Raw genomic sequence first — 922,746 nt, 5'->3', positions numbered from 1 at the left:
TTCCTGAAGGCGCAATCAGAGGAGCTTGACTTGCTCTACGTCCACGAACACGACCGGCCGCCACTTGCAAGTACCCGCTACCTCGATCTACAGCCCGACAGACGGGGTGGCGGACTGGTGGATCAGCCTCGATGAGACGGCTCCGACCAGCGGAAACCCCCGAGCCGAAAACGTCGCGGTGCGGGGCACCCACACGGGTCTCATGATCAACCCCGCCGTGCTGCCAGTCATCCTCGACCGGCTGGCCCAACCCGAGGACAACTGGCGACCCTTCACGCCCGCTGCGCGCCTGGCGCGCTGGTACCCGCGCGCGGCCACGTGGATCCCACATCCGCGGGAGTCGGAATCGGCTGGCCAATGACTGGCCGGGGACCGGCGCCGCGCGCACCGACAGGCGCCGATGTGAAGAAAACTTGTTGTCAGTCTTTGATGGGTCATTACAGCTAGCTGAGCGTTCGGCCATCAGGAGATTGTCGGCTGGGGTCGCGGCTAGTCACGCCGTTCCTTCGTTGAGATCGAAAAGGACAGAATCGAATTTAATTCGGCTCTTCGATTTTGACCGGGCAATCAGCATGACGTCTGGGTTGCGGCCCGCTGTTTGCGGGTGCAGTGAAATCGTATCCGGCGTGCCGAATTGTCTTGATTCCGGAACCCGCACGCGGCGCGTTTGACCTGTTTGACGAGCCGGTTGTAGCCCTCGGTGCGGGCGTTGGTGATACCGGTGGCGATGAAGGCGTTGATCTCGGGCCACCAGGTGTCGACGGTGGCGGCCAGGGTGAGCAGCTCAGGGATCTGCGAGTCGATGCACCAGGCCAGGAAGCGGTGCAGCCGATGCCGGGTCAGGTGCGCATCGCCGCCGGCGTGCACGGTGGGCAGCAGGGTGCGCGGTTCTTCCTTGGCGATCCACGCCGACAGGATCTGGCCGGTGTCGTCTTCGGCCACGATCGCGTTCCACATCGTGGCGAAATTCTTGTCCGACAAGCGTTCCCACGCGGTCAGCAGGCGCCGGCGGTTGGCCCATTCCGGGTCGAGTTTGCCGCCGCGGCACCGGGCGTGTCATTCCATCTGTGTAAGTCCGGGGTGGTCCATCATCGGACCGCCGTTCGGGCGGACAGAAGGAGTGTTTTGTGACGAAGCTCATGGAGTCGGCGGGCAAGGAGATGTCGGCGGCTCGCCGGCTGGCGGAGACGTTTTCGGCCGAGACCCTGGATTCGCTGATCAAGGACGCGGTGAAATCGGGGACCCCGATCGACGGGGCGGACGGTTTGCTGACCGAGTTGACCAAGGCGGTGCTCGAGCGGGCCTTGCAGACCGAAATGACCCACCATTTGGGGTATGAATCCGGTGACCCGGCCGGCCGCGGGTCGGGCAATTCTCGCAATGGGTCTTCACCGAAGACGGTGACCACGGTCAACGGCCCGGTGGATATCGTGGTGCCGCGCGACCGCAACGGCACTTTTGAGCCGGTGATCGTGCCCAAAAGGGCGCGCCGGCTGGGCAACATCAATTCGGTGGTGCTGTCGCTGTATTCGCGCGGCATGACCACCCGCGATATCGAGGCGCATCTGGCCGAGGTGTACGGAGCCAAGGTGTCACGAGAATTGATCTCCAATATCACCGAGGTGGTGGTCGATGAGATCAAGGCCTGGCAATCGCGCCCACTCGATGAGGTCTACCCGATCCTGTATATCGACGGGCTGCGGCTGCGCATCGCCGACAACGGGGTGGTGGGCACCAAGGTGGCCTATCTGGCCATCGGCGTGGACCTCGACGGGCGTAAACACGCCCTGGGCTGCTGGATCCAAGACAGCGAGGGATATGGAACGAGCACAGGTTCGTTTCCCCGGATTGGCGCTGCTGCCTGAGGTTTTCCGGTCTACGGGCGTGTCGCTGATGTTCCAGGTGTAAGCCCGCGAGTTAAGGTACTGCCTTGAAACCCTAGGTGCGAGGAAGGTACGCGGTGGGAGACGGGCGGCTGCGGGTGATCACCGGCGAGGTCGCGGCGGTCGTGGAGACGCGAGATCCGCAGCGGTTTCAGGCCGAATGCGTGGAGGCGTTCGTGGCGTCGTGGACCGCGCGCGGGTTCGCCGAATCGACGATCACCAACGACGTCGGTGTGTTGGAGCGGATGCTGGTGGCGCTGGGGCGCCCGGCGTGGGAGGTGACCGCTGAGGACGTCGACCGGGTGGTGGGCGAGCTCGCCAGTTCGGGTCGGGCGGTGTCGACGCGACGCAATTATCTGCAGGTGTTCAAGGGCTTTCACCGGTTCCTTGAGGTCCGCAAGGCCGCGGAGATCGAGGCGGCGTTCGGGGTCCGGCTGGCCTGTCCATTGGACGAGTTCAACGCCGCCCGCCATGTCAGCGACGACTCGCCGAGCACGGAGGCGCCGCCGACGGCGGAGCGGGTGGGCGCGTTCTTCGAGTTCCTGAAGGGTCGGATTGCGACTGCCCGCAAGTATGCGCCGGCCGCGCGGGATTATGCGCTGTTCCGCACGCTGTATCACGCCGGGCTGCGGTCGGAAGAAGTGGTGATGCTCGACTGCTCGGATGTGCATTTTGGGCGCGGCACGTTCGGCAAGCTGCATGTGCGGTTCGGTAAGGGCGCCAAGGGCTCCGGGCCGCGGCCGCGTTGGGTGCCGATGTTAGACGGGCTGGATCTGGTGTTGCGCTGGTATCTCGACGATGTGCGCGGCCGGTTCCCGGACAGTCCGGTGTTGCTGTGTGATGAGTCCGGCGGCCCAATGGCCGCGGCCACCATCCGCAACCGGTTGCGGCATTTGATGAGAGTGGAAGGCCGGCCTGAAGGTGAGTGGTTCAGCCCGCATGGGATGCGCCGTGCCTGTGCGACCCACAACTATGAGCGAGGCGTGGATCTCGTTGCCATTCAACAGCTTTTAGGACACTGGACGGTCGCGTCGACCATGCGGTATGTGCGCCCGTCGGAGACCTTCATCGAAGACGCCTATCAGCGTGCGATCTCGGCGACGCTGAGCGAACTGACCGGGCAGGAGTGAGTATGCAGATCAGGTGGAAACTTCGGATGGCCGCCGCCCAGCGGGAGGTGTGGACCGGCGCCCAACTGCAACGGCTGCTGGCGGAGAAGGCTGGATTGGAGCTGTCTTCGGCGTCGGTGTCGGCGTTGTTCACCAAACAGCCCAGTCAGATCAAGCTGTCCACCTTGATCGCGTTGTGCACCGCACTGGAATGCTCGCCCAATGACCTGTTTGACATCGATACCACCCCTGTCACACAACAGATTTCACCGAAGCCGGCCAAGGTCGCGGTCAACGACGCGCCAGCGTCGCGGCGGGGCCGGTCGATGCCGCCGATCTAGCATGACCCGCCGGGTCCGGGACTGCCGGTGCTGTGGTCGCGCGGTCGGCAAACCAGAGCGTGACCTTTGTGCTCGTTGCCACTGGGCGCGGTGTCACGCACCGATCAAACACCGCTGCCCGCGCTGCGGTGTGTTGCGGGTTCTGGGGCCGGACACCGGATGCTGCGCGCGCTGTTCGCGCACCTGCCGGATCTGCAATGCGCCAGTGCTGTTCGTCGACCGCGACCTCTGCGGGCAGTGCGCTCGGCGGCAACGCTTGGACGCCAACCGAGCCGAGTGTCCACGCTGCGGAAAACGCCGGATCCTGCGACCCACCACCGGCTGGTGTGGCTCCTGCTCACATCCGGGCCGGCCACCGAATCCGGATGCGGCCTGTGTCGACTGCGGACGGGTCACTCGACTGACCGGGGCGGGACGGTGCCAAAGATGTTGGGCCCGCTCGCCGCATCGAATCCCAGTCCGAGCGGCTAATCTTGCGGCGACACTCGAGAATCCACCCGACTGGCTCGGCGACTTCGCCGCCTATCTCATCGGACGCCACCATCCCGACCGCGCCTGCGCCATGCTGACCCGGCTCGGCACACGATTGGCCGACAACCACCCGGTGCATCCGCAGGCCCTGCTGGAATCCGTGGCCACTGACGTTCCGCTCGCGCGGGCCCTGGAGGACTTCCTCACCGCCCGTCAACTGGCGTTACCGACCGATCGCGAGGAACGCCGCGCCGCCACCCGCCGCCAATCCCGTATCGACGCGGTGCCCCCACCCCTGCGCCAGGCGGTGGCCGGGTTTGCCGAGCACCTGGTCGCCAGCCGCGATCGTGCCCGCCGCACCGGCACCCACCCGCGCGGGCATCCCACGCTCGAGGCCCGGCTTGGGGCCGTGCGTGACTTCGCTCAGTTCTTGTCCATGGCGCGCGGCAAAACTGACTGGGCCACCATTGAGGTCGGCGACATCGAAGCCTTCCTGCACGCTCATCCCAGCCGGCGTGCCTTCTACCTGACCGGGCTGCGCCAGTTCTGCCGCTACGGTCTGCGCCGCCGGCTAATGCTCATCAACCCCACGAAAGGCTTGACTGCGCCGCAGACCATGGCATTCCGCGGCCCGACGCTGCCTGTCGACCGGCAACGCGAACTGTTCCAGCGGTGGAGCACAGACCCCGAGGTGCACCCGCACGAGGCGTTCGTCGGGCTGGCCGCCCTGCTGCACGGCGCCACCACACAAGAACTGCAGCACCTCACCGATGCGGACATCGACAACAACCGCCGCCGGATCCGGCTGGGTCGCCGACCACAACCCACCCCATTGGACCCGTGGACCTGGACCGCACTGCATCGCTGCCTCGACCACCGGAAGGTGCTGGGCGGCAACAATTCCCACCTGTTGGTCACCATGCAGACCAAAGCCACCCGGGCGCCGGCCTCCGACGGCTACATCAAGAACACCCTGCGCGCGGTCGGCATCCAGCCCCGGATCCTGCGCTCGACACGGCTGGTAGACCTCGTCGGCACGGTCGACGCGAAACTCGTCGCCGCTGCCTACGGCATGCACCACGAAGCTGTCGTCGCCTACCTCGCAGACCACGTTGACACCGCCCGTCTGCCGAACTCGTGATACTTCAGGCGCCACCTCGCACACCTTCGCGCGAACCCGTGCGCTTTCGCACGGTTTTGGCAGAAGGTCATCATCGACCTGCGCAACCGCGGAGTACGCGACATCCTCATCGCCTGCTGCGACGGGCTGACCGGCTTGCCTGATGCGATCCGCTCGATCTTCCCCGATACCGTGATCCAAACCTCATCTATTAACAATGGATCGGCCGGGATGGTCTCGGCGTTCACCTGCACCACCACGGGCAGGGCCCACGCAAACGCGTCACCTTCGAGGTCCACATGCAGACCTGTCCGCCCGTGGTGGCTGCGGGGCGTGGACCGGCCAGCGAGAGCAGCGCCACCGCTGTGGGCGGTGAGTGCCGAGATGAGGTTCCGGGCAGGCCTCGCGATCGCAGGGTGAACCTTTCACATTGAAAGGGATCCAAGTGCAATGAATCAGAGTACTCTGCAACGGCCGAACAGCTTCTGGTGTGGGATCGACTGGGGTGGGCGCTTCCATCACCTGTGTGTGCTGGATGGCACCGGCCAGCAGCTGCTCAGTCGCAAGGTCGCTCACACCGTCGATGGTCTGGCCGTCCTGGTCGGGTTGATTGCTTCGTTCACCGGTGCGGTCCGGATCGCGATCGAGCGGGCCGAAGGGCTACTGGTCGAATATCTCCAGCACCACTGCGATGCCGAAATTTATTGCGTGTCACCGAAAATCTCGGCGCGAGCACGCGAACGCTATCGGATGGCGGCCGCCAAGTCCGACGAATTCGATGCCTATGTGTTGGCCGATACGTTGCGTCACCAGTATGCCCAGTGGCGGCCGTTGGCCGTTCCGTCGCCGCTTCTAGCGGAGCTGACCGCAGTGAGCCGCGATCGTCAACGCATCCTGGATATGCAGGTGGACACCGAGAATCGACTGCGGTCAATCTTGGATGCCTATCATCCGTGCCCGTTGCACCTGTTTTCTGCACTGGACCGGGACATCACCCTGTCCTTCATCCGCAGCTATCCCACTCCCGTGCAGGCGGGCCGGATCACCGCTGCGCGGATGGGGGCGTTCACGTCCCGGCACGGCTACAGTGGCCGGCACAAACCCGAGACACTTGTCGCCCGGATGCAGCCGCATCTGCTATCGGCGAGCGACGGCACCGTTGCTGGCAAAGCGTTGGCGGCCAAAGCATTCACCGAACAACTGGCTCTACTCAACACCCATTTGCGAGCCCATGACAAACGACTGGGCGAACTGCTTGAGGCGCACCCGGACACCCCGATCTTCACCAGTTTCCCCGGCATCGGACCGGTCACCGCCGCCGTGTTGATCTCCGAAATGGGTGAGGAGCGCAGTCGTTTTCCTTCGGCGCCGTCATTGTTGGCAGAGACCGGCTTGGCTCCGGTCACCAAGGTGTCCGGGCGCACACGTCAGGTTCGCTTCCGCTACGCCGCCAACCGGCGGATGCGGCACGCCATCGACTGGTGGATGTTCGTCGCCGTCCGTGAAGACCTCTGGTCGGCCGACATCTACCAACACGCCCGCGCCGCCGGCCAACCACACCATCGTGCCCTGCGTGGCCTGGGCGCCCGCTGGTGTCGCATCTTGTGGCGCTGCTGGCACGACCACAACCCCTACGACCCGGCCATCCACCACCGCGCCACCGCCGCCTAACAACCCCACCCCGCCCCCGCGCTGAGCAAAGTCAGCCAGCCGCGGCGATCAATCATGCCCACGACCCGAGGTTGACAGCGGGAGTCTGTGTGGTGCATGTTATTCGCAATGCGATGCGGTTCGTGTCGTATAAGGACCGCCGCAAGGTCGCCTCGTCGATGCGGGCCATCTATTCGGCGCCCACCGTAGATGCCGCTGAGCTCGCGCTCAAAGAGTTTGACCGCGATTTCGGTGCGCAATACCCCGGCGCGATCGACGTGTGGCGGGGCGCCTGGCCAGAGTTCATTGCCTTCCTGGATTACCCGGTGGAACTACGCAAGATCGTGTACACGACAAACGCGATCGTTATCTGGAGTCCTCGAAGTGGTGTCTTCGATGTCCGACACGAGGGGTTGAGGTCCCCAGTTCTGCGTGGTGGACGTGGTTATCTGCGGTCGTCCAGGAGGCAGAGCCTGTGGAGGGACGATGCAAGTTGCCCGGGTCATCTCATTGGTCTCGTCGCGTGAATCGTGGACCGTCCTGGGCGAGGACGACGCCCCGGTCGCTCCGGTGGAGCGGTATCTGGCGTATCTGACCGACATCGAACGCTCACCAAACACGGTCAAGGCCTACGCGCACGATCTGAAGGACTGGTTCGGCTTCCTCGCCGACCGGCGGTTGGACTGGCGCGAGGTCGGCATCGATGACGTGGGTGAGTTCGTCGCGTGGCTGCGGCTGCCGCTGCAGGCCCGCGACGGGCGGGTCGCGGTGCTGCCGTCGGTCGAGCATTACTGCAGGGAATCGACTGTTAACCGCAAGCTTTCGGCGGTCGGCGCTTTCTACACCCACGCCGCCCGCGAGGGTGTTGCGGTCGGTGAGCTTCTCACCTCGTGGCAGGTCGGCGGCGGGCGCGGAGGCTGGCGCCCATTCCTGCACCACATCAGCAAGAGCGAGCTGAAGCCGCGGCGGGTGGTCGCGTTGAAGGCGCCGAAGAAGCTGCCGCGGGTGCTCACCCCGGCCGAGGTGCAGGCCGTGCTGGATGGCTGCGACCGGCTGCGTGACCGGTTGCTGTTCGCCGTGCTCTACGACACCGGCATGCGGATCGGTGAGGCATTCGGGTTGCGCCACAACGACATCGCCGCCGCCGAACGGGAGGTGACGGTGCGCCGCCGCGACAACGCCAACCGCGCCCGCGCCAAGTCGCCCACGTCGCGGACGGTCCCGGTCAGCCCCGAGCTGATCCGGTTGTATGCCGACTACCTGCACGGCGAGTACGGCGACCTGAACAGCGACTACGTGTTCGTCAACCTGTGGGGCCGCCCGCGCGGGCACCCGCTGACCTATGCCGCGGTCTACGACCTGGTGCGCCGACTGCGCCGACGAACCGGGATCGACTTTGACCCGCACTGGCTGCGGCACTCGGCAGCGACCAGGATGCTGCGTGACGGCATCGGAATCGAGTTTGTGGCAACACTTCTCGGTCACGCGTCGGTCGCCACGACGAGCGCTACCTACGGGCATCTGAGTGTCGAGGACGCCCGCCGGGTCATGGAGCAGGCGGGCTGGTTCACCGACCGGCAGGTGCGGGTGTGACCGCCCCGGCCCGACTGCCCGATGCCGATTCGACCGGGCTGCTAGGCAAGTTGATGGCGACTGTCCGCAGCGAATTCCGCGGCGACGTACTGGAATTCGGGCCTGAGAACCCGGTGTTCGGCGGAGCCGCCTGCGGGGTTGGCGGCTGCGGGCGAACCGCGCGCGGCCACGGGTTATGCCAGGGGCATCTGCAGCGGTGGAACGACCAGGGGCGCCCGGACATGCAGCGGTTCGTCGAATCGACCGATCCGCGGTGGCGGCGGCAGCAGCCGAACCAACGTTGCCGGGTGCTGGGCTGTGGTTACGGGTCGGCGCGTGGCGGCATGTGCAGCCTGCACGCGCAGCGATGGCAACGCGCCGGCCGCCCCGACCTGGATGGGTGGCTCGCCGATCCGCAGCCGGTCAAGCAACCACCGCCGGAGGCGACCTGCCGCATCCCGCACTGCCCACTGTGGCCGCAGGCGAGTTCGCCGTTCTGCCAATCCCACACCAACACCTGGAAGATCAACGGCCGCCCCGACATCGACGAGTTCGCCGACCGCTTCGCTGAGATCACGTTGGCCAGCGAGACGATCCGGCTCGAGCGGCTCGCCCCGCAACTGAAGCTGGAGATGCAGTACGTGCTGCAGCGCCACCACGACGAACGCCGGGGCAAGCTCGCACCCGACGTGGTCATGCGGGTGGTGCGGGCGCTCGCCGACACCGACACCGGCTCACTGCTCGCCTGGGACGAGCAGGCCTGGCGGCAGCGAATCGGGATGCCCCGCAACGACAGTCTGGCTCGCGGGTTTCTCGGCTACGCCTACCGGGCGGTCGCCGACCTGGCCGAGGCCGGTGGTTGGGAAGCCGAGTACCCGCGCGATATCTGGCACATGCGCCGCCTCGGCTTCCACGGTGACCGGCGCCTGCGGTTCGACGGCATCGGCCAGCCGTGGCTGCGTGAGCTGGTCAAGCGGTGGGTGCGCTGGCGATTGTCGGCCGGGCTGGGCCTGGAAGCCGGCGGCGCCAGGCCGGTCCTCGTCATCAGCCGGTTTGCCGGGTTCCTCGCCGACATCGGCGTCGAGCGGATCGACCAGATCGACAGGACGGTGCTGGAACGCTACCTGGCCCATTTGCTCGCCGACCCCGCCCTCGCCAGCGCTCAGCGCCGGGGCAGCCATCTCGGGCTGCTCAACCGGTTCTTCACCGCCATCCGCCAACACCGTTGGGATACAACCCTTCCCACCGACGCGATGTTCTACCACGAGGACTACCCGAAACGCGCCGAACGGCTGCCGCGGGCACTGGCCGAGCACGTCATGGCCCAACTCGAGCATCCCGACAACCTCGCCCGGTTCGCCGACCCGGCCTACCGGCTGGTCACCATCATCCTGATGCGTTGCGGGCTGCGGGTCACCGACGCGCTGCGGCTGCGCGCCGACTGCGTCGTCGCCGACGCCGAGGGCGCTCCGTATCTGCGCTACTTCAACCACAAGATGAAACGCGACGCGCTGGTGCCGATCGATGAACAGCTGCGCGAGCTGATCGCCGAACACCGCCAGCGCACCCTCGAGCGCTGGCCGGGCGGCACACCGATCCTGTTCCCGCGGCCGACGAAGAACGTCGACGGCACCCACCCGATCGCCAGCCCCACCTACCGGATGGCGCTGCTGCGCTGGCTGGCCGCCTGCGACATCCGCGACGAGCACGGCGCACCGGTGCACCTGACCCCGCACCAATGGCGCCACACCGCAGGCACCCGGCTGAATTTGCGCGGAATTGCATCGGATGCATCATTCGGCAGCCCGGGAGAACGTTGTGGCAGCGGCGATCTGGGCATTTACCGTATTCTGCAGAGCCCGGCCGAGCTCTCGCTGACACGCCTGGTGAGCTGCGGCTTTCCTCGGCATCCCGCCGTCTGGATGCATTGAGTGCAACGCTGAGGCATCGGCTCAGGCCTGGGGAAGGGTGCGTGGGGATGCCGGAACAAGCGCAACAGAAAGGCCTGCTGGCTGGTTCGGCGCGGCTGGTGCTGGTGCAGGGAACGGCGCTGTTGCACCCAGAGCGGACGGTGTTCGACGCGATGCTCGCGGGGTGGCGGGCGCAGCAACGCAGCCGACTGCTGGCGGACGCGACGGTGTTATGGCGGGAGCGGATCGTGCGCCGGTTCGCCGAGTTCACGAACGGGTTCCCGTGGACCTGGACGGCGAGTGATGTGGAGGACTGGACCAGCAGCCTGGTGTCGCGTAACGGCCACGTGCACACCACGATCCGCTCTTATCAGGGTGCGGTGGCATGCTTCCTGGATTACGTGGTCGACGCCCGCTATGGCTGGAGTGCGGAGTGTGAGGCGCGGTTCGGGACGCATCCGGTGCAGATTTGTCATGAGTGGAACACTGCGGTGCATGTCGCCGACTACGAAGGCAGGCCGGGACGGCGGCCGTTCACCCGCGTGGAGTTGCAGGCGTTATTCGATTATGCCGATGCCCGGGTGGGCGAGGTCCGCGCAACCGGTCGCAAAGGGTGGCTGGCGGCGTTTCGCGACGCAACACTGTTCAAAGTGACCTACGCCTGGGGGCTACGCCGACGGGAGGCGGCGATGCTCGACGTGGCCGACTTCACGACGAATCCCGCGGTGCCGGAGCTAGGTCGATTCGGCACGTTGGCGGTGCGCTACGGCAAGGCGATGCGCGGCTCGCCACCGCGGCGCCGGCAGGTGGCGACGGTGATGCCGTGGGCGGCCGAGGTGGTCGAGGAGTACGTGACCGAGATCCGGCCCTGCTATCCCACCGCTGACCATCCCGCGCTGTTTCTCACTGAACGGGGCGAGCGCATCTCAGTGCGCCAGGTCGACGAGAGGTTCGCCGTCTACCGGACCGGCGCTGGCCTGCCAGAAAATCTCACGCCGCACTGCCTGCGCCACTCCTACATCTCACACCTAATCGAGGACGGTGTTGACCCGACATTCGTACAACGCCAGGCCGGGCATTCCTGGGCATCAACGACGGCCGGCTACACCACGGTTGGGGCCGATCACGCCAACCGGATGCTGCGCGCAGCCGTCGAGCGGGCGTTTGTCGCTGCACCCCAAGGGATCTTGCGATGAACAATGCGCTGCTACCTGCGACCGGAGGACAGTGAGATGACCAGCCAGGCGCAAAAGGCGTTTGGGGAGAACTGCGGAGAGATCGATCGCCTCCTCGAGATCCACGGCGATATCACCCCCGAAGGCCGCGGCCGGAAGTGGAAGGTCGAGGCGCTCCACAAGTCCGCGTTCGTGCTCCTCACGGCCTTCTGGGAAGCATTTTGCGAAGATCTCGCCGCGGAGGCGCTCAACCACCTCGTGAAGCACTCCACAACGGCCAACGGACTACCATCAGAGCTAAAGAAATTGGTTGCCCAAGAACTCAAGGATGACCTGCACGATTTGGCTGTGTGGCGACTAGCCGACGACGGCTGGCGGGCAGTCTTATCGTCCCGACTCACGAAGCTCCAGGCGGAACGGAACAGAAGACTCAACACGCCGAAGACCTCACAGATCAACGATCTGTTCAAGAGCGCTGTCGGCGTTGAGAACGTCGCAAAGGCTTGGTACTGGCCGGGAATGCGCGCCAGCGCCGCCGCAAAGAAGCTCGACGCGTTTGTGACACTCCGAGGTGAAATAGCTCATCGGGGATCAGCAGCCACCAGCGTGACGAAGCAGCAGGTTACCGACTATTACAACCACGTCAAGCGACTCACCACGAGAACCGAGGCGCGAGTTGCTCAGGTGATCACCACCAGCACTGGGGCACCGCCATGGTGAAAGACACAATTCCGCAAGGGAACTCGCGATGAGTCGGGCCGTGGGCTACCGCTGGCATCTGCGGTTGCGGATGGCCGAGCGGGGCATGTTCGCCACCACAGAGTTGGGGCCACTGCTGGCCGAACGAGGGGTTGCGTTGTCGCGCGAGCAGGTCTACCGGTTGGCGGCGGGCACCCCGGAACGGTTGTCGCTGCATACGTTGGCCGCTTTGTGCGACATCCTCGAGTGCACGCCGTCGGATCTGATCGAGCCGGTGGTCGAATCCAAATCCGGCGCCAAACGCGCTGTCGGCGCGAAATCCACCACGACACAGTCGGGTCCGCGTGAGTTGCGAACTAAACGCGCCCGCATCATCTCCGAAATGGAGGACCCGAGTTGAACGCGGGTGCTGCCCGGCTCTGCGGCCGATGCGGGCGGGTGCGGCCAATCTCGAAACGCGCCGGCCCGGACGGCCCAGACATCTGCTCGAGCTGCTGGCGACCACCGACGGCCGTATGCATGGTCTGCGGGGACGAACGCCTGTGCAGCGGGGTCGCGGCCGGTCGACCGACACACTGTCGGTCCGTTTCGGCACCGCCGACATCGAAATCCCCGAGCCTCTAGCGAGGCTGTCAAGTTAACGGTGTAACTGGTTGTTGTACTGTTATTTTCGGCCTTGGGTTAGTCGCCCTGGGAATGCGATCTCGAAGGCGTTGAGCGGTGCTTTCCATCGGTTGACCCAGCGCTTGCGGCCCTTGCCGGTTGGGTCAAGGCTCATGATCGCCAGGTAGACGCACTTGAGCGCGGCCTGCTCGGTCGGGAAGTGGCCGCGGGCGTTGACCGCCCTGCGGATCCTTGAGTTTAGGCTTTCGATGCTGTTGGTCGTGCAGATCACGCTGCGGATTTCCTTGTCGAAGGCCAGGAAGGGAACGAACTCGGCCCAGGCGTTCTCCCACAGCTTGATGATGGCCGGGTAGCGCTGGCCCCAGGTCTCGGTGAACGCGGCGAACGCGTCCAAAGCCGCTGACTCGCTGGCCGCGGTGTAGACCAGCTTGAGGTCTTTGGCGATCGCGGCCCAGTCCCTCTTGGAGGCGTAGCGAAACGAGTTCCTCAGAAGGTGCACGACACAGACTCCCGCTGTCAACCTCGGGTCGTGGGCATGATTGATCGCCGCGGCTGGCTGACTTTGCTCAGCGCGGGGGCGGGGTGGGGTTGTTAGGCGGCGGTGGCGCGGTGGTGGATGGCCGGGTCGTAGGGGTTGTGGTCGTGCCAGCAGCGCCACAAGATGCGACACCAGCGGGCGCCCAGGCCACGCAGGGCACGATGGTGTGGTTGGCCGGCGGCGCGGGCGTGTTGGTAGATGTCGGCCGACCAGAGGTCTTCACGGACGGCGACGAACATCCACCAGTCGATGGCGTGCCGCATCCGCCGGTTGGCGGCGTAGCGGAAGCGAACCTGACGTGTGCGCCCGGACACCTTGGTGACCGGAGCCAAGCCGGTCTCTGCCAACAATGACGGCGCCGAAGGAAAACGACTGCGCTCCTCACCCATTTCGGAGATCAACACGGCGGCGGTGACCGGTCCGATGCCGGGGAAACTGGTGAAGATCGGGGTGTCCGGGTGCGCCTCAAGCAGTTCGCCCAGTCGTTTGTCATGGGCTCGCAAATGGGTGTTGAGTAGAGCCAGTTGTTCGGTGAATGCTTTGGCCGCCAACGCTTTGCCAGCAACGGTGCCGTCGCTCGCCGATAGCAGATGCGGCTGCATCCGGGCGACAAGTGTCTCGGGTTTGTGCCGGCCACTGTAGCCGTGCCGGGACGTGAACGCGCCCATCCGCGCAGCGGTGATCCGGCCCGCCTGCACGGGAGTGGGATAGCTGCGGATGAAGGACAGGGTGATGTCCCGGTCCAGTGCAGAAAACAGGTGCAACGGGCACGGATGATAGGCATCCAAGATTGACCGCAGTCGATTCTCGGTGTCCACCTGCATATCCAGGATGCGTTGACGATCGCGGCTCACTGCGGTCAGCTCCGCTAGAAGCGGCGACGGAACGGCCAACGGCCGCCACTGGGCATACTGGTGACGCAACGTATCGGCCAACACATAGGCATCGAATTCGTCGGACTTGGCGGCCGCCATCCGATAGCGTTCGCGTGCTCGCGCCGAGATTTTCGGTGACACGCAATAAATTTCGGCATCGCAGTGGTGCTGGAGATATTCGACCAGTAGCCCTTCGGCCCGCTCGATCGCGATCCGGACCGCACCGGTGAACGAAGCAATCAACCCGACCAGGACGGCCAGACCATCGACGGTGTGAGCGACCTTGCGACTGAGCAGCTGCTGGCCGGTGCCATCCAGCACACACAGGTGATGGAAGCGCCCACCCCAGTCGATCCCACACCAGAAGCTGTTCGGCCGTTGCAGAGTACTCTGATTCATTGCACTTGGATCCCTTTCAATGTGAAAGGTTCACCCTGCGATCGCGAGGCCTGCCCGGAACCTCATCTCGGCACTCACCGCCCACAGCGGTGGCGCTGCTCTCGCTGGCCGGTCCACGCCCCGCAGCCACCACGGGCGGACAGGTCTGCATGTGGACCTCGAAGGTGACGCGTTTGCGTGGGCCCTGCCCGTGGTGGTGCAGGTGAACGCCGAGACCATCCCGGCCGATCCATTGTTAATAGATGAGGTCTGGGTGATCGCCTGCGGCCACACGGCTTCGATGGCGGTCGGCAAGCCCTTGAGCCCATCGCACACCACGATGCATACGTCCTGGGTGCCCCTATTTTTGATTTCCGAGAGCACGCGCAGCCAATACTTGGAGCCCTCCCCGTCGCCGTGCTCACCGGCCCACAGCCCCAGCACATCGCGGGTGCCGTCGACGGTGACGCCCAGCGCGATGTAGATCGGCCGGTTAGCGACGTTGCCATCACGGATCTTGACGTTGATCGCGTCGATGAACACCACCGGATACACCGGGTCCAGCGGCCGGTTGCACCACTCGCTCATCGCCTCGATCACCCGGTCGGTGATCGTCGAGATGGTCTGCTTGGACACCTGCGCGCCGTACACTTCGGCCAGATGCGCGGCGATCTCGCCGTGAGTTAAGCCCTTGGCGGACAACGAAATCACCAGCCCGTCGATCCCTGAAAGACGGCGCTGACGCTTGCGCACGATCTGCGGCTCGAACGACCCATCCCGGTCCCGAGGTATCGCGACCTCCACCGGCCCGACGTCGGTCAGCAGCTGCTTGGTGCGGGTGCCATTGCGAGAGTTGCCGCCATCGCGGCCGGCCGGATCATGCTTGGCGTAGCCGAGATGATCGTCCATCTCGCCCTCGGCCGCAGACTCGATGATGGTCTTCGTGAGCTGGGCCAGCAGCCCGTCCTCCCCGGTCAACCGCAGCCCCTGTGAGCGGGCCCGATCCACCAACTGACCGACCAGCTGCTGATCCAACTCATCCAGATCCACGACGCCGGTGTCCGGCGCTTCGACACCCTTCTCGTCGGTGATCACATTAGTCACAGTGCTCTCCTTTTGTCTCAGAAGTTACACCGTTTAACTTATACACCCCCTCTAGCCCGAAGTTCCCCCTGGTGTGGAGCGGTTTAGTGGGTTGAGCTGGGGTTTTGTGTTGGTGTGCTGACTACGCGAGTCCGTGGCGGTGTGAGACGCCGAGTAGTTCGAAGGCTCGCCGCTGTAGTGGGGTGGGGTTGGTGATCTTGGTGAATGCCGGCAGGTCGTCGGTGGGCTGGATGTGGTTGGCGCAGATGGTGGCCAGGTCGGCGAGCAGGCTGGTGAAGCTGTGCACCGGGTAGTCGTTTTCGGTGCGTTTGCGCGCTGCCTTGGCCAGCGCTTGATCGGAGCGTTGGGCGGGAGCGACGGGGTCGGCACGTTTGGCGGCGGCGGCGGGTTTGTCGTTGTCCTGGAAAAGGATTGGTGCGAGGGCTTGTTTCATGTGCCAGCTGATGTAGTAGGACAGCATCCGTAGGAGCATGTGCGCGCGCACCCGATCGGCGAGGCGGTGCCGGATGGGTCGCACGTCCAGTTCGGTGTTGAGGGTGCGGAAGAACCGTTCGACGTCGGCGAGGTCCTTGTAGCGCAGCACGACCTCGTCGCGCTGCAGTGTCTGGTCGGGCAGGCTGGTGCGGAGCACGTAGATGCCGTCGAGGGCGGCCTCGGCGGCGATGGCGTCCTGGTTGCGGGAGAAACTGAACGCTTCGTCGGTGATTTGCAGGTCAAAATGCTTGGCCATCTTGAACTTGTTGCGCACCTTGCCCACCCGCAGCGCGATCTTGTCCCGCCCGCGTAGTGGTCGTTTGGCGCGGCGGGTGGCCTCGGCGATGGTCTGTAGTTCGTGTTCGGTGGCCGCCAGCAGCTCGCCGCGTTTGCGGGCACGCTCATCAGCCAGGGCGGGGTTGTGGCAGCACACCAGCCGCTCGCCGGGGTAGTCGGGGTGGGTGATCTCGAACAGGTTCTGCTCGTCGAACAGCGACAGCTGCAGCGCCCCGTCGTCGACCAATGCCTTGATCTGCGGGGCGCGCAGCGCGCTGATCCAATCCAACTGCGCCGGGTGCAGCTCGTCGCGGATGCGCGCGCTGGTGAGCATGCCCCGATCCCCCACCAGGGCGATGGTGGTCAGCCCGAACCGGGTCTTGAGCTTGGTGATCTGGGCGCCCAGGGTTTTCGGGTCGGCGGTGTTGCCGTCGAACACCTCAATGGCGATCGGCACCCCGGCTGGTGAGCACAGCAGCCCGTAGACGATCTGCAACCGGCCTTTGACCCCGTCGCGGGCATGCCCGATTTTCCCTAACGGGCAGGTGTGGCCCTCGAACGCCGCCGAGGACACGTCATAGAGCACCAGGGTTCCGTTGGCCAGATGCCGTGCGGCCAACGAGTTTTCGATGGCATCCTGGCGCTCGACCACCCAGTCCATCGCGTCATACAGGTCATCCTCATCGGCACCCGCCACGCCCAGCACCGCACCCAGGGTGCTGGTGGCGGTCTCGATGCGCAGCCCGCGCGCCATCGCCAGCTTGGAGCCCGGCTCGATCACCGACGCGGCCAGCATGGCGCACACCAAGTCCCGGTTACGCGACGGGGCGGGGTCGATCAGCTCGGCCATGCCCAGCTTGGCGGCGGTGCCCAACACCGCGGCCACATGCCCGTGCGGCAGGCTGCGGGTGATGTCAAACGCCCCGGCCAGATCGCCCGTCCCCGGCAGGCCCTTGAGCGCGCGCTGCAGTTTGTCCACCTTGTGCTCGGGCCAGCGCGACAGGTTGGCCAGCGTGCGGGTTTTCACCTTGCCGTTCTCGCGGTAACTTTCGCGCAACAGCACCGCCGGCGGTGATCCACGGTTGGGCACCCGCGTCACGTACATGATTACTTTCTAGCACAACAGCAGTACGAGAGTAGCGAATTTAGAAAATGACACGCCGAACAAGTCTTGCGAATACATGATTACGCCTTGCCGGCACATGAACACTGAAACACCTGCTCACAAAGCAGAAAGGAAATCAGCCCCCTCTCAGAAGGGGGGAACTTCGGCCTAGCCGGTTTCGTGCGCGCCCACCTCGACACCCCTCGCCGCCACGCCAGTCTCGCCGCGCCGCGCAGCAACTGGCTGTTCCCCGGACACTTTCCCGCACAATCGATCACGCCAGCGCGGCTCGGAGCACGCCTCGGCCGGCTCGGCATTGACGCCCAGACCGGCCACCGCGCAGCGATGCTCCAACTGGCCACCACCGTCCCCGCCGCCGTCCTCGCCGACCTGCTCGGCATCCACACCACCACTGCTGCCGACTGGGCCCACGCCGCCGGCGGGGACTGGTCGCACTACGCCGCCGAGGTTGCCCGGACCCGAATCGGACCAGCGATAGAACCCGCCGGATGAGGGAGCCGGTGCGCAGATGAGCGAGCGAGGCTGCGGGTCAAACTCGCCACCGTAGATGACCTCGTCCGCGTCTGCGAGATCGTCAACTACATCGTCAAGAAAACCGTCTTCAATTTCGGAACCGACCCCAACAGAAAGAAAGCGCCGCGTGCACATCAATGCCTTTGTGCCAACACGAGGTGTCGTCCTCGAGAACGATGCCGTTAATGCCGTCGGTGTCCCGCAGGTCGAGATTCACTTGCCGCCCCTTCAGGACAAGCAGGTTCACCAGTCAACCGCACCGATCCTGCTCTGCGTCTCCACTGAGAACGGCACCGAGCACGATCCTCAGCTCTTTGTCATCGTTCACGATGCTGGCGGTCAAAAGCGCGGCAGGCTCGAGCAGATCTGGATGTGGGACGACGTCCCGGACCGCCCGCTTAAGTGGCGGGTCTTCAACCTCATGTTGCCGTTTCTAATCTACGGCGGCGGAACCTACACATTCGGGGTGTATGCGGGACCAGACGACCAACCGGATCAAGCGCTGGCGTCATTTCTAATCCCGATCATCTTGGACGCGCCAGGTCAGTTGCCACAGGGGCAATGGCCGCCTCAGTAGCTGCGGCGACAGTACCCAACAAACCGGCCGACACCACCAGCGTGGCCACGGCCAGGCACGCCGGATGAGTAAATCCACCAATAGCATTCGACATCATCGAACAACGCCGTTCACCAGTTTCAACCGGGATGTTCCGCAGGAGGTCGTGCGCCGCATCCTCGACCACGACTCACCACAGATGACCGCCCACTACGCCCGAATGCACGACACCACCGTCAGACGGGCTTGGGAAGCCGCCCGCAAGGTCGATATCACCGGCCGCACAGTGGTTTTCGACCCAGATGGGCCACTCTCCGACGCCGTCTGGGCCAAACAGCGCCTGGCCCAAGCAACCCAGGCCCTGCCCAACGGCTACTGTGGGCTGCCGGTACAGCAGAGCTGCCCACACGCCAACGCCTGCCTGACCTGCCCCATGTTCCTCACCACCCCCGAATTCCTGCCCCAGCACCGCGCCCAACGCCAGCAGGTACTGCAGCTGGTCACCGCTGCCGAGGCCCGCGGCCAGCAACGGCTCGCCGAAATGAACCGGCAAGTGCTGGGAAACCTGGACAACATCATCACCGCCCTCAACGAGCCAAAGGACACCAAACATGCGCGCTGACAACAGCATCCACCTCACCACTGCCGCCCGGCAGCGACACGAACACACCCGCGCCAAGGCGATCGCCGCGATGCACGACCTCGACCGAACCGGCGCCGCGCTCACCTTCGAGTCCGTCGCCCGCCACGCCGGCGTCTCCCGCTCCTGGATCTACACCCAAACCGACATCAAAGACGAGATCCGCAGGCTGCGCGACCAGGGCCGACACCAACCGACCACGCCGATACCCTCCTCGCAGCGCGCCAGCGACGACTCGCTACGCCAGCGACTCGAACTCGCCCACCACCGCAACCGCGAACTCGCCGACGAGAACCACAAGCTACGCCGCCAACTCGCCCACGCCCTCGGCCAGCTCCGCGACAACGGTCACACGCGGCCCGCCGAACAAGCGACGGCACATCGCAGTTCGGCAACAATCGGGCCCTGTTGACCTCGACCGCGGTCGGGCCCACCACCACGTCGAAGACAGGCTCCACCACGCAAACACGCAGGTCAACCCTGCTTTCAGCCCGAGGACTCCAGATAACGATCGAGTCCATCAATTTCCAGCTACGCAAAATCACCAAGAACCGCGGACATTTCCCGGACAAGGACTCTGCGATCAAGTTGCTGTACTTGGGGTTGCGCAACATCTCCAGCCACAGAGGAGGCTATTCGGGGACGGGAACCTACAACTGGACTGTGGCGCTTAACACCCTGGCGAAACTGTTCCCTGGACGGATTCCGTTATGTTAGAATATAACTCGTTGTCAAGTCACCTCAGACTTACACAGAAATCGTGACGGGCTCCGATCCGACGGCGGCCCGGACCGCCGATCTGGTGAGTCGCCAATTCGGCCCGCCGGCGCCCAACCGGCTATGGGTGGCCGACCTGACTTACGTATCGACTTGGTCGGGGTTTGCCGACGTCGCGTTTGTCACCGACGCCTATGCCCGACGGATCCTGGGCTGGCGGGTGGCCGCAACGATGGCGACCTCAATGGTGCTCGATTCCATCGAACACGCCATCTGGACTCGGCAACGCGAAGGGATCTTTGATCTCAAAGATGTCGTCCACCATACCGATAGAGAATCCCAATACACCTCGATCCGGTTCACCGAGCGGCTCTCCGAAGCCGGTATCCGACCCTCGGTCGGGGCAGTCGGATCGTCCTACCACAACGCGTTGGCCGAGACAATCATCGGCTTGTACAACACCGAGTTGATCAAACCCCGCAAACCCTGGCGCACCATCGAGGAGGTCAAGTTGGCCACCGCCGAATCGGTGGACTGGTTCAACCATCGCCGCCTCTACAAGTACTGCGGCGATATCCCACCAGTGGACCTGGAGGCCGCCTACTACGCTCAACACCGGAGACCAGCCGCCGGCTGAGCTCACACACCAGAAAGTCTCCGGACTCACCGGGTGTTGACCGTCTCTTTGGATGGCGACCACGGGGTGGCCATTCTTCATTGAGTCTGCCGATGTGACGGTCGGTGTGGCGGCGGGGTTGATCTTGTTCGTGTGCACCGTCAGTGTGACGAGGAACTGATGGGTGCGCGGCACCCCGCTGAAGTCTTGGTCGGCTTGCGGGGTGCCGCGCTGTAGTGCTCGGAGGCACCGATGGTGACGGTAGAGGCTGATGTTGTCCGCGTCGAGTCCCGGTTGGCGGCTGGGGAGATCGCGTGTCCGGCATGCGGGGACGGGGTGCTGGGTGGCTGGGGGTATGCCCGGGCCCGTCAGATCGAGGGACTGCGTGATGTGGTGCGGCCGCGGCGGGCGAGATGCCGAGTGTGCATGGTGAATCGCCCTGGGTTTTGTGCACACCGGTTTACTTTGCGCCGGTCGGCTGACCGGTGTGGTGTGCATGGTAGTCGGCCTCGTATTCGATGGGTGGTTTCAGTCCGAGTCGGTGCATGAGCCGGCTGGTGTTGTACTTATGCGGGTGATCGAGTCAAGTAGGGCGGTCACGAGGCGGTGGTATCGAGGCGGTCGAGGATGCCGTCGAAGATCTTCTGGCGGCCGAGTTGGCCCTTGTTGGCGGCATCGTCGCGCTGGCGTTGCAGCGTGGGCCGGAACTCGAGGGTGGTAACGAAGAAGCTGCAGGATTCGCAGATGGACTCGAAGTGGCAGTCCATCTCGACCGGTCGTGCGCAGTAGCCGTTGCCCAGCATGCGGCGGTGCATCTCGTTACGCAGTTTGCGCATTTCGCGGCCTTCGTCGTCGCCGGCGAGTTGATGGGGTTGGCCGTAGAGTAGTTCCACTTTCTCGGTGACGGCGAAGTACTCCTCGGCGACGGTCTTATCAGCAATTCGTGCGTAAACCATTGTCATGGCTAAGGTTTTGTGTTTGATATACGGGTGATCTTCGGCGTGTCTGCCGTGATCCAGCGGGGTGGGCGCGGATGCTGGCGGCAGGAGGTTGCCGTGTTCATGCCGTGCCTGGTCCGTCACCATCGTGGGGCGGAGTTGGCCGCGATCACCCTGGGGCATCCGCTGCTGGATGACTACCTGGCCTTCGTTGCGGCACGGGCCCGAACGAACACTTGGCTGGCGGTGGCCTCGGATTTGAAGATCTTCTTCGGTGTGGTTGCCAAGGAACCGACCCAGGTGAGCGCCGCAGATGTGTTCGCGTTCTTGGCGTTTCAACGCACTGCCCGTTTGGGTGAGCGGGTGGTGCGGTTGGAGGACGGCGAGCCGGGCCTGGCGGCGCGCACGATCGCCCGCCGGTTGTCCAGTGTGCGTGGCCTGTATGCCTACCTCGCGGCCCGCGGTGACACCGGCGTAAGCCGCAACCCGGTGCCGACCAGCCTGGCCGCCCGCCGCCCCGGTGCTCGGCGCGGGAAGGGCGGGATGGCGTTGATCCGCACCCCGCGTACGCTGCCCCGGGTGCTGGCGCCAAGCGAGGTCGACGCGCTGCGGGCGGCGCTGCGCACCCACCGCGACCGGGCCATGGTCGAGGCGATGCTGCTGGGTGGACTGCGACGCTGCGAGGTGCTGGGCCTGCGCCTCGACGACGTCAACGCCGGCGAGCGGCGGGTGTTCGTGGCCGAAGGCAAGGGCGGTCGGCAGCGGATGGTGCCGGTATCGGCGCGGTTCTTCGCATCGCTGGGGGACTATCTGGATCAGGAGCGGCCGCGGACGTCGACCGATCGGGTGTTCGTGGTGTTGAAGGGGCCCCGGCGTGGCGAGCCGTTGTCGGCCGCCGGTCTGGACGAGATCCTCGACGGTGCGCGCGCTCGCGCCGGGCTGACCCAGGCGACGTGCCATCAGCTGCGGCACACCTGTTTCACCCGGCTGCGGGAGGCGGGGATGGCACTGGAGGCGATCCAAGCCCAGGCCGGCCACGCCTCGATCGACTCCACCCGCATCTACCTGCACCTGGCCAACGACTGGTTGGAACGGGAGTACCTGCGGGCCGCCGAAGCGATCGAGGCGCAGGTCGTCGCCTCCGGTGAGGCGGCCGAGGCATGAACCGCTCACCAGCACATCGCCCCGACATCGAAGAGCTCGTCGAGGCGTATCGGGCCGACCTGGTTGCGGCCGGGATGTTCGCCGGACATCCGGTGACCTCGGTGGCCCGCACGTTCTTCACCCGCGTGGGTGTGGCGGGCTGGTCTGCGTTGCCGCTGGCAACCCAGTGCGCTTTGCCGCTGAAGGATCGACGGGTGGTTGGTTGGCTGATCGTGACGGGACGGCTGCGGCCCAGCCCGGACTATCTCGTGGCGTGCCGGCCCTACCTCGGCGAAGTCGCCGCCCATCATCACCGCGGATTCCACCAACGGTTCGTCGCGACCTCCACCGAGCTCGGGTTTGATCCCATCGTGACCCGCCTGCAGTGGTCGGCGCTGGCCAAGGTGGCCGCGCTGGCCGGGCTGACTCCCGAGCAGCTGACCCAGCCGGTGATCGATGAGCAGCGAAAAGCGTTGAGTGCCGCGATAACTCGTCACCGACCCGGCAGCCACGGCGCCAAAGCACTGAGCGCGGCGCTGTTCGGTGCGCAGACCACCCTGTTCCACCTCGGCGTCCTCGACAGCGCGCCCCGCAAGACCAGCCCAAACCGCTCGGCTGAGCGGGCCGCCCAGTGGGCGGCGGTTCCGCCGCGGCTGGCGGCCACCCTGACCGGTTACATCGCCCAGACGCGGCTGTCGCTGCGGGCCTCGACGATGGTGCGTGTCGAGGGCGTGCTGCGGGAGTTCGCCGGCTGGCTGGCCGCGAACGCCCCCGAGGTGGTCTGTGTTGCTGACCTGCGTCGGGCACACATCGAGGCCTACAAGCTGCACCTGGCCACCCGTCCTTCGGCGCGCGGCGGCCGGTTGTCCAAGATCAGTCTCGCCGAACATCTCGGCACCCTGCGCACCTGCTTCGACCGGCTCACCGAATGGGACGGCGACGATATTCCCGCCCGCGTGCTCGTGTTCGCCGGCGACCTGCCGATCCGCGACGAGCCGCTGCCCCGCTTCCTCGACGACGCCGCGTTCACCAAGCTGCTGCAGGCCGCGCGCGCCGCCGACGACCCGTTTGTCCGGCTGTGCGTGGAGTTCCTGGCCCGCACCGGCCTGCGTAAGGGCGAATTCCTCGATCTCACAGTCGATTCCGTGGTGCAGATCGGGGCCGCGTACTGGTTGCACGTGCCGCTCGGGAAACTGCGCAACGACCGGTACATTCCGTTGCATCCCCAACTCAAGGATCTCCTCGACGAATGGCTCGCCGCCCGACCCGTCAGCCTGCGCAGCTGCTACCTGTTCGTTGAGTACGGCCAACGCATCGGGGAGGGCCGCGTCGATCGGGCCGTCGCTGAAACCGCGAAAGTGGCTGGCATCGGCCGTGTTTCGCCCCATCGTCTCAGACATACCTTGGCAACCCAGGCGATCAACCGCGGTATGTCGCTGGAAGCGCTGGCCGCGCTGTTGGGTCACCGATCTATGCGGATGACGCTCGTTTACGCTCGAATCGCCGATCGCACCGTCGCCGACGAATACTTCACCGTCAGCGAAAAGGTCGAGGCCCTCTACGATCAGCCGCGCGCACTTCCCGCCGACGCCGAAGGCGCCGAAATGCGAAAGCTCCGCGCCGAGATGCACCGTCGGATGCTCGGTAACGGCTACTGCGCCCGACCCGTCGGCCTGGACTGCCACTTCGAATCCATCTGCGAATCCTGCACCTTCTTTCAGACCACCATCGCCTTCCGGCCCACTCTGCAGGCACAACGCGACGACGCTGCCGAGAAAGGACAGCTCGGCCGCCAGAAAGTGTTCGACGGACTGCTCGCCCGACTCGATCAAACCGCCTCCTGACAAGACGCACTTGACAAGATCACCCGCATAATGGCCGAGCAGCGCCATCAGCGCCTGCAGCGACACCCCGCAGTTGATCAGCGCGGTGGCGTTGCCGATGCCGGCCGCGCCCGCGACGCGGCGCAACGCCGAAGTGACGCGGTGATGGCTAATCGGCCGTCTGTGTTCGATCAGAAGGTGATTGGTGCGCAACCCATTGGGTCTATGGTTGGCGATCCAGTCATCAAGGAGTTCTTTGAGCTGTGGGTGCAGCGGGATGTAGCGGTCGTTGTGCAACTTGCCGATCGGGATGCGCAGCCAGTAGGCGGATCCGATCTGCACGACGGCGTCGACGGTGAGGGCCAGCAGCTCGCTGCGGCGTATCCCGGTGCGGGCAAGCAATTCAACGATCAGCCGAGACAGCGGATCGGCCTCGCTGCGGGTAGCGCGCAGCAACTTGGCTGCTGCGGCGTCGTCGAGGAACCGCGGCAGCGGCTTGTCGATGATGGGCAGGTCGCCGGGGAACATCAGTGCCCTGGTCGGCGCGTCCGGGTAGCCCCACTCGGCGATCCGGGTGAGAAAGCAGTGCAGGTTGATCAGCGTGTTCTTGATGCTGACCCGGTTGAGCGGCTTGCCGGTGGATGGCCTGGCGTGCGTGCACAGCCACGCCTTGAATGCCTCGATGTGTTCGCGCCGGAGATCAGCGCAGCCGGTGACGTCGGGGTGGGTGTCGGCCAGCCAGATTCCGAATCGGCGCAGGTCCAGGTCTATGTGTCGGACGGTGCTCGGTCGCAGACTCAGCGCGACTTGTGCGAGGTATCGCTGCGCGGTCTCGACGAACTTTATTGGCGCCGTGTCCCATCCGGTGTCCGAGGATTGGTGTTGCACCGCCGGTGGGCGCAGCGTAGAAATCTGGCCGGCGTGGAAGAGCGTCAGCCGCAAGCGGTGAAAAACCGCGGCCACGTTCTTGCCCGCGGTGGGCTTGCCGCGGCGGGCATACGCGGTGAGCATCGCCACACGGGCGGCGTCGAAATGCTCGTCGGTGATCGCGCGCGGTGACACACCGGTGATGGCAGTAACCTTCGCCAGGATGTTCCACTGCGCCGCGGTGTCCCTGGCCGAAACGCCGATGCGAGAACAGGCTTCGTTGAACCAGTGGTAATCGGCGGGGCAAAACGACCGTGCCGGCAGGCCCGGCCGCAGGTCGGTGCGGCTGAGCAGCTCGGCGTCCACAGTGATGCGGCCAGTGACCATCAGCCAGGACGTGAACGAACGCGCCTTGACCACAACGTCGAGCCGCTGCTCGGCGGTGAGCCCATCCCATCCGCCAGCCCGCCGGATCTTGCCCTCGCAGGTGTATGCCGATCGGGTCGTTGACCGGCCCGTCTTGTGCCCTGAGGCCCGCATCGCGGCCAGATAGTCCTCGACGAGCCAGGAGTCGTCTACCACCACCGACGCGGGCATCAGGGTGCCTGCATCGCTTGCGCATCGATCGCCTCGACCGCTCGCCGGTATTCGTCGGCGAGCCAACCGTTGGCCAAGTGCAAGTAAATGCGGGTCGATTCCAGCGAGCGATGCCCGGCCTGGGCCTGGATCGCCTCCAACGCCATCCCGGCCTCACGCAGCCGGGTAAAACAGGTGTGCCGCAGTTGATGACAGGTCAGGTGCTCAATGCCGGCTCGACGCCGAGCACCAGCGATGATCTCATCGAGCCCGGCCGCGCTGAGCGGCCGACCCCGACGTTGGCCCTTGAGCACCACGAACACGTGATCGGTTGACGCGGTATGCGGCCGCTCCAGCTCCAGGTAACTGGCCAAAGTGGTGAAAAAGCGCGGTGACACCGGCACGATGCGCTGGTGACCGCCCTTGCCGTCGGCGATGAACAACCGCTTCTCACCGGGACGCACGTCACCCAGCCGCAGCCCGAGCACCTCGCACCGACGCAGCCCACCCAGCAGCATCGCCTGTACCATCGCCCGGTCCCGGTGGGTGCGCAGCGCCCTCATCAAGGCGTCGGCCTGATCGGGGTCGATCACCCGCGGCACAGTGCGCGGGGTGCGAATCAACGGCACGCCACGCACCGCCCGACTCGGAGTCCGCGTCGACAATCCCTGCGGCACTGGGTTTCTAGAAACAACGCCACGAACGATCAGATACTCGAACAGCCCGGCGACCGAGGCCAGCCGCCGCTTGATCGTGCGCGCCGACAGTCCAGCCTCACCGTCGTCAATCCGCACCACTTCCGCGCCACGCCTCGGCTGGCGCTGGGCAGCGATGAATGACAACACGTCGGCATCGGTGACCTCCTCTGGCGCCTTGGCGACCTCAGTGAAGAACACCTTCAGATCGAACGCGGCAGCCAGCACCGTGTTCGGGCGCGCCCGGGCTGCGACCATCCCCAAATAGTCGTCGACCAGCTCATGCCCCAGCCGAAGAACGCCACCGCCAACTGGGTGAACCAGGCAAGGCACGAACACGACAACCTCCCGCCCACAGCATCCGCGCCCGCCCCGCGGGACAGCAGCAGACACGCCGAAAATCACCCGCATATCCAAACCAGTGGACCCAGTCGGCGGTGAGGTGCTCGACATCGTGCACCGAGCGCAGCGGCCCGGTTGGGAACGGTGAGTCTTTCCGGATCGCTTCGGTCTTATAGAGACCAATTATTGTCTCCGCCAACGCATTATCGTAGGCGTCTCCGACCGTTCCAATCGACGGCTTCATGCCGGCGAGCATGATCGTCTCCCCGCAGTGCACCGACGTGTACTGCGACCCGGCATCAGAGTGGTGAATCGTCGACCCCGCCAGCGGGTGGCCTTCACGGGCCCGCAGCGCTGCGGCCTGACGGAGCGCCGATTCGACGAACCACGAGTGCTTGGTCGTTGAGCACGCCCAGCCGAGGATCCGCCCGGCGTAGGCATCGACGACGAACGCGGTGTAGACGAACACCCCGGTGACCAGGCGAACGTAGGTGAAATCGGCGACCAGAAGCCGGTTGGGGGCATCGACGGCGAAGGTGCGATCCACCAGGTCCGGTGCCCGCTGCGCGGCGGGATCGGCCACGGTAGTGCGGACCTTCTTGACCCGCCGCACCCCCTGCCAGCCGTTGGCCCGCATGAGACGCTCCACGGTGCATTTGGCCACCGGAATGCCCCGTCGTTGCAGGTGAGCCCACATCTTGGCCGCACCGTAGAGTGACTCGGGCTTGCGGCGACCATCAGCATCGGGGGTGTAGTAGCCGGCCAGGATCTCAGCGACCGTCATGTCCCACAAGACCCGTTTCGATGGTGGGCGAGCCTGCCAGGCGTAGAAGGTTCTCGGGGCGATCTTGCAGCCACGCTCGCTCAGCACGCGGCAGATCGGAGCGACCCCGAACCGAGCACGATGCTCGGCGATGAATACACAAATCAACGGTGTCGCGGGTCGCTCTCCCGCGCGAAGAAACTTGTTGCCGCCTTCAGGATTTCGATAGTCTGCTCAAGCTCACGGTTCTTCTTACGCAGCTCGCGCAACTCCCGGCTCTCCGCCGTCGATACCCCAGCAGCCTGGCCGTCGTCGATCTCGGCCTGGCGCACCCACTTGCGCAGGGTCTCCGCGCTCATCCCCAACCGGGCCGAGATGGCCCGCATCGCCGCCCACTCGGTGTCGTACTCGTCGCGATGCTCCCGGACCAGCCGGACCGCCCTGGCCTTCATGTCCTGGTCGTACCTCGTTGCCATCGTGCCATCCTTCCCTCAAAAGAAGGTGTGCACGAAACCCGGGATGGTCCATGATGTGGTGCGGCCGCGGCGGGCGAGATGCCGAGTGTGCATGGTGACCCACGTGTTGTTGCCGGTGACTGTGTTGTTGCGTAGAGCGTATGCAGCGGAACGGATTTGGGCCGCGTTGATAGCTCGTGCTCAGGGGTTGGGGCATCGCCGGATCGCCGCGGATGTGGGGGTGCCGGCGGCGACGGTGCGGGGTTGGCTGCGCCGGGCGGCGCAGCGGCTGGAGGTGATCCGGTCGTGGTTTATCGGTGTCGCGGTGGCCGCCGGGGTGGACGTGGTGATCCCGGATGGGACGGGTTGTGCGTGGCGGGATGCGTTGGCCGCGGTGGCGACCGCGACCGTGGCGATCCGGTTCCGCTTCGGTGCGGGTGGGTTGCTGGGCGCGGTGACGCCAGATCGGGTAGCGGTCGCGGCCAGTGGTGGTCGGCTGCTGGCACCGCGCTGGTCGCCACCGCGGCGCTGAGGCTGCACAACACGAATCGCCCCTGACGCGTAAGCGGCGTGATCGGTGATCCTCACCAAGGCACCTGCGCGGCAACGGTTTCGGGCAGGGCCTTCGATTGGAGAGGAAAACCGAGAAGATGTCGTTGGAGGAGCACAAGCGCCGCGAGCGAGCCCAAGCAATCGGGTTGTTCCGCTATCAGCTGATCTGTCCGGCCCTAGATGCGGGGTTATCGACCAAGCAGCGCGGCAAGCTGGTGCGCCAGATCGCCGCCGGTACCCATAGCGACCCATTCGGCAATCAGGTGCGGATCTCGCGGGAGACGCTGGACCGTTGGATCCGCCGCTACCGGTCCGGCGGGTTCGAGGCGCTGGTGCCCGCGCCGCGCCGGCTGGCCGCGCGTACCGACGCGCAGGTGCTGGAGCTGGCCGCGTCGCTCAAGCGGGAGAATCCGACCCGCACCGCCACGCAGGTGGCTCGGATCCTGCGCACCGCGACCGGGTGGGCGCCCTCGGAGTCCACCTTGCTACGCCATTTTCACCGGCTGGAGTTGATGGGCCCGGCCACCGGCGAGCTACCCGGGGTGTTCGGCCGGTTCGAGGCCGCCGACCCCAATGAGCTGTGGTGCGGCGATGCTCTGCACGGCCCGCGGGTTGGCGACCGCAAGACCTACCTTTTCGCCTTCATCGACGATCACTCTCGGTTGTTGGCCGGCTACCGGTTTGGCTTCGCCGAAGACACCGTGCGCTTGGCCGCAGCGTTGCGCCCCGCACTGGCTGCCCACGGGGTGCCTGGCTCGGTCTATGTCGATAACGGCTCGGCGTTTTGTGACGCCTGGTTGTTGCGGGCATGTGCGAAACTCGGGGTGCGCCTTGTTCATTCCCAACCAGGTCGGCCTCTCTTAACCGGCTAATGGTTACTGGTTGTTGGCTACGACACGCCGTTTTTCCTGGGGTGCTTGATTTGCGTTGAGACGTTAGGCATATGTGAGTCCCATGGCAGCAGAGCAGACGGTCGAGTCGTTGTGTGCAGTCGAGCGGCAGGGGCGCTGGTCGCTGGTCGGGGCGGGCCGGCTGGCATGGATCTGGTCAACGACTACCTGAGCTATCTGGCCGATCGCGCTTACTCGCCGCGCACGGTGCGCGCCTACGCGTTCGACCTGCTGGCGTTCGCGCGGTGGCTGGCCGCCGAGCGCCTTGGGGTCAACGAGGTCACCACGGAGGTGTTGCTGCGGTTCTTGGCGTTCTGCCGGTCGGCGTTGCCGCCGGTCCGGCCGGGCGGCAACGTGTACTCGATCCGCGATGGCCGCAACGTCGGCTACGCGCCGACGACGATCAACCGGCGGCTCGCCGCGATCTCGGGGTTGTATTCCTATCGGCAGATGCGGGATGGATCGGCGGACAACCCGGTACCGCGCGGGGTCCGGCACGCCGCGCAGCCGGGGAGGCTAGCGGTCTGCTGGCTCACCTGCGAAAGCCAAAGCAGCGCTCGCGGTTACGGGTGCGGGAGCCTCGGCGGTTGCCGCGCGGCCTGGACCGCAAGGAGACGACGGCGCTGGTGGGCAGCCTGCGCACCGACCGGGATCGCGCGATCGCGGGGTTGATGCTGTTCTGCGGGTTGCGCTCGGCCGAGGTGCTGGGTCTTCGGGTCCGCGATATCGACATCGGCGGCTGGGTACGGGTCATCGGCAAGGGCGACAAGGAGCGCCGAGTTCCGTTGGATCCAGACGTGGCCGCGCTGATCCAGACCTACCTGTTCGCCGAGCGGCCCGAATCAGATTGCGACACATTGTTTCTGGTCGCAAAGGGCCCCAACCGGGGCGAGCCGCTGACCCCGGCTGGATTGCGCACGATCTTTCGCTACCACCGGGCGAAGGCCGGGGTGCCTGCCGGGCATCCGCATGCGCTGCGGCACTCGTTTGGCACCGCGCTGGCCGAGGCGGGAGTTGACCTATCGGTACTACAGGCGCTGATGGGCCACGACCACGTCGACTCCTCGGCCGCCTACATTCACCTGTCCCCGACGCATGTGCGTGCCGCCTACGATGCCGCCCGTGATCGCCAGCGCGCCCACTGAGGGGGCTGTTGCCGCGCGGCGGCCAGCGCCGCGCGGCGAGGAGTTGCTGTCGGGGTATGTGGCCGCGTTGGCGGCCCGTGGTGCGGGGAATCGATCGTTACTGGCAACGGCCCGCGTGTTTCTGACCCGCTGGCCCGATCCACAGGCCTGGGCCGAGCTGCCGCTGTCGGTGCGGTTGTCGGCCGGTTGGACGGTTCGGCCGCTGTTGAATTATCTGATGCTGTCCGGATATCTGCGCCCGGGCTACGACTATCTGCTCGAACGTAAGCTGGCTGCCATCCTACGGGAGGCACACACAAGCCCCTTGGCTGGTTATGTGACCCGATTCCTTTCCGCAGCAACCGAACTGGGCTACACACCCCGGGTAGCGGCGGGGCTGGCCAGCCAGGTCGCGGTGCGCATGCTGATCCAGACCGGCCACCCGCTTACCGAGCTTGACGATACCGATATCGCCGAGTTCAGCGCCGCGATCACCGCCCGCGAACAAGCACATCAGCGGCCACTCCAGCACTACCGGACCGCGTTGTATGCCACCCGCGCTGTTCTGTATCACCTGGGTGGGCAGGTCACCCCAACTGCGAAAAACACCGCGCATCTGCGTTGGCCGTGGCGGCGTCACTTCGCCAGTGTTCCAACCGGATTGGCTGATTCGCTGGTCGCCTACCTGGAATGCGCCTCGGGCACTCGCACCCGATCGACCGTGTTGGGCATCGCTAGCCGCCTGGGCCATTTCGCCCAGTTCCTCGCCGACCACGATCCAGCGTTGATCAGCCTGGCCGACCTCGATCGGCAACGTCACATTGAGCCTTACTTAGCCGCCGTGGCCGCCGCGACCAACCCGCGCACCGGCGCGGTGTTGTCGGCCTCCGAACGGCGCTCGCGGGTGCTGACCGTCGGGCGGCTAATCGACGACATCAACGAATGGGGCTGGGCCGAGGCGCCCGGCCGCAAGCTCGTGTTTGCCCGCGATGTGCCCCGACTGCCCAGGGCGCTGCCCCGCTACCTGCCCCCGGACGCCGATCGGCGGCTGTCGCAGGCGCTGCACGCCTCGCCGAACCGGCTGCGCGCCGACGCACTACTGCTGCTGCGCGCCACCGGGATGCGCATCGGCGAACTGCTCGACTTGGAACTGGACTGTGTGCATGAGGTTCCCGGCGCCGGGGCCTGGTTGAAGGTTCCGCTGGGCAAGCTCGACACCGAGCGGATGGTGCCCATCGACGACGAGACCCTCGAGTTGGTCGACCGCATCGTCGCGCACCGCTCGCCCGGCAAGCCACTGCCACACCCACGCACCGGCAAGCCGGTCCAGTTCCTGCTCACTCATCAGGGGCGCCGCATATCGGTGGACGTCCTGCGCAACGAACTTGCCCGCGCCGCCACCGAAGCAGGATTGAAATCCGTTACACCACACCAACTTCGACACACCTACGCCACCGCGCTGATCAACTGCGGGGTGTCGCTGCAGGCGCTGATGGCGCTGCTCGGCCATTATGCGGGTGATCTTGTCAAGTGCGTCTTGTCAGGAGGCGGTTTGATCGAGTCGGGCGAGCAGTCCGTCGAACACTTTCTGGCGGCCGAGCTGTCCTTTTTCGGCAGCGTCGTCGCGTTGTGCCTGCAGAGTGGGCCGGAAGGCGATGGTGGTCTGAAAGAAGGTGCAGGATTCGCAGATGGATTCGAAGTGGCAGTCCAGGCCGACGGGTCGGGCGCAGTAGCCGTTACCGAGCATCCGACGGTGCATCTCGGCGCGGAGCTTTCGCATTTCGGCGCCTTCGGCGTCGGCGGGAAGTGCGCGCGGCTGATCGTAGAGGGCCTCGACCTTTTCGCTGACGGTGAAGTATTCGTCGGCGACGGTGCGATCGGCGATTCGAGCGTAAACGAGCGTCATCCGCATAGATCGGTGACCCAACAGCGCGGCCAGCGCTTCCAGCGACATACCGCGGTTGATCGCCTGGGTTGCCAAGGTATGTCTGAGACGATGGGGCGAAACACGGCCGATGCCAGCCACTTTCGCGGTTTCAGCGACGGCCCGATCGACGCGGCCCTCCCCGATGCGTTGGCCGTACTCAACGAACAGGTAGCGGCTGCGCAGGCTGACGGGTCGGGCGGCGAGCCATTCGTCGAGGAGATCCTTGAGTTGGGGATGCAACGGAATGTACCGGTCGTTGCGCAGTTTCCCGAGCGGCACGTGCAACCAGTACGCGGCCCCGATCTGCACCACGGAATCGACTGTGAGATCGAGGAATTCGCCCTTACGCAGGCCGGTGCGGGCCAGGAACTCCACGCACAGCCGGACAAACGGGTCGTCGGCGGCGCGCGCGGCCTGCAGCAGCTTGGTGAACGCGGCGTCGTCGAGGAAGCGGGGCAGCGGCTCGTCGCGGATCGGCAGGTCGCCGGCGAACACGAGCACGCGGGCGGGAATATCGTCGCCGTCCCATTCGGTGAGCCGGTCGAAGCAGGTGCGCAGGGTGCCGAGATGTTCGGCGAGACTGATCTTGGACAACCGGCCGCCGCGCGCCGAAGGACGGGTGGCCAGGTGCAGCTTGTAGGCCTCGATGTGTGCCCGACGCAGGTCAGCAACACAGACCACCTCGGGGGCGTTCGCGGCCAGCCAGCCGGCGAACTCCCGCAGCACGCCCTCGACACGCACCATCGTCGAGGCCCGCAGCGACAGCCGCGTCTGGGCGATGTAACCGGTCAGGGTGGCCGCCAGCCGCGGCGGAACCGCCGCCCACTGGGCGGCCCGCTCAGCCGAGCGGTTTGGGCTGGTCTTGCGGGGCGCGCTGTCGAGGACGCCGAGGTGGAACAGGGTGGTCTGCGCACCGAACAGCGCCGCGCTCAGTGCTTTGGCGCCGTGGCTGCCGGGTCGGTGACGAGTTATCGCGGCACTCAACGCTTTTCGCTGCTCATCGATCACCGGCTGGGTCAGCTGCTCGGGAGTCAGCCCGGCCAGCGCGGCCACCTTGGCCAGCGCCGACCACTGCAGGCGGGTCACGATGGGATCAAACCCGAGCTCGGTGGAGGTCGCGACGAACCGTTGGTGGAACCCGCGGTGATGATGGGCGGCGACTTCGCCGAGGTAGGGCCGGCACGCCACGAGATAGTCCGGGCTGGGCCGCAGCCGTCCCGTCACGATCAGCCAACCAACCACCCGTCGATCCCTCAGCGGCAAAGCGCACTGGGTTGCCAGCGGCAACGCAGACCAGCCCGCCACACCCACGCGGGTGAAGAACGCGCGGGCCACCGAGGTCACCGGATGTCCGGCGAACATCCCGGCCGCAACCAGGTCGGCCCGATACGCCTCGACGAGCTCTTCGATGTCGGGGCGATGTGCTGGTGAGCGGTTCATGCCTCGGCCGCCTCACCGGACGCGACGACCTGCGCCTCGATCGCTTCGGCGGCCCGCAGGTACTCCCGTTCCAACCAGTCGTTGGCCAGGTGCAGGTAGATGCGGGTGGAGTCGATCGAGGCGTGGCCGGCCTGGGCTTGGATCGCCTCCAGTGCCATCCCCGCCTCCCGCAGCCGGGTGAAACAGGTGTGCCGCAGCTGATGGCACGTCGCCTGGGTCAGCCCGGCGCGAGCGCGCGCACCGTCGAGGATCTCGTCCAGACCGGCGGCCGACAACGGCTCGCCACGCCGGGGCCCCTTCAACACCACGAACACCCGATCGGTCGACGTCCGCGGCCGCTCCTGATCCAGATAGTCCCCCAGCGATGCGAAGAACCGCGCCGATACCGGCACCATCCGCTGCCGACCGCCCTTGCCTTCGGCCACGAACACCCGCCGCTCGCCGGCGTTGACGTCGTCGAGGCGCAGGCCCAGCACCTCGCAGCGTCGCAGTCCACCCAGCAGCATCGCCTCGACCATGGCCCGGTCGCGGTGGGTGCGCAGCGCCGCCCGCAGCGCGTCGACCTCGCTTGGCGCCAGCACCCGGGGCAGCGTGCGCGGGGTGCGGATCAACGCCATCCCGCCCTTCCCGCGCCGAGCACCGGGGCGGCGGGCGGCCAGGCTGGTCGGCACCGGGTTGCGGCTTACGCCGGTGTCACCGCGGGCCGCGAGGTAGGCATACAGGCCACGCACACTGGACAACCGGCGGGCGATCGTGCGCGCCGCCAGGCCCGGCTCGCCGTCCTCCAACCGCACCACCCGCTCACCCAAACGGGCAGTGCGTTGAAACGCCAAGAACGCGAACACATCTGCGGCGCTCACCTGGGTCGGTTCCTTGGCAACCACACCGAAGAAGATCTTCAAATCCGAGGCCACCGCCAGCCAAGTGTTCGTTCGGGCCCGTGCCGCAACGAAGGCCAGGTAGTCATCCAGCAGCGGATGCCCCAGGGTGATCGCGGCCAACTCCGCCCCACGATGGTGACGGACCAGGCACGGCATGAACACGGCAACCTCCTGCCGCCAGCATCCGCGCCCACCCCGCTGGATCACGGCAGACACGCCGAAGATCACCCGTATATCAAACACGTTTCTGCAGAAATGAGCCTGCGCTACGGGCGGCTCTTTGACGAAACCGTCCGCGCTGACTACGAACGCGCACTCATCCAGGCCAAGGCCCAACTCGGGCCCGTGCTGCCCGAGCGCACCCAGCTGCCCATCACCGACATCAGCAACGGCAGCAATGACTGGAAGGACACCCCCACGATCAAGGCGCGACTGGCCGGCGGATATTGCCTGCGCACCCCCGCCCAAGGAGCCTGCGCCTACGCCAACATCTGCGAGCACTGCCCGAACTTCCGCACCGAATCGACCTTCCTATCGATCCTGGCCACCCAACGCGCCGACGCCGCCGCACTGGCCGCCGACGCCGACGCCCGCGGCTGGGGCGCCGAAGCCACTCGCCACCGCCGTTTGGTCGAACGCCTCGACCAGGTCATGAACCAAACGGACACGCCGTGACCGACGAACCCGCCGTTCGCGTTGAACGCGCCTGTCAGGCACTGCTGACTACCGGCGAGCCCATCACCTTCGACGCCGTGGCCGCCCACACCGGCATCGGCCGCGCCACCCTCTACCGGCGACCCGAACTGCGCGCCATCGTCGAACAACATCGCCAACACGGCCGCGAGGCACTCACTCTCACAGGACTACAAGTCCAAATCGACCAGCTCCGCCTCGCCCTAGAAGCCGTCGCTTCCAAGACACGCCGCCACGAAGAGCAACTCCGAAAACTCCACCGCTCCAACCGAGCCAAATAGCCCACCACACCGCGACCACAAACCACGAGCGACCCGGATTGGCCGGATAACCTCAAGGTCGGGGCAAGATCGAACGATTCTTTCGCACCGTACGCGAACAATTCCTGGTGGAGGTGACTGACACCAGCACCGAAGACCTCGCTGCCGCCGGGGTCGATCACGCCACCGCGTTGTTGGAGCTTAACCGGCTGTTCGTCGCCTGGGTGGAAACCGAATATCACCGCCGCACCCATACCGAGACCGGGCAAAGCCCGCTGGATCGGTGGGAGGCCGGCTGGGACCGGCTCGGGCGGACCCCGGCCATGCCGACCGCCGATGATTTGACCGAGGCGTTTTTGTGGTCCGAATACCGCGTGGTGACCAAGACCGCCACCGTGTCGCTGCACGCTAACACCTACCAGGTCGACGCGGCCCTGGTTGGGCGCAAGGTGGAGCTGGTGTTCTCCCCATTCGACCTGGAAACCGTCGAAGTCCGCTACCGCGACAAGAGTTTCGGCAAAGCCCTGCCGCACAGCATCTCTCGCCACACCCACCCCAAGGCCAAACCGGAAACACCCGAGCTCGAGCCGCCGGCAGCGACGGGGATCGACTATTTGGCGCTGACCGCCGCCGCTCACCACGAGCAGCTACGCCGCGACGAACGCATCGGCTATCACGCCCTCTACGGCCAGGACGGCGAGATTGCCGGCCAGCTATCCCTCGACGACCTTGCACCCAGCGGCGACGCCGATCACGATGGTGAGGTGTCGGCGTGAGTATCCAACGGCTGCAATCACATTGGGGATTCACCCGGATGCCGTTCGGACGTGACCTGGCGCCAGCCATGCTGCACCGCCATAGCGGCCACGGTGAGGCGGTCGCCCGCATCACCTGGTGTGTGGACCAGCGTGCGATCGGAGTGATCACCGGCGAGGTCGGCGCGGGCAAGACCGTGGCCGTGCGGGCGGCCACCGCCAACCTGGATCCGTCTCGGCACGTGTTCATCTACCTGGCCAACCCCACCATCGGGGTGCGCGGCATGCTCACCCACATCGTGGCCGCGCTCGGGCACACCCCCGCCTATCACAAATCAGCCCTGGCCCCCCAAGCCGCCGAGGCGCTGGCCACCGAACACGCCGAACGGGGCCGCAATCCCGTGCTGGTCGTCGATGAGGCCCACCTACTCGATAACCACCAGCTCGAAGCGATCCGGCTCTTGACCAACCACGAGATGGACAGTGGATCCCCGTTCGCCGTCGTGCTCATCGGCCAACCCAGCCTGCGCCACCGGCTCCGGCTCGGGGTGCTCGCCGCGTTAGATCAGCGCATCGCAGTCCGCTACACCATCGCCGGGATGAACGGCGCCGACACCGCCGACTACATCCGCCATCACTGCAAAATCGCCGGACGCTCCGACACCCTCTTCTCCGAGGACGCCATCGGGCTGATCCACAACGCCTCCCGCGGTCACCCCCGCGCGGTCAACAACCTGGCCCTGCACGCGCTGACCGCCGCGTTCGCCGCCGATCACGCCATCGTCGACGAAAAGGCCGCTCGCATCGCGATCAGCGAAACCGCCGCGGACTGAACCTGATTCACGTCAACACGACCAGCACCGCATCAACCCGACCAGCACTCCGTCACCACGCCCACCACGGCCCCGCTCACCACACCGAGCGGGGCCGTTCTCATCATCGGATCGTCGTCAACATCGATGACGCCCTCATCGTCATCTTCAGCGACGCGCAACAACCGGGGCGGTTCAAGCGGTTCAACCGCACCCTGGCTACCGAGTGGGCCTACGCCCAGACCTATCTATCCGAGGCCGACCGAGCCAGTACCTACCAGAACTGGCTGCATCACTACAATCACCACCGACCCCACACCGGCATCGGCGGAAAGACACCAATCGAGCGCCTACGCGTTTACAACCTGCCCGTGAAGAACACCTAGGAAGGACCGCTGGCTTTCCACGCAAAGCGTCATCCCGTTTGGAAGGAACACTGATGAAACGACTGGTTTTCGAATCCGAACACGAGCAGCTGCGGGAAACGACCCGACAGTACATCGAGCAGGAGGTCGCGCCGTACGCGCGGAAGTGGGAACGCGAGCGAATCGTGGACCGCTCCGCGTACCTGGCGGCGGGCAAGTACGGGCTGATCGGGTTCAACCTGCCGGAGAAGTACGGAGGCGGCGGGTCCGACGACTTCCGGTTCAACGCGGTGATCGTGGAAGAGCTGGCGAAGTTCGGGTCGGTGACACCTGCACTGAGTTTGCAAAACGACATCGTCGGCCCCTACCTGAAATCGCTGGCCACCGAGGAGCAGCAGGCGCGCTGGCTGCCCGGCTACATCACCGGCGAGATCATCGGCGCGATCGCGATGAGCGAACCCAGTGCCGGCAGTGACCTGGCCGGCATCCGCACCTCGGCGGTGCGCGATGGCGACGACTGGATCCTCAACGGCGCCAAGACGTTCATCTCCGCAGGTATTAACTCCGACATCATCATCGTGGTGGCCCGCACCGACCCCGAAGCCGGGCACAAAGGCTTCTCGTTGCTGGTCGTCGAGCGCGGCATGGAGGGCTTCACCCGCGGGCGCAAGCTAGACAAGATGGGCCAACATGCCCAGGACACCGCCGAGCTGCACTTCGACAACGTGCGGATACCCGGTAACAACCTGCTGGGCGAACAGAACCGCGGCTTCTACCACCTAATGCACAACCTTCCCTTCGAGCGGCTGTCCATCGCGATCGGCGCGGTCGCCGGCGCCCGCGAAACCTGGCGTGAGACATTGCAATATGCCAAGGACCGGAAGGCGTTCGGGCAGCCGATCGGCAGCTTCCAGCACAACAGGTTCGTGCTGGCCGAGCTCGACACCGAGCTCGACATCGCTGAGCAGTACATCGACCGGTGCCTGCGGGCCGTGGTCGATAAGGAGCTCACCGCAGTCCAGGCCGCGAAGGCGAAGTGGTGGTGCACCGAGCTGGCCAAGAAGGTCGTCGACGCATGCGTGCAGTTGCACGGCGGCTACGGGTACATCAACGAATACAAAGTGGCCAAGGACTACGTGGACGCCCGAATTCAGACCATCTTCGGCGGCACCACTGAGATCATGAAAGACATCATCGGGCGCGACCTAGGTCTTTAACGCTGTGGCGCCGGACCGGTGAGATTAAACGGATTTCGACGTTGAGCCCTGGAGGCTGCGGTTGTCGGCGCGGACCTTGGTAACGCCGTCGAATACCAGCGTGGCCACCTGGGTCGCCAATTCTTCCGGGCTTAACATGCCATCAGGTCGATACCACTCGACGGCCCAGTTGAGGGCGCCGGTGAGCAACATCGTGGTCACCGGCGGGTCGGTGTCCGTTCTGATCTCGCCGGAGGCGATGGCGTCTTCCATAAGGCTGCGCCAGTACTGGAGGTAGGCCCGCTGGTGGTTGACCGTCTGGTTGCGTACGCTGTCCGGGATTTGGCCCAGTATCCGCACGAGCGCCGATGTATACATGCTGTTTCGCAGCACGGAAAGCAGGTGAGCGGTCAACGCGGTGGAGAACCGGTCGAGCGCTGTGGCATCAGCGGGCAGGGCGTCGACGCTGAGGCGTGCCAGACCGTCGGTTCGTTTCCAGGCGTCAAGCAGCATTTCGACCACGAGGTGATCGCGCGACTTGAAGTAGTAATACATGCTGCCGGTCTGGATGCCAGAGGCCGCCGCCACATCGGCCAGCCGGGTGCCGGCGTAGCCCATTTCCCGGAAGACCTTGGCGGCGGCATCGAGGATCCGCTGGGCGCCCTCGGCCTTTGTGGCGTCCTCCCGGCTTCTGCGAAGGACCTCTTTCTTCTCGGCGGCGGCGATGGCGTTAAGGCTGTTGTCGATCGATCGTGCCGCTTGCCGATGCACCGCCAGGCCGTCGAGGAACAGCGCACCGAACTGGACTTTGAGGTCGGCGGGCGCCAGTCCGCCATGGCGGGGGTGAAACCAGTCCGGGACCGAGTTCATCGCGCCAAGCAGCAGCATCCGCAGCGCCGAACTGTTGATGTCTGTCCGGAGTTCACCGGAGGCATGTGCGTCATTGACGAGCGAACGCCAGAAGTCGCCGTATTCGCGCTGTTCATGAAGCCGCCGCTTGCGGATCTCTTCGGGAACTTGGCCGATGATTCTGATCGTCGCCGCGGTGTAGTCGCCAATCTGTAGAACCGAGTCCAAATGGGCCGAGATGGCCTCGCGGAGCCGGTCGAGGTCAGACGCATCGTCGGGAAGGGCGGCGACGCGTCGCCTGACGAAGCCGCTGGTGCGCTCCTGACCGACGCGCAGCACTTCTTCGACAAGTTCTTCTCGCGATGGAAAGTAGTAGTACAGGCTGCCGGCCTGCGTGTTGGCGGCGGCGGCAATGTCAGATAGCCGCGTTCCCGCATACCCCTTGGCAGCGAGCGTGTGGGCGGCGGCGTCCAGGATGCGTGCTCGGGTCGCCACGCCCTTCTTGCCCGGCTTGCCGCGTGTGTTAGCCATCAGTGCACCCCACTCTTCGGTCGCCCCGCCGAGGTCTCTCGCATGGCTGCCAATTCTATGCGAGCTCTGGGCAACACCTTGTGTATCGAAATTGTGAGAGTCACTGCAGCGAACGGACGCCAGCTCCGGCGACCTCCTGCCAGGAAGGACCGCCTGGCATCGTACACCATTTCACTCTAACCTGAATTAGGTTAGAATTCTCGACAACCGGTTTCGAAGGGAGTGGTTAAGCCGCATGATCAAGCTGTTGGAGGGCATCCGCGTGCTCGAGTGCGCGATGTTGCCCACCGGCGACCAGACGAGCAGACTTCTCGGCGACCTGGGCGCCGACGTCATCAAGATCGAACGGCCGGGCACCGGTGACTACTTGCGTGAACTCGGTGATCGGATCACCGACCAGAACAGCGTCTTTCACCTTTTCTGCAATCGCAACAAGCGCAGCGTCGAGTTGAACCTGCGCAGCGACGAGGGCCGCGGGATCTTCTTCGAGCTGCTCAAGACCGCCGACATCTTCGTCGACGGGTTCGCCGGCGATGCTTGCGACAAGCTCGGCATCGGCTACACCGCGCAGCGGGCGATCAAACGGGACATCATCTACTGCCAGGCCAATGGTTTCGGGACGCGCGGGAGCTACAGCCAGATCCCGGCGCATGGCTACATGATGGGCGCCCTGGCCGGTCAGTCGCAGCTGCAGGTCGCCAATGACGGTGTCGTAACCGAGGTCGTTGATACCGAGGGCCTGTACTTCCCCGGCTATGTCGATGGGCCGCTGTCGGCCGGGCTCTATGCCGCGCTGACGGCCGCAGCGGCGTTGCGGTACCGGGATCAGACCGGGCAGGGCTGCTACATCGACGCGGCGGGCGCCGACGCGGTGCTCGCCAACCAGGGCCTCGATGCCGTGCTGGCGTGGAACAGCGACCGCATCACCGACAGGCGCAACCCCCCGCCGCCGGTCGGACTAGATCCGCGCCGACGTCCGAAGTACACCTACTACCAGACTAAGGACGACAAGATCGTGCTACTGGCGGCCATCGAGCACAAGTTCTGGGACAACTTCTGCCGGGCCGTCGACCGCCAAGATCTGTTGGACGCACAGAACAAGACGTTCGCGGTGGATTTTGCCGACGGCGGAAAAGCCGACCTGCTCGATGAACTCATCCCGATCTTCCGGTCCCGCACTGAAGCGGAATGGATGGATATCGCCCGAATGTGCGACATCCCGCTGTGCCCGGCGAACTCGAAGCGCGACACGCTGACCGACGTGCATCTTGCGGCCCGCGAGATCGTGCACCATTCCGAACATCCGGTGGCCGGCCCCTATACCAGCACCGGCTGGCCGGCGCCGGTCGGCGGTCAACCCTTCGATATCAGGCGCCCGGCGCCCGCGCTCGGGGAACACACTCGGGAAGTGCTCGCCGAGATCGGCTACAGCACTGAGGATGTTGCAGACTTACACTCTCGCGGGGTGGTGTGAGGTGGCCACTGTGATGCGTATGCCGAGCTGTGCGCCGGTCGCCGGCCTGCCTGAGCGGGTGACGATTTATGAGGTCGGCCCCCGAGATGGCCTGCAGAACGAAAAAGGTGTGATCCCAACGCACATCAAGGTCGAGTTCATCGAGCGGCTTGGGGCCGCCGGGCTGCAGACCATCGAGGCGGCCGGCTTCGTGCATCCAGGCCGGGTACCCCAACTCGCCGATGCCGAAAGCGTCATCGAGGGCCTGAACCTCGACGCCGACCGACACTATCCGGTGCTGGTTCCAACACTCAGTGGGCTGGACCGGGCGTTCAGTTGCGGCGTTCGCGATATCGCGGTGTTCGGCAGTGCCACGGAGACGTTCTCGCAGCGCAACCTCGGCCGAAGCATCGACGAATCATTAGCGATGTTCGCTCCGGTGGTGAAGCAGGCGCGTGAGGCGGGAGCCCGTGTGCGTGGCTACGTGTCGATGTGCTGCGGGGATCCCTGGGAGGGAACAACCCCCATTGCGAAGGTCGTCGACGTTGCGACTCGGATGATGGATCTGGGCTGCGATCAGCTCGCGCTCGGCGACACGATCGGCGTCGGCACGCCCGGCCACATTAAAGCGCTCATCGAGGCGCTAGCGGGGGCGGGAATCGACGTCGGCTCGATCGGCGTGCATTTTCACGATACGTACGGACAGGCGCTGGCTAATGTGCTGGCGGCGTTGCAGTCGGGCGTCGCCACCATCGACAGCTCGGCGGGGGGTCTGGGCGGATGCCCGTTCGCGGAAAGTTCGGCGGGCAACCTGGCCACCGAGGATCTGGTGTGGATGTTGGAGGGACTGGGCATCGAGACCGGTGTGAACCTGGAGAAGCTGGTGTCGACCAGCGTCTGGATGGCCAGACAGCTCGGCAGAACGAGCGTTTCACGCACCTTGCAGGCACTGGCGGGGCCGGAGGCGCTCTACCATGCCGATCCGGATGCCGACCCGGCGACGGCACAGCGATGAGAAGCCTCGACGTCCCGGTCGAGGACCTGCGCGTGGAACTGCGGGCCTGGATCGCCGAAAACGCTCCCACGGGACTGGCGGAGCTGATCGACTGGCGCGTGCGGGCAGACCTGCCGGGTTCGGTCAGCAGCCTGCAGAGCGAAGCGGACCTGGCCCGGGCGCACGCCCATCCGCTGTTCCGGGAGTGGGAGCAACGCTGCGCAGAGGCACGGCTGATCTGTCCGGCGTGGCCGGAGGAATATGGCGGACGCGGCTGGGATGCGCTGCAGATGACTATCCTCGATGAGGAGTTCTACCGAGCCGGTGTGCCACGCGTCGACCGCGTGCAGGGCGAGTCGATGGTCGGTCCGTCGATCATCCTGCACGGCACCGAGGAGCAAAAGGCGTACTACCTGCCGCGGATCATCTCCGGTGAGCACCGCTACTGCCAAGGCTTCTCCGAGCCCGGTTCCGGATCCGATCTCGCGTCGGTCACGACCCGCGGCATCGTGGAGGGCGACCAGCTGTCGATCACCGGGCAGAAGGTCTGGACGTCTCGTTTCGCCACTGCAAACATGATTTTCGTGTTGTGTCGCACCGACCCTACCGCCGCTAAGCATCGCGGGCTCTCCTATGTCATCACCGAGTTCACGCCAGGACATAACGGCATCGAGGTCCGTCCGATCCGGCAGATCACCGGTGCCGAGGAATTCGCCGAGGTCTTCTTCGACAACACCAAGGCCCCACTATCGGGGGTGATCGGAGGACTGGGCAAGGGCTGGCAGGTCGTGCAGTCCACACTGGGATTCGAGCGCGGTGGAGCCGGACGCGCGACCACAATGGTGCTGCAGGCCCGCGAGCGCGAACTCGAACAACTGGTCGCCTTCGCGCGACAGCAAGGGTGCCATCGCGACCCTGTTGTGCGTCGGGAGCTGGTCTGGGCGAAGACCCAGGTCACCATCATGCGCAGCAGCTGGGAGCGAACTGTGGCCGAGGTCGCCGCTGGCGGGCTACCCGGGCCGCAGATGTCGACGTGGAAGCTGGCGTGGAGCGAATACCATTTGCGGCTGGGGGCGCTTGCCCTACAGATCGCGGGTCCAGCCGCGATGGTGCGTCCACCCGGGGCCGACTACCGTCTCGGACCCTGGCAGGACGCATTCTTGGTCGCGCATTCCGGCACGATTTACGCCGGCACTAGTGAGGTCCAGCGCAACATCATAGGCGAGAATGTGCTAGGGCTGCCCCGCGAGCCCCGAGTGCCCGAAGGGCAGCGCTGATGGTTGCCGAAGCGCCGGTGCCAGAACCAGATGCGGGCACCTTCCGATTCCCTGTGGAACGCGGGCACATCCTGATGTTCGCGCGGTCGCTGGGCGATGACGACCCGATCTATTTCGATGAGGTCCACGAACGCACCCGCCGACGTGGCGGGATTGTTGCGCCGCCGACATTTGTGGCCGCCGCGGCGCAGTTCGACCCCGAGTGGCCTTATCGGCCGAGGCCCGGCGTTGCGTGGAACGGCTCGGGCCGCGGGCCCGGCTTCGCCCCGGCCTCGTCGGGGAGCGGCACCAGCTTGCATGCCGAGCAGCACTACGAGTTCCATGTCCCACTGCGTCCCGGTGACGTCTTGACTGTCTCGCGGGAACCCGGCAAGACGTGGGAGAAGAACAGTGCACGCGGGGGCACGCTGAAGTTCTCGGAGGAGATCACCCGCTTTGTCAACCAGCGTGGGGAACTCGCGGTGACGGCCCGGCGGGTGCGGGTGATCACCGAGCGGGCGGTGACACCGTGAAGCTTACCGAATTGACGATCGGAGACCGGCACGAGGCAACGGTGGTGGAGGAACTGTCCCGAACCCAGATCGTGATGTATGCGGGCGCTTCGGGCGATTACAACCCGCTGCACACCGACGAGGTGTACGCCACCACGGTGGCTGGCTACCCCAGCGTCATCGCCCACGGACAGCTCACTATGGGGCTTACGGCGAAGGTCATCACCGGATGGATCGACGATGGGGAACTCAGCAGGTTCGGGGTGCGCTTCAAGCGGCAGGTCTGGCCCGGCGACACACTGACCGCGACTGCCACCGTCAGCGCGATCGAGGACCAAGACGGATCCCGCATGGTGGAACTGGAGGTGTCGACGGTCAATCAGCACGGTGAGCCAGTGATGACCGGCTACGCCCGGCTGCGGGGAGAGGGTGTGGCGCATGAATGAACGATCGGCTCTGGTCGCTGGTGGTAGCGGTGGTATCGGCTCGGCGATCTGCCGGGCGCTGGCCCGGGATGGATTCGATGTCGCGCTGACCTACCGACGCAACGCCGAGGCCGCCGAACGCGCAGCTGAGGCCGTGCGCGATGTCGGCGCCAAGGCGTGGGTGCATCAGCTCGACCTCACCGACGCCGACGCCGCGGCCGCATTGGTTCGCGGTGTGCCGAAGTTGGACACTGTTATCTATGCCGCCGGACCGTCCATCCCGATGGGTTACACCGCCCAGATCACGTCGCAGCAGTTCGCACATCAGCTCTGGGCAGACGCCGCAGCGTGCTTTAACCTGCTGCAACCTGCGATCGAGCGGCTGCGGGCTAGCCGGGGTTCGATCGTTGCCCTCGTGACGACGGCCTTGCTGCGCTATGCCACACGGGATCTGTTGTCGACGGCACCCAAGGCCGCCGTCGAACAATTGGTGCGGGCCATCGCTGCCGAGGAAGCCAAGAATGGTGTGCGCGCCAACTGCGTGGGCGTGGGGGTGATCGCGGCCGGGGTGCTGGAGGACCTGATCGACAGCGGCGACTACCACCAAGAGGCCCTAGAGGCGGCGCGGCGGGCGATTCCGATGCGGCGGTTCGGCTCGCCCGAGGAACTCGCCGACGTGGTGGCCTTTTTGGCCGGGCCCCGGTCAGCCTATGTCACTGGGCAGACCCTGCGCGTCGACGGCGGATACTCAGTCTGACTCAGCAGCTCAGTTCAAGTTCAACGGTTCCTCGAGTCAGTCACCGAATTCCTGGTGGTAACCGGCGCCCACCAATGCCTCCCAGACCCTGCTCCGTTTCGGATCCAGGTGCCGAAAATTTCATGCCGAGCCTTCATCGCTGACCCAGCGCATCAGACGCTGCAGCGGGTAGAAGCCGTCATGAGTAGCCCTGTGTCAAGCCGCCGTTTGTTGGTCTTGGTTGAGGAGGGCCTGGAGGGCTCGGTGTTGGGTGGGGTCGTAGGCGGCGCCGTCTTGCCAGCAGTGCCAGATGATGTAGAGCCAGGCGCGGGCCAGGATGGCTACGGCGTGGGGTGGTCGTGTCCTCGGGGGATGGCGCGGTTGTACAGGTCGGTGGCCCAGGGGTTGGCTCGGCGGCTGTCGCCGGCGAAGTCGGTGGCGGCGTCGCGGAGTTGTTTGTCTGCGGCCCAACGGAATCCGACGTGGGTGACTTTTCCGGATTGGCGGGTGCAGGGTGCGACTCCGGCCAAGCAGGCCAACGATTCGGGTGTGGGGAAACGGGCTCGGCAGTCCCCGATCTCGGCGAGCAGCCACGCGGCGCGGACGGTGCCGGAGCGGGGCAGGGAGGTGAAGATGTGCGCGTCGGCGTGCAGGGCGAGCTGTTGGGCGATTTGCGCGTCGAGCGCCTTGATCTGGGCCGCGACGCTGGTGAGCGCGGCGACCAGGGCGCGGGTGAGGTGTGCGTTGGCGGCGCCGTTGTCACCGGTGGCGCCGTGCGGGGCGCCGGTGAGCCGACCGTAAAGCACGGCCGGGTCGACGCGGCCGCAGTAACCGGCGCCGGCCAGCCAGGCGGCCAGCCGCGTGACCGACAGCCAGTTCGCGCGGTTCTGGCAGTCGAGGCGGGTCAAAAACGCCAGGCTGATCGGCGAGTCGATGTCGGCGAACGGCCCGACCACGCCCGGAAAGACGACGCGCAGGTGCGCGCGCAGTTGATTGGCCAACGCCACCCGGTGTCCGACGCGGTCTTTGCGGGCGCGACAGGTGCGGCGCAGGGTGGCCGTGGCCGCGGTGTCGGGCAGCAGTGGGCGCAGCCGGGACCGGTCGGTGCGCAGCGTGTCGGCGAGCACGAACGCATCGAAGCGGTCGTCCTTGTTGCCGGGCGAGCCGTAACGGCCGCGAAGATTCTTCAGCTGGTTCGGGCTGATCACGACTATCGTGATCCCGGCCTGCAGCAGGGTGTCCACGACCGGGCCGCTCGGGAGTTCGATGGCGACCTCGCAGGCACCGGCCCGGCTCAGCAGCTCGAACAGCTCGCGCAGCTCGCGCAGTCCGGCGGCGTTGTGCTCGATGGTGACGCGGCGAACCTCGCGCCCACGCGCGTCGACGATCGATACCGCGTGATCGTCTCGTGCCCAATCAATTCCACACGTGACAGCGTTCGGCGGCTCGTCGGGCAGGGTGGTTTCGGCAGTACACTTCATGACAGCCTCCTCGCTGCTGTACTCAGTGGGGAGGCACCCTCGTGCGAGGCCCAGACGCGGCTGCCGCATCGCTCACTGTTCGGCGCTCATCGGCGCTCAGCCCGATCGACGGTCGGCGCGTCCGGGGCAACCGCCGGATTCCGCAGAACTCATGATAGACATCACAGCTGTCAAGCGAGCAGGGCGATAACCTCGCGGCGCCTCGGGTGCATCGGCAATCCATCCACGATCACCGACACAGGCATGGTGCACCAGTGAGCGAGTCCCTGGCCCACGCTGGCGAGCCCGAATGCATTGCCCAGTGATACGACCCGCTGGACCCCGGCGCCCGCCAGGCGGTACCGTAACTCCGCCTTGCGCGCAGGGGGGCGTTCCAGGAGCGGTGTAAAAAGTTCGGACATAGTGTTTCGCTCACTGGCGGTGACGATTCTATGCGATGGCGGCGGAATCGGCTCGCGCCACACCAGTTTCGGTGTGAATTCCCGAATTCCGTTGCGGCAGTTGGGCCGGTTGGTGATGCAGCGACCTTCGCAGATCCTGTAGTAGCCGCAGCCCGGCGGGTGTCTCATGGTGAAGCCGCGCCAGCCGGCCGAGGCGCGGTCGAGCACCGCCCACACCGCCGCCGGATACGGATCCCGCCAACGCTTTTCGAACGCATCGATCTTGTTGTGCACGTAGGCGACCGCGTCGCGGCCAGGCTCGATGTTCTCGGGCACATCGAAGATCGCCCAGTAGTCGGCCTTCACTTCCACCTGTGCGTTCTTGGGCACCTTCGCAGCTTAGGCTCAAGTGATCGCTGCAACATCTTAGCGAGAGTGGGGTTGACCCCTGATGGTGGACACCTGACTGGTGGGACTGCTGGTCCCGCGGGAAGGATGTCCGTATGTCGGGCAAGCGTCGCAAGTACACCCCCGAGTTTCGGGAGCAGGCTGCCCGCCTGGTGATTGAGACCGGCCGCCCGGTGGCTCACGTGGCGGCCGAGATTGGTGTGGGTGATCAAGTGCTGGGGCGTTGGGTGCGCCTGCAACGCCAGGCGGCTTCGGCTGTTGCCCAGCCGGCGCGCCCTTTTGGGCACGATCACCGGCTCAAAAGAGCCGTTGCGGTCCCGCGGCACCGTGAATCGCCCTGGGTTTTGTGCACACCGGTTTACTTTGCGCCGGTCGGCTGACCGGTGTGGTGTGCATGGTAGTCGGCCTCGTATTCGATGGGTGGTTTCAGTCCGAGTCGGTGCATGAGCCGGCTGGTGTTGTACTTATGCGGGTGATCGAGTCAAGTAGGGCGGTCACGAGGCGGTGGTATCGAGGCGGTCGAGGATGCCGTCGAAGATCTTCTGGCGGCCGAGTTGGCCCTTGTTGGCGGCATCGTCGCGCTGGCGTTGCAGCGTGGGCCGGAACTCGAGGGTGGTAACGAAGAAGCTGCAGGATTCGCAGATGGACTCGAAGTGGCAGTCCATCTCGACCGGTCGTGCGCAGTAGCCGTTGCCCAGCATGCGGCGGTGCATCTCGTTACGCAGTTTGCGCATTTCGCGGCCTTCGTCGTCGCCGGCGAGTTGATGGGGTTGGCCGTAGAGTAGTTCCACTTTCTCGGTGACGGCGAAGTACTCCTCGGCGACGGTCTTATCAGCAATTCGTGCGTAAACCATTGTCATGGCTAAGGTTTTGTGTTTGATATACGGGTGATCTTCGGCGTGTCTGCCGTGATCCAGCGGGGTGGGCGCGGATGCTGGCGGCAGGAGGTTGCCGTGTTCATGCCGTGCCTGGTCCGTCACCATCGTGGGGCGGAGTTGGCCGCGATCACCCTGGGGCATCCGCTGCTGGATGACTACCTGGCCTTCGTTGCGGCACGGGCCCGAACGAACACTTGGCTGGCGGTGGCCTCGGATTTGAAGATCTTCTTCGGTGTGGTTGCCAAGGAACCGACCCAGGTGAGCGCCGCAGATGTGTTCGCGTTCTTGGCGTTTCAACGCACTGCCCGTTTGGGTGAGCGGGTGGTGCGGTTGGAGGACGGCGAGCCGGGCCTGGCGGCGCGCACGATCGCCCGCCGGTTGTCCAGTGTGCGTGGCCTGTATGCCTACCTCGCGGCCCGCGGTGACACCGGCGTAAGCCGCAACCCGGTGCCGACCAGCCTGGCCGCCCGCCGCCCCGGTGCTCGGCGCGGGAAGGGCGGGATGGCGTTGATCCGCACCCCGCGCACGCTGCCCCGGGTGCTGGCGCCAAGCGAGGTCGACGCGCTGCGGGCGGCGCTGCGCACCCACCGCGACCGGGCCATGGTCGAGGCGATGCTGCTGGGTGGACTGCGACGCTGCGAGGTGCTGGGCCTGCGCCTCGACGACGTCAACGCCGGCGAGCGGCGGGTGTTCGTGGCCGAAGGCAAGGGCGGTCGGCAGCGGATGGTGCCGGTATCGGCGCGGTTCTTCGCATCGCTGGGGGACTATCTGGATCAGGAGCGGCCGCGGACGTCGACCGATCGGGTGTTCGTGGTGTTGAAGGGGCCCCGGCGTGGCGAGCCGTTGTCGGCCGCCGGTCTGGACGAGATCCTCGACGGTGCGCGCGCTCGCGCCGGGCTGACCCAGGCGACGTGCCATCAGCTGCGGCACACCTGTTTCACCCGGCTGCGGGAGGCGGGGATGGCACTGGAGGCGATCCAAGCCCAGGCCGGCCACGCCTCGATCGACTCCACCCGCATCTACCTGCACCTGGCCAACGACTGGTTGGAACGGGAGTACCTGCGGGCCGCCGAAGCGATCGAGGCGCAGGTCGTCGCCTCCGGTGAGGCGGCCGAGGCATGAACCGCTCACCAGCACATCGCCCCGACATCGAAGAGCTCGTCGAGGCGTATCGGGCCGACCTGGTTGCGGCCGGGATGTTCGCCGGACATCCGGTGACCTCGGTGGCCCGCACGTTCTTCACCCGCGTGGGTGTGGCGGGCTGGTCTGCGTTGCCGCTGGCAACCCAGTGCGCTTTGCCGCTGAAGGATCGACGGGTGGTTGGTTGGCTGATCGTGACGGGACGGCTGCGGCCCAGCCCGGACTATCTCGTGGCGTGCCGGCCCTACCTCGGCGAAGTCGCCGCCCATCATCACCGCGGATTCCACCAACGGTTCGTCGCGACCTCCACCGAGCTCGGGTTTGATCCCATCGTGACCCGCCTGCAGTGGTCGGCGCTGGCCAAGGTGGCCGCGCTGGCCGGGCTGACTCCCGAGCAGCTGACCCAGCCGGTGATCGATGAGCAGCGAAAAGCGTTGAGTGCCGCGATAACTCGTCACCGACCCGGCAGCCACGGCGCCAAAGCACTGAGCGCGGCGCTGTTCGGTGCGCAGACCACCCTGTTCCACCTCGGCGTCCTCGACAGCGCGCCCCGCAAGACCAGCCCAAACCGCTCGGCTGAGCGGGCCGCCCAGTGGGCGGCGGTTCCGCCGCGGCTGGCGGCCACCCTGACCGGTTACATCGCCCAGACGCGGCTGTCGCTGCGGGCCTCGACGATGGTGCGTGTCGAGGGCGTGCTGCGGGAGTTCGCCGGCTGGCTGGCCGCGAACGCCCCCGAGGTGGTCTGTGTTGCTGACCTGCGTCGGGCACACATCGAGGCCTACAAGCTGCACCTGGCCACCCGTCCTTCGGCGCGCGGCGGCCGGTTGTCCAAGATCAGTCTCGCCGAACATCTCGGCACCCTGCGCACCTGCTTCGACCGGCTCACCGAATGGGACGGCGACGATATTCCCGCCCGCGTGCTCGTGTTCGCCGGCGACCTGCCGATCCGCGACGAGCCGCTGCCCCGCTTCCTCGACGACGCCGCGTTCACCAAGCTGCTGCAGGCCGCGCGCGCCGCCGACGACCCGTTTGTCCGGCTGTGCGTGGAGTTCCTGGCCCGCACCGGCCTGCGTAAGGGCGAATTCCTCGATCTCACAGTCGATTCCGTGGTGCAGATCGGGGCCGCGTACTGGTTGCACGTGCCGCTCGGGAAACTGCGCAACGACCGGTACATTCCGTTGCATCCCCAACTCAAGGATCTCCTCGACGAATGGCTCGCCGCCCGACCCGTCAGCCTGCGCAGCTGCTACCTGTTCGTTGAGTACGGCCAACGCATCGGGGAGGGCCGCGTCGATCGGGCCGTCGCTGAAACCGCGAAAGTGGCTGGCATCGGCCGTGTTTCGCCCCATCGTCTCAGACATACCTTGGCAACCCAGGCGATCAACCGCGGTATGTCGCTGGAAGCGCTGGCCGCGCTGTTGGGTCACCGATCTATGCGGATGACGCTCGTTTACGCTCGAATCGCCGATCGCACCGTCGCCGACGAATACTTCACCGTCAGCGAAAAGGTCGAGGCCCTCTACGATCAGCCGCGCGCACTTCCCGCCGACGCCGAAGGCGCCGAAATGCGAAAGCTCCGCGCCGAGATGCACCGTCGGATGCTCGGTAACGGCTACTGCGCCCGACCCGTCGGCCTGGACTGCCACTTCGAATCCATCTGCGAATCCTGCACCTTCTTTCAGACCACCATCGCCTTCCGGCCCACTCTGCAGGCACAACGCGACGACGCTGCCGAGAAAGGACAGCTCGGCCGCCAGAAAGTGTTCGACGGACTGCTCGCCCGACTCGATCAAACCGCCTCCTGACAAGACGCACTTGACAAGATCACCCGCATAATGTCCGAGCAGCGCTGCGATCGCATCCAGGCTCATGCCCCGATTCACCGCCTGGGTGGCTAGCGTGTGTCGCAGTTGATGCGCGGTGGCGTTGCCGATGCCGGCCGCGCCCGCGACGCGGCGCAACGCCGAAGTGACGCGGTGATGGCTAATCGGCCGTCTGTGTTCGATCAGAAGGTGATTGGTGCGCAACCCATTGGGTCTATGGTTGGCGATCCAGTCATCAAGGAGTTCTTTGAGCTGTGGGTGCAGCGGGATGTAGCGGTCGTTGTGCAACTTGCCGATCGGGATGCGCAGCCAGTAGGCGGATCCGATCTGCACGACGGCGTCGACGGTGAGGGCCAGCAGCTCGCTGCGGCGTATCCCGGTGCGGGCAAGCAATTCAACGATCAGCCGAGACAGCGGATCGGCCTCGCTGCGGGTAGCGCGCAGCAACTTGGCTGCTGCGGCGTCGTCGAGGAACCGCGGCAGCGGCTTGTCGATGATGGGCAGGTCGCCGGGGAACATCAGTGCCCTGGTCGGCGCGTCCGGGTAGCCCCACTCGGCGATCCGGGTGAGAAAGCAGTGCAGGTTGATCAGCGTGTTCTTGATGCTGACCCGGTTGAGCGGCTTGCCGGTGGATGGCCTGGCGTGCGTGCACAGCCACGCCTTGAATGCCTCGATGTGTTCGCGCCGGAGATCAGCGCAGCCGGTGACGTCGGGGTGGGTGTCGGCCAGCCAGATTCCGAATCGGCGCAGGTCCAGGTCTATGTGTCGGACGGTGCTCGGTCGCAGACTCAGCGCGACTTGTGCGAGGTATCGCTGCGCGGTCTCGACGAACTTTATTGGCGCCGTGTCCCATCCGGTGTCCGAGGATTGGTGTTGCACCGCCGGTGGGCGCAGCGTAGAAATCTGGCCGGCGTGGAAGAGCGTCAGCCGCAAGCGGTGAAAAACCGCGGCCACGTTCTTGCCCGCGGTGGGCTTGCCGCGGCGGGCATACGCGGTGAGCATCGCCACACGGGCGGCGTCGAAATGCTCGTCGGTGATCGCGCGCGGTGACACACCGGTGATGGCAGTAACCTTCGCCAGGATGTTCCACTGCGCCGCGGTGTCCCTGGCCGAAACGCCGATGCGAGAACAGGCTTCGTTGAACCAGTGGTAATCGGCGGGGCAAAACGACCGTGCCGGCAGGCCCGGCCGCAGGTCGGTGCGGCTGAGCAGCTCGGCGTCCACAGTGATGCGGCCAGTGACCATCAGCCAGGACGTGAACGAACGCGCCTTGACCACAACGTCGAGCCGCTGCTCGGCGGTGAGCCCATCCCATCCGCCAGCCCGCCGGATCTTGCCCTCGCAGGTGTATGCCGATCGGGTCGTTGACCGGCCCGTCTTGTGCCCTGAGGCCCGCATCGCGGCCAGATAGTCCTCGACGAGCCAGGAGTCGTCTACCACCACCGACGCGGGCATCAGGGTGCCTGCATCGCTTGCGCATCGATCGCCTCGACCGCTCGCCGGTATTCGTCGGCGAGCCAACCGTTGGCCAAGTGCAAGTAAATGCGGGTCGATTCCAGCGAGCGATGCCCGGCCTGGGCCTGGATCGCCTCCAACGCCATCCCGGCCTCACGCAGCCGGGTAAAACAGGTGTGCCGCAGTTGATGACAGGTCAGGTGCTCAATGCCGGCTCGACGCCGAGCACCAGCGATGATCTCATCGAGCCCGGCCGCGCTGAGCGGCCGACCCCGACGTTGGCCCTTGAGCACCACGAACACGTGATCGGTTGACGCGGTATGCGGCCGCTCCAGCTCCAGGTAACTGGCCAAAGTGGTGAAAAAGCGCGGTGACACCGGCACGATGCGCTGGTGACCGCCCTTGCCGTCGGCGATGAACAACCGCTTCTCACCGGGACGCACGTCACCCAGCCGCAGCCCGAGCACCTCGCACCGACGCAGCCCACCCAGCAGCATCGCCTGTACCATCGCCCGGTCCCGGTGGGTGCGCAGCGCCCTCATCAAGGCGTCGGCCTGATCGGGGTCGATCACCCGCGGCACAGTGCGCGGGGTGCGAATCAACGGCACGCCACGCACCGCCCGACTCGGAGTCCGCGTCGACAATCCCTGCGGCACTGGGTTTCTAGAAACAACGCCACGAACGATCAGATACTCGAACAGCCCGGCGACCGAGGCCAGCCGCCGCTTGATCGTGCGCGCCGACAGTCCAGCCTCACCGTCGTCAATCCGCACCACTTCCGCGCCACGCCTCGGCTGGCGCTGGGCAGCGATGAATGACAACACGTCGGCATCGGTGACCTCCTCTGGCGCCTTGGCGACCTCAGTGAAGAACACCTTCAGATCGAACGCGGCAGCCAGCACCGTGTTCGGGCGCGCCCGGGCTGCGACCATCCCCAAATAGTCGTCGACCAGCTCATGCCCCAGCCGAAGAACGCCACCGCCAACTGGGTGAACCAGGCAAGGCACGAACACGACAACCTCCCGCCCACAGCATCCGCGCCCGCCCCGCGGGACAGCAGCAGACACGCCGAAAATCACCCGCATATCCAAACCAGTGGACCCAGTCGGCGGTGAGGTGCTCGACATCGTGCACCGAGCGCAGCGGCCCGGTTGGGAACGGTGAGTCTTTCCGGATCGCTTCGGTCTTATAGAGACCAATTATTGTCTCCGCCAACGCATTATCGTAGGCGTCTCCGACCGTTCCAATCGACGGCTTCATGCCGGCGAGCATGATCGTCTCCCCGCAGTGCACCGACGTGTACTGCGACCCGGCATCAGAGTGGTGAATCGTCGACCCCGCCAGCGGGTGGCCTTCACGGGCCCGCAGCGCTGCGGCCTGACGGAGCGCCGATTCGACGAACCACGAGTGCTTGGTCGTTGAGCACGCCCAGCCGAGGATCCGCCCGGCGTAGGCATCGACGACGAACGCGGTGTAGACGAACACCCCGGTGACCAGGCGAACGTAGGTGAAATCGGCGACCAGAAGCCGGTTGGGGGCATCGACGGCGAAGGTGCGATCCACCAGGTCCGGTGCCCGCTGCGCGGCGGGATCGGCCACGGTAGTGCGGACCTTCTTGACCCGCCGCACCCCCTGCCAGCCGTTGGCCCGCATGAGACGCTCCACGGTGCATTTGGCCACCGGAATGCCCCGTCGTTGCAGGTGAGCCCACATCTTGGCCGCACCGTAGAGTGACTCGGGCTTGCGGCGACCATCAGCATCGGGGGTGTAGTAGCCGGCCAGGATCTCAGCGACCGTCATGTCCCACAAGACCCGTTTCGATGGTGGGCGAGCCTGCCAGGCGTAGAAGGTTCTCGGGGCGATCTTGCAGCCACGCTCGCTCAGCACGCGGCAGATCGGAGCGACCCCGAACCGAGCACGATGCTCGGCGATGAATTCACAAATCAACGGTGTCGCGGGTCGCTCTCCCGCGCGAAGAAACTTGTTGCCGCCTTCAGGATTTCGATAGTCTGCTCAAGCTCACGGTTCTTCTTACGCAGCTCGCGCAACTCCCGGCTCTCCGCCGTCGATACCCCAGCAGCCTGGCCGTCGTCGATCTCGGCCTGGCGCACCCACTTGCGCAGGGTCTCCGCGCTCATCCCCAACCGGGCCGAGATGGCCCGCATCGCCGCCCACTCGGTGTCGTACTCGTCGCGATGCTCCCGGACCAGCCGGACCGCCCTGGCCTTCATGTCCTGGTCGTACCTCGTTGCCATCGTGCCATCCTTCCCTCAAAAGAAGGTGTGCACGAAACCCGGGATGGTCCACTGTCCGTGCGGGATGTCGAGGCCACCCTTGCCGAAGCGCTCGGCGATCAGGCCGCGATCTCCAAGTCGACGGTCTCGGAAGTCTGCAAGGCGATCCGCGCCGAGTATCAGGCGTGGGCGCGCCGCCGACTCGATGAGATCGTGCTGGATTATCTGTTTTTGGACGCCTCGTTCTTTCGGATGCATCCCGGGTCGCCGGCCGAGCCGGTGTTGGCGGCCTGGGGCATCACCACCGAGGGCAAACCCGTGTTCGTCGGGTTGTCACCGGGGACCGGTGAGTCCACTGATGCGTGGGCCGATTTCCTGACCGATCTGCGCGAACGCGGCCTTGGAACCCGGGCGTGTCATTCCATCTGTGTAAGTCCGGGGTGGTCCATCATCGGACCGCCGTTCGGGCGGACAGAAGGAGTGTTTTGTGACGAAGCTCATGGAGTCGGCGGGCAAGGAGATGTCGGCGGCTCGCCGGCTGGCGGAGACGTTTTCGGCCGAGACCCTGGATTCGCTGATCAAGGACGCGGTGAAATCGGGGACCCCGATCGACGGGGCGGACGGTTTGCTGACCGAGTTGACCAAGGCGGTGCTCGAGCGGGCCTTGCAGACCGAAATGACCCACCATTTGGGGTATGAATCCGGTGACCCGGCCGGCCGCGGGTCGGGCAATTCTCGCAATGGGTCTTCACCGAAGACGGTGACCACGGTCAACGGCCCGGTGGATATCGCGGTGCCGCGCGACCGCAACGGCACTTTTGAGCCGGTGATCGTGCCCAAAAGGGCGCGCCGGCTGGGCAACATCAATTCGGTGGTGCTGTCGCTGTATTCGCGCGGCATGACCACCCGCGATATCGAGGCACATCTGGCCGAGGTGTACGGAGCCAAGGTGTCACGAGAATTGATCTCCAATATCACCGAGGTGGTGGTCGATGAGATCAAGGCCTGGCAATCGCGCCCACTCGATGAGGTCTACCCGATCCTGTATATCGACGGGCTGCGGCTGCGCATCGCCGACAACGGGGTGGTGGGCACCAAGGTGGCCTATCTGGCCATCGGCGTGGACCTCGACGGGCGTAAACACGCCCTGGGCTGCTGGATCCAAGACAGCGAGGGCGCACGGTTTTGGCAGAAGGTCATCATCGACCTGCGCAACCGCGGAGTACGCGACATCCTCATCGCCTGCTGCGACGGGCTGACCGGCTTGCCTGATGCGATCCGCTCGATCTTCCCCGATACCGTGATCCAAACCTCATCTATTAACAATGGATCGGCCGGGATGGTCTCGGCGTTCACCTGCACCACCACGGGCAGGGCCCACGCAAACGCGTCACCTTCGAGGTCCACATGCAGACCTGTCCGCCCGTGGTGGCTGCGGGGCGTGGACCGGCCAGCGAGAGCAGCGCCACCGCTGTGGGCGGTGAGTGCCGAGATGAGGTTCCGGGCAGGCCTCGCGATCGCAGGGTGAACCTTTCACATTGAAAGGGATCCAAGTGCAATGAATCAGAGTACTCTGCAACGGCCGAACAGCTTCTGGTGTGGGATCGACTGGGGCGGGCGCTTCCATCACCTGTGTGTGCTGGATGGCACCGGCCAGCAGCTGCTCAGTCGCAAGGTCGCTCACACCGTCGATGGTCTGGCCGTCCTGGTCGGGTTGATTGCTTCGTTCACCGGTGCGGTCCGGATCGCGATCGAGCGGGCCGAAGGGCTACTGGTCGAATATCTCCAGCACCACTGCGATGCCGAAATTTATTGCGTGTCACCGAAAATCTCGGCGCGAGCACGCGAACGCTATCGGATGGCGGCCGCCAAGTCCGACGAATTCGATGCCTATGTGTTGGCCGATACGTTGCGTCACCAGTATGCCCAGTGGCGGCCGTTGGCCGTTCCGTCGCCGCTTCTAGCGGAGCTGACCGCAGTGAGCCGCGATCGTCAACGCATCCTGGATATGCAGGTGGACACCGAGAATCGACTGCGGTCAATCTTGGATGCCTATCATCCGTGCCCGTTGCACCTGTTTTCTGCACTGGACCGGGACATCACCCTGTCCTTCATCCGCAGCTATCCCACTCCCGTGCAGGCGGGCCGGATCACCGCTGCGCGGATGGGCGCGTTCACGTCCCGGCACGGCTACAGTGGCCGGCACAAACCCGAGACACTTGTCGCCCGGATGCAGCCGCATCTGCTATCGGCGAGCGACGGCACCGTTGCTGGCAAAGCGTTGGCGGCCAAAGCATTCACCGAACAACTGGCTCTACTCAACACCCATTTGCGAGCCCATGACAAACGACTGGGCGAACTGCTCGAGGCGCACCCGGACACCCCGATCTTCACCAGTTTCCCCGGCATCGGACCGGTCACCGCCGCCGTGTTGATCTCCGAAATGGGTGAGGAGCGCAGTCGTTTTCCTTCGGCGCCGTCATTGTTGGCAGAGACCGGCTTGGCTCCGGTCACCAAGGTGTCCGGGCGCACACGTCAGGTTCGCTTCCGCTACGCCGCCAACCGGCGGATGCGGCACGCCATCGACTGGTGGATGTTCGTCGCCGTCCGTGAAGACCTCTGGTCGGCCGACATCTACCAACACGCCCGCGCCGCCGGCCAACCACACCATCGTGCCCTGCGTGGCCTGGGCGCCCGCTGGTGTCGCATCTTGTGGCGCTGCTGGCACGACCACAACCCCTACGACCCGGCCATCCACCACCGCGCCACCGCCGCCTAACAACCCCACCCCGCCCCCGCGCTGAGCAAAGTCAGCCAGCCGCGGCGATCAATCATGCCCACGACCCGAGGTTGACAGCGGGAGTCTGTGTCGTGCACCTTCTGAGGAACTCGTTTCGCTACGCCTCCAAGAGGGACTGGGCCGCGATCGCCAAAGACCTCAAGCTGGTCTACACCGCGGCCAGCGAGTCAGCGGCTTTGGACGCGTTCGCCGCGTTCACCGAGACCTGGGGCCAGCGCTACCCGGCCATCATCAAGCTGTGGGAGAACGCCTGGGCCGAGTTCGTTCCCTTCCTGGCCTTCGACAAGGAAATCCGCAGCGTGATCTGCACGACCAACAGCATCGAAAGCCTAAACTCAAGGATCCGCAGGGCGGTCAACGCCCGCGGCCACTTCCCGACCGAGCAGGCCGCGCTCAAGTGCGTCTACCTGGCGATCATGAGCCTTGACCCAACCGGCAAGGGCCGCAAGCGCTGGGTCAACCGATGGAAAGCACCGCTCAACGCCTTCGAGATCGCATTCCCAGGGCGACTAACCCAAGGCCGAAAATAACAGTACAACAACCAGTTACACCGTTAACTTGACAGCCTCGTTCAGGCCGCCTGCTGATTTGGGCGATGGCTTCGCGGAGTTCTTCGGGTAGCGGATCGGCGGCGGTGAGAATCTGTCGGCCGGCTTTGATCTGGGCGGTGCGGTAGCGGCGGGTCGTGCGGACGAATTTCTTGATGCTCCAGCCGGTTTGGCGCTCAATCCAGTGCGTGACGGCCAGAGCGGCGAACACGATGGTCAGGTGCGCTTCGATGGACTCGCGGATGTGGTAGTAGAGCGGTCGGGCTTGCAGGTCGTGTTTGGACATGCGGAATGCCTTCTCGATGCGCCACAGCTGGTGGTAGGCGTCAATGACGAATTCCGGTGATGCGGTAGTGAGGTCGGTGGTGTAGCCCTTCCAGCCCGCCAGCGCCCGGGTCTTGGCCTCCAGCTCCCGGTTCACCGACTTGGTCGCGCCGGACAGCTGGATGTAGCGGTTGCGTTTGACCGGGGCTTTTCCGTCAACTGCGCGCTGGGCTTTGGCGACCTGCTCATCGATCCCACGCAGCGTGCGCCGCGCTCGGTCGTAACGGTATTGGTAGTGGATCACTCGATCGGGAATGCCGCGGGCCTTCTCGGCGCTGGTAGCCGGCCACGGCTGGGTGAGCACCTGCCCGTCGGGGATGGCTTGGTCGAGATGGGCATCGCGCCAACGGCGCACGACGTCGGGCACAAACGGGATTCTCGTGCCCAGGATGAACGACAACCCCGCCGTCTGCAGCGCGATCTGGTTGGCTTCCGAGACCATCCCGGCATCGGCGACGACGGTAACGTCGCTGAGTTGATGGGCGGCTTTGAAGGCGTTGATCACCGGCAGCATCGTGGCGGTCTCGGCCTTGTTGCCCTCGAACGCGGCCACCGTCAGCGCGAAACCGGCCGCGTCGCTGAGCAGCCCGAGAGTGATCTGCGGTTCCAGGCGACGTTCCTTGGAAAAGCCCGGCTCGCGGAACCCATCACCGGCATCGGTCTCGAAATACAGGGTGGACACGTCGAACAACACCAGCGACGCCGGCCCGAGGCCGGCATGGGCTGCGCATGCGCTGGCCAGTGCTTGGCGCCATGACGGTTTGGCATAGGTCGCCAACCGGCGTTTGACCGTGGCATACGACGCTGGGTGAACGCCGACTTCGTTCAGTACCCTCTCGGCGTCGACCTTACTGGTCGGTTCGATGATCCGCGCCAACACCAGATCGCGAAACACGTTGTCGCCCTTGGTAGCCGACTCCAACCCCAGCACCCGGTAGGCAGCGTACAGCGCATCCCACAGGTGGGTCATCTGCGAGGAGACGATCGGTAACGTACCGGGCTCCAGCCCACCAGAAAGCCCGAGATCCAGCTCGGTTTGTCCGGCCGCCAACCGTGTCGCCGCGGCGGCCTTCAGCGCCGCCAACTCGACCTCGTCGTGCGCCGAGCCGATGTGCTCGATCGAACGTGAACCCCGCCGCCAGGACCACACGATCTGCACCGCCGTTGCCCCAGACGCTGTCTTCACAGTGCGTACGAAGGCCACCAGCGCAGCTTATGACCCCGCTTTAGTGTTCAAATTTTGATGAATCCAGCCCCAAGACAGCAGGTCAGCCCGCGGCAGTCTCACCAGAACCCCAAACGTGAGCCAAGTCAGGTCGCCGACGCCGCAGGCGTCTCCCGTTCCTGGCTCTACGCCCAGAACGACGTCAAAGACGAGATCCAGCGCCTGCGCGCACGCAACCAGCCCCGGCCGACCCCAACGATTCCGGCCCGACAACAGGCAAGCGACCAATCCTTGCGCCAGCGCCTCGACATCGCACTATGCCGCAACCGCGAACTCACCGACGAAAACCAGCGGCTACGCCGCCAACTCGCCGTCGTTCTCGGCCAGAACCGCGAGACCCCACCCCAGCCACATCGCAATCGGATAACGATCGGACCATGCTAAACCGCCAGCACACCCCACCCGCACGACCGTCATCGACACCGTCCACAACACGAAACACCAGCTCAGACGACCGCACCTGCACCGGACTCCAGATAACGGTGGAAAGCATCAACGCGCGCATCCGGCGAGCGGTCAATGCCCGTGGGCACTTTCCCACCGACGCGGCCGCGCTGAAATGCGTCTACATGGCGATCATGAGCATCGATCCCACCGGCCGCGGCCGCAAACGCTGGAGCAACCGCTGGAAGGAGGCCTTAAACGCTTTCGACATCACATTTGACGGCCGCCTGTCCGCTGCACGAAAGTAGAACCGACACAACCATTTACACCGTTATCCGTACAGACCCGTGTTTAGGAACGGTGTCAGCACCGCGTCTTGTGGGGCGTCTTCGGTTCGGGCAGCAGGTGCGGCATCAACCGCCGTACCTGCCGCGCTGCGTCGACGCCACTCCTGTCCTGTCGTGCGGGTCAAACCGTGTTGTCAGCGGCTCATCATCATGCCGCCGTCGACGCCAATTGTCTGACCGTGTATGAACTTCGACATGTCGCTGGTCAGAAAGACGTTCAGGTTCGCGGCGTCGTCGACCTCGCCGAGCTTGCCGCCCAATGGAATTGTAGCGGCCTGCCATGCGTCAATCTGTGCGCGTCGTTCGGCATCCATCTCGTCGTACCATTTCTGTGCTAGTTCGGTCATGACACCTGGACACACGACATTGACTCGTACCCGGTACGGAGCCCAGTCCTTGGCGACTGTTCGGCTGAAAGCTACCACGCCACCCTTCGCCGCACTGTAGTTGGCCATTCCGGGCATCCCGCATACGCCGGCGTAGGAGGCGTAGTTGACTATCGCGCCACCGCCGTTGTCCTTGAAATGCCGGAATGCCGCTCCGTTGGTGAACGCCGTTCCCATGACGTGTACTGCGAACTGCTCGTACAACAGTTCCTCAGTCAGATCCTCGGCGGGTCCCTGATGTTCCAGTCCGGCGCTGTTCACTAGAGCATCGAGGCCGCCCATCAAGCTAATCGCCTGGCCGAATGCCGCGTTTACGACGTTCCGTTTCGTGACGTCGCATTGCACGTGCGTGACGGGGCGTTTACCTAATTCATTAGCAGCATCCACCACCGCGGCGACCCGCTCTGCGGTCGGTTCGGCGCGTGACATCGACACAACTTGAGCCCCTTCGCGCGCCATCGCGAGGACCGTGGCTTTTCCGATGCCGGTGATTCCGCCAGTGACAATGATTCGTTTCCCCTCGAGCAACACGGCAATACCTTCAGCTGTCCTAACTAACTGACGTCGGTGACGGTTTGCTTAGGCCTAGGCATGCATTGGTTGAAGCGAGTCGCTCCGCCAAAAGTCATTGCTCTCGGAGCTGGCGAGCGTGGCCGCCGCAGCCTCAGCAAGGCAGCCCTTCGTCGAACCGCCTAGAGCAAGCGCAATTCGGTGTCCGGGATTGAGGTCGCTCCAAGTCATCGCAGGCTCTTCTGGCGGCGAAGTCCGCGGAGAAAGTTTCGTGCTTGGATGCCCGGGAACCACTCGATGGCCTCCCCGTACTGGATCGAGCCATCGTCCAGCGTCCACTCGCACAATGACCAGAACTGCAGGTAACGCGCCCAGGGCACCCATTTCAGGACGTTCTTGCAACGCCCCTCGGCCTGCACCGTGCGTCCGAGGTCGTCGGTGCCTTCGATGACTAGTCGCCACGGCACGCCGTCCGGGCGACGTTCGACGACCTTGCGGCTGCCGGTGACAACAGCGGCGACCTTGTCGTCCTTCTGCAGCCAGCCGGTGATTGCGGGTTCCGTCGTTCCGACGATGGGGTCGACATCTTGTGGTGCGGTGCCCACGTTGTACATCTGGAAGGCGAAGCCTTTGCCGTCGTTGAACCAGGGGAAGTCGCCTCGGGGATTGTCCTTGTAGAACCGCGGTCCCCAGGAGTGGTCGCGGTTAGATCCGCAATCGACGGCGATCTCCTCGCCGTTGATGCGGATCGTTCCGGTGACGCGGCCGCCTTGTTCGTAGTGGTGCGGACCCCACTCCTCGGAGCCGTCCGGGAATCCCGAGTTAGCGACGCCCATGGTCGCGTCGAACCGCAAATCCAGCTGACAGCCGTCGCGGTCGTAGTGCATCGTGAACGCTTTCTGCGGCTCCAGGCAGCGCAGCGTCAGGCCGTTCGGCGTCGCGAAGTCGAACATTTCGGTGTTCGTCGAGGAGTTCAGCGGGGCGAACTCAAACCAATCGTGGTACAGGCAGTCATACATTTCCTCACCACTCGGATCCCAAAGCCCCACACCCGTCATGGAAAAGTTCATGTTCGGACGGTGGTTTATGTAGACGAATCCGCTCAAATCACGCTCGGCGACGTAGAACGGAAACCAGGCACTCTCGTTCCAGAACGGGCTGTCAGTCATCGTGCTGGTGTGGAAATAGTCGTCCTCGGGACGGACAGTATCGACCATCGGGTTGCTCCTTACCTTTCTTGCAGGGTGGTCGTTGCCGTTGGCCGTAGGCTTCGAACTGCCCAGGGGCGTCGGGTATGGCTTTCATGGGTTTGCCGTCGGTGATGGCCGAAGGAGATTGGCCGCCCGGCGTCCCGCGACGACTCGACCGCTAATTGAGAGATGCGATTCGATCGCTGTGTAAGGACACGTCGGCGTGGTCGTCTGCTGGGTCGATTGTTACGGCGATTACGGAGGTGGTTGTGGGGCAGCAGTTGTGGGCTGGTGTCGACGCCGGTAAATCTGATCACTACTGTGTGGTCATCGACGCCGAAGGGCAGCGGCTGCTGGCGCAGCGGGTCGCTAACGACGAAACTGCGCTGCTGGAGTTGATCAGCACGGTCAGCACTGTGGTTGATGGCGCTGAGATCACCTGGGCGATCGATCTCAACGGTGGTGGCGCTGCGGTATTGATTGTTCTGCTGGTCGGGGCCGGGCAGCGGCTGCTGTATATCCCCGGGCGCACCGTCTATCACGCCTCGGGCGGCTACCGCGGCGATGGCAAGACCGACGCCAAAGACGCCGCGATCATTGCCGATCAGGCCCGGATGCGCCGCGACCTGCAGCCGTTGCGACCCGGCGACGAGATCGCGGTGGAACTGCGCATCCTCACCAGCCGGCGCGCTGATTTGGTGGCCGATCGCACCCGGGCGATCAACCGGCTGCGGGCCCAGCTGCTGGAATACTTCCCCGCCCTGGAACGCGCCTTTGACTACAGCACCAGCAAGGCCGCGTTGATTTTGCTTACCGGCTATCAAACGCCTGACGGGCTGCGCCGCGCCGGTGCTGCTGAGCTGGCCGCCTGGTTGCGAAAACGTAAGGCCCGCAATGCCGATGCTGTCGCGTCCAAAGCCCTTGCGGCCGCTAACGCCCAGCACACCATCGTGCCCGGACAACACCTGGCTGCCACCGTGGTGGCTCGCCTGGCTAAGGAGGTGATGGCCCTCGACATCGAAATCGACGACACCGAGACGATGATCGAGGAGCGATTTCGCCGCCACCGCCACGCTGAAATCATCTTGAGCATGCCCGGCTTCGGTGTCGTGCTCGGCGCCGAGTTCCTCGCCGCCACCGGCGGCGACATATGCGGCTTCGACTCCGTCGACCGCCTCGCCGGCGTGTCCGGACTGGCCCCGGTACCCCGCGACTCCGGGCGCATCAGCGGCAACCTCAAACGCCCCCGCCGCTACCACCGCCGCCTGCTGCGCGCCTGCTACCTGTCCGCCCAAATCGCCATCCGCACCGACGCCGCCTCGCGCACCTACTACGACCGCAAAAGATCCGAAGGCAAAACCCACACCCAAGCCGTCCTCGCTTTGGCGCGCCGCCGCCTCAACGTGGTATGGGCCATGCTCCGCGACGGCACGGCATACCAGCCCGCACCTACCGCCGCGGCGGCTTGACAACTTCATTGAGAATCTCCTTGTTGTGTTGGGATAGCTCGCGCCGAAGCGCTGACTGATTCGGTTAGCTGTGGGAGCGCCTTAGCGCGCCACGGGAATCGCACATCGGGGCGCGCCCGTCAGACGGCGGGGCTCACGGCGGACGCGACACGTCCCCGAGCTTTTTGAACTTGTTGACGTACTGAGCGAGCGTGAACTCCGCGCTCGCGGCACGGCGTTCTGCTGCAACTACTCGTTCGTGCAGCGCGAGCAGCACCTGCGCCGATACCGGCGCGTCGGCTGGAACGTCAGCGAGTGCTTCGTCCGGCGGCGAAATGCCGTGCAGCACGAGTTCGACCATCGCCTCGCTGACCTGGTCTGGTGTGGCCTGCACAGCACCAACCCCCAGCACCGGGTCGAGCAGGGCGAGCCCTAATACCATGCCGAGCACGACGAAGATCGTCGTTGAGCGGTCGACTCGCAGTCCCCTCCGGGCGCCCTCCAACTCCAGCTGCGGGACAAGTTGCGCCAGAACCTCGCCGAGACCCAACGGCCAGGCCGCATTGTCGTAGTCGCCATCCGTGTCACCTTCCGGCAGCAATGCACGGGCCTGGACCAGGGCCATCGCGAGTTCGCGGTGCTCACGCAGCAGGGCGTAGAGCGGATCGATGAAGGCCACGACCAGCTCCCGCAGGGAAACCGGCTCATCGATCTGCGCCTCCCACGTTTTCAAGTACGACGAGATCACCTCGCCGAACGGCACCAGCACCGCCGCGCGAAACAGACCCGCCTTGGATCCGTAACGGCGATAGAGAAGCGGCACGTGCACGCCCGCCAGTCCGGCAATCTCTCGTATCGTAGTCGCGGCATAGCCCTGAAAGGCGAACAACCTACGCGCCGCATCGAAGATGACCTGCTCGACCTCTTGCGGGGAGCGACGGGCACGAACCGATCCCTGAGTGCCGGTACGCTTGCCTTGCAGGGCCTGTTCTGCAGACATTTCACGCTTCCCTCTTTGCTGCCGCATCGGGCCGGTCACATCCGGGTGCCTTGTTACCTCGCACACCAAGGTAACAGTTGTTATCTTGCTGTGTCTAGTGGATATCGGCCGTTATCTTGCGTGAGCATCCAAATAATGGGTATTTAGCCTGAATCCACCGATGAAACTGGCGTGACGATTTGCGACCGGATTGTCAAATGTTGAGCTGAAGCTGCTGGATGAGGACGCGCGTCAGCTGCTGGCCTCGTCTGCCAGCTTGTCCTGTTTCTGGTTGGGCACTTGGAGCGGGGCGGTCGGTTTGGGTGGGCGATGTCAGAGCGCGGTGGGTGTGTCAGGCTGCTAGGGCCGGTGGTGCGCGGTGGGTGGCGTGAAAGGCGTTGAGCCAAGCGTGTTCCCAGGGCCAATGCCGGGGCAGGTGCCAGGTGATATTGCCGCGTCCGGCCCGGGCGGACCGTGCGGCGACGTTGATCAGCTGGGTGCGGATGGTGGCGCTGCGGGCCAGGGTGTGCTCGGGCGAGGCCAGCACGCCCAGGGTCCGGGTAAGCGCGTGGGCGGTGGCGGCCAGTTGCAGCCAGGCAGCGTTGGCGTTAAACCGGCCAGACGGTAGGTGGGCCAACGGCCCGTCAAGCAGGTCGGCGAAGACCTGTTCGACGATGGCATGCCCACGGTGCTGGGATTCGGCCTGCACCAGTTCGAATGGGCTGTCGGTGAAGACCGCGTGATAGCGGTAGGCGGCGAACAGCTCACCCTGGTTTTCGGCGGCGGCGCGCGGGTTACGTTCGCGCACCCGGCGCACAATCAACCGCCCGTGGGTGGCATGCGCTGGGGTAGAGGTGAACGCGGTGTAGGGGATCTCGGCGATTTCGGCGTCGGAAATCCATTGCCCGCTGCTCTCATCGAACACTGCGTTGGGGTAGTTGATGGGAATCCAGGCGGTCTGGTCGATGTCGGCGATGGTGCAGCGGATCTTGGGATCCATGCGCACGGTGACCGAGAAATGCGCCCCGTTGCGGCGGCAGGCCGCCACGAATGCCCCGCTGTAGAAGGCCGAGTCGCCGCGCACCACGATCAGCCCGCTGATCCCCGCCGCACGGGCGGTGGTGATCGCCTCGGCCACCAGCGTGGCTGCGCCGCGGGCAGAGGCGGCGTTGCCGCCGCGCAGCCTCGTCGTGGTGATCACCGGCGCCGCCAGCGGGGTACACACGGTGGCGATCAGCGCGTTAAGCCCGCGCACGGTCAGCGATTTGGACGCGATCTTGGCATGCCCGAACGCCGCGCCCTGCTTGTCGGGCCCATACACCCGCTTCTGGGTCGAATCTAGGTCGATGAACGCCAGCTCTTCGCCACCGGCCAGCAGCGGGGCATGCTTGGCGAGTTCGGCGACTACACGGCGGTGCACCGCGGCCAGCTGGCGCACATTGCCGTGGTTAAACGCACGCAGAAACGACCCCAGCGTGGACGGGGCGCGGATCCCACCGAAGGTGCCCGGGATCGCACCGTGGCGAAGCAGCTCCATCCCGTCAATGTCATCGGCACCGGCGATCATCCCCGCGATCAGCGAACCGACCTTCACACCACCTCGGCGTCGAGCCGAACATGATGGGCGGCAAGCTTTTCCAGCCCAACCAGCTCGGCCAGCCGCATCGCGGGCACCAGCCCGGCATGCGACACGAGATTCGGGTCATCGAAGCTGGCGCGAGTCTTGCCCGCAGCATGCAACAATCGCATTTACGAGGTGCCCTTTCTTCTGGGTCATCAGAGGGTCAGCAACTCCGATAATCCCAGGTCAAAGGGCACTTCTGCTGTTACGACACACTCACGGCAAGAATTCCGTCGGTGGATTAAGGCTTAGAAATCGTCTTCGCACGACGGACGGAATCCCGTACGGGCCGGCACATCCTGAACCGCCCCGGGATGTCCGGAGACTCCACTTCTTGGGAGGGTTGGAGTCGTGTCAGCGAATTCGTCGAGGAGGTACCCGCCGGAGTTGCGGGAGCGGGCAGTGCGGATGGTCGCCGAGATCCGCGATCAGCATGAGACGGAGTGGGCAGCCATGCGCGCGGTGGCCGAGTTGCTCGGTGTCGGGACCACCGAGACCGTGCGCAAATGGGTGCGCCAGGCTGAGATCGATGCCGGGGCGCGTCCGGGAGTATCGACCGAGGAGTCCGCTGAGCTCAAGAGGCTGAAGCGGGAGAACGCAGGACTCAAGCGCGCCAATGCAATTCTGAAGACTGCGTCGGCTTTCTTCGCGGCCGAGCTGGACCGGCCACACCACTAGTCCGAAGTTGCGGCAAGTGAGGTAGACGGAATCTACGGCTGAGCTCAGATTCTGTCGGTTTGCGGATTGATAATGTAGCCAGTGAATATCGTGTGTCGATTCACAATATGCTTGAGTTGATCTATTACCATTGAGTGGTGGCGAAGCCAGCGCGGATGCACGTAGCCCGAACACCGAGCAAGTATGTGGACAAGGCGGGCAACGTTCGCCGCTATGAGTCGGTCCTGGTGCGCCGCACCTATCGAGACGGCAAGAAAGTCCGCCACGAGACGCTGGCGAACCTGTCCAAGCTGCCCGCCGACGTGATCGCCGCGGTTGAGGGCACGCTCAAGGGCCAGGTGCTGGTGCCGGCCGGGTCTGAGTTCACGATCACCCGGTCACTGCCGCATGGGGATGTGGCGGCGGTAGCTGCGATGGCCCGCCAGTTGGGGTTTCCGGCGTTGTTGGGGCCGGCGTGCCGGTCGAGGGATCTGGTGTTCGCGCTGATCATCTCCCGGGTGATCCAACCGGCCTCCAAGCTGTCCACGCTGGCCTCGTGGGCCGATTCCACCGTGGGGGTCGATCTGGATGTGGCCACCGCATCCACCGACGAGATCTACGCTGCGATGGACTGGCTGGCCGACCGGCAAGACACGATCGAAAAGAAGCTGGCTGCCAAACACTTAGGGCCACAGGCTAATCCCTCGCGGATGGCGTTGTTTGATCTGACCAGTGCCCGGATGACCGGACGGTGTTGCGAGCTGGCCTCGCGCGGGTATTCGAGGGACGGTAAAAAAGGCTACCGCAAATCGAATACGGCATCCTCACCGATCCAGCCGGCCGCCCGGTGGCGGTGCGGGTGTTTGCCGGTAACACCGCCGACCCGGTCGCCTTCACCGACATCGTCGAGGTGGTGCGCACCCAATTCGGGCTTGATCGGTTGGTGCTGGTCGGTGATCGCGGCATGATCACCTCCGCGCGTATCGACGCAATCCGTGAACTCAATGACAACCCAGACACCGCAACTGGTTTCGGATGGCTCACCGCGCTGCGCGCCCCCCAGATCGCCGTGCTGGCCGCCGATGACGGGCCGCTGCAGATGAGCTTGTTCGATACCCAGGACCTCGCCGAAATCACCCACCCCGACTATCCCGGCGAACGGCTCATCGCCTGCCGCAACCCCGCCCTGGCCGCCCAACGCGCCCGCAAACGCGCCGCCCTGCTGGCCGCCACCGAGATCGACCTGGGCGCCATCGCCGAACGGGTGGCTGCCGGCCGGCTGACCGGAGCCGGCCGCATCGGGGAAGCCGTCGGCAAAATCATCGATAAATACAAGATGGGCAAGCACTTTGAGCGCACCATCACCGACACCAGCCTCACCTACCACCGCAACCAGGCCGGCATCGACACCGAAACCGCCCTCGATGGCATCTACGTGCTACGCACCAGCGTGCCCGCCACCGACCTCAACGCCCCAGGCGTGGTCGTCGGCTACAAGAACTTGGCCCACGTCGAACGCGACTTCCGCAGCATCAAAACCGACGACCTCGACCTACGACCCATCCGCCACCGGCTCACCGAACGGGTCAAAGCCCACGTGTTGATCTGCATGCTGGCCTGCTATGTGACCTGGCACCTGCGCCAGGCCTGGGCGCCGCTGACCTTCACCGACGAACACCCACCCCTACGCGACAACCCCGTCGCACCGGCCCAACGCTCCCAAGCTGCCCAAACCAAAGCCGCCACCCGCCACGCCCCCGACGGCACCGCGCTGCGCAGCTTCCGCGGCCTGCTCACCCACCTGGCGACCCTGACCCGCAACGACATTCGCTACCACGGCACCAACACCACCGTGCCCACCCTGGCCGAATCCACCCCCGAACAGCGCCGCGCCTTCGAACTCATCAAGACCCCCATCCCCCTCCAAGTGGCGTAGCCAGAACAACCGACCCGACAAATCAACAAAACACCAGCTCAATCAGTAAATCCGACCGACAAACCGCCGCAACTTCGGACTAGTCTGTCGATTCATCGCCGATCATCAGGGCCGCCGCGACGGTCCTGATGGTTTGCGGTGGGGTGTCCAGTCGATTTGTGCCGGGTTGGTTGGGGCGTGTCATTCCATCTGTGTAAGTCCGGGGTGGTCCATCATCGGACCGCCGTTCGGGCGGACAGAAGGAGTGTTTTGTGACGAAGCTCATGGAGTCGGCGGGCAAGGAGATGTCGGCGGCTCGCCGGCTGGCGGAGACGTTTTCGGCCGAGACCCTGGATTCGCTGATCAAGGACGCGGTGAAATCGGGGACCCCGATCGACGGGGCGGACGGTTTGCTGACCGAGTTGACCAAGGCGGTGCTCGAGCGGGCCTTGCAGACCGAAATGACCCACCATTTGGGGTATGAATCCGGTGACCCGGCCGGCCGCGGGTCGGGCAATTCTCGCAATGGGTCTTCACCGAAGACGGTGACCACGGTCAACGGCCCGGTGGATATCGTGGTGCCGCGCGACCGCAACGGCACTTTTGAGCCGGTGATCGTGCCCAAAAGGGCGCGCCGGCTGGGCAACATCAATTCGGTGGTGCTGTCGCTGTATTCGCGCGGCATGACCACCCGCGATATCGAGGCGCATCTGGCCGAGGTGTACGGAGCCAAGGTGTCACGAGAATTGATCTCCAATATCACCGAGGTGGTGGTCGATGAGATCAAGGCCTGGCAATCGCGCCCACTCGATGAGGTCTACCCGATCCTGTATATCGACGGGCTGCGGCTGCGCATCGCCGACAACGGGGTGGTGGGCACCAAGGTGGCCTATCTGGCCATCGGCGTGGACCTCGACGGGCGTAAACACGCCCTGGGCTGCTGGATCCAAGACAGCGAGGGATATGGAACGAGCACAGGTTCGTTTCCCCGGATTGGCGCTGCTGCCTGAGGTTTTCCGGTCTACGGGCGTGTCGCTGATGTTCCAGGTGTAAGCCCGCGAGTTAAGGTACTGCCTTGAAACCCTAGGTGCGAGGAAGGTACGCGGTGGGAGACGGGCGGCTGCGGGTGATCACCGGCGAGGTCGCGGCGGTCGTGGAGACGCGAGATCCGCAGCGGTTTCAGGCCGAATGCGTGGAGGCGTTCGTGGCGTCGTGGACCGCGCGCGGGTTCGCCGAATCGACGATCACCAACGACGTCGGTGTGTTGGAGCGGATGCTGGTGGCGCTGGGGCGCCCGGCGTGGGAGGTGACCGCTGAGGACGTCGACCGGGTGGTGGGCGAGCTCGCCAGTTCGGGTCGGGCGGTGTCGACGCGACGCAATTATCTGCAGGTGTTCAAGGGCTTTCACCGGTTCCTTGAGGTCCGCAAGGCCGCGGAGATCGAGGCGGCGTTCGGGGTCCGGCTGGCCTGTCCATTGGACGAGTTCAACGCCGCCCGCCATGTCAGCGACGACTCGCCGAGCACGGAGGCGCCGCCGACGGCGGAGCGGGTGGGCGCGTTCTTCGAGTTCCTGAAGGGTCGGATTGCGACTGCCCGCAAGTATGCGCCGGCCGCGCGGGATTATGCGCTGTTCCGCACGCTGTATCACGCCGGGCTGCGGTCGGAAGAAGTGGTGATGCTCGACTGCTCGGATGTGCATTTTGGGCGCGGCACGTTCGGCAAGCTGCATGTGCGGTTCGGTAAGGGCGCCAAGGGCTCCGGGCCGCGGCCGCGTTGGGTGCCGATGTTAGACGGGCTGGATCTGGTGTTGCGCTGGTATCTCGACGATGTGCGCGGCCGGTTCCCGGACAGTCCGGTGTTGCTGTGTGATGAGTCCGGCGGCCCAATGGCCGCGGCCACCATCCGCAACCGGTTGCGGCATTTGATGAGAGTGGAAGGCCGGCCTGAAGGTGAGTGGTTCAGCCCGCATGGGATGCGCCGTGCCTGTGCGACCCACAACTATGAGCGAGGCGTGGATCTCGTTGCCATTCAACAGCTTTTAGGACACTGGACGGTCGCGTCGACCATGCGGTATGTGCGCCCGTCGGAGACCTTCATCGAAGACGCCTATCAGCGTGCGATCTCGGCGACGCTGAGCGAACTGACCGGGCAGGAGTGAGTATGCAGATCAGGTGGAAACTTCGGATGGCCGCCGCCCAGCGGGAGGTGTGGACCGGCGCCCAACTGCAACGGCTGCTGGCGGAGAAGGCTGGATTGGAGCTGTCTTCGGCGTCGGTGTCGGCGTTGTTCACCAAACAGCCCAGTCAGATCAAGCTGTCCACCTTGATCGCGTTGTGCACCGCACTGGAATGCTCGCCCAATGACCTGTTTGACATCGATACCACCCCTGTCACACAACAGATTTCACCGAAGCCGGCCAAGGTCGCGGTCAACGACGCGCCAGCGTCGCGGCGGGGCCGGTCGATGCCGCCGATCTAGCATGACCCGCCGGGTCCGGGACTGCCGGTGCTGTGGTCGCGCGGTCGGCAAACCAGAGCGTGACCTTTGTGCTCGTTGCCACTGGGCGCGGTGTCACGCACCGATCAAACACCGCTGCCCGCGCTGCGGTGTGTTGCGGGTTCTGGGGCCGGACACCGGATGCTGCGCGCGCTGTTCGCGCACCTGCCGGATCTGCAATGCGCCAGTGCTGTTCGTCGACCGCGACCTCTGCGGGCAGTGCGCTCGGCGGCAACGCTTGGACGCCAACCGAGCCGAGTGTCCACGCTGCGGAAAACGCCGGATCCTGCGACCCACCACCGGCTGGTGTGGCTCCTGCTCACATCCGGGCCGGCCACCGAATCCGGATGCGGCCTGTGTCGACTGCGGACGGGTCACTCGACTGACCGGGGCGGGACGGTGCCAAAGATGTTGGGCCCGCTCGCCGCATCGAATCCCAGTCCGAGCGGCTAATCCGAAGTTGCGGCGGTTTGTCGGTCGGATTTACTGATTGAGCTGGTGTTTTGTTGATTTGTCGGGTCGGTTGTTCTGGCTACGCCACTTGGAGGGGGATGGGGGTCTTGATGAGTTCGAAGGCGCGGCGCTGTTCGGGGGTGGATTCGGCCAGGGTGGGCACGGTGGTGTTGGTGCCGTGGTAGCGAATGTCGTTGCGGGTCAGGGTCGCCAGGTGGGTGAGCAGGCCGCGGAAGCTGCGCAGCGCGGTGCCGTCGGGGGCGTGGCGGGTGGCGGCTTTGGTTTGGGCAGCTTGGGAGCGTTGGGCCGGTGCGACGGGGTTGTCGCGTAGGGGTGGGTGTTCGTCGGTGAAGGTCAGCGGCGCCCAGGCCTGGCGCAGGTGCCAGGTCACATAGCAGGCCAGCATGCAGATCAACACGTGGGCTTTGACCCGTTCGGTGAGCCGGTGGCGGATGGGTCGTAGGTCGAGGTCGTCGGTTTTGATGCTGCGGAAGTCGCGTTCGACGTGGGCCAAGTTCTTGTAGCCGACGACCACGCCTGGGGCGTTGAGGTCGGTGGCGGGCACGCTGGTGCGTAGCACGTAGATGCCATCGAGGGCGGTTTCGGTGTCGATGCCGGCCTGGTTGCGGTGGTAGGTGAGGCTGGTGTCGGTGATGGTGCGCTCAAAGTGCTTGCCCATCTTGTATTTATCGATGATTTTGCCGACGGCTTCCCCGATGCGGCCGGCTCCGGTCAGCCGGCCGGCAGCCACCCGTTCGGCGATGGCGCCCAGGTCGATCTCGGTGGCGGCCAGCAGGGCGGCGCGTTTGCGGGCGCGTTGGGCGGCCAGGGCGGGGTTGCGGCAGGCGATGAGCCGTTCGCCGGGATAGTCGGGGTGGGTGATTTCGGCGAGGTCCTGGGTATCGAACAAGCTCATCTGCAGCGGCCCGTCATCGGCGGCCAGCACGGCGATCTGGGGGGCGCGCAGCGCGGTGAGCCATCCGAAACCAGTTGCGGTGTCTGGGTTGTCATTGAGTTCACGGATTGCGTCGATACGCGCGGAGGTGATCATGCCGCGATCACCGACCAGCACCAACCGATCAAGCCCGAATTGGGTGCGCACCACCTCGACGATGTCGGTGAAGGCGACCGGGTCGGCGGTGTTACCGGCAAACACCCGCACCGCCACCGGGCGGCCGGCTGGATCGGTGAGGATGCCGTATTCGATTTGCGGTAGCCCTTTTTTACCGTCCCTCGAATACCCGCGCGAGGCCAGCTCGCAACACCGTCCGGTCATCCAGGCACTGGTCAGATCAAACAACGCCATCCGCGAGGGATTAGCCTGTGGCCCTAAGTGTTTGGCAGCCAGCTTCTTTTCGATCGTGTCTTGCCGGTCGGCCAGCCAGTCCATCGCAGCGTAGATCTCGTCGGTGGATGCGGTGGCCACATCCAGATCGACCCCCACGGTGGAATCGGCCCACGAGGCCAGCGTGGACAGCTTGGAGGCCGGTTGGATCACCCGGGAGATGATCAGCGCGAACACCAGATCCCTCGACCGGCACGCCGGCCCCAACAACGCCGGAAACCCCAACTGGCGGGCCATCGCAGCTACCGCCGCCACATCCCCATGCGGCAGTGACCGGGTGATCGTGAACTCAGACCCGGCCGGCACCAGCACCTGGCCCTTGAGCGTGCCCTCAACCGCGGCGATCACGTCGGCGGGCAGCTTGGACAGGTTCGCCAGCGTCTCGTGGCGGACTTTCTTGCCGTCTCGATAGGTGCGGCGCACCAGGACCGACTCATAGCGGCGAACGTTGCCCGCCTTGTCCACATACTTGCTCGGTGTTCGGGCTACGTGCATCCGCGCTGGCTTCGCCACCACTCAATGGTAATAGATCAACTCAAGCATATTGTGAATCGACACACGATATTCACTGGCTACATTATCAATCCGCAAACCGACAGAATCTGAGCTCAGCCGTAGATTCCGTCTGGACCATCCCGGGTTTCGTGCACACCTTCTTTTGAGGGAAGGATGGCACGATGGCAACGAGGTACGACCAGGACATGAAGGCGGTCCGGCTGGTCCGGGAGCATCGCGACGAGTACGACACCGAGTGGGCGGCGATGCGGGCCATCTCGGCCCGGTTGGGGATGAGCGCGGAGACCCTGCGCAAGTGGGTGCGCCAGGCCGAGATCGACGACGGCCAGGCTGCTGGGGTATCGACGGCGGAGAGCCGGGAGTTGCGCGAGCTGCGTAAGAAGAACCGTGAGCTTGAGCAGACTATCGAAATCCTGAAGGCGGCAACGAGTTTCTTCGCGCGGGAGAGCGACCCGCGACACCGTTGATTTGTGAATTCATCGCCGAGCATCGTGCTCGGTTCGGGGTCGCTCCGATCTGCCGCGTGCTGAGCGAGCGTGGCTGCAAGATCGCCCCGAGAACCTTCTACGCCTGGCAGGCTCGCCCACCATCGAAACGGGTCTTGTGGGACATGACGGTCGCTGAGATCCTGGCCGGCTACTACACCCCCGATGCTGATGGTCGCCGCAAGCCCGAGTCACTCTACGGTGCGGCCAAGATGTGGGCTCACCTGCAACGACAGGGCATTCCTCTCTTAACCGGCTAATGGTTACTGGTTGTTGGCTACGACACGCCGTTTTTCCTGGGGTGCTTGATTTGCGTTGAGACGTTAGGCATATGTGAGTCCCATGGCAGCAGAGCAGACGGTCGAGTCGTTGTGTGCAGTCGAGCGGCAGGGGCGCTGGTCGCTGGTCGGGGCGGGCCGGCTGGCATGGATCTGGTCAACGACTACCTGAGCTATCTGGCCGATCGCGCTTACTCGCCGCGCACGGTGCGCGCCTACGCGTTCGACCTGCTGGCGTTCGCGCGGTGGCTGGCCGCCGAGCGCCTTGGGGTCAACGAGGTCACCACGGAGGTGTTGCTGCGGTTCTTGGCGTTCTGCCGGTCGGCGTTGCCGCCGGTCCGGCCGGGCGGCAACGTGTACTCGATCCGCGATGGCCGCAACGTCGGCTACGCGCCGACGACGATCAACCGGCGGCTCGCCGCGATCTCGGGGTTGTATTCCTATCGGCAGATGCGGGATGGATCGGCGGACAACCCGGTACCGCGCGGGGGTCCGGCACGCCGCGCAGCCGGGGAGGCTAGCGGTCTGCTGGCTCACCTGCGAAAGCCAAAGCAGCGCTCGCGGTTACGGGTGCGGGAGCCTCGGCGGTTGCCGCGCGGCCTGGACCGCAAGGAGACGACGGCGCTGGTGGGCAGCCTGCGCACCGACCGGGATCGCGCGATCGCGGGGTTGATGCTGTTCTGCGGGTTGCGCTCGGCCGAGGTGCTGGGTCTTCGGGTCCGCGATATCGACATCGGCGGCTGGGTACGGGTCATCGGCAAGGGCGACAAGGAGCGCCGAGTTCCGTTGGATCCAGACGTGGCCGCGCTGATCCAGACCTACCTGTTCGCCGAGCGGCCCGAATCAGATTGCGACACATTGTTTCTGGTCGCAAAGGGCCCCAACCGGGGCGAGCCGCTGACCCCGGCTGGATTGCGCACGATCTTTCGCTACCACCGGGCGAAGGCCGGGGTGCCTGCCGGGCATCCGCATGCGCTGCGGCACTCGTTTGGCACCGCGCTGGCCGAGGCGGGAGTTGACCTATCGGTACTACAGGCGCTGATGGGCCACGACCACGTCGACTCCTCGGCCGCCTACATTCACCTGTCCCCGACGCATGTGCGTGCCGCCTACGATGCCGCCCGTGATCGCCAGCGCGCCCACTGAGGGGGCTGTTGCCGCGCGGCGGCCAGCGCCGCGCGGCGAGGAGTTGCTGTCGGGGTATGTGGCCGCGTTGGCGGCCCGTGGTGCGGGGAATCGATCGTTACTGGCAACGGCCCGCGTGTTTCTGACCCGCTGGCCCGATCCACAGGCCTGGGCCGAGCTGCCGCTGTCGGTGCGGTTGTCGGCCGGTTGGACGGTTCGGCCGCTGTTGAATTATCTGATGCTGTCCGGATATCTGCGCCCGGGCTACGACTATCTGCTCGAACGTAAGCTGGCTGCCATCCTACGGGAGGCACACACAAGCCCCTTGGCTGGTTATGTGACCCGATTCCTTTCCGCAGCAACCGAACTGGGCTACACACCCCGGGTAGCGGCGGGGCTGGCCAGCCAGGTCGCGGTGCGCATGCTGATCCAGACCGGCCACCCGCTTACCGAGCTTGACGATACCGATATCGCCGAGTTCAGCGCCGCGATCACCGCCCGCGAACAAGCACATCAGCGGCCACTCCAGCACTACCGGACCGCGTTGTATGCCACCCGCGCTGTTCTGTATCACCTGGGTGGGCAGGTCACCCCAACTGCGAAAAACACCGCGCATCTGCGTTGGCCGTGGCGGCGTCACTTCGCCAGTGTTCCAACCGGATTGGCTGATTCGCTGGTCGCCTACCTGGAATGCGCCTCGGGCACTCGCACCCGATCGACCGTGTTGGGCATCGCTAGCCGCCTGGGCCATTTCGCCCAGTTCCTCGCCGACCACGATCCAGCGTTGATCAGCCTGGCCGACCTCGATCGGCAACGTCACATTGAGCCTTACTTAGCCTGAATCCGTGGATGAGTGATTTGGTGTCGTCGCGGGGCTGGTTTCTGCACGATTGGGGCGGTTGGGAATGGGGTGGGCATAATTGAGCCGCTGGCCTGCACCAGCTTTCCTGTGTCTTCGGGGTCGGGCCTGGGATGGCAGTTGGGCACGGGAGGTGGCGTTCACCCTGCTCGTGGGATCGCCGGACTGTGACCGATGATGTTGTTCCACAGGGTTTTCCACCCGATCTGCCATGGCCAGTGCGCGGGCAGGTGCAACATCGGCTTACGGGCGGGCGCGGCGAAGCGGGCTGGGATGTTGACCAGGTCGCGGCGCAGGGTCGCACCGCGCGCGACGACGTGCTCACCGCTGGCGAGGGTGCCGGTGGCGCGTAGCAGGTTGTGCGCGATCACCGTGCAGGCCAGCCAGGCGCAATTGGCTGCAAACAGCCCAGAGGGGATATGAGCCAATGGGCCGTCGATGAGGTCGGCGAAGGTGGTCTCGATGATGGCATGGCGGCGGTGGGTGATGTCGGCCTGGGCGGTGGGCAAATCGGAGTTGGTCACAAATGGGTGATAGCGCCACACCGCAAACAGCGCGTCGGGGTAGCGGGCATCTTTGACACGGCGCACGATCAGCCGGACGGTGAGCGTGCGCCCGCCGCCCAGGCGCAGCGTGTAGGGCGTTTCGGCGACCTGGGCATCAGAGATCAGCGCGCCGGTGTCGGGGTCAGCCACCGCGCCCGGGTAGTGCACCGGGGTGTAGGCGTGCTCGCCGATGCCGGCGATGGCGGTGCTGATGCGCTTGTTTCGGGCCACCGACACGGAGAATTCGATACCTTCGGCAACGCAGGTGGCCATCACCTTCTTGGTGCCGAACGCCGAGTCGCCGCGCAGCATGATGGTGCCCGCGCCGCACCGGCGGGCGGTGGTGATGGCCTGCTTGACTTGGCGGGCCGCCGCACGCCCGGAGCCGGCCCGCCCGCTGCGTAGCCGCGCCTCGGCAATCACCGGCGGCGCCTGCGCGGTCGACAGCGTGGTGATCTGCGGTGAAAGGCCCAATCGCAGCAGCGCGCGGCTGGCGATCTTGGCGTGCCCGAACGAGGCGCCCTGCTTGTGGTGTCCGTAGACCGGGCGCAGCAGCGAGTCGATGTCTAAAAACGCGCGCTGCTCGATGCCGGGCAAAAGCGGGGTGTGCGCCGCGAGTGCCACCAGATGCTCGCGGGCCACCGCGGCGAGCTGGTTGGAATGCCCGAAGCTGAACTCGCGCAGGAAGATCCCCAGCGTCGAGGGCGCATACACCTCATCGAAGACCCGCGGCGTGCCGCCGGCGCGCAGCACATTCACATCGTCGATGCTGTCCGCCCCGCACATCATGCCCGCGATGATCGTGGTCAGCTTGCCGGCCGCATTGACCGCGCCCGAGGCCACCCGGGTGCTGGGCAGATCGATGTGCTCGCCGATCAACCGCGAAAGACCGCTCTGCTCAGCCAATTCCAGCACCGGCACCAAACCCGCCGCCGACACCAAATTCTGCTCGTCGAACACGGCGGACTCGGTGCTAAACGTGTATGCTGATTGCACTGGAAATGCCTTCCCGAGCAGGGACTGTTTCGACTTCGACAATCGTTATTGTCCCAGCTCGGAAGGCGTTTTCACTGTTCACACGCCGATCACCAAAGACCGACCTTCCACGGATTCAGGCTTAGCCGCCGTGGCCGCCGCGACCAACCCGCGCACCGGCGCGGTGTTGTCGGCCTCCGAACGGCGCTCGCGGGTGCTGACCGTCGGGCGGCTAATCGACGACATCAACGAATGGGGCTGGGCCGAGGCGCCCGGCCGCAAGCTCGTGTTTGCCCGCGATGTGCCCCGACTGCCCAGGGCGCTGCCCCGCTACCTGCCCCCGGACGCCGATCGGCGGCTGTCGCAGGCGCTGCACGCCTCGCCGAACCGGCTGCGCGCCGACGCACTACTGCTGCTGCGCGCCACCGGGATGCGCATCGGCGAACTGCTCGACTTGGAACTGGACTGTGTGCATGAGGTTCCCGGCGCCGGGGCCTGGTTGAAGGTTCCGCTGGGCAAGCTCGACACCGAGCGGATGGTGCCCATCGACGACGAGACCCTCGAGTTGGTCGACCGCATCGTCGCGCACCGCTCGCCCGGCAAGCCACTGCCACACCCACGCACCGGCAAGCCGGTCCAGTTCCTGCTCACTCATCAGGGGCGCCGCATATCGGTGGACGTCCTGCGCAACGAACTTGCCCGCGCCGCCACCGAAGCAGGATTGAAATCCGTTACACCACACCAACTTCGACACACCTACGCCACCGCGCTGATCAACTGCGGGGTGTCGCTGCAGGCGCTGATGGCGCTGCTCGGCCATTATGCGGGTGATCTTGTCAAGTGCGTCTTGTCAGGAGGCGGTTTGATCGAGTCGGGCGAGCAGTCCGTCGAACACTTTCTGGCGGCCGAGCTGTCCTTTTTCGGCAGCGTCGTCGCGTTGTGCCTGCAGAGTGGGCCGGAAGGCGATGGTGGTCTGAAAGAAGGTGCAGGATTCGCAGATGGATTCGAAGTGGCAGTCCAGGCCGACGGGTCGGGCGCAGTAGCCGTTACCGAGCATCCGACGGTGCATCTCGGCGCGGAGCTTTCGCATTTCGGCGCCTTCGGCGTCGGCGGGAAGTGCGCGCGGCTGATCGTAGAGGGCCTCGACCTTTTCGCTGACGGTGAAGTATTCGTCGGCGACGGTGCGATCGGCGATTCGAGCGTAAACGAGCGTCATCCGCATAGATCGGTGACCCAACAGCGCGGCCAGCGCTTCCAGCGACATACCGCGGTTGATCGCCTGGGTTGCCAAGGTATGTCTGAGACGATGGGGCGAAACACGGCCGATGCCAGCCACTTTCGCGGTTTCAGCGACGGCCCGATCGACGCGGCCCTCCCCGATGCGTTGGCCGTACTCAACGAACAGGTAGCGGCTGCGCAGGCTGACGGGTCGGGCGGCGAGCCATTCGTCGAGGAGATCCTTGAGTTGGGGATGCAACGGAATGTACCGGTCGTTGCGCAGTTTCCCGAGCGGCACGTGCAACCAGTACGCGGCCCCGATCTGCACCACGGAATCGACTGTGAGATCGAGGAATTCGCCCTTACGCAGGCCGGTGCGGGCCAGGAACTCCACGCACAGCCGGACAAACGGGTCGTCGGCGGCGCGCGCGGCCTGCAGCAGCTTGGTGAACGCGGCGTCGTCGAGGAAGCGGGGCAGCGGCTCGTCGCGGATCGGCAGGTCGCCGGCGAACACGAGCACGCGGGCGGGAATATCGTCGCCGTCCCATTCGGTGAGCCGGTCGAAGCAGGTGCGCAGGGTGCCGAGATGTTCGGCGAGACTGATCTTGGACAACCGGCCGCCGCGCGCCGAAGGACGGGTGGCCAGGTGCAGCTTGTAGGCCTCGATGTGTGCCCGACGCAGGTCAGCAACACAGACCACCTCGGGGGCGTTCGCGGCCAGCCAGCCGGCGAACTCCCGCAGCACGCCCTCGACACGCACCATCGTCGAGGCCCGCAGCGACAGCCGCGTCTGGGCGATGTAACCGGTCAGGGTGGCCGCCAGCCGCGGCGGAACCGCCGCCCACTGGGCGGCCCGCTCAGCCGAGCGGTTTGGGCTGGTCTTGCGGGGCGCGCTGTCGAGGACGCCGAGGTGGAACAGGGTGGTCTGCGCACCGAACAGCGCCGCGCTCAGTGCTTTGGCGCCGTGGCTGCCGGGTCGGTGACGAGTTATCGCGGCACTCAACGCTTTTCGCTGCTCATCGATCACCGGCTGGGTCAGCTGCTCGGGAGTCAGCCCGGCCAGCGCGGCCACCTTGGCCAGCGCCGACCACTGCAGGCGGGTCACGATGGGATCAAACCCGAGCTCGGTGGAGGTCGCGACGAACCGTTGGTGGAACCCGCGGTGATGATGGGCGGCGACTTCGCCGAGGTAGGGCCGGCACGCCACGAGATAGTCCGGGCTGGGCCGCAGCCGTCCCGTCACGATCAGCCAACCAACCACCCGTCGATCCTTCAGCGGCAAAGCGCACTGGGTTGCCAGCGGCAACGCAGACCAGCCCGCCACACCCACGCGGGTGAAGAACGTGCGGGCCACCGAGGTCACCGGATGTCCGGCGAACATCCCGGCCGCAACCAGGTCGGCCCGATACGCCTCGACGAGCTCTTCGATGTCGGGGCGATGTGCTGGTGAGCGGTTCATGCCTCGGCCGCCTCACCGGAGGCGACGACCTGCGCCTCGATCGCTTCGGCGGCCCGCAGGTACTCCCGTTCCAACCAGTCGTTGGCCAGGTGCAGGTAGATGCGGGTGGAGTCGATCGAGGCGTGGCCGGCCTGGGCTTGGATCGCCTCCAGTGCCATCCCCGCCTCCCGCAGCCGGGTGAAACAGGTGTGCCGCAGCTGATGGCACGTCGCCTGGGTCAGCCCGGCGCGAGCGCGCGCACCGTCGAGGATCTCGTCCAGACCGGCGGCCGACAACGGCTCGCCACGCCGGGGCCCCTTCAACACCACGAACACCCGATCGGTCGACGTCCGCGGCCGCTCCTGATCCAGATAGTCCCCCAGCGATGCGAAGAACCGCGCCGATACCGGCACCATCCGCTGCCGACCGCCCTTGCCTTCGGCCACGAACACCCGCCGCTCGCCGGCGTTGACGTCGTCGAGGCGCAGGCCCAGCACCTCGCAGCGTCGCAGTCCACCCAGCAGCATCGCCTCGACCATGGCCCGGTCGCGGTGGGTGCGCAGCGCCGCCCGCAGCGCGTCGACCTCGCTTGGCGCCAGCACCCGGGGCAGCGTGCGCGGGGTGCGGATCAACGCCATCCCGCCCTTCCCGCGCCGAGCACCGGGGCGGCGGGCGGCCAGGCTGGTCGGCACCGGGTTGCGGCTTACGCCGGTGTCACCGCGGGCCGCGAGGTAGGCATACAGGCCACGCACACTGGACAACCGGCGGGCGATCGTGCGCGCCGCCAGGCCCGGCTCGCCGTCCTCCAACCGCACCACCCGCTCACCCAAACGGGCAGTGCGTTGAAACGCCAAGAACGCGAACACATCTGCGGCGCTCACCTGGGTCGGTTCCTTGGCAACCACACCGAAGAAGATCTTCAAATCCGAGGCCACCGCCAGCCAAGTGTTCGTTCGGGCCCGTGCCGCAACGAAGGCCAGGTAGTCATCCAGCAGCGGATGCCCCAGGGTGATCGCGGCCAACTCCGCCCCACGATGGTGACGGACCAGGCACGGCATGAACACGGCAACCTCCTGCCGCCAGCATCCGCGCCCACCCCGCTGGATCACGGCAGACACGCCGAAGATCACCCGTATATCAAACACAAAACCTTAGCCATGACAATGGTTTACGCACGAATTGCTGATAAGACCGTCGCCGAGGAGTACTTCGCCGTCACCGAGAAAGTGGAACTACTCTACGGCCAACCCCATCAACTCGCCGGCGACGACGAAGGCCGCGAAATGCGCAAACTGCGTAACGAGATGCACCGCCGCATGCTGGGCAACGGCTACTGCGCACGACCGGTCGAGATGGACTGCCACTTCGAGTCCATCTGCGAATCCTGCAGCTTCTTCGTTACCACCCTCGAGTTCCGGCCCACGCTGCAACGCCAGCGCGACGATGCCGCCAACAAGGGCCAACTCGGCCGCCAGAAGATCTTCGACGGCATCCTCGACCGCCTCGATACCACCGCCTCGTGACCGCCCTACTTGACTCGATCACCCGCATAAGTACAACACCAGCCGGCTCATGCACCGACTCGGACTGAAACCACCCATCGAATACGAGGCCGACTACCATGCACACCACACCGGTCAGCCGACCGGCGCAAAGTAAACCGGTGTGCACAAAACCCAGGGCGATTCAGGGTCACACGCACCACGCTCGCCGATCCGACGGCGGCCCGGACCGCCGATCTGGTGAGTCGCCAATTCGGCCCGCCGGCGCCCAACCGGCTATGGGTGGCCGACCTGACTTACGTATCGACTTGGTCGGGGTTTGCCGACGTCGCGTTTGTCACCGACGCCTATGCCCGACGGATCCTGGGCTGGCGGGTGGCCGCAACGATGGCGACCTCAATGGTGCTCGATTCCATCGAACACGCCATCTGGACTCGGCAACGCGAAGGGATCTTTGATCTCAAAGATGTTGTCCACCATACCGACAGAGGATCCCAATACACCTCGATCCGGTTCACCGAGCGGCTCTCCGAAGCCGGTACCCGACCCTCGGCCGCGGCAGTCGGATCGTCCTACCACAACGCGTTGGCCGAGACAATCATCGGCTTGTACAACACCGAGTCGATCAAACCCCGCAAACCCTGGCGCACCATCGAGGAGATCGAGTTGGCCACCGCCGAATCGGGTGGACTGGATCAACCATCGCCGCCTCTACAAATACTGCGGCGATATCCCACCAGTAGACCTGGAGGCCGCCGACCACGCTCAACACCGAAGACCAGCCGCCGGCTGAGCTCACACACCAGAAACTCTCCGGACTCACCGGGGCGGTTCACCTCGACGACGAAACCCGCCAACTGCGGAACCAAATCGCGCTCCTACACGGACAGCTCCGCGTCAATCGCATCGCTGCCACCCACGTCACGGACACCGTCCACGACGCAAACGCCCAGCTCACGCAGCTAAACGGCCACCCCCGCCCAAGATAACGTTGGCGCGCTTGTGTTCTCGATTCTCCTGTTCGAGTTCCTTCATGCGCCGCGCTTCGGTTGTCGACACCCCTGGCTGATAGCCGTCATCGATGTCGGCCTGGCGCACCCAGGTCCGCACCAACTCCACCCCGTAGCCAAGCTGATCGGCGACCCGGGCGACAACGCCGTGGTCGCTACCCAACTCCGCCCGTAATGTCCGGACCATCCGTACCGCTCCGGCCTTCTGCTCGGCGCTGTAGCGGCGACTCGTCGGCTTGCTCGGCGGTGACTGTTTCTTCGGCATGACTCCATCCTCGATTCCAAGGTCTGGAGCCTCCAGCATTTCCAGGGCGATTCACCGACCGGCGGCGACCACGGCTGGGGAACCTGGGGGCCGCAGTTTGGCGCGATGTCCGAAGACATCGTCAGCGCTGTACGCTAGAGCCGATACAGCCAATCACTTCACGTTGAGGAAAACAATGAGTCCGTGCCGGTACTTCAGTCACAGCAACTACCACCGCGCGTCACTGGCTGCCTTCCTGCTCGTCTTTGCCGCGGCAATGAGCGCACCCGCGCTGGTGATACCTTTTCAGGCGCATGCCGTTCCGTCACCCGAGGTGGACTATTTGTATAACGTAACGGTGCGGCGGGCCTACAACTTTCCAAATGGCGACGCCATCGGCTATGGCCGCGGGATCTGCGAAAAGGTCAGCGGCGGCCGAAGTTTTGCCCAGCTGATGGGGGATGTGAAAAGCGATGTAACCCCCAACGACGAGTATGCGGCAAACTACCTTGTCTCCTACGCGGTCAGTCAATTCTGTCCTGAGCAAATCTGGCAGCTGCGGAATTCGGCGGCTGGCTACCAAGCGCCCCCGGGAACTGAAAGTCCGGTTAGCGGGCTTCAAGGCGACGCAGCCGGGAAGTGATGGGCAGAGACCGTTGCGCAGACTCGCCCGCTACACCACTTCGGCGGAAACGATGACCCAGCCGGTCCCGCCACCGGCGGCCTCTAGCGATCCTTGGTCGCTAGCGATCCTGGGTCTGTACGGATAACGGTGTAAATGGTTGTGTCGGTTCTACTTTCGTGCAGCGGACAGGCGTCCGTCAAATGTGATGTCGAAAGCGTTTAAGGCCTCCTTCCAGCGGTTGCTCCAGCGTTTGCGGCCGCGGCCGGTGGGATCGATGCTCATGATCGCCATGTAGACGCATTTCAGCGCGGCCGCGTCGGTGGGAAAGTGCCCACGGGCATTGACCGCTCGCCGGATGCGCGCGTTGATGCTTTCCACCGCATTCGTCGTGCACACCACCGATCGGATGCTGGTGTCGAACTGCAGAAATGGCACAAACTCGGCCCACGCGGACTCCCAGAGCTTGACGATCGCCGGATACCGCTGGCCCCAGGTGTCGCTCAACGCGACGAACGCCTCCAGCGCGGCCGACTCGCTGGGCGCGGTGTAGATCGGCTTGAGATCACGGGCCAGCGCCGGCCAATCCCTCTTGGAGGCGTAGCGAAACGAGTTCCTCAGAAGGTGCACGACGCAGACTCCCGCTGTCAACCTCGGGTCGTGGGCATGATTGATCGCCGCGGCGGGCTGACTTTGCTCAGCGCGGGGGCGGGGTGGGGTTGTTAGGCGGCGGTGGCGCGGTGGTGGATGGCCGGGTCGTAGGGGTTGTGGTCGTGCCAGCAGCGCCACAAGATGCGACACCAGCGGGCGCCCAGGCCACGCAGGGCACGATGGTGTGGTTGGCCGGCGGCGCGGGCGTGTTGGTAGATGTCGGCCGACCAGAGGTCTTCACGGACGGCGACGAACATCCACCAGTCGATGGCGTGCCGCATCCGCCGGTTGGCGGCGTAGCGGAAGCGAACCTGACGTGTGCGCCCGGACACCTTGGTGACCGGAGCCAAGCCGGTCTCTGCCAACAATGACGGCGCCGAAGGAAAACGACTGCGCTCCTCACCCATTTCGGAGATCAACACGGCGGCGGTGACCGGTCCGATGCCGGGGAAACTGGTGAAGATCGGGGTGTCCGGGTGCGCCTCAAGCAGTTCGCCCAGTCGTTTGTCATGGGCTCGCAAATGGGTGTTGAGTAGAGCCAGTTGTTCGGTGAATGCTTTGGCCGCCAACGCTTTGCCAGCAACGGTGCCGTCGCTCGCCGATAGCAGATGCGGCTGCATCCGGGCGACAAGTGTCTCGGGTTTGTGCCGGCCACTGTAGCCGTGCCGGGACGTGAACGCGCCCATCCGCGCAGCGGTGATCCGGCCCGCCTGCACGGGAGTGGGATAGCTGCGGATGAAGGACAGGGTGATGTCCCGGTCCAGTGCAGAAAACAGGTGCAACGGGCACGGATGATAGGCATCCAAGATTGACCGCAGTCGATTCTCGGTGTCCACCTGCATATCCAGGATGCGTTGACGATCGCGGCTCACTGCGGTCAGCTCCGCTAGAAGCGGCGACGGAACGGCCAACGGCCGCCACTGGGCATACTGGTGACGCAACGTATCGGCCAACACATAGGCATCGAATTCGTCGGACTTGGCGGCCGCCATCCGATAGCGTTCGCGTGCTCGCGCCGAGATTTTCGGTGACACGCAATAAATTTCGGCATCGCAGTGGTGCTGGAGATATTCGACCAGTAGCCCTTCGGCCCGCTCGATCGCGATCCGGACCGCACCGGTGAACGAAGCAATCAACCCGACCAGGACGGCCAGACCATCGACGGTGTGAGCGACCTTGCGACTGAGCAGCTGCTGGCCGGTGCCATCCAGCACACACAGGTGATGGAAGCGCCCGCCCCAGTCGATCCCACACCAGAAGCTGTTCGGCCGTTGCAGAGTACTCTGATTCATTGCACTTGGATCCCTTTCAATGTGAAAGGTTCACCCTGCGATCGCGAGGCCTGCCCGGAACCTCATCTCGGCACTCACCGCCCACAGCGGTGGCGCTGCTCTCGCTGGCCGGTCCACGCCCCGCAGCCACCACGGGCGGACAGGTCTGCATGTGGACCTCGAAGGTGACGCGTTTGCGTGGGCCCTGCCCGTGGTGGTGCAGGTGAACGCCGAGACCATCCCGGCCGATCCATTGTTAATAGATGACGTCTGGGTGATCGCCTGCGGCCAGACGGTTTCGATCGCGTCCGGCAGGCCCTTGAGCCCATCGCACACCACCATGCAGACATCCTGTGTGCCACGGTTTTTGATCTCCGAGAGCACCCGCACCCAAAACTTCGCCCCCTCCCCGTCGCCGTGCTCACCGGCCCATAATCCGAGGATGTCGCGGGTGCCCTCGACGGTGACGGCCAGCGCCAGATAGATTGGCCGGTCGGCGACATTGCCATCACGAATCTTGACGTTGACCGCATCGATGAAGATCACCGGATACACCGGATCCAAGGGGCGGCTTTGCCACTCGGCCATGCCTTCGAGCACCCGGTCGGTGATCGTGGAGATGGTCTGTTTGGACACAGCCGCCCCATACACCTCGGCCAGGTGCGCGCTGATCTCACCGTGCGTTAAACCCTTGGCGCTCAATGAAATCACCAGATCCTCCACGCCGCTCAGCCGCCGCTGGCGCTTCTTGACGATCTGCGGCTCAAACGAGCCGGCCCGATCCCGCGGCACTTCGATATCCACCGGACCCGCCTCGGTCACCACCGTTTTGGCCCGGCTGCCATTGCGGGAATTGCCGCTGCCGCGCCCGACCGGATCGTGCTTGCCGTAGCCCAGGTGATCGTCGAGCTCGCCCTCCAGCGCCGACTCGACCACGCGCTTGGTCAAATGGGACAGCAGGCCACCTTCACCGGCCAGCTTCAGGCCCTGCGCGCGGGCCCGCTCGGCCAACAGCCGCACCAACTCATCGTTGCTGGCCTCACTCAACAGCGGCTGCGCCGGCGGCGCCGCATCCAGGTCCACAGGACTATCTTGATTACTAACCACATCAGTCACAGGTGCCTCCTACTTCTCAGCAGTTACACCGTTCTTTGTACAAGTCCTCGTCGATGCGGGCCATCTATTCGGCGCCCACCGTAGATGCCGCTGAGCTCGCGCTCAAAGAGTTTGACCGCGATTTCGGTGCGCAATACCCCGGCGCGATCGACGTGTGGCGGGGCGCCTGGCCAGAGTTCATTGCCTTCTTGGATTACCCGGTGGAACTACGCAAGATCGTGTACACGACAAACGCGATCGAGTCCATCAATTTCCAGCTACGCAAAATTACCAAGAACCGGGGAACATTTCCCGGACAAGGACTCTGCGATCAAGTTGCTGTACTTGGGGTTGTGCAACATCTCCAGCCACAGAGGAGGCTATTCGGGGACGGGAACCTACAACTGGACTGTGGCGCTTAACACCCTGGCGAAACTGTTCCCTGGACGGATTCCGTTGTGTTAGAATACAACTCGTTGTCAAGTCACCTCAGACTTGCACAGAAATCGTGACGGGCTCGGTGACCCACGGTCAACGGGCCGGTGGATATCGCATTGGACCATCCCGGGTTTCGTGCACACCTTCTTTTGAGGGAAGGATGGCACGATGGCAACGAGGTACGACCAGGACATGAAGGCCAGGGCGGTCCGGCTGGTCCGGGAGCATCGCGACGAGTACGACACCGAGTGGGCGGCGATGCGGGCCATCTCGGCCCGGTTGGGGATGAGCGCGGAGACCCTGCGCAAGTGGGTGCGCCAGGCCGAGATCGACGACGGCCAGGCTGCTGGGGTATCGACGGCGGAGAGCCGGGAGTTGCGCGAGCTGCGTAAGAAGAACCGTGAGCTTGAGCAGACTATCGAAATCCTGAAGGCGGCAACAAGTTTCTTCGCGCGGGAGAGCGACCCGCGACACCGTTGATTTGTGAATTCATCGCCGAGCATCGTGCTCGGTTCGGGGTCGCTCCGATCTGCCGCGTGCTGAGCGAGCGTGGCTGCAAGATCGCCCCGAGAACCTTCTACGCCTGGCAGGCTCGCCCACCATCGAAACGGGTCTTGTGGGACATGACGGTCGCTGAGATCCTGGCCGGCTACTACACCCCCGATGCTGATGGTCGCCGCAAGCCCGAGTCACTCTACGGTGCGGCCAAGATGTGGGCTCACCTGCAACGACGGGGCATTCCGGTGGCCAAATGCACCGTGGAGCGTCTCATGCGGGCCAACGGCTGGCAGGGGGTGCGGCGGGTCAAGAAGGTCCGCACTACCGTGGCCGATCTCGCCGCGCAGCGGGCACCGGACCTGGTGGATCGCACCTTCGCCGTCGATGCCCCCAACCGGCTTCTGGTCGCCGATTTCACCTACGTTCGCCTGGTCACCGGGGTGTTCGTCTACACCGCGTTCGTCGTCGATGCCTACGCCGGGCGGATCCTCGGCTGGGCGTGCTCAACGACCAAGCACTCGTGGTTCGTCGAATCGGCGCTCCGTCAGGCCGCAGCGCTGCGGGCCCGTGAAGGCCACCCGCTGGCGGGGTCGACGATTCACCACTCTGATGCCGGGTCGCAGTACACGTCGGTGCACTGCGGGGAGACGATCATGCTCGCCGGCATGAAGCCGTCGATTGGAACGGTCGGAGACGCCTACGATAATGCGTTGGCGGAGACAATAATTGGTCTCTATAAGACCGAAGCGATCCGGAAAGACTCACCGTTCCCAACCGGGCCGCTGCGCTCGGTGCACGATGTCGAGCACCTCACCGCCGACTGGGTCCACTGGTTTGGATATGCGGGTGATTTTCGGCGTGTCTGCTGCTGTCCCGCGGGGCGGGCGCGGATGCTGTGGGCGGGAGGTTGTCGTGTTCGTGCCTTGCCTGGTTCACCCAGTTGGCGGTGGCGTTCTTCGGCTGGGGCATGAGCTGGTCGACGACTATTTGGGGATGGTCGCAGCCCGGGCGCGCCCGAACACGGTGCTGGCTGCCGCGTTCGATCTGAAGGTGTTCTTCACTGAGGTCGCCAAGGCGCCAGAGGAGGTCACCGATGCCGACGTGTTGTCATTCATCGCTGCCCAGCGCCAGCCGAGGCGTGGCGCGGAAGTGGTGCGGATTGACGACGGTGAGGCTGGACTGTCGGCGCGCACGATCAAGCGGCGGCTGGCCTCGGTCGCCGGGCTGTTCGAGTATCTGATCGTTCGTGGCGTTGTTTCTAGAAACCCAGTGCCGCAGGGATTGTCGACGCGGACTCCGAGTCGGGCGGTGCGTGGCGTGCCGTTGATTCGCACCCCGCGCACTGTGCCGCGGGTGATCGACCCCGATCAGGCCGACGCCTTGATGAGGGCGCTGCGCACCCACCGGGACCGGGCGATGGTACAGGCGATGCTGCTGGGTGGGCTGCGTCGGTGCGAGGTGCTCGGGCTGCGGCTGGGTGACGTGCGTCCCGGTGAGAAGCGGTTGTTCATCGCCGACGGCAAGGGCGGTCACCAGCGCATCGTGCCGGTGTCACCGCGCTTTTTCACCACTTTGGCCAGTTACCTGGAGCTGGAGCGGCCGCATACCGCGTCAACCGATCACGTGTTCGTGGTGCTCAAGGGCCAACGTCGGGGTCGGCCGCTCAGCGCGGCCGGGCTCGATGAGATCATCGCTGGTGCTCGGCGTCGAGCCGGCATTGAGCACCTGACCTGTCATCAACTGCGGCACACCTGTTTTACCCGGCTGCGTGAGGCCGGGATGGCGTTGGAGGCGATCCAGGCCCAGGCCGGGCATCGCTCGCTGGAATCGACCCGCATTTACTTGCACTTGGCCAACGGTTGGCTCGCCGACGAATACCGGCGAGCGGTCGAGGCGATCGATGCGCAAGCGATGCAGGCACCCTGATGCCCGCGTCGGTGGTGGTAGACGACTCCTGGCTCGTCGAGGACTATCTGGCCGCGATGCGGGCCTCAGGGCACAAGACGGGCCGGTCAACGACCCGATCGGCATACACCTGCGAGGGCAAGATCCGGCGGGCTGGCGGATGGGATGGGCTCACCGCCGAGCAGCGGCTCGACGTTGTGGTCAAGGCGCGTTCGTTCACGTCCTGGCTGATGGTCACTGGCCGCATCACTGTGGACGCCGAGCTGCTCAGCCGCACCGACCTGCGGCCGGGCCTGCCGGCACGGTCGTTTTGCCCCGCCGATTACCACTGGTTCAACGAAGCCTGTTCTCGCATCGGCGTTTCGGCCAGGGACACCGCGGCGCAGTGGAACATCCTGGCGAAGGTTACTGCCATCACCGGTGTGTCACCGCGCGCGATCACCGACGAGCATTTCGACGCCGCCCGTGTGGCGATGCTCACCGCGTATGCCCGCCGCGGCAAGCCCACCGCGGGCAAGAACGTGGCCGCGGTTTTTCACCGCTTGCGGCTGACGCTCTTCCACGCCGGCCAGATTTCTACGCTGCGCCCACCGGCGGTGCAACACCAATCCTCGGACACCGGATGGGACACGGCGCCAATAAAGTTCGTCGAGACCGCGCAGCGATACCTCGCACAAGTCGCGCTGAGTCTGCGACCGAGCACCGTCCGACACATAGACCTGGACCTGCGCCGATTCGGAATCTGGCTGGCCGACACCCACCCCGACGTCACCGGCTGCGCTGATCTCCGGCGCGAACACATCGAGGCATTCAAGGCGTGGCTGTGCACGCACGCCAGGCCATCCACCGGCAAGCCGCTCAACCGGGTCAGCATCAAGAACACGCTGATCAACCTGCACTGCTTTCTCACCCGGATCGCCGAGTGGGGCTACCCGGACGCGCCGACCAGGGCACTGATGTTCCCCGGCGACCTGCCCATCATCGACAAGCCGCTGCCGCGGTTCCTCGACGACGCCGCAGCAGCCAAGTTGCTGCGCGCTACCCGCAGCGAGGCCGATCCGCTGTCTCGGCTGATCGTTGAATTGCTTGCCCGCACCGGGATACGCCGCAGCGAGCTGCTGGCCCTCACCGTCGACGCCGTCGTGCAGATCGGATCCGCCTACTGGCTGCGCATCCCGATCGGCAAGTTGCACAACGACCGCTACATCCCGCTGCACCCACAGCTCAAAGAACTCCTTGATGACTGGATCGCCAACCATAGACCCAATGGGTTGCGCACCAATCACCTTCTGATCGAACACAGACGGCCGATTAGCCATCACCGCGTCACTTCGGCGTTGCGCCGCGTCGCGGGCGCGGCCGGCATCGGCAACGTCACCGCGCATCAACTGCGACACACGCTAGCCACCCAGGCGGTGAATCGGGGCATGAGCCTGGATGCGATCGCAGCGCTGCTCGGACATTATGCGGGTGATCTTGTCAAGTGCGTCTTGTCAGGAGGCGGTTTGATCGAGTCGGGCGAGCAGTCCGTCGAACACTTTCTGGCGGCCGAGCTGTCCTTTCTCGGCAGCGTCGTCGCGTTGTGCCTGCAGAGTGGGCCGGAAGGCGATGGTGGTCTGAAAGAAGGTGCAGGATTCGCAGATGGATTCGAAGTGGCAGTCCAGGCCGACGGGTCGGGCGCAGTAGCCGTTACCGAGCATCCGACGGTGCATCTCGGCGCGGAGCTTTCGCATTTCGGCGCCTTCGGCGTCGGCGGGAAGTGCGCGCGGCTGATCGTAGAGGGCCTCGACCTTTTCGCTGACGGTGAAGTATTCGTCGGCGACGGTGCGATCGGCGATTCGAGCGTAAACGAGCGTCATCCGCATAGATCGGTGACCCAACAGCGCGGCCAGCGCTTCCAGCGACATACCGCGGTTGATCGCCTGGGTTGCCAAGGTATGTCTGAGACGATGGGGCGAAACACGGCCGATGCCAGCCACTTTCGCGGTTTCAGCGACGGCCCGATCGACGCGGCCCTCCCCGATGCGTTGGCCGTACTCAACGAACAGGTAGCGGCTGCGCAGGCTGACGGGTCGGGCGGCGAGCCATTCGTCGAGGAGATCCTTGAGTTGGGGATGCAACGGAATGTACCGGTCGTTGCGCAGTTTCCCGAGCGGCACGTGCAACCAGTACGCGGCCCCGATCTGCACCACGGAATCGACTGTGAGATCGAGGAATTCGCCCTTACGCAGGCCGGTGCGGGCCAGGAACTCCACGCACAGCCGGACAAACGGGTCGTCGGCGGCGCGCGCGGCCTGCAGCAGCTTGGTGAACGCGGCGTCGTCGAGGAAGCGGGGCAGCGGCTCGTCGCGGATCGGCAGGTCGCCGGCGAACACGAGCACGCGGGCGGGAATATCGTCGCCGTCCCATTCGGTGAGCCGGTCGAAGCAGGTGCGCAGGGTGCCGAGATGTTCGGCGAGACTGATCTTGGACAACCGGCCGCCGCGCGCCGAAGGACGGGTGGCCAGGTGCAGCTTGTAGGCCTCGATGTGTGCCCGACGCAGGTCAGCAACACAGACCACCTCGGGGGCGTTCGCGGCCAGCCAGCCGGCGAACTCCCGCAGCACGCCCTCGACACGCACCATCGTCGAGGCCCGCAGCGACAGCCGCGTCTGGGCGATGTAACCGGTCAGGGTGGCCGCCAGCCGCGGCGGAACCGCCGCCCACTGGGCGGCCCGCTCAGCCGAGCGGTTTGGGCTGGTCTTGCGGGGCGCGCTGTCGAGGACGCCGAGGTGGAACAGGGTGGTCTGCGCACCGAACAGCGCCGCGCTCAGTGCTTTGGCGCCGTGGCTGCCGGGTCGGTGACGAGTTATCGCGGCACTCAACGCTTTTCGCTGCTCATCGATCACCGGCTGGGTCAGCTGCTCGGGAGTCAGCCCGGCCAGCGCGGCCACCTTGGCCAGCGCCGACCACTGCAGGCGGGTCACGATGGGATCAAACCCGAGCTCGGTGGAGGTCGCGACGAACCGTTGGTGGAACCCGCGGTGATGATGGGCGGCGACTTCGCCGAGGTAGGGCCGGCACGCCACGAGATAGTCCGGGCTGGGCCGCAGCCGTCCCGTCACGATCAGCCAACCAACCACCCGTCGATCCTTCAGCGGCAAAGCGCACTGGGTTGCCAGCGGCAACGCAGACCAGCCCGCCACACCCACGCGGGTGAAGAACGTGCGGGCCACCGAGGTCACCGGATGTCCGGCGAACATCCCGGCCGCAACCAGGTCGGCCCGATACGCCTCGACGAGCTCTTCGATGTCGGGGCGATGTGCTGGTGAGCGGTTCATGCCTCGGCCGCCTCACCGGAGGCGACGACCTGCGCCTCGATCGCTTCGGCGGCCCGCAGGTACTCCCGTTCCAACCAGTCGTTGGCCAGGTGCAGGTAGATGCGGGTGGAGTCGATCGAGGCGTGGCCGGCCTGGGCTTGGATCGCCTCCAGTGCCATCCCCGCCTCCCGCAGCCGGGTGAAACAGGTGTGCCGCAGCTGATGGCACGTCGCCTGGGTCAGCCCGGCGCGAGCGCGCGCACCGTCGAGGATCTCGTCCAGACCGGCGGCCGACAACGGCTCGCCACGCCGGGGCCCCTTCAACACCACGAACACCCGATCGGTCGACGTCCGCGGCCGCTCCTGATCCAGATAGTCCCCCAGCGATGCGAAGAACCGCGCCGATACCGGCACCATCCGCTGCCGACCGCCCTTGCCTTCGGCCACGAACACCCGCCGCTCGCCGGCGTTGACGTCGTCGAGGCGCAGGCCCAGCACCTCGCAGCGTCGCAGTCCACCCAGCAGCATCGCCTCGACCATGGCCCGGTCGCGGTGGGTGCGCAGCGCCGCCCGCAGCGCGTCGACCTCGCTTGGCGCCAGCACCCGGGGCAGCGTGCGCGGGGTGCGGATCAACGCCATCCCGCCCTTCCCGCGCCGAGCACCGGGGCGGCGGGCGGCCAGGCTGGTCGGCACCGGGTTGCGGCTTACGCCGGTGTCACCGCGGGCCGCGAGGTAGGCATACAGGCCACGCACACTGGACAACCGGCGGGCGATCGTGCGCGCCGCCAGGCCCGGCTCGCCGTCCTCCAACCGCACCACCCGCTCACCCAAACGGGCAGTGCGTTGAAACGCCAAGAACGCGAACACATCTGCGGCGCTCACCTGGGTCGGTTCCTTGGCAACCACACCGAAGAAGATCTTCAAATCCGAGGCCACCGCCAGCCAAGTGTTCGTTCGGGCCCGTGCCGCAACGAAGGCCAGGTAGTCATCCAGCAGCGGATGCCCCAGGGTGATCGCGGCCAACTCCGCCCCACGATGGTGACGGACCAGGCACGGCATGAACACGGCAACCTCCTGCCGCCAGCATCCGCGCCCACCCCGCTGGATCACGGCAGACACGCCGAAGATCACCCGTATATCAAACACAAAACCTTAGCCATGACAATGGTTTACGCACGAATTGCTGATAAGACCGTCGCCGAGGAGTACTTCGCCGTCACCGAGAAAGTGGAACTACTCTACGGCCAACCCCATCAACTCGCCGGCGACGACGAAGGCCGCGAAATGCGCAAACTGCGTAACGAGATGCACCGCCGCATGCTGGGCAACGGCTACTGCGCACGACCGGTCGAGATGGACTGCCACTTCGAGTCCATCTGCGAATCCTGCAGCTTCTTCGTTACCACCCTCGAGTTCCGGCCCACGCTGCAACGCCAGCGCGACGATGCCGCCAACAAGGGCCAACTCGGCCGCCAGAAGATCTTCGACGGCATCCTCGACCGCCTCGATACCACCGCCTCGTGACCGCCCTACTTGACTCGATCACCCGCATAAGTACAACACCAGCCGGCTCATGCACCGACTCGGACTGAAACCACCCATCGAATACGAGGCCGACTACCATGCACACCACACCGGTCAGCCGACCGGCGCAAAGTAAACCGGTGTGCACAAAACCCAGGGCGATTCAACGCGCGCATCCGGCGAGCGGTCAATGCCCGTGGGCACTTTCCCACCGACGCGGCCGCGCTGAAATGCGTCTACATGGCGATCATGAGCATCGATCCCACCGGCCGCGGCCGCAAACGCTGGAGCAACCGCTGGAAGGAGGCCTTAAACGCTTTCGACATCACATTTGACGGACGCCTGTCCGCTGCACGAAAGTAGAACCGACACAACCATTTACACCGTTATCCGTACAGACCCCCCGAGGTCGCTACGCGGTGGCTGAGATGGGATCGGCTTGGTCGGTGTCGGTACTCATGGTGGCCGGCGGCGGCCGCAGTTCATGGGGTGGGTCAAGCAGTGATCGGCGTAGATCTTGCAGCAATCGGGTGCCGCCCGGGGTCATGGTCAGACCGCGCCAACCGGCTGAGGCGCGATCCAGTACGGCCCACACCAGGCTGATGGCACTGGTCTCGCCAGGGAATCGGCCAATGACCTTGGTCCGTCGCTTGGTCTCCCCGAAGGAGCGCTCAATAAGATTCGAATGTCGAACGCGCCCATGGTGTTCGACCGGGAACCGCAGATAGGCCGTCAGCCCTGCTTTGTCGGTGAGCAGGATCCGCATCGCCGCTGGGTAGAGGTCGCAGTATTTGGCGGCGAACGCCTCGATCCGCGTGTCGATGATCTCAACCAGCTGGGGCCCCGGTTCGATGCCCAGGTCGGTGGTGTCGAAAATTGCCCAGTAGCCGTCGCGGACCTCGGCTTGCATCCCGGTGGGAATCTTGGCGAGCACGTTTCGGAGTCGATGAATAAGACATCTCTGGTGCAACGCTTCTGGGTAGATGTGTTCGATGGCCGCGATCAAGCCCTTGGCGCCGTCAGAGACAACCAGCAGCGGGGTTCCAGAGCCCGTCACGATTTCTGTGTAAGTCTGAGGTGACTTGACAACGAGTTGTATTCTAACACAACGGAATCCGTCCAGGGAACAGTTTCGCCAGGGTGTTAAGCGCCACAGTCCAGTTGTAGGTTCCCGTCCCCGAATAGCCTCCTCTGTGGCTGGAGATGTTGCGCAACCCCAAGTACAGCAACTTGATCGCAGAGTCCTTGTCCGGGAAATGTCCGCGGTTCTTGGTGATTTTGCGTAGCTGGAAATTGATGGACTCGATCGCGTTTGTCGTGTACACGATCTTGCGTAGTTCCACCGGGTAATCCAGGAAGGCAATGAACTCTGGCCAGGCGCCCCGCCACACGTCGATCGCGCCGGGGTATTGCGCACCGAAATCGCGGTCAAACTCTTTGAGCGCGAGCTCAGCGGCATCTACGGTGGGCGCCGAATAGATGGCCCGCATCGACGAGGCGACCTTGCGGCGGTCCTTATACGACACGAACCGCATCGCATTGCGAATAACATGCACCACGCAGACTCCCGCTGTCAACCTCGGGTCGTGGGCATGATTGATCGCCGCGGCTGGCTGACTTTGCTCAGCGCGGGGGCGGGGTGGGGTTGTTAGGCGGCGGTGGCGCGGTGGTGGATGGCCGGGTCGTAGGGGTTGTGGTCGTGCCAGCAGCGCCACAAGATGCGACACCAGCGGGCGCCCAGGCCACGCAGGGCACGATGGTGTGGTTGGCCGGCGGCGCGGGCGTGTTGGTAGATGTCGGCCGACCAGAGGTCTTCACGGACGGCGACGAACATCCACCAGTCGATGGCGTGCCGCATCCGCCGGTTGGCGGCGTAGCGGAAGCGAACCTGACGTGTGCGCCCGGACACCTTGGTGACCGGAGCCAAGCCGGTCTCTGCCAACAATGACGGCGCCGAAGGAAAACGACTGCGCTCCTCACCCATTTCGGAGATCAACACGGCGGCGGTGACCGGTCCGATGCCGGGGAAACTGGTGAAGATCGGGGTGTCCGGGTGCGCCTCAAGCAGTTCGCCCAGTCGTTTGTCATGGGCTCGCAAATGGGTGTTGAGTAGAGCCAGTTGTTCGGTGAATGCTTTGGCCGCCAACGCTTTGCCAGCAACGGTGCCGTCGCTCGCCGATAGCAGATGCGGCTGCATCCGGGCGACAAGTGTCTCGGGTTTGTGCCGGCCACTGTAGCCGTGCCGGGACGTGAACGCGCCCATCCGCGCAGCGGTGATCCGGCCCGCCTGCACGGGAGTGGGATAGCTGCGGATGAAGGACAGGGTGATGTCCCGGTCCAGTGCAGAAAACAGGTGCAACGGGCACGGATGATAGGCATCCAAGATTGACCGCAGTCGATTCTCGGTGTCCACCTGCATATCCAGGATGCGTTGACGATCGCGGCTCACTGCGGTCAGCTCCGCTAGGACGGCGCTGATGTAGTGACCCCCGTGGGGCGGGGATTTGGCGGTATCGAGATTTCGACGGCTGTGATGGCTTTCGCTGGCTGATCTGATCGGGGTAGCCGTGTGGCCGGGTGGCCCGGTGGTCCCGGATCAGGCGATGGCCCAACCCCCGGCGTGTGGGTGCAAGCCCAAGGTGGCCAACCGGGCGAGGTTGATCGCTCCTGCTCGGGCCAGGATGTCGGTCAGGATGCGTTTTTGGCCGCGGCACCGCGCCTTGCGACCACCCCAGGGGCGGCGGGTGAAGTGACTGATCTTGCGTTCCACGACCGGCCGATACGTTCGGTAATCGGCCTGCCAGGCCGGATCGCGTTGGCGGGCCTTGGCGTGCTGCAGGGCGGCTTCATGGGCATGGATGGTGATCACCCGCCCGCGACGGGCTTTGGTGCACTCCGCCTGCAGTGGGCAGGACCCACAGAACGCACCGAAGCGAGCGACCTGCTGACGCCGCCCGGTGCTGATCGCCACGGTGTGCTCGGCCGGGCAGGTCACGGTGCCGGCGGCCAGGTCGATACCGAACCGGTCTTTGGAATAGCCGTTGGCGTTGCGCACCGGGGGCACCTTGGCGCGCATGTCATGACCCCGCCCGGTCTGCTCATCCAGGGTGGCCCCATCGGCGTAAGCCGAATCGCCATACACCTCAAAGACGTTCGGCTCCGACTCGTTGTGCACATGCTCGCCGTGATCGGTGATCGTTTCATCGGCATCGGCATCGGCATCGGTGGCGGCATCGGTGCTGCTGTCGGTGTCGGGGGCGGTGGCGGGTGCAGCACTTCTGATGTCGGTGGCGGGGTTGCCCAACAGCTCATCGATGACCTCACGGTCGGCGGCGTTGGCCGCGGTGATGGCCACCCCGGTGATCAGCTCGTCGTCGGGGTCGATACCCAGATGGGACTTGTAGCCATCGAAGGTCCGCGCCCGCGACTTATGCCCATGGCGGGCTTCGGTATCGACGGTGGAGATCATCCGGTCTTTGGCCACTCGCCGGGCAATGCGGAAGATTCCGTCGTCGCCGGCTTCGACGTCTTGGCCGGCCACCAGCGCCAACAACTCGACCGCCTCACTGAGTGCCCCATCGAGCTTGCGGCCGTCGAGGGCCTCCAGTGCGGCGTTGGCGTCGCGCACCAGCGCATCGACCAAGGCTTCACGCGCTTTGGGGTCATCCCAGTCACACGGTGGTTTGCCCAGGCTGGCGTAGTCATCGTCGCGGGTCAGCACGGTGCGCACCGCACCGGCCACTTCCGGATCGGCCCGATCAGCCACGGTCAGCAGTTTGCGGATCGCGGCCCGCAGCTGGATCACCGTGTCCTGGGTGGCCACCGCATCCAACAGCGGCGTCGAATCCAGCACCCGGCGTCGTCCCCGCAACAACCCCGCCGCTCGCGCGGTGGTGTTCACGTCCTCGAACAACCGCCGTGGCCGATCCGATGCGCGTAGCCGGTTGCGCATGCCGACCAGCACCGTGGGATGAAAAGCCTCGGCGTCCACCGTCAACCCGGCGGCCGCTTTCCAGCGCAGATCAAAGGCCAACCGGTCACACGCCTCCCGATCCGACAATCCCTCATAGGCCTGCAGCAGCATCACTGTGGCCATCACCCGCGCCGGCACCGTCGGTCGACCCAGCGCCGAGCGCTTGAACAGATCAGCGAAATAGTCATCGTCAAACAGTGCACCGCCGTGCTCGGCCAACAGCCGGTAAATACTGCCCGCCGGCAGCTGATCACCCACCAGCAGCATCACGTCATCGAACCGGCCCTGCCGATCCTCCCGTCCCAAAGCCACACATCAGATCCTCGTCGACCACCTACGCGAAATCCGCTCAGGCACGCCGAAAGTCAGCGACTAAAACAGCACCGCCCTAGAAGCGGCGACGGAACGGCCAACGGCCGCCACTGGGCATACTGGTGACGCAACGTATCGGCCAACACATAGGCATCGAATTCGTCGGACTTGGCGGCCGCCATCCGATAGCGTTCGCGTGCTCGCGCCGAGATTTTCGGTGACACGCAATAAATTTCGGCATCGCAGTGGTGCTGGAGATATTCGACCAGTAGCCCTTCGGCCCGCTCGATCGCGATCCGGACCGCACCGGTGAACGAAGCAATCAACCCGACCAGGACGGCCAGACCATCGACGGTGTGAGCGACCTTGCGACTGAGCAGCTGCTGGCCGGTGCCATCCAGCACACACAGGTGATGGAAGCGCCCGCCCCAGTCGATCCCACACCAGAAGCTGTTCGGCCGTTGCAGAGTACTCTGATTCATTGCACTTGGATCCCTTTCAATGTGAAAGGTTCACCCTGCGATCGCGAGGCCTGCCCGGAACCTCATCTCGGCACTCACCGCCCACAGCGGTGGCGCTGCTCTCGCTGGCCGGTCCACGCCCCGCAGCCACCACGGGCGGACAGGTCTGCATGTGGACCTCGAAGGTGACGCGTTTGCGTGGGCCCTGCCCGTGGTGGTGCAGGTGAACGCCGAGACCATCCCGGCCGATCCATTGTTAATAGATGAGGTTTGGATCACGGTATCGGGGAAGATCGAGCGGATCGCATCAGGCAAGCCGGTCAGCCCGTCGCAGCAGGCGATGAGGATGTCGCGTACTCCGCGGTTGCGCAGGTCGATGATGACCTTCTGCCAAAACCGTGCGAAAGCGCACGGGTTCGCGCGAAGGTGTGCGAGGTGGCGCCTGAAGTATCACGAGTTCGGCAGACGGGCGGTGTCAACGTGGTCTGCGAGGTAGGCGACGACAGCTTCGTGGTGCATGCCGTAGGCAGCGGCGACGAGTTTCGCGTCGACCGTGCCGACGAGGTCTACCAGCCGTGTCGAGCGCAGGATCCGGGGCTGGATGCCGACCGCGCGCAGGGTGTTCTTGATGTAGCCGTCGGAGGCCGGCGCCCGGGTGGCTTTGGTCTGCATGGTGACCAACAGGTGGGAATTGTTGCCGCCCAGCACCTTCCGGTGGTCGAGGCAGCGATGCAGTGCGGTCCAGGTCCACGGGTCCAATGGGGTGGGTTGTGGTCGGCGACCCAGCCGGATCCGGCGGCGGTTGTTGTCGATGTCCGCATCGGTGAGGTGCTGCAGTTCTTGTGTGGTGGCGCCGTGCAGCAGGGCGGCCAGCCCGACGAACGCCTCGTGCGGGTGCACCTCGGGGTCTGTGCTCCACCGCTGGAACAGTTCGCGTTGCCGGTCGACAGGCAGCGTCGGGCCGCGGAATGCCATGGTCTGCGGCGCAGTCAAGCCTTTCGTGGGGTTGATGAGCATTAGCCGGCGGCGCAGACCGTAGCGGCAGAACTGGCGCAGCCCGGTCAGGTAGAAGGCACGCCGGCTGGGATGAGCGTGCAGGAAGGCTTCGATGTCGCCGACCTCAATGGTGGCCCAGTCAGTTTTGCCGCGCGCCATGGACAAGAACTGAGCGAAGTCACGCACGGCCCCAAGCCGGGCCTCGAGCGTGGGATGCCCGCGCGGGTGGGTGCCGGTGCGGCGGGCACGATCGCGGCTGGCGACCAGGTGCTCGGCAAACCCGGCCACCGCCTGGCGCAGGGGTGGGGGCACCGCGTCGATACGGGATTGGCGGCGGGTGGCGGCGCGGCGTTCCTCGCGATCGGTCGGTAACGCCAGTTGACGGGCGGTGAGGAAGTCCTCCAGGCCCGCGCGAGCGGAACGTCAGTGGCCACGGATTCCAGCAGGGCCTGCGGATGCACCGGGTGGTTGTCGGCCAATCGTGTGCCGAGCCGGGTCAGCATGGCGCAGGCGCGGTCGGGATGGTGGCGTCCGATGAGATAGGCGGCGAAGTCGCCGAGCCAGTCGGGTGGATTCTCGAGTGTCGCCGCAAGATTAGCCGCTCGGACTGGGATTCGATGCGGCGAGCGGGCCCAACATCTTTGGCACCGTCCCGCCCCGGTCAGTCGAGTGACCCGTCCGCAGTCGACACAGGCCGCATCCGGATTCGGTGGCCGGCCCGGATGTGAGCAGGAGCCACACCAGCCGGTGGTGGGTCGCAGGATCCGGCGTTTTCCGCAGCGTGGACACTCGGCTCGGTTGGCGTCCAAGCGTTGCCGCCGAGCGCACTGCCCGCAGAGGTCGCGGTCGACGAACAGCACTGGCGCATTGCAGATCCGGCAGGTGCGCGAACAGCGCGCGCAGCATCCGGTGTCCGGCCCCAGAACCCGCAACACACCGCAGCGCGGGCAGCGGTGTTTGATCGGTGCGTGACACCGCGCCCAGTGGCAACGAGCACAAAGGTCACGCTCTGGTTTGCCGACCGCGCGACCACAGCACCGGCAGTCCCGGACCCGGCGGGTCATGCTAGATCGGCGGCATCGACCGGCCCCGCCGCGACGCTGGCGCGTCGTTGACCGCGACCTTGGCCGGCTTCGGTGAAATCTGTTGTGTGACAGGGGTGGTATCGATGTCAAACAGGTCATTGGGCGAGCATTCCAGTGCGGTGCACAACGCGATCAAGGTGGACAGCTTGATCTGACTGGGCTGTTTGGTGAACAACGCCGACACCGACGCCGAAGACAGCTCCAATCCAGCCTTCTCCGCCAGCAGCCGTTGCAGTTGGGCGCCGGTCCACACCTCCCGCTGGGCGGCGGCCATCCGAAGTTTCCACCTGATCTGCATACTCACTCCTGCCCGGTCAGTTCGCTCAGCGTCGCCGAGATCGCACGCTGATAGGCGTCTTCGATGAAGGTCTCCGACGGGCGCACATACCGCATGGTCGACGCGACCGTCCAGTGTCCTAAAAGCTGTTGAATGGCAACGAGATCCACGCCTCGCTCATAGTTGTGGGTCGCACAGGCACGGCGCATCCCATGCGGGCTGAACCACTCACCTTCAGGCCGGCCTTCCACTCTCATCAAATGCCGCAACCGGTTGCGGATGGTGGCCGCGGCCATTGGGCCGCCGGACTCATCACACAGCAACACCGGACTGTCCGGGAACCGGCCGCGCACATCGTCGAGATACCAGCGCAACACCAGATCCAGCCCGTCTAACATCGGCACCCAACGCGGCCGCGGCCCGGAGCCCTTGGCGCCCTTACCGAACCGCACATGCAGCTTGCCGAACGTGCCGCGCCCAAAATGCACATCCGAGCAGTCGAGCATCACCACTTCTTCCGACCGCAGCCCGGCGTGATACAGCGTGCGGAACAGCGCATAATCCCGCGCGGCCGGCGCATACTTGCGGGCAGTCGCAATCCGACCCTTCAGGAACTCGAAGAACGCGCCCACCCGCTCCGCCGTCGGCGGCGCCTCCGTGCTCGGCGAGTCGTCGCTGACATGGCGGGCGGCGTTGAACTCGTCCAATGGACAGGCCAGCCGGACCCCGAACGCCGCCTCGATCTCCGCGGCCTTGCGGACCTCAAGGAACCGGTGAAAGCCCTTGAACACCTGCAGATAATTGCGTCGCGTCGACACCGCCCGACCCGAACTGGCGAGCTCGCCCACCACCCGGTCGACGTCCTCAGCGGTCACCTCCCACGCCGGGCGCCCCAGCGCCACCAGCATCCGCTCCAACACACCGACGTCGTTGGTGATCGTCGATTCGGCGAACCCGCGCGCGGTCCACGACGCCACGAACGCCTCCACGCATTCGGCCTGAAACCGCTGCGGATCTCGCGTCTCCACGACCGCCGCGACCTCGCCGGTGATCACCCGCAGCCGCCCGTCTCCCACCGCGTACCTTCCTCGCACCTAGGGTTTCAAGGCAGTACCTTAACTCGCGGGCTTACACCTGGAACATCAGCGACACGCCCGTAGACCGGAAAACCTCAGGCAGCAGCGCCAATCCGGGGAAACGAACCTGTGCTCGTTCCATATCAATGAGCCTTCGGGAACGCGGTGAACGCCGACACGTCGGTCTTGGCGTCGGCCATCATGGCCGCCACCTTCGGAAACGCCGCCGCGAGGGTCAGCGACCCGGTCCCACTGGGCGGCGACCTCCTCGGGGTCGGTGTGAGCGAAGATCGTCTTGACCGCCGCAGTCACCGCCGGAGCGTGCTTGGCAGCCACCGCGGTGTGCAGGTTATCCGTTAACCGGCCCTCGTCGGGGCGACACGCTCGGCGCGAGTGAGGTCCCACCAGCGAGGCGTGTGGGTGCTGACACTTGAGGTCGGTGGCTTTCGGCTTGGAGGTGCCGATGGGGCTTCGGGTAGCCGGCGACGGAGATGTCTTCGTCATTGCCGGGGAAGTCGCCGCTGGGCAGCGCGACGACGTCGCGGTGGTGAACCGGTTTCTGGCGCATCTGAAGGGCAGGAACTTCGCTCGGGCGACGCGGCGCGCGTATGCGTTTGACGTGTTGAACTTCTTGCGGTTCCTTGCCGAGCCGGGCGTTGGTCTGGCCGAGGTGCGCCCGACCGACTTGTTCGACTATCTGGACTGGCAGAGCCAGCCTAAGCGCACTGCGAGCTGGACAGTGGTCCGGTTGTGCGAGCGGCGGGGCGCCGCCCCAGCGACGCAGAACCGGCGCATCGCCGCGGTGCGGGCACTTTTCGAGTTCGCGGTGATCACTGGCGTGGTGATGGCCAGTCCGGTGCCGGCACCGCGGCGCACCAGCGGGCTTCGGGCGCGTCGGGGCCTGCTGGGCCATATCCCGGCTCGTCACCCGCGGTCAGGCGGCCGGCTGGTGCGCGAACAGCGGCTATTGAACCGCCCCGGGATGTCCGGAGACTCCACTTCTTGGGAGGGTTGGAGTCGTGTCAGCGAATTCGTCGAGGAGGTACCCGCCGGAGTTGCGGGAGCGGGCAGTGCGGATGGTCGCCGAGATCCGCGATCAGCATGAGACGGAGTGGGCAGCCATGCGCGCGGTGGCCGAGTTGCTCGGTGTCGGGACCACCGAGACCGTGCGCAAATGGGTGCGCCAGGCTGAGATCGATGCCGGGGCGCGTCCGGGAGTATCGACCGAGGAGTCCGCTGAGCTCAAGAGGCTGAAGCGGGAGAACGCAGGACTCAAGCGCGCCACCGTTATCTGGAGTCCGGTGCCGGTGCGGTCGTCTGAGCTGGTGTTTCGTGTTGTGGACGGTGTCGATGACGGTCGTGCGGGTGGGGTGTGCTGGCGGTTTAGCCCGAAGTTCCCCCTGGTGTGGAGCGGTTTAGTGGGTTGAGCTGGGGTTTTGTGTTGGTGTGCTGACTACGCGAGTCCGTGGCGGTGTGAGACGCCGAGTAGTTCGAAGGCTCGCCGCTGTAGTGGGGTGGGGTTGGTGATCTTGGTGAATGCCGGCAGGTCGTCGGTGGGCTGGATGTGGTTGGCGCAGATGGTGGCCAGGTCGGCGAGCAGGCTGGTGAAGCTGTGCACCGGGTAGTCGTTTTCGGTGCGTTTGCGCGCTGCCTTGGCCAGCGCTTGATCGGAGCGTTGGGCGGGAGCGACGGGGTCGGCACGTTTGGCGGCGGCGGCGGGTTTGTCGTTGTCCTGGAAAAGGATTGGTGCGAGGGCTTGTTTCATGTGCCAGCTGATGTAGTAGGACAGCATCCGTAGGAGCATGTGCGCGCGCACCCGATCGGCGAGGCGGTGCCGGATGGGTCGCACGTCCAGTTCGGTGTTGAGGGTGCGGAAGAACCGTTCGACGTCGGCGAGGTCCTTGTAGCGCAGCACGACCTCGTCGCGCTGCAGTGTCTGGTCGGGCAGGCTGGTGCGGAGCACGTAGATGCCGTCGAGGGCGGCCTCGGCGGCGATGGCGTCCTGGTTGCGGGAGAAACTGAACGCTTCGTCGGTGATTTGCAGGTCAAAATGCTTGGCCATCTTGAACTTGTTGCGCACCTTGCCCACCCGCAGCGCGATCTTGTCCCGCCCGCGTAGTGGTCGTTTGGCGCGGCGGGTGGCCTCGGCGATGGTCTGTAGTTCGTGTTCGGTGGCCGCCAGCAGCTCGCCGCGTTTGCGGGCACGCTCATCAGCCAGGGCGGGGTTGTGGCAGCACACCAGCCGCTCGCCGGGGTAGTCGGGGTGGGTGATCTCGAACAGGTTCTGCTCGTCGAACAGCGACAGCTGCAGCGCCCCGTCGTCGACCAATGCCTTGATCTGCGGGGCGCGCAGCGCGCTGATCCAATCCAACTGCGCCGGGTGCAGCTCGTCGCGGATGCGCGCGCTGGTGAGCATGCCCCGATCCCCCACCAGGGCGATGGTGGTCAGCCCGAACCGGGTCTTGAGCTTGGTGATCTGGGCGCCCAGGGTTTTCGGGTCGGCGGTGTTGCCGTCGAACACCTCAATGGCGATCGGCACCCCGGCTGGTGAGCACAGCAGCCCGTAGACGATCTGCAACCGGCCTTTGACCCCGTCGCGGGCATGCCCGATTTTCCCTAACGGGCAGGTGTGGCCCTCGAACGCCGCCGAGGACACGTCATAGAGCACCAGGGTTCCGTTGGCCAGATGCCGTGCGGCCAACGAGTTTTCGATGGCATCCTGGCGCTCGACCACCCAGTCCATCGCGTCATACAGGTCATCCTCATCGGCACCCGCCACGCCCAGCACCGCACCCAGGGTGCTGGTGGCGGTCTCGATGCGCAGCCCGCGCGCCATCGCCAGCTTGGAGCCCGGCTCGATCACCGACGCGGCCAGCATGGCGCACACCAAGTCCCGGTTACGCGACGGGGCGGGGTCGATCAGCTCGGCCATGCCCAGCTTGGCGGCGGTGCCCAACACCGCGGCCACATGCCCGTGCGGCAGGCTGCGGGTGATGTCAAACGCCCCGGCCAGATCGCCCGTCCCCGGCAGGCCCTTGAGCGCGCGCTGCAGTTTGTCCACCTTGTGCTCGGGCCAGCGCGACAGGTTGGCCAGCGTGCGGGTTTTCACCTTGCCGTTCTCGCGGTAACTTTCGCGCAACAGCACCGCCGGCGGTGATCCACGGTTGGGCACCCGCGTCACGTACATGATTACTTTCTAGCACAACAGCAGTACGAGAGTAGCGAATTTAGAAAATGACACGCCGAACAAGTCTTGCGAATACATGATTACGCCTTGCCGGCACATGAACACTGAAACACCTGCTCACAAAGCAGAAAGGAAATCAGCCCCCTCTCAGAAGGGGGGGAACTTCGGTTTAGCCCGAAGTTGCGGCAAGTGAGGTAGACGGAATCTACGGCTGAGCTCAGATTCTGTCGGTTTGCGGATTGATAATGTAGCCAGTGAATATCGTGTGTCGATTCACAATATGCTTGAGTTGATCTATTACCATTGAGTGGTGGCGAAGCCAGCGCGGATGCACGTAGCCCGAACACCGAGCAAGTATGTGGACAAGGCGGGCAACGTTCGCCGCTATGAGTCGGTCCTGGTGCGCCGCACCTATCGAGACGGCAAGAAAGTCCGCCACGAGACGCTGGCGAACCTGTCCAAGCTGCCCGCCGACGTGATCGCCGCGGTTGAGGGCACGCTCAAGGGCCAGGTGCTGGTGCCGGCCGGGTCTGAGTTCACGATCACCCGGTCACTGCCGCATGGGGATGTGGCGGCGGTAGCTGCGATGGCCCGCCAGTTGGGGTTTCCGGCGTTGTTGGGGCCGGCGTGCCGGTCGAGGGATCTGGTGTTCGCGCTGATCATCTCCCGGGTGATCCAACCGGCCTCCAAGCTGTCCACGCTGGCCTCGTGGGCCGATTCCACCGTGGGGGTCGATCTGGATGTGGCCACCGCATCCACCGACGAGATCTACGCTGCGATGGACTGGCTGGCCGACCGGCAAGACACGATCGAAAAGAAGCTGGCTGCCAAACACTTAGGGCCACAGGCTAATCCCTCGCGGATGGCGTTGTTTGATCTGACCAGTGCCTGGATGACCGGACGGTGTTGCGAGCTGGCCTTGCGCGGGTATTCGAGGGACGGTAAAAAAGGGCTACCGCAAATCGAATACGGCATCCTCACCGATCCAGCCGGCCGCCCGGTGGCGGTGCGGGTGTTTGCCGGTAACACCGCCGACCCGGTCGCCTTCACCGACATCGTCGAGGTGGTGCGCACCCAATTCGGGCTTGATCGGTTGGTGCTGGTCGGTGATCGCGGCATGATCACCTCCGCGCGTATCGACGCAATCCGTGAACTCAATGACAACCCAGACACCGCAACTGGTTTCGGATGGCTCACCGCGCTGCGCGCCCCCCCAGATCGCCGTGCTGGCCGCCGATGACGGGCCGCTGCAGATGAGCTTGTTCGATACCCAGGACCTCGCCGAAATCACCCACCCCGACTATCCCGGCGAACGGCTCATCGCCTGCCGCAACCCCGCCCTGGCCGCCCAACGCGCCCGCAAACGCGCCGCCCTGCTGGCCGCCACCGAGATCGACCTGGGCGCCATCGCCGAACGGGTGGCTGCCGGCCGGCTGACCGGAGCCGGCCGCATCGGGGAAGCCGTCGGCAAAATCATCGATAAATACAAGATGGGCAAGCACTTTGAGCGCACCATCACCGACACCAGCCTCACCTACCACCGCAACCAGGCCGGCATCGACACCGAAACCGCCCTCGATGGCATCTACGTGCTACGCACCAGCGTGCCCGCCACCGACCTCGACGCCCCAGGCGTGGTCGTCGGCTACAAGAACTTGGCCCACGTCGAACGCGACTTCCGCAGCATCAAAACCGACGACCTCGACCTACGACCCATCCGCCACCGGCTCACCGAACGGGTCAAAGCCCACGTGTTGATCTGCATGCTGGCCTGCTATGTGACCTGGCACCTGCGCCAGGCCTGGGCGCCGCTGACCTTCACCGACGAACACCCACCCCTACGCGACAACCCCGTCGCACCGGCCCAACGCTCCCAAGCTGCCCAAACCAAAGCCGCCACCCGCCACGCCCCCGACGGCACCGCGCTGCGCAGCTTCCGCGGCCTGCTCACCCACCTGGCGACCCTGACCCGCAACGACATTCGCTACCACGGCACCAACACCACCGTGCCCACCCTGGCCGAATCCACCCCCGAACAGCGCCGCGCCTTCGAACTCATCAAGACCCCCATCCCCCTCCAAGTGGCGTAGCCAGAACAACCGACCCGACAAATCAACAAAACACCAGCTCAATCAGTAAATCCGACCGACAAACCGCCGCAACTTCGGGTTAGCATGGTCCGATCGTTATCCGATTGCGATGTGGCTGGGGTGCGGTGGTGATCAGTTCCAGGGTCTGTTGGCGTTGCGTGCGGTGCTGGGGCAGGAATTCGGGGGTGGTGAGGAACATGGGGCAGGTCAGGCAGGCGTTGGCGTGTGGGCAGGACTGCTGTACCGGCAGCCCACAGTAGCCGTTGGGCAGGGCCTGGGTTGCTTGGGCCAGGCGCTGTTTGGCCCAGACGGCGTCGGAGAGTGGCCCATCTGGGTCGAAAACCACTGTGCGGCCGGTGATATCGACCTTGCGGGCGGCTTCCCAAGCCCGTCTGACGGTGGTGTCGTGCATTCGGGCGTAGTGGGCGGTCATCTGTGGTGAGTCGTGGTCGAGGATGCGGCGCACGACCTCCTGCGGAACATCCCGGTTGAAACTGGTGAACGGCGTTGTTCGATGATGTCGAATGCTATTGGTGGATTTACTCATCCGGCGTGCCTGGCCGTGGCCACGCTGGTGGTGTCGGCCGGTTTGTTGGGTACTGTCGCCGCAGCTACTGAGGCGGCCATTGCCCCTGTGGCAACTGACCTGGCGCGTCCAAGATGATCGGGATTAGAAATGACGCCAGCGCTTGATCCGGTTGGTCGTCTGGTCCCGCATACACCCCGAATGTGTAGGTTCCGCCGCCGTAGATTAGAAACGGCAACATGAGGTTGAAGACCCGCCACTTTAGCGGGCGGTCCGGGACGTCGTCCCACATCCAGATCTGCTCGAGCCTGCCGCGCTTTTGACCGCCAGCATCGTGAACGATGACAAAGAGCTGAGGATCGTGCTCGGTGCCGTTCTCAGTGGAGACGCAGAGCAGGATCGGTGCGGTTGACTGGTGAACCTGCTTGTCCTGAAGGGGCGGCAAGTGAATCTCGACCTGCGGGACACCGACGGCATTAACGGCATCGTTCTCGAGGACGACACCTCGTGTTGGCACAAAGGCATTGATGTGCACGCGGCGCTTTCTTTCTGTTGGGGTCGGTTCCGAAATTGAAGACGGTTTTCTTGACGATGTAGTTGACGATCTCGCAGACGCGGACGAGGTCATCTACGGTGGCGAGTTTGACCCGCAGCCTCGCTCGCTCATCTGCGCACCGGCTCCCTCATCCGGCGGGTTCTATCGCTGGTCCGATTCGGGTCCGGGCAACCTCGGCGGCGTAGTGCGACCAGTCCCCGCCGGCGGCGTGGGCCCAGTCGGCAGCAGTGGTGGTGTGGATGCCGAGCAGGTCGGCGAGGACGGCGGCGGGGACGGTGGTGGCCAGTTGGAGCATCGCTGCGCGGTGGCCGGTCTGGGCGTCAATGCCGAGCCGGCCGAGGCGTGCTCCGAGCCGCGCTGGCGTGATCGATTGTGCGGGAAAGTGTCCGGGGAACAGCCAGTTGCTGCGCGGCGCGGCGAGACTGGCGTGGCGGCGAGGGGTGTCGAGGTGGGCGCGCACGAAACCGGCTAGGCCGAAGTTCCCCCCTTCTGAGAGGGGGCTGATTTCCTTTCTGCTTTGTGAGCAGGTGTTTCAGTGTTCATGTGCCGGCAAGGCGTAATCATGTATTCGCAAGACTTGTTCGGCGTGTCATTTTCTAAATTCGCTACTCTCGTACTGCTGTTGTGCTAGAAAGTAATCATGTACGTGACGCGGGTGCCCAACCGTGGATCACCGCCGGCGGTGCTGTTGCGCGAAAGTTACCGCGAGAACGGCAAGGTGAAAACCCGCACGCTGGCCAACCTGTCGCGCTGGCCCGAGCACAAGGTGGACAAACTGCAGCGCGCGCTCAAGGGCCTGCCGGGGACGGGCGATCTGGCCGGGGCGTTTGACATCACCCGCAGCCTGCCGCACGGGCATGTGGCCGCGGTGTTGGGCACCGCCGCCAAGCTGGGCATGGCCGAGCTGATCGACCCCGCCCCGTCGCGTAACCGGGACTTGGTGTGCGCCATGCTGGCCGCGTCGGTGATCGAGCCGGGCTCCAAGCTGGCGATGGCGCGCGGGCTGCGCATCGAGACCGCCACCAGCACCCTGGGTGCGGTGCTGGGCGTGGCGGGTGCCGATGAGGATGACCTGTATGACGCGATGGACTGGGTGGTCGAGCGCCAGGATGCCATCGAAAACTCGTTGGCCGCACGGCATCTGGCCAACGGAACCCTGGTGCTCTATGACGTGTCCTCGGCGGCGTTCGAGGGCCACACCTGCCCGTTAGGGAAAATCGGGCATGCCCGCGACGGGGTCAAAGGCCGGTTGCAGATCGTCTACGGGCTGCTGTGCTCACCAGCCGGGGTGCCGATCGCCATTGAGGTGTTCGACGGCAACACCGCCGACCCGAAAACCCTGGGCGCCCAGATCACCAAGCTCAAGACCCGGTTCGGGCTGACCACCATCGCCCTGGTGGGGGATCGGGGCATGCTCACCAGCGCGCGCATCCGCGACGAGCTGCACCCGGCGCAGTTGGATTGGATCAGCGCGCTGCGCGCCCCGCAGATCAAGGCATTGGTCGACGACGGGGCGCTGCAGCTGTCGCTGTTCGACGAGCAGAACCTGTTCGAGATCACCCACCCCGACTACCCCGGCGAGCGGCTGGTGTGCTGCCACAACCCCGCCCTGGCTGATGAGCGTGCCCGCAAACGCGGCGAGCTGCTGGCGGCCACCGAACACGAACTACAGACCATCGCCGAGGCCACCCGCCGCGCCAAACGACCACTACGCGGGCGGGACAAGATCGCGCTGCGGGTGGGCAAGGTGCGCAACAAGTTCAAGATGGCCAAGCATTTTGACCTGCAAATCACCGACGAAGCGTTCAGTTTCTCCCGCAACCAGGACGCCATCGCCGCCGAGGCCGCCCTCGACGGCATCTACGTGCTCCGCACCAGCCTGCCCGACCAGACACTGCAGCGCGACGAGGTCGTGCTGCGCTACAAGGACCTCGCCGACGTCGAACGGTTCTTCCGCACCCTCAACACCGAACTGGACGTGCGACCCATCCGGCACCGCCTCGCCGATCGGGTGCGCGCGCACATGCTCCTACGGATGCTGTCCTACTACATCAGCTGGCACATGAAACAAGCCCTCGCACCAATCCTTTTCCAGGACAACGACAAACCCGCCGCCGCCGCCAAACGTGCCGACCCCGTCGCTCCCGCCCAACGCTCCGATCAAGCGCTGGCCAAGGCAGCGCGCAAACGCACCGAAAACGACTACCCGGTGCACAGCTTCACCAGCCTGCTCGCCGACCTGGCCACCATCTGCGCCAACCACATCCAGCCCACCGACGACCTGCCGGCATTCACCAAGATCACCAACCCCACCCCACTACAGCGGCGAGCCTTCGAACTACTCGGCGTCTCACACCGCCACGGACTCGCGTAGTCAGCACACCAACACAAAACCCCAGCTCAACCCACTAAACCGCTCCACACCAGGGGGAACTTCGGGCTAGAGGGGGTGTATAAGTTAAACGGTGTAACTTCTGAGACAAAAGGAGAGCACTGTGACTAATGTGATCACCGACGAGAAGGGTGTCGAAGCGCCGGACACCGGCGTCGTGGATCTGGATGAGTTGGATCAGCAGCTGGTCGGTCAGTTGGTGGATCGGGCCCGCTCACAGGGGCTGCGGTTGACCGGGGAGGACGGGCTGCTGGCCCAGCTCACGAAGACCATCATCGAGTCTGCGGCCGAGGGCGAGATGGACGATCATCTCGGCTACGCCAAGCATGATCCGGCCGGCCGCGATGGCGGCAACTCTCGCAATGGCACCCGCACCAAGCAGCTGCTGACCGACGTCGGGCCGGTGGAGGTCGCGATACCTCGGGACCGGGATGGGTCGTTCGAGCCGCAGATCGTGCGCAAGCGTCAGCGCCGTCTTTCAGGGATCGACGGGCTGGTGATTTCGTTGTCCGCCAAGGGCTTAACTCACGGCGAGATCGCCGCGCATCTGGCCGAAGTGTACGGCGCGCAGGTGTCCAAGCAGACCATCTCGACGATCACCGACCGGGTGATCGAGGCGATGAGCGAGTGGTGCAACCGGCCGCTGGACCCGGTGTATCCGGTGGTGTTCATCGACGCGATCAACGTCAAGATCCGTGATGGCAACGTCGCTAACCGGCCGATCTACATCGCGCTGGGCGTCACCGTCGACGGCACCCGCGATGTGCTGGGGCTGTGGGCCGGTGAGCACGGCGACGGGGAGGGCTCCAAGTATTGGCTGCGCGTGCTCTCGGAAATCAAAAATAGGGGCACCCAGGACGTATGCATCGTGGTGTGCGATGGGCTCAAGGGCTTGCCGACCGCCATCGAAGCCGTGTGGCCTCAGGCGATCACCCAGACCTCATCTATTAACAATGGATCGGCCGGGATGGTCTCGGCGTTCACCTGCACCACCACGGGCAGGGCCCACGCAAACGCGTCACCTTCGAGGTCCACATGCAGACCTGTCCGCCCGTGGTGGCTGCGGGGCGTGGACCGGCCAGCGAGAGCAGCGCCACCGCTGTGGGCGGTGAGTGCCGAGATGAGGTTCCGGGCAGGCCTCGCGATCGCAGGGTGAACCTTTCACATTGAAAGGGATCCAAGTGCAATGAATCAGAGTACTCTGCAACGGCCGAACAGCTTCTGGTGTGGGATCGACTGGGGCGGGCGCTTCCATCACCTGTGTGTGCTGGATGGCACCGGCCAGCAGCTGCTCAGTCGCAAGGTCGCTCACACCGTCGATGGTCTGGCCGTCCTGGTCGGGTTGATTGCTTCGTTCACCGGTGCGGTCCGGATCGCGATCGAGCGGGCCGAAGGGCTACTGGTCGAATATCTCCAGCACCACTGCGATGCCGAAATTTATTGCGTGTCACCGAAAATCTCGGCGCGAGCACGCGAACGCTATCGGATGGCGGCCGCCAAGTCCGACGAATTCGATGCCTATGTGTTGGCCGATACGTTGCGTCACCAGTATGCCCAGTGGCGGCCGTTGGCCGTTCCGTCGCCGCTTCTAGCGGAGCTGACCGCAGTGAGCCGCGATCGTCAACGCATCCTGGATATGCAGGTGGACACCGAGAATCGACTGCGGTCAATCTTGGATGCCTATCATCCGTGCCCGTTGCACCTGTTTTCTGCACTGGACCGGGACATCACCCTGTCCTTCATCCGCAGCTATCCCACTCCCGTGCAGGCGGGCCGGATCACCGCTGCGCGGATGGGCGCGTTCACGTCCCGGCACGGCTACAGTGGCCGGCACAAACCCGAGACACTTGTCGCCCGGATGCAGCCGCATCTGCTATCGGCGAGCGACGGCACCGTTGCTGGCAAAGCGTTGGCGGCCAAAGCATTCACCGAACAACTGGCTCTACTCAACACCCATTTGCGAGCCCATGACAAACGACTGGGCGAACTGCTTGAGGCGCACCCGGACACCCCGATCTTCACCAGTTTCCCCGGCATCGGACCGGTCACCGCCGCCGTGTTGATCTCCGAAATGGGTGAGGAGCGCAGTCGTTTTCCTTCGGCGCCGTCATTGTTGGCAGAGACCGGCTTGGCTCCGGTCACCAAGGTGTCCGGGCGCACAGGTCAGGTTCGCTTCCGCTACGCCGCCAACCGGCGGATGCGGCACGCCATCGACTGGTGGATGTTCGTCGCCGTCCGTGAAGACCTCTGGTCGGCCGACATCTACCAACACGCCCGCGCCGCCGGCCACCCACACCATCGTGCCCTGCGTGGCCTGGGCGCCCGCTGGTGTCGCATCTTGTGGCGCTGCTGGCACGACCACAACCCCTACGACCCGGCCATCCACCACCGCGCCACCGCCGCCTAACAACCCCACCCCGCCCCCGCGCTGAGCAAAGTCAGCCCGCCGCGGCGATCAATCATGCCCACGACCCGAGGTTGACAGCGGGAGTCTGCGTGGTGCATGTTATTCGCAATGCGATGCGGTTCGTGTGGTATAAGGACCGCCGCAAGGTCGCCTCGTCGATGCGGGCCATCTATTCGGCGCCCACCGTAGATGCCGCTGAGCTCGCGCTCAAAGAGTTTGACCGCGATTTCGGTGCGCAATACCCCGGCGCGATCGACGTGTGGCGGGGCGCCTGGCCAGAGTTCATTGCCTTCCTGGATTACCCGGTGGAACTACGCAAGATCGTGTACACGACAAACGCGATCGAGTCCATCAATTTCCAGCTACGCAAAATCACCAAGAACCGCGGACATTTCCCGGACAAGGACTCTGCGATCAAGTTGCTGTACTTGGGGTTGCGCAACATCTCCAGCCACAGAGGAGGCTATTCGGGGACGGGAACCTACAACTGGACTGTGGCGCTTAACACCCTGGCGAAACTGTTCCCTGGACGGATTCCGTTGTGTTAGAATACAACTCGTTGTCAAGTCACCTCAGACTTACACAGAAATCATGACGGGCTCGGTTGGTTGAACTCGGCGTTCAGATCGCCCCTTCGACCTACTACGACCAGGTCAACCGTGAGCCCAGCCGCCGCGAGGTCGGCGATGACAAGCTCAAGGAGCACATCAGGCGGATCCACGCCGCGAACTTCGGGGTGTACGGGGCGCGCAAGGTGTGGCTGGCGCTTAACCGCGAAGGCATTGAGGTGGCCCGCTGCACTGTCGAGCGGCTGATGGGCGAACTCGGGCTCTCGGGCGCGGTGCGCGGCAGGGTCACACGCACCACGCTCGCCGATCCGACGGCGGCCCGGACCGCCGATCTGGTGAGTCGCCAATTCGGCCCGCCGGCGCCCAACCGGCTATGGGTGGCCGACCTGACTTACGTATCGACTTGGTCGGGGTTTGCCGACGTCGCGTTTGTCACCGACGCCTATGCCCGACGGATTCTGGGCTGGCGGGTGGCCGCAACGATGGCGACCTCAATGGTGCTCGATTCCATCGAACACGCCATCTGGACTCGGCAACGCGAAGGGATCTTTGATCTCAAAGATGTTGTCCACCATACCGATAGAGGATCCCAATACACCTCGATCCGGTTCACCGAGCGGCTCTCCGAAGCCGGTATCCGACCCTCGGTCGGGGCAGTCGGATCGTCCTACGACAACGCGTTGGCCGAGACGATCATCGGCTTGTACAAGACCGAGTTGATCAAACCCCGCAAACCCTGGCGCACCATCGAGGAGGTCGAGTTGGCCACCGCCGAATGGGTGGACTGGTTCAGAGCGCCACGAGGCGCTGTGGGATCGAATGGAGGTGAGAATCCTTCGTCTGTCCGCTGTCGCGGCAGCGGGTTGAAGCTGGGGGCAGCCTGATTCGGGGGACGCCGATGAGGGTGGAAAGCAGCCCTGACAACGACGGGACGCGTCGGCACTGCCAGACGACGCGGGTCCGGCAAGCAAGACGGGACGGTGTACGTGAGAAACCAGCGTCTGAACGCTCCTCAAGTCTGTTCCCACCAGCTCGAATCTGGCGGATCTGGGCTGGGCAGCGGCGCACACTCGTATCACGGTGTGGTGCGGGGAACTCCGCGATCGGTTTGTACCGCCGGTCGGGAGGTCACGGTGAAGGCCCGCGGCGTAGCCGTGGCGATGCCGCAGGAGCATAGTTGGGCACCTCGCCCGTCGATCGATCTGACAGTGAACGTGGGAACCCACGCGGTGGTCCCCTTCCCGGAGCGCATCCAGCGTTTCGGCGGGAAGGTCCGTCGCCGGCCGATGCCGTCGTGTGGGGGCGGAGGATCCGTAGTAGTCCGAGTCCGGGAAAGCCGGTCACATGGCGAAGGGGTCCAGCTTGTTCGCGGTTGCCGAGCATTGCGCGAAGGTCGCTGGTGAATACCGGCGCGCCGTGGCCCGACGTCGATGAGGCGTGGCTGCGGGTACGCATGATGCAGCGGAAACTGCATCGTTGGGCGGTGGCCGATCCGGGCCGCCGGTTTGATGATCTGTTCAACCTCGTTTATGACCCAGCGTTCCTCGTCGTGGCGTGGAACAGGGTGCGGGGCAACAAGGGAGCACGCACGGCCGGGATCGATGGAGTGACACCGTCCTCCATCGATGACCGAGCGGTGCAACTCCTTGCAGAACTGCAAGGCGACCTGAAAGAACGCCGGTTCACACCGGTTGCGGTGCGGGAGAAGTTGATCCCCAAGGCGAACGGCAAGATGCGACGCCTGGGAATCCCGACCACCGCCGACAGGATCGTGCAGGCAGCGCTGAAGCTGGTGCTGGAACCCATCTACGAGGCGGATTTCAAGCCGTGCTCGTATGGGTTTCGGCCGAGACGGCGGGCACAGGATGCGATCGCCGAGATCCACCACTACACCTCGGGTAACAAGGGGTACGAGTGGGTCTTTGAAGCAGACATCACGGCCTGCTTCGATGAGATCTCGCATTGTGCACTGATGGATCGGGTGCGGATGCGGGTCGGTGACAAGCGGGTGCTCACGCTGATCAAGGCGTTCCTGAAAGCCGGGATCCTCTCCGAGGATGCGGTACATCGGGATACGCCGACCGGCACTCCCCAGGGCGGGATCCTCTCACCGCTGCTGGCCAATATCGCCCTGTCGGTTCTCGACGAGCACTTCATGCGTCAGTGGGAAGCGCTCGATACGAACTGGAAGCGCACCAAGCATCGGCGCGCCGGAGGCGCCACCTATCGGATCGTCCGCTATGCAGACGATTTCGTGGTGCTGATCAACGGCACACGCGCTCATGCCGAAGCACTATGGGATGAGGTCGAAGCGGTACTCGCACCGATGAGCCTGCGCTTGTCGGTCGAGAAAACCAGGGTCTGCCACATCGACGAGGGCTTCGAGTTCTTGGGCTTCCGCATCCAGCGGCGAACCAAACCGGGCAGCAGCAAGCGGTTCGTCTACACCTGGCCATCGAAGAAATCGCTGGCCTCGATCACCGGCAAGATCCGGAAACTGACGCGCCGCAACAAACATCACACACTCGCCGACCTGCTCCGGCAGGTCAACCCCGTGCTACGGGGCTGGTGCAACTATTTCAAGCACGGAGTGTCTAAACGCACCTTCTGCTACGTCGACCACTTCGCATTCATGCGGGTTGCGTATTGGCTGCGTAAACGACACCTCGGCCTGACCTGGGGAACGCTACGCCGTCGCTTCTGGCCTGACTGGCAGATCAGCGACCGACGTGTCGAGCTGTTCCGGCCACGATCGGTGACGGTCCTCCGCTACCGATACCGGGGCTCGAAGATCCCTGCACCATGGGCGAATTGGCCACCCGACACCGACACCGCACCAGCGGCATGAACAAGTGGAGAGCCGGATGCGTGGAGACATGCACGTCCGGTTCGGAGGGCGGGCCGCAGAAACCCACCGCGTCGAAAGACCGGCAGGGCGCTGCGGTCCGACCCCTACACCATCGCCGCCTCTACAAGTACTGCGGCGATATCCCACCAGTAGACCTGGAGGCCGCCTACTACGCTCAACACCGAAGACCAGCCGCCGGCTGAGCTCACACACCAGAAAGTCTCCGGACTCACCGGGGCGGTTCAGGAGAACGGCTACATCGAATCGTTCAACAACCGGCTGCGAAAGGAGTGTCTCAACCGCAACCACTGGACCAACCTGCTCGAGGCTCGCGTCGTCATCGACGACTTCAAGCATGAACATAATCATCGGCATCGTCACTCGGCGCTGGGCTATCTGACCCCGATCGAGTACGCTACCCGGTGCAGCCACACCCATCACCCCGTGGCCTGCGAGATCAACTGAAATCGGTATCAATCACAACCTGGCTCTAGAACCGGGTAGACCGATTATCGGGGACCTGCCATCAACATAGGATCTCGATGACCGGCCAACTCTGCTCCGTGACGCCCGCGCTCGCGCAAACAGCAGCCCCCAGCCGGCGCTGCTGAGCTCGCGATTGTGGTTAGGACCCAGCCCGCCGCGCGCTGTTAGCTACGTCCCAGGGATGGCAACGTGCCGGAAGGCCTGACCTGGACTGGGGTTGTGGCGACCCGCCGGGTCAGACGGCCGACCCCGGGGTCTTCTCTCCTACCGCCGCGCGCCACGCCAGAAGTCTAGTCAAAACCTGAGCCTAAATCTCAACCGAATGCGGCGCATCCCTCCTGATTTGAGCGTTCGGCCTCTCGTAGGGTCGGTAGCCAATAGCAGCGCGGTTACCAGGAAAAACAACCCTCGACTGTGACGCACTTGACATTCGTGCAGACCCAGGATAGAAACGACGAGTCTCTAACGCAGCGCAGGATTTATACCGAATAAGGACACAGCACTCCGGCATGTGGGTGCGGCGCTGAACATAGCGAGGCCGCGTTCGAGGGGAGACTCAGCGATATGTCAAGACGTGAAAGGACGTCCTAGTGGTCGCAACAGCCCCACCAGTCATGCCGGTCCACCCACTAGTCAAGCCGATCCGCGCACTAGTCACGCCATTCCGAGGGTTCGGCGGCTTCGTCGCGCTGTCGTTGGACGTCCTGGTCGTACTGTTCCGCTCGCGGTTCGCCTGGAGGGAGTTCATCGAGCAGCTTTGGTTTATCGCGAGAGTATCGACGGGGCCCGGCGCCATGGTTGCGTTCGGCTTCAACGTACTTGCGGCTTTCATGTTCAATGTCCTGTTGCTGGAGATCGGTGCCGCCGATCTCAGCGGCGCGGGTGTAGCCCTCGCCGTAGTCTCGCAGACTGCGCCGATAACCACGACTTTGGCCCTCGGCGGCGCCGCCGCGACGGCCATGTGCGCAGACCTTGGTTCGCGCACCATCCGCGAGGAGATCGACGCCATGAAGGTGATGGGTGTCGATCCGGTCCAGAGGCTGGTGGTGCCGAGAGTGGTCGCACTCGCGGTCAGCGGGGTACTGCTGTTCGCCGTGGTGTGCACTGTTTGCTTGGTTACTGGATTTTCTTTCTCCGTGTATTTCCAGGATGTCAACCCCGGTTCCTTTATGGCGAGTCTCACGTTGTTGACCGGGCTTCCCGACTTGATCGTCGCTATCGTCAAGGCCCTGGTTTTCGGTGCAACAGCCGGTCTGATCGCTTGTTACAAGGGTCTCCATGTGGCCGGCGGTTCGCAGGGCGTGGGCACTGCGGTCAACGAGACAGTAGTTCTCACGTACATGGCCCTGTTCGTGCTCAGCACGGTGCTAACCACCGTTGGCGATGCGCTGATACGGGTGATGCGGTGAGCCAGCCAGCGAGTGCACGGTTACCCCGGCTGACTCTAATAATGCGGGCCGGGATGAACGGATGGAATCGTGTCGGGGAACAGGTCGCGTTTTACGCCACGGTTTTGCGCGGTATCGGTTTAGCCGTCACCACGTATAAATACGAAACGATGCGCCAGGTCACCCAGATGGCCGGGGGTCTCGGTGCGGTTGCCCTGGTTGGGGGGTCCATAGGGGTCGTCTTCTTTATCAATGCCAATGGCGGCGCTATAGTCAACATATTTGGTTACGATCAATTGAGTAATCTCGGTGTAGAGTCGCTGGTAGGCTTTTTCTCCGCTTACGCTAGCCCCCGCCTCCTGGTTCCATTTATCTGTGTCGCAGCCATCATCTCGACGGTCGGAGCTGGGGTGACCGCGCAACTTGGCGCGATGCGCATCAACGAAGAGATCGACGGGCTGGAAGCAATGAGCGTCTTTACCATCCCTTATCTGTGCTCCACCCGGGTGGTAGCCGGCATGATCGTCGTAATTCCCTTGTATTGCAGCGGGATGCTAGCAGGGTTCGTTTCCGGTTACGTCCTTAGCGTCGTCGCAATGCATCAGTCGGCTGGCAGCTACACCCACTACTTCCGCGATTACCTGAGACCCATGGACTCGGTTACGATATTCGTACAGGTAATTTTCCAAGTAACTGTGATTATGCTAATCCACGCCTACTACGGCTATAACGCCTCGGGCGGACCCGCCGGCGTCGGTGAGGCGACCGGTCGTGCGGTGCGCCTATCATTGGGAGTGAACCTGATCGTGGGTTTCATGACGGCATTAGCTCTGTTCGGGCGTTCCGGCGGCTTTCACCTGTCGGGATAGCGGCGATGAAATCGAAACGGCAACGGCGCATCGCCGGCCTGCATCCCGGACTGTGGACCCTGATCCTGGTCGGCCTCTTCATCGGTGCCTCCGCGGTCACAATGACCGGGTTCAACGAGAATTTCAGGTCGTACGCGCGTGTGACGGTTACGTCGGACCGCGCAGGTTTAGTGATGGCGCCCTACGCGAAGGTGAAATTTCGCGGCGTTCAGGTCGGCCGAGTGTCGTCGCTATCGGTGCAGCCGAACGGCATCGCGAAACTGCAGTTGGAGCTGTATTCCGACCAGCTCAAATACATCCCCGCAAATATCGAAGCCGAGATCGCCGCACCCACTGTGTTCGGTGCAAAGTACGTCGAGCTGCTCACCCCTGGCCACCCAAGTCCGAAGCATCTGGCGGCCGGGGCGGTGGTGCACTCGCGCAACGTGAGCATCGAAGTGAACACGGTGTTCCAGAACCTGGTCGGAGTGCTGAACCAGATCGACACCGCCAAACTGAACGCGGTGCTCTCGGCGTTGGCCGAGGGCTTTCGCGGCAAGGGTGAAGCTCTCGGTGGAGCTATAACCGACGCCAATCAAGTCCTGATGGCGATCAATCCTCGGAGCGAGACGATCCGGGCTGACGTCCGCGCGCTCAAGGGTTTCGCCGACACCTACAGCGACGCGGCGCCGAACCTGGTGACGACGCTGGACGCCCTGAGCACAACAAGCACCACCATCTCCGGCAATGCAAAGCAACTTGACTCGCTGCTGCTCAACGTTGTTGGGCTATCCAACAGCGGTATCAACCTGATCGGCCCAAACAGGAACAACCTGGTCCATGCCATCAACGTGCTGGAGTCCACAACGCGCCTCCTGATGAAATACAACCCGCAACTGACCTGCACGTTTGTCGGTGGGAAGATCGCCCTCGATGACTTCATTGGTCAGGCCGGCGGTTATAACGGCAAGTCGCTGATCGTGGACGCCAGTCTGTTGTTCGGCGACGATGCCTACCGGTATCCGGACAATTTGCCCATCAACGGGATCAAGGGTGGCCCCGGCGGAACGCCCAGTTGCGGTTCGTTGCCCGACGTTACCGAAAACTGGCCGGTGCGGTACCTGGTCACCAATTCTGGATGGGGCACCGGGGTCGACGTGCGGCCCAACCCAGGCATCGGCTTTCCGGGTTACGCCGACTACCTCCCGGTCACCCGCGGGACACCCGAGGCACCAAGCATTCGCTATCCGGGGGGGCCGGCACCAGGCCCGGTCCCGTACCCGGGTGCTCCCCCCTACGGTGCGCCCCGATATGCCCCAGACGGAACACCGCTCTACCCGGGCCTGCCGCCAGCGCCTCCGCCCGGGAGGCCGCGAGAACCCGGCCCACCGCCGGCAGGGTCTGAGCCGTTCGTACCCGCGCACCCGGGGGCGCAACCCACTCCGTTGCCGACACCCGCACCGCCGCCGCTCCCACTACCGCCGCAAACTGCACCGCCACATTGATTTGTCGAAGCGATACAGAAAGGCAGACATGCGAAGAAGTTGGACCGGCGTGCTCATGCGTGTGGCTGTCTACGTGACCGTGTGCTTGTCGCTGATGACTCTTCTCGTCATGGTTTTTGCGCAGTTGCGCTTTGAGAACGCGAAGAGCTACAACGCGGTGTTCGCGAACGTCTCCGGGCTGAAGGGCGGAAACTTCGTGCGCATCGCCGGTGTTGAGGTCGGCAAGGTCAAAAGCATCTCCATCCAACCCGACTCCACTGTGCGCGTCGTGTTCGCGGTGGACCAGTCGGTGGTGCTGACCGAGGGCACCCGAGCAGTCATCCGCTACGACGACCTCATCGGCGGAAGATATATGGCGCTGGAGGAAAGGGCCGGGGGATCCAGGAGGCTCGATCCCGGGGGAACCATCCCGCTGAGTCGAACTGAACCGGCGCTGAACCTAGACGCGTTGATCGGCGGCTTACGGCCACTGTACCGCGCCCTGAACCCTGAACAGATCAACACGTTGAGCAGTCAACTGATCGCCGCTTTCCAGGGTCAAGGCACCACGATCGGATCGGTTCTCACCCAGACCGCCGCGCTGACTAACACGTTGGCCGACCGGGATCAACTGATAGGTCAGACCATCATCAATTTGAACACCCTGCTCGGTTCGCTCGGGGATCAAAGCGACCAATTCGCCAAGGCTGTTGACTCGCTGTCTGAATTAGTGCAGGCTTTGGAAGCCCGCAAGCGCGATATCAGCAACGGGATCGCCTACACCAATGCGGCTGTCGGGTCTGTCGCCGATTTGCTGGCCCAAGCCCGCCCGCCGCTCAAGAAGGTGGTGCGCGAGGCGGATCGGACCGCAGGAAACGTGGTGGCTGATCGCGACTTTGTCGACAACCTGCTCAACACCTTGCCCGACGCGTATCAAATCCTCGGAAGGCAGGGTCTGTACGGCGACTTCTTTAGCTTCTATCTCTGCGACGTGGTGCTGAAGCTGAACGGCAAAGGTGGGCAACCGGTGTACGTGAAGGTGGTTGGTCAGGACACGGGGAGGTGCAAACCACGGTGAAACCCTTCTCGGATCGCAACCTCGTGGTCGTCGGGGCGATCGGTGTTGTCGTGAGTGTCGCTGTCCTGCTCCTGGCACTGAATGTCAGCAAGCTGCCGTTCGTCAACCGCGGCAAGGAATACTCGGCGTACTTTGCTGAGGCGGGCGGTTTGTCACCGGGTAACCCCGTTCAGGTTTCGGGTTTAAAGGTCGGTACGGTGACCAGCGTCGCACTGGACGGACCGCAGGTGCTGGTCAAGTTCAAGGTCGCCGGTGGTGTCCGGCTCGGCGAGCGTACCGAGGCGGCAATCCATTTGAGGACGTTACTGGGCGCCAAGCTCCTTGAAGTCACGCCACGCGGAGAGCGGCCGCTGACCGGACCGATACCACTGGACCGGACCACACCGGCCTATCAGGTGCCCGACGCGCTGGGAGATCTGACGCGCACCATCAACGGGATAGACACCGACGAGTTGTCGAAGGCGCTGGCCGTGCTGTCGAACGAGTTTTCCAATACCCCACCGGCTCTCAAGGTTGCGGTGCAAGGTGTGGCGCGGCTATCCGAAACACTGGATGAGCGCGATAGACAGCTGCGAAACCTGTTGAGCAACGCCAACAAGGCCACGAAGGTGCTGGCGCAGCGTAGCGACGAGGTAGTCAAGCTCGTCACCAACACCAACGCGCTGCTGACGCAACTGAAAAGCGAACGCAGCGCACTGGACCGGATCGCCATCAATCTCTCCGCGGCGGCTCAGCAGCTGAAGGGTTTCATTGCCGAGAACCGCGAAACGCTAAAGCCCGCACTGGACAAGCTCAACGGGGTATTGACCATCGTCGACAACCGCAAGGAACAGATCCAGAAGGCGATCAAAGGGCTCAACGGCTATGCGCTCGGACTGGGTGAAGCGGTAGCGTCGGGGCCATTCTTCAAAGCGTATATTGTCAATTTGCTCCCGGGTCAGTTCGTTCAGCCATTTATTGACGCGGCGTTCTCCGACCTCGGCCTGGACCCGGCAACGCGGTTGCCGTCGCAGCTCAGCGACCCGCAAGTCGGCCAACCTGCAACGCCGCCACTGCCGATGCCGTATCCCCGGACCGGCCAGGGCGGAGAGCCCAGACGCACCCTGCCCGATGCCATCACCGGGAACCCCGGCGACTACCCGTGCGGTTTGCCGGGCGTTCCGTTGCCCGGTCCCGGTTGCTACCCGTATCGGGAGCCGCCACCTGCGCCGCCACCCGGTGGCCCGCCACCGGGACCGCCCGCGCTGGGCCCAGGACCTGGCGTGCCTGCGCCGTCGGGGCCGGTCAGCCAACCGGCGCCCGGGCAGATCCCACCGAGCCAACCGCCCGTGCTTAACGGGCCGGGACCCGTCGGCCTGCCCGGGGGCCCGTCGCGGCCAACCGAAGGTGGTGGACAGTGAATACCCGTAACGCCAAGATCGGCCTCGCCGTGGGGTTGGTGCTGGCGCTGATCGGCGGCACCATTATGGTGGTGCGGTCCGTAAGCGGTGTCGGCCACACGAAGGTCATCGGATATTTCGACAACAGCAATGAAATCTACGTCGGCGACGACGTAGTCATACTCGGCGTACCGGTCGGCAAGATCGAAAAGATCGAAGCACAACCTGATCGCGTCAAGATTTCCTTCTGGTACGACGACAAATACAAGGTGCCCGCAGATGCTAAAGCGGTGATCCTGTCCCCAAGACTGGTGACGAGTCGCGCTATCCAGTTGACACCCGCCTACCGCGGCGGGCCAGTGCTGAAAGATAACGCGGTGATCCCGCGGGAACGCACCGCGGTTCCGGTGGAGTGGGACGATCTCCGCCAACAGCTTGAGAAGCTGACGCAGACACTGCAGCCGACGCAACCGGGCGGAGTCAGCACACTGGGATCGTTTGTCAACACCGCGGCCGACAACCTGCGCGGCCAGGGTCCAGCCATCCGTGAGACTGTCCTGAAGCTGTCGCAAGCGGTTTCGGCGCTCGGCGACCACAGCGACGACCTGTTCAGCACGTTCAAAAACCTCTCAATTCTTGTGTCGGCGCTGCACGACAGCAGCGGCCTGTTGCGACAGCTGAACCAGAACTTGGCGGCGGTCACGGGGCAGCTGGCCAACGACCCCAACGAGGTCGGAAATGCGGTCAGCGATTTGAACGATGTGGTCGGCGACCTCACAAGTTTCACGGCCGACAATCGTGAGGCGCTAGGCACCGCCTCGGACAAGTTGGCGTCGGTGTCCAACGCAGTGGTTCAGAGTCTGGACGACATCAAGCAAACTCTGCACATCGCTCCCACAGCGTTCCAGAACTTCCTCAACATCTACGAACCCGCGCAAGGGGCACTGTCCGGTGCATTGGCGATCAACAACTTCGCCAACCCAGTCCAGTTTTTGTGCTCGGCGATTCAGGCCGCATCACGCTTGGGTGCTAAGCAGTCGGCGAAACTCTGTGTGCAATATCTGGCGCCCATAATCAAGAACCGTCAATACAACTACCCGCCTATCGGGATAAACCCGTTCGTCGGTGTTGCTGCGCGTCCCAACGAAGTCACCTACAGCGAGGACTGGCTGCGACCGGACTACATCCCGCCGCCAGGGCCGCCGCCAACGGAGGCGTTCCGTACTGTGCCACCGCCGCCCAACGGGCCGCTACCGCCAGCGAACGAGATATACAACTTCTTCGGAAACGGGATGGTCGACCCGAATCACGCGAACCCCCCGTTCGTGCCGGCCAGGCCGGAGAACCCGCTACCCACCGATCCGGCCACCGGCCTGCGTGGAATGATGCTGCCACCTGCAGGTGGTGGACGATGAGTCACTTGATGACCCGACCCAGGCACCTACGCCGCACCGGTGCGGGACTTCTGATGGCGCTGGCCGTGGCCGCACTGTCGGGCTGCGCCGCCGCGCGTGATTTCCGGGGCGCGAACTCGCTTCCGCTGCCGGGAACCAAAGGCGGTGGCCCTGGTTCCTACACCATTCAAGCGCAGATGCCCGACGTGCAGAACCTCAAACAGAACTCTCCAGTCCAAGTCGCTGATGTGACCGTTGGCAATGTGACCAAAATCGAACGTCAAGGCTGGCATGCGCTGGTCACCATGAAGCTCGACGGCAGCGTCCACCTGCCGGGCAACGCGACTGCCACGCTCGGACAGACCAGCCTGCTGGGTTCGTTGCACATCGAACTGGCGCCACCCAAAGACGTGCCCCCGAAGGGCACGCTTCGCGACGGGTCGCTGATCCCTTTGTCTTCCGCGGGCGCATATCCGTCAACCGAACAGACGCTGGGCGCACTTTCACTGCTGCTCAACGGGGGCGGCTTAAGTCAGCTTCAGGACATAACCGAAGCGTTGAGCACAGCCTTCTCCGGTCGCGGCCAAGAACTGAAAAGCCTGATCGGACAACTCGACAAGTACATCGCCTACCTCAACGACCAAAAAGATGACATCATCGCCGCGACCGACAGCCTGAACAACCTGGTCGGTCACTTCGCCGATCAGAAGCCGGTCGTTGATAAGGCGCTGAAAACCATCCCGAACGCGCTGGCTGTGCTCAAGGACGAGCGCCAAAACCTCGCCGAAGCGCTGGCTCAGCTGGGCAAATTGGGCGCGCTTGCCGCCGACTCGGTGAACCAGACCAAGGTGAACCTGGTCAAGGAACTGAACGATCTCGGCCCGGTGCTGCAATCACTGGCCGACGCCGGGCCGGCGTTGACCCGTTCACTGGATTTCTACGGAACCTTCCCGTTCCCCAAGCCAACGCTCGCAAAATGGCTCCGGGGCGATTACGCGAACTTAACCGGTGTTTTCGACTTGACGCTGAGCCGACTTGACGCGGCGTTTTTGACCGGCACTCGGTGGGAGGGAACTTTGACAGAGCTGGAGCTGCAGTGGGGCCGCACCATCGGTCAGCTCCCCAGCCCCTATACCGCGCGCAACCCGCTGGTCATTCCGTACCACTTCAACCAGGGGCCGTGACATGCGTATGACTAGGGCAACCAGAATCCAGTTGGCGGTCTTCGCAGTGATCGTGCTGGGCGGGTTATGGGCCGTATTTGGCTATTACTATCAGCTACCGCGCAGGTTTTTCGGCGTTGGCACGTACACGGTGCGGGTGCAGTTAGCCCGGGCAGACGGTCTTTATGAGGGCGGGGACGTCACCTACCGTGGCGTCGATGTCGGGCGGATATCGGATGTGCGGCTAACCAACACGGGCGCCGAGGCGGTGCTTCAGCTAAATTCGGGCACCCACATCCCGGACGATCTGAGCATCCAGGTCCACAGTTTCTCGGCGGTCGGCGAGCAATACCTTGCGTTGTTGCCGCGCAACGGGAACAGCCCGCCGCTGAAAAACGGCGACGTGATCCCCGCGGACCGCACCACTTTTCCCCCGAATATCAACTCACTGCTGGCGGCGGCCAATCGCGGCCTGAACGCGATCCCGCGCGACAACCTGAAAACCGTGGTCGACGAGTCTTACATCGCTTTCGGCGGCTTGGGCCCGGAACTGTCCCGGCTCGTGAACGGCGCGACCACTCTGGCCAAGGACGCGCGCAAGAACCTGGACCCACTCGTCACCGTGATCGACGAGTCAAAGCCAATCCTGGACAGCCAAACCGAGTCATCGGATTCGATTCGAGCGTGGGCGGCCCACCTGGCGACCGTCACCAAGCAGTTGCAGACCAACGACACTGCCGTCCAGGGCATCCTGCGGAAGGCTCCGCAGGCGGCAGACGAGGTGCGCGCACTGCTGGATCGGTTGCAGCCAACGTTGCCCATCGTGCTGGCCAATCTCGTCAGCGTCGGCGAGGTGGCGGTCACCTACCGGGACAACCTGGAGGCACTCCTGGTGCTGCTGCCGCAGGGTGCGGCCGCCATCCAAGCGATCCAGGTGCCCAACAAGAACACCAAGCAGGACTACAAGGGTGCATTTCTGGACTTCAACCTGAACCTCAACTTGCCGCCACCATGCACCACCGGGTTCTTTCCGATCCAACAACAGCGGGCGGCCAGCTTCGAGGACTACCCGGATCGCCCGAAGGGCAACGTCTACTGTCGCATACCGCAAGACTCGAATCTCACCGCTGTGCGTGGCGCGCGCAACTATCCATGCGAAACCCGGCCCGGCAAGCGTGCCGCGACGGTGAAAATGTGCGAAAGTAGCCAAGACTACATCCCGCTCAACGACGGCTTCAACTGGAAGGGAGACCCCAACGCGACGTTCACGGGGCAAGGCGTTCCCCAGTTCGACCCGGGTGAATCACCACCTGCACAGTCACCCCCCGCGTTAGCATCACCTGGTTCGCCGCCGCCTTCATCGGGTCCCGCGCCGCTACCTATAGCGGCCGCACAGTATGACCCGGCCACCGGCACCTACGTTGGACCAGACGGGCAGCTCTACACGCAATCCAACTTGGCGCACGGCGCTGATAAGGAGAAGACATGGCAACAGATGCTGACGCCCCCGACCGGGAGCTAAGCGAAATAGCCGACAGCGAAACGCCACAGGGCCACCCCGATGAGGGCTCCTTCGCACCGACAGGCGGACACGGCGCCGAGCCGCAGGTAGAAGGCGCTGCTGACGAAGTAAACTCCGGTGACGCCACAGCTGATGACAAGACCGACAGTGGGTCAGGAAATACTGATGATACTGCGGCAGGTCACACTGAAGTGACTGCGGCCATCAAGCAGCCAATGTCACATGTGCGGCTGGCAACGGTGATCGGCATGGTTGTGGTGGCCGCCATGACGGCCCTGGTGGCATGGCTGGGATTTCACGCCTACCAGTTGCATCAGGCCCGAGAGCAGCGGGAGCTATTCGTTAAGGTCGGGCGGCAGGGTGCGCTGAATCTCAGCACCATCGACTGGCAACACGCCGACGCCGATGCTCAGCGCATTCTGGACACAGCGACCGGCCCTTTCTACGACGATTTCTCCAAGCGCAAGCAACCCTTCATCGACGTGGTCAAGAAGGCGCACTCGAAGTCGGTAGGAACGGTCACGGAAGCGGGCCTGGAATCCGACTCAGGCGACGAAGCCCAGGTGCTGGTGGCTGTGTCCGTCAAGACCTCGAATCTGGGCGCGGCCGACCAGGCGCCGCGGGAGTGGCGAATGCGAATCACGGTGCAAAAGACGGGCGATGAGGCGAAGGTCGCCAACGTCGCGTTCGTGCCATGATGGAGCTGCATTCCGGCGGCGCCGCCGATTACAGATCCGCCAGTCCGGGGATGACGACGCTTTGTTACGGACGTCCTCGCCGCACTGAAGGGCGTATCCCTTAACGCCGACTCGCGATCATGAACAGCCGACAACCCGATAAAACAACAGGAGAGGACCAGTGGACCTTTACGGGGTCCTTTTGACATAGATAAGGAACCAGCAACTGTGCGGGTGGAAAACGACAAGGCGAACGACCAGGACCATGCAAAGGTCGCCGCCACCGAAGCAACGGAAAGCGAAGAACCCCGAAAGGCGGGCTACCGCGAAAAGACGCGCGACGCCGCGGACACAACCTCGGATGAGTCGGAAGATGAGAAGCACGCCGAAGCCCTTGAGCCCGCTGAGGCCAAACGCCGGATCAACTGGTCGCGGTCGTTGGCGTATGCGGTGCTGCCCGGCCTCGCTTTGTTGCTGACGGTGGCCGCTGGCTACTTGAAATGGCAGAATTCATCGATGGGCAGTTCAGCGGCTGCCCGCACCGAATCCGTTGCGGCGGCCAAGGAATCCGCCATTGCCCTGCTGTCTTATCGGCCCGACACTGTCGAAAAGGACTTAGGCACAGCCCGCGACCGGTTGACCGGAACCTTTCGGGACTCCTACAACCAGCTGATCCATGACGTCGTGATTCCGGGCGCTAAGCAGAAACACATCTCCACAGTCGCCACCGTGCCCGCGGCTGCCTCGGTGTCAGCTACCTCCAACCATGCAGTGGTCCTGATCTTCGTCAACCAGACCACTGTCGTCGGCACGGACTCGCCTACTGATTCGATTTCGAGCGTCCGGGTGACCCTGGACAAGATCAACCAGCACTGGTTGATCTCCGAGTTCGACCCCGTTTAAAAACGCGGAGCGCATGCCGCGGTCAGCCCTACAGCGTGACGTGCGATGGGGCAATGTCCTGACACATCGTGTAGGGCGGCGCGAAAAGACTAACGCATCCTTGGCCTTTCACGACATACGTCGCACCTTGTACGTAGGTGTAGTAAAGCACCGCCGGTGCTGGACCGCTGTTCCACGCGCACTGCCCGGCCGAATCCCGTCCCTCGATCGACAGACACACCTCTGAAAAGTTGGGGTTGACTTCCCCGCATGATCCAGGTTTCACAGTTGCGGTCACAAAGCTCACACCCGAAATCCGCAGCACCTTTGGAGGTATGAGGTCGAAGGTACACTGCTGTGTTGCGTTCGAAGGCGAGGCATTCGAGACGCTTACGGGATGAACGCCGGTCAACGCGATTCCGAGAGTGGCCGCAGAAACGGCAATGAAACGTACCACCCCAAAATCCTACCTCCACAGCCTATCCGGCACAGCAACAACTGAGATTTTTTGTCGAAGTTGCCGAAGTGGGGTGAGGCCGTCGTAGTGGTCCAGTTGTTGTGCGACTCTGTTGCCCGGTGTTCGGGCAGGAAGAATAAGACCAATGCGTTGGAGGCGCTGGTGATCGCCGGGTTCACCCGACCTCAGCACAGCTCAGCCGGGTTGCTGCCACCCGTCGAATACGAAAAAATCACGGCCATCCAACCGGAGGCCGCATAACGGAAACCTCCACGTTTTCAGGGGAAGCCCACAGCGGATCCTAGTCTCGGCGCGCGGACGTCACCGTCTGACGCATCAGCATGAAACCTTGATCCGGAACGACTGCTTCATCGGCGCAATTGCTGTAGGGCTGTACCCGAGAACGGCACCCGTGATGTCGTACGTGGCACCGTTCATCGCGATCGTTGCGTCGCCTTCTAGACCGAGGTTGTAATCACCGGTAACGCCGCTGAGGTTACGAATCCTGACGAACTTGACGGTCAGCGGCCCGGCATTGGACACCATCACCGTCGCCCCCCCGATCGTCATCGCCAGCTTTGATCGTCGTTAACGAATCTACCGTCGAACACTGCACTGCCTTGGTGGTGTCGGCGGTCGTGTCGTTGATGGTGAGCTGCGCTGTCTCGGGCGGCAGCGTCCCGGGCTTGGGCTTGAAAGCCGCCAGCGATGTGCAGCCGACAACACCTCCGATAGCGAGCGCAATTGCCGGAACGACAACAAATCGGCTATTCATCGGAGTCTTTCGCTCATTGAGATGCACCACAAGCCATACCCGTCTACTGGCCGGTCAGGCCGGCTGGCCGTAAACCGCTACCACGACGCTGCGGTCCAGACTGTTCAGCGACCACACCCCAATTTGGGTGTTTGCGCAGTTGGACATGATCGCGTAGTAGTCGGGGCGGTAGTACCAATTACCCATGATGTCAATGCCATTGATCGCCAACGACGGCTGAATGGCCACAGTCTCGGCGACCGTGCCGTGATAGCCCGCAGCCAAGGCCCGGTCCTGCACCGTCGAGCCGTCCGACCCGATGTCACCGTCGAGAGCCCGGTTGTTGAGCAGGTCTTCGGTATGCCGCTGCGCGGCTAGCTGGAGCTGCGGGCTGATCTTCAGGTCGGTGGTGCATTTAGCCTGGTGCTGGACAGTGTAGACATTGGCGACGACGCCATCGTTGAGCCGCTTGTTGTTCGGTATGACCGTGTCTTCGGGGTCACCACCGTCCGCATGTGCGGAAGGGGTGCCTGCTGCGATGATCCCGGCACCCAGCACGACCAGTGTCGCAAGCGTCGGTGTGCTACGCCGCACAATATTACTGACGCCCATCAGTGTCATCGTTGCTCCTCCACGGAGGTCAGCGGTCACGGGGTTCCGATCAATCAAGGGTTGGGTTCGGTGCCGACGAGCGAGACGAAGGAGACGCATTCGCCGGGTCCGCCCCCGAGGTTGTGGGTGAGACCGATGTTCTTGCCGGCGGCGACTGTTCGAATCTGGCGGTCATCCGGCGCGTCTCCGCGTAGCTGCAGCCAGCACTCGAAGAGCATCCGCAGTCCGCTGGCGCCGACGGGGTGGCCGAACGCTTTGAGCCCGCCATCGGGGTTGACTGGCAAGCTACCGTCGAGGTCGAATGTGCCTGCCAGCACCGTTTTCCAGGCGGTGCCGCGTTCAGCGAAGCCGAGATCTTCCATCAGGACTAGCTCGGTGACGGTGAAGCAGTCGTGTACCTCGGCCATCGCGATCTGGGCAGCCGGGTCGGTGAGTCCGGCCTCGGCGTAGGCGTTGCGCGCCGAGGCGACGACTTCGGGAAACGTCGTGAAGTCGTAGTCGGGGTCGACGTTACCGTCCGCGGCACCGGAGACCAGCGACAGCGCCTTGATGTACAGCGGTTTGTCGGTGTACTTGTGAGCGTCGTTGGCGCGGACCACGATCGCGGCGGCGGCGCCGTCGGAAACCCCCGAGCAGTCGAAAACCCCGAGTTGTCCGGCGACCAGCGGTGAACAGGAGATTGTCTCCGCGGATACCTCCTTGCGGAATTGCGCGCGGGGGTTGCGGGCGCCGTTGTGATGGTTTTTCCAAGCGATGCGGGTGATGACGTCCTTAAGCTCGTCGGGTGTGACCCCGTACTTCTTGGCGTAGGCGGGGCCGAGCAAGCTGAAATTGGCTGGCGCGCTGGTTGTTCCGAGGGTACCGCCGGTGCCGTCGGAGGGTATCGACGGGCGCAGCAGACCAGAAAACCCGGAGTCCTTGAGTTTTTCGACGCCGACAGCCATCGCCATGTCGTAGGCGCCGCTGGCTACGGCGTAGCAGGCGTTGCGCAGCGCTTCTGAGCCGGTAGCACACATGTTCTCCACCCGGGTAACCGGTTTGCCGTGCAACCGCAACGGCCGACTGAGGCTCAGCCCGGACAAGCCGGACATGTATGTTCCCAGCCAAAACGCGTCGATATCGCTCAGCGTCACCCCGGCGCTGGAGGTGGTGTCGGTGACCGCCTCGATCAATAAGTCATCGGCCGAGCGATCCCAATGTTCCCCGAAGGCGGTACAGCCCATCGCGATGATGGCGACCCGGTCGCAGATTCCATGTACGGCCATGTCAGCTCTCCTTGGTCTTTCGGCGGGCCGGGCGGGCCTTCCAGAAGTAGTTGTGCACCCCGCTTTCGGATGTGGTAAGCCGCCGGAAGGTCATTTCGACCTGGTCGCCGATCGCGACGTCGGGACTTGTGTCGGTGAGTTCGCAGCGAAAACGGCCGCCGCCCTCGAAGTCAATGACCGCCGCAATCATGGGCGGGCTAGGCGTGTAGGCGAGCCGGTCGACGGTGAAGGTTGCCACGCGCGCGGGCGTATCGGCCATCGGTTGAGGAGCCATCGGCTCGTCGGACCCGCACTTGAAGCAGATCCGAGCGGGCGGCAAGTTAACGGTGCCGCATCGTTCGCAGCGAGAGCCGACGAAACCGTACTTCCAGTTCTCCGATCGATGACTGGGCGGACCGGCGGGGGCATCGGGCTCGGGTCGGCGCGGTGGTTCGCGCCGCAACATCCCCCGCCAGGTAAGAAAGGTGCCATAGCCGAGTGAGTCGTCGGTAGCGGCGATCTGATCGGCCACCGTGGGCGCCGAAGGCCGATGGGCGGCGAGCGCCTCGGTGGTACGCAGGATCAGCGTCGAGGCGCCGTCGGCCAGCATCGCCAGCGCGATCACTTGACTGGGTTCCGCACGTTCGAGCACGTCGGCGAGCAGGACCCCCGGCTGGGCGGTTCCCGGGTTGCCGATCACGCTGGTCAGATCGGCGGCGAGGGCCTCGCGCGCAACGCCGCTGGCCACCGCGAATTGGCGGTTGGCGCGGGACGACAGGCCACACACGATCAGGTGATCGACTTGGGCGGGGGCCAGGTCGGCCTGTTTAAGGGCGGCGGAAAACGACTCCATCGCCAACGGTACGTAGACATGTTCGCCGAAGCGCTCCTCCCATACCCGCGAGGCCCGCGCGCCCGGGGAGCGCCAGCGGTCAAGAATTTCGTCGGTGACCGAGGCGCTGGTGATCAGCTCGGCCAGCACCGGCGCTTCGGCGGTGCCGGGGCCGAACAGCACCGCAGCCGCGGCATCACCGCCCTGTTTTTCGTCGGCGCTGCCGGGAAGACCGCTGCGGATGTCAGCCACGACGGCCAGCGCTCCGTCGGGGCAATCGGCGGCAGCCAGGAAGGCACCCACGGCCGAGCGTGGTGCGCCGCCGAGGTCGACGGCCAGCGTGTTGCGCGGAAGGCCTAGCGCGGCATGGATGACCGCTGCGTTGGATTTGTCGAGGTAGGCCGGATCAGTGGTGGCAAAGTAGATCCGCGACGGCGTCGACGCGACGGGAAGAGCGCGCAGAACGGGGCGTGCCGCTTCGACGGCCATCGAGGTGGTGTCCTCGTCGTAGGAGGCCACCGACCGGCTGCCGGCGGGCTGCGCGCCGCCCAAAACTGATCCGATTTCGGTGAGCCGTAGGCGGTGGTGGGGCAGGTAAGCCGCGCAGGCCACTACGCCGGTCACAGCGGTTGGCGGGGAGGACGGCATGATACGAAATCTAATCGAATTCTGGTTAGGCTTCAAGGAGGGAAACCAGGGACACCGTGTGAAGGAGATTCTCAATGAAGTTGTCAAGCCGCCGCGGCGGTAGGTGCGGGCTGGTATGCCGTGCCGTCGCGGAGCATGGCCCATACCACGTTGAGGCGGCGGCGCGCCAAAGCGAGGACGGCTTGGGTGTGGGTTTTGCCTTCGGATCTTTTGCGGTCGTAGTAGGTGCGCGAGGCGGCGTCGGTGCGGATGGCGATTTGGGCGGACAGGTAGCAGGCGCGCAGCAGGCGGCGGTGGTAGCGGCGGGGGCGTTTGAGGTTGCCGCTGATGCGCCCGGAGTCGCGGGGTACCGGGGCCAGTCCGGACACGCCGGCGAGGCGGTCGACGGAGTCGAAGCCGCATATGTCGCCGCCGGTGGCGGCGAGGAACTCGGCGCCGAGCACGACACCGAAGCCGGGCATGCTCAAGATGATTTCAGCGTGGCGGTGGCGGCGAAATCGCTCCTCGATCATCGTCTCGGTGTCGTCGATTTCGATGTCGAGGGCCATCACCTCCTTAGCCAGGCGAGCCACCACGGTGGCAGCCAGGTGTTGTCCGGGCACGATGGTGTGCTGGGCGTTAGCGGCCGCAAGGGCTTTGGACGCGACAGCATCGGCATTGCGGGCCTTACGTTTTCGCAACCAGGCGGCCAGCTCAGCAGCACCGGCGCGGCGCAGCCCGTCAGGCGTTTGATAGCCGGTAAGCAAAATCAACGCGGCCTTGCTGGTGCTGTAGTCAAAGGCGCGTTCCAGGGCGGGGAAGTATTCCAGCAGCTGGGCCCGCAGCCGGTTGATCGCCCGGGTGCGATCGGCCACCAAATCAGCGCGCCGGCTGGTGAGGATGCGCAGTTCCACCGCGATCTCGTCGCCGGGTCGCAACGGCTGCAGGTCGCGGCGCATCCGGGCCTGATCGGCAATGATCGCGGCGTCTTTGGCGTCGGTCTTGCCATCGCCGCGGTAGCCGCCCGAGGCGTGATAGACGGTGCGCCCGGGGATATACGAGCCCATCATGATTTCTGTGTAAGTCTGAGGTGACTTGACAACGAGTTATATTCTAACACAACGGAATCCGTCCAGGGAACAGTTTCGCCAGGGTGTTAAGCGCCACAGTCCAGTTGTAGGTTCCCGTCCCCGAATAGCCTCCTCTGTGGCTGGAGATGTTGCGCAACCCCAAGTACAGCAACTTGATCGCAGAGTCCTTGTCCGGGAAATGTCCGCGGTTCTTGGTGATTTTGCGTAGCTGGATGGACTCGATCGCGTTTGTCGTGTACACGATCTTGCGTAGTTCCACCGGGTAATCCAGGAAGGCAATGAACTCTGGCCAGGCGCCCCGCCACACGTCGATCGCGCCGGGGTATTGCGCACCGAAATCGCGGTCAAACTCTTTGAGCGCGAGCTCAGCGGCATCTACGGTGGGCGCCGAATAGTCCGAAGTTCCCCCTGGTGTGGAGCGGTTTAGTGGGTTGAGCTGGGGTTTTGTGTTGGTGTGCTGACTACGCGAGTCCGTGGCGGTGTGAGACGCCGAGTAGTTCGAAGGCTCGCCGCTGTAGTGGGGTGGGGTTGGTGATCTTGGTGAATGCCGGCAGGTCGTCGGTGGGCTGGATGTGGTTGGCGCAGATGGTGGCCAGGTCGGCGAGCAGGCTGGTGAAGCTGTGCACCGGGTAGTCGTTTTCGGTGCGTTTGCGCGCTGCCTTGGCCAGCGCTTGATCGGAGCGTTGGGCGGGAGCGACGGGGTCGGCACGTTTGGCGGCGGCGGCGGGTTTGTCGTTGTCCTGGAAAAGGATTGGTGCGAGGGCTTGTTTCATGTGCCAGCTGATGTAGTAGGACAGCATCCGTAGGAGCATGTGCGCGCGCACCCGATCGGCGAGGCGGTGCCGGATGGGTCGCACGTCCAGTTCGGTGTTGAGGGTGCGGAAGAACCGTTCGACGTCGGCGAGGTCCTTGTAGCGCAGCACGACCTCGTCGCGCTGCAGTGTCTGGTCGGGCAGGCTGGTGCGGAGCACGTAGATGCCGTCGAGGGCGGCCTCGGCGGCGATGGCGTCCTGGTTGCGGGAGAAACTGAACGCTTCGTCGGTGATTTGCAGGTCAAAATGCTTGGCCATCTTGAACTTGTTGCGCACCTTGCCCACCCGCAGCGCGATCTTGTCCCGCCCGCGTAGTGGTCGTTTGGCGCGGCGGGTGGCCTCGGCGATGGTCTGTAGTTCGTGTTCGGTGGCCGCCAGCAGCTCGCCGCGTTTGCGGGCACGCTCATCAGCCAGGGCGGGGTTGTGGCAGCACACCAGCCGCTCGCCGGGGTAGTCGGGGTGGGTGATCTCGAACAGGTTCTGCTCGTCGAACAGCGACAGCTGCAGCGCCCCGTCGTCGACCAATGCCTTGATCTGCGGGGCGCGCAGCGCGCTGATCCAATCCAACTGCGCCGGGTGCAGCTCGTCGCGGATGCGCGCGCTGGTGAGCATGCCCCGATCCCCCACCAGGGCGATGGTGGTCAGCCCGAACCGGGTCTTGAGCTTGGTGATCTGGGCGCCCAGGGTTTTCGGGTCGGCGGTGTTGCCGTCGAACACCTCAATGGCGATCGGCACCCCGGCTGGTGAGCACAGCAGCCCGTAGACGATCTGCAACCGGCCTTTGACCCCGTCGCGGGCATGCCCGATTTTCCCTAACGGGCAGGTGTGGCCCTCGAACGCCGCCGAGGACACGTCATAGAGCACCAGGGTTCCGTTGGCCAGATGCCGTGCGGCCAACGAGTTTTCGATGGCATCCTGGCGCTCGACCACCCAGTCCATCGCGTCATACAGGTCATCCTCATCGGCACCCGCCACGCCCAGCACCGCACCCAGGGTGCTGGTGGCGGTCTCGATGCGCAGCCCGCGCGCCATCGCCAGCTTGGAGCCCGGCTCGATCACCGACGCGGCCAGCATGGCGCACACCAAGTCCCGGTTACGCGACGGGGCGGGGTCGATCAGCTCGGCCATGCCCAGCTTGGCGGCGGTGCCCAACACCGCGGCCACATGCCCGTGCGGCAGGCTGCGGGTGATGTCAAACGCCCCGGCCAGATCGCCCCTCCCCGGCAGGCCCTTGAGCGCGCGCTGCAGTTTGTCCACCTTGTGCTCGGGCCAGCGCGACAGGTTGGCCAGCGTGCGGGTTTTCACCTTGCCGTTCTCGCGGTAACTTTCGCGCAACAGCACCGCCGGCGGTGATCCACGGTTGGGCACCCGCGTCACGTACATGATTACTTTCTAGCACAACAGCAGTACGAGAGTAGCGAATTTAGAAAATGACACGCCGAACAAGTCTTGCGAATACATGATTACGCCTTGCCGGCACATGAACACTGAAACACCTGCTCACAAAGCAGAAAGGAAATCAGCCCCCTCTCAGAAGGGGGGAACTTCGGGATAGATGGCCCGCATCGACGAGGCGACCTTGCGGCGGTCCTTATACGACACGAACCGCATCGCATTGCGAATAACATGCACCACACAGACTCCCGCTGTCAACCTCGGGTCGTGGGCATGATTGATCGCCGCGGCGGGCTGACTTTGCTCAGCGCGGGGGCGGGGTGGGGTTGTTAGGCGGCGGTGGCGCGGTGGTGGATGGCCGGGTCGTAGGGGTTGTGGTCGTGCCAGCAGCGCCACAAGATGCGACACCAGCGGGCGCCCAGGCCACGCAGGGCACGATGGTGTGGGTGGCCGGCGGCGCGGGCGTGTTGGTAGATGTCGGCCGATCAGAGGTCTTCACGGACGGCGACGAACATCCACCAGTCGATGGCGTGCCGCATCCGCCGGTTGGCGGCGTAGCGGAAGCGAACCTGACGTGTGCGCCCGGACACCTTGGTGACCGGAGCCAAGCCGGTCTCTGCCAACAATGACGGCGCCGAAGGAAAACGACTGCGCTCCTCACCCATTTCGGAGATCAACACGGCGGCGGTGACCGGTCCGATGCCGGGGAAACTGGTGAAGATCGGGGTGTCCGGGTGCGCCTCGAGCAGTTCGCCCAGTCGTTTGTCATGGGCTCGCAAATGGGTGTTGAGTAGAGCCAGTTGTTCGGTGAATGCTTTGGCCGCCAACGCTTTGCCAGCAACGGTGCCGTCGCTCGCCGATAGCAGATGCGGCTGCATCCGGGCGACAAGTGTCTCGGGTTTGTGCCGGCCACTGTAGCCGTGCCGGGACGTGAACGCGCCCATCCGCGCAGCGGTGATCCGGCCCGCCTGCACGGGAGTGGGATAGCTGCGGATGAAGGACAGGGTGATGTCCCGGTCCAGTGCAGAAAACAGGTGCAACGGGCACGGATGATAGGCATCCAAGATTGACCGCAGTCGATTCTCGGTGTCCACCTGCATATCCAGGATGCGTTGACGATCGCGGCTCACTGCGGTCAGCTCCGCTAGAAGCGGCGACGGAACGGCCAACGGCCGCCACTGGGCATACTGGTGACGCAACGTATCGGCCAACACATAGGCATCGAATTCGTCGGACTTGGCGGCCGCCATCCGATAGCGTTCGCGTGCTCGCGCCGAGATTTTCGGTGACACGCAATAAATTTCGGCATCGCAGTGGTGCTGGAGATATTCGACCAGTAGCCCTTCGGCCCGCTCGATCGCGATCCGGACCGCACCGGTGAACGAAGCAATCAACCCGACCAGGACGGCCAGACCATCGACGGTGTGAGCGACCTTGCGACTGAGCAGCTGCTGGCCGGTGCCATCCAGCACACACAGGTGATGGAAGCGCCCGCCCCAGTCGATCCCACACCAGAAGCTGTTCGGCCGTTGCAGAGTACTCTGATTCATTGCACTTGGATCCCTTTCAATGTGAAAGGTTCACCCTGCGATCGCGAGGCCTGCCCGGAACCTCATCTCGGCACTCACCGCCCACAGCGGTGGCGCTGCTCTCGCTGGCCGGTCCACGCCCCGCAGCCACCACGGGCGGACAGGTCTGCATGTGGACCTCGAAGGTGACGCGTTTGCGTGGGCCCTGCCCGTGGTGGTGCAGGTGAACGCCGAGACCATCCCGGCCGATCCATTGTTAATAGATGAGGTTTGGATCACGGTATCGGGGAAGATCGAGCGGATCGCATCAGGCAAGCCGGTCAGCCCGTCGCAGCAGGCGATGAGGATGTCGCGTACTCCGCGGTTGCGCAGGTCGATGATGACCTTCTGCCAAAACCGTGCGAAAGCGCACGGGTTCGCGCGAAGGTGTGCGAGGTGGCGCCTGAAGTATCACGAGTTCGGCAGACGGGCGGTGTCAACGTGGTCTGCGAGGTAGGCGACGACAGCTTCGTGGTGCATGCCGTAGGCAGCGGCGACGAGTTTCGCGTCGACCGTGCCGACGAGGTCTACCAGCCGTGTCGAGCGCAGGATCCGGGGCTGGATGCCGACCGCGCGCAGGGTGTTCTTGATGTAGCCGTCGGAGGCCGGCGCCCGGGTGGCTTTGGTCTGCATGGTGACCAACAGGTGGGAATTGTTGCCGCCCAGCACCTTCCGGTGGTCGAGGCAGCGATGCAGTGCGGTCCAGGTCCACGGGTCCAATGGGGTGGGTTGTGGTCGGCGACCCAGCCGGATCCGGCGGCGGTTGTTGTCGATGTCCGCATCGGTGAGGTGCTGCAGTTCTTGTGTGGTGGCGCCGTGCAGCAGGGCGGCCAGCCCGACGAACGCCTCGTGCGGGTGCACCTCGGGGTCTGTGCTCCACCGCTGGAACAGTTCGCGTTGCCGGTCGACAGGCAGCGTCGGGCCGCGGAATGCCATGGTCTGCGGCGCAGTCAAGCCTTTCGTGGGGTTGATGAGCATTAGCCGGCGGCGCAGACCGTAGCGGCAGAACTGGCGCAGCCCGGTCAGGTAGAAGGCACGCCGGCTGGGATGAGCGTGCAGGAAGGCTTCGATGTCGCCGACCTCAATGGTGGCCCAGTCAGTTTTGCCGCGCGCCATGGACAAGAACTGAGCGAAGTCACGCACGGCCCCAAGCCGGGCCTCGAGCGTGGGATGCCCGCGCGGGTGGGTGCCGGTGCGGCGGGCACGATCGCGGCTGGCGACCAGGTGCTCGGCAAACCCGGCCACCGCCTGGCGCAGGGGTGGGGGCACCGCGTCGATACGGGATTGGCGGCGGGTGGCGGCGCGGCGTTCCTCGCGATCGGTCGGTAACGCCAGTTGACGGGCGGTGAGGAAGTCCTCCAGGGCCCGCGCGAGCGGAACGTCAGTGGCCACGGATTCCAGCAGGGCCTGCGGATGCACCGGGTGGTTGTCGGCCAATCGTGTGCCGAGCCGGGTCAGCATGGCGCAGGCGCGGTCGGGATGGTGGCGTCCGATGAGATAGGCGGCGAAGTCGCCGAGCCAGTCGGGTGGATTCTCGAGTGTCGCCGCAAGATTAGCCGCTCGGACTGGGATTCGATGCGGCGAGCGGGCCCAACATCTTTGGCACCGTCCCGCCCCGGTCAGTCGAGTGACCCGTCCGCAGTCGACACAGGCCGCATCCGGATTCGGTGGCCGGCCCGGATGTGAGCAGGAGCCACACCAGCCGGTGGTGGGTCGCAGGATCCGGCGTTTTCCGCAGCGTGGACACTCGGCTCGGTTGGCGTCCAAGCGTTGCCGCCGAGCGCACTGCCCGCAGAGGTCGCGGTCGACGAACAGCACTGGCGCATTGCAGATCCGGCAGGTGCGCGAACAGCGCGCGCAGCATCCGGTGTCCGGCCCCAGAACCCGCAACACACCGCAGCGCGGGCAGCGGTGTTTGATCGGTGCGTGACACCGCGCCCAGTGGCAACGAGCACAAAGGTCACGCTCTGGTTTGCCGACCGCGCGACCACAGCACCGGCAGTCCCGGACCCGGCGGGTCATGCTAGATCGGCGGCATCGACCGGCCCCGCCGCGACGCTGGCGCGTCGTTGACCGCGACCTTGGCCGGCTTCGGTGAAATCTGTTGTGTGACAGGGGTGGTATCGATGTCAAACAGGTCATTGGGCGAGCATTCCAGTGCGGTGCACAACGCGATCAAGGTGGACAGCTTGATCTGACTGGGCTGTTTGGTGAACAACGCCGACACCGACGCCGAAGACAGCTCCAATCCAGCCTTCTCCGCCAGCAGCCGTTGCAGTTGGGCGCCGGTCCACACCTCCCGCTGGGCGGCGGCCATCCGAAGTTTCCACCTGATCTGCATACTCACTCCTGCCCGGTCAGTTCGCTCAGCGTCGCCGAGATCGCACGCTGATAGGCGTCTTCGATGAAGGTCTCCGACGGGCGCACATACCGCATGGTCGACGCGACCGTCCAGTGTCCTAAAAGCTGTTGAATGGCAACGAGATCCACGCCTCGCTCATAGTTGTGGGTCGCACAGGCACGGCGCATCCCATGCGGGCTGAACCACTCACCTTCAGGCCGGCCTTCCACTCTCATCAAATGCCGCAACCGGTTGCGGATGGTGGCCGCGGCCATTGGGCCGCCGGACTCATCACACAGCAACACCGGACTGTCCGGGAACCGGCCGCGCACATCGTCGAGATACCAGCGCAACACCAGATCCAGCCCGTCTAACATCGGCACCCAACGCGGCCGCGGCCCGGAGCCCTTGGCGCCCTTACCGAACCGCACATGCAGCTTGCCGAACGTGCCGCGCCCAAAATGCACATCCGAGCAGTCGAGCATCACCACTTCTTCCGACCGCAGCCCGGCGTGATACAGCGTGCGGAACAGCGCATAATCCCGCGCGGCCGGCGCATACTTGCGGGCAGTCGCAATCCGACCCTTCAGGAACTCGAAGAACGCGCCCACCCGCTCCGCCGTCGGCGGCGCCTCCGTGCTCGGCGAGTCGTCGCTGACATGGCGGGCGGCGTTGAACTCGTCCAATGGACAGGCCAGCCGGACCCCGAACGCCGCCTCGATCTCCGCGGCCTTGCGGACCTCAAGGAACCGGTGAAAGCCCTTGAACACCTGCAGATAATTGCGTCGCGTCGACACCGCCCGACCCGAACTGGCGAGCTCGCCCACCACCCGGTCGACGTCCTCAGCGGTCACCTCCCACGCCGGGCGCCCCAGCGCCACCAGCATCCGCTCCAACACACCGACGTCGTTGGTGATCGTCGATTCGGCGAACCCGCGCGCGGTCCACGACGCCACGAACGCCTCCACGCATTCGGCCTGAAACCGCTGCGGATCTCGCGTCTCCACGACCGCCGCGACCTCGCCGGTGATCACCCGCAGCCGCCCGTCTCCCACCGCGTACCTTCCTCGCACCTAGGGTTTCAAGGCAGTACCTTAACTCGCGGGCTTACACCTGGAACATCAGCGACACGCCCGTAGACCGGAAAACCTCAGGCAGCAGCGCCAATCCGGGGAAACGAACCTGTGCTCGTTCCATATCCCTCCCCGTCGCCGTGCTCACCGGCCCATAATCCGAGGATGTCGCGGGTGCCCTCGACGGTGACGGCCAGCGCCAGATAGATTGGCCGGTCGGCGACATTGCCATCACGAATCTTGACGTTGACCGCATCGATGAAGATCACCGGATACACCGGATCCAAGGGGCGGCTTTGCCACTCGGCCATGCCTTCGAGCACCCGGTCGGTGATCGTGGAGATGGTCTGTTTGGACACAGCCGCCCCATACACCTCGGCCAGGTGCGCGCTGATCTCACCGTGCGTTAAACCCTTGGCGCTCAATGAAATCACCAGATCCTCCACGCCGCTCAGCCGCCGCTGGCGCTTCTTGACGATCTGCGGCTCAAACGAGCCGGCCCGATCCCGCGGCACTTCGATATCCACCGGACCCGCCTCGGTCACCACCGTTTTGGCCCGGCTGCCATTGCGGGAATTGCCGCTGCCGCGCCCGACCGGATCGTGCTTGCCGTAGCCCAGGTGATCGTCGAGCTCGCCCTCCAGCGCCGACTCGACCACGCGCTTGGTCAAATGGGACAGCAGGCCACCTTCACCGGCCAGCTTCAGGCCCTGCGCGCGGGCCCGCTCGGCCAACAGCCGCACCAACTCATCGTTGCTGGCCTCACTCAACAGCGGCTGCGCCGGCGGCGCCGCATCCAGGTCCACAGGACTATCTTGATTACTAACCACATCAGTCACAGGTGCCTCCTACTTCTCAGCAGTTACACCGTTCTTTGTACAGTCCCGGCTTGTCGGTGATACACCTTGCGGAGCTGTCGGTACAGGTGCCCAACGCGCTGGTTAATCGGGTCGGTATCGATCCCGCGGTCGTCGATGACGTGATCTGGGGGTGCGTGATGCAGGCCGGCGATCAGGCTCTCGATATCGCGCGAACGGCGGCGGCTGGCGGCGGGGTGGGCGGAGACTGTGGCCGGTGTCACCGTCGACCGCCAATGCGGGTCCAGTCAGCAGTCGGTGCACTTCGCTGCCGCCGGTGTGGTGTTGCGCGTCGCTGAAGATGACGATGAGGGCGTCATCGATGTTGACGACGATCCGATGATGAGAACGGCCCCGCTCGGTGTGGTGAGCGGGGCCGTGGTGGGCGTGGTGACGGAGTGCTGGTCGGGTTGATGCGGTGCTGGTCGTGTTGACGTGAATCAGGTTCAGTCCGCGGCGGTTTCGCTGATCGCGATGCGAGCGGCCTTTTCGTCGACGATGGCGTGATCGGCGGCGAACGCGGCGGTCAGCGCGTGCAGGGCCAGGTTGTTGACCGCGCGGGGGTGACCGCGGGAGGCGTTGTGGATCAGCCCGATGGCGTCCTCGGAGAAGAGGGTGTCGGAGCGTCCGGCGATTTTGCAGTGATGGCGGATGTAGTCGGCGGTGTCGGCGCCGTTCATCCCGGCGATGGTGTAGCGGACTGCGATGCGCTGATCTAACGCGGCGAGCACCCCGAGCCGGAGCCGGTGGCGCAGGCTGGGTTGGCCGATGAGCACGACGGCGAACGGGGATCCACTGTCCATCTCGTGGTTGGTCAAGAGCCGGATCGCTTCGAGCTGGTGGTTATCGAGTAGGTGGGCCTCATCGACGACCAGCACGGGATTGCGGCCCCGTTCGGCGTGTTCGGTGGCCAGCGCCTCGGCGGCTTGGGGGGCCAGGGCTGATTTGTGATAGGCGGGGGTGTGCCCGAGCGCGGCCACGATGTGGGTGAGCATGCCGCGCACCCCGATGGTGGGGTTGGCCAGGTAGATGAACACGTGCCGAGACGGATCCAGGTTGGCGGTGGCCGCCCGCACGGCCACGGTCTTGCCCGCGCCGACCTCGCCGGTGATCACTCCGATCGCACGCTGGTCCACACACCAGGTGATGCGGGCGACCGCCTCACCGTGGCCGCTATGGCGGTGCAGCATGGCTGGCGCCAGGTCACGTCCGAACGGCATCCGGGTGAATCCCCAATGTGATTGCAGCCGTTGGATACTCACGCCGACACCTCACCATCGTGATCGGCGTCGCCGCTGGGTGCAAGGTCGTCGAGGGATAGCTGGCCGGCAATCTCGCTGTCCTGGCCGTAGAGGGCGTGATAGCCGATGCGTTCGTCGCGGCGTAGCTGCTCGTGGTGAGCGGCGGCGGTCAGCGCCAAATAGTCGATCCCCGTCGCTGCCGGCGGCTCGAGCTCGGGTGTTTCCGGTTTGGCCTTGGGGTGGGTGTGGCGAGAGATGCTGTGCGGCAGGGCTTTGCCGAAACTCTTGTCGCGGTAGCGGACTTCGACGGTTTCCAGGTCGAATGGGGAGAACACCAGCTCCACCTTGCGCCCAACCAGGGCCGCGTCGACCTGGTAGGTGTTAGCGTGCAGCGACACGGTGGCGGTCTTGGTCACCACGCGGTATTCGGACCACAAAAACGCCTCGGTCAAATCATCGGCGGTCGGCATGGCCGGGGTCCGCCCGAGCCGGTCCCAGCCGGCCTCCCACCGATCCAGCGGGCTTTGCCCGGTCTCGGTATGGGTGCGGCGGTGATATTCGGTTTCCACCCAGGCGACGAACAGCCGGTTAAGCTCCAACAACGCGGTGGCGTGATCGACCCCGGCGGCAGCGAGGTCTTCGGTGCTGGTGTCAGTCACCTCCACCAGGAATTGTTCGCGTACGGTGCGAAAGAATCGTTCGATCTTGCCCCGACCTTGAGGCCGACCTGGTTGGGAATGAACAAGGCGCACCCCGAGTTTCGCACATGCCCGCAACAACCAGGCGTCACAAAACGCCGAGCCGTTATCGACATAGACCGAGCCAGGCACCCCGTGGGCAGCCAGTGCGGGGCGCAACGCTGCGGCCAAGCGCACGGTGTCTTCGGCGAAGCCAAACCGGTAGCCGGCCAACAACCGAGAGTGATCGTCGATGAAGGCGAAAAGGTAGGTCTTGCGGTCGCCAACCCGCGGGCCGTGCAGAGCATCGCCGCACCACAGCTCATTGGGGTCGGCGGCCTCGAACCGGCCGAACACCCCGGGTAGCTCGCCGGTGGCCGGGCCCATCAACTCCAGCCGGTGAAAATGGCGTAGCAAGGTGGACTCCGAGGGCGCCCACCCGGTCGCGGTGCGCAGGATCCGAGCCACCTGTGTGGCGGTGCGGGTCGGATTCTCCCGCTTGAGCGACGCGGCCAGCTCCAGCACCTGCGCGTCGGTACGCGCGGCCAGCCGGCGCGGCGCGGGCACCAGCGCCTCGAACCCGCCGGACCGGTAGCGGCGGATCCAACGGTCCAGCGTCTCCCGCGAGATCCGCACCTGATTGCCGAATGGGTCGCTATGGGTACCGGCGGCGATCTGGCGCACCAGCTTGCCGCGCTGCTTGGTCGATAACCCCGCATCTAGGGCCGGACAGATCAGCTGATAGCGGAACAACCCGATTGCTTGGGCTCGCTCGCGGCGCTTGTGCTCCTCCAACGACATCTTCTCGGTTTTCCTCTCCAATCGAAGGCCCTGCCCGAAACCGTTGCCGCGCAGGTGCCTTGGTGAGGATCACCGATCACGCCGCTTACGCGTCAGGGGCGATTCGTGTTGCGCAGCCTCAGCGCCGCGGTGGCGACCAGCGCGGTGCCAGCAGCCGACCACCACTGGCCGCGACCGCTACCCGATCTGGCGTCACCGCGCCCAGCAACCCACCCGCACCGAAGCGGAACCGGATCGCCACGGTCGCGGTCGCCACCGCGGCCAACGCATCCCGCCACGCACAACCCGTCCCATCCGGGATCACCACGTCCACCCCGGCGGCCACCGCGACACCGATAAACCACGACCGGATCACCTCCAGCCGCTGCGCCGCCCGGCGCAGCCAACCCCGCACCGTCGCCGCCGGCACCCCCACATCCGCGGCGATCCGGCGATGCCCCAACCCCTGAGCACGAGCTATCAACGCGGCCCAAATCCGTTCCGCTGCATACGCTCTACGCAACAACACAGTCACCGGCAACAACACGTGGGTCACCATGCACACTCGGCATCTCGCCCGCCGCGGCCGCACCACATCACGCAGTCCCTCGATCTGACGGGCCCGGGCATACCCCCAGCCACCCAGCACCCCGTCCCCGCATGCCGGACACGCGATCTCCCCAGCCGCCAACCGGGACTCGACGCGGACAACATCAGCCTCTACCGTCACCATCGGTGCCTCCGAGCACTACAGCGCGGCACCCCGCAAGCCGACCAAGACTTCAGCGGGGTGCCGCGCACCCATCAGTTCCTCGTCACACTGACGGTGCACACGAACAAGATCAACCCCGCCGCCACACCGACCGTCACATCGGCAGACTCAATGAAGAATGGCCACCCCGTGGTCGCCATCCAAAGAGACGGTCAACATGTGGTGGCCGGCCACTACGACGTGGTCATTGCCGGCGGTATGGAATCCATGTCGCGGATGCCGATCGGCACCACCACCACCGTCGGCGGCGGGGATCCTTCCCGGACGGGTTCACGGTGCGCTACGGTGTGCAGCCCAATCAGGGCATCGGTACAGAGATGATCGCCGAGCGGTGGGGGCTTCGACCGCACCACACTCGACGAGTTTTCACTCCAATCGCACGAAAAGGCCGCCGCCGCGCAGGATTGCGGCGCGTTTGACGATCAGATCGTGCCCATCACCGATGCCGAGGGCACTGTGGTGGCAACCGACGAGGGGATCCGGCGGGGCTCGTCGCTGGAGAAGATGGCCCAGCTCGCGCCGGTATTCACCGACAACGGCGTGATCCACGCGGGCAACTCCTCGCAGATCTCTGATGCTTCGGCGGCGCTGCTGTTGATGTCGGCGCAGAAAGCCAAAGAGCTGCGATGCACGCCGATCGCCAGGGTGCACACGGCGGTGGTGGCTGCAACCGATCCGGTGATCATGCTGACCGCGCCCATTCCAGCCCCACAGAAGGCACTGAAGCGCTCGGGTTTGGCCATCGGTGAGATCGGCGTCTTCGAAGTCAGTGAGGTCTTCGCGCCGGTCACGCTGGCCTGGCTGGCCGATCTCGGTGCTGATGCGAACAACCTCAACCCCCTCGGGGGGCTATTGCGCTCGGTCACCCGTTGGGCGCCTCGGGCGCGCGCATCATGACCACGATGGTCTACCACATGAGGGACAACGGGATTCGTTACGGCCTGCAGACCATGTGCGAAGGCGGCGGCCAAGCCGACGCGACCATTGCGGAGCTGCTGTGACCGGCGCGGTCACCGATTCCGCGCCACGCGCAGAGCACGGCTAACGGCACCACCGAGATTCATGAAAGACATTATCGGCCGCGACCGGGGTCTGTAGCGGCGCCCACTGTCGTTACGGCGGGTTACCGGCGCTCGAGCTTTGGCGGCCGAATGTCGATGGGGTGGGCTGGGTGGTGTCCCTGCGGCGGTGTAAAAGGGTTCGGACGTAGGTTGCGTCGAAGACGAGCAAGTCTGAGGGAAGGAGCCTACGTCCGTGTCGAAGAGGTTATCGCCTGCGCAGCGGTTGCAGGCAGAAATTGATGGGGTGTTCGCCGGTGGAGAGGATCTGGCGGGTGCGATTGAGGAGGTGGCTCGGCTGGGTGCACGGGTGCTGTTGCAGACCGCGATCGAGGCCGAGGTGACCGCGTTTTTGGGCCGCGACCGCTACCAGCGGGCCGTGACCTGCGAGGACGCCCGTGCCGGGATGCGCAACGGCTATTGCCCGACCACGGTGAAGACCACCGCAGGGCCCATCACGTTGGAGCGGCCGAAGGTGCGTGGCACCACCGAGCGGTTCGCCTCCCAGCTGTTCGGCACGGGGGTGAGCAAGACCAATGCGTTGGAGGCGCTGGTGATCGCCGGGTTCGTGCGCGGGTTGTCGGTCCGTGAGGTGGAGGCTACCCTGCTCGAGGCGCTCGGCGAGGCCGCCGCGGTGTCCAAGTCGACGGTGTCGCGGATCTGCGAAGACATCCGCGAGCAGTTCCAGGCCTGAAGTAGGCGCCGTCTTGACGGCATCGAATTGGAGTACCTGTTCCTCGACGGCAGCCATTTCAAGTACCACGCCCACGCCGCGGCGGAGCCGGTGCTGGCCGCCTGGGGCATCGACACCGACGGCAAACCGGTGTTCGTCGGGCTGGATGTGGCTGCCAGCGAGTCCGGCGACGCTTGGGAAGGTTTCCTCACCGGGCTCGGCGAGCGCGGCCTGGCCTGTCCGCTGCTGGTGATCTCCGACGGCGCACCGGGGTTGATCGGCGCGGTCGAGCGCACCATGGGCGCGGCGCTGCGGCAGCGCTGCCTTATTCATCGCGCCGGCAACCTTTTAGCAAAAATACCCAGGCACGCGGCTGCCGAGGTCAAGGCCGACTATTGGGCGATTTTCGATCTGCCCGACAACATCGAACCCGGCCTGGATGCGGTCAAACTCGCCCAGAACAGGATCGACGCGTTCGCCAAGCGCTGGCGCGACTGCTACCCGGGCGCGGTGCGTTGCCTGCTCGATGACCGCGGCTCGCTAACGGTCTATCTGCGATTTCCGCGCGCGCATTGGCCACGGGTGCGGCATTCGAACTTCATCGAGCGCACTGTCGGCGAGACACGGCGCCGGGTCAAGGTGATCGGCCGGCTGCCCGGTGAGCACTCCTGCCTCAAACTGGTGTGGGCGGTGCTTGATCGCGCCTCAGCCGGATGGCGCGGATTCACCATGACCCCGGCCGGGCTGCGGCTGCTGGCCGACCTACGGCGCACACTGCACGACCCACCGACTGAACTCCCACAAAGGAATCCGGAAACCCACACCGAAACAAGCGTGGCGCCAACCCAACCTGTCAGGACGATCGCATAGCATCATGAATGCAGATGAGCGGAGCCTACGTCAGGCCACTTTTACACCGCTCCTGGGACGCCACCGTGGGCTGAGCCGAGCTTTGCAGGCTGCGTGGTTCGGCGGGGATCTTGCTGACCCCGTTGAAAACGAGGGTGGCGACCTGGCGCGCCAGGTCTTCGGGGCTCAACGCGCCGTCGGGCCGATACCACTCGACGGACCAGCTCAAAGCGCCGGTGATAAGCATGATGGTGACCGACGGGTCGATGTCGGCTCTGACTTCACCGGAGGCGATGGCGTCCTCGATGAGGTCGCGCAAGTACTCCAGATAGGCCCGCTGATAGTTGACCGTCTGCTCCCGCACGCTGTCAGGGATTTGACCCAGAATGCGCACAAGCGCCGAGCTGTACATGGTGTTGCGCAGCACCGACAAGAGGTGGGCGGTCAACGCCGTGGAGAACCGGTCCAGCGCTGTGGCCTCGGCGGGCAGGGCGTCGACGCTGAGGTGGGCCAGATCGTTGGTGCCCTTCCAAGCGACCAGCACCATCTCGCTCACCAGGTGCTCACGCGACTTGAAGTAGTAGTATATGCTGCCAGTCTGGATACCCGCAGCATTGGCCACGTCGGCCAGCCGGGTGCCAGCGTAGCCCATTTCCCGGAAAACTTTGGCGGCGGCATCGAGGATTCGCTGGGCGCCCTCAGCTTTGGTGTCGTCCTCGCGGCCTCTGCGGAGGAACTTCTCTTCGGCGACGGCGATGGCGGCGAGGTTGTTGTTGATCGACCAGGTCGCTTGCCGACGCACCGCCAGGCCGTCGAGGAACAGCGAATCGCAGTGTGCTTTGAGCTCGTTAGAGGACATTCCATCAGCGCGGGGCCGAAACCACTCCGGCACCGAGTTGATTGCGCCGAGCAGCAGCATCCGCACGGCCGAACTGTTGAGATCGGCGCGAAATTGGCTCGATGCCTGGGCGTTGTCCACCAGCGAACGCCAAAAGTCACCGTATTCCCGCTGTTCGTGAATTCGGCGTGTGCGGATTTCGTCGGGCACTTGGCCGATGATCCTGATCGTTGCGGCGGTATAGTCACCAATCTCTAGAACCGCGTCCAGGTGCGCCGAGATCGCCTCGCGCAGCCGGTCGAGATCCGATGCATCGTCGGGAAGGGCGGCGACGCGTCGTCTGACAAAGCCGCTGGTGCGTTCCTGACCGACGCGCAGCACTTCCTCGACAAGTTCTTCACGCGACGGAAAGTGGTAGTATAAGCTGCCCGCTTGGGTGTTTGCGGCGGCCGCGACATCAGACAGCCGAGTGCCGGCATACCCCTTATTGCGGAACGTCAGCGCGGCCCCATCCAGAATGCGCGCCCGGGTCTCCACGCCCTTTTTGCGGGGCCGCGCTCGCTTATTACCCATCAGTGAACCTCAGGCTCCCATACGTTGCGAACGCCAGATCTGTGCTGATTCTATGCGAATTTTGATCTAGATTCAGCGCGAGCCAGGGCGGACGAAACCTTGAAACACCCATAGTAAGTTTGTATCTAATCAGAAGTAGCTTAGAATTGCCGGTTCTTGGGTGTAACGCCGGACGGAATGTTAAGACGTGTGAGCAAACTGTTGAGGGGCGCGCGGGTGCAGGAGTGCCCGCTGTTGCCCACCAGCGACCAGACCAACAGCCTACTCGGCGATCTCGGCGCCGAGGTCATCAAGATCGAGCGGCCGCGCACTGGCGAGGCGATACCGGCGTGGAGACGATCAGCGATGAGAGCTGTGCCGACACAGTTGGCTCTCGACGGCTACCGGATATACGGCCACCCATCCAACCCGCCGTCGGGTGGCGTCCGGGAGTGTGGGCTAATCCGACTTCAGCCAATTCGCAACCAAGGGGTGTACACCCCTCGTCCGGTGCGAATGCCAAAGATGACTGTCCGAGACGTAAGGACGTAAGTGAGCCGTAGCCGGCCATGCCGGGAACCAACCAACCGGAATCTGACGTAAATTAGATTAGGCTGCACTCTGCGGCCATCAGATCCCGGGGCTCATGGTGGGTCGTGTCCCTCCCGCGGTGTAAAAGAATCCGGACGTAGGTTCCCTCGAAGACCGGCAAGTCTGATGGAAGGAGCCCACGTCCGTGTTGAAGAGGGTATCGCCTGTGCAGCGGTTGCAGGCAGAAATTGATGGTGTGTTCGCTGGCGGCGAGGACCTGGCGGGTGCGATCGAGGAAGTAGCCCGGCTCGGCGCCCGATTGCTGCTGCAGACCGCGATCGAGGCCGAGGTGAGCGAGTTCCTCGGCCGGGACCGCTACCAGCGAGCCGCGAGCTGCGACGACGCCCGCGCTGGGATGCGCAACGGATATTGCCCGACCACGGTGAAGACCACCGCGGGACCGGTAACGCTGGCCCGGCCGAAGGTGCGCGGCACCACCGAGCGGTTCGCCTCCCAGCTGTTCGGCAAGGGAGTGACCAAGACCAACGCCCTGGAGTCGCTGGTGATCGCCGGGTTCGTGCGCGGCCTGTCGGTCCGCGACGTGGAGGCCACTTTGGTCGAGGCGCTCGGCGAGGCCGCCGCGGTGTCGAAGTCGACGGTGTCGCGGATCTGCGAGGACATCAAGACTCAGTTCGAACAATGGAGCGCCCGCCGCCTCGACGACGTCGAGCTGGATTACCTGTTCCTCGACGGCAGCCACTTCAAATATCACGCAAACGCCGCGGCCGAGCCGGTGCTGGCCGCCTGGGGCATCGACACCGACGGCAAGCCCGTGTTCGTCGGGCTGGACGCGGCATCCTCGGAGTCCGGCGACGCGTGGGAAGGGTTCCTGTCCGGGCTCGGCGAGCGTGGGCTGGCGTGTCCGCTGCTGGTGATCAGCGACGGCGCGCCCGGGTTGATCGGTGCGGTCGAGCGCACGATGGGCACGGCGTTGCGGCAGCGCTGCCTAATTCATCGCGCCCGCAACATCATTGCCAAGGTGGCTAAAAATGCGCAGGCCGACGTCAAAGCCGATTACTGGGCGATCTTCGACCTGCCTGAGGACGTCGAACCCGGCATCGAGGCGGTCAAACTCGCCCAGAACAGGATCGACGTGTTCGCCAAGCGCTGGCGCGACTCTTACCCGGCGGCGGTGCGGGCCCTGCTCGCTGACCGTGAATCGCTGACGGTCTATCTGCGGTTTCCGCGCGAGCATTGGACCCGCGTGCGGCATTCGAACTTCATCGAGCGCACCTTCGGCGAGACCCGCCGCCGGGTCAAGGTCATCGGCAGGCTGCCCGGCGAGTACTCCTGCCTCAAACTGGTGTGGGCGGTGCTCGACCGCGCCTCGGCCGGATGGCGCGGATTCACCATGACCCCGGCCGGCCTGCGGCTGCTGGCCGACCTACGCAGATCGCTGCATGACCCACCAACCGAACTGCCGCAAAGGAATTCGGAAACAAACCCCGAAACCGGCATGGTCCCAAGTGAACCTGCCAGCGCCACCGCATAGGATCATGAACGCAAGCGAGCGGGACCTACGCCAGGCCACTTTTACACCGCTCCTGGGACGCCACCTCATGGTGTTCGGCCCGGCACTGCGCCTCAGCGCGTCCCCGGTAGCCGGAAGTCGCCCTGGTTCAAGCCTGTTAGTTGCCCCACCCGCTGCCTGCTCGAGTGTCGATGTGTGCCGAGCATGTGTAACGTTGTGATACAAGTCGGCATGACTGTTGTTCTCTCGGCCCTGCGCGCGGAATTGGCGCTATATTCACGAATGAACGACTGCGCGGACGATAGAAGATAGGCTATCTTGCTTAGTTTTCGAATTTAGGTTAGGGTGATTCTGCCCCGATCTGTGGGGCTGTCACAGTTGGATGGCGAGCGCTAGTTCGCGTTTCGCATCCGACCAGGTCTCCGAATGGAGTTGATCATGGTTGACGCGGTACGACCGAAGGATGACTACTTCCACGAGCGTCCGCTCGATGACCCGTTCTGGAACGAGAGTGCCTGGTTCCCATTTCACGTACTAGAGCGCGAGGTGAGTGGCTTGCCTGAGGGCATCATCAAGAGGAACGGGTAAGTTCGATGATGAGTCGTCCGGCGTGCGAGCAGCTCGTTCAATTGGTCCGCGGCCACCTGGAAATGGTCGCCGAAGCCATCACTGACGTCCAGGCCAAGGGGATCCTGGTGATGAGTGACTCGATCCTGGCGAACGTGGCCAATCGCTGCAGCCACGAAGTTGCCTGGATGCACGAGGAAATCTCGGCCGTACTCGCCGAGGCAGACAACTACGTGGCCAATCGTCAGCCGGGTGCGCATACGGTGGCGGAAGCCATTGCCAGCGTGCGGAACCTGGACTCGACAAGCTTGCATGTCGGCGACGTGCAGAGGCGCTATGACGCTGCAAGTGAGGTTCTGTCGCGGCTTATCGAGAACTGTCGGGCAGCCGACACCGCTACCCGGAGTCGAGTGGAACAATTGCTCGAACAGCGGCTTAGCCGCGAGTTTGATATCCGTGGTTCCTTCGCCCTGGCTGGACGGTCATGAAAAACCCAGACGAGGTCTGTCGGCGACTCGAACGCTTTCTGGCTCGCCGGACGCTGCAACAGGGCACCGTCAAAGTCGACAACTACCAGGTGATCGCCGGTGGCTACAGTCGGCATATGGCTCGCTTCACTGCTCACTGTGACGGGTTCAGCCTCAACCTGGTCATGCGCGCCGACCCGGTTGACGCAAATCTCACGACCGATAGTGACCGAACCCGGGAATGGGCACTGCTCCACGCGCTTACCGAGCGGACCGACGTGCCCATGCCCCGTGCCTTGTACTTCGACGAAGACGGCTCCGAGCTCGGCACTAAAACGATAATCCTAGAGGAGGTACGGGGGCATTCCCTCCTGGCTGAGATCCGCGGCGAAGCAAAGCCATTGGTTGCAGACCCGGTGGATGCGTTCGCCGAGCTCGCCGCACGCATCCACCAGACGGACCTCGCCCAGCTACCGGAAGAGATCGAGCAGCCCGCGAGCTGGGACGACTACATCGACGGGCGCATCGAAGAATGGCGCCAGTCCGAGGACGAGCAGATCGAACGCAACCCGCTGTTCCGGTACATGGCCGGCTGGCTCGAGGACAACCGTCCCGAGCCTGCCCCCCTGCGCCTCGTGCATGGAGAGCTTCAGCCCAGCAACATCATGGTCGACGCGTGGGGCCAGCTGTTGGCAGTCGACTGGGAGATGGCCCGGATAGGCGATCCGCGTGAAGATTTGGGCTGGTGCACATGGGTCGAATCGATGCAGCCGCCACGCACGATCACCACGGACCCATCCCGACTGCGGCGTCTATATGCGGCCAAGTCCGGCCTCGACGAGTCACTTGTCTCACCGGCTGCGATCGCCTACTTTATGGTGATCGCCGGCCTACAGGGGATGCGAGGTCTTTACAGACAGGTGCGTGAGCTGGCTGAAGGCCGAAACAAGTCCCTATTACCAGCCTACCTTCTCGGTGCTCTTTCGACGGCCCACGAGCAATGGTGGAAAGCGACCCGACAGTAGTGATGGCTAAGGCTTAGCCTGAATCCACCGATGAAACTGGCGTGACGATTTGCGACCGGATTGTCAAATGTTGAGCTGAAGCTGCTGGATGAGGACGCGCGTCAGCTGCTGGCCTCGTCTGCCAGCTTGTCCTGTTTCTGGTTGGGCACTTGGAGCGGGGCGGTCGGTTTGGGTGGGCGATGTCAGAGCGCGGTGGGTGTGTCAGGCTGCTAGGGCCGGTGGTGCGCGGTGGGTGGCGTGAAAGGCGTTGAGCCAAGCGTGTTCCCAGGGCCAATGCCGGGGCAGGTGCCAGGTGATATTGCCGCGTCCGGCCCGGGCGGACCGTGCGGCGACGTTGATCAGCTGGGTGCGGATGGTGGCGCTGCGGGCCAGGGTGTGCTCGGGCGAGGCCAGCACGCCCAGGGTCCGGGTAAGCGCGTGGGCGGTGGCGGCCAGTTGCAGCCAGGCAGCGTTGGCGTTAAACCGGCCAGACGGTAGGTGGGCCAACGGCCCGTCAAGCAGGTCGGCGAAGACCTGTTCGACGATGGCATGCCCACGGTGCTGGGATTCGGCCTGCACCAGTTCGAATGGGCTGTCGGTGAAGACCGCGTGATAGCGGTAGGCGGCGAACAGCTCACCCTGGTTTTCGGCGGCGGCGCGCGGGTTACGTTCGCGCACCCGGCGCACAATCAACCCCGACTTGGCTCAATTTAGTGTTCAGGCCGCCTGCTGATTTGGGCGATGGCTTCGCGGAGTTCTTCGGGTAGCGGATCGGCGGCGGTGAGAATCTGTCGGCCGGCTTTGATCTGGGCGGTGCGGTAGCGGCGGGTCGTGCGGACGAATTTCTTGATGCTCCAGCCGGTTTGGCGCTCAATCCAGTGCGTGACGGCCAGAGCGGCGAACACGATGGTCAGGTGCGCTTCGATGGACTCGCGGATGTGGTGGTAGAGCGGTCGGGCTTGCAGGTCGTGTTTGGACATGCGGAATGCCTTCTCGATGCGCCACAGCTGGTGGTAGGCGTCAATGACGAATTCCGGTGATGCGGTGGTGAGGTCGGTGGTGTAGCCCTTCCAGCCCGCCAGCGCCCGGGTCTTGGCCTCCAGCTCCCGGTTCACCGACTTGGTCGCGCCGGACAGCTGGATGTAGCGGTTGCGTTTGACCGGGGCTTTTCCGTCAACTGCGCGCTGGGCTTTGGCGACCTGCTCATCGATCCCACGCAGCGTGCGCCGCGCTCGGTCGTAACGGTATTGGTAGTGGATCACTCGATCGGGAATGCCGCGGGCCTTCTCGGCGCTGGTAGCCGGCCACGGCTGGGTGAGCACCTGCCCGTCGGGGATGGCTTGGTCGAGATGGGCATCGCGCCAACGGCGCACGACGTCGGGCACAAACGGGATTCTCGTGCCCAGGATGAACGACAACCCCGCCGTCTGCAGCGCGATCTGGTTGGCTTCCGAGACCATCCCGGCATCGGCGACGACGGTAACGTCGCTGAGTTGATGGGCGGCTTTGAAGGCGTTGATCACCGGCAGCATCGTGGCGGTCTCGGCCTTGTTGCCCTCGAACGCGGCCACCGTCAGCGCGAAACCGGCCGCGTCGCTGAGCAGCCCGAGAGTGATCTGCGGTTCCAGGCGACGTTCCTTGGAAAAGCCCGGCTCGCGGAACCCATCACCGGCATCGGTCTCGAAATACAGGGTGGACACGTCGAACAACACCAGCGACGCCGGCCCGAGGCCGGCATGGGCTGCGCATGCGCTGGCCAGTGCTTGGCGCCATGACGGTTTGGCATAGGTCGCCAACCGGCGTTTGACCGTGGCATACGACGCTGGGTGAACGCCGACTTCGTTCAGTACCCTCTCGGCGTCGACCTTACTGGTCGGTTCGATGATCCGCGCCAACACCAGATCGCGAAACACGTTGTCGCCCTTGGTAGCCGACTCCAACCCCAGCACCCGGTAGGCAGCGTACAGCGCATCCCACAGGTGGGTCATCTGCGAGGAGACGATCGGTAACGTACCGGGCTCCAGCCCACCAGAAAGCCCGAGATCCAGCTCGGTTTGTCCGGCCGCCAACCGTGTCGCCGCGGCGGCCTTCAGCGCCGCCAACTCGACCTCGTCGTGCGCCGAGCCGATGTGCTCGATCGAACGTGAACCCCGCCGCCAGGACCACACGATCTGCACCGCCGTTGCCCCAGACGCTGTCTTCACAGTGCGTACGAAGGCCACCAGCGCAGCTTATGACCCCGCTTTAGTGTTCAAATTTTGATGAATCCAGCCCCAAGACAGCAGGTCAGCCCGCGGCAGTCTCACCAGAACCCCAAACGTGAGCCAAGTCAGGAGGCAGCGTTGGCGTTAAACCGGCCAGACGGTAGGTGGGCCAACGGCCCGTCAAGCAGGTCGGCGAAGACCTGTTCGACGATGGCATGCCCACGGTGCTGGGATTCGGCCTGCACCAGTTCGAATGGGCTGTCGGTGAAGACCGCGTGATAGCGGTAGGCGGCGAACAGCTCACCCTGGTTTTCGGCGGCGGCGCGCGGGTTACGTTCGCGCACCCGGCGCACAATCAACCGCCCGTGGGTGGCATGCGCTGGGGTAGAGGTGAACGCGGTGTAGGGGATCTCGGCGATTTCGGCGTCGGAAATCCATTGCCCGCTGCTCTCATCGAACACTGCGTTGGGGTAGTTGATGGGAATCCAGGCGGTCTGGTCGATGTCGGCGATGGTGCAGCGGATCTTGGGATCCATGCGCACGGTGACCGAGAAATGCGCCCCGTTGCGGCGGCAGGCCGCCACGAATGCCCCGCTGTAGAAGGCCGAGTCGCCGCGCACCACGATCAGCCCGCTGATCCCCGCCGCACGGGCGGTGGTGATCGCCTCGGCCACCAGCGTGGCTGCGCCGCGGGCAGAGGCGGCGTTGCCGCCGCGCAGCCTCGTCGTGGTGATCACCGGCGCCGCCAGCGGGGTACACACGGTGGCGATCAGCGCGTTAAGCCCGCGCACGGTCAGCGATTTGGACGCGATCTTGGCATGCCCGAACGCCGCGCCCTGCTTGTCGGGCCCATACACCCCGAGCCCGTCATGATTTCTGTGTAAGTCTGAGGTGACTTGACAACGAGTTATATTTTAACACAACGGAATCCGTCCAGGGAACAGTTTCGCCAGGGTGTTAAGCGCCACAGTCCAGTTGTAGGTTCCCGTCCCCGAATAGCCTCCTCTGTGGCTGGAGATGTTGCGCAACCCCAAGTACAGCAACTTGATCGCAGAGTCCTTGTCCGGGAAATGTCCGCGGTTCTTGGTGATTTTGCGTAGCTGGAAATTGATGGACTCGATCGCGTTTGTCGTGTACACGATCTTGCGTAGTTCCACCGGGTAATCCAGGAAGGCAATGAACTCTGGCCAGGCGCCCCGCCACACGTCGATCGCGCCGGGGTATTGCGCACCGAAATCGCGGTCAAACTCTTTGAGCGCGAGCTCAGCGGCATCTACGGTGGGCGCCGAATAGATGGCCCGCATCGACGAGGCGACCTTGCGGCGGTCCTTATACGACACGAACCGCATCGCATTGCGAATAACATGCACCACGCAGACTCCCGCTGTCAACCTCGGGTCGTGGGCATGATTGATCGCCGCGGCGGGCTGACTTTGCTCAGCGCGGGGGCGGGGTGGGGTTGTTAGGCGGCGGTGGCGCGGTGGTGGATGGCCGGGTCGTAGGGGTTGTGGTCGTGCCAGCAGCGCCACAAGATGCGACACCAGCGGGCGCCCAGGCCACGCAGGGCACGATGGTGTGGGTGGCCGGCGGCGCGGGCGTGTTGGTAGATGTCGGCCGACCAGAGGTCTTCACGGACGGCGACGAACATCCACCAGTCGATGGCGTGCCGCATCCGCCGGTTGGCGGCGTAGCGGAAGCGAACCTGACGTGTGCGCCCGGACACCTTGGTGACCGGAGCCAAGCCGGTCTCTGCCAACAATGACGGCGCCGAAGGAAAACGACTGCGCTCCTCACCCATTTCGGAGATCAACACGGCGGCGGTGACCGGTCCGATGCCGGGGAAACTGGTGAAGATCGGGGTGTCCGGGTGCGCCTCAAGCAGTTCGCCCAGTCGTTTGTCATGGGCTCGCAAATGGGTGTTGAGTAGAGCCAGTTGTTCGGTGAATGCTTTGGCCGCCAACGCTTTGCCAGCAACGGTGCCGTCGCTCGCCGATAGCAGATGCGGCTGCATCCGGGCGACAAGTGTCTCGGGTTTGTGCCGGCCACTGTAGCCGTGCCGGGACGTGAACGCGCCCATCCGCGCAGCGGTGATCCGGCCCGCCTGCACGGGAGTGGGATAGCTGCGGATGAAGGACAGGGTGATGTCCCGGTCCAGTGCAGAAAACAGGTGCAACGGGCACGGATGATAGGCATCCAAGATTGACCGCAGTCGATTCTCGGTGTCCACCTGCATATCCAGGATGCGTTGACGATCGCGGCTCACTGCGGTCAGCTCCGCTAGAAGCGGCGACGGAACGGCCAACGGCCGCCACTGGGCATACTGGTGACGCAACGTATCGGCCAACACATAGGCATCGAATTCGTCGGACTTGGCGGCCGCCATCCGATAGCGTTCGCGTGCTCGCGCCGAGATTTTCGGTGACACGCAATAAATTTCGGCATCGCAGTGGTGCTGGAGATATTCGACCAGTAGCCCTTCGGCCCGCTCGATCGCGATCCGGACCGCACCGGTGAACGAAGCAATCAACCCGACCAGGACGGCCAGACCATCGACGGTGTGAGCGACCTTGCGACTGAGCAGCTGCTGGCCGGTGCCATCCAGCACACACAGGTGATGGAAGCGCCCGCCCCAGTCGATCCCACACCAGAAGCTGTTCGGCCGTTGCAGAGTACTCTGATTCATTGCACTTGGATCCCTTTCAATGTGAAAGGTTCACCCTGCGATCGCGAGGCCTGCCCGGAACCTCATCTCGGCACTCACCGCCCACAGCGGTGGCGCTGCTCTCGCTGGCCGGTCCACGCCCCGCAGCCACCACGGGCGGACAGGTCTGCATGTGGACCTCGAAGGTGACGCGTTTGCGTGGGCCCTGCCCGTGGTGGTGCAGGTGAACGCCGAGACCATCCCGGCCGATCCATTGTTAATAGATGAGGTTTGGATCACGGTATCGGGGAAGATCGAGCGGATCGCATCAGGCAAGCCGGTCAGCCCGTCGCAGCAGGCGATGAGGATGTCGCGTACTCCGCGGTTGCGCAGGTCGATGATGACCTTCTGCCAAAACCGTGCGCCCTCGCTGTCTTGGATCCAGCAGCCCAGGGCGTGTTTACGCCCGTCGAGGTCCACGCCGATGGCCAGATAGGCCACCTTGGTGCCCACCACCCCGTTGTCGGCGATGCGCAGCCGCAGCCCGTCGATATACAGGATCGGGTAGACCTCATCGAGTGGGCGCGATTGCCAGGCCTTGATCTCATCGACCACCACCTCGGTGATATTGGAGATCAATTCTCGTGACACCTTGGCTCCGTACACCTCGGCCAGATGTGCCTCGATATCGCGGGTGGTCATGCCGCGCGAATACAGCGACAGCACCACCGAATTGATGTTGCCCAGCCGGCGCGCCCTTTTGGGCACGATCACCGGCTCAAAAGTGCCGTTGCGGTCGCGCGGCACCGCGATATCCACCGGGCCGTTGACCGTGGTCACCGTCTTCGGTGAAGACCCATTGCGAGAATTGCCCGACCCGCGGCCGGCCGGGTCACCGGATTCATACCCCAAATGGTGGGTCATTTCGGTCTGCAAGGCCCGCTCGAGCACCGCCTTGGTCAACTCGGTCAGCAAACCGTCCGCCCCGTCGATCGGGGTCCCCGATTTCACCGCGTCCTTGATCAGCGAATCCAGGGTCTCGGCCGAAAACGTCTCCGCCAGCCGGCGAGCCGCCGACATCTCCTTGCCCGCCGACTCCATGAGCTTCGTCACAAAACACTCCTTCTGTCCGCCCGAACGGCGGTCCGATGATGGACCACCCCGGACTTACACAGATGGAATGACACGCCCCATACACCCGCTTCTGGGTCGAATCTAGGTCGATGAACGCCAGCTCTTCGCCACCGGCCAGCAGCGGGGCATGCTTGGCGAGTTCGGCGACTACACGGCGGTGCACCGCGGCCAGCTGGCGCACATTGCCGTGGTTAAACGCACGCAGAAACGACCCCAGCGTGGACGGGGCGCGGATCCCACCGAAGGTGCCCGGGATCGCACCGTGGCGAAGCAGCTCCATCCCGTCAATGTCATCGGCACCGGCGATCATCCCCGCGATCAGCGAACCGACCTTCACACCCGCGTTGGCGCCCACCTCGGCGTCGAGCCGAACATGATGGGCGGCAAGCTTTTCCAGCCCAACCAGCTCGGCCAGCCGCATCGCGGGCACCAGCCCGGCATGCGACACGAGATTCGGGTCATCGAAGCTGGCGCGAGTCTTGCCCGCAGCATGCAACAATCGCATTTACGAGGTGCCCTTTCTTCTGGGTCATCAGAGGGTCAGCAACTCCGATAATCCCAGGTCAAAGGGCACTTCTGCTGTTACGACACACTCACGGCAAGAATTCCGTCGGTGGATTAAGGCTTAGTCCGAAGTTCCCCCTGGTGTGGAGCGGTTTAGTGGGTTGAGCTGGGGTTTTGTGTTGGTGTGCTGACTACGCGAGTCCGTGGCGGTGTGAGACGCCGAGTAGTTCGAAGGCTCGCCGCTGTAGTGGGGTGGGGTTGGTGATCTTGGTGAATGCCGGCAGGTCGTCGGTGGGCTGGATGTGGTTGGCGCAGATGGTGGCCAGGTCGGCGAGCAGGCTGGTGAAGCTGTGCACCGGGTAGTCGTTTTCGGTGCGTTTGCGCGCTGCCTTGGCCAGCGCTTGATCGGAGCGTTGGGCGGGAGCGACGGGGTCGGCACGTTTGGCGGCGGCGGCGGGTTTGTCGTTGTCCTGGAAAAGGATTGGTGCGAGGGCTTGTTTCATGTGCCAGCTGATGTAGTAGGACAGCATCCGTAGGAGCATGTGCGCGCGCACCCGATCGGCGAGGCGGTGCCGGATGGGTCGCACGTCCAGTTCGGTGTTGAGGGTGCGGAAGAACCGTTCGACGTCGGCGAGGTCCTTGTAGCGCAGCACGACCTCGTCGCGCTGCAGTGTCTGGTCGGGCAGGCTGGTGCGGAGCACGTAGATGCCGTCGAGGGCGGCCTCGGCGGCGATGGCGTCCTGGTTGCGGGAGAAACTGAACGCTTCGTCGGTGATTTGCAGGTCAAAATGCTTGGCCATCTTGAACTTGTTGCGCACCTTGCCCACCCGCAGCGCGATCTTGTCCCGCCCGCGTAGTGGTCGTTTGGCGCGGCGGGTGGCCTCGGCGATGGTCTGTAGTTCGTGTTCGGTGGCCGCCAGCAGCTCGCCGCGTTTGCGGGCACGCTCATCAGCCAGGGCGGGGTTGTGGCAGCACACCAGCCGCTCGCCGGGGTAGTCGGGGTGGGTGATCTCGAACAGGTTCTGCTCGTCGAACAGCGACAGCTGCAGCGCCCCGTCGTCGACCAATGCCTTGATCTGCGGGGCGCGCAGCGCGCTGATCCAATCCAACTGCGCCGGGTGCAGCTCGTCGCGGATGCGCGCGCTGGTGAGCATGCCCCGATCCCCCACCAGGGCGATGGTGGTCAGCCCGAACCGGGTCTTGAGCTTGGTGATCTGGGCGCCCAGGGTTTTCGGGTCGGCGGTGTTGCCGTCGAACACCTCAATGGCGATCGGCACCCCGGCTGGTGAGCACAGCAGCCCGTAGACGATCTGCAACCGGCCTTTGACCCCGTCGCGGGCATGCCCGATTTTCCCTAACGGGCAGGTGTGGCCCTCGAACGCCGCCGAGGACACGTCATAGAGCACCAGGGTTCCGTTGGCCAGATGCCGTGCGGCCAACGAGTTTTCGATGGCATCCTGGCGCTCGACCACCCAGTCCATCGCGTCATACAGGTCATCCTCATCGGCACCCGCCACGCCCAGCACCGCACCCAGGGTGCTGGTGGCGGTCTCGATGCGCAGCCCGCGCGCCATCGCCAGCTTGGAGCCCGGCTCGATCACCGACGCGGCCAGCATGGCGCACACCAAGTCCCGGTTACGCGACGGGGCGGGGTCGATCAGCTCGGCCATGCCCAGCTTGGCGGCGGTGCCCAACACCGCGGCCACATGCCCGTGCGGCAGGCTGCGGGTGATGTCAAACGCCCCGGCCAGATCGCCCGTCCCCGGCAGGCCCTTGAGCGCGCGCTGCAGTTTGTCCACCTTGTGCTCGGGCCAGCGCGACAGGTTGGCCAGCGTGCGGGTTTTCACCTTGCCGTTCTCGCGGTAACTTTCGCGCAACAGCACCGCCGGCGGTGATCCACGGTTGGGCACCCGCGTCACGTACATGATTACTTTCTAGCACAACAGCAGTACGAGAGTAGCGAATTTAGAAAATGACACGCCGAACAAGTCTTGCGAATACATGATTACGCCTTGCCGGCACATGAACACTGAAACACCTGCTCACAAAGCAGAAAGGAAATCAGCCCCCTCTCAGAAGGGGGGAACTTCGGCTTAGTGGTTCCGCTCGTAAATTCGTTGGGGTTCGTAACCACGCGGTCGGGTCACCCAGGTAGAGGCCACAGGCGGTGTCGAGAGCGTCTTCGGGTGGGCCTGCTGTGTGGCCGGTGGGCAGTACCGAGTCTTGGTAGCCGTTCTTGCTGGCCAGATAGATCGCGAAGCCCCAGCGGGCGGCGGATCCGCCGTAACGCAGCCGCATCAGTGGTATGCGATCACCGTCGCAGAGGCGGGCGGCGACGTAGGCGAAAGCACCGCGGAAACGCACGTCGACATTGTCGAGCTGGGGCCATCGTTGCTGTGCATGGGCGGACAGGCGTTGTTGCAGGGAGGTTTTCGTCGATGCGGGGGTGCGGCCATGGTCAGTGATCGTGCCCGACCGCGTGTCGCTGGGCAACGAACCAGGTGTGATGGGTGAGGCTGAAATGACCAGTGTTATTGATTTGTCATCGTCGCCTCGTGGAGTCACCTGCCATGCCGCCCGCCGACCGGATCACGTTGACCGGGTCGCAGCGCCGCCAACTGCGCCGCCTGGTGCGGACCGGACGCACCGAGCAACGCCTGGTCACGGCGGGCCAAGACCGTCCTCGCCGCGGCCGACAGAACCCCCGACGAGATGATTGCTGTGTCGCTGCGGGTGTGTGAGGACACCGTGGGCAAATGGCGGCGCCGGTGGTTCGCGGCACCGGGGGTGGCCTCGCTGGGCGACGCGAAACGATGCGGGCGCCCGCCGGTGTTCACCGCGGTGCGGGTCGCGCAGATCAAGGCGGCCGCGTGTATCCCACCAGCTGATGCCGGGGTGCCGCTCTCACGCTGGTCGTGTCCGAAACTGGCAGGCCATGCCGTCGCCAACGGGATCTGCGAGTCGATCTCAGCGCCCACGGTCGGCCGATGGCTGCCCGAGGACGCGCTCAAGCCCTGGCAATACCGGTCGTGAATCTTCATCACCGATCCCGACTTCGCCGTCAAAGCGCAGCGAGTACTCGACCTCTACGACCGAAAGTGGGAGGGAAAGCCGCTGGGTTCCAACGATTATGTGATCTCCGCCGACGAGAAGACGTCCATCCAGGCCCGTTGCCGCTGCCATCCCACACTGCCACCCGGTGTGGCGCGGGCGACGCGGGTCAACCACGACTACGATCGCGGCGGCACGCTGGCCTATCTGGCCGCCTACGACGTGCACCGCGGCACAGTCTTCGGCCGCTGCCAAGACACCACCGGCATCGAACTATTCGGCCGCCTTGTCACCCAGGTCATGACCCAGGAGCCCTACGCCTCGGCCGAGCGGGTGTTCTGGATCGTCGACAACGGCTCGTCGCACCGCGGGTCAGCGTCTGGGCGCCGAGGTCGGCGGGGTGTACTGTAGCCAGTGCGCCGCCACGCTTGCCCAGTGGGGACCGGACGGCTTCGACAACGACGGCGTCACGCATAAACAGGACACTACAATATGGTCATTGGTGACGCCAAACACTGGAAGATTCACAGGCCCATGTTCCTGGCGATAATCACCTTCATGACTTCGTTCGAGCCAGCGTAAATGCGTGAGACCCGGGCGTCGACGTACGCCTTCGCGATCGGATATTGGAGCATGTAGCCATATCCGCCGTGCAGCTGCAGACAGCGGTCGACGACCCGGCCCTGCAGTTCGGTGCAGTAGAGCTTGACCACCGCGGCGTCGGCCGGAGTGAGTGCGCCCGCCTCGTGAGCGAGCAGCGCGTTGTCGAGAAGGGCCTGGCCGGCATCGGTCTCGGCGCGGCACGCCGCCAGCTCGAACTTGGTGTTCTGGAACCCGGACACCGCTGTCCCGAAGGCGGTCCGGTTGGACACGTAGTCCAGTGTCGTGCGGATAGCCGCCTCCGCGGCGGCCTGGCTGTTGACGGCGATCGACAGTCTTTCCTGCCCTAGATTGGCGGTAAGCTGACCGAACCCGTCGCCCTCCTCGCCAAGACGGTTTGCGACGGGTACCCGCACGTTGTCGAAGTAAAGGTCGCACAAGTCCTGCGCCTTGAGCCCGATTTTGTCCATGTTGGTACCCCGGGCCAGGCCGGGGGAGTCGCCTTCGATCACCAGCAGACTTAGCCCATCGCGTCCCGCGTCCGGGTCGGTCTTGACTGCGGTGACGATGAGGTCGGCCGCCGACCCGTTGGAGATGAACGTCTTCGTGCTTGTGACGAGGTAGGAGTCGCCGTCGCGCACGGCTCGCGTCGTGAAGGCCTTGACGTCTGAACCCGCTCCCGGCTCAGACATCGCAAGCGCCGCGACGGCCTCGCCGCTCACCAGACGCGGCACCCACCTCGCCCGTTGGTCCTCCGTTGTCAGCCCGAGGAAGTAGGGCATGCAGATATCGGTGTGCACGCACAGCCCACCGAGTGCCAGGCCAGCGAACTGTGCCTCCTCGGTCATGATCGCATTGAACAAGAAGCTCGTCATGCCGCCCCCGCCGTATTCCTCGGGTGCGGTCACGCCCAGCAGCCCGAGCTCCCCGGCGCGCTTCCAGAAGTGTCGCGGCGGTGCGCCGGTGAGCTCCCACTGCGGGTACTCGGGCACAATCTCGCGGTGGTAGAAGCCGCGGACAAGCGAGCGGAACTGTTCCTGTTCGGGGGTGAAGGTCACGAGCCGCCGCAACAATTTCTCCTAGAGCACTCCCGCCTATCCCGCACGACGAACGCTAATCTAGTACACCATATTGTAAAGACAAGGTTGCGTTAGGAGACGAGATGGACTTCAGGGCCACCGAGGACCATGAGGCGTTGCGACGGTCGCTGAGCCGCGTTCTCGATGAGGCACAGCGTCAAGCCACGGTTCGCCGCGAAGCCGTCGCCCGCACGCTCACGGACTGACGTGGCCAGCCACGTCATTTCTCGGCGCGTCGACCTGCCGGCGGCCGGCGTCATGCTCGCCGCCGACCTCTGGGAGCCGGCGACCCACCCGCGCGGCACGGTGGTGCTGAGGGTGTATAAGTTAAACGGTGTAACTCCTGAGACAAAAGGAGAGCACTGTGACTAATGTGATCACCGACGAGAAGGGCGTCGAAGCGCCGGACACCGGCGTCGTGGATCTGGATGAGTTGGATCAGCAGCTGGTCGGTCAGTTGGTGGATCGGGCCCGCTCACAGGGGCTGCGGTTGACCGGGGAGGACGGGCTGCTGGACCAGCGGCCGGTGCTCGTCGGGGCGTCGATGGGCGGCGTCACAAGCCTCGTCGCGCTCGGCGAGCACGGCCCGTTCGCGCGAGGTCTTGTCCTCGTCGACATCGTGGCCAACCTGAGGCCGGAGGGTGTGCAGCGGGTGCGCGACTTCATGCTGGGCGCGCGGGACGGCTTCGGCTCGCTGGAGGAGGTCGCCGCGGCCGTGCGGTCCTACACCCCCCACCGCCGCCGGGCGGTCGATCTCGACGGGCTGCGCAAGAACGTCCGGCGGCGCCAGAACGGGAGATGGTACTGGCACTGGGACCCTGCCTGGGGCGGCCCCGACGGGATGCCCGACATCGACGTCCTACGTCGGCGCATGAAGGCCGCGGCGCGCTCCGTGCACGTGCCCACGCTGGTCGTGCGGGGCCTGCGTTCCGACCTCACCGACGACACCGGCGTGCGCGAACTCGTCGACGCGATCCCTGACGCCCGGCCAATCGGCGTCGCCGACGCCGGCCACATGCTCGCAGGCGACGACAACGACGTCTTCACCGCCACCTTGCAGGCCTTCCTCGACGATCTGCCAGCCGACCCGTCCTAGGAGACATATGCAGCTGAAAGGTACATGCGCGCTGGTCACCGGTGGGGCATCCGGCCTAGGCATGGCCACCGCCCAGACGCTTGCAGCGGCCGGCGCTTCGGTCACGATCCTGGATCTGCCATCCTCGCCGGGCTCCGAGGTCGCGACGCGACTCGGAGCCCGGTTCGCCGACGCCGACGTCACCGAGTCTGACCAGGTCGATGCGGCAATGGATATGGCCGAGCAGGACGGCCCGCTGCGGGTGCTCGTGCACTGCGCTGGCCGGGGTGGACCGCTGCGGCTCGTCGACAAGGAAGGTAATCCGGGCTCGTTGGAGCACTTTGAACGCATCGTACGGATCAACCTCATCGGTACCTTCAACGTGTTGCGGCTCGCCGCGGCTCGTATGGTCGCAGCCGAGCCAGTCGACGGTGAGCGCGGCGTGTGCGTGCTCACCGCATCGGTTGCGGCGTGGGAGGGCCAAATCGGCCAGTTGCCGTACGCCTCCTCGAAGGCCGGCATCGTCGGTATGACGCTGGTCGCCGCGCGTGACCTGGCGGGCAGGCAGGTCCGGATCTGCTCGATCGCACCGGGCCTGTTCGACACCCCGCTGCTGCCCGGGCGCTCACGGGAGGCGTTGGCCCAGAAGGTGCCACACCCGCGCAGGCTCGGGATGCCGCACGAGTACGCGGCCCTGGCCCGACACATTGTCGAGAACCCGATGCTCAACGGCGAGACGGTCCGGCTGGACGGCGCCCTACGGATGGGCCCGGTTTGACCTGGGGCCACGGTCGGACAGGAACTCTTGGCGCGGGCGGGACACGCGGCGGGGGTCTCCGCCGGAAGCCCTGGTGCGAAGCGCGTGCCGTGGCCCACTTGGCCGGTGGTGTTATCCGCGGTGCCGGACGGCACGCGGTCGCCTGGCACGGGTACATCGGCAGCCCTGCAATCTCCGCTGAAGACCTATCGCGGTTGGCGCCTGCCCGCAGGCCCGAATGGCGGATACTGATTTACGACACGGCGCACGGTAGCCTAGTTCAACGCCGAGTGGATATCAGTCGTCCGAGATAGACGCACGGCACCGCCTGACTGGAGTACGCGCGCGGACAGCCGCACAGACCGCTAGGGACAAGCCGTTGAGCCGTACGGACACGGGACCGGGACGGAGGGATGAGCGCTCCATGGCAGCCAGGACGGACCCAAGCACAACGGAGCAGATCGAGGCCGTCAACGGCGCCGGCGGCAAGAAGCGCGGCGCACTGCTCGCGACGCAGATCGAGCAGGAGATTATTGAGCTCGGCTGGCCCACGGGGCGGATGCTCGGGAGCGAGCACGACCTGCTCCCGCGCTACGGGGTCAGCCGTGCCGTTTTCCGGGAGGCCGTCCGGCTCCTCGAACACCACCAGGTCGCTGAAATGCGAAAAGGTCGCCGTGGTGGGTTGTTCGTCACGGCCCCCGACCCGGCAGCCGTTGTCAACGCGGTGTCAATTTACCTTCGCTACCGCGGCGTGACCGACCGGGACCTGTTCGACGTCCGGCAAATTCTCGAGATCACCTCAGCCCGGCTTGCCGCGACGAATGCCTCGGAAGAGGCCGCGGATCAGATCGGCACTCTGACTGACATCCCGGAAGGTGCGAGCGCAGAAGAAATCGCTTCCCGAGCGGCTGACTTCCACCTCGCAGTCGCGGCTCTCAGCGGCAACCCGGTCGTCGAGCTCTTCGTGCAGGTATTAGTCGAACTCACCAAGGCGTTGGTCGATCATTCCCCCGCGAGGCCTGTGGTGGAGGACGTCCATCACGCACACGCCGCGATCGCCGAGGCGATCAGGGCCGCCGACCCCGCACTTGCTCAGCGACGAATGCTCCGACACTGGGAGGCCATGGCATCGGTCGGATTTCCCGTCGACGGCACGTCGGCCCGCGCCGAGAACGGCGAGTCAGCGCCGTCCTAGCCCGTCATCGATCGCCGGTCTCGTCGGATCCTTAAAATAGGATACGATTATCGGCGGCGGTGACCGGTGTAGGTGACTGCAATTTTTGCGAAGCGAGGTTTCGATGATCGGGCTGCTCAGTGGAATCCGTGTTCTCGAATGCGCCGTGTTGCCGAGTGGGGACCAGGCTGGGCGACTGCTGGGCGACCTCGGCGCCGAGGTGACCAAAGTCGAGCAACCCGGTGCCGGTGATTACATCCGCGAGCTCGGCGGCCTGCTGGCGCCGCACAATAGCCCGACTCATTTACTGCTCAACCGTAACAAGCGCAGCCTTACGCTGAATCTGCGCACCGACGAGGGTCGAGAGATCTTCTACCGCCTGCTCGCAGACACCGACGTTGTCATCGACGGGTTCGCCGGCGATGCCTGCGATCGATTGGGTATCGGCTACGAGGACCTGCGAAAGGCGAAGCCGGACATCGTCTATTGCCAAGTGAGCGGCTACGGCCGGCGCGGACCGTACGGCCAGATTCCGGTGCACGGTTATATGATGTCGGCGGTCGCTGGCGTGCCCCATCTCGAAATACAGCCGGACGGCATCGTCCAAGAGGTGCTCACCGCCGGTGACCGCTATTTCCCGGGGTTCGTCGACGGCCCGATGATGGGCGGCACCTACGGCGCCCTGACCGCGATCGCGGCGCTAGTGTACCGTGCGACCACTGGCCAGGGCGCCTACATTGACGCGTCAGGCACTGATGCCACCATCGCCGCCCAGGCGCAGGACGCTGTCGCCATGTGGAACCTCGTCAACACCAAGAACCGCGACAACTTGCCGCCATTCGTTGGCAGCGAAGCGCGGGAGCGGCCGAAGTACGGCTACTACCTCACCAAGGACGATAAGTTCGTCATGCTCGCGGCGATCGAGCACAAGTTCTGGGACAACTTCTGCCGCGTCGTTGACCGCCCCGACCTCGCCGAGGCGAAGTACCTCGACTCGCCAGTCGACTTTCACACCGGCGGCCGCAAGACGCTCGCCGACGAGCTGGTGCCGATCATGCGCTCGAAGACTCAGGCCGAGTGGATGCAGGTCGCGATCGACCACGACATCCCGATCAGCCCGTCTAACTCGGTCCTGCAGACAGTGACCGACCCGCACCTGCGCGCCCGCGAAATCATCTACGAGTCGGTGCATCCGCAGGCGGGCCCGTTTGTAAACGTCGGCTGGCCTGCCCCTGTCGAAGGTCAGCCCTTCGCCATCGAGCGCGAGGCACCGTGGCTCGGCCAGCACACCGACGAGATCCTCGGTGAGCTGGGGATGTCCGCAGGCGAGGTCGCCGCCCTGCGGCAGCGCGGCGTGGTATGACTGCCCGCCACGAGGACCCGCGTGCGGAACCCGGGAGCTGATCCGGTTGCGGCCTTTGGCGACCACGCGTTGCTTGCCAAGCCCGGCAGTCGGCCACAGGACGGCACCAGGCCAGGTTTCAAGCACCCTGCACCTGACCTGATCGATCGAGAGTTCTCTCGTTATTGGATGGATGTAGGCACTGAAATGAGTTGGGACTCGCGCATCGCCCTCAGTTACAGGCAAACCTGAACCGGGCGAATCGGATCGTTCATAGCGAGGTCGAGCCGGCATGATGCGAACCGAATCCGCGGTGATCATCGATGCTGTCCGTTCCCCGATGCGAAAGGGAAAGCCGGGCGGCGCGTTGTCGTCAATGCATGCAGTGGAACTGCTGGCGCAGGTGTTGCGAGGCCTGATGGGCCGCCAGGATCTGGACCCGGCCCTGGTCGATGATGTGCTGATCGCATGCGTTAGCCAAGCGGCCGATCAGGCCGCGACGCCGGGCCGGTGGGCCTGGCTGGCGGCCGAGCTCTCCGAGCACGTGCCGCGGTGACGATCGACCTGCGTTGCGGATCGAGCCAACAGGCGCTCCATTTCGCCGCGCAGGGGTGATCGCGGGTGAGTACGAGGTGGTGGTCGCGGGTGGGCGAGTCGATGAGCCGGGTGCCAATGGGCTCGGCGCGGATGGGGGTGGACCCGTTCGGTCCGGCGCATGACCGCTACGCGCCGGGGCTCGTGTCGCAGGGGATTTCGGCGGAGCTGGTGGCGGCGAAGTGGAAGCTGACCCGCGAACAGCTGGACGAGTATGCGGCCCGGTCGCACGCTCGCGCGGCGGCGGTGGCCGCAGCGGCGAGTTCGCCAACGAGATCGTACCGATCGCCGTGGGGGATGGGGTGGCCTGCGCCGATGAGACGATCCAGCCGAGCACCACCGTTGAGAGGCTGAGCATGCTGCCCCCTTCGTTCGAGCAGGAGGCGATGAGCCGTCGGTTCCCGCAGATTCAGTGGCACATCACCGCGGGGAATTCCTCGCAGCTCGCCGACGGGGCGAGCGCGGCGCGGGTGACCAGTGAGCGGCGGGCGAAGGAGCTGGGGTTTGCGGCCGCGGGCCGGTTCCATGCGTTCTCGCTGGCCTGTGACGACCCGATCACGATGTTGAGTGCGCCGATCGCGGCGACGCGGAAGGTGCTGCAGAGGGCGGGACTACGGGCCTCGGAGATCGATCATTTCGAGGTGAACGAGGCGTTCGCGTCGGTGCCGCTGGCCTGGCAGGCCGAGCTTGACGTCGATCCGGATCTGCTCAACCCGCGCGGCGGCACAATCGCCCTCGGCCATCCCCTGGGCGCCTCGGGAGGGCGGTTGATGACCACCATATTGGGCGCGCTGGAGGCTACCAGCGGCCGCTACGGCCGGCAGACCATGTGCGAGGGTGGCGGGATGGCAACGCGACCATCATCGAGCGGCTCTGACCCTCCACAGGTCAGACTGAGGAATCCACTCGGCTCTGTTGCTCATCACTGCGGTTGCGACCGCCCGGCTGCGTCCCGACAGGCCCCATGTCACGAGCGATACCGGGCTGGACACGGAGTTGCACCTGACAAAGGTTCTGTTCGGTCGGTGATGATGGTTGTGGCCACTGGTTTGTGGCGATGCGGGTGGGTTCGTTGTCGGCTGGTTGACACCAAATCAGTGCACTCTTATCGTTGCAACTCTATTGTTCATTGCCCGGTGGGACCGCGCCGTAGTCGGGAGGGGTTGTGGCTGTGCAGCTCGACGGCAAGGTTGCGATCGTGACGGGCGGCGGCCGTGGCATCGGACGATCTGAGTCGCTGGCGCTGGCGGCGGCCGGCGCCAGAGTGGTGGTGAACGACCTCGGCACTGAGCCGGACGGCACGGGCGCTGATGAAAGGCCTGCCGACGACGTCGTCGCCGCCATCTGTGAGGCGGGCGGCGAGGCTGTCGCGAATTACGGCGACGTCTCGCAGCTGTCAACCGGTGCTGAGCTCGTGGGCCAGGCGCTGGACACCTACGGACGCCTCGACATCTTGGTGAACAACGCGGGGATCCTGCGGCCGAAGCCCTTCCTCGATCTGACCGAGGAGGACTGGGATGTCCTGATTACGACGCACCTGCGCGGCCACTTCAGCGTGGCGCAGGCGGCCGCGAAAATCTTCGTCAAGCAGTCTTATGGGCGGCTTGTCAACACGTCCTCTGAGGCGGGGCTAGGCATGCCGCTGTTCGCGAACTACGGCTCGGCCAAAGAGGGAATCACGGGGCTGACCCGGACCCTTGCCCTCGAGCTGGCACCGTACCACGTGACCGTCAACCAAATCCGGCCGCGCTCGTCCAACACCCGCATGTACCCGATCTCCATCGAGAGCGGTCGACGGATGGGCGCGGCTCTCACCGAAACCCTTCCAGGAGCAACGGACCAGGGCCTATTTACCCGACCCGAGGACTTCCACACCGACCGCGTCGCGTCGCTGGTCGTATTTCTGTGTACCGACGCCGCGGCAGCCATCACTAACGGCGATTTCATCGTTGGCGGGGGCGAGGTAACCGTCCTGTCCCATCCCGAACCGGTGGCCACGATCGACTGGTCCGCTGAGGACGCCCCGGCGAGGCTGCTTGCGGCGCTGGGAGTCTGACCCGGCAGGCGACGCCGGCGGACTCGTGCACCGGAACATCGCCCGGAAAACGGTGCACTGGATGGGTTCCGCTCGCATCGCCCATAAGTGGTTCTTTGTCAATCAGACGGTGAGCAGGTGAAGGTGGGCTGCGCCCGGCCGACGAACTGATCACCCTCAGTGTCGGATCCCTACCCCCAGGTGCTCAACCTGAATGCCCCCGAACACTCTGGCAGAGCTGATCCATAGCGCGACTACCACGAATAGGCCCTTGAGACGGCGCGGTGGGCGACTCCGATGCGGTGGCTCGGTTCGCCCGAGGAACTCGCCGACGTGGTGACCTCTTCGGCCGGGTCCGGACGGCGTACGCCACCAGACAGTCCCTGCGCGTCGACGGCGGATACTTGGTCTGACTGAGCAGTTCAGTTCGCAGGTTCGCAGAGGTTCATTGCTTCGGCCACCACATCCTGGTGGTAACCGACGCCACCTAGCAATGCCTCGGAGGCCTTGGCCCGCTTGAGATACAGGTGCGCGTCGTGTTCCCAGGTGAAGCCGACACCGCCATGGATCTGGATCATGGCGCTGGCCGCCCGCGAAAAAACCTGCGAGCAGTGCGCATAGGCCAGCGACGACGCCAGCGCCGCATCGTTGTCGTCTACGACCGAGGTCATCGCGTAATAGGCGGCGGAGCGCGCCGACTCGACGTCGAGCAGCATGTCAGCGCACCGATGCTTGATAGCCTGAAAACTGCCGATGGGCCGCCCAAATTGGGTGCGGACCTGAGCGTACTCGACCGAGGCGTCCAGGCAGTGCGCCGCTCCGCCGACCTGCTCGGCGGCTAGGTACACCGCCGCACGCTGCAGGGTGCGCTGCAACGTCGCCACGCCGTCATCGTCTGGGCCACCTAGCAGCCGCGCAGGCGTGTCATTGAAGTGCAATTCGGCGAGCTTCCGAGTCTGATCCAGCGTGGGCAGGGCCGTGCGCTGCAAACCCTGCGCGTCGGAGGTGTCCACAATGAACAACGAGACCGCCGCGGAGCCGGCCAACCGTGCCGACACGACAATCAGCTCCGCGGTGTGACCATCGACAACCAGCGTCTTGGTCCCGCGCAGGCGGTAGTCCGCACCGTCAGCGGTAGCCGTGGTGGCCACCTCATACGGTGCCCAGGCGTCGGTCCGCTCGGCGAAGGCGAGCGCGGCCCGGACCTCACCGGAGGCGATGCCGGGAATCAGAGATTCGCGCTGCTCCTCAGTACCGCCGATCAGGATCGCGTTGGCGGCCAGCGCGATCGAGGACAGGAAAGGCGCGCACAGCAGAGCGCGGCCCATTTCCTCCGCGACCAGGCATAGTTCCACCAAGGAGTAGCCGGCGCCGCCATAGCGCTCCGGGATGGCCAACGACTGCAGGCCCAGCTCGCTGCCGAGCTGATTCCACACCGCGGCGTCGAAGCCTTCATCGGTGTCCATCAGCCGCCGCACCTCGGCGATCGGAGATTTCGCCTCGCAAAACTTGCGCACCAGCTGCTGCAGTTGGCGCTGCTCATCGGTGGGCGCGAACGTCACAGCGGTCCTCTCCAGTCCATGCCGGTATCTAATTTCAAACAGACTATAGCAGGATCCGAATCCCTTACAATCGTCTTGACCGTTGACTAATGTTCGAAATTCATGTAGAAAAATAGGTCATCAATTCTCGTTCATCTTTGCTGGATGGGCGGTCATGTGAGAGGTGAGTACCGGTGCCGGAGGACAAGGACAAGGTCGCGGTTGTTCGGAGATTTATCGACGCGCTGCGGTCCGGCGACATCAGCGCGTGCGTCGCGTTGCTCGATGACTCCAGCGTCTTCTCCGAGGCCGCCAGCCTGCCGTTCGGTGGTGACTACGTCGGTGCCGAGGGTTTTCGCCGAATGCTGGAGGCGGTGAACCGCGACTTCCGGGTCACGCTTGACCCGCCCGAGATCGCCGGGACCGGCGACTGGGTCGCAGTCGTGGTACACGGGACGTTCACCTCGCGCGCGACCCGGCGCAGCATGCCGGTCGATTGCGTCGACATCTACCGGGTGCGCGACGGGAAGATCGTGCGCGTCGACGTGCATTATAAAGAGCCGGCCGCATTGGCCGAACTGTGCCGCGAACCAGTCGACCCCGTCTTGGCCCCGGCGGCTGCCCGACAGTCCGACCCCACCACTTCCGACGATCGAGGTGAGCTCACGTGAGCGATCAGCAAACCGGCAAGCGCAATGGCCGCTGCACCGCGCTGGAGGCGCTGGGGCACGACTACGACCACTACGATCCCGATTTCGCGCTCGACCCGCACGCCGACTATGCGGCGCTGCGGGCTAAATGCCCTGTCGCACATACGGATAACTACGGCGGCTTTTACATCTTGACGAAGTTCGACGACGTGTCCACCGTCTTACACGACGCGCAGACATTCTCATCGTGGCCAGCCGACACCCCGCCAACCCCGGGTCATACCCGGGCGCTGATCCCGCTTGAGGTCGACCCGCCCGAACACCGCCGCTATCGCACTATCGTTGATCCGCTATTTCGACCCAACGCCATCGAGCACATCGCGGATTCGGTTCGCACCTACGCCGTCGAACTCGTTGACGCCATGGTCGACAAGCGGGAGTTCGACTTCATGACCGAATTCGCCCAGCCATATCCGAGCGCGGTGTTCCTGCGCCTGGTTGGTCTCGACTTCAGCGTCGAGCAGCGCGACCAGCTGTGCAGCTGGGCGGGCGCGATCCTGCACACCACAACCACCGGCGCCGAGCACGGAGATGTCGACGCGCAGACCGCGGCTCGGCTCGACGCAGGCAAGGCGCTCAACAACTTCTTGCGCGCCTTGCTCGATGAGCGTCTGAGCAATCCGGGCGAGGACATCATCTCCTACCTGACAACGGCCGAGATGCCCGGAGCGCGCAAGCTCGACTACCGCGAAATCCTGAACTTCGCTTACGTTTTGGTTCTCGCCGGTCTAGACACCGTAACCACCGCCATCGGGTTCAGCTTCCTGCACCTGGCGCGCCGGCCCGATCTGCAAGACAAGCTGGCCGCGGATCCATCGCTGATCCCTGCGGCCGTCGAGGAGCTGCTGCGTTACGAACCGATTGTGCATGCCAGCCGCACAGTGACCAAGCCCAATGTGATCAGGGGTGTCGAATTGCAACCCGGTGATCGCGTCGTGGTGCCGCTGGCCTCAGCGCATCGCGATGAAGACGTCTACACCGATCCCGACCAGATCCTGTTCAACCGACAGGCGCCGAAGTCGATGGTCTTCGGTGCCGGAAACCACCGTTGCCTCGGGTCCCATTTGGCGCGGCTCGAGCTGACCATCGCGTTCGAGGAAATCTTGAAGAAGATCCCGCGTTTCTCGTTGCCGGAGAACGCGAAGCTCGCCGCTCACGGTGGCCAAACCCGCAGCCTGGTGTCCCTTCCATTCCGGACCTGGCGTGACTGAGGCAGTCAACATCGCGTCGCTACGCGCCGAGGTCGCCAAGCTTTTCCTGGAACCGTCCACGGTCGCCATCGTCGGGGTTTCCACCAGTACCGGCGAAGCGTACAAGGCCGGCGGCCGGGCCGTGTTAGAGCATCTGCGGGTCTACGGCTACGCCGGCGAGGTCACGGTGATCCACCCGAGCGCCACCTCGGTCGATGGCAGGCCGGCGCTGCGATCGCTACGGGAGATGGCATCGGTGCCCGACGTGGTCGTCATCGCGGTGCCCGCAGCAGCCGTGCTTGGGGTTTTGGAGGAATGCGCGGCCGTCGGCGCCCGCCAGGCGCTGATCCTCACCGGCGGCTTCGCCGACATGGGTGCGGCCGGACACGAACTCGAGCGCACGCTGCTGGACTACGCGAAGCGGAACGGCATCAACGTGGTGGGCCCCAACAGCACCGGACTGGTCAACGTCCGCACCGGCCTGGCGATGAGCATGACGTCGGTGCTCACCGAAGGTCAACCCATCGCGGCAGGAAGGATCGCCGTGATCGCCCAGAGCGGAGCGATCGGCAGCACCATCGTCGAACGCGCCCGCGACGCCGGCGTGGGCGTCTCGCACATCGTCAGCACCGGCAACCAGCGCGATATGGACATCCCGGACTTCATCTCCTACTTCGCCGGAGTGCCCGAGGTCGAGACCGTTGCGCTGTACATGGAGTCGATTCGCGACGGCCGTCGATTCGCGACGGCGGTCCGCCAGCTCGACGGCGCCGGCAAGCGGCTGATCGCCTATCTCGGCGGCCGCACCGCCGCCGGCGAGCAGGCGGCGGCCAGCCACACCGGCAAGATCATCGGACGCGGCGCGCTCGAGCTCGCGTTGTTGCGGGCGCTGCCTGTCATCGTGGTTGACGACCCCGACGACCTGTGGGTGCTGGGCGCCATGACGGCACCTCGGCACGGGTTCCCCCGACGGTGGGGGATGGTCGCCTACTCGGGCGGCATGGCGGTGCTGGCAACCGAGCAGCTGGCCGCCGCGGGGGTGGAGTTCCCACCGCTCTCGGCGCCCACCATCGAACGACTCCAGGCGCAGTTGCCGACCTTCGCCACCATCCCGAATCCACTCGACGTCGGTCCCGGCTCGATGCCTGCCCACTTCGGGGGCTATCTCGCCGCAGTTGCCGAGGATCCGTCCGTCCAGGTGGTGTGCGTGCCGCTGCCGATGGGTGCCAGGGGGTGGAACGCCCAGAGCGTCGCCGACATCCTCGCCGTGCGCCGCGACACCGGCAAGCCCTGCGTCGTGCTCTGGTACGGAGGCCGCGCGGTCGACGCGTACATCAGACAACTGCGGGATGCCGGTGTGCTGGTGGCCCAGAGCCCATCGGACCTTGGCAGGCTGGTTCGAGCGCTGCTCGGTCCGGAACGGGTCTTCGAGACAACGCACGCCGCTAGCGCCTTGGCGGCAACGCACGCCGCGACGATCGGCGGTGCCCGGGCATTGCGGTTGCTGGCCGACCACGGCCTAGATGTCGCGCCGATGACGGTATGCGACAGCGCGGCGGCCCCAGCCGCGGCCGAAACGCTCGGCTATCCGGTGGTCGTGAAATCCGCCGATGAGGACATCTCCCATCGAACCGAGTTCGGGCTCGTCGCGGTCAACTTGTCCGACCGCGCCCAAGTCGACGACGCCGTCGAGCGGATGGCTGCCAAGTGGGGGTCCGCAGCACCGACCTGGCTGGTGCAGAAGATGATCCGCGGCGGGGTCGAGCTGATCCTGACCGTACGCGACGCGGGCGACCTTGGCGTGTTCGGCACCGTGGGGGTCGGCGGCGCGGCCGTGGAGGTGCACCGCGACGTCGAGCACGTCCCGCTGCCCTGCGACGCGGCCACGCTGCACAGGGCGCTAAGTCGACTGCGGCTAGCTGAATTGCTCTTCGGTTTTCGGGGGAGTGAACCTGTCGACCAGAACTGGATCAGGCAGACGCTGAATCGGATGGCAGTTCTGTTGGCTGACGAGAACTTTGCAGAGATCGAGGTGAACCCGGCAATCGTCGGTGGCAGCGGCGGCGCGATCGTCGACGCATTGTGCGTGCCAGCGCTCGCAGCGACCCTTGAGCATTTATCAAATTCTGGGTAGATTTAGAATCATGCGGCTGCATCACCGTCTCGCCGCGCTAGACACATATACAACAGATCTGTCAATACTTGGAGGCCAACGTGACCGGCACCGATCAACCCCCCGTGCTCGACGTCGATCAGCACTACTACGAGCCGCTGGACGCCTTTACCCGCCACTGCCCCAAGGAGTGGGGCGAGCGCACGGTACAGACCGCGGTTATCGACGGCCGCATCCGTCAGATAGTGGGTGGCAAAATCGACCGCACCGTCACCAACCCGACCTTCGACCCCATCGTGAAGCCAGGGGCGATGATGGAATACTTCCGCGGTAACCCGCAGAAGCGATCACTTTTGGACATTCTTTCAGAACGCGAACCGATTCCAAGTCATTACCGCAATCGTGACGACCGACTCGCCAAGATGGACGAGCAGGGCTTGCAGGCAGTGTGGCTTCTGCCATCGCTGGCGATGGGCTACGAAGAGGGGCTGCAGTACGACCCCCCTGCCGCCGCACAGGCGTTCAAGGCCTTCAACCGATGGCTGCTGGATGACTGGGGATACAATTACAAGGACCGGATCTTCAGCTCGCCTTACCTGGCTTTCGGGGATATTCCCACAGCCGTCGCAGAGGTCGAGCACGGCTTGGACAACGGTGCCCGCATCTTCGTGGTACGCCCCCAGGCGACCTACACCGACGGCGGCTGGCGCTCGCCCGGCGATAAAATCTTCGACCCGATCTGGGCGCGTGTTCATGAGGCCGGGGCAGTCGTGGTGGTCCACATCGGTGAGGTCGGCGGAGCCGGCCTGGACAAGTATGTCGAGCACCGCGGCAACATCATCGGCGACATCGTCTCACCGCTCGAGATCGCGGTCGGACACGAGCGCGCGATCGCCAACTATCTGGCCGCGTTGACGTGCGACAAGCTCTTCGAGCGGTTCCCTGACCTGAAGATCGCCTCAGTCGAAAACGGAGCGGAATTCCTTCCACTGTTGCTGTCCGGGCTAAACCGCGCAGGATTCCAACGGCCCGGTTACTTTGCCTCAGATCCCGTTGAGCAGTTCCGCGAACACGTCTGGGTCTCTCCCTTCTGGGAGGACAACCTCGTCGAAGTAGTGAAGCATCTGGGCGTTGACCATGTGCTGTTCGGATCCGATTATCCGCACCCGGAGGGCCTTGCCGAACCGCGGCAATATGAGAAGGTCGCCGCCGAGCTCAATGATCCCGTCGGCGAACGCAAAGTCATGTGGGACAACGCGGCGAAGCTGACGAAGCTGGCCTAGGCCGGTGGAACCCGCAGACAAAGTCATCGTCGTCACCGGCGGAGCCGCTGGCATGGGGGAGGCCATGTGCAGGCGATTCGCCGCACTTGGAGCGGCGGTAGTCGTGGCCGACATCGACGCGCCGCGCACGACGGAGGTCGCCGACGAGATCGGCGGCCTGGGTGTCGTCACCGACGTCGCTGACGAAGCCCAAGTTATCGGTCTGGTCGAAGCCACCATGGCAGAGTTCGGCCGCATCGACGTCTTCGTCTCCAACGCCGGCGTGCTGTGGGGCGAGCCGCACGACGGGGTGACACCATTACACGAGCGGGGAAGCCCGTGGGCCTCAAACCAAGCCTGGCAACGAATGTGGGATGTCAATGTCATGCCGCAGGTCTACGCGGCGCGGGCGGTGCTGCCGCACATGCTCGAACGGGGATCGGGGTATCTGGTCCAGAACGCCTCCGCGGCAGGCCTTTTGACGGCCCTCGGCAACGCCCCCTACGCCACCAGCAAGCACGCCGTGCTGGGGCTGACCGAATGGTTGTCGATTCACTACGGCGGCAACGGGATTCGGGTATCGTGCATCGTCGCCGAGGGGGTTCGTACCGCGATGCTGCGCGGCGCTCAGGGCGAATGGTTCGCGGTCGCTGGCGCGATCGAACCTGAGGAAGCGGCCAACCGCATCGTCGACGGCATGAAGAAGGAGCAGTTTCTGATCCTCACTCATCCGTTGGTGGAGAAGTACTTTCGTGGCAAGGCCGCCGACTATGACGAATGGATCTCCAAAATGCGCAAACTGCATGCCAAGACCCCGGGACTGAAATCATGAGCACCTACGATCGCCGACACATTTATATCGACGGTGGCTGGAAAGCCTCTGCCGACGAGGTCATCGAGGTCGACTCAGCCATCACCGCTGAGATCATCGGCACGATCCCCGATTGCACGGTCGATGACGTCGAGGCGGCCGTGGCCGCCGCGCGCGCGGCCTTCCCGGCGTGGTCCCAGACGTCGGTAGACGTTCGGCTCGACTTTCTGGCGCAACTGTCCAAAAAGCTCGATGAGCGCGCCGACGAACTGACCCGGCTCATTACCACCGAGGTGGGTACCCCGCTGCGGGTATCGACGGCGGTGCAGGTGGGTCAGCCGCGCCGTGTCCTCGACAGCTACCGCGATCTGATGGCGGAGTTTCCGTTGGAGGAGCAGATCGGTGACTCGCTGGTGCTGCGCGAACCCATCGGTGTCGTCGCCGCGATCACGGCATGGAATTTTCCCCTGCAGCAGGTGATCGGCAAAGTCGGCGGCGCGCTGGCGACCGGCTGCACCGTGGTGCTCAAACCCTCCGAGGTGGCACCGCTCAGCGCATTCATCGTCGCCGACATGATCGACGAGATCGGCCTTCCACCGGGGGTATTCAACCTGGTATCCGGTACCGGAGCAGTCGTCGGGGAAGCCTTGGTCGCCCACCCAGACGTCGACATGATCACCTTCACCGGTTCGACAGCGGCCGGGCGCCGGATCGGCGAGGTTGCGGCGCGCACGGTCAAACGGGTGGCCCTCGAGCTGGGAGGCAAGTCGGCCAACGTCATCCTCGATGACGCCGACCTGGCACGGGCGGTCAAGGTCGGGGTGGCCAACTGCTTCACCAACAGCGGCCAGGTGTGCAGCGCCTGGACGCGGATGGTGGTTCCGCGGCGGCGCCTTGCCGAGGTGGAGGACCTCGTGCGCGCCCGCCTAGCCACCTACACCCTGGGTGATCCGCTGGATCCGGCCACCACCATGGGACCCCTCGCGACGGCCGTGCAGCGCCAAAAAGTCTGCGACTATGTCAACCTCGGCATCAGCGAGGGCGCGTCGCTCATTTACGGGGGCACCCAGCCGACCGATGTGCCGCCCGGCTACTTCGTCACACCCACCGCGTTCTCCAACGTCCGCCGAGACATGCGGATCGCCCGCGAGGAGATCTTCGGACCGGTGCTGTCGATCCTGCCCTACGATACCGAGGACGAAGCGGTCGACATCGCCAACGACAGCCAGTACGGACTAGCGGGCGCCGTCTGGTCGGCCGACCGCGACCGTGCACTGCGTGTCGCAAAGCGGTTGCGCACCGGCGCGGTCGACATCAACGGCTCCTTCTTCAACATTCTCGCGCCGTTCGGTGGCTACAAGCAGTCCGGCAACGGCCGGGAGCTCGGCCACCACGGGCTGGCCGAATTTTACGAGCTCAAAGCGGTCCAGCAACCGCCGGTAGGCTCGTGACTGGAAAGGCGTGTACGGGTGGATTTCTCGGACGACACTGACCTGACCCTGATTCGCGAGGGTGTGCGCGCGGTTTGCACAAAGTTCGATGACGAGTACTGGTCCGAGCGCGATCGGCGCCACGAGTTTCCGTGGGATTTCTACCGGGCACTGGCCGAGGGCGGCTGGATCGGCATCGCGATTCCCGAAGCCTACGGCGGCAGCGGCCGCGGCCTGCTGGAGGCCTCGGTCATCCTGCAGGAGGTCGCCGCGTCTGGCGCGGCGATGAATGGATGCAGCGCCATCCACCTGTCGATCTTCGGGATGCATCCGCTCATCCTGCACGGTTCGGAGGACATCAAGCAGCGGTACCTGCCCCGGGTCGCCTCCGGTGAGTTGCACGTGGCGTTCGGTGTGACCGAACCCGACGCGGGTACCGAGACGCTGGCGATCAAGACCCGGGCCGTGCGCGACGGCGACTCGTATATCGTTCGGGGCCAAAAGGTCTGGACCTCAAAAGCCCAGGACGCCGACCGGGTGCTGTTGCTGGCGCGGACCACACCAGTGGAGCAGTGTCAGCGTCGCACCGACGGGTTGACGCTGTTCATGGTTGACTTGCACGACCCCGCCGTCACCATCACCCCGATCGCTAAGGCCGGCCGCAACGCGGTGTCCTCGTGCGAGACGGTCTACAACGACGTGGTGGTACCGGCGGCGGACCGGGTCGGTGAGCAGGATAAGGGCTTCTACTATCTTCTGGACGGGCTCAACGCCGAGCGGGTGCTGATCGCCTCGGAGGCCATCGGGACCGGCCAGGCGGCGCTACGCCGCGCGGTCGGCTACGCCAACCAGCGTGTGGTGTACGGCCGACCCATCGGCCAGAACCAGGGCGTGGCGTTTCCGCTGGCCGAGGCCCATGCCCGGCTCGCGGCCGCCGAGCTGATCACCCGGCGAGCCGGCTGGATGCTCGACCGTGGACTGCCCAGCGGTCCCGAGGCGAACATGGCAAAGTTCCTGGCCGCCGACGCGGCGTTCCAGGCCGCCGATACGGCCATGCAGACGCACGGCGGGTTCGGCTACGCCGAGGAGTACCACATCGCGCGGTACTGGCGTGAAGCGCGGCTGATGAAGATCGCGCCGATCCCCCAGGAGCTGATCCTGGCCTACATCAGCCAGCACGTCCTCGGTCTGCCGAAGAGTTACTAGGAGCATGGCAATGAGCAACGATGCCTACGACTACATCGTCGTCGGCGGCGGATCCTCCGGATCCGTGGTGGCAGCGCGCCTCGCCGAAGCAGGCGCACAGGTGCTGTTGCTGGAGGCCGGGGTCAGCGATCGCCGCATCGACGTCCGCATCCCCGCGGCCGTGGGCATCGCCTACCAGAAGGTCAACTGGAAGTACCCGGCCGAACCAGACCCATCCCGTACCGGCAACCCCGAAGCCTGGATGGCCGGAAAGGTGATGGGCGGCAGCGGTTCGATCAACTCCTGCGTGTTCGTCCGCGGTAACCGGGCCGACTACGACGGCTGGGCCAAGCAAGGTTGCACCGGTTGGGACTACGACTCGGTGCTGCCCGCATTCAGACGGATGGAGACCTGGGAAAATGGTCCCAGCGAGCTGCGGGGTGGTTCGGGTCCGATTTCGGTGAACGTGCAGAGCAACCACGGCCCGGCCAACATGGCGTTTCTGAACGCCTGTCTGCAGGCGGGCTATCCGTTGAACCCCGACTACAACGGTGCCTATCAGGACGGCGTCGGACTGGCCCAGGTAAACCATCGGCGCGGGACTCGCTCGCAGTCCTCGCGGGAGTACCTGCGCCGGGTGGCACCCAAGGGCAAAGTCACGGTGCGCACCCACAGCTACGTGTACCGCATCCTGGTCGAGCACGGTGCGGCAGTCGGGGTGCAATATCGACACAAGGGAACGGTCGTACAGGCCAGGAACCGCGACGAAGTTGTGGTCAGCGCTGGCTCGATCGGGTCGCCGCGGTTGCTGCAGCTATCCGGGATCGGGGCAAAGCGGGCGCTGTCGACTGCCGGGGTGCAGATGGTGCTGCACCTCCCGGGGGTGGGTCAGAACCTGCACGACCACCCCTACCTGATGCAGCGCTGGCGGGCGACAATTCCCACCATCAACAAGTTTCGCATCGGCACTGCGGTTAAAGGGCTAGTCGATTACGTGCGTAACGGCAGCGGCCCGCTGGCCATGACGATGGTGCAGGTGCAGTGCATGGCGCGCACCGATCCTGGCCTGGAGTCGCCCGACCTGCAGCTGCAGTTCGTCCCTTTTGCGATCACCCGGGCGGTCGACGAGAACGGCATGTTCAACGTGCAGCTGGCCAAGGAAGAAGCTTTCCTGGCGTCATCGACCTTCCTGCGGCCCCGCACACGCGGGTCGATCACGCTGCGCAATTCCGCGCCGGACACCCCGCCCCGCATCTCCTACCAGTTCCTGGCCGACCCCGACGACCTACGCGACTGTCTGCGCGGGCTGCGTGAAGTCCAGCGCGTGATGGCCCAACCGGCGATGGCACCGATCACCGACGGACAGCTCGAACCCGAGGCGAGCTGCCGCACCGACGCCGACTGGGAGCAGTACGTCCGCCGCACGGTGACACCGTCCTACCATCCCGTGGGCACCTGCAAGATGGGCATCGACGACTCGGCGGTGGTGGATCCTGAACTGCGGGTGCACGGCATCGCGAACCTGCGCGTCGCCGATGCCAGCATCATGCCCACCATCACCACTGGCAACACCAACGCCCCGTCGATGATGATCGGCGAGCGTGCGGCCGAGCTCATTCTCGGTGCGCGACCCAACCCGAATGGAGTGACCAATGGCTCGCGATGACGGCCAGCCCGGACGCACCCTCGGCGGATGGCTGCGCGAGGAAGCTGCACTCGACCCCGGCCGGCCCTTTGTCCAATGCGACAGCGATTGGGTCACTCTCGGCGAACTCGACGAGCAGTCCGATCGCGTCGCTGCAGGGCTGCAGGCGGCGGGAGTGGACAAGGGCGACCGGGTCGCGATCAATCTGTGCAACAGCCTTGAGTACATCGTGCTCATCTACGCCGTTGCCAAAGCAGGGGCCATCCAGGTGCCGCTCAACACCTACCTGCGTGGGGACTTCCTGCGCCACCAGCTGGTTCAGACCTCCCCCAAGATCTACATCGGCGACAACGCGGCGATGGACTTACTGACACCGATCCTTCCCACCCTGACCGAGCGTCCTCGGCTGGTCCTGGTGGGGGAGCCTGCGCAGGATCTGACATTGCAGCCTGACCTGCGCTACACACAGCTGCAGGACTCTTCCCTGGATGTGGCTGAGCCCGACATCCACCCCACCGATGTGTGCGCGATCATCTACACCTCGGGCACCACCGGGCCGTCGAAGGGCTGCACCATCACCCACGGCTACTACTGCAATCTGATCAATGTCTTCGTCGACGCCGGCTGGTACGAGAAGGGCGACATCGTCTTCGGCGCCAATCCGCTTTTCCATTTCAGCGGTCAAACCTGGCTGGTTGCTGCGGCATTGGCTGTTCGCGGATCGGCGATCGTGGAGCCTGCATTCCACGCGAGCACCTATATGGCACGCATTCGTGAGACCGGTGCCACCGTCGCGCTGGGCATGGGAGCCATGGGGATGGCGATCATGGCCCAGCCACCCCACGAGGACGACCGCAACCACAAGCTGCGCCACATCACCTTCATGCCCTCAACCGCGGAATTCATCGAGCAGTTCGAGAAGCGCTTCGGCATCGCCCCTTTCGCTGAGGTCTTTGGACAGTCGGAATGTTGGCCGGTGCTGCTGGGCGATCCGCGCGACAAGCGCCGGCCCGGAAGCATGGGCAAACCCACCAAAGGCCTGCAGGTCAAGATAGTCGACGACAACGATGTCGAGGTCCCGGTGGGGGAATCCGGTGAGATCGTCGTGCGGCCCGACGAACCGTTCCGCCTGTTCTCCGGGTACTGGAACGACGACGCCGCGACCGTGCAGGCGTTCCGAAATCTTTGGCACCACACCGGTGACCGTGGTCGCGTCGATGAAGACGGATACTTCTGGTTCGTCGACAGAAAGAAAGACTCGTTGCGCCGCCGCGGCGAGAACGTGTCATCCATCGAACTGGAGCAGGCCATCATGGCGCACCCCTCGATCGCCCAGGCAGCCGTGCACTCCGTGCCCTCCGAACTCAGCGAGGACGACATCAAGCTCTGCCTGGTGCTGGTTCCGGGCTGCGAGATCGAACCGGCCGAACTCTTCGAGTTCTTGCGAAAGTCGATGCCCTACTATGCGATCCCTCGTTACGTCGAGGTGATGGATTCCTTGCCGACCAACGTCAACGGCCGGGTGCAGAAGTACAAGCTACGGGAACGCGGTATCACCGACACCACGATCGATTTCGAGAAGCTCGGCCACGTGGTGGCCCGCGGCGATCGGCGAAAGGCCTAACGACCCCGGAGGTCGCCGTTCTTAGCATCCGGTGCTCCATCACAGTCCTGCGGAGGGAACGCTACCGTTGACCAGCACATTGCGGTACCCGCTTTCGGACGAGACGCGGGCGTTCCTCGGCCGCACTTCCTTTGGGCATCTCATCGGGGAAAAGGTGCAGCCCTCGGTGAGCGGAGCGACGATGTCCGTCGAGGATCCCGCCACCGGCGACGAGTTCGCCGAGGTGGCGGCCGGCGGTCCGGAGGATGTTGACCTGGCCGTGACATAGGCGCGACGCGCCTTCGGCGACGGGCGCTGGCGCAAGCTGCCGCCAATCGAGAAGGAACGGTGCCTCCGGCGGTTGGCCCAACTGTTGGCTGACAACGCCCTCCTGGCCGAGCTGGACGTACTCGACAACGGCATGCCGAAGCGCTTCGCGGACTACACGATGGCCATGTCGGAGGAGATTGCGGGCTACTACGCAGGGTGGCCCTCGAAGCTGGATGGAATGGTTCACTCGTCGGGCGAAGATTTCATGGTTTACACCACGCGTGAGCCGATCGGGGTGTGCGCGGCCATCGTCCCGTGGAACGGGCCCGCCGCGGCGGCGGTCTGGAAGATCGTCCCGGCAGTCGCCTGTGGAAACTCCATCGTGCTCAAGCCGGCGGAGCAGACGCCGATGTCGGCGATCGTGCTGGGGGAGCTTTGCCTTGAGGCGGGGATTCCGCCCGGCGTGGTCAACGTTGTGCAGGGCACGGGCGAGACGGTCGGCAAGGCGCTGGTCGATCACCCAGGTGTCGACAAGGTCGCATTTACCGGCTCGACCGAAACCGGTCGGCTCATTGGCGCGGCCGCGGCGTCGACGTTGAAGCGAGTCACCCTCGAGCTGGGGGGTAAGGGTGCCAACGTCGTCTTCGCCGACGCCGACCTCCATGCCGCCGCCATCGGCGCCGCGGCCACCGCGTGGGGAAACTCCGGGCAGGCCTGCCTGGCCGGGACGCGGCTGCTGGTCGAACGGTCGGTCCACGACGAGTTTTTGGGGATGGTCATCGAGTTGACCCGAAAGATGAAGCTCGGAAGCGGGTTCGATCCGGCCGTGACGATGGGGCCACTCGTGTCACGGGTCCAATTCGAACGCGTTTCCGGATACATCGCGCTCGGGCAGCAGGAAGGGGCTTTGCTGGCTTATGCCGGCGATCGCCCCGACGGCCCCGGCTGGTTTGTCAGCCCGACGATCTTTACTGGCGTGCGCAACGACATGCGGATCGCCCAGGAAGAGATCTTTGGCCCCGTTCTGTCGGTGATCCCGTTCGACACAGAGGACGAGGCGTACGCCATCGCCAACGGCACCCAGTTCGGTCTGGCGGGGGCGGTGTGGACGTCCGATGTTGGCCGGGCCCATCGTGCTGGCCGCGCCATCCGGTCTGGTGTGGTGTGGATCAACAGCTATGGGGAGATCCTCACCAACGTGCCCTACGGTGGCATGAAGCAGTCGGGTTATGGTCGCGAGCTCGGGCAGGGGTCCCTTGACATCTTCACCGAATCGAAGAGCGTCTATCTTCGCTTGGCGCCGGCCCAAGTGCCGGGATGAGCGGCGTCCGCTTGGCGTTCGGCTGCTCGCCGCAATGGCGAGCCGGCTGCGCGCTGGCCTTTGGCGCTCGGGTCGTTGGCCGATGTTAGATCATTGACATGATCCTGGACTGGCCGCTGTGCGGGCGTGACGGCGAACTTGCCCAGTTGCGCGAAATCCTGTCTCGAAATCGGGCGGGGGCAGTCATTGCGGGGGAGGCTGGGGTCGGTAAGACTCGCTTGGCTCAGGAGTTTCTCGCGCTGCCAGAGTGCGGCCACCACAGCGTCATTCGGATCGCTGCAAGCCGGGCCGCGAGACAGATCCCTTTGGGAGCGTTCGCCGCTGTCCTCCCAGCAGTGCACCATCGACAGACTCGCGGCTTTGACGAACGCACCGACCTTATGCGCCGGCTGGTGGCCGGGTTGCTCGAGGTTGCGGCGGGCCGCCGTCTCTTACTTTCTGTCGATGATGCCCATCTCCTTGACGATGTTTCGGCCACGCTGGTTCATCAATTCGTGGTCAGCGGCTCAGCATTCGTCTTGGCGACCCTCCGGCCAGATCAAACGGCGCCCGACCCTGTCGTCGCATTGTGGAAAGACGGCCTGCTCGATCGGCTGGATCTGAGTGGTCTGGACGCAGATGCCATCAGCATGGCGGTCTCGTCGGCCCTGCGGGGACCGGTTGACCCAACGGCAATCGCCGATCTCGCGTCGCGTTGCCAAGGCAATGCGCTCTTCCTGCGTGAACTCGTCTTGGGAGCCGTCGAGAGCGCGGCGCTGATAGACGACGGTGGCATTTGGCATTTCGCGAGTGAGTTGCACCCCTCCGGACGCCTGGCAGAACTCGTCGACGCTCGCCTGGGCGAAGTTGCGCCAGCCGAGCGGTCACTGCTTGAACTGCTCGCGTTCGCCGACGTGATCGGCTCCGCTGAACTGGACGAGCTCTCCGATCCGGCGGTCGCTGAGCGCCTGGAACGGAAAGGACTGGTAACGGCTCGCCTTGAAGGGCGCGGGCTTCAACTCCGATTGGCGCACCCGCTGTATGGCGACGTCGTCCGCGCACGGATCCCGACCCTTCGGCGCCGCGCGATCGTGCGTTCGCTCGCCGAAGTCGTCGAGTCCCGCGGGGCTCGACGCCGGGAAGACGTATTGCGTGTGGCCACCTGGCGACTCGACGTTGGTGGAGCCAGTCCAGAGCTCATGATGGAGGCGGCCACGATGGCACGCTGGCGCTATGACTTTCCTCTGGCCGCGCGCCTCGCTCAAGCCGCAATTCGGGCCGGCGCCGGATTCAAAGCCGAACTCTTAGCCGCTCAGGTCGCCAGCCTTCAGGGCCGGGCGGGCGACGCCGAAAAGAGGCTTGCCGCCCTCGCTCGGCACGCGACCTCCGACTCTGAGAGGGCGCCGATCGCCATTGCCCGGCTTGACAACTACCTGTACTACCTCGGCCAAACAGATCAAGCGCTCGCCGTCGCCGAGGACGCGTACCGAACGATAAGGGATCCGATCTGGCGAAATGAGATTACGGCAAAGCGCGCGGGTCTGTTACTCGCCACGGACGGCCCCGAAGCCGCGGCGGCCGCGGCGGTCCCGCTCCTTCATGAAGCGAAGGAAAGGGCGCTCGTCTGGGGATGTGTGATCGCCGGATACAGCCTTGGTCGTCTTGGTCGTATTGAGGAGGCGCTGAAAGCGGCAGGGAAGGGGTTTGAGGCGAATCTCGCGCTCAATCGGCCGCTGGAGTGGTATCCGTGGTACCACTTGTTTCACCGGGCCGAGGCCCTGGCGCACGCTGGCCGGTTCGCAGATGCCCAGGCCTTGTCCATGGAGCAATACCACACGGGAGTCGCGGACAGGTCGCCTGAAGCCCAAGCGTTCTTCGCCTGGCAGATCTGCAAGAGAGTAGGTGAGCAGGGGCACGTAACGACGTCGATTCAGTACGGTTGCGAAGCGGCTCTTCTTTTCCGACAACTCGATCGACCTCAGTTCTTGCACTATTGCCTTGGTTACCTCGCCTTGGCCTACGCCCTTGCAGGCGAGCCCGAGAAGGCACACGACGCGCTGGCCGAACTCGACGCCCTCGGTCTTCCGGCCAACTACTTCATGGGTGTGGATCTGTTGCAGACGCGTGCCTGGGTTGCCTTGGCGAGGGGCGAGGTCCGAGTGGCTCATCGCCTGCTCGAAGAAGCCGCAAAGGTCGGACAAGACATTGGTGACTTCGTCGGCGCAGCCGCTGCGCTCCACGGTTTGGCCCGCCTCGGGGCGGCGGAGGCGGCGGCTCTGCGCCTGTCGGAGCTCAGCGGTCGAATCGAAGGACAACTCGCGGCAACTCGTGCGGCTCACGCGTGCAGCCTCGCCTCTTGCGACGCACCGGGTCTCGAAGAGGCGGCGCGGGCGTTTGAGGCGATGGGGGCCGACCTCCTCGGCGCCGAGGCAGCCGCTGACGCCGCGACCGCCTGGCAACAGGCCGGAGAACCACATCGCGCCGCGCGGGTGGCCGCTTGGAGTCGCCCTCTTGTCACCCGTTGCGAAGGCGCCGTCACACCGGCTTTACAGTCGGGCGATCTTCAATCCCGTCTCACCCCGTCTGAATGGCAAACGGCGCTCCTGGCGGCAGCCGGGCGTTCCAACAAGGAGATCGCGACAGGGCTTTGCCTCTCGGTTCGAACCGTTGAGAGCTACCTCCAAGCGGTGTACGAAAAGCTCGGTATCAGCAGCCGTGGCGCCTTGGCGGGGCTGTTGTCGGCGGCACCGTAGCGGTGTCACCGCGCTACCGTACTTCTCTACGGTTGTGCCCGGAACTCTGTCGCGCTGTACTTCCAGGCATCCGTTCTGTCTGCAAGCGCTCGTCTGTCCAGCGGAACGAGCGCGCCACGAAAGGCTCAACCGTATGACGTACGTCCTCCGTTTCAACGACGAAGCGGCCGATGACCACGGTCGCGTTGGCGGCAAAGGCGCCAACCTGGCGAAGCTCACTCAGGCCGGATTCGACGTGCCACCGGGATTCACCGTCATCACCGACGCTTACGCCGAGTTCATCGCGGCAAACCAGCTCGACGAGGCAATCGCCTCTCGTCTGTCGGCTCTGTCCTGGTCTGATCCTGCCGAGCTGGAGAAGACGCTGGAAGACGTGCGGAACCTAATCCTGGCAGCCCCGCTCCCGGACGGGGTCGCGGTGGCCGTCGAATCGGCGTACGCCGACTTGGGCGGCGATGAGCCCTATGTCGCGGTCAGATCGTCAGGGACGGCCGAAGACCTCGCCGACTCGTCGTTCGCCGGACTCCACGACAGCTTTCTCGACGTCAAGGGTCGCGAGGCGCTGCTGGACGCGATCAAGCGGTGTTGGGCGTCGCTGTGGACGGCACGAGCGACCTCCTACCGGCACGACCACGGCTTCGACCAGTCGACAGTGGCGATCGCCGTCGTGATCCAGACGATGGTGGAGTCCGACGTATCCGGGGTCATGTTCACCGGAAACCCGCTCACCACGGCCACCGACGAAATCGTGATCAACGCCAGCTGGGGCCTGGGCGAGGCGGTCGTCCAGGGAATCGTCACACCCGACGAGTACACGGTGCGCAGCCGCAACGGCCGGGTAATCTCACACTCGATCGGCGAGAAATTAGTGCGGATCGTCCGGGACCCTGCCGCTGCAAGCGGAACGGTCACGGAATCCGTTCCAGAGGCGCTGCAGGATGCTCGCTGCCTCTCGGATGACGAGATCGCCCAGCTCGCCGACCTAGGGCGGCGGATCCAGACCTACTACGACGGATTTCCCCAGGACATCGAGTGGGCGTTGCACGATGGGTGGCTGTACCTGCTGCAGTCGCGTCCGATCACCGGCGTCGAGTTTTCCTGGGATTCCGACGTCGACGACACCATGTATCCCCCCGGAATGGACGACGCCGAAGACACGATCTGGACGCGGGCGTTCTCCGACGCCGTCAACACCGGGGCGGTGACGCCGCTGACGTTCTCGTGCCGGTACATCCACATCAACACTGACGGCTGGGGGCAGGCCGCTCGCATCGCTGGACTCGATAAGTTGGCCAGGACCCGGCTGTTCAAGTACCACAAGGGGACCTTCTACTACAACACTCGCTGGGAACGCCAGATGATCGAGAAGATCGGACTTCCGGCGCTTCGCCCGATGCTGCTCGAATGGACCGCGCCGAACGAGCGTGAGGACATTCTCGCCGCCCCGTTCAGCTACTGGGACTTTCTGCGCTTCTATCTGAAGGTCACGGTGCTCGAGCGGGACAAGAGCCCGTTCACCCTGCCGCAGCGGCTCGAAACCCACTGGAGGACGGAGCGGGCTGCCGACATCGCTGGACTCTCTACCGATGAGCTGCGCAGCCTCTCGGACGACGAGCTCATTCGCTACACCGAGCGGATGCTCTCCTTGGAGCTGGAGTATAACTACGAGTTCGATGTCGGGTTCTACATCTATTTCCGCGACATCATGGGTTTGCTCGGCCTAATCCTTCAACACTGGTACGACGGCGGCGACCCACGGATGGTCTTCGGCCAGCTGGTCGCCGGGAGCCCGGTGCAGACCGACACCCTGAAGGAGAATCTGGCGCTTTGGAAATTCTCCGAGCAGATCCGGGGCTCAGAAGTCTTGATGGAGACGTTCCAGAAGCACGAGGGTGCCGACTTCTTCACCGCTCTCGAAGCGAGCGAGGAGGGCCGCGACTTCCTCGCGGAGTACCATCCGTGGGCCGAAGAATACGGTCATCGCGGCGAGGCGGATCGCGACATGATCTATCCCCGCCGGTGCGAGGACCCGTCGTTGGAATACGCGTCGTTCGCGACATTCCTCAATGCATCCGGACTCGATCCGGAGAAGACTGAAGCGGAGACCAACAGGCGCCGCGAAAAGGTTTACGAAGAAGTCCTCGCCAACATCCGGCGGAAGCCACTCGGAGCCCTCAAGGCCGAGGCGTTCAAGATCCTCTATAACCTGATGCACAAATGGATCGCCGCCCGAGACAACGAGCGCCAGAGTCCGACCGACCGGATCATGATGGGGTTCAAAAGAGGCTTCCTCGAAATCGGGCGGCGAGTGCACGAGCGAGGCCAGCTCGATGAGCCCGACGGATTCCACTATCTGAGCAAGCAGGAGCTCTACAGCGTCTTTAACGGGCACGCCGTCAACCGTGCACTCATCAACACCAAGATCCCAGCCCGCAAACGCAATTGCGAACGGCTTCTCCACGGCGACGTCGAGCTTCCGAAATTCATCCACCACGGGCGGGCCGTGGACCTCGAAACAGGTGCTGCCGCCGATGACGACGGACGCCTTCGGGGGACCGGGAACAGCCCCGGCGTGGTCACCGGGACGGCGAGAGTCGTTCCGAAGCTCGCCGACGTGGTCAAGGTGCAGCCTGGCGACATCCTCATCGCACACGCCACCGACCCCGGCTGGACACCGGTCTTCCTTCTCATCAAGGGCGTGGTCACGGAGACGGGCGGGCTGCTGTCTCATGCCTCCTGCATCGCTCGAGAGTACGGATTTCCTGCCGTACAGATGCCGAAGGCTATGCAGCTCATACCGAATGGCGCCACCATCACCGTCAACGGCAACACCGGTGAGATCAGCATCGTCGACGAAGACGGCAACGCAGCGGGAAGCGACGAGGGTTCCCCTTCGGCGATAGCTGCCCGTGTTCCGCTGGGCAGTTGATACGCGGCCTGGAACGTCGTCAATTCTTTGAAGAGAGGGTAGTCAGTCCATGGGACACACTATCGAGGCGGTTCTCTTCGACTACGGCGGTGTCATGACGGAACTGCCAGGATCCGGCTTGCGCGCCTTGGCCGAGTCCGCGGGCGCCGACCCAGCCCAATTCGCCAGTTTCTTCCGCGAGGCATACCACCAGGATGGTGGTGACGGCCCCCTCCAGAAAGTCGAACGGGGTGAGATGACCTTGCAGGAACTCGATGACTGGGGCCGCGCGGAAGGGATCCGGCGCGGCTGGACTCTCAGCCTGGCCGGCCTGATCGAAGTGGTATCCGGGATGCCGATACGACCCAAGATGGTGGGCTATGTCAGTGAGCTACGACAGCGAGGCTTCCGGACGGCGCTGATCACCAATAATGCCCGGGAGTTCTCCGATATTTGGCGCTCCAAGCTGCAAGCTGACGACCTCTTTGACGTGGTCGTGGTCTCCTGCGACGTGGGTGTCCGGAAGCCGGATCCGGCGATCTACGAGCTGGCCCTGGAACGGCTCGGTTCGGTGCCTCCCGAGCGCGCCGTGTTCCTCGACGATATGGAAGGAAACCTAGCCGGAGCTCGGGACATCGGTATGCACACCGTCCTGGTCGACGACGACACACAGGCGGCGATCGATCGGCTCGAGACAATGCTCTCCCTGGGATGAGCGGGCGTACTGAGACGCTGGGCCCGATGCTCACTGACCGGGTGGCTATCGTCACCGGCGCCGCTCAGGGCATCGGGCGGGCTTTGGCGCTCACCCTGGCGCAGCACGGGGCGAGGTCGTCGTCGCCGATCTCGACGGCGACCGGGTGAACGGGGTCGTCAGAGAGGTCGGCGGCGAGGCTTCAGTCGGCTTCGTCAGGGACCTCACGGAACCCGGGGCGGCCGACGCATTGGTGGACCGAACGATCGACGCCTTCGGTCAGGTCGACATTGTGGTGAACAACGCAGGCTACAACTGGGATGGTCTGCTGCACACCATGAGCGATGAGCAGTTTCAAGCCCAGCTCGACATCCACCTCGTCGTCCCGTTCCGGATTCTGCGAGCCGCCGCGCCTTACCTTCGCGGTCCGGCCGAAACTGAAGCGGAGCAAGGGATCGAGCGGTTTCGCAAAGTCGTCAACGTCACGTCCGTTGCCGCGGCCCTCGGTCAGCGCGGCGCCGGCAACTACGCGGCGGCCAAATCTGGGCTGATCGGGCTCACGCGCACACTGGCCAACGAATGGGGTCCGCTGAAGATCAACGTGAACGCCGTCGCATTCGGTGGAATCTCCACCCGGCTTGCGGCCCCGGCCCAGAGCAGCATCGCGGTCGGAGGCCACCAGGTGCAGGTCGGCCGGCTCCGGTCAGCCGGCCGGCAGCCACCCGTTCGGCGATGGCGCCCAGGTCGATCTCGGTGGCGGCCAGCAGGGCGGCGCGTTTGCGGGCGCGTTGGGCGGCCAGGGCGGGGTTGCGGCAGGCGATGAGCCGTTCGCCGGGATAGTCGGGGTGGGTGATTTCGGCGAGGTCCTGGGTATCGAACAAGCTCATCTGCAGCGGCCCGTCATCGGCGGCCAGCACGGCGATCTGGGGGGCGCGCAGCGCGGTGAGCCATCCGAAACCAGTTGCGGTGTCTGGGTTGTCATTGAGTTCACGGATTGCGTCGATACGCGCGGAGGTGATCATGCCGCGATCACCGACCAGCACCAACCGATCAAGCCCGAATTGGGTGCGCACCACCTCGACGATGTCGGTGAAGGCGACCGGGTCGGCGGTGTTACCGGCAAACACCCGCACCGCCACCGGGCGGCCGGCTGGATCGGTGAGGATGCCGTATTCGATTTGCGGTAGCCCTTTTTTACCGTCCCTCGAATACCCGCGCAAGGCCAGCTCGCAACACCGTCCGGTCATCCAGGCACTGGTCAGATCAAACAACGCCATCCGCGAGGGATTAGCCTGTGGCCCTAAGTGTTTGGCAGCCAGCTTCTTTTCGATCGTGTCTTGCCGGTCGGCCAGCCAGTCCATCGCAGCGTAGATCTCGTCGGTGGATGCGGTGGCCACATCCAGATCGACCCCCACGGTGGAATCGGCCCACGAGGCCAGCGTGGACAGCTTGGAGGCCGGTTGGATCACCCGGGAGATGATCAGCGCGAACACCAGATCCCTCGACCGGCACGCCGGCCCCAACAACGCCGGAAACCCCAACTGGCGGGCCATCGCAGCTACCGCCGCCACATCCCCATGCGGCAGTGACCGGGTGATCGTGAACTCAGACCCGGCCGGCACCAGCACCTGGCCCTTGAGCGTGCCCTCAACCGCGGCGATCACGTCGGCGGGCAGCTTGGACAGGTTCGCCAGCGTCTCGTGGCGGACTTTCTTGCCGTCTCGATAGGTGCGGCGCACCAGGACCGACTCATAGCGGCGAACGTTGCCCGCCTTGTCCACATACTTGCTCGGTGTTCGGGCTACGTGCATCCGCGCTGGCTTCGCCACCACTCAATGGTAATAGATCAACTCAAGCATATTGTGAATCGACACACGATATTCACTGGCTACATTATCAATCCGCAAACCGACAGAATCTGAGCTCAGCCGTAGATTCCGTCTACCTCACTTGCCGCAACTTCGGATTAGGCTAAGCCGCGGCCTGCCTCGGGCGTGCCCAGACCGTCCAGCACCAACGTGAGCATCTGGTCGGCGAGCTGCTCCGGCGTCAGGCTCCCGCTCGGCTCGAACCATTCGATCGACCAGTTCAGCGCGCTGATCAGGATCAACACCGTCGTGCGCGTATGCAGGCCGGCGCGCACGTCGCCGGCCGCGATCGCGTCGGACACCAGGCCGCGCCAGTAGCTCATGTACGAGCGCTCGCGGCGCAGGCTCTGCCGGCGGACGTCCTGCGGTACCCGGGCCAGCACGTGGACGAGCCCTGCCGTGTAGCCGGTCTCGCTCAGCTGGGAGAGCAGATGTGCGGTGATGGCGGCCTCGAGGCGGTCGATCGGGCAGGCGCCGGCGGGGAGCCGGTCGACCGCGCGTCGCACCAGGTTTGCTGTGCGCGTCCACGCATCGCGGAGGAGCTGCTCGGCCAGCTCGTCGCGGGAGGTGAAGTGGTAGTAGAGGCTGCCCCGCTGCAGCCCGACCGCCTCGGCGACGTCGATGAACGCAGTGTCGTTGAAGCCCTTCTCGCGGAAGGCGTCGGCGCCACTGGCCAGGATGCGGGAGCGGGTGGTCGCACCGCGTGTCGGCGATTTCGAGGTCCGCCTCGGTTCGTCGAGGTGGGGCACGTCGACATGGCGATGCGGTCGGTGCGCCGTGGCCAGGCCGTCGAGGAAGACGGTGGTGAACTCGTTAGCGAGCCGCTCGCCCGTGAGAGTCTGGCGGTCGAGCTGGTACCAGTCGGGAATCGAGTTCAACGCGCCGATCATGAGCATTCGCATCGCCCCGGGGTTGAGGTCGGGGCGGGCCGCTCCCGAGGACTGCGCCGCGGCGATCAGGTCGCGCCAGAGGTCGCCATAGCCGCGTGCGGCGCTGAGTTGCTGCTGGTGGATTTTCGGTGGCACCGTGCCAAGAAGTCGCATGGCCGCTGCGGTGTAGTTACCCTGGGCGGCCAACGACTCGACGTGGGCACTCATCACCGCCCGCAAGCGGTCGAGGTCGTTGGCGCCGGGCGGCAGGCCGACGAGGCGTTCGGTGACGGCGCGGCTGATGAGGTCCTGTCCGACGCGCAGCACCTCGGTGACGAGCTCGTCGCGCGAGGCGAAGTGGTAGTAAAGGCTGCCCGCCTGCATCTGCGCGGCGGCCGCAATGTCGCGCAGGCCCGCGCCGGCGTAGCCCCGGGCCAGGAACACCTCTGCGGCGGCGTCGAGGATGCGTTTGCGCGTGCGGTCGGCCTTGCTCACCTGGGCGCCCTCGCTCACCGCGCCACCACCGCCTCTCTAGCCCCGGTCGTCAGCGGCCCGGTCGGCGCCGGATCACCCGAGGATCGCCGTCTACGCTCTGTCCGAAAGAGTCTAGTAGGTGGGTGTGGCGCCGACTCGCATCGCCTTCACAACGCCGGACCGTGTCAGGCTTCGTACCTCGCTGCGCGCCTGCCGGAAGCAGGGTCGACGGAGACGGCGGCGTCGAGGGATCGGGGTCGGCCTCAACCGTGAGGGCGCCGATGCGCGCGTGTTCCATTGTCCTTGACTGAAGAATCGAACGGCGCGTAGATTTCGCCCATGGTCGATAACCCTCATTCCGAACGCACCGTAGAATTCGATCCGCTCGATCTCGAGCTGTCGCGCGACCTCTGGGAGCGTTCGCGCCAGATGCGCGACGAGTGCCCGGTGGCGTGGAGCGAGTCGCACGGCGGCTTCTGGGTAATGAGCCGATACGAGGACGTCTTCGCGGCCGCCAAATCGTGGAGGAACTTCACGACCACGAAGGGCGCCGCGCCGGTGCGGTTCGACAACGAGCTCTTCGACATGGTGCCGCTCGAAACCGATCCGCCCTTCCACCGCGAGGTGCGCGACCTCTTGTCACCGTTCTTCACGGCCGAGGCTATCGCCGCCAAGGAGCCGTTGATCGGCCAGATCGTGCACGACCTGTTGGCCCCGTGCCTGACCGGCCAGCCAGTCGACTTCACGGCCGCGTTCACCGGCATCCTGCCGGCGATCGTCATCTTTCACACCCACTTCGACCAGGATCCCGCCCAAGTGGGTGCTGTCCTGAAGGTGCTGAACCGCCTGTTCTCCGCGCCGCAGGATGCAGGCGAGATTGTCCCGGAGCTTCTCGTCTGGTGCTCGTCCCTGCTCGATGGCGCGCGGGCGAGAGGTGAGCGCGACACCATGATAGGAACGATCGCGCACGCGGGTCCGCTCGGTGAATTCGAGCTCACCGACAAGCTGCGCACGGAGATCGTCTGGCAGCTCACGATGGCCGGGCTCGACACGACCACGGCCGCGCTGGCCAATCTGACGATGCGCCTGGCCGACCCGGCCCTGCGGGAGCGCCTTCGCGGCGCCGACCGCGAGACGCTCGACCGCGCGATCAGCGAGTTCCTCCGTTTCGAGGCGCCGGTACCGACCGGCGGGCGCACGCTGACCCGCGATCTCGAGGTCCAGGGATGCCCGATGAGCGACGGCGACTTCGTCCTGCTCAACTGGGCCTCGGCAAACCGGGACGAGCGCGTCTTCCTGGACCCGGATACGCTCGACATCGACCGGCCGAACGCTGTGCGGCACTTGTCTTTCGGCGCTGGGGTGCACCGCTGCCTGGGCAGGCACCTCGCTATGGCCGAGCTCCGATTCGTCATCCAGGAGCTGTCACAGCTCGCCCGGCTGGACATAGAGACCGATGGGATCGTCTATCGCGCCGGCTTTGTCCGGGCCCCGGAACCTCTGATCGTGACGGCTTCGCGATGACAACGATCAGAAACTGACCGATGGCCACGATGCAGGCTTACCGGTTGATCCGGTGGGGGACGGCGCCTGAGTACCGGGAGGTCCCGGTGCCCGATCCGGGGCCCGGCCAGGTGCTGATCAAGATGGCAGGGGTGGGCTTGTGCGGCTCGGACCTGCACATCCTGCGCAGCTCGCCAGGAGTATGGCCGAAGGAACCGCCGTTCACGCTCGGCCACGAGAACTCCGGCACGATCGCCCGGCTCGGCGCCGGCATCACGCACGTGGCCGAGGGCGACGGCGTGATCGTGTCCGGAGTCGGGTTCTGCGGGACGTGCGACCGCTGCGTCGGGGGCAGGCAGAACGAGTGCCGCAACATGGTCATGGCTGGCTACGGTTCGGGCGACGATGGCGGGCTGGCCGAGTACATGCTGGCCGATGTCCGGCACGTCGTCGGACTCGGCTCCCTCGACCCGGTGACAGCGGCGCCCCTGTCGGACGCTGGCGCGACGTCCTATCACGCAGTGAAGCGCCAGCAGTCCCGCCTGGCCCCCGGTAGCACCGCCGCTGTGATCGGGGTCGGCGGGCTGGGCAGCTACGCCGTGCAGTACCTCAGATTGCTCACCAGTGCCCGGGTGGTGGCACTCGACACCGTGCCACACCGGCTGGCAAACGCGCTTAGGTTGGGCGCGCACGAGACGGTCGTCGCCGACGAAAACTCGGCCGAGGCCCTGCGCGCGGCGGCCGGCGGCGCGGTCGACGTCGTGTTCGACTTCGTCGGCAGCACCGATTCGCTGACGACCGCGGTCTCTTCGATCGGCTGCGGGGGCGGGTGGTGATCGCCGGCATCGGCGGGGGCGAGGTTGGTGTGGGCTGGCTCACCGTCCCGATGAATGCGCACGTAATTAACACCATGGGGTTCACGCCGGTCGACCTGACGGAGGTGATTGACCTCGCCGCATCGGGTGCGGTCGAGGTCTCGGCCACACACTTTGCGTTCGACCGCATCGCCGACGGGATCGCCGCTGTGGCTGACGCATCGGTCGAGGGGCGCGCGGTCGTTGTTCTCTAATGTGCCCTTCCCCAGTATGTGTGGCGTTCGCGTCGGTGATCTTGGGTCATAGATCGACGATCTCAGGTCCAAGGAGGTCGGCGTAGCGGTCACGGGCCGCGGCGACGCGTGGTGGTAGCCACATCGACGGGAACTGCCCTTCATTTGCCTTGTAGTCACGCAGCACCTGCCGTGCCACCGTCACCTTATGGACCTCCGTGGGCCCGTCGGCAAGTCCCATCACCGCGGCCTCCTCAATCATCGGCATCAGCGGCATTTCGTTGGTGATCCCGAGCGCGCCGTGAATATGCATAGCCCGCCAGGCGACATCGTGCAGCACCTGCTCGCACAGCACTTTGCACGCCGCGACCTCGCGCCGGGCACCGGCGGTGCTGTTTTGGTCAATGAGCCACGCGGTGTGCAGCACCAGGAGTCGGAACTGCTGGATCTGGATCCAGGAGTCGGCGATCGCCGCCTGCACGAGCTGCTTTTCGGCCAGCAGCGTTCCCTTCGTGGTGCGGCTCAGCACCCGCTCGCACATCATGTCCATGGCCTGTGTGCATCGGGCGATCGTGCGCATTGCGTGGTGGATTCGCCCGCCACCGAGGCGAGTCTGCGCGATCGCGAAGGCCTGGCCTGGTCCGCCGAGGACACTGTCGCCTGGAAGCCGGACGTCCTCGTACCGGATCCAGCCGTGGATGCCGGAGTTCATCGGCGTGCCGCTGTGCCCGACGTTGCGCAGAATGTTCACGCCCGGCGTGCGCGTCGGGACGAGGAACATCGACATGCCCTGGTAGGCGGGGACGTCTGGGTCCGTGACCGCCATGACGATGAGGAACGCTGAGGTCTTGGCGTTGGAGGAGAAGAACTTCTCGCCGTTGAGCACCCAGCCCTCGCCGTCGCGAACCCCGCGGGTGACAAACTGCGTGGGGTCCGATCCGCCGTGGGGCTCGGTCATCGAGAAGCACGAGAAGATCTCGCCGTCCAGCAGCGGTTGCAGGTAGGTGGCCTTCTGCGCGTCGGTGCCGTAGTGGGCGAGGATCTCGGCATTGCCGGCGTCCGGCGCCATCGTCCCGAAGATGACCGGCGCCCATTCCGAGCGGCCGAGTATCTCGTTGAGTAAGGCCAGCTTGAGCTGGCCGAAGCCCTTGCCGCCGAGTTCGGGACCAAGGTGCGCAGCCCACAGTCCCTCCTCGCGGACCCGCTGCTTGAGCGGGTCGATGACCGACCGCACTCGGGCGGATGGAATTTCGAAACGGCGGCCGGGCAAGACCAGATCGAGCGGCTCGACATCGTCTCGGACGAAGCGGTCGGCCCAGTCGAGCTTGGCCTGAAACTCGGGGTCGGTGGTGAAGTCCCACGTCATGCGACGATGTCCTGGCTCTCGAGCAGTGCCCGCGCCCGGGCGATGAGCCGCGGGGCCAGCGCCTCAAACGCGGGCGCGCTGCCATCCTGCTTGCGCCGGCCGTGCTTGGCCAGCAGCGCCACGGTGGAGGCCTGTTTGTAGCAAGTCAGCGCCCGGAACCAGACGAGTTCCCGGCGCCCGATCGGGTTTCCGCCGGCGTCGACATAAGCGGCGATCAGCTCATCAGCCGAAGGCATGCCCGCAACTGGACCAACGGCGCTGGGATGGGTCGGGTCGCTGATCCACAGCAACCAGGACAGGTCGAGTCGCGGGTCGCTGCGCGACCAGATCTCCCAGTCGATGACGGCCGCGATGTCCGGACCGGAACAGAGCATGTTGCCCAGCCGAAAGTCGCCGTGGCAGATTGCGGCCGGGACCGGCTCGGGCATGCTTGCGACCAGCAGCGGAAGGATCGCGCCGTGCCCTGCCTGGTGCGCGGGCTCCACGGAGGCGAATGCCCGGGCCCACTTGTCCAGTTCGTCGCGCAGGCTCATCGGCGCCTCGCTGTCGAGGCCAAGGGCCGTGGCGTCAAGGCCGTGCAGGACGGCGAGCAAGCGAGCCGCCGCAAGCGAGCGGGACCGCACGATTTCGGCCGAGGGGCGGGTGGGCTCCAGGCCCGGTTCGACCGTCTCACCCTCGACGAAACGCATGACGACCGCCGGCGGCAGCGCGGGCGGGTCGCCAGGGGAGACGAGGACGACGCCGGGCACCGGCACCCGACCGTCGCGCCCCAGGGCCTGAAGCAGCCGGGCCTGGCGCACGACGTCGCGGTTGCGGACCGGTTCGAGGCCGGGCGGAGCGACCTTGACGACGAGGCGCTCGCCGAGGCCGCCCCCCCTGACCCGGGCCAGGCAGGTGATTCCCGAGTTGCCGCCGCCGGCGGCGGCCGGCAGCAGGCGCAGCTCGCCGAGGCGCGCCCCGAGCCCGGCAAGACCGGCGGCCAGGCGGTCGCGCAGTTCGTCCTGGTCGAGTGGCGTGGCGGCGGCTCGACTGGTCGGGGTCATGCCCCCATCCCGCCGTCGACAGCGAATACCTGTCCCGTGACGTAGGCCGAGGCGGCGCCAGCCAGCCAGAGTACGGCGCCGTTGATGTCGTCGGGATCGCCAACGCGGCCGAGGGGGACGCTCCGCGAGATCCGGGCAATCTGATCTTCCGACCAGCTGGCCGTGACATCAGTGTGGAACGGACCGGGCATGATGCAATTGACCCGTACGGTGGGCGCGAAGGACTTGGCGAAGGCGCGGGTGATGGTGTTGAGGCCCGACTTCGCGGCCGCGTACGGCAGGTACGACGGCTCGGCCAGCACCGAACCCACGGTCGAGATGTTGATGATCGAGCCGCTGCCTGCCTCAACCATGCGGGTGCCGATCAGCGTCGAGAGTCGGAACGGCCCCAGGAGGTTCACGCCGAGCACCGAGTTCCACATCTCCTCGGTGATGTCGAGCAGCGATTCGTACAGCGGGGACTTCCCGGCGTTATTCACCAGCACATCGACCCGACCGAAGCGCTCGTAAACAGCGTCGACCAGGCGTTCGATCTCATCCCAGTGCGACACATGGCACGCGTGGGCCATCGTGCGTACCCCGGTCTGTTGCGCGATCTCCCGGGCCGCGATCTCGCAGGAGTCCTGCTTACGACTGACGATCACGATCTCGGCGCCGGCCGCGGCCAGCGCTCCGGCCATCGAGCGGCCGAGACCCCGGCTGCCGCCGGTGACGAGGGAGACTTTCCCGGTCAGGTCGAAGGCAGACGGAACGGCAGCGCTCATGAGAACCCCTGTCGGTGCGGATTAGCCACGAATCTACGCTGCGTTTGATTCGATAGTCAACCCGGTCGGCTACAAGCGGCTTTCGGATGGATTCGAACGTAGCGTAGATCGCATGTGAGCACGATGCGGTATCTGGCGATGGGCGCCACAGGAACGATGGAGGCAGTTCGTTCTAGCGGGCGATGGATCACCGGCGGCCACGGGAACGGGTCCTTAGTCCACGAGTGCGCCCTGGCGAGCCAGCTACTCTGATCTAGTCCGGCAGCCGGGTGACCACGTTCCTGACCTCGTCGAAGACCAACATCGGCACCGTGTGCCGGGAGACATCGCGGATCTCCTCGAAGTGCTCGGCAACGACCTCGGCGCTCACGGGCTGCTTCGCGGGGGCGATCCACCCGTCGGCCACGCCGACGAAGACCCGGCCGTAGCGCCCGCGGCACACGCTGAACGCCTCACCGGTCGTGGTGGACGACTCCGAGGCCAGGTGGGCGACCAGGTGGGCCATCGTCTCCGGGCTGCGCCGAGGGTCCTCCATCGGCAGGTCGAGCGCACGGAGCGGCGCCCACGCCTCGACGTGACCCGGCACCGGGTTGCCCTGGGCGATCGTTGTCGTCGCCCACGGCAGGACCGCGTTGACTGTGACCCCGTGACCTATTCCCTCGCAGGCCAGCGCCTTGGTCAACCCGTAGATCCCCGCCTTGGACGCGGCGTAGTTGGCCGCGCCCTGGTGGGAGAAGAGCCCGCTGCTCGATGCGGTCATCACGACACGGCCGTAGCCCTGCTCCTTCATGATCCGCCAGGCGGGCTGGGTCACCCAGAATGCGCCCGCGAGGTTCACGTCCAGCACGGTGCGGATCTGCTCGACCGTCAGATCCTCGAACCAGCCGTTGCGCAGGATCCCGGCGTTGTTGACGACCACGTCGAGACGCCCCAGCCGGCTTGTCGCCGTGGACACCAGCGCGGCACCGCCCTCGGGGGTGCTTACGTCGTCATACGATGCGACTGCCGTGCCCCCGTCTCGTTCGACGTCGGCCACCGTCTCGTCCGCGTACGACGAGGCGACGTCGTTTACGACGACGCTCGCGCCCCGGCGCGACAACTCCAGGGCGTAGGCACGGCCCAACCCGCGACCGGCACCGGTGATGACCGCGACGCGCCCGTCGAGGGTCCTGGGGCTCTGCGTCATGGGCTCTGCGTCATGGGGTCCTTACCTTTCTTGCAGGGTGGTCGTTGCCGTTGGCCGTAGGCTTCGAACTGCCCAGGGGCGTCGGGTATGGCTTTCATGGGTTTGCCGTCGGTGATGGCCGAAGGAGATTGGCCGCCCGGCGTCCCGCGACGACTCGACCGCTAATTGAGAGATGCGATTCGATCGCTGTGTAAGGACACGTCGGCGTGGTCGTCTGCTGGGTCGATTGTTACGGCGATTACGGAGGTGGTTGTGGGGCAGCAGTTGTGGGCTGGTGTCGACGCCGGTAAATCTGATCACTACTGTGTGGTCATCGACGCCGAAGGGCAGCGGCTGCTGGCGCAGCGGGTCGCTAACGACGAAACTGCGCTGCTGGAGTTGATCAGCACGGTCAGCACTGTGGTTGATGGCGCTGAGATCACCTGGGCGATCGATCTCAACGGTGGTGGCGCTGCGGTGTTGATTGCTCTGCTGGTCGGGGCCGGGCAGCGGCTGCTGTATATCCCCGGGCGCACCGTCTATCACGCCTCGGGCGGCTACCGCGGCGATGGCAAGACCGACGCCAAAGACGCCGCGATCATTGCCGATCAGGCCCGGATGCGCCGCGACCTGCAGCCGTTGCGACCCGGCGACGAGATCGCGGTGGAACTGCGCATCCTCACCAGCCGGCGCGCTGATTTGGTGGCCGATCGCACCCGGGCGATCAACCGGCTGCGGGCCCAGCTGCTGGAATACTTCCCCGCCCTGGAACGCGCCTTTGACTACAGCACCAGCAAGGCCGCGTTGATTTTGCTTACCGGCTATCAAACGCCTGACGGGCTGCGCCGCGCCGGTGCTGCTGAGCTGGCCGCCTGGTTGCGAAAACGTAAGGCCCGCAATGCCGATGCTGTCGCGTCCAAAGCCCTTGCGGCCGCTAACGCCCAGCACACCATCGTGCCCGGACAACACCTGGCTGCCACCGTGGTGGCTCGCCTGGCTAAGGAGGTGATGGCCCTCGACATCGAAATCGACGACACCGAGACGATGATCGAGGAGCGATTTCGCCGCCACCGCCACGCTGAAATCATCTTGAGCATGCCCGGCTTCGGTGTCGTGCTCGGCGCCGAGTTCCTCGCCGCCACCGGCGGCGACATATGCGGCTTCGACTCCGTCGACCGCCTCGCCGGCGTGTCCGGACTGGCCCCGGTACCCCGCGACTCCGGGCGCATCAGCGGCAACCTCAAACGCCCCCGCCGCTACCACCGCCGCCTGCTGCGCGCCTGCTACCTGTCCGCCCAAATCGCCATCCGCACCGACGCCGCCTCGCGCACCTACTACGACCGCAAAAGATCCGAAGGCAAAACCCACACCCAAGCCGTCCTCGCTTTGGCGCGCCGCCGCCTCAACGTGGTATGGGCCATGCTCCGCGACGGCACGGCATACCAGCCCGCACCTACCGCCGCGGCGGCTTGACAACTTCATTGAGAATCTCCTAGTACGAACGGGGGAGGCCCAACGCCTCCATGGCGATCTGGTTGAGCCCGAGCTCGCGGCTCACCGGCACCGACCTGAACAGCCGGGTCAGCAGGTAGGGCTCGAGCAACCCGACGTCCGTGGTGTAACCGCTGCCACCGAAGGTCTGCAACGCTCGGTCGAGAGTGAAGAAACCGGCGTCGCAGCAGGCCATCTTGGCCGCGTTGGCGAGCATCCCACCCCGGCCGCCCTCCGAGTAACCGCGCGCGGCCGAGACCAGCAGCGCCCAGGCCGCCTCGAGCTGCACGTACGCCTCGGCCAGCGGGTGCTGGACTGCCTGGTGAGCACCGATGGGCACGTCGAAGACCTCGCGCTCCTTGGCGTATCCGACGGCCCTGGACAGGCCGTGGCGGCCCAGCCCCAGAGATTGAGCCCCGACGAGGAGTCGTTCGCAGTTCAGCGCGGCGAACATGGCGCGGAAACCCTTGCCCACCTCGCCAACGACTGCGTCCGGACCGAGCTCGAGGTCATCGACGAACAGGGTCCAGTGCCGCTCGTAGATCGTCATGCCCAGGTGGACCGGCTGCGAAACAATGCGCGAGCGCGGCTCCTCGACGAGAAACAGGGTGATGCCGCCGTCCTCGGGTGCGTTGGCGGCCAGCAACATCACGTCGCACTCGTCGAACGCGGTGATGTAAGTCTTCTCCCCGTTGAGCACCCAGCCATCACCCTTGCGACGGGCCGTGGTGCGCATCTTTTGCGCATTGGACCCCGAGCCCGCCTCGGTGAGCCCGAACGAGAACCGCGCAGCGCCGGTAGCAAGGGCGGGCAGCCACCGCTGCTGCTGCTGCTCGGGGCCGCCCGCACGAAGCAAAATCCGCCCGCACATCCCCTGCCCGGTCACCAGGCGGGTAGCCGGGAAACCGGCAGCCGAGGTGCGCTCGGTCGCAAGCACCAGAGGAAAGAGGTCCTCTCCTGCGCCCCCGTACTGCTCGGGCACGCCAAGACCGCACATACCCGCCTTGCGGCAGTCGTCCCAGTAGGCGTCGATGGCGTCGCGGTCGCCAAACGAGCGGTCGGCGTAGACCGAGGCGATGTTGTATGCGACTTCGGCGAACTGCTGCTCCTCGTCGCTCAAGCCGGTCAGGGGCTGCGTGCGTAATGCCATGGTGTCTCCCGTGGTTGACTAGGTGCCGCCTCGCGGAGGCACCCGAAGTTCTAAGAATCCTCGTTTTCTATGTGATTTCTGACGGTAGACCAGGCATGACCGGTGTCTCGTTCCGAGTTGGGCATCCACAGAATTCGACGTCTATACAGCTCTAAGGGCTATATGGGCCATCAAGGCCACAAGGCCCTTGACTTGTTTTAAAGTATACATCCAGAATAAGTTCTGATTTAGATTCGACCCGCGCCACTGTCACCGAGACGCCCGCAGCAGGTCGAGCGATCAGCTCGCAGTTGGCTTCGAACACGGGAAAGCGAAGATGGCACAGGCGATGGACGGAGCCTCGGCGGAGGTTCGCGACGGGGGCAGCGACGCCGCGGGATTCAGCCCACTCGACCCGGCCCTGGCTGCCGAGTTCTGGCCGCGGATGAACGCACTTCGCGAGTCGTGCCCGGTCGGCTGGAGCGATCAGGTGTGGCACGAGCGGGGTGATCGCGGCTTCTGGGTCGTCAACGACTACGCCGACGTCATGGCCGCAGCGACGAACCCCCAAGGCTTCATCAACGCCGAGGGCGCCACCCCGGTCCAGTTCGATCTGGACGTCTTGCGGCAGATCCCCCTAGAAACCGACCCTCCACTGCACCGACGGATTCGCCGGATGCTCAACCCCTTCTTCACGCCAGAAGCGTTGCGCAGCCAGGAGGCCGGCATCGCCGAAAAGGTCGACCGGCTGATGACGCGTTGTGTGGCGCGGGGCACGTGCGACTTTATCGCCGACTTCGTCAATGTGCTCCCGCCGCTGGTGTTCTTCGAGTCGTTCTTGGAGCAGGAGGAGTCGGAGATTGGTTGGGTGCTCGACGTCCTCGAAGTCCTGCATACGCAGCCGGAACGAGCGGTGGAGGAGGTGCCGAAGTTGTTCAAGTTCTGCGCCGACCTACTCCAGGAACGTCGATCGGAGGGGCGCCACGACGACCTTGCTGGGACCATCGCGCACATGGGCCTGACTGGTGAGGACGGTTTGGAGCTGACCGAGAAGCAGCGCATCGAAGTGATCAACCTGATGATCATGGCTGGGATGGCGACGACCATGGGTGCGATGGGGTGCACCGCTTACCAGCTGGCCGCCAACCAGGACCTGCGGGCCAGCCTGCGTGACGTTGACGACCACATGATCGAGCGCGCGGTCGAGGAGTTTCTCCGGTACGAGTCCCCCGTCCCGACGGGTGCCCGCACCCTCGCCGAGGACGTCGAAATGAGCGGCTGTCCGATGAAGGCTGGTGATCGAGTCCTGCTGAACTGGGCCGCGGCCAATCGCGATCCGGCGAAGTTCGCCAACCCCGACGAACTCGACTTTGCGCGTGAGAACATCTCCGGCCATGTCGCTTTCGGTGCCGGCATCCACCGGTGCCTCGGCAACCACCTGGCCCGCCGGGAGATGACGGCCAGCCTCAAGGCGATCGTCGCCTTGGGTCGCTTCGAGGTCGAGCCCGGATTCGTCCCCGACTACCGGCCCTCGTTCGCCCGCGGCCCGGAGAGCCTGCCGGTCAGCATGGCGCGATGACCGCTAGGCCGGACTGCGCCCCTGGCGACGCGGCAAAGCACCGAAGAAATGACGGTGGGACGGTCGGTCCCCAACGGACTCCAAGGATGGTGTGGTGATCGAGCTGTTGCGGAATGTGCGGGTGTTGGAGTGCGCGGTGTTGCCGACTGGGGACCAGGCGGGGCGTTTGCTGGGTGATCTGGGTGCGCAGATTATCAAGATCGAACAGCCCGGGATCGGTGACTACATCCGTGACCTCGGGGACATGATGGCCCCGCGTCACAGCACAACCCACATGTTGATCAACCGGCATAAGCGCAGCATGACGCTGAACCTGCGGAGCGATGCCGGCCGCGAGGTGTTTTACAAGATCCTGCCTACCATCGACATTTTCGTGGACGGTTTCGCCGGTGATGCGTGCGAACGTCTCGGCGTCGGCTATGAGGCCCAACGGAAAGTCAAGCCCGACATTATCTACTGCCAGACCAGCGGTTTCGGCACCCGCGGTCCTTATGGTCAGATCCCGGTGCACGGCTACATGATGGGCGCCACCGCCGGTTCGACACGGCTTCGGGTGCGCGAGGACGGACTGGTCCAGGAGGTCGTGGAGCCCAGTGAGTTGAACTTCCCGGGGTATGTCGACGGCCCGTTGATGGGCGGGTTGTTTGGCGCCTTCACCGCCCTGGCCGCGTTGAATTACCGCAACCAGACCGGTAAGGGTTGCTACATCGACTCGTCGGGTACCGACGCCACCCTGGCTGTGCAGTCGCTGGATGCTTCGTGCCTGTGGAACCGTGCGCGCACGGAGCGCGGGATCAACCTGCCTCCCACGGTGGGCCAGGACCCGACGGAGCGGCCCAAGTATGCGTTCTACGTGACCAAGGACGACAAGTTCGTTTTGCTCGCCGCCATCGAGCACAAGTTCTGGGACAACTTCTGTGATGTGATCGAGCGGCCCGACCTGCGCGAGATGAAGTACCTGGATTCTCCGGTGGACTTCCGCAACCAGGGCGGTGATAAGAACCTCGCGCACATACTGCGACCGATCATGGCCTCTCGCACGTTGGCCGAGTGGATGGACATCGCCACCACCTACGACATCCCGCTGAGCCCCGCCAACAGCATCGAGGACACCTTGGCCGATCCGCACCTGCGGGCGCGGGAGATCATCCACGAATCGGTGCACCCGGTGGCCGGCCCGTTCACTACGGTGGGCTGGCCGGCGCCGGTGGCGGGCCAGCCCTTCGATGTCGAGCGCCACGCCCCGACCCTCGGCGAGCACACCGACGAGATCCTCGCCGAGATCGGCTACTCCGCCGACGAAATCCACGCACTGCGCGAGCAGGGGATCGTATGAAGCTCGACGGCATCCTGCCCGCACCTTCGTGGGCCCAGGTGGGGGCAACCGCGCGGCGGATGGAGGAGTTGGGCTTCGACGGTCTGCTCACCTCAGAAGTGACCCAGGACCCGTTCCTGCCGTTGGCGCTGGCCGCAGCAACTACCGAGCGGTTAGACCTCGGGACCTCCATCGCGGTGGCGTTCCCGCGCAGCCCCATGCACCTTGCCCAAGTCGGACGCGACCTTCAGGCCAACTCCGGCGGCCGCTTCATCCTCGGGCTGGGCTCGCAGGTCAAGGCGCACGTCGAACGCCGATACAGCGCCTCGTTCGATCACCCGGCGGCCCGGATGCGCGAGATGGTGCTCGCGATCCGCGCGATCTGGGACTCCTGGGAGCACAGCACACCGCTGAAGTTCGAGGGCGAGTTCTTCCGCCACACGTTGATGACGCCGTTCTTCGACCCGGGCCCGAGCGGCCACGGACCGGCGCGGATCTTCGTCGCGGCCGTCGGGCCGCTGATGACCGAAGTCGCCGGCGAGGTCGCCGACGGCATGTTCGTGCACGGCTTCAGCACCGAACGCAACCTGCGCGAACTAACCCTGCCCGCATTGGAACGCGGCCTGCGCAAGTCCGGTCGCGACAGGGCTGACGTCGAGCTGTCGTACCCGCTGTTCGTGATCACCGGGGAGGACGAGGCCGAACTCGAGAAGGCCGACGCGGCGGTGCGCGAGCAAATCGCCTTCTACGCCGCTACGCCCTCCTACCGACCCGTCCTTGAACTGCACGGATGGGGCGCCATCCAACCGCAGATGCAGGCCCTGGCCAAGGACGGACGATGGAAGGAAATGGGCGCGCGACTGCCCACCGAACTTGTCGACGCCTTCGCGGTCCGGGGAGCGGTCGACGAGCTGCCTGCGACCATCTCGAAGCGCTACGGAGACATCATCGACCGGGTCTCGCTGTACGCCCCCTACCGACCCGAGCCGGAGCGTTGGGCTGGCCTCGTCGCCGCATTCAAGGAGATGTCCGATGTCAAGCACTGAGCTCGGCGCCGAGCCGGCCAGCGAAAAGATCGATCCCGCGGTGCTGACCGAGTATCCCGCCGACGGGGTCACCGTGCTGCGACTTAACCGCCCGCAGCGCCTCAACGCCATCAACAGCGAGCTCATCGACTCCCTACTCGACGCCGTCGACGCCGTCCGTCGCGACCGGCACTGCCGTGCTGTGGTGCTCACCGGAGCGGGCCGCGGATTCTGCGCCGGAGCCGATCTCGAGGGATACGGCACGCCGCGCGGGTGGGAAGACCCTCGTGAGCTGCGGCTGAACTACGCCGTCCAGGAGCACCTAGCCACCGCGGTGACCTCGTTGACCGATCTGCCCGTACCGGTCATCGCCGCGGTCAATGGTCCCGCGGCCGGCGGTGGGATGGCGCTGGCGGTCGCCGCGGACATCCGCATCATGAGCACCCGCGCGAGTTTCAACGTGGCCTTCGTCAAGGTCGGTCTGTCGGGCTGCGACCTGGGGCTGTCCTGGCTGTTGCCGCGCACCATCGGCACCGGACGCGCCTTTGAACTGATGCTGACCGGCCGGAAGGTCGATGCCGACGAGGCCGTCCAGATCGGGCTGGCCAATCGGGTGGTGGCAGAGGACCGGTTAATCGACGAAGCGCTGGAGACCGCCGCGCTAATGGCGGCGAACAGCCCGTGGGGGGTGCGGATGACCAAGCAGGTCATGTGGTCCCAGCTGGAGGTGGGCAGCCTGCGGGCCGGGATGGAGCTGGAGAACAGAACTCAGGTGCTCAGCACCTACACCGGCGACGTCGCCGAGGCGATGGCGGCGTTCCAGGAGCGGCGGCCGCCGAGATGGACGTGAGGAGTCCGCGATGGTTACCGGCGCCGCAGACCGCGTCCTAGGCGACTGGCTGCGTGAGGAGGCGGCCGCGGATCCCGACCGGCCGTTTGTGCAGTGCGGCGGCGGCTGGGTCACCCTCGCCGAGCTGGACCAGCGTTCCGATGTCGTGGCCGCCGGCCTGCAGGGTCTCGGCGTGGAGGTGGGCGACCGGGTGGCCATCATCCTGCCCAACAGCATCGACTACATCGTTCTCGTCTACGCGATCGCCAAAGCCGGCGCGGTGCAGGTGCCCGTCAACACCTATCTGCGCGGCGAGTTCCTCCTACATCCGCTACTCGAGTCCGGCGCAACCCTCGCGGTATGCGACCTCGAGCCCCTCCACCAGGTCGTCCCCCTCGTCCCGAAGCTTCCCGCGTTGACGAACCTCGTTCTGGTCGATGGCGCGTCGCCGGATCCAACGACGACGCTCCCGCAGCTGCGGTTTGCAAGTTTGGAGGAGAGCGGGCGCACTCTGATACCGCCAGCGCTGACACCCGATGACCTGTGCGCGATTATGTACACCTCGGGCATCAGCTCATTTCAAAGCCTCAAGCGGGTCTCGCCCGAATCCCCAGCTCCCAGGATCATGGAGAAGAGCCTTCAATCCCGACCGGTTCGCGCCGCAGTGACGTTCTAGCGGCTCAAATTCGAACGTGAACTACCCGCCGGCGTTACCCAAGTCCGGTGCATACGAAGGCGGAGGGTAGACGCCCCTGAGTAGCCATGCGAACGCGGCGATGCCGTATTCCAGCTCGTCGCTAGCGTCGTAGTCCGGGTTGGGATCCATCTAATTAACCTTATCTGTGTTGGGGACCCCCGTAAAGAAGGGTCCGTTTGGTCATTTCCAGTGTTTCGGCCTCGTTCTGGCCCGTGTCTGGACGCGGTGGACCGCAGTCGGGGTCGAGGTGGAGCGCCCGCAGCGTAGCGAGGACGAACGACCTCGAGGCCGACAAGGATCCGCCGCATAATGAATCGGCTGGGACGAGGCAAAGAGATTGGGGTTCAAGTCATCTGCTGCCTCCGGTGAGGGGAAATGATGCGGAAGACGCGTCGCGCGTGCCGGCGCCCAGCCTTACCTGGGTCCACGGACGAGAGTCCGGCGACATGATGATCGATGGGTTGCCCGACATGCGGGCTGCCGAAGGGGTGCGGCCGCTCAATCTTTCCGGGAAGTCCACCCAACAGTGAGGTGGCGACAGGACAATGCAGGGAGCTGGCCGCAGGCATCAGCTGAGTTATGGGCAGGGCACGTACGCAACGCATGGTTAGGCGGCCACCTCCTCGGGTTCGGGGACGGGTAGCGCCAGGGCGGCATCAGCGAGCTCGCGCAGGGTGTGATAGCAGCGGCGCAGGATTTTGCGCTCTACCGCCAGCGTCGGGTTCTTGCCGTTGTGGCCGTCGTGCTTGGCCACCAGCCTGTGGTAGTAGGCGCAATCAGGGGAGCCGCGGCGGGCCGCGCACTTGGCCGCCTCGAACGCCGCCCACCGCAGCTGCGGCGAGCCCTGCCGGGACAGGTGCCCCGGTGAGCGTTTGTCGTCGGAGGAGTAGACGGTGACATCGAGGCCAGCGAAGCGCACCAGCTGATCGGAGCTACCGAATCGGCGGGCATCGCCGATCTCGGCCCAGATGATCGCCGCGCACAACCACCCGATGCCATAGTGGCCCTGCAGCGCCTGGCAGCCCGGCTGGCGTTTGGCGAAGTTCACCAATTGTGTTCGCAGCGGCGCGATCTCGATGCTGAGTTCATCAATGCGCCGCAGCGCGGTATCCACATACCGGCGTCCCGTCGCCGACAGCTCAGCATGCGCGAGCGCGGCGCGGCCCGCTGCAGATAACAGCGCCCGAATCGGCGGACAGCCCTGGTGGAACAAGTGCGCGTGGATGCGCTGCTGCCAGGCGCGCCGCTCGTCCATCAGCGTGCAGTACAACCGGCCCAAGCTGCGGATCTCCAGCACATGAGCCGGCGGGATCCACGATTCCGGGAATCGGCCCTGCAACAGCAGCGTGCGCAGCAACTTTGCATCGGCGCGATCGGTCTTGGCGCGCTTCTTGCGCCCCCGCAGCGCCGCGATCTCTGCCGGATCCCCCAGATGCGCACCCACCCCCGCAGCCGCCAGCTCCTCGCTGACATACCGCCACCCGGTGCAGCCCTCCAGTGCGAACTCCGCGTCCCCGGCCGAGCAGTGCTCGGCCAGCCACGCCCGCAACGTCTTCCGCGTCGCCGGACGGATCTGACCCCAGTGCACCAACCCGTCGTCGTCCACGTAATCGAACGTGATCTGCTTCCGGTGCACGTCAAAACCGCCTACCATCGTCATCGGGACCTCCTCAAGCTCCTGAAACTAATTTGCTGACGCCCATATCATCGAGCGTCTGTGCCGAGGGGGTCCCCATCACATGTCATCTTTCGTTCGCAGGTGGCGGCAGGTAGTTGGCCGCGGAGTCGCGCAACTGCCAGAGCTGGGCAGGACAAAAGATGTTCACCGCGTACGAGACCAGGTAATTAGCCGCGCACTCGTCGTTGGGTCGCACGCCGCTTTTCACATCACCCATTACCTGGGTGTAGCTGGCGCCGTTGCTGATCTTGTCGCAGATCCCGTGGGCGTAGTTGATGGCATCGGCGGCATTGGCAAAGCTGTATTGCCGCCGCACCGTGATGTCACCCAAATACTCCACCTCGGGCGCCGGGACGGCATGTGCCCGCGGTGCCAGCGCCAGTACGCCGCCGCTGAACGTCGCGGCAACGATGAGAGCGACCAACCAACTACCGCGCTTCATGGCAGGCGCCCCTGTGAACTCAATAACTCCGTTTAGCACCGGAATCCCTCTAAGGCGAATGTCCCTGTCAGTCATGGCATGTCATCTTTTTCCAGGTCGCTAGCGAATGTTGGCCGCAAGATCGCCGGACATTGCACCTAGCTGTTGCCCCCACGTCGGCCAGTCGTTGCCTCCACCGCGACCCAAGTCGAAGTGGCCGTTGGCGCCGCCGACGTCTCGATAATGGGTGTAAAACGTAGCGTTGGTGCCTTGGGCGATATCGCCGTAGCCGGCCATCGCGGCCTGATCAGTCGGGGCCCCGCTTCCCGGGCTGTAAACCCACAGCCGGACGTTGTTGTCCACCAGCTGCTGGATGTGCTGGTTCGGAGAATGCCACTTCCAGCGACCCAGCTGAGGCAGGCCCCACATGTGGTCGCTGTCGGCGCCGCCTTGCTTGAGCGCTGCGGTGATCGCCCCATCCACTCCGGTCCGCTCGGGGGCAAGGAATCCCGACAGTGAGCCGGCGTAGCGGAATCGGTCGGGATGGAAGGTGGCCAGCGCCGCCGCCGCATACCCGCCCTGCGAGGCACCGACGGCACCGTGGCCGCCAGGGGCCAGAGCCTTGTTGGCGGCCAACCAGTCCGGTAGCTCACGAGACAGAAACGTCTCCCACTGCTTGCTGCCGTCCTCCTCCCAATCGGTGTACATGCTGTATGCGCCGCCGGCCGGTGCCACCACCGAGATCCCCTTACCGCCCAGCGTGTTGAACGCGTTACCCGCGGTCACCCAGTTGCTGACATCCGGTGCCGCGTTGAACGCGTCCAGCAGATACACCGCGTGCGGGCCGCCGGCCAGGAAGGCCACCGGAATATCGCGGCCCATTGCCGCCGATGGCACCATCAGGCTCTCGAAATTCGCTGCCTTCGCCGCGCCGATCAAACCGGCCCTCAAGGTGACGCCCGACAACCCGACCGCCAGCACGGCAAGGCACAGAACCCGAAGCAGTATCGACAGACTTTTCACATCAACCCGACCCCTCTTCGCTCCGCCCAGCCAGCGAGAGCGCGTCAGCATTGGCGGCGCGGCGCTGGGATACCCGCACGCCCGCCTCGGTCCTGCCAGGGTCGGCGATGATCACGGGCAACAATCGCCGCGTGGCTGTCGTCCGTGTTCACTCGCCGTGCGCATAGGCCTGGCCCTCCGCCCCGGAACCCCCGGTCGGCCCTCAGAGGATTCCCTAACCTAATTCTGCGTCTGATTAGAAGCACGCTTGTTCTATCTCCTAATCCCCTCCAATGTCAAGTGCGTCACACGCAACAGCCTACTTTCCGGACACAGACGCCGCGCCAGTCGGCCGCGCCAAGTCACCAACCGCTCAAGCGGGTCGAGCGGATATACAAAAATCTGTTCGGGTTTAGACTCGACAGACGATCGCGCGGCAGGAGTTGGGCTCGAGCGAGCTGAAAGTGGACGGACGTACGACCCCGTGAATGAAGTCATCGCCGAGGTCGCCGAGGGGACCTCGGCGATACAAGGCGCCGCCCTGCCAACGACAGTCCCGAGGTCGTCACCGAATGCGGCGCAGACTGGCGTGTTCGAGCTGTCATGTCTACGTCGACCAAGGACGACGTCGGCCGCCTCAGCGCGCCCCGTCGCCTACTCCAGCAGCCCATACTCATGAGCGACAGCTCAGTGGCGACGACGCTTACGTACCAGGTCTGCGCCCTGCGGTCTGCGGACATCGAATGAATACGCACGACCCTGATATGCGGCTTTACCGGTAAGGGTCTCCGTTTTCATCAGATGAAGCACGACTGGTTTTACCGGGCCCCAAACGCGCGTAGGCCGAGAGCGCCGGCACCGAGTACGGCGAGATTGAATACATCATCGCGGAGTGTTGGTGCCCGCCCGAGGTTCAGCTGGTCAGCCAGCTATACCGGACATCGGCCCTGTCGGCACGAGCCCATTCGGCGCCGGCGACGATGGTGCCCGGCGAATTGGGGTAGCCGCGGGCGGACCGGGCGGCGACGCCGGTGACACGGCGGCTGGAGCAGCCGCGGTGGGGCGGAGCCAAGGGTGGCGGGCTGACTCATGTGGTAGCGCCGCCGTGGGCTACTGCGGCGGCGCCGGCTCCTGCCCGATGCAGATCACTGTGCAATTGGGAGCCCCCGGGGCCGGCGGCTGGGACGGCCACATCGGTTCCTGGGGGGACGCTGCGGATGGGCCGAGGTCGATCAGCGGTATCTGCGCCAGCGGGTCGGTGGACGGCAGGCCGACGTTGAGCGGCAAACCCGGCCCGATACCCGCCGGGTTCTCCAGATGCATATCGCCAAGCGGCGGTGCGGGACCGGTCACCGGCGGCAGATCAGCCGGCACCACGCCGGTGGCGTACGCCGCTGCCCAACCCAGCACATTCTGGGCATACGGCATGGAGTTGTTGTAGCGCAAGATCGCTGCCATGACCTGTGATTGGTCGCGTAAGTTCAGCCCGCCGCTGCACAGGTATCGCGCGGCGGCCAGCGTGGAGTCGTAGAGGTTTGTGGATCGGCCACACCGTCGCCGTCGCCGTCGGACGCGTACCGCGCCCAGGTGCCCGGCAGAAACTGCATCGGACCCATCGCGCGGGCAAGATGATGCGTCCATCGGCGCTGCCTTGGACAATGACCTCGTTGCCGGGCAGCGTGCCATCCAGGGCAGGGCCGTAGATCGGCCGAATCGCGGTGCCGCGGGCGTCCGTTGCACCCCCGTTGGCGTGCATCGACTCGATACGCCCGATACCGGCGAAAAGATTCCAGCTGATCCCGCAGCCCGGGTAAGTCGCCGCCATCATCTGCTCGGCGTTGCGGTACGCGGACAACGCCATGGCCGGGATACCCAGTGCGCCGGGAGAATTCACCACCATTTTTGGCGGAGGAGCCGTAACAGTGGCAGCCGCGATATGCAAGCTGGTCGGCGGACGCTCGACCGCGACCACGGCCGGGCCGGACGGGCCCCTCCCGGCGGCCGTGACAGCCGCCACCGGAGTGATGACGCCACTAGGCAAGGCCGTTGTCGGCGTTGGGAATCGGGGAGCCGCGGTGCCGACGGCACCAGCGAATACCAGGGGGGTGATCGCGGCGACGCCAAACGCTGGGGTCCGCGTCACACGGATAACCCACTGCCGCACTCCCGCAAGCGCCGGGCGGTTCAGCGGCCAAACGACTAACGCGCTGACCAACCTGCAGACCAAAGCGCGCTCCTTAACGTGAGGCATCAAGCGGTGACGCACCACTTGTTGAGCCTCCATTCCACGCACCCCGCAACCAATGCCGGTGTCAGTAGCCGCGCTGGGTGGAGATGGAGGCGGTGTCGGCATCCTCGTCGCGATGCCGGCCAGAGGCGGCGTCGTAGTCCTGCGCTTGTTGCTTGCCGTTGCTCTCCAGCGATTCGAGGATCGCTGCCTGCGCGTTCTTCGGCAGCAGGTGCAGGTTCTCCCGGACCCGGGCCTGTCGACGGGCGACCGCCTTGCGCTCCGGCATGCCGGGCGTGGCCGAGATCTGCGGGGGCACGCCTTCGATCTCCTCGACACCGCCGTCAGGGTCTGTACGGATAACGGTGTAAATGGTTGTGTCGGTTCTACTTTCGTGCAGCGGACAGGCGGCCGTCAAATGTGATGTCGAAAGCGTTTAAGGCCTCCTTCCAGCGGTTGCTCCAGCGTTTGCGGCCGCGGCCGGTGGGATCGATGCTCATGATCGCCATGTAGACGCATTTCAGCGCGGCCGCGTCGGTGGGAAAGTGCCCACGGGCATTGACCGCTCGCCGGATGCGCGCGTTGATGCTTTCCACCGTTATCTGGAGTCCGGTGCAGGTGCGGTCGTCTGAGCTGGTGTTTCGTGTTGTGGACGGTGTCGATGACGGTCGTGCGGGTGGGGTGTGCTGGCGGTTTAGCATGGTCCGATCGTTATCCGATTGCGATGTGGCTGGGGTGGGGTCTCGCGGTTCTGGCCGAGAACGACGGCGAGTTGGCGGCGTAGCCGCTGGTTTTCGTCGGTGAGTTCGCGGTTGCGGCATAGTGCGATGTCGAGGCGCTGGCGCAAGGATTGGTCGCTTGCCTGTTGTCGGGCCGGAATCGTTGGGGTCGGCCGGGGCTGGTTGCGTGCGCGCAGGCGCTGGATCTCGTCTTTGACGTCGTTCTGGGCGTAGAGCCAGGAACGGGAGACGCCTGCGGCGTCGGCGACGGTGCTGAAAGTGATGGGCGTGCCGGTGCGGTCGAGTTCGTGCAGGGTGGCCAGAGCTTTGGCGCGGGTGAGTTCGTGGCGTTGGCGGGCAGCGGTGACGAGGTGAATGCTGTTGTCAGAGCGCATGTTCGGTGTCCTGTGAGGTGTTGAGGCTGTCGATGATGGTGTCGAGGTTGGTCAGGACGGTGCGGTTCATCTCGGCCAGCCGTGTCTGGCCGCGGGCCTCGGCGGTGGTGATCAGTTCCAGGGTCTGTTGGCGTTGCGTGCGGTGCTGGGGCAGGAACTCGGCGGTGGTGAGGAACATGGGGCAGGTCAGGCAGGCGTTGGCGTGCGGGCAGGACTGCTGCAGCGGCAGCCCACAGTAGCCGTTGGGCAGGGCCTGGGTTGCTTGGGCCAGGCGCTGTTTGGCCCAGACGGCGTCGGAGAGTGGCCCATCTGGGTCGAAAACCACTGTGCGGCCGGTGATATCGACCTTGCGGGCGGCTTCCCAAGCCCGTCTGACGGTGGTGTCGTGCATTCGGGCGTAGTGGGCGGTCATCTGTGGTGAGTCGTGGTCGAGGATGCGGCGCACGACCTCCTGCGGAACATCCCGGTTGATCAGCCGGGTGCCGAGAGTGTGACGCCAGCGGTGAGGCGTCAGGTGGACCGGCTGGCCGGTGTCGTCGCGGATGTCGCAGGCGGCCAGCCAGCGCAGCAGCGCGGCCCGGTATGTGGGTGTTCCCAACGGCTGCGTGCCGTCGACGTTCTTGGTGGGGCGCGGGAACAGGATCGGTGTGCCGCCCGGCCAGCGCTCGAGGGTGCGGCGGCGGTGTTCGTTGATCTGGTCGACCAGGTCGGTGTCGATGGGGACCAGGGCGTCGCGGCGCATCTTGTGATTGAAGTAGCGCAGGTAGGGGGCGCCTTCGGGGTCGGTGGTGATGCAGTCGGCGCGCAGCCGCAGCGCGTCGGTGACCCGCAATCCGCTGCGCATGAGCACGATGGTGATCAGCCGGTAGGTGGGGTTGTCGAACCGGCCGAGGTTGGCCGGGTGTTCGATCTGGGTCATGACCTGCTCGGCCAGTGCCCGGGGCAGCAACTCGGCGCGGTGCGGGTAGTCCTCGTTGTAGAAGGTGACCGTGGCGGCGAGGCCCGAGTGCCAGTGGTGCTGGCGGATCGCGGTGAACAGCGCGTTGAGCGCGCCGATGTGGCTGCGGCGGCGTTCGATGCTCAACTCGCTCAGGTCGGCGAGGTAGTGCTCGAGCAGCGGCCGGTCGAGCTGATCGATGCGGTCGACGCCGGTGCGGGACAGGAACGCCGAGAACCGGGTGATCGCCAAGACCGGGCGCCCGCCGCCGGCTTCCAGGCCCAGTCCGCGGGAAAGACGCAGCCGGACAAAGCGTTTGGCCAACTCCCGCAGCCAGGGCTGGGTGATGCTGGTGAACCGCAGACTCCGGTGTCCTTCGAAGCCGAGCCGGTGCATGCGCCAGACGTCACGACCGTATTCGCTGTCCCAGCCGTCGCCCTCGGCGAGGTCGGCGACGACGCGGTGAGCGAACATCAGCAGTCCGCGGGCGTTGGAGTCCAACTGGCCCGACCGCTGCCGCCAGCCGGCTTCGTCGTGGTCGAGCAGCGAGCTGACCTCGGCGGCGACCAGCAGCCGCACCACCCGGCCGACGATGGTCGGGGTGGCCTTGCCGCGGCGCTGGTCGTGGCGGCACTGCAGCGCGTACTGCATCTCCAGCCGCAGCGCCGGCGCCAGCGCCCCCAAACGGATGGTCTCGTTGGCGGGCAGGCCGGTCGGGACGAACCCGTCGGCGAACTCACCAGGGTCCGGGCGGCCGTGGCAGCGCCAGGCGTTGGTGTGAGCATGGCAGAACGGTGAGCTGGCCTGCGGCCAGAGCAGGCAGTGCTCGATGCGGCAAACCGCCCCTGCCGCAGGCTGTTTGACCGCCGGAGCCGCAGCCAGCCAGCGGTCACGATCCGGCCTGCCCGCATGCTCCCAGCGCCAGGCGTGCATGGAACACAACCCACCGCGGGCGGTGCCATAACCACAGCCGTCGACCGCGCACCGCTGGTTCGGCTGCTGACGCCGCCACCGCGGATCGGTCGTCGCCGCGAACACCTCCGGGTCGGGTCGACCGGCATCGACCCACCGCTGGCCATGGCCCCGGCAGAACCCGTGGCCTCGTGCGCTGCGCTGGCAGCCGGGAACCCGGCAGGCTCCCCCGCCGAACACCAGGTCGTCGGCGGGGAATTCCAGGACATCACTGCGGAATTCGGGACGGACAACCGCCATCAACCGGCCCAGCAGGCCCCGCAGAACCGGGCCGTTGATCTCCGGGGCGGTCACCAGCTGACCCGCCGCCCGTCGAACCAGCCCGCCTCCTCGAGCACCGCTCGGGCTGCGGCACTCGGCAGCGACCAGGCTGCTGCGCGACGGTGTCGGCGGCGGCCGGCCGGGTCACCGGATTCATAACCCAAATGGTCGTGGCCGAGCTGCTCGGCCACTCGAACGTCACGGTCACCGCCACAACCTACGGGCATCTCACCGTCGAAGACGTGTATTCGCGCGGCATGACCACCCGCGATATCGAGGCGCATCTGGCCGAGGTGTACGGAGCCAAGGTGTCACGAGAATTGATCTCCAATATCACCGAGGTGGTGGTCGATGAGATCAAGGCCTGGCAATCGCGCCCACTCGATGAGGTCTACCCGATCCTGTATATCGACGGGCTGCGGCTGCGCATCGCCGACAACGGGGTGGTGGGCACCAAGGTGGCCTATCTGGCCATCGGTGTGGACCTCGACGGGCGTAAACACGCCCTGGGCTGCTGGATCCAAGACAGCGAGGGATATGGAACGAGCACAGGTTCGTTTCCCCGGATTGGCGCTGCTGCCTGAGGTTTTCCGGTCTACGGGCGTGTCGCTGATGTTCCAGGTGTAAGCCCGCGAGTTAAGGTACTGCCTTGAAACCCTAGGTGCGAGGAAGGTACGCGGTGGGAGACGGGCGGCTGCGGGTGATCACCGGCGAGGTCGCGGCGGTCGTGGAGACGCGAGATCCGCAGCGGTTTCAGGCCGAATGCGTGGAGGCGTTCGTGGCGTCGTGGACCGCGCGCGGGTTCGCCGAATCGACGATCACCAACGACGTCGGTGTGTTGGAGCGGATGCTGGTGGCGCTGGGGCGCCCGGCGTGGGAGGTGACCGCTGAGGACGTCGACCGGGTGGTGGGCGAGCTCGCCAGTTCGGGTCGGGCGGTGTCGACGCGACGCAATTATCTGCAGGTGTTCAAGGGCTTTCACCGGTTCCTTGAGGTCCGCAAGGCCGCGGAGATCGAGGCGGCGTTCGGGGTCCGGCTGGCCTGTCCATTGGACGAGTTCAACGCCGCCCGCCATGTCAGCGACGACTCGCCGAGCACGGAGGCGCCGCCGACGGCGGAGCGGGTGGGCGCGTTCTTCGAGTTCCTGAAGGGTCGGATTGCGACTGCCCGCAAGTATGCGCCGGCCGCGCGGGATTATGCGCTGTTCCGCACGCTGTATCACGCCGGGCTGCGGTCGGAAGAAGTGGTGATGCTCGACTGCTCGGATGTGCATTTTGGGCGCGGCACGTTCGGCAAGCTGCATGTGCGGTTCGGTAAGGGCGCCAAGGGCTCCGGGCCGCGGCCGCGTTGGGTGCCGATGTTAGACGGGCTGGATCTGGTGTTGCGCTGGTATCTCGACGATGTGCGCGGCCGGTTCCCGGACAGTCCGGTGTTGCTGTGTGATGAGTCCGGCGGCCCAATGGCCGCGGCCACCATCCGCAACCGGTTGCGGCATTTGATGAGAGTGGAAGGCCGGCCTGAAGGTGAGTGGTTCAGCCCGCATGGGATGCGCCGTGCCTGTGCGACCCACAACTATGAGCGAGGCGTGGATCTCGTTGCCATTCAACAGCTTTTAGGACACTGGACGGTCGCGTCGACCATGCGGTATGTGCGCCCGTCGGAGACCTTCATCGAAGACGCCTATCAGCGTGCGATCTCGGCGACGCTGAGCGAACTGACCGGGCAGGAGTGAGTATGCAGATCAGGTGGAAACTTCGGATGGCCGCCGCCCAGCGGGAGGTGTGGACCGGCGCCCAACTGCAACGGCTGCTGGCGGAGAAGGCTGGATTGGAGCTGTCTTCGGCGTCGGTGTCGGCGTTGTTCACCAAACAGCCCAGTCAGATCAAGCTGTCCACCTTGATCGCGTTGTGCACCGCACTGGAATGCTCGCCCAATGACCTGTTTGACATCGATACCACCCCTGTCACACAACAGATTTCACCGAAGCCGGCCAAGGTCGCGGTCAACGACGCGCCAGCGTCGCGGCGGGGCCGGTCGATGCCGCCGATCTAGCATGACCCGCCGGGTCCGGGACTGCCGGTGCTGTGGTCGCGCGGTCGGCAAACCAGAGCGTGACCTTTGTGCTCGTTGCCACTGGGCGCGGTGTCACGCACCGATCAAACACCGCTGCCCGCGCTGCGGTGTGTTGCGGGTTCTGGGGCCGGACACCGGATGCTGCGCGCGCTGTTCGCGCACCTGCCGGATCTGCAATGCGCCAGTGCTGTTCGTCGACCGCGACCTCTGCGGGCAGTGCGCTCGGCGGCAACGCTTGGACGCCAACCGAGCCGAGTGTCCACGCTGCGGAAAACGCCGGATCCTGCGACCCACCACCGGCTGGTGTGGCTCCTGCTCACATCCGGGCCGGCCACCGAATCCGGATGCGGCCTGTGTCGACTGCGGACGGGTCACTCGACTGACCGGGGCGGGACGGTGCCAAAGATGTTGGGCCCGCTCGCCGCATCGAATCCCAGTCCGAGCGGCTAATCTTGCGGCGACACTCGAGAATCCACCCGACTGGCTCGGCGACTTCGCCGCCTATCTCATCGGACGCCACCATCCCGACCGCGCCTGCGCCATGCTGACCCGGCTCGGCACACGATTGGCCGACAACCACCCGGTGCATCCGCAGGCCCTGCTGGAATCCGTGGCCACTGACGTTCCGCTCGCGCGGGCCCTGGAGGACTTCCTCACCGCCCGTCAACTGGCGTTACCGACCGATCGCGAGGAACGCCGCGCCGCCACCCGCCGCCAATCCCGTATCGACGCGGTGCCCCCACCCCTGCGCCAGGCGGTGGCCGGGTTTGCCGAGCACCTGGTCGCCAGCCGCGATCGTGCCCGCCGCACCGGCACCCACCCGCGCGGGCATCCCACGCTCGAGGCCCGGCTTGGGGCCGTGCGTGACTTCGCTCAGTTCTTGTCCATGGCGCGCGGCAAAACTGACTGGGCCACCATTGAGGTCGGCGACATCGAAGCCTTCCTGCACGCTCATCCCAGCCGGCGTGCCTTCTACCTGACCGGGCTGCGCCAGTTCTGCCGCTACGGTCTGCGCCGCCGGCTAATGCTCATCAACCCCACGAAAGGCTTGACTGCGCCGCAGACCATGGCATTCCGCGGCCCGACGCTGCCTGTCGACCGGCAACGCGAACTGTTCCAGCGGTGGAGCACAGACCCCGAGGTGCACCCGCACGAGGCGTTCGTCGGGCTGGCCGCCCTGCTGCACGGCGCCACCACACAAGAACTGCAGCACCTCACCGATGCGGACATCGACAACAACCGCCGCCGGATCCGGCTGGGTCGCCGACCACAACCCACCCCATTGGACCCGTGGACCTGGACCGCACTGCATCGCTGCCTCGACCACCGGAAGGTGCTGGGCGGCAACAATTCCCACCTGTTGTCACCATGCAGACCAAAGCCACCCGGGCGCCGGCCTCCGACGGCTACATCAAGAACACCCTGCGCGCGGTCGGCATCCAGCCCCGGATCCTGCGCTCGACACGGCTGGTAGACCTCGTCGGCACGGTCGACGCGAAACTCGTCGCCGCTGCCTACGGCATGCACCACGAAGCTGTCGTCGCCTACCTCGCAGACCACGTTGACAGCGCCCGTCTGCCGAACTCGTGATACTTCAGGCGCCACCTCGCACACCTTCGCGCGAACCCGTGCGCTTTCGCACGGTTTTGGCAGAAGGTCATCATCGACCTGCGCAACCGCGGAGTACGCGACATCCTCATCGCCTGCTGCGACGGGCTGACCGGCTTGCCTGATGCGATCCGCTCGATCTTCCCCGATACCGTGATCCAAACCTCATCTATTAACAATGGATCGGCCGGGATGGTCTCGGCGTTCACCTGCACCACCACGGGCAGGGCCCACGCAAACGCGTCACCTTCGAGGTCCACATGCAGACCTGTCCGCCCGTGGTGGCTGCGGGGCGTGGACCGGCCAGCGAGAGCAGCGCCACCGCTGTGGGCGGTGAGTGCCGAGATGAGGTTCCGGGCAGGCCTCGCGATCGCAGGGTGAACCTTTCACATTGAAAGGGATCCAAGTGCAATGAATCAGAGTACTCTGCAACGGCCGAACAGCTGTTGACCGTCTCTTTGGATGGCGACCACGGGGTGGCCATTCTTCATTGAGTCTGCCGATGTGACGGTCGGTGTGGCGGCGGGGTTGATCTTGTTCGTGTGCACCGTCAGTGTGACGAGGAACTGATGGGTGCGCGGCACCCCGCTGAAGTCTTGGTCGGCTTGCGGGGTGCCGCGCTGTAGTGCTCGGAGGCACCGATGGTGACGGTAGAGGCTGATGTTGTCCGCGTCGAGTCCCGGTTGGCGGCTGGGGAGATCGCGTGTCCGGCATGCGGGGACGGGGTGCTGGGTGGCTGGGGGTATGCCCGGGCCCGTCAGATCGAGGGACTGCGTGATGTGGTGCGGCCGCGGCGGGCGAGATGCCGAGTGTGCATGGTGACCCACGTGTTGTTGCCGGTGACTGTGTTGTTGCGTAGAGCGTATGCAGCGGAACGGATTTGGGCCGCGTTGATAGCTCGTGCTCAGGGGTTGGGGCATCGCCGGATCGCCGCGGATGTGGGGGTGCCGGCGGCGACGGTGCGGGGTTGGCTGCGCCGGGCGGCGCAGCGGCTGGAGGTGATCCGGTCGTGGTTTATCGGTGTCGCGGTGGCCGCCGGGGTGGACGTGGTGATCCCGGATGGGACGGGTTGTGCGTGGCGGGATGCGTTGGCCGCGGTGGCGACCGCGACCGTGGCGATCCGGTTCCGCTTCGGTGCGGGTGGGTTGCTGGGCGCGGTGACGCCAGATCGGGTAGCGGTCGCGGCCAGTGGTGGTCGGCTGCTGGCACCGCGCTGGTCGCCACCGCGGCGCTGAGGCTGCGCAACACGAATCGCCCCTGACGCGTAAGCGGCGTGATCGGTGATCCTCACCAAGGCACCTGCGCGGCAACGGTTTCGGGCAGGGCCTTCGATTGGAGAGGAAAACCGAGAAGATGTCGTTGGAGGAGCACAAGCGCCGCGAGCGAGCCCAAGCAATCGGGTTGTTCCGCTATCAGCTGATCTGTCCGGCCCTAGATGCGGGGTTATCGACCAAGCAGCGCGGCAAGCTGGTGCGCCAGATCGCCGCCGGTACCCATAGCGACCCATTCGGCAATCAGGTGCGGATCTCGCGGGAGACGCTGGACCGTTGGATCCGCCGCTACCGGTCCGGCGGGTTCGAGGCGCTGGTGCCCGCGCCGCGCCGGCTGGCCGCGCGTACCGACGCGCAGGTGCTGGAGCTGGCCGCGTCGCTCAAGCGGGAGAATCCGACCCGCACCGCCACGCAGGTGGCTCGGATCCTGCGCACCGCGACCGGGTGGGCGCCCTCGGAGTCCACCTTGCTACGCCATTTTCACCGGCTGGAGTTGATGGGCCCGGCCACCGGCGAGCTACCCGGGGTGTTCGGCCGGTTCGAGGCCGCCGACCCCAATGAGCTGTGGTGCGGCGATGCTCTGCACGGCCCGCGGGTTGGCGACCGCAAGACCTACCTTTTCGCCTTCATCGACGATCACTCTCGGTTGTTGGCCGGCTACCGGTTTGGCTTCGCCGAAGACACCGTGCGCTTGGCCGCAGCGTTGCGCCCCGCACTGGCTGCCCACGGGGTGCCTGGCTCGGTCTATGTCGATAACGGCTCGGCGTTTTGTGACGCCTGGTTGTTGCGGGCATGTGCGAAACTCGGGGTGCGCCTTGTTCATTCCCAACCAGGTCGGCCTCTCTTAACCGGCTAATGGTTACTGGTTGTTGGCTACGACACGCCGTTTTTCCTGGGGTGCTTGATTTGCGTTGAGACGTTAGGCATATGTGAGTCCCATGGCAGCAGAGCAGACGGTCGAGTCGTTGTGTGCAGTCGAGCGGCAGGGGCGCTGGTCGCTGGTCGGGGCGGGCCGGCTGGCATGGATCTGGTCAACGACTACCTGAGCTATCTGGCCGATCGCGCTTACTCGCCGCGCACGGTGCGCGCCTACGCGTTCGACCTGCTGGCGTTCGCGCGGTGGCTGGCCGCCGAGCGCCTTGGGGTCAACGAGGTCACCACGGAGGTGTTGCTGCGGTTCTTGGCGTTCTGCCGGTCGGCGTTGCCGCCGGTCCGGCCGGGCGGCAACGTGTACTCGATCCGCGATGGCCGCAACGTCGGCTACGCGCCGACGACGATCAACCGGCGGCTCGCCGCGATCTCGGGGTTGTATTCCTATCGGCAGATGCGGGATGGATCGGCGGACAACCCGGTACCGCGCGGGGTCCGGCACGCCGCGCAGCCGGGGAGGCTAGCGGTCTGCTGGCTCACCTGCGAAAGCCAAAGCAGCGCTCGCGGTTACGGGTGCGGGAGCCTCGGCGGTTGCCGCGCGGCCTGGACCGCAAGGAGACGACGGCGCTGGTGGGCAGCCTGCGCACCGACCGGGATCGCGCGATCGCGGGGTTGATGCTGTTCTGCGGGTTGCGCTCGGCCGAGGTGCTGGGTCTTCGGGTCCGCGATATCGACATCGGCGGCTGGGTACGGGTCATCGGCAAGGGCGACAAGGAGCGCCGAGTTCCGTTGGATCCAGACGTGGCCGCGCTGATCCAGACCTACCTGTTCGCCGAGCGGCCCGAATCAGATTGCGACACATTGTTTCTGGTCGCAAAGGGCCCCAACCGGGGCGAGCCGCTGACCCCGGCTGGATTGCGCACGATCTTTCGCTACCACCGGGCGAAGGCCGGGGTGCCTGCCGGGCATCCGCATGCGCTGCGGCACTCGTTTGGCACCGCGCTGGCCGAGGCGGGAGTTGACCTATCGGTACTACAGGCGCTGATGGGCCACGACCACGTCGACTCCTCGGCCGCCTACATTCACCTGTCCCCGACGCATGTGCGTGCCGCCTACGATGCCGCCCGTGATCGCCAGCGCGCCCACTGAGGGGGCTGTTGCCGCGCGGCGGCCAGCGCCGCGCGGCGAGGAGTTGCTGTCGGGGTATGTGGCCGCGTTGGCGGCCCGTGGTGCGGGGAATCGATCGTTACTGGCAACGGCCCGCGTGTTTCTGACCCGCTGGCCCGATCCACAGGCCTGGGCCGAGCTGCCGCTGTCGGTGCGGTTGTCGGCCGGTTGGACGGTTCGGCCGCTGTTGAATTATCTGATGCTGTCCGGATATCTGCGCCCGGGCTACGACTATCTGCTCGAACGTAAGCTGGCTGCCATCCTACGGGAGGCACACACAAGCCCCTTGGCTGGTTATGTGACCCGATTCCTTTCCGCAGCAACCGAACTGGGCTACACACCCCGGGTAGCGGCGGGGCTGGCCAGCCAGGTCGCGGTGCGCATGCTGATCCAGACCGGCCACCCGCTTACCGAGCTTGACGATACCGATATCGCCGAGTTCAGCGCCGCGATCACCGCCCGCGAACAAGCACATCAGCGGCCACTCCAGCACTACCGGACCGCGTTGTATGCCGCCCGCGCTGTTCTGTATCACCTGGGTGGGCAGGTCACCCCAACTGCGAAAAACACCGCGCATCTGCGTTGGCCGTGGCGGCGTCACTTCGCCAGTGTTCCAACCGGATTGGCTGATTCGCTGGTCGCCTACCTGGAATGCGCCTCGGGCACTCGCACCCGATCGACCGTGTTGGGCATCGCTAGCCGCCTGGGCCATTTCGCCCAGTTCCTCGCCGACCACGATCCAGCGTTGATCAGCCTGGCCGACCTCGATCGGCAACGTCACATTGAGCCTTACTTAGCCGCCGTGGCCGCCGCGACCAACCCGCGCACCGGCGCGGTGTTGTCGGCCTCCGAACGGCGCTCGCGGGTGCTGACCGTCGGGCGGCTAATCGACGACATCAACGAATGGGGCTGGGCCGAGGCGCCCGGCCGCAAGCTCGTGTTTGCCCGCGATGTGCCCCGACTGCCCAGGGCGCTGCCCCGCTACCTGCCCCCGGACGCCGATCGGCGGCTGTCGCAGGCGCTGCACGCCTCGCCGAACCGGCTGCGCGCCGACGCACTACTGCTGCTGCGCGCCACCGGGATGCGCATCGGCGAACTGCTCGACTTGGAACTGGACTGTGTGCATGAGGTTCCCGGCGCCGGGGCCTGGTTGAAGGTTCCGCTGGGCAAGCTCGACACCGAGCGGATGGTGCCCATCGACGACGAGACCCTCGAGTTGGTCGACCGCATCGTCGCGCACCGCTCGCCCGGCAAGCCACTGCCACACCCACGCACCGGCAAGCCGGTCCAGTTCCTGCTCACTCATCAGGGGCGCCGCATATCGGTGGACGTCCTGCGCAACGAACTTGCCCGCGCCGCCACCGAAGCAGGATTGAAATCCGTTACACCACACCAACTTCGACACACCTACGCCACCGCGCTGATCAACTGCGGGGTGTCGCTGCAGGCGCTGATGGCGCTGCTCGGCCATTATGCGGGTGATCTTGTCAAGTGCGTCTTGTCAGGAGGCGGTTTGATCGAGTCGGGCGAGCAGTCCGTCGAACACTTTCTGGCGGCCGAGCTGTCCTTTTTCGGCAGCGTCGTCGCGTTGTGCCTGCAGAGTGGGCCGGAAGGCGATGGTGGTCTGAAAGAAGGTGCAGGATTCGCAGATGGATTCGAAGTGGCAGTCCAGGCCGACGGGTCGGGCGCAGTAGCCGTTACCGAGCATCCGACGGTGCATCTCGGCGCGGAGCTTTCGCATTTCGGCGCCTTCGGCGTCGGCGGGAAGTGCGCGCGGCTGATCGTAGAGGGCCTCGACCTTTTCGCTGACGGTGAAGTATTCGTCGGCGACGGTGCGATCGGCGATTCGAGCGTAAACGAGCGTCATCCGCATAGATCGGTGACCCAACAGCGCGGCCAGCGCTTCCAGCGACATACCGCGGTTGATCGCCTGGGTTGCCAAGGTATGTCTGAGACGATGGGGCGAAACACGGCCGATGCCAGCCACTTTCGCGGTTTCAGCGACGGCCCGATCGACGCGGCCCTCCCCGATGCGTTGGCCGTACTCAACGAACAGGTAGCGGCTGCGCAGGCTGACGGGTCGGGCGGCGAGCCATTCGTCGAGGAGATCCTTGAGTTGGGGATGCAACGGAATGTACCGGTCGTTGCGCAGTTTCCCGAGCGGCACGTGCAACCAGTACGCGGCCCCGATCTGCACCACGGAATCGACTGTGAGATCGAGGAATTCGCCCTTACGCAGGCCGGTGCGGGCCAGGAACTCCACGCACAGCCGGACAAACGGGTCGTCGGCGGCGCGCGCGGCCTGCAGCAGCTTGGTGAACGCGGCGTCGTCGAGGAAGCGGGGCAGCGGCTCGTCGCGGATCGGCAGGTCGCCGGCGAACACGAGCACGCGGGCGGGAATATCGTCGCCGTCCCATTCGGTGAGCCGGTCGAAGCAGGTGCGCAGGGTGCCGAGATGTTCGGCGAGACTGATCTTGGACAACCGGCCGCCGCGCGCCGAAGGACGGGTGGCCAGGTGCAGCTTGTAGGCCTCGATGTGTGCCCGACGCAGGTCAGCAACACAGACCACCTCGGGGGCGTTCGCGGCCAGCCAGCCGGCGAACTCCCGCAGCACGCCCTCGACACGCACCATCGTCGAGGCCCGCAGCGACAGCCGCGTCTGGGCGATGTAACCGGTCAGGGTGGCCGCCAGCCGCGGCGGAACCGCCGCCCACTGGGCGGCCCGCTCAGCCGAGCGGTTTGGGCTGGTCTTGCGGGGCGCGCTGTCGAGGACGCCGAGGTGGAACAGGGTGGTCTGCGCACCGAACAGCGCCGCGCTCAGTGCTTTGGCGCCGTGGCTGCCGGGTCGGTGACGAGTTATCGCGGCACTCAACGCTTTTCGCTGCTCATCGATCACCGGCTGGGTCAGCTGCTCGGGAGTCAGCCCGGCCAGCGCGGCCACCTTGGCCAGCGCCGACCACTGCAGGCGGGTCACGATGGGATCAAACCCGAGCTCGGTGGAGGTCGCGACGAACCGTTGGTGGAACCCGCGGTGATGATGGGCGGCGACTTCGCCGAGGTAGGGCCGGCACGCCACGAGATAGTCCGGGCTGGGCCGCAGCCGTCCCGTCACGATCAGCCAACCAACCACCCGTCGATCCCTCAGCGGCAAAGCGCACTGGGTTGCCAGCGGCAACGCAGACCAGCCCGCCACACCCACGCGGGTGAAGAACGCGCGGGCCACCGAGGTCACCGGATGTCCGGCGAACATCCCGGCCGCAACCAGGTCGGCCCGATACGCCTCGACGAGCTCTTCGATGTCGGGGCGATGTGCTGGTGAGCGGTTCATGCCTCGGCCGCCTCACCGGACGCGACGACCTGCGCCTCGATCGCTTCGGCGGCCCGCAGGTACTCCCGTTCCAACCAGTCGTTGGCCAGGTGCAGGTAGATGCGGGTGGAGTCGATCGAGGCGTGGCCGGCCTGGGCTTGGATCGCCTCCAGTGCCATCCCCGCCTCCCGCAGCCGGGTGAAACAGGTGTGCCGCAGCTGATGGCACGTCGCCTGGGTCAGCCCGGCGCGAGCGCGCGCACCGTCGAGGATCTCGTCCAGACCGGCGGCCGACAACGGCTCGCCACGCCGGGGCCCCTTCAACACCACGAACACCCGATCGGTCGACGTCCGCGGCCGCTCCTGATCCAGATAGTCCCCCAGCGATGCGAAGAACCGCGCCGATACCGGCACCATCCGCTGCCGACCGCCCTTGCCTTCGGCCACGAACACCCGCCGCTCGCCGGCGTTGACGTCGTCGAGGCGCAGGCCCAGCACCTCGCAGCGTCGCAGTCCACCCAGCAGCATCGCCTCGACCATGGCCCGGTCGCGGTGGGTGCGCAGCGCCGCCCGCAGCGCGTCGACCTCGCTTGGCGCCAGCACCCGGGGCAGCGTACGCGGGGTGCGGATCAACGCCATCCCGCCCTTCCCGCGCCGAGCACCGGGGCGGCGGGCGGCCAGGCTGGTCGGCACCGGGTTGCGGCTTACGCCGGTGTCACCGCGGGCCGCGAGGTAGGCATACAGGCCACGCACACTGGACAACCGGCGGGCGATCGTGCGCGCCGCCAGGCCCGGCTCGCCGTCCTCCAACCGCACCACCCGCTCACCCAAACGGGCAGTGCGTTGAAACGCCAAGAACGCGAACACATCTGCGGCGCTCACCTGGGTCGGTTCCTTGGCAACCACACCGAAGAAGATCTTCAAATCCGAGGCCACCGCCAGCCAAGTGTTCGTTCGGGCCCGTGCCGCAACGAAGGCCAGGTAGTCATCCAGCAGCGGATGCCCCAGGGTGATCGCGGCCAACTCCGCCCCACGATGGTGACGGACCAGGCACGGCATGAACACGGCAACCTCCTGCCGCCAGCATCCGCGCCCACCCCGCTGGATCACGGCAGACACGCCGAAGATCACCCGTATATCAAACACGTTTCTGCAGAAATGAGCCTGCGCTACGGGCGGCTCTTTGACGAAACCGTCCGCGCTGACTACGAACGCGCACTCATCCAGGCCAAGGCCCAACTCGGGCCCGTGCTGCCCGAGCGCACCCAGCTGCCCATCACCGACATCAGCAACGGCAGCAATGACTGGAAGGACACCCCCACGATCAAGGCGCGACTGGCCGGCGGATATTGCCTGCGCACCCCCGCCCAAGGAGCCTGCGCCTACGCCAACATCTGCGAGCACTGCCCGAACTTCCGCACCGAATCGACCTTCCTATCGATCCTGGCCACCCAACGCGCCGACGCCGCCGCACTGGCCGCCGACGCCGACGCCCGCGGCTGGGGCGCCGAAGCCACTCGCCACCGCCGTTTGGTCGAACGCCTCGACCAGGTCATGAACCAAACGGACACGCCGTGACCGACGAACCCGCCGTTCGCGTTGAACGCGCCTGTCAGGCACTGCTGACTACCGGCGAGCCCATCACCTTCGACGCCGTGGCCGCCCACACCGGCATCGGCCGCGCCACCCTCTACCGGCGACCCGAACTGCGCGCCATCGTCGAACAACATCGCCAACACGGCCGCGAGGCACTCACTCTCACAGGACTACAAGTCCAAATCGACCAGCTCCGCCCCGCCCTAGAAGCCGTCGCTTCCAAGACACGCCGCCACGAAGAGCAACTCCGAAAACTCCACCGCTCCAACCGAGCCAAATAGCCCACCACACCGCGACCACAAACCACGAGCGACCCGGATTGGCCGGATAACCTCAAGGTCGGGGCAAGATCGAACGATTCTTTCGCACCGTACGCGAACAATTCCTGGTGGAGGTGACTGACACCAGCACCGAAGACCTCGCTGCCGCCGGGGTCGATCACGCCACCGCGTTGTTGGAGCTTAACCGGCTGTTCGTCGCCTGGGTGGAAACCGAATATCACCGCCGCACCCATACCGAGACCGGGCAAAGCCCGCTGGATCGGTGGGAGGCCGGCTGGGACCGGCTCGGGCGGACCCCGGCCATGCCGACCGCCGATGATTTGACCGAGGCGTTTTTGTGGTCCGAATACCGCGTGGTGACCAAGACCGCCACCGTGTCGCTGCACGCTAACACCTACCAGGTCGACGCGGCCCTGGTTGGGCGCAAGGTGGAGCTGGTGTTCTCCCCATTCGACCTGGAAACCGTCGAAGTCCGCTACCGCGACAAGAGTTTCGGCAAAGCCCTGCCGCACAGCATCTCTCGCCACACCCACCCCAAGGCCAAACCGGAAACACCCGAGCTCGAGCCGCCGGCAGCGACGGGGATCGACTATTTGGCGCTGACCGCCGCCGCTCACCACGAGCAGCTACGCCGCGACGAACGCATCGGCTATCACGCCCTCTACGGCCAGGACAGCGAGATTGCCGGCCAGCTATCCCTCGACGACCTTGCACCCAGCGGCGACGCCGATCACGATGGTGAGGTGTCGGCGTGAGTATCCAACGGCTGCAATCACATTGGGGATTCACCCGGATGCCGTTCGGACGTGACCTGGCGCCAGCCATGCTGCACCGCCATAGCGGCCACGGTGAGGCGGTCGCCCGCATCACCTGGTGTGTGGACCAGCGTGCGATCGGAGTGATCACCGGCGAGGTCGGCGCGGGCAAGACCGTGGCCGTGCGGGCGGCCACCGCCAACCTGGATCCGTCTCGGCACGTGTTCATCTACCTGGCCAACCCCACCATCGGGGTGCGCGGCATGCTCACCCACATCGTGGCCGCGCTCGGGCACACCCCCGCCTATCACAAATCAGCCCTGGCCCCCCAAGCCGCCGAGGCGCTGGCCACCGAACACGCCGAACGGGGCCGCAATCCCGTGCTGGTCGTCGATGAGGCCCACCTACTCGATAACCACCAGCTCGAAGCGATCCGGCTCTTGACCAACCACGAGATGGACAGTGGATCCCCGTTCGCCGTCGTGCTCATCGGCCAACCCAGCCTGCGCCACCGGCTCCGGCTCGGGGTGCTCGCCGCGTTAGATCAGCGCATCGCAGTCCGCTACACCATCGCCGGGATGAACGGCGCCGACACCGCCGACTACATCCGCCATCACTGCAAAATCGCCGGACGCTCCGACACCCTCTTCTCCGAGGACGCCATCGGGCTGATCCACAACGCCTCCCGCGGTCACCCCCGCGCGGTCAACAACCTGGCCCTGCACGCGCTGACCGCCGCGTTCGCCGCCGATCACGCCATCGTCGACGAAAAGGCCGCTCGCATCGCGATCAGCGAAACCGCCGCGGACTGAACCTGATTCACGTCAACACGACCAGCACCGCATCAACCCGACCAGCACTCCGTCACCACGCCCACCACGGCCCCGCTCACCACACCGAGCGGGGCCGTTCTCATCATCGGATCGTCGTCAACATCGATGACGCCCTCATCGTCATCTTCAGCGACGCGCAACAACAGCTTCTGGTGTGGGATCGACTGGGGCGGGCGCTTCCATCACCTGTGTGTGCTGGATGGCACCGGCCAGCAGCTGCTCAGTCGCAAGGTCGCTCACACCGTCGATGGTCTGGCCGTCCTGGTCGGGTTGATTGCTTCGTTCACCGGTGCGGTCCGGATCGCGATCGAGCGGGCCGAAGGGCTACTGGTCGAATATCTCCAGCACCACTGCGATGCCGAAATTTATTGCGTGTCACCGAAAATCTCGGCGCGAGCACGCGAACGCTATCGGATGGCGGCCGCCAAGTCCGACGAATTCGATGCCTATGTGTTGGCCGATACGTTGCGTCACCAGTATGCCCAGTGGCGGCCGTTGGCCGTTCCGTCGCCGCTTCTAGCGGAGCTGACCGCAGTGAGCCGCGATCGTCAACGCATCCTGGATATGCAGGTGGACACCGAGAATCGACTGCGGTCAATCTTGGATGCCTATCATCCGTGCCCGTTGCACCTGTTTTCTGCACTGGACCGGGACATCACCCTGTCCTTCATCCGCAGCTATCCCACTCCCGTGCAGGCGGGCCGGATCACCGCTGCGCGGATGGGCGCGTTCACGTCCCGGCACGGCTACAGTGGCCGGCACAAACCCGAGACACTTGTCGCCCGGATGCAGCCGCATCTGCTATCGGCGAGCGACGGCACCGTTGCTGGCAAAGCGTTGGCGGCCAAAGCATTCACCGAACAACTGGCTCTACTCAACACCCATTTGCGAGCCCATGACAAACGACTGGGCGAACTGCTCGAGGCGCACCCGGACACCCCGATCTTCACCAGTTTCCCCGGCATCGGACCGGTCACCGCCGCCGTGTTGATCTCCGAAATGGGTGAGGAGCGCAGTCGTTTTCCTTCGGCGCCGTCATTGTTGGCAGAGACCGGCTTGGCTCCGGTCACCAAGGTGTCCGGGCGCACACGTCAGGTTCGCTTCCGCTACGCCGCCAACCGGCGGATGCGGCACGCCATCGACTGGTGGATGTTCGTCGCCGTCCGTGAAGACCTCTGGTCGGCCGACATCTACCAACACGCCCGCGCCGCCGGCCAACCACACCATCGTGCCCTGCGTGGCCTGGGCGCCCGCTGGTGTCGCATCTTGTGGCGCTGCTGGCACGACCACAACCCCTACGACCCGGCCATCCACCACCGCGCCACCGCCGCCTAACAACCCCACCCCGCCCCCGCGCTGAGCAAAGTCAGCCAGCCGCGGCGATCAATCATGCCCACGACCCGAGGTTGACAGCGGGAGTCTGCGTGGTGCATGTTATTCGCAATGCGATGCGGTTCGTGTCGTATAAGGACCGCCGCAAGGTCGCCTCGTCGATGCGGGCCATCTATTCGGCGCCCACCGTAGATGCCGCTGAGCTCGCGCTCAAAGAGTTTGACCGCGATTTCGGTGCGCAATACCCCGGCGCGATCGACGTGTGGCGGGGCGCCTGGCCAGAGTTCATTGCCTTCCTGGATTACCCGGTGGAACTACGCAAGATCGTGTACACGACAAACGCGATCGAGTCCATCAATTTCCAGCTACGCAAAATCACCAAGAACCGCGGACATTTCCCGGACAAGGACTCTGCGATCAAGTTGCTGTACTTGGGGTTGCGCAACATCTCCAGCCACAGAGGAGGCTATTCGGGGACGGGAACCTACAACTGGACTGTGGCGCTTAACACCCTGGCGAAACTGTTCCCTGGACGGATTCCGTTGTGTTAAAATATAACTCGTTGTCAAGTCACCTCAGACTTACACAGAAATCATGACGGGCTCGACCTTCTGCCAAAACCGTGCGCCCTCGCTGTCTTGGATCCAGCAGCCCAGGGCGTGTTTACGCCCGTCGAGGTCCACGCCGATGGCCAGATAGGCCACCTTGGTGCCCACCACCCCGTTGTCGGCGATGCGCAGCCGCAGCCCGTCGATATACAGGATCGGGTAGACCTCATCGAGTGGGCGCGATTGCCAGGCCTTGATCTCATCGACCACCACCTCGGTGATATTGGAGATCAATTCTCGTGACACCTTGGCTCCGTACACCTCGGCCAGATGTGCCTCGATATCGCGGGTGGTCATGCCGCGCGAATACAGCGACAGCACCACCGAATTGATGTTGCCCAGCCGGCGCGCCCTTTTGGGCACGATCACCGGCTCAAAAGTGCCGTTGCGGTCGCGCGGCACCGCGATATCCACCGGGCCGTTGACCGTGGTCACCGTCTTCGGTGAAGACCCATTGCGAGAATTGCCCGACCCGCGGCCGGCCGGGTCACCGGATTCATACCCCAAATGGTGGGTCATTTCGGTCTGCAAGGCCCGCTCGAGCACCGCCTTGGTCAACTCGGTCAGCAAACCGTCCGCCCCGTCGATCGGGGTCCCCGATTTCACCGCGTCCTTGATCAGCGAATCCAGGGTCTCGGCCGAAAACGTCTCCGCCAGCCGGCGAGCCGCCGACATCTCCTTGCCCGCCGACTCCATGAGCTTCGTCACAAAACACTCCTTCTGTCCGCCCGAACGGCGGTCCGATGATGGACCACCCCGGACTTACACAGATGGAATGACACGCCCCGCCGCGATCATTGCCGATCAGGCCCGGATGCGCCGCGACCTGCAGCCGTTGCGACCCGGCGACGAGATCGCGGTGGAACTGCGCATCCTCACCAGCCGGCGCGCTGATTTGGTGGCCGATCGCACCCGGGCGATCAACCGGCTGCGGGCCCAGCTGCTGGAATACTTCCCCGCCCTGGAACGCGCCTTTGACTACAGCACCAGCAAGGCCGCGTTGATTTTGCTTACCGGCTATCAAACGCCTGACGGGCTGCGCCGCGCCGGTGCTGCTGAGCTGGCCGCCTGGTTGCGAAAACGTAAGGCCCGCAATGCCGATGCTGTCGCGTCCAAAGCCCTTGCGGCCGCTAACGCCCAGCACACCATCGTGCCCGGACAACACCTGGCTGCCACCGTGGTGGCTCGCCTGGCTAAGGAGGTGATGGCCCTCGACATCGAAATCGACGACACCGAGACGATGATCGAGGAGCGATTTCGCCGCCACCGCCACGCTGAAATCATCTTGAGCATGCCCGGCTTCGGTGTCGTGCTCGGCGCCGAGTTCCTCGCCGCCACCGGCGGCGACATATGCGGCTTCGACTCCGTCGACCGCCTCGCCGGCGTGTCCGGACTGGCCCCGGTACCCCGCGACTCCGGGCGCATCAGCGGCAACCTCAAACGCCCCCGCCGCTACCACCGCCGCCTGCTGCGCGCCTGCTACCTGTCCGCCCAAATCGCCATCCGCACCGACGCCGCCTCGCGCACCTACTACGACCGCAAAAGATCCGAAGGCAAAACCCACACCCAAGCCGTCCTCGCTTTGGCGCGCCGCCGCCTCAACGTGGTATGGGCCATGCTCCGCGACGGCACGGCATACCAGCCCGCACCTACCGCCGCGGCGGCTTGACAACTTCATTGAGAATCTCCTACTTCTCAGCAGTTACACCGTTCTTTGTACAGTCCCCCCTGTGCGAACGGGTACCCACTGTAGCGGCGGGTTTCACCCTCGATGGCGCAGCTGTATTGGCTGCGCCCCGGTGAAGTGCTGTGTATACGCTTCGCGCAACCCTCAGAAGGCGGCCTCGGGAAGCCGCATGATCTGGTCGTCGAGCGACTCGATGATGCGGCGCAATCCGGTCAGGTTCGGCAGCATGTTCTTGGTGAAGAACGCTGCGGTAGCGATCTTGCTCTGATAGAACGGCTCGTCTTTGCTCGTCGGCCCGTTACCCAAAGCGGCGTGTGCGATGTCGGCGTGTGCCAGCAGCCGCCAGCCGATAGCAAGTCGCCGACGGCAAGCAGGAATCGCACCGACGCGAGCCCGACTTTGTAGATTTCCGTGGGTTGTTGCGTAGCGGCCATCAGGTATCCGGTCAGGCTGGCCGTCATCGCCCTGACATCATCAAGCGCGGTACGAAGCAGCTCTGCGGGTTCTCTCAACGTCTCATTGCAGGCATCGATGGTGCGGCTGATCTGGGAGGCCACCTGCTCGAGAGCCTCGCCGCGGTCGCGGACGATTTTGCGAAAGAAGAAATCCAGCGCCTGGATGGCAGTGGTGCCCTCGTAAAGCGAGTCGATCTTGGAATCGCGGATGTACTGCTCAATGGGGTAGTCGGACAAATAGCCCGACCCGCCCAGCGTCTGCAGCGATTCGGTCAGGATTTCGTAGGCCCGCTCTGAGCCCGCGCCTTTGACTACTGGCAGCAACAGCTCGGCGATCCTGCGCGCCATGTCGGGGTCGGCACGCGAAACATGTTGTGCGACAGCATCGTCCTGGTGCGCGGCTGCATACATGTAGAGCGCGCGCAGACCCTCGGCGTAGGCCTTCTGGGTCATCAGGCTGCGGCGAACATCCGGATGATGGATGATCGTGATCCGCGGCGCGGTTTTGTCGGCCATCCGGGTCAGATCCGCGCCCTGCACGCGCTGTTTCGCGAAGGCCAGCGCGTTGAGGTATCCGGTTGACAGCGTGCCGGCGGCCTTGACACCGATCGTCATGCGGGCGTGGGTGATCACGGTGAACATCTGCGCGATGCCGTTGTGTATGCCGCCGACTAGGTAGCCAACGGCGGGTAATCCGTTGGTGCCGAAAGTCAACTCGCAGGTCGGTGAGGACTTCAGACCCATCTTGTGTTCCAGCCCGGTGGCGAAGACCCCGTTGCGGGAACGAAGTTCAAGAGTCTGCGGGTCGAACAGGTACTTGGGCACATAGAAAAGGCTCAAACCCTTGGTGCCCGGCCCGGCGCCCTCCGGCCGGGCAAGCACGAGATGGAAGATGTTCTCGGCGGTGTCGCCCACGTCGCCACCGGAGATGAACCGCTTGACACCCTCGATGTGCCACGTCCCATCCGGTTGGGCGATGGCCTTGGTCCGGGCTGCCCCGACATCGGAGCCCGCATCGGCCTCGGTCAGCACCATGGTGGCCGACCAGCCGCGCTCCAGGCCCATTGCGGCCCAGCGCTTCTGGGTTTCGGTGCCCTCCAGGTAGAGTGCGTTGGCCATCGCCGGGCCCAGGCTATAGAAGAACCCCGCAGACGGATTGGCGCACAGCAGCATTTCGTTGATCGCCCACGTCAGCGGGGCCGGGGCGGGAACGCCGCCGATTTGTTCGGCAAGGCCGATCCGCCACCACCCGGCGTCTTTGACGGCCTGCACCGATTTGGCCAATTCGGCGGGCACGTCGATGGTGTGGCGCTTCGGGTCGAAGACCGGTGGGTTGCGGTCGGCGTCGGCGAACGACTCGGCAACCGGGCCCTCGGCGAAACGAGCGACTTCGTCGAGCATCGCGCGGACCGTGTCGACGTCGAGATCGCGATAGCGACCCGCGCCGAGGACCTCGCCGATGTTGAGCACCTCGAAGAGGTTGAACTGCAGATCACGGACGTTGGAGATGTAGTGCCCCACCGGTTTTCCCTTCCCGTGGCGAATCTGAACGCAGTGTGTACGACCCGGGGTAAGGTACGCAACCGTAACCTACGGCGACGGAACCGTAACCTACGGTGACGCAACCGTAGGAGGCGAGGTCCGCGCACTTGTGACAGCGCACATGGCGACATTCGCCAGCGAGTCGCTGTGTATCACAGCAGACTCCCGCTGTCAACCTCGGGTCGTGGGCATGATTGATCGCCGCGGCTGGCTGACTTTGCTCAGCGCGGGGGCGGGGTGGGGTTGTTAGGCGGCGGTGGCGCGGTGGTGGATGGCCGGGTCGTAGGGGTTGTGGTCGTGCCAGCAGCGCCACAAGATGCGACACCAGCGGGCGCCCAGGCCACGCAGGGCACGATGGTGTGGTTGGCCGGCGGCGCGGGCGTGTTGGTAGATGTCGGCCGACCAGAGGTCTTCACGGACGGCGACGAACATCCACCAGTCGATGGCGTGCCGCATCCGCCGGTTGGCGGCGTAGCGGAAGCGAACCTGACGTGTGCGCCCGGACACCTTGGTGACCGGAGCCAAGCCGGTCTCTGCCAACAATGACGGCGCCGAAGGAAAACGACTGCGCTCCTCACCCATTTCGGAGATCAACACGGCGGCGGTGACCGGTCCGATGCCGGGGAAACTGGTGAAGATCGGGGTGTCCGGGTGCGCCTCGAGCAGTTCGCCCAGTCGTTTGTCATGGGCTCGCAAATGGGTGTTGAGTAGAGCCAGTTGTTCGGTGAATGCTTTGGCCGCCAACGCTTTGCCAGCAACGGTGCCGTCGCTCGCCGATAGCAGATGCGGCTGCATCCGGGCGACAAGTGTCTCGGGTTTGTGCCGGCCACTGTAGCCGTGCCGGGACGTGAACGCGCCCATCCGCGCAGCGGTGATCCGGCCCGCCTGCACGGGAGTGGGATAGCTGCGGATGAAGGACAGGGTGATGTCCCGGTCCAGTGCAGAAAACAGGTGCAACGGGCACGGATGATAGGCATCCAAGATTGACCGCAGTCGATTCTCGGTGTCCACCTGCATATCCAGGATGCGTTGACGATCGCGGCTCACTGCGGTCAGCACCGCCCTAGAAGCGGCGACGGAACGGCCAACGGCCGCCACTGGGCATACTGGTGACGCAACGTATCGGCCAACACATAGGCATCGAATTCGTCGGACTTGGCGGCCGCCATCCGATAGCGTTCGCGTGCTCGCGCCGAGATTTTCGGTGACACGCAATAAATTTCGGCATCGCAGTGGTGCTGGAGATATTCGACCAGTAGCCCTTCGGCCCGCTCGATCGCGATCCGGACCGCACCGGTGAACGAAGCAATCAACCCGACCAGGACGGCCAGACCATCGACGGTGTGAGCGACCTTGCGACTGAGCAGCTGCTGGCCGGTGCCATCCAGCACACACAGGTGATGGAAGCGCCCGCCCCAGTCGATCCCACACCAGAAGCTGTTCGGCCGTTGCAGAGTACTCTGATTCATTGCACTTGGATCCCTTTCAATGTGAAAGGTTCACCCTGCGATCGCGAGGCCTGCCCGGAACCTCATCTCGGCACTCACCGCCCACAGCGGTGGCGCTGCTCTCGCTGGCCGGTCCACGCCCCGCAGCCACCACGGGCGGACAGGTCTGCATGTGGACCTCGAAGGTGACGCGTTTGCGTGGGCCCTGCCCGTGGTGGTGCAGGTGAACGCCGAGACCATCCCGGCCGATCCATTGTTAATAGATGAGGTTTGGGGATGCCCGGATAGCCATTTGCCGTGACGTCACCGCGACATGACAGGGCGGATAGCCGTCGGCAACGTCTTGAGTTGAAGGAACCCCCAACGCAATTGCGCGCGTAGCGCGCAGCGTGGGCGAGATCAGCGCCGGGCAGACCGATCCCGACGATTCCCGGCCTATCCTCGCCTGAGCCTGTCAACGGGGTGAGGAAACGTGTCGCTGACGCCCAGGCGGAGGTGCTCGATGTGGTAGACGGCTTCGTCGAGCAGAGCGGCCACGTGGTTGTCGTAGAGCCGGTAGACGATGTTGCGCCCACTGCGGTCACCGGCCACCAGGCCGAGGTTGCGCAGCAGCCGGAGCTGGTGGGAGACGGCGGGCTGTTCCATCCCGACAGCGGCCGACAATTCGGTCACCGAGCACGGCGATTGCCGGAGCCGGGTGAGGATGCGCAGCCGACTCGGCGAAGCCAGCGCCTGGAGCGTTTCGGCGACCTTGCCCGCAGCGGCGGGGTCTGCCAGCAGCGGGGCACTCAGGCTCTTTATTTCACGGCCCACCCCCAAATTCAAGCACAATTATCTGCAGCATGATATGGAGACCTCGACATGTATACACTTCGACCTTATATTGGTGCTGAGCTACCCGGGGAGGCCGTGTGGACCTCGCGCCGGGCCGTGGTGATCGGCGGCGGCCACCAGAGGGGTGGCCGCCGCCGATTCCCGCAGCCCGGGGAACAACTGCGCCAGCTCACCGCGTTGGGCAGGGAGTGACCACCGTAGATCTCACCGCCGAGCAGTTCGACGACACCATCAACAGCAACGACATCGTGCTCGTCGACTTCTGGGCGTCCTGGTGCGGACCATGCCGCGCGTTCGCCCCGACGTTCCAGGCCTCCTCGGAGAAACATCCCGACGTCGTCCACGCCAAGGTCGACACCGAAGCCGAACACCAGCTGGCCGCGGCCGCCCAGATCCGCGCCATCCCGACGCTGATGGCCTTCAAGAAGGGCAAGTTGGTGTTCAACCAGGCCGGGGCTCTGCCGCCGGCCGCCTTGGAAGATCTGGTGCAGCAGGTCAAGGCTTTCGACGTCGACGCCGCCGCGAGTGGAAGCGACCGGGCCTGATCGCGAGAGGTCCTCAGAGGTTACCGTTCAACGGTGAATTTCGTCCTCGTTGAACACCCGCGGCCCGAGGTCGCGCTGATCACCCTCAACCGGCCTGAGCGGATGAACTCCATGGCGTTCGACGTCATGGTGCCGCTCAAAGAGGCGCTGCAAAAGGTCACCTACGACAACTCCGTGCGGGTGGTTGTGCTGACCGGAGCGGGCAAGGGGTTCTCGTCGGGTGCCGACCACAAATCCGCTGGCGAGGTGCCGCACGTCGAGGGGCTGACCCAGCCGACGTATGCGCTGCGCTCCATGGAGCTTCTCGACGACGTCATCCTGGCGCTGCGACGGTTGCACCAACCGGTGATCGCCGCCGTCAACGGCCCGGCCATCGGCGGCGGGCTGTGCCTGGCACTGGCATGTGATATCCGGATCGCGTCCACCGGGGCCTACTTTCGGGCCGCCGGTGTCAACAACGGGCTGACTGGCAGCGAACTGGGACTGAGTTATCTGCTGCCCAGGGCCATCGGGTCGTCGCGCGCGTTCGAAATCATGCTCACCGGTCGCGACGTCGACGCCGAGGAAGCCGAGCGGATCGGGCTGGTGTCGTGCCAGGTGCCCGGGGAGCAGCTGCTGGACACCTGTTATGCGATGGCCGCGCGGATCGCGGCCTTCTCCCGCCCGGGAATCGAGTTGACCAAGCGCACACTGTGGAGTGGGCTGGACGCCGCTAGTCTGGAGGGGCACATGCAGGCCGAGGGCCTGGGACAGCTGTTCGTGCGCCTGCTCACCTCTAACTTCGAAGAGGCGGTTGCCGCGCGCGCTGAAAAGCGGCCACCGGTGTTCACCGACGAGAAGTAAGCGAATAGGAGGGTGACCGTGATCACGGCAACGGGCCTTGAGGTCCGCGCCGGAGCGCGCACGTTGCTCTCCGTTGACGGCTCCGGTCTGCGGGTCCAGCCCGGCGACCGTATCGGGCTGGTCGGCCGCAACGGCGCCGGCAAGACCACTACGCTGCGGATCCTCGCGGGCGAAAGCCAGCCGTATGCCGGCTTGGTGATTCGCAGTGGCGAAATCGGTTATCTGCCACAGGATCCCAAAGAGGGCGACCTCGATGTGTTGGCGCGCGATCGGGTGCTGTCGGCGCGCGGATTGGACACCCTGCTCACCGCGCTGGAAAAGCAGCAGGCGCTAATGGCCGAGGTCGCCGCCGACGACGACCTCGACCGCGCCATCCGTCGCTACGGTGAGCTCGAGGAGCAATTCGCCGCGTTGGGTGGCTACGGCGCCGAAAGCGAAGCGGGCCGGATCTGCGCGAACCTCGGGTTGCCCGAACGGGTGCTGACTCAGCCGCTGCGCACCCTCTCGGGTGGTCAGCGCCGCCGGGTGGAGTTGGCGCGCATCCTGTTCGCCGCCGCAAAAGGTGGGGCCAATGGTGGCGGGTCGTCGACCACACTGCTGCTGGACGAGCCGACCAACCACCTCGACGCCGACTCGCTGGGCTGGCTGCGGGATTTCCTGCGGGCGCACACCGGCGGGCTGGTGGTAGTGAGCCACAATGTCGATCTGCTGGCCGATGTGGTCAACCGGGTGTGGTTTTTGGATGCGGTACGCGGCGAGGTCGACGTCTACAACATGACCTGGCGGAAATACCTCGACGCCCGCGCCGCCGACGAGCAGCGCCGCCGCCGGGAGCGCGCCAACGCCGAACGCAAGGCCGGCGCATTGCGCGCTCAGGCCGCCAAACTGGGCGCGAAGGCCACCAAAGCCGTTGCGGCCCAGAATATGTTGCGACGCGCCCATCGGATGATGGCTGCACTCGACGACGAGCGGGTCGCCGAGAAGGTGGCCCGCATCAAGTTTCCCACCCCTGCGGCGTGCGGGCGCACACCGTTGGTGGCCAAGGGTCTGACCAAGACGTACGGATCGCTTGAAGTGTTCACCGGTGTCGACCTGGCGATCGACCGCGGCTCTCGGGTCGTGGTCCTGGGCCTCAACGGCGCCGGCAAGACCACACTGCTGCGATTGCTGGCCGGCGTGGAGAAGCCGACTGCCGGGACGCTCGAGCCCGGGCACGGTTTGAAACTCGGCTATTTCGCGCAGGAGCACGACACCCTCGATGACGACGCGACGGTATGGCAGAACACCGTCCACGCCGCACCCGCATCCGGTGAGCAGGATCTGCGTGGCCTGCTCGGGGCGTTCATGTTCAGTGGCCCGCAGCTCGACCAACCGGCGGGCACGCTTTCCGGTGGCGAGAAGACCCGGCTTGCTTTGGCCGGATTGGTGGCCTCCACAGCGAATGTGTTGTTGCTCGACGAACCGACCAACAATCTCGATCCCGCCTCTCGGGAGCAGGTGCTGGATGCACTCCGCAGCTATGCGGGCGCGGTCGTGCTGGTGACCCACGACCCGGGGGCAGCCGAGGCGCTCGACCCGCAACGCGTCGTGCTGCTGCCCGACGGCACCGAGGACTATTGGACCGACGGATATCGCGATCTGATCCAGCTGGCCTGACCGGTGAGATGCGCGGCCTCGCCGGTCGCCTCGGCCGCCCGACTCGGCTCGACGGGGGCCGCAAGCGTTTTCGCTCAAAGTGACCCGCGCTCGATGGTGGCTTCCTACGCTGGGTGCATTGGGGTCCTGTAGAAGCGGGGAGGCGCCAATCCAATGAGGAAATCGAAGAAGACACGCGAGCAGTTGCTTGGCGAGTTGCGCCACGCCTACGAGGGCGGGGCCAGCATCCGCAAGCTGGCGGCTTCGACCGGCAGATCGTACGGATCCATTCACAGCATGCTGCGCGAATCGGGTACCACGATGCGCAGCCGCGGCGGACCCAACCACCGGACCCGAGCGCGGTAAACCGTCCTTTTGTTGCGGCGAACGTGCAACCTCGGCGAAATTCCGCGCGGTTTCTCGCAGTGAGTGCACGCTCGGCGTTGCGACGCGGTCAGCCCCGCCGCACCGAGTTCTCCACCAGGTCCAAAACCGCGGCGAGGCGCTGCGGGTCTTCACCGGAAGCCAGCCGGGCCACTAATCCGTCCAGAACGAGGTCCAGGTAGCACTGCAACACGTCGCCAGGGACGTCGTCGCGCAGCCGACCTGCCTGCTTCTGCCGGCGCAGCCGCTCCGTTGTCGCCGCCGCTAGTTCCGCTGAGCGTTCCCGCCATCCGCGACTGAACGTCGGGTCGTTGCGCAGTTTGCGCGCGATCTCCAGACGCGTTGCAAGCCAGTCAAATTGATCTGGGGTAGCCAGCATGTCACGCATCACCTGGATCAGTCCCTCGCGCGACGCGACCGCGGCCATCCGCTCAGCGTCCTCGCGGGCCAACTCGAAAAACAGTGTGTCCTTGTCGCGGAAATGGTGAAAAATCGCTCCCCGCGACAAGCCGACGGCCTGCTCCAGCCGGCGCACCGTGGCTTTGTCGTAACCGTATTCGGCGAAGCAGCGTCGAGCGCCGTCGAGGATTTGACGCCGGCGGGCCGCTAAGTGGTCCGCGCTGACTTTGGGCACGGTATACCTGCGTTAGCGGGAATTCAGCATGTTGCGCAGCACGAACTGCAAGATTCCGCCGTTGCGGTAGTAGTCGGCCTCACCCGGAGTGTCGATGCGCACCAACGCGTCGAACTCGACCGGATCGCTGCCATGCTTAGTGGCCTTGACGTGCACCGTTTTCGGCGTCTTGCCGTCGTTGATCGCCTCGATACCGGTGATGTCGAAGACCTCGGTGCCGTCCAGCCCCAACGAGGAGGCCGACTTGCCGTCCGGGAACTGTAGTGGAATCACCCCCATCCCGATCAGGTTGGAGCGATGAATGCGCTCGAATGACTCGGCAATCACCGCGCGTACCCCAAGCAGCGCGGTGCCCTTGGCCGCCCAGTCCCGCGACGAGCCGGAGCCGTACTCCTTGCCACCAAGCACCACCAGCGGAATACCCTGGGCCGCATAGTTTTGCGCAGCGTCGTAGATGAATGCTTGCGGGCCGCCTTCCTGGGTGAAGTCGCGGGTGTAGCCGCCTGCAACGTCGTCGAGCAGCAGGTTGCGAAGCCGGATATTGGCGAACGTGCCGCGGATCATCACCTCGTGATTTCCGCGACGAGACCCATAAGAGTTGTAGTCTTTGCGCGCAACGCCGTGTTCGTCGAGGTATTGCGCCGCCGGGGTGCCCGGCTTGATGCTGCCCGCCGGCGAAATGTGGTCGGTAGTCACCGAATCGCCCAACAGCGCTAGCACCCGAGCGCCAGTGATGTCGCGCACAGGTTCTGGTTCAGCGGCCATCCCGTCGAAATACGGCGGTTTACGCACATACGTCGAATTCGGGTCCCAGTCGAACGTTTTGCCACTCGGCGTCGGCAAATTGCGCCACCGCTCGTCACCCTTGAACACGTCGGCGTAGTTCTTGACGAACATCTCGGAGTTGATCGCGGAGGCGATCGTATCGGAGACATCCTTTTGCGACGGCCAGATATCGCGCAGATAGACGTCATTGCCGTCGTTGTCTTTGCCCAGCGGCTCGGTCTCGAAGTCGAAGTCCATCGTGCCGGCCAGCGCGTAGGCGATCACCAACGGCGGCGACGCCAGATAGTTCATTTTCACGTCGGGGTTGATACGGCCCTCGAAATTGCGGTTACCCGACAGCACCGCGGCCACCGAAAGGTCGTTGTCGTTGACGGCCTTCGAGATTTCCTCGGGCAGCGGTCCCGAGTTGCCGATGCAGGTCGTGCAGCCGTAGCCCACCAGATAGAAGCCGAGTTTTTCCAGATACGGCCATAGCCCGGCCTTTTCGTAGTAGTCGTGCACCACCTGCGAACCGGGCGCCATCGTCGTCTTCACCCACGGCTTGGAGGCCAGGCCCTTTTCCACAGCGTTGCGGGCCAGCAGCGCCGCGCCGAGCATCACCTCCGGATTGGAGGTATTGGTGCACGACGTGACCGCGGCGATCACCACCGCGCCATGGTCGAGCACGAATTCGCCCAGTTCGTCCGACTTCACCCGCACCGGCTTGCTCACGCGGCCGTTCGCGCCGGCGGCGGCCGATTGCACCGCGTCGGTGTCGTCGTCGGCGAATGTCAGCTGCCCCGGGTCGCTGGCCGGGAACGTCTCCTCGACGACTTCGTCGAGCTTGGAATGCGGTGCCGCCTGGTGCGTGCCAACATAGTTCGGAAGTGTCTTGCGGAAAACAGATTTCGCCTCGGACAACGCGATACGGTCTTGCGGGCGCTTCGGTCCGGCGATCGAGGGAACCACGTCGGACAGGTTGAGCTCCAGATACTCGGAGTACGCCGGCTGGTGGGCGGGATCGTGCCACATGCCCTGTTCCTTGGCGTAGGCCTCGACCAGTGCAAGCTGCTCCTCGTTGCGCCCGGTGAACCGCAGGTAGTCAATGGTCTCCTGGTCGATCGGAAAAATTGCTGCGGTGGAACCGAATTCGGGGCTCATGTTGCCCAGCGTTGCGCGATTAGCCAGTGGGACTTCAGCCACGCCCTCGCCGTAGAACTCGACGAACTTGCCGACCACACCATGTTTGCGCAGCATCTCCGTGACCGTGAGGACGACGTCGGTGGCGGTGACACCCGGCTGAATCTCACCGCTCAGCTTGAACCCGACCACCCGCGGGATCAACATCGACACCGGCTGACCCAGCATCGCGGCTTCGGCCTCGATGCCTCCCACCCCCCAGCCCAAGACGCCGAGCCCGTTGACCATCGTGGTGTGCGAGTCGGTGCCCACACAGGTGTCGGGGTACGCCACCCCGTCACGCTCCGTCACCACCTTGGCCAGGTATTCGATGTTGACCTGGTGCACGATCCCGGTGCCCGGCGGCACCACCTTGAAGTTGCGGAAAGCTCCTTGACCCCAGCGCAAGAACTGGTAGCGCTCGCCGTTGCGCTGATATTCGATCTCGACGTTGCGTTCGAAAGCGTCGGCACGGCCGAACAAGTCGGCGATTACCGAGTGGTCGATCACCAGATCTGCCGGGGCCAGCGGGTTGACCTTCTCGGGATCGCCACCGAGGTCGGCGACCGCCTCACGCATGGTTGCCAGGTCGACGATGCACGGCACCCCGGTGAAGTCCTGCATCACGACCCGCGCTGGTGTGTATTGGATTTCGATGCTGGGCTCGGCTGTGGGATCCCAGTGTGCGATCGCTTCGATGTGGTCGGTGGTGATGTTGCGGCCGTCCTCGTTGCGCAAGAGGTTTTCGGCGAGCACTTTGAGACTGTAGGGAAGCTTCTCGGTTCCCCGCGCCGCGTCGAGGCGGTAGATCTGGTAACTGGTGTCACCGACGTTGAGGGTGCTGCGGGCTCCGAAAGAATTCACCGACTCTGTCGTCACATCTACTCCCGGGATTTAGTTCTGCACCGCCGACGGGCCGTGCCGGCGGTTCCGTGCCCCATTAACAGTACGCTTGTCCTGCAATTCGGCGCGACCGCATGCTGATGCGAAACATCGTCCAGTCTGGCCCTACGGGTCCGGCGCCATCGTTCGGGTGGGTCGCGTACCGTTTTGGACCGTGACCACGCTGCAAGCGCCGCTGTACATCCCGGGGGAAATCTGCAGCACCGTCGGTGCCGATCCGTCTACGCCGCCCGACCAGTGCCTGGCTCTGGTCGAAGTCGCTGTCGCGGCCCAGGGCATCAGCGCGCCGCCCGCCGACGTTCCGGGCTTGCGCCAGGTGATCGACCAAGCACGCGAGGACGGCATCGACCTGAAGATCGTGGTTCTCGACCGCAACCCGCCGATGGACACTCCCCTGCGGGATGTCGCCACCGTGATCGGCAGCAGCCACCCGGATGCCACGGTTTTGGTGCTCAGCCCGTCGCACGTGGGAAGCTACAGCACCCACTTTCCGCGGGCGACGCTGGAAATCGGGGAAGACAATGCCAAGACCGGCAACGCGGTGCAATCTGCGCAGAATTTTCTGCACGAACTGACCACTCCGCAGTTCCCGTGGACGGCGTTCACGATCGTGGTGGTCATCGGCGTGCTCATCGCCGCCGTCGGCACCCGAATCCTGCAGGTGCGCAGCAGAAGATCCGCGACCGCGCCGCCCGGTGAGGAAACGCGCGCGGACGGCGCTGACCTTCACGCCTGACCGGCTTCCATCGCGATAAGTCACCGTTCGGTCACGAGTCGTCAACTTACTGCGCTGTAGTTTGTGACTACAGTTTCCATAGGGTCATCTGTGACTTATGGTGCAAGTGGTGCCGTTGTTGTGAATCGTGCCTGCAGTTACTACTGCGGCCGGCGTCATCCGCCTGCGCTGAGCCATAGGAGACCCGAGTCGAATGAGACGCATCTGCCGCGGCTCGTCTTTCCGGCTGGCGGCCCGGGTTGCCCGGCCTGCCGCGTCTGCGGTGCTCGGCGTGGCCTTGCTGCTGGGCACGCCCGGTTTGGCCGGCGCCGAGCCGAGCGGCAGCAGCGACTCACTGTCTGCCCTGATCGCTGAGGTGGCCAAGGCCAACCAGCACCTGGAGGACCTCCGCGGCGCCATTGAGGCCGAACAGGAAAGCGTCAACAAGGCACTGGTCGACGTGCAGACCGCGCGCGACAACGCTGCGGCCGCACAACATGACGTTGAGGTCAGTCAGCGGGCGGTGAAGGACGCCAACGCGGCCATCGCCGCTGCCCAACGGCGATTCGACGCCTTCGCGGCCGCCACTTACGTCAACGGGCCGTCCAACAGCTACCTGACCGCGGCCGGCCCCGACGACATCATCGCCACCGCAAGCGCTGGCCGGACGCTGGCCGCCAGCTCCCGGCAGGTGATGGCCAACCTGCAGCGGGCCCGCACCGAACAGGTCAACAAGGAGTCGGCGGCGCGGCTGGCCAAGCAGAAGGCCGACCGGGCCACAGCCGAGGCGCAGGCCAGGCAGGATGCAGCGGTATCCGCTCTTACCGCCGCCCACCGCAAGTTCGGTGAACAGCAGGCGGAGGTCAATCGCCTGGCCGCCGAACGCGACGCGGCCCAAGCCAGACTCGAGGCGGCTCGCACCTGGTCGGCACCCGGTGGCGGCACACAGGCCGGCTCGCGGTCGCGTGATCGGTGGGATCCAGGGGGGCCGGCAAGCGCACGGCCGAGCGATTCCAAGCAGTGGGACGGCGAGTGGGATCCCACCCTGCCGATGGTGCCGAGCGCCAATGTCCCCGGCGACCCGATCGCGATCATCAACACCGTCCTGGGTATCTCGGCGACGTCGTCGCAGGTCACGGCCAACATGGGCCGCAGCTTCCTGCAGAAGCTGGGCATCCTCAAACCCAACGACACCGGGATCACCAACGGCCGCATCCCGCGGGTGTACGGCCGGCAGGCATCCGAATACGTGATCCGCCGCGGGCTCTCGCAGCTGGGGGTGCCGTACTCGTGGGGCGGTGGCACCGCCGCGGGGCCGAGCCGGGGCATCGGCTCCGGTGCCGACACCGTGGGCTTCGACTGCTCGGGTCTGATTCTCTATTCGTTCGCCGGGGTGGGCATCAAGCTGCCGCACTACTCCGGTTCGCAGTACAACCTCGGCCGCAAAATCCCGTCCGCCCAGATGCGCCGCGGTGACGTGATCTTCTACGGCCCGGGCGGCAGCCAGCACGTGACGCTCTACCTCGGCGACGGGCAGATGCTCGAGGCCCCCGATGTCGGCTTGAGGGTGCGGGTCGCGCCGGTGCGAACCAGCGGCATGACGCCCTACGTGGTCCGCTACATCGAGTATTGACATGGGAATCTTGATGCGCCACAACGGGTTTCGCCGACTGATGCTGGCTTGGTCGACGCTGGCGGTGATCGGGCTGCTGGTCGGTTTGGCAGGCCCTGCCGTGGCCGATGATGCCCAGTGGGACCCGACGCTGCCCAAGGTGCCCAGCGCGGGCGCGCCCGGCGACCCGGTGGCGATCGCCAACGCTTCGATAGCGGCCACCGCCCAGGCCACCCAGACCACGTTGGACCTGGGCCGCAAGTTTTTGGGCAGCCTCGGCATCGGTGGCGGAGGCGCTGGCGGGGGTGGCGGCAATAACACCAGCCCGAGCAGAATTCCGCGGGTGTACGGTCGTCAGGCCGTCGAGTACGTGATCCGTCGGGCCAGCTCGCAGCTGGGGGTGCCGTATTCCTGGGGAGGTGGCACGCTGCAAGGCCCCAGCCGGGGCGTCGATTCCGGCGCGGACACGGTCGGGTTCGACTGTTCGGGGCTGACCCGATATGCCTTCGCCGGGGTCGGCGTGCTGATTCCGAGGTTTTCCGGTGATCAGTACAACGCCGGCCGGCACGTCCCCCCGTCGCAGGCCAAGCGGGGTGACTTGATTTTTTACGGCCCGGGCGGCAGCCAGCACGTGACCATCTACCTGGGGAACGGTCAGATGCTGGAGGCGTCGAGCATCGCCGGCAAAGTCACCGTCAGCCCGGTGCGCACGGAAGGGATGACGCCGTATGTCACCCGCATCATCGAGTACTAAGACCCGGTCACGTCGACGGAATCCCGGTGGCCTGGAATAGTTGGACGAGGGCATGCCGCTGCCCCGCGACGCCGGTCGCGTCGGCAGTCATGTCTGAAGGAGCTGTGAAGGTCGAGCCGTGAAGGAAAGTCGATGACATCACCAGGTGGGCCGCCCCCGGGCGCCAGCGGTTACCCTGGCCCGAGCGGGCCCCCGACATCCCCGGCGCACGCGGCGCCGCCGGCCGGCGGCAACGGGTTGGCCGCCGAAGTGCACACCCTCGAGCGGGCCATCTTCGAGGTCAAGCGGATCATCGTCGGCCAGGACCAGCTGGTCGAGCGGATGCTGGTTGGGTTGCTCTCCAAGGGTCATGTACTGCTCGAAGGGGTGCCCGGGGTGGCCAAGACCCTGGCGGTCGAGACCTTCGCCCGGGTGGTCGGCGGAACGTTCGCCCGCATCCAGTTCACGCCCGACCTGGTGCCCACCGACATCATCGGTACTCGCATCTATCGGCAGGGCAAGGAGGAGTTCGACACCGAACTGGGTCCCGTGGTGGTCAACTTCCTGCTCGCCGACGAAATCAACCGGGCTCCGGCCAAGGTGCAGTCCGCGCTGCTGGAGGTCATGCAGGAGCGCCACGTGTCCATCGGCGGCAAGACCTTTCCGATGCCCAACCCGTTTTTGGTCATGGCGACCCAGAACCCGATCGAGCACGAAGGTGTCTACCCGCTGCCAGAAGCCCAGCGTGACCGTTTCCTGTTCAAGATCAACGTCGGCTACCCGTCGCCGGAAGAAGAGCGCGAGATCATCTACCGGATGGGTGTCACCCCCCCCCGACACCCAAGCAGGTGCTGCAGACCGGTGACCTGTTGCGGCTGCAGGACATCGCGGCCAACAACTTCGTCCACCACGCGCTGGTCGACTACGTGGTCCGCGTGGTCACCGCCACCCGCCACCCCGAGCAGCTCGGCATGAACGACGTCAAGAGCTGGGTAGCGTTCGGCGCCTCGCCGCGCGCCTCGCTGGGCATCATCGCTGCTGCCCGCTCGCTGGCGCTGGTGCGGGGCCGCGACTACGTGATCCCGCAAGACGTCATCGAAGTCATTCCCGACGTGCTGCGGCACCGCCTGGTGCTCACCTATGATGCGCTCGCCGATGAAATCTCACCGGAGATCGTCATCAACAGGGTCCTGCAGACGGTTGCCTTGCCGCAGGTGAATGCTGTTCCACAGCAAGGACATTCGGTGCCGCCGGTGATGCAGGCTGCGGCGGCGGCTGGCGGTCGGTGACCGAGGCTCGTTCGGCTGCGGTGAATCCCGCGGCTAATCCTCCGCCGTCGATGCTGCGCGGGGAGATCGACGACCCGAAGCTGTCGGCGGCGCTGCGCACCTTGGAGCTGACCGTCAAACGCAAACTCGACGGGATGCTGCACGGCGATCACCTCGGACTGCTCCCCGGGCCGGGTACCGAGCCGGGGGGAGTCGAGGCTCTATCAGCCCGGCGACGACGTCCGCCGCATGGATTGGGCGGTCACCGCGCGCACCACGGTCCCGCACGTGCGTGAGATGATCGCCGACCGGGAACTGGAGACCTGGCTGGTGGTCGACATGTCGGCAAGCCTGGACTTCGGTACCACCGTCTGCGAAAAGCGTGACCTGGCGGTGGCGGCCGCAGCCGCGATCACTTTCCTCAACAGCGGTGGCGGTAATCGGCTGGGTGCGCTGATCTCCAACGGGGAGCGGATGATCCGGGTGCCGGCCCGCTCCGGGCGGATGCATGAGCAGACGCTGTTGCGCACCATCGCGACCACGCCCAAGGCCCCGGTGGGGGTGCGCGGTGATCTGGCCGGCGCCATCGACGCATTGCGGCGGCCGCAACGGCGCCGCGGAATGGCCGTGATCATCAGTGATTTCCTTGGACCGATCAACTGGACGCGTCCGCTGCGCGCTATCGCCGGCCGACATGAGGTGCTCGGTATCGAAGTGCTCGACCCCCGTGATGTCGAGCTGCCCGACGTCGGCGATGTCATCTTGCAAGACGCCGAGTCCGGTGTGATCCGCGAGTTCACCATCGACTCGCAGCTGCGTGACGACTTCGCGAGGGCGGCGTCGGCGCACCGCGCCGAGGTGGCCCAGACGCTGCGCGGGTGCGGTGCGCCGCTGCTGTCGCTGCGCACCGACCGCGACTGGATCGCCGACATCGTCCGGTTCGTCGAATCGCGCCGGCGAGGAGCTTTGGCGGGACTGCAGTGACGGGTCCAGGTCTGCGATGACGCTGCCGCTACTCGGGCCGATGACGCTGTCGGGCTTCGCGCACCCCTGGTTTTTCCTGTTTTTGCTGGTCGTCCTCGGCATTGTCGCGCTCTACATCATCATGCAGGTGGCCCGGCAGCGGCGGATGCTGCGGTTCGCCAACATGGAGTTGCTGGAAAGCGTCGCACCGCGGCGGCCAACGCGGTGGCGGCACCTGCCGGCGACCCTGTTGGTGGCGGCGCTGCTGCTGCTGACGATCGCGATGGCCGGCCCGACCCACGACGTGCGGATTCCCCGCAACCGCGCGGTGGTGATGCTGGTCATCGACGTGTCGCAGTCGATGCGGGCCACCGACGTCGAACCCAACCGCATGGTTGCCGCGCAGGAGGCCGCCAAGACGTTCGCCGACGAGCTGACGCCCGGCATCAACCTGGGGCTGATCTCCTATGCGGGCACCGCGACCGTGCTGGTCTCACCGACCACCAACCGGGCGGCCACCAAGGCCGCGCTGGACAAGTTGCAGTTCGCCGACCGCACCGCCACCGGCGAGGGCATCTTCACCGCGCTGCAGGCGATCGCCACCGTGGGGGCGGTGATCGGCGGCGGCGACACCCCGCCGCCGGCGCGGATCGTGTTGTTCTCCGACGGCAAGGAAACCGTGCCGACCAACCCCGACAACCCTAAGGGCGCGTTCACCGCCGCGCGCACCGCCAAGGACCAGGGGGTGCCGATCTCGACCATATCGTTCGGCACACCGTACGGCTTCGTCGAGATCAACGGCCAGCGCCAGCCGGTGCCGGTTGATGACACCACGATGAAAAAGGTCGCCGAGCTGTCCGGCGGCAACGCCTACAACGCGTCCAACTTGCAGGAACTCAAGCAGGTTTACTCGACGCTGCAGCAGCAGATCGGCTACGAAACGATCAGGGGCGACGCCAGTGTCGGCTGGTTGCGGCTGGGTTCGCTGATCCTCGCGCTGGCCGGGTTGGCGGCGCTGCTGATCAACCGGCGTCTGCCGACCTGATTTTCGCTCGTCGAGTGGCCACTTAACGCACACCTCCGCCGCGAAAGGCGTGTCATACGTGGCCGCTCGGCGATGCGATAGGTTGTCGGGGTGACTGACACAGCCACCGAAACCACCCACCCGGGCAAGCCGCCCTTTGTCCCCCGGTCGGTGCTGGTCACGGGCGGAAACCGGGGGATAGGACTCGCGATCGCGCGCCGGCTGCACGCCGACGGCCACAAGGTGGCCGTCACGCACCGCGGCTCCGGGGCGCCCGAGGGGCTGTTCGGCGTCGAGTGCGACGTCACCGACAACGATGCCGTCGACCGCGCCTTCAAAGCGGTCGAGGAACACCAGGGACCGGTCGAGGTGCTGGTGGCCAACGCCGGTCTCGCCGCGGACGCGTTTCTCATTCGGATGACCGAGGAGAAGTTCGTCAAGGTCATCGACGCTAACCTCACCGGGGCGTTCCGGGTGGCTCAGCGGGCATCGCGCAGCATGCAGCGAAAGCGGTTCGGCCGAATGATCTTCATCGGTTCGGTCTCCGGCACCTGGGGCATCGGCAACCAAGCCAATTACGCCGCCTCCAAGGCCGGTCTGATCGGCATGGCCCGCTCCATTGCCCGGGAGCTGTCGAAGGCCAATGTGACCGCGAACGTGGTGGCCCCCGGCTACATTGACACCGATATGACCCGCGCGCTGGATGAGCGGATTCAAGCGGGGGCCCTGGAGTTCATCCCGGCGAAGCGCATCGGCACGGCCGACGAAGTCGCCGGCGTCGTCAGCTTCCTGGCCTCCGAGGACGCCAGTTACATTTCCGGCGCGGTGATTCCCGTGGACGGCGGGATGGGAATGGGTCACTGAGGACTCGACAAAGGACGGACATGGCAGGACTGCTGGAAGGCAAACGGATCCTGGTCACCGGGATCATCACCGACGCGTCGATCGCGTTCCACATCGCCCGCGTCGCGCAGGAACAGGGCGCACAGCTGGTCTGCACCGGGTTTGACCGGCTGCGGCTGATCGACCGCATCCTCGACCGGCTGCCGCAGAAGCCGCCGCTGCTGGAACTTGACGTGCAAAACAACGAGCACCTCGAAACGCTGGCCGACCGAGTGGTCCAGGTCATCGGGGAGGACAACAGGCTCGACGGCGTGGTGCACTCGATCGGCTTTATGCCACCCAGCGGGATGGGCATCAACCCGTTCTTCGACGCGCCGTTCGAGGACGTCGCCAAGGGTATTCACATTTCGGCGTACTCGTACGCTTCGCTGGCGAAAGCGTTGTTGCCGATCATGAATCGCGGTGGAGCGATCGTCGGCATGGACTTCGACCCGTCCCGGGCGATGCCGGCGTACAACTGGATGACGGTGGCCAAAAGTGCGCTCGAATCAGTGAACCGGTTTGTCGCGCGCGAGGCCGGCCAACACGGTGTGCGGTCCAATCTTGTTGCTGCCGGGCCTATTCGGACACTGGCGATGAGCGCGATCGTCGGTGGCGCACTCGGGGAGGAAGCCAGCAAACACATGGAACTGCTCGAACAGGGATGGGACCAGCGCGCCCCGATCGGTTGGGACATGAAGGACGCCACACCGGTCGCCAAAACGGTGTGCGCGGTCCTGTCGGACTGGCTGCCGGCCACCACGGGGGACATCATCTATGCCGATGGTGGCGCGCATACCCAGTTGCTCTGATGCGGTTTGACGCCGTCCTGCTGCTGTCCTTCGGCGGACCGGAGGGACCCGACCAGGTACGGCCGTTTCTGGAAAACGTCACCCGCGGACGCGACGTGCCGCGGCAGCGTCTCGACGAGGTCGCCGAGCACTATCTGCATTTCGGCGGGATCTCGCCGATCAACGCCATCAACCGGGCGTTGGTGGCCGAACTGCGAGCCGAACTTGCCGACCGTGGTCTGCGGCTGCCGGTGTATTTCGGTAACCGTAATTGGGAACCTTATGTCGAGGATGCGGTTGTTGCGATGCGCGACGACGAGATTCGCTGCGCAGCAGTGTTCACCACGTCGGCGTGGAGCGGGTATTCCAGCTGCACCCAATACGTGGAAGACATCGCTCGGGCCCGGGCAGCAGCGGGGCCGGACGCACCCGAGCTGGTCAAGCTCCGGCCGTATTTCGACCACCCGCTGTTCGTCGAGATGTTCGCCGAGGCAGTCCGTAACGCCGCCGACACGGTGTGCGCCGGTGCACGGCTGGTGTTTACCGCACACTCGATTCCGGTGGCCGCTGATGAGCGCTGCGGACCGCACCTTTACAGCCGTCAAGTCGCTTATGCTGCAAGGCTAGTTGCAGATGCTGTCGACTACTGCGATTACGATCTGGTATGGCAGTCCCGATCGGGTCCACCCCAAATCCCTTGGCTGGAACCCGATGTCGCCGATCATCTCACCACTCTTGCTGACGCGGGCGTGAAAGCTGTCATCATCTGCCCCATCGGATTCGTCGCCGACCATATCGAGGTGGTGTGGGATCTCGACCACGAACTGCGGGGGCAGGCCGAGGCGGCAGGCATGGCGTTCGCGCGGGCCGGCACCCCCAACGCCGATCGGCGATTTGCGCGGCTAGCGGTCGATCTGATCGACGAAATGCGCTATGGCCGTGCACCGCAGCGGGTCAGCGGACCCGACCCGGTGCCCGGCTGCGGGGCCAGCGTCAACGGCGCGCCATGCCGACCGCCGCACTGCGTCGCCGCATGCCCGCCGGCCGTCAACCCCGCCACGCCGACCGCAGGATCGCGCTGACCGCGGCGATTCGCGCCGAACGCACCACCCCGGCCAGCGGGCGCAGCGCGTCGGCGGCGATCTGAGTCTCCGACAAGGATTGCGCCGCGATCGGCAACCGGCTCAGCCCGGCGCTGACCGTGATGATCGCGTCGACATGTGCCGCATTCTCCAGCACTCGCACCGCCCGCGTCGGTGCGTGCTCGGGGATCCGGTGCTGCCGCGAGGCTGCCAGCAACTGCGCGACCAGCGCACGTGGATCGTCGACATCTGTGGTGGGGCTGTCGATTCCGATCGTGGCCAGGGTATCGGCCGCCGAGCGCACGGCCGAGCGCAGCGCGTATTCCGCCTCGCCGAGTTCGTGCGGGTCAATAACGGGCACGGCGGGCAGCGAATACACTGTCCAGCACAGCACTTCGGGTGTATCGGCCCGGTCATCGGAGTCGTCGTAGTGGCACTCGGGAACCAACCCGACGGCCACGGACTGATTGCCGGGATCGCCGACGATCACAGCCTCGCCGGCGGCCAGTGCATCGCGCTCGAACTGCGTGCCGGCCGCCAGCCCGCGCACATCGCCCGGCACCGGTAGGACGACGTTCACCGACGGTTCGTGGACCGCGGGCCGGCCAGCCGCGGTACGCAGTGTTTGCAAGAGCGACACCGCGCCACCATCGTGCACATCCGGCCACGGCAGACCGGTGTGGCCGGCGGCGACAGCATCATACGCGGTTACGGATTGTCTTGGCGCCCAATGTGATAGCGCGTCCAGAACGTCGTCGGGCGCCGCCTTACCGGCAAGCCAAGCGTTAGCCCAAACCGAGAGCGTCGCACTGGGGCACCACATGCTCTCGCAGTCTAGTTGTTCGCCCTGATTGTGGCCGATCGCGCGATATCCTGACCGCATGCCCGCAGCCCTGCTCTGGCTGATCTTCGCGTTGGGCCTCGCCGGTGCGGAGGCGCTGACCGGCGACATGTTCCTGCTGATGCTCGGTGGCGGGGCGCTGGCGGCGGCCGCAACAAGTTGGCTGCTGGACACCCCGGTGTGGGCCGACGGGGCGGTGTTCCTGGTGGTGTCGGTTCTGCTGCTGGCAGTGGTCCGGCCCGCGGTACGGCGGCGCCTGACCCCGGCGAAGGAGATAGCCACCGGGGTGCAGGCGCTGGAGGGCAAAAGCGCGCTGGTCCTCGACCGCGTCGCACGACACGAGGGTCAAGTAAAGCTGGACGGTCAGGTATGGACGGCGCGGCCGTTCAATGAGGCCGACGTCTACGAGCCCGGCGAGTTGGTGACCGTCATGCGCATCGACGGCGCCACCGCGGTGGTGTGGAAGAACGCCTAAACCCTCGAGAGCAATAGGAGAAACCAATGCAAGGTGCGGTTGCTGGTCTGGTGTTGCTTGCTGCTTTAGTGATCTTTGCCGTGATCGTGGTGGCCAAATCGGTGGCGTTGATTCCGCAGGCGGAGGCCGCGGTGATCGAACGCTTGGGCCGGTACAGCCGCACGGTGAGCGGACAGCTGACGCTGCTGGTGCCGTTCATCGATCGCGTCCGCGCTCGGGTCGATCTGCGTGAGCGCGTGGTGTCGTTCCCGCCACAGCCGGTGATTACCGAGGACAACCTCACGCTCAACATCGACACCGTGGTGTATTTCCAGGTGACCAACCCGCAGGCGGCGGTCTACGAGATCAGCAACTACATCGTCGGTGTCGAGCAGCTGACCACCACCACGCTGCGCAACGTGGTGGGCGGCATGACGCTGGAACAGACCCTGACGTCGAGAGAGATCATCAACAGGCAGCTGCGCGGCGTGCTCGACGAAGCCACCGGACGCTGGGGGCTGCGGGTCGCGCGCGTGGAGCTGCGCAGCATCGACCCGCCGCCGTCGATCCAGGCTTCGATGGAAAAGCAGATGAAAGCCGACCGGGAGAAGCGGGCGATGATCTTGACGGCGGAGGGCACCCGTGAGTCGGCGATCAAACAGGCCGAGGGGCAAAAACAGGCGCAGATCCTGGAAGCCGAGGGTGCCAAGCAGGCTGCGATCCTGGCGGCCGAGGCGGACCGGCAGTCCCGCATGCTGCGGGCGCAGGGCGAACGGGCGGCGGCTTATCTGCAGGCCCAAGGCCAAGCCAAGGCCATCGAGAAGACATTCGCCGCAATCAAGGCCGGCAGGCCCACTCCGGAACTGCTGGCCTACCAGTACCTGCAGGTGCTGCCGCAACTCGGCCGGGGCGAAGCGAACAAGGTGTGGGTGATACCCAGCGACTTCGGCTCGGCCCTGCAGGGTTTCACCAAACTGCTCGGGGCGCCCGGGGATGACGGCGTGTACCGGTATCACCCGTCGCCGGTCGAGGACGACTTGCCCAAGCCAGAAGACGACAGCGACGAGATCGCCGACTGGTTCTCGACGCAGACCGATCCGGCGATCATGCAGGCGGTGGCCAAGGCCGAGGCCGATGCGCGCAAGCCGGTGGAGGGCCCGGTCGGCACGACGCCCGAGCTGAGCCAGTAGATGTCGCGACGCGCGGTCACGATTTCCCCGAGACCGTGCGCGGCGCTCCCCGGCCGCCGCGCGCGCCGACGGCGCGGCGACGTGCACGGGTCGATGGTTGCGGTCGGGCACACCGCTGCGACCGAGGGTCAGCCATCGGCCCGATTCGCGGCCAATCGAAACTCGACCATGGGCAGGGGCGTGTTGGTCTGGCTGATCGGTCTTTCCAAGGTGTTCTCGAGCACGCGCCTCAACGCGGCCCAGGCGTGCGGGTGTCGACCGATGTAGACGCCGAGCGTGTTGTCGGCTTCCTGTTGGCTGAGAACCCGCGCCCTGGCGGGTTTCGGGGCGCGACTGCCGACACAGACACGCACGCGCGGATTTGCCTGGATGTTGCGGAACCACTGCGCGTTGCCGCCGAAGCCGGAAGCGACGACGTAGGTGTCGGACGTCGGGTGATCGACGACTTCCAAGACGACGTAGCGGTGAACACCGGACCGGCGGCCGATGTGTTCGAGCATGAGCAGCCGCGAGCCGAACACCGCCCCGGCACGGGCCTTGTAGACCCAAATCGGGGCGCGCATCAGCCAGCGTGAACGAAGCAGTCTCGCGCCGACGGCGGCAAGCCGCGATGATGGCTCTATGGCCCACATGGTTGTGCCTTTCGTGTCCGAGGTGCTGAGCGCCGACGCGTATCGCTGAACGATGTCAGGTGGGTAAGCTGATAATTAGCGACTCTATGTTGTAGCAAGGATTGCCGCGCAGGCCAGGCTGGTGGAGGAGCAGTGGACATCGTCCTCGGTGTGTCGATGGCGCCCACGACGGTCCGCCTGGTGCTGGTCGAAGGGGAAAACGCCGACGGCGCCACCGTCGACGAAGACGGCTTCGAGGTGGCCGCTGCCGAGGACTGGCCCAGCTTCGGTGCGCCTGAGCGGGTGATCGCGGCCATCCTGGGCACCCGGGAGAGCGCGGCGGAGGGTGATTACCGCCTGGCGTCAACCGGGGTCACCTGGACCGACCCCGTCGAGGCCGCGATCCTGCGGGATGCGCTGGCGGCCCACAAGGTCGAGAACGTCATGTTGGTGTCGGCATTCTTGGCCGCGGCGGCTTTGGCCCAATCGGTCGGCAGCGCTGTGGGCTATGCGCATACGGGGCTGCTGTTTCTCGAACCCGAGACCGCGACGCTGGCAATCGTCGACTCTGCCGACGGCTCGATCGTCGATGTGCGCCGCCGAACGGTGCACAGCGCCGATCCTGTGATCGAGTTGACCGATCTGGTAGCTCAGCTTGACGCGTTGGAATCGCCGCCCGATGGGGTCTTTGTGGTCGGTGCCGGCGTTGACATCACGTCGATCAAGCCGTGCCTGGACTCGGCGACGACGCTGCCGGTGACCGTGCCCGAAGAGCCCGATACCGCGCTCGCTCGTGGCGCGGCGTTGGCATCGGCGCATGCGCCGCTGTTCGTGTCCTCGACCGCGGCGGTGGCCTACTCACAAGTCCCCGACTGGACGACCGCCGAGGTGGTCGACCCGTCTGCGGCCGGCGCCGACCCCACTGATGCAGGTGCTGACCCCGCCGAAGACCTGCCCTACACCTACGACCAGGCAGGTTTGCGCGCCGACGAACCCGGCCGCAAGCCGCTCCTGGTGGCCTTGGGCGTGATGACGGTCTTCTTCGTGGGGGTGTCAGCGCTGGTGATCTCGTTGGGGCTCCGGGCTCGCCCAGCCGTGAGTCAGCAGCCCAGGGTCGGCGCCGGCCTCATTTTTCCGGTGAAGGAGGCGCCCGCGGCGGCCCCGAAGGCGCCGAAGCCAGAGTCGCAAGCCCCGCCCATGGCGCCGCCGAACATCGTGCGGCAGCCAGTGCCCGAGGCACCGCAACCGGCCCCCGATGCGGTCGCGCCCGCGGCTCCCGCCCCCGGGCAGCACCCCGGGGCTCCGGCGCCCGAGGCCGCCGTGCCCGCGCCGGTGCCCGCCGTTCCACAGCCCGTCCCGGTGCCGGTGGCGGCGACACCCCCTCCGGCGGCTCCGGCTCCACCGCCCGTGGTGCGAGCACCGGTCCCGGCCGGTCCCCCGCCCGCGGCTCCACCACCTGCACCTGTGCAGGTTGCACCGTTGCCGATCCCGCTGCCCGCGCCGGCGATTCCGATCCTGCCGCCAATCTTCAATCCGCCAGCACACAATCCACCGCTCCAGCCCGGCGGTGGCGACCACGATCGGGGCGGGTGGCCAGGCGGCGGATGGCCGCCCGGCCGCGGGTGGCATCCGGGCGGCGACCGCGGCGGGAGCGGATGGCTTCCCGGCGGCGGCATAGGTGGGAACCACGGCGGTCTCGGCGGGATTGGCGCCGGCGGCCACGGCGGCGGGTTCGGTGGCGGATTCGGCGGATTCGGCGGTCGCCACGGGGGCCGGTGATCCGCGCGACGACACCGCCATGGCTCACGGTGGCGGCGGTCGCGGCGCGGGCCGGCGAATCGGGTGCAGGCGCGCTGAGCGTGATCAGCTCGCTGGCGCCGACCGCTCCGACCAGCAGCCCGGCCACTCCGTCGGCCGGTGTGGTTGCCGACGACGGTAGCCAGCGAACTCGACGCAAATCTGAAGAAACGTATCGCGCCCGTTCTTCAGGTTGGTCTCAGAAAGGCTGCATTAACTAATGGACTATGACCGATCGCCGCGGCACCGGCCGCCAGGAGAGGCGCGCGGTTGCCCGAAAGGACGACCAGTTCAGCGTGGGCGCGCCGCGGGTGCTGGTGGTCGAGGACTCCGAGACCATTCGGGAAATGGTCAGTGAGGCGCTGGCCGATGCCGGTTACCACACCGATACCCGCTCCGACGGCGAGAACCTCGAAGACGTGCTCGACGGCTTCCGGCCAGACCTGGTGGTGCTTGACGTGATGCTGCCGGGCGGCCGAGACGGGTTCAGCCTGATAGACGTCGCGCTCGCCTGGGGCGACGTCGGGATCGTGATGATCACCGCCCGTGACGGCCTGCCCGACCGGTTGCGCGGTCTCGACGGTGGCGCCGACGATTACGTGGTCAAACCTTTCGAGCTGGCCGAACTGGTATCGCGGGTGGGGGCGGTGCTGCGCCGCCGGGGCCGGCTGCCCGCGGCGGTGCAAGCGGGCGACCTGTTGGTGGATATCGACGCCGGAGTGGCCGCGCGCGGCGGCCACCGGCTGGATCTGACCGCCACCGAGCTACGGCTGCTGGCCTTTCTCATCGAGCAGCGCGGCCGGATCGTCAGCGCGGCCCAGATCCTCACCGCGGTGTGGGGCTATGACGCCTACGACGCCAACCTGGTGCAGGTCCATGTCAGCGGGCTGCGCCGCAAGCTCGAGGCGCACGGGCCCCGAATTTTGCACACCGTTCGCGGTATCGGCTACCGCCTGCAACCGCGGCGCTCATGACGTCGGCCGCCACGCCGACCCCGTCGCTGCAGCGTCGGGTGACCGTGATCGTGGTCGGGTTGCTGGCGGTGCTCTTGCTGCTGCTGGGGGCGGTCATCGACGTGAGCGTGGGAGCACAAGCCCGCCGCAACCTGCATGACCAGCTGCTTGCCGCCACGTCGCGTGCGGACGCGCTCGCCGCTGGCGGTACTGCACCGGCCCAACTGGCCGCCGAACTCAACGGCGGCAGCGTGCGGGCGCTGGTGATCACCGCCGACGGCGCCACCTACGGTGATGCGGCGATCAGCCCAGACACCACTGCCGGCCCGCTCGTCCCGCCACCGCCGTGGGCTCCGGCGCCACCGCCCCCGCCACCGCCGGATGCGACCGCTACCGCCCTGGTGCACCCGCTGCCCACCGGTGGCCGGGTGATCCTGGTCGCCGACACCACGCAGACCACACAAATGAGGAGCCAGCTGCGCCGACTGATAATCGGGGCTGGTCTGGCCACGGTCGCGATCGCGGCCCTGTTGTTTGTCGCGGCGAGCCGCGCGGCGTTGCGACCGCTGGAGCGGCTGACCCAGGTGGCGAAAAGCATCACAACCGGTGACCGGGGCAGACGACTGCGACCAGACCGTCCTCATACTGAGTTAGGCTGTGCTGCAAGCGCTTTCGACGATATGCTCGATGCACTGGAAGCCTCCGAACACCGCGCGCGGCGCGCTGCGGAAGCTGCGCAGCGCGCCGAGACCGCGACCCGGCGATTCCTCGTCGACGCCGCGCATGAACTTCGCACCCCGATGGCCGGGATCCAGGCCGCCGCCGAGCAACTCGTCAGCAACGCCGGCCGGCACCGGTCCGACGCGGCTGCGCGCCGCCAGTACCGTCGCGCAAGTCTGTTGCTGTCGGACGCCCGCCGAGCGGCCCGCCTGGTCGCCGACATGCTCGACTTGAGCCGCATCGACGCGGGGTTGCCGCTGGACCTTCAAGGCTGCGACCTGGCCAGGATCGTCGACGCCGAAGCCGACCGTACCGCGATGCTGGCGCCGCAACTGACCGTCACCCGCACCGGGGTCACCACGTTGCCGCTCCGAGTCGACCCGACCCGGGTGGCCCAGATCTTGTCCAACCTGCTCGACAACGCGCGACGGCACACCCCGGGCGGCGGCCAAATCACCATCGACCTGCAGCACCGTGAGCACCACGCCGAGGTCACGGTCACCGACACCGGCCCGGGCATTCCCGACCAGGAGCGCGAGCGCATCTTCGAACGGCTGGTCCGCCTGGACGCCGGACGGGCCCGCGACCACGGCGGCGCCGGCCTGGGCCTGCCGATCGCGCGGGCCCTCGCCCGCGCCCACGGGGGCGAACTGACATGCCTATCTCACGACGGCGGCGCTCAATTCCGGCTCAGCTTGCCCAGCAACGCCGACGAGCCCCTCACCGCCTAACCATCGGCCCCACCGAGTCGTGCGCGCCGGCGGCTCGCCGCCGATGCTGGCGGATCTCGTAGACCAGCACGGCAAAGCCGACGGCACCGGTGCACAGCGACACCAACACCAGCAACGGGCTGACATGACCGGTCAGCGCATCGCCGAGAACCACCACGGCGGCCGTCCCCGGTGCGGTGCCGACCAGGGTGGCCAACGTGTAGGGCCACAACCGCACGGCCGAGGCCCCGGCGGCGTAGTTGAGCACCGAGAACGGCACCGCCGGGATCAGTCGCAGCGAAAGGATCGTCGGCCAGCCGCGGTCCCGCAGCCGTTCGTCGACGGTATCGATGGCCCGGTGGCGTACCAGACGGCTCAGCTGCAGACCGGCCACCCGCACCAGCACCAGCGCGATTACCGCGCTGGCGGTGCTGGCCAGCACCGCGATCAGGATCCCGAGCAACGGCCCGAACAACAGGCCGGCGGCCAGGGTAAATGCCGTCCGGGGAAACGGTAGCGCCGTCACGACGATGTGCGCGCCCAGGAAAGCCAGCGGAAACCAGGGCCCCACCGATGTCGCCCAGTCCCGCAGCTGCACTGCGGTGGGAATCGGAACCAGCAGCACCACCACGACCAGAACCGCGACTGCTGTCGCTGCCACGCCGAGTCGCCGCCGGGGCACTTGACGCGCGGTCGCAACCACCGCGGACGTGACGCCACGCAGGATGTCGCGGGCCTTGCTGGTGGCGGGAACCGTCACGATGTCCCAGGCTACGGGTGTTGGGTAAACGCGTCGTGTCCCGTGCCCGGTGGTCCGCCCGGCTGAGCGCACCTCGGCTCTGGCGCCTCGACGGCAATCAATTAGCCTGGCAATCGAACCTATGCCGCCACATGCTGCGATAACGGGAGCCGCCGGTGTCAGTCGATGTGTCCGTTAAGCCGGTCGATCTGGCGCAGGCGCGTGCCCGGTGGCGCACCGCGGTGGCCGAGGTGCTGGCGAAGAGCGCCCGCCCTCCGGCCGACCAGCTCGGCGAGGAGCCGGAGCGGCTGCTGGACACTCCCACCTATGAAGGGTTCGCGATCCGCGCGCTGTACACCGCGCTTGACGCGCTTCCGGAGCGGCCGCTGCCGGGCGAGTTCCCCTATGTGCGCGGCGCCGACGCCTACCGCGACGTCAATGTCGGCTGGAAAGTCGCCGAAGTGTTCCCCGCCAGTGGCGCCGAGGACAATGCGGCGCTGCTGGCCGCGCTGAGCGACGGGGTGAGCGCGCTGGTGCTGCAGGTGGGCCAGTCCGGTGTGGCACCGGCCCGGCTTGACCGCCTGCTCGCCGGCGTGTACCTGGATCTGGTGCCGGTCATTGTGGACGCCGGCGCCGACTACCCAGCGGCCGCCAATACCATGCTGGCGCTGATCGAGGAGCTGGACGACGACAAGCGGGCCACGTTATCGGTCGACCTCGGCGCCGACCCGCTCACCGCACCACTGAGTCAGCGTCCGGCGCCTTCGATCGACGACGTGGTCGCGATCGCGGCGCGCATAGCTGACGCGCGCGGGGTGCGGGCCGTAACCGTCGACGGACCCGCTTTCCACAACCGGGGCGCCAACTCCGCCTGGGAGCTCGCCGGCAGCGTCGCCGCCGCGGTCAGCTATCTGCGGGCGCTTTGCGGAGCCGGAATCGCGATCGCAAATGCCCAGCGACAGATAAGTTTTCGTCTTGCCGCCGACGATGACCAGTTCATGACAATCGCGAAGATGCGCGCGGCGCGACAACTGTGGGCGCGGGTGGCCGAAGTGCTCGGCGAACCAGACAGCGGGACGGCGGTTCTGCACGCTGAAACATCACTGCCGATGATGACCCAGCGCGATCCCTGGGTGAACATGCTGCGCACCACGCTGGCCGCGTTCGGCGCAGGCGTGGGCGGCGCCGACACCGTGCGGGTATTGCCGTTCGACGCGGTGATCCCAGCGGGTTATCCGGGCATGCCGAAGGACTTCTCGCGCCGTATCGCCCGCAACACCCAGCTGCTGTTGTTGGAGGAATCGCACGTCGGCCGCGTCCTGGACCCCGCTGGCGGCTCCTGGTACGTCGAGGACCTCACCGAACAGCTGGCCCAGCAGGCCTGGCGGCACTTCCAGGACATCGAAGCACGCGGCGGCTTCGTCGAGGCCCGCGACTACCTGAGCGATCAGATCGCCCAGGTGGCCGCGCGGCGCATCGACGACATCGCGCACCGCCGCACCGCCGTGACCGGGGTGAACGAATACCCGAACCTCGCCGAACCGCCTCTGCCGCATACTGATTCGACATCCACGGTGCAACGTTATGCCGCACAGTTCGAAGCATTGCGGGACCGTTCCGACGCTTACCTGGAGTCGACCGGGCGACGACCATCTGTGCTGCTGCTGCCGCTGGGCCCGCTAGCTGAGCACAACGTGCGCGCCACGTTCGTGACCAACCTGCTGGCGTCCGGAGGCATCGAGGCGATCAACCCCGGGCCGGTCGACGCCGCCGGTGTCGCGCAGGCGGTGTCCAACGCGGGGACCACGAAAGCCGTGGTGGTCTGTGGCACCGACAAGCGCTACAACGACGACGCCGCCGACGTGGTCAGGGCGGCGCGCGGCGCCGGGGTAGAGCGGGTTTACCTCGCCGGGCCGAAAACGGCGCTGCACGATGCCGAATATCTGCCTGACGAGTACCTGACCGCCAAAATCAATGCGGTGGAAGCCCTGTCGAATCTGCTCACCCGATTGGGGGCCTAGCGATGACCGCGAGCACCTCGATTATCGGCAGCTTCGCCGATGTCCCGCTGCACGGCGACATCACCGGCGAGCCGGTCACCGAGTCGGCCGTGGAAAAGCACGTCACCGCAGCTGCGTCGGCACATGGGTACACCCCCGAGCAGTTGGAGTGGCACACACCGGAAGGCATTGTCGTCAAACCGGTTTACATCGCCGCTGACCGCGATGCCGCGGTCAGCGAAGGCTATCTGTTGGACAGCTTCCCGGGCGAGCCGCCCTACGTCCGCGGCCCCTATCCGACCATGTACGTCAACCAGCCGTGGACCATCCGTCAATACGCCGGATTCTCCACCGCAGCCGAATCCAACGCTTTCTACCGCCGCAACCTGGCCGCCGGGCAGAAAGGCCTGTCGGTGGCGTTCGACCTGGCCACGCACCGGGGCTATGACTCCGACCATCCCCGGGTCCAGGGGGACGTCGGAATGGCCGGTGTAGCAATCGATTCCATTCTCGACATGCGGCAGTTGTTCGACGGAATCGATTTGGGATCGGTCAGCGTGTCGATGACCATGAACGGCGCGGTGCTGCCGATTCTGGCACTTTATGTGGTGGCCGCCGAGGAGCAGGGCGTGCCGCCGGAGAAGCTCGCCGGCACCATCCAGAACGACATTCTCAAAGAGTTCATGGTCCGCAACACCTACATCTATCCGCCCAAGCCGTCGATGCGGATCATCTCCGACATCTTCGCCTACACCAGTGCCAAGATGCCGAAGTTCAACTCAATCTCGATTTCCGGCTACCACATCCAAGAAGCCGGTGCGACAGCGGATTTGGAGTTGGCCTACACGCTTGCCGACGGGGTGGAGTACATCAAGGCGGGCCTGGACGCCGGCTTGCACATCGACCAGTTCGCGCCGCGGTTGTCGTTCTTCTGGGGTATCGGAATGAACTTCTTCATGGAGGTCGCCAAGCTGCGGGCGGGGCGGCTGCTGTGGAGTGAGCTGGTCGCCCAGTTCAACCCGAAGAATCCCAAATCGCTGTCGCTGCGCACCCATTCGCAGACGTCCGGGTGGTCGCTGACCGCACAGGACCCATTCAACAATGTGACCCGGACCTGTATTGAGGCAATGGCCGCCACCCAGGGTCACACTCAGTCGCTACACACCAACGCGCTGGACGAGGCGCTGGCGCTGCCCACCGATTTTTCGGCGCGGATCGCCCGCAACACCCAACTGGTGTTGCAGCAGGAATCGGGCACCACGCGGCCGATCGACCCTTGGGGCGGGTCGTACTACGTGGAGTGGCTGACACATCAGCTCGCCACCAAGGCTCGCGCACACCTGCGCGAGGTCGCCGAGCACGGTGGCATGGCCCAGGCCATCAGCGACGGTATCCCCAAGCTCCGCATAGAAGAAGCCGCCGCGCGTACCCAGGCCCGCATCGACTCCGGGCGTCAGACAGTCATCGGTGTCAACAAGTATCGGGTCGACGAGGACCACGAGATCGAGGTGCTCAAGGTTGACAACACCCGGGTGCGTGCCGAGCAGCTGGCCAAACTCCAAGAGCTGCGGGCGAATCGGGACCAGGAGGCGGTGGAAAAAGCGCTGACGGAATTGACCCGCGCCGCCGCCGCGCACGGCAAAGCGGGCCCGGACGGGCTCGGCAACAACCTGTTGGCGCTGTCAATCAACGCCGCACGAGCCAAGGCAACAGTAGGGGAGATCTCCGACGCACTCGAAAAGGTCTACGGACGTCATCAGGCCGAAATTCGTACGATCGCCGGGGTCTACCGTGATGAGGCCGGAACGGTGAGCAGCATCTCCAGAGCGACCGAGCTTGTCGCGAAATTCGCCGAGGCCGATGGCCGCCGGCCACGCATTCTTGTGGCGAAGATGGGTCAGGACGGCCACGACCGCGGCCAGAAGGTGATCGCCACGGCATTCGCCGACATCGGATTCGACGTCGACGTCGGAGCGCTGTTCTCCACTCCCGAGGAAGTGGCCCGGCAGGCCGCCGACAACGACGTGCACATCGTCGGGGTCTCGTCACTTGCCGCCGGTCACCTCACCCTGGTGCCCGCGCTGCGCGATGCGCTGCGTGAGGTGGGTCGGCCCGACATCATGATCGTCGTGGGCGGCGTGATCCCCCCCGGCGACTTCGACGCACTGTACGCCGCCGGCGCTACCGCGATCTTCCCGCCCGGCACGGTGATCGCCGACGCCGCGATCGACTTGCTGCACAAGCTCGCCGAGCGGCTGGGTTACCCGCTTACCTAGATGGCTGCCCAGGACATCGACACCGTCGACGAGCTGGCGGCCGCTGTGAGCAGCGGCGACCGCGCCGCACTGCCGCGCGCGATCACGTTGGTGGAATCCACCCGCGTCGATCACCGCGAGCAGGCCCAACAGCTGTTGCTGGCGCTGATGCCCGCGGCGGGAAGCGCTCACCATGTCGGTATCACCGGAGTACCCGGGGTAGGCAAGTCGACGGCGATCGAAGCGCTCGGCATGAAGCTGATCGAGCAAGGCCATCGGGTGGCGGTGCTGGCTGTCGATCCCTCGTCGACCCGCACCGGGGGGTCGATCCTGGGCGACAAGACCCGGATGCCCCGGCTGGCAACGCATCCCGACGCCTATATCCGCCCGTCCCCGACCTCGGGCACGCTGGGCGGGGTGGCCAAAGCCACCCGGGAAACCATCGTGCTGCTCGAGGCCGCGGGCTTCGACGTGATCTTGGTCGAGACCGTCGGCGTCGGCCAATCCGAGGTGGCGGTGGCCAACATGGTCGACACCTTTATCTTCCTGACGCTGGCCCGCACCGGTGATCAGCTGCAAGGCATCAAGAAGGGCGTGCTGGAGTTGGCCGACATCGTGGTGGTCAACAAGGCCGACGGCGAACATGTGGCCGAGGCGCGGGTCGCCGCCCGCGAGCTGTCGTCGGTGATCCGGTTGATCTATCCACGCGATACCCTTTGGCGCCCACCGGTTTTGACCATGAGTGCCCTCGAGGGAACGGGCCTGGAGGAGCTGTGGGACACCGTCGAGCGTCACCGCCGGGTGCTGACGGAGGCCGGTGAGTTCGAGGCGCGCCGCCGCGCGCAGCAGGTCGACTGGACCTGGCAGATGGTTCGCGACACGGTGCTGGAACGGGTGCTGTCCAATCCCGAGGTCCGCAAGATCCGCGCGGACCTCGAGCGGCGGGTGTTAACTGGCGAATTGACCCCGGCTATGGCGGCTCAGCAAATACTTAAGGTTGCATCAGCCTAACGGAAAGGTAACTTAAGGATTGTTTGCCAAGCGGGTGGGTAAATTCACCAATATGGGACAAGAAACCCGTGGCTATCGCGGTGCCGTGCTGCCCCGTGGCGTTCACGGCGCAGCGGATCCGCACTTTGCCTGCGCGGTACGCAGCTTCGCCGGCATTTTTCCGTCACGTCGATTCGGCGGCGGCGCGCTGGCGGTATACGTCGACGGCGAGCCCGTCGTCGACGTGTGGACGGGCTGGGCAGACCGGGCCGGTGAGGTGCCGTGGTCGGCGGATACCGGCGCGATGGTGTTCTCGGCGACTAAGGGTATGGCCTCCACTGTCATCCACCGGCTGGCCGACCGCGGGTTGATCGACTACGACGCGCCCGTTGCTCGGTACTGGCCCGAGTTCGGGGCAAACGGCAAAGAGGGCATCACCGTCCGCCAGGTAATGCGCCACCGTGCCGGCCTCTCGCACCTGCGGGGCGCCACCAAGGAAGACTTGCTCGATCACGTGCGGATGGAACAGCGGATCGCTGCCGCCGCCCCGGGCAGCCTGCTGGGCAAACCCGCGTATCACGCGTTGACATATGGCTGGCTGATGTCGGGGCTGGCCCGGGCCGTCACCGGCAAGGGGATGCGGGAGCTGGTTCGCGAGGAGCTGGCCGAGCCGCTGGACACCGACGGACTGCACCTGGGCCGCCCGCCGCTGGAGTCGCCGACGAGGGTCGCGCAAATCATCATGCCGCAAAGCACCATCCCCAACCCGGTGTTCAACAGCATCGCTCCGCGGATCGCCGCACTGGAGCTGTCCGCCGGGTTCGGCTCGATGTACTTCCCTGGTATGAGAGCCGTTGTGCAGGGCGACATTCCGTTGCTCGACGCGGAGATTCCGTCGGTGAACGGGGTGGCCACGGCGCGAAGCTTGGCGCGGATGTACGGCGCCATCGCCAACGGCGGCCGAATCGACGGCACCCAGTTCCTTTCGCGGGACCTGGTGGCCACTCTAAGTGGACGGAGGAGCCTGCGGCCCGACCGAAACATTTTGGTGCCGTTGGCATTTCACATGGGTTATCATCGCGTGCCGTTCAACGTGATGCCGGGCTTCGGTCATGCAGGGCTGGGTGGCTCACTGGGCTGGGCCGATCCGGCGAGCGGTGTGGCCTTCGCTTTCGTGCATAACAGGCTGTTGTCGCCGTTCGTGGTTGTCGACCATGCCGGGTTTGTCGCAATGGGCGCCATGCTGCGCCGGGGCGCGTCACTGGCTCGGCGACGGGGGCTTCAGCCGGTGCCTGATTTCGGGGCCTCGTTCCCCCGGCCGGGAGCCGCCGCCGGCTGAGGCGCTTCAGGCAGCGTCATCGGAACCCGCGCAAGTGTGCGCGGTGCGGCTCAGTAGTTATTGCAGATCTGGGCGATCTGTTCGATCGTTCCGAGGTACTGCTGGCCCCCGGGGCTGGCCTGCAGCTGCTGGATCATCTGCTGGCGCTGAGCGGGCGGCGAAGCGAGGAATCTGCGCAGCGCCGACTGCGCCACCGGCGACGCGTTGAACTGCGCAGCAGCGGCCGGATCCTGGGCGTTGAGTGCCGAAACCACCTGAGGATAGGTGCAAGTGGTGTTAACGACCGGATCATCTGGCTGCGCGGAAGCCAAGCCGGCTCCGGCGGTCAGTGACAATGCCACGGCACCGACCGCGGTCGCCAGTCTGGGCGACGACAATGTGACCATTTATGAAACACCTTTCACGAATTCATCGCCGGGTATTCGACGGCGATGTTATCAGCCTAGCCGCTGCATCCTTGGCGCACGACTCAACTAGCTGTGCACTGCCTAAGAACATTTCTTCACAAAAAGCCAGCCAATTTTTTGGCTTATCCGGTACACTAATGCGCGCCGGCTTTTTAGGCTGTTAATTCCGGAGTCCATCGGCTGCGCATTGGCGCGGTCATTTTGTGCCGGGTTCTAAGTTCCTCGACACGCGTAAAGGCCGAATGGCCGTCCTAAGCGGCGGCATTTCGGCAGCGGCCCCGGACATAGCGCCGCCAACGTCGCGATTGACTCATCAATCAACAAGTCCGTAAGGTGCGCGTATGTCGCGCGACGCGATGGCGCGGGCCCTGGTACTGGAGGCACCCCGGCGCCTGGTGAGTCGCCATCTCCCGTTGCCCGCGGTGGGCGCCGATGACGCGGTGGTCCGGGTGGTGGCCTGCGGGCTCTGTGGCACCGACCACGAGGAGTACACCGGCGAGTTGTCGGGCGGTTTCGCATTCATCCCGGGTCACGAGACGGTAGGAACTATCGAAGCGATCGGCCCGCGGGCAGCGCAGCGCTGGGGCGTCGCCGTCGGCGATCGGGTCGCCGTCGAAGTCTTCCAGTCGTGCCGAGAATGCGCGAATTGCCTTGCCGGACAATACCGGCGTTGTGAGCGCCACGGGGTTGCCGACATGTATGGGTTCATTTCCGTCGATCGTCCACCCGGTTTGTGGGGCGGCTACGCCGACTACCAGTACCTGTCGCCGGATTCGATGGTGTTGCCGATACCGCCCGACCTCGATCCGGTCGTCGCCACCTTGTTCAATCCGTTGGGGGCTGGAATACGCTGGGGCGCAACGCTCCCCGGAACCAAGCCGGGTGACGTCGTCGCGGTGCTCGGTCCCGGGATTCGCGGGTTGTGCGCCGCGGCCGCGGCTAAACAGGCCGGCGCCGGATTCGTCATGGTGACGGGACTGGGCCCACGCGACTCCGAACGGCTGGCGCTGGCGGCGAAGTTCGGCGCCGACCTGGCGGTCGACGTGGCCGTCGATGATCCAACCGCCGCCTTGACGAAAGCGGCTGGCCGGCTGGCCGACGTCGTCGTCGACGTCACCGCCAGAGCGCCGGCGGCCTTCGCGCAAGCGATCGCGCTCGCCCGTCCGGCCGGCACCGTCGTGATCGCCGGCACCAGAGGCTTTGACAGCGGCGCCCCGGGTTTCTCGCCAGACATCTTGGTGCTCAAGGAATTACGTGTCCTCGGCGCGCTCGGGGTCGATGTCGCCGCATACCGGGCGGCGCTTGAGCTGCTCGCGTCGGGCCGCTACCCGTTCGAGAGCCTGCCTCGTCGCTGTGTCGGTCTCGACGATGCCGAGGAGCTGATCGCAACGATGGCCGGCGAACGTGCCGGCGTCCCACCCGTCCACGGGGTGATCACGCCATGACCGGGCCGCGTGTGCCGCGGCTGCCGGTCGAGGAGGCCAAGGCCGCAGCCGACGAAGCAGGCGTGCCCAACTACATGGCCGAGTTGGCGATCTTCCAGGTGTTGTTGAACCACCCGCTGCTGGCCCGCTCCATCAACGACTTGCTGGCAAGCATGCTGTGGCACGGCTCGCTTGATCCGCGGCTGCGCGAATTGGTGATCATGCGCATCGGCTGGCTCACCGCGGCGGACTACGAGTGGACCCAGCATTGGCGGGTCGCGCAGGGCCTGGGTGTCTCGGCCGACGATTTGCTCGGCGTGCGCGACTGGCGCGCCCACGAGGGGTTCGGGCCCGCCGAGCGCGCGGTGCTCGCGGCCACCGACGACGTCGTGCGCGACGGGGCGGTAAGCGCGGAGAATTGGGCTGCGTGCCAACGCGAACTCGCGGGCGACCCCGCCGTGCTGATCGAGCTCGTCACCGCGATCGCGGCCTGGCGGATGATCGCCACGATCGTCCAGAGCCTCGACGTTCCGTTGGAAGACGGCGTCGCCAGCTGGCCACCGGACGGCCAGGCCCCGTAGCGGCGAGACCTCAGACGATCCGGTAGGTCTGCACCGCGTGGGCGACGATGTTGCCCGCGGTGTCGGTAGCGGTGATCTCGGTGAAGGTCAGCTCCTTTCGCCGCCGCGCGGTGCGTGCATGACACAGCAGGTCGCAGCGCTTGGCGGCGCCGGTGTACTGGATGCTCATCGCGACGGTGGAGGCACGCATCCCCTTGTCGAAGTCGTGATTAGACCAGGCCGCCGCGGCGCCGGCGGTGTCCATCACCGACGCGATCACCCCGCCGTGAAAGTAGGTGCCGTCGTTGGTCAGATCCTCTCGAAACGGCAATCGGATGATGACGTCGTCCGGCTCGTAGCGTTCGAACACGATGCCCAGGCCGGCCAGGAACGGCGTCGTCGGCATGAGGTCGCGCACCGCCTGGCGGCGCTTGTGCTGCTGGTCCTCGGTCAAAGCCATGGCCGCACTGTACCGCACGCGATTGACACATCAATCAATAACTCGTAGCGTCGTGGTTCGTGCGAACCAGGGTCGCCGAGCTGCTCGGCGTGGAGTTCCCTATCTGCGCGTTCAGCCACTGCCGTGACGTGGTGGCCGCGGTGTCCAACGCGGGCGGCTTCGGCATCCTCGGGGCGGTAGCGCACAGCCCGCAGCGGCTGGAGACCGAGCTGAGCTGGATCGAGCAGCAGACCGGCGGCAAGCCTTACGGTGTCGACCTGCTGCTGCCGCCCAAATATGTCGGTGCGGACGCCGGCGGGATCGACCCGCAGCAGGTTTGGGAGCTGGTGCCGCAGGAGCATCGCGCATTCCTCGACGACCTTCTCGACCGCTACGAAATCCAGCGCGGGTCAGAGCCCGTCTCGTTGGGCGCCCAGCTCAACATCTCGCCCAAGGGCTATGAACCGCTGCTCGACGTCGCCTTCGACCACGACATCCGGCTGATCGCCAGCGCGCTGGGCCCGCCGCCACCGGATCTGGTCGGTCGCGCCCATGACAACGACGTGCTGGTGGCCGCCCTGGCCGGCACCAAACAGCACGCAGCGCGGCACGCCGCCGCGGGTGTTGACCTGATCGTCGCGCAGGGCACCGAGGCCGGCGGCCACACCGGCGAGGTGGCGACAATGGTGCTGGTACCCGAGATAGTCGATGCCGTCGACCCGATTCCCGTGCTGGCCGCCGGCGGCATTGCCCGCGGCCGCCAGATCGCCGCCGCGTTGGCGCTGGGCGCCGAGGGTGTGTGGTGCGGGTCGGTGTGGCTGACCACCGAGGAAGCCGAGACACCGCCGGTGGTGAAGGACAAGTTCCTGGCCGCGTCGTCGACGGACACCGTGCGGTCGCGGTCGCTGACCGGCAAGCCCGCCCGCATGCTGCGCACCGCCTGGACCGACGAGTGGGAGCGGCCCGGCAGCCCCGACCCGCTGGGCATGCCGCTGCAAAGCGCGCTGGTCGCCGATCCGCAGCTGCGAATCCAGCAGGCCGCCAACCAGCCCGGCGCCAAAGCACGTGAGCTGGCGACCTACTTCGTCGGCCAGGTGGTCGGTTCGCTGGACAAAGTGCAGCCGGCGCGATCGGTGGTGCTGGACATGGTCTCGGAGTTCATCGACGCCGTGCAGCGCCTCGAGCGGCTGGTCGAGCGGTGAGCGCGCCAACCCGGCGCCGCCGCGCGGTCAGCGACGAGGACAAGTCCGCGCGCCGTGATGAGATCATGGCGGCAGCAAAAGAAGTGTTTGCGCGCAAGGGTTTTCACGCCGCAACCATCGCCGATGTCGCGAAACAGGCCGGGCTCGCCTACGGGTCGGTCTATTGGTACTTCGACTCCAAGGAAGACCTGTTCCACGCGTTGATGGCCGTCGAAGAGCAGGCCCTGCGCAGCCACCTCGCCGCGGCGGTCGACGCGCCGGGCGGTGACGGTGTCGAGGCGTCGTTTCGTGCTGCGGTGCAGGCCACCCTTGAGTTCTTCGAAGCCGACAAAGCCACCGTGAAGCTGTTGTTCCGCGACGCGTACGCCCTGGGCGACCGATTCGAAAAGCACCTCGGCGGCATCTACGAACGGTTCATCGACGACATCGAAACGTTCATCGTCGTTGCGCAACAACGCGGCGAGGTGGTGGCGGCGCCGCCGCGGATGGTGGCCTACACCCTGGCGGCGCTGATCGGCCAACTGGCGCACCGGCGCCTTTCCACCGACGACGGCGTCACGGCCGCCGAGGTCGCCGACTTCGTGGTGTCGCTGATCCTCGACGGGTTGCGACCTCGCAGGGGCTGACATGCGCTTCGTCATCGTCGGGGCAGGGATGGCGGGAATACTGGCCGCGATCAAACTGCGCGAGGCCGGCTTCACCGACGTCACCGTGTACGAGAAGGCGGATCGGCTCGGCGGCACGTGGCGCGAAAACACCTACCCGGGAATCGCCTGCGACGTGCCGTCACACCTGTACACCTACACGTTTGCGCCCAACCCGGACTGGAGCCACACGTTCGCGCCCGGTCCGGAGATCCTCGCCTACTTCGACAGCGTCGCGCACCGCCACGGCGTCGACGAGCTGATCCGCTACGGCTGCGAAGTTCGTCGTCTCGAGTACATGGGAAACCGTTGGCGGGTAGCAACTTCCACCGGCGAAGCCGACGAGGCCGACGTCGTCATCGCCGCCACCGGCGTGCTGCATCACCCGCGCTATCCCGACATCGACGGGCTGCACCGGTTTGCCGGCAGAGTTTTCCACAGCTCCCGCTGGGACCATGGCGTCACGCTGGCAGACAAACGGCTCGGCGTGGTCGGCACCGGCTCCTCGGCGGTGCAGATCGTCGGCGCCGTCACCGGCAGCGTCGCCGAGCTGCGGTTGTTCCAGCGCACCCCGCAATGGATCCTGCCGGTACAAAACCCGCCGATCGACGCGGCGGACCGGGCCCGATACCGTGCTGATCCGGCGATGTTGAGCAAGCTGCGCGAGGAGCTGAACAGCGGGTTCGTGCAAAGCTTCGCCAACGCGGTCGTCGACGCCGACTCGGCGCAGCTGAAGCAGCTGCAGCAGGCGGCCCACGCCAACCTCGAGGACAACGTCGCCGACCCCGTGCTGCGAGACAAGCTGCGGCCCGACTACCGGGCCGGCTGCAAACGGTTGATCATCTCGCCCAACTTCTACGAGGCCATCCAGCGTCCCAACGCCCGCCTGGTCACCGAGCCGATCGCCCGCGTGGAGCCCGACGGAATCCGCACCGCCGACGGTGAGCTGCACCGGCTGGACGTGCTGGTGCTGGCGACGGGGTTTCGGGTGGACCGGTTCCTGCGGCCGATCCAGGTTGTCGGTCGCGACGGGGTTCGCCTCGATGATGTGTGGGCGCACCGTCCGTTCGCCTATCTGTCGGTGTCGGTACCGGGCTTTCCCAACTTGTTCATGCTCAACGGTCCCAACGGGCCGGTCGGCAACTTTTCGCTGATCGACGTGGCCGAGGCGCAGTTCGCCTACCTCATGCAGCTCATCGAGGCACTGGGCGAGGGTCGCTACCGAGCGATTAGCGCCAGCCCCGAGGCCACCGCGCGCTTCGAGGATGCGCGGGCCACAGCGTCGGCGAAGACGGTGTGGGTGACCGGCTGCAAAAGCTGGTATCTCGACGACCGCGGGTTGCCGGCCGTGTGGCCGTGGAGTTTTACGCGGTTTCGCGAGGTCATGGCGCGCCCCGAGCTGGCCGACTACGAGCTCGCCTAGCCGCGTGTTCGGGCTGGGGAGGCGGCGTGGCCGAAAAGATACCGTCAATTCACCGACACGATGGCGGGGATTAAATTGACCCGTCCAAGTTGTTCGTGCATCATCGGAAGGGCAAGCACCTCGTTAGGTGAGGCGGCTACACGGATATAGGCCACTGACCCCGAACGTCGAGAGACGCCCCGGGTCAGGACAGCTCCTCCCGGCTTAAGGGTTGAGCCCAAGTGGCTTCCGGTTATCCCGGACACGCCGTGTGGTGCCGAAGCTCTAGCGAGAGGGGTGCGGTCTCCGACATTCGTCGGGTTCTGTACTCCTGCAGTGCACGTTGATCGTGCGGGAATCCGCACCTGGCGGTGCCGTGAGGAGGTGAGGGACGAATGAGTTCCAGTGAGAGTCCGGACCGATATAGGGGTCCTGTTTCGTCCCGATCCGGTCCCCGGCACGCCGTCTCCAGCTGACTCGGCCCGACGCGCGTTGCCCCGGAGCAGAGACCTGCTCGGAACCGCGGGACGGAACAGCGAGTCCAAATATGACCGCTTGATTTCCGTCTAGGAGGCAACCATGACCGCTGTTCTGTACGACGAGGTGGTGACCACAGCACCCGCTCCCCGGCCGACGGCAGCTCCCAAGCTGACCGTGGCTCCCGCGCCGAAGGAAGCCGCGCCGAAGAAGGCGTCGCGGCGCGTCGACTCCGACCCCTTCGGCGGTGGCGACCCGTTGGTCACCGGGGCTGCCCGCCTGTTGAGCATTCCGCTGCGTCACCTCTACGCGGCACTGTGGCGGGTTGGAGTGCTCGAGGTCGGGGCGTAATCCGATGACCGCCGGGCAATCCTTTCCGCCGAGCCGCTAGTTGCCAGGTCGCCGACTGTCTGTCGGGCGTCCTGGCAACTAGCGTATTGGCGCCATTGTCTTTGAGCAGCTAGGACGCGACGCGCCGGTCACCAGTGGTTGCCTCCTTGATCGGCGCGTCGCGTTCTAGGCAGATACCGCGGCGCTGAGTGCGGTCAACCCGTCCCGGTAGGCGGCCAAGCTGTGGCGCCACGCGACATCGATCGCTCCGCCGCTGTCGACGTCGATCTCGACACCGACGTGCACGTACGGCGACGGCGGCACGTGCGGCACGATGTCGAGGAAATTCACCACCCGATAACAGCTTTCGATCGCGGCGTTGAATGCGGCCGCGAAGTCGCTAAGCCCGACCCGCGGGCCGGCGAAGGTGATGAGCCGCGGCTCGATGGTGTTCGGCGGCATGTTGCGGCGGATGTCGGGCGCTGCCAGCACAGCCAGCGCGGCGCCCAGACTGTGCCCTGTGACCAGAAGATGGTCGGCCCCGGCAGTGGCCGGGGCCAGGTTGGCGGCGACGCTGTCCCGGACCAGCTCGTAGACCTGTTGGAAGCCGGCATGGACCTGCCCGAATCCCGCGATCGGGAGGTAGGGCTGGGGAATCGCGTCGATGTCAGCCAGCCAATCCGCCAAATCCGCGCTGCCACGAAACGACACGAACGCGGTGCGACTGGCCGGATTATGGCCCATCAGACCGAAGATATTGGTGTCCTTGGTCATCGCCGTCACTGCGGGGTGCGGGTCGCTCATCGCGGTCAGCGCAGCGCCGTCGGCGCGGATCAGGGCGGTTTGCCCGAATCCGGTCGGCAGGACCACGGGGCCGCCGCCGAGCACGCCGTAGGCGGCCGCCGCCAACGGCAGGGCTACGTCACGAGCGAACAACGGGTCAAAGGCCACGCGCCGCAGTCTAGAGGGACGCAGCGCCGGTGCGGCGCGGGCATTTGCGGCAACAACCGCAGCTGTGCGCAGTAGCGTTGACGTGCTGGGCACGGCATGAAGGGAGCGGGTCATGGCGACCGATCTGACGCTCTATCTTGACGACGAGCCGGGGGAGCTGGCCCGGGTCGGCGATGTGCTCGGCAAAGCCGGTGTCAACATCGCGGGGCTGTGTGCGCTCAGCAGCGGTGGCGGCCAGTCCGAAGTGCACATCCTGGTTCACGACGCCACACCGGCGTTCGAAGCGCTGCAGGGTGCCGGTATCAAGATCGCCGAAGAGCAGGAAGTCATCGTCCTCGATATCGAAGACCGGCCGGGCGCCCTGGCCGAGGTGGTCCACAAGCTGGGCGACGCAAAGGTCAACTTGGAGACCGCCTACCTGGCCACCCACACCCGCCTGGTGCTGGGCGCGGATAACCTCGCCGACGCGAAGGCCGCCCTGGGCTGATTGGCCGCATGCGTCGGACCCTAGAATTTCCAGCATCGGCGTCGATCCGGCGATCACCGGGGAGCCTTCGGAAGAACAGGCCCCAGCCGGCAGGCGGGCCCCAGTAGAACCGAACGGGTAGGCCCGTCACAGCCGTCAACGAGCGGTCGCGTCCCAGGCGCGGCAAGCGGGGTGGTACCGCGGCGCTCGCGCATCTGCGCGGCGTCGTCCCCGGGCCGGACAATGGCACAGGAGACGACGCAGTGAGCGAGCACAGCTATCCGAAACTGGGCAGCGGGGCGCCCGACTTCCCGGCATTGGAAGCCGAGGTCCTCGACTATTGGGCCCGCGACGACACCTTCCGCGCCAGCATCGCACGCCGCGCCGACGCCGAAGAATACGTCTTCTACGACGGCCCCCCGTTCGCCAACGGGTTGCCGCACTACGGGCACCTGCTCACCGGCTACGTCAAAGACATCGTGCCCCGGTATCGCACCATGCGCGGCTACAAGGTCGAGCGGCGCTTCGGCTGGGACACCCACGGGCTGCCGGCCGAACTCGAAGTCGAGCGCCAGCTCGGCATCACCGACAAGTCGCAGATCGACGCGATGGGCGTCGCGGCGTTCAACGAGGCCTGCCGCGAATCGGTGTTGCGCTACACCGACGAATGGCAGGCCTACGTCACCCGTCAGGCCCGGTGGGTGGATTTCGACAACGACTACAAGACACTCGACCTGCCCTACATGGAGTCGGTGATCTGGGCGTTCAAGCGGCTGTGGGACAAGGGCCTGGTGTACGAGGGCTACCGCGTACTGCCCTATTGCTGGCGTGACGAGACCCCGCTGTCCAACCACGAGCTGCGGATGGACGACGACGTCTACCAGAGCCGCCAGGACCCGGCCATCACGGTTGGATTCCGGGTTCCCGACGGCGAATTGGCGGGTGCGTATCTGCTGGTGTGGACGACGACGCCGTGGACGCTGCCGTCCAACCAGGCGGTGGCCGTCAACCCCGACGTGACCTACGTGCAGGTGCGGGCCGGGGAGCGGCGCTATGTGCTGGCCGAGGCGCGATTGGGCGCCTACGCGCGAGAGCTCGGCGATGAGCCCGAGGTGCTGGGCCGCTACTGCGGCGCAGATCTGCTGGGGCTGCGCTACTTGCCGCCGTTTCCATATTTCATGGACTCGCCCAACGCTTTTCGGGTGCTGGCGGGCGACTTCGTCACCACCGAGGACGGCACCGGCGTCGTGCACCTGGCGCCGGCCTACGGCGAAGACGACATGGCGGTCGCCGACAAGGTGGGCATCGCGGCGGTCACCCCAGTCGACTCCAACGGGCGCTTCGACGCCGCCGTATCCGACTACCGGGGTCAGCACGTCTTCGACGCCAATGCGCACATCATCCGTGACCTGAAAAACGGCACCGGCCCGGCAGCGGCCAACGGTGCGGTGCTGCTGCGCCACGACACCTACGAGCACCCGTACCCGCACTGCTGGCGCTGCCGCAACCCGCTGATCTACCGGGCGGTGTCGTCGTGGTTTGTCAAGGTCACCGAATTCCGGGACCGCATGGTTGAACTCAACCAGCAGATCACCTGGTATCCCGAGCACGTCAAAGACGGCCAGTTCGGTAAATGGCTGCAAGGCGCGCGTGATTGGTCGATCTCGCGAAACCGGTACTGGGGCACTCCGATTCCGGTGTGGGTATCCGACGACCCGGCCTACCCGCGGGTCGACGTCTACGGCAGCCTCGACGAGTTGGAGCGTGACTTCGGCGTGCGCCCGGACAATCTGCACCGGCCCTATATCGACGAGCTGGTCCGGCCTAATCCCGACGACCCGACCGGACGCTCAACGATGCGGCGCATCCCCGAAGTGTTCGACGTGTGGTTCGACTCGGGGTCGATGCCCTATGCGCAGGTGCATTATCCGTTCGAGAACCGCGCCTGGTTCGACACCCACTATCCCGGCGACTTCATCGTCGAATACATCGGGCAGACCCGCGGCTGGTTCTACACACTGCACGTGCTGGCTACCGCGCTGTTCGACCGGCCCGCGTTCAAAACGTGTGTGGCCCATGGGATCGTGCTTGGCTACGACGGCCAGAAAATGAGCAAGTCGTTGCGCAACTATCCCGACGTCAACGAGGTGTTTGACCGCGACGGGTCCGATGCCATGCGATGGTTTTTGATGTCGTCACCGATCCTGCGCGGCGGCAACCTCATCGTGACCGAACCCGGCATCCGCGAGGGTGTGCGTCAGGTAATGCTGCCGTTCTGGAATGTCTACAGCTTCCTGGCTTTGTACGCGCCGAAAGTCGGTTCCTGGCGCACTGATTCGTCGCATGTGCTGGACCGCTACATCCTGGCCAAGCTGGCCGCGCTTCGTGACGACCTGACCGCGGCGATGGATGTCTGCGACATCGCAGGTGCCTGCGAGCAGCTGCGTCAATTCACCGAGGCATTGACGAATTGGTATGTGCGGCGCTCTAGACAGCGGTTCTGGGACGAAGACGCCGATGCCATCGACACGTTGCACACCGTGCTGGAGGTCACCGCCCGGCTGGCCGCTCCGCTGCTTCCGCTGACCACCGAAGTGATCTGGCGCGGTATCACCGGCGAGCGTTCGGTGCATCTGACCGACTGGCCCGCAGCGGACGCGCTGCCCGCCGACCCCGAGCTGGTCGCAGCCATGGACCAGGTCCGCGAGGTGTGCTCGGCGGCCTCGTCGCTGCGCAAGGCCAAGAAGTTGCGGGTACGGCTGCCGTTGTCGAAACTAACTGTGGCAGTGGCAGATCCGCAGCGGTTGGAGCCGTTCAGCGGACTGATCGCCGACGAGCTCAACGTCAAGAAGGTCGAGCTGACCGATGCCGTCGACAGCTATGGCCGTTTCGAGCTCACCGTCAACGCGCGGGTGGCCGGGCCGCGGCTGGGCAAGCAGGTGCAGGCCGCGATCAAGGCTGTCAAGGCCGGCGAGGGCGTCGTCAATCCCGACGGCACGCTCACCGCGGGGCCGGCCGTCCTGCAACCCGGCGAATACAGCTCGAAGCTGGTGGCCGCCGATCCCGAGTTCACCGCCGCGCTGCCCGACGGGGCCGGGCTGGTGGTGCTGGACGGCACGGTGACACCCGAATTGGAAGCCGAGGGCTGGGCGAAGGACCGCATCCGCGAACTGCAGGAGCTGCGGAAGTCGACCGGGCTCGACGTGTCCGATCGGATCAGCGTGGTGATGTCGGTGCCCGCGGAACGCGCCGAGTGGGCTCACATCCATCGCGAGCTGATCGCCCGCGAAATCCTGGCGACCAGTTTCGAATTCGGCGAGCCGCCCGACGGTGTGGAAATTGGTGACGGCGTCCGGGTCGCGATCTCTAAACTCTGACCCGCGAAAGTGCATTCCACGACGCATTTCTCGAGTATTCGCGTCGGTCGTTGCACTTTCGCGGAGGGGGATTATGGCGGCCACACCGTTCGTCGGCACCGAAGCACTCCGCGAGGGAAAGTTAACCGAACGTGAGCTGCGACGGTCCTGCACGCGTATCTACCGCAACGTCTACCAGCGTCAGGACGCCGAGCTGACCGCGAGAGATCGCGCGCTTGCCGCATGGCTGTGGTCGGGCAAGAAGGCGGTCGTTGCCGGCAACTCTGCGGCCGCATTGCACGGTGCGAGGTGGGTCGACCCAAACGAGCCCGCTGAGCTGATCACCGATCGCAAGCGCCCGCCGCCGCTGATCATCACCCGCAACGAAACGCTGCTGTGCGGCGAGACCACGTCGGTCGACGGTGTTCCGGTGACGTCGCCTGCGCGCACCGCGTTCGACATTGGCCGGCGTCCCGGTTTGCGGACGGCGGTCATTCGCATCGATGCTTTGGCGCGAGCCACGGGGGTGAGCGTCAGGGAAGTTCAGCCGCTGATCGACATCCACCGCGGCGCTCGCGGCATAAAGCAGCTGCGACGCCTGCTCCCGCTGGTCGACGCCGGCGCCGAGTCACCGCAGGAGACACGGACCCGGCTGGTACTGATCGCCGGCGGTCTGCCCAGGCCGCAGACCCAGATCGTGGTGGGCAAGTACCGCATCGACATGGGTTGGCACGAGTGGCTCGTCGGCGTCGAATACGATGGCCCTCAACACTGGACCGACCCGTGGATCCGGGCTAACGACATCGAGCGCACGCTCAAACTCGAGCGCTGGGGCTGGCGGCTGGTACGGGTGAGTTCCGAAATGCTGCGCAACCGTCCGCACGTCATCGTCGCGCGGGCCCGAGAGGCGCTTCACGCCGCAGGATGTCCACTGTAGTGCCGCGAAAGTGCCAATGCCGAGTCGTTTCTCGAGTAGGTCTGTCGCCAGGGGCACTTTCGCGGCTAAGGCTTGACCGCACGCCAGCGCACGCGGCGGTCGCGAAAGTCGACGCCGATATCGCGAAAACCAGCCGCTTGTAACCGATTAGGCAGGGCATCAGGCGACACCGGGTTGCACGTGTCGCGGAAATGCAAGAGGAGGAAAGGAATCGACACCGTACTGTCGCTGCCGGCGAATACCCCGCCAGGCCGCAGCAGCCGGAACGCTTCGGCGAACAGGCGGTCCTGCAATGCCGCAGTCGGGATGTGGTGCAGCATGGTGAAACACACCACCGAGCTGAAATTGTCGGCCGGCAAGCCGGTGTCGGTGCCGTCGCCGTGGATGATCCGTGCCCGGTCACCGTAGCTGGCGCGCAGCCGCTCGGCCATCGCCCGGTCGATCTCGACGGCCGTGTAGTGTGCGGCTTTGTCAATCAGTACCCGGATGTTGGCACCGTAGCCGGGTCCGATCTCCAGCACGTCGTCACCGAGATCCACATTGGCCAGAACCCATGGCAGTAGCCGATTCTCGACGGTTTTGAAGTAGCGGTTCGAGCTGCAGCACACCCGGTGACACAAGTTCATCGCCATGGGTTTTGAGGCTAGCGCAATAGCATCAGGGGTTGTGGACTCCCGTTGGGTGCTGCACCTGGACATGGACGCGTTCTTCGCGTCGGTCGAGCAGCTCACCCGTCCCACTTTGCGGGGCAGGCCGGTGCTGGTGGGGGGGGCTCGGCGGCCGCGGCGTGGTGGCCGGCGCCAGCTACGAAGCGCGGGTGTTCGGTGCCCGCTCGGCCATGCCGATGCACCAGGCGCGCCGGTTGGCCGGTATCCATGCGGTGGTGTTGCCGCCGCGCGGCGTGGTGTACGGGGTCGCCAGTCGGCGTGTTTTCGACACGGTGCGGGCCGCGGTGCCCGTCGTCGAACAACTGTCGTATGACGAGGCGTTCGGCGAGCCGCCCGAACTCGCCGGGGCGTCGGCCGTCGAGGTAGAGCGATTCTGCGAGGAGTTGCGGCGACGGGTGCGTGAGGAGACCGGCCTGATCGCTTCGGTCGGTGCCGGGTCGGGCAAGCAGATCGCCAAGATCGCTTCCGACTTGGCCAAACCCGATGGCGTGAAGGTGATCCGGCGCGCAGACGAACGGCCGTTGCTGGCCGGGTTGCCGGTGCGCCGGCTGTGGGGGGATCGGTCCGGTCGCCGAGGAGAAACTGCACCGGCTCGGCATCGAAACGATCGGGCAGTTGGCCGCGCTGTCGGATGCCGAGGTGGCCAACATTTTGGGCGCGACAATCGGGCCCGCGCTGCACCGGCTGGCCCGCGGTGTCGACGACCGCCCGGTGGCCGAACGCGCCGAAGCCAAGCAGATCAGCGCCGAATCCACCTTCGCCGCCGACCTGACCACACTCGACCAGCTGCGCGCGGCGGTCGGCCCCATCGCTGAGCATGCGCATCAACGGTTGTCCCGCGACGGGCGGGGCGCACGCACCGTCACGGTGAAGTTGAAGAAGTCCGACATGAGCACGCTGACTCGCTCGGCGACGTTGCCCTACGGCACCACCGATCTCGCCGCACTGGTCGCGGTGGCCCGGCGACTGCTGCTGGACCCGCGCGAGATCGGGCCGATTCGCCTACTGGGAGTGGGGTTTTCGGGTTTGACCGAGATACGCCAGGAGTCGCTGTTTTCCGACCTCGACCTGTTCGGCGAGATGTCGGCGCCCGATCAGCGCGTCGATACGTCCGCGGAGGTGCCGCACGCCGCGGCCTGGCGGATCGGCGACGACGTGAAGCACCCCGAGCTCGGCCACGGTTGGGTTCAGGGCGCCGGGCACGGCGTGGTCACCGCGCGGTTCGAGACCCGCAGCTCCGGGCCGGGACCGGCGCGCACATTCCCCGTCGACAGCAGCGAGCTCAGCCCCGCCAATCCGGTCGACAGCCTCGACTGGCCCGATTACGTTGCCGCGCTGAGCGCCGACGACGCACCCTCAGCGCAGCCGGTCGATGACATCGCCGACCGGTAGCTTTGCGGCCAGCGCCGCCATCAGCAGCACCCGCACCTGACTCGGCGGCAGCCCGGGCACCATCACCGCGCCGGCGTCGACCAGGTCACGGCCCGGGCCGTAGCCCGGCCGGACCCACCCGCCGGCAACCCGGGTCGACACCGCGATCACGATGCCGTCGCGGCAGTGGCGGCGTACCCCGTCGATCACCGCCGCTGCGGCATTGCCCGATCCCAGTGCCTCCAGCACCGCCCCGCGGGCCCCGGCCGCAACGCAGGCATCCAGCGCCACCGCGTCGCCGCCGGGGTAGACGGCCACGATGTCCACCCGCGGCGCCGCCGCGGCGCGCAGGTCTCCCAGGTAGGGCCGGGCCTTGGGCACGGTCAGGGTTACCTCGCCATGGCCGACGACGCCCAGCGGTTCGCCGGCGAACCCGTCGCGGGTGGCCACCTTGTACAGGCCCAGCGGCTGCAACACCCGGCCCGCGAAACACACCACCACGCCAAGGCCGCGCGCCTCCGGGCACCGCGCCACCGCCAGCGCGTCACGCAGGTTGGCCGGACCATCGGCATCGGGGTCGTCGGCGCCGCGCAGTGCGCCGGTCAACACCACCGGCACCGGGCCGGCATAGGTCAGGTCCAGCCACAGCGCCGTCTCCTCCAGCGTGTCGGTGCCGTGCGTGACGACCAGGCCGTCAGCACCACCGTCGGCCGCCGCCTGGACCGCGTCGCGGATCCGGTCCCAATCGGCCGGCGCCAGCTGCGAGCTGTCGAGTGCCATCAGGTCGACGACGTCGACGTCCAGTCCGGCTGTCAGCTCGGCGCCGCGGCGGGCCGGCCGTCGTACCCCGTCGGGGTCGCTGCTGCTGGCGATCGTTCCACCGGTGGTGACGACGGCGACGCGGCTCATGCTCGGATGCTAGGGGATGATGTAAGCGTGTCTGAGGAACCAACGCGATCGGCTGAGCCGGTGACGGCGGGAAACCCTGAAGCCGCCGCGCCGCCGCGACGGCTGCGCCTGCTGCTGTCGGTGGCCGCGGTCGTGCTGGTGCTCGACATCGTCACCAAGGTGCTCGCCGTCGAGCTACTGACCCCCGGACAGCCGGTGTCGATCATCGGCGACACCGTCACCTGGACGTTGGTGCGCAATTCCGGGGCGGCGTTCTCGATGGCCACCGGATACACCTGGTTGTTGACGGTGATCGCGACCGGCGTCGTGGTCGGCATTTTCTGGATGGGCCGACGCCTGGTGTCGCCGTGGTGGGCCATCGGCCTCGGCATGATCCTGGGCGGGGCGACGGGCAACCTCGTCGACCGGTTCTTCCGCTCCCCGGGACCGCTGCGCGGTCATGTCGTGGATTTTCTGTCCATTGGCTGGTGGCCGGTGTTCAACGTCGCCGACCCGTCGGTGGTGGGCGGGGCGATCCTGCTGGTCGCGCTGTCGGTGTTCGGCTATGACTTCGACACCGTGGGCAGGCGCAGACGCGATGTTTCCCCGGCACCACATGAGGCCGACCAACCCTGATGCGCCACCGTTCGATGCCGGTCCCGGAGGGATTGGCGGGCATGCGTGTCGACGCGGGCCTGGCGCGTCTGCTGGGCCTGTCGCGGACCGCGGCCGCCGCGCTGGCCGAGGACGGCGGCGTCGAATTGGACGGCGTACCGGTCGGCAAATCCGACCGGCTGACCCCGGGCGCCCTGTTACATGTCCGGCTGCCCGAGGCGCCGCCCCCGTTGGAAAACACGCCGGTCGCCGTCGAGGGCATGACGATCCTGTATGCCGACGACGACATCGTCGCGGTCGACAAGCCGCCCGGGGTGGCCGCGCACGCCACCGTGGGCTGGACTGGGCCTACGGTGCTCGGTGGGCTGGCGGCCGCGGGTTTCCGGATCACCACATCGGGCATCCATGAGCGACAGGGCATCGTGCATCGCCTCGACGCCGGCACCTCCGGGGTGATGGTGGTGGCGCTGTCCGACCGGGCCTATACCGTGCTCAAGCGCGCGTTCAAACACCGCACCGTCGACAAGCGCTACCACGCGCTGGTGCAAGGACACCCGGATCCCTCCAGCGGGACCATCGACGCTCCGATCGGCCGGCACCGCAGCCACGACTGGAAGTTCGCCGTCACCAAACACGGCCGGCACAGCCTCACCCATTACGACACCATCGAAGCGTTCGTTGCCGCCAGCCTGCTCGACGTGCACCTGGAAACCGGTCGCACCCACCAAATCCGGGTGCACTTTGCCGCACTGCATCACCCATGTTGCGGCGACCTGACCTACGGCGCCGACCCAACGCTCGCGAAAAAGCTTGGGCTGGAACGTCAATGGCTACACGCGAGGTCGCTGTCATTCGCACACCCGGCCGACGGCCGGCAGGTGGAGATTGTCAGTCCCTATCCGCCGGATCTGCAGCATGCGTTGGACTTGTTACGGGCCGAGGGGTGATCACGGCGGTTTGCGGGCTTCGACGAGCACTCGGGTGGAGTACGTGACGAAGGGCCCGTCGGCTTCGATGCGGTCATGCAAGTCGCGCAGCCGCTCCCGATAGCGGTCGACGCTGAAGTCGGGCACCGCCCAGATCACCTTGCGCAGGAAATAGATGACGGCGCCGACGTCGAAGAACTCCGCGCGCAGCCGCTCCATGCGCAGATCGACGATCTGCAGGCCGGCCGCTCGTGCACCGGTGCTCCAGTCGTCCGGGTAGCGGGTGGTCGCCGGCTGGGGCCCGCGGAAGAACTCGACCAGCTCACGCACGCTTGCCGGACCGATGTGTTGGGCGAAGTACGTGCCGCCCGGCCTGAGCACCCGCGCGATTTCCGTCCACCACACCGCGATGGGGTGGCGGCTGGTCACCAAGTCGAACGCTTCGTCGGCGAACGGCAGCGGCGGCTCATCGCGGGTAGCGACCACCACCACCCCGCGCGGGTGCAAGCGCCGAGTGGCCAGTGCGGCGTTGGGTGGCCACGACTCGGTGGCGGCCATGGTCGGCGGGAATGTGGCGGCACCGGCCAGCACTTCTCCGCCACCGGTCTGCAGGTCGACCGCGGCTGAGGCCCGGGCCAGCCGCTGGCTCATCAGCCGCTGGTAACCCCACGACGGGCGTTGTTCGGTGGCGCGGCCATCGAGCCAGGAGAAGTCCCAGCCGTCGACGGGTGCCGCCGCGGCCTGGGCCACCAGGTCGTCGAAGCTTCGGGGCATGCAGGCATTGTGGCCGACGTCGCTGACCGCCGGGCCCGCTGCGCAGCACCGTAGGGATCAGACGCGGGCCGGTTCGGCGTCCGAGGCGATGTCGCCGGCCAGCGGCGCCACCACGGCAAGGATTTCTGCCACGGTCTCGTCGGGAACGCCCGCCGCGGTGAGCGAATCGCTCAAGTGTGCGGCCACCAGGTTGAAATGGTGCATGGTGATCCCGCGGCCCTTGTGCGCCTGCTTCATCGAGACACCCGTGTAAGGCTGCGGGCCGCCGAGGGCCGCCGCGAGGAATTCGGCTTGCTTGCCTTTCAACCGGTTGATGTTCGTCCCGGCGAAGAAGCCCGCCAGCTGTTCATCGGCGAGTACCCGCGAATAGAAATCGTCGACGACCACTTCGATCGCCTCATGGCCGCCGATCCGATCATAGAGCGGCAGCGCCTTGCGCTTACCGAATCGTGACAGCATTCCCATATCGCCAGGAGACCATGGCGGCATTGCCCGGCTGTTAGTGCGCGATCACCGCGGGATTACTCGACGTAACAACTCGATTGCAGCTCATTCACGGTCGGCCCGCCGGGGTGAGCCCCGATCACACAGCTGACGACACTCCAGGGCGACACGCCGGAACTGTGTCGGTGGGCGGCCATAGACTGGCGTCTGCGATGACTGGCTCCTTCGTGCACCTGCATAACCACACCGAGTACTCGATGCTGGACGGTGCTGCGAAGATCAGCCCGATGCTGGCCGAGGCGCAGCGTCTGGGCATGTCGGCAATCGGTATGACCGATCACGGAAACATGTTCGGCGCCAGCGAGTTCTACAACGCATGCACCGGAGCCGGGATCAAGCCGATCATCGGTGTCGAGGCCTATGTCGCGCCCGGCTCACGGTTCGACTCGCGGCGGGTGTTCTGGGGCGATCCGGCGCAGAAGGGCGACGACGTCTCGGGCAGCGGGTCCTACACCCACCTGACCATGATCGCCGAGAATGCCGCCGGGCTGCGCAACCTGTTCAAGCTGACGTCGCTGGCGTCGTTCGAGGGCCAGTTGGGCAAATGGTCGCGAATGGACGCCGAGCTGATCGCCGAGTACGCCGGCGGCATCATCGCCACCACCGGCTGTCCCTCCGGGGAGGTGCAGACCCGGCTGCGGCTCGGCCAGCACCGCGAAGCGCTGCAGTCGGCCGCCCGGTGGCGCGAGATCTTCGGTCCGGACAATTATTTCCTGGAGCTGATGGACCACGGGTTGGCCATCGAGCGGCGGGTCCGCGACGGGCTGCTCGAGATCGGTCGCAAGCTCGGCATCAAGCCGCTGGCCACCAACGACTGCCACTACGTCACCCGCGACGCCGCGCACAACCACGAGGCGCTGCTGTGCGTGCAGACCGGCAAGACCCTGTCGGACCCCACTCGGTTCAAGTTCGAAGGCGACGGCTACTACCTGAAGTCGGCCGCCGAGATGCGGGCGATCTGGGACGACGCCGTCCCCGGGGCCTGCGACACCACGCTGCTGATCGCCGAGCGGGTGGGCTCCTATGCCGAGGTGTGGACACCGCGCAACCGGATGCCGGTTTTCCCGGTGCCCGAAGGGCACGACCAGGCGTCGTGGCTGCGCCATGAGGTCGAGGCCGGGCTGGCCCGACGGTTCCCGGACGGCATACCGCCGGGGTATGCCGAGCGGGCCGCCTACGAGATCGAAGTCATCTGCGCCAAGGGCTTTCCGTCGTACTTCCTCATCGTGGCCGACCTGGTCAACTACGCCCGCTCGGTGAACATCCGGGTCGGTCCGGGCCGCGGTTCAGCGGCCGGGTCGCTGGTCGCCTACGCGCTGGGCATCACCGACATCGACCCGATCCCGCACGGGCTGCTGTTCGAGCGGTTCCTCAATCCGGAACGCACCTCGATGCCCGACATCGACATCGACTTCGACGATCGTCGCCGCGGCGAGATGGTGCGCTACGCCGCCGACAAGTGGGGCCACGACCGGGTCGCCCAGGTGATCACCTTCGGTACCATCAAAACCAAAGCAGCGCTGAAGGACTCAGCGCGTATCCACTACGGCCAGCCCGGTTTCGCGATCGCCGACCGGATCACCAAGGCGCTGCCGCCGCCGATCATGGCCAAAGACATCCCGCTGTCGGGGATCACCGATCCCAGCCACGAGCGGTACAAGGAAGCCGCCGAGGTGCGCGGGCTGATCGACACCGATCCTGACGTTCGCACCATCTACGAGACCGCCCGCGGGCTGGAAGGTCTGATCCGCAACGCCGGAGTACACGCTTGCGCAGTGATCATGAGCAGCGAACCGCTCACCGACGCGATCCCGCTGTGGAAGCGCCCGCAGGACGGCGCGATCATCACCGGCTGGGATTACCCGGCGTGCGAGGAAATCGGGCTGCTGAAAATGGATTTCCTCGGCCTGCGAAACCTGACCATCATCGGCGACGCGATCGAAAACATCAAGGCCAACAGGGGAATCGACGTCGATCTCGAATCCGTGCCGCTCGACGACCCGACCACGTACGCGCTGCTGGGCCGAGGCGACACGCTCGGTGTCTTCCAACTCGACGGCGGCCCCATGCGGGACCTGCTGCGGCGCATGCAGCCCACCGGCTTCGAAGACGTCGTCGCGGTGATCGCGCTGTACCGGCCCGGGCCGATGGGCATGAACGCCCACAACGACTACGCCGACCGCAAGAACGGCCGCCAGCCCATCACACCGATCCACCCCGAACTCGCCGAACCGTTGCAGGAAATCCTGGCCGAGACGTACGGCTTGATCGTCTACCAGGAGCAGATCATGCGGATCGCGCAGAAGGTGGCGGGTTATTCGCTGGCCCAAGCCGACATTCTGCGAAAAGCCATGGGCAAGAAGAAAGCCGACGTACTGGCCGCGGAATACGAAAGCTTCGCGGCAGGCATGCGTGCCAACGGCTTTTCGGCAGGTGCGATCAAGGCGCTGTGGGACACCATCTTGCCGTTCGCCGACTACGCGTTCAACAAGTCGCACGCCGCCGGGTATGCGATGGTGTCCTATTGGACCGCCTACCTGAAAGCCAACTACCCGGCCGAATATATGGCAGGGCTTTTGACCTCGGTTGGCGACGACAAGGACAAAGCCGCTGTCTACTTGGCTGATTGCCGCAAGCTGGGCATCACGGTGCTGCCGCCCGACGTCAACGAGTCGGGTTTGAACTTCGCGTCGGTAGGCACCGACATCCGCTACGGACTCGGCGCCGTGCGCAATGTCGGTGCGAACGTTGTTGCCTCGCTGCTCAAGACCCGCACCGAGAAGGGTAAGTTCACCGACTTCTCCGACTACCTGAACAAGATCGACATCGCGGCGTGCAACAAGAAGGTCACCGAATCGCTGATCAAAGCGGGCGCCTTCGATTCGCTGGGCCACCCGCGCAAGGGCTTGTTCCTGGTTCACACGGATGCCGTGGACGCGGTGCTGGGCACCAAGAAGGCCGAGGCGATGGGCCAGTTCGACTTGTTCGGCGGCACCGACATGGCCACCGATGCGGTGTTCAACGTCAAAGTGCCCGACGAGGAGTGGGACGACAAGCACAAGCTGGCGTTGGAGCGCGAAATGCTGGGGCTGTACGTGTCCGGGCATCCGCTCAACGGAGTGGCGCATCTGCTGGCCACCCAGGTAGACACCGCCATCCCGGCGATCCTCGACGGCGACATCCCCAATGACGCTCCGGTGCGGGTTGGCGGCATCCTGGCATCGGTGAACCGCCGGGTGAACAAGAACGGAATGCCCTGGGCATCAGCGCAGTTAGAAGACCTTACCGGTGGCATCGAGGTGATGTTCTTCCCGCACACCTACTCCAGTTACGGTGCCGACATCGTCGACGACGCCGTGGTGGTGATCAACGCGCGCGTGAAGATTCAGGACGATCGGATCTGCTTGATCGCCAATGACCTTTTTGTGCCAGACTTTTCGAACGTGCAGCCAGTGCGGCCACTGGAAGTGAGCTTGCCCACCCGCCAATGCACACCCGACAAGGTCAACGCGCTCAAACAGGTCCTGGCCCGCCATCCCGGCACTTCCCAGGTCCATCTGCGGCTGCTCAGCGGAGACCGGGTCACCACTTTGGAGTTGGACCCGTCGCTGCGGGTGACACCGTCCCCGGCGCTGATGGGTGACCTCAAGGCGCTGCTGGGCCCGGGATGTTTGGGCGCCTAACCGGGCCGAACGGATCTGTCAGCCGCCTCTGCTACGGGGACCGGGAGACGGTGGGCGTCCGTGGCGGCACGGGTCGGTTTCGCGCCGGCCCGGCATGTCGCCTACCCCGAAATTCCAACCTGCCCCTCTAACTTCGTGGCGGGATTCTTGTAGACGACACCCTCTTTCATCACGAAGTCCACTTGACCGGTGACCTCGATATCGCTGAACGGGTCGCCCGGCATCGCGACCAGATCGGCGATCTTGCCTTCGGCGATCACCCCGAGGTCGTCGAGCTGAAGTAGTTCCGCCGCTACGCTGGTGGCAGCCTGCAGCGCGCGCAGCGGGGTGATCCCGGTGGACACCATCGTCGGGAACTCGCGCCAGTTGTCTTGGTGCGGGAACATTCCCGCATCGGTGCCGAACGCGATGCGGACATTGCTTGCCGCGACGCGCTCGGCGGCGTCCAGCAACGCACCTCGATACTTGCGGGCTTTGCGCTTCGCGTATTCGGGCATGGCCGCCCACAACGGGTCGTCCTCGCCGCGTCGGGCGCCGGAGACGATCGCGTACTGCGTCGGCACCAGAAACACCCCGGTGTCCTCCATCATTCGCAATGTGTCGGCCGAGGCCAGATTTCCGTGTTCGATGCTGCGCACACCGGCCCGCACCGCGCGCCGGATGCCCTCGTCGCCGTAGCTGTGCGGAGTGACCGGCACCCCGAGATCGGTGGCGGTCGCGACCAGCACGTCCATCTCTTCCTGGCTGTAGGTGGCCTGGCCGGGATCGTCGGACGGCGACGCGAACCCACCGGTGGCGGCGAACTTGATCCAATCCGCGCCGGCGCGGATCTCTTGGCGCACCCGGGTGCGGATCTCGTCGCACCCGTCGGCCGCCGCCAATTCCAGCGCCCGCGAGGGGCCTTGGTATTCGTCGGCGACCATTGCGCTGAAGTCGCCATGTCCGCCGCGCGCCGAGATCATGTGCGGCGCCACCAGCATCCGCGGACCCGCCACGGTGCCGGCCGCGATAGCGTCGCGCAGATCGACAGTCGGATAATCGAGGTCGGCACAGGCTAGGTCGCGCACGGTGGTGAAGCCGTTCATCAGCAAGGTCTGCAGCACCGGCACCGACTTCAACGCTTTCGCGACGCTCGAAGCGGTCGCCGCCATGGGGCCGAGTGGCGGCGCCAACGTCACATGCACGTGGCAATCCATGAATCCGGGCGTCAGCGTGTGCCCCGGCAGGTTGATCACCTGCGCGTCAGCAGGCGGCTCGATGGTGTCGCCGATCCGCCGGATCCGGCCGTCGGCCACCAGCACCTGTCGGCGCACCGGCGCATCGGAAAGTCCATCCCACACGTTGGCACCGGTGATCAGGATCGTTGCCATGTCGGCGAACCTACTCCACCGCCGGGCGGGTCTGTGCTCAGATGAGGTAGGCGCAGAAGGAGGACGAAAATGACGTTGGCAGAGCGCCCCACCACCATGTGCGAGGCGTTTCAGCGCACCGCCGCAATCGATCCGGATGCCATAGCACTGCGAACGCCCGGCGGCCACCAGACGTTGACCTGGCGGGACTATGCGGCCCAGGTACGTCGGGTTGCGGCGGGGCTGGCCGGGCTGGGGGTTCGGCGCGCCGACACGGTGTCGCTGATGATGGCGAACCGGATCGAGTTTTACCCACTGGAAGTCGGTGCCCAGCATGTCGGCGCGACGTCGTTCTCGGTGTACAACACGCTGCCCGCCGAGCAGCTGACCTACTTGTTCGACAACGCCGGCACCAAGCTGGTGATGTGCGAGCGGCAATACGTCGACCGGATTCGCGCCAGCGGCGCCCGGCTCGAGCACATCGTCTGCATCGACGGTTCGCCGCGGGGCACCCTGTCCCTGGACGACCTGTACGCCGCCGCGCCGGCTGACTTCGACTTCGAATCCACCTGGCGCGCAGTGCAACCCGACGACATCATCACCCTTATTTACACCTCGGGCACGACGGGCAACCCCAAGGGCGTGGAGATGACGCACGCCAACCTGATGTTCGAAGCGTTCGCGCTGCAAGATGTTCTCGGTGTGCGCTTCGGTGACCGGATCACCTCATTCCTCCCGTCGGCGCATATCGCCGACCGCATGATGGCGTTGTACAACCAGGAGGTGTTCGGCTCCCAGGTCACGGTGGTGTCCGATGCCAAGGCAATCGCCGCGGCCCTGCCCGACGCTCGGCCCACCATTTGGGGCGCGGTGCCGCGAGTGTGGGAAAAGCTCAAAGCCGCAGTAGAATTCGCTGTCACGCATGAGCAGGATGAGGCAAAGCGGCAGGTCTTGCAGTGGGGTATGTCGGTGGCGGCCAGGCGGGCGGCCGCGCTGCTTGCCGGTGAGTCGATATCGGACGAGCTCGCCGCCGACTGGGCCAAAGCCGACGAGCTGGTGCTCTCGAAGCTTCGGGCACGGCTCGGCTTGGGCGAACTGCGCTGGGCGGTCTCTGGTGCAGCGCCCATCCCGAAGGAGACCCTGGGCTTCTTCGCCGGCATCGGCATCCCGATCTGCGAGGTGTGGGGAATGTCGGAGCTGAGCTGCGTGGCCAGCGTCAGCCATCCGCGTGAGGCACGGCTCGGGACGGTTGGCAAGCTGTTGCCGGGGTTGGAGGGCAAGGTCGCCGAGGACGGCGAATTTCTGGTCCGCGGGCCGCTGGTGATGAAGGGCTACCGCAAAGAGCCGGCCAAGACCGCCGAGGTCATCGACGCCGATGGCTGGCTACACACCGGCGACATTCTCGAAATCGACCCTGACGGCTATCTGCGGGTGGTTGACCGAAAGAAGGAGCTGATCATCAACGCCGCCGGCAAGAACATGTCGCCGGCCAATATCGAGAACGCGATCCTGGCCGCGTGCCCGATGATCGGGGCGATGGTCACCGTCGGCGACGGGCGGCCCTACAACACCGCGCTGTTGGTCTTCGACGCCGACTCGGTGGGGCCGCTGGCGGCCCAGCACGGATTGTCCGACGCGTCGCCGGCGGCCCTGGCAGCCAACCCCGACGTGATCGCCCGGATTGCCGCGGGGGTGGCCGAGGGAAACGCCAAACTGTCGCGGGTCGAGCAAATTAAGCGGTTCCGGGTGTTGCCCATCCTGTGGGAGCCGGGCGGTGACGAGATGACCCTGACGATGAAGCTCAAGCGCCGGCCCATCGCCGAAAAATACGCGGCCGAGATCGACGAGCTCTACGCGCCGCAGCCCGGGCCGGACGTCCACGAACCCGCCGTCGCACCCAGCGCACAACTCGCGTGAATTTGGGGGCTAGCCGCGCGGCTGGTGCAGCGCCTTGAGCAGCAGACCCGCGCTCACCGAGACCCCGGCGGCGGCGAGGACCGACGGCGCCACACTGGCGGTGAACACCCCGACTAGGGCGGTGCTGTTTTAGTCGCTGACTTTCGGCGTGCCTGAGCGGATTTCGCGTAGGTGGTCGACGAGGATCTGATGTGTGGCTTTGGGACGGGAGGATCGGCAGGGCCGGTTCGATGACGTGATGCTGCTGGTGGGTGATCAGCTGCCGGCGGGCAGTATTTACCGGCTGTTGGCCGAGCACGGCGGTGCACTGTTTGACGATGACTATTTCGCTGATCTGTTCAAGCGCTCGGCGCTGGGTCGACCGACGGTGCCGGCGCGGGTGATGGCCACAGTGATGCTGCTGCAGGCCTATGAGGGATTGTCGGATCGGGAGGCGTGTGACCGGTTGGCCTTTGATCTGCGCTGGAAAGCGGCCGCCGGGTTGACGGTGGACGCCGAGGCTTTTCATCCCACGGTGCTGGTCGGCATGCGCAACCGGCTACGCGCATCGGATCGGCCACGGCGGTTGTTCGAGGACGTGAACACCACCGCGCGAGCGGCGGGGTTGTTGCGGGGACGACGCCGGGTGCTGGATTCGACGCCGCTGTTGGATGCGGTGGCCACCCAGGACACGGTGATCCAGCTGCGGGCCGCGATCCGCAAACTGCTGACCGTGGCTGATCGGGCCGATCCGGAAGTGGCCGGTGCGGTGCGCACCGTGCTGACCCGCGACGATGACTACGCCAGCCTGGGCAAACCACCGTGTGACTGGGATGACCCCAAAGCGCGTGAAGCCTTGGTCGATGCGCTGGTGCGCGACGCCAACGCCGCACTGGAGGCCCTCGATGGCCGCAAGCTCGATGGGGCACTCAGTGAGGCGGTCGAGTTGTTGGCGCTGGTGGCCGGCCAAGACGTCGAAGCCGGCGACGACGGAATCTTCCGCATTGCCCGGCGAGTGGCCAAAGACCGGATGATCTCCACCGTCGATACCGAAGCCCGCCATGGGCATAAGTCGCGGGCGCGGACCTTCGATGGCTACAAGTCCCATCTGGGTATCGACCCCGACGACGAGCTGATCACCGGGGTGGCCATCACCGCGGCCAACGCCGCCGACCGTGAGGTCATCGATGAGCTGTTGGGCAACCCCGCCACCGACATCAGAAGTGCTGCACCCGCCACCGCCCCCGACACCGACAGCAGCACCGATGCCGCCACCGATGCCGATGCCGATGCCGATGCCGATGAAACGATCACCGATCACGGCGAGCATGTGCACAACGAGTCGGAGCCGAACGTCTTTGAGGTGTATGGCGATTCGGCTTACGCCGATGGGGCCACCCTGGATGAGCAGACCGGGCGGGGTCATGACATGCGCGCCAAGGTGCCCCCGGTGCGCAACGCCAACGGCTATTCCAAAGACCGGTTCGGTATCGACCTGGCCGCCGGCACCGTGACCTGCCCGGCCGAGCACACCGTGGCGATCAGCACCGGCCGACGTCAGCAGGTCGCTCGCTTCGGTGCGTTCTGTGGGTCCTGCCCACTGCAGGCGGAGTGCACCAAAGCCCGTCGCGGGCGGGTGATCACCATCCATGCCCATGAAGCCGCCCTGCAGCACGCCAAGGCCCGCCAACGCGATCCGGCCTGGCAGGCCGATTACCGAACGTATCGGCCGGTCGTGGAACGCAAGATCAGTCACTTCACCCGCCGCCCCTGGGGTGGTCGCAAGGCGCGGTGCCGCGGCCAAAAACGCATCCTGACCGACATCCTGGCCCGAGCAGGAGCGATCAACCTCGCCCGGTTGGCCACCTTGGGCTTGCACCCACACGCCGGGGGTTGGGCCATCGCCTGATCCGGGACCACCGGGCCACCCGGCCACACGGCTACCCCGATCAGATCAGCCAGCGAAAGCCATCACAGCCGTCGAAATCTCGATACCGCCAAATCCCCGCCCCACGGGGGTCACTACATCAGCGCCGTCCTAGCAACAACGTGGCAAAGCCTGCGATGAGGGCCACCACCTTGTATCGGGGCCATGGCACCCCGGCAACCAGCACCTCCCGGGGACCAACCAAGGACCGTAACTGCTGCGGGGTCGTCACGAATTAAAGGTAACGCTTAACTTGATTTTTCGGCCACCCGAAAAGCTGAGAACACGCCAGAACATGGGACGGGCCGGGTGCAAGTCGTCGCGGGCGACCGGCCCTTAAGGTGTCGGTATGCCGCTTTCAGGTGAATACGCACCGAGCCCGCTCGACTGGTCCCGCGAGCAAGCCGAAAAGTACATGGCCTCCGGTGGAACCGAAGGCACCGAGCTGCAGGGAAAGCCCGTCGTGTTGCTGACCACGGTGGGAGCCAAGACCGGCAAACTTCGCAAAACCCCGCTGATGCGGGTCGAACACGAGGGCCAATACGCGATCGTCGCCTCGTTGGGCGGCGCGCCGAGGCACCCCGTGTGGTACCACAACGTCAAGAAGAACCCGCGGGTGGAGCTGCAGGACGGCCCGGTTGCCCGGGACTACGAGGCGCGTGAGGTATTCGGCGACGAAAAGGCACTCTGGTGGCAACGTGCCGTGCAGGTCTGGCCGGACTACGCCAAGTATCAGGCCAGGACCGACCGCCAGATTCCGGTGTTCGTGCTGACCCCCGTCGGCTGAACTGCCTAGTGAATGGCACCATTAACCCGGTGTCCGCCGAACCCAGCCAAGAGCCCGGTGTCCCGCCGCTGTCCGCGGCGGACATCGACGCTGCGGCCAAGCGGATCGCTTCCGTCGTCACACCCACACCGTTGCAGCTGTGTGATCGGTTGTCGGATGCCACCGATGCCACGGTGTACCTCAAACGCGAAGACCTGCAGTCGGTGCGCTCCTACAAACTGCGTGGCGCCTACAACCTGCTGGTACAGCTTTCCGAGGAGGAAATCGCGGCAGGTGTGGTGTGTTCGTCGGCCGGCAACCACGCCCAGGGTTTTGCCTACGCCTGTCGCGCGCTGGGGATTCGTGGCCGGGTATACGTGCCGGCGAAGACGCCTAAGCAGAAGAAGGACCGGATCCGCTATCACGGCGGAGACTTCGTCGAGCTGATCGTCGGCGGGTCGACCTACGACATGGCGGCCGAGGCTGCCCTCGCCGACGTGGCGCACACGGGTGCCACGCTGGTGCCGCCGTACGACGATGTGCGCACCATAGCCGGTCAGGGCACCATCGCCGTTGAACTGCTCGACCAGCTCGACGTCGAGCCCGACCTGGTGGTGGTCCCGGTCGGCGGCGGCGGGTGCGTGGCCGGTATCGCTACCTATCTGGCGGAGCGGACAGCCAACACCTCGGTGCTGGGTGTTGAACCGGCGGGCGCTGCCGCGATGATGGCCGCGCTGGCGGCGGGGGAGCCGGTGACATTAGACCATGTAGACCAGTTCGTCGACGGCGCGGCGGTGAACCGGGCCGGAACGCTTACCTATGCGGCGCTGGCGGCCGCCGGTGACATGGTGTCGATCACCGCGGTCGACGAGGGCGCGGTGTGCACCGCGCTGCTCGATCTCTACCAGCACGAGGGCATCATCGCCGAGCCGGCGGGCGCGTTGTCCGTCGCGGGCCTGCTGGAAGCCGACATTGAACCTGGCTCGACGGTTGTGTGTTTGATCTCGGGGGGCAACAACGACGTGTCCCGCTACGGGGAGATCCTCGAGCGCTCGCTGGTCCACCTCGGCCTCAAGCACTACTTCCTGGTCGACTTTCCGCAGGAACCCGGCGCGCTGCGCCGTTTCCTCGACCAAGTGCTGGGACCCAACGACGACATCACGCTGTTCGAGTACGTCAAGCGCAACAACCGGGAAACCGGCGAGGCGCTGGTCGGCATCGAACTGGGATCAGCCGCCGACCTCGACGGGCTGCTCGCGCGGATGCGGGCCACCGACTTGCACATCGAAGTGCTCGAGCCGGGCTCACCGGCGTACCGCTATTTGCTGTGACGGCGTTTCCTGTGCCGTAACCGGTAGGCGGCGCGGTTGAATCCTCCCGCCCAGGACAACGTTCCGGCGTCGGCGGATCGGTTTGGACAGCGACACCGACGTTGGCGTCCGCATCCGCCGGGTGCTCGCGAAACGCTGCCTGTCGATCTGAGGAGCGCCCGGCACGAGGACCGCACGTCGGCCGCCGGGCCTTTCCTGGTTGGATTTCGATCATGACGTACGGCCCGGGGGCACAGGATTTTGGCCTGGTCAGCGTCGGCGTCCTGGTTTCGCTGATCCTGCTGGCCGCAGCGGCGGTTTGGGTGGCTCGCAGTCGGGATCTGGTCCCCGTGCTGTGGGCTCGCCTACGAAACATCGCCGCAGTCACGCGGGCCGAAGCCTGGGCCCGGGAGACATGGCACGACCGGGGATGGTCGGTGCCGCGCCGGTGGCCGCGGTTCGAGGTGGCCGGGGTGGCATTGCTTATCGGGTTGGCCGTCGTCGTGGCGCTGGGGGCCGGCTTTACCGAGGTGCTCGACGACGTGCTCGAGGGTGACGGGATCGCCGGTATCGACCAACCAGCCGCTCGATGGCTGGCAACGCATCGCGACCTGTGGATGACTACGGCATTGCGAGCGATCACCGGTGCGGGCGGGGGCGCCGCGTCGGGTGCCGTGGCCGCCAGTGCCTGCGCGGTCGCCAGCTGGCGGGCTCGATCCTGGGCACCAGTGGTGTTCGGCCTCGCTGGTGCCGGCGGGATCACGCTGGTGCTGTTCACCGCCAAAGCCCTGGTGGTCCGGGACCGTCCGCCCTTGCCGTTCGCGGCGATCGCCGCGGACGGATATTCGTTTCCCTCCGGCCACGCCGCCGGCGCCGCTGCGGGCGCGTCTCTGTCTGTGTGGATGCTGACGCGATGGCTGATTACCTGCTGGGCGGGCAGGGTGGCGGCGTGGACCGTCGCGATCGGTGTTGCCGCCGTGATGGGGTTCTCCCGTGTCTATCTCGGGGTGCACTACATCAGCGATGTGGTGGCCGGCTGGCTGCTGGGTGCGGCGTGGGCAGGTGCGGTCATGGTGATCGGTTCGTGGTGGGACAACACGCGACGTGCCCGCACGCGCCAGCCGGTTTCCGGTGACCGGACGGCTTGACGGCGATCAGCCGCGGGCACGCAGAACCGCGAACGAATGCCCGGGCAGCACACAGTGCTCGACGCTCGCCGAGGGCTGGCCTGAAGCCAGCACCACCTCGCCGCCGGCCGGCACACTCACCGCGTCGGCGCCGAGATTGCAGGCGACGGTGAACCGGCCGCGGCGCATGGTGATCCAGCGTTGACCCTCGTCATAGTCGACGTCCAGATGCTCCAGCCACGGGTCGGCGAAATCAGATTCTCTGCGCCGCAACGCGATCAAATCCTGATAGAGCCTCAGCAGGCGAGCATGCTCACCGGCGGCGGCCTCGTCCCAGTCAAGCTTCGAGCGCTGGAATGTTCTCGGGTCCTGCGGGTCTGGGATCTCGTCGGCCTCCCAGCCGTGCTGGGCGAACTCCTTCCTGCGCCCCTCCGCGGTGGCCTGAGCGAGCTCGGGTTCTGGATGCGAGCTGAAAAACTGGAACGGTCGTGACGAGCCCCATTCCTCGCCCATGAAAAGCATTGCTGTATAAGGTGATCCGAGCACCAGAGCAGCTTTGACGGCAAGCTGGCCGAAGCTGAGATTCTGCGACGGACGGTCGCCGAGTGCCCGATTGCCCACCTGGTCGTGGGTGCAGGTGTAGGCCAGCAGCCGGGTGGCCGGAATCCTCGACGTGTCCAGCGGCCGGCCGTGGCGGCGGCCCCGAAACGACGAGTACGTGGCAGCGTGGAAGAAGCCGTGCCGCAATGTGTGCGCCAGTGTGGCCAGCGAGCCGAAATCCGCGTAGTAGCCCTGCCGTTCACCGGAGACCGCCGCGTGGATGGCGTGATGGATATCGTCGTCCCACTGCGCGGTCAGGCCGTAGCCGCCCTGCTCGCGCGGGGTAATCAACCGCGGGTCGTTGAGGTCGCTTTCGGCGATCAGCGACAGCGGGCGGCCCAATTGCTGCGACAACCGATCGGTTTCGGCGGCGAGCTCTTCGACGATGTGTATGGCGGTGGTGTCCACCAGCGCGTGCACCGCGTCCAGTCGCAGGCCGTCGGCGTGAAAGTCGGCCATCCAGCGCAGCGCGCAGTCGATGATATAGCGGCGCACCTCATCGGAGCCAGCGCCGGCGATGTTGATGCCCTCGCCCCACGGATTGCTCGCCGACGACAGGTATGGCCCGAACCGTGGCAGGTAGTTGCCCGACGGGCCGAGATGGTTGAACACGACATCGATCAGGACACCCAGGCCGCGGGCATGGCAGGCGTCGACGAACCGGACGAGCCCGTCCGGGCCGCCGTAGGGTTCGTGCACCGAATACCACAGCACACCGTCGTATCCCCAGCCATGTGTGCCGGAGAACGAGTTGACCGGCATCAATTCGACAAAGTCGACGCCCAGATCCGCGAGATAATCCAGCTTTTCGATCGCCGCATCGAAAGTTCCTGTCGGCGTGAACGTTCCGATGTGCAACTCGTAGATCACCGCGCCCTCCACGGAGCGCCCGGTCCATTCGTTATCGGTCCATGCCGCAGCAGCGGGCTCCCACAGCTGGGACCGTGCGTGCACGCCCTCAGGCTGGCGCGGAGAGCGCGGGTCGGGCAACACCGCGGGATCGTTGTCGAGCAGAAAACCGTAGCGGGAGTTCGACATCGCGTCGACGGTGGCGCGCCACCAGCCACCGTCGACGCGTGTCATCGGGTAGACCACGCCGTCGACGTCGAGACGCACTCGTTCGGGTTTGGGTGCCCAGACCGCGAATTCACGCATCGGCACGCTCCAGCAACGCCACCGGAAAGTCGGTGAACAGCACAGCAGTCGGCGTCGCGCCGGTGAACACCGCGCCGCTGAGGGTGTCGCGCCACCGGCCGTCGGGCAGTGGCACCATCGTGTCGCCCCAGCCGGTTTCGTCGAGCCGGAACGTCCAGCGGGAGACGGCGACCACGACGTCGTCACCGCGGCCGAACGCCACGACATGATCGGCTGCCGCCCCGGTGGCGAGTAGCGGACGGTAATCGCCGCGCAGGAACGTGTCCGGGCGAGCTCGTCGCAGTCGCAGCGCTGCTGCGACAACACGAATCTTTGGGTGCTGCAACGACTTCAACGCTTGGCGGCGGATTGTGTAGTCGACTGGACGCCGGTTGTCGGGATCGACCAGGCGGTCGTCCCACAATTCGGTGCCCTGATAGACATCGGGGACACCGGGCACGGTCAACGCGAGCAACTTCTGGCCCAGCGCGTCGTTTTCCGCGTGCGGGTTGAGCTGGCCGACAAGCTGGGTCAGCTCACGGGCGACGGGCCCGTCGAGCACGATGTCGAGCCAGGAGTGTACTGCGCCCTCGAATTCGGTGTTCGGTTCGTGCCACGAGGTGTGCAATGCGGCTTCCCGGATCGCTTTTTCGGTGTAGCCGTGCAACCTGTCGCGCAGCTCGCCGGTGACCTTGCCGCTGACCGGCCACACACCGAAGATGTTCTGCCACAGAAACAATCCGGTAGCGATGTCGGGTGAGGGCGCGAGTTGCTCCCAGCGGGTGACGAACTCTCGCCACAGTGACGGCACTTGCGAGAGCACGCCGATGCGGGCGCGGACGTCCTCGCTGCGCTTGGTGTCGTGGGTGGTCAGTGTCGTCATGGTGTACGGCCACAGCCGGGCACGCATCGCGGCCCGGTAGTGGAATTCGGCGGCGCTGACACCGAACCGCCGGGGCTCACCGCCCACTTCGTTCAGCGACACCAGCCGGGCGTCCCGGTAGAACAGGCAGTCCTCGACCGCCTTGGCGGTGACCGCGCCGCACAACTGCTGCAGCCGTGTCGCGGGTTCACCCCCGCTGGCCAGCGCGGCGGCGACGATCTGCAGCGGCGGAACCAATTCCGGGGTGGCCGCCGCGGTTTGGGCCAGTGCTCTGGGCAGCGTCGCGGCCAGGCCGGGATAGTCGCAGCGGTAGACGTCGATGTAGCCGAGCAGCGCCGCCACCGCGTGCGGCAGCTGCGGATGGTCGGCACCGACCGCGGCGACGATACTGCGCCGCAGCCTGCCCAACTCGCTGCCCAGGGTGTCGGCGGCCACGGTGGCCTTGAGGCTCCGTACCAGCGCCGGCATGCCGGCATCGTCGACACCGGCGGATTCGAACAGCGCCGTGAGCTCTGCGGCCCCCGCCGGGTCGAGGAAAACGCCTCCGACCTCTCGCAGCACGTCGTAGCCGGTGGTGCCGGCCACCGGCAGCGTCGGCTCCAACGCCTCGTCGACGCCCAAGATCTTTTCGATCACGATCCAGGCGTCGGGCCCCACCAGGTCACGCAGCCACGCCAAATAGCCGGTGGGGGTGGCAAGCCCGTCGGGGTGATCGACGCGGACCCCGTCGACCAGTCCGTCGGAAAACCAGCGGGCGACCTCGGCATGCCAGGCATCGAACACCACGCGGTCCTCCTGCCGCAGCCCGGCCAGCGACGTGATCGAAAAGAAACGCCGATAACCGCAGACCCCGTTGCGCCACCCCACCAGCCGATAATGCTGACGGTCATGGATTTCCGCAGGACTGCCGCCACCGCTGCCGGGAGCGATCGGCAACACCAGATCGCCGAGTCGCAGCCGGTCGCCATCCACCGCGAGCTCGGTAAGGTCGTCGTCGGAACCTAACAGCGGCAAGAGGATTCGGCCATCACCTACGTCCCAGTCGATGTCGAAAAACCGCGCATAGCGCGACGACCGGCCATGGGTGAGCACGTCCCACCACCACGGGTTTTGCTCGGGTTTGTCGATGCCGACGTGGTTAGGCACGATGTCTACCACCAGTCCCATCCCGCGTTCTCGCGCTGCGGCTGAAAGCCGCGCCAAACCCTCGGCGCCGCCGAGTTCGGCGGACACCGTCGTCGGGTCGGTGACGTCGTAGCCGTGCGGCGAGCCGCGGACCGCGGTCATGACCGGGGACAGGTAGAGGTGGGAAACTCCGAGCTCGTCGAGATAGTCGAGCAGGGCTTCGGCGTCGGCGAAGGTGAACCCGAATCCGCTCTGGGCGCCGCGCAGCTGTAACCGGTAGGTCGACAGTACCGGAAACGCCATATGTCAGGCGGTCTTACGCAGGATAAGCACCGAACGGCCCGCGACGGCGACCTTGTCGCCCGCGTTGATGACCAGGTCCGCAGCGCCAGTGGGATCGGTGGTGTCCAGCTCTGCAGTCCACTCGTTGGCGTAATCGCCGTCGGGAATCACGAACTCAACCTGGTCGTCGTGAGCGTTGAAACACAACAGGAACGAGTCGTCGACGATGCGCTCGCCGCGCGCGTCGGGTTCGCGAATGGCGTTGCCGTTGAGGAATACCGCCACGCACTTGTCGAAACCCCTGTCCCAGTCCTCCTGGGTCATCTCGCGTCCGCTTGCTGTCAGCCACGCGATGTCGCGCAGCTCGTCGTCGCGGCGCATGGGCCGGCCCTCGAAGAAGCGGCGGCGACGAAACACCGGATGGTTTTTGCGAAATTGTGTCACTTTGCGGGTGAAGGCAAGCAAATCGGCATTCTTCTCCGCCAGCGACCAGTCCATCCAGGACAGCTCGGAGTCTTGACAGTAGACGTTGTTGTTGCCGTGCTGGGTGCGCCCGAACTCGTCGCCATGGGCGATCATCGGGGTGCCTTGACTGACCATCAGGGTGGCCAGGATGTTGCGCATTTGACGGCCGCGCAGCGCCAAAATTTCGGGGTCGTCGGTGGGACCCTCGACGCCGCAGTTCCATGACCGGTTGTGGCTTTCTCCGTCGAGGTTGTCCTCGCCGTTGGCTTCGTTGTGCTTCTCGTTGTACGAGACCAGGTCGGCCAGCGTGAACCCGTCGTGGCAGGTGACGAAATTGATACTGGCACTTGGCCGCCGGCCGGTCGCCTCGTAGAGGTCCGACGACCCGGTCAGTCGGGAAGCGAATTCGCCAAGGGTCGCCGGCTCACCGCGCCAGTAGTCACGCACAGTATCGCGGTATTTCCCGTTCCATTCGGTCCATAAACCCGGGAAGTTGCCTACCTGGTAGCCACCTTCGCCGACATCCCACGGTTCGGCGATCAACTTGACCTGACTGACCACCGGGTCTTGCTGCACCAGGTCGAAAAACGCGCTCAGTCGGTCGACGTCGTAGAATTCGCGGGCCAGTGTGGAGGCCAGGTCGAACCGGAACCCGTCGACGTGCATCTCGGTCACCCAGTAGCGCAGCGAGTCCATGATCAGCTGCAAAGTGTGCGGGTGCCGGGCGTTGAGGCTGTTGCCGGTGCCGGTGAAATCCTTGTAGAAGCGTGGGTCGTCGTCGTCGAGCCGGTAGTACGCAGCGTTGTCGATACCGCGGAAGTTGATGGTCGGGCCGAGGTGGTTGCCCTCGGCGGTGTGGTTGTAGACGACGTCGAGGATGACCTCGATGCCTTCTTCGTGGAAGGTCCTGACCATGGCTTTGAATTCGCCCACCGCGCCGCCGGGCTCACGAGACGACGCGTATTCGTGGTGCGGGGCGAAGAAGCCGAAAGTGTTGTACCCCCAGTAGTTTCGTAGGCCCATCTCCAGCAGCCGACTGTCGTGCATGAACTGGTGCACCGGCATCAATTCGATCGCCGTGACGTTCAGGGACTTGAGATGGTCGATGATCGCCGGGTGGGCCAGGCCGGCGTAGGTGCCGCGCAGCTCCTCGGGGATCGCCGGGTGGGTCTGCGTCATGCCCTTGACGTGTGCTTCGTAGATCACCGTTTCGTGGTAGGGGGTGCGCGGCGCCCGGTCGAATGCCCAGTCGAAGAACGGATTGATCACCACGCTGGTCATGGTGTGCCCCAGTGAGTCGACCATGGGCGGAGTGCCGGTCTCTCCGGGTTCGGCGCCTTCGGAGTTGACGAATTGCATGTCGTAGGAGAACAGCGCCTGGCAGAAGTCGAACTCGCCGTGAAAGGCCTTGCCGTAGGGGTCCAGCAGCAGCTTGCTCGGATCGCACCGATGGCCGGCCGCCGGCTCGAACGGGCCGTGCACCCGAAACCCGTAGCGCTGGCCGGGTCCGACGCCCGGCAGATAGGCGTGCCAGACGTAGCCGTCGACCTCGTCGAGGTTGATGCGGGTTTCGGTGTTGTCGTCGATCAAGCACAGCTCGACTTTGTGGGCGATCTCGGAGAACAGCGCGAAGTTGGTGCCCGCACCGTCGTAGGTGGCGCCGAGCGGATAGCTGTTGCCCGGCCACACGGTGGGCAGCGTTGGTGCGGTGTCAGTCATGTCCGTGTTCGGTTGTCTCGGCGGCATCACTCGACTGTATCCGCGTCGCGTGGCAGACGCTCAGGCCTCACCACCAGCCGGTGGCGGCCGCGATCTGCCGTCCGAGTTCACCGGCGAGGGTGCGCATGTAGGTGGCCGACAGGTGATGAGCGTCATGGTAGATCAACACGTTTCCCTCGACGGCCCGACAGATGTCGGCGCGGCAGATCGCATCACTGAGGTCAAGCGGTTTGAGCCCCGGGAACTGCTCGACGAAGTCCAGGGTGGGGTTGTGATCGGCCAGCACGTCGGAGCGTTTGACCCCGCACGAGGATGCGCTGCCGCCCTTGGCCAGGCAGTCCGCGGGTTCGAACGGCCGGCCGTCCTTGACCAGCCACGGCGTGTCCCGCATGGCCAGCACGGGAATGTTGTTGTCCGCGAACGTCTGCCAGATCCCGATATAGGTCGCCGGCATCACGTCACCAGGTTTGATGTTCCACGGTCGAGTGGACGTGGTGAACACGTAGTCCGGACGGTCGGCGATGAGCTTGGCCATCGTCTTTTGCACCCACTCGTGGCACTGCGGGTAGGCGGCGTTGTTGCCCATGATCAGCGGGACTTCCTCGGTGGACAGCGGACAGCCCATCTTGAGGTAGGTCACGACCTTGAAGTGATGCCTGCGGCCGAGCAGATCCAGCGCGGTGATCCAGTGCTCGGCGTGCGACCCGCCGGCCAGCGCGATGGTCCGTGTGGCGTTGGCGTCGCCGTAGGTGCAGTTGATCAGCGCCGGGTTGGCCCAGTCGCTGATGCAGCCGTCTTTGGTCGACAGCGGCAAATCGTTTTTGGCTTCCAGCACCGTGGGCCGCATCCGCAGCTTGGGCACCCGCACATGCTTGACCAGAGCACGCGCCCCCGGGTAGTCGCGTGCGCTGAGCCCGCTGAGCTCCTTGCCGTCGGCGCGCTGCACGGTGACGTGCTCACGCCACGTGAATGAGGTCGCGGTCAGGGTTACGCCCAGCAGCGCCACCACCGATCCCAGCGCCATCGTCGGCCGGCGCAGCCGCGACCGCCAGGGCACCGCGGGCGCCTGCGTCACGGCGTGGACCGGGGCGCGGTAGCGCAGCGGATCCTCGACGTAGCGCATCGTGAAATAGGCGAGCACGCCGGAGATGACCAGCACGGCCGTGCCCTCGACGACGTTGGCGCGCCGATGCCCGGTATAGGCCAGCCAGAAGATCAGCAGCGGCCAGTGCCACAGGTACAGCGAATAGGCCATGGCGCCGAGCGTCATCAACGGGCCCGCAGCCAGCAGCCGGTTGGGCAGCGGCATGCGACCGCCGATGTCCGGGTCGGCGTGGCGGTTGGCGCCGGCGAGGATCATCAGCACCGTCGCGCCCACCGGTACCAACGCCCACGGCCCCGGGAATTCCCTGACGCCGTCGATGAGCGCACCGCAGGACAGGATCGCTGCCAGCGCGACCGTGGCGAGCAGCGTGCGCAGCCACATCGGCCAGCGGATGTAGGGCACCAGCGCGCCGACGAGCGCTCCCAGCAGCAGCTCCCATGCCCGCGCGAAACTGTCGTAGTAGGCCATCGCCTGGTTGGTCTGGTGGGCGAGGATCGCATACCCGAACGACGCCGCGGTCAGCGCGCCGAGCAGCACGACGAACAGCGTCCGCAGCCGCGGGCCGAGAGATCGGCGCAGCGCGTACGCACAACCGAACACCAGCGCCAAAAACGCGAGGTAGAACTGGCCCTGCACCGACATCGACCAGATGTGCTGCAGCGGGCTGACGGCCTCCCCGGCCCGCAGGTAGTCGCCTGCTGTGCGGGCCAGCTCCCAGTTCTGGAAGTAGCCAAGGCTGGCCAGGCTCTGGTCGGCGAAGGTTTCCCACCGGGTCTGCGGCTGGATCAGGATGGTCAGCACCGCGGACCCGGCAAGCACGACGACCAGTGCGGGCAGCAGCCGTCGCACCAGCCGGATTGCCTCCGGCACGGGTGACAGCGACGCCACCGGGTTGAGCGCGGTCCGCAACACCTTGCCGCCGAAGAAGAATCCCGACAGCGCCAAGAACACGTCGACCCCGCCGGACACCCGGCCGAACCAGACGTGGAACATCGCGACCAGCGCGATCGCGATGCCGCGCAGGCCGTCCAGGTCGTGGCGGTAGAACCCTGACTGGCGAGCACCGCTCGCGGCAGCGGCAGGCCGGCGAGCGGCAACCGGGCGGATCGCGGGGAGGGTCAGCATGATCGCCAGACAATCTACCTAACCGGTTCCCCGGCCGAGCGGACGCAAAAGCACCCCCATCCTGGCCCACATGGCCGCTTTTGCGTCTGCTCGGCGCAAGTCAGGAGTCGATGATCCGGGTCAGGTAGGGCGTCATGTTGGTGGTGCGTGCCGCCGACACCGTCACCGCCGGATCAGTGGCCTCGATCATCTGTCCGTTGCCGAGGTAGATCGCGACGCTTTGGCTGCCGCCGGGGCCATAGCAGATCAGGTCGCCCGGTCGGGCCTGCGCCGGCGGGATTTTGCGGCCGACGTTGCACTGCTCGCCCGAGGTCCGCGGCATCTTGATGCCGGCGCCGGCGAAGGCGTACTGAACCAGGCCCGAGGCGTCGAATCCGACGGTGTTGGCGTGTAGGCCGGTGCCGCGGGTCGGCCCCGCGACGTTGCCCCCGCCGTACAGGTACGGCACGCCGCGCTGGGACAACGCGCGCTGGATCACGTAGTTGATGGCCTGCTGGTGGCTGGCTGACACGACGTTCGTATCAGCGCTCGCCATGCCGGGCGTGCCGGCCAACCCCGCCGCCAACGCGGCCGCACCGATGGCGGCGGCGTAGCTGCGCCTCATTCGAATCCACCCCTCTCGGTCACAACGCTCCGTGCACGACCGCCACGGCAGTCACACGAGTCACTACAGACACTTTGACAACAGATGGTCGTGGTGGCCACTGCCGGGGCGGCCGTGCGAAGGATTTTTGTCGTACTGTGACCGAACGGTGACCGCTGGTGGCCGAATCCTCTGCGGTCCGTTGTGATTTCGGTCTCACGTCGGCGACGCGGCGTCAATGACCGTACTGTTCGCTGAATGCGGTCATCACCGACCCGGCCACCGAGCTGAGGGCGACGATGGCCACCGCCAGCAGCGGCCAGAAGAACAGGTACCAGCCCTTCACCAGGGACACGAACGGGCCGATGACCGCCGCGGCGCACGCCGCACCCAAACCGCCCCATACCACCGGGTAGATCCAGTAGTTGATGCCCAACGGTGCGGGGGCGCAACTGTCCGCCGCGCAGACGTCGGCCACAAAGCCGAAAAGCCGCGACGGCAACGTCGTCGTGGTGGCCGCGACAATGACCAGCGTCAGCGTGGCAACGGTGCAGATCACGTCCCAGCGAGCCAGCCGCAGCCGACGTTTCGGCGGGCGGCTGTTGCCCGGGTAGGGGTGACGAGGCTCATCCGGCAAGGCCATGCCGGTCAATGCTCCCCGATGGTGGCCGGTTCCGCGAACCGGCGGCCGCATACCGGCTGGATTACGCTCGGTCATCGTGCCCGCGTTGACGCCAGCGCAGATCAGCGCGATCGACGCCGCCCACCTGTGGCACCCGTACAGCACGATCGGCGCCGAGGCGGTGCCGCCGGTGGTGGCCGTCGGCGCGCGCGGCGCGTGGCTGACCCTGATCCGCGACGGCGAGCCGATCGACGCGCTGGACGCGATGAGCTCATGGTGGACCGCGATCCACGGTCATGGCCACCCGGTCCTTGACGCCGCGCTGACCACGCAACTGGACACGATGAACCATGTCATGTTCGGCGGCCTCACCCATGAGCCCGCGGCGCGGCTGGCCCAGCTACTGGTGGACATCACCCCGGCCGGGCTGGAAACGGTGTTTTTCTGCGACTCCGGGTCGGTGTCGGTCGAAGTCGCGGTGAAGATGGCGTTGCAGTACTGGCGCAGTCAAGGCCGGACCGGCAAGACGCGGCTGATGACCTGGCGCGGCGGCTACCACGGCGACACGTTCACCTCGATGAGCATCTGCGATCCCGACGGCGGCATGCACTCGCTGTGGACCGACGTGCTCGCCGAGCAGGTGTTCGCCCCGCAGGTGCCGCGCGACTACGACCCGGGCTACAGCGCGGCGTTCGAGGCTCAGCTGGCCGAGCACGCCGGCGAGCTGGCGGCCGTGGTCGTCGAACCGGTGGTGCAGGGCGCGGGCGGGATGCGCTTCCACGACCCCCGCTACCTGGTGGACCTGCGCGACATCTGCGGCCGGCACGGGGTGTTGCTGATCTTCGACGAGATCGCCACCGGTTTCGGGCGCACCGGCGAGCTGTTCGCCGCCGACCACGTCGAGGTCAGCCCGGACATCATGTGTGTCGGCAAGGCGCTCACCGGTGGCTACCTGAGCCTGGCCGCAACGCTGTGCACCGCTGACGTCGCACACGGCATCAGCGCCGCGGGTCCGCTGCTGCACGGGCCCACCTTCATGGCCAACCCGCTGGCCTGCGCGGTGTCGGTGGCCAGTATCGAGTTGCTGCTGCGGCACGACTGGCGCGCGGCGGTGGGCGAGATCAGCGCCGGGCTCACCGCCGGGCTGCAGCCGGCCCGGGCGCTGCCGGCCGTGACCGATGTGCGGGTATGCGGCGCCATCGGCGTCATCGAATGCGACCGGCCCGTCGATTTGGCCGTCGCCACCCCGGCCGCGCTGGACCACGGCGTGTGGCTGCGACCGTTCCGCAACCTCATCTACGCGATGCCGCCGTTCATCTGCGGGGCCGACGAGATCGCGCAGATCACCTCGGCGATGGTCGAGGTGGCTCGCCTCGTAGGCTGAACGCCGACATGACGCGCGCGCCGATCGAGACCTCACCGCTGGCCTGGTTACGGGCGGTAGAACAGCAGCGCCGGCGGGCCGGGTTGCGGCGCTCGCTGCGGCCGCGCCCGGCGGTGGCCGCCGAGCTGGACCTGGCGTCCAACGACTACCTCGGTCTTTGCCGGCATCCCGAGGTCATCGACGCCGGTGTGCAGGCGCTGCGTACGTGGGGCGCGGGCTCCACCGGTTCACGGCTGGTCACCGGCGACACCGAGCTGCACCACGAACTCGAGTGCGCACTAGCCGAATTCGTCGGTGCACCAACAGGTTTGGTGTTTTCCTCTGGTTACACCGCCAACCTGGGGGCGGTGGTCGGCTTGTCGGGTCCCGGGTCGCTGCTGGTGTCCGACGCGCAGTCGCACGCCTCGCTGGTCGACGCCTGCCGTCTGTCTCGGGCCCGGGTGGTGGTGACACCGCACCGCGACGTCGACGCGGTGGACGCGACGCTGGCATCGCGGCAGGAGGACCGCGCCGTCGTCGTCACCGATTCGGTGTTTTCCGCCGACGGCGCCCTGGCGCCGGTGCAGCAGCTGCACGAGGTGTGCCGACGGCACCGCGCGCTGCTCATCGTCGACGAGGCGCACGGCCTCGGGGTGCGCGGTGCGGGCGGACGCGGGCTGGTGCATGAGCTCGGGCTCGCCGGGGCGCCCGATGTGGTCATCACGGCTACGTTGTCCAAGGCGCTCGGCAGCCAGGGCGGCGCGGTGCTCGGGTCGGCCGAGGTCCGGGATCACCTGATCGACGCGGCGCGGGCGTTCATCTTCGACACCGGTCTGGCACCGGCCGCGGCGGGCGCGGCCCTGGCCGCGCTGCGGGTGCTGGCGGCCGAGCCGTGGCGGCCCGACGCGGTGCTCCGGCATGCGCGCAGCCTTGCCCGGATCTGCGGCGTAAGCCAGGTACCGGAGTCGGCGGTGGTGCCGGTGATCCTCGGGGATCCGGAGGTGGCGGTGGCGGCGGCGGCCGCCTGCCTGGATGCCGGCGTGCGGGTGGGCTGTTTTCGCCCCCCGACGGTGCCCGCCGGGACGTCGCGGCTGCGATTGACCGCGCGGGCGTCGATGGACGACGACGATCTCGAGCTGGCGCGAACGGTGTTGACCGATGTGCTGGCCGCAGCACGACCTTGACAATCCTGCTCGTCACCGGCACCGACACCGGGGTGGGCAAGACGATCGCCACCGCGGCGCTGGCCTGTCACGCGCGCCAAGCCGGCATCGATGTGGCGGTATGCAAACCGGTGCAGACCGGCACGGACGCCGGCGACGACGACCTTGCCGTGGTGGCCCGGTTATCCGGGGTCACGCGGCTGGCCGGTCTGGCGCGCTATCCACAGCCACTGGCGCCGGCGGCGGCCGCCGACCACGCCGGCATGAGCCTGCCCACCCGCGACGACCTGCTGGGCCTGGTCCGCGGCGCCGACAGCCCGACACGGTTGACCCTGGTCGAAGGCGCGGGCGGGCTGCTGGTGGAACTGGCTCGCAACGGTGTCACGTTGCGCGACCTCGCCGCCGACCTCGACGCGGCAGTGCTGCTGGTGACCCGTTGCGAGCTAGGCACCCTCAACCATACCGCGCTGACATTGGAAGCCCTTGCAGCCCAAGGCGTTTCGTGTGCCGGACTGGTGATCGGCAGCTGGCCTGCCCGGCCGGCGACCGTGCATGTCTCCAACCGGTGCGTGCTGGCGAAGCTGGCACCGGTGCGCGCCGCGCTGCCGGCCTCGGCCGGGACGATGGACGCTGCGGAGTTCGCCGCCATGAGCGCGCGGGTTTTCGACAGGGACTGGGTGAGCGCGCTGGTCGGCTGATGGTTCACTCGATCGAGCTGGTGTTCAACGCCGACACCGAGGCGGCGATTCGCCGCATCTGGAACGACCTCGCCGCTGCCGGCATCCCCAGCCAGGCACCGGCCAGCCGCCCGCACGCGACGCTGGTGGTTGCCGAACGCATCGAGCCCGAGGTGGACGCGCTGCTGGCCGCCGTCGCCCGGCGGTTGCCGCCGGAGTGTGTCATCGGCGCGCCGCTGCTGTTCGGCCGCGGCAAGGCGGTGCTGGCGCGGCTGGTCGTTCCGACAACCGAGTTGCTGAGCGTGCATGCCGAGGTGTATCGGCTGTCCCTGCCGCACCTGGCGCCCGCGCCGATGCCCAACTGCCTGCCGGGCCATTGGACCGCGCACATCACGCTGGCCAGACGGGTCGGCGGGGCCCAGCTGGGGCGCGCGCTGCGCATCGCCGCACGACCGTCGGAGATCGCCGGCGGCATCGCGGGGCTGCGCCGCTGGGACGGCACCAAGAAGGCCGAGTACATGATCGCCTGACCCCGGTGGCCTATCCGCCGAACAACAGGTACAGGCCGGTGAAGGTATAGGACGGCGCTGATGTAGTGACCCCCGTGGGGCGGGGATTTGGCGGTATCGAGATTTCGACGGCTGTGATGGCTTTCGCTGGCTGATCTGATCGGGGTAGCCGTGCGGCCGGGTGGCCCGGTGGTCCCGGATCAGGCGATGGCCCAACCCCCGGCGTGTGGGTGCAAGCCCAAGGTGGCCAACCGGGCGAGGTTGATCGCTCCTGCTCGGGCCAGGATGTCGGTCAGGATGCGTTTTTGGCCGCGGCACCGCGCCTTGCGACCACCCCAGGGGCGGCGGGTGAAGTGACTGATCTTGCGTTCCACGACCGGCCGATACGTTCGGTAATCGGCCTGCCAGGCCGGATCGCGTTGGCGGGCCTTGGCGTGCTGCAGGGCGGCTTCATGGGCATGGATGGTGATCACCCGCCCGCGACGGGCTTTGGTGCACTCCGCCTGCAGTGGGCAGGACCCACAGAACGCACCGAAGCGAGCGACCTGCTGACGCCGGCCGGTGCTGATCGCCACGGTGTGCTCGGCCGGGCAGGTCACGGTGCCGGCGGCCAGGTCGATACCGAACCGGTCTTTGGAATAGCCGTTGGCGTTGCGCACCGGGGGCACCTTGGCGCGCATGTCATGACCCCGCCCGGTCTGCTCATCCAGGGTGGCCCCATCGGCGTAAGCCGAATCGCCATACACCTCAAAGACGTTCGGCTCCGACTCGTTGTGCACATGCTCGCCGTGATCGGTGATCGTTTCATCGGCATCGGCATCGGCATCGGCATCGGTGGCGGCATCGGTGCTGCTGTCGGTGTCGGGGGCGGTGGCGGGTGCAGCACTTCTGATGTCGGTGGCGGGGTTGCCCAACAGCTCATCGATGACCTCACGGTCGGCGGCGTTGGCCGCGGTGATGGCCACCCCGGTGATCAGCTCGTCGTCGGGGTCGATACCCAGATGGGACTTGTAGCCATCGAAGGTCCGCGCCCGCGACTTATGCCCATGGCGGGCTTCGGTATCGACGGTGGAGATCATCCGGTCTTTGGCCACTCGCCGGGCAATGCGGAAGATTCCGTCGTCGCCGGCTTCGACGTCTTGGCCGGCCACCAGCGCCAACAACTCGACCGCCTCACTGAGTGCCCCATCGAGCTTGCGGCCATCGAGGGCCTCCAGTGCGGCGTTGGCGTCGCGCACCAGCGCATCGACCAAGGCTTCACGCGCTTTGGGGTCATCCCAGTCACACGGTGGTTTGCCCAGGCTGGCGTAGTCATCGTCGCGGGTCAGCACGGTGCGCACCGCACCGGCCACTTCCGGATCGGCCCGATCAGCCACGGTCAGCAGTTTGCGGATCGCGGCCCGCAGCTGGATCACCGTGTCCTGGGTGGCCACCGCATCCAACAGCGGCGTCGAATCCAGCACCCGGCGTCGTCCCCGCAACAACCCCGCCGCTCGCGCGGTGGTGTTCACGTCCTCGAACAACCGCCGTGGCCGATCCGATGCGCGTAGCCGGTTGCGCATGCCGACCAGCACCGTGGGATGAAAAGCCTCGGCGTCCACCGTCAACCCGGCGGCCGCTTTCCAGCGCAGATCAAAGGCCAACCGGTCACACGCCTCCCGATCCGACAATCCCTCATAGGCCTGCAGCAGCATCACTGTGGCCATCACCCGCGCCGGCACCGTCGGTCGACCCAGCGCCGAGCGCTTGAACAGATCAGCGAAATAGTCATCGTCAAACAGTGCACCGCCGTGCTCGGCCAACAGCCGGTAAATACTGCCCGCCGGCAGCTGATCACCCACCAGCAGCATCACGTCATCGAACCGGCCCTGCCGATCCTCCCGTCCCAAAGCCACACATCAGATCCTCGTCGACCACCTACGCGAAATCCGCTCAGGCACGCCGAAAGTCAGCGACTAAAACAGCACCCCCATAGCCCACCATGACCAGCATCATGGTGAGCTGGCCGGTGAGCTGATGGCCCTTCGGCAGCAGCTGCAAAGCCCGGTCGTGGGCGGCGACGACGGCCACGATGTGCCCGGTGACGACGCAGGCCACCTTGATCCCGGCCAGCACCGACGGGTGCATGGACAGCACGTAGGCGACGTGCAGGTGCGCCAGACCGAGCAGGTTCCAGCCCCGGGCGAACGGGTCGGCGAGCGCGACGAGGGTCTGTTGTCCGCGCTCGACCAGATACGACAGGTAGTGGGCGAAGATGTAGCCCACCACGATCGGGATCAGCGAGTGCGCCATCTGGCCGGGCAGGGCCTTGCGCTGCGCACTGTCGACGCCGCCGGTGGCCCGTGCCGCAAGCGAAAACGTCAGCGCCACAACGGCAATAAAGACCAGCAACCCGATACTGCGCAGCACCGACGACGACACCACCGTGGGCACGGCGTGGGCAGTGCGCGACACCCGGTCGGCGAAGGTGCGCCACGTCGGTGAAGCCGAGTAGCTGTCGAATGCGGTCGAGCCCAGCAACACCGCCAGCATCGCCACCACGCCGGGCCGAACCGGCAGCGACGGCAGGTGATCGAGCGGGTTGCCGATGACGATCTGCCCGGTGAGCGCGTTACGGCGAAACGGCGAGAGCCGGGAGACCGCCATGCTGTACACCCCGAACGGGTCGACTCGGGCCAGCCAGCGCTGCCCGCACGCCAACGCCCCGACCAGCAGGACCACCGCATAGACCAGCAGCCACACCTCGACCGCGGCCGGTGACGCCGAGTTGGGACTGGCCAACTCCATCCACACGAATGCGAACAGGGCTACCGCGGCCGGGCGGTATCCCCAGCTTTCGGGATAGCTCAGTCGTGGACGACGCAGGCGCGGCGGGGCGAGGCGCAAAAGCAGCAGGTAGACCGTGCGCACGGGTGAGAGCACCCGCCATACCGGTCCGAAAAGCAGTGAAAGCGCGACCAATCCGACCCACAGCAGCACGTAGAACGACCCGAGTAGGGCATTGTTCGGCGTCGGCGGGCCCCACAACCCGGCCAGCACCGCCCACACCGCGAAAACCAGTGCGGCCCCGGTGGCGGTAACGCGGCTGACGCGGGCATCCACGATAGCGGTGACCGCTGCCGGCAGCGGGCGGCCGGGTGCGACCGGATCGAACCGCGGCCGGCGCCATGCGAAGGCCACCAGGGCGAACGTGAACGTCAGCGCCCAAGCCGCACCGACCACCGCGTAGGCGTAGGGCACCGGCAGATCACTCGAACCGCCCAGACCGTGCGCCAAAAGGTCAGCGGCGCGGGCTGCCGTCACGGGCGCACTTGGATGGTGGCGATGGTGCGGTCCAGGTGGTGGAGTTCGACCTCGACGTTGCCCGGCACGTCGACCGTGAATTCGAACTTCTGGTTCGGCGCGGCCGCGATCTGGAACGTGTGGTCGGGCACGGAATGCACGTGCAGTTCATCGGCGGCGTCGCTGGTGACGTCGACGGTGATCGGCGCGCCGACCTTGGCCTGCAGCGTGGCGTTGGCCGGCGTGACCTGCCCCTTGCTGATCGTGACAGTGATAACTACCGGGTTGGGTGGCCCACCGTTGTTCGATGAACCACCACAGGCGACCAGGCCCCCGGTCAGCGTCGCGGCTGCTGCGATGACCAGGGCCCCGCGAATGGGTTTCGTCATGCTCACGTTGCCTGTGGAGGCGAAGGATCCGCCGCCGTGTGCTGCGGCCGCCTGGGCGCGGTGTCGCGAGCGTTGATCCGGCCAGCGCCCCACGCCAGCCCGGCAATGACCATCAGCGTGAAGATCAGCACAATCACGCCGCCGGTGGTGAACAACCAGGCCGGCACGTTCGGGTCGCGTTCGCGCTGCAGGATGGTGACCTCGAGCACGAACGGACGAGTGCTGGAGGCCAGCGCCGGAATTTCGGGCGCGGGAATGGCGTCGTCGGCGGGCGCCCAAATCGGCACCGCCGTCATGGTCCTGCCGTCCTGGACGCGCAGCAGCGTCTTCCAGGTACCCCAGACCGGAACCGGCTGAGTGGACTGGTAGTGACCGGGTCCGACTTGCCTGAGCCAGTCGATCATCAAACCCCGGTGGTCACTCATGCGGCCCTGCCAGGACAGGATCGTCAGCCAGTCCGGGTGGCTGCTGACCAGCTCGGGGGGATTGACGCGCACATCGGCCGACACCATGTGTTTCCCGGGCGGACTCGGCAGGTCGGTCAATGTGATGGTGGCGGTGTCTTGGTTGGGCACCCGGATGTGCAGACCGTTGGCCACTCCGGCTCCGACGACGAGCACGGTCAGCGCCACGATCGTGATGCTTGGCACCCGCCCCGGCAGGCGCTGGCCGGTCAGCACCATCCCCAGCATCGCCCCGCACATCCCGGTCAGCACCGCAGCGGGCACGGCCATCGCCAGGGCTTCGCCCCACATGCTGACCGGCCACGGATAGTGGTACACCGCACCGATCCACAGCGACTCCAACCACAGTCCGATGGTGCCCACAGCTAAACCGGCGACGGCGCCGAACAGCAGCGGACGCCGGAAAATCGGTGCGAGGGCTAACAATTCGACCACCACGGCCGGGCCGAGATACAGCGGGAACCAGTTGATCGGGGCTCCCAGGATGGGCCCGACCAGTACGGCGACCGCACCGCGAAGCGCGATCGCGAGAAGGGCCGCGATGATTGCCGCCCCCGGTCCCATGGTGATGCGGGCTGCGACGGCCGCGACGGCGGCTGCCGCAGCGATCAGCATCGGCTGAAACACCAGCCGGAACTGGGGGACACCGAAGTCGAACTCGATTTGCCAGACCGACATCCCGATGAACAACCCGCCGAAGGACAGGTAACGAAGGAATTGGATGAACGGACGCTCGCGTTGGACGTAGGAGCCCTCGGCTGGCGTTTCCGGCATCGCCCGCCCGCCTTCGTATTCCAACATCAACGCCGCGTAAAGCGAGAATCCGGCGCCACCGATCATCATCAAATGCGTTGGGCCCCAAAGGGTGACGTCTTGGCCAAAGATGCGATGCCAGATGTCGTCGAGCGGGAAACCGGTCAGTGCGTACAGCCCGCAGCCGGCCATCAGCACGCCGCCGACCGGTGCGTACCAGCTATCGGTGATGCGCACCGCCGCAGGGCCGGGCCGGTCGAATGGGACGACCACCGCGGTCATTCCGGCGAGGAAGATGCCGAACAGTCCGATCACGATGAAGTAGTGCGCAGGGTTGGCCAACGGTCCCGGATCGCGGCCATTGCCGATGTGCCAGCTGACGTCCCAGATGAAGCCGAACAGGGCACAGATGATCGACGTGGTGAACACCAGAACCGGCAGGGCTACCCAGGCGGGGCGGTTGAACTTGTCGCCCAGCCACTCCGCGATCCGGTTCAACCAGCTGATCCGATGAGTGCGGTGCGCATAACCGGTCCACAGCATCACAGCCACGATCACGGCGGCGGCGATCGTCAGTCCGACCACCTGGTTGAGCCCGGCACCGCGGGCGGGCGCTTCCGCAAGAATTGCTGATCCCACCGTCATCGCCTCCCAACCACACCGGGCCAGCCAATCGCCAACCCGCGGCAACTTACTCGACGGTAGGTTACCGATCCGGCGCGGCCTCAAACGCCAATTCGTCTAATAATGCGATGTCATTTCGGCTTGTCGGCGACTTCGGGCCGCTCGTTTCGGTCTGCCTTGCGCCGGTCGCGTAGCGCGACGTACAGCACCACGCCGACGACGATCACCGCAGGCAAAAACGCCGGCCCGGCCAGCAGGATCCAATGATGTGCAAAATCTTCGACGTGCGCCTGGCTCATAGTGTCCATTGGTTGACTGTTACCGCTGAACGTACCCCGTCCGGCGGCCGTCGACGCGTTTGTGCGGCGCACCGCCCATACCCTAACGTGAACACCGTTTACGCCGGGCCGCGCGGGCCTGGCGCGCTCTTGTGTCCGCACGGATAACTGATGTAAGGGAGTACCCGGTGACGCAGGCGGTGACTCGGCCCAGTACCGACATATTGCACCTGGCTCGCCAGCAGGTGTTACACCGCGGTGAGGGACTCAGCGGAGACCAGGTGCTGCAGGTGTTGCAGCTGCCCGATGACCGGCTCGAGGAACTGCTGGCGCTGGCTCATGAGGTGCGGATGGCCTGGTGCGGCCCCGAAGTCGAGGTCGAGGGGATCATCAGCCTGAAAACCGGTGGTTGCCCGGAGGACTGCCATTTTTGTTCGCAGTCAGGCCTTTTCGCCTCACCGGTGCGCAGTGCCTGGCTCGACATTCCGAGCCTGGTGGAAGCGGCCAAGCAGACGGCAAAGACCGGTGCCACCGAGTTCTGCATCGTGGCCGCGGTGCGCGGACCCGACGAGCGGTTGATGGCCCAGGTGGCCGCGGGTATCGAGGCGATCCGCAACGAGGTCGACATCCACATCGCCTGCTCGCTGGGGATGCTCAGCGCCGAGCAGGTGAAGCAACTGGCGGCGATGGGCGTGCACCGCTACAACCACAACCTGGAAACGGCCCGCTCGTTCTTCCCCAACGTCGTCACCACCCACACCTGGGAAGAGCGCTGGAACACGTTGTCGATGGTGCGCGAGGCCGGCATGGAGGTCTGCTGTGGCGGCATCCTCGGCATGGGTGAGACGCTGCGGCAGCGCGCGGAATTCGCCGCGGAGCTTGCCGAACTCGATCCGGACGAGGTGCCGCTGAACTTCCTCAACCCGCGCCCGGGCACACCCTTCGCCGATTTGGAGGTCATGCCGGCCAGCGAAGCGCTCAAGGCGGTGGCCGCCTTCCGGTTGGCGCTGCCGCGCACCATGCTCCGATTCGCGGGCGGCCGGGAGATCACGTTGGGCGACCTCGGCGCCAAACGTGGCATGCTCGGCGGCATCAACGCCGTGATCGTCGGCAACTACCTGACCACATTGGGGCGGCCGGCCGCCGCCGACCTGGAACTGCTCGACGATCTGCAGATGCCGATCAAAGCGCTCAACGCAAGCCTGTAGATACTGGGAGGCGATGGTTCGCGATCTGCCCGCTCCGCTCGGCGCGGGGATCTACGACGTCTATACCGGCCACCCGGTGGGCACCTCGGTACCGCCGACCGCGGCCCGGTTGGGGCTGGAGCCGCCTCGGTTCTGCGCGGAATGCGGCCGCCGGATGGTTGTCCAAGTGCGGCCCGACGGGTGGTGGGCCAAGTGTTCCCGGCATGGTCGGGTGGACTCCACCGACCTCGAAACCCGGCGATGAGCGAGTCCTGTCCGGGCGACGCCCCGCGCACATCGCGTCGGCGGGCGGTCGCGGTCGTGGTGGCGGGCCTCGTCGCGGCGGGTGTCGTGGTCGCCGCGCTGTGGGCGTGGATCGCCCCGCCCATCCACGGGGTCGTGGCGCTCACCCACGAGGGTGAACGCGTCCACGATTACCTCGGCAACGAAGCCGACCACTTCTTCGTCGCCGCGTTTTTGCTGCTGGGGCTGTTGACGGTGGTGGCCGTGGTGGGTTCGGTGCTGGCGTGGGAATGGCGGGCCCACCGCGGGCCGGCGATGGTGATCGCGCTGTCGGTCGGCATGGTGGGCGCCGCGGCGGCCGCCGCCCCGCTGGGCGCGCTGCTGGTGCGGCTGCGCTACGGCGCCGTGGATATCGCCGCAGCGCCGGTGACGCCCGAGCACCGGGTGCACTACGTCACCGAGGCGCCGCCGGTGTTCTTCGGGTCCGGCCCGCTGCAGATCGGTTGCACGCTGCTTTTGCCGGCGGCCACGACGGCCCTGGTATACGCCCTGCTGGTCGCGGCGGCCACGCGTGACGACCTGGGCGGCTATCCGGCGGTGGAGTCGCCGCAGACCCCGACCGCGATCACCGTGCCGCCGGGCGGCGGGTCGGGGTAGTTACAGCGGGCGGCGGTGCACCGGCCTGCCGGTCAGGACCTTCGCCGCGATGACACCCAGTCTGGCCATGCCGATGTAGGTCGCGGGATTGAACAGCGTCGGCCACGTGGTGCGGAGCCGACGCTCGTTGAGCGGTCGACGCGCGAAGCGGGCCTGCAGCCAGCGCAGGGTCATGGGTGCCGAGAGCGGATGCAACAGCAGGTGCTCGTTGAAGGCGTCCCGGTGATACGTGACGTCGGCACCACCGCCCGAGTAGGCGTCGGCAAGCGCATCGATGTCCTCGACCGCGATGAGGTAGTCGTGTACCGCCTGCACGATGAGGATCGGCGGTGCCGGGACCGCGGTGCCCAGTTTGATGTTGTCGAAAACATCTTGCACTTCGGGCATCTCGAGGATCTCCTCGAGCGGCCGGTCGAGGTACCGATTCACGTTCTTGCCGGCCATCCGGATGACGGCCCCGACCGTCGTCATGTCCTCCAGCTGGCGAAGCAAAGCCCGCCCCGCTTCATTGGTGTGCGTCTTGATCACCCGGTCCAGGTCGGGATAGACGTGCGCCAGCGCAGCGATCACCAATGCCGGCAACCCAGCCAGTGGGCCGCCGTTGAGCCGCCGGAATGTGTGGGCCAGGTCGCCGACGGGCGAGCCCAGCACCGCACCGACGATGTCCAGCTCAGGCGCGTAGTCGGCGCACACTTCGGCCGCCCACGCGGTGGCCAGCCCCCCGCCGGAGTAGCCCCACAGCGCCACCGGTGCCGACGGCGACAGCACGGTGCGCTCCGAGCCGAGCGCGGCGCGGACCCCGTCGAGAATGCAATAACCAGGTTGGTAAGGCGCGCCCCACATGCCGTGACGGCCTTCGTGATCGGGCACCGACACCGCCCAGCCCTCGGCCAGGGCCGCCGTGATCAGCAAAAACTCCAGTGGCGCCAACGCTCCGATCGCCTTCGCGTAACGCCGCAGCGCGTAGGACGGAAAGCAGCGGGACGCCACCGCGTCGATCGCGCACTGGTACGACAGCAGCGGGCACGGCTGCCCGGGCGCGACCTCGGCGGGAACGATCACCGTGGTCACCGCCGCCTCCGGCTTGCCGTTCATGTCGGTGGTCCGGTACAGCAGCTGGGTGGCGGTGGCCCGCTGCGGTACCAGCCCGAGAAAGGCCAGCTCGACGTCGCGGGAGCGCAGCACGGTGCCCGGCAGCGCGTGCTCGAACCCGGGCGGCGGCTGGTAGAACGGGTCGTCCGGGGGCAACACCGGGCGCTCCTTGCGCCGCAGCTCCTGGTGCAAAGGCCGGGCGATCCATTCGGCCCCGGTCGGGCTGGCGAGCGTGGCACGGTCCATCGGGGCATTGTTACTTAAGAAGGCGTTAAGAATCCAGCTGCCCCGCCGGCTTCCGATGTGGGACGTGTCACTGGCTTAGCCGGGCGGCCGCAGCGCGGCGAATTCGTCGGTGACCCGCAACCGCGAGTCGGTGAAGCGGTACAGCGCGGCCGGGCGGCCCCCGCTGCGGCCCGACTGGGCGATGGTGCCGGTCTGGGTGATGACGCCGCGGCGGGCCAGCACTCGCTGCAGATTGGTCGCATCAACCTGGTAGCCCAGCGTCGCACTATAGATGTCACGCAGCGTGGATAACGCGAATTCCTTTGGCGCCAAGGCAAATCCAATATTCGTGTACGACATCTTGGCAACCAGCCGGGTCCGGGCGTGGGCCACCATCGGACCGTGGTCGAACGCCATCGGCGGTAGCGCGGTCACCGGATGCCAGCGGGTGTCCGGCGGCAGCTCCGGGGTAGCGGGCGAGGGCACCAGACCCAAAAACGTCGACGCGATCACGCGATCACCCGGCACCCGGTTGGGATCGGAGAACACGGCCAGCTGCTCCAAATGGGCGAGCTCCCGCAGATCCACCTTCTCGGCCAGTTGACGCCGCACCGAGGTGGTCAGATCCTCGTCGTTTCGCAGCCGCCCGCCGGGCAAAGCCCATGCGCCCAGTTGCGGCTCTCGCGCCCGCTGCCACAGCAGCACGTTGAGCTGGGGCTTCTCGCCTGCGTTGCACGATCCCGGACCGCGAACCTGGAACACGACGGCGAGCACTTCGTGCGCAGTGCTACCATGGGCCATGTTTTCGATTCTAAGTCGAAAACCTCTTCTTTGGGCGAAAGGAACGGCCATGACGGTCCTGAATCGCACGGAAACCCTGGTAGACGAGCTGGCCGCGGAGATCGTCGACTCCCCGGGCGGCTACACCGGTGTGGACGGCAGCGAACAATGGGCCGCGGCGATTCGCCGGCTCGCGCAACTGCGCAATGCCACCATCTTGGCGCACAACTATCAGCTGCCGGCCATCCAGGACGTCGCCGACCATGTCGGCGACTCGTTGGCGCTGTCGCGGGTGGCGGCCGGCGCGCCCGAGGACACCATCGTGTTTTGCGGCGTGCATTTCATGGCCGAGACCGCCAAAATCCTGAGCCCGCACAAGACCGTGCTCATCCCCGACCAGCGGGCCGGCTGTTCGCTGGCCGACTCCATCAGCGTCGACGAGCTGCGCGCCTGGAAGGACGAGCATCCGGGCGCGGTCGTGGTGTCCTACGTCAACACCACCGCCGCGGTCAAGGCGCTTACCGATATCTGCTGCACGTCGTCCAACGCCGTCGACGTGGTCAACTCCATCGATCCCGACCGCGACGTCCTGTTTTGTCCCGACCAATTTTTGGGCGCGCATGTCCGGCGGGTGACCGGCCGCAAGAACCTGCACGTGTGGGCCGGCGAATGCCACGTGCATGCCGGCATCAATGGCGACGAGCTCGCCGACCGGGCTCGCCGCCACCCCGACGCCGAATTATTCGTGCACCCCGAATGTGGTTGCGCCACTTCAGCTTTGTATCTCGCCGGAGAGGGCGCCGTCCCGGAAGACCGGGTGAAGATTCTGTCCACCGGCGGCATGCTGGACGCCGCCCGCGTCACCCGCGCCCGACAGGTGCTGGTGGCCACCGAGGTGGGCATGCTGTATCAGCTGCGGCGCGCGGCGCCCGAGGTCGACTTCCAGGCCGTCAACGACCGGGCATCGTGCAAGTACATGAAGATGATCACCCCCGCCGCGCTGCTGCGCTGCCTGCTCGACGGCGTCGACGAGGTCGACGTGGATCCCGAGACGTCGGCGCTGGCGCGGCGCAGCGTGCAACGGATGATCGAGATCGGGCAGCCGGGCGGCGGCGAATGACCCCGGTCTGGCAGCAGCGGGCCGACGTCGTCGTCATCGGTACCGGGGTCGCCGGGTTAGCGGCTGCGCTGGCCGCTGACCGGGCGGGGCGGCGCGTCATGGTGCTCAGCAAGGCCGCCCGGACAAGCGGGGTGACCGCCACCCACTACGCCCAGGGCGGTATCGCGGTGGTGCTGCCCGACAGCGACGACTCGGTGGAGGCGCACGTCGCCGACACGCTGGCCGCAGGCGGAGGCTTGTGTGACCCCGACGCGGTGCGCTCGATCGTCGCTGACGGGTATCGCGCAGTCGCTGAATTAGTAAGCGACGGAGCGCGATTCGATGAAGACTTCCCCGGCCGGTGGGCGGTGACCCGAGAAGGCGGGCACTCGCGCCGCCGGGTCGTGCATGCCGGAGGTGACGCCACCGGGGCCGAGGTGCAACGCGTGCTCGACAATGTCGCTGGCGCTCTGGATATCCGCAGCGACCACACCGCCGTGCGGGTCTTGCACGACGATGCCGCGGTGACGGGGGTGTTGGTGCTCAATCCGGACGGACTCGGGGTCGTGCACGCGCCGTCGGTGGTCTTGGCCACCGGCGGGCTCGGGCATCTCTACCGGGTGACCACCAATCCCGACGGCTCAACCGGCGACGGTGTCGCGCTGGCGCTGTGGGCCGGTGTCGCGGTGAGCGATCTCGAGTTCATCCAGTTTCATCCGACCATGCTATTCGGCGGCCACGCCGGGGGGCCGGAGACCACTGGTCACCGAGGCCATCCGTGGCGAGGGGAGCGACATTGGTTGATGCCCAAGGTGTTTCGGTGATGGCTGGCGTACATCCGATGGGTGATCTGGCGCCGCGAGACGTGGTCGCCGCCGCCATCGACGCCCGGCTGAAAGCAACCGGTGACCCATGTGTGTACCTGGACGCCCGTGGGATCGCCGACTTCGAGTCGCGGTTCCCGACCGTTACCGCGGCCTGCCGGGCGGTCGGTGTCGACCCCGTGCACCAGCCCATCCCGGTCGTGCCGGGCGCCCACTACAGCTGCGGCGGAGTCGTCACCGATGTCTGCGGGCGCACCGAGTTGCCGGGCCTGTTCGCCGCCGGCGAGGTCGCTCGCACCGGAATGCACGGTGCCAACAGACTGGCGTCCAACAGCCTGCTGGAGGGCCTGGTCGTCGGCGGACGGGCGGGACGGGCGGCAGCCGCCCACGCAGCTGCAGCCGGGCCGTCATACGCGAAACTGGTTGAGCCAACCGGCTATTCGGCCGTAGAGCGCCGCGAACTGCAACGGGCGATGACGCGGGACGCATCGGTGGTCCGCGATGCCGTCGGGCTGCAGCGGTTGCTCGACACGTTGTCCGCAGCGACGGGCCGGCCCGTCGAAAACCGGGCCGACGCCGAAGACGCGGCATTGACCCTGACCGCTCGCGCGGTCGCCGCGGCGGCGCTGGCCCGCGACGAGAGCCGGGGTTGCCACACCCGGGCCGACTACCCGCACACCGCACCCGAGCAGGCGCAAAGCAGTGTGGTTCGGCTGGCCCACGACGGGATCGGCGTGCACGTCGAGGCTTTGGCGGCGGTGTGCTGATGACCGCGGCGGCACTGTCGGGCTTCGACCTGGCCGAAGCGCGCGCCGTGATACGACGCGCCCTGGACGAGGATTTGCGCTACGGGCCGGATGTGACCACGGCGGCAACCGTGCCGGCCCAAGCGGTGACGACCGCGTCGCTGGTGACCAGAGAACCCGGCGTGATCGCCGGTGTGGACGTGGCGCTGTTGGTGCTCGACGACGTGCTCGACGGCGAATACCGGGTACTCGACCGCGTCGACGACGGCGCCCGGCTGGAGGCGGGCGCGCCACTGCTGGCGCTCGAGGCGCCGACCCGCGGGTTGTTGACTGCCGAGCGCACCATGCTGAACCTGCTTTGCCACCTCTCCGGGATCGCCACCGCGACGGCCGCCTGGGTCGACGCCGTTCGCGGCACCAAAGCGCGAATCCGCGATACCCGCAAGACGCTGCCCGGCCTGCGGTCGCTGCAGAAGTACGCGGTGCGCGTCGGTGGAGGGGTGAACCACCGAGCGGGCCTGGGCGATGCCGTGCTGATCAAGGACAACCACGTCGCAGCGGCGGGCTCGGTGGTGGCGGCGCTGCGCGCGGTGCGCGCAGCCGCACCCGATCTGCCGTGCGAAGTGGAGGTGGATTCGCTGGAGCAACTCGACGAGGTGCTGCCAGAAACGCCGGAGTTGGTGCTGCTGGACAATTTTGCGCTGTGGCAGACCCAGATCGCGGTGCAGCGTCGCGACGCCCGCGCTCCGGATACCAAACTCGAGTCCTCCGGGGGTCTGTCGCTGGACAACGCCGCGCAATACGCCGCCACCGGGGTCGACTACCTGGCGGTGGGCGCGCTCACCCACTCGGCGCGGGTGCTCGACATCGGCCTGGACATGTGACGCCGGCTTGGGCCAGTGACGCGAGATCTCGGAAATCGGTCGGGAATCAGTGGTTTTCGTGTCCTACCCGATAACTGTTGTGAAGTAACAGGCGGGCTGCCGGTTTAGCGGCTTCAAGCGCAGCCGTATCGCCAGCGGTCCGGGCCAGTATCAAAGCGCCCTCAATCAACGAAATTACCGCTATAGCAACGCTTTCCGCGTCTTTGATGGGCCAACCTTCGGTGACCAGCCGTTCTTCGATCGCCGCGCACCAGCCCCTGAACGCACGCGCCGAGGCCTCGCGCACCATGGGACTCGCGTTCACTGACTCGGTGGCGATCGGTTCGATTGGGCAGCCGTCCCGTTGGTCGCCGGCGAGACCGTCGATAAGCAGGTCGATCCAGCGATCGACGATGTCGGCCACCGAGCGGTCGCTGGCCAGAAATCGGCGCAGCAGTTGTTCGATACCGGTCCCTGCGGTCTCGACGACCGCGGCGGCCAACTGCTGCTTGCCTCGTGGGAAGTGGTGATACAGCGAGCCGGGCTTGACGCCGGCTTCGTCGAGGATCTGGCTGAGCCCGGTCGCCGCATAGCCCTGGCGGCGGAACAGGGTGGCGGCGGTGTCGATCAGGGCGGCCCGGCTGCGATCGGGTCTCGGCATAGCCTTGACAATACTTGAATTATCACTCAAGAATGCTGGGATGCGGCAGTTGACGTTCGAAGAGATCGGCCGGTACGTGTGGCGGGAGGTGGACTCACCCGAGATCACGGGCCCCGAACAGGCGCTGGTGCGGCCAGTGGCCGTAGCCTGCTGCGATCTCGACGTGGCGGTCGTGCAGGGGCGGGTGCCGATGCCGCCCGGACACGCGGTCGGTCACGAAGGACTCGCCGAGGTCGTCGCGATCGGTCACGGTGTGCGCACCGTCGACGTGGGCGAGCGGGTGGTGGTGCCGTTTCAGATCAGCTGCGGCAGCTGCGGGCCGTGCCGGCGCGGCGTGACGGGTTCGTGCGCTTCGCTGCCACTGATGGCGATGTATGGAATGGCTCCCATCGCTGGTCTGGACGGCGGCGGGTTCATGTCCGATCTGCTTCTCGTGCCCTATGCCGACGCCATGCTGATACCGGCTCCCAAAACCGTGGACCCGCTGGCCATCGCGTCCCTGTCGGACAACATTCCCGACGGTTGGCGTGCGGTCGGCCCTTTTGCTGCTGAGCTGGCCCGCCTCGATGCGGTGGAGCGACGCGTTCTCGTGGTGGGCCGGGGGTCGATCGGATTGTATGCGGCGGCATTCGCTTCCGTGCTGGGCGCGCACGTCGACTATGTGGATACCGACCCAACGCGGCTTGCCGTTGCGGAAAAACTCGGCGCCACATCGCACGATCGGCTGATGCCGGATAAGTCCTGGAATCCGTATCCGGTTACCGTGCACACCTCAGCCGAGCCGACGCTGCTGGCGGCTGCCCTGCGGGCGACTTGGCCGGACGGTGCCTGCACCGACACCGGAGCCTACTTCCAGCGCACAGTGGACTTGCCGTTGCTGTCGATGTACACCCGGGGTGTGCGGTTCATAACCGGCCGCGTCAACGCGCGAGCCGTTATTCCTGAGGTTCTCGAGCTGATCGACGAAGGATACGATTTGTCCCCGGTCGTTGAACGCGTCGTTGCCTGGGAGGAGGCGCCGTCGGTATGGCCGACGATGACCGGTAAGACCGTGTTTACCAGGCTGTAGACGGCTCAGGCGATATCGGCGACGAACACGGCGATCCGGCGCCCTTGCATCCGGGCGGGCCACGGCAGCTCTGGGCCGGCGGTACCGGCGGGCAGAATCCGTGGGTTGGTGAGGTGGACCGATCGCCGAAGGAATTGCACATCGGCTTCGCCGGCGGCCAGCACGTTTTTCACCCAGTCGGTTTTGCCGTGCCCGAGCACGATCGCCAACAGGTTGCCCTTGCGGTACGCGGTCACGATCGTCTCGTAGGGCTTGCCGGACTTGCGGCCGCGGTGCTTGATGAGTGCCGCGCCGGGCAGATAACGCGCAAACGGCTTAAGAGCCGGGTTCATGTACTTGACCTGCAGTCGCTCCAGCCACGGCGGGAAGATCATCGGCACGCCGGGAGCGCTGTTGGGACGATCCTGTACGGACATGCGGTCACTGTACCGGTCCGATATCCATTTGTGCTGCCTGGGACAATGGTCGGCGTGAACGTGATGGCCCGCATCGACCTGCGTGGCGCCCGGCTGTCGGCTGCCCGGCTGCGGGCAGCGTTGCCGCGCGGTGGCGCCGACGTCGATGCGGTGCTGGCGACGGTGCGCCCGATCGTCGAGGCGGTGGCGGAGCGGGGGGCGCAGGCGGCGCTGGACTTCGGCGCGTCGTTCGACGGGGTGCGGCCGGCGGCGGTGCGGGTGCCGGTTGCCGAGCTCGACACCGCAGTGGCAGGGCTGGACCCCGACGTACGGGACGCGCTGCAGGTGGCGATCGACCGGACCCGCACGGTCCATGCCCAGCAGCGCCGCGCCGACGTCACGACCACTCTCGGCCCCGGTGCCACGGTCACCCAGCGGTGGGTTCCCGTGGAGCGGGTGGGCCTGTATGTGCCCGGCGGCAACGCCGTATATCCCTCGAGCGTGGTGATGAACGTGGTGCCGGCGCAGGTCGCCGGCGTCGACTCGCTGGTTGTGGCCAGCCCACCGCAGGCCACGCACAACGGTCTGCCCGACCCGACGATCCTGGCCGCCGCCCGGCTGCTCGGTGTCGACGAAGTCTGGTCGGTCGGCGGGGCGCAGGCAGTGGCATTGCTGGCCTACGGCGGCACCGACACCGATGGCACCGACCTGATGCCGGTCGACATGATCACCGGGCCGGGCAACGCCTACGTCACCGCCGCCAAGCGGCTTTGCCGCTCCCGCGTGGGCATCGATGCGGAAGCCGGGCCGACCGAAATCGCCATCCTCGCCGACCACACCGCCGATCCCGCGCACGTGGCCGCCGATCTGATCAGCCAGGCCGAGCATGATGTGATGGCCGCCAGCGTGCTGGTCACCCCCAGCCTCGAACTGGCCGACGCCACCGAGGCGGAGCTGGCCGGCCAGCTGCCGACCACGGCGCACCGGGACAGGGTGGCTGCCGCACTCTCGGGTAGGCAGTCGGCGATCATCCTGGTCGACGACCTCGACGCCGGCATCAACGTGGTGAACACGTACGCAGCCGAGCATCTGGAGATACAGACCGTCGACGCCGCCGCGGTGGCGGCCCGGATCCGTTCGGCGGGAGCGATTTTCGTCGGCCCTTACTCGCCGGTGAGCCTGGGCGACTACTGCGCCGGCTCCAACCACGTGTTGCCGACCGCCGGCTGCGCCCGGCATGCCAGCGGGCTCTCGGTGCAGACCTTCCTGCGGGGCATCAATGTCGTCGACTACACCGAAGCGGCGCTCAAAGATGTGTCGGGGCACGTGATCACGCTGGCCCAGGCCGAAGACCTGCCCGCGCACGGGGAGGCGATAAGACGAAGGTTCGAGCGATGAGCGACCGCCCCAGGCTCGACCAGCTGCCGTTGCGCGACGACCTGCGCTGTAAAACTCCTTACGGTGCACCGCAATTGGCCGTACCAGTGCGGCTGAACACCAACGAGAACCCGCACCCGCCCACCCAGGCGCTCATCGACGACGTCGCGCGGTCGGTGCATGAAGCCGCCGCTGGGTTACACCGCTATCCCGACCGTGACGCGGTAGCCCTGCGTCGCGACCTGGCCGCGTATCTGTCCGCGCAGACCGGTGTCCCGCTCGGTGTCGAAAATGTTTGGGCTGCAAACGGTTCCAACGAGATTCTGCAGCAGCTGTTGCAGGCGTTCGGCGGGCCTGGCCGGACTGCGATCGGTTTCGTTCCGTCGTATTCCATGCACCCGATCATCTCCGACGGTACTCACACCGAGTGGCTGCAGGCGGCTCGCGCCGACGATTTCAGCCTCGACGTCGACGCCGCCGTCGCCGCGGTCGCCGAGCGCCAGCCCGACGTGGTGATGGTTGCCAGTCCCAATAACCCGTCCGGGCAGAGTATTTCGTTGACAGACCTGCGGCGGTTGCTGCATGCGGCGCCTGGGATGGTGATCGTCGACGAGGCCTACGGCGAGTTCTCGTCGCGACCCAGCGCGGTCCAGCTGGTGGCCGAGTATCCGGCCAAGCTCGTCGTCACCCGCACCATGAGCAAGGCTTTCGCGTTCGCCGGCGGCCGGCTGGGCTATCTGGTCGCCACCCCCGCGGTGATCGAGGCGATGTTGTTGGTGCGGTTGCCTTATCACCTGTCGTCGCTGACGCAGGCCGCGGCCCGGGCGGCGCTGCGCCACGCCGACGACACGCTGGCCAGCGTGGCCGCGCTGATCGCCGAACGCAAACGGGTAGCAGCGGAGTTGGCCCGCATGGGTTTTCGGGTGATCCCTAGCGACGCCAACTTCGTGTTGTTCGGGCAGTTCGCCGACGCCCCCGCCGCCTGGCAACGCTACCTTGACGCTGGTGTGCTGATTCGCGACGTCGGCATCCCGGGATTTTTGCGCGCCACCACGGGACTCGCCGAGGAGAACGACGAGTTTTTGAAGGCCAGCGCACACATCGCGACCACTGAACTGGCCCAGCCGCTGGTGGAGATCGCAAGCGCGGCAAAGCCGGGCGCAGCGGGTCACCACCAAGATGACTAGGAGCGTCATGACTACCAATCGCCGCGCGCGTGTCGAACGCAGTACCAAGGAATGTGACATCGTCGTGGAAGTCGACCTCGACGGCACCGGGCAGGTCGACGTCGACACCGGGATCCCGTTCTACGACCACATGCTCACTGCGCTGGGCAGTCACGCCAGCCTCGATTTGACGGTGCGCGCCAAGGGTGACGTCGAGATCGAAGCGCACCACACCATCGAAGACACCGCGATCGTGCTCGGCCAGGCGCTCGGGCAGGCGCTCGGCGACAAGACAGGCATCCGCCGGTTCGGCGACGCCTTCGTCCCGATGGACGAGGCGCTGGCCCACGCCGCCGTCGACGTGTCCGGCCGGCCCTACTGTGTACACACCGGCGAGCCGGATCACTTGCGGCACTTCACGATCGCCGGCAACACGGTGCCGTATCACACCGTGGTCAATCGGCACGTCTTCGAGACGCTGGCGGCCAACGCCCGCATCGCGCTGCATGTGCGCATCCTCTACGGGCGCGACCCGCATCACATCACCGAGGCGCAGTACAAGGCCGTCGCACGCGCATTGCGCCAGGCCGTCGAACCTGATCCCCGGGTGTCCGGGGCGCCGTCGACCAAAGGCAGCCTGTGACCCGAAAGTCGGTGGTGGTCCTCGACTACGGCTCGGGCAACCTGCGTTCCGCGCAGCGGGCGCTCGAACGCGTCGGGGCTTCGGTGACGGTGAGCGCCGACCCCGACGCCGCCTCGCGGGCCGACGGTCTGGTCGTGCCCGGTGTGGGCGCGTTCGCGGCCTGTATGGAAGGGCTTCGGAAAGTCAACGGCGACAAGCTGATCGCTGAACGAGTCGCTGCCGAGCGGCCGGTATTGGGCATCTGTGTGGGCATGCAGATTTTGTTTGCGCGGGGGATCGAGTTCGGCGTCGAATCACTCGGTTGCGGGCAGTGGCCAGGAGCGGTCACCCGACTCGATGCCCCGGTGATTCCGCACATGGGCTGGAACGTGGTGACGGCCGCACCGGGCGGCGCGCTGTTCAAAGGCCTGGACGCGGACACCCGCTTTTATTTCGTGCACTCATATGCGGCGCAGCGCTGGGAGGGCGCGGCCGACGCGCTGCTGACGTGGGCCAGCTACCACGTGCCGTTTCTGGCCGCGGTCGAGGACGGTCCGCTGGCCGCCACCCAGTTCCACCCGGAAAAGAGCGGCGACGCCGGCGCGGTCCTGCTGAGCAATTGGGTCGAGGGGCTATGACGATGACGCCCTCCGCGAAAGTGCATTCCACGACCCAAACAGCGAGAAAAGGTGTGGCTAGTTGCACTTTGGTGCTAGGAGAGGGCTACCGATGCCGTTAGTTGTGCTACCGGCCGTCGACGTGGTCGACGGGCGCGCGGTGCGCTTGGTGCAAGGTCGCGCCGGCAGCGAAACCGAGTACGGCTCGGCGCTCGACGCGGCGCTGGCCTGGCAGCGTGACGGCGCCGAGTGGATTCATCTGGTCGATATCGATGCCGCGTTCGGCCGTGGGTCCAACCGCGAACTGCTGGCCGAAGTCGTGGGCAAACTCGACGTTCGAGTTGAGCTCTCGGGCGGCATCCGCGACGACGAGTCGCTGGCCGCGGCGCTGGCCACCGGGTGCGCCCGGGTCAACCTGGGCACCGCCGCATTGGAAAACCCGCGATGGTGCGCTCAGGTGATCGCCGAGCATGGCGAACGGGTGGCCGTCGGCCTGGATGTCCGAATTGTCGACGGTCAGCATCGGCTGCGCGGGCGCGGCTGGGAAACCGACGGCGGCGACCTCTGGGACGTGCTGGAACGCCTTGTTGTCCAGGGCTGTTCACGTTTTGTGGTCACCGACGTCAGCAAGGACGGCACGCTCACCGGCCCCAATCTGGATTTGCTTCGCGCGGTCGCGGAACGTACCGACGCCCCGGTGATCGCATCCGGCGGGGTGTCCAGCCTGGACGACCTGCGCGCCATCGCCACCCTGGCCGGCAGCGGGGTCGAGGGCGTCATCGTTGGAAAAGCACTCTACGCTGGGCGATTCAGCTTGCCCCAGGCGCTGGCGGCGGTGCGGGAATGACGATGGATCTAGACGCACTGGTGGCCGAAGCGTCGGCGATTCTGGACGAGGTCAGCGAGCAGTTTGTCGCCGGACATCGCGCCCACTCGGCGGTCAGCAAAAGGGGCAACGACTTCGCCACCAAAGTCGACCTGGAAATCGAACGCCGGGTCGTCGACGCGCTGGTCCAGGCGACCGGAATCGACGTCCACGGCGAGGAATTCGGCGGCGCGGGCGTCGACTCATCCTGGGTGTGGGTGCTCGACCCGGTCGACGGGACGTTCAACTATGCCGCCGGCTCGCCGATGTCGGCGATGTTGTTGGGGCTCTTGCACAACGGCGATCCGGTGGCCGGTCTGACCTGGTTGCCGTTCACCGGGCAGCGCTACACCGCGGTGGTCGGTGGTCCCTTGGTCAAGAATGGCGTGCCGCAGCCGCCGCTGGAGCACACCGACCTCGCTCATTCGATCGTCGGTGTCGGCACGTTCAACGCCGACTCGCGGGGACGCTTCCCGGGGCGGTTTCGGCTGGCGGTGCTGGAAAATCTCAGCCGGGTGTCGTCGCGGCTGCGGATGCACGGCGCCACTGGCATCGACCTCGCCTACGTCGCCGACGGAATTCTCGGTGGGGCGATCAGTTTCGGCGACCATGTCTGGGACCATGCGGCCGGGGTGGCCCTGGTGCGGGCAGCCGGCGGCATCGTCACCAACCTCGCCGGCGACCCGTGGACACCGGAAGCCCGGTCGGCGCTGGCCGCCGCACCCGGTGTGCACGCCGAGATGCTCGCAATTTTGCGGCGCACCGGCGGTCCGGAGGACTACTGACATGTATTGCGGTGACGGCCTTGCGGTGCGGGTGATCCCGTGCCTGGATGTCGACGACGGCCGGGTGGTCAAGGGCGTCAACTTCGAAAACCTGCGCGACGCAGGCGACCCGGTTGAACTCGCCGCGGTCTACGACGCCGAGGGTGCCGACGAGCTGACCTTTCTTGACGTCACCGCGTCGTCGTCGGGGCGGGCCACCATGCTCGAGGTGGTACGGCGCACCGCCGAGCAGGTATTCATCCCGCTCACCGTCGGCGGCGGCGTGCGGTCGGTGGCCGATGTCGACGCGCTGCTGCGCGCCGGCGCCGACAAGGTGTCGGTCAACACCGCCGCGATCGCGCGCCCGGAGTTGCTGGGCGAGATGGCGCGTGCGTTCGGTTCGCAGTGCATCGTGTTGTCGGTGGACGCGCGCACGGTGCCGCCCGGCTCGCCGCCGACGCCGTCTGGCTGGGAGGTCACCACGCACGGTGGTCGGCGGGGCACCGGCATCGATGCCGTCGAATGGGCAGCCCGCGGCGCCGAGCTCGGGGTGGGCGAGATACTGCTGAATTCGATGGACGCCGACGGTACCCAAGCCGGCTTCGACCTGCCGATGCTGCGCGCGGTGCGGGCCGCGGTCACCGTGCCGGTGATCGCCAGCGGCGGCGCTGGGGCGGTGGAGCACTTCGCGCCCGCGGTGTTCGCGGGCGCCGATGCGGTGTTGGCCGCCAGCGTGTTTCACTTCCGGCAGCTGTCGATCGGTCAGGTGAAGGCGGCCATGGCTGCGGAGGGAATCACGGTGCGATGACGCTCGATCCCGGTATCGCCGCGCGGCTCAAGCGCAACGCCGATGGACTGTTTACCGCCGTCGTGCAGGAGCGCAGCAGCGGCGATGTGCTGATGGTGGCGTGGATGGACGACGACGCCCTGGCCCGCACCCTGGAAACCCGTGAGGCGACCTACTTTTCGCGGTCACGCCGCCAGCAGTGGGTCAAGGGCGCAACCTCTGGGCATACCCAACACGTGCATTCGGTGCGGCTGGATTGCGACGGTGACGCAGTGCTGGTGGTGGTCGACCAAGTCGGTGGTGCCTGTCACACCGGCGACCACAGCTGTTTCGACGCCGACGTGCTGCTGGGTCCTGTTGAGTGACTACGGCGGCAGCCCCGAAATGGTGCGGCTGTTGCGTGTCGCCTGTCCCAGCGTGGGGCGTGCAGGCGCCGTGGTGTCGGCTGCGGCGGAGCCTCGTGAACAGGTGTCCGGCTGGGCGTTGCCGCGAGGTTGACACCGAAGCCGCCCGCCTAGAGCTCCACTCGCCGTATTCGAGCTGCGCGGTGTATGCGGGGTCGAGCTCTGCACGCATTCTTGGGCGTACGCCATGCGCTGCCATGGACCACTCGAGACTACTTCGCCCGCCCCCTTAGCCCGAAGTTCCCCCTGGTGTGGAGCGGTTTAGTGGGTTGAGCTGGGGTTTTGTGTTGGTGTGCTGACTACGCGAGTCCGTGGCGGTGTGAGACGCCGAGTAGTTCGAAGGCTCGCCGCTGTAGTGGGGTGGGGTTGGTGATCTTGGTGAATGCCGGCAGGTCGTCGGTGGGCTGGATGTGGTTGGCGCAGATGGTGGCCAGGTCGGCGAGCAGGCTGGTGAAGCTGTGCACCGGGTAGTCGTTTTCGGTGCGTTTGCGCGCTGCCTTGGCCAGCGCTTGATCGGAGCGTTGGGCGGGAGCGACGGGGTCGGCACGTTTGGCGGCGGCGGCGGCGGGTTTGTCGTTGTCCTGGAAAAGGATTGGTGCGAGGGCTTGTTTCATGTGCCAGCTGATGTAGTAGGACAGCATCCGTAGGAGCATGTGCGCGCGCACCCGATCGGCGAGGCGGTGCCGGATGGGTCGCACGTCCAGTTCGGTGTTGAGGGTGCGGAAGAACCGTTCGACGTCGGCGAGGTCCTTGTAGCGCAGCACGACCTCGTCGCGCTGCAGTGTCTGGTCGGGCAGGCTGGTGCGAAGCACGTAGATGCCGTCGAGGGCGGCCTCGGCGGCGATGGCGTCCTGGTTGCGGGAGAAACTGAACGCTTCGTCGGTGATTTGCAGGTCAAAATGCTTGGCCATCTTGAACTTGTTGCGCACCTTGCCCACCCGCAGCGCGATCTTGTCCCGCCCGCGTAGTGGTCGTTTGGCGCGGCGGGTGGCCTCGGCGATGGTCTGTAGTTCGTGTTCGGTGGCCGCCAGCAGCTCGCCGCGTTTGCGGGCACGCTCATCAGCCAGGGCGGGGTTGTGGCAGCACACCAGCCGCTCGCCGGGGTAGTCGGGGTGGGTGATCTCGAACAGGTTCTGCTCGTCGAACAGCGACAGCTGCAGCGCCCCGTCGTCGACCAATGCCTTGATCTGCGGGGCGCGCAGCGCGCTGATCCAATCCAACTGCGCCGGGTGCAGCTCGTCGCGGATGCGCGCGCTGGTGAGCATGCCCCGATCCCCCACCAGGGCGATGGTGGTCAGCCCGAACCGGGTCTTGAGCTTGGTGATCTGGGCGCCCAGGGTTTTCGGGTCGGCGGTGTTGCCGTCGAACACCTCAATGGCGATCGGCACCCCGGCTGGTGAGCACAGCAGCCCGTAGACGATCTGCAACCGGCCTTTGACCCCGTCGCGGGCATGCCCGATTTTCCCTAACGGGCAGGTGTGGCCCTCGAACGCCGCCGAGGACACGTCATAGAGCACCAGGGTTCCGTTGGCCAGATGCCGTGCGGCCAACGAGTTTTCGATGGCATCCTGGCGCTCGACCACCCAGTCCATCGCGTCATACAGGTCATCCTCATCGGCACCCGCCACGCCCAGCACCGCACCCAGGGTGCTGGTGGCGGTCTCGATGCGCAGCCCGCGCGCCATCGCCAGCTTGGAGCCCGGCTCGATCACCGACGCGGCCAGCATGGCGCACACCAAGTCCCGGTTACGCGACGGGGCGGGGTCGATCAGCTCGGCCATGCCCAGCTTGGCGGCGGTGCCCAACACCGCGGCCACATGCCCGTGCGGCAGGCTGCGGGTGATGTCAAACGCCCCGGCCAGATCGCCCGTCCCCGGCAGGCCCTTGAGCGCGCGCTGCAGTTTGTCCACCTTGTGCTCGGGCCAGCGCGACAGGTTGGCCAGCGTGCGGGTTTTCACCTTGCCGTTCTCGCGGTAACTTTCGCGCAACAGCACCGCCGGCGGTGATCCACGGTTGGGCACCCGCGTCACGTACATGATTACTTTCTAGCACAACAGCAGTACGAGAGTAGCGAATTTAGAAAATGACACGCCGAACAAGTCTTGCGAATACATGATTACGCCTTGCCGGCACATGAACACTGAAACACCTGCTCACAAAGCAGAAAGGAAATCAGCCCCCTCTCAGAAGGGGGGAACTTCGGCTTAGCGGAAGGCACAAGCAAAACGGAGACCGTGCCCTGCGTCGAGCGTTATATCGCCGGGAGATCTACCGCGCCGTCCGCTAACCCAGCAGAAAAACCACCCAGCTCTCTGCCCGAATACAAAGGCGTCTGCAATCAAGTCGGATCGCTGACTAAGCCGGCGATTATCGATTAAGCTCACACCTCAGATAGCAGGCGAGAGACCAACCAGATGGAAATACTTGTCACGGGTGGCGCAGGCTTCCAGGGAAGTCATCTTTGCGAGTCGCTACTGGCCGACGGGCATTGGGTCACTGTCCTGAATACGCTATCAAAGAGTGCCACCCGAAACACGAATGACTTTCGTTCGCACGAGCGAGCGGCCTTTATCTGGGGTTCGGTGACCGATAGAGAAACGGTCCATCGCGCGGTGCGCGAGCACCACGTCGTTTTTCATCTGGCCGCCAATATCAACGTCGACCAGTCTCTCGGTGATCCAGAGAGCTTTCTCGAAACCAACGTCATCGGTACCTACCGTGTGCTCGAGGCGGTACGGCGCTACAAGAACCGCCTGATCTACGTGTCAAGCTGCGAAGTATATGGCGACGGACACAATCTGCGAGAGGGCGAGCTTCTTGACGAGAGCGCAGAGCTGAAACCGAACAGCCCTTACGGTGCTTCCAAGGCAGCGGCCGATCGGTTGTGCTACTCCTACTACCGGTCCTACGGCCTTGACGTCACGATCGTTCGGCCATTCAACGTATTCGGGGTGCGCCAGAAGACTGGGCGGTTCGGCGCGCTGATTCCACGACTTGTCCGTCAGGCCATCAACGGCGAAAACCTCACGATCTTCGGCGACGGCTCGGCAACCCGCGACTATCTGTACGTGAGCGATATCGTCCGTGCATATAACCTCGTGTTGCAAAGCCCGGCACTTCGTGGACAGACGATCAATTTCGCGAGCGGCAAAAACACCCGGGTCAAGGACATCGTCGAGTACATCGCCAGAAAGTTCGACGCCAAAATCACACATCGTGAAGCACGCCCCGGCGAAGTCGCTCGTTTCCCGGCCAACATCGACCTCGCTAGGAGCATCGGATTCAGGCCCGAAGTTGGTATCTGGGAGGGCATCGACCGCTATATCCAATGGGCGAAGGATCAGCCGCAATATGCCTACGAGCAAGACGGGTTTAACGGCGTGCTGTCTGCCCGGTGAGCCACGCGATTACGGGTCTCAGAAATGGTGTCTTAGCGCAGCTCATCGCAGTTAGGTGGTGAAACGGTTGCATTCTCCATGCGGTTGGGTGCTGCGGCATCGTCACGGAGCAAGGAACTGGGATGAATAGTTCTGCTGAGATGTCGATGCGTCGCGGCGATTTCGATGGCGAGTTTTTGACATCGCTGCGCGCCGAGATCGACGCGTGGAGTGCGCATGAGGCGCTGGCGGAGTTAGTTGCGATGTTCGGCGGAGTTTTCCCGCGGCACGACAATCTGGCCGCCCGGTTGGCCTTCCTGGATGAGTTCAGCGGGGTATGGGACTACCGGGGCCGAACCAGGGCACGTCCGGCCGGGAAGGGGGTGCAGAGCCAAGACGCTGACGGCGGGGCACGGTGGATGATCCCCCGTCTCGACCTGCCGGATGGCCAACTGGAGACGATCGCGACGCTGGCGCAACAGCTGGGCCTGACAGATGAAACAACGCCGACCGAAACAGCGTTCGACTACCTCCTGGTGATCGGCACCGGACGTTACTCGAACATGCTTCGGGCACGGTGGGCGCGGGAACTGGCTGCGCAGATTCGCGTCGGCCAGATCGTGCTGGCCGCCGCTTCTCGGCACCTATTGCCGTCGGAAGAGGACGCGATCGCGTCCTGCGCGCCGGGCGCGCGCACCGAATTCGATCTGCTGGCGGCCGCAGCGGCCGACGCGTTCGGGGTGGATACCCGCGAAGCCGTACGACATGGGCGGCAGCGGGTTGACGAGCCGCATCGGGGCCACATGGTCTGGTGCTTCGACGAAGAAAGCAATGACCTCGGGCTGCCGATCGCACTGCTCGAGGCACCGTCGCCGGACCCCAAAAACCGCCGCGCCACCTCCGCGGATACCTTCACCTTTACCGCGCGGACCCTGGATATGCAGCAATCGAGTTGTCTATTGGTGACCGGTCAGCCGTTCGTCCCCTATCAGAACTTTGACGCGTTGCGAACTCTGACCCTGCCGTTCGGAATTGTTATCGAAACGGTGGGCTTCGGCATCCACCGCTACGAAGGACTGCACGACATGGATGTGCAGCATCCCGCCAAACTGTTACAGGAGGTCCGTTCAACGATCCGGGCCGGCCGCAGTCTGCTGGAACGGGTCGAGGCTTACGAACGAACAGCCCAGCGCGCGGCGCTGAGGTCGCCCGAGATTACTCGTCGGCAGTGATGGTGCATGGTGTGACGGGCGGATAGCTGCCCGATACCGCGCGCAACCGCCCCGGCGGTGGCCAGGGTCGCAGCCCCATGTTGCCCAAATAGCGCAGCGGATTGACGTGCGCGCCCCGAACCCGCGTCTCGAAGTGCAGGTGACCATCTGTTGATTGGCGTTCGGCACCGAGGCTGCCAATCCGGGTTCCCGCAGTTATTCGATCACCGACCGCGATATGTCTGGCGTCGCCAGGCCGAAACACGTAACGGATTTCGGCATCGCCGTTCGAGATGTTCACCGAGTACAGGAAGTTAACTTCGCTTGCGCAGCAAACAGTTCCAGATATGACGGCGTAGATTGGGCTGCCGATGTCAGCAACGAAGTCGATACCGGGATGAAAACCGTCCGCGCTGGGTCCGTACCCCCGGCCAATCGCGCGTGGCTCCGCCTCAATCGGCAGCCGTGCCGACGGCTCGGTCCGGTCGAAGTCGCCGCGCACCCGCCGCTGGTAGTCGGCTTTGAGCAGGTCAACTTCGTCAAGTGCATAGCCGAACAACAGAGACCGATCATAGGCCACACCGAAGTTGTGCCGAAAATCCGGATCGAGCCGCATGTAGTGCTCGACTCGTGAGATCCGTTCGCGCAGCGTCGACCAGCCATTGTGTGTCAAGCGGATTCCGTTCAGCTGCCCTATCCGACCGTGATCGGTGATGTTGGCCGGCCAGTGTGAATTGTGCATTAACTTCTCGCCCGGGTACAGACCCGGGTACCAACGCCAAAACGGCCCCCGCAGCGCCTCGGCGGTGCCCATCACCGGCACCATGTCCGGGTACTCTGGATCATCCCAGCGGGAAACCATCGGGCACATCAGCGCCGCTACGTCGTTGGGTGTGCGCGCAAGCACCTCACGGATGTTGATGTCCATCTGGAAAGTCCAGTCGGCGTCGACCATCACGATCCAGTCTGGGCGACAGAAATCGGCCATCCGGTAGAGCAGCTCAAGTCCGGTGGACTCGGGGATCAGCCACGGTGTCGACGGTAGATCTGCCCGGGCGCGAACAACATTGGTGACGGCGGGGTGGTTCGCCAGAATCGCAGCGGTGTCGTCGGTGCTGCGGTCGTCGATCGCGTAGATGTCGTCGCTGAACGTCGCCAGCGAGTCCAAGGTGTCGGCCAAGGTTTCCCCGGCATTGTGGGCGCGTGTTATCGCCAGAATCCGCATCCTGGTGTCCACTAGGTCGCGTGTATCACGCGAGAACCGAAATGTAGTAGGTGGGCTTGTCGGGAGGTGCGACGCCATTGCCGGGCATTGCGGGCAGGTCGTAATTGGCCAATAGCTGCGCTGCCGTGATCCCCTTCGATCGCCACCCGTGGTTGTCGAGGTAGTCAGAAACATCGCTGCGGGGCCCGGAATAGTTCAGCGACCAGATATCGAGGTCGAATCCGTGGTCGCGCCAGGTGCGAGTTGCGCTGCGGATGATCTCTTCCACCCGGCCGGAATCCAAGTCCGACGACCCCACGAACGTCTCCATCGCCATCCGGCTTCCCGGCGCGCTGAGGTCGGTGACGTTGTCCAGTAGCCGATCCTGGGCTTCCGGGGGCAGATAGCCAAACAGCCCTTCGGCGATCCAGGCGGTCGGTAGCGCCGGCTCGAATCCGCTGTGCAGCAGCGCGGCTGGCCAGTCGTGACGCAGATCGGCCGGCACCATCCGCAGATGTGCCGTCGGCTCGGCACCCAGCTGTGCCAACGTTTCGGCCTTAAACTGCAGCACGTACGGTTGATCGATCTCATACACGGTCATGCCCGGCGGCCACGGCAATCGGTAGCCGCGCGCGTCGAGCCCGGATGCAAGGATCACCGCCTGCCGAATCCCGGCGGCTGTTGCGTCCGCAAAAAACTGATCAAAATAACGAGTGCGGGCCACCAACTCGGTGGTCATTCGCTGTAAACCCCAGGCCGCTTCCGGATTATCGACATCGGACGCGTGAAGCTCTCCGGTGGCCCATCTGATAAGGAATTCAATACCCACCGCGCGGACCAACGGCTCGGCGAACCGGTCCTCGATCAACGGCTCGGCCGAATTGGTAGCCCTCGCGCGCCCCGCCGCCACCAGGGTGGCGGTCGCGCCGACATGGCTGGCCAGATCCCAGGTGTCGCCGTCTCTGCGCATCACGATCCTCCCTCTAAACGCATTCGGTGCGCGCAACGATCGACATCCCGCCCGCCACCGTGGTCACGGGACGACCTGTCAGTTAGTCCGACGTGGCGCAGTTGTGCAACCTGGCCGCCGACATACCCAACTCGGGGCGGGCTTTCGCCGTTCTTGCATTCCGCAGCCAATTCGTTCGCCCGGCGCAATTTGCGCACAAGCGAGGCGCCGTCCCCGTCCACAGCCACGGACAGTTCCTTCGTCGTGAGATGTCAAGCACAATTATCGTCAAAGAAGCACGTACAAAGGGCATATTGAACGAAACTACTCAGCCTGATCAGCCGACGGCGATAGGGATGCGGCGCTGCCTGTCGTTGACGCGCCGCTGATATTCGACCGGAGCGATTGTCAGGGGCGCCGCACCGGTGCAGTGCGGGTAAGCGGATGAGTTGTGCTGGACCGTGGTGTCGACGACGAACCGTCGGCTGGCCGTGCGAACAGTCGGGCGCCGGTGATGACGGGCACTGCGTGCTGACAACCCGGCCAGTCACGGTTGCGCACAGGGGCTGCGCGCGATCGCAACGCGGCTCCTGCCGGGTGATTTCGGCCCTGGACGTGCCCGTGCTTCCCTGGTCGCGCAACCAGTTAGGTGTCCCCGATCTGGGTCAATCCGTAAATTAACTTCGGTTAGGATTTGACACGCTCGCGGCCCGCGGTCCTCGACGAAGCGCAGTGCGGTGCGAATGTATTGCGGCACCCGATGAGCGACCGCACAACTGTCTCGGCGGCCGTCGCGGAGCGCAGTGTGTCATGGCGCCGCGTCGATACGATTGCCACGCAGTCCACCGCGCGACCGATCACCGCGGCTGGCCGGTCAGGGCGCCGCGAATGAAAATGGTGTCGTCGTCGTCCGGAGCGGGCACATCGAGGCCGCTGCGCTTGAACAGTTCTGCTAGCGGCACGCCTTCGAGCTGCCAGCCCTTGGCGCCGAGGTAGTCGAGTACGTGGTTGCGTTGGCCGGTGTAGACCAACGCAGCCAAGTCGACATCCACACCATGGTCGCGGAATGGGTTGGATATCGTCCGCGCTCGCTCGGCGTCGAAATCCACTATGCCGGTGACGAATTCGGTGGCTACCATGCTCCCGGGCGCGCTGAGTGCGGTGATGTTGTCGAACAGCCGGTCCTGGTCCTCCGGCTTGAGATAAATCAGTAACCCCTCGGCCAGCCACGCCGTCGGTGCTGCAGAGTCGAGTCCGGCGGCTTGCAATGCCGTCAGCCAATCGGCGCGCAAGTCGATAGGCACCGTGCGCCGAGTGGCGGAGGGTTCGGCGCCCAGGTCGGCCAAGGTCGTCGTCTTGAACTCCAGCACGCGGGGTTGGTCGATCTCGTACACCACTGTTCCGGTCGGCCACGGCAGACGGTAGGCCCGGGCATCCAACCCGGACGCGAGGATCGCCACTTGCCGGATTCCGTCGTTGGTGGCATGGAGGACGTAGTCGTCAAAGTACTTCGTGCGGACCGCGTTGCCGTCGACCATCGCCCGTGCCACTCTCGGTGAGACCTTCGCGATCGCTGACATGTCGAGTTCGCCGTCCATCAACTTGGTAAAGAAATCCACGCCCACGGCACGGACCAGAGGTTCGGCGAACGGATCGTTGATCAAACCGCGCGGATCCTTGGAGGCCACCGCGCGCCCGGCCGCGACAATGGTCGCGGTCAGCCCGACACCGGACGCCAGATCCCAGTTGTCGTCATCGGTGCGGGCCATAGCCCACCTTAGCCGTAACGATGGCCCGGTGACCGTGCCGGTGCTCCGACCTATGACCGGCTAATCGGCTCGCCGCGTTCTGCGTGGCACTGGCGGCAGAGAACGCCGACTTCGCCAAGCTGCCTACGCTGCTGAATTGATCTGTGGCGTCCTATTGACGTCGGAACAGGCGCCCGTGCTGGCTGCAGAACCAGGCGATGTTGCCGTCCGGTCCGCGAACGAAGTTGGATCGACTGCCAGTGGGCTTGTTGTCGGGTCCAAGGTCGAGCCCATAGTCCGGCCGGTAGAAGGCGAGACCCAGTTTGACGCTATTTCGACCATCCGGTGTGGCGTCGCCAGCAGTCATGGTTCCCGCGAGCTGGCCGTCCCAGGCCCGCAAGTCGATGACCGTTTGTTCGAGCCTGCCATTTTGCGAGATTTGGTCGGCGACATAGCGGCCCTCATAGGGCGCAAGGTCGGCGGCGGCAAGGTGTAGCGGTGTCGCGGGCAGGTTGGTGATCCCGGCGAATCTGTGCAATGCCCAGTCGCAGGCGAAAAGGTCGTTGATCAGATGAAATCCGCCATCAGAGTTGGTGAGCACGGTCATGGCGAAGTTGCGATCGGGCACCATGAAGAAACCGGAGCGCTGCCCCTTCCAGGTACCGCCGTGCTCAACGATGGTCACATTCTCCGCGGAGGGCCGCAGCATCCAGGTCACGCCCATCCCGGTCAGCTCGACCCAAAGTGTGCCGCCCGGGCCCGGGTTCGAGCGCATTGCCTCCAGCGATTGTCGGCTCAGAACCTGCTCGCCGTTACGTGCCCTGCCGTCGCCGAGGTGGAACCGTGCGTAGCGCAGCTGGTCCCGCGCTGTGGACATCAAGCCACCGGTGGGGTTGCAGCTGCGCGGGAATGCCCAAAAGCCGGTATTAACAATGGGTCTGCCGTTCACCACGCTGTGCGATGCCGCCACATTCAAACCGATTATTTGGTCGGTAAAGTAGCGGGTGTGAGCCAGCTGCAGCGGGTCAAGCAGCATCCTCTGCACCGCAGACTCATAGGTTGTTCGGGTGACAAGCTCGATGATGCGGCCCGCCACCACAAGACCCGAATTGTTATACGTGAAGGTGGTCCCCGGCGGAGTCAGCTGCGGTAAACGTGTCATCGAGTTGACGTAGCGCGTCACCGCGTCATCGCCGGGCCCGAAGTCCTGCCCATTGCGACCAGCCCAGCCTCCGGTGTGGTTAAGCAGTTGGCGCACGGTCACCGTGGCGCTGACTGACTCGTCGGCCACGGCGAAGTCGGGGATGTAGCGGCGCACAGGTGAATCCAGGTCGACCTTGCCCTGCTCTACCAGCCGCATCATCACGGTGCCGGTGAAAGTCTTCGTAGTGGAGCCGATCCGGAAGACGGTGTCGCCGTCGACGGGCAACGGATGGTCGACATTGGTGACCCCGTAGCCCTTGACGTACTCTTGGCCACCGGCCCAGACAGCAACTGCGACACCCGGAATCGCATAGGCCTTCATGCCCGCGTCGATCTTGGCATCGAGTTCGTCGAACGCTAAGCCGAGGCCTGTGCAGTTAGCGGTTTCAACCACTGCAGCGACGATTTCGTACGACAGTCGATCCGGGGCACCTACGTTTTCGGTTATAGCTGCCCGACCATGGCGAATTGCCCCCTATCACGTCAGGCCATACCATCTGCGAATCTGGTGGCGCTGGCCGTCGTAGCCGGCGTGGTTTCACATAAGTTCCTCCGCGATACCGAGTCCGCACTGTGCGCAGACCCGTGCCGAGGGATCGAGATCATCGGCGAACATAACGACGACCCGGCCCGTGGCGGCTGATCTGAATGGCTTCGCGGCTGGTATGCGGTTCGCCAGCTAGCGCGGAAAGCTCGTCTTCGGCGTCAAGCGGTACCGTCCACATGCGCATCAATATAGCGGGAGCTCCCTAAACATCGCGAAGCTTCGGAGTGGGTGCGCTTGAGCCGGCTGTTGGTGTGACGCGCCGGGGCCGCAAGGGCCTGCTGCAGTGGATTTGGTTGCACCGCTTGGGCGTCACGACAGATTCGGCAAGCCCGACGCTGGTGATCCTGATGACGGTCATCGGCGTACGACTAGGTCGCGGCCACCGCGGCTCGGGCCAAGTCGGCGCGCTGAACCCTGGGCTCGATGCGGGCTGTGCCGGCCTCTTCCACGTCGATCACCGTCCGATTGCTCAGCGCTGCCGGCACTCGGAACGAAAGTGCCCTTCGCCGGTGACGATCGCCGGCAGTGCATCGGCATCTGTTAATCCGTTGGCGCGTATGGCTTCAATTTGCGGGCCGTAACGGCGCAACACCAGTCAAATGTTGAAACGCGGTGCAACCCAACGCGTATTGATCGGTTTGTAGTTTAAGGTCGGCGCCACTTCAGTTGTTCGGGCGCGGCGCAGCCGGTTGTCCCGACCACCATGGTGATGGCAGTCAGGTCGCCGATGTCGCCGAGTTGGCAAGCGATGAGGAAGTCGGCCAGTAGGATGTGCGGCCGCCGCGGGCCGGGTCACCCAGCAGGGCATTCGCGGGCTTAACGTCACGATGCAGCAAGCCCGCGAATGAGCGTAATCGAGGGCGTCGGCGACCGCGAAGATGGTCCCGACGACCTCCGCGTGCGGCATCCCGGATGGATGTCGCCTGCGCATCCCTGCGCGCGAGTCGGGAATGTTGCACCAGAAACGTCTCGCCCATCCCGTCGGAGCCCCGCGGTCGCAGGCCGGTGAAGGTCTCGCCGTTCGACCGGGGCATCACCGCTATGCCGAGGATCGCACCCGCCGCGTCGACGCCGAACGCGTGCTGAACAACGCACGCATCGCCGAACGCGACCAACCGACAACGCCTAACTCAGTCGACGTCGGAAACCGCCTACCCCAGACTGCCCGGTGTGCCGGCCGGAACCTGCATCCCCAGCCAGTTGCACGGAATCCACGTCCGCCATGCGATGAACGCACACTGCTGCTCTGGTGTCAGCGGGCTCGGCCCGGCGCACGGGACATCAGGCCCGCCGCATGGCGCCGGTGGCGCAGGATCAGCGTGGGCCGTCCGAGCAGCTCCGATCAGGCCACCGAAAGCGACGCCGATGAAGACAGAAATCGCCGCGATTGCCCTCCTCATGGCAATTCCTTCCTGTGTGCAACGGCCCAGCAGTGACTACGACCACCGGATGCTCCCGGCCCACAGAGAGTGCGGCGGGTTGCACAGCCGCAGCAGTGGCTTAGCCTGAATCCGTGGAAGGTCGGTCTTTGGTGATCGGCGTGTGAACAGTGAAAACGCCTTCCGAGCTGGGACAATAACGATTGTCGAAGTCGAAACAGTCCCTGCTCGGGAAGGCATTTCCAGTGCAATCAGCATACACGTTTAGCACCGAGTCCGCCGTGTTCGACGAGCAGAATTTGGTGTCGGCGGCGGGTTTGGTGCCGGTGCTGGAATTGGCTGAGCAGAGCGGTCTTTCGCGGTTGATCGGCGAGCACATCGATCTGCCCAGCACCCGGGTGGCCTCGGGCGCGGTCAATGCGGCCGGCAAGCTGACCACGATCATCGCGGGCATGATGTGCGGGGCGGACAGCATCGACGATGTGAATGTGCTGCGCGCCGGCGGCACGCCGCGGGTCTTCGATGAGGTGTATGCGCCCTCGACGCTGGGGATCTTCCTGCGCGAGTTCAGCTTCGGGCATTCCAACCAGCTCGCCGCGGTGGCCCGCGAGCATCTGGTGGCACTCGCGGCGCACACCCCGCTTTTGCCCGGCATCGAGCAGCGCGCGTTTTTAGACATCGACTCGCTGCTGCGCCCGGTCTACGGACACCACAAGCAGGGCGCCTCGTTCGGGCACGCCAAGATCGCCAGCCGCGCGCTGCTGCGATTGGGCCTTTCACCGCAGATCACCACGCTGTCGACCGCGCAGGCGCCGCCGGTGATTGCCGAGGCGCGGCTACGCAGCGGGCGGGCCGGCTCCGGGCGTGCGGCGGCCCGCCAAGTCAAGCAGGCCATCACCACCGCCCGCCGGTGCGGCGCGGGCACCATCATGCTGCGCGGCGACTCGGCGTTCGGCACCAAGAAGGTGATGGCCACCTGCGTTGCCGAAGGTATCGAATTCTCCGTGTCGGTGGCCCGAAACAAGCGCATCAGCACCGCCATCGCCGGCATCGGCGAGCACGCCTACACCCCGGTGCACTACCCGGGCGCGGTGGCTGACCCCGACACCGGCGCGCTGATCTCTGATGCCCAGGTCGCCGAAACGCCCTACACGCTGCGCCTGGGCGGCGGGCGCACGCTCACCGTCCGGCTGATCGTGCGCCGTGTCAAAGATGCCCGCTACCCCGACGCGCTGTTTGCGGTGTGGCGCTATCACCCATTTGTGACCAACTCCGATTTGCCCACCGCCCAGGCCGACATCACCCACCGCCGCCATGCCATCATCGAGACCACCTTCGCCGACCTCATCGACGGCCCATTGGCTCATATCCCCTCTGGGCTGTTTGCAGCCAATTGCGCCTGGCTGGCCTGCACGGTGATCGCGCACAACCTGCTACGCGCCACCGGCACCCTCGCCAGCGGTGAGCACGTCGTCGCGCGCGGTGCGACCCTGCGCCGCGACCTGGTCAACATCCCAGCCCGCTTCGCCGCGCCCGCCCGTAAGCCGATGTTGCACCTGCCCGCGCACTGGCCATGGCAGATCGGGTGGAAAACCCTGTGGAACAACATCATCGGTCACAGTCCGGCGATCCCACGAGCAGGGTGAACGCCACCTCCCGTGCCCAACTGCCATCCCAGGCCCGACCCCGAAGACACAGGAAAGCTGGTGCAGGCCAGCGGCTCAATTATGCCCACCCCATTCCCAACCGCCCCAATCGTGCAGAAACCAGCCCCGCGACGACACCAAATCACTCATCCACGGATTCAGGCTTAGCCATTGGTTCCCTCTCGATGCAGCAGATGCTAGAAGCGGTCACCGGCAGCTTGTGTGTTTTTGCATATCCCGTAGCAAAGCCGGATTGTGCGGGCCGGCAGCACGAAGGGATGGGCCCGGATGGTGGGGCCAAGGTGGTTGGTGTGGCCGCGGTTAACCCGACTGCCCCGCCCGCGCCCGCAGCGTGGCCAACGCCTTGTCCGCGTGGGAGCTGAAATTGAACTCGCTGCCGATCACGTCGAGCACCTTGCGGTCGGTGCCGATGACGAAAGTGGTGCGTTTGACCGGCATCAACTTCCCCAGCAGTCCGCGTTTGACTCCGAACTGCGCAGCCACCGTTCCGTCGGCGTCGGACAGCAGCGGGTAGTCGAACCCGTGATCGCCGGCGAACTTGGCTTGCTTGTTCACCGGGTCGGTGCTGATGCCCACCCGCTGGGCGCCCACCGCGGCGAACTCGCTGCCCACATCGCGGAAGTGGCAGGCCTCCCGCGTGCAGCCGGCCGTTCCGGCGGCGGGGTAGAAGAACAGCACGACGGGCCCGTCGGCGAGCAACTCGCTGAGCTTGCGGGGCGTTCCCGTCTGATCGGGCAGTTCGAAGTCGGGCGCGGTGTCACCGGTTTTCATGGCGGTCACGCTACGCCGCCGGCATCGCAAACGTCTGGGAAGATAACTGCATGCAGGCCGAACTCGCCGCCGCCACCACGTCGCGGGAGACGTTCCGGGCGCTGGCGGCCGAGCATCGGGTCGTGCCGGTCACGCGCAAGGTCTTGGCCGACGCGGAGACCCCGCTGTCGGCCTACCGCAAGCTGGCCGCCAACCGGCCGGGCACGTTCCTGTTGGAGTCGGCGGAGAACGGCCGGTCGTGGTCGCGGTGGTCGTTCGTCGGCGCCGGGGCGCCGTCGGCGTTGACGGTGCGCGACGGCCAAGCGGTGTGGCTGGGTGCGGTGCCGCAGGACGCGCCGACCGGCGGCGACCCGCTGCAGGCGCTGCGCGCCACCCTGGAGTTGCTGGCTACCGCCCCGCTGCCGGGGCTTCCGCCGCTGTCGGGCGGCATGGTCGGGTTCTTCGCATACGACCTGGTGCGGCGGCTCGAGCGGCTGCCCGAGCTGGCGGTCGACGACCTGCATCTGCCCGACATGCTGTTACTGCTGGCTACCGATCTCGCCGCGGTCGACCACCACGAGGGCACGATCACGCTGATCGCGAACGCGGTGAACTGGAACGGCACCGACGAGCGCGTCGACGAGGCCTACGACGACGCGATCGTGCGGCTGGACGTGATGACCGCCGCACTGGGCCAGCCGCTGCCGTCGACCGTGGCCACCTTCAGCCGGCCCGAGCCCAAACACCGTGCCCAGCGCACCGTCGAGGAATACGGCGCGATCGTCGACTATCTCGTGCGCCAGATCGAGGCCGGCGAAGCCTTCCAGGTGGTGCCCTCGCAGCGCTTCGAAATGGACACCGACGTCGAACCCATCGACGTGTACCGGATCTTGCGGGCTTCTAACCCCAGCCCGTACATGTATCTGCTTCATGTGCCGAATGACGTTGGCGGAACAGATTTTTCGATCGTCGGCTCTAGCCCGGAAGCACTGGTGACCGTGCACGACCGGTGGGCGACGACGCATCCGATCGCCGGAACGCGGTGGAGGGGACACACCGACGAAGAGGACATCCTGCTGGAAAAGGAGCTGCTCGAAGACGACAAAGAGCGCGCCGAACACCTGATGCTGGTTGATCTGGGCCGCAACGACCTCGGCCGGGTCTGCGTGCCGGGAACGGTGCGCGTCGAGGATTACAGCCACATCGAGCGCTACAGCCATGTCATGCACCTGGTTTCGACCGTGACCGGGATGCTGGCCGACGGCCGCACCGCGCTGGACGCCGTGACGGCCTGCTTTCCCGCCGGCACGTTGTCCGGCGCCCCGAAAGTGCGGGCGATGGAGCTGATCGAAGAGGTAGAAAAGACCCGCCGCGGCCTCTACGGCGGTGTCATCGGCTATCTCGACTTTGCCGGCAACGCCGATTTCGCCATCGCCATCCGCACCGCGCTGATGCGCAACGGCACCGCGTACGTGCAAGCGGGCGGCGGGGTGGTGGCCGACTCCAACGGGCCCTACGAGCACACCGAAGCGACGAACAAGGCCCGCGCGGTGCTGGGCGCCATCGCCGCCGCCGAGACGCTTACCGCGCCCGACACCGGCGGCAATGGCGAAGCCTAAGCGGCGGCGCAGACCGATCGTTGCGACCGCCCAGCTGTTGCTGGCGGTCGCCGCCTGCGGACTGTGGGCGGCGGCGCGGCTGCCGTGGGTCGTCGTGCGCTCGTTCGACGGGCTCGGGCCACCCAAGACCGTTACCGTTTCCGGCGCGACGTGGTCGGCGGCGCTGGTCCCGCTGGCGGTGCTGCTGCTGACCATCGTGCTGGCCGCACTGGCGGTGCGGGGATGGCCGTTGCGGCTGCTGGCCGTGCTGGCGGCGGCCGCGAGCCTGGCCAGCGGCTACCTGGCCATCGGCTTGTGGGCGTTGCCCGACGTGGCGGTGCGTGGCGCCGAACTGGCCCATGTCCCGGTAGTCACGCTGGTGGGCAGCGAGCGTCGCTACTGGGGGGCGGTGATCACCCTGGCCGCCGCGGTATGCGCGTTGGCCGGCGCGGTGTTGCTGATGCGCTCGGCGGCGGGGGCGGCGACGACCAAATACGCGAACCGGGCCGCACGCCGGTCCACGGCGCGCAGCGATGACGATGCGATGTCGGAGCGCGTGATGTGGGATGCGCTCGACGAAGGCCGCGATCCGACGGATCGGCCCGGCGAACCGGCAGCGCAGCCGGATCCGGATCCGCGACACGAAGCTGACACCGAGGGTCGGTGACGGGCCGCACGCTCTCGGTCGCTACCCTTCGATGGACGCCGTCAACAAACTCGCGGGGCCCGGCGAAAGGAACCGACAGCATGAGTTCGGCAACCGTGCTCGACTCCATCCTGGAGGGAGTCCACGCCGATGTTGCCGCCCGTGAAGCCGTGGTCAGCCTGTCCGAGGTCAAAGCGGCCGCCGCCGCAGCACCGCCGCCGCTTGACGTCATGGCGGCGTTGCGTGCGCCGGGGATCGCGGTCATCGCCGAGGTCAAGCGCGCCAGCCCGTCGGCGGGTCAGCTCGCGCCCATCCCCGATCCGGCGAAGCTGGCCCGCGCATACGAGGACGGCGGCGCGCGCATCATCAGCGTGGTCACCGAGGAGCGGCGCTTTTACGGCACGCTGGCCGATCTCGATGCGGTGCGCGCCGCGGTGTCGGTGCCGGTGCTGCGCAAAGACTTTGTGGTTTGTCCCTACCAGATTCACGAGGCCCGGGCACACGGCGCCGACATGCTGCTGCTGATCGTTGCGGCGCTCGAGCAGCCCGCGTTGGTGTCGATGCTGGACCGCACCGAGTCGTTGGGCATGACCGCTCTGGTGGAGGTGCACACCGAAGAAGAAGCCGACCGGGCTTTGAAGGCCGGCGCGCGGGTGATCGGGGTCAATGCCCGCGATCTCACGACGCTGGAAGTCGACCGCGATTGCTTTGCCCGGATCGCGCCCGGTCTACCCTCCGACGTGATCAGGATCGCCGAGTCGGGGGTCCGCGGTACCGCCGATCTGCTGGCGTACGCGGGTGCCGGTGCGGACGCGGTGCTGGTGGGCGAAGGCCTGGTCACCAGCGCTGATCCCCGGGCCGCGGTCGCCGATCTGGTCACCGCAGGCACCCACCCGTCCTGCCCGAAGCCGGCCCGCTAGCCGCCCGTGGGCCCACTGGCCGGAAGCATGAACTCGATGAACTCGTTGCGCGTTGAGCCTTGGTGATGGCAGATCTTTCCGGCCCGGAGCTTCCTCGCTCCAGTGCGGCCGTCGCCGAACCGACCCGCCACGACCCCGACAGCCGTGGCCATTTCGGTGTGTACGGTGGCCGATTCGTCGCCGAGGCGCTGATGGCGGTCATCGAGGAAGTCACGGCCGCCTACGACAAGTCCCGCACCGACCAGGAATTCCTCGACGCCCTCGACAAATTGCAGGCGAATTACGCGGGCCGGCCGTCGCCGCTGTACGAGGCTCGCCGGCTCAGCGCGCATGCGCACGGGGCCCGCATCTTCCTCAAGCGAGAAGACTTGAACCACACCGGTTCTCACAAGATCAACAATGTGCTCGGCCAGGCCTTGCTGGCGCAGCGGATGGGCAAGACGAGGGTGATCGCCGAGACCGGCGCCGGACAGCACGGGGTGGCCACTGCCACCGCATGCGCGTTGCTCGGGCTGGACTGTGTCATCTACATGGGTGCGGTCGATACCGCGCGCCAAGCCCTCAACGTGGCGCGGATGCGGCTGCTGGGCGCCGAGGTCGTGTCGGTCGAATCCGGTTCGAAGACCCTCAAGGACGCCATCAACGAAGCCTTCCGGGATTGGGTGACCAACGCCGAGAACACCTACTACTGTTTCGGTACCGCCGCCGGTCCGCATCCCTTCCCGACCATGGTGCGCGACTTTCAGCGGATCATCGGGCTCGAGACGCGGGTGCAGATCCAGGACCAGGCGGGTCGACTGCCCGACGCCGTCACCGCGTGCGTGGGTGGGGGATCGAACGCCATTGGGATCTTCCATGCATTTCTCGACGATCCAGCAGTTCGGCTGGTGGGATTCGAGGCCGCAGGCGACGGCGTCGAAACCGGTCGGCACGCCGCGACCTTCACCGGCGGGTCACCCGGTGCGTTCCACGGCTCGTATTCGTATCTGCTGCAAGACGACGACGGCCAGACCATCGAATCGCACTCGATCTCGGCGGGCCTGGACTATCCCGGGGTAGGGCCGGAACATGCGTGGCTGCGGGAAACCGGACGCGCCGAGTACCGGGCCGTCACCGATGCCGAGGCGATGGACGCGTTCGGGCTGCTGAGCCGCAGCGAAGGCATCATCCCGGCGATCGAATCCGCACATGCGGTGGCCGGCGCGCTGCAACTGGGCGCCGAGATGGGCAGCGGCGCAGTGATTGTGGTGAACTTGTCCGGCCGCGGTGACAAGGACGTCGAGACCGCCGCACAGTGGTTCGGCCTGCTCGATACGCGAGGCGACAGCCACTCATGACGGTGAAGCAAAGCGAAACAAGCCGATTGGCACCGCTTTTCACGACGTGCCGAGACAGCGATCGGGCGGCTCTGATCGGATACCTGCCGACGGGGTATCCCGACGTGCAGACCTCGATCGCGGCGATGATCGCGCTGGTCGAATGTGGCTGTGACCTCATCGAAGTGGGTGTGCCCTACTCGGATCCGGGCATGGACGGCCCAACCATCGCCGCAGCGTCCGAAGCGGCACTTCGCGGCGGGGTGCGGGTCCGCGACACGCTGACCGCCGTCGAGGCGATCAGTGCCGCCGGTGGTCGTGCGGTGGTGATGACGTACTGGAACCCGGTGCTGCGCTACGGGGTTGACGCGTTTGCCCGCGACTTGGCCGCGGCCGGAGGGTATGGACTCATCACGCCCGACCTGATTCCCGACGAGGCGGAACTGTGGTTGGCCGCGTCCGACGAGCACGGTCTGGATCGCATCTTCCTGGTCGCCCCGTCGTCGACACCCCAGCGCCTGGCCGCGACCGTCGAGGCGTCGCGGGGCTTCGTCTACGCGGCGTCGACGATGGGCGTGACCGGAGCACGCGATGTGGTGTCGCGAACCGCGCCCGAATTGGTCCGCCGGATACGGGCGGTGTCTGACATCCCGGTCGGTGTCGGCTTGGGAGTGCGGTCACGACAGCAGGCCGCCGAGATAGCCAGCTACGCTGACGCCGTCATCGTCGGTTCAGCGCTGGTGTCGGCTTTAGCCGAGGGCACGCCGACGTTGTGCGCACTGGCCGGAGAGCTGGCTACCGGTGTGCGGCAAAGGAATTCCTCACCATGACGACGATCCTCGCCTACTTCCCGAGCCCGCCACGCGGGGTGTGGCACCTGGGCCCGATTCCCATCCGCGCCTATGCGCTGTTCATCATCGCCGGCATCGTCGTTGCGCTGCTGATCGGGGATCGACGCTGGGCGGCGCGCGGCGGCGAGCGTGGCGTCATTTACGACATCGCGCTGTGGGCAGTGCCTTTCGGGCTGGTCGGCGGCCGGCTCTACCACCTGATCACCGACTGGCGCACGTATTTCGGCGGCGGCGGTGCAGGGCCCGGGGCGGCACTGCGGATCTGGGACGGCGGATTGGGGATCTGGGGCGCGGTGGCGCTGGGCGGTGTGGGCGCGTGGATTGCGTGCCGCCGCCGCGGCATCCCGCTGCCGGCCTTCGCCGACGCGGTGGCTCCGGGGATCGTGCTGGCGCAGGCGATCGGCCGGCTCGGGAACTATTTCAACCAGGAACTCTACGGCCGCGAGACCACGCTGCCGTGGGGCATGGAGGTGTTCTACCGGCGTGATCCGTCGGGATTCGTCGACGTGCATTCCCTCGACGGCGTGTCGACCGGCCAGTTGGCGATGGTGGTGCAGCCGACATTCCTCTACGAACTCCTTTGGAATGTCTTGGTATTCGTCGCGCTGATCTACATCGACCGGCGGCTCAACATCGGCCACGGTCGCCTGTTCGCGCTCTATGTCGCCGGCTATTGCGTGGGCCGCTTCTGCATCGAGCTGCTCCGCGACGACCCGGCGACCCACATCGCCGGGATCAGGATCAACTCGTTCACATCGACGTTCGTCTTCATCGGCGCGGTGGTCTACGTGATGTTGGCGCCGAGGGGACGCGAGGATCCAGCCAGTCTCGGCGCCGATCGCACGGCCGTGGAGGAGGAACCGGCGCCAGAGCCGGCGACCGAACTTGCCGCTGTCGCGTCGGGCGCGGCGGGGCCGACCGGTCACGACGCCGACGGGCTCGCCGAGTCGGCCGAGACAACGGGGGACGCCGAAGCGACAGGGCACGCTGACGCACATGAGGCCCCCGGCGACGACGCGGCCGAACCCGTCGACGACCCCGGCGACGACCGGGCCGACGAACCCGAACCCACAGATGCTGAGCCGCGGGAGCCCGAAACGGAGTCCTGAGCGGACGGGCCCGCGACCACGGGCCGATCTGGCATGCTGAAGGGATGACGGACTCGCCGCAGCAAGGTCCCCCCGGTGGCGATTGGCACCCGGCGAGTTCCCCGCCGCCCTACCGGCCACCCGGCGGTTATGTCGATCCGAGTGCGCCCTACGGTAGGCATCCGGTGACCGGGGAGCCGTTGTCGGATAAATCCAAGGTCGTCGCCGGGCTTTTGCAGCTGATCGGGTTGCTGGGGTTCCTTGGGTTCGGGCGTATCTACCTCGGCTACACGGGGCTGGGCGTCGCACAGCTGTTGATCGGGTTGTTCGTGGCGATTCTGACCCTCGGTTTCGGCGCCGTCGTTCCGGTGATCTGGGGCATCGTGGACGCGGTTTTGATCCTCACCGACAAAGTGCGCGACCCGCAGGGCCGCCCACTGCGCGATGGCACCTAGCCGATTACCCGAGAACGCCCGATCGAGCGGTCGGCGTCGTCGATACGGCCGGCTCGGCTGCGGCGTGCTGGTGACCGCTGCCGTGACCTATCTAGTCCTGGTCGACCCGCACAATCCGCATTCGCTGTTTCCGCTGTGCCCCTTCAAGGCGCTTACCGGCTGGAATTGCCCGATGTGCGGCGGGCTTCGGATGCTGCATGACGTGCTGCACGCGGACCTGACGGCGGCCATCGCCGACAACGTTTTCCTGCTTGTCGGGCTGCCGATGCTGGCGGCGTGGATCCTGCCTCGCCGCCGACAGCATCCGGTGCTGCCGATACCCGCGGTGCTGACCGTCGCCGCCGCGGCGATCGCCTGGACGGTGTTGCGCAACCTGCCCGGTTTCCCGTTGGTTCCGACAGTTACCGGCGGGTAAACCAATGGGATTGAATTCGGTTCGCACACAACAACAATCGGCTAATCCCAGGGAGCTGGCACCGCTGACGTGTGAGCCATCTCCCGCGCCCGGGGGAGCGTCAACGCGAGCTTTGGCCGACAAGCGCGACTATGCTGAGTCGTCGTGAACAGACGCGGCAAGATCGTCTGCACCCTGGGCCCGGCGTCCAACACCGACGAGATGGTTCCAGCGTTGGTCGAGGCCGGAATGGACGTCGCGCGAATGAACTTCAGCCACGGCGACTACAACGATCACAAAGCCGCATACGAACGGGTGCGCGCCGCTTCCGATGCCACCGGCCGTGCGGTCGGTGTGCTGGCCGACCTGCAGGGCCCGAAGATCAGGCTGGGCCGCTTCGCCGGCGGGGCGACGTATTGGGCGACCGGTGAGACGGTGCGGATCACTGTCGACGACTGCCAGGGCACCCATGACCGGGTCTCGACGACCTACAAGCAACTGGCCAACGACGCGGTAGCCGGCGACAAGGTGTTGGTCGACGACGGCAGAATCGGTCTGCAGGTCGAAAACGTCGAAGGCGACGACGTGGTGTGCACCGTCACCGAAGGCGGCCCGGTCAGCAACAACAAGGGGATGTCGCTGCCGGGAATGAACGTGTCGGCTCCGGCCTTGTCGGACAAGGACATTGAAGACCTTCGGTTCGCGTTGGACCTCGGTGTCGACATGGTGGCGTTGTCGTTCGTGCGTTCACCGTCGGACGTCGAGCTGGTCCACGACGTGATGGATCGGTTCGGTCGGCGGGTGCCGGTGATCGCCAAGCTGGAGAAGCCCGAGGCGATCGACAACCTCGAAGCGATCGTGCTGGCGTTCGATGCGATCATGGTGGCCCGCGGCGATCTGGGCGTCGAGTTGCCGTTGGAAGAGGTGCCGCTGGTGCAAAAGCGCGCCATTCAGATGGCCCGCGAAAACGCCAAGCCGGTCATCGTCGCGACACAAATGCTGGATTCGATGATCGAGAACCCACGACCCACCCGGGCCGAGGCCTCCGACGTCGCTAACGCCGTCCTCGACGGCGCCGACGCGCTGATGCTGTCCGGCGAGACCGCGGTCGGCAAGTATCCGCTGGCGGCGGTCAAGACGATGTCGCGGATCATCTGCGCGGTCGAGGAGAACTCGGTCGCCGCCCCGCCGCTGACGCACATCCCGCGCACCAAGCGTGGCGTGATCTCCTACGCTGCCCGCGACATCGGCGAGCGGCTCGACGCCAAGGCCTTGGTTGCGTTCACCCAATCCGGCGACACCGTACGCCGTCTGGCCCGGCTGCATACCCCGCTGCCGCTGCTGGCCTTCACCGACCTACCCGAGGTGCGCAGCCAGCTGGCCATGACGTGGGGCACCGAGACCTTCATCGTTCCGCACATGCAGTCCACCGACGGCATGATCCGCCAGGTCGACAAGTCGCTGTTGGAACTGGGTCGCTACAAACGGGGTGACCTCGTCGTCATCGTCGCGGGCGCACCGCCGGGCACCGTGGGCTCGACCAACCTGATCCACGTGCACCGGATCGGCGAGGACGATGTCTAGCCGATGTCGGACTTCGACGAACTGCTTGCGGTGCTGGATCTGAACCACGTCGGCGACGACATCTTCATCGGAGCCCATCCGAGCAAACACCCGTTGCGCACGTTCGGTGGCCAGTTGATGGCGCAGTCATTGGTGGCAGCCAGCCGCACGCGTACCCGCGACCTGCCGCCCAACGCGCTCTCGGTGCACTTCATCAACGGCGGCGACCCCAGCAAGGACATCGAGTTCCGCGTGATCCGGCTGCGTGATGAACGACGATTCGCCAACCGTCGCGTCGACGCGATGCAGGACGGCACCCTGTTGTCGTCGGCGATGATCTCGTATCTGTCCGGCGGTCGCGGCCTTGAGCACGGCATCGAACCCCCGCACGTCCCGGAACCGCAGAGCTTGCCGAAAATCGGTGAGCTGCTTCGCGGTTACGAAAAGACCGTTCCGCAGTTCGTCAATGCACTGCAACCCATCGAATGGCGTTACACCAACGACCCGTCGTGGGTGATGCGTGACAAAGGCGAACGGCTCGCGCACAACCGGGTATGGGTCAAGGCCGACGGCGTGCTGCCCGATGACCCGGTGTTGCACACCGCGGCGCTGGTGTATTCGTCGGACACCACGGTGCTGGACTCCATCATCACCACCCATGGACTGTCGTGGGGTTACGACCGAATCTTCGCCGCGACCGTCAACCATTCGGTGTGGTTTCACCGGCCGGTCAGCTTCAACGACTGGCTGTTGTATTCGACGTCGTCGCCGGTGGCCACCGACTCCCGCGGGCTGGGGACCGGGCACTTCTTCGACCGCACCGGGCAGCTCGTCGCGACCGTCGTGCAGGAAGGCGTCGTGAAGTATTTCCCCGGAAGCTGATTCCGGCGCCGGCCGACCCGCCGCGCCGGCAGCCATCCGGGCGTAGCGTTCCCGGTGAGCGGGCAGGCAGAATATAGGGGCTGGACCGACGATGCGCCACCGTTTGAGCGGCGAACAACGCAACCGGAGGTGGGGGTGAACACTTCGTCGGTCGACGTCACGCCCAAGCTGCGCCCCAGCGAGCGCGTGGTCGTGCACGTCGACTCCCCGGCCGCCCGGTGGATCGGCGCATTGGCCCTGCTCAGCGCGGCATGCTGGCTGGTCGCCCTGATAGCCCATGACCACCGTCACCCCGACTGGCAGGCCACTGGCCGGCTGGCGTGGTCGCTGACCGTGCTGGCCGCCGTGGCGCTGATCGCTCGCGGCATCTTTCTCGGCCGGCCGGTCACCGCTTTGCACGCCAGCATCGCCGTCCTCGTGCTGTTCGCCGGGCTGGGCGCACACGTGCTGTCCTTCGACCTGCTGGGCGACGTGCTGATCGCGGGTTCGGGTCTGGCGCTGATGTGGCCGACATCGGCCCGGCCGCGGGCAGCCGACCTGCCGCGGGTGTGGGCGCTGATCAACGCCACCAGCGGTGACCCGCTGGCGCCGTTTGCCATGCAGACGGGCAAGTGTTACCACTTCAGCGCGGACGGCAACGCGGCCCTGGCGTATCGCACCCGGATCGGGTACGCGGTGGTCAGCGGCGACCCGATCGGCGATGAGGTGCAGTTCCCGCAGTTGGTGGCCGACTTCGCCGCGCAGTGTCATACCCGCGGTTGGCGGCTGGTCGTGCTGGCGTGCAGCGAGCGACGGCTGCACCTGTGGACCGACCCGACGGTAATAGGACAATCGTTGCGGGCCATACCGATTGGCCGAGACGTCGTCATCGACGTGGCCACCTTCGAGATGGTGGGGCGCAAGTTCCGCAACCTGCGGCAGGCCGTCCAGCGCACCCACAACTTCGGTGTCACCACCGAAATTGCCGCCGAACAGGAACTCGACGACGAACTGTTGGCCGAGCTGACCGAGGTGTTGCGCGCATCCCCCAGCGGGGCCCACACCGAACGCGGTTTCTGCATGTCCCTCGACGGCGCATTGGAAGGCCGCTACCCGGGGGTGCAGCTGATCATCGCGCGTGACGCGTCGGGCAAAGTGCAGGGGTTTCACCGTTACGCGACCGCCGGCCGCGGCAGCGACATCAGCCTCGACGTGCCGTGGCGTCGCCGGGGAGCGCCCAACGGGCTCGACGAACGGTTGTCCGTCGATATGGTGATGGCCGCCAAACATATGGGCGCCCAACGGTTGTCGCTGGCATTTGCGGCGTTCCCGGAAATCTTCGACGAAAAGCAGCGCACCCGGATGCAGAGCCTGTTCTACCGGCTGATCCATCTACTGGATCCACTGATCGCGTTGGAGTCGTTGTACCGATATCTGCGCAAATTCCACTCGCTGGACGGCCGGCGCTACGTGCTGGTGCAGTTGCGGCAGTTGTTCCCGCTGCTATATGTGTTGTTGTCGCTGGAGTTCATGCCCCGCCGGCGCCGGCTGTAGCGTTTCGACCCAATGAGCGTCACGGGGTGAGGGTGACGCTGAGCCTGTTTTCGACGCTCTTGCGAAACCGATCCACGCAGTGCTGTCGCAGTACCGGATTCGACCCGGCCCGCTGCAAGCAATCGATGTAGTCGCCGCCGCCGATGTCGTGCCATAGCGCCGCCCAGATCGCGACGAAGACCAGCCCGACGCCAATGGCTATGGCGCCCAGCACGATCCCGGCGACCGCGACGCCGCCGTTGTTGGCTTCACCGCGACGAACTCGCGCGTAAGCAGCGATTCCCAGCACGATGGCCGCACCGCCGAGGATGACGCCACCGAACACCGACCACACCCCCAGCAGCGCGATGACGGCGAGTACCAACGACGCGGTGCCCAAGCCGTTGCGCGGGCCGCGCGGCGGTACCGGAAACGGTGGGTACGGCTGTTGTTGCGGGGGATAGGGGTAGGGATAGGGCCGGTAGGGTGGCGGGGTGTCGGAGGGTTGGTCCGGGGAAACTGTCATGGCTAGCGCTCCAGATCGGGCGGCGTCGACGACCGGCAGCCAGCCTACCTGTCGCAACCGAGGCGCAGTTGCGGACACCGGATGTCGTTGGGCAGCTGGTGAGTAGCCACTACCACGGTCCGCGCCGCGCCCATCAGCCCGCCGTCGGGCTCGAGCACGTCGCGCAAGAGGATTTCGGCGTCGGCGGCGTCGAGGTGCTCGGTCGGCTCGTCGAGCAGCAGGATGCGAGCGGGCGAGATCATCGCACGGGCCAACAGCAACCGCCTGCGCTGACCCGCCGACAACGCTTGCGCGCCTCCGCTCAGCATTGTCGCCAGGCCATCGGGCAGATCGGCCAGCCAGCGACCCAGGCCGACGCGCTGCAAAGCCGCTGTGAGCTCGTCGTCGCCGCAGTCACCGCGCGCCACCAGCAAGTTGTCCCGGACGGTGGTGGTGAAGATGTGGGCGTCTTCGGCGAAAAAGCATACCGCCCTTCGCAATTCGGGTTCACGCAGCAGCTGGATCGGCGTCCCGTTCAGCTCGACGCGGCCCTGCAGCGGCGGCAGCAGGCCGGCGAGCGTCATCAACAGCGTGGTCTTGCCGCAGCCGCTGGGACCGGTGACCGCCAGCCTGGCGCCGGCCGGCAAATCCACGCTCACCCGCGCCGAGCCGGTCGCGTCGGGGTGAGCCGTACGGATACCGACGGCGCACAGCCGAGCTGACGCTTCCGGCGGGGACGTCGCGGTGCGGGCAACCGGGCTCGCCGCATCGGACCCGATCACGTCGCGCAGGCGGCGCGCGGCGATCCGCGAGCGGGTCAGCTGGATTGCGGCGTCGGGCAGCGCACCCGTCGCCTCGAACGCCGACAACGGGAGCAACATCAGAATCGCCAGCGTGGTCGGCGCGACCGAGGACGCCATTGAGATACCGGCCACCACGGCTCCCAGCACGCTGGCCCCGACCGCGGCGGTGGGCATCGCCTCGGCGACGGCGGCCGGTTTCGCCGCCGCGTCCAGCACATCGGCCCACCGGCGTTGTCGCCGGGTAGCTTCCGCGATGACGCCAGCCAGCCTGCCACCGACCCGGAGCTCGGGCGCGTGCTCGAGAGCGATCATGGCTGCCGCGTCGCGCTCGGAAAGATATTGGCGTGCAACGGTTTGCTGTGTCGTGGTTGCTCTGGCGGCCAGGTAGGGTGCCACAACGCCGGCGGCGAGCAGGCACACCGCGAGCACGACTGCCGCCGGAGCCGAGATGGCGGCGACGACCGTCGTTGCCGCCACCGCCAGGACCGTGGCAACCGCGATTGGTAACAGCGCGCGCACCAGCACATTTGCCAACTCGTCGACATCGGCGCCGACCCTGCTCACCAGCTGGCCGCTGTGCAGCCGCGCCACGGCATCGACCGGTCCGCGGGCCAGGCGTTGATAGATTCGGGCCCGGGCGCTGCCCGCGGACCGCAGGGCGGTGTCGTGGGTGGCCAGCCGCTCGCAGTAGTGCAGCACGCCGCGAGAAATCGCCAGCGCCCGCACCATGACGACGGCCACCGACAGGTCCAGCACCGGCGGCATCTGCCAGGCGCGCGTGATCAGCCACGCCGAGACCCCGGCCAGCGCCAGCGCACTGCTCAACGCCAGCACACCGAGCGTCACGGCGAGCAGAAGACGAGACAGCCGAGGCCGCAGCAACCCGGCCGCGGTCAGCAGCGTTTCAGACATACGCATGGGGCTCGGCGCTCACCGCCACCACCTGGTCAGCGATCTCGATGACCTGCTCGCGATGGGCGACCACCACCACGGTGGCCCCTGCCCGCGCACGCTCGACGACGGCACCCAGAACCCGAGCCTCGGTGTCGGCGTCGAGGTGTGCGGTCGGCTCGTCCAAAAGCAGCACGGGTGCCGGGGATCCGAGCGCACGCGCCAAAGCCAAGCGTTGACGCTGTCCGAGCGACAACCCCGCCCCATCGCGACCCAGGGCGGTCTGCAACCCGTCGGGCAACTCCGCCACCACATTGTCGAATTGCACTGCACGACAGGCTGTGTCAGGATCAGTCAGCTCGCCGAAGAGGTTCAGGTTGTCCGCGACAGTGCCGGGGAGCAGTACCGGGCGCTGCGGCAGCCAGGACAGCTGCTGCCACCAGCTGGCCGGGTCGAGGTCGGCGATATCGATGCCCGCTACGGTCACCCTGCCGGTGCTCGGTGCGACGAGTCCGGCGATGACCTGCAGTGCGGTGCTCTTGCCCGCCCCGTTTCGACCGGTCAACACCGTGACCCGGGCCGGTTCGATCACGGCGGTGAGATTCCGTGGTGCGGCGCCGTCGCGGCCGTGGACGCTGAGGTTTTCGACTCGAATCGTGGCACCCCGGGCGCCGTCGATTCGCCGCGCGGGCCGGGCGCTCGGCGGCTTGTCGATGAGCGCGAAGGCTTTATCGGCTGCCGTCCTGCCGTCCTGGGCGGCATGGAATTCCACGCCGACGCGCCGCAGCGGCCAGTACACGTCGGGGGCGAGCAGCAAGGCCGTCAAACCGGCGGCCAGACTCATCTGCCCGAACACCAGACGCAGACCGATTCCGACAGCGATCAACGCGACGCCCAGCGTGGCCAGCAGTTCGAGCACCAATGCCGACAAGAAGGCGATCCGCAGCGTCGCCATGGACGAACGTCGGTGTGCGGCAGTCAATTCGGCGATGCGCCGTTCCGGACCGGCGGCACGCCCCAATGCCCGCAGCGTGGGAATGCCGGCGATCAGGTCCAACAACTTGGCCTGCAGTGCGGTCATGGCGGCCAGTGCTGCCGCGGATCGCTGAGCAGTCGTCACGCCGATCAGAACCATGAACACCGGTATGAGCGGCAACGTGATCAACGCAATCGCCGCTGATCGCGGGTCGTCGACCGCCAGCACCACGACGGTGGCCGGGGTCAGGATGGCGGCAAGCAGCAACGCGGGCAGATATCTGGTGAAGTATGGCCGTAATCCATCCAGACCGCGGGTTACCACCGCAGCGGCGGCCTCGCGCTGCGCCGCCAGTTGTCTCGGCGCCTGTGCCGTCACCGAAGTCAAGACTTGCGCGCATAGGTCGGCGATCACCGAGCTGGCACCGCGCTGCGCCAACCGGGCCTGCAGCCAGTGCGCCAGTGTGCGAAGCGTCCACAGTATCAACAGGATTGACAATCCCGATACCCACTGCCGCACATGGCGGGAGGACGGATCGGTGATGACCCCGGCCACGATGTGCGCCAACACGATCGCTGAGACAATCGCGCAGCCCGAGATCACCACGCCACAGCCCACGGTGGCGACCAGGAAACGGCGCAGCGCGCTCGAAGCCCGCCACAGCCGCGGGTCCAGGGGTGCACGTCGGCCGGTGCTCAGGACGCTCGCCTCGTCATGACAGCTCCCCCGGGTCCGCGAAAGCAGTACTACGACGCAGTGTAGTACTTGGTGCCGGTGGGCTGCAGCCTACGAGTCGGCGGCCGACGGCGTTGGCCCGGTCCGCCCGGATAAGGCCTTGTCGACGGCTTTGGATGCGCTGCGGATGCCGAACGATGACGCGATCTCGAACACGCCGATGACCACCAGCCAGATGCCGACGATCAGTGTCAGTATCGCGAGGGACTCGAAGGGCGAGGCGATCATCACGATGCCGGCAAGCAGGCTGACCACGCCCAGGAAGATCGACCAGCCCCGCCCGGGCAGGGTGGGGTCGCTGATCGCCGAGATCGACGTTGCCACTCCGCGGAATATGAAACCCACGCCAACCCAGATCGCCAGCAACAAGATTGCGATCAGCGGGTCGCTGCCGAAGTGCCGGAAAGCCAGCACCGCCAGCACCAGCGACGCGGCACCACTGATGAACAGCAGTACCCGGCCTCCGGCCGACACGTGCAGGCTGAAGGCGAAGATGACCTGCGTGATACCGGTGACCAATAGATGGGCGCCGAAGATGATCGCGGCCACGAGGATCGTTATCCCCGGCCAGGCCAATACCAGGATGCCAAGGACCAACGCCAGAATCCCGGATACCAGCGTCGACTTCCACAGATGCGGCAATAGGCTTGGGACAGAAGTGTGTTCCATCAGCGCAGTGTCCCACATCGCGCGAGACCGGTGCGGTGTTTGTGGCAGTCCTCAGACGCCGGCGATTTGCGGTGCGCCGCTGCGCAGGCGAGTAGCCCGGGTTCCGGGCTTGCGGCCGACGAGATACCAGGTGTGCATGACGCCTTTGCCTTTGACGTCGACGTCGCCGCGTTCCTCGAACACGAAGTCGTTTTTCAGCCGCTCATAAACGTCTTGCGGGACCTGGATCCGCCCCTCGGTGTCGGTGGACTCCATCCGCGATGCGACGTTGACGGCGTCGCCCCACACGTCGTAGAAGAAGCGGCGCGATCCCACCACACCGGCGACAACCGGCCCGGTGGCCAGTCCGATGCGCAGCGGTATCGCATGGCCATCCGGGTCTTTGAGTTCGGCTGCCGCATCGGCCATATCCAGGGCAAGCTCGGCCAGCGCATGAAGGTGATCATGACGGGGCCACGGCACACCGCTGACCACCATGTACGAGTCGCCGCTGACCTTGATTTTCTCCAGTCCATGCTTGTCGACCAGCGTGTCGAACTCGGTGTATAGCCGGTCCAGGAACTCGATCAGCCGGGCCGGGTCGATGCCGCTGGCCCGTTGCGTGAACCCGGCGATGTCGGCGAACAGCACCGAGGCCTCGTCGTATTTGTCGGCGATGATGTTGTGCACCGGGTCCTTGAGCCGGGCCGCGATGCTGGGCGGCATGATGTTGGCCAGCAGCGCTTCGGATCGGTCGTATTCGATTTCCATGACCGCCTCGGCGCGGGCGATTTCGCGCAGCGCGTACCACATCGTCACGACCACCATCAGGCAGGCGGAGACGGCCGCGAGGACGAAGCCTGCCGACTGCGCCCAGTCCGGCTGCAACCCGGTGTTGCGTGGGACCAGGAACTCCAACGCGATCACCAGGGCGGCGGCGATCGCCGCCAGCGTCGCGGCCAATGCGATGTGCTCGATGCCGAGCTGCAACACCACCAGACAGGCTGTGACGAGAAAGAAAAATTGCAGGCCCGACCCGGTGCCGACGTTCCAGCAGATGACGAAGATCGCAACGTAAGCGGTGAAGATAAAGATAAGTGGCGCGACAAGTTCGGTGAAGCGGTGCAGTAACGGGACTGCGGCGAACACTGCGGCCGCGACCAGGTTGACCAACTGCGTTCGCCATACTTGGTGCCCGACCGCAAGGCCGACAACGGCGTAGCTCGCACACACCAGTACCGCCATAGCGGCGTTGATGTTGAGGACGCGGCGCCGCCGAGAGGCGCTGTCGGCGTAGTGCTGGCTGCGTGCGCGTGGCTGTGCCCGCACTGTTGCGACACAGCACGATGTTCGCGGCGAATCCGCCGTGCGTGACTGTGGGGCACTTTTCGTCGTTGCCGCCACGCGGAAAGCCTACCGGTGAGCTGGTCATTCCCGAAGCGTGTTGTCAAGAGTTGCCCGGCGGCTCGCCGGTGAGCCATTCGGACATGCGGTGCCCTGACAATGACCCGTTGGGCATGATGTGCTGGACCCGATAGCCGTCGCGCGCCGCCAGATCAGCGATCATGCGGCGGTGGCAGCGCCACCACACCGGTTCGCCGCACATGATGGCGACGTTGCAGGTCTCGGCGTCGCGCAGCAGCCGCTGGTAGGCGGTGTGAAAACCCGGGGTGCGGGTGTGGGCGGCGTAGTTCGCGAACTGCTCGTTTTCCCACCAGCGGTCGCTCGGCAACGGGTGGGCCGGCGGTCTGCGCCTGCCGCCCAGCTCGGGCTCGTGGCGGTAGCCGATGCCCGCGTCGCGCAGCCACTTCGGCATGGCCTGCTTGGACACATCGGGGTTGCGGCGCGACCCGGGAAAGCTTCGCACGTCGACCAGCAACTCGATGCCGTGTTGGCGGAGCGCGGCGGTGAGCTGCTCGGCGGTTTTCGCGCCGTGGCCGATGGTGAACAGCATGCAGTGCCCTCGGTGGGATTCGAACCCACACTGTCTGGGTTTTGAGTCCAGTTCCTCTGCCAGTTGGGATACGAGGGCTCACCTGTACTCGGCCTCCCACCATAGAGGATGTGCGCACTCGTGCGGCGTCACAACCCCGAGGTCGCTGGTGGGCGCCGTCCGCGACACAATGACGTCATGACCGGCTCTACGACGGACGTCGATGCTGCCAGCCCGCGACGGGTTCTCATCGCCGAGGATGAGGCGCTCATCCGGATGGATTTGGCCGAAATGCTGCGCGAGGAGGGCTACGACATTGTCGGTGAAGCCGGCGACGGCCAGGAAGCCGTCGAACTGGCGGAGCGGCTCAAACCCGATCTGGTGATCATGGACGTGAAGATGCCGCGACGCGACGGCATCGACGCCGCATCGGAGATCGCCAGCAAGCGGATCGCCCCGATCGTCGTGCTGACCGCGTTCAGCCAGCGCGACCTGGTCGAGCGGGCCCGCGACGCCGGAGCGATGGCCTACTTGGTCAAACCGTTTACCGTCAGCGACCTCATTCCGGCCATCGAGCTGGCCGTCAGTCGGTTCAGTGAGATCACCGCATTGGAACGCGAAGTGGCAACGCTTGCCGACCGGCTGGAAACCCGCAAGCTCATCGAACGGGCCAAAGGCCTGCTGCAGACCAAACAGGGTATGAGCGAGCCCGAGGCGTTCAAGTGGATCCAGCGCGCGGCGATGGATCGGCGCACCACCATGAAACGTGTCGCCGAAGTGGTGCTCGAAACCCTCGACCCGCGCACTTAGCGGGCCACTATCACCGAGGAGCCGTGGCCGAACAGGCCCTGGTTGGCGGTAATCCCGACGGTGGCGCCCTCGACCTGGCGACCGGTGGCCTGGCCGCGCAGCTGCCAGGCGAGCTCGCATACCTGCGCGATCGCTTGCGCCGGAATCGCTTCACCGAAGCAGGCCAGCCCACCCGACGGGTTGACCGGAATCCTGCCGCCGATCGCCGTTGCGCCACTGCGCAGCAGCGCCTCGGCTTCGCCCTTGGGACACAACCCGAGGTGTTCGTACCAGTCCAGCTCCAGCGCGGTCGACAAATCGTAGACCTCGGCCAGGCTCAGGTCCTCGGGCCCGATGCCCGCTTCGGCGTAGGCGGCGTCCAGGATCTGATCCTTGAACACCCGCTGCGGCGCAGGCACCACCGCGGTGGAATCCGTTGCGATATCGGGCAATTCGGGCAGATGCTGAGGATAGTGCGGGGTGACCGTGCTGACCGCGCGCACCGCCGGCACACCGCGCAGCGAACCGAGGTGTTCGCGGGCAAACTTCGCGCTGGCCACCACCAGCGCGGCCGCGCCGTCGGAGGTGGCGCAGATGTCGAGCAGCCGCAGCGGGTCGGCCACCACCGGGCTGGCCAGCACGTCGCCGAGGGAAACCTCCTTGCGGTAGCGGGCGTTCGGGTTGTGCCGTCCGTGGCGCGCGTTTTTGACCTTCACCTGCGCGAAATCCTCCGCGGTGGCGCCGTAGAGGTCCATGCGCCGGCGAGCCAGCAGTGCGAAGTACACCGGGTTGGTTGCCCCGATCAAGTGGAATCGCTGCCAGTCCGGGTCGTTCTTGCGTTCACCGCCGACCGGCGCGAAAAACCCCTTGGGTGTGGTGTCTGCGCCGATGACCAATGCCACGTCGCAGAAACCGGCCAAAATCTGGGCGCGCGCGCTCTGCAGCGCCTGCGACCCGCTGGCGCAGGCCGCATAGCTTGAGCTGACCGGGACGCCGTTCCAGCCCAGCTTCTGAGCGAACGTCGCACCGGCGACAAACCCCGGATAACCGTTGCGGATGGTGTCGGCACCGGCCACCAACTGAATCTGACGCCATTCCAGCCCCGCTTCGCCCAGTGCGGCACGCGCGGCCGCAACGCCGTACTCGGTGAAGTCGTTGCCCCACTTGCCCCACGGATGCATGCCGGCGCCAAGGATGTACACCGGGTCGGGTGCCGTCACGCGATCCTCCAGCCGTAGACGATTCGCTGTACGCCTTCCGCGTCGGTGAACAGCGGCAAGGTGGTCAGTTCCATCTCCATGCCGATCCGCAGATCGGCAGCCAGCGTCCCGTCGGCAACCTTGCCCAGCACGATCAAACCCTCGTCGGCCAACTCGACCGCAGCCACCGCGAACGGCTCAAACGGGTCCGTGGCCGGATACGGCGGCGGCGGTGCGTAGCGGTTTTCGGTATAGCTCCACAGCGTCCCGCGCCGCGACAACGGGACCGCGTCCAGTTGGTCCCCGTCGCAGGCGGGATTGGGGCAGGTGTTGGGGCGCGGCGGGAAGACGTAGGTGCCGCACCGCGGACACCGGCTGCCGATCAGATGCGGCACACCGGCCTCGTCGGTGGCGAACCATCCCTCGATCGCCGGCTCTAGGCGGGTTGGTGCTGGCACGCGGCCAGCGTACCGACAACGGGGGCAAAACTGAAACGTGTTGCAGTTTGGCGCCGGTGTCGGACCTGATGCATAGAGTTAGGGCCGTGAGCCCTGCCAAAGCCGCGGCCACCGCGCCGGTGCAAGCCTCGACCGCAACCGACGACAAACCGACACTGCTGCTGTTGGACGGTAATTCGCTGGCGTTCCGCGCGTTCTACGCGCTGCCGGCGGAAAATTTCAAGACCGCCGGCGGGCTGACCACCAACGCGGTCTACGGGTTTACCGCCATGCTGATCAACCTGCTACGCGACGAACAACCGACGCACGTGGCCGCGGCGTTCGACGTGTCGCGGGAGACGTTTCGCGCCGACCGTTACCCCGAATACAAGGCCAATCGGACGTCGGCCCCCGACGAGTTTCACGGCCAGATCGACATCACCAAGGAAGTCCTTGCCGCGCTGGGCATCACCGTGCTCGCCGAACCGGGTTTCGAAGCCGACGACATCATCGCCACGCTGGCCACCCAAGCCGAAAAAGAGGGCTACCGGGTGCTGGTGGTCACCGGCGACCGCGACGCGCTGCAGCTGGTCAGCGACGACGTCACCGTCCTCTACCCCCGCAAGGGCGTCAGCGACCTCACCCGCTTCACCCCGGAGGCCGTCGTCGAAAAATACGGGCTGACGCCCAAGCAGTACCCCGACTTCGCAGCACTGCGCGGCGACCCCAGCGACAACCTGCCCGGCATCCCGGGGGTGGGGGAAAAGACCGCCGCCAAGTGGATCGCCGAGTACGGCTCGCTGGAAGGATTGGTCGACAACGTCGACACGGTCAAAGGCAAGGTGGGCGACGCGCTGCGGACCCATCTGGCCAGCGTGGTGCGCAACCGTGAACTGACCGAGCTCATCCGCGACGTCCCGCTCGCGCAAACCCCCGACACACTGCGGCTGCAGCCCTGGGACCGCGACCATATCCACCGGCTCTTCGACCAGCTGGAGTTCCGGGTGCTGCGCGACCGGCTCTTCGAAACGCTGGCAGCCGTCGAGCCCGAGGTCGATGAGGGGTTCGACGTGCGCGGCAAAGCGCTCGAGCCCGGCACCGTTGGACAGTGGCTGGTCGAGCATGCCAGTGACGGGCGCCGGTCCGGGCTGGCGGTCGTGGGCACCCACCTGCCGTACGGCGGCGACGCCACCGCGCTGGCCATCGCCGCTGCCGACGGCGAGGGCGGTTACATCGACACCGCCACGGTGACGCCCGACGACGACGCCGCGCTGGCGGCCTGGCTTGCCGACCCGGACAAGCCCAAGGCGCTGCACGAAGCCAAGCAGGCCATCCACGACCTGGCCGGGCGCGGCTGGACGCTCGAAGGTGTCACCTCCGATACCGCGCTGGCCGCCTACCTGGTGCGGCCCGGGCAACGCAGCTTCGCCCTCGACGACCTGTCGCTGCGCTACCTGCGCCGCGAATTGCGCGCTGAAACCCCTGAGCAACAACAACTTTCGCTCCTCGACGACAGTGACGGCGCCGACGACCAGGCGGTGCAGACCACGATTCTGCGGGCCCGCGCGGTGGCCGACCTCGCCGATGCGCTGGACGTCGAGCTGGCCCGCATCGACTCCCAGTCGTTGCTGGCCGAGATGGAGTTGCCGGTACAACGGGTGCTGGCGGGCATGGAGGCCGCCGGTATCGCCGTCGACTTGGCGCTGCTGAGCGAGCTGCAACGCCAGTTCGGCGAGCAGGTCCGCGACGCGGCGGAGGCCGCCTATGCGGTGATCGGCAAGCAAATCAACCTGGGCTCACCCAAACAACTGCAGGTCGTGCTGTTCGACGAGCTGGGCATGCCCAAGACCAAACGCACGAAAACCGGCTACACCACCGACGCCGACGCGCTGCAGTCGCTGTTCGACAAGACTGCGCACCCGTTCCTGGAGCATCTGCTCGCCCACCGTGATGCCACCCGGCTGAAAGTCACCGTCGACGGGTTGCTGAATGCGGTGAGTGCAGATGGCCGGATTCATACCACGTTCAACCAGACCATCGCGGCCACCGGGCGGTTGTCGTCGACCGAGCCCAACCTGCAAAACATCCCGATCCGCACCGAGGCCGGCCGCCAGATCCGTGACGCGTTCGTCGTCGGCGCGGGCTATGCCGAGTTGATGACCGCCGACTACAGCCAGATCGAGATGCGGATCATGGCGCATCTCTCGGGTGACGAGGGTCTCATCGAGGCGTTCAACACCGGCGAGGACCTGCACTCCTTCGTCGCGTCGCGGGCCTTCGGCGTGCCGATCGACGAGGTGACACCCGAGTTGCGCCGTCGGGTCAAGGCGATGTCCTACGGCTTGGCCTACGGGCTGAGCGCCTACGGGCTGTCGCAGCAGCTGAAAATCTCCACCGAGGAAGCCAAGGAGCAGATGGACGCCTACTTCGCCCGCTTCGGGGGAGTGCGTGACTACCTGCACGCCGTGGTCGAGCAGGCCCGCAAGGATGGCTACACCTCCACGGTGTTGGGCCGTCGGCGCTATCTCCCCGAGCTGGACAGCGGCAACCGGCAGGTGCGCGAGGCCGCGGAGCGGGCAGCGCTCAACGCGCCGATCCAGGGCAGCGCGGCCGACATCATCAAGGTCGCGATGATCGAGGTGGACAAGGCCCTCAAAGCGGCCGGGTTCAAGTCGCGCATGCTGCTGCAGGTCCACGACGAACTTTTGTTCGAACTGGCTTCCGGCGAGCGCGAGCACGTCGAAGCGCTGGTGCGCGACAAAATGGGCAGCGCCTATCCGCTCGACGTGCCGCTGGAGGTGTCGGTGGGCTACGGCCGCTCATGGGATGCGGCCGCGCACTAAGCGCCGAGCGTGCAGCTATGGCGAGATTTCGGCGTTTTTTTCGCTGTGAGTACACGCTCGACGCGGACGGGCCGAGTTTGGCCAGCATGTGCACCGTCGAGTAGCCTCGACGGGTAACTCACACCTGTCCCTACGACCAAACCTGTCCGGAGCAACCCAACAATATGCCGAGTCCCGCCGTTTCCTCGCCCCAAGTAGCCGTCAACGACATCGGCTCGAGCGAGGACTTTCTCGCCGCCATCGACAAGACCATCAAATACTTCAACGATGGCGACATCGTGGAAGGGACCATCGTCAAGGTTGACCGGGACGAGGTCCTGCTCGACATCGGCTACAAGACCGAAGGTGTCATCCCGTCCCGCGAGCTGTCCATCAAGCACGACGTCGACCCGCACGAAGTGGTCAAGGTCGGCGACAAGGTCGAGGCCCTGGTTCTCACCAAGGAGGACAAAGAAGGCCGGCTGATCCTGTCGAAGAAACGCGCCCAGTACGAGCGGGCCTGGGGCACGATCGAAGCGCTCAAGGAGAAGGATGAGGCGGTCAAGGGCACCGTCATCGAGGTCGTCAAGGGTGGGCTGATCCTCGACATCGGGCTGCGTGGATTCCTGCCGGCGTCGCTGGTCGAGATGCGCCGGGTGCGTGACCTGCAGCCCTACATCGGCAAGGAACTCGAGGCCAAGATCATCGAGCTGGACAAGAACCGCAACAATGTGGTGCTCTCCCGCCGCGCCTGGCTCGAGCAGACGCAGTCGGAGGTGCGCAGCGAATTCCTCAACCAGCTGCAAAAGGGCGCGATCCGCAAGGGTGTGGTGTCGTCGATCGTCAACTTCGGCGCGTTCGTCGACCTTGGCGGGGTGGACGGCCTGGTGCACGTCTCCGAGTTGAGCTGGAAGCACATCGACCATCCCTCCGAGGTGGTGCAGGTCGGCGACGAGGTCACCGTCGAGGTGCTCGACGTCGACATGGACCGCGAGCGGGTTTCCTTGTCGCTCAAGGCGACTCAGGAAGACCCGTGGCGACACTTCGCCCGTACCCACGCCATCGGCCAGATCGTGCCGGGCAAGGTCACCAAGCTGGTGCCGTTCGGCGCGTTCGTCCGCGTGGAGGAGGGCATCGAAGGCCTGGTGCACATCTCCGAGCTTTCCGAGCGGCACATCGAGGTCGCCGATCAGGTGGTCGGCGTCGGTGATGAGGTGATGGTCAAGGTCATCGACATCGACCTGGAACGCCGCCGCATCTCGCTGTCGCTGAAACAGGCCAACGAGGACTACACCGAAGAGTTCGATCCGGCCAAGTACGGCATGGCCGATTCCTACGACGAGCACGGCAACTACATCTTCCCCGAGGGCTTCGACCCCGAAAGCAACGAATGGCTCGAGGGATACGAAAAACAGCGCGCCGAATGGGAAGCCCGCTACGCCGAGGCCGAGCGCCGGCACAAGATGCATACCGCGCAGATGGAGAAGTTCGCCGCCGCCGAGGCCGCTGCCGCGGCCGCGGCCGGCGCCGAACAGCAGCAGGCCAACGGAGGCACGCCTTCGTCTGAGGAGCCGACTGGCGGGTCGCTGGCCAGCGACGCCCAACTGGCCGCCCTTCGGGAGAAACTCGCCGGCAGTGCCTAACTGGCGATGCTTCGGATCGGGCTGACCGGTGGCATCGGCGCCGGGAAGTCGGCAGTAACCGCCACGTTTCAGCAGTGTGGCGGGATCGTCGTCGACGCCGACGTGATCGCCCGCGAGGTGGTCGAACCGGGAACTGAGGGACTGTCGGCGCTCGTCAATGCGTTTGGTGACGACATTCTGCTGCCCGACCGGTCGCTGAATCGACAGGCGTTGGCTGCCAAGGCGTTTCAAGACGACGACGCACGCAAGACCCTCAACGGGATCGTTCATCCGCTAGTGGCCAGGCGTCGCGAGGAGATCATCGCCGGTGTCCCCGACGACGCGGTCGTCGTGGAAGACATTCCGCTGCTGGTCGAATCCGGGATGGCACCGCTTTTCCCGCTGGTTGTCGTGGTGCACGCCGACGCCGAGTTGCGAGTGCGCCGGCTGGTCGACCAACGCGGCATGGCCGAAGACGACGTTCGCGCCCGCATCGCGGCGCAGGCCAGCGACGAGCAGCGGCGCGCCGTCGCCGACATCTGGCTGGACAACTCCGGCAGCATGGCGGTGCTGGCGCAGCTAGCCAGCGACGTGTGGAACCACCGGATAGCCCCGTTCGCACGCAATCTCACCGCCCGGCACGCCGTGCGCCAACCCGTGCGGCTGACACCGGCGGATCCGACGTGGCCGGAACAGGCGCGGCGCATCGTCGCCCGGTTGGTGGCCGCGTGCGGCGGCAAGGCCATGCGGGTCGACCACATCGGGTCGACCGCGGTGCCGGGCCTGGACGCCAAGGACGTCATCGATATTCAAATCACCGTCGAGTCGCTGGCTGTGGCCGACGAGCTGGCTGATGCGTTGCTGTCCGCCGGCTATCCCCGCATCGACGATATACGCAGTGACATCGCCAAACCCGATGCTCGAAGCACTGTCCCGCATCACGACCACCGCAACGATGCTGCTTTGTGGCACAAGCGGGTTCACGGCTCCGCCGACCCGGGTCGACCCACCTGCGTTCATCTGCGAGTCGACGGCTGGCCCAACCAGCAGTTCGCGCTGCTCTTCGTCGACTGGCTGACCGCTAACCCCGATGCGCTCACCGAGTATCTGACCGTCAAGCAGAAAGCCGCGGCATCACTGCCCGCCGACGGCAGCATCGCCGAGTACAACGAGGCCAAGGAGCCCTGGCTTCGCGACGCCTACCGTCGAGCCTGGAACTGGGCCGAGTCCGTCGGCTGGCGGCCGTAGCCGCTTACGTGGCTGGTAGCGGAGCTCCGCAGGGCAGCACCCCATTCATCGGGTCGGTGCTGCCCGGCACCGGCCGGATGAATTGGTCCACCTGCGCGGCGACGTTGTCGTCGACGTCGATCTCGCAGTGCACGCTGGCGGAATACGGCCAATGGACGGTCACTTGCATGCCAGCTTTGTGCGGGTCGGAAAGCACCGCGTTGGCCTGGAATGCATTGCCGGGCACAGAGCTAAGGGTAGCGGTATTCGTCTGGGTATCGTTGATCATGAAGGTGGCCTGGCTGCCGGGGGCTACGCCGTCGATCCTCGCAATGTAGGTGACGTTGTGCAGTTCGGCCGTCGCGGCGGCGGGAATCAACTGGCCGCAGCCGATGAGCATCGTCACGGCTGTGGTGACGAAACCGATTCGCGTGCTGGCGTTCATGACTGCTGACCTTACCGGCCGTGCTGAGGGTGGGCCATGCGATTCGGCCAGCGCCGCAGCGGCTGGCGACGCGGACAGCTCCAGTCGGCCACGCCGGCCACTCAGCGCAGCCCCGACGGTGCGGACGCCGACGTCTCGCAGTTGCCGGCCCGGCGGGGCGTCGGCCCATGCGCGGCGGAACCCTTTCACGTCAGGAAGTTGCCGAATGGATCTTCTCCAGGCGACGCATTGGCCCGGTCAGGGAGCGGGACCGACGGTTCATGCTGACCCATGGATCAGGTTGACGGGCAAGCCGTTTCGGAATATCGCGGATGGTGAACCGGTCCGGGCTCATACCGCGGCCGCCGAGTTCGTCCCATTCCAGTGGGGTAGCCACCGGCGCGCCGCGGCGGGCCCGCACCGAATACGGCGCGACCGCGGTCTGCGCGTAGGCATTTCGCATCACGTCGACATACACCCGGCCGCGCCGCTTGTCTTTGCGGGCTTCCACCGTGCGGTGCGCGGGATCGTCGGCCACCACCACGTCGGCGACGTCGCGGGCGAATCGGCGAACCGTGTCGAAGTCGGCGTCACCGCGCAGCGGCACCACAACGTGCAGGCCGCGTGATCCAGTGGTCTGCACGTAGCCTGCCAGGCCGACGTCGTCCAACACACCGGCGAGGGCCCGCGCGGTTTCTCGGACCACCGGGAAATCGTCGCCGGACGGGTCGAGGTCGAAGACGAGTCGGTCAGGTGTGTGCAGCCGGCCCAGCCGGGACAGCCAGGCGTGCACGGTGATGCTGTTCTGGTTGGCCAGCCAGACCAGCGCCTCAGGACGCTGGGCCAGCGGGTGCACGACGGTACCGCCTTCCTTGGCGACTTCGGCCGAGCCCATCCAGTCGGGCATCGTGTCGGCGAAATCCTGCTGGATGAAGCCCTGTTGGTCGATGCCGCGGGGGAACCGCTGCAGGGTCAGCGGCCGGTCCTTGAGGTGCGGCAACATCGCCTCGGCCACCGCGGCGTAGTAGTCGACGAGGTCGGCTTTGGTGATCCCGTCTGCTGGGAAGAGCACCCGGTCCGGGTGCGTGATCTCGACTGCGACGCGGGGCATCAGCGCGTCTCCCGAACGACCTCGGCGGGGTTCTTGTCGGTGCGCAGCCCGGTATAGCGGGGGTGGCGCAGCTTGCCGTCGCGGGTCCACTCGGTGAACCCAATCTGGGCGACCAATTCCGGCCGCACCCATCGTGTTCCGGGCTCCCGGACCAGCCCGCGGGTAAACGGGCAGTGGTCTTGCTCGATGCCGGACAACTGTTGGTGCAGGCGGCGCAACGTGGCGTCGTCGAACCCGGTGCCGACCTTGCCGGCGTAGACCAGGTCGCGTCCGTCGTAGTAGCCCACCAGCAGCGCGCCCAACCCGATTCGGCTTCCCTTTGGGGCCGTGTAGCCGCCGATGACGAACTCCTGGTCGCGAACGCATTTGAACTTCAGCCAGTTCGTCGATCGACGGCCCTCGTAGGGGGCGTCGGCCAGCTTGGCGATCACACCTTCGTCACCGCGGCCGCAGGCAGCGCGGTACGCGGCCTCGCCGTGCTCGACACGGTGCGGGGTGTAGCGCAGCGGATCATGAAACTGAAATGCTCTACGCAGCAGGCGTTTACGCCACAGCAGTGGCAATTCGGTGGTGCGCCGGCCGTCGAGGTGAAGCAGGTCGAATATGTAGTAGAACACCGGAATACCAGTTGCCCGAGCTTGTTTGGGATTGGTGATACCCAGTCGGCCCTGCAGGCGGGCGAAGCTGGTGCGCCGCCCGTCGAACGCCACGACTTCGCCGTCGACGACAAACCGGGAGATCGGCTGGGCAGCAAGCGCATCGACGAGTTCCGGGTAGGTTCCGTTGAGCGGCTGCCGGTTACGCGAACATAGTCGCACTTGGTCACCGTTGCGAAATGCCAGACAGCGCTCCCCGTCGAATTTGCGCTCATAGATCCAGCGCGGATCAGAGAACCGTCGCTCGGTCAGGGTGGCCAGCATCGGGGCTCGCCAGTCGGGCACCGGCTCGTCGCGCAGCGCCGCACGGAGCCGGGTCGGCAGCTCGATCACGACAACTCGTCCAGGGTGCGCCCGGACAGCACCGACTCGGGTCGGCTGCGCACCGGGTTACGCCGGGCGTCGGCGTGCTCGTCTTTGCGCTTGACCAACAGCCAGGCCCCGTCTTTGCCCTGGCGTATCCGGGTGAGGGCATAGCCGCCCTGCAACTTCTCGCCGTGCAGGGTAAACGACAGGTGACCGCGCTCGATGCCCTCGGCCATGTCGCGGTCGCCGTCATTGGTGTAGGTGCCGCGGTCCCAGACGATGACGCCCCCGGCCCCGTACTCGCCCCCGGGAATAACGCCTTCGAACGTCTCATACTCCAGCGGGTGATCCTCGGTGCGGCGGGCCATTCGCTTGTCTTTCGGATCGGTCGACGGCCCCTTGGGTATCGCCCACGAGGCGAGTACGCCGTCGATTTCCAGCCGGAAGTCATAATGGTCGGCCCGCGCCGCATGATGCTGGACGACGAAGTGCGGTTCGCGGCGACGCTTCCCCGCCCGTTGAGAACGCTGCCGGCCCCGGGGTTCGGGGCTGTGGCCCGACCGCCGCTTACGGCGGTATTCGTTCAACGCCATGCCTAACAGTTACCCCTCCCGGTCGGGTACTACGCACCGCGCCAGGTGAGTTGCATACCTCTGCTGGCCAGCCAGCGTTGCAGGTCATATCGGTGCCGGGCCAGCCCGTCGACGGCGGCGACGGCGCGCCCCACCGCCTGCTCGGCGGTCTTCGGGGTCAGCAGCCCGTAGCGCACGGCGTCCAGCAGTTCGCCGACGTCGGCCAGGTCGACTCCACGGCCGGTGCGGACTTCCAGGTCGAGGTAGTGGTCTTCGGAGCGCCACACCGCCGGGCCGGGTGTGTACTCGCCGACGTCGAGGTAGTAGTCATGGTCGCGTTCGTGTCCCGGGTTGAAGTGAAAAACGTTGGCGCGTAACCCGAGCGATGGCAGCAGCCAGGATTCGAGATAGTGGAACTGGGCCCGGCCGGGGGTAGGCCGCGCCAGATACAGCCCCCACGGCCGCAGCATGTATCGGTCGACCGCCCGCACGATGCCCTTCGGATCGGTGTTGGTGTGGGCGACGAGGTCAAAGGTCTCGTGTTTGGGGTGGTGGATGACCTCACCCTATCCCGTCAGCGGTGCAGCCGGATTTTCCACCGGACAACACCGGCGTAGACCACCGGCAACCCGGCCAGCATGGTTACGTCGAACAGCCAGGCTTGCAAGGTGTGCAGCCAGAACCTGTCCTTGGGGATCAGCGAGCCCGGGACCAGATGCCGCAGGTCGATCGTCGACGCCGCCGCGGCGTATCCCCACCGTGAGGGCATCGCCCACGATAATTGATCGAGCACCAGCCGTCCCGTCACCGGGACCAGCCCGCCGGACAGCACCAGCTGTGCCATGATCGACACCACGAGCAGCGGCATGATCTGCTCACCGGAGCGCACCAGCGCCGACAGCACCAAGCCCAGCATCGCCGAGGCCACACAGGTTGCGGCGACCGTCACAAACAGTTCGACCGTGGGATTGCCGAGCACAACATGGCCACGGGTGGGCGCGCCCTTGCCGGCGATCACGATCGCGGTGGCGATCACCGACTGCACGACGGCGAACACGCTAAAAACCCCCGTCTTGGCCAGCAGGTATGCCGTCGTCGACAAACCGACTGCCTGTTCGCGCTGGAAGATCGCGCGCTCACCGATCAGGTCGCGAATCGTCAACGCCGTACCCATGAAGACCGCGGCGATGTTGAGCAGAACCAGGATTTGCGCGGCCTCGTCGGGTGCTTCGCTGCGCGGGTCGGCGACGTGGAATCCGTTCGAGCCGGGCACGGTCAGCGACAGCGCACCCAGGATGAACGGCAACAACGCCAAGAAGACGAAGTAGGCGCGGTCGGCGACCACCAGCCGAACCTGGCGGCGCGCGACCGTGCGGAACTGACGCCACACGCTGGTGTGCACCGGCTCGCCCAGCTCGGCCGGCTTGCCGGGCGCTGCGGGCGGTGGTGGCCGGTGCTGGGCCAGGAACCGCCGGTTCGCTTCGTCGGGGTCGGCGCCCACCTTGGCGAAGATCTTGGCCCAGTTGGTGGTTCCCATCGCCGGGCCGATCTGGTCCGGGGGGCCGCAAAACGCTGTCTTGCCGCCCGGCGCCACGAGCAGCACCTGGTCGCAGACGTCGAGGTAGCTCAACATGTGGGTAACCACGATCACCACCCGACCGGCGTCGGCCAGCTGGCGCAGCATCGTCATGACCTGGTGGTCGAGTGCCGGGTCCAGCCCCGAGGTCGGCTCGTCGAGAATCAGCAGTGACGGCCCGGTCAGCAACTCCAGCGCCACCGAGGCGCGTTTGCGCTGACCGCCGGACAGCTTGTCCACCCGGGTGTCGGCGTGCTTGATCATGTCTAGTTCCTCGAGCACCTGCGCGACGACCCGGCCGCGGTCGGCTTTGCTGGTGTCGGGCGGCAACCGCAGCTCGGCGGCGTAGCCGAGGGCCTGGCCCACCGTCAGCTGGCGGTGCACCACGTCGTCTTGGGGCACCATCCCGATCCGGCTGCGCAGCGACGCATATTCGGCGTGGATGTCGTGGCCCTCGAAGGTAACCGAGCCGGAGCTGGGACGGGCATAACCGGCGATCAGCCGGGCAAGCGTGGTCTTGCCCGCACCGGACCCGCCGATGATCGCCGTCAGCGTGCCAGGCCGCGCCATCAGCGAGATGTCGTCGAGCAACTGTTTGCCGCCGTCGACGCTGAAGCTGACCCTGCGAACCTCCAGGCCGCCGGTCTGCGTCGCCGCCTGGGTGCGAGGCACCAAGGCGCCGTCGGTGAAGACCAGGTCGACGTTGCCGATCGTGACCACGTCACCCTCGGAGAGGATGGCCGACCCGATCCGGGTCCCGTTGACGAACGTCCCGTTGATGCTGCGGTCCCGGATCTCGATGCCCAACGGTGTGGGAACCAGCGTGGCGTGGTGACGCGAGGCCAACACGTCGGGGATGACGATGTCGTTGTCGTCGGCGCGGCCGATGGTGGTCGTGGTCGCCCCCGGGGTCGGCGCCGACCGATGCGACAGGATGCCGAGGAGGCGGGTCGCGAGGTTTGACACGTGGGCCGATCCGGCGTCGACCACGGTTCGTTCGGCGGCGGGCAGCGAAGCGGGCTGCCGGGGCGGGTGCGGCGCCGGTCGGCGCTCCGGACGCGTGTGCCACGACATGGTCGGCGGCTCGAGGCCCGGCTCGAACCCGGTGCGGGGCCTGCGCCCGCCCAGTTCGAAGGTCAGCCGCGGACCCTCGGGATTTCCCACGTTGATGCTTTGCCCATCATGGATGTCGACGACGGGAATCCGGTAGCCGTTGAGGTAGGTTCCGTTGACCGAGCCGTTGTCTATCGCCACCCAGCGGCCGTCATCGAAACGCAGGATCAGATGCACCCGGGAAATACGGGGGTCCGCGATGCGCAAATCCGCGCGCACGTCACGTCCCACGACCACGTCATGGCCTGCCGCGAAGGTGCGTTGCGACCCGTCGTGGCGAATTGTCAATACGGGCGGGGCTGCTCGACTCACCACACCAGTATCGGCTGCGAGACCATCCGGCTGCATCGCAACGAACCTGTGCGTTCGCTATGTTTCTCGGCGGCGAATTCCCAATAATTCATAGCTATTTCATAAGTGGCATCCGGCGACGCGGGTCGCATCCGTGGGCATGATGCGAGGGGCGACGCATGCGCCCGATGCGTTTCGCTGGGACCGACCGGCCCGCAACAACACCGACATGTACTGCCGAGGAGGGGGCAGCAACGGCAGATGGACGAGATGCTCGGCGCCACCAGCCGATGGGAAATCACACGGCGAGTCCGAATGAGCCGGGCACGCGCTGGGCAGGCACTGCGGACAGGGTTTCAGTCGGTTCCATCTCTGGCCGCTGCCTACCTGTTTCACCGCATTCCGCTGCCCCGGCCCGCTTCCGGCGGAGAGTCGGACTGCCCGGCGAAGAGCACCGGCCAGCGCCGCGCCGTCAGCAGCGGGAGGGCGTTCGCCGGATACACGATCTTGCGACCGCTGGGCGCCGGCGGGATGGCCGAGGTGTATCTGGCCAAGCACCCCAGGCTGCCGCGCCGCGACGTGCTCAAAGTCCTCGCCGAGACGATGACGGCCGACGATGAATTCCGTGAGCGATTCAACCGGGAAGCCGATCTGGCTGCGACGCTTTGGCATCCGCACATTGTCGGAGTGCATGATCGCGGCGAGTGCGACGGACAGTTGTGGATTTCGATGGACTACGTCGAGGGCACCGATGCGGCCCGGCTGGTCAAAGAGCGTTACCCGAACGGAATGCCGGCCGAGGACGTGTGCGCGATTGTCAGCGCGGTGGCAGATGCGCTCGACTACGCTCACGATCGGGGGCTGCTGCACCGGGATGTGAAACCCGCCAACATCCTGCTCACCCATCCCAACCGTGAGGACCGCCGAATCCTCTTGGCGGACTTCGGTGTAGCTCGTCATCTCGGTGACATCAGCGGCATCACAGCCACCAATGTCGCTGTGGGAACCGTTGCCTATGCAGCGCCCGAACAGTTGATCGGTTCAAACCTCGACGGTAGGGCCGACCAATATGCTCTGGCCGCCACGGCATTTCACTTGCTGACCGGTGTCCCACCGTATCGGGACTCCAACCCGATCGCGGTGATCGGTCAACATCTGCACGCCGACCCGCCTAAGCTCAGCGACTATCGTCCGGACTTGGCCCACCTCGATGACGTTTTCGTCAAGGCTTTGGCCAAAAAGCCTGAGGTGAGGTTCGACCGGTGCCGGGCGTTTGCGGCCGCCCTCACCGACCGGGCCGCGAGCACCTCGAAGAACGGCCGGCGCACCGGAAACAGCGGGCGACGCGGCGGCCGAGTCCGTGCCGCGGCGCGACGATTCCGGTCAGCTGCCGTGCTGGTGTCTGCTGCGGCGGTCGCGGCCGCCGTCACCTGGTCGGGCCCGCGACACGGGGAGCCTGGCAGGCCCGGGCCGCAGGCCGCGCCGGACTCGTCAGCCGCCGCGAGTGCACAGCTGCCCCCGGCGCCGAGGCTCGACGGCACCTATCGATTGGACTACGACCGCAAAAAGCTGGCCTCCAACGGTGTTCCGTTACGGCACAACGGCGTCCAGACCAGCTGGTGGGCATTTCGGTCGTCGTGCACCGCTGCAGGATGTGTGGCCACCGGGACCCGGCTCGACGACCGTACCCATCAGCAGGCCACCAGCGGGGCCGGCGGGCAACCGGGCGTGCTGCGTTTTGTCGGCGGGTACTGGCAGGCCATGCCCAGGCAACGGCGGGTGCGGTGCCGGCCACCCGGCACCACGGCCGTATCGACTCAGACCGAGGCGGTTGTGTTGTCGTTGGTGCCGCAACCCGACGGCACGCTGCGGGGCATGCAGACCGAAACCGTGCACAGCAACGAATGCGGTGCGCAAGGTGCGGTGCTGCGCATTCCGGTGGTCGCGGCCCGGGTCGGGGATGTGCCGCCGACGGTGACCGTGGCCGACCCGGCGACGGCGGCTGACCGCCCGACCGCAGCGGCCACCGCGCCGGGGCCACCGGTGCTGGGCGGGGTCTGCAACGACGTCGACAAGCTTGGCTATGACTCCACCACCAACGAGCAGGTGGTGTGCGAGGGCAACACCTGGGGCAAGGCGCCGATCACGGCCGGGGTTCACACGACCGGATCTTCCTGTGACCGACCCAACATCCCGGTTTTCGCCATGTCGACCTCCGACGACGGCTACCTCATCGAATGCGATCCGGCCACCCGGGTGTGGAGCCGCCCCCGGGGATAAGGCGGGTTGTCGTGGGCCCGGCCTACTCTGGATTTCATGGCTTTCGCTACCGAGCATCCGGTGGTCGCACACTCCGAATACCGCCCGGCCAAAGAGGCCGTGGAGGGATTGGTGCGCACCGGCGGCCGCTTCGAGGTGGTCAGCCCACACGCCCCGGCGGGCGACCAGCCGGCCGCCATCGACGAACTGGAGCGGCGGATCAGGGCGGGGGAGAAGGATGTCGTGCTGCTGGGTGCCACCGGCACCGGCAAGTCGGCCACCACCGCCTGGCTCATCGAACGCCTCCAGCGGCCCACGCTGGTGATGGAGCCGAACAAGACACTGGCCGCGCAGATGGCCAACGAACTGCGAGAGATGTTGCCGCACAATGCGGTTGAGTACTTCGTGTCGTACTACGACTACTACCAGCCAGAGGCCTACATCGCGCAGACCGACACCTACATCGAAAAGGACAGCTCGATCAACGACGACGTGGAACGGCTGCGGCACTCGGCGACCTCGGCGCTGCTGTCTCGCCGCGACGTCGTGGTGGTCGCCTCGGTGTCGTGCATCTACGGCCTGGGCACGCCCCAGTCGTATCTGGACCGCTCGGTCGAGTTGAGGGTGGGCACCGAGGTGCCGCGCGACGCGCTGCTGCGGCTGTTGGTCGACGTGCAGTACACCCGCAACGACCTGTCGTTCACCCGCGGCTCGTTCCGGGTGCGCGGTGACACCGTCGAGATCATCCCGAGCTATGAGGAGTTGGCCGTCCGCATCGAATACTTCGGCGACGAGATCGAAGCGCTGTACTACCTGCACCCGCTGACCGGTGAGGTGATCCGGCGGGTCGACTCGCTGCGGATCTTCCCGGCCACCCACTACGTCGCCGGCCCCGAGCGGATGGCGCATGCGATCTCCACCATCGAGGAAGAACTGGCCGAGCGGCTGGCCGAGCTGGAAAGCCGGGGCAAGCTGCTGGAGGCCCAGCGGCTGCGGATGCGCACCAACTACGACATCGAGATGATGCGCCAGGTCGGGTTCTGCTCGGGTATCGAGAACTATTCGCGGCACATCGACGGCCGCGGCCCGGGCACCCCGCCGGCCACGCTGCTGGACTACTTCCCGGAAGACTTTCTGCTGGTCATCGACGAGTCGCACGTCACCGTGCCGCAGATCGGCGGCATGTACGAAGGCGATATCTCGCGCAAGCGCAACCTGGTCGAATATGGCTTCCGGTTGCCGTCGGCCTGCGACAACCGGCCACTGACCTGGGAGGAGTTCGCGTCGCGGATCGGGCAGACGGTGTACCTGTCGGCAACGCCGGGCCCGTATGAGCTCGGCCAGACCGGCGGCGAGTTCGTCGAGCAGGTGATCCGGCCGACCGGGCTGGTGGACCCCAAGGTCGTGGTCAAGTCGACCAAGGGCCAGATCGACGACCTGATCGGTGAGATCCGCAAGCGGGCCGCGGCCGACGAGCGGGTGCTGGTGACGACGTTGACCAAGAAGATGGCCGAGGACCTCACCGACTACCTGCTGGAGATGGGTATTCGGGTGCGCTATCTGCATTCGGAGGTCGATACGCTGCGCCGGGTCGAGCTGCTGCGCCAGCTGCGGCTCGGTGAGTTCGACGTGCTGGTGGGGATCAACCTGTTGCGGGAGGGCCTGGACCTGCCCGAGGTGTCGCTGGTGTCGATCCTCGACGCCGACAAGGAAGGGTTTCTGCGCTCCACGCGCAGCCTGATTCAAACCATCGGGCGTGCGGCCCGCCACGTCTCCGGCGAAGTGCACCTGTACGCCGACACCATCACGGACTCGATGCGTGAGGCGATCGATGAAACCGAGCGGCGCCGGGCCAAACAGATCGCCTACAACTCCGAGCACGGGATCGACCCGAAGCCGCTGCGCAAGAAGATCGCCGACATCCTCGACCGGGTTTACACCGAAGCCGAGGACACCGAGACCGTCGAGCTCGGTTCTGGGCGTGCCGTGTCCCGCGGCCGACGGGCCCAGGGCGAACCGGGACGCACGGTCAGCGCCGGCATTGTCGAAGGCCGCGACACCGCCAACATGCCGCGCGCCGAATTGGCTGATCTCATCAAGGATCTCACTGAGCAGATGATGGCCGCGGCGCGAGACCTGCAGTTCGAGCTGGCCGCGCGGTTCCGCGACGAGATCGCGGACCTGAAGAAGGAACTGCGCGCCATGGATGCTGCCGGCGTCAAGTGAGCTCGCCCACCGCCGTCGTCGGCACCGGCAGTTGGCGGGCGCTGCTGGGCCGCCGGTATCTGGGGATCTCAACGCTGCTGGCAGGCGGTGTGGCGTTGTACGCCATCAACGAGTTCCTGACGATCAGCCTGCTGCCCAGCACCGTCGCCGACATCGGCGGCGAGCGGCTCTACGCCTGGGTGACGACGCTGTATCTGGTCGGATCGGTGGTCGCGGCTACCACGGTGAATGCGGTGCTGCTGCGGGTGGGCGCACGCTGGGCCTACCTGGTGGGGCTGGCCGTGTTCAGCCTCGGCAGCCTGGTGTGTGCGGCCGCGCCGAGAATGGAGGTGCTGCTGGCGGGCCGCACTCTTCAGGGCGCGGCCGGTGGCCTGCTGGCCGGTCTGGGCTATGCAATCATCAATTCAGCGTTGCCGCAAGCACTTTGGACGAGAGCCTCAGCGCTGGTGTCGGTGATGTGGGGGGTCGCCACGGTGGTAGGACCCGCGATGGGTGGTTTCTTCGCCCAATTCGGGTGGTGGCGCTGGGCGTTCGGCGCGGTCGCCATGCTGACCGCGGCGATCGCCGTCTCGGTGCCGGCGGTGCTGGCAGCGGGCCGCGTCGACCATAGCGCGGTTCGCGCGACCAGAATTCCCGTATGGGCGTTGCTGCTGTTGGGCACTGCCGCGCTGGCGGTCAGCGTCGCCGAGCTTCCCCACGATCTCGGCGCGACCGCAGCGCTGCTGGCCGCCGGCGCGCTGCTGGTGGTGGTGTTCGTCGTCGTCGATCGGCGGCTGCCCTCAGCGGCGTTGCCGCCCAGCGCGTTTGGGCCGGGCCCGCTGAAATGGATTTACCTGACCCAAGCGTTGCTGTTGGCCACCGCGATGGTCGACACCTATGTGCCGCTGTTCGGCCAACGGCTGGCGCACTTGAGCCCGGTGGTGGCGGGCTTCCTAGGTGCGGCGCTGGCCGTCGGCTGGACGGTGAGCGAACTGCTCAGCGCGTCACTGAGCAACCCGCGCCTCATCGCGCGCGTGGTCACCGCAGCACCCGCGGTGATGGCGGTCGGGTTGGCATCGGGTGCGCTCACCCAATCCGACGACGCGCCGGTCGGGGTGGTCGCGGTGTGGGCCGTGGGCCTGCTGGTTGCCGGGACGGGGATCGGCGTCGCCTGGCCGCATTTGTCGGCGTGGGCGATGGGCTGCGTGGACGACCCAGCCGAAAGCGGCGCCGCGGCCGCCGGCATCAACATCGTGCAACTGATCTCCGCAGCAGTGGGCGCCGGGCTGGCCGGTGTGCTGGTCAACGAGGCCCACGGGGGCGCCGTCACGGAGGCCCGTTGGCTGTTCACCGTTTTCACGGTGCTGGCCGCGGCTGGCGTCGCGGCTTCCCGCTGCGCCACCCGCGGGCAGCTCTGCGCTTAGTTACGTTGCGGCGCAATATGATCAGCGTGTCGACTTGAGCACCTGGGTCCGGTGCAGCTGCCAGCGCTCGACGATGCGGAAGCCGAGCCTGCGGGGAAACTGATAGGCCGGCGCCCGCCCGAATACCGGCCCGGGAGGCAGCGATCGTCCGCTCTGATGGGCGGGCAGTGTCGTGTCGTGGTTGGTGATGGTCCACACCGTGGTGCACTTGCTGAGCTTGTCCATCACCAGCCACACCGCGACGTGGCCGTCCCACAGTGTGCCGTGGTCAGGTCCATAGGCACCCCGTCCCACGTCCACCAGCGGCCGGAAAGCGGCCGGCCGGGTGGCCAGTAGTGCGCGGATCGGCCCGGGTGCCCAAACCACCGTGTTGTCGACCAGAAGGCAGTCGCCGGGGGATGCATGCGCGCTGACGACGTCGGCGACCTGACTGTAGTCCCAGCCCTCTTTGGCGAATGGGCTGCGTTGCGACAAGAGGTAATTCGGGAACGCGGCGAGGGCGAACCCGATCAACATGGCCGCGACGGCCCGCGGATTCGTCGTGATCGTGACGATGCACACCGCCAGTACGACGGCCATCGCTGGCGCGGTGAAGAACAGGTAGCGCGCGTAATACATCGGCTCGCTGAGTGCTGAATAGACCAGGCTGACGGCGGTGGGGATCGCCATCCACGCCGCACATATCAACAGCAGCTCGCGCGTCTTGCCAGCGGGCCGGCGCCCCTTGGTGATCCGCAATGCGGCCGCGGTGGCGATCACAACGGCCGCCAGTAGCGCGAACGGGACACTGTTGTCGAAGTACTGGTGCTGTGTGACGTCGATGACGTTGTGCCAGTTGAGCGGAAAGATCCAGGCCACCTGATACCGCTGCCCGTGTGCGAACAGCATGAACGGGGTCAGCGCAGCGACCGCGACGCCGGAAGTGATTGCCCACCACATGACGGCGGCTTTCCGGCGGGTGATCACCGGCAGCACCGCCGCGTAAGCGGGCACCAGCAGCACCTCGTAGACGTGCAGCAGCACCGATAGCACCAGCCCCAGGGCGTAGAAGAGCCACAACCATGCCCGGTTGCGCCGCGCCGAGGCGATTAGCAGCACGGTCAGCCACACCGCGGCGGCCGCGGAAAACGCATAGGAGCGTGCTTCGACACCGGCCCAGGTTGCCCGCGGCAGGATGGCGAACACCACCCCCGCGCACACCGCGGTGGTGCGCGGACAAAACTGCTTGGTGAAGACCACAACACCCGCCGCGGCGGCGCCGATGGCCAGACAGCTCGGCGCGCGCGACCAGAACTCGGTCGGGGGAAACAACGTGAACCACCCGTGCATCACCAGGTAATACAGGCCGTGCACGGCGTCGATGTGGCCCAGCAGCCGCCACAGTTGCGCGAGGGAACGGCTCGCGGCGGCCGAGATCGTCGCCCCCTCGTCGAACCACAGCGACGGGCGACTGGCGCCCGCGCCGCTGACGATGACCGCCAGCAGCGCAACCGACAACGGGTCGCGCAGCCTGCCGGGACGGGGGCGACGCACCGGCGCTGCGGCGACCGCCGCCGCGGCGGGCTGCTCGACGATCGACACGGACATGGTGATTGTCACTTTAGGGATGGTGTGGTGAGCCTGATTACCTCCGTCGGCGCGGCTTAAATCACCCCGCACCCCAGATATCGAGCCCGCCGCCGGGAACTCCGCCGCTAGTGAACTTGTAATAGGTTGTGGCACAACGACTTTTGACAAACCCGCACTGCTCGATCGGAGTGGGGCGCAGCGCAACGGGGCCGACCACCTCGTTTGGGGTGGCCGCCCGGGCCCGCAGCGTGTCGCAAATCGGACCCCCCGCATGCGGCAAAGGGTTACTGTCTTGGGTTGGCGTAGCAACCGACATCTGGGAGGGTAAATGAGCGCCTATCAGACCGTGGTGGTAGGAACCGACGGCTCGGACTCCTCGCTGCGCGCGGTGGACCGGGCAGGCCACATCGCGGGCGCGGACGCGAAGCTGATCGTCGCGTCGGCGTACTTGCCCCAACCAGAGGATGCCCGGGCCGCCGACGTCTTGAAGGACGAGAGCTACAAGGTCTCCGGAACCGCGCCCATCTACGCGATCTTGCGCGAGGCGCGGGACCGGGCCAAGGCAGCCGGTGCGAAGAACATCGAAGAACGGGCGATCGTCGGTGCACCCGTCGACGCGCTGGTCGGACTTGCCGAGGAGGTGGGCGCCGACCTGCTGGTCGTCGGCAACGTCGGATTGAACACGATCGCCGGCCGACTGCTGGGCTCGGTGCCGGCCAACGTCTCGCGCCGAGCCAAGACCGACGTATTGATCGTTCACACCACCCCGTAGTCGCCACGCCGCCGGGACCGTAAAGCCACGATCGAAGCCGTCCCCGCAATCGAGAACGCCAGCGCCAGCACCCATTCGCCCAGCCGCTGGTACATGGTGGTGTATGAGCCCAGCGGAACGTCGACCACCAGTACGCCACGATCGGTTGACCCGCACCAGCTCAGTGTCCGGCCGCGCGCGTCGAACGCCGCACTGTCCCCCGATAACCCGGCATGTACCGCCGGGCGGCCCACTTCGGCGGCGCGGACCGCGACCGCGCTCGCCAGCTGCGGTTGCGCCCAGGTTCCCTGAAATGTCGACGTCGAGCTTTGGTATGCCAGCAATTGCGCGCCCCGTTGCACGTCCCGGCGGGGCAGATCCGGAAACACCGCTTCGAAACTGATCAATGGCCCGATCGTCAGCGAGCCGGCGCGCAGCACCTCCGGCCCGCGCCCCCGGCCGCGGTCCTGGCCGGCGGCCCTGGTGTGCCGGGTGAGCCAGCCGAGCAGGGGGCGCAACGGCACGTATTCACCGAACGGCACCAGCCGGGTCTTGCGGTAGATGCCCCGCGGCCCGTTCGGCCCGACCAGCACCGACGACTTGTAGATTCCGCCGGCCGGGGCGGGCGCGTCAACGTTGACGAGCAGGTCCGCACCCACCTTTCGGGCCAGCTCCGTCAGCTGCCGCACATCGTCGGGGTGGCTGGCGGGATCGACGGCGACGCTGCTCTCGCCCCACACGACCAGGTCTATCCCTTGCCCGGCCAACGTGGCGGTCAGCGCTTTGCCGGCCTCCTCACGCGCCACGGCGTCGTCGATGACCCCGGGCTGCACCAGCGCAACCCGCGCCGCCGTGCCCGCCGCCGGCGTTGTCCCCCACAGGAACCACGCCGGCCCCAGCCCCGCGGACGCCACGGCGATCACCACGCAGCTGAGCCGACCGGGCAGGCGCCGGCACACAAGTGCGCCGACGATCGCGGTGTTGGCTGCGACGAGCAGGAAACTGGTCAACCACACCCCGCCGAGTGCGGCGGAGGTCAGTGTGGCAGGCTGGTTCCACTGCGAGGCGCCCAGCGCAGCCCACGGACCACCGAGGCTGGGCCATGACCGCACCGCCTCCGCCGCCACCCACGCGCTGGGCAGCACGACGACCGCGGCCAGCATCCGACGCGCCGTCACCCGTCGGCCCGAGAACAGCCAATGTGCCGCCCCACCCCACGGCACCCACAGTGCCCCCAGCACGGCCGCCATCACCGCGAGAAAAGGCCCGGCGCTGGGCAGCAGCCAGTACTGCGTGGTCAGCACGTAGCCGGCCAGGCCGAGCCACGCCCGTATTCCGGCGTCGAGCGTCGTCGGCGCTGCGCGCACCACCAGCAGCAGCGGGACCAGCCCGACCCAGGCCAGCCACCACTGCGCCGGCGCCGGAAACGCCAACGCGGGCAGCGCCCCGAGCACCAGCGCCGCCGCAGATCCGGGCAGGCGCCCCCATTGGCGCGCGCTTCTCGTGGTCCTACCAGCCGCGCTCGCGCCACTCGGCCAGATGCGGACGCTCCGCACCGAGTGTGGTGTCGTCGCCGTGACCGGGGTAGACGACGGTGTCGTCGGCGAAGCGGTCGAATACCCGGGTGATCACGTCGTCAAGCAGCTGCGCGAAATCACCGGGCTTCCAAGTCTTTCCGACGCCGCCGGGGAACAGGCAGTCGCCGGTGAACAACTGCGTGACGTTGCCGGTCGCGGGCCCGTCGAGGGCCAGCGCGATGGACCCGGGCGTATGGCCCCGCAAGTGGAGAACATCGAAGTTCAGTTTGCCGATCTGTACCGTGTCGCCGTGGGCCAGCAGACGATCCGGCTTGACCGGCAGGGGGCCGGCGTCGATTTCGTGTGCCGCGGTCGGCGCGCCGGTGGCCTCGGCGAGTGCGTGCAGCGCTTGCCAGTGATCCCAGTGCTGGTGGCTGGTGACGATCAGCGACACCTTGGGGGCATAGCGCCGCACCAAGTCGACTAGGACGTCGGCGTCGTTGGCCGCGTCGATCAGCAGCGTCTCGCCGGACTCGGAACATGTCACCAGGTAGGCGTTGTTGTCCATCGGGCCCACTGATGCCTTGACGATCGTCGCGCCCGGCAAGGTGCGCCGCGCCGCGGTGCCCGGATCAACGTGGCCGGTGTAGTTGTCGTTGACTACAGGCATAGCCGACAGGTTACTGCTGTCGGTGCTGGCACCTAGCATGGGAGCGATGGCCGAGCGGTTGATTGTCAAGGGTGCGCGCGAGCACAACCTGAAAAGCGTTGACCTCGATTTGCCGCGCGACGCGTTGATCGTCTTCACCGGGCTGTCCGGCTCAGGAAAGTCGTCGCTGGCGTTCGACACGATCTTCGCCGAAGGGCAGCGGCGCTATGTGGAATCGCTGTCGGCGTACGCCCGCCAGTTCCTGGGTCAGATGGACAAGCCCGACGTCGACTTCATCGAGGGGCTGTCCCCGGCGGTGTCCATCGACCAGAAATCGACCAACCGCAACCCACGTTCGACGGTCGGGACCATCACCGAGGTCTACGACTATCTGCGGCTGCTGTATGCCCGCGCCGGCACCCCGCACTGCCCGGTGTGCGGCGAGCGGATCGCGCGGCAGACACCGCAGCAAATCGTCGACCAGGTGCTGGCCATGCCCGAAGGCACCCGCTTCCAGGTGCTGGCACCGGTGGTGCGCACCCGCAAGGGCGAGTTCGTCGACCTGTTCGAGAAGCTCAACACGCAGGGCTACAGCCGGGTGCGAGTCGACGGTGTGGTACATCCGCTGACCGATCCGCCGAAGCTGAAGAAGCAGGAGAAACACGACATCGAGGTCGTGGTGGACCGGCTGACCGTCAAGCCCAGCGCCAAGCAGCGGCTCACCGAATCGGTGGAGACCGCGTTGAGTTTGGCCGACGGCATCGTGGTGCTGGAGTTCGTCGACCACGCGCACGACGCCCACAACCGCGAACAGCGGTTCTCCGAGAAGCTCGCCTGCCCCAATGGGCATGCATTGGCCGTCGATGACCTTGAGCCGCGGTCGTTTTCGTTCAACTCACCCTACGGCGCCTGCCCCGAATGCACCGGGCTGGGCATCCGCAAGGAGGTCGACCCCGACCTGGTGGTGCCCGACCCGGAACTCACGTTGGCCCAGGGCGCGGTGGCACCCTGGTCTGTGGGGCATGCCGCCGACTACTTCACCCGGATGATGGCCGGGCTCGGCGAGGCGATGGGCTTCGACGTGGACACCCCGTGGCGCAAGCTTCCGGCGAAGGCGCGCAAGGCGATCCTCGAAGGCTGCGACGAACAGGTGCACGTTCGCTATCGCAACCGCTACGGCCGCACCCGGTCGTATTACACCGACTTCGAAGGCGTGATGGCGTTCCTGCAACGCAAAATGCAGCAGACCGAGTCGGACATGATGAAGGAACGCTACGAGGGTTTCATGCGCGACGTGCCGTGCCCGGTATGCCGGGGTACGCGGCTCAAGCCGGAGATCCTGGCGGTGACGCTCGCCGCAGGGGACCGGGGCAAGAAGTCCATCGCCGAAGTGTGCGATCTGTCGATCTCGGACTGCGCAGACTTTCTGCGGCACCTCACCCTCGATCCCCGTCAACAAGCCATCGCCGGACAGGTGCTCAAGGAAATCCTGTCGCGGCTGGGTTTCTTGCTCGACGTCGGGTTGGACTACCTGTCGCTGTCTCGGCCTGCCGCAACGCTGGCCGGCGGTGAAGCACAACGCATCCGGCTGGCGACGCAGATCGGTTCTGGCTTGGTGGGGGTGCTCTACGTTCTCGACGAGCCGTCAATCGGCCTGCACCAGCGCGACAACCGCCGTCTCATCGAAACGCTCACCCGCTTAAGGGATTTAGGTAACACGCTGATCGTCGTCGAACACGACTTGGACACGATCGCACATGCCGACTGGATCGTCGACATCGGCCCGGGGGCCGGGGAGCACGGCGGCCAGATCGTGCACAGCGGACCCTACGACGAACTGCTGCACAATAAGAACTCGATCACCGGCGCCTACCTGTCCGGTGCGGAAAGTATTGAGGTACCGGCAATTCGGCGGCCCGTCGACAAGCGGCGCCGGCTCACCGTCGTGGGCGCCCGGGAGCACAATCTGCGCGATATCGACGTATCCTTCCCGCTCGGGGTGTTTACCTCGGTGACCGGCGTCTCCGGCTCCGGAAAGTCCACACTGGTCAACGACATCCTGGCCGCGGTGCTGGCCAACAAACTCAACGGCGCCCGCCAAGTTCCGGGCCGCCACACCCGGGTCACCGGGCTCGATCACGTCGACAAACTGGTGCAAGTCGACCAGTCGCCGATCGGACGCACACCACGCTCCAACCCGGCCACCTACACCGGCGTATTCGACAAGATCCGGACCCTGTTCGCCGCCACCACCGAGGCGAAGGTCCGCGGCTATCGGCCGGGCCGGTTCTCGTTCAACGTCAAAGGCGGCCGCTGCGAAGCATGTTCGGGTGACGGCACCATCAAAATCGAAATGAACTTTCTGCCGGATGTGTATGTGCCCTGCGAGGTGTGCCATGGTGCGCGCTACAACCGGGAAACCCTCGAGGTGCACTACAAGGGCAAGACCATCGCCGAGGTGCTCGACATGTCGATCGAGGAAGCCGAGGATTTTTTCGCGCCGATCACCGGCATCCACCGGTATCTGCGCACGCTGGTGGACGTTGGCCTCGGTTATGTGCGACTCGGGCAGCCGGCGCCGACCCTGTCCGGCGGTGAGGCGCAACGGGTAAAGCTGGCCTCCGAACTGCAGAAGCGCTCCACCGGTCGCACCGTTTACATCCTCGACGAGCCCACCACCGGGCTGCATTTCGATGACATCCGCAAACTGCTCCGCGTCCTCAACGGCCTTGTGGACAAAGGCAATACGGTGATCGTCATCGAGCACAACCTGGATGTGATCAAGACGTCGGACTGGATCATCGACATGGGGCCGGAGGGTGGTGCCGAGGGCGGAACGATCGTGGCGCAAGGCACACCCGAGGACGTCGCGGCGGTACCGCAGAGTTACACCGGCAAGTTCCTGGCCGAGATACTGGGGGTGCCGGTCAACGCGGCGCCGCGGCCCAACCGGCGCCGCTTGGTCGGCGCGTAGCGCGTCTTATCGCGCCGAGTGTGCAGGTTGTGCTCGACAAATCGGCGAAATCGCGCTTACAAGCTGCACACTCGGCACAGCAGCCTCAGCTCGGCGCTGCCGTGGACAATCGCGATTCGCACGCTGTCGAACCAGAACATGAGTTCGTCGGCTCGCCCAGCGAATCGAATGTCGGTACGCCCGAGGCGTGGTATCCGGTATCGGGGTCAGCCATTTCGGATGCCGGCGTCATCTGGAGGACCGGTAGGGGATAGGTTCGGCCGGTCAGGCATCTGGACCTGCCGCGCCGCTACCCGCGGAAACCTCGGCTGTCGACGAACCAGACCCGGCTGCGGGTCAGCCGCTGGTGACATAGCGTGCTCTCATGATTGATTTCGCCCTGCGATCGTGCGGGCTGCGCGGGCATGCGACGTTTGCCCCCGATGAGCCGCGGCTACGCGACCGGCTAAAGGCCGACACTCCGGCGGGTGAGGCATGGCGGTGTTTGCGCTGCGAAACGTTTGTGGTCGGCCCTCCGCGGCGGAGCGGTCCGGCCGACACCGCTCCGGAGATCCCGCGCGGGAGATTGCTGAGAGACCGGACGTTGATGCGAGCGCTGGCGGTCGAACGCGCGATTCGCGGCGCCGTGTTTGTGGTGCTGGCGCTCGGTGTAGTTGAGATTCGTGGGCGGCGGACACGGCTGCAGCAAGCGTTCGACCAGGACCTTCCGTTGATTCGACCGTTGGCCAACCAGATCGGATGGGATCCGGACAACTCGAAAATCGTTCGCCATATCGCCCACCTCTTCACGCTGTCGTCGTCGACGTTCCTGTGGATCGCGATCGGGTTCGCCGTGTACGCCGCGATCGAGTTTGTCGAAGCTGTCGGGCTGTGGCTGGTGGCGCGATGGGGCGAGTATTTCGCGGTGGTCGCCACCAGTGTGTTCCTGCCTCTGGAGATCTACGAGCTCACTGAAAAGGTGACGGCTCTTCGGGTTACCGCATTTCTGATCAATGTCGTCGCGGTGGTGTGGCTGCTGTGGAGCAAACGGCTTTTCGGGCTCAACGGCGGCGGCGAAGCCTACCGCGAAGAGCATCGAACAGAAAGCCTGCTGACCGTCGAGCGGGCGGGTCTGCTCGAAACCGCCGGGCAGACCGGCGATTAGTCGCAAGACCGGCCGACGTCATCGACGCTACTTCTGGGCGCCGTGTCCCAACGCCCCCCGGGCAGGTGCGGCTGGCGGTGGGACAGCGGGAGACGACAAGCTGGGCAAGGGGATTCGCGCCACACTAGGAGTACCCACCTGGCCGGCCAGCCATGGCAATGCGGTCGTGAAAGCCCGGCCCGCGAACGGCCAGTCGTGTTTGCCGGGTTGGGCGATCACGGCACAGTCGATGCCGTGGGCGCGACCCAGCGTGCACAGCGATTCGGCGGCCACGGCCTGCTCATTGGGGTGAGCGGCTGTGGCGTGGCCAACCCCGTCGGCGGTGCCGACCGCCGTGAGACTGCGGTGCGACCTCACCGCGCCGTCCGAGTTGACCGCGAACCAGCCGGAAACTCCGGTGTAGGAACCGTGCCGTTTGATCACGGTGGTCGGGTCGAAGGCGGCCCACGCGTCGGCATTTCCGCCGAACAACCGGGCGATGGTCTGTGCCCTGGTTCCCGAACTGGGGCCGAGGTCACCGGCGATGTCGACAAACGTGCTGAACAGCTCCGGATGCATCACGGTCAGATCCACCGCACACGTTCCGCCCATCGACCAGCCGACGACTCCCCAGTTGGACCGATCCGGGCTAACGCCGAAGGTCGACACCATGAAGGGTGGCACGTCTTTGGTGAGATGGTCGGCGGCGTTGCCGCGGCTGCCGTTTACGCATTCGGTGTCGTTGTTGAACGCGCCCCCGGAGTCCACGAACACGAACACCGGCGCGTTGCCGCCATGAGCCGCAGCGAACTCGTCGATGGTCGTCACCGCATTTCCGGCGCGCAGCCAATCGGCCGGTGTGTTGAACTCACCGCCGATCATCATCACGGTGGGTAGCCGCGGCGGCGGCGTGCTGGCAAACCATGCCGGCGGCAGGTACACCAGCTCGCCGCGATGCTTGAAATGAGACGCATCGGCGGGGATGATCACCGGGACCACGCTGCCGCGGGGCGGAAGCGCCGGCTTGCCGGCCATCGCCGCGATGGTCGTCTTGTCGGTCTGGTCCGGCAGCGGACCGGCGGTGACCTGGTTCCACGCCGCCTGCACCGTCGGGAAATATCCCACCCACTCGTTGAGCGCCAGCGCGGCGCTCAGCAAGCACAGCGGCACTGCCCCGATCGACGCCGCGCGTCGCCACCAGTGTGCGCTGCGCCAGCCCAGCAGCAACGCCGCTGCGGCGGCACCGGTCAGCGCAACCCACAGCCACAGGGTGAGCGGCGCCGGATCGTCAGCAAGACCGTCGGTGTCGATAAACCATCGCACCCCCACCGCGACCGCGAGTCCCACAACCACCGCGACCGGAAGCCTCAGCATCCACCAGCGGCGCGACCGCCGCCCGACCGCCAACACCAGCACGACCGCGGTCAGCGCCTGGATCGTGACCGGCAGCCACCCGTGCATCAGCGAGGTGTGCTGACCGACCAGCAGCGGCGCGGCAATCGTCGTCGACGAAACTGGCACATCGTTCATTGCCGTTCATTCTGGCGCATGTGCACAACGGTTCATCGCGGCTTGGCCAAGGGGAACGGGAGGGTCTCGCGGATGCTGCGCCCGGTGATGAGCATGACGAGGCGGTCGACCCCCATGCCCAGACCGCCGGTGGGCGGCATCGCGTATTCCATCGCCTGCAGGAAATCCTCGTCAAGCTCCATGGCCTCGGGATCGCCGCCCGCGGCTCGCAACGATTGCTCCTGCAGGCGGCGGCGCTGCTCGACCGGGTCGGTGAGCTCGGTGTAGGCGGTGCCGAGCTCGACGCCCCAGGCCACCAGATCCCAGCGTTCGGCCACACCGCGCTTGCTGCGGTGCGGCCGGGTCAGCGGCGAAACCGAGATCGGGAAGTCGATGTAGAAGGTGGGCTCCTCGGTTCGGGCCTCGACCAGATGCTCGTAGAGCTCCAGCACCAGCGCCCCAGCGTCCCAGCGCCGCAGATACGGGATGTTGGCGGCGTCGGCCAGCTTGCGCAGTGTCGCCAAGTCGGTGTCGGCGTCGATGTATTCACCGAGCGTCTCGGACACCGCTTCATGCACGGTCTTCACCGGCCACGTGCCGGAGATATCGACCGGCTTATGGCTGTTGCCGTCGCCCGCCGGACGCAGCACAATCGGTTCACCGTGCGCCGCCTCGGCGGCGTTTTGGATCAGCTCCCGGGTGCCGTCAACCCAGGTCCGATAGTCCGCGTGCGCCTGGTATGCCTCCAGCAGCGTGAATTCAGGGTTGTGGCTGAAGTCGACGCCTTCGTTGCGAAACGCCCGGCCCAGCTCAAACACGCGCTCAACACCGCCGACACACAGCCGCTTCAAGTAGAGCTCGGGTGCGATCCGCAGGTACAGGTCCATGTCGTAGCTGTTGATGTGGGTGATGAACGGACGCGCGCTGGCGCCGCCGTGGATCTGCTGCAGCACCGGCGTCTCGACTTCGACAAACCCCTTGGCGAACAACGTCTCCCGCAGCGAACGCAGCACCCTGCTGCGCACGGTGATCAACTCACGCGATTCGACGTTGACTGCCAGGTCCAGGTAGCGGGTACGCACCCGGGCCTCGGCGTCGGTGAGTCCCTTCCACTTGTTGGGCAGCGGACGCAGGCACTTGCCGATCAGCCGCCATCGGCGGACCAGCAGCGAGCGCGTGCCGGTCTTGCTGTACCCCATGTGGCCGGCGACTTCGACCAAATCGCCGAGATCAACCACTCTGGTGAAGTCCGCGGCACGGCCCGTATCCAGCAGCGAATTATCAAGCAGCAGCTGCATTTCAGCTGACCAGTCGCGCAGTTGCGCAAACAGCACGCCACCGAAGTCGCGGATACGCAGCACGCGGCCCGACACCGAAACCCCGGCCTGGTCATCGGCTGCCAACGCCTGGGCGACGGTATGACTGGGCGGGCAGCCCACCGGATAGGCGTCAATGCCCTTGCCCTGCAACGTCTTCAGCTTATCCAGCCGCACCCGCATCTGCTCGGGCAGCCGGGCCCGCGGCTCTTCGGCCCCGGAGACCTGAATCCGCCGCAGGGCGGACAGATCCGGGGCGCTGCCGTCCTGGTGCAACAGTCCACTCGCCGCTAATGCCCGGGGCACCGAAGGATGGTGGCCGGTGTGCTGCCTGTTCCGCCGGGTGAAAGGCAACACGAGAAACCCCTCGGCGATGACCGATGCCACGCCGACACGCGGGATCATCCGTGCGTCCTCGTAGCAGGCGTACCGAGGCACCCATTCCGGTTGGTATTTCTCGTTCGAGCGGTACAGCGTCTCCAACTGCCACCAGCGCGACAGGAACACCAGCAGTCCGCGCCACAACCGTGCGATGGGTCCGGCACCCAACTGGGCACCCTGCGCGAATGCGGAGCGGAACATCGCGAAGTTCAGTGAAATACGGCTAATGCCAAGACGTTCAGCGTGTAGGGCCAGTTCGCTGACCATGAGTTCGATGGTGCCGTTAGGGGATTGCGGTGATCGGCGCATGAGATCGAGGGACACCCCGGTGTGCCCCCAGGGCACCAGCGACAGCATCGCCACCACGTCGTGGTCGGGCCGCAACGCCTCGACCAGCAAGCAATCGGAGTCGGCGGGGTCGCCGAGCCGGCCCAAGGCCATCGAGAAGCCACGCTCGGTTTCGGTGTCCCGCCACGCGTCCGCGCGTTCGATGACGTGCACCATCTCGTCAGGGGAGATCTCCAGGTGCCGACGGATGCGCACGGTCAGCCCGGCGCGTCGGGCCCGCGTGACGGCCTGGCGCACGCTGCGCATCTGCGGGCCGGACAGTTTGAAGTCCGCGGTGTGCAGAATGGCTTCATCGCCGAGTTCCAAGGCGTTCAAGCCGGCGCGCCGAAAGGCTTGGGCACCTTGTGAACTCGCGCCCATGACACCCGGCGCCCAGCCGTAGGACTGGCACAACTGCAACCATGCGTCAATGGCCTGCGGCCACGCGTTGGGATCGCCGATGGGATCGCCGCTGGCGAGGCAGACGCCGACCTCCACCCGGTAGGTGATGGCGGCGCGCCCGTTGGGGGCGAACACCACAGACTTGTCGCGGCGGGTCGCAAAGTAGCCCAGGGAGTCGTTGTGTCCGTACAACTCGAGCAGCCCGCGGATCGCGGATTCGTCTTCGCCGGTGAGTGCGTTTTCGGCGCGCTGGGATTGAAACAGCACGATCGCCGCGGCGATCAGCGCCAGCGCGCCGAACAACCCGAACAGCGCGTTGAGGATGACGTCCGGCCTGCCGTGAAACAGGTCCGGGTCGGCCAGGGCGAACCCGATGACCCGGTTGACGACGTATGGCAACCGGTCCTGGCGAGCCAGCGAGCCGGGAAACAACTCGACCAGCCCCCAGGACAGCAGGATCGCGATCGCCCACCCGGCGAGCAGAACCCCGGCCGCCTTGTACAGCGCGCCGCGGCGCACCTTGGCCCAGAACTCCCGGTAGGCCAAGACCAGCAGGATGATCGCGGCCACGTGCAGGGCAAGCCCGAGATTCTCGCCGAAGGTTTCCAGCCGGGTGTTGTCGCCCGCCGCCAGGTCCGCGACGTTCAGTCCGGCGGCAATGAGCAGGTTGCCCAGCAGCGCCCACCAGGCGATGCGCTTGCGCGCCGTTAACGCGCCGGCCAGCAATGCCAGCACAAACGACCACGCGAAGCTGGTGTCGGGAAAGTTGAAAACGTAGTCGTTGATGAACTCTCGCGGGACCTTGATGACCCACCGGATCAGCGGTGACACGCTTGCCACCAGCGACAGGGTGGCGATGACACCGACGGTCCAGCCGGCTGCCGCCGGAACCCAGTGGTACCGGGAGGCCGGCCGGCTCGTGGTTACGGTCACAGACCGCGAGGATATTCGCTAAACCTGGGACAGGCGTGCGACGTGGTCGCGGCGTGGCCAGGCATCGGTCCCGCTAAACACATCATGACTGCTAAACTGGCCGATGCGACCGTCCCGGCGAAGACCGGGGACAGCAAGTGGAGTCCCACTCCCACCGCTGGCCACGGGAACTCCCCGGAAGGCTCAGTGGTCCGGTCACAGGCAACCTGCCTGTTCTGCGCAGCGCGCAGGCGGCTCTCGCCGCGACCGGTCGGCATCAGGGCCCTGCTGCAGCAGGGCCTTTTTGCTGATGGCGGGTACCACGTGCTGCACCCGGCCGAGTCGGCGCCGGCCACTATTGAGGCAATACGACACAGGGAGGCCACATCAGCACTGAGACCCGCGTCAACGAGCGCATCCGCGTACCTGAAGTCCGATTGATCGGTCCAGGAGGAGAGCAGGTAGGCATCGTGCGCATCGAAGATGCACTCCGCGTCGCCGCGGACGCCGATCTCGACCTCGTCGAAGTCGCCCCCAACGCCAGACCGCCGGTCTGCAAGATCATGGACTACGGCAAGTACAAATACGAGGCGGCACAAAAGGCGCGCGAGTCTCGCAGAAACCAACAGCAGACCGTCGTCAAGGAACAAAAGCTGCGACCAAAGATCGACGATCACGACTATGAAACCAAGAAAGGCCATGTCATCCGTTTCCTGGAGGCGGGATCGAAGGTCAAAGTCACAATCATGTTCCGCGGACGCGAGCAGTCCCGGCCCGAACTGGGCTATCGACTGTTACAGCGCCTGGGTGCGGACGTCGCCGACTACGGCTTCGTCGAGACGGCCGCCAAACAGGACGGACGCAATATGACCATGGTGCTGGCGCCGCACCGCGGTGCAAAGACCCGGGCCAGGGCGGCGCGACAAGCGGTCGCACCTATGCCCGAGCCCCCACATAACGGCGATACCGAACGGTGATCGACCTGACAAGAGAGCAGAACTGAGAACCATGCCCAAAGCAAAGACCCACAGCGGGGCTTCGAAGCGGTTCCGGCGCACCGGAACCGGCAAACTCGTGCGCCAGCACGCCAACCGGCGGCATCTGTTCGAGCACAAGCCCACCACCCGGACGCGACGGCTGGAAGGTCGCACCGCGGTGTCGACGGTCGACACCAAGCGGGTCAAGTCGATGCTGAACGGCTGACCAGGTCACTACGTCCGAACGACGAAGATAGGAATAGCCATGGCACGCGTGAAGCGGGCAGTCAACGCCCACAAGAAGCGGCGCACCGTCTTGAAGGCTTCGCGAGGCTATCGCGGCCAGCGGTCTCGGCTTTACCGTAAAGCCAAAGAGCAGCAACTGCATTCGCTGAACTATGCGTTCCGCGACCGACGGGCCCGTAAGGGCGAGTTCCGCAAGCTGTGGATCTCGCGGATCAACGCCGCAGCGCGTGCTAACGACATCACCTACAACCGGCTCATCCAGGGCCTTAAAGCGGCCGGCGTCGAAGTGGACCGCAAGAACCTCGCCGACATCGCGGTGACTGATCCCGCGGCGTTCACCGCCTTGGTCGATGTCGCACGGGCGGCGCTGCCGGACAACGTCAACGCGCCTTCGGGAGAAGCAGCCTGACCCGGCCCGGCGACGATGCAGAGCGCGGAGCGCGATGAGGAGGAGCCGGGCAATCGGACCCGGCTCGGCGACGATGCAGAGCGCGGAGCGCGATGAGGAGGAGCCGGGCAATCGGACCCGGCTCGCGTCCGGTGCTCACCGAACGCTCGGGCCGGGTGGTCGCCGCGGTCAAACTTCACCGGCATGTCCGGCGACGCCAGGCGCGGCGCTTTCTCGCCGAAGGCCCCAACCTCGTCGAGGCCGCGTTCCGGCGGGGTTTGGTGCGAGAAGTTTTTGTGACCGAATCCGCGGCATGCCGACATGCCGAGTTGTTGCACACCCAGGGCGTACCCGTCCATCTGGTCAATGAGCGTGCTGCTAAAGCACTTTCGGAGACAGTGACTCCTGCAGGCCTGGTTGCGGTGTGCGAGCTGCCCGCCACCCGCTTGGAGGACGTGCTGGCCAGCAACCCTGTGCTGATCGCTGCCGCCGTCGAAATCGGTGAGCCCGGCAACGCAGGCTCGCTGATCCGCATCGCTGACGCGCTGGGCGCCGCGGCGGTTGTCCTGTCGGGGCACAGCGTCGACCCGTACAACAGCAAGTGTTTACGCGCCTCCGCGGGCAGCATCTTCGCGATCCCGGTCGTGGTCGCACCGGATGCTCGCGCGGCCGTCGCGGCAATGCGCAACGGGGGCCTGCAGGTGTTGGCGACCACACTGGACGCGCCGATGAGCCTCGAGGATGCCGAACCGCTGCTGAACCGGCCGACGGTGTGGCTGTTCGGAGCCGAATCGCGTGGCCTGCCGGCCGAGCTCGCCGAGTTGGCTGACCACCGGGTCCGCATCCCAATGTCCGGCGGCGTACAGAGCCTCAACGTGGCTGCGGCAGCAGCGATTTGCCTGTACCAGAGTTCACGCGCGCTGCGCTGACCGGCGTCAGCGCAGCGCACCTCATGCCGCGGTGCCGCGACCCCAGGCCGGGCGCAGGCCAGCCAGCGAAAACGTGGTGTGCACAAGCGAGCCCGCCCGCTCGATGATCGTCTTGCGCGGCGGGAAGTAATGCATCGGCAAGCCGCGGCGGTCGCGCGGCGGCGCCATGAACCGGGGTGCTTCCACCAGCGGCGCATCGGGCGGAATCCGGCCTTGCGCCCGGCGGTAGGCGGCCAGCGCCCGCGGATGCAACCGGATCTCGTCGGGCACGGCCATGAACGCCAGTTCCACGAACTTGCCGAACAGCCGCAATAACACCTCGTCTCCCGGTGTCCAGCGCATCCCGGCCTTCTCACGCACCGGCGGATCGAACAGCCCGGCGGCGATCCAACGTTGGCCGGCCATCCACGGTTTGAACAGCTGATCCCACAGCGGGGTGGGCATCAGCACGAATTTCGGCTTGGGGATTCGCATCTGGAAGATGTCGAGGGTGGCCTGGTTGATCTCCAAGCGCTCGCGACACACCCGGTCCCAGTACTCCTGGAATTCCTCCCAGGACCGGGGCACCGGCCGCATGCTCATCCCATACATCCGGTACCACTGCACGTGCTCGTCGAAAAGCTGGCGCTTTTCGGCCTCGGTCAGGCCGCCGCAAAAGTATTCGGCGACCTTGATCACCAGCATGAAAAACGTGGCATGCGCCCAATAGAAGGTCTCGGGGTTTAGCGCGTGGTAACGACGGCCGTTGGCGTCGACGCCTTTGATGGTGCGGTGGTAGTTCTTGATCTGTTGGGCGGTTTGGGCCGCACGGTCACCGTCGTAGACGACGCCCATGATCGGGTACACCGAGCGGGCCACCCGCTGCAGCGGTTCTCGCAGCAGGATCGAATGCTCCTCAACACCGGCGCCGAGCTCGGGGTACATGTTCTGGATCGCCCCGATCCACACGCCCATCATCCCGGTGCGCAGGTCACCGAAGTACTTCCACGTCAGCGAGTCAGGCCCCAACGGGGCGGCGTTGGCGGGCGCAGCCTGGCCTCCCGGATCACCCTCGAAGTATCGGGGCAGGGGCTTGGCCGACGTCGTTGGTGTGGCGGTCATGGCGGCCTCCTGATCCTGGTACGACCCACGATAATGTTGACAACGCATGTTGTCTACGATTTCCCGGGCGTGCCGCATGGCGGTCTCAGCCGGCGTCGACGGCATCAGCCCAGGCGGCCTGATCAGGCCGTTTGCCAGCCGCGGTGGCGCAGATCATGGCGGACCTCGTTGCCCCTCGCCGCAGCGTTTCCCTATGCTCGGCAAAGTGGAACTCGGGCCCGATCCGGCGTCCGGCAAGCCCGAGCAAGCGGCGACCGTGTCGGCTGCGCGCGACTCGCGACGGCTTTCGCCGGTGCAGTGGCTGCGCAGCGGGAACGAAAATCCGAAAGTAGTGGAATTGCTCCGCCGTGCCCGACGCGCCCTGCCGGGCGATCCCGAGTTCGGCGACCCCTTGTCCACCGCCGGTGACGGCGGTCCCCGTGCGGCCGCACGTGCAGCGGGTCGAGTACTCGGTGGTGCCGCATCCCGGGAGGTCGGCCTGGGCGCGCTTCAGCTGTGGCAGGCGTTGACCGAGGCGGTTTCTCGCCGGCCTGCCAATCCCGAGGTGACGCTGGTGTTCACCGACCTGGTGGGATTCTCGGAGTGGTCGCTGAACGCCGGCGATGATGCCGCCCTGAAGCTGTTGCGGCGGGCGGCGCGCGCCGTCGAGCCGCCACTGCTGGATGCCGGTGGACGCATTGTCAAACGTATGGGCGACGGCATCATGGCGGTGTTCGACAACCCGGTTGCCGCCTTGCGTGGCGCCTGCGCGGCAGAAAAAGCCCTCAAATCCGTTCACGTCGACGGCTATACACCACGGATGCGACTCGGCATCCACACCGGCCATCCGCGGCGCGTGGCCGCGGACTGGCTCGGTGTCGATGTCAACATCGCCGCGCGGGTCATGGAACGCGCGACCAAGGGCGGCATCATGGTGTCCGGTCCCGCGCTGGACAAGATTCCGCAATCCGAACTGGATCGGCTCGGCGTCGTCGCCAAACGCGCCCATCGACCGCTGTTCGGCGGCAAGCCCAGCGGTGTTCCCACCGACATGGTCATCTACCGCATTGAAACTTCGAGGGAACTGACAGGTGCCGGTGCAGACGACGACACCACTCGGCAGGCATAGTGGATGCCGATGATTCTTGGGATCTTGTCGCGGATGGCACGGGTTCGGATCACGCTCAGTTACGCGGCCGCCCTGGTCGCGGTCAGTACCGCGCTGGTGGTCCTCGGTCCCCGAGTGCAGCACCAAGTGATCCTGCACGTCAGCACCAACCTGCATAACTTGGCCCGCGGGAAAATCGGAACCCTGTTCGGCAGCGCGTTCGTCATCGACGCCGCCCCGATGTACATCTGGCTACCGGGCTTGGTGTGTCTGCTTGCGCTGGCGGAATTGCATTGGCGCAGTGGCCGGCTCACGGTCGCGTTTCTGCTCGGCCACGTCGGCGCGACCCTGGTGGTGGCGGCCGGGTTGGTCGCCGCGATCGAATTCGGCTGGCTGCCGCTGTCGATCAGCCGGGCCAGCGACGTCGGGGTCAGCTACGGCGCCGTCGCGGTCCTCGGCGCGTTGACCACCGCGATCCCGCGGCGCTGGCGGCCGGCCTGGATGGGCTGGTGGCTGGCGGTCGCGCTGGCGAGCGCTGCGCTGGGCGCCGAATTCACCGATGCCGGGCACACCGTCGCGCTGCTCATCGGGCTGGCGCTGGCCACTCGCTTCGGCCGGCCCGCCCACTGGACCCGGGTGCGGTATGCGCTGCTGGCGGTGGGCGCTGCATTCGGCTTCCTGTTGCTGGCGCACACCGCGGTGACCGTGCTGACCGGCTTGGCCCTCGGCACGCTGAGCGCCCTGGTCGCCCACACGATCGCGCGCCGGCGCGTGACGCGCAAGTCCCTGAAGACGTCTGCGCTAATCGCCGGGGAGCCCGTCACACAAAGTTGAGCGAGGTTCTCCGCAGCTCACCGGCCGAAACGGGCCGGAGGGCGGCCGCACCGATCACCTATGATCGGCACTTGCGTCCCGCACGCAGGAGCGCCGCTCGTCACGCCGCCGGCGCGGGGACGCAACCAGCCAGCTAAGGAGCCTCGCCGCGTGGGTGATCAACCCGTCGATCCGTCGATCGTCTCGCCGGAGGCGCTGACCAAAGCCGTCAACGCCGCCCGGCAAGCCTTCGCGCTTGCCGGTGATCTCGACGCGCTGGCGCGCGCCAAGACCGAGCACCTCGGCGATCGCTCACCCCTGGCACTGGCTCGCCAAGCGCTGGCCTCGCTGCCCAAAGCCGAGCGCGCCGACGCCGGTCGGCGCGTCAACGCCGCCCGCGCCGACGCCCAACACAGCTACGACGAGCGGCTGGCCACGCTGCGCGCCGAGCGCGACGCGGCGGCTCTGGTGGCCGAGCGCATCGACGTGACCCTGCCGTCGACCCGGCAACCACCCGGCGCGCGCCACCCGATCACCCTCCTGGGCGAACACATCGCCGACACCTTCATCGCGATGGGCTGGGAACTGGTCGAGGGACCGGAGGTCGAGACCGAGCAGTTCAATTTCGACGCGTTGAACTTTCCACCCGACCACCCTGCCCGCAGCGAACAGGACACCTTCTATATCGCGCCGGAAGGCTCCCGCCAGCTGCTGCGTACCCATACTTCGCCGGTGCAGGTCCGCACCCTGCTCGTGCGCGACCTGCCGGTCTACGTCGTCTCGATCGGCCGCACGTTTCGCACCGATGAGCTCGACGCCACCCACACACCGGTGTTCCACCAGATCGAGGGCCTCGCGGTGGACCGGGGGCTATCGATGGCGCATCTGCGCGGAACCCTGGATGCATTCGCCCGGGCCGAGTTCGGGCCCGAGGCGCGCACCCGTTTGCGTCCGCACTTCTTCCCGTTCACCGAACCGTCGGGGGAGGTCGACGTGTGGTTCGCCGACAAAAAGGGCGGCGCCGGCTGGGTGGAGTGGGGCGGCTGCGGGATGGTCAATCCGAACGTCTTGCGCGCCGCCGGCATCGACCCCGAGGTCTACACCGGGTTCGCCTTCGGCATGGGGCTCGAACGCACGCTGCAGGTCCGCAACGGCATCCCCGACATGCGCGACATGGTCGAGGGCGACGTGCGGTTCTCGTTGCCGTTCGGGGCGGGGGCCTGATGCGGGTTCCCTATAGCTGGCTCCGCGAAGTCGTCGCGGCCGGGGCGCCCGGATGGGACGTGCCGGCCGACGAGCTCGAGCAGACGCTGCTGCGCATCGGCCACGAGGTCGAGGAGGTGATCAGGCTCGGTCCGGTCACCGGCCCGTTGCGCGTCGGGCGGGTAGTCGCGATCGAGGAGCTCACCGGCTTCAAGAAGCCGATTCGTGCCTGTCTTGTCGATGTCGGGGAATCGCAGCCGCACGAAATCATTTGTGGTGCAACTAATTTCATTGTTGACGATCTTGTCGTGGTGGCGTTGCCCGGCACCTCGTTGCCCGGTGGACTCACCATCACCGCCCGTAAGGCCTATGGGCGAAACTCTGACGGCATGATCTGCTCGGCCGCCGAATTAGGTTTGGGCGCAGACCATTCCGGCATCCTGGTACTGCCGGCGGGCACCGCCGAACCCGGGACCGACGGTGCCGAGGTGCTGGGTTTCGACGACGTGGTGTTCCACCTGGCCATCACCCCCGATCGCGGCTACTGCATGTCGGTGCGAGGTCTGGCCCGTGAGATCGCCTGCGCCTACGACCTCGACTTCGTCGACCCCGCCGACGTGGCGCCGCTACCGGTGGAGGGCCCGGCGTGGCCGCTGACCGTCCAGCCCGAGACCGGGGTGCGCCGCTTCGCGCTGCGACCGGTCGTCGGGATGGACCCGGCCGCGGTGTCGCCGTGGTGGATGCAGCGCCGGCTGCTGCTATCGGGCATCCGGGCGATCTCGCCGGCGGTCGATGTCACCAACTACGTCATGCTGGAATTGGGCCACCCGATGCATGCGCACGACCGCGACCGCGTTACCGGTGGCTTCGCGGTGCGGTTTGCGCGGCCCGGCGAAACGGTGACCACCCTCGACGACGTCGAACGCCGGCTCGAGCCCGCCGACGTGCTCATCGTCGACGACGTCGCCGCGGCGGCGATTGGCGGGGTGATGGGCTCGCGCAGCACCGAGACACACCAGGGCTCCACCGGAGTGCTGCTGGAGGCCGCGGTGTGGGATCCGGCCGCGGTGTCGCGCACCCAGCGGCGGCTGCATCTGCCCAGCGAGGCCGCCCGCCGCTACGAGCGCGCCGTCGACCCGGCGATCTCGGTGGCCGCCCTGGACCGCTGCGCCGCGCTGCTGGCCGAGATCGCCGGTGGCACGGTCTCGCCGACGCTGACTGACTGGCGGGGTGATCCGCCGCGCGACGACTGGTCGCTTCCGCCGATCCGCATGGGCGCCGAACTGCCCGACCGCATCGCCGGTGTCGCATTTCCGCCGGGCACGACCGTGCGCCGGCTCACCCAGATCGGCGCCGCGGTGACCGTCGACGGCGACATGCTCACCGTGACGCCGCCGAGCTGGCGGCCCGATCTGGTGCAGCCCGCAGATTTGGTCGAGGAAGTGCTGCGGCTGGAAGGCTTCGACGTGATCCCCTCGGTGCTGCCGGCGGCGCCGGCTGGGCGCGGTCTTACCGGCGAGCAGAAGCGGCGCCGCGCGATCGGCAAGTCGCTAGCGCTGTCGGGCTATGTCGAAGTCCTGCCGACGCCGTTTTTGCCGGCGGGGGTGTTCGACCGGTGGGGCCTGTCGGCCGACGACCCCAGGCGTATCACCACGCAGGTGCTCAACCCGCTGGAGGCCGCCCGCCCGCACCTGGCTACCACGCTGCTGCCCGGGCTATTAGAGGCGTTGGCGCGCAACGTCTCCCGCGGCATGGTCGACGTCGCGCTGTTCGCGATCGCGCAGGTGGTGCAGCCTACCGAACAGACCCGCGCCGTCGGGCTTATCCCGGTGGATCGCCGTCCCACCGATGAGGAGATCGCGATGCTGGACGCCTCGCTGCCCCGCCAGCCCCAGCACGTCGCGGTGGTGCTGGCCGGCATGCGGGAACCGCGCGGCCCGTGGGGACCCGGCCGACGGGTCGAAGCCGCCGACGCGTTCGAAGCGGTTCGGGTCATCGCCCGCGCCTGCAGCGTCGATGTCTGCCTGCGGGCCGCACAGCATCTCCCGTGGCATCCCGGCCGGTGCGCCGAGGTGCTGGTCGGCGAGATCGTCGTCGGGCACGCCGGGCAACTGCATCCCGCGGTGATCGAGCGCTGCGAGCTGCCGGCGGGCACCTGCGCGGCCGAGCTGAACCTGGACGCCATCCCGCTGGTCGAGGCGCTGCCGGCGCCACGGGTGTCGCCGTTCCCCGCGGTGTTCCAGGACGTCAGCTTGGTGGTCGACGCCGACGTGGCCGCGCAGGCGGTGGAAGACGCGGTGCGCGAGGGCGCGGGCGAGTTGCTGGAGGATATCCGGTTGTTCGACGTCTACACGGGTCCGCAGATCGGCGACGACCGCAAGTCGCTGACGTTTGCGCTTCGGTTCCGGGCACCGGATCGTACGTTGACCGAAGATGACGCCAGCGCTGCGCGCGACGCGGCGGTGCGCTGCGCCGCCGAGCGGGTGGGTGCCGTGCTGCGGGCCTGACTTCCCGGCGCGGTTTTCCGCCTTGCAGACGGGTACGCCCCGCATTTTGCGGCGGATACCGTGCTTCCGTGTCCGCTCGGGCAGGAATGAATTTGCATCGTGGTGCATAAGAATGCAGAATGACGGCCATGACCGTGCGTGTGGCGGTAGCCGGTGCCAGCGGCTATGCCGGGGGCGAAATCCTGCGGCTGCTGCTCGGTCACCCCGCTTACGCCGACGGCCGGCTAACGATCGGTGCGCTGACCGCGGCCGGTAATGCCGGTAGCACGCTGGGCGAACAGCACCCCCACCTGCTCCCGCTGGCCCAGCGGGTCCTCGAACCCACCGAGGTCGATCTGCTGCGTGGCCATGACGTCGTCTTTTTGGCGCTCCCGCACGGGCATTCGGCGGCGCTGGCCCAACAGCTCGACCCGGCGACGCTGATTATCGACTGCGGCGCGGATTTCCGCCTCACCGAGCCGGCGGCCTGGCAACGGTTCTACGGCTCGCCGCACGCCGGCAGCTGGCCGTACGGCTTGCCCGAACTGCCCGGCGCGCGCGAGCGGCTGCGCGGCGCCCGCCGCATCGCGGTGCCGGGCTGCTACCCGACGGCGGCCCTGTTGGCGCTGCTGCCCGCCGTCGCCGCGGACCTCGTCGAACCCGCCGTGACGGTGGTCGCGGTCAGCGGCGCGTCCGGCGCCGGCCGCGCCGCCAAGACCGACCTGCTCGGCGCGGAGGTCATCGGATCGGCACGGGCCTACAACATCGCCGGCGCCCACCGGCATACCCCGGAGATCGTGCAGGAGCTGCGGAAGGTCACCGACCGCGACGTCACCGTGTCGTTCACACCGGTGCTCATCCCCACCGTGCGGGGCATCCTGGCCACCTGCACCGCCCGCACTCGCTCGCCGCTGTCCCAGCTGCGCGCGGTATACGAAAAGTGTTACGGCAGTGAGCTGTTCGTTTACCTGCTGCCGGAGGGGCGGTTGCCGCGTACGGGTGCCGTGATCGGCAGCAACGCCGCCCACATCGCCGTCGCGGTCGACGAGAAGGCCGCCACCTTCGTCGCGGTCGCCGCCATCGACAATCTCGTGAAAGGCGCCAGCGGCGCGGCTGTTCAGGCAATGAACCTGGCGCTGGGGTGGCCGGAAGCCGAGGGCCTGCCGGTGGTGGGGGTGGCGCCGTGACCGACCTGGCCGATGCCGTGCGGCTGGTGCGTAACCAGGGGGTGACCGCTCCGGAAGGCTTTCGCGCCGCCGGCATCGCCGCCGGTATCAAGTCCTCCGGCGCGCTGGATCTGGCGCTGGTTTTCAACGAGGGCCCCGACCACGCCGCGGCGGGCGTTTTCACCCGCAACCGGGTCAAGGCCGCACCGGTGCTCTGGACCCAGCAGGTGCTGACCACCGGCCGGCTGCGCGCGGTGATCCTGAACTCCGGCGGCGCCAACGCCTGCACCGGGCCGGCCGGCTTCCACGACGCCCACGCCACCGCCGAGGCCGTTGCCGCCGCGTTATCGGACTGGGGGACTGAGACCGGTGCTATCGAGGTCGCCGTCTGCTCCACGGGGCTGATCGGCGACCGCCTGCCGATGGACAAGGTACTGGCCGGAGTGCGGCAGGTGGTGCACGAGATGGCGGGCGGGCTCACCGGCGGCGAGCATGCGGCCCGGGCCATCATGACCACCGACACGGTGCCCAAACAGGTGGCGCTGCACCATCCCGGAAACTGGACCGTGGGTGGGATGGCCAAGGGCGCCGGGATGCTGGCGCCGTCGCTGGCCACCATGCTGTGCGTGCTGACCACCGACGCGGTAGCGGAGGCGTCAGCGCTCGACCGCGCGCTGCGCCGCGCCGCCACGCTCACCTTCGACCGCCTCGACGTCGACGGCAGCTGCTCCACCAACGACACGGTGTTGTTGCTCGCCTCCGGCGCCAGCGAAATCGTGCCCAGCCAAGCAGATCTCGACGATGCTGTGCAGCGGGTGTGCGACGACCTGTGCGCGCAGCTGCAGGCCGACGCCGAGGGTGTCACCAAACGCATCACGGTCGCAGTGACCGGCGCGGCCAGCGACGACGACGCCGTCACCGCGGCGCGGGCGATCGCCCGCGACAGCCTGGTCAAGACCGCCATGTTCGGCTCTGACCCGAACTGGGGCCGGGTGGTCGCCGCCGTCGGCATGGCGCCGGTGACCCTCGACCCGGATCGGATTGCAGTGTCGTTCAACGGCTTTCCCGTGTGCCGCAACGGGATGGGAGCGCCGGGAGCACGGGATGTGGACTTGTCGGCGGCGGACATCGCCATCGGCGTCGATCTCGGGATAGGCAACGGTCAGGCCGCAATCCGCACCACCGACTTGTCGCACGGCTATGTCGAAGAGAACTCGGCGTACAGCTCATGACGACCAGTGCATTGCCCACCCAGGTCAAAGCCCAGGTGCTCGCCGAAGCGCTGCCCTGGCTCAAACAACTGCACGGCAAGATCGTCGTCGTCAAATACGGCGGCAACGCGATGACCGACGACACGCTCAAGCACGCGTTCGCCGCCGATATGGCGTTTTTGCGCAACTGCGGTATTCATCCCGTCGTCGTGCACGGCGGGGGACCGCAGATCACAGCGATGCTGCAGCGACTGGGCATCGCCGGTGACTTCAAGGGCGGATTCCGGGTCACCACACCGGAAGTGCTCGATGTCGCGAGGATGGTGCTGTTCGGTCAAGTGGGTCGGGAACTGGTCAACCTGATCAACGCACACGGACCCTACGCCGTCGGTATCACCGGTGAGGACGCCCAGCTGTTCACCGCGGTGCGCCGCAGCGTGACCGTCGACGGTGTGGTCACCGACATCGGACTGGTCGGCGACGTCGCGCAGGTCAACTCCGCCGCAGTGCTCGATCTGATTGCGGCGCGCCGTATTCCGGTGGTGTCCACCCTCGCGCCGGACACCGATGGAGTGGTGTACAACATCAACGCCGACACCGCGGCGGCGGCGCTGGCCGAAGCGCTGGGCGCCGAGAAGCTGTTGATGCTCACCGACGTCGAAGGGGTCTACACTCGCTGGCCGGACCGGGATTCGCTGGTCAGCGAAATCGACACCGCGACACTTAGTCGGCTGCTGCCGACCCTGCAGACCGGGATGATCCCCAAAGTCGAGGCGTGTCTGCGCGCCGTTGCCGGCGGCGTGCCCAGCGCACATGTCATTGACGGACGCGTCGCCCATTGCGTGTTGGTCGAGCTTTTCACCGACGCAGGCACCGGCACCAAGGTGGTGAGCGCATGAGCGGCCCCACGAGCAACACCGCGGCCATGCAGCAGCGCTGGTCGGCGGTCATGATGAACAGTTACCCCACCCCGCCGGTGGCCCTGGCCAGCGGTGACGGCGTGCTGGTCACCGACGTCGACGGCAAGTCCTACCTGGACCTGCTGGCCGGTATCGCGGTCAACGTGCTCGGCCATCGTCACCCCGCCGTGGTCGAAGCGGTCTACCAGCAGATGTCGACGCTGGGCCACACCTCCAACCTGTATGCCACCGAACCCGCTATCGCCCTGGCCGAGGCGCTGGTCGGCTTGCTGGGCGCTGACGCGCGGGTATTTTTCTGCAACTCCGGCACCGAGGCCGTCGAGCTGGCCTTCAAGCTGTCGCGACTCACCGGCCGCACCAAAGTTGTTGCGGCACAAGATGCTTTCCACGGCCGGACGATGGGCTCGCTGGCGCTGACCGGCCAGCCGGCCAAGCAGGCGCCGTTTGAGCCGCTGCCCGGTGAGGTCACCCATGTGCCGTACGGCGACGTCGACGCGCTGGCCGCGGCGGTGTCCGACGACACCGCCGCGGTGTTCCTGGAACCGATCATGGGCGAGCGCGGAGTCGTCGTTCCACCCGACGGCTATCTCGTTGCGGCACGTGACATTACCAGCCGCCACGGTGCGCTGCTGGTGCTCGATGAGGTGCAGACCGGGATGGGCCGCACCGGCACATTCTTCGCCCACCAGCACGACGGCATCACCCCGGATGTGGTGACGCTGGCCAAGGGCCTGGGCGGTGGGCTGCCGATCGGTGCGTGCCTGGCGGTCGGGGCGGCCGGGCAACTGCTCACGCCCGGGCTGCACGGCAGCACCTTCGGCGGCAACCCGGTGTGTGCCGCAGCGGCCCTGGCGGTGCTGCGGGTGCTGGCTGCCGACGATCTGGTGCGCCGCGCCGGGATGCTGGGAAAGGCGTTGCGGCACGGCATCGAATCGCTTGGTCATCCGCTGGTCGACCACGTTCGGGGCCGCGGTTTGTTGTGTGGTGTCGTGCTGACCGCGGCGAAAGCCAAGGAGGCCGAGACGGCTGCCCGCAGCGCCGGTTTCCTGGTCAATGCCGCCGCACCGGACGTCATCCGGTTGGCGCCGCCGCTGATCATCAGCGAGCACCAGATCGACGCATTCGTCACCGCATTGCCGGCGATCCTCGACACTGCCGGGGGCGCTGCATGACCCGACACTTTTTGCGCGACGACGACCTGTCACCGGCCGAGCAAGCCGAAATCCTCGAGCTGGCAGCCGAACTGAAGAAAGATCCGCTCAGCTATCGTCCTCTCGAAGGCCCGCGCGGCGTCGCGGTCATCTTCGACAAGAACTCGACCCGCACCCGGTTCTCGTTCGAGATGGGCATCGCACAGCTGGGCGGGCACGCGGTGGTCGTCGACGCCCGCAGCACCCAGCTGGGCCGCGACGAGACTCTGGGTGACACGGCAAAAGTGTTGTCCCGCTATGTCGATGCGATCGTGTGGCGCACCTTCGGTCAGGATCGGCTCACCGCGATGGCCGCGGCCGCCACCGTGCCGGTCGTCAACGCGCTGTCCGACCAATTCCATCCCTGCCAGGTGCTGGCCGACCTGCAGACGATCGCCGAACGCAAAGGATCGCTGCCGGGTCTGCGGCTGTCCTACTTCGGCGACGGCGCCAACAACATGGCGCACTCGCTACTGCTGGGCGGTGCCACCGCCGGCCTCCACGTCACGATCGCTGCTCCGGGCCTGTTCGCTCCCGACCAGGCGGTGCGGGTCGCCGCCGAAAGGCGCGCAGCGGCCACCGGCGCGTCGGTCACCGTGACCACCGACCCGCGGGCCGCGGCCGAAGGCGCCGACGTCCTGGTGACCGACACCTGGACGTCGATGGGGCAGGAGGACGACGGCCGAGACCGGCTGCAGCCGTTCTGGCCGTTTCAGATCAACGCCGAACTGCTGGCGTTGGCCGAACCGGACGCGATTGTGCTGCATTGTCTTCCGGCACATCGGGGCCACGAGATCACCGACGACGTGATCGACGGTGCGCGCAGCGCCGTGTGGGACGAGGCCGAAAACCGGTTGCATGCGCAAAAAGCGCTGCTGGTCTGGTTACTGGAGCGGTGCCGATGACTCGGTCGAAAACCTCGTCGGAGATCACCCGTGCCGGCCGGCAGGCCCGTATCGTGGCGATCCTGTCCTCGGCATCGGTGCGCAGCCAAGGCGAACTGGCCGAACGGCTGGCCGCCGAGGGGATCGAGGTCACTCAGGCCACGCTGTCGCGGGATCTCGAGGAACTCGGCGCGGTGAAGCTGCGCGGCGCCGACGGCGGCGTCGGCGTGTACGTCGTGCCGGAAGACGGCAGCCCGGTGCGCGCAGTCTCGGGCGGCACCGGACGGCTGTCGCGGCTGCTCGGCGAGCTGCTGGTGTCCACCGACGCCACCGGAAACCTCGCCGTGCTGCGCACACCGCCCGGCGCCGCCGACTATCTGGCCAGCGCCATCGACCGCGCGGCGCTGCCGTACGTCGTCGGAACCATCGCCGGCGACGACACCATCTTCGTGGCGGCCCGCGAACCGATGACCGGCGCCGAGCTGGCCGCCACACTGCAAAGCCTCAAGTGAGATAAGGAGATTGGCTCATGTCCGAGCGCGTCATCCTGGCGTATTCCGGCGGCCTGGACACCTCGGTGGCGATCAGCTGGATCGGCAAGGAGACCGGCCGGGAAGTCGTCGCGGTCGCGATCGACCTGGGGCAGGGCGGCGAGGACATGGAGGTGGTGCGTCAGCGTGCCCTGGACTGCGGCGCGGTGGAGGCGGTCGTCGTCGATGCCCGCGACGAGTTCGCCGAGAGTTATTGCCTGCCGACGATCATGTCTAACGGGCTCTACATGGACCGCTACCCGCTGGTGTCGGCGATCAGCCGGCCGCTCATCGTCAAACACCTGGTGGCGGCCGCCCGCCGGCACGGTGGCAGTATCGTCGCACACGGCTGCACGGGCAAGGGCAACGACCAGGTGCGCTTCGAGGTTGGGTTCGCCTCGCTCGCACCGGATCTGGAGGTGCTCGCACCGGTCCGCGATTACGCGTGGACGCGTGAGAAGGCCATCGCATTCGCCGAAGAAAACGCCATCCCGATCAATGTCAGCAAGCGGTCGCCGTTTTCGATTGACCAGAACGTGTGGGGCCGTGCGGTGGAAACCGGTTTCCTGGAGCACCTGTGGAATGCGCCGACCAAAGACGTGTACGCCTACACCGAAGATCCCACCGTCAACTGGAACACTCCCGACGAGGTGATCGTCGGGTTTGAGCGGGGCGTGCCGGTCTCGATCGACGGCAGACCGGTCACCGTCCTGCAAGCCATCGAAGAGCTGAACCGCCGCGGCGGCGCCCAGGGCGTCGGGCGGCTCGACGTCGTCGAGGACCGGCTGGTCGGCATCAAGAGCCGCGAAATATACGAGGCGCCCGGCGCGATGGTGCTCATCACCGCCCATACCGAACTCGAACACGTGACGCTGGAGCGTGAGCTCGGCCGGTTCAAACGGCTGACCGATCAGCGCTGGGCCGAGCTGGTTTACGACGGCCTGTGGTACTCGCCGCTGAAGGCCGCCTTGGAGGCTTTTGTCGCCAAAACCCAGGAGCATGTGACCGGCGAGATTCGAATGGTGTTGCACGGCGGGCACATCGCGGTCAACGGTCGGCGCAGCCCCGAATCGCTGTATGACTTCAACCTGGCCACTTACGACGAGGGCGACAGCTTCGATCAGTCCAAGGCGAAGGGCTTCGTGTACGTGCACGGGATGTCGTCGAAACTGGCCGCCCGCAGGGACTTGCGCGCAGAAATGCCATGAGCACCAACGAGGGATCGCTGTGGGGCGGGCGTTTCACCGACCGGCCCTCGGATGCATTGGCCAGGCTCAGCCGCTCCACTCACTTCGACTGGGCACTGGCACCGTACGACATCGCGGCGTCGAAAGCCCATGCCCGGGTGTTGTTCCGGGCCGGGCTGCTCAGCGAAGAGCAGCGCGACCGGCTACTGGCGGCACTGGAGGGCCTCGGCCGGGATGTGGCCGACGGCAGCTTCCGGCCGCTGGACACCGACGAGGATGTCCACGCCGCCCTGGAGCGTGGTCTGATCGAGCGAATAGGCCCCGACCTGGGTGGCCGGCTGCGGGCCGGCCGGTCGCGAAATGACCAGGTGGCCACGCTGTTTCGGATGTGGCTGCGCGACGCGGTGCGGCGAGTCGCTGCCGGCGTGCTTGACGTGATCGCCGCGCTCACCGATCAGGCCGCTGCCCACCCGACCGCCGTCATGCCGGGCAAAACACACCTGCAATCCGCGCAGCCGATCCTGTTGGCCCACCATCTGCTTGCGCACGCCCATCCATTGTTGCGCGACGTGGACCGGATCATCGACTTCGACGAACGCACCGCGATTTCACCGTATGGATCGGGCGCACTGGCGGGCTCGTCTCTGGGGCTCGATCCTGATGTAGTCGCAGAAGAGCTCGGGTTCTCGGCAGCCGCCGACAATTCGATCGACGCGACCGCGGCCAGGGATTTCGCCGCGGAGGCGGCGTTCGTGTTCGCGATGGTCGCGGTCGACCTGTCCCGGCTCGCCGAGGACATCATTATCTGGAGCTCAACGGAGTTCGGCTATGTCACGCTGCACGATGCGTGGTCTACGGGCAGTTCGATCATGCCGCAGAAGAAAAACCCGGACATCGCCGAGCTCGCCCGCGGCAAGTCCGGCCGGCTGATCGGCAACCTGGCGGGACTGCTGGCCACGCTGAAAGGGCTGCCGCTGGCCTACAACAGGGATCTACAAGAGGACAAAGAGCCGTTGTTCGACTCGGTGGCGCAACTGGAACTGCTGCTGCCCGCGATGGCCGGCCTGATCGGCAGCATGACCTTCGATGTGGAGCGGATGGCGGCGCTGGCGCCCGCGGGCTACACACTGGCCACCGATATGGCGGAATGGCTTGTGCGACAAGGCGTACCATTTCGAGTGGCGCATGAGGCGGCCGGCGCAGCGGTTCGCGAAGCTGAGCGGCGCGGTGTCGGCCTTGACGAACTGAGCGACGAGGATCTGGCCGCGATCAACCCTGCGCTGACCCCTGGTGTCCGTCAGGTGCTGACGATCGACGGTTCGGTCGCCTCGCGCGACGCGCGCGGGGGCACCGCGCCGATCCGGGTCGCAGGGCAGCTGGACGGCGTGCGCGAGGTCGCCGCTTCGCTGCGCCGGCGGTTGCGTTGCTGATCATCCCTCGCTGAGCATGCGGCGGTGGACCGCCGAGCAAACCCGGTTCGCAGACGGCGGCCAGGTGGGCCAGCGCGCCGGTCCCGGCGGTTTATCCGCGATGGCCAAAGCCGCGGCCCGGACCGGCAAATGTGCCATGATGACCACGCTGTCAGGCCCGCCCGCAGCGGGAATACTGGTGATACGGGAGGCAGCAGGTGGATCTGAATCTTTCAGCGGTCATGCGGCCGGTCGAGCGTCTGGTGGCGACGGCGCAGAACGGCCTGGAGGTCTTGCGCCTAGGCGGCCTGGAAACCGGCTCGGCGCCGTCACCGTTCCAGGTCGTCGAGAGCGTATCCATGTACAAGCTGCGGCGCTATTTCCCGCCGGACACCCGTCCCGGCCAGCCGCCGGCCGGCCCCCCGGTGCTGCTGGTGCATCCGATGATGATGTCGGCCAACATGTGGGACGTCACCCGCCAGGAGGGCGCGGTCGGCATCCTGCATGCCGCCGGGCTGGATCCGTGGGTCATAGACTTCGGCGAACCCGACAAGGTCGAGGGCGGCATGCGCCGCAACCTGGCCGACCACATCGTCGCGCTCAGTCAAGCTGTCGACACGACCGCCGACGTCACCGGTCAGGACGTACACCTGGCGGGCTACTCCCAAGGCGGCATGTTCTGCTATCAGGCGGCCGCATACCGTCATTCGAAAAGCATCGCCAGCATTGTGACGTTCGGATCGCCGGTGGACACCCTGGCCGCTCTGCCGATGGGTGTTCCGCCCAATCTGGCCGCGGCGGCCGCCAATTTCATGGCGGACCATGTCTTCAATCGCTTGGCCATCCCGAGCTGGCTGGCGCGCACTGGTTTTCAGCTGCTCGACCCGCTCAAAACGGCCAAGGCCCGCATCGACTTCTTGCGGCAACTGCATGACCGTGAAGCGTTGCTGCCGCGAGAACCGCAGCGCAGGTTCCTGGAATCCGAAGGCTGGATCGCGTGGTCGGGGCCAGCGGTTTCTGAGCTGCTCAAGCAGTTCATCGCGCACAACCGGATGATGACCGGTGGTTTCGCGATCAACGGGCAACTGGTCACTCTCACCGACATCACCTGTCCGGTGCTGGCCTTCGTCGGCGAAGTGGATGACATCGGACAGCCCCCGGCCGTACGAGGCATCCGGCGCGCGGCACCCAACGCCGACGTATACGAATACACCTTGCGCGCAGGGCATTTCGGCCTCGTCGTCGGGTCAAAAGCGGCACAGCAAACCTGGCCGACTGTCGCGGCCTGGGTGCGCTGGATTTCCGGATCCGGCGACAAGCCGGCTGACGTCATGCCGATGGTCGAGCGGCCGGTGGTGCCTTCGCAATCTGGCGTCGCGCTGAGGTCGCGGGTTGCACACGGTGTCGGGGAGGCTTCGGAGATGGCGCTGACGCTGGCCCGTGGTGCGGCCGACGCCGTGGTCGCGGCCAACAAGTCGGTGCGCACCCTGGCGGTGGAAACCGTGCGCACACTGCCGAGACTGGCGCGGCTGGGCCAGATCAACGATCACACCCGGATCTCTCTCGGCAGGATCATCGACGAACAAGCCCACGACTCGCCACATGGCGAATTCCTGCTATTCGACGGGCGAGTCCACACTTACGAGGCGGTCAACCGGCGCATCAACAATGTGGTGCGCGGCCTGATCGAAGTCGGCGTGCGGCAGGGCGATCACGTCGGTGTGCTGATGGAGACCCGGCCGAGTGCACTGGTCGCCATCGCTGCACTGTCGCGGCTGGGTGCGGTCGCGGTGCTGATGCAGCCCGACAGTGACCTGGTTGCGGAAGCACGGATCGGTGGTGTCAGCGAGATCATTGCCGACCCGACCAATCTCGACACCGCGCGTCAGTTGCCGGGCCACGTGTTGGTCCTGGGGGGCGGCGAATCGCGCGACCTGCATCTTCCCGAGGACGCCGACGTTATCGACATGGAAAAGATCGACCCCGACGCGGTCGAGCTTCCCGCCTGGTATCGCCAGAACCCGGGCCTGGCGCGGGATCTGGCGTTCATCGGGTTCACCACCACCGCCGGCGGCGAGTTGGTGGCCAAGCAGATTACCAACTACCGCTGGGCATTGTCGGCGTTCGGGACGGCCTCGACCGCTGCCCTCGGGCAGGGGGACACCGTGTACTGCCTGACCCCACTGCACCATGAATCCGGTCTGCTGGTCAGCCTGGGCGGTGCGGTGGTCGGCGGCGCCCGTATCGCGCTGTCGCGCGGGCTGCGCCCGGACCGGTTCGTCGCCGAGGTCCGGCAGTACGGGGTCACCGTGGTGTCCTACACCTGGGCCATGTTGCGCGAGGTCGTCGATGACCGGGCGTTTGCCTTGCACGGCAACCACCCGGTGCGGCTCTTCATCGGCTCGGGGATGCCAACGGGCTTGTGGCAGCGCGTCGTCGACGCCTTCGCCCCTGCCCATGTCGTCGAGTTCTTCGCCACCACCGATGGGCAAGCCGTGCTGGCCAACGTGTCCGGTGCCAAGATCGGCAGCAAAGGCCGCCCGCTCCCGGGGGCCGGGCAGGTCGAGCTGGGGGCCTACGACGCCGAGCACGACCTGATCCTGGAAAACGACCGCGGGTTCGTGCAGGTCGCCGACACCAACGAAGTGGGTGTGTTGCTGGCCCAGCCGCGCGGGCCGATCGACCCGAGCGCCTCAGTCAAACGTGGTGTGTTCGCGCCGGCCGATACCTGGATATCGACCGAGTACCTGTTCCGCCGCGACGCCGACGGGGACTACTGGTTGGTGGGACGGCGCGGCTCGGTGGTCCGCACCGCGCGCGGAATCGTTTACTGCGAGCCGATCACCGACGCGCTGGGCTTCATCAACGGTGTCGACCTTGCGGTGACCTACGGGGTGCCGGTGCGCGGCCAACAAGTGGCGGTGTCGGCGGTGACGCTGCGGCCCGGGGCCAGCATCACCGCTGCCGATCTGACCGAGGCCATCGCGAAGATGCCGCCGATCGGGGTGGGGCCCGACATCGTGCACGTGGTGCCCCAGATGACGCTGAGCGCCACCTACCGGCCCACCGTCAGCGCGTTGCGGGCCGCCGGGATTCCCAAGCCGGGACGCCATGCGTGGTATTTCGATCCGGCGGGCAATCAATTCCGCCGGTTGACCGCGTCGGTGCGCAACGAGCTCTGCGGCACACACCGACCCAGGGGCCCCGCATGATCGATGAAACGCTGCTGAGCATTCTGGTCTGCCCCGCCGACCGCGGCCCACTGCTGCTGGTCGACAAACCCGTCGGCCCGCTGCTGTACAACCCGCGCCTGCGGCGCGCCTACCGTATCGAGGACGGCATCCCGGTGCTGCTGGTCGACGAGGCCGAATCGGTGAGCGACGACGAGCACGTCCGGCTCATGGCGCGGGCCAGGCCGGCAGCTCCCCGGTGAGGTAGCGCTGCAGGTTCGGCGCGATGGTGCGCGCGATCTGTTCGGGCGGCAGCGATTTGAACGGCTCCAATTCCAGGATGCAGCGCGCCATCACCACCCCGACCAGTTGCGATGCGACGAACTGGATGCGGATGATGCCGCTGCCCGGCGGATCGTCGATGCGGCTTCCGATCTCGACCGCGATCACGTCCTCGATGAAAGACCGGATCAGATTCACCTCCGAGCCGGCCAGCAGCGATCGCACCGTGGCGATGACACCCGCACCCAGCTCGGAGTCCCACAGCGGCAACAATGTCGACGGCAGCCGGTAGCCGAGGTCTTCAACCGGCACCTCGCGAAGCGGTCCGATGATGTCCATCGGGTCGATCGGAATGCGGACAGCGGCGGCGAACAGCCGTTCCTTGGTCCCGAAGTAGTGGTGCACCAAGGCAGAATCCACGCCCGCCGCCGCGGCCACCGCCCGAATCGATGTCTTATGAATCCCATTGCGCGCGAATAGGTCTCGTGCGCTCTTCAGGATTCGTTCCCGGGTGTCTGAGCTTCCGGCCGGCCGCCCTGGCCGTCGGCGTTCGACGCCGGCCAACGGTCTATGGGGTGCGCCGGCGCAGCGTCGCCGCGGCCAGGCACAACGCCGTGATCGCAAAGCCCAGCACCACGACCATGTCGCGGACCGCGGTGCTCGTCAGCTCGGCATGCGCACCCACCTGCTGAAGTGCCTCCAACGCGTAGCTCGCGGGCAGGACGTTGCTGATCCATTGCAGCCAGGTAGCCATCAGGCCGCGCGGCACGATAATGCCGGCCAGCAGCAGCTGCGGCACCATCACCAGCGGGATGAACTGCACAGCTTGAAATTCGGTGCGGGCGAACGCGCTACACAATAAGCCCAGCCCGACACCGAGCACAGCGTTGATGATCGCGATCACAAACACCCACACTGGACTGCCGGCGGTGTCGAAGCCGAGGAACCAAAACGACACGACGCAGGCCAAAACTGCTTGGGTAGCGGCCGCTATCGAAAATGCCGTCCCGTAGGCGATCAGCAGATCGAGCCGGCGCAGCGGAGTAGTCAGGATCCGCTCCAGGGTTCCCGAGGCCCGTTCGCGCTGCATGGTTATCGACGTGATCACGAACATCAAGAAAAGCGGGAAAAGGCCCAGCAGGATCAGACAGGCGTTGTGGAACGGCGACGGGCTGCCCGGCCGGTGCGGAGCATTTTCGAACATGAAGTACATCAAGGTGATGACCAGGACCGGCACCAGCAGGATCATCGCCACGCTGCGGTGATCGGCCGCCAGTTGACGCAGAATCCGCGCCGTGGTGGCGGCGTAGCCTCCCAGGCCTATCCGGCTCGGGGGCCGGCTGCTCGCGCGGTGCTGCGGTTGATGATGGACAGAAACGCTTCCTCCAGTGCCGTGCATCCGGTTTCCTCTCGTAGTCGGTTCGGTGTGGTGTGGGCGACCAAATGACCCTCACGCATCAGCAACAGGTCACCGCAGTGGTCGGCTTCGTCCATCACGTGACTGGAAACCAGCAAAGTGGTGCCGCCGTGGGCCAAATCATGGAACTGGCCCCACAAATCCGCGCGCAGCACCGGGTCGAGACCCACCGTCGGTTCGTCCAGCACGAGCAACTCGGGCCGGCAGACCAGCGCGCAGGCCAGCGATACCCTGGTGCGCTGGCCTCCGGAAAGGTTTCCACAGTAGGCGGCGCGGTGGTCGGACAGCCCCACCAGCTCGATAGCCGCGTCGGCCGCGTGGCTGTCGAACCCGTACAGCGACGCGAAGTAGCGGACGTTGTCGATGATTCGCAGGTCGTTGTAAATGGTCGGGTCCTGCGGCATGTATCCGACGCGTCGGCGCAGCACGGCCGACCCGGCCGGCCGGCCCAGGACTGTGACCCGACCTGCGGTGACGATCTGGGTGCCGACGATGCAGCGCATCAGGGTGGTCTTGCCGCAGCCGGAAGGACCGAGCAGGCCGGTGATGGTGCCGCGCGCAATCTGTACCGAAAAGTCGTGCAGCGCTGGCCTTTTGCCGCGGATCACGCGCAGGTGCTTGATATCGACGGCGATGCGATCACCGCTCGGCAGTAATTCATCACTTGATGAACTCATCATTCGATGAATATCAACCCCACGTGCGTCCTTGTCAAGTGCCGCGGGCAAAATCTGTCCGGTGAGCGCTGAGGAACTGGCGGTCGACCCGGTCAGCGCCGCGCGCCGGCTACTTGGCGCCACGCTTTACGGACGGGGTGTCAGCGCCACAATTGTCGAGGTGGAGGCCTATGGTGGGGTGCCGGAGGGCCCCTGGCCGGACGCGGCGGCACACTCCTACCGGGGACGCAACGGTCGCAATGCCGTGATGTTTGGCCCGCCCGGACACCTCTATACCTACCGGAGCCACGGGATCCATGTCTGTGCCAACGTCGCGTGCGGCCCCGACGGGACAGCCGCAGCCGTTCTGCTCAGGTCCGCGGTGATCGAGTGCGGAATCGAGCTGGCGAGGTCCCGGCGCGGCGAGCTCGCCCGAACCGCCGCGCTGGCGCGCGGGCCCGGAAACCTTTGTTCGGCTCTGGGAATCACCATGGCAGACAACGGACTTGATCTCTTCGATCCCGACAGCCCGATCACGGTAAAACTGAACGACACCCTCGACGCCGTGTGCGGTCCCCGAGTCGGCATCAGCGTGGCCGCCGACCGGCCGTGGCGGCTGTGGTTGCCGGGCCGGCCCGAGGTCTCGGCCTACCGCCGCAGCCCCCGGGCCCCCGCGCCCGGGACCAGCGATTAACGCCCCGGGGCGCAATGCTGGAAGATCGATAACTGTGGGCGCACCCATCCTGGACGAGCTGAGCTGGCGCGGGCTGATCGCACAGTCCACCGACCTTGAGGCGCTGGCCGCCGAAGCAGCGCGGGGACCGCTTACGGTGTATGCGGGCTTCGACCCCACCGCGCCGAGCCTGCATGCGGGGCACCTGGTGCCGCTGCTGGCCCTGCGCCGTTTCCAGCGGGCCGGCCATCGTCCTATCGTGTTGGCCGGTGGCGCCACCGGGCTCATCGGCGACCCGCGCGACACCGGCGAACGCGCCCTCAACGCCGCCGACACCGTCCTGGAATGGACCGAGCGGATCCGCGGACAACTGGAACGGTTCGTCGACTTCGACGACTCGCCGACGGGCGCGATCGTCGAGAACAACCTCGAGTGGACGCGCGACATGTCGGCCATCGAGTTCCTGCGCGACGTGGGCAAGCATTTTTCGGTGAACGTGATGCTCGACCGCGACGTCATCCGGCGCCGCCTGAACGGGGAAGGCATCTCCTACACCGAGTTCAGTTACCTGCTGCTGCAGGCCAACGACTACGTCGAGTTGTACCGCCGTCACCACTGTGTGCTGCAGATCGGCGGTTCCGATCAGTGGGGCAACATCATCGCCGGAGTGCGCCTGGCGCGCCAGAAGCTGGGTGTGACAGTGCACGCGCTGACGGTGCCGCTGGTCACGGCGGCCGACGGCGCCAAGTTCGGCAAATCCACCGGCGGCGGCAATCTGTGGCTGGACCCTGAGATGACCACTCCGTACGCGTGGTACCAGTACTTCATCAATACCGCCGACGCCGACGTCATCCGGTACCTGCGCTGGTTCACGTTTCTGTCGGCTGACGAGCTCGCCGACCTCGAGGAGGCGACGGCCTCGCGCCCCCAGGACCGTGTCGCGCAACGCACCCTGGCCCGAGAACTCACCACGCTGGTGCACGGCGAGGCGGTCACCAAGGCCGTCGAGCGTGCCAGCCGCGCCCTCTTCGGCCACGGGGAATTGGCGCGGCTGGACGAAGCAACGCTGACGGCGGCGCTGCGGGAAACCCCGGTTGCGGAGTTGAAGCCGGGCGCACCCGACGGGATCGTCGACCTCTTGGTGGCCAGCGGTCTGTCACCGAGCAAGGGGGCCGCACGGCGCACGATCGCCGAGGGCGGCGTGTCCGTCAACAACACCAAGGTCGACAGCGACGACTGGACGCCGCGGCCAGCGGATTTTCTGCATGGTCGGTGGCTGGTGTTGCGGCGGGGCAAGCGGAATATCGCCGGCATCGAACGCGTCGGGAGAACTGTTCGGCCTGGCGGGACTGGCTCCGGCGGAAGGGGGGAACAATCGTCGCAGTGCCGGCGTTGACACCCGTGTCGCGGTCGAAAGCGGCCGGCCACAAGGCCATTTGACTGCGGCCTGTCCCTCACGTAACTTGGTAGAGCCGTCGCGAAGCGGCCAGTCCGCGAACCGCGAGGCTCCCAGAGGGACTGCCCTCACCGTCCGTACTACGAACGCGTGGCCCATCCGCCGCGGGTTCGAGGCACGGCCGGAACGGTGTTGTTTGAGAACTCAATAGTGTGTTGGTGGTTTTGTTTGTTGTTTTTGCCGTGCCCTGATTTTCCCCGTGTTGGGGTGTGGTGTGTTTTTTGTCGGGGTTTTCTCTGAGTGGTTTTGTTTGGAGAGTTTGATCCTGGCTCAGGACGAACGCTGGCGGCGTGCTTAACACATGCAAGTCGAACGGAAAGGCCCGCTTCGGTGGGTGCTCGAGTGGCGAACGGGTGAGTAACACGTGGGTGACCTGCCCTGCACTTCGGGATAAGCCTGGGAAACTGGGTCTAATACCGGATAGGACCGCGCCATGCATGTGGTGTGGTGGAAAGCGTGTGGTAGTGGTGTGGGATGGGCCCGCGGCCTATCAGCTTGTTGGTGGGGTGATGGCCTACCAAGGCGACGACGGGTAGCCGGCCTGAGAGGGTGTCCGGCCACACTGGGACTGAGATACGGCCCAGACTCCTACGGGAGGCAGCAGTGGGGAATATTGCACAATGGGCGCAAGCCTGATGCAGCGACGCCGCGTGGGGGATGACGGCCTTCGGGTTGTAAACCTCTTTCACCATCGACGAAGCCGCAGCTTTTGTTGTGGTGACGGTAGGTGGAGAAGAAGCACCGGCCAACTACGTGCCAGCAGCCGCGGTAATACGTAGGGTGCAAGCGTTGTCCGGAATTACTGGGCGTAAAGAGCTCGTAGGCGGCTTGTCGCGTTGTTCGTGGAATGCCACAGCTTAACTGTGGGCGTGCGGGCGATACGGGCAGGCTGGAGTGCTGCAGGGGAGACTGGAATTCCTGGTGTAGCGGTGGAATGCGCAGATATCAGGAGGAACACCGGTGGCGAAGGCGGGTCTCTGGGCAGTAACTGACGCTGAGGAGCGAAAGCGTGGGGAGCGAACAGGATTAGATACCCTGGTAGTCCACGCCGTAAACGGTGGGTACTAGGTGTGGGTTCTTTCCTGAAGGATCCGTGCCGTAGCTAACGCATTAAGTACCCCGCCTGGGGAGTACGGCCGCAAGGCTAAAACTCAAAGGAATTGACGGGGGCCCGCACAAGCGGCGGAGCATGTGGATTAATTCGATGCAACGCGAAGAACCTTACCTGGGTTTGACATGCACAGGACGCGTCTAGAGATAGGCGTTCCCTTGTGGCCTGTGTGCAGGTGGTGCATGGCTGTCGTCAGCTCGTGTCGTGAGATGTTGGGTTAAGTCCCGCAACGAGCGCAACCCTTGTCCCATGTTGCCAGCACGTGATGGTGGGGACTCATGGGAGACTGCCGGGGTCAACTCGGAGGAAGGTGGGGATGACGTCAAGTCATCATGCCCCTTATGTCCAGGGCTTCACACATGCTACAATGGCCGGTACAAAGGGCTGCGATGCCGTGAGGTTAAGCGAATCCTTGTAAAGCCGGTCTCAGTTCGGATCGGGGTCTGCAACTCGACCCCGTGAAGTCGGAGTCGCTAGTAATCGCAGATCAGCAATGCTGCGGTGAATACGTTCCCGGGCCTTGTACACACCGCCCGTCACGTCATGAAAGTCGGTAACACCCGAAGCCCATGGCCCAACCCGTTTGGGAGGGAGTGGTCGAAGGTGGGATCGGCGATTGGGACGAAGTCGTAACAAGGTAGCCGTACCGGAAGGTGCGGCTGGATCACCTCCTTTCTAGGGAGCACCGTGGATTGCACCCCGTGTTGGTGGGGTGTGGAGGGTTCGGCGCTGTGGTGGCGTCGGGCCGGGTGTTTGGCGGCAGACAGTGATCACCGGCACACTGTTGGGTTTTGAGACAACACCGGGGCCGTTTGGGGTTGGTGGTGTTGTTGCCTCGCGTGGTGGCGGGGTGTGGTGTTTGAGTGTTGGATAGTGGTTGCGAGCATCTGGCAAAGACTGTGGTAGCGGTTTTTGTCGTGTGTTTTCTGGTGTTTGTAAGTGTGTAAGGGCGCATGGTGGATGCCTTGGCATTGGGCGCCGATGAAGGACGTGGGAGGCTGCGATAAGCCTCGGGGAGCTGTCAACCGAGCGTGGATCCGAGGGTGTCCGAATGGGGTAACCCGGCACGAGTGATGTCGTGTCACCCGCATCTGAATGGATAGGGTGCGGGGGGAACGCGGGGAAGTGAAACATCTCAGTACCCGTAGGAGAAGAAAACAACAGGTGATTCCGTTAGTAGTGGCGAGCGAACGCGGAGGAGGCTAAACCGCGCGCATGAAAGACCGGGTAGGGGTTGTGTGTGCGGGGTTGTGGGAGCGCCGCGGCTGGGGCTACCCCCCTGGCGGGCAGTGAGCAAGTGTGGGGTTAGCGGAAGTGGCCTGGGATGGTCTGCCGTAGACGGTGAGAGCCCGGTACGTGAAAATCCTGCGCCTGCCTGTGGCGTGTCCCGAGTAGCAGCGGGCCCGTGGAATCTGCTGTGAATCGGCCGGGACCACCCGGTAAGCCTAAATACGTCCCAATGACCGATAGCGGATCAGTACCGTGAGGGAATGGTGAAAAGTACCCCGGGAGGGGAGTGAAAGAGTACCTGAAACCGTGTGCCTACAATCCGTCAAAGCCCCCGGGTGGGGTGATGGCGTGCCTTTTGAAGAATGAGCCTGCGAGTCACTGGCATGTCGCGAGGTTAACCCGGGTGGGGTAGCCGCAGCGAAAGCGAGTCTGAATAGGGCGTATCCCCGTTGGTGGGGTGTAGTGGCATGTTGTGGACCCGAAGCGGGGTGATCTACCCATGGCCAGGGTGAAGCGCGGGTAAGACCGCGTGGAGGCCCGAACCCACTTAGGTTGAAGACTGAGGGGATGAGCTGTGGGTAGGGGTGAAAGGCCAATCAAACTCCGTGATAGCTGGTTCTCCCCGAAATGCATTTAGGTGCAGCGTTGCATGGTTCACACCGGAGGTAGAGCTACTGGATGGCCGATGGGCCCGACTAGGTTACTGACGTCAGCCAAACTCCGAATGCCGGTGTGGTAAGTGTGGCAGTGAGACGGCGGGGGATAAGCTTCGCGCGTCGAAAGGGAAACAGCCCAGATCGCCGGCTAAGGCCCCTAAGGGTGTGCTAAGTGGGAAAGGATGTGTGATCGCGAAGACAACCAGGAGGTTGGCTTAGAAGCAGCCATCCTTGAAAGAGTGCGTAATAGCTCACTGGTCAAGTGATTGTGCGCCGATAATGTAGCGGGGCTCAAGCACACCGCCGAAGCCGCGGCAACACGACAGTGTTGGGTAGGGGAGCGTCCCTTCATCGGGGAAGTCGTGGAGTGATCCACGGTGGAGGTGGGGGGAGTGCGAATGCAGGCATGAGTAGCGTTAAGGCAAGTGAGAACCTTGCCCGCCGGAAGACCAAGGGTTCCTGGGCCAGGCCAGTCCGCCCAGGGTGAGTCGGGACCTAAGGCGAGGCCGACAGGCGTAGTCGATGGATAACGGGTTGATATTCCCGTACCCGTGGGTGCGCGCCCATACCGAATCGGATCTGCTAACCACCCAAACGGTGGCTAACCGGCGCCCTTCGGGGTGTTGGGGGTCGCCCGCTGCGTGGGGCCCGGTCCGCTAGTAGGTAAGCGACGGGGTGACGCAGAAAGGTAGCCGTACCAGTCAGTGGTAATACTGGGGCAAGCCCGTAGGGAGACATCTAGGCAAATCCGGATGTCATTGATCCTCAGAGGTGATGCATAGCCGGTTGAGGCGAATTCGGTGATCCTCTGCTGCCGAGAAAAGCCTCTAGCGAGCGCACGCACGGCCCGTACCCCAAACCGACACAGGTGGTCAGGTAGAGAATACCGAGGCGTACGAGATAACTATGGTTAAGGAACTCGGCAAAATGCCCCCGTAACTTCGGGAGAAGGGGGACCCCCACACCGTCAAGGCCCGCGCGGCCGGCAGCGGCAGGGGGTGGCACAAACCAGGGAGAAGCGACTGTTTACTAAAAACACAGGTCCGTGCGAAGTCGCAAGACGAGGTATACGGACTGACGCCTGCCCGGTGCTGGAAGGTTAAGAGGACCCGTCAACCCCTCCGGGGGTGAAGCGGAGAATTTAAGCCCCAGTAAACGGCGGTGGTAACTATAACCATCCTAAGGTAGCGAAATTCCTTGTCGGGTAAGTTCCGACCTGCACGAATGGCGTAACGACTTCTCCACTGTCTCAACCATAGACTCGGCGAAATTGCACTACGAGTAAAGATGCTCGTTACGCGCGGCAGGACGAAAAGACCCCGGGACCTTCACTACAACTTGGTATTGGAGTCCGATGCGGCTTGTGTAGGATAGGTGGGAGACTGTGAAGCGCAAACGCCAGTTTGCGTGGAGTCGTCGTTGAAATACCACTCTGGCCGTATTGGGCTTCTAACCTCGAACCCTGAACCGGGTTCAGGGACAGTGCCTGGCGGGTAGTTTAACTGGGGCGGTTGCCTCCCAAACGGTAACGGAGGCGCCCAAAGGTTCCCTCAACCTGGACGGCAATCAGGTGGCGAGTGCAAGTGCACAAGGGAGCTTGACTGCAAGACCCACACGTCAAGCAGGGACGAAAGTCGGGACTAGTGATCCGGCACCCCCGAGTGGAAGGGGTGTCGCTCAACGGATAAAAGGTACCCCGGGGATAACAGGCTGATCTTCCCCAAGAGTCCATATCGACGGGATGGTTTGGCACCTCGATGTCGGCTCGTCGCATCCTGGGGCTGGAGCAGGTCCCAAGGGTTGGGCTGTTCGCCCATTAAAGCGGCACGCGAGCTGGGTTTAGAACGTCGTGAGACAGTTCGGTCTCTATCCGCCGCGCGCGTCAGAAGCCTGAGGAAACCTGTCCCCAGTACGAGAGGACCGGGACGGACGAACCTCTGGTCCACCAGTTGTCCCACCAGGGGCACCGCTGGATAGCCACGTTCGGAAAGGATAACCGCTGAAAGCATCTAAGCGGGAAACCCCTTCCAAGACCAGGCTTCTCACCCTTTCAGAGGGATAAGGCCCCCGCAGAACACGGGATCAATAGACCAGACCTACACACCTAGCAATAGGCGCAGGGAACTGGCACTAACCGGCCGAAAACTTACCCACACCACGCAACCACACCACACCACACCACACCCCCACCCCACACAACACAAACAAAATAAAGTTACGGCGGTCCATAGCGGCAGGGAAACGCCCGGACCCATCCCGAACCCGGAAGCTAAGCCTGCCAGCGCCGATGATACTACCCACCCCGGGTGGAAAAGTAGGACACCGCCGAACACCCAAAAGCACCCCCACACCAAAAGGGGGTGCTTACCATTTGCCCTGTTCAATCGAATTGCACTGACCGCGGCAATTTTTCAATTGCCGCCGCTTAAATTGTCGTCGTCTCGACCGTTTCCGTATCCTTGATAGGGCCCCGCGATACGACCGGGCGGGCAGTGATTGGGGTGGATGCGCAAAATGGTCGACGAGCGGCGCGGCAGCGGTGCGCGACGACCGCGGCCAGCATCCGCAGGCCCGGTCACATCAAGGCGCGCGCCGCGTCCCGAACGTGACGTTCCCCGCTCCGGGCCTGGGCGTGCACGTCGGGAACAACCCAAGCACACGTCGGGCGGCAACGGTTCGGGTAGCGGGCCACCAATTCCACCCGATGTGGAAGCCAACCAGCTGGCACCCGAAATCCGGCGCGAGCTAAGCACTTTGGACCGCGCTACCGCAGACACGGTGGCTCGCCACCTGGTCGCGGCGGGTGTGCTGATCGATGACGACCCCGAAGCCGCGCTGAGCCATGCACGTGCGGCCCGGGCCCGATCCGGCCGGATCGCCGCCATTCGTGAAGCCGTCGGGATTGCGGCCTACCACTGCGGTGACTGGGCGCAAGCGCTCGCCGAGTTGCGCGCCGCCCGCAGGATGGGCAGCAAATCCGCGCTACTTCCGCTGATCGCCGACTGCGAACGCGGTCTCGGCCGTCCAGAGCGGGCGATCGAGCTGGCCCGGGGGCCCGAGGCTGCCCAGCTCAGCGGCGACGATGCGGACGAATTACGCATCGTCGCCGCCGGGGCCCGTGCGGATCTCGGTCAGCTGGAGCAGGCCTTGACCGTATTGTCCACGCCGCCGCTGGATCCCCGTGGGGTGTTCCCGGTGAATGAGTCCGCCTTGTTTTAGAGTCCTGTGGCCCCGTGGATGGGGCTGGAAGGGATGATGAAACACATGGGTGGTCGGAAGCGGCATTCCGCGGAGGACATCGTGCGCAAGCTGCGCCGCGCGGACGAGCTGGCCGCGGCGGGCAAGACCGGTGAGGAGATCGCCGCCGAGCTGGAGGTGTCGGCGGCGACGCTGTACAACTGGCGCCGCACCTATGGCGGGATGGATATCGATGCCGCCAGGCAGCTCAAGGAGTTGCGGGAGCAGAACGCGCGGTTGAAGCGGCTTTTGGCCGAGGCGGAGTTGGAGAAGGATGCGTTGCGGGAGGTTGCGAAGGGAAAATTCTGAGCCCGGCCGCCAAGCGTCGCGCCGTGGACATGCTCAAAGAGGTGTTGAGCATGTCGGAGCGGTTGGCGTGCAAGGCGGTTGGGCTGGCTCGTTCTACCTACCGGCGCACTCCGGTCGCGGCGACCCCGGCCGACCCGGATGCCGATCTGCGGGTCTGGCTGCGCGCGTATGCCACCAAACATCCCTGCCATGGGTTTCGGCGCGCCTGGGCGGCGTTGCGCCACGATGAGGGCCGTGAGGTCAACAAAAGAAGGTCCACCGGCTGTGGCGTGAGGAAGGACTGCAGCGGCGGGCGTATTCGCCGCGTAAGCGCGCGGGTGTCGTCGGCGCCGCAGGTCGTCGCGGACGCACCCAAGGTGGTGTGGGCGATCGATTTTCAGTTCGACTCCACCATCGACGGCAAGGCTGTCAAGATCGCGTCGATGGTCGACGAGCACACTCGCGAATCGCTGCTGAACATCGTGGAGCGCTCGATTACCGGCGAGCGTCTCGTCGATGAACTCGAGCGGGTGTTCGCCTCCGCCGGTGGACCGCCGCTGGTGCTGCGCATGGACAACGGCCCGGAGATGATTTCGCAAGCGTTGCAACAGTTTTGTGACGGCACAGTCGGATTGTCCTACATTCCACCCGGAGCGCCGTGGGACAACGCCTACATCGAATCGTTCAACAGCAGGCTCAGGAAGGAGTGCCTCAACCGCAACCACTGGACCAACCTGCTGGAGGCCCGAGTAGTCATCGGTGACTTCAAGCACGAACATAATCACCGGCATCGTCACTCCGCGCTGGGCTACCTCACCCCGGCCGAGTACGCTGCCCGATGCAGCCACACCCACACCCCTGTGGCCTGCGAAATCAACTGAATCCAGAACAACAAAACCCGACTCTAGAACCGGGTGGACTCAGTATCGGGGACTCGCCACCCGCCGCACCGGATCGACCGCCGCGCGGCTGTTCTACGCCTACGCCGAGACCCTGCTGGCGCTAGACCGCAGCGACGAAGCGCTGCAATGGTTTTTACGTTCGGCGGCTGCCGATGTCGACGGCGTCACCGACGCCGAAGAGCGGGTTAGCGAGTTAGCCTGACGTGACAACGCTTGCACAGCAGTACGATTGCCTGCTGATCGATCTGGACGGCACCGTCTTTCATGGCCGTCGGCCCACTGACGGCGCGGTCGAGTCGCTGGACAAGGTGCGTTGCCGCAAGCTGTTCATTACCAACAACGCCTCCCGCGGGGCAGACGAAGTAGCCGCCCACTTGCGCGATCTGGGCTTCACGGCAACCGGAGCGGATGTGGTCACCAGCGGCCAGACCGCCGCCCATCTGCTAGCAGGCCAGCTTCGGCCGGGTTCGCCCGTGCTGGTCGTGGGCACGGAGTCGCTGGCCAACGAGATCGCCGCAGTCGGATTACGCCCGGTGCGCCGGTGGGACGACGAGCCGGTCGCCGTCGTCCAGGGCCACTCGCCGACTACCGGCTGGCCTGATCTCGCCGAGGCAGCGCTGGCCATCAGGGCGGGTGCGCTGTGGGTCGCGGCCAATGTCGACCGCACCTTGCCTTCCGAACGAGGGCTGTTGCCGGGCAATGGCGCCATGGTCGCGGCGTTGCGGGCGGCCACCGACGCCCAACCCCAGGTGGCTGGAAAGCCAGCACCCGGGCTGATGAAAGAGGCGGTGGCGCGCGGCGATTTTCACGCCCCCTTGGTGGTCGGTGACCGTCTGGACACCGATATCGCCGGTGCCAACGCGGCCGGACTGCCCAGCCTGATGGTGCTCACCGGGGTCAATTCGGCGCGCGACGCGGTTTATGCCGTGCCGGGACAACGGCCCACCTACATCGCGCACGACCTGCGCTCATTGCACCACGACGCCGGCGAGCTCGAGGTGGTGCCGCAGTCGGTCTGGCGCGTAGACGCCAGCGACGGGACGCTGACGGTCAGCGCTACCGGCGACGACAACGCCGGGGATGGCCTGTCGGTGGTTCGTTCCGTAGCCAGGGCCGTGTGGGATGCGGATCTCGACGGGCGTCAGATCAGGATCGAGGCCGCCGACGCGCAGGCCCGTGACGCACTGAGGCGATGGTCACTGCTCAGCGGACAGATCGACTAGCGTAAAGGGCGCAATGACCATCGACCCTGAACAGATCCGCGCGGAGATCACTGCGCTGCTCGCCGGGCTACCAGACCTTGCCGACGACGAGCTCGCCGAGGCCGACCTCGACGAGATCGCCCGCCGTCTGTCCGAAGCGCACGACGTACTGGTACGCGCGCTGGAGTCGGCGGAGAAGGGCTGACCACCGGCATGCCTCGGCGTGCCCGCATTGACGCCGAACTCGTTCGGCGCGGATTAGCGCGATCCCGTCACGAGGCAGCGGAATTGATCGGGGCAGGCAGGGTCAGCATCGACGGAATCCCGGCGATCAAGCCGAGCACCAACGTCCCCGTCACCGCCACGGTGAGCGTGACGCGCCCTGACGACCGCAGGTGGGTGTCCCGGGGTGCGCATAAACTCCTTGGCGCACTTGATGCTTTCGGTATCGCCGTCGAGGGACGACGCTGCCTGGACGCGGGCGCATCAACCGGTGGGTTCACCGAAGTCTTGCTGGATCGGGGTGCGCGGGAAGTAGTCGCCGCCGACGTCGGCTATGGGCAGCTGGCGTGGTCGCTGCGGACCGACCCACGGGTGGTCGTGGTCGAGCGCACCAACGTTCGCGAACTGTCGCCCGAGGCGATCGGCGGCGTGGTCGACGTGGTGGTCGCAGACCTGTCGTTCATCTCGCTGACCACGGTGTTGCCCGCCTTGACTGGCTGCGCGTCGCCGGACGCCGATATCGTTCCCATGGTGAAACCGCAGTTCGAGGTGGGGAAGGGTCAAGTAGGAGCCGGCGGGGTGGTGCAGGATCCGAAGCTGCGCTGCGAATCGCTACTCGCCGTCGCTCGGCGCGCCGAGGAGTTGGGCTGGCACACGGTCGGTGTGGTCGCCAGCCCGCTTCCCGGACCGTCGGGCAACGTCGAATACTTCCTGTGGCTGCGCGCCCGCACCGATTTCCCGCTATCCGGTGACCAGTTGGTGTCGGCCGCGCAAAATGCCGTTGCCGAGGGCCCGCAATGACCCGCGACCGCACGATCCTGCTCGTGATCCACCCCGGACGCGACGAGGTGACCGAGACCGCGCGCAGAGTCGAAAAAAGTTTGGCCGACAATGGAATTGGGTTGCGCGCACTGTCAGCTGAGGCAATCGACCGGGGACCGGTGCACTTGTCGCCCGACGACATGCGGGCCCTGGGTGTCGACATCGAAGTGGTCGATGCGGACTCGCGCGCCGCTCAAGGATGCGAACTGGTGCTGGTACTCGGGGGCGACGGCACGTTTCTGCGCGCGGCCGAGTTGGCCCGCACCGCGAACATCCCGGTGCTCGGAGTCAACCTGGGCCGAATCGGTTTCTTGGCCGAGGCCGAGGCCGAGGCTATCGATGCCGTCCTGGAACGGGTGGTCGCCCGAAATTACCGGATCGAGGACCGGCTGACCCTCGACATCGTGGTGCGCGCTGAGGGCCGGGTCGTCGACCGAGGGTGGGCAATGAACGAAGCGAGCCTGGAAAAAGGGTCACGGCTGGGTGTGCTCGGGGTAGTTCTGGAAGTCGACGGTCGACCGGTGTCGACATTCGGCTGCGACGGGGTGTTGGTGTCAACGCCGACGGGCTCGACCGCGTACGCGTTCTCCGCGGGGGGTCCGGTGTTGTGGCCCGACCTGGAGGCGCTGCTCGTGGTACCCAACAACGCTCACGCCCTTTTCGCCCGGCCGATGGTCACCAGCCCCGACGCCACCATCGCAATTGAGGTGGAGTCGGATGGCCACAACGCCCTGGTGTTTTGCGACGGGCGCCGCGAAATGCAGGTACCGGCCGGCGGGCGGCTCGAGGTGACACGCTGCGATACCCCGGTGAAGTGGGCGCGGCTGGACTCTGCGCCGTTCACCGACCGTCTGGTGCGCAAGTTCCGGCTCCCGGTCAGCGGATGGCGCGGGCGGTAACGGTGCCGGCCGATGTTGAGTGAAATACGCATCGAGTCGCTGGGCGCCATCAGCGTGGCGACCGCGGAATTCGACCGGGGCCTGACCGTGTTGACCGGTGAGACCGGCACCGGCAAGACCATGGTGGTCACCGGCTTGCACCTACTCGGCGGGGCCCGCGCCGACGCCGCCCGGGTGCGCTCGGGCGCTGAGCGTGCTCTCGTCGAAGGTCGCTTCACCACAGTCGATCTCGACGAACGAATCGCCGCACAGATCGACGACATCCTGGACGCCTCGGGAGCCGAGCGGGACGAGGACGGGAGTGTGATCGCGTTACGCTCGGTTAGCCGCGACGGGCCGTCACGCGCCTACTTGGGCGGCCGCAGCGTGCCCGCCAAGTCGCTGAGCAGCTTCACCACCGGGCTGCTGACGTTGCACGGCCAAAACGACCAACTGCGCTTGATGCGGCCCGACGAGCAGCGCAACGCGCTGGACCGTTTCGCTGAGGCCGGCTCGAGTCTGGAGCGCTACCGCAAACTCCGCGAGGCTTGGCAGACTGCCCGCCGCGACCTGGTCGACCGCACCAACCATGCCCGGGAATTGGCCCAGGAGGCGGATCGATTGAAATTCGCCCTCAACGAGATCGCCACCGTCGACCCCGAGCCGGGTGAGGACGAGGCGCTGCTCGCCGACATTCGGCGGCTCTCCGAACTGGACGCGCTGCGCGAAGCCGCGGCCAGTGCGCGCACAGCGTTATCCGGGACACTGCCCGACAGCGACGGGGCTGGCGAGTTTGCGGCGGAGCCACGCTCTGCCGCAGACTTGCTGGCCGGGGCGAAATCGGCGTTGGAGGCGACTGATGACGCCGCGCTGCTCGCGTTGGCCGGCCAACTCGACGAAGCCTTGGCGGTGGTTGCCGATGCCGCTCGCGAGCTCGGCGATTACTTGGCCGAGCTGCCCGCCGACGCCAGCGCACTGGACACCAAACTCGCCCGCCAGGCCCAACTGCGCACGCTCACCCGCAAGTACGCCGCCGACATCGACGGCGTGTTGCGCTGGGCGAGTGAATCCCGCGACCGGCTGGCGCAAATCGATGTCTCGGAACAGGCGTTGGCCACGCTGCAGCGCCGCGTCGACGATCTCACAGCCGAATTGGCCGAAGCCGCAACAGATCTCAGCAAGATTCGCCGGCATGCGGCCAACCGACTCGCCACAGCGGTCAGCGCGGAGCTGACCGGGCTGGCGATGGCCGACGCCGAACTTACCGTCACGGTGACGACCACGACGGCCAACGACGACGATCCCGCCGCGCTAAGACTGCCGTCGGGCCAGCTGGTGCACGCCGGGGCGGACGGAATCGACCAGGTCGAATTCGGCTTCGCCGCCCACCGCGGGACTACGGTGCTGCCGCTGTCCAAAAGCGCTTCGGGTGGGGAATTGTCGCGGGTGATGCTGGCCTTGGAGGTGGTGCTGGCCGCGTCGAGCGGACGGTCAGCGGGCACCACGATGGTCTTCGACGAGGTCGACGCCGGCGTCGGTGGGCGTGCCGCGGTGCAGATCGGGCGGCGGCTGGCCAGGCTCGCCCGCACCCATCAGGTCATCGTGGTCACGCACTTGCCGCAGGTGGCAGCCTATGCCGATGTGCATTTGGTGGTCGACACCATCGGCCGGGACGGCGCCAGCGGCGTGCGCCGCGTGGACGGCGAGGACCGCGTCGCGGAGCTGGCCCGGATGCTGGCCGGGCTCGGCGATTCGGACAGCGCCCGTGCGCACGCCCGCGAGCTGCTCGAGGCGGCGCAAGCCGAGCGCATCGCCGCGCCATAGTTCCTGTGGTTGGTGTGACAAGTTATAACTAATGAGGCTATTGTTACGGCGCGCCTCCCCGCGACCGGGGAATTCCGCCGACAGAATCGGCCCATGAAGATGTCTGCCCTGCTGTCTCGTAATGCCGACCGGCCCGGCGTCGTCGGCACCGCCCGGGTCGACCGTGATATCGACCGGCTACTGCGCCGTGTGGGTCCTGGTGACATCGTTGTTCTTGACGTGCTCGATCTGGACCGAGTGACCGCCGATGCGCTCGTGGAAGCCGAAATTGCCGGTGTCGTCAACGCGTCCCCGTCGGTGTCCGGGCGTTATCCCAACCTTGGCCCGGAGGTGCTGGTGGCCAACGGGGTCACCCTGATCGACGAGACGGGTCCGGAGGTCTTCAAGAAAGTCAAGGATGGCGCCAAGGTCCGGCTCTACAACGGCGGCGTGTACTCCGGTGACCGCCGGCTCATTCGCGGCACCGAACGTACCGACCACGACATCGCCGACCTGATGCATGAAGCGAAAAGCGGGCTCGTCGCCCACCTGGAGGCTTTCGCGGGCAACACGATTGAGTTCATCCGCAGCGAAAGCCCGTTGTTGATCGATGGCATCGGGATTCCCGACATCGACGTCGACCTGCGCCGCCGCCACGTGGTGGTGGTGTCCGACGAGCCGGGCGCCGCCGATGATGTGAAGGCGCTCAAGCCGTTCATCAAGGAATATCAGCCGGTGCTGATCGGTGTCGGTGCCGGGGCAGACGTGTTGCGCAAGGCGGGATATCGTCCCCAGATCATTGTCGGCGACCCCGAGCAGATGAGCGCCGAAGTCCTCAAATGCGGCGCCCAGGTCGTGCTGCCCGCCGATGCCGACGGGCATGCGCCGGGTCTGGAACGCATTCAAGATCTCGGCGTGGGGGCGATGACGTTCCCGGCCGCCGGCTCGGCCACCGACCTGGCGCTGCTACTGGCCGACCACCACGGCGCGGCTCTCTTGGTGACCGCCGGACACACCGCCAACATCGAGACGTTCTTCGACCGAACCCGCGTGGCCAGCAACCCGTCGACGTTTCTTACCAGGCTGCGAGTGGGCGAGAAGCTGGTCGACGCGAAGGCGGTCGCCACGCTGTATCGCAGCCACATGTCCGGTGGCGCCGTGGCGCTTCTAGTGCTGACCATGCTGATCGCCGTCATCGCCGTGCTGTGGGTATCGCGCGCCGATGCCGCGGTGATGCATTGGGTCGTCGAGTACTGGAACCGCTTGTCCGTTTGGGTGCAAGGCCGGCTCACCTAAACGGCGCTAAAGTGATATCTCTACGCCACCATGCGATTTCGCTGGCTGCGGTGTTTGTAGCGCTGGCGCTCGGGGTCGTGTTGGGGTCCGGGCTGCTGTCTGACACGGTGTTGTCCGGTTTGCGGGCGGAGAAGCGAGATTTGCACGCCCAGATCGATACGCTTAACGACCAGAAGAATGCACTTAATGAGAAACTCAGCGCAGCAAATGATTTCGCAGCCCAGATGGCCGGACGGGTGGTGCACGACGCGCTGGCGGGCAAGTCGGTGGTTGTGTTTCGCACACCCGACGCCAGAGACGACGACGTGGAAGCGGTGTCGAAGCTGATGGGTCAGGCCGGAGGCGTGGTCACCGGAACTGTGCGACTTACACAGGAATTCGTCGACGCCAACTCCGCGGAAAAGCTGCGTTCTGTCGTTAACTCGTCGATTGTGCCCGCCGGCGCACAGCTGAGCACCAAGTTCGTCGATCAAGGTTCACAGGCCGGTGATTTGCTCGGTATCGCGTTACTGATCAACCGTGATCCCGCGGTCCCCGCCGTGGACGACGCCCAGCGAGACGTGGTGCTGGCGGCTTTGCGCGACACCGGCTTCATCGCCTACCCCTCCGACACGCATATCGGTGCGGCGAACGCGGCCGTGGTCATCACCGGCGGCGCACTCGGCGAGGACGCCGGAAACCAGGGCGTGAGCGCGGCGCGATTCGCTGCCGCGCTGGCGCCACACGGTTCGGGTGCCGTGTTGGCCGGTCGGGACGGATCGGCCAGCGGAACGGCCGCCGTTGCCGTGACCCGCGCCGATCCCGGCATGTCGTCAGCGATTACCACCGTCGACGACATTGACGCCGAGCCGGGCCGGATCACAGTGGTCCTGGGGTTGCACGAGCTGATCAACGGCGGTCACACCGGCCAGTACGGAATCGGCCATGGTGCCACGTCGCTGACCGTCGCACAGTAGCGGCGCTCCCCGGGCGTGTTAGCGACGGTGCGACGCCGTCGGTGTTAGGGTGGATGTCCGTGGGTCGGCAGGCCCAGTGCGTGACAGCACACACAGCGTAGTCCTGCCCGTCTTCACGGAGGTGGCTATCGTGCGCAAGCACCCGCAGACCGCCACCAAGCACCTCTTCGTCAGCGGCGGCGTGGTTTCCTCCCTCGGCAAGGGGCTGACCGCCAGTAGTCTGGGTCAATTGCTCACTGCCCGCGGATTGCATGTGACCATGCAAAAACTCGATCCCTACCTCAACGTCGACCCGGGCACCATGAACCCGTTCCAGCACGGGGAGGTTTTCGTCACTGAGGACGGTGCCGAAACAGACCTCGACGTCGGTCACTACGAACGATTCCTCGACCGCGACCTGTCCGGATCAGCGAATGTCACTACGGGACAGGTGTATTCGACAGTCATAGCGAAAGAACGTCGCGGCGAGTACCTCGGCGACACGGTCCAAGTGATCCCGCATATCACCGATGAAATCAAACGGCGCATCCTGGCCATGGCTCAGCCCGACGCCGACGGCAATCGCCCGGACGTAGTGATCACCGAAATCGGCGGAACTGTCGGCGATATCGAATCGCAGCCTTTTCTGGAAGCGGCCCGGCAGGTCCGCCACGACCTAGGCCGGGAGAACGTTTTCTTTCTGCATGTGTCGCTAGTGCCCTATCTGGCGCCCTCGGGCGAGCTGAAGACCAAACCTACCCAACACTCGGTGGCCGCCCTGCGCAGCATCGGTATCACTCCGGACGCGCTGATCCTGCGCTGCGACCGCGATGTTCCCGAACCCCTGAAAAACAAGATCGCATTGATGTGTGACGTCGACATCGACGGCGTGATCTCCACCCCGGATGCTCCATCGATCTACGACATTCCGAAGGTTTTACACCGCGAAGAGCTCGACGCGTTCGTGGTGCGCCGACTCAACCTGCCGTTCCGGGACGTCGACTGGACCGAATGGGACGACTTGCTTCGCAGGGTTCACGAGCCGCAAGAAACCGTGCGAATCGCATTGGTAGGTAAGTACGTTGACCTTTCCGACGCCTACCTGTCGGTGACCGAAGCGTTGCGCGCCGGCGGATTCAAGCACCGTGCAAAGGTAGAAATGCGCTGGGTGGCGTCCGACGACTGCGAAGAGCCCGGCGGCGCAGCGGCGGCGTTGAACGACGTGCATGGGGTGCTGATCCCCGGGGGATTCGGCATCCGCGGCATCGAAGGCAAGATCGGCGCGATCCGGTACGCGCGGACCAGAGGTTTACCGGTGCTGGGGCTTTGCCTCGGGTTGCAGTGTATCGTGATCGAAGCCGCCCGCTCGGTCGGTCTCACCGAAGCCAATTCAGCCGAATTCGACCCCGCCACCCCCTACCCGGTTATTTCGACCATGGCCGACCAGACAGATATCGTCGCAGGCGAGGCGGATCTGGGCGGCACCATGCGGCTAGGCGCCTATCCGGCTGTGCTGGAACCTGATTCGATTGTCGCGCGAGCGTACCAGACTACACAGGTCTCTGAACGGCACCGGCACCGCTACGAGGTCAATAACGCTTACCGCGAGAAAATCGCCGAGAGCGGGCTGCGATTCTGTGGTACCTCGCCCGACGGCCATCTGGTGGAGTTTGTCGAATACCCGCCGGAGGTCCATCCGTTCGTCGTCGGCACTCAAGCGCACCCGGAGTTGAAAAGCCGTCCAACGCGGCCGCATCCGCTGTTCGTCGCGTTCGTCGGTGCGGCAATCGAGTACAAGGCCGCCGAACGGCTGCCGGTGGAGATCCCCGAGCAGCGGCCCAACGGCAACGAACCTCGAACCGGCGTCGGGCAGCCGCTACCCGAACCCCAGCCCGTCGCCCGTGGCTGACCACGTCTTCGAGACGATATCGTCCGAAATTCTGCATACCGGGAAAATTTTTGCGCTCCGCAAAGATCAGGTGCTGATGCCGGGCGGCAAGGTGGTGAACCGCGAGGTGGTCGAGCACTACGGCGCTGTCGGCGTCGTCGCGCTGGACGATGACGACAACATCCCGATGGTTTATCAGTACCGGCATCCGTTCGGGCGCCGGCTGTGGGAGCTGCCGGCCGGGCTGCTCGACATCCACGGTGAGCCACCACATCTCACAGCCGCTCGGGAGCTGCGGGAAGAGGCCGGGCTTGAGGCGAACACGTGGCAGGTGCTGGTCGACCTGGACTCCACGCCGGGTTTCAGCGACGAGTCTGTGCGGGTCTATCTGGCCACCGGTCTGACCGACGTCGGTCGACCGGAAGGCCATGACGAAGAAGCCGACATGACGCTGCACTGGTATCCACTGACCGAAGCGGTACGACGGGTGTTCAGCGGGGAAATCGTCAATGCCCTTGCCGTGTCCGGGATTTTGGCCGCAGCCGCAGTGCGCAGCGGCATCGCGCAGCCTCGGCCGGTGGACGCGCCATGGGTCGATCGACCGACAGCGTTCGCCGCGCGCCGTAGCGGGCAATGACCACGTTGGCGCCGCCGGTGATGACGCAGGTGCAGGGCTACCTCGACCATCTGACGATCGAGCGGGGTGTGGCCGCCAATACGCTGAGTTCGTATCGCCGCGACCTTCGTCGTTACTGCGAGCACCTGGCAATGCGCGGGATTGATGACCTGGCCAAGGTCAGTGAGGACGATGTGAGCGAATTTTTGGTGGCATTGCGGCGTGGTGATCCCGAGGCCGGGGCGGCGCCGCTCTCGGCGGTGTCAGCGGCGCGGGCCTTGATCGCGGTGCGTGGCCTGCACCGGTTCGCCGCCGCCGAAGGGCTGACCGACGTGGACGTGGCGCGCGAGGTCAAACCGCCGACCCCGGGGCGTCGGCTGCCCAAGAGTTTGACCATCGACGAGGTGTTCGCACTGCTGGCGGCGGCGGGCGGCGACAGCCCGTCGGACGGCCCGTTGACACTGCGTAACCGGGCGCTGCTGGAGTTCTTGTACTCCACCGGCTCCCGGATCTCCGAAGCTGTCGGGCTTGATGTCGACGACGTCGATATGCATGCCAGGTCGGTGCTGCTGCGCGGCAAGGGCGGCAAGCAGCGGCTGGTGCCGGTCGGGCGTCCCGCGGTGGAGGCGCTGGAGGCCTACCTGGTGCGCGGACGCCCCGAACTGGCCCGGCGGGGCCGCGGGATACCCAGCATGTTCCTCAACGCACGCGGTGGGCGGTTGTCGCGGCAAAGCGCGTGGCAAGTATTGCAGGACGCGGCCGAACGCGCCGGCATCACCGCACATGTATCGCCGCACACGCTGCGACATTCCTTTGCGACTCACCTGCTCGACGGGGGTGCCGACGTTCGCGTGGTGCAGGAGTTGCTGGGGCACGCCTCGGTCACGACAACCCAGATCTACACGCTGGTGACTGTGCATGCTCTGCGCGAAGTGTGGGCCGGTGCGCACCCACGGGCACGCTAGCGCTGCGTGGCGCGGTGGTCAGCCCAGGTATTCCGACTCCAGCACGAGATCGGATATCAGCGTCTGGTACTCCACGTGTGCCTTGTGCTCGACGGTGTCCCACAGCTTGCCCTGCTGCGCTCGCATGTAGGCGCGATATTTGGGCGCGCCGGGGACCCTGACGTTGTCGGCGACGACAATCGAACCTCGGTGCAACCAGCCCCGGTCGAGGATGCTCCGCAGGTCGGGCAGGTAGGCGTTCTTGTCGTGGTCGAGGAACAGGAAGTCCAGGGCGCCGGCGGTGAAGCCGTGTTCGGTGGCCAGCGCGTCAAGTGTCCGCCCCCCGTCGCCGATGGTGCCGACCACACAGGTCACCCGGTCACCGACACCGGCATGCGCCCAGATCTGCCGGGCGTTGACGGCGTTGGCTTCGGCGAGTTCGACCGAGTACACCTTGGCGGCGGGCGCAGCACGGGCAATCCGTAGCGCACCGTATCCGCAGTAGGTGCCGAGCTCGAGGGCGAGCCTGGGGTCGGCACGCCGGACCGCCGCGTCCAGCAGTGCCCCCTTCTCCGGGCCTACGTTGATCAGCATCGACTTCTCGTAGGCGAACCGGTCGAGGGTGGCCAGCACGTCGTCGACATCACCCGCGCGGGCGTTTGTCAGCACATATTCGACGGCTGCGGCCTCGCGTCCGTCGCCGATCTGGCCCGTGGTGAGGATGTTGCGGTTACCGGTCGCCATCCGCCACACCGACCACCGCAAGAACGGGACACGCTGCTTGAGGGTCATGGCCGACACGATAGCTGCGTGGCTCGAGTATCGGCTGCGTACCTTGGCTACCGGTTTCCCGGCGCAGGCGCGTTAAGCCGTTAGACTTTCCTGCGATGTTCGCCGCTAGCCTGTCCGTCACCAGCCCGGTACCGCTCGTTGTCTCTGAGCGGTCGATGACAAGCCGCGGCAGGGCATGACCCGCGGCGACCACGACGGCGCCGGGGTAGCCGGGATCGAGGATTGGCGCCCATGACCGACGACGCCGACAACGGTGGCGCAGGAATAGGCCTCACCGGACGGCCGCCCCGGGTGATTCCCGACCCCAAACCCCGTACTTCGCACGGTCCGGCAAAGGTCGTCGCAATGTGTAACCAGAAGGGCGGTGTCGGCAAGACCACATCCGTCATCAACCTGGGCGCCGCGCTGGCCGACTACGGGCGCCGCGTGCTGCTGGTGGACATGGACCCGCAGGGCGCACTCTCGGCTGGACTCGGTGTGCCGCACTACGAGTTGGCGAGCACCATCCACAACTTGCTGGTCGAGCCGCGGGTGTCGATCGACGACGTGCTGATCCATACCCGCGTCAAGCACATGGACCTGGTGCCGAGCAACATCGATCTGTCGGCCGCCGAGATTCAGCTGGTCAATGAGGTGGGTCGCGAGCAGACCCTGGCGCGGGCGCTGCATCCAGTGCTCGACCGCTACGACTATGTGCTGATCGATTGCCAGCCGTCCCTGGGGCTGCTCACCGTCAACGGCCTGGCATGCTCCGACGGCGTGGTAATCCCCACCGAATGCGAATATTTCGCGCTGCGCGGGCTGGCCCTGCTCACGGATACCGTCGATAAGGTGCGCGATCGGCTCAACCCGAAGCTGGAAATCACCGGGATCCTGATCACCCGCTATGACCCGCGCACGGTCAACGCCCGTGAAGTCATGGCCCGCGTCGTGGAACGGTTCGGCGACCTCGTGTTTGACACCGTCATCACTCGGACAGTGCGCTTCCCGGAGACCAGTGTCGCCGGCGAACCCATTACCTCCTGGGCGCCCAAGTCGAGCGGCGCCGAGGCTTATCGCTCGCTGGCCCGCGAGGTCATCGACCGCTTCGGCGCGTGAACGATCGCCTGGAGTTCGACGTCTCCCCCCAGAACGGCTTTCAGGTCCGGCTCACGAACTTCGAGGGGCCGTTCGACCTGTTGCTGCAACTGATCTTCGCGCACCGGCTCGACGTGACCGAAGTGGCGCTGCATCAGGTCACCGACGAATTCATCGCCTACACCCGTGCGATCGGACCCGACCTCGAGCTGGAAGAGACCACCGCGTTCCTGGTGGTCGCCGCGACGCTGCTCGACCTCAAGGCTGCGCGGCTGCTGCCCGCCGGACAGGTCGAAGACCAGGAGGACTTGGCGCTGCTGGAGGTCCGTGACCTGCTGTTCGCCCGGCTCCTGCAATACCGCGCGTTCAAGCACGTCGCCCAGATGTTCGCCGAGCTGGAGGCGGCCGCGTTGCGCAGCTATCCGCGTGCGGTGTCGCTGGAGGACCGGTTCGCAAACTTGCTGCCCGAGGTTCTGCTCGGTGTCGACGCCGAGAGGTTTGCCCAGATCGCTGCGGTCGCGTTAGCGCCGCGGGCGGCGCCGGTGGTGGCCACCGAGCATCTGCACCACCCGACGGTCTCGGTGCCCCAGCAGGCCGAGCAGCTGCTGGACCTGCTGGAAGCGCGGGGTGTCGGCGTCTGGGCGTCGTTTTCCGAGCTGGTCGCCGACTGCGGGGCGCCGATCGAGATCGTTGGCCGATTCCTGGCGCTGCTCGAACTGTACCGGGCCGGAGCGGTAGCATTCGACCAGGCAGAACCGCTTGGTGTGCTCCAGGTTTCATGGACCGGAGAACGGCCGACCAGCCAAGACTTGGTGAAAGCACAGCCGCCGGACACGCAAGACCAACCATGACCCGCGCCGTCGGCACGACAGAGCAATGCGATGAGGAGGAACGGCACCGGTGAACGGGGAAATGCCCGAGCCCGACTTGGGTCTCGACGTCCCTGGCCTGGAGCCGTCGCCGCAACTCGACGACGACGAGCTGGGCCGGGTGCTCGAGGCGCTGCTGTTGGTGGTGGACACCCCGGTGACGGTGGAGACGCTCGCCGCGGTCACCGAGCAACCGGTGTACCGGGTCGCCGCCAAGCTGCGGCTGATGGCCGACGAACTGGCCGAACGCGATAGCGGTATCGATCTGCGCGAGGCGGGCGGGGGATGGCGCATGTATACCCGCGCCCGGTTCGCGCCCTATGTCGAGCGGCTGCTGCTCGACGGTTCACGGACCAAGCTGACCCGAGCCGCTTTGGAGACCCTGGCGGTGGTGGCCTATCGACAGCCGGTGACCCGGGCGCGGGTCAGCGCCGTCCGCGGCGTCAACGTCGACGCCGTCATGCGCACGCTGCTGGCGCGCGGGCTGATCACCGAGGCGGGCACCGATCCCGACACCGGCGCGACGACCTTCGCCACCACCGAACTGTTCTTGGAGCGACTGGGACTGTCATCGCTGGGCGAGCTCCCTGACATCGCGCCGCTGCTGCCCGACGTCGACACCATTGACGACATCAGCGAATCTCTCGACGCCGAGCCACGTTTCGTCAAACTCGGTGGCGGCCCGGCTTCTGAGCAGCCCACATCGTTCGACACGGACGAGGAGTGATGGCTGAGGGCGTCCGGCTGCAAAAACTGTTGTCGCAGGCGGGGATTGCGTCGCGGCGCGCGGCTGAGAAGATGATCACCGACGGGCGCGTCGAGGTTGATGGGCAGCTGGTCAAGGAATTGGGCACCCGGGTCGACCCGGACGCATCGGTGGTCCGCGTCGACGGCGCTCGGGTGATTGTCGACGAGTCGCTGGTGTATCTGGCGTTGAACAAGCCGCGCGGTATGCACTCGACGATGTCGGATGATCGCGGGCGTCCGTGCATCGGAGACTTGATCGCGCATCGGGTGCGCGGCAAGAAGAACCTCTTTCACGTCGGTCGGCTCGACGCCGACAGTGAGGGGTTGATCCTGTTGACCAACGACGGTGAGCTGGCACATCGGTTGATGCACCCCTCCTATGCCGTGCCCAAGACGTATCTGGCAACAGTGGCCGGGACGGTGCCGCGCGCGCTGGGCAAGAAACTACGCGCCGGCGTCGAGCTGGACGACGGTAGCGTTGCGGTGGACGATTTCGCTGTGGTGGACGCGGTTCCGGGCAAAACCCTGGTGCGGGTCAGCTTGCACGAAGGGCGCAAACGCATTGTGCGCCGGTTGCTGGCAGCTGCGGGGTTTCCGGTGCAGGCGCTGGTGCGCACCGATATCGGCCCGGTATCGCTGGGCAACCAGCGGCCGGGCAGTATCCGGGCGTTGGGCCGCAACGAAGTTGGGAAACTGTACAAAGCGGTGGGCCTGTGAGCCCGGTCGTGGTCACCGTCGATGGTCCGGCTGGAACCGGAAAGTCTTCTGTCTCAAGGGGACTAGCGCGGGCATTGGGCGCCCGATATCTGGACACCGGTGCGATGTACAGGATTGTGACTCTGGCAGTGCTGCGCGCTGGCATCGACCCCTCTGACGAAGCGGCTGTGGGCGACCTGGCGGCGAGCGTGCAGCTGTCCGTGGGGTATGACCCTGATGTCGATCGCTGTTATCTTGGCGCAGAAGATGTTTCGGTTGAAATCCGCGGTGATGAAGTCACCAGGGCGGTATCCGCGGTGTCGTCTGTTCCGGCTGTGCGTTCCCGGCTGGTAGGTCTACAACGCGAGCTGGCTGCTGGGCCGTCGAGCATCGTGGTAGAGGGCCGCGACGTCGGGACGGTGGTATTGCCTGATGCGGACGTGAAGATCTTTCTGACCGCGTCGGCGGAGACCAGGGCGCAGCGGCGCAATGACCAGAACATTGCCGCAGGTTTGTCCGACGACTACGACAGTGTGCTCGCCGATGTGCGCCGCCGTGACCACCTCGATTCAACCCGCGCGGTGTCGCCGCTGCGGGCGGCCGCCGACGCCGTCGTCGTCGACACCAGCGAGATGACCGAGACCGAGGTGATCGCTCATCTGCTGGAGTTGGTCAAGCAGCGCAGCGAGGCGGTGCGATGAGCCAGGACGGTACCTGGAGCGACGAAAGCGACTGGGAGCTCGAGGAAGTCGCTGCCGAGGCGCCGCCCGTGGTGGCGGTGGTGGGCCGGCCGAACGTGGGCAAGTCCACGTTGGTCAACCGGATCCTGGGTCGCCGCGAAGCGGTCGTGCAAGACGTGCCCGGCGTGACCCGAGACCGGGTTTCCTACGACGCGCTGTGGACCGGCCGGCGGTTCGTCGTGCAAGACACCGGCGGGTGGGAGCCGGACGCGAAGGGGCTGCAGCAGTTGGTGGCCGAGCAGGCGGCGGTGGCGATGCGCACCGCCGACGCGGTGATCCTGGTGGTGGACGCGGTGGTGGGCGCGACAGCGGGGGATGAGGCGGCCGCTCGTATCCTGCGCCGCTCGGGGAAGCCAGTCTTTTTGGCGGCCAACAAAGTTGACAGCGATAAGGGAGAGGCCGACGCGGCGGCGCTGTGGTCGTTGGGGCTGGGCCAGCCTTACGCGATCAGCGCGATGCACGGGCGAGGTGTTGCCGAGCTTCTGGACGAGGTGGTGGCCGCATTGCCTGAGGTAGCCGAGACGGCGTCGGCAGGCGGCGGGCCGCGGCGGGTGGCGCTGGTGGGCAAACCCAACGTCGGCAAGAGCTCGCTGCTGAATCGGCTGGCCGGCGATCAGCTGGCGGTGGTGCATGAGGTCGGCGGCACCACCGTCGATCCGGTGGATTCGCTGATCGAGCTGGACGGCAAGGTGTGGCGGTTCGTCGACACGGCCGGTCTGCGCCGCAAAGTCGGCCAGGCCAGGGGGCACGAGTACTACGCGTCGGTGCGCACGCATGGGGCAATCGATGCCGCAGAGGTGGTGATCGTGCTGATCGACGCCTCCGTGCCATTGACCGAGCAGGACCAGCGGATCGTGTCGATGGTTATCGAGGCCGGCCGGGCATTGGTGCTGGCCTTCAATAAGTGGGACCTGGTCGACGAGGATCGGCGCGAGCTGTTGGAACGCGAGATCGACCGGGAACTGGTGCAACTGCGCTGGGCGCAGCGGGTCAATATTTCCGCCAAGACCGGTCGGGCAGTGCAGAAGCTGGTACCGGCGCTGGAAAAGGCGCTGGCGTCGTGGGACACCCGGGTTCCCACTGGCCGATTGAACGCGTGGCTGAAGGACGTGATCGCCGCGACACCGCCGCCGGTGCGAGGCGGCAGGCAGCCGCGCATCCTGTTCGCCACACAGGCCTCCGCCCGCCCGCCCACATTCGTGTTGTTCACCACCGGGTTCCTGGAGGCTGGGTACCGGCGGTTCCTGGAACGACGGCTGCGTGAGGCGTTCGGCTTCGAGGGCAGCCCGATCCGGATCAACGTACGCGTGCGGGAGAAGCTGGGTGCACGCCCACGCTGACTGCCTGGTGCCTGCTACGGGCGCCGGCCATGGCCCAGCGCGCTCCGCGCGACGATTGTCGTAGTTGGCCCGAATTAACTGCCACTGACCCTCTAGTCCACTCAGCGGGTGTCGGGGTCGTTGTCGAAGAACCGTTCGGGGTGGTGGTAGTTGTTGGTTTGGGGTTGGCCGTGGTCGAGGTGGGGTGGGGGGATCCAGTGGGTTTGGCCGTTGGTGTTTTTGATGGTGCGCCAGCCCTGCTCGGCGAGGGTGTGGTCGGGTTGGCAGGCCAGAGTCAATTTGTCGATGTTGGTGTGCCCGCCGCGGGCCCAGTTGTCGGTGTGGTGGACTTCGCACCAGTAGCCGGGCATATCGCAGCCGGGTGCTGTGCAGCCGCGGTCTTTGGCATACAACACCACCCGCTGATCGGGTGAGGCGATGCGTTTGGTGCGCCCGAGATAGAGGGGGCGGTTGTCGTGGTCGTCGAAGACGGCCAGATAGTGGTGGGCGTGGCTGGCCATGCGGATCAGGTCGCGCATCGGCAATAGCGTTCCGCCGCCGGTGAGGGCATGCCCGGCGGCGGCGGTCAACTCCTTGAGTGTGGTGGACACGATCACGGTGACGGGCAATCCGTTGTGTGTTCCAAGGTTGGGGTCGCCGAGCTGGCCGCGTACCAGCGCGTTGAGGGCGTCGTGTTGGCGTTGGGCGTGGGTGCGCAGGTCCTTGCCCGCTGCTTCGTGGTTGGGTGTGCCGTTGGTGCAGGGGGTTTGGTCGTCGGGGTTGCACATGCCCGGGGCGGCGAAGCGGGCCAGCCAGGCATCGAGGTGGGCGCGTAGTTCGGGGGAGGCGACGAGTTTGCCGATGCTCATTCCGTCGCGGCGTTGCCCGCACCAGGTGAAGCCGCGCTGGCGGGCCCGATCAGTGTCGGAGAATTTGCCGTCGGGATTGATCAGCACCGCATAGCGCTGGGCCAGCTTGTCGAGCTGGTCGGGGCGCAGCTGGGTGGCGTGCTCGGCCAGGAATCGTTCGGCCTCCACCACCACGGGTAGCGGGGTGATGTCGGGCAGCTCGTGCACAAAGGTCTGGATGACCCGCAGGTGCTGCTCGTCGAGTAGCCCCGATCGCCACGCCGCGGCGGTGGCCGGCAGCTGCGGGGGCAGCGTTTGTCCGGTGAGTGTGCGGCCAGGGGCGAGTTGTTCGGCGTTGCGGATGCGCCGGCGCGCCTCGGCGCAGCTGATGCGCAGCCAGTCGGCGATCACCTTGTGGGGCGCCCCACCGATGGCCGCGAACTCCTCTGTGGCCAGGCTTGCGATCAGGTCGTGGCTGGCCACCGCCTGCTGGCGCCTCGAGTCCTCCAGGTGCTCTAACGCCCGCAGCCGCACCGCCGGCTCATAGCGGTGGAAGTCCAACTCGCGAACCCGCGCCACCGCCACATCCAAGGCGTCCAACGCCGCAGTCACCTCCGGCGGAGCACCCACGCAAGTCGAACCCATGTTCGAGATCCTATCGGCGATGACCGACATTGATCACCGTGCAAGCTGTCCGCTGTGGATGAACCCCGAACTGTGGACAAACCCGAACCTGGTCGCCCGGTTGGGGATTGCGGCGATAGCCGCGTTCTCGGGTAGGCTTTCGACCTGCCGCCGATACAGCGACGGCGACACCGGGCTGTGGCGCAGTTTGGTAGCGCACTTGACTGGGGGTCAAGTGGTCGCAGGTTCAAATCCTGTCAGCCCGACCGAAGTTTTCGCAGGTAAGAGGCGGTCTCGCGGAATTGCGAGGCTGCAATTTTTGTACCCGTAGGGGGTATAGATGGCAACGCGGAGGCAACGCGCCTCAAATCCCGAGGGCGCTGCTGAGTCCGTCGACAGCGGCCCGCGCCGCATCGTCGCTGGTGTGCCCGTAGACGTCGCCGGTGACCGCGATCGAGCTGTGCCCCAGCAGGTCGGCCACCGCCTTGATGTGCACCCCGGCCTCAAGCCAGGCGACGGCCGCGGAGTGCCGCAGCGTATGCACGCCGACACCGTCGACCTTGGCCGCTTTGGCGGCGACCTCGACGACGCGCAGCAGATTTCGCGGGTCGACCGGCCCGCCCAGCTCGGTCGTGAACACCAGGCCGCTGTCGCGCCACTGATTGCCCGCGCGGAGGCGTTCGGCGGCCTGCGTCGCCTTGTGCTTGCGGAGCACTTCCACGACGGCCGGCGCAAGCGGCACCGTGCGCCGTGATCGGGCCGTCTTGGGCTCGCTCACTACGAGCTGGCCGCCAACGCGCCCGATCGTCGCTGCCACCTTGAGCAGCCCGGCGTCGAGGTCAACCCGGTCCCACGTCAGCGCCAGCACCTCGCCGCGCCGCAGCCCGGTCGCCGCGATCAACACCACCGCCGTGTGATAGCGCGACTCGGCCGCGTGCTTGAGCACGGCGGCGGCGGCATCGGGGTCGGGGTGCCTCGCCTCGGTGCGTGCGACGCCGGGCCGCTTCACCGCGGCGGCCGGATTCTTGGCGAGGAGACCGTCGCGCACTGCGCCGTCGAGCCCGGCCCGCAGAACTGTGTAGGTCTGGCGAATCGTTGAGTCGGACAGCGCACGCCGCACTTCCTCGCCCTCAGTGCGCGGAGGCTTTGTCTTGGCACGCAACGCCAACACCAGCGTCTCGACGTCGCTGGGCTTGAGCTTGTCGAGTCGGATCGCACCGAACGGCTCAGGCTCAAGGTGCCGCCGTGACAGATTCGAGTACAGCTCGCGTGTCGCCTGTTTGCGGTCGCTGGCCGCCAACGTCGTTGCGCGCCAGTGCGCCAGCCACGCCCCGACGGGCATCTTGGCGTCGCGGGCCGGCGCGCCCGACTCGATGCGTTCGCGCACCTTGCGCAGTTTGTTGCGGACCTCGGCGCGCGTGGGTGCATAAACGCGCACGCGCTTGGTCTCGCCGTTGTCGTCGTGGTAGGGGAGTGCGCCCACGTATCCCGCCGGGCGGCCGTTCCGCATCCGCTTGTAAATCGAGCCCTCGCCGTTTGCGTTGCGCGCCATCGCCCGCCCTTTCGTTGTGATCTGTGTCACCTGGGATAAGTGGTCATCGCGTATCCGCACCGTACACGAGATGGCACCCGGCATGACTCAAGGCGCTGACGACACGTGTCGCCATAGCTTCAAGCAAGTTCGCGAAAACCGGCGAATCACAACGCGAGACAAGGGACAGAAGCACATGGACAAGGACAACAGCGACCACCAGCCGCTCCTCCTGTCGGTAACCGATGCGAGGCGGCGGCTCGGCGGCATTGGCGTCACGAAGATTTACGACCTGTTCAAACGCGGCGAGCTCGTCAAGGTCAACATCGGCCGCCGCGGGTTTGTGACCACGAAATCAATTGAGGCATATGTCGATCGGATCACCGAAGCCGCGACGCAGCCATAAGTTCCCCCGACGGCTGTGCCGTGACCGCGAAGGACCAACGAAAGCAACGAAGAGAGTACCGATGAACGACTCGGAAACCCCGCACGTCATCACATTCGACGACGTCGAGGCATCCCTCCAACTACGAGACTTCGAATACCGCAAGCTAACTCGTGCAAAGCGGCTCATCGCGCAGTGCCCCGCCTGCCTAGACGGCGGTGGCAGCGACGCCCTAACACTCACCGTGCTGAGCCGCTCGGGATACGTCGCCCTCCACTGCGATAACGGCTGCGTACCCCTGGAGGTCGTCGACGCGCTGAAACTCGACGGGCTGCTGCGCGCCCCGCGCTCGCGGGACGACCTGGCAGCGCAGCACGGTCGCCAAGTGCGGATCGCCTATCTATTCGCAGAGCAGTCCTCGGGCAAGGCAATTCACGCTCACGGCCTCGGCTGGTTCTATTGGAGCGGCCGGCGGTGGGTTGAGGATGGCGGCGACAAGCGCGTGCGCGAGTACGTGCTGCGCACCCTGCGCGCCGCGCTAAACGATTCGCTCGGCGACCCCGAGCTGCGCAAGGCCGTCGCCGGGTGTGAGACCGCGAACGGCATTGACGGCGTGCTGCGCATAGCTGCCGCCCTGCCCGAGTTCCGCGTCGAGGTCGAGGAGCTCGACTCAGACCCGCACCTGCTGAACTGCGCCAACGGGACGCTAGACCTGCGGGAGTTGGCGCTGCGCAGCCACAATCCCGACGACCTGCTCACCCAGATCACCGAGGCGTCATATGACGACACCGCCGCGGGGGCGACGTGGGAAGCGTTTTTAGAGGAGGTGCTGCCCAACGACGACGTCCGCGAGTACCCGCGTCGCGTCGTCGGCATGGCGCTGCTCGGCCGGGTCGAGCAGCACATTCTGCCGATCCTCACCGGAGTCGGCGCCAACGGGAAATCGACCCTCATCGCCGCGGTGCTCTACGCGCTCGGCAGCTACGCGATGACCGCTGACCCGCACCTGTTCACTGCCGGGCAGACCAGCAGTATCGGGCAGGTCGACCTGCGAGGCAGGCGCATCGCCGTCGTGAGCGAAACCGACAAGGGCGCCAAGCTCGCCGAGGAGACCGTTAAGCGGCTCACCGGCGGTGATCGGATCAAGGCCCGCAAGCTGTATCAGTATTGGGTCGACTTCGACCCGAGCCACACGGTGTTTATGGTGACCAACCATCCGCCGCAGGTGACAGGCGACGATGAGGCCCTCTGGCGGCGGCTCCGCGTGATCCGCTTCGACGTGGTCGTGGCCGCCCGAGCGTCGCGACGGCGACCTGGCCGACAAGCTCAAGCTCGACGCCGAGGCGATCCTCGCGTGGGCGGTGCAAGGGCTCGCCGACTATCAGATCGAGGGCCTGGATGAGCCCGACGAGGTGATGGTTGCCACCGCGGATTACCGGCGCAAGTCGGATCATTTGGGGCGCTTCATTTCTGAGTGCTGCACGACGGCTAGCCCTGTGTCGAAGGTCAAGGCGCGGGCGCTGTTCGAGGCGTGGCTGGCGTGGGCCGCCGCGGAGGGCTGCGAGGCGATGGGCCGCAACAGCTTTAACGAGGCGGTCGCCAAGCGCGACGGCGTCAGGCTGACGAAAAGCAACGGCGAGCGTTGGTTTCAGGGCATCGCGCTGGCAATCGAAACCGATGACTAAGCCGCAGGTCAGGGCGATTTAGTGTCGTTAGTGTCTTTTCAAACAAAACCCTTCACGCGCGCGTATGAGGGGTTTAGTTCAGAAAGGCACTAATGGCACTGTCGACCGAAACACAGCAGCTCAAAGCAACTTTCGAGGAGACAGGACAGTGTCGGATTACACCAGCTATGCGCTCAGCGTGCCCTGCCCAGCCTGCGCAGCACCGCGGGGGCGCACGTGCACAACGAAAACGAAGCCCTACCACAACGTCCGAGCGAGCGCCGGAATCAAGCGGGCCGTGCGCGCCACCTACGAGGAGCACGAGCGTGCGATGCAGGCGCTCGGGTCGGTGCGCGCCGACATTGCTGCCGGGCGCGAACCGAAGTATCGCGAAATCAGTTCGGTGCTGGCATGCGCCTGCGAGGAGTGCCTGCGCGGCAATGTCGAGCTGGCGATGGAGCTGCTGCCGTGGCTGTGAACTCAGGCGGTGGCACACCGCAGCAAAACGCCGGCGAAGCGGCAAAACCGCTGGCAGAGACCGAAATTAGCGCCGGCTCGGCAAACGCTTTCGATGCGCTTGTCGGGATCGTCAGCCGTATCGACAAGGGTCCGGTCGAGCACCTGCAAGAGCGCCGCGACCGCGACCGGACCGCCTGGATCGGCTCGCCCACCTTCAAACGCCCGCCGTCGCACGCGGAAAGAACCTTCATTTCGCCGCTGTGCGACGAACGCGGCTCAGATGGGCATTGGACGCTCGTCGACCTCAGCGGCGGCGTGTGGTGCCGGTCGTGGCCGAGCGTTGCGTACCAGACACGGCGTGACTCGTTCAATCCGCGGGGGCAGCGGTGAACCTCGACAACGACGAAATCCGCGCGGCCTGTTGGGTGTTCAACACCTTCATGCGTGAGCGCCGGATCGCCGGACGTCCTTACCCACGGGAGGTGTCGAAGTTGTTCGACCGGCTCACGCGCGAGTATCAAACCCCGTCGCAATCGCGACACGCCGGTCGGATCGAGCGAGAAGAATTGCGAGCTGTGAGCGCGCGCATCGGCACCCGCCTGGCGGCCGAAATCCTTGGCTGGTCGACGCGCACCGTTCAACGCCACGCGGAGGACCTCGGCGGCGAAATCGTCGGCAACGGCTGGTCATTCCGCGAGGTGGAAGTGCTCGCATACGCGCGCCGTACGAACCTAGCGGCGGCACAAGAGGATTGGACAGCATGACAGCATGAGCGAACTAGACCCCCAGGCCGAGCAGCAGCTGGCCGATATGTCGGCCGAGGAGTTCGACCTCCTCATCGCACGCGTACGCCCACCCGACGAGCCCGCCGACCCGCGCGAGCGCGCCGCCAAGGCTTTGCGCAACCTGCGCGGCGTCGACCGCAAAACCGGCACCACAAAAGAGCAAGCGGCGGCTGCCCTGCGGCAGTACAGCGCCGGGTCACGTGATAGCTGAGGGAGACAACGAAACTCATGGCATGGAATAGCCGCGACGGCGCCCCCTACAGCCTGCGCACCATCCTGAAACAACTCGACGACCGTGGTATCGAGCTGCCCGACACCGTCACCGATAAGGTCGCCCGGCTTGCGCGCATTGAGGCCGAGCGCCCGGCCGAGCCCGAGCATACCGCCCTACGCGATGCGATCCTCGCCGGGGCCGACCGCGCCGAGCTGGACGGGCTGCTCCTCGACGAGCTGGGCTCGCAACGGCTGCGCAGCTCCTACGCGCAGGCGATCCTGACAGCCGCCAGCAGCGCCCTCTCGGCACTCCGCAAGGCGCGCGACGAAATCCACCCGCGGCTCGCGGAACTGGCCGACGACGCCATCACCAAGCTGCGCCGGATCGAGGCGCTTGGCAGTGTGTCGCTCGACCAGCTCGTGCGCACCGGCCGCCACGAGGAGGCCCGCCTACGCCGACCGCGAGCTAATCGGCGCCGAGCTGCACACCCTCTACGAAATCAGGGATCTGTATCTCGTGCCCGGCGGCGTCGACGCCCTCAACGTCGGACACTTCAACTGCGGCCAGTGGCGCGATCCGACCACGGTCTCAAACCACTTGCACGGCCAGACTGTCAGCGAGAACTACATCCTCGGGCTGCGCGCCGGTGGTGTGCTCTGGTACCCCACCCTCGACGAAGCCGTCGAGGCGGCTGGGCCGCTCTATGAGGCTTGGGAGCGCGAAGCCCGCAAAGCCGCTGAACGTCAACGCAGCGTCGGCGGCACCACGGCGTTCGGGTAACGCGATGGCACAGCGTCTTTCGTACTCGTGCACAGAGTGCAATCGGCCCGTCGGTGTGATGTCGTCGGCGCCGTTCACCTGTCCGCGCACAGGTCGGTTCGCGCAGCCGCACACGTCGATCCGTCGCCGCACGCCGGCGACAACGATCGGGACGCGCGAGCTGCGAGAGCGCAAACTGCTCGCGCAGCTTGAGCTTGAGCGCGACCGCGCCCGGCGCAGAGGCGCCGCACCGCACCGCAGCCGTGGGCAACGCGCTGGCCGCTAAAGACATGACGAATGGCGACGGCGTCGGCCTGCGTCCCCTCCTTTCGCGCGAATAGGCAAAGGGCCGCCGTAGTTTTGCGGTACCTGCGCCGAGCCCCGTCGCACACAGCGGCCCCGCTGCGTCCTCAGCCAGCGCAGCGCGGGCCGCTGCCCAAACCACCCCCGGCCGACACTCGCTGCGCCACTGCAACGCTAGCGACGGCGCGACAGGCTGCCCTCGACCTGGGGAGGGGCCTCCGACCTGCGGGTTTTCGCCTCTCGCGGCATAGGCGCTTGCGTTTATCCGAGATCTGAACCGGATCGCCCTATTGAGGAGTCAACATGTCGCAGAAGCCACGCCCGTCGGCGCCCGACGGCCTGCGGGAGTCGGGCCGTCGGCTGTGGGACACGACAGTCGGCGAGTACGAGCTGGCCGTGCACGAGGAGGGCCTGCTGTTGCAAGCCTGCCGCACAGTCGACGCGCTCGACGCTCTGCAGGCTGCGCTCGATGCCGACGGCCCGCTGATCAATAGCCCGCAAGGCCGCAAGGCAAATCCGGCACTACCCGAGCTGCGCCAGCAGCGCATCGCCTACGCCCGGCTGATCGCGGCGCTCGGCCTGCCCACCGGCGTTGACGACGACAACCAGCCCAAGGCACAACGGCGGTCGACTCGGGGCGTCTACGGCATCGCCGGCGTCGTGTCGTGAGGCGCCGGACCGGCCTGACTGTGCCGCCGCCCGAACTGATGACACCGCCACCGACGCCCTATCCGATGCCGCTGGGCAATCCGGCGGCGGGCCTACTGCTATGGCGGCTCTTCAATTTTAAAGGGGCAGTTGTGATTTCGCTCTCATAGGGCGTGTCGTTGCATGGGGAGGCCCTCGGCCTTCTGAAGTCTGAAGTTTGCGGATTTCAGGCGGAAGAAGGGACCGAGGGCCGTGTCTGACGGTACGACATTGTTGTTTGGGTTGCCAGGAGTACGGGTTGAGCGTGTCGAGCGGGACGTCGACGGGACCCGTGTGGTTCATGTGGTCACCGCCGACGAAGCGGCGGCGGCGTGCCCGGGGTGTGGGGTGGTGTCCAGGTCGGTGAAGGAGCTGGTGAGCACCTCGCCGCGCGATATTCCCTATGGTGAGGACCCGATCACGGTGCGCTGGCACAAGACCCGCTGGCGCTGCCGGGAGGACTACTGCGAGAAGTCCTCGTTCACAGAGGCCATCGCGCAGGTGCCGGCGCGGGCCCGGGCCACCACACGGTTGCGTACCGCGATCGGTGCGGCGATCGGCGATGCCGGGCGGGCGGTGGCCGAGGTCGCGGCCGCCCACGGGGTATCCTGGCCGACCGCGCACCGCGCGTTCGTCGCGCACGCCGAGGAACGGCTATGCGAACCCGCGCCGGTGGCAGTGCTCGGTATCGACGAGACCCGCCGCGGCAAACCCCGCTGGGAGCAGTGCGCCACGACAGGGCGGTGGGTGCGGGTTGACCCGTGGGACACCGGATTCGTCGATTTAGCCGGAGATCAGGGCTTGTTGGGGCAGCGCGAGGGCCGCACCGGTGCTGCGGTGATCGACTGGCTGGCCGAGCACAGCCAGGAGTTCCGCGAGGCCGTTCAGTTCGTGGCGATCGACCCGGCCGCGGTCTAGGCCACGGCGATCCGCACACCGGGGTTGTTGCCCAATGCCACGGTGGTGGTCGATCACTTCCACCTGGTGAAACTCGGCAACGATGCGTTGACCAAGGTGCGCCGCCGGGTGACCTGGGATCTGCGGGATCGCCGCGGCGGCAAACTCGACCCGGAATGGGCCCACCGCCGGCGCCTGCTGACCGCGTGGGAACGCTTGTCGGACAAGAATTTCGCCACGATGTGGAACGCGATCGTGGCCGAAGACGACACCGGCCAGATCCTGTCGGCGTGGATCGCCAAGGAAGAACTGCGCACCCTGCTGTCCACCGTGCACGCCGGCGGCGATGCGCACCTGACCCGGTATCGGCTGCACCGCTTCCTGGCGTGGTGCATCGACTCGCAGATCCCTGAGCTGCTCACCCTGGCCGCCACCGTCGACACCTGGTGGCCCGAGATCAACGCCTTCATCGCCACCGGTATCACCCGACTTGGGCCAAATTAGTGCGCACCGTCGGTGCGGATCTTGGCGAGTGCTTCGGCGAGGTCGTCGGGTAGGGCGTCGGCGGCGGTGAGGATTTGTCGTCCGGCGCGAATCTGCACGGTGCGGTAGCGGCGTGCGGTGCGGACGAATTTCTTGATGCTCCAGCCGGTTTGGCGTTCGATCCAGTGCGATACAGCCATGGCGGCGAACACGACGCTGAGGTGCGCCTCGATCGAGTCGCGAGTGCGGTGGTAGATCGGGCGAGCTTGAAGGTCATGCTTGGACATTCGGAAGGCCTTCTCGATGCGCCACAGCTGGTGGTAGGCGTCGATGACGAACTGCGCGGGTTGTTCGACCAAGTTGGTGGTGTAGCCCTTCCAGCCGGCCAGCGCACGGGTCTTGGCCTCCAAGGCGCGGTTGACCGATTTGGTCGCACCGCTGAGTTGGATGTAGCGGTTGCGCTTGACCGGGGCATGCCCATCCACGGCGCGCTGGGCCTTGGCGATCTGCTCGTCGATGCCGCGCAGGGTGCGCCGGGCCCGGTCATGTCGGTACTGGTAGTAGATGACCCGATCCGGGATACCGCGGGCTTTCTCCGCTGAGGTGGCCGGCCACGGCTGGGTTAACACCAACCCGTCCGGGATGACCTCGTCCGGGTGCTTAGCGCGCCATTCGGCGATCACGTTGGGCAGCAATGAGATCCGGGTTCCCAGAATGAACGACAACCCCGCGGCCTGCAGGGCGACCTGGTTGGCTTCAGAGATCATCCCGGCATCAGCGACCACGGTGACCTCGCTCAAGCGGTGGGCGGTCTTGAACGCGTTGATCACCGGCAACATGGTCGCGGTCTCGGCCTTGTTGCCCTCGAAGGCAGCCACTGTCAGCGGGAACCCAGTCGCATCGGTCAACAAACCCAGGGTGATCTGTGGATCGAGTCGACGTTCCTTGGAAAACCCGGGCTCGCGAAACCCATCAACGGCATCGGTTTCAAAGTGCAGGGTGCTCACGTCGTAAAGCACCAGGCTGGCCGGACCCAACGCAGCGTGCGCTGCACATGCAGCCGAAAGTGCCTGCCGGAATTCGGGTTTGGCGAAGATCGGCAGCCGCCGCTTCACCGTCCGATAGGCCGGCGAATCCACCCCGGTCTCCGAAAGCACCCGCAGCGCATCGACCTTGCTGGTCGGTTCGATGATTCGGGCGCCCACCAGGTCCCGAAACACCTCATCTCCATCGGTGGCGGCATCAAAGCCCAGCACCCGATAGGCATGACACAACGCCTCCCACAGGTGCTCAGAACAGGAGGCCACGATCTCCAGCGGCCGGCCACCGCCGGCAGCGGCCTGCTCGAGTCCCAGGTCCAGGCTCTGCTGACCGGCAGCCACGCGCTGAGCCGCAGCCGCCTTGAGCGCCTCCAGCTGGGCCTCACTGTGCGCCGAGCCGAGGTGCTCAATCTGGCGCGATCCCCGCCGCGAAGACCACACGATCTGCACCGCGGTTGCTCCCGAGGCCGTCTTCACCGTGCGCACATACGCCACCAGCGCACACTAAAGAACTTCAATTAGTGCAGACCTTCCGACCCGCCGCGACCGAAAACCCCAGCTCAGCGACTCGCAACCACCCCGATCCTCCAAAAGTGGCCCAAGTCAGGTATCACCAACGCCCGCACCGAGGGCTACAACCGGCTCGTCAAACAGGTCAAACGCGCCGCGTGCGGGTTCCGGAATCAAGACAATTCGGCACGCCGGATACGATTTCACTGCACCCGCAAACAGCGGGCCGCAACCCAGACGTCATGCTGATTGCCCGGTCAAAATCGAAGAGCCGCTATGGCGGGCTGCGTATGACCAGTGGCGGGCCGACCGTACCGCCTGGGTTGCCGGCGGTGGCGAGTGGCCCGGCGGCGAGAAGCAGCGCGAGCTACAGGAGGCGTTCGCGATGCCCGACGAGCCGTGGGACGAGCCAATTCCGTGGCATCCACAGTATTGACCTGGCAAGCAAACGTTAAGGCACCATTGGCAATAGGTCGCGAAATGGCGCAACAAGTTGGTGAATCTCTTCGGGGAACTCTTGCGCCCAAATGGCCAGAAACGCCGTCGCCACAATCTGGCCAGCCGTAAAGTCAAGATCTTCGCCTATTTGCTCCCACATCACATGTATATCGTGATTCGTCAGCATTCTCGACTTGATGACCTCCTTCACGCGCTCTTGCTGGCAAGCAGGTAGCTGCATTGAAACCGTAAGACGTGCAGCGACCGCATCGAGACGGCTGACCACACGATCAAAAATGTATTGTTCTGGATCGCCACTCCCAGGAAGCAGGAAAATCCGCTTCTCAGCGTCCGCGTGAGCGGATTTATCGCCATCCAGTACACAAATAGACGGAAATGTCGAGGTGGGATCCAAATTATGTTGTTCATTAACGCTGATCGCCGGACCAGCGCCGCCCATTCCATGAATCTTGACAGCGGACAATTCGACTTTGGGCAAGTACCTCAGCGCGGTGGTCATCAATAGCACGGCATAGGTGTCCTCCACAAAGACTGCCAATCGTGCATCGATCTGCCCAGTAATGGTGCGAAGGGCCGCGATGTCCAATTTTCCTTGGAGAACCTCTCCATTGTATGCGGCCCATATTGCTCGTGACGGAAGTGGAGCGAGAGCATCATTCGAGTGTGTCGTGAAGATGACTTGATATGACTTCCTGTCTGCGACTTCGATCAGATACTCGACCATACGCTGCGTCGCGACGGGGTGAAGCCCGTTCTCGATCTCCTCGATAAGGATTAGACAGTTTTCTGAAGCATTTTCAATGCCCGTAACGATTCGAATGACGCTCGCCTCACCGGCGCCGAAGTGAAACTCGGAGTATTCGGCGCCATCATGCGTCTGACCGGCGTATAGGCTGATTTTTTCGGAACGATCAATAAATAGCTGGTGAAATCCTTCGACAGGCTTTCCTAGTATTCGAGCTACGTTCTCCGCGACTATTTCGGTTAACGCGGACTCTTTGTAAGCTGAGAACTTTCCCCCGACCGCTTTAACTAATTCGCGCCGCTCGGTGGCTGGAACCGTCCGCTCGACGCCGAATATTAGCACTTCTCGTTCGACAGCGGTGCGATTCCATTTAGCTTTGAGATAGCTGGCTGTGCGCGGGACTGGTAGCCTTGGATTGATATCCCTATCTATCAACTGATACTCGACAGTCCAGTCCTTCATGCTGCTGTCGTACTTTCCGCTTTTCGCGAAAAATCGCCTCGGAGGGACCTCGCGATAAATTAGACCTGCGGCGCCAAGAATTGTAGTCTTGCCTCCACCATTCGGGCCCACTAATGCAGTAACTGGGAAATCGAATGTCACTTCGCGGTCTGTAAAGCCGCGGACGCGCTTGAGGACTAGTCGACTCAAGTATTTCTTGTAGCTTCCTTTGGCCACCTTATTCTCAAGCGCGTTGATTGTACTATCGCGGATCTCACTCTTGAACTCGCTCACTTCTTCACCACCCAAAACACGATGCCAGAGCGCGATTGCCGGGCCAACGATACTGTGTGCCGGCCGCGGCGTGTGGTTGCGGTCAGCGCAACTTCGGTCGCTTACGATCCTGCGTGTGCTTGTGCCCGGAGAAGTGATTTCCTACCTGGACATGTGCCGTGAGGAAGGCGTCAACCTACAAGCGTGGCATGAACTTCGGCACCAGCGGCCGGCTCAGCATCATCTTGATGAGCCGCCGGCCTGGCGCACCTCGCGACGATCGAATCGAAGAGGACGGTCGTGTCCTTATCTACGAAGGCCACGACAGGCCACAAACCCGGGGCGGTCCGGACCCGAAGACGCTCGACCAGCCTGAGCGCGGGCCAGGAGGCACGCTAACCCAGAACGGATTATTCCTGCAGGCTGCGTCACAACACCGCGAGCTGGGGATGCCGCCGGAGCGCGTTCGCGTGTACGAAAAAATGCGCACCGGCATCTGGACATTCAACGGCACGTTCAGGCTTGTAGATGGCTGGCGGGAAGAGTCCAACGAGCGATTGGTGTTCAAATTTCGGCTCGAGGTCGATCCAGATGCGACGCCGCTTGTCGACTCGCGCGAGCCGCGTCTAGAGCAGAACCGACTCATTCCAACGGACGTGAAGCTGGCCGTGTGGAAGCGGGACGAAGGCAAGTGTGTCGAGTGCGGAAGCACCGACAACTTGCACTTCGACCACATCATCCCGTACTCGCGCGGCGGCTCCTCGCTCGTAGCCCAGAACATCCAGTTGATGTGTGCGCGGCACAATTTGGCGAAGCACGACAAGATCCAGTGACGCGACCGCGTGGATGGCAACGCGGATGGCAACGCGGCTCATTTTGGGGGTTTTCGCCCGCCTTCGCCCACACCGCCAAACTCCCTCCACCTGCACAAATAGGTAGTGAGCGAAGGCCGGCGAAGGCCCTGCCGGTACCTGGGGGTCAAGTGGTCGCAGGTTCAAATCCTGTCAGCCCGACGCAGGTCAGGTGCGACTGCAACGTGCCGCCGGCTACCTGCGCCAGCGGACGCCAACCCGCGGGTCCGGCGCCAGCGCCGGTGCGGCCCAAGCCGCGGCAGCGGCGGAGAGCACATGCCAGACGCCGTGGAACTGCCACAGGCTGTCCGGCCGGCATAGCGGCGACCTGGAACGCCCGGCGACATAGGCGGCCAGCCCTAGCGTGAAGACCCCGGCCGGTCCTGTCCACGCCGACCACCGTGGCCGGCTTCGGGTCAGGCCCACGGCGTACACCGCTCCTGCGGCGGCGATCGACCAGTCATGGGCGACCTTCGCCCACGACGGTTGGGGCCCGTGGTAGGCGAAGCTGCCCGCCCCGACCACCACAAGCGCAGCTCCGGCGGCCCCGGCCAGCGGCGCCCTGACCCGCGCGGCCCAGCACAGCACGGTCATCCCGGCGACGGCGTAGGCCAGGCTCGTGACAGCCAGGACGGGCTGAGCCAGCGCACCGGTGACGATTCGCTCGCAATCCGACTGACCGAGACCCGTGGACGCGGCCAAGACCAGCATGGCGATCCACCGTAACGCGCTGTGGACGACAGGTGGGCGTATGCCGCCCCGCGAAAGCTTCAGCCCTGCAGTTTTAACTATTGCGTGTCGCGGCTGTGCGCTCAGCAACCGCGACGGGTCGTTTCGGCTTCACCTGAAAACGGTGTCATGACGGCGCTTCTGTGCTTTACCCTCCTTCAGTGCCCGGGAAGAACACCGTCATTGCGGCAACGGCGATACTTCTCTCAGGTTGCGTGCGGTCGAGCGAGCTAGCTGCCACGGTGACGTCGACGGTGCAGCCGGTGATCACCAAAACCGTAACGGTGACCTACACACCACCGGCGACACCGATCCCAAAAACGGTCATGGAAACCGACGGCACATATCGAGTGGGTACCGATATCGTGCTGGGCACCTACCGCTCGGCCGGGCGGAGCAGTGAAGGAGAGTCCGATTGCTATTGGGCCAGGCTGAACAGCCTCAATCCGACCGACATCATCGACAACAACATCAGCACCGGCCCTCAGGTAGTGGCGCTCCAGCCGGGTGACGCGGCGTTTCTGACGCACAGCTGTCAGCCGTGGCAGAAGACAGACTAGACGCTGAAAACGCCTGGCTTACAGGGCAGAACGGGACCACAGGGCCGGATGACACGCCGCACCCGGCAATCAGGCGGTTTCACTGTGGTTACCGCTGTGCCAACCGAGACACTCACCGCCCGGTCAGCCCTGGCTGACGGTAACATCGATCCCCGACTTGTTGATCGTCGGCGTGCCCGAATGATAAATCGTCACAGTGTAGATGCCGCCGGCGTCGATCGTGTCGGCACTGTCGATCGTTACATGGGTGTAGTTGCCTGAAACTTGTAGCCTAAGACAGTGACCGGTGACCGTGAATGTGTTGTTGTTGCCGGACAGATTCAGCGTGCCGTCGTTGCATGAGACGGTTTGCGATCTTCCGTTACCGCCGAGGCTGAGCACCCCACCGCGCCCGACCGTCAGCTCGCTCGGAAAGGGCTGCGGCGCAACAGACGAGGCGCTGGGCCCACCGGTTAACGGAAGCATCGTTGAGGACGAGGGGGGAGAAGAATAGTGGCTCACGTGCGTGAAAATCCGACTCACACCATTTCCCACCGCGATCATGACCACCCAGAAGGCCACCAATATCCAAACCAAGCGCCACCGGGGCAGCGGGCCGCTGCGTCGCCATCGCGGGAAACCTGCGCTGCTGTCTGGCGTTGGTGACGCCGGAGTGGGCGCTACGGGTGGCGTCCGGGGCGTCTCGTCGCTTCTGGACACCGAGATCTGTTGACTACCGAGTTCGGCGGCGCGCGTCTGCTCGGCCAGCTGCCGTTCCAGCTCGGCGATGCGCTTCTCGGGGTCCTCCTGGTCGTCCATCAGCAAATGGTCCCACCAACAAGGTGCCGCCGCAGGAGTTTGCTCGACCGCGCAGGCGACCCGCTCCCCGAAGGACACGGCGGACGCCACGGCAGAGCACATTTTCGGGACTGCCATCAGGCATCGATCACTCGACGCCGCCGACCGATCAGCTATTCGGCGTCGCGATGTCCTCAACAGGTAGTACGGTTGCGATTTCGTCGTTGATGTCGTCATTGAGTGCGCTGTGCCGGCGACCCCACAGCAGATAGAAGATCAGCGCGACCACCAACCACACGCTGAACCCGATCCAGGTGTACCAGTGCAGGCCCGACAAGATATAAACGCACGACGCCACTGACAAGATCGGCGTGATCGGGTACCCGGGCACCCTGAAACCGCGGGGCAAGTCCGGCGCGCGGACGCGCAGGATGATCACTCCCACCGACACCACGATGAACGCGGTCAAGGTGCCAATGGACACTATTTCTGCCAGGTTCTCCAGTGGCACCAGGCCAGCCAACATTGCCAAAACGGCCGCGACGATCAAGGTGTTGCTGACCGGTGTCATCATGCGCGGATTGACCTTTGCGAACGTCGTCGGCAGCAGCCCGTCACGTCCCACCGCGTAAAGGATGCGTGTCTGGCCGTAAATCGTCACAAGAGTGACGGAGAAGATCGAGATCACCGCGCCGACAGCCAAAATTGTGCTGCCGAAGACATTTCCGCTGATGTGCTCCAAGATTGCCGCGAGGTCCGCCTCTTGACCCTTGAAGGCCTGCCACGGTTGCCCGCCGATCGCGGCCACCGCGACAAGCACATAGAAACCCGTCACGATCAACATGGCCGCGATGATCGCCCGCGGCATGGTGTGCTGCGGATCTTTGACTTCGTCACCGGCAGTGGAGACGGCGTCAAGACCGATGTAGGTAAAGAAGATCGTGCCGGCAGCCAAGCTGATGCCTGAGACACCAAACGGTGCGAAGTCGGCGAAGCGTTCCGTTTTGAAAGCGCTGAACGCGATCGCAGCGAACATCAGCAGCACGCCGAGCTTGATCAACACCATGACGGCGTTGGCTTTGGCGGATTCGCTGACGCCGCGGATCAGCAGCGCCGCACACATCGCGACCAAGACGATGGCCGGCAAGTTGACCACCCCAGGATCGGAATCCCACGGCGCCGCGGAAATCGCCTGCGGCAGCCGAAATCCAAAGATGTTGCTGAACAATTTGTTCAAGTACTGGCTCCATCCGACGGCCACGGCGGCAGTTGAGACGCCATACTCCAGCAGCAGGCATGCCGCGACTCCCACCGCGGCGAACTCGCCGAGGATCGCATAGGAGTACGAGTAGGCCGATCCCGACACTGGAACCGCCGATGCCAGCTCGGCGTAGCAGATCGCGGTGAGGCCCGCCGCGATTCCAGCGAGGACGAACGAAAGGACCACTGCCGGACCGGCTTGCGGTACTGACACCGAGAGAATAACGAAGATGCCGGTGCCGACCGTCGACCCGACGCCGAACATCGTCAGCTGGAAGGTCCCCAGACTTCGTCGCAGGTGATCCGAGGCGCCGGGGGCGACCGGTGCGCCGCTCACCGGCCGGCGTCGCAGCATCTGCTGGGCCAAACTGAGCGCCGGCGTCGGCATGGCGCCTCCTCCCCGGAATGGTCTTGAGTATGACCGCGTGCCACCCGTCACGTCGCGAATTCGGGCTGAATGTGGTCGGCAGACCGGGTCGGAGAACGCGCATACTGTGAACCGTGACGACGCGCGGCCCACACCCCGAGGGTCCGGTGCGGATGGAAGTGCACATGCTGTACCGCTACCCGGTGAAGTCGATGCTCGGCGAAAGCCTTGCCAGCGTGTTCGTCGACGAATGTGGCGCGGACGGGGACCGCCGGCTAGCGCTGGTCGACGCCGTGACTGGGCGGATCGCCAGCGCCAAGCAGCCCCGGTTGTGGCGTCAGCTCTTGCAGTTCTCCGCCAGCTGGGACACCGGGGGTGTACGCATTACGCCGCCCGGCGCAGCCAGTGTGGCCGCCGACGACCCCGGCGTCGATGACCTGCTTTCCGGGTTGTTGGGGCGCGCGGTCCGACTGATCAGCGGCCGCCCCCGAAGCGCTACCTTGGAGCGGCCCGACCCGGAGAAGGTGCTCGATCTAGGTGTGGACGCCGAGGTCGAGGCCCGCATCGTCGAGATTGCCGGGGCAACACCGGGCGATTCGTTTACCGACCTCGCCCCGTTGCACGCGATCACGACCGCCACCATCGAGCGCGTCGGAGTTGCTGCGCTACGTTACCGGCCGAATCTGGTGATCGCCACACCACCGGGCTATCCGCCCTACGCCGAAAACCAATGGGTGGGCAGAGAGCTTGCCGTGAGGGAGACCCGGTTACGTGTTCTCAAACCCACATCACGTTGTGCAGTGCCCACTTTGGAACATGGTCCGTTACCGTCAGCCCCCCAGGCGCTGCGCACGTTGATAGCCGAAAACCGCTTGGCAGCACCTGCATCGGCGACGTTGCCCTGCGCCGGGGTGTACCTTTCGGTGCTGACGGAAGGCGTCATTCACATCGGCGACCAGGTGACTCTCAACTAGCTGCCCGCGGCATCGTCCTGTACTGGTGCCGGATCAGGCTCTGGCACAGGAAATTCCGAGCTGATTGCGCCATCAGATGTTGAATCAGCGACAGGAGCTTCAGGTTCCACGACATCGACCAGAATGGCTGCTTGTTCGGGTGCGGGGGCGTCTTCTGCCGGCTCGGCTGCCACCGGCAGAAACATGTGATGGGTGAATTGCGGCTGATACGCGCCCCCACCGCCGATTTTCACGCCACCGCCTTCACCGCTGGACACCGCAGTCCCATCCGGCAGTGTGACCGCGGTGTGGCTGCCATTCCACCCAATCACCAAAGCGCCGGGAGCAGTTCCATACTTAAAGCCGCGAGCTAGCAGCGCGGATTCCTCGTTTCCGGTGTTGAACCTACTTCCGAAAACCGGTCTATCGGTGGCCATATTCGCTACCCACGAAGCCAGTCCAGAACAGTCGGTACCGGCAGGTGAGTCTCCGCCCGCGACATACGGAGTACCCGACACCTGCTGAATAAATGACATCAGCGTAGCTAAAACAAACATGCGCCGGGACATTAACAACACCATCGCCAGACCACCAAAATTTGTGGCGGGACTCACGATTCACTTCTCTTAGTGGCATCGGTTACAAATACCACAAGAAGTCGATAATTGGGTGTGCAGGCAAAAAAGCCTTATACGCCTTAAATTTTCGTTGACACCGGCTATTTCTGCGATGGTTGTTGGATTGTTCTGCAACGTACGAAATATCGTGCTTGCCAAGGTATTCGATGCACTATTCGACTCTTGTCGATTTGTTTGATGACGCGAGCGGTCACGCCGGCTACTGCCCGGGCCACAGCTGGCGCGGACCGTCCGGTGCGCCCAATTCGGCCGGCCCGCCGCCTGATTCCACGTCGCGGGGCGCATCCGATGCCGTCAGCTCGTCACGCGGCTGCGGCGCTCACGGTCACCCTGCGGGTGCGATTGAGCGAAAAGGTAATCTCCTCGACCTCCTCGAACACCTGGCGCGCCGCCCGCAGTGGTTGCGTCGTGGTGTCGACGACACGGGCCTGCTCGACGGCGTTGTCCAGGGCACTGCGTGCCGCGCGTGCCCGGTCGAGGTGGGCCGAGGCCTGCGCGACCGTGGGCGCGGAGTCGGCACGCTGCACGGCCTGCTCGGCGAGACGGCGATCGATCGAACCGGACAACACCGCGAGCCCACTTAGCTCGGCCACCGCAATTCCAACCACGACCGCCACCGCAGCGCGTGCGACCAAGCCCGGCCAGCCGCGGGTCGGGCCGCTCGCAGTGGCGCGTGTCACCGCGCCGACCAGCAGGCCGAAGACCAGCGTCAACGGCAGGATGGCCGGCATCGGCCAGCGCGCCGATGCCCCGACGGCAACCGCGGCGGCCAGCCAAGCCGAACCGGCGCCGAACAGCACGACCAATCCGGCGATCGCCTGGGTGGAGCGCTGATGGCGCTCAGCGAGCTCCGCCCAGTGGCCACCGCCCAGCCAGGCCAGCGCCGGTCCCAATCGCGCTCGGGGAGAGCGGGTTTCAGAATCTTTGTGGGCGCGCATGGAACTGACAAACACCGCCAGGTTCTCGCAGCTGACAGGCACCTGCCGAGGCGAATCGAGGATTGGGGTGGTGGTTGCGAACCCGACCGGAATCGAACCCTGGTGCCGATGTGCCATCGCGGCGGTGCGATGTCCGAATCTTCTTACCGTCCGAGGTCGGTTCGCAGCCGGCGGTCGACACGGTTGAGGGCCAACATGCCCTGGCGTAGGCGGGTCAGCGACCCACAACGCCGACGACATGAGACGGTATGAATTTATGCAGCCCCACAACTACGTGACCTACGAAGAATTCGGTCGCAGGTTCTTCGAGGTCGCTGTTACCGAGGCCCGCGTCGCCGCGGCGTTCAGCCAGATCGCCGGTGAAGAGTTCCAGACCGGCCCGATCCGGCAGGGACCGGGCGGGCTTGCCCGGGTCAGCGCGAACGTCAAGATCCAGCAACCACAAGTGACCCGGAAGCTCGGCCAGCTGATCACCTTCGATATCCGGATTCCGCTGGCCATCGAGATGATCGTCGATTTGCGATTAGACAAGCAGCGGTTCATGGTCGACGGCGAAATCGCCTTGCGCGCCTCGGCGCACGCGGCCGAGCCGCTGCTGCTGGTTATCGACGTGGGCAAGCCGAGGCCGTCGGACATCATGGTTCACGTCGCCGCTACCTCGATCCGCGGTGAGCTGTTGCGGATCGTGGCGGGCGTCGATGGTGAGATTCGCCGCTACATCGCCTGGCACGTCGCCAACGAAATCGACTCGCCGCAATCACAAGCCGCTCAAGTTATCGACGTGGCAGAGCAACTGGCTGCCGCCTGGGACCGCGACTGAACCGCGGCGGCGAGGGGGTTTATCGGGCGGTTCGGGCCGGGTATGCCGACCCGCGTGTATCCGGTAGTGGTGGTTAGCGCACGGGCCACGACGTGGCTCGAGTAGAGGTTTCGACAACATCCGGGCTAGAACCGGCGGCCGCCTGGAAGCTGGCGTCAGATCTAAGCCGGTTCGGGGAGTGGATGACAATTTTCGGCGGCTGGCGCAGCGCTGTTCCGTCAACCATCGAGGAGGGCACCCGCGTGTCGGCGTGCATCAAGGTGAAGGGTTTTCGCAACGTCGTTCACTGGACGGTCACTCGTTACGACGAACCCGAAGTAATTGAACTAAAAGGCCGGGGCCGCGGCGGAATTCGGCTCGCGGTGAGGATGACACTCGCCGACAACCATCCTGGCACCGTGTTTCGTCTGACCGCCGAGATCACGGGCGGTGTGCTCAACGGGCCGCTCGGGGGGCTGGTCGCCCGGGTCGTCAAGTCTGATGTGCACAAGTCGATAGCCAACCTGGCAGCCTTACGCTGAGCGGCTGGCCGCATCGCCCCTTGACGCACATCCGCGCCGTCGCCTAGTTCCGGGGGGTATCACCCGACCGGGGCGTGGGCTGCCGGCGTTCGATGTCGCGTACCCGCCTGCGCTCCGCGGCAAGCCAGGCCAGCCCGGCTGCACTGGCAAGCAGCCCGACGACCACGGCCGCGATGCCGACGCCGACCTGCCCCATCGCCAATGCGGCCACGCAAATCGCCATCGCCACCACACCGGCTCCGACCAAGACAAGCCCGGGCAGCTTCGCCGTGTCTTTTATCGCCTCGCCGGCGTGCGGCCGCGTGGTCCGGTGGTAATCGACCGGGTCCTGTGAGGTTTCTCCCATCAGCTTCTCCCCACTGTCACTGCAATTTTGCCGCCCTAAGCGGTGTTGGGCTGCTACCCAAATTCGGGCCCGGGGAAACGGCTGGCCGCGCGGGTCAGCGCGGGGAAGCCGGGGCTGGATGTGTTGTTCGCGACGGTTGGCCCACGGCCGCACGCAACGCAACCAACCGGTAGCGCCTGGTCAGCGGACGAACGCAAAGCCGCCGGATCTGATCATGCCGATGCTGACGACAAGGCCCCAGGCAGGACCAAGAAGCCACAACACGTTCAGCAGGACGACGAATACCACGTCGCGCTTCGCGTGGCCGGCGAATTGCCGGTTGTAAAGGTAGGCCCAGAAGTAGATCACTGTTCCGTAGAGCTTCTGCCAGAACAGCGCCACGCCGAGAGTGCCCAGCCATCGCGCCGGCAACACGTCATAGGTCATGCCGTAAAGGAATAGCGCCGATGGGATCAGTGTCGAAAACCCGTTGCCGGTGTCGCCCCAGAATCCGAAGGCTTTCTCGCTGGCGTATGCGTCGTCGAAGAGTGCGTAGGTCGCCCATCCGTCGGCCCATCTGCGCGGACGCGGCACTTCCGACCATCGGATCGGCGCGGTGACGAACTCGATGAGACGGTCGAACTCGCGGCCCCGATAAGTCAGCACGTACTCGGCATAGCGTTCCTTGATCAGGTTGATCTGCAGGAACAGCGAGATTTCCAAGAACGTGACCAACACATTGATCCAGAGAAACAGCGCCAGCAGAAGTTGTCCGGTGGTCAGGCCGTAGCGCGAAGTGTGCAGAACCACCGGAACCGCCGTTCCGGCAGCCACACCCGCCACGACCACCATCCACACCCGCAGGAAGCCATGTCCGCCGGTGCTGCGGGCCGCCCGGTTACGGCCTTTGGTCGGATACGAGCACATCGGGATCCCCCATCCGGCATTCGACAACGGTGGGTAAGAGATCCTAATTTTTTGAGATGAGCAGGACCAGCGGGTTGCGAGCTGTTGACTGGTCGGTGCTCGTTGCGAGTGCTACCGCGAAAAGCCGCCGCGGTTGTCCCAACGTGGCTCGGGGCGGACGCGTTGTTACATGCCCGCGCAACGTGTTATAGCGTCTGATGGCGGCCGAAGAACTTGTGATCCTCGCTGTATCCGCCGTAGCCGCTGCCGATTTCGCGGTAGTCAGCGACGAACTCGATGCCCTTGATCCACTTCACCAGCTTGAACCCGTGCTGCAATTCGTTGCGTAGCCGCAGTGGCTTGCCGTGCATGTAGGGCAGCGGCTGGTCGTTCATGTTGTAGGCCAGCATGGTCATGTGATGCGTCATCTGCGCGATGGGATGCGCGTTGTAGTAGATCCCGCCGGTTGCGCCGAGACCCATGGAGTAGAACACCACCCATTTGGCCTCGGGCAGCGGTTTGACGATGTCCATGATCGTCTTCATATGCACGCCACCCCATTTGGCCACACCCGACCATGCCTGGATGCAGAAGTGCTGGCTGATCTGCTCGTGGTAGGGCAGCGCCTTGAGATCGTCGAGCGAGAACTCCATCGGCTGCTCGACGAGGCCGTACACCCGCAGCCGCCAATCGCGGAAGTCGTTCTTCTCCAGCTCCTTGTATTCGACGGTCTCGGGCAGGCGACCGTTGCGCCAGTGATGCGGGGAGATGTCGTCTTCGGTGAAGGCGCCCGGCTTGGGGTCCAACTTCTCCAGCATCCGCTGGAACGGTCCGACGAGCGCATAGCCCACCCGTTGCACCACCCGCGGATGGCGAATGGTGAAGGGAGTGGCCCACACCCACGCCACTGCAGTCACGACCATGGCCGCGGCGAAAAAACAGAAGCCGATCCAGCTGTCGTCGTCGCGGGCGGCGAACATGTGGTTGAGGTTGCGCAGCGCGTCGGTGGTGAACACCAGCGTTACGTGCACAAGGATGAAGAACAAGAAATACACCAGCACCAGGAAGTGCAGTGAGCGCGCATGCTGGATGCTCAACCGCTTGCTGAGCCAATGCACACGCTGCGAAAGTGCCGGTGACATGCCCAGCCCGGTGAACAGCGCGGCCGGCGCGGCGATGAACACCGTGGTGAAGTACGCCAGCACTTGCAACCCGTTGTAGGCCACCCACCCGTTGTCGGTTGGCCAGTGCAAAGACAGGTACTGGATTGCCACTGAGGCGGCGTTGGGGACGACGTCCCAGCTGGTCGGCACGATGTGCCGCCACTGTCCGGTGGCAAACAGCAGCACGTAGAAGACCGCGCCGTTAAGCAGCCACAACACGTCAACGCCCAAATGCCACCACCGCGCCAGGCCGATCGAGTGGCGGAATCCGGGGAGCCCGAAATGCCTTGGCAGCGCGACGGTGTCGGCGTTAGCAGTCCAGTACTCGTCGTCCGGAACGGGTGGGCCCACCCGTAGCCACTCGTCCTTGCCGGGCGTGGCGTTGCGGCTGAAATACAGCCTCGGATGGTCGCAGAGGATCTGGATCCCGGTTCTGATGATGAACATCATCATGAAAAGATTGAAGAAATGGGTCCAGCCAATCCACGCCGGGATGCCGGGCTTGACGCCGTGCGTAGTTGTGCCGGGATAACGCGCAATGAAGTTCTGCACCGCCGGCATGTGGTACAGGCCTTTGCCGATCGCGACCGCTGCGACCAGCAGCGCGAAGCCAATCGGGATCAGCCATAGCAAGTTGAACCACTTGTCTGGGCCCACCCGTAGCTTTGGTGCGGTGGCCCGCCTGGTCAGGTCGAACCCACCGCCGTAGGTCTCCACATCGATGGTGTCCTCGGCGGTGTGTACTTCGCTGCGATAGTCCGGGTCAAACGTTAGCGGGGTGCCGACCGCCAATGCGGTGGCAGTGCCGTTGTGCGCCGGTACACCACCGCCAGCCGAGCCCTTGTGCGCTGGGGCGTCGTTAACGTCTGTCGTCACCCGCGCGAAGATACACTATTACCGCTGTGTGACGTGATTAACATAATGGAAACAACGCCTGGGAGTTAGCTGGGAACGTCGGCCGGGCGCAGTCGTCGCAGCACCCGGGTCTCGATGGCATTGATCGTCAGCACCCGCCGACAGATCCGCCAACCGGCATCGGTGCGCCGATAGTCGTCGTCGTAGCGCAGATGCCACACCACGTCGATGAGCTCCCCACCGCGCTGGTCCCAGTGGTGCGCGACGCACGTGATGCGTCCGCGCGCAGCGTCGGGGTCCGGCCCGGGGTCGTAGACCTCCCCGACAATCGCATGCTCGGTGCGCACTGTCGTAGCGACTGCGGTGATCGCCGCGCCGATAGCGGCCGGTCCGGCGTGACGGAGGACGGGCTCGAGCTTCGCCGGCGGGTCCGGCACCGTCATTTCGGCATCCTGCGTGAAAAGCTCTGCCACCGTGTCGAACTGACGATCATCAATGCCGCTGGCGTAGCGGTGGACCAAATCCGATAGTGCCATCCGGTCGGCTGGACACACGGTCATGGCGACAGCCCCAGCCGTTGCGCGCACGCAGACAGGACGTCTTTGGCCTGCTCGATGTCGTTGATCGCGGGCATGCCCAACACAATGCGGTCGGCGCCCTGATCGGCGAGGCGGCCAGCGCGGTCGGCGTCGATCTTGGTAACCAGATGGCCCAGCGACACCTCCAATGCGCCCGGGTCGCGTCCGACTGCCACCGCTTCCTCGCGCATCAGCGTCAGCAGCGACGCCAACCGGGTGCCGCTGACACCCAGGGGCTGCAACCCGTCACCCAAGCGTCCGGCCCGCTGCGCCGCCGCCCGGCTGTGTCCACCGATGTGCACCGGAAGACGCGCGCCGGCAACGGGTTTGGGATAGCACATCACGTCGTCGAAGTCGAAAAACTCGCCGTGGTGGCTGACGCCACGCGGGTGGTCAGCCCACAGTGCGCGCAGCACCGTCAACTGCTCGTCGGCCCGCCGGCCCCGGGTGGCGAAGGCAGTCCCGCACGCCTCCACCTCTTCGCGCAGCCATCCCACGCCGACGCACAATCGAAGCCGACCACCTGAGAGCACATCGACCGTAGCCGCTCGTTTGGCCAGCACGACGGGATGGTGGTTGGGCAACACCAGCACCCCGGTAGCCAATCCCAGCCGCTCGGTGTGGCCGGCCAAAAACGCAAGCAGCTCAAGGGGATCCGGCACCGGGCAATCGGCGGCCAAATCCACCCGACCAGAACTGTCGTACGGGTAGACGCTGTCATAGCGGGCCGCTAACACGCTGTGTTCGGCGACAACGATCGATTCAAAACCACAGGCCTCGAGGTGCTGGGCGAAGCCCACCATCCACGCCGGGTCCGCGGTGACCCCGGCGGCGACCGGGGCGACCACGGCGACTTTCATGGCACTCGAAGCTAACAGGTGGTGGCGGTAGCTGCCCGCATTGTCTCGGCCAACGCGGCGGCCCGACCGTCGGTGAACACCTCCTCGAGCAGCAACGGCCTGCCGTCCGGCCCGGCCAGCGGAACCCGCCAGTTGGGATATTCATCGGTGGTGCCCGGCTGGTTCTGGGTGCGCCGGTCGCCGACCGCATCGGTCAGCGCCAGCCCGAGCAGCCGCGACGGGGTGCGCCCCAGATACCGGTGCAGAGCAACGACCGTCTCCGCGACAGCGGCGTCGTCACCCAGCAGTCCGACGCGGCGCAACTCGGCGGTCCAGGCGGCCAGTTCCTTGCGATTGGCTTCCAGTTCCTCCTGTACCGGCCGGGTTAACAAACCCAGGGATTCCCGTAGCCGCACATGCTCTCCGGACAGATAGCCGGCGGTTGGGGGCAGGTCGTGGGTCGTGACCGACGACAGGCAGTACTCGCGCCAGCGCTCGGCCGGCAACGGCCCGCGGTCGCCGTCACGGTCCAGCTCGAACCACAGGATCGAGGTGCCAAACACCCCACGGCCCCGCAGATAGTCGCGGACCCACCGCTCGACGGTGCCCAGATCCTCACCCACCACCAGCGCGCCAGCGCGGTGCGCCTCCAGGGCGACAATGCCGACCATCGCCTCGTGGTCGTAACGCACGTAGGTGCCCGCGGTGGGCGGAGCGCCTCGCGGAATCCACCACAGCCGAAACAGCCCGATGATGTGGTCGATCCGGATACCGCCGGCATGCCGCAGCACGGACCGGATCATGGCCCGCAGCGGCTTGTACTCGTGCTCTACCAGGCGGTCCGGCCGCCACGGTGGTTGCGACCAATCCTGCCCGAGCTGGTTGAACTCGTCCGGCGGTGCGCCCGCCGTCACTCCGAGCGCCAACACGTCCTGCAGAGCCCAGGCGTCGGCGCCGTTGGGGTGTACGCCGACCGCAAGGTCGTGCATGATGCCCAGCGCCATCCCGGCCCGCAGCGCCCGCGATTGGGCGGCGGCCAGTTGGTCGTCGAGCTGCCATTGCAGCCACCGGTGAAAATCCACCGCACGGGGATGTTTCGCGACGAAATCGGCGACGCCCGGCCCGGCGGGATGCTGCAGCTCTGGTGGCCACCGATGCCAGTCGGCCCCATAACGCTCGGCCAGCGCACACCAGGTGGCGAAGTCGTCGAGCGCGGCACCTTCTCGGGCGCGAAACGCCGCATAGGCCAACTCGCGGCCCGCCGAGCGCGGCACCCGGTATACCGCTTTGAGCGCCCGGCGTTTAGCCGCCCAGGCACTGTCCCGGTCGATCAGCTCGGATCGATCGGCCCGCCGCTGGGCCTCATGCCGCAGCCGCCAGACCCGGCCGCGCTTGCGCAGGTAGGCAAATTCCGGGATCGCCTCGACGCGAAGGTAAAGCGGGTTGACGAAGCGCCGTGACGCCGGCAGGTACGGCGAGGGCTCCATCGGCGTGGTCGGCGTGGCCGCGTGCAGCGGGTTGACCAGCAGGTAGCCCGCGCCGTGCCGTACGGCCGACCACACGGCCAGGTCGGTGAGATCGCTGAGGTCGCCGACGCCCCAGGAATGTTGAGACCGCACACTATACAGCTGGATGGCCAGACCCCAGGCCCGCTGGTGCCCGAGCCGCTCGGGGATCCCCAGCCGGTCCGGCGTCACGATCACTGCCGTGTTGGCGTCATGTTCGCCGGAACGCAGGTGCAGCCGGTGATAGCCGAGCGGCAGGTCGGACGGCAGCACGAAGCTGGCCTCGCCGATCAAGCGGCCGTCGAGATCGAAGGGTGCGGCGAAGTTGTCGACCTGGCGGAGGTCGCGGCGCGCGGTGCCGTCCTCCAGCTGCAGCCATACCTCGGCCGGATCACCGTGGCTGACGTGTACCCAAAAGCTGGTCTGCGAACCGGCGCGCGCAACGATCGCGGGGGGCAGCGCCCGCGCCCAATACGCACGCTGGTGGGCGTCCAGCGCAGCCCGGCGCTCCTGCTCGGTCGCGGCGGCCACACCGAAGGCGCCGAGTACCGCCACCAACGTGGTCTCCGGAATGGTGATGTGGCGGCCCGCCCAATCCTCGTATTCGGTGGCGATGCCGAACTTTTCGGCGAGTTCGACCAGCGACGGGGCGGGCTCGGGCATGAACCAATCTTGCTTGGCGACCGCGCCCACCGGTCACGCGGGCGCTCGAGAGAGCACGGCCGGTCCACCAAGTTTGTTTGCTTGTCGGACACCTGGCGGCCACGTAGGCGTCACCGAACCACCCGGCTGGCTCGATACTGTCCGACCACATTGCTCGCTGTGCCGACTTTGCTGTCGGCCGCTACCATGCCAGTGACGAGGGATTTACGCGGTGGGGGATATGACGATCGACAACGCGGTCGAGCGCACCATCGCTGGCGCCGCCGGCGACCTCGTCGCGGCAATCCGCGGCAGACACGTCGTCGCGTGGCGAGGTCGGTGGGGGTGCCTTACGGTTATCGATGTACATGAGGCCGCGGCCGGTGCCGAGGCATTTCGTCGAACGGGGATCGTGACTCAAAGTGCCACCTGAACAACGCGGGCAGCACAGGTCGGGGTATGGCCTGGGACTGTCGACCCGAACCCAGGTCACCGGTTATCAATTCTTGGCGCGCCGCACCGCGATGGCGTTGACGCGGTGGCGCGTCCGCATGGAGGTCGAACCCGGCCGCCGTCAAGTATTGGCGGTGGTGGCGTCGGTGTCGGCGGCAGGCGTGATCTGCCTCGGCGCGCTGCTTTGGTCGTTCATCAGCCCGTCGGGTCAGATGGGGGAGTCGCCGATCATCGCGGACCGGGACTCGGGGGCGCTGTATGTCCGGGTCGGCGACACCTTGTATCCAGCGTTGAACCTGGCGTCGGCGCGGCTGATCGCGGGGCGCGCGGAGAACCCACACAAGGTGCGGTCAAGCCAGATCGCCGAGCAACCGCACGGACCGATGGTGGGCATCCCGGGTGCGCCGTCGGACATCTCACCGACCAGTCCGGCGTCGTCGTCGTGGCTGGTGTGTGACGCGGTGACCGCGGCACAGGGTGTGGGGGCGCCGGCGTCGGTGACCGTGACGGTGATCGACGGCACCCCGGATCTGTCCGGCCGCCGGCACGTGCTCAGCGGCTCGGACGCCGTGGTACTGCGTTACGGCAACGACACCTGGGTGATCCGCCAGGGGCGCCGGTCGCGCATCGACGCGGCCAACCGTGCGGTGTTGCTGCCGTTGGGATTGACGCCCGAGCAGGTCAAACAGGCCAGCCCGATGAGCCGGGCGCTCTACGACGCGCTGCCGGTCGGCCCGGAGCTGGCGGTGCCCAAGGTGCCGGACGCCGGCAAGCCGGCAGGCTTCCCCGGCGCCCCGGCGCCGGTAGGTGCTGTGCTTGTCACGCCGCAAATTAGTGGGCCCCAACAGTATTCGGTGGTGTTGCCCGACGGCGTGCAGACCATTTCACCGATCGTGGCCCAGATTCTGCAGAACGCGGGCACCCCGGCGGGCAGCATGCCGGTGGTGGTGGCGCCTGCGACACTGGCGAAAATGCCGGTGGTCCACGGTCTGGACCTGTCGGCGTACCCGGACAGCCCGCTGAACGTGGTGAACATGAAAGAAAACCCGGCCACCTGCTGGTGGTGGGAAAAGACCGCCGGAGAGGAGCGGGCACGCGTCCAAGTGGTCTCGGGCCCGACGGTGCCGATCGCCACCGGCGACACCCACAAGGTGGTGTCGCTGGTCAAGGCCGACAACACCGGCCGAGAAGCCGACCGCGTCTATTACGGGCCGAACTACGCCAATTTCGTCGTCGTCACGGGCAACGATCCCGCGGCGTCGACAGCGGAATCGCTGTGGCTGCTGTCGAAATCCGGGGTGCGCTTCGGCGTGGACAACTCGCGTGAGGCCCGCACCGCGCTGGGGTTGACCTCGACGCCGAGCCCGGCGCCATGGGTGGCACTGCGCCTGCTCGCGCCCGGTCCGATGTTGTCGCGGGCGGACGCGCTGGTGCGCCACGACACTCTTCCGACCGACACCAACCCTGCTGAATTGGCGGTACCGAAGTGAAACAAGGATTCGCACGCCCAACGCCGGAGCGGGCACCGGTCGTCAAGCCGGAGAACATCGTCTTACCCACGCCGCTGAGTGTTCCGCCGCCGGAAGGCAAACCGTGGTGGCTGGTGGTGGTCGGCGTGCTGGTGGTCGGCCTGCTGGTCGGCATGGTGGGCATGACGGTGGCCAGCGGGTCGCGGCTGTTCCTGGGGGCCGGCGCGATTTTTCCGATCTTCATGATCGGCGGTGTCGCAATGATGATGTTCGGCGGCCGCTTCGGGGGCACCCAGCAGATGAGCCGGCCCAAGCTCGACGCGATGCGTGCGCAGTTCATGCTGATGCTCGACATGCTGCGCGAGACCGCCCAGGAGTCGGCCGACAGCATGGACGCCAACTACCGCTGGTTCCACCCGGCGCCGACGACCCTGGCGGCCGCAGTCGGGTCGGCGCGAATGTGGGAGCGCCAGCCCGACGGCAAAGACCTCAACTTCGGGGTGGTGCGGGTCGGAGTCGGTATGACGCGTCCCGAAGTGACCTGGGGAGAGCCCCAGAACATGCCGACCGACATCGAGCTGGAGCCGGTCACCGGTAAGGCGCTGCAGGAGTTCGGCCGGTATCAAAGCGTCGTCTACAACCTGCCCAAGATGGTGTCGCTGCTCGTCGAGCCCTGGTACTCGCTGGTCGGTGAGCGCGAGCAAGTGCTGGGACTGACCCGCGCGATGATCTGCCAGCTGGCGTTTTCGCACGGCCCGGACCACGTCCAGATGATCATCGTCACTTCCGATCCCGACCGGTGGGACTGGGTGAAATGGATTCCCCACTTCGGCGATCCCCGCCGTCGCGACGCGGCCGGCAACGCGCGGATGGTGTACACCTCGGTGCGGGAATTCGCCGGCGAGCAAGCCGAATTATTCGCTGGCCGTGGCTCTTTCACGCCACGTCATGCCAGCTCGTCCGCGGAGACGCCCACCCCGCATCACGTGATCATCGCCGATATCGAAGACCCGCAATGGGAATACGTGATCAGCTCCGAGGGCGTCGACGGCGTGACGTTCTTCGACTTGACCGGCTCATCGTTGTGGACGGGTGTGCCGCAGCGGGTGCTGCGGTTCACCGACAGCGCCGGCGTGATCGAGACGCTGCCCCGTGACCGCGACACCTGGATGGTAATCGACGACAACGCATGGTTTTTCGCGTTAGCCGACCAGATGAGCGAAGCCGACGCCGAACAGTTCGCCCACCAGATGGCGCACTGGCGGCTCGCGGAAGCCTACGAGGAGATCGGTCAGCGGGTAGTCCAGCTGGGTGCACGAGACATCTTGTCCTACTACGGGATTGAAGATGCCGGCGAGATCGACTTCAACACGCTGTGGAGCGGGCGCCGCGACTTGCTCAGCCGTTCACGGCTGCGGATTCCATTCGGCAACCGCGCCGACAACGGCGAACTGCTGTTCTTGGACATGAAGTCGCTTGACGAAGGCGGCGACGGCCCGCACGGCGTGATGTCGGGGACCACCGGCTCGGGTAAGTCGTCACTGGTGCGTACGGTGATCGAGTCGCTGATGCTGGCGCATCCACCCGAGGAGCTGCAGTTCGTCCTGGCCGACCTCAAGGGTGGGTCGGCGGTCAAGCCGTTCGAGGGTGTCCCGCACGTCTCCCGGATCATCACTGACCTCGAGGACGACCAAGCGCTGATGGAGCGCTTCCTGGAGGCCATGTGGGGTGAGATCGCCCGGCGCAAGGAGATTTGCTTTTCCGCCGGTGTCGACGGCGCCAAGGAATACAACGAGCTGCGGGCCAGGATGAAGGCCCGCGGCGAGGACATGCCACCGCTGCCGATGCTGGTGGTCGTCATCGACGAGTTCTACGAATGGTTCCGCATCATGCCGACCGCGGTCGACGTGCTCGACTCGATCGGCCGGCAGGGCCGCGCCTACTGGGTGCACCTGATGATGGCGTCGCAGACCATCGAGAGCCGGGCCGAAAAGCTCATGGAGAACATGGGTTACCGGCTGGTGCTGAAAGCCCAGACCGCGGGGGCGGCGCAGGCGGCCGGTGTGCCGAACGCGGTGAACCTGCCGTCGCAGGCCGGTCTCGGTTATTTCCGCAAGAGCGGCGACGAGATCATCCGGTTCCAGGCCGAATACCTCTGGCGTGACTACCGCCGCGGCTCCGCATACGACGGCGAGGAGCAAGCGCCGCTGACACACAGTGTCGATTACATTCGGCCGCAACTGTTTACCACGGCATTCGCGCCGCTGGAGGTCAGTGTCAGCGGACCCGACGGGCAGACCGCCCTTCCCCAGGTCGTCGACGGCGAAGCGGTCAACGGCCACCGCGGCGGTGACGGCGTTGACGAAGAAGAAGAGGCGCTGCGCACACCCAAAGTCGGTACGGTCATTATCGACCAGCTGCGCCAAATCGACTTCGAACCCTACCGGTTATGGCATCCGCCACTGGATGTGCCGGTACCGATCGACGAGCTGGTTAACCGCTTCCTGGGCCGCCCGTGGCAACAGGACTACGGCAGTGCCAAGAATTTGGTGTTCCCGATCGGGATCATCGACCGGCCGTACAAGCATGACCAGCCGCCGTGGACCGTCGACACGTCGGGTGCCGGTGCGAATGTGCTGATCCTGGGCGCCGGAGGTGCGGGTAAGACGACCGCGCTGCAGACGCTGATTTGCGCGGCCGCGTTGACCCACACGCCCGAGCAGGTTCAGTTCTACTGCCTGGCCTACAGCGGCACCGCGCTGACCACGGTGGCCGGTTTGCCGCATGTCGGCGGGGTTTCCGGCCCCACGGACCCCTACGGTGTTCGCCGCACCGTGGCCGAGGTGCTGGGATTGGTGCGGGACCGCAAACGCAGCTTCCTCGAATACGACGTGCCGTCGATGGAGGTGTTCCGGCGGCGCAAGTTCGGCGGCGAACCCGGCGGCGTGCCCGACGACGGCTTCGGGGATGTGTACCTCGTGATCGACAACTACCGGGCGCTGGCCGAAGAGAACGAGGTCCTGATCGAACAGGTGAACCAGATCATCAACCAGGGTCCGTCGTTCGGGGTGCACGTGGTGGCCACCGCTGACCGCGAATCGGAGTTGCGACCTCCGGTGCGCAGCGGGTTCGGCTCGCGCGTCGAGCTGCGCCTGGCCGCGGTGGAGGACGCCAAGCTGGTACGCTCCCGGTTCGCCAAAGACGTTCCGCCCAAACCGGGTCGCGGCATGGTGGCGGTCAACTACGTGCGCCTCGACAGCGACCCGCAGGCGGGCCTGCATACGCTGGTGGCACGCCCGGCGCTGGGAAGCACGCCCGAGGCGGTGTTCGAGTCCGACAGCGTGGCGGCCGCGGTCCGGCAGGTGGCCGTCGGCGAAGCCCGGCCGGTGCGCAGGCTGCCGGCCCGGTTCGGGCTTGACCAGTTGCGGCAAGTGGCCGCGGCCGATCGGCGCCAGGGGGTCGGCGCAGGCGGAATCGCTTGGGCCATATCCGAATTGGATTTGCAGCCGGTGTATTTAAACTTCGCCGACAACGCGCACCTGATGGTGACGGGCCGGCGCGAGTGCGGGCGGACCACGACGCTGGCAACCATCATGTCCGAAATCGGCCGGATCTATGCGCCGGGAGCCAGCACCGCGCCGCCCACGTCGCGCCCGTCGGCGCAGGTGTGGCTGGTGGATCCGCGCCGTCAGTTGCTGACCGTGCTGGGCTCGGACTACGTGGAGAAGTTCGCCTACAACCTCGACGGCGTGGCCGCGATGATGGACGATCTGGCCGCGGCGCTGGCCCGCCGGGAGCCGCCGCCGGGCCTGTCGGCCGAGGAACTGCTGTCACGGTCGTGGTGGAGTGGGCCGGAGATCTTCTTGATCATCGACGACATCCAGCAGTTGCCGCCCGGCTTCGACTCGCCGCTGCATAAGGCCGCACCGTGGGTGACCCGAGCGGCCGACGTCGGGTTGCACGTGTTCGTCACCCGCACGTTCGGTGGCTGGTCTTCGGCCGGCAGCGACCCGATCCTGCGGGCGCTGCATCAGGCCAACGCGCCGCTTCTGGTGATGGACGCCGATCCCGACGAAGGCTTCATCCGCGGCAAGATGAAGGGCGGCCCGCTGCCCCGTGGCCGGGGGCTGCTCATGGCCGAAGACACCGGCGTGTTCGTCCAGGTGGCCGCCACCGACCTGCGCCGGTAAGCCTCCTGGGGCCGACCGCGTGCGCCGATGAAATTCGTGGTGGCCGGCTATGGCAGCCGGGGCGATATCGAGCCCTGCGCCGCCGTCGGTCGCGAGCTGATGCGGCGCGGCCACGAGGTTCGGATGGCGGTGCCGTCCAACATGTTCGGGTTCGTCGAGTCGGCCGGTCTGGTGCCGGTCGCCTATGGGCCCGACCCACCGGCGTTGCTCCATGACACGGATTCGGCCACCAAGCCTGCGAACCCGATCGCCATGCTGCCCGACGTCATCGAGCACGTGACACAGCTCTGGGTGGAAATGGGTGCGACGCTGATGTCGCTGGCCGACGGGGCGGACCTGCTGTTGGCGGGCACCAACGAGCAGGCGCTCGCCGCCAACATCGTCGACTATTACGGCATTCCGCTGGCCGCGCTGCACTGCTTCCCGATGCGGGAGTTCGTTCCGGTGTTGCCTCCGCCGCTGGGGTGGCTGGATTCCCGCGTGACGGAGGAAGCGGCAAAAGCCCAACGTCGTGCACTGGGATTGCCAGATGCAACCGGGACTTTGGCCCGAGAGCGTGGATCGCTGGAGATCCAGGCCTACGACGAGTTCTGCTTTTCCGGGCTGACAGCCGAATGGGCGGACGTGTCGGATCGGCGGCCATTCGTGGGCGCGTTGACGCTGGAGTTGGCCACGGCCGCCGACGACGAGGTGTTGTCGTGGATCGCCACGGGGTCACCGCCGGTCTACTTCGGCTTCGGCAGCATGCGCGTCCCTTCGCCTGCAGAAACAGTCGGCATGATAGGCGAGGCTTGCATGCAGTTGGGCGAGCGGGCGTTGATTTGTTCGGGCGCAAATGATTTCAGCAGCGTCCCGCATTTCGACCACGTCAAGGTCGTGCGCGCGGTGAATCATTCGGCCATCTTTCCTGTCTGCCGCGCGGTCGTGCACCACGGGGGTGTCGGCACCACCATCGCGGGCCTGCGGGCCGGAGTTCCCACATTAATTCTCTGGATTGGGCTGGATTACCCAATCTGGATCTGGGCTGCAGCCATTGACCGACTGAAAGTAGGTGTTGCGCGACCGTTTTCGGACACAACTGTGGATTCACTGGTCGCCAATCTGTCCTGCGTCCTTGCTCCGGAATACCTGACGCGAGCCCGTGAGGTTGCCGCATTGATGACCAAGCCCGCCGAAAGTGCCGCCCGCGCTGCTGATCTCCTCGAGAACGTTGCCCGCTTAAACCAGTTGGGCTGATCGGGGCTGAGTCGATGAAATTTGTGCTGGCAAGCTACGGAACTCGCGGCGATGTCGAGCCCTGCGCCGCTGTGGGTAGAGAACTGCTGCGCCGAGGTCACGAGGTGCTGATGGCGGTGCCGCATAACATGCTTGGCTTCGTCGAGTCGGTGGGGCTTGCTGCCGTTGCCTTCGGCCCAGATGCGAAGCTGAGTGACGAGGATCTCATCCGCTTCTCGAATATCCCGAACCCGATCAGCATGCTGTGCACATTTGTCGAGTATGCGACCCAGCTGTGGCTCGAGATGAGCACGACGTTGGTGAGCCTGGCCCAGGGTGCCGACCTGTTATTGACCGGGATGGGCGACAAGCAAGGGCTCGCAGCCAACGTCGCAGAGTATTACCGCATCCCGCTGGCCACCTTGCACTGCTACCCCATCGCGGAGTTCCCGTCAATGCCGGCCACGCTGTCGTGGCTGGATCGGCACATCACCAAGGAGGTCGAAGACGCCCAACGCCGCGCACTGGGCTTGCCACCGGCCCCCGGGCCGGCGCCGCCGGGGATCGACCGTGGGCCGCTGCAGATCCAGGCCTACGACGAGATCTGTTTTCCGGAGCGTGCGGCCCAATCGGCGCAAGACGGTGAACGGCGACCGTTCGTGGGCGCACTGACGCTCGAGTTGCCGACCGACGCCGACAAGGAGGTGTTGTCCTGGATTGCGGCGGGAACACCGCCGATCTACTTCGGCTTCGGCAGTACCCGGGTTGAGGCTTTCGGCGACAAGGTCGCCATGATCAGCTCGGCGTGCTCGGAATTAGGCGAGCGCGCGCTGATCCACCGCGGCGTCCATGGCCGCGAAGGCATCCAGCACTCCGACCACGTCAAAGTGGTGGGCACCTTGAACTTTGCGGCGATCTTTCCAGCTTGCCGCGCAGTCGTCCATCATGGCGGTGCCGGCACCACGGCCGCGGGCTTGCGCGCCGGGATCCCGACATTGATCCTCTGGGTCGGCCACGATCAGCCGATCTGGGCAGACACGATTGAGCGGTTGAACGTCGGCCGCGCCCAGCCGATTTCAACTACCACCAGGGAATCATTGGTCAGAGAGCTGCGCTCGATCCTTGCCCCACGAACTGTCAGGCGAGCTCGCAACATCGCCACCTTCATGACTAATCCCGCCGAAAGCGTGGCACGCTCAGCCGATCTCCTGGAAGGCGCCGCTCGCCGGGAGCGGATCAGATGATCGGGTCCGACTGATGCGATTTGTGGTGGCGAGTTTTGGAAGTCGCGGCGACGTGGAGCCCTGCGCCGCCATCGGTCGAGAACTGGTACGGCGAGGTCACCAGGTACGCATCGCGGTCTCGCCAAACATGCTTGGCTTCGTCGAGTCGGTCGGGCTTGCTGCAGTCGCCTACGGGCCCGACTCGCAGGCGCTGCTGCAGGACGAGTCGTTCGTCCGCAGTGTTACGAACCCGATCAGCGCACTGCCCGATGTCGTGGAGCGCGTCACCCAAGCCTGGATGGACAAAAGCACGGTGCTAATGTCCCTGGCGCAGGGGGCCGACCTGTTATTGGCGGGCATGAACGAGCAGCCGGTCGCAGCCAACGTCGCCGAGTACTGCGGTATTCCGGTTGCTGCATTGCATTTTTTCCCGCCGGTTTTACCGGTCGGAGCGCTGCATTCGCGCATCGTAAAGGAAGCCGAAGACGCCCACCGCCGCGCACTCGGGTTGGCCGAGGTCAGCGGATCGTCAAGGTCGCTGGAGATCCAGGCTTATGACGAATTGTGCTTGCCGGGCCTGGCTGCAGGATGGGCGGAAGATGCTAACTGGCGGCCGTTTGTCGGGGCGTTGACGCTGGAGTTGGCCACGGCCGCCGACGACGAGGTCTTGTCGTGGATCACCGCGGGCAGACCGCCGATTTACTTCGGTTTCGGCAGCACGCCGATCACATCGCCCACGGAGACCGTCGCCATGATCAGCGCGGCTTGCACGCAGTTAGGTGAGCGCGCATTGATCTGTTCCGGTGCAAACGACTTCAGCACGATACCGTTGTCCGACTGCGTCAAAGTTGTGGACGCGGTAAATCACGCGGTAGTCTTTCCAGCCTGTCGCGCGGTCGTCCACCATGGTGGCGCTGGGACTACGGCTGCGGCTCTACGAGCCGGAATTCCCGCGTTGATCCTGTGGTTTTGGCTTGATCAGCCGATCTGGGCAGCCGCAGTCGAGCGACTAAAAGTCGGTTGCAGCCGCCAGTTTTCGACTGTAACTCTGGAGTCGCTGGTTGAGGATTTAAGCTCGGTGTTGGCTCCGCAATACATCACTCGAGCGGGTCAGGTTGCGGATCAGATGACAAAGTCGGCCCAGAGCGTGGCGAGCGCCGCCGATCTGTTGGAAGACGCTGCACGCCGCGGACGCTTCGGCTGAGCCTACGCAAAGTGCGACTAGTACCGTAGCGGCAACGTCTTGAGAGCAAACGTCTTTGCGGGAAAGCGAATTTCAGGAGTATATCCAGGAGCCAGTTCGAATTCGGGAATTCTGTTTAGCCATTCGCTGACGACAACAATCAGTTGAAGCCGGGCTAGGTGGGAACCCAGGCAGCGGTGTGGCCCGCCGCCGAATCCCCAGTGCCGGTGCACCTTGCCGTCCATGACCAGGTCGTCGGTTGACGTCGCGTCGCTGCCATCGCGGTTGATGGCCGCCATGCACAACTTCACCTGCGAGCCCGCGGGCAGCATCATGCCCCCGACGGAAACTGTCCGGGTGGTTACCCTGGGCGCCACCGGCGCTGACGGCTCAAGCCGGACGATCTCTTCGATAAAAACCCTGATCTGTTTAGGATTGTCGCGCAGAGTGGTTCGCAGCTGCGGCCGGCGCGCCAATTCCAGCAGCGCAAAGCCGATGGCGGCTGTCACGGTGTCCAACCCGGCCAAGATCAGCAGGTGACTCATGCCCAGCAGTTCGAGATCACTGAACTGGCCGTCGCCGGTCATGACTTGCGACAACATGTCAGTGCCCGGGTGCTGCCGGCGTTGTTTGATCGCGTCGGCGAGGTACTCGAATAGCTCGCGCGCTGAGCCGAGGACGGCTTGTGTGGCGAAGGGCTTGTCTGCGATGACAGCGTCTTTCCAGGCGATCAAGCGGTCACGGTCCTGCAACGGCAGGCCGTAGAGGTCGAGGAACACCTGAAATGGGTACAGGCTGGCCAGATCTGCCATCGCCTCGCATTCGCCGCGGTCGGCCAACGGCTCGATCATCTCCACCGCGTGTTTGCGCAGAACCGGCATCGAGTTACTCAGCCCGTGCGGGCTGAAATATGGTTGCAGGATCTTTCGGTAGCGGGTGTGCTCGGGCGGATCGAAGGCCAGCGGTACTACTGGAAACGGGGTTCCCGGGGGTTGCAGCGCCAGCCTCGACGAGAAGACGTTCGGATTGCGCAGCGCGGCCAAGACGTCCTCCCGCCGCGTCAAGTAATAGGACCCGTTCATGAAAACCACCGGCCCCGCGTCGCGCAGCACCTTCCAGCCCGCACCACGGTCGACGGCCATCGGCAGCTTGGAATATTCCAGCCGCGGCAGATGGAAGCCGCCGGGCTTCCCTTCATCCACAGTGCTCATCCCGATCGTGTCGCCGTTTGCTAAATTGACGCTCGCCTCGACATCGTATGCGCAGCAGAGCCGGCGGTCTGTCACGTGCCGCGCAGGGCGGGTCTTTTAGACTGCTCGACAGTTCTTGGCGGCTGAGCTGGCGGCCGACAAACGCGGTCGGAAAGGGCACGCTACATGAAGGTTCGTCTCGAGCAGTCAAGATGTGTGGGCCACGCCCAATGCTACGCAGTCGATCCCGAGCTTTTTCCGATCGATGAATCTGGCTACTCGATCCTCGAAGAGCACGAGGTCAGGGCCGAGGACGAGCAGTTGGTTCGCGACGGTGTGGCGGCTTGCCCGGAAATGGCGCTGATCCTCGAAGAGGATTAACGGCATATTACAAACAATCTTTTAACCCAACTGCGGATGAACAGCAGTTGGCCGGGAATGAATTGTTGGCGTCGCTGACGGCGTGTCCCGGGATGGCTCATCTAGTCTCACGACCGAGCGAGCCGTTGCCCCAAGGCCGTTCGCGGAAGGTTATCGAGACGAGAGAGCGCATTTCGTGCTGACCACACAACCTGAGAACCCGTTGCCCGCCATCGTCGGTTGCTGAGCGCCAGACACGGTCGGCTAAGGAAAGGTGTCGATGGATTTCGGGGCGTTACCGCCGGAGATCAACTCGGCCCGAATGTATTCGGGTCCGGGGCCGGAGTCGTTGCTGGAGGCCGCGGTGGCCTGGGATGGTCTTGCCGCCGAGTTGCGGTCGGCGGCCCAGTCCTACGGGTCGACCGTTTCGGAACTGACGAATGGCCCGTGGCTGGGGCCATCCTCGGCGACGATGGCCGCCGCGGCTGCGCCTTACATCACCTGGATGGGCAGTACCGCCGGACAGGCCGAGGAGACCGCCAGCCACATCAAGGCGGCGGCGGCGGCTTACGAGGCGGCGTTTGCGGCCACCGTTCCGCCACCGGTGATCGCCGCTAACCGTGCCCAGCTGCAGGCGCTGGTGGCGACCAACTTCTTCGGTCAAAACAGCCCGGCCATCGCGGCTACCGAAGCCCAATACGGCGAGATGTGGGCCCAGGACGCCGCGGCCATGTACGGCTATGCCGGTGCCTCGTCAGCCGCCTCGACGGTCACACCGTTCACCCCACCGCCACTGGCTACCAACGCGGCCGGCCTGGCCAACCAAGCGGCCGCGGTTACCAAGGCCGGCGGCACACCGGCTGGGGCCGCAGCGCAGGCGACGGCGACGACCGCGACCCAGCAGTTGACGTCAGCAGCTACCGTCCCCCAAGCGCTCCAGCAACTCTCATCGGCATCTGCGGCGTCAACGACGGATACCTCGCTGCTGGGCGGGTTGGACTTGGGCCAGGGAGCGTGGGGGCTCGGGCTCACCACCAGCAATCTCAACGCCATCATCAAGCAGACTTTGCAAGCGTATTTCGGTGTGGGGGTAATTGGATTTTTCGTCCAGATGGCCCAGCAGCTGACATTTGGAACCGGAACGACGGCCGGTGCGGGCGGGGCCTGGTACCCGACGCCGCAATTCGCCGGCCTCGCCGGCTTGGGTGGCTGGGGCGGGCCGGCGTCGGTGGCCGCCAGCGCCGGCCAAGCGGGCACGATCGGGCGGTTATCGGTGCCGCCGGCTTGGGCGGCCGCGACCCCGCAGGCGCTGGAGGCGACCGCCCCGGGCCTGCTGAGTGCGCATGCTGGCGGGCATGTTCATCCCGGTGCAAGTGGGCTGCTGCGGGGGATACCGTTGGCCGGGACAGGCATCGGTCGGCGCGCGGCGGGCGGTTTTGTCCATCGCTATGGGTTTCGTTACGCGGTAATGCCGCGCCCACCCTCCGCGGGGTAACGATAAACCTGCGCCACAAACGTTTTCGGTGTTAGCGCAGTGCTGGCTAGCCGGTTCTGCCACTGCGGGGGCGCGCGTCATCGCGATCGACGGTGACGGGTTTATTCGCACGACGATTTTTAACCCTGCAGCGTCGTCCAAACCGCAGCCTGCCGCAAGCACGCGGAATATTGAGCACCGAGCGCGAGGCATCGTTTACACAGGTCGCGAGTATGTCGCGATTATCGGGCGGCTCCGGCAGACGTGAGCGAGACAAGGGGCTGCCGCGCCGGCAAAACCGTTCGCTGACCGCGATATGGCACGGCGGTGACTGCTGCATTCGGGCACAGCCAGCTAATGTCCAGACACGCGCCATCATCGAGAAGGAAGCGGTTTCGTTGGTGACCATACGGCCGAAAACGTCGCAGCCCCGGCAATGGCAGGGCGTCGGCTCGCCGGCGAGCTTTTGCGACGCACCGATAACCGCGGCGTGTGGTCCCTCGGGCGAGTGTTGTCGTCGCTGACAGCGGCGAAGAACGTCGACGCGTATTGAGCGGCTCACGGCCATCCGCACGGTGGCGGTCGCCACGCGAATTTCGAGGCCACGAAGGGGTTGTTGCTTGCTGGATTTCGGGTTGTTGCCGCCGGAGATCAACTCGGGCCGAATGTATTCGGGTCCGGGGCCGGGCTCGATGCTGGAGGCCGCGGTGGCCTGGGACAGGCTTGCCGTCGAGTTGCGGTCAGCGGCGGCGTCTTACTCTGCAGCCATTGCAGGGCTGACGAGCGTATCGTGGCTCGGCGAGGCGTCGGCGTCGATGGCCGCCGCCGCTGCACCCTATGTGACGTGGCTGGACACAACCGCCGGTCAGGCTGAGGAATCGGCGGCGCACGCGAAGGCCGCTGTGGCCGCCTACGAGGCCGCATTAGCGGCTACCGTCCCCCCGCCGGTAATCGCCGCTAACCGTGCCCAGCTGCAGGCGCTGGCGGCGACAAATTTCTTCGGTCAAAACAGTCCCGCGATTGCGGCTACCGAAGCTCAGTACGGCGAGATGTGGGCCCAGGACGCCGCGGCCATGTACGGATATGCCGGCGCGTCGTCGGCGGCGTCGGCGGTGACACCGTTTTCCCCGCCGCCGACAACAACCCATCCGGCCGGTTCAGCCGCTCAGGCCACGGCAGTTATCAAAGCCGCCGGCACACTGGCTTCGACCGCGACCGCTCAGTCGCCGTCCGCGCTTTCCGTGCCCCAAGTGCTGCAGCACCTGTCGTCGGCGGCGTCCGCATCGACAACCACCTCGTCGCTGCTGGGCGGTCTGAACCCGGGTCAGGGCGCCTGGGGTCTCGGCCTGACGACCAGCAACCTGACGACGATACTCAAACAGTCGTTCGGTATCACGCCGTACTTCTACACCGGCCTCGGCAGTTTCGGCATGGGAATAGCGCAACAGCTGACATCCGGACCCGGCGGGACAACGGCCGGGGTCGGCGGTGCCTGGTATCCCACACCGCAATTCGCCGGGCTCGGCGGCTTGGGCAATTGGGGCGGGCCCGGGTCGGTGTCTGCCAGCGCGGGGCGTGCAGGCACGGTCGGGCGGTTGACGGTGCCGCCGAGTTGGGCGACGGCGACACCCCAGCCCGAAAGTTTCCTCGCATCAGGCTGGTCCAATACGCACATCCACCCCGGCGTACCTGCGAGCGGTGTGCTGCGTGGAATCCCCCTGACCGCGGCAGGGCTGGGCCAGCGTGCCGCCGGCGGTTTTGTCCACCGCTACGGGTTCCGTCACTCGGTGATGCCGCGGCCACCAGCGGCTGGCTGAGGGCGTCCGGCGTAGGCCCGGTCCGTTGAGCCTTTATCCGCGACGAGATTTTTATCCGACCCGGGGAGGTTGGAGTGCGCACAGCGCGGCAGCCGTCACGCCCGGACTGCCACCACATACGGGTGTTCTTCCAGGTGGCGCTGTCACCAGAGCCCAACCCAACTGCGGATGAACAGTTGATACCCGCGGATGAATACTAATCAATCGGTAATGAACACTTGGCGCTGCTCGCGCGTCGCGGTGCCGTGGCCATTTACTCTCTGTATCGAAACCGCCTTGGTGACTGGTGGTTAACGCTTATTCAGGAGGAAACCCGATGTCGTTCGTGACCACGCAGCCCGAAGCGTTGACGGCGGCGGCCGGCACCCTGTCCGGTATCGGCTCGACGGTCTCGGCCCAGAACGCGGCTGCCGCGGCTCCCACGACGGGGGTTGTGCCCGCGGCCGCCGACGAGGTGTCGGCCCTGACCGCCGCGCAGTTCGTCGCCCACGGGCAGCTGTACCAGGCGGTCAGCGCTCAGGCTGCGGCGATTCACGAGATGTTCGTCAACACACTCGCGACCAGCGCCGCGTCGTATGCGGCCACTGAGGCCGCCAACGCGATCGCGGCCGGTTAAGGAGAGAACTGGTGCTGGACTTCGGGGCATTACCGCCGGAGATCAACTCCGCACGCATGTACGCCGGGCCTGGTTCGGCGTCGCTTCAGGCGGCCGCGTCAGCCTGGAACAGCCTTGCCGCCGAGCTGAATTCGGCTGCGACCGGTTACGAGACGGTGGTGACGCAGCTCGCCAGCGAGGAGTGGCTGGGCCCGGCATCGACGGCGATGGCTAATGCGGCCGCGCCCTATGTGGCGTGGATGACCACGACGGCGGCGCAGGCCGAGCAGGCGGCCAACCAGGTTCGGTCGGCCGCGGCGGCGTACGAGCAGGCTTTCGCCGCGACGGTGCCCCCGCCGCTGATCGCAGCCAACCGTGCGCAGACCGCGCAGCTGGTGGCGACGAACGTCCTCGGGCAAAACACACCGGCGATCGCGCAGCTCGAGGCCGAGTATGGCCAAATGTGGGCGCAGGACGCCGCCGCAATGTACACCTATGCCGGGCAGTCGGCGGCCGCCACCAAAGTGACGCCGTTCGCGTCGCCTGCGCAGACCACCGATCCGGCTGCGTCGACAATGCAGGCGGCCGCGGTCTCCAACGCTGTCGGCTCCGCGGCATCCACCACGAGTTCGCAGAACGTCCTGCAACAATTACTGTCGGCGACGCCGACCTCGCTGCAGAATCTTGCGACGCCCGCGGCGTCGACGTCGCCCTCGGACCTGATTTCTAATTTCTGGTCCTCGTCCGACCCGCTTTTCAACAACCCGATTTACCAGTTCTTCTTCGGGTCAACCGCCCCAACTTCGCTTTCCGCGTTGGTGAACGCGTATTCGCCGTATGCGGGGTTCTTCTACAACACCGAGGGTTTGCCGTACTTCAGCGTCGGTATGGGCAACTCCGGGGTGCAGATGGCCAAGACCCTGGGTTTGATCGGTGGGAGTGCGCCCGCAGCCGCTGGCGGCGCCGCGAAGGCTGGCGGCGGCCTGGGTGCCCTCGGCGGCATGCTGGGTGGCGGCGCAAGCGGAGGCGTCGCAGGGGGAGCGCCCGTGTCGGCCGGTTTGGGCAACGCAGGCGCTGTCGGGGGGCTGACGGTGCCGCCCTCCTGGGTCGGTGGGGCCCCGTTGGCCAAGCCGGCGTCACCACTGCCCATCAGCAGCGTCAGCGCCGCCCCGGAGACCGGTGGTGCCGGAAACCTGCTGGGTGGGATGCCGCTGGCCGGGGTGGGTCACGGCGCGGCGGGTGCCGGTCCACGGTACGGTTTCAAGCCGACTGTCATGGCGCGTCCACCGTTCGCCGGATAACCGGAATATCCGCGAACGCGCCCGACGCCTTCCGGTAGACAAGCCAGCGCAACTCGATCGGAGAGTCGTCGCGGTCGACGTCGAACACATCGAGGCCACTGGCCCAATTGGCGTACCAACCCGTGGGGGGCCAAGCGCCCTCGGGCAGGTGGGTTTTCTCATATTCGCAGACAGGGTCGTCGGCAACCAGTTCTAAAGGCAGCCGGGCCGCCGCACTCGCCATCTCCTCGCGGGTAAAGATCATGGTATTGCACTGCTGGCCAAGCTCACGCGCAGCGTCGTCCGGGATGTAGCTCCCGCGGGGCAGAAACGCGTTGAACACCAACCGACCTGCGGGTGCCAGGCAATGGGCGGCGAGTTCAAACAGGGACCGCAGCTGTTGTGTCGTCCGGAAGTCGGGCACCACCTCGGAGACCACAACCAGCTGGTAGTCGGTGCGAAGACCATCCATCGTGGCAAAGACGTCGCGCTCGATCACGCGCACATCCAGTGCGTCCCGTTCGGCTTCCGACCGAATGATGTGTGCGAACTTGGGGGACAGCTCGATAGCGTCGACCGGATGGCCGCGTCGTGCCAGGGCCAAGGCGTTGCGTCCGGTTCCCGCGCCCACATCAAGCACCGGATAGGTTGTGGGATCGGCTGTTTCGCCGGCCAGCACCCAAACACGCGCGTCCGGCTTGGTGCCGAACAGAGGCGGCTCGCGAATCGCTAACCACTGATCGTAAGCGCTACCGAGGGTGGACCATTCGGCTTTGACACGGTAGTTCAACGTTGTGCCGACCGGAGCGTGGAATGAGATGACGATGTTCGAACGCGACGAAGCCGCGTAGGCCTCGGCCAACTGGTCTGCCAGCACGCCCCTCAGCTGAGCAAACTGCTCCGCCGAAAACCGTACTCCAAGGCCGGTGAAGATGTTGTCGCACATCGTGACGTACTCGTCGAGCATGCTGGGAACCGCCGGCAGCGTGATCTGGCCCATGGCCACCGCGCGGCGGCGCAACCGCCGAGCCATCGCTTCTCGCAGCGGCGACGAATCCGTTGATCCGCGTGCCGGATTTTCCATCAAACCCTTCTACCCGACCAGCCTCGCCGCAGACCACCGGTCGCGGGCCAAGGCGACATCGTGAAGCCGCGAATTTGTCGCCCGCTGATTTTTAGTTGATTCGACAGCGCAGGCAATCCCGGATACGAGGGCTCTTCACGAAACGTTCTCGGAAAGACCTGCCGGAACGCCGCGATGCCGTCAACTTGTTACCGGATTGTTGCTTAAGGTGAACACTTGTTGCTGCCGGGTGAACACTTTCGAACACCCGCCGTCCAAGGCGACACAGCACCTCCGCGGCCTTTACGCTCATGCACGGAGCGATTGCTCTTTAGCTATCGAGGGGAAGGAAGCTACATGTCGTTCGTGACTACACAGCCCGAAGCGTTGACGGCAGCCGCCGCCAACCTGCAGGGCATCGGTTCGGCAATGAGCGCCCAGAACGCGGCTGCGGCCGCTCCGACAACGGGGGTGGTTCCGGCGGCCGCAGACGAAGTGTCGGCGCTGACGGCTGCGCAGTTCGTCGCGCACGCCCAGATGTACCAGGCGGTCAGCGCGCAGGCCGCGGCGATTCACGAGATGTTCGTCAACACCTTGACGACCAGCGCGGGGTCGTACGCGGCCACCGAGGCCGCCAACGCGATCGCGGCCCAGTAGCGGGTCTGGCGGGGGCTTATCTCGATGTTGGATTTCGGGCTGTTGCCGCCGGAGATCAACTCCGGGCGGATGTACGCCGGTCCGGGATCGGGGCCGATGCTGGCCGCCGCGGCGGCTTGGGACGCACTGGCCTCGGAGCTGTATGCGACGGCGTCGTCGTACGGCTCTACGATCGCGACACTGACCAGCGGTTGGACCGGGCCGTCATCGGCATCGATGGCGGCCGCGGCCGCGCCGTACGTGTCGTGGATTAGCGCCACCGCGGCCCAGGCCGAGCAGACCGCCACCCAGGCCAAGGCGGCCGTGGCCGCCTACGAAGCGGCGTTCGCGATGACCGTGCCCCCGCCGGTCATCGCGGCCAACCGCGCGCTGCTGATGATGCTGATCGCGACCAACTTCTTCGGCCAGAACACGCCGGCGATCATGGCCACCGAAGCCCACTACATGGAGATGTGGGCGCAGGATGCCGCGGCCATGTACGGCTATGCCGGTGCGTCACAGGCCGCCTCGACACTCACGCCGTTCGTCCCGCCGACGCCGACCACCACTGAAGGCGCAGCTGCCTTGCAGGCCGGAGCGGTTGCGCAGGCCGCCGGCACCGGGGCGGGCACCAGTGCGCAAACCGTGTCGCCGCTGGCATCGACGACGTCAATGCCACTGAGCGCCACGACATCCGCGCCGCTGGCCGCGTCGTCGTCCTCGTCGGGCACGCCGCCACTGTCGACGTTGACGGGTCTGACGACGTCGTCCACGGCGTTGACCTCCGGCGCCGGGTTGGCCTCCTCCGGGGCGGGCTCGTCGGCGTCGCTGGGCGCGTCGGGCGCATCGATGCTCGGCTCGGCCGGCTCGCTGATGCGGTCGGTGACTCCCGCGGTGAGCATGTTCGGCAACTTCCAGGCCGTGGGCTCCGCGCTGGGCAGCGGCTCCGGCGCGCTGGCCTCACCCGGCCTCGGCGGCGCCGCGGTCACGGCGGGCCTGGGCCGGGCCACATCGGTCGGCGTGCTGTCGGTGCCGCAGAGCTGGGCGTCGGCCGCTCCGGCGTTCAATCCGGTCGCCTCATCGTTGCCGGCCAGCACCGCCAGCGCCGCCGCCCCGGCCGTCGGCTCCACCAACCCGGGAAGCATGCTCGGTGCCCCGCTGGCACCGCTGGCCGGCCGCAGCGGGCCTACTCCGGTGGCGTCTACGCCACGATTCGATGTCCGTCCCACCGTGGTGCAACGCCCGGTCTACGCCGGTTAGGAAAGGGGGCCAGCCGTGTATTTCCGGGCCGGCGGTTACGCCATCACGTAGCCCGTCCGGCCACCACATCCATCACAGCCAGCTGATTTCGAGCTAAGGAGATATCAGATGCCAACTCGGTTTATGACCGATCCGGACCAGATGCGGGCGATGGCGGGCCGTTTCGACGTGCACGCTCAGACCGTGGAGGACGAGGCCCGCAAGATGTGGGCGTCGTCGGTCAACATTGCCGGTGCCGGCTGGAGCGGGTCTGCGCAGGCCACCTCCTACGACACCATGAGCCAGATGAATCAGGCGTTTCGCAACATCGTCAACATGCTGCATGGGGTGCGGGACGGGCTGATCCGCGACGCCAACAACTACGAGGCCCAAGAGCAGGCGTCCCAGCAGATCCTGAGCAGCTAGCCACCAGAGCCGTTAGGAGGACTTAGACCATGACGATTAACTATCAGTTCGGCGACGTCGACGCGCACGGTGCCACGATTCGGGCGCAGGCGGCGGCGTTGGAGGCCGAGCATCAGGCGATCATCCGTGACGTGCTGGCCGCCGGTGACTTTTGGGGTGGCGCCGGGTCGACGGCGTGCCAGCAGTTCATCACCGAGCTGGGCCGCAACTTCCAGGTGATCTACGAGCAGGCCAACGCCCACGGCCAAAAGGTGCAAACCGCCAGCAGCAACATGGCCAGCACCGACAGCGCCGTCGGCTCCAGCTGGGCCTAACCACTCACCGCAGGCGCGGCAGCACACCTATGATTCGGTGTGCTGCCGCGTCCTGCAGTGTCCGAGTACGCCAACAGGAGCAGCCATGGATCAGCAGAGCACCCGCACCGACATCACCGTCAATGTCGAGGGCTTGTGGTTGCTGCAGGCGTTGCTTGACATCCGCCACGTCGCACCCGAACTGCGGTCCCGGCCCTTCGTCTCCACCGAGTCCATGGACTGGCTCAACGAGCATCCGGGCATGGAGGTGATGCGCGAACAGGGCATCGTCGTCGATGACAACGTCAACGAGCAGGTGGCCGAGCGGATGCGGGTGCTGGCCGCGCCTGATCTGGAGGTCATCGCGCTGCTCTCGCGGGGCAAGCTGCGCTACGGCGTCATCGAACCGGAGGAAGGACAGGAGCAGCCGGTCGGCTCGCGCGACATCCCGGACAACGAGTTCCGCGTGGTGCTGGCACGCCGCGGAACGCATTGGGTGTCGGCGGTGCGGGTGGCCGACGAAATCACCATCGACGACGTCGCGATCACCGACACCCCGTCGATCGCGGCGCTGGTGTTCGACGGGCTGGAGTCCATTCACCACGCCGAACCGGCACAGATCAACGCGGTCAACGTGCCGCTGGACGAAATGCTGGAAGCCACCAAGGCCTGGCAGAGCGCCGGGTTCAACGTCTTCTCCGGCGGGGATCTGCGGCGGTTGGGCATCAGCGCGGCCACCGTGGCCGCACTCGGGCAGGCGCTGGCGGATCCTCAGGCCGAGGCGGCGGTGTACGCGCGACAGTACCGCGACGACGCGAAAGGCCCCAGCGCGTCGGTGTTGTCGCTCAAAGACGGGTCGGGTGGTCGTATCGCGCTCTACCAACAGGCCCGCACCGCCGGTTCGGGCGAAACGTGGCTGGCGATCTGCCCGGCCACTCCGCAGCTGGTGCAGGTAGGGGTGAAGACCGTTTTAGAGACCCTTCCCTTCGGCGAGTGGAAAACGCATCGAAGAGTTTAACAACACACGTCGAATATGCGACATGCCAACAACTTTCACTTGCGTATTCGGTCGGGATGCAGACTCAGCAAAATACCCTAGAATTGGCTCGATGACCGGAATCGGCACGACTAATTAGAAATTGCGAGGCGAAGCAGATGGATTCACTATTTATTGACCGGGCTGCGAAGCGATGACTGCGATAGTTGAAGCGCCGCAGCCTGGCGCCGAAGCAATCGCCTCGCCTCAGGCGGCGGTGGTGGCCATCATGGCCGCCGACGTTCAGATCGGCGTGGTGCTGGACGCCCACGCCCCGATATCGGTGATGGTCGACCCGCTGCTGAAAGTGGTCAACACCCGGTTGCGCGAGCTCGGGGTAGCACCGCTGGAAGCCAAGGGGCGCGGCCGCTGGATGCTGTGCCTGGTCGACGGCACACCGCTGCGGCCAAACCTGTCGCTGACCGAACAAGAGGTCTACGACGGCGACCGGCTGTGGCTTAAATTCCTCGAAGACACCGAACACCGATCCGAGGTGATCGAGCACATCTCGACGGCGGTGGCGGCCAACCTGTCCAAGCGTTTCGCCCCGATCGACCCGGTTGTTGCGGTGCAGGTCGGCGCCACGATGGTGGCGGTCGGTGTGCTGCTGGGCAGCGCCCTGCTGGGGTGGTGGCGCTGGCGGCACGAATCGTGGCTGCCGGCGCCGTTCGCGGCGGTGATCGCGGTGCTGGTGCTGACGGTGGCGGCGATGATTCTGGCCCGGTCAAAAACCGTCCCCGATCGCCGGGTCGGCGACATCCTGCTGCTGAGCGGCCTGGTGCCGCTGGCCGTGGCAATAGCCACCACCGCCCCGGGACCGGTTGGCGCGCCGCACGCGGTGCTGGGCTTCGGGGTGTTCGGTGTCGCCGCCATGCTGGTCATGCGGTTCACCGGCCGCCGGCTGGGCATCTATACGGCGCTGGTGACGCTGTGCGCCGCGGCGACAGCCGCGGGGCTCGCCCGGATGGTGCTGCTGACCAGCGCGGTGACGCTGCTGACCTGCGTGCTGCTGGCCTGCGTGCTCATGTACCACGGTGCCCCGGCGCTGTCGCGCTGGCTGTCGGGCATCCGGCTGCCGGTGTTTCCGTCGGCCACCAGCCGGTGGGTGTTCGAGGCGCGGCCCGACCTGCCGACCACTGTGGTGGTTTCCGGTGGCGGGCAACCCACCTTGGAAGGCCCCGCCTCGGTGCGCGATGTGCTGTTGCGCGCCGAGCGGGCCCGATCGTTTTTGACCGGCCTGCTGGTCGGGCTCGGCGTGCTCACAGTGGTGTGCCTTGCCGGCCTGTGCGATCCGCACGCGGGGCGGCGCTGGCTGCCGCTGCTGCTGGCCGCGTTCACCTTCGGGTTCTTGATCCTGCGCGGCCGCTCGTATGTAGACCGTTGGCAGGCAATAACTTTGGCAGCGACGGCGGTACTGATCATCGCTGCCGTCGCGGTGCGGTATGTGCTGGTGTCGGGTTCACCCGCCGTGCTTTCGGCCGGCGTGGCGGTACTGGTGTTGCTTCCCGCGGCCGGATTGACCGCGGCGGCGGTGGTGCCCAACACCATCTACAGCCCGTTGTTCCGCAAGTTTGTGGAGTGGATCGAATACCTGTGCCTGATGCCGATTTTCCCGCTGGCGCTGTGGCTGATGAACGTCTATGAAGCGATCCGCTACCGGTAAGGGTCGGCGGTGGTGTGGCCGGGCGCTCGGGGCAACCGCAACCACGCTGCTGGTGGCCACGGGTGGCCTGGTCGGATCACCGTCGGCGGCAGCGATCGCTCCCCCTGTAGTCGATCCGGGAGCGCTACCGCCTGACGGTCCGCCGGGACCTGCACAACCGATGAGGCAGAGCTCGTACTGCACCGAGGTAGGGGTGTTGCCGGGCAGCGACTTTCGGGTGCAACCGAAATATATGGACATGCTGAACCTGCCCGAGGCGTGGCAGTTTGGCCGCGGCGGCGGCGTCAAGGTGGCCGTCATCGACACCGGCGTGACCCCTCACCCGCGGCTGCCACACCTGACTGCCGGTGGCGACTACGTGATGGCCGGGGGCGACGGGTTATCCGACTGCGACGCCCACGGCACGATGGTGGCGTCGATGATCGCCGCGGCGCCGGCAACCGGCGCGGCGGCAGCCGAGCCGCCGGCGCGCAGGCCGCTGCCCGTTCCCACCAACGAGCCGCCGCCGCCACCTCCGCCGCCGCAGACCATCACCATGTCGGTACCGCCGCCGCCACCGCAGACCATCACCATGGTGCCGGCCCCGCCTCCGGAGGAGGCTCCCGCTCAGCAGCCGGCGTTCCCGTGGCTGCCGCCGCCGCCGAAGGCACCGGGCGCGGTCAATCGTGGGCATGGAAGCGTCACGGCGCCAAGCTATTCCGGTGGCCGACGGGTGGTCGGCGCAGACCGCATGCGACCCCGCGAGCCAGCTCCGCCGCAACCGCCCGCAGCCCCGGATGCGTTCAACGGGATAGCCCCGGATGTCGAGGTAATTTCGATTCGCCAGACGAGCCAGGCGTTTACCGCCAAGGAGCCATTCGGGGGAGACGAGGACCCGCAGACACGACAAAAATCCGACGGCATTCGCACCATGGCCCGCGCGATCGTGCACGCCGCCAACATGGGAGCCTCGGTGATCAATATCTCCGACGTGACATGCATGAGCGTGCGTAATGTGCTCGACCAAGCCGATCTCGGTGCGGCAGTCCGTTACGCGGCGGTCGACAAAGACGCCGTCATCGTCACCGCCGCCGGCGACACCAGCAAGAAAGACTGCAAGCAGAATCCGGTCTTTGATCCGTTGCAGCCCAACGATCCTCGTGACTGGAATGGTGTGAACACGGTCGTGACGCCATCGTGGTTCAGTGACTACGTGTTGACGGTGGGCGCGGTGGATTCCTCCGGGGCGCCGATGGCCAACATGAGCGTGGCCGGACCGTGGGTGTCGATCGCGGCGCCGGGCACCGACATCGTCGGCCTTTCACCCCGCGACAACGGCTTGGTCAATGCTGTTGAGGGACCGGAGAATTCGCTGCTGGTACCGTCGGGCACCAGCTTTTCGACGGCGATCGTGTCCGGGGTGGCGGCATTGGTGCGCGCCAAATACCCGCAGCTGTCGGCGCACCAGGTCATCAACCGGTTGATCCGGACCGCCAGGGCCCCGGCTCGGGGCGTGGACAACCAGGTCGGCTATGGGGTCGTCGACCCGGTGGCGGCGCTGACCTGGGACGTGCCCGACGGTCCGGTGAAGCCGCCGGAACGGTTGTCTGCGCCGCTGAATCCGCCCCCGCCGCCGCCGCCCCGCAACATGGCGCCGGTGTGGGTGGCTGCCGGTGGGCTGGCCGCCGCCCTGCTGGTGGCTGGCGCGGTGGTCGGCGGCGCGGTGTTGATGCGGCGACAAGGGAGGCAGCCATGAGAGCACAGCGCAGGTTCGGACTCGACCTGTCATGGCCGCGGCTCACCGTGGTGTTCCTGATCGACGTCGCGGTGCTGGCGCTGGTGAGCAATCTGCCGGACGCGTGGCAGGCGAATCACATCGCCTGGTGGACTGGTGTCGGGGTGGCAGCGCTGGTGACGGTCGTCGCGGTCGTCACTTACCGGCGCACCCCACTCGCCTCCGCACTCGTTGCCCGGGTGCTGGACCGGTTTGTCGACCCGGAAATGACCCTGACCGAGGGATGCACGCCCGCCCTCGACCATCAGCGTCGTTTCGGCCGCGAGGTGGTCGGTATCCGCGAATATCAGGGCCAACTGGTGGCGGTGGTCGCGGTGGAAGGGCATGAGGAGGCGCCGTCGGGAAGGCACCGCAACCGCGACGCGACACCGGCGTGGTTGCCGGTGGAGGCGGTGGCGGCGCGGATGCGCCAGTTCGATGTGCGTCTTGACGCAATCGACATCGTGTCGGTCGGAACGCGCCGCGCTTCCGGCAGCGACGACATCTCCGGCGTGGACTTAGACGACACCGGGCCGGTGGAGGCCCGTCATCCGCTCGACGAGCATCACACCTGGCTGGTGTTGCGCATGGATCCGCAGCGCAACGTTGCCGCGGTGGCGGCACGTGATTCGGTGGCTGCCACCTTGGCGGTCGCCACCGAGCGGCTGGCCAATGACCTCAACCGCCGGCGCTGGACGGCGCGACCCTTGACTGCCAGCGAGATCGACGACATGGACGCCACGGTGCTCGCCGGTCTGCAGCCGGCCCACGTCCGTCCGCGGCGGCGCCGCCTCAAATACAAGCAACCCGAAGGGTACAAGGAATTCGTCACGAGTTTTTGGGTCTCGCCACGCGACATCACTTCGGAGACACTGGAGCGGCTGTGGCTGCCTGACACCGAGGCCACCGCGGTGACGGTTCGGCTGAGGCCACGCCACGGCGGGGTTGAGGTGTCGGCGTGGGTGCGCTATCACAGCAGTCGGCGGCTTCGCCGAAGCGTGTGGAGTGGACTCAACCGGCTCACCGGTCGCCAACTGGACGCGGTGTGCGCCAGCATGCCGGTTCCGGCACGACGTCCACGGCTGGTGGTGCCCGCTCGTGAGTTGCGTGACGGTGACGAGCTCGCCGTCCTGGTCGGCCAGGCACCGGCGCCGTCACCCGGCCAGGCGGTGGCGACCCGATGAGCAGTCCGCAAGCTGCCGCCACCGATGCCCGCAACGCGATGGTGGCCGGCCTCTTGGCGTCCGGCATTTCCGTCAGCGGACTGCAGCCCAGCCACAATCCGCAGGTGGCGTTGAAGATGTTCACCACCGCCACCACGATCGATCCGGGCATGTGTGATGCCTGGCTGGCGCGGGTGCTAGCCGGCGATCAAAGCATCGAGGTGCTGGCCAACGCGTGGGCGGCGGTCAACACATTCGGCTGGGAGATCCGCCGCCTGGGGCTCACCGACTTGGAGTTTCGTCCGCAGGTCTCCGACGGCCTGTTCCTACGGCTGGCAATCACCAGTGTGGACTCGCTGGCCGCCGCGTACGCAGCGGCTCTCACCGGCGCACAACGCTACGAGGAGGCCGCGCGGCTGCTCGACGAAACCCAGCCGCGCCAGCCCCTCGACGCCGAACTGGTGCGATATGTGCGCGGCTTGCTGCATTTCCGCACCCAGCGCTGGCCCGACGTGCTGACTCAGTTCCCGCCGGCGACCCCGTGGCGTCAACCCGAGCTCAAAGCCGCAGGCGCCGCAATGGCGACCACCGCGCTGGCCTCACTTGGGGTGTTCGAGGAGGCCTGCCGGCGCGCCGAAGAGGCGATCGAGGCCGACCGAGTGCCCGGTGCGGCCAACGTCGCGATGTACACCAAGGGCATGTGTCTGCGGCATCTGGGTCGCGAAGAAGAAGCCGTCGAGCTGCTGCGGCGGGTGTACTCGCGTGACGCCAAGTTCGTCCCCGCCCGAGAAGCGTTGGACAACCCCAACTATCGACTGGTCCTCACCGACCCGGAAACCATCGAAGCCCGTACCGATCCATGGGATCCCGACAGCGCGCCCACGCGCGAACAAACCGAGGCGGCGCGTCACGCCGAAATGGCCAAGAAGTATCTGGCCGAAGGCGATGCGGAGCTCAACGCAATGCTCGGCATGGAGAAGGCCAAGCGCGAAATCAAGCTCATCAAATCCACGACGAAAGTGAACTTGGCGCGCGCCAAGATGGGCCTGCCGGTGCCGGTGACGTCACGTCACACCCTGTTGTTGGGCCCGCCTGGTACCGGAAAAACCTCCGTGGCAAGGGCTTTCACCAAGCAGCTGTGTGGTCTCGGGGTGCTGCGCAAACCGATGGTGGTGGAAACCAGCCGGTCCAAGCTGCTGGGCCGGTACATGGCAGACGCGGAGAAGAACACCGAAGAGATGCTCGAAGAAGCGCTTGGCGGGGCGGTTTTCTTCGACGAGATGCACACGCTGCACGAGCGCGGCTACCACCAGGGCGACCCGTACGGTAACGCGATCATCAACACGGTGCTGCTGTACATGGAGAATCACCGTGACGAGCTGGTGGTGTTCGGCGCCGGTTACGCCAAGGCAATGGAGCGGATGCTCGAAGTCAATCCTGGTCTGCGGCGCCGGTTTTCGACGGTGATCGAGTTCTACAGCTACACCCCGGACGAGTTGATCGCGCTGACCAAATTGATGGGCCGGGAAAACGAAGACGTGCTCACCGACGAAGCGGTGGAGGTGCTGCGCCCGTCCTACACCAAGTTCTACCTCGAGGAGAACATCTCCGAAGACGGCGACCTGATCCGCGGTATCGACGTGCTGGGTAACGCCGGGTTCGTGCGCAACGTGGTGGAGAAGGCGCGTGACCACCGCAGCTTCCGGCTCGACGACGAGGACCTCGACGCGGTGCTCGCCGGTGACGTCGCGGAGTTCAGCGAGGATCAGCTGCGCAGGTTCAAGGAGTTGACCCGCGAAGACCTCGCAGAAGGGCTCAGTGCTGCGGTTGCCGAAAAGAAAGCCAACTGAGCAGCCGCTCACCAGCGGTCGCGCTGCGCTGCCGTAATCAGCGCGGCGGGTGCCTGCGAGGGTTGCCCCTTGCGCAGCGTGCTCAGCAGTTCACGGTAGGGGCCGACGAGGTAGGCGGTATCGCCGGCCTTGAGCTGGGCGTCGCGGCGTGGGTGCAGCTCCACGGGCGCGTTCGGCCGGGCAACTGCGATGACGCGAGTCTGGGTGGACATCTCGGACATGCGCAGGCCGTCGAGTTCGCTGCCCGCATCGACATGCATGGCGCCGATCATGAAGCAGAGTTGCCCGACCGAAAACGTTCCGAGCACCTGCAAGCCCATTGCGGCGCCGATAAACCAGGGTGCCGCCAGTTCGACGGTGGACCGGACGTTTTCGAAATCAAAGCGTTGCGCGACCGCCAAGCCCAATGCGCGGTCGTAGACGCGCAGCACGATCGGAACGTCGAGCCACCGATTGCGTTCGGGGCCTTCCCGGAAGCCGAGCATTTCGCGAAGCACGATTCCGATTTCGATGTTGACCATGTCGTCACCGGTCAGGACAGCTACCGCACGGGCGCGTTCAACATGCGCAGATTCCAGTGTCTCGCGCAGGGTAGCGTCGCCGAAGACCACCGGCGCGTCGAGCTCAGCCGCTGCCGCCAAGAAGCGATTGCTCTCGTCATGCTCGATCACCGCGACGTCATGTCCGGCTGCGGTGAGATCACGTACGACGCGGATCCCCAGCGCGCTGAGGCCGACGACGATGATGTGGTTACGCAGATAACGCGCGCGTCGGCGTCCGGCGGTATGGACGAAGCGGCGCGACAGCAGCAGGTCGGCGATGAACGCGATCAGAACAGCCGTGGTGGCCATGCCGACGAACATCAGCACGACGCTGAACACCCGTAGCCAGGTGGGCTGTTGGACAAAGCTGACGTCGCCGTAGCCCACCGTCGTGATCGTCTCGGCGCTGAAGTACAACGCGTCAAGCCAGGTCATACCCGGCGGGCGCTGATAGCTGAACCGCAACAGGACAGTCGAGCCGATCAGCAGAACCAGCCCGGCCGCTGATAACGGGAAGAACGCCGGGTTGACGTCGTCACGGATTGTGCGCACGGCGTCACGCACCCGCCGCAACCAGGGTCGGCGTGCGCGTATTCTGCTCGGTTGCGGGAAGGTGATGGAACGGGCAGCCATCTCGTCGGCGGTCCCGATCATCGCTGCCCAGTCGCCGCCGCATACCGACACATCCCGGCCGGGACACACCATCACCTCGTCGCGGTTGGGGGAGTTCTCGCCGCCGATGACCGCCACCGGTGCCAGGTCGCCGTAGAGCTCGCGCAGGGTCGCATCATGCGGCGTCTCGGCGCCCCACACCACGAATTTGACGCCGGCCGCCTCGAACGGATGCACGGCATGTGCCAGACATGCTTCGACGATCGCGGGGGCGACCAGGTCGGCCACGTTCAAAATCGCACCCGGTCCGTTGTCGGCGGCCATAGCTGAGCGCAGGATGTCGTTGGCCAGCCGCGCCACAACGCGCACACGTGGGTTTGCTTTCCTTGCCAGCAAGGCGATTTCGAGATTTGTTGCATCATCGTCACCTGCGCAGACAACCGCAGCAGCGTCGGCGATTGCCGCCGAGGCGAGCTCCCTGTCGCACAGCTTGACAACGCTCGCGCCGGCGCTTTTCAGTTCATTGATGATTGTCGTCGCCAGCGCATCCTCACCGCTGACAAGGATGTGGCCGTACATGCCGTTCGCGGCTCCCATTGCTGAGGTGGAGGCAGGCCCGAATCTTCGCGGGCAGCGATATCAGGGACGTCTTGCTGTCATCCCACGCCTGCCTGGACTACTTTGACGACGACCAACACACCGGCAAGGACGAGGTAGACGCGCAGCGTCAAGAGCCCCGCCCGACGCACCGGAGACATGACCGGGCGAGGTAGGGCTGCCAAAGCAGGCATGCGCCAGGTTGCACGGACTCTGTCCCGGAATGCTTTTCGATCGGCACCGGTCAACTCCGGAAAGTTGTCGAGCTCCTCTAACTGTTCCGGATCCAGTGCGCCCAACGGGACGGTATCGTCCGCAGCACGACGGTCGGTGTACCAGCCGATTGCGAAAACAATTGCCGCGCCGAGGAAGCCGATCACAACTCCGGCAACCAGGCCGCCCTCGAGCGTTTCCGTCGACAGGTTGGGAAACAGCGTCACCGCCGTTAGCATTAGCGACAGCACGACCAGCGACCAGACGATTGCCCAGGCTAAGGCGTTCTGCCGGAAAGTGTTTGCCCATGGCCCCAGCACGGGACGGTCGTTGCACAGCAATACTAAAAACACTGTCGCCGAAGGCAGCAAGATACCGGCGAGAACCTGCACACCCTGGGTGATCAGGCCAAGGACATGATCCGGGCTAAAGGCAACCGCAGCCGACACCGCAAGCAGCGCAGCGTAAGTGCTGTAAAACAGTGGGGCCTCAGTGACCTTCCAGTGCAGCGAATGGGGCTTACCGACGGCATCGCCGAGCGCGTAGGTGGTAGACAGCCCGATCACGTTGGCGCCGACAAGCGAACAGTCCAGCAACACGATCGCAAACAACACGCCTACGGTATGGCCGACGTGGTGGGACAACTGGGAGGCCACCGCTCCCGCGTCGACGAAGTTGCCGGCGTCGTTGGTGCCACGTAAACCGAACGCGGTAGCCGCCATGAGCGCGATACCCCCGCCGATGACACCAACGATCCCTATGGCCAGATCTGCTCTGCCGTAAGGAATCCAGCGTGGCGTGATGCGCTTGTCCACCACGTTCGACTGCTGAAAGAACAGCTGCCACGGCGCCACGGTCGTCCCTACGATCGAGATGATTACCATCAACACGATCGAGTCAGGTTCGCCCGGCAACGACGGAATCAGCCCGCGCGCACTTTCGCCCACGCTGGGATGCACCAGCAACACCACCGGGACAAGCGCCACGTTGGCGGCGATCAGCACGAACATCAACCGTTCCCAGCGGCGGAAGGAGCCACCGGCGACCACCGCGAAGAGCAACACCGCTGCGGTCGGGATCGCAACCGTCTTAGGGCAGCCCAGAAATCCCAGCGCCAGTGAAACACCGATGAATTCGGTGACAATGGTCAACGCGTTGAGGATCAACAAGTCGCCCAGACTGAACGCGCCCCAGAACTTGCCGAACCGTTCGAAAATGAGTCTGGCGTGGCCAACGCCGGTGACCGCGCCCAACCGCAGCACCATCTCCTGGTTGACGTAGAGCACCGGGATCATCAAGACCAAGACCCACAGCAGACTCATCCCGTAGTTCTGACCCACCTCCGAGTAGGTCGCTACACCGCCGGCGTCGTTGTCGCCGATCATGACGATCAGTCCTGGTCCGGTGATCACCATCAGTGTCCGCAACCGCTGCCAGCGGGTCCGGCCCGGCGCCGTGGCGTCCTTGGCGATCCGGCCGAACGCGCCGATGATGTCACCGACGTGGGCGGCGTCCATTGCTGTCGGCCTGGATGCGCCGGCAATCGCCGGGTGCGTCACATCCGGTGCAGTTTGGACTGTGGCGCCATCGGTGGGCGGTGTGCCGACACGTCCGTGTACCTCGGTGGAGATGGAAGTCATCGGCTCCTCGCTATCTAGTGGGAAAACAGAGGACGTTGTGGGAAAGACATTATGGCTCAAGGTATTTCGGCGAACACGACAGCCAAGTCGCGGTGCGGGCGGTGTCCAGGACGTGCAGACGCCCCCGGCCATCCCACACCGTGGCAGGGCGGCGATGGCCGACCTGCGTCAGAGAAGTCCGGGCTCAGGCGACAGCAGAGATGCCGCGGCAGGATCCGGGCGAAGCAGACGCCGAATACCGATACGGACTATCGCTCGAATTCATCTGCGCCCTCACCTCCTTACGGCCGGGACACGCGCGGGTGTCACCCGATCGCAGCACGGCAGGGGATCGCGCACTCGGCGAAAATCTACCGGGCGGCACCCCTCTCGACAGGGCTTTGGCACTGCACGGCGTATCCGGTGTCGTCCGGAAGCCACTTGGGCTCAACCCTTAAGCCGGGAGGAGCTGTCCTGACCCTGGGCGTCTTTCGACGTTCGGGGTCAGTGGCCTTTGTCCGTGCAGACGCCTCACCTAGCGAGGTGCTTGCTCGTTCATGTTGACCTTCCCGCCCGGTGCCCGTCAAGCATTCGGCCAAAATTGCGGTGCGCGCCGTCGCGCGCCCGCACCGCCGTGGTTGGCAGAAGGTGACGCCACCTGGGTCGCTACAGCGGGGCCGGCTCTGGATGCGCGCCCCGCTGTCTGACAACCAAGGGCAGGACCAGTCGTGCTCACACCTGCCGATTCCGGCCGCCTCTCGAGCTCAGCACGCCGGTGCGAAAAGATTGCAGAAGATCACCGCGTCCGGGTTGACTGATGCGGCTTTAAGTGCCACGATGGCCGATGCAAGCACCTCGCTAGGTGAGGCGTCTGCACGGACAAAGGCCACTGACCCCGAACGTCGAAAGACGCCCAGGGTCAGGACAGCTCCTCCCGGCTTAAGGGTTGAGCCCAAGTGGCTTCCGGGACGACACCGGATACGCCGTGCAGTGCCAAAGCTCTGACGAGAGGGGTGCCGCGCCCGGCCACTTCGCCGGGTCGGCCTCACCCCAATGTGCGACGTGACGGCACCCCCGTGTGCCCTGGCCGTGAGGAGGTGAGAGCGAAATGAGTCCTAGTGATAGTCCGTATCCGAGTTCGGTGACCGTTTCGTTCGGATCCGACCCCGGCATTCTTTTCACCGCCTGAATCGGCTTGCGCCGCTTCATTTAACACGCACCGCTTCGTTGGTGAGCGTGCGTGACATTGACGTGCTCTGACACGACCGCACCGCTTTGGGTTCCGTCATGCCTGCGTAAGGAGAATTTCCATGTCTTTTGTGACCACACAGCCGGAGATGCTGGCCGCTGCAGCAGGCGATCTGCAGGGGATTGGCGCGGCGATGGCTGCCCAGAATGCGGCTGTCGCGGCACCCACCACCGGTGTGATTCCCGCCGCAGCGGACGAGGTATCAGCGCTGACTGCAACACAATTCGCCGCGCATGCACAGATGTATCAGGCAGTCAGCGCTCAGGCCGCAGCTGTACATGAATTTTTCGTGCGCGTTCTGGGCGCCAGCGCCAGTTCATATGCGGCTACTGAGGCCGCCAATACCATCGCGACTGGGTGAGGGGGTGCGTTGTGACGGCCTTGGCAATGGATTTCGGCCTCCTTCCGCCCGAAATTAATTCGGCAAGAATGTATTCCGGCCCCGGATCAGGACCCATGCTGACGGCCGCCGCGGCTTGGAACTCTCTGGCAGCTGAATTGCGTTCTACTGCAGCTTCTTACGGTGACGTAATCTCAGCGTTGACCAGCGGGGGGTGGCAGGGCCCTGCTTCGGCATCGATGGCTGCAGCGGCAGCCCCCCTATGTCGCGTGGATGGGTACCACTGCCGGGCAGGCCGAGCAGACTGCGGCACAGGCCACCGCGGCGGCAAGCGCCTACGAGGCAGCGTTCGCCGCGACGGTGCCTCCGCCGGTGATCGCGGCCAACCGCGCGCAGCTGGCCGCGCTGGTGGCCACCAACTTTCTGGGGCAGAACACCCCGGCCATTGCGGCCACCGAAGCGCACTACGCCGAGATGTGGGCCCAGGACGCGGCCGCGATGTATGGCTATGCCGGCGCATCGGCGGCGGCCACCCAACTAACCCCGTTTAACGTGCCGGCGCAGAACACCAATCCCGGCGCATTGGTAGCGCAGTCGGCCGCGGTGAGCCAGGCCAGCGGTAGCGCAGCGGGGACGAGCACGCAGTCGACGTTGTCGCAGCTGACTTCTGCGGTCCCGGCGGCCTTGCAGAACCTGGCATCGCCCGGCGCGTCGACGTCGTCGTCGTCCTCGGGGCTCGGTGGCATCCTGGGCCTGCTGACCGGACAGGGATCGGGGAACTCCGCGCTGGACAACCTCTGGAACCAGTGGGGGCCCAACGCCAATATCTGGAACACCATTTTCTCGTCGGGGTTCTACATGCCCAGCAACACGTTGGGTGCCTTCACAAGTTTGATGAGCGCCGGCGGAGGTTCGGCAGCCGCTGCCGAAGATGCGTTGGGCAACGCGGCGTCCGATGCACTCGGCGGAGCGGCAGCGGCTGCTCCGCTGGGCTCGCTCGGCGGCGTTGGCGGCCTTGGGAGTTTGGGCAGCGGCGTGTCGGCCGCGTTAGGGCAGGGTGCCTCAATCGGACCGTTGTCGGTACCGCCGAGCTGGACTGCGGCGGCCCCGCCGGTGAACGGTCTCGGCGCGGCATTGGGCAACACCCCGCTCGCGACACCGCCGGCCGTCGCGGCAGGGATGCCAGGCATGCCGCTAGCCAACGCCGCCGGTAACGGTACCGCTTCCGCTGCACCGAAATACGGCTTCCGCCCCACGGTGGTGACACGTTCGCCCGCCGCGGGATAACGGCAACACAGTCAAAACAAATCGCGAGACAGGAGATATCGGATGCCTACTCGGTTTATGACCGATCCGGACCAGATGCGGGCGATGGCGGGCCGTTTCGACGTGCACGCTCAGACCGTGGAGGACGAGGCCCGCAAGATGTGGGCGTCGTCGGTCAACATTGCCGGTGCCGGCTGGAGCGGGTCTGCGCAGGCCACCTCCTACGACACCATGAGCCAGATGAATCAGGCGTTTCGCAACATCGTCAACATGCTGCACGGGGTGCGGGACGGGCTGATCCGCGACGCCAACAACTACGAGGCCCAGGAACAGGCGTCCCAGCAGATCCTGAGCAGCTAACGGCTACAGCGCTTCTCACGTTAGGAGGGAGATCATGACGATCAATCACCCGCTCACCGACGTGGGCTCCCACCGTGCCGATCAATCCGGGGCGCGGCGCGTGACCAATCCGCCCAACATGGAGCGGCAGGTGCACAAAGCCTGCGGAGACATCAACGCCGCACTAAACGAAGCACTGGAGGCGTTGGGCCGGCTTTCGCACAGCCCGGTCGACGCGTTCGGTGTGGCACGTGTCCAAACGGCGTTATATCGAGCACGGGAAGCCAATTACCTTCTCGGGCAAATGGTCGGAACGCCGATCGAGCGGCGTTTGCCATGGGCGTACTACCGTGCACGCCTACAAGACAAGGCGCTGCGGCATTTCTCGCTACACGCAAACAGCGGTCGGCAAGCAACCGAAGGACACCGATCCCGATCCAATCGCCCAAAGCGGCGTATCGCGTAGCTAATTCACTGCCATACAACATTTCTCGTGTGAAGGAGTGCGAAAAATGACGATTAACTATCAGTTCGGTGACGTCGATGCGCACGGTGCCACGATACGGGCGCAGGCGGCGGCGTTGGAGGCCGAGCATCAGGCGATCATCCGTGACGTGCTGGCCGCCGGTGACTTTTGGGGTGGCGCCGGGTCGACGGCGTGCCAGCAGTTCATCACCGAGCTGGGCCGCAACTTCCAGGTGATCTACGAGCAGGCCAACGCCCACGGCCAAAAGGTGCAAACCGCCAGCAGCAACATGGCCAGCACCGACGCCGCCGTCGGCTCCAGCTGGGCCTAGGCGAAGTAGCCGTGAACTGCCGCTGCTGCACTGCGATCTGAGAAGGGATAGCCATGAGCAAACCAGCCGCCGAGCCCGTTGACGTCCAGACCGCAGCGTCATTGGTTCATCTGTCTCAGTTGCTACGCGCCCCCGTGGTGATGCCGTCCGGTGAGTCGGTGGGCAGGGTTGACGACATCGTCGTCCGATTGCGCGGTACGGATACCTACCCCCTGATCACCGGAATCGTGGCCGCGGTCGGCGGTCGGCGGGTATTCGTTCAAAGCGCATCAATTCGGCGGCTGCATCCCGAGCGGGTAGTCCTGGCACAGAACGAGGTTGACTTGCGCCGGTTCGAGCGCCGTCAAGGTGAGGTGCTGTTGCGCTCGGATGTACTCGGGTATCGCCTGATCGACGTCGCCGCAGGCGAATTGGTCCGCGCGTACGACGTCGAACTCGAACACAGCCCAGATGGGTGGGTGTTGAAGCGACTGGACACCCGGCGACCGCCGCGTCTGTTCGGACTGCTGAAAACACCCGGCGGACAGGCTTCCCGCGACTGGAAGGCGTTCGAACCGTTGATCGGGCACGACCAGTCGGTGGCCATGCGTCGCGTTTCCGGACGGGTAGCGGCGCTCAAACCCGCACAAATTGCCGACCTGCTCGAAGTGGCCGACGCCGCCGAAGGCGGAGAAATCCTGGACCGAGTGCGCAGCAACCCGGAACTGCAGGCCGACGTCTTCGAAGAACTCGAGCCAGACAAGGCCAGTCGGTTGCTCGATGACATGCCCGACGGCGACGTCGCCGCATTGCTCAGCCGGATGCGCGCCGACGACGCGGCCGACGCGGTTATGGACCTGCGCCAGTGCCGCCGCCGCCGGGTTCTCGACTTGATGCCCGCGCCGCAGCGCACCAAGGTGATCACCCTTTTGGGGTTCAACCCCAACAGCGCAGGTGGATTGATGAACGTCGACGTCGTCTCGTGCGGAACATGGGCGACCGCGGGCGAGGCGTTGGCCGTCATCGGTTGCGCCCAGGCCCTCCAGCCGGAAGCGCTTTTGCAGGTGCATGTCCTCGATGAACACGGTCGGCTGGCCGGCGTGGTATCGGTCGTTAAGTTGTTGCAGGCAGAGCCCGCAGAAGCAGTTGCGACACTGATGGATTCGGATCCCATCCGGGTAACCGCGGATGCCGACCTGGCCGACGTCGCGGTGCTGATGGCGGACTACGACCTGCACACCATTCCCGTCATCGACGACGACGATCGGGTCTTGGGGGTTGTCACCGTCGATGACGTGCTCAAGGCGTCCATCCCCGACGACTGGCGACGGCGAGAACCGGGCCCACGCCGGATGCGCGAACCAAGCTGCGCGACAGACGATGCCGGCGCTACTGAGGCGGGCGGTGATTGGCTATGACCATCCTGGACCGCGACATCGTCGACGCGACGCTGGAGGCACCGACGCCGACCGCGGTGCTGGACAGCGCCCACGTCGGGGACATCGAAGGTGCACTGGGCCGAATCAGCATTAGCGATTCCGACCGTCCGCGCACCTTCAAAGTCCGACTGGCAACCATGTTGGCGATCATCGGTCCTGGCCTGATCGTCATGGTCGGCGACAACGACGCCGGAGGTATTGCGACATACGTGCAAGCGGGACAAAACTACGGCTACAGCATGCTTTGGGTCCTTCTCCTGTTGATCCCGGTGCTGATCGTCAACCAGGAGATGGTGGTTCGTCTGGGCGCCGTGACCGGGGTTGGGCATGCGCGGTTGATCAACGAACGGTTTGGCCGCGGCTGGGGCTGGTTTTCCGTCGGTGACCTGTTTCTGTTGAACTTCCTCACTCTCGTCACCGAATTTATCGGCATCAGCTTGGCCGCCGACTACATGGGAATTCCCAGGTATGTAGTCGTCCCTTTCGCCGCGATGGCGCTGATCGCCATCATGGTCACCGGCAGCTTTCGCCGCTGGGAACGCGCGATGCTCGTGTTCATCGTGATCACTCTGCTGCAGATTCCCATGGTGTTAATGTCGCATCCGGACTGGGGCCGTGCGGCGAAGTCATTTGTCATTCCCGGGATTAGCGGCGGAGTTACCTCGGACGCCGTGCTGTTGATCATTGCCATTGTTGGCACCACGGTTGCGCCGTGGCAGCTGTTCTTCCAGCAGTCCAACGTCGTCGACAAGCGGATCACTCCACGGTTTATCGGCTATGAGCGGGCGGATACCACGCTGGGCGCCTTCGTCGTGGTGATCGGGGCAGTTGCGTTGATGATGACCGGCGACTGGGCCGCGCGTTCAACTGGTAGCCGCGGCCATTTCGTTGACGCCGGTGTGCTCGCGCACTTACTCGGCCAGCACAATCCAGTGCTGGGATCGTTCTTTGCGATCGTGCTGCTCGACGGCTCGATCATCGGCGCGGCGGCGGTGACGTTGGCCACCAGCTACGCGTTCGGGGACGTGTTCGGCCTCAAGCATTCGCTGCACCGGGGCTTCACCGAGGCTAAACCCTTCTACCTGTCTTACACCGTCATGGTGGTGATCGCGGCCGTGATCGTGCTCACTCCGGGTGCGCCGCTGGGGTTGATCACGACCGGCGTGCAAGCGCTGGCAGGGTTGCTCCTACCCAGCGCAACCGTGTTTTTGCTGCTGCTCTGCAACGATCGGGAAGTGCTGGGCCCGTGGGTAAACCAGCGCTGGCTCAACGTCGTTGCCGGGGTGATCGTTGGCGTGCTGTTACTGTTGTCCGGAGTATTGATGACGACCACGGTGTTTCCCGATCTGGACATCATGTCCATCGCAGACGACCTCGCGGTCGGTCTCGTCATCTGCGTCGCAGTCACTTTCGGTGTGCTGAAGTGGAATGGCCGTATGTCGCCGAAACGGCTGGTTTCCGAGGATCTTTCTCGGGCATTAGCTACAGCTGACCGAGCAACGTGGCGGATGCCGCCACTTGCCTTGCTGGAGCCGGTTCAATGGTCTGTCGGAACTCGCCTGGGCATGCTCGCGCTCCGAGGCTATCTCATTATTGGGGCGATCCTGCTGGCAGTCAAAGGTGTCCAGCTCGGCAGCGGCTGACCTCAAGCGCAACGCACCCGACGAGTCCGCGCTTGTATCGGTAAGCGAGAGCAGGCGAAACATTTTGCAGCCCTGAGTAAATGTCGTGTTACAACGACCTCACCACCACACGCCAGAATGCTCACCCCGCACGCTTACCGCTCACAAAAGTGGTCAACCTCTCAGCTAATACCCAGCCAAGCACCAGCGTGAAGGCAGCCATAACGGTGTAGCGTCTCCACCAATAGGAGACGGCAATGACTATTAGCTTTTCGTCAGTACGTTGCCGGCTGCTGGTCCCGGCACAGGAGCTGGATACCTGCCGCCCGGATCAATGGCGCTCGACGGTCGCGTCAAGGCTTCGGCACGCAACGTGCGCGCCCCGGCGACTTGCCGTTCACGGATGCCGCCACCGCCGGCGCCAGATGCAGTGGCGGACTAGAGGATCGTAGGGTATTCGCCTCGCCGATAATTATCTGAAGCCAATTGCCAGGATTGGCCCATTACGGCCAATGCTGGTGATTTCTTCTGTGTAACAGCATGATTAGACCAGCGTCACCGCAGGCTGGCCACTGCACGTGAGCTTGTCGTCCGATCTGCGCGTTATAAGCGGAAACGTTTAGCCAGAGCCAACTTTCGCGGCCTATGCCGCAGCCAAGTGATGACTGGTTTACCGGCCGTTACCTGCATGGAACGTGAAGCCAACAATTTTCGCGCAGCATGATCGCAGATAAATGGGAGAGAGGTGACGCGTGCCGCACGCGATGCGAGAAACATCGGAACATCCGTTTCAGCAAGACAATTCAAATCCAATAGATACGGATGCGAGATTTGTGGGCCGGTGCGGTCTGTGGCTGCGATCCGGTTGGTTGACACCAACAGAATTCAATGAACTGCAGTAGATGCCGTGGCAGCCGCCAGGAGACTAACTAGAGGTTGAGAACATGGATTTCGGGGCACTACCGCCGGAGATCAACTCTGGCCGGATGTATGCCGGCCCAGGATCAGGGCCAATGCTGGCGGCCGCTGCGGCCTGGGATGGGCTCGCTGCTGACCTGGCCGCCACGGCGTCTTCCTATCAGTCTGCCGTTTCGGGCCTGACGAGTGCGTGGTCGGGCCCCTCGGCAATATCGATGGCCTCGGCGGCGGCGCCCTATGTGGCATGGCTGACCAGCGCCGCAGAGCAAGCTGAACAAACCGCTGCTCAAGCCAGAGCCGCAGCCAGCGCCTACGAAACGGCGTTCGCCATGACCGTGCCACCACCGGTGATCGCAGCCAACCGCAGCCTGCTGATGACGCTGATTGCCACCAATATCCTGGGTCAGAACACACCGGCGATTGCTGCAACAGAAGCTCACTATGCCGAAATGTGGGCCCAGGACGCCGCGGCGATGTATGGCTACGCAGGCTCGTCGGCGGCAGCGACACAATTGGCGCCTTTCACCGAGCCGCCACAGACCACCAATCCGGCTGGCGCGGCTGGACAAGCAGCCGCTGTCACCCAAGCCACAAGCAGCTCCGCAAGCTCTAAGGCAACGCAGTTGTCCCAGCTGATCACCTCGATGCCCACGGCGCTACAAACCTTGGCAACGGGCATCACCGAGTCGCCGACGACCGGGTCGACGAATTTGTTGTCAGGGCTTTCATTACCGACGCTGTTCAACCTGCAATTACCGCCCGGACTCTCGACCGATCTGGCCAACTGGAACACAATCTGGTCAACCCTGACCGGCCCGTTTTCACCACAGAGCTGGAGCACGATACCGGGCGGCCCGTTCCTGTCATTCGGGCAGGCATATGCCTGGGGCCAGAACGGGCAGGGTGCGGCCGCTTGGCTCGCCGGACCCAAACCACCCACGGGGGCATTGGCACCGCTGGGCGATTCGCTGAAATCTGTTGTGAGCCCGACCGGATTGGGGACTGGGCCGGTGTCGGGGGCCATGGGGCGCGCAGCGGTAGTCGGATCTTTGTCAGTGCCCCAGGGTTGGACGACAGCCGCGCCGGCGATCAGAACGCTGGCCGCCACGCTACCCACCAACGTTGCCGCCGCACCAGTGGCCTCGCTGTCCGGTGAGGAAGGCGTGTTCAGCCAGATGGCCCTGTCGAGCTTGGCGGGACGTGGCATCGCGGCTGCCGCGACCCGACCCGTCGGCGGCCTCACGGCCAGCTCGCTGGGCAGCGTCACCGCAGAGGCCGAGCCTGCCACAGCCACGATCATCGTGATACCGGCGGTGGAGGAATGACGGTCGCGGCCGCGCACTGGCTGCCAAGCACCGGCCGATTCGCCATGCAGACGAATCAAGGGGAATAGCAATGTTTTACGCAGCGCTTCCACCGGAAATCAACTCCGGCAGGATCTACAGCGGCCCGGGATCGGGGTCGATGCGCGCCGCGGCGGCGGCCTGGGATGGGCTGGCTGCTGAACTCCAGTCCGCAGCGGCCTCTTATTCGTCAGTGATCTCGGGTCTGACCAGCGGGGCGTGGCTTGGCCCGTCGGCTATGTCGATGGCCGCGGCGGTCGCACCGTATGTGGCGTGGATGTCGGCCACCGCCGCACAGGCCGCCGAAGCGGCGACCCAGGCCACCGCTGCGGCGAGCGCCTATGAGACGGCGTTGGCCGCGCACGTGCCACCCGCCGAAATCGCAGCGAACCGCAGCCGACTCGCGTCGCTGGTGGCGACGAACATCTTCGGACAGAACACCCCCGCGATCGCGGCGACCGAAGCTCAATACGGCGAGATGTGGGTCCAGGACGCGCTGGCGATGGAAGGCTACGCTGCCTCGTCGGCGACCGCTGCCAAGGTGACACCGTTCAGCGCGGCACCGCAGATCGTTAACGCGGGCGGCCTGGCCGGGCAGGCGGCCGCGGTGACTCAAGCGGCCGGCACCGCCGCCGGTAGCGCGCAGTCGGTGCTGACAACGGGTAACCCGCTGCTGCAATGGCTGGCAAACCTTTCCACCGACTACACGACGACCATCACCGATGCGCTGAACGGCCTTTTTGGACCGAGCGGCGCGTCAACGATCACGGCCATGTACAACGCGATAAAGGTTCCGATTGGCCTGACAACACAATTCAACGACATCGGGCTGCTGATCAATTTTCCCGTCTCGCAGTTCCTCAAGTTCGCCCCGTCCCAGGCACTCGGCGACATCCCGCGGGAGGGATTGGGTGCTGGACTTGGGTTGGGTTGGCCGCACTGGGGCCGCGGCACGCTATACGGCGCGGTATCGGGAAGCATGGGAAATGCCGGGACGCTGGCCGGAAAGTTGTCCGTACCGCCCAGCTGGGCCGTGGCCACTCCGGCCATCAGGACGGTGGCCGCCGCGTTGTCTGCGACCGCGCCAGATGCTGTGCCGGCAGCCGCGCTCGGCGAGGGCAGCCTGCTCAGCTCGATGTCGGCGGCGGGCATGGTCGGCAGCGCTTTCGGTGCGGGAGCTCCCACTGCGCTGACCCGCGCTGGCAACCGTAGCCGCCTGACCCCGTTGAAAAACCTCAAAGACAGCCATTCACCGGAGCAGCTGCAGCGGCTGGTCGCTCAACTGTCACAGAAACCGGAAAGCGTGCAACATCACACCGTCGATCCGGAAGGCCTCGACGGCCTACTGGAGCAGTTGGCGAAGAAACCCGGCGTTCACGCGGTACACCTCACCAAAGGTGGCAAATCGAAGGTCCTTCCGCCAAATGTGCAGTCGTTCTAGCCCGCAGCGTCATTCGATGTTCGGGCAATTTGGCGGGCGGATGGTCGTGGTGAATGCGGCTGCCACGTCAGCGACCGCGGGATGCAGCCACGATAACCGGCGGGCATCGTCGCGAACGACATTGCGGCCCTGTTTATCTAATCAATCACCCGCATCTCGGCTTGATGACGCAGTGACCAACCGGTGGGAGGATACTGCTGAAACCTCAACAGCATTGATCTGCAATGCCTTTGCGATCGCCTGGTGGGCTGCTGAACGTTTGCACCACGATCCAAGAAGTTAAGAAATCGCTTCGACATAGCAGAAAGGTCAATCATGAGGCTGCGGCTCGCACTACTGGGCGTCTCGGCGATGATCGGCATCGCTGCACCGGCCTATGCCGACCCGGGGGATGTCGCCACTGACGCAGCGTTCCTGACAGCTTTGCAACAATCGGGGATCACCTACCCGAGCGCGGATCAAGCGATCGGCGCCGCGCAAGCGGTGTGCACGTGCTTGAATCACGGGGAATCCGGCCTGGAGCTAGTCCACGACGTTAAAACCCATAACCCCGCGTTCACCATGGACGCTGCAGCGCAGTTCGCCGCAATTTCAGCGAAGTACTATTGCCCGCAACAGCTTTCGAAGAGTTAGTGTATCGACCCTATGTAGCTGCCGGATACATATGCAATCCCGTGCATCAGTATGGCCGACGATCGGGGCAAGCGGAATTCGCGTCAGCGCCCGCTACATCGATCACCGGGCGATACGTTGTTGTGCGCGTCGCACGGTCTCTAACTGGTCGACGTTGGACTGACCGAAGCGCACGAATCCAAACCGGTGACTCGCTGATACTCTGCTGTGTATCTCCTGTGATCCTTGTCACACGGGTCGGCTAGCGTTACGCTTCGGCGCGGATTGACGCGAGATTGAGAGAGTCGCAGCACGTGCCATGAGCAAGTGGGGTTGATACCTCCCGGCGCCGTTGACCTGCGAGCCAAGAGGCACGCCCAGCGATGCTCTGCAGAGCGGGCTCACGGCCGTGTGCATACACCTTTGCTGCATGGGGAGAGCGCCGACGATCGTGGGAAATCCAGCCCGCCAGACCCATCGGTATGGAGTTGAGGGCTTGCCAATCACACGCCGGTATCGCTGCAGAGGGCGGCGGGCTAGTCGCCGGCTGCAGTGCTGGTTCACGACCGACTTGTTTTGGTGTACCGGGCTGTGGATGCAGCCGCGACTGACAAACCCCGGGGAGGGATGCTCTCGATGATTGACTTTGGGGCGTTACCGCCGGAAATCAACTCTGGTCGAATGTATGCCGGTCCCGGCTCGGGACCGATGCTGGCTGCCGCGGCGGCTTGGGATGGGTTGGCTGCTCAATTGAATTCCACTGCGGTGTCGTATTCGTCGGCGATCGCAAATGTAGCCGCGCAGTGGCAGGGACCGTCCTCGACGATGATGACTCAGGCGGCCGCGGCGTACGCGGCCTGGATGAGTGCCACTGGGGTCCAGGCCGAACAAACCGCTGCACAAGCCAAAGCAGCGGCCGCCGCCTATCAATCGGCGTTTGCGGCGACCGTGCCGCCACCGGTGATTGCGGCAAACCGCGCACAATTGACGGCACTGGTCGCCACGAACGTCTTCGGGCAAAACACCCCCGCGATCATGGCCACCGAAGCGCAGTACGCGGAGATGTGGGCGCAAGACGCCGCGGCCATGTACGGCTACGCGGCCGCGTCGGCAGCCGCTACCCGATTGACGCCGTTCACCCCGCCGCCGCAGACCACCAATGCTGGCAGCGGTGCGGGTCAAGCCGCCGCGGTCGCCCAAGCCGCCGGCACCTCGGCTGGCACGGCGGAATCGACGTTACGTCATGCGATCTCGACGCTGCCGCAGGCACTGCAAGGCTTGGCTGCGCCGACGTCAGCGGCGCCCGCGGCGGCGGCCGATCCGCCCAACCCGGTGTCGTCGTTGCTGACGTTTATCACCGGCCCGACGTCACCGATCTCGTATTTCCCGATTGGTGGCGTGCCTTATCTATTGGCGTTCCAGAACTATCTTTTGCCCACCGCTGCACAGAACTACACCAGCATTGCTGCCAGGGTGTTCGGGGCGCAGTCGGGCGCCACCGGTGGACTGCTCGAGGGCGGGCTCGATTCGGGCACGCGTCTGCTGGGTTCATCAGGAGGGGTGGTAGCCGCGGGCATGGGCCGCGCGGGTTTCGCCGGGGGATTGTCGGTGCCCGGGGGCTGGGCGGTGGCAGCCCCGGCGATCAGGCCGGTGGCCGCAGCGTTGCCTGAATCCGGCCAGGGTGGCATCTCGGCGGCCATCGCGGCCGACAGTCAGGGAAGCCTGTTCAGCAACATGGCCCTGTCAAGCTTGGCCGGACGGGCCATGGTCGGCACCGGCGGCGCCACAACACGACCGCTTAGTTTAGGCGGTGGTGCGGCTTCCTCGGGGTCGGCAACCAGCGCCACCATCATCGTGATACCCGACGATGACTAAACCTGTTGCAGCGCAGATGAAACGGGGCTGACGAAGCAAGGAGCAAACATGGCTTTCGGGTTTCAGACAACGAGAGCTCTAGCCGGCGCGATTTATGAAGCGATTTAAGGGGTGCGACAATGGATTTCGGCTTGCTGCCGCCGGAAGTGAACTCCGGTCGAATGTACGCCGGCGCTGGAGCTGGATCGATCATGGCTGCTGCCACGGCCTGGGACGGATTAGCCGCCCAGCTGCGTTCGGCCGCTGAGGCCTACTCGTCGGTGATCGCCGGTTTGACCGCCAGCTGGCGGGGTCCGTCGGCTACCCGTATGGCGGCGGCCGCAGCACCGTATGCCGCCTGGGTGAGCGTTACCGCCACACGGGCGGAGCAGGCGGCCGCCCAGGCCCGGGCCGCAGCGGCAGCCTACGAGACCGCTTTTGCCGCTGTGGTGCCTCCGCCGCTGATCGCAGCCAACCGCAGCCGGCTTGCGTCGCTGGTGGCGACCAATGTTCTCGGGCAGAACACCGCGGCCATCGCGGCCACTGAAACGCAGTATGCGGAGATGTGGGCGCAAGACGCCGCGGCCATGTACGGCTATGCGGCCGCGTCGGCAGCCGCTACCCGATTGACGCCGTTCACGCCCCCACCACCCGCCACTACTGCGGACAGCGGGGCGGGTCAAGCCGCCGCGGTCGCCAGCGCCACCGCTACATCGGCCGGTGACACGCAGTCGACGTTGCCGCATCTGATGTCACAGGTGCCGTCGGCGCTACAGAGCGCCGCGGCGCCGGCCGCGGCTGACCCGCCGGACCCATTGTCGTCTTTTCTCAGTTTCCTCACCGGGTCAACGGATCCGGCGACCCAATTTTCGACGCTGAGTGCCTACGTCGAGGCTGTACCCAAACTGATGCTGCCCGCCAACGACGTTCTGATCACTCTGATCTTCGGTTTCGTGTCCGGCGTGCGGGGATTGCAAACCATGCTGCCGGCTGGCGGCGCCGCGGCTGCCAGCGAGGCTTTAGCGGCCGGGCTTGGGTCGAGCACATCGCCGGTGGCCGTGGCCGGTGCGGCGGCGTCAGCAGTTTCGGCAGGGGTGGGCCACGCGGGCTTGGTCGGGACGCTGTCGGTGCCCCCGACCTGGGCGGTAGCCACCCCGACGGTCAGGCTGGCGGCCAGCGCGTTGTCCGGCACCAGCGCGGCCGCCGCCCCCGCAGCCACGGCGGACGGCGTGGGAAGTTTGTTCAGCCAGCTGGCCCTGGCCGGTTTGGCGGGTGGCGCCCTGGGCGGCACCACACCCCGCCTCCTCGGTGGAACCCTGGCCCGGGGCGGCGACCCGAGTCCGGACAAAGACAGCAGCAACAGCACCCCAGAGAAACTCAAGCGTGTCCTGGCCGAGCTGTCACAAAAGCCAGACTCCGTGCAACACTGGCACACCGACCAGGCGCATCTGCAGAGCCTGCTGGACCAACTATCCAAGTCGCCCGGTGTCCACGCGGTGCATGTATCTGGCACCGGCAAACCGATCGTGCCGCCGACCGCACAGTCGGGATAGCAGCGTCAAGCCCGGGCCGCATCGGCGCTGGTTAACGGCTTCGCTTGTTGTTTACCGATGCGTGGTTAACTACGCACCGGCCTCGTCGAGTTTGCGCCACACTGATACCCATAATCAGCCGCCGGGGAAGGAGAGCCGCCTCGTGCACACGCTGAGCCTCGCCGATTTCGCGTTGCGCCTGGCCGTCGGGCTGGGCTGCGGTGCGCTGATCGGGCTGGAGCGGCAGTGGCGGGCACGCATGGCGGGTCTGCGCACCAACGCGCTGGTGGCAACCGGGGCGACGTTGTTCGTGCTCTATGCGGTGGCCACCGACGACACCAGCCCGACCAGGGTGGCGTCGTATGTGGTGTCCGGGGTCGGGTTTCTCGGCGGAGGGGTCATCCTGCGTGAGGGATTCAACGTCCGCGGCCTGAATACCGCTGCGACACTGTGGTGTTCGGCGGCCGTGGGGGTGCTGGCGGCATCCGGGCATCTGCTGTTCGCCGTGATCGCCACCGGCACCGTGGTCGTCATCCACCTGCTGGGACGTCCGCTTGGCCGGCTGATCGACCACGACAATGCCGTCGAAGAAAGCGAAGACCAGCAGCCCTACCAGATTCAGCTCATCTGCCGCCCCAAAAGCGAGAAATACGCGCGGGCCCAGATCGTGCAGCACACCAGCGCCAACGACCTGATACTGCGGGGGATTCACACCGGGCGAGCCGCCGACGACACGGTCGCGCTGACCGCTTATCTGCTCATGGATGGTCACGCGCCAGCACGCCTTGAGCGCCTGGTCGCCGAACTGTCCCTGCAACCCGGCATCCAGGCCGTGCACTGGTATGCCGGAGAGCCGAGCGACTCCATGCCGCCCATGCCGGACATCGGCAGTGGGCCGCCGCGGACCGTGGACGAGCCGTAATCTGTCTGGCGTGGATACGATCGCGGATCTCCTGGCTGTGCTGCCGGCACAAATGCGCGATCCGGTGCTCTTCGCGGTACCGTTTTTCCTGGTGCTGCTGATCGTGGAGTGGTCCGCGGCGCGCAAGCTCGAACACCTCGAAAAGGCGCAGCGCCCGCCCTCCGGGGCGTACCTTGCCCCGGATTCCTGGGCCAGCATCTCGATGGGCCTGGTGTCGCTGGTCACCACCGCGGGCTGGAAGTTTTTGGCGCTGCTCGGCTACGCCGCCATCTACACCTATCTGGCGCCCTGGCATCTCCCGGCGACCCGCTGGTACACGTGGATGATCGCGATCCTTGGCGTCGATCTCCTCTATTACACCTATCACCGGATGGCTCACCGGGTTCGGCTGATCTGGGCCACGCATCAGTCGCATCACTCCAGCCAGTACTTCAACTTCGCCACCGCACTGCGCCAAAAGTGGAATAACAGCGGCGAGATCCTGATGTGGATTCCGTTGCCGCTGTTGGGAATTCCGCCTTGGATGGTGTTCGCCAGCTTCTCGGTGAACCTGATCTATCAGTTCTGGGTGCACACCGAACGGATCGGGAAGCTGCCGCGGCCGATCGAATTCGTCGTCAACACCCCGTCACACCACCGCGTGCATCATGGCATGGACCCCCAATATCTGGACAAGAACTACGGGGGCATCTTTATCATCTGGGACCGGCTGTTCGGCACGTTCCAACCTGAGCTGTTCCGGCCGCACTATGGGCTGACCAAGCAAGTCGACACCTTCAATATCTGGAAGCTGCAGACCTACGAGTACGTCGCGATCGTCCGCGATGTGCGTTCGGCGACCCGGCTGCGGGATCGACTGGGCTACGTGTTCGGACCACCCGGCTGGCAACCCGCGTCGTAAGCAGAAGCTGAGCGCCGCCGAATTGCGGGCTCGCGCCTCGTTGCCGCCCGCAAGCCGGTAACGTCTTGAAGCGCTGCGCCGATGGTCTGCACAGCCACTACCTTCGGCCGGGGTTGTGCCGGCCGCCGACGGATCGGAGTCGATGTGCGCCGGGCTGCACTCTCTGCGTTCGCGGTGACGCTCACCGCCGCGGCACTGTCGGCATGGCCGGCGCCACAGGTAGCCCGCGCCGATCCGCCGCTGGTGTTTCCCGGCATGGAAATCCACCAGGACACCCGCCTGTGCACACTGGGCTATGTCGATCCGGCGCTGCGCGTCGCCTTCACCGCCGGGCACTGCCACGGCCATGGCCCGGTCACCGACAAGGACGGCAACGTCATCGGCAATCAAGCGACGTTCCGGAACAACACACCCAACGGGTCGACGGTCGCGGCCGACCAGCAGATCGCCGACTATGAGGCGATTGTGCTGGCCGACGACGTGACCGCGAACAACATCTTGCCCGGCGGGCGGGTGCTGGGCTCAGATCCTGCTCTGGTGGTGCGCCCCGGGCAGGCCGTCTGCCACTTCGGCGTCGTCACCGGTGAAAGCTGCGGCACAGTCGAGCGAGTCAACAACGGCTGGTTCACCATGTCCGAAGGCATCGTCAGTGAAAACGGCGACTCCGGCGGGCCGGTGTACATCACGCCCACTTCCGGCTCGGCAATTATCGTCGGGGTATTCAACAGTCGGTGGGGGCAGTTCCCGGCGGCGGTGTCCTGGGTCGCCGCTTCCCAGCAAGTCCGCGAGGACGTCGGCGTGGCCACGATGGGCAGCAAACGGCCGGGCGTCGCGCCGAAGACCTGAAATCAAGAGCACCGTTCTCGTTTCGTGTCACACTAGGCCATGTGGGCACGCGGCACGTCTCGCGGCAGCGTATCGAGGCGCAAATCGTCGAGCTGGGTCGCCGCCACCTGGTCGAGCACGGGGCGGCCGGGCTCTCGCTGCGCGCGATCGCCCGCGAGCTGGGCATGGTGTCCTCGGCGGTGTACCGATATGTGGCCAGCCGCGACGAGTTGCTGACGTTGCTGCTCATCGACGCCTACAACGACCTGGCCGATGCGGTCGAGGCGGCCCGTGACGCGATGGCTGAGGTGTGGAGTGACGACGTCCTCGCGATCGCGCATGCGGTACGTCGATGGGCTCTGACGCACCCGGCCAGGTGGGCGCTGCTGTACGGCAGCCCGGTGCCTGGCTATCAGGCACCGGGGGAGCGGACGGTTGGACCGAGCACCCGGGTGCTGGGCGCGTTGTTCGACGCTGTTGCCGCCGGGATCGCAACCGGCGATATCATGTTGACCGATCACGCTGCGCCGCAGCCGATGTCGTCGGACTTTCAACGGATTCGCGATCACTTCGGGTTTCCGGGCGACGATCGCGTCATCGCCGAGTGTTTGCTGTTGTGGGCCGCCATCGTGGGTGCGATCAACCTCGAGGTGTTCGGGCGCTACGGTGCCGGCACCCTCACCGACCCCGAAGCGATCTTCGATACCCAGGTCCGCGTGCTGGTCGGCGTATTGACCTGGCATGAGGCCGTTGCGGGCGCGAATTAGAACTTGTTCATCGGCATTGGGAATGCCGCGGGCGGCCGCCTGCGGCAACGAATGTCTGCGGGGCGCCGGACTGGGCTATCCTGCCAGTCGATGAGCCTGCACGCCGGATCGCCAGTACAGATCGCCTGGGTTACCGCCGACTTGGATGCCACGGAAAAGGCCCTTACCGGCATGTTAGGTGTCCGCAAATGGGTTCGGCTGCCCGAGGTGCATTTCGCGTCGGACAGCTGCCGCTACCGCGGGCAGCCCGCCGACTTCGTCGCCAACATCTCGCTGAGCTATCTCGGTGACATGCAGGTGGAACTGCTCGAGCCAGTCCGCGGGCCGAACATCTATAGTGACTTTTTGCGGGACAGCGGACCGGGCCTGCACCACGTCTGCGTCGAGGCGAAAACCCCCGCCCAGTTCGACGCGATGGTCGACGCGGCCACCGCGCACGGGGCGGCCGTCGCACAAGAGGGGTTAATGCCCGGCGGGATGCGGTTCGCCTACGTATCGGCGCCGCACGCGGGCGTGCCGTTCGTGGAGATCGCGCATGTTTCCGAGGAGATCCGGGCGTTTTTCGACTACGTGAAACAGGAGCAGCGGCGCCAATGAGCACCCAAATCCCGGCAGCGGTCAACGCGAACGAGGTGACCTCGTGGTCGGATGACGTCGACGTGGTGGTGATCGGTTTCGGCATCGCCGGTGGCTGCGCGGCGGTGAGCGCGGCGGCCGCCGGCGCCCGGGTGCTGGTGTTGGAGCGGGCCGCGGCAGCCGGCGGGACCACCGCCATGGCCGGCGGACACTTCTACCTCGGCGGCGGGACCGCGGTGCAACAGGCGACCGGGCATCCGGATTCGCCGGACGAGATGTACAAATATCTTGTCGCGGTGTCGCGCGACCCTGATTACGAGAAGATTCGCGCCTATTGCGACGGCTCGGTCGAGCACTTCAACTGGTTGGAAGGTCTGGGTTTTCAGTTCGAACGCAGCTTCTATCCGGAAAAGGCGGTGATCCAGCCCAACACCGAAGGGTTGATGTACACCGGCAACGAAAAGGTGTGGCCGTTCTTCGAAAGAGCGGTACCGGCGCCGCGCGGCCACAAGGTGCCGGTGCCCGGTGACACCGAGGGTGCCAAGCTGGTGATCGACCTGCTGCTCAAACGCGCCGAGAGCCTCGGTGTAGAGATTCGCTACGAGACCGGCGCGACGCAATTGGTCGTGGACGGCTCGGGCGCGGTGACCGGCGTGGTGTGGAAGCATTTCACCGAAACCGGTGCGGTTAAGGCGAAGTCGGTGATCATCGCCGCGGGTGGCTTTGTGATGAACAAGGCGATGGTGGCGGCCTACACGCCGAAGCTGGCCGAAAAGCCGTTCGTGCTGGGTAATACCTACGACGACGGCCTGGGTATCCGACTAGGGATGTCGGTCGGTGGCGCCACCGAGCACATGGAGCAGGTCTTCATCACGGCGCCGGCGTACCCGCCGGCGATCCTGCTGACCGGCATCATCGTCAACAAGTTCGGCAAGCGGTTCGTCGCCGAAGACTCCTACCATTCGCGCACTTCGGGTTTCGTGATGGACCAGCCCGACAGCGTGGCGTTCCTGATCGTCGACGAGGCGCACCTGCAGCGTCCGCACGTACCGCTGGTGCCGTTGATCGACGGCTGGGAGACCGTGGCCGAGATGGAAGCCGCGTTGGGCATCCCGGAGGGCAATCTGGTTGCGACGCTGGAGCGCTACAACGAGTTCGCGGCTCGCGGTGAAGATCCGGACTTTCACAAGCAGCCGGAATTCCTTGCCCCGCAAGACAAAGGGCCGTGGGGGGCGTTCGACCTGTCGCTGGGCAAGGCGATGTATGCCGGGTTCACCCTCGGCGGGCTGTCGACGTCGGTCGATGGTCAGGTGCTGCGCGATGACGACACCGTCATCCCCGGTTTATACGCGGTCGGAGCGTGCGCATCCAATATCGCCCAGGACGGCAAGGGATACGCCAGCGGCACCCAGCTTGGTGAGGGGTCGTTCTTCGGCCGCCGCGCGGGCGCCCATGCTGCGGCGGCCGCGCGCGAGCAGACGTAAAATCGCGCTGCGACAGGCGGTTTAGGGCGATTTTGCGTCTGCTCGCGCTGATGCGGCGACCCGGCGCCGCGGCTAGACCGGCGCCGGCTCCTCCTCGACCCGGCTCAGGCGCCAGCGGCCTTCGCCGAGCAGCTGCAGGCGATGATCGTGATACGGCTCGACAGTGCTGCGGTGACTGACGCTGACCACAATGGTGTCCGGCAACTCGTTGCGCAGCAGCTGATAAAGCGCCAACTCCAGTCCCTCATCGATCGCCGACGTGGCCTCGTCGAGGAACACCGCCTTGGGCTTGGTTAACAGCACCCGGGCGAAGGCCACACGCTGTTGTTCGCCGGGGGAGAGCACCTTCGCCCAGTCCTGCTCTTCGTCGAGGCGGTCGACCAGGTGCGGCAGGACCACTTTCACCAACACGTCGCGCAGCGCGCTGTCGGGAATGTCACCCGGCGAGGCGGGATAGGACACCACCGCACGCAGATCGCCCAGCGGCACATACGGCAACTGTGAGAGGAACATCGTCTCGTCAGCGGCATCAGGCCGCCGCAACGTCCCCGAGGCGTAAGGCCACAACTCGGCAAGACTGCGCAGCAGCGTCGTCTTACCGCTTCCGGACGGCCCGGTGATCACCAACGCCTCACCGGCCGACAGGTGCACGTCGAGGCAATCGATGAGCTGGTCTCCCTCCGGCGTGCGCACCTCGACGCCCTCGATGTCGACGCCGTCGTCGGTGCTGGGTGTGGTAAGGATCTCGGGCAGCTCACGGGCTTGTTGGTCGGCCTCGACCAGGCCGTTGAGCCGGATGATCGCGGCTCGGTAGCTGGCGAACGAGTCGTAGGCGTTGCGGAAGAAGGACAGGCCGTCGTGGATGCTGCTGAATGCCGTCGCGGTCTGTGTGACGTCACCAAACTTGATCTGTCCGGAGAACAGCCTCGGCGCTTGTAGCACCCAAGGCAGCGGCACAATCGCCTGGCTCACCGACAGATTCCATCCGGAAAAGCCGATGGTGCGGTTGATGAATCGCAGGTAGTTGTCGATGATGGGCCGGAACCGCTGGCCGAGCTGCACCCGCTCGGCGCGCTCACCGCGGTAGAACCCGACCGCCTCGGCGGCGTCTCGCACGCGCACCAGCGCGTAGCGGAACGCGGCGTTGGTGAGCTCGTTGCGGAAGCTGAGCCAGATCAGTGGGCGCCCGATCCGGAATGCGATGACGGTCACCGCGAACACATAGAAGATGAGCACCCAGAACATGGCTTTGGGTATGTGCACGCCGAACACGGTCAGCGGGCCGGATAAGTTCCACAAAATGGCGGTGAAGGAAAACACCGACAGCACCGAGTCAACCGCCCCGAACAGCAGGGTGTTGGTGCTGCCGTTCGATGGCACGTTGGGGGTAGCCCCGACCCCGGCGGTGAACACGTCGATGTCTTGCTGGATGCGCTGGTCGGGGTTGTCGATGGTGGCGTCGATGAAGCGGCCCCGGTAGTAAGACCGCCCGCCTAGCCAGTCGCCGGTCAGCCGGTCGGTGAGCCAGACTCGCCAAGCCACGATAAAGCGCTGGGTCAGGTAGATATCGAGCATGATCCGCAGCACGTGCAGCACCGCCATCACGCTGAACACTAGGATGGACATCCAAAAGCCATGCACCCCAGAGCGTTTCACCGCCTGATTACCGGTTGCCATGCCTTGTACAGCGGTCTGGACCGATGAGTTCAGGTCGTTGGCCTGGTAGCTGAACAGCACGTTGAGGCGCACGGCAAGCACGACCGACAGCAGCAGCACGCCCAGCATCAGCCAGACCCGAATGCTGTGCCGGCCGGTGAAATAGTCACCGGTGATGCGCCAGAACTGGTGACCCCACGGGGTGACAAACCGCAGGACCACCAGCACGACGATCACACACACCGCGCTGACCGCCCACGCCTCCGCCACCCAGGACATCGAGTCCACCAGGGCATGACCCCAATCAATGGAGGGCTTGAACAGTTCCACGATCCGACCTCTGCTCGACGAAACTTTCCCGCGAAGTTACCGGAGCTACGGTTAGGCTCGCCGGGTGAGTAGCGACGCGCCGACTACCGTGCATGCCGGCCGGCTCATTGCCCGCCGGTTGCGGGCCAGCGGGATCGACACGATGTTCACCCTGTCCGGTGGGCACTTGTTTTCCATCTACGACGGCTGTCACAGCGAGGGAATTCGGCTCATCGACACCCGTCACGAACAAACCGCCGCGTTCGCCGCCGAGGGCTGGTCGAAAGTGACCCGGGTACCGGGAGTGGCAGCGTTGACCGCCGGTCCCGGCGTCACCAACGGGATGAGTGCGATGGCGGCCGCGCAGCAAAACCAGTCGCCGCTGTTGGTGCTGGGCGGGCGAGCGCCGGCGGCGCGGTGGGGCATGGGGTCATTGCAGGAGATCGACCATGTGCCGTTCGTGGCGCCACTGGCCAAGTTTGCCGCCACCGCGAAGTCCGCCGACGACTGCGGACGACTCGTCGACGACGCGCTGCGCGCAACGCTGGCCGCCCCCTCAGGTGTGGCATTCGTCGATTTCCCGATGGACCACGTGTTTTCGCCGTGCGACGACGACGGCGGCCCCGGCGCGCTGACCGACCTTCCGGCGCCGTCGCCGCCGGACGGTGACGCACTGGACCGCGCCGCCCGCCTGCTGGCTCAAGCGCAGCGCCCGGTGATCATGGCAGGCACCAACGTGTGGTGGGGCCACGCCGAGGCCGCGCTGCTGCGTCTGGCTGAGGAGCGGCGCATACCGGTGCTGATGAACGGGATGGCGCGCGGCGCGGTGCCCGCCGACCACCCGCTGGCGTTCTCGCGAGTGCGTTCAAAAGCGTTGGGAGAAGCCGACGTTGCGGTGGTCGTCGGGGTGCCGATGGATTTTCGGCTGGGTTTCGGCGCGGTGTTCGGGCCGCAGACCCAGCTCATTGTGGCTGACCGCGTCCAACCGGACCGCGAGCATTCGCGTCCGATCGCAGCCGGGCTCTACGGCGACCTGGCGGCCACCATGACGGCACTTGCCGAAGCGAGCGGGCATGAGCACGAGGACTGGATTGGTCTGCTGCGGACGGCGGAATCCGCTGCGCGTGACCTTGAACGCGCCGAGCTGGCCGACGACCGGGTGCCCTTGCACCCGATGCGGGTGTATGCCGAGCTGGCGTCGCTATTGGACCGTGACGCGATCGTCGTGATCGACGCCGGCGACTTCGGCTCCTACGGCGGCCGGATGATCGACAGCTATGTCCCGGGTGCCTGGCTCGACAGCGGCCCGTTCGGCTGCCTTGGCTCAGGCCCGGGCTACGCGCTGGCCGCCAAGCTGGCCCGGCCGGAGCGTCAGGTGGTGCTGTTGCAAGGCGACGGTGCGTTCGGGTTTTCCGGCATGGAGTGGGACACCCTGGTTCGTCACGGTGTGCCGGTCGTCTCGGTGGTCGGCAACAACGGGATCTGGGCGTTGGAAAAACACCCCATGGAGGCCCTGTACGGCTATTCGGTGGTGGCTAAACTTCGGCCGGGCACTCGCTATGACGAGATGGCCCGCGTGCTGGGCGGCCACGGAGAGTTGGTGTCGACGCCCGACGAGCTGCGCCCGGCTCTGGAACGTGCGTTCGGCTGCGGGCTGCCCGCCGTGGTCAACGTCCTCACCGATCCCACGGTCGCCTACCCCCGTCGATCGAATTTGGCCTGACCGCTGGTTTTTGGCCGCGAGCGGGCGCAATTGCCCGCCAGCGACCGGCGTGTCGCGTGCAGACGCGCCCGCTCACCCTGGCGACGTCGCGCGTACCGTTGTTCTGTGCCCAAGACCACCGCCGCTCAGCCGGGCCGCCTGAGCAGCCGATTCTGGCGGCTGCTGGGCGCCAGCACGGAAAAGAACCAATCCCGATCCCTGGCCCAGGTCCGCGCGTCGGCCGAATACGACGAGAAAGCCGCCGGTCTCAACGACGAGCAACTGCGTAAGGCTGCTCAGCTGCTCAGGCTCGACGATCTCGCCGAGTCCGCCGACATCCCGCAGTTCCTGGCGATCGCCCGGGAAGCCGCCGAGCGGTCCACCGGCCTGCGCCCGTTCGACGTGCAGCTGTTCGGCGCGCTGCGGATGCTGGCCGGCGATGTGATCGAAATGGCCACCGGCGAGGGCAAAACCCTGGCCGGGGCGATCGCCGCGGCGGGGTATGCGCTGGCCGGCCGGCATGTGCACGTCGTCACCATCAACGACTACCTGGCTCGCCGCGACGCCGAATGGATGGGCCCTTTGATCAGGGCGCTGGGCTTGACTGTCGGCTGGATCACGGCTGAATCGAGCGCCGACGAACGCCGCGCAGCCTACACGTGCGACGTCACGTATGCCTCGGTCAACGAGATCGGCTTCGACGTGCTGCGCGACCAGCTGGTCACCGACGTCGCCGACCTGGTATCGCCGGACCCCGACGTCGCGCTGATCGACGAGGCCGACTCGGTGCTCGTCGATGAGGCGCTGGTGCCGCTGGTTTTGGCCGGAACCACGCACCGGGAGACCCCGCGGCTGGAAATCATCCGGCTGGTCGGCGAACTGCAGCCCGGCGAGGACTACGACACCGACGTCGACAACCGCAACGTCCACCTCACCGAGACCGGTGCCCGCAAGATCGAAAAGGCGCTGGGCGGCATCGACCTGTACTCCGAGGAGCATGTCGGCACCACGCTCACCGAGGTCAACGTCGCTCTGCACGCCCATGTGCTGCTGCAGCGCGACGTGCACTACATCGTCCGCGACGACGCCGTGCACCTGATCAACGCCTCGCGGGGCCGCATCGCGCAGCTGCAGCGCTGGCCGGACGGACTGCAGGCCGCCGTCGAGGCCAAAGAGGGTATCGAAACCACCGAAACCGGTGAGGTGCTCGACACGATCACGGTGCAGGCACTGATCAACCGCTACCCGACCGTGTGCGGGATGACCGGCACCGCGCTGGCCGCCGGTGAGCAGCTGCGCCAGTTCTACCAGCTTGGTGTATCACCGATTCCGCCGAACAAGCCCAACATCCGCGAGGACGAGGCCGACCGGGTCTACATCACCGCCGCCGCCAAGAACGACGCAATCGTCGAGCACATCATCGAGGTGCACGAGACCGGCCAGCCGGTGCTGGTCGGCACCCGCGACGTGGCCGAGTCCGAGGACCTGCACGAACGGCTGCTGCGCCGTGGGGTTCCCGCGGTGGTTCTCAATGCCAAAAACGACGCCGAGGAGGCACGGGTGATCGCCGAGGCCGGCAAATTCGGCGCGGTCACGGTGTCCACCCAGATGGCCGGGCGCGGCACCGACATCCGACTCGGCGGGTCCGACGAAGCCGACCACGACCGGGTCGCGGAATTAGGCGGGCTGCACGTGGTGGGCACCGGCCGGCACCACACCGAGCGGCTGGACAACCAGCTGCGGGGGCGGGCCGGCCGCCAGGGCGATCCGGGCTCGTCGGTGTTCTTCGCCAGCTGGGAGGACGACGTCGTCACCGCCAACCTGGAGCAGCGCAAACTGCCGACGGCCACCGACGAGAACGGCCGGATCACCAGCCCCAAGGCGGCCGGCCTGCTCGACCATGCCCAGCGTGTCGCCGAGGGCAAGCTTCTCGACATCCACGCCAACACGTGGCGCTACAACCAGTTGATCGCCCAGCAGCGGGCGATCATCGTCGAGCGGCGCAACGCGCTGCTCAGCACTGACACCGCCCGCAAGGAACTGGCCGAACTGTCACCCAAGCGCTACGCCGAGCTGGCCGAGGAGCTGTCCGAAGACCGCCTGGAAAAGATCTGCCGGCTGATCATGCTCTATCACCTCGACCGCGGCTGGGCCGATCACCTGGCCTATCTCGCCGATATTCGGGAGAGCATCCACTTGCGTGCCCTGGGCCGGCAGAATCCACTCGACGAGTTCCACCGGATGGCGGTCGACGCATTCGCGTCGTTAGCCGCCGACGCGATCGAGGCGGCCCAGCAGACGTTCGAAACCTCCCCGGCCATCGAGGACGAGCCGGGCGTGGATCTGTCCAAGCTGGCCCGCCCGACGTCGACGTGGACCTACATGGTCCGCGACAACCCGCTGGCCGACGACACGCTGTCCGCGCTGAGCCTGCCCGGGGTCTTCCGGTAGCCCGGGTTGCCTTAAGGTCACGCCACATGAAGCCGGGGCCCGCACGCGACCGCGTGCTGACGGTGCCCAACGTGCTGAGCGTAATCCGGCTGGCGCTGATCCCTGCGTTCTTCTATGTCCTGCTGGTGGCGCACGCCGACGGCTGGGCGGTGGCGATCCTGATTTTCAGTGGTGGCTCCGACTGGGCCGACGGCAAGATCGCGCGGTTACTGAATCAGGCGTCAAGGTTGGGCGAGTTGCTCGATCCCGCGGTGGACCGGCTTTACATGGTGACGGTGCCGATCGCGTTCGGCCTGCGCGGGATCGTGTCGTGGTGGGTTATCGGCACCCTGCTGGCACGCGATGCGCTGCTGGCCACGACCCTGCCGCTGTTGCGCAGCCGCGGGCTGACGGCGCTGCCGGTGACCTACATCGGCAAGGCCGCGACGTTCGGCCTGATGTCAGGTTTTCCGCTGATTTTGCTGGGACAGTCGCATGCGTTGTGGAGCCGGGTGGTACTGGCGTGCGGGTGGGCGTTTTTGATCTGGGGTTTGTATGTGTATCTGTGGGCATTCGTTATGTATCTGGTACAGGTTGTGCTTGTGATGCGCCGAATGCCCAGGGTCCGGGCGCCGTCAGCGGATAGCACAGACGATGGGTGACCCCTCGCTGGGCGGCTACGACCCCGAGGCGGGCCGCAGCGCACACGAGGCCGGGCGACCGCAGCTCATCCCCGTGCCGTCGCTACTGCGTGCGCTGCTCTCCGAGCACCTCGATCCCGGCTACGCTGCGGCGGCCGCCGAACGTGCCCGCGCCACCACGCCACCGACCCGCCGGGCCCGCGTCTTGGGACGGGTCTGGCAAGCGGCGGCGGCGTTGCTGGTGGCCGCGGTGTTCGCCGCCGCCGTCGCGCAAGCCCGCTCGGTTGCCCCCGGCGTCAGCGCGGCCCAGCAGGTGCTGGCCGCCAGTGTGCGTGCGGCGGAAGCATCCACCAACCAGCTCACCGCGCGCCGCGACGCGCTCGCCGCGCACGTCGACGATGTGCAGCGGCGCGCATTGGTCGCCGACGGGCAAGGGCGGCGGCTACTCGGTAACCTCGACAAGCTGGAGTCGGCATCGGCCGGCACGCCGGTCATCGGTCCGGGTCTGACCGTGACGGTGACCGACCCGGGTGTTGGCCCGAATCTGTCCGACGTCTCCAAGCAGCGGGTGGCCGGCGGCCGGCAAATCATCCTCGACCGCGACCTGCAGCTAGTGGTCAACTCGTTATGGGCCAGCGGCGCGGAGGCCGTCGCGGTCGGCGGTGTGCGGATCGGACCCAATGTCACGGTCCGACAGGCGGGCGGCGCGATCCTCGTCGACAATAATCCGATCACCAAGCCGTACACGATCCTGGCAGTGGGCCCGCCGCATGCCATGCGCGAGCTCTTCGACCGCAGCCCGGGTCTGCATCGGCTCCGGCTGCTGGAGGTCTCTTACGGTGTCGGTGTGGCCGTCAGCGTCGGCGACGGTCTGGCGCTGCCTGCCGGTGCCACGCGGGATGTTAAGTTCGCCAAGCAGTTTGGGCCCTGAACACCGACGGGAATTCCGATGACATCAAAACCAGCAAACGCGACGGCACAGGCCGGGCAGACATGATCGGCCTCGCGGCGCTCGTGGTGGGCATTGTGCTGGGCCTGGTCTTCCACCCCAGCGTGCCCGAGGTCATCCAGCCCTACCTGCCCATCGCCGTGGTCGCCGCGCTCGACGCGGTGTTCGGTGGATTGCGAGCCTATTTGGAGCGGATTTTCGATCCGAAGGTCTTCGTGGTGTCGTTTGTGTTCAACGTGCTCGTTGCCGCGCTCATCGTCTACGTCGGCGACCAACTTGGCGTCGGAACGCAATTGTCGACCGCGATCATCGTGGTGCTGGGCATCCGGATCTTCGGTAACACCGCCGCGTTGCGGCGCCGGCTGTTCGGGGCTTGACAGCGATGACTGACCAACCGGCAGCACGTGGCGGCGGCAACGCCGAGCAACACCACGACTCCCAGGCTGAGGCAGCCGCGCTGCACGGACGCCACGAATTGCCGCCGGACTACCCACGGCCCAAGCTCGGGTGGCTGCGGCGATCCGACCTTGGCGGCGTATTGCGCCGGGGCCGTTCACAGTTGGTATTCGGCGGGTTGGCGATCCTGCTGTGCTTTGTGTTGGGCGTGGCGATCGTCACCCAGGTTCGCCAGAACGAGTCCGGTGATTCGCTGGAAACCGCCCGCCCTGCCGATCTGCTGGTGCTGCTGGACTCGCTGCGCCGGCGTGAGGCCACGCTGAACACCGAAGTCACCGACTTGCAGCAGACATTGAGCTCGTTACAGGCATCGGGCAGTAGCAACCAGGCCGCCATCGACAACGCCCGGGCCAGGCTCGCGGCACTGTCCATTCTGGCGGGTACCGTCGGTGCCACCGGCCCCGGCGTGAGCGTCAGAATCGACGACCCGGGTCCGGGTGTCGCGCCGGAGGCGATGCTCGATGTGATCAACGAGCTGCGAGCCGCCGGCGCCGAGGCCATCGAGATCAACGACGCGCACCAGGCGCTGCGTGTCGGTGTCGACACCTGGATACTCGGCGCTCCCGGCGCGCTGGCCATCGACGGGAAAACCCTGTCTCCGCCGTATTCGGTTCTGGCCGTTGGTGATCCACCAACGCTGGCGGCAGCGATGAATATCCCCGGTGGTGCGGTAGACAGCATCAAACGCGTGGGCGGCCGAATGTCGGTGCAACAGTCGGATCGCATCGACGTCACCGCCTTGCGACAACCAAAACCACGCCAATACGCTCAGGCAGTCAAATAAGTTACGCCGACTAGAACAGGACCACCGTGACCGAAATCCCGCCCGATCTGCACTACACCGCTGAGCACGAATGGGTACGTCGCACCGGGGAAACTACCGTGCGGGTGGGGATTACCGACTTCGCGCAGTCATCGCTCGGCGACGTCGTCTTCGTGCAGTTGCCCGAGGTCGGCACCGACGTAACCGCGGGCGAATCCTTCGGTGAGGTGGAATCCACCAAGTCGGTTTCGGACCTCTATGCACCCGTCTCAGCGAAAGTGATTGCCGTCAACAAAGATCTGGAATCCAGCCCGCAACTGGTGAACTCCGACCCGTACGGTGCGGGTTGGTTGCTCGACCTTGAGGTCGACGGGAGCGAGACCCTCGAACAGGGATTCGCCGCGCTGCTCGACGCCGACGCCTACCGCGGGACGCTGACCGAATGACGATTGTTAAGGTCCCCTTCGCTCACCGTGGCGACCGCACGCATGGGGCAGTCCCCGGGCTGCAGCCGGACATCGGGTCCGGTGATCCTGCAGTGGTTGGCACATCGGGCACCGGTGCGCGGTACGGTCGAGACAACGAGGGAAAAGCGGCCGAAGACCGGACCCGCGGGCCGGTCAGACAACGCTACAGCGGCCAGTGAGGAGCAGCCGGTGACGGAGAAGGAAAACGACCAGAACTCTGATGAAGTCACCGTGGAGACGACATCGGTCTTCCGCTCGGACTTCCTCAACGAACTGGAGGCACCCGCCGAGGCCGGCGCCGACGCCGCGGTTTCCGGGGTCGAGGGGCTGCCCGCTGGCTCGGCGCTGCTGGTCGTCAAGCGGGGCCCGAACGCAGGATCCCGGTTCCTGCTGGATCAACCGACCACGTCGGCGGGCCGGCATCCCGACAGCGACATCTTCCTCGACGATGTCACCGTAAGTCGCCGCCACGCCGAATTCCGGCTGGAAGGTGACGAGTTCCATGTCGTCGACGTCGGCAGCCTCAACGGCACGTATGTCAATCGCGAGCCGGTCGACTCGGCCGTGCTGGCAAACGGCGACGAAGTCCAGATCGGGAAGTTTCGCTTGGTGTTTTTGACCGGTCCCAAGCCCAGCCAGGATGGGGGATCCGCTAGCCCGTGACCGCGCCTGACACGCCCGCGCTGACCGGGATGTCGATCGGAGCGGTGCTGGAGCTGCTGCGGCCGGAGTTCCCGGATATCACGATCTCCAAGATTCGGTTTCTGGAGGCCGAGGGGTTAGTCACGCCGCAGCGCGCCGCGTCGGGATATCGGCGGTTCACCGCCTACGATTGCGCCCGGCTGCGCTTCATCCTCACCGCCCAGCGGGACCATTACCTGCCCCTGAAGGTGATCAAGGCGCAGCTGGATGCCCTGCCCGATGGTGAGCTGCCGCCTTCCGGATCGCCCTACGGTGTACCGCGATTGGTGTCAATCACAGGCACCGCGGCGACGGAAGACACCGCGTCGGTGGCCCCGACTCAAATCCGGCTCAGCCGGGAAGACCTGCTGGAACGCTCAGGGGTCGACGGCGAATTGCTGGCCGCGCTGATCAAGGCGGGCGTGATCACCACCGCGCCGGGCGGTTTTTTCGACGAGCACGCGGTCGTCATTTTGCAGTGCGCGCGGGCGCTGGCCGACTACGGCGTCGAGCCGCGGCACTTGCGGGCATTCCGCTCGGCGGCTGACCGGCAGTCCGACCTCATCGCTCAGATCGCCGGGCCAGTGGTCAAGGCCGGCAAGGCCGGTGCACGCGACCGCGCCGACGACTTGGCACGTGAGGTGGCGACGCTGGCGATCACCTTGCACACCGCGCTGATCAAGTCGGCCGTACGCGACGTTCTTCGCCGCTGAGGATTAGACTTCGTTCGAGAGCTTGGTGTTCGGCGGGCTGAGTCTCGTAGTCCCATGACGCCACGCCAGGTCGAGTCGGACATGACGGCACGTGCGGAGGGCAGACACACATGGGTGAAGTTCGCGTGGTCGGCATTCGCGTCGAGCAGCCGCAGAACCAGCCGGTGCTGTTGCTGCGCGAAGCAAACGGTGACCGGTATCTGCCGATCTGGATCGGCCAGTCAGAGGCCGCGGCCATCGCCCTGGAGCAGCAGGGTGTCGAGCCGCCCCGTCCGCTGACACATGACTTGATCCGCGATGTGATTGCCGCCCTTGGCCATACCCTCAAAGAGGTGAGGATCGTCGACTTGCAGGAGGGAACCTTCTACGCTGACCTGATCTTCGACCGCAACATCAGAGTGTCGGCGCGGCCGTCGGACTCGGTGGCCATCGCGCTGCGGGTCGGCGTGCCGATTTACGTCGAGGAGGCCGTGCTCGCCGAGGCGGGTTTGCTGATTCCGGACGAGAGCGACGAGGAACCCACCAGCGCGGTGCGTGAGGACGAAGTGGAGAAGTTCAAGGAATTCCTCGACAGTGTGTCCCCCGACGACTTCAAGGCCACCTAGTCCGGTGACGATGCGGCCCGCGAAGCGGGCTGAGGAGGAGCCGGACCATCCAACCCCGTCCGGTGACGATGCGGCCCGCGAAGCGGGCTGAGGAGGAGCCGGACCATCCAACCCCGTCCGGTGACGATGCGGCCCGCGAAGCGGCACGGCGGACGGCGCGTTGAGCGCCGTCCGCTATGTTACGGATGCGTCTCATGTGTGACTTGGACCTCGACACGCCCCCCGGATAGCATCACGCGACCCCGATCCCGGCCATACTTTGATGGCGGCTTGATCGTGACGAGGAGCACGACGGCTTGTCCAAAAGCGTATGCTCTCAAGCACTCGGGCCTGAGCAAGCGCGGCTGCAGGGCAGTCAGTGACATCGGCGAGAGGAAGCATCGTGGGCGACCAACCACGTCAAGATCAGCTAGACCTTGAGTCCGGGTCCGTCGCGGGTGAGGGTGATGCCCCCAAGCCGGATCCCGCCGTTTCCGCCCCGAGCGAACCCGTGCAAGCCGGCTTGTTCCCGGACGATTCGGTGCCCGACGAGCTCGTCGGCTACCGCGGCCCCAGCGCCTGCCAGATCGCCGGCATCACCTACCGCCAACTGGACTACTGGGCGCGCACCTCGCTGGTGGTGCCGTCGATCCGCAGCGCGGCCGGCTCCGGCAGCCAGCGGCTGTATTCGTTCAAAGACATCCTGGTCCTCAAGATCGTCAAGCGGCTGCTCGATACCGGTATCTCGCTGCACAACATCCGGGTTGCGGTCGACCATCTGCGCCAACGCGGTGTGCAGGACCTGGCCAACATCACGCTGTTCTCCGATGGCACGACGGTCTACGAGTGCACCTCCGCCGAGGAGGTGGTCGACCTGTTGCAGGGCGGGCAGGGCGTGTTCGGCATCGCGGTCTCGGGTGCGATGCGGGAGCTGACCGGCGTGATCGCCGACTTCCCCGGCGAACGCGCCGACGGTGGCGAGTCGATCGCCGCACCGGAGGACGAGCTGGCCTCGCGGCGCAAGCACCGCGACCGCAAGATCGGCTGACGGCTTTCGCGCGCTGGCGCAATTGTGCGTGTCACGCGGCGTGTCGGCGGCATCGACACCCGCTCGCCATCAGGCAGAGCCGCTCGGTACAATCAGCCGCGCATCGACTCGGCGCGGGAGAGTTCCGTGACCGCCAGCCACGGACGCCGAAGGAGCAACACCTCTCCGCCAACCTCTCAGGCACCCGGACCGCGTTAAGACACGATGCCTCTGGAAAGCGGTGACACCGGTCACCCGCCGATGGGGAAAGGCGGTCAGCGCTGAATCTCTCAGGCGCCCGCGAACGGGTGAAGACAGAGGGGGAGGGCCAAGGATGGTCCCTCTGCCGATGCCAGGAGTTTCGCCCGTGTCCCAGTTGTCATCGTTCGCCGATCGTCACATCGGCCCAGACAGTGCCGCGATCGCGGCCATGCTCGCCGTCATCGGCGTCGACTCGCTCGACGAGCTGGCCGCCCGGGCGGTGCCCGCAGGCATCCTCGACCCGCCAACCGCCGACGGCTCGGCCCCCGGGCTGGACAAGCTGCCGCCCGCGGTCAGCGAAGACGAGGCGCTGGCTGAGCTGCGGGCACTGGCCGCCGCCAACACGGTCGCAGTGTCAATGATCGGGCAGGGCTACTACGACACGTTCACCCCGGCGGTGCTGCGCCGCAACATCCTGGAAAACCCGGCCTGGTACACCGCCTACACGCCGTATCAGCCCGAGATCAGCCAGGGTCGGCTGGAAGCGCTGCTGAATTTCCAGACCATGGTCGCTGATCTCACTGGCCTCGAGGTCGCGAACGCATCGCTGCTCGACGAAGGCACCGCCGCCGCCGAGGCAATGACCCTGATGTACCGCGTGGCACGTGGTAAAGGGGCTGGCCGGCTGGTGGTTGATGTCGACCTGTTCACCCAGACCGCCGCCATCCTCGCCGCCCGCGCCCAGCCGCTGGGCATCGAGATCGTCACCACCGACCTGCGTGACGGCCTGCCCCCCGGCGAGTTGTTCGGCGTCATCACCCAACTGCCGGGGGCCAGCGGACGCATCACCGACTGGAGCACGGTGGTGGCGCAGGCCCACGAACGCGGCGCGCTGGCCGCCGTCGGCGCCGATCTGCTGGCGTTGACGCTGATCACTCCGCCCGGGGAGTTCGGCGCCGACGTCGCATTCGGCACCACCCAAAGATTCGGTGTGCCAATGGGATTCGGTGGCCCCCACGCGGGCTACTTGTCGGTGCACGCCAAGCACGCCCGCCAGATGCCAGGCCGGCTGGTCGGGGTATCCGTCGACAGCGACGGCGCGCCGGCGTATCGCTTGGCGCTGCAAACTCGCGAGCAACACATCCGTCGTGACAAGGCCACCAGCAACATCTGCACCGCGCAGGTGCTGCTGGCGGTGATCGCCGCGATGTACGCGAGCTATCACGGCGCCGACGGGCTGACCGCGATCGCCCGCCGCGTGCACCGTTATGCCGAACAGATCGCGGCCGCGCTGGGCGACGCGTTGGTGCACGACACGTTCTTCGACACCGTGCTGGCGCGGGTGCCGGGCCGGGTCGATGAGGTGATCGGCGCGGCAAAGGCCAACGGCATCAACCTGTGGCGGTTCGATGACGACCACGTCTCGGTGTCGTGCGACGAGGCCACTACCGATGCCCATGTGGCCGCCGTGCTGCAGGCCTTTGGGGTATCCCCGGCTGAGCCACGCTTCATCGATATCGAGACGCGCACGTCGGCGTTTCTGACACATCCGGCGTTCACCAGTTACCGCACCGAGACATCGATGATGCGCTACCTGCGCACACTGGCCGACCGCGATGTGGCGTTGGACCGCAGCATGATTCCGCTGGGCTCGTGCACGATGAAGCTCAATGCCGCCGCCGAGATGGAGCCGATCACCTGGCCGGAGTTCGCGCGGCTGCATCCCTTCGCGCCCCCCGCCGACGCCGCCGGGCTTCGCGCGCTAATCCACCAGCTGGAAACCTGGCTGGTCCACATGACCGGCTACGACGCGGTGTCGCTGCAACCCAACGCGGGTTCGCAGGGCGAGTACGCGGGGCTGCTGGCCATCCGCGACTACCACACCAGCCGTGGCGAACCCCACCGCGACGTGTGCCTGATCCCGTCCAGCGCGCACGGCACCAACGCCGCGTCGGCGGCGCTGGCCGGGATGCGGGTGGTTGTCGTGGCCTGCCGCGACAACGGCGACGTCGACCTTGACGATCTGCGCGCCAAAATCACCGAGCACGCGGATCGGCTGGCGGCGCTGATGATCACCTACCCGTCCACGCATGGCGTGTACGAGCACGACATCGCCGAGATCTGCGCGGCCGTGCACGGGGCCGGCGGCCAGGTGTACGTGGACGGCGCCAACCTCAACGCGCTGGTGGGACTGGCGCGGCCCGGTAAATTCGGCGGCGACATCAGCCACCTGAACCTGCACAAGACGTTTTGCATCCCGCACGGCGGCGGGGGGCCCGGCGTGGGGCCGATAGTGGCGCGCTCACATCTGGCCCCGTTCCTGCCCGGGCACCCGTATGCCCCGGAGCTGCCCGGCGGGCGCCCGGTAGCGTCGGCACCCTACGGGTCGGCCTCGATCCTGCCGATCACCTGGGCCTACATCCGGATGATGGGCGCCGATGGCCTGCGCCGGGCATCGCTGACCGCGATCGCGTCGGCCAACTACATCGCCCGCCGCCTCGACGAGTACTACCCGGTGCTCTACACCGGCGAGAACGGCATGGTCGCCCACGAGTGCATCCTCGATCTGCGCCCGATTACCAAGTCAACCGGCGTAACCGTCGACGATGTCGCAAAGCGCTTGGCCGACTATGGTTTTCACGCACCGACAATGAGCTTCCCGGTGGCCGGCACGCTGATGGTCGAGCCCACCGAAAGCGAAGACCTGGCCGAAATCGACGCGTTCTGCCAGGCGATGATCGCGATTCGCGCCGAAATCGACAAGGTGGCCGCGGGCCAGTGGCCGATCGACGACAATCCGCTGCGCGGCGCCCCACACACCGCCGAGTGCCTGCTGGTCTCCGACTGGACTCACCCGTATACCCGCGAGCAGGCCGCCTATCCGCTCGGTAGGACGTTCCGCCCCAAGGTGTGGCCGCCGGTGCGCCGCATCGACGGCGCCTACGGCGACCGCAACCTGGTGTGTTCCTGCCCGCCGGTGCAGGAATTTGCGCAGTAGCGATCGGCGGATCAGCCATAGCGCTCGGTGATCGCCTCGGCGATGCGATCCGGCGCGTCTTCCTGGATGAAGTGCTTGGCGTTGGGCAACTCGACGACAACGTGATCGGGGAAGGCCGCGCGCATCCGCGGCAGCGACTGGCCTGGCGGAAACGCAGGATCCTTCATCCCCCACACCAGCAGAGCAGGTTTGGAACCCAGCCGTGCGGGCACCTCGGTGGAGAGCCGCTCCAGGAGCGGACGTGCGGCCAGGATTTCTTTGGGCAACCGGGCCACACCCACCCGGTCCTGCCGGGTCGGCTGCACCCCGCGGTAGTGCGCCATCACCGCCGGGTTCAGCCGCCGCGAGGTTCCGGCCGGAATCAGCCGCTCGACAAAGAAATTCCGGTGCAAGATCGCGTGCTGCATGGGCGCGCTCGACATCACCTTGCTGAATACTTTCGGTCGCAGCCCGTCCGCCGGCCAGAACCAGGTGTTGCCCAAGATGACGCCGCGCACCCGGTCGGCGCGGGCGACGTCGACCGCCAGGCTGATCGGGCCGCCCCAGTCTTGACCCATGGTCAGGTAACCATCGAGACCGAGGTGGTCGACCAGGTCGCCAACCACGCCGGCATGCTCCTCGACGGTATATCCGAAACCGGATGGACGCTCCGACAGCCCGAAACCCAGGTAGTCCGGGGCGATGCAACGGAACTTGTCGCGCAGCGCGATGATGATGTCGCGGTACAGGAAGCTCCACGTCGGGTTGCCGTGGCAGAACACGATCGGCACACCATTGCCGCCTGTTGAGCTCTCGTCGATGTAGTGCACCCGGCCCCGGGTCGAGTCGAACCAATGCGACGTGAACGGGTACAGCGACGGATCAGGGGTGAAACCGACAGCCATTGTGCTCCTTTGGTGCCGATTGAGATGGTAAGCCGAATCGTGCTTGCGCAGTGTGGTGTTCTGCTATACGGATTTCCTTCCCGCTCTTATGATTTCCGGGCCATGATCCTGGCAGCAGGCCAGTGGTTCTGGCTGACGTTGTCGCGGGCGCTGCGCCCTCACCTCGGATCTCGGGGCGTTCACGCGCGCGGCCTTGTCGGTGCGCAACGGCTCAGCTCAAGAAGGTCGTGATCGCGGTGGCCAGGTCAGGGGACGCCGAGGTCGGCAGGTTCTGATAGCCACCGCCGCTGAGGCGGGCGACAGCCTCCCAGGTCGGCCGGTCCGGATCGGCGCCGAAGTCGATGATGTTCACCGCGATGGGCTTGGCCGGGTCGACGCTTCGGCGGATAAACTCCTGCAGCCCGGGCCCGTCAAGAGTCTGGTCGGTGTGCGGCCCCGCGGTGATCACCAGCACCGAATTCGCCTGTCCAGCATGGAAATTGGCCAGGGCATCGTTGTAGACCAGTCGCAGTGTGGTAAACGACACCGCACCGCCGGGTGTGGAATACTGCTTGTCCAGCGCGGCGGTCAGCGCCGCCGAGCGGGGCTGACCGTTCACCGGGTCGTCCAGCGGCCCGGTGGACACCTCGGTCCGACCTTCTTTGCCGTCGAACGTCCACAGCCCGACCGCCGAGGTCGGCGGCAACGCCCGGATCCGGTTGTTCAGTGCGGCGACGACGTTGGCCAACCGTGTTTTGCCGCCCTCCTCGGTGGTCATCGACTGCTCGAGCATGATGGTGGCAACCGGTCCACCCGCCGGCGTGGTCAGTGCGTTGGCCAGGGTGGCGCGCAGGGCGTCGTCGCCGACCTTCAGGGTCGATGACAGCGGCGCGAAGCTGGTGACATCGCTTTTCGGCGGTCGCACGCCCGGTACGCGGAAGCCAGCCTTGGCCAGCTCGGCCAGCTGGTCGGGCTTGTGCATGAACCGGGCGAACGCGCTGGCGGCGGTGACTTGCTCCTGCGACAGCCACGACCCGCTGAGCAACACGGTCGGATAGTCCGCGACCGCGGCCGGGCCCGGCGGCAGCCAGGAACTCAACGTGCCGGCCGCGTCGCCGGACTGTCCGCGCTGGAACAGCTGCTGCTCGGTGGTGACCACCGCGTGCACCGGCGCGCCTGCCGGGTCGCCGGGCTGGAGCAGCGCGTTCATGGCCGCGGTCAGCGAATTGTCGGCCAGCTTCGGCTGGGCGTCGACCAGCGTTCGCACCGCGCCGCTTCCCGCGGTGGCCGCGGCTCCGGGCGGCGCGGATGCGGCCGCCACCGCTTCCGCCGCCAAATACGCCGCGTCGCTGTTGCCGCTGAGCGGCAGCGCCAGCCGTAGCGATCCCCACCCGGGCAGCTGCAAACCGGTCAGGGCGTCCGGTTTGGTCTGAAGGCCCGGCAGCGACTTCCAGCTCTGGCCGGTGAGGGCGCGCTGCAACTCGGGCCGCACCGCGATCAGCACCGGCGACGTGACCAGCGAGCGGCTATCGCTGATCGTTTGCTGCCCGACCGCCGCCGCCAGCCGCGCCGCCGACACCGAGCTGCCCGGTATCCACAGCGCAGGCCGGCTGCCGAGCTCCGCCGGCCAGTTGCCGATGAACCCGTTGACGACGGCATCGGAGCTGGCGGACTTGACGCCGACCTGCATGCAGTGGTCACCGACCGGGGTGGCTGACTCGTTGTAGCGGTCCGCGAACTGCTGCACACGGTCAGCGATCGACGCGTCCGCGATGACGGCAACGGTCTCCTTGGCCCCGAGGCAGCGCGTGGCAGCGGTCTGGGAGCGGTGAGACAACGCATCGCCGAAAAACCGCCACAGGATCACCGCCGTCACCACGACCACGACCGCCACCAGGGCCGCGACCACGCCGATGCTGACGCCACGGCGTCCGCCCTCGCTGCGGTGTCCGCCGCGCCACTGGCTGCGGTGACCGCCGCCGGTGGACGGGGGTGTGGCCACCGCCGACCGGCCGGCCCGGGACGAATCCGGGTAGTCCCCGCCGGCCTCGTCGGCGTAGCTGCCGCCGGGTTCGCCGTGCTCGATCACGTCGTCGAACACGTCGTCGGTGAAATCCTCTAGGTAGTCGTCGCGCGCGGCGTCCGCATACCGCGCGAAGGGCCGCTGCGGCGGGTAGCCGACAGTATCGGGGCCACTGACAAAGTGGCGGCCCGTGTCGTCATCCGAGCCCGAGAAGTCGTCCGTCAGCTCGTCGGACGGTTCGGCGGCGGAATCCTCGGGCTCGGGCATGCTGTGCCTACCCATGCCGGTGCCTGCACCCTCTCCGTGGACCTATCATCGCGCTGGTGCCGATTCGGCGCCGAGTCTACTCATCGGTAGCTACTGCATTTGCAGCCGAAATCACCCGCCGGCCGCGTCGCCGAACCGGGCTTTGAACTCGCGACGGCGGCGGTGCAGGATCGGCTCGGTGTAACCGTTGGGTTGCGCGGTGCCGGACAAGATCAGGTCCTGGGCCGCCAGGAAGGCGATGCTGTCGTCGAAGTTCGGTGCCATCGGCCGGTAGGCCGGGTCCCCGGCGTTTTGCCGGTCGACCATCGGGGCCATGCGCTCCAGACCGGCCCGCACATCCTCGGCGGTAATCACGCCGTGGCGCAGCCAATTCGCCAGCAACTGGCTGGAGATCCGCAGGGTCGCGCGGTCCTCCATCAGGTCGATGTTGTGGATGTCAGGGACCTTCGACGAGCCGATGCCCTGGTCGATCCAACGGACCACGTAACCCAGAATCGACTGGCAGTTGTTGTCCACCTCTTCGCGGATTTCCTCAGGCGCCCAAGCTAATTCCTTGGCCCGCGGGATGGTCAGCAGCGCCTCGATCGTGGCCCGCCGCTTGCCGGCCAGCTCCTTTTGCACGGCCGCCACGTCGACCTGGTGGTAATGCAACGCATGCAGGGTCGCGGCGGTGGGTGAGGGTACCCATGCGGTGCTGGCCCCGGCGCGGGGCTGGGCGATCTTCTGCTCGACCATGTCGGCCATCAGCTCGGTCATCGTCCACATGCCCTTGCCGATCTGGGCCCGGCCGGCGAAACCGGTGGCCAGGCCGACATCGACGTTGTTGTCCTCGTAGGCCAGGATCCACGGCTGGGTCTTCATGGCACCTTTGCGCACCATCGGACCGGCCTCCATCGAGGTGTGGATCTCGTCGCCGGTGCGGTCCAGGAAACCAGTGTTGATGAACACGATCCGGTCGGCGGCGGCCTTGATGCAGGCCTTGAGGTTGACGGTGGTGCGCCGCTCCTCGTCCATGACCCCGACCTTCAGGGTCTTCTGCGGCAGCCCGAGCACGTCTTCGACCCGGCTGAACAGCTCGGTGGTGAAGGCAACCTCGTCCGGCCCGTGCATCTTCGGCTTGACGATGTAAATCGAGCCGGTGCGGCTGTTGACGAGCGGCCCGTTGACGTCGGAGGACTTCAGCCCGTGAATGGCGCACAGACCGGTGAACAGCGCGTCCTGGATGCCCTCGAACACCTCGTTGCCGTCGGCGTCGACGATGGCGTCGTTGGTCATCAGGTGACCGACGTTGCGGACGAACAGCAACGCGCGCCCGGGCAGCACCAGCTCACCGCCGTCCGGGGTGGTGTAGCGGCGGTCCTGGTTGAGCACCCGGGTGAAGGTCCGGCCGTCCTTGTTGACCTCGGCTGACAGGTCGCCTTTGTTCAGGCCGAGCCAGTTGCGGTATGCGCGGGTTTTGTCCTCGGCGTCGACGGCGGCGACCGCGTCTTCGAAATCGATGATCGTAGTGACCGCCGATTCCAGGATCACGTCTTTGATGCCGGCCCGGTCGGTCTTGCCGACGGGCGACTCCGGGTCGATCACAATGTCGATGTGCAACCCGTGGTTGACCAGTAGCACCGAGTCCGGCGCCGCGGCATCACCGGTGTAGCCGGCGAACTGGGCCGGGTCGGCCAGCGTGGTGTGCAGCCCGTCGGCCAGCGTGGCGACGAGCTGGCCGCCATCGACGGCCAGGCGGGTCAGTTCTGACCAGGATCCGTTGCCCAGCGGCACTGCGCCATCGAGGAACCTGCGTGCATAGGCGATCACCTTGTCACCACGAATTCTGTTGTAGCCAGGCCCTTTTTCGGCGCCGTCGGTTTCAGGGATGACATCAGTGCCGTAGAGCGCGTCATACAGCGAGCCCCAGCGGGCGTTGGCGGCATTAAGCGCGAACCGGGCATTGGTGACCGGCACCACCAGCTGCGGCCCCGCCGTGGTGGCGATTTCGGGGTCGACGTTGGCGGTGGTGATGGTGAAGTCGTCGGGTTCGGGCAGCAGATAACCGATTTCGGTGAGGAACTGCCGGTACGCATCCGGGTCGTGCGGATCGATGACGCGGTGCCGGTGCCACTTGTCGATTTGGGCCTGCAGTTCGTCGCGGCGGTCGAGCAGCTCCTGGTTCTGCCGGGAAAGATCGGTGACCACCTTGTCGACGCCCGCCCAAAAACTGTCCGGATCGATGTCGGTGCCCGGCAGCGCCTCGGTGTTGACGAAGTCGAACAGCACCTTCGCGACTCGCAGATTCCCTACCGGCACACGCTCGATCATCAAGTTCCTCCTCACTGGCAACTAGCTCAGCCTACCGGCAGGCAGCGTCACTGCCCCGGTTGGCGACCCGCAACAGCAGGTCACAATGGGCTAACAGCGCGCCGCGCAGTGGTGCCGCGCGTTGCGCGATCGCCCGCTGGCAACGCACATACTCGGCGCGGCCGGCGCCGTGTTCGATGGCGATCGGCGGGTATCCGTAGCCGGTGAGATCATACGGGCTGGCTCGCATGTCGACTTCGCGGGCGGCGGCGGCCAGCTCCAGGCAGTCAAGCAGCAACCCGGAGTCGACTAGCGGGCCCAACTTGTAGCACCACTTGTAGAGATCCATCGTGCTGTGCAGGCACCCCGGTTGCTCGCTGGCTGGCTGCGTGCCGCGACTGAGCTGCGCGGCGTTACGCGGCCGCGCTGCTTCGGTGAAGAAGCGGAACGCATCAAAATGTGTGCAGCGCAACGGCATTGACTCAACGACCGCGTCGATGGCCGCGCTGGACAGGCGCAGCGGCACACGGTCGTGGCGCACCGTGTTGCTGCGATACACCATGGCCCATTCGTGCAGCCCGAAGCAGTTCAGCTGAGCCGGCCGCTGCGCGGTCGCAGCCAGCAGCTGGGCAACGAATCTGACAAGGTCCATCCGGCTGCGCAGATAGGCGTGGCTGACGGTGACGCCGTCGCCGACCACGGTGTAGCCGCGGCGGCCCCGGTAGCGGCGCAGCGCCTCCGGGCCGGTGAGCTGCACGCCAAAGCCGGGATGCCAGCACCGCAGCCGGCCGGGCCGCAGGGTGTAGTAGCTGAACAAAAAATCCCACACCGGATGCGACTCGCCGGCCCGGCGGCGCTTGACGTGCGGGGCCAAGAATTCGTCGAGCCGGCGACGGTAAGCGTCGGCCCGTGCGGTCCATTCCGCCGCGGTGAGGGTCGTGGCCGGTTCCTCAGACACGGTGCGTTCCGTCACGAACCGTGCCGAGCAGGTCGTCAACCAGGTCTTCCAGCGCAACCATCGCGACGACGTCCCGGCCGTCGGACGTCGCCAGCGCCAGATGGCTTTTGCTGCGCCGCAAGCGTGACAGCGCCTCCGGCAGCGGCATTGACGCCGGCACCTGCGGCAGCGGGCGCACCACGGCCAGGTCGATCACCGCCTGTGGGTCTTGCAGGTCCGGCGGGCCCAGCGACAGCACGTCCTTGATGTGCAGATACCCGATGAACCTGCCACCAAGATCCACCACCGGGAACCGGGAGTAGCCAGTGTCGGCCACCGCCTCTTCGACCGCGCCGACCGTCGGTCCCGTGCCCGCCCGGGCTACCCGCACCGCGCGAACATGATGGACCGGAACGGCGACGTCGGCAACGACGCGATTGCGGATCTGCAGCGCCCGGGTGAGCCGGGTATGTTCGTCACGGTCCAGTAACCCCTCCGACACCGATTCGGCGATCATCTCGCTGAGCTCAACCGTGGACACGGTGACGTCGAGTTCATCTCTCGGCTGCACCCGCAGCAGTCGCAGTATCGCGTTGGCGCTCCAGTTGTAGAACGCAATCAACGGGCGCACCGTCCGCACATAGAGCAGGTACGGCGGAATCAGCAACATCGCCGCCTTCTCCGGGCCGGCGATCGCGATGTTCTTGGGCACCATCTCGCCGAGCAATACGTGCAGCGTCACCACCGCGGCCAGCGCGACCACAAACGACACGGTGTGCAGCAGCGCACCCGATGCATGCAGCAGCGTCAACGGTGTGCGCAACAGATCGGCGACCGCGGGTTCGCCGATGCGGCCCAGCAGAATTGAAGACACCGTGATGCCGAATTGGGCGCCGGCGAACATCAGCGGCAATCGCTCTCCAGCGCGAATCACCGTGGCCGCACGTGCTTTTCCCTGCTCGGCGAGGGCCTCTAGCCGGTCGCGTCGCACCGAGATCAGCGAGAATTCGGCACCGACGAAAAACGCGTTGGCGCTGACCAGCAGCATGGTCAGCAGCACGTCGAGCAGGTCGCGCATCAGCGCCCTCGTTGGCCGTGACCATCGCCGCGACGGCCCAGTTCGGTCAGTTCGAGCAGGTCGATGCGTCGGCCGTCCATCCGGACCACCTTTGCCTGCCAGCGAACCGAGTTGTCCGATGGGCCATCGGGTTCGAACGCGGTCAGTTCGACCGTTTCACCGGCCACGGGTATGTGGCCGAGCTCGTGGAGCACCAACCCGCCGATCGTCTCGTATTCGCCCTCGGGTGCGCGATAACCGGTGGCCGTGGCTACCTCGTCGATGCGCAGCAGGCCCGACACCCGCCACCCGTTGCCGGCCGCGACCACATCCGGGGTGGCGTCGTCGTGCTCGTCGCGCACATCGCCGACGATCTCCTCGATCAGATCCTCCACGGTGACCATCCCGGCGGTGCCGCCGTACTCATCGACGACCAGCGCGGTCTGCAGGCCGCTCGCCCGGATCTGGGCCATCACCGCGTCGCCGTCCAGGGTCGAGGGCACCACCGCGACCGGCTGCGCGACCGCGGTCAGCTTGGTGTGTGCACGAGCCGCGGGCGCGACCTGGAACACCTGTTTGACGTGCACGATGCCGACGGTCTCGTCGAGGTCGCCGTCGACGATCGGGAACCGCGAGAACCCGGTCTCGGTGGCGGCGGCCACCAGGTCGGCGACGGTGTCGTCGGTCTGCAACGCCACGATCTTCGACCGCGGCGTCATCAGCTCTTCCGCGGTCAGCGTGCCGAACTGCAGCGAGCGGCTGACCAACGCCGCGGTGCCGGGGTCCAGCGACCCGCTGCGCGCCGAGGTGCGCACCAGCGAAACCAACTCCCGCGGCGAGCGGGCCGACCGTAGCCGCTGGGCCGGTTGAATGCCCAGTTTGCGCAGGACCCAGTTCGCGGTGTTGTTCGTCAGCCGGATGACGGGTTTGAACGCCAGCGAAAACAGCAGCTGCGGGCCTGCGACTGCGCGCGCGGTGGGCAGCGGGCGCGCGATCGCGAGGTACTTGGGCACCAGCTCGCCGAACACCATTGACAGCGAGGTGACGAACACCAGCGCAACGAAGGCGGTGAGGGCGTCGGCGAGGCGGTCCGGCATGCCGATCGCATCCAGCTCCGGGTGCGGCAACTCGGCCACCAGCGGCTCGGTGAGGTAGCCGGTGATCAGCGTGGTGATCGAGATACCCAATTGAGCACCGGACAGTTGAAAGGACAGCGTCCGGTGTGCGCGCTGCACAAAGTGGTCACGCCGGGCCCCGCGGCGCGCGTTGGCGTCGACGGTGCTGCGCTCCAGGGTGGTCAGCGAGAACTCGGCCGCCACGAACATTGCGGTACCGGCGGTGAGCGCCGCGATCGCCAGCAGGCTCAGCAGGGTAACGGCGGCGCTCATCGACGGGCCCGCCGCACACCCCGAGCAGACGCAGGTCTGCTCGCGGTAAGGACGCGCAGCCGCGCGGCCCGACGGCCGGGGTCTCGACGGGTGCCTGCGGCACGTCGTCCCTTTCCCTCGATGCGGCACGGGTGAAGTTACACATGGTAGCGAAAACCACTGCCGATACCGCTCACCAGCCGAATGGCAGCGGATGGCCCTCGGCGAAGCCCGCCGGCGACTGCACCCCGATCACCGCCCGCTCGTGCAGTTCGATCAGGTTCGACGCCCCAACGTAGGTGCAGGTGCTGCGCACCCCGGAGGTGATGTGGTCGATGAGGTCCTCCACCCCGCCCCGGTCGGGATCCAGCCCCATCCGCGACGTCGAAATGCCTTCCTCGAACAACGCTTTGCGGGCACGGTCGAACGCGCTCTCGCCGGCGGTGCGGGCCACCACCGCTCGCTTGGACGCCATGCCGTAACTCTCCTTGTAGGGTCGATCGTCACGGTCGCGCATCAGATCGCCCGGCGATTCGTAGGTGCCGGCGAACCACGAGCCGATCATCACGTTCGACGCCCCGGCCGCCAGCGCAAGCGCCACATCCCTCGGGTGGCGAACCCCGCCATCAGCCCACACATGGCGACCAAGTTTCCTTGCTTCACAAGCACATTCGATGACAGCAGAAAACTGCGGACGGCCGACACCGGTCATCATCCGGGTGGTGCACATCGCGCCGGGGCCGACGCCGACCTTGACGATGTCCGCGCCGGCGCTGATCAGGTCCCGAGTGCCGTCAGCAGACACCACGTTGCCCGCCACTAGCGGCACCCCCAGCTGCAGCGACGACACCACCTTGATGGCGTCCAGCGCCTTGACCTGATGTCCGTGCGCGGTGTCGATGACGAGAATGTCGACACCGGCGTCAACCAGGGCCTGCGCCTTGGCGCCCGCGTCACCGGTGATGCCGATCGCTGCGCCGATGCGCAGCCGGCCGGCCGCATCGGTGGCCGGGGTGTAGATACCGGCGCGCAGCGCCCCGGTTCGGGTCAGCACCCCGGCCAACGTGCCGTCCTGGGACGTCAGCACCGCGACGTCGATCGGTGCGTGCTCGAGCAAATCGAACACCTTGCGCGGATCGGTGCCCACCGGGGCGGTGACAAAGTCGGTGGTGGCAACGTCACGGACCCGGGCGAAGCGGTCCACGCCGACGCACGACGCCTCGGTCACCAACCCGATCGGCCGGCCCTCGAAGACCACGACCGCGGCGCCGTGGGCGCGTTTGTGGATCAGCGCGGTGGCATCGGAAACCGAATCGTCGGGAGCCAGCATCACCGGAGTGTCCACGACGAGATCCCGGCTTTTGACGAACTGCACCGTCTGCTCCACGGCATTGATCGGAAGATCTTGCGGCAGAATGACAATGCCACCCCGGCGCGCCACCGTTTCGGCCATCCGGCGGCCCGCCACCGCGGTCATGTTGGCGACCACCACCGGGATCGTGGTGCCCGAACCGTCGCAGGTGGACAGATCGACGTCGAACCGCGACGCCACGTCGGAGCGGTTGGGCACGATGAAGACGTCGTCGTAGGTCAAGTCGTAGCCGGGTCGGTGCCCGTCTAGGAACCTCATCGATATCGATTGTCCCCCATAGGTGTTAGGCGGGTACCTCGCTGCGGTCACCGCTCCACAGCGTGTGGAACTTCCCCGGGGCGTCGATGCGGGCATAGGTATGCGCGCCGAAGAAGTCGCGTTGAGCCTGGGTGAGTGCCGCCGGCAGCCGCTCGGTGCGCAGCGCGTCGTAGTACGACAGTGCCGAGGAAAACCCGGGGATCGGGATACCCAGTTGGGTGGCGGTGCACACCACGCGGCGCCAACTGTCGATCGCCGATTCGACGGCGCCCCGGAAATACGGCGCGACGAGCAGGCTGGCCAGGTTGGGGTCGGCGTCGAAGGCCTCCTTGATCCGGTTGAGGAACTTCGCCCGGATGATGCAGCCGCCGCGCCAGATGGTGGCCAGGTCGCCCAGATTGATGTCCCAGCCGTATTCGGCGCTACCGGCCTGGATCTGATTGAAGCCTTGCGAGTACGCGACGATCTTGGAGGCATACAGAGCCCGGCGGACATTCTCGGTGAAAGTGTCAGGGTCACTTGGTCTTTCGCCTAATCTGCCCGAGGCCAGCCCGGTCGTGGCTTTGCGCTGGGCCACCGAGCCCGACAGCGCGCGGGCGAACACCGCTTCAGCGATCCCGGTCACCGGCACCCCCAGGTCCAGGGCCGACTTGACGGTCCAGCGGCCGGTGCCCTTCTGTTCGGCCTCGTCGACGATGACGTCGACGAGCGGTCGGCCGGTTTTGGTGTCCATCTGGCGCAGCACGTCGGCGGTGATCTCGACGAGGTAGCTGTCGAGGTCGCCGGTGTTCCACTCGCTGAAAACATCGGCGATCTGCGGTGCGGTCATCCCCAATCCGTCGCGCAGCAGCTGGTAGGCCTCGCCGATGAGTTGCATGTCGGAGTACTCGATACCGTTATGCACCATCTTGACGAAATGCCCTGCGCCGTCAGGGCCGATGTGGGTGCAGCACGGCACCCCGTCGACGTGGGCGGAGATCTCCTCCAGCAGCGGACCCAGCGAGTGGTAGGACTCCGCCGGCCCGCCGGGCATGATGGACGGGCCGTTGAGCGCACCTTCCTCACCGCCGGAGATGCCGGCGCCCACGAAGTGCAGCCCGCGCTCGGCCATCGCCTTCTCGCGGCGGATGGTGTCGGTGTAGAGCGCGTTGCCGCCGTCGACGATAACGTCGCCGGGCTCCATCGCGTCGGCGAGTTCATTGATGACCGCGTCGGTGGCCGCACCGGCCTTGACCATGATCAGCACTCGCCGCGGCTTTTCCAGCGCGGCAAGGAATTCCGGGATCGTTTCGCTGCGCACGAAGTTGCCCTCAGCGCCGTGTTCGTGCAGCAAGGCATCGGTCCTGGCGACGGTGCGGTTGTGCAATGCCACGGTGTAGCCATGCCGGGCGAAGTTGCGGGCGAGGTTGGACCCCATCACCGCCAGGCCGGTTACTCCGATCTGTGCGGTGCCGGCAACAGCGGTGGATCGCGACGAGCTCATCGGTTTCGCCTCTCAGATTCGCGGCTTTCGTCAAGCTTCCACCGAACACTGTGGCACAGCACGATTCGGCTCTCCGGACGTATTCTTTTCCCAACCTCGAGCTTGCCTAGGAGAAAAACAAGCGCTGCAGCTCGATCAGCCACGGTATGGCAAGCGCGACTGTCGGCACCACCAGCACCGCGGCCGCGGCCGCGTAGACGGCTGCGGCCAGCACGCGACTGTTACCCCGCCCGGACAGCCTGCGCACCCGCACCACCGTGCTGGGACCGCCCGCGGCCAGCGCCGCCGACGGGGTCTGGCCGGACGCGCAGGCCACCAGCGCACGGGCCAGGGGAGTGCGTCCCGCGGTGCGCACCGCCGCGTCGTCGGCGAGCAGCTCGACCAGCAGCTGCACGGCATCGAGTGCCCCTGCGCTGCGCACGAGCCGGGGAAACGCGGCGTGGACCGCGGTGAATCCCTCAAGAACCAGGTCGTGGCGGGCCCGCAGATGTGCGCGTTCGTGGCTGAGGATGGCCGCGACTTCGGCGTCGGTGAGGGCGGCCAGCGTGCCTTCGCTGAGCACCACACGGCTGCGTACGCCGGGCAGACAGTACGCGAGCGGTTGGGCCACCCCAAGGATGCGCAGGTCGCGGGCCCTCGTGCCGACCTGGGCGGACACCCCGTGACCAGCGACGCCGAGCAGGTCGACCAGCATGCGGTGGTGGGCACGCCGGCGACGGGTGTCGATCGCCACCCGCAGCACCGCCACTGCCAGGCGCGCACCGACCAGTATGGTGAGCGCGAACACGCCGACGTACAGCATCCACAACGGCCAGCCGAGCCGCCCGATACCCCCGACGACGCTGGCCGTCGGCCGCCCGTCGGCGCCGGGCATTAACAACCGGCTGGCGATCGCGATACCGGCACTGAACGCCGACAGCACCGCGGCAAGCGCGATCGCTTGCCATAACACGACCGTGGCCCGCGGAGCCCGCAACGGCCAGTCGGCACGCGCCAACAGGGCCGGTACCGGGCCGACCAGCAGCGCCGCGAGAATGGTGAAGGCCAGCGCGGACACGCTGCCAGTGTCCCTCAGTCCTCCGGCCCCGCGCTAGCAGGCGGGGCTTTGCGGTGGCCGGCTTCCAGGTCGTCGAGCGCCCGCCGCAGCGCGTCGGCTTCGTCGGCGCCGACCCGCTCCACGAAATGCACCAACGCCGCCTGCCGGCTGCCCGAGTCGGCCACCTGGTCCAGCGCGTCGACCATGAGCCCGGCCACCAGCTCGTCGCGGCTGTGCACGGGCGCGTACCGATGTGCCCGGTCGTCGCGGATTTGGGAGACCAGGTTCTTCTTGGCCAACCGTTGCAACACCGTCATCACGGTGGTGTAGGCCAAATCGCGATGCGCCGACAACGCTTCGTGGACCTGGCGGACCGTTTGGGGCTCGGGCGCGGACCACAGGTGATCCATCACAGCACGTTCCAGGTCCCCCAGACGCGTGAGCTTGGCCATGGTTCGTTCATCTCCTCAGCGACTGCGAACAGCCTACCCCCGCTTACTACTGACGGTCGTACGGAAGCCGCAACGGTGCCCAGGGCCGGATGACGGCCGTCGGTGTGATTGCCGTCATAGCGTGCCCCCGGCATTATTAGTATGGTTAGCCTAACCTATATTGTGATGGAGGTTGTGGTGTCGGTGCTACGCGAAGACCCGTTAATCGCGGCAATGGCCATCGAGCGGCCGCTGCCCCTGCACGAATCGAGCCGGCGCCTCCGCGAGCTGTATCCCGCCTGCCCGAGGGTCTACGGTGTCGCGGTGCTGGCCGACGTCTGCCGGCGCCGGTGGTGGCCGCTGGCGTCGGCGCTGACCACCGACCGGCTGCGGGTGATGTTCGACAACGCCGCCGCCGACATGGGCCGAAGCGCTGCGGCCCGGCAACTGGCCGACACCCTTGTCCACACGGTGATCGGACGCGTGGTGGCCCTGGTCGTGCTGGAAGGACGGGCGTGGGACCCCGGCTTGGAGAACCTCTGGGTCCACGTCGACGCCGAGGGCGCCATCGACTGGGTCGCGGTCGTCGACCCCACGCTGCGCGGGCTGGCTCACGACGCAGAATTGTGCAAGGTGGTGCGCCTGCCCAGCGAATCGGCCCTGGCCGTCTGGGTAGCACACCGCTGTCATCGCACGCTGGCGCCGTTATTCGCCAAACTGCACGAGGTCAGCACGGCGGCCATCCCGGTGGCGACCATGTGGCAGCTGGTCGGGTCGGCGGTGGTCGCGGCTGCCACTCAGGTGCCGCAGCTGGCGGGCACGTGCGAGCTCACCGGCATGCGGCGGGGTCAGGCAGTGCTCGAGGCGCTGGTCGACTTCGGCCTGCCGGTGCGGGGCCCGTCGGTTCGACGCCGGCGCGGGCAGTCTTCGTCAGGCCTTGCAAAATTAGGACAGCCTTGCCTATGCTGAGGCGTGGATCGAGCGAGGGAATGACCGTGGCAGAGTCCTGAGGGCTGCAGTGACCCCCGGTCAACTCGATCGGCGAGCCCCGCGACACCGGCGCGGGGCTCGCCCGCGTTTACCGACCTCCGGCCGTCGGCATCGGCAGCTCCATGGTGTAGACACGAGGGCGTGCACCCGCTGCCCGACCCGGCGCTGCCGCCGGATTTCACCGCCCCGTTCGACAACGAGATCGGGCTGACATTCACCGAATTGAGTCCCGACGGCGCGCGGGCCCAGCTGGAGATTCAGCCGAAACTGTTGCAGCCCATGGGGATCGTGCACGGCGGCGTCTACTGCTCGATGATCGAGAGCATGGCCAGCGTGTCGGCATGGACCTGGCTTAATGCGCACGGCGGCGGCTCGGTGGTGGGTGTGAACAACAACACCGATTTCCTGCGCGCCATCCGCGCGGGAACCGTGTACGGCATCGCCACCCCGGTGCACCGCGGCCGACTTCAGCAGCTGTGGCTGGTCACCATTACCGACGCCGACGAGCGGACAGTTGCCCGTGGCCAGGTCCGCTTGCAGAACCTCCACGCTGAACCGGGCAGCTAGCTGGCCACCCTGGTCTCACCACGGTGCGCCTCAGCTGCCAGCACCGCCAGCTGCTCGAGGCGGGTGCGGGCGAATGCCTGTTGCTCGGTGATGGTGAGCTGGCCACGGCGGGTGCTCAGGAACGTCACCGTCCACGACAGCAACGTGGTGAGCTTCGACTTGAAGCCGATCAGGTAGGCCAGGTGCAGCACCAGCCAGATCAACCAGGCGATGAACCCGCCGAACTCCAGCGGACCGATTTTCGCCACCGCGGAAAACCGTGCCACGGCCGCCATCGAACCCTTGTCGAAGTACTGGAAGGGCTCACGGGCCGCCGGATCGGCCCCGGCGAGTTCGGCTTTGATGGTGTTAGCCGCATACTTGCCGCCCTGGATCGCTCCCTGGGCCACGCCCGGCACGCCCTCGACGGCAGCCATGTCGCCGACGACGAACACGTTCGGGTGACCCGGGATGGTCAGGTCAGGCAACACCTTCACCCGGCCGGAACGATCAAGCTCGACACCGGACTGCTCAGCAAGATCGCGGCCCAGCGGACTTGCCGAGACCCCGGCCGACCAGACTTTGCAGGCGGATTCGATCCGACGGATTGTGCCGTCGGAGTCCTTGACCGTGATGCCGTTGCGGTCGACGTCGGTGACCATGGCGCCGAGCTGGATTTCAACGCCCATCTTTTCCAACCGCGCGGCGGCCTTCTTGCCCAGCTTCTCGCCCATCGGGGGCAGGACGGCCGGAGCGGCGTCGAGCAAGATCACCCGGGCGGTGGTGGGGTCGATGTGGCGGAACGCGCCTTTCAACGTGTACTCGGCCAATTCGGCGATTTGCCCGGCCATTTCCACACCGGTCGGGCCGGCGCCGATAACGGTGAACGTCAGCAGCTTTTTTCGTCGTTCCGGATCACTGGAGCGTTCGGCCTGCTCGAATGCACTCAGGATCCGGCCGCGCAGTTCCAGGGCATCGTCGATGGATTTCATGCCGGGCGCAAATTCGGCGAAGTGGTCGTTGCCGAAGTAGGACTGCCCCGCCCCGGCCGCGACGATCAGGCTGTCATAGTGCGTGGTGTAGGTGTGGCCGAGCAATTCGGAGACGACGTATTTGCCCGTCAGGTCGATGCGGGTGACGTCGCCGAGCAACACCTGCACGTTGCGCTGCCGGCGCAGCACCACCCGCGTCGGCGGGGCGATCTCACCCTCGGAGATGATGCCGGTCGCAACCTGATACAGCAGCGGCTGAAACAGATGGTGGGTGGTGCGGGCGATCAGCTTGATGTCGACGTCGGCCCTCTTGAGCTTCTTGGCCGCGTTGAGTCCGCCGAATCCCGATCCGATGATGACGACCTGGTGGCGACGACCGGGCGCAGCACTGGCTTCGGTTTGGGCACTCATTGGTTGGGGTTGCTCCTGACGGCGACTGCGGTTCGTTTACACCGTAGTCGGCGCGGGGGGTGGCCGGCCGCATCGAAGCCTGTGTGATCAGCCACATCACGCCGGATGCCGCCGTTTGTGTTACACGGCCACCAGCGGCCGCAGCGCCTCACCGACGGCGGTGACGACGCCCGGGCGGTAGAACGGAACGTTGATGATCACGCCGTCGAGTCCCGCATCGAGCGCCTTCGTTTTGACCTGCTCGGCGATTTGTGCCGGACCACCCGCCACCATGCGCTGACTCATCCGGTCGGGAACGGCGTCGGGTGTGGCGTTCTCGTCAACCAGCACGGTCAGCAGCATGCTGGTCTCCAGCGACGAACGGTCTCGGCCGACTTCGTCGCACCGCGTGGCCAGAGCGTCGAGCTTGCCTGTCAGCTCGTCGAATCCGCCGATGATGTTGAGATGATCGGCGTAGCGGGCGGCGATCGAGAACGTCTTCTTCTCGCCGCTGCCGCCGATCAAAATCGGGATGCGGTCGCGGTAACGCGGCTCGGCCATCGCCTGTTCGGTCGTATACCACTTGCCGGAAAATGTCGGCCGATCGCCTTTGATCATCGGGTCGACGATCTGCAGCGCTTCCTCGAGCCGGTTGAACCGGTCGGTGAAAGTGCCGAACTCGAATCCCAATTGGCGATGTTCAAGCTCGAACCAGCCGGTACCGATGCCCAGGATCGCCCGGCCAGCGCTCACCACATCGAGCGTGGTGATGATTTTGGCGAGTAGCGCAGGGTTGCGGTACGTGTTGCCAGTTACCAAGGCCCCCAATTGAATTTGCTTGGTCGCGGTCGCCAATGCACCCAGCGTGGTATACGCCTCGAGCATCGGCTGGTCAGGCGGACCCAGCACCGGCAGTTGGTAGAAATGGTCCATGACGAAGACGGCGTCGAATCCGGCTGATTCGGCTTCTCGGGCTTGCGCGATGACAGTCGGGAAGAGTTCGGTTACGCCGGTGCCGTAGGAGAAGTTGGGGATCTGTAGTCCGAGTCGAATAGCCACGCTGGTAACCGTAGCGGGCCATACTTACCCCCGCGAATACTGGCCTGTTAGTCGAAATGCGCCATGGCACCGTGGCTGACATGCAGCGTCTGGCCGGTGATATGGCGCGCTGCAGAAGTCGTGAGAAACACTGCCAGCCGGGCGATTTCAGCCGCGACCGGAGGTGGTGTGCGGGTTAATCCCTCGTAACCGGGCTGCGCACCGCGCCCCGAGGCAACCGCGTTGACGGTGATTCCGCGGGTGCCGAACACATTGGCCTGACCGGCGACCCAGTTCGACAATGCCGCTTTGACCGCGGCGTCGGCGCTTCCCGGCTGCGGGTTTTCCGCGACCACCCCGATGATCGAGCCGCCGGAGCGCAGATGATCGCCCACGGTTTGCACGGTCAGCACCGCAGACAGCACGGTCACGTCGAAGGCATGACGCCATGCATGGGCCAGATCGGACAGCGAGTAGGCGCGCGGGTCGCCGGCATCCCAGCGCGGGGCGGGCACGTTGACGATGGTGTCCAGGTGATGCGGGAAGAGCGCGCGAACCTCGGCCAGGCTTGCGGCGTCGGTGTTGTCGCACACGATGGCATCCGCGTCCAGTTCCTTAGCGGCGACTTCGAGATCGTCGCGGCGTGCGCCTGCCAGCGTCACCTTGTGGCCGCCGTCGCGAAACCCTTCCGCAACCGTGCGCCCCAGCTCGGTGTCGCCGCCGGTGACCAGCACCTCCACTGCCATGACCTCCTCGTGTTCCACGCTGAACACCACCCCAGCACCTGGCGGTGTGCGGCCAGTGATGGCGTCTGGAGCTGATGTTACTGGACAGTAGCTAGGGACGGAACTCCGGCTCGCCCGACGCGCGCACCATTTCCGTAACTATTTGGCCGCCACGCTTGCGGCCGCGCTTCCTCGAGCCGCTCCACCTGCCGTTAGGGTGCACCCATGCGGCGGATTTTGGTGCGAGCGGCTTTGGTGTCCCTGCTGCTGGTCGCGGGTCTGACCGGATGCCGCTCGACGGCACCGCCGACCTCGCCCACCCCACCGTCGTCGCCGTCGGCGGCGAAGCCGCTTCTTGTGTTCGCCGCGGCATCGCTGCGACCGGTCTTCGACACCATCGCCGAGCAGTTCAAGACCGAAAATCCGGGTGCCGCAGTCGATATCGATTACGCGGGTTCCTCGGAACTGGCGACTCAGTTGACCCAGGGCGGGACCGCCGACGTCTTCGCCTCCGCCGACACCGTGCAAATGGACAAGGTCGCCAAGGCCGGACTGCTGGCCGGCAAGCCGGTCGATTTTGCCTCCAACACGCTGGTCGTCGTCACCGGCCCGGGCAATCCCAAGCAGGTGCGCGCCTTTGCCGACCTCACCAAGCCGGGGCTGGCCGTAACCGTATGCCAGCAGCCGGTGCCCTGCGGCGCCGCCACCCAGCGCATCGAGAACAACACCGGGGTGCACCTCAACCCGGTCAGCGAGGAACCCAGCGTCACCGATGTGCTCAACAAGGTGACCAGCGGCCAGGCCGACGCCGGGCTGGTTTACCTCACCGACGCGATCAACGCCGGCACGAAGGTGGTAACCGTGAACTTCCCGGAAGCAGCTGCGGCGCGAAACATCTACCCCATCGCGGTGCTGCAGCATTCGCCGCATCCCCAGCTGGCGCGGAAGTTCATCGACACGGTGACCGGTGAGACAGGTCAAAAGGCCCTGCACCAAGCGGGCTTTGCCAAACCCTGACGGTGGGTCTTGACCGGGGTGCCGCTCTGCCGCGTTGGGTGTACCTGCCCGCCGCCGCGGGGATGGCGTTCGTGGTGGTGCCGCTGGTGGCGGTCGCCGTCAAAGTGGACTGGCCACACTTCTGGTCACTGATTACCAGCCCCTCGTCCAAGACGGCACTGCTGTTGAGCATCAAGACCGCGGCCGCCAGCACCGCCCTGTGCATGCTGTTCGGGGTGCCGATGGCTCTTGTGCTGGCCCGCAGTACTGCACCGCTGGTGCGGCTGTTGCGGCCGCTGGTGTTGTTGCCGTTGGTGCTGCCACCCGTGGTCGGAGGTATCGCGTTGCTGTACGCGTTCGGCCGGCTCGGGTTGGTCGGGCGCTACCTGGAGGCCGCCGGTATCCATATCGCGTTCACCACCACCGCCGTGGTGTTGGCGCAAACCTTTGTCTCGTTGCCTTTCCTGGTGATCGCCCTCGAAGGTGCGGCGCGCACCGCGGGCAGCGACTATGAGCTCGTCGCGGCGACGCTGGGGGCCCGGCCCGGCACGGTGTGGTGGCGGGTGACGCTGCCGCTGCTGGTGCCAGGCCTGGTGTCCGGGGCGGTGCTCGCCTTCGCCCGTTCGCTGGGCGAGTTCGGCGCGACGTTGACCTTCGCCGGTTCCCGGCAAGGGGTCACCCGGACGCTGCCGCTGGAGATCTACCTGCAGCGGGTCACCGACGCCGACGCGGCGGTGGCGTTGTCGACCCTGCTGGTCGCGGTGGCCGCGCTGGTGGTGCTGGGGGTCGGCACCCGGCGGCTGGCCGGAGCCGGCGCCGCAACATGAGCGGCTTGCAGCTGCGCGCGGTGGTGGCCGACCGGGACCTGGATGTGGAGTTCTCGGTCGCGCCGGGCGAAGTGCTGGCCGTGCTGGGTCCTAACGGCGCCGGCAAGTCGACTGCGCTGCACGTCATCGCCGGACTGGTGCGGCCGGACGTGGGACTCGTGCGGCTGGGCACGCGAGTGCTCACCGACACCGCGACCGGAGTCGACGTGGCAACACATCAGCGTCGGGTCGGGCTGTTGCTGCAGGATCCATTGCTGTTTCCACACATGAGCGTGGCAGCGAACGTGGCGTTCGGGCTGCGCACCCAGCGCCGGGTATGGCACGGCCTGCGTCGCGGATACAAGGCGTCTGCGCGGTGCTGGCTGCGCGAAGTCGACGCCGAAGAGCTGGCCGGCCGCAGGCCGCGGCAGCTCTCCGGCGGCCAGGCGCAGCGCGTCGCGATCGCACGCGCGCTGGCGGCAGAACCGGATGCGTTGTTGCTCGATGAACCGCTCGCCGGCCTCGACGTCGGCGCGGCTGGCGCGGTCCGCGCGGTACTGCGCAAGGTTGTCAGCCGCGACGCGCGAGCCACCGTGCTGGTAACCCACGACCTGCTGGACGTGTTCACGCTGGCCGACCGGGTGCTAGTGCTCGAGTCCGGCAGGGTGGCCGAGGCCGGCCCGGTGGCTGACGTGTTAACCGCGCCCCGCAGCCGTTTCGGGGCCCGCATCGCGGGAGTCAACTTGGTCAACGGCACGATCGGGCCCGATGGAGCACTGCATGCGCGATCCGGTGCACTCTGGTATGGCGCGGCGGCCGAAAATCTGACCCGTGGGCAAGAGGCGGTGGCGGTGTTTGCGCCCGCGACAGTGGCGGTGTATCGGGAAGCACCGCATGGCAGCCCCCGCAATGCGGTGGAAGTGACTGTGGCAGAACTAGATTCGCGCGGCACATCGCTGCGGGTGCGGGGCGGGGAGCAGCCCGACGGCGCCCCGGGGTTGGCGGCCGATATCACCGTCGACGCCGCCGCGGAGCTGGGGCTGACTCCGGGTCAGCGGGTGTGGTTTGCGGTCAAGGCGCAGGAGGTGACGCTGTATCCGACGCGCCCGGCATCGAAACGCCAGACGTGATTCGCGGGTCGGTGCCGCGCCTCACCCCGTCGCCACCCAACACGAAATCACGCCTCTCAGCAGGACGCACTTGCGTCACGGCTGTAACACGGTAGGTTCTTCGCCATGAAGCAGGGGGATCCGAACCAGACACGCCACCGGGGCGTCGCCGCGGTGCTTGCGATCGCGGCGCTGACCGGTGCCGGCGCCATCACGGTTGCGTTGCCCGCGACCACGGCAAACGCCGATCCGCCGCCCGCTCCGCCGAGCACCAACGCCCCGGCACCCCCGGCGGCCGGCGCCAACACCGCACCGGACAGCGCACCGGGCCCGGCTGGTCCTAATGCCGCGCCCCCGGCAGCCGATCCGGTCGCGGCTCCGCCGGCAACCGATCCCAACGCCGCACCGGCGGCAGACCCCAACGCGCCCGAGGCCGGCCGGGTCAACAACGCCGCCGGTGGCTTCAGCTACGTCATTCCGGCCGGCTGGGTGGAATCGGACGCCACCCACCTCGACTACGGGTCGGCGCTACTCAGCAAGGAGACAGGACAACCGCCCTCACCGGGTCAGCCGCCGCCGGTCGCCAACGACACCCGCATCGTGCTCGGCCGACTGGATCAAAAGCTTTACGCCAGCGCCGAACCCGACAACGCGAAGGCCGCGATCCGGCTGGGCTCGGACATGGGGGAGTTCTTCATGCCGTACCCCGGGACCCGGATCAACCAGGAAAGCACCCCGCTCAGCGGCAACGGTGTATCTGGCAGCGCGTCCTACTACGAGGTGAAGTTCTCGGATACCAGCAAGCCGAACGGCCAAATCTGGACGGGGGTGGTCGGTCCGTCCGCAACCAGCACCCGGCAAGGCGCGCAGCAAAACGCGCAGAATCAGCGGTGGTTCGTGGTGTGGCTCGGCACCGCGAACAATCCCGTAGACAAGACGGCCGCCAAGGCCCTGGCCGAGTCGATTCGCCCGTGGACGCCTCCGCCGGCTCCCGCAGCTCCGCCACCTGCGCCGCCAGCGGCGCCGGCGGCCCCACCGCCCAATGCGCCCGCACAGCCCAATCAGGCACCGGCGGGCGCCCCGGCCGGCGCGCCCGCCCCCGGAGCCTCGGTTTCGACCTAGCGTGGCGCACCGGCGGCGATCGCGACGCGGCCGCGTCGAGTCGGGATCGGTGTCGACGATCACCAGGCCACGATTCTTTCGGCGCATGCCCGAGGCGTGTTCGTTGACGCGACTCGGGCAGGGCCGGGGCGACGGCCAGGTTCGGTCGTTCGTCGAGGGCCAGCACATACCGCCGTTCTCAGGTCTATCTCGGGGTCGCCGAACGAGATCAAGGGCTGCTGAGAAAGTGTTGGTCTCCGGCGCGAAGTCCGAGACCGGTGGCGCGCCGGTGATCTGGGGATCTCAATCAGCCGGCGAGGATGGCCGTGCTCGACGCCAGTGACCTCGCCGTCACCCGAATGCGATTACGCCCCGGATGTTCCTCCCGGCGCGCAGATCTCGCATCGCCTCGTTGATGTCATCGAGCTTGTACTTCTGGGTGATCAGCTCGTCGAGTTTCAGTGTGCCTGCCTCATACATCGACAGCAGCCTGGGCATGGCCTCGCGGGGATTCATCTCCCCGTAGAGCACGCCCTTCAGCGTCTTACACGACGACACCATGTCGGGCAGGATCAGCGGCACCATCATGTCGCTGATCTTCGCCATGCCGGTCAGCACGCACGTGCCGCCCTTGCGCAGCAACATCATCGCGGTCAGGATCAGGTCGGGCGGTACGACGCCGGGGGCCAGGATCACCCGGTCCGCCATCACCCCCCAGGTGATCTCCTTGACGAGTTCCAGCGCAGCACCCGCGTCGGCGACGGTGTGGGTGGCGCCGAAGCCCGGCGCGGTCTGCCGCTTGAACTCGTTCGGATCGACCGCGACGATGTGCTTGGCGCCCGCGATCCTGGCCCCCTGCACGGCGTTCATCCCGATGCCGCCGACACCCACCACCACCACGGTGTCGCCCGGCTGGGTGCCCGCGGCCACCGACCCCGAACCGAATCCCGTTGTCACCCCGCATGACACGAGCGATGCCGCCTCCAGCGGTATCCAGTCGTTCACCTTGACCAACGACCTCTCGGAGGCCACGACGTATTCGGAGAACGTGCCCACCTGCATCATCGCCATGAGGTCCTCGTCGCCGAGGTGGCGGCGCCTGGTCCCGTCGGTGGTCATCGCCTTGTCGTAGATGTTCGCGCCGACGTCGCAGAGATAGGTGTATCCGGTGGCGCACCAGCGGCACGTCCCGCAGGCGGGAAAGAACGAGATGGCCACATGGTCACCGGGCGCGAGGGAGCGCACCTGCGGGCCGACTTCTTCGACGATGCCGGAACCCTCGTGCCCGCCGAGCATGGGAAACCACTCGGGCACCGGAATGCCGGATGCCCGCATCGCCTCCTCCATCTCCGGGCTCGGCACGCTGTCGCCCGTGTAGAAGTGCTCGTCGGAGTGGCAGATGCCGGCGTAGGCCATCTTCACCAGCACCTCACCGGCGTGTGGCGGATCCAGCTCGATCTCGGTGACCTCCCAGTCCACGCCGACGCCACGCAACACGGCTGCCTTGGATTTCATCGGGTCCTTACCTTTCTTGCAGGGTGGTCGTTGCCGTTGGCCGTAGGCTTCGAATTGCCCAGGGGCGTCGGGTATGGCTTTCATGGGTTTGCCGTCGGTGATGGCCGAAGGAGATTGGCCGCCCGACGTCCCGCGACGACTCGACCGCTAATTGAGAGATGCGATTCGATCGCTGTGTAAGGACACGTCGGCGTGGTCGTCTGCTGGGTCGATTGTTACGGCGATTACGGAGGTGGTTGTGGGGCAGCAGTTGTGGGCTGGTGTCGACGCCGGTAAATCTGATCACTACTGTGTGGTCATCGACGCCGAAGGGCAGCGGCTGCTGGCGCAGCGGGTCGCTAACGACGAAACTGCGCTGCTGGAGTTGATCAGCACGGTCAGCACTGTGGTTGATGGCGCTGAGATCACCTGGGCGATCGATCTCAACGGTGGTGGCGCTGCGGTGTTGATTGCTCTGCTGGTCGGGGCCGGGCAGCGGCTGCTGTATATCCCCGGGCGCACCGTCTATCACGCCTCGGGCGGCTACCGCGGCGATGGCAAGACCGACGCCAAAGACGCCGCGATCATTGCCGATCAGGCCCGGATGCGCCGCGACCTGCAGCCGTTGCGACCCGGCGACGAGATCGCGGTGGAACTGCGCATCCTCACCAGCCGGCGCGCTGATTTGGTGGCCGATCGCACCCGGGCGATCAACCGGCTGCGGGCCCAGCTGCTGGAATACTTCCCCGCCCTGGAACGCGCCTTTGACTACAGCACCAGCAAGGCCGCGTTGATTTTGCTTACCGGCTATCAAACGCCTGACGGGCTGCGCCGCGCCGGTGCTGCTGAGCTGGCCGCCTGGTTGCGAAAACGTAAGGCCCGCAATGCCGATGCTGTCGCGTCCAAAGCCCTTGCGGCCGCTAACGCCCAGCACACCATCGTGCCCGGACAACACCTGGCTGCCACCGTGGTGGCTCGCCTGGCTAAGGAGGTGATGGCCCTCGACATCGAAATCGACGACACCGAGACGATGATCGAGGAGCGATTTCGCCGCCACCGCCACGCTGAAATCATCTTGAGCATGCCCGGCTTCGGTGTCGTGCTCGGCGCCGAGTTCCTCGCCGCCACCGGCGGCGACATATGCGGCTTCGACTCCGTCGACCGCCTCGCCGGCGTGTCCGGACTGGCCCCGGTACCCCGCGACTCCGGGCGCATCAGCGGCAACCTCAAACGCCCCCGCCGCTACCACCGCCGCCTGCTGCGCGCCTGCTACCTGTCCGCCCAAATCGCCATCCGCACCGACGCCGCCTCGCGCACCAACTACGACCGCAAAAGATCCGAAGGCAAAACCCACACCCAAGCCGTCCTCGCTTTGGCGCGCCGCCGCCTCAACGTGGTATGGGCCATGCTCCGCGACGGCACGGCATACCAGCCCGCACCTACCGCCGCGGCGGCTTGACAACTTCATTGAGAATCTCCTTCTCGGGCACACGGTTCGGGCGAACTCGCGTGGCGCTCACCTGGTCGGTCACCACTGGCGGAGTTCCTTGACCGCATCGGTGGGCCGCGGCGCGAGCGTGAGGTAGGGAATGAAACTGCTGCTGCCGCAGGTGAGTATCGAGTGCACGACGCCGACGAGATGATCAGCGTCGACCAGCCCGCCCTGCATGTAACCGTGGTCCATCCAGTACCTGATCGCGTTGTCCAGCGTCTCCGGATCCCAACTCTTGTTGAACTCGGTCTGCGAGTCGCCCGGACCCCCGAAACTGTCGCCCACCGCGAGCCTGGTGAACGCGATGTTCGGATGCTCGATGCGCCAGGCCTCGGTGAGCTTGTCCAGCGCCGCCTTGCTGACCGCGTAAGCACCGAGCAGCGGCCACGGCGTGGTGTACGACGCGCTCAGCGAGGACAGGTACACCGCGGAGCCTCCCGTAGCCGCCAGGTGCGGTGCGGCCGCCGCGGTGACCAGCGACGCGCCGGTGACGTTGGTCGCAAACAGCTGGGCCCACTGCTCACTGGTGACGTCGGCGAGCGGCGCGAGCACCCCCATCCCGGTGGTGTAGACCAAAGCGTCCAGGCCGCCGAACTCATCGACCACTCGACCGATCGCGCGTCGGCAGGTGATCGCGTCGGTGACGTCGCAGGTGACGGCCACCGCGCCGTTCTGCGCTTCCTCGGCCGCCTTGACCAGGCGGTCCTGGCGTCGCGCAAGAAATGCCACCCGGGCACCGCGCCTGGCCAGCCCGATGCCGATGCAACGCCCGAGTCCGGCCGACGCTCCGACGACGGCGATTCGCGTGGCGGGCTCGTCAGACATGGCTCTCCCTTGCTCGACGTGAGATTAGCAGACTGTGAGAGTACTCATATGCAGCATTTGTAAATGACAATTCTGCATGGGATCGCCCCGGCTTACCGAAGCGCTTTTCGCGGCGCGGCGGCGAAACTGAGCAACAATCGGTCGAGAACCTGGGCCGCGCGCTGCCGGGCGCGAGCCGGGTCGGAAGCGTGCGCGACGAGCAGCGCGCCCTCCTCGAGCGCGGCGACGACCATATGGGTCAGTTCACCCACCGGCTGGTCGTCGATGACGCCCTCCGCGATGGCTTCCCGGACCATCTGGTTGATCAGCTCGATGCTGTTGCCCTCCTCGATTTCGCGCAGCGTCTGCCAGCCCAACACCACCGGTCCGTCGAGCAGCATGACGCGCTGCACCTCGGGTTCGAGCGCCGACTCAAGGAAGCCGTGCAGGCCCGCCGACAGTCGCGCCCAGGCATCGGCGCCCGGCGGGGGAGAGGCCAAGGAGCGCAACGTCAAGTCGCGCTCGACTTCCTCGAACACCGCTCGGAACAGCTCGGACTTGTCCTTGAAGTGGTGATAGAAGGCGCCGCGGGTGCCGACGCCGGAGGCTGTCACCAGCTCGCCGATGCTGGTGTTGAAATAGCCCTTCGCGACGAACAGCGAGCGCCCGGCGTCGACCAAATTCCGCCGGGTCCGTTCGCCACGGGCCCGCCGCTCAATGTCGCTGCCGCCACGCTTGGCCATGTCCGCATCGTAACAACATGCATCCTGTATGTTGCGGTCATGGCTGACGACAAGCTCCGCGCATACGGCTCGGTGGCACCGATGAAAGTGGGTCTGCTCAACGACTATTCGACGCAGGCGCGCACCGACGACGATACGCGCGACACCCTGCGGCTGGTCTTCGACGAAGCGGTGGCCGCCGGGCTGGTCGACCGACCGATAGAGGTGGTGGAGCGCCACGTGATCGGCCTGCCGAACGGCACCTACCAGGCGGTCGAGAACGCCTACGACGAGCTGGTCGCCGAGGGCTGTCTGGTGATCTACGGCCCGTACGTTTCCGACAACGCGGTGCCGCTGGCGGCGCATGCCGACCGGGTCGGCAAAGTGCCCAACATCATCCTGTCGGGCTCCGAGGGCGCGCTGGGCGAGTGGACGTTCGCACTCAACAACGGCTCGATGGCCGAGGAGCCGGTGATGTTGGCTGCGGTGATGATCGGGGACGGTCGGTCTCGGATTGCCATCGCCCACGAGGCCTCGCTGATCGGCAAGGAGTACCTGGCGTTCGCCGAAAAGGCCTATGCCGCAGCCGGATTACGAGTTGTCATCACCGTGGCCATTCCGCAGGTGGAAGCCGACAAGGCCGCGGCGGTCGCCGAACTGCGCGCCGCCGAACCCGACGCGCTGGTGCACGTCGGGTTCGGTCACGGGCTATGGGGCTTCACCGACGCGCTGCTGGCCGCTTGCTGGGATCCACCGCGATACACCACAACCGCCTTCGAGATGGCGCACATCAACGCCGAATGGATGCGCCAGTTGCGCGGCTGGATCGGTCTGGACAGCTACGACGAGCGGAACCGGGTCGGTCAGGCTTTCCTGGACCGATTCGAGGCCCGCTACGGGCGAAGACCCGCGCACTCGATGCCGGGGCTCACCCATGACGTGGCGACAGTAATCGCGCGAGGGCTGGCGGCGGCCCGCCCGCTGACCGGAGAAGGCGTCAAGCACGGCATCGAACAGGTCAAGCTGGTGCCGTCGGCCAGCGGGGCACCCGGAACGTGTCTGCGCTTCGGCCGCTACATCCGACAGGGCTGGATGGGCTCGGACTACCTGGTGGCCCGTCGCGTGCTGCCGGATGGCTCCGGGCACGTATTTCACGCGGCGCCAAGCCATCACATCTCAGCGGCGGTCGGCGTCGGCTAGCTGGATCGCCCCGAACACCGGGGCGGTGACGATGCCCGGCGGCGCCGCCAGCACCGCGGGTATTGCCCGCACAGCGCTCATCGCGATCATCAGATGACCGGGCTGGGCGTGCTTGCCCGTCGGCGGTTGGCCGTCCCAGCCGACGTCGAGTTGCAACTCGAAACTCGGCATGCCTTTGATCACCGCGCGAATTAACGGCGTCTTCTCGCCGGGCGCCGGCGGTTTGAGTCCCCACTGCGGAAGATCGCGGGTCAGCACCCACTCCTCGTGGATTGCGAGCAGGGGCCGGTCCGACCAGTGGCCCACCCAGGAGAACCGCTGCCCCACAACGGTTCCCGCCTCGATCGTGCCGGCGAGCACTTCGAGGTCGTAGGGCAGGGTGGTGGCGTCCACCGACACGTCCACGCCGGACAGCGTGATACCCAGGACGTCCGCGGTGGCGTTGAGCGCCTGCCGGTACGCCATGTCGAGTTTTTTGAAGATCGGCGAGTCGACGCTCACCTGCTCGGGCGGCCGGCCCATGCCCATGAGGTCCACCAGCATCGGCCTGCTGTCGACCGCCGACACGTCGGTGGCCTCGTACAGGTCGATCCGGTCGATCGTCTTGCTCAGCCCGGTCAGCGTCGCGACGAGCCGCTCGAGCATGAACCCGGGGTTCTCCCCGGCGGCGTGGAAGCGCGACCCGCCGGTCCGGCACGCCTCGATGAACGCGGTGTGGGTGTCGGTGCCGTATGTCGGCAGGTGGTTGTATGACGTCGTGGTGATGACGTTGATGCCCGCCGCGAGCAGTCGGCAGATGTCCTCGGCATTGGTTTCGACGGCATCGGCCTTGCTGGCGGCGTGCACGACGACGTCCGGGCGCAGCGCGAGGATCTCGTCTTTGTCCGTGGTGGCCCGCACGCCGGTGGTCGGCGGCAGGCCGCACAGCGCCCCGGCATCCTGGCCCGCCTTAGCCGGGTCGTACACCAGTACGCCGACCAGTTGAAAATTCGGGTTCTCAATCAGTTCCTGCAGCGCGGCGCGCCCCACAGCGCCCGTCGCCCACTGCGCGACGCGAATGGCCAATCGAATGCTCCTGCGGCGGTTCCGCGGTTGCCCTTTCCGGGATCCGCTTCAACCTACATCATGTAGGTTAGCGATCGCCGAGAATTTTCGAGCGACCAGTGGAGGCGTCTCATGCCAAAAAGCACCGGATCCACGGCCGTGGGCGACGTTGACCAGCGCATCCGCGAAGCCCAGGAGAAGTTCAACGAGGGCATGGGCGCGCGGGGCGACGCGTCGCCGTATCCGCTGCTGCGCGAGCTGCGTGCGCAGGCGGCGGTGCATCCCGGGTGGCCGGAAATGGGCGTGCCCGAGGTTGCCGGCGACGGCCGAAAGACCTACACGGCCTACTCGTTCGACGCCGTCAAGGCGGTGTTCACCGACAACGTCACCTTCAGCACCCGCTGCTACGAGGACGTGGTGCGGCCGCTGCAGGGCCCGACGATTTTGGAGATGCAGGAGCCGGAGCACGCGGTGTACCGGCGGCTGCACGAGTTTGCCTTCGCCCGCTCGTCGATGAAGCGCTGGGACGCCGAGCTGGTCGGGCCGTTGGTCGCGCGCACGATCGCGCGGATCCGCGAGGCCAAGCGCGCCGACCTCGTTGACGCGGTGTTCATGCCGATCCCCGTGCGGGTGATCGCGGCGCTGCTCGGCCTGCCGGAATCCGAGATTGGCGAGTTCCACCGGCTGGCAATCGATCTGCTGGGCTTCCGGGGCGACATGGAACGGGCGATGCAGGCCTCGGCCGAGTTGAAGGAGTACTTCGTCGGCGTGCTTGCGGACCGGCGCAAGGCGCCAAAGGACGATATGGTGACGATCCTGTCGCAGGCGGAGATCGACGGAGTCCGGATGTCCGACGAGCAGATCTACGGTTTCATGCGCAACCTGCTGCCCGCAGGCGCTGAGACCACCTCGCGCTCGACGGCGAGCCTGGCGATGGCACTGCTCACGCATCTGGATCAGCTCGACGCGGTACGGGAGGACCGCAGTCTGCTGCCGCAGGCGATCGAGGAGGGCATCAGGTGGGAGACCCCGCTGCTGAACTTCATGCGCGAGGTCACCTGCGACACCGAGTTGGCCGGCGTCGCGCTGCCCAAAGGGGCCACGATGATGGTCAATCTTGGCAGTGCCAATCACGACGAGACCCGATGGGACGATCCCGAACGGTTCGACATCTTCCGGGAGCGCAAGCCGCACATTGGATTCGGCCACGGCGCCCATGTGTGCCTGGGCATGCACTTGGCCCGGTTGGAGAGCACGAAGATCTTCAACGCGCTCTTCGATGAACTGCCGGGCCTGCGGCTCGATCCCGATGCGCCGCCGCCGCACATCTCCGGCACACTGTTCCGCTCGCCGCCCCGGCTCGACGTGGTCTGGGACTGAGCATGACCCGGGTGATCCAGTGGGCGACCGGCGTCACGGGCATGATGTCGCTTCGTCACGTGCTGAGCAGACCAGACCTGGAGCTCGTCGGCGTGCGCGTCTACGACCGCGCGAAGGCGGGCATCGACGCGGGAACCCTCTGCGGCACAGGAGAAGTGGGTATCTGCGCGACGGCTGACCGCGACGAGATCATCGGCACAGAAGCAGACATCGTACTGTACATGGGCAAAGTCGAGACCGACATCGCGGGCTGCTTCGCCGACGTGTGTGATCTGCTCGCGTCGGGCAAGAACGTCATCGCCACCGGCAGTCGGTTCATCCACCCACGCTCGCTGCATGCGTCATTGGCCGACGGAATCGACAACGCCTGCCGCGCAGGCGGATCGTCCTTTCTGGGGCTGGGCCTGTACCCCGGCTTCTTTGGCGAGTCGCTGACGCCGATCCTGTCGCGGCTGACCGGCCGGCTGGGCCGGGTCAGCGTCCGCGAAGTGCTCAACTACTCGAGCTACGCCAGCCACGACTTGATCTTCAATGCCATGGGTTTCGGTCACACACCCGACGACACCACGCCGCTGCTGGCGAACCCCGAGTATGCGGCGAGCGCCTGGATCGGCAGCGCGACCGTGCTCGCGCAGTCACTGGGTCTGACGATCCGGTCCGTGCGGGGCTTCCGTCACGTCGTGACGACGCCCCGCGCGCTAACGGTCGCCGCCGGCGAGATACCCGCGGGCACCGTCGGCGCGATGCGGTTCGGCGTGGAGGTCGACTGCGGCGACACCACGCTGTCGGTGGAACATCTCACGCGTATGGCCGACGATCTCGCGCCGGACTGGCCGAAAAAGATCGGATACGAGGCCACCTTCGACGGTGAGCCGAGCATGCAACTTCACCTCGTGATCGGTTCGCACGGCGCAGATCACGCCGAACAAGGTTGTCTGGCAACGGCGATGCACGCTATCAACGCGATCCCGGCGGTGATCGGCGCGGCACCGGGCCTCTACGACCTGTCGACGATCGCGCCGTTTGTCGCGCACTGGACCACTTGCGGGGCGCCGCACTCCTAGCATTAGACGCGCCGCGCATTGGGTGCCGACGGCGCCGGTGGCCCACTGGATCACGCGCAATGGGCGGGTGCTTGTCGCCAAAGCTCGACTCCCTCACGAACTTGGTGGGAGTTTCAATGTATCGGGGGGATAACCTAAGCTCTCGTAATCTGAAAAATTGAGTTCTCAGTATGCAGGGCCCGGGTCGCGAGAGGATGGCCGCATGGACGATGTGCTGGGGTATGAAGGCAGATCCGTCGTTGTGACGGGCGCGGCGTCCGGCATGGGCCAGGCGGTGGCGCAGATTCTGGTCGACCTCGGGGCCACGGTTACGGCGCTCGACATCAACCCGACGACCGTGCCGGTCGCCCGTGCGCTGCAAATCGATCTGCGAGACCGCGCGAAGATCGAGGCGGTCGCTGCCGCGATCGACGGTCCGGTCCACGGACTCTTTAGCTGTGCGGGACTGCCGGGGCCGCCGTTCAGCGAGTTGGACACCATTGTGGTGAACTTCGTGGGCGCCCGTCATCTCGCCGAACAGCTGGTGCCCAAGATGCCAGCGGGTTCGGCGATTAGCGTCATCTCGTCGGCGGCGGCGTTGGGCTGGCAGAACCACATCAAGCCGATCACCGAACTCCTGGAGACTTCGGGATTCGACGCAGCCGTCGCCTGGCTGCAGGCCAACGAGCAGACCTGGTCGTGGAGCGGCTACGCCTATTCGAAGTACGTGATCGATGCCTGGGTTGGCTGGTGGTATCCCGAGCTGGCCCAGAAAGGGATCCGGATCAACTGCATCAACCCGGGCCCGACCGAGACTGCGATGATGCCCGCGTTCCAGGATTTCGCCGGCAAGGAGGTGGTCGACCAATCGGTGGGCCCGATCGGGCGGTACTCGACACCGGAGGAGCAGGCCTGGCCCCTGGTGTGCCTGGGCAGCCCGCGGCTGAGCTACGTCGGGGGCGAGGTGCTGTGGACCGATGGCGGCTGGAACGGCGCGATGACCATGGGCCGTCATCGGGCAGACTGGGCCGACACCGCGGCGGCGCAGGTTCCCGAAGACGGCTAATGCTTCGACGGGCTCTTCATGATTCGAGGCGCCAGGTGGACGATGTCGCTGACCACGGTCGGGTTCGCGCGCGAGGAGGCGATTAGCGACAGCATCGCGTTTGCGACGTCGTCGACAGCGGACATCCTGGCCGGGATCTGGCCCTCCTGCACCCAGGCGCGGTACAGCTCGGCCAGCAGATCGCGGTCGGCGCCGCGCAGAATCTCGGTGCCCTCGGTGGGACCCACACTGACACGGATGACGGCCAGCTCGGGATGCTCGGCCCGCCACGATCGCAAGATCTCGTTCAGGGCTGCCTTGCTCGCGTGATAGGCCGCCACGCCGGCGCGCGGCCGTCCGACGTCGTGGCTGGACGCGACGAGAACGACCGCGTTGTCGGCCAGGTGAGGCAGTGCGACGCGTAGGACATGGGATGCGCCGATGGCATTGACCGCGTATGCGTGCAGCCACGTCGTCACGTCGGTGTCCTCGACCCGGGCGAACGGCACGGCGGCGCTGGTGAACACCACCGCGTCGAGTTGCCCCAAACGGGCAACGACTTCGGCGATCACCCGCTCGATCGCAGCCGGGTCGGACACGTCAAGTTCGTGCGCAGACCCGTCGATCTGATCGGCGAGTTCGGCCAAAAGCTCGGTCCGCCGTGCCGCAAGCGCAACGGCGGCGCCCCGATCGTGGGCGGCTCGGGCCAGCGCGTGCCCGATGCCGGAGGAGGCCCCGATGACGAGCATTCGGGTTCCCTTGAGGTTGGTATGCCGATCAGTCATGCTCTGCTTTCCCTGGCGTAACTTCTCACCGGCGAAGTGGCTGCCGGATGGGCCGCAATGATCAAACCGATCCTGCGTCGACACTGGCCGCATTCCGATGCCGGCCCGCGGGTCTCGGCCACCTGTTTGCTGGTTCGCGCGGCGGCGGGCACGTCGCGCAGGACGGGCGTGTCGTCCACGTCATGCTGCTGCCACACAACACGGGCGGATACGCGCCGATGCCTGCGGCAAATGAGCCAGCTGTCGGCATCATCGACCCGCCGCGAGGGCCCCATCCGCCCGGCTTCCGGGAGGCTGAATTCGGCGGCGGTCACGATGCGGCGAAACTCGGCGTTGCTCATGGCCGGCCTCCTTCGCCCGTTGTTCGCGAACTTGAGAATTAATGTTCTCACATGCCGCGACCGTCCCCACGACGTCCGGGTTTTGCCAACGGAGGAAACAACCCCTGAGCGCGAATATCTAAATATCTAAAAAGAGTGCCGACAGAATCGGTAACACATATTCTCGTGACGTGACATATGGAGCTTTTCGACCAGACGCGACATGACGAAGCCCGTTGACCACAGCGCGGATTCGGACGTCGCCGAATCGGCCAAGGCCAGCTCCTGGCCTTGGCCCGCACGAGTGGGGTGGGGGCTGTTCAGCATCGCCTATCTGATCTTCGGCATGGTCGCGGTGATGTGCCTGCGCGACGACCGTGGAGAATTGGTGCTGATCAACCGCATCGACCACCGACTGCCCGCGGGGGCGGGTCGGCCGAGGGTGACGATGACCCGCCAGCTACCGACCTCAGGGGTGGTGGGTGTGGCGACGTTCGCCGTGCCGCTGACCGTGCTTGCCGGGCTGCGCGAGGCCGGGTTATTCCGGGCCTCCTTCGTCGAGAAGCCGTACCCGGAAATGAAACTGTATGACCCTTACGGCCATCGCGAGGACGCCGGTAAGCCAGGACTTTTCTACCGGTGACGCGGTATCGGGTAGTCCATGTCGGCACCGGGCTGACCGGGCGTCAGGCGCTGCGAGCACTCATCGACGATCCCGCGCTGGAACTGGTCGGGGTGAAGGTGTCGACACCGGAGAAGGTCGGCGCGGACGCGGGCCGGCTGTGCGGGACGACGGATGTCGGCGTCGTGGCGACCGACGACTTGTCCGCCGTCCTGAAGCTGGCTCCGGACTGCGTCGCGTACTGCGCGACGGCGGTCCGGCGCGAGGAGGAGGCCATCGCCGACATCGTCGCCTACCTCGAGGCGGGCATCAGCGTGGTGACCTGCGCGACGATCCCGCTGGTCTATCCCGCGGCCGCCCCAGCAAAATGGCGCACAGCGTTGGAAATTGCAGCCGCCAAAGGAAATTCGACGTTCTACGCTACCGGCGGCGAGCCGGGTTTCATCAGCCTGAACATCCCCACTGCACTACTCGCGGGGGCCGGGCAGGTCGACGCCTACCGGATGGACGAGTACGCGCTGGATCTGGACAGGTCCTATCCGCTCTGGGACGTGCTGCACGAGTCGATGGGTTTCGGAAAGCCCGACGGCCATGTGCCGGCGCGCATCGCGTCGGGCAAGGTGACTACGGATTGGGAAACCGTTGTGCGGTACCTCGCCGACATTCTCGGTTTCGAACTTGACCGCGTAGAACTGGATTGGGAGACGCTGCTTGCGCCGACCGATCTGCACACCGCGGTCGGGGTCATCCCGGCGGGCACGATCTGCGCCCACCGGTGGCATCTCGCAGGCCTGGTCGGCACCCGGGCGGCGGTCGCGGTCCAGTACTTCGCGACGGTGAGCACCGCGCCGTGGCCGGAGCGCTGGCCCAAGCCGGTCCGCGACGGCGAAGGCGGAATGGTGTTCCGAGTCGTAGGCAACCCCAGCATGACCCTCGCGCTGAACTTCGAGCAGCCGACGGCCCAGGAGGTGAACTCCGGTGTCACCGGTACGGCTATGGCGGTAGTCAATGCGCTTCCCGCCGTAGTCGAAGCCCCGGCCGGGGTCATCGGCGAGCCGTTGTCCGGGTCGGCGATTGTCAGCAGGCAGTCTCGGATCGCTCGTTGAGAACAACTGCTCTTAATATCAGAAATTAATGTTATCATCTGCTTGCGGCGGCCTCCGGTGGCCGCCGCGGGATCGAGGAGCAGCTGTTGCTTGCAGAAATCACCCGCATGAACTTCGCGTGGGGCGCAATGGGCGTCATCGTCTGGTTCTGGTACTGGCTGCTGTCGAGAATTGGCACGCTCTGATGGACGAGCAGGATCGACGCCGGCGCCGCGCACTCATCGTGTTCCAAGTCTTCGTTTACGGCTGGCTGGTCACGATGTTCTTGATCCAGCTGCAGATGCTGATGACCAGAAAGTGGTAGACACAATGGCATCGCCGGCAGCATCGCTCTCTTTCGACCAGCATCAAGACGAAAGTCGCCGGGCGCAACGACAAGCCGACAGATGGCTGATCGCGGGCACCATCCTGATGGGGACGCTGGTGCTGGGCCTGGTGGGACTGCCGGTCTTCTGCCGCGGTGCATATCTGTTACGGCGGGCCCAGCTGGCAGGGCTTTCGGTGCGGCCGATGATGGTCACGCTGATCGGCTATGTGATCATCCTGGATGCGGCGATCAACAGCATCGGCTGGGGCCTCGACGTTTTCGCCAACCATTCGTTGATCACCCGGACCGTCTTCACGGCGTGGGGCAACCTGATGGACGGCGGCTACTTCTGGCACTACAACGAATTGTGGATCGGCGGCGCGGGCGCACCCGGTGAGAAGGCATGGATCATCGTCTGCATCGTCGTGGTGTTTCCGATGCGAATCGCCGCCGCGATCGGTCTTTTGCAGATGAAGCGGTGGGGTCATCAGTGGACGATCGTCACCTGCTGGTTCGGGTTAATCGCTTGGATGGGTTACATCCTGAACATGACCATGTACGCCGATGTGCGCTACGCCGGCGTCGCGCTTCCGGTGATTGGCTGGTGGCTCTACAACATCTTCTACATCACGCCGTTCCTGGCAATCCCTTACCTGCACACGGTAAATCGCGAGATCTTCTCCGACTGACCGGAAGGAAGCCGGCCGATGAGCAAACGTGCGTCGAAGGATGGTGCTGCCCACGCGGAGCAACTGCCCCTTGGAACCGCCGCCGGGTTCGCCCGAATGCACAAGTGGCTCAAGCGCGGACTATTCGTCTGCCTGTTCGGGCTTGTGGTCGAGGGCGCGTTGACGGTGCCCGCGCTGGCGATCTGGTATGGCTGGCCGAACCTGTCGCTGACCGAGATTTGCAGCGAACTCATGAAGGTTCGCTATGCCGACGACACCCTGCAGTGCACGCAGCCGTATCCGTTGTCGGGGCCACCGTTCGGCGGAGCACCCGAGGCGGCCGGCCAGCGGACCGCCCGGGACAAGTGGGGCATTCAGCCGGTGCCCGAATATCCCCGAATCGGATTTCGTGACCTCGTCAGGATTCACCACGAGCACGAGGCCGCATCGCCGCAGCGCTGACATCAGGTGCCAGGCACGCCCACCGATAGGGAACGTTTGCCGGCAGCGGGCCGGCCATCTTGACGACAATGACGTCGGCTTATTCGGCGCCGTCGATGACCGGCGGCGGCTCGATCGTCTTCATCTGGTCGACGTCGTCGAAGATCCCCCGGCGAGACCGATCTTCACGGGCTAGCCGAGGTCGAGCGCATCCCGCGGCGCGGTGATCGGCAGATCCAAAGACGTCGCGATGCCGGGAGCCGCGGCGACGACGTAGGGGATGGCGTTGACCGCGCGCATCGCCGTCGCTTCCATCGCGTTGTGGTTGGCCGACTCGGGAGTGTCTTCGGTGCCGAGCCGCAGGTCGCAGCGGATACGCGGTCGGCCGTCGATGATGAGGCGGTAGGTGCCGTTCGGTGCCGAGGCCCACTCCGGCGCGAGGTCGGAGGCCATCCGGTTGATGTGCTCGATCGTAATCACCGGATGCCCGTTGACGATTCCGGTGGTCTCGGCCCGGACGGCGCCGCAGGTTTCGGCCGGAATAGTTCCGCACGCCACTTGCAAGCGTGCGCGGCGTGGGCACGCGTTCGTAGGTCTCGGTGATGGTCTCGAGCTCGACGCCGAGGGCCTTGGCCACTGGCCGACGAGCAGCCGCGGCGCCACTGCGGCGGTGCGTCATCGGCGAATGCCACTTGTCGGGCGCAATAGTTCACCTGCACCGACAGCCCGGTCACCGATGAGGTCTCTTGCACCAGAATCGGACTTGGCGACAAGGTGCGGTGGGTGATCGCTGTGCCGTACCTGCGTCGTCGAGCTTTGCTGACGTCGGTGCCTGTGTCACGCCACCATGAGGCCCAACTGTTCGATCGCGTTGCCGCCCATGATCTTTGCCTTGGCGGTCTCCGGGATCCCCTCGAGACGGTCGACGAAACTCAACGGATCACCGATGCCCTCGGGGTGTGGAAAGTCGGAGCCGAACATCACGTGGTCCTCGCCCATGATGTCGATGATCCCTTTGAGGTCGTCCTCCAGGAATGGGTGAATGTAGATGTTGCGCTTGAACACCTCGACCGGGTGCTCGTCGAACTCCTTTGGCATGATCTTGTATGCGGTGTTCAGCTGCTCCAGCAGGTTGCGCACCCAGCCGCTGCCGTTCTCCACGCAGAAGATCTTCAGGTCGGGGAAGCGCGACAGCGCACCGTGGCAGATCATCGCCGCGAGCGTGTCCTCGATGGCGCGGTGGCCCATGACGATCTCGCGCAGGGCGCTCGGCTTGAAGGACAGATACTCGTCACCGCCTTCCCATTCCATGAGGTGCTTCTGGTAGCCGCTGTCCGAGGCGTGCATGGTGACCGGAATTCCTGCGTTGACGACCTCCTCCCAGAACGGATCGAACTCGGGCAGGCCCATCGACCGCGAACCCCCGAAACGGCTGGGCACGGGAGCCGGACGGACCAGGAACGTCTTCATGCCCCGTTCGAGGCACCACCTGAACTCCTGGATGGCCTCCTCCACGATCGGCAAGCAAATGACCGGAGTGGCGAAGATGCGATCCTGGTAGTTGAACGTCCAGTGCTCGTACATCCATTCGTTGAGCGCGTGGATGATCGCGTGGGTCAGGATTACGTCGTCGGTGGTGCGCTCCTCGATGAGGCTGGCCAGGGTGGGATACATGACGCACTGGTCGAGGCCTAGCTCGTCCATCAGCTCGATGCGCGGCGCGGGAGCCTGGTAGGCGGGGATGACATCCATTGGCTCCCCGATGAATTCGCGGAAGGTGAGGCCTTCGGGGTTGTTGCCGAGAAAGTAGTCCTCCGCGCTGCCCGGTCGGGCCACCCGGTCGAACGTCGGGTTGGGGATCATATGGCTGATGCGGTTCTTGACGACCAGCTTCGGCCTGCCGTTGACCTGTACATAACCCACCTTGCCCCGGTGCTCTTTCGGCAGGTACTTGGTGAGAGCGTCCGTCGTCTCGTACATGTGGTTGTCGATATCGAACACCGGGTACGGCAGGGACCGGGTGGACATGGGCCGACCTCCTCGGAACAGCGAATACGTCTGTTTACGATTGTGAGAATGACGTTATCACTTTTGTCGGCGACGATCCATAGGGGTTGCCGGGCGGCGGCCGCCACGTCACGACGTGAGCGACGCCCACGCCTCGACGACGGCGTCGGTCGTCGTCACGGTCGTTAGCAGAGCCAGCGTGTTGTCGATCACCGCCTCGGCATACTCGCGGGGGAACCCGCTAACCGCGTCGCGGGGCAGCACGAACTGGTACCCGCGGTTCACCGCATCCATCGCGAAGTTCGTGATCGCCACGTTGACCGAGACGCCGACGCCGACAATCGTCTTGATCCCCAGGTTGCGCAGCACCGAGTCCAGCTCGGTGCCCGTCATCGGGCCCGCCCCGTGCAGCCGGGTCAGGACCAAATCGGTAGGCTCGGGACCGAATTCCGGCAGCACCGAGGCGCCCGGTGAGCCCGGGGTGAGGTCGGCCGAAAAGGACTTGGCCGACGCGAAAAGACGAGCGTTCGTGTTGGAGCCGCGACCGTCGGGGCGCCGCTGGATCAGGCAGTGCACCACCGCGGCCTGCGCCGCCCGGGCCGAGGTGAGCAGCTTGGCGATGTTCGGGATCGCCTCTCGGCGCGCCTCTTCGGCGAGCATCGGCAGACCCGCCTGGGGCCCTATCACACCGCCCTGACACTCCTGCGTCACGAGCGCGGTCGTTGCTGGGTCGAGCAGGTCGACGAGTCTGGGTTGGGCCATGAGAACAGACGTTATCGTGTGCCGCAGCGTAAATTCCACAAAGAGCCCGATAAAGGCCACCGAGAGGCTTCGATCTTCGGGCGCGCCGCGTTGACGACACCGCCAGACCCTGGCCGCCGAGCCCAGACCCACCGCCATCACATGTCGAGCATCCGCGTCGGCACGGCGGCCGCCGGCAGCCTCACCCGATGAACTCCCCGGCGAAGGCTTTTGCATGGTCGACGACCTCGGCCCGGGTGGCGCCGGACGGGCTGACGGTCAGCCAGGTCACCCCCATGGCCTCCAGCCTCGCGATGGTCGCGTGCCGTTCATCCGTCGACCTGCTGTCGTCAAGCAGATTGCCCGCGGAGAAGCAGATGTCCAGCGGGTCGGTGCGGCCGATCTCGGCCGCGTAGGTACGCGCCCAGGCGATCGCGGACTCCAACTGCTCGAGCGTGGAGATCTCCGCGGTGCGTGACGCGGCGGCGTAGCCGAACGTGTTGAACGGCGCCCAGCCCTGTGCGCGCGACACGGCGCGTCGCACTGCTCGCTTACTGTTGCCGCCCACCCAGATCGGCGGCCGTGATTTGGGCACCGGACGCAGCCGCACACCCCGCGCGGAGAACGACGTGCCCTCGTAGGAAACGTCGTCCCCAGTGAGCACCCGGTCCATCACGTCCAGCGCCTCGTCCAGCAGCGCACTGCGGTTGTCGAAATCTACTCCGAGGGCACGGAATTCGGGTTTGAGATAGCCGGCAGCGGTACCGAGGATGAGTCGGCCTCCGGACAACACGTCGAGGCTCTGCACCAGCTTGGCGCCCAGAAACGGGTTGCGATAGGCGGCAATGTAGACGTTGGTCAGCAGCTTGACGTCGGTGGTGGCGGCGGCCGCGAAGGACAGTGCGACGAACGGGTCCAGGGCGTGGTGCCCCCCGTGGTCGAGCCACCTGGTGTCCGGTGCGGGGTGGTCGGTGACGTGCACCGCGGCGAACCCGCTGGCCTCGGCGGCACGGGCGATCTCCCAGATGGCCGGGGCGGAGACGAACTCCTCCTCGGCCTCCACCCGGTGGGTGGGCAGTTCAAGAGAGTACGAAATGGTCACGGTCGTCCTTCCGGGTGTTGACGTGTGTGGTGACGAGGGCCGCCAGGCGTTCGGCGTGGTAGTCCGGGCTGCCCAAGATCAGCTCACTGGCCTTGGCCCGCCGGACGTACAGATGAGCATCGTGTTCCCAGGTGAAGCCGATCCCGCCGTGGATTCGCATGTTGTCCAGCGCGACCTGCAGCAGAGCTTCCGAGCATGCCAGCTTCGCCACCGACGCGGTCACCGGCAACTCCGGGCCATCGGAGACCTGCGCGGCTCTGACGGCTGCCGACCGGGCGCCCTCAACCAGCACGAGCATGTCGGCGCAGCGGTGTTTGACCGCCTGAAAGCTACCGATAGCACGGCCGAACTGGATGCGTTGCTTCGCATAGCTGACCGCCATGTCCAGGCACCGCTGAGCCGCGCCGACCTGTTCCGCCGCCAGCGCGACAAGCGCGAGGTCACAGGCGCGAACCAGTCCGTGAAGCGCCGCACCCTGCGGCCCGATGCGCCTGCCCGGCACGTTGTCGAAGTGCAGCCGCGCCACCTTGCGGGTGCGGTCGAGTGTGGTCAGCGCTTCGCGGGTGAGCCCGGCCGCGTCGCCCTCGACCGCGTAAAGTGACGGACCGGATTCCGAGTTCGCCGCCACCAGAACGATATTCGCGGTGTGTCCGTCCAACGCCAGCGCGGCCTCGCCGCTGATCCGGTGCCCGGCGTGCGCAGTCAAGGTCACCGCCCGCGGATCCCAGGCGCCGAGCCGACCGTTGAGGACGAGTGTGGCGGTGATCGACCCGTCGACGATCCCGGGCAGATAATCGCCCATGGCGTCCGTGTCCCCGCTGCAAAGCAGCGCTTGCGCCGCCAGGCCGATGGTGGAGAAGAACGGCGCGCACAACAACGCCGCGCCCATCTCCTCGAACACGATCGCCAGCTCGGCCATGCCCGCCCCGGCGCCGCCGTAGCGTTCGGGCACCGCGATGCCGTGCAGGCCCAGCTCGCGGGCCATCTGGCGCCACGTCACGTCGTCGAACCCGTGTTCGGTGGCCATGAGTTCGCGCACCCGGCTGCTCGGCGAGGTGACCGCGAGGAACTCACGCACGGCCCGGCGCAGCTCGTCGCCCTCCGTCGTCGCCACCCGCCACCTCCTAGCGCGGCCTGACCCGGGATAGGCATTCCCGACCACAGATAGTATCTTTTCTGATTTAGGAGAATAAGTATTCTCGCATGAAGGGGCCGGCGCTGTGACAACCAAGCTCGACTACGGGATCTTCGACTGCGATACGCACTGCTATGAGACGCGTGACGCGTTTACCCGATACCTGCCCAAGGAATTTCACGATCGAGCCATCACCCCGGTGCGTGCCGCAGATGGCAAGGAGGTGATTCTCGCCGGGCACCGGATCGCCACATTCAACAGCGAGGCGGGACTCGGTTTCGACCTCGCCTACCGCCCGGGTTCGCTGAAGGAGATGCTCAAGCAGATGGGCTCGGGCAACCCCGACGAGACCTACGAGCCGCAGCCGATGCAGCCCGAGTGGCTCGAGCGGGAGCCGCGCCTGCGCGTGATGGAGCAACAAAACGTCGAACGTGCTGTCATCTTCCCGGCGGGAATGGCGCTGGCAGCCGAGCACTATGTCGATGACACCGAGGCGCTGTATGCCAACCTGCACTCGTTCAACCGCTGGTTCAACGAGACGTGGGGCTTCAACTACCAGGACCGGATCTACGCTACCGCGCTGCTGTCGTTGCGCGACCTGGACTCCGCGGTCCGGGAAACCGACGCGATCCTCGACCAGGGCGCGCGCCTGGTGCTGCTGCCGACGGGCCCGGCCTACGGCCGGTCGCCGGGCGACCCGTACTTCGATCCGGTCTACGCGCGGCTCGAAGAGGCCGGTTGCATCCTGGTGTTCCATATCCAGCCGTTCTGGTACTTCGATGCGATCTCGCCGGCTTGGGGACACAACCCCGACCCGGCCGCCTGGCACATGTCGGCGTGGCAGTGGATGAACATCTATGGCCAGCGGCCCATCGAGGACACGTTGTCGGCGCTTATCTTCGACAACCTCTTCGGCCGGTTCCCCGGACTGCGGGTGCTCGTCGCCGAGCATGGCGCGGAATGGGTGCCGCAGTTCGTCGTGCACATGGATAAGAGTCGCGGCATGGGTCGCAACGGGCCATGGATCGGCGGCAAGCTGACCGAGCGCCCATCGGAGATCTTCCGCAGGCACGTCGGCGTGGTCCCCTACCCGGAGGACGACATTCCGGAGATCGTGCGGCGGCTGGGCTACGACGAATGTCTGTTGATGGGCTCGGACTACCCGCATGCCGAGGGACTGGCCGAACCCGCCGACTTCGTCAAGCTGCTTGACCCGCTGGACGGGGCGGCCAAGAAGCGGATCATGCGCGATAACGCCGACTCACTGTTGCGCGGCCGGAGCTAGTCGCGGCATGACCAGCGCGGACACCGCCGATCTCGACCTGCTGCGCGTCTCGGCGCGCAAGTTCTTGGCCGAACGCGGCGCGAAGCAGTCCGTCGAGGACCTCGCGGCGCTGGACTGGACCGGGCTGCTCGTCGACGAGGCGCTGGGCGGGGCTGGCTGGCGGCCGGTCGAGACCTGCGTGGTGGCCGAGGAACTGGGGCGTGCCCAGGACCGATCGGCGTGGTTGGGCACCACGCTGGCGGCCGCGGCGGTGGCGTCCGCGCCCGAGGATGTCAGACAGCGATGGCTGTCGGACCTGCTGAGCGGTGCCGTCACCGCGGGAGTGGTCGGCGCCAGTATCGCCCGCGTCGTTGGCGGCGACCAGGTGAGTGTGATAGTCACTTTGAGCGGCAATGGAATTCATCTCATCGATGGTGCTGCGGTGGCGGTTGAGATCGAGGCCGATCTGCTGGACGTCACTCGTCCCGTGTGGCGTGTGGACATTGGCGACGCGCCACGCGTGGCGATCGGCTCTCCGCAGCGGGCCGCCCAGTTGGCCGCGGTGGCCCGGTTGCTCGTCGCCGCCGACTCTCTTGGCGCGGTCTCCATGGCGCTTGAACGGTTGACGGCCTACCTCAAGAAGCGGGTGGCCTTTGGCGTGCCGATCGCGAGTTTCCAGGCGATCCAGCACCGGCTGGTGGACCTGTTCGTCTTCGAGGTCAAGGCGCGCGCAGTCGTGATGAAGGCCGCGCGAGCGGCCGCCGCCGACGACGATCGGGTGATCGAGCTGTCGACCGTCGCGCACGCATTCGTCACCGCCAAAGCGACTGCGGCTGTGGACGAGTGCATGCAACTGTCCGGCGGCATCGGTTTCACCTGGGAGTATCCGTTGCACCACGAACTGCGCAGGGTTTTCAGCAACGCGCAGCTGATGGGCAGCCCGCGGTCGAGTCGCGCGCTGCTGGCCGAGGTGTCGGGCTGGTGACCGGGCTCGGGAGCCGGCCCAACGCCGAGCAACTGGCGGAGTTCCGGGACCGCGTGCGGGCCCACATCGCCGAACACGCTCCGCCCTTCCGGGCCCGCGAAGGCCACCGGGCGCCGGAAAACGCCGAACAGGAAACCCAGCTGCGGGCCTGGTTCGCCGGGCTGTTCGAGGCCGGATTCGTGGGTGCGGACTGGCCGATCGAATATGGCGGCCGCGCCGATCACCACCCGCTGCACGACCGCATCGTCAGCGAGGAGATCCTGCGGGCCCGCGCGCCCCGGCCGGTCGACCAGGTCAACCTCGCCGCGCATGTGCTGCTGCACTTCGGTTCGGAGGACCAGAAGCGCGCGCTGCTGCCGCCGATCCGGCGCAGCGAGCACGTCTGGTGCCAGTTGCTCAGCGAGCCCGACGCCGGAAGCGACATCGCCGCGGTGCGCAGCCGCGGCGTGCAACGTGACGACGGCAGCTGGGTCATCGACGGACAGAAGACGTGGATCACCGACGCCCACTGGGCCGACATGGGGCTGGCGTTGATCCGCACCGATCCGACTTCTTCGCGTCACCATGGCCTGTCGGTGTTCGCGGTGCCGTTGTCGGCGCCCGGTGTCGAGGTCCGGCCGATCCGCACCATCGGCGACGCGATCGAAATCAACGAGGTGTTCCTGTCCGGCGTGGTGGTCGACGCGGACGGTCTCATCGGCGAAGCCGGCCAGGGCTGGTCGATCATCATGGCGGGCTTGGACTTCGAGCGCTTCGGTATCGGCGGCAACGTCATCCTGCTCGAGCTGTTGATCGCCGACCTGGTGACGGTGGCGCGCAACGCGCTCGTTGACGGCATCCCGGCGCTGAGCCATGCCGACATCCGCCAGGAGGTGGCCGACCTGGCCGTGGAGGCGGAGGTGGCCAAGGCGTTCATTGACGACCATGTGGAGCGGCTCATCATCGGCGCGGAACAACCGGGCGACGGTTCAATCGCGAAGTTGAGTTTCGCCGAGACCTACCACCGGCTTTCAGCGTACGGTGCCGAACTGGCGGCCGCCGTCGACGTGGGCGCCGACGCGGAGGCGCAACACGCCAAGGAGCGCTTGCGAGAATGCTGGCTGTGGTCGCGCGCGTACACGGTCTCGGGGGGAAGCTCGGAGATGATGCGTAACATCCTCGCAAAACGCCGCCTGATGTTGCCGAGCGGCTGATGGGCGAAACCTTCTGGGATCTGGTCGACGCTGCCGCCGAGAATCACCCCGACCGCTGCGTGCTCGCCGATGACTTCGGGCGCAGTCTGACCAATGCACAACTGCGTAACGCGGCCGAGCGCACCGCGGCCGCTTTGGCGCAGCACGGCATCGGCTCCGGCACGGTGGTGTCGTGGCAGCTGCCCACCACACTGGAGACGATGGTCGTGTCGGTGGCGCTGACCCGGCTCGGCGCCACCCAGAACCCGATCCTGCCGATCTGGCGGGAAAGCGAAGTTGGTTTCGTGACAGCGCAACTCGGCACCGAGGTCATTCTCGTTCCGGGGCTGTGGCGCGGGTTCGACCATGTCGCGCTGGCGCACCGACTGGCCGAAAACCGGCCGATGACGGTCTTGGTGATCGATCATGAGACCCCGGTCGTCGATGCCCTGCGGGTCCCCGTCGGTGACCCGGCGTCGCTTCCAGCACCGCCTTCCGATGCGACGCTGCCGAGGTGGATCTACTACTCGTCGGGCACCACCGCCGCGCCGAAGGGGGGTACGGCACTGCGATCGCTCGGTGATCGCCGGATCAGCCGGGGTGGTGCGGATGATCGGCGCCACGAGCGACGACGTCAACCCGATCGCGTTCCCGATCTCGCACATCGGTGGGGCGGCGATGCTGGCGGCGAGCCTGCTGACCGGCATGCGGATGGTGTTGTTCGACGAGTTCGATCCGGTGCGTACGCCCAGGGCGATCGCCGCGCACAGGCCGACGCTGCTGGGGTCGGCGACGCCGTTCTTTGTCGCCTTCATGACCGCCCAGCGCGAGCAGGGTGGCGAACCGCTGTTTCCGGGAGCTGCGCGGTTGCGTGGCGGGAGGCGCGCCGATCACCCCGGAGCTTGGCCGCCAGGTGCGCGAAACGCTGTCGGTCGCCGGGGTCGCGAACTCGTGGGGGCTGACCGAGTTTCCGGTCGCCACCTCGCCCCCGCCGGACGGGCCGCCGGAGGTGCTCGACCACACCGTGGGTCGTCCGGTGCCGGGCGTGTCCGTCCGCGTGGTCGACGAGAACGAACGGGAAGTCGCCGTCGGCGAGGAGGGCGAACTACGGCTCAAGGGGCCGCAGTGCTTCCTTGGCTACGTCGATGAGGCCCTGAACGCCGACGCGTTCGACGCCGACGGCTGGTTCCGCAGCGGTGATCGTGGGCGCGTCGACGCCGACGGCAACGTCGTCGTTACCGGCCGCATCAAGGACGCGATCATCCGCAACGCGGAGACCATCTCGGCGCTGGAAATCGAAGGTGTGCTCGCCACGCGCCCGGCCGTCGCCGACGTCGCGGTGATCGGAGTGCCGGACCCCCGCACCGGCGAACGGGTTTGCGCTGTGGTGGTCGCGCAGCCGGGCGCCGAGGTGAACCTGCCGATGCTTGCCGAGCACTGCCAATCGAAAGGGTTGAGCAGGCACAAGTCGCCGGAGCGACTTGAGATCGTCGAAGCGCTGCCGCGCAACCTCACCGGCAAGGTGCTGAAGAACGACTTACGTGCGCGGTTCAGTGCTTGATGTGAGTTGCTGTATCTCGGCGAGAAGAGGCTTTGCCATCGCGCGGATCTCACCCATTGTCATGGGTCTTACCGGATGAATGCCCAAAACCAATTGAATGTGCCCGTGTGCGTCGAGAACTGGTGCCGAGATCGTCGCGACTGGCCGAGGCGCGCGCTTGCCGTCTTCCACGACCAAAGCGGCCGAGGTGAATTCGAGCCTCAACTGGTCGATGATCGAGCGCATGCTGACCGGTAGCGCGTGCTCGGACAGCGAATCAATGGCGTGCGCCGCCTGCGCCAGCGCCGGTGTCATCCAGTCGATGTCGTAGCCGCGTTCCCGTGTCTGGGCGAGCACATCGGATAGCCGACATGTCAGTGCCGCATCGCCCGCCGCCGCCCGTTCGATCCAGGCGCGCTGTGCTTCGGCGGTGTCCCATGCCGCGAAAGCAACGCCGAATGGCGCCATATAGGGGATGCGCTCGTTTGGCGACGCGGAGATGGCGCGACCCTTCGGCTGCTCAAACGCCGTGATGACGAGGTCGTCGCCGGCACGCTCGATGACCGACGTCGGGACGTCGACGGTGACTGCCAGGCGCCGTGCGGCCTCGCGCGCCAGGTGGGCGATCGGACGGGCCTCGTCGAGCCGGGCGGCGATGAGCGAGACCGCCGGGCCCAGGGTGAACGTCTTGGCGACGGGATCTCGGCTGATCCACCCGCGGTCGGTGAGGGTCTTGAGGATCGCGTGCGCGGTGGCTTGCGACAAGTCGAGTTCGCGGACGACGTCGGAGAACCGCAGCTGCCGGTTGCCGGGCAGGCTGAGCAACTCGACGACGTCGAGGACCCGTTCGGTCGGTGCCGATCCAGTTCCGCGCAACCTTGACTCCTCGTGGGACGCCTTCTACCGTCAATTCAGAATTTCGAGAACTATATCTCGAATAATCGAGAAGTGGGGCGGCGTGCGCGCAGTGGTGTTACGGGGCGGCCGGCTAGAGGTCCGCGAGACCGCCGATCCGGTGCCCGGGCACGGTGAGCTGTTGTTGAAGACACTCAGCACGGCGATATGTGCCTCCGACGTCCATTTCATGGACCATCCCGAGCTTGCGATCGATGATCCGACCGGGCGTTCGCTGTACGACCCCGACCGCGACATCGTGATGGGCCACGAGTTCGTGGGTGAGGTCGTCGGCCACGGTCCGGGTTGCAGCGGCGCTTTCCCCGTCGGTGCACGCGTTACATCGATGCCCATCCGGATGGTCGACGGCGGGGCAGGAGGACTGCGGATCATCGGTCAGCATCCCGAGGCGCAGGGCAGCTTCGGTGAGCTGCTGGTGGTGCCGGAGGCGACGGCGAAAGTCGTGGAGGGCCCGGTGTCGAGCGACGCGGTCGCGGTCGTTGACGCGTTCGCCGTCGGTGAGTTCTACGTGCGCTCATCGAATCTGCAGCCCGGGGAGATCCCGATCGTGATCGGTGCGGGCGCCATCGGCCTGTCGGCGGTGGCGGCGCTGTCCGCGCGCGGCATCGAACCGATTCTCGTGTCCGACTACAACGCAGAGCGACGCGAGCTCGCCGCAACGAGTTTCGGCGCCCACGTGACGATCGACCCGGCGCAGCGGTCGGTCTTCGACGTCGTCCGTGTCGTGCGAGCCGAACACCATCTGGCTGGCTCGCCGGTCGTGTTCGAATGCGTCGGCGCGCCCGGCCTCATCGACAGCATCGTCAGGCAAGCCGAGTTCTACAGCCGGATCTATTGTGCGGGCGGTTGGTACACCGGCGACACGCTCAACATCACCGAGGCCACCCGCAACGGGCTGACGTTGCAGTTCGGTGGCGGGCCCATGCCCCAGGACTGGTACGGCGTGCTCGACGCGGTGGTCGAGGGCAGACTGGACCCGCTGCCGAGCATCGGAAAGATCATCGGCCTCGACGAGGTGCCAGACGCTCTGGAGCAGGCCCGCAAATCCGAGGGCCCGCCTCGCATCGTCGTACACCCGAACGGAGACGTCGCATGACCAGTGACCGCGACGAGATCATCGACCTGACGATCCGTTACGCCACCGCGATCGACACACGCCAATACCAATTGCTATCAACGGTTTTCACCGTCGACGCAGCGTTGGACTACGGGGAGGTCGGGAGATGGACCGGCGCGGCCGAGATCACCGAGTTCATGGATCTGGCTCATGCCGGTGCCGCGCACACCATGCACCGCATGAGCAACCAGACGGTCACGCTGAACGGTGACACCGCGACGGTGCGCACGTATGTCGATGCGCTGATCCTCGGCGCTGACGGCTCAGGAGTAAATGCCATCGGCTTCTACGACGACGACGCGGTGCGCACCGCCGACGGCTGGCGGATCAGCAGGCGGACCTTCACGCCGGTCCGCCTCGGCATGGTGGCGGCCTTGTCATGACACCCTTCGCTGAGAAGTACGGCCCGTGGGCGCTGGTCGTGGGCGCCTCGGACGGCGTGGGGGCGTTGTTCGCTGAGCGTATCGCGCGTGAAGGGGTGAATGTCGTTCTCGTTGCGCGCCGTCAACACCTGCTCGAGGAGGTGGCCGCGGGCATCGGCGAATGCACCGGCGCCGCCACCAAGACGCTCGCCATCGACCTGACCGACCCCGATGCCTCGGCGCGGATCATCGACGCCACCGCCGATCTCGAGATCGGCATGCTGGTGTACTGCGCAGGTGCCGACCCGAATTACCAACCGTTCCTGGCCAATCCGGTGTCATCCGCCGAGGCGCTGCTGCAGCGCAACTGTCTCGTGCTGATGCGGTTATGTCACCATTACGCTCAACGGATGGTCGAGCGAGGCCGCGGCGGGATCGTGAACTTCAGCTCGGGTGCCGCGCTCGCGGGCGGACCGAATATGGTTGCCTACGGCGGTACGAAAGCCTTCGACCTGGTTTTCACCGAAGGGCTGTGGACCGAGTTGCACGACAAGGGTATTGACGTGCTGTGCCTAATTCTCGGTAAGACCGATACCCCGGCATTGCGTGAGCTCGAACACCGCCGTGGTCAGATCGCGTCGCTTGATGAGGTTCCGCCGAACGCGGTCGCACCACAGGTCGTCATCGACGAAGCGTTCGACAATCTCACCAACGGCCCCACCCTGCTGGTGGGTGACATGATGCGCATGGCCGGCGAGGTATTCAAAACGATGTCACGTAACGACGCGGTCAAACTCGTCATGCAGGCCAGCGAAGCGGTGATGGGACCCCACTGATGCCGATGTTCACGCTGCGCTTCGACATGCGGGCCCCGGCCATCGGAGCGCCGGCCTCCGATCTGTACGCGGCCGCGATTGACATGGCCGCATGGGCGGAGACCCGCGGATGTGTGGCGGCCGTACTGTGTGAGCACCACTGCGCCGACGACGGTTACCTGCCGTCACCACTGCTGCTGGGGTCGGCGATCGCCGCACGCACTAAACGGCTCATGCTGAACCTGGTGATCATCCTGCCGTTCTATGACGTGGCCCGCCTGGCCGAAGACATGGTAGTACTCGACCACATCAGCGCCGGCCGGGCCAGCTATGTCTTCGGAATCGGCTACCGCCACGAGGAATTCGACCACTTCGGCCTCTCGCTGTCGGACCGCGGCCGACTGGCCGACGAGAAGCTCGGGCAGTTGCGCCGGCTACTGGCCGGCGAGGTCGTCGAGCACGCGGGACGGCGCATGCGGGTGACTCCGCAGCCACGCACACCGGGCGGGCCGACGATCATGTGGGCTGGCGCCAGCCTTGCCGCGGCGCGGCGCGCCGGCCGCAACGGTCTGGGTCTGCTCGCTAACGGCGGCGTGCCCGGCATGCGCGAGGCCTACGAGGAGGCCTGTCGGCAGCACGGTCACGAGCCGGGCTTCGTGCTAATCCCCGAACGCGACACCGCCACAAACTGTTTCGTGGCCGACGATGTCGACGCAGCCTGGGACGAGATCGGTGGGTATTTGCTGCACGATGCGATGTCGTACTCCGAATGGAACCCCGACAACACGACTTCGGCCAACATCACCACCGCGAAGACCGTCGACGAGTTGCGCAGGCAGGCCACGACGCACGTGATCCTGTCGGTGGCCGAGGCAGCCGAGCGAGTCGCCGACGGTGAGGTCATGAATCTCTCACCACTGTGCGGCGGGATGCCACCGGAGGTAGCGTGGCCTTACCTCGAACGCTTCGTCAAACTCGGCTGACGCCGATCGCAGCCCTTTGTACGCAGACCCCGAGAAACGGTTCGACCTATCGTGCGCTCGGCGGTTCAGATGCCGATGAGTTGCTTGAGGTTGCCGCCCATCACCTTCGCGGTGGTCTCTGTCGGCAGCGACCGTAGTTCCTTGACGAACTCGGCGGGTTCCGCGAGCCCCTCGGGATGGGGGTAGTCCGAGCCGAACATCACCCGGTCGGCGCCGAGTACGTCGATCAGGTGCGACATGTCCTCTTCGTGGAACGGGTTGACCCACACGTGCCTGCGGAAGACGTCGCACGGATGCTCGGTGAACTCCTTGGGCTTCTTGCGGTACACCCGGTCGAACGCGTCGAGAAGCCGTGTCGCCCAGGACCCGCCGTTCTCGACCACACCGATGCGCAGCCCCGGGAACCGCTCGAACACCCCGTGCGCGATGAACGCGGCGAGTGTGTCGAAGATGTGCCGGCTCTCTTCGTAGATGAAGCCACGCAGCTTGGTCAGCTGGAAGCCCTGGAACTCGCTGGGGGTTTCCCAGTCGTCGACGTAGCGGTCGTAGCCGGAGTCGGAATTGTGCATCTGCACCGAGATTCCCGACGACTCGACCAGCCGCCAGAAGTCGTCGAACTCGGGCAGGGCAGGAGACCGCGACGTGCCGTCCTCGCGGGGCACCGGGGCGGGGCGGAGCAGCACCGTCTTCGCCCCGTTGTCCAGGCACCATTCCAGCTCCTGGACCCCCTTGGCGGGGTCGTTGAGCGAGACCGCCGGCACGGGGAAGATCCGATTCTGGTAGTTGAACGTCCAATCCTCGAGCAGCCAGCGGTTAAACGCATGGGTCACCGCGTGGGTCAGCTCGGTGTCCGACTTCGTGCGTTCCTCGAGCATGCCCGCCGTCGTCGGGAACATCAGCGCGCCGTCGACGCCCTGACGGTCCATCAGCGCCAGGCGCAGATCGGGCCGGCGGAACTCGTCGGGGCAGCGGATCGGCGCGGCGAGCTCGCGCAGCGTCTTTCCCTCCGGATTGATGCCGCGGTAATAGTCGGCCCACGCGCCCGGCGTGGGAATCACCTCGTACGTCGGATTCGGGATGCACTCGGTGACGACGCCCAGGATCTGCAGCTTCGTGCGGCCGTTCACGTCGACGAATTGGAGCGCCCCGGAGTATTTCTCCGGCAGGTAGCGGGTGTAGGCGTCGACGGTCTCGTACATGTGGTTGTCGGCATCCCACACCTCGAAGCCTCGCGAGTCGTCCACCAGCACCTCCACCGCGCGAGAATTAATATTCTCAAGATAGCAAACCGGGGTATCCGTCGGCTAGCGGACCCGACTGGCTCATTAAGCGGCCGCTGTCGACATCGGGGGTTCGCCATCAGACATCGACTTGCGTACGGTCGGCAGGGCAAACCGCTGGCTGACAGATGGTCTCACCGATTCCGGCCCGACGGCGATCGTGGTCGGGTGGCGACCATCGCGGCGAGTTCGCGTTTGACGACCTTTCCGGTGTCGTTGCAGGGCAGCTGCTCGACGAACACCACACGCACCGGCACCCGGTAGGGCGTCAAGCGCTCTCGGCACCACCCGATCAGGTCGTCCTCGGTCAGTTCGTCGCGCTCACGAACGACGAATGCCCACGGCACCTCACCGAGCCGTTCGTCGGGGACGCCCACCACGGCGGCCTCGCGCACACCGTTGGCGGCGAGCAGGACTTCCTCGACCATGCCGGGAAACACCTTGAGCCCGCCGCGGTTGATCATGTCCGACACCCGGCCATCGAGCCACAGGAACCCGTCGTCGTCGAACCAGCCCAGATCACCGGTATGAAACCACCCGTCATCGGTGAGCCGATCCAGGAACGCGGGGTCGATCCTGCGGGCGGCCGTCGTCGGCGTGCGCACCAGCACCTCGTCGTTAACGACCGTGACGTCGATACCGGGCAGCGCCCGACCGACCGACCCGAGCTTGGTTTCGCCCCACTCGCGGGCATCGGCCGCCGACCACCCGACGACCTCGCCGCCGAGCTCGGTCTGGCCGTACGAGTTGAGCACGAGCACGCCGAACTTGTCCCGGAACCGGCGGGCCTGCACCGGGGACAGGGGAGCGGTGATCGAGCGCACGATCTTCAACGGCGACAGGTCAGCGATCGATTCGTCGTGCAAGACCATGGTCAGCGCCGCGGGCGGCAACACCGTCGACCGCAACCGGTGCCGCTTGACCAGTGCCGCGAAGTCCGCGGGCGAGAACCGCTCCATCAGCACCACGCCGGATCCCGCACGGTAGGCGAACAGCACCTGATAGATGCCGGCCCACAACGACAGCGACAGCGGTACCAGGTTCGGCATCGGTGCTCGATCACGCTTCGGCGCAACAGGTTTCGCTCCGCGCAGTTTGGCCAGCAGGCGGTCGATCAGGTCGAGCACCGTGGTGTGCCGCAGCGGCACCGGCTTCGGGGGCCCGGTGGTCCCAGAGGTGAACTGCAGCAGCGCGACATCCGCGTCGTAGCGCCTGGTGTCGGTGGCCTGCCCGGTCCCTGGGGCCAGCGTCCAGGACAAGTTCGTCCCCGAGAGCACCGGCAAGTTGTATCCGCTGAAGCGGTGGGCCAGTTCCGGCGTGGTGATCACCGCGGCCGGCCGCAGCGTCGCCAGTTGCGTCTCCAACTCGGGATCGGCGGCCCTCGGGTTGAGCGGCGTGTAAACCCCCCGCGCGCGCCAGGTGCCGAACAGTGCGGCGATCGTGACGGCGTCGTTGGGCAGCATCGCCGCGACCACCGAGCCCGTCACCACGCCCGCCTCGGCAAGCAGCTTTCCCGCTTCGTTCGCCCCGGCAGTCAGCTCGGCGCGCGACACATCTTGACGCAACGTGTGCACGGCCACATCGGGCACCGACTCAAGCAGCACGGCCAGGCTCACGAGTCCGCCTCCAGCGGTTGCCATTTCGGCGTTCGCTTGTCGGCGAACGCTAGCGGGCCCTCGTTCTGGTCGGGATGACCCCACATCGACGTCAGGTGTTTAGCGCCCTCGCGGCACGCGTCGGTTAGGCCATGCTCGAGCGCACCCCACAGCGCCCGCTTGGTAGCGCGCATCGCCGCGGGGGAATTGCGGGCGATCTTCTCGGCGAGCTCCTGGGCGACCTCGCGCAATTTGTCCGGCGGATCGACGATCTGGCTGATCATGCCGAGCTCGTAGGCACGCCGCGCGCTGAGCCGCTCGTGGCTGCCGACGAGCGCCATCCGCAACACCGCCTCGGCGGGCATCTTGCGCATCAGCGCGATGGTCTCCAAGGCGCTGACTTGGCCGATTGACACATGGGGGTCGACGAAGGTGGCGTCCGCGGCGGCGATGACGATGTCGGCGTCGGCGACCCAGTGCAGCCCCCCGCCCGCGCACACCCCGTTCACGGCGGTGATCACCGGCTTGCCCACGTTGCAGTGCCAGCCAGTCAGCTTCAGGTTCAACGTGCGCATCGTCTCCTGGAACTGTCGCACCCCGTCGCCGTCGAGGTCGTCGACGTCGGCGCCGACCTGAAACGCTCTGCCGTTGCCGGTGTGTACGATGACGCGCACCTCGGGATCGGCGTCCAACTGCCCCCATGCGCGCGGGAACTCCTCGCGCATCACGGCGTCGTATGCGTTGAGCCGGTCCGGGCGGTTGTTGATGATCCACCCGACGGGGCCGCGTCGCTCGACAATGAGACGTTGATACGTCATCGGACCTCCACAGGGGCGAGGGGCTGCCAGCGTGCCGGGCGCTTCTCACGCCAGGCGCGGACGCCTTCGGCATGGTCGGGGTGGTCGCGCAGCCGCCAGATCTCCTCGCTGGCCGCGGATCTGGCTTGTGTCAGGCCGGTTTCCAGCGCATGCCACAGCGCCTTCTTGGTGGCCCGCATCGCGGTCGGCGAGTTCGTCGCGATCGCCGCGGCCAGCCGCCCGGCCGCCGCCCGCAACTGGTCGACCGGGACGACTTCCGAGACGATTCCCAACTCATACGCGCGCCGCGCCGAGATCCGTTCGCCGTTACCTGACAACGCCATCCGGGTAATCGGCTCCATCGGTGACTTGCGCAGCAAGGTGATCGCCTCATAGGCGACGGCTTGCCCGACCGACACGTGTGGGTCGACGAACGACGCCTGCTCTGCGGCGATCACGATGTCGGCGTCGGCAACCAGGTGCAGGCCCCCGCCGGCGCACACCCCGTTGACCGCCGCTACCACCGGCTTCCACACCCCGCAATGCCACGACGAGATCTTCAGCGCGGCATCCCTGGTGCGGCGGGAGTGCTTGCGCATGGCCGCCTTGTCGCGGGCCACCTGCACCACGTCCATGCCGGTGCAGAATGCCTTGCCGGCGGCGGTGTTGACGATCACGCGCACCTGCGGATCGGCATCCAGCTCCGCCCAGGCGAGCTCGAGTTCGTCGAGCATCCGCGCGTCGAAGGCGTTCCCGGCGTCGGGCCGGTTCAGTATCAGCCAACCCACGCCGTCGGACTTCTCCACGATGAGACGCTCGTAGGTGCTCACGAGCGGGGAATCTCCTTCCAGGGCTTGTTTTTCCAGGGATCGGGCTCCCTGTCGAGCCCGAGCACCCGTTCGCCGAGGATGTTCTTGTTGACGTCAGTCGTGCCGCCCTCCGTTGAGTTCGCCAGGCTGCGCAGCATCCCGTGCACCTCGCGTGGCAGCGCATCGGGATCGGCGCCTGCCGGCCATGCGACCGCCGCGGTGCCCAGCAGGTCGACCATCAGGTTCTGGATCTGCTGGTTGAGCGTCGCCTGATGCACCTTGCCGATCGAGGATGCGGCTCCGGGCGACTGGCCTGCCGAAAGCGCCGCCCGCACACGCTCGTTCGTCCAGCCCCGGATCCTCTCCTGCGCCCACAGCCGCATGATCTTGTTCCGCACCACGGGGTCGTCCCAGCGGCGGGTCTGCTGAGCCAGCTCGATCAGGCGTTCGGCGCTGGACCCGCCCAGGCGCCCCATGCCACCCGATCCCGTGCCGGAGACCATTTGCCGCTCGCTGGACAGCGTCGACGCGCTGACTCGCCAGCCGTCGTTGACCTCGCCCACGCGATGGGCGTCCGGTACCCGCGCCCCGTCCAGGAACACCTCATTGAACTCGGCCTCACCGGTGATCTGGCGCAGCGGGCGAACCTCGACACCGGGTTGATGCATGTCGAGCAGGAAGTAGGTGATGCCGCGGTGCTTGGGGGCGTCCGGATCGGTGCGGGCCAACAGGATCGCGAAGTCCGCCTCGTCCGCCCACGTCGTCCACACCTTCTGGCCGGTGATCACCCAGTCGTCGCCGTCGCGGACGGCGCGGGTGGCCAGCGATGCAAGGTCAGATCCGGCGCCCGGCTCACTGAACAGCTGGCACCATTTCTCCTCGTTGCGCACGATCGGCGGCAGGAAGCGGCGGCGCTGTTCCTCGGTTCCGTGACTGAACAGCGCGGCGGCGGCGTTGTTGAGGCCCAACGGGTTCAGCCTGGTCAGCCGCAGCGGGCTGAGCACCGCCTCGATGGCCGAAGCGACCTCGTTGCCGATGCCGAGACCGCCGTGCTCGGGCAGCCAGGTCGGCACCACCAGACCGGACCGGGCGAAGGTTGGGTACCAGCGGCGGTACTGCTCGGGGCTGCGCACGGCGCGCAGCGCGGCCGGGCCGTCGGCGGCCGCAGATCGCCAGGCGGCGGGAACCTCGGCTTCGACCCAGCGTCGCACCACGTCGACCGCTTCGTCGGCGGGGGTGTCGGCGGTAATCGGCAGCATGCTCGTCGGCCCAATCACCGGCCCTGAAAACGCGCGTCGCGCTTGTCTTTGAAGGCCGCCAGGCCTTCGCGGAAATCCTCGCTGCGGCTGGATAGTTCGAGCGCCATGGCTTCGTTGTGCAGGTGACGATCGATATCGAGCCCGTTGCCGGCGTGCAACAGCCACTTGGTCAGCCCGAGCGCCACCGTCGGGCCCGTGGCGAGCCGGTCGACCAGCTGCTCGGCGGCGGCGTCCAGCTGCTTGGGTGGGTGGGCAGCGTGAATGAGACCCCACCCGGCGGCCGTGCCGCCGGTGATCTCGTCGCCCAGCAGCAGCAAGTGCCGGGCGCGGACCATCCCCACCAGCCGCGGCAACAGCCAGGCGGCGCCGCTGTCGGGGGTGAAACCGCGGGCCATGAACGGCTCCCAGAACCGGGCGTCGTCGGCCGCCACGCAGAAGTCCGCGGCCAACGCGATGTGGAAGCCCAGGCCCGCCGCCCAGCCGCGCACCACCGCGACGATGGGCACCTGGGTCTGGAGCATCAGCGGGATGAGTCGATTCGCCTTGTTGGGCAGCCGGCGTTGAATGCTGCCCACGCGGGGTTTGCGTTCCGGCCTGGCGTTGTTGGCGATCAGGTCCGCGCCCGCACAGAAGTCGGGACCGTTGGCGTCGATCCGGATCACCCGCACGGACTCGTCGGTGCCCGCGTTGGCGAGGTGGCCGATCATCGCGTCGAGCATCACATCGTTGACGGCGTTGCGCCGGTCCGCGCGGTCGAACGTCAAATGCAGGACGGCCCCGCGTTGTTCGGCGCGAAGCCCGGCGACACTCGAATAACCCATGGCGGCCTCAGCGTTCGGCGAACCGGGCCGCCACGGCGGTCAGCAGATCCGGCAGGTTCGTCGCCCCGCCGGGCGGGTCGGGCAGGCGCACCGGTCCGTGCGCGCGACTGGGCAGCAGGATGGTTGCGTGGCCGGGCGCGGTGACCTGGCCCCGGTGGTTGGTCGCTGCGAGGTCGACGTCGACGGCCGGGCGGTTGCCGTCGGCGAGGTACTTGCGCGTCACCGTGCCGGTGATGGTGTGCAGATCGCCCACATAGTTGAACAGCCGGAACTCGCACGCCAGCTTCCACAGCCACGCGTCGTCGCCCATCCAGTCGGTGCACAGGTGGATCAGCCAAGTTTCGCGCATGCGGCCGTAGTCAAACGTTGTCGGATTACCCGCATTCCGTGCGGCGGTCGGATCCCAATGCACCCGCTGCTGCACATCGGGCACGCCGTGTTCGTTGGGGGTGTAAAAGCGGGGGATGCGTTGGCGGTTGCACCAGGCCAGCCGCAGCGGTCGCACGCCGTACATGCCGGTGCCCATGCCGACGTGCCAGCAGATCATGTCGGTGACGGTCAGTGGGCCCTTGGTCAGCGAGCCCATGTCGTCGCCCTCGTCGACGTCTTCCCACCATCGCGGCTCGGCACCTCTCGGGGCCTCACGCGCATACCGCTGGTCGATCTCGGCGATCTCGTCAGCGGTCCAGGTCTTGAGCTCGACCGCCTCGTACTTCTTGCGGCTGCGCGCCGCGCCGCGTTCGGTCCGAATCATGTTGCGGTACTGGCCACCGAGCATGGTGCCGTCCTCGTCGCGGAACACCTGAGCCGACCACTCGTGCACGGCGCGGCCCGCGAAGTCGCTGCGCTTGTCGAGGGCTGCCACCAGTGCGTTGCGCCGGAACACCCGCCGATTGGCCCGCAGCGGCGCCCACCACTCGCGCGCGGAGGACGCGTAGAAGGCGTGCACGCCGCGCAACGGGTCGCCCTTGGTCAGCGCGCGGTCTTCGGGACTGAGCTCGGTGACCTCGTCCTCGCCGATCAGGGTGTCACCGCCAACCAGGGCGGGCGGGGCGATCGGCTCACCCCAGACCGACTTGGCGGCATACTCCGGATCCGCCCACAGGGGGTTGCCGTCACCGTAGGCTTCGGCGACGTGGCGGAAGGTGTCCTCGTTGGGGCGGCGGTAGTGCGGCGGCTGGGTATGCGGGACGGCGATACCGATGGTGGCGCGCAGCCGGGCCAGCCCCTCGTCGGTGATCAGACCCGTCGTCGACGAATCGTTCGAGACGTCGGACATCGAGCGCCTCCTGGTCGTGGTCCGCGCAGTCGTGGAAATTAAGATACCCGAAAAACGAAAATGCTTTTAACGCAGGGGGCATTGCAATGGTCGATGAGCAGCCTGGGATCAACGTCTCCACTGATGCGGACGGGGTCTGCCGGATTGTCATCGACCGGCCTGACGTCGGAAACTCTTTGTCCCCGTTCGCTCGTGATGCACTTACCGCCGCGTTCGAGCGCGCCGACAAAGATCCCGTGGTGCGCGCGGTGCTGCTGACCGCGACGGGCGACCGGCACTTTTGCGCGGGGGCAGCTCTGGTGCCGAAATCCTCGGCGCCGCCCGACAAACGCCCGGGCGACATCGCGCGGATGTTGCAGAAGGGTTGGCAACGGCTGACCTGCGCGATTTTGGATTGCGGCAAGCCCGTCGTCGCAGCGGTCAACGGCACCGCGGCGGGGGCCGGCGCCAGCCTGGTGCTCGCCTGCGATCTGGTCGTGATGTCGTCGGAGGCACAACTGGTCGCGGCGTTCGTGCACCGCGGTGTCGTGCCGGACTCCGGTGCGGTGCGCCTGCTGACCAGAATCGTGGGGCTGCGCAAGGCCACCGAGTTGCTCATGCTCGGTGAGCCGGTCGACGCGGCGACGTGTGAGCGGCTGGGCCTCGTCAACCGCGTGGTGCCCTCCGCGGACACCATCGGCGTGGCCGAGGAGTTGGTGCGTCGGCTTGCGGCCGGGCCGACGGTCATGCTCGGACTGACCAAGCGCATGCTGGCGGTTTCGTCGGAATCCGCCCGCGACGCGGCCTTCGAGCAGGAGGCGTGGGCCGCGGAGCTGGTGTCGCACACCGCCGACCTGCAGGAGGGCCTGCGGTCGTTCGCCGAGCGCCGCGACCCGCGGTTCACCGGCCGCTGACGGTCAGCCCGCGGCCGGTCCGCCGCGGATCGTGAACGATGCGGGGTCGTCGATCTCGTCGATGGAATCGGCCACCGTCTCTGCGGTCAGTGCGGCGTCCTCGATGCCCTTGGTGACGCCGATGAACACCCGCGACACCTTGCCTCCGCCCACCGAGTAGATGTGGGCGGTGCGATCGCAGTTGCGATGCGACAGATAGACGACAACCGGGGTCACCAGCGCCGGGTCCATCGCCTTGCCCGCTTCGCCCATGATCTTCTCGGTCATCCGCGTCCGCGCGATCGGCGCGATGGCGTTGATGGCGATACCATTTCGGGCTCCCTCGATGGCGAGCACATGCATCATGCCGACCAGGCCCATCTTGGCGGCACCGTAGTTGGCCTGGCCGAAGTTGCCGAACAGGCCGGTACCCGAGGTGGTTTGGACGATCCTGCCATAGTTCTGCTCACGCATCACCGGCCAGACCGCGCGGGTCACGTTGAAGGCACCGGCCAGGTGCACCGAGAGCACCGCGTCGACCTGTTCGGCGGTCATATTCTTAAACGCCGCGTCGCGCAGGATACCCGCGTTGTTGACCAGGATGTCGACCCGGCCGAAGGTGTCCATCGCCGCGGCCACAATCGCCGCCCCGCCCGCCTCGGTAGCGACCGAGTCACCGTTGGCGATCGCCGTGCCGCCGGCCGCGGTGATCTCGTCGACCACCGCCTGCGCCGCCGACATCGACGCGCCGCTGCCGTCCACCGCGGAGCCGAGGTCGTTGACCACGACGCGGGCGCCCCGGCGGGCGAGCTCGAGGGCGTGACAGCGACCGAGTCCGCCACCGGCGCCGGTGACGATGGCGACCTGGTCATCGAAAGACAGCCGAGTGCCGCGCGGAGGGTTTTCACTTGATCGCATGGTGAGAGGGTACATTTACCCTAAACGAGAACTAACATTTGCATCGGAGGCGGGCCCATGACCGGTGCGACGGCGCTGCTCGGGAACGCCCACCGGCGCGCCGCGGCGCTGCGGGATCGGTACCGCACGGCGGGGTTGTGGTCGGCGGAGCCCCTCGACGTGGTCCGTGCCGCGGCCGCCCGGTGGCCGTCGCGGATCGCCGTGCGGGACAGGGCCCGTGCGCTCACCTACGCCGAGCTCGACGAACGTGTCGACCGGGCGTGCGCGGCGATGGCTGCGGCCGGGATGACCGCGGCGGCGTCGACTGCGGTGGTGGCCGGCAACGACGTGGAATCGCTGGTCGCCATCCACGCCGCGGTACGCATGGACGCGGTGGTGCTGCTGGTGTCCCGCGGCTCCGGACCGACGCAGGTTGGCGACATCATCACGCGCACGGGAGCGGCGTTCGGGGTGGCGCCGAACTGGCCGGCGGCCGCGGACGCGCAACTCGCGGGGCGGCTGACGTGGATCGATTTGGATTGCGGGAGCTCCTGTGTCGCAACGCATCCGACCCGCGCTGCCGACGAGCCGTGCTTCGTGCTCTACACCTCCGGCACTACGTCGGCGCCCAAGGGCGTGATCCACTCGCTGAGCACGCTGGCGAAGGCGTCCCTGAACTACATCGGGGCGGCGGGCCTCGGCGCTGACGACCGGATCTTTCTCATCAGTCCGCTCGCTTCGGTGACGGGCGTGCTGCAGGCCGTCTTTGTCGCGCCGATGCTGGGGGTGCCGGTGATCCTCGAGGACCGCTGGGATCCCGTGGCCACCTGCGAGTTGCTCGTCTCGTCGGGCGCCACCTGGTACGGCGGGCCCGACCGGGTGCTGGGCCGGTTGCTCGATGAGGCGGTCGCGCACGACTGGCGGATCCCGCTTTTGGCGGTGTGCCTGGGCGGGGCGATGCTCGACCGAAGAATCGTGGAACGGGTCGAGGACGACTTTGGCGTCATCGTCCTGCGCGCATACGGATCGTCAGAGGTGCCGGCGAGCACCTCGGGCCTGCGCGGCGAGCCACGCGAGGTCCGCCACGCCGACGACGGCGCGGCGCTGCCCGACGTCGAGGTGCGTGTCGGCTCGGTCGGCGATCCCACCGAGTGCTGTATCCGCGGCCCGCACGCCTTTCTGGGCTACACCGACACCGGTGATGAGGCCAACGCATTCGACGGCGAGTGGTTCCGCACCGGCGATGCGGCCGAACTGGCCGGCCGGCGGGTCCGCGTCGTCGGCCGATTGAAGGACATCATTATCCGCAACGGCCTGAAGATCCCGGCGGTCGAGGTCGAGGAGGCGGTGGCCAGACTCCCCGTGGTGCGTGACTGCGCGGCCTATCCCGTCATCGACGACGTCACCGGTGAACGACTCGCGTTGGCCGTCGTCTGCGAGCCGGACGTCAAGCCGTCGCTCGCCGACGTCACGGCGGCACTGCTTTCGGCCGGGCTGCCCAAGTACAAGCTGCCCGAGGAACTGGTGTTCTGGGACGAGCCCCTGCCGGTGAACGCCAACGGCAAGGTCGAGCGCAAGACGCTCGCCGCGCGCGGGGTGGGACGGCCGCGGGCGCTCGCCGACCGGCTGCTGCGCTGACGGCGCTCAGCGGGACATGCGAAACACCGGCACGACGAAGCCGTCGTCGTCCTCGCGGAAGTCGAGGGTGAGCTCCGCGCCCGCATGCAAGTCATCGGCCGGACAATCTTGCAGGACGGTCATCAGCCGCGGCCCCTCGGCGAGGTCCACCATCGCCACGGTGTAGGGCGTGCGCGCGTCGAACGGTGCCGAGTTCTGGTGGATCACGGTCCAGGTGTACAGCCGGGCCCGCCCGCACGCCGGGGTCAGTTCGACCTGCTCGCTCCAGCAGTGCGGGCAAAACGGACGGACGTACAACGACTTTCGTTGGCACGAGCGACAAGCGTTGAGCAGCAGCGTACGCTCTTGCACTGCGGCCCACCAGGACTCGCTGTCGGTGTCGACGGTGGGCCGGTGCGGACCAGCGGGCACCTGCATCACAGCCTTCCCAGGATCATCGTGGCGCTGTGCGTGAAAAAGCCGCCCATTGCGTGCACACAGGCCAGCCGGGCGCCCTCGACCTGGCGGGGGCCGCACTCGCCGCGCAGCTGCCGCACCGCCTCCACCATCAAAAACATTCCCCGCATGCCGGGGTGGCACGACGCCAGTCCGCCGCCGTCGGTGTTGGTCGGCAGTGACCCGCTCGGGCGCAGCGCGCCCGAACCGATGAACAATCCGCCCTCGCCCTTGGCGCAGAACCCCAGGTCCTCGACCGTGAGCAGCACGGTAAAGGTGAACGAGTCGTAGAGCTGGCACACGTCGATGTCGGTGGGGCTGACGCCGGCCTGGGCGAACGCCCGCGGACCCGACACCGCCGCGGGCGAGGTGGTGAAGTCGGCCCACTCACTCATGCTGACGTGCGACGCCGCTTCCGCCGCGCCGAGTATCCAAATCGGTTCGCTGGCACAGTCTTTGGCTACCTGCTCACTGGCCAGTACGACGGCGCCGCCGCCATCGGTGCGCAAACACACGTGCTTGGCCGTGAACGGGTCGGCCAGCATCGGTGCGGCGGCCACATCCGCCGCGGTGATGCGTTCACGTTCGAACGCGTTCTCATTCATCGCCGCCCACTCGTGTGCCGCGACGGCCACCTCAGCGAGCTGGTCCACGGTGGTCCCGAACTCGATCATGTGCCGCCTGGCCGCCATCGCATACTTGGCGATCAGGGTCGCGCCGTACGGCGCCTCGTACTGCATCGCACCGCCGGTGCCCACCGCCGCCGCTGAGGGCCGCACCCGGCGCTTGACGTCGGAGCGTGCGGTCGAGCCGTACGTCAGCAGCGCTACCTCGATGTCGCCCGCGGCGATCGCATTCGCGGCGTGGCGGGCCATCGCCTCCCAGGACGATCCACCCACGTTGGTGGCGTCCACCCACACCGGCCGAAGGCCGAGGTACTCGCTGACTTCCACCGGCGGCAGCAGGGTTCCGTGCCCGCCGAAACCGTCGATGTCGTGCTTGGTCAGTCCGGCGTCGGCGATGGCCCGGCGCGCGGACTGCGCCATCAACGCCATCGCGGTCTTGTCCGGCACCCGTCCGCAGTCGGCCAGCGCCGCGCCGACGATCGCTACCCGCCTATCTGGCATACGTAATGGTTACCACAATCCGGTAATGGCATTAACGACATGGTGGAATGAATGTTCTCAGTCGGCTACCGTGGGCGTGTGCAGACGGCCCTCCGAGATGCGCTGCGCGGCGATCGTCTGGTGCTGTGCCTGGCCTTGATGAACGCCCGCACACCCGATGTGCCCGCCATCGCGGCCGCCTGCGGATACGATGCCGTCTACGTCGATCTCGAGCACACCTCGACTTCGCTGGAGACAGCGGCGATGCTGTGCGTCAGCGCGGTTGGGGCGGGTATCTCGGCACTGGTGCGAGTGCCGCCGCGCAGCCCCAGTCTGATCGCACGTGTCCTCGACGGTGGTGCAGTGGGTGTGATTGTGCCCCACGTCAATTCGCAAGATGAAGCGGCCGCGGTGGTCGAGGCGGCGCGATTCCCGCCCGCGGGCCGCCGGTCGATCTCCGGCCCGAATGCGGTGAGCGGTTATGCGCCGCAATCCGGACCGGAGCTCGCCCAGTGCCTCGAACATCAGACGGTGGTAGCGGTGATGGTCGAGACACCCCAGGCGGTCGCCGCGAGCGACGAGATCGCGGCGGTGCCCGGCGTCGACATGGTGCTGATCGGCCCGAGTGATCTGACCGCTGAGATGGGCATCCACGGCCAATATGAGAATGAGCATTTCCACCATGCCGTAGAATCGGTCGCAGCGGCGTGTCGTGCACACGGCGTGGCGCTCGGGGTGGCCGGGATCCGATCCCTTGACCTGCTGGAACGCTTTGTGGGCTTGGGTCTGCGATTCGTCTCGGCGGGTACGGACGTCGGGATGATGACGGAGGCGGCCACGGCTCGGGCGCGCGCACTCCGCGAGCTCGAGGGCCGCCGCACTAGCACAGCCGAATAGCGCCGAAGGCGAAAGCCTCGCCACCACAACAGGAGGACGGATGCCCACCGCGATCTACACCCAACAGGTCACCGACCCGATGGCCTGGACCGGCGCCGATTTCACCGGTAAGGAGGACTTCGCCTTCGATCTGTCGTCGCGCAATGTGGCGGCGCTCGAATCGATTCTGGCGAAGACCGCGCACAAGGACCGCGATGACATCACGCCGCAGGACGCACGCCATCCCGACCTTGACGACGATCTGGCCCGGCTCTATCGCGAGGTGATGTTCGGCAAGGGTCTGGCCTGTGTGCGGGGGTTCCCCGTGGAGCAACACTCGATCGACGAGCTCGAACGCATCTACTGGGCGTTTTGCACGCACCTGGGGTATTTGGTGTCGAACAACTCGTTTGGGCATCGCATGGTGCGGGTGCAGGAGGAGGTGCTGCCCAACGGCGAGCAGCCGGCCCGGGGCACCAAGTCCCGCGCGGAGCTTGCCATGCACAACGACGCCGCCGACATTTTGTCGCTGCTGTGCGTGCATCCGGCCGCCGAGGGCGGGGAGAGCCAGTTCGCCAGCGGTCCGGCCGCCCACAATCGGATCCTGGCGGAGCGTCCAGACCTGCTGCCCGTGCTTTACCAGGGCTTTCCGCATCACCGCCGCAGTGAGCAGCCCGACGATCAGCCCGACGTTACGCCCTACGATGTGCCGGTGTTCTCCCAGATCGACGGGCGGATCTGTATCAACTTCACCTACAGCAGCATCCTGCCCGCCATGCGTACGCTGGGCCGGGAGTTCACCGCCGAGCAGCAGGAGGCGATCGAGCTGCTGCGCACCATCCTCGTCGAGCAGCAGGTCGAATTCCGGCTCGAATCGGGCGAGGCCGCGGTGGCCAACAATTTCGCGATGTGCCATTCGCGGTCCGATTTCGTCAGCAGCACCGATCCGAAGAAGGCGCGCTGCTTCCTGCGTGCGTGGATGGAGGTGCCGCGCCAGGACCGTCGCCTGCCGATCGGGCGCGAGTACTTTCACATGGAGAACAAGGACCTGCGGCTCGGCTATGACCCCGTGCCGGGGCGCGACGGGACGATCGCGCGCAACGACTACAAGAATGTCGACGCCGAGTTGGCCGCGATGTTCAAGGCGGCGCAGGTGAAGCCCAAGCCGAAGAAATGACGGGCAGGGTACGCCCGCGACTGGTCTACGAGAGGTGGACCGATCCCGTCGCAGAGGAGATCCTCGGGTCGGCGGGCATCGACGTGGTCAAGCTTGACCTCGACGGTGCGAACGAACAATCCTGGGCCGCTTTGTCATCGGCGCATGGATACCAGGTGGCCACCCGGACCGATGTCGCCGCCGTCACCGGCGGCGAACAGTGGTTGGCCGGGCCCGAGCTGTTGCGGCGTTGCGAGCAGCTGCTGGCGGTGTGCTCGGCGGGCGCCGGCTATGACGTCATCGACGTCGAGGCGTGCACCCGCGCCGGTGTCGCGGTCTGCAACAACTCCGGCCCCGGCGCCGAGGCGGTGGCCGAACACGCGCTGGGGTTCATGCTCGATCTGGCTAAGAACATCACCGCCGCTGACCGGGCGCTGCGGGCCGGCCCGCTCGACGACCGCACAGCGCTGCGCGGCAGCCAGCTGCACGGCAAGACCCTCGGCGTGGTGGGGCTCGGGGCGATCGGCTCTCGCCTGGTCGAACTCTGCGCGCCGTTCGCCATGGATGTGCTGGCATACGACCCCTATGTCGATGCGAAGGTCGCGCAGAGCCGCGGGGTGATCCTGGTCGGCCTCGATGAGCTCGTGGAGCGTGCCGACTTCGTCCAGCTGACATGCCCGTTGACCGCGGAGACCCGCGGGCTGTTCGGCCGGCGGCAGTTTGCCGCGATGAAACCCACGGCGTTTTTCATCACGACCGCGCGCGGTCTCGTACACGACGAGGCCGCCCTCTACGACGCCCTGGCCGGCGGGAGCATCGCCGGCGCCGGGCTCGATGTCTTCCACGAAGAACCGCCGCGGGCGGACAACCCGTTGTTGGCGCTCGACAACGTCATCGCTACCCCGCACACCGCGGGCATCACGGTCGAGGCGGCGCACGACATCGCAGTCGCCACCGCGACCCAGTGGCGGACGATCTTCGACGGGGGCGTACCGCCGCGCTTGCTCAACCCCGACGTGTGGCCGCGCTACTGCGAACGTTTCAGTGACATCCTAGGTTTTTCGCCCAGCGCCGCAACGGTTTTAAAGATGAAAGGGCACACCCGGTGACCGACTACGACACCATCGAGTTCGAGGTGCGGGGCCACAGCGCCTGCGTGACCCTGAATCGGCCCGAGGTCCTCAACGCGATCAACGACGAGATGATCGCTGAGCTCGCCCAGGTGTACACCGAGATCGAACACTCGCCGAGCATCTGGACGATGATCATTACGGGCGCGGGCCGGGCGCTGTGCGTCGGCGCGGACGTCAACAAGGCCGCGGATCACGACATGGAGAACGCGGCGGGCATCGACAATCAGGGTGAGCCGATTCTCAGCACGATGCGACAGTGGGACGCTCCGCAGGAGGCGACGCCGCCGTGGCTGCAGATGACCAAGCCGATCATCTGCGCGGTGAACGGCATCGCGTGCGGCGCGGGAATGGACCTGGTCACCACCGCAGACATCACGATCGCCTCGGAGCGCGCGTCGCTGATGGACCCGCATGTCAGCATCGGCGTCACCTCCGGACGCGAGGGCGTGCGGCTCGCACGCATCCTGCCGCTGCCCGTGGCCATGCGGCTGATCCTCATGGGGCGCCACGAGCAACTCGACGCGCAGCGCTGCTACGACCTGGGCATCTTCACCGAAGTGGTCGCCCATGACGCGCTGATGGACCGGGCGTGGGAGATCGCCGACGTGGTGAATTCGAATGCGCCACTGGCCGTCCGGGGTTCGCGGATGGCCGTGCGCAAGGGTCTGACGCTGCCAATCTACGAGGCCGAGCTGCTCGCCGAGAACTACCGGATGAAGGTGGCCCTCACCAAAGACGCCATCGAAGGTCCGCGCGCGTTCCTCGAGAAGCGCGAGCCGAAGTGGAAAGCCCAGTAGCGGCCCTTCGGCGAGCGCCTCAGGAGGTAACGCTCAGACCAGTCCGAAGAACCTCTTGGCGTTGGTAGACAGCACCTTTCGTTTCGTCTCCTCGTCGAGACCTGCTGTCGCCTTGTTGGCCACCTCGAGGCTTCTCGGCCAGTTGGTGTCGTTGTGCGGATAGTCGGTCTCGAACATCAGCTGGTCCGCACCGACCAGATCGAGGATCCGGAAGGCCACCGGGTCGCCGAACGTGGAGAAGTACACACGACCGGGCACCTGGCTGCTGGGCGGATCGGTCAGCAGGGGATGCACGCCGCCCCACCCCCGGCGGTCCTGCCAGACCTCGTCGACCCGCTGCAGGTAGTACGGAATCCAGCCCGCCTGCGCCTCGGCGAAAGCCAGCTTGAGATTCGGGAACTGGATGAGCTTGGCGGAGAAGAGCCAGTCGACCAGCGCGATGGTGCAGTTGACCGCCATCAGCGCGCTGGTGACGACATGTGGGGAGTCAGGGGAGGACTTCGTCAGCGACGAGCTCGACCCGATGTGCAGCATGATGCCGACCTCGTTGCACTCGCAGGCGGCGAAGAACGGGTCCCAGTATCCGCTGTGGATCGAAGGCAGGTCGAGGCGCGACGGCAGCTCCGAGAAGCACACGGCGCGCATGCCTTTCGCCGCCACTCGTTCGACTTCCTGCGCGGCGAGTTCGACGTCCCACAGCGGGATGATCCCCAGCGGGATGAGCCTGCCGTCCGAGCCGGCTGCCCACTCGTCGATTTGGAAGTCGTTGTAGGCCTGTACGCACAGCAGCGCAAGTTCCTTGTCCTTGCCGTACAGGAACCGCTGGCCGCAGAAGCGCACGAGGGTGTTCGGGAAGCATGCCGACGCCTCGATGCCCGCGATGTCCATGTCGGCGAGCCGGTCGGCGGCCCGGTAGCAGCCGGGCCGCATCTCGTCGTAGGTGATCGGGTCGGTGGTGAGCTCGTCGATCTCGTAACCGGCAGCCGCGCTGATCAGCGGGATCGGAATGATGGCGTCCTCGTAGTGCCAGATGTCGGCGTCGCGACCGTTCTCGTCCTCGATGAACGCCACGTCGGTGGTCACGGTCGGGTCCATCCGTCCACGATGCCGCACGATCCGCGGCCCGGCATCCCGGTAGCGCGCGGGCAGCCGGCTGGTCCACAGATCGGCCGGCTCCACCAGGTGGTCGTCCGGCGAGACGATCAAGATATCTGCGCTCACTGCTGCACTCCTTCGAGAACGGGACCCTGGGACACCGACTCCCGCAATTGAGAATGATCGTTTCCACGATAGCGCAGGACGTCCTGTCGTCGCACCGTCCCGCCCACGTGCTTCGACGTGATCAACATGCATGGGTAGCTAAACAGCGGGGATAAGCCAAAGTACGCGGGCCCGGCACCCGCGGGCCCAGAAAGCTACCGGGGCAGCCCCAGCCCGCGCTGGGCGATGATGGAGCGCTGCACCTCGCTGGTGCCCGCGTAGATGGTGGTACCCAACGAGAACCGCATCAGGTGTTCGAAGCGCCCGTCCTGCGGCGCCGTCGGCTCGAAGTAGCTGCGCATCGCGTCGGGTCCCACCAGTTCGACCATGTCCTGGCTGGCGCGCACCAGCGCTTCGGTGCTGAATACCTTCGACATCGGCCCTTCCGCCACCGGGACCTGCCCCTGTTCGGTCATCCAGACGCACCGGCGCTGCAACAGCCTCGACACCTCGTCTTCCATTGCGACTCTGGCGATCCGCCGGCGCACGTCGGTCTTGCTGAGCTGTGGTGCCCCATCCTCGGCGAGGGTGTTGGCGGCCCACTGCTCGACGTGATGCAGCAACCGGGAGATGTGCGGGGCCCCAGCCCGACGCGTGTTCGTCCTGCAGCGACATGCCGAGCACCTGCCAGCCGCCGTCGACCTCGCCGATACGCCACTCGTCGCCGATGCGGACATCGCTGTAGAACGTGATGTTGGTGCGTTCGCCCGAAAGCGTCCACACCGCTTGCGCTTCGACCCCTGGGGAGTCAAGGGGGACCAGGAACATGGTCAGGCCCTTGTGCTTGGGCTTGTCCGGATCCGTGCGCGCCAACAGGAACACGTAATCGGCGATGTGGCCGTTAGTGGTGAACATCTTGGAACCGTTGATAACCCACTGGTCGCCGTCGCGTACGGCGCGCGTCGTCGCCGCCGCCACATCCGAGCCGCATTCGGGTTCGGTGAAGCCCAACGCGATGGTGATGTCACCCTTCATCGCGCCACCAAGGATACGGTCCTTCATCTCCGGTGTGCCGACCGCGCGAATGATCGACGCCACCATGCGCGTGGTCTCCGACAGATACATCGGCGCGTCCGCCCGCATGAGCTCCTCTTGGAGCACCTGCTCGGCCCACCGGTCGCGGTTCTGCCCCCCCATACTCGGCGGGCCAGCTCGGGGCGAAGTAACCCTGGTTCACCAGCCCCTTGGCGAAGCCGTCGTCATGGGCGACGCCGCTGCGGTAGATCTGCTCCTCGAACTCGGGTGTCATCACGTTGGCGAGGTGATCACGAACCGCGTCGCGGAAAGCCACGGTGTCGGCGTCGAGCCGAAAATGCATGGATTCGAACCAATCTGTCGCTGATACGCATTCAGGCAGCAATTGCGATAATGATACTCTCGATTACTGAGAGTAATTATATCCGCCTACAATGAGGCCTGTTTGTAATCGTGGACCTGAGCCTATCGGGCGAACAACGTCAGCTCGTGGACTCGTTCGCGGCGATGTACGCGCGCGAGTCGTCGACCCAACGAGTACGGGCCGCCGAGCCCACAGGGTTCGACCCGCGACTGTGGCGGGCGCTGCTAGAGACCGGCGCCGTGGACATGGCCGTCACCGAAGCCGCGGGCGGATGGGGCGCGACTGAACTCGAATTAGCCCTGGTCGCGGAGCAATACGGCCGCGCGATCGCATCCGCGCCGGTGATTGAGGCGCAGGTCGCCGCGCGACTGCTCGGACGGTGCGGGGACGCTCGCGCCGAGCTGTTGCAGGCGGCGCTGACCGGTGAGCGGCTGGTGGCGTTCGCTCCTCGGCCCGCGCGGAACGGCATCTTCAGCCTGGCGCCGGCGGGAGCGGTGGCCGACGTCGTCGTGGGCCTGGACGGCACGCGCCTCGTCGCGGCATTGGTCGGCGGCGACCGGCGGCCGGTGCGAAACCTGGGCTCGCTCCCGTTGGCCGACGTGCCGGTAGGCTGCGACGCCGAGGTGTTGGCCGAGGGCGACGAAGCGCAGCGGCGGTTCGATGACGCGTTGGATCTCTGGCTCGCGCTGACCGCCACCGCGCTCGCCGGTGCCGCAAAGCGGGCCGTTGAGCTGGCCGTCGACTACGCCAAGCAGCGACATGCGTTCGGCGTCGCGATCGGATCCTTCCAAGCGGTGTCGCACCCGCTGGCCGACAGCGCCACCGCCGCCGACGGCGCGCGGCTGCTGGCGCTGGAAGCGGCGTGCGCGTTCGTCGACGAGCCGCACCGGGTCAAGGAACTGGCGGCGATGGCGTTCGCGTTCGCTTCGGAGACCGCGCGCGATGCGACGCAGCGCAGCCTGCACGTGCATGGCGGCTACGGGTTCGGGATGGAGGGCGACATCCAGCTGTACTACCGCCGGGTCCGCGGCTGGGCCATGGTGTACGGCGAGCCCGCCGTCGCGCTCGACCGCGTCGCCGACGCCCGCTACGGCACCGTGGCCGGCTGACCCCCGTCCCGCGGCTCCATCACCGCGAACGTGAGGGTGGCCCGGGCAGCCAACCGGTCTGCGGTCAGGTCGACGACGTCGACGGCGACGACGATCAGCCGTTTGCCCGCACGCACCACGGTGGCGGTCGCGCGCGCCGGCCCCTCGACGATCGGCGCGAGAAAGTGGATCGACATGTCCGCGGTACCCGCGGTCGCGCCCGCTGCGACGTGCTTGATCGCCAGCCTCCCGCCTGCGACGTCGACAAGGGTCGCGACGAGGCCACCCTGCAGCGCGCCCCGGATGTTGACCAGATCCGCCCGGTTGTGCAGGTCCAGCACCACGGTGTCGTCGGTGTCGAGCACGTCGTAGAACGGAAGGTGGCCGAACAGGTGACCCGGGATGGTTACCCGCATGGGTTGCGGGGTTTGCTGCGCGGTTGGTGTCACGCGTCGGCTCGCACCTGGTCTTTGACCGCCGCAACGACCGGGGGTGCGGCGCGCCAGTTGGGTACGCCCTGTTCCTCGCCCGCGGTCGCGCGCTTGTCGTCACGTACCCCGACCCAGTGGGCGTGGTTCAGCTGGTGCAGCGAGAAGCAGGCCTGCAGGGCGTTATAGAAGCCCATGTTGTCGACGGACTGGTTCACCGACTCCTTGATCAACAGTGCCGCCATGGTCGGCACGGTAGCGATACGGCGTGCGAACTCCACTGTGCGCTCGGCGAGTTCCTCGCGCTTGAAGATCTTGCTCACCATGCCGAGCCGGTAGGCCTCCTCGATACCGATCGCGTCGCCGGTGAGCATCAGCTCCTTGGTGCGACGCGGACCGAACTCCCACGGATGCCCGAAGTACTCCATGCCGCACATGCCCAGCCGAGTTCCGACCACGTCGGCGAAGCGCACCTCTTCGCTGCCGACGATCAGGTCGCAGGCCCAGATCAGCATCAGCCCCGCCGAGAACACGTCGCCGTGCACCTGGGCGATCGTGATCTTACGGAGGTTGCGCCAGCGCAGGTTGTTCTGGAAGAAGTAGTGCCACTCCTGCAGCATGATCTTCTCCGCGCCCTCCCGGGTGCCGCCGTTGATCGCCGCTGTCGGATGCTGCCCGGGGCCCGGGGAGAACTCTTCACGGGCCTGCTTGGAGCCAATGTCGTGGCCTGAGGAGAACATCGGGCCCTCGCCGGCCAAAATGACGACCCGGACGGTGTCGTCGGCCTCGGCGCGGGCGAACGCCTCGTCGAGTTCGACCAACATGCCGCGGTTTTGCGCGTTGCGCTGCTCGGGACGGTTCAGCGAGATCCGCACGATCTGGCCGTCGTCGAACACCTCCCACTTCAGGAACCTGTAATCGCTCACGTTTCTGATGGTCCTTTCGCTGCGGCAATAGCATTATCTAAAGACGAGAAGATATGTTCTCATAGGCCTACCGGTGACCGGACGGAAAGGGTGCACATGACTGAACGCAACCCGCGGGTGATCCTCTGGGGACCCGGGCAGGTGGGTGTCGGCGCTCTGCGCGCGCTGATCGCGCACCCGGGACTGGACCTGGCGGGCGTCGTCGTGCACGCTGAGGCCAAGGAGGGCAAGGACGCCGGTGCCCTGTGTGGGATGGCCGCGACGGGGATCATCGCGAGCCGCGACATCGACGCTGCGCTGGCCATCGATGCCGACGTAGTGGCCTACTTCGCCTCGGGCGACTACCGCTACCGCGACGCGGCCCACGACATCGCACGCTGCCTGCGTGCTGGCAAGAACGTGGTGTGTACCTCGCTGGTGCCGATGTGCTATCCACCTGCCGCGGACAAGGAGACGAGAGAGCTCATTGCGGCCGCGTGCGAAGCGGGCGGTACCAGCTTCTTCAACAGTGGGGTCGATCCGGGCTGGGCGAACGACGTGATCGCGTTGACCATGACCGGGTTCAGCAGCCGTGTCGACACCATCACGATGCTGGAGATCCTCGACTACGGCCCGATCAACCAACCCGAGATCATGTTCGACTTCATGGGATTCGGTCATCCGCCCGGCCATCCGGCACCGTTGTTCGACACCGAGCGACTGGCTGCGCTGTGGGCGCCGATCGTCCACCTCGTTGCCGATGGCGTCGGGCTGCCGCTGGACCGGGTAGACACGACGATCGACACGTGGCTGGCGTCCCGGCGATACGCGGTGGCCTCCGGCTGGATCGAGCCCGGCACGGTGGGTGCGATGCGCTTCAAGTTGGCGGGCATCGTCGACGACGAGGAGCGGGTGGTCCTCGAGCACATCACCCGGATGGGCGCGCGGGCGGCGCCGGACTGGCCGCGGCATCCGTCGCCGCACGGCGGGTACCGGGTGATCGTCGACGGGCTGCCGACCTACACGGTCGATATCGAGATGCACGGCCGGGGCAGCAGCATGCGCGGCCTGACCTATGCGACTGTCATGCGTGAACTCAACGCGATCCCCGCGGTGCTCGCGGCGCCGCCCGGCGTGCTGTCCACCCTGGATCTCCCGCTGGTCACCGGGCCCGTTCGAGGCGGGACCTGGCGCGGGGTGCTACCCGGAACGGCGCCGGTATGAGCGGTGCCTGCGGGCCCCGTACCTCGGACGACCTGTGGACGGTGATGAGCACCGCCACCGCGGTGCGCCGATACCGCGACGACCCGGTCGACGATGCGACGCTGGACAGATGTCTGCGTGCGGCGAGCTGGGCACCGTCGGGTGCCAACCAGCAGCCGTGGCGCTTCGTGGTGCTGCGGTCCGACGAGGTGCGAGCGGTCGTCACCGCCGCCGCCCGCCAAGCGTGGGAAAGGCTCACGGAGTTTTACGGCGTGTCCCCGCCCGAACCAGACGCCCACGACCCCAGGTCGCGGGTCCTGCGGGCGATGGCCGAGCACATGCACCGCGGCGGCGCAGCACCGGTCCTCGTGCTGTTCTGCGTGCAGCCGCAGGCTGGGGCGTCCGATCTGCAGCAGGGGGGATCGGTGTTCCCCGCGGTGCAGAACCTGCTGCTGGCCGCCCGTGCTCAGGGCCTCGGCGCTGCGATCACGTTGTGGCACAGCCTTTGTGAGGACCGGCTGCGGGAACTGGTCGGCATTCCCGACGAGTGGCTGATCGCGGCGCTGGTCACGATGGGCTGGCCGCGGGGACGGCACAAGTCGGTGCGGCGAAAGCCGCTGGGGGAGGTCGCGGTTGTCGACAGGTGGGACCGGCCTTGGTCGTATCGGCCATGAACCCGGCGAAACCGGCTGTGGTGCTGCACCCTTCGGGCACAGTCGTGACGTTCGCCGAGCTTGACGAGCGCGCCAACCGGCTCGCACACTACCTGCGTGCCGAAGGCCTGACGGTTGGCGACACCGTCGCGATCCTGATGGAGAACAACGAGCACATCCACGCGGCGATGTGGGCGGCGCGCCGAATCGGCCTGTACTACACGGTGATCAACACGCATCTGTCGGTGTCGGAGGTCGCCTACATCGTGGCGGACAGCGGCGCTAAGGCGGTGATCTCGTCACAAGCGATGCGCGCCACATGCGAGCACCTCGCCGGTGCGATTCCGCGCGGACTGCCCGCTACGGCACTGATGGCCGGCGGCGTAGTGGCGGGCTGGCGGCGCTATCCGGACTGTGTGGCCAGGCAACCGTCGCGCCCGGTTGCCGAGGAGTGCGCGGGACAACTTCTGCAGTACTCGGCGGGCAGCACGGGCCGGCCGAAGGGCATCCGCCGGCCGCTGGCTCCCACTGTCCCCGCTGCCGCGATGACGACACCGGTGTTCGACGCGCTCGGGGTTTCCGCCGGCTCGGTGTACCTGAGCCCCGCGCCGACCTACCACACCGCGCCGGCCATGTGGACGATGGCCGCGCAGTCCGTTGGCGCCACGGTCGTCATGATGGAGCGGTTCGACGCCGAGGAGGCGCTGGCGTGCATACAGCGCTACGGCGTCACCCATGCCCAGTTCGTGCCGACGATGTTCGTCAGGATGTTGCGGCTGCCCGAGGCGACGCGACGGCGCTACGACCTGTCCAGCCTGCAGCGTGTCGTCCATTCCGCGGCACCGTGCCCACCCCAGATCAAGCGCCAGATGATCGACTGGTGGGGGCCGATCGTCGATGAATACTACGGGTCGAGCGAGGGCGCGGGCATCTCGTTCATCCGGGCCGAGGACTGGCTGGAGCATCCGGGTTCGGTGGGCCGACCGATGCTGGGCGTGCCGCACATCCTCGACGAGCACGGGGTGGAGTTGCCGCCCGGTCAGGTCGGGGAGATCTACTACGAGGGCGGGTATCCGTTCGAGTACCTCAACGACCGGCAGAAGACCGCCGCGACGCGCACGGCTGAAGGCTGGGTCACTGTCGGCGACGTCGGCTACGTCGACGAGGACGGTTACCTTTACCTTGTCGACCGGCGCGACCACATGATCATCTCCGGCGGGGTCAACATCTATCCGCAGGAGGTGGAGAACGAGCTGGTGTCGCACCCTCTCGTCGTCGACGCGGCCGTGTTCGGCGTTCCTGACGACGTGATGGGGCAGTCGGTCATGGCCGCGGTGCAATTGTCCGATCCGTCTGTGGCCGGCGACGGCCTGGCCGCGGAATTGATCGAGTGGCTGCGCCAACGGATGGCACACTTCAAATGCCCCCGGTCGATCGTGTTCGAGGCGGCGCTGCCGAGGACCGACGCCGGAAAGCTGTACAAGGGGTTGCTGGTGACGAAATACGCGGTGCCGTCCCAGACGTGAGGCATGCCCAAGTCACCTTAGATGGCGGCTGCGCCAGCGCTGGAACCGACGACCTCGGCCGCGGCGCCGCACTTCGGCAGCGAAGCGTCGCTGCGGCTGCGGCGGCGCGCCCACCGGCGGTCGCAGCCGGCCTGGTGTGCAACGCGTCCATCGGCTTGCCGTTGCTCTTCACCATGCATTGCGGGACGTACGGCAGCTGCAGTTACACCGACCGCACCCACGTCAGCACCGGAACGGTTAGGCTGACGCGATACATCGACCGGCGATGCCTGCACCGGGCCGGCATTCCGCGGGCGTGGCTACCAGAACTCGAAGGAGCGGGTCGTGGTCCTGCACATCATCTGGATGATCATCCTCGGTCTCATTGTCGGCTTCATCGCGCGACTTATCGTGCCCGGCAGACAGCCCATGGGCTGGATCGCAACAGCGCTGCTCGGCATAGCGGGTAGCTACGTCGGCGGCACGCTGGGCAGCATGGTGTTCGCGCCGCACCACTTCGATATTCACCCACCGATCAAACATTCGTTTCTCGGCGCGCTGATCGGCGCGGTGATCTTGCTGGTGATCTACAAGCTCGTCACGTCACGCACACGAACTTTGTAGCCTCGCCGGAAACTCTGCCGCCCTGCCCCGTTGGCCAATCGGCGCACCGCGGCATCATGGAGTAATGGCATCAGCGCCGACCACCACGACGATGCGCGCGTGGCGGGTCCGCCATCCCGGGCCGATGGAAACGGGTCCGCTGGAGTGCGTTACCACCGAGGTGCCGCAGCCGGGGCCGGCCGAACTGCTGGTGGCCGTGCATGCGTGCGGGGTATGCCGCACCGACTTGCACGTCGCTGAGGGTGATCTTCCCGTGCACCGCAAACATGTGACACCGGGGCACGAGGTGGTGGGGGAGGTTGTCGAGGTCGGGTCCGACGCCAAAGACACGTTCGCGGTGGGGGACCGGGTCGGGATTGCATGGCTGCGGCACACCTGCGGGGTATGCAAATACTGTCGCCGGGGCAACGAAAACTTGTGCCCGGAGTCGCGCTACACCGGTTGGGACGCCGACGGCGGTTACGCCGAGTTCGCCACTGTCCCAGCGGCTTACGCTCACGCACTGCCCAGCGGCTACAGCGACACCGAACTTGCCCCGCTGTTGTGCGCCGGCATCATCGGCTATCGCGCATTGCTACGTGCCGAACTGCCACCCGGTGGCCGCCTGGGGCTCTACGGCTTCGGCGGCAGCGCCCACATCACCGCTCAGGTCGCGCTGGCACAAGGCGCCGAAGTCCATGTGATGACACGCGGCGCACGCGCCCGGGAACTTGCGTTGGAACTGGGCGCCGCTTCGGCACAAGGCGCCGCCGACCCCCCGCCGGTGCCGCTGGATGCGGCCATCCTGTTCGCCCCGGTCGGCGATCTGGTGCTGCCGGCCCTGCAGGCATTGGATCGTGGTGGCACATTGGCGATCGCCGGGATCCACCTCAGCGATATCCCCACGCTCAACTACCAGCGCCATCTGTTCCAGGAACGCCAGATCCGTTCGGTTACCTCCAACACCCGCAGTGACGCGCGCGCATTTCTGGAGTTCGCCGGACGTCATCACATCGCGGTAACTACGCCGGAATATCCGCTCGCACAAGCTGATCGAGCATTGTCGGATCTCAGCGCCGGCCGCATTGCCGGAGCCGCGGTGCTGCTGGTGTAGACCCGCCTCAGGTGGACAGCTGCCAGACGAGGGCGGCGGCTAAGGCACCCAATCCATTGCACGACCAGTGCAGGGCGATCGGTGCGATCAAGCTGCCGCTGCGCCGGCGCAGCCAGCTGAACACGAACCCCGCTGCCGCGGTCGCGACGACCGCCACGGTCACCCCGGCAAACATGCCGCCCAACCCGCCGCCGAACAGGCGACTGAACCCGACATTGCTGCTCGTCAGCCCCAGCGACGTCGCGATGTGCCACAACCCGAACAGCAACGAGCCCCCCACGGCGACACCGCGAAACCCCCAGGCCCGGTTCAGTGCCCCGTGCAGCACACCGCGGAAAGCCAGCTCCTCGGGTATGACGGTTTGCAGCGGAATGATGATCATCGACGCGGTCAACGCGCCGGAAATCGTCGCGTAGTGGTTGTTCATAAACATCGGCCGAGTCGCCGGCAGCAATACACCCACCGCGATCACCGACACCACGACACTGACCGCCGCCAGCGCATAACCCATCCCGGATTTCCAGTGCTCGCGGCCCAGCCCCAGCTCGGACCAACCCAAGCCGTTGGCCCGCAACAGGATCACCAGCCCCGCGGCCGCGGCCGGGACGGTAGCCACACTCGCCCAGCTTGTGGTGAAATGCGCAATCAGGTTGGTCAGGGCCAAAACAACCACGACGACTGCGACGTCGAGATAGGCCCGAAACCGGTGCAGCGCCGAGAGCTGCACGGCGAGCGGGTGGTGGGTGTCGGCGGCAACGGTCGCGTCGAGCACTGCGCAAGTTTACCCGCGCCGTACCTCCCGACTGTTTGGTGAGATTGTCACCACGGTCGTGGTTGGCGGCCGAAGCACAGCCCTCACCGCAGTCTCGCGTCATCCCCCCATGTCCACCCAGCGATCTGCGGGTCATCTTCGCCGTGCTCGCGGGTATAGCGGCGCGACGCCAACCTGGCGTCGGCCATGCGCTGACGCAGGACCGCTGCGCGGGAGCCCAGCCCGTCGACACGGTCGATGACGTCCATCACCAAATGGAACCGGTCCAAGTCGTTGAGCATCACCATGTCGAACGGTGTCGTCGTCGTGCCGCGCTCATTGTAGCCGCGTACGTGCAGGTGAGCGTGATTGGTGCGCCGGTAGGTGAGCCGGTGGATCAGCCACGGGTAGCCGTGGTAGCCGAAGATGACCGGTTTGTCGCGGGTGAACAACGCGTCAAACTCGTTGTCCGGCAAACCATGTGGATGCTCGTTTTCCGGCTGCAGCCGCATGATGTCGACGACGTTGACCACCCGCACCGCCAGGTCGGGCAGCTCACGGCGCAGGATGTCGGCGGCGGCCAGCGTCTCCAGCGTCGGGATGTCGCCCGCGCAGGCCAGCACCACGTCCGGTTCGCCCGCCGCGGTGCTGGCCCACTGCCAAATCCCCAGCCCCCGAGTGCAATGGGCGATGGCCGATTCCATGTCCAGGTACGCCAGCGCAGGTTGCTTGCCGGCCACGATCACGTTGACATAGTCGCGGCTGCGCAGGCAGTGGTCGGCCACCGACAGCAGCGTGTTGGCGTCCGGTGGCAGGTAAACCCGCACCACCTCGGGTCGCTTGTTGGCGACCAGGTCGATGAAGCCGGGATCTTGGTGGGACGCGCCGTTGTGGTCCTGTCGCCACACGTGCGAGGTCAAAAGGTAGTTCAGCGAGGCGATCGGGGCCCGCCACACCAGCTCGCGGCTGACCGACAGCCATTTGGCGTGCTGGTTGACCATCGAGTCGACGATGTGCACGAACGCCTCGTAGCAGTTGAACAACCCGTGCCGGCCGGTCAACAGATAGCCTTCCAGCCAGCCTTGGCAAAGATGCTCAGACAACACCTCCATGACGCGCCCGCGCCCCGCGAGATGATCATCGACGGGCAGGATCTCCGAGAGCCACACCTTGTCGGTGGTTTCGTAGACGGCCGACAACCGGTTGGAGGCCGTCTCGTCGGGCCCCATCAACCGGAACCGGTCAGGGTTGCGGGCGATCACGTCGCGCAGGAACGTGCCCAGCACCTTGGTGGCCTCGTGGGTCTCGGTGGCCGGCCGCGTGACGTCCACCGCGTAGTCGCGAAAGTCGGGCAGGTCCAGGTCGCGCAACAGCAGCCCGCCGTTGGCGTGCGGGTTGGCACTCATCCGCCGATTTCCGCTGGGCGCCATGGCCCGCAGCTCGGCACGGAGCGCGCCGTTGGCGTCGAACAACTCGTGTGGCCGGTAGCTGCGGAGCCATTCCTCAAGCTGCGCGCGATGCTCGGGATTGTCACGGGTCTGGGCGAGTGGAACCTGATGCGAACGCCAGGTGCCCTCGACCTGCTCCCCGTCGACCGCCTTGGGACCAGTCCACCCCTTGGGGGTGCGCAACACGATCATCGGCCACACCGGCCGCGAGGCGCCGCCACCGGTGCGCGCCGCATGCTGAATATCCGCGATGGCGTCGAAGGCCTCATCGAAGGCCGCCGCCAGCTGTTGGTGCACGTTGGTCGGCTCGTCACCGGTGACGGTGATCGGCCGGTAGCCGTAGCCGCGCAGTAGCGACTCCAGCTCGGTGTGCGGCATGCGCGCCAGCACAGTCGGATTGGCGATCTTGTAGCCGTTGAGATGCAGAATCGGCAACACCGCGCCGTCGCAGGCGGGGTTGAGGAATTTGTTCGAGTGCCAGCTGGCGGCCAGCGGCCCCGTTTCGGCCTCGCCGTCGCCGACCACGCAGGCCACCACCAAGTCAGGGTTGTCGAACGCCGCACCGTAGGCGTGTACCAGCGCGTAACCCAATTCGCCGCCCTCGTGAATCGAGCCGGGCGTCTGCGCTGCCACATGGCTGGGAATGCCGCCCGGAAAAGAGAACTGCCGGAACAGCTTTCGCAACCCTTCGGCGTTCTGCTCGATGCCCGGATATACCTCGCTGTAGGTGCCTTCCAGGTAGGCGTTGGCCACCAGACCGGGCCCGCCGTGGCCGGGACCGGTGATGTAGATGACGTTGACGTCGCGGTCGCGGATGATCCGGTTCAGGTGCGCGTAGATCAGGTTCAGTCCGGGGGTGGTGCCCCAGTGCCCCAGCAGACGGGGCTTGATGTGCTCCGGTGCCAGCGGTTCGGCCAGCAGCGGGTTGTCCAGCAGGTAGATCTGCCCGACGGACAAGTAGTTGGCGGCGCGCCAATAGGCGTCGACCCGGGCAACTTCGTCGTCGGCAAGGACTGCACGCGTCGACGTGTCGAAGCTCATTCGCCCGATTGTCCCGATAGTCGGCGGATGCCGCACGCCGGGCCGGCCAGTCGCCGACCGGCTGCGGCCCGGCCTTAGGCTGGCGGGCGTGCCCGTCGATCCACGAACACCGGTGCTGGTCGGCTACGGCCAAGTCAACCACCGCGAAGAATGCACCGACGTCGAACCTGTCGACTTGATGGCCGCCGCCGCGCGGCAGGCCGCCGAGCCGCGCGTCCTCGAAGCCGTCGACGCCATCCGCGTGGTGAACCTGCTGTCGGCGCGATACCGCGACCCCGGGCTGTTGCTGGGTCAGCGGATCGGCGCCGACGATGCCGCCACCCGCTACAGCGGTGTGGGCGGCAACGTGCCGCAGTCGCTGGTCAACCAGGCCTGCCTCGACATCCAGGACGGGCGCGCCGACGTGGTACTGATCACGGGCGGTGAAACCTGGCGCACCCGGATGCAACTGAAAGCCGCTGGCCGCAAACTTGTCTGGACCCAGCAAGACGAATCAGTTCCGATTCCCCAAGGCGCTGACGACCATGTGCCGATGGCCGGGCAGGCCGAAGAGCGCATCAAGCTGGACCGGCCGGCGTATGTGTACCCCCTATTCGAGCAAGCGCTGCGGATCAGCAACGGCGAACCGATGCCGGACCACCGCAGACGCATCGGGGAGCTGTGGGCGCGGTTCAATGCCGTCGCAGTGAACAATCCACATGCCTGGATTCGCAAACCCATTGCTGCCGAGGATATTTGGCGTTCCAGCCCGGAAAACCGGATGATCAGCTGGCCCTACACCAAACTGATGAACTCCAACAATATGGTCGACCAGGCGGCTGCACTCGTCTTGGCATCAGCGGAGGCGGCGACCCGGCTGAAAATCCCGGTCGAGCGCTGGGTTTACCCGTATGCAGGCACCGACGCCCACGACACCTACGCGATCTCCGAGCGGGCCGAGCTGCACCGCTCACCGGCGATCCGGCTCGCCGGCACGCGTGCGCTCGAACTGGCCGGGATCGGCGTCGACGACATCGACTATGTCGACCTCTACTCCTGCTTCCCGTCCGCGGTGCAGATCGCGGCGGCCGAACTGGGGCTGCCGGTGGACGACCCGACGCGGCCACTGACCGTGACCGGCGGCCTGACGTTCGCCGGCGGCCCGTGGAGCAACTACGTCACCCACTCTGTGGCCACCATGGCCGAATTGTTGATCGCCAACCCGGGACGCCGTGGGCTGATCACCGCCAACGGCGGCTATTTGACCAAACACAGTTTTGGCGTCTACGGAACCGAGCCGCCGACTACCGAATTCCGTTGGCAGGACATGCAACCTGTGGTCGATCAGGAACCCACCCGGCGGGCGGTGGTCGAGTGGGAAGGCGTGGGCACCGTCGAGTCGTGGACCACGCCGTTTAGCCGCGAGGGCCAGCCCGAAAAGGTCTTCCTGGCGGTGCGCACACCTGACGAGTCACGCACCTTGGCCGTGATCGCGGATCCGGCCAGTGCGGCTGCGACGGTGCGGGAGGACATCGCCGGGGCCAAGGTGGCGGTTAACGCAGACGGCACCGCGACATTGCGGTAGCCGCATCGTCTTGCCTCCGCCAAGCCGTGCTCGCGATGTTTGACATGTGTGTCAAACTGCAGCGCGAAGCCGCGCGGCGTGCCTATTGTCGAGATAGACACCGGGGGAGGTGACGCGCATGCGGATCCTGGTCACCGGGATCACCGGTGTTGTCGGCCGGTTGCTGGCGCGGCGGCTGGTGGCCGCGGGACATGCCGTTACCGGCATAGCGGACTACCCGCACGACAGTTTGGATCCCGACGTGGCCTTCGTGCAGGCGCCGCTCGACGACCCGGTGCTGCAGGAGCTGGCCGACGACGCCGACGCCCTCATCCATCTGGCCCCGGTCGAGACCGGCGCGCCTGGCGGCGCCGGCATCCAGGGCGTCGTGCACGTGAGCGACGCCGCCGCGCGAGCGGGTGCCCGCCTGTTGTTCGTATCCCCGGCCTGCGGCGACCCTGAGCTGTACCGTCAGGCGGAAGCACTGGTGTCCAGCGCATGGACGCCCAGCCTGATCGTCCGGATCGCGCCGCCCGTGGGCCGCCAGCTGGACTGGATGGTGTGCCGCACGGTGGCCACGCTGCTGCGTGCCAAGCCGTCGTCGCGGCCGCTGCGCTTGTTGCACGTCGATGATTTGATCCGTTTCCTCGTCCTCGCGGTGGCCACCAATCGCGGCGGCTCGGTTGACCTCGCGACGTTGGACACCACCCACGTGCTCACGGCACGGCGGCTGTTGCCGTTGGCCCCCCGCTTTTCTCGGCTGCACTGCTGGACAGACTTGGCTCCAGAGTTGGATACCTCTGCGCTGCAAGAGGATTGGATCTTCGAATTCGGCTGGCGCGCCACCGAGGCGGTCGCCGATACCGCGCGCGGGCTCACCGGGCGCAAACTGGAGCCCAGCGGTGCCGTGGACCTACCCGGACATCGGCCGTTGCCGCTGGAACCCGTGCCGCGATTGCAGCCGTCCGACGGCACCGCGTTGCAATGCGCCGCACCCGACGGGCTCGAGGGCGAGTTCGATGACCGGATTGATCCGCGGTTCCCCGTCTTCAGCGCCACCGGGCTGAGCCAGCCGTTGCCGGGTCCGCTGACACCGATAACGCTCGATGTCCAGCTGGCCGGACTTCGCGCAGCCAGCCGGGTCCTGGGCGAGGCAATGATGTTGGGCAGTGTCGCCGACGGTGAGTGGGCGAGCCGGGCCGTTGCGGTGTTCGGGCATCGACCTTATGTCGGGGTGTCGGTCAGTGTGCTGGCCGCCGCTCAGCTGCCCGGTTGGGACGAACACGCCGTCGCCGAGCGGGCGCTCGGCGACGATCCGTCGTCGCTGAGCCTGTTTCCGCTGGGGCGTCCGCCGTTGGCGGCAGGGGTGTTGGGTTCGGCCGCCAAAGCGATTGTCGGTGCTCGCGCGGTGGCCATGTTGCGGCACTTGAAGAGCGACACTCGCAGCTACCACGCGGCCGCCCCGGTCGAGCACCTCGATGCCGAGCGTTTGGCCGCAATGTCAGACGCCCAGCTGGAGATACGAGCCGACTTGCTGCGCAACCGAATTCAGCAGGGCTGGGGTCTGACCGCGCTGTGGGTGATCGACGCCGGGATTGCGGCGGCGACCCTGGAGCATGCCCGCGCCCATGTCGCGGTATCCGGGGTTGACGCGCTGCTGGACAGCCACCAGGTGGCAACCGAGATCGCCGCGTTAGCAGCGCTGTTGCGAAGGCGTGATCAGCGCCTGCGCACCCTGGCCGGCGACGGCGACCTCGACGGCATTCGCGCGTTGTCTACCTATGTGGCGCGGGCTTTCGAGGATGCCCTGGCCCGGATCGGGCACCGCGGACCCGGGGAGGTCGAATTAGCCAACCGCGTGTTCGGCGACGACCCGGCTGCCTTGCTCGTCGCCGCCGCAGATGCTGCGGCAAAACCACCCGCCGAGCCGGCGTCACCGGAGGGGGGCAGGCTGGCTGAACGTGCGGCGGCCAACGCCCGCGCCTCCCGCGAACTGGCATACGACACCACCATGCGGTTCACCCACGAACTGCGGATGGTGTTGCGAGAGCTCGGGTCTCGGCGCGTTTCGGCGGAACTCATCGACGCGGTCGACGACGTGTACTACCTGACGTGCGACGAGGTGCTCACCATGCCGGCCGACGCCCGGTTGCGGATCAAACGCCGACGCGCCGAGCGGGAACGCCTCCAGGGGCTACGCCTACCCCCGATCATCGATGGGGCCTGGACTCCGGTGAACCCCGAGACATCCGGCTGAGCGGCAGGTCAAACAAGTTCGCCCAGCGGCACCTTCGGATCGGTCAGCTTCGCTGTCTCCACCGGAGCCCGGGACCGGACCAGAGCTTTGACATCGTCGAGCACATCCCAGATGTTGACGTTCATCCCGGCCAGCACCCGCCCGCCGTCGTCGAGCCAGAAGGCGACGAACTCGCGGGCGGCCACATCGCCGCGAAACACCACCCGCGCATAGTCGGGCGCGTGGCCGACATACTCCATGCCCAGGTCGTACTGATCGGTGAAGAAGTAGGGCAGCTCGGCGTATTCACTCGTCTCGCCCAGCATGCCGGCCGCGGCCACCGCCGGCTGTTTGAGCGCATTCGCCCAGTGCTCGGTGCGGATCCGGGTACCCAACAGCGGATGCTCGGCGGCGGCGATGTCGCCGACGGCGTAGATGTCGGGATCGCTGGTGCGCAACGACGCGTCCACCAGCACCCCGCCGTCACCCGTCGCCAATCCGGCCCGCTCGGCCAGCTCAACGTTGGGTTGCGCACCAACGGCCACCAACACGGCGTCGGCGCGGATCGTCGACCCGTCGCGGAGAAGCAGCCCGGTGGCCGCACCGTCCGTGGTGGAAATCTCGTCCACCTGCGCCTGCAACCGAAGATCCACGCCGTGGTCGCGATGCAACGCGGCGAATACTTCGCCGACTTCTTCACCGAGCGCGGCCATCAGCGGTTGTTTGGCGGTCTCGACCACGGTGACGTTCACGCCACGCTGACGAGCGCTGGCGGCCACCTCCAGACCGATCCAGCCGGCTCCAACAATAGCCAACGAAGTCCCCTCGGACAGAACAGAATCCAGCGCCGAGCCATCGTCGAATGTCCGCAGATGGTACACGCCGCCAGCATCGGATCCCGTTATCGGCAGGCGCCGCGAACGTGACCCGGTGGCCAGCAGCAGCTTGTCGTATCGGACCGTGGTGTCATCCGACAGCCCGACGGTGTGGCCGGCCGGATCCACCGACGACACAGGCACACCGAGTCGTAGGTCGACGTCGTGGTCGCGGTACCAGTCGGAATCATGCACGGTGAAGTCGGCCAGCGACTTCTTCCCGGCCAGAAACTCCTTCGACAGCGGCGGGCGCTCGTACGGAAGATGCCGTTCTTCACACAACAGAACAATTCGACCATCAAAACCCTTGTCGCGCAAAGCTTCTGCTGCTTTCGCGCCAGCTAGCCCACCACCGACGATGACAAAAGTGCTCGACTCGACCATGGCGTACAGCCTACTCGGTACAGCTCAGCTCAACAGTCCCCGCAAGAACAGTGCGTTGCGCACCGCGTAGCCGTGCGGATCGTTGTTGAAATACATCCACACGTCTTTGCCCTCGGCGTCCCAATCGCTGATCAGCTTCGCCCACCGCCGCAGCTCCTTGGGCGGGTAGGAGCCGGCATACATCGATTCCGGATCGGGGCCGTGCATACGGACATACACCAAATCGGTGGTGGCCCGTGGGATGCACGCCAGCCCGGCACCGCTCATCACCACGTACGCGGCGTTCCGGTTTTCCAGCAACGCGTAGACGCCGGGATCGTTCCACGAGGGATGCCGCAGCTCGACGGCGACCCGAATCCAAGCCGGCATCTTCGCCAGGAAAAAATCCAGCCGCTCGTCGTCACGGCGCTGCTCGGGATGCAGTTGCACCAGCAGGACACCGTGCCGGTCACCGAGAGCCCGCCAGCAGCCCTCGAACCGCTCGATCCAGGGCCCGGGTGCGCTCAGTCGACGGTAATGCGTCAGCCCACGATGGGCCTTGACCGACATCGTGAACCCGTCCGGCAGCTGGTCACGCCAGCTGGCGAAGGTCGAATCTTTGGGCCAGCGGTAGAAACTCGCGTTGAGCTCGACGGTGTCGAACATCTCGGCGTAGGCCGCAAGCCGGCGCGCCGGCGGCAGGCCTGGCGGGTAAAGCACGCCGGCCCAGTGGTCGTACGACCATCCCGACGTGCCGATCCGCACCGTCACCGCCGGGTCAACCGCTCACCTGCCGGTGCAGGTCGTCGTGCAGCGACACGCGCACCAAGGCGGCGGCCAGCCGGGCATTCTCACCGGGTGCCAATGACCCCAATTCCTTCGGATCGCCAGGCAATCCGAGCTTCTGGGCGCTGCCGGTGGCGCACTTGTCGAAATACGGCCGCGCCCAGGTCCACACGTCTTGGGCTTCGCGCAGGAAAATCTCGGCGCCGGTCGGCCCGATGCCGTTGAACTTGGTCAGCAGCCGGGCAGCCGCCCGCACATCATGGTCACCGCGGCGGGCGAGTTCACGCAGGTCCCCGGAATACTCGTCGCGGACTCGTTCGGCAATGTGGGTAAGACGGGTGGCCGAGCTTTCGTCGTAGCGCACATAATGGGCGCGGCCGAACACGGTGATCATCGTCTGCCGGTCCGCCGCCAGGACGGTTTTCGGGGTGCGCAGGCCCTCCTTGAACAGTTCCCGCCCGGCGCGCATCGCGATCGCCGCGTCGATCGGCTTGCTGGCCAGCATGGCCAGCACCAGCAGTTGAAACAGCGGCTTGGGCTTGTCGGCGAGCCGAACCCCCGCCTCCGCCGCATACGTGGTGCCGGCGATCTTCAGCAGCCGCCGCACCAACTGTTTATCCGCGTCCATAACGCACCGCGTACCCGCAGCACCACGTCACAAACCGCGCGTCATCGCGATCAATCCAGGTCGATCCGGATGGTCAGCAGGTTGGTGCCGACCGCGCGCACGGCGGCGCTGTTGAGCCGCGGCAGGCTGCGCAGCCGCTGCCTGGGGTCGTCGTCGGGAAGCAGATGGGCGGTGCCGCTGCGCCACCGCCCATGGATGCGCACCCGTACCGCCGGGTTGGCCTTGATGTTGCGGACGTAATCGGAATGCTCGCCGTGTTCGGAGACCATCCAGAACTGGTCGCCGATCAGCCGACCACCGACCGCGGTGCGTCGCGGCTGGCCCGACTTGCGCCCCATTGTCTCTAGCATGGTCACCGGCAAACGCCGACCTACCGGGTTGACGACGCGACGCTGAACTCCGTGGACCAACCGCCGCTTGAGCGTGGGGAAAGCCGCCATGGTTGGTGAGCGTAGTTCAGGTGCCGGGACCGCGGCATGCGCCGGTTCCAACGCTGGTGCGACGATCTCGGCACGTCGGCCATCGGCGTGACGTGTCCTGCCGACCGGTCGCCATCGACACCAGCGCGCTCACCATTGTCACACACGGGTCCGGGGCCGCCATCAAGCCGCCGAAGTTCAGCCTTGTGCGCCCAACCCTGATCGGCGCCGGTTTGTTGCCCATACTGGTGGGATAAGCAAGGAGGCACACGTGAAACCACGTCGGCGAACAGATATCGACGTGAGCTACGACGAACACGCGCTGGCCACGACGGGCCCCGAACGCGAAGCCGCCGGCCTCAAGGCGGTGCTGGTGTCGATGCAACGCGGCCTGGCCTCGATGGGCCCGCTGCGCACCGCGGTGTCCCTGCTGCGGCTGAACCAGCGCAACGGGTTCGACTGCCCGGGCTGCGCCTGGCCCGAAGAACCCGGTGGGCGCAAGATTGCGGAGTTCTGCGAGAACGGCGCCAAGGCCGTCGCCGAAGAGGCCACCAAGCGCGTCGTCACGCCCGAGTTCTTCGCCCGGCACTCGATCGCTGACCTGGCGTCGCGGCCGGAGTATTGGCTGTCGCAGCAGGGCCGGCTGACGCATCCGATGGTGTTGCGCCCGGGCGACGATCATTACCGTCCGATCAGCTGGGCGGCGGCCTACCGGTTGATCGCCGACGATCTGCGCGGCCTCGATGATCCCAACCAGGCGGTGTTCTACACCTCGGGACGCACCAGCAACGAGGCCGCATTCCTCTACCAGCTGATGGTGCGCAGCTTTGGCACCAACAACCTGCCGGACTGCTCGAACATGTGCCACGAGTCCTCCGGCGCGGCGCTCAGCGAAACAATCGGGATCGGCAAGGGCTCGGTAAGCGTCGAGGACATCGTCCACGCCGACCTGATCATCATCGCCGGCCAAAACCCCGGCACCAACCATCCGCGGATGCTGTCGGTGCTCCAGAAGGCCAAGGCCAACGGTGCCCGCATCGTCGCGGTCAACCCGTTGCCTGAAGCGGGCCTGATCCGGTTCAAGGATCCCCAAAAGCTACATGGGCTGCTGGGACACGGTGTGCCGATCGCCGACGAATTCGTGCAAATCCGCCTCGGCGGCGATATGGCGCTGTTCGCCGGCCTGGGCAGACTGCTGCTGGAGGCCGACGACCACGCGCCCGGCGCCGTCGTCGACCGGGACTTCATCGCGGCGTACTGTGCGAATTTCGAAGCGTACGAAGCGAATACCCGGGCGATCGACCTCGACACCGTGGTGGAGGCCACCGGCGTCGACCGGCAGCAGCTGCACAGGGTCGCTGCGATGCTGGCCGCGTCGCAACGCACGGTGGTGTGCTGGGCGATGGGGCTGACCCAGCACCGTCACGCCGTGGCCACGATCGCCGAGATCAGCAACGTGCTCCTGATGCGGGGCATGATCGGCAAGCCCGGAGCGGGATTGTGCCCCGTCCGTGGACATTCCAACGTCCAGGGTGACCGGACCATGGGCATCTGGGAGCAGATGCCCGAGTCGTTCCTGGCCGCCTTGGACCGGCGCTTCGGGATCGTCTGCCCGCGTGAGCACGGCCTGGACACCGTTAACGCGATCCGCGCCATGCGCGACGGTAAGGCCAGGGTGTTCATGGGCATGGGCGGCAATTTTGCGCTGGCCACACCGGACACGGCGGCCACCGAGTCCGCTCTGCGGAATTGCTCGTTGACCGTGCAGGTGTCGACGAAGCTTAACCGCAGCCATGTCGTCCACGGCGCGACGGCGCTGATTCTGCCGTCTTTGGGCCGCACCGACCGCGATATCCAAAACGGCGTCAAACAGCTGGTTTCCGTTGAAGATTCGATGTCGATGGTGCATCTGTCGCGGGGCAGCCTGCACCCGCCCAGCGACCAGGTGCGCAGCGAAGTCGCCATCGTCTGCCAGCTGGCCCGCACGCTGCTCGGGCCGCAGCACCCGGTGCCGTGGGAGATGTTCAACGCCGATTACGACACCATCCGAGACGCGATCGCCGACGTGGTGCCGGGCTGCGAGGACTACAACACCAGGGTGCGTCAGCCCGACGGTTTCCAGCTGCCTCACCCGCCGCGCGACGCACGCGAGTTCCCCACCAGCACAGGAAAAGCCAACTTCGTCGTGAACCCGTTGCAGTGGGTGCCGGTGCCGCCCGGCCGGCTGGTGCTGCAGACGCTGCGCAGCCACGATCAGTACAACACCACGATCTACGGCCTGGATGACCGCTATCGTGGCGTCAAGGGTGGTCGCCGGGTGATATTAGTCAACCCGGCCGATTTGACGGCCTTCGGTCTGCGCGAGGGTGACCGTGTCGACCTGGTTTCCGAGTTCACCGGCGCCTACGGGCAGGTACAGGAGCGCCGAGCGAAGGATTTCCTGGTGGTGGGTTATCCGACACCGGTAGGCAACGCTGCCGCGTACTACCCCGAGACCAATTCGCTGGTTGCACTGGATCATGTTGCCGCCAAGTCGAATACGCCGGTATCCAAGGCGATCGTCATCCGGTTGGAGCCTGCGCAATGGGCAGGGTGACAGCCCGGCGGCGCGCCCAGCACGTCTCCAGCGGCGGTGTGACGGCCCGGTCTGAGACCCTGGTCGTGGAGGAGCCGCTGGAGATCCGGTTGAACGGCCGCGCCATCGCGGTCACGATGCGCACGCCCGGGTCGGACATCGAACTGGCGCAAGGTTTTTTGCTGACCGAAGGAATCATCGCACACCGTGACGACGTGGTCGGGGCGCGATATTGCCGCGGCAGCGGACCGGATGGCACAAACACCTACAACGTGCTCGACGTGTCGCTTTCACCCGGCATTGCGATACCCGATGCCCGTAACTTCTACACCACCTCCTCGTGCGGCGTGTGCGGCAAGGCCTCGCTGGAGGCGCTCCAGCTGACCAGCCGCTACTGTCCGGGCGATGACCCCTCGACCATCAGTGCAAAGACCTTGTCGGCGCTGCCTATTCGGCTCCGCGGGGAGCAGGCGGTATTCGCCAGCACCGGCGGACTGCACGCGGCCGCTTTGTTCACCGTGGACGGCGCCCTGCTGACGGTGCGCGAGGACGTCGGCCGGCACAACGCCGTGGACAAGGTGATCGGCTGGGCGGTGGAGCACAACCGGATACCACTGACCGCGACGGCGTTGCTGGTCAGTGGCCGAGCATCATTCGAACTGTGCCAGAAGGCGGTGATGGCCGGTATTCCCGTGCTGGCAGCGGTATCCGCACCCTCCTCGTTGGCGGTCGACCTCGCCAGCCAGTCGGGTCTGACCCTGGTGGCGTTTCTGCGCGGCGACTCGATGAACGTGTATACCCGCGCCGATCGGATCCAGCCGAATCCTGCTACGGCATAACCACATTCACGCCGACGGCCGACCTGCCGCGCGCTGACGCGCGCGGAATGGGTCAATAGTTCCTGAGGCGCTGAACTGTGCCGCCATTTCCGGGTGGCGGCGAAGTCCAGGCATGGGCGACCACTAACGAAAACGAACGTCATGTAACTACCTTGACAGGACTCACCCGTTGAGGTTGACCAAAGGATCTCATCGCCCGGTTCGGGCAAGGGTTGTGCGATGAATGTGCTCTCCTACGTCACCGGCGACACAGAAACCACCGACTGCCCAACCTGCTCGGCCCGCCCGCTGGCTCCCCTGGTTCAAGCCTTAAACGACCAGCTGGCCGGGCCCGATGGCTACCTGTCACCAGCGAACAGCAGGCTGGCTCTCGAATTGGCCTGGCAGACCGTGGGAACCGCCGATGTTCCCGACAGCGTGATCCACGCCTGGCTGGCAGAATTGCTCAGCGATCCGACGTGGGGGTGGTTCGATACGCGAAAATCACTGCGGTGAAAGCGATCCTCGACATCGCCGGGTTGCATCGCGCGGTGGCGTCTGGCCCAAGCCGGCTCTTGCCGAATGAGAGGCCGCCGACCGCGGCGCCCGCGCGCTTGCCGCAGGCGCTACCAGGGCGAGCCGCATCGTCGAGTTCACCCGTCAGGCAATCCGCGCATGGCGTGATTTGGCCGGGCTGCACGCAGCTAGCCACATCCGGCCGGCCGCCGCCGACGATGCAGCAGAACTCGTCGGGGTGTCGGTGTAGCGGCCGACTGGGCTCGCGCTGGCACAACGGGTTCTGGCTCAGTCGTCGATATGTGTCGGAGGGTCGGAAAAGGCGGGATCGGAAGGGTGCACATCAGGACCCATCCATGCGCAGTGCCTGTCGGGTACCAGGTAGGAACTAAGACCGCTGGGAACCAAGCGGGCAACTACCACACAACGTTGCCAGGCGCCGTCGGGCTGGACGGGTCCATCGCACTTGCCGAGAACGGGTCCGCCGTACTGGCAGCCGGCGCTCGCCGGTGGCGCCGAGGTGATCAGTGCTGCGCCCGTCAGCAGGGCAGCCGCTCCGGCAATGATGCGGCCCTTCATGGTTGTCTCCCGTCTTTGCCGCTGGGCGCTGCGGCAAACGCGCGGCGACACATACCGTCGACGGCTCGGTCAGCAACCAACGACGCTACCCGACCACAGCTGTCACGCTGTGGATAACGGCACTAGGCGGCGCAATTGCGTGACATGCCTGGGTGACAGCTCCTCTAGGCACGTGACACCCAGCAGCCGCATCGTGCGGGTCAATTGGCCCGAGAGGATTTCGATCGCGCGTCGAACACCGGCCTCGCCGCCGGCCATCAACCCGTACAGGTAGGCGCGTCCGATCAGCGCGCAGCGTGCGCCAAGGGCGATCGCGGCAACGATGTCGGCGCCCGACATGATGCCGGTGTCTAACAGGATCACAGTGTCGCCGCCCAACTCGCGCGCCACCGAGGGCAGCAGATGGAACGGCACCGAGGCCCGATCAAGTTGGCGCCCGCCGTGATTGGACAACACGATGCCGTCGGCACCGACCTTCACCACGGCACGGGCGTCGTCGAGGGTCTGGACTCCCTTGACGACGAGCTTGCCCGGCCACTGGGTCTTGACCCACGCCACATCGTCGAATGTGACACTGGGGTCGAACATGGTGTCGAGGTATTCGGCGACCGTGCCCGGCCAGCGGTCCAGCGATGCGAACGCCAGTGGCTCGGTGGTCAAGAGGTCGAACCACCAGCGCGGACGAAAACAAGCATCGAGCACGGTGCGCATCGTCAACGACGGAGGGATCGTCATCCCGTTGCGGGTATCGCGCAGCCGCGCACCGGCGACGGGCACGTCGACGGTGACCAGCAGCGTGTCGAATCCCGCTTCGGCGGCCCGCCGCACCAAGGCCATCGACCGATCACGGTCTCGCCACATATAGAGCTGAAACCATTTGCGGCCGTGCGGAATCCATGTCGCCACGTCCTCGATGGCGGCAGAGCCCAGCGTCGACAGTGAAAACGGGATTCCCGCGGCGGCCGCTGCCCGCGCGCCCGCCATTTCACCTGCGGTGTGCATCAACCGGGTGAAGCCGGTCGGCGCGATCGCGAACGGCAACGCCACCGGCTGCCCGAGCACGTCCCAGCCGGTACGGACGGTGCTGACGTCGCGCAGGATCGCCGGGTGAAACTCGACGTCACGGAAGGCTTGCCGCGCACGAGCTAACGAGATTTCGTCCTCGGCAGCGCCATCGGCGTAGTCGAACGCCGCCTGCGGCGTGCGGCGCTTGGCGATACGTCGCAGGTCGTCGATGGTCAGGGCAGCATCGAGCCGACGCTGAGTGCGGTCGAACCGAGGCCTGCGGATCCGGATGAGCGGCGTAAGGTCGCGCACTTTGGGCAGGCGTCTGTGCAACCGTGGTGACATGAGATCCGCACCTGATCCCTTCGATCTGCAGCGTTTCGTGGATGCGCAGGCCGGCGTCTACCACACCGTAGTCGAGGAGCTGCGCGCCGGGCGCAAACGCAGCCACTGGATCTGGTTCATCTTTCCGCAGCTGGCCGGGCTGGGCAGCAGCCCGATGGCCGCACGATATGCGATCTCTTCGCTGGAGGAGGCCCGGGCCTATCTTGCCCACGACATCCTCGGGCCGCGTCTGCACGAGTGCGCCGGGCTGGTCAACGCCATCCAGGGCCGATCGATCCGCGAGATTTTCGGCTCTCCCGACGACCTCAAGGTGCGCTCGTCGATGACGCTGTTCGGCCGTGCTACCGAGGACAACCAGGATTTCGTCGCGCTGCTCGACAAGTACTATGGCGGCGAGGAAGACCCGCTGACGCTCGAACGGCTCAGGTAGGCCGCAGGATGCGCCAGCCGTGTGGTTCCACGACGACCGTGTCGACGATTTCCGTGGGCGGCGCTCCTGATCCGGCGATCACCTGTGCGCGGGGGACGCTCGTGTGCAGCGGCGCGTCGTCGACGTTGAGCGCCACGATCAGTGCCTCGTCGCCGCAGTAGGTCCGGTACACGTACTGCCGGTTGTCCAGCCGCAGCGTCGCTGTCGACGCGGCATGCAGCCACGGGTAACGGCGCCGCAGCCCGATGAGGTGCTGGTGCAGCGTCCACAATTGCGCCCCGCGCTCGTCCACGGGCAGCGGGGGAGAACCGAACTCCGGGCGCACCGCGTCGTCGCCGCCGAGCCGCTCCTCTTTGACGCCCTGATAACCGAACTCGTCACCGGCATAGACGCTGGGAACGCCGCCGACCGTCATCAGGATCACCACGGCAAGCGCTACGTGGCCCGGATGGTCGAGCCTGCTGGCGATGCGGGTGACGTCGTGATTGCCGATAAACGTCAGCGGCGCAAAGCTACTTAGAAACGTGTTGTGCCGCTGCAACGCCCAGTCCAGCTCGTAGAAATTGCGGTCGTTGAGGCTGCTCCAGATCGCCTTCCACAACTCGTATTGGGTGACCGAATCGAACGTGGCTCCTGCGACCACCGCGGCGTAGTCGCCGTGAATAAGCTCGCCCACGAACCACGCGTCGGGATGCGACTCACGCACTCGCGGCAGCACGTTAGCCCAAAATCGCTGCGGCACAGCATAGGCCGCGTCCAAGCGCCACCCGTCAGCGCCGCGCTGAAGCCAATGCCGCATGACGTCGACGGTGTAGTCGGCGACCTCGGGGTTGTCGTGGTTCAACGTGATCAGGTCGCCGTGGCCTTCGAAAGTGCAGTCGCGCAGCCACGTCTGGCTGCCACGGGCAAAGTCCACGCCGACGTGGTTGAACACTCCGTCAAGCAGCACGCGCAGGCCGCGCCGGTGTGCTTCAGCAACCACGTGGTCGAAATCAGCGTCGTCGCCGAGCCGAGGGTCGATGTGGTAGTGGTCGGTGGTGTCGTAGCCGTGGGTGCGCGAAGCGAAGATCGGCCCCAATGCAATACCCGACGCGCCCAAGGTGATCGCGTGGTCGAACCACGCGGTGATGCGCCGCAACCGGTGTTCTCCTGGATCCGGTGGCCTTTGCTGGGCGGGAAAGGCGCCGACGAAGCCGAGCGGATAGACCTGCCACCAGATCACCTGCTCGACCCACGCCGGCGCGCTCACCGGACTATCTTGTCAGCCTTTGTCAGCTGGCGGCGGCCAACGACTGTGCGGTGGTGATCGCCTGCGCCACGCCGGCAACTATCGCGGCGACCTTCAACGCCTCGTAGATTGTTTCCCGGCCCACACCTTCGTCGCGCAGTGCGCGTTCGTGCGCGTTGACGCAATCGGGGCAGCCGTTGATCGACGAAACCGCGAATGACCAAAGCTCGAAATTGGCCTTGCCGACACCGGGATTGGCGATAATGTTCATCCGCAGGCCGGGCCGCAGGTCGTCGTACCGGCCACCCAGAAAGCCGCGGCCGCGGTAGAACACGTTGTTCATACCCATGATCGCCGCGGCGCCCAGCGCCGCCTGATAGGCCTCGGCGGACAGGTAGCCTGCCGCTTCTGCGCCAATCTCGGTGAGCACCTGGGTGTTTCGGGTCGCTGCCGCACTGGCTAACAGGGTGCCCCACAGCTGCTCTTCGTTGAGCACGCTGGTGCGGGTGATCGAACCCAGGTTGAGCCTGAGGTCCTTGGCGTATTCGGGCACCGCGGACTTGAGGTTCTCGATACTCATCAGGCTGACTTCTTCAGCTCTGCAGCAGCGTCGATGGTCGGATCGCCCTTGCGCCAGTTGCACGCGCACAGCTCGTCGGACTGCAGCGCGTCGAGCACGCGCAGCACTTCGTCGACGTTGCGGCCCACCGAACCCGCGGTCACCGAGACGAACTGGATTTCGTTATCCGGGTCGACGATGAAGGTCACCCGGTCGGCCACACCCTCGTCGTTGAGCGCTCCCGTGGCCGTGACCAGCTCGCGCTTGATGTCGGAAAGCATCGGGAACGGCAGTGTCTTGAGGTCCTCATGCTGGACCCGCCAGTGGAAGTGCACGAATTCGCTGTCGACCGAGACTCCCAACACCTTGGCGTCGCGATCCTCGAACTCGTCGTTGAGCTTGCCGAACGTCGCGATCTCGGTTGGACACACGAAGGTAAAGTCCTTGGGCCAGAAGAAGATCACCCGCCACTTGCCGGGGTAGTCGTCGCTGGAGATGGTGGTGAAGTAGTCGCCGGGCTGCTTGGCGTCGACCTTCGACAGATCGCCGCCGATTAGCGCGGTGAGCCGGTAGGCGGGGAACTGGTCGCCAATGGTCAACAGGGCCATGTCACTCCTTCGATCACGATCAGGTACAAGCAGAACTTCTGTCTCACCACCATGCTGCCGTAACTCTACTTTGAATTAAAGGTGATATATGCCACTATACTTATCGCTATGACCGATAAGAGTTATCAGCCGACCCTCGCTGGACTCCGGGCGTTCGCGGCGGTGGCTGAAAAACAGCATTTCGGCAGCGCCGCAAGTGTTCTGGGGGTGAGTCAGTCGACGCTGTCGCAGGCGCTGGCGGGTCTGGAAAGCGGGCTTGGCGTCCGGTTGATCGAGCGGTCCACCAGGCGCGTGTTCGTGACGCCCGAGGGCAGACAGCTGCTGCCGCACGCCCGGGCGGTGATCGAGGCCGTCGACGCGTTCACCGCGGCTGTGGCCGGGGCGTCCGATCCGCTGCAAGGCAGCCTGCGGCTGGGGCTGATCCCCACGGTGGCGCCCTACGTACTGCCGACCGTGCTGGCCGGGCTTGCCGTTCGGCTGCCGACGCTGACGTTGCGGGTGGTCGAAGACCAGACGGAGCGACTGCTGGCGGCGCTGCGCGAGGGTGCCCTCGACGCGGCGCTGATCGCATTGCCGGCGGAAACGGGCGGCCTGACCGCGATCCCCATCTACGACGAGGACTTCGTGCTCGCGCTCCCCCCCGGCCATCCGTTGTCCGGCAAGCGGCGGGTGCCGCCGACGGCACTGGCACACCTGCCGCTGCTGTTGCTCGACGAGGGCCACTGCCTGCGCGATCAGGCGCTGGACGTGTGCCGCAAGGCGGGTATCCGGGCCGAGGTGGCCAATACCAGGGCCGCGTCGCTGGCAACGGCAGTGCAATGCGTGGCGGGCGGGCTCGGTGTGACGTTGATCCCCCAGAGCGCAGTGCCCGTCGAGGCGGCGCGTAGCCGCCTTGGCCTCGCGCAGTTCGCGTCGCCGCGGCCCGGCCGGCGGATTGGCCTGGTGTTTCGGTCCTCAAGCGGCCGCGAAGTGCCCTACCGGCGGCTGGCCGCCATGATCGGTGAGCTGGTCAGCAGCGACCAACACGTGCGCCTGGTCGGCTAGCCGGCACCCGCGCGTCGACGCCCGGCAGGAACGTGTTCTAGTTTGCATCATGCTGGACTTCACTCCGGAGAACATCAGCGCCGAGGACGTCGATCGCTTGCGAGCCGTCTACGAGCCGCTGGCCCGCTCGGTCCGCGAACTGGTCGATGCCACCGTGCGGACCCGGGCCGACGCCGACGCCGTCGCCACCGCCAAGGCGCAGATCGACTCAGCCGCCGCGCGGCTACGCGAAAAACAACTCGACGGCACGTTCGGTGTCCGCTATCTGGCCAGCGGCGAGCGGATGGCCTGGGGCAACGCCGTCATCGGAATCTGCAATCCGCTCGCCCCGCCGCTGGTGGTCAACCGCGACCCGTCCGGCAAGGTGTGGTGTGAATTCCACCTGGGTGCGGCCTACGAGGGGCCCGCCGGGCCACGTCCACGGGGGAGTTGCCGCCCTGGTTCTCGACCACCTGCTCGGTGAAGCCGCCAGTGACGGCGTGAATCCCCGTTTCACCGGAACCATCAGCCTTCGGTATGTGCGGGCAACCCGGCTGGGCCGCCTGCGCGCCGAGGCGTGGACTTCCCGCGTCGCGGGGTCCAAGACGTTCGCGGCGGGTCACCTCGCCGACGACGAGGGGGGTGACGGTCCAAGCCGAGGGGGTGTTCATTTTGCCCAGGTGGCTACGCGAACAGCCGGGCGAGCAGGCAGATCGGTAGGTTCCGGCCATGGAGAAGGTCATCGCCGTGCTGAGGGCGGCTGACCGCGACGACGACTGGTGCGCGCGCCAGCGAGGTCCTGTCGCCGACGCCATCGTCGGGCTCGGTGTTGCGGGGCTGACCGTCAACGTGCGTGACAGCGCGGTGCGTGATTCGCTGATGACGCTGACGACCCTCGATCCGCCGGTCGCCGCCGTGGTCAGCATATGGACCCAACAGTGCTACGCAGATCAGATCACGGCCGCGCTGACCCTGTTGCGGGCGGAGTGCGACCAGCTCGGCGCATACTTGGTCACCGAATCGGTCCCGTTACCTGCACCACTCGAAATCGGCAGGCGCACAACCGGTTTAGCTAACATTGCGTTGTTGCGCCGACCCCCCCGACATGGACGAGCAGACGTGGCTGGCCCGCTGGCAGCGCGATCACACCCCGGTCGCGCTGGAAACCCAGGCCACCTTCGGCTACACCCAGAACTGGGTGGTGCGTGTGCTTACCCCGGACGCGCCGGCCATCGCCGGAATCGTCGAAGAATTGTTCCCGGCCGAAGCGATCAGCGACCTTAAGGCATTCTTCGGCGCCGCCGATGACGACGATCTGCAGCACCGGCTAAGCCGGATGCTTTCCAGTACAACGGCTTTCGGCGCCAACACGAACATCGATACCGTCCCCACCAGCCGCTACGTGCTCAAAACACCGTTCCGGTAAGGAGTTCGGCCGTGATACTGCACATCGACGACCAGGACAGGGTACGCACCCTTACCCTGAACCGGCCCGAGGCGCTCAACGCCTTCAACGAGGCCCTCTACGACGCCACCGCCGAGGCCCTGCTGGCCGCGGCCGAGGATCCGGGGGTCGCGGTGGTGCTGCTGACCGGCGCTGGGCGAGCCTTCAGCGCCGGCACCGACCTTGGTGAGATGCAGGCCCGGGTGACCGATCCGGATTTCACCCCCCGGCAAATACGGCTTCACCGGGCTCATCGACGCGCTCACCGCGTTTCCCAAGCCGCTGATCTGCGCCGTCAACGGTGTGGGGGTGGGGATCGGCACGACCATCCTCGGCTACGCCGACCTGGCGTTCATGTCCTCGACCGCGCGACTGAAGTGTCCCTTCACCAGCCTGGGGGTCGCGCCCGAAGCGGCGTCGTCCTATTTGCTGCCGCAGCTGGTGGGTCGGCAAAACGCCGCCTGGCTGCTGATGTCCTCGGAATGGGTCGACGCCGAGGAAGCGCTGCGCATGGGCCTGGTCTGGAAAGTCTGCGATCCCGCAGACCTGCTGGCCCAAGCCCGCCAGCACGCCGAAATCCTGGCCTCCCGCCCGATCGCAAGCCTGATGGCAGTCAAGCACACCATCGTCGAACCGATCCGCCCGGAAATCGCGGCCGCCAGCGCACGGGAGAACGCTCACTTCGCCAAGCTGCTGGGTGGACAGGCGAACGCCGACGCGCTGGCGAAATTCACTGGCAGGCGCGGCACCTGAAGGTGGGTCGCTAGCGTGCGGCGCTGGCGTCGAGTTGTCGCGCCGCGGCGATGATCGCGCGCACCGTGTGGCGGCAGCGCCCACAGTCGGCGCCCGCACCGCATGCCGCAGCCACCTCTTTGGATGTCGACGCGCCACGCGCCACCGCCTCGGATACGGCGTGGCTGGTCGCTCCCACACACAGGCATACGTACATCAGCACACCTCGCTGCCGACCGTTCGCCGGGTCGGCGCCGCCGGACTGCCCATGTCCATATTAGAGGAGTCTAACCTAAGTCAGTTAGTGCAGTCTAACCTAAGTCGGCGGGGTACACGAATCCGCGCGCCGGGCAGCTCCGCGAGTTGACGCACACCCGCGGCATCGCGCGACTAGATTGAACGCGGCACGGCATGGTGGTGTGACAGCCCAGCACCACCCGACGGGTGCCGTACGCCGATACGCGACAGCCTTCAAAGGAGCGATGATGCAAGGTGATCCCGATGTGTTGCGCCTTCTCAACGAACAGTTGACGAGTGAGCTCACCGCGATCAATCAGTACTTTTTGCACTCGAAAATGCAAGAAAACTGGGGTTTCACCAAGGTGGCGGAACGGACCCGGGCGGAGTCGTTCGACGAAATGCGCCACGCCGAAATGGTCACCGACCGCATCTTGCTGCTCGACGGTTTGCCCAACTATCAGCGTCTGGGCTCCCTGCGTGTCGGCCAGACGCTGCGCGAACAGTTCGAAAGCGACCTGGCCCTGGAATATGACGTGATCAACCGGCTCAAGCCGGCGATCATCCTGTGCCGGGAAAAGCAGGACACCACCACTGCGAACATCTTCGAAAAGATCGTGGCCGATGAGGAAGCCCACATCGAATACCTGGAAACGCAGCTGGAACTGATGGACAAGCTGGGCGAGCAACTGTATGCCGCCCAGTGCGTCGCCCGGCCGCCTACGACGTGACCGCCCCGGTCGCGGCGGAATTGGGCGCGGCCGGCACGCAGATCAGCACGCAGCGGCGCAATTTCATCTTCCTGGCCATCCTGCTGGGAATGCTGCTCGCCGCGCTGGACCAGACCATCGTCGCGACGGCGCTGCCCACCATCGTCGCCGACCTGGGCGGTGCCGGCCATCAATCGTGGGTCGTCACCAGCTATCTGCTGGCCTCAACGATTGTCACCGCGCTGGTCGGCAAGTTCGGGGACCTTTTCGGGCGCAAGGCGGTGTTCCAGGCGGCGGTGGTGTTTTTCGTCGTCGGCTCGGTGCTGTGCGGGTTGTCGCGGTCGATGATCACGCTGGTGCTCGCCAGGGCGCTGCAGGGTATCGGCGGTGGCGGGCTGACCGTCACCGCCACCGCGCTGATCGGCGAGGTCATCCCACTGCGCGAGCGCGGCCGCTATCAGGGCGCCCTGGGCGCGGTGTTCGGTGTGACCACGGTGATCGGCCCGCTGCTGGGCGGCTACTTCACCGACCATTTGACCTGGCGGTGGGCATTCTGGATCAACGTGCCAGTGTCGGCGGTGGTGTTCTTCGTCGCCGCCGCGGCCATCCCGGCCCTGGCCGACCGCACCCGGTCGACAATCGACTACGCCGGGATTGTCCTCGTCGGGTTGGGGGCTGCCGGGCTGACCCTGGCCACGAGCTGGGGCGGCACCACCTACCCGTGGGGATCGGCGACGATTATCGGGTTGTTCGCCGGCTCGGTGTTGGCGCTTGCCGTTTTCGTGTGGGTGGAAAGCCGGGTGGCCGAACCGATTTTGCCGACTCGGCTGTTCGGAAGTCCGGTATTCACGGTGTGCTGCGTGCTGTCGTTCGTGGTCGGGTTCGCGATGTTGGGCGCGCTGACGTTTCTTCCGACCTACATGCAGTTCGTCGACGGAGTCTCGGCGACCACGTCGGGTCTGCGCACCCTGCCGATGGTGGCGGGCATGCTGACCACCTCGATGGGAAGCGGTGTGCTGGTCGGCCGCACGGGCCGCTACAAGATCTTTCCGGTCGCCGGCACGGTGGTGATGGCGGTCGCGTTCACGCTGATGTCGCGGATGAGCTCGTCGACACCGGCATGGCGGCAATCGCTTTACCTCATCATCCTGGGTGCCGGCATCGGCCTGTGCATGCAGGTGCTGATCCTCATCGTGCAGAACACGTCGCGTTTCGAAGACCTCGGTGTTGCCACGTCGGGGGTGACGTTCTTCCGCACGATCGGCAGCTCGTTCGGTGCCGCGATATTCGGTTCGCTGTTCACCAACTTCCTGCACAGCCGCATCGGCCCCGCACTGGCGGCAAGCCGCGCGCCGGCGGTCGCGGCGAGTTCACCGGAGGCTTTGCGCCATCTGCCCCATGACATGGCCGGCCCGATCGTCGCGGCCTATGCCGCGTCGCTCACCCAGGTGTTCCTCTGGGCGGTGCCCGTCGCCGTGGCCGGGTTTGTCTTGGCGCTTCTTCTCAAAGAGGTTCCGTTGCGCGATATCGGCAACCGTGCCGCCGACATCGGCGATGGGTTCGCCATGCCGACCACACAGACGCCGGATGAAATGCTCGAGACAGCGATCGGCCGGCTGCTGCGCCGTGGTGCGCCCGGCATGCGGCTGCGTAGCATCGCCATGCGACCCGATTGCCGGCTCGACGTTGCCGAGTTGTGGGCCCTGCTGCAAATCAACCGGTACACGCGGGTTTTCGGCACAGCCCGGTTGACTGACATCGGCGACCAGCTCGGCGTTCCCTACGAGGTCTTCGAACCCGTCTTCGACCGCCTGGTTCGCACCGGCTACGCCGGGCGTGACATCGACCGGTTGTGGCTTACTGCGCGTGGCGCCCGGGAAGTCGACTTCGTCACCACGCTGATCCGGGACTGGATCGTCGACAAGCTGACGCGGACCGCGAGCTTCGACGAACGCCCGGACCGGGCTCAGATCGAAGCCGCGCTTGACCGCATCGCGCGCCGGATTGTCACACAACGGGTTTGGCCCGACGACCGGCGGGAGCCGGCCGGGGTCGCGACCGAGAAACTTCCCCCCGTCGACACCGGGCGTACCATCTCGCCATGAGCCGAATCGGAACATTCGCTGACGACGACCTGGCCGGCTGGATCGACAAATCCCCGCACCTCGGCGGTGCGATCGCCGGATTCAGCGACGCGGTTTACCACCACAGTCGGCTGCCGCTGCGCACGCGTGAACTCGCGCGAATCGTGATCGCCCACAACAACGAATGCGCGGTATGCATCAACACTCGGGACGCCGACGGGCCCGCGGCCGGCGTCGACGAAGAGCTGTACGAGCATGCCTTGCAGTGGCGCACCTGGCCGGGTTACACCGTGCAGGAGCGGCTGGCCGCCGAGTTCGCGCACCGATTCGCCACCGAACACACGGTGCTGCGCGACGACGAGGACTTCTGGGCCCGCTGCCGCGAGCAATTCTCCGAGGAGCTGCTCGCCGACCTGGCGTTGTCGTGTGCGCTGTGGCTGGGCATGGGACGGGTGCTGCGGACCCTGGATATCGCGCAGAGCTGCAAACTCACCTTGCCCAGCCGGGCCTGATCCGCCACGCGTGACCGCGCCACCGCTTGCCGCCGCGGCGATCGCCCAACTCGAAGCCGAAGGGGTCGACGCCGTCATCGGCACCGTGGTCAACGCCGCCGGGCTCACGCACGCCAAGACGGTGCCGATCCGGCGGACCAACACCTTCGCTGACCCGGGAGTGGGGGCCAGCCCGGTGTGGCATGTGTTCGCCATCGATCAAACCGGCATCGCCTTCACTGATTCGATCGGCGTGGTCGGCGACCAACGCATCCGCATCGACCTGTCGGCGTTGCGCATCATCGGCGACGGGTTGGCCTGGGCGCCCGGCGGATTTTTCGAGCAGGACGGCACGCCCGTGCCCGCGTGCAGCCGCGGCACGCTGCGCCGGGTCGAGGCCGCGCTGGCCGAAGCAGATATCACGGCCGTGGTCGGTCACGAAATCGAGTTCGTCCTGGTCAACCCGGACGGCAGCCGACTGCCGTCGACGCTGTGGGCGCAGTACGGACTGGCAGGCGTGCTCGAGCACGAAGCGTTCGTCCGCGATGTCGTCGCGATGGCCACCGCATCCGGTGTGGGAATCGAGCAGTTTCACCCCGAATACGGCACCAATCAGTTCGAGATCTCGCTGACGCCGCAAACCCCGGTCGCCGCCGCCGACCAGCTGGTGCTGACCCGGGTCATCCTCGGCCGGGTTGCCCGTCGTCATGGGCTGCGGGTGAGCCTGTCGCCGGCCGCGTTCACCGACGGCGTCGGATCCGGTGCCCACCAGCACTTCTCATTGGCGACGTCCGATGGGCCGCTGTTCTCGGACGGTGCCGGCGTGCGCGGGATGACGCCCGCCGGCGAAAGCGCAGTGGCCGGGCTGCTGCGGGGATTGCCAGAGGCCCAAGGGATACTGTGCGGGTCGATCGTGTCGGGATTGCGGACACGGCCCGGCAATTGGGCCGGAGCGTACGCCTGCTGGGGCACCGAGAACAGAGAAGCTGCAGTGCGATTCGTCACTGCCGGTCCAGGCAATCCGTACGGCGGAAACGTCGAGGTGAAGGTGATCGACGCCTCGGCCAATCCGTATTTCGCCTCCGCCGCGATTCTTGGTCTGGCACTGGACGGAATCCGGCAACAAGCCCGGCTGCCGACCGAAACAACGGTGGACCCGGCAACACGATCCGACCAGGAGCGCGACCGCGCAGGAATCGTGCGACTGACCGACAGCCAGGCAGAAGCTATTGCCGCGCTTGATAACTCGCAACGGCTACGCGCCATTCTCGGCGACCCGGCGGTCGATATCCTGGTGGCGGTGCGCCGGTTCGAGCACGAGCACTACGGCGACCTCAGCCCGCAACAACTTACCGAGAAGTTCCGCATGGCCTGGAGCGTATGAGCGTGCCGACGGCTACGGCCCTGGCGCAGCACATCGCCGGCCTGCCGCTGATCGATCAGCATGTGCACGGCTGCTGGCTCACGGCGGGGGACCGGCGGCGCTTCGAAAACGCGCTCAATGAGGCCAACACCGATCCGATTACCTACTCTGGGTTCGACTCTCAACTGGGTTTCGCGGTGCGCGCGCACTGCGCACCAGTTCTGGGGTTGCCCCGACACGTCGACGCCCACACGTATTGGGAACGCCGAAGCGAATTCGCCGAGGCCGAGTTGGCCCGCTTGTTTCTGCGCGGTGCCAATGTCAGCGACTGGCTGGTCGACACCGGATTCGCCGAGGGCGTCGCCGATGTCAACGAGTTCTCGGCGGCCTGCGGTGGACGCGTCCACGAGGTGGTTCGCCTCGAGCAGGTGGCCGAGCAAGCCGCGCAGGCACCCGGAGATTATGCCTCGGCATTCGAGGAGATACTGCATCGACGAGCTGCCAGGGCGGTGGGCACCAAATCGATTCTGGCTTACCGCGGCGGGTTCGACGGAGACCTGACCGAACCGCCGGCCGCGCAGGTCGTCGAGGCTGCCGGCCGGTGGCGCGACAGCGGCGGGGTCCGGCTACGCGACCGGGTGCTGCTGCGTTTCGGGCTGCATCAGGCTCTACGGCTGGGCAAGCCACTGCAATTGCATGTCGGATTCGGTGACCGGGACTGCGATTTGCACAAGAGCAACCCGTTGTATCTGCTGGACTTTCTGCGCAAGTCGGGGGATACCCCAATCGTGCTACTGCACTGCTATCCCTACGAACGGGAAGCCGGCTATTTGGCGCAGGCATTCAACAACGTCTATGTCGACGGCGGATTGAGCATCAACTATCTGGGCGCGCGGGCGCCTGCCTTCATCGCCAGGCTGCTGGAGATGGCACCGTTTAGCCGGGTTATGTATTCGTCGGACGGGTTCGGCCCGGCCGAGTTGCATTTTCTCGGTGCGGCCTTGTGGCGCAAGGGGATTCATCGCGCACTACAGCCGTTCGTCGACTCCGGCGACTGGAGCGTGGCAGACGCCATCCGCGTGGTCGATCTGATCGCCCGCGACAATGCGGCGCGCATCTACCGCGTTTGAGGCGCGGTGACTCGGGATCTACCGGTGGCCATGGCGGCGAAGGGCGGCGCCTTGGACTGTCCGGCTTTCAGATCAACCCGGTCGCGTCGAACACCCATGACGTGTCGGCTTGCGACAGGCTTTCCATCCAGGACGGTGGCGCGTGGTTGGCGATCGCGCCGAAGTCCCAGTAGTCCTTCCACAGCGTGACCTTGCCGCCGGCCACGCGGTGCACCGAAACAAACGGCAGCACCGCGGTTTCGCCGGTGTGCCATCGCCAGGTTTCCGAATGTTCGTACATCACGTCGGAACCGTTGGACAGCAGCAGACCGTCGTGGTTGTCGTACCCGGCCAGCGGCTCGAGACCCACCTTGAGCCGCTTGACAATGTCTTCGGGCCCGCGCGCCGCCAACGTCGGACCGACCGGCATGTCGACGTAGATACAGTCCGCCGACACAAACGTCTTGACGTCCTCCCAGTCCCGGCGCGCCAGCGCCCGCCACAGCCCGAGCACCGGGGCGACAGCCGGCTCATCGGTCACGGACGTCAATACAAACGTGGTTGCTCGATACCTGTCAACCGAACCCGTGACCTGTTATGCCCACGGCGAACCCAGGCATATCGCGAACCGCGGCAACGCTGAGGTGGTTATGCCCGACGAGCGGCCGGATGCCGACGCCCTCGACGCCTACTCCTCGGTAGTCACGAAGGTCGCGCAGGTCGTGTTGCCCAGCGTTGCGTGCCTCTCGGTGCGCTCACGCCGAGGTGAAGGCAGCGCGAGCGCCAGCGTGATCACCGCTGACGGCTACCTGTTGACCAGCGCCCATGTCGTGGGCACTGCCCGCGTCGCCAAGGCAACCTTCGCCGACGGCGCCACGGTGACCGCCGACGTCGCCGGTCGCGACGTGCTGTCCGACCTGGCTGTGCTCAAAGCCCGGGGGACTGTTCCGGCGCCGGTGGTTATGGGGCGTGCCGAGGACCTTCAGGTCGGGCAGCTGGTGGTAGCGGTGGGCAACCCGCTCGGCCTGGCCGGCAGCGTGACCGCTGGCATCGTCTCCGGGCTGGGACGATCCCTGCCCACCCGCGCGGGTCGCGTGGTCGACGAGGTGATCCAGACCGACGCCGCACTCAACCCCGGCAACAGTGGTGGCGTGCTCGCTGACGGGCGTGGGCGCATGGTCGGGGTGAACACCGCGGTCGCCGGAGTCGGCCTGGGTTTGGCGGTGCCGATCAACGACTCGGCGCACAAGATCATCGCGGCACTGATGCACACCGGTCGGGTGCGCCGTGCCTGGCTGGGTATCGCCGGCTCACACATCCCGGTGCCACCTGCCGTGGCGGCCAAGCTGGGAACGACGCATGGCCTGCAGCTGGCCAGCGTGATTCCCGGCAGTCCGGCCGCCGAGGCCGGTTTGCGGCGCGGCGACATCGTTGTCAGCGTCGACGGCCACAATGTGGTGACCGCCACGGCCCTTCAGCGGCTGATGGTCGAAGACGCCATCGAGCGTCGCATCGAGATGACGGTGTGGCGCAACGGCGCGCTGGTCGACGTTGTCGTGGTGCCCCGGGAGCTCGTCGAACACTGATCATTCAGCGGCGGCCAGCGACCTGGCCGGCCCCAGCGCCACCGGCAGCGTCGACCAGCCCCGCAGCACTCGCGTGTCGCGCCGGCTGCCGGCGCCCGCCGACCGCACGTCGGGAAAGCGGTCGAAGAACGTCTTGAGCCCCACCTCGCCCTCGGCACGGGCCAGCGCCGCGCCGAGGCAGAAGTGGCGACCTCCGGAAAACGCCAGATGCCGGTTGGCGTTGGGGCGTTCCACGTCGAAGCGGTGCGGATCGGTGAACACGGCGGGATCGCGATTTGCCGCCGCCAGGTAGAGCACCACCATCTCACCGCGGCTGATTTGCGTACCGGCTAGTGCGGTATCGGTGCGGGCCACCCGTGCGGTGAGCTGGACGGGCGAATCCAGCCGCAGGATCTCTTCGACCGCGTTCGGCCACAACTGCGGGCACTCACGCAATCTGGCCAGCTGTTGCGGCGCATCCAGCAACATTCGAATCCCGTTGCCCAGCAAGTTAACCGTGGTCTCGAAACCAGCAGCCAGCACCAGACCCGCGATGGCTTGCAGCTCCGTCTCCGTCAAATGTGTTTCCCGGTCTCCGCTTTCGGCGGTCCGGATCAGTTGACTCATCACGTCCTCGCCGGGCGCACGCCGCAATTGGCGGAGATGATCGGCCAGCCAGCGGTTGAATCCGGCGATCCCGCGCTGCACCTGCCGGTATTGCCGCCATGTCAGCCCGAAATCCAGGCTGGGCGCGGCAAGTTCACCAAACGCCAGGACGTGCCCGCGGTCGCTGTCGGGCACCCCGAGGATGTCGCTGATGATGGCGATCGGAAGCTGTGAGCAATACCGCTCGACGATGTCGACAACTCCTTGCTCGTCGGCCAGCTCGTCGAGCAAAGCGGCAGCTGTCTGCTCAACTGAATCCCGCAACGCCGCGACCGCTCGGGGTGTGAACACCGACGACACCGTCTTGCGGTAGCGGGTGTGCTCCGGCGGCTCCACGGACAGCAATGACGGCGGCCTCAGCGGATGCAGCAGGTCGTCGCGGAAGCAGCGCTCCAGTCCGCGTAGCGGTGCCGGCAAATTCGACCCCAGCGAGAGCACCCGGAAGTCTTCCGAGCGCAGCACCTCTTGCGCGACCGCGTGGTCCACGGTGACGTAACCGATGCGTCCTGGCACCAATGGGCCACGCGGCCGAAGTTCTTCGTAGAACGGCACCGGGTCGGCCTTGACGGTCGGGTCGGCGATCAGCCGGGCCTGCGGATCGCCGCGTCGCGCGCCCAGCCACGCGACGCCGCGCACGAACCCATGCAGGGCCAGCCAGTGCACCCTCTGCCTCAACGTGTCTCCGTTGCTCGCTGCTTGCGGTGATGCGCGGCCCAGCCTAGCGGTTTTCGTGCTGGTTCAGCAGTCGGCGTTGATGGCCACCCGGTGTGACCGGGGCGGCCTTGCGGCGCACGATCTGCGCCTGCGGGCAATGCCGACATGACAAGAGCGCGGCGCCGCATCGGGCGCCTTCCTTCGGGTGGACGCTGGGGGTCTACTGCACGTCGCGGATGAGCGCCGGCAGTGCCTTGGTGATGCGGCCCCTAACCAACTCGGGGCTAAGAGCTTTGAGCCGGTCGATCCACCGAATGGTTTTCGGCACGTACCAATGCAAGCGGGTCGGGTGATGATAGGCCCGCCATGCCGCCTCGGCCACGCTGCTGGCCGGCATCAACCGGAACATGCCTTTTTTGGGGGCGGCCGCGCGAATCTCGTCCCGGGATCGCACCTGCACGCTGGCCTCGGAGTGGGATGGTGTCGAGGTAAGGATCGCCGTATCGATGAGACCGGGCAGCACGTCGGCGACCCGCACTCCATGCCGCCGCCATTCCACGCTCAGCGCTTCGGTCAGCCCCTTCACCGCGTGCTTGGTGGCCGAGTAAACCGCCAACTGTGGCATGCCGTAGGTGGCCGAGGACGACGACGTCGAAAACATCAGGCTGCCAGTCGATTTCTTGAGGTGAGGCAATGCCGCGTAAGCGCCGGTCAGCACCGCCTTGAAGTTCACCTCGACGACACGCATGGCGGCGTCGTAGGGCACGTCCTCGAACCAGCCCGATTCACCGATGCCGGCATTGTTCCACATCATGTCCAGGCCGCCACCGGGATTGCCTGCGCAGAAATCCGCCACCGCGGCGTCCAAAGCCGCCTTGTCGGTGACGTCGACGGCACGAGTCCAGAGCCGCTCGTCACCGAGCTGCTGGCTCAGCGAGGTGAGGCCCTGCGGGTTACGGTCGACCGCACCGACCCGCCAGCCCTTGGCGTGGAACAGTTTTGCGCCTTCGCGGCCCATGCCGCTGCCGGCGCCGGTAATGAAGACCGATTTCACGCCTCGACGACGTCCTTGATGCGGTTCAGGGTTTGGGTCATGTCCCGGATGTTGCGGCGTTGACGCAGCCAACCGCCAAACACCCAGTAGTACAGGCTGGTCAGCGGTGACGAAGCGAGCCGGAATGACTCAGTGACGTCGGTGCCGCCATCGCAGGGTGTTAACCGGTAGTGCCAGTGGTTCACCGGCCGATCGCCGACGAGGACATCGAAGCCGAACTCGCGGCCCGGTTCACACGCGGTCACCCGGCACGTCGTCCAATACACGGGCCCGATCTCGTTGCGCCGGACATGTCCGCGGAAGCGTGCGCCGACCGCGGGTCCGGTGGCGCCGTCGAGCCACTCCGCCTCGAATGTCTCCGGTGAGAACCGCCCCGTGTTGCGCACGTCGGCGATGAGGTTCCAAATTTTGTCCGCAGGTGCTGCCATACGAACGGTCACCGAGCCTTGCATGAGCTGATCCAAGCATGTTCCCTTGTGCTCAGCGGCCGAAAACGGCGATATTCACCAGTGCGGCACGAACATCGAAACAACGTGGTGGGTCGCCGCAAGCACTTGGTGCACCGGTGACGGCCATACGGCGGGCGGTACGCCGCCGCTGTTGGCGCATTTCGGCCATGCACCGGGTCCCTGGCTGGCCAGGATGCGATTGGCGACGCGGATCTGCTCCTGACGGCTGGCATCCGCCGGCGAGCCGACCCCGCCATTGGCGTCCCAGGTCGCCTGGCTGATCTGCAGACCACCGTAATGACCGTTGCCGGTGTCAGCCGCCCAGTTACCGCCGGACTCGCATTGCGCGACGGCATCCCAATTAACAGTGTCGGCGTTTGCGACACCGGTGGATAGTGCCATTGCCGCGGCGATAAATACTGCGGTGCCCGTGGCTTTGGCCAATGGTGTGCAGACAACGTTCATACCGAACGTTTCGACACTTGTAGCCGAAACGTTACCAAGATAAAAATTGCTACCCGAATCGCCGCCACGGCGGCGGATGGGGCAAACGTCGGCAGGTCAGCCTTGTTCCGGCAGGTCGTGACGCACCACGCGCACTTTGCCGCCGGCAAGGCAAGCAGCATAACCGTGCAGTTTGCCGTATAACTCCCACGCCGTGCGGTGCGGATCAGGAGTCACGTCGATCTGGTGGCCGTCGGAAAACTCCAGGTGCAAGTCGCCGGTGTCGTACCAGACGACGCCGGTGCAGGTGGCCCCCGAGAAGTCGAACAGCGGGCGCTCCTGGTCCGTGGTGTCGCGCGGATCGATGGTGACAACGTCGGCGGGTGCGCTGCCGGTGGCCGGCAGCGTCAGGCGCAGCGGCACCGAGATGACGAGTTCGTTGTAATCCTCGAAGCTGAGCACGAGACCGTCGCGAAACATGATCCGCTGCAGCGCACAGCCCTCGATCCAATGCTCAACCATTTTTTGTCCCGCCATACATTCACTCTGAACGTTATAAGGCATCCGCACAAGAGCGGAATGCCGAACGACCGGCAATCGCGTACCCGGTGGCGCAGAAGTGCCGGAGCGAATGGTTGTTAATGCGCATTTTTTCGATATGTCCGGCACGCCCACACGGCAGGAGGTGCGACCCTGCCAATTGCCCGCCGACCTGCGCAGAAGCGTGCGGCGCAGGTTTGCCGGGGGCGTCGACGCTGCGGCTGTACAGACAGGGGCAACCCTTGTATAGCGGGTCGATACGCGCTAGCGTTTCGACGTCTTCAATCGCGATCAAAACGGAGTGATCATCATCGATACGCAGGCCAACGAGACCACCGCCAGTAAGGGCCGGTTCAACGCCGATGCTGCGTTGGACGACGGTGAGGCGCCAGTCATCGTCAGCTTGGTCGAAGCGGCGATGCAGATGTTTACCGCCGCGATCGATGCGCTACCGGACACCAGCGATCCGGAATTCTCCGATCGCGCCAGGGTGATCCTGTCCGGGCTGCGAAAGCTTCAGGCCGCCTTGACCAAGGCGGCGTCGCGAGAACGGGCCACCCCGTCGGTAATTGTGGCGCTGAGCGGGGTTCGCACGCGCTACGACGATCTCATGGAACTGGCGGCGTCAGCGCCGGGCGCCACCTTGGGTCAGCAGCTTTACGTCACGCGCCGGCGCGCCAAGCTGTCCGCGCAGGAAACCGCCAACGGAGCAGGCTTGCGGGCGGATCTGCTCGACGCCCTTGAGGCCGATGAGACTCCGACCGAGGAGGAGGCGGCCCGCATCAAGGAGCTGATCGCCGCACTCGGCGGCTAGCTCAGGGCCGCGGGCCTGGCTCGACAGCGACTAGCCTGGTTGCCAGTGACCTCTCACAGGATGCCGGATCGCTGCGATGACCCTGGTGCGACGCGTCAACCGTCCGATCGGCGACGGCGGGCCGGTTGACTGGTTGAGTTCACCGGGGGCTCGCGCCCTGGTTGCGGCGGCGCTGGTGATGTCGCTGGTGTTCGGTGGATTGTTTGTGTCGATCGACCGACTCCATTCCTCACCGTCGAACTCCCTCAACCACCCCGCCCATCCGGCCAGCGACTCTCAGAGCAAAACCGAAGTCGTCGAGCCGGCTAAACAAATCGTCGGGCTCGCGCGGCTGCCGAGGCCGGTCGCAGGCTACATCCTGATGTCGTGTAAGAACCACGACGACCCGCCGTATCAGGGCGCGATCTACATGACGTTCGCGGTGCCCGCCGGAGTGCGGGCCGATACATACTTTCGTAGCGTCGCTGCGACCCTGGCCGCGCATGGCTGGCATGAGGGCCTCGAACCCACCGCGCGGGTGTACGGCAAAACCCTATACAAAGACGGCGTCACGGCGATTATTTACCGCGATAGCGATTACCCGAATCTGGGAATTGCGCGCCTTTACGGACAATGTCGAAATATGAGTAATCACCGCAATGATATGACCGCCTGGACCGATATCAGCGACCAATTCGGTCAGGTTCGGTAGGCCGGGCCACAGACGGACGCAAACGGGCCTCGCCCCGATTCGGCAGCTCACCGCCGAATCGGGGCGTCGGCGTCAGCTGACGTGCTATCTCGTCATTTTGCTGCCCGTGACCGCGCCCGCTCGTCGGCGTGCTCCAATTCCGTGGAGGTGAGGACGAGCGCGTCCGGACCGGGAAAGACAGTTGCCTCCTGGCTGGTGCCCTGCCACCGCACCACGTACGGCGGCGACCCATCCGCTGACCGCACCTCGGTGATCAACCCGCGCTGGTCTGGCTGTGCAACTGTCGTACCCTTGATGACCAACCAGTCGCCAACATGGGCCTTCATCGCATACTCCCTTTCCGTTGCTGTAATTCGATTGTGCGCGCGCCGGTCGGCTACGGGAAGGGGAGGCAGGCAAGGAAATTGGGCGGTTCCGCCACGGGCTGTGCTCAGCCGAAGGCGGCCTCGGCGGCAGTGGCGTCAAGGCCGGTCCCGAACCTGCGGCAGTCAGCTAGCTGCAGGCCCGGCGCCCAACGAGCGCTGCAGGTCGGGCTTCATGGCGTTCAACTGCGCGCCCCAGTACTCCCAGCTGTGGGTACCGTTGTCGGGGAAGTTGAAGACAGCGTTGTGGCCGCCGGCAGCGTTGTAGGCGTCTTGGAATTTCAGGTTGCTGGTCCGCACGAAGCCCTCGAGAAACTCGGCGGGCAGGTTGGCGCCGCCCAGCTCCGACGGGGTGCCGTTGCCGCAGTAGACCCAGATTCGGGTGTTGTTGCCGACGAGTTCCGGGATGTGCAGTGACGGGTCGTTGCGCTGCCACGCCGGGTCTTCCTTCGGGCCCCACATATCGGCGGCCTTGTAGCCGCCGGCGTCGCCCATCGCCAAGTTGATCAGCGACGGCCCCATCCCCTGCGAAGGATCCATCAGCGCCGACAGCGAGCCTGCGTAGATGAACTGTTGCGGGTGGTAGATGGCCAGGATCAATGCCGCCGAGCCTGCCATCGAGATGCCGACCGCGGCGCTGCCCGTGGGCTTGACGCTCTTTTGGGAGGCCAGGTATCCCGGCAACTCACTGGTCAGGAAGGTTTCCCACTTGTAGGTGGTGCAACCGGCCTTGCCGCAGGCCGGGTTGTACCAGTCGCTGTAGAAGCTCGACTGGCCACCCACGGGCATGACCAGCGACAGGCCGGACTGGTAGTACCACTCGAACGCGGGCGTGTTGATGTCCCAGCCGTTGTAGTCGTCTTGGGCCCGCAGGCCGTCGAGTGCGTACACCGCGGGCGAGTTGGGTCCGCCGCTTTGGAACTGGACCTTGATGCTGCGCCCCATTGCGGCCGAGGGGACCTGCAGGTATTCGACCGGAAGCCCTGGTCGGGAGAATGCCCGTGCGGTGGCTGAGCCGCCGAATAGGCCGACCAGACCCGGCACAACCACGGCCGCGACGGCGGCGGCGACGAACCGCCGAATCCAGCCGCGCACCTTCACGCTCACGTCAGTCATACCCGTGCCCCTTGTCGTGCGCCCTCGTGACCCTCGGCAAAACTTACCTTGCGGGTAGCCGTTGTGTCGATCAGGACGCGAAAACATCTCGATTCTGTATCGGCAACACATTGGCAAGCACCACAACCGCAAAGCACATCTAATAAATGTCGGGTCCTTTCAAAACCGATACCCTGACCTCCGCGCCGCGGCGACTCGGTTTCCGATACCCGATCCGTTACAGTTTTGTCGCCCGCGTAGGCTCACCCGGGTAGGCCGACGAAGACCACATTGTCCCGGTCCGTTCCGATCGTCGCGCACCACCGTCTCTCACGTCGGGAATTAAGGCGCGCGACGGCGGCGGTCCGGGCACGATTGGGGTGCGAATTTGGACACGGTACTTGGGCTGTCGATGACGTCGACCATCGTCGGGTGGGTCCTGGTCGACGGCCACGATGCAGACGGCACCATCCTTGAGCACGGCGATTTCGCGGTGCACACAGGCGGCGGGATGCGGGCTACCGATACCGCAGAACAGGTGGCAGCCGCGGTGTTTCGGGCACAGGAACTGGCGGCCACGCTGGAGAGGCGGCTGCACGTTATTGGCGTCACGTGGAACGACGACGCGGCGGCCGAGGCCGCGCTGCTGTTGGAGTCACTGACCAGCGCCGGATTTGACAATGTCGTGCCAGTGAGGTCGTTGCAAGCCGCGGAAACCTTGGCGCGAGGACTGGTACCCGTCATTGGTTATGACAAGACCGCTGTCTGTGTCATGGACGACGATTCCACCACCGTCGTGATGGTCGACGTCTCAGGCGGGAGCACCCGCACAGCCGTCAAACAGCTGCGAGGCGGCGCCGATCGGCTAACTCGTTGGCTCACTGCCATGTTCGATGGCAGCAGGTGGCGGCCACGTGGGGTCGTCGTCGTCGCTTCGGATTCCGAGCTGGACTTGATCTCTTCGCAACTCGAAAAGGCTTTGCCTGTACCGGTTTTCACCCAAAATGCCGCGCACTTGGCTCGTGCTCGGGGTGCTGCACTGGCATCGGCTCAGAGCACCGAGTTCACCGCCGCACAAGTGACCGCGGCCCCGCCCGACGATCCGTGGCAGCGGCCGCGTTCTCGACCACCGTCGTACGCCGGGGCGTTGAGCGCGCTGGTTGTCGGTGCGGTTACCTTCGTGGGGTCGCTATCCCTGGCCGTCGGTTTGCAGGTGATACCCAACAAGGAACCACGACCGGCCGCCCGGGTGGCCCATAGTTCGGCGAGGCCGCCGGTCGCGCAGGCACCGACTCCACCACCCGCCCGCGCGGTGACGCCCGTTGTCGAGGCACCGCCGACTGCGGCGGCGCAGCAATCGCCCGAGCCGGCGGTCCCACCGCCCAGCGCCGAGCCGCAAAGCCGTCCCGAACCGGTACCGGCCAGCCCTCCGGCAGATGTGCCCCAACCACCCGTCCCGCCGGTCGCGCCGCCGCCCGAACAACCCGCTCCACCCCCGAATCCCCACCCGCTCTTGACGCGAGTGCTCGAGCGCATACACGGCCACCGCGACCCGGCGCCGGAAGAAGCCGCCCCGGCCCAGGCCCCACCGCCGCCGGCGAACGCGACGACACCACCGCCGTAGGGTGCCGGCGGCCGGTCAGCCGATCAGCGAGAGCGCGTGCGTGCGGCGCAGCTTGCCCGAGGGCGTCTTGGGGAGGGTGCCGGGAGCGACCACGACCACCTTCCGCGGCCGAACATCAACCTCGGCGACCACCTCGTGGGCGACCTCGTGTTCCATCCGTCGCACCTCGGCCGAATCCTGGTAGGCGTTGGACTCGATCACCACCGCGAAGGTCTCCCGCCGGTGTCCCGCATGCAGGCGCACCGCCGCCGCGCAGCCGGGCCGAACCCCATCCACGCGACCCGCCGCCCGCTCGATGTCGCTGGGGTAGATATTGCGGCCGGCCATGATGATGACGTCCTTGACCCGCCCGCACACCACGATGTGCCCGTTCTCGGTGAGATAACCCAAGTCGCCGGTGTCATACCAGCCGTGCTCATCCTGCGCCGAAACGAATCCGCCCCGCGTGACGTAGCCGGACGTGACCGACTCGCCACGCACCTGAATCACACCGATACCGCGACCGGGCAACACATTGGCGTCCTCGTCGACGATGCGGACCTCCATACCCTGCAGTGCAGGACCCAGGCAGGCCAGCCGACGGGTCTTGCCTTTCCTGGCCGGAACGGCGTGGCGAAGCACCGCGAGCAGGTCGGCGTCGACCTCGTCGACGACCAGCCCGCTCCCGCACTCTGAAAACGAGACCGCGACCGTCGTTTCCGCCATGCCGTAGGCCGGCACGATCGCCTCGGGCCTGAGCCCGAACGAGGCACCGGCCTCGCAGAGATCTTCGACGTCGGCGGGTTCGACTTGCTCGGCACCCGACAATGCCCACCGCAGGCTCGACAGATCGAACTCACCCGGCTTCGCCTGTTTGCGCAGCCGCTTGGCGAACAGCGAGTAGGCGAAATTCGGGGCGGCGGTCATCGTGCCTTGGTACTTGTCGATCAGCCTGGCCCACAGCAACGTGTCGCGAAGAAAATCGGTGGGAGTGATCTTGACCAGCTCGGCACCGAAATACATTGGTACCGTGAGGAATCCGGTCAGACCCATGTCGTGGAAAAGTGGTAACCAGCTGACAATGACGTCGGTGGCAAGCTCGTAATCGGCGCCGGCGAACATCGCCTCGGCGTTGGATACCACGTTGCGGTGGGTGATCCGGACCGCTTTGGGTGAGCCGGTGCAACCCGACGTCAGCTGCAGCAGCGCCGCATCGTCCTCGCCGGTATCCACGGGGTCGATCGGGTCGGCGGCGAGCAGTTGATCGACGGTTAGGACCTGCATCCCGAGGTCGGCGAGCAGTGGAGCGGCCGCCATGAAGGGGTCGGAAATGATGACGGCCCGCGCCTCAACAACTTTGATTACCGACGCGGTCTCAATCGCCCACAACCGCAGATCGGTGCGCGGCGTGGGTTGGTGCAGCATGGTCAGGCTAGCGCCCCGCATCCAAAGGCCTTGCGCGGTCGGCGCGATCTCGACGGGCGCACCGGCAAGCACCGCGACAGCATCGCCGTGACCCACGCCGGCGCCCGCCAGGCCGCCGGCCACGCGGCGGGCACGCTGATGCACCTGGCCCCAGCTATGCCGCACGGGGGCGCAGGGTTCACCGGTCGTCATCCCGTTACGGCTGCTAAGAGCGTTGCCGTACATGGTGTCGCTAAATCTGCTCACGACCGCCCCCGGTGCAGGTGACCCGACCGCGCGGTGGTGTCAGGCCCGGCGCAATAACGAAGGATTGAGTCACTTGCGACGATGATCCGCGAGATAGATCTGCCGACCACAGAGGTGCCATCAGCGAGGCCCCATCAACAACGTCGTGCTATCGCAGATGGCAACTCACCGACGAGCCCCCGACGAACCTGCGATCGACCCATGGTAGCCGCCAAAGCCCACGCCGCATCTGCGACGCACCGGGATGCCGAGGCCTTGTTATCAGACTGGCCTGCTGCCGGGCAAGCAACGTTTCAGCGCTGGGCAGCCTGCGCCGCGGAATCAATAGTTAAGTGGCTCAAGTGCTTTCCGGTGCTCCCGCGCGCTGCAGTTCACGCGGCCCCAAATCCAGGCGAAACGGCGGATACTCGTCGCGCAACAACCCGCTGTATGCCCGCACGCGGAGGGCCCAGCGGTTGATACCGAGTACGAAGTCGTACAGGCCCGTCGGATACCGCCCGGTAAACAGCAGCGCTATCACCGCGAACAGCAACAGGATCGAGGCCAGAGAGGGTAGCAGATAACCCATCCATTCGTTCGGCTCTACCCTGACGAACCGCCAGCCGGGAGTGAAAAAAGCCAGCAGGATTACATACTGCGGCAAGGCCAACAGCCACCATTTGATCAACACCAATCCTCGGCTCAATCGCTCCGGGTAGTCGATCTCCACGTCAGCGGGGTAGTCCGGCTTCGTCCGCAGGCTAAACGGAGGGTATTTGTCGGTGCCCAACACCGTGAGGGCGTAGAACGCGACACGCCACCGCCATCGCAATACACCGACGCTGAAGTCGAACAGCGCTCGCGGGTACCTTCCGGTTATCAGGATTGCGAAGAATGCGATCACGGCGACGACCACGGCGGCGATATGCAGCAAGATCAGCACAATGTAATGGGGAATGGCGAGAATCCATTTGACCAGCCACTGCCAGCGTGACAGCGCGGGGTCGAGGTCACCTCGCACGCGGACGGGATAATCGGCGGTTTCAGGCGGCATGATTGGCGGCTCCTTGGAATACGCTTCTGCCCGAATCGATGAGTCCCCTGATTCTGGCGTCTTCGCCTCGCGGAATCCAGCGTTTTGCTCCCACTAGAGTGGTCGCGACGCCATTTATGTCAACGCTGTCTTCGTGGCGTCCGCGGCGATGGCCAGCGCGGCGAGGTGATCGTCGAGCGAGGGCAAGCCCGCGTTCATGGTGTTGATCGAGACATGGGTGGCGCCCGCGGCGACCCAGCGGCGCACGTCGTCGACGAGTTCTTCGGGTTTTCCCCGCCAGGAGACTCGGCCCTCCATCGCGATGGCTGCGGGGTCCCGGCCCGCCTCGATCGCGGCTTGGCGCAGCACCCGCAATGCCTCGTCGAGCTGCGGCCCGGGCCCGACCATGGGAAACCAACCGTCAGCGAGCCGGCCCGCGCGGCGGTAGGCGCGCGGCGAGGATGCCCCGAACCACACCGGGATTGGCCGCTGAAGCGGCAACGGCGCTAAGCCCGCCCCGGTGACACGGTGCCATCTGCCCCGGTAGGTTACGGTCTCTTCGGTCCACAGCCGGCGCATCAGATCCACCTGTTCCTCGCAGCGCCGGCCCCGGGTTGAGAATTCTTCGCCAAGCGCCTCATACTCCACGGCATTCCAGCCCAATCCCACCCCGAGGCGCAGCCGCCCGCCGCTGAGCAGGTCGACCTCGGCAGCCTGCTTGGCCACCAAAACCGTCTGCCGCTGCGGCAGGATCACGATGCCGGTGACCAACTCCAGCGAGGTGGTGACCGCGGCGAGGTAGCCGAACGTCACCAGCGGCTCGTGGAACGTGCTGTGCAGGTCGTAGGGCCCGTTCCAGCCGACGTGGATTTTCGGATCCGCACCGACGACATGGTCATATGCGAGCAGGTGGCTGAACCCCAGGTTTTCGACATGTTCGGCGTACGCGCGGATCGCACCGGGATCAGGGCCGATCTCGGTTTGGGGAAAGACCACTCCGATTCGCACGGTGCCTCCTATTCCTTCATCCGCTGCGCGGTGAATGACACGCTCACCTCGTCGGCGACCTTGACCGCGCCCATCAGCATCGAGTACGGCTTGATGCCGAAGTCGGATTGGCGGACCGTGGCCTGGCCGGCCATTCGCCAAACGTCGCCGAGATCGTCTGTGCGCAAATCGATTCGGCAAGCTTGCGTCTTTCCGTGAAGCTCCAGTGTGCCGCTGAGCCGGTATCCGCCGTTGGTCTTGTCGATGGTGTGGGCGGCAAAACGGATTTCGCGAAATCGCCCCGCGTCCAGCAACCGCAGCGCGTTGGACCGCACCAACGTCTTCTCCGGCCCGGACAAGCCCTTGACGCCGCCGTCTCCCCGAAGCACCTCAAAGGAGTCCACGTCGACGACCAGCTCGGCGCTGACGGGTTCGTCACCGGCCCACTGGACAGTCGCCGTCCACCGCTTCATCGCGATGGTGAGACGGTGACCCATTTTCGCGGCCCTGCCGGTGACGCCGGTGCGCACCAAGAGCTCGCCATCGGATGCATTCAGAGTCCAGCGCGCGTCGCCCACGGACCGACTGTATTGGACTCTCACATGGTGAGCACGATGCGGTAGCGCGGCCGTCCCTGCTCCACGGCGGCGTACGCGTCACCAGCTTCTGAAAGAGGGCGTTCCTCAATCCAGGCCCGCACCCCCGACAACACAGCGAAACTCATGGCTTCTTCGACATCACGCGCCGTGCCGGAGGGGTGGCCAGTGATGCTGACGCCGGGATTGATCAGCTGCACCGGGCTGATCGGCAGAGGTTCGGTCGTGACGCCGATGGCGACGAGTTCACCGCGGGGGAGCAGCCCACCCACCGTTGCGGCCATCGCCGCTGAATTTCCAGCGGTGGCAAGCACAACGGCTACACCGCCGAGGGCCCGCAGCGCCTCGGCCACATCGTTTTTCGTGGAGTCGATGTAGTGGTGGGCGCCGAGCCGGCGCGCGTCGTCAGCTTTGCCGGCGCCGCGGGCGATCGCGACCGTCTCGAAGCCCATCGCCCGGCTGAACTGCACCCCGAGGTGTCCCAGACCGCCGACGCCGAGCACGGCGACACGGTCGCCCGCCACCGCCTTCGTGTGGCGCAACGCGTTGTAGGTGGTAACACCGGCGCAGCCCATCGGGGCGGCTTCGGCGAAGGACAGCTCCGGCGGGATGCGGGACAGCGCACTGGCCGGCACGGTCACCGATTCCGCGTAGCCACCCGGATATTGCCAGCTGGGCACCTTCAGGTTTTCGCAATGGATGAAAATGCCTTTGCGGCATGGGATGCAATGGCCGCAGTTACCCCCGAACCACCCCACTGCAACCCGGTCGCCGACCACGAAGTCATCCACGCCCGCACCGACTTCGGCGATCGTGCCCGCGATCTCGTGCCCGGGGGTGAGCGGCCAGGTGATGTCCGGGAAGCCGTCATGTACGAAAGCCCGGTCGGTGCCGCAGATCCCGCATGCTGCTACGTCGAGTCGCACCTCGCTGGGACCGGGTGAAATCGTGTCGGCATCAACCAGCTTCAAAGGCCCACCGGGAGAACGTATCTGGACAGCTCGATGAGTGGGCATCTGCTCGCACCTAGTGCGTCACCGGGCATTTCGCCCCGGAGCCACCGGTGTAGTCGACCTGCCAGTGCTTGATGCCGTTCAGCCATCCCGACCGCAGCCGCTCCGGCCGGGAAATCGGCTTCAGATCCGGCATGTGGTCGGCGATCGCATTGAACATCAGGTCTATGGTCATGCGCGCCAAATTAGCGCCGATGCAGTAGTGTGCACCGGTGCCACCAAAACCTAGGTGCGGGTTAGGGTCTCGCAGAATGTTGAAGGTGAACGGGTCGTCGAATACGTCCTCGTCAAAGTTGGCCGAGCGGTAGAACATGACCACGCGCTGGCCCTTTTTGATGTGCACGCCAGAAAGCTCGTAGTCTTCTAGCGCGGTGCGCTGAAACGACGTGACCGGGGTCGCCCACCGCACGATCTCGTCGGCCGCGGTAGTGGGACGCTTCTTCTTGAATAGCTCCCACTGATCCGGGAACTCGGTGAACGCCATCATGCCCTGGGTGATCGAGTTGCGGGTGGTCTCGTTGCCGGCAACGGCCAGCAGGATGACGAAAAACCCGAACTCGTCCTCGGAGAGCTTGTGACCGTCGACGTCGGCCTGGATCAATGTGGTGACAAGGTCGTCGCCGGGGTTTTTGGCCTTCTCCGCCGCCATCTGCATCCCGTACATGATCAGTTCGGCCGAGGCCGTGATGGCGTCGTTGTCGGCGAATTCGGGATCCATGTCGCCGACCATTTGATTCGACCAGTGGAACAGCTTCTTGCGGTCCTCCTGCGGCACACCCATCAGCCCGGCGATGGCTTGCAGCGGCAACTCGCAGGAGACCTGCTCGACGAAATCGCCGGAGCCCTGCGCTGCCGCCGCCTTGACGATGCGCTGGGCACGCCCGTTCAGATCCTCGCGCAGGCGCTCCACAGCCCGGGGTGTAAAGGCCCGCGAGATGATCTTGCGCAACCGGGTGTGCTGGGGCGCGTCCATGTTGAGCAGAACGAACTTGCCGCGCTCGACCTGTTCACCGACCGTGCCGTCCTTGTACCGCGGCAACGCGGTTTTTTTCAGGCTGGAGAAGACGTCGCTGCGCAGCGAGATCTCCTTCACGTCCTTGTGCTTGGTGACCACCCAGAAGCCGCCGTCGTCGAACCCGCCTTTGCCCAGGGGCTGCTCGTTCCACCAGATCGGCGCCACGCGACGCATCTCGGCCAGCTCTTCGACCGGTAGCCGCTTGGCGTAGATGTCGGGGTCGGTGAAGTCAAACCCGGGAGGCAGATTCGGAGCCGGCATCGATGCACTCCTCCAGACGCGAGTTGGGTGCGACGCGTTCTAGGTCAGTAAAGCATCGCTGCCGATGAGATGACAGGGGTTCTTGCCGGATTGCGATGCCAGGATTGAAACGTGTTCTCGGCGTCGCCGGGTGGCCCGCCGCGACAAAACAATCCTGCGCGGACCCGGCGCTGGTTATGCTCTGGTGCACGCCACCGGCCCGGCCTCCGGAGCCGGTGACACCGACGTCAAGGTGGAGCATGAATCGCGAACTTGTCATCGCCGCGGCCGCCGGAGCTGATCCGCATTACGACGGAGACGTACCCGGAATGAATTACGACGCGTCGCTGGGCGCTCCGTGCGACAACTATGAGCGGTTCATCTTCGGCCGGGGCCCCGACGGCCAGGCCGAGGCCTGCCATTTCATCACCCACCAATTCCCGGCTGCGCAGTCAGGCTATTGGGTGCTGTCCTACCCGCTCTACGGCGTGCACCAGCCGGGTGAACCCTGTGCCGGCTACGCCGATCCACGGGGCTCGGCGGCACAGACCCCCGACGGGCTTCCGCTGACGTGCACCCAGGCCCAGGGCTGGGTGGTCGGATCGCTGACCGGCGGTGGCTTCCCCATCGTCGGCGGAGGGTTCCCCTCGGACACCAGCATCAGGGACTGACTGCGCGCTCAGGTCCGACCGCCCCCGGCCTACAGTGGACCCAAGCGGACCGGCGACGAGGAGGAGTCTCTCGATGCAGTTCAACGCTAGCGACGTGCTCGGCGCAGTGCAGGACATCGCGGCCAACGCCGTCGAAAAGGCCTCGGACATGGTGCAATTCGCTGGCGACATCGTCAGAGGCGACGTCGCGGGCGGCACCGAGGGCATCATCAACAGCTCTTTGGGCATCGCCGCCTACGCCATCGACAAAGCGAAAGAGGTCTTCACCGGTCAATACGCCACCGACCGTGAATAGCTAGCCCGCGGCCCCCTCAAGCAGGGGCTTAAGTTCGCTCAGTACGTCGTCGAGCGGGGTGTCGTCGCGATGGGCCCGGCACAGAATGACGGCCCCCTCGATGGCCGCCACCATCAAGCTGGCAACTCGTGCGGCGCGGGCCGGGCTGAATCCGCGATTGACGAGCAGGCCGGCAAGCTTGTCCTGCCACCGCCCGAAGACTTCACGTGCCACCGCGGCGGCCTCGGGCGGATCCTGATGGGCGTCGACGGCGACGGCGACGACGGGGCAGCCGGCCAAGTAGTCCGTGTCGCGCAACGTCTTTTTCCAGAAGCGAACAAAGCCGCCGAGCGCTTGGACCGGGTCGCCGGACTCGACGGTGCGGTCGATGCGGGACGTGATGTAGTCGGCGGCATGCCGGACCGCGGCCAGGATCAATTCGTCTCGCCCGCCAGGGAAGTGGTGGTAGACGGAGCCACGCGGGGCGCCGCTGCGCGCGAGCACCGCGTCGACGGTGACCGCTGACGCGCCGCGCTCGCGGAGCAATTCCACGGCGGCGAGGACCATGCGTTGTCGGGTCTGACCTGGCTTGCGACCCATCGGTTCCTTCCCCAGCCGTTGCTCTTTCCTCAATACTATGCCATAGTCCATAGAAATGGGGCGTCTTGCGCAGGTGGAGGTCGCGATGGGTGCCGACAACCAGATGACCGGCGACCAGTGGCACCCGTCGGCGTGCATTTTGTGTGAATGCAATTGCGGCATCGAGATTCAGCTTGACGGCCGCCGCTTCGCGCGTATCCGAGGTGACAAGCGACACCCGTCCTCGGCCGGCTACACCTGCGAGAAACCGCTGCGGCTGGACCATTACCAGAACGGCCGGCACCGGCTGACTACTCCGCTGCGCCGGCGCGCGGACGGCGAGTACGAGGAAATCGACTGGGCCACAGCGATCGACGAGATCGCCGCTCGCCTCACCCACGTGCGCGCGACGTACGGCGGCGACAAGATCTTCTTCTACGGCGGCGGCGGTCAGGGCAATCATCTCGGTGCCGTCTACAACCGGGCGCTGCAAGCGGCGTTGGGTGTGCGGTACTTCTCGAATGCGTTGGCGCAAGAGAAAACCGGCGAGATGTGGGTGGACGGCAAGCTCTACGGCGGCCACACCAAAGGCGACTTCGAACACGCCGAAGTCGTGGTGTTCGTCGGCAAAAACCCGTGGCAGTCGCACAGCTTCCCGCGGGCCCGCCCCACACTGCGCGAGATCGCCAAAGACCCGGCACGGACCATGATCGTGCTCGACCCGCGGCGCAGTGAAACCGCCGCGATGGCCGACATCCACCTGCAGGTGCGGCCGGGCACCGACGCGTGGTGCCTGGCCACGATGCTCGCGGTCATCGTCCAGGAAGACCTCGTCGACCATGCCTTCCTCGCGGAGCACACAATCGGAACCGAGCCGGCGCGCGCGGCGCTGGCCGAAGTGCCGATCGAGACCTACGCACAGCGTTGCGGTGTTCCGGCCGAGCTGATCCGGACTGCAGCGCGGCGGATCGCCACCGCCGGCAGCGCCGCGGTGTACGAAGACCTGGGTGTGCAACAGGGCCCGAACAGCACGCTGGTGTCCTACTTGGACAAGCTGCTCTGGATCTTGACCGGTAACTTCGGCAAGCCCGGCGCGATGTTCCTGCACTCCACGTTTGCAGCCCTCGCCGGTGCCTCCGCGGGCGGCAGCGGTGGCGGTGATGCCAGACGGGTGCGGCGCACTCCGGTCACCGGGGCGCGGATCATCTCCGGGCTGGTGCCATGCAACTCGATCGCAGAGGAGATCCTCACCGATCACCCAGATCGCTTGCGCGCCATGTGGATTGACAGCGCCAACCCGGCGCACTCGCTGGCCGACTCGGGGCGCTTCCGCCGCGCGATGAGCGCCCTGGAGATGACGGTGGTTGTCGACGTGGCGTTCACCGAAACCGCCCGGCAGGCCGACTACGTGTTGCCGGCCGCCAGCCAGTTCGAGAAATGGGAGATGACGTTTTTCAACACCGAGTTCCCGCGCAACACGGTGCAACTGCGCCCGCCGGTGCTCGATCCGTTGCCGGGCACGCTGGCCGAGCCCGAAATCTACGCACGGCTACTGCGGGCGCTCGGAGCCGTCGATTCAGGGGTAATCGCCGATCTCACCGCGGCGGCGAAAACCGGCCGCGGTGAATTCACCACCGCGTTTTTCGCCGCGGTAGGGCAAGTCCCGGCCCTGTTGGGTGTCGCGCCGTATCTGCTGTACGAAACCCTCGGCGCCACAATGCCGGAACGTCAGCGCGGTACCGCCGCCGTGTGGGGTTTGGCCCAGTTGTGCGCGATGGCCTATCCGGACGCTATCCGTCGCGCTGGCCACCCCGACGGCAATGCCCTTTCGACGCCATCATCGCTACGCCGTGGGGTGTCGCGTTCACCGCCGACGGCTGGGAGGACGTGTGGACATACGTCAAGCGCCCCGACCGGCGGTTCACCGTCGACATTCCGGAATTGACCGAACAGCTGCGCGGGTTGCGCACCGCCGAACCGTTCACCGACGGCGAGTATCCGCTGGTGCTGTCGGCCGGCGAGCGCCGCGCGTTCACGGCGAACACCATTTACCGCGACCCCACCTGGCGCCGCCGCGATCCCGCGGGAGCACTACGCGTCAGCCCCTACGACGCCCAACGTCTGGGACTCCACGACGGCGGGCTGGCCCGCGTCACCACGGCCGCCGGCACCGCACAGGCCGTCGTCGAGATCAGCGACATGATGCAGCCCGGCCACGTATCGCTGCCCAACGGGTTGGGCGTCGACCACCCTGACCATGGACGCGTGGGCGTGGCGCCCAATGAGCTGACGTCAGTCGAGCTGCGCGACGCCTTCGCCGGAACACCGTGGCACAAACACGTGCCGGCCCGCGTGGAAGCCGTTTAGACGGTCGCGGCCTCGTTAAGCTGATTGAGCCTGTTCGTCGCCTCGAGGTACTCCTGTACCCAGCGTTCGATGACGGCCGCCGTCTTTTCGACCTTGGTCAGCTGCCCCACCACCTGCCCGATCGGGTTGAACGCGACGTCGACCGTTTGGTCCGGGTACTTCTGGGTGGCAGCGACGGCCATGCCGGAAACCATGTACTGCAGGGGCATGCCGAGCGGCTTCGGGTTGCCGGGCTGCTCCCAGGCGTCGGTCCAATCGTTGCGCAGCATCCGCGCGGGCTTGCCGGTAAACGAGCGGCTACGCACGGTGTCTTTGCTGGTCGCCTTGGCATAGGTGGCCTGCTGCACCGGGGTGTTCGCGGCTTCTTCCACCATCAACCACTGCGAGCCGGTCCACGCGCCCTGCGCGCCCACGGCCAGGGCCGCCGCGATCTGGTAGCCGCTGGCGATACCCCCGGCCGCCAGCACCGGCCGGGGGGCGACCTCGGTGACGACCTGCGGCCACAGCACGATCGAACCGATCTCACCGCAGTGCCCACCGCCTTCCCCGCCCTGGGCGATGATGATGTCGACGTCGGCGTCGGCGTGCTTGCGGGCCTGCGACGGCGAGCCGCACAGCGCGGCCACCTTGCGGCCGGCATCGTGGATGTGCTTGATCATGTCCGCCGGGGGAGTGCCGAGCGCGTTAGCGATCAGCGCCACCTTGGGGTGATTCAGAGCCACCTGTACCTGCGGGGTGGCCGTCGCCTCGGTCCAGCCGAGCAGCTGCATGGCATTGTCATCGAGGTCGTCTACCGGGACCCCGTGGTCGGCGAGGATCTTGCGAGCGAAATCCAGATGCTCCTTGGGCACCATCGCCTGCAGCGTCTTTTTGAGCTCGTCGGCGGACATGTGCGCGTCCATGCCCTCGTATTTGTTCGGGATGACGATGTCCACACCGTAGGGGTGCTCACCGATGTGCTCGTCGATCCAGTTCAGCTCGATCTCGAGCTGTTCCGGGGTGAACCCGACCGCCCCGAGCACACCGAAACCGCCGGCTTTGCCAACCGCGACGACGACGTCGCGACAGTGGGTGAACGCGAAGATCGGAAACTCGATGCCGAACTCGTCGCAGATTGGAGTGTGCATGCCTTTCCTTACCGGGGCGCTGGGCGAATTGAAACGTGTTCTAGTTTAGTACCCGGTCCGGTCACGTGGCCAGCGGGCAGGGCGAACGCGAGTCACGGCGCCAGGTGTTGATACGACGTGACGACGCCGCGTACCACGCCGACGCAGAGGTCGGCGCAGGCGGCGGCCAGCTCGGTGGTGGTTTCCTGCGGGTCCTTCAGCCAGGCCTCGATGATCTGGTTGACGCCGCCGACCATGAACAGCGCGCCGCGGCGCAACTCTGCGGGATTGGGGGTGTCAGCGCCCAGGACGTCGGGGGCGTAATGGATGACCAACTCGGTGAGTATGTCGAGCACATGCGTCCGGTGTTCGGTCAGCCCCGGAACGCCGGTGAGGTCGCTCGTGGTGATGCGATGGATATGGGGATCGGCGGCGATGATGTCGAGAAACGCGCTGAGCGCCGAGCGCAGTTTGTCCGTGAGGGTGCCGGGGGTGCCTGTCCCGGCGGCGACCAGCGCGCCGAGCAATTCGTCGCGAACGTCGTCGGCGACCGCGAACAGCAGCGCATCCCGGTTGGGGAAATGCTCGTAGAAATAGCGCGGAATCAGTCCCGCCGCCTTGCACACACCGCGAACGGTCACCTCGGTGATTCCGCTTTCGCCCCAGATGCGCCGCCCGGCGGCTAGCAGCCTGCGGCGCCGTTCGGCCCGGCGGTCTGCCGCGCTGACGCCGCCGTAGTCGCGCACCACCTCTGCGCGTCTCATTGACAGCACCATACCCGCAGCCTACATTCGGACTACGGCTGTTATCCAATTGTGCGGTGAGGAGATCCGGCGATGAGCCTGGCGATTCCTGCTCGTCATCCCGACCAACCCCGTGCGGTCCCGGCCGGCATCCGGTTGGCGGCCATGGTGTTGGGTGTGGACAAGCCCACGCCGCAGCAGTGGCGCAGGCTCGGTGAGCGGCTGACCGTCGGCGACGAGCCGATGGACCGCCTGGTCGAGTGGATGTCTTCTGCGGGAATGCCGCACACACGTCCGCTGTTCGACCGGGCACTTGCCGAGGGCATCGCCAGCGTGCCCGAGGCACCGGAGCCGTTACGCGCGTTCTTCGCCGGCGTTGAGGCCACCCCGGACTGGGTCGACCGCGACAAGTTGCGACGTGGACAGCGGGCGCTGCGCAGGGGTGGGGCCGACGGCATGTACATCGCCCGCGACGTGGCACTTCTGGGCGGGTATCAGTTCTCGGGTTTCAACAAAACCCTGGTGCGGACCGGTGCGTTGGAGAAGGGATCCAACCAGCGGTTCGCCGAGACCATGCAGTGGGCGATGGACGTCATCGCTGAAGACGGGTTGGCGCCCGGTGCGGTCGGCTACCGGTCCACGATCCGGGTTCGGCTGATCCACGCGCTGGTGCGTCGGCACGTCGCCGCAATGCCGGACTGGCGCGCCGACGACTGGGGGGTGCCGATCAATCAGACCGACATGGCCGCCACACTGGTCGGCGCGCTGATCGCACCGCCGGCAGGGGCGATCGGAATGGGAATCCTGCCCAGCCGGGCCGAACTCGACGCCATCGCGCACCTGACCCGCTACGTCGGTTGGCTGATCGGCGTGCACGACGAATGGTTGCCACGCAACTTCCGCGACGGCATCCGGGTGCTTTACCACACAGCCGCCGCACTGTCGAACCCGGACGAGTCGACCAAACAGCTGGCGGTCCCGATGGCAGACGACCCTCTGCGCTGGCACTACCGCAGGATGCCGGGGCTACGCCGCCGCATCGCACGCGCCCAGCACCTGTCGGTGACGAGCGGCTTTCTGGGCCCGCGCGCCATGCGCACACTGGGTCTGCCGGCCTACATACCGCCGTGGTATCCCGTGCTCCGGATCCCGGTCAACACCGCGCGCAGCATCGCCGCGCTTGCCCGGCCCGGGGGACTGGACCGCGCTGCGGCCCGCGGCTATCGCGAGCAGAAGGCGCTGTTGCGCACCATGATTGGCGGCAGCGCGGCCAGGATCGGTGACTCAGCCGCGCACGTGACCGCCGCTGCGTGACCCGGGGCCCCGTCCTCGAGCGTCTACGCTGCCTAGCTATGCCCATCCGCGTCGCTCACCTCGGCACCGGCAATGTCGGTCGCTTGGCACTGACCCAACTGCTCACCGACCCGCGGTTCGACCTCACCGGGGTTTGGGTGTCCGCGCAAAGCAAAGTCGGCAAAGACGCGGCTGAGCTTGCCGGACTCGACACCCCGACCCGGGTCATCGCCACCAACGACCTGGAGGCGCTGCTGGCGACCCGGCCCGACTGCGCGGTCTATTGCGCGATGGGGGACAACCGAACCGCCGAGGCGATCGAGGATTGCCGGCGCATCCTGGCCGCCGGCGTCAACGTCGTCGGCTCGGCACCCGGGGTGCTGCAATATCCCTGGCAGCTGATGCCCGACAAGTACATCAAACGCGTGGAAGCTGCTGCGCAGCAGGGTAATTCGAGCCTCTTTATCACCGGAGTCGATCCCGGGTTCGCCAACGACCTGATTCCGTTCGCGCTGGCCGGGACCTGCCAGCGCATCGAGCAGGTGCGCTGCATGGAGATCGCCGACTACGCCACCTACGCCGGGGCCACCGTCATGTTCGAGGTCATGGGTTTCGGTAAACCGTTCGAGGACATCCCGATCCTGCTGCAGCCCGGCGTGCTGAGTATCGCCTGGGGCACATCCATCCGGCAGCTGGCGGCCGGATTGGGCGTCGAACTCGACGACATCACCGAAACCTATGAACGCGAACCGGCCCCGGACGCGTTCGACATCGCGGCGGGACACGTGCCGAAGGGCAGTGTGGCCGCGATGCGCTTCCAGATTTGCGGCGTCGTCAACGGCCACCCGGCGATCGTCATCGAGCATGTCACCCGGTTGCGCGAAGACCTGCGTCCCGACTGGCCGCAGCCCGCACAGCCCGGCGGCTCGTACCGGATCCAAATTACCGGCGAGCCGTCCTACACCGTCGACATCTGCCCGACCAGCCGCAAGGGCGACCACAACCACGCGGCGATCGTGGCCGCGGCCGGCCGGATCGTGAACGCCATCCCCGCGGTCGTCGCCGCACCGCCGGGCATCAGGACCACCCTGGACCTGCCGCTGATCACCGGCCAGGCTGGAACAGGTTCTAGTGGGCTGAGGTAGCCTGACCGCTCATGGGACGCGTGGACGGAAAAGTTGCACTGGTCAGCGGCGGCGCTCGGGGCATGGGTGCGTCACATGCCCGGCTGCTGGTGAGCGAGGGTGCGAACGTGGTGGTCGGTGACATCCTCGACGACGAGGGCAAGGCGCTGGCCGAGGAGCTGGGGGAGGCCGCACGTTACGTGCACCTCGACGTTACCCAGCCCGACCAGTGGGACGCGGCGGTTGCCGCCGCGGTGCACGATTTCGGCAAACTCGACGTCCTGGTCAATAACGCCGGAATCGTAGCGCTGGGACAGCTCAAGAAGTTCGATCTCGCCAAGTGGCAAAAAGTCATCGACGTCAACCTCACCGGCACCTTTCTCGGGATGCGGGCGGCCGTCGACCCGATGATCGCCGCGGGCGGCGGCTCGATCATCAACGTGTCATCCATCGAAGGCCTGCGCGGCGCTCCAATGGTGCACCCGTATGTCGCCTCCAAGTGGGCGGTTCGCGGCCTGTCCAAATCGGCCGCGCTGGAACTGGCCGCACACAAGATCCGGGTCAACTCCATTCATCCGGGGTTCATCCGCACCCCGATGACCAAGCACATTCCCGACGACCTGGTCACCATCCCGCTGGGGCGTCCCGCCGAGTCGGCCGAGGTGTCGACGTTTGTACTCTTCCTGGCCAGCGACGAGTCAGCCTACGCCACCGGCGCCGAGTTCGTCGTGGACGGCGGTCTGGTCGCCGACGTTCCGCACAAGACGTAATCCGTCGGGCTCACCGGCATTTTCCGATGATGGTTTCGGCGAACCGCTCGATCGCCGGCCGAAACCGCTCGGCAGACCCTGCCGACGAACCACCGGAAACCAGGTCGTCCCATCCGGCCCACGGCGAACACATCACCGCCGTGACACCGAGATCGGCGGCCCGCTTGTACAGATCCGGAGACGCCGTCTCGCGCAACGCGAGCATGATCTCGAACGGCTCGTCGTGTCGTCCGTAGCTGCGACGGAAAGCCTTTAGCCGTTCCACGTAGTAAACGGCTTCATCCCAGGCGTAAGCCGTGCCGACCCAGCCGTCGCACAACCGGGCGGCGCGGTGCAGGGCGGCATCGGATTCGCCGCCGCAAAGAATCGGCACCGGCTGGGCCGGATGAGGTTCCAGCATCAACTCCGGCACCTGGTAGTAGCGGCCACTCCACGACACCCAGCCGCCCCGCCACAATGCGCGCAGCGCCGGAATCATCTCGTCCAACCGCTTCCCCCGGTTGGCGAAGTCTTGGCCCATCAGGTCGAATTCTTCACGCATCCAACCCGCGCCGACGGCCAGCGACACCCGGCCCCCGGCGATCACCGACGCGGTGGCCACCTGTTTGGCCACCTCCAGCAGCGGGCGGGCGGGCGCGACGTAGACGGCGTTGGAGAACCGCAGCCGGGTCGTCACTGCCGCCATCGCGCCGATGAGAACCCATGTGTCCGGCCACGGCGTCTCCGGCGACCACATCGGGCGACCGGTCGGCGACGGGTAGGGCGAGGACAGCTGCTGCGGATAGATCATGTGGTCGGCGCACACGACCCCGTCATAGCCGGCTTCGTCGAACATTCGCGCCACGGCAATTGCCTCCGTGGCGCTGAGAAACGCAACGCCGGACCAGAACTGCATCTTCTCCTCCGCCTTCCGGCGCCAGCCGTCCCGAAGCGCGACATTACTGCCGCCGCCGTCACGATCTCAGCGATCGCATCCGAAGATCCCAATGTTCACGGATTACCGTGTCGCCGTGATGTATTGGGAGCGCATGATGCTGTCAAGACGCATGTCGACCTGCGCCGGCGTGCGGCCGTAGGCGGCCTGCAGCTGCGGGTTCGTGCGAATCGGGTCAACGACCCAGCCGTGGTCGGCCAGCCACTGCGCCGTGTCGGTCTTGTCGTCGTCGTATGTCAACGCCGAAAAGTCGACCTCCCCGGACATGTTGACCCCGGGGTGAGTCGCTTCCAAAGCGGAGAGCTGAGCTCGGTCCAGACGCGAGCCAAGGGCGCCGACCGCGACCCGGCTGCCCGCGGCCGACAACCGGTGGATGCGGGCAAAGAGCGCGTCCTGTGCTGCGCCGGTCAAGTACGGCAGCACACCCTCCACCGACCACGCTGTAGGTTGTTGTGTTTCGAATCCTGCTTTGCGCAACGGGATTGACCAGTCGTGACGCAGGTCCGCCGCAACGCTGATCCGCCGCGCGCTCGGCTGCGCACCCTGTTCGGACAACACGCGCGCTTTGAACTCAAGGACTTTCGGCTGGTCGATTTCGAAAACCGTTGTGCCCTCGGGCCATGCCAGCCGATAGGCTCGCGAATCAAGTCCGGCCGCAACGATCACCGTCTGCCGTATGCCATCGTCAGCTGCGGACACGAAAAAGTCGTCGAAAAACCTGGTCTGTACGCCATAGAGCCGCGGGAATGCCGTCGCATCCTCCGAGGTCGCCGGGTCGGCCAGCAGCCCAGTCAAATAAGGGTCCGCTGACGCTGCGATGAAATGTCGCGCATAGTCGTCCCGTACCAGCGGCTCTGCGCTCAGGGCGTGGACGGCGCGCCATCCGGCCACCAGCAACGCGGTATAGCCCACACTGCCCAGGATGTCCCACTCGTCGTCGTCGGAGCGACTTGGCTTCTTCTCCGGGGGTGCGGTCATTGCTGCACCGTCCGAAACAGATAGGACGCCGCCGTGATCACGCGGTCGTTGGCCCCCTCGTCATGCATGACCGCCCGGGCCGCCACCACCTCACCGGGACCGTCCATCGCTTCAGCTTCAACCCGAAACGGACCCACCTTGCCGCGCGCCACGAACATCACATGAGACGAAACGCCCTGGAGTCGATCGGTGTCGGCGATCCCGGCCGCCGACTCCAGTGCCGCGGTCTCCAGCACGACGAACTGCGGCCCCAGATGCAGCGCCGCGTCGGGTGACGCGACGTCCGCGCCGAGCTCGGGCAGCGCCCAGTGGCCGTCCGGGCGCCGGTGTGCGCCGAACACCCGCCAAAGCGGCGGCAGATCCGGCGAATCGACCACCTCGATGGGCTCGACGGCCATCCGCTGAAGTCCCTCGGGCGGCGTGCCGATACTGATGCCCTGGCCTTCGGTGAGCGCCAGCACCCGGCTGCGCTGGTCGGCATCGACGATCCGTGAGCGGCTAAACCCCATCCGGCGACCGCGTTTGAGCACCTCCGACACGACCTCGATGCGACGGACGTCCGGGCCGGGGTCAAGGACTTGGCAGGAGTGGATGACCGGATTGGGCACGGCTTCCAAATCGGACATGCCGCCGCCTTCCGGTGAGGCGATCCCGAGCACCGCGAGCAGCAGTCCGCCCGCGGAGTTGCGCATGTCGCGGCGCAGCGTGACGGTGTCGTCGACCGGTCCGAGGTCCATCGACGCGTAGCGGCGGCCGATGTAGCGGTAACTTAACAGCCCACCCCATCGGCGACGCAGTTCGGCGGCGTAGGCCTCGGGGTCACCGGCGAGTTCCCGAATGTCGCGCAACATTTCGCCCATCCCTTCTGTCAGGGGCAACGTACCGACACCGTCGCACCGAAGGTAGCCGGGCTGCCCGCCCGGTCCTCAGAGCTCCAGCAATACTGTCACCGGGCCGTCATTGACCAACTCGACCTGCATATGCGCACCGAAAACCCCGGTTTGCACATGAGCTCCCAGGCGCTGTAGCGCACCGGCGAATGCGTTGACCAGCGGCTCGGCCACGGGCCGCGGCGCCGCGGCGTTCCACGATGGTCGTCGACCCTTCGCGGTATCGGCGTATAGCGTGAACTGACTGACCACCAGGATCGGGGCATTGACGTCGGCCGCGGATTGCTCGTCGTCGAGAATCCGTAAACGCCAAAGCTTTTCGGCAAGCCGCTGCGTCGCGTCGATATCGTCACTGTGGGTGACGCCCACGAATGCCAATAGCCCTTGCTTGTCGGGCCGGATCGCCCCGACCACCTGCCCGTCGACTAGCACACGCGCCGATGAGACCCGTTGCACGAGAACCCGCATGACCGCGATGCTGCCATCGTGCCCGTCGGCTTGGCCAACCGCTGGGTAGTCTCGCCGTAGTGCTTGCGCCCGAGGGAGGTAAGACAGGTGTCGGTCCTGGTCGCATTCTCGGTCACGCCCCTGGGGGTCGGTGAGGGCGTGGGGGAGATCGTCGCCGAAGCGGTGCGGGTGGTACGAGACTCAGGATTAACCAACAAGACTGATGCGATGTTCACGCAGATCGAGGGCGAGACGTGGGCTGAGGTGATGGCCGTGGTGCAGCGGGCGGTAGAAGCCGTGGCTGCTCGCGCGCCACGGGTCAGTGCGGTGATCAAGGCAGATGTGCGGCCAGGTGCCACCGACATGATGACTCGCAAGGTTGAGTCTGTGGAACGTCACCTATCGGCGCGCCCATACGGCTAAGGCGTAGCAGCGGGTCGGATCACGCCTGCGCGGCGGCCCGGAACGCCCGCTCGGCATGGTCGCCCCGGACCGCGAATACGACCCGGCCAAGCGTCCGCGGCTTGTGCTGTCGTACCGCATCGACCATTAACCGGGCCGCGTCCTCGATCGGGAAATTGCCGACGCCGGTGCCGAATGCCACCAGTGCGAGGGAGCGGCAGCCAAGCTCGTCGGCCTTTGCCAGCGTTGAGCGGGTGGCACGCGTGATGATCTCTGCCGACGTCGGGCCGCCGAGCTCCATGGTGGCGGCATGGATGACATAGCGGGCCGGCATGTCGCCGGCTGTGGTCTCGACAGCATCGCCCAGGCCGATCGGCGCCTTCTGGTTGGACTCGCGCTGCACTTCCGGACCGCCGGCACGCGCAATGGCTGCGGCGACCCCGCCGCCGTGTTTGAGTTGCGTGTTGGCGGCGTTGGTGATCGCATCGACCTCGAGCTCGGTTATATCGGCCTGCAGAACCTCTAACTCGATCATCACCACATCTTCTCGCACGGCCGCACAGCACAGCGGCGCCCTGGTGAACAGGCCATCCGCTGCATCAACCGGCGATCCACGCATCGGGCATAGAGCCGACCGCACATAGTCGCGGTGCCGGACTCCCGGTGGGCCGAGTCGGTTGTCACGGCTACCTGCGGTGGCGCGGCTGAAGCCGCGGCACCACTACCGCCCGACGGCCGCTTCGTCGCGCACCAGGGCGCAGAGCTGCCAACGACCGGGCACACCCTTCAGTTCATGTTCACCCCGGTCGACGAACCTGCGCCGGGAGCCGGTGACGATGTCGCGCACCGTCGATGACACCAGCACCTCGCTCGGTCCCGCCTGTGCCGCGACCCGGGCACAGATATGCACGGCCAAACCGGCGACATCGGCGCCGCGCACCTCCACCTCGCCGGCGTGGATACCCACGCGGACCTCGATCCCGAGCACCCGCACGGCGTCGACGATCGCGTCCGCGCACGCGATGGCAGAACTCGGGCTGGTAAAGGTGGCGACGAAACCGTCCCCGGCAGTGTTGACTTCGCGACCGCCGAACCGGTCGAGCTGACCGCGGACGACGGTGTCGTGGTTGTCGAGCAGGTCTCGCCACCGGCCGTCGCCGAGCGCCGCAGCGTGCTCAGTGGATCCGGCGATGTCGGTGAACACGATCGTGGCGAGTACCCGCTCGGCGTCGAAGCCGCCCCGCACCCCGGTGATGAATTCCTCGATCTCCTCTAGCATCGGCGCGGTGTCGCCCACCCAGTACAGCGAATCCGCGCCGGGGAGTTCCACATACCGTGAGCCGGGTATGTGCTCGGCAAGGTAGTGACCATGGCCGACCGGGATGAAATCCACGTCGGCGCGGTGCAGGATCAGGGTTGGCGCCGAAATGCGTACGAGTGCGTCTCGAACGTCGGCTTCGGTAACCACCTTGGTGGCGGCGCGAGCCATGCTCGGCGACGCGGCGCGGTTGCCGGCCATATCCCACCACGCGCGAAAGGCTTCATCTCCTGCGACGCTCGGCGCGACGATCCCCAGCACGTCGAAGCCCTGCTCGACCGCGTCCGGTTCTATGCCGACCGTCCCGAACTGCGCGGCGTTGTCGGGATCGGCACCGACCGGATAGTCAGGCGCCCAGAGCACCCGTGCGGCGCCGTTGACGATCACTAGGCTGCGCACCCGCTCCGGATAATCGGCGGCCAGGACGAGGCCGATCATCGCGTTGAAACTCGGTGCCAATATGGCCGCCTGCGTGCATCCGACCGCATCCATGACCGCGATCGCGTCCTCAGCCCAAAACTTCGGGCCCAGCATGTCCAGCGAGGGAACACCTGACGACAAGCCCATTCCGCGCAGATCGAGTCGGATGACCCGGTTGAACGCGGCCAGCCGCCGATGAAAGCGGTGCATCGACGGCTCGGCGTCAATAGTGTCGATCGGGATCGACGGCCCTGGCAACACCAGCAGATCGTTCGGGCCGTCACCGAACACCTGGTAGGCGATGTCGATATCGCCGCTCTGGGTGTAGCGCGTGCGGGGAGCCTGCGTCACTGCCACAGGCTAATCAACATTGCGACTGCGTAATGTCATACCGGTGAGCGCACGTGCAGGCATCGTGGTCACCGGCACCGAGGTCTTGACTGGGCGGGTCCAGGACCGCAACGGCCCCTGGATCGCCGATCGTCTCCTGGAGTTGGGTGTCGAACTGGCACACATCACAATTTGCGGTGATCGCCGTGACGATATCGAAGCCCAGCTGCGCTTCATGGCCGAACAGGGCGTGGACCTGATCATTACCAGCGGCGGGCTGGGGCCGACGGCCGACGACATGACGGTTGAGACGGTGGCCCGATTTTGCGGCCGCGAGCTGGTGCTCGACGCCGAGCTGGAAGCGAAGATCGCCGCGATCCTCAAATCGCTCAGCTCAACCTTCACCGACCTCGACTTCGGCGCGGTGCGCGCCGCCAACCGCAAGCAGGCCATGGTTCCGGCGGGAGCAGTCGTGATCGACCCGGTCGGGACCGCGCCCGGCGTCGTCGTACCCGGGACGCCGACCATCATGGTGTTGCCGGGACCGCCGCGCGAACTGCAGCCGATGTGGCGAACTGCGGTGCAGCTGCCCGCTGTGCAAGAGGCAATCGCCGGGCGCACCGCGTACCGCCAAGACACTGTGCGGATGTTCGGGCTGCCCGAGTCGGGGCTGGCCGCGACGCTGCGCGAAGCGGAAAACCGCGTCCCCAACTTTGACTCGCTGGAGATCACCACCTGCCTGCGACGCGGCGAGATTGAAATGGTCACCCGCTACGAACCCGATGCCGCGCCCACATACAAGCAACTGACCGAGCTGCTGCGGGAACGGCACGGGCAGCACATCTACTCCGAGGACGGCTCGCAGGTGGACGATCAGGTGGCCCGGCTGCTGGCCGGCCGCCGGATAGCGACCGCGGAGTCCTGTACCGCCGGGCTGGTCGCCGCCCGGCTAACGGAGCGCCCGGGGTCGTCGGCCTATGTCGCCGGCGGGGTCGTCGCCTACGCCAACGAAGCGAAAACTGAACTGCTGGGCGTGAATCCGAGCCTGATCGCACAGCACGGAGCGGTGTCCGAACCTGTCGCCGAGGCAATGGCCGAGGGTGCGCTGCACCGGTTCGGCGCCGACACCGCGATCGCCATCACCGGGATCGCCGGCCCCGGCGGTGGCACCCAAGACAAGCCCGTGGGAACCGTGTGCTTCTGTGTGATGCTGGCAGGCGGGCACAACACGCTCACCCGGACCCTCAAGTTGCCCGGCAACCGAGCCGATATCCGCGAGCGCTCGACCACGGTGGCACTGCACCTGCTGCGGCGTGTGCTGGCTGACGCTACTTGAAAACCTCTGTGGCAACGATATTTTGCGTATCACCAAAGCGAATTCCTGTGGCGTCCCTGCCGACCAGTGACAGCAACGCGACCGCAACAAGTACCGGCACGATCGTCGCCGCCAAAGCGAATGGGTAGCCATGCGAACTGGCCAGATGCTCCTGGATGGGCAGATTGAACGCCGCCAGCAGGTTCCCGAGCTGGTAGGTCACACCTGGGTAGAGGCCACGGATCGCGTCCGGTGACATCTCGGTTAGATGCGCCGGAATGACACCCCACGCGCCTTGCACGACGACTTGCATTGGAAACGACCCGAGGCACAACAACGCCGCGGTACGTAAGTAAGCGAAAAGCGGCACGATCGGCAGCCCTAGCAACGCACACCACACGATGGTGCGGCGGCGGCTCAGCCGCTGGGAGAGCGTACCGAAAACCATCCCGCCCAGGATGCCGCCGACGCTGTAGATCACTACGATCCACTTGGTCGTTGCGCTGCCCAGCCCGGCGCTGCTGTTGGCCGTGGCCGCCAGAAATGTCGGATAGACGTCCTGGGTGCCGTGGCTCATCCAGTTGAAGGCGCTCATCAACACCACCAAATAGATAAACAGCCGGACGACCTTGGTGTCGCGCAGAACATCGCGGACTGTGGTGTGCGTCAGTCGCATTCGATCCTGCGCGGTTACCCACACCTCGGATTCAGTCACGCGATAGCGGATGACCAGGCTAATCAAGGCGGGTACGATGCTCAGACCGGTCCCAGACCTCCATCATGGTGCGCAGTATTTCTTCGCCGCGGCCGAGTCCGGCGAGATGGCTTTCTCCGGGCAGGTGATACAACTCTGCGTCGGGTAGCCGGGAAACCACGTGCTCCCCGTGAGCGAAGGGAACGATGTGGTCGTGGTCGCCGTGCCACCAGCGGACGGGGATCTTGACCTGCTCGAGCCGGAATCCCCACTCGCGGGCGAAAACGACGATGTCGGCGAACGGGGCGGCGAGCTGCTTTCGACTGCCGTTGAGCAGGTCGTCGAGGAACATCGCGGCGAACTCGGGCCGTAGCAGCAGATGCCGGTCCGCCTCCGGCGACATCCGCGCGTACAACCTCAGCGCCAGCGGGGCCACCGGGCGCGCCAGCCAGACCAGGGCGACAGCGGCATATCGGATCGGAAGCCCGACCGCCTCGAGCAGCGGTGCCAGAAGCGACCCAAGGGTCATGGCACCGCCACGGATAGCGTCCGCGCCGGTCACGGGAGCCACCCCACCGAGCACGCCCGCGGCCACCACCCGCTCCGGCATCGCCGCCCCGCACGCGAGCGTGTAGGGCCCGCCGCCCGACAAGCCGACGACAGCCATTTTGTCGATGCCAAGGGTGTTCGCCACCGTGCGCAGGTCGTCGGCGAATGCCACCACGTTGGGGTACTGGTGGGGTGTGGACGAGCCAATCCCCGGCCGGTCGACGCCGATCAGCCGGATACCCTTTTGCTCGGCATAGACGCGGGCTTCCACCGGAATCTGCCGGCGCGCGCCGGGAGTTCCGTGGAGCCAGAAGATGGCGCGTCCCTGCGGATCACCAAACTCGGCGAAACCCAATTGGCGATCCTCACCAACCGCGACGTTGCCCTCGAGCTTGGGACGCGCTATTGCCATCACCATGTCAAGAGTTTTGCACTATGGACGATGGTTGATGAGCTTTTCGAGTCCTTCTCGGTATGCGAACAAACTGTGCCGCGAGATCGGATCGATTGGTCCGCCGCTGTCAACGTCGACCTGCGTGCCGACCTGCACGTAGATCAGCGGCGGCAGGCACGGGACAAGGTCGAGAAAGTTGACCACGCGAAAGCAGCTCTTGATGAGGTTGTCGAAAGCCTTGGCGAAGTCGCACAAACCTGGTCGCGGCCCCGCGAACGTGATCAGTCCGGGTTGAATGTTTGGCGGCATATTCACAAAAACGTCGGGCGCCGCCAGCACCGCCATCGCCGCGCCAAGGCTATGTCCGGTTATCAGGATTTGATCGCAACCGGCGCACGTCGCAGCCAGGTTGGCCGCAATACTGCCGCGGACGAGCTGATAGACGGTTTGAAAGCCGGAGTGCACGTGCCCGAATCCACTAAGGAACGCGTATCTTTCGGGGATGATGTCGAGATCCGTTAGCACGTCGTCGAAATCGTCGGTGCCGCGGAAAGCGACGAACGCGGTTCGGGTGGTGGCGTTGCGGCCCATCAATCCAAATATATTGGTGTTGACCGCTATCGCTGTCACGGTGGGATGCCGCTGCGCCGTGGTGGCCGCCAGCGCACGGTCGACCTGGATGAGAGCGGTCTGCACAAAGCCCGGCGGCAATATCACGGTGCCGCCCTCCTCGACCGCGTATGCCGCGAAGGACAGGGGCAAGGGCACGTCGAGGGCGAACTGCGGATCGAACCCGGTCGGCGTGTCCTGCAGCGCGCCAAGTACGTCGGCCTTCGCGATCGCCGGCGACGTCCACGGCGCAAAAAACGCCAAACCGCCGATAACCGCTATATTTGCCAGGAACTCGCGACGTGCCATTTCGGCAAACTTGTTGCCGTTCATCTACGTTCCTTCCCGTAGGCGAACGGGCACACAGTAAGGTATCGGCGGTCGCAGCTGGGGAATCGTTTCTGGTATGTGACTATTTTGGAATCTCATCGAGTTGTGAAATGCCGCTGCAGAATTCGCTGCCGAACTCAGCGGGTAATTCCAGTGTGCCCCAGCGAATAGCGGCCGGGCTGCGGCCAGACGGTTAAGCCGTGTGGCTCATTGCCGACTTTAATTGTGCGCGTCAGCGTTCCGTCGGTCGTCGAGACCACATAGACGACGTTGTTGTAACGCCCGGAAATCCAGAGCTGGGCGCCGTCGGCGGTGAGGTTGCCCATGTCGGGACTGCCACCGCCGGGCAGGCGCCACAGCGTGATCGGCGCTCCGGTGTAGGCGTCGAGAACCGAGATCGATCCGTCTGACCGGTTAGTTACGAAAAGCCGTGTGGCGTCGCGGGAAAAGAAAAGCCCGTGGGCGCACGCGCCGGTGGCGATGAAACGCTTGACCTGGTTGGCAGCGCCGTCGAGTACCCACACCCCGCCGGCGTCGCAGTCGGCGATGTAGTAGACCGAACCGTCGGGGGCGAGCCGGATGTCCTGCGGGCCCATGTGGGTGTGGCGCGTCGGCATGTCAACGGTGCGCAGCACCCGGTGGGTGCCGACATCGACCACCGCCACCCGCCCGGCGAATTCGCAGCTGAAAACCGCGGTGTGACCGTCGAGCGAGAAGTCGGCGTGGTTGATGCCCGCACATTCGGGGATAGGCGTCTTGTCAAGCAGCCGCCAGGTGGCGGGGTCATACCAGATCACCGAGCGCAGTCGCTCGGCGACCGACATCGCGAACCGGCCGTCGGGCGTGAAGTACAGGTTGTAAGGGTCCAGGATCGGGATGTTGGCGCCCGGCCGCCCAGTGCGCGGGTCAAGCGCGAGCATCTGGTTGCCGACGTCGTCGGTGGCGTACAGGCTACGCATATCATGGGCGGGCACGACATGCTGAATCTCGCGGCCCACCGGGTACTTGGCCACGACCTCGTAGGTCGCGGGGTCGATCTCCCACACGTCGCCGGAGCGGTTGTGCGGCACATACACCAGCGGACGGTCGGCACGCACACCGGCGGCGAAAATGCCCCGGCCGGGGCCGGCGTAGACGTTGCGGCGCTCGGACGGGGACGGTCCCGCGCGCGGCGGTGCCGGTTTGCTCGATCCCACGATCGTGGTCGGCAGCGGCGGTGACGTGACCGGTGTACCGACCCGACCCACCCGAGGCAAACATCCCGCGGCCAGCGCGGCCGAGGCGGCCAGCACAGTTAAAACTGCCAGCACCGGCGCACGGCGTGGACTCACCGGGTACCTGCCTTCGGTAGCTGCTGATGTGGCATCCTGTCTTGGGTCCTTCGGGTCGCCAACAGCGCGATTTGGCTTTGCTCGGTGACTTCTGCTTATCACCCCGTTACTGTTTCGACTGGTAGATCCTCATTTGCACGCTCGAAAATTCGACAGGGGTGACCGATGCGAATCATCGATGCCGACGGACACGTCGCCGAAAACCCCACGCTCGCCGTCGAAGCCATCAAACGCTGGCCGCAATATGTCCACCCCAGTGGCGACGGCACGCCGAGGTTGGTCATCGAAGGTCGTAGATATCCCGAAGACCGTGGCCCGGGCGCCGGTTGCCCGCCCGAGCACGGGATCAGCAGCGCGGCCGACATCCACTGTCGGTCGACCGAAGGTGTCCTCACCGACGCCGATCGCGACCATATCGACACGATGGTGTTGTATCCGAGCCTGGGTCTATGCGCGCCCAGCCTGGAGAATCCCGAGTTCGCCGCCGGGTTCGCACGGCTGTACAACCAGTGGATCGCGGACTATTGCGCACCGTCGAAGGGCCGCTTGCGCGGCGTCGCCGTCACCCCGATCGAACACGGGCAAGCGGCGATCGACGTCATGCGGGAGGCCAAGGAGCTTGGGTTGGTGGCGGCTCTGGTGCCGCCCGCGCTAAAAACCCGCAACCTTGATCACCCCGACCTCGACCCGTTCTACGCCGCCGCCGAGGAGCTGGAGATGCCGCTGGGTATTCACGGCGCACCGGGCATCCACCTGCCGAAGATCGGGGTCGACCGCTTCACCAATTACATCCAAGTGCACTGCATCAGCTTCCCGTTCGACCAGATGACGGCGATGACCGCCCTGGTGTCCGGCGGGGTGTTCGATCGTCATCCCCGGCTGCGGGTGGCGTTCCTGGAAGCCGGTGTCGGCTGGGTGCCGTTCTTCATCGACCGCTTACACGAGCATTACCAGAAGCGGGGAGACTGGATCGAGCACGGATGGCGCCGCGATCCGCAGGAGTACCTGCAAGCCGGCAACATCTGGGTGACATGTGAACCCGAAGAACCGATCCTGCCCGGGGTCATCGACGTGCTGGGCGCGGACTTCATCATGTTCGCCAGCGATTACCCACACTGGGACGGCGAATGGCCGGAGAGCACCAAACATCTCCGCACGCGTAGCGACATCAGCGAGGAAGCCCGGGCGAAGATCGGCGGGCTCAACGCGCAACGCTTTTACGGGCTCAACTGATTTCAGCGTGCCTGCCATCGCGGCGGCCGCTTCTCGGCGAAGGCGCGTGGGCCTTCCTTGGCGTCCTCGGTGGCGAAAATGCGGTCGCTGTGCCGGGTCTCGTTGTCGTATGCGGATTGCATGTCGAGCGCCAGCCCTTCGACGGCTGACTGCTTAGTCGCGAAGACGGCGAGCGGCGCGTTGGCCGCGATGCGCTCGGCGTAATCGTAGACGGTGTCCATCAATATGTCGGCCGGCACCACCTTGTTGACCAGTCCCATGGCGAGTGCCCGTTCAGCGTCCACCATGTCGGCGGTCAGGAGCAGCTCCATCGCGAGCGCGTAGGGAATCTGGCGCGGCAGCCGCACCGTGCTGCCGCCGCCGGCGAACAGCCCCCTCTTCGGCTCCATCACCGCAAACCTGGCCTCCGGTACGGCGATACGAATATCGGTGCAGGTCAACATCTCGAATCCTCCGGCGACACACGTGCCGTTAATTGCGGCGACGATCGGCTTGTACACCGGAAACCTGTGCAAGACAGCGTGAATCGCGTCGGTTGCGTCCCAGCCGTCGGGTTGCGGCAGCTCCCCGGTCAATTCCGGGATGAACTTCTTCAGATCGGCTCCGGTGCAGAAATCCCGGCCGACACCGGTGATGACGGCCACCCATGCGTCGGGGTCGTCACGAAAAGTCGCCCACGCGTGGGCGAGGTCCCGGAAGTGCTCCATGTCGAGCGCGTTACGCGTCTCGGGCCGGTTGATGGTGATGGTGACGATGCGGCCGTCGCGCACGTAGTCGATACTCACCGCGTCCCTCGGCTGTACAGTCGCGATCCGTTGCCAAGACAGTCAAACATCGGTGTCAACTTATCGTGTCGTTTTATGGGAAACACCGCTGATCCGCCATACCCGCCTGAGATCGACCATCTCAGGACGCCGGATATACCGCCGGTCACATCGTCTGGGTCGACGGTGGCGGAAGCACCGCCGGATGAGCAGCAACAAGATCGTCGAGGTTGCCATCGGCCGGCGCCGACCGTCTTGGCGACGCCGTCGCCGTGCAATCAGACTGGTGCGGGCAACCCACAAACGACGACTGCGGGAGGTAATTCAAATGTCTGGGAGCCGCCCACCACTGCCGCCGTTCAATTTGGACACGGCAATCCAGAAAACCCAGGCCGCAGAGGACGCCTGGAACACCCGCAATCCCGAGCTTGTCGCATCCTCTTACACCGCTGACTCACGCTGGCGCAATCGCGGCGAGCACATCGTCGGTCGCGATCAGATCGTGGAATTCTTGACCCGCAAGTGGCAGCGCGAACTGGATTACGCACTGCGCAAGAGCCTCTGGGCATTTCGAGACAATCGAATTGCGGTGAGGTTCCAGTACGAGTGGCACGACACCGAAGGCCAGTGGTACCGCAGTTACGGCAACGAGTTATGGGAGTTCGCTCCGTCAGGATTGATGTCGCGACGCGAGGCCAGCATCAACGACGTGGCGATAGACGAATCGGAGCGCCGCTACTTTGGGCCCCGGCCGAAATCCGAGCACGGCGACGATATTCCGTTGTGGTAGACCGATCCGGTTGTTCACCGGCCCTGCTGTCATCGGATGAGGAACATGCGGGATCGTTAACAGGGCGCTCATCTTGCGGCAGCGCGGAATCGGCCCCGGTGGGCCTTGCTGAGACGCCCCGCCTGAAGGTTTCCGGGGGCCCAAGCCCGCCAGGCGTGCGGTCTCGGCCGACACAGTGGCCCGGCCATCCAGGGCGACGCGTGCCGCGTCAACACGAACCATTAACACGTAGCGCGCCGGGGTGGTCCCGGATTCGGGGTGGAACAGCCGCGTCAGCGGCGGTGAACTCAAAGCAGTCTGGGCCGCAAGGTATTTCACGCTGGGTACGCGCCGGGGTTGGCTGCGACCGCACCGGTGCCCCGGCGCAGCGCGGAATCCCGCCGGCCTGGTTCTCCGCGAGCACCGATAATCGTGATTGCGGTTGTCCTTGATCCGACAGCACCGGGCGACACCCTGGTCAGCGCAGGCGACCACCCAGTGCTTACCGCATGGCGCCGCAGCTGCGAGTAGCTCAACAGCCGAGACGCACGCTGGCGTCGTCATCCCCGCAGACGGGCGCATCGCCGTCTGCCTGTCGTGTGCAGCGGATCGGCGTCGGTCGTTGGGCTGAGCGAGGACCGGTGCTGTGGATGCAACTGATTCGATGTAATGTGCATCGCACCGGTTATTCGGTGCTGTCAACCGTCGCAGCGGCGGAAGAAGCGACGAACCGGCTGGCTGAGCTACACCACACAGAATTGAGGAGCCATGGGTGAATTCGATCCGATCAACGGCGAAGCGCACGTAATCGTCGACGTCGCCGAAGCGGCGATGCACATGTACCGGGCCGCGATCGATTCTTTGCCCTTCCCTGAGGACAAGAAATTCCAGAAGCGCGCGGACGTGGTGCTTTCCGGCCTTCGCAAGCTGCGTGCGGCGTTAACCGACGCGGCAAGTCACAGCAGGTCGACATCAACGGTGATCGTGGCGCTCAGCGAAGTCCGGCGACGCTACGACGATTTGATGGCCCGTGCCGCGGCAGCACCTGGGTCGAGTTTGGGTCAACAGCTTTACGCCGCCCGCGTCCGGGCCAAATTGTCGGCGCAAGAGGTGGCAAACGGCGTGGGGCTGCGACCGGACCTTCCGGACGACCTCGAGGCCGGCGCAACACCCACCGACTATGAGGCAGAGAAAGTCAAAGAGCTCATCGCGACGCTGCGCGCGATAACCGGCCCGGACGATGTCGAGCAGCCACAGCCTGCGGAGACGCAGTTCAACGGGTGGGACGACTCACTGGCCACCAACGGCGCCGGCCAAGAGGCCGAAGCGGCAGCCACCTAAGCTCGGCGTCGCACATCGGCGCTCCTGCCGGCAAGATGTCGGGTGGCTGAACGTCCGACTGGCTGAACCGCTCCCGCGGTCGTCAGGGTTTTGGCGGTTGATCAGAGGTGTGCTGGTTGGCAATGCCGTTGAGGATGTCCAGCTGGATTTTGGCGTCTGCGGGCGACTTGCCGGGATCGACGACTGCCGCATCGTTCTTCTGCCAGGGCTGGCAGCCGTCGGTCTTGAACGCCTTGTCGGTCGGCTCGATCTGCACGACCTGGGGCTTTTTGGTCATCGCGTTGTCGATGATGTCGCTGCCGTTGGTTCGTTTCCAATAGCAGGTGCGACCCTGAACCGGTCCCGCCGAGGTGTAGGTGCCTGGCAGGATGTCGGTTCCCACCGTAAAGGTTCCGTCGTGGTCGATCACCGTCTTGGGTCCGGGTGGTGCCTGCGTGGGCGACCCGGCTGCCGTCGGCGCCGGCGGTCCCGGTCGCGAAGAATGCCCAGGCTGCGCGTGGGGTGTCGGCGGTGGGGAAGGCGACGGCGTGGGAGGGGCGGCCCCGGCAAAACCGGTGAATCCGGCGCAGCCCATCAGGACAGCACCGGCCACGACGATCGCTGCTTTCTTCAGCCCCATGCAACAGCAGCCTACGCGGTGGGCACGTCCGGTGCTATGCGGATTTGGTCAGCAGCGGCAGGAGCAGGCGACGGCGCGTGACGATGGCGTCGGCGAAGTATCCAAGGGCCTCATACACCGAGCCCACGACTGGGAAAGCAGCATCGTCGTCGGTGATCCACAGTGCTTGCCGTACTGCATGGCTGGGCACCAGCGCCCATTCCACTTGTGCGGCACAGCAGTCGTGGTCGATGCGGTGCAATAACGACACAGCGTGCGCCCCCACGCAATCGACGCCACTCAGATCCAGGATGAACGAACTGTCCGCAAGGATGAAACGGCGGCAGGAATTGCTGACGCAATCGACATTTGCAGCGTCGATGACACCACTGATCGTCACCACGGTGGCCAGATGACGCTGCTGAGCCCTGAGCCGGGCCCCGCCGCAGTCGATTACGGGGTCGCGGCGACGAGGCGTGAGGTCAGCCACCGTCTGGATTGAACCGGTCATGCCATGCCTCACTTGTCCAATGTTGCTGAACCGCTCGGTTGAGTGACGCCTCAAGCCGACAATTCGAACGTTAGGCAGCGATTCTAAGGTGACCGGCAGCGGTGCTTAATACTTTGCTAAGAATGCATTTTCGGCATCAGTCGAGATCTCGCAGCGGTCGCTAGGAAAGTCGCCGGACCCGACCGGCGTAGCTAAGCGCGTGCTGGTACGTCTCAAGGTTGTCGCGCGAGATTCGCGCATGCACCAGCCGCTCGAAAAGGAAACGCAGCACCGGGTTATACGCGTGGTAGTCCTCATGGAACGTCAGCACCGTGGTGCCGTCGGGTTGTTCCTCGAGCTCGTGGTAACCCTCCGCGCGCGACCACAGCGGCTTCCCGATCGCCACATAGCGGGAGAGCTTGTTGAGCTTCGCCTCGGTCACAGTCTCGAACGATCGGCCCTTGCCGCTCGACAACAAGTACTTCGGCACAGCGAACACGCATGTACGGACCAAGCCCTGACCGGCTTCGTCGCCCTCGTGCAAAATCTCCATGCTGCCGGTGGGCCACTTGAGGACCCGTGGTCGTGGAGAGTCCGGCGGCGCCGGAGGGTGCAGCACGCGCCACACTTTGTCCGGCGGCGCATCGACGTGGAATCGCACGGTGTATGACCGCATCAGTGTTCTCCCCAGGTGTTCCAGAAGGTGACGGTCTGCGGGGGCGGCCGTGATGCGGGCCGAAAGTCGGTGCCGATCGTATACGCGACCGGGAACAGCGCGGCCTGTGTGACCGTGGCGGGTATCTCAAGCAACTCGGCCACCTGTTGCTCCTTGGCCAAATGCATTGTCGTCCAGACGGATCCCAAGCCGCGGGAGCGAAGCGCCAGCAAGAAGCTCCACGCGGCGGGGATGATCGACGCCCACGCTGACGCGGCGACCAACCGGTCGGATTCGTCAAAGCGACGCTGCAAACACGGGATGACGTGGACGGGCACCTGAGCCAGTGTCTCGGTAAGGGCCAGCGCGCTGCGGTAGACGCGGCGGGTCTGCGGGTCGGCTTCGGTGGCCGCGGCATGAGCAAGGTACTCGCCGCCCACGCTTCGGTATATCTCGGCGATGGCGGCGCGTTTGTCGGCGTCGGTGATCACCAACCACCGCCAGTCCTGGGCGTTGCTCGCCGTCGGTGCTTGCATGGCCAGGCGCACACAATCCAAGATCACCTCGCGTCGGACGGGTCTCGTCACATCGAGGCGTTGGCGCACTGCCCGCGTCGTGGTCAGCAATTCATCGACCGAAGCGATGTCCACCTGTCGCTCACACGTCGATCGCGCAGGACTGGTCTATGCCGAGCACCGTCAAGGTGCGGCCCAGACCCAGGAACACCGCAACGCACAACGTCAGGTCGAGAATCTCTGCATCGGTGAACAGCTCGCGCATCCGCTGCATGAACGCGCCCGCGATCGAGGCATGGTCGGTAGCGAAACGCTCGGCGTACTCGATGACAAGGCGTTGCCGCATCGTGTAGCCCGGGTAGACGGCATAGTCGGCAACGTTCTCGTAGAGCTCCGCAGCGACGCCGGCTTCGAGCACCGACGGTGCCCGAAAGCCCGAGCAGGCAATACAGTCGTTGAGCTGTGCGATGCGCATCCTGGCCAGTTCGCGTTCCTCGACCGGCAGGATGCTCTGCTGGTAGGCGCCCTTGATCATCCGCTCGACCATGCCGCCCAGCTCTGGTCGCAACGTCCAGACCATCGCGGCCTCACCGCCGGGGCCGTCGGGAATGTCGATTCGGGCCATGGGCGACTTCCTGCAGGTGAACCAGGTGCCGTCTGAGCAAATCAGATTCTCGCCCCGGCTGTCCAGATCTGTGCGTGCTGCCGAACTGTCGTGGACACGACAGATCCGGCGGAATAACGTGCGTGAAGCGCGGGATGCCAATCGGGCGCGCCTGGGTTGGGAGGTCTCGGCATGCTGATCATGCACGAGGTGCACAAGGTGCGTGGGAGGGCCGAAGCCGACTTCGAGGCCGCCTTCCGCGAAGGCTGGATGCCGCTGCTCGCCGCCGGCGATGACGCACGGCTGCTGTGGTATGCGAACCACGCGCACGGCAGTGGCCCGTCCTACACCGTCGTCACCATCACCGCCGTGCGCGACGGAGCAGCCTGGGAGCGGCTGGCGCTTCGGATCCAGAAAGGCGATCTGCGCCGGTGGATGCGCGGACTGGACCAACTGCGCTACGACGTCGACGCCAAGCTGCTGGTGCCAGTGCCGTGGTCGCCGCTTCAAGACCTGCCCCTCGAGCAGGTTCCCGCCGACGTCGGCGAACACGCGCTGACGCTTTACATGGAAGACACCATGTGGCCCTACCAGGACAAATTCACCGAATACATCGACCGCTGCGGCGAGGTGTACGCGAAGAGCCTCGATCGGCCGGCGGCGATGCTCACCATCGAGGCTGCCTTCCAGCCGGCGCTGGGCAGTCACGTGCGCCGCGAGGTGGTTCTGATGCAGCGCATCAACCAGCCCGAGGCGTTGCTGGCCCTGCTTCGCACCGAGATCCCGCCGGAGCAGCGCGCACCGGGAACCTGGATGCACGACGCGCTAAACCTGCGTGATCAGTGGACCAGCAGACTGCTGCGGACCTCGTCGTGGTCACCCCTGTACTGAGCGGATGAACATCGGCACCATCCTCGACGCCCCCGCGGCCGGTGACCCGGCTCGCGCCGCACTGATCATCGGCGAACGCGCCGTCAGCTACGGCGAGCTGGCGACAAGCGTGCAGCACTGTGCGGCTGGGCTGGCCGCTGAGGGGCTGGCCGGCCGACGTGTTGCGGTTGTGGACGTGGGCAGCCTGCTGTCGATCGCATCGATGCTGGCTGCCGCACGCATCGGCGCGGCAGCCGCGCTGATGAACCCTGCTCTGACACGGTCGGAGCTGCGGGCGCTGCTACGGCATGCCGGGTGTGCAGATGTGGGTGTGGCGGGGGAGGCGTACACCGTTCGGCTGTGTCACGCGGGCGCTACCAGGGCGCTGACCGCCGCCGACCTGCTGACCGAGTGCGTGGTTGCCGCACCACCCGCCCAAGATGTCGACAATCGTGAAGCTTTGGTTTTGTTCACCAGTGGGACCACCGGGCTGCCGAAGGCCGTCGGCATCAGCCACGCACAGCTCCGAAACCGAATCACCGGATTCAGCAGAGCTTTTCGGGCCGATGCGATACCCGCGATCAGCATCATGTGCGTGCCGTTCTTCCATGTCGGTGGCGCCCTTGGCGTGCTGGGCAGCCTGTACTCGGGCAACACCACAGTGGTCCAGGACCGCTTCGACGCCGGAGAATGGCTGCGCCTCGTGCAAGCGCATCAGGTGAGCAGCGCATTTGTCGTGCCGACCATGCTGCAGCGGATCCTCGACCATCCCGACTTCGCCCGCACCGACCTCAGCTGCCTTGTCGCGATCGCTTACGGCGCGGCCGCTGCGCCCGTCACGCTGGTGCGAAGAGCCATGGCGGCCCTGCCGAATGTGGCTTTTGCCAACGTCTTTGGCCAAACGGAGACCCTGGGCGCCTACACGACGCTGTCACCTGACGATCACCGTGACCCCAACCGGGTGGGATCGGTGGGCCGCCCGCTGCCCGGCGTCGACGTGCGGGTGGTCGACCCGGCCACGGGCATCGACGTCGAAACCGGAACGGTCGGCGAGTTGTGGGTGAACACCAGCCAGAACGTGACCGACGGCTGGCTGCGCACCGGTGACCTCGCCCGCCGGGACGCCGACGGCTACATCTATCCCGCCGGCCGGTTGACCGACACGATTAACCGCGGGGGAGAGAAGTTCGGGCCGATCGAGGTCGAGGACGCGATACGCACCCATCCCGCGGTCAGCGACGTGGCCGTGGCCGGGATCGCCGACGACGAGATGGGCCAGCGGGTCGGGGCGGCCGTAGTGGCGAGCTCGCCGCTGACGCTCGACGACCTGCGCTCGCACTGCCGTGAGCTGATCGCTCATTTCAAGCTTCCGGAACGCCTGGTGGTCGTTGACCACATTCCGTACACCGAGACCGGCAAGGTCAACCGCCGCCAGCTGGCCGCATTGATCGCAGGCCGAGCCTGAACCGCGAGGAGTCGCCATGCTGTTCCTCCACGAAACCCACCGGGTCGTCGGCGCACGCGAGGAGCAATTCGAGACGCTCTACCGGGAAAGCTGGATGCCCGCACTGGCCAAGGACGACAATGCTCGGCTGCTTTGGTACACCAACCACGCCCACGGCACCGGGGCGTCCTACAACGTCGTCACCATTACCGCCGTCACCGACGGCGCGGCCTGGGAGACCTTGGCCCGCCGCGCCCAGACCGGTGACCTGGCGCCCTTAATGCGTGAGCTGGACAGCCTTCGCCATGAGGTGACTGGCAAGATCTTGCTGCCGGTCGAATGGTCGCCGCTTCAAGAAGTCGAGCTGGCGACCGTCCCAACTGACGGGGCGACACACTCATTGAGCTTGTTCATGGAGGACACCGGCTGGCCGTACGCCCCGTTGGATGACTACATCCGGGCCTGGGACGAGATCTACTACCGCCCGCTGTCCCAGGCACCGCCGGGCATGCGGTTGCTCGACATCCAAGCCTGCTTCCAGGTTGCACACGGCAGCTACAGGCGACGCGAGGCCATGCTGTGGCAGAAAATCGACCCGTCGAACAACTACGCGGCGCTCGTGCACCTGCTGACCACCGACCTGCCGCCCGAGCGGCGCGGGCCGGGCAGCTATATGTTTGAGGCCTTGAAGTATCGCGATCAGTGGGAGAGTCGGCTGCTGCGGACTTCTGCGTGGTCGCCGCTGTACTAACGCGAGCATCATCATCGTCGAGAAGTTCCCGATCGGGCGAGCCGCGACCATGCGCGAGCTCGGGGACGACCCGCATCCGCTGCTGGCACGGCTGCGGGCACACGAGCCGGTGACGCGGCTGGCCGCGCTCAACGGATGGCTGATCACGCGCTACGACCTCGCGGTGCGCGTTTTGCGCGATCCCACCACGTTCACCGTCGACGACCCGCGGTTCTCCACATCGCGGGTGGTCGGATCGAGCATGCTCTCGCGGGACGGCGCGGCCCACGCGCGCCACCGCGAGGCTTTCGCGTCATGGTTCTACCCGGCGCGTGTCCGGGGGGCGGTTCGCCCGCTTCATCGAGACCCAAACCGACGGGTTGATCTCGACGATTCGGCCGGCCGGTGCGGCGGAGCTGCGCCGGCAGTTCGCCGGTCCGCTCGCGGTCGCGGTCGTCACCGAAGTGCTCGGCCTGCACGGTGTCGACACCGACGCCGTGTTGGCCTGGTATGCGGCGATCGTGGCGGCGGTCTCGGAGGCGACCGGCGGCGGGCCGGTGAGCGCGTCCGGGAGACGAGCGTTCGGCCGACTGCGCTCCGCCGTGCTGCGGGTGTTGGACGACCCGCAGTCACTGCTGGCGCGCGCCGCGCGGGGGCCCCGACGGCCTGAGCCCCGACGAGGTGGCATCCAACGCCGCGGTCTTGATGTTCGGGGGTGTCGACACCACGGAGGGCATGATCCTCAACACCGTCCGGCACCTGCTTGGCGATCGCGAGGCGCTCACGGCGGTCCGCGACCGGCGCGATCTGTTGCCGAATGCCATCGAGGAGTCCCTCCGCCTCGAGCCCGCTGTCGCGTCGGTCGACCGATACGCGACCCGCGATGTCGAGCTCGCCGACGCGCACATTCAGCGCGGGGACCTGGTGGTGGTGTCGCTTGCCGGAGCCAACCGCGATCCCGCAGTCTTCGCCGACCCGGACCGGTTCGACGTGTACCGGGCTAACGCCCGGCTCAACGTGGCGTTCGCTCACGGGTCGCACTACTGCCTCGGCGCTCGGCTCGCCAGGACCGAAACAGCGATTGCGATCGCTCGACTTCTGGATCGCCTTCCCGGCCTGCACCTCGACCCGCGCCACCCAATTGCGCCGCGCGGTCTGGTATTTCGCAAACCGCCGGTTCTGCAAGTGTGTTGGACCGCTGCTCACTAGCGGCAGATCACCTCGATGGTCGCCTCGGCCAACGCTAGGACACCTTGCGCGTTGTCCCGGTCCGTGCGCGCAGCGCCCACGGGAGCTGACGTCAGCCGCCTTCACGACGCTTGTAGCGCAAGTTGTGGCCCTCGATCCGAAGCTGGCTGGCAAACCGCCGCCGAGCGCCATAGCCATACTGCCGCACAGGCCAGCACCGCCAGGAAGATCAGGACATAGGTGCCGGGGATGATCGCATTCCAGACACCGCCGGGCCGCAGCGAGAGCACGCTTGCCTCGCGGATGTCGCCGCCGGGCGCCGTGCTGAACCAGCCGGCAAGCAGCGCGCACAGCAGCCAGAGCGTCAGCGTCGAATATCTGCTGCGCAGCAGGTAGGCCTGATGTCCCAGGTGAACCATCAGCGGTGCGAACCAGACCCAGTGATGGCTCCAGCTAAACGGTGAAGCGGCGGCCGAAGCCATCCCCACCAGGGCGATTCCCAGGACGGTATGGCCACGTCGGTAGGCAATTGCTGCGATCGCGACAGCGGCCGCCGCCAGCGCTACCGACACACCGGTGCCCACCGGGGCGGGGAAGTCGAGACGATGCAGCAGGCCCTCCGCGCTCGTGTTGGCAAACGGATCACGTGAGATCCGGCCAACGTCATGAAAGCCCCGGCGCAACCAGTAATATTCGGAATCCCTTGGCAGAAAAGCGAATCCGATGACAACGGTGATGAGAAACGTTGCGCTGGCCACCAGTGCGGCACGCATGCGCCCGACAACCGCCAAGTAGATGATGAACAACGCCGGCGTTAGCTTGATTCCGGCCGCCAGGCCGATGCCAACCCCGGCCCACTTGCGCTGTGCGGGAGTCAGCAGATCGGCGACGACGATCGCAAGGATGGCAATGTTGATCTGTCCGAGCTGCAGCGACAGCCGAAACGGTTCCAACCAGGCGACCAGACCTACCAGAAGCGCGGTGAGGCTCCACAATCCATTCGGCTGGCTAACTTTGAGCGACGCCAGCATCCGCCAAACCACATAGACGACCAGCGCACACATAACCAACAACCACAACGCCTGGGCGGAAACCTCGGCCATGAGCGCCAGCGGCAAGAAGCTCAGTGCAGCGAACGGTGGGTAGATGAAAAGCAGCTCTTTGGGATTGCCGGTCAGGCCAATCGAATACAGGTCCAGCCCACCCCGGACCCGCATTGCACCGAAGCGGTACACCTGCAGGTCGACCTGCACGGCCAGCCGGGGCCAGTGCACATAGACAAGCGCATAAAGCAGCAGCGCCGCGGCCAAAACCACAGGGCCGCCCCAGCGAACCCAAGCCGACACGCTTCGACCCGGTTCGACGGACGCGCGCAGCTCCCTTGCCGGTGCAGAAAAGCCCACGAGTCATTCAGGGTAACGGTTGCATCACGGCCCGCTCCGCGGTGCCGGCGTACGGGGGCAAACGAGGCAGCAGCATGTGCCCAAGCGCAGGTCAACTCAATTTGGCCCGCACACCAAGCACCGGCTGCCTGCCGCGACCATCGTTGAAGCCGGGACCCCAGGGCCACCGACCACGCCTGTCAGCCCAGACCAGCTGCAATGCCCTCAGCTCGCTACCGAATATCGCTGCGGCGCAGTTCATGTGCGCATCGGGCTGCTCCACTTCGACTACCTCGAGCAGCGGCCCGGGGTGCATCTCGATCTGCACACCGGGCGCGGGTGGCCCTTCACGCACCGACCGCTCGCCAACGAGGTTTAACAACCGGACCGCTCGCTGCGGCGACACGCCGGTGACCAACAGCTCGGGCACGTCATGGCGGGTCAGACCGACGGTGTACGCATAGGGCGCGCGAGCATCCTCGACGTACTGCACCGCCCAGCCGTGCCTGAGCATCGTTTTGCGCACCTCCGCCAGATAGTCCCGCATGGTGCTACCCGGGTGGTCGCACATCCAGCACATCGGCAACACTCCTTTCGTCGTGCTTGCCGCAACCATGCACCCGCGGTCCGACAAGTCGGCCTCGCACCGTGGATCGGCTAGCGTTGACGCTGCGTGGACTAGTCGATGGATCCGCACCGCGACGACCGCGGGCCGATCGCGCTTCGTCAGGCGCAGGATCGCCGTGCTGGCGGTATTGACCGCGACCGGCGTGGCTGTGCCGCGCTGCGCCGACGCGCCAGCGCCTTTCGCGGCGTCGTCACCGGCTCCTGCATCGTCTGTCGGCGCGCCGAGAGCACCGGCCGGGCCGACGGTCAGCCCCGTTACCGCCGCCGAGTTGGGTGCCAGCTGGCGGCCCGGGTGTCCCGCTGAACCGGGGCAGTTGCGGCGGGTCGAGGTCAACCACATCGGCATGGACCTCCAGACGCACCGCGGCCAACTCATCGTGAACGAAGACCTGGTGGCCGAGGTGATCGCGGTTTTCGAGCGGCTGTACCAGCTGCATTACCCGATCGCGAAGATCCGCAGCGTCGACCACTATCCGGCAGCGGCCGACGAATTATCGATGGAGGACAACAACACGTCGGCCTACAACTGCCGGGCTATCCCGGGCAGCGGCCGATGGTCGCAGCACGCCTACGGGCGAGCAGTGGACCTCAACCCGCTTTTCAACCCCTCCATCCACGCCGAAGGTGCTGTCGAGCCGACGAACGCGGCCGCCTACCTGGACCGCAGCCGCGCCGATCCCGGACTCCTGCACGACGGGGATCCGGCCGTGCGGGCCTTCACCGACCGGGGTTGGCGATGGGGCGGCCACTGGACGTCGCCCATCGACTACCAGCACTTCGAGCGGCCCTGATCGCCGCCCCGCAGGCCAGGGGAGCCTGCGGGGAAGACGATCATCGCGGCGTCAGCGACGCAGATCGAACCGGTCGAGGTTCATCACCTTGACCCACGCAGCGACAAAGTCCTGGACGAACTTCTCCCGGGCGTCGTCGGCGGCATAGACCTCGGCCAGGCCGCGCAGCACCGAGTTCGATCCGAACACGAGGTCGACGGCGGTGGCCGTCCACTTGAGCCGGCCGGTGGCGCGGTCACGAACCTCGTAGACGTTTTCCGTCGACTCGGACACCTTCCACTCGTTGTCCATGTCGCAGAGGTTGACGAAGAAGTCGTTGGTCAACGTCTCGGGCCGGTCGGTGAATACCCCATGCTTGGTCTGGCCGTAGTTGGCGCCCAAGGCCCGCATGCCGCCGATCAGGACCGTCATTTCCGGAGCGGTCAGGTTCAGCATGTATGCGCGGTCCACCAACAGGTGCTCCGGCGAGGCTTTCTCGCCAGCCCGCAGGTAGTTGCGGAACCCGTCGGCCTTGGGTTCGAGCACGGAGAAGGACTCCACGTCGGTCATCTCCTGGGTGGCGTCGGTGCGCCCCGGCGCGAACGGGACGACGATGTCGACCCCGGCCTTCTTCGCCGCCTGCTCGACCGCTGCGCAGCCACCCAGCACGATCACGTCAGCCAGCGAGACCTTCTTGTTGCCGGACTGCGAGTTGTTGAAGTCCTGCTGGACCTTCTCCAGTACTGGCAACACCTTGGCCAGTTCGGGCGGGTTGTTGACCTCCCAATCCTTTTGCGGCGCAAGGCGGATCCGTGCCCCGTTGGCCCCACCGCGCTTGTCGGTGCCGCGGAAGCTGGCCGCCGACGCCCACGCGGTGGTGACGAGCTGGGATATCGACAACCCCGATTGCAGGAGCTTGGCCTTGAGCGCGGCGATGTCGGTCTCATCGATCAGCTCGTGGTCGACCTCGGGTACCGGGTCTTGCCACAGCTGCGGTTCTGGAACCCAGGAGCCCAGGTAACGCGAGATGGGTCCCATGTCGCGGTGCAACAACTTGTACCACGCCTTGGCGAACTCCTCCTCGAGTTCTTCGGGGTGATCGAGCCAGCGGCGGGTGATCTTGCCGTAGATCGGGTCCATCCGCAGCGCGAGGTCCGTCACCAGCATTGTCGGGAGGCGCTTCACCGAGGGGTCGAACGGATCGGGCACCACCGGCTCGGCGTCCTTTGCCACGTATTGCCAGGCGCCGGCCGGGCTCTTGGTCAGCTCCCACTCGTACTTGTACAGCGTCTCCAGGTAGCCGTTGTCCCATTTGGTGGGTGTGGGAGTCCAGACCACTTCGATGCCGCTGGTGATCGCGTCCTTGCCGACACCGGTCCCGTAGGCGCTCTTCCAGCCCAGCCCCTGCTGCTCGATCGGCGCGGCCTCGGGCTCCGGGCCGACAAGGTCAGCCGGACCCGCACCGTGGGTCTTGCCCACTGTGTGGCCGCCGACGATCAGTGCAGCGGTCTCGACGTCGTTCATCGCCATCCGACGGAAGGTCTCCCGGATGTCGATCGCCGCCGCGAGCGGATCGGGCTTGCCGTTGGGTCCCTCGGGGTTCACGTAGATCAGGCCCATCTGAACGTTGGCAAGCGGCTCCGCCAGGTGGCGCTCGCCGCTGTAACGCTCGTCGCCGAGCCAGGTGTCTTCAGGACCCCAGAAGATCTCCTCGGGTTCGTAGATGTCCTCGCGCCCGAACGCGAAGCCGAACGTCTTGAATCCCATGGATTCGTAGGCGACGTTGCCGGCGAAGATGATCAGGTCGGCCCACGAGATCTTCTTGCCGTACTTCTTCTTCACCGGCCAGAGCAAGCGGCGCGCCTTGTCGAGGCTGGCGTTGTCGGGCCAGCTGTTGAGGGGAGCGAAGCGCTGTGCGCCTTCGCCACCGCCGCCGCGGCCGTCGTGGATGCGGTAGGTGCCGGCGGCATGCCAGCTCATCCGGATGAACAGCGGCCCGTAGTGGCCGTAGTCGGCGGGCCACCAATCCTGCGAGGTCGTCATCACCTCGATGAGGTCGCGTTTGAGCGCCTCGACGTCGAGTTTTTTGAACTCCTCCGCATAGTTGAAACCCTCACCCATGGGGCTGGCCTGAGGTGCGTGCTTCTTAAGAACCGACAGGTCTGGCTGGTTCGGCCACCAGTCTCGGTTCGTCATCGGCCGATGAGCCGTCGGGGTAGGAGCCTCGATCACCGGGTTTTCGCTTTCGGACACTTGGTCCTTCCTTTCAGGGGTAGGTGACTAGGGATCAGGGCGTCGAACAGTCGGGGCACAGGCCCCAGTAGATGACCTCGGCCTCGTCGAGCTCAAAGCCGTTGTCCTCAGACGGGGTCAGGCACGGTGCCTCGCCGACGGCGCAGTCGACGTCTGCGATGGCCCCACAGGACCGGCAGACGAGATGGTGGTGGTTGTCGGCGATGCGCGATTCGTAGCGCGCAACGAGGCCGGACGGCTGGATTCGCCGCACCAGGCCCGCCCGTGTCAGCGCATGCAACACGTCGTACACGGCCTGGCGCGATACCGTCGGCAAGCCGGAACGTACGGCTTCGAAAATTGTTTCGGTGTCCGAATGTGGATGCGCCTCGACCGCCTCGAGCACGGCGACTCGGGGGCGCGTCACGCGCAGATCGGCCATACGCAGCTTCTCTGCGTAGTCCGGCCTCGAGGACACATAGAAAATATGACTCCTTTTCTGGAATCAGTCAATAGTTCGCCGCTCGTCGCCGAGGTGTGCGCGGTGAGCGAGTTTGCCCTGCTCTGGTCGTCGGGTGATGTGTGCTATTGTAACGAAACTTAAACTGACTCAAGCGAATTCAACTATATTTAAGGCTAGATATTCGGGCCGGCGTGGCGGCCGGCTGCGCGTCGAGGCGCGGCTGGCTCACGCAGCCACACCGCTCCCTTGCACGGCATCGCGGTGGTAGCGCTGTTAGTCTGCAAAGGCTGTCGGCGCCACGTCGCGCGGCTAGCGACGGCCCGGCCAGCCGAACAGGTAGGCGAACGAAACGGCAGAGTCCACACGGAATGAGCATCGTGCGCAGCGGAGAGATCAAGGCCCTGACGGGACTCCGCATCGTCGCCGCAGTGTGGGTGGTGCTGTTTCACTTCCGGCCGATGTTGGGTGACGCATCACCCGGATTCCGCGACGCGCTTGCGCCGGTGCTGAACTGCGGCGCGCAGGGCGTTGACCTGTTTTTCATCCTCAGTGGGTTCGTCCTGACCTGGAACTACCTCGAGCGCATGGGCCGGGTCTGGTCGGTGCGTGCGACTGCGCATTTCTTGTGGCTGCGGCTGGCCAGAGTGTGGCCGGTCTATCTGGTCACATTGCATTTGGCCGCGCTGTGGGTGATCTTCACGTTGCATGTCGGTCATGTGCCCTCACCGGACGCAAGCCAGCTCACCGCGATCAGCTACGTGCGCCAGGTGCTGCTGGTGCAGCTGTGGTTTCAGCCATTCTTCGACGGCTCCAGCTGGGACGGGCCGGCCTGGTCGATCAGCGCGGAATGGCTGGCCTACCTGCTGTTCTGTGTGCTGGTGCTGATGGTGTTTCGGATGAAACATGCGACGCGGGCGCGAAGCCTGGTGTGGCTGGCCGTCGCCGCGTCGCTGCCCCCGGTGGTGCTGTTGCTGGCCAGCGGCCACTTCTACACGCCCTGGAGCTGGCTGCCGCGCATCGTCACGCAGTTCACCGCCGGCGCGCTGGCCTGCGCCGCCGTGCGCAGACTGCAGCTAACCGATCATGCGCGCCGCATCGCCGGATACCTTTCACTGTTGCTGATGGTGGGCATGGTGGGCGTCCTCTACTGGCTGGACGCGCACCCGATCACCGGGGTCGTGGAGAACGACAGCGGCGGGGTGGTCGACGTGCTCTTCGTTCCGCTGGTGATCACCCTGGCGGTCGGCATCGGCAGCCTGCCAAGGGTGTTATCGACGCGACTGATGGTCTACGGCGGGCAAATCTCGTTTTGCCTCTACATGGTGCATGAGCTGGTGCACACGGCCTGGGGCTGGGTCGTGCAGCAGTTCGAGCTATCGCTGCAGAGCGGCCCCTGGAAATGGAATGTCGTCGGTCTGCTCGTGATCGCGGTGGCCGCATCGGTGCTGCTGTATCACGTCGTCGAAGAGCCCGCCCGCCGGTGGATGCGCCGAATGGTCGACGTGGCGGATACCCGCCCCACGCGGCAGATCGACCAGTTGTGGGATCCGGTAAACACCGAGCTCGAACCGATCGACGGCGGCGTCCTGGCGGCGCACGAGGCGGCGGTTCCTGCGCGAGCCGTCTGACGGCTGCTTAGGCAGGCCAATTATGCTGTGCCGGGCAATGTCTCAGCTAGAGTCCTAGCACGTTTCGCTGTGCCGGGCAGGTTATGCTCGCCGCGCATCGCATCGGCAGTGGAGGTAACGGTGAGTCGGGTGGCCACGTTCGTCATCTTTCTCACCGCATTGGTTATGGCGGCTGTCGAACATTCAGCGCCGGTGTGGCACTACCGGACGGTCGGCCGCAGTTCACCGCCGAATCACATCGCGGTGATTGGTGACTCGTACACGGCCGGCACCGACGAGGGTGGTCTCGGGATGAAATCGTGGACCGCGCTGGCCTGGCAGACGCTGTCACACCAGGGTGTGCAAGTTGTGGCCGACGTGGCAGCCGAGGGCCGCGCCGGCTACGCCGTTGCGGGGGACCACGGCAGCGTCTTCGGGGACCTGACGGCGAGGGCGGTCAAGCCCGACGACGTGTTGGTGGTGTTCTTTGGTTCTCGTAATGACCAAGGCGTCGATCCGGGTCTGCTGGCCGAAATGGCCCGCAACGCTTTCGATCTGGCACGCCGCATCACGCCGACCGGAAGGCTCCTGGTGATCGGGCCGCCGTGGCCAACCGCGGATGTACCCGAATCCGTGCTGGAGGTTCGTGACATCCTCAACGCCGCCGCCCACGGCGCTGGAGCAGCGTTTGTCGACCCGATCGCCGACCGTTGGTTCGTTGACCGACCGGATCTGATCGGACCCGACGGTGTGCATCCCAACGACGCCGGGCACGCATACCTGGCCGACAAGATTGCGCCGATCATCGGCGCCCAATTGCCCAGACGGCGCTGAACCGCGTCGCTGAAGGCGCCGGGGATGCGGGCTGCCGCGATTGGCGCGGCTTCACCGGCGCAGACCTCGACCACGGGCGCGCCGAACATGGCTTCTAATTGTCGCGACCAGGCTGGCGTTTGCGCATGTCGTCAGCATCCAGTCGCGGATACGGCCAGCGAAAAGGCTTGCACCACAGGGCCACAGGGCCCTTGTCGCAGCTCCCCCAAGCACCGGGACCGAGCATGCGGATCGCGCATGTAGATCGTTGCTAGCGCGTCACGCTGCTGCTGCTGAACGCATGCACCATCACCGGCCCCGCGCCGAGCCGACACGAGTACGTTTTGCATTCGCCAATCACGGGTACAACAGGGCGGGTTGACCGTTGAAAGAACTACACAAGAACTACCCTGGAAGCTTCCAAACGAGAGTGGGGTCCGATGAAAACCCAACCGCGAATCGCGATCGCGCTCGTAGGCGGCGCGACCGTACTTTCATTGGCGGTCGGATGCGGCGGCGGCGGCAAAGCTGGACAGACAACTACCACCACGACTACCACTACGACCACGACCACCAGCGTCACCCCGGCGCCATCTTCGGCGCCGGCACCCGGGGCCCCACCGGCGGTGGAGGACCGGCCGGCGGCGGTGGCGCAATACCGGGTGGTCCCACCGGTGGCGGCGGCCCGGGTGGTGGCGGCGGTCAGATCCCGGGTGGTCCCACCGGTGGCGGCGGCCCGGGTGGTGGCGGCGGTCAGATCCCCGGCGTCGGTGGCGGCGGGGAGGCCCTGGTGGCGGCGGCGGATGCATCAACGGGGTCGGTTGCGCTGGCTGGCCGTGATAGCGCGGTGAGGTAGACGTCCTCCTGTCGAGGGAAAGAACGGCTGCGGTCAGCCCCCGCGACGAGCGACGAGCTGGCGCATATCGGCGAGGCCTTGCTGTTGAGCGTCGTCAAGGAAGGCCGGCAGCGGAGCTCGCACCTCGGCGAGTACCTTGTGGTCGAGGAGTTCCTGCAGTCCGACCTCCTTGCGGTTGCGGCCGGCCTGGTTGTCGACCTCCTGTACCCCCAAACGTGTTGAGTAGTCGTAGAATTCACGCTCAATCGGCCGCGACGTGTCGACGTCCATACCACCTGGCTTCCAGTACGAGTAGGAGGCGAGCTTCGCGTCACGGGTCCGCACCGCCAGGATGTGGCTCGGCGAGGAGGTGGGGATATTGGTCGGCAGCTCGGACGGTCCGAAAACCGCACGGGTGTTTGGCGACTTCAATAACGTCGTCATTTCTTCCACCGACATGTCGTCAGTGACGTGCGCAATCCACGGGCGACCCTGTGCCGCAGGGTTTTTCGCAATGGCTACGAGGTCAGCGCGGTCAGCCAAATAGGCATAGCGGGGCTCGGCGCGCCACCCGTTCCCGCCATAGCCAATGCTCAACAGCAGCGGCGCCAAGTCGACGCTAGAGGTCAGCTGGATCCGGGTGTCGCCGGGTTTGGGCGTCAGATGTCCGCGCGGGTCGCGAATATAGAGCGGTACCCGGATCGCCTCCTCGTAAGCGGCCGCCCCCTTACCGCGCAGGCCGTGCGAGCCGGCGTATTCACCGTGATCGGACGTGAACACGACGACGGTGTTGCGGTCGATCTCGGGATGTGCGGCCAGTTTGTCGATCACCCGCCCGATCTGCGCGTCCACTTGTTGTTGCAGCCACAGATACATGTCCAGGCAGCGGGCCCACTGGCGCGCAACATCTGGCCCGGAGTATGAGAGCCTGCCCGTCAACAGTGGGGACATGAAGTTCATGTAGTCGATCTGCAGTTGCGGCTTACCGCGCCGGCGCAGATCCTCAGGTGTCTCGAAGTTGACCGGCGCTGCGTCAAACCAGCGCGGAACATCCTCGGGCAAGGGGTTTTTCGGCCACCAACAAATATCATGCGGATTGACCAGCGAGACGGTGGTGCACCAAGGCCTTTGCCGGCGTTGTCATCGAACCATTCGCAGAACTGGTCGACGATGCCGGGGTCTTTCCGCAACCCTTGGTTGGGCGAGCCGTTGGGCGACGGAAAGGTGCCACCGGAAAAACCGTGTGCCTCAAGACCTTCAGGTGTTGTGTCACCCTGGTGCCCGAGATGCCACTTGCCCCACCACCACGTGTGATACCCGTGCTGGCGCAGCATCGTGCCCCACGTCGGAAACCTGGGAGCCAGAGTCGACTCGCTAGGCCCTTCTCCGGTGAACAAGCATCCGGTTTGGTGAGAGTACAAACCTGTGGTCATCACACCGCGCGACGGCGTGCACATGTTGGATGCGGTGTAATGGGCCTCCAATGAAACGCTGCTCCTTTGTAGTCGACCGATGTTGGGCAGCAGGGTAGAGAGCTGATGAGGTTCTGGGAACCACCGGGGCCCGCGCATTTGATCGACAACGATCACCAGGATGTTGGGTTTGTTGCCGCCGGTAACCGCGGAATCGCTCGGACCTGGCTTGCGCAAGAAGCCGCAGCCACCGAGCCCGACCGCGGCAGCACCCGCCGTCATCCCAGCACGGACCAATAATGCCCGGCGATTAATCACACCCCAACTCCAAGGAAGACGCGGTTACCCGCGGGACATCCCGGCACGCCGATCACTGTGTGGCACGAACTGCCCGCTAGCCTTCCTTGCGGATCAACCGCCACAGCGCCTTGCGGTCGGGCGCCAGCAGCTCTTGGATGCGTGGGTGGTTTACGTCGGCGACGATGATCTCGCCGACCTCCTGGTGCACATCGCGGAAGATGCCGTGCGACTTCATCTTTTCGGTCTGGTAGAGGTTGTCCTCGGTCGGCGTGACATAGTGGACCGCGTCGGCCTTGAACCGATGCACCAACCACAGGTGGATCAGCGTCATCAGGCGCTTCTGCCGCAGTCTCTCTTCGAACGTGTTCTGGTCACGCACCGTGAGGATGGTGCTTTCGCGGCGATCTTGGAACGGCGCGAAGATCACGTTGGCCAGTTCCTCGTCGCCCTCACCGAAGATGCCGAGCTCGAGCAGCTCAGAACCGGCGCGGTGCGGTCGCAGTTGGACACGGAGCTTTTCGCCAAGCTGGTAGTGCTCGCTCCACATCGCCAGCCAGTCCTCGAGCAGCTTCTTGGGCACCTCGGTCTGCACCAGATGCTGGTGCTGGGTCGAACCCTTGCCCATGGCCTTGGTGGTGGCCGTGCGGCCCGAGGACGCCAGCAGCGCGGCATCACTGCGCGGCCCGCCAACCAGCGTTTGCGGCGTTCGGTAGGGCGACTCGACCAAACGCAGCTGGCGCTGCAGCCGAGCCAGCGCCAGCATGCCGTCCTGCTTGAGGGCGGTGGCGAACTCCTCGGCGGCGACGCCGTCGATCTGGTGCCCCCCATAGGTGATGAAGTTGAAGACGAAGCCCATCTTGCCGAGCTCCTCGGGGAAGCGGCGCATCTCCTCGTCGCTCATCCCGGTGGTATCCCAGTTGAACGACGGGGAAAGGTTGTAGGCCAGCATCTTGTCGGGGTACTTGGCATGAATCGCCTCGGCGAACTGCCGAGCATCGGCCAGATCGGCTGTCTTGGTCTCCATCCATAGCAGGTCGGCGAACGGCGCCGCGGCCAGCGACTTGGCGATGGCATAGGGGATGCCGCCGCGGACCTGGTAGTAGCCCTCCGGGGTCTTCGCCAGCTCACAGTCCCACGGGGCGACGACGCCCAGCTCCTTGGCCTTCTCCCGGGCAGCGTAAAGCGGTGCGTCCTTGGCGAACTCACGCCATTCCGCGGAGCTCATATCCCGCGGGTCGCCCTCACTCTCGGCGAATTCGAGCAGATCCGCGACCGCGTCCCCATAGGTCTCCAGCCCGGCGTCCGCCTCCCACGCATCGACGAATCGCGCCTCGACCTTGTCGAAGAGAGCGTCGATGGATTGCTGTCCGTTCTGCTGCCAGGCCGCCGCCGCCTCGGCGACCAGATCCAGGATGCCCTGACGCTCCAGCCAGGCGTCCGCCGCGGCGTACTCGCCGTCGGGCAGCGCATAAAGGAAGTGGCCGTTCAGTTCCTTGACGCCCAGGTCGTAGAAGCGCCGCATCAACGCCAGCCAACAGGCTTTGTAGGAGGGAATTTTCAGGTTGGTCGCGCCGAGCAGAAACGGCTGGTCGCGTTCATCGGCGCGGCTGTCGATCAGGTTGCCCGCCTCGGCGTCAGTGCGCGCGACGATGATGCCGGGGACGCCCATCACGTCGAGCTGGAAGCGCGCCGCGTTGAGGCGTTTGATCTGCTCGTCGGATGGCACCAGAACCTTGCCGCCCTGGTGGCCGCACTTCTTCGTGCCGGGGCGTTGATCCTCGATGTGGTATCCGGGCACGCCCGCCTCGACGAAGCGGCGGATCAGATTGCGCACGTGCGGGTCGCCGCCGTGTCCGGTGTCGGCATCGGCGATGATGAACGGTCGGAAATCGACCGGAGGTGTTGCCGCCCGCTGCTCGTCGGTCATGCGCAGGCGCAGGAACTGCTGATTACGGTCGGCGGTGAGCAGCGCGCGGACCAGCCCGGCCGCTTCGTCGGGCACCTGGCTCAACGGGTAGCTGGCGAGGTCGGGACCCGGGTCCTCACTGCTGGAGCCCTTCGCCGACGTCGCCCAACCGCCGAGATAGATGGCTTCGATGCCCATCCGTTTGATGGTCACCGCCTGCCCCGGCGAGTACGGCCCGAATGTCGTGATGCTCTTGCCCTGGGCGAACAATTCGCGAAGGCGGGCGTAGAACGCCACCGCCGCTTCTCGTGCCACTGGGTAGTCGGTGGGGATCGTGCCCCGCTGCTCGACAACTTGGCGAGCCGAGTAGAGGCGAACGATTCCGTCGAAGCGGGGACTGTCGAAGTAGCGCTGCACGGCAGCGACTTCCTGCTCGAACGGTGTGCGGGCCTCGGCGTCCGCTTCGATGGTGGTGGCCATGGGTATACGCTCCTGTCCAGCGCCGTTTCCCCGACGATGCGAGTCTATCCTGCACCGCGTCGGTCGACGGCTTCGGTAGTTTCGCATCGTGGCAGAGCTCATGAACCGCCAGATACTGCTGCGTCGCCGCCCTACCGGGCTGCTCCAGCCCGGCGACACCGAGCTGGTCACCTCGCCCGCGCCGCAGCCCGCCGAGGGCGAAGCGTTGCTGCGCAACACCTACATCGGCATCGACGCCGCCGTCCGCACCTGGCTCAACGACCAACCCGGCTACCTGCCGCCCGTGCAATTGGGTGAGGTGATCCGGGCGGCCGGGATCGGTGAAGTGGTGGCGTCGCGGTGCGACGCCTACGCGGTCGGGGACGTGGTCACCACCCTGTCGGGATTCCAGGAGTACGTGATCATCCGCGACGACGTCTTCAGCACGCCCATTCCCGATGCGAACGACCAGGTGGCGGTGATGTCGGTGTACGGCCCGACCGGGGCCACCGCGTATTTCGGAATGACCGGCATCGGCAAACCCAAGCCCGGTGACACGGTGGTGGTCTCGGCCGCCGCGGGCGCGACCGGGTCGGTGGCCGGGCAGATCGCCAAGATCGCCGGCGCGCGTGTGGTCGGCATCGCCGGCGGGCCGGAGAAGTGCCGAATCGTGGTGGAAGAGTTTGGTTTTGACGCGTGTATCGATTACAAACAAGACAATTTGGCTGCCGCGCTCAAACAGCATTGCCCCCGTGGCGTCGACGTCTACTTCGACAATGTCGGCGGCCCTATCCTCGACGCGGTGCTGGGCCGCTTGGCGCACAAGGCACGGGTGGTGCTGTGTGGAGTCATCTCCAGCTACCTGACCGGCGAGCACCCGGGGCCGGCCAACTACGTAAATCTGTTGTCCAAAACCGCGCTCATGCAGGGGTTCAATGCGCTGGAGATGTGGGACCGATTCGACGAGGCGTTCGCCGACCTGCGCCGCTGGGAGCAGGACGGCAAACTCGTGCATCGTGAGACCATCTTCGAGGGCATCGAGTCATGCGTCGACGCGCTCAACGGCCTGTTCACCGGCGCGAACATCGGCAAAATGCTGGTCAAAGTCGGTGAGCCCACGCCGGTCTAAGCCGTGGCTATCCGTCGATCGCCCCGCAAATCCCGCGCTCGAGGCTTGCCCTCGTCGCGGACGGCAACACGATCAGGCCATCGAGCTCTTTGCGGGCAAGCTCGTATGCATGCTGACGTTCGTGGGCGGTGGCGGAGGGGTCTGACGCCACCCGCATCAGCGTGCGAGCGCGCGCGATCCGCTGCTGTCCTTCCTGGGAGAAGTCGTTGCGGCGCCGCCGGACAGCCTCCGCCTCCGCGGCGTTGAATGCGGTCACGTACTCTTCGACGGCGGCGAAATACTGGGCGGCAGCCTCGCGGTCATCGAGAAGATCCTCGGCTTTGGTCGGACGCAAGAAATCCGCCCTCAGCTTGGCCTTGTGGAAGGCGATCGTAAGCGGGTCACGCATGTCGGTGATCAACGGATAGTCCAGCAGCTTCGCGACGTCGAGCTCGTACTCCAGCCAGCGCGCATCGGTTCGACGGTGCTCTTCGACGACGCGTTTGATCGACCCCCACTGGGCGGCTGGGCTGCCGTTGGCGCGTCCGATGGACACCGCATCCGGGCGGTCGACCCGATCAAGCCCCCCGGGGCCCATCCGTCGCCGCTGGGCGGCCAGCAACGCTTTGACCCCGGCGACGATCATGCCGGCCAGCGGCAACAGCACGAGGAGAAACTCCGCCAGCCGGAACAGCACGCCCATATGGCGAGGATGCCACCGCCGGTCAAATCCAGACATAAAGCCGCGGACCGGCCGGGCCGCGACGCGGTGCCTCCCGCGGAAAGGAAATTGGAGCGTCAAATCCGGCGAGCTTTACCCTGATCGCCGCTGAATCGGCGGAAACGGCCTCGATCGTGCCGATGTCGTACCTGTGCTCACTGTCCCATTTGATCGTGACGCGCTGCCCGAGATGGTGCGCTGACAGGTCCTCGGGCGCGACTTCGGTCGGTTGGGGTGCCACCACGGCCGGTGCGGCACCCATGTCGCGCAGCGACGCCTGACCGGAATCCGCCGACCAGGCTCGGTCATCGCCGAAGTACTCCGAGTCGTCGCTGCTGCGCTCAACGCGATGCAGCACCGATCTCTTCTTCTCCGAGGCGGGGGCATCGTCCACCCAGAGCTTCCACCCCGGAGGTGGCGGCGGCCATGACGGATCCGGGGACCAGTCAGGGGGCGGCACCCAACCCTCGGGTGGCTTGGGCCAGTTCGGCGGAGGGTTGTAGCGCATCAGCAGTCACCGCCCCACGTCGTTAATCCGGAACTAACCCACGATATCTCCGCTCGGCTCCGGCGCCTCTTCGCTGCCCTCGGACCGGCGCAAAGGTTTAAAGTTCGGGCAACTCGATTTCAAAAAGGGGACCTCGATGGCCAAGCTCCGGTTCGGATATTTCATGGCACCGTTTCATCGTGCGGGCACCAATCCGACGCTGGCACTGCAACGCGATCTGGACTTCGTCGAGCACATCGACGCGCTGGGTTTCGATGAAGTGTGGTTCGGTGAGCATCACTCCGCGGGCAGCGAGATCATCAGTTCACCGGAGATCTTCATCGCCGCCGCTGCGCAACGAACCAAGCGGATCCGCTTGGGCACCGGGGTAATCTCGCTGGCCTACCACAACCCGCTGTGGGTTGCCGATCGGCTGGTGCTGCTCGACCACCTCACCTATGGGCGAGTGCTTGGCGGAGTGGGACCGGGCTCGCTACCCACCGATTCCGCGATGATCGGACTGAACCCCACCGACACGCGCGAGCTTCTCGAAACCAACCTCGACATCTTGGTCCGCCTGCTGGACGGCGAGACTGTGACCGCCAAAACCGCCACCCATGAGCTGTTCGACGCCCGGTTGCAGCTCGCCCCGTATTCCGAGGGCGGGATCCCTCTGGCGGTGGCAGCGGTCGCCTCGCCGACGGGCGCCAGGCTGGCCGGCAAACACGGGATCGGGCTGCTGTCTATCGGGGCGACGCTGACCACCGAAGGCTTCGACGCACTCGCTTACCACTGGGGCATCGTCGAGGAGCGCGCAGCGGCCTTCGGCAAGCGAGTCGACCGCAACGACTGGCGGCTGGTGGGGCCGTTCCACGTTGCTGAGACCGACGAGCAGGCCCGCGCCGATGTGAAATTCGGGATCGAGCCGTGGTTCCACTATTTCCAAAAGGTGGCTGCGTTCCCACAAATGACCATGCCGGGGGACCGGCTCGACGAAATGATCGACATCATCAACAATGCGGGAGCCGGTGTGATCGGAACTCCAGAGCGGGCGCGCGCACAGGTGCAGCGGCTGTGGGAGCAGTCCGGTGGATTCGGCTGCATGCTGCAAATGGCCCACGAATGGGCGAATCCGGCGGCGACGAAGCGCTCCGCAGAGCTGTTTGCCGCCGAGGTGATGCCGTACTTCCAGGGCCAGGCACAGCCGACGCTCGACGCCGCGGCACGGGCCAGTGCAGTGCGAGAAGACCTCGCGCAGACCCAGCTGCAGGCGATCGATTACATGGCCAAGAAATACCAAGATGAAGTTGGTCCCAGATGAACAACTTTCAACGCCGCAACGTGATCCTCAGAACGTCCTAGCAGTGACCGGATCGACGCTTAGAGTGATCACCTATGGCGACTCCGTCCAACCTGTGGGGCGACGAATGGAGGAAGCTGTCGCATCGCGCTCAGGTGGGGGATCGGGCGCTCAGCCGCAGACGGGCGCGTCGCATGAGTCGGCGATTCGCCGGCGTCGGGGTCGGCATCCCCGCGGTGCGCCTTCAGGAAATAGCGGCGGGCGCGCCCATCGCGTTTGAGGAATTGATGGATGTCCGGTTTGCGCTCACCGCCACCGAGATCAAGCGCGCGGAGCGGCTGGCGAAGTTCAAGCACCGCAGACGGGTCGGAGTTCGGTTTCTCGTCGTCGCAGTCCTGATTCTCGCTGCGCTGAACCTGCTGCTGTGCATGGCGTATGTCTTCATTAGCCTAGTTCTGCACGAGGCGCCGTTCTAAAGCCGCAGCGCCACTTCTTACCAAACACGCACCCAGTCGATGAGCATGTCGGCCGGGTAGCTGCCCTGCCTGGCGTCGCCCCCGCCGGAGCCGCCAACCGCAAGGTTCAACACCGGGAACATCGTGTAGCCGGGTTCGTTAAAGGGCCATTCGCGGATGGGCAGCTCGAGATGTTCGATGCCGACCGCCGGAACAGTGAAGTATGGCTCCGCGCCGTCGACATAATCTTCCCAGAAATAGAAGCCGTTCTGATCCCAACGGCATCGCCACGTATGCCACCCGCCGTCCACCCCGACCGGATGGGTCTCGAACGCGGTGCCCTCCGGGTTTGCGTGCACGGTGGTGCCCGCCGGCCACTCTCCGTTGCCGTACCACTCAAGTAGGTCGATTTCACTGCTGCGGCCGGGATCGTCATTGGACAACCACCATGCGGGCCAGCACCCGGCGGTCTGGCAGTTGAGCTTGATCCGGGCCTCCCAGGTGGTGCCGATCGGTCCCCGCCAGTTGCCGCTGACCAGGCCGCCGTAGTAGGTGTCGCCCTCTTTTGTGGCCCGAAGAACCAGGTTGGAATTGCCGTCGATGAAGACGTTTCGGCGGTCGTTGCGGTATTGGTAGAAGAACTCGGGCCTGTCCCACCCCACCGGGTTCTTGATCGGCGTCCGGTGTGTCGCAACCGTCCAGTTCGCCGGGTTGGGCGCCGAACCGGCCGGGCCGTCGAACTCGTCATGGAAAAGCAGGCCCCCAGTGGTGGCACCCGGGGGGACCGCTGGCGCGGGCAACGGCGGCGAATCCGGTGGCGACGGATAGCCAGCAGCCTTGCCCATGGGGGCGGCGGCTGCCACCGCGCCGATCCCCAACATCAGCATCATGCTGCGACGCTTCATCTCAGCCACAGGTGCACGATATAAGGCGAGACCGCCGAAGCAACGGAAAGTTATGCAAAACAGCCGAATCGTTCTGATAACCGGAGCAACCTCCGGGCTTGGCCAGGCGGTTGCCGGTGCGCTTGCTGAGCGGGGGATGCATGTGCTGCTGCACGGTCGTGATCACGAGCGTGCCGCGGATGTGGCCGATCGGATACGTGCGTCGGGCGGTAGGGTGCAAACCTACCTAGCGGATCTCAGCTCGCTGCGGGAAACCTGCGATCTCGCCGAGCGGGTGAGCGCCGAACATTCAGTACTTCATCTCTTGATCAACAATGCAGGAATAGGCCCGGGCCGACCCCCGTACCGCAAACGGATCCTCAGCGCAGATGGCCACGAGCAGCGCTTCGCGGTCAATTACCTCGCCCCGGTATTGCTGGCCCGAAAACTTGTTCCCGCGCTCAAGACCAGTGCACCAGCGCGGATCGTCAACGTCGCATCCGCTGGGCAGGCACCAATAGACTTCGCGGACCTGCGGATGGACCACCACTACACCGGGATACGCGCCTACTATCGCAGCAAGTTCGCGTTGGTCGCGTTCACTTTCGACTTTGCAGAACAGCTCGCCGACACCGCCGTCACGGTCAACTGCTTGCATCCGGCGTCGTTGATGAATACGCGCATGGTCCGCCAGGCGTGGATTCCGCCGCTGTCATCCCTATCGACCGGCGTCAAAGCCGTGATGCACCTCGCCGTTGGGCCGACCGGTGCAGCTGTGACCGGGCGTTACTTCAAGGGCTGTCGCGACGCCAAGGCCCACCCCGCGGCTTACGATCCTGCCGTCCAATCGACATTGCGTGCGGTGACCGACGCGATCCTCCAACCGTTTCTCTCGAGCAAGAGCCCGCAATGACCATTGTGCTACCCCGGGTGGTGCAGCTGGTCGGCAAACCACTGGGGCGGAGCCGCATTTCGCGGTAACGTCGTGCGACGGCGAGCCGTTAGCTCAGCGAGCCTCCCAGCTGCGCGCTGGGGCGCAGCGCTGGGGCCCAGCTCATCGCCCAATGGCCGGCGCGCTCGACGAGCGCGTGGACGGTAGCGATACCAACAAACCCTCCACCAATACCTGACGTCGGTGGATGGCGTGCTGCGACTCAGCTTCACACCGGGTGTTTGTCAATGGACGCCGCCCACGAGCCGATATCGGGCTGGGATCATCGCAGGTGTGATGCGCAATGGTTGGACGCGGCGATTGTGGGCCGAGGTGGCAGGCATTTACTCGGCGATCCTGCAACACCCGTTCCTGGTCGGCCTCACCGACGGCCGACTCGACGCCAACGCGTTCGCCCACTACCTGATCCAGGACGCTTACTACTTGCACGATTTCGCCCGAGCACTAAGCGTCGTCGGCAGCAAGGCGCCCAGTCCTGCCGACGTGGGCATGTTCGCGCGGCACGCCGTCGGCATCATCGACGTCGAGCTCGATCTGCACGCGTCACTGCTGTCCGAACTGGGTGTCGCCAACTCCGACGCCGTACCCGTCGCGCCGACGACCCGCGCCTACACGAGCTACCTATTGGCCACCGCCCACGGCGGCACATTCGTCGACGGATTCGCCGCGGTACTGCCGTGCTACTGGATTTACGCCGAGGTGGGCACCGAGCTGGTTAAACGCGGCTCCCCGGATTCGCGCTACCAGCGCTGGATCGACAGCTATGCCGGCGAGGAGTATCAAACCGTCGTCGCCGAGGTGCTGGCACTTGCCGACGATGTTGGCCGGACCCTGGGTCCCACCGAAGAGGCCCGCGCCCGCGCCCATTTCGCCACAACCGCTCGCTACGAGTGGATGTTCTGGGACGCCGCCTGGCGGCGCGAGGCGTGGCCCGTCTGACACCGGCCCGCTCGATCAGCCGAGACTCGAGCATTAGCGCGCAGCAGGGGATCCGAACCAGGTGGTTAGCGCCTCAGGTAATCCGCTACCGGTGCCGTCTCCCACCCAGGCCACGTATCCATCCGGCCGAATCAACACGGCAGCGGGAGCAGCGACCGTCCCAAGCACCGGAAGCTCCCATGCACCATCGTATTTCGCGTCGATCAGCTGAACCCTGGTTGCCCAGGGAGCGATGTCCAGGCCACCGGGCTCATCGAAATTGAGTACCACCGCGCGGGCACTGTGCAGCAGGGTGAATACCCGTAGCGGTCCGTCGGCGGTGACCAGGTCCAGATCTGGCATGCGTCGTCCGAGCAGCGGGTGCCCGTCGCCGAGGTCGTAATGGATATCCAGACCGGACATCATCGCTGCGAATCGCGTGCGAGGCTCGTCCATGCTCAAAAGTTCGGACATGACCTCCCGCAGTGCTTCGGTGCGCTCGTTTCGGCGGTGAAGCAGCGCCATCTGCGCCATCGCGTTGCGCAGGACTCGTGCCGCGACGGGGTACCGTTCGGCATGGTAGGTGTCCAGAAGTTTGTGGGGCGAAGTCTGGTTGACCACCTGCGCCAACTTCCACCCCAGATTCACCGCGTCCTGCACACCGGTGTTGAGGCCCTGTCCGCCCACCGGGTGATGCACGTGTGCCGCGTCGCCGGCCACCAAGACTCGCCCGTCGCGATACGTCGCGGCCTGTCGTGCCGCATCGGTGAATCTGGAAATCCAAGTGGGACTGTGGATTCCGTAATCCGTTCCGTATACGGCTATCAGCGCCTTGCTCAGGTCGCGCAGAGTGGGTTCACCGGTGGGTCCAAGACGCGTCTCGGTTACCATGACTCGCACCGCCTTCCCGGCCTCCTTTGCAAGTGCATGGACGCCGAGAGCGTCGTGGCGAATACACCATTCCGGCTCTTGGTCTCGCTGGAAGGCCATTTCGACTTCGGCAAGCAGATAGCTCGCTGTCGGCTCCCAGCCAGCGAACTCGATGCCGGCGGCCTGACGGACCACGCTGTGTCCGCCATCGCAGCCCACCACATATTGCGCTCGCAGGAACTGGCCGTTGGCCAGTTGGACGTCAACGCCGCCGCAGTGTTGAGCGATGCCAGTCACCTGCAGCCCGCGATAGATCGGCACCGAGAGCTGGTCAACCCAGTCGGCCAGTATGCGCTCGATGTGCTTCTGCCACAACGCAAGCCCATAGGGGTGGCGGGTAGGAAAGTCGCTGATGTCCAACGGAATCTGTGAGAAACCCGCCACCTGCGCCACCCGCCCATACGCCAGAAACCGCTCTGCGATTCCGCGCTGATCGAAAACCTCGATGGTGCGCGCATGCAGACCGCCTGCACGCGTCCCAATCAGATCCTGGCTGGCGCGGCGCTCGGCAATAGCGACGTCAACGCCCGCCAGCGCCAACTCGCCGGCCAACATCAGCCCGGTGGGCCCTGCTCCCACGACCACCACCGCATGGTCAGCCATCACGCCGACCGTCCTGCGCGACGCGTCCGCCGCCGGGCAAGCAATGCATATCGTCAAACCCCCTTCGACGAGTTCTCGCTTCGGCCAGCGATTTTCCGCCATGGCCCCGGCCTTGCCGCAAGCCCCCTATTGCGCTATATGTTGAAAGTGGCGGGAGTGACGGCACGTGCCCAGATTCTCATCACCGCCGCGGAGTTGGCGCACCTCATCGAGACCGACTCCGCGCCGACCATTCTCGACGTGCGCTGGCGGCTGGACGAACCCGACGGACATGCGGCGTACCTGCATGGTCATCTGCCGGGTGCGGTGTATGTGTCGCTGGAAGACGAGCTCAGCGATCGCACGGTCACCGGACGGGGACGTCATCCGCTGCCGTCGGGTCGTCGGATCGAACAGGCCGCCCGTCGGTGGGGCGTCCACCGGGATGCACCGGTTGTCGTGTATGACGATTGGAACCGGATCGGGTCCTCGCGTGCATGGTGGGTACTGAGGGCGGCCGGGCTGATGAATGTACGGATCCTCGACGGTGGCCTTGCTGCGTGGCGGTCGGCCCGAGGTCGGATGGAGCCTGGTCAGGTTGCGGTGCGGCACGGGAATGTGACTGTGCCGCACCGTGATTTGTATGCCGGCGGGCTGCCTGTGTTGACCGCTGAGCAAGCAGGTGCCGCCGGCGTGACGCTATTTGATGCGCGCGCACCCGAACGGTTCCGCGGCGACGTCGAGCCGGTCGACCCGGTTGCCGGTCATATTCCGAACGCCAAGAATCTTCCCAGCACGGCTGTCCTGGCCGATGACGAAACGTTTATCGCCGATAGTGAGCTGGCCCAAGTGTTTTCCGAATACGACATTGAACATGCGGGCCGTCTGGGTGTGTACTGCGGCTCCGGTGTCAGTGCGACGGTGATCGTCGCGGCACTCGCCACGCTCGGCTATCCGGCAGCACTGTTCCCGGGCTCGTGGTCGGAGTGGATTTCCGACCCGGCGCGCGCCATCGCCCGCAGCTCCGCATAGTCCGATTAGCTGGTCGGCACGATCAGGCAAGGGCCGCGATGGCCGCGTCGGCCGCCCGTTCGCTTGCGAGCCTGGCTCCCCTGGCGAGGCGGACCAGGCGGGGCCCGGCACCGGGATGCCTGAGCAGATAGCGGACAGCAGCGGAGAAGCTCACCCGCCCGTCCGCGGTGGCAAGGCCGAGAATCTCCGAATCCACGCTGCCGTCGCCGGCCCGATCGCTGACCGCGCGCACCACCGACCACGGCACGCCGCGCTGCTCGCACACCGTCGCGATAGCGGCAGTCTCCATGTCAAGTGACACCACACCTTGGTCCCGCAGGTCGGCATGCACGACCGGATCGAGGAGCAGGCTGTCGGTAGTCCACAACGTTCCATGGGCATTGCCGGGACGAAGCGGCTTGGGGCGGTGCCGGGAGCCGTCGGCGCCATTGACCACCAATTCCGGCAACAGCACTGTCCCGACCGGTGTTTGGTTCTCGATACCGCCGGTGATGCCGACGACGATCACCCATTCGACGTTGACCTGGTCCAGCAGTTGGACCGTCGCGGCATGGGCCCGCGCCGTGCCAATTCCGGTGACGATCGCGATCGCGGCATGGTCGCCGACCCGGCCGGTGTAACCCGGGTTGCCCTGTTGCAGCCGGAGTCGCCGCCGCAGGGGACGTAGTTCCATGGGCATGGCACACACAAAAGCGATCACAGCAAATAACTGCCGGTGCCGTCGGCTATCACGACAGCCATCGTATGTCGAGAGCCCTGGATGTGGGACCTCTTCAGCCCCAAGCAATTCCATACGGTGCACCAGCCCGGCAGCCCAGCGACGGTATCGCACGCACAGGAGGCCGTCAACCACAGCGCAATCCCCGAGTAGTGTGTGCGGGGCAAACCGCAAGATGGCGGAGAGTTGGACGCTGCGCGTTGGCCATCAACGTACGGAGAAAGGTCATCACCGGATGAAAATCACCGTGATCGGAGCTACCGGACAGATTGGCCGCCAGGTAGTCGCGCAGTTGAACGACGCCGGACACCAAACCGTCGCCGCCTCACGTCGTTCGGGCGTCGACGTGCTCACCGGTGACGGACTCGCGGAAGCACTGTCCGGTACTGACGTGCTCGTTGATGTCATTAATTCGCCGTCGTTCGACGATGATCCGGTGATGGAGTTCTTCAGCACGGCGACAAGGAATCTGGTGAATGCGGCCAAGCCCAAGCCCAACCCGTCAACGGTGTTGTCAACATCGGCGGTCCTGAGAAACTCCGGTTCGCGGACCTGGCGAGGTTGGTGCTGGCCCGCAACGGCGACACTACTCCCGTCGTTGTCGACCCATCAGCCACCTACTTCGGCACACCGGTAGGGGATAGCAGCCTGGTCACCGGTGACACCGCCGTATTGGCCAGCACCCGCTTTGCCGACTGGTCGGCATCCCAGTGAGGGCCACCCGGGTCAGGAAACACTGTCCCACTGCTCGTCGGCTACGTCGGGGATGCAGTGGTAGGCGATCACCGCGGTCCCCGGTGCCGCCGCGCCGCCGAACACGTTGAGGCAGGGACCGAGCGCGCTGGTGAGCTGGCCGTTGGTCTGCAGAGTCCAACTCTGGTTGTTGGCATTGGTCTGACACGACGAGAGCATCACCGGGGTGTTATCTGCTGCGCTGTTGATGCTCAGGCAAGTCCCGGGGAACGCTACGCTTTCGACCTGTCCGGACGGGTTGAAAACCCAGAGCTGAGAATTCGAGCCGTCGCAGGCGTTGACCATCGCCGCAGTGTTCTTCCCATTCGGGGCGTCGAGACACCAGTTGCCCAGTCGGCTCCTGAGCTGAACCTGGTCGGCGGCACCGGCCACCCCGACGGATAGCAGCGCGGCTCCGAGTACCGCACCAGCTGCGGCAAGCAGACTGCGCGCATCGCCCGTCAACCGCGATTCATACATGTCAGCCTCACCCTCTCGTACTGGCTCCTGTGACGATCACAGCGGCGCAGGCTACACCGGGAGCGCGACCGCCACAGACGTTTTGCCGCATCGCCTACCGCCGGTAGCCGGTCCGGCCGATCAGCGCCTTCGTCGGGTCCGGCGCGGTGCGCTCGCGTGCGAGGTCGTCGGCGCGCTTCAGAAGCGTGGGTAGGCGATGCGGGCCGTGCATGCGGCGGACGAGCTGAGCCGCCTGGTGCGGGTTCATCCCGGCTGCGGTGACGAATAGCGGCCTGCCGCTGCCACCTCGTCGCACCGGGATCGCGTTTCCTCGCGCGAATGCGGCCTTCGCTACGCCGACGACCGCCTTCCGGGCGCCGAGCGCCTCATACAGGCGCGCGCCAAGACCGGGTTCACCGTCCCGAAGCCACACGTGGCCGTCGACGATCACCGTCTCGACGAGATGACGCTGCTCGACCAGCGCGACCGCGTCAAGGAGGAAGGGCAACTCACGTTTGTAGAACACGCCGGGCTGGTAGGCCTCGGCCGTCACTGCGGTGCGAACGACGCTTTCGAGCATCGAAGTTGGGTCGGACCAGGCGACGAAGCCCACGGCAGCCGTGACTACCGCGAGCTCCGCATACTGAACGTCCACGGCGATGAGCATCCGGCACTAACGGTGGTGCAATTGCTCGCCGTCTGCAATCGGCCCCGCCGCTCTGGGCGCGTGACCGTCACCCGCAGCGTCCGGCGCGGCCCCGGTGCTGGCTTCGACGAATCAGAACCGCCACCGGGTTGCGCCCCCTGGTTCGACGGTGCCCACCGCGGTCGCGGTGTGTGGGGTCAGACGGTACACAAACCACGGCGGCGGTCCAGCCGACGGCGCGCTGAATTCGGCGGTGATCGCTCGGCCGGTGTCGTCGACGCGCGCGGGCCAGCCTTCGGCGGCCCACCGCGCCGCCATCGCCGAAACAACCGCCGGGTCGGTGATCAGGTGCGCCGTGCCTTCCACGGCGAGGTCGAATTCCTGGGTGGCAAGGCTCAACGTGCATCGTGCATCGGCCGCGAGGTTTCGCGCTTTGCGTGTCGTCGTACCGGTCTCGAACCAGAATGCGCCGTCCACCCAAAGAGCCCCGATGCCCGTCACGTGCGGACTGCCATCGGGGTTAATTGTCGCCAGCCAGCAAGTGTGCCGGTCAGGTCCGCCGGAACCCGGCGCTTGGCTGACGCCCTGGTCCAATCGGTTCCGAACATCAATCCAGTTCATGACCGGCAAACTGTAGAGGTCAGCGAGGTTCGTAGCTTCCATGACTGCTTTGACGTCTGGCAGGTTGCAAACTCATCGCAGCGCCAGCCGGCGGTCGTGCGGGTTGGCCGAGAATCGGCGCCGAAGCGACGGTGACGACGCGATGTTCGGCGTCCACGGTCACGCGTTGTCCTTGGGTCCGTAGGCCCGGGCGATATCGGGGGAATCCGGCCATCCGGAGTAAGTTGGCCGCGAGGGCCAACCTGTCGGCGAGTCCTGCCATTCTTCCTGTCGGCCCCAGGGCAGGATGTCGATCAGCCCGAATATGTGGCTGAGTTGTTCGGTGCCGCGCCCATTTGTGTGCCACGTGCGGTACACGGTGTCGCCGTCGCGCAAGAACACGTTGACCGCGAAGCCCCCGTTCGGCGGTGCGTCCACGTCGGCGCCGAACGAGCTCCCCGACGACGAGTACCACTCCATGCAATTGCCGACCTTCCGCTTGTAGGCGAGTGCTTCGTCGATCGGTCCATTGGTGACGATGACGAAGCGGGCGTCGTAGTTGTCGAGGAATTCCAATCGGGTGAACTGTGAGGTGAAGCCTGTGCAGCCACCGCACTGCCACTCCGCGCCATCCGACCACATGTGGTGGTAGGTGATCAGTTGCGAGCGCCCGTGGAACACCTCAACCAAGCGGATGGGCCCGTCGGCGCCGATCAGGAGGTAGTCGGGCAAGTGGACCATCGGCAAGCGCCGTCGCTGGGCGGCGATCGCATCCAGTTCGCGGGTGGCGGCCTTCTCCCGCTTGCGCAGCTCATCGAGCGCGGCCCGCCAGGTCTGGTAATCGACGATTGGCGGCAGGGCTTTCGACATTGCATCCTCACCTTTGCAAATCGATGTGTCCGGTTTTAACAGGTATGACCGGTCGCGGGCCCGGCATTCATCGCTCGCCGCCGCGGCCCGGGCCGTGTCGGCCCCGGTCTTCGCTGGGATCGAACGCGGCGGCAATCACGTCGGCCAGACGTTGCAGCGCCGAGGCAATGGCCCATAGCGCATGGTCCCGCGACGCCGATTCCGGTGAGTGCAGCTGCTCGGACGCCGACGTGCTCGACGCGTCGGCGACGGCCGGTCGGGCCTCCTGCCGCGGCAGGCGGGGCGCATCGATCGGTGGGCGGCCCGCTGGCCGAGGCCCAGGGGAGTCGACCGCCACGGTGAGCCGCGGTTTCCTGCTTGCATCCCACTGCACCCAGTAGTCCCGCACGCCGGCGCGGCAAACCAGCGCCTGGTGGTCGCCACGGTGACCATGCTCAAGCATGCATCCATGCACCCACGCCACGTGGTGGTCTGCACCAATGGCAACCAGCGACCGCCAAAGTTCCTCGTCGAGCATGACGATGGCAAAGCATTGATCCGCGCTCACCCTGGTGCCCAGATGCCGCCGCTGGTCACAACACACAGTCGGTGTCGATGGTTCACCGATTCCCTCTCGGTTGGTCAGGAGGTGGGGGATCAGCCCGGGCTCGGATGCAGTATCCGCCTCCGACGGGTATATGTCGCGGGTTCTCCGAAGCCCGCGGCGGCGTGGACAGAAAGATTCAGACGGCCGCGCGGACGACGCCCACGCAAGAACGCCATCCGACCCCGACAGCCGCTGCGAAGGCCATTGGCCGCGGCGCGGATCGACTTTCACGTGGCAAACCAAGGCGCCGACAACCGATTCCCGGCAGTCCGGCTGACAGTAACCTTTGTCGCTATGCCGGTGGCCCGACGAGCGCTGTCTGCGATGTTGGTGTCGCTGCTGCTGGGAATCGCCGACCCGGCTGCTGCCGGTGCGGCGCACGCCGAGCCGGCTATCACAGGAAATGGCACGACGCTGGTGGGCTGGGATACCTATCGCCGACTGGACCTGTTGCCATATCTGAGCGCCGCCGCACAAACTCTGCAGGTGTCGAGCTTCGATCGAAGCGGCGGTGATTTCGACGTCTCCACCGGCAATCGAAACGGCACCGGCGGATGTTTGACCTCCGGGGGTGCCGGCTGTGTTATCGCCGAAGATCGTGGTGCGGGAGAGGTTGATTCGGTCTGGTTCACCCGCGACGGCGGAAACGTCCGCGCAATTGGAGCGATCCGGATCGAGCTGGATGGTCAGACAGTGGTAGATGCACCATTGCAGTCGGTGGTTGACGGCATGCTCGGTCCGCCATTCGTATGGCCTCTTGTGGCCAATGCTGTGCAGTCGCCGGGCGGTGTTTTCATCAAGGTTCCCATGCCGTACCGAAAGTCGATGCGGATCAGCGTCGCATCGAATTTGGAGTACTACCACGTCGACTATCGACACTTTCCGACTGACAGCGGGGTGAATACGTTCTCTGCCGCCGACCCGGCGCTCGACGTGCTCGCTACGTTGCGCGCCGCAGGCAGCGTCGATCCCAAACCGGCAGCGTCCAAAGCAGCGCATCACCATCAAGTTGTCGAGCTTCCCGCCGCTGCTGGCCTGACGATTTCCGAATCTGAGGGCTCAGGCAGCATTTCAGCGATCCACCTGCGACTACCAGATTTGGCGGATCACGTGCTGGCCGGGTTGCGGCTCCATATAGATTTCGACGGCCGAACCATGGTCGACTCGCCCCTTGACGAGTTCTTCGGTGCCGGACTGGGGCCCAGCAGCGTGCGATCGCTGATGTTCGCAGCAGCCCCTCAACCCGACGGGTCGTTGTCCTTATCCGAGTGGTGGCCAATGCCTTTCGCGCACACCGCCAACATCATACTCGTCAACGCGACCGATAATCCCGTAGCAGGGGTCGACAGTGATGTTGTGACGACACCCGACCCGCAGTGGGCATCCGCACTGGCCACCGGCAGCGCCGGTTATTTCACTGCCCGGTCACATGCCGGAGCAACGGCGTTTGGCCGGGACTGGTTATTTGCCGATGAACTGGGCCACGGCAAGTTCGTCGGCGTCAGCCACACCATCAGGGGTTCTCGTATCAAAACGTCGTTCAGCGATGGCGCCCCTTACTTTCTCGAAGGGGCCGAGCGAGTCTACGTCGACGGTGCTGCGTCACCCCAGTGGTATGGCACCGGCACCGAGGACTTCTATGAAGGTGGTTGGTACTTCAAAAACGGCACCCGCTATAGCGCCCCGTTGACCGGCCAACCCGATCAGCGCACAGCCGCGGGCGGATGTCAAGACTATTGTGTCGCCGCCTACCGCCTCATGCTCGCCGACGCCATCGGTTACCACTCTGCGATCCGATTCGGCATCGAGCACGGCAAACGCAACATGGTCGAACCCCTCTACGGCTCAACAGCATTCCTTTACACCCAACCCAACGACACCCTCACACCCAGCGACGAAGTCATCCCCGCTGATCCTGGCAATCGGCTCCTGCACCACTACATCGATGCCGGCGCGACCGATGAACCACTGATCATCGAGTACGAGGGCAACGACGACATCCGCCCCGTCGCCGGGCTGGTCCACGCCAGCCGCGCGGCGATCACATTCGATGTCGAGATCCGCCCCGACAACCATGGCATCCTGTTGCGCCGCATGTCGGATCAGACAATCGGCTATCAATCAGCAGACGTCGCCATCGACGGCGCTCCGGTCGGGAATTGGCTAGAGCCACGCAGCAACTCGATTCACCGTTGGCTTGATGACACCTACCAGATACCTGAGACTCGCACCGCGGGCAAAGACCGCATCACGGTTACGCTCACGCCGACTCCCGACGCGCCACCGTGGACCGCCAGCCGCTACCAGACAGACATCCTGACGGGCCCGGATTGAGATCGATCAAAACCGTTGAGCCGGCCGGCTCGATGAGCCTTGCTTTACGTCGCGATGCGGCGGTGTTGATACGGATGTCTGCGCCGGGTTGTAGCCATACCAGATCGGCAGGCCCGGATCGATGGCGTCAAGCGCGCGCTCCAGTTCATCACCATCCGTGACTGCTTGGCCCTCCGCTATGAGGGGTGAAGCACCGCTACCACACCGGGCGCCGATGCCGCGCTATCGCGGCAGACGGATCGTCCGCCCCAGCGGAGCGCTGGAGCCACTCGGGTCAGCTCGAGCGGCGCTCGCGAAACCGACTGAGCAAGCATTAAATGCAGGAAGCTGCAACCTAATTCATGCTTCGGCGCGACCCGGGCTCACGCCAGTGCAGACCAGCCCCAGAGGCATCCGATACGGTATACCCCATGCCCCGCGTGGACTACGTCATCCAGTATGTCGAGTCGCTCACGCGGTCGGAGGCGTTCTACCGTGATGTGATCGGCCTCAAGGTGCGGTTCGAAGGCGACGGCTACATCGAGTTCGAGATGGAGAACACCAAGTTCTCGCTTTTCGAGCGCTCGAAGCTGCCGGAGCTCATCGGCCGAGAAGGCGGCAAGGCTCCGTGCGGCGAGATAGTATTTCTGGTCGAAGACGTTGATAGGGAAGCGGATCGGTTGAAAGGCCTCGGTGTCGAGATCCTCAGTGGACCGGTGGATCGACCGTGGCGTGAAAGAACGGTCCATATTGCCGACCCGGACGGTAACATCATCGAATTCGCGCAAAAGTTGCGATGATTATCGGTCTGTCCTGCTGGCGAGTCCCCGATACTGAGTCCACCCGGTTCTAGAGTCGGGTTTTGTTGTTCTGGATTCAGTTGATTTCGCAGGCCACAGGGGTGTGGGTGTGGCTGCATCGGGCAGCGTACTCGGCCGGGGTGAGGTAGCCCAGCGCGGAGTGACGATGCCGGTGATTATGTTCGTGCTTGAAGTCACCGATGACTACTCGGGCCTCCAGCAGGTTGGTCCAGTGGTTGCGGTTGAGGCACTCCTTCCTGAGCCTGCTGTTGAACGATTCGATGTAGGCGTTGTCCCACGGCGCTCCGGGTGGAATGTAGGACAATCCGACTGTGCCGTCACAAAACTGTTGCAACGCTTGCGAAATCATCTCCGGGCCGTTGTCCATGCGCAGCACCAGCGGCGGTCCACCGGCGGAGGCGAACACCCGCTCGAGTTCATCGACGAGACGCTCGCCGGTAATCGAGCGCTCCACGATGTTCAGCAGCGATTCGCGAGTGTGCTCGTCGACCATCGACGCGATCTTGACAGCCTTGCCGTCGATGGTGGAGTCGAACTGAAAATCGATCGCCCACACCACCTTGGGTGCGTCCGCGACGACCTGCGGCGCCGACGACACCCCGCGCGCTTACGCGGCGAATACGCCCGCCGCTGCAGTCCTTCCTCACGCCACAGCCGGTGGACCTTCTTTTGTTGACCTCACGGCCCTCATCGTGGCGCAACGCCGCCCAGGCGCGCCGAAACCCATGGCAGGGATGTTTGGTGGCATACGCGCGCAGCCAGACCCGCAGATCGGCATCCGGGTCGGCCGGGGTCGCCGCGACCGGAGTGCGCCGGTAGGTAGAACGAGCCAGCCCAACCGCCTTGCACGCCAACCGCTCCGACATGCTCAACACCTCTTTGAGCATGTCCACGGCGCGACGCTTGGCGGCCGGGCTCAGAATTTTCCCTTCGCAACCTCCCGCAACGCATCCTTCTCCAACTCCGCCTCGGCCAAAAGCCGCTTCAACCGCGCGTTCTGCTCCCGCAACTCCTTGAGCTGCCTGGCGGCATCGATATCCATCCCGCCATAGGTGCGGCGCCAGTTGTACAGCGTCGCCGCCGACACCTCCAGCTCGGCGGCGATCTCCTCACCGGTCTTGCCCGCCGCGGCCAGCTCGTCCGCGCGGCGCAGCTTGCGCACGATGTCCTCCGCGGAATGCCGCTTCCGACCACCCATGTGTTTCATCATCCCTTCCAGCCCCATCCACGGGGCCACAGGACTCTAAAACAAGGCGGACTCATTCACCGGGAACACCCCACTGCCGTATCTCGGCGAGCGGCCGCCACAACTGTATCTACGGTCGATCCAGCGGGTCGACGGCGGTCATCGGGAACCCGGGCTAACCGGCGATTCCAGCCAGTTCGTGTGCCACCGCATCGAATGCGCGTAGCGTGTCCAACATGTGCGGCTCATGAGAGTGCGGCTGGGTGGACAACTTGGCGGCGACCATTTCTGCGGCGCGATTGACGTAGATCATCTGACCGCACATGCCAAGGCACAACACGACGTTGCTGCCGGGGTAAGGGGACCACATTTGGTTGCGGTACATGCCGCCGGGCATTGGGTTGTCGTCCGGGCTGGCGGCGAACGCCTCCCGCGAGTCGGGTCCGCCGTCGACGGTGTCGGCGATCCACGCCGCCGGCACCACTTGCCGGCCGGTCAACGAGGCACCATCGCGCAGGAACAGCGACCCGAACCGGATCATGTCGGTCAGACAGGCGTTGATGCCACCGTCGAAGAATCCGGTCCCGACCGCGTCGACGCCGATGGTGGCGTCGCACTGAGCGCCGATGCGGCTCCACAGCAATTCCGACATCAGGTCGGGCATCCGCTGGCTGCCGGCGACCTCGCAGATCCAGCCGAGTACATCGGTTTCACACGAGCGATATTCGAACGGGCCGCCATGGGCCGACTTCTGCCGCAACGTCCGCAGGAAGTCATACAGCGTGGCGGCGACGTCCGGTCTGCTCTTGGGCGCCCACCCGATCGCCTGGTCGAGGAGGTGTATTTCCGCGGTCGGGTCGTCGTAGTTCTCGGAAAACGCGATTCCCGACCTCATGTCCAGCAGGTGGCGCACCGTCGCCCCGGCGTAGCCGCAGTTGGCCAGGGCCGGGACGAATGCCGTGACTGGCGAGTGAAGGTCTATTGCACCGGCCCCGTGTAGCGCGCCGACGACGACCGCCACCAGCGACTTGCTCACCGAGAACAGGAGGTGCCGGGTGTGCGCCTGCAGGCCGTCGCGGTACTCCTCGGCCATCAGCGACCCGCGGTGGCATACCGCCCACCCGTCGGTGGCGGTGGCGGTCATCACCGTGCCCACGGTGGTGGCCGCGCCGTCCGTACTGGTCAACGGAATCTCGGCCAGGGCAGAAGTGGCGGCGGGCAACGCCGCGGTTGGCCCGGTCCCACGCGAGATGACCGCGGTCGGTACGAATTCTTCGACGTGCTGGAAGGACCAGCGCGCGTAGGGCGCCGACAGCCAGTTGTCCAGTGAGATGCCGGCCGGGACGCCGCTGCTCACGCGCGTGCGACGAGGCGCGAGACGATCGGCGTGGCCGGCGCCAGGGGTGTTGAGGCGAACTTCGCCTTGATGCCCTTGATCCAGCGCCGGCAACGCTCGGTAAGCTGGTAGTCCTCAGTCTGCAGGTGCCCTCGGGTGACAAGCACTCCAAGTTGTGCGCCCTCGCAGCGTAAGTCGCCCGGCGCGGCGACACGCATGTAGAAGGCTTCGGACCCGTCGAGCAGCGTGGCCCAGTCGTTGGCGGGGCGCGCGAAGGAGACGCGCCCGTCGTCATCGATGCGCCAGATACCGGTGCGTGGTGTCGCGGTGAAGAGCTCGACGTCTCGGGAGGTCTCGCTGATGATCAGCTGACCCCAGACCTCGTCTTCGCCGTAGCCGCGTTCCCAGCGCGCATTGATTTCGTCGATGTCGAGCTCGTAGTCCACATCCATGTACTCGAGCAGATGAAAGAGGAACAACGGCATGTCGGCGTAGGCCTCGGTGGTCAGGTTCGTCATCGGGCTGGCGCCGGACAGGCGCGGGTTCACCTCGCCGAGGTAGAGCTCGTCAGAGTCCAGGTCATGCAACAGGTCCACCTCGAAGTAGCCGCGGTAACCCTCGCGGCTCAGGATGTCGCCCAGTTGTGCGACCATTTCTCGCGCCGCGTGGGCCTGTGCCGGCGGTAGCACCTCGCGCCAGATGTCGTTGCCGCACCAGCCGCCCTTGCGCGGAGTCAGCTCCGGATACCCGACCAGACTCGTCATCGCGGGGCCGACCACGGTGCCGTGGCGGGTCACGGTGCCCTCGATGCACACCTCGACATTGCGAATGCGCTTCATGACTTTGACTTCCTGGCCGGCCAGGGCACCGGCGTGCTCGTCCCAGTCGCGCTGCCCGCGCACAAAGAACACCGCGCTACCGGCGTCGCCGTAGGCGGCCACGACGACGAGGTCATCACCCAGTCCAGCCTGTTGCGCGAGCGCCCGCAGCTCGTCATAGGAGCCGACCCGGCCAATCACGTGGGGCACGCTGCGCACGCCCGCCTCGTCGGCCAGACGCGTCATGACGAGCTTGGAGGCCAAGCGATGGCGCAATTCCACCGGAGGGTGCATGACTTCCAATCCCGCTTCGCGCGCGAGGGCCTGCGTCTCCTCGTCCATCATCACGAAGCAGGCCTTGCCACCCGGGCCCCGGCCCGCGATGAACTCGAGAGTCTCCGGGTCACGCAGCAGGTGGTTGCACACATCACCCATGGACCCGAAATCAATGCGGTCGCGCCGCCGGGGAACGAACACGCGTGAATGTGTGCCCTCGAACGAGTCGAAGTAGGTCAGGTAAAAGAAGTTGCGTACCCAGCGATCGATGCCGAGCAAGTTGAACGGGGTGGGGGAGATGAAGTACAGCGGCACGGTGTTGGTGTGAAAGAACGCGCGGACCTCCGAAAGTCCGTTCAGCCGGCGTCGCGGCGCGGGCTCAGGCACGTCGACGTGAGCCATCACGCTGGCCGGGCCGACGTCGACGGGTGGGCGCGGTGCAGGCACCGCGGCGGGGGTAGGGGCGCCGGGGTCGGCGGGACGGCACTCACATGACAAAACTCCATGCGATGAGTGTGCACCCTGCTACGCGCGATCGGGCGCGCGGCCACATGCCGGGGGACAGAATTTTTCACGCGAATCTCACCGATAACCCACTCGCGAGAGCGGCGTTTCATCCCACGGCAGGATAATGAAACCCATTGGGCGAGCATATAAACGCGGCTAACGCAGCGGTTAACGGGAGACAGTGGGAGTTCGAGGCCGGCGCGACCCCTCAGAGTGCTCGCAAGCCGCGCAGTGTCCTTTTGATCAGTTCGCGTCGTTCGTCGAGTGTCATCGAATCACCGACAGGGGCGCGCACCCGCAAATAACCCTGGGTCACCAGGTCGTCGACCAGGAACCGCGTCGCACCGAGCGGCAGGGACAGGCGAGCGGCGATCTCTGCGACCGAGGGGCTATCCACGCAACACGTCAGGACCTCGCCGCGGACATCATTTCTGCGCCAGTGCGGCGGCTTGGCGGTGGTGTTGAGCGATTCGACCGGAGCCTCGAGGGCCAGGTTGACATTGGCATCACCACGGCGTGCCATCAGCGTGTATGGCCGGACCAGGCTTGGCATGTCCACGGCTTCCGGTTCTGTGAACCGGTAGCGGATCGGTTCGCCCTTGCCCGCGCGGACAGGGGGCGACCTACGCGGCGCGTGGTGGTTCTGCAGGAACCGCAAGGCCTGGTCGGCGTGCACCGAGGCGCGCACCTCGCTGGCGATGACCTTCAGGATGGTGCGGTCGGTGTCGATGACGAATGTGGTCCGTCTGACCGGCAGCAGCCGGGCCAGCAGGCCGCGGCGCCGCGCGTGCCGGCCCCGTCGCACCGCCTCACGCGCCGCGACGGATCTCCGCAGTTTGGCAAGCCGGCCCCGGCGCACCCCGAACAGCTCGGACACCACGCCGTCCGCGTCGGAGAGCAGCGGATAATCGAATGAGCGCTGTTGGGCGAAGTGGGCCTGCCTATCGACGGTGTCGGTGCTGATGCCTACGCGCTGGGCCCCCACCGCAGCGAATTCGTTGCTCAGATTCCGAAAGCGACAGCCCTGGGCCGTACAGATCGGTGAGGACGCTATTGGGAAGAAGAACAACACAACCGGCCCTGCGGAAAGGAGCGCCGACAAGCTGCGAGGACGACCGGTGTGATCGTAAAGAGTGAAGTCGGGCGCCCTCTCCCCGGCGATCATGGGCAAAGAGTAGCGCCGGGAAGCTCTGCACGGCGCGCGACTCGGATAATTGGTCGTTGGCCGGCAAGCTGGGACCCGTGACCAGCTCGGCCACGCCCCGGATCCCGGCGGCGAAGTCCGGTCGAGTCGTGATACCAGCCGCCTGCGCCCTCGGGGTGGTGCACGAGACCGCTCGTTTGCTGGCGGCTAAACGACTCCGCGCCGATGCGGCCCGGGCAATCGAAGGGCTCAAATCTCGTGACGGTTTCGGTTGAGCAAAGGTACTGCAGCCTGTCCGCGGCGAAACGGCCGATATCGCCTGGTTGGCTTTAGTGTCGGCTGCTATGGCCGGACTGGGCAATTACACGACCTGCTGGCGCACAGCGGTTCGCGCAGCTGTGTCGGCATTGATAGTTGCCATCTTCGGACTCGCCATCACCCCGGTAGCTCATGCGGCTGCCGCCACGGCGGCGCTGAGGGTGGAACATACGTGGCAGACCGGTTTCATCGCCCGTTTCACAATCACGAACTTGAGCACGGTGCCGCTCACCGACTGGAGGCTTGATTTCGACTTGCCGATGGGAGAATCCATCTCGCACACATGGAATAGCACCGTTGCGCGATCTGGCACGCACTATGTTCTCACCCCCGCGAATTGGAATCGCATCGTTGCACCCGGTGGTTCAGCCACAGGCGGATTCAGAGGCGTGCTGAGCGGTACCTACTCGCCACCGTCGAATTGTCTGCTCAACCGGCAATATCCGTGCACCTAAGGGGTGTCGACCTGGGGTATTCCCGGTGCATGAGTCCGCCGTGTTTGAGAGTCCTGTCGCCTCGTGGATGGGCTGGAAGGGACGATGAAACACATGGCTGGTCGGAAGCGGCATTCCACGGCGGACATCGTGCGCAAGCTGCGCCGTGCGGATGCGCTGGGCGCGGCAGGCAAGACCGGTGAGGAGATCACCGGCGAGCTGAAAGTCTCGCCGCCGACACTGTATAACTGGCGCCGCACCTATGGCGGGATGGATACCGACGCCACCAGGGAGCTCAAGGAGTTGCGGGAGCAGAACGCGAAGTTCAAGCGGCTGCCGGCCGAGGCGAAGTTGGAAAGGATGCGTTGCGGGAGGTTACGAAGGCAAAGCTCTAAAGCCCGGCCGCCACGCATCGCGCGGTGGACATGCTCAAAGAGGTGTTGAGCATGTCGGAGCGGTTGGCGTGCAAGGCGGTTGAGCTGGCTCGTTCTACCTAACGGCGCACTCCGGTCGCGCAGACCCCGGCCGACCCGGATGCCGATCTGCGGGCTCGGCTGCGTGCCTATGCCACCAAACACCGGGGTCGCTCGAGGCGCCGACCTGCTTGAGCAGCAGTTGCTGGGCTTACCGGAGAAAATCGTGGGCGCTTAGTTAGGAGATGACGGCGAACATGCTGGTCGATGGACGTCAATGGTGAGTCTTCAGGGCGATCCGTTCACCAACGGAAAGGGTCAGGTGCGCACCGGTTGTCTTCCGGAGAACGTGCCGCTGAGGTAGACCACACCTTCAAGCGGATCAGCATCAGCGATGCAGACGCGCTCGATCCCGTTGCGGAAAAACAGCTCGTCGACAGCCACGCCGTCGACACGCCAGCCCAGCGCCTCCAGGTACTCCATGACGTTGCTGCGTTCACCAGTGAACGTCAGCGACTCCATATCCAGGCCGAAACCGCGCGCACGCCAGTTGTCACCCATGGCACGGGACCGAGTCGTGTTGGCCGCGGTCGAAGCGGGCACGTACTCGGTGGCGATGGTGCTGCCCACGGCGCTCAGCAGGGAGATGGTGTCGCATAACCGGTCTTGGTTCTGTGCGGGCAAATACATCAGCAGGCCCTCGGCTGACCACGCGGTCGGGGCAGTTGGGTCGAAGCCCTGTTCGCAAAGCGCAGAAGGCCAGTCGTTGCGCAGGTCGATGCCGACGGTGCGTCGTTCGGCGGTTGGCGCGGCGCCGATTTCGTCGAGCACCGCGTCCTTGAACTCGAGTATCCGAGGCTGGTCGATCTCGTAGACGACCATGGCAGGCGGCCACGCAAGGCGATAAGCTCGAGTGTCTAGGCCCGAAGCCAAGATCACCGCCTGGCGCAGTCCGTTACGCGCGGAGTCGAGAAAGTACTCGTCAAAGTACTTGGTGCGCAGAGCCGTTGCATCGACCATCAGTTGCATGAACGCCCCAGACGAAGCGTCGACCATGCTCAGATCCAATTCTCCCTTGGCCAGTTTAGTGAAAAATTCCATCCCCACTGCCTGCACAAGCGGTTCGGCAAACGGGTCGTCGATCAGCGCGCGGGTATCCCTGCTGGCCAATGCGCGCCCCGCGGCCACCATCGTGGCGGTCGCGCCCACACCAGAAGCCAAGTCCCACTTGTCGTCCTGAGCACCTGTCATAGGTCGTACGGAGCGCGACATCCGTTCACGGGTCCGGCGCCCCACCCTCCTTTCATCATGAGCTGGAATGCTTTATCGTCACTGCCGGGCACGGCAGCTAGCGCTGGTTCATTATCGGCACGGCGACTTCGTTTCGGCGCAGCACCGGGATGGTCCACGGCGGGTCGTAAAACCAAGCCACCGGTGCGCCAGCTGGCTGATAGTCGGTATTCTCGAGCGTTTTGAGGAGCTGGTCTGTTTGTGAAGCGACCGCATCAGCTGACCGGCTACCGTTGAAACGCCGCACTGCGTACGTTTCGGCGGGCACCATGGTTAGCGTGACCGCTGGATCTCTCGGTGCCGGAAGCGTTTCCATTGAGTGCTCGGCAGGCATAAAGAACCGGATCATCCATCGACCATCGGCGGCCTTGGTCTGGGCTACCGGCGCAGTCATGGCAATTTTCTGACCGTCGCGCGGCACGCCGGGTTGCTGAGCTACCGGTGCTGTCATCGCGATTTTCGCCTTGCGCTGATTGTCGCCGAAAATGTAACCCGCCAGCCGACGGAACCCCGCAGAGCGCGCAACAATCTCATCGTCGGCAACGACGGTCGTCTCGGCGGCGATGCGCGGGCCGTAGCGACGGATCTCTACCCCGTCGAAAGCCAACTCGACCTCATAATGCGGCTCTTCGGTCGCGTGGCGCACCCCGATCACCGACGCTGCTTCCTCGACAAGACGAGCCGTCGCCGTTGCAATTTTGGCCAGCATGTCCGACCATCCCTTCACTGTCGCTTGAAATCCATCGCTGTTGCCGTTAGGTCGCGCTCTTGTCGCCGGCGCACCGGCTTGAGACCAACGAGCCGGATGATTACCGGCTCGAGCGAATCGGGTCATCGTGATCGATCCCGTTCGTGGACAACGCATTACGATGGGGATCCTTTTGCCGGGCAAGCGCAGAGGGCCACCATGCGACGGGCCCGATTTGCAGCGCCAACGCCGGGACCAGCAGTGAGCGCACCACCAGGGTGTCCAGTAAAACACCGAAGGCGACGATGAACGCCAGCTGCGCCAAAAACAGCAGCGGGATCACCGTCAACGCGCCGAAGGTGGCGGCCAGCACAATCCCCGCGGAGGTGATGACCCCGCCGGTCACCGCCAGCCCGCGCTGAATTCCCATCGTCGGACCATGGTAGGTGGTTTCTTCACGCACGCGGGTCATCAGGAAAATGTTGTAGTCGACGCCGAGAGCCACCAAGAAGACGAACCCGAACAGCGGCACGGCCGGGTCGGAGCCCGGGAAGTGAAACACATGATTGAACATCAGCGCCGCTACCCCCAGGGTCGCCGCAAACGAGAGCACCACGGTGGCGATCAGCAGCAGCGGGGCGAGCAGAGCCCGCAGCAGCACAGCCAGCACGACGAACACCACGAACAAAACGATCGGAATGATCACGGCGCGATCGCGCGCCGCCGTGGTTTGGGTGTCGAGCTGGGTCGCGGTGGGACCACCGACCAGCGCACCGGCCCAAGGAATAGCGTGCACGGCGTTGCGGATTCGACCCACGGTGGCCAGTGCGGCTGGTGAATCCGCCGGATCGGCCAGCGTGGCCTGAATCTGCACTCGGCCGTCGACGACCCTCGGCGACCCGTTGGCGATGTTGGCGATGGCCACCGTGTTCACGCCGGGCACGGCGGCGGTTGCCGCGGCAACCTGCTCGGCGTGGGCGGCGTCGGCGACGACAATGGTGGGGGAGCCGGACCCTGCCGGGAAATGGTCACCTAGCACGCGTTGCCCGGCGACGGAGCCGACCTGGGTCAAAAACACCGCACTTTGCGCGGTGCCACTGGATTTCAGTTGCGGCACGAAAGCCGCGCACCCGGTCAGCGACAGCCCAGTGATCAGCCACACGGCGGTGCGGTGCGCGGTCACCACCGAGGCCACCCGCCGCCACCCTCCGGTTTGCTGGGCGGGCGCCGGTTTGGGTGCCAGTGGCCAAAATACCGGTCGGCCCGCCAAAGCCAATACGGCGGGCAAGAAGGTCAGCGATGCGATCAGTGCGGCAGCAATGCCGATCGCAGCGACCGGACCGAGGCTGCGGTTGGAGTTCAGATCCGAAAGCAACAAGCACAGGACTCCCAGGATCACCGTCGTTGCCGACGCGGCGATCGGGGCCAGCACCGCGCGCCAGGCTCGGCGCATCGCCGTGAATCGGTCATCGGTGTTGGCCAGTTCTTCACGGAACCGGGCGATCAGGAGCAAGGCGTAATCCGTCGCGGCGCCGAAGACCAGGATGAACATGATGCCTTGGCTTTGCCCGTTGAGCGTGACGGTGTGGGTTTTGGCCAACGCATAAACGATCGAGCTGGCCAGTGATAACCCGAGCACGGCCGAGATCACCACGATCAGGGGAAGCATCGGACTGCGGTAAACAACCAGCAAGATGACGGTCACCAGCAGCGCCGTCACCAGCAGCAGGGTTGTGTCGATGCCGCCGAAGGCCTTGCTCAGATCGGCGATCTGCCCGGCCGGACCAGTGACCAGTACCCGCAGTCCGGCCGGGGTGTTGTTGGAAAAGACGTCGCGGATTGCCTTGACAGCCGGTGTCGGATCAGCGCTGGCGCTGACCGGTGCAACCAGTTCGGCTGCCTCGCCGTCCGCGGAGATCACCGGCGGCGACACGGGTCCTACGATCCCGGCTGAAGTTGGTACGGAGCGCGCTGCGGCTTCCAGGAAGGCGGTATCGGTTGCGGTCAAGCGTCGGTCGGCGCGGTCGGCGACGATCACCGCCGGCAGCGAGCGGACACCGTCAAAGGCTTTCGCCAGTTCGCCCGCTCTGGTCGATTCCGCACTTGCCGGCAAGAAGGCCGCAGCATCGTTGGTGGCGACCTTGGCGAGCTTGCCGGCATAGGGGCCGCCCAACCCACCAATTGCCAACCATGCCAGAAGTATCACCGCGGGAAGGAGCGAGCGACGACGTCGAAACCCGGCGTGCGCAGAAGATTTCGGATTGCCCAGCGCGCGCTGCCCGTGGTTCTGCGTCGGAAACCTCCTGTTAGGCGCGGCTTGTAGCCGTACGCTCGATCTGCATCTGAGTATTGTTCAGTGCGCTGAACAATACAATACCCATGGAGGCGCTTAAGTGACTAACGACGTGGAAGGGTGGCCGATTGGACGCCTGCTTTCCACCGCGGCCCGCCTGCTCGAACATTCTTGGGAAGAACGGCTTCGCGAGCACAATCTCACGCATGCCGGATTAATTGCCTTGTACTGCCTACAGAACGGGCCGATGTCCCAGCGGAGCCTCGCCGCCGCGTGCCGGGTCACGGATCAGACCATCAGTCGCACCATCGAGCGGCTCGAACGCAGCGGCTTCATCACCCGTCGTGTTGACCCCGACGATGAGCGGCGTCAACAAGTCACCATCACCCGAGAAGGCCGGGTGGTGCTCACTCGGATCGTGGCGACCAGGCAAGCCGACGCGCTAGTCGAGGCCGCCGTCTCCGAACCGGAAACGTTGCGGAGGCAATTGATCGAGCTGATCCGTGCGATGGGCAGCCCGACATAGCCGTCCGATCAAGCCGGCTCTACGCAGCCAAGCGTGGTAACCGGCTTGGTAGTGGCGTCGGGGTTTGATGGTGTCAGGTGATTGCGCAGTGCAGGCAAGTTGGCGTAGCCGGTAGTTATCGACGTTGCAGAATCCGTGACCGACTCGGTTGATCTTGTTGATCAGATGATTGACGGCTTCAGGCGCCGTTGCGAACTATGAAATCGTCTGCAGCACAGGGGGATAGGTGTACTCATTTTATACTGGAACATACCGCGTTCTACTTAACATAATGTCGCTTATCGGTAGTAAAAGGTAGCGAGTCGCACTAGATGAAAGCTCCGTGTCTGCAGCTATTAACCGGCAATGCGTCACGGTGACGAATTAGCCTGTGGCGGGCCCGAAAAAAGTGGGGCCCGTGCTTTCCGGAGCCAGCGAAGATCCGAAAAGCCAACACAACCTACTTGTCCGTTGCAAAGGTGAGTAATCGCTTGCATTAGCCGACTGTCGCACCGACCCATGCTGAGCGTGTACTGAGCCAATTTCGTTGGCAGACAACCGTGCGATTCAGACTGCAGTAGGCAACTGTAGTAGACATGGGCTCGCTATGCCGCATTTACCACGTAACGGCCGCGCAAACCCGGCATAGTAGTTGGGATCGGTACCCACGTCCGGGCTTTTGGGCTGCACCGACAGGACCACCGGGGTGGCGTCCCGCGAAAGGACCTACAATGGACCGAATCTTGCGGTTCGCAACCACCCTGATGGTGGCGGGCAGTCTAATCATGGCTAGTTTCAGCGTAGGATCCGGAACCGCTCACGCCACCGGCCCAAGCTATCAAGGCGGGAATTGCCCCGGCGGGATGACCTGCACCCATTGGTGTCCCGGCGACCCACCGATACCGGGAAGCCAAGTGATCAGGTGGGACTGGAATATTTGCCACGACTGGTACTGGACCTCGGAGGGTGTCATCGACATCGACGCCAACACCATCTATCCCTGGCACGGCAGTCCGCATGAGGCTCCCCCGCCGCCTCCGTATACGCCCCCGCCGCCGCAGCCGCTTCCGCCGGATTGCCCACCATGGTCTCCGATCTTAGCGCCCTCGCGCTGCGGCGGTCTGTGAGTAGGACGTGGACGTCGAAAAGCCTTCTATAGTGCGTGGAGTTGCTTGAGCCGAGCGATGAGGGCCTCGATGTCGGGTTCAGGTCGCGGGCTCGGCCGTATGCCAGGCGGATCGACCGGCGGTTCGCCGAGCAGCAGGCGAGCCACGTTTGCGGCGCCGTATCGGAGCGCATCCATGTCGTAGCCGCCCTCCAGGGCGAAAACGATCTTGCCCGCACAACAGCGTCGCGCCATACCGATGACCTGTTCGGCAAGGCGGGAATAGCCGTCCAATGTCAGCCCCATCGCCGCCAGTGGATCCGCCCAGTACGCATCGAATCCCACTGACACCAGGATCAACTGGGGGTCGAAGCGCTCGGCGGCGGGCCAGACGATCTGGTCGAAAACCATTGCGTAGTTCGAGTCGCCGCTTCCGGCAGGCAACGGGATGTTGATCGTGTAGCCCTGGCCCCGGCCAGTGCCGGTGTCGCTGGCAGCACCTGTGCCGGGATAGAACGGGTACTGGTGCGTCGAGATGTACAGCACCGAGGGATCGTCGTAGAACATCGCTTCGGTGCCGTTGCCGTGGTGCACGTCGTAGTCGACAATCAAGATGCGGTCAATCCCGTAGCGCCTCTGCGCATAGCGTGTGGCGATGGCGACGTTGCCCAGCAGGCAGAAGCCCATGGCGTGGTCCGGCATCGCATGATGCCCGGGCGGGCGGGTCGCAGCCAGCCCATTGTCGGCGGCTCCGCTGAGCACCGCGTCGGTCGCGGCAACCACGCCGCCCGCCGACAACCGCGCGATCGTAAGGGCGTCCGGGCCTGCGTAGGTGTCAGGGTCCAGATGAATTGTGCGGGTCGTATCGCTAATCCGCCGCAGCATGTCGAGATAGTCGGCCGTATGCACGGCAAGAACCGCGTCAGTGTCTAAAGCTTGGACCTCGAGTGGGCGCATCCGCGCGTCCAGACCGCTCTCATGCAACCCGTGCCAGACCGCCCGGATTCGGTCCGCGTTTTCGGGATGACCCGGCAAATCGTGTTCGGTGTACCGGGAATGAGTCGCGTAAACCGTTGTCATTCCTCAACTCCTGCCGGCACCCTAGTGGATACGACAGGCCTGCGGGTGCGCGACTCCCCTTTCGCACTACCGATTATGTTGCCTGGTCCCGGCTTAGGCCGGATTAGCCGAGAAGACACCGTCGGTAGTTTCACCAACCCTCGTCTTGAACGGGCGACTGATCTGATCTAGCGTGCCTCGCAGCCACTCGGCATGGTCGTGCGCGACACGCTCGAGCCGTAGTCTGCGCATCCGCATCGGCACCATCTGCAACCCGACACAGCCGTTGTCGACTGAGGCGAAGTACATCAGTCGCAGGTTCGGCCGGAACTGCTCGTATCCGGTGATCCCTTCGTAGTCGTCGAGCGCGTCGCCGCACCCGTACAAGATCAGCTTGTCGCGGTAGAGCTCGATCGGTCGCGGATGGTGCGACGAATGCCCGTGCACGATGTCGACACCGGCGTCGATCAACCGGTGTGCAAACCAGACCTGAGCCGCGCTGACCTCATAACCCCAGTTGGAGCCCCAATGTACGGAGACGATCGTGACGTCGCCCGGCCGCTTCTGCGCAAGCACCCGCGCGGCAACCGCCATGGCGCTGCGGTCGGAGAGGTCGGCCACAAACGCGACCCCCGGCCGGTTATGGCTGGCCGCCCACGAGCGGGGAATCCCGCTGGACTCCATGCCACACGCAGCAACAACGACTCGCTTTGCCCGCCCGCAGGCCACCACGACCGCACGTTCGGCCTCGCCGACGGTCAATCCGGCACCAGCAGCTCGGATCCCGGCATCGTTCAACGCGCGCAACGTGTCGGCCAGCCCGCGGTAACCAAAATCGAGGATGTGATTATTGGCGATCGCGCAGGCATCGGGCCGCGACGCGCTCAGGCATGCGATGTTGTTGGGGTGCATCCGGTAGTGCACAGCCTTGCCCGACGCGAACTCGCCGTCGTCGGTAATGCTGGTTTCCAGATTGATCAACCGGACGTCGGGGGCGAATTCGTCCAGCACTGCCAGTGCGTCTCCCCACGGCCATGTCACGTCGGCGGGCATGGGAACCGGTCCATTAGCGTGCTCGGCGAGCGTCACGTAGGTTCGGGCATCGGTCACCGCGGGCTCTCGCAGTTCAGGGCTGCCCGGGTGCGGAAGTATCTGGTCGATGCCACGGCCAGTCATCACATCGCCGCACAGGAAGACGACCAGGCCGGCGTCGCGACCCGCCGTCCCGGCGCGCTGCCCGCCCTCCGGCGTCGACACGGCTGCAGCGGACACCTGTGGAGCGGGCTTAACGCCTCGACGCCGTGCGCCCGCTACCGGGGTCATCCGGTCTGCGGGGATACAGGAATCGAAGCCGCAGCGTCTCAAGCAGTCGATACGCTTCGTCGATGCGCGCGCGAAGCTGCACCAGCTCTTCGGACGGGCGACCGCCTGGCGTTCGCCGTACGCGATGCCCAAGACCGCGGTCGAGCATGGACCTCGCCAGCGCCTCCAGCCGTGAAATCTCGGCGCGCAGAATGCCCTCGAAGATCCGCGCCTGGGCTACCTCGGCGGCGTTGCGCGACTGCGCCGCGCCGGGGTTGGCCGCCCGTGGCCTAGCATCCGTGGATTGCGTCATAGCCAAACTCCGACCCGCCGACGTCCTCCTGTTTGGGCGCCCAGTACCGGGGCACCGCCCATCATCTTGGTCGCCGAGCTGACGGTGATCAAACCGTTGACCTGCAGATGTGACGTTCGATACAGTCCAGCCGCACTCGGCCGAGGCGGCGAGCAGTGACCACGCTGCCGCGCGTTCGGCTAGGCCGTTATGGCTCGTCCTTCCCGAGCCGCGAAACGAGGGCGCACCCAACGCTAAAATAGTGTCCGGCCAACGTTTTTCGGGTACCAGCGCTACCCGGTCGTCGGCCGACGCCTCACAAGCATCGCGTTAACCGGGTCGGTGCGGGAAGCGGTCCCGCAGCCGCTCAAGCAGACGATGGACGTCCTGGATGCGGGCCGTGAGCTCGCTATAGGCTTCCGGTAGGTCATCGTCGACGCTGTGCGTGCTGCACCGCGACGCCAAAACCGTCGCCAGCTGCTGCAATTGGGCGACCTCCACTTCGAGGATGGACTCGAAGAGCCGCGCCTGGGCCGCGTCCGCGGGGTTTGCCTGACGGGTCACGCCGTCGCCCTTTGCGAACACGCGACGCTCGGCGGAGGATCGCATCAACGCCGGATGCTCCCGCATTCGGATGGTCACGTGGTTATGCGCAGATTGGTCGGTTGCCGGTCGGGATGGCGCCAAAGTTGCCGACTTCAGAGGTTGCGTCATGGGAGACCTCCCGACTTGCCGAGCTGCTTTGCAAGTATCCAAGAAGTATCCACGCTTTGAATCAGATGGAACCGTCAACAGAAATTGTTAATCTGATAGCCATCTGCGTTAGGCATCGTTCACCAACATGACGCTTTGGGACACGGTCAGCTGATCCGGCGGCCGTCGATGCCGAAAAAATGCACGTGACCGTCCTGCGGGTACAGGCGCAGTCGGCTCCCCCGCTGGGGTGGGTTGCGCCCGTCGGCGCGAGCGGTCACCGGCTGCCCCGCGCTGCGGTCGGGTCCGATGATGCGGCCATACAGATAGACATCAGCACCGAGCTCCTCGACGACGTCGACTTCCATCTCCACGCCGACGCTGCCCACCTCCAAGTGCTCCGGGCGGATACCGACAACAACCTGGCCACCAGCGGCACCGACCTGCCGCGGAACTGGAATCCGCCAGTCGCCCAACGATACTGAGTGCTCGACGATCGGCAGGGTAAAAAGGTTCATCGCCGGGGAGCCGATGAATTCCGCGACGAACACGTTGGCCGGATTGCGGTAGAGCTCTCGCGGCGCCGCGCACTGCTGCAACACGCCGTCGCGCATCACCGCGACGCGGTCGCCCATGGTCATCGCCTCCACCTGGTCATGGGTGACGTAGATAGTGGTGGTGCCCAGCCGCCGTTGCAGTCCCGCGATCTGACTGCGGGTCTGTACCCGCAACTTGGCGTCGAGATTGGATAGCGGCTCGTCCATCAGGAATACCTGGGGACGGCGTACGATCGCACGCCCCATCGCGACCCGCTGCCGCTGACCACCGGAAAGATCTTTCGGCTTGCGGTCCAGATAGGGCTCCAAGTCCAGCAATCGCGCCGCATCGAGCACGCGGTCGCGGATTTCGGTCTTCGGCGTTCGGGCGACCTTCAACGCGAAGCCCATGTTTTGCGCCACGGTCATGTGCGGGTACAGCGCATAGTTCTGGAAGACCATGGCCACATCGCGGTCTTTGGGTTCGACGTCGGTCACGTCGCGGGCCCCGATCCGGATGCGCCCCGAGTCCAGGGCTTCCAACCCGGCGACCATTCGCAGCGACGTCGTTTTGCCGCATCCGGACGGTCCGACCAGCACGACGAACTCGCCGTCGCCGACGTCGAGGTCCAGTCGATCCACCGCGGGCCGGCTAGCCGCGGGATAGCGCCGTGTCGCCTGTTCGAAGCTCACCGAAGCCACTGCAGATGCTCGCTTTCAAAACGTGTCTGGCTCACCCGCCGAGCCCGCTCACAGCGATACCGCGGATGAACGAGCGCTGCGCGACGGCGTAGACGACCACCAGGGGCAACAGAATGAGCATCGATGCGGCCATCAGCACCGGCCATCGAGCAACGTACTCCCCCTGCATGCGCACCAGACCGAGGGTAAGCGTGGCAATACTGTTGCGCTGGATCATCACCAGCGGCCACAGGAAGTCGTTCCACACATTGACCCAGGTGAGCACCGCGAGCACCATGAGCGCGGGCCTGGTGTGCGGCAACAGGATTCGCCAGTAGATCTGCCACGGTGTGCATCCATCGAGAATCGCGGCTTCCTCGAGTTCCACCGGCAGGGTACGAAAGAACTGTCGCATCAGATAGGTGCCGAATGCGCTGCCGAAAAACCCGGGGATGATCATCGCCCATGGCGTATCGGTCCACCCGAAGATCCGCATCAGAATGAACTGCGGAATGACCGTCACGGTCAGCGGCACCATCAAGGTACCCAGGTACAAAACGAACAGCGCATCGCGACCCCGGAATCTCAACCGCGCAAACGCGTAGCCGGCCAGCGAACAGAAGAACACCTGGCCGGCCGTGACACATCCGGCATACAGCACCGTGTTGAAGAACATGCGCCAAAGTGGCATCAGGGTGAACACCTCGGTGTAGTTGGACCACCGCGGGTGTGACGGCAACAGCGTCGGCATGCTGACTTCGCCTTCGCTCTTGAGCGATCCGGACAATGCCCACAGGATCGGGAACAGCGCACACCACGCGATAGCGATCAGAGCGACGTAGAGCGCAACGCCGCGCAGCACACCGTGCTTGATCACCTGCTCAGCCGAGACCACGATCCACCTCCCAGGAGCGCCTCCGCGCGAACCGCAGCTGCATCACCGTCAGAACCAGCAAGATGGCGAACATCACCCATGCCAACGCGGAAGCGTAACCGAACTCCAAGAACCCAAAAGCGTGCTGGAACAGCATGATGCCCAACACGTAGGTTCCGGTTTCCGGCCCGCCGTTGCGGCCGGTGAGCACGTAGACAAGGTCAAATGCCTGAAATGCGTGGATAATCGAAATCACGACGACAAATGACACCGCGCCGCGGATCAGCGGCACCGTGATGGAGACGAACTGTCGTAACTCGCCGGCCCCATCGATTCTGGCCGCCTCGTAGACGCTGTCTGGTACCCCTTGCATCGCTGCCAGCAACACGACCGTCGCAAACGGAACGCTCTTCCACACACTGACCAAGCACAGCGAGACCATTGCCCACTTCGGGTCGACCAGCCACGGGATGGGGCCGATGCCGATCCAGCCGAGCATGATGTTGAGCAATCCGTTGTCGGTGTTGAAAACGAACTGCCACACCACGGCGATCACCACCGATGACACCGCCAGTGGTAGGAATGCCGCAGTCCGGAAAAGCCCGATTCCCTTGATCTTTCGGTTGAGCACCGCGGCGACGACGAGACTGATTAACACTGTGGGCACCACACTGCCCAGGGTGAACACCACGCTGTTGGTCAGCGCTATGAGGAATAACGGGTCGGCGGTGAACAAGTTACGGAAGTTGGACAGGCCGACGAATTTCGGTGGGGTGAACACATCCCACTTCTGAAAGCTCATGTAGAGCGAAAAAACCAGTGGGAACAGCATGAACACGGCGACCGCGAGCAGATTCGGGGCAACGAACAGGCGCCCGGCGCGGGCACGTCGGCGGACCGCGGCGCGGCGGCCTGTCCGGGTGGCCGGCACCAGGACGGTGGGTTCGTCGGTCGCTGTCATGGTTTGCGTAGCACGTCCTCGACAGCACCGGTCAGCCCGGCCAGCGAGGTCGCCGGACGAGCCCCGCGCAGTACCGGCCCGAAATTGCGGTCGATGAGAGCGTTGACCTTTTCCCACGCCGGACTGATGGGCAAACCCTGCGAATGGGCGGGCCCGCCGGTGAGCACGCCGATGTTGTGTAATCTGCTGTGTGCCTTCACAAATCCGGGCGAGCCGATCGCAGATCGCAGCACCGGTACAAATAAGCGGGATTCGCCGATCAAGGCCTGTCCAATCGGGCCGGCGGCGAATTTCACGAATTCCCATGCCTGTTCCGCACGGGGACTGCTGGCCGCGATAGCCAGTCCGGTGGTGCCGATGTTCGATTGGGCGCCTTGACCTTTAGGACCAGTCGGCAACACTGTGACATCGAAGTCAAGACCTTCGGCCCGGTCGAAGGTCTGGTATCGCCAGTGCCCGCCCAGCGCCATCGCGGCCTTGCCCACGGAGAACAGATCCATCGTTGACATCGACTGCTGCTCGGTCACCGTTGGTGCCACCCTGTGCTTGGTGGCGAGGTCGGCGTAGAACTGGATGCCTTCGATGAACGCGTCGTTGTCGAAGTTGACGCGGGTGGGGTTCCTGCGCGGGGTACACCACGGCGCGCCGTTGTTCATCGCGAATAGCCCAGCCGAGTATGGCGGGGCCCACGTGTCGACGAATCCCCACTGGGTGGCCCGTCCCGATCTGTCCCGTTTGGTGAGGGCCCTTGCGGTCTCTAAAAATTGAGCGAAGCTCCACGGCTGATCCCAGTTTCGCGGGGGTGGCGGCACGCCGGCCTCGGTGAACAGTCGCCTGTTATAGAACAAGTAATTCCCGGACCATTGCTCAGGCAGAGCATACTGTCCGCCGTTGAACGTGAAGGTGTCATACAACGACGGGATGCTGTCCGCCTTGAGCTGCGCGGCGAACGCTTTGTCTTGTGACAGCATGGTATTGAGGTCTAGCAACACGCCGCGGTCGGCCAGCTCGGCGTAAGTCATTTCCCAGGCCATCAGCACGTCCGGGCACTTGCCCCCGGCGCAAAACGTCGCGATCTGCTGCATCGCTCCGGGCCCGGAAAGCAGCGTGCGAACCCTGATGTCGGGATGCCGACGCGCAAACGCGTCGACGATCCGCATCCTGGCATCGGCCTCCTCCGGGTTGGCGGCGAAGAAGAACGTCAGTGCCCCGTCGTCGACGCTGCATGCCTGCGGCCACGGCAGCACTGCGGCGGTGCCGAGTAGCGCGCCGCCACGAAGTAGCGCCCGCCGCCCGAACGTGTTAGCGCCCATCGCGCTCCAAGGTTCGCACGGTGTCGTTGCTACCCCGACCGACTGTGCTATTCCTGAGTGCGGCAGCGGGAACTGTCAGCACGGCAGTGCGGAGCCGGTCGGGGTCGCCGACGATGTCGATGCTGTGGATGCGCTGATCGTCTCCAATTCCGATGCGCAGCACTGCCTGCAGTTGCCCGCGCGGTGCGATCGCAATGCCGGGAACCCCATCGATGAGCAGCACCACACCAGCTTTGGCGCGGTGGGCGAATTGTCGAGTCTCCTCGGCAACTTGCTGAGCACCGTGTATTTCGCCGGGAACGTCGTGGGGAACCAGGATGCGGTCGACTCGGCGCACGACGTCCGGGGCCAAGAGCTGCAGCAGCGCGGTGATGTCACCGCCGCGCGACGCCGCCAGGAATGCTTCCACGATCTGCAGGTGCTTACGGCTGCGCGGGGATTCGGCGACCGGATCGGCGCGAAGTCGCTGACGGGCCCGGCTTGCCAGCTTTTTAGCCGCTGCCGGGGACCGGTCCAACAGGTCGCCGATCGTCTCGAATGGCAGACCGAACACGTCGTGCAGCACAAAGGCGACGCGCTGTGTCGGTGACAGCCGGTCCAGGACCACGACGAGTGCACGACTGACCGCATCGGTCAGCAGCACATCGTCGTCGGCAGGTGCTGTGGCAGCGGTCGAGGTCCGCTCCCAGTCGCTGGGCTCGCCCAGGGGGTGCTCGGCTCGCCGGTTGCGGGCCCGCAATTGGTCGAGAGCCTCACGGGCGGTGATCGTGGTGAACCAGCCGGTCAGGTTCTCGACGGCGCCGGGGTCGGCGCGGCTGGCTTTCAGCCACGCCGATTGCACCACGTCGTCGGCGTCGGCAGCCGAGCCGAGCAGGTGGAACGCAACTGCACGCAGGTGTGGTCGATCAGCGTCGAACCGGTACGCAAGATCGTCAATCGCGCTCATGGGTCACCTTTTCTACGTGGCCGCCGTCATGGAGGTGAGCACGTCCACCAAACGCGCCGTTGTAGAGGAGACCACCATGAGCCTATACATCGTCGGCACGCTGCTCACCGCGGTCGTCACCGCAGCGATCGCCGTGGCGGACTACATCCCAGCTCAGTTCGTGCTGGCCAACTCGGCCCGGGTCGGGGTGCCGCGGTCGTGGCTGCCGATGCTGGGGACACTCAAGCTCGCCGGAGCGCTCGGACTCGTCGCCGGCCTGTTGGGTCTGCGCATCCTCGGTGTCGCAGCTGCGGCGGGGCTGGTGCTGTTCTTCATCGGCGCCGTTGTTACCCACGTTCGAGCACGGGTGCTGTCCAACATCGCGTTCCCGGGCGGCTATCTGCTGCTGTCGGCTGCGGCACTGGTGTTAGCGATCGCACACTGACCCGGGTCGGCGATAGCGCACCCTGATCGATCGTCAATCGCGTCAGGCCACTGTGACACCGGCGTTGCGCATCTCTGCGATGGCCGCGGCTGTCGACTCCGGCGTCACCCCCGCGGTCAGATCCATCAGCACGCGGGCCGACAACCCGGCGCGGGCGGCGTCTTCGGCGGTTGAGCGCACGCAGTGATCGGTAGCCAGGCCGACCACGTCGACTTGGTCGACGCCGTGTTGCCGCAGCCAGTCGAGCAGCCGCGTGCCGGACTCGTCGGTGCCTTCGAAGCCGCTGTACCCCGCCGAGTAGGCGCCTTTGCGGAACACCGCCTCGATGTGGCTGGCATCGAGGTCGGGATGGAAGTCGGCGCCGGGACTGCCGGCCACGCAGTGCGGTGGCCACGAGGAAACGTAGTCGGGGTGGTCGGAAAAGTGGTCGCCGGGATCAATGTGATAGTCCTGCGTCGCAACCACATGGTGGTAGCCCGGCGCGGCGGTCAGATAGTCGTTGATGGCGCGGGCGACGGCCGCGCCGCCAGCCACCGGGAGTGCGCCGCCTTCACAGAAGTCGTTTTGTACGTCGACGATGATCAACGCCCGCATAATTCCACCGTATCCCCGGTGGACGAACACGACTTGCGCTCAGGCGGCGGTGCGGCAGCCGCGCCCCGGGCGGGTGTCCACCGACCAGAAGTGTGCACAGCTCGGGCACTGCAAGTGCAGCACCGCGGCCTCGTTACCGATCAGGTATTGCCAGTGGGTGTGGCAGTTGCGACCGCTTCTGCACTCGGCGCATGACGCGCCGTGGTCGCAGTTCGGGCAGGCCAGCCAGGCGCGCCGGCCGGTGTCGGCGTGCGGGTCAATCGGCAGCACGGTCCACCGCCCGGTGCGGCAACACCCCAGCCTTGACGAGCTCGTCGTAGTGCCGCCGCTGCTCGGCGTCGAGACCGGAGTAGAGCAGGGCGTAGGCCCGTTCCTCTTCGGCTAATGCGTGGACGGGATCCCAGTCATCGCCGATCGCCTCGAGCACCGCAGCGCGCCGCCTGACCTCGTCCAAGGTCAGGTCGTAGGCGAATTCCGCCCCAGGTGAGTCGGTTGGCATGCACCTCTCCAACGGGCTTGCTACAACCTTGGTGAGGCTTCACGAACGTAGCTGGCTTAGGCAATGACGCCGGTCACATCCTGCGTTTGAGCTGCGTCACACCCTCAAGTGCCGTCACCCGCGGCAAGCGCGCACCGGGGCGATCAGTAGCATCGGGGCGGTTTGACGTTCTACGAGGTGCGTTGCATCACGTAGGTTGTCAAATTATAGTCCAGACACGTGTCCAGACAGCTCGCCGACGTCGTCGATATTTCGGGGGCGACCCAGCGAGCACTGCCATAACAGAACGGGTGAGCATGCGGATCGCTTTGCTGTCCTACCGCAGCAAAACACACTGTGGCGGACAGGGCGTCTATATCCGTTACCTGAGCAGCGGCCTCGTCGAACTCGGCCACCACGTCGAGGTGTTCTCCGGCCAGCCCTATCCCGACGTGCTCGATCCGCGGGTAGTGCTTCGCAAAGTACCGAGCTTGGACATGTACCGGGAACCCGATCCCTTCCGGATTCCGCGCCCCGGCGAAATCCGCGACCGAATCGATCTTCTCGAGTTGGCCACCGTGTGGACGGCCGGATTCCCCGAGCCGCGCACGTTCAGCCTGCGCGCCGCCCGACTGCTCGCCGACCGGCGGCACGACTTCGACGTCGTCCATGACAACCAGAGCTTGGGGTTTGGGCTGCTTGACATTGCGGCGATGGGTTTTCCGGTGGTGGCCACCGTGCATCATCCGATCACCCGCGACCGGGTGCTGGAGTTAGCGGCTGCGCGGTGGTGGCGGAAGCCGTTGGTACACCGTTGGTACGGCTTTTTGAAGATGCAGCAGCGGGTGGCGCGCAGCATCCCCGACCTGGTCACTGTCTCGTCGTCGTCGGCCGCTGACATCACCGTGGACTTCGGGGTGCGCCCCGACCAGCTGTGCGTCGTGCCGCTGGGCGTGGACACCGACCTATTCGCCCCGGCTGACCAGCCGCGCGTCCCGGGCCGCATCATCGCCGTCGCGAGCGCCGACACCCCGCTCAAGGGCGTGGGCCATCTGCTGCACGCGGTGGCCAGACTGCGGGCCGACCACGACCTCGAGGTCCAGCTCGTCGCCAAGCTGGAGCCCAACGGACCCACCGAAAAACTCATCGCCGAGCTCGGCATCTCCGATATCGTGCACACCTCCAGCGGGCTCTCCGACGCCGAGCTGGCTCGCCTGTTGGCATCTGCCGAAATTGCTTGTATTCCTTCGCTTTACGAAGGATTCTCGCTTCCCGCAGTGGAGGCGATGGCCAGCGGCACCCCGATCGTGGCCAGCCGGGCCGGGGCGTTGCCGGAGGTGCTCGGGTCCGATGGCACTTGCGCCCGGCTGGTTCGACCGGGCGACACAGGAGACCTGATACGGGTGCTCGGTGCTCTGCTGGCCTCGCCCGGCGAGCGGCACCGGCTCGGCACGGCCGGTCGTAAGCGCGCATTGGAGGTCTACAGCTGGGAATCGGTGGCCGCGCAGACGGTAACCGTCTATGAACGTGCGATCGCCCGAAAAGCTCAGCGCCGCAGTGTCGCCGACGTGGTGGGCGAGCCGTGTTGACGGTGGATTTCGACCGGCTGGGCATCGGTCCGGGATGCGCGGTCATCGACGTCGGTTGCGGCGCCGGTCGGCATAGTTTTGAGGCGTATCGGCGCGGGGCCAGCGTGATCGCGTTCGACCAGGATGCGGCCGAACTCGACAACGTCAGCAAGGTATTGCGCGCCATGGCCGAAACCGGCGAGGCACCGCCGTTCGCCGCGGCCGAGACCGTCGTCGGTGACGCGTTGGCACTGCCCTATTCGGACGGCACTTTCGACTGCGTCATCGCATCGGAAATTCTCGAACATGTCCCGGCGGACGAGGTGGTCATCAAGGAATTGACACGCGTGCTCAAGGTCGGCGGCACGATGGCGGTCACTGTGCCGCGGTGGTTGCCCGAAAGGGTGTGTTGGCTGCTGTCCGACGAGTACCACTCCAACGAGGGCGGCCACGTACGGATCTATCGAGCCAGCAAGCTACGCGCCAAAATCGTCGGCGCCGGAATGCAATTCGTGCACGCACACTACGCCCACGGGTTGCACACACCGTTTTGGTGGTTGAAATGCCTGGTCGGACTGTCTCGGCCGGATCACCCGGCGGTGGCTGCCTATCACAGGATGCTGGTGTGGGACATCACCCGGCAACCCCGGATCACCCGGCTGGCCGAATCGCTGCTCAACCCACTGCTGGGCAAGAGCGTCGCGCTGTACTTCAAAAAACCGGTGCACCCCGTTGAACTGGCATGACGTGCCGGGCGTGCCAGGCGTCCTAACCCCACAACAGTGTCGGCAGACCGCGGAATCGATTGCTGCGGTGCAGGAGCCATCGGGCGCCATCCCGTGGTCGCAGGGCGGACACACCGATCCATGGGACCACGTCGAATGCGCGATGGCGCTCACCGCCGCAGGTCTCATCGAGCCGGCGCGTCGAGCGTATGAGTGGTCCCGTCACCACCAGCGCGCCGACGGGTCATGGCCGATCCAGCTGCGGGCCGGTGTCATCGAGGATGCCAACAGCGACAGCAACTTCTGCGCCTACATCGCCGTGGGTGTCTGGCATCATGTGTTGATCACCGGCGATCATGGCTTCGCGGCTGCGATGTGGCCGACAGTGCGCGCAGCGATCGACTTTGTGCTGGAGCTGCAGCTTGCAGGCGGCGAAATCTGCTGGGCCCGTGGCGAATCAGGACCGGTAAAAGAGGCGTTGTTGACCGGTTCCGCCAGCGTGTTCCATAGCATCCGCTGTGCGCTGGCCTTGGCGAACCACCTTGAGCAACCGCAGCCCGAATGGGAGGTCGCACTGGGCCGGCTCGGCCATGCCGTCGTCGCGCACCCCTCGGCGTTCACCGAAAAGCCGCGTCATTCAATGGACTGGTACTACCCGATTCTCGGCGGCGCGCTGCGCGGCCCGGCCGCCGAAGCCCGGCTAGCCGAACGGTGGGCCGATTTCGTTGTCGACGGCCTGGGTGTCCGTTGTGTCGACGATCGGCCGTGGGTCACCGGTGCGGAAACGTGTGAGTTGGCGCTGGCTTTGGACGCTATCGGCGACCGCCGACAGGCGCTGCAGCAGTTCGCCGCCATGCAGCACCTGCGCGAAACCGACGGCTCCTACTGGACGGGCCTGGTGTTCAGTGACGGGAAGCGCTGGCCGGTCGAGCGAACGACGTGGACCGGTGCGGCGGTGATACTGGCGGCCGACGCGTTGTCGTTGACCACCCCCGGAAGCGGGATCTTCCGCGGCACCGACCTGCCTCGCGGTCTCGAGGGCGACTACGACTGCGAGTGCCTCAGCAGCTCGACGGATCGCTGAGCGCCGCGCCGGATGGGCCAGTAGTGCGTTCGAGCACCCGCAGCGATCCGGCGACCGAGACCTCGCGGAACATCCCGCTCTGCCGGGCGCGGCAATAGATCTGGTACGGAGCCTGCCCGCCGTCGCGCGGATCGGGAAAGACGTCGTGGATGATCAGTGCGCCGCCAACGCTCACCCACGGCGCCCAGTTGTCGAAGTCCTGGTGCGCGGCAGCTTCGCTGTGGCCGCCGTCGATGAACAACAGCTGAAGTGGGGTGCGCCAGCCGCGGGCCACCACCGCCGACTTGCCCACCACCGCGACCACGTTGTCGTCTAAACCAGCCTCGTCGAGCGTGCGGCGAAACGTGGGCAAGGTATCGAAGCGCCCGCTGACCTCATCGACCAGAGCAGGGTCGTGATAGTCCCAGCCCGGCTGATGCTCCTCAGAGCCGTGATGGTGGTCGATCGTGTAGAGCACGCTGTGGCGGGCAACCGCCGCCGCCCCCAGCAGCAGCGTGGACTTGCCGCAGTAAGTGCCGATCTCCAGGCCGATCCCAAGATCGAGGTAGCACAGCGCGGCGTCGTGCAGGGCGCGGCCCTCGTCGGCCGGCATGAAGCCGGGAACCCGGTCGGCGAGCTCGAACAATCGGCGGGTCTGCTCGGCGGGCTTCGAGCCAGAGGTGGTCACTAGTCGAACCTAACCATTGCAATCCTCCGGGAAGGGCGCGTGTTGCCGCCCATCTTACGTTGTAGTAGTGTCCAGACACGTGTCCGACCCGGTGGCTCGGGAGTCGACTAGGCGCCGGCTGACCGCCAAGCAAGCCGACACTGTCGAGCGGCTGGGCCGGGCGGCAATCGAGGTGCTCAGCCGAGAAGGCTTCTCCGGCTTGACCATTCGTCGCGTGGCCGCCGAGGCCGGGGTGGGCTCGGCCACCGCGTACACCTACTTTTCGTCCAAGGAGCATCTCGTTGCCGAGGTTTTCTGGCGGCGGCTGGCGTCGACCTCGCCGCCCCGCAGCGATTCCCCGGATCCAGTTGTGCGCGTTGTCGCTGTGCTGCGGCATATCGCGCTGCTTGTCGCCGACGAACCCGAGCTGGCCGGCGCGGTGACCAACGCCTTGCTGGGCAACGATCCCGAAGTCAAGCAGCTGCGGCTGCGCATCGGTCGGGAGATCCACCAGCGGCTGGTCACCGCGCTGGATCCCGACTGTGATCCCGACGTGGTGGAAACACTGGAGCTGATGTACGCGGGCGCGCTGGTGCGCGCCGGGATGGGATACGCCTCCTACACGCAGATCGCCGATCGGCTGGAGAAGTCGGCCCGACTGCTTTTGGAATAACCGGGCAGCCCTGTGGCGACGTGTCGGCTGGCATGATTCACGGATGGACGTTGACCATCCTGAACGCGACCAACAGTGGGATTTCGCCGCGCGCAAGGAGACCGAAACTGAACGGCTGGATCGCAATTGGGCCAGCCTGTTGCAAGAGCTGCGCGTTGTGCAAACCGGTGTGCAGTTACTGACCGGCTTCCTGTTGACGTTGCCGTTCCAGGAGCCGTTTAGAGCGTTGAGCCTGACGATGCGTTCGGTGTACCTCGCGACAGTCGTCTGCTCGGTCGCCTCAACGGTGCTGCTGGTCGCCCCGGTCGCGATGCACCGATTGCTGTTTCGCCGGCATAGGCTGAAATCGCTGGTGTCGACCGCACACCGCTTCGCTTACACCGGGTTGTTGCTCTTAGGCTTCGCGCTCACCGGCGTAACCATGGTGATCTTCGACGCCGTCGCCGGTGGTGCTGCTGCGGTCATCGTCTGCATTTGCGCGCTGGTCGCCCTAGCGGGTTTGTGGGTGGTGTTTCCGCTGTGGATGCGCTCGGGAAGTGATGAGCTGCCAGTCCACTGAAACGGCCAGCCGAAACCAAGCCCACCGGTTTGCGTGCGGGTCAACGCGGGAACACAGCGGCCATGCTGATCCGCAGAATTGCCCGGCCGCTGCTGTCAGCGGTGTTCATCGGCCAAGGTGTAGAGACGTTGCGAAACCCGAGCGCGGCCGTCGACGCCGCGCGCCCCGCCGCGGCGGGTCTGCGTAAACTGCCCGAGCCGATCGGTACCAAGGTGCCCTCCGACGACGAGACGTTCGCACGCATCAACGCGGCCGTCCAGGTCGGCGGCGGCGTTCTGCTCGCGACCGGCAAGCTCCCCCGCATCGCGTCCGCTCTGCTGGCAGGCACGGTAATCCCGGGGAGCCTTGGCGCGCATATGTTTTGGACTGAGCCAGATCCGCAGCGCAAAGCCGAGAAGCGGCGGAACTTCCTGACCGACCTGAGCCTGCTGGGCGGATTGCTCATCGCGTCGGCCGACACGGCCGGAAAACCCTCCTTGGGATGGCGCGGTCGGCGGGCGGCAGGCCGCATTTCCGAGGCGGTGACCGCGGCGCTGCCGATCAGCGGGTCCAACGGAACCTTGCTGGACACTGAGGGTTTAGGCGAGAAAATCGGACACGGTCTGCAGGTTGGGGCCGAACGAGGCCGGGAACTGGCCAGCGCGGCGGCAGAGAAGAGCGCCCCCCTGGTGGAGGCCGCCCGCAAGCGTGGCGCCGAACTTGTCCAAACCGCCCGGGAGCGCGGCACCGAGTTCGCCGAAACCGCCCGGGAGCGCGGCACCGAGTTCGCCGAAACCGCCCGGGAGCGCGGCGAGGAATTGGCGGACACGGCCAGTAAGCGGGTCAGGGCTCGCCGGAAGCGCTAACCGCAACGCCACGACACGCGAGCCATTGCACATTGGGCGGTGGTCGTCACTGCGCGTGATCGGGCGCTTTCCGACGGGCGCGCGCCGGGACATGGCGGCCATGCCACGCACATAACGCCCACGACGCGACGATCACGGCGAACACCGCTGCCTGCACGGCATTCGCCCAACTCACCGGATAGAGCACCCCGGTGATGTAGTGGTCGATGAACCCGGTCGGCGGCAGCGGCGCCATTCCGGCGTGCTGGCGCGCCCAGCGTTCCAGCCCGGTCAAAGGACAACCCACATGGCCCACTACGCTGGCCGCACCCCAAAGTACCGCGGCGATGTGCAGCCAGAGCGTGCGCCGCCAGCGCAGTGCGATGAAGCCCCCGAGAACGACGTAGCAGATGAAGGCGAAGTGCGTGATCGCCGTCACCACCACCGCGATCTGGTACATCGTTTTGTTGCCTCCCACCCGCGGGATACCACCGCATGCTAGCCGCATGGCGTCCCGGTGTCGCCGGTGCGCGAAGGCGCGGCAGCGGCCAGAAAAGTCTCGATGATCGCGTCGACGCTTTGGTCGACATCGACGGCGACCCCGCGCTCGTCTGGGCCGAGGGGCTCTAACGTGTCGAACTGCGACTTCAGCAGCGCGGCCGGCATGAAATGGCCTGCCCTGCCGGCCTGCCGATGACCGATAAGCTCCGGGGAGCCGCTCAGGTGCAGAAATTCGATGTCGGGGCAATGTGACCGCAACTGGTCGCGGTACTTGCGCGTCAGCGCCGAACAGCTCATCACGGCGCCGTCGCGGTGAGCGGCAAGCCACATCCCGGCTGCCTCCAGCCACGGGAACCGGTCTTTGTCGTTCAACGGTTCGCCCGCGGCCATTTTGGTGATGTTCGCGCGCGGGTGCAATGCATCGGCATCCGCGAACGGGACCCCTAGCCGCCGGGCCAGCGCGGCGCCCACTGTGGACTTGCCTGAGCCGGACACACCCATGACCACAATGGGCCCCGGCTTCCGGCCGCGTCGGTCTGGACGCTTCGATTGGCTCAGGTCTGCGTTGGCTGCCATAGGGTGCGGTTCCATTCCAGCCAACCAGCGCCGTGACGGCCATCGGCTGTGGTTACCGTGACCCAGGCGCGGACAAACCGGCTTACTCGCCCATCGGCGGCCACCAACAACAACGGAGCGTGTCCGCGCACAGCTGCGGTTGCAGCGATATCACCGGGCTCGATGGTCACGGTTGCGGCTACGGGTAAGCCGTTGGAATTAAACGATTCTCGGCTCGTCACCGTGTGAAGCTCGACGACGTCGCCTTCTTTTTGCTGGATGTAGCCGACGCAGAGCTTCGGCGCGCCGGGGATCCGGATGTCCACGCCATGCAGATGCGTGCCGTCGTCAAGATGCAGCGCGCTCCACAGCCAGTCCATGGCCCACCAGTCGCGCACGCCCCACGAGTGGTCACGCTGACCGGGCACCGCATCGAGAAGGTATTCGGTGCCGTCGACGGTCACGCTTCCCGACACCGTGCACGGAATCTCGTAACGTGTGGTCAACCGATAATGGTAGGGCGTGCCGTCAGTCGTCCATGTCAGGTTGGCCACCATCTCCGCAGGGCGACCGGGTTCGCCACGCAGCAGGGCGGCCGGGTCGGTATAGGACTGGCCTCGTGCCTGCAGCGCGACCCGATACGTTCGCAACGGGTCGATGGCAGCGTGGCTGAGATCGGCGGCGCCGGTTCGCACCCGCCACGGGTCGGCCGGAAACGGGATGTCGAAGTCGACCACGGCGACAGTCGGGCTGTCGGGACCGCAGAACAATGCGTGCAGCCAAGCGGTACGCTGGTTGGGTATCAAGCCAATGCGCACCCAGCCGCCGAATCCCTGTGCGGCATCGACGAAATCGCCATACCAGCTTTCGCTCCACAATGGTTCGTCAGTGGCGGTGTGCACGAATTCGTCTATGTGAGCTGGGATTAGCGGTGTAGGCGTCGGCGCCGACAACGTGACCAGCGCGTCGGTGTCAAGCACGTGCTGGCAATGCCGTTGCAGCATGGTCATGAACAGCGCGTCACCGCGCTCGGTGCGTTCGACCAACATCGCTGAGACGATCGCCATCATCACGCCGAAAAAGCTCTGACCACGCACGCCCTCGTACACGTCGGCCAACGTGAGCGGCGCATCGGGCCCGAGTGCGCCGTGGTAGGCGCGCAGCAGATCGTCATACTGCGCCCGCCGATCCGCCACCGGCAGTGCGCAACCAACGAAATACGCGAGGTCGGTCAATGCCGGACCCCAGGTGACGGTCTGCCAATCCACCACCGTCAACGGCCGATCGGCCCCGGCAGTGCCGAACAACAAGTTGTCCAGCCGGTAGTCGCCGTGCAGCAGCCCGTCAATGCGGCGCTCACCCGAGTTGCCGGCGAGGTAGGAATCGAACCCATTGACCAGCCGCTCGGCCACGTCACGGTGCTCCGGTGAAATCCGGTCGCCGTAACGGTCGAGGAAGCCGGTGTAAAGCTGGGTCATCAACGCCTGGTTGATGGGGGCATCACGGTTGAGCCACGCCGCGTCGGCCAAGCCGATATCACCGAGGAGCTGACCCTGCAGGCGGCCCAACTCGGTGACCGCGACGATGGCTTGTGACGGTGTGGCGCCCCGGATTTCGTCGCCGACGACAGCGGGGCTGACGTCGCCGAGCAATAGATCGAACGTGCCGGTCGACGCATCGAACGCGGCGTGATAGCACGGCGCGAGCGGCCCGTGCAGTCGCGGCGCGATTTCGCGGTAGAAGCGCACTTCGCGCTCGTAGAGTCCCAGTGTCAGGCCGGTCTGGCGGCTCACCGGATCGGTGGCGGCGACCTTCAAGACCAGCGATTGCGGCCCAACCGGGCTGTCGCCGCTGTAGGTCAGTTCGATGCGGTAGCACGCGCTCATCTGACCGGTGCCGATCCGCTCGACGCCGAACCCGGCGACCGGTGCCCCGAGCATGCCGGTCAGCCAATCGGCGGTGAGGTCGCTTGGTTGTTCGACGACGCTCGCCGGCTCGCCTGTTGGGGTCGCGGGATTTTCATTGTGCAAGGGAAAACCCTTCCCACGCCAGGCGGCGCTCGGGGTGTGGATCGAATTCGAGATGCGACGTGCGGTCGAAGACCATTACCGCACGATCGGCATCGGTGTAGGCGGGCCAGCCGTCACCGGGTATCCCGGTGCGGCTGAACGCCAGCCAACGGCCTTGTACCTCTTTGGTGACCCGCCGCGCGGCCCGGCGATCGACACCGGCGGTCAGCAACGCGCCGAACCTGCTGCGGTAAACACCAAAGACCGCGAGCAGCTCGGTGGCGTGGGTGGCTCCCAGACCAGCCCAGTGCAGTGGGCGGGGCGCAAAGTCGTATCTGTACAGGTAGGCCGGTGCGTACTTGCCGTGGGCCTCGGCGATCTGCCAGGCGGCCGAGCCGAAGGCGAAGTCGCCGCCGAGGCGCACGCAGGCAGATCGATCGGGATAGCCCGGATAGGCGGCGGTAATGCGTTCCCGGGCAGCCGGATCCGTATCGGCCAGCAGCGCCTCGACCATCGGCTCCGTGGTCGGCAGCAGTGGGAGAAAGCGAGTGAACAAGCGGCCCTCGTCTGCGTTGGTGCCCACGATGAGCGGCACACGGTGTGCTTCGCCGCGGCGCATCGCCTCCACCGGGTCCAGCGGCAGATAATCATCGCCGAAAGCAGGACCAATCGGGAACGCACCAAGCCGCTGTTCCATACCCTGGTCGATCAGGCGCTTTTGTGCCGCCACCAGTTCGGCGGGCGATGCCTGCATCAACGCGTGGGCGGCATCTTGCCGGCGCACACCCAGTTGGGTAGCGAATCGGGTCGCGAACTCGGTTGCCACCTCACGAGAACGCACCATCCCGCTTGCTGGGCTTTCTGAAATAGCCTGGTGGAAAAGACCTTTGGCGGCGGGCACGGCGAGCAGCGTGGCGACAGCGTGCGCGCCGGCGCTTTCTCCGAAAATGGTGACGTTACCCGGGTCGCCGCCGAACGCCGCGATGTTGTCGCGGATCCATTGCAGCGCCATCACCAAGTCGCGCAGGAATAGATTGGCATCGATGGTGATTTCCGGCGTCGACAGTGACGACAGGTCCAGGCAGCCCAGCGCGCCGAGCCGGTAGTTCACCGACACGTAGACGCATCCGCGGCGGGCCAGCCCCGCTCCGTCATACAGCGGGGTGGCCGAGCTGCCCAGGATGTAGCCGCCGCCGTGGATGAAGACCAGGACCGGCAACGCCTTCTCACCAACAGATTCCGGGGTCACGACGTTCAGCGTCAGACAATCCTCACTCATCGGCTGGTATTTGCCCACACCAATGATCGTGTAACGTCGTTGCTGCGGTGCGCAGTTGGTGAATCCGTGGCAATGCCGCACACCCGGCCACGGCTCGGGTGGCTGCGGGGCCCGAAACCGCAGCGGCCCGACCGGTGGCCGGGCATACGGGATGGAGCGCCACCGGTTCACACCGTCGCGGGTGAAGCCTTCCACGGTGCCGGTGGCTATGGTGACGCGGACGGTGTGTTCGTGCATGACCCTGACCGTAGCGAACCGCATATGGCGCCGTGTGGCTGCCGTTGCAATCAGCTCGGTGCGGCTAGCCTGACGGGATGCGCATCGTTGCGGTGTTCGTTGCGTCGTTGCTGGTCGCCGGGTGTTCACTGGTGGGCAATCGAGCTGCCCAAACCACGACCTCGGCATCGCCGAGCACGTCCGCCAAGGGCGCGGCCGCCGCCCCGCCGACGACCAAGCCGCCGGTTCGGCCCACCGCCCCGCAACCGGGTACACCGATCTCCGACGTGATCGCCTGGATCGAGGCTGCTCGTCCTGCCGACGCCGGCCGCTATCACAGTGCGACCCGCGACGGCGCTGCCACCGACCTCGGCCAGGACGTCGCATTCACCGCACCAGACCGCAACGTGCGCTGCACGACCGACTCCAAGCACACCGGCGCCGCGTTGTCTTGCCTGGTCCGGCTGACCAATCCCCCGCCGCGACCGGCCGCCGTCTACGGCGAATGGCTTAGCGGCTGGGTCGATTTCGACGGCACCAGTGTGCAAGTGGGCTCGGCCCACGGTGACCCCGGACCGTTCATCAACGGTGACGGCCCCGAACTTCCGTCCGGAAAGTCGCTGGCGTTTGGCGATTTCCGTTGTCGCACTGATCAAATTGGTGTGTTCTGCGTCAACTACGCGCACCGCTCAGCGGTGCGGTTCGCTGCTGCCGGTATCGAGCCGTTCGGCTGCTTGCAGCCGGTACCGCCACCGGAGGGTGTCGGCGAAAAGTTCAGCTGCTAGCGGACGTTTACTCGGAGTTCGTTGCAGCGGAGTCGATTTCGGCGGTGTGGTCAGCGATCTCCAGCAGCCGTATCTCACCGGTAGCACCGTCGACGTCGACGAAAGCTCCCGGAGGCAGCCGCCTTGTGGCGCCGGCGGCGTCGACCACGCAAGGGAACCCGAACTCGCGGGCCACCACGGCAGCATGTGACATCGGCCCACCGAGTTCAGTCACCACGGCGGCCGCATACGAGAACGCGGTGGTGTAGCCGACGTCGGTGACCTCGGCGACGAGAATCTCACCTGGCTGCAGCTCGCCGATGGTCTCCGGTCGCACGATGCGAACGCGGCCGCGGACGCGTCCGCCACACACCCCGAGACCGTGCAGGCTTTGCCCCGGCGTGAGAACCGTCGCCAGGGCGGTGCCGGGCTGCCAGCTGCCACTGAACACCGGCGGCGGAACAATGTCCATCAGTCGCTGTTGCTCGGCGCGGCGCCGCGCCGCCAGCCCGGAAGCATCGGCGGGAAGGGCGTCGAGTTCATCGACCAGCAGGTAGAACACGTCATCGACGGTCTTCAACACACCGGCATCGACCAGCCGGCGTCCGTACTCGCGCAGCAGGCCACGCAATACCCAAATGGCGCGGACCAGTCGGTCACGGCGGGCTTCGCGTTCGCGCAGTTGACGGGCCGCGAGCGCCGCGACCGGACGGCCCCACACCGGAATCCTCGGTTGCCGAGAACGCGGCATGTCCGGTGCGTTCACCGACTTGACCACCATGCCCAGCAGCAGCTCGGGGTTGTCGGCGTAACTGGTCGAGCGCATCTCGGCTTCCGCCGGGCCGCGGTGGCCGACCAGCGCCAGCTCTTTTTGGACTGCGGCGTGAAACTCTGGCGCGTGCTTCGAGAGCGCATCGAGGCGGGCACCGGGTTGCGCCAGGATGCGCCGCACCTCCGGGTCGCGGCGCGCCGCGGCGGCCAGCCGGTGAATCGCGGCCAGCGGTCGCGCGCTGACCAGCTCCGGTCCCGCCGCCGGCATGGCACCGGGCCCACACACACCTCGCAGGATGGAATTGAACGCCGCGCAGAGCATGAACGACCCGGATGCCAGCACCCAGCCGTCCACGGCATGATCGCGGGCCAGCAAAATCAGGCTGAGCAATCGGCTCTCGTCGAGCCGGCTAACATCGGGGCCCACGAGCCGTTCCAGGCGCTCGATGTCGGCGAGGTAGTCGGCGGTGTCGTGTGCCGATCCGGCGCTGAGGCCCACCAGGTTGACGCCGAACACCCCGATATTGCGAAGTGTGCGCCCTTGTCTTGCAAGCAAACTGGCCTGGGGCAGCGGATGCTGGTCGCCGAAGATCGGTAGGTCCGCCACGCTGGGGCCGAAGTACCCGCTGTTGGCCACGATCGTCGCCGGTTTGACGAATGGCACCGTCTCGGCCATGAAATGAGCGGACGTGATGCCCCCGTAGAGTCGGTGAGCGAACACTGCGACGGTGCGCATCGCGATTTCGCGTTGGATCAGTCCCCCGGGGCGCAGCCGCCCGGCGATGCCCGCACCGCTCGCCCGCAGCCCGCGCACGGTCACCGAAAACGACGACGGCGAAAACGGTCCGGGCAGCGCTTCGGACAAGTTGGTCGCGATGAACGTCGGAAATCGCGGATCGATCGGGGTGTCGAACTCTCCCTTTTTCCCCTCGGGCCCGGCCGGCACGGGTACCGTTCCGTCGGCGGCCGGGGCATCCGCGGCGGGGATGTCTTGGATGCGGGAGATCCGCCACGGCAGCGACATCACCCGCTGTCCGACGGCAACACGGCCACGCAGCCCGAGCGCGAGGTCCTCGACGCATTCACCAGCGTTCCAGGCGGGCGTGAACGCCCACTGGTCACGCAGTCGCGAAGTGTCCATCAGCGGCGCGTTTTGGACGAGGCTCAGTATGTCGAAAAATGCTGTCGCGCAACCACGCAGCAGCTTCGATGCAGGATCGAGGTGGGTCGGGAGGACACGTCGTCCGAGTGCCGCTACGACCTCGCCAAATGTCGGCTCGCCCGGGGCGGCCAGGTTGAGCGGGCCGCTTTCAATGCCGCCGTCGACAGCCGCGCGCGCGAGCACGCGAAGGGCGTCGTCGGGGTGCACCACTTGCAATCGTTGGCCCGCCGATCCGTCGATGTCGGGAAACACCGGGCACGCCAGCAGCCGCTGCACCCAGTTGTCGACGTCACGGCCGATGATGAGCGCAGAGCGGACGGCCACCCATTCTGCGCCGGATGCGGCCAGCATCTCTTCGGCTCGAGCTTGGTGACGACCCACGGCGCTAACGGGGTTCAGCTGGTCGTGCTCGCCCGCCGGCGCTACCCCGGCTCGCTGCGTCCCGTACACGTGCGCCGACGATACGAAAACAATGCGCCGAGCGCCGGACTTGGCCATGGCGGCAAGCACATTGGCGGTCCCGCCGATGTTGACTTCCCGGCTGCGCGGGTCGTCGGCGCGTCGGCTGGCCGCCCACGCGCAATGTGCGACGACCTCGGCGCCCGCGATGGCACGCCCGACGACGGCTGCGTCGCGGATGTCCCCGTGCACGAACTGTGCTGCGCTGGGCCAGCTTTCGGGCCGATGCCGTGCGAGTCCGACGACGTCGTGGCCGCTGCTGAGCATTCGCGCGACGAGTCCGCGGCCGAGTACGCCGCTGGCCCCGGTGACCGCGACCCTCACTGGCTGGCCTTGGACCGCATCGAGTTAGTCGTCGTCATTCATCAACGCGGCATTGACCAAGTCGTCGAGGTCCATTTCCGCGATGTCTTTGGCGGTGGTTTCTTCCGGTGTATCCGGTGTCGCTGCGCCGTTGGTTTCGTTGGCCAACGCCAGCAGCAGATCCAACACCCCGGCCTGTCGCAGACGTTTGACCGGGATTGAGGCCACGACACGTTGGATCTCGGCTTCACCGGGTGGGGCCGGTTGGGTCTTCGGCTGTGTGCCGCCCAGGAGTTCTTGGCGGAAATACCCGGCCAGCGCCGCGGAGTTCGGGTAGTCGAAGATCAGGGTCGGGGAAAGCGCCAGCCCGGTGGCGGCTTTGAGCCGGTTGCGCATTTCGACCGCGGTCAGCGAGTCGAAGCCGAGCTCCTGGAAGGCACGGTTGGGGTCGATTGCCTCGGGGCTGGTGTTGCCCAGCACGGTGGCAATGTGAGAGCGCACCAAATCCAGCAGGATGGCATGCTGCTCGTCCTCGGGCAGACCCTCCAAGCGTTGCAGCAGGGCAGATTTCGACTTGGCCGCGGCCAGCGACTCGTCGACCTGGCGGCGCGCCGGCGCGTTGACCAGGTCGACGAACATCGGGGGCAACGTGCCACCGTCGAACTTGGCCTTCAACGCGGCCAGATCGATGCGGGCCGGCAACACGAAGGGCTGGTCGACGGCCATTGCGGTGTCGAACAGGTGCAGCGCCTCGTCGGAGGACAGCGCCACCACGCCGTCGCGCGCGAACCGGGCGAAATCGACGTCGTCGAGGTGGCCGGTCATCGCGCTGGCCTGCTCCCACAGCCCCCAGCCCAGCGACATCGCGGGCAAACCGTTGGCCCGCCGATGCGCGGCCAACGCATCCAAAAACGCGTTGGCCGCCGCATAGTTGGCCTGACCCGACGAACCCACCAACCCGGCCATCGACGAAAACATCACAAACGCCGACACACCCAAATCCCGGGTCAACTCATGCAAATTCCACGCCGCATCCACCTTGGCCCGCAACACCGCATCAACACGCTGCGGAGTCAACGACGTCACCACCGCATCATCGAGCACCCCGGCCGCATGAATCACCGCACTCAACGGCCACTGCACCGGAATATCGGAAATCACCTTCGCCAACGCCTGCCGATCCGCCGCATCACAAGCCACCACCCGCACCTGCGCCCCGGATTCACCCAACTCACCCACCAACTCGCCGGCCCCCGGCGCCTCCACACCACGGCGGCTCACCAACACCACATGCCGCACCCCATGGCGGGCAACCACATGCCGGGCCAGCGCCGAACCCGCCATCCCCGTGCCACCGGTGATCAACACCGTGCCCGCCGCCCACACATCCGGCATGGTCAACACCACCTTGCCGACATGACGGGCCTGACTCAAATACCGCAACGCCGCCGGCGCCCGCCGAATATCAAACCCCGTCACCGGCAGCGGGCGCAGGACCCGAGCAGCGAACATCGTGGTCAGGTCGGTGAGAATGCGCTGGATCCCGTCGGCGCCGGCCTCGAACAGGTCGAAGGCGCGGTAGCGCACGCCCGGATGCTGTTGGGCCACCGCGTTGGGGTCGCGGATGTCGGTCTTGCCCATCTCCAAAAAGATTCCGCCCGGGGCGACCAGCCGCAGCGAGGCGTCGACGAAGTCACCGGCCAGCGAGTCCAGCACCACGTCCATGCCGCGCCCCCCGGTCACCGCCCGGAATTTGTCCTCGAACTCCAGCGTTCGCGAATCCCCGATGTGGCTCTCGTCAAACCCCATCGCGCGCAAGGTATCCCACTTGCCGCGGCTGGCAGTGGCAAACACCTCCAGCCCCCAATGCCGGGCCAACTGCACCGCAGCCATGCCCACCCCACCGGTGGCGGCATGGATCAGCACCCGCTGCCCCGGCTTGACGTCAGCCAACTGCGACAGCGCGTAATACGCGGTGGCGAAGACGACGGAAACTGTGGCGGCGTCGGTGTGCGACCACCCGTCGGGGATGCTCATCAACAGCCGCTCGTCAGTGATCGCCGTCGTGCCGGTGCCCTCCGGAAAAAGCCCCATCACCCGGTCACCGACCGCGAATCGACTTTCGTGTGAACCAGTTTCGACGACGGTGCCAGCGGCTTCGATACCCATGACCGCGTCGTCGTCGGGATAGAGACCAAGAGTGATCATGACGTCACGGAAGTTCGCGGCGATGGCTAGTGTGGCCACCCGGACCTGGCCCGGCCGCAGCGGCGCGTCGGCGTCGGGCACCGGCTCCAACGTGAGGTTGTCGAAGGTGCCCGCGCTGGTAAGGCCAAGCCGCCAGGGCCGATCCGCTGGCGGTACCAACAAGCCGGCCACCGCGCGGCACCCGTGCACCCGCGGGATCTGCACCACACCGCCGCGCAGGCACACCTGCGGCTCCCCCGCCGCCAGGATCGCCGCCACCGCGGCGTCGTCGACCGCGCAATCGACGTCGGCCAGCACCAGCCGGCCCGGATGCTCGGTTTGCGCCGACCGCACCAACCCCCACACCGCGGCCCCCGCCAAATCCGTGACATCCTCACCGGGCAACGCAATAGCGCCGCGGGTGACCACCACCAGCACACCGCCATGCTCACCGGTTAGCCAGGACTGCAATACTGTCAACGCCGCATGCGTGGCCGCATAGACCCCGGGCAACGTGTCGGCGGACGCTGATTCGACCACGTATGCCGCAACGGCAGACTCGGCCGGCTCGCACGCCTCGTCGCTGTCCGATCGGCCCCACCAGTGCACCGACACGGGTTGCGGCGAAATCGACGGATGCGCTGCCCAATCCAACTCGAACAGCCGGTCCGGGCCCGACCGCGACACCGCCGCTCGCAGCTGTTCGCCGGTCACCGGGCGGGCCACCATCGTGCCCACCGACAACACCGGCAAACCCAGGCCGTCGGCGAGGTCGATCGATACCGCCGACGGCCCCACCGGAGCAATCCGCGCTCGGACCGCCGACGCGCCGGCGGCATGCAAACGCACCCGCTGCCAGGAAAACGGCACCAACACCCCGGAGTCGACGCCCGCACCGTCGCCGGCCACCAACAGGGCGTGCAACGCGGCATCCAATATCGCGGGATGCACTCCGAAACCGGCGGGCGACACTTCCGCGTCGGTCGGCAATGCCACTTCGGCGAATACTTCATCGCCGCGGCGCCACACAGCGGTCAATCCCCGAAAGGCCGGGCCGTAGCCGTACCCCCGTGCTGCCAAGCGCTGATAGCAACCGGTCACGTCCACCGGGGCAGCACCGGCCGGTGGCCATGCCGACAATTCAGTGCCCGGGTCAGCCGCACCGGCGGCTATCCGGCCTTCGGCGTGCAGCATCCAGCCGGAACCAGTGTCCGCGCGCGAAAACACCGACACCTCACGCGAACCCGACTCGTCGGCGCCGGACACGATTACTTGCACGGCCACCGAGCCCGATCCCGGCAGCACCAACGGCGCAGCCAGCGTCAGCTCCTCGACCACGCTGCACCCGACTTGATCACCCGCGCGGATGGCCAACTCCACAAAACCTGCGCCGGGGAATACCACTACGCCCTCCACCGCATGATCGGCCAGCCAGCCCTGCGACGCAGTCGAGAGTCGCCCCGTCAACACCACTCCGCCCGAGGTGGGCAGTTCCACGACCGCGCCCAACAGTGCGTGGTCGCTGGCCGCCAGCCCCAATCCGGCAGCGTCAGCGGCCCCGCCATCGCTGGACAGCCAAAAACGTCGCCGCTCAAAGGCATACGTCGGCAACTCCACGAAGCGCCCGCCGGGTAGCATGGCACGCCAGTCCACAGCCATGCCTGACACGAATGCCTGAGCCACCGCGGCGGTCAGGCTCGCCGGTTCGGGCCGGTCCTTGCGCAGCATGGGCACCGATACCGGTTCGGCGTCGGGCAGCGATTCCTCGATGGACGTGGTCAAGCCGCCGCCCGGGCCGACCTCGAGGAAGCGGTTGGCCCCGGCCGAATGCGCGAAGCGAATGCTGTCGGCGAAACGCACCGGCTCCCTTATGTGGCGGGCCCAGTACGGTGCCGACCCGAAATCGTCGCCAGCCACCTGTCCGCTCAGGTTGGAGATGATCGGGACGGTGGGCTGCGCAGCGGCGAGTCCTGCTGCGACAGTTCGGAACTCGTCGATCATGGGCTCCATCAACGGCGAGTGGAAGGCATGCGACACCGCGAGCCGGTGGACGCGGCGACCCTGCTCGCGCAGCTGGTCTGCGACCGCGGTGACAGCGTCCTCGGCACCCGAGATCACCACCGATCGTGGAGCGTTGACTGCGGCGATGCTGACGTCGGGGCCCAGCAGTGACAGCACTTCGTCCTCGGTGGCCTGCACTGCGACCATCGCCCCGCCCGCCGGCAGGGCTTGCATGAACCGGCCGCGGGCGACCACCAACACCGCAGCGTTCTCCAACGACAGCACTCCGGCGACGTGCGCGGCGGTCAGCTCTCCCACCGAGTGGCCCATCACATAATCGGGCTTGATACCCCAGGATTCGAGCAGGCGGAACAGCGCAACCTCCACCGCGAACAGCGCTGGCTGTGCGAATTCGGTTGTGTTAAGCAGATTTTCGTCATGACCCCACATCACTTCACGCAGCGGGCGCAGCAGATGGCGGTCCAGCTCGGCCACGACGCTGTTGAATGCTTCGGCGAACACCGGGTATGCGGCGTGCAGTCCCTTGCCCATGCCGAGCCATTGCGAGCCTTGACCGGGGAACACGAAGACGGTCTTGCCCCCAGGACGCACATTGCCGTGGATAACCGCGGCGCCGGGATTGTCCTGCGCCAGCTCCCCCAACCCGGACAGCAGCTGCTCGCGATCGGGCCCGAGGACCACCGCCCGGTGCTCGAATACCGACCGGCCGGCCAGCGACCAGCCCACATCGACCGCGTCCAGCTCTGAATGCGCGGTCAGATGCTCGGCCATCCGGGCGGCCTGCTTGGACAGCCCCGACGCGGTCTTGGCCGACACCACCCACGGCACCACGGGCGGTTTCGCCGGCGGCTCGGACGGTGCCGGCGCCGGAGCCTCCGTCGGCGGGGCGGCCTCGATGATCACGTGCGCATTGGTGCCGCTGATCCCAAACGATGACACCCCGGCACGGCGCACCTTGCCCTCGGCCGGCCACGGCCGCGGCTCGGTCAGCAACGCCACCCGTCCCGCCGACCAATCCACATGTGGACTGGGCACATCCACATGCAATGTCGCGGGCAGCATCTGATGGCGCATTGCCATCACCATCTTGATCACACCGGCGACACCGGCCGCGGCCTGGGTGTGGCCCATATTCGACTTGATCGATCCCAGCCATAGCGGCTCGCTGCGATGCTGCCCGTACGTCGCCAACAACGCTTGCGCCTCAATGGGATCGCCCAATGTTGTTCCGGTGCCGTGACCTTCAACCGCATCCACGTCCGCGGGGCTGAGTCCGGCGTTGGCCAGCGCGGCGCGCACCACCCGCTGCTGGGAGGGCCCATTCGGGGCGGTCAGCCCGTTAGAGGCGCCGTCCTGGTTGACTGCTGACCCACGCACTACCGCCAACACCGGGTGGCCGAGTCGCTGCGCGTCCGAAAGCCGTTCCACCACAAGCATTCCCCCGCCTTCGGAGAATCCGGTGCCGTCGGCGGCCCTGGCGAAAGCCTTGCAGCGGCCGTCGGGCGCCAGCCCGCGCCAGCGGCTGAATTCGACGAAGATGTCGGGTGTGGCGTTGATGGTGACGCCGCCGGCTAGCGCCAGATCGCACTCGCCCGAGCGCAGCGACTGCACCGCCATGTGCAGCGTCACCAGCGACGACGAACACGCGGTGTCCACCGACATGGCCGGGCCTTCCAGCCCCAGGACATAGGCCACCCGGCCCGAGGCCACACTGGAAAGTTGCCCGGTCAGCCGGAAGCCTTCGACCGGCTCCGCGGCGAACATCCCGTAACCCTGGGTCATCACACCGGCGAACACACCGGTGGCGCTGCCCCGCAACGAGGTGGGGTCAATCCCGGCCCGCTCCAAAGCCTCCCACGACAATTCGAGGAACATGCGTTGCTGCGGGTCCATGGCCAGCGCCTCGGACGGTGCCACCCCGAAGAAAGCCGGATCGAAATCGGCGACACCGTCGACGAATCCGCCCGTGCGTGTGTAACAGCTGCCCGGTACGTCCGGGTCGGGATTGAACAGGCCGGCCAGGTCCCAGCCGCGATCGGTGGGGAACTCGGTGAGCACGTCACGGCCCTCGGCGACCATGTCCCACAAGGCTTCCGGCGAATCCACGCCGCCGGGGAATCGGCACGCCATCCCGATGATGGCAATCGGCTCGTCGCCGGAAACACGTGCCGCTGGGACAGGTTTGACTTCCTGGGTGACGCCCGCAAGTTCGGTCCGAATGTAGCTGGCCAGCCTGGTCGGTGTCGGGTAGTCGAAGATCAGGGTCGGGGAAAGCGCCAGCCCGGTGGCGGCTTTGAGCCGGTTGCGCATTTCGACCGCGGTCAGCGAGTCGAAGCCGAGCTCCTGGAAGGCACGGTTGGGGTCGATTGCCTCGGGGGTGGTGTTGCCCAGCACGGTGGCAATGTGAGAGCGCACCAAATCCAGCAGGATGGCATGCTGCTCGTCCTCGGGCAGACCGTGAAGCCGTTGTGCTAGAGCCGACTTGGACTTGGCCGCGGCCAGCGACTCGTCGACCTGGCGGCGCGCCGGCGCATTGACCAGCTCGGTGAACATCGCGGGCACCGCAGCGCCACTGGCCCGCAGTTCGGTGAGGTCGATCCGGGCCGCGGCCAGGTACGGCTGGTCGACGGCCATTGCGGTGTCGAACAGGTGCAGCGCCTCGTCGGAGGACAGCGCCACCACGCCGTCGCGCGCGAACCGGGCGAAATCGACGTCGTCGAGGTGGCCGGTCATCGCGCTGGCCTGCTCCCACAGCCCCCAGCCCAGCGACATCGCGGGCAAACCGTTGGACCGCCGATGCGCGGCCAACGCATCCAAAAACGCGTTGGCCGCCGCATAGTTGGCCTGACCCGACGAACCCACCAACCCGGCCATCGACGAAAACATCACAAACGCCGACACACCCAAATCCCGGGTCAACTCATGCAAATTCCACGCCGCATCCACCTTGGCCCGCAACACCGCATCAACACGCTGCGGAGTCAACGACGTCACCACCGCATCATCGAGCACCCCGGCCGCATGAATCACCGCACTCAACGGCCACTGCACCGGAATATCGGAAATCACCTTCGCCAACGCCTGCCGATCCGCCGCATCACAAGCCACCACCCGCACCTGCGCCCCGGATTCACCCAACTCACCCACCAACTCGCCGGCCCCCGGCGCCTCCACACCACGGCGGCTCACCAACACCACATGCCGCACCCCATGGCGGGCAACCACATGCCGGGCCAGCGCCGAACCCGCCATCCCCGTGCCACCGGTGATCAACACCGTGCCCGCCGCCCACACATCCGGCATGGTCAACACCACCTTGCCGACATGACGGGCCTGACTCAAATACCGCAACGCCGCCGGCGCCCGCCGAATATCAAACCCCGTCACCGGCAGCGGGCGTAATACGCCGTCGTCGAACAGCTTTGCGAGCTCGAGCAGGTATTGGTGCATGCGTGTCCGGCCCGGTTCGAACAGGTCGAAGGCGCGGTAGCGCACGCCCGGATGCTGTTGGGCCACCGCGTTGGGGTCGCGGATGTCGGTCTTGCCCATCTCCAAAAAGATTCCGCCCGGGGCGACCAGCCGCAGCGAGGCGTCGACGAAGTCACCGGCCAGCGAGTCCAGCACCACGTCCATGCCGCGCCCCCCGGTCACCGCCCGGAATTTGTCCTCGAACTCCAGCGTCCGCGAATCCCCGATGTGGCTCTCGTCAAACCCCATCGCGCGCAAGGTATCCCACTTGCCGCGGCTAGCAGTGGCAAACACCTCCAGCCCCCAATGCCGGGCCAACTGCACCGCAGCCATGCCCACCCCACCGGTGGCGGCATGGATCAGCACCCGCTGCCCCGGCTTGACGTCAGCCAAGTAGCGGAATGCGTAATAGGCGGTGGTGAAAACCGCTGATATGCCAGCAGCTTCGGCATAAGACCAGTCGGCCGGTATCGGCAGCAACAGCCGGACATCCCCGGCGACCACGGTGCCGCTGCCGTCGGGGAAGAACCCCATCACCCGATCCCCAACCGCGAATTCGGTGACCCCGGGCCCGACTTCGACGACCACACCCGCGCCTTCGCCGCCCAGCAGCGCATCATGGGTGAACATGCCCAGGGTGATCATGACGTCGCGGAAGTTGGTGCCGATAGCGCGGATGGCGACCCGGACCTGGCCGGGCTGCAGCGGCGCGTCGGCGTCGGGCACCGGCTCCAGCGTGAGGTTGTCGAAGGTGCCCGCGCTGGTAAGGCCAAGCCGCCAGGGCCGATCCGCTGGCGGTACCAACAGGCCGTCGACAGCACGGCTGGCACGTACTCGAGCGGTGTAGACCTGTCCGCGGCGCAGGCCCACCTGCGGCTCCCCCGCCGCCAGGATCGCCGCCACCGCGGCGCCGTCGACCGCGCAATCGACGTCGGCCAGCACCAGCCGGCCCGGATGCTCGGTTTGCGCCGACCGCACCAACCCCCACACCGCGGCCCCGGCCAAATCCGTGACATCCTCACCGGGCAACGCAATTGCGCCGTGGGTGACCACCACCAAGACCCCGGAGTCGCGCCCGGTCAACCACGCCTGCACCGCGGCCAGCGCCTGGTGCGTGCGGTCGTAGACGCCGGCCGGCGCCTCGGCCGGCGGCGACTCGAACACCTCATGTGGCGGGGTGGCATCGGTGTGTCCCATGGGGACGGGCGACCACACCAGTTCAAAAAGCCGGTCCGGTCCGGATCCAGACGCTGCGACGGCCAACTGCTCACCGGTGACCGGGCGGGCCACCATCGTGCCCACCGACAACACCGGCAATCCCAGCCCGTCGGCGAGCTCGATGGTCACCGCCGACGGGCCATTGGGCGCGATCCGGGCTCGCACCGCCGCGGCCCCGGCCGCATGCAATGTCACGCCTTGCCACGAAAACGGCAGGGCCACGTCGGCGCTGTCATCGACCATGACCAGCGCGTGCAGCGCCGCGTCCAACAGCACCGGATGCACGCCGAACCCACCGGCACCGCCAGCCGTTTCGGGCAACGTCACTTCGGCGAACACCTCGTCGCCGCGGCGCCACAGCGCGGTCAGCCCGCGAAACGCCGGACCGTACTGGTATCCGCGTGCCGCCAACCGCTCATAGCCGTCGGTGATCGCCACCGCAGTCGCTCCCGGCGGTGGCCATGCCGACAAATCCGCCGTCGGCTCAACCGATCCCGATCTCACTGTGCCCTCGGCGTGGCATATCCAGCCGGCGCCGCCATCGGAGCGGGAATACAGCGAGACCCTGCGCTCACCCGATTCGGCGGCGCCGGACACTACCACTTGCACAGTCACCGAGCCCGAGGCCGGCACGATCAGCGGCCGCCGCAACGTCAACTCGTCGACCACCGAACAGCCGACCTCGTCTCCGGCCCGGATCGCCAATTCCACAAACCCGGTGCCCGGAAACAGCACGACGTCGGATACCGCGTGATCAAGCAGCCAGGACTGCGACGACGGCGAGAGCCGACCGGTCAATACCACCCCGCCGGAGTCCGGCAGCTCCACCACCGCGCCCAGCAGCGCGTGCTGCCCGGCACCTAGTCCCAGGCCGGCGGCGTCGGCGCCGGTACCGTCACCGGCCAGCCAAAACCGCCGCCGCTCAAAGGCATACGTCGGCAGCTCGACAAAACCGGCCCCCGGCAACAGAGCACGCCAGTCGACGCCGACACCCGACACAAAGGCCTGGGCGGCCGAGGTGGAAAAGCGCAGCAAACCCCCGTCGTCGCGGCCGAGGGTGGGGACCACGATCGGCTCGGCGTTGCCTTCGACGCATTCACTGACGGTGCCTTCGATCCCGGCGATCAACGCGGGATGCGGGCTGGTTTCGATGAAGGTGCGATAACCGTGCTCACAGGCGCTGCGGATCGCCCGGTCGAACTCGACCGTCTGGCGAATGTTGCGATACCAGTAGTCGGCGTCCAGTCCCGCGGTATCCAGCAGACCACCGGTGACCGTGGAAAAGAACGCGGTGCGCGCTGGACGGGGTTCGATGCCGGACAACGCTTCGGCGAGCTGCTCGCGGATCGCTTCGACGTCGGCCGAATGCGAGGCGTAATCCACGTCGATGCGGCGTGCTCGCAGCTCCTGGTCGGTGCAGCGCTGCACCAGCTCCTCAAGCGCCGCGACTTCGCCGGATACCACAACCGCCGACCGTCCGTTGATGGCAGCGATCCCGATCCGATTCCCGAAGGGCGCTAACAGGTCTCGGGCTTGCTCAGCGCTGCATGCCAGCGACACCATGCCGCCGCGGCCGGTCAGTTCCCGAAGCAGCTTGCTGCGCAACGTGACCACGAGCGCGGCGTCGCGCAACGACAGCGCCCCCGCGACATGGGCGGCCGCGATTTCGCCCTGGGAATGGCCGATGACGGCATCGGGACGGACACCGATTGAGCGCCACAGCTCGGCAAGCGACACCATCACCGCGAACAGCGCGGGCTGCACCACATCGACCCGGTCCAGGCCGGGTGCACTCGGGGCGCCGTGCAGCACGTCGGTCAGCGACCAGTCCACGAACTCCGCGAACGCATCCGCACACTCGTTGATCTTCGCGGCGAAAACCGGTGCAACATCCAGTAATTCGACGCCCATGCCGCGCCACTGCGAGCCTTGGCCGGGGAAGACGAACACCGTCTTGCCGACGGGCCGTGCGCTGCCGCGCACCACCGCGGCACCCGGGCTGTCGTCGGCCAGCTCCCCCAGGCCGCGCAGCAGACGCTCACGATCGGCGCCGAGCACCACCGCCCGGTGCTCGAACACCGACCGGCCGGCCAGCGCCCACCCGACGTCGGCGACATCAACCTGTGGGTGCGCGGCCAGATGCTGCCTCAATCGGGCCGCCTGCTTGGGCAACCCCGAGGCGGTCTTCGCCGATACCACCCACGGCACCACCGCCGGCTGCGACCGCTCCTGCGGCTGCGGCGCGGGCGGCGCGGCTTCGATGATCACGTGCGCGTTGGTGCCGGAAATCCCGAACGACGACACCCCGGCCCGGCGCGCTCGACACTCAGCGTTCGCAGCGGGCCAGGGCCGTGGCTCGGTCAGCAACGCCACCTGCCCCGCCGACCAATCCACATGTGGACTGGGCTGATCGACATGCAACGTCGCGGGCAAGAGGTCGTGGCGCATCGCCTCGACCATCTTGATCACGCCCGCCACCCCGGCGGCGGCCTGAGTGTGACCCATGTTCGACTTGATCGAGCCCAACCACACCGGCTGCGAGCGGTTCTGCCCATACGTGGCCAAAAGTGCTTGCGCCTCAATCGGATCACCCAGCGTGGTGCCGGTGCCGTGGCCCTCTACCACATCGATATCCGCCGGGCTGAGGCCCGCGTTGTCCAGCGCGGCGCGCACCACCCGCTGCTGGGACGGCCCATTGGGTGCGGTCAACCCGTTGGAGGCTCCGTCCTGGTTCACCGCCGAGCCGCGCACCAGCGCCAACACCGGATGACCCAACCGGCGCGCATCCGACAGCCGCTCCACCACCAGCATCCCGCCGCCCTCGGACCAGCCGACGCCGTCGGCCGCGGCGGCGTAGGGCTTGCAGCGGCCGTCGGGCGCCAGCCCGCGGTGCCGGCTGAACTCGACGAAGACCGTCGGGGTGGCGTTGACCGTCGCACCGCCGGCCAGGGCCAGGTCGCATTCGCCGGAGCGCAGCGACTGCACCGCCATGTGTAGCGCCACCAGCGACGACGAGCATGCGGTGTCCACCGAGACCGCGGGGCCTTCCAGGCCCAGCACGTAGGCCACCCGGCCGGTCGCCACGCTCGAGGTCATACCGGTGAGCCGATAGCCCTCGATCTCCTCGGCGAGCATCCCGTAGCCCTGCACGATGATGCCGGCGAACACTCCGGTGGCGCTGCCCCGCAACGAGGTCGGGTCGATTCCGGCCCGCTCCAATGCTTCCCACGACAGCTCGAGAAGCATCCGATGCTGAGGATCGGTGGCCAGCGCCTCGGTGGGTGACACCCCGAAAAACCCCGCGTCGAAACCGGCGACGTCGTCGACGAATCCGCCGTAGCGGGTATAAGACTTGTGCGGCGCATCGGGATCGGGGTCGAACAGCCCGTCCAGGTCCCAGCCGCGATCGGTGGGGAACTCCGACATCACGTCGCGGCCCTGGGCCACCATCTCCCACAGGCCCTCGGGGCTGTCCACTCCCCCGGGGAAGCGGCAGGCCATGCCGACGATCGCGATCGGTTCGCTGGAGCGTTCCAGCAGCGCGCGGTTCGTGCTCTTGAGGCGCTCAACCTGCACCAGCGCTTTGCGCAGCGCCTCGGTCGCATGCCGGAGCTGATCAGCCATGTCGCTATTCCTCGCTTGGTTGTCCGGTGAAAGCGGGCTTAGCGCGCGCCAAGAGTTCTGGTTCGCGACCGCTCACCATCAGTGGTGAGCAAGGCCAACCTCGGCACGATTGTCCAACACTTCCGATATCCCCCGGCGTTATATCCGTCCCGCTGTTGCCACGTCGCGTTGTCCGCCCGATTCGGCGGCCAGACCCGCGGCCAACCGCTCAGCCCAGCCGTCATGGCGCGACTGTACCTGCCATCCGGTGGCGGCGGTCACCGTGGTCAACCTCTCCGGCGACCGGCGGTAACAGGGACTTAGCGCCAGCCGTCGACCGCGTGCACGGCGCGCAGCAGCGTGTCGCACAGTCGGCGCAATTCCGCTCTTTCAGCACCTTCGTCCAGCGCCGTGGCCACGTCCTCAGCCGCACACCGCACCTGATAGACACGATCGGCGAGCTCAACGGCCTCACGGGCCGACAGCACCACCGCGTCAGCCGGCAGTGGCCTGGCGCCGCCGGTCAATGCCCGCTGTTCGTAAGCCCGTTGCCGACAGGATTGCCGGCAGTACAGCCGCCGCCGGCCCGTGCCGTTCTCCGCGATGTCGCGACCACACCAGCGGCACGGCCGGGGTCGTATGCGACGGGCCACGCCCGAACTGTAACGCGGAGCACGCCGTGATCCCGGTATCATGGGAGGCCGCGTCGCGCACGGTGACGGCGTGGGTCCCGGGAACGCGCGACTCCGCAATAGCGTTGTCAACCCGTAGAGTTTTAGCTCAGAGGAGTTCGGAGGAGTAAGCCCATGGCTGACCGCGTGCTGAGGGGTAGTCGCCTCGGAGCCGTGAGCTACGAGACTGACCGCAACCATGACCTGGCGCCGCGTCAGATTGCTCGGTACCGGACCGAAAACGGCGAGGAGTTCGAAGTTCCGTTCGCCGACGATGCCGAGATCCCCGGCACCTGGCTATGTCGCAACGGCATGGAAGGTGTCCTGATCGAGGGTGATCAGCCCGAGCCGAAGAAGGTCAAGCCGCCACGTACCCACTGGGACATGCTGCTCGAGCGCCGCACCATCGAGGAGCTCGACGAGCTGCTCAAGGAGCGTCTGGAAATCATCAGGCAGCGCCGTCGCGGTAGCTGAGGGCGCCCCGGCGTGATCGGCTGTCAAGCCGCCCGCTGATCCCCCACTGAGCGACCTTGACGATCGCTTCGCGGATGTTGGAGCCGCTCATCTTGGACACCCCGAGTTCACGCTCGGTGAACGTGATGGGCACCTCGACAACGGTGAAGCCGTTGCTGATGGTGCGCCAGGTAAGGTCGATCTGAAAGCAGTAGCCTTTCGAATCCACCGCGGACAGATCGATGGTCTCCAACACCTCGCGCCGGTAGGCGCGGTAGCCGGCGGTGATGTCGTGCACGTCGATGCCCAGCATTAGCCGCGAATAGGTGTTGGCCACCTTGGACAGCGCCACCCGCCGCCACGGCCAGTTGCGTACGGTCCCGCCTTCCACGTAGCGCGAACCGATCGCCAGGTCGGCTCCGGCGTCGACCGCGTCGAGCAATCGGTGCAACTGCTCGGGCGCGTGGCTGCCGTCGGCGTCCATCTCGACCAGAACGGAGTACTGGCGCGCCAGTCCCCAGCCGAAGCCGGCCAGATAGGCCGCCCCGAGCCCGTTCTTGGCGGTGCGGTGCATCACGTGCAGCCGATCGGGATCCGCGGCTGCCAATTCGTCGGCGAGCTGGCCGGTGCCGTCCGGGCTGTCGTCGTCGACGACCAGCACCTGCACCTCCGCGCGAGCCTGGTGCAGCCGCCGCAGGATCAGCGGCAGGTTTTCCCGCTCGTTGAAGGTCGGGATGATCACCAAGGTGCGCTGGCTGGGACGCTCGCCCGTACCACGGGATGTCGACTGGCCGGTGGTCATGTCGCTCCTTTGTCTGGCCCGGACCGGGCTGCGTGTCGGCCGCCTTCGGCGGGGGCTTGGTCGCCACCTGCATCGGACGAAATCTCGTCGCCCTCGTCGAGCGGGACGCCGCCGGATGCGTCCTCGGGCGCAGTTGAGTCGTCCATCGGCCGGCCGCTGCGCTTGGGACGCGGGAACCACCCATTGTGCCTTATGGCGGCGAGCAGTGCCGCCGCGCCGGCTATGACCAGCATCCATTGGACGAGCGGCTCCCAGCGGGCGGCCGGCGTCAGGGTGGTTTTGAGACGTACCTGGGTGTCCAGGTAGGCGGGCACGAAGAACTCGGTGCGCTCCACCTCGCGGCCGTCTGGGGCGATGACCGCGCTGATCCCGGTGTTGCTGGCGACGACGACATAGCGGTCGAGCTCCACGGCGCGGATCTTGGAGAAGGCCAGCTGCTGTTCGCTCATCCGCTGGTTGAAGTTGGCGTTGTTGGCGGGCGTGGTCAGCAGTTGCGCGCCGTTGCGCACCGATTCCCGCAGCGCCCGGTCGAATATCACCTCCCAGCAGGTGGCGACGCCGACCGGGACGCCGGCGACATGCACCACGCCGGTGCTGTCGCCGGGCACGATGTTGCCCGCCCAGTCGGCGAGCGCGGTGAGGTGGCGGAAAAAGCTCCGCCAGGGCAAGTACTCGCCGAATGGCTGCACGATCTGCTTGTCGTGACGATCGGCCGGCCCCGTGCCGGGGTTCCAGACGATCACGGTGTTGCGCGCCGCCGGTTCCTTGCCGCTGGCCCCGGGAAGATCGGTCAGCGCGCCGACCAGGATCGGTGCGTCGATCGCGTCGACAGCGGCGGTGATCTGCTGGCTGGCGTCGGCGTTGCGCAATGGATCGATGTCCGACGCGTCCTCCGGCCACACAACGAACTGGGGTTGCGGCGCGCGGCCGGCATGGACGTCGTCGGCGAGCCGCTGCGTCTCCCGGACGTGGTTGCGCAGCACTTCAAGACGTTGAGCGTTGAAATCGAGCCCCAGTCGGGGAACGTTGCCCTGGACAGCGGCCACAGTGGCGGTGGCGTCGTTCCCGGATCCGGCGCCCGCATGCCGCACCGGCGGCCACACGATGACGCTGGCCAGCAGCACCAGGCTGATACAGATCCCCGGCACCACCACCGCCGGGGGCATGTCGGCGGCAGTATCGGCGGTGCCGGCGGCGGCGGTGCCGGCGCCGCTTCGCCGCCACCACCGCACGGTTTCCATCGCGAAAGCGGTCAGGCTGCACCCGATCAGCACGATCGCCGTCGACAGCAGCGAAACACCGCCTAACCGCACCAACGGCAGAAACGGGCCCGCGGTTTGGCCGGCGGCCACCACCCCCCACGGAAACCCGCCGAACGGCACCGTGCATTTGGCCCACTCCTGTGCCGCCCACACCAGCGCGAACCAGATCGGCCAGCCGGGCAGCGCCCGTACCACCACGGCCAGCAGCCCGAAGATCGCGGGAAACAGCGCGCACACAACCACCAGCGCCGCCAGTGGCATCGGGCCGACGAGCTTGGCGATCCACGGCAGCAACGACACGTAGAACACCAGCCCGAACAGATAGCCGTATCCCAGGCCACCGACGAGTCTGGTGGCAGGATCGATCAGCACCCAGGCCAGCAGCGCGAACGCGACGACAGCGGCCCACCACCAGTTGAAACTGGGGAAGCTGGCACAGAGCAACAGCGCCGCCGCGACCGTCGCGCACAGCCGCGCCAATCGCGGCACCACGGCCTTGCCCAGCCGCGGCAGCAACGCGGTGCGCAGCCACACCAGACCCGCGGTACCGAGCTCGGCCAACCGCTGGCGCAGTGTCGGGCGGGCGTCGGGAGCGTCCGCCAAGTCGGCGGCGTCGTCATCGACCGCAGGGTCGGCACTCGGACCGGCGTCGGGGTGGACGGGAAGGGCGCCGGTGTCCTCGTCATCGACGGCCGGGATGATCTCGGTGGCGTCGGCGAAACGGCCCGCTCGGTGAAACCGCCTGGGCGTGCTAGCCACAGCTGACCGCACCCCGACCAACCGTTTGCCGACCGCGCCACAAGGGGGTCCCCGGCGCCAACACCGCCCGGAGCGACACCGCACTGCCCGGCGTGCAGTGACCGGCGGCCGCGCGCGCCGCGGCCCACGGGTCCTCGCCCGCCACCGTGGCGTCGGAACCGAACGCGGGGGGCACGCCTTGCGATGCTAACAGCGCGAATTGATTGGGCCGGGTGAGACGGAGGTGGCTGCCGATGAATGCCAGCGCGCCGAGCACGCCGTCGAACTTCCACGGCGGCTGCAGTTAGATAAGCGTCATGACCACCATCGAGATTGACACCCCGGCCGGCCCGATCGATGCGCTGCTGAGTGTCCCCGACGGGCAGGGTCCTTGGCCAGGCGTAGTGGTGATCCACGATGCGATCGGCTACGGGCCCGACAAGCAGCGAATCTCCGATCACGTCGCCGCGGCGGGATATGTGGCGATCACACCGAACCTGTTCGCGCGCGGCGGCAGGGCTCGCTGCGTCATGCGGGTATTTCGTGATCTGTTCAGCAAGCAGGGCGCCGCGGTCGACGACATCCTGGCCGCCCGCGACTACCTGCAGTCGCTGCCGCAATGCTCGGGACGGATAGGAATCGCCGGTTTCTGCATGGGCGGGCAGTTCGCGTTGGTAATGGCGCCCAGGGGATTCGGTGCCTCCGCGCCGTTCTACGGCACACCGTTGCCCCGTCACCTCAGCGAAACTCTGGACGGCGCATGCCCGATCGTGGCAAGCTTCGGCAGCCGCGACCCGCTGGGTATCGGCGCGCCGAATCGTCTGCACCGGGTTTTGGAGCACAAGGGCATTCCCAACGACGTCAAGGTTTACCCCGGCGCCGGCCACAGCTTCGCCAACAAGCTGCCTGCCCAGCCACTGTTGCGCATCACCGGATTCGGCTACAACGAAGCCGCCAGCGAAGACGCCTGGGCCCGCGTGTTCGCGTTCTTCGGCCGATATCTGCGAAGTTAACCGGCCGGGCGAAGCTCGAGCCCGATGTTGGTTCGCATGCCGCCGCGTAATTTGGACAAGAAGTTGAATACTCGGCCAACGATGCCGTACCGCTTGCCGATCGCGTCGTAGACCGCGGCGTTGTGCGACTTGTCCAGGATGGTCGCCGTCGCTTCGATGGCCTCACTTTTCGGGTGGCCACGCAGATCGCATGCCGCGAGGGTGACCCGTGGGCTGTTACGGATGCGCTTGATTTTCCAGGACTTTTCCTGCGTGATGACCAGCAGCCGGTCACCGTCTGGGGCCGCCCAGATCGGTGTTGGTTTCGGCCGGCCGTCCTTGGTGAATGTGGTCAGCAGGATGTAGCGGGACTTCGCAACGTCGGCAAAAGTGGGGTGCATCTCTCTACCCTTCCAAATGCCCTTCCAAATCACCCTCGGTTTCCAGCAGCACCTGCCGCAATCCCTCGACGGTGGCCGGTTGCGGCTCGGCCCACATTCCGCGGCTGACCGCCTCCAGCAGCCGTTCGGCCATCCCGTGCAGTGCCCACGGATTTGACTCCGCCATGAATTTGCGGTTTTCGGCGTCGAGCACGTAGCGCTCGGTGAGCTGCTCATACATCCAGTCGGCCAGGACACCCGCGGTGGCGTCGTAGCCGAAGAGGTAGTCCACCGTCGCGGCCATCTCGAAGGCGCCCTTGTAGCCGTGCCGGCGCATCGCGGTCATCCACCGCGGGTTGACGACGCGGGCGCGAAAGACGCGAGTGGTTTCCTCCGACAAAGTGCGGGTGCGGATCGTGTCCGGACGGGTGTTGTCGCCAATGTAGGCCGCCGGCGCCCGCCCGGTCAGCGCCCGCACGGTGGCCACCATGCCGCCGTGGTACTGGAAGTAGTCGTCGGAGTCGGCGATGTCGTGCTCGCGGGTGTCGGTGTTCTTGGCAGCGACCGCGATGCGCCGGTATTGGCGGGTCATGTCGTCGGTCGCGGGGCGGCCGTCCAGGTCGCGCCCGTAGGCGTATCCGCCCCACGCCGTGTACACCTGGGCCAGGTCGGCGTCGTCGCGCCAGTTGCGGCTGTCGATCAGCTGCAACAGCCCCGCCCCGTAGGTGCCCGGCTTCGAACCGAAAACCCTTGTGGTGGATCTGCGTTTATCGCCATGCTGGGCAAAGTCAGCCAGTGCGTGGGCGCGGACGTAGTTGTGCTCGACGGGTTCGTCGAGGTCGGCCACCAGCCGTACCGCATCGTCGAGCATGGTCACCACGTGCGGGAACGCGTCCCGGAAGAAACCGGAAATGCGCACGATCACGTCGATGCGAGGGCGGCCGAGTTCCGCCAACGGAATTGGCTCTAGATTCACGACTCGCCGCGACGCGTCGTCCCACACTGGCCGGACCCCAAGCAGCGCAAGAACTTCCGCGATATCGTCGCCAGCAGTGCGCATCGCTGAAGTGCCCCACACTGAAATGCCGACCGAACGAGGCCAGCACCCGTAATCGTCGCGATAACGCGCCAGCAGCGAATCAGCCAACGCTACACCGGTTTCCCACGCTAGCCGGGACGGCACCGCTTTGGGATCGACGGAGTAGAAGTTGCGCCCGGTGGGTAGCACGTTCACCAGGCCGCGCAGCGGCGAGCCGGAGGGTCCTGCGGCGATGAAGCGGCCGTCTAAAGCCTTCAGCACCTGGTCTATCTCGTTAGCCGTGCCGGAAAGCCGGGGCACCACTTCGGTGGCGGCGAAACGCAGCACCGCCGCCGCATCGGGGTTGCCGGTAAGCCGCTCGGCGGCGTCGGGATCCCAGCCGGCGGCCTGCAACGCTGTTAGCAATTCGCGGGCTCGGGTCTCGGCCGCGTCGACGCAGGTGCGCTCATCGGTGCCGTCCTCGGCCAGTCCCAGCGCTTGGCGCAGACCGGGCACCGTTGTCTGGCCGCCGAAGAGTTGACGAGATCGCAGGATCGCCAATACCAGGTTCAGTTCAGCTTCTCCGGTCGGCCGTTCACCCAGGATGTGCAGGCCGTCGCGAATCTGCACATCCTTGATCTCACACAGCCACCCGTCGACGTGCAGCAGCATCTCGTCGAACGAGTCGTCTTCCGGGCGTTCGGTCAGGCCGAGATCGTGGTCCATCTTGGCGGCCCGGATCAGGGTCCAGATCTGCTGGCGGATCGCGGGCAGCTTGCCGGGGTCCAGCGCGGCGACGGCAGCGTGCTCGTCGAGCAGTTGCTCCAACCGGGCGATATCACCGTAGGTTTCGGCACGAGCCATCGGCGGGATGAGGTGGTCGACGAGCACGGCGTGCGCGCGTCGTTTGGCCTGGGTGCCTTCGCCCGGGTCGTTGACTAAAAACGGGTACACCACCGGCAGATCGCCCAGCGCGGCGTCGGCGGAGCAGGCCGCCGACAGGCCCAGCGTCTTTCCTGGCAGCCACTCCAGATTGCCGTGCTTGCCCAGATGCACCAGGGCGTGAGCGCCGAAGCCGGTGTCCAGCCAGCGGTAGGTGGCCAGATAGTGATGGCTGGGCGGCAGGTCGGGGTCATGATAGATCGCCACGGGATTGTCGCCGAAACCCCGCGGCGGCTGGATCATGAGCACGACGTTGCCGGCTTGTAGTGCGGCAATGACGATCTCACCGTCCGGGTCCCTGGTCCGGTCGACGAACAGGTCACCGGGCGGCGGGCCCCAATGCTTTTGGACCGCGTCAGTGAAATCGGCAGGCAACGTGGCAAACCACGCGCGATAGTCCTTGGCGGACATCCGGATTGGATTACCAGCAAGCTGGCCCTCGGTAAGCCAGTCGCGATCCTGGCCGCCGCATTCGATCAGCGCATGCACAAGCGCGTCACCATCTTGTGCGTCGACGCCGGGGATCTCGCCGATCCGGTAGCCATGCTCACGCATCGCGCGCAGCAGCTTGACGGCGCTGGCCGGGGTGTCCAGTCCGACCGCGTTGCCGATCCGCGCGTGTTTGGTCGGGTAGGCGGAGAACACGACGGCCACTCGCTTGTCGGCGTTGGCGACCCGGCGCAGCTGGGCGTGCCGCACCGCCAAGCCCGCAACCCGCGCGCAGCGTTCGGCATCGGGGACATAGGAAATCAGCCCTTCGTCGTCGATCTCCTTGAACGAGAACGGAACCGTGATGATGCGCCCATCGAACTCCGGCACCGCGACCTGGCTGGCGACGTCGAGCGGGCTGAGGCCGTCGTCGTTGTCCTGCCACTGTTTTCGCGAGCTAGTCAGGCACAGCCCCTGCAGGATCGGAATGTCCAGGGCGGCAAGGTGTTCGACGTTCCAGGAATCGTCACCGCCAGCGGCGGATTTAGCGGGGGTCACTCCCCCGGCGGCCAGCACGGTCACCACCATTGCGTCGGCTTGGGCCAATGTCTCCAGCATGTCGGGTTCTGCGGAGCGCAGCGAGGCACAGTAGACCGGCAGCGGACGGCCACCGGCGGCTTCGAGTGCGTGGCACAGCGCGTCGATGTAGGCGGTGTTGCCGGCGAGGTGCTGGGCGCGGTAGTACAGCACGGCGATAGTCGGGCCGTCGACGTCGGCGGCCGTGCGCTCCAGCACACCCCACATCGGTGTGCTCACCGGCGGGCCAAAGCCGAAACCGGTCATCAGCAGCGTGTCGGACAGGAACGCGTGCAGTTGCCGGAGGTTGGGCACCCCGCCGTGGGCCAAATAGATGTGGGTCTGCACCGCGATACCGGCCGGCACCGTGGAGCGCTCGGTCAGGTCGGCGTCCGGCGACTGTTCTCCGCTGACCAGGATCGTGGGCACCCCGCTGGCAAGCACGGTGTCGATGCCGTCCTGCCAGGCCCGGTAGCCGCCGAGGATGCGGACCACCGCGACATCGACGCCCCGCAACAGCCCCGGCAGCTCGCCGTCAAGCAGGCGTGCCGGGCTGGCCCATCGGAAGTTCGCGCCGCAGGCGCGCGCAGTGATCAGATCGGTGTCGGACGTCGACAACAACAGCACGGTCGGATCGGGCACCCGTCATTCGTACCGCAACGGCGATCACTCGGCGTTCTCGAGGTCGGCGGGGCGGGCTGCGCGCGGACGGCCGTGCCGCTTAGGTCCCCGATCGGGAGCCGCTGAGAAGTCGGGCAAGCTGTTCGCGGCTTTGGATGTCGAGTTTGGCGAATATGCGATACAGGTGTCCATCCACCGTGCGCACCGACACCGAAAGCCGGTCCGCGATCTGGCGGTTGGATAACCCCGCCGCGACCATCACTGCGACTTCACGTTCCCGGTCGGTGATGGGCAGCGGCTGCACCGCGGCCTTGACCGCCGGGGTTCGGACCTCGCCCCGGGTGGCCAGCCAGTGAGCCCGCGTCGACGACTCCAATTCCTTGCCGCGGCGTCCGCTGCGCGCATGTTCGCGCGCAGCCTGAGCGGCCGCGTCAGCGGCAAGCGCCAGCGCCTGGCGAAACTGCTCATCGCGGGCCAGTATCGGCCACGTCGACCCGCTTGCGGCTTGCACCGGATGCCGAACCTCCCGGGCCCCATCTTTTGGCAGACACTACGCTGACTCAGCCGGCGGTTAGCGGTGGTTGTCGATTTTTCGCTGGCAAACGGATAGGACGAGGTTGGCCCGGAATCATCCCGGCGTGGCAGCGTCGGGCTCGCGGGTCACGCAAAGCACAGCTATTACACTGCGGGCTAATCGGCCACCGCAACGACGTCGACCTCGGCGAATGAGCTGACCCAGCGATGCGGCGGCCGCGGCGCATTGGGCTCGCCCGGCCGGGTCACGCCGAGCACATTCCAACCGGCGGCAACCGCGGTGTCGAGTTCGTCGGGGTGGTCGGACAACAGCAGGATCTGCTCCGCGGGCAGCCCGATAGCGTCGGCGATCGTGTGGTAGGAGGCCACGTCGCGTTTGCTGCCGGCGTTGGCCAGGTCGAACCAGCCGGCGATCAGGGAGGCGAGCGTGCCGTCGCGCGTGTAGGTGAACCAATCCTGTTGATTGCGTGTCGAACCCGACGAATAGACGTAAAGCGCGATGCCCGCGTCATGCCAGGATTTCAAGGCCGGGGCTACGTCGTCGAAAAACTCTGCGTGCAGTGCGCCGCTACGGAAGCCTGCTGCGCAGATCAGGCCCTGGGCGGTCTTCAACGGTTCGACCTTGGTGTCCGAATCTAGCCAGCGGCACAAGATTTCGGCGACTTCGCCGAGGTCGGCGTCGGGCCGCCCGGATAGCTCCCGGGTGGCCGCGATCACCGGATCGGCTGGGCCGTCGCCGTTGTCGGCCAGCCATTGCGCAAGGTGGGCTTTGGTGTAGCGGTAGAGGTTTTCTCGCACCGATCGGGTCGGGCTGGTGGTGCCTTCGATGTCGAGGACGATCGCAGCGATCATGCGGCGACGAGCTCGTCTAGTGTCGGGAAGCGTTCGCCGATGGGGTCGCCGGTAAAGTCGCCGATCCAGCCGTCCTGCTGCTCGAAGAACCGGATCGCCACGAAATCGGGACGTTCACCCATGTCGAACCAGTGCCGAGTGCCGGCCGGCACCGACAACAGGTCACCGGCCGTGCACACCACCGCAACCACGTCGTGATCCAGGTGCAGATAGAAGCAGCCGCGGCCGGCCGCGAAGAAGCGCACCTCGTCCTCGGCGTGACGGTGCTCGGACCGAAACTTCTCGCGAGCCGCGCTGGCGAGGGCCGGCCATCTCGGATCGGCATCGTCGGGGTGCAACCGGGCCACGTCGATGACCTGGTAGCGGCCATCGGCGTTCAGCTCGGCGATGCGGTCGTCGTAGCCGGCCAGGATGCCCTCGGTCGGCGCGGAGGCACCAAGCCCCGGCAGGGTGGGCCAACGGTCGAAAACAATGTCGTGTTTGGCGAGTTCGGCACCGATCTGGGTGGGGTTGTCGGTGCGCAGGCGCACGTCAGCGGCGTCACTGTCGGCCATCACTTGCAGCAGCGTCACGATGGTTCCTCCGAGGGTGTTCCGATGTCACGGCGACCGGTGAGCGTCACCAGCTCGCACATGGCCTCCAGGCATTCCACGCGGTCGCGGGCCTGCGCCAGGTCGGCGCCCCATGCGGTGACGCCGTGCCCGGCGACAAACAGCACCGGCGGGGCGTCCGGGTGCTCGCTCAGATGACGCTGGATTTCGGCGCCGATGCGGGCCACGTCAGCGTGATTGGCGAACACCGGGATGTCGATCCTATCGGCCGCACTCAGCCCCTTGATCAGCTCATAGCCGCTGAACCGCAAGGTCTTCGGTGCACCGATCGACTGGGTGGTGGCGTGCGGCGGATGAACATGCACCACCGCCTGGGCGTCGGTGGCCCGGTAGATCGCAGTGTGGATCGCGGTCTCCGCCGAGGGTCGCCGTGACCCGGAAAGCTGCTGGGAATCAGCAATATTCACCGACACCAGATCCTCTGCAGTGAGCTCTCCTTTGGACAGCCCGCTGCCGGTGATCAGCGCGGCCTGGCCGGCACGGACCGAGATGTTGCCTGCGGTGCCCGGCATCCAGCCGCGCAAATACAAGTCCCGGGCGATGCGGGGAATCTGGCTTGCAGCAACGTGTTTGGCTTCACCGATTACACCGTTCTCGGTGACCACTGCGGTGATCAGTTCCGGTGGGGTGACGTCGAATGCGGGGTTGAACACCGCGGTGTCGGCCGGTGCAGTGGCGACGTCGCCGAGGTGGGTGATCTCGCCTGCGCTGCGCTGTTCGACGACGATGTCGCGCCCGGTCGCGGTGCCCGGATCGCGGGTCGATTCGGGTGCAACGACAACGAACGGGATCCCGTGGTGGCGGGCCGCCAGTGCCAGGCCGTAAGTTCCGATCTTGTTGGCGACCGACCCGTCGGCGCTGATGCGGTCGGCGCCGACAAGCACGCAGTCCACCTGCCCGGTGGCCATCGCCCACGCCGCGGCCGAGTCGACGGCCAGCCGGTGCGGGATTCCGGCCTGGGCAAGCTCCCAAGTCGCCAGCCGGGCGCCCTGCAGCAGCGGGCGAGTCTCGTCGACCAGCACCTCGTCGATCGCGTGGCGGGTATGCAGCACCTGCAGTGCGCCCAGCGCCGTCCCGAAAGCGGCCGTCGCCAACGGCCCGGTGTCGCAATGGGTGAGGATGCGCAATCGCCGATCCGGGCATAACCGCTGCACCAGGTCCGCCGCGTGGGTCGCGGCGGCGCGGTTGACGCGCTCCCCCTCCGCCAGCATCTCTCGGGCTTCGTCCAGCACCGCCCGTGCGCCCTGCGGCAACCTGGCCAGCGCGCGCTGCACCCCCCAAGCCAGGTTGACCGCGGTGGGCCGGGCCGCTGCGATCCGGGCGGCCTCCAGTTCCACCTTCTGGGCGTCGCCGACGTGCGCAAACGCCGCCAGCGCCACGCCGAACGCCCCGGACACCCCGATCGCGGGAGCCCCACGAATGGCCAGCGTCTTGATCGCGTCGATGAGCTCGTCCACCGTGGTGATCCGCAACCAGCGCACCTGGTGCGGCAGCGCACGCTGGTCGATGGCAACCAGCGCGCCGTCGGCCCACTTCACCGAGCGCTCAGCCATCGCTGCAACCTTCGCCACTGCGCCTCACTCGTCCCTCCACGTCGTATTCAACCCCGGTAACGGCCACATGCCAGGTTTTGCGTCCCGCGGATCGTGAGGAAGACAGCCATCGGCCGTACGGTAGGCGGGTGAGCAGAGCACGCGACCGGGACCGCTGTCCGGGTGCGCTCGAGGTACACCAGGCGGCCGACGGCGCCCTGGCGCGGGTGCGCCTGCCCGGTGGGATGATCACCGCTGCGCAGTTGGCCGTGCTGGCCAGTGTGTCGAGTCGCCACGGGTCGGGCGTACTGGAGCTGACCGCGCGTGGCAACGTTCAGATCCGGGGCATCACCGACACAAAGGCGCTGGCCGGGGCGCTCGCGGGGGCCGACCTGCTGCCGTCGACGACGCACGAGCGGGTCCGCAACATCGTCGCCTCGCCGCTGTCCGGGCGGGTGGGGGTTGGCCGACGTGCGCGGGTGGGTGGCCGAGCTGGACGCGGCGTTATGCGCCGAACCGGCGCTTGCTCGATTGCCGGGACGGTTTTGGTTCAGTGTTGACGACGGCCGCGGCGACGTGTCCGGGTTGGCCGCCGACATCGGCGTGCATGTTGTGGACGACGGCGTCGCACTGCTGCTGGCCGGGCGCGACACCGGCATTCGCCCGGTGGTCGATGACGTTGTAGCCGCCCTGGTGAAACTGGCGGCGAAATTTGTGGAGATTCGCGGAAATGCATGGCGGGTGAGCGAATTGGCTGACCCTTCGATCCTGCTGCCTGGTGTGCAGCTCGCGGCGGCATCGTGTCCCACGGTCCTTCGGCCGCCGGTGGGCTGGCTGCCCCAGGACGACGGGCGCATCGCGTTGGGCGCGGCAGTACCGCTGGGCGTATTGACCGCCCGGGTCGCTGAATGCCTGGCGGCCCTCGGGGCACCGGTGGTGGTCACACCGTGGCGCTCGGTGCTGGTGTGCGACCTCGATGAGCCCACGGCCGACGCCGCGCTGCGGGTGCTGGCGCCGCAGGGGCTGGCGTTCGACGCGAACTCCCCGTGGCTGTCGGTCAGCGCCTGCACCGGCCGCCCCGGCTGCGCGCGGTCGGCCGCCGATGTGCGCGCCGACGCCGCACGGTCACTGGCCGCGGATAGCGGTGTGCACCGCCACTTCGTCGGCTGCGAGCGGGCCTGCGGCAGCCCTCCGGTCGGTCAGGTGCTGGTGGCCACCGGGGAGGGATACCGACTGCTGCGCGGCGAAGCCGGGCGCGGCGGGTCGTTACCACCAGAAGTCTTAAGGTGAGCGGGTGCTCGACTACGTTCGCGATGCGGCCGAGATCTACCGGCAGTCGTTCGCGACCATCCGGGCCGAAGCGGATTTAGCCCGATTTCCCCCCGACGTCGAGCAAGTCGTCGTCCGGCTGATCCACACCTGCGGCCAGGTCGACCTCGCCGAGGAGGTGGCCTACAGCGACGACGTCGTCGCCCGCGCAGGCGCCGCGCTCTGCGACGGCGCGCCGGTGCTGTGCGATTCGTCCATGGTGGCCGCCGGGATCACCTCGGACCGCCTGCCCGGCAACGAGATCGTGTCGCTGGTCGCCGATCCCCGGGCCGCCGAGCTGGCCGTCCGCCGGCACACCACCCGCTCGGCGGCCGGGATGGAGCTGTGGGCCGACCGTCTGGCGGGCGCGGTGCTGGCGATCGGGAACGCGCCCACCGCCCTGTTTCGGCTGTTGGAACTGGTCGACGAGGGGGTCTCGGCGCCGGTGGCGGTGCTGGGCGGCCCGGTGGGCTTCGTCGGCTCTGCGCAGTCCAAGCAGGAGCTTATCGAGCGCCCACGCGGGATGTCGTATTTGATCGTGCGAGGCCGCCGCGGCGGCAGCGCGATCGCCGCCGCTGCTGTCAACGCGATCGCGGCAAGCATCAAATGAGCAGGCGGGGAACACTTTTCGGCGTCGGACTCGGACCCGGCGACCCCGAGTTGGTGACGGTCAAGGCCGCCCGGGTGATCGGCGAGGCCGACGTAGTGGCCTATCACAGCGCCCGCCACGGCCGCAGCATCGCCCGCGGCATCGCCGAACGGTATCTGCGGCCGGGCCAGATCGAGGAGCACCTGGTCTATCCCGTGACCACGGAGACCACAGATCATCCCGGCGGTTACGCCGGTGCGCTGGAGGATTTCTACGCCGAGGCCACCTCCCGGATCGCGGCACATCTGGACGCCGGACGCGACGTCGCGCTGTTAGCCGAGGGCGATCCGCTGTTCTACAGCTCCTACATGCATCTGCACACCCGGCTCACGCGGCGGTTCAACGCGGTCATCGTGCCCGGTGTGACGTCGGTCAGCGCGGCGTCGGCCGCTATCGCGACACCGTTGGTAGCCGGCGACGAGGTGCTGTCGGTGCTGCCGGGCACCTTGGGTGTCGCCGAGCTGTCGCGTCGGCTCGTCGACGCCGACGCCGCGGTGGTCATGAAGCTGGGCCGCTCATATCCCGCTGTGCGCGAAGCGCTTTCACTAGCCGGCCGACTGGATGATGCTTTCTACGTGGAGCGCGCCAGCACCGCCGGGCAGCGGGTGCTGCCAGCCGCCGACGTCGACCAGGACAGCGTGCCGTACTTCTCGCTGGCACTGCTGCCGGGCGGTCGGCGCCGCGAATCGCGGGCCGGCCGCGTGGCGGTGGTCGGACTTGGCCCGGGGCAGGCCGACTGGATGACACCGGAAAGCCGCCGCGAGCTTGCTGCTGCCACCGATTTGGTCGGCTATGGCCGCTACCTGGAGCGCGTCCCGGTTCGCGAGGGTCAACGTCGTCATCCCAGCGACAACACCGACGAGGAAGCGCGCGCCCGGCTGGCCTGCGCGCTGGCCGAGCAGGGCCGCGCGGTGGCGGTGGTGTCGTCCGGTGATCCCGGGGTGTTCGCGATGGCCACCGCGGTGCTCGAGGAGGCCAAGCAATGGCCGGGTGTGCAGGTCAGGGTGATTCCGGCAATGACCGCCGCGCAGGCGGTCGCGAGCCGGGTCGGCGCGCCGCTGGGTCACGACTACGCGGTGATCTCGCTGTCCGACCGGCTCAAATCATGGGACGTCATCGCGGCCCGGCTGTCTGCCGCGGCCGCCGCCGACATGGTGTTGGCGATCTACAACCCGGCGTCGAAGACGCGCACCTGGCAGGTTGCCGCGATGCGGGATCTGCTGTTGAGCCACCGGGATCCCGGTACCCCTGTGGTGATCGGTCGTGACGTGTCGGGCCCGGACGAGCGTGTGGTGGTGGTGCGGCTGGCCGACTTGGACCCGGCCGAGGTCGACATGCGCTGCCTGTTGATTGTCGGCTCGTCGCAGACGCAGTGGTGCGACGACCGTGTGTTCACCCCGCGAAGGTACCCGCGCTGAAGCGCGCAACCCAGGCCGGATCGCGGCCGAGGCGGGCGAGAAGCCGCGACTGGATGTCGGTGTCGTCGTCGACGGCGACCGGCGCCGCGAACATCCCTGATGCACGAAGGGCATCAGGCTCTGCCGGCAGCTGCCCGAAAAACAGTGCACACCAGTTGGGATCGAGTCGGTCATCTGCCCCGACGGCGCGGGCCAGATCCCAGGTGTGCACCAACACATCCCGGGTGAGCCGTGGCACGAGGGTCTCTCGTCGCCCACGCGTTCCACGGTGACTAGACCCATCTGCTCGGCAGATTCGAGATCTCGGCGTTGCACCAGGTCGCAGAGCACGTCCACGCGCAGTGGTTCGCAGAGCGACAGGGTGTCGACGACCCGTGCCACCCCGGGCGTCATCCGACGCAGCTGCCGACCCAGCATGTCGCTGAGGCTCGGCGACACCGCGACGTCGTCGTCCCACATCCACACCCCGGCGACCTGCCGCATTCGGCCGGCCGCGATCTGGTCGGCGACCAGCTGCCGCAAAAACAGTGCGTTGCCGCCCGTCAGCTTCCAAAACCGCCCGGCGCTGAGGGCGTCCACCGATCCACCGACGCTGGTTTCGATCACGCAGCGGGTGGCTGCGGCGGACAGCGGTTCCAGGTCCAGCCGCGTCAGCAGCTCATCCTTCCACAACGCCGTTACGGCATCGGGCTCGTCTGCGCCGGTTCGCACGGTCACCACCAGCCGCGCGCCACGGGTCGACGCCAATTGGTGCACGACATGCGCCGACAACCCGTCGAGAAGATGCGCGTCGTCGACACCGATCAGCACCTGGCCTCGATGCTGTTGCGCGACAAAGGTATTGATCAGCCACCGCACGTTGGGCAACGGCTCGGCCATCGCGTCGGTAAGCAAAGCGGCGAATGCGCCCAACGGCAGCGGTCGCGCGGACTCGGTGCCTACGATCCAGTTGGTGCGGTCGCCTGCCGCCGCCGCGCGAGCCAATACCTCTCGAGCGAGCCGCGTTTTGCCCACACCCGCAGCACCGGCGATGACCACGCCGGAGTACTTGCCAAACCCGCTCAGTGCACGGCGAATAAGTTTGAGTTCACCCTCACGCCCAGTCAGCGGATCGCCGCTGATCACGCGCCGACTATATCCGCACATCCGCCACTGACGCGGTAATTCAGCAGCTAATCACGAAACGCCTATCCGACGAGGTCGCCGTCGCATGGGTACAACCTCTCGTCGAGCGTCAGCCGCCGCTGCGCAACGACGCCGCAGCCCCGCGGATCCCTGTTTCAGCGGGTTTTTGCATCTGATCGCCCAACCGCCTCGGCAACCCATTCGGCGGCTTCGTCGACGGTGCCGACGGTCGTCACGCCGGCCGGCAGTCGCGGACGGTCGACCATGACCACCGGGATGTGCAGCGCTGCGGCGGCGTCGAGCTTGGCCCGTGTCATCTCACCACCGCTGTTCTTGGTGACCAGCGCGTCGATGCGGTGCTCGCGCAGCAGCGCGTATTCACCGTCGTAGTGATAGGGCCCGCGGGACAGTAGCAATTGGTGACGTCGCGGCAGGCAACGGGCGTCGGGTGCGGTGACAGCGCGGATCAAGAACCACGCATCGCTGTCGGCGAATGCTGCGACGCCAGATCGTCCCGTGGTCAGAAATACCCGCGAATAGCGTTGCTCTGCAACAGTTTTAGCCGCCTCGGAGTCCGACTTAACGGCGATGGCATCGTCGGCCTCCCACGCTGGGCGGACAACGACGAGATGTGGCAGCCCCAGTTGCCCGCATGCGGAAGCGGCATGCGCCGTGATGGTGGCCGCGAACGGGTGCGTGGCGTCGACGACAGCGTCGATGCGCTCGTCGCGCAACCAGCGGCACAGCCCCTCGACGCCGCCAAACCCGCCGATCCGCACCGGCCCAACGGGCAATGCGGGGTCGGGCACCCGCCCCGCCAGCGAGCTGATGATGTCGATGTGCGGATGCAGCCGCGCGGCCAGTGCCCGCGCTTCGGCGGTGCCGCCCAGCAGCAACACCCGCATCAGTGCGTCCTTCGCTCAGCCGAATACAGGTAGCTGTCGGCGAATTCCGTTGCGGCCAGTACCTCACCGACGATGATGATCGCCGTCTTGGTGACACCCGCGTCGTGCATCTTTTCGGCGATGTCGGTCAACGTCCCGCGCAGCATCACCTGCTGCGGCCAGCTGGCGAAAGCCACTACGGCCGTGGGTGTTTCGGGACGGTAACCGCCGGACAGCAATTCAGGAATGATCGCATCGATCTGCGCGGCGGCCAAGTGTAGCACCAATGTGCCGCCGCGCCGGGCCAGGCTGGGGAGGTCTTCACCGGGCGGCATCGGTGTCGATACGGTGGACACCCTGCTCAGCGTCACCGTCTGCCCGACTCCCGGAACGGTCAGCTCGCGGCGCAAAGCGGCGGCCGCTGCAGCGAAAGCCGGTACGCCGGGCACGATTTCGTAGTCGATGCCCAGCGCGTCGAGTCGTCGGCACTGTTCGGCCACGGCGCTGTAGAGCGACGGGTCACCGGAATGGAGCCGCGCCACGTCGTGGCCGGCGGCGTCCGCGTCGGCGATCGCGGTAATGATCTGCTCCAGTGTCAGCGGGCCGGTATCGATGACCCGGGTGCCCGGCGGGCACAGCGCCAGCAGGTCGGCGGGCATGATGGAGCCGGCGTAAAGGCACACCGGACAGCGTTCGAGCAGCCGCTGCCCGCGCACGGTGATCAAGTCGGCGGCACCGGGCCCGGCGCCGATGAAATACACCGTCACGGCTTGGTCACCTCCCATTGGGTGACCGGCAGTTGCGGACGCCACGTAGTGAAACCGCCCAGCGGCTCAGCGTGATAGTGCTGGAAGCGCTGCAGCCTGCCACCTAGCCGCGAATAGGCTTGTGCCAGAACCTCTTCCGATTCGACGGTGACGGCGTTGGCAACCAAGCGCCCGCCGGTCGGCAGGTGCGCCAGGCAGGCATCGAGCAGGCCCGGCTGGGTCACCCCGCCGCCGATGAAGATCGCCGACGGGGCCGGCGCACCGTCGAAAGCGTCAGGAGCCGCACCGCGCACGTCAATGTGGACACCGAACGCGACGGCGTTGCGCGCAATGTTGCCGCGGCGCGCGTCGTCTCGTTCGAACGCCACCGCGGAGCAGCCATGCCAACTTTGGCACCACTCGACAGCGATGCTGCCCGAACCCGCGCCTACATCCCACAACCGCTCCCCCGGTCGCGGCGCCAGCGCGGCCAGCGTCACCGCGCGCATGCTCTGTTTGGTGATCTGCCCGTCATGGGCGAACGCGGCGTCGGGCACCGGTGATACCCGCTCGTCGGGCAGGTAATGCACGGCGATCACGTTGAGCTCGTCGATGTCGAGTGGCGCGCGGGCGGCCCACTGGCGGGCGGTGCCGTCACGACGGCGTTCCCCGGGCCCGCCGAGCTGCTCGAGAACGACGAGCTCAGAGTCGCCGCGGCCGTTTTCGGTGAGCAGTCGTGCCAGTTTCAGCGGAGTGGTGGCGTCGCGGGACAGCACGATCGCCCGCCCACCGCGACGCATCGCGGTGTGCGGCTCGGCGGTGACCAAACTGATCACCTCGGTGTCGGCAACGGTCCAGCCCACCCGCGCGCAGGCCAGCGTCACGGCCGACACGTGCGGCAACACGTGCACCCGCTCGGCGCCGAACAGCCGGATCAGGGTTCCGCCGATCCCGTGCAGCAGCGGGTCGCCGCTGGCCAGTACGTGCACGTCGTGGGCGGCGTCGTCGAGCAGGCCCTGCAGCGCGGGCAGCATTGGCGACGGCCATTGCCGGCGTGTCGCGGCCACGCTGCCGTCGAGCAGATCGAGCTGCCGCTGTGACCCGTAAATGACGGTAGCCCTGCGTAATTCGCGCTGCGATGCCTCCGGCAGGCCGGCCATGCCGTCCGCGCCGATCCCCACGACCACCACGTGGCTCATCGCGGCATCCGTCGCCAGAGGAACTGTGGCAGCAGTCGCAGAACGACAAACGCCGGCCGCAGCGCCCACGGAATCCACACGGTACGCCGGCCCTTGGCCAGCGCCCGGGCGGTCGCGGCGGCCACCTGCGCCGGAGTGCTGGACAGCGGCGCGGGCGTCATACCCTGAGTCATGCGCCCGACCACGAACCCTGGCCGAACGACCAGCAGCCGCACCCCGGTGCCGTGCAGCGCGTCGGCCAGTCCGTTGGCGAACCCGTCCAGGCCTGCCTTCGCCGAGCCGTAGACGTAGTTGGCCCGGCGCACCCGCACCCCGGCCACCGAGGAGAACACCACCAGCGAACCGCGCCCGGCAGCCCGCATGGCCACCGCCAGATGGGTGAGCAAGCTGACCTGGGCGACGTAGTCGGTGTGCACGATGGCGACCGCGTGCGTGGCATCGGTTTCGGCGCGGGCCTGGTCGCCGAGGATGCCGAAAGCCAGCACCGCGGTGTCGATGGGACCGTGCTCGGCGATAATCGCTTCCACCACCGGTCCGTGGGATTCCAGGTCGTCGGCGTCGAACTCGCGGGTGTGCACGATCGCTGCGCCCGCTGCGCGCAGCATCTTGGCCTGCTCCCCGAGCCGGTCGGCCCGCCGCGCGGCCAGCACCACCGTCGCGCCGGGCGCCAGGCGCCGCGCCAGTTCGATGCCGATTTCGCTGCGGCCACCGAAGATGACCAGCAGCCTGCCACCCGTGTCATCCACGGCTGCGATTATTGCCTGCGCTAACGTGGGCCGCGATGGCGAAGACCACGGCTCGGCTCAGCAACGACGCGCTGGCGTTTCTCACCGAGCGGCATCTGGCGATGCTGACCACACTGCGCGCCGATGGATCGCCGCATGTGGTGGCGGTGGGGTTCACCTTCGACCCCAAGACGCATGTTGCCCGGGTCATCACCACCGGCGGTTCGCAGAAGGCGCTCAACGCCGAGCGCGGCGGGATTGCTGTACTCAGCCAGGTCGACGGCGCCCGCTGGCTGTCATTGGAGGGCCGCGCCAAGGTCAACAACGACATCGACGCGGTGCGCGACGCCGAGTTGCGCTATGCGCAGCGCTATCGCACGCCGCGGCCCAACCCGCGACGGGTGGTGATCGAGGTGCAGGTAGAGCGAGTGCTGGGGTCTGCCGACCTGCTGGAGCGCACCAGCGATTAGCGGGCTGGCCTACCCCGCAGGCGGGCCAAATCGTCCATTTCATCCACTGCTTTTTGGCCGAAGTCTCGCGGCGCCGTATCGGGCGAAACCTGGGATCCGGCATGGCCCGGGGCGTGGGCTCGGGCAAGACTGCGCCCGCGCACGCGCCGGGAGGTGCCCCGACGCCGACACCACCGAAGGCCGTTGTTCCCGGCGGCCTCAGCCTGCGGCCCCCACCAGTCGGCAAACGGGATCCCGCCGATACCTAACGATCGTTAGGCCGGCCTGGCGCCCGGCGCTCGGATCACCAGCGGCACCGCAGGGAAATAGCGCGCCATTTCCGGTCGCGACTGGGCCAGCGCAGCAGTGCCGTAGCCGCGATGCCGGTAATCGGGGTGGATCCAGATCCGGACGTGGACTTCGCCGCGGGCGAGCTCCCCGAAGACCATGCCAACCTTTTGCGTTCCGTCGACGGCGACGAACCATGCGGCCTCTTCGGCCTCGATTCGCGCCAGCGCCGAACGGATTTCGTCGTCGAGACCGCCTGCGGGCCCACCGGATCCGTCGCCTGAGGCACCGGTGTCCGCGGTCCGGGCGGCGAAGATGTCGCGGTCGGCGTCGCCGGCGAATGGGCGCAGCTCCAGGCTGTCGCCCGAGCTGGCGGGCCGCTCGTTAAGCGTGAAGCTCAGCTGGCTGTTGAGATCGTCAAGTTCGGCAGCGATTTTGCGGCGGGCGTCCTTGGTGAGCTGGTCAAACGACATCGACATCACCGCCTCACCGCCCAGCCGCGAGGTGCCCAGCAACGCGACGATCGCGTCGACTGCAGCGGGCCGATCGTCGGCTGCCACAATCACGTCGAGCACTTCGTGGCGGCGTTCCAGGGCGTTGAGCAGAGCATCGGCGATGTCGCGGCGGGCCGCGGCGCGGTCTTGGTCGGTCATCGCATTAGCGTAGTCGGCCCACGCCGGTGCGCATCGAGCTTCGTGCCGGGCGCATCAGGCCGGGACCACGATCAGCTCATGTGGCCGGTTGTTGACACACATCGCACCATCCTGGGTGACCACGACGATGTCTTCGATGCGCGCTCCCCATCGGCCCGGAAAATAGATGCCGGGCTCGATGGAAAACGCCATGCCCGCGGCCAGCGGCAGCTTGTTGCCGGCGACGATGTAGGGCTCTTCATGCACCGCTAACCCGATGCCGTGGCCGGTCCGATGTACGAAATATTCGGCGAGCCCGGCGTCGGCCAAGACGTCGCGGGCCGCGGCGTCGACCTGTTCCGCGGTCACGCCTGGTCGCACCGCACCGACGGCGGCGCGCTGTGCCCGCTGCAGTGTCGAATACTGTTGGGCCACTTGAGCTTCCGGCTCACCGATGCTGTAGGTCCGGGTCGAGTCGGAGTGGTATCCGGGCTCGCAGGCGCCGCCGATGTCGACGACGACGACGTCACCGACTTGCAGTGTGCGATCGGAGCATTCGTGGTGTGGGTCGGCGCTATTGGGCCCGGAACCGACGATGACGAACGCCACCTCCGAATGTCCTTCGGCGACAATCGCGTCGGCAATATCGGCGGCGACGTCGGCCTCGGTTCGGCCGGGCGCCAGCAGTTGCGGCACGCGGGCGTGCACCCGGTCGATAGCCGCACCGGCCTGGCGTAGCGTGTCGATCTCGGCGGTGTCCTTGATCATCCGCAGCCCGCCCAGCACTCCTGTGGCCAGCACCGGCGTCACACCCAGAGCTGCCGCCAGCGGCAATAAGTGCAGCGCGGGCATGGATTCGGCGACCGCGCAGGTTGCGGGAGCACCGCCGAGCGCCGCCACCACCAGCTGGTAGGGGTCGTCGCCGTCCACCCAATCCCACACCGGCAGAACCAATTCCGAAACAGCCGATTCCCTGAGCGAGGCCAACTCGAGTCGCGGCACCACCATGCTCGGTTCACCGAACGCAGGCACCACCAGCGCGGTCAGCCGTTCGAAGGTCTGTGCGCGCGAACCGACCAGATACCGCAGGTCGTCGCCGGGGGTGATCACCAGACCGTCCAGCCCGGCCGCGGCGGTGGTGGCCGCCGCCTCGGAGAGCCGGTGGGCATAGACGTCTGCGTCGAATCGCCGCGGACCCATGGCCTCAGGCTAACGTGGCCAGCATGTCAGCACCCCTCTTGCTGCTCGACGGGGCCAGCATGTGGTTTCGGGCCTTCTACGGGGTGCCGTCGTCGATTACCTCCCCGGACGGGCGGCCGGTGAACGCGGTGCGCGGCTTCCTCGACTCCATGGCCGTGCTGATCACTCACCAGCGGCCCGCCCGGTTGGCGGTGTGCCTGGATCTGGACTGGCGCCCGCAGTTCCGGGTCAACCGCCTCCCGTCGTACAAGGCGCACCGCGTCGAGCAGGAAAACCCTGATGCGCAACCCGATATCGAAGCGGTGCCCGACGAGTTGACCCCGCAAGTGCAGATGATCGAGGAGATCCTCGACGCGTTCGGCATCTGCACCGCGGGTGCGCCGGGCTATGAGGCCGACGATGTGATCGGCACGCTGGCCGCGCGGGAACGCCGGGACCCGGTCCTGGTAGTCAGCGGCGACCGGGACCTGCTGCAAGTAGTGGCCGACGATCCAGTGCCGGTGCGGGTGCTCTACCTGGGACGCGGGCTGACCAAGGCGACCCCGCTGGGTCCTCGTGAGGTGGCTGAGCGATACGGGCTGCCCGCCGATCGGGCCGGCTCCGCTTACGCCGAGCTGGCGCTGCTGCGTGGCGACCCCTCAGATGGGCTTCCCGGTGTGCCGGGCATCGGTGAGAAGACCGCCGCGAGGTTGCTCGCCGAGCACGGCTCGCTGGCCGCGATCCTGGCCGCCGCCGAGGATCCGAAATCGGCTATGCCCAATGCACTTCGGGCAAAGTTGCGCCAGGCCGCCGACTACATCGAGGCGGCCGGACCGGTGGTGCGGGTGGCCACCGACGCACCGGTCAAGCTGTCGGCGTCGACCGATGCCGTGCCGCTGGTGGCTGCCCATCCCCGACGCGCCGCGAAGTTGGCGACTCGACTCGGCGTCGGTTCGCCGGTCGTCCGGCTGCAAAAGGCGCTGGACTCGCTGCCAGGGTGACGGCTCGGCCCCGGTTACTTGGGTCGACCGACCTCGTAGGTGCCTTTGTTGTCCTGGAAGGTCACCGTCACCTGGCGCTTGGTGCCGTCGATGCTGACCTCGCAGTCGAAGGTTGCACCTTTTTTGACCGTGGGGTTTTGGCCGTTGTTGCATTTGACGTCCTTGACGTTTTTCGCGCCGTACCCGTTGGTCTCGTCACTGAGAATCTGTTGCACGCCGGCCTGCGCCTTGTTGATGTCCAGCTTGGTGGTGACGAAGAATCCGGGCGCCCAAAAACCCAGCACCAGCACGACCGCGACCACGATCGCGGCGAACACCCCGGCCACGGTGCCGATCACCGCCGTCGAGCGCTTCGAGCCCTCGCCCGCAGGACCATACTGGCCCGGAAACTGGGGCTGACCGTATTGGCCCGGATACTGACCCGGCTGTCCGTACGGGGTGGGCTGGCCGTACTGACCGGGCTGCCCATACTGGGTGGGCTGGCCGTACTGACCGGGCTGCCCATACTGGGTCGGCTGTCCGTACTGCGTCGGCTGCCCGTACTGATCGGGCGGCACATAGCCCGGCATCGTCTGCTGATACGGCGGATAGAACTGCCCTGCCGGCTGCTGGTATGGCGGGTATTCCGAGGACGTGTACGCCGGCGCCTGCCAGGTCGACTGATCTCCAGCGGGCTGCTGCCACGGCGACGACGCCTGCGCCGTTGGCTGGTCACCACCGGTGGCCTGGTGTTCCTCACCCTGGGCTGGCGGCTGCCACGGCTGGTTGGGGTCGGATCCCTGCGGTCCGCTCATGGTGTGTTCGGTCCTCTCAACTCGGGTCCTGCTTCACCGGATGTAACCGTAGCTCGGCGCCAGCCTACCCGGCGTCAACTGCGACGACGCCGCGCCGGACGTCGTCGATCGCCCGCCTGGCGGTGGCCTGCAGCTCAGGTTCGCGGGCGGCGTTGCGCACCTGGTCTAACAGGTCCAGCACCTGCCGGCACCAGCGCACGAAATCCCCCGCCGACACACCCGTACCTGACTCGTCGGCCGCCAACAGCGCAGCGGTGAGGTCGCCGGTGCTGGCCCAGCGATAGATGGCGGTGACGAAGCCCTCGTCAGGTTCGCGGCTCAGGCTGATGCGATGCCGCTGCTCGTCGGCGCGCAGGTCTGTCGACAACTGACGGGTGCGAGCCAGCGCGCGCCGCAACGGCGCGGTCGGCGCGTCCGCGTGCTGCGGCGGGCCGGCGCCCTCGTTGCCTCGTGACTCGTAGAGCACCGCCGACAGCACCGCCGCTAACTCCGCGGGCCGCAGACCCGTCCACGCGCCGGTGCGCAGACATTCGGCGACCAAAAGGTCGCTCTCGCTGTAGATTCGGGCCAGCAGCCGGCCGTCGTCGGTGACCTGTGGATCGCCGTTGAGCATGCGGATGAAGCCGCGCTCGGTGAGCAGCCCGACAATCCGGTCGAAGGTGCGGGCCAGTGAGTTGGTGGCCGCGGCCACTTTTTGTTGCAGCGCGGCGTTGTCGCGTTCGATGCGCAGGTAGCGCTCGGCGACCCGCAGCTGGGCTTCCCGGCCGGGCGCATGGTGGGCAGGGTGGCGGCGCAGCTGCTCGCGCAGGGACATCAGCTCCGGGTCGCCAGACGCACCGTCGTCGCTGTCCCGGCGGGGGCTGCGCTTGCCGCGCGCGGGCTGAGCGGCCAGACCCGCGGCGGCCGAGCGCAGCGCCGACGCCAAATCGCGGCGCACCCGGGGCTGACGGTGTTCGACCCGCTTGGGCAATGTCATCGACCCGACGGGCGCGGATGCGCCCGGGTAGTTGGCCGACGAAATACGGCCCGCCCAGCGGTGTTCGGTGAGCACCAGCGGCCGCGGATCGGAGCTGTCGCGGTCGGATTCCAGGACGACGGCCAAACCGCCGCGGCGGCCGTGCGTGATCGTGATGATGTCGCCGCGGCGCAGCGAGGCCAGCGCCTCGTTGGCCGCCTGCCGGCGCTGTGCGCGCGACGCCCGCGCCTGCGCCCGCTCCCGCTGCGAGATCCGTTCCCGCAGCCGGGCATAGTCGAGGATCGGGGCATCGTGGCCGCCCAGTTCGGCCGCGAGCTCGTCGAGCAGCCGGCGGCCCCGGTCGATGCCGCGGACGAGGCCAACCACCGAGCGGTCGGCCTGGTACTGGGCGAACGACTGCTCCAGCAACCGATGCGCCTGCTTGGGACCCATCCGGTTCACCAGGTTGATCGTCATGTTGTACGACGGTGCAAACGAGCTGCGCAGCGGGAACGTGCGGGTGGAGGCCAGCCCGGCGACCTCGGCGGGCTCCACATCCGGGTGCCAGATCACCACCGCGTGGCCCTCGACGTCGATGCCGCGCCGGCCCGCCCGGCCCGTCAACTGCGTGTACTCTCCGGGTGTCAGCGGCAGGTGCTGCTCGCCGTTGAACTTCACCAGCCGTTCCAGCACCACGGTGCGGGCCGGCATATTGATCCCCAGGGCCAGGGTCTCGGTCGCGAACACCGCCTTGACCAATCCGGCGGTGAACAGTTCTTCGACGGTGTGCCGGAACGCCGGCAACATCCCGGCGTGGTGGGCGGCCAGGCCGCGCATCAGCCCTTCCCGCCACTCGTAGTAACCGAGCACGGCGAGGTCTTCGTCGGCCAGATCGCCGCAGCGGTGATCGATGACCTCGGCGATCCGGGCCCGGTCCTTCTCGGTGGTAAGACGCAGCGGAGACCGCAGACATTGTGCGACCGCGGCGTCACACCCGGCTCGGGAGAACACGAATGTGATCGCCGGCAACAACCCTTCCCGGTCCAAAATCGCGACGACTTCCGGGCGACTGGGCGGCCGGTAGAAGCCTCGTCGGCCACCCGCTCGTTCGATGCCTCCCCGTCCTGCCTGCCGCCGGGGCCGCCAGTCGGCGAGCCGGGTTGCCTCACGGCGATGGGCGATGTGGCGCACCAGACTCGGCGACACTCGGAGCTGGTCGGCGTCGCCGTCATAGTCGAACAGGTCGAACAGGCGCTTGCCGACCAGCATGTGCTGCCACAGCGGCACCGGCCGATGCTCGTCGACCACCACGGTGGTGTCGCCGCGCACGGTTTGGATCCAGCCGCCGAACTCCTCGGCGTTGCTTACCGTCGCCGACAGGCTCACCAGCCGCACCTCGTCGGGCAGATTCAGGATCACCTCTTCCCACACCGGGCCGCGCATCCGGTCGGCGAGGAAATGCACCTCGTCCATCACGACATACGAAAGCCCTTGCAGCACAGGAGAGTCCGCGTAGAGCATGTTGCGCAGCACCTCGGTAGTCATCACCACCACCGGCGCGTTGGCGTTGACCGACAGGTCCCCGGTCAGCAACCCGATGCGATCTCGGCCGTAGCGTGCGGTCAGATCGGTGTGCTTTTGGTTGCTCAGGGCTTTCAGCGGCGTGGTGTAAAAGCATTTGCCGCCGGTGGCCAGCGCTAAATGCACGGCGAACTCGCCGACCACCGTCTTGCCTGCCCCGGTCGGCGCGCACACCAGCACGCCGTGGCCATGCTCGAGCGCTGTACAGGCCCGCTGCTGAAAGTCATCCAGCGCAAACGGCAGCTCGGCGGCGAATCGGTCCAGCTGTGTGGGGGCGTTCACGGCGTCGCCGAGTGGCGCGAGCGGGCAAAGATGTCCGCGACAGCCGGCGTGTCGGCGTACGCACACGCCCGCTCGCCGGTTCGGGGGTCAGGTGATGTCGTCATGAGGTGTGGAAATGCGCGACGGTTCCGGTATCGGCGACGGCGGTTCAACGGGTGCTGCTTGGTCGTCCGGAATCATGGCTTCGCGCTTGGCTTTTCGCTTGTCATGTAGCCGGGCGATCTGAATTGCCAGCTCCAGCAGCAGGGTCAGGGCCAGCCCGAGCGCGATCATCGAAAACGGATCCGACCCCGGCGTGAACACCGCCGCGAACACGAACATCGCGAAGATCAGGCCGCGCCGCCACGACTTCAGCCGGGCATAACTGAGTACGCCGGCCAGGTTCAGCATGACGATCAGCAACGGGAATTCGAAGCTGACGCCGAAAACCAGCAGCAGGTTGATCAAAAACCCGAAATAGCGGTCGCCGGACAACGCGGTCACCTGCACGTCGCTGCCGACGGTCAGCAGGAACCGCAACGCCTTGGACAACACCAGATAGGCCAGTACCGCCCCGGCCACGAACAGGACCGCCGCCGGAATCACGAACGCGATCGCAAAGCGGCGCTCCTTTTTGTACAACCCCGGGGTGATAAACGCCCACAACTGGTACAGCCACATCGGGCAGGCCAGCACCAGCCCCGCGGTCAGCCCCACCTTGAGCCGCAGCATGAACTGGTCGAACGGCGCGGTGGCCAGCAACCGGCATTGTCCGTCGGCGCTGATTTGGGCCCGCGCCGAGGCGGGCAGCGCACAGTACGGCCCCCGCAACCACTCGCCCAGGCTTTCCAGCCCGAAAAACGAGTGCGAATACCAGATAAACCCGACCGCAGTCGTGCATGCGATGGTGGCCAGCGAGATCAGCAGCCGGGTGCGCAACTCGGTGAGATGCTCCACCAGCGACATCGTCGCGTCGGGGTTGGTGCGGCTGCGACGCAGCCGCGGATCAAGGCGCCGCAAAATTCGGGTAGTGCGCACGACGGTGAGTCAGTGCCGCTCAGGGCACCGCAACGACGATGCCGGGCTAAGCCGACTGCCCGCCGGCGGTCGGCGGGTCGACCCGCTCAGACTGCACCGGAGTGGTCGGCGCGGCGGGAGTGGCAGGCTTATCCGGCTTGCTCTCGCTTTGCAGTTCACGGACTTCTGACTTGAAGATACGCAACGATTTGCCCAGCGAACGTGCCGCGTCGGGGAGCCTCTTGGCGCCGAACAGCAGGACCACCACGACGGCAAGGATCGCCCAGTGCCACGGACTTAGACTGCCCAATTTGGTTACCTCCAGACGTCCACCCGATGCTACCGCAGCTGGCGGGCCTGCTATCCGGACCGCGCCGCGGCCAGGTACGCGTCCAGCGCCGCCGCGGCGGCGTCGCGCACCCGCTGGGCCAGGGAGTCGGGCGCCACTATTCGTACCGCTGACCCGAAGCCCAGCACCAGGCGGCTCATCCAATCCTCGGAGGCATACGTCATCGCCGCCTCGAAGTGGCCGTCGGGCAGCTCGCGCAGCAGGCGCATCGGGTAGTACTCGAACATCCACGACGCCGACGGCGCCACCCGCAGCGTGGCCGACGGAAGCGCCGGGTCGGCGTCGAACAGTGAGGTGTCCGGCGGTGATTGGACCGCGGGTTCGGGGGGCGCGGACGGCTCGTCGAGCACTCGGGCCTCGACGATGCGGTCGAACCGGAACAGCCGCACCCCTTGAGCCTCCCGGGACCAGGCCTCCAGGTAGCTGTGGTCGCCGATCAACAGCACCCGGATCGGGTCGACGATCCGGCTGGACAGCGTGTCGCGGGAGGCGGAGTAGTAGTCGATGGCCAGCGCGCAGTTGCGGCGTACCGCGGTGCGAACCGCGGCCGCGGCCTCGCTTTCGGCCGGCGCCGGCTCCTCGACCGCCGCTGCATGGGTGCCGTGCGCGGCGGTGCCGGCGGCCGATTCGATTTTCGCGATCGCACTGCGCGCGGCCTCCGGATCCACCAGGCCGGGGACGTCGGCCAGTGCGCGCAGCGCCACCAGGAGGCCGGTGGCCTCCGGGGAAGTCAGTTGCAGCGGCCGGTCGATGCCTGCCGAGAACGTCACTTCGATTGTGTCGCCGCAGAATTCGAAGTCAATCAGGTCACCGGGTCCGTAACCCGGTAGCCCGCACAACCACAATTGATTGATGTCTTCTTCCAGTTGTTTGACGGTGACGCCGAGGTCGGCTGCCGCCTTGGCGCGGGTGACCCGCGGATTGGCCTGGAAATAGGGGACCATGTTCAGCAACCGCACCAGGCGGGTAGATACGGCTGTCATCGGCGCCGCTCCTCCTCATCGCGTCGCTCTGCATCGTCGCCGGCGCGCGTCATCGGCGCCGCTCCTCCTCATCGCGTCGCTCTGCATCGTCGCCGGCGCGCGTCATCGGCGCCGCTCCTCCTCATCGCGTCGCTCTGCATCGTCGCCGGCGCGCGTCATCGGCGCCGCTCCTCCTCATCGCGTCGCTCTGCATCGTCGCCGGCGCGCGTCATCGGCGCCGCTCCTCCTCATCGCGTCGCTCTGCATCGTCGCCGGCGCGCGTCATCGGCGCCGCTCCTCCTCATCGCGTCGCTCTGCATCGTCGCCGGCGCGCGTCACCGGCGCCGCTCCTCGCCGAACGGCCTGGGCCTGCAGGCGGGCCAGTACGTCGTCTCGCAGCGACGCCGGCGCGAGGACGACCGCGTCAGCACCGTAGCCGGTGATCTCACGCGCGAGTCGGTCGCTGGATCCGATGTCGAGTTTGATCACCTCGCCGTCACGGCCCCCCAATCGCCGTGGCCCCAGGGATTTGCCGGCACGCCGCAACGCCATGGCGCGCCCGTCGGCCACCCACACTTGCGCCTGCGCACCGGTCATTGGTTCGGCCACGGTCTCGGCAACGATCTTGCGCAGGTCGACACCCTCAGGCCGAACGACGACGCCGACCGGACCGATCGGCTTCACCTCGGCACCTATCCGGGACAGCCGGAACACGCGGGTGGCGTCGCGGTCGCGGTCATGCCCGACCAGATACCAGCGGCCCTTCTGCGTCACCACCCCCCACGGTTCGACGGTGCGGGGGGTGTAGGGCTCGCTGCGCGACGGCCGGTGCGGAAACTGCACGGCCTGCCCGGCCTCGATGGCCGCCAACAGCACCCCCAGCACGTTCTCCGAACCGCGCAGGCCCGGCAGCCCGGTGGTCGAGGCAATCACGACCGGGGCGTCGGGGTCGACGTCCACTCCGGCCGCACGCAGTTTGAGCAACGCACCCTGGGTTGCGGTGATCAGTTCCGGCGACTCCCACAACCGGGTTGCCACCGCCACCGCGGCGGCCTCCTCAGGGGTCAACTCGACGGTAGGTAGCGCGTAGGCCTCGCGGTTAATGCGATAACCCTCGGTGGGGTCCAGCGCCGACACCCTGCCGGTCTCCAACGGGATGCCGAGATCACGCAATTCGCTTTTGTCGCGCTCGAACATCCGGGAGAACGCCTCGTCGCTGGGACTGTCGGAGTAGCCGGCGACCGTGGACTTGATCTTTTCGGCGGTGATGTAGCCGCGGGTGGACAGCAATGCGATGACGAGGTTCGTCAACCGTTCGACTTTGGAAGTCGCCACCCGTATCAGGGTAAGCGTTAGCTCGCTTGCCCGACGGCTCCCGACCCCGCTTCGCGGGCTGCTTTGTCGTGGCTTACATGCTGGCGATCAGCCGCTTGACCCGCTCGTCGACCGAGCGGAATGGGTCCTTGCACAACACGGTGCGCTGGGCCTGGTCGTTGAGCTTGAGATGCACCCAGTCCACGGTAAAGTCGCGCCCGGCCGCCTGCGCGGCGCTGATGAACTCACCGCGCAACCGGGCACGCGTGGTCTGCGGCGGCGTGTCGACGGCGTCTTCGATTTCCTCGTCGGTGGTGACGCGGGCGGCCAGACCGTTGCGTTGCAGCAGGTCGAATACGCCGCGGCCACGCTTGATGTCGTGATAGGCGAGGTCCAGCTGGGCGATCTTGGGGTCGGACAGCTCGATGTCGTAGCGGTCCTGATAACGCTGGAACAGCTTGCGTTTGATTACCCAGTCGATTTCGGTGTCCACCTTGGCGAAGTCCTGGCTTTCAACGGCGTCGAGCTGACGCCCCCACAGGTCGACGACCTGCTCGATCTGGGCGTTGGGCTCCCGGGTCTGCAAATGCTCGACGGCGCGCGTGTAGTACTCGCGCTGGATGTCCAGCGCACTGGCCTGCCGCCCGCCGGCCAGCCGCACCGGGCGCCGACCGGTGATGTCGTGGCTGACCTCGCGGATCGCGCGGATGGGGTTGTCGAGCGAGAAGTCGCGGAACGCCACCCCGGCTTCGATCATCTCCAACACCAGCGCCGCGGTGCCGACCTTGAGCATGGTGGTGGTTTCACACATATTGGAGTCGCCGACGATGACATGCAGCCGTCGGTACTTCTCGGCGTCGGCGTGCGGCTCGTCACGGGTATTGATGATCGGACGGCTGCGAGTGGTCGCACTGGACACGCCTTCCCAGATGTGCTCGGCGCGCTGGGACAGGCAAAACGTCGCGGCCTTAGGGGTTTGCAGCACCTTGCCGGCCCCACAGATGAGCTGGCGGGTGACCAGGAACGGCAACAGCACGTCGGAGATCCGGGAGAACTCGCCGGCCCGCACGATCAGGTAGTTCTCGTGGCATCCGTAGGAGTTGCCGGCCGAATCGGTGTTGTTTTTGAACAGGTAGATGTCGCCGCCGATGCCCTCGTCGGCGAGCCGCTGCTCGGCGTCGATGAGCAGGTCTTCCAGCACCCGTTCGCCGGCGCGGTCATGGGTGACCAGCTGCACCAGGCTGTCGCATTCGGCGGTGGCGTACTCGGGATGGCTGCCGACGTCGAGGTAGAGTCGGGCGCCATTGCGCAAAAACACGTTGGAGCTGCGGCCCCACGACACCACCCTGCGAAATAGGTACCGGGCCACCTCGTCCGGGGATAGACGCCGGTGGCCGTGAAACGTGCAGGTGACACCGAATTCGGTCTCGATGCCCATGATTCGCCGCTGCACGATTCGAGCGTACTGGTTAAATGGGCAACTCGTGGGCAGGCCCGCTGTGGATGATGTCCGCGGTCGGCCGCGCTGGCGTGCCAGGGTGAGGCATGCGAGCAGCACAGGCAGGGGTCGCGCAGCTACGCGCGCACGCCGACGACTTCCGCAGATTGGCCGAGAAGCTGGACGCAATGCGGCTCAGCGATGCGGCCTCGGACACCGAGCTGATGCGTCGGCTCATTGGAGACTGCCGGTCGTGGTCGCAGACGCTGCGCAGCGCATCGTCGTACCGCGAATGCGTGATCTGGTGGTATCGACGCCGCCGCATCACGCACGATGGCATGACACCTCCGGACGCGCGCCCGCCGTTCGACCGACTCACCGAGGTCAAGGCACGCCTTACCGGCAACCGGTAATCACTCGGGTAGAGTTGATACGACCCGATCAAGCGAGCTTGCTCATCTGAGAGGTCCTCATTAGTCCAGTGGACAGACCCAGGGTCGCGGAGTACTCGCGGCCTGACCACGTTATCGCACATATCAGCGACACCCACTTGATGGCCGGCGACGGCGAACTGTACGGGGACGTCGACGCAGACGCGCGATTGGCTGAGTTGCTGCTGCGGCTTGAAGCCTCCCAAACTCGGCCGGACGCACTGATCTTCACCGGTGACCTCGCCGACACGGGTCAACCCGGTGCCTACCTCAAATTGCGCGAACTCGTCGAGCCATTAGCCGATCGTCTTGGCGCCCAGATCATTTGGGTGATGGGCAACCATGACAACCGGGCATCGCTGCGCGAACATCTGCTGCGCGAGACCCCAACCATGACGCCGATGGACCGGGTGCACGACGTCGCGGGCTTGCGTGTGATCGTGTTGGACACATCGGTTCCCGGCCATCACCACGGGCAGGTCGCGCCGGATCAGCTACGATGGCTGGCCGATCAACTGGCCGAACCTGCTCCCTTCGGCACCATGCTGGCGATGCACCACCCCCCGATTCCCTGCGTGCAGGATCTGGCCGTCATGGTGGAGCTGCGCGATCAAGCCGCACTGGCCGACGTGCTTCGCGGCAGCGATGTGCGCAGCATTCTTGCCGGGCACCTGCACTATTCCACCACAGCAACTTTCGCCGGCATCCCGGTGTCGGTGGCCTCGGCCAGCTGTTACACCCAAGATCTGCTGACGCCCGGAACCCGTGGCCGTGACGGTGCGCAGGCGTTCAACCTCGTGCACTGTTACCCAGATACGGTGGTGCACACTGTCATTCCGCTGGTCGCCGGAGCAACAGTGGGACGGTTCGTTTCTCCGGACGCCGTCCGCCGTCAGCTGGCCGACGCCCAGGTAAGCATCCTGCCGGCCACCCGGATACCACGCATCGCCCCGCAATTGGCGCGTCGCGAGTGATTCCCAGCGGGCGGGGTCCAGCGCGCCCGCCCGCTGGGAGGTCTTACTCGTCGGCGGCCGCTCGTTCCCACGGCGCCGGCACCGGGAAGTAGCGTTCGAGGAACTCGCCAACGACCTGTGCCCGCTCTTCGGCGCTGACCTCTGGGAAGCTGCCGTCGTTGAGACAGAAGAAGTCAAACTTGCGCTTCTTCAACAGTTTCGGCAGTTTCGCCAGCCCCGACCGCAACGTGGTGTCGACGTAGAGGACCTTGGCCGCCTCGTTTTGAACCGCGCGCCCGGTCATCAACGCGTAGTAGTGGTACAGCGAATTGGTTACCGAGATGTCGGTGCTGGAACGGAAGCGGCTTGCCTGAGTGCGGGCGAAGTCGGCCGCAAACTCGCGCTCGAGTTCAAACAGCACGCTCTTGCGCAACGGGACAGCCGTGTGCTCCAAGTGCCGGGTGATGATCTTGCCGAACCTGTCCCACAGCAGTTGGCGGTTGACCCGTGCCGCGTTCTCGTAACCGCTGCGCTCCGGGTGGTTGCCACCGAGCCCGATTCGCGTAGGCGCTTCGATGAATTTAGTGACGCCACCCGGGGAGAAGAACATCGCCGGCGAAACCGCTCGGCCGAAGAACATGTCGTCGTTGGAGTACAGGAAATGTTCGGCCAGGCCGGGGATGTGGTGCAGTTGAGTCTCCACCGCGTGACTGTTGTACACCGGCAGCACAGAAGGGTCGGTGAAGTGTTCGTCGGCGCGCACAATGGTGATCTTTGGATGCGGCGCGAGCCACTCGGGCACCGGCGAGTCGGTCGCGATGAAAATCCGGCGCACCCACGGCGCGAAGGCATGCACCGCGCGCAGCGCATACTTCAGTTCGTCAACCTGGCGGATCCGCGCGTCGGCGTCATCGCCTTCACCGACAACATAATTCGTCATCGCCGCCGCGCGGCGCGCCCGGAACTCCGGGTCGTTGCCGTCCACCCAGGAGAAAACCATGTCGATGTCGAACGTGATGTCGCCCGCATGCGGGGTGAACATCCCGGCGATCGTCGGCCAGGTGCGGCCGTGCAATTCGACGGTGGTGTACACAACCTCGCTGAGCGCCAACGTCTTGCGGGTCAGCGAATTTTCGATCGGGCAGATGGCGTGCTGCCCGTCGAACACCCAGAACTGTAACTCCACCCCGGCGGAAGCGCCGTAACGCATGCCGGAGCGCGGACATTCGCGCCGACGAAACACGCGCAGCAGCCGCGGGTCCGAGTCCACTGAGAGCAAGCCGTCGCCGAGATACACCGAGCGGCGCCCGGTTCCGTCGAGGATCTTCGCGCGCAGCGGCGCGTCCAGGCAGGCCGCCATCAACGCGTCAGCGACCCGGGCGCGAAGGGCAATGTCAACGACGAGTGCCGGCCGCCCGTCGGCACCGCGGATGAGCAGGAACGGAATACCCGCCCGCTCAAGCTCGCCGCGGATGAACAGCAAGTCCTGGCGCATCGCCTCATACGGAGTCAGGCGCAACCCATCGGCTGAACCGGCGACGCGAACGTCGATCATGCTGGTCATGGGAACACCTGCCTTCCGTACTCGATGTCGGTCATTTCGTGCACACAGAGGGGCACCGCAAACGCGGTCGAGCGGCGACATCGCCCTCACACGTTGAGCTTTGGCACTGGCCGACGTATCCCCGCAGCGCCGGGAAAGCCACTTGGGACCACCCCTTAAGCCGGGGAGATCTGTCCTGATCTTGGGCGTCTCTCGACGTCGTCAGATCAGTGGCCTATGTTCGTCCAGAAGCCTCGCCTAACGAGGTGCTTCCGCAAGGTAGCACCGATTTGAACTCTCGGCAACAAGGGCTCCGGGCCAAAGCCGTTGATGTCGTTCGCGTCCCGCGGCCGACGAGCTCGCCGCTTGGCTACCGGGAGGTTCAAGCCGGGGTGCGCTGCGCCGCCAGCCGCAGCCGCACCGCCATCAAGATCACACCGAGCGCGTTTGCGCCGGGGATGTTGCAGTGCTCGTCGCACCTGCACGATCCCCAGACCTGGTCATGCCAGGTGTTGCCTTCCACCAGCAGAACGCCCTGGGTCTCCAGCAGCCGGCGCGCCAGGTCGGGATTGTTGCCGAACTTCGCCGTGACCACCTCTTCCATCGCCGCGAACTTGCCGCCGGCTTCCCAGCCCTCGACCAAGGGCGCGGCACGGCCGATCTGCTTGGCGCGGGCCGGATCGTCGGTATTGCGGATCGCGGCCACCGCAGCCGGGTCTCGTGTCTTCGCGGCCGCGAAGGCGTGCTCGCTGGTCGGGTACAGCCAACCACGATGCGGCGTCGGTGCGGGCGCGAAGTTCGACAAGAACAGATACTCTCCCGCGAAGGTGTCGATCACCGGGATATGCAGCTCGCTCATCAGGCGACCTCCGCAGCTTGCCATCCTGTCCTGTCGGCCAAGCCACGCGGTGGCCGGCTTACTTCGACGACCTGCCGCCGGCCGAGCCCTCGGCTTCGGGTAGCAGCGCCTCCAGCGCGGTGCCGGTGATTCGCCGAAAGGCCCGCCGCGGCCGGTTCTGGTCAAGGATCGCCACCTCGAGGGTGGACACGCCGAGGGCCGGCTGATCACCGGCGCCATTGCCACTGCCCGCCCGCAGTGCCTCGACAGCGATGCGCACCGCGGTGCTCAAGTCGGCGTTTTCGGTGTAGGACTCCTTCAGCGCGTTGACGATCGGCTCGGTGGTGCCGCCCATGACCACGTAGTGCGGCTCGTCGTTGATCGACCCGTCGTAGGTGATGCGGTACATCTCCGGGGGCTTGGTCTCGCCGTAGTGCGCCACCTCGGCTACGCACAGCTCGACCTCGTAGGGCTTGGCCTGCTCGGTGAAGATGGTGCCCAGGGTCTGCGCGTAGACGTTGGCCAGCTGTCGGCCGGTGACGTCGCGCCGGTCGTAGGCATAGCCGCGGGTATCGGCGAACTGGATGCCGCCCCGGCGCAAGTTGTCAAACTCGTTGAACTTGCCGGCAGCCGCAAAACCCACCCGGTCATAGAGCTCGCTGATCTTCTGCAGCGATCGTGACGGGTTCTCGGCGACGAATAGCACCCCCCCGGCGTAGGCCAGCGCCACCACGCTTCGGCCGCGCGCGATGCCCTTGCGGGCGAGCTCGCTGCGCTCGCGCATCGCCTGCTCGGGTGAAATGAAATACGGGAAGCTCACTTCTCGCTCCGTGGCGCCTCTGCGTCGGGCCCGAAAGTGTCAGCACGCGAACGACTTTCGATGACCTCTCGGGCCAGCTCGGCAATGCGCTGCTCGGGCACCTCGATGGCACCCTCGGCGCCGATTGTGACCGCAGTCGGGTAGATACCGCGAACCAGATCCGGTCCCCCAGTAGCCGAATCGTCATCGGCGGCGTCATAGAGCGCTTCCACCGCCACCCGAAGCGCGGAATCGGGGTCGGTCACCTGGGAGTAGAGTTTCTTGATCGACGACTTGGCGAAGATCGCCCCCGAGCCCACCGCTTGGTAGCCCTCCTCCTCAAAGTTCCAGCCACCGGCGGCGTCGAACGACACGATACGGCCAGCTTTCTGCGGATCCGGGTCATCGATGTCGAGGCCGGCCAGCAACGGCAGCGCCACCAGCCCCTGCATGGCGGCACCGAGGTTGTTGCGCACCATGATCGCCAGCCGGTTGACCTTGCCAGCGAACGTCAGCGGCACACCCTCAAGCTTTTCGTAGTGTTCGAGTTCAACGGCGTAAAGGCGGGCGAACTCGACCGCGATCGCGGCGGTGCCGGCGATACCGGTCGCGGTGTAGTCGTCGGTGATATACACCTTCTTGATGTCGCGCCCGGCGATCATGTTGCCTTGCGTCGACCGTCGGTCACCGGCCATCACGACGCCGCCTGGGTATTTGAGGGCGACGATCGTGGTGCCGTGGCGCAGCTGGCCACCGGCGGCCCCGCCAGACTCGGCGGCGCCGCCGGCGCACACCGGCAACAACTCAGGCGCCTGCCGACGCAGGAAGTCGGCAAACGAGGACAGATCTACGGGACTGGATGGGACTCCGGGAAGTGCTGAGTTAGTGGCCAGGCGATCGCGGAACGGCCAGGTCACTGTCCGCCCTTTTGGACGTACGCGCGCACGAAGTCCTCGGCGTTCTCCTCGAGAACGTCGTCGATCTCGTCGAGCAGATCGTCGGTTTCCTCGGTCAGCTTTTCGCGACGCTCCTGGCCCGCGGCGTTGCTGCCGGTGAAGTCGTCGTCATCGCCGCCGCCACCGCCACGCTTGGTCTGCTCTTGAGCCATCGCTGCCTCCTGCTTCGTCAATCGGCGGCGCGTCACGCGTCCGCCGGTCTCTCTACCCTACCGGTCCACACCGACCTTTCCCCGGGCTTAAGTTCGATTGTCCGGCTTCTCCCCAGGCCTTGCAGGCCTGCATCGTCGCCGGACGGCAAGCTCACGTCGTCAGTTGTTCCACTAGTTCGACGGCACTGTCGACCGAATCCAGCAACGCCCCGACATGGGCTTTGCTGCCGCGTAGCGGCTCTAACGTCGGAATCCGCACCAGAGAGTCGCCACCCAAGTCGAATATCACCGAGTCCCAGCTGGCGGCGGCGATGTCGGCGCCGAACCGCCGGAGGCATTCACCACGGAAGTAGGCCCGGGTGTCGGTCGGCGGGTTGTCCACCGCGCTGAGCACCTGCTGCTCGGTGACCAGACGCCGCATCGACCCGCGGGCGACCAGCCGGTTGTACAGGCCCTTGTCCAGCCGGACGTCGGAGTATTGCAGGTCGACCAGATGCAGTCGTGGTGCCGACCAGCTCAGCTTCTCCCGCTGGCGGAACCCATCGAGGATTCGCAATTTGGCCGGCCAGTCCAGCAGCTCGGCGCACTCCATCGGATCGCGCTCGAGCAGGTCAAGCACGTGGGCCCAGGTTTCCACGATGTCGTTGGCGCGCGGGTCCGGGTCACGGGAGTCGACGAGCTTGGCCACCCGGTCCAGGTAAATCCGTTGCAACGCAAGCCCCGTCAGTTCCCGGCCGTCGGCCAGCGCGACCGTGGCACGCAACGAGGGGTCGCGGCTGATGGTGTGCACGGCGTGCACCGGCCGCGCCAGCGCCAGATCGCTTAAGTCGATGCCCTCCTCGATCAGGTCGAGCACCAGCGCCGTAGCACCCAGTTTGAGATAGGTCGACGTCTCCGCGAGATTGGCGTCGCCAATGATGACGTGCAGCCGACGGTACCGGTCGGCGTCGGCGTGCGGCTCGTCGCGGGTGTTGATGATGCCGCGCTTGAGCGTGGTCTCCAGGCCGACCTCGACCTCGATGTAGTCGGCCCGCTGGGACAGCTGAAATCCGGGTTCGTCGCCGGCGGGGCCGATGCCCACCCGGCCCTGGCCGGTGACCACCTGGCGGGACACCAGAAACGGGGTCAGGCCGACGATGATGGCCGAGAACGGGGTCTGGCGGCTCATCAGGTAGTTTTCGTGCGACCCGTAGGAGGCACCCTTGCCGTCGACGTTGTTTTTGTACAGCTGCAGCTTCACCGCCCCGGGCACGCTGGCGACATGGCGCGCGGCCGCTTCCATTACCCGCTCGCCGGCCTTGTCCCAGATCACCGCGTCGAGCGGGTCGGTGCATTCAGGCGCCGAGTATTCCGGGTGGGCGTGATCGACGTAGAGTCGCGCGCCGTTGGTCAGGATCATGTTGGCCGCGCCGACCTCGTCGGCGTCGACCACCGGCGGCGGACCGGCCGAGCGGCTCAGGTCGAATCCGCGGGCGTCGCGCAGCGGGGATTCCACCTCGTAGTCCCAGCGGGTGCGTTTAGCGCGCTGAAGGCCCGCCGCGGCGGCGTAGGCCAGCACCGCCTGGGTGGAGGTCAGGATCGGGTTCGCGGTCGGGTCCGACGGCGAGGAAATGCCGTACTCGACCTCGGTCCCGATAATCCGTTGCATGCCACAAGCCTAGGTGAGCCGCCGCCGTGTGCCGGCGCAAGCGTGCGCGGTGACGTTTGCCTGGTTGCGGAGTCCGCCTCGGGGCGGCGACAACCGCCGATGCGGCCTGATCCGGCGCGCAAGCCGCACAATCGTCCTTGTCGAGGTGCAGAATTGCCCGGTCAGTGGTTAACTTCGCCCTGTGTCCGCCCCCGAACCGAACGTGGCAGCCCAGCATCGACAGACCGGCGTGTCCGGGAAGCGTTACGGCGAAGTGCTCCTGGTGACCCCCGGCGAAGCGGGTCCGCAGGCCAGCGTCTACAGCACTTACCCGCTTAACGACTGTCCCGCCGACTTATGGTCGGCGCTGGACCCGCAGGCCATCGCGACCGAAAACGGCGCCGCCACAGTCCTGCTCAACGGGCCGCGCTACTGGCTGATGAACGCCATCGAAAAGACGCAGCAGGTTCCGCGGCTGATCAAGACCTTCGGCGGAATCGAGATGCAGCTGCAAGCCACCGTGTTGCTGACAGCGGTGAACCCGGCGCCCTACACCGCAAACCAAGTCAACCGCCACACCGTTTTCACCTTTGACGCCGGCGAAGAGGTCTACGAGCTGCACGACCCCGCTTTCCGATGCTGGGTGATGCAGACCTGGAGCCAGATGGTTGATTCCAACCTGTCGCGAGCTGACCTGCCCAAGCTCGGCGAGCGGCTCAACTTGCCCGACGGATGGACCTACCAGTCGAGGGTGCTGGACAGCCCGTTGCGCATCGACACCACCACCCATGCCGCGCAGGTTCTGCAAGACGACCTGAAGAACAGCTATTCGCTGGTAAGCGGCTGAGCCCGCGACTACAGGTACTGGCCCAGGTTGGATTCGGTGTCGATGGCTCGCGACGCGCTCGAGCTCTTGCCGGTGACCAGGGTGCGGATGTAGACGATCCGCTCGCCCTTCTTGCCCGAGATCCGCGCCCAGTCATCGGGGTTGGTGGTGTTGGGCAGGTCCTCGTTCTCGGCGAACTCGTCGGCGATGGAGTCGAGCAGATGCTGGATCCGCAGCCCGGGCTGGCCGGTCTCCAGCACCGATTTGATCGCGTTCTTCTTCGCCCGGTCGACGACGTTCTGGATCATCGCCCCGGAGTTGAAGTCCTTGAAGTACATGACTTCTTTGTCGCCGTTGGCGTAGGTGACCTCCAGGAACCGGTTTTCGTCGATCTCGGCGTACATCCGGTCGACGACCTTCTCGATCATCCCCTTGATGCACGCTGCGCGATCGCCGCCGAACTCGGCGAGGTCGTCGGCGTGCACCGGCAGATCCTCGGTGAGGTACTTGGAAAAGATGTCCTGCGCCGCCTCGGCATCCGGACGCTCGATCTTGATCTTCACGTCGAGGCGCCCCGGCCGCAGGATCGCCGGGTCGATCATGTCCTCGCGGTTGGAGGCACCGATCACGATGACGTTCTCCAGCCCCTCCACGCCGTCGATCTCGCTCAGCAGCTGGGGCACCACGGTCGTCTCCACGTCCGAGGAGACCCCGGTGCCGCGGGTGCGGAAGATCGAGTCCATCTCGTCGAAGAACACGATGACCGGGGTGCCCTCCGAGGCCTTCTCGCGGGCGCGCTGGAAGATCAGCCGGATGTGACGCTCGGTCTCGCCGACGAACTTGTTGAGCAGCTCCGGGCCCTTGATGTTGAGGAAGTACGACTTCGCCTCCTTGGCGTCGTCGCCGCGGACCTCGGCCATCTTCTTGGCCAGCGAGTTGGCCACCGCCTTGGCGATCAGCGTCTTGCCGCAGCCGGGCGGGCCGTAGAGCAACACGCCCTTGGGCGGGCGCAGCGCGTATTCCTTGTAGAGCTCCTTGTGCAGGAACGGCAGCTCGACCGCGTCGCGGATCTGCTCGATCTGCCGGCTCAGCCCGCCGATGTCGTCGTAGCTGACATCGGGCACCTCTTCGAGCACCAGGTCTTCGACCTCCGCCTTGGGGATGCGCTCGAATGCATACCCCGCCTTGGTGTCGACCAGCAAGGAGTCACCGGGACGCAGCTTGCGGGGGCGGGTGTCGTCGTTGAGCGCTTCGGGGACACCGTCGGGCAGGTTCTCGGCCACCAGCGGCTCGGCCAGCCAGACGATGCGTTCCTCGTCGGCGTGGCCGACGACCAGCGCCCGGTGCCCGTCGGCGAGAATTTCACGCAATGTGGAAATTTCGCCGACCGATTCGAAATTGCCGGCCTCGACGACGGTCAGGGCCTCATTTAGCCGAACGGTTTGCCCCTTCTTAAGTGACTTGACGTCAATATTCGGTGAGCACGTCAGGCGCATTTTGCGGCCGGAGGTGAACACGTCGACGGTGTTGTCGTCGTGTGTGGACAGCAGCACACCGTAACCGCTGGGCGGCTGCCCGAGCCGGTCGACTTCCTCGCGGAGAGCCAACAGCTGCTGGCGTGCCTCCTTCAGGGTTTCCATCAATTTGGAGTTACGGGCGGCGAGGGAGTCGATCCGCGCCTCCAGCTGGTGCACATCGCGGGCACCACGGACTGACCCCTGCTGTCCGACGGCGTTTTCGAGTTGCTCCCGGAGCAGGGCGGCCTCGCGTCGCAGCTCTTCTAACTCTGCGGCGTCGTCGCTGGACATCGGGGGTCCGAACGTTTCACGCTCTGAGTCACCCATGTTGAGCTCCTTTCGCGCGCCGGATGTTGGCGCGGCGGATACTTCAACGCTACCGGCGATTCGGCATTCGTGCGGGGATCAAAATTCAACACATAAGTACCATTGGTAACCTTCGCACTGAATCGGGCCGATCGAAAGGACATCCGAGACCGTGAAATCCCTAGCCACAGGCTTGCTCACCGTCGCTGCAGTCGGCGCGGCCGCAGCCGGTGTGACGTCACTTGCATCCGAGGCCGTGTCCCCTCCGCACGTGCAGCCGGTGGTCTTCGGTGCGCCGCTGCCGCTGGATCCGGCGGCGGACGTACCAACTCCCGACCAGCTGATCAACGTTCTCAACGGACTGCAGAATCCCAACATTCCGTTTGCCAGCAAGAGCTATCTGGTTGAAGGCGGTGTCGGCGGGGTCGAGGGCCGCATCGCCGACCGGCAGCTGCAAAAAGCCGCGCGAAACGGCTCGCTCCCGCTGACGTTCAATGTGGCGAACATCACGCCGGCCGGTCCCGGTGCGGCGTCGGCGGACATCACGGCCTCGGGTCCGAATCTTGCGCCCACCACGCAGAACATCACGTTCGTCAACCAGGGCGGCTGGAAGCTGTCCCGCGGTTCAGCGATGTCGCTGCTGCAGGCCGTGCAGGCGGCCGGCTGACCGCTCCTGGATGGGATGCCCAGGCAGCTGGCCACCGTGTTGAGCGCCGCCACCGTTGTGGCGGCGCTCGGGCTATCCGGGTGCGCACACGGCGAACGCGGTTCTGCCCCGTCGTCACCGGCCGCGCGGTCGTCGCAGCCCGCGGCCCCTCCAGCGACGCCTGCCCAGGTCGCGCCGCTGCCCCCGCCGGAGGCCCTCACCGACGTGCTCTACCGGCTGGCCGACCCGGCGGTGCCCGGCGATCAGAAGCTCAGCCTGGTCGAAAGCGCGACCCCGGACAACGCCGCCGCCCTGGACCGATTCCCCACCGCGTTGATCGACGGCGGCTATGCGCCCGTGACCTTCAACGCAACCGACATCTCCTGGTCGGACAAGCATCCCGCCGACGTGGTGGCCACCGTCAACGTCACCTCACCGAAGCGGGACACTGCCGGGTTTTCGTTCCCGATGGAGTTCAAGCCATACCAGGGCGGATGGCAGTTGTCCCAGCAGACAGCGGCAATGCTGCTGGGCTTGGGCAATTCGCCGCCCGCCACACCACCCGCGCCGACCCCGTGATCGCGGCCATGTGGATCGGCTGGCTCGAATTCGACGTGCTGCTCGGCGACGTGCGCTCGCTCAAACAAAAGCGGTCGGTGATCCGCCCGCTCGTGGCCGAACTGCAGCGCAAGTTCAGCGTGTCCGCCGCCGAGACCGGTTCACACAATCTTTACCGGCGGGCCGGCATCGGGGTGGCCATGGTGTCCGCCGACCGCGGCCACACCGTCGATGTGCTCGACGCCGCTGAACGCCTGGTGGCGGCGCACCCGGAGTTCGAGTTGCTGTCGGTGCGCCGCGGCCTGCATCGCAGCGACGACGACTGAGGGGTCGGCGAGCCCTACACCGTGCGCTTGCGGCGCAACACCGCTGGCGCGATCGTGCCGGGGGCAAGTCGGCGCGCCGACACCAGAAACGCGGTGTGGCCGCGCATGGTGTGCTCCGGGCGCACCGCCAGCCCGACCACATTCCAGCCCCGCTGCAGCGTCTCCCAGGCGCGGGGCTCGGTCCAGCACCGCTGCTGCCGCAGCGCCTCCACCGTCCTGGACAGCTGGGTGACGGTGGCCAGATAAACCATCAGCACACCGCCGGCGACCACGACCCGCGAGACGGCATCGAGCACCTCCCACGGTGCCAGCATGTCGAGCACGGCCCGATCGATGGAGCCGGCTGCCAACGCACAGTCGGCGACGTCGCCGACGACAAGCTGCCAGTTGTCCGGTCGACACCCGAAGAACGCCTCCACGTTGCGGCGGGCGTGCTCGGCGTGGTCGGCGCGCAATTCGTAGGAGGTCAGCTGTCCACGCGGCCCGACCGCCCGCAGCAGCGAACAGGTCAACGCGCCCGAGCCGGCACCGGCTTCCAGTACCCGGGCCCCGGGGAAGACATCGCCCTCATGCACGATCTGCGCGGCGTCTTTGGGGTAAACCACTTGAGCGCCGCGCGGCATCGACATCACATAGTCGACGAGCAGCGGGCGCAGCGCGAGAAATTCGTCGCCGCTGCTGGATTTCACCACGCTGCCCTCCGGCAGGCCGATCACCGCGTCGTGCGCGATGGCGCCGCGATGGGTGTGGAACTCGGCGCCGGCGCTGAGCAGCATCGTGTAGTGCCTGCCCTTGGTGTCGGTGAGCTGGACACGATCTCCCACATCAAATGGGCCGGTGGTGGACACAGTTGTCTAGCCTGCCAGCAGACGCGCCGAAAACGGTGCGCGGGTTTGTCGGACCTCGCTTCTAGGCTGCTGCTATGTGCGGCCAGGCTGCGGTACGCGACGAGCCGGGCACCCGAACCCGTCCGGCGCTGTCGCCGTCGCGGGCAGCGGATTTCAAGCAGTGCCCGCTGCTGTATCGGTTCCGGGCGATCGACCGGTTGCCTGAGCCGCCGTCGGTAGCTCAGCTGCGCGGATCGGTGGTTCACGCCGCGCTGGAACAGCTGTACGGTTTGCCCCCGGCGCAGCGGGACCGGGACGCCGCCGTGGCGCTGGTGGCACCGGTGTGGGAGCAACTGGTCGCCGGGGAACCCGCTTTGGCCGCCGCGCTGAGTCCGGCCGAGCAAGCCGAGATGCTCGACGAGGCCCGCGCGTTGTTGTCCGGCTACTACCGGTTAGAGGACCCGACCCGGTTCGACCCGCAAAGCTGCGAACAGCGCGTCGAAGTTGAGCTGGCCGATGGCACGCTGCTGCGCGGCTTTATCGACCGCATCGATGTCGCTCCCACCGGCGAGCTGCGGGTGGTCGACTACAAGACCGGCAAGGCGCCGCCGGCGGCGCGCGCGCTTGCCGAGTTCAAGGCCTTGTTTCAGATGAAGTTCTATGCGGTGGCGCTGCTGCGCTCGCGGGGTGTGCTGCCGACCCGGCTGCGGCTCATCTACTTGGCCGACGGTGAGCTGCTCGACTACTCCCCCGAGCGCGAGGAGCTGCTGCGCTTCGAGAAGACGTTGATTGCGATCTGGCGGGCCATCCAATCCGCCGGTGCGACTGGCGATTTCCGGTCCAGGCCGTCGCGGCTATGTGAGTGGTGCCCGCACCAGCAGCACTGCCCGGAGTTCGGCGGGACGCCGCCGCCCTACCCGGGCTGGCCCGCCGACCGGGCGACCGAGTCGGCGGGCCTGGCGAGTACGCCTGAAGACGCGACTGAATTGTTCTGCTAGAGAACGCCTGTCATCGCTGCGACCGCAAACCCGCCAAGGATTGCAACCGCATCTTCGACCAGCGCGACCGGCAGGTCGTGCCCGCCGGCGGCGCCGACCAGTCGAGTCCGTGCCGCGTAACCGCCCAGGGTGCCGAGTACCGCACCCGTAATGCCTGCGCCGAGTCCACCCCAGGTATAGCCCCAGGCGGTGCCGATAACGGCGCCCGCGAAGGCCCCCAATAGGATTCGTGCGATGAACGAGGCGGCAGCGGTGCGACTCGGCGTCATCGGCAGCTTGTCGGCGACGAGTTCGCCGACCGCAAACACGGTGAAGATGGTGACCGTCACCGGGTGGGCGACCCACGATGCCCACGTCCCGGCCAGGTTGATCCAGTCGAGCAGGGCCGCCCACGCAACAACGGCCGGAGCGGTCACGGCGCGTAACCCGGCGACCACACCGATCAACAACGCGAGCAGCAGCACAAGAAAGTGCGTCACGGCGGTCCTCCTGCCAAGGAGCCGGACAATTGGCTCAGCCGGACGCTAACACACCCACCGCGCTGAAACCTCGGCGCGCTCAGAATCGGCAGAAACGGATGTCGGAAGCCAGGATCGCCTTGGCCCCGATCGCGGCAAGCTCGTCCATGATCGCGTTGACGTCGCTGCGGGGCACCAAAGCACGCACCGCCACCCAGTCGGGGTCTGCCAGCGGCGCAATGGTCGGTGACTCCAATCCCGGGGTGATCGAGGTGGCCTGGTCGAGCGCCGCACGCGGGCAGTCATAGTCCAGCATCAAATACTTCTGGCCGAACACAACGCCCTGGATGCGGGCCACCATCTGATCGCGGGCGGCAACTTTGGCGGGGTCGTGCCGGTCGTGATCGGTTCGCTCGATGAGCACCGCCTCCGAATCACACAGCGGTTCACCAAAGGCCACTAAGTCATGCAGGCCCAACGTGCGACCAGAGCCCACTACGTCGGCGATGGCATCGGCCACGCCCAGTTGCACCGAAATCTCTACGGCCCCATCTAGCCGGATGACTGTTGCCTCAATCCCTTTGGCGGCCAAGTCTTTTTGTACCAGGTTCGGGTAGGCTGTGGCGATTCGGATGCCAGCCAGGTCGGCGGTGGTCCACTCGCGTCCAGCGGGTGCGGCGTAGCGGAAGCTGGAAGACCCGAAACCAAGCGCCAAACGTTCGCGCACCGGCGCATCGGACTCGCGTACCAGGTCACGTCCGGTGATCCCGAAATCCAAGTCGCCGGATCCGACGTAGACAGCAATGTCTTTGGGCCGCAGAAAAAAGAACTCGACGTTGTTGACCGGATCGAGGACGGTCAGGTCCTTCGAGTCGGTGCGACGGCGGTAGCCGGCTTCTGACAAGATCTCGATGGCCGGCTCACTGAGTGCACCCTTGTTGGGAACCGCGACGCGCAGCATCACAGCTTCCGATACACGTCGTCGAGCGTGAGGCCACGCGAAATCATGAGCACCTGCGTCCAATACAACAACTGACTGATCTCCTCGGCCAGGGCGTCGTCAGGCTCGTGTTCGGCGGCCAGCCACACCTCACCAGCTTCCTCGAGAATCTTCTTGCCGAGCTCATGAACCCCGCCGTCCAACGCGGCCACGGTGGCGCTGCCAGCGGGTCGGGTGCGGGCACGCTCGCCCAGTTCGGCGAACAAGTCCTCGAAGGTCTTCACGGCCAGCGATTGTTTCACGTCCCGGCCAGCTAAGTCACGGCGGTTTTCATGCTCGACGCCGGTGCGGGTTGCAGGTTCACTCGTGCAGCAGTTCGGCGTGCATGTCTTCTAGAGATACGCCCTTGGTCTCCCGGACATATCGCCACACGAATACGAATGACAGCGTTGCACACAGCGCATAGAAGCCGTAGGCGAATCCGAGGGCGTGACGCAGCCCCGGGAAGGTGAACGCAACCGCGAAGTTGGTCAGCCATTGGCAGGCGCTGGCCAATCCCACTGCCGCGGCACGGATGCGGTTGGGAAATATCTCGCCGAGGAGCACCCATAGCCCGGGCCCCCACGAGACAGCGAACGCGACGACGAAGACGTTGGCGGCGACCAGGGCGACCACCCCGGAGGCTCCGCTGAGGTGCGGCTTGCCACCGATGATCGGAACGTGGGCGAAGACAAGCGATAGCACCGCCAACATCAACGCCATGCCGGCCGATCCCGTCAACAGCAGCGGCTTGCGGCCGACCTTATCGATGAGCGCCATCGCGATCAACGTGATCACGACGTTGACAAAGGCGGTGGCGACAGCGATGCCGAACGACGCGTTCTCCCCGAAACCCACTGCCTGCCACAGCACGCTGCCGTAGTAGAAGATCACGGTGATCCCGACGAGCTGCTGAAAGGCCGCCACCCCCAGACCGACCCACACGATGCCGTACAAACCGCCCGACGGCTTGCGCAGGTCACGCCACGACGGCCGGTGCTCGCGTTGCAGCGTTGCTTGGATGCGTTCTACCGTGGCTTCGACTTGGCGATCCTCGAGCACCTCGGAAAGCACCCGATGAGCTTCCGAGACACGTTGTGCGGCAACGAGATAGCGCGGAGACTCCGGGATCGTGAAGGCCAACGCTCCGTAGAGGAGCGCTGGGACGGTCTCGGCGAGGAACGTCCAGCGCCACGCGGCCAGCCCCAGCCATAGTTCTTCGCGCGAACCGCCCGCAAGGTGAAACGGCAGCCAGGCGACGGCCAGGGCCAGAAAGATTCCGCAGACGATGGCCAGCTGCTGCAGTGAACCGAGCCGACCGCGGATACCCGGTGGCGAGATCTCGGCAATGTAGGCCGGGGACACCACCGACGCGACGCCGATACCGAACCCGCCCACGCTGTGGCATGCGACGAACATCCAGACGTCGCCGGCCAGCCCGGTGCCCAGGCCGCAGATCAGGAACAGCGCGGCGGCCAGCTTCATCATCGATCGCCGGCCCATCCGGTCCGCGATGCGTCCTGCGGTAATCGCGCCCGCGGCGGCACCCACCAGACCCGCGCCGGCGGCCAAACCCAACAACGTATTGCCGACCCTGAATTGGTCTTGCAGCGCGGCCACCGCCCCGTTGGTGACCGAGACGTCGTAGCCGAATATCAGCCCGCCGAGCGCGGCCACCGAGGCGAACCGGACGGCGGTCCGGACCCGCGCCGAGTCAGCCATAGGCGTCAGACGTTGAAGTACTTGGCCTCAGGGTGATGCAGGACGAAGGCATCGGTGGACTGCTCGGGATGCAGTTGCATTTCCTCCGACAACGTCACTCCGATCCGCTCGGGCTGCAGCAGCGCCATGGTCTTGACCCGGTCCTCCAGGTCGGGGCAGGCACCGTAGCCGAAGGAGAACCGGGCACCACGATAGCCGAGCTTGAAGTAATCCTCTTTCGCCTCCGGGTCTTCGGCTGCCATGGCCCGGTCGCCGGAGAAACGCAGCTCCTCGCGGATACGCCGGTGCCAGTACTCGGCCAGCGCTTCGGTTAGCTGCACGCCGATGCCATGCACCTCTAGGTAGTCGCGGTAAGAGTTGGACGCAAACAACTGGTTGGCGAACTCGGCGATCGGATCGCCCATCGTCACCAATTGGAAGGGCAGCACGTCAACCTGGCCGCGTTCGGCGGCCAGCGCCCGTGACCTGACGAAATCGGCGATACACAGGAAGCGGCCGCGTTGCTGGCGCGGGAAGGTGAACCGGAACCGCTCGGGCGCATCGGCTGTCGGCTCGGCGAGCACGATGACGTCGTCGCGCTCGGAGACCGCCGGGAAATACCCGTACACCACCGCGGCGTGGGCGAGAATTCCGTCAGTGGACAGCCGGTCCAGCCAGTAACGCAGCCGCGGGCGCCCTTCGGTCTCCACCAATTCCTCATACGACGGGCCTGTGCCACCGCGGGCACCGCGCAGGCCCCACTGGCCGAGGAACAGCGCACGCTCGTCGAGCAGCGCACTGTAGTCGGCTACCGCCAAACCTTTGACGATGCGAGAGCCCCAGAACGGTGGCGCCGGAACCTCGACGTCGGCCGCAACGTCGGAGCGCTCCGGTATGACGATCGGCTCCTCGGCTGCTTTGCGTTGCGCCGCAATTCGTTTGGAGCGCTCATGCCGCGCCCTGCGTTCAGCTTCCTTTTCGCGGGCGGCGATCGCCTCGGGGCTGTCAGTGTCGGGCGCCTCGCCACGCTTGGCGCTCATGATGGTGTCCATCAACTTCAGGCCCTCGAAAGCGTCTCGCGCGTAATGCACTTCGCCCTCGTAGACTTCGGCGAGGTCGTTTTCGACATAGCTGCGGGTCAACGCCGCGCCGCCGAGCAGTACCGGGAACTTCCCGGCGACCCCGCGGCTGTTCATCTCCTGGAGGTTTTCCTTCATCACCACGGTCGACTTGACCAGCAGCCCCGACATGCCGACCACGTCGGCGCTTTTGTCTTCGGCGACTTCCAGGATGTTGGCGATCGGTTGCTTGATGCCGAGGTTGACCACCTCGTAGCCGTTGTTGCTCAAGATAATGTCGACGAGGTTTTTGCCGATGTCGTGCACATCACCCTTCACGGTGGCCAGCACGATCCGGCCCTTGCCGGAGTCGTTCTCGGATTTCTCCATATGCGGCTCCAAGTAGGCCACGGCGGCCTTCATCACCTCGGCGGACTGCAGCACGAACGGCAGCTGCATCTGCCCGGAACCGAACAGCTCCCCAACAGTTTTCATGCCGGCAAGCAGGTTGTCGTTGATGATCTCCAGCGGCGGCTTGAGGGTCATCGCCTCGTCCAGGTCGGCCTCCAGGCCGTTGCGTTCGCCGTCGACGATGCGCTGGGCCAGCCGATCCAGCACCGGCAGCTTGGCCAGCTCCGCGGCGCGGGATTCTTTCGACGACGCGCTCGACACTCCCTCGAAGAGCCGCATCAGCTCTTGCAGCGGGTCGTAGCCCTCGCGGCGGCGATCGTAGATCAGATCCAGCGCGACAGTGCGCTGGTCTTCTGCAATCCGATTGATGGGCAGGATTTTCGACGCATGCACGATCGCCGAGTCCAGCCCGGCCTCCTGGCATTCGTGCAGGAACACCGAGTTGAGCACTTGGCGCGCAGCGGGATTCAGACCGAAGGAGATGTTGGACAACCCGAGCGTGGTTTGCACCTTCGGGTGGCGTTTCTTCAGCTCGCGGATGGCCTCGATGGTCTCGATACCGTCGCGGCGCGACTCCTCCTGCCCGGTAGCGATGGTGAACGTTAGGCAGTCGATGAGGATTGACGACTCGTCGACACCCCAGTTGCGGGTGATGTCGTCGATGAGCCGCTCGGCGATTGCGACTTTCTTGTCGGCGGTGCGGGCCTGGCCTTCTTCGTCGATGGTGAGCGCCACTACTGCGGCGCCGTGTTCGGCGACGAGCTCCATGGTCTTGGCAAACCGTGACTCGGGGCCGTCGCCGTCTTCGTAGTTGACCGAGTTGATCGCGCACCGGCCGCCGAGGTGCTCTAAACCCGCTCGCAATACTGCTGTTTCGGTGGAGTCGAGCATGATCGGCAGCGTCGATGCGGTGGCCAGCCGACTGGCCAGCGCCGCCATGTCGGCGACCCCGTCGCGGCCCACGTAGTCGACGCACAGATCCAGCAGATGCGCGCCGTCGCGGGTCTGCTCTTTGGCGATGTCGAGGCATTTCTGGTAGTCCTCGGCGATCATCGCCTCGCGGAAAGCCTTGGAGCCGTTCGCGTTGGTGCGCTCCCCAATCACCAGCACCGAGGCTTCCTGTTTGAAGGGGACCGCGGTATACAGCGACGACACCGACGGTTCATAGGTGATGTGCCGCTCGCCTGGTGTGACGGTGCGCACGGCCTCGGCGACCCGGCGGATGTGTTCAGGGGTGGTGCCGCAGCAGCCACCGACCAGAGATAGCCCGAACTCGGCGATGAAACCGGCCAGCGCCTCCGCCAATTCGTCTGGCTGCAGGGGGTATTCGGCGCCGTTGGGACCCAGCACTGGCAGGCCGGCATTGGGCATCACCGACACCGGAATGCGGGCATGCCGGGACAGGTGACGCAGGTGTTCGCCCATTTCGGCGGGCCCGGTGGCACAGTTCAATCCGATCATGTCGACGCCGAGCGGTTCGACGGCGGTCAGCGCCGCGCCGATCTCACTGCCCAGCAGCATCGTTCCGGTCGTCTCCACTGTCACATGGGTGAACACCGGGATGCGGCGTCCGAATTGGGCCATGGCCCGCCGCGATCCCAGCACCGCGGCCTTGAGCTGCAGCAGGTCCTGGCAGGTTTCGACGAGGATCGCGTCGGCGCCGGCCTCAAGCATGCCCAGCGCGGCCTCGGTGTAGGCGTCGCGGATTTGCGCGTACTCGGTGTGTCCGAGGGTGGGCAGCTTTGTGCCCGGTCCCATCGATCCCAGCACGTAGCGCTTGCGGTCGGGTGTGGCGAGCTCGTCGGCGACCCGACGCGCGATCGCGGTGCCTTTTCGCGCGAGCTCGCGGATCTGGTCGGCGATGGCGTAGTCGCCCAGGTTGGACAGGTTGCAGCCGAAGGTGTTGGTCTCCACGGCGTCGGCGCCCGCCTCGAAGTAGGCGCGGTGAATCCGTTCGATCACGTCGGGGCGAGTCTGGTTGAGAATCTCGTTGCAGCCCTCCAGCCCGCGAAAGTCGTCGAGCGTCAGCTCCGCGGCCTGCAGCTGGGTGCCCATGGCACCATCGCCCACCATGACCCGCTTAGACAAGGCGTCTAGCAGGTCGGTGTCGTAGGTGCGATCGTTCACAGGAGTCACCCCGACAAGCATAGCTGTTCTATCCAAATGGGTCCGTTCGTCGCGGCGCGGGCAACCGGTGCAACGCCGTACGCTGATCCTGTGACCCCGCCGGATGCCCGCGCCGCGCTGCCCGAACTGCACAACACCGTCGTGGTGGCGGCTTTCGAGGGCTGGAACGACGCCGGCGACGCCGCCAGCGACGCGGTCGAGCACCTGGAGGCCATCTGGGAGGCTGAGCCCATCGTCGAGATCGACGACGAGGCCTACTACGACTATCAGGTCAACCGTCCGGTGATCCGCCAGGTCGACGGCGTCACCCGCGAACTGGTGTGGCCGGCGATGCGGATCTCGCACTGCCGCCCACCGGGTAGCGAGCGCGACATCGTGCTGATGCATGGGGTGGAGCCGAACATGCGATGGCGCACCTTTTGCGCCGAGTTACTCGCGATCGTCGACAAGCTCAACGTCGAGACCGTCGTGATCCTCGGGGCGCTGCTTGCGGACACGCCGCACAGCCGACCGGTTCCGGTGTCCGGGGCGGCCTACTCGCCGGAGTCGGCGCGCCGCTTCGGTTTACAGGAAACCCGTTACGAAGGTCCGACCGGTATTGCCGGAGTGTTCCAGGACGCGTGCGTGGCGGCCGGGATTCCAGCGGTGACGTTCTGGGCAGCGGTACCACACTACGTGTCTCAGCCACCGAACCCCAAAGCCACCGTGGCACTGCTGCGCCGGGTCGAGGACGTGCTCGACATCGAGGTTCCCCTGGGGGATCTGCCCGCGCAGGCCGAGGAGTGGGAGGCCGCGGTCAGCGAGATGACCGCCGAGGACGAGGAGATCGCCGAGTACGTCGCTTCGTTGGAGCAGCGCGGCGACGCCGAGGTCGACATGCACGAGGCGCTGGGCAAGATCGACGGCGACGCGCTGGCCGCCGAGTTCGAACGCTATCTACGCCGCCGCCGCCCCGGCTTCGGGAGATAGCCGTGGGGGCGATGCGTGCCGCAAGCCCCGATGCGGAGTCTGGCAACAGCGGCTGGTCTGCCCCCTCCTAGCAGCCGACCAACCACCCACACCACCAGGACTCCGAAACGCCTGGCACACCGTCAAGACTCACATAACGCAGTACATCCACACCGCCAGACTGCCGGTCAGTTTTTCCGGTTCATCCACGCCAAGTAATCGGCCTTGGTGAAGCTTTCACCCAACGCCCGGCGGCGCTCGGATTCCTCGAAGACTTCTTGCAGAGCGTCTTGGTCGTACCCCGTTTCTCGCGCCACATAGCGGTACAGCTCGTTGTCCATGGCGTAAACCCCAGGAACGGGTTCTTGCAAGTGCTTACGGTAGACGGCCTCCTGGAAGGCCTTCGGGTCTTCGCCGGCTTCGCGGCGCCGGTTGACCTCGGCCACCAACTTCTGTCGCGCTTCCTCTGCACTCGGCGCAGTCACCGACCAGTCCGAACCTGGGTACCATGCACGCCACCCATCGGTGGTGTGCTCGAATTGGGGCTTCATCCTGAAGGCGAACCGTTGCTGTGCAATTGGATCGTCAGCTGGCGTTGTCATCGGTTGCTCCCGTAACCGTTGGTGGTCGAGTACGCCGGAATCGTCATAGGTGTCCACCTGACTCGTCCTCGTCGGTGTAATACATGTCAGTGGTACCGTCCGGATAGAGAATTTCGCAATGAAAAGCCCAGGGCCCACCCCGCGGACCAGGTACGCACCAGACAATCCGGCCTTGAAGAATGTCGTGAAATCCCAGAGGAATTCCGTCTGTTACGCCTGACCCTCGTACCTTGGCCGTCGGCGACTGGGCGAAGGTCAGGGTGCCCCAGGCGGCGGTGGCTTCCTTCAGCTCTGCGCTGACGCGCTGCTCGTTGCCGACCAGCATCCCGACGCGGTGGCGAATGAAATTGGAGTGCGCGACGGCTTCCGCCAGACGTTTCTCCTGCTGCGCGCGGCTGGTGGCCCGACCGGTGTCGGTGACGCTGTAGGCTTCGCTGACCCGAAAGCCGGCGCGCTGGGCGTCGGCGACCGCCTCCAGGGCTTCCTGCTTGCCGGCTTGCAGCACGTCCTGCCCACGCCGGGCGATCTCGGCCGCATCGGGCACGCTCCACAAAAACTTGCGCGCAATGACCACATCGGTTTCCGCCTGAGTGATCGCCGCGTCCCCGGCCGCACCCTCCCACTCGACGCCGCCCGGGGCACGCACTTTTTTGCGCCAATTGCGCCAAGGCTTTCTCTGCTTCAGCACCGACGTGTTCGCACCAGTCGGCGAACTGCCCCAGGTGACCAAATTGCGCGGAACGCAGCTGCGAGAGCGTCGGCCAGCCCGTGGGCAGCGGCGACACACCGGCCATCAGCTCACCAACCCCCCGCAACCGCGCCGCGCTGTGGTCCTCGGTGCCGGTGTAGGCGATGCCCGCCATACTGTAGTCGGCCCCACGCGCGCCCACCCGCCGCGCTATCGCGGCCAGGTCTTTGCTCGCCGCGGCGGCGGCGAGGTTCACGCTTCCCACGGTGGACTGCCAGGGCGAAGCCGCCACAAACGACGGCGCTGCGGCCGCGGACAGCTCACCGCAGATCGTCTCGCATTCAGCTCCCAACTGGCGCAACCCAATCGCGAGCACCTTCAGGCGGCGACCGGGGGCCTCGGGCATACGGGAATCGTAGTGGGAACGACCTATTCCACTCGGCCAAACCACCGATACGAGACCACCGCCGAAGCAGGCAGCCAACAACGAGTTCGCTCAAGTCGGCGCACCCCGCCAGCTTTTCCGCTAAGGACGCACACCAGCCAGCCTCCGTTCCACGCTATTGCCGCGCTGCAAACGGCGTAGCCGAACCGCACGAACTGCAGTTCACCGAGTTGATCACGCAGCGCCCACCCAAATGCTCCAAACCCGCTTGCAGCACGGCAGTTTCGGTGGAGTCCAGCATGATCGGCAAGGTCGACGCGGTGGCGAGCCAACTGGCCAGCGCCGTCATGTCTGCGACGCCGTCGCGGCCCACAGAGTCCACGCACAGATCCAGCAAGTGCGCGCCGTCGCGGGTCTGTTCCTTGGCGATGTCCAGGCATCTCTGGTAATCCGCGGGGCCCGACCGGTATTGCCGGAGTGTTCCAGGACGCGTGCGTGGCGGCCGGGATTCCAGCGGTGATGTTCTGGGCAGCGGTACCACACTACGTGTCTCAGCCACCGAACCCCAAAGCCACCGTGGCACTGCTGCGCCGGGTCGAGGACGTGCTCGACATCGAGGTTCCGCTGGCCGACCTGCCCGCCCAGGCCGAGGAGTGGGAGGCCGCGGTCAGCGAGATGACCGCCGAGGACGAGGAGATCGCCGAGTACGTCGCTTCGTTGGAGCAGCGCGGCGACGCCGAGGTCGACATGCACGAGGCGCTGGGCAAGATCGACGGGGACGCGCTGGCCGCCGAGTTCGAACGCTATCTACGCCGCCGCCGCCCCGGTTTCGGGCGCTAGCCCGGCGACGGCGCGGGCCGCAACGGCCCCCAGGGCGGAGTCTGGCAACAGCGGCTTACCGCCGCTCCAGTCCCTGCGTGTGAGCACTGGTCGAACGACCAAGCGCAGCGACTTCGGCGTCCATGCGCGGCAGCAGATCGGGCACCAACCGCCGGACCGGGGCCTCGCCCAGCGGGGTGGACAGCACCGGCCGCAGCCAGCGGACCAGCCCAACCCAGCCCGGACTGTTGATGCGGCGTTTGCGCCCCTCGATGCCCTTGACCAAGGCCTGCGCACACTTCTGCACCGATGTGGTGCGGTTGAGCGGATAAGGCAGTTTGGCGAGCATCTCGGTGAATGTGGACAGGTCGGCCTTGCTGTCTTGCACCATCGGCGTGTCGATCCACGACATGTGCGCCGACCCGACGTCGACGCCCAGATGGGCAACCTCCAGGCGCAGCGCGTTGGCGAAGTGTTCGACCGCGGCTTTGGAGGCGCCGTACGGCGCCATACCCGGGGCTGCGGCGTAGGCGGCCAGCGACGACACGATCAGCACATAGCCGCCCCGCTCGATCAGCGAGGGAAGAGCGGCCCGCACGGTGTGGTACACCCCGAGCACGTTGACGTCGACGAGTCGGCGGAATGCTTCGGGATCGACCTGCAGAACCGACCCGTAGCTGGCTATCCCGGCGTTTGCCATGACCGTGTCGATACCGCCGAACCGGTCTATGGCGTGGTCGGCGGCGGCTTGCATGGCGGCGCGGTCGCGGACATCGGCGACCACGGTGAGCACCCGCTCGTCGGCTAGTTCGGCGCCCAGCGTATTGAGCTGTGCCTCGTCCAAATCGCTCAAGACCAGCCTGGCGCCCTTGGCGTGCAATCGACGGGCCACTTCGGCACCGATGCCACCTGCAGCGCCGGTGATGAGTACAACTTGGCGGCTGGCTGCGCTCATCGCAGCTCCACTCCCAGCAGTGCGTCGATTGCGGCTGCCACCGCGTCGGGCGCCTGCGCGTCGTGGCCGCCGTAATCCAGCGCATCGGTCGCCCAACCATCAAGGGCGGCAAGCGCTTTAGGGGTATCGAGATCGTCGGCCAAGTACTGCCGCACCCGGCCGATGGTGTCGGCGGCGTCCGGACCGGCGGGCAGTGCGGTCGCGGTGCGCCAGCGGTGCAGCCGTGCGATCGCCTCGTCGAGGACCTGTGCGTCCCAGTACCGGTCGGCGCGGTAATGTCCGGCCAACAAGGCCAGCCGGATAGCTGGCGGCTCGACGCCTTGCGCGCGCAGCGTCGACACCAAGACCAGGTTGCCGCGGCTCTTGGACATTTTGTGGCCCTGCCAGCCGATCATCCCGGCATGCACATAGTGGCGAGCGAATCGACGCTCCCCGCTTACACATTCGGCATGCGCGGCAGTGAACTCGTGATGCGGAAAGATGAGATCGTTGCCGCCGCCCTGGATATCGAGGCCGGCACCGATGCGGCTGAGCGCGATCGCCGCGCATTCGACGTGCCAACCGGGCCGGCCGGGCCCAAACGGCGATGGCCAGCTCGGTTCACCCGGACGCGCGGACCGCCACATCAGGGCGTCGAGCGCGTCGCTCTTGCCTTGACGGGTCGGGTCGCCGCCACGCTCGGCGAACAACCGCAGCATGGTGTCGCGGTCATAACCGGACTGGTAGCCGAATTGCAGTGTGGCGTCGGCCCGGTAGTAGACGTCAGGGTAGCCGTTGTCGACGGTGTACGCCGCACCCGACGCCAGCATTTTCTCAACGAGCTCAACGACTTCCGCGATCGCCTCGGTCGCCGAGACGTATTGCTGCGGGGGCAGCACCCGCAGCGCGGTCATGTCGGCGCGAAACAGGTCTACCTCGCGTGCGGCCAGCTCTTGCCAATCGACACCGTCACGGTCGGCGCGTTCGAATAGCGGGTCGTCGACGTCGGTGACGTTCTGCACGTAGTGCACCTCGTGACCGAGATCCAGCCACAACCGGTGCACCAGGTCGAATGCCACGTAGGTCGCGGCGTGACCCAGATGCGTGGCGTCGTAGGGGGTGATTCCGCAGACGTACATGGTCGCGGTCCGGCCTGCCGTCACCGGGCGCACCTGGCGATCAGCCGTGTCGTACAGTCGCAGCTCCGGCCCGCGTCCCGGCAGCACCGGAAGCGGCGGAGCGGGCCACGATTGCATAGCGTCGACTCTAAGGTCTCTCAGCCTGCCAACCGGATCGCACCCAGCAGCACGTCAGCCAGCTCGGGTCGGCACATCAGCAGGTCGGGCAGATACGGGTCGGGTCGGTTATAGACCAGCTCGGAGCCATCCAGTCGGGAGGCGTGCAGGCCCGCGGCCAACAGCACCCCCGCGGGCGCGGCCGAGTCCCATTCCCATTGCCCGCCGGCATGAATGTAGGCGTCCGCGTCGCCGCGCACCACCGACATCGCCTTCGCGCCGGCCGAGCCGATCCGGACCAGTTGGATGTCTAAGCGTTCTCGCAGCCGGTACAGCACCGCAGGCGGCCGGCTCGAGCTGGCGGTGACGCGAATGGGTCCGCCGTGTGGCGATCCGTTCGCGGTGACGGTGTCGCTGCGGTACAGCTCGCCGGCGGCGGGCAGCGCGACCGCTGCGTCGGTGATGGCACCGTTCGGCCCGCCGTCCCGCCGCCACAACGCCACATGGACAGCCCAGTCGTCGCATCCCGGCGTGGAGAACTCCCGAGTGCCGTCCAGCGGGTCAATGATCCAGACCCGGTCGGCGCCCAGCCGGGACAGGTCGTCATAGGCTTCCTCGCTGAGCACCGCGTCAGCCGGCCGCGCAGCGTGCAGCCGCCGCAAAAGCAGCGAATTGGCCTGGGCATCGCCGATGTCGCCGAGCAGCCAGGGATAGTCGAAGCCCACCTCGTCGCGCACCGCCAGCAACAGCTTGCCGGCATCTTCGGCCAATTGCGCGGCCAGCGCCGCGTCGGTCGGGTCGTGGCAGGCCGGGTTCACCCGACCAGTATTGCCGACGGGCGCGCGGCACCGGTCGCACGCGGTCTGACGTCAGAGAAAGTCAGCGGTTTCCCGCAATCCACTCGGCGGTGAAGCGCTGCAGTTCGGTGATGCCGGTGCCGAGTTGACTGCTGATCAAGCCTTCGATCCGGCCTCCGATCAATGGGACTGTGACCGCGACGGTCCCGCGCACCTGCAGCCGCGACCCGTGCTGGGCCGGCGCCAGCAGCGCCTCACCGCGTCCAGATAGCGGGACCCCGCGCATCGCGACGACAATCTCCCCGCGCACCTGTCCCCGGTCGATCGGAGTCCACGTTTCGCAGTGCGTGGTCTCAAGATCACCGCGGCCGATCTTGGCCACGACTTTCGGCAGATGGTCACGCAGCACGCTGGCCTTGACCACTATGCTCACCGCACCGCGGCTGTCGACATCCAACGCGTCTAACCTGGCGGTGTCGTTGCCGGCGGCCGCCAGCCTGGCTTGCCAGTAATCGTTGTCGCCGAACGCCGAAAGTATTTGCTCGACACCGGCCGGAGAGTCGGCCGAATAGGCGAACGCGCGCGGCATAGCAAGGCACGGTACCGTTTTCGACGAAGACCACGCGTCAAAACGCCGGCCACGGAATGGGACGATGCCGATCCGGAGTAGGCATCACCGGGTTGTCCAGCAACGCGCGGGCGCGCCGGCGTAGCGCCGCGATTTCGCGGGCGGTGATGTGCCCGGTCAGGGTGTCGGCGAGCGGGCCGCGCAGCGCTTCGCTCAGCCCGGCGACCGCGTCCAGGGTCTCGTCGTCGACGGGTTTGCCGGCCCAGCCCCACAGCACCGTGCGCAACTTGTTCTCGGTGTGCAGGCAGACACCGTGGTCAACGCCGTAGACGTGTCCGTCGAGTCCGCGCAGGATGTGGCCGCCTTTGCGGTCGGCGTTGTTGACCAGCACATCGAACACCGCCATCCGCCGCAGCCGGATGTCGTCGGCGTGCATCAGCACCACTTCGTCGCCGGCGTAATCGTAGGCGCGCAGCACGGGCAAATAGCCCGGTGGCGGCTTGCTTGCGGGAAACAGGTCCACCAAGTCCGGGCCCGGATCGGGATCGCAGTCCGGCGTATCGCCGGGTTGGTGCACCCACAGCTGAAGCATGCCGCGACCGGCCGGACCGTCGCGAATGATGGTGTAGGGCACGATGTTCCACCCAAGTTGGGTGGACACCAGATATGCGCCGAGTTCCCGGCCGGCCAGCGTCCCGTCGGGAAAGTCCCACAGCGGCTGCTCACCGGCGATCGGCTTGTAGACGCAGTGCACACTGCGCTGGCCGCACGTCGCCTCGCACAGGAAGGTCGCGTTGCTGGCCGAGCGAATGCGTCCCAGGACCGTCAGCTCGCCGCGCCGCAGAACCTCGCGATCATCAGGCCTCGGCGTCATCGTCAGACCCGAGCAGCGCGCTGCGCCGATAGCCGTTGGTGCGCGCGCAGATGTGCCCCTCCGGGTCCAGCGGTTCGTCGCACAGCGGGCAGGGCGGACGGCCCGCCGCGATCACGCGATGCGACCGGGTCGCGAACTGCCGGGCCGACTCCGGGGTCAAAAACACCCGCACCGCGTCGGGTCCCTCCTCGGTGTCGTCAAGCACCACCGACGCATCGAACTCGGTGTCGGTGACGGCCAACAATTCGACCACTACGGTCTGCGCCTCGGAATCCCAGCCGAGCCCCATCGTTCCGACCCGAAACTCGGCGTCGATCGGGGTGATCAGCGGGTTGAGGTCGTCAACCTCGGTCGGTTCCGGCGGCACGGGTGTGCCGAACCTGCGGTGCACCTCATACAACAGCGCGCCAATGCGGTCAGCGAGCACCGCGACCTGCTGCTTCTCCAGCACCACCGACACCACCCGGTTGTCATGGACGGCTTGCAGATAAAAGGTGCGGTTTCCGGGCTGGCCGACGGTCCCGGCGACGAAGCGGTCGGGGGTACGAAACACGTGAATTGCTCGGGCCATGGCATCTCCAAAATACCGGCAATTGTCGTTCCCGTGTAATGCCCAGCAATTGCCGGGCATATTCGTCCGGGTCTATTCAAGCCGGACGTGAGTCAGCCCGTGGAGCCGCCCACCACCGCGTCACCGGGCGCCACGTCACCGCCCGGCGCGGCATCCGGAGACGGCGCGCCGGTCAGCGCGGCGGTCAGCCGTGCGCCGGTGTGGTTGACATGCAACACAAATGGGCGCAGCTGGGTATAGCGAATCACGCTGATCGACGCCGGGTCGGCGGTGATGCGCTGGAAGCTGTCCAGATGATTGCCCAGCGCATCGGCAAGGACAGCCTTGATGACATCACCGTGGGTACAGGCCAGCCACAGGGCGTCACCGCGGTGCTGGTCGGCCAGGCGCCGGTCGTGCTCGCGAACCGCGGCCACCGCGCGCACCTGCACCTGCGCCAACCCTTCGCCGTCGGGGAACACCGCTGCGCTGGGATGCGCCTGAACCACCGCCCACAACGGTTCTTTGGCCAATTCGGAGATTTTGCGGCCGGTCCACTGGCCGTAGTCGACCTCGGAGAGCCGCTCGTCGACCACCGGCTGCAGACCCAGCACCCCGGCGAGCGGTTCGAGTGTGCGCCGGCAGCGCAGCATTGGCGAGGACACCAGCGCCCGGATGGGCAGCTCGGCGAGCCGGGTGATCAGGTCGGCGGCTTGTTCGCGGCCGGTGTCGTCGAGGTCGACGCCCTCGGAGCGGCCGGCCAGCACCTGCGCGGTATTCGACGTCGATCTGCCGTGCCGCAACAAGATGACCGTCATGTCGCGGCCACCGTCCCGGCGGCGAGCAAACCGAGCACGCTGATGCCGGCGACCACCCGGTATGCGACGAACCAATACATGCTGTGCCGCACCAGAAACCGCAGAAACCACGCCACCGCGCTGAAGCCGATGACGAACGCGATCACCGTAGCAACAAGCAGCTGGGGCGCGGTGGCACTCATCCCCTCGCGCACCGGGTGGAAGGCGTCGGGCAGCGAAAACAACCCCGAGGCGAACACCGCCGGGATCGCCAGCAGGAAACCGAATCGGGCGGCCAGTTCGCGGTCGAGCCCGACGAACAGCCCGGCGCTGATCGTGGCCCCGGAGCGAGACACCCCGGGGATCAGCGCCAGCGTCTGGGCAAAGCCCACCGCGACAGCGTCCCAAACCGTGAGCTGCTCGACGCCTCGGGTCTGCGGTCCCAGATATTCCGCGGCCGCGATCACCGCCGAAAACACCAGCAGCGCCGTCGCCACGACCCAGAGATTGCGTGCTCCGGAGCGGATTTCATCGGTGAAGAGCAGCCCGAGCACACAAATCGGCACGGTGCCGACGATGACATACCAGCCCAGCCGGTAGTCGGTGCCGCGCTGATCAAGGTGGTGCCCACGGCCGGCCCGGGCGCCCGGGCCGGGTCGTGCCGTCACCGGCGAGCGCACCAGCCCGTTGAACCAGGCCACGCCGATGCGCCCGATATCTCGGGCGAAGTACACCAGCACGGCGACCTCGGTGCCTAGCTGGGTGACCGCGGTGAACGAAGCACCCGCATCGGCACCGAACATGATCCGCGACGCGATCGCAAGATGCCCCGATGACGACACGGGCAGGAACTCAGTCAACCCCTGGATCACCGACAAAACGACGACCTGCCACCAAGACATCGCCGGGGCCGCAGTCACGACGACGACCGTACCGGGTGCGCGGCGGCACCGGTTGACGGGCGTGGCTGACGGTACTAGCGGCAGACCGGTGCGGCCTGAGCGACCGAATCACGAACGGCCGCGGCGAGACTACGTTCGTCGGTGAGGTCGATGCCGACCAGGCTGCGGGTTGCGGTCGCGACGACGTCGTCAGGCTGGGGCACCGGCCCGCTCAACCGGGGCCGGTAGACCTCGACGACAAGCGAGCGACGGTCGGTGTGGAACGCGAAGCTTCGCCCCTCCACTTGCCCATACCCGCTTGCGAAGATCCCGGTCGACATGTCCTCGATGACAAATTCGGGACGGGCATATTGGCGGTCTTCGGCGACGGTCATGGCCGCGGCTTCCCCTCAGTGCTGCGCGCTGCATCATCGCGGACCCGGGTCATGCGCTGACCATACCTCCCGCCAACCCCCGCGAGACGCCTGGCGCACCCGGGCCGCAGCCGACAATGTTGCCGAGCAGCCCCCTAGAATCAGACCCCGATCCCAGCTCCCATCGCATGCTTCCAGAGTTACTTGGTGACGCGAATCTGTAAACCCCCGGATCGTCGTCGCGTCGCTGGCCTGCTGTTTTGCGTGACACTCGCCGCGGCATGTTCGTCGACCCCCCTCGACGCAGCGCCGCCGACGATCTCGCCGGCGAAACCCGCTGATTCTCCTCCGCCGGCCGCCCGGCCGGCCGGCGTGGTATGGCCGCTGGGCGGGCACCCGCAAGCGGCGATGTTCGATGCGGGCACCTCGCGGCTGGCGGTGTTAAGTCCCGGCCCGGGGCCGACGGCGCCGGCAGCCATCACCTTGTTCGCTGCCGGCCAACCGCCGCGGGCCGTCACACTGCCCGGTCCGGCGACCGCATTCACCGGCGACGACCGCGGCACGGCCTACGTGTCGGCGCGTGGGGGCTATTTCGTGGTCGACCTGGCGGCGGGCCACGCCACGCGGATCGACATCGCGGGCGCGCACGGCAGCGAATTCACCGCCATCGCCCGTCGCGCCGACGGCAAGCTGGTGGTGGGCAGCGCCGACGGCGCTGTTTACCTGCTGGACCGACCCACGGGCGCCACCGCGGCTGTTGCCAAACCAAGCAAGACCTTCGCACGCGTGGATTCCATTGTGACACAGGGAAATACCGCCGTCATCTTGGACCGCGGCCAGACCTCGGTGACAGCGGTCGGCCGCGACGGGAACGCCGAACAGGCGCTGCGCGCCGGCCTGGGCGCAACCACCATGACCGCCGACCCGGTCGGCCGGGTGCTGGTCGCCGACACGCGCGGCGGCCAGCTGCTGGTGTTCGGCGTGGACCCGCTGATCTTGCGCCAGGCCTACCCGGTGCGCCAGGCACCGTACGGTGTGGCCGGCTCGCGGGAACTGGCTTGGGTATCGCAGACCGCAACGAATATGGTCATTGGTTACGATCTGGGCACCGGAATACCCGTCGAAAAGGTACGTTACCCAACCGTGCGGCAACCCAACTGGCTGGCTTTTGACGATGCGTCGGGCACGCTGTATGTGGTGTCGGGGTCAGGTGACGGAGTCCAGATGATCGAGCACGCGGCGGGTGGGCGTTGACCGCGGCGCGCCGCGGCCGATTGCCCGCTGAGTGGGACACCGAGATGTCCGACGAATACGAGTGGGTGCCGTTGCGGCTGCCACCCGAGGTGACCAGGGTCAGCGCGTCAACCCGGCTATCCATCGAGGCAGAGTACCGCGGTTGGGAGCTGACCCGGGTCCGGCTCTACACCGACGGCAGCCGGCGGGTGTTGTTGCGCCGCAAAAAAGTCCCCTCTCGACCGGCGGCCCGACCAGCCCGAACTGTGACCGGTCCGGGCACAGACCGTCAGCGGCTTTACCGCGCGGTGCGCGGGCTGCTATTTCTGCTGCCCGCCGAGACCGCCCACCGGCTGGTGTTTCTGCTGCTTCGCGCCGTGACCGCCGTCCCGCCCCTGCGCCGACACCTGCGCCGGCTGTTGGCGCCAAGCGATCCGGTGCTGGCCAGCACGGTTTTCGGGGTGAGCTTCCCCCGGACCGCTCGGGCTGGCCGCCGGCTTCGACAAGAACGGCCTTGGGCTGCACGTGTGGGGCGCGCTGGGCTTTGGCTACGCCGAGGTCGGCACCGTCACCGCCGAGCCTCAGCCGGGTAATCCGGGTCCCCGCCTGTTCCGGCTGCCCGATGACCGGGCACTGCTGAACCGGATGGGGTTCAACAACGCCGGTGCCGGTCAGCTGGCGATCCGGCTCGCCCGCCACCGGGCCGACGTGCCGATCGGCGTCAACATCGGTAAGACCAGGGCCACCCCGGCGGCGCGTGCCGCCGAGGACTATCGGACCAGTGCACGCCTGGTGGGCCCGCTGGCGTCGTATCTGGTGGTCAATGTCAGCTCACCCAACACCCCGGGCCTCACCGACTTGCAGGCGGTGGAGTCATTGCGACCCGTCCTGTCGGCGGTCCGCTCCGAGACGTCCAAGCCGGTGCTGGTGAAGATCGGGCCGGACCTGTCCGATTCCGACGTCGACCGGATAGCGGATCTGGCCGCGGAGCTGGGCCTGGCCGGCATTGTGGCGACCAATACCACGCTCTGCCGCGACGGTCTGGCCACCGCGGGTGCGGACGCGCTGGGCAGCGGCGGCGTATCGGGGCCACCGCTGGCGCCCCGCGCCACCGAGATCCTGCGGCGGCTCTATGCACGCGTCGGCGACCGGTTGGCGCTCATCAGCGTGGGCGGCATCGAAACCGTTGACGACGCATGGGAGCGCATCACCGCAGGCGCCTCACTGCTGCAGGGCTACACCGGCTTCGTCTACGGCGGCGGCTTGTGGGCCAAGCGGATTCATGACGGCATTGCCCGCCGCCTGCGCGACGGCGGGTTCGCCACGCTGAGCGAGGCGGTCGGGTCGGCGACGCGCAAGCGTTAGGGCCGGACGGCTACCGCTGCTCGTAGGTGCCGTAGATGACCGCTCGCGCGATCGCGCGCTGGAACAACTGGAATCCGAGAAACGCGGGGCTGGCGTCTTCGGTGAGGTCAAGTTTGTCGACGTCGACGGCATGCACCGCGACGTAGTACCGGTGCGGACCGTGGCCGGGCGGCGGGGCCGCGCCGACGTAACGGCGCATGCCGGCGTCGTTGACCAACGTCAACGCGCCGCCGGGCAATTCGCGCCCGTCGCCGATGCCCTCCGGCAACTCGGTGACGTTGGCCGGCAGGTTGGCCACCGCCCAATGCCAAAACCCGGACAGCGTGGGCGCGTCGGGGTCATAGACGGTGACTGCGAAGCTGCGCGTCTGCTCGGGAAACCCGGACCAGCTCAAATGGGGGCTGGCGTCTTCGCCACCAGCGCCCAGAATGCCGCTGATCTGGGCGCTGGCCAGCGGCTGACCGTCGGTGATCGACTTCGACGTCAACGTGAATGACGGCAGCTTGGGCAGCCGGGCATACGGGTCGGGCAGTGTGGCCATGATCAGTCCTCTCGTCTCCTCAGCAGTGTGTCAGAAAATTCGCCAGCACTTGGGTGCCGAACCTCAGCGCGTCCACGGGTACCCGCTCATCGACGCCATGGAACAGCGCGGAGAAGTCCAGGTCCGGGGGCAGCCGCAGCGGAACGAAGCCAAAGCAGCGAATACCCAAGCGCGCGAACGCTTTTGCGTCCGTCCCGCCGGATAGCATATAGGGCACTGTTCGGGCGTCGGGATCGACCGCCAGCAGCGCCGCGTTCATCGCGTCGACCAGGTCGCCGTCGAAGCTGGTTTCATACGAGGGCAGATCCCGGATCCATTCGCGAACCACGTCCGGCCCGATGAGTTGGTCGACTTCGGCCTCGAACGCCGCCTTCCGACCGGGAAGCACACGGCAGTCCACCATGGCCTGTGCCGTGGCGGGCACCACGTTGGCCTTGTAACCCGCCTTGAGCATCGTCGGATTCGCGGTGTCGCGCAGCGTGGCCTTCACGATGCGGGCGATGGGACCAAGCTTGTCAATCGCCCCTTCCAGGTCGGGGGACTCCGTGTCGAAGCTATGCCCGGTTTCTTCCCCGACAGCGGCCAGGAACTGCACCACGGTGTCGCTGAGCACTAACGGGAACCGGTGGCGGCCCAGCCGCGCGACCGCCTCGGCCAGCGCGGTCACCGCGTTGTGGTCATGCACCATCGAGCCGTGCCCCGCCCGGCCCCGGGCGGTCAGCCGCATCCACTGCAGTCCCTTCTCGGCGGTCTCGATCAGGTAAAGGCGGCGTTCGCCGCCGTTTCGGCGCGGCACTGTCAGCGAAAAACCGCCGACTTCGCCGATCGCCTCGGTCACCCGAGCGAACAGGTCCGGGCGGTTGTCGACCAGCCAATGCGCCCCGAGCTTGCCGCCGTTTTCCTCATCGGCGACGAACGCGAACACCAGGTCCCGAGGCGGCACGATGCCGGCCCGCCGGAATTGGCGGGCCACCACGATCATCATGCCGATCATGTCCTTCATGTCGACCGCGCCGCGGCCCCAGACGTAGCCGTCCTCGACCGCGCCGGAGAACGGGTGCACGCTCCACTCGGCCGCCTCGGCCGGCACCACGTCGAGATGACCGTGGATCAGCAGCGCTCCGCGTGTGCGGTCCGCACCCGCTAGCCGGGCGAACACGTTGCCGCGGCCGGGCGCGCCGGATTCGACGTAGTCGACCCGGTAGCCGACTTCGTCCAGCTGTTCAGCGACCCACCGGGCACACTCGGCCTCGCCCTTGGTGGTCTCGGGTTCGCCGGTGTTGGTGGTGTCGAACCGGATCAGCGTGCTGACGACGTCCACCACATCATCGACTGGAACACCGGCTGGAACCGTCACAGTCACCTTTCCTACCATTGGCGGGTGCGCCCCGACCGTATTGCGCGGCCCGTCGGCCGCACCCGCACAGCCCACGTCCTGGCCGCGCTAGTTTGGGTCGGGAAAGACCAATCCGATAGCCTTAGCTGCCACACTTGTTGGTCTGGTCCGAGTGGCGGAATGGCAGACGCGCTAGCTTGAGGTGCTAGTGCCCTATTACTGGGCGTGGGGGTTCAAGTCCCCCCTCGGACACACTGGTCGGTAGTTGTCGGCCCGTGGCCGCTGGCCAGCGGGCGGATGGTGCCGAAATCAACTCCGCCACTTGCTCTTTTCGCACGAATCCGCGGAGCCTGCGCCGTTAAGATCATGCGATGACGTCCTCGGCACTGCACCGGCCGCGGCACAAGTCGGTGGTAATCACCGGCGCGTCAAGCGGACTCGGCAGGGCAGCTGCCATGCACCTCAACGATCTGGGCTACCGGGTGTTTGCCGGCGTGAGATCGGAGTCGATCGCCGAGCAGCTGGCCAACCTGCCTCCGTCGACAGGTGAACTGATTCCGGTGGTGCTAGACGTCACCGATGTGGCCTCGATCGCACGGGCTGGCGACTACGTGGAATTGCGGTGCGCCGACACCGCGTTGTGGGCGCTGGTGAACAACGCCGGCATCTGTATCGGCGCGCCGCTGGAATGTGTGCCAATTAACTTAATGCGCATCCAACTCGAGACAAATCTTGTTGGGGCCCTTGCGGTTACACAACGATTCCTGCCCTTGTTGCGGGCGTCGAAGGGCCGGATCGTCAACGTCAGTTCTGGTATCGGCGCCGTCACACCGCCGTTTTTGGGTGCCTATGCTGCCTGCGAGTTCGGTAAAGAAGGGCTCAGCGATGCGCTGCGGCGTGAATTGCGGCCATTCGGGGTGCGCGTGTCGGTCATCGAGCCCGGTGTGGTCGAGACACCGATGTGGCGCAAGCTGCATGCCTCGGCCGAGCAGGCCATCGCCACGGCACCCGCCGAAATCGCCGCGATTTATCGGACCCGCTTTACCGCCTTTTTAAACGCCTGCGAAGCTCGCGCACACGCTACCAAGACCACCCCCATGCACTACGCCAATGCGGTTGCTGCCGCCGTGGTCGCCAAACGGCCGAAAATCCGCTACCGGGTGGGCCCGGATTCGTGGGCGAGTGCGCTGGCCCGCCGCGTCGCGCCGGATCGACTCACCGATGCGCTGATCGCGCTTGCCCTCAAGCTTTCGACGTAAGGCCCGTACCGGCGCATGCGACGGGCCGGTTTGAGCTGCTGGCGCGGAGGCAAGCCGCAGTGCTGGAACCCATGTCTCGATGTCGCCGCCGTCGTAGGCTGGGTGTCACCAGCAGTCGAGAGTACGGCCGATGAACCGATCGAGTGGCTTTCTTGGGCGAACATCGCGGCGCACCTTCCGCGACCGTCGCGAAGCCGGCCGTGTGCTGGCTGAAGAACTCTCCTCGTACCGGGGCCGGGATGGACTGCTGGTGTACGGGCTGGCACGGGGCGGCCTGCCCGTCGGCTGGGAAGTCGCCGCCGCGCTGCACGCCGACTTGGACGTGTTTTTGGTCCGCAAGCTCGGTGTGCCGCAATGGAGCGAACTGGCGATGGGGGCGTTGGCGAGCGGCGGCGGCGTGGTGATGAACGACAACGTGGTGTCGAGCCTGCGCATCAGCGAGGAGCAAGTGCGCGCGGTCATCGAACGCGAATCCGCCGAACTCAAGCGGCGCGAGCAGGCCTACCGTGGCGGCCGACCGGTTGCTGATCCACGTGGTAAGACCGTGATCCTCGTCGACGACGGCATTGCCACCGGTGCCAGCATGCTCGCCGCGGTGCGCGCCGTGCGGGCGGCCGGCCCGGAATCGGTGGTGGTCGCAGTCCCGGTGGGCCCGCCGTCAGCTTGCCAGCAACTCGGCGAAGAAGCCGACGACGTGGTGTGCGCGATGATGCCGCCCGCTTTCGAGGCCGTGGGGCAGGTCTACGAGGACTTCCATCAGGTCACTGACGACGAGGTTCGTGAGCTGCTCGCGACCCCACCGTGGCCGGGGGCCGAAACCTAACGGGTGTCGTCGTCCTTGCCGCCCTGGCCGCTGCCGGGGGCGGGATGCTCGCCAGACTCGGCAATGTCCTCCGCTGCGACGTCCTCGGGGTAGTCGGCGTACAACGCTTGCTGGCTGCCGAGGTCGGCAGCACCGGCCTCGTATTCGCTCGGGCCAGTCGCGGATTCCGACTCGGCGGTCACCGAGACCGGCTCACCGGCAGAGGCACCGACCTGACGTCGCCGGCGTTCCTGCAGCGCGTCGACGATCAGCAGCACCACGCCAAGCACACTGGCCGCGATGCACACCCACGCCACCAACGCGTTGCTGGTGACGACCGCGAATACCAGTGCGGCAAGGCCTATCACCGCAAGCACCAGCGCAATAATCAGCATCGGTCATCCTCCAGCCGGCGGGACTTTGGCTGCTTAGCCTGGCAAACAGCCACCGCGCACATGCGAGCCAGGCCAGCTACGCTAGTTAGTACCCCGGTTGAACTGATTGAATCCACCGGCTTCGTTGGTTGCGCTGGAATCAACCGGCGCGGCCGAGCCACGTTGGCCGAGTTCTTCGAGTTGGGATTCCAGGTAGGTCTTCAGCCGGGTGCGGTATTCGCGTTCAAAGGTCCGCAGCTGTTCCAGGCGGCCCTCCAGCACGCTGCGCTGCTGGTTGATGGTTCCCATGATTTCGGAATGCTTGCGCTCGGCGTCGGCCTGCAGCGCGTCGGCCTTCTCCTGGGCCTGGCGCAGCTGGGCCTCGGAACGGGTTTGCGCATCGGCCAGCATCGCGTCCGCGCGCTGCCGGGCCTCGGCAATCGTTGCGTCGGCTTCCCGCCGGGCCTCCGCGATGATGTGGTCGGCGTTGACGCGGGCATCCGCCAGCAGCTTCTCGGCCTCCACCTTGGCTGTGCTGGTCAGCCGGTCGGCGGTGTCCTGAGCCAAACTCAGCACCCTGGCGGCCTTGATGGCCTGGTCCTGGCCGATGTCGTCGGGAGCCGCGGGCGCAGGTTGGGGTTCGGGCTCCGGGCGATACAGCGGCATGGCCTCGGTCGGTTGCGCACCGCTACCGGCGCGGGCAGTTGCCAACTCCTGCTCGAGTTCGCTGACCCGTTGGCGCAGATCGGAGTTCTCCTCGATGAGCCGGGTCAGTTCAGCTTCCACTAGGTCGAGGAAGGCGTCGACCTCGTCTTCGTTGTAGCCGCGCTTGCCGATCGGCGGCTTACTGAACGCCACATTATGGACGTCGGCTGGTGTGAGCGGCATTCTTTGCCCCCTCGACTCTGTGCGGTTAAACCGGTCTGGAAAGTGTAGGACGGCATGGTAGCCGTACCGCAACTGCCGCCCATCCTGTCACACCAGACCCGGCGGTTGCAGATTAGACCGATAATTAAGAACGAATTTCAAATTTTAAGGTTTATCAAATCGCGTCCTTAAAGGATCGAGAAAACCGCGCCGCGAACACATTTCGGTGCGCTCCGGTGAACAGCCGCGGCTTACGCCGCAGCGCCAAACGCCAGCTGCATGCCGATGAACGCCACCAGCAACAGCACCATGATCGACAGGTCGAAGCGAACAGTGCCGATCGTGAGCTGCGGGATCAGCCGTCGCAGCAGTTTTACCGGCGGGTCGGTGATCGACATGATGAGCTCGAGGATCACCACCGTGGCGCCGCGCGGATGCCAATCACGACTGAACGAGCGGACGAACTCGACAACGACCCGCGCGATCAACAGCAGCCAGAAAACGAACAGCGCGAAACCGAGGATTTCGAAGAACAGCGCCAACGACAGCCCGACCTTACTTACTTCAGAATGTGACATCGACAACAACGCCGCCCGCGACCAGGGTGACGAGCGTCAGCCTACCGACTTGGTCGGCGCGGACACATCCGACCGGCTCGCAGCGGGCCTGTTACTGGTAGGCGTAGAACCCGGTCTCGGCGATTCGCCGGCGCTCCTCCGGCGTCACCTCGACGTCGGCGGGCGAGAGCAGAAACACCTTGGTGGCGACCTTGTCGAACGATCCGCGCAACCCGAATGCCAAACCGGCGGCGAAGTCGACCAGCCGTTTGGCTTCGGCGTTGTCCAGCGAAACCAGGTCGATGATTACCGGGGTGCCGTCGCGGAAGCGCTCGCCGATAGTGCGGGCCTCGGTATAGTCCTTGGGCCGCAGCGTGGTGATCTTCGAAAGGGGGCTGCCCTCGTCGAACATCATCGCCATCCGGCGCGGGTCCATCGCCAGGGCGCCGCGGGTCGCGCCCCGCAGCAGCCCGAATCGCGGTCGCGCCAGCTCGGTACGGTCGTAGTCGCGGGCCCGGAACCGGTGGTCGTCGGCGTAGCCGCCACGGTAACCGCCCGGCGGGTAGTCGTCGGGCTCAGCGTGGGGGTCGTCGTAGTCACGGCCGTCGTAACGGCGATATCCGTCCTCGAACCGGTGCCGCGGGTAGCCGCGGCCCGGGGCGCGGTCGTCGTCGTAGTACTCGTCCTCGTAGTCCTCCATCGGCGCCATACCGAAGTAGGCCTTGACCTTGTGCAGTGTGCTCATCGCGGGACCCCTTCTGGATGCGGTGTCTGTGATGAAGGTGTGACGACAGTGACTACTCACGGTGACCGTAGCGGTCGCGGGCCCAATAACGCTGTACCGACACGCACACAGGTCGAACCGTGTCTTATCGCTGCTTCCAGGTCGTTCGACATCCCCGCGGACAGCCCAACCGCGCTCGGGTGTGATCGGCGCACCCGCTGGTGCTCCGACCGCAGACGTTCGAAGGCCGCGTCCGGATCCCAATCCAGCGGCGGGATCGCCATCAACCCGATCAGCTCGAGGTTTTCCGCTGCGGCCACCCGGGCGCAGACCTCGTCCACCGCCCCGGACGTCGAGATATCCACGCCACCGCGTGACACGTCGCCGTCGAGACTGATCTGGACGTAGACCCGCAGCGGGTCCCGGCGACGACCTTCGGCGCGGGCCGTGCCCACCGCGCGGTCGAGTGCGGCCGCCACCCGCGCGCTACTGACCGAGTGGACGGTGTGTGCCCAGCGGGCCAGCGACCGCGCCTTGTTGCGCTGGACCTGGCCGACCATGTGCCAGCGCACCGGCGGTGACCCCGCACCCAATATGCGGGCGACTTCCCGAACCTTCGCCGACGCTTCCTGGTCGCGGGATTCGCCAATCGACGTACAACCAAGCCGCGACAAAATCACCACATCGGTTGCTGGAAAGAATTTGGTTATTGGCAAAAGTTCTATTTCGTCGACTTTGCGCCCGGCCGCCTCGGCGGCCGCCGCCAATCGGGATTGCACCGTTGCTAGCGCGCGGGCCAATTGCGATTCGCGGTCTTCTCGGCCCTCCGCGCCCCGCCCGACGTCGGCCATGGCGATCATTCCATCCACACCAGTGAGGCCATCCGCCCCGTCGGCGCGCCCCGGCGGTGACTGAACAAGCTCGGGTCATCCACTGTGCAGCGCGGATCGATGTCGATGGCGGTGACCCCCAAATCACTTAGTTGACAAGCGATTCCGGCCCGAAGATCGAGTCCGGGAGTGCCCGCCGGCGTTGTGGTACGACTGCCCGGGAGCGCCGCCTCGACCTCGTCGGCCATCGCCGCGGGCACTTCGTAGTTGCTCCCGCTGACCGCGGGGCCGAGCAGCACAGAGACGTCGTCGGCGTGAGCGCCGAGGGTCAGCATCACCTCCAGCGCCCGCGCCACCACTCCGCGCTGGGCGCCGACACGGCCGGCATGGACCGCGGCGACCACGCCGGCCCGCGCGTCGGCCATCAGCACCGGCACGCAATCGGCGGTCACCACGGCCAGCGCCAGCCGCGGCGTGGCGGTGACCAATGCGTCGGTGCCGTCGACCGCGCCGTCACGCGGCTCGTCGACCACCTCGACGCGATCACCGTGCACCTGATTCATCCACACCACCCGGTTCGCGCCGAGCCCGACCGCCGCGGCCAACCGGGCCCGGTTGGCCGCGACTGCCGCGGGGTCGTCTCCGACGTGATCGCCGAGGTTGAACGTGTCGAAGGGCGGCGCCGACACGCCGCCCGCCCGGGTGGTGATCACTCGCCGGATGCGATAGCCCACCTACCCAGTATTAGCGCCGCATGAACGGCGGCACGTCGACGTCTTCGTCGTCGTCCTCGCCGCCGATGTTGATCGTGGTGCCGTTGGTGGGCAGCGGCACGCTGACGGCGTCGGCGGGCTCGAACAGCGTCGAGGTGACCTTGCCTGCCTTGCCCGCCGCGATGTTCTGGCCCTGGCCAGAGCTGCTGATCGGCTTGCGCCCGGGTGAGTTGGCGGCGAAGCCGGCCGCGATCACGGTGACTCGCACCTCGTCGCCCAGCGAGTCGTCGATGACCGTGCCGAAGATGATGTTGGCATCCTGGTGCGCGGCGTCCTGCACCAGCGAGGCTGCTTCGTTGATTTCGAACAGGCCAAGGTCGCTGCCGCCGGCGATCGACATCAGCACACCTTGCGCGCCTTCCATGGACGCTTCCAGCAGCGGCGAGTTGATCGCGATCTCGGCGGCTTTCAGCGCGCGGCCCTCGCCGCGCGCCGAGCCGATGCCCATCAGCGCCGTGCCCGCACCCGACATGATGCCCTTGACATCGGCGAAGTCGACGTTGATCAGGCCCGGCGTGGTGATCAGGTCGGTGATGCCCTGTACGCCGTTGAGCAGCACCTCGTCGGCGCTGCGGAAGGCGTCCATCAGCGACACCGCGGCATCGCCCATCTGCAGCAGGCGGTCGTTGGGGATCACGATCAGCGTGTCGCAGCTTTCCCGCAGCGCGGCGATGCCGGCTTCGGCCTGCTGACTGCGCCGCTTGCCCTCGAACGAGAACGGCCGGGTGACGACCCCGACCGTCAACGCGCCGAGCTTGCGGGCGATGCTGGCCACGACGGGCGCCCCACCGGTTCCGGTACCGCCGCCCTCACCGGCGGTGACAAACACCATGTCGGCCCCCCGCAGCAGTTCTTCGATCTCGTCCTTGGCGTCCTCGGCGGCCTTGCGGCCCACCTCCGGGTCGGCGCCCGCGCCGAGGCCGCGGGTGGAGTCGCGACCGACGTCGAGCTTGACGTCGGCATCGCTCATCAATAACGCCTGCGCGTCGGTGTTGATCGCGATGAACTCCACGCCCTTGAGGCCCTGCTCGATCATCCGGTTGACGGCGTTGACGCCGCCGCCGCCGATACCCACGACTTTGATGACGGCCAGGTAGTTATGCGGGGGGGTCATCATTGAAGTCTTCCTCCCTGGTGGGCTTGGCCTGGTGGTGAAACGCTTGGCGACCCTCGGCGAGTCGTAAAACTCTCAACCTCAACCTAAGGCTTAGAGTTATGTCAAGTAGTTCCACGCACACAGAACGGTATGGCGGCGGCGCGTGCTAGCGATGCAGGCGCGCCGAGTTGTTGCGGTGAATTTCGGCCATTTTCGTCACGTGCGGTGATCGAGCCCGGCGCTGAGATTGCGCGTAGGGCTGTGATTGCCCGAAATTCACGACCGTGAATGCAATTGCGGCGCCGCGGCTCCTCCGCGCTATTTGACCGTCGGCAAATCCGGGCTGGACACGTCGTAGGTGCGGCCGGGCTGCGTTAGCAGGGCGGCCAGTTTCTCGGCCTTCTCCGCCGTGCGATCGGTGGTCCCCCACATCACCGTCCGCCCGTCGGCCAGGGTGAGCGTGATGGAGGCAACCGAGGGAGCCGCGACCCGCGCTACCTGGCCGGCGATCTCGGGACGCAGCGCGCTCAGCACCGCCAGGGCGGCCTGGGTGGCCGGATCACCCGGGCCGGGATTGTCGACATCGATGTAGGGCAGTGACGTCGGCGGCGCGGCGGTCGCGAAGTCGACTCCGTCGTGGTCGAAGAGGTGCGGGCCGTCAGGAAAGTCTTTGACCACCAAAGGAATTCGCTCGACGATTGTGATCCGCAGCGCTGACGGGTACTGGCGCTGTACCCGCGCGCTGGCGACCCGCCGGATGGTGGCCACCCGGTCAGCGACCTGACCGGTGTCGATCTGCAGCAGCGGCGTCCCGGGACGCACCCTCGCCGCGTCGAGCACTTCCTCGCGAGTGACCGCGCCGGTTCCGGTGACGACAATGCTGCGCGCCGACATCACCGGGGTGAAGTAGAGGATGAGCCCGAGCGCAACGGCCGCACCCGCCAACAACACCGTCGCCAACAGCGTCTTCAATCCGCGGACAGCGCCCCGGGGAAGCGGTCGGGCCTCGCTGACAGCGCGTCCGAGGGCCCTGCGCTTGGCCTCCCGGCGTGCCTCTTCGATGGCCCTGGCCCGCGCTTCGGCGGCGCGCCGCTCGGCACGCTCCCGGCGTGCCCGCCGCCGCGGGCCCTCGAAACGGACTGCCGCTGTATCGTTTTCGTCGCCGGACGCGGCGATCGGCTCGGTCACCGCCTCGGCCGCCGGCCCGCCCGTCGGCTCGCTCACCATCGCTCCCCCGCCCGACCGGGCACGGTTCGATTGGCCCGCACCCGCAGCGCCGTGACGATTTCCGGCGCCAGCATGGTCACGTCGCCGGCACCCATCGTGACGACCACGTCACCGGGCCGGGCCGCCGCGGCCACCGCCTCGGTGACAGCGGAGAAATCGGGCATGTAGTGCACCGGCACGCTGATGTGCTCGGCCACACTCGCGCCGCTCACGCCTGCCAACGGTTGCTCCCGCGCCCCGTAGACGTCGAGCACGAACACCTCGTCGGCAGCATCAAGAGCACGACCGAACTCGGCGGCGAAAGTCTTTGTCCGCGAATATAAGTGGGGCTGAAAGACCACCACTGCACGCCCACCGCCACTTTGCTCGAGCAGGGTGCGGACCGCGGTCAGTGTCGCGCTGATCTCCGTCGGATGGTGGGCGTAGTCGTCGAATACCCGCACCGACGCCGCGCTGCCGACCAACTCGAATCGGCGGCGCACGCCTTCGAAACCGGCCAGCCCGTCGAGCACCGCCTCGGCCGGGGCGCCGATTTCGATCGCCGCCAAGAATGCGCCCAACGCGTTGAGCGCCATATGCCGGCCCGGCACCGCCAACCGCATCGCCCACGGGTTGGGATCGCCGGCCAGCTGGATGGCCGCGACCCCGCCGGTACCCTGCTGCTCCCACGACAGCAGCGTGCCGGCCAACTCGCCGGCCGGTGTGCTGCCGTAGCGCAGCACCCGAATACCGAGAGCGGCGCTGCGTTCCGCCAACGCGGCCGCCCCCGGATCGTCGGTGCAGACCACCAGCGCCCCGCCGGGGGCAAGGCGTTCGACGAAGGAATCAAACACCGCGGCGTAGGCGTCGGCACTGCCGAAGAAGTCCAGATGGTCGGACTCGACGTTGGTAACCACCGCGACGTGGGGGCTGTATTCCAGCAGCGAGCCGTCACTTTCGTCAGCCTCGGCGACGAAATAATCGCCGCTGCCGTGATGGGCGTTGGTCCCGGCCTCGCCCAGCTCACCTCCCACCGCAAAGGACGGATCAAACCCACAGTGCTGCAGCGCGACGACGAGCATGGATGTCGTCGTCGTCTTGCCGTGGGTGCCGGTGACCATCAGGGTGGTGCGCCCGGCCATCAACTTGGCCAACACCGTCGGGCGCAGCACCACGGGGATGCCGCGGCGGCGGGCCTCGACGAGTTCGGGGTTGGTCTTGGGAATCGCGGCGCGGGTGGTGATGACCGCTGTCGGCCCGCCGGGCAGCAGATCCAGCGCAGACGTGTCGTGGCCGATCCGGATCACCGCGCCCCGGGCCCGCAGCGCACGCACGCCGCGCGACTCCTTGGCGTCAGAGCCCGATACCATCCCGCCGCGGTCGAGCAAGATACGGGCAATACCCGACATGCCCGCTCCCCCAATGCCGACCATGTGCACCCGCCGTAGCTCGGGCGGCAGCGAGGTGTCGCTCATCGTCGCCCCGTGCCCGCAGTCCGGCGCGCACGCGACCGGCGCGCATCGTGCGCCACATCGACGGCGGCCCGAGCCACCCGCTGCGCCGCATCGCGGTGACCGGCCCGCGCCGCGGCCGCCGTCATCGCCGCCAGCCGCGCCGCGTCGTTAAGCAGCCCGGCCACCTGTTCGGCCACAAAGCGTGGCGTCAAATCGGCGTCAGCCACCAGCATCCCGCCGCCGGCGTTGACCACCGGCAGCGCGTTGAGCCGCTGTTCGCCGTTGCCGATGGGCAGCGGGACGTAGACGGCGGGCAGACCCACGGCCGAAACTTCGGCGACCGTCATCGCCCCGGACCGGCAAATTGCTAAATCGGCTGCAGCATAAGCCAATTCCATGCGGTCCAGGTAAGGCACCGCCACGTAGGGCGGGTCACCCGGCCCGGGGGTACGCAGGTCGAGGGTGTTCTTGGGCCCGTAGGCATGCAGCACGGCCACACCGGCGGCGGCCAGGTCGGCGGCAGCCGCCGCGACCGCCTGGTTGATCGACACCGCGCCTTGCGACCCACCGAACACCAGCAGCACCCGGGCGTCCCCGGCGAAACCGAAGTGGGCCCGCGCTTCCGACCGCAACGCCGCGCGGTCCAGCCCGGTGATCGCCGACCGGACCGGCACGCCGACCACCTCAGTGGCCCGCAGCCCGCAATCCGGCACGGCCGCCAGCACCCGCTGCGCGAGCGGGGCCCCGACCCGATTGGCCAGCCCTGCGCTGGCGTTGGCCTCGTGGATCACCACCGGCACGCGACGCCGACCAGCCAGCGCACCGCGGGCGGCCAGATACGCCGGGAGCGCGACGTATCCACCGAACCCGATCACGACGTCGGCGTCGACCTCGTCGAGCACCGCCCGAGCTTGCCGGACGGCCTGAAATACCCGTGTCGGCAGCCCCGCCAGATCGGCGGTGAGCTTGCGCGGCAACGGGGCCGGGGTGACAAGTTCAAGCCGGTAGCCCCGCTCGGGCACCAGCCTGGTCTCCAGCCCGCGCGGGGTGCCCAGTGCGGTGATCCGCACCCGCGGATCGAGCGCGGTCAGCGCATCCGCGACGGCCATGGCGGGCTCGACGTGCCCGGCCGTTCCGCCACCGGCGAGGACGACCGACAACGGGGCATGCTCGGCTGGCCGAGTGACCGAGTCGTTCAATAACGCTGACCTTCCAGTGCACGAGTCCGCCCGCTGCGTGGCTGACGCTGCCCGGCGTGGCGCTGACGCCCTCCATGATGCCCCGATCGGCCGGCAGGCCGATGCGCCGTGTGAGGTTTTGCCGATCGCGCAGCCCGCGGTGCCGCGGGCGTGCGGTCGGGTTTGTGCTGCCGCGTGGGCGGGTGCGCTCGAGAGCGCAGCCGGTCACGCAGCGCCTCCACCCGGGTCGGTGTATACGGCTCGGGCAACGGCAGCCGCAGCAGCCGGTTCATCCGGTCGTCGCGGCCGGCGCGCAGTGCCGCGACCGCCTCCGGTTCGTGGCGAGCCGCGTTCGCCATCACCCCGATCATGAGAAGTGTTGTTGCCGTTGATGTTCCACCGGCCGAGATGAGGGGCAACTGCAGGCCGGTGATCGGCAGCAGGCCGATGACGTAGCCGACGTTGATGAAGACCTGCCCGATCACCCACATCGTGGTAGTGGCGGTCAGTAGCCGCAGGAACGGGTCGGTGGACCGGCGGGCGATGCGCATGCCGGTGTAGGCGAACAGGCCGAAGAGCGCCAGCAGCGCGAACGCGCCGACGAAGCCCAGTTCTTCGCCGATGATCGCGAAAATGAAGTCGTTGTGGGCGTTGGGCAAATAGTTCCATTTCGCGGTGCCCTGGCCGAGACCGTGACCGAAGATCCCGCCGTTGGCCAGCGCGAACTTTGCCTGACGGGCCTGGTAGCCGGTGTCCTGCGGGTCCTGTCCGGGGTTGAGCCACGAGCGCACCCGGTCGGAGCGGTAACCCTCGGAGACCGCCAGGATCGCCCCGGAGACGATGACCGCGAACAGCGAACTCACGAACACTCGCAGCGGCAGGCCCGCATACCACAGCAGGGCAAGCAGAATGATGCCCAACGACACGGTCTGGCCGAGGTCGGGCTGGGCCACGATCAGCGCCAACGCGATGACGGCGGCCGGCACCAGCGGGATGAGCATCTCGCGCAACGACGCTCGCTCCATGCGCCGGGCGGCCAGCAGGTGCGCACCCCAGATGGCGAAGGCGATCTTGGTCAGCTCCGAGGGCTGCATCGAAAAACCCGCTACCACGAACCAGCCGCGAGAGCCGTTGGCGTAGTGGCCAATTCCGGGAATCAGCACCAGCACCAGCAACACGATGGTCAACGCGAAGCCGAAGAACGCCACACGGCGCATCAACCGCACCCGCACCCGCAGCGCGAGGTAGCACGCCACCAGCCCGATCAGCGTCCACAACACTTGCCGGCCGAAAATGACCCACGCCGAGCCGTCGTCGTCATAGGAACGCACCCCGGACGCCGACAACACCATGATCAATCCCAACGTGGTCAACAGCGCGGCAATGGAGACGATCAGGTGAAACGACGTCATGGGCCGGCTCAGCCAGGCGCCGAACCGGCTGCGTGGCCCGCCAACCGCACTCGCCACCACGGCTCGCGGCCGGCTGCCTGACGGGGTCTGCGCCGCCTCGGCAGGCGCCGACTCGTTCGCCTGCTGCGACTTGTTGCCCCGGTGCCGCAACCGGGCCAGCACGCTGCTCACCACCGCCTACCGCGTTGCGGCGCGCACGGCGGCGGCGAATGCCTCACCGCGGTCGGCGTAGTCGGTGAACTGGTCGAACGACGCACCCGCCGGCGCCAGCAGCACCGTGTCGCCGGGTTTGGCCATGTCCCGCGCCGCCGCCACGGCGGCCGTCATCACCCGGGCACCGAGGCTTGCGCCGGACGCGCCAATGTCGGTTGTCACACAGACAACAGAAGTCTCAACAGTCGCTTGCACATCAGCATCCTCGCCTGTCACAACCTGTACGACGGGGACATCGGGCGCGTGTCGTGATAACGCCTCGGCAAACTCGGTGCGGTCACGGCCGATCAAGACCGCTCCGACCAGCCGGTTTGCGATCCTGGCGACGGTCGTGTCGACCGAGGCCCCCTTGAGCAGACCGCCGGCGACCCACACCACCCGCGGGTAGGCCAAGACCGACGCCTCGGCCGCGTGCGGGTTGGTGGCCTTCGAATCGTCGACGTAGCGGATGCCGTCGACGACGGCGACGAGCTCGGCGCGGTGGCGTCCGGCGCGAAATGACTCGAGCGCGTCGGCGATCGCCGGCCCCGGCACTCCGACGCAGCGGGCGAGCGCCGCGGCGCCCAGCGCGTCCAGCACCCCCACCGGCCCGGGCACCGGTATCGAGGTGACCGGCGCCAGCGCCAGGTCGTCGGCGAACGCCCGGTCGACGAGCCGCCCACGGCGGACCCCGAGTTCGCCGGCTGCCGGCTCGCCCAGCCGGAAGCCGGCCCGCACCGGCGCGCTCGCGGTGTCGAGCAGCGCCGCCGCACGCTCGTCGTCGAGCCCGACGACCGCCACCCGGCCGTTCAGTACACGCGCCTTGGCGGCGATGTAGGCGTCCATACTGCCGTGCCAGTCGAGGTGGTCTTCGGCGATGTTGAGCACGACACCGGCGTCGGGTCGCAGCGACGGCGCCCAGTGCAGCTGGAAACTGGACAGTTCCACGGCCAGCAGGTCGGCAGGCTCGGCCAGCGCGTCCAGCAGTGGGTTACCAATGTTGCCGCATAACCGGGCGTTGAGGCCGGCGGCGGTGAGCATGGCGTGCAGCATCGAAGTGGTGGTGGTCTTGCCGTTGGTGCCGGTCACGACCAGCCACCGGCGCGCCGGCCCGTAGCGGCCGGAGGCGTCCAGCCGCCAAGCCAGCTCCACGTCGCCCCAGATCGGCACGCCGGCCGCAGTGGCGGCGACGAGCACGGGCGCCGTCGGCCTGAACCCGGGGCTGGTGATGACGAGCGCATAGTCGCCGATGTGTTGCGCGGCCGCGGACGGGCTCGTGGTGGCTATCCCGGCGTCGGCATGGCGCTGCAGCGCGGCCGCGTCGTCGTCGCAGAGGGTTGGCCTGACATCCAGCGGGGCCAGCGCCGCAAGCACCGAACGGCCCGTCACTCCGGCACCGGCGACCAGCACGGCCGCATCCGGTGCGAGCGCGTCCAGGCCAGCCTCGTGCCCCATGTCAGTCGCCGATCGCGGCCAGCCACTCGCTGTAGAACAGGGCCACACCCAAACCGCAGCTGATTGCGGTAAGCAACCAAAACCGGATGATCACCGTGGTCTCGGCCCAGCCGACGAGCTCGAAGTGATGGTGGAACGGCGCCATCCGGAACACCCGGCGACCGGTGGTGCGGAAGGCCAGGATCTGCAGCACGACCGAGGTGATCTCGGCCACGAACAGCGAGCCGAGCACGACGGCGAGGATCTCGGTGCGGCTCGTCACCGAGATGCCCGCGAGAATTCCGCCCAGTGCCAGCGATCCGGTGTCGCCCATGAAGATCTTGGCCGGTGCGGCGTTCCACCACAGAAATCCGATGCAGGCACCCGCCGTGGCCGCCGCGACCAGGGCCAGGTCCAGCGGGTCGCGCACGTTGTAACAGCCCAGCCCGGGCGCGTTGGCGCAGGCATTGCGGTACTGCCAGAAGGTGATCAGCACGTAGGCTGCGGTGACCATCGCCATGCAGCCGCCGGCTAGCCCGTCGAGGCCGTCGGTGAAGTTGACCGCGTTCGACCACGCGCTGACCATGACCACACAGAACAGCACGAATAACACGGGAACCAGTGTGACAGTGGCGATTTCGCGCACGTATGACAGATCGGTGCTGCCTGGCGTCAGGCCGTCGCCGTTGCGAAACTGCAGCACCAGTATCCCGAACAGCACCGCCGCGGTGATCTGCCCGACCGTTTTGGCCGTCTTGTTCAGGCCCAGGTTGCGGGCGCGCCGAATCTTGATCAGGTCATCGACGAAGCCGACGGCACCCAGCGCGGTGGCCAGCAGCAACACCAACAGGCCAGACGCCGACGGACCCGTGCTGTCGAAAGCCAACCCCGCCAGGTGGCTGCCCAGATAGCCCGTCCAGATGCCGGTCAGGATCGCCACCCCGCCCATCGACGGCGTGCCGCGTTTTGTCCGATGGGTGGGGGGCCCGTCCTCGCGGATCTCGTGACCGAATCCCTGCCTGGTGAACAGCCTGATCAGCGCCGGAGTCAACAGGATGGACACCGTCAGCGAGATGCCGACGGCGATGAGAATCTCGATCATCGGCCAGCGCCTCGGCCGTCGCCGGATACGTCCGCGATCAGCGCGTCCGCCAGCGCGCCCAGTCCGGCGGCATTGGACGCCTTGATCAGCACCACGTCCCCCGGCCGCAGTTCGGCCCGTAGCAATGCCAGGGCGGCTTCGGCGTCGGCGACCATGGTGGCCTCCGCCCGCCGCGGGCCCTCGGTGACCGCGCCGTGGTGCATGGCGCTCATAGACCTCCCGGTTCCGACCACAACGAGACGAGACACATCTAAGCGCACCGCCAACCGGCCGACGCGGTCATGCTCGGTTATCGCGTCGGCACCGAGTTCGGCCATCTCTCCCAGCACCGCCCAACTGCGTCGCCGACGGCTGTGAGCGATCGAGGCCAGCGCCTGCAGCCCGGCCTGCATCGAGTCCGGGTTGGCGTTGTAGGCGTCGTCGATCACCGTGACCCCGTCGGCACGGGTGGTCACGTGCATCCGGTGCCCCGACACCGGACCGGCACCGGCCAGGCTTGCGACCACCTGTTCGATGCGGGCACCGCACTCGAAAGCGACCGCGGCGGCGCAGAGCGCATTGCCGACCTGGTGTTCGCCGTGCACACCGAGTTGGACCTCGGCGGCCGCGCCCCGTTCGTGCCGGTCGGTGTGCAAGGTGAAGCGAGGCCGGGCCAGCTCGTCGAGGGTGACCGGCCCGGCCCAGACGTCGCTGGGACCGGCATCGGTGCGCGGGTGTCGGCTGACCCGCACTATGCGGGCGGCGGTTTTGTCGGCCATCGCCGCCACTTCTGGATCGTCGGCATTGAGGATCACCACTCCGGTGTCCGGAATAGCTTGCGGCAGTTCGGCTTTGGTTGCAGCGATCGCTTCTCGAGAGCCGAACTCGCCCAGGTGCGCGGTGCCGACGTTGAGCACCACTCCGATCTTGGGCGGCGCGATGGCCGCCAGCGCGGCAATGTTGCCGGGATGGCGGGCCGACAGTTCCAGAACGAGGTAGTCGGTGCTGGGGGTGGCGCGCAGCACCGTCCACGGGTGGCCCAGCTCGTTGTTGAACGATCCTGGCGGCGCCACCACTTCGCCGAGGGGTGCCAGCACAGCGGCCAGCAGATCCTTGGTCGACGTCTTGCCCGATGATCCGGTGACCCCAATGACGGTGAGCCCCTTGCTAATCAGCTCTGCAGCCACTGCGGCGGCCAGTTTGGCCAGCGCGGACAGCACCGCCGCACCGGAGCCGTCGTGGTCGTGCTGGAAAACCGCCGCCAGCGCGTCGTGAGTGGGGTCGCGCCGGGGCGTTACCACTACGGCGGGCACTCCCACCGGCCGGGCGGCCAGCACCGCGGCCGCGCCCGCGGCCACCGCGGCGGCCGCGTAGTCGTGGCCGTCGGTGCGCGCCCCGGGCAGCGCCAAAAACAGGCCGCCGGGCGTGACTTTCCGGGAGTCGAATTCGACGGTTCCGGTGACACACAGCCGTGCGGCGTCCTGCGGCGAGATGTCGGCGAGTTCGCCGCCGACGATGTCGGCGATCTGCGCGAGCGTCAGGGCTATCAACGGCGCGCCTCCAGCGCGGCGGCGAGCTCGACCCGGTCGTCAAACGGACGGATGTGTCCGCCGACGTTTTGCCCGGTCTCGTGGCCTTTCCCGGTGACTAGCACGACATCACCAGGGCGGGCCCAGCCGACCGCGTGCCTGATCGCCTCGCGCCGATCGCCAATTTCCACCACGTGTGCGGCGGTGGCCGCCTTGGCCGCCCCGGCCAAGATGTCGCGGCGAATCGAGGCGGGATTTTCGCTGCGCGGATTGTCGTCGGTGACCACGACCAGATCGGCCAGCTCGGCGGCGATCCTGCCCATCGGTGCCCGTTTGCCGGGATCGCGGTCGCCGCCGGCGCCAAACACCACCGCCAGCCGCCTGCCCGGACGCCGCAGCGTGGTCAGCACCGCCTCGAGCGCTCCCGGCTTGTGGGCATAGTCGACCAGCGCCAAGAAATCCTGGCCTCGGTCAATGCGTTCGAGGCGCCCGGGGACCCGAGCGGCCCGCAGGCCAACTGCCGCCTGTTCCGGCGAAACACCGACTGTATCCAAAATAGCCACTGCTACAAGACAATTCGCGACGTTATAGCCACCTGGCAACGGGATGCCGAGCCGGTGGTGCACACCCGCGGGGTCGACTGCGGTGAATTCTTGCCCCCCGGCGCTGGTTGCCGTGACGTCCTCAGCGCGCCAGTCCGCACCTTGGGTTGTCGTGCTGACTGTGATCGCGTCGCCGGCCCGGGCCGCCATCGCCCGGCCGGCGTCGTCGTCAACGCAGACCACCACGGTGCCCGCGCGCAGCGGTGAGGCGGGGTCGAACAACCGGGCCTTGGCCTCGAAGTAGTCGGCCATGCTGGGGTGAAAGTCGAGGTGGTCGCGAGACAGGTTGGTGAAGCCCGCGACCGCGAACCGGATGCCGTCGACGCGGCCCAGCGCCAGCGCGTGACTGGACACCTCCATCACGACGGTGTCCACACCGCGTTCGGCCATCGCCGCGAGCTGGGCTTGCAGGTCGGGCGCCTCGGGGGTGGTCAATCCGCCGGGGATGTCGTCGCCGTCGATGCGGATGCCGATCGTGCCGACCAGTCCGGCCGTCCGGTCGCCGGTGCGCAGACCGGCTTCGATCAGGTAGGTCGTGGTCGTCTTACCGGACGTTCCGGTGACGCCGACTACCGAAAGCCGTTGGGAGGGATGACCGTAGACACTGCCTGCCAGTTCGCCGAGCACCTGACGCGGCCTGGGGTGGATGAGGACGGGCACGGCCACGCCCTCGCCCATCTCGTTAACCCCGGTAGCGTCGGTGAGCACCGCGACGGCCCCGCGTTCGATCGCCTCGCGGACATATCGCGCGCCGTGGGTCGTCGCGCCGGACAGCGCCGCGAACAGGTCGCCGGAATGTGCGTCTTGGGCACGCAGTGTGACGCCGGTGATCCGCAGCTCGGGGACGACGCTGTCCTCGGCCGGAACCGCGCCGACCTGTGCGGCCAACGTCGGCAGCGGCACGCCGGAGCCGACGCGGGGCCGCAGCACGGTGGGCACCGGCATCACCTCCCTCCACCGCCATCAGACACCAGGATTTCAGCCATGACACAGTATCGAGGGCGACGGAAGTAGAGTGCTCGCGCACCTGTGAACACGCGTCGCAAAATGCGTTCAGTGATCGGTTGGTCGCGACCATCCCCGAGTGGCGAGCGCTCCGGTACGCGCGGGTCGAAGACGACAACTGCACGTGAAGGGTGATCGCGTCGCTGCTCGGTTAAACTCCGCGTCATGAAGCCGCTGCGGGTACCGGACGCATTGCAGAGCATGGCGAGCCGCGTTGGCGCGATGGTCGATGAGGTGACCGCCGGAGAAGCCCCGGCGGTGGGTTCGTCGGCGCGGCCCAGCGCGGCGGCGGTTAGTACCGGGCACGCTGGCGTGGCGGCGGTTGGGTCGGCTTCTGCGACGCGTATGCAGGCGACCTCCAGCAAGCTTGTGGCGGCATGGGGCGACTATCAAGAAAACGAGCGCCAAGCGGCCCGCGATCTAGGCGAGTTACGCGGGTAGCCAAATGGCTGACGCTGGTCCACTGCCTTCGCTATCGAACTTGATGTCTTGGGGCACAGCGCACTTGACAGACGATGCGGAATACTGGGAGCGCTTCGCCGACCGCCTGGAATTCGGGTTTGCCGAGGTGCACAACCTGATCCGGAGCAGCGCTTGGCAGGGACACGCTTTTGACGCGGCTGAAAGCCGGGCTGCTTCCGATAAGGAAAAGCTGCTTCCGATAAGGAAAAGGCGAGCAGAGTGGGCGAGCGGTTGCGTGAGGCAGCGAAAGTCAGCCGCCAGGGGGCTTCAGATCTATCGGCCGCACAAAGCCGGTTGCGTTCTGCAGTGGAGGACGCCTGGGACGCAGGATTCAATGTCTACGACGACTACATGGTCAAATACGCGGGGTCTGTCAAGACTGTCGAGGAACAGGCCGTTCGGCAGGCGCAGGCCGAGGGGTTCGCTGGGGACATCCGCCAGCGCGCGGCGCAGTTGCTCGGACTCGATCAGCGGGTCGGGTCCGAAATCACCACCGCCCTGGGCAATCTCATCGGATTTCGTTTTGGCTATCACTACACCGCTTGCAACGTCAGCGGCGGCCCAGGGTCGGGCGACAAGGGCACGTTCTCGCGCTGCAGCAACCAGGCTGCGATGTTGTGGAACAGCGGCGCGGCCGATGATCCCGGCGACCCGTCCGCGGCGCGGTGCGGGTTGTCCATCATGATGCCCACGACATAGCGGGGGTTGTCGGTGGTCGCCATCCCGGCGAAGGTGATCCAGTAGACGTCGTCGAAGTAGCAGCCGCACGCAGGGTTGATCTGCTGTGCGGTACCGGTTTTGCCGGAGATCTGGTAACCGTCAACCGCGGCCGCCGGCCCGGTGCCCTGCTGATAGCCCATCGGGTCACGTTGCACCACCGCCCGCAGCATGTTGCGCACGGTCCGCGCGGTCTGCGGCGAAACCACCCGAACGCCCTGCGGGCGTGGCTCTTCGGTGCGCGTGCCGTCCGGTGCGATGGTCGCCTTGATGATGCGTGGTGGAATCCGCAGCCCGTCGTTGGCGATGGTCTGGTACATGCCGGTCATTTGCAGTAGCGTCATCGAAAGACCTTGCCCGATCGGCAGGTTAGAGAACGTGCTGCCCGACCATTGGTCGATCGGAGGCACCAGGCCAGCACTTTCCCCGGGCAGGCCCACACCGGTGCGCTGGCCCAGCCCGAATTTCTTGAGCATGTCGTAATAGCGTTCTGGGCCCACGCGCTGTGCCAGCATCAGCGTGCCTACGTTGGACGACTTGCCGAAGACACCGGTTGTGGTGTAACGCATCACGCCGTGGTTCCAGGCATCGTGAACGGTGACACCGCCCATGTGGATTGAGCCCGGGACCGACAACACCTCGTCGGGGTTGGTCAGTCCATATTCGATCACCGACGAGGCCGTGACGACCTTGTTCACCGAACCCGGCTCATACGGTGACGACACCGCAAGGTTGCCCAGCTGCTTGTCACCCTGGCGACCGATGTCTTGCGACGGGTCGAAAGTGTTGTCGTTGGCCATGGCCAGCACCTCGCCGGTCTTGGCGTCCAGCACCACCGCCGACACGTTGCGCGCCCCGGACAGATTCTTGGCCTGCTGCACCTGCTGCTGGACATAGAACTGAATGTCGTCGTCGATAGTCAGCTGCACGGTCGATCCGTTGACCGCCTTGTGCCGGTTGCGATAGCTGCCCGGGATCACCACGCCGTCGGAGCCGCGGTCGTAAGTGACCGACCCGTCAGTTCCGGCCAGCACGGCGTCCAGCGAGTCCTCCAGCCCCAACAGACCATGGCCGTCCCAGTCGATGCCCCCGACGATGTTGGCTGCCAGCGATCCGCCAGGATACTGGCGCAGATCCTGGCGTTCCGCCCCTACTTCGGGGAACTTGGCGGTGATCGCGGTGGCGAGCGCGGGATCGACGGCGCGGGCCAGGTAGACGAATGTCTCATTGCTGGTCAGCTTTTTGAGCACGGTTGCCTCGTCCGGCTTGTTGTTGAGCCGGAGCGCGACTTCCTTGGCAATATCGCGTAACCGCTGCTGCGGATCGGGTGCGCTTGGGTTCTTCTGTTTGGCTTCGGCGAGCTGCTTGTGGATGCGGCGCGGTTGGAATGTCAGCGCACGGGCTTCGATGGTGAACGCGAGCTGGTCATTGTTGCGGTCGACGATGCTTCCCCGCACGGCTTTTTCGACGTCGGTGACCTTGAGTTGTCCCGCGGCCTCGGCGCGCAGTCCGGCGGCACGTGGCACCTGCAAATAGAACAGCTGCGCGGCCGCCACGATCAACGCGACGAAGATCACCACGTTGCCGGCCCGGTACCGAAACACGAACGACGCGCCGCGCACACCGAGGTCCACGGCCTGGCGGGTGCGCCGTGTTCGTGCGGAATGCCCCTGTGGGCCAACGTTTGCCGCCACACCGGCACCGGCCTTCTCCGGTTTGGGGGAGTTTCCGATCCTTTTGGATTCCTTGGCGTTCTTGTTCTTTCGCACTTTTCTGGTCTCGCGTTCACCGCGCCCAGACGGCGCGGAGTGCGGTCGAGACCGCTCGCTGCGCCTCACCTCGGCGTGCCCGGGGCCGTGACCGTTACCGGGCCGAACTGCTCGCCAAGGGTTGGCGGAGCTGATGGGGCGACCACGGTCGGCGCCTGCGCGGTAGCGGGTGGCGGCCCGGCAGCCAGGGGCATCTCGAGCGCTGGTGCGGGCGTGATCGGCGCTGGATCTGGCGCCGGCAACGGGCCCGGCCCGGCCACCTGGGGAGCAGGCACACCCGGCATTACGCCGGTGGGCAAGTGCTGAGTGCCTAACGTCGTTGCGCCATCAGGAGCACGCAGCAGCACTTCGGGTGCCGGCGGAACCGGGATGGTCGGCGTGTCGGCGCCCGGCGACAACCGAACCGGTGTCTCCACCGGGTTCGCCGGGGGGGTCGGCGGCGCCGGTTTTTCATCTGGCAGTTTGGTGTTTAGCGGTGGCGGCGGAACGCCCTGGGCGGGTTTGGGTGTGCCGACGACCACCCAGTTACCAGACGGATCCTGCACCAGGTGGGCGGTATCCCTGCTCGGGATCATGCCTAAGTTGCGGGCCGCCTCCGCCAACGCGGGCGCGGACTGCGCCTGAAGCACATCGCGTTCGAGCGCCTCCTTCTGCTGTTGCAGCAGCTGGGTTTTCTGACGTACCTTGCCCAATTCGTAGGAACGCTCGGCGGAGTCGGTGGAGAGCCACAGCGTCACACCAAGCCCCACCCCGAGCGAACCGATGACCAGTACGACGAATGGCACCTTGCTCGCCAGCGTGCGGGGACGAAGATCGACCGCTGCCAGCCTGGAAAGCACACGTTCACGCAGTGACGGGCGGACAACTTTGGGCGCCTTAGCCTTTCGGGCTTTAGCACGGGCCTTGGCCTGGCGTACACTTTTTGGCCGCGCGGACCGCTCAGCGGGTCGCGATATTGGCGTGGTTTGTGGCCCGGCCTGCGGCGCACGGAGTTCCCGAGTGGGTGCCGAGGCCTTGCCGGCACGTCGGGCACGACGTGACGCGGCGTGGTCGGCCGGTCCGGCTTTCTGCTGCGCCCGCATCAATCATGTCTCCTTGCCTGCTGCGGCGGCTGCACTCGCTGCAGTGCCCGTAACCGGACCCCGGCGCTACGGGGATTGCGTTGGGTTTCAGCACGGTCGGCACGTTCGGCACCGCGAGTCAGCGACTTGAATTCCGGGGCGTGGCCCGGCAGTTCGACCGGCAGACCAGCCGGAGTACGGGACGCGACGGCATTTCTGAATACATCCTTGACAATGCGATCTTCCAGCGACTGGTAGGCGAGCACCACGACGCGACCGTCGACGGTCAGTGCGTCCAACGCGACCGGCAGCGCTCTGCACAGTGACTCGAGCTCGTCGTTGACAGCGATGCGCAGCGCCTGAAAGGTCCGCTTGGCCGGGTGCCCGCCGGTGCGTCGAGCCGGCGCCGGAATGGCTTGGTAGAGCAGGTCAACCAGTTCGCCGGTCCTGGTGAGCGGTGTGACGGCCCTGCGGCGGACGATATGCGCAGCGATGCGGCGCGCGAACCTCTCCTCGCCGTAGCGGTGCAGCACGTCGGCCAGCTCGGCCTCGTCGTAGTTGTTGACGATGTCGGCAGCCGTCAGCGGTGAATCCGGGTCCATCCGCATGTCCAGCGGAGCGTCGTGCGCGTAGGAGAACCCTCGCTCGAGACGGTCGAGCTGCATCGATGACACGCCCAGATCGAAAAGAACCCCGTCTACTGAACCTGTTGCACCACAGCCTGTTTCAGTCAGAGCGGTAGCGATGCGGTCGTACCGGGTGCGTAGCAAAGTCACCCGGTCGGCGAATCGGGTCAGCCGGGTCCGGGTGATGTCCAAGGCAAGAGGGTCACGATCGAGCCCGATTAGCCGCAGCCCGGGAAGGTTGGCGAGGAACCGCTCGGCGTGCCCGCCGGCGCCGACTGTGGCGTCGACCAAAATCGCGCCCGACCCGTCCGGGTGGTGGCGGGTCAGCGCCGGGGTCAGCAGCGCCACGCACCGCTCAAGCAGGACGGGTACATGACCGAATCCTGCTGGACCGTCGGCCATGACAACACCTCCACCTGGATGAGCTCGGCGGGCCGCCCCTGCACCGTGGTCCCTGTCCGAGAGCACGAACCTGGCGTTGGGGAAGTACGTCAGGGTCGGTTCGGGCAGAGGCCGCGATGCACGGACATGCGCCTTAGATGATGTCGCCGAGTGCTTCATCGCTGGCCGCGGAGAAGTTCTCTTCGTGGGTCTGCTGGTAGTTCCGCCAGGCCTGCGCGTCCCAGATCTCGAGGTAGTCGACCGCCCCGATCACCACGCAATCCTTGGAGAGGTTGGCGTAGCGGCGATGGTCGGCCGACAGCGTGATGCGGCCCTGGGCATCGGGATGCTGTTCATCGGTGGCCGCTGCGAGATTGCGGAGAAACGCCCTTGCCTCGGGATTGCTTCGCGAGGCCTTGCTGGCCCGCCGGGCCAACTGCTCGAACTCGGCGCGAGGGTAGACGGCCAAGCTGTGGTCTTGGCTCTTGGTGACCATCAGCCCTCCTGCCAGCGCGTCGCGGAACTTCGCAGGCAGCGTCAGCCGCCCCTTGTCGTCGAGCTTGGGCGTGTAGGTGCCCAGGAACATCAGGCCACCTCCCGCCACGGTACGAAGCCCCGGAGCTTCGTCTCACCCCACGACTCCAGCCACCATACCCCACAATCCCCCACTTCGCGCCATTTACGGCGCCAGATTTGAAATTTTCCGGCGTCGATCGGGTAACAGGGGCGGGTCGAACAGCGGCTCAATGTCCCCGTGTCGACAGGAAATATCGACTTCAGAAGCCTATGTAGCGGCGCTGAGAGCCAGGTGGGGCATTGTGGGGCACGTGTGGGCTACCCGCCCCGCGTTCACGTCGGCCCGGGGCACAAAAATGGGGTAGCCGGAGCTACCCCGCGAACATCCCGCGTGTTTGGCGCTAGTCGTCGAAGCGGCGGCGGAAACGATCCTCCATGCGGCTGGTGAAAGATCCGCCGGCACCTTTGGCACGACGCGACGTGCCGGGCGAGCCGGAGCGGTCTCGCCCGCCGGGGAACCGTGGCCCGGTGATCGCATACACCACGCCACCGAACATCACGACGAAGCCGAAAACGGACAGGACCGGGAAGCTGCCAATCATCGTCGCCTTGAAGGCAACCCCCGAAACCAGCATCCCCAAGCCTATGACGAATAACGCCGCGCCCTGCAACCGTCGGCGCGCAGTCGGCGCGCGCAGCCCACCACCGCGAACACTTGAGGCAAACTTCGGGTCTTCGGCATAGAGAGCGCTCTCGATCTGCTCGAGCATCCGCTGCTCATGATCGGAGAGTGGCATTCGTCCCTCCTTGCCGACAGCCGTCACGCGTAACGTGGATGCCCACCTTATCGGGGCAACTAACTCAGATGATACGAGGTGAAACTGCGCCATACCACTGGTTCGGTTGTCGATTGTAGTCTGGCCACAATGCGGGCCTGACAGGCTCGAAGCCGGCGCTGGCCACCGGCTTTAGCCCGACTGCGACGTCGATCCGCATGAGGCAGGGGCCGATAATGAGAATCCAAGCAGCGCACCGAATCAGCGCCCGAAGAGGAGACCGCGAATTGGGGACGTTCCTCATCGACCTGTCGGTGCAAGATATGTGGCGCCGTCTCGGTGACGCCCTGGCGGTATATGTCGACGCGATGCGCTACCCGCGCGGCACCGAGAATCAGCGCGCCGCGACATGGCTTGAGCACACTCGCCGACCCGGTTGGCAGGCGGTGGCCGCGGTGCAGGCCGAGCATCGCGGCCAGCCACCGTCGGCGGCGGAGCTCAGCAACGCACCGTTGCTCGGAATTGCCTACGGCTACTGCGGCGCGCCCGATCAGTGGTGGCAGCAGCAAGTCGTTCTTGGCTTGCAGCGCGGCGGATTTCCCCGCCCCGAGATCACCAGGCTGATGGCGAGCTATTTCGAATTGACCGAACTGCACATTCATCCGCGCGCGCAGGGCCGCGGCCTGGGCGAGGCGCTGGCCCGCCGACTACTCGCCGGGCGCGGCGAAGCCAACGTGCTGCTGTCGACACCGGAAGCCAACGGCGAGACCAACCGGGCGTGGCGGCTGTACCGCCGGCTGGGCTTCACCGACATCATCCGCGGATACCACTTTGCCGGCGATCCCCGACCATTTGCGATTCTCGGGCGTGCACTGCCTCTCTAACCAGCGCCACGGTGGCCCACCTCGACGATCCGGTACCACCCGGGCCGACACTCCGGGGTCTGGCACGATGACCTGGTGCGTGCCCGCAGCAACTGGCTTCGTCCCGGACGGTCCAGCAGCCCTCGACGCCAGCGGCTGCTGGCGCTGGCGCTGCTGGCGCTGATCACGCCGGCCGTCGCCGGATGTGTGCGGATCAAGGCCACACTCACCATCTCGCCGGATGACTTGGTCTCGGGGCAGATCATCGCGGCGACCAAGGCACGCAACGACAAAGACACCGGACCGCAGCTCGACCCGAACGTGCCGTTCAGCCAGAAAGTCGCGATCACCAAGTACGACAAAGACGGCTATGTGGGCTCCGAGGCGGTGTTTTCCGAACTGACATTCGCCGAGCTACCGCAGCTGGCGAACATGCACCCCGACGCCGCCGGTGTCAATCTGTCGCTGCGACGATCCGGCAACCTGGTGATCCTCGAAGGACGGGCAGACCTGACGTCACTAACCGATCCCGAAGCCGACGTCGAGCTGAGCGTATCCTTCCCCGGCGCCGTGACCTCCACTAACGGCGAGCGCATCGACCCCGAAGTGGTGGCATGGAAGCTCAAGCCCGGCGTGGTCAGCACCATGAACGCCCAGGCGCGCTACACCGATCCGAGTACCCGATCATTCACCAATGCTGCTGTATGGCTTGGCATTTCGTCGTTTGTGGTGGCTGGCGTCGTGGCGCTGCTGGCGTGGCGGGCCCGCGACCGTTCACCGCGGTTCACCGCGTCGGACGACTACCCTCCGCAGTAAGCGGTCACGGCTTGGCGGGCGACCAGTAGTCAAGCATCTGCGCGAAGGTTTCGAACGCGGGTGCCGAGACCCCGTAGGTGGCTTCGAGATGGATGCTCAGCGGGTAGCCGAGATCGGCGACACCGTCGATCACGCGCTTGTACAGGTCGACCATCAGCCGACGCTTCTGCGGCGGTTCGCTGCCGGCCAGCCGTTTGACGAACGCCTGCTCCTGCGCGACGGCGGCGTTGCCCGGATCCTGGATCAGCCAGTTGATGAACCCAACCCGGTTTTCCACCTTCGGAACAAAGCCGAACGACAGCAATATCTCCGGCCGGTGGTCGGTGTTCTTGGCGAATTCGGTCAGAAAACCCACGATCGCGTCGGAATACAGCAGCTGGGTCTGGGCGAAGGTGGCGCCCCGGTCGCACTTGAACGAAAACCGCCCCTGTTCACCCGCCCGGGTCGGGATCAGGATCACGCCGCGGTTCGGCACCAATTCGCGATAAATCGACAGGGCATCGGTCGGCGCCACGCCGGAGCCCTCGCCGTCATTCATGGTGCGCGGTACACCCACGAAGACGATGCCGTCCATCCCCGAGGCGACCAGATCGGTGAGCCGCCGACGCAGGGTGGGCTCGTCCATAAAAGCGGTGACTTGGCTACACAATCCGCGCACGCCCGGCAACTCCGGTTTGATCAGCGACCAGAAATCCAGCACGTCAAGCTTCGGTTTCATTTCGACCGGCCGGTCATCCTCCTCGGCGATCAATCCGGGAATCATCACGTGCCCGATGTGGCCGTCGACACCGCTTTCGGCGGAAAACTGCGCGACCTTGCGCGCGTCTTCGACCGCCTGCTGCGTGCCGCGCTCGAGGTTCGGCGGTACAAGTTCGAGCGCAACGGTGTTGAAGGTGCCGGCCACTCCGACAGCATAGGTGCGAGATAGTGAGCCTGTCGAAGCAACTCCTGTGCTGCCCGGGGCCGGCCGTACGCTCTACCGTGAACATCCATGGCAGAAGGGGGCGCCACGCTGAGCGTCGACGCAGCGGCAACCGTTGAGGTGGCTGATCGGATCACCGAGCAGTTGCGCCGGTATCTGCGCGCGCGCCGCGGCGAGGCCGCCCACATCGGAGCCGACTACGACGCCCTGATCGCCCGCTTAGCGGAGTTCGTGCTCAGCGGAGGCAAACGGCTGCGCCCGCTGTTCGCCTACTGGGGCTGGCGTGCGGTGGCCACCGGGGAAGCCGAGCCGCAACTGCTGCTGTTGTTCGCGGCGCTGGAACTGCTGCATGCCAGCGCGCTGGTGCACGACGACGTGATCGACGCCTCGGCAACGCGCCGCGGCCGACCGACCGCCCACATGACTTTCGCACACGTGCACCGGGCCCGGCACTGGCGGGGCTCGCCGGACCAATTCGGCACGTCGGCCGCCATCCTCCTCGGGGACCTGGCACTGGCCTGGGCCGACGACATCGTCGCCGACGCTGATCTACCGCCCGACGCGCATCGTCGGGTCCGGCGCGTGTGGGCCGATATCCGCACCGAACTACTGGGCGGGCAGTACCTCGATATCGTCGCCGAGGCCAGCGCCGCCGAATCGATCGTGTCGGCGATGACGGTCAATACCTACAAGACCGCCTCTTACACCGTGGTGCGCCCGTTGCAGTTAGGGGCGGCAGCGGCCGCGGATCGACCCGATGTGCATGCGATTTTCCAGCAAGTCGGCACCCACCTCGGGCTGGCGTTTCAGCTGCGCGATGACGTGCTCGGGGTGTTCGGCGACCCGGCCGTCACCGGGAAGCCCTCCGGCGACGACCTGCGGTCAGGCAAGCAAACCGTGTTGGTAGCCGAGGCGATGGCGATGGCGGACCGATCGGATCCGGTGGCCGCCAAATTGTTGCGCTCTTCGATGGGCGTCGACCTCACCGACGCGCAGGTGCGCGAATTGTGCGACGTCATCGACCGGCTCGGCGCGCTGGCTGCGGTCGAACAGCGAATCGACACGCTGACCCGCCGGGCGTTGGACACCTTGGCCGCCGCACCGATCCACACCGCGGCTAAAGCAGGGCTGTCCGAGCTGGCCAAGCTGGCTGCCACCAGATCCGCGTGAGCACTATGTCACCCCCGACGCCGACGCCGACAAGCCGAGCGAGTTCTCCTGCGGGCAAACATCTTTCGCGGTTGCGCGAGTTGGCCTCCGCGTCGGAGGCCCGGCCGGCACTGCTGGGTTTCGCGGGCGCGGCGCTGATCACGGCGGGCGGGCTCGGAGCCGGCAGCACGAAGCCGCATGACCCGCTGCTGGAGTCGATGCACCTGTCGTGGCTGCGATTCGGGCATGGGCTGGTGCTCTCGTCGATTGTGTTGTGGCTCGGCGTCGGCTTGATGCTGACCGCTTGGCTGCTACTGGGCAGGCGGGTGATCGCTGGAGCGGCAACCGAATACACTCTGGTGGCCACGACCGCGTTTTGGCTTGCGCCGCTGTTGTTGTCGGTGCCAGTGTTCAGCCGCGACACCTACTCCTATCTCGCCCAGGGCGCGCTCCTGCGTGACGGCCTGGACCCCTACGTGGTTGCTCCCGTCGACAACCCAAATCCATTGCTGGACAACGTCAGTCCAATTTGGACGATTACCACCGCGCCATACGGTCCGGCGTTCATCCTCGTCGCGAAGTTCATCACGATACTGGTCGGCAATCACGTCATCGCTGGAACCATGCTGCTGCGATTGTGCATGCTGCCCGGACTGGCATTGCTGATCTGGGCCACACCGCGCATCGCGCGTCATCTCGGCGCGGATGCGGCTGCGGCGCTGTGGATCTGCGTGCTCAACCCGCTGGTGATCATCCATCTGATGGGTGGCGTACACAACGAGATGCTGATGGTGGGCCTGATGACCGCTGGCATCGCGCTGACATTCGAGCGTCGCCCCGCCGCCGGCGTGACCCTGGTCGTGGTCGCGGTCGCGGTCAAGGCGACCGCCGGGATAGCGCTGCCGTATTTGGTATGGGTGTGGGCGCGCCACTTGCGCGAGCGGCGGGGCTGTGGGCCGCTGCGGGCTTTCCTTGCGGCGACTGCCATGTCGGTACTGATCTTCGTTGCGGTATTTGCGGTGTTGTCGGCAGTGGCCGGAGTGAGCCTGGGATGGTTGAGTGCGCTTGCCGGTTCGGTGAAGATCATCAACTGGCTGACCGTGCCCACTGCGGTCGCCAACCTGGTCCACGCGCTCGGCGGATGGTTTTTCCCAGTGAACTTCTATGCCGTGCTGCACGTCACCCGCATTGCCGGGATCGTGATCATCGCTGTGCTACTGCCGCTGCTTTGGTGGCGATTCCGCCACGACGACCGCGAGACGCTGATCGGTATCGCGTGGGCCATGCTGGTGGTGGTGCTGTTCGTGCCGGCCGCGTTGCCGTGGTACTACTCCTGGCCGCTGGCCGTGGTGGCTCCGCTGGCCCAGTCACGAACGGCGATCGCCGCGGTCGCGGCGTTCTCGACGTGGATCATGGTGATCTTCAGGCCAGACGGCGCGCACGGGATGTATTCGTGGCTCCATGTGTCGCTGGCAACGGCATGCGCGGTGGTAGCCTGGCATGCGCTGTACCGGACGCCGCAACATCGCCAGAAAGTCGAAAACCCTAGTAGGCCATAGCTTGCGCACGGCGCACCACTTCGCGCGCCTGGTGGGCGTGCAGCGCGTCGACTGGGCGGGCATTGGGCACCGCCTCGCGCGTGCCGTCGTGGGTGATGGTCAGCGACGGATCCGGGGTGAACAGCCAGCGCATGATTTCGGTGTCGCGAAAGCCGCCGTCGTGCAACACCATCAGCAACCCCGGCAGGCTTTTGACCACCTCGCCGGATTCGGTGAAAAAGATCCGCGGCACCACCACATCACCATGGCGGCGCACCGCGATCAGGTGGCCTTCACGCAGCTGCTGGTGAACCTTGCTGAGAGGCACGCCGAGCAACTCGGCGACCCGGGGCAGATCGTAGGTGGGTTCGTCGGGATCGAGAACGTCGTCGCCGGCCGGAATACTGCTCACCGCGTCAAGTCTAGAGCTGGTAGCGGCGCGCTGCGTGCACGTTTCCACACCGGGACCTCGCCGGCACCTACGATGGCCACGTGGCCGCGGCGATCTCGGGGAATGCGCTGGACAACGCGCTGCTCGACGGCCGCTACCGCGTGCAGGCCAAGATCGCCAGCGGCGGCACCTCCACGGTGTACCGGGGCCTCGACGAACGTCTGGACCGCCCGGTCGCGCTGAAGGTGATGGACGCTCGCTACGCCGGTGACCAGCAGTTCCTGACCCGATTCCGGCTGGAGGCCCGCGCTGTCGCGCGACTAAAGCACCCCGGCCTGGTCGCGGTCTACGACCAGGGCCTCGACGGCCGCCACCCCTTCCTTGTGATGGAGCTCATCGAGGGCGGCACACTGCGCGAGCTGCTGGTCGAACGCGGACCGATGCCGCCGCACGCGGTGGTTGCGGTGCTGCGGCCGGTGCTGGGTGGGCTGGCTGCTGCGCATCGGGCCGGCCTGGTGCATCGTGACGTCAAGCCGGAAAACGTGCTGATCTCCGACGACGGCGAGGTGAGGATCGCCGATTTTGGGTTGGTGCGCGCTGTGGCGGCCGCCAAAATCACCTCGGCCAGTGTCATTTTGGGTACCGCCGCCTACCTGTCCCCCGAGCAGGTTCGCGACGGCGACGCGGCGCCGAGCAGCGACATCTACGCGGTCGGAATCCTGGTTTACGAGATGCTGACCGGCCGGACACCGTTTTCCGGCGATTCGCCGCTTGCAGTTGCCTACCAGCGTTTGGATACCGATGTGCCGCCACCCAGCACCGCCATCGACGGCGTTCCCCCGCAATTCGACGAGCTGGTAAGGCGCGCAACGGCCCGCGACCCTGCTGACCGCTATGCCGATGCCCTGCAGCTAGGCGCGGAGCTCGATGCGATCGCCGCAGAATTGGCGCTGCCGAAATTCCGGGTGCCGGCACCACGCAATTCCGCTCAACACCGGTCAGCAGCCTTGTACCACAGCCAAATTCAACAAGACCAGGCCGCAGACCACACGGGGCAGACCACTCGCAAGCTGACTCGTGAATTGCCAACCGAGGAGGATCCCGTTGATTACCAAGCGGTCTCAGGCCAATTCGCCGGCATCGAGCTTAGTGAATTCGCATTGGCGCGGCAGCACGCCCAGCGGATGGTGCTGGTCTGGCTGGCCATCGTGCTGGCTGTCACCGGGCTGGTAGCCGCGGCAGCGTGGACTATCGGAAATAATTTGAGCGGCCTGCTGTAGCTGATGCCCGGCCTTGCTCGAGTTGCTAGTCGCGCAGCATCTCGGCGACGAGGAAGGCCAATTCCAACGATTGCTGAGTATTCAGCCGCGGGTCGCAGGCCGTCTCGTAGCGGCCCGCCAGGTCGGAGTCGGAGATGTCCTGGGCACCGCCAAGGCACTCGGTGACGTCTTCGCCGGTGATCTCGACGTGGATGCCACCCGGGTGGGTGCCCAACGCCCGGTGCACCTCGAAGAAGCCCTGAACTTCGTCGACGATGCGGTCGAAATGGCGGGTTTTGTAGCCGGTCGACGACTCGTGGGTGTTGCCGTGCATCGGGTCGCACTGCCAAATCACCTGATGGCCTGTGGCTTGGACCTTTTCGATGATCGGCGGTAGCAGATCACGGACCTTGTTGTTGCCCAGTCGGCTCACCAACGTCAGCCGGCCCGGCTTGTTGTGCGGGTCGAGCCGCTCGACGTATTCGACGGCCAGCTCCGGCGTCATCGTGGGGCCGATCTTGACGCCGATCGGGTTGGCGATCACTTCGGCGAATGCGATGTGCGCCCCGTCGAGCTGGCGGGTCCGTTCCCCGACCCAAAGGTAGTGCGCCGAAAGGTCGTAGAGCTTCGGCTCGCCGTCGGGCTCCTCGGACAGCCGCAGCATGGCGCGTTCGTAGTCAAGCACCAGCGCCTCATGGCTGGCGTAGATTTCCGCGGTCTGCAGGTTGCGGTCGGCCACACCGCAGGCGCTCATGAACGCTAACCCGCGGTCGATCTCGGATGCCAGCGCTTCGTACCGTGCGCCGGCCGGCGAGGTGCGCACGAATTCGCGGTTCCAGTCGAGCACCCGGTTCAGCGACGCCAGCCCCGACGAGGTCAACGCCCGCACCAGGTTCATCGCCGCACTGGCGTTGGCGTAGGCCCGCACCAGCCGCGACGGATCGTGCTCGCGGGCCGTGGCATCCGGGGCGAATCCGTTGATCATGTCGCCGCGGTAAGACCGCAGGCCCAGCGCGTCGACGTCAGCGGAGCGAGGCTTGGCGTATTGGCCCGCGATCCTGGCCACCTTGACCACCGGCACGCTGGCGCCGTAGGTCAGCACGACTGCCATCTGCAGCAGGGTGCGGATGTTGCCGCGGATGTGAGGCTCGGTGTTGTCGGTGAACGTCTCCGCACAGTCGCCGCCCTGCAGGAAAAAGGCTTCGCCGCGTGCGACTTTGCCGAGCAGCTCCTGCAGCCGCACTATCTCGGACGGCACCGTCACCGGCGGCACGCTTTCCAGGACCGTGCGCATCGCCTTGGCTTGGTCGGCCGGCCAGGTGGGCTGCTGAGCGGCCGGTTTCGCCAGTGCGGCGTCCAGCCGCGCCCGCAAGTCCGCCGGCAGCGGCGGCAGCGCCGGCAGCTGGTCGATCGGGATGTCGACGGTCCAGTTCATCCGTACATGGTAACTGGGCGCGGTGACCGCTCGACCCGCTGAAGCACTCCGACACCGGCCCCGTCAGTGCGCTGCGGCTCCCGCACCGGGGTTGCCCGCCGCAGCGATCAGCCGGAACCGCCGAAGCTGGTCGCGGGCATCGACCAGCGCGTCGTGGGTGTGGGAGGGGCGGCGCGGCATCCGGGGAGACCCGCGGTCCTCCCAGAACTGGCGCAGCTCCCGGGTGAACCGTGGCATCGCCGCCGGCAGCTCCGTCATCGGACCCCACAGCTGGCACAACGCCACGTGGTCGTACGCGCCGACCCAGGCCCACAGCTCGATCGGCTCGCCGTCGTGGATGCGGAAGAATTTCTCGAGGTCGAGGCGGATCTGTGAACGCGACCGCCACAGGTGGGAAGCGGGCGGCGGAAGCTTGGGAAGCACATGCTTGCGCACCCAGCTACCGGCCCGCGCAGCGTCGAACTCGGTGGACACGGCGTAGTATTCGCGGCCATCCTCGGCCGCCACCCCGATCGAGATCAGGTCGATGGTGCGGCCGTCCTCGATAAATTCCGTGTCGTAGAAATACCGCACGGCCGGAGCCTAACTGCCGCCACTGTGGGCTGTGACAGCATGCTGGGTGCCTTCGGGCGGTGGCGGCGCGGCGTGGACTTCGCGGTCGAGTTCCGCGTCGACCATCCGCTCGTCGGGAAGCCGCGGCGTGCCCGCGACCATGTTCTGCAGCCACAGCTTGGCCCCGACAACGGGGCGGCGCAGATTGCGCTCACGCTCCAGCGCCCGCCGCATCTTGTCAAGCTGGGTGTTATACCTCCAACGGGCCCACGGAGCATGCGGACGCGACAACCGGATCGCCCCGACGACCAGCAGCGCGACGAAGAACATGCCGATCAGGCCCGTCCACACCTTGCCCTTGAGCAACACCACCACGGCCAGCGGCGGCGTGAGCACCAGGCCCGCGATTACCGCGGCGTGCATCAGCGGCGAGTGGGTGTCCTGCCAGGCGGCCAGAAAAAACATCAGCGGATGCAAACCGAGCACCAGCAGCCCGCCCACCGCTACCGCGGCGAACACCGCGTCGACTGAGGTGCGACCGTCTTCTTCCCAGTACACGTCGGACAGATGCAGGATCAATGCGTACTCATCGAGGACCAGGGCCGCGCCGATACCGAAAACCGTTGCGGCTAACGTAATTTCGAGTTGATCCCCGGTAATGGACAACGCCACCAGCGTCACCCCGGAGATCATCACAAGGACGACCCCGACAACGACATGGTGGATGTGAACGGACCCGATGTAGAGGTTCCGCGGTTGCCACCATTTCGCGGGCAACCCGGCATCGGCGCGATGACGGATGTAGCGCACGAAGCTGCGCGTCACAGCGAACGTCAGGATGAACGCGACAAGGCAGCACAGCAACGGCAGCCGGCCGCGGTCGATGATGTCGTGTTGCAACCATTCGAGCACCTAAAAAAAGTACGCCCACCGCACGCTCAGCGCCGCTAACCATGCCGCTGGAGATGCAACCACCACCGATAGGGTGTTCTCCGACATGAGCGAACAGCGGTCGCCCGAGATGGGCGCGGGGCGCAGACGGGTAGCCGTCGGGTGGATCGCCGTGTGGTGTGTGCTTCCACTGCTGGTAGCCGCGGCGATGGGCTACGCGGGTTGGCGGCTGCTGGGGCACATCCCCTACCGCATCGACATCGACGTCTATCAAATGGGCGCCCGAGCATGGCTGGACAACCGTCCGCTGTACAAAGACGTTTTGTTCCACACCCCCATCGGGCTGAACCTGCCGTTTACCTATCCGCCGCTGGCAGCGATCGTGTTCTGCCCGTTTGCCTGGTTGCGGATGCCGGCTGCCAGCGTGGCGATCACCTGCACGACCTTGGCGCTGCTGGTCGTCTCGATCGCGATTGTCTTGACCCACCTCGACGTGTGGGCCTCTTCGCGCCTGCTGCCCGGACCAGCCTGGTGGCGGCGGTGGTGGCTGGCGCTGGCCGTGGCGGCGGCCGCGGCGATCTGGCTGGAGCCGATCAAGTCGAACTTCGCCTACGGGCAGATCAACGTCGTGCTGATGACGCTGGTGATCGCCGACTGCCTGGCGCGGCGCACCTATTGGCCACGCGGAGTGCTGCTGGGACTGGGCATCGCGCTGAAACTCACCCCCGCGGTGTTCCTGCTCTACTTTTTGCTACGCCGCGATGGACGCGCCGCGCTGACGGCCCTGGGCTCTTTTGCGGCGGCGACCCTGGCCGGCTTCGTGCTGGCCTGGCCCGACTCCTGGGAGTACTGGACCAACACGGTGCGCAATACCGACCGGATCGGTGCGGCCACGCTGAACACCAACCAGAACATCGCTGGCGCACTCGCGCGGTCCGGCTTGGGTGAACGGGAACGCTTTGTGCTGTGGGTGCTCGGGTGCCTTGTTGTGCTCGCCCTGACGGCATGGGCGACACGGCGGGTGCTGCGCGCCGGTGAGCCGGCCCTGGCGGTGGTCTGTGTCGCACTTTTCGGCCTGGTGGTTTCCCCGGTGTCGTGGTCACACCACTGGGTGTGGATGCTGCCGGCGATCCTGGTAACCGTGGTGCTGGCCTGGCGCCGGCGCAGTGCGGCACTCGCCGCGGTCAGTTGTGCCGGGGGGGTTCTTTCGGTCTGGACACCGATCGACCTGATGCCCAAGCACCACGAGACCGCGGCGGCGTGGTGGCGTCAACTACTCGGCGCGTCCTACGTGTGGTGGGCGCTGGCGGCGATCGTCACCGCCGGGCTCGCTGTCACCGTCCGCGCGGCCACCCTCGAGCCGTCGAGCGCACGGAGACTCGCACCGGTGTCGGTGCAGGCCGGTTAGCCGGCCGCTGTCTCGGGAATCCGGGCCGCGGCTTGGCCACCCGAGGCGGGGTCGACGCCGTTCTGGCCGGTTTTGACTGTGGCGGCGTAGATGTCGACGTACTCCTGCCCGGACAGGCGCATCAGCTCATACATCACTTCGTCGGTGACCGCGCGTTCGATAAACAGGTTGCCGGCCAGCCCCTCGAAACGCGAGAAATCCATCGGCTTGCCGAACCGAACGATCACCTTGCCGAACCGCCACATCTTTGCGCCCGGCGGGTTGACCTCGTCGGTGCCGATCATCGCCACCGGTATGACCGGCACGCCGGTGTGCAACGCCAGCCGGGCCAGCCCGGTCTTGCCTTTGTAGAGGCGGCCGTCAGGCGAGCGGGTGCCCTCCGGGTACATGCCAAGTAATTTGCCTGCTTTGAGCAGCCGCTCCGCGGTGTCCAACGCCGCCTGTGCGGCATCGCCACTGGAGCGGTCGATCGGCACCTGCCCGGTGGTGCTGTAGAACCAGCGGATAAACCAGCCTTTAAGCCCGGTGCCGGTGAAGTATTCCCGCTTAGCCAAAAAGGTGATGCGCCGTCGTACGACCAGCGGGAGATAAAAGCTATCCGCCACCGCCAGGTGGTTGCTGGCCAGTATTGCCGGTCCGGTACGTGGAACGTTTTCCAGCCCTTCGACTTTCGGTCGACCAAGGAGTGCAAGCAAAGGGCCCATGAAGATGTACTTGAATAACCAGTACCACATGAACCCTCCCTCTTACCCACACCCGACGGTGTTCAGCGCCAACTGTACCGACCCAGTGTGGATGCGACCACATGTCGCTTCACGGCGGTCCGGACCCGCAGCCGACCATTGCAGCCGAGCCGTCGGCGAGGCCGCGCGCGTACGATCCGAAACGCGTCCCGTCGTCACGGTCGGGATTCCGGCCGGCGGGCAACCGACCAGAAGGGAGAACCCGTGCCTTTCTGCACGACCCGCGATGGCATCGAGATCTACTACAAGGACTGGGGCAGCGGACGCCCGGTGGTATTCAGTCATGGCTGGCCACTGAACGCCGATGCGTGGGACGATCAAATGAAATGCGTGGCCGACAACGGCTTTCGGGGCATAGCCCATGACCGCCGCGGGCATGGTCGGTCAGCCCAGCCGTGGCATGGCTACGACTTCGACACGTTCGCCGATGATCTCAACGACCTCATCGTCGCGCTGGACCTGCGGGACGTGACCTTGGTGGCGCACAGCATGGGTGGCGGCGAACTGGCCCGCTACATCGGGCGCCACGGCACCGAGCGGGTCCGATCGGCGGTGCTGTTGTCTGCGATCCCGCCGCTGATGGGCCGCACCGATGCCAATCCCGAGGGCGTGCCCGGCGAGGTGTTCGACCGGATCAAGTCCGGCATCCTCACGGAACGTTCCCAGTTCTGGAGGGAGGTGTCCGAGGGCTTCTTCGGCGCCAACCGCCCGGGCAACAAGGTGACCGCCGGTAATCGTGACGCGTTCTGGTTCATGGCCATGCAGGAAAGCATTCAAGCTGGCGTCAAATGCGTTGACGCGTTCGCCGACACCGACTTCACCGAGGATCTCAAGAAGTTCGATGTCCCGACGCTGATCGTGCACGGCGACGACGACCAGGTGGTCCCGATCGATGCGACCGCTCGTAAGTCCGCCCGGATCATCACCAATGCGACCCTGAAAGTCTATGAAGGTGGCTCACACGGCATCGCGCTCGTCCCGGGCGACAAGGAACGATTCAACGCAGACCTGCTGGCCTTCTTGCAACGCTGACGTCCGGGCCGGACCGGCCGGAGCAGCCGCGCTCATTCCTCGACGGTGACGGGGATGCGCTGATACCTGCTGGTCGTCGCGGCGTCGCCCCCGGTATCGGCCATACCGCTGCCGGGCGGGCCGTCCGGCGGTGCCGACCCGTCTAAGTCAGCGACCATCGCGCGGATCACCGTCAACAGCGCGGTGCTGTGCTCGGCGATGACGGTCAGCAGCGGGTGTTGTTCGCCGGTGATCAGGGCAGCCAGCGCGCAGACCGGACACCACACCTGTTGACACCGACCGGTGCCGACTCCGTCGCCCGACGCGCGCGCCGCAGCCGCGCGCACGGCGGGGTCGATCCCGTCCAGGATGGCCTGCGCGAGCTTGCGCAACTCGGGGCCGATCTCAGGGTGAACACCGGTCACAAGCGCCGCTCCTTCTCATCGCCTAGCCAAAGCATCGTCGCCAACGATCACACTGGCCACAGGTCCGGATCGGGCCGGAAACGCACCGTCAGCTCGCAGCCCCGAAGGTGGGCGTCTAGCACCGTGCATCGCCGCAGCACCGACGCCAACCGGACTCGGCGCCGCATTCCGCCGACGCCGATGATCAGGTCGTCATCAACCCGGCCCAAGGTGAGCGCGCCAGAATCGAGTGGGGGCAACCTTAACCGCAATCGGTACACCGAGTTCAGTCCCGATCCCGATTCGAGCTCCACGAGGGGACGCAGCGGCCCGGGCGGCGGGGACCCGTCACGACGGCGGACACTTTCGAGCAGCTCGCCCAGCGCCTTCGGGCCGATGGGTTCACCCGGCAGGTGCGGCGCCAGCACCAGCGCCACATCACCGACGGCGGCGTCGAGTTCGTCGAGGACTGCGTGCTGTTCGCTGATGCGTTCGGCGTACCAGTCGAAAGCGGGATGCTCGGGCAGATTGCGGTACTCGTAGCAATCGTCTTGCACCAAAATCTGGTTCACGATCAACTCGCGGACGCGCACACCCATCAGCGACAGCGAGCCAAGGGTGCGGACCGATTCGGCCGCCACCACACGTTCCGCGGTCAGCACCAGATGCGCACCGACGACGTCACCATTGGTCAGCAGCGTGCTGAGGCGCTCAACGCTGGCGCTGATGCGCTCCAGCAGTTCCGCCAGTGCGGCCAGGCGGGCGTCGCCCGCGGTGATCGCAAGCCTGCGATGACGCGGCCAGGCGCGCTCCACGTACAGCCCGAACGCGGCGGGCAAGGTCAGCATGCGCAACGCGTCCGCCGTGGAGGCACAGTCGACCACGATGTGATCCCACCGCCCGGCAGCCGCCAGTTCGCCCACCTCGTGAAGGCCCAGGACTTCCTGGACGCCGGGCAACGCGGAGAGCTCTTCGGGCGCGATGGTGCCCAGTTCTGACTCTGGAAACCAGCGAGCCAGCGCGTCAACCACGTCGCGCCAACGGGCCTCCAGCAGCGCCAGCGTGTCCAGTGCCAACGCGTCAAGGAAGCCGCCGCCAACGTCGGCGTCATCGGCGAGCACCCGGACGGGGGTGCGCTGACTCGTCGGCGGGACGGCAACGCCCAGCACGTCTCCGAGCGAGTGCGCTTGGTCGGTAGACACCACCAGTACCCGTTGTCCGGCACGGGTGTCCCGCACCGCGGTGGCGGCCGCCAGGGTTGACTTTCCTACCCCACCCTTGCCGACAAAGAGACTGATTCGGGCCAGGGCGGGCGCTGCAGACTCACTCAGCCTCGACTCGTTTCTTCAGGTCCTTCAATGCGGTATCGGTCAGCCGGCGCTCAGCCTTGCGCTTGAGCAAGCCGATCATCGGGACAGCCAAGTCGACCGTAAGCTCGTAGGTGACATCGGTGCCAGATCCGTTGGGCACCAGGCGGTATGCGCCGTCGAGCGATTTGAGCAGCGAGCTCGACACCAGCGACCAGCGGACCGAGGCCCGGTCTTTGGGCCAGTCGTAGGAGAACACCAGGGTGTCTTTGAGGACGGCCGCGTCCATCACAAAGCGCGCCACCCTCGGATAGCCCTCGGCGTCGGTTTCGAGTATTTCGGCCTCTTTGTACTCCGAAACCCACTCGGGATAGGAGCCGATGTCGGCGATGACATCCATCACGGTGCCTGGATCCGCGTCGATGTAGATGGTCTGCGTCGTCTTCTCCGCCACCTGATCGCGTCCTTCTCCCGTAAGCAGGCGGGGCCTCACCTACAGCCTCCCGGCGGGAGACCTTCTGCCCCTTCGGCAGAAACGGTACTCCCGCGACCACGGCCGGGCTAAGCCACCGGAGAAACCCCGATGGGCCGAGACCGCTCTACTGCGGCCTTTACTTCAAAGGCCATCTTCTTGCCGGCGACCCGCCGGCGGTGGGTCATACGGGCCAGATTCATCCGCGCCAATTGCCAGGCGGAGACACCCGAGGGCTCAGCGTGCAGGAAATAGTGCAACAGCACCCCGTCCAGCGACGGCTCCAGCCAAATCTCCATCGTGCCGGTGAGCGCACCGGTCACTGCCCATCTGATTCCTTTGTCGCCACGATCCTCAACGACCTCCAGACGCAAATCAGGCCACCATCGCCGCCAGCTGGCCGGATCGGCGATCGTACGCCCGACCCGCGCGGCGTCGGCCGCTACGAACGTCTCGTCGGCGACCTGGATGCTGTGCACCGTTCCAGCTTCACACAGCGACGCCGACACCCACCAGTCCCCGGCCCGCCTCGTCGCAGGCGGATATGCAATGTGGCGACCCGCCGCGCCCGGCTCCGCCGCGCTTGCGATCGCCCCGGCTCTGATGGTGGCGACCCGCCGCGCCCGGCTCCGCCGCGCTTGCGATCGCCCCGGCTCTGATGGTGGCGACCCGCCGCGCCCGGCTCCGCCGCGCTTGCGATCGCCCCGGCTCTGATGGTGGCGACCCGCCGCGCCCGGCTCCGCCGCGCTTGCGATCGCCACTAGGCTGGGCGGCATCGAACCGGTGATCCCGGATACGTCATGCGAGGTCAAAGCGAGGTCAAAAGAGTGCGTGAGTTTAGTGTTCCCGCCCCGTTTACCGTCGGCGAACACGACAGCATCGTGGCGTCAATCTTTGAACACGAGCGTGACGACCCCGATTACGTGATCTTCCAGCGGCTCATCGGCGGTGCCTGGACAGATGTTACCTGTTCCGCTGTCGCGACTCAAATCCGTTCTGCTGCATGTGGTTTGATAGCATTAGGCGTGCAGCCCGGCGACCGGGTCGCCATCTTTTCGGCCACCCGCTACGAGTGGGCGGTCCTCGATTTCGCGATCTTGTCGATCGGAGCGGTTACGGTTCCGATCTACGAGACGTCGTCGGCCGAGCAGGTCCGCTGGGTGCTGCAGGACTCCGCGGCAGTGCTCGCCTTCGCAGAAACCGACGCACACGCAGCGATGGTCACCGAGCTCACCGGACAGTTGCCCGCATTGCGGCGGGTGTTGCACATCGACGGCTCCGGCCGCAAGGCGCTTGACCAACTCGCGGAGGAAGGCACGTCGGTCGACCCCGGCGAAGTCTCGAGTCGGGTCGAGGCGTTGCGCAGCGCCGACCCGGCGACGCTGATCTATACCTCAGGAACGACCGGCCGGCCCAAGGGTTGTCAACTCACCCATGCCAACCTGGTGTATGAGATTCGCGGTGCCAAAGAGGTGCTGCCCACGCTGTTGACCAAGGGCGAGCGGCTGCTCGTCTTCTTGCCGCTGGCTCACGTACTCGCCCGCGCCATCACCATGGCCGCGTTCGTCAATAAGGTCACGGTCGGTTTTACCAGCGACATCAAAAATCTCGTGCCGATGTTCGGGGTGTTCAAACCGACCATCGTGGTGTCTGTGCCGCGGGTCTTCGAGAAGGTGTACAACACCGCTGCACAAAACGCCGCCAACGAAGGCAAGGGACGGATCTTCGACGTCGCCGCTCAGACTGCCGTCGACTGGAGTAAGGCGCAGGACCGCGGCGGAGCGGGTCTGCTGCTGCGCGCCAAGCACGCCGTCTTCGATCGGCTGGTCTATCGCAAGCTGCGTGCCGCGCTGGGCGGCGAGTGCCGCGCATCCATCTCGGGCGGCGCCCCGCTGGGCGCCCGGCTGGGCCACTTCTACCGTGGCGTCGGCCTCACGGTCTACGAAGGCTATGGACTGACCGAAACCAGTGCGGCCATCACCGTTAACCGGGTGGGCGACTTGAAGATCGGTACCGTCGGAAAACTGTTGCCCGGCAACAGCATGCGCATCGCCGACGACAATGAGCTGCTGGTTCGCGGCGGCGTCGTGTTCAGCGGCTACTGGCACAACGAGCAAGCCACCGCAGAGGCGTTCACCGACGGCTGGTTCAAAACCGGCGACCTCGGCGCCGTCGACGAAGACGGCTTTTTGACCATCACCGGCCGCAAGAAGGAGATCATCGTCACCGCGGGCGGTAAGAACGTCGCGCCCGCGATACTGGAGGACCAGCTGCGCGCTCATCCGTTGATCAGCCAGGCGATGGTCGTCGGCGACGCCCGCCCGTTCGTCGGCGCGCTGATCACCATCGACCCCGAGGCGTTCGAGGGCTGGAAACAGCGCAACAGCAAGGCCGCCGACATGTCGGTGGGTGACCTGGCCACCGATCCCGACTTGGTCGCCGAGGTGGACGCGGCAGTCAAACACGCCAATTTGGCCGTCTCGCATGCCGAGTCGATCCGCAAGTTCCGGATTCTGCCGGTCGACTTCACCGAGGACACCGGTGAGCTGACCCCGACGATGAAGGTCAAGCGCAAGGTGGTGACGGAGAAGTTTGCCTCCGACATCGAGGCCATCTACGCCACCTGAACCGCGAGAAGACGCCAAGGCACCCAAAACGAGCGGTCTCCAGAGGCTTTTGCGTCTGCTCGGCATCACTTAGCCGCCAACAGCGCGGCCATGCGGGCGGCTAGCGTGTCCCACCGCCAGTTCGCCGTCGCCCAGTCCCGCCCAGCAGCGCCCATCATGGCGGCCCGACCGGGATCGGCCAGTAGCCCACCCACGGCATCGGCAACCTGATCCACCGAGCGGCCGTCAACAATAAGCCCAGTTATGTTGTGCTGCACGGTTTCTGGCGCCCCGCCCGAGCAGCCGGCAACCACCGGCACCCCGGTCGCGGACGCTTCCAGGAACACGATGCCCAGCCCCTCGACGTCCAGCCCGGCGCCGCGGGTCCGGCATGGCATAGCGAAGACGTCTGCCATCGCATGATGCGCAGGGAGCTCGGCTCCCGATACTGCGCCGGTGAAGATTACGTGGTCGGCCACCCGGTTGCGCTGGGCCAGCCGTCGCAGCGCGGGCAGGTAGGGACCGCCGCCGACGATAACCAGCGCCGCGCCCGCGACCTGCCGGCGGATCGACGGCAGTGCGCGGATCAGCACGTCCTGACCCTTGCGGGGGACCAGCCGCGACAGGCATACCACCGTGGGTCGATGGCGCAGGCCGTAGCGGGCCCGCAGGCTGGCGCGGCTGGCCGGGTCGGGCCGGAACCGGTCGGTGTCCACCCCGGGCGGGAGGTATTCCAGCGCGGCGGCGGGCCCGAATGCCGAGGCGATCCGGGCGCGCGTGTAGCGGCTGACAAAGGTGATGACGTCGGTGCTGTCGCCGATGCGACGCAGCACTGACCGGGCCACCGGTAGCATTGACCAGCCCACCTCGTGCCCGTGCGTGCTGGCCAGCACCCGCGTCGCTCCGGCCTGCCGGGCCCGATCCGCCAGCAGCGCCAGCGGCGCCGCCGCGCCGAACCAGACGGTGTCGATGTCGTGCTCGGCGATCAGCCGGCGCATGCGGGTGTCGACGGCCGGACCGGGCAGCATCAGCGTGCCCGGATGACGCACCACCCGATATCCGGTCACCCGGTCGTCGAAGGCGTCGGCGCCCTTCCATTGCGGCGCATACACCGTCATCGCATGCGACCCGGCGGCGGTGATCCTGCGCACGAGTTCTTCCAGATAGGACTGAATGCCGCCGCGCCGCGGCGGAAAGTCGTTGGTCACCAGCAGGACCCGGGCCACCGGGAAAGGCTAGCCGGTGAGCCAGCGCTGCCAGCGCGAAAGCACGTCAGCGGAGTCACCGCGCAGCACCGCGCGCATCGCGGCGACGGCGTCGGCATGTCCTGCGCCGCAGGCAGCGACGTAGAGGCGACGCAGTGTCGCCGTCCCGTAGGCGTCGGCCACGAAGCGGGTGAACCACCACGCCTTGTCATAGGCCAGCGAGCGCTGTGGCCCGGGCACGTCGAGGTCGGCATCCGATGGCAGCGTCGTGGCCAGTGCCGCAGCCCCCACCACCGACGTGGGTGGCCGCGCGACGAAGTCGGCCGCACCCTCGGTGAGCCAGCGCGGCGCGTCAAGCGCGGTGTCGGCGCGCGTCGCGTAGTGGAAAAGCTCGTGGCACAATACGATTCGCAATGCCTCGTCGCTCATCGCGGCGGCGCCCGGCGCGAACACGATTCGCTGGCCGACGGCGAGCCGGTGATCGGGGTCGACGTGGTCGGCGACGGTGACCGCTGCGATATCAGCCCATTGCGATGCCGTTCCGCCGCCAGCTGCGGCGACAAACTGTTGCTCCGAACCGGTTGCCACAACGGTGATGTCACGCGTCCACTGCGCTCCCCAAAACGCCTGCACCGCTTCGACGGCCGCGCCGATAAAGGCCTCGACCCGACGCAGCAGCCGGTCGGTGTTCGAACCGCCAAGGCTGACCAGTCGCACCGTGCGGTCGCCGGCGACGACAAGCGTCTTAGCGGTGTCCGCGACCGCGGGGGGCGCAGGTTGGTTCCGCGGAGCGGCCAACACCGCGGCGGCCAAGGTCAGTTCGACGACAACTGCGCCGGCCAGTAGTGCCGGGAGCCAGCGGCGGCGCCACGACCGGGCCAGGACGCTCAGGATTCTCAGTAGCGGCGCGCGTTGTAGATGGGGCCGGAGGAGGTCATCGGGACCACCCGCACCGGCTGACCATAGGTCGAGGAATGAACCATCAGGCCGTCGCCGATGTAGATGCCGGCATGGGATGCGTCAGAGTAGAAGGTCAGCACGTCACCGGGCTGCAGGTCGGACAGCGCGACCGGTTGCCCGCCGTGCGCCAGCGCCTGACTGGAGTGCGGCAGCGGGATACCGGCCTGCTGGAACGCCCACATCACCAAGCCGGAGCAGTCGAAACCGCCGGGCGCGGCGCCACCCCACGCGTAGGGCTGTCCAACCTGGGTGAGGGCCGCCTGCACCGCGATCGCCGCTGCGCCCCCGGCGGCACCACCCGGCGGTAAGGCGTCGGGCGCGCCGGCGCCGGCCACCCCGTCGGCCGGCGAACCACCCGGAGCCAAGGCCTGCGGTGCGGCAGCGGCGGCCAACGCCGTCGGCGGCGGGGCCGGCCCCGGATCGGCCAGGGCCGCGCGCTGCCCCGGGGTCAGCGACTGGTACTGCGACTTGACGACGGCGATCTGCAGCTGCAGCCGGCTCTGCTTGGCTTGCAGACTGGCCCGCACCGCGGCGGCCTGCTCCGCGGCGGTCTTGGCGGCGGCCGCCGATTCGGCCGACGCCTGCTCGGCCTTAGCGGCGGCCTCTCCGGCCGCCCGATAGCTCGCCATCTGGGTCGCCAACTCGGTCGATATCACCCGCTGCACGGCCAGCTTGCTGATCAGCTGCTGCGGCGACTCGGCTGTCAGGATGGCCGCCATGCCGTCGGTGCGACCACCCATATACATCGCGGCAGCAAACTTATTGACAGACGCCTGAAAGGTTGCCAGTCGAGCCTTCGCGGCTTCCAGGTCGGCCTGGGCGTCGGCGTGCTTTTTCTCGGCGGCGCGCTGCGCAGCCAGCTTTTCATTCAGGTCGAGCTGGGCACTGTGCATGGCCTCGGTCGTCTGCTCGGCCTGACGGGACAGTTCATTCAGCTTTGCCAGCGCGTCATCTGCAGGGTCAGCGAGCACATTAGCCGAGAGAGCAGCGGAGAGGGCGACGAGGCCGGCTATCACGCCGACGGCGGAACGCTTGATACCGCATCTACCCCAGCGTCTACCGTCGAGCCCCGACCCCAAGATTTCGCATCCTTTAACCCGTCGACGAGAACGTCGAGTCTGCTTTAGGTCTCAGACAGGTTACGAAATGGTATAGGCATCAGCCAACAATGGAATATTAAGAAATCAGCAAGATTTCGGGCGGTCGTCGCGGCGTTCCTCGAAGTTGCGCCGAACCGGCACCAACCGCAGCCTGGGTGCCAGACCGGCGTCGGCGAGCACCTCCAACGCGGCGCGCTCGTCGGCGAGCAGCGTTTCCGGCACGCCCAGCAACACGCTGACGACGCAGTCGCGGCATCCGCGGCCGCGCACCGCGCACGCGTCGCAGTCGATGACCACCGGTCCGGTTTGTTCCGGTGGCGCGCTGGTGATGTGGCTGATTCTGCTGGTTTGCGCCATGAACGTGGGTCCTCTCGATTCTGTGCGCCGGGGCTGTCTGAACGCTAAACGCGGGCACCGACATTTCGCGGTGATGCACCGACCGAGGTGAGGGCGGCGACGGCGCGGGAACCGGTAACCGTCGGTGGCGGTGCTTAACGTTCACAGCCGTGGGTGCGACGCAGCTGAGCTTCGCCGAGCTGGATCCGGCCGCCGAGGTGCCGTTGCGCGAGACCACGTTCGTCGTGGTCGACCTGGAGACCACGGGGGGACGCGCGAAGGGCGCCGCGGGGGCAGCGCCGGACGCCATCACCGAGATCGGGGCGGTCAAGGTCCGCGGCGGCGCGGTGCTGGGCGAGTTCGCCACGCTGGTCGACCCGCAGCGTGACATCCCGCCACAGATCGTGCGGCTCACCGGTATCACCACGGCGATGGTGTGCGACGCGCCCACGATCGGCGCGGTGCTGCCGATGTTTTTCGACTTTGCCCGCGACGCGGTGCTGGTGGCCCACAATGCCCGGTTCGACGTCGCGTTCCTGCGCGCCGCCGCCGAGCGCCTGCACATCCCCTGGCCCCGACCGCCGGTGCTGTGCACGGTGCGGCTGGCGCGCCGGGTGCTCACCCGCGAGGAAGCGCCCAGCGTGCAGCTTGCCGCGCTGGCCCGGCTGTTCGCCGTCGCCAACCAGCCCACGCACCGCGCCCTCGCCGACGCCCGGGCCACCGTCGAGGTGCTGCACGCGCTGATCGAGCGGGTCGGCAACCAGGGTGTGCACACCTATGCCGAACTGCGCGCGTATCTGCCCGGCGTCACCCCGGCTCAGCGTGCCAAACGCACTCTCGCCGAGCATTTGCCGCACCGGCCCGGGGTATACCTGTTTCGCGCGCCTTCCGGTGAGGTGCTCTACGTTGGCACGGCAATCGACTTGCGCCGCAGGGTGGTTCAGTACTTCAACGGCGCTGACCGGCGCGCCCGGACCCGTGAGCTGGTCGCGCTGGCCAACAGCGTCGACCATGTCGAGTGCGCGCACGCGCTGGAAGCCGGCGTGCGTGAGCTGCGGTTGCTGGCCGCGCATGCCCCGCCGTACAACCGCCGCTCACGGTTCCCGCACCGCTGGTGGTGGGTCGTGCTCACCGACGAGGCGTTCCCGCGGCTGTCGGTGCTGCGAGCCCCCCGGCACGACCGCGCGGTGGGCCCGTTTCGGTCCCGCGCCGACGCCGTCGACACCGCTGCCCTGCTGGCACGGTTCACCGGGATACGCACCTGCACCCGCCGACTTGCACGCTCCGCGCGGCACGGACCGGCCTGCCCGCGGCGCGAGGTGTCGCCGTGCCCGGCCGGCCGCGACATCACCGTCGAGCAGTACGCCCCGGCGGCCCGCCGCGCCGCCGACCTGATCGACGGCTCGGACAACAGCGCGCTGGCCGCAGCGGTCGAACAGATCGCCGCGCTGGCCGAGCGGCGCCGCTACGAAAGCGCCGCCAGGCTGCGCGACCGCACCGCCACCGCGATCGAGGCGTTGTGGCGCGGCCAGCGCCTGCGGGCGCTGGCCGCGCTGCCGGAGCTGGTGGCCGCCGCGCCCGACGGGCGCGGCGGCTGGCAGCTCGCGGTGATCCGCTATGGCCGACTCGCCGCGGCGGGCTGCGCTGCCCGCGGTGTGCCACCGATGCCGGTCATCGACGCCATCCGGACCGGCGCCCAGGCGATCGTGCCGGCGGCTGCACCGCTGGGCGGCGCGCTGGTCGAGGAGACCGCGCTCATCGCGCGCTGGCTGGCGACACCGGGCGTGCGCGTCGTGTCCTGCCACGGCGCCGACGACGCGGCGGGCTGGGCCTCGCCGCTGCGATCGGCCGGACCGTGGGCGGCGTGGGCGGCGGCCGCCCGCTCAGCGCGGGCGGCCGCCGAGCAGGCCGTAACCTGTTGGGAATCAAACGGTTTGACTGAACCGCACCCACCGCGCGAGCAGCTGTTCGGCCGCCCCGCTGTCGATCGCGGCGGTGGCGCGGGCCAGGCCGTCCTCCCACGCCGGCAGCCATTCGGCGCGGCTGGATAGCCCGGCGTGGGCGACGATCGCGCCGGCGGCGTTGAGCACCACGGCGTCGCGCACCGGGCCCTTGGCCCCGGCCAGCACCGCGCGCGCCTCGGCCGCATTCGCCGCCGCGTCGCCGCCCAGCAAGTCCCGCAATTCGGCGCGGGCGAACCCGAAGCCCGCCGGGTCGAACGTCAACGTGTCCACACTGCCGGCCTGCACCCGCCAGATCGTGCTGGTCGTCGTGGTGGTCAACTCGTCAAGCCCGTCGTCGCCGTGGACCACCAACACGCTGCAGCGGCGTGCGGCGAACACCGTCGCCATCACCTCGGCCAGGTCGGCGAACGCACAACCGATCAGCCCCGCCCGCGGCTGACCCGGATTCGTCAGCGGCCCAAGCAAATTGAACACTGTGGGCACCGCGACCTCCCGTCTGACCGCCGAGGCGTGCCGGTACGACGGGTGAAACGTCGGCGCGAAGCAGAACCCGATGCCGACGTCGGCGACACTGCGCGCCACCTCGTCGGGACCCAGATCGATGCGCACCCCGAGCGCCTCCAGTGTGTCGGCGCCGCCGGCCAGCGACGACGCCGCCCGGTTGCCGTGTTTGACCACCGGCACCCCGGCGGCCGCCACCACGATCGCCGCCATCGTCGACAGGTTGACGGTGCTGACCCCGTCACCGCCGGTGCCGACCACGTCGACGGCGTTGACGCCGACGCTGGCCGGCAGCCGGCGCGCGTGGCGCAGCATGACGTCGGCCAGCTCGCCCACCTCGGCGGGCGTCGGCACCTTCATCGTCATCGCCACCCCGAAAGCCGCGATCTGCGCGGGGGTCGCAGCGCCGGTCATGATCTGGTCCATCGCCCAGGCGGCCTGGCCTCGGGCGAGCTCACGTCCTGCGGTCAACCGTCCCAGCACCTGCGGCCATGACGAACCGCCCGCCTCATCCGACGGCAACGGTCGATCTGTCACGGCCACGCGCTGATCGTCCCACGAATGGCGGGTGTCGCCGAAGGGCCGGCGCGACCCGGCTCGTCAAATGCCGCCCCCGGGTGGAGATCGTCAACTACAAAGCGTCATACTTGCGGATGTGACCAGCGCTGTGGGGACCTCGGGTACTGCGATCACCTCGCGTGTGCATTCGCTGAACCGGCCCAACATGGTCAGCGTCGGCACCATAGTCTGGCTGTCCAGCGAGCTGATGTTCTTTGCCGGGCTGTTCGCGATGTATTTCACCGCACGAGCCCAGGCCGGCGGCAACTGGCCGCCTCACCCCACCCACCTGAATCTTTATCAGGCGGTGCCGGTCACGCTGGTGCTGATCGCGTCGTCGTTCACCTGCCAGATGGGCGTGTTCGCCGCCGAGCGCGGCGACGTGTTCGGCCTGCGCCGCTGGTATGTGGTCACGTTCCTGATGGGTCTGTTCTTCGTGCTCGGCCAGGGCTACGAGTACTACCACCTGAGCAGTCACGGCACCACCATTCCCGGCAGCGCCTACGGCAGCGTGTTCTACCTGGCCACCGGCTTCCACGGATTGCACGTGATCGGCGGGTTGATCGCCTTCATCTTCCTGCTCGCCCGCACCGCGATGAGCAAGTTCACGCCGGCGCAGGCCACCGCCGGGATCGTCGTCTCCTACTACTGGCATTTCGTCGACATCGTGTGGATCGCGCTGTTCACCACGATCTACTTCATCCGATGAGCAGGCGCCCGACGGACAGGAGTGCTCGGTTGAAAACGAACCGCTCACGGCGACGTCTTCGCCGCCGCTTGTCAGGCGGGCTGCTGCTGGCGGCCGCGCTGACGCTGGCCGGCGGGCTGGCCGCGGTTTTGACACCCAAACCTCAGGTGGCTGTCGCCGACGAGTCCTCGTCGGCGCTGTTGCGCACCGGCAAGCAGCTGTTCGACACGTCCTGTGTGACCTGCCACGGTGCCAACCTGCAGGGTGTGCCCGGTCGCGGACCCAGCTTGATCGGCGTCGGTGAGGCAGCCGTGTACTTCCAGGTCTCCACCGGCCGGATGCCCGCGGTGCGCGGTGAAGCCCAGGCGCCTCGCAAAGACCCGATCTTCGACGAAGCGCAGATCGAAGCGCTGGGCGCCTACGTGCAAGCCAATGGCGGCGGCCCCACCCTGGTACGCGAGCCAGACGGCAGCCTCGCCCAAGAATCATTGCGCGGCAAGGATTTAGGCCGCGGTGGTGACCTGTTCCGGCTGAACTGCGCGTCGTGCCACAACTTCACCGGCAAGGGCGGGGCGCTGTCGTCGGGTAAATACGCGCCCGACCTGGGGCCGGCCAACGAGCAGCAGATCCTTGCCGCGATGCTGTCCGGGCCGCAGAACATGCCGAAGTTCTCCGACCGTCAGCTGTCGCCCGACGCCAAGAAAGACATCATTGCTTACGTCAAGACCGTCACCGAAGAACGCCAGCCCGGCGGCTACGGTCTCGGCGGCTTCGGTCCTGCCCCCGAGGGTATGGCGATGTGGATCATCGGGATGGTCGCCGTCATCGGCGTAGCACTGTGGATTGGGGCGCGATCATGACCGACATCGGAGACCAGGCCCGCACCGACACAAGCCGACGCCAAGAGCCCGACGAGGCGGCGCTGGCGGCGATGTCGCGCGAAGAACTCGTCGCGCTGGGCGGCCGGTTGGACGGCGTGGAAACGGTTTACAAGCAACCACGCTGGCCGGTTCAGGGCACCAGAGCTGAAAAGCGCGCGGAACGCCAAGTGGCACTGTGGCTTCTGGCCGGAGGTTTCTTCGGCATGGCGCTGCTGCTGGTGTTTTTGTTTTGGCCCTGGGAGTACAAGCCAACCGAAGCCAGCGGCAGCTTCCTCTACTCGCTGACCACACCGCTTTACGGTCTGACGTTCGGGCTTTCCCTCATGTCGATCGCCGTCGGTGCGGTGCTGTTCCAGAAGAAATTCATCCCCGAAGAGATTTCCATTCAGGAGCGCCACGACAACCGCTCCCCCGAAATCCACCGCAAGACCGTGGCGGCCAACCTGACCGACGCGTTCGAAAGCTCAACACTGCGGCGCCGCAAGATGATTGGGCTCTCGCTGGGCGTCGGGCTTGGCACGTTCGGCGTGGGCACGCTAGCGGCCTTTCTCGGTGGCCTCGTCAAAAACCCGTGGAAACCGGTGGTGCAGACCGCCCAGGGCAAAAAGGCGGTGCTGTGGACGTCGGGCTGGACTCCCCGATACCCGGGCGAAACGATCTACCTGGCCCGCGCAACCGGTCGCCACGCCGGACCGCCGTTTGTCAAGATGCGTCCGGAAGACATCGACGCCGGCGGCATGGAAACGGTGTTTCCGTGGCGGGAATCCGACGGCGATGGCACAACCCCGGAATCACACGAAAAGCTCTTGGCCATCACGATGGGCGTCCGCAATCCGGTGATGCTCATCCGCATCCGGCCGAATGACATGCCTAAGGTCGTCAAGCGCAAGGGTCAGGAGAGCTTCAACTTCGGCGAGTTCTTCGCGTTCACCAAAGTGTGCTCGCATTTGGGTTGCCCCTCTTCGCTTTACGAGCAGCAGTCCTATCGCATCCTGTGCCCGTGCCACCAGTCGCAGTTCAACGCGCTGGAATATGCCAAACCCATCTTCGGCCCGGCTGCGCGCGCATTGGCGCAGCTGCCCATCACCATCGACAGCAACGGGTATTTCGTCGCCAACGGCGACTTCATCGAACCCGTCGGACCGGCCTTCTGGGAGCGCACAACATGAGCCCGAAACTTGATATCGGCCGCATCCTTGCCCGCCAAGCCGACGACATCGACACGCGTTATCACCCGTCGGCGGCGCTGCGCCGCCAGCTCAACAAGGTGTTCCCGACACACTGGTCGTTCCTGCTCGGCGAGATCGCGCTGTATTCCTTCATCGTGCTGCTGATCACCGGTGTGTACCTGACGCTGTTCTTCGACCCGTCAATGACGGAGGTCACCTACAACGGCGTCTATCAACCGTTGCGCGGGGTGGCGATGTCGCGGGCCTACGAATCGGCGCTCAACATCTCCTTCGAAGTGCGCGGCGGCCTGTTCGTCCGCCAGATCCACCATTGGGCGGCGCTGATGTTCGCCGCGGCGATCATGGTGCACCTGGCCCGCATCTTCTTCACCGGCGCGTTTCGCCGGCCCCGCGAGACCAACTGGATCATCGGCTCGCTGCTGTTGATCCTGGCCATGTTCGAGGGTTACTTCGGCTACTCACTGCCCGACGACCTGCTCTCCGGCATCGGGCTGCGCGCCGCCCTGTCGTCAATCACCTTGGGGATGCCGGTGATCGGCACCTGGTTGCACTGGGCGCTGATGGGCGGCGACTTCCCCGGCACCATCCTCATCCCCCGGCTCTACGCGCTGCACATTCTGCTGATACCGGGCATCATCCTCGCGCTGATCGCGCTGCACCTGGCGCTGGTGTGGTTTCAGAAGCACACCCAGTTCCCGGGACCCGGCCGCACCGAAGACAATGTCGTCGGCGTGCGGGTGATGCCGGTGTTCGCCGTCAAGTCGGGCGCATTTTTCGCGCTGGTGACCGCGGTCCTCGGCTTGATGGGAGGTCTGCTGCAGATCAACCCGATCTGGAACCTGGGTCCCTACAAGCCATCTCAGGTGTCGGCGGGTTCACAGCCCGACTTCTACATGATGTGGACCGAGGGCCTGGCCCGTATCTGGCCACCGTGGGAGTTCTACTTCTGGCACCACACCATCCCGGCCCCGGTGTGGGTGGCACTGATCATGGGTCTGATTTTCGTGCTGCTGATCATCTACCCGTTTCTGGAGAAGCGGTTCAGCGGCGACTACGCCCACCACAACCTGCTGCAGCGGCCCCGCGATGTCCCGGTGCGCACCTCGGTGGGCGCGATGGCGATAGCGTTTTACATGGTGCTCACGCTGAGCGCGATGAACGACATCATCGCGTGGAAGTTCCACATCTCATTGAACGCGACGACATGGATCGGCCGGATCGGCATGGTCGTGCTGCCACCAATCGTCTACTTCGTCACCTATCGGTGGTGCCTCGGGCTGCAGCGCAGTGACCGGGCGGTGCTCGAACACGGCATCGAAACCGGCATCATCAAGCGGTTGCCGCACGGCGCCTACATCGAGTTGCACCAGCCGCTGGGTCCGGTTGACGAGCACGGCCACCCGATCCCGCTGGACTACCAGGGCGCGCCCGTGCCCAACAAGATGAACAAACTCGGGTCGGCGGGGTCGCCGGGGTCAGGCAGCTTCTTGTTCGCCGACCCGCCCTCGGAGGACGCGGCGCTGCGCGAGGCCGCCCACGCCGCCGAGCAGCGAGCGCTCACCGCGCTGCGGGAGCGCCAAAACAGCGGCAACGGTTCCCGCAACGGCGAACGCGACACTCAGCACTAGGACGGCGCTGATGTAGTGACCCCCGTGGGGCGGGGATTTGGCGGTATCGAGATTTCGACGGCTGTGATGGCTTTCGCTGGCTGATCTGATCGGGGTAGCCGTGTGGCCGGGTGGCCCGGTGGTCCCGGATCAGGCGATGGCCCAACCCCCGGCGTGTGGGTGCAAGCCCAAGGTGGCCAACCGGGCGAGGTTGATCGCTCCTGCTCGGGCCAGGATGTCGGTCAGGATGCGTTTTTGGCCGCGGCACCGCGCCTTGCGACCACCCCAGGGGCGGCGGGTGAAGTGACTGATCTTGCGTTCCACGACCGGCCGATACGTTCGGTAATCGGCCTGCCAGGCCGGATCGCGTTGGCGGGCCTTGGCGTGCTGCAGGGCGGCTTCATGGGCATGGATGGTGATCACCCGCCCGCGACGGGCTTTGGTGCACTCCGCCTGCAGTGGGCAGGACCCACAGAACGCACCGAAGCGAGCGACCTGCTGACGCCGCCCGGTGCTGATCGCCACGGTGTGCTCGGCCGGGCAGGTCACGGTGCCGGCGGCCAGGTCGATACCGAACCGGTCTTTGGAATAGCCGTTGGCGTTGCGCACCGGGGGCACCTTGGCGCGCATGTCATGACCCCGCCCGGTCTGCTCATCCAGGGTGGCCCCATCGGCGTAAGCCGAATCGCCATACACCTCAAAGACGTTCGGCTCCGACTCGTTGTGCACATGCTCGCCGTGATCGGTGATCGTTTCATCGGCATCGGCATCGGCATCGGTGGCGGCATCGGTGCTGCTGTCGGTGTCGGGGGCGGTGGCGGGTGCAGCACTTCTGATGTCGGTGGCGGGGTTGCCCAACAGCTCATCGATGACCTCACGGTCGGCGGCGTTGGCCGCGGTGATGGCCACCCCGGTGATCAGCTCGTCGTCGGGGTCGATACCCAGATGGGACTTGTAGCCATCGAAGGTCCGCGCCCGCGACTTATGCCCATGGCGGGCTTCGGTATCGACGGTGGAGATCATCCGGTCTTTGGCCACTCGCCGGGCAATGCGGAAGATTCCGTCGTCGCCGGCTTCGACGTCTTGGCCGGCCACCAGCGCCAACAACTCGACCGCCTCACTGAGTGCCCCATCGAGCTTGCGGCCGTCGAGGGCCTCCAGTGCGGCGTTGGCGTCGCGCACCAGCGCATCGACCAAGGCTTCACGCGCTTTGGGGTCATCCCAGTCACACGGTGGTTTGCCCAGGCTGGCGTAGTCATCGTCGCGGGTCAGCACGGTGCGCACCGCACCGGCCACTTCCGGATCGGCCCGATCAGCCACGGTCAGCAGTTTGCGGATCGCGGCCCGCAGCTGGATCACCGTGTCCTGGGTGGCCACCGCATCCAACAGCGGCGTCGAATCCAGCACCCGGCGTCGTCCCCGCAACAACCCCGCCGCTCGCGCGGTGGTGTTCACGTCCTCGAACAACCGCCGTGGCCGATCCGATGCGCGTAGCCGGTTGCGCATGCCGACCAGCACCGTGGGATGAAAAGCCTCGGCGTCCACCGTCAACCCGGCGGCCGCTTTCCAGCGCAGATCAAAGGCCAACCGGTCACACGCCTCCCGATCCGACAATCCCTCATAGGCCTGCAGCAGCATCACTGTGGCCATCACCCGCGCCGGCACCGTCGGTCGACCCAGCGCCGAGCGCTTGAACAGATCAGCGAAATAGTCATCGTCAAACAGTGCACCGCCGTGCTCGGCCAACAGCCGGTAAATACTGCCCGCCGGCAGCTGATCACCCACCAGCAGCATCACGTCATCGAACCGGCCCTGCCGATCCTCCCGTCCCAAAGCCACACATCAGATCCTCGTCGACCACCTACGCGAAATCCGCTCAGGCACGCCGAAAGTCAGCGACTAAAACAGCACCGCCCTAGCCCGATGCGGGCGCTGCGACAGCGTGGGCGCGCCGGTGCCGGATCGACGCGGTCAGCGCAATGTTCGATGCCGCGGGCGGTAGTGGTGACGTCACACCCTGGTGAGCAGGCGACGCAGCCGCCGCACACGATGCCAGGAGATTAGCGGCATGGTCGCCGTGACGATTCCCGCGATGCCATAGGCCGTCCAGGACGGGCCGTAGCGGCCGATGGCCATCAGGTACGTCGCCGCCGCGACCGCGATCAGGGCCACGCCCATCGTGGCTGCCAGAGCGAGCGTGCCGCGCAACCAAATCCGGTCCGCCTCCGCACCCGAGATGCCGGCAGCGGCCAGCGCGGTAAGTCGCTCAGTGCGCGCCTCGTCGGCGATGGTTCGCGGCGCGACGTAGCCCGGCCTGGCCGGGCGCCGGACCGCCTCGCGAACCCGCGGGCCCCTGGCCGGCTGGGCGCGGCCGGTGCGACGGGCCCGCAGCAACACCGGGATCGCCGCCACGATCACCAGCGCGGAGACGATGATGACGGCGTAGAGCACCCCCGGTGTGTGCGGGCTGCCCGTCCTCTGGAAACCCCGGCCCAGGTCGACCAGCGCGACCACCGCGGCCACGCTCACGCCTACCACCGCCAACCACACCGCAGCGCACGCGCCGAGCAGAATGCGGTCGACGGTGACCGGTGAGACGGTGCCCCAGCGCTGCCCGCCCCTGGGATTGTCCACGCCCATCAGCAACTGGTCTGCGGCGCGTCGCTGTTGTTGGCCGACAGCACGGTTCCGTCGCTGGTGGTGATCGAGCAGTTGAGCTTGCTGAGCCGAAGCAGGCTAGACGCCTCCACCGAGCCCACCTCCGACTGCGAGATCGGCGTGAGGGTCAGCGTCCACGGGATGTACACATTGCGCTGAGTGCGCCGCTGCCCGGACGCGTCGACGTAGGTCACGGTGATGATGTCGAAGGGCGCCTTGGTGCCGGTCACGGAATAGGTGACCTGGCGCGGGCCGGCCGGTGTCGTGGTCGCGGCCGGTGGCGGGGCGGCGGTGGGCGTGGCCGGCGGCGCCGAAGTCGCCGGCGGCGGCGGCGCCTCGGCGGCCGGCGGCGGTGGCGGGGGCGGGGGCGGCGCGGTGGTCGTCACCGTCACCGTTTCCCTGGGCGGCGGGGGCGGCAGTGCGGGCGGCGGGGTGGTGACGATGATCTCGTCCTGCATCGGCGGGGTCGACGTCGGCGCCGTGCTCGGAGTGGCCAGCTTGGTGGTGCCAGTGCGGGCGAACAACAGCGACACCGAGACCACCAGGGCGATCGCGGCCACGATCGCGGCGACACCGACTATCCACGGCCAGCGGGGAGGGCGGCCCTGGTCTTCCGCGGCCGACTCGTCATAGCTGTCGTAGTCGTAGAGCCCGAGGTCGGCCGGCACATAGGGGCCGCTGGAGAAGTGCTCAGACTCGGGCGCCGAGTACGCTTGCGAATAGAATTCGGTCGCGCTGGTCGGCTCGGAGTCGTCCTCCGGTCCCCCGTCCTCGGCGCCGCGCCCGCTGTCGGCGTCGAGTTCCTCGCTGGGCGCGCGGCCGGGGTCCAGTTCGTCAGATTCCGGTCCAGGGGGATTCGGCCCACTCATGCTTGCCTGTCCTGTTCGACTACATCACCAACGCGCGCGGCACTGCAGCTGCGCGCGCTCAAACATTTTCCATTGTGCTTCGGCAGCAACCCTACCCAACCCGGCTGGGCGGGACGGCTATGGCGAACCGGCCGCAGTTGCGCTGCTGCCCTGATTGTGACCTTTCGGCCACGCCAATCAGTGTTTCTCGGGGCCGAGATAGTACTCGAATACCAGTCCTGCCGCGGAGCTGAGCACGAACGCCACCCCGGCAACGATCAACCACGGCAACCACAGGGCGATGCCGACCGCGGCCACCGAGCCCGACAACGCGACCAGCACCGGCCACCAGCTGTGCGGGCTGAAGAAGCCCAACTCGCCTGCCCCGTCGCTGATCTCAGCTCCTTCGTAGTCCTCGGGACGGGTGTCGAGCCGACGAGCGACGAACCGAAAGAAAGTGGCGACGATCAACGCCATGCCGCCGGTGAGCGCCAGCGCGGTGGTGCCGGCCCACTCGACACCACCGGTGGCGAACAGCTGGGTCAGCACGCCGTAGAGCACCGCGGTCGCGATGAAAAACGCGGCGACAAACTCAAACAGCCTGGCTTCGATGTGCATCGCTTGTGTCCTACTTACTCGCTTGTGGTGCCAGCTCACCGCGACGGGTCTCGAACGGGTGCGTGGTGACCGCGGTGGGCGGCTGGTTGATCGCTAGCAGCGCCTCGGCGTTCGTCTTCCCTTCGCGGCGCTTTTCCAGGTAGAACTTGAAGTCGTTGGGGTGTACCACCCGCACCTCAAAGTTCATCATCGAGTGGTAGGTACCGCACATCTCGGCGCAGCGGCCGACAAACGCGCCGGTTTTCGTGATCTCGGCGACCTGGAACCTGTTCACCGAATTGTTGGCCGCAGGATTGGGCATCACGTCACGCTTGAACAAGAATTCCGGCACCCAAAACGCATGTACCACATCGGCGGAAGCCAATTGGAACTCGATGCGCTTGCCGGCCGGCAACACCAGCACCGGGATCTCGGTGCTGGTGCCCAACGTCTCGACCTTGTCGAAGTTGAGGTAGGTGCGGTCTTCGGTGTTGAGCCCACGGATCGGGCCGACGAGCTCCTCGCCGTGCTTGTCTTTTCCTTCCGGCTTGGACGCCATCGCCCGCTTGCGGGCCGGGTCGGCGCCGTCGTACACATACGTGCCGTCTTTGAAACGCACCTTCTGGTAGCCGAACTTCCAGTTCCACTGGAACGACGTGACGTCGACGACGACCTCCGGATCGGATGCAAGATGAATCATCTTCTCCTGCACCACCACCGTGAAATAGAACAGCACCGAGATGATCAGGAACGGGATGACGGTCAGCACCAGCTCAAGGGGCAGGTTGTAGCCGAACTGGCGGGGCAGTTCGGTGTCGGTCTTCTTTTTTCGGTGAAAGGCGGAGCTCCAAAAGATCAGGCCCCACACGATCACACCGACAACCAGCGAAGCGATCACTGCGCCGATCCAGAGTTGCCGGTTGACATCAGCTTCCGGAGTGATGCCCCGCGGCCAGCCCAGGGCCAGCGCTTCTGACCAGCTGCATCCGCTGAGGGTCACGGCCAGCACGCTCAGCGTGCCGGTCAGCACCAGCGGGCGACGCCCGCGGGCCAGCGCCGAGCGAAAGCCGGCAATGCCCGGCACACGACGGGGCCCGCAAGGTGTCACGGTCGTGCCTCCTGTGTCACAAGCTGGGCCAGCACGGCTCGGCTGACCCGCCGCAGCAGTCGAATACTACGCAGCGTAGACCACGCGTCGAAACCGAGCCGAGCTACCCGGGCCGTGCAATCGGCGGCGTCGGCCAGGTACGACGGCGACGGTTGTCGCGGTGGGGCATACTGGGGCGCCGTGTGTGGACTGCTGGCATTCGTGGGTCCCGCGGCCCGCGACGCCGCCGACGCCGTGGCCGACGCGTCGCACCTGATGCGCCATCGCGGCCCCGACGAGCCCGGCACCTGGGCCGACGGCAACGTTGTGTTCGGGTTCAACCGGCTGTCCATCATCGACATCGCACATTCGCATCAGCCGCTGCGGTGGGGCCCGCCGGGGATGCCGGACCGGTATGTGCTGGTGTTCAACGGCGAGATCTACAACTACCTCGAGCTGCGCGCGGAACTGGCCGCCAACCACGGCGCCGTGTTTGCCACCGACGGCGACGGCGAGGCCATCATCGCCGCCTACCACTACTGGGGCGTCGACGCGCTAGCCCGGTTGCGGGGCATGTTCGCATTTGCCCTGTGGGACACAGCTGCCGGCGAATTGTTTTGCGCCCGTGATCCTTTCGGCATCAAACCGCTGTTCATCGCAGCCGGAAGCGGCGGTGTCGCGGTGGCCAGCGAGAAGAAGTGCCTGCTGGAGCTTGCGTCGCTGATCGGGTTCGACACCGGCATCGACCGGCGGGCCGTGCAGCACTACACGGTGCTGCAGTATGTGCCCGAGCCCGAGACGCTGACCCGCGGAATCCGCCGCCTGGAATCCGGCTGTTATGCCCGCATCCGTCCCGGCGACCCCGAACCGGACATCGTCCGCTACTTCGTGCCCCGGTTTGCCGCCGAACCCATTACCCGCGACACCGAGCAGGCCCGTTACGACGAGATCACCGCGGTCCTGGAGGACTCGGTCGCCAAGCACATGCGCGCCGATGTCACCGTCGGCGCGTTCCTGTCGGGTGGCATCGATTCCACGGCGATCGCCGCACTGGCCATCCGCCACAATCCGCGGCTGATCACCTTTACCACCGGGTTCGAGCGCGAGGGCTTCTCCGAGATCGACGTCGCGGTGGCATCCGCCGAAGCGATCGGCGCGCGGCACATCGCCAAGGTGGTCAGTCCCGGCGAGTTCGTTGCCGCATTACCCGAGATCGTCTGGTACCTCGACGAACCGGTCGCCGACCCCGCGCTGGTACCGCTGTTCTTCGTCGCCCGTGAGGCCCGCAAACACGTCAAAGTGGTGCTCTCCGGCGAAGGCGCCGACGAGCTATTCGGCGGTTATACGATTTACCGGGAACCGTTGTCGCTCAAGCCTTTCGAATACCTGCCCGCACGGCTGCGGCGTTCGATGGGCAAGATGTCCAAACCGCTGCCGGACGGTATGCGGGGCAAGAGCCTGCTGCACCGCGGATCGCTGACGCTCGAGCAGCGCTACTACGGCAATGCCCGCAGCTTCTCCGACGCGCAGCTGCAAGCCGTGCTGCCCGGTTTCCGCCCGGAGTGGACGCACACCGACGTGACGGCGCCGGTGTACGCGCAGTCCGTGGGCTGGGATCCGGTGGCGCGCATGCAGCACATCGATTTGTTCACCTGGCTGCGGGGCGACATCTTGGTCAAGGCCGACAAGATGACCATGGCCAACTCCCTGGAGCTGCGGGTGCCGTTTTTGGACCCTGAGGTATTCGCGGTGGCTTCTCGCTTGCCGGTGGAGGCCAAGATCACCCGCACCACCACCAAATACGCGTTGCGGCGCGCGCTGCGGCCGATCGTGCCGGCCCATGTGCTCAACCGGCCGAAGCTGGGTTTCCCGGTGCCGATCCGACACTGGCTGCGCGCCGGGGAGCTGCTGGAGTGGGCGTACGACCTGGTGGACTCGTCGCAGGCCGGCCGGCTCATCGACATCGCTGCCGTGCGCCGCATGCTCGACGAACACCGCTGCGGCACAAGCGATCACAGTCGCCGGCTGTGGACGGTGCTGATCTTCATGCTGTGGCATGCGATCTTCGTCGAGCACACACTGGTGCCGCAGATCCAAGAACCGCACTACCCGGTGCAGCTTTAACCGCGAGCAGACGCAGAATCGCACTACACGGGCCTTCCACGTGCGATTCTGCGTCTGCTCGCGCCACCTAAGTCAGCGCGGCGGCGATCTCCCTGGCCGCTGCATCGCCGTAGGCATCGGCCAACCGCGCCACGGCGACCTCGCGGTCCCACTCCCACTCCTGCGTGCCGGTGGACTCCAGCACCAGCACGGCGACCAGCGAGCCCAACTGGGCCGAACGCTCCAGGCCCAGGCCGGCGCTTCGGCCGGTGAGGAAACCGGCCCGGAACGCATCACCCACCCCGGTGGGGTCGACCTGGCTGGTTTCCGGTACCACGTCGACATGTATCACGGTGCCGTCCGGGTCGACCAGGTCCACCCCCTTGGCGCCGAGTGTGGTGACCCGCAATCCCACCTGCGCCATCACGTCGGCTTCCGACCAGCCGGTCTTGGACAACAACAGGTCCCACTCGTAGTCGTTGGTGAACAGGTAGGTGGCGCCGTTGATCAGCCTGCGGATCTCCTCGCCGGTCAGCCGGGCCAACTGCTGGGACGGGTCGGCGGCAAACGCCAGCCCGAGCTTGCGGCACTCTTCGGTGTGCAAGAACATCGCCTCGGGATCGTTGGCGCCGATGATCACCAGCTCCGGGGTTCCGATCGCGGACACCACGTCGGCGAGCGAGATCTCGCGTGCCTGCGACATGGCCCCCGGGTAGAACGACGCGATCTGGGCCATCTCACGGTCGGTGGTGCAGACAAACCGCGCGGTGTGTGCCGTCGGCGAGATCAGCACGTGGTCGCAGTTGACGCCGTGCGCCTGCAGCCAGTCGCGGTAATCGGCGAAGTCGGCGCCGGCCGCACCGATCAGCACAACGTCGCCGCCGAGCACACCGATGGCATAGGCCATGTTTCCGCCCACCCCGCCCCGGTGGATCACCAGGTCGTCGACCAGGAAGCTCAGCGACACTTTCTGGAGATGCTCGGCCAGCAGCTGCTCGGAAAACCGGCCCGGAAACCGCATCAAATGGTCGGTTGCAATCGAACCGGTCACCGCGATCGTCACGAAAACCCCACCCTTCGTTCGTAAGCTCGTCTAGCTAAGCTTACTTAGGCTAGCCGCCGCCCGTGGGTCCCGGCCGGCGACCGGGCGTGCGCTAGCCTGCCAACGGGGGTCACCGGAACCCGAAAGCTGCGGGCGGCGCTCGCCGCCCTCGTCACGACGGTAGGAGAACTATCGATGGCCGGTCCGAACCATGGCGTCGGTGCCGGCGGACCGCCCCACACAGATCCCCACCCGAGCCAGCCGATCCCCCCGCAGCCGGCCTACGCCGGACCGTCGGCCGCCTACCCGGGCGGGTTGCCGCCGCCGGTGCCGTACCCGAAGCGGGGCCGCCGGCGACTGATCGTCGGCGCGGCGGTGGCGTCGATACTTATCGCCGCGATGACGGCCGCGATCGTCTACGGGGCACGTGAGCAACGCTCCGCCACCAGCGGCACGTTGTCCGACGCGACCGCCAAGACCGCGATCCAGGGGTATCTGGACGCGCTGGAAAACCGTGACATCGAGACCATCGCCCGCAACACCCTGTGCGGCATCTACGACGCGGTGCGCGACCGCCGCTCTGACCAGGCTCTGGCCAAGCTCAGCAGTGATGCGTTCCGCAAGCAGTTCTCGTCGGCTCAGGTCATATCGATCGACAAGATCGTGTACTGGTCGAATTACCAGGCCCAGGTGCTGTTTACCATGCGCGTGCGGCCCGCAACCGGCGGACCCCCGCGCGAGCAGGTGCAAGGCTTGGCACAGTTGTTGTTCCAGCACGGCCAGGTGCTGGTGTGCTCGTACGTGCTGCGGACCGCGGGCACCTATTAGGCGCCGACGGCTTTAGTTGAACGAGTCGCCGCAGGCGCACGAGCCGGTGGCGTTGGGGTTGTCGATCGTGAAGCCCTGCTTCTCGATGGTGTCGACGAAGTCGATCGAGGCGCCTTCCAGGTACGGAGCGCTCATCCGGTCCACGGTCAACGTGACCCCACCGAATTCCGCGGTCAGGTCGCCGTCGAGCGTGCGGTCGTCGAAGAACAGGTTGTAGCGCAGGCCTGCACAGCCTCCCGGCTGGACCGCGATGCGCAGCGCCAGGTCGTCGCGTCCTTCCTGGTCCAGCAGTGACTTCGCCTTGGCGGCGGCGGCCTCGGTCAAGATCACGCCGTGGGTCTTGGCGCTCGACTCGCCCTGAACAGTCATTGCTTCTCCCTGTATGCCTAATCGCTCGAGGGGCCGCTCGGGCCCGATGCCCGCGGGAACCCACTTAATCAAAGGTACCTTGTTGTGGCGCTATTCCCGAGTCGCGCCGCGGCCTCGCTCGCCAGGCCCATGAGCTGATTGGCCGCATCCGCCAACGCTAGCCGCACCGAACCCGCGTAATCGGCCATGGCCAGGGCGGCCAAAATGCCCGCTGAGCGCAGTGCATAACCGTCCAGTCGGACCTGGCCGGCCAGCACCAGCACCGGCACCTTTTGGGCGCGCGCGGCAGCGGCCAGCGCACCGATTACCTTGCCGTGCAGCGACTGCTCGTCGAACCGGCCCTCCCCGGTGATAACCAGGTCGGCGGCGGCGATGTCATCGGCTAAATGGGTGTGCCGGGCGATGATGGCCGCACCGGATTCCCGCCGTCCGCCCAGCGCGAGCAGGGCGGCGCCGATGCCGCCCGCCGCACCTGAACCGGATTCGGCGCTGACCGGCCGGCCGGCGGCCGCGTCGAGTCGGCTCGCCCACTCGGCGAGGCGCTCTTCGAGTGCCGCCACGGTTGCCGGGTCGGCTCCCTTTTGCGCCGCAAACACCCGTGCCGCACCCCATGGACCCAACAACGGGTAGTCGACGTCGGTCGCGGCGATCAACTCGACATCCGCCAGTAGCCGCCTCCCCTCCGCCAGCCCGCCGAGTTCCTCCACGAGCCCGCGCCCGCCGTCGGTGCTGGCGCTGCCGCCGAGCCCGACCACGATCCGCGTCGCGCCGGCATCCCGAGCCGCCACGATGAGCTGGCCGACTCCCCTGCTGTGGGCCGACCACGCGGTCTGCGGGGTAGGCGGTCCGCCGAGCAGCCCCAACCCGCAGGCCTGCGCGCTTTCGAGGTAGGCGGTCGCCGTTGCCGCGTCGAACACCCAGGCGGCGTCGACGTGGGCGTCCAGCGGACCACGCACCCGCACCCGGCGCAGCTCCCCCACCCGCTCGGCCAGCACCTCGGCGAAGCCCGGGCCGCCGTCGGACTGCGGCGCGATAGTGACGTGATCACCGGGACGGATCCGGCTCCACCCGGTGGCGATGGCCGCGGCGGCCTCCACGGCGGTCAGGGTGTCGCCGTAGCAGTCGGGGGCGATCAGCAGCCGCAAGGGCGGCACGTCGGTTCCGGTGGGCGCGCCGCCCTGCAAGTCGGCCCCGGAGCGACTCATTCAGCAAGCGTATGGCCGCGCGCGCGGCGGCGCATGACCGCCGGTGCGGCTCAACAGTACAGGCACCCGCGAAGTAACCTGACCACTGTGAAGCTGGGCGGTAAGAAAGCCAACGGCGGCGCACCGGGCGACGCCGAGTCGGTGGTGGCCAGCGATCTCGCGGCCCCGGCGCCCGGCCGTTCCCGGACCACTGCACCCAAGGGACGGCCCACGCCCAAACGCGACACCGCGCGTCGCCGCGGCCCGGTCGTGCCCGCCCCGATGACCGCCGCGGAAGCCCGCGCCCGCCGCAAAGCCTTGGCCGGCCCGAAGCTCAGCCGGGAGGAACGCCGGGCGGACAAGGCAGCGCGACGGGCTCAGATGACGGAGCGGCGGGAACGGATGATGGCCGGTGAAGAAGCGTACTTGCTGCCCCGCGACCGGGGTCCAGTGCGCCGATTCGTCCGCGACGTGGTGGACGCCCGCCGCAACGCGCTGGGCTTGTTCATGCCGGCCACCCTGGGCCTGCTGTTCATCATGCTCGCGGTCCCGCAGCTGCAGATCTACATGTCGCCGGCGATGATGGTCCTGATCGTGATCATGGCGATCGACGGGATCCTGTTAGGCCGCAAGGTTGCCAAGCGCGTCGACGAGAAGTTCCCGGACAATACCGAAAGCCGCTGGAAGCTCGGCTGGTACGCATTCGGCCGGGCCTCGCAGCTGCGCCGGATGCGAGCACCCCGGCCTCAGGTCACCCGCGGCAGCCGTGTTGTCTAGCCGTCGTTGGAAAGCCCACTGATCTACCGTGCGGACCCTTGTGCTCGGCGGAATCAGGTCCGGCAAGTCCCGGTGGGCGGAGGCCGCCATCGCCGAGTCCGTGCCGCCTGACCAACCGGTGCGCTACTTGGCCACCGGCGGGGCCGGGGACGGCGACGAGGACTGGTCGCGCCGGGTAGCCGAGCACCGCAGCCGTCGACCCGCCCACTGGTCGACTGTCGAAACCGATGACATCGCCACGTGTTTGCGGCAGTCGCCGGACATTCCGACGCTGGTCGACGATATCGGCGGCTGGCTGACCGCCACACTGGATCGCGAGCGCGCCTGGAACACCGGATCCGTGGTGGTCGACGTCGAAGAAGTTGTCGCCGCGGTGCGTGCGTTCCGCGCGCCACTGGTGCTGGTCAGCTCGGAGGTCGGATTGAGCCTGGTGCCCACCACCGCATCCGGCCGTCGCTTCGTCGACGAGCTGGGGGCCCTCAACCAGCGCCTGGCCGCGCTCTGCGACCGGGTGGTGTTGCTGGTGGCCGGCCAGCCGCTGCCGATCAAGGTGGCGACCCGATGACTTTCCCGACGGTGCCGCCCCCGGATGCCGAGGCCGCCGCGGCCGCGCGAGTCCGGCAGGACACCCTGACCAAACCGCCCGGCTCCCTGGGGCGCCTGGAAGACCTGTCGGTGTGGATAGCGTCATGCCAAAGTCGTTGCCCGCCAAGCCAATTTGAGCGTGTCCGGGTGGTAGTGTTTGCCGGTGACCATGGCGTCGCGGAATACGGTGTGTCGGCATACCCGCCCCGGGTGACCGCGCAGATGGTCGCCAACATCGATGCCGGCGGCGCGGCGATCAATGCGGTGGCGCAGATCGCCGGCGCGACCGTGCGAGTCGCCGACCTGGCCGTCGACGCTGACCCGCTGTCGGAACGGATCGGCGCCCACAAGGTGCGCCGTGGCAGCGGCAACATCGCGGTGCGGGACGCGCTTTCCGACGAGGAGACCGCCGCGGCAATACAGGCGGGACGTCAAATCGCCGACGAAGAGGTCGACGCCGGAGCCGATCTGCTCATCGCCGGCGATATGGGTATTGGGAATACCACCCCGGCAACGGTTTTGGTGGCTGCCCTGACCGGCGCCGAACCGGTTGCCGTAGTCGGCTACGGGACGGGAATCGACGACGCCGGTTGGGCGCGCAAAACAGCCGCGGTGCGCGATGCCCTGTTTCGGGCTGGGCCGGTCCTCTCCGACCCGGTGGGGTTGCTGCGGTGTTGCGGTGGGGCGGATCTTGCGGCGATCGCCGGGTTTTGCGCGCAGGCCGCGGTGCGCCGCACGCCGCTATTGCTCGACGGGCTGACGGTGACAGCTGCCGCGTTGGTCGCCGAGCGCCTGGCACCGGGTGCGCGGTTGTGGTGGCAGGCTGCTCACCGCTCCGCCGAACCGGCTCACGCGCTGGCGCTGGCGCAGCTGGGCCTGGACCCGATCCTGGATCTGCGGATGCGGCTCGGCGAGGGCACCGGCGCGGCGGTGGCGGTGCCGGTGCTGCGCGCCGCCGTGGCCGCGCTGTCGTCGATGGCGACGTTCTCTTCAGCCGGTGTCGCGACCCGCACCGATGCTGTCCACGAGGTCTCGTGATTCGGTCGCTGGCAACAGCTTTCGCGTTCGAAACGGTGCTGCCCGGGATGGGTAGCCGCCCGCTGGGCCGCGGCGCCATGACCGCGCTGCCGGTGGTCGGCGCTGTGCTGGGTGTGCTGGCCGCTGCGGTGACCTGGGTTGGCTCGCTGGCGTTCGGTTCCGCCGGCCCGCTGCCCGGGTTTCTCGCGGTGGCCTGCCTGGTGGCGGCGACGCGAGGTCTGCACATCGACGGCGTCGCCGACACCGCCGACGGTCTGGGCTGCTACGGGCCCGCGCCGCGGGCGCTCGAGGTGATGCGTGACGGTTGCACCGGGCCGCTGGGCGTGGTCGCCGTCGTGTTGGTCATTGCGCTGGACGGCCTTGCCTTTTCGGCGTTGAGCCCGGCCGCGATCGTGGTGGCGGTTTGCGCCGGCCGGGTTGCCGCCGTGCTGGCCTGTCGCCGATCGGTGCCCGCGGCCCAAGGCAGCACCCTGGGGGCCTCGGTCGCGGGGACCCAGCCCGCCGTGGCCGTGACGGCGTGGATCGTGGTGCTAATGGTGGCGTCGCTGTGGGCGGGTTCGTCGCGCTGGCAGGGACCGGTCGCGGTGTTGGCCGCTCTGCTTGGTGGTGCCGGGCTGGTGGCGCACTGTGTGCGCCGTTTCGGCGGCATCACCGGCGATGTGCTGGGGGCCGCGATTGAAGCGACCACCACGGTGACCGCGGTGCTGCTGGCCGCGGTTTAGGGGTGGTTAGCCAAGGCGCGCCATCCAGCCGTGGGTATCGGCGAAAGTGCCGCGCTGGATTCCGGTCAGCGTGTCGCGCAACGCCATGGTGACTTCGCCGGGTTCGCCGTCGGCGACGGTGAATTCAATGTCGCCGTATTTCACGTGCGATATCGGGGTGATGACGGCCGCGGTGCCGCAGGCGAACACCTCGGTGATCTCGCCGGCAGCGGTTTTCTTCTGCCACTCGTCGATGTCGATTTTGCGTTCCTCGACCCCGATGCCCGCATCGGTAGCCAACTGCAGCAACGAATCTCGTGTTATGCCGGGAAGCAATGAGCCGGACAGCTCGGGGGTGACCAGCCGCGCCGACGCGCCGCTGCCGAACACGAAGAAGATGTTCATTCCGCCCATCTCTTCGATGTAGCGGCGTTCGACGGCGTCGAGCCACACCACTTGCTCGCAACCGTGTTCGGCGGCTTGGGCCTGAGCCACCAACGAGGCCGCGTAGTTGCCACCGAACTTGGCCGCACCGGTGCCGCCCGGGGCGGCCCGCACATACTCGGTGGACACCCACACGGTAACCGGCCTGATACCGTGCTTGAAGTAGGCGCCCGCGGGGGAGGCGATCACCAGGTAGCGGTACTGCTTTGCCGGGCGAACCCCTAGTCCGGGCTCGGTGGCGAAGATGAACGGCCGCAGATACAGCGACTCCTCGCCGCCGGCGGAGGGCACCCAGTCATGGTCGACGGCGATCAGCTGGCGCAGGGATTCGATGAACAGCTCGTCGGGCAATTCCGGGATCGCGAGCCGCCGCGCCGAGGCACGCATCCGGGCGGCGTTGGCCTGGGCGCGAAACGACACGATGGACCCGTCGGCCCAGCGATAGGCCTTCAGCCCTTCGAAGATTCCTTGTGCGTAATGCAGGACGATCGCCGACGGATCGAGTTCAACCGGGCCGTACGGAATGACCTGCGCATCATGCCAACCCTGGCCATCGGTGTAGTCGATCGACACCATGTGGTCGGTGTGGTATTTGCCGAAACCCGGATCGGCCAGAATCGATTCGCGTACCTCGCCGGGCGTCGGGTTCGCAGTGGGCAAAACCGTGAACTCGAGGAGGCCGCTGGTCATTCTGCGATTGTATATATGCGCGTCTACCGGGTTTTCGGTTCAACGAACGGTGGGCGCACCACCTCGCATTCGAGGGCGCGGCCCCGCACGTCGACGGTAACGTGCTGCCCGTCCTCGACCCCGGCGTCGGTGTCGATCAGCGCCAATGCGATGCCGGTTTTCAATGTCGGAGAAAATGTCCCCGACGTGGTGACCCCGATTTTGGTGTCCCCGTCGAACACCGCTAAGCCGGGCCGCAGCACTCCACGGTCGACCGCGCGCAGCCCGCGCAGCAGCCGCCGCGGGCCCGCAGCCTTCTCGGCCACCAGGGCGTCGCGCCCGAAAAATGTCTCCTTCGTCCAGCCGATTGCCCAGCCGCACCGGGCCTGCACCGGCGAGATCTCGGCCGAGAGTTCATGACCGTGCAGCGGGTAGCCCATCTCGGTGCGCAGTGTGTCGCGAGCGCCCAGCCCGGCCGGCTGCCCGCCCGCGGCGGTGACGGCGGTGAGCAGCGCATCGAACAGCACGTTGGCCGATTCCCAGGGGGGCATCAACTCGTAGCCGTGTTCACCGGTGTAGCCGCTGCGGCAGACCCGCACCGGCACGCCGGAAAATGACGCGTCGGCGTATGCCATGTAGTCCATGCGGGTCGGCAACCCCAGTTCTTCGAGCACCTCGGGCGAGCGGGGGCCCTGGACCGCCAGCACCGCATACGAGCGATGCTCGTTGGTGATCGTCACCCCGGCGGGCGCGGCCGCCTGCAGGGCGGCGACCACCGCGTCGGTGTTGGCGGCATTGGGCACCAGAAAGATTTCGTCGTCGCCGATGTAGTAAGCGATCAGGTCGTCGATGACGCCGCCGGACTCGTTGCAGCACAACGTGTATTGGGCTTTGCCCGGTCCGATGCGGGTCAGGTCGTTGGTGAGCGCGGCGTTGACGAACCGCACGGCGCCCGCGCCGCGTACCGACACCTTACCCAGATGGCTGACGTCGAACAGGCCAACGGCATTGCGGGTGGCGTTGTGTTCGCTGACCGTACCGGCATACGACAGCGGCATCAGCCAGCCGCTGAACTCGGCGAAATTTGCGCCGAGTTCGCGGTGGCGGTCTTCCAGCGGTCCATGCTGCAGCTCGTTGCTCACGAGACTCGACCCTAACGGGCGGTGGTTAGGGTGAAACCCGTGAGCACACATACCGGTTACCAGTCCCCCTCCGTCGCTGTCGCCTCCTCGCTGCCGCGCCGCGGCGTCGGCAAGTCCGTGCTGATCGTTCCGGTGGTCTCGGCTGGTGATGAGGACCGACCACGCGCGACGGTCGCCACAACCGAACCGTTCCTGGACGCCGACGCGGTCACGGAGATCGAGACAAGTCTGCATGCGTTGGGCGCCAAGGGCGGCTCCGAGCAGGTGCACCGGCTGATAGCGCCGTCATTGCCGGTGGGCAGTGTGCTGACGGTCGGGCTGGGCAAACCCCGTGAGGAGTGGCCGGCCGACGTCGTTCGCCGCGCCGCGGGGGCGGCCGCACGAGCACTGAACGGAGCAGAAGCGGTGATCACGACGCTTTCGCAACTGGATGCTGCCGCCGCGGTCGAGGGGCTGATCTTGGGAAGCTACCGGTTCACCGAGTTCCGCACCGCCAAGACGGCACCCAAAGAGCCCGGGCTGGGCAAGATCACGGTGTTATCCACCGACAAGGACGCGAAGAGGAAAGCCAGCCATGCCGCGGCTGTGGCAACCGCCGTCGCGACCGCGCGGGACTTGGTCAACACCCCGCCCAGCCACCTGTATCCCGCCGAATTCGCTGACCGCGCAAAGGCTTTGGGTGAATCAGCTGGGCTGGATGTCGAGGTGCTCGATGAGAAAGCGCTGCAGAAGGCCGGTTACGGCGGGGTGATCGGAGTCGGCAAGGGTTCGTCGCGGCCGCCGCGGCTGGTCCGGCTGATCCACCGCGGGTCGCGGCTGGCGAAAAACCCCAAGCAGGCCAAAAAGGTTGCGTTGGTCGGGAAGGGCATCACCTTTGACACGGGTGGAATCTCGATCAAACCGGCCGCCAACATGCACTACATGACCTCTGACATGGGCGGCGCGGCGGCGGTCATCGCCACCGTGGCGCTGGCCGCGCACCTGGAGTTGCCGATCGACGTGATCGCCACGGTGCCGATGGCCGAGAACATGCCGTCAGGAACCGCCCAGCGCCCCGGTGATGTCTTGACGCACTACGGCGGTACCACCAGTGAGGTGCTCAACACCGACGCGGAAGGCCGGCTGATTTTGGCCGACGCCATCGTGCGTGCGTGCGAGGACAAACCTGACTACCTGATCGAGACGTCGACGTTGACCGGTGCGCAGGCGGTGGCGCTGGGCGCCCGCACGCCCGGAGTGATGGGCAGCGACGAGTTCCGCGACCGGGTGGCCGCGATCTCACAGCAAGTGGGCGAGAACGGCTGGCCGATGCCGCTGCCCGAGGAACTCAAGGACGATTTGAAGTCGACAGTGGCCGACTTGGCGAACGTCACCGGGCAACGCTTCGCCGGAATGCTGGTGGCCGGGACTTACCTGCGGGAATTCGTCGCCGAAGGAGTGGCCTGGGCGCACATCGACGTCGCCACACCCGCATACAACACCGGCAGCCCGTGGGGCTACACCCCGAAGGGCGGCACCGGTGTCCCGACCCGCACGATGATCGCCGTCCTCGAGGACATCGCAGAGAACGGCTAGGGACAAGCGGCGTAGAAGCGCTGCCCTATCCGGAGGCGGGCGGCGGCGGTACCACCACAACTGTCGCACCGGGCATCGCTGCCAGGGTCGCCGCGACCTTTTCGGCGATCTCTGCCGTGGAGATGCCCGCGGTGTTCGACGTGGGGATCGCCGCTATCCGCGCCGCCGGGTTCGCCGCTTCCTTGGCCGCGGGCTTCGCGGCGGCTGGCGTGGCGACAGCTGTGCTGACCGCCGGCGTACCCCGGGCGGCAAGACCGCCCATGCCGCTGCCCGCCAAACTCGCCAATGCCATTCCGGTGTAGGGGTTTTCGGCATCTTCCGCTACGACAACGGGCGCTGCGCCGGCGCCGTTGGTCGACAACGCCCTGGCCAGTTGGCGAATCTCCACGGGAGTGGCCCAGCTCTGCGGTACCGATAGCGCGCCGATCGAAGCGGACCGGCCCGCGCCGGCAAAGACCGGAGCTCGCGTCCTGCCGGTTGCATCCGGCTGGGCGGCCAGCCTCGCTTGCCCGCCCAGCCGAAGCCCGCCGCCCTCCTCTTTCTGCGGCGGCGGGTTTTTGGCGTCGGCGATGGCGTCCCGGTTGACCTGTCTGGCTAGGTTGGCTGCGCTGACGCTCATGTTGACAGCCCCTACGGCGACGTTGGCCCCCACGAGGACGTCAATCCCCCCAAGTTCGCCAAATTCCAGGAAGGTCAGTGATCTGGCACCCCCCAGGGCGGCCGGTGCAGCGGCTTGGGCGACCGCCGCGGCCTGGCGGACCACGCCGGCCGAATTGACCGTTCCCGGCGGGGTGGTGAACGGGGTGAACTTCGATGCTGCCGCCGAGGAACTGGCATAGCTTTCCATGGCTGCAACATCCTGGGCCCACATTTCGCTGTACTGCGCTTCGGTGGCCGCGATCGCCGGGGTGTTCTGGCCCAAAATGTTTGTCGCGATGAGCGAGGCGAGCTGGGCGCGATTCTGCGCGACGACCGCTGGGGGCACCGTCATCGCGAACGCCGCCTCGTAGGCGCTGGCCGCGGCCCCGGCCTGGGCCGCGACCTGCTCAGCCTGGGCGGCGGTGGTGGTCAGCCATCCCGCGTAGCGGGCCGCCGCTGCCGCCATCGACGCCGACGCCGGGCCCTGCCACGGTTGGCTGATGAGTGCCGAAATCGCTGAGGAATAGAAGGCCGCTGTCGACTGCAACTGGGTGGCCAACTTTTCCCAGGCCGCCGCCGCCGTCATCAGCGGTGTGGAGCCAGGACCGGAATAGATTCGGGTCGAGTTGATTTCAGGTGGCAACAGCGGGAAATCGAACAGCCCAAAATCCATCGCTAGGCACCTCCCAGAGCAGCAGCGGTTGCATTGGCCGCTTCGGTGTCGGCGTAGGAATGTGCGTTGCTCGTCAGCACGGCCACGAACTGGTCGTGAATTGCTGCGGCCTGCGCACTGACGGCCTGATAGCTCTGGGCGTGGGCGGTGAAGTGGGCCGCC

General features: G+C 66.1%; 773 protein-coding genes, 3 tRNA genes, 3 rRNA genes, 108 pseudogenes and 6 riboswitches (2 of these 893 cut by a window edge). Of the genes and pseudogenes, 480 read left to right on the top strand and 407 right to left on the bottom strand.

Annotated elements, in window-relative coordinates; translation table 11 throughout:
• Both MHEC_RS25080 and MHEC_RS14225 read left to right on the top strand, forming a co-directional pair.
• Positions 1-135 carry the end of an alpha/beta fold hydrolase gene (locus MHEC_RS25080; protein WP_048893846.1) on the top strand. 144 nt of this gene lie to the left of the window's left edge, so 135 of the gene's 279 nt are visible here — the last part of the coding sequence; its start codon lies off the left edge, out of view; the stop codon is at positions 133-135.
• Positions 65-361, top strand: coding sequence for a hypothetical protein (locus MHEC_RS14225; protein ID WP_142358696.1), 297 nt, complete (start codon positions 65-67; stop codon positions 359-361). The genes MHEC_RS25080 and MHEC_RS14225 overlap by 71 nt, the downstream gene beginning before the upstream one ends.
• Positions 362-567: 206 nt before the next feature.
• Here the strand turns inward: MHEC_RS14225 and MHEC_RS14220 are convergent, their stop codons facing one another.
• Positions 568-981, bottom strand: coding sequence for a transposase (locus tag MHEC_RS14220; RefSeq protein ID WP_236591501.1), 414 nt, complete (start codon positions 979-981; stop codon positions 568-570).
• 179 nt (positions 982-1,160) lie between these two features.
• Here MHEC_RS14220 and MHEC_RS14215 point away from each other — a divergent pair.
• From MHEC_RS14215 to MHEC_RS14160, 12 genes and pseudogenes are all read left to right on the top strand, one after another.
• A pseudogene (locus MHEC_RS14215) lies at positions 1,161-1,817 on the top strand (IS256 family transposase); the annotation flags it as partial.
• A gap of 143 nt (positions 1,818-1,960) precedes the next feature.
• On the top strand, positions 1,961-3,013 hold the full coding sequence (locus tag MHEC_RS14210; protein ID WP_048893879.1) for a tyrosine-type recombinase/integrase: 1,053 nt from the start codon (positions 1,961-1,963) through the stop codon (positions 3,011-3,013).
• A gap of 2 nt (positions 3,014-3,015) precedes the next feature.
• A complete protein-coding gene (locus MHEC_RS14205; protein ID WP_048893880.1) occupies positions 3,016-3,333 on the top strand; it encodes a helix-turn-helix domain-containing protein in 318 nt (105 codons plus the stop codon).
• Between the two features lie 562 nt (positions 3,334-3,895).
• Positions 3,896-4,945 carry a site-specific integrase gene (locus tag MHEC_RS14200; protein ID WP_236591493.1) on the top strand — a complete coding sequence of 350 codons (1,050 nt, stop codon included), beginning with the start codon at positions 3,896-3,898 and terminating at the stop codon, positions 4,943-4,945.
• Between the two features lie 48 nt (positions 4,946-4,993).
• A pseudogene (locus MHEC_RS24425) lies at positions 4,994-5,140 on the top strand (transposase); the annotation flags it as partial.
• Positions 5,141-5,374: 234 nt separating this feature from the next.
• Entirely contained in the window at positions 5,375-6,595 is a 1,221-nt protein-coding gene (locus MHEC_RS14190) for an IS110 family RNA-guided transposase (RefSeq protein ID WP_071700283.1), read from the top strand.
• Positions 6,596-6,678: 83 nt separating this feature from the next.
• A pseudogene (locus tag MHEC_RS25230) lies at positions 6,679-6,939 on the top strand (transposase); the annotation flags it as partial.
• A gap of 121 nt (positions 6,940-7,060) precedes the next feature.
• Entirely contained in the window at positions 7,061-8,167 is a 1,107-nt protein-coding gene (locus MHEC_RS14180; RefSeq protein WP_048893783.1) for a site-specific integrase, read from the top strand.
• Positions 8,164-10,077 (top strand): tyrosine-type recombinase/integrase, encoded by a 1,914-nt coding sequence (locus MHEC_RS14175; protein ID WP_235435008.1) that lies wholly within the window; start codon positions 8,164-8,166, stop codon positions 10,075-10,077. Before MHEC_RS14180 ends, MHEC_RS14175 begins: the two co-directional genes overlap by 4 nt.
• Positions 10,078-10,124: 47 nt before the next feature.
• Positions 10,125-11,252 carry a tyrosine-type recombinase/integrase gene (locus MHEC_RS14170; RefSeq protein ID WP_048893784.1) on the top strand — a complete coding sequence of 376 codons (1,128 nt, stop codon included), beginning with the start codon at positions 10,125-10,127 and terminating at the stop codon, positions 11,250-11,252.
• A gap of 36 nt (positions 11,253-11,288) precedes the next feature.
• The gene (locus MHEC_RS14165) at positions 11,289-11,951 is read left to right on the top strand and encodes an MAE_28990/MAE_18760 family HEPN-like nuclease (protein WP_152967085.1); all 663 of its coding nucleotides are present in this window, start codon (positions 11,289-11,291) and stop codon (positions 11,949-11,951) included.
• A 28-nt stretch (positions 11,952-11,979) separates the two neighbouring features.
• On the top strand, positions 11,980-12,330 hold the full coding sequence (locus MHEC_RS14160) for a helix-turn-helix domain-containing protein (RefSeq protein ID WP_048893786.1): 351 nt from the start codon (positions 11,980-11,982) through the stop codon (positions 12,328-12,330).
• 264 nt (positions 12,331-12,594) lie between these two features.
• On the opposite strand, the pseudogene MHEC_RS14155 reads toward MHEC_RS14160, so the two are convergent.
• The 4 genes and pseudogenes from MHEC_RS14155 to MHEC_RS14140 form a co-directional block, all read right to left on the bottom strand.
• Positions 12,595-13,062, bottom strand: a pseudogene (locus MHEC_RS14155) (transposase); the annotation flags it as partial.
• 83 nt (positions 13,063-13,145) lie between these two features.
• Positions 13,146-14,366 carry an IS110 family RNA-guided transposase gene (locus tag MHEC_RS14150; RefSeq protein ID WP_071700283.1) on the bottom strand — a complete coding sequence of 407 codons (1,221 nt, stop codon included), beginning with the start codon at positions 14,364-14,366 and terminating at the stop codon, positions 13,146-13,148.
• 234 nt (positions 14,367-14,600) lie between these two features.
• Positions 14,601-15,395, bottom strand: a pseudogene (locus tag MHEC_RS14145) (IS256 family transposase); the annotation flags it as partial.
• Positions 15,396-15,570: 175 nt separating this feature from the next.
• Entirely contained in the window at positions 15,571-17,304 is a 1,734-nt protein-coding gene (locus MHEC_RS14140) for an IS1634 family transposase (protein ID WP_071700660.1), read from the bottom strand.
• A gap of 180 nt (positions 17,305-17,484) precedes the next feature.
• Between MHEC_RS14140 and MHEC_RS14135 the strand changes: the two genes are divergently transcribed.
• The 6 genes and pseudogenes from MHEC_RS14135 to MHEC_RS14110 form a co-directional block, all read left to right on the top strand.
• On the top strand, positions 17,485-17,817 hold the full coding sequence (locus MHEC_RS14135; RefSeq protein ID WP_152967096.1) for a hypothetical protein: 333 nt from the start codon (positions 17,485-17,487) through the stop codon (positions 17,815-17,817).
• 148 nt (positions 17,818-17,965) lie between these two features.
• A complete protein-coding gene (locus MHEC_RS14130) occupies positions 17,966-18,415 on the top strand; it encodes a hypothetical protein (RefSeq protein WP_201399564.1) in 450 nt (149 codons plus the stop codon).
• Positions 18,416-18,536: 121 nt separating this feature from the next.
• Positions 18,537-19,016, top strand: a pseudogene (locus MHEC_RS14125) (tyrosine-type recombinase/integrase); the annotation flags it as partial.
• Complete coding sequence (locus tag MHEC_RS14120) at positions 19,006-19,446, top strand: DUF6262 family protein (RefSeq protein ID WP_048893923.1); 441 nt, start codon at positions 19,006-19,008, stop codon at positions 19,444-19,446. The pseudogene MHEC_RS14125 and the gene MHEC_RS14120, both read left to right, overlap by 11 nt.
• Positions 19,447-19,544: 98 nt before the next feature.
• Positions 19,545-19,751, top strand: a pseudogene (locus MHEC_RS25225) (transposase); the annotation flags it as partial.
• Between the two features lie 46 nt (positions 19,752-19,797).
• Positions 19,798-20,388, top strand: a pseudogene (locus MHEC_RS14110) (IS3 family transposase); the annotation flags it as partial.
• A 575-nt stretch (positions 20,389-20,963) separates the two neighbouring features.
• Here MHEC_RS14110 and MHEC_RS14105 read toward each other — a convergent pair.
• Complete coding sequence (locus MHEC_RS14105; protein ID WP_236591476.1) at positions 20,964-21,329, bottom strand: hypothetical protein; 366 nt, start codon at positions 21,327-21,329, stop codon at positions 20,964-20,966.
• 99 nt (positions 21,330-21,428) lie between these two features.
• Between MHEC_RS14105 and MHEC_RS14100 the strand changes: the two genes are divergently transcribed.
• Positions 21,429-22,469, top strand: coding sequence for a tyrosine-type recombinase/integrase (locus tag MHEC_RS14100; protein ID WP_048893843.1), 1,041 nt, complete (start codon positions 21,429-21,431; stop codon positions 22,467-22,469).
• Complete coding sequence (locus tag MHEC_RS14095) at positions 22,466-24,292, top strand: tyrosine-type recombinase/integrase (RefSeq protein ID WP_201399466.1); 1,827 nt, start codon at positions 22,466-22,468, stop codon at positions 24,290-24,292. Before MHEC_RS14100 ends, MHEC_RS14095 begins: the two co-directional genes overlap by 4 nt.
• An 87-nt stretch (positions 24,293-24,379) precedes the next feature.
• On the opposite strand, the pseudogene MHEC_RS24410 reads toward MHEC_RS14095, so the two are convergent.
• From MHEC_RS24410 to MHEC_RS24405, 3 genes and pseudogenes are all read right to left on the bottom strand, one after another.
• A pseudogene (locus tag MHEC_RS24410) lies at positions 24,380-24,799 on the bottom strand (tyrosine-type recombinase/integrase); the annotation flags it as partial.
• A gap of 935 nt (positions 24,800-25,734) precedes the next feature.
• A complete protein-coding gene (locus MHEC_RS14085; RefSeq protein WP_236591477.1) occupies positions 25,735-26,667 on the bottom strand; it encodes a tyrosine-type recombinase/integrase in 933 nt (310 codons plus the stop codon).
• Between the two features lie 22 nt (positions 26,668-26,689).
• Positions 26,690-27,990 (bottom strand): IS3 family transposase gene (locus MHEC_RS24405; protein ID WP_414018099.1). Its coding sequence is split into 2 segments (ribosomal slippage): positions 26,690-27,717 and positions 27,717-27,990, totalling 1,302 coding nucleotides; the frame shifts between segments, so codons are not numbered across the junction.
• Between the two features lie 91 nt (positions 27,991-28,081).
• Between MHEC_RS24405 and MHEC_RS14075 the strand changes: the two genes are divergently transcribed.
• From MHEC_RS14075 to MHEC_RS24395, 4 genes and pseudogenes are all read left to right on the top strand, one after another.
• A complete protein-coding gene (locus MHEC_RS14075; protein WP_330849073.1) occupies positions 28,082-28,501 on the top strand; it encodes a sigma-70 family RNA polymerase sigma factor in 420 nt (139 codons plus the stop codon).
• Positions 28,502-28,619: 118 nt separating this feature from the next.
• Positions 28,620-29,378: pseudogene (locus MHEC_RS14070) on the top strand (DDE-type integrase/transposase/recombinase); the annotation flags it as partial.
• A 180-nt stretch (positions 29,379-29,558) separates the two neighbouring features.
• Positions 29,559-30,083, top strand: coding sequence for a site-specific integrase (locus tag MHEC_RS24400; RefSeq protein ID WP_236591489.1), 525 nt, complete (start codon positions 29,559-29,561; stop codon positions 30,081-30,083).
• Complete coding sequence (locus MHEC_RS24395) at positions 30,038-30,556, top strand: tyrosine-type recombinase/integrase (protein ID WP_236591488.1); 519 nt, start codon at positions 30,038-30,040, stop codon at positions 30,554-30,556. The genes MHEC_RS24400 and MHEC_RS24395 overlap by 46 nt, the downstream gene beginning before the upstream one ends.
• 280 nt (positions 30,557-30,836) lie before the next feature.
• Here the strand turns inward: MHEC_RS24395 and MHEC_RS24390 are convergent, their stop codons facing one another.
• The gene (locus MHEC_RS24390; protein WP_071700545.1) at positions 30,837-31,355 is read right to left on the bottom strand and encodes a hypothetical protein; all 519 of its coding nucleotides are present in this window, start codon (positions 31,353-31,355) and stop codon (positions 30,837-30,839) included.
• An 84-nt stretch (positions 31,356-31,439) separates the two neighbouring features.
• Between MHEC_RS24390 and MHEC_RS25065 the strand changes: the two are divergent.
• Positions 31,440-31,988 (top strand): annotated as a pseudogene (locus MHEC_RS25065) (tyrosine-type recombinase/integrase); the annotation flags it as partial.
• An 87-nt stretch (positions 31,989-32,075) separates the two neighbouring features.
• Here MHEC_RS25065 and MHEC_RS14055 read toward each other — a convergent pair.
• Together MHEC_RS14055 and MHEC_RS14050 are read right to left on the bottom strand one after the other, a co-directional pair.
• Positions 32,076-33,902 carry a tyrosine-type recombinase/integrase gene (locus MHEC_RS14055; RefSeq protein ID WP_201399521.1) on the bottom strand — a complete coding sequence of 609 codons (1,827 nt, stop codon included), beginning with the start codon at positions 33,900-33,902 and terminating at the stop codon, positions 32,076-32,078.
• Positions 33,899-34,939 (bottom strand): tyrosine-type recombinase/integrase, encoded by a 1,041-nt coding sequence (locus MHEC_RS14050; protein ID WP_048893843.1) that lies wholly within the window; start codon positions 34,937-34,939, stop codon positions 33,899-33,901. The genes MHEC_RS14055 and MHEC_RS14050 overlap by 4 nt, the downstream gene beginning before the upstream one ends.
• 99 nt (positions 34,940-35,038) lie before the next feature.
• On the opposite strand from MHEC_RS14050, the gene MHEC_RS14045 reads away from it, so the two are divergent.
• From MHEC_RS14045 to MHEC_RS14020, 6 genes and pseudogenes are all read left to right on the top strand, one after another.
• A complete protein-coding gene (locus MHEC_RS14045; protein ID WP_200902221.1) occupies positions 35,039-35,458 on the top strand; it encodes a hypothetical protein in 420 nt (139 codons plus the stop codon).
• On the top strand, positions 35,455-35,757 hold the full coding sequence (locus MHEC_RS14040) for a DUF6262 family protein (protein WP_201399582.1): 303 nt from the start codon (positions 35,455-35,457) through the stop codon (positions 35,755-35,757). Before MHEC_RS14045 ends, MHEC_RS14040 begins: the two co-directional genes overlap by 4 nt.
• 50 nt (positions 35,758-35,807) lie before the next feature.
• Positions 35,808-36,512: pseudogene (locus tag MHEC_RS14035) on the top strand (Mu transposase C-terminal domain-containing protein); the annotation flags it as partial.
• A gap of 38 nt (positions 36,513-36,550) precedes the next feature.
• Positions 36,551-37,324, top strand: coding sequence for an ExeA family protein (locus MHEC_RS14030; protein WP_235434982.1), 774 nt, complete (start codon positions 36,551-36,553; stop codon positions 37,322-37,324).
• A 158-nt stretch (positions 37,325-37,482) separates the two neighbouring features.
• Positions 37,483-37,689: pseudogene (locus MHEC_RS14025) on the top strand (integrase core domain-containing protein); the annotation flags it as partial.
• A 53-nt stretch (positions 37,690-37,742) separates the two neighbouring features.
• Positions 37,743-38,885, top strand: coding sequence for an acyl-CoA dehydrogenase family protein (locus MHEC_RS14020; RefSeq protein ID WP_048893645.1), 1,143 nt, complete (start codon positions 37,743-37,745; stop codon positions 38,883-38,885).
• 24 nt (positions 38,886-38,909) lie between these two features.
• On the opposite strand, the gene MHEC_RS14015 is transcribed toward MHEC_RS14020, so the two are convergent.
• Positions 38,910-40,244, bottom strand: a complete 1,335-nt coding sequence (locus tag MHEC_RS14015; RefSeq protein ID WP_048893646.1) for a TetR family transcriptional regulator — start codon at positions 40,242-40,244, stop codon at positions 38,910-38,912.
• Positions 40,245-40,479: 235 nt separating this feature from the next.
• Here MHEC_RS14015 and MHEC_RS14010 point away from each other — a divergent pair, with 235 nt between their 5' ends.
• From MHEC_RS14010 to MHEC_RS13985, 6 genes are read left to right on the top strand one after another with little or no spacing between them, the layout of a single operon-like run.
• Positions 40,480-41,718 carry a CaiB/BaiF CoA transferase family protein gene (locus MHEC_RS14010; RefSeq protein ID WP_082170028.1) on the top strand — a complete coding sequence of 413 codons (1,239 nt, stop codon included), beginning with the start codon at positions 40,480-40,482 and terminating at the stop codon, positions 41,716-41,718.
• A 13-nt stretch (positions 41,719-41,731) separates the two neighbouring features.
• Complete coding sequence (locus tag MHEC_RS14005) at positions 41,732-42,712, top strand: hydroxymethylglutaryl-CoA lyase (RefSeq protein ID WP_048893652.1); 981 nt, start codon at positions 41,732-41,734, stop codon at positions 42,710-42,712.
• Entirely contained in the window at positions 42,709-43,968 is a 1,260-nt protein-coding gene (locus MHEC_RS14000) for an acyl-CoA dehydrogenase family protein (protein ID WP_048893647.1), read from the top strand. Before MHEC_RS14005 ends, MHEC_RS14000 begins: the two co-directional genes overlap by 4 nt.
• Positions 43,968-44,480 (top strand): FAS1-like dehydratase domain-containing protein, encoded by a 513-nt coding sequence (locus tag MHEC_RS13995; protein WP_048893648.1) that lies wholly within the window; start codon positions 43,968-43,970, stop codon positions 44,478-44,480. Before MHEC_RS14000 ends, MHEC_RS13995 begins: the two co-directional genes overlap by 1 nt.
• Positions 44,477-44,905, top strand: coding sequence for a MaoC/PaaZ C-terminal domain-containing protein (locus MHEC_RS13990; RefSeq protein WP_048893649.1), 429 nt, complete (start codon positions 44,477-44,479; stop codon positions 44,903-44,905). The genes MHEC_RS13995 and MHEC_RS13990 overlap by 4 nt, the downstream gene beginning before the upstream one ends.
• Positions 44,898-45,641, top strand: a complete 744-nt coding sequence (locus MHEC_RS13985; RefSeq protein WP_048893653.1) for an SDR family NAD(P)-dependent oxidoreductase — start codon at positions 44,898-44,900, stop codon at positions 45,639-45,641. Before MHEC_RS13990 ends, MHEC_RS13985 begins: the two co-directional genes overlap by 8 nt.
• A 195-nt stretch (positions 45,642-45,836) precedes the next feature.
• On the opposite strand, the pseudogene MHEC_RS13980 reads toward MHEC_RS13985, so the two are convergent.
• A pseudogene (locus MHEC_RS13980) lies at positions 45,837-47,101 on the bottom strand (IS110 family RNA-guided transposase).
• A 78-nt stretch (positions 47,102-47,179) separates the two neighbouring features.
• Here MHEC_RS13980 and MHEC_RS13975 point away from each other — a divergent pair.
• A pseudogene (locus MHEC_RS13975) lies at positions 47,180-47,359 on the top strand (hypothetical protein); the annotation flags it as partial.
• Positions 47,360-47,530: 171 nt separating this feature from the next.
• On the opposite strand, the pseudogene MHEC_RS25220 reads toward MHEC_RS13975, so the two are convergent.
• Positions 47,531-47,877 (bottom strand): annotated as a pseudogene (locus MHEC_RS25220) (hypothetical protein); the annotation flags it as partial.
• A gap of 107 nt (positions 47,878-47,984) precedes the next feature.
• Here MHEC_RS25220 and MHEC_RS25215 point away from each other — a divergent pair.
• Positions 47,985-48,104, top strand: a pseudogene (locus MHEC_RS25215) (transposase); the annotation flags it as partial.
• 279 nt (positions 48,105-48,383) lie between these two features.
• On the opposite strand, the gene MHEC_RS13960 reads toward MHEC_RS25215, so the two are convergent.
• A complete protein-coding gene (locus tag MHEC_RS13960) occupies positions 48,384-48,749 on the bottom strand; it encodes a hypothetical protein (RefSeq protein WP_236591476.1) in 366 nt (121 codons plus the stop codon).
• Positions 48,750-48,848: 99 nt separating this feature from the next.
• Between MHEC_RS13960 and MHEC_RS13955 the strand changes: the two genes are divergently transcribed.
• Both MHEC_RS13955 and MHEC_RS13950 read left to right on the top strand, forming a co-directional pair.
• Entirely contained in the window at positions 48,849-49,889 is a 1,041-nt protein-coding gene (locus MHEC_RS13955; protein WP_048893843.1) for a tyrosine-type recombinase/integrase, read from the top strand.
• Positions 49,886-51,712 carry a tyrosine-type recombinase/integrase gene (locus MHEC_RS13950; protein ID WP_201399466.1) on the top strand — a complete coding sequence of 609 codons (1,827 nt, stop codon included), beginning with the start codon at positions 49,886-49,888 and terminating at the stop codon, positions 51,710-51,712. Before MHEC_RS13955 ends, MHEC_RS13950 begins: the two co-directional genes overlap by 4 nt.
• Positions 51,713-51,799: 87 nt before the next feature.
• Here MHEC_RS13950 and MHEC_RS24360 read toward each other — a convergent pair.
• The 3 genes and pseudogenes from MHEC_RS24360 to MHEC_RS13935 form a co-directional block, all read right to left on the bottom strand.
• Positions 51,800-52,249, bottom strand: a pseudogene (locus MHEC_RS24360) (tyrosine-type recombinase/integrase); the annotation flags it as partial.
• A gap of 935 nt (positions 52,250-53,184) precedes the next feature.
• The gene (locus tag MHEC_RS13940; protein ID WP_236591477.1) at positions 53,185-54,117 is read right to left on the bottom strand and encodes a tyrosine-type recombinase/integrase; all 933 of its coding nucleotides are present in this window, start codon (positions 54,115-54,117) and stop codon (positions 53,185-53,187) included.
• Positions 54,118-54,139: 22 nt separating this feature from the next.
• A protein-coding gene (locus tag MHEC_RS13935; protein WP_414018098.1) for an IS3 family transposase occupies positions 54,140-55,440 on the bottom strand; the annotation gives its coding sequence in 2 pieces (ribosomal slippage) (positions 54,140-55,167 and positions 55,167-55,440; 1,302 coding nt in all).
• A 51-nt stretch (positions 55,441-55,491) separates the two neighbouring features.
• Between MHEC_RS13935 and MHEC_RS25055 the strand changes: the two are divergent.
• From MHEC_RS25055 to MHEC_RS13915, 4 genes and pseudogenes are all read left to right on the top strand, one after another.
• Positions 55,492-55,860, top strand: a pseudogene (locus MHEC_RS25055) (transposase); the annotation flags it as partial.
• A 97-nt stretch (positions 55,861-55,957) separates the two neighbouring features.
• Positions 55,958-56,743: pseudogene (locus MHEC_RS13925) on the top strand (IS256 family transposase); the annotation flags it as partial.
• 234 nt (positions 56,744-56,977) lie between these two features.
• The gene (locus MHEC_RS13920) at positions 56,978-58,198 is read left to right on the top strand and encodes an IS110 family RNA-guided transposase (protein WP_071700283.1); all 1,221 of its coding nucleotides are present in this window, start codon (positions 56,978-56,980) and stop codon (positions 58,196-58,198) included.
• Between the two features lie 83 nt (positions 58,199-58,281).
• Positions 58,282-58,749: pseudogene (locus tag MHEC_RS13915) on the top strand (transposase); the annotation flags it as partial.
• Positions 58,750-58,804: 55 nt separating this feature from the next.
• Here the strand turns inward: MHEC_RS13915 and MHEC_RS13910 are convergent.
• Positions 58,805-60,295: pseudogene (locus MHEC_RS13910) on the bottom strand (IS1634 family transposase); the annotation flags it as partial.
• 39 nt (positions 60,296-60,334) lie between these two features.
• On the opposite strand from MHEC_RS13910, the gene MHEC_RS13905 reads away from it, so the two are divergent.
• Both MHEC_RS13905 and MHEC_RS13900 read left to right on the top strand, forming a co-directional pair.
• A complete protein-coding gene (locus tag MHEC_RS13905; RefSeq protein WP_201399580.1) occupies positions 60,335-60,700 on the top strand; it encodes an MreC domain-containing protein in 366 nt (121 codons plus the stop codon).
• A gap of 98 nt (positions 60,701-60,798) precedes the next feature.
• Positions 60,799-61,008 (top strand): annotated as a pseudogene (locus MHEC_RS13900) (transposase); the annotation flags it as partial.
• A gap of 173 nt (positions 61,009-61,181) precedes the next feature.
• On the opposite strand, the gene MHEC_RS13895 reads toward MHEC_RS13900, so the two are convergent.
• Together MHEC_RS13895 and MHEC_RS13890 are read right to left on the bottom strand one after the other, a co-directional pair.
• Positions 61,182-61,964, bottom strand: coding sequence for an SDR family NAD(P)-dependent oxidoreductase (locus MHEC_RS13895; RefSeq protein ID WP_048893871.1), 783 nt, complete (start codon positions 61,962-61,964; stop codon positions 61,182-61,184).
• A gap of 206 nt (positions 61,965-62,170) precedes the next feature.
• The gene (locus MHEC_RS13890; RefSeq protein WP_048893870.1) at positions 62,171-63,160 is read right to left on the bottom strand and encodes a DUF7065 domain-containing protein; all 990 of its coding nucleotides are present in this window, start codon (positions 63,158-63,160) and stop codon (positions 62,171-62,173) included.
• Between the two features lie 242 nt (positions 63,161-63,402).
• Between MHEC_RS13890 and MHEC_RS13885 the strand changes: the two genes are divergently transcribed.
• Complete coding sequence (locus MHEC_RS13885) at positions 63,403-64,602, top strand: IS110 family RNA-guided transposase (protein WP_201399571.1); 1,200 nt, start codon at positions 63,403-63,405, stop codon at positions 64,600-64,602.
• Positions 64,603-64,735: 133 nt separating this feature from the next.
• On the opposite strand, the gene MHEC_RS13880 is transcribed toward MHEC_RS13885, so the two are convergent.
• A complete protein-coding gene (locus tag MHEC_RS13880; protein ID WP_082170059.1) occupies positions 64,736-65,620 on the bottom strand; it encodes a TetR/AcrR family transcriptional regulator in 885 nt (294 codons plus the stop codon).
• A 292-nt stretch (positions 65,621-65,912) separates the two neighbouring features.
• Positions 65,913-67,309, bottom strand: a pseudogene (locus MHEC_RS13875) (IS1380 family transposase).
• A gap of 280 nt (positions 67,310-67,589) precedes the next feature.
• Between MHEC_RS13875 and MHEC_RS13870 the strand changes: the two are divergent.
• The 5 genes and pseudogenes from MHEC_RS13870 to MHEC_RS13850 form a co-directional block, all read left to right on the top strand.
• Positions 67,590-67,861: pseudogene (locus MHEC_RS13870) on the top strand (transposase); the annotation flags it as partial.
• A 153-nt stretch (positions 67,862-68,014) separates the two neighbouring features.
• Positions 68,015-69,774: pseudogene (locus MHEC_RS25050) on the top strand (IS1634 family transposase).
• Between the two features lie 284 nt (positions 69,775-70,058).
• Positions 70,059-70,715 (top strand): annotated as a pseudogene (locus MHEC_RS13860) (IS256 family transposase); the annotation flags it as partial.
• 143 nt (positions 70,716-70,858) lie between these two features.
• Positions 70,859-71,911, top strand: coding sequence for a tyrosine-type recombinase/integrase (locus MHEC_RS13855; protein WP_048893879.1), 1,053 nt, complete (start codon positions 70,859-70,861; stop codon positions 71,909-71,911).
• A 2-nt stretch (positions 71,912-71,913) separates the two neighbouring features.
• Positions 71,914-72,231 carry a helix-turn-helix domain-containing protein gene (locus MHEC_RS13850; RefSeq protein WP_048893880.1) on the top strand — a complete coding sequence of 106 codons (318 nt, stop codon included), beginning with the start codon at positions 71,914-71,916 and terminating at the stop codon, positions 72,229-72,231.
• A 550-nt stretch (positions 72,232-72,781) separates the two neighbouring features.
• Here MHEC_RS13850 and MHEC_RS13845 read toward each other — a convergent pair.
• Complete coding sequence (locus MHEC_RS13845; RefSeq protein ID WP_071700658.1) at positions 72,782-74,542, bottom strand: IS1634 family transposase; 1,761 nt, start codon at positions 74,540-74,542, stop codon at positions 72,782-72,784.
• Positions 74,543-74,724: 182 nt separating this feature from the next.
• Between MHEC_RS13845 and MHEC_RS13840 the strand changes: the two are divergent.
• The 3 genes and pseudogenes from MHEC_RS13840 to MHEC_RS13830 all read left to right on the top strand — a co-directional run.
• Positions 74,725-75,296: pseudogene (locus MHEC_RS13840) on the top strand (transposase); the annotation flags it as partial.
• A 177-nt stretch (positions 75,297-75,473) separates the two neighbouring features.
• Complete coding sequence (locus tag MHEC_RS13835) at positions 75,474-76,472, top strand: tyrosine-type recombinase/integrase (protein ID WP_082170053.1); 999 nt, start codon at positions 75,474-75,476, stop codon at positions 76,470-76,472.
• A complete protein-coding gene (locus tag MHEC_RS13830; RefSeq protein ID WP_201399568.1) occupies positions 76,450-77,292 on the top strand; it encodes a hypothetical protein in 843 nt (280 codons plus the stop codon). Before MHEC_RS13835 ends, MHEC_RS13830 begins: the two co-directional genes overlap by 23 nt.
• Before the next feature lie 158 nt (positions 77,293-77,450).
• Here the strand turns inward: MHEC_RS13830 and MHEC_RS13825 are convergent, their stop codons facing one another.
• Both MHEC_RS13825 and MHEC_RS24345 read right to left on the bottom strand, forming a co-directional pair.
• Entirely contained in the window at positions 77,451-78,851 is a 1,401-nt protein-coding gene (locus MHEC_RS13825) for an IS1380 family transposase (RefSeq protein ID WP_048893886.1), read from the bottom strand.
• A gap of 78 nt (positions 78,852-78,929) precedes the next feature.
• Positions 78,930-79,076 (bottom strand): hypothetical protein, encoded by a 147-nt coding sequence (locus tag MHEC_RS24345; RefSeq protein ID WP_236591498.1) that lies wholly within the window; start codon positions 79,074-79,076, stop codon positions 78,930-78,932.
• Here MHEC_RS24345 and MHEC_RS13820 point away from each other — a divergent pair.
• A pseudogene (locus tag MHEC_RS13820) lies at positions 79,015-79,593 on the top strand (tyrosine-type recombinase/integrase); the annotation flags it as partial. The gene MHEC_RS24345 and the pseudogene MHEC_RS13820 sit on opposite strands and share 62 nt — an antisense overlap.
• Positions 79,594-79,680: 87 nt before the next feature.
• On the opposite strand, the gene MHEC_RS13815 reads toward MHEC_RS13820, so the two are convergent.
• Complete coding sequence (locus MHEC_RS13815) at positions 79,681-81,507, bottom strand: tyrosine-type recombinase/integrase (protein ID WP_048893842.1); 1,827 nt, start codon at positions 81,505-81,507, stop codon at positions 79,681-79,683.
• A complete protein-coding gene (locus MHEC_RS13810; protein ID WP_048893843.1) occupies positions 81,504-82,544 on the bottom strand; it encodes a tyrosine-type recombinase/integrase in 1,041 nt (346 codons plus the stop codon). The genes MHEC_RS13815 and MHEC_RS13810 overlap by 4 nt, the downstream gene beginning before the upstream one ends.
• 99 nt (positions 82,545-82,643) lie before the next feature.
• Between MHEC_RS13810 and MHEC_RS13805 the strand changes: the two genes are divergently transcribed.
• Positions 82,644-83,009: a hypothetical protein gene (locus MHEC_RS13805; RefSeq protein ID WP_236591476.1), complete on the top strand. Its 366-nt coding sequence runs from the start codon at positions 82,644-82,646 to the stop codon at positions 83,007-83,009.
• 159 nt (positions 83,010-83,168) lie between these two features.
• A pseudogene (locus MHEC_RS13800) lies at positions 83,169-83,781 on the top strand (IS3 family transposase); the annotation flags it as partial.
• Positions 83,782-83,969: 188 nt separating this feature from the next.
• Here MHEC_RS13800 and MHEC_RS13795 read toward each other — a convergent pair.
• Positions 83,970-84,263 (bottom strand): annotated as a pseudogene (locus MHEC_RS13795) (transposase); the annotation flags it as partial.
• Between the two features lie 256 nt (positions 84,264-84,519).
• Between MHEC_RS13795 and MHEC_RS13790 the strand changes: the two are divergent.
• Positions 84,520-84,885: a DUF732 domain-containing protein gene (locus MHEC_RS13790; RefSeq protein WP_048893883.1), complete on the top strand. Its 366-nt coding sequence runs from the start codon at positions 84,520-84,522 to the stop codon at positions 84,883-84,885.
• Between the two features lie 150 nt (positions 84,886-85,035).
• Here the strand turns inward: MHEC_RS13790 and MHEC_RS13785 are convergent.
• The 3 genes and pseudogenes from MHEC_RS13785 to MHEC_RS13775 form a co-directional block, all read right to left on the bottom strand.
• Positions 85,036-85,521 (bottom strand): annotated as a pseudogene (locus tag MHEC_RS13785) (IS256 family transposase); the annotation flags it as partial.
• Positions 85,522-85,586: 65 nt separating this feature from the next.
• A complete protein-coding gene (locus MHEC_RS13780; protein WP_071700283.1) occupies positions 85,587-86,807 on the bottom strand; it encodes an IS110 family RNA-guided transposase in 1,221 nt (406 codons plus the stop codon).
• A gap of 234 nt (positions 86,808-87,041) precedes the next feature.
• Positions 87,042-87,836: pseudogene (locus MHEC_RS13775) on the bottom strand (IS256 family transposase); the annotation flags it as partial.
• A gap of 128 nt (positions 87,837-87,964) precedes the next feature.
• Between MHEC_RS13775 and MHEC_RS13770 the strand changes: the two are divergent.
• The 4 genes and pseudogenes from MHEC_RS13770 to MHEC_RS24865 all read left to right on the top strand — a co-directional run.
• Positions 87,965-88,346, top strand: a pseudogene (locus MHEC_RS13770) (transposase); the annotation flags it as partial.
• A gap of 141 nt (positions 88,347-88,487) precedes the next feature.
• A protein-coding gene (locus MHEC_RS24340) for an IS3 family transposase (protein ID WP_414018096.1) occupies positions 88,488-89,788 on the top strand; the annotation gives its coding sequence in 2 pieces (ribosomal slippage) (positions 88,488-88,761 and positions 88,761-89,788; 1,302 coding nt in all).
• A 22-nt stretch (positions 89,789-89,810) separates the two neighbouring features.
• On the top strand, positions 89,811-90,743 hold the full coding sequence (locus MHEC_RS13760; RefSeq protein ID WP_236591477.1) for a tyrosine-type recombinase/integrase: 933 nt from the start codon (positions 89,811-89,813) through the stop codon (positions 90,741-90,743).
• Positions 90,743-92,128: pseudogene (locus MHEC_RS24865) on the top strand (tyrosine-type recombinase/integrase); the annotation flags it as partial. The gene MHEC_RS13760 and the pseudogene MHEC_RS24865, both read left to right, overlap by 1 nt.
• Before the next feature lie 87 nt (positions 92,129-92,215).
• On the opposite strand, the gene MHEC_RS13750 reads toward MHEC_RS24865, so the two are convergent.
• On the bottom strand, positions 92,216-94,042 hold the full coding sequence (locus MHEC_RS13750; RefSeq protein WP_048893842.1) for a tyrosine-type recombinase/integrase: 1,827 nt from the start codon (positions 94,040-94,042) through the stop codon (positions 92,216-92,218).
• Positions 94,039-95,079, bottom strand: coding sequence for a tyrosine-type recombinase/integrase (locus tag MHEC_RS13745; protein WP_048893843.1), 1,041 nt, complete (start codon positions 95,077-95,079; stop codon positions 94,039-94,041). Before MHEC_RS13745 ends, MHEC_RS13750 begins: the two co-directional genes overlap by 4 nt.
• A gap of 99 nt (positions 95,080-95,178) precedes the next feature.
• Here MHEC_RS13745 and MHEC_RS13740 point away from each other — a divergent pair, with 99 nt between their 5' ends.
• Together MHEC_RS13740 and MHEC_RS13735 are read left to right on the top strand one after the other, a co-directional pair.
• Positions 95,179-95,544: a hypothetical protein gene (locus MHEC_RS13740; protein WP_236591476.1), complete on the top strand. Its 366-nt coding sequence runs from the start codon at positions 95,179-95,181 to the stop codon at positions 95,542-95,544.
• A gap of 165 nt (positions 95,545-95,709) precedes the next feature.
• Positions 95,710-95,907 (top strand): annotated as a pseudogene (locus tag MHEC_RS13735) (IS256 family transposase); the annotation flags it as partial.
• A gap of 49 nt (positions 95,908-95,956) precedes the next feature.
• Here the strand turns inward: MHEC_RS13735 and MHEC_RS13730 are convergent.
• The 10 genes and pseudogenes from MHEC_RS13730 to MHEC_RS24310 form a co-directional block, all read right to left on the bottom strand.
• A pseudogene (locus tag MHEC_RS13730) lies at positions 95,957-96,595 on the bottom strand (transposase); the annotation flags it as partial.
• 49 nt (positions 96,596-96,644) lie between these two features.
• A pseudogene (locus MHEC_RS13725) lies at positions 96,645-97,109 on the bottom strand (transposase); the annotation flags it as partial.
• An 83-nt stretch (positions 97,110-97,192) separates the two neighbouring features.
• Entirely contained in the window at positions 97,193-97,993 is an 801-nt protein-coding gene (locus tag MHEC_RS13720; RefSeq protein ID WP_201399517.1) for a transposase, read from the bottom strand.
• Between the two features lie 147 nt (positions 97,994-98,140).
• Positions 98,141-99,829 carry a transposase gene (locus MHEC_RS24720; RefSeq protein ID WP_099869062.1) on the bottom strand — a complete coding sequence of 563 codons (1,689 nt, stop codon included), beginning with the start codon at positions 99,827-99,829 and terminating at the stop codon, positions 98,141-98,143.
• Positions 99,830-99,882: 53 nt separating this feature from the next.
• Positions 99,883-100,311 (bottom strand): IS110 family transposase, encoded by a 429-nt coding sequence (locus tag MHEC_RS13710; RefSeq protein WP_236591497.1) that lies wholly within the window; start codon positions 100,309-100,311, stop codon positions 99,883-99,885.
• A 234-nt stretch (positions 100,312-100,545) separates the two neighbouring features.
• Positions 100,546-100,692, bottom strand: a pseudogene (locus tag MHEC_RS24320) (transposase); the annotation flags it as partial.
• Between the two features lie 48 nt (positions 100,693-100,740).
• Positions 100,741-101,598, bottom strand: a complete 858-nt coding sequence (locus MHEC_RS24315) for a site-specific integrase (RefSeq protein WP_236591472.1) — start codon at positions 101,596-101,598, stop codon at positions 100,741-100,743.
• A gap of 753 nt (positions 101,599-102,351) precedes the next feature.
• Complete coding sequence (locus tag MHEC_RS13695; protein WP_048893880.1) at positions 102,352-102,669, bottom strand: helix-turn-helix domain-containing protein; 318 nt, start codon at positions 102,667-102,669, stop codon at positions 102,352-102,354.
• Positions 102,670-102,671: 2 nt separating this feature from the next.
• Entirely contained in the window at positions 102,672-103,724 is a 1,053-nt protein-coding gene (locus MHEC_RS13690; protein WP_048893879.1) for a tyrosine-type recombinase/integrase, read from the bottom strand.
• A gap of 146 nt (positions 103,725-103,870) precedes the next feature.
• Positions 103,871-104,075: pseudogene (locus MHEC_RS24310) on the bottom strand (transposase); the annotation flags it as partial.
• 88 nt (positions 104,076-104,163) lie between these two features.
• On the opposite strand from MHEC_RS24310, the gene MHEC_RS13685 reads away from it, so the two are divergent.
• Both MHEC_RS13685 and MHEC_RS13680 read left to right on the top strand, forming a co-directional pair.
• A complete protein-coding gene (locus MHEC_RS13685; RefSeq protein WP_053094082.1) occupies positions 104,164-104,829 on the top strand; it encodes a site-specific integrase in 666 nt (221 codons plus the stop codon).
• Positions 104,801-105,016, top strand: a pseudogene (locus tag MHEC_RS13680) (transposase); the annotation flags it as partial. The gene MHEC_RS13685 and the pseudogene MHEC_RS13680, both read left to right, overlap by 29 nt.
• A gap of 161 nt (positions 105,017-105,177) precedes the next feature.
• On the opposite strand, the gene MHEC_RS13675 reads toward MHEC_RS13680, so the two are convergent.
• Positions 105,178-106,911 carry an IS1634 family transposase gene (locus MHEC_RS13675; protein ID WP_071700660.1) on the bottom strand — a complete coding sequence of 578 codons (1,734 nt, stop codon included), beginning with the start codon at positions 106,909-106,911 and terminating at the stop codon, positions 105,178-105,180.
• A gap of 328 nt (positions 106,912-107,239) precedes the next feature.
• Between MHEC_RS13675 and MHEC_RS25045 the strand changes: the two are divergent.
• Positions 107,240-109,001, top strand: a pseudogene (locus MHEC_RS25045) (IS1634 family transposase).
• Positions 109,002-109,098: 97 nt separating this feature from the next.
• Here MHEC_RS25045 and MHEC_RS13665 read toward each other — a convergent pair.
• From MHEC_RS13665 to MHEC_RS13655, 3 genes and pseudogenes are all read right to left on the bottom strand, one after another.
• Positions 109,099-109,491 (bottom strand): annotated as a pseudogene (locus tag MHEC_RS13665) (tyrosine-type recombinase/integrase); the annotation flags it as partial.
• Positions 109,492-109,612: 121 nt separating this feature from the next.
• A complete protein-coding gene (locus MHEC_RS13660) occupies positions 109,613-110,062 on the bottom strand; it encodes a hypothetical protein (protein ID WP_201399564.1) in 450 nt (149 codons plus the stop codon).
• Between the two features lie 148 nt (positions 110,063-110,210).
• The gene (locus tag MHEC_RS13655) at positions 110,211-110,543 is read right to left on the bottom strand and encodes a hypothetical protein (RefSeq protein ID WP_152967096.1); all 333 of its coding nucleotides are present in this window, start codon (positions 110,541-110,543) and stop codon (positions 110,211-110,213) included.
• A 180-nt stretch (positions 110,544-110,723) separates the two neighbouring features.
• Between MHEC_RS13655 and MHEC_RS13650 the strand changes: the two genes are divergently transcribed.
• The 18 genes and pseudogenes from MHEC_RS13650 to MHEC_RS13565 all read left to right on the top strand — a co-directional run bounded on the left by MHEC_RS13650 (position 110,724) and on the right by MHEC_RS13565 (position 131,318).
• A complete protein-coding gene (locus tag MHEC_RS13650) occupies positions 110,724-112,457 on the top strand; it encodes an IS1634 family transposase (protein WP_071700660.1) in 1,734 nt (577 codons plus the stop codon).
• A gap of 175 nt (positions 112,458-112,632) precedes the next feature.
• Positions 112,633-113,427, top strand: a pseudogene (locus MHEC_RS13645) (IS256 family transposase); the annotation flags it as partial.
• Positions 113,428-113,661: 234 nt separating this feature from the next.
• On the top strand, positions 113,662-114,882 hold the full coding sequence (locus MHEC_RS13640) for an IS110 family RNA-guided transposase (protein ID WP_201399562.1): 1,221 nt from the start codon (positions 113,662-113,664) through the stop codon (positions 114,880-114,882).
• 83 nt (positions 114,883-114,965) lie between these two features.
• Positions 114,966-115,430, top strand: a pseudogene (locus MHEC_RS13635) (transposase); the annotation flags it as partial.
• Between the two features lie 77 nt (positions 115,431-115,507).
• Positions 115,508-116,254, top strand: a pseudogene (locus MHEC_RS13630) (IS3 family transposase); the annotation flags it as partial.
• Positions 116,255-116,850: 596 nt separating this feature from the next.
• Positions 116,851-118,299, top strand: a complete 1,449-nt coding sequence (ltrA, locus tag MHEC_RS13625) for a group II intron reverse transcriptase/maturase (RefSeq protein WP_048893872.1) — start codon at positions 116,851-116,853, stop codon at positions 118,297-118,299.
• 246 nt (positions 118,300-118,545) lie between these two features.
• A pseudogene (locus MHEC_RS13620) lies at positions 118,546-118,764 on the top strand (integrase core domain-containing protein); the annotation flags it as partial.
• 635 nt (positions 118,765-119,399) lie between these two features.
• Positions 119,400-120,194 (top strand): MlaE family ABC transporter permease, encoded by a 795-nt coding sequence (locus tag MHEC_RS13615; protein ID WP_048893504.1) that lies wholly within the window; start codon positions 119,400-119,402, stop codon positions 120,192-120,194.
• 41 nt (positions 120,195-120,235) lie between these two features.
• Positions 120,236-121,042 carry an MlaE family ABC transporter permease gene (locus MHEC_RS13610; protein WP_201399558.1) on the top strand — a complete coding sequence of 269 codons (807 nt, stop codon included), beginning with the start codon at positions 120,236-120,238 and terminating at the stop codon, positions 121,040-121,042.
• Positions 121,043-121,047: 5 nt separating this feature from the next.
• On the top strand, positions 121,048-122,526 hold the full coding sequence (locus MHEC_RS13605; protein WP_048893506.1) for an MCE family protein: 1,479 nt from the start codon (positions 121,048-121,050) through the stop codon (positions 122,524-122,526).
• 55 nt (positions 122,527-122,581) lie between these two features.
• Positions 122,582-123,583, top strand: coding sequence for an MCE family protein (locus tag MHEC_RS13600; protein WP_372507368.1), 1,002 nt, complete (start codon positions 122,582-122,584; stop codon positions 123,581-123,583).
• Positions 123,580-124,983, top strand: coding sequence for an MCE family protein (locus MHEC_RS13595; protein WP_048893514.1), 1,404 nt, complete (start codon positions 123,580-123,582; stop codon positions 124,981-124,983). Before MHEC_RS13600 ends, MHEC_RS13595 begins: the two co-directional genes overlap by 4 nt.
• Positions 124,980-126,377: a virulence factor Mce family protein gene (locus MHEC_RS13590; RefSeq protein ID WP_053094060.1), complete on the top strand. Its 1,398-nt coding sequence runs from the start codon at positions 124,980-124,982 to the stop codon at positions 126,375-126,377. The genes MHEC_RS13595 and MHEC_RS13590 overlap by 4 nt, the downstream gene beginning before the upstream one ends.
• Positions 126,378-126,385: 8 nt before the next feature.
• A complete protein-coding gene (locus MHEC_RS13585) occupies positions 126,386-127,540 on the top strand; it encodes an MCE family protein (protein ID WP_082170016.1) in 1,155 nt (384 codons plus the stop codon).
• 1 nt (position 127,541) lies between these two features.
• Positions 127,542-129,041, top strand: coding sequence for an MCE family protein (locus MHEC_RS13580; RefSeq protein WP_048893509.1), 1,500 nt, complete (start codon positions 127,542-127,544; stop codon positions 129,039-129,041).
• Positions 129,005-129,739 (top strand): hypothetical protein, encoded by a 735-nt coding sequence (locus tag MHEC_RS13575; protein ID WP_048893516.1) that lies wholly within the window; start codon positions 129,005-129,007, stop codon positions 129,737-129,739. The genes MHEC_RS13580 and MHEC_RS13575 overlap by 37 nt, the downstream gene beginning before the upstream one ends.
• Before the next feature lie 207 nt (positions 129,740-129,946).
• Positions 129,947-130,621 carry a hypothetical protein gene (locus MHEC_RS13570; RefSeq protein WP_048893510.1) on the top strand — a complete coding sequence of 225 codons (675 nt, stop codon included), beginning with the start codon at positions 129,947-129,949 and terminating at the stop codon, positions 130,619-130,621.
• Between the two features lie 487 nt (positions 130,622-131,108).
• On the top strand, positions 131,109-131,318 hold the full coding sequence (locus MHEC_RS13565) for a hypothetical protein (RefSeq protein ID WP_152967080.1): 210 nt from the start codon (positions 131,109-131,111) through the stop codon (positions 131,316-131,318).
• A 75-nt stretch (positions 131,319-131,393) separates the two neighbouring features.
• Here the strand turns inward: MHEC_RS13565 and MHEC_RS13560 are convergent, their stop codons facing one another.
• The 14 genes and pseudogenes from MHEC_RS13560 to MHEC_RS13495 all read right to left on the bottom strand — a co-directional run.
• On the bottom strand, positions 131,394-131,627 hold the full coding sequence (locus tag MHEC_RS13560; protein ID WP_048893511.1) for a lipoprotein LpqH: 234 nt from the start codon (positions 131,625-131,627) through the stop codon (positions 131,394-131,396).
• A gap of 259 nt (positions 131,628-131,886) precedes the next feature.
• Positions 131,887-132,423 carry a CAP domain-containing protein gene (locus MHEC_RS13550; protein ID WP_082170018.1) on the bottom strand — a complete coding sequence of 179 codons (537 nt, stop codon included), beginning with the start codon at positions 132,421-132,423 and terminating at the stop codon, positions 131,887-131,889.
• 53 nt (positions 132,424-132,476) lie between these two features.
• Positions 132,477-133,688 carry an acetyl-CoA acetyltransferase gene (locus MHEC_RS13545; protein ID WP_048893512.1) on the bottom strand — a complete coding sequence of 404 codons (1,212 nt, stop codon included), beginning with the start codon at positions 133,686-133,688 and terminating at the stop codon, positions 132,477-132,479.
• Position 133,689: 1 nt separating this feature from the next.
• Positions 133,690-135,147, bottom strand: coding sequence for an OB-fold domain-containing protein (locus tag MHEC_RS13540; RefSeq protein WP_048893513.1), 1,458 nt, complete (start codon positions 135,145-135,147; stop codon positions 133,690-133,692).
• 83 nt (positions 135,148-135,230) lie between these two features.
• On the bottom strand, positions 135,231-136,196 hold the full coding sequence (locus MHEC_RS13535) for an IS110 family RNA-guided transposase (protein WP_414018095.1): 966 nt from the start codon (positions 136,194-136,196) through the stop codon (positions 135,231-135,233).
• A gap of 43 nt (positions 136,197-136,239) precedes the next feature.
• Positions 136,240-136,611, bottom strand: a pseudogene (locus MHEC_RS24295) (transposase); the annotation flags it as partial.
• 67 nt (positions 136,612-136,678) lie between these two features.
• Positions 136,679-138,412: an IS1634 family transposase gene (locus tag MHEC_RS24290; protein WP_236591495.1), complete on the bottom strand. Its 1,734-nt coding sequence runs from the start codon at positions 138,410-138,412 to the stop codon at positions 136,679-136,681.
• Between the two features lie 168 nt (positions 138,413-138,580).
• A pseudogene (locus MHEC_RS25210) lies at positions 138,581-138,688 on the bottom strand (transposase); the annotation flags it as partial.
• A 221-nt stretch (positions 138,689-138,909) separates the two neighbouring features.
• Positions 138,910-139,974, bottom strand: a complete 1,065-nt coding sequence (locus tag MHEC_RS13520; protein WP_236591494.1) for an IS110 family RNA-guided transposase — start codon at positions 139,972-139,974, stop codon at positions 138,910-138,912.
• A 234-nt stretch (positions 139,975-140,208) separates the two neighbouring features.
• Positions 140,209-140,355: pseudogene (locus MHEC_RS24285) on the bottom strand (transposase); the annotation flags it as partial.
• Between the two features lie 48 nt (positions 140,356-140,403).
• Positions 140,404-141,453, bottom strand: a complete 1,050-nt coding sequence (locus MHEC_RS13510; protein WP_236591493.1) for a site-specific integrase — start codon at positions 141,451-141,453, stop codon at positions 140,404-140,406.
• A 562-nt stretch (positions 141,454-142,015) separates the two neighbouring features.
• The gene (locus MHEC_RS13505; RefSeq protein WP_048893880.1) at positions 142,016-142,333 is read right to left on the bottom strand and encodes a helix-turn-helix domain-containing protein; all 318 of its coding nucleotides are present in this window, start codon (positions 142,331-142,333) and stop codon (positions 142,016-142,018) included.
• A 2-nt stretch (positions 142,334-142,335) separates the two neighbouring features.
• Entirely contained in the window at positions 142,336-143,388 is a 1,053-nt protein-coding gene (locus MHEC_RS13500) for a tyrosine-type recombinase/integrase (RefSeq protein WP_048893879.1), read from the bottom strand.
• A 131-nt stretch (positions 143,389-143,519) separates the two neighbouring features.
• A pseudogene (locus tag MHEC_RS13495) lies at positions 143,520-144,179 on the bottom strand (IS256 family transposase); the annotation flags it as partial.
• A 68-nt stretch (positions 144,180-144,247) separates the two neighbouring features.
• Here MHEC_RS13495 and MHEC_RS13490 point away from each other — a divergent pair.
• Positions 144,248-144,548 (top strand): annotated as a pseudogene (locus MHEC_RS13490) (thiolase family protein); the annotation flags it as partial.
• A gap of 161 nt (positions 144,549-144,709) precedes the next feature.
• Here MHEC_RS13490 and MHEC_RS13485 read toward each other — a convergent pair.
• From MHEC_RS13485 to MHEC_RS13475, 3 genes are all read right to left on the bottom strand, one after another.
• The gene (locus MHEC_RS13485; RefSeq protein WP_235434982.1) at positions 144,710-145,483 is read right to left on the bottom strand and encodes an ExeA family protein; all 774 of its coding nucleotides are present in this window, start codon (positions 145,481-145,483) and stop codon (positions 144,710-144,712) included.
• Positions 145,484-145,521: 38 nt separating this feature from the next.
• Positions 145,522-146,982 (bottom strand): DDE-type integrase/transposase/recombinase, encoded by a 1,461-nt coding sequence (locus MHEC_RS13480; RefSeq protein WP_099869216.1) that lies wholly within the window; start codon positions 146,980-146,982, stop codon positions 145,522-145,524.
• A gap of 118 nt (positions 146,983-147,100) precedes the next feature.
• Positions 147,101-147,694, bottom strand: a complete 594-nt coding sequence (locus tag MHEC_RS13475) for a hypothetical protein (protein WP_099869214.1) — start codon at positions 147,692-147,694, stop codon at positions 147,101-147,103.
• A gap of 198 nt (positions 147,695-147,892) precedes the next feature.
• On the opposite strand from MHEC_RS13475, the pseudogene MHEC_RS13470 reads away from it, so the two are divergent.
• Both MHEC_RS13470 and MHEC_RS13460 read left to right on the top strand, forming a co-directional pair.
• Positions 147,893-148,734 (top strand): annotated as a pseudogene (locus tag MHEC_RS13470) (thiolase family protein); the annotation flags it as partial.
• A gap of 253 nt (positions 148,735-148,987) precedes the next feature.
• Positions 148,988-150,334, top strand: a pseudogene (locus MHEC_RS13460) (IS256 family transposase).
• A gap of 25 nt (positions 150,335-150,359) precedes the next feature.
• Here MHEC_RS13460 and MHEC_RS13455 read toward each other — a convergent pair.
• Positions 150,360-151,724 carry a TetR family transcriptional regulator gene (locus tag MHEC_RS13455; RefSeq protein ID WP_235435024.1) on the bottom strand — a complete coding sequence of 455 codons (1,365 nt, stop codon included), beginning with the start codon at positions 151,722-151,724 and terminating at the stop codon, positions 150,360-150,362.
• 177 nt (positions 151,725-151,901) lie between these two features.
• Here MHEC_RS13455 and MHEC_RS25035 point away from each other — a divergent pair, with 177 nt between their 5' ends.
• The 4 genes from MHEC_RS25035 (at position 151,902) to MHEC_RS13435 (ending at position 155,824) form a co-directional block, all read left to right on the top strand.
• Positions 151,902-152,255 (top strand): CoA transferase, encoded by a 354-nt coding sequence (locus tag MHEC_RS25035; protein WP_235435025.1) that lies wholly within the window; start codon positions 151,902-151,904, stop codon positions 152,253-152,255.
• A 184-nt stretch (positions 152,256-152,439) separates the two neighbouring features.
• Positions 152,440-153,786: an IS256 family transposase gene (locus MHEC_RS13445; RefSeq protein ID WP_081235376.1), complete on the top strand. Its 1,347-nt coding sequence runs from the start codon at positions 152,440-152,442 to the stop codon at positions 153,784-153,786.
• Positions 153,787-154,358: 572 nt separating this feature from the next.
• Positions 154,359-154,820, top strand: coding sequence for a hypothetical protein (locus MHEC_RS13440; RefSeq protein ID WP_201399543.1), 462 nt, complete (start codon positions 154,359-154,361; stop codon positions 154,818-154,820).
• On the top strand, positions 154,817-155,824 hold the full coding sequence (locus MHEC_RS13435; RefSeq protein ID WP_048893875.1) for a phosphotransferase family protein: 1,008 nt from the start codon (positions 154,817-154,819) through the stop codon (positions 155,822-155,824). The genes MHEC_RS13440 and MHEC_RS13435 overlap by 4 nt, the downstream gene beginning before the upstream one ends.
• A gap of 201 nt (positions 155,825-156,025) precedes the next feature.
• Here MHEC_RS13435 and MHEC_RS13430 read toward each other — a convergent pair.
• From MHEC_RS13430 to MHEC_RS13395, 8 genes and pseudogenes are all read right to left on the bottom strand, one after another.
• Positions 156,026-156,496 (bottom strand): annotated as a pseudogene (locus MHEC_RS13430) (transposase); the annotation flags it as partial.
• A gap of 17 nt (positions 156,497-156,513) precedes the next feature.
• Positions 156,514-158,025 (bottom strand): IS1634 family transposase, encoded by a 1,512-nt coding sequence (locus MHEC_RS13425; protein ID WP_462113465.1) that lies wholly within the window; start codon positions 158,023-158,025, stop codon positions 156,514-156,516.
• 113 nt (positions 158,026-158,138) lie between these two features.
• Positions 158,139-158,369 (bottom strand): annotated as a pseudogene (locus MHEC_RS25205) (IS1380 family transposase); the annotation flags it as partial.
• Positions 158,370-158,921: 552 nt separating this feature from the next.
• Positions 158,922-159,386, bottom strand: a pseudogene (locus MHEC_RS13415) (transposase); the annotation flags it as partial.
• 83 nt (positions 159,387-159,469) lie between these two features.
• The gene (locus MHEC_RS13410; RefSeq protein ID WP_201399541.1) at positions 159,470-160,690 is read right to left on the bottom strand and encodes an IS110 family RNA-guided transposase; all 1,221 of its coding nucleotides are present in this window, start codon (positions 160,688-160,690) and stop codon (positions 159,470-159,472) included.
• Between the two features lie 234 nt (positions 160,691-160,924).
• A pseudogene (locus tag MHEC_RS13405) lies at positions 160,925-161,710 on the bottom strand (IS256 family transposase); the annotation flags it as partial.
• 127 nt (positions 161,711-161,837) lie between these two features.
• Positions 161,838-162,287, bottom strand: a pseudogene (locus MHEC_RS25200) (IS1380 family transposase); the annotation flags it as partial.
• A 190-nt stretch (positions 162,288-162,477) separates the two neighbouring features.
• Complete coding sequence (locus MHEC_RS13395; protein ID WP_071700660.1) at positions 162,478-164,211, bottom strand: IS1634 family transposase; 1,734 nt, start codon at positions 164,209-164,211, stop codon at positions 162,478-162,480.
• 787 nt (positions 164,212-164,998) lie between these two features.
• On the opposite strand from MHEC_RS13395, the gene MHEC_RS13390 reads away from it, so the two are divergent.
• Both MHEC_RS13390 and MHEC_RS13385 read left to right on the top strand, forming a co-directional pair.
• Positions 164,999-165,319, top strand: a complete 321-nt coding sequence (locus tag MHEC_RS13390) for a helix-turn-helix domain-containing protein (protein WP_048893927.1) — start codon at positions 164,999-165,001, stop codon at positions 165,317-165,319.
• 99 nt (positions 165,320-165,418) lie between these two features.
• The gene (locus MHEC_RS13385) at positions 165,419-165,748 is read left to right on the top strand and encodes a hypothetical protein (protein WP_201399534.1); all 330 of its coding nucleotides are present in this window, start codon (positions 165,419-165,421) and stop codon (positions 165,746-165,748) included.
• A 113-nt stretch (positions 165,749-165,861) separates the two neighbouring features.
• Here the strand turns inward: MHEC_RS13385 and MHEC_RS13380 are convergent, their stop codons facing one another.
• Positions 165,862-167,007 (bottom strand): acyl-CoA dehydrogenase family protein, encoded by a 1,146-nt coding sequence (locus MHEC_RS13380; protein ID WP_048893228.1) that lies wholly within the window; start codon positions 167,005-167,007, stop codon positions 165,862-165,864.
• A 92-nt stretch (positions 167,008-167,099) separates the two neighbouring features.
• Between MHEC_RS13380 and MHEC_RS24715 the strand changes: the two genes are divergently transcribed.
• From MHEC_RS24715 to MHEC_RS13350, 7 genes and pseudogenes are all read left to right on the top strand, one after another.
• Positions 167,100-167,222 carry a hypothetical protein gene (locus MHEC_RS24715; protein WP_264016408.1) on the top strand — a complete coding sequence of 41 codons (123 nt, stop codon included), beginning with the start codon at positions 167,100-167,102 and terminating at the stop codon, positions 167,220-167,222.
• Positions 167,223-167,380: 158 nt separating this feature from the next.
• Positions 167,381-168,112, top strand: a complete 732-nt coding sequence (locus MHEC_RS13375) for an alpha/beta fold hydrolase (protein ID WP_160315073.1) — start codon at positions 167,381-167,383, stop codon at positions 168,110-168,112.
• Positions 168,113-168,119: 7 nt separating this feature from the next.
• Positions 168,120-168,869, top strand: a complete 750-nt coding sequence (locus tag MHEC_RS13370; protein ID WP_048893223.1) for an SDR family NAD(P)-dependent oxidoreductase — start codon at positions 168,120-168,122, stop codon at positions 168,867-168,869.
• A 403-nt stretch (positions 168,870-169,272) separates the two neighbouring features.
• Positions 169,273-170,043, top strand: a complete 771-nt coding sequence (locus tag MHEC_RS13365; RefSeq protein WP_048893222.1) for a FadR/GntR family transcriptional regulator — start codon at positions 169,273-169,275, stop codon at positions 170,041-170,043.
• Positions 170,044-170,128: 85 nt separating this feature from the next.
• Positions 170,129-171,385 (top strand): CaiB/BaiF CoA transferase family protein, encoded by a 1,257-nt coding sequence (locus tag MHEC_RS13360; protein WP_235434973.1) that lies wholly within the window; start codon positions 170,129-170,131, stop codon positions 171,383-171,385.
• Positions 171,386-171,656: 271 nt separating this feature from the next.
• Positions 171,657-172,835, top strand: a pseudogene (locus MHEC_RS13355) (thiolase family protein).
• A gap of 288 nt (positions 172,836-173,123) precedes the next feature.
• Positions 173,124-174,014: an SDR family NAD(P)-dependent oxidoreductase gene (locus MHEC_RS13350; RefSeq protein ID WP_053094046.1), complete on the top strand. Its 891-nt coding sequence runs from the start codon at positions 173,124-173,126 to the stop codon at positions 174,012-174,014.
• A gap of 401 nt (positions 174,015-174,415) precedes the next feature.
• On the opposite strand, the gene MHEC_RS13345 is transcribed toward MHEC_RS13350, so the two are convergent.
• Positions 174,416-175,555, bottom strand: coding sequence for an acyl-CoA dehydrogenase family protein (locus MHEC_RS13345; protein ID WP_048893221.1), 1,140 nt, complete (start codon positions 175,553-175,555; stop codon positions 174,416-174,418).
• A gap of 173 nt (positions 175,556-175,728) precedes the next feature.
• Between MHEC_RS13345 and MHEC_RS13340 the strand changes: the two genes are divergently transcribed.
• The 16 genes and pseudogenes from MHEC_RS13340 to MHEC_RS25025 all read left to right on the top strand — a co-directional run.
• The gene (locus tag MHEC_RS13340) at positions 175,729-176,205 is read left to right on the top strand and encodes a nuclear transport factor 2 family protein (protein WP_048893220.1); all 477 of its coding nucleotides are present in this window, start codon (positions 175,729-175,731) and stop codon (positions 176,203-176,205) included.
• Positions 176,202-177,455: a cytochrome P450 gene (locus MHEC_RS13335; protein WP_048893219.1), complete on the top strand. Its 1,254-nt coding sequence runs from the start codon at positions 176,202-176,204 to the stop codon at positions 177,453-177,455. Before MHEC_RS13340 ends, MHEC_RS13335 begins: the two co-directional genes overlap by 4 nt.
• Positions 177,448-179,568, top strand: coding sequence for an acetate--CoA ligase family protein (locus MHEC_RS13330; protein ID WP_082170002.1), 2,121 nt, complete (start codon positions 177,448-177,450; stop codon positions 179,566-179,568). The genes MHEC_RS13335 and MHEC_RS13330 overlap by 8 nt, the downstream gene beginning before the upstream one ends.
• Positions 179,569-179,648: 80 nt before the next feature.
• Entirely contained in the window at positions 179,649-180,830 is a 1,182-nt protein-coding gene (locus tag MHEC_RS13325) for an amidohydrolase family protein (RefSeq protein WP_048893218.1), read from the top strand.
• Between the two features lie 4 nt (positions 180,831-180,834).
• Positions 180,835-181,641 carry an SDR family oxidoreductase gene (locus MHEC_RS13320; protein ID WP_048893217.1) on the top strand — a complete coding sequence of 269 codons (807 nt, stop codon included), beginning with the start codon at positions 180,835-180,837 and terminating at the stop codon, positions 181,639-181,641.
• The gene (locus MHEC_RS13315; RefSeq protein WP_372507327.1) at positions 181,635-183,071 is read left to right on the top strand and encodes an aldehyde dehydrogenase family protein; all 1,437 of its coding nucleotides are present in this window, start codon (positions 181,635-181,637) and stop codon (positions 183,069-183,071) included. The genes MHEC_RS13320 and MHEC_RS13315 overlap by 7 nt, the downstream gene beginning before the upstream one ends.
• An 18-nt stretch (positions 183,072-183,089) precedes the next feature.
• Positions 183,090-184,256, top strand: a complete 1,167-nt coding sequence (locus MHEC_RS13310) for an acyl-CoA dehydrogenase family protein (RefSeq protein WP_048893215.1) — start codon at positions 183,090-183,092, stop codon at positions 184,254-184,256.
• A gap of 10 nt (positions 184,257-184,266) precedes the next feature.
• On the top strand, positions 184,267-185,901 hold the full coding sequence (locus MHEC_RS13305; RefSeq protein WP_048893214.1) for a GMC family oxidoreductase: 1,635 nt from the start codon (positions 184,267-184,269) through the stop codon (positions 185,899-185,901).
• Complete coding sequence (locus MHEC_RS13300) at positions 185,888-187,504, top strand: AMP-binding protein (RefSeq protein ID WP_048893213.1); 1,617 nt, start codon at positions 185,888-185,890, stop codon at positions 187,502-187,504. Before MHEC_RS13305 ends, MHEC_RS13300 begins: the two co-directional genes overlap by 14 nt.
• Before the next feature lie 67 nt (positions 187,505-187,571).
• A complete protein-coding gene (locus MHEC_RS13295; protein WP_200902211.1) occupies positions 187,572-187,772 on the top strand; it encodes a hypothetical protein in 201 nt (66 codons plus the stop codon).
• 12 nt (positions 187,773-187,784) lie between these two features.
• Positions 187,785-189,074: pseudogene (locus MHEC_RS13290) on the top strand (aldehyde dehydrogenase family protein); the annotation flags it as partial.
• A gap of 98 nt (positions 189,075-189,172) precedes the next feature.
• Positions 189,173-191,806, top strand: a complete 2,634-nt coding sequence (locus tag MHEC_RS13285; protein ID WP_048893212.1) for an AAA family ATPase — start codon at positions 189,173-189,175, stop codon at positions 191,804-191,806.
• Between the two features lie 133 nt (positions 191,807-191,939).
• Positions 191,940-194,735, top strand: coding sequence for a PEP/pyruvate-binding domain-containing protein (locus tag MHEC_RS13280; protein WP_048893211.1), 2,796 nt, complete (start codon positions 191,940-191,942; stop codon positions 194,733-194,735).
• Between the two features lie 49 nt (positions 194,736-194,784).
• Positions 194,785-195,429, top strand: coding sequence for an HAD family hydrolase (locus MHEC_RS13275; protein WP_048893210.1), 645 nt, complete (start codon positions 194,785-194,787; stop codon positions 195,427-195,429).
• Positions 195,426-195,578 carry an SDR family NAD(P)-dependent oxidoreductase gene (locus MHEC_RS13270; protein ID WP_152967072.1) on the top strand — a complete coding sequence of 51 codons (153 nt, stop codon included), beginning with the start codon at positions 195,426-195,428 and terminating at the stop codon, positions 195,576-195,578. Before MHEC_RS13275 ends, MHEC_RS13270 begins: the two co-directional genes overlap by 4 nt.
• Positions 195,575-196,009 (top strand): annotated as a pseudogene (locus MHEC_RS25025) (SDR family NAD(P)-dependent oxidoreductase); the annotation flags it as partial. The gene MHEC_RS13270 and the pseudogene MHEC_RS25025, both read left to right, overlap by 4 nt.
• An 88-nt stretch (positions 196,010-196,097) precedes the next feature.
• On the opposite strand, the pseudogene MHEC_RS25195 reads toward MHEC_RS25025, so the two are convergent.
• A pseudogene (locus MHEC_RS25195) lies at positions 196,098-197,219 on the bottom strand (IS1634 family transposase); the annotation flags it as partial.
• 155 nt (positions 197,220-197,374) lie between these two features.
• Positions 197,375-198,658, bottom strand: a complete 1,284-nt coding sequence (locus MHEC_RS13255; RefSeq protein WP_082170037.1) for a TetR family transcriptional regulator — start codon at positions 198,656-198,658, stop codon at positions 197,375-197,377.
• Positions 198,659-198,958: 300 nt separating this feature from the next.
• Between MHEC_RS13255 and MHEC_RS13250 the strand changes: the two genes are divergently transcribed.
• From MHEC_RS13250 to MHEC_RS13240, 3 genes are read left to right on the top strand one after another with little or no spacing between them, the layout of a single operon-like run.
• Entirely contained in the window at positions 198,959-200,143 is a 1,185-nt protein-coding gene (locus tag MHEC_RS13250) for a cytochrome P450 (RefSeq protein WP_048893722.1), read from the top strand.
• Between the two features lie 20 nt (positions 200,144-200,163).
• Positions 200,164-200,958 (top strand): alcohol dehydrogenase catalytic domain-containing protein, encoded by a 795-nt coding sequence (locus tag MHEC_RS13245; protein WP_201399531.1) that lies wholly within the window; start codon positions 200,164-200,166, stop codon positions 200,956-200,958.
• The gene (locus tag MHEC_RS13240) at positions 200,952-201,191 is read left to right on the top strand and encodes a hypothetical protein (RefSeq protein WP_201399524.1); all 240 of its coding nucleotides are present in this window, start codon (positions 200,952-200,954) and stop codon (positions 201,189-201,191) included. Before MHEC_RS13245 ends, MHEC_RS13240 begins: the two co-directional genes overlap by 7 nt.
• Positions 201,192-201,237: 46 nt before the next feature.
• Here MHEC_RS13240 and MHEC_RS13235 read toward each other — a convergent pair whose 3' ends face one another.
• From MHEC_RS13235 to MHEC_RS13220, 4 genes are all read right to left on the bottom strand, one after another.
• Positions 201,238-202,536, bottom strand: coding sequence for an acyl-CoA dehydrogenase family protein (locus tag MHEC_RS13235; RefSeq protein WP_048893724.1), 1,299 nt, complete (start codon positions 202,534-202,536; stop codon positions 201,238-201,240).
• On the bottom strand, positions 202,533-203,579 hold the full coding sequence (locus MHEC_RS13230) for a phosphotransferase family protein (RefSeq protein ID WP_053094069.1): 1,047 nt from the start codon (positions 203,577-203,579) through the stop codon (positions 202,533-202,535). Before MHEC_RS13230 ends, MHEC_RS13235 begins: the two co-directional genes overlap by 4 nt.
• Positions 203,576-204,343, bottom strand: a complete 768-nt coding sequence (locus tag MHEC_RS13225) for an SDR family NAD(P)-dependent oxidoreductase (protein WP_048893725.1) — start codon at positions 204,341-204,343, stop codon at positions 203,576-203,578. Before MHEC_RS13225 ends, MHEC_RS13230 begins: the two co-directional genes overlap by 4 nt.
• A gap of 253 nt (positions 204,344-204,596) precedes the next feature.
• Entirely contained in the window at positions 204,597-205,529 is a 933-nt protein-coding gene (locus MHEC_RS13220) for an SDR family NAD(P)-dependent oxidoreductase (protein ID WP_048893726.1), read from the bottom strand.
• 252 nt (positions 205,530-205,781) lie between these two features.
• On the opposite strand from MHEC_RS13220, the gene MHEC_RS13215 reads away from it, so the two are divergent.
• Positions 205,782-206,981: an IS110 family RNA-guided transposase gene (locus MHEC_RS13215; RefSeq protein WP_142358634.1), complete on the top strand. Its 1,200-nt coding sequence runs from the start codon at positions 205,782-205,784 to the stop codon at positions 206,979-206,981.
• Between the two features lie 19 nt (positions 206,982-207,000).
• On the opposite strand, the gene MHEC_RS13210 is transcribed toward MHEC_RS13215, so the two are convergent.
• Positions 207,001-208,149: an acyl-CoA dehydrogenase family protein gene (locus MHEC_RS13210; RefSeq protein ID WP_048893849.1), complete on the bottom strand. Its 1,149-nt coding sequence runs from the start codon at positions 208,147-208,149 to the stop codon at positions 207,001-207,003.
• Positions 208,150-208,465: 316 nt separating this feature from the next.
• On the opposite strand from MHEC_RS13210, the gene MHEC_RS13205 reads away from it, so the two are divergent.
• From MHEC_RS13205 to MHEC_RS13185, 5 genes are all read left to right on the top strand, one after another.
• Positions 208,466-209,707 (top strand): cytochrome P450, encoded by a 1,242-nt coding sequence (locus MHEC_RS13205; protein ID WP_235435020.1) that lies wholly within the window; start codon positions 208,466-208,468, stop codon positions 209,705-209,707.
• A gap of 94 nt (positions 209,708-209,801) precedes the next feature.
• Complete coding sequence (locus tag MHEC_RS13200) at positions 209,802-211,043, top strand: CaiB/BaiF CoA transferase family protein (protein ID WP_048893899.1); 1,242 nt, start codon at positions 209,802-209,804, stop codon at positions 211,041-211,043.
• Positions 211,040-212,068: a TIGR03617 family F420-dependent LLM class oxidoreductase gene (locus tag MHEC_RS13195; RefSeq protein WP_201399523.1), complete on the top strand. Its 1,029-nt coding sequence runs from the start codon at positions 211,040-211,042 to the stop codon at positions 212,066-212,068. The genes MHEC_RS13200 and MHEC_RS13195 overlap by 4 nt, the downstream gene beginning before the upstream one ends.
• Complete coding sequence (locus MHEC_RS13190) at positions 212,055-212,897, top strand: enoyl-CoA hydratase/isomerase family protein (RefSeq protein WP_048893715.1); 843 nt, start codon at positions 212,055-212,057, stop codon at positions 212,895-212,897. The genes MHEC_RS13195 and MHEC_RS13190 overlap by 14 nt, the downstream gene beginning before the upstream one ends.
• 10 nt (positions 212,898-212,907) lie before the next feature.
• On the top strand, positions 212,908-213,552 hold the full coding sequence (locus MHEC_RS13185; RefSeq protein WP_048893716.1) for an AMP-binding protein: 645 nt from the start codon (positions 212,908-212,910) through the stop codon (positions 213,550-213,552).
• A 21-nt stretch (positions 213,553-213,573) separates the two neighbouring features.
• Here the strand turns inward: MHEC_RS13185 and MHEC_RS24275 are convergent.
• The 9 genes and pseudogenes from MHEC_RS24275 to MHEC_RS13145 form a co-directional block, all read right to left on the bottom strand.
• Positions 213,574-213,702 (bottom strand): annotated as a pseudogene (locus MHEC_RS24275) (hypothetical protein); the annotation flags it as partial.
• Positions 213,703-214,180: 478 nt separating this feature from the next.
• Positions 214,181-215,233, bottom strand: coding sequence for an IS110 family RNA-guided transposase (locus MHEC_RS13180; RefSeq protein WP_048893717.1), 1,053 nt, complete (start codon positions 215,231-215,233; stop codon positions 214,181-214,183).
• Positions 215,234-215,315: 82 nt separating this feature from the next.
• Entirely contained in the window at positions 215,316-215,693 is a 378-nt protein-coding gene (locus MHEC_RS13175; RefSeq protein WP_048893718.1) for a DUF732 domain-containing protein, read from the bottom strand.
• 99 nt (positions 215,694-215,792) lie between these two features.
• Complete coding sequence (locus MHEC_RS13170) at positions 215,793-216,695, bottom strand: alpha/beta hydrolase-fold protein (protein ID WP_048893719.1); 903 nt, start codon at positions 216,693-216,695, stop codon at positions 215,793-215,795.
• A 900-nt stretch (positions 216,696-217,595) separates the two neighbouring features.
• Positions 217,596-218,838, bottom strand: a pseudogene (locus MHEC_RS13165) (lytic murein transglycosylase).
• Positions 218,839-218,986: 148 nt separating this feature from the next.
• Positions 218,987-219,247: pseudogene (locus MHEC_RS13160) on the bottom strand (ABC transporter ATP-binding protein); the annotation flags it as partial.
• 40 nt (positions 219,248-219,287) lie between these two features.
• Positions 219,288-219,497: pseudogene (locus MHEC_RS13155) on the bottom strand (transposase); the annotation flags it as partial.
• Positions 219,498-219,595: 98 nt separating this feature from the next.
• Positions 219,596-220,015 (bottom strand): DUF6262 family protein, encoded by a 420-nt coding sequence (locus tag MHEC_RS13150; RefSeq protein WP_048893853.1) that lies wholly within the window; start codon positions 220,013-220,015, stop codon positions 219,596-219,598.
• On the bottom strand, positions 220,005-222,218 hold the full coding sequence (locus MHEC_RS13145; protein ID WP_048893854.1) for a tyrosine-type recombinase/integrase: 2,214 nt from the start codon (positions 222,216-222,218) through the stop codon (positions 220,005-220,007). The genes MHEC_RS13150 and MHEC_RS13145 overlap by 11 nt, the downstream gene beginning before the upstream one ends.
• A gap of 200 nt (positions 222,219-222,418) precedes the next feature.
• On the opposite strand from MHEC_RS13145, the pseudogene MHEC_RS13140 reads away from it, so the two are divergent.
• The 9 genes and pseudogenes from MHEC_RS13140 to MHEC_RS24255 all read left to right on the top strand — a co-directional run.
• Positions 222,419-222,721: pseudogene (locus MHEC_RS13140) on the top strand (transposase); the annotation flags it as partial.
• Between the two features lie 143 nt (positions 222,722-222,864).
• Complete coding sequence (locus MHEC_RS13135; protein ID WP_048893879.1) at positions 222,865-223,917, top strand: tyrosine-type recombinase/integrase; 1,053 nt, start codon at positions 222,865-222,867, stop codon at positions 223,915-223,917.
• 2 nt (positions 223,918-223,919) lie between these two features.
• A complete protein-coding gene (locus MHEC_RS13130; protein WP_048893880.1) occupies positions 223,920-224,237 on the top strand; it encodes a helix-turn-helix domain-containing protein in 318 nt (105 codons plus the stop codon).
• Between the two features lie 562 nt (positions 224,238-224,799).
• Positions 224,800-225,732, top strand: coding sequence for a site-specific integrase (locus tag MHEC_RS24270; RefSeq protein ID WP_236591490.1), 933 nt, complete (start codon positions 224,800-224,802; stop codon positions 225,730-225,732).
• Between the two features lie 164 nt (positions 225,733-225,896).
• Positions 225,897-226,043: pseudogene (locus tag MHEC_RS24265) on the top strand (transposase); the annotation flags it as partial.
• Positions 226,044-226,507: 464 nt separating this feature from the next.
• Entirely contained in the window at positions 226,508-227,101 is a 594-nt protein-coding gene (locus MHEC_RS13115; RefSeq protein ID WP_099869214.1) for a hypothetical protein, read from the top strand.
• Between the two features lie 118 nt (positions 227,102-227,219).
• Positions 227,220-227,978, top strand: a pseudogene (locus tag MHEC_RS13110) (DDE-type integrase/transposase/recombinase); the annotation flags it as partial.
• Between the two features lie 180 nt (positions 227,979-228,158).
• Entirely contained in the window at positions 228,159-228,683 is a 525-nt protein-coding gene (locus tag MHEC_RS24260; protein ID WP_236591489.1) for a site-specific integrase, read from the top strand.
• A complete protein-coding gene (locus tag MHEC_RS24255; RefSeq protein WP_236591488.1) occupies positions 228,638-229,156 on the top strand; it encodes a tyrosine-type recombinase/integrase in 519 nt (172 codons plus the stop codon). The genes MHEC_RS24260 and MHEC_RS24255 overlap by 46 nt, the downstream gene beginning before the upstream one ends.
• Before the next feature lie 280 nt (positions 229,157-229,436).
• Here MHEC_RS24255 and MHEC_RS24250 read toward each other — a convergent pair whose 3' ends face one another.
• On the bottom strand, positions 229,437-229,955 hold the full coding sequence (locus tag MHEC_RS24250) for a hypothetical protein (RefSeq protein ID WP_071700545.1): 519 nt from the start codon (positions 229,953-229,955) through the stop codon (positions 229,437-229,439).
• A gap of 84 nt (positions 229,956-230,039) precedes the next feature.
• Between MHEC_RS24250 and MHEC_RS25020 the strand changes: the two are divergent.
• Positions 230,040-230,588: pseudogene (locus MHEC_RS25020) on the top strand (tyrosine-type recombinase/integrase); the annotation flags it as partial.
• An 87-nt stretch (positions 230,589-230,675) separates the two neighbouring features.
• Here MHEC_RS25020 and MHEC_RS13095 read toward each other — a convergent pair.
• Positions 230,676-232,502, bottom strand: a complete 1,827-nt coding sequence (locus MHEC_RS13095; RefSeq protein WP_201399521.1) for a tyrosine-type recombinase/integrase — start codon at positions 232,500-232,502, stop codon at positions 230,676-230,678.
• Entirely contained in the window at positions 232,499-233,539 is a 1,041-nt protein-coding gene (locus tag MHEC_RS13090; RefSeq protein WP_048893843.1) for a tyrosine-type recombinase/integrase, read from the bottom strand. Before MHEC_RS13090 ends, MHEC_RS13095 begins: the two co-directional genes overlap by 4 nt.
• A gap of 99 nt (positions 233,540-233,638) precedes the next feature.
• Here MHEC_RS13090 and MHEC_RS13085 point away from each other — a divergent pair, with 99 nt between their 5' ends.
• From MHEC_RS13085 to MHEC_RS13060, 6 genes and pseudogenes are all read left to right on the top strand, one after another.
• The gene (locus MHEC_RS13085; protein WP_200902221.1) at positions 233,639-234,058 is read left to right on the top strand and encodes a hypothetical protein; all 420 of its coding nucleotides are present in this window, start codon (positions 233,639-233,641) and stop codon (positions 234,056-234,058) included.
• Complete coding sequence (locus MHEC_RS13080; protein WP_048893708.1) at positions 234,055-234,357, top strand: DUF6262 family protein; 303 nt, start codon at positions 234,055-234,057, stop codon at positions 234,355-234,357. The genes MHEC_RS13085 and MHEC_RS13080 overlap by 4 nt, the downstream gene beginning before the upstream one ends.
• A 50-nt stretch (positions 234,358-234,407) precedes the next feature.
• Positions 234,408-235,112, top strand: a pseudogene (locus MHEC_RS13075) (Mu transposase C-terminal domain-containing protein); the annotation flags it as partial.
• A 38-nt stretch (positions 235,113-235,150) separates the two neighbouring features.
• The gene (locus tag MHEC_RS13070; protein WP_235434982.1) at positions 235,151-235,924 is read left to right on the top strand and encodes an ExeA family protein; all 774 of its coding nucleotides are present in this window, start codon (positions 235,151-235,153) and stop codon (positions 235,922-235,924) included.
• A 126-nt stretch (positions 235,925-236,050) separates the two neighbouring features.
• The gene (locus tag MHEC_RS13065) at positions 236,051-237,280 is read left to right on the top strand and encodes an IS110 family RNA-guided transposase (RefSeq protein WP_201399520.1); all 1,230 of its coding nucleotides are present in this window, start codon (positions 236,051-236,053) and stop codon (positions 237,278-237,280) included.
• 83 nt (positions 237,281-237,363) lie between these two features.
• A pseudogene (locus tag MHEC_RS13060) lies at positions 237,364-237,828 on the top strand (transposase); the annotation flags it as partial.
• 54 nt (positions 237,829-237,882) lie between these two features.
• Here the strand turns inward: MHEC_RS13060 and MHEC_RS13055 are convergent.
• Positions 237,883-238,560, bottom strand: a pseudogene (locus MHEC_RS13055) (IS256 family transposase); the annotation flags it as partial.
• A gap of 100 nt (positions 238,561-238,660) precedes the next feature.
• On the opposite strand from MHEC_RS13055, the gene MHEC_RS13050 reads away from it, so the two are divergent.
• Entirely contained in the window at positions 238,661-239,554 is an 894-nt protein-coding gene (locus MHEC_RS13050) for an IS110 family RNA-guided transposase (protein ID WP_414018092.1), read from the top strand.
• Positions 239,555-239,716: 162 nt separating this feature from the next.
• Here MHEC_RS13050 and MHEC_RS13045 read toward each other — a convergent pair.
• The 4 genes and pseudogenes from MHEC_RS13045 to MHEC_RS13030 form a co-directional block, all read right to left on the bottom strand.
• A pseudogene (locus tag MHEC_RS13045) lies at positions 239,717-241,548 on the bottom strand (acyl-CoA dehydrogenase).
• Between the two features lie 267 nt (positions 241,549-241,815).
• Complete coding sequence (locus tag MHEC_RS13040; protein ID WP_201399517.1) at positions 241,816-242,616, bottom strand: transposase; 801 nt, start codon at positions 242,614-242,616, stop codon at positions 241,816-241,818.
• A gap of 5 nt (positions 242,617-242,621) precedes the next feature.
• Positions 242,622-243,038: an IS110 family transposase gene (locus MHEC_RS13035; RefSeq protein WP_201399516.1), complete on the bottom strand. Its 417-nt coding sequence runs from the start codon at positions 243,036-243,038 to the stop codon at positions 242,622-242,624.
• Between the two features lie 414 nt (positions 243,039-243,452).
• Positions 243,453-243,836: an ArsR/SmtB family transcription factor gene (locus tag MHEC_RS13030; protein WP_048892696.1), complete on the bottom strand. Its 384-nt coding sequence runs from the start codon at positions 243,834-243,836 to the stop codon at positions 243,453-243,455.
• 42 nt (positions 243,837-243,878) lie between these two features.
• Here MHEC_RS13030 and MHEC_RS13025 point away from each other — a divergent pair, with 42 nt between their 5' ends.
• The 5 genes and pseudogenes from MHEC_RS13025 (at position 243,879) to MHEC_RS13005 (ending at position 247,240) form a co-directional block, all read left to right on the top strand.
• Positions 243,879-244,043 carry a hypothetical protein gene (locus MHEC_RS13025; protein ID WP_201399510.1) on the top strand — a complete coding sequence of 55 codons (165 nt, stop codon included), beginning with the start codon at positions 243,879-243,881 and terminating at the stop codon, positions 244,041-244,043.
• Positions 244,040-244,396 (top strand): thioredoxin, encoded by a 357-nt coding sequence (gene trxA / locus MHEC_RS13020; RefSeq protein WP_048892657.1) that lies wholly within the window; start codon positions 244,040-244,042, stop codon positions 244,394-244,396. Before MHEC_RS13025 ends, trxA begins: the two co-directional genes overlap by 4 nt.
• A gap of 6 nt (positions 244,397-244,402) precedes the next feature.
• A pseudogene (locus MHEC_RS13015) lies at positions 244,403-245,239 on the top strand (enoyl-CoA hydratase); the annotation flags it as partial.
• A gap of 18 nt (positions 245,240-245,257) precedes the next feature.
• Positions 245,258-246,895 (top strand): ABC-F family ATP-binding cassette domain-containing protein, encoded by a 1,638-nt coding sequence (locus MHEC_RS13010; protein ID WP_048892697.1) that lies wholly within the window; start codon positions 245,258-245,260, stop codon positions 246,893-246,895.
• Between the two features lie 153 nt (positions 246,896-247,048).
• A complete protein-coding gene (locus tag MHEC_RS13005) occupies positions 247,049-247,240 on the top strand; it encodes a helix-turn-helix domain-containing protein (protein WP_048892659.1) in 192 nt (63 codons plus the stop codon).
• A gap of 88 nt (positions 247,241-247,328) precedes the next feature.
• On the opposite strand, the gene MHEC_RS13000 is transcribed toward MHEC_RS13005, so the two are convergent.
• Positions 247,329-247,892 (bottom strand): TetR/AcrR family transcriptional regulator, encoded by a 564-nt coding sequence (locus MHEC_RS13000; protein ID WP_048892660.1) that lies wholly within the window; start codon positions 247,890-247,892, stop codon positions 247,329-247,331.
• A gap of 12 nt (positions 247,893-247,904) precedes the next feature.
• Complete coding sequence (gene acnA, locus MHEC_RS12995; protein WP_142358656.1) at positions 247,905-250,715, bottom strand: aconitate hydratase AcnA; 2,811 nt, start codon at positions 250,713-250,715, stop codon at positions 247,905-247,907.
• 178 nt (positions 250,716-250,893) lie between these two features.
• Between acnA and MHEC_RS12990 the strand changes: the two genes are divergently transcribed.
• From MHEC_RS12990 to MHEC_RS12950, 9 genes and pseudogenes are all read left to right on the top strand, one after another.
• Positions 250,894-251,475, top strand: coding sequence for an Rv1476 family membrane protein (locus tag MHEC_RS12990; protein ID WP_099869076.1), 582 nt, complete (start codon positions 250,894-250,896; stop codon positions 251,473-251,475).
• Between the two features lie 193 nt (positions 251,476-251,668).
• Positions 251,669-253,087 (top strand): NlpC/P60 family peptidoglycan endopeptidase RipA, encoded by a 1,419-nt coding sequence (ripA, locus tag MHEC_RS12985; protein ID WP_048892662.1) that lies wholly within the window; start codon positions 251,669-251,671, stop codon positions 253,085-253,087.
• A gap of 13 nt (positions 253,088-253,100) precedes the next feature.
• The gene (gene ripB, locus MHEC_RS12980) at positions 253,101-253,820 is read left to right on the top strand and encodes an NlpC/P60 family peptidoglycan endopeptidase RipB (protein ID WP_048892699.1); all 720 of its coding nucleotides are present in this window, start codon (positions 253,101-253,103) and stop codon (positions 253,818-253,820) included.
• Positions 253,821-253,952: 132 nt separating this feature from the next.
• Positions 253,953-255,088 (top strand): annotated as a pseudogene (gene moxR1 / locus MHEC_RS12975) (chaperone MoxR1).
• 50 nt (positions 255,089-255,138) lie between these two features.
• Positions 255,139-256,051 (top strand): annotated as a pseudogene (locus tag MHEC_RS12970) (DUF58 domain-containing protein).
• 16 nt (positions 256,052-256,067) lie between these two features.
• Positions 256,068-257,075: a VWA domain-containing protein gene (locus MHEC_RS12965; RefSeq protein WP_048892663.1), complete on the top strand. Its 1,008-nt coding sequence runs from the start codon at positions 256,068-256,070 to the stop codon at positions 257,073-257,075.
• 90 nt (positions 257,076-257,165) lie between these two features.
• On the top strand, positions 257,166-257,918 hold the full coding sequence (fabG1, locus tag MHEC_RS12960) for a 3-oxoacyl-ACP reductase FabG1 (protein WP_048892664.1): 753 nt from the start codon (positions 257,166-257,168) through the stop codon (positions 257,916-257,918).
• A 20-nt stretch (positions 257,919-257,938) separates the two neighbouring features.
• On the top strand, positions 257,939-258,748 hold the full coding sequence (gene inhA / locus MHEC_RS12955) for an NADH-dependent enoyl-ACP reductase InhA (RefSeq protein WP_048892665.1): 810 nt from the start codon (positions 257,939-257,941) through the stop codon (positions 258,746-258,748).
• Complete coding sequence (locus MHEC_RS12950) at positions 258,748-259,809, top strand: ferrochelatase (protein ID WP_048892666.1); 1,062 nt, start codon at positions 258,748-258,750, stop codon at positions 259,807-259,809. The genes inhA and MHEC_RS12950 overlap by 1 nt, the downstream gene beginning before the upstream one ends.
• On the opposite strand, the gene MHEC_RS12945 is transcribed toward MHEC_RS12950, so the two are convergent.
• On the bottom strand, positions 259,775-260,632 hold the full coding sequence (locus tag MHEC_RS12945) for a hypothetical protein (protein ID WP_048892701.1): 858 nt from the start codon (positions 260,630-260,632) through the stop codon (positions 259,775-259,777). The genes MHEC_RS12950 and MHEC_RS12945 overlap by 35 nt on opposite strands.
• 58 nt (positions 260,633-260,690) lie before the next feature.
• Here MHEC_RS12945 and MHEC_RS12940 point away from each other — a divergent pair, with 58 nt between their 5' ends.
• Together MHEC_RS12940 and MHEC_RS12935 are read left to right on the top strand one after the other, a co-directional pair.
• The gene (locus MHEC_RS12940) at positions 260,691-261,125 is read left to right on the top strand and encodes an NfeD family protein (protein ID WP_048892667.1); all 435 of its coding nucleotides are present in this window, start codon (positions 260,691-260,693) and stop codon (positions 261,123-261,125) included.
• A gap of 26 nt (positions 261,126-261,151) precedes the next feature.
• Complete coding sequence (locus tag MHEC_RS12935) at positions 261,152-262,294, top strand: SPFH domain-containing protein (protein WP_048892668.1); 1,143 nt, start codon at positions 261,152-261,154, stop codon at positions 262,292-262,294.
• A gap of 128 nt (positions 262,295-262,422) precedes the next feature.
• On the opposite strand, the gene MHEC_RS12930 is transcribed toward MHEC_RS12935, so the two are convergent.
• Positions 262,423-262,926, bottom strand: a complete 504-nt coding sequence (locus MHEC_RS12930; RefSeq protein WP_048892669.1) for a nitroreductase family deazaflavin-dependent oxidoreductase — start codon at positions 262,924-262,926, stop codon at positions 262,423-262,425.
• A gap of 132 nt (positions 262,927-263,058) precedes the next feature.
• On the opposite strand from MHEC_RS12930, the gene MHEC_RS12925 reads away from it, so the two are divergent.
• From MHEC_RS12925 to MHEC_RS12915, 3 genes are all read left to right on the top strand, one after another.
• Positions 263,059-264,684: a DUF7159 family protein gene (locus MHEC_RS12925; RefSeq protein ID WP_372507405.1), complete on the top strand. Its 1,626-nt coding sequence runs from the start codon at positions 263,059-263,061 to the stop codon at positions 264,682-264,684.
• 245 nt (positions 264,685-264,929) lie between these two features.
• Positions 264,930-265,676: a response regulator transcription factor gene (locus tag MHEC_RS12920; RefSeq protein WP_048892671.1), complete on the top strand. Its 747-nt coding sequence runs from the start codon at positions 264,930-264,932 to the stop codon at positions 265,674-265,676.
• Entirely contained in the window at positions 265,673-267,106 is a 1,434-nt protein-coding gene (locus MHEC_RS12915; RefSeq protein ID WP_048892672.1) for a sensor histidine kinase, read from the top strand. Before MHEC_RS12920 ends, MHEC_RS12915 begins: the two co-directional genes overlap by 4 nt.
• Here MHEC_RS12915 and MHEC_RS12910 read toward each other — a convergent pair.
• Positions 267,096-267,845: a TVP38/TMEM64 family protein gene (locus tag MHEC_RS12910; RefSeq protein ID WP_082169971.1), complete on the bottom strand. Its 750-nt coding sequence runs from the start codon at positions 267,843-267,845 to the stop codon at positions 267,096-267,098. The genes MHEC_RS12915 and MHEC_RS12910 overlap by 11 nt on opposite strands.
• A gap of 155 nt (positions 267,846-268,000) precedes the next feature.
• Here MHEC_RS12910 and mutA point away from each other — a divergent pair, with 155 nt between their 5' ends.
• From mutA to lipL, 4 genes are read left to right on the top strand one after another with little or no spacing between them, the layout of a single operon-like run.
• On the top strand, positions 268,001-269,845 hold the full coding sequence (mutA, locus tag MHEC_RS12905; RefSeq protein ID WP_048892673.1) for a methylmalonyl-CoA mutase small subunit: 1,845 nt from the start codon (positions 268,001-268,003) through the stop codon (positions 269,843-269,845).
• A 2-nt stretch (positions 269,846-269,847) separates the two neighbouring features.
• Positions 269,848-272,100 carry a methylmalonyl-CoA mutase gene (gene scpA / locus MHEC_RS12900; protein ID WP_048892674.1) on the top strand — a complete coding sequence of 751 codons (2,253 nt, stop codon included), beginning with the start codon at positions 269,848-269,850 and terminating at the stop codon, positions 272,098-272,100.
• Positions 272,101-273,090, top strand: a complete 990-nt coding sequence (gene meaB, locus MHEC_RS12895; RefSeq protein ID WP_048892675.1) for a methylmalonyl Co-A mutase-associated GTPase MeaB — start codon at positions 272,101-272,103, stop codon at positions 273,088-273,090.
• A gap of 52 nt (positions 273,091-273,142) precedes the next feature.
• Positions 273,143-274,408 (top strand): esterase/beta-lactamase LipL, encoded by a 1,266-nt coding sequence (lipL, locus tag MHEC_RS12890; protein ID WP_048892704.1) that lies wholly within the window; start codon positions 273,143-273,145, stop codon positions 274,406-274,408.
• A 50-nt stretch (positions 274,409-274,458) separates the two neighbouring features.
• Here lipL and MHEC_RS12885 read toward each other — a convergent pair whose 3' ends face one another.
• On the bottom strand, positions 274,459-274,794 hold the full coding sequence (locus MHEC_RS12885; protein WP_048892676.1) for a hemophore-related protein: 336 nt from the start codon (positions 274,792-274,794) through the stop codon (positions 274,459-274,461).
• A 362-nt stretch (positions 274,795-275,156) separates the two neighbouring features.
• On the opposite strand from MHEC_RS12885, the gene MHEC_RS12880 reads away from it, so the two are divergent.
• Together MHEC_RS12880 and MHEC_RS12875 are read left to right on the top strand one after the other, a co-directional pair.
• Complete coding sequence (locus MHEC_RS12880) at positions 275,157-276,260, top strand: zinc-dependent alcohol dehydrogenase (protein ID WP_048892677.1); 1,104 nt, start codon at positions 275,157-275,159, stop codon at positions 276,258-276,260.
• A complete protein-coding gene (locus MHEC_RS12875; protein ID WP_048892678.1) occupies positions 276,257-276,820 on the top strand; it encodes a carboxymuconolactone decarboxylase family protein in 564 nt (187 codons plus the stop codon). Before MHEC_RS12880 ends, MHEC_RS12875 begins: the two co-directional genes overlap by 4 nt.
• 10 nt (positions 276,821-276,830) lie before the next feature.
• On the opposite strand, the gene MHEC_RS12870 is transcribed toward MHEC_RS12875, so the two are convergent.
• Entirely contained in the window at positions 276,831-277,259 is a 429-nt protein-coding gene (locus MHEC_RS12870) for a PaaI family thioesterase (RefSeq protein WP_048892679.1), read from the bottom strand.
• Between the two features lie 59 nt (positions 277,260-277,318).
• Between MHEC_RS12870 and MHEC_RS12865 the strand changes: the two genes are divergently transcribed.
• From MHEC_RS12865 to MHEC_RS12850, 4 genes are all read left to right on the top strand, one after another.
• On the top strand, positions 277,319-278,440 hold the full coding sequence (locus tag MHEC_RS12865; protein ID WP_048892680.1) for an NAD(P)H-dependent flavin oxidoreductase: 1,122 nt from the start codon (positions 277,319-277,321) through the stop codon (positions 278,438-278,440).
• Positions 278,437-279,066, top strand: a complete 630-nt coding sequence (locus MHEC_RS12860; RefSeq protein ID WP_048892681.1) for a TetR/AcrR family transcriptional regulator — start codon at positions 278,437-278,439, stop codon at positions 279,064-279,066. Before MHEC_RS12865 ends, MHEC_RS12860 begins: the two co-directional genes overlap by 4 nt.
• A gap of 1 nt (position 279,067) precedes the next feature.
• The gene (locus tag MHEC_RS12855; protein ID WP_048892682.1) at positions 279,068-280,507 is read left to right on the top strand and encodes a flavin-containing monooxygenase; all 1,440 of its coding nucleotides are present in this window, start codon (positions 279,068-279,070) and stop codon (positions 280,505-280,507) included.
• A gap of 112 nt (positions 280,508-280,619) precedes the next feature.
• Positions 280,620-280,790: riboswitch (M-box (ykoK) riboswitch) on the top strand.
• 275 nt (positions 280,791-281,065) lie between these two features.
• Positions 281,066-281,314 carry an Rv1535 family protein gene (locus MHEC_RS12850; RefSeq protein ID WP_048892683.1) on the top strand — a complete coding sequence of 83 codons (249 nt, stop codon included), beginning with the start codon at positions 281,066-281,068 and terminating at the stop codon, positions 281,312-281,314.
• A gap of 165 nt (positions 281,315-281,479) precedes the next feature.
• On the opposite strand, the gene MHEC_RS12845 is transcribed toward MHEC_RS12850, so the two are convergent.
• Positions 281,480-282,244: a lipase family protein gene (locus MHEC_RS12845; RefSeq protein ID WP_048892684.1), complete on the bottom strand. Its 765-nt coding sequence runs from the start codon at positions 282,242-282,244 to the stop codon at positions 281,480-281,482.
• Positions 282,245-282,356: 112 nt separating this feature from the next.
• Between MHEC_RS12845 and MHEC_RS12840 the strand changes: the two genes are divergently transcribed.
• The 3 genes from MHEC_RS12840 (at position 282,357) to MHEC_RS12830 (ending at position 287,003) form a co-directional block, all read left to right on the top strand.
• On the top strand, positions 282,357-282,731 hold the full coding sequence (locus MHEC_RS12840) for an amino acid-binding protein (protein ID WP_048892685.1): 375 nt from the start codon (positions 282,357-282,359) through the stop codon (positions 282,729-282,731).
• A gap of 242 nt (positions 282,732-282,973) precedes the next feature.
• Positions 282,974-286,087 (top strand): isoleucine--tRNA ligase, encoded by a 3,114-nt coding sequence (gene ileS, locus MHEC_RS12835; RefSeq protein ID WP_048892686.1) that lies wholly within the window; start codon positions 282,974-282,976, stop codon positions 286,085-286,087.
• 73 nt (positions 286,088-286,160) lie between these two features.
• A complete protein-coding gene (locus MHEC_RS12830; protein ID WP_048892687.1) occupies positions 286,161-287,003 on the top strand; it encodes a DUF559 domain-containing protein in 843 nt (280 codons plus the stop codon).
• A gap of 65 nt (positions 287,004-287,068) precedes the next feature.
• Here the strand turns inward: MHEC_RS12830 and MHEC_RS12825 are convergent, their stop codons facing one another.
• The gene (locus tag MHEC_RS12825) at positions 287,069-287,635 is read right to left on the bottom strand and encodes a class I SAM-dependent methyltransferase (RefSeq protein WP_048892688.1); all 567 of its coding nucleotides are present in this window, start codon (positions 287,633-287,635) and stop codon (positions 287,069-287,071) included.
• Between the two features lie 34 nt (positions 287,636-287,669).
• Between MHEC_RS12825 and MHEC_RS12820 the strand changes: the two are divergent.
• Positions 287,670-289,063: pseudogene (locus MHEC_RS12820) on the top strand (DNA polymerase IV).
• Here MHEC_RS12820 and MHEC_RS12815 read toward each other — a convergent pair.
• Positions 289,028-289,951: an asparaginase gene (locus tag MHEC_RS12815; RefSeq protein WP_048892690.1), complete on the bottom strand. Its 924-nt coding sequence runs from the start codon at positions 289,949-289,951 to the stop codon at positions 289,028-289,030. The pseudogene MHEC_RS12820 and the gene MHEC_RS12815 overlap by 36 nt on opposite strands.
• Positions 289,952-289,978: 27 nt before the next feature.
• Between MHEC_RS12815 and lspA the strand changes: the two genes are divergently transcribed.
• Together lspA and MHEC_RS12805 are read left to right on the top strand one after the other, a co-directional pair.
• Positions 289,979-290,566 (top strand): signal peptidase II, encoded by a 588-nt coding sequence (gene lspA / locus MHEC_RS12810; protein ID WP_048892705.1) that lies wholly within the window; start codon positions 289,979-289,981, stop codon positions 290,564-290,566.
• Positions 290,566-291,492, top strand: coding sequence for an RluA family pseudouridine synthase (locus MHEC_RS12805; RefSeq protein WP_099869066.1), 927 nt, complete (start codon positions 290,566-290,568; stop codon positions 291,490-291,492). Before lspA ends, MHEC_RS12805 begins: the two co-directional genes overlap by 1 nt.
• Here MHEC_RS12805 and MHEC_RS12800 read toward each other — a convergent pair whose 3' ends face one another.
• Complete coding sequence (locus tag MHEC_RS12800; RefSeq protein WP_048892691.1) at positions 291,493-292,245, bottom strand: class I SAM-dependent methyltransferase; 753 nt, start codon at positions 292,243-292,245, stop codon at positions 291,493-291,495.
• A 57-nt stretch (positions 292,246-292,302) separates the two neighbouring features.
• Positions 292,303-292,710, bottom strand: coding sequence for a group I truncated hemoglobin (locus MHEC_RS12795; protein WP_048892692.1), 408 nt, complete (start codon positions 292,708-292,710; stop codon positions 292,303-292,305).
• A gap of 191 nt (positions 292,711-292,901) precedes the next feature.
• On the opposite strand from MHEC_RS12795, the gene dnaE reads away from it, so the two are divergent.
• Positions 292,902-296,432, top strand: a complete 3,531-nt coding sequence (gene dnaE / locus MHEC_RS12790; protein WP_048892693.1) for a DNA polymerase III subunit alpha — start codon at positions 292,902-292,904, stop codon at positions 296,430-296,432.
• Positions 296,433-296,533: 101 nt separating this feature from the next.
• Here dnaE and MHEC_RS12785 read toward each other — a convergent pair whose 3' ends face one another.
• Positions 296,534-297,802 carry a metal-dependent hydrolase family protein gene (locus MHEC_RS12785; RefSeq protein ID WP_048892694.1) on the bottom strand — a complete coding sequence of 423 codons (1,269 nt, stop codon included), beginning with the start codon at positions 297,800-297,802 and terminating at the stop codon, positions 296,534-296,536.
• 69 nt (positions 297,803-297,871) lie between these two features.
• Here MHEC_RS12785 and fadD11 point away from each other — a divergent pair, with 69 nt between their 5' ends.
• The 5 genes from fadD11 (at position 297,872) to MHEC_RS12760 (ending at position 304,828) form a co-directional block, all read left to right on the top strand.
• A complete protein-coding gene (gene fadD11, locus MHEC_RS12780) occupies positions 297,872-299,698 on the top strand; it encodes a fatty acid--CoA ligase FadD11 (protein WP_048892695.1) in 1,827 nt (608 codons plus the stop codon).
• 193 nt (positions 299,699-299,891) lie between these two features.
• Entirely contained in the window at positions 299,892-301,586 is a 1,695-nt protein-coding gene (locus MHEC_RS12775; protein ID WP_201399509.1) for a transposase, read from the top strand.
• 367 nt (positions 301,587-301,953) lie between these two features.
• Positions 301,954-302,391 carry a nitroreductase family deazaflavin-dependent oxidoreductase gene (locus MHEC_RS12770; RefSeq protein ID WP_048893542.1) on the top strand — a complete coding sequence of 146 codons (438 nt, stop codon included), beginning with the start codon at positions 301,954-301,956 and terminating at the stop codon, positions 302,389-302,391.
• A gap of 29 nt (positions 302,392-302,420) precedes the next feature.
• Positions 302,421-303,701 carry a threonine ammonia-lyase gene (gene ilvA, locus MHEC_RS12765; protein WP_048893546.1) on the top strand — a complete coding sequence of 427 codons (1,281 nt, stop codon included), beginning with the start codon at positions 302,421-302,423 and terminating at the stop codon, positions 303,699-303,701.
• 212 nt (positions 303,702-303,913) lie between these two features.
• The gene (locus tag MHEC_RS12760; protein WP_082170021.1) at positions 303,914-304,828 is read left to right on the top strand and encodes a phosphatase PAP2 family protein; all 915 of its coding nucleotides are present in this window, start codon (positions 303,914-303,916) and stop codon (positions 304,826-304,828) included.
• A 6-nt stretch (positions 304,829-304,834) separates the two neighbouring features.
• Here MHEC_RS12760 and treZ read toward each other — a convergent pair whose 3' ends face one another.
• The 6 genes from treZ to MHEC_RS12730 form a co-directional block, all read right to left on the bottom strand.
• Entirely contained in the window at positions 304,835-306,562 is a 1,728-nt protein-coding gene (treZ, locus tag MHEC_RS12755) for a malto-oligosyltrehalose trehalohydrolase (protein WP_048893544.1), read from the bottom strand.
• Positions 306,555-308,852 (bottom strand): malto-oligosyltrehalose synthase, encoded by a 2,298-nt coding sequence (gene treY / locus MHEC_RS12750; protein ID WP_048893541.1) that lies wholly within the window; start codon positions 308,850-308,852, stop codon positions 306,555-306,557. The genes treZ and treY overlap by 8 nt, the downstream gene beginning before the upstream one ends.
• Positions 308,853-308,855: 3 nt before the next feature.
• The gene (glgX, locus tag MHEC_RS12745) at positions 308,856-311,015 is read right to left on the bottom strand and encodes a glycogen debranching protein GlgX (protein ID WP_048893540.1); all 2,160 of its coding nucleotides are present in this window, start codon (positions 311,013-311,015) and stop codon (positions 308,856-308,858) included.
• 67 nt (positions 311,016-311,082) lie between these two features.
• Positions 311,083-313,245 carry an acyltransferase family protein gene (locus MHEC_RS12740; protein ID WP_048893539.1) on the bottom strand — a complete coding sequence of 721 codons (2,163 nt, stop codon included), beginning with the start codon at positions 313,243-313,245 and terminating at the stop codon, positions 311,083-311,085.
• Between the two features lie 100 nt (positions 313,246-313,345).
• A complete protein-coding gene (gene ripD / locus MHEC_RS12735) occupies positions 313,346-313,849 on the bottom strand; it encodes an NlpC/P60 family peptidoglycan-binding protein RipD (protein WP_048893538.1) in 504 nt (167 codons plus the stop codon).
• Between the two features lie 214 nt (positions 313,850-314,063).
• Positions 314,064-314,546 (bottom strand): hypothetical protein, encoded by a 483-nt coding sequence (locus tag MHEC_RS12730; RefSeq protein WP_372507352.1) that lies wholly within the window; start codon positions 314,544-314,546, stop codon positions 314,064-314,066.
• 1 nt (position 314,547) lies between these two features.
• Between MHEC_RS12730 and MHEC_RS12725 the strand changes: the two genes are divergently transcribed.
• From MHEC_RS12725 to MHEC_RS12710, 4 genes are read left to right on the top strand one after another with little or no spacing between them, the layout of a single operon-like run.
• A complete protein-coding gene (locus MHEC_RS12725; RefSeq protein WP_048893543.1) occupies positions 314,548-315,834 on the top strand; it encodes an adenosylmethionine--8-amino-7-oxononanoate transaminase in 1,287 nt (428 codons plus the stop codon).
• Positions 315,835-315,842: 8 nt separating this feature from the next.
• Positions 315,843-316,997 carry an 8-amino-7-oxononanoate synthase gene (locus MHEC_RS12720; protein ID WP_048893536.1) on the top strand — a complete coding sequence of 385 codons (1,155 nt, stop codon included), beginning with the start codon at positions 315,843-315,845 and terminating at the stop codon, positions 316,995-316,997.
• Complete coding sequence (gene bioD / locus MHEC_RS12715; protein WP_048893535.1) at positions 316,994-317,674, top strand: dethiobiotin synthase; 681 nt, start codon at positions 316,994-316,996, stop codon at positions 317,672-317,674. Before MHEC_RS12720 ends, bioD begins: the two co-directional genes overlap by 4 nt.
• Positions 317,674-318,183, top strand: a complete 510-nt coding sequence (locus tag MHEC_RS12710) for a 2'-5' RNA ligase family protein (protein WP_048893534.1) — start codon at positions 317,674-317,676, stop codon at positions 318,181-318,183. The genes bioD and MHEC_RS12710 overlap by 1 nt, the downstream gene beginning before the upstream one ends.
• A 179-nt stretch (positions 318,184-318,362) precedes the next feature.
• On the opposite strand, the gene MHEC_RS12705 is transcribed toward MHEC_RS12710, so the two are convergent.
• The 5 genes from MHEC_RS12705 to MHEC_RS12685 form a co-directional block, all read right to left on the bottom strand.
• Positions 318,363-320,057, bottom strand: coding sequence for a transposase (locus MHEC_RS12705; RefSeq protein ID WP_201399509.1), 1,695 nt, complete (start codon positions 320,055-320,057; stop codon positions 318,363-318,365).
• A gap of 37 nt (positions 320,058-320,094) precedes the next feature.
• Complete coding sequence (locus tag MHEC_RS12700) at positions 320,095-321,465, bottom strand: hypothetical protein (RefSeq protein WP_048893391.1); 1,371 nt, start codon at positions 321,463-321,465, stop codon at positions 320,095-320,097.
• Positions 321,462-321,833, bottom strand: a complete 372-nt coding sequence (locus MHEC_RS12695) for a hypothetical protein (RefSeq protein ID WP_048893392.1) — start codon at positions 321,831-321,833, stop codon at positions 321,462-321,464. The genes MHEC_RS12700 and MHEC_RS12695 overlap by 4 nt, the downstream gene beginning before the upstream one ends.
• A gap of 2 nt (positions 321,834-321,835) precedes the next feature.
• On the bottom strand, positions 321,836-323,695 hold the full coding sequence (locus tag MHEC_RS12690) for a hypothetical protein (RefSeq protein WP_048893393.1): 1,860 nt from the start codon (positions 323,693-323,695) through the stop codon (positions 321,836-321,838).
• A gap of 110 nt (positions 323,696-323,805) precedes the next feature.
• Positions 323,806-323,982 (bottom strand): hypothetical protein, encoded by a 177-nt coding sequence (locus MHEC_RS12685; protein ID WP_160315076.1) that lies wholly within the window; start codon positions 323,980-323,982, stop codon positions 323,806-323,808.
• A gap of 158 nt (positions 323,983-324,140) precedes the next feature.
• Here MHEC_RS12685 and bioB point away from each other — a divergent pair, with 158 nt between their 5' ends.
• From bioB to MHEC_RS12670, 3 genes are read left to right on the top strand one after another with little or no spacing between them, the layout of a single operon-like run.
• Complete coding sequence (gene bioB / locus MHEC_RS12680; RefSeq protein ID WP_048893394.1) at positions 324,141-325,160, top strand: biotin synthase BioB; 1,020 nt, start codon at positions 324,141-324,143, stop codon at positions 325,158-325,160.
• Between the two features lie 13 nt (positions 325,161-325,173).
• Entirely contained in the window at positions 325,174-325,404 is a 231-nt protein-coding gene (gene bsaP, locus MHEC_RS12675) for a biotin synthase auxiliary protein BsaP (protein WP_048893395.1), read from the top strand.
• Complete coding sequence (locus MHEC_RS12670) at positions 325,401-326,039, top strand: DUF2567 domain-containing protein (RefSeq protein ID WP_048893396.1); 639 nt, start codon at positions 325,401-325,403, stop codon at positions 326,037-326,039. The genes bsaP and MHEC_RS12670 overlap by 4 nt, the downstream gene beginning before the upstream one ends.
• On the opposite strand, the gene MHEC_RS12665 is transcribed toward MHEC_RS12670, so the two are convergent.
• Positions 326,040-327,377 (bottom strand): lipase family protein, encoded by a 1,338-nt coding sequence (locus MHEC_RS12665; RefSeq protein ID WP_048893397.1) that lies wholly within the window; start codon positions 327,375-327,377, stop codon positions 326,040-326,042.
• 75 nt (positions 327,378-327,452) lie between these two features.
• The gene (locus tag MHEC_RS12660) at positions 327,453-328,157 is read right to left on the bottom strand and encodes an NUDIX hydrolase (RefSeq protein WP_048893398.1); all 705 of its coding nucleotides are present in this window, start codon (positions 328,155-328,157) and stop codon (positions 327,453-327,455) included.
• A 49-nt stretch (positions 328,158-328,206) separates the two neighbouring features.
• On the opposite strand from MHEC_RS12660, the gene nadA reads away from it, so the two are divergent.
• From nadA to nadC, 3 genes and pseudogenes are all read left to right on the top strand, one after another.
• Complete coding sequence (nadA, locus tag MHEC_RS12655) at positions 328,207-329,256, top strand: quinolinate synthase NadA (RefSeq protein WP_048893399.1); 1,050 nt, start codon at positions 328,207-328,209, stop codon at positions 329,254-329,256.
• Positions 329,253-330,826: pseudogene (locus tag MHEC_RS24860) on the top strand (L-aspartate oxidase). Before nadA ends, MHEC_RS24860 begins: the two are co-directional and overlap by 4 nt.
• Positions 330,826-331,689, top strand: coding sequence for a carboxylating nicotinate-nucleotide diphosphorylase (nadC, locus tag MHEC_RS12645; protein ID WP_048893412.1), 864 nt, complete (start codon positions 330,826-330,828; stop codon positions 331,687-331,689). The pseudogene MHEC_RS24860 and the gene nadC overlap by 1 nt, the downstream one beginning before the upstream one ends.
• A 46-nt stretch (positions 331,690-331,735) precedes the next feature.
• On the opposite strand, the gene MHEC_RS12640 is transcribed toward nadC, so the two are convergent.
• Positions 331,736-332,329: a TetR/AcrR family transcriptional regulator gene (locus tag MHEC_RS12640; protein ID WP_048893401.1), complete on the bottom strand. Its 594-nt coding sequence runs from the start codon at positions 332,327-332,329 to the stop codon at positions 331,736-331,738.
• A gap of 40 nt (positions 332,330-332,369) precedes the next feature.
• Here MHEC_RS12640 and MHEC_RS12635 point away from each other — a divergent pair, with 40 nt between their 5' ends.
• Positions 332,370-333,398, top strand: a complete 1,029-nt coding sequence (locus MHEC_RS12635) for an alcohol dehydrogenase catalytic domain-containing protein (protein ID WP_048893402.1) — start codon at positions 332,370-332,372, stop codon at positions 333,396-333,398.
• A 5-nt stretch (positions 333,399-333,403) separates the two neighbouring features.
• Here the strand turns inward: MHEC_RS12635 and MHEC_RS12630 are convergent, their stop codons facing one another.
• Positions 333,404-333,814 (bottom strand): nitroreductase family deazaflavin-dependent oxidoreductase, encoded by a 411-nt coding sequence (locus MHEC_RS12630; RefSeq protein ID WP_048893403.1) that lies wholly within the window; start codon positions 333,812-333,814, stop codon positions 333,404-333,406.
• Between the two features lie 60 nt (positions 333,815-333,874).
• Between MHEC_RS12630 and hisD the strand changes: the two genes are divergently transcribed.
• From hisD to hisI, 8 genes are all read left to right on the top strand, one after another.
• The gene (hisD, locus tag MHEC_RS12625) at positions 333,875-335,191 is read left to right on the top strand and encodes a histidinol dehydrogenase (RefSeq protein WP_099869070.1); all 1,317 of its coding nucleotides are present in this window, start codon (positions 333,875-333,877) and stop codon (positions 335,189-335,191) included.
• Positions 335,188-336,357 carry a histidinol-phosphate transaminase gene (locus MHEC_RS12620; protein WP_048893405.1) on the top strand — a complete coding sequence of 390 codons (1,170 nt, stop codon included), beginning with the start codon at positions 335,188-335,190 and terminating at the stop codon, positions 336,355-336,357. Before hisD ends, MHEC_RS12620 begins: the two co-directional genes overlap by 4 nt.
• 7 nt (positions 336,358-336,364) lie before the next feature.
• Positions 336,365-336,979: an imidazoleglycerol-phosphate dehydratase HisB gene (gene hisB, locus MHEC_RS12615; RefSeq protein ID WP_099869060.1), complete on the top strand. Its 615-nt coding sequence runs from the start codon at positions 336,365-336,367 to the stop codon at positions 336,977-336,979.
• A complete protein-coding gene (gene hisH, locus MHEC_RS12610; RefSeq protein WP_048893407.1) occupies positions 336,976-337,596 on the top strand; it encodes an imidazole glycerol phosphate synthase subunit HisH in 621 nt (206 codons plus the stop codon). The genes hisB and hisH overlap by 4 nt, the downstream gene beginning before the upstream one ends.
• A 91-nt stretch (positions 337,597-337,687) precedes the next feature.
• On the top strand, positions 337,688-338,422 hold the full coding sequence (priA, locus tag MHEC_RS12605; protein WP_048893408.1) for a bifunctional 1-(5-phosphoribosyl)-5-((5-phosphoribosylamino)methylideneamino)imidazole-4-carboxamide isomerase/phosphoribosylanthranilate isomerase PriA: 735 nt from the start codon (positions 337,688-337,690) through the stop codon (positions 338,420-338,422).
• Positions 338,423-338,424: 2 nt separating this feature from the next.
• Entirely contained in the window at positions 338,425-339,225 is an 801-nt protein-coding gene (locus MHEC_RS12600) for an inositol monophosphatase family protein (protein WP_048893409.1), read from the top strand.
• A gap of 1 nt (position 339,226) precedes the next feature.
• Positions 339,227-340,012 (top strand): imidazole glycerol phosphate synthase subunit HisF, encoded by a 786-nt coding sequence (gene hisF / locus MHEC_RS12595; RefSeq protein ID WP_048893410.1) that lies wholly within the window; start codon positions 339,227-339,229, stop codon positions 340,010-340,012.
• Positions 340,009-340,356, top strand: a complete 348-nt coding sequence (gene hisI, locus MHEC_RS12590; protein WP_048893411.1) for a phosphoribosyl-AMP cyclohydrolase — start codon at positions 340,009-340,011, stop codon at positions 340,354-340,356. Before hisF ends, hisI begins: the two co-directional genes overlap by 4 nt.
• Positions 340,357-340,694: 338 nt before the next feature.
• On the opposite strand, the gene MHEC_RS12585 is transcribed toward hisI, so the two are convergent.
• Entirely contained in the window at positions 340,695-342,431 is a 1,737-nt protein-coding gene (locus tag MHEC_RS12585; protein ID WP_099869058.1) for an IS1634 family transposase, read from the bottom strand.
• Positions 342,432-342,809: 378 nt separating this feature from the next.
• On the opposite strand from MHEC_RS12585, the gene MHEC_RS12580 reads away from it, so the two are divergent.
• Positions 342,810-343,793, top strand: coding sequence for an NAD-dependent epimerase/dehydratase family protein (locus MHEC_RS12580; RefSeq protein WP_048893665.1), 984 nt, complete (start codon positions 342,810-342,812; stop codon positions 343,791-343,793).
• A 140-nt stretch (positions 343,794-343,933) separates the two neighbouring features.
• On the top strand, positions 343,934-345,004 hold the full coding sequence (locus tag MHEC_RS12575; RefSeq protein WP_048893666.1) for a hypothetical protein: 1,071 nt from the start codon (positions 343,934-343,936) through the stop codon (positions 345,002-345,004).
• Here MHEC_RS12575 and MHEC_RS12570 read toward each other — a convergent pair.
• The 4 genes from MHEC_RS12570 to MHEC_RS12555 all read right to left on the bottom strand — a co-directional run bounded on the left by MHEC_RS12570 (position 344,988) and on the right by MHEC_RS12555 (position 350,556).
• Positions 344,988-346,208: a peptidoglycan DD-metalloendopeptidase family protein gene (locus MHEC_RS12570; protein ID WP_048893667.1), complete on the bottom strand. Its 1,221-nt coding sequence runs from the start codon at positions 346,206-346,208 to the stop codon at positions 344,988-344,990. The genes MHEC_RS12575 and MHEC_RS12570 overlap by 17 nt on opposite strands.
• Before the next feature lie 25 nt (positions 346,209-346,233).
• Positions 346,234-347,160: a class I SAM-dependent methyltransferase gene (locus MHEC_RS12565; protein ID WP_048893668.1), complete on the bottom strand. Its 927-nt coding sequence runs from the start codon at positions 347,158-347,160 to the stop codon at positions 346,234-346,236.
• 833 nt (positions 347,161-347,993) lie between these two features.
• Positions 347,994-348,905, bottom strand: coding sequence for a class I SAM-dependent methyltransferase (locus MHEC_RS12560; RefSeq protein WP_048893669.1), 912 nt, complete (start codon positions 348,903-348,905; stop codon positions 347,994-347,996).
• A gap of 151 nt (positions 348,906-349,056) precedes the next feature.
• Complete coding sequence (locus MHEC_RS12555) at positions 349,057-350,556, bottom strand: serine hydrolase domain-containing protein (RefSeq protein WP_048893670.1); 1,500 nt, start codon at positions 350,554-350,556, stop codon at positions 349,057-349,059.
• A 1,702-nt stretch (positions 350,557-352,258) separates the two neighbouring features.
• On the opposite strand from MHEC_RS12555, the gene MHEC_RS12550 reads away from it, so the two are divergent.
• Positions 352,259-353,659, top strand: a complete 1,401-nt coding sequence (locus MHEC_RS12550) for an IS1380 family transposase (RefSeq protein ID WP_048893886.1) — start codon at positions 352,259-352,261, stop codon at positions 353,657-353,659.
• A 321-nt stretch (positions 353,660-353,980) separates the two neighbouring features.
• Here the strand turns inward: MHEC_RS12550 and MHEC_RS12545 are convergent, their stop codons facing one another.
• On the bottom strand, positions 353,981-354,451 hold the full coding sequence (locus MHEC_RS12545) for a peroxiredoxin (RefSeq protein WP_048892277.1): 471 nt from the start codon (positions 354,449-354,451) through the stop codon (positions 353,981-353,983).
• A 50-nt stretch (positions 354,452-354,501) separates the two neighbouring features.
• Between MHEC_RS12545 and MHEC_RS12540 the strand changes: the two genes are divergently transcribed.
• From MHEC_RS12540 to MHEC_RS12490, 11 genes and pseudogenes are all read left to right on the top strand, one after another.
• Complete coding sequence (locus MHEC_RS12540; RefSeq protein WP_048892278.1) at positions 354,502-356,049, top strand: anthranilate synthase component I; 1,548 nt, start codon at positions 354,502-354,504, stop codon at positions 356,047-356,049.
• Positions 356,036-356,695 (top strand): TIGR02234 family membrane protein, encoded by a 660-nt coding sequence (locus tag MHEC_RS12535; protein ID WP_172442131.1) that lies wholly within the window; start codon positions 356,036-356,038, stop codon positions 356,693-356,695. Before MHEC_RS12540 ends, MHEC_RS12535 begins: the two co-directional genes overlap by 14 nt.
• Positions 356,696-356,775: 80 nt before the next feature.
• A complete protein-coding gene (gene trpC / locus MHEC_RS12530; RefSeq protein WP_048892279.1) occupies positions 356,776-357,594 on the top strand; it encodes an indole-3-glycerol phosphate synthase TrpC in 819 nt (272 codons plus the stop codon).
• A gap of 65 nt (positions 357,595-357,659) precedes the next feature.
• Positions 357,660-358,931, top strand: a complete 1,272-nt coding sequence (trpB, locus tag MHEC_RS12525) for a tryptophan synthase subunit beta (RefSeq protein ID WP_048892280.1) — start codon at positions 357,660-357,662, stop codon at positions 358,929-358,931.
• Positions 358,928-359,740, top strand: coding sequence for a tryptophan synthase subunit alpha (gene trpA / locus MHEC_RS12520; RefSeq protein ID WP_048892281.1), 813 nt, complete (start codon positions 358,928-358,930; stop codon positions 359,738-359,740). The genes trpB and trpA overlap by 4 nt, the downstream gene beginning before the upstream one ends.
• Positions 359,737-360,870, top strand: coding sequence for a prolipoprotein diacylglyceryl transferase (locus MHEC_RS12515; protein WP_048892282.1), 1,134 nt, complete (start codon positions 359,737-359,739; stop codon positions 360,868-360,870). Before trpA ends, MHEC_RS12515 begins: the two co-directional genes overlap by 4 nt.
• Positions 360,871-360,914: 44 nt before the next feature.
• The gene (locus MHEC_RS12510) at positions 360,915-361,304 is read left to right on the top strand and encodes an NINE protein (RefSeq protein ID WP_048892283.1); all 390 of its coding nucleotides are present in this window, start codon (positions 360,915-360,917) and stop codon (positions 361,302-361,304) included.
• Positions 361,294-361,719, top strand: coding sequence for a DUF2752 domain-containing protein (locus tag MHEC_RS12505; RefSeq protein ID WP_048892284.1), 426 nt, complete (start codon positions 361,294-361,296; stop codon positions 361,717-361,719). The genes MHEC_RS12510 and MHEC_RS12505 overlap by 11 nt, the downstream gene beginning before the upstream one ends.
• 144 nt (positions 361,720-361,863) lie before the next feature.
• Positions 361,864-363,282 carry a pyruvate kinase gene (pyk, locus tag MHEC_RS12500; protein WP_048892285.1) on the top strand — a complete coding sequence of 473 codons (1,419 nt, stop codon included), beginning with the start codon at positions 361,864-361,866 and terminating at the stop codon, positions 363,280-363,282.
• A gap of 3 nt (positions 363,283-363,285) precedes the next feature.
• Positions 363,286-364,189 (top strand): annotated as a pseudogene (locus MHEC_RS12495) (acyl-CoA thioesterase domain-containing protein).
• Between the two features lie 89 nt (positions 364,190-364,278).
• Positions 364,279-365,676, top strand: coding sequence for a bifunctional lysylphosphatidylglycerol flippase/synthetase MprF (locus MHEC_RS12490; protein ID WP_048892287.1), 1,398 nt, complete (start codon positions 364,279-364,281; stop codon positions 365,674-365,676).
• Positions 365,677-365,695: 19 nt separating this feature from the next.
• On the opposite strand, the gene MHEC_RS12485 is transcribed toward MHEC_RS12490, so the two are convergent.
• The 7 genes from MHEC_RS12485 to MHEC_RS12455 form a co-directional block, all read right to left on the bottom strand.
• The gene (locus MHEC_RS12485) at positions 365,696-366,181 is read right to left on the bottom strand and encodes a DUF4190 domain-containing protein (RefSeq protein WP_048892288.1); all 486 of its coding nucleotides are present in this window, start codon (positions 366,179-366,181) and stop codon (positions 365,696-365,698) included.
• A 44-nt stretch (positions 366,182-366,225) separates the two neighbouring features.
• A complete protein-coding gene (cydC, locus tag MHEC_RS12480) occupies positions 366,226-367,881 on the bottom strand; it encodes a thiol reductant ABC exporter subunit CydC (RefSeq protein ID WP_372507401.1) in 1,656 nt (551 codons plus the stop codon).
• Complete coding sequence (gene cydD / locus MHEC_RS12475; protein ID WP_071700398.1) at positions 367,868-369,472, bottom strand: thiol reductant ABC exporter subunit CydD; 1,605 nt, start codon at positions 369,470-369,472, stop codon at positions 367,868-367,870. The genes cydC and cydD overlap by 14 nt, the downstream gene beginning before the upstream one ends.
• A gap of 144 nt (positions 369,473-369,616) precedes the next feature.
• Positions 369,617-370,252, bottom strand: a complete 636-nt coding sequence (locus MHEC_RS12470) for an HdeD family acid-resistance protein (protein WP_048892291.1) — start codon at positions 370,250-370,252, stop codon at positions 369,617-369,619.
• A 33-nt stretch (positions 370,253-370,285) separates the two neighbouring features.
• Positions 370,286-371,617, bottom strand: a complete 1,332-nt coding sequence (locus MHEC_RS12465) for an adenylate/guanylate cyclase domain-containing protein (protein WP_082169947.1) — start codon at positions 371,615-371,617, stop codon at positions 370,286-370,288.
• Between the two features lie 43 nt (positions 371,618-371,660).
• The gene (locus MHEC_RS12460; RefSeq protein WP_048892293.1) at positions 371,661-372,167 is read right to left on the bottom strand and encodes a DUF488 domain-containing protein; all 507 of its coding nucleotides are present in this window, start codon (positions 372,165-372,167) and stop codon (positions 371,661-371,663) included.
• A gap of 4 nt (positions 372,168-372,171) precedes the next feature.
• A tRNA-Leu gene (locus MHEC_RS12455) sits at positions 372,172-372,245 on the bottom strand.
• Between the two features lie 99 nt (positions 372,246-372,344).
• Here MHEC_RS12455 and MHEC_RS12450 point away from each other — a divergent pair.
• On the top strand, positions 372,345-372,956 hold the full coding sequence (locus MHEC_RS12450; RefSeq protein ID WP_048892294.1) for an ANTAR domain-containing response regulator: 612 nt from the start codon (positions 372,345-372,347) through the stop codon (positions 372,954-372,956).
• Here MHEC_RS12450 and MHEC_RS12445 read toward each other — a convergent pair.
• Together MHEC_RS12445 and MHEC_RS12440 are read right to left on the bottom strand one after the other, a co-directional pair.
• Positions 372,953-374,167: a lipid-transfer protein gene (locus MHEC_RS12445; RefSeq protein WP_264016591.1), complete on the bottom strand. Its 1,215-nt coding sequence runs from the start codon at positions 374,165-374,167 to the stop codon at positions 372,953-372,955. The genes MHEC_RS12450 and MHEC_RS12445 overlap by 4 nt on opposite strands.
• The gene (locus MHEC_RS12440; protein ID WP_048892295.1) at positions 374,152-374,592 is read right to left on the bottom strand and encodes a Zn-ribbon domain-containing OB-fold protein; all 441 of its coding nucleotides are present in this window, start codon (positions 374,590-374,592) and stop codon (positions 374,152-374,154) included. Before MHEC_RS12440 ends, MHEC_RS12445 begins: the two co-directional genes overlap by 16 nt.
• Positions 374,593-374,660: 68 nt before the next feature.
• Between MHEC_RS12440 and polA the strand changes: the two genes are divergently transcribed.
• From polA to coaE, 3 genes are all read left to right on the top strand, one after another.
• The gene (gene polA / locus MHEC_RS12435) at positions 374,661-377,414 is read left to right on the top strand and encodes a DNA polymerase I (RefSeq protein ID WP_235434852.1); all 2,754 of its coding nucleotides are present in this window, start codon (positions 374,661-374,663) and stop codon (positions 377,412-377,414) included.
• A 164-nt stretch (positions 377,415-377,578) separates the two neighbouring features.
• On the top strand, positions 377,579-379,036 hold the full coding sequence (gene rpsA, locus MHEC_RS12430; RefSeq protein ID WP_048892296.1) for a 30S ribosomal protein S1: 1,458 nt from the start codon (positions 377,579-377,581) through the stop codon (positions 379,034-379,036).
• Between the two features lie 6 nt (positions 379,037-379,042).
• Positions 379,043-380,263, top strand: coding sequence for a dephospho-CoA kinase (gene coaE, locus MHEC_RS12425; protein WP_048892297.1), 1,221 nt, complete (start codon positions 379,043-379,045; stop codon positions 380,261-380,263).
• Positions 380,264-380,267: 4 nt separating this feature from the next.
• On the opposite strand, the gene MHEC_RS12420 is transcribed toward coaE, so the two are convergent.
• The 6 genes from MHEC_RS12420 to MHEC_RS12395 all read right to left on the bottom strand — a co-directional run bounded on the left by MHEC_RS12420 (position 380,268) and on the right by MHEC_RS12395 (position 386,315).
• The gene (locus MHEC_RS12420; protein WP_235434859.1) at positions 380,268-380,642 is read right to left on the bottom strand and encodes a hypothetical protein; all 375 of its coding nucleotides are present in this window, start codon (positions 380,640-380,642) and stop codon (positions 380,268-380,270) included.
• A gap of 235 nt (positions 380,643-380,877) precedes the next feature.
• On the bottom strand, positions 380,878-381,777 hold the full coding sequence (gene ligD, locus MHEC_RS12415) for a non-homologous end-joining DNA ligase (protein WP_048892298.1): 900 nt from the start codon (positions 381,775-381,777) through the stop codon (positions 380,878-380,880).
• Positions 381,777-382,766, bottom strand: a complete 990-nt coding sequence (ligD, locus tag MHEC_RS12410) for a non-homologous end-joining DNA ligase (RefSeq protein WP_048892299.1) — start codon at positions 382,764-382,766, stop codon at positions 381,777-381,779. The genes ligD (MHEC_RS12415) and ligD (MHEC_RS12410) overlap by 1 nt, the downstream gene beginning before the upstream one ends.
• Positions 382,763-383,332: a DNA polymerase ligase N-terminal domain-containing protein gene (locus MHEC_RS12405; RefSeq protein WP_048892300.1), complete on the bottom strand. Its 570-nt coding sequence runs from the start codon at positions 383,330-383,332 to the stop codon at positions 382,763-382,765. The genes ligD (MHEC_RS12410) and MHEC_RS12405 overlap by 4 nt, the downstream gene beginning before the upstream one ends.
• 29 nt (positions 383,333-383,361) lie before the next feature.
• Positions 383,362-383,802, bottom strand: a complete 441-nt coding sequence (locus MHEC_RS12400; protein WP_048892301.1) for a ribonuclease FAU-1 family protein — start codon at positions 383,800-383,802, stop codon at positions 383,362-383,364.
• A gap of 83 nt (positions 383,803-383,885) precedes the next feature.
• Positions 383,886-386,315: an FHA domain-containing protein gene (locus tag MHEC_RS12395; RefSeq protein ID WP_412176938.1), complete on the bottom strand. Its 2,430-nt coding sequence runs from the start codon at positions 386,313-386,315 to the stop codon at positions 383,886-383,888.
• Between the two features lie 237 nt (positions 386,316-386,552).
• Between MHEC_RS12395 and MHEC_RS12390 the strand changes: the two genes are divergently transcribed.
• Genes MHEC_RS12390 through MHEC_RS12380 form a run of 3 tightly spaced genes read left to right on the top strand, consistent with a single transcriptional unit; the run spans position 386,553 to position 392,179 of the window.
• Positions 386,553-388,571: a serine/threonine-protein kinase gene (locus MHEC_RS12390; protein ID WP_048892302.1), complete on the top strand. Its 2,019-nt coding sequence runs from the start codon at positions 386,553-386,555 to the stop codon at positions 388,569-388,571.
• Between the two features lie 36 nt (positions 388,572-388,607).
• Positions 388,608-390,776, top strand: a complete 2,169-nt coding sequence (gene uvrB / locus MHEC_RS12385) for an excinuclease ABC subunit UvrB (protein ID WP_048892303.1) — start codon at positions 388,608-388,610, stop codon at positions 390,774-390,776.
• On the top strand, positions 390,773-392,179 hold the full coding sequence (locus MHEC_RS12380; RefSeq protein ID WP_048892304.1) for an MFS transporter: 1,407 nt from the start codon (positions 390,773-390,775) through the stop codon (positions 392,177-392,179). Before uvrB ends, MHEC_RS12380 begins: the two co-directional genes overlap by 4 nt.
• A 21-nt stretch (positions 392,180-392,200) precedes the next feature.
• On the opposite strand, the gene MHEC_RS12375 is transcribed toward MHEC_RS12380, so the two are convergent.
• Complete coding sequence (locus MHEC_RS12375) at positions 392,201-393,766, bottom strand: mannosyltransferase (RefSeq protein ID WP_071700300.1); 1,566 nt, start codon at positions 393,764-393,766, stop codon at positions 392,201-392,203.
• Between the two features lie 310 nt (positions 393,767-394,076).
• On the opposite strand from MHEC_RS12375, the gene MHEC_RS12370 reads away from it, so the two are divergent.
• Positions 394,077-394,520 (top strand): universal stress protein, encoded by a 444-nt coding sequence (locus tag MHEC_RS12370; RefSeq protein WP_048892306.1) that lies wholly within the window; start codon positions 394,077-394,079, stop codon positions 394,518-394,520.
• Here the strand turns inward: MHEC_RS12370 and lnt (MHEC_RS12365) are convergent.
• Positions 394,505-395,956 (bottom strand): apolipoprotein N-acyltransferase, encoded by a 1,452-nt coding sequence (lnt, locus tag MHEC_RS12365; RefSeq protein ID WP_048892333.1) that lies wholly within the window; start codon positions 395,954-395,956, stop codon positions 394,505-394,507. The two genes, MHEC_RS12370 and lnt (MHEC_RS12365), sit on opposite strands and share 16 nt — an antisense overlap.
• A 52-nt stretch (positions 395,957-396,008) precedes the next feature.
• Positions 396,009-396,686: an MBL fold metallo-hydrolase gene (locus tag MHEC_RS12360; protein ID WP_048892334.1), complete on the bottom strand. Its 678-nt coding sequence runs from the start codon at positions 396,684-396,686 to the stop codon at positions 396,009-396,011.
• Between the two features lie 46 nt (positions 396,687-396,732).
• Between MHEC_RS12360 and uvrA the strand changes: the two genes are divergently transcribed.
• The gene (gene uvrA, locus MHEC_RS12355) at positions 396,733-399,639 is read left to right on the top strand and encodes an excinuclease ABC subunit UvrA (protein ID WP_048892335.1); all 2,907 of its coding nucleotides are present in this window, start codon (positions 396,733-396,735) and stop codon (positions 399,637-399,639) included.
• Between the two features lie 364 nt (positions 399,640-400,003).
• A complete protein-coding gene (locus tag MHEC_RS12350) occupies positions 400,004-400,783 on the top strand; it encodes a DUF2127 domain-containing protein (protein WP_048892307.1) in 780 nt (259 codons plus the stop codon).
• Positions 400,784-400,810: 27 nt separating this feature from the next.
• Here the strand turns inward: MHEC_RS12350 and MHEC_RS12345 are convergent, their stop codons facing one another.
• Positions 400,811-402,292 (bottom strand): alpha/beta hydrolase, encoded by a 1,482-nt coding sequence (locus MHEC_RS12345; protein ID WP_099869054.1) that lies wholly within the window; start codon positions 402,290-402,292, stop codon positions 400,811-400,813.
• A gap of 32 nt (positions 402,293-402,324) precedes the next feature.
• Entirely contained in the window at positions 402,325-405,630 is a 3,306-nt protein-coding gene (gene lysX / locus MHEC_RS12340) for a bifunctional lysylphosphatidylglycerol synthetase/lysine--tRNA ligase LysX (RefSeq protein WP_048892308.1), read from the bottom strand.
• Between the two features lie 365 nt (positions 405,631-405,995).
• Here lysX and infC point away from each other — a divergent pair, with 365 nt between their 5' ends.
• The 4 genes from infC to MHEC_RS12320 all read left to right on the top strand — a co-directional run bounded on the left by infC (position 405,996) and on the right by MHEC_RS12320 (position 408,149).
• Positions 405,996-406,586 carry a translation initiation factor IF-3 gene (gene infC / locus MHEC_RS12335; protein ID WP_071700290.1) on the top strand — a complete coding sequence of 197 codons (591 nt, stop codon included), beginning with the start codon at positions 405,996-405,998 and terminating at the stop codon, positions 406,584-406,586.
• Positions 406,587-406,617: 31 nt separating this feature from the next.
• On the top strand, positions 406,618-406,812 hold the full coding sequence (gene rpmI / locus MHEC_RS12330) for a 50S ribosomal protein L35 (RefSeq protein WP_048892310.1): 195 nt from the start codon (positions 406,618-406,620) through the stop codon (positions 406,810-406,812).
• A gap of 39 nt (positions 406,813-406,851) precedes the next feature.
• Positions 406,852-407,241: a 50S ribosomal protein L20 gene (gene rplT, locus MHEC_RS12325; RefSeq protein WP_048892311.1), complete on the top strand. Its 390-nt coding sequence runs from the start codon at positions 406,852-406,854 to the stop codon at positions 407,239-407,241.
• A 131-nt stretch (positions 407,242-407,372) separates the two neighbouring features.
• Entirely contained in the window at positions 407,373-408,149 is a 777-nt protein-coding gene (locus MHEC_RS12320; RefSeq protein WP_048892312.1) for a TrmH family RNA methyltransferase, read from the top strand.
• A gap of 21 nt (positions 408,150-408,170) precedes the next feature.
• Here MHEC_RS12320 and MHEC_RS12315 read toward each other — a convergent pair whose 3' ends face one another.
• Complete coding sequence (locus MHEC_RS12315) at positions 408,171-409,250, bottom strand: oxygenase MpaB family protein (RefSeq protein WP_235434857.1); 1,080 nt, start codon at positions 409,248-409,250, stop codon at positions 408,171-408,173.
• A 193-nt stretch (positions 409,251-409,443) separates the two neighbouring features.
• On the opposite strand from MHEC_RS12315, the gene MHEC_RS12310 reads away from it, so the two are divergent.
• The 14 genes from MHEC_RS12310 (at position 409,444) to MHEC_RS12245 (ending at position 426,769) form a co-directional block, all read left to right on the top strand.
• Positions 409,444-410,358: an adenylate/guanylate cyclase domain-containing protein gene (locus MHEC_RS12310; protein ID WP_048892313.1), complete on the top strand. Its 915-nt coding sequence runs from the start codon at positions 409,444-409,446 to the stop codon at positions 410,356-410,358.
• A gap of 9 nt (positions 410,359-410,367) precedes the next feature.
• Positions 410,368-411,171 (top strand): rhomboid-like protein, encoded by an 804-nt coding sequence (locus MHEC_RS12305; protein ID WP_048892338.1) that lies wholly within the window; start codon positions 410,368-410,370, stop codon positions 411,169-411,171.
• A gap of 150 nt (positions 411,172-411,321) precedes the next feature.
• Complete coding sequence (gene pheS, locus MHEC_RS12300; RefSeq protein WP_048892314.1) at positions 411,322-412,374, top strand: phenylalanine--tRNA ligase subunit alpha; 1,053 nt, start codon at positions 411,322-411,324, stop codon at positions 412,372-412,374.
• Entirely contained in the window at positions 412,374-414,860 is a 2,487-nt protein-coding gene (gene pheT, locus MHEC_RS12295) for a phenylalanine--tRNA ligase subunit beta (protein WP_048892315.1), read from the top strand. The genes pheS and pheT overlap by 1 nt, the downstream gene beginning before the upstream one ends.
• Before the next feature lie 119 nt (positions 414,861-414,979).
• Positions 414,980-416,026, top strand: a complete 1,047-nt coding sequence (gene argC, locus MHEC_RS12290; protein ID WP_048892316.1) for an N-acetyl-gamma-glutamyl-phosphate reductase — start codon at positions 414,980-414,982, stop codon at positions 416,024-416,026.
• A complete protein-coding gene (argJ, locus tag MHEC_RS12285) occupies positions 416,023-417,237 on the top strand; it encodes a bifunctional glutamate N-acetyltransferase/amino-acid acetyltransferase ArgJ (RefSeq protein ID WP_048892317.1) in 1,215 nt (404 codons plus the stop codon). The genes argC and argJ overlap by 4 nt, the downstream gene beginning before the upstream one ends.
• Complete coding sequence (gene argB, locus MHEC_RS12280) at positions 417,234-418,115, top strand: acetylglutamate kinase (protein WP_048892318.1); 882 nt, start codon at positions 417,234-417,236, stop codon at positions 418,113-418,115. Before argJ ends, argB begins: the two co-directional genes overlap by 4 nt.
• Positions 418,112-419,308, top strand: a complete 1,197-nt coding sequence (locus tag MHEC_RS12275; RefSeq protein WP_048892319.1) for an acetylornithine transaminase — start codon at positions 418,112-418,114, stop codon at positions 419,306-419,308. The genes argB and MHEC_RS12275 overlap by 4 nt, the downstream gene beginning before the upstream one ends.
• Positions 419,305-420,231 carry an ornithine carbamoyltransferase gene (argF, locus tag MHEC_RS12270; RefSeq protein ID WP_048892320.1) on the top strand — a complete coding sequence of 309 codons (927 nt, stop codon included), beginning with the start codon at positions 419,305-419,307 and terminating at the stop codon, positions 420,229-420,231. Before MHEC_RS12275 ends, argF begins: the two co-directional genes overlap by 4 nt.
• Positions 420,228-420,722, top strand: coding sequence for an arginine repressor (locus MHEC_RS12265; RefSeq protein WP_048892339.1), 495 nt, complete (start codon positions 420,228-420,230; stop codon positions 420,720-420,722). Before argF ends, MHEC_RS12265 begins: the two co-directional genes overlap by 4 nt.
• Before the next feature lie 17 nt (positions 420,723-420,739).
• A complete protein-coding gene (locus tag MHEC_RS12260; protein WP_048892321.1) occupies positions 420,740-421,948 on the top strand; it encodes an argininosuccinate synthase in 1,209 nt (402 codons plus the stop codon).
• Positions 421,945-423,357 (top strand): argininosuccinate lyase, encoded by a 1,413-nt coding sequence (argH, locus tag MHEC_RS12255; protein WP_048892322.1) that lies wholly within the window; start codon positions 421,945-421,947, stop codon positions 423,355-423,357. The genes MHEC_RS12260 and argH overlap by 4 nt, the downstream gene beginning before the upstream one ends.
• Positions 423,358-423,554: 197 nt before the next feature.
• Positions 423,555-426,548, top strand: a complete 2,994-nt coding sequence (locus tag MHEC_RS12250; protein ID WP_048892323.1) for an acyl-CoA synthetase — start codon at positions 423,555-423,557, stop codon at positions 426,546-426,548.
• Positions 426,545-426,769 carry a Trm112 family protein gene (locus MHEC_RS12245; protein WP_048892324.1) on the top strand — a complete coding sequence of 75 codons (225 nt, stop codon included), beginning with the start codon at positions 426,545-426,547 and terminating at the stop codon, positions 426,767-426,769. The genes MHEC_RS12250 and MHEC_RS12245 overlap by 4 nt, the downstream gene beginning before the upstream one ends.
• On the opposite strand, the gene MHEC_RS12240 is transcribed toward MHEC_RS12245, so the two are convergent.
• The 3 genes from MHEC_RS12240 to MHEC_RS12230 are packed head-to-tail and all read right to left on the bottom strand — an operon-like array spanning position 426,735 to position 428,885.
• The gene (locus MHEC_RS12240) at positions 426,735-427,352 is read right to left on the bottom strand and encodes a TetR/AcrR family transcriptional regulator (RefSeq protein ID WP_048892325.1); all 618 of its coding nucleotides are present in this window, start codon (positions 427,350-427,352) and stop codon (positions 426,735-426,737) included. The genes MHEC_RS12245 and MHEC_RS12240 overlap by 35 nt on opposite strands.
• Positions 427,353-427,356: 4 nt before the next feature.
• Positions 427,357-428,106 carry an ABC transporter permease gene (locus MHEC_RS12235; RefSeq protein ID WP_235434866.1) on the bottom strand — a complete coding sequence of 250 codons (750 nt, stop codon included), beginning with the start codon at positions 428,104-428,106 and terminating at the stop codon, positions 427,357-427,359.
• Between the two features lie 2 nt (positions 428,107-428,108).
• Positions 428,109-428,885, bottom strand: a complete 777-nt coding sequence (locus tag MHEC_RS12230; protein WP_048892326.1) for an ABC transporter ATP-binding protein — start codon at positions 428,883-428,885, stop codon at positions 428,109-428,111.
• A 58-nt stretch (positions 428,886-428,943) separates the two neighbouring features.
• Between MHEC_RS12230 and MHEC_RS12225 the strand changes: the two genes are divergently transcribed.
• The 19 genes and pseudogenes from MHEC_RS12225 (at position 428,944) to xerD (ending at position 449,041) form a co-directional block, all read left to right on the top strand.
• Positions 428,944-429,555 (top strand): DNA-3-methyladenine glycosylase, encoded by a 612-nt coding sequence (locus MHEC_RS12225; RefSeq protein ID WP_048892327.1) that lies wholly within the window; start codon positions 428,944-428,946, stop codon positions 429,553-429,555.
• Positions 429,556-429,589: 34 nt separating this feature from the next.
• A pseudogene (gene tyrS, locus MHEC_RS12220) lies at positions 429,590-430,861 on the top strand (tyrosine--tRNA ligase); the annotation flags it as partial.
• Between the two features lie 376 nt (positions 430,862-431,237).
• Positions 431,238-432,776, top strand: a 16S ribosomal RNA gene (locus tag MHEC_RS12215).
• Positions 432,777-433,034: 258 nt separating this feature from the next.
• Positions 433,035-436,141, top strand: a 23S ribosomal RNA gene (locus MHEC_RS12210).
• 62 nt (positions 436,142-436,203) lie between these two features.
• Positions 436,204-436,318 (top strand): 5S ribosomal RNA (gene rrf / locus MHEC_RS12205).
• Together the 16S, 23S and 5S rRNA genes form the textbook arrangement of a ribosomal RNA operon.
• 183 nt (positions 436,319-436,501) lie before the next feature.
• Positions 436,502-437,167, top strand: a pseudogene (locus tag MHEC_RS12200) (tetratricopeptide repeat protein); the annotation flags it as partial.
• Between the two features lie 84 nt (positions 437,168-437,251).
• Positions 437,252-437,533 (top strand): transposase, encoded by a 282-nt coding sequence (locus MHEC_RS24230; RefSeq protein ID WP_048893909.1) that lies wholly within the window; start codon positions 437,252-437,254, stop codon positions 437,531-437,533.
• A 29-nt stretch (positions 437,534-437,562) separates the two neighbouring features.
• Entirely contained in the window at positions 437,563-438,393 is an 831-nt protein-coding gene (locus MHEC_RS12195) for an IS3 family transposase (RefSeq protein ID WP_236591529.1), read from the top strand.
• Positions 438,394-438,457: 64 nt separating this feature from the next.
• Positions 438,458-438,616, top strand: a pseudogene (locus tag MHEC_RS24225) (hypothetical protein); the annotation flags it as partial.
• A 1-nt stretch (position 438,617) separates the two neighbouring features.
• Entirely contained in the window at positions 438,618-439,637 is a 1,020-nt protein-coding gene (locus tag MHEC_RS12190; protein WP_071700549.1) for an HAD-IIA family hydrolase, read from the top strand.
• 13 nt (positions 439,638-439,650) lie between these two features.
• Positions 439,651-439,821 carry a hypothetical protein gene (locus tag MHEC_RS12185; protein WP_099869503.1) on the top strand — a complete coding sequence of 57 codons (171 nt, stop codon included), beginning with the start codon at positions 439,651-439,653 and terminating at the stop codon, positions 439,819-439,821.
• A gap of 8 nt (positions 439,822-439,829) precedes the next feature.
• Entirely contained in the window at positions 439,830-440,639 is an 810-nt protein-coding gene (locus MHEC_RS12180) for a TlyA family RNA methyltransferase (protein ID WP_048893564.1), read from the top strand.
• Positions 440,636-441,559 carry an NAD kinase gene (locus tag MHEC_RS12175; RefSeq protein ID WP_048893565.1) on the top strand — a complete coding sequence of 308 codons (924 nt, stop codon included), beginning with the start codon at positions 440,636-440,638 and terminating at the stop codon, positions 441,557-441,559. The genes MHEC_RS12180 and MHEC_RS12175 overlap by 4 nt, the downstream gene beginning before the upstream one ends.
• Positions 441,560-441,571: 12 nt before the next feature.
• Positions 441,572-443,362: a DNA repair protein RecN gene (gene recN, locus MHEC_RS12170; protein ID WP_048893566.1), complete on the top strand. Its 1,791-nt coding sequence runs from the start codon at positions 441,572-441,574 to the stop codon at positions 443,360-443,362.
• A gap of 93 nt (positions 443,363-443,455) precedes the next feature.
• Complete coding sequence (gene steA, locus MHEC_RS12165; RefSeq protein ID WP_048893567.1) at positions 443,456-444,637, top strand: putative cytokinetic ring protein SteA; 1,182 nt, start codon at positions 443,456-443,458, stop codon at positions 444,635-444,637.
• 11 nt (positions 444,638-444,648) lie between these two features.
• Entirely contained in the window at positions 444,649-445,593 is a 945-nt protein-coding gene (locus MHEC_RS12160; RefSeq protein WP_048893568.1) for a copper transporter, read from the top strand.
• A 130-nt stretch (positions 445,594-445,723) separates the two neighbouring features.
• Positions 445,724-447,481: a CTP synthase gene (locus MHEC_RS12155; RefSeq protein ID WP_048893578.1), complete on the top strand. Its 1,758-nt coding sequence runs from the start codon at positions 445,724-445,726 to the stop codon at positions 447,479-447,481.
• A complete protein-coding gene (locus MHEC_RS12150) occupies positions 447,474-448,097 on the top strand; it encodes an NUDIX domain-containing protein (RefSeq protein WP_048893569.1) in 624 nt (207 codons plus the stop codon). The genes MHEC_RS12155 and MHEC_RS12150 overlap by 8 nt, the downstream gene beginning before the upstream one ends.
• Entirely contained in the window at positions 448,094-449,041 is a 948-nt protein-coding gene (xerD, locus tag MHEC_RS12145; RefSeq protein WP_048893570.1) for a site-specific tyrosine recombinase XerD, read from the top strand. The genes MHEC_RS12150 and xerD overlap by 4 nt, the downstream gene beginning before the upstream one ends.
• A gap of 18 nt (positions 449,042-449,059) precedes the next feature.
• Here xerD and MHEC_RS12140 read toward each other — a convergent pair whose 3' ends face one another.
• A complete protein-coding gene (locus tag MHEC_RS12140) occupies positions 449,060-449,812 on the bottom strand; it encodes an O-methyltransferase (protein WP_048893571.1) in 753 nt (250 codons plus the stop codon).
• A gap of 231 nt (positions 449,813-450,043) precedes the next feature.
• On the opposite strand from MHEC_RS12140, the gene MHEC_RS12135 reads away from it, so the two are divergent.
• From MHEC_RS12135 to der, 6 genes are read left to right on the top strand one after another with little or no spacing between them, the layout of a single operon-like run.
• Positions 450,044-450,910: a ParA family protein gene (locus MHEC_RS12135; RefSeq protein WP_048893572.1), complete on the top strand. Its 867-nt coding sequence runs from the start codon at positions 450,044-450,046 to the stop codon at positions 450,908-450,910.
• Positions 450,907-451,740: a segregation/condensation protein A gene (locus MHEC_RS12130; protein ID WP_048893573.1), complete on the top strand. Its 834-nt coding sequence runs from the start codon at positions 450,907-450,909 to the stop codon at positions 451,738-451,740. Before MHEC_RS12135 ends, MHEC_RS12130 begins: the two co-directional genes overlap by 4 nt.
• A gap of 49 nt (positions 451,741-451,789) precedes the next feature.
• Positions 451,790-452,485, top strand: a complete 696-nt coding sequence (gene scpB / locus MHEC_RS12125) for an SMC-Scp complex subunit ScpB (RefSeq protein ID WP_372507354.1) — start codon at positions 451,790-451,792, stop codon at positions 452,483-452,485.
• Positions 452,485-453,222, top strand: coding sequence for a pseudouridine synthase (locus MHEC_RS12120; RefSeq protein WP_048893575.1), 738 nt, complete (start codon positions 452,485-452,487; stop codon positions 453,220-453,222). Before scpB ends, MHEC_RS12120 begins: the two co-directional genes overlap by 1 nt.
• On the top strand, positions 453,219-453,902 hold the full coding sequence (gene cmk, locus MHEC_RS12115) for a (d)CMP kinase (RefSeq protein ID WP_048893576.1): 684 nt from the start codon (positions 453,219-453,221) through the stop codon (positions 453,900-453,902). The genes MHEC_RS12120 and cmk overlap by 4 nt, the downstream gene beginning before the upstream one ends.
• The gene (der, locus tag MHEC_RS12110) at positions 453,899-455,281 is read left to right on the top strand and encodes a ribosome biogenesis GTPase Der (protein WP_048893577.1); all 1,383 of its coding nucleotides are present in this window, start codon (positions 453,899-453,901) and stop codon (positions 455,279-455,281) included. The genes cmk and der overlap by 4 nt, the downstream gene beginning before the upstream one ends.
• Before the next feature lie 101 nt (positions 455,282-455,382).
• On the opposite strand, the gene MHEC_RS12105 is transcribed toward der, so the two are convergent.
• Positions 455,383-456,753: an HNH endonuclease signature motif containing protein gene (locus MHEC_RS12105; RefSeq protein WP_201399508.1), complete on the bottom strand. Its 1,371-nt coding sequence runs from the start codon at positions 456,751-456,753 to the stop codon at positions 455,383-455,385.
• Positions 456,754-456,924: 171 nt separating this feature from the next.
• On the opposite strand from MHEC_RS12105, the gene MHEC_RS12100 reads away from it, so the two are divergent.
• Positions 456,925-456,998 (top strand) — tRNA-Pro (locus MHEC_RS12100).
• Between the two features lie 98 nt (positions 456,999-457,096).
• Here MHEC_RS12100 and MHEC_RS12095 read toward each other — a convergent pair.
• A complete protein-coding gene (locus MHEC_RS12095; protein WP_048893762.1) occupies positions 457,097-458,284 on the bottom strand; it encodes a tyrosine-type recombinase/integrase in 1,188 nt (395 codons plus the stop codon).
• A 175-nt stretch (positions 458,285-458,459) separates the two neighbouring features.
• Between MHEC_RS12095 and MHEC_RS12090 the strand changes: the two genes are divergently transcribed.
• From MHEC_RS12090 to MHEC_RS24210, 12 genes and pseudogenes are all read left to right on the top strand, one after another.
• A complete protein-coding gene (locus MHEC_RS12090; RefSeq protein ID WP_048893764.1) occupies positions 458,460-458,669 on the top strand; it encodes a helix-turn-helix domain-containing protein in 210 nt (69 codons plus the stop codon).
• Positions 458,670-458,730: 61 nt separating this feature from the next.
• Entirely contained in the window at positions 458,731-460,050 is a 1,320-nt protein-coding gene (locus MHEC_RS12085) for a DNA primase family protein (RefSeq protein WP_048893761.1), read from the top strand.
• Positions 460,010-460,333, top strand: coding sequence for a hypothetical protein (locus tag MHEC_RS24220; protein ID WP_048893760.1), 324 nt, complete (start codon positions 460,010-460,012; stop codon positions 460,331-460,333). Before MHEC_RS12085 ends, MHEC_RS24220 begins: the two co-directional genes overlap by 41 nt.
• A gap of 64 nt (positions 460,334-460,397) precedes the next feature.
• A pseudogene (locus MHEC_RS25190) lies at positions 460,398-460,595 on the top strand (zinc finger domain-containing protein); the annotation flags it as partial.
• Between the two features lie 15 nt (positions 460,596-460,610).
• Positions 460,611-460,790, top strand: a complete 180-nt coding sequence (locus MHEC_RS12080; RefSeq protein ID WP_048893759.1) for a hypothetical protein — start codon at positions 460,611-460,613, stop codon at positions 460,788-460,790.
• Positions 460,781-461,161, top strand: coding sequence for a hypothetical protein (locus MHEC_RS12075; protein ID WP_142358647.1), 381 nt, complete (start codon positions 460,781-460,783; stop codon positions 461,159-461,161). The genes MHEC_RS12080 and MHEC_RS12075 overlap by 10 nt, the downstream gene beginning before the upstream one ends.
• Positions 461,158-461,535, top strand: coding sequence for a hypothetical protein (locus MHEC_RS12070; protein ID WP_048893757.1), 378 nt, complete (start codon positions 461,158-461,160; stop codon positions 461,533-461,535). Before MHEC_RS12075 ends, MHEC_RS12070 begins: the two co-directional genes overlap by 4 nt.
• Positions 461,536-461,539: 4 nt before the next feature.
• On the top strand, positions 461,540-461,767 hold the full coding sequence (locus MHEC_RS12065; RefSeq protein WP_048893756.1) for a hypothetical protein: 228 nt from the start codon (positions 461,540-461,542) through the stop codon (positions 461,765-461,767).
• Between the two features lie 402 nt (positions 461,768-462,169).
• On the top strand, positions 462,170-462,550 hold the full coding sequence (locus MHEC_RS12055) for a hypothetical protein (RefSeq protein ID WP_142358646.1): 381 nt from the start codon (positions 462,170-462,172) through the stop codon (positions 462,548-462,550).
• A 585-nt stretch (positions 462,551-463,135) separates the two neighbouring features.
• Complete coding sequence (locus MHEC_RS12050; protein ID WP_048893752.1) at positions 463,136-463,501, top strand: terminase; 366 nt, start codon at positions 463,136-463,138, stop codon at positions 463,499-463,501.
• 231 nt (positions 463,502-463,732) lie between these two features.
• On the top strand, positions 463,733-464,437 hold the full coding sequence (locus MHEC_RS24215) for a transposase family protein (RefSeq protein WP_236591486.1): 705 nt from the start codon (positions 463,733-463,735) through the stop codon (positions 464,435-464,437).
• 27 nt (positions 464,438-464,464) lie between these two features.
• A complete protein-coding gene (locus MHEC_RS24210) occupies positions 464,465-464,920 on the top strand; it encodes a transposase (protein ID WP_236591485.1) in 456 nt (151 codons plus the stop codon).
• On the opposite strand, the gene MHEC_RS12040 is transcribed toward MHEC_RS24210, so the two are convergent.
• Positions 464,917-466,434, bottom strand: a complete 1,518-nt coding sequence (locus tag MHEC_RS12040) for an IS1634 family transposase (RefSeq protein WP_420830355.1) — start codon at positions 466,432-466,434, stop codon at positions 464,917-464,919. The genes MHEC_RS24210 and MHEC_RS12040 overlap by 4 nt on opposite strands.
• 87 nt (positions 466,435-466,521) lie before the next feature.
• On the opposite strand from MHEC_RS12040, the gene MHEC_RS12035 reads away from it, so the two are divergent.
• Complete coding sequence (locus MHEC_RS12035; protein ID WP_269098375.1) at positions 466,522-466,698, top strand: transposase; 177 nt, start codon at positions 466,522-466,524, stop codon at positions 466,696-466,698.
• A gap of 202 nt (positions 466,699-466,900) precedes the next feature.
• Here MHEC_RS12035 and MHEC_RS12030 read toward each other — a convergent pair whose 3' ends face one another.
• Positions 466,901-468,388 carry an ATP-dependent nuclease gene (locus MHEC_RS12030; protein ID WP_048893072.1) on the bottom strand — a complete coding sequence of 496 codons (1,488 nt, stop codon included), beginning with the start codon at positions 468,386-468,388 and terminating at the stop codon, positions 466,901-466,903.
• Between the two features lie 188 nt (positions 468,389-468,576).
• On the opposite strand from MHEC_RS12030, the gene MHEC_RS12025 reads away from it, so the two are divergent.
• Positions 468,577-469,200: an HNH endonuclease gene (locus tag MHEC_RS12025; RefSeq protein WP_082169993.1), complete on the top strand. Its 624-nt coding sequence runs from the start codon at positions 468,577-468,579 to the stop codon at positions 469,198-469,200.
• A gap of 213 nt (positions 469,201-469,413) precedes the next feature.
• On the opposite strand, the gene MHEC_RS12020 is transcribed toward MHEC_RS12025, so the two are convergent.
• Positions 469,414-469,929: a hypothetical protein gene (locus tag MHEC_RS12020; protein ID WP_048893071.1), complete on the bottom strand. Its 516-nt coding sequence runs from the start codon at positions 469,927-469,929 to the stop codon at positions 469,414-469,416.
• 260 nt (positions 469,930-470,189) lie between these two features.
• Here MHEC_RS12020 and MHEC_RS12015 point away from each other — a divergent pair, with 260 nt between their 5' ends.
• Positions 470,190-470,507 (top strand): hypothetical protein, encoded by a 318-nt coding sequence (locus MHEC_RS12015; RefSeq protein WP_236591484.1) that lies wholly within the window; start codon positions 470,190-470,192, stop codon positions 470,505-470,507.
• Positions 470,508-470,630: 123 nt separating this feature from the next.
• Here the strand turns inward: MHEC_RS12015 and MHEC_RS12010 are convergent, their stop codons facing one another.
• Together MHEC_RS12010 and MHEC_RS12005 are read right to left on the bottom strand one after the other, a co-directional pair.
• On the bottom strand, positions 470,631-471,305 hold the full coding sequence (locus MHEC_RS12010) for a DUF3060 domain-containing protein (protein ID WP_160315068.1): 675 nt from the start codon (positions 471,303-471,305) through the stop codon (positions 470,631-470,633).
• 148 nt (positions 471,306-471,453) lie between these two features.
• On the bottom strand, positions 471,454-472,932 hold the full coding sequence (locus MHEC_RS12005) for an APC family permease (RefSeq protein WP_048893069.1): 1,479 nt from the start codon (positions 472,930-472,932) through the stop codon (positions 471,454-471,456).
• Between the two features lie 152 nt (positions 472,933-473,084).
• On the opposite strand from MHEC_RS12005, the gene MHEC_RS12000 reads away from it, so the two are divergent.
• Entirely contained in the window at positions 473,085-473,885 is an 801-nt protein-coding gene (locus MHEC_RS12000) for an MOSC domain-containing protein (protein WP_048893068.1), read from the top strand.
• Here MHEC_RS12000 and MHEC_RS11995 read toward each other — a convergent pair.
• Positions 473,882-474,421 carry a hypothetical protein gene (locus MHEC_RS11995; RefSeq protein ID WP_053094041.1) on the bottom strand — a complete coding sequence of 180 codons (540 nt, stop codon included), beginning with the start codon at positions 474,419-474,421 and terminating at the stop codon, positions 473,882-473,884. The two genes, MHEC_RS12000 and MHEC_RS11995, sit on opposite strands and share 4 nt — an antisense overlap.
• A 383-nt stretch (positions 474,422-474,804) precedes the next feature.
• Positions 474,805-475,482: a DUF4407 domain-containing protein gene (locus tag MHEC_RS11990; RefSeq protein ID WP_160315067.1), complete on the bottom strand. Its 678-nt coding sequence runs from the start codon at positions 475,480-475,482 to the stop codon at positions 474,805-474,807.
• Positions 475,483-475,696: 214 nt separating this feature from the next.
• On the opposite strand from MHEC_RS11990, the gene MHEC_RS11985 reads away from it, so the two are divergent.
• Together MHEC_RS11985 and MHEC_RS11980 are read left to right on the top strand one after the other, a co-directional pair.
• Entirely contained in the window at positions 475,697-476,260 is a 564-nt protein-coding gene (locus tag MHEC_RS11985) for a hypothetical protein (protein ID WP_048893066.1), read from the top strand.
• 92 nt (positions 476,261-476,352) lie between these two features.
• Entirely contained in the window at positions 476,353-476,781 is a 429-nt protein-coding gene (locus tag MHEC_RS11980; RefSeq protein ID WP_048893065.1) for a type II toxin-antitoxin system Rv0910 family toxin, read from the top strand.
• Positions 476,782-476,824: 43 nt separating this feature from the next.
• Here the strand turns inward: MHEC_RS11980 and MHEC_RS11975 are convergent, their stop codons facing one another.
• From MHEC_RS11975 to malQ, 6 genes are all read right to left on the bottom strand, one after another.
• Entirely contained in the window at positions 476,825-477,127 is a 303-nt protein-coding gene (locus MHEC_RS11975; RefSeq protein ID WP_071700452.1) for a hypothetical protein, read from the bottom strand.
• Between the two features lie 180 nt (positions 477,128-477,307).
• Positions 477,308-478,033, bottom strand: coding sequence for a hypothetical protein (locus MHEC_RS11970; protein ID WP_048893064.1), 726 nt, complete (start codon positions 478,031-478,033; stop codon positions 477,308-477,310).
• Positions 478,034-478,218: 185 nt separating this feature from the next.
• A complete protein-coding gene (locus MHEC_RS11965; protein WP_048893077.1) occupies positions 478,219-479,967 on the bottom strand; it encodes a molybdopterin-dependent oxidoreductase in 1,749 nt (582 codons plus the stop codon).
• A 149-nt stretch (positions 479,968-480,116) separates the two neighbouring features.
• Positions 480,117-480,590, bottom strand: coding sequence for a nuclear transport factor 2 family protein (locus tag MHEC_RS11960; protein ID WP_048893063.1), 474 nt, complete (start codon positions 480,588-480,590; stop codon positions 480,117-480,119).
• Positions 480,587-481,468: an LLM class F420-dependent oxidoreductase gene (locus tag MHEC_RS11955; RefSeq protein ID WP_048893062.1), complete on the bottom strand. Its 882-nt coding sequence runs from the start codon at positions 481,466-481,468 to the stop codon at positions 480,587-480,589. Before MHEC_RS11955 ends, MHEC_RS11960 begins: the two co-directional genes overlap by 4 nt.
• Before the next feature lie 11 nt (positions 481,469-481,479).
• Complete coding sequence (gene malQ, locus MHEC_RS11950) at positions 481,480-483,615, bottom strand: 4-alpha-glucanotransferase (protein ID WP_048893076.1); 2,136 nt, start codon at positions 483,613-483,615, stop codon at positions 481,480-481,482.
• Between the two features lie 220 nt (positions 483,616-483,835).
• Here malQ and MHEC_RS24205 point away from each other — a divergent pair, with 220 nt between their 5' ends.
• Genes MHEC_RS24205 through MHEC_RS11925 form a run of 6 tightly spaced genes read left to right on the top strand, consistent with a single transcriptional unit; the run spans position 483,836 to position 493,348 of the window.
• Entirely contained in the window at positions 483,836-484,027 is a 192-nt protein-coding gene (locus MHEC_RS24205; protein ID WP_048893061.1) for a hypothetical protein, read from the top strand.
• Positions 484,017-485,537 carry a type VII secretion protein EccB gene (gene eccB / locus MHEC_RS11945; RefSeq protein WP_048893060.1) on the top strand — a complete coding sequence of 507 codons (1,521 nt, stop codon included), beginning with the start codon at positions 484,017-484,019 and terminating at the stop codon, positions 485,535-485,537. The genes MHEC_RS24205 and eccB overlap by 11 nt, the downstream gene beginning before the upstream one ends.
• A complete protein-coding gene (gene eccCa, locus MHEC_RS11940; protein ID WP_048893059.1) occupies positions 485,534-489,706 on the top strand; it encodes a type VII secretion protein EccCa in 4,173 nt (1,390 codons plus the stop codon). The genes eccB and eccCa overlap by 4 nt, the downstream gene beginning before the upstream one ends.
• Before the next feature lie 27 nt (positions 489,707-489,733).
• Positions 489,734-490,942 carry a glycosyltransferase gene (locus MHEC_RS11935; protein WP_048893058.1) on the top strand — a complete coding sequence of 403 codons (1,209 nt, stop codon included), beginning with the start codon at positions 489,734-489,736 and terminating at the stop codon, positions 490,940-490,942.
• Between the two features lie 14 nt (positions 490,943-490,956).
• Entirely contained in the window at positions 490,957-492,165 is a 1,209-nt protein-coding gene (locus tag MHEC_RS11930; protein WP_048893057.1) for a glycosyltransferase, read from the top strand.
• 13 nt (positions 492,166-492,178) lie between these two features.
• A complete protein-coding gene (locus MHEC_RS11925; RefSeq protein ID WP_048893056.1) occupies positions 492,179-493,348 on the top strand; it encodes a glycosyltransferase in 1,170 nt (389 codons plus the stop codon).
• A 17-nt stretch (positions 493,349-493,365) separates the two neighbouring features.
• On the opposite strand, the gene MHEC_RS11920 is transcribed toward MHEC_RS11925, so the two are convergent.
• On the bottom strand, positions 493,366-494,538 hold the full coding sequence (locus MHEC_RS11920) for a cytochrome P450 (protein WP_048893075.1): 1,173 nt from the start codon (positions 494,536-494,538) through the stop codon (positions 493,366-493,368).
• A gap of 165 nt (positions 494,539-494,703) precedes the next feature.
• Between MHEC_RS11920 and MHEC_RS11915 the strand changes: the two genes are divergently transcribed.
• The 5 genes from MHEC_RS11915 (at position 494,704) to MHEC_RS11895 (ending at position 500,064) form a co-directional block, all read left to right on the top strand.
• A complete protein-coding gene (locus tag MHEC_RS11915) occupies positions 494,704-494,898 on the top strand; it encodes a ferredoxin (RefSeq protein ID WP_048893055.1) in 195 nt (64 codons plus the stop codon).
• Positions 494,899-495,157: 259 nt separating this feature from the next.
• Positions 495,158-496,372 carry a PPE family protein gene (locus MHEC_RS11910; protein ID WP_048893054.1) on the top strand — a complete coding sequence of 405 codons (1,215 nt, stop codon included), beginning with the start codon at positions 495,158-495,160 and terminating at the stop codon, positions 496,370-496,372.
• A 599-nt stretch (positions 496,373-496,971) separates the two neighbouring features.
• Complete coding sequence (locus MHEC_RS11905) at positions 496,972-498,168, top strand: PPE family protein (protein ID WP_048893053.1); 1,197 nt, start codon at positions 496,972-496,974, stop codon at positions 498,166-498,168.
• Between the two features lie 316 nt (positions 498,169-498,484).
• Positions 498,485-498,784, top strand: a complete 300-nt coding sequence (locus MHEC_RS11900) for a PE family protein (protein ID WP_048893052.1) — start codon at positions 498,485-498,487, stop codon at positions 498,782-498,784.
• Positions 498,785-498,798: 14 nt separating this feature from the next.
• A complete protein-coding gene (locus MHEC_RS11895; protein ID WP_048893074.1) occupies positions 498,799-500,064 on the top strand; it encodes a PPE family protein in 1,266 nt (421 codons plus the stop codon).
• Here the strand turns inward: MHEC_RS11895 and MHEC_RS11890 are convergent.
• Positions 500,036-501,127: a class I SAM-dependent methyltransferase gene (locus MHEC_RS11890; RefSeq protein WP_048893051.1), complete on the bottom strand. Its 1,092-nt coding sequence runs from the start codon at positions 501,125-501,127 to the stop codon at positions 500,036-500,038. The two genes, MHEC_RS11895 and MHEC_RS11890, sit on opposite strands and share 29 nt — an antisense overlap.
• Before the next feature lie 336 nt (positions 501,128-501,463).
• Here MHEC_RS11890 and MHEC_RS11885 point away from each other — a divergent pair, with 336 nt between their 5' ends.
• From MHEC_RS11885 to eccA, 9 genes are all read left to right on the top strand, one after another.
• Positions 501,464-501,763, top strand: a complete 300-nt coding sequence (locus MHEC_RS11885) for a PE family protein (protein ID WP_048893050.1) — start codon at positions 501,464-501,466, stop codon at positions 501,761-501,763.
• A gap of 24 nt (positions 501,764-501,787) precedes the next feature.
• Complete coding sequence (locus tag MHEC_RS11880; RefSeq protein ID WP_082169989.1) at positions 501,788-503,002, top strand: PPE family protein; 1,215 nt, start codon at positions 501,788-501,790, stop codon at positions 503,000-503,002.
• Positions 503,003-503,110: 108 nt separating this feature from the next.
• Entirely contained in the window at positions 503,111-503,407 is a 297-nt protein-coding gene (locus MHEC_RS11875) for a WXG100 family type VII secretion target (RefSeq protein ID WP_003920670.1), read from the top strand.
• A gap of 29 nt (positions 503,408-503,436) precedes the next feature.
• Positions 503,437-503,721: a WXG100 family type VII secretion target gene (locus MHEC_RS11870; RefSeq protein ID WP_003918926.1), complete on the top strand. Its 285-nt coding sequence runs from the start codon at positions 503,437-503,439 to the stop codon at positions 503,719-503,721.
• 85 nt (positions 503,722-503,806) lie between these two features.
• Positions 503,807-504,718, top strand: coding sequence for an ESX secretion-associated protein EspG (locus MHEC_RS11865; protein ID WP_048892521.1), 912 nt, complete (start codon positions 503,807-503,809; stop codon positions 504,716-504,718).
• Between the two features lie 172 nt (positions 504,719-504,890).
• The gene (eccD, locus tag MHEC_RS11860; RefSeq protein WP_048892520.1) at positions 504,891-506,399 is read left to right on the top strand and encodes a type VII secretion integral membrane protein EccD; all 1,509 of its coding nucleotides are present in this window, start codon (positions 504,891-504,893) and stop codon (positions 506,397-506,399) included.
• On the top strand, positions 506,377-508,134 hold the full coding sequence (mycP, locus tag MHEC_RS11855; RefSeq protein WP_048892519.1) for a type VII secretion-associated serine protease mycosin: 1,758 nt from the start codon (positions 506,377-506,379) through the stop codon (positions 508,132-508,134). The genes eccD and mycP overlap by 23 nt, the downstream gene beginning before the upstream one ends.
• On the top strand, positions 508,131-509,336 hold the full coding sequence (gene eccE / locus MHEC_RS11850; RefSeq protein WP_048892518.1) for a type VII secretion protein EccE: 1,206 nt from the start codon (positions 508,131-508,133) through the stop codon (positions 509,334-509,336). The genes mycP and eccE overlap by 4 nt, the downstream gene beginning before the upstream one ends.
• On the top strand, positions 509,333-511,165 hold the full coding sequence (gene eccA, locus MHEC_RS11845) for a type VII secretion AAA-ATPase EccA (RefSeq protein WP_048892517.1): 1,833 nt from the start codon (positions 509,333-509,335) through the stop codon (positions 511,163-511,165). The genes eccE and eccA overlap by 4 nt, the downstream gene beginning before the upstream one ends.
• 8 nt (positions 511,166-511,173) lie before the next feature.
• Here eccA and MHEC_RS11840 read toward each other — a convergent pair whose 3' ends face one another.
• Both MHEC_RS11840 and MHEC_RS11835 read right to left on the bottom strand, forming a co-directional pair.
• Positions 511,174-512,898 carry a potassium channel family protein gene (locus MHEC_RS11840; RefSeq protein WP_048892532.1) on the bottom strand — a complete coding sequence of 575 codons (1,725 nt, stop codon included), beginning with the start codon at positions 512,896-512,898 and terminating at the stop codon, positions 511,174-511,176.
• 77 nt (positions 512,899-512,975) lie between these two features.
• Positions 512,976-514,646 (bottom strand): NRAMP family divalent metal transporter, encoded by a 1,671-nt coding sequence (locus MHEC_RS11835; protein ID WP_235434889.1) that lies wholly within the window; start codon positions 514,644-514,646, stop codon positions 512,976-512,978.
• A 480-nt stretch (positions 514,647-515,126) separates the two neighbouring features.
• Positions 515,127-515,298: riboswitch (M-box (ykoK) riboswitch) on the bottom strand.
• Between the two features lie 297 nt (positions 515,299-515,595).
• Positions 515,596-515,768, top strand: a riboswitch (M-box (ykoK) riboswitch).
• 290 nt (positions 515,769-516,058) lie between these two features.
• Between MHEC_RS11835 and MHEC_RS11830 the strand changes: the two genes are divergently transcribed.
• The 18 genes and pseudogenes from MHEC_RS11830 to MHEC_RS11745 all read left to right on the top strand — a co-directional run bounded on the left by MHEC_RS11830 (position 516,059) and on the right by MHEC_RS11745 (position 534,954).
• Complete coding sequence (locus MHEC_RS11830; protein WP_048892515.1) at positions 516,059-516,358, top strand: PE family protein; 300 nt, start codon at positions 516,059-516,061, stop codon at positions 516,356-516,358.
• Positions 516,359-516,384: 26 nt separating this feature from the next.
• Positions 516,385-517,624: pseudogene (locus MHEC_RS11825) on the top strand (PPE family protein).
• Between the two features lie 42 nt (positions 517,625-517,666).
• Complete coding sequence (locus MHEC_RS11820) at positions 517,667-517,963, top strand: WXG100 family type VII secretion target (protein ID WP_003920670.1); 297 nt, start codon at positions 517,667-517,669, stop codon at positions 517,961-517,963.
• A 34-nt stretch (positions 517,964-517,997) separates the two neighbouring features.
• Entirely contained in the window at positions 517,998-518,408 is a 411-nt protein-coding gene (locus tag MHEC_RS11815; protein WP_048892513.1) for a hypothetical protein, read from the top strand.
• 46 nt (positions 518,409-518,454) lie between these two features.
• Positions 518,455-518,739, top strand: coding sequence for a WXG100 family type VII secretion target (locus tag MHEC_RS11810; protein ID WP_048892512.1), 285 nt, complete (start codon positions 518,455-518,457; stop codon positions 518,737-518,739).
• A gap of 47 nt (positions 518,740-518,786) precedes the next feature.
• On the top strand, positions 518,787-520,136 hold the full coding sequence (locus MHEC_RS11805; RefSeq protein ID WP_372507367.1) for a magnesium transporter MgtE N-terminal domain-containing protein: 1,350 nt from the start codon (positions 518,787-518,789) through the stop codon (positions 520,134-520,136).
• Positions 520,133-521,800, top strand: coding sequence for an NRAMP family divalent metal transporter (locus MHEC_RS11800; RefSeq protein ID WP_048892510.1), 1,668 nt, complete (start codon positions 520,133-520,135; stop codon positions 521,798-521,800). The genes MHEC_RS11805 and MHEC_RS11800 overlap by 4 nt, the downstream gene beginning before the upstream one ends.
• Positions 521,801-522,723: 923 nt before the next feature.
• Positions 522,724-524,022 (top strand): PPE family protein, encoded by a 1,299-nt coding sequence (locus MHEC_RS11795; protein ID WP_048892509.1) that lies wholly within the window; start codon positions 522,724-522,726, stop codon positions 524,020-524,022.
• 70 nt (positions 524,023-524,092) lie between these two features.
• The gene (locus tag MHEC_RS11790; RefSeq protein ID WP_071700288.1) at positions 524,093-525,481 is read left to right on the top strand and encodes a PPE family protein; all 1,389 of its coding nucleotides are present in this window, start codon (positions 524,093-524,095) and stop codon (positions 525,479-525,481) included.
• Positions 525,482-525,793: 312 nt separating this feature from the next.
• Positions 525,794-526,114, top strand: coding sequence for a DUF732 domain-containing protein (locus MHEC_RS11785; RefSeq protein ID WP_071700287.1), 321 nt, complete (start codon positions 525,794-525,796; stop codon positions 526,112-526,114).
• A 618-nt stretch (positions 526,115-526,732) separates the two neighbouring features.
• Positions 526,733-527,968 (top strand): PPE family protein, encoded by a 1,236-nt coding sequence (locus MHEC_RS11780; protein WP_048892531.1) that lies wholly within the window; start codon positions 526,733-526,735, stop codon positions 527,966-527,968.
• A gap of 119 nt (positions 527,969-528,087) precedes the next feature.
• Complete coding sequence (locus MHEC_RS11775; protein ID WP_048892506.1) at positions 528,088-529,500, top strand: PPE family protein; 1,413 nt, start codon at positions 528,088-528,090, stop codon at positions 529,498-529,500.
• Positions 529,501-529,642: 142 nt separating this feature from the next.
• Positions 529,643-530,401, top strand: a complete 759-nt coding sequence (locus MHEC_RS11770; RefSeq protein ID WP_048892505.1) for an MgtC/SapB family protein — start codon at positions 529,643-529,645, stop codon at positions 530,399-530,401.
• Positions 530,402-530,453: 52 nt separating this feature from the next.
• A complete protein-coding gene (locus MHEC_RS11765) occupies positions 530,454-531,302 on the top strand; it encodes a sterol desaturase family protein (protein WP_048892530.1) in 849 nt (282 codons plus the stop codon).
• Positions 531,303-531,446: 144 nt separating this feature from the next.
• A complete protein-coding gene (locus MHEC_RS11760) occupies positions 531,447-532,148 on the top strand; it encodes an Rv1815 family serine proteinase (protein ID WP_048892504.1) in 702 nt (233 codons plus the stop codon).
• Positions 532,149-532,189: 41 nt separating this feature from the next.
• A complete protein-coding gene (locus MHEC_RS11755; protein WP_048892503.1) occupies positions 532,190-532,894 on the top strand; it encodes a TetR/AcrR family transcriptional regulator in 705 nt (234 codons plus the stop codon).
• A gap of 90 nt (positions 532,895-532,984) precedes the next feature.
• Positions 532,985-533,491, top strand: coding sequence for a VOC family protein (locus tag MHEC_RS11750; RefSeq protein WP_048892502.1), 507 nt, complete (start codon positions 532,985-532,987; stop codon positions 533,489-533,491).
• Positions 533,488-534,954, top strand: coding sequence for an FAD-binding protein (locus MHEC_RS11745; RefSeq protein WP_048892501.1), 1,467 nt, complete (start codon positions 533,488-533,490; stop codon positions 534,952-534,954). The genes MHEC_RS11750 and MHEC_RS11745 overlap by 4 nt, the downstream gene beginning before the upstream one ends.
• 72 nt (positions 534,955-535,026) lie before the next feature.
• Here the strand turns inward: MHEC_RS11745 and MHEC_RS11740 are convergent, their stop codons facing one another.
• Positions 535,027-536,889 carry an ABC transporter ATP-binding protein/permease gene (locus MHEC_RS11740; RefSeq protein WP_048892529.1) on the bottom strand — a complete coding sequence of 621 codons (1,863 nt, stop codon included), beginning with the start codon at positions 536,887-536,889 and terminating at the stop codon, positions 535,027-535,029.
• Positions 536,890-537,004: 115 nt separating this feature from the next.
• On the opposite strand from MHEC_RS11740, the gene MHEC_RS11735 reads away from it, so the two are divergent.
• From MHEC_RS11735 to gcvP, 12 genes are all read left to right on the top strand, one after another.
• Complete coding sequence (locus MHEC_RS11735) at positions 537,005-538,642, top strand: acetolactate synthase (protein ID WP_048892500.1); 1,638 nt, start codon at positions 537,005-537,007, stop codon at positions 538,640-538,642.
• 105 nt (positions 538,643-538,747) lie between these two features.
• Positions 538,748-541,072, top strand: a complete 2,325-nt coding sequence (gene secA2 / locus MHEC_RS11730; RefSeq protein WP_048892499.1) for an accessory Sec system translocase SecA2 — start codon at positions 538,748-538,750, stop codon at positions 541,070-541,072.
• 26 nt (positions 541,073-541,098) lie between these two features.
• Positions 541,099-541,713, top strand: a complete 615-nt coding sequence (locus MHEC_RS11725) for a CDP-alcohol phosphatidyltransferase family protein (protein ID WP_048892498.1) — start codon at positions 541,099-541,101, stop codon at positions 541,711-541,713.
• Positions 541,706-542,623: a DUF881 domain-containing protein gene (locus MHEC_RS11720; RefSeq protein WP_048892497.1), complete on the top strand. Its 918-nt coding sequence runs from the start codon at positions 541,706-541,708 to the stop codon at positions 542,621-542,623. Before MHEC_RS11725 ends, MHEC_RS11720 begins: the two co-directional genes overlap by 8 nt.
• Positions 542,624-542,685: 62 nt before the next feature.
• Positions 542,686-543,018: a small basic family protein gene (locus tag MHEC_RS11715; protein WP_003921790.1), complete on the top strand. Its 333-nt coding sequence runs from the start codon at positions 542,686-542,688 to the stop codon at positions 543,016-543,018.
• A gap of 5 nt (positions 543,019-543,023) precedes the next feature.
• Positions 543,024-543,881, top strand: coding sequence for a DUF881 domain-containing protein (locus tag MHEC_RS11710; RefSeq protein ID WP_048892496.1), 858 nt, complete (start codon positions 543,024-543,026; stop codon positions 543,879-543,881).
• A gap of 26 nt (positions 543,882-543,907) precedes the next feature.
• The gene (gene gcvH, locus MHEC_RS11705) at positions 543,908-544,306 is read left to right on the top strand and encodes a glycine cleavage system protein GcvH (RefSeq protein ID WP_048892495.1); all 399 of its coding nucleotides are present in this window, start codon (positions 543,908-543,910) and stop codon (positions 544,304-544,306) included.
• A gap of 210 nt (positions 544,307-544,516) precedes the next feature.
• Positions 544,517-544,990 (top strand): glycogen accumulation regulator GarA, encoded by a 474-nt coding sequence (gene garA / locus MHEC_RS11700; RefSeq protein WP_048892528.1) that lies wholly within the window; start codon positions 544,517-544,519, stop codon positions 544,988-544,990.
• Positions 544,987-545,721 (top strand): transcriptional regulator FtsR, encoded by a 735-nt coding sequence (gene ftsR, locus MHEC_RS11695; RefSeq protein WP_048892494.1) that lies wholly within the window; start codon positions 544,987-544,989, stop codon positions 545,719-545,721. Before garA ends, ftsR begins: the two co-directional genes overlap by 4 nt.
• 110 nt (positions 545,722-545,831) lie before the next feature.
• Positions 545,832-546,326, top strand: a complete 495-nt coding sequence (locus MHEC_RS11690; protein ID WP_003921798.1) for a bifunctional nuclease family protein — start codon at positions 545,832-545,834, stop codon at positions 546,324-546,326.
• A 382-nt stretch (positions 546,327-546,708) separates the two neighbouring features.
• Entirely contained in the window at positions 546,709-547,353 is a 645-nt protein-coding gene (locus MHEC_RS11685; RefSeq protein WP_048892493.1) for a MerR family transcriptional regulator, read from the top strand.
• Positions 547,354-547,457: 104 nt separating this feature from the next.
• Positions 547,458-547,555, top strand: a riboswitch (glycine riboswitch).
• A riboswitch (glycine riboswitch) is annotated at positions 547,556-547,660 on the top strand.
• A gap of 39 nt (positions 547,661-547,699) precedes the next feature.
• Complete coding sequence (gcvP, locus tag MHEC_RS11680; protein ID WP_099868983.1) at positions 547,700-550,531, top strand: aminomethyl-transferring glycine dehydrogenase; 2,832 nt, start codon at positions 547,700-547,702, stop codon at positions 550,529-550,531.
• A gap of 11 nt (positions 550,532-550,542) precedes the next feature.
• On the opposite strand, the gene MHEC_RS11675 is transcribed toward gcvP, so the two are convergent.
• The 10 genes from MHEC_RS11675 to MHEC_RS11630 all read right to left on the bottom strand — a co-directional run bounded on the left by MHEC_RS11675 (position 550,543) and on the right by MHEC_RS11630 (position 563,935).
• The gene (locus MHEC_RS11675) at positions 550,543-551,415 is read right to left on the bottom strand and encodes a haloalkane dehalogenase (RefSeq protein WP_048892491.1); all 873 of its coding nucleotides are present in this window, start codon (positions 551,413-551,415) and stop codon (positions 550,543-550,545) included.
• Positions 551,416-551,626: 211 nt separating this feature from the next.
• Entirely contained in the window at positions 551,627-553,699 is a 2,073-nt protein-coding gene (locus MHEC_RS11670; protein ID WP_048892490.1) for a substrate-binding domain-containing protein, read from the bottom strand.
• Between the two features lie 96 nt (positions 553,700-553,795).
• Positions 553,796-555,994: a malate synthase G gene (locus MHEC_RS11665; RefSeq protein ID WP_048892489.1), complete on the bottom strand. Its 2,199-nt coding sequence runs from the start codon at positions 555,992-555,994 to the stop codon at positions 553,796-553,798.
• 31 nt (positions 555,995-556,025) lie between these two features.
• Positions 556,026-556,931, bottom strand: a complete 906-nt coding sequence (locus MHEC_RS11660) for a hypothetical protein (RefSeq protein ID WP_048892527.1) — start codon at positions 556,929-556,931, stop codon at positions 556,026-556,028.
• Positions 556,924-557,988 carry a hemolysin family protein gene (locus MHEC_RS11655; protein WP_048892488.1) on the bottom strand — a complete coding sequence of 355 codons (1,065 nt, stop codon included), beginning with the start codon at positions 557,986-557,988 and terminating at the stop codon, positions 556,924-556,926. Before MHEC_RS11655 ends, MHEC_RS11660 begins: the two co-directional genes overlap by 8 nt.
• Positions 557,988-559,355 carry a hemolysin family protein gene (locus MHEC_RS11650; protein WP_048892487.1) on the bottom strand — a complete coding sequence of 456 codons (1,368 nt, stop codon included), beginning with the start codon at positions 559,353-559,355 and terminating at the stop codon, positions 557,988-557,990. The genes MHEC_RS11655 and MHEC_RS11650 overlap by 1 nt, the downstream gene beginning before the upstream one ends.
• A 172-nt stretch (positions 559,356-559,527) precedes the next feature.
• Positions 559,528-560,964: a GuaB1 family IMP dehydrogenase-related protein gene (locus MHEC_RS11645; protein WP_048892486.1), complete on the bottom strand. Its 1,437-nt coding sequence runs from the start codon at positions 560,962-560,964 to the stop codon at positions 559,528-559,530.
• Between the two features lie 25 nt (positions 560,965-560,989).
• Complete coding sequence (gndA, locus tag MHEC_RS11640; protein ID WP_048892485.1) at positions 560,990-562,447, bottom strand: NADP-dependent phosphogluconate dehydrogenase; 1,458 nt, start codon at positions 562,445-562,447, stop codon at positions 560,990-560,992.
• 106 nt (positions 562,448-562,553) lie between these two features.
• Positions 562,554-563,504, bottom strand: coding sequence for a M56 family metallopeptidase (locus tag MHEC_RS11635; RefSeq protein WP_048892484.1), 951 nt, complete (start codon positions 563,502-563,504; stop codon positions 562,554-562,556).
• A 14-nt stretch (positions 563,505-563,518) separates the two neighbouring features.
• Positions 563,519-563,935 (bottom strand): BlaI/MecI/CopY family transcriptional regulator, encoded by a 417-nt coding sequence (locus MHEC_RS11630; RefSeq protein ID WP_048892483.1) that lies wholly within the window; start codon positions 563,933-563,935, stop codon positions 563,519-563,521.
• 177 nt (positions 563,936-564,112) lie between these two features.
• On the opposite strand from MHEC_RS11630, the gene MHEC_RS11625 reads away from it, so the two are divergent.
• Together MHEC_RS11625 and MHEC_RS11620 are read left to right on the top strand one after the other, a co-directional pair.
• Positions 564,113-564,883, top strand: a complete 771-nt coding sequence (locus tag MHEC_RS11625; protein WP_048892526.1) for an iron reductase — start codon at positions 564,113-564,115, stop codon at positions 564,881-564,883.
• A gap of 162 nt (positions 564,884-565,045) precedes the next feature.
• On the top strand, positions 565,046-565,471 hold the full coding sequence (locus MHEC_RS11620; RefSeq protein ID WP_372507366.1) for a PaaI family thioesterase: 426 nt from the start codon (positions 565,046-565,048) through the stop codon (positions 565,469-565,471).
• On the opposite strand, the gene MHEC_RS11615 is transcribed toward MHEC_RS11620, so the two are convergent.
• The 3 genes from MHEC_RS11615 to MHEC_RS11605 form a co-directional block, all read right to left on the bottom strand.
• Positions 565,468-566,853, bottom strand: coding sequence for an NAD(P)/FAD-dependent oxidoreductase (locus MHEC_RS11615; protein WP_048892482.1), 1,386 nt, complete (start codon positions 566,851-566,853; stop codon positions 565,468-565,470). The genes MHEC_RS11620 and MHEC_RS11615 overlap by 4 nt on opposite strands.
• 120 nt (positions 566,854-566,973) lie before the next feature.
• Positions 566,974-567,891: an LLM class F420-dependent oxidoreductase gene (locus tag MHEC_RS11610; protein ID WP_048892481.1), complete on the bottom strand. Its 918-nt coding sequence runs from the start codon at positions 567,889-567,891 to the stop codon at positions 566,974-566,976.
• Between the two features lie 47 nt (positions 567,892-567,938).
• Positions 567,939-568,616 (bottom strand): SDR family oxidoreductase, encoded by a 678-nt coding sequence (locus MHEC_RS11605; RefSeq protein WP_048892524.1) that lies wholly within the window; start codon positions 568,614-568,616, stop codon positions 567,939-567,941.
• 204 nt (positions 568,617-568,820) lie between these two features.
• On the opposite strand from MHEC_RS11605, the gene modA reads away from it, so the two are divergent.
• The 4 genes from modA (at position 568,821) to MHEC_RS11585 (ending at position 572,628) form a co-directional block, all read left to right on the top strand.
• Complete coding sequence (gene modA / locus MHEC_RS11600; RefSeq protein ID WP_048892480.1) at positions 568,821-569,612, top strand: molybdate ABC transporter substrate-binding protein; 792 nt, start codon at positions 568,821-568,823, stop codon at positions 569,610-569,612.
• 62 nt (positions 569,613-569,674) lie between these two features.
• The gene (locus MHEC_RS11595) at positions 569,675-570,418 is read left to right on the top strand and encodes an ABC transporter permease (RefSeq protein WP_048892523.1); all 744 of its coding nucleotides are present in this window, start codon (positions 569,675-569,677) and stop codon (positions 570,416-570,418) included.
• Positions 570,415-571,527: a sulfate/molybdate ABC transporter ATP-binding protein gene (locus MHEC_RS11590; RefSeq protein ID WP_048892479.1), complete on the top strand. Its 1,113-nt coding sequence runs from the start codon at positions 570,415-570,417 to the stop codon at positions 571,525-571,527. Before MHEC_RS11595 ends, MHEC_RS11590 begins: the two co-directional genes overlap by 4 nt.
• Before the next feature lie 105 nt (positions 571,528-571,632).
• A complete protein-coding gene (locus tag MHEC_RS11585; protein WP_048892478.1) occupies positions 571,633-572,628 on the top strand; it encodes an alanine and proline-rich secreted protein Apa in 996 nt (331 codons plus the stop codon).
• A gap of 330 nt (positions 572,629-572,958) precedes the next feature.
• Here MHEC_RS11585 and MHEC_RS11580 read toward each other — a convergent pair whose 3' ends face one another.
• Positions 572,959-574,122: an NDMA-dependent alcohol dehydrogenase gene (locus MHEC_RS11580; RefSeq protein ID WP_048892522.1), complete on the bottom strand. Its 1,164-nt coding sequence runs from the start codon at positions 574,120-574,122 to the stop codon at positions 572,959-572,961.
• Positions 574,123-574,360: 238 nt separating this feature from the next.
• Between MHEC_RS11580 and MHEC_RS11575 the strand changes: the two genes are divergently transcribed.
• Positions 574,361-575,560 (top strand): IS110 family RNA-guided transposase, encoded by a 1,200-nt coding sequence (locus tag MHEC_RS11575; protein WP_201399507.1) that lies wholly within the window; start codon positions 574,361-574,363, stop codon positions 575,558-575,560.
• A gap of 69 nt (positions 575,561-575,629) precedes the next feature.
• Here the strand turns inward: MHEC_RS11575 and MHEC_RS11570 are convergent, their stop codons facing one another.
• A complete protein-coding gene (locus tag MHEC_RS11570) occupies positions 575,630-576,418 on the bottom strand; it encodes an SDR family oxidoreductase (RefSeq protein ID WP_048891038.1) in 789 nt (262 codons plus the stop codon).
• Between the two features lie 92 nt (positions 576,419-576,510).
• Positions 576,511-577,140, bottom strand: coding sequence for a TetR/AcrR family transcriptional regulator (locus MHEC_RS11565; RefSeq protein ID WP_048891037.1), 630 nt, complete (start codon positions 577,138-577,140; stop codon positions 576,511-576,513).
• Between the two features lie 39 nt (positions 577,141-577,179).
• Between MHEC_RS11565 and MHEC_RS11560 the strand changes: the two genes are divergently transcribed.
• Complete coding sequence (locus MHEC_RS11560) at positions 577,180-578,319, top strand: ABC transporter substrate-binding protein (protein ID WP_048891036.1); 1,140 nt, start codon at positions 577,180-577,182, stop codon at positions 578,317-578,319.
• On the opposite strand, the gene MHEC_RS11555 is transcribed toward MHEC_RS11560, so the two are convergent.
• A complete protein-coding gene (locus MHEC_RS11555) occupies positions 578,296-579,384 on the bottom strand; it encodes an NAD(P)H-dependent amine dehydrogenase family protein (protein WP_048891035.1) in 1,089 nt (362 codons plus the stop codon). The genes MHEC_RS11560 and MHEC_RS11555 overlap by 24 nt on opposite strands.
• A 111-nt stretch (positions 579,385-579,495) precedes the next feature.
• Here MHEC_RS11555 and MHEC_RS11550 point away from each other — a divergent pair, with 111 nt between their 5' ends.
• From MHEC_RS11550 to MHEC_RS11540, 3 genes are all read left to right on the top strand, one after another.
• Entirely contained in the window at positions 579,496-580,743 is a 1,248-nt protein-coding gene (locus tag MHEC_RS11550; RefSeq protein WP_048891034.1) for a cytochrome P450, read from the top strand.
• Positions 580,744-580,745: 2 nt separating this feature from the next.
• A complete protein-coding gene (locus MHEC_RS11545; RefSeq protein ID WP_048891033.1) occupies positions 580,746-581,807 on the top strand; it encodes an NAD(P)H-dependent amine dehydrogenase family protein in 1,062 nt (353 codons plus the stop codon).
• Positions 581,808-582,009: 202 nt separating this feature from the next.
• Positions 582,010-582,852, top strand: coding sequence for an SDR family oxidoreductase (locus tag MHEC_RS11540; RefSeq protein WP_048891032.1), 843 nt, complete (start codon positions 582,010-582,012; stop codon positions 582,850-582,852).
• On the opposite strand, the gene MHEC_RS11535 is transcribed toward MHEC_RS11540, so the two are convergent.
• Both MHEC_RS11535 and MHEC_RS24200 read right to left on the bottom strand, forming a co-directional pair.
• Positions 582,849-583,616: an SDR family oxidoreductase gene (locus MHEC_RS11535; RefSeq protein ID WP_048891031.1), complete on the bottom strand. Its 768-nt coding sequence runs from the start codon at positions 583,614-583,616 to the stop codon at positions 582,849-582,851. The genes MHEC_RS11540 and MHEC_RS11535 overlap by 4 nt on opposite strands.
• Positions 583,613-583,957, bottom strand: coding sequence for a hypothetical protein (locus MHEC_RS24200; protein ID WP_048891030.1), 345 nt, complete (start codon positions 583,955-583,957; stop codon positions 583,613-583,615). Before MHEC_RS24200 ends, MHEC_RS11535 begins: the two co-directional genes overlap by 4 nt.
• A gap of 202 nt (positions 583,958-584,159) precedes the next feature.
• Here MHEC_RS24200 and MHEC_RS11525 point away from each other — a divergent pair, with 202 nt between their 5' ends.
• The 4 genes from MHEC_RS11525 to MHEC_RS11510 all read left to right on the top strand — a co-directional run bounded on the left by MHEC_RS11525 (position 584,160) and on the right by MHEC_RS11510 (position 587,101).
• The gene (locus MHEC_RS11525; protein ID WP_053093991.1) at positions 584,160-584,579 is read left to right on the top strand and encodes a hypothetical protein; all 420 of its coding nucleotides are present in this window, start codon (positions 584,160-584,162) and stop codon (positions 584,577-584,579) included.
• Positions 584,576-585,664 carry a dihydrodipicolinate reductase gene (locus tag MHEC_RS11520; protein WP_071700346.1) on the top strand — a complete coding sequence of 363 codons (1,089 nt, stop codon included), beginning with the start codon at positions 584,576-584,578 and terminating at the stop codon, positions 585,662-585,664. Before MHEC_RS11525 ends, MHEC_RS11520 begins: the two co-directional genes overlap by 4 nt.
• A gap of 309 nt (positions 585,665-585,973) precedes the next feature.
• Entirely contained in the window at positions 585,974-586,660 is a 687-nt protein-coding gene (locus tag MHEC_RS11515; protein WP_048891028.1) for a hypothetical protein, read from the top strand.
• A gap of 18 nt (positions 586,661-586,678) precedes the next feature.
• A complete protein-coding gene (locus MHEC_RS11510; RefSeq protein ID WP_048891027.1) occupies positions 586,679-587,101 on the top strand; it encodes a hypothetical protein in 423 nt (140 codons plus the stop codon).
• 171 nt (positions 587,102-587,272) lie between these two features.
• On the opposite strand, the gene MHEC_RS11505 is transcribed toward MHEC_RS11510, so the two are convergent.
• The 5 genes from MHEC_RS11505 to MHEC_RS11485 all read right to left on the bottom strand — a co-directional run bounded on the left by MHEC_RS11505 (position 587,273) and on the right by MHEC_RS11485 (position 592,044).
• Positions 587,273-587,638 carry a hypothetical protein gene (locus MHEC_RS11505; RefSeq protein ID WP_235434777.1) on the bottom strand — a complete coding sequence of 122 codons (366 nt, stop codon included), beginning with the start codon at positions 587,636-587,638 and terminating at the stop codon, positions 587,273-587,275.
• 279 nt (positions 587,639-587,917) lie between these two features.
• Positions 587,918-589,108, bottom strand: a complete 1,191-nt coding sequence (locus MHEC_RS11500) for an amidohydrolase family protein (RefSeq protein WP_048891026.1) — start codon at positions 589,106-589,108, stop codon at positions 587,918-587,920.
• Between the two features lie 108 nt (positions 589,109-589,216).
• Entirely contained in the window at positions 589,217-589,849 is a 633-nt protein-coding gene (locus tag MHEC_RS11495) for a cysteine hydrolase family protein (protein WP_048891064.1), read from the bottom strand.
• Between the two features lie 181 nt (positions 589,850-590,030).
• Positions 590,031-590,930 carry an LLM class F420-dependent oxidoreductase gene (locus tag MHEC_RS11490; protein ID WP_048891025.1) on the bottom strand — a complete coding sequence of 300 codons (900 nt, stop codon included), beginning with the start codon at positions 590,928-590,930 and terminating at the stop codon, positions 590,031-590,033.
• On the bottom strand, positions 590,908-592,044 hold the full coding sequence (locus MHEC_RS11485; RefSeq protein ID WP_048891024.1) for an acyl-CoA dehydrogenase family protein: 1,137 nt from the start codon (positions 592,042-592,044) through the stop codon (positions 590,908-590,910). Before MHEC_RS11485 ends, MHEC_RS11490 begins: the two co-directional genes overlap by 23 nt.
• A gap of 106 nt (positions 592,045-592,150) precedes the next feature.
• Between MHEC_RS11485 and MHEC_RS11480 the strand changes: the two genes are divergently transcribed.
• From MHEC_RS11480 to MHEC_RS11465, 4 genes and pseudogenes are all read left to right on the top strand, one after another.
• Entirely contained in the window at positions 592,151-593,350 is a 1,200-nt protein-coding gene (locus tag MHEC_RS11480; protein ID WP_048891023.1) for an amidohydrolase family protein, read from the top strand.
• Between the two features lie 7 nt (positions 593,351-593,357).
• The gene (locus MHEC_RS11475) at positions 593,358-594,314 is read left to right on the top strand and encodes an acyl-CoA dehydrogenase family protein (protein ID WP_048891022.1); all 957 of its coding nucleotides are present in this window, start codon (positions 593,358-593,360) and stop codon (positions 594,312-594,314) included.
• Complete coding sequence (locus tag MHEC_RS11470; RefSeq protein WP_048891021.1) at positions 594,311-595,507, top strand: acyl-CoA dehydrogenase family protein; 1,197 nt, start codon at positions 594,311-594,313, stop codon at positions 595,505-595,507. Before MHEC_RS11475 ends, MHEC_RS11470 begins: the two co-directional genes overlap by 4 nt.
• Positions 595,507-597,047: pseudogene (locus MHEC_RS11465) on the top strand (class I adenylate-forming enzyme family protein). Before MHEC_RS11470 ends, MHEC_RS11465 begins: the two are co-directional and overlap by 1 nt.
• Here the strand turns inward: MHEC_RS11465 and MHEC_RS11460 are convergent.
• Complete coding sequence (locus MHEC_RS11460) at positions 597,024-597,902, bottom strand: helix-turn-helix domain-containing protein (RefSeq protein WP_048891019.1); 879 nt, start codon at positions 597,900-597,902, stop codon at positions 597,024-597,026. The pseudogene MHEC_RS11465 and the gene MHEC_RS11460 overlap by 24 nt on opposite strands.
• A gap of 91 nt (positions 597,903-597,993) precedes the next feature.
• On the opposite strand from MHEC_RS11460, the gene MHEC_RS11455 reads away from it, so the two are divergent.
• The 4 genes from MHEC_RS11455 to MHEC_RS11440 are packed head-to-tail and all read left to right on the top strand — an operon-like array spanning position 597,994 to position 601,218.
• Positions 597,994-599,037: a zinc-binding dehydrogenase gene (locus tag MHEC_RS11455; protein ID WP_048891018.1), complete on the top strand. Its 1,044-nt coding sequence runs from the start codon at positions 597,994-597,996 to the stop codon at positions 599,035-599,037.
• Positions 599,034-599,441, top strand: coding sequence for a nuclear transport factor 2 family protein (locus tag MHEC_RS11450; RefSeq protein WP_048891017.1), 408 nt, complete (start codon positions 599,034-599,036; stop codon positions 599,439-599,441). The genes MHEC_RS11455 and MHEC_RS11450 overlap by 4 nt, the downstream gene beginning before the upstream one ends.
• A complete protein-coding gene (locus MHEC_RS11445) occupies positions 599,438-600,256 on the top strand; it encodes an SDR family NAD(P)-dependent oxidoreductase (protein WP_048891016.1) in 819 nt (272 codons plus the stop codon). The genes MHEC_RS11450 and MHEC_RS11445 overlap by 4 nt, the downstream gene beginning before the upstream one ends.
• Positions 600,257-600,261: 5 nt before the next feature.
• The gene (locus MHEC_RS11440; protein ID WP_048891063.1) at positions 600,262-601,218 is read left to right on the top strand and encodes an LLM class flavin-dependent oxidoreductase; all 957 of its coding nucleotides are present in this window, start codon (positions 600,262-600,264) and stop codon (positions 601,216-601,218) included.
• A gap of 65 nt (positions 601,219-601,283) precedes the next feature.
• Here MHEC_RS11440 and MHEC_RS11435 read toward each other — a convergent pair whose 3' ends face one another.
• The 7 genes from MHEC_RS11435 to MHEC_RS11405 all read right to left on the bottom strand — a co-directional run bounded on the left by MHEC_RS11435 (position 601,284) and on the right by MHEC_RS11405 (position 609,058).
• Positions 601,284-602,468, bottom strand: coding sequence for an amidohydrolase family protein (locus tag MHEC_RS11435; protein WP_082169839.1), 1,185 nt, complete (start codon positions 602,466-602,468; stop codon positions 601,284-601,286).
• A 164-nt stretch (positions 602,469-602,632) separates the two neighbouring features.
• Positions 602,633-604,114: a class I adenylate-forming enzyme family protein gene (locus MHEC_RS11430; protein WP_048891015.1), complete on the bottom strand. Its 1,482-nt coding sequence runs from the start codon at positions 604,112-604,114 to the stop codon at positions 602,633-602,635.
• Positions 604,111-604,911, bottom strand: coding sequence for an enoyl-CoA hydratase/isomerase family protein (locus tag MHEC_RS11425; protein WP_048891014.1), 801 nt, complete (start codon positions 604,909-604,911; stop codon positions 604,111-604,113). The genes MHEC_RS11430 and MHEC_RS11425 overlap by 4 nt, the downstream gene beginning before the upstream one ends.
• The gene (locus MHEC_RS11420; RefSeq protein ID WP_048891013.1) at positions 604,908-605,720 is read right to left on the bottom strand and encodes an enoyl-CoA hydratase/isomerase family protein; all 813 of its coding nucleotides are present in this window, start codon (positions 605,718-605,720) and stop codon (positions 604,908-604,910) included. The genes MHEC_RS11425 and MHEC_RS11420 overlap by 4 nt, the downstream gene beginning before the upstream one ends.
• Positions 605,717-606,958, bottom strand: coding sequence for an acyl-CoA dehydrogenase family protein (locus MHEC_RS11415; protein WP_172442122.1), 1,242 nt, complete (start codon positions 606,956-606,958; stop codon positions 605,717-605,719). The genes MHEC_RS11420 and MHEC_RS11415 overlap by 4 nt, the downstream gene beginning before the upstream one ends.
• Before the next feature lie 14 nt (positions 606,959-606,972).
• Positions 606,973-607,779: an enoyl-CoA hydratase/isomerase family protein gene (locus tag MHEC_RS11410; RefSeq protein WP_048891012.1), complete on the bottom strand. Its 807-nt coding sequence runs from the start codon at positions 607,777-607,779 to the stop codon at positions 606,973-606,975.
• Between the two features lie 7 nt (positions 607,780-607,786).
• Positions 607,787-609,058 (bottom strand): hotdog family protein, encoded by a 1,272-nt coding sequence (locus MHEC_RS11405; RefSeq protein WP_048891011.1) that lies wholly within the window; start codon positions 609,056-609,058, stop codon positions 607,787-607,789.
• Between the two features lie 86 nt (positions 609,059-609,144).
• Between MHEC_RS11405 and MHEC_RS11400 the strand changes: the two genes are divergently transcribed.
• Positions 609,145-609,951 (top strand): enoyl-CoA hydratase/isomerase family protein, encoded by an 807-nt coding sequence (locus MHEC_RS11400; protein ID WP_048891010.1) that lies wholly within the window; start codon positions 609,145-609,147, stop codon positions 609,949-609,951.
• Between the two features lie 3 nt (positions 609,952-609,954).
• Here MHEC_RS11400 and MHEC_RS11395 read toward each other — a convergent pair whose 3' ends face one another.
• On the bottom strand, positions 609,955-610,848 hold the full coding sequence (locus MHEC_RS11395; RefSeq protein WP_048891009.1) for an SDR family NAD(P)-dependent oxidoreductase: 894 nt from the start codon (positions 610,846-610,848) through the stop codon (positions 609,955-609,957).
• Positions 610,849-610,905: 57 nt separating this feature from the next.
• Here MHEC_RS11395 and MHEC_RS11390 point away from each other — a divergent pair, with 57 nt between their 5' ends.
• Entirely contained in the window at positions 610,906-612,465 is a 1,560-nt protein-coding gene (locus tag MHEC_RS11390) for a class I adenylate-forming enzyme family protein (protein ID WP_048891008.1), read from the top strand.
• 6 nt (positions 612,466-612,471) lie between these two features.
• Here MHEC_RS11390 and MHEC_RS11385 read toward each other — a convergent pair whose 3' ends face one another.
• Positions 612,472-612,882, bottom strand: coding sequence for a Zn-ribbon domain-containing OB-fold protein (locus tag MHEC_RS11385; protein WP_048891007.1), 411 nt, complete (start codon positions 612,880-612,882; stop codon positions 612,472-612,474).
• Complete coding sequence (locus MHEC_RS11380; RefSeq protein WP_048891006.1) at positions 612,882-614,027, bottom strand: acetyl-CoA acetyltransferase; 1,146 nt, start codon at positions 614,025-614,027, stop codon at positions 612,882-612,884. Before MHEC_RS11380 ends, MHEC_RS11385 begins: the two co-directional genes overlap by 1 nt.
• A gap of 51 nt (positions 614,028-614,078) precedes the next feature.
• On the opposite strand from MHEC_RS11380, the gene MHEC_RS11375 reads away from it, so the two are divergent.
• The 4 genes from MHEC_RS11375 to MHEC_RS11360 are packed head-to-tail and all read left to right on the top strand — an operon-like array spanning position 614,079 to position 617,968.
• Positions 614,079-614,903 carry an HpcH/HpaI aldolase family protein gene (locus MHEC_RS11375; RefSeq protein WP_048891005.1) on the top strand — a complete coding sequence of 275 codons (825 nt, stop codon included), beginning with the start codon at positions 614,079-614,081 and terminating at the stop codon, positions 614,901-614,903.
• A gap of 40 nt (positions 614,904-614,943) precedes the next feature.
• Entirely contained in the window at positions 614,944-616,059 is a 1,116-nt protein-coding gene (locus MHEC_RS11370) for a TauD/TfdA family dioxygenase (protein WP_048891004.1), read from the top strand.
• Complete coding sequence (locus tag MHEC_RS11365; protein ID WP_048891003.1) at positions 616,056-617,147, top strand: hydroxyacid dehydrogenase; 1,092 nt, start codon at positions 616,056-616,058, stop codon at positions 617,145-617,147. The genes MHEC_RS11370 and MHEC_RS11365 overlap by 4 nt, the downstream gene beginning before the upstream one ends.
• Complete coding sequence (locus MHEC_RS11360) at positions 617,144-617,968, top strand: enoyl-CoA hydratase/isomerase family protein (protein WP_048891002.1); 825 nt, start codon at positions 617,144-617,146, stop codon at positions 617,966-617,968. The genes MHEC_RS11365 and MHEC_RS11360 overlap by 4 nt, the downstream gene beginning before the upstream one ends.
• 33 nt (positions 617,969-618,001) lie before the next feature.
• Here the strand turns inward: MHEC_RS11360 and MHEC_RS11355 are convergent, their stop codons facing one another.
• The 3 genes and pseudogenes from MHEC_RS11355 to MHEC_RS25010 all read right to left on the bottom strand — a co-directional run.
• Complete coding sequence (locus MHEC_RS11355; protein ID WP_048891001.1) at positions 618,002-619,189, bottom strand: amidohydrolase family protein; 1,188 nt, start codon at positions 619,187-619,189, stop codon at positions 618,002-618,004.
• A gap of 194 nt (positions 619,190-619,383) precedes the next feature.
• Entirely contained in the window at positions 619,384-619,791 is a 408-nt protein-coding gene (locus MHEC_RS25015) for an acyl-CoA dehydrogenase family protein (RefSeq protein WP_236591483.1), read from the bottom strand.
• 187 nt (positions 619,792-619,978) lie between these two features.
• A pseudogene (locus MHEC_RS25010) lies at positions 619,979-620,365 on the bottom strand (acyl-CoA dehydrogenase family protein); the annotation flags it as partial.
• A 291-nt stretch (positions 620,366-620,656) separates the two neighbouring features.
• On the opposite strand from MHEC_RS25010, the gene MHEC_RS11345 reads away from it, so the two are divergent.
• Positions 620,657-621,676, top strand: coding sequence for an acyl-CoA dehydrogenase family protein (locus MHEC_RS11345; protein ID WP_099868979.1), 1,020 nt, complete (start codon positions 620,657-620,659; stop codon positions 621,674-621,676).
• Here the strand turns inward: MHEC_RS11345 and MHEC_RS11340 are convergent.
• Entirely contained in the window at positions 621,655-622,071 is a 417-nt protein-coding gene (locus MHEC_RS11340) for a PaaI family thioesterase (protein ID WP_048890998.1), read from the bottom strand. The two genes, MHEC_RS11345 and MHEC_RS11340, sit on opposite strands and share 22 nt — an antisense overlap.
• Before the next feature lie 29 nt (positions 622,072-622,100).
• Positions 622,101-623,009 carry an enoyl-CoA hydratase gene (locus MHEC_RS11335; protein WP_048890997.1) on the bottom strand — a complete coding sequence of 303 codons (909 nt, stop codon included), beginning with the start codon at positions 623,007-623,009 and terminating at the stop codon, positions 622,101-622,103.
• Between the two features lie 117 nt (positions 623,010-623,126).
• On the opposite strand from MHEC_RS11335, the gene MHEC_RS11330 reads away from it, so the two are divergent.
• The 5 genes from MHEC_RS11330 (at position 623,127) to MHEC_RS11310 (ending at position 628,066) form a co-directional block, all read left to right on the top strand.
• The gene (locus MHEC_RS11330; protein WP_048891060.1) at positions 623,127-624,212 is read left to right on the top strand and encodes an NAD(P)H-dependent amine dehydrogenase family protein; all 1,086 of its coding nucleotides are present in this window, start codon (positions 623,127-623,129) and stop codon (positions 624,210-624,212) included.
• A complete protein-coding gene (locus MHEC_RS11325; RefSeq protein WP_235434775.1) occupies positions 624,209-624,865 on the top strand; it encodes a nitroreductase family protein in 657 nt (218 codons plus the stop codon). Before MHEC_RS11330 ends, MHEC_RS11325 begins: the two co-directional genes overlap by 4 nt.
• Positions 624,862-626,370 carry a fatty-acid--CoA ligase FadD4 gene (gene fadD4 / locus MHEC_RS11320; protein ID WP_048890996.1) on the top strand — a complete coding sequence of 503 codons (1,509 nt, stop codon included), beginning with the start codon at positions 624,862-624,864 and terminating at the stop codon, positions 626,368-626,370. The genes MHEC_RS11325 and fadD4 overlap by 4 nt, the downstream gene beginning before the upstream one ends.
• 324 nt (positions 626,371-626,694) lie before the next feature.
• The gene (locus tag MHEC_RS11315) at positions 626,695-626,973 is read left to right on the top strand and encodes a GlsB/YeaQ/YmgE family stress response membrane protein (RefSeq protein WP_048890995.1); all 279 of its coding nucleotides are present in this window, start codon (positions 626,695-626,697) and stop codon (positions 626,971-626,973) included.
• A gap of 64 nt (positions 626,974-627,037) precedes the next feature.
• Positions 627,038-628,066, top strand: coding sequence for a zinc-binding alcohol dehydrogenase family protein (locus MHEC_RS11310; protein ID WP_048890994.1), 1,029 nt, complete (start codon positions 627,038-627,040; stop codon positions 628,064-628,066).
• Between the two features lie 7 nt (positions 628,067-628,073).
• Here MHEC_RS11310 and MHEC_RS11305 read toward each other — a convergent pair whose 3' ends face one another.
• Together MHEC_RS11305 and MHEC_RS11300 are read right to left on the bottom strand one after the other, a co-directional pair.
• Positions 628,074-628,838, bottom strand: a complete 765-nt coding sequence (locus tag MHEC_RS11305) for a CPBP family intramembrane glutamic endopeptidase (protein WP_048890993.1) — start codon at positions 628,836-628,838, stop codon at positions 628,074-628,076.
• Between the two features lie 83 nt (positions 628,839-628,921).
• A complete protein-coding gene (locus MHEC_RS11300) occupies positions 628,922-631,306 on the bottom strand; it encodes a phosphoketolase family protein (protein ID WP_048890992.1) in 2,385 nt (794 codons plus the stop codon).
• An 88-nt stretch (positions 631,307-631,394) separates the two neighbouring features.
• Between MHEC_RS11300 and MHEC_RS11295 the strand changes: the two genes are divergently transcribed.
• Entirely contained in the window at positions 631,395-632,870 is a 1,476-nt protein-coding gene (locus tag MHEC_RS11295; RefSeq protein WP_048891058.1) for an acetyl-CoA acetyltransferase, read from the top strand.
• 118 nt (positions 632,871-632,988) lie between these two features.
• Entirely contained in the window at positions 632,989-635,106 is a 2,118-nt protein-coding gene (locus MHEC_RS11290) for an NAD-dependent epimerase/dehydratase family protein (RefSeq protein ID WP_048890991.1), read from the top strand.
• Between the two features lie 8 nt (positions 635,107-635,114).
• Here the strand turns inward: MHEC_RS11290 and MHEC_RS11285 are convergent, their stop codons facing one another.
• The 4 genes from MHEC_RS11285 to MHEC_RS11270 are packed head-to-tail and all read right to left on the bottom strand — an operon-like array spanning position 635,115 to position 638,177.
• On the bottom strand, positions 635,115-636,344 hold the full coding sequence (locus tag MHEC_RS11285) for an NAD(P)/FAD-dependent oxidoreductase (RefSeq protein WP_048890990.1): 1,230 nt from the start codon (positions 636,342-636,344) through the stop codon (positions 635,115-635,117).
• Positions 636,345-636,368: 24 nt separating this feature from the next.
• Positions 636,369-637,094 (bottom strand): DUF72 domain-containing protein, encoded by a 726-nt coding sequence (locus MHEC_RS11280; RefSeq protein ID WP_048890989.1) that lies wholly within the window; start codon positions 637,092-637,094, stop codon positions 636,369-636,371.
• A 7-nt stretch (positions 637,095-637,101) separates the two neighbouring features.
• Positions 637,102-637,737: an HhH-GDP family DNA glycosylase gene (locus MHEC_RS11275; protein WP_048890988.1), complete on the bottom strand. Its 636-nt coding sequence runs from the start codon at positions 637,735-637,737 to the stop codon at positions 637,102-637,104.
• A gap of 50 nt (positions 637,738-637,787) precedes the next feature.
• Positions 637,788-638,177 (bottom strand): nitroreductase family deazaflavin-dependent oxidoreductase, encoded by a 390-nt coding sequence (locus MHEC_RS11270; RefSeq protein WP_048890987.1) that lies wholly within the window; start codon positions 638,175-638,177, stop codon positions 637,788-637,790.
• A 232-nt stretch (positions 638,178-638,409) separates the two neighbouring features.
• On the opposite strand from MHEC_RS11270, the gene MHEC_RS11265 reads away from it, so the two are divergent.
• The 3 genes from MHEC_RS11265 (at position 638,410) to MHEC_RS11255 (ending at position 642,065) form a co-directional block, all read left to right on the top strand.
• Positions 638,410-640,752, top strand: a complete 2,343-nt coding sequence (locus MHEC_RS11265; protein ID WP_372507375.1) for an FdhF/YdeP family oxidoreductase — start codon at positions 638,410-638,412, stop codon at positions 640,750-640,752.
• On the top strand, positions 640,740-641,570 hold the full coding sequence (gene fdhD / locus MHEC_RS11260; protein ID WP_048890985.1) for a formate dehydrogenase accessory sulfurtransferase FdhD: 831 nt from the start codon (positions 640,740-640,742) through the stop codon (positions 641,568-641,570). The genes MHEC_RS11265 and fdhD overlap by 13 nt, the downstream gene beginning before the upstream one ends.
• A gap of 219 nt (positions 641,571-641,789) precedes the next feature.
• Positions 641,790-642,065, top strand: coding sequence for a hypothetical protein (locus MHEC_RS11255; RefSeq protein ID WP_053093990.1), 276 nt, complete (start codon positions 641,790-641,792; stop codon positions 642,063-642,065).
• 288 nt (positions 642,066-642,353) lie between these two features.
• Here MHEC_RS11255 and MHEC_RS24185 read toward each other — a convergent pair whose 3' ends face one another.
• Both MHEC_RS24185 and MHEC_RS11250 read right to left on the bottom strand, forming a co-directional pair.
• A complete protein-coding gene (locus tag MHEC_RS24185; protein ID WP_071700368.1) occupies positions 642,354-642,644 on the bottom strand; it encodes a CDGP domain-containing protein in 291 nt (96 codons plus the stop codon).
• Positions 642,645-642,746: 102 nt separating this feature from the next.
• The gene (locus MHEC_RS11250; RefSeq protein ID WP_048890984.1) at positions 642,747-643,994 is read right to left on the bottom strand and encodes an alpha-hydroxy acid oxidase; all 1,248 of its coding nucleotides are present in this window, start codon (positions 643,992-643,994) and stop codon (positions 642,747-642,749) included.
• Between MHEC_RS11250 and MHEC_RS11245 the strand changes: the two genes are divergently transcribed.
• Positions 643,993-644,424, top strand: a complete 432-nt coding sequence (locus tag MHEC_RS11245; protein ID WP_048890983.1) for a DUF1810 domain-containing protein — start codon at positions 643,993-643,995, stop codon at positions 644,422-644,424. The genes MHEC_RS11250 and MHEC_RS11245 overlap by 2 nt on opposite strands.
• On the opposite strand, the gene MHEC_RS11240 is transcribed toward MHEC_RS11245, so the two are convergent.
• Genes MHEC_RS11240 through MHEC_RS11230 form a run of 3 tightly spaced genes read right to left on the bottom strand, consistent with a single transcriptional unit; the run spans position 644,417 to position 646,819 of the window.
• Positions 644,417-645,673, bottom strand: coding sequence for an alpha-amylase family protein (locus MHEC_RS11240; RefSeq protein ID WP_048890982.1), 1,257 nt, complete (start codon positions 645,671-645,673; stop codon positions 644,417-644,419). The genes MHEC_RS11245 and MHEC_RS11240 overlap by 8 nt on opposite strands.
• Before the next feature lie 22 nt (positions 645,674-645,695).
• Positions 645,696-646,232, bottom strand: coding sequence for a carboxymuconolactone decarboxylase family protein (locus tag MHEC_RS11235; protein ID WP_048890981.1), 537 nt, complete (start codon positions 646,230-646,232; stop codon positions 645,696-645,698).
• The gene (locus tag MHEC_RS11230) at positions 646,232-646,819 is read right to left on the bottom strand and encodes a peroxiredoxin (protein ID WP_048890980.1); all 588 of its coding nucleotides are present in this window, start codon (positions 646,817-646,819) and stop codon (positions 646,232-646,234) included. Before MHEC_RS11230 ends, MHEC_RS11235 begins: the two co-directional genes overlap by 1 nt.
• Before the next feature lie 108 nt (positions 646,820-646,927).
• Between MHEC_RS11230 and MHEC_RS11225 the strand changes: the two genes are divergently transcribed.
• The 4 genes and pseudogenes from MHEC_RS11225 (at position 646,928) to MHEC_RS11210 (ending at position 650,039) form a co-directional block, all read left to right on the top strand.
• Positions 646,928-647,863, top strand: coding sequence for a hydrogen peroxide-inducible genes activator (locus tag MHEC_RS11225; protein WP_048890979.1), 936 nt, complete (start codon positions 646,928-646,930; stop codon positions 647,861-647,863).
• Positions 647,864-647,912: 49 nt separating this feature from the next.
• A pseudogene (locus tag MHEC_RS11220) lies at positions 647,913-648,562 on the top strand (PaaI family thioesterase).
• A 9-nt stretch (positions 648,563-648,571) separates the two neighbouring features.
• Positions 648,572-649,268: pseudogene (locus MHEC_RS11215) on the top strand (EthD domain-containing protein).
• A gap of 11 nt (positions 649,269-649,279) precedes the next feature.
• A pseudogene (locus MHEC_RS11210) lies at positions 649,280-650,039 on the top strand (enoyl-CoA hydratase/isomerase family protein).
• A gap of 10 nt (positions 650,040-650,049) precedes the next feature.
• Here MHEC_RS11210 and MHEC_RS11205 read toward each other — a convergent pair.
• On the bottom strand, positions 650,050-650,235 hold the full coding sequence (locus tag MHEC_RS11205) for a (2Fe-2S)-binding protein (RefSeq protein WP_048890975.1): 186 nt from the start codon (positions 650,233-650,235) through the stop codon (positions 650,050-650,052).
• A gap of 268 nt (positions 650,236-650,503) precedes the next feature.
• Here MHEC_RS11205 and bfr point away from each other — a divergent pair, with 268 nt between their 5' ends.
• From bfr to MHEC_RS11180, 5 genes are read left to right on the top strand one after another with little or no spacing between them, the layout of a single operon-like run.
• Entirely contained in the window at positions 650,504-650,986 is a 483-nt protein-coding gene (bfr, locus tag MHEC_RS11200; protein WP_048891057.1) for a bacterioferritin, read from the top strand.
• Complete coding sequence (locus MHEC_RS11195) at positions 650,983-653,070, top strand: MDR family MFS transporter (protein ID WP_048891056.1); 2,088 nt, start codon at positions 650,983-650,985, stop codon at positions 653,068-653,070. Before bfr ends, MHEC_RS11195 begins: the two co-directional genes overlap by 4 nt.
• Complete coding sequence (locus MHEC_RS11190) at positions 653,067-653,561, top strand: carboxymuconolactone decarboxylase family protein (RefSeq protein ID WP_048890974.1); 495 nt, start codon at positions 653,067-653,069, stop codon at positions 653,559-653,561. Before MHEC_RS11195 ends, MHEC_RS11190 begins: the two co-directional genes overlap by 4 nt.
• Positions 653,562-653,571: 10 nt before the next feature.
• Positions 653,572-654,924, top strand: a complete 1,353-nt coding sequence (locus MHEC_RS11185; RefSeq protein ID WP_048890973.1) for a type I glutamate--ammonia ligase — start codon at positions 653,572-653,574, stop codon at positions 654,922-654,924.
• Entirely contained in the window at positions 654,921-656,033 is a 1,113-nt protein-coding gene (locus MHEC_RS11180; RefSeq protein ID WP_048890972.1) for an amidohydrolase family protein, read from the top strand. The genes MHEC_RS11185 and MHEC_RS11180 overlap by 4 nt, the downstream gene beginning before the upstream one ends.
• A gap of 67 nt (positions 656,034-656,100) precedes the next feature.
• On the opposite strand, the gene MHEC_RS11175 is transcribed toward MHEC_RS11180, so the two are convergent.
• Positions 656,101-656,553, bottom strand: coding sequence for a nuclear transport factor 2 family protein (locus MHEC_RS11175; RefSeq protein ID WP_048890971.1), 453 nt, complete (start codon positions 656,551-656,553; stop codon positions 656,101-656,103).
• A 109-nt stretch (positions 656,554-656,662) separates the two neighbouring features.
• On the opposite strand from MHEC_RS11175, the gene MHEC_RS11170 reads away from it, so the two are divergent.
• Positions 656,663-657,598 carry a S1C family serine protease gene (locus tag MHEC_RS11170; RefSeq protein WP_048891055.1) on the top strand — a complete coding sequence of 312 codons (936 nt, stop codon included), beginning with the start codon at positions 656,663-656,665 and terminating at the stop codon, positions 657,596-657,598.
• Here the strand turns inward: MHEC_RS11170 and MHEC_RS11165 are convergent, their stop codons facing one another.
• The 5 genes from MHEC_RS11165 to MHEC_RS11145 all read right to left on the bottom strand — a co-directional run bounded on the left by MHEC_RS11165 (position 657,599) and on the right by MHEC_RS11145 (position 661,381).
• The gene (locus MHEC_RS11165) at positions 657,599-658,918 is read right to left on the bottom strand and encodes a cytochrome P450 (RefSeq protein ID WP_048890970.1); all 1,320 of its coding nucleotides are present in this window, start codon (positions 658,916-658,918) and stop codon (positions 657,599-657,601) included.
• Positions 658,919-659,117: 199 nt separating this feature from the next.
• Complete coding sequence (locus MHEC_RS11160; RefSeq protein ID WP_048890969.1) at positions 659,118-659,951, bottom strand: SDR family oxidoreductase; 834 nt, start codon at positions 659,949-659,951, stop codon at positions 659,118-659,120.
• Positions 659,948-660,403 (bottom strand): SRPBCC family protein, encoded by a 456-nt coding sequence (locus tag MHEC_RS11155; protein WP_048890968.1) that lies wholly within the window; start codon positions 660,401-660,403, stop codon positions 659,948-659,950. Before MHEC_RS11155 ends, MHEC_RS11160 begins: the two co-directional genes overlap by 4 nt.
• 51 nt (positions 660,404-660,454) lie before the next feature.
• Positions 660,455-660,865: a transglycosylase family protein gene (locus MHEC_RS11150; RefSeq protein WP_048890967.1), complete on the bottom strand. Its 411-nt coding sequence runs from the start codon at positions 660,863-660,865 to the stop codon at positions 660,455-660,457.
• 96 nt (positions 660,866-660,961) lie between these two features.
• Positions 660,962-661,381, bottom strand: a complete 420-nt coding sequence (locus tag MHEC_RS11145; RefSeq protein WP_048890966.1) for a DUF6188 family protein — start codon at positions 661,379-661,381, stop codon at positions 660,962-660,964.
• A gap of 427 nt (positions 661,382-661,808) precedes the next feature.
• Here MHEC_RS11145 and MHEC_RS11140 point away from each other — a divergent pair, with 427 nt between their 5' ends.
• Both MHEC_RS11140 and MHEC_RS11135 read left to right on the top strand, forming a co-directional pair.
• Positions 661,809-662,198, top strand: coding sequence for a hypothetical protein (locus MHEC_RS11140; RefSeq protein ID WP_050947755.1), 390 nt, complete (start codon positions 661,809-661,811; stop codon positions 662,196-662,198).
• A 178-nt stretch (positions 662,199-662,376) separates the two neighbouring features.
• On the top strand, positions 662,377-662,889 hold the full coding sequence (locus tag MHEC_RS11135; RefSeq protein ID WP_048891054.1) for a hypothetical protein: 513 nt from the start codon (positions 662,377-662,379) through the stop codon (positions 662,887-662,889).
• Positions 662,890-662,981: 92 nt separating this feature from the next.
• Here the strand turns inward: MHEC_RS11135 and MHEC_RS11130 are convergent, their stop codons facing one another.
• Positions 662,982-663,215, bottom strand: a complete 234-nt coding sequence (locus MHEC_RS11130) for a DUF1918 domain-containing protein (RefSeq protein ID WP_048890965.1) — start codon at positions 663,213-663,215, stop codon at positions 662,982-662,984.
• Between the two features lie 162 nt (positions 663,216-663,377).
• Positions 663,378-664,367, bottom strand: coding sequence for a diacylglycerol acyltransferase/mycolyltransferase Ag85B (gene ag85B, locus MHEC_RS11125; RefSeq protein ID WP_048890964.1), 990 nt, complete (start codon positions 664,365-664,367; stop codon positions 663,378-663,380).
• A 367-nt stretch (positions 664,368-664,734) separates the two neighbouring features.
• On the opposite strand from ag85B, the gene MHEC_RS11120 reads away from it, so the two are divergent.
• Positions 664,735-665,970 (top strand): DUF7159 family protein, encoded by a 1,236-nt coding sequence (locus tag MHEC_RS11120; protein WP_048890963.1) that lies wholly within the window; start codon positions 664,735-664,737, stop codon positions 665,968-665,970.
• Between the two features lie 15 nt (positions 665,971-665,985).
• On the opposite strand, the gene MHEC_RS11115 is transcribed toward MHEC_RS11120, so the two are convergent.
• The 6 genes from MHEC_RS11115 to MHEC_RS11090 form a co-directional block, all read right to left on the bottom strand.
• Complete coding sequence (locus MHEC_RS11115; protein WP_048890962.1) at positions 665,986-667,620, bottom strand: fatty acyl-AMP ligase; 1,635 nt, start codon at positions 667,618-667,620, stop codon at positions 665,986-665,988.
• A gap of 337 nt (positions 667,621-667,957) precedes the next feature.
• Positions 667,958-668,653, bottom strand: coding sequence for a DUF4389 domain-containing protein (locus MHEC_RS11110; RefSeq protein WP_048890961.1), 696 nt, complete (start codon positions 668,651-668,653; stop codon positions 667,958-667,960).
• Between the two features lie 114 nt (positions 668,654-668,767).
• On the bottom strand, positions 668,768-669,640 hold the full coding sequence (locus MHEC_RS11105; protein WP_048890960.1) for an LLM class F420-dependent oxidoreductase: 873 nt from the start codon (positions 669,638-669,640) through the stop codon (positions 668,768-668,770).
• Between the two features lie 8 nt (positions 669,641-669,648).
• A complete protein-coding gene (locus MHEC_RS11100) occupies positions 669,649-670,197 on the bottom strand; it encodes a YceI family protein (protein WP_048890959.1) in 549 nt (182 codons plus the stop codon).
• 20 nt (positions 670,198-670,217) lie between these two features.
• Positions 670,218-671,231 carry an alcohol dehydrogenase catalytic domain-containing protein gene (locus tag MHEC_RS11095; protein ID WP_048890958.1) on the bottom strand — a complete coding sequence of 338 codons (1,014 nt, stop codon included), beginning with the start codon at positions 671,229-671,231 and terminating at the stop codon, positions 670,218-670,220.
• A 10-nt stretch (positions 671,232-671,241) separates the two neighbouring features.
• Positions 671,242-672,504 (bottom strand): cytochrome P450, encoded by a 1,263-nt coding sequence (locus tag MHEC_RS11090; RefSeq protein ID WP_048890957.1) that lies wholly within the window; start codon positions 672,502-672,504, stop codon positions 671,242-671,244.
• Positions 672,505-672,743: 239 nt separating this feature from the next.
• Between MHEC_RS11090 and MHEC_RS11085 the strand changes: the two genes are divergently transcribed.
• Both MHEC_RS11085 and MHEC_RS11080 read left to right on the top strand, forming a co-directional pair.
• A complete protein-coding gene (locus MHEC_RS11085) occupies positions 672,744-673,154 on the top strand; it encodes a hypothetical protein (RefSeq protein WP_071700517.1) in 411 nt (136 codons plus the stop codon).
• Positions 673,155-673,227: 73 nt separating this feature from the next.
• Positions 673,228-673,449, top strand: a complete 222-nt coding sequence (locus MHEC_RS11080; protein ID WP_048890955.1) for an Rv1893 family protein — start codon at positions 673,228-673,230, stop codon at positions 673,447-673,449.
• Here the strand turns inward: MHEC_RS11080 and MHEC_RS11075 are convergent, their stop codons facing one another.
• Positions 673,450-674,028: a TetR/AcrR family transcriptional regulator gene (locus tag MHEC_RS11075; protein WP_235434774.1), complete on the bottom strand. Its 579-nt coding sequence runs from the start codon at positions 674,026-674,028 to the stop codon at positions 673,450-673,452.
• A gap of 103 nt (positions 674,029-674,131) precedes the next feature.
• Between MHEC_RS11075 and MHEC_RS11070 the strand changes: the two are divergent.
• Positions 674,132-676,374 (top strand): annotated as a pseudogene (locus tag MHEC_RS11070) (molybdopterin-dependent oxidoreductase).
• On the opposite strand, the gene MHEC_RS11065 reads toward MHEC_RS11070, so the two are convergent.
• On the bottom strand, positions 676,371-677,501 hold the full coding sequence (locus tag MHEC_RS11065; RefSeq protein ID WP_048890953.1) for a nitronate monooxygenase: 1,131 nt from the start codon (positions 677,499-677,501) through the stop codon (positions 676,371-676,373). The pseudogene MHEC_RS11070 and the gene MHEC_RS11065 overlap by 4 nt on opposite strands.
• 92 nt (positions 677,502-677,593) lie before the next feature.
• Entirely contained in the window at positions 677,594-678,244 is a 651-nt protein-coding gene (locus tag MHEC_RS11060) for a TetR/AcrR family transcriptional regulator (protein ID WP_048891053.1), read from the bottom strand.
• Positions 678,245-678,316: 72 nt separating this feature from the next.
• Here MHEC_RS11060 and MHEC_RS11055 point away from each other — a divergent pair, with 72 nt between their 5' ends.
• Genes MHEC_RS11055 through MHEC_RS11045 form a run of 3 tightly spaced genes read left to right on the top strand, consistent with a single transcriptional unit; the run spans position 678,317 to position 681,410 of the window.
• Entirely contained in the window at positions 678,317-679,537 is a 1,221-nt protein-coding gene (locus MHEC_RS11055) for an oxygenase MpaB family protein (RefSeq protein ID WP_048890952.1), read from the top strand.
• 38 nt (positions 679,538-679,575) lie between these two features.
• The gene (locus tag MHEC_RS11050; protein WP_048890951.1) at positions 679,576-680,661 is read left to right on the top strand and encodes an NAD(P)H-dependent amine dehydrogenase family protein; all 1,086 of its coding nucleotides are present in this window, start codon (positions 679,576-679,578) and stop codon (positions 680,659-680,661) included.
• Positions 680,662-680,672: 11 nt separating this feature from the next.
• Positions 680,673-681,410, top strand: a complete 738-nt coding sequence (locus tag MHEC_RS11045; RefSeq protein WP_048890950.1) for a glucose 1-dehydrogenase — start codon at positions 680,673-680,675, stop codon at positions 681,408-681,410.
• Positions 681,411-681,420: 10 nt separating this feature from the next.
• Here MHEC_RS11045 and MHEC_RS11040 read toward each other — a convergent pair whose 3' ends face one another.
• The 4 genes from MHEC_RS11040 to dtd form a co-directional block, all read right to left on the bottom strand.
• Complete coding sequence (locus MHEC_RS11040) at positions 681,421-682,305, bottom strand: TIGR03619 family F420-dependent LLM class oxidoreductase (RefSeq protein WP_048890949.1); 885 nt, start codon at positions 682,303-682,305, stop codon at positions 681,421-681,423.
• Between the two features lie 102 nt (positions 682,306-682,407).
• Positions 682,408-683,322, bottom strand: coding sequence for a class I SAM-dependent methyltransferase (locus tag MHEC_RS11035; RefSeq protein ID WP_048890948.1), 915 nt, complete (start codon positions 683,320-683,322; stop codon positions 682,408-682,410).
• Entirely contained in the window at positions 683,319-684,173 is an 855-nt protein-coding gene (locus MHEC_RS11030) for a hypothetical protein (protein WP_048891052.1), read from the bottom strand. Before MHEC_RS11030 ends, MHEC_RS11035 begins: the two co-directional genes overlap by 4 nt.
• A 75-nt stretch (positions 684,174-684,248) precedes the next feature.
• Positions 684,249-684,680, bottom strand: a complete 432-nt coding sequence (gene dtd / locus MHEC_RS11025; protein ID WP_048890947.1) for a D-aminoacyl-tRNA deacylase — start codon at positions 684,678-684,680, stop codon at positions 684,249-684,251.
• 87 nt (positions 684,681-684,767) lie between these two features.
• Here dtd and MHEC_RS11020 point away from each other — a divergent pair, with 87 nt between their 5' ends.
• On the top strand, positions 684,768-685,082 hold the full coding sequence (locus MHEC_RS11020) for an MTH1187 family thiamine-binding protein (protein ID WP_048890946.1): 315 nt from the start codon (positions 684,768-684,770) through the stop codon (positions 685,080-685,082).
• A 19-nt stretch (positions 685,083-685,101) separates the two neighbouring features.
• Here the strand turns inward: MHEC_RS11020 and MHEC_RS11015 are convergent, their stop codons facing one another.
• Together MHEC_RS11015 and MHEC_RS11010 are read right to left on the bottom strand one after the other, a co-directional pair.
• Positions 685,102-685,596, bottom strand: a complete 495-nt coding sequence (locus MHEC_RS11015) for a macro domain-containing protein (protein ID WP_048891051.1) — start codon at positions 685,594-685,596, stop codon at positions 685,102-685,104.
• A 186-nt stretch (positions 685,597-685,782) separates the two neighbouring features.
• Complete coding sequence (locus tag MHEC_RS11010) at positions 685,783-687,150, bottom strand: adenylate/guanylate cyclase domain-containing protein (RefSeq protein WP_048890945.1); 1,368 nt, start codon at positions 687,148-687,150, stop codon at positions 685,783-685,785.
• 43 nt (positions 687,151-687,193) lie between these two features.
• On the opposite strand from MHEC_RS11010, the gene MHEC_RS11005 reads away from it, so the two are divergent.
• Complete coding sequence (locus tag MHEC_RS11005) at positions 687,194-688,465, top strand: competence/damage-inducible protein A (RefSeq protein ID WP_459542289.1); 1,272 nt, start codon at positions 687,194-687,196, stop codon at positions 688,463-688,465.
• On the opposite strand, the pseudogene MHEC_RS11000 reads toward MHEC_RS11005, so the two are convergent.
• The 4 genes and pseudogenes from MHEC_RS11000 to MHEC_RS10985 form a co-directional block, all read right to left on the bottom strand.
• Positions 688,458-689,222: pseudogene (locus tag MHEC_RS11000) on the bottom strand (MFS transporter); the annotation flags it as partial. The gene MHEC_RS11005 and the pseudogene MHEC_RS11000 overlap by 8 nt on opposite strands.
• Positions 689,179-690,105, bottom strand: a complete 927-nt coding sequence (locus MHEC_RS10995; protein ID WP_048890944.1) for an alpha/beta fold hydrolase — start codon at positions 690,103-690,105, stop codon at positions 689,179-689,181. The pseudogene MHEC_RS11000 and the gene MHEC_RS10995, both read right to left, overlap by 44 nt.
• Before the next feature lie 15 nt (positions 690,106-690,120).
• Positions 690,121-691,023 (bottom strand): lipase family protein, encoded by a 903-nt coding sequence (locus MHEC_RS10990; protein ID WP_082169831.1) that lies wholly within the window; start codon positions 691,021-691,023, stop codon positions 690,121-690,123.
• Positions 691,024-691,157: 134 nt separating this feature from the next.
• Positions 691,158-692,351, bottom strand: coding sequence for a YVTN family beta-propeller repeat protein (locus tag MHEC_RS10985; RefSeq protein WP_200902175.1), 1,194 nt, complete (start codon positions 692,349-692,351; stop codon positions 691,158-691,160).
• Between the two features lie 165 nt (positions 692,352-692,516).
• Between MHEC_RS10985 and MHEC_RS10980 the strand changes: the two genes are divergently transcribed.
• A complete protein-coding gene (locus MHEC_RS10980) occupies positions 692,517-693,584 on the top strand; it encodes an amidohydrolase family protein (RefSeq protein WP_048890943.1) in 1,068 nt (355 codons plus the stop codon).
• Between the two features lie 2 nt (positions 693,585-693,586).
• Here the strand turns inward: MHEC_RS10980 and MHEC_RS10975 are convergent, their stop codons facing one another.
• Complete coding sequence (locus tag MHEC_RS10975) at positions 693,587-694,369, bottom strand: enoyl-CoA hydratase/isomerase family protein (RefSeq protein ID WP_048890942.1); 783 nt, start codon at positions 694,367-694,369, stop codon at positions 693,587-693,589.
• 307 nt (positions 694,370-694,676) lie between these two features.
• Here MHEC_RS10975 and MHEC_RS10970 point away from each other — a divergent pair, with 307 nt between their 5' ends.
• A complete protein-coding gene (locus tag MHEC_RS10970) occupies positions 694,677-695,138 on the top strand; it encodes a nuclear transport factor 2 family protein (RefSeq protein WP_048891046.1) in 462 nt (153 codons plus the stop codon).
• Between the two features lie 747 nt (positions 695,139-695,885).
• Entirely contained in the window at positions 695,886-696,458 is a 573-nt protein-coding gene (locus tag MHEC_RS10965) for a hypothetical protein (protein ID WP_048890941.1), read from the top strand.
• A gap of 82 nt (positions 696,459-696,540) precedes the next feature.
• Here the strand turns inward: MHEC_RS10965 and MHEC_RS24175 are convergent, their stop codons facing one another.
• The 5 genes from MHEC_RS24175 to MHEC_RS10940 all read right to left on the bottom strand — a co-directional run bounded on the left by MHEC_RS24175 (position 696,541) and on the right by MHEC_RS10940 (position 699,341).
• On the bottom strand, positions 696,541-697,077 hold the full coding sequence (locus MHEC_RS24175) for a hypothetical protein (protein ID WP_053093989.1): 537 nt from the start codon (positions 697,075-697,077) through the stop codon (positions 696,541-696,543).
• 34 nt (positions 697,078-697,111) lie between these two features.
• Positions 697,112-697,567 carry an STAS domain-containing protein gene (locus tag MHEC_RS10955; protein ID WP_048890940.1) on the bottom strand — a complete coding sequence of 152 codons (456 nt, stop codon included), beginning with the start codon at positions 697,565-697,567 and terminating at the stop codon, positions 697,112-697,114.
• A 160-nt stretch (positions 697,568-697,727) separates the two neighbouring features.
• The gene (locus tag MHEC_RS10950) at positions 697,728-698,222 is read right to left on the bottom strand and encodes an SRPBCC family protein (protein WP_048890939.1); all 495 of its coding nucleotides are present in this window, start codon (positions 698,220-698,222) and stop codon (positions 697,728-697,730) included.
• On the bottom strand, positions 698,222-698,851 hold the full coding sequence (locus tag MHEC_RS10945) for a nitroreductase family protein (protein ID WP_048890938.1): 630 nt from the start codon (positions 698,849-698,851) through the stop codon (positions 698,222-698,224). The genes MHEC_RS10950 and MHEC_RS10945 overlap by 1 nt, the downstream gene beginning before the upstream one ends.
• A 7-nt stretch (positions 698,852-698,858) precedes the next feature.
• Complete coding sequence (locus tag MHEC_RS10940) at positions 698,859-699,341, bottom strand: carboxymuconolactone decarboxylase family protein (RefSeq protein WP_048890937.1); 483 nt, start codon at positions 699,339-699,341, stop codon at positions 698,859-698,861.
• Positions 699,342-699,512: 171 nt separating this feature from the next.
• Between MHEC_RS10940 and MHEC_RS10935 the strand changes: the two genes are divergently transcribed.
• From MHEC_RS10935 to MHEC_RS10920, 4 genes are all read left to right on the top strand, one after another.
• Positions 699,513-700,211, top strand: coding sequence for a hypothetical protein (locus MHEC_RS10935; protein WP_048890935.1), 699 nt, complete (start codon positions 699,513-699,515; stop codon positions 700,209-700,211).
• A 4-nt stretch (positions 700,212-700,215) separates the two neighbouring features.
• The gene (locus tag MHEC_RS10930; protein ID WP_048890934.1) at positions 700,216-701,655 is read left to right on the top strand and encodes a class I adenylate-forming enzyme family protein; all 1,440 of its coding nucleotides are present in this window, start codon (positions 700,216-700,218) and stop codon (positions 701,653-701,655) included.
• 16 nt (positions 701,656-701,671) lie between these two features.
• On the top strand, positions 701,672-702,385 hold the full coding sequence (locus tag MHEC_RS10925; RefSeq protein WP_048890933.1) for a hypothetical protein: 714 nt from the start codon (positions 701,672-701,674) through the stop codon (positions 702,383-702,385).
• 660 nt (positions 702,386-703,045) lie between these two features.
• Positions 703,046-703,573: a cytochrome P450 gene (locus MHEC_RS10920; protein WP_201399505.1), complete on the top strand. Its 528-nt coding sequence runs from the start codon at positions 703,046-703,048 to the stop codon at positions 703,571-703,573.
• Between the two features lie 101 nt (positions 703,574-703,674).
• On the opposite strand, the gene MHEC_RS10915 is transcribed toward MHEC_RS10920, so the two are convergent.
• Together MHEC_RS10915 and MHEC_RS10910 are read right to left on the bottom strand one after the other, a co-directional pair.
• A complete protein-coding gene (locus tag MHEC_RS10915) occupies positions 703,675-704,868 on the bottom strand; it encodes a glycosyltransferase 87 family protein (protein WP_082169828.1) in 1,194 nt (397 codons plus the stop codon).
• Positions 704,869-705,046: 178 nt separating this feature from the next.
• On the bottom strand, positions 705,047-705,448 hold the full coding sequence (locus MHEC_RS10910; protein WP_327037182.1) for a DUF4262 domain-containing protein: 402 nt from the start codon (positions 705,446-705,448) through the stop codon (positions 705,047-705,049).
• 229 nt (positions 705,449-705,677) lie between these two features.
• Between MHEC_RS10910 and MHEC_RS10905 the strand changes: the two genes are divergently transcribed.
• The gene (locus tag MHEC_RS10905) at positions 705,678-706,352 is read left to right on the top strand and encodes a M15 family metallopeptidase (RefSeq protein WP_048891042.1); all 675 of its coding nucleotides are present in this window, start codon (positions 705,678-705,680) and stop codon (positions 706,350-706,352) included.
• A 51-nt stretch (positions 706,353-706,403) separates the two neighbouring features.
• Here the strand turns inward: MHEC_RS10905 and katG are convergent, their stop codons facing one another.
• A complete protein-coding gene (gene katG / locus MHEC_RS10900; protein WP_235434778.1) occupies positions 706,404-708,527 on the bottom strand; it encodes a catalase/peroxidase HPI in 2,124 nt (707 codons plus the stop codon).
• A 91-nt stretch (positions 708,528-708,618) separates the two neighbouring features.
• Positions 708,619-709,041, bottom strand: coding sequence for a Fur family transcriptional regulator (locus MHEC_RS10895; protein ID WP_071700377.1), 423 nt, complete (start codon positions 709,039-709,041; stop codon positions 708,619-708,621).
• 353 nt (positions 709,042-709,394) lie between these two features.
• On the opposite strand from MHEC_RS10895, the gene MHEC_RS10890 reads away from it, so the two are divergent.
• The 3 genes from MHEC_RS10890 to MHEC_RS10880 all read left to right on the top strand — a co-directional run bounded on the left by MHEC_RS10890 (position 709,395) and on the right by MHEC_RS10880 (position 712,302).
• Positions 709,395-710,654, top strand: a complete 1,260-nt coding sequence (locus MHEC_RS10890; protein WP_048890929.1) for an acyltransferase family protein — start codon at positions 709,395-709,397, stop codon at positions 710,652-710,654.
• A 120-nt stretch (positions 710,655-710,774) separates the two neighbouring features.
• Positions 710,775-711,467 (top strand): Rv0518 family GDSL lipase, encoded by a 693-nt coding sequence (locus tag MHEC_RS10885; protein ID WP_048890928.1) that lies wholly within the window; start codon positions 710,775-710,777, stop codon positions 711,465-711,467.
• Between the two features lie 487 nt (positions 711,468-711,954).
• On the top strand, positions 711,955-712,302 hold the full coding sequence (locus MHEC_RS10880) for a hypothetical protein (RefSeq protein ID WP_414018091.1): 348 nt from the start codon (positions 711,955-711,957) through the stop codon (positions 712,300-712,302).
• Positions 712,303-712,335: 33 nt separating this feature from the next.
• On the opposite strand, the pseudogene MHEC_RS10875 reads toward MHEC_RS10880, so the two are convergent.
• Together MHEC_RS10875 and aceA are read right to left on the bottom strand one after the other, a co-directional pair.
• Positions 712,336-713,975: pseudogene (locus MHEC_RS10875) on the bottom strand (sulfatase-like hydrolase/transferase).
• Positions 713,976-714,087: 112 nt separating this feature from the next.
• A complete protein-coding gene (gene aceA, locus MHEC_RS10870) occupies positions 714,088-716,379 on the bottom strand; it encodes an isocitrate lyase ICL2 (RefSeq protein ID WP_048890926.1) in 2,292 nt (763 codons plus the stop codon).
• Between the two features lie 88 nt (positions 716,380-716,467).
• Here aceA and MHEC_RS10865 point away from each other — a divergent pair, with 88 nt between their 5' ends.
• Positions 716,468-717,487: an NADP-dependent oxidoreductase gene (locus MHEC_RS10865; RefSeq protein WP_048890925.1), complete on the top strand. Its 1,020-nt coding sequence runs from the start codon at positions 716,468-716,470 to the stop codon at positions 717,485-717,487.
• Positions 717,488-717,494: 7 nt separating this feature from the next.
• On the opposite strand, the gene MHEC_RS10860 is transcribed toward MHEC_RS10865, so the two are convergent.
• Positions 717,495-718,169, bottom strand: a complete 675-nt coding sequence (locus MHEC_RS10860) for a hypothetical protein (RefSeq protein ID WP_048890924.1) — start codon at positions 718,167-718,169, stop codon at positions 717,495-717,497.
• A 22-nt stretch (positions 718,170-718,191) separates the two neighbouring features.
• Positions 718,192-718,695 carry a hypothetical protein gene (locus tag MHEC_RS24170; protein ID WP_071700379.1) on the bottom strand — a complete coding sequence of 168 codons (504 nt, stop codon included), beginning with the start codon at positions 718,693-718,695 and terminating at the stop codon, positions 718,192-718,194.
• Positions 718,696-718,831: 136 nt separating this feature from the next.
• On the opposite strand from MHEC_RS24170, the gene MHEC_RS10850 reads away from it, so the two are divergent.
• On the top strand, positions 718,832-719,995 hold the full coding sequence (locus MHEC_RS10850; RefSeq protein ID WP_048890922.1) for an LLM class flavin-dependent oxidoreductase: 1,164 nt from the start codon (positions 718,832-718,834) through the stop codon (positions 719,993-719,995).
• A gap of 74 nt (positions 719,996-720,069) precedes the next feature.
• The gene (locus MHEC_RS10845) at positions 720,070-720,450 is read left to right on the top strand and encodes a hypothetical protein (RefSeq protein ID WP_048890921.1); all 381 of its coding nucleotides are present in this window, start codon (positions 720,070-720,072) and stop codon (positions 720,448-720,450) included.
• Positions 720,451-720,467: 17 nt separating this feature from the next.
• Here the strand turns inward: MHEC_RS10845 and MHEC_RS10840 are convergent, their stop codons facing one another.
• Positions 720,468-721,334 carry a glycoside hydrolase family 16 protein gene (locus MHEC_RS10840; protein ID WP_099868971.1) on the bottom strand — a complete coding sequence of 289 codons (867 nt, stop codon included), beginning with the start codon at positions 721,332-721,334 and terminating at the stop codon, positions 720,468-720,470.
• Between MHEC_RS10840 and MHEC_RS10835 the strand changes: the two genes are divergently transcribed.
• A complete protein-coding gene (locus MHEC_RS10835; RefSeq protein WP_327037181.1) occupies positions 721,273-722,226 on the top strand; it encodes an SDR family NAD(P)-dependent oxidoreductase in 954 nt (317 codons plus the stop codon). The two genes, MHEC_RS10840 and MHEC_RS10835, sit on opposite strands and share 62 nt — an antisense overlap.
• A gap of 315 nt (positions 722,227-722,541) precedes the next feature.
• Positions 722,542-723,204, top strand: coding sequence for a thiaminase II (gene tenA, locus MHEC_RS10830; protein WP_048890919.1), 663 nt, complete (start codon positions 722,542-722,544; stop codon positions 723,202-723,204).
• Positions 723,205-723,237: 33 nt separating this feature from the next.
• On the opposite strand, the gene MHEC_RS10825 is transcribed toward tenA, so the two are convergent.
• Positions 723,238-724,716, bottom strand: coding sequence for an FAD-dependent monooxygenase (locus MHEC_RS10825; protein ID WP_048890918.1), 1,479 nt, complete (start codon positions 724,714-724,716; stop codon positions 723,238-723,240).
• Positions 724,717-724,872: 156 nt separating this feature from the next.
• Here MHEC_RS10825 and MHEC_RS10820 point away from each other — a divergent pair, with 156 nt between their 5' ends.
• Complete coding sequence (locus tag MHEC_RS10820) at positions 724,873-725,727, top strand: sulfurtransferase (protein WP_048891040.1); 855 nt, start codon at positions 724,873-724,875, stop codon at positions 725,725-725,727.
• 22 nt (positions 725,728-725,749) lie between these two features.
• Here MHEC_RS10820 and MHEC_RS10815 read toward each other — a convergent pair whose 3' ends face one another.
• Entirely contained in the window at positions 725,750-726,520 is a 771-nt protein-coding gene (locus MHEC_RS10815) for a phosphorylase family protein (protein ID WP_082169825.1), read from the bottom strand.
• 160 nt (positions 726,521-726,680) lie between these two features.
• Between MHEC_RS10815 and MHEC_RS10810 the strand changes: the two are divergent.
• A pseudogene (locus MHEC_RS10810) lies at positions 726,681-727,159 on the top strand (SDR family oxidoreductase).
• A 12-nt stretch (positions 727,160-727,171) separates the two neighbouring features.
• Here MHEC_RS10810 and MHEC_RS10805 read toward each other — a convergent pair.
• The 5 genes from MHEC_RS10805 to MHEC_RS10785 form a co-directional block, all read right to left on the bottom strand.
• Positions 727,172-727,657, bottom strand: coding sequence for an Rv1419 family lectin (locus MHEC_RS10805; protein WP_048890915.1), 486 nt, complete (start codon positions 727,655-727,657; stop codon positions 727,172-727,174).
• A 94-nt stretch (positions 727,658-727,751) separates the two neighbouring features.
• On the bottom strand, positions 727,752-728,303 hold the full coding sequence (locus MHEC_RS10800) for an endonuclease V (protein WP_048890914.1): 552 nt from the start codon (positions 728,301-728,303) through the stop codon (positions 727,752-727,754).
• 111 nt (positions 728,304-728,414) lie between these two features.
• Positions 728,415-728,903, bottom strand: a complete 489-nt coding sequence (locus MHEC_RS10795; RefSeq protein WP_235434771.1) for a pyridoxamine 5'-phosphate oxidase family protein — start codon at positions 728,901-728,903, stop codon at positions 728,415-728,417.
• A gap of 159 nt (positions 728,904-729,062) precedes the next feature.
• Positions 729,063-729,752 (bottom strand): DUF899 domain-containing protein, encoded by a 690-nt coding sequence (locus MHEC_RS10790; RefSeq protein WP_048890912.1) that lies wholly within the window; start codon positions 729,750-729,752, stop codon positions 729,063-729,065.
• Positions 729,753-729,819: 67 nt separating this feature from the next.
• Positions 729,820-730,299 carry a hypothetical protein gene (locus MHEC_RS10785; RefSeq protein ID WP_142358643.1) on the bottom strand — a complete coding sequence of 160 codons (480 nt, stop codon included), beginning with the start codon at positions 730,297-730,299 and terminating at the stop codon, positions 729,820-729,822.
• A gap of 363 nt (positions 730,300-730,662) precedes the next feature.
• Between MHEC_RS10785 and MHEC_RS10780 the strand changes: the two genes are divergently transcribed.
• Positions 730,663-732,672 (top strand): glycoside hydrolase family 172 protein, encoded by a 2,010-nt coding sequence (locus MHEC_RS10780; protein ID WP_048891039.1) that lies wholly within the window; start codon positions 730,663-730,665, stop codon positions 732,670-732,672.
• Between the two features lie 410 nt (positions 732,673-733,082).
• The gene (locus MHEC_RS10775) at positions 733,083-733,451 is read left to right on the top strand and encodes a VOC family protein (protein ID WP_048890910.1); all 369 of its coding nucleotides are present in this window, start codon (positions 733,083-733,085) and stop codon (positions 733,449-733,451) included.
• Positions 733,452-733,527: 76 nt separating this feature from the next.
• Here MHEC_RS10775 and MHEC_RS10770 read toward each other — a convergent pair.
• The 5 genes and pseudogenes from MHEC_RS10770 to MHEC_RS24155 all read right to left on the bottom strand — a co-directional run.
• A pseudogene (locus MHEC_RS10770) lies at positions 733,528-734,670 on the bottom strand (IS3 family transposase).
• Between the two features lie 163 nt (positions 734,671-734,833).
• The gene (locus MHEC_RS10765; protein ID WP_048893146.1) at positions 734,834-736,015 is read right to left on the bottom strand and encodes a serine hydrolase domain-containing protein; all 1,182 of its coding nucleotides are present in this window, start codon (positions 736,013-736,015) and stop codon (positions 734,834-734,836) included.
• Positions 736,012-737,490 carry a biotin carboxylase gene (locus MHEC_RS10760; protein ID WP_099868969.1) on the bottom strand — a complete coding sequence of 493 codons (1,479 nt, stop codon included), beginning with the start codon at positions 737,488-737,490 and terminating at the stop codon, positions 736,012-736,014. The genes MHEC_RS10765 and MHEC_RS10760 overlap by 4 nt, the downstream gene beginning before the upstream one ends.
• Before the next feature lie 313 nt (positions 737,491-737,803).
• A pseudogene (locus MHEC_RS24160) lies at positions 737,804-738,133 on the bottom strand (DUF742 domain-containing protein); the annotation flags it as partial.
• Between the two features lie 93 nt (positions 738,134-738,226).
• A pseudogene (locus tag MHEC_RS24155) lies at positions 738,227-738,760 on the bottom strand (peroxiredoxin); the annotation flags it as partial.
• 77 nt (positions 738,761-738,837) lie between these two features.
• Between MHEC_RS24155 and MHEC_RS10750 the strand changes: the two are divergent.
• The 3 genes from MHEC_RS10750 (at position 738,838) to MHEC_RS10740 (ending at position 739,935) form a co-directional block, all read left to right on the top strand.
• Positions 738,838-739,014 carry a hypothetical protein gene (locus MHEC_RS10750; protein WP_160315071.1) on the top strand — a complete coding sequence of 59 codons (177 nt, stop codon included), beginning with the start codon at positions 738,838-738,840 and terminating at the stop codon, positions 739,012-739,014.
• Positions 739,015-739,083: 69 nt separating this feature from the next.
• Positions 739,084-739,512, top strand: coding sequence for a cellulose-binding domain-containing protein (locus MHEC_RS10745; RefSeq protein WP_048893148.1), 429 nt, complete (start codon positions 739,084-739,086; stop codon positions 739,510-739,512).
• 93 nt (positions 739,513-739,605) lie between these two features.
• Entirely contained in the window at positions 739,606-739,935 is a 330-nt protein-coding gene (locus MHEC_RS10740) for a transposase (RefSeq protein ID WP_235434968.1), read from the top strand.
• Between the two features lie 287 nt (positions 739,936-740,222).
• Here the strand turns inward: MHEC_RS10740 and MHEC_RS10735 are convergent, their stop codons facing one another.
• From MHEC_RS10735 to MHEC_RS10725, 3 genes are all read right to left on the bottom strand, one after another.
• Positions 740,223-741,155, bottom strand: coding sequence for a class I SAM-dependent methyltransferase (locus MHEC_RS10735; RefSeq protein WP_048893149.1), 933 nt, complete (start codon positions 741,153-741,155; stop codon positions 740,223-740,225).
• Positions 741,156-741,252: 97 nt separating this feature from the next.
• On the bottom strand, positions 741,253-741,903 hold the full coding sequence (locus MHEC_RS10730) for an SOUL family heme-binding protein (RefSeq protein WP_048893174.1): 651 nt from the start codon (positions 741,901-741,903) through the stop codon (positions 741,253-741,255).
• Between the two features lie 100 nt (positions 741,904-742,003).
• Positions 742,004-744,088 (bottom strand): MMPL family transporter, encoded by a 2,085-nt coding sequence (locus MHEC_RS10725; protein WP_235434969.1) that lies wholly within the window; start codon positions 744,086-744,088, stop codon positions 742,004-742,006.
• 187 nt (positions 744,089-744,275) lie between these two features.
• On the opposite strand from MHEC_RS10725, the gene MHEC_RS10720 reads away from it, so the two are divergent.
• Positions 744,276-744,701 (top strand): MarR family winged helix-turn-helix transcriptional regulator, encoded by a 426-nt coding sequence (locus MHEC_RS10720; protein ID WP_048893151.1) that lies wholly within the window; start codon positions 744,276-744,278, stop codon positions 744,699-744,701.
• A 1,132-nt stretch (positions 744,702-745,833) separates the two neighbouring features.
• On the opposite strand, the gene MHEC_RS10715 is transcribed toward MHEC_RS10720, so the two are convergent.
• The 9 genes from MHEC_RS10715 to MHEC_RS10675 all read right to left on the bottom strand — a co-directional run bounded on the left by MHEC_RS10715 (position 745,834) and on the right by MHEC_RS10675 (position 754,442).
• Positions 745,834-746,865 (bottom strand): histone deacetylase family protein, encoded by a 1,032-nt coding sequence (locus MHEC_RS10715; RefSeq protein WP_048893152.1) that lies wholly within the window; start codon positions 746,863-746,865, stop codon positions 745,834-745,836.
• A 93-nt stretch (positions 746,866-746,958) separates the two neighbouring features.
• The gene (locus tag MHEC_RS10710) at positions 746,959-748,101 is read right to left on the bottom strand and encodes a CapA family protein (RefSeq protein WP_071700460.1); all 1,143 of its coding nucleotides are present in this window, start codon (positions 748,099-748,101) and stop codon (positions 746,959-746,961) included.
• 28 nt (positions 748,102-748,129) lie between these two features.
• A complete protein-coding gene (locus MHEC_RS10705; protein WP_048893153.1) occupies positions 748,130-748,459 on the bottom strand; it encodes a hypothetical protein in 330 nt (109 codons plus the stop codon).
• A 309-nt stretch (positions 748,460-748,768) separates the two neighbouring features.
• Positions 748,769-749,080, bottom strand: a complete 312-nt coding sequence (locus tag MHEC_RS10700; RefSeq protein WP_142358642.1) for a hypothetical protein — start codon at positions 749,078-749,080, stop codon at positions 748,769-748,771.
• Between the two features lie 218 nt (positions 749,081-749,298).
• Entirely contained in the window at positions 749,299-750,369 is a 1,071-nt protein-coding gene (locus tag MHEC_RS10695) for an ABC transporter ATP-binding protein (protein ID WP_048893155.1), read from the bottom strand.
• Positions 750,370-750,400: 31 nt separating this feature from the next.
• Positions 750,401-751,243: a carbohydrate ABC transporter permease gene (locus tag MHEC_RS10690; RefSeq protein ID WP_048893156.1), complete on the bottom strand. Its 843-nt coding sequence runs from the start codon at positions 751,241-751,243 to the stop codon at positions 750,401-750,403.
• Positions 751,230-752,183, bottom strand: coding sequence for a carbohydrate ABC transporter permease (locus MHEC_RS10685; RefSeq protein ID WP_235434970.1), 954 nt, complete (start codon positions 752,181-752,183; stop codon positions 751,230-751,232). Before MHEC_RS10685 ends, MHEC_RS10690 begins: the two co-directional genes overlap by 14 nt.
• Positions 752,180-753,496, bottom strand: a complete 1,317-nt coding sequence (locus MHEC_RS10680) for an ABC transporter substrate-binding protein (protein WP_048893157.1) — start codon at positions 753,494-753,496, stop codon at positions 752,180-752,182. Before MHEC_RS10680 ends, MHEC_RS10685 begins: the two co-directional genes overlap by 4 nt.
• Positions 753,486-754,442 carry a sigma-70 family RNA polymerase sigma factor gene (locus tag MHEC_RS10675; RefSeq protein ID WP_048893158.1) on the bottom strand — a complete coding sequence of 319 codons (957 nt, stop codon included), beginning with the start codon at positions 754,440-754,442 and terminating at the stop codon, positions 753,486-753,488. Before MHEC_RS10675 ends, MHEC_RS10680 begins: the two co-directional genes overlap by 11 nt.
• Before the next feature lie 76 nt (positions 754,443-754,518).
• Between MHEC_RS10675 and MHEC_RS10670 the strand changes: the two genes are divergently transcribed.
• Positions 754,519-754,866 (top strand): DoxX family protein, encoded by a 348-nt coding sequence (locus MHEC_RS10670; RefSeq protein WP_048893177.1) that lies wholly within the window; start codon positions 754,519-754,521, stop codon positions 754,864-754,866.
• A 42-nt stretch (positions 754,867-754,908) separates the two neighbouring features.
• On the opposite strand, the gene pncA is transcribed toward MHEC_RS10670, so the two are convergent.
• A complete protein-coding gene (gene pncA, locus MHEC_RS10665; RefSeq protein WP_048893159.1) occupies positions 754,909-755,460 on the bottom strand; it encodes a pyrazinamidase PncA in 552 nt (183 codons plus the stop codon).
• A 256-nt stretch (positions 755,461-755,716) separates the two neighbouring features.
• Positions 755,717-755,959 (bottom strand): DUF6400 family protein, encoded by a 243-nt coding sequence (locus MHEC_RS10660; protein ID WP_048893161.1) that lies wholly within the window; start codon positions 755,957-755,959, stop codon positions 755,717-755,719.
• Between the two features lie 296 nt (positions 755,960-756,255).
• Here MHEC_RS10660 and MHEC_RS10655 point away from each other — a divergent pair, with 296 nt between their 5' ends.
• Genes MHEC_RS10655 through MHEC_RS10645 form a run of 3 tightly spaced genes read left to right on the top strand, consistent with a single transcriptional unit; the run spans position 756,256 to position 759,315 of the window.
• Positions 756,256-757,527 (top strand): glycosyltransferase family 4 protein, encoded by a 1,272-nt coding sequence (locus MHEC_RS10655; RefSeq protein WP_048893178.1) that lies wholly within the window; start codon positions 756,256-756,258, stop codon positions 757,525-757,527.
• Complete coding sequence (locus MHEC_RS10650) at positions 757,521-758,252, top strand: class I SAM-dependent methyltransferase (protein WP_048893162.1); 732 nt, start codon at positions 757,521-757,523, stop codon at positions 758,250-758,252. Before MHEC_RS10655 ends, MHEC_RS10650 begins: the two co-directional genes overlap by 7 nt.
• Positions 758,239-759,315 (top strand): prenyltransferase, encoded by a 1,077-nt coding sequence (locus tag MHEC_RS10645; RefSeq protein WP_048893163.1) that lies wholly within the window; start codon positions 758,239-758,241, stop codon positions 759,313-759,315. The genes MHEC_RS10650 and MHEC_RS10645 overlap by 14 nt, the downstream gene beginning before the upstream one ends.
• On the opposite strand, the gene MHEC_RS10640 is transcribed toward MHEC_RS10645, so the two are convergent.
• The gene (locus MHEC_RS10640) at positions 759,293-759,907 is read right to left on the bottom strand and encodes a class I SAM-dependent methyltransferase (RefSeq protein ID WP_172442119.1); all 615 of its coding nucleotides are present in this window, start codon (positions 759,905-759,907) and stop codon (positions 759,293-759,295) included. The two genes, MHEC_RS10645 and MHEC_RS10640, sit on opposite strands and share 23 nt — an antisense overlap.
• A 154-nt stretch (positions 759,908-760,061) precedes the next feature.
• Here MHEC_RS10640 and MHEC_RS10635 point away from each other — a divergent pair, with 154 nt between their 5' ends.
• The 3 genes from MHEC_RS10635 (at position 760,062) to MHEC_RS10625 (ending at position 762,038) form a co-directional block, all read left to right on the top strand.
• Positions 760,062-760,634, top strand: coding sequence for a TetR/AcrR family transcriptional regulator (locus MHEC_RS10635; RefSeq protein ID WP_048893165.1), 573 nt, complete (start codon positions 760,062-760,064; stop codon positions 760,632-760,634).
• Between the two features lie 43 nt (positions 760,635-760,677).
• Complete coding sequence (locus MHEC_RS10630) at positions 760,678-761,193, top strand: DUF6328 family protein (protein ID WP_048893166.1); 516 nt, start codon at positions 760,678-760,680, stop codon at positions 761,191-761,193.
• Positions 761,194-761,255: 62 nt separating this feature from the next.
• Positions 761,256-762,038, top strand: a complete 783-nt coding sequence (locus MHEC_RS10625) for a DoxX family protein (protein ID WP_048893167.1) — start codon at positions 761,256-761,258, stop codon at positions 762,036-762,038.
• Between the two features lie 46 nt (positions 762,039-762,084).
• Here the strand turns inward: MHEC_RS10625 and MHEC_RS10620 are convergent, their stop codons facing one another.
• The 4 genes from MHEC_RS10620 to MHEC_RS10605 all read right to left on the bottom strand — a co-directional run bounded on the left by MHEC_RS10620 (position 762,085) and on the right by MHEC_RS10605 (position 766,598).
• Positions 762,085-762,477, bottom strand: a complete 393-nt coding sequence (locus tag MHEC_RS10620; RefSeq protein WP_048893179.1) for a DUF2784 domain-containing protein — start codon at positions 762,475-762,477, stop codon at positions 762,085-762,087.
• Positions 762,478-762,515: 38 nt separating this feature from the next.
• A complete protein-coding gene (locus tag MHEC_RS10615; protein WP_048893168.1) occupies positions 762,516-763,019 on the bottom strand; it encodes a gluconokinase in 504 nt (167 codons plus the stop codon).
• Between the two features lie 53 nt (positions 763,020-763,072).
• A complete protein-coding gene (locus MHEC_RS10610; protein WP_082170000.1) occupies positions 763,073-765,013 on the bottom strand; it encodes a DUF7064 domain-containing protein in 1,941 nt (646 codons plus the stop codon).
• A 79-nt stretch (positions 765,014-765,092) separates the two neighbouring features.
• Positions 765,093-766,598 carry a carboxylesterase/lipase family protein gene (locus tag MHEC_RS10605; RefSeq protein ID WP_048893180.1) on the bottom strand — a complete coding sequence of 502 codons (1,506 nt, stop codon included), beginning with the start codon at positions 766,596-766,598 and terminating at the stop codon, positions 765,093-765,095.
• Positions 766,599-766,675: 77 nt separating this feature from the next.
• Between MHEC_RS10605 and MHEC_RS10600 the strand changes: the two genes are divergently transcribed.
• A complete protein-coding gene (locus tag MHEC_RS10600) occupies positions 766,676-767,362 on the top strand; it encodes a hypothetical protein (protein ID WP_048893170.1) in 687 nt (228 codons plus the stop codon).
• A 7-nt stretch (positions 767,363-767,369) separates the two neighbouring features.
• Here the strand turns inward: MHEC_RS10600 and MHEC_RS10595 are convergent, their stop codons facing one another.
• The 4 genes from MHEC_RS10595 to MHEC_RS10585 all read right to left on the bottom strand — a co-directional run bounded on the left by MHEC_RS10595 (position 767,370) and on the right by MHEC_RS10585 (position 783,187).
• Positions 767,370-770,057, bottom strand: a complete 2,688-nt coding sequence (locus MHEC_RS10595; RefSeq protein WP_048893171.1) for an NAD-dependent epimerase/dehydratase family protein — start codon at positions 770,055-770,057, stop codon at positions 767,370-767,372.
• A 24-nt stretch (positions 770,058-770,081) separates the two neighbouring features.
• Positions 770,082-782,555 (bottom strand): type I polyketide synthase, encoded by a 12,474-nt coding sequence (locus MHEC_RS10590; RefSeq protein WP_201399503.1) that lies wholly within the window; start codon positions 782,553-782,555, stop codon positions 770,082-770,084.
• A 138-nt stretch (positions 782,556-782,693) separates the two neighbouring features.
• The gene (locus MHEC_RS24710; protein ID WP_264016585.1) at positions 782,694-782,816 is read right to left on the bottom strand and encodes a hypothetical protein; all 123 of its coding nucleotides are present in this window, start codon (positions 782,814-782,816) and stop codon (positions 782,694-782,696) included.
• A 38-nt stretch (positions 782,817-782,854) separates the two neighbouring features.
• On the bottom strand, positions 782,855-783,187 hold the full coding sequence (locus MHEC_RS10585) for a hypothetical protein (protein WP_172442115.1): 333 nt from the start codon (positions 783,185-783,187) through the stop codon (positions 782,855-782,857).
• 153 nt (positions 783,188-783,340) lie between these two features.
• Here MHEC_RS10585 and MHEC_RS10580 point away from each other — a divergent pair, with 153 nt between their 5' ends.
• On the top strand, positions 783,341-783,679 hold the full coding sequence (locus tag MHEC_RS10580) for an RNA polymerase-binding protein RbpA (protein WP_048893500.1): 339 nt from the start codon (positions 783,341-783,343) through the stop codon (positions 783,677-783,679).
• On the opposite strand, the gene MHEC_RS10575 is transcribed toward MHEC_RS10580, so the two are convergent.
• The 3 genes and pseudogenes from MHEC_RS10575 to MHEC_RS25005 form a co-directional block, all read right to left on the bottom strand.
• Positions 783,654-784,460, bottom strand: coding sequence for a polyprenol monophosphomannose synthase (locus MHEC_RS10575; RefSeq protein ID WP_048893499.1), 807 nt, complete (start codon positions 784,458-784,460; stop codon positions 783,654-783,656). The two genes, MHEC_RS10580 and MHEC_RS10575, sit on opposite strands and share 26 nt — an antisense overlap.
• Positions 784,457-786,424 (bottom strand): apolipoprotein N-acyltransferase, encoded by a 1,968-nt coding sequence (gene lnt / locus MHEC_RS10570; RefSeq protein WP_048893502.1) that lies wholly within the window; start codon positions 786,422-786,424, stop codon positions 784,457-784,459. The genes MHEC_RS10575 and lnt (MHEC_RS10570) overlap by 4 nt, the downstream gene beginning before the upstream one ends.
• 103 nt (positions 786,425-786,527) lie before the next feature.
• Positions 786,528-786,686: pseudogene (locus tag MHEC_RS25005) on the bottom strand (amidohydrolase); the annotation flags it as partial.
• Positions 786,687-786,777: 91 nt separating this feature from the next.
• Between MHEC_RS25005 and MHEC_RS10565 the strand changes: the two are divergent.
• Positions 786,778-787,473, top strand: coding sequence for a dienelactone hydrolase family protein (locus tag MHEC_RS10565; protein WP_048893497.1), 696 nt, complete (start codon positions 786,778-786,780; stop codon positions 787,471-787,473).
• Here MHEC_RS10565 and MHEC_RS10560 read toward each other — a convergent pair.
• The 6 genes and pseudogenes from MHEC_RS10560 to MHEC_RS10535 all read right to left on the bottom strand — a co-directional run bounded on the left by MHEC_RS10560 (position 787,470) and on the right by MHEC_RS10535 (position 794,968).
• On the bottom strand, positions 787,470-787,853 hold the full coding sequence (locus tag MHEC_RS10560; RefSeq protein WP_048893496.1) for a PPOX class F420-dependent oxidoreductase: 384 nt from the start codon (positions 787,851-787,853) through the stop codon (positions 787,470-787,472). The genes MHEC_RS10565 and MHEC_RS10560 overlap by 4 nt on opposite strands.
• Positions 787,854-787,857: 4 nt before the next feature.
• The gene (gene cobN, locus MHEC_RS10555; RefSeq protein WP_048893495.1) at positions 787,858-791,439 is read right to left on the bottom strand and encodes a cobaltochelatase subunit CobN; all 3,582 of its coding nucleotides are present in this window, start codon (positions 791,437-791,439) and stop codon (positions 787,858-787,860) included.
• Between the two features lie 79 nt (positions 791,440-791,518).
• Positions 791,519-791,869: pseudogene (locus MHEC_RS10550) on the bottom strand (helix-turn-helix domain-containing protein); the annotation flags it as partial.
• A gap of 239 nt (positions 791,870-792,108) precedes the next feature.
• Positions 792,109-792,804, bottom strand: a complete 696-nt coding sequence (gene mtnC / locus MHEC_RS10545; RefSeq protein WP_048893493.1) for an acireductone synthase — start codon at positions 792,802-792,804, stop codon at positions 792,109-792,111.
• Positions 792,801-793,376 carry a 1,2-dihydroxy-3-keto-5-methylthiopentene dioxygenase gene (locus tag MHEC_RS10540; RefSeq protein ID WP_048893492.1) on the bottom strand — a complete coding sequence of 192 codons (576 nt, stop codon included), beginning with the start codon at positions 793,374-793,376 and terminating at the stop codon, positions 792,801-792,803. The genes mtnC and MHEC_RS10540 overlap by 4 nt, the downstream gene beginning before the upstream one ends.
• Entirely contained in the window at positions 793,373-794,968 is a 1,596-nt protein-coding gene (locus MHEC_RS10535) for a bifunctional S-methyl-5-thioribose-1-phosphate isomerase/methylthioribulose 1-phosphate dehydratase (RefSeq protein WP_048893491.1), read from the bottom strand. Before MHEC_RS10535 ends, MHEC_RS10540 begins: the two co-directional genes overlap by 4 nt.
• Positions 794,969-795,096: 128 nt before the next feature.
• Here MHEC_RS10535 and cobG point away from each other — a divergent pair.
• The 3 genes and pseudogenes from cobG to MHEC_RS10520 all read left to right on the top strand — a co-directional run bounded on the left by cobG (position 795,097) and on the right by MHEC_RS10520 (position 798,322).
• Positions 795,097-796,237, top strand: a pseudogene (gene cobG / locus MHEC_RS10530) (precorrin-3B synthase).
• A gap of 4 nt (positions 796,238-796,241) precedes the next feature.
• Positions 796,242-796,865: a precorrin-8X methylmutase gene (locus tag MHEC_RS10525; RefSeq protein ID WP_048892138.1), complete on the top strand. Its 624-nt coding sequence runs from the start codon at positions 796,242-796,244 to the stop codon at positions 796,863-796,865.
• Positions 796,862-798,322 (top strand): precorrin-2 C(20)-methyltransferase, encoded by a 1,461-nt coding sequence (locus MHEC_RS10520; RefSeq protein ID WP_048892137.1) that lies wholly within the window; start codon positions 796,862-796,864, stop codon positions 798,320-798,322. Before MHEC_RS10525 ends, MHEC_RS10520 begins: the two co-directional genes overlap by 4 nt.
• Here the strand turns inward: MHEC_RS10520 and MHEC_RS10515 are convergent.
• The 6 genes and pseudogenes from MHEC_RS10515 to MHEC_RS10490 all read right to left on the bottom strand — a co-directional run bounded on the left by MHEC_RS10515 (position 798,297) and on the right by MHEC_RS10490 (position 803,022).
• Complete coding sequence (locus MHEC_RS10515; protein ID WP_200902191.1) at positions 798,297-798,560, bottom strand: DinB family protein; 264 nt, start codon at positions 798,558-798,560, stop codon at positions 798,297-798,299. The genes MHEC_RS10520 and MHEC_RS10515 overlap by 26 nt on opposite strands.
• Before the next feature lie 548 nt (positions 798,561-799,108).
• A pseudogene (locus tag MHEC_RS24845) lies at positions 799,109-799,468 on the bottom strand (AAA family ATPase); the annotation flags it as partial.
• Positions 799,469-799,602: 134 nt separating this feature from the next.
• Positions 799,603-800,355 (bottom strand): cobalt-precorrin-6A reductase, encoded by a 753-nt coding sequence (locus MHEC_RS10505; protein WP_162490233.1) that lies wholly within the window; start codon positions 800,353-800,355, stop codon positions 799,603-799,605.
• Positions 800,352-801,098, bottom strand: a complete 747-nt coding sequence (gene cobM, locus MHEC_RS10500) for a precorrin-4 C(11)-methyltransferase (protein WP_048892134.1) — start codon at positions 801,096-801,098, stop codon at positions 800,352-800,354. The genes MHEC_RS10505 and cobM overlap by 4 nt, the downstream gene beginning before the upstream one ends.
• Positions 801,095-802,276, bottom strand: coding sequence for a bifunctional cobalt-precorrin-7 (C(5))-methyltransferase/cobalt-precorrin-6B (C(15))-methyltransferase (locus tag MHEC_RS10495; protein ID WP_048892133.1), 1,182 nt, complete (start codon positions 802,274-802,276; stop codon positions 801,095-801,097). Before MHEC_RS10495 ends, cobM begins: the two co-directional genes overlap by 4 nt.
• Entirely contained in the window at positions 802,273-803,022 is a 750-nt protein-coding gene (locus tag MHEC_RS10490) for an SDR family NAD(P)-dependent oxidoreductase (protein WP_048892132.1), read from the bottom strand. Before MHEC_RS10490 ends, MHEC_RS10495 begins: the two co-directional genes overlap by 4 nt.
• Before the next feature lie 35 nt (positions 803,023-803,057).
• Here MHEC_RS10490 and MHEC_RS10485 point away from each other — a divergent pair, with 35 nt between their 5' ends.
• The gene (locus tag MHEC_RS10485) at positions 803,058-803,471 is read left to right on the top strand and encodes a F420-dependent biliverdin reductase (RefSeq protein WP_048892131.1); all 414 of its coding nucleotides are present in this window, start codon (positions 803,058-803,060) and stop codon (positions 803,469-803,471) included.
• Between the two features lie 254 nt (positions 803,472-803,725).
• On the opposite strand, the gene MHEC_RS10480 is transcribed toward MHEC_RS10485, so the two are convergent.
• Together MHEC_RS10480 and MHEC_RS10475 are read right to left on the bottom strand one after the other, a co-directional pair.
• Complete coding sequence (locus MHEC_RS10480; protein WP_048892130.1) at positions 803,726-804,391, bottom strand: GNAT family N-acetyltransferase; 666 nt, start codon at positions 804,389-804,391, stop codon at positions 803,726-803,728.
• Positions 804,392-804,445: 54 nt separating this feature from the next.
• Positions 804,446-805,570 (bottom strand): M24 family metallopeptidase, encoded by a 1,125-nt coding sequence (locus MHEC_RS10475; RefSeq protein WP_048892129.1) that lies wholly within the window; start codon positions 805,568-805,570, stop codon positions 804,446-804,448.
• 23 nt (positions 805,571-805,593) lie between these two features.
• Here MHEC_RS10475 and MHEC_RS10470 point away from each other — a divergent pair, with 23 nt between their 5' ends.
• Positions 805,594-806,550: a 5'-3' exonuclease gene (locus tag MHEC_RS10470; protein WP_048892153.1), complete on the top strand. Its 957-nt coding sequence runs from the start codon at positions 805,594-805,596 to the stop codon at positions 806,548-806,550.
• 14 nt (positions 806,551-806,564) lie between these two features.
• Here MHEC_RS10470 and MHEC_RS10465 read toward each other — a convergent pair whose 3' ends face one another.
• The 7 genes from MHEC_RS10465 to pafA all read right to left on the bottom strand — a co-directional run bounded on the left by MHEC_RS10465 (position 806,565) and on the right by pafA (position 815,236).
• Entirely contained in the window at positions 806,565-807,344 is a 780-nt protein-coding gene (locus MHEC_RS10465; protein WP_048892128.1) for a DUF4333 domain-containing protein, read from the bottom strand.
• A gap of 64 nt (positions 807,345-807,408) precedes the next feature.
• Entirely contained in the window at positions 807,409-810,162 is a 2,754-nt protein-coding gene (locus MHEC_RS10460; RefSeq protein ID WP_048892127.1) for a DEAD/DEAH box helicase, read from the bottom strand.
• 87 nt (positions 810,163-810,249) lie between these two features.
• Entirely contained in the window at positions 810,250-811,107 is an 858-nt protein-coding gene (tatC, locus tag MHEC_RS10455; RefSeq protein WP_276000378.1) for a twin-arginine translocase subunit TatC, read from the bottom strand.
• A gap of 118 nt (positions 811,108-811,225) precedes the next feature.
• Positions 811,226-811,468: a Sec-independent protein translocase subunit TatA gene (gene tatA / locus MHEC_RS10450; RefSeq protein ID WP_048892125.1), complete on the bottom strand. Its 243-nt coding sequence runs from the start codon at positions 811,466-811,468 to the stop codon at positions 811,226-811,228.
• A gap of 50 nt (positions 811,469-811,518) precedes the next feature.
• A complete protein-coding gene (locus tag MHEC_RS10445; RefSeq protein ID WP_048892124.1) occupies positions 811,519-812,490 on the bottom strand; it encodes a helix-turn-helix transcriptional regulator in 972 nt (323 codons plus the stop codon).
• 261 nt (positions 812,491-812,751) lie between these two features.
• On the bottom strand, positions 812,752-813,804 hold the full coding sequence (locus MHEC_RS10435) for a helix-turn-helix transcriptional regulator (RefSeq protein WP_235434826.1): 1,053 nt from the start codon (positions 813,802-813,804) through the stop codon (positions 812,752-812,754).
• A 73-nt stretch (positions 813,805-813,877) separates the two neighbouring features.
• Positions 813,878-815,236, bottom strand: coding sequence for a Pup--protein ligase (gene pafA / locus MHEC_RS10430; RefSeq protein WP_099869349.1), 1,359 nt, complete (start codon positions 815,234-815,236; stop codon positions 813,878-813,880).
• 92 nt (positions 815,237-815,328) lie between these two features.
• Between pafA and MHEC_RS10425 the strand changes: the two genes are divergently transcribed.
• Both MHEC_RS10425 and MHEC_RS10420 read left to right on the top strand, forming a co-directional pair.
• Positions 815,329-815,634, top strand: coding sequence for a hypothetical protein (locus MHEC_RS10425; RefSeq protein ID WP_048892122.1), 306 nt, complete (start codon positions 815,329-815,331; stop codon positions 815,632-815,634).
• Between the two features lie 68 nt (positions 815,635-815,702).
• On the top strand, positions 815,703-816,626 hold the full coding sequence (locus MHEC_RS10420; RefSeq protein WP_048892121.1) for a metallophosphoesterase: 924 nt from the start codon (positions 815,703-815,705) through the stop codon (positions 816,624-816,626).
• Positions 816,627-816,669: 43 nt separating this feature from the next.
• Here MHEC_RS10420 and MHEC_RS10415 read toward each other — a convergent pair whose 3' ends face one another.
• The 6 genes from MHEC_RS10415 to dop form a co-directional block, all read right to left on the bottom strand.
• Positions 816,670-818,169, bottom strand: a complete 1,500-nt coding sequence (locus tag MHEC_RS10415; RefSeq protein WP_048892120.1) for a stealth family protein — start codon at positions 818,167-818,169, stop codon at positions 816,670-816,672.
• A gap of 78 nt (positions 818,170-818,247) precedes the next feature.
• A riboswitch (M-box (ykoK) riboswitch) is annotated at positions 818,248-818,421 on the bottom strand.
• 109 nt (positions 818,422-818,530) lie between these two features.
• Positions 818,531-819,007 carry an NADAR family protein gene (locus tag MHEC_RS10410; protein ID WP_048892119.1) on the bottom strand — a complete coding sequence of 159 codons (477 nt, stop codon included), beginning with the start codon at positions 819,005-819,007 and terminating at the stop codon, positions 818,531-818,533.
• 58 nt (positions 819,008-819,065) lie between these two features.
• Positions 819,066-819,806 (bottom strand): proteasome subunit alpha, encoded by a 741-nt coding sequence (prcA, locus tag MHEC_RS10405; protein WP_048892118.1) that lies wholly within the window; start codon positions 819,804-819,806, stop codon positions 819,066-819,068.
• Entirely contained in the window at positions 819,803-820,702 is a 900-nt protein-coding gene (gene prcB, locus MHEC_RS10400) for a proteasome subunit beta (RefSeq protein WP_048892117.1), read from the bottom strand. The genes prcA and prcB overlap by 4 nt, the downstream gene beginning before the upstream one ends.
• A complete protein-coding gene (locus MHEC_RS10395; RefSeq protein WP_003918980.1) occupies positions 820,699-820,893 on the bottom strand; it encodes a ubiquitin-like protein Pup in 195 nt (64 codons plus the stop codon). Before MHEC_RS10395 ends, prcB begins: the two co-directional genes overlap by 4 nt.
• Positions 820,894-821,044: 151 nt before the next feature.
• Positions 821,045-822,541, bottom strand: coding sequence for a pup deamidase/depupylase (gene dop / locus MHEC_RS10390; protein ID WP_048892116.1), 1,497 nt, complete (start codon positions 822,539-822,541; stop codon positions 821,045-821,047).
• Between the two features lie 202 nt (positions 822,542-822,743).
• Here dop and MHEC_RS10385 point away from each other — a divergent pair, with 202 nt between their 5' ends.
• Positions 822,744-823,367, top strand: coding sequence for a hypothetical protein (locus MHEC_RS10385; RefSeq protein WP_048892115.1), 624 nt, complete (start codon positions 822,744-822,746; stop codon positions 823,365-823,367).
• Positions 823,368-823,375: 8 nt separating this feature from the next.
• Here MHEC_RS10385 and arc read toward each other — a convergent pair whose 3' ends face one another.
• On the bottom strand, positions 823,376-825,190 hold the full coding sequence (gene arc, locus MHEC_RS10380) for a proteasome ATPase (protein ID WP_048892114.1): 1,815 nt from the start codon (positions 825,188-825,190) through the stop codon (positions 823,376-823,378).
• Between the two features lie 151 nt (positions 825,191-825,341).
• On the opposite strand from arc, the gene MHEC_RS10375 reads away from it, so the two are divergent.
• From MHEC_RS10375 to MHEC_RS10365, 3 genes are read left to right on the top strand one after another with little or no spacing between them, the layout of a single operon-like run.
• The gene (locus MHEC_RS10375) at positions 825,342-825,836 is read left to right on the top strand and encodes an MTB12 family secreted protein (RefSeq protein WP_082169934.1); all 495 of its coding nucleotides are present in this window, start codon (positions 825,342-825,344) and stop codon (positions 825,834-825,836) included.
• Between the two features lie 15 nt (positions 825,837-825,851).
• Positions 825,852-826,394 carry a lipoprotein LppK gene (lppK, locus tag MHEC_RS10370; protein WP_048892112.1) on the top strand — a complete coding sequence of 181 codons (543 nt, stop codon included), beginning with the start codon at positions 825,852-825,854 and terminating at the stop codon, positions 826,392-826,394.
• Between the two features lie 8 nt (positions 826,395-826,402).
• Positions 826,403-826,699, top strand: coding sequence for a DUF503 domain-containing protein (locus MHEC_RS10365; RefSeq protein ID WP_048892151.1), 297 nt, complete (start codon positions 826,403-826,405; stop codon positions 826,697-826,699).
• 14 nt (positions 826,700-826,713) lie between these two features.
• On the opposite strand, the gene trmI is transcribed toward MHEC_RS10365, so the two are convergent.
• Positions 826,714-827,547: a tRNA (adenine(58)-N(1))-methyltransferase TrmI gene (trmI, locus tag MHEC_RS10360; RefSeq protein WP_048892111.1), complete on the bottom strand. Its 834-nt coding sequence runs from the start codon at positions 827,545-827,547 to the stop codon at positions 826,714-826,716.
• A 74-nt stretch (positions 827,548-827,621) separates the two neighbouring features.
• Between trmI and MHEC_RS10355 the strand changes: the two genes are divergently transcribed.
• Complete coding sequence (locus MHEC_RS10355) at positions 827,622-828,524, top strand: RecB family exonuclease (RefSeq protein ID WP_048892110.1); 903 nt, start codon at positions 827,622-827,624, stop codon at positions 828,522-828,524.
• Here the strand turns inward: MHEC_RS10355 and MHEC_RS10350 are convergent.
• The 5 genes from MHEC_RS10350 to metH all read right to left on the bottom strand — a co-directional run bounded on the left by MHEC_RS10350 (position 828,521) and on the right by metH (position 835,279).
• Entirely contained in the window at positions 828,521-829,003 is a 483-nt protein-coding gene (locus MHEC_RS10350; RefSeq protein WP_048892109.1) for a DUF4126 family protein, read from the bottom strand. The two genes, MHEC_RS10355 and MHEC_RS10350, sit on opposite strands and share 4 nt — an antisense overlap.
• Before the next feature lie 79 nt (positions 829,004-829,082).
• Complete coding sequence (gene hisG, locus MHEC_RS10345; RefSeq protein ID WP_048892108.1) at positions 829,083-829,943, bottom strand: ATP phosphoribosyltransferase; 861 nt, start codon at positions 829,941-829,943, stop codon at positions 829,083-829,085.
• On the bottom strand, positions 829,943-830,224 hold the full coding sequence (locus tag MHEC_RS10340; protein WP_048892107.1) for a phosphoribosyl-ATP diphosphatase: 282 nt from the start codon (positions 830,222-830,224) through the stop codon (positions 829,943-829,945). Before MHEC_RS10340 ends, hisG begins: the two co-directional genes overlap by 1 nt.
• 58 nt (positions 830,225-830,282) lie before the next feature.
• Positions 830,283-831,683 carry a sugar porter family MFS transporter gene (locus tag MHEC_RS10335; RefSeq protein ID WP_048892106.1) on the bottom strand — a complete coding sequence of 467 codons (1,401 nt, stop codon included), beginning with the start codon at positions 831,681-831,683 and terminating at the stop codon, positions 830,283-830,285.
• Between the two features lie 5 nt (positions 831,684-831,688).
• Entirely contained in the window at positions 831,689-835,279 is a 3,591-nt protein-coding gene (gene metH, locus MHEC_RS10330) for a methionine synthase (protein WP_048892105.1), read from the bottom strand.
• A 15-nt stretch (positions 835,280-835,294) separates the two neighbouring features.
• Between metH and MHEC_RS10325 the strand changes: the two genes are divergently transcribed.
• Positions 835,295-836,227, top strand: coding sequence for a PAC2 family protein (locus MHEC_RS10325; protein WP_412176935.1), 933 nt, complete (start codon positions 835,295-835,297; stop codon positions 836,225-836,227).
• 167 nt (positions 836,228-836,394) lie between these two features.
• Here the strand turns inward: MHEC_RS10325 and MHEC_RS10320 are convergent, their stop codons facing one another.
• The 3 genes and pseudogenes from MHEC_RS10320 to MHEC_RS25000 all read right to left on the bottom strand — a co-directional run.
• Positions 836,395-836,691, bottom strand: a complete 297-nt coding sequence (locus tag MHEC_RS10320) for a hypothetical protein (protein ID WP_235434825.1) — start codon at positions 836,689-836,691, stop codon at positions 836,395-836,397.
• 160 nt (positions 836,692-836,851) lie between these two features.
• Positions 836,852-837,538 (bottom strand): hypothetical protein, encoded by a 687-nt coding sequence (locus tag MHEC_RS10315; RefSeq protein ID WP_201399501.1) that lies wholly within the window; start codon positions 837,536-837,538, stop codon positions 836,852-836,854.
• 563 nt (positions 837,539-838,101) lie between these two features.
• Positions 838,102-838,335: pseudogene (locus MHEC_RS25000) on the bottom strand (dihydropteroate synthase); the annotation flags it as partial.
• Positions 838,336-838,337: 2 nt separating this feature from the next.
• On the opposite strand from MHEC_RS25000, the pseudogene MHEC_RS10305 reads away from it, so the two are divergent.
• Positions 838,338-838,721: pseudogene (locus MHEC_RS10305) on the top strand (PAC2 family protein); the annotation flags it as partial.
• A 55-nt stretch (positions 838,722-838,776) separates the two neighbouring features.
• On the opposite strand, the gene MHEC_RS10300 reads toward MHEC_RS10305, so the two are convergent.
• The 9 genes from MHEC_RS10300 to MHEC_RS10260 form a co-directional block, all read right to left on the bottom strand.
• Positions 838,777-839,655, bottom strand: a complete 879-nt coding sequence (locus MHEC_RS10300) for an SDR family oxidoreductase (RefSeq protein WP_048892101.1) — start codon at positions 839,653-839,655, stop codon at positions 838,777-838,779.
• Complete coding sequence (gene mshC / locus MHEC_RS10295; protein WP_048892100.1) at positions 839,652-840,890, bottom strand: cysteine--1-D-myo-inosityl 2-amino-2-deoxy-alpha-D-glucopyranoside ligase; 1,239 nt, start codon at positions 840,888-840,890, stop codon at positions 839,652-839,654. Before mshC ends, MHEC_RS10300 begins: the two co-directional genes overlap by 4 nt.
• Positions 840,891-840,910: 20 nt before the next feature.
• Positions 840,911-841,687, bottom strand: a complete 777-nt coding sequence (locus tag MHEC_RS10290; RefSeq protein WP_048892099.1) for a 3'(2'),5'-bisphosphate nucleotidase CysQ — start codon at positions 841,685-841,687, stop codon at positions 840,911-840,913.
• Positions 841,688-841,748: 61 nt separating this feature from the next.
• A complete protein-coding gene (locus tag MHEC_RS10285) occupies positions 841,749-842,255 on the bottom strand; it encodes a DUF2505 domain-containing protein (RefSeq protein WP_048892098.1) in 507 nt (168 codons plus the stop codon).
• A gap of 37 nt (positions 842,256-842,292) precedes the next feature.
• Entirely contained in the window at positions 842,293-843,108 is an 816-nt protein-coding gene (locus tag MHEC_RS10280) for an SCO1664 family protein (RefSeq protein ID WP_048892097.1), read from the bottom strand.
• Positions 843,092-843,679, bottom strand: a complete 588-nt coding sequence (locus tag MHEC_RS10275; protein ID WP_048892096.1) for a DUF3090 domain-containing protein — start codon at positions 843,677-843,679, stop codon at positions 843,092-843,094. Before MHEC_RS10275 ends, MHEC_RS10280 begins: the two co-directional genes overlap by 17 nt.
• Before the next feature lie 92 nt (positions 843,680-843,771).
• Positions 843,772-844,476 (bottom strand): histidine phosphatase family protein, encoded by a 705-nt coding sequence (locus tag MHEC_RS10270; protein ID WP_048892095.1) that lies wholly within the window; start codon positions 844,474-844,476, stop codon positions 843,772-843,774.
• Positions 844,473-845,357: an undecaprenyl-diphosphate phosphatase gene (locus MHEC_RS10265; protein WP_048892147.1), complete on the bottom strand. Its 885-nt coding sequence runs from the start codon at positions 845,355-845,357 to the stop codon at positions 844,473-844,475. The genes MHEC_RS10270 and MHEC_RS10265 overlap by 4 nt, the downstream gene beginning before the upstream one ends.
• A gap of 74 nt (positions 845,358-845,431) precedes the next feature.
• On the bottom strand, positions 845,432-845,731 hold the full coding sequence (locus MHEC_RS10260; protein WP_048892094.1) for a hypothetical protein: 300 nt from the start codon (positions 845,729-845,731) through the stop codon (positions 845,432-845,434).
• A 195-nt stretch (positions 845,732-845,926) separates the two neighbouring features.
• Here MHEC_RS10260 and MHEC_RS10255 point away from each other — a divergent pair, with 195 nt between their 5' ends.
• The 3 genes and pseudogenes from MHEC_RS10255 (at position 845,927) to MHEC_RS10245 (ending at position 848,308) form a co-directional block, all read left to right on the top strand.
• Positions 845,927-846,964: a hypothetical protein gene (locus MHEC_RS10255; protein WP_048892146.1), complete on the top strand. Its 1,038-nt coding sequence runs from the start codon at positions 845,927-845,929 to the stop codon at positions 846,962-846,964.
• Positions 846,961-847,213, top strand: a pseudogene (locus MHEC_RS10250) (DUF5703 family protein). The gene MHEC_RS10255 and the pseudogene MHEC_RS10250 overlap by 4 nt, the downstream one beginning before the upstream one ends.
• Positions 847,210-848,308, top strand: a pseudogene (locus MHEC_RS10245) (quinone-dependent dihydroorotate dehydrogenase). Before MHEC_RS10250 ends, MHEC_RS10245 begins: the two co-directional pseudogenes overlap by 4 nt.
• A gap of 10 nt (positions 848,309-848,318) precedes the next feature.
• Here MHEC_RS10245 and MHEC_RS10240 read toward each other — a convergent pair.
• Entirely contained in the window at positions 848,319-848,849 is a 531-nt protein-coding gene (locus MHEC_RS10240) for a YbhB/YbcL family Raf kinase inhibitor-like protein (protein WP_048892091.1), read from the bottom strand.
• Positions 848,850-848,868: 19 nt separating this feature from the next.
• Positions 848,869-850,224, bottom strand: a complete 1,356-nt coding sequence (locus MHEC_RS10235) for a M20/M25/M40 family metallo-hydrolase (protein WP_048892090.1) — start codon at positions 850,222-850,224, stop codon at positions 848,869-848,871.
• A 127-nt stretch (positions 850,225-850,351) separates the two neighbouring features.
• Here MHEC_RS10235 and MHEC_RS10230 point away from each other — a divergent pair.
• The 3 genes and pseudogenes from MHEC_RS10230 to MHEC_RS10220 all read left to right on the top strand — a co-directional run.
• Positions 850,352-850,437: transfer RNA gene (locus MHEC_RS10230), tRNA-Leu, on the top strand.
• A gap of 119 nt (positions 850,438-850,556) precedes the next feature.
• Positions 850,557-851,444 (top strand): SDR family NAD(P)-dependent oxidoreductase, encoded by an 888-nt coding sequence (locus tag MHEC_RS10225; RefSeq protein ID WP_048892089.1) that lies wholly within the window; start codon positions 850,557-850,559, stop codon positions 851,442-851,444.
• A gap of 109 nt (positions 851,445-851,553) precedes the next feature.
• A pseudogene (locus MHEC_RS10220) lies at positions 851,554-852,267 on the top strand (phosphoribosyltransferase); the annotation flags it as partial.
• Here MHEC_RS10220 and MHEC_RS10215 read toward each other — a convergent pair.
• The 15 genes from MHEC_RS10215 to MHEC_RS10145 form a co-directional block, all read right to left on the bottom strand.
• Complete coding sequence (locus tag MHEC_RS10215) at positions 852,264-852,641, bottom strand: hypothetical protein (protein WP_048892087.1); 378 nt, start codon at positions 852,639-852,641, stop codon at positions 852,264-852,266. The pseudogene MHEC_RS10220 and the gene MHEC_RS10215 overlap by 4 nt on opposite strands.
• Before the next feature lie 81 nt (positions 852,642-852,722).
• Entirely contained in the window at positions 852,723-853,508 is a 786-nt protein-coding gene (wag31, locus tag MHEC_RS10210; RefSeq protein ID WP_048892086.1) for a DivIVA-like cell division protein Wag31, read from the bottom strand.
• Positions 853,509-853,738: 230 nt separating this feature from the next.
• On the bottom strand, positions 853,739-854,029 hold the full coding sequence (locus tag MHEC_RS10205; RefSeq protein WP_048892145.1) for a YggT family protein: 291 nt from the start codon (positions 854,027-854,029) through the stop codon (positions 853,739-853,741).
• Positions 854,030-854,156: 127 nt separating this feature from the next.
• Positions 854,157-854,789, bottom strand: a complete 633-nt coding sequence (locus MHEC_RS10200; RefSeq protein ID WP_048892085.1) for a cell division protein SepF — start codon at positions 854,787-854,789, stop codon at positions 854,157-854,159.
• Positions 854,790-854,845: 56 nt separating this feature from the next.
• Complete coding sequence (locus MHEC_RS10195; RefSeq protein ID WP_099869345.1) at positions 854,846-855,628, bottom strand: YggS family pyridoxal phosphate-dependent enzyme; 783 nt, start codon at positions 855,626-855,628, stop codon at positions 854,846-854,848.
• On the bottom strand, positions 855,625-856,332 hold the full coding sequence (pgeF, locus tag MHEC_RS10190; RefSeq protein ID WP_099869343.1) for a peptidoglycan editing factor PgeF: 708 nt from the start codon (positions 856,330-856,332) through the stop codon (positions 855,625-855,627). Before pgeF ends, MHEC_RS10195 begins: the two co-directional genes overlap by 4 nt.
• Before the next feature lie 10 nt (positions 856,333-856,342).
• Positions 856,343-857,485, bottom strand: coding sequence for a cell division protein FtsZ (gene ftsZ / locus MHEC_RS10185; RefSeq protein WP_048892142.1), 1,143 nt, complete (start codon positions 857,483-857,485; stop codon positions 856,343-856,345).
• A 300-nt stretch (positions 857,486-857,785) separates the two neighbouring features.
• Entirely contained in the window at positions 857,786-858,694 is a 909-nt protein-coding gene (locus MHEC_RS10180) for a cell division protein FtsQ/DivIB (RefSeq protein ID WP_048892084.1), read from the bottom strand.
• The gene (murC, locus tag MHEC_RS10175) at positions 858,688-860,148 is read right to left on the bottom strand and encodes a UDP-N-acetylmuramate--L-alanine ligase (RefSeq protein WP_048892083.1); all 1,461 of its coding nucleotides are present in this window, start codon (positions 860,146-860,148) and stop codon (positions 858,688-858,690) included. Before murC ends, MHEC_RS10180 begins: the two co-directional genes overlap by 7 nt.
• Complete coding sequence (gene murG / locus MHEC_RS10170) at positions 860,145-861,413, bottom strand: undecaprenyldiphospho-muramoylpentapeptide beta-N-acetylglucosaminyltransferase (protein ID WP_372507399.1); 1,269 nt, start codon at positions 861,411-861,413, stop codon at positions 860,145-860,147. Before murG ends, murC begins: the two co-directional genes overlap by 4 nt.
• The gene (gene ftsW, locus MHEC_RS10165) at positions 861,323-862,777 is read right to left on the bottom strand and encodes a putative lipid II flippase FtsW (protein ID WP_082169938.1); all 1,455 of its coding nucleotides are present in this window, start codon (positions 862,775-862,777) and stop codon (positions 861,323-861,325) included. Before ftsW ends, murG begins: the two co-directional genes overlap by 91 nt.
• A gap of 117 nt (positions 862,778-862,894) precedes the next feature.
• Positions 862,895-864,364 (bottom strand): UDP-N-acetylmuramoyl-L-alanine--D-glutamate ligase, encoded by a 1,470-nt coding sequence (gene murD, locus MHEC_RS10160; RefSeq protein WP_048892081.1) that lies wholly within the window; start codon positions 864,362-864,364, stop codon positions 862,895-862,897.
• A gap of 1 nt (position 864,365) precedes the next feature.
• Complete coding sequence (gene mraY, locus MHEC_RS10155) at positions 864,366-865,445, bottom strand: phospho-N-acetylmuramoyl-pentapeptide-transferase (protein WP_048892080.1); 1,080 nt, start codon at positions 865,443-865,445, stop codon at positions 864,366-864,368.
• Positions 865,442-866,974 (bottom strand): UDP-N-acetylmuramoyl-tripeptide--D-alanyl-D-alanine ligase, encoded by a 1,533-nt coding sequence (locus tag MHEC_RS10150; RefSeq protein ID WP_048892079.1) that lies wholly within the window; start codon positions 866,972-866,974, stop codon positions 865,442-865,444. Before MHEC_RS10150 ends, mraY begins: the two co-directional genes overlap by 4 nt.
• The gene (locus MHEC_RS10145; protein WP_048892078.1) at positions 866,971-868,500 is read right to left on the bottom strand and encodes a UDP-N-acetylmuramoyl-L-alanyl-D-glutamate--2,6-diaminopimelate ligase; all 1,530 of its coding nucleotides are present in this window, start codon (positions 868,498-868,500) and stop codon (positions 866,971-866,973) included. Before MHEC_RS10145 ends, MHEC_RS10150 begins: the two co-directional genes overlap by 4 nt.
• A 225-nt stretch (positions 868,501-868,725) precedes the next feature.
• On the opposite strand from MHEC_RS10145, the gene MHEC_RS10140 reads away from it, so the two are divergent.
• Positions 868,726-869,001, top strand: a complete 276-nt coding sequence (locus MHEC_RS10140) for a hypothetical protein (protein WP_048892077.1) — start codon at positions 868,726-868,728, stop codon at positions 868,999-869,001.
• Positions 869,002-869,555: 554 nt separating this feature from the next.
• Here the strand turns inward: MHEC_RS10140 and MHEC_RS10135 are convergent.
• The 5 genes from MHEC_RS10135 to MHEC_RS10115 all read right to left on the bottom strand — a co-directional run bounded on the left by MHEC_RS10135 (position 869,556) and on the right by MHEC_RS10115 (position 874,889).
• Entirely contained in the window at positions 869,556-871,577 is a 2,022-nt protein-coding gene (locus MHEC_RS10135) for a peptidoglycan D,D-transpeptidase FtsI family protein (protein WP_048892075.1), read from the bottom strand.
• Positions 871,574-872,590, bottom strand: a complete 1,017-nt coding sequence (gene ftsL, locus MHEC_RS10130) for a cell division protein FtsL (RefSeq protein ID WP_235434824.1) — start codon at positions 872,588-872,590, stop codon at positions 871,574-871,576. Before ftsL ends, MHEC_RS10135 begins: the two co-directional genes overlap by 4 nt.
• The gene (gene rsmH / locus MHEC_RS10125) at positions 872,590-873,597 is read right to left on the bottom strand and encodes a 16S rRNA (cytosine(1402)-N(4))-methyltransferase RsmH (RefSeq protein ID WP_048892073.1); all 1,008 of its coding nucleotides are present in this window, start codon (positions 873,595-873,597) and stop codon (positions 872,590-872,592) included. The genes ftsL and rsmH overlap by 1 nt, the downstream gene beginning before the upstream one ends.
• 133 nt (positions 873,598-873,730) lie before the next feature.
• Positions 873,731-874,162, bottom strand: a complete 432-nt coding sequence (gene mraZ / locus MHEC_RS10120) for a division/cell wall cluster transcriptional repressor MraZ (RefSeq protein ID WP_003918724.1) — start codon at positions 874,160-874,162, stop codon at positions 873,731-873,733.
• A 331-nt stretch (positions 874,163-874,493) separates the two neighbouring features.
• The gene (locus MHEC_RS10115; protein ID WP_048892072.1) at positions 874,494-874,889 is read right to left on the bottom strand and encodes a DUF3040 domain-containing protein; all 396 of its coding nucleotides are present in this window, start codon (positions 874,887-874,889) and stop codon (positions 874,494-874,496) included.
• A gap of 266 nt (positions 874,890-875,155) precedes the next feature.
• Here MHEC_RS10115 and MHEC_RS10110 point away from each other — a divergent pair, with 266 nt between their 5' ends.
• Together MHEC_RS10110 and MHEC_RS10105 are read left to right on the top strand one after the other, a co-directional pair.
• On the top strand, positions 875,156-875,752 hold the full coding sequence (locus MHEC_RS10110) for a GNAT family N-acetyltransferase (protein ID WP_099869356.1): 597 nt from the start codon (positions 875,156-875,158) through the stop codon (positions 875,750-875,752).
• A 75-nt stretch (positions 875,753-875,827) separates the two neighbouring features.
• Positions 875,828-876,547, top strand: a complete 720-nt coding sequence (locus MHEC_RS10105; protein WP_048892070.1) for an LppM family (lipo)protein — start codon at positions 875,828-875,830, stop codon at positions 876,545-876,547.
• Between the two features lie 4 nt (positions 876,548-876,551).
• On the opposite strand, the gene MHEC_RS10100 is transcribed toward MHEC_RS10105, so the two are convergent.
• Positions 876,552-877,451, bottom strand: a complete 900-nt coding sequence (locus MHEC_RS10100) for a mycobacterial-type methylenetetrahydrofolate reductase (protein ID WP_048892069.1) — start codon at positions 877,449-877,451, stop codon at positions 876,552-876,554.
• 138 nt (positions 877,452-877,589) lie between these two features.
• Here MHEC_RS10100 and idsA2 point away from each other — a divergent pair, with 138 nt between their 5' ends.
• Both idsA2 and MHEC_RS10090 read left to right on the top strand, forming a co-directional pair.
• Positions 877,590-878,639, top strand: a complete 1,050-nt coding sequence (idsA2, locus tag MHEC_RS10095; RefSeq protein ID WP_082169937.1) for a bifunctional (2E,6E)-farnesyl/geranyl diphosphate synthase — start codon at positions 877,590-877,592, stop codon at positions 878,637-878,639.
• 5 nt (positions 878,640-878,644) lie between these two features.
• Positions 878,645-880,177, top strand: coding sequence for an alpha-(1->6)-mannopyranosyltransferase A (locus MHEC_RS10090; protein WP_048892067.1), 1,533 nt, complete (start codon positions 878,645-878,647; stop codon positions 880,175-880,177).
• Here the strand turns inward: MHEC_RS10090 and MHEC_RS10085 are convergent.
• The gene (locus MHEC_RS10085; protein ID WP_048892066.1) at positions 880,164-880,568 is read right to left on the bottom strand and encodes an Rv2175c family DNA-binding protein; all 405 of its coding nucleotides are present in this window, start codon (positions 880,566-880,568) and stop codon (positions 880,164-880,166) included. The genes MHEC_RS10090 and MHEC_RS10085 overlap by 14 nt on opposite strands.
• An 80-nt stretch (positions 880,569-880,648) precedes the next feature.
• On the opposite strand from MHEC_RS10085, the gene MHEC_RS10080 reads away from it, so the two are divergent.
• On the top strand, positions 880,649-881,827 hold the full coding sequence (locus MHEC_RS10080; protein ID WP_172442178.1) for a protein kinase domain-containing protein: 1,179 nt from the start codon (positions 880,649-880,651) through the stop codon (positions 881,825-881,827).
• 25 nt (positions 881,828-881,852) lie between these two features.
• On the opposite strand, the gene MHEC_RS10075 is transcribed toward MHEC_RS10080, so the two are convergent.
• The 3 genes from MHEC_RS10075 to MHEC_RS10065 form a co-directional block, all read right to left on the bottom strand.
• Positions 881,853-883,241, bottom strand: coding sequence for a class II 3-deoxy-7-phosphoheptulonate synthase (locus MHEC_RS10075; RefSeq protein WP_048892065.1), 1,389 nt, complete (start codon positions 883,239-883,241; stop codon positions 881,853-881,855).
• 63 nt (positions 883,242-883,304) lie between these two features.
• Positions 883,305-883,814 (bottom strand): polyadenylate-specific 3'-exoribonuclease AS, encoded by a 510-nt coding sequence (locus MHEC_RS10070; RefSeq protein WP_048892064.1) that lies wholly within the window; start codon positions 883,812-883,814, stop codon positions 883,305-883,307.
• Between the two features lie 9 nt (positions 883,815-883,823).
• The gene (locus tag MHEC_RS10065; RefSeq protein ID WP_048892063.1) at positions 883,824-884,705 is read right to left on the bottom strand and encodes a hypothetical protein; all 882 of its coding nucleotides are present in this window, start codon (positions 884,703-884,705) and stop codon (positions 883,824-883,826) included.
• Positions 884,706-884,790: 85 nt separating this feature from the next.
• Between MHEC_RS10065 and MHEC_RS10060 the strand changes: the two genes are divergently transcribed.
• On the top strand, positions 884,791-886,092 hold the full coding sequence (locus tag MHEC_RS10060; RefSeq protein WP_048893472.1) for a glycosyltransferase 87 family protein: 1,302 nt from the start codon (positions 884,791-884,793) through the stop codon (positions 886,090-886,092).
• Here MHEC_RS10060 and MHEC_RS10055 read toward each other — a convergent pair.
• On the bottom strand, positions 886,089-886,826 hold the full coding sequence (locus MHEC_RS10055) for a lysophospholipid acyltransferase family protein (protein WP_048893467.1): 738 nt from the start codon (positions 886,824-886,826) through the stop codon (positions 886,089-886,091). The genes MHEC_RS10060 and MHEC_RS10055 overlap by 4 nt on opposite strands.
• 213 nt (positions 886,827-887,039) lie before the next feature.
• On the opposite strand from MHEC_RS10055, the gene MHEC_RS10050 reads away from it, so the two are divergent.
• The gene (locus MHEC_RS10050) at positions 887,040-887,867 is read left to right on the top strand and encodes an alpha/beta fold hydrolase (RefSeq protein WP_048893466.1); all 828 of its coding nucleotides are present in this window, start codon (positions 887,040-887,042) and stop codon (positions 887,865-887,867) included.
• Between the two features lie 32 nt (positions 887,868-887,899).
• Here the strand turns inward: MHEC_RS10050 and MHEC_RS10045 are convergent, their stop codons facing one another.
• The 4 genes from MHEC_RS10045 to MHEC_RS10030 form a co-directional block, all read right to left on the bottom strand.
• Positions 887,900-888,271 (bottom strand): hypothetical protein, encoded by a 372-nt coding sequence (locus MHEC_RS10045; RefSeq protein ID WP_048893465.1) that lies wholly within the window; start codon positions 888,269-888,271, stop codon positions 887,900-887,902.
• 47 nt (positions 888,272-888,318) lie between these two features.
• Complete coding sequence (locus tag MHEC_RS10040; RefSeq protein WP_071700464.1) at positions 888,319-889,581, bottom strand: ArsA family ATPase; 1,263 nt, start codon at positions 889,579-889,581, stop codon at positions 888,319-888,321.
• A complete protein-coding gene (locus MHEC_RS10035) occupies positions 889,574-890,011 on the bottom strand; it encodes an SRPBCC family protein (protein WP_048893463.1) in 438 nt (145 codons plus the stop codon). Before MHEC_RS10035 ends, MHEC_RS10040 begins: the two co-directional genes overlap by 8 nt.
• A gap of 107 nt (positions 890,012-890,118) precedes the next feature.
• Entirely contained in the window at positions 890,119-890,508 is a 390-nt protein-coding gene (locus MHEC_RS10030; RefSeq protein WP_048893471.1) for a polyketide cyclase / dehydrase and lipid transport, read from the bottom strand.
• Positions 890,509-890,856: 348 nt separating this feature from the next.
• Between MHEC_RS10030 and MHEC_RS10020 the strand changes: the two genes are divergently transcribed.
• Positions 890,857-892,656: an AMP-dependent synthetase/ligase gene (locus tag MHEC_RS10020; RefSeq protein ID WP_048893470.1), complete on the top strand. Its 1,800-nt coding sequence runs from the start codon at positions 890,857-890,859 to the stop codon at positions 892,654-892,656.
• A gap of 65 nt (positions 892,657-892,721) precedes the next feature.
• On the opposite strand, the gene pimB is transcribed toward MHEC_RS10020, so the two are convergent.
• The 4 genes from pimB to MHEC_RS10000 form a co-directional block, all read right to left on the bottom strand.
• Complete coding sequence (gene pimB / locus MHEC_RS10015) at positions 892,722-893,861, bottom strand: GDP-mannose-dependent alpha-(1-6)-phosphatidylinositol monomannoside mannosyltransferase (RefSeq protein WP_048893462.1); 1,140 nt, start codon at positions 893,859-893,861, stop codon at positions 892,722-892,724.
• A gap of 9 nt (positions 893,862-893,870) precedes the next feature.
• Complete coding sequence (locus MHEC_RS10010; protein WP_372507397.1) at positions 893,871-894,653, bottom strand: hypothetical protein; 783 nt, start codon at positions 894,651-894,653, stop codon at positions 893,871-893,873.
• Positions 894,654-894,736: 83 nt separating this feature from the next.
• Positions 894,737-895,837: a peptidoglycan hydrolase RipC gene (gene ripC / locus MHEC_RS10005; protein ID WP_216360909.1), complete on the bottom strand. Its 1,101-nt coding sequence runs from the start codon at positions 895,835-895,837 to the stop codon at positions 894,737-894,739.
• A 147-nt stretch (positions 895,838-895,984) separates the two neighbouring features.
• The gene (locus MHEC_RS10000) at positions 895,985-896,257 is read right to left on the bottom strand and encodes a hypothetical protein (RefSeq protein ID WP_048893459.1); all 273 of its coding nucleotides are present in this window, start codon (positions 896,255-896,257) and stop codon (positions 895,985-895,987) included.
• Between the two features lie 149 nt (positions 896,258-896,406).
• Here MHEC_RS10000 and MHEC_RS09995 point away from each other — a divergent pair.
• Positions 896,407-898,224: pseudogene (locus tag MHEC_RS09995) on the top strand (DEDD exonuclease domain-containing protein); the annotation flags it as partial.
• Here MHEC_RS09995 and trpD read toward each other — a convergent pair.
• Complete coding sequence (gene trpD, locus MHEC_RS24145; protein ID WP_082170014.1) at positions 898,162-899,244, bottom strand: anthranilate phosphoribosyltransferase; 1,083 nt, start codon at positions 899,242-899,244, stop codon at positions 898,162-898,164. The pseudogene MHEC_RS09995 and the gene trpD sit on opposite strands and share 63 nt — an antisense overlap.
• A gap of 112 nt (positions 899,245-899,356) precedes the next feature.
• Here trpD and ctaE point away from each other — a divergent pair, with 112 nt between their 5' ends.
• Genes ctaE through qcrB form a run of 4 tightly spaced genes read left to right on the top strand, consistent with a single transcriptional unit; the run spans position 899,357 to position 903,646 of the window.
• Positions 899,357-899,968 carry an aa3-type cytochrome oxidase subunit III gene (ctaE, locus tag MHEC_RS09990; RefSeq protein ID WP_003918753.1) on the top strand — a complete coding sequence of 204 codons (612 nt, stop codon included), beginning with the start codon at positions 899,357-899,359 and terminating at the stop codon, positions 899,966-899,968.
• On the top strand, positions 899,965-900,807 hold the full coding sequence (qcrC, locus tag MHEC_RS09985; RefSeq protein WP_071700639.1) for a cytochrome bc1 complex diheme cytochrome c subunit: 843 nt from the start codon (positions 899,965-899,967) through the stop codon (positions 900,805-900,807). Before ctaE ends, qcrC begins: the two co-directional genes overlap by 4 nt.
• Positions 900,804-901,997: a cytochrome bc1 complex Rieske iron-sulfur subunit gene (qcrA, locus tag MHEC_RS09980; protein ID WP_048893468.1), complete on the top strand. Its 1,194-nt coding sequence runs from the start codon at positions 900,804-900,806 to the stop codon at positions 901,995-901,997. The genes qcrC and qcrA overlap by 4 nt, the downstream gene beginning before the upstream one ends.
• Positions 901,994-903,646 (top strand): cytochrome bc1 complex cytochrome b subunit, encoded by a 1,653-nt coding sequence (qcrB, locus tag MHEC_RS09975; RefSeq protein WP_048893456.1) that lies wholly within the window; start codon positions 901,994-901,996, stop codon positions 903,644-903,646. The genes qcrA and qcrB overlap by 4 nt, the downstream gene beginning before the upstream one ends.
• 129 nt (positions 903,647-903,775) lie before the next feature.
• Here the strand turns inward: qcrB and MHEC_RS24705 are convergent, their stop codons facing one another.
• The 5 genes from MHEC_RS24705 to ctaC all read right to left on the bottom strand — a co-directional run bounded on the left by MHEC_RS24705 (position 903,776) and on the right by ctaC (position 908,836).
• A complete protein-coding gene (locus MHEC_RS24705) occupies positions 903,776-905,464 on the bottom strand; it encodes a transposase (RefSeq protein WP_099869062.1) in 1,689 nt (562 codons plus the stop codon).
• A gap of 171 nt (positions 905,465-905,635) precedes the next feature.
• A complete protein-coding gene (locus tag MHEC_RS09965) occupies positions 905,636-906,265 on the bottom strand; it encodes a DUF2561 family protein (RefSeq protein ID WP_048893918.1) in 630 nt (209 codons plus the stop codon).
• Positions 906,265-907,152: an MmpS family transport accessory protein gene (locus tag MHEC_RS09960; RefSeq protein WP_201399499.1), complete on the bottom strand. Its 888-nt coding sequence runs from the start codon at positions 907,150-907,152 to the stop codon at positions 906,265-906,267. Before MHEC_RS09960 ends, MHEC_RS09965 begins: the two co-directional genes overlap by 1 nt.
• A 177-nt stretch (positions 907,153-907,329) precedes the next feature.
• Entirely contained in the window at positions 907,330-907,749 is a 420-nt protein-coding gene (locus MHEC_RS09955; RefSeq protein WP_048892466.1) for a cytochrome c oxidase subunit 4, read from the bottom strand.
• 10 nt (positions 907,750-907,759) lie between these two features.
• Positions 907,760-908,836: an aa3-type cytochrome oxidase subunit II gene (gene ctaC / locus MHEC_RS09950; RefSeq protein ID WP_372507317.1), complete on the bottom strand. Its 1,077-nt coding sequence runs from the start codon at positions 908,834-908,836 to the stop codon at positions 907,760-907,762.
• A 180-nt stretch (positions 908,837-909,016) separates the two neighbouring features.
• Between ctaC and asnB the strand changes: the two genes are divergently transcribed.
• Positions 909,017-910,939 carry an asparagine synthase (glutamine-hydrolyzing) gene (gene asnB, locus MHEC_RS09945; RefSeq protein WP_048892477.1) on the top strand — a complete coding sequence of 641 codons (1,923 nt, stop codon included), beginning with the start codon at positions 909,017-909,019 and terminating at the stop codon, positions 910,937-910,939.
• A 67-nt stretch (positions 910,940-911,006) separates the two neighbouring features.
• On the opposite strand, the gene MHEC_RS09940 is transcribed toward asnB, so the two are convergent.
• Positions 911,007-911,981, bottom strand: coding sequence for a carbohydrate kinase family protein (locus tag MHEC_RS09940; protein ID WP_048892464.1), 975 nt, complete (start codon positions 911,979-911,981; stop codon positions 911,007-911,009).
• Positions 911,982-912,155: 174 nt separating this feature from the next.
• Here MHEC_RS09940 and MHEC_RS09935 point away from each other — a divergent pair, with 174 nt between their 5' ends.
• On the top strand, positions 912,156-912,788 hold the full coding sequence (locus MHEC_RS09935) for an Rv0361 family membrane protein (protein ID WP_048892463.1): 633 nt from the start codon (positions 912,156-912,158) through the stop codon (positions 912,786-912,788).
• A 12-nt stretch (positions 912,789-912,800) separates the two neighbouring features.
• Here the strand turns inward: MHEC_RS09935 and MHEC_RS09930 are convergent, their stop codons facing one another.
• Positions 912,801-913,157: a HesB/IscA family protein gene (locus MHEC_RS09930; RefSeq protein WP_048892462.1), complete on the bottom strand. Its 357-nt coding sequence runs from the start codon at positions 913,155-913,157 to the stop codon at positions 912,801-912,803.
• A gap of 68 nt (positions 913,158-913,225) precedes the next feature.
• Entirely contained in the window at positions 913,226-914,302 is a 1,077-nt protein-coding gene (locus MHEC_RS09925; protein WP_099869422.1) for a glycerate kinase family protein, read from the bottom strand.
• Positions 914,303-914,449: 147 nt separating this feature from the next.
• Here MHEC_RS09925 and MHEC_RS09920 point away from each other — a divergent pair, with 147 nt between their 5' ends.
• From MHEC_RS09920 to MHEC_RS09905, 4 genes are read left to right on the top strand one after another with little or no spacing between them, the layout of a single operon-like run.
• Entirely contained in the window at positions 914,450-915,118 is a 669-nt protein-coding gene (locus MHEC_RS09920; protein WP_048892476.1) for a DUF3043 domain-containing protein, read from the top strand.
• A gap of 28 nt (positions 915,119-915,146) precedes the next feature.
• Complete coding sequence (locus tag MHEC_RS09915; protein WP_048892460.1) at positions 915,147-915,683, top strand: bifunctional adenosylcobinamide kinase/adenosylcobinamide-phosphate guanylyltransferase; 537 nt, start codon at positions 915,147-915,149, stop codon at positions 915,681-915,683.
• Entirely contained in the window at positions 915,680-916,741 is a 1,062-nt protein-coding gene (cobT, locus tag MHEC_RS09910; RefSeq protein WP_048892459.1) for a nicotinate-nucleotide--dimethylbenzimidazole phosphoribosyltransferase, read from the top strand. Before MHEC_RS09915 ends, cobT begins: the two co-directional genes overlap by 4 nt.
• Positions 916,738-917,463 (top strand): adenosylcobinamide-GDP ribazoletransferase, encoded by a 726-nt coding sequence (locus MHEC_RS09905; protein ID WP_048892458.1) that lies wholly within the window; start codon positions 916,738-916,740, stop codon positions 917,461-917,463. Before cobT ends, MHEC_RS09905 begins: the two co-directional genes overlap by 4 nt.
• Positions 917,464-917,469: 6 nt before the next feature.
• Here MHEC_RS09905 and MHEC_RS09900 read toward each other — a convergent pair whose 3' ends face one another.
• Together MHEC_RS09900 and gcvT are read right to left on the bottom strand one after the other, a co-directional pair.
• On the bottom strand, positions 917,470-918,576 hold the full coding sequence (locus MHEC_RS09900) for a branched-chain amino acid aminotransferase (RefSeq protein WP_048892457.1): 1,107 nt from the start codon (positions 918,574-918,576) through the stop codon (positions 917,470-917,472).
• A 23-nt stretch (positions 918,577-918,599) separates the two neighbouring features.
• Positions 918,600-919,697, bottom strand: coding sequence for a glycine cleavage system aminomethyltransferase GcvT (gcvT, locus tag MHEC_RS09895; RefSeq protein WP_048892456.1), 1,098 nt, complete (start codon positions 919,695-919,697; stop codon positions 918,600-918,602).
• 39 nt (positions 919,698-919,736) lie between these two features.
• Here gcvT and MHEC_RS09890 point away from each other — a divergent pair, with 39 nt between their 5' ends.
• A complete protein-coding gene (locus tag MHEC_RS09890) occupies positions 919,737-921,272 on the top strand; it encodes a leucyl aminopeptidase (RefSeq protein WP_048892475.1) in 1,536 nt (511 codons plus the stop codon).
• Positions 921,273-921,297: 25 nt separating this feature from the next.
• Here the strand turns inward: MHEC_RS09890 and MHEC_RS09885 are convergent, their stop codons facing one another.
• Both MHEC_RS09885 and MHEC_RS09880 read right to left on the bottom strand, forming a co-directional pair.
• Positions 921,298-922,584, bottom strand: coding sequence for a PPE family protein (locus MHEC_RS09885; RefSeq protein WP_048892455.1), 1,287 nt, complete (start codon positions 922,582-922,584; stop codon positions 921,298-921,300).
• A gap of 2 nt (positions 922,585-922,586) precedes the next feature.
• Positions 922,587-922,746 carry the 3' portion of a PE family protein gene (locus tag MHEC_RS09880; protein WP_048892454.1) on the bottom strand. The gene runs 152 nt beyond the window's last position, so 160 of the gene's 312 nt are visible here — the last part of the coding sequence; the start codon falls outside the window, past its right edge; its stop codon occupies positions 922,587-922,589.

This window comes from Mycobacterium heckeshornense (assembly GCF_016592155.1).
GTDB lineage: Bacteria > Actinomycetota > Actinomycetes > Mycobacteriales > Mycobacteriaceae > Mycobacterium > Mycobacterium heckeshornense.
The sequence above is the reverse complement of the archived record's forward strand: the minus strand, read 5'-3'. Positions and strand labels throughout refer to the sequence as shown.

Excerpts from the sequence above, each read along its gene's own strand:
- MHEC_RS14205 (WP_048893880.1), top strand. The coding sequence starts at position 3,016 with ATGCAGATCAGGTGGAAACTTCGGATGGCCGCCGCCCAGCGGGAGGTG.
- MHEC_RS14200 (WP_236591493.1), top strand. The coding sequence starts at position 3,896 with ATGCTGACCCGGCTCGGCACACGATTGGCCGACAACCACCCGGTGCAT.
- MHEC_RS14190 (WP_071700283.1), top strand. The coding sequence starts at position 5,375 with ATGAATCAGAGTACTCTGCAACGGCCGAACAGCTTCTGGTGTGGGATC.
- MHEC_RS14180 (WP_048893783.1), top strand. The coding sequence starts at position 7,061 with ATGCAAGTTGCCCGGGTCATCTCATTGGTCTCGTCGCGTGAATCGTGG.
- MHEC_RS14170 (WP_048893784.1), top strand. The coding sequence starts at position 10,125 with ATGCCGGAACAAGCGCAACAGAAAGGCCTGCTGGCTGGTTCGGCGCGG.
- MHEC_RS14165 (WP_152967085.1), top strand. The coding sequence starts at position 11,289 with ATGACCAGCCAGGCGCAAAAGGCGTTTGGGGAGAACTGCGGAGAGATC.
- MHEC_RS14160 (WP_048893786.1), top strand. The coding sequence starts at position 11,980 with ATGAGTCGGGCCGTGGGCTACCGCTGGCATCTGCGGTTGCGGATGGCC.
- MHEC_RS14150 (WP_071700283.1), bottom strand. The coding sequence starts at position 14,366 with ATGAATCAGAGTACTCTGCAACGGCCGAACAGCTTCTGGTGTGGGATC.
- MHEC_RS14140 (WP_071700660.1), bottom strand. The coding sequence starts at position 17,304 with ATGTACGTGACGCGGGTGCCCAACCGTGGATCACCGCCGGCGGTGCTG.
- MHEC_RS14120 (WP_048893923.1), top strand. The coding sequence starts at position 19,006 with ATGCGCGCTGACAACAGCATCCACCTCACCACTGCCGCCCGGCAGCGA.
- MHEC_RS14105 (WP_236591476.1), bottom strand. The coding sequence starts at position 21,329 with ATGACAATGGTTTACGCACGAATTGCTGATAAGACCGTCGCCGAGGAG.
- MHEC_RS14100 (WP_048893843.1), top strand. The coding sequence starts at position 21,429 with ATGCCGTGCCTGGTCCGTCACCATCGTGGGGCGGAGTTGGCCGCGATC.
- MHEC_RS14095 (WP_201399466.1), top strand. The coding sequence starts at position 22,466 with ATGAACCGCTCACCAGCACATCGCCCCGACATCGAAGAGCTCGTCGAG.
- MHEC_RS14085 (WP_236591477.1), bottom strand. The coding sequence starts at position 26,667 with ATGGTCGCAGCCCGGGCGCGCCCGAACACGGTGCTGGCTGCCGCGTTC.
- MHEC_RS14075 (WP_330849073.1), top strand. The coding sequence starts at position 28,082 with ATGGTGACCCACGTGTTGTTGCCGGTGACTGTGTTGTTGCGTAGAGCG.
- MHEC_RS24400 (WP_236591489.1), top strand. The coding sequence starts at position 29,559 with ATGGATCTGGTCAACGACTACCTGAGCTATCTGGCCGATCGCGCTTAC.
- MHEC_RS14055 (WP_201399521.1), bottom strand. The coding sequence starts at position 33,902 with ATGAACCGCTCACCAGCACATCGCCCCGACATCGAAGAGCTCGTCGAG.
- MHEC_RS14050 (WP_048893843.1), bottom strand. The coding sequence starts at position 34,939 with ATGCCGTGCCTGGTCCGTCACCATCGTGGGGCGGAGTTGGCCGCGATC.
- MHEC_RS14045 (WP_200902221.1), top strand. The coding sequence starts at position 35,039 with ATGAGCCTGCGCTACGGGCGGCTCTTTGACGAAACCGTCCGCGCTGAC.
- MHEC_RS14030 (WP_235434982.1), top strand. The coding sequence starts at position 36,551 with ATGCCGTTCGGACGTGACCTGGCGCCAGCCATGCTGCACCGCCATAGC.
- MHEC_RS14020 (WP_048893645.1), top strand. The coding sequence starts at position 37,743 with ATGAAACGACTGGTTTTCGAATCCGAACACGAGCAGCTGCGGGAAACG.
- MHEC_RS14015 (WP_048893646.1), bottom strand. The coding sequence starts at position 40,244 with ATGGCTAACACACGCGGCAAGCCGGGCAAGAAGGGCGTGGCGACCCGA.
- MHEC_RS14010 (WP_082170028.1), top strand. The coding sequence starts at position 40,480 with ATGATCAAGCTGTTGGAGGGCATCCGCGTGCTCGAGTGCGCGATGTTG.
- MHEC_RS14005 (WP_048893652.1), top strand. The coding sequence starts at position 41,732 with ATGCGTATGCCGAGCTGTGCGCCGGTCGCCGGCCTGCCTGAGCGGGTG.
- MHEC_RS14000 (WP_048893647.1), top strand. The coding sequence starts at position 42,709 with ATGAGAAGCCTCGACGTCCCGGTCGAGGACCTGCGCGTGGAACTGCGG.
- MHEC_RS13995 (WP_048893648.1), top strand. The coding sequence starts at position 43,968 with ATGGTTGCCGAAGCGCCGGTGCCAGAACCAGATGCGGGCACCTTCCGA.
- MHEC_RS13985 (WP_048893653.1), top strand. The coding sequence starts at position 44,898 with ATGAATGAACGATCGGCTCTGGTCGCTGGTGGTAGCGGTGGTATCGGC.
- MHEC_RS13960 (WP_236591476.1), bottom strand. The coding sequence starts at position 48,749 with ATGACAATGGTTTACGCACGAATTGCTGATAAGACCGTCGCCGAGGAG.
- MHEC_RS13955 (WP_048893843.1), top strand. The coding sequence starts at position 48,849 with ATGCCGTGCCTGGTCCGTCACCATCGTGGGGCGGAGTTGGCCGCGATC.
- MHEC_RS13950 (WP_201399466.1), top strand. The coding sequence starts at position 49,886 with ATGAACCGCTCACCAGCACATCGCCCCGACATCGAAGAGCTCGTCGAG.
- MHEC_RS13940 (WP_236591477.1), bottom strand. The coding sequence starts at position 54,117 with ATGGTCGCAGCCCGGGCGCGCCCGAACACGGTGCTGGCTGCCGCGTTC.
- MHEC_RS13920 (WP_071700283.1), top strand. The coding sequence starts at position 56,978 with ATGAATCAGAGTACTCTGCAACGGCCGAACAGCTTCTGGTGTGGGATC.
- MHEC_RS13905 (WP_201399580.1), top strand. The coding sequence starts at position 60,335 with ATGAATCCAGCCCCAAGACAGCAGGTCAGCCCGCGGCAGTCTCACCAG.
- MHEC_RS13890 (WP_048893870.1), bottom strand. The coding sequence starts at position 63,160 with ATGGTCGATACTGTCCGTCCCGAGGACGACTATTTCCACACCAGCACG.
- MHEC_RS13850 (WP_048893880.1), top strand. The coding sequence starts at position 71,914 with ATGCAGATCAGGTGGAAACTTCGGATGGCCGCCGCCCAGCGGGAGGTG.
- MHEC_RS13845 (WP_071700658.1), bottom strand. The coding sequence starts at position 74,542 with ATGCACGTAGCCCGAACACCGAGCAAGTATGTGGACAAGGCGGGCAAC.
- MHEC_RS13835 (WP_082170053.1), top strand. The coding sequence starts at position 75,474 with ATGGATCTGGTCAACGACTACCTGAGCTATCTGGCCGATCGCGCTTAC.
- MHEC_RS24345 (WP_236591498.1), bottom strand. The coding sequence starts at position 79,076 with ATGTCGTCGATTAGCCGCCCGACGGTCAGCACCCGCGAGCGCCGTTCG.
- MHEC_RS13815 (WP_048893842.1), bottom strand. The coding sequence starts at position 81,507 with ATGAACCGCTCACCAGCACATCGCCCCGACATCGAAGAGCTCGTCGAG.
- MHEC_RS13810 (WP_048893843.1), bottom strand. The coding sequence starts at position 82,544 with ATGCCGTGCCTGGTCCGTCACCATCGTGGGGCGGAGTTGGCCGCGATC.
- MHEC_RS13805 (WP_236591476.1), top strand. The coding sequence starts at position 82,644 with ATGACAATGGTTTACGCACGAATTGCTGATAAGACCGTCGCCGAGGAG.
- MHEC_RS13790 (WP_048893883.1), top strand. The coding sequence starts at position 84,520 with ATGAGCGCACCCGCGCTGGTGATACCTTTTCAGGCGCATGCCGTTCCG.
- MHEC_RS13780 (WP_071700283.1), bottom strand. The coding sequence starts at position 86,807 with ATGAATCAGAGTACTCTGCAACGGCCGAACAGCTTCTGGTGTGGGATC.
- MHEC_RS13760 (WP_236591477.1), top strand. The coding sequence starts at position 89,811 with ATGGTCGCAGCCCGGGCGCGCCCGAACACGGTGCTGGCTGCCGCGTTC.
- MHEC_RS13750 (WP_048893842.1), bottom strand. The coding sequence starts at position 94,042 with ATGAACCGCTCACCAGCACATCGCCCCGACATCGAAGAGCTCGTCGAG.
- MHEC_RS13745 (WP_048893843.1), bottom strand. The coding sequence starts at position 95,079 with ATGCCGTGCCTGGTCCGTCACCATCGTGGGGCGGAGTTGGCCGCGATC.
- MHEC_RS13740 (WP_236591476.1), top strand. The coding sequence starts at position 95,179 with ATGACAATGGTTTACGCACGAATTGCTGATAAGACCGTCGCCGAGGAG.
- MHEC_RS13710 (WP_236591497.1), bottom strand. The coding sequence starts at position 100,311 with ATGAATCAGAGTACTCTGCAACGGCCGAACAGCTTCTGGTGTGGGATC.
- MHEC_RS13695 (WP_048893880.1), bottom strand. The coding sequence starts at position 102,669 with ATGCAGATCAGGTGGAAACTTCGGATGGCCGCCGCCCAGCGGGAGGTG.
- MHEC_RS13675 (WP_071700660.1), bottom strand. The coding sequence starts at position 106,911 with ATGTACGTGACGCGGGTGCCCAACCGTGGATCACCGCCGGCGGTGCTG.
- MHEC_RS13650 (WP_071700660.1), top strand. The coding sequence starts at position 110,724 with ATGTACGTGACGCGGGTGCCCAACCGTGGATCACCGCCGGCGGTGCTG.
- MHEC_RS13640 (WP_201399562.1), top strand. The coding sequence starts at position 113,662 with ATGAATCAGAGTACTCTGCAACGGCCGAACAGCTTCTGGTGTGGGATC.
- MHEC_RS13615 (WP_048893504.1), top strand. The coding sequence starts at position 119,400 with ATGCCGGTCCACCCACTAGTCAAGCCGATCCGCGCACTAGTCACGCCA.
- MHEC_RS13610 (WP_201399558.1), top strand. The coding sequence starts at position 120,236 with ATGCGGGCCGGGATGAACGGATGGAATCGTGTCGGGGAACAGGTCGCG.
- MHEC_RS13605 (WP_048893506.1), top strand. The coding sequence starts at position 121,048 with ATGAAATCGAAACGGCAACGGCGCATCGCCGGCCTGCATCCCGGACTG.
- MHEC_RS13600 (WP_372507368.1), top strand. The coding sequence starts at position 122,582 with ATGCGTGTGGCTGTCTACGTGACCGTGTGCTTGTCGCTGATGACTCTT.
- MHEC_RS13585 (WP_082170016.1), top strand. The coding sequence starts at position 126,386 with ATGACCCGACCCAGGCACCTACGCCGCACCGGTGCGGGACTTCTGATG.
- MHEC_RS13580 (WP_048893509.1), top strand. The coding sequence starts at position 127,542 with ATGCGTATGACTAGGGCAACCAGAATCCAGTTGGCGGTCTTCGCAGTG.
- MHEC_RS13575 (WP_048893516.1), top strand. The coding sequence starts at position 129,005 with ATGGCAACAGATGCTGACGCCCCCGACCGGGAGCTAAGCGAAATAGCC.
- MHEC_RS13560 (WP_048893511.1), bottom strand. The coding sequence starts at position 131,627 with ATGACGATCGGGGGGGCGACGGTGATGGTGTCCAATGCCGGGCCGCTG.
- MHEC_RS13550 (WP_082170018.1), bottom strand. The coding sequence starts at position 132,423 with ATGGGCGTCAGTAATATTGTGCGGCGTAGCACACCGACGCTTGCGACA.
- MHEC_RS13545 (WP_048893512.1), bottom strand. The coding sequence starts at position 133,688 with ATGGCCGTACATGGAATCTGCGACCGGGTCGCCATCATCGCGATGGGC.
- MHEC_RS13540 (WP_048893513.1), bottom strand. The coding sequence starts at position 135,147 with ATGCCGTCCTCCCCGCCAACCGCTGTGACCGGCGTAGTGGCCTGCGCG.
- MHEC_RS13535 (WP_414018095.1), bottom strand. The coding sequence starts at position 136,196 with ATGATGGGCTCGTATATCCCCGGGCGCACCGTCTATCACGCCTCGGGC.
- MHEC_RS24290 (WP_236591495.1), bottom strand. The coding sequence starts at position 138,412 with ATGTACGTGACGCGGGTGCCCAACCGTGGATCACCGCCGGCGGTGCTG.
- MHEC_RS13520 (WP_236591494.1), bottom strand. The coding sequence starts at position 139,974 with ATGAATCAGAGTACTCTGCAACGGCCGAACAGCTTCTGGTGTGGGATC.
- MHEC_RS13510 (WP_236591493.1), bottom strand. The coding sequence starts at position 141,453 with ATGCTGACCCGGCTCGGCACACGATTGGCCGACAACCACCCGGTGCAT.
- MHEC_RS13505 (WP_048893880.1), bottom strand. The coding sequence starts at position 142,333 with ATGCAGATCAGGTGGAAACTTCGGATGGCCGCCGCCCAGCGGGAGGTG.
- MHEC_RS13485 (WP_235434982.1), bottom strand. The coding sequence starts at position 145,483 with ATGCCGTTCGGACGTGACCTGGCGCCAGCCATGCTGCACCGCCATAGC.
- MHEC_RS13480 (WP_099869216.1), bottom strand. The coding sequence starts at position 146,982 with ATGTCGTTGGAGGAGCACAAGCGCCGCGAGCGAGCCCAAGCAATCGGG.
- MHEC_RS13475 (WP_099869214.1), bottom strand. The coding sequence starts at position 147,694 with ATGGTGACGGTAGAGGCTGATGTTGTCCGCGTCGAGTCCCGGTTGGCG.
- MHEC_RS13455 (WP_235435024.1), bottom strand. The coding sequence starts at position 151,724 with ATGGGTAATAAGCGAGCGCGGCCCCGCAAAAAGGGCGTGGAGACCCGG.
- MHEC_RS25035 (WP_235435025.1), top strand. The coding sequence starts at position 151,902 with ATGTTAAGACGTGTGAGCAAACTGTTGAGGGGCGCGCGGGTGCAGGAG.
- MHEC_RS13440 (WP_201399543.1), top strand. The coding sequence starts at position 154,359 with ATGATGAGTCGTCCGGCGTGCGAGCAGCTCGTTCAATTGGTCCGCGGC.
- MHEC_RS13435 (WP_048893875.1), top strand. The coding sequence starts at position 154,817 with ATGAAAAACCCAGACGAGGTCTGTCGGCGACTCGAACGCTTTCTGGCT.
- MHEC_RS13410 (WP_201399541.1), bottom strand. The coding sequence starts at position 160,690 with ATGAATCAGAGTACTCTGCAACGGCCGAACAGCTTCTGGTGTGGGATC.
- MHEC_RS13395 (WP_071700660.1), bottom strand. The coding sequence starts at position 164,211 with ATGTACGTGACGCGGGTGCCCAACCGTGGATCACCGCCGGCGGTGCTG.
- MHEC_RS13390 (WP_048893927.1), top strand. The coding sequence starts at position 164,999 with ATGATTGCTGTGTCGCTGCGGGTGTGTGAGGACACCGTGGGCAAATGG.
- MHEC_RS24715 (WP_264016408.1), top strand. The coding sequence starts at position 167,100 with ATGGACTTCAGGGCCACCGAGGACCATGAGGCGTTGCGACGGTCGCTG.
- MHEC_RS13370 (WP_048893223.1), top strand. The coding sequence starts at position 168,120 with ATGCAGCTGAAAGGTACATGCGCGCTGGTCACCGGTGGGGCATCCGGC.
- MHEC_RS13365 (WP_048893222.1), top strand. The coding sequence starts at position 169,273 with ATGGCAGCCAGGACGGACCCAAGCACAACGGAGCAGATCGAGGCCGTC.
- MHEC_RS13305 (WP_048893214.1), top strand. The coding sequence starts at position 184,267 with ATGAGCAACGATGCCTACGACTACATCGTCGTCGGCGGCGGATCCTCC.
- MHEC_RS13300 (WP_048893213.1), top strand. The coding sequence starts at position 185,888 with ATGGCTCGCGATGACGGCCAGCCCGGACGCACCCTCGGCGGATGGCTG.
- MHEC_RS13285 (WP_048893212.1), top strand. The coding sequence starts at position 189,173 with ATGATCCTGGACTGGCCGCTGTGCGGGCGTGACGGCGAACTTGCCCAG.
- MHEC_RS13280 (WP_048893211.1), top strand. The coding sequence starts at position 191,940 with ATGACGTACGTCCTCCGTTTCAACGACGAAGCGGCCGATGACCACGGT.
- MHEC_RS13275 (WP_048893210.1), top strand. The coding sequence starts at position 194,785 with ATGGGACACACTATCGAGGCGGTTCTCTTCGACTACGGCGGTGTCATG.
- MHEC_RS13270 (WP_152967072.1), top strand. The coding sequence starts at position 195,426 with ATGAGCGGGCGTACTGAGACGCTGGGCCCGATGCTCACTGACCGGGTG.
- MHEC_RS13250 (WP_048893722.1), top strand. The coding sequence starts at position 198,959 with ATGGTCGATAACCCTCATTCCGAACGCACCGTAGAATTCGATCCGCTC.
- MHEC_RS13245 (WP_201399531.1), top strand. The coding sequence starts at position 200,164 with ATGGCCACGATGCAGGCTTACCGGTTGATCCGGTGGGGGACGGCGCCT.
- MHEC_RS13235 (WP_048893724.1), bottom strand. The coding sequence starts at position 202,536 with ATGACGTGGGACTTCACCACCGACCCCGAGTTTCAGGCCAAGCTCGAC.
- MHEC_RS13230 (WP_053094069.1), bottom strand. The coding sequence starts at position 203,579 with ATGACCCCGACCAGTCGAGCCGCCGCCACGCCACTCGACCAGGACGAA.
- MHEC_RS13225 (WP_048893725.1), bottom strand. The coding sequence starts at position 204,343 with ATGAGCGCTGCCGTTCCGTCTGCCTTCGACCTGACCGGGAAAGTCTCC.
- MHEC_RS13220 (WP_048893726.1), bottom strand. The coding sequence starts at position 205,529 with ATGACGCAGAGCCCCAGGACCCTCGACGGGCGCGTCGCGGTCATCACC.
- MHEC_RS13210 (WP_048893849.1), bottom strand. The coding sequence starts at position 208,149 with ATGGCATTACGCACGCAGCCCCTGACCGGCTTGAGCGACGAGGAGCAG.
- MHEC_RS13205 (WP_235435020.1), top strand. The coding sequence starts at position 208,466 with ATGGCACAGGCGATGGACGGAGCCTCGGCGGAGGTTCGCGACGGGGGC.
- MHEC_RS13195 (WP_201399523.1), top strand. The coding sequence starts at position 211,040 with ATGAAGCTCGACGGCATCCTGCCCGCACCTTCGTGGGCCCAGGTGGGG.
- MHEC_RS13190 (WP_048893715.1), top strand. The coding sequence starts at position 212,055 with ATGTCAAGCACTGAGCTCGGCGCCGAGCCGGCCAGCGAAAAGATCGAT.
- MHEC_RS13185 (WP_048893716.1), top strand. The coding sequence starts at position 212,908 with ATGGTTACCGGCGCCGCAGACCGCGTCCTAGGCGACTGGCTGCGTGAG.
- MHEC_RS13180 (WP_048893717.1), bottom strand. The coding sequence starts at position 215,233 with ATGACGATGGTAGGCGGTTTTGACGTGCACCGGAAGCAGATCACGTTC.
- MHEC_RS13175 (WP_048893718.1), bottom strand. The coding sequence starts at position 215,693 with ATGAAGCGCGGTAGTTGGTTGGTCGCTCTCATCGTTGCCGCGACGTTC.
- MHEC_RS13150 (WP_048893853.1), bottom strand. The coding sequence starts at position 220,015 with ATGCGCTCTGACAACAGCATTCACCTCGTCACCGCTGCCCGCCAACGC.
- MHEC_RS13130 (WP_048893880.1), top strand. The coding sequence starts at position 223,920 with ATGCAGATCAGGTGGAAACTTCGGATGGCCGCCGCCCAGCGGGAGGTG.
- MHEC_RS24270 (WP_236591490.1), top strand. The coding sequence starts at position 224,800 with ATGCTGACCCGGCTCGGCACACGATTGGCCGACAACCACCCGGTGCAT.
- MHEC_RS13115 (WP_099869214.1), top strand. The coding sequence starts at position 226,508 with ATGGTGACGGTAGAGGCTGATGTTGTCCGCGTCGAGTCCCGGTTGGCG.
- MHEC_RS24260 (WP_236591489.1), top strand. The coding sequence starts at position 228,159 with ATGGATCTGGTCAACGACTACCTGAGCTATCTGGCCGATCGCGCTTAC.
- MHEC_RS13095 (WP_201399521.1), bottom strand. The coding sequence starts at position 232,502 with ATGAACCGCTCACCAGCACATCGCCCCGACATCGAAGAGCTCGTCGAG.
- MHEC_RS13090 (WP_048893843.1), bottom strand. The coding sequence starts at position 233,539 with ATGCCGTGCCTGGTCCGTCACCATCGTGGGGCGGAGTTGGCCGCGATC.
- MHEC_RS13085 (WP_200902221.1), top strand. The coding sequence starts at position 233,639 with ATGAGCCTGCGCTACGGGCGGCTCTTTGACGAAACCGTCCGCGCTGAC.
- MHEC_RS13070 (WP_235434982.1), top strand. The coding sequence starts at position 235,151 with ATGCCGTTCGGACGTGACCTGGCGCCAGCCATGCTGCACCGCCATAGC.
- MHEC_RS13065 (WP_201399520.1), top strand. The coding sequence starts at position 236,051 with ATGACGCCCTCATCGTCATCTTCAGCGACGCGCAACAACAGCTTCTGG.
- MHEC_RS13050 (WP_414018092.1), top strand. The coding sequence starts at position 238,661 with ATGACACGCCCCGCCGCGATCATTGCCGATCAGGCCCGGATGCGCCGC.
- MHEC_RS13035 (WP_201399516.1), bottom strand. The coding sequence starts at position 243,038 with ATGAATCAGAGTACTCTGCAACGGCCGAACAGCTTCTGGTGTGGGATC.
- MHEC_RS13025 (WP_201399510.1), top strand. The coding sequence starts at position 243,879 with ATGTATACACTTCGACCTTATATTGGTGCTGAGCTACCCGGGGAGGCC.
- MHEC_RS13005 (WP_048892659.1), top strand. The coding sequence starts at position 247,049 with ATGAGGAAATCGAAGAAGACACGCGAGCAGTTGCTTGGCGAGTTGCGC.
- ripA (WP_048892662.1), top strand. The coding sequence starts at position 251,669 with ATGAGACGCATCTGCCGCGGCTCGTCTTTCCGGCTGGCGGCCCGGGTT.
- ripB (WP_048892699.1), top strand. The coding sequence starts at position 253,101 with ATGCGCCACAACGGGTTTCGCCGACTGATGCTGGCTTGGTCGACGCTG.
- MHEC_RS12965 (WP_048892663.1), top strand. The coding sequence starts at position 256,068 with ATGACGCTGCCGCTACTCGGGCCGATGACGCTGTCGGGCTTCGCGCAC.
- inhA (WP_048892665.1), top strand. The coding sequence starts at position 257,939 with ATGGCAGGACTGCTGGAAGGCAAACGGATCCTGGTCACCGGGATCATC.
- MHEC_RS12950 (WP_048892666.1), top strand. The coding sequence starts at position 258,748 with ATGCGGTTTGACGCCGTCCTGCTGCTGTCCTTCGGCGGACCGGAGGGA.
- MHEC_RS12945 (WP_048892701.1), bottom strand. The coding sequence starts at position 260,632 with ATGTGGTGCCCCAGTGCGACGCTCTCGGTTTGGGCTAACGCTTGGCTT.
- MHEC_RS12940 (WP_048892667.1), top strand. The coding sequence starts at position 260,691 with ATGCCCGCAGCCCTGCTCTGGCTGATCTTCGCGTTGGGCCTCGCCGGT.
- MHEC_RS12935 (WP_048892668.1), top strand. The coding sequence starts at position 261,152 with ATGCAAGGTGCGGTTGCTGGTCTGGTGTTGCTTGCTGCTTTAGTGATC.
- MHEC_RS12930 (WP_048892669.1), bottom strand. The coding sequence starts at position 262,926 with ATGTGGGCCATAGAGCCATCATCGCGGCTTGCCGCCGTCGGCGCGAGA.
- MHEC_RS12920 (WP_048892671.1), top strand. The coding sequence starts at position 264,930 with ATGACCGATCGCCGCGGCACCGGCCGCCAGGAGAGGCGCGCGGTTGCC.
- MHEC_RS12915 (WP_048892672.1), top strand. The coding sequence starts at position 265,673 with ATGACGTCGGCCGCCACGCCGACCCCGTCGCTGCAGCGTCGGGTGACC.
- scpA (WP_048892674.1), top strand. The coding sequence starts at position 269,848 with ATGACCGCGAGCACCTCGATTATCGGCAGCTTCGCCGATGTCCCGCTG.
- meaB (WP_048892675.1), top strand. The coding sequence starts at position 272,101 with ATGGCTGCCCAGGACATCGACACCGTCGACGAGCTGGCGGCCGCTGTG.
- lipL (WP_048892704.1), top strand. The coding sequence starts at position 273,143 with ATGGGACAAGAAACCCGTGGCTATCGCGGTGCCGTGCTGCCCCGTGGC.
- MHEC_RS12885 (WP_048892676.1), bottom strand. The coding sequence starts at position 274,794 with ATGGTCACATTGTCGTCGCCCAGACTGGCGACCGCGGTCGGTGCCGTG.
- MHEC_RS12880 (WP_048892677.1), top strand. The coding sequence starts at position 275,157 with ATGTCGCGCGACGCGATGGCGCGGGCCCTGGTACTGGAGGCACCCCGG.
- MHEC_RS12875 (WP_048892678.1), top strand. The coding sequence starts at position 276,257 with ATGACCGGGCCGCGTGTGCCGCGGCTGCCGGTCGAGGAGGCCAAGGCC.
- MHEC_RS12870 (WP_048892679.1), bottom strand. The coding sequence starts at position 277,259 with ATGGCTTTGACCGAGGACCAGCAGCACAAGCGCCGCCAGGCGGTGCGC.
- MHEC_RS12855 (WP_048892682.1), top strand. The coding sequence starts at position 279,068 with ATGCGCTTCGTCATCGTCGGGGCAGGGATGGCGGGAATACTGGCCGCG.
- MHEC_RS12850 (WP_048892683.1), top strand. The coding sequence starts at position 281,066 with ATGACCGCTGTTCTGTACGACGAGGTGGTGACCACAGCACCCGCTCCC.
- MHEC_RS12840 (WP_048892685.1), top strand. The coding sequence starts at position 282,357 with ATGGCGACCGATCTGACGCTCTATCTTGACGACGAGCCGGGGGAGCTG.
- MHEC_RS12830 (WP_048892687.1), top strand. The coding sequence starts at position 286,161 with ATGGCGGCCACACCGTTCGTCGGCACCGAAGCACTCCGCGAGGGAAAG.
- MHEC_RS12825 (WP_048892688.1), bottom strand. The coding sequence starts at position 287,635 with ATGGCGATGAACTTGTGTCACCGGGTGTGCTGCAGCTCGAACCGCTAC.
- MHEC_RS12815 (WP_048892690.1), bottom strand. The coding sequence starts at position 289,951 with ATGAGCCGCGTCGCCGTCGTCACCACCGGTGGAACGATCGCCAGCAGC.
- MHEC_RS12805 (WP_099869066.1), top strand. The coding sequence starts at position 290,566 with ATGCGCCACCGTTCGATGCCGGTCCCGGAGGGATTGGCGGGCATGCGT.
- MHEC_RS12800 (WP_048892691.1), bottom strand. The coding sequence starts at position 292,245 with ATGCCCCGAAGCTTCGACGACCTGGTGGCCCAGGCCGCGGCGGCACCC.
- MHEC_RS12795 (WP_048892692.1), bottom strand. The coding sequence starts at position 292,710 with ATGGGAATGCTGTCACGATTCGGTAAGCGCAAGGCGCTGCCGCTCTAT.
- dnaE (WP_048892693.1), top strand. The coding sequence starts at position 292,902 with ATGACTGGCTCCTTCGTGCACCTGCATAACCACACCGAGTACTCGATG.
- MHEC_RS12785 (WP_048892694.1), bottom strand. The coding sequence starts at position 297,802 with ATGGCAACGATCCTGATCACCGGTGCCAACGTGTGGGATGGACTTTCC.
- fadD11 (WP_048892695.1), top strand. The coding sequence starts at position 297,872 with ATGACGTTGGCAGAGCGCCCCACCACCATGTGCGAGGCGTTTCAGCGC.
- MHEC_RS12770 (WP_048893542.1), top strand. The coding sequence starts at position 301,954 with ATGCCGCTTTCAGGTGAATACGCACCGAGCCCGCTCGACTGGTCCCGC.
- MHEC_RS12760 (WP_082170021.1), top strand. The coding sequence starts at position 303,914 with ATGACGTACGGCCCGGGGGCACAGGATTTTGGCCTGGTCAGCGTCGGC.
- treZ (WP_048893544.1), bottom strand. The coding sequence starts at position 306,562 with ATGCGTGAATTCGCGGTCTGGGCACCCAAACCCGAACGAGTGCGTCTC.
- treY (WP_048893541.1), bottom strand. The coding sequence starts at position 308,852 with ATGGCGTTTCCGGTACTGTCGACCTACCGGTTACAGCTGCGCGGCGCC.
- glgX (WP_048893540.1), bottom strand. The coding sequence starts at position 311,015 with ATGACTGACACCGCACCAACGCTGCCCACCGTGTGGCCGGGCAACAGC.
- MHEC_RS12740 (WP_048893539.1), bottom strand. The coding sequence starts at position 313,245 with ATGCTGACCCTCCCCGCGATCCGCCCGGTTGCCGCTCGCCGGCCTGCC.
- ripD (WP_048893538.1), bottom strand. The coding sequence starts at position 313,849 with ATGAGGCGCAGCTACGCCGCCGCCATCGGTGCGGCCGCGTTGGCGGCG.
- MHEC_RS12730 (WP_372507352.1), bottom strand. The coding sequence starts at position 314,546 with ATGACCGAGCGTAATCCAGCCGGTATGCGGCCGCCGGTTCGCGGAACC.
- MHEC_RS12720 (WP_048893536.1), top strand. The coding sequence starts at position 315,843 with ATGACGCGCGCGCCGATCGAGACCTCACCGCTGGCCTGGTTACGGGCG.
- MHEC_RS12710 (WP_048893534.1), top strand. The coding sequence starts at position 317,674 with ATGGTTCACTCGATCGAGCTGGTGTTCAACGCCGACACCGAGGCGGCG.
- MHEC_RS12695 (WP_048893392.1), bottom strand. The coding sequence starts at position 321,833 with ATGACGAAACCCATTCGCGGGGCCCTGGTCATCGCAGCAGCCGCGACG.
- MHEC_RS12690 (WP_048893393.1), bottom strand. The coding sequence starts at position 323,695 with ATGACGGTGGGATCAGCAATTCTTGCGGAAGCGCCCGCCCGCGGTGCC.
- MHEC_RS12685 (WP_160315076.1), bottom strand. The coding sequence starts at position 323,982 with ATGGACACTATGAGCCAGGCGCACGTCGAAGATTTTGCACATCATTGG.
- bsaP (WP_048893395.1), top strand. The coding sequence starts at position 325,174 with ATGGTTCGCGATCTGCCCGCTCCGCTCGGCGCGGGGATCTACGACGTC.
- MHEC_RS12670 (WP_048893396.1), top strand. The coding sequence starts at position 325,401 with ATGAGCGAGTCCTGTCCGGGCGACGCCCCGCGCACATCGCGTCGGCGG.
- MHEC_RS12665 (WP_048893397.1), bottom strand. The coding sequence starts at position 327,377 with ATGGACCGTGCCACGCTCGCCAGCCCGACCGGGGCCGAATGGATCGCC.
- MHEC_RS12660 (WP_048893398.1), bottom strand. The coding sequence starts at position 328,157 with ATGGCCCATGGTAGCACTGCGCACGAAGTGCTCGCCGTCGTGTTCCAG.
- nadA (WP_048893399.1), top strand. The coding sequence starts at position 328,207 with ATGACGGTCCTGAATCGCACGGAAACCCTGGTAGACGAGCTGGCCGCG.
- nadC (WP_048893412.1), top strand. The coding sequence starts at position 330,826 with ATGACCGCGGCGGCACTGTCGGGCTTCGACCTGGCCGAAGCGCGCGCC.
- MHEC_RS12640 (WP_048893401.1), bottom strand. The coding sequence starts at position 332,329 with ATGCCGAGACCCGATCGCAGCCGGGCCGCCCTGATCGACACCGCCGCC.
- MHEC_RS12635 (WP_048893402.1), top strand. The coding sequence starts at position 332,370 with ATGCGGCAGTTGACGTTCGAAGAGATCGGCCGGTACGTGTGGCGGGAG.
- MHEC_RS12630 (WP_048893403.1), bottom strand. The coding sequence starts at position 333,814 with ATGTCCGTACAGGATCGTCCCAACAGCGCTCCCGGCGTGCCGATGATC.
- MHEC_RS12620 (WP_048893405.1), top strand. The coding sequence starts at position 335,188 with ATGAGCGACCGCCCCAGGCTCGACCAGCTGCCGTTGCGCGACGACCTG.
- hisB (WP_099869060.1), top strand. The coding sequence starts at position 336,365 with ATGACTACCAATCGCCGCGCGCGTGTCGAACGCAGTACCAAGGAATGT.
- priA (WP_048893408.1), top strand. The coding sequence starts at position 337,688 with ATGCCGTTAGTTGTGCTACCGGCCGTCGACGTGGTCGACGGGCGCGCG.
- MHEC_RS12600 (WP_048893409.1), top strand. The coding sequence starts at position 338,425 with ATGGATCTAGACGCACTGGTGGCCGAAGCGTCGGCGATTCTGGACGAG.
- hisF (WP_048893410.1), top strand. The coding sequence starts at position 339,227 with ATGTATTGCGGTGACGGCCTTGCGGTGCGGGTGATCCCGTGCCTGGAT.
- hisI (WP_048893411.1), top strand. The coding sequence starts at position 340,009 with ATGACGCTCGATCCCGGTATCGCCGCGCGGCTCAAGCGCAACGCCGAT.
- MHEC_RS12585 (WP_099869058.1), bottom strand. The coding sequence starts at position 342,431 with ATGTACGTGACGCGGGTGCCCAACCGTGGATCACCGCCGGCGGTGCTG.
- MHEC_RS12580 (WP_048893665.1), top strand. The coding sequence starts at position 342,810 with ATGGAAATACTTGTCACGGGTGGCGCAGGCTTCCAGGGAAGTCATCTT.
- MHEC_RS12575 (WP_048893666.1), top strand. The coding sequence starts at position 343,934 with ATGTCGATGCGTCGCGGCGATTTCGATGGCGAGTTTTTGACATCGCTG.
- MHEC_RS12570 (WP_048893667.1), bottom strand. The coding sequence starts at position 346,208 with ATGCGGATTCTGGCGATAACACGCGCCCACAATGCCGGGGAAACCTTG.
- MHEC_RS12560 (WP_048893669.1), bottom strand. The coding sequence starts at position 348,905 with ATGGCCCGCACCGATGACGACAACTGGGATCTGGCGTCCGGTGTCGGG.
- MHEC_RS12545 (WP_048892277.1), bottom strand. The coding sequence starts at position 354,451 with ATGAAAACCGGTGACACCGCGCCCGACTTCGAACTGCCCGATCAGACG.
- MHEC_RS12540 (WP_048892278.1), top strand. The coding sequence starts at position 354,502 with ATGCAGGCCGAACTCGCCGCCGCCACCACGTCGCGGGAGACGTTCCGG.
- MHEC_RS12535 (WP_172442131.1), top strand. The coding sequence starts at position 356,036 with ATGGCGAAGCCTAAGCGGCGGCGCAGACCGATCGTTGCGACCGCCCAG.
- trpC (WP_048892279.1), top strand. The coding sequence starts at position 356,776 with ATGAGTTCGGCAACCGTGCTCGACTCCATCCTGGAGGGAGTCCACGCC.
- trpB (WP_048892280.1), top strand. The coding sequence starts at position 357,660 with ATGGCAGATCTTTCCGGCCCGGAGCTTCCTCGCTCCAGTGCGGCCGTC.
- trpA (WP_048892281.1), top strand. The coding sequence starts at position 358,928 with ATGACGGTGAAGCAAAGCGAAACAAGCCGATTGGCACCGCTTTTCACG.
- MHEC_RS12515 (WP_048892282.1), top strand. The coding sequence starts at position 359,737 with ATGACGACGATCCTCGCCTACTTCCCGAGCCCGCCACGCGGGGTGTGG.
- MHEC_RS12510 (WP_048892283.1), top strand. The coding sequence starts at position 360,915 with ATGACGGACTCGCCGCAGCAAGGTCCCCCCGGTGGCGATTGGCACCCG.
- MHEC_RS12505 (WP_048892284.1), top strand. The coding sequence starts at position 361,294 with ATGGCACCTAGCCGATTACCCGAGAACGCCCGATCGAGCGGTCGGCGT.
- MHEC_RS12485 (WP_048892288.1), bottom strand. The coding sequence starts at position 366,181 with ATGACAGTTTCCCCGGACCAACCCTCCGACACCCCGCCACCCTACCGG.
- cydC (WP_372507401.1), bottom strand. The coding sequence starts at position 367,881 with ATGCGTATGTCTGAAACGCTGCTGACCGCGGCCGGGTTGCTGCGGCCT.
- MHEC_RS12470 (WP_048892291.1), bottom strand. The coding sequence starts at position 370,252 with ATGTGGGACACTGCGCTGATGGAACACACTTCTGTCCCAAGCCTATTG.
- MHEC_RS12460 (WP_048892293.1), bottom strand. The coding sequence starts at position 372,167 with ATGCTGTTCACCATCGGCCACGGCGCGAAAACCGCCGAGCAGCTCACC.
- MHEC_RS12450 (WP_048892294.1), top strand. The coding sequence starts at position 372,345 with ATGACCGGCTCTACGACGGACGTCGATGCTGCCAGCCCGCGACGGGTT.
- polA (WP_235434852.1), top strand. The coding sequence starts at position 374,661 with ATGCATAGAGTTAGGGCCGTGAGCCCTGCCAAAGCCGCGGCCACCGCG.
- rpsA (WP_048892296.1), top strand. The coding sequence starts at position 377,579 with ATGCCGAGTCCCGCCGTTTCCTCGCCCCAAGTAGCCGTCAACGACATC.
- coaE (WP_048892297.1), top strand. The coding sequence starts at position 379,043 with ATGCTTCGGATCGGGCTGACCGGTGGCATCGGCGCCGGGAAGTCGGCA.
- MHEC_RS12420 (WP_235434859.1), bottom strand. The coding sequence starts at position 380,642 with ATGCTCATCGGCTGCGGCCAGTTGATTCCCGCCGCCGCGACGGCCGAA.
- ligD (WP_048892298.1), bottom strand. The coding sequence starts at position 381,777 with ATGCCCCGCGTCGCAGTCGAGATCACGCACCCGGACCGGGTGCTCTTC.
- MHEC_RS12405 (WP_048892300.1), bottom strand. The coding sequence starts at position 383,332 with ATGGCGTTGAACGAATACCGCCGTAAGCGGCGGTCGGGCCACAGCCCC.
- MHEC_RS12390 (WP_048892302.1), top strand. The coding sequence starts at position 386,553 with ATGGACGAGATGCTCGGCGCCACCAGCCGATGGGAAATCACACGGCGA.
- uvrB (WP_048892303.1), top strand. The coding sequence starts at position 388,608 with ATGGCTTTCGCTACCGAGCATCCGGTGGTCGCACACTCCGAATACCGC.
- MHEC_RS12375 (WP_071700300.1), bottom strand. The coding sequence starts at position 393,766 with ATGTCCGTGTCGATCGTCGAGCAGCCCGCCGCGGCGGCGGTCGCCGCA.
- MHEC_RS12370 (WP_048892306.1), top strand. The coding sequence starts at position 394,077 with ATGAGCGCCTATCAGACCGTGGTGGTAGGAACCGACGGCTCGGACTCC.
- MHEC_RS12360 (WP_048892334.1), bottom strand. The coding sequence starts at position 396,686 with ATGCCTGTAGTCAACGACAACTACACCGGCCACGTTGATCCGGGCACC.
- uvrA (WP_048892335.1), top strand. The coding sequence starts at position 396,733 with ATGGCCGAGCGGTTGATTGTCAAGGGTGCGCGCGAGCACAACCTGAAA.
- MHEC_RS12350 (WP_048892307.1), top strand. The coding sequence starts at position 400,004 with ATGATTGATTTCGCCCTGCGATCGTGCGGGCTGCGCGGGCATGCGACG.
- MHEC_RS12345 (WP_099869054.1), bottom strand. The coding sequence starts at position 402,292 with ATGAACGATGTGCCAGTTTCGTCGACGACGATTGCCGCGCCGCTGCTG.
- rpmI (WP_048892310.1), top strand. The coding sequence starts at position 406,618 with ATGCCCAAAGCAAAGACCCACAGCGGGGCTTCGAAGCGGTTCCGGCGC.
- rplT (WP_048892311.1), top strand. The coding sequence starts at position 406,852 with ATGGCACGCGTGAAGCGGGCAGTCAACGCCCACAAGAAGCGGCGCACC.
- MHEC_RS12315 (WP_235434857.1), bottom strand. The coding sequence starts at position 409,250 with ATGACCGCCACACCAACGACGTCGGCCAAGCCCCTGCCCCGATACTTC.
- MHEC_RS12310 (WP_048892313.1), top strand. The coding sequence starts at position 409,444 with ATGCTCGGCAAAGTGGAACTCGGGCCCGATCCGGCGTCCGGCAAGCCC.
- MHEC_RS12305 (WP_048892338.1), top strand. The coding sequence starts at position 410,368 with ATGATTCTTGGGATCTTGTCGCGGATGGCACGGGTTCGGATCACGCTC.
- pheT (WP_048892315.1), top strand. The coding sequence starts at position 412,374 with ATGCGGGTTCCCTATAGCTGGCTCCGCGAAGTCGTCGCGGCCGGGGCG.
- argC (WP_048892316.1), top strand. The coding sequence starts at position 414,980 with ATGACGGCCATGACCGTGCGTGTGGCGGTAGCCGGTGCCAGCGGCTAT.
- argB (WP_048892318.1), top strand. The coding sequence starts at position 417,234 with ATGACGACCAGTGCATTGCCCACCCAGGTCAAAGCCCAGGTGCTCGCC.
- MHEC_RS12275 (WP_048892319.1), top strand. The coding sequence starts at position 418,112 with ATGAGCGGCCCCACGAGCAACACCGCGGCCATGCAGCAGCGCTGGTCG.
- argF (WP_048892320.1), top strand. The coding sequence starts at position 419,305 with ATGACCCGACACTTTTTGCGCGACGACGACCTGTCACCGGCCGAGCAA.
- MHEC_RS12265 (WP_048892339.1), top strand. The coding sequence starts at position 420,228 with ATGACTCGGTCGAAAACCTCGTCGGAGATCACCCGTGCCGGCCGGCAG.
- MHEC_RS12260 (WP_048892321.1), top strand. The coding sequence starts at position 420,740 with ATGTCCGAGCGCGTCATCCTGGCGTATTCCGGCGGCCTGGACACCTCG.
- argH (WP_048892322.1), top strand. The coding sequence starts at position 421,945 with ATGAGCACCAACGAGGGATCGCTGTGGGGCGGGCGTTTCACCGACCGG.
- MHEC_RS12245 (WP_048892324.1), top strand. The coding sequence starts at position 426,545 with ATGATCGATGAAACGCTGCTGAGCATTCTGGTCTGCCCCGCCGACCGC.
- MHEC_RS12230 (WP_048892326.1), bottom strand. The coding sequence starts at position 428,885 with ATGATGAGTTCATCAAGTGATGAATTACTGCCGAGCGGTGATCGCATC.
- MHEC_RS24230 (WP_048893909.1), top strand. The coding sequence starts at position 437,252 with ATGGGTGGTCGGAAGCGGCATTCCGCGGAGGACATCGTGCGCAAGCTG.
- MHEC_RS12195 (WP_236591529.1), top strand. The coding sequence starts at position 437,563 with ATGCTCAAAGAGGTGTTGAGCATGTCGGAGCGGTTGGCGTGCAAGGCG.
- MHEC_RS12185 (WP_099869503.1), top strand. The coding sequence starts at position 439,651 with ATGACCATCGACCCTGAACAGATCCGCGCGGAGATCACTGCGCTGCTC.
- MHEC_RS12180 (WP_048893564.1), top strand. The coding sequence starts at position 439,830 with ATGCCTCGGCGTGCCCGCATTGACGCCGAACTCGTTCGGCGCGGATTA.
- MHEC_RS12175 (WP_048893565.1), top strand. The coding sequence starts at position 440,636 with ATGACCCGCGACCGCACGATCCTGCTCGTGATCCACCCCGGACGCGAC.
- recN (WP_048893566.1), top strand. The coding sequence starts at position 441,572 with ATGTTGAGTGAAATACGCATCGAGTCGCTGGGCGCCATCAGCGTGGCG.
- steA (WP_048893567.1), top strand. The coding sequence starts at position 443,456 with ATGAAGATGTCTGCCCTGCTGTCTCGTAATGCCGACCGGCCCGGCGTC.
- xerD (WP_048893570.1), top strand. The coding sequence starts at position 448,094 with ATGACCACGTTGGCGCCGCCGGTGATGACGCAGGTGCAGGGCTACCTC.
- MHEC_RS12140 (WP_048893571.1), bottom strand. The coding sequence starts at position 449,812 with ATGACCCTCAAGCAGCGTGTCCCGTTCTTGCGGTGGTCGGTGTGGCGG.
- MHEC_RS12135 (WP_048893572.1), top strand. The coding sequence starts at position 450,044 with ATGACCGACGACGCCGACAACGGTGGCGCAGGAATAGGCCTCACCGGA.
- MHEC_RS12120 (WP_048893575.1), top strand. The coding sequence starts at position 452,485 with ATGGCTGAGGGCGTCCGGCTGCAAAAACTGTTGTCGCAGGCGGGGATT.
- der (WP_048893577.1), top strand. The coding sequence starts at position 453,899 with ATGAGCCAGGACGGTACCTGGAGCGACGAAAGCGACTGGGAGCTCGAG.
- MHEC_RS12105 (WP_201399508.1), bottom strand. The coding sequence starts at position 456,753 with ATGGGTTCGACTTGCGTGGGTGCTCCGCCGGAGGTGACTGCGGCGTTG.
- MHEC_RS12095 (WP_048893762.1), bottom strand. The coding sequence starts at position 458,284 with ATGGCGCGCAACGCAAACGGCGAGGGCTCGATTTACAAGCGGATGCGG.
- MHEC_RS12090 (WP_048893764.1), top strand. The coding sequence starts at position 458,460 with ATGGACAAGGACAACAGCGACCACCAGCCGCTCCTCCTGTCGGTAACC.
- MHEC_RS12085 (WP_048893761.1), top strand. The coding sequence starts at position 458,731 with ATGAACGACTCGGAAACCCCGCACGTCATCACATTCGACGACGTCGAG.
- MHEC_RS12065 (WP_048893756.1), top strand. The coding sequence starts at position 461,540 with ATGAGCGAACTAGACCCCCAGGCCGAGCAGCAGCTGGCCGATATGTCG.
- MHEC_RS12050 (WP_048893752.1), top strand. The coding sequence starts at position 463,136 with ATGTCGCAGAAGCCACGCCCGTCGGCGCCCGACGGCCTGCGGGAGTCG.
- MHEC_RS12025 (WP_082169993.1), top strand. The coding sequence starts at position 468,577 with ATGAACTTCGGCACCAGCGGCCGGCTCAGCATCATCTTGATGAGCCGC.
- MHEC_RS12020 (WP_048893071.1), bottom strand. The coding sequence starts at position 469,929 with ATGCTGGTCTTGGCCGCGTCCACGGGTCTCGGTCAGTCGGATTGCGAG.
- MHEC_RS12010 (WP_160315068.1), bottom strand. The coding sequence starts at position 471,305 with ATGGACGACCAGGAGGACCCCGAGAAGCGCATCGCCGAGCTGGAACGG.
- MHEC_RS12005 (WP_048893069.1), bottom strand. The coding sequence starts at position 472,932 with ATGCCGACGCCGGCGCTCAGTTTGGCCCAGCAGATGCTGCGACGCCGG.
- MHEC_RS12000 (WP_048893068.1), top strand. The coding sequence starts at position 473,085 with ATGGAAGTGCACATGCTGTACCGCTACCCGGTGAAGTCGATGCTCGGC.
- MHEC_RS11995 (WP_053094041.1), bottom strand. The coding sequence starts at position 474,421 with ATGTTTGTTTTAGCTACGCTGATGTCATTTATTCAGCAGGTGTCGGGT.
- MHEC_RS11985 (WP_048893066.1), top strand. The coding sequence starts at position 475,697 with ATGCAGCCCCACAACTACGTGACCTACGAAGAATTCGGTCGCAGGTTC.
- MHEC_RS11975 (WP_071700452.1), bottom strand. The coding sequence starts at position 477,127 with ATGGGAGAAACCTCACAGGACCCGGTCGATTACCACCGGACCACGCGG.
- MHEC_RS11970 (WP_048893064.1), bottom strand. The coding sequence starts at position 478,033 with ATGTGCTCGTATCCGACCAAAGGCCGTAACCGGGCGGCCCGCAGCACC.
- MHEC_RS11960 (WP_048893063.1), bottom strand. The coding sequence starts at position 480,590 with ATGACCGTGTGTCCAGCCGACCGGATGGCACTATCGGATTTGGTCCAC.
- MHEC_RS11955 (WP_048893062.1), bottom strand. The coding sequence starts at position 481,468 with ATGAAAGTCGCCGTGGTCGCCCCGGTCGCCGCCGGGGTCACCGCGGAC.
- malQ (WP_048893076.1), bottom strand. The coding sequence starts at position 483,615 with ATGCCCGAGCCCGCCCCGTCGCTGGTCGAACTCGCCGAAAAGTTCGGC.
- MHEC_RS24205 (WP_048893061.1), top strand. The coding sequence starts at position 483,836 with ATGACGATCGACAACGCGGTCGAGCGCACCATCGCTGGCGCCGCCGGC.
- MHEC_RS11935 (WP_048893058.1), top strand. The coding sequence starts at position 489,734 with ATGAAATTCGTGGTGGCCGGCTATGGCAGCCGGGGCGATATCGAGCCC.
- MHEC_RS11930 (WP_048893057.1), top strand. The coding sequence starts at position 490,957 with ATGAAATTTGTGCTGGCAAGCTACGGAACTCGCGGCGATGTCGAGCCC.
- MHEC_RS11925 (WP_048893056.1), top strand. The coding sequence starts at position 492,179 with ATGCGATTTGTGGTGGCGAGTTTTGGAAGTCGCGGCGACGTGGAGCCC.
- MHEC_RS11920 (WP_048893075.1), bottom strand. The coding sequence starts at position 494,538 with ATGAGCACTGTGGATGAAGGGAAGCCCGGCGGCTTCCATCTGCCGCGG.
- MHEC_RS11915 (WP_048893055.1), top strand. The coding sequence starts at position 494,704 with ATGAAGGTTCGTCTCGAGCAGTCAAGATGTGTGGGCCACGCCCAATGC.
- MHEC_RS11910 (WP_048893054.1), top strand. The coding sequence starts at position 495,158 with ATGGATTTCGGGGCGTTACCGCCGGAGATCAACTCGGCCCGAATGTAT.
- MHEC_RS11900 (WP_048893052.1), top strand. The coding sequence starts at position 498,485 with ATGTCGTTCGTGACCACGCAGCCCGAAGCGTTGACGGCGGCGGCCGGC.
- MHEC_RS11890 (WP_048893051.1), bottom strand. The coding sequence starts at position 501,127 with ATGGAAAATCCGGCACGCGGATCAACGGATTCGTCGCCGCTGCGAGAA.
- MHEC_RS11885 (WP_048893050.1), top strand. The coding sequence starts at position 501,464 with ATGTCGTTCGTGACTACACAGCCCGAAGCGTTGACGGCAGCCGCCGCC.
- MHEC_RS11880 (WP_082169989.1), top strand. The coding sequence starts at position 501,788 with ATGTTGGATTTCGGGCTGTTGCCGCCGGAGATCAACTCCGGGCGGATG.
- MHEC_RS11875 (WP_003920670.1), top strand. The coding sequence starts at position 503,111 with ATGCCAACTCGGTTTATGACCGATCCGGACCAGATGCGGGCGATGGCG.
- MHEC_RS11870 (WP_003918926.1), top strand. The coding sequence starts at position 503,437 with ATGACGATTAACTATCAGTTCGGCGACGTCGACGCGCACGGTGCCACG.
- MHEC_RS11865 (WP_048892521.1), top strand. The coding sequence starts at position 503,807 with ATGGATCAGCAGAGCACCCGCACCGACATCACCGTCAATGTCGAGGGC.
- eccD (WP_048892520.1), top strand. The coding sequence starts at position 504,891 with ATGACTGCGATAGTTGAAGCGCCGCAGCCTGGCGCCGAAGCAATCGCC.
- mycP (WP_048892519.1), top strand. The coding sequence starts at position 506,377 with ATGAAGCGATCCGCTACCGGTAAGGGTCGGCGGTGGTGTGGCCGGGCG.
- eccE (WP_048892518.1), top strand. The coding sequence starts at position 508,131 with ATGAGAGCACAGCGCAGGTTCGGACTCGACCTGTCATGGCCGCGGCTC.
- eccA (WP_048892517.1), top strand. The coding sequence starts at position 509,333 with ATGAGCAGTCCGCAAGCTGCCGCCACCGATGCCCGCAACGCGATGGTG.
- MHEC_RS11840 (WP_048892532.1), bottom strand. The coding sequence starts at position 512,898 with ATGTACGGCCACATCCTTGTCAGCGGTGAGGATGCGCTGGCGACGACA.
- MHEC_RS11835 (WP_235434889.1), bottom strand. The coding sequence starts at position 514,646 with ATGGACGCCGCCCACGTCGGTGACATCATCGGCGCGTTCGGCCGGATC.
- MHEC_RS11830 (WP_048892515.1), top strand. The coding sequence starts at position 516,059 with ATGTCTTTTGTGACCACACAGCCGGAGATGCTGGCCGCTGCAGCAGGC.
- MHEC_RS11820 (WP_003920670.1), top strand. The coding sequence starts at position 517,667 with ATGCCTACTCGGTTTATGACCGATCCGGACCAGATGCGGGCGATGGCG.
- MHEC_RS11815 (WP_048892513.1), top strand. The coding sequence starts at position 517,998 with ATGACGATCAATCACCCGCTCACCGACGTGGGCTCCCACCGTGCCGAT.
- MHEC_RS11810 (WP_048892512.1), top strand. The coding sequence starts at position 518,455 with ATGACGATTAACTATCAGTTCGGTGACGTCGATGCGCACGGTGCCACG.
- MHEC_RS11800 (WP_048892510.1), top strand. The coding sequence starts at position 520,133 with ATGACCATCCTGGACCGCGACATCGTCGACGCGACGCTGGAGGCACCG.
- MHEC_RS11795 (WP_048892509.1), top strand. The coding sequence starts at position 522,724 with ATGGATTTCGGGGCACTACCGCCGGAGATCAACTCTGGCCGGATGTAT.
- MHEC_RS11790 (WP_071700288.1), top strand. The coding sequence starts at position 524,093 with ATGTTTTACGCAGCGCTTCCACCGGAAATCAACTCCGGCAGGATCTAC.
- MHEC_RS11775 (WP_048892506.1), top strand. The coding sequence starts at position 528,088 with ATGGATTTCGGCTTGCTGCCGCCGGAAGTGAACTCCGGTCGAATGTAC.
- MHEC_RS11765 (WP_048892530.1), top strand. The coding sequence starts at position 530,454 with ATGCGCGATCCGGTGCTCTTCGCGGTACCGTTTTTCCTGGTGCTGCTG.
- MHEC_RS11750 (WP_048892502.1), top strand. The coding sequence starts at position 532,985 with ATGAGCCTGCACGCCGGATCGCCAGTACAGATCGCCTGGGTTACCGCC.
- MHEC_RS11745 (WP_048892501.1), top strand. The coding sequence starts at position 533,488 with ATGAGCACCCAAATCCCGGCAGCGGTCAACGCGAACGAGGTGACCTCG.
- MHEC_RS11740 (WP_048892529.1), bottom strand. The coding sequence starts at position 536,889 with ATGTCCTGGGTGGCGGAGGCGTGGGCGGTCAGCGCGGTGTGTGTGATC.
- MHEC_RS11725 (WP_048892498.1), top strand. The coding sequence starts at position 541,099 with ATGAAGCCGGGGCCCGCACGCGACCGCGTGCTGACGGTGCCCAACGTG.
- MHEC_RS11720 (WP_048892497.1), top strand. The coding sequence starts at position 541,706 with ATGGGTGACCCCTCGCTGGGCGGCTACGACCCCGAGGCGGGCCGCAGC.
- MHEC_RS11715 (WP_003921790.1), top strand. The coding sequence starts at position 542,686 with ATGATCGGCCTCGCGGCGCTCGTGGTGGGCATTGTGCTGGGCCTGGTC.
- MHEC_RS11710 (WP_048892496.1), top strand. The coding sequence starts at position 543,024 with ATGACTGACCAACCGGCAGCACGTGGCGGCGGCAACGCCGAGCAACAC.
- MHEC_RS11690 (WP_003921798.1), top strand. The coding sequence starts at position 545,832 with ATGGGTGAAGTTCGCGTGGTCGGCATTCGCGTCGAGCAGCCGCAGAAC.
- MHEC_RS11675 (WP_048892491.1), bottom strand. The coding sequence starts at position 551,415 with ATGGCTGTCGGTTTCACCCCTGATCCGTCGCTGTACCCGTTCACGTCG.
- MHEC_RS11670 (WP_048892490.1), bottom strand. The coding sequence starts at position 553,699 with ATGGGTAGGCACAGCATGCCCGAGCCCGAGGATTCCGCCGCCGAACCG.
- MHEC_RS11665 (WP_048892489.1), bottom strand. The coding sequence starts at position 555,994 with ATGATCGAGCGTGTGCCGGTAGGGAATCTGCGAGTCGCGAAGGTGCTG.
- MHEC_RS11655 (WP_048892488.1), bottom strand. The coding sequence starts at position 557,988 with ATGCGCGACCTGCTCGACGTGCTGCTGACCATGCTGCTGGTCAGCGCC.
- MHEC_RS11650 (WP_048892487.1), bottom strand. The coding sequence starts at position 559,355 with ATGAGCGCCGCCGTTACCCTGCTGAGCCTGCTGGCGATCGCGGCGCTC.
- MHEC_RS11645 (WP_048892486.1), bottom strand. The coding sequence starts at position 560,964 with ATGAGGTTCCTAGACGGGCACCGACCCGGCTACGACTTGACCTACGAC.
- gndA (WP_048892485.1), bottom strand. The coding sequence starts at position 562,447 with ATGAGCTCGTCGCGATCCACCGCTGTTGCCGGCACCGCACAGATCGGA.
- MHEC_RS11630 (WP_048892483.1), bottom strand. The coding sequence starts at position 563,935 with ATGGCCAAGCTCACGCGTCTGGGGGACCTGGAACGTGCTGTGATGGAT.
- MHEC_RS11615 (WP_048892482.1), bottom strand. The coding sequence starts at position 566,853 with ATGAGTGCCCAAACCGAAGCCAGTGCTGCGCCCGGTCGTCGCCACCAG.
- MHEC_RS11605 (WP_048892524.1), bottom strand. The coding sequence starts at position 568,616 with ATGGCAGTGGAGGTGCTGGTCACCGGCGGCGACACCGAGCTGGGGCGC.
- modA (WP_048892480.1), top strand. The coding sequence starts at position 568,821 with ATGCGGCGGATTTTGGTGCGAGCGGCTTTGGTGTCCCTGCTGCTGGTC.
- MHEC_RS11595 (WP_048892523.1), top strand. The coding sequence starts at position 569,675 with ATGGCGTTCGTGGTGGTGCCGCTGGTGGCGGTCGCCGTCAAAGTGGAC.
- MHEC_RS11590 (WP_048892479.1), top strand. The coding sequence starts at position 570,415 with ATGAGCGGCTTGCAGCTGCGCGCGGTGGTGGCCGACCGGGACCTGGAT.
- MHEC_RS11585 (WP_048892478.1), top strand. The coding sequence starts at position 571,633 with ATGAAGCAGGGGGATCCGAACCAGACACGCCACCGGGGCGTCGCCGCG.
- MHEC_RS11580 (WP_048892522.1), bottom strand. The coding sequence starts at position 574,122 with ATGAAATCCAAGGCAGCCGTGTTGCGTGGCGTCGGCGTGGACTGGGAG.
- MHEC_RS11570 (WP_048891038.1), bottom strand. The coding sequence starts at position 576,418 with ATGTCTGACGAGCCCGCCACGCGAATCGCCGTCGTCGGAGCGTCGGCC.
- MHEC_RS11565 (WP_048891037.1), bottom strand. The coding sequence starts at position 577,140 with ATGGCCAAGCGTGGCGGCAGCGACATTGAGCGGCGGGCCCGTGGCGAA.
- MHEC_RS11560 (WP_048891036.1), top strand. The coding sequence starts at position 577,180 with ATGGCTGACGACAAGCTCCGCGCATACGGCTCGGTGGCACCGATGAAA.
- MHEC_RS11550 (WP_048891034.1), top strand. The coding sequence starts at position 579,496 with ATGCCAAAAAGCACCGGATCCACGGCCGTGGGCGACGTTGACCAGCGC.
- MHEC_RS11545 (WP_048891033.1), top strand. The coding sequence starts at position 580,746 with ATGACCCGGGTGATCCAGTGGGCGACCGGCGTCACGGGCATGATGTCG.
- MHEC_RS11540 (WP_048891032.1), top strand. The coding sequence starts at position 582,010 with ATGGACGATGTGCTGGGGTATGAAGGCAGATCCGTCGTTGTGACGGGC.
- MHEC_RS11535 (WP_048891031.1), bottom strand. The coding sequence starts at position 583,616 with ATGACTGATCGGCATACCAACCTCAAGGGAACCCGAATGCTCGTCATC.
- MHEC_RS24200 (WP_048891030.1), bottom strand. The coding sequence starts at position 583,957 with ATGAGCAACGCCGAGTTTCGCCGCATCGTGACCGCCGCCGAATTCAGC.
- MHEC_RS11525 (WP_053093991.1), top strand. The coding sequence starts at position 584,160 with ATGACGAAGCCCGTTGACCACAGCGCGGATTCGGACGTCGCCGAATCG.
- MHEC_RS11515 (WP_048891028.1), top strand. The coding sequence starts at position 585,974 with ATGGCATCGCCGGCAGCATCGCTCTCTTTCGACCAGCATCAAGACGAA.
- MHEC_RS11510 (WP_048891027.1), top strand. The coding sequence starts at position 586,679 with ATGAGCAAACGTGCGTCGAAGGATGGTGCTGCCCACGCGGAGCAACTG.
- MHEC_RS11500 (WP_048891026.1), bottom strand. The coding sequence starts at position 589,108 with ATGTCCACCCGGTCCCTGCCGTACCCGGTGTTCGATATCGACAACCAC.
- MHEC_RS11495 (WP_048891064.1), bottom strand. The coding sequence starts at position 589,849 with ATGGCCCAACCCAGACTCGTCGACCTGCTCGACCCAGCAACGACCGCG.
- MHEC_RS11475 (WP_048891022.1), top strand. The coding sequence starts at position 593,358 with ATGACCAGCGCGGACACCGCCGATCTCGACCTGCTGCGCGTCTCGGCG.
- MHEC_RS11450 (WP_048891017.1), top strand. The coding sequence starts at position 599,034 with ATGACCAGTGACCGCGACGAGATCATCGACCTGACGATCCGTTACGCC.
- MHEC_RS11445 (WP_048891016.1), top strand. The coding sequence starts at position 599,438 with ATGACACCCTTCGCTGAGAAGTACGGCCCGTGGGCGCTGGTCGTGGGC.
- MHEC_RS11440 (WP_048891063.1), top strand. The coding sequence starts at position 600,262 with ATGTTCACGCTGCGCTTCGACATGCGGGCCCCGGCCATCGGAGCGCCG.
- MHEC_RS11425 (WP_048891014.1), bottom strand. The coding sequence starts at position 604,911 with ATGACGTATCAACGTCTCATTGTCGAGCGACGCGGCCCCGTCGGGTGG.
- MHEC_RS11415 (WP_172442122.1), bottom strand. The coding sequence starts at position 606,958 with ATGCTGCCGATTACCGCCGACACCCCCGCCGACGAAGCGGTCGACGTG.
- MHEC_RS11410 (WP_048891012.1), bottom strand. The coding sequence starts at position 607,779 with ATGGGTTATTCGAGTGTCGCCGGGCTTCGCGCCGAACAACGCGGGGCC.
- MHEC_RS11405 (WP_048891011.1), bottom strand. The coding sequence starts at position 609,058 with ATGTCCGACGTCTCGAACGATTCGTCGACGACGGGTCTGATCACCGAC.
- MHEC_RS11400 (WP_048891010.1), top strand. The coding sequence starts at position 609,145 with ATGGTCGATGAGCAGCCTGGGATCAACGTCTCCACTGATGCGGACGGG.
- MHEC_RS11395 (WP_048891009.1), bottom strand. The coding sequence starts at position 610,848 with ATGCGATCAAGTGAAAACCCTCCGCGCGGCACTCGGCTGTCTTTCGAT.
- MHEC_RS11390 (WP_048891008.1), top strand. The coding sequence starts at position 610,906 with ATGACCGGTGCGACGGCGCTGCTCGGGAACGCCCACCGGCGCGCCGCG.
- MHEC_RS11385 (WP_048891007.1), bottom strand. The coding sequence starts at position 612,882 with ATGCAGGTGCCCGCTGGTCCGCACCGGCCCACCGTCGACACCGACAGC.
- MHEC_RS11380 (WP_048891006.1), bottom strand. The coding sequence starts at position 614,027 with ATGCCAGATAGGCGGGTAGCGATCGTCGGCGCGGCGCTGGCCGACTGC.
- MHEC_RS11375 (WP_048891005.1), top strand. The coding sequence starts at position 614,079 with ATGTTCTCAGTCGGCTACCGTGGGCGTGTGCAGACGGCCCTCCGAGAT.
- MHEC_RS11370 (WP_048891004.1), top strand. The coding sequence starts at position 614,944 with ATGCCCACCGCGATCTACACCCAACAGGTCACCGACCCGATGGCCTGG.
- MHEC_RS11365 (WP_048891003.1), top strand. The coding sequence starts at position 616,056 with ATGACGGGCAGGGTACGCCCGCGACTGGTCTACGAGAGGTGGACCGAT.
- MHEC_RS11340 (WP_048890998.1), bottom strand. The coding sequence starts at position 622,071 with ATGCGGGTAACCATCCCGGGTCACCTGTTCGGCCACCTTCCGTTCTAC.
- MHEC_RS11325 (WP_235434775.1), top strand. The coding sequence starts at position 624,209 with ATGAGCGGTGCCTGCGGGCCCCGTACCTCGGACGACCTGTGGACGGTG.
- fadD4 (WP_048890996.1), top strand. The coding sequence starts at position 624,862 with ATGAACCCGGCGAAACCGGCTGTGGTGCTGCACCCTTCGGGCACAGTC.
- MHEC_RS11310 (WP_048890994.1), top strand. The coding sequence starts at position 627,038 with ATGGCATCAGCGCCGACCACCACGACGATGCGCGCGTGGCGGGTCCGC.
- MHEC_RS11300 (WP_048890992.1), bottom strand. The coding sequence starts at position 631,306 with ATGAGCTTCGACACGTCGACGCGTGCAGTCCTTGCCGACGACGAAGTT.
- MHEC_RS11290 (WP_048890991.1), top strand. The coding sequence starts at position 632,989 with ATGCGGATCCTGGTCACCGGGATCACCGGTGTTGTCGGCCGGTTGCTG.
- MHEC_RS11285 (WP_048890990.1), bottom strand. The coding sequence starts at position 636,344 with ATGGTCGAGTCGAGCACTTTTGTCATCGTCGGTGGTGGGCTAGCTGGC.
- MHEC_RS11275 (WP_048890988.1), bottom strand. The coding sequence starts at position 637,737 with ATGGACGCGGATAAACAGTTGGTGCGGCGGCTGCTGAAGATCGCCGGC.
- MHEC_RS11270 (WP_048890987.1), bottom strand. The coding sequence starts at position 638,177 with ATGGCGGCTTTCCCCACGCTCAAGCGGCGGTTGGTCCACGGAGTTCAG.
- fdhD (WP_048890985.1), top strand. The coding sequence starts at position 640,740 with ATGGGCAGGGTGACAGCCCGGCGGCGCGCCCAGCACGTCTCCAGCGGC.
- MHEC_RS11255 (WP_053093990.1), top strand. The coding sequence starts at position 641,790 with ATGAATGTGCTCTCCTACGTCACCGGCGACACAGAAACCACCGACTGC.
- MHEC_RS24185 (WP_071700368.1), bottom strand. The coding sequence starts at position 642,644 with ATGAAGGGCCGCATCATTGCCGGAGCGGCTGCCCTGCTGACGGGCGCA.
- MHEC_RS11245 (WP_048890983.1), top strand. The coding sequence starts at position 643,993 with ATGAGATCCGCACCTGATCCCTTCGATCTGCAGCGTTTCGTGGATGCG.
- MHEC_RS11250 (WP_048890984.1), bottom strand. The coding sequence starts at position 643,994 with ATGTCACCACGGTTGCACAGACGCCTGCCCAAAGTGCGCGACCTTACG.
- MHEC_RS11235 (WP_048890981.1), bottom strand. The coding sequence starts at position 646,232 with ATGAGTATCGAGAACCTCAAGTCCGCGGTGCCCGAATACGCCAAGGAC.
- MHEC_RS11230 (WP_048890980.1), bottom strand. The coding sequence starts at position 646,819 with ATGGCCCTGTTGACCATTGGCGACCAGTTCCCCGCCTACCGGCTCACC.
- MHEC_RS11225 (WP_048890979.1), top strand. The coding sequence starts at position 646,928 with ATGACCGATAAGAGTTATCAGCCGACCCTCGCTGGACTCCGGGCGTTC.
- MHEC_RS11205 (WP_048890975.1), bottom strand. The coding sequence starts at position 650,235 with ATGTACGTATGCCTGTGTGTGGGAGCGACCAGCCACGCCGTATCCGAG.
- bfr (WP_048891057.1), top strand. The coding sequence starts at position 650,504 with ATGCAAGGTGATCCCGATGTGTTGCGCCTTCTCAACGAACAGTTGACG.
- MHEC_RS11190 (WP_048890974.1), top strand. The coding sequence starts at position 653,067 with ATGAGCCGAATCGGAACATTCGCTGACGACGACCTGGCCGGCTGGATC.
- MHEC_RS11180 (WP_048890972.1), top strand. The coding sequence starts at position 654,921 with ATGAGCGTGCCGACGGCTACGGCCCTGGCGCAGCACATCGCCGGCCTG.
- MHEC_RS11170 (WP_048891055.1), top strand. The coding sequence starts at position 656,663 with ATGCCCGACGAGCGGCCGGATGCCGACGCCCTCGACGCCTACTCCTCG.
- MHEC_RS11155 (WP_048890968.1), bottom strand. The coding sequence starts at position 660,403 with ATGCAAGGCTCGGTGACCGTTCGTATGGCAGCACCTGCGGACAAAATT.
- MHEC_RS11150 (WP_048890967.1), bottom strand. The coding sequence starts at position 660,865 with ATGAACGTTGTCTGCACACCATTGGCCAAAGCCACGGGCACCGCAGTA.
- MHEC_RS11145 (WP_048890966.1), bottom strand. The coding sequence starts at position 661,381 with ATGGCGGGACAAAAAATGGTTGAGCATTGGATCGAGGGCTGTGCGCTG.
- MHEC_RS11140 (WP_050947755.1), top strand. The coding sequence starts at position 661,809 with ATGTTTACCGCCGCGATCGATGCGCTACCGGACACCAGCGATCCGGAA.
- MHEC_RS11135 (WP_048891054.1), top strand. The coding sequence starts at position 662,377 with ATGTCGCTGGTGTTCGGTGGATTGTTTGTGTCGATCGACCGACTCCAT.
- MHEC_RS11130 (WP_048890965.1), bottom strand. The coding sequence starts at position 663,215 with ATGAAGGCCCATGTTGGCGACTGGTTGGTCATCAAGGGTACGACAGTT.
- ag85B (WP_048890964.1), bottom strand. The coding sequence starts at position 664,367 with ATGACTGACGTGAGCGTGAAGGTGCGCGGCTGGATTCGGCGGTTCGTC.
- MHEC_RS11110 (WP_048890961.1), bottom strand. The coding sequence starts at position 668,653 with ATGCCGCCTGAAACCGCCGATTATCCCGTCCGCGTGCGAGGTGACCTC.
- MHEC_RS11095 (WP_048890958.1), bottom strand. The coding sequence starts at position 671,231 with ATGCCCACTCATCGAGCTGTCCAGATACGTTCTCCCGGTGGGCCTTTG.
- MHEC_RS11090 (WP_048890957.1), bottom strand. The coding sequence starts at position 672,504 with ATGCCGGCTCCGAATCTGCCTCCCGGGTTTGACTTCACCGACCCCGAC.
- MHEC_RS11085 (WP_071700517.1), top strand. The coding sequence starts at position 672,744 with ATGAATCGCGAACTTGTCATCGCCGCGGCCGCCGGAGCTGATCCGCAT.
- MHEC_RS11080 (WP_048890955.1), top strand. The coding sequence starts at position 673,228 with ATGCAGTTCAACGCTAGCGACGTGCTCGGCGCAGTGCAGGACATCGCG.
- MHEC_RS11075 (WP_235434774.1), bottom strand. The coding sequence starts at position 674,028 with ATGGGTCGCAAGCCAGGTCAGACCCGACAACGCATGGTCCTCGCCGCC.
- MHEC_RS11065 (WP_048890953.1), bottom strand. The coding sequence starts at position 677,501 with ATGCACACTCCAATCTGCGACGAGTTCGGCATCGAGTTTCCGATCTTC.
- MHEC_RS11060 (WP_048891053.1), bottom strand. The coding sequence starts at position 678,244 with ATGAGACGCGCAGAGGTGGTGCGCGACTACGGCGGCGTCAGCGCGGCA.
- MHEC_RS11055 (WP_048890952.1), top strand. The coding sequence starts at position 678,317 with ATGAGCCTGGCGATTCCTGCTCGTCATCCCGACCAACCCCGTGCGGTC.
- MHEC_RS11050 (WP_048890951.1), top strand. The coding sequence starts at position 679,576 with ATGCCCATCCGCGTCGCTCACCTCGGCACCGGCAATGTCGGTCGCTTG.
- MHEC_RS11045 (WP_048890950.1), top strand. The coding sequence starts at position 680,673 with ATGGGACGCGTGGACGGAAAAGTTGCACTGGTCAGCGGCGGCGCTCGG.
- MHEC_RS11040 (WP_048890949.1), bottom strand. The coding sequence starts at position 682,305 with ATGCAGTTCTGGTCCGGCGTTGCGTTTCTCAGCGCCACGGAGGCAATT.
- MHEC_RS11035 (WP_048890948.1), bottom strand. The coding sequence starts at position 683,322 with ATGACCGCACCCCCGGAGAAGAAGCCAAGTCGCTCCGACGACGACGAG.
- MHEC_RS11030 (WP_048891052.1), bottom strand. The coding sequence starts at position 684,173 with ATGTTGCGCGACATTCGGGAACTCGCCGGTGACCCCGAGGCCTACGCC.
- dtd (WP_048890947.1), bottom strand. The coding sequence starts at position 684,680 with ATGCGGGTTCTCGTGCAACGGGTCTCATCGGCGCGTGTGCTAGTCGAC.
- MHEC_RS11015 (WP_048891051.1), bottom strand. The coding sequence starts at position 685,596 with ATGATCGAGTTAGAGGTTCTGCAGGCCGATATAACCGAGCTCGAGGTC.
- MHEC_RS10995 (WP_048890944.1), bottom strand. The coding sequence starts at position 690,105 with ATGGTGATGGCAATAGCGCGTCCCAAGCTCGAGGGCAACGTCGCGGTT.
- MHEC_RS10990 (WP_082169831.1), bottom strand. The coding sequence starts at position 691,023 with ATGAACGGCAACAAGTTTGCCGAAATGGCACGTCGCGAGTTCCTGGCA.
- MHEC_RS10980 (WP_048890943.1), top strand. The coding sequence starts at position 692,517 with ATGCGAATCATCGATGCCGACGGACACGTCGCCGAAAACCCCACGCTC.
- MHEC_RS10970 (WP_048891046.1), top strand. The coding sequence starts at position 694,677 with ATGTCTGGGAGCCGCCCACCACTGCCGCCGTTCAATTTGGACACGGCA.
- MHEC_RS10965 (WP_048890941.1), top strand. The coding sequence starts at position 695,886 with ATGGGTGAATTCGATCCGATCAACGGCGAAGCGCACGTAATCGTCGAC.
- MHEC_RS24175 (WP_053093989.1), bottom strand. The coding sequence starts at position 697,077 with ATGGGGCTGAAGAAAGCAGCGATCGTCGTGGCCGGTGCTGTCCTGATG.
- MHEC_RS10955 (WP_048890940.1), bottom strand. The coding sequence starts at position 697,567 with ATGACCGGTTCAATCCAGACGGTGGCTGACCTCACGCCTCGTCGCCGC.
- MHEC_RS10950 (WP_048890939.1), bottom strand. The coding sequence starts at position 698,222 with ATGCGGTCATACACCGTGCGATTCCACGTCGATGCGCCGCCGGACAAA.
- MHEC_RS10940 (WP_048890937.1), bottom strand. The coding sequence starts at position 699,341 with ATGGCCCGAATCGACATTCCCGACGGCCCCGGCGGTGAGGCCGCGATG.
- MHEC_RS10935 (WP_048890935.1), top strand. The coding sequence starts at position 699,513 with ATGCTGATCATGCACGAGGTGCACAAGGTGCGTGGGAGGGCCGAAGCC.
- MHEC_RS10930 (WP_048890934.1), top strand. The coding sequence starts at position 700,216 with ATGAACATCGGCACCATCCTCGACGCCCCCGCGGCCGGTGACCCGGCT.
- MHEC_RS10925 (WP_048890933.1), top strand. The coding sequence starts at position 701,672 with ATGCTGTTCCTCCACGAAACCCACCGGGTCGTCGGCGCACGCGAGGAG.
- MHEC_RS10910 (WP_327037182.1), bottom strand. The coding sequence starts at position 705,448 with ATGCTCAGGCACGGCTGGGCGGTGCAGTACGTCGAGGATGCTCGCGCG.
- katG (WP_235434778.1), bottom strand. The coding sequence starts at position 708,527 with ATGACGAACCGAGACTGGTGGCCGAACCAGCCAGACCTGTCGGTTCTT.
- MHEC_RS10890 (WP_048890929.1), top strand. The coding sequence starts at position 709,395 with ATGAGCATCGTGCGCAGCGGAGAGATCAAGGCCCTGACGGGACTCCGC.
- MHEC_RS10880 (WP_414018091.1), top strand. The coding sequence starts at position 711,955 with ATGCGGCGGCGGCGGCAAAGCTGGACAGACAACTACCACCACGACTAC.
- aceA (WP_048890926.1), bottom strand. The coding sequence starts at position 716,379 with ATGGCCACCACCATCGAAGCGGACGCCGAGGCCCGCACACCGTTCGAG.
- MHEC_RS10860 (WP_048890924.1), bottom strand. The coding sequence starts at position 718,169 with ATGGGCGTGCTGTTCCGGCTGGCGGAGTTTCTCCTCGTGCTGTTGCCG.
- MHEC_RS24170 (WP_071700379.1), bottom strand. The coding sequence starts at position 718,695 with ATGCGCTACAACCCTCCGCCGAACTGGCCCAAGCCACCCGAGGGTTGG.
- MHEC_RS10850 (WP_048890922.1), top strand. The coding sequence starts at position 718,832 with ATGGCCAAGCTCCGGTTCGGATATTTCATGGCACCGTTTCATCGTGCG.
- MHEC_RS10845 (WP_048890921.1), top strand. The coding sequence starts at position 720,070 with ATGGCGACTCCGTCCAACCTGTGGGGCGACGAATGGAGGAAGCTGTCG.
- MHEC_RS10835 (WP_327037181.1), top strand. The coding sequence starts at position 721,273 with ATGGGGGCGGCGGCTGCCACCGCGCCGATCCCCAACATCAGCATCATG.
- MHEC_RS10840 (WP_099868971.1), bottom strand. The coding sequence starts at position 721,334 with ATGAAGCGTCGCAGCATGATGCTGATGTTGGGGATCGGCGCGGTGGCA.
- tenA (WP_048890919.1), top strand. The coding sequence starts at position 722,542 with ATGCGCAATGGTTGGACGCGGCGATTGTGGGCCGAGGTGGCAGGCATT.
- MHEC_RS10825 (WP_048890918.1), bottom strand. The coding sequence starts at position 724,716 with ATGGCTGACCATGCGGTGGTGGTCGTGGGAGCAGGGCCCACCGGGCTG.
- MHEC_RS10815 (WP_082169825.1), bottom strand. The coding sequence starts at position 726,520 with ATGGAATTGCTTGGGGCTGAAGAGGTCCCACATCCAGGGCTCTCGACA.
- MHEC_RS10805 (WP_048890915.1), bottom strand. The coding sequence starts at position 727,657 with ATGTATGAATCGCGGTTGACGGGCGATGCGCGCAGTCTGCTTGCCGCA.
- MHEC_RS10800 (WP_048890914.1), bottom strand. The coding sequence starts at position 728,303 with ATGCTCATCGCCGTGGACGTTCAGTATGCGGAGCTCGCGGTAGTCACG.
- MHEC_RS10795 (WP_235434771.1), bottom strand. The coding sequence starts at position 728,903 with ATGAACTGGATTGATGTTCGGAACCGATTGGACCAGGGCGTCAGCCAA.
- MHEC_RS10790 (WP_048890912.1), bottom strand. The coding sequence starts at position 729,752 with ATGTCGAAAGCCCTGCCGCCAATCGTCGATTACCAGACCTGGCGGGCC.
- MHEC_RS10780 (WP_048891039.1), top strand. The coding sequence starts at position 730,663 with ATGTTGGTGTCGCTGCTGCTGGGAATCGCCGACCCGGCTGCTGCCGGT.
- MHEC_RS10775 (WP_048890910.1), top strand. The coding sequence starts at position 733,083 with ATGCCCCGCGTGGACTACGTCATCCAGTATGTCGAGTCGCTCACGCGG.
- MHEC_RS10760 (WP_099868969.1), bottom strand. The coding sequence starts at position 737,490 with ATGGCTCACGTCGACGTGCCTGAGCCCGCGCCGCGACGCCGGCTGAAC.
- MHEC_RS10745 (WP_048893148.1), top strand. The coding sequence starts at position 739,084 with ATGGCCGGACTGGGCAATTACACGACCTGCTGGCGCACAGCGGTTCGC.
- MHEC_RS10740 (WP_235434968.1), top strand. The coding sequence starts at position 739,606 with ATGGCTGGTCGGAAGCGGCATTCCACGGCGGACATCGTGCGCAAGCTG.
- MHEC_RS10735 (WP_048893149.1), bottom strand. The coding sequence starts at position 741,155 with ATGACAGGTGCTCAGGACGACAAGTGGGACTTGGCTTCTGGTGTGGGC.
- MHEC_RS10730 (WP_048893174.1), bottom strand. The coding sequence starts at position 741,903 with ATGCTGGCCAAAATTGCAACGGCGACGGCTCGTCTTGTCGAGGAAGCA.
- MHEC_RS10715 (WP_048893152.1), bottom strand. The coding sequence starts at position 746,865 with ATGACAACGGTTTACGCGACTCATTCCCGGTACACCGAACACGATTTG.
- MHEC_RS10705 (WP_048893153.1), bottom strand. The coding sequence starts at position 748,459 with ATGACGCAATCCACGGATGCTAGGCCACGGGCGGCCAACCCCGGCGCG.
- MHEC_RS10685 (WP_235434970.1), bottom strand. The coding sequence starts at position 752,183 with ATGACAGCGACCGACGAACCCACCGTCCTGGTGCCGGCCACCCGGACA.
- MHEC_RS10680 (WP_048893157.1), bottom strand. The coding sequence starts at position 753,496 with ATGGGCGCTAACACGTTCGGGCGGCGGGCGCTACTTCGTGGCGGCGCG.
- MHEC_RS10675 (WP_048893158.1), bottom strand. The coding sequence starts at position 754,442 with ATGAGCGCGATTGACGATCTTGCGTACCGGTTCGACGCTGATCGACCA.
- MHEC_RS10670 (WP_048893177.1), top strand. The coding sequence starts at position 754,519 with ATGAGCCTATACATCGTCGGCACGCTGCTCACCGCGGTCGTCACCGCA.
- pncA (WP_048893159.1), bottom strand. The coding sequence starts at position 755,460 with ATGCGGGCGTTGATCATCGTCGACGTACAAAACGACTTCTGTGAAGGC.
- MHEC_RS10660 (WP_048893161.1), bottom strand. The coding sequence starts at position 755,959 with ATGCCAACCGACTCACCTGGGGCGGAATTCGCCTACGACCTGACCTTG.
- MHEC_RS10655 (WP_048893178.1), top strand. The coding sequence starts at position 756,256 with ATGCGGATCGCTTTGCTGTCCTACCGCAGCAAAACACACTGTGGCGGA.
- MHEC_RS10640 (WP_172442119.1), bottom strand. The coding sequence starts at position 759,907 with ATGCCGGCCGACGAGGGCCGCGCCCTGCACGACGCCGCGCTGTGCTAC.
- MHEC_RS10630 (WP_048893166.1), top strand. The coding sequence starts at position 760,678 with ATGGACGTTGACCATCCTGAACGCGACCAACAGTGGGATTTCGCCGCG.
- MHEC_RS10625 (WP_048893167.1), top strand. The coding sequence starts at position 761,256 with ATGCTGATCCGCAGAATTGCCCGGCCGCTGCTGTCAGCGGTGTTCATC.
- MHEC_RS10620 (WP_048893179.1), bottom strand. The coding sequence starts at position 762,477 with ATGTACCAGATCGCGGTGGTGGTGACGGCGATCACGCACTTCGCCTTC.
- MHEC_RS10615 (WP_048893168.1), bottom strand. The coding sequence starts at position 763,019 with ATGGGTGTGTCCGGCTCAGGCAAGTCCACAGTGGGCGCCGCGCTGGCC.
- MHEC_RS10610 (WP_082170000.1), bottom strand. The coding sequence starts at position 765,013 with ATGCTCGGGGCACCGGTCGCCGGGTTCGGCGTCGAGCGGATCGGCACC.
- MHEC_RS10605 (WP_048893180.1), bottom strand. The coding sequence starts at position 766,598 with ATGCACGAACACACCGTCCGCGTCACCATAGCCACCGGCACCGTGGAA.
- MHEC_RS10600 (WP_048893170.1), top strand. The coding sequence starts at position 766,676 with ATGCGCATCGTTGCGGTGTTCGTTGCGTCGTTGCTGGTCGCCGGGTGT.
- MHEC_RS10590 (WP_201399503.1), bottom strand. The coding sequence starts at position 782,555 with ATGGCTGATCAGCTCCGGCATGCGACCGAGGCGCTGCGCAAAGCGCTG.
- MHEC_RS10580 (WP_048893500.1), top strand. The coding sequence starts at position 783,341 with ATGGCTGACCGCGTGCTGAGGGGTAGTCGCCTCGGAGCCGTGAGCTAC.
- MHEC_RS10575 (WP_048893499.1), bottom strand. The coding sequence starts at position 784,460 with ATGACCACCGGCCAGTCGACATCCCGTGGTACGGGCGAGCGTCCCAGC.
- MHEC_RS10565 (WP_048893497.1), top strand. The coding sequence starts at position 786,778 with ATGACCACCATCGAGATTGACACCCCGGCCGGCCCGATCGATGCGCTG.
- MHEC_RS10560 (WP_048893496.1), bottom strand. The coding sequence starts at position 787,853 with ATGCACCCCACTTTTGCCGACGTTGCGAAGTCCCGCTACATCCTGCTG.
- mtnC (WP_048893493.1), bottom strand. The coding sequence starts at position 792,804 with ATGATCGCTGCGATCGTCCTCGACATCGAAGGCACCACCAGCCCGACC.
- MHEC_RS10535 (WP_048893491.1), bottom strand. The coding sequence starts at position 794,968 with ATGGCTGAGCGCTCGGTGAAGTGGGCCGACGGCGCGCTGGTTGCCATC.
- MHEC_RS10520 (WP_048892137.1), top strand. The coding sequence starts at position 796,862 with ATGAGCAGGCGGGGAACACTTTTCGGCGTCGGACTCGGACCCGGCGAC.
- MHEC_RS10495 (WP_048892133.1), bottom strand. The coding sequence starts at position 802,276 with ATGAGCCACGTGGTGGTCGTGGGGATCGGCGCGGACGGCATGGCCGGC.
- MHEC_RS10485 (WP_048892131.1), top strand. The coding sequence starts at position 803,058 with ATGGCGAAGACCACGGCTCGGCTCAGCAACGACGCGCTGGCGTTTCTC.
- MHEC_RS10480 (WP_048892130.1), bottom strand. The coding sequence starts at position 804,391 with ATGACCGACCAAGACCGCGCCGCGGCCCGCCGCGACATCGCCGATGCT.
- MHEC_RS10475 (WP_048892129.1), bottom strand. The coding sequence starts at position 805,570 with ATGGGTCCGCGGCGATTCGACGCAGACGTCTATGCCCACCGGCTCTCC.
- MHEC_RS10470 (WP_048892153.1), top strand. The coding sequence starts at position 805,594 with ATGTCAGCACCCCTCTTGCTGCTCGACGGGGCCAGCATGTGGTTTCGG.
- MHEC_RS10465 (WP_048892128.1), bottom strand. The coding sequence starts at position 807,344 with ATGAGCGGACCGCAGGGATCCGACCCCAACCAGCCGTGGCAGCCGCCA.
- tatC (WP_276000378.1), bottom strand. The coding sequence starts at position 811,107 with ATGTCGCTGGTGGAGCATCTCACCGAGTTGCGCACCCGGCTGCTGATC.
- MHEC_RS10445 (WP_048892124.1), bottom strand. The coding sequence starts at position 812,490 with ATGACAGCCGTATCTACCCGCCTGGTGCGGTTGCTGAACATGGTCCCC.
- MHEC_RS10425 (WP_048892122.1), top strand. The coding sequence starts at position 815,329 with ATGCGAGCAGCACAGGCAGGGGTCGCGCAGCTACGCGCGCACGCCGAC.
- MHEC_RS10415 (WP_048892120.1), bottom strand. The coding sequence starts at position 818,169 with ATGACCAGCATGATCGACGTTCGCGTCGCCGGTTCAGCCGATGGGTTG.
- MHEC_RS10410 (WP_048892119.1), bottom strand. The coding sequence starts at position 819,007 with ATGAGCGAGCTGCATATCCCGGTGATCGACACCTTCGCGGGAGAGTAT.
- MHEC_RS10395 (WP_003918980.1), bottom strand. The coding sequence starts at position 820,893 with ATGGCTCAAGAGCAGACCAAGCGTGGCGGTGGCGGCGGCGATGACGAC.
- dop (WP_048892116.1), bottom strand. The coding sequence starts at position 822,541 with ATGCAACGGATTATCGGGACCGAGGTCGAGTACGGCATTTCCTCGCCG.
- arc (WP_048892114.1), bottom strand. The coding sequence starts at position 825,190 with ATGGGTGACTCAGAGCGTGAAACGTTCGGACCCCCGATGTCCAGCGAC.
- lppK (WP_048892112.1), top strand. The coding sequence starts at position 825,852 with ATGCCCAGGCAGCTGGCCACCGTGTTGAGCGCCGCCACCGTTGTGGCG.
- MHEC_RS10365 (WP_048892151.1), top strand. The coding sequence starts at position 826,403 with ATGTGGATCGGCTGGCTCGAATTCGACGTGCTGCTCGGCGACGTGCGC.
- MHEC_RS10355 (WP_048892110.1), top strand. The coding sequence starts at position 827,622 with ATGTGCGGCCAGGCTGCGGTACGCGACGAGCCGGGCACCCGAACCCGT.
- hisG (WP_048892108.1), bottom strand. The coding sequence starts at position 829,943 with ATGCTGCGCGTCGCGGTTCCCAACAAGGGTGCACTCAGTGAGCCGGCC.
- MHEC_RS10335 (WP_048892106.1), bottom strand. The coding sequence starts at position 831,683 with ATGGCTGACTCGGCGCGGGTCCGGACCGCCGTCCGGTTCGCCTCGGTG.
- metH (WP_048892105.1), bottom strand. The coding sequence starts at position 835,279 with ATGCTTGTCGGGGTGACTCCTGTGAACGATCGCACCTACGACACCGAC.
- MHEC_RS10325 (WP_412176935.1), top strand. The coding sequence starts at position 835,295 with ATGGGTCCGTTCGTCGCGGCGCGGGCAACCGGTGCAACGCCGTACGCT.
- MHEC_RS10300 (WP_048892101.1), bottom strand. The coding sequence starts at position 839,655 with ATGAGCGCAGCCAGCCGCCAAGTTGTACTCATCACCGGCGCTGCAGGT.
- mshC (WP_048892100.1), bottom strand. The coding sequence starts at position 840,890 with ATGCAATCGTGGCCCGCTCCGCCGCTTCCGGTGCTGCCGGGACGCGGG.
- MHEC_RS10285 (WP_048892098.1), bottom strand. The coding sequence starts at position 842,255 with ATGCCGCGCGCGTTCGCCTATTCGGCCGACTCTCCGGCCGGTGTCGAG.
- MHEC_RS10280 (WP_048892097.1), bottom strand. The coding sequence starts at position 843,108 with ATGACGCCGAGGCCTGATGATCGCGAGGTTCTGCGGCGCGGCGAGCTG.
- MHEC_RS10275 (WP_048892096.1), bottom strand. The coding sequence starts at position 843,679 with ATGGCCCGAGCAATTCACGTGTTTCGTACCCCCGACCGCTTCGTCGCC.
- MHEC_RS10270 (WP_048892095.1), bottom strand. The coding sequence starts at position 844,476 with ATGACGGTCATCTTGTTGCGGCACGGCAGATCGACGTCGAATACCGCG.
- MHEC_RS10265 (WP_048892147.1), bottom strand. The coding sequence starts at position 845,357 with ATGTCTTGGTGGCAGGTCGTCGTTTTGTCGGTGATCCAGGGGTTGACT.
- MHEC_RS10260 (WP_048892094.1), bottom strand. The coding sequence starts at position 845,731 with ATGACCGTCGCCGAAGACCGCCAATATGCCCGTCCCGAATTTGTCATC.
- MHEC_RS10240 (WP_048892091.1), bottom strand. The coding sequence starts at position 848,849 with ATGGCCACACTGCCCGACCCGTATGCCCGGCTGCCCAAGCTGCCGTCA.
- MHEC_RS10235 (WP_048892090.1), bottom strand. The coding sequence starts at position 850,224 with ATGGTAGGAAAGGTGACTGTGACGGTTCCAGCCGGTGTTCCAGTCGAT.
- MHEC_RS10225 (WP_048892089.1), top strand. The coding sequence starts at position 850,557 with ATGACGTCCTCGGCACTGCACCGGCCGCGGCACAAGTCGGTGGTAATC.
- MHEC_RS10215 (WP_048892087.1), bottom strand. The coding sequence starts at position 852,641 with ATGCTGATTATTGCGCTGGTGCTTGCGGTGATAGGCCTTGCCGCACTG.
- wag31 (WP_048892086.1), bottom strand. The coding sequence starts at position 853,508 with ATGCCGCTCACACCAGCCGACGTCCATAATGTGGCGTTCAGTAAGCCG.
- MHEC_RS10200 (WP_048892085.1), bottom strand. The coding sequence starts at position 854,789 with ATGAGCACACTGCACAAGGTCAAGGCCTACTTCGGTATGGCGCCGATG.
- MHEC_RS10195 (WP_099869345.1), bottom strand. The coding sequence starts at position 855,628 with ATGATCGCCATGGCCGACGTCGGGCGGGGCGCGGAGGGCCGAGAAGAC.
- ftsZ (WP_048892142.1), bottom strand. The coding sequence starts at position 857,485 with ATGACCCCCCCGCATAACTACCTGGCCGTCATCAAAGTCGTGGGTATC.
- MHEC_RS10180 (WP_048892084.1), bottom strand. The coding sequence starts at position 858,694 with ATGGTGAGCGAGCCGACGGGCGGGCCGGCGGCCGAGGCGGTGACCGAG.
- murC (WP_048892083.1), bottom strand. The coding sequence starts at position 860,148 with ATGAGCGACACCTCGCTGCCGCCCGAGCTACGGCGGGTGCACATGGTC.
- murD (WP_048892081.1), bottom strand. The coding sequence starts at position 864,364 with ATGGGGCACGAGGCTGGCCTGGACGCGCTCGCACCGGATGCGGCCGTG.
- mraY (WP_048892080.1), bottom strand. The coding sequence starts at position 865,445 with ATGATCGAGATTCTCATCGCCGTCGGCATCTCGCTGACGGTGTCCATC.
- MHEC_RS10145 (WP_048892078.1), bottom strand. The coding sequence starts at position 868,500 with ATGCCGGTGCCCACCGTGCTGCGGCCCCGCGTCGGCTCCGGCGTGCCG.
- MHEC_RS10140 (WP_048892077.1), top strand. The coding sequence starts at position 868,726 with ATGAAGCCGCTGCGGGTACCGGACGCATTGCAGAGCATGGCGAGCCGC.
- ftsL (WP_235434824.1), bottom strand. The coding sequence starts at position 872,590 with ATGCGGGCGCAGCAGAAAGCCGGACCGGCCGACCACGCCGCGTCACGT.
- rsmH (WP_048892073.1), bottom strand. The coding sequence starts at position 873,597 with ATGGCCGACGGTCCAGCAGGATTCGGTCATGTACCCGTCCTGCTTGAG.
- mraZ (WP_003918724.1), bottom strand. The coding sequence starts at position 874,162 with ATGTTCCTGGGCACCTACACGCCCAAGCTCGACGACAAGGGGCGGCTG.
- MHEC_RS10115 (WP_048892072.1), bottom strand. The coding sequence starts at position 874,889 with ATGCCACTCTCCGATCATGAGCAGCGGATGCTCGAGCAGATCGAGAGC.
- MHEC_RS10090 (WP_048892067.1), top strand. The coding sequence starts at position 878,645 with ATGTCACCCCCGACGCCGACGCCGACAAGCCGAGCGAGTTCTCCTGCG.
- MHEC_RS10075 (WP_048892065.1), bottom strand. The coding sequence starts at position 883,241 with ATGAACTGGACCGTCGACATCCCGATCGACCAGCTGCCGGCGCTGCCG.
- MHEC_RS10060 (WP_048893472.1), top strand. The coding sequence starts at position 884,791 with ATGAGCGAACAGCGGTCGCCCGAGATGGGCGCGGGGCGCAGACGGGTA.
- MHEC_RS10055 (WP_048893467.1), bottom strand. The coding sequence starts at position 886,826 with ATGTGGTACTGGTTATTCAAGTACATCTTCATGGGCCCTTTGCTTGCA.
- MHEC_RS10000 (WP_048893459.1), bottom strand. The coding sequence starts at position 896,257 with ATGGCGCAAACCAGCAGAATCAGCCACATCACCAGCGCGCCACCGGAA.
- qcrC (WP_071700639.1), top strand. The coding sequence starts at position 899,965 with ATGAGCAGGCGCCCGACGGACAGGAGTGCTCGGTTGAAAACGAACCGC.
- qcrA (WP_048893468.1), top strand. The coding sequence starts at position 900,804 with ATGACCGACATCGGAGACCAGGCCCGCACCGACACAAGCCGACGCCAA.
- qcrB (WP_048893456.1), top strand. The coding sequence starts at position 901,994 with ATGAGCCCGAAACTTGATATCGGCCGCATCCTTGCCCGCCAAGCCGAC.
- MHEC_RS09965 (WP_048893918.1), bottom strand. The coding sequence starts at position 906,265 with ATGGGCGTGGACAATCCCAGGGGCGGGCAGCGCTGGGGCACCGTCTCA.
- MHEC_RS09960 (WP_201399499.1), bottom strand. The coding sequence starts at position 907,152 with ATGAGTGGGCCGAATCCCCCTGGACCGGAATCTGACGAACTGGACCCC.
- MHEC_RS09955 (WP_048892466.1), bottom strand. The coding sequence starts at position 907,749 with ATGCACATCGAAGCCAGGCTGTTTGAGTTTGTCGCCGCGTTTTTCATC.
- MHEC_RS09935 (WP_048892463.1), top strand. The coding sequence starts at position 912,156 with ATGGCCGGTCCGAACCATGGCGTCGGTGCCGGCGGACCGCCCCACACA.
- MHEC_RS09930 (WP_048892462.1), bottom strand. The coding sequence starts at position 913,157 with ATGACTGTTCAGGGCGAGTCGAGCGCCAAGACCCACGGCGTGATCTTG.
- cobT (WP_048892459.1), top strand. The coding sequence starts at position 915,680 with ATGACTTTCCCGACGGTGCCGCCCCCGGATGCCGAGGCCGCCGCGGCC.
- MHEC_RS09900 (WP_048892457.1), bottom strand. The coding sequence starts at position 918,576 with ATGACCAGCGGCCTCCTCGAGTTCACGGTTTTGCCCACTGCGAACCCG.
- MHEC_RS09885 (WP_048892455.1), bottom strand. The coding sequence starts at position 922,584 with ATGGATTTTGGGCTGTTCGATTTCCCGCTGTTGCCACCTGAAATCAAC.